818 protein-coding genes, 19 tRNA genes, 2 other RNA genes, 21 pseudogenes and 1 riboswitch (1 of these 861 only partly in view) are annotated in these 922,746 nt (G+C 38.0%); of the genes and pseudogenes, 537 read left to right on the plus strand and 323 right to left on the minus strand.

Translation table 11 applies throughout. The features are described 5' to 3' along the window. Positions 1-465 precede the first annotated feature (465 nt). The 4 genes from I9192_RS03790 to I9192_RS03805 all read left to right on the plus strand — a co-directional run bounded on the left by I9192_RS03790 (position 466) and on the right by I9192_RS03805 (position 3,679). Positions 466-837 (plus strand): hypothetical protein, encoded by a 372-nt coding sequence (locus tag I9192_RS03790; RefSeq protein WP_200150111.1) that lies wholly within the window; start codon positions 466-468, stop codon positions 835-837. A 147-nt stretch (positions 838-984) separates the two neighbouring features. Beyond that, entirely contained in the window at positions 985-1,569 is a 585-nt protein-coding gene (locus I9192_RS03795; RefSeq protein ID WP_200150112.1) for a recombinase family protein, read from the plus strand. Between the two features lie 3 nt (positions 1,570-1,572). Then, complete coding sequence (locus I9192_RS03800; protein ID WP_200150113.1) at positions 1,573-2,079, plus strand: hypothetical protein; 507 nt, start codon at positions 1,573-1,575, stop codon at positions 2,077-2,079. A 583-nt stretch (positions 2,080-2,662) separates the two neighbouring features. Then, positions 2,663-3,679, plus strand: a complete 1,017-nt coding sequence (locus I9192_RS03805; RefSeq protein WP_005030966.1) for a Fic family protein — start codon at positions 2,663-2,665, stop codon at positions 3,677-3,679. Between the two features lie 276 nt (positions 3,680-3,955). On the opposite strand, the gene I9192_RS03810 is transcribed toward I9192_RS03805, so the two are convergent. Continuing rightward, positions 3,956-5,062: a hypothetical protein gene (locus I9192_RS03810; protein ID WP_228289332.1), complete on the minus strand. Its 1,107-nt coding sequence runs from the start codon at positions 5,060-5,062 to the stop codon at positions 3,956-3,958. Between the two features lie 443 nt (positions 5,063-5,505). Here I9192_RS03810 and I9192_RS03815 point away from each other — a divergent pair, with 443 nt between their 5' ends. The 3 genes from I9192_RS03815 (at position 5,506) to I9192_RS03825 (ending at position 8,989) form a co-directional block, all read left to right on the plus strand. Further along, positions 5,506-6,903 (plus strand): amino acid permease, encoded by a 1,398-nt coding sequence (locus I9192_RS03815; RefSeq protein WP_005030964.1) that lies wholly within the window; start codon positions 5,506-5,508, stop codon positions 6,901-6,903. 98 nt (positions 6,904-7,001) lie between these two features. Beyond that, positions 7,002-7,874 (plus strand): DMT family transporter, encoded by an 873-nt coding sequence (locus tag I9192_RS03820; protein ID WP_005030963.1) that lies wholly within the window; start codon positions 7,002-7,004, stop codon positions 7,872-7,874. Between the two features lie 221 nt (positions 7,875-8,095). Continuing rightward, the gene (locus I9192_RS03825; protein ID WP_005030962.1) at positions 8,096-8,989 is read left to right on the plus strand and encodes a LysR substrate-binding domain-containing protein; all 894 of its coding nucleotides are present in this window, start codon (positions 8,096-8,098) and stop codon (positions 8,987-8,989) included. A 317-nt stretch (positions 8,990-9,306) separates the two neighbouring features. On the opposite strand, the gene I9192_RS03830 is transcribed toward I9192_RS03825, so the two are convergent. The 3 genes from I9192_RS03830 to I9192_RS03840 form a co-directional block, all read right to left on the minus strand. Beyond that, entirely contained in the window at positions 9,307-9,885 is a 579-nt protein-coding gene (locus I9192_RS03830) for a pyridoxamine 5'-phosphate oxidase family protein (RefSeq protein WP_005030961.1), read from the minus strand. 68 nt (positions 9,886-9,953) lie between these two features. Beyond that, positions 9,954-10,145, minus strand: a complete 192-nt coding sequence (locus I9192_RS03835) for a 4-oxalocrotonate tautomerase (RefSeq protein ID WP_004827759.1) — start codon at positions 10,143-10,145, stop codon at positions 9,954-9,956. Positions 10,146-10,209: 64 nt separating this feature from the next. Beyond that, positions 10,210-10,911 carry an SDR family oxidoreductase gene (locus tag I9192_RS03840; protein ID WP_005030959.1) on the minus strand — a complete coding sequence of 234 codons (702 nt, stop codon included), beginning with the start codon at positions 10,909-10,911 and terminating at the stop codon, positions 10,210-10,212. A 118-nt stretch (positions 10,912-11,029) separates the two neighbouring features. Here I9192_RS03840 and I9192_RS03845 point away from each other — a divergent pair, with 118 nt between their 5' ends. Further along, on the plus strand, positions 11,030-11,902 hold the full coding sequence (locus I9192_RS03845) for a LysR substrate-binding domain-containing protein (protein WP_227560669.1): 873 nt from the start codon (positions 11,030-11,032) through the stop codon (positions 11,900-11,902). Between the two features lie 384 nt (positions 11,903-12,286). On the opposite strand, the gene I9192_RS03850 is transcribed toward I9192_RS03845, so the two are convergent. From I9192_RS03850 to I9192_RS03870, 5 genes are all read right to left on the minus strand, one after another. Further along, the gene (locus tag I9192_RS03850) at positions 12,287-15,220 is read right to left on the minus strand and encodes an FAD-binding and (Fe-S)-binding domain-containing protein (RefSeq protein WP_200150115.1); all 2,934 of its coding nucleotides are present in this window, start codon (positions 15,218-15,220) and stop codon (positions 12,287-12,289) included. 86 nt (positions 15,221-15,306) lie between these two features. After that, on the minus strand, positions 15,307-16,590 hold the full coding sequence (amaA, locus tag I9192_RS03855; protein WP_004827763.1) for an L-pipecolate oxidase: 1,284 nt from the start codon (positions 16,588-16,590) through the stop codon (positions 15,307-15,309). A gap of 137 nt (positions 16,591-16,727) precedes the next feature. Next, positions 16,728-18,221, minus strand: coding sequence for an L-piperidine-6-carboxylate dehydrogenase (gene amaB / locus I9192_RS03860; RefSeq protein ID WP_005030953.1), 1,494 nt, complete (start codon positions 18,219-18,221; stop codon positions 16,728-16,730). A 46-nt stretch (positions 18,222-18,267) separates the two neighbouring features. Further along, positions 18,268-19,647, minus strand: coding sequence for a 2-oxoadipate dioxygenase/decarboxylase HglS (hglS, locus tag I9192_RS03865; protein ID WP_004827765.1), 1,380 nt, complete (start codon positions 19,645-19,647; stop codon positions 18,268-18,270). Between the two features lie 14 nt (positions 19,648-19,661). Continuing rightward, positions 19,662-20,939: a 2-aminoadipate transaminase gene (locus tag I9192_RS03870; protein WP_200150116.1), complete on the minus strand. Its 1,278-nt coding sequence runs from the start codon at positions 20,937-20,939 to the stop codon at positions 19,662-19,664. A gap of 253 nt (positions 20,940-21,192) precedes the next feature. Here I9192_RS03870 and I9192_RS03875 point away from each other — a divergent pair, with 253 nt between their 5' ends. From I9192_RS03875 to I9192_RS03890, 4 genes are all read left to right on the plus strand, one after another. Next, positions 21,193-22,464: a Glu/Leu/Phe/Val family dehydrogenase gene (locus tag I9192_RS03875; RefSeq protein ID WP_174761995.1), complete on the plus strand. Its 1,272-nt coding sequence runs from the start codon at positions 21,193-21,195 to the stop codon at positions 22,462-22,464. A 534-nt stretch (positions 22,465-22,998) separates the two neighbouring features. After that, entirely contained in the window at positions 22,999-24,276 is a 1,278-nt protein-coding gene (locus tag I9192_RS03880; RefSeq protein WP_174761994.1) for a sensor histidine kinase, read from the plus strand. Between the two features lie 153 nt (positions 24,277-24,429). Next, the gene (gene glnE, locus I9192_RS03885; protein WP_174761333.1) at positions 24,430-27,180 is read left to right on the plus strand and encodes a bifunctional [glutamate--ammonia ligase]-adenylyl-L-tyrosine phosphorylase/[glutamate--ammonia-ligase] adenylyltransferase; all 2,751 of its coding nucleotides are present in this window, start codon (positions 24,430-24,432) and stop codon (positions 27,178-27,180) included. 26 nt (positions 27,181-27,206) lie between these two features. Continuing rightward, positions 27,207-28,133, plus strand: coding sequence for a branched-chain amino acid transaminase (locus I9192_RS03890; protein WP_004827770.1), 927 nt, complete (start codon positions 27,207-27,209; stop codon positions 28,131-28,133). A gap of 91 nt (positions 28,134-28,224) precedes the next feature. Here I9192_RS03890 and I9192_RS03895 read toward each other — a convergent pair whose 3' ends face one another. Both I9192_RS03895 and I9192_RS03900 read right to left on the minus strand, forming a co-directional pair. Further along, the gene (locus I9192_RS03895; RefSeq protein ID WP_151797592.1) at positions 28,225-29,247 is read right to left on the minus strand and encodes an NAD-dependent epimerase; all 1,023 of its coding nucleotides are present in this window, start codon (positions 29,245-29,247) and stop codon (positions 28,225-28,227) included. After that, positions 29,244-30,413 (minus strand): nucleotide sugar dehydrogenase, encoded by a 1,170-nt coding sequence (locus I9192_RS03900; protein WP_042089522.1) that lies wholly within the window; start codon positions 30,411-30,413, stop codon positions 29,244-29,246. Before I9192_RS03900 ends, I9192_RS03895 begins: the two co-directional genes overlap by 4 nt. Before the next feature lie 235 nt (positions 30,414-30,648). Between I9192_RS03900 and I9192_RS03905 the strand changes: the two genes are divergently transcribed. The 9 genes from I9192_RS03905 (at position 30,649) to I9192_RS03945 (ending at position 38,728) form a co-directional block, all read left to right on the plus strand. Beyond that, complete coding sequence (locus I9192_RS03905; protein ID WP_004827776.1) at positions 30,649-31,419, plus strand: hypothetical protein; 771 nt, start codon at positions 30,649-30,651, stop codon at positions 31,417-31,419. A gap of 40 nt (positions 31,420-31,459) precedes the next feature. Beyond that, on the plus strand, positions 31,460-32,467 hold the full coding sequence (locus tag I9192_RS03910) for a capsular polysaccharide biosynthesis protein (protein WP_200150117.1): 1,008 nt from the start codon (positions 31,460-31,462) through the stop codon (positions 32,465-32,467). After that, positions 32,457-33,215, plus strand: a complete 759-nt coding sequence (locus I9192_RS03915) for a glycosyltransferase family 25 protein (protein ID WP_200150118.1) — start codon at positions 32,457-32,459, stop codon at positions 33,213-33,215. Before I9192_RS03910 ends, I9192_RS03915 begins: the two co-directional genes overlap by 11 nt. Before the next feature lie 107 nt (positions 33,216-33,322). Continuing rightward, a complete protein-coding gene (locus I9192_RS03920) occupies positions 33,323-34,237 on the plus strand; it encodes a glycosyltransferase family 32 protein (protein WP_200150119.1) in 915 nt (304 codons plus the stop codon). 73 nt (positions 34,238-34,310) lie between these two features. Continuing rightward, positions 34,311-35,090, plus strand: coding sequence for a glycosyltransferase family 25 protein (locus tag I9192_RS03925; protein ID WP_200150120.1), 780 nt, complete (start codon positions 34,311-34,313; stop codon positions 35,088-35,090). 12 nt (positions 35,091-35,102) lie between these two features. Further along, positions 35,103-35,876 carry a glycosyltransferase family 25 protein gene (locus tag I9192_RS03930; RefSeq protein WP_200150121.1) on the plus strand — a complete coding sequence of 258 codons (774 nt, stop codon included), beginning with the start codon at positions 35,103-35,105 and terminating at the stop codon, positions 35,874-35,876. 93 nt (positions 35,877-35,969) lie between these two features. After that, positions 35,970-36,764 carry a glycosyltransferase family 25 protein gene (locus I9192_RS03935; protein ID WP_200150122.1) on the plus strand — a complete coding sequence of 265 codons (795 nt, stop codon included), beginning with the start codon at positions 35,970-35,972 and terminating at the stop codon, positions 36,762-36,764. Positions 36,765-36,866: 102 nt separating this feature from the next. After that, entirely contained in the window at positions 36,867-37,634 is a 768-nt protein-coding gene (locus tag I9192_RS03940) for a glycosyltransferase family 25 protein (protein ID WP_200150123.1), read from the plus strand. Positions 37,635-37,720: 86 nt separating this feature from the next. Beyond that, positions 37,721-38,728, plus strand: a complete 1,008-nt coding sequence (locus tag I9192_RS03945) for a capsular polysaccharide synthesis protein (protein ID WP_200150124.1) — start codon at positions 37,721-37,723, stop codon at positions 38,726-38,728. A 14-nt stretch (positions 38,729-38,742) separates the two neighbouring features. Here the strand turns inward: I9192_RS03945 and I9192_RS03950 are convergent, their stop codons facing one another. From I9192_RS03950 to I9192_RS03965, 4 genes are all read right to left on the minus strand, one after another. After that, entirely contained in the window at positions 38,743-39,609 is an 867-nt protein-coding gene (locus I9192_RS03950; protein WP_200150125.1) for a lysophospholipid acyltransferase family protein, read from the minus strand. A 10-nt stretch (positions 39,610-39,619) separates the two neighbouring features. Then, complete coding sequence (locus tag I9192_RS03955) at positions 39,620-39,838, minus strand: hypothetical protein (protein ID WP_004827797.1); 219 nt, start codon at positions 39,836-39,838, stop codon at positions 39,620-39,622. A 138-nt stretch (positions 39,839-39,976) separates the two neighbouring features. Next, positions 39,977-41,764, minus strand: a complete 1,788-nt coding sequence (aspS, locus tag I9192_RS03960) for an aspartate--tRNA ligase (protein ID WP_200150126.1) — start codon at positions 41,762-41,764, stop codon at positions 39,977-39,979. A 249-nt stretch (positions 41,765-42,013) separates the two neighbouring features. Then, positions 42,014-42,784: a DUF4184 family protein gene (locus tag I9192_RS03965; protein ID WP_200150127.1), complete on the minus strand. Its 771-nt coding sequence runs from the start codon at positions 42,782-42,784 to the stop codon at positions 42,014-42,016. Between the two features lie 121 nt (positions 42,785-42,905). Here I9192_RS03965 and I9192_RS03970 point away from each other — a divergent pair, with 121 nt between their 5' ends. The 5 genes from I9192_RS03970 to I9192_RS03990 all read left to right on the plus strand — a co-directional run bounded on the left by I9192_RS03970 (position 42,906) and on the right by I9192_RS03990 (position 50,666). Then, on the plus strand, positions 42,906-44,165 hold the full coding sequence (locus I9192_RS03970; protein ID WP_200150409.1) for an O-antigen ligase family protein: 1,260 nt from the start codon (positions 42,906-42,908) through the stop codon (positions 44,163-44,165). 111 nt (positions 44,166-44,276) lie between these two features. Next, positions 44,277-46,379 carry a zinc piracy TonB-dependent receptor ZnuD gene (gene znuD, locus I9192_RS03975; RefSeq protein ID WP_200150128.1) on the plus strand — a complete coding sequence of 701 codons (2,103 nt, stop codon included), beginning with the start codon at positions 44,277-44,279 and terminating at the stop codon, positions 46,377-46,379. Positions 46,380-46,526: 147 nt separating this feature from the next. Continuing rightward, the gene (locus I9192_RS03980; RefSeq protein ID WP_046761415.1) at positions 46,527-47,990 is read left to right on the plus strand and encodes a phospholipase D family protein; all 1,464 of its coding nucleotides are present in this window, start codon (positions 46,527-46,529) and stop codon (positions 47,988-47,990) included. 271 nt (positions 47,991-48,261) lie between these two features. Continuing rightward, a protein-coding gene (locus I9192_RS03985) for an IS3-like element ISAbe6 family transposase (protein ID WP_200149848.1) occupies positions 48,262-49,340 on the plus strand; the annotation gives its coding sequence in 2 pieces (ribosomal slippage) (positions 48,262-48,514 and positions 48,514-49,340; 1,080 coding nt in all). Between the two features lie 252 nt (positions 49,341-49,592). Beyond that, positions 49,593-50,666, plus strand: a complete 1,074-nt coding sequence (locus tag I9192_RS03990) for a tetratricopeptide repeat protein (RefSeq protein ID WP_227567247.1) — start codon at positions 49,593-49,595, stop codon at positions 50,664-50,666. A gap of 26 nt (positions 50,667-50,692) precedes the next feature. Here the strand turns inward: I9192_RS03990 and I9192_RS03995 are convergent, their stop codons facing one another. Then, complete coding sequence (locus tag I9192_RS03995; protein WP_004827813.1) at positions 50,693-51,139, minus strand: hypothetical protein; 447 nt, start codon at positions 51,137-51,139, stop codon at positions 50,693-50,695. 167 nt (positions 51,140-51,306) lie between these two features. Here I9192_RS03995 and I9192_RS04000 point away from each other — a divergent pair, with 167 nt between their 5' ends. Next, positions 51,307-51,804 carry an RcnB family protein gene (locus I9192_RS04000; protein ID WP_200150129.1) on the plus strand — a complete coding sequence of 166 codons (498 nt, stop codon included), beginning with the start codon at positions 51,307-51,309 and terminating at the stop codon, positions 51,802-51,804. 152 nt (positions 51,805-51,956) lie between these two features. On the opposite strand, the gene I9192_RS04005 is transcribed toward I9192_RS04000, so the two are convergent. Continuing rightward, positions 51,957-52,451: a phosphate-starvation-inducible protein PsiE gene (locus I9192_RS04005; protein ID WP_005030925.1), complete on the minus strand. Its 495-nt coding sequence runs from the start codon at positions 52,449-52,451 to the stop codon at positions 51,957-51,959. 355 nt (positions 52,452-52,806) lie between these two features. Here I9192_RS04005 and I9192_RS04010 point away from each other — a divergent pair, with 355 nt between their 5' ends. Continuing rightward, positions 52,807-53,151, plus strand: coding sequence for a hypothetical protein (locus I9192_RS04010; protein WP_004827821.1), 345 nt, complete (start codon positions 52,807-52,809; stop codon positions 53,149-53,151). Between the two features lie 64 nt (positions 53,152-53,215). On the opposite strand, the gene I9192_RS04015 is transcribed toward I9192_RS04010, so the two are convergent. The 5 genes from I9192_RS04015 to I9192_RS04035 all read right to left on the minus strand — a co-directional run bounded on the left by I9192_RS04015 (position 53,216) and on the right by I9192_RS04035 (position 61,374). Continuing rightward, a complete protein-coding gene (locus I9192_RS04015; RefSeq protein ID WP_200150130.1) occupies positions 53,216-54,997 on the minus strand; it encodes an acyl-CoA dehydrogenase C-terminal domain-containing protein in 1,782 nt (593 codons plus the stop codon). Between the two features lie 193 nt (positions 54,998-55,190). Beyond that, positions 55,191-56,993, minus strand: a complete 1,803-nt coding sequence (locus I9192_RS04020) for an acyl-CoA dehydrogenase C-terminal domain-containing protein (protein WP_010590750.1) — start codon at positions 56,991-56,993, stop codon at positions 55,191-55,193. A 759-nt stretch (positions 56,994-57,752) separates the two neighbouring features. After that, positions 57,753-58,280, minus strand: a complete 528-nt coding sequence (locus I9192_RS04025; protein WP_005030923.1) for a hypothetical protein — start codon at positions 58,278-58,280, stop codon at positions 57,753-57,755. Positions 58,281-58,444: 164 nt separating this feature from the next. Continuing rightward, on the minus strand, positions 58,445-60,091 hold the full coding sequence (locus tag I9192_RS04030; protein ID WP_005030922.1) for an acyl-CoA synthetase: 1,647 nt from the start codon (positions 60,089-60,091) through the stop codon (positions 58,445-58,447). Between the two features lie 233 nt (positions 60,092-60,324). Beyond that, positions 60,325-61,374: an AraC family transcriptional regulator gene (locus tag I9192_RS04035; protein ID WP_005030921.1), complete on the minus strand. Its 1,050-nt coding sequence runs from the start codon at positions 61,372-61,374 to the stop codon at positions 60,325-60,327. A 121-nt stretch (positions 61,375-61,495) separates the two neighbouring features. On the opposite strand from I9192_RS04035, the gene I9192_RS04040 reads away from it, so the two are divergent. From I9192_RS04040 to I9192_RS04050, 3 genes are all read left to right on the plus strand, one after another. Beyond that, a complete protein-coding gene (locus tag I9192_RS04040; RefSeq protein ID WP_005030919.1) occupies positions 61,496-63,262 on the plus strand; it encodes a neutral/alkaline non-lysosomal ceramidase N-terminal domain-containing protein in 1,767 nt (588 codons plus the stop codon). 12 nt (positions 63,263-63,274) lie between these two features. Beyond that, the gene (locus I9192_RS04045; RefSeq protein ID WP_004827835.1) at positions 63,275-64,549 is read left to right on the plus strand and encodes a D-arabinono-1,4-lactone oxidase; all 1,275 of its coding nucleotides are present in this window, start codon (positions 63,275-63,277) and stop codon (positions 64,547-64,549) included. 85 nt (positions 64,550-64,634) lie between these two features. Next, on the plus strand, positions 64,635-65,795 hold the full coding sequence (locus tag I9192_RS04050) for an alanine racemase (RefSeq protein ID WP_151800949.1): 1,161 nt from the start codon (positions 64,635-64,637) through the stop codon (positions 65,793-65,795). Positions 65,796-65,855: 60 nt separating this feature from the next. On the opposite strand, the gene I9192_RS04055 is transcribed toward I9192_RS04050, so the two are convergent. Next, the gene (locus tag I9192_RS04055) at positions 65,856-66,929 is read right to left on the minus strand and encodes a hypothetical protein (RefSeq protein WP_005030916.1); all 1,074 of its coding nucleotides are present in this window, start codon (positions 66,927-66,929) and stop codon (positions 65,856-65,858) included. Positions 66,930-67,185: 256 nt separating this feature from the next. On the opposite strand from I9192_RS04055, the gene thrS reads away from it, so the two are divergent. The 7 genes from thrS (at position 67,186) to I9192_RS04090 (ending at position 72,141) form a co-directional block, all read left to right on the plus strand. Then, on the plus strand, positions 67,186-69,108 hold the full coding sequence (thrS, locus tag I9192_RS04060) for a threonine--tRNA ligase (RefSeq protein ID WP_004827843.1): 1,923 nt from the start codon (positions 67,186-67,188) through the stop codon (positions 69,106-69,108). 5 nt (positions 69,109-69,113) lie between these two features. Next, positions 69,114-69,665: a translation initiation factor IF-3 gene (gene infC, locus I9192_RS04065; RefSeq protein WP_080633117.1), complete on the plus strand. Its 552-nt coding sequence runs from the start codon at positions 69,114-69,116 to the stop codon at positions 69,663-69,665. A gap of 86 nt (positions 69,666-69,751) precedes the next feature. Then, positions 69,752-70,069 carry a DUF7709 family protein gene (locus tag I9192_RS04070; RefSeq protein ID WP_005030914.1) on the plus strand — a complete coding sequence of 106 codons (318 nt, stop codon included), beginning with the start codon at positions 69,752-69,754 and terminating at the stop codon, positions 70,067-70,069. A 196-nt stretch (positions 70,070-70,265) separates the two neighbouring features. Next, positions 70,266-70,883, plus strand: coding sequence for a glutathione S-transferase N-terminal domain-containing protein (locus I9192_RS04075; protein WP_004827849.1), 618 nt, complete (start codon positions 70,266-70,268; stop codon positions 70,881-70,883). A gap of 83 nt (positions 70,884-70,966) precedes the next feature. Beyond that, a complete protein-coding gene (locus I9192_RS04080) occupies positions 70,967-71,254 on the plus strand; it encodes a hypothetical protein (RefSeq protein ID WP_005030913.1) in 288 nt (95 codons plus the stop codon). Between the two features lie 34 nt (positions 71,255-71,288). Further along, positions 71,289-71,711 (plus strand): hypothetical protein, encoded by a 423-nt coding sequence (locus tag I9192_RS04085; RefSeq protein ID WP_005030911.1) that lies wholly within the window; start codon positions 71,289-71,291, stop codon positions 71,709-71,711. Positions 71,712-71,715: 4 nt separating this feature from the next. Further along, complete coding sequence (locus I9192_RS04090; protein WP_005030910.1) at positions 71,716-72,141, plus strand: YqaA family protein; 426 nt, start codon at positions 71,716-71,718, stop codon at positions 72,139-72,141. Here I9192_RS04090 and I9192_RS04095 read toward each other — a convergent pair. From I9192_RS04095 to I9192_RS04105, 3 genes are all read right to left on the minus strand, one after another. Next, positions 72,138-72,842: an energy transducer TonB family protein gene (locus tag I9192_RS04095; protein ID WP_004827857.1), complete on the minus strand. Its 705-nt coding sequence runs from the start codon at positions 72,840-72,842 to the stop codon at positions 72,138-72,140. The genes I9192_RS04090 and I9192_RS04095 overlap by 4 nt on opposite strands. 52 nt (positions 72,843-72,894) lie before the next feature. Then, entirely contained in the window at positions 72,895-73,680 is a 786-nt protein-coding gene (locus I9192_RS04100; protein WP_004827859.1) for a TonB family protein, read from the minus strand. Positions 73,681-73,814: 134 nt separating this feature from the next. Next, positions 73,815-75,065: an MFS transporter gene (locus tag I9192_RS04105; protein WP_200150131.1), complete on the minus strand. Its 1,251-nt coding sequence runs from the start codon at positions 75,063-75,065 to the stop codon at positions 73,815-73,817. A 224-nt stretch (positions 75,066-75,289) separates the two neighbouring features. On the opposite strand from I9192_RS04105, the gene rpmI reads away from it, so the two are divergent. Both rpmI and rplT read left to right on the plus strand, forming a co-directional pair. Next, positions 75,290-75,484: a 50S ribosomal protein L35 gene (gene rpmI / locus I9192_RS04110; RefSeq protein WP_002054552.1), complete on the plus strand. Its 195-nt coding sequence runs from the start codon at positions 75,290-75,292 to the stop codon at positions 75,482-75,484. Between the two features lie 11 nt (positions 75,485-75,495). Then, positions 75,496-75,855: a 50S ribosomal protein L20 gene (gene rplT, locus I9192_RS04115; RefSeq protein ID WP_004723060.1), complete on the plus strand. Its 360-nt coding sequence runs from the start codon at positions 75,496-75,498 to the stop codon at positions 75,853-75,855. 44 nt (positions 75,856-75,899) lie between these two features. On the opposite strand, the gene I9192_RS04120 is transcribed toward rplT, so the two are convergent. Next, entirely contained in the window at positions 75,900-76,769 is an 870-nt protein-coding gene (locus tag I9192_RS04120) for a hypothetical protein (RefSeq protein ID WP_005030908.1), read from the minus strand. A gap of 419 nt (positions 76,770-77,188) precedes the next feature. Between I9192_RS04120 and I9192_RS04125 the strand changes: the two genes are divergently transcribed. From I9192_RS04125 to I9192_RS04140, 4 genes are all read left to right on the plus strand, one after another. Then, on the plus strand, positions 77,189-77,605 hold the full coding sequence (locus tag I9192_RS04125; protein WP_005030906.1) for a hypothetical protein: 417 nt from the start codon (positions 77,189-77,191) through the stop codon (positions 77,603-77,605). 123 nt (positions 77,606-77,728) lie between these two features. Further along, on the plus strand, positions 77,729-77,926 hold the full coding sequence (locus I9192_RS04130) for a hypothetical protein (protein WP_004827866.1): 198 nt from the start codon (positions 77,729-77,731) through the stop codon (positions 77,924-77,926). A gap of 90 nt (positions 77,927-78,016) precedes the next feature. After that, positions 78,017-78,547 carry a P-loop NTPase family protein gene (locus tag I9192_RS04135; protein WP_200150132.1) on the plus strand — a complete coding sequence of 177 codons (531 nt, stop codon included), beginning with the start codon at positions 78,017-78,019 and terminating at the stop codon, positions 78,545-78,547. A 247-nt stretch (positions 78,548-78,794) separates the two neighbouring features. Beyond that, on the plus strand, positions 78,795-79,343 hold the full coding sequence (locus tag I9192_RS04140) for an NADAR family protein (RefSeq protein WP_005030903.1): 549 nt from the start codon (positions 78,795-78,797) through the stop codon (positions 79,341-79,343). A gap of 43 nt (positions 79,344-79,386) precedes the next feature. Here the strand turns inward: I9192_RS04140 and I9192_RS04145 are convergent, their stop codons facing one another. Beyond that, complete coding sequence (locus I9192_RS04145; protein WP_200150133.1) at positions 79,387-80,424, minus strand: hypothetical protein; 1,038 nt, start codon at positions 80,422-80,424, stop codon at positions 79,387-79,389. 217 nt (positions 80,425-80,641) lie between these two features. Here I9192_RS04145 and pheS point away from each other — a divergent pair, with 217 nt between their 5' ends. The 3 genes from pheS to I9192_RS04160 all read left to right on the plus strand — a co-directional run bounded on the left by pheS (position 80,642) and on the right by I9192_RS04160 (position 84,425). Continuing rightward, positions 80,642-81,622 (plus strand): phenylalanine--tRNA ligase subunit alpha, encoded by a 981-nt coding sequence (gene pheS, locus I9192_RS04150; protein ID WP_004827876.1) that lies wholly within the window; start codon positions 80,642-80,644, stop codon positions 81,620-81,622. Between the two features lie 128 nt (positions 81,623-81,750). Further along, positions 81,751-84,132: a phenylalanine--tRNA ligase subunit beta gene (gene pheT / locus I9192_RS04155; protein ID WP_005030899.1), complete on the plus strand. Its 2,382-nt coding sequence runs from the start codon at positions 81,751-81,753 to the stop codon at positions 84,130-84,132. After that, positions 84,129-84,425 (plus strand): integration host factor subunit alpha, encoded by a 297-nt coding sequence (locus tag I9192_RS04160; RefSeq protein ID WP_004827881.1) that lies wholly within the window; start codon positions 84,129-84,131, stop codon positions 84,423-84,425. The genes pheT and I9192_RS04160 overlap by 4 nt, the downstream gene beginning before the upstream one ends. Before the next feature lie 1,025 nt (positions 84,426-85,450). Here I9192_RS04160 and I9192_RS04165 read toward each other — a convergent pair. The 3 genes from I9192_RS04165 to trxA form a co-directional block, all read right to left on the minus strand. Beyond that, entirely contained in the window at positions 85,451-85,723 is a 273-nt protein-coding gene (locus I9192_RS04165) for a hypothetical protein (protein ID WP_005030898.1), read from the minus strand. A 381-nt stretch (positions 85,724-86,104) separates the two neighbouring features. Then, positions 86,105-87,373, minus strand: coding sequence for a transcription termination factor Rho (rho, locus tag I9192_RS04170; protein ID WP_004827884.1), 1,269 nt, complete (start codon positions 87,371-87,373; stop codon positions 86,105-86,107). Positions 87,374-87,717: 344 nt separating this feature from the next. After that, the gene (gene trxA / locus I9192_RS04175; protein WP_005030897.1) at positions 87,718-88,044 is read right to left on the minus strand and encodes a thioredoxin; all 327 of its coding nucleotides are present in this window, start codon (positions 88,042-88,044) and stop codon (positions 87,718-87,720) included. Between the two features lie 293 nt (positions 88,045-88,337). Between trxA and ppx the strand changes: the two genes are divergently transcribed. From ppx to I9192_RS04230, 11 genes are all read left to right on the plus strand, one after another. Continuing rightward, complete coding sequence (gene ppx, locus I9192_RS04180) at positions 88,338-89,858, plus strand: exopolyphosphatase (protein ID WP_005030896.1); 1,521 nt, start codon at positions 88,338-88,340, stop codon at positions 89,856-89,858. A 107-nt stretch (positions 89,859-89,965) separates the two neighbouring features. Next, entirely contained in the window at positions 89,966-90,790 is an 825-nt protein-coding gene (locus I9192_RS04185) for an acetyl-CoA carboxylase carboxyltransferase subunit alpha (protein ID WP_004827891.1), read from the plus strand. After that, complete coding sequence (gene tilS / locus I9192_RS04190) at positions 90,727-92,106, plus strand: tRNA lysidine(34) synthetase TilS (protein WP_080740828.1); 1,380 nt, start codon at positions 90,727-90,729, stop codon at positions 92,104-92,106. Before I9192_RS04185 ends, tilS begins: the two co-directional genes overlap by 64 nt. Then, positions 92,103-92,933 carry a pyrroline-5-carboxylate reductase gene (proC, locus tag I9192_RS04195; protein WP_005030894.1) on the plus strand — a complete coding sequence of 277 codons (831 nt, stop codon included), beginning with the start codon at positions 92,103-92,105 and terminating at the stop codon, positions 92,931-92,933. Before tilS ends, proC begins: the two co-directional genes overlap by 4 nt. 25 nt (positions 92,934-92,958) lie before the next feature. Continuing rightward, complete coding sequence (locus I9192_RS04200) at positions 92,959-93,528, plus strand: YggT family protein (protein ID WP_004827896.1); 570 nt, start codon at positions 92,959-92,961, stop codon at positions 93,526-93,528. A gap of 696 nt (positions 93,529-94,224) precedes the next feature. Continuing rightward, positions 94,225-97,026 (plus strand): type VI secretion system Vgr family protein, encoded by a 2,802-nt coding sequence (locus I9192_RS04205; protein WP_200150134.1) that lies wholly within the window; start codon positions 94,225-94,227, stop codon positions 97,024-97,026. Next, a complete protein-coding gene (locus tag I9192_RS04210; protein ID WP_228289333.1) occupies positions 97,023-97,811 on the plus strand; it encodes a hypothetical protein in 789 nt (262 codons plus the stop codon). Before I9192_RS04205 ends, I9192_RS04210 begins: the two co-directional genes overlap by 4 nt. Before the next feature lie 10 nt (positions 97,812-97,821). Continuing rightward, positions 97,822-99,015 carry a hypothetical protein gene (locus I9192_RS04215; RefSeq protein WP_200150135.1) on the plus strand — a complete coding sequence of 398 codons (1,194 nt, stop codon included), beginning with the start codon at positions 97,822-97,824 and terminating at the stop codon, positions 99,013-99,015. Between the two features lie 131 nt (positions 99,016-99,146). Then, a complete protein-coding gene (locus tag I9192_RS04220; protein ID WP_200150136.1) occupies positions 99,147-99,353 on the plus strand; it encodes a hypothetical protein in 207 nt (68 codons plus the stop codon). A gap of 44 nt (positions 99,354-99,397) precedes the next feature. Further along, positions 99,398-100,402, plus strand: a complete 1,005-nt coding sequence (locus I9192_RS04225; protein WP_200150137.1) for a hypothetical protein — start codon at positions 99,398-99,400, stop codon at positions 100,400-100,402. Positions 100,403-100,519: 117 nt separating this feature from the next. Continuing rightward, complete coding sequence (locus tag I9192_RS04230; protein ID WP_199958027.1) at positions 100,520-100,657, plus strand: hypothetical protein; 138 nt, start codon at positions 100,520-100,522, stop codon at positions 100,655-100,657. A gap of 144 nt (positions 100,658-100,801) precedes the next feature. Here I9192_RS04230 and I9192_RS04235 read toward each other — a convergent pair whose 3' ends face one another. The 4 genes from I9192_RS04235 to I9192_RS04250 form a co-directional block, all read right to left on the minus strand. Then, the gene (locus I9192_RS04235; protein ID WP_200150138.1) at positions 100,802-104,563 is read right to left on the minus strand and encodes a YobI family P-loop NTPase; all 3,762 of its coding nucleotides are present in this window, start codon (positions 104,561-104,563) and stop codon (positions 100,802-100,804) included. Positions 104,564-104,739: 176 nt separating this feature from the next. Further along, the gene (locus tag I9192_RS04240) at positions 104,740-106,023 is read right to left on the minus strand and encodes a ribonucleotide-diphosphate reductase subunit beta (RefSeq protein WP_004827922.1); all 1,284 of its coding nucleotides are present in this window, start codon (positions 106,021-106,023) and stop codon (positions 104,740-104,742) included. A 140-nt stretch (positions 106,024-106,163) separates the two neighbouring features. After that, complete coding sequence (locus tag I9192_RS04245) at positions 106,164-106,295, minus strand: preprotein translocase subunit YajC (protein ID WP_082186510.1); 132 nt, start codon at positions 106,293-106,295, stop codon at positions 106,164-106,166. A gap of 131 nt (positions 106,296-106,426) precedes the next feature. Next, on the minus strand, positions 106,427-109,300 hold the full coding sequence (locus I9192_RS04250; RefSeq protein ID WP_081409771.1) for a ribonucleoside-diphosphate reductase subunit alpha: 2,874 nt from the start codon (positions 109,298-109,300) through the stop codon (positions 106,427-106,429). A 554-nt stretch (positions 109,301-109,854) separates the two neighbouring features. Between I9192_RS04250 and bfmR the strand changes: the two genes are divergently transcribed. Next, a complete protein-coding gene (gene bfmR, locus I9192_RS04255; RefSeq protein WP_004722855.1) occupies positions 109,855-110,568 on the plus strand; it encodes a response regulator transcription factor BfmR in 714 nt (237 codons plus the stop codon). 64 nt (positions 110,569-110,632) lie between these two features. Next, entirely contained in the window at positions 110,633-112,261 is a 1,629-nt protein-coding gene (gene bfmS / locus I9192_RS04260; RefSeq protein ID WP_004827931.1) for a sensor histidine kinase BfmS, read from the plus strand. A 115-nt stretch (positions 112,262-112,376) separates the two neighbouring features. Here the strand turns inward: bfmS and I9192_RS04265 are convergent, their stop codons facing one another. After that, positions 112,377-112,727 carry a hypothetical protein gene (locus tag I9192_RS04265; RefSeq protein ID WP_004827932.1) on the minus strand — a complete coding sequence of 117 codons (351 nt, stop codon included), beginning with the start codon at positions 112,725-112,727 and terminating at the stop codon, positions 112,377-112,379. A gap of 1,025 nt (positions 112,728-113,752) precedes the next feature. Here I9192_RS04265 and I9192_RS04270 point away from each other — a divergent pair. The 16 genes from I9192_RS04270 (at position 113,753) to I9192_RS04345 (ending at position 131,603) form a co-directional block, all read left to right on the plus strand. Further along, entirely contained in the window at positions 113,753-114,301 is a 549-nt protein-coding gene (locus I9192_RS04270) for an NADH-quinone oxidoreductase subunit A (protein ID WP_004827934.1), read from the plus strand. 7 nt (positions 114,302-114,308) lie between these two features. Further along, positions 114,309-114,986, plus strand: a complete 678-nt coding sequence (locus I9192_RS04275) for a NuoB/complex I 20 kDa subunit family protein (protein WP_004827935.1) — start codon at positions 114,309-114,311, stop codon at positions 114,984-114,986. 86 nt (positions 114,987-115,072) lie between these two features. Further along, entirely contained in the window at positions 115,073-116,860 is a 1,788-nt protein-coding gene (nuoC, locus tag I9192_RS04280) for an NADH-quinone oxidoreductase subunit C/D (RefSeq protein ID WP_100884589.1), read from the plus strand. Positions 116,861-116,874: 14 nt separating this feature from the next. Beyond that, positions 116,875-117,384, plus strand: a complete 510-nt coding sequence (nuoE, locus tag I9192_RS04285; RefSeq protein ID WP_004722839.1) for an NADH-quinone oxidoreductase subunit NuoE — start codon at positions 116,875-116,877, stop codon at positions 117,382-117,384. After that, positions 117,381-118,712 carry an NADH-quinone oxidoreductase subunit NuoF gene (gene nuoF, locus I9192_RS04290; RefSeq protein ID WP_004827942.1) on the plus strand — a complete coding sequence of 444 codons (1,332 nt, stop codon included), beginning with the start codon at positions 117,381-117,383 and terminating at the stop codon, positions 118,710-118,712. The genes nuoE and nuoF overlap by 4 nt, the downstream gene beginning before the upstream one ends. 11 nt (positions 118,713-118,723) lie before the next feature. Next, positions 118,724-121,408 carry an NADH-quinone oxidoreductase subunit NuoG gene (nuoG, locus tag I9192_RS04295; protein WP_005030884.1) on the plus strand — a complete coding sequence of 895 codons (2,685 nt, stop codon included), beginning with the start codon at positions 118,724-118,726 and terminating at the stop codon, positions 121,406-121,408. A gap of 2 nt (positions 121,409-121,410) precedes the next feature. Continuing rightward, positions 121,411-122,424, plus strand: a complete 1,014-nt coding sequence (gene nuoH, locus I9192_RS04300; protein ID WP_004827946.1) for an NADH-quinone oxidoreductase subunit NuoH — start codon at positions 121,411-121,413, stop codon at positions 122,422-122,424. Between the two features lie 18 nt (positions 122,425-122,442). Then, on the plus strand, positions 122,443-122,985 hold the full coding sequence (gene nuoI, locus I9192_RS04305; protein WP_005030883.1) for an NADH-quinone oxidoreductase subunit NuoI: 543 nt from the start codon (positions 122,443-122,445) through the stop codon (positions 122,983-122,985). After that, positions 122,985-123,503, plus strand: coding sequence for an NADH-quinone oxidoreductase subunit J (nuoJ, locus tag I9192_RS04310; RefSeq protein ID WP_171066809.1), 519 nt, complete (start codon positions 122,985-122,987; stop codon positions 123,501-123,503). The genes nuoI and nuoJ overlap by 1 nt, the downstream gene beginning before the upstream one ends. After that, positions 123,503-123,811 carry an NADH-quinone oxidoreductase subunit NuoK gene (nuoK, locus tag I9192_RS04315; RefSeq protein ID WP_004827952.1) on the plus strand — a complete coding sequence of 103 codons (309 nt, stop codon included), beginning with the start codon at positions 123,503-123,505 and terminating at the stop codon, positions 123,809-123,811. The genes nuoJ and nuoK overlap by 1 nt, the downstream gene beginning before the upstream one ends. Beyond that, entirely contained in the window at positions 123,808-125,697 is a 1,890-nt protein-coding gene (nuoL, locus tag I9192_RS04320; RefSeq protein ID WP_004827954.1) for an NADH-quinone oxidoreductase subunit L, read from the plus strand. The genes nuoK and nuoL overlap by 4 nt, the downstream gene beginning before the upstream one ends. 7 nt (positions 125,698-125,704) lie before the next feature. Beyond that, positions 125,705-127,315 (plus strand): NADH-quinone oxidoreductase subunit M, encoded by a 1,611-nt coding sequence (gene nuoM, locus I9192_RS04325; RefSeq protein WP_171248754.1) that lies wholly within the window; start codon positions 125,705-125,707, stop codon positions 127,313-127,315. A 32-nt stretch (positions 127,316-127,347) separates the two neighbouring features. Beyond that, entirely contained in the window at positions 127,348-128,874 is a 1,527-nt protein-coding gene (gene nuoN / locus I9192_RS04330) for an NADH-quinone oxidoreductase subunit NuoN (RefSeq protein ID WP_370469251.1), read from the plus strand. Positions 128,875-128,994: 120 nt separating this feature from the next. After that, positions 128,995-129,630, plus strand: coding sequence for a uracil phosphoribosyltransferase (gene upp / locus I9192_RS04335; protein WP_004827961.1), 636 nt, complete (start codon positions 128,995-128,997; stop codon positions 129,628-129,630). 63 nt (positions 129,631-129,693) lie between these two features. Continuing rightward, positions 129,694-130,809, plus strand: a complete 1,116-nt coding sequence (locus I9192_RS04340; RefSeq protein ID WP_200150139.1) for a hypothetical protein — start codon at positions 129,694-129,696, stop codon at positions 130,807-130,809. A gap of 56 nt (positions 130,810-130,865) precedes the next feature. Next, entirely contained in the window at positions 130,866-131,603 is a 738-nt protein-coding gene (locus I9192_RS04345; protein ID WP_200150140.1) for an excalibur calcium-binding domain-containing protein, read from the plus strand. A 334-nt stretch (positions 131,604-131,937) separates the two neighbouring features. Here I9192_RS04345 and gigC read toward each other — a convergent pair whose 3' ends face one another. Beyond that, complete coding sequence (gene gigC / locus I9192_RS04350; RefSeq protein WP_004827965.1) at positions 131,938-132,819, minus strand: LysR family transcriptional regulator GigC; 882 nt, start codon at positions 132,817-132,819, stop codon at positions 131,938-131,940. Between the two features lie 82 nt (positions 132,820-132,901). Here gigC and I9192_RS04355 point away from each other — a divergent pair, with 82 nt between their 5' ends. Then, the gene (locus I9192_RS04355; RefSeq protein ID WP_005030878.1) at positions 132,902-133,663 is read left to right on the plus strand and encodes a ferredoxin--NADP reductase; all 762 of its coding nucleotides are present in this window, start codon (positions 132,902-132,904) and stop codon (positions 133,661-133,663) included. 71 nt (positions 133,664-133,734) lie between these two features. Here the strand turns inward: I9192_RS04355 and thiO are convergent, their stop codons facing one another. Then, positions 133,735-134,862 carry a glycine oxidase ThiO gene (thiO, locus tag I9192_RS04360; RefSeq protein WP_200150141.1) on the minus strand — a complete coding sequence of 376 codons (1,128 nt, stop codon included), beginning with the start codon at positions 134,860-134,862 and terminating at the stop codon, positions 133,735-133,737. A gap of 292 nt (positions 134,863-135,154) precedes the next feature. Next, on the minus strand, positions 135,155-136,168 hold the full coding sequence (hemB, locus tag I9192_RS04365; RefSeq protein ID WP_139420121.1) for a porphobilinogen synthase: 1,014 nt from the start codon (positions 136,166-136,168) through the stop codon (positions 135,155-135,157). A gap of 99 nt (positions 136,169-136,267) precedes the next feature. Here hemB and I9192_RS04370 point away from each other — a divergent pair, with 99 nt between their 5' ends. From I9192_RS04370 to I9192_RS04385, 4 genes are all read left to right on the plus strand, one after another. Then, positions 136,268-136,801, plus strand: a complete 534-nt coding sequence (locus tag I9192_RS04370) for a thioesterase family protein (protein ID WP_004827972.1) — start codon at positions 136,268-136,270, stop codon at positions 136,799-136,801. Between the two features lie 594 nt (positions 136,802-137,395). Next, entirely contained in the window at positions 137,396-138,553 is a 1,158-nt protein-coding gene (locus I9192_RS04375; protein WP_200150142.1) for an HlyD family secretion protein, read from the plus strand. 6 nt (positions 138,554-138,559) lie between these two features. Continuing rightward, a complete protein-coding gene (locus I9192_RS04380; protein ID WP_009585535.1) occupies positions 138,560-140,086 on the plus strand; it encodes a DHA2 family efflux MFS transporter permease subunit in 1,527 nt (508 codons plus the stop codon). A gap of 144 nt (positions 140,087-140,230) precedes the next feature. After that, complete coding sequence (locus tag I9192_RS04385) at positions 140,231-140,524, plus strand: cold-shock protein (protein WP_009585545.1); 294 nt, start codon at positions 140,231-140,233, stop codon at positions 140,522-140,524. A 66-nt stretch (positions 140,525-140,590) separates the two neighbouring features. On the opposite strand, the gene I9192_RS04390 is transcribed toward I9192_RS04385, so the two are convergent. The 3 genes from I9192_RS04390 to metH form a co-directional block, all read right to left on the minus strand. Next, positions 140,591-141,178 (minus strand): hypothetical protein, encoded by a 588-nt coding sequence (locus I9192_RS04390; RefSeq protein WP_004827980.1) that lies wholly within the window; start codon positions 141,176-141,178, stop codon positions 140,591-140,593. A 249-nt stretch (positions 141,179-141,427) separates the two neighbouring features. Then, the gene (locus tag I9192_RS04395; RefSeq protein ID WP_004827982.1) at positions 141,428-142,159 is read right to left on the minus strand and encodes a Fic family protein; all 732 of its coding nucleotides are present in this window, start codon (positions 142,157-142,159) and stop codon (positions 141,428-141,430) included. Between the two features lie 288 nt (positions 142,160-142,447). Beyond that, positions 142,448-146,137 carry a methionine synthase gene (metH, locus tag I9192_RS04400; RefSeq protein WP_200150143.1) on the minus strand — a complete coding sequence of 1,230 codons (3,690 nt, stop codon included), beginning with the start codon at positions 146,135-146,137 and terminating at the stop codon, positions 142,448-142,450. A 559-nt stretch (positions 146,138-146,696) separates the two neighbouring features. On the opposite strand from metH, the gene I9192_RS22485 reads away from it, so the two are divergent. The 3 genes from I9192_RS22485 to I9192_RS04415 all read left to right on the plus strand — a co-directional run bounded on the left by I9192_RS22485 (position 146,697) and on the right by I9192_RS04415 (position 158,917). Continuing rightward, positions 146,697-155,138 carry a YadA-like family protein gene (locus I9192_RS22485; protein ID WP_200150144.1) on the plus strand — a complete coding sequence of 2,814 codons (8,442 nt, stop codon included), beginning with the start codon at positions 146,697-146,699 and terminating at the stop codon, positions 155,136-155,138. Positions 155,139-155,638: 500 nt separating this feature from the next. Continuing rightward, the gene (locus tag I9192_RS04410) at positions 155,639-157,264 is read left to right on the plus strand and encodes an inorganic phosphate transporter (protein WP_005030866.1); all 1,626 of its coding nucleotides are present in this window, start codon (positions 155,639-155,641) and stop codon (positions 157,262-157,264) included. A 195-nt stretch (positions 157,265-157,459) separates the two neighbouring features. Next, positions 157,460-158,917: a capsule assembly Wzi family protein gene (locus tag I9192_RS04415; RefSeq protein ID WP_005030865.1), complete on the plus strand. Its 1,458-nt coding sequence runs from the start codon at positions 157,460-157,462 to the stop codon at positions 158,915-158,917. Between the two features lie 76 nt (positions 158,918-158,993). Here the strand turns inward: I9192_RS04415 and I9192_RS04420 are convergent, their stop codons facing one another. Next, positions 158,994-159,440 (minus strand): GNAT family N-acetyltransferase, encoded by a 447-nt coding sequence (locus I9192_RS04420; protein WP_005030864.1) that lies wholly within the window; start codon positions 159,438-159,440, stop codon positions 158,994-158,996. 149 nt (positions 159,441-159,589) lie between these two features. On the opposite strand from I9192_RS04420, the gene cysD reads away from it, so the two are divergent. From cysD to I9192_RS04435, 3 genes are all read left to right on the plus strand, one after another. Next, positions 159,590-160,498: a sulfate adenylyltransferase subunit CysD gene (gene cysD / locus I9192_RS04425; protein ID WP_026040334.1), complete on the plus strand. Its 909-nt coding sequence runs from the start codon at positions 159,590-159,592 to the stop codon at positions 160,496-160,498. 128 nt (positions 160,499-160,626) lie between these two features. Next, entirely contained in the window at positions 160,627-162,240 is a 1,614-nt protein-coding gene (gene cysN, locus I9192_RS04430) for a sulfate adenylyltransferase subunit CysN (protein ID WP_200150145.1), read from the plus strand. 462 nt (positions 162,241-162,702) lie between these two features. After that, entirely contained in the window at positions 162,703-162,885 is a 183-nt protein-coding gene (locus I9192_RS04435; RefSeq protein WP_005030863.1) for a hypothetical protein, read from the plus strand. A gap of 138 nt (positions 162,886-163,023) precedes the next feature. Here I9192_RS04435 and I9192_RS04440 read toward each other — a convergent pair. The 3 genes and pseudogenes from I9192_RS04440 to I9192_RS04450 form a co-directional block, all read right to left on the minus strand. Beyond that, positions 163,024-164,102 (minus strand): IS3-like element ISAbe6 family transposase gene (locus tag I9192_RS04440; protein ID WP_200149848.1). Its coding sequence is split into 2 segments (ribosomal slippage): positions 163,024-163,850 and positions 163,850-164,102, totalling 1,080 coding nucleotides; the frame shifts between segments, so codons are not numbered across the junction. 93 nt (positions 164,103-164,195) lie between these two features. Beyond that, positions 164,196-164,744, minus strand: coding sequence for a DUF2239 family protein (locus tag I9192_RS04445; RefSeq protein ID WP_005030862.1), 549 nt, complete (start codon positions 164,742-164,744; stop codon positions 164,196-164,198). Between the two features lie 172 nt (positions 164,745-164,916). Continuing rightward, positions 164,917-166,221, minus strand: a pseudogene (locus I9192_RS04450) (long-chain fatty acid transporter); the annotation flags it as partial. A gap of 90 nt (positions 166,222-166,311) precedes the next feature. On the opposite strand from I9192_RS04450, the gene I9192_RS04455 reads away from it, so the two are divergent. Then, positions 166,312-167,444, plus strand: a protein-coding gene (locus tag I9192_RS04455) for an IS3 family transposase (RefSeq protein ID WP_223672967.1) whose coding sequence is annotated in 2 segments (ribosomal slippage) — positions 166,312-166,564 and positions 166,564-167,444 — 1,134 coding nt in all. Because the reading frame shifts where the segments join, the coding sequence is not laid out codon by codon here. A 62-nt stretch (positions 167,445-167,506) separates the two neighbouring features. Here I9192_RS04455 and I9192_RS04460 read toward each other — a convergent pair. Next, positions 167,507-167,704 (minus strand): annotated as a pseudogene (locus I9192_RS04460) (long-chain fatty acid transporter); the annotation flags it as partial. A 273-nt stretch (positions 167,705-167,977) separates the two neighbouring features. Between I9192_RS04460 and I9192_RS04465 the strand changes: the two are divergent. Beyond that, on the plus strand, positions 167,978-168,970 hold the full coding sequence (locus tag I9192_RS04465) for an NAD(P)H-quinone oxidoreductase (protein ID WP_004828002.1): 993 nt from the start codon (positions 167,978-167,980) through the stop codon (positions 168,968-168,970). A gap of 122 nt (positions 168,971-169,092) precedes the next feature. Here the strand turns inward: I9192_RS04465 and I9192_RS04470 are convergent, their stop codons facing one another. Then, the gene (locus tag I9192_RS04470) at positions 169,093-170,103 is read right to left on the minus strand and encodes a zinc-binding alcohol dehydrogenase family protein (RefSeq protein WP_200150146.1); all 1,011 of its coding nucleotides are present in this window, start codon (positions 170,101-170,103) and stop codon (positions 169,093-169,095) included. Between the two features lie 961 nt (positions 170,104-171,064). On the opposite strand from I9192_RS04470, the gene I9192_RS04475 reads away from it, so the two are divergent. The 5 genes from I9192_RS04475 to I9192_RS04495 all read left to right on the plus strand — a co-directional run bounded on the left by I9192_RS04475 (position 171,065) and on the right by I9192_RS04495 (position 175,305). Next, the gene (locus I9192_RS04475; RefSeq protein WP_004828006.1) at positions 171,065-171,565 is read left to right on the plus strand and encodes a hypothetical protein; all 501 of its coding nucleotides are present in this window, start codon (positions 171,065-171,067) and stop codon (positions 171,563-171,565) included. A 163-nt stretch (positions 171,566-171,728) separates the two neighbouring features. Then, positions 171,729-171,893: a twin-arginine translocase TatA/TatE family subunit gene (gene tatA / locus I9192_RS04480; protein WP_004828008.1), complete on the plus strand. Its 165-nt coding sequence runs from the start codon at positions 171,729-171,731 to the stop codon at positions 171,891-171,893. Positions 171,894-171,913: 20 nt separating this feature from the next. Then, positions 171,914-172,288: a twin arginine-targeting protein translocase TatB gene (locus I9192_RS04485; protein ID WP_005030860.1), complete on the plus strand. Its 375-nt coding sequence runs from the start codon at positions 171,914-171,916 to the stop codon at positions 172,286-172,288. A 15-nt stretch (positions 172,289-172,303) separates the two neighbouring features. Then, a complete protein-coding gene (tatC, locus tag I9192_RS04490) occupies positions 172,304-173,056 on the plus strand; it encodes a twin-arginine translocase subunit TatC (RefSeq protein WP_005030859.1) in 753 nt (250 codons plus the stop codon). Between the two features lie 464 nt (positions 173,057-173,520). Further along, on the plus strand, positions 173,521-175,305 hold the full coding sequence (locus I9192_RS04495) for a cholesterol oxidase substrate-binding domain-containing protein (RefSeq protein ID WP_228129511.1): 1,785 nt from the start codon (positions 173,521-173,523) through the stop codon (positions 175,303-175,305). Between the two features lie 206 nt (positions 175,306-175,511). Here the strand turns inward: I9192_RS04495 and I9192_RS04500 are convergent, their stop codons facing one another. The 3 genes from I9192_RS04500 to I9192_RS04510 form a co-directional block, all read right to left on the minus strand. Continuing rightward, positions 175,512-176,852, minus strand: a complete 1,341-nt coding sequence (locus I9192_RS04500) for a CitMHS family transporter (RefSeq protein WP_005030857.1) — start codon at positions 176,850-176,852, stop codon at positions 175,512-175,514. A 388-nt stretch (positions 176,853-177,240) separates the two neighbouring features. Continuing rightward, positions 177,241-178,572, minus strand: coding sequence for a hemolysin family protein (locus tag I9192_RS04505; protein ID WP_004828019.1), 1,332 nt, complete (start codon positions 178,570-178,572; stop codon positions 177,241-177,243). Positions 178,573-178,715: 143 nt separating this feature from the next. After that, positions 178,716-179,705, minus strand: a complete 990-nt coding sequence (locus I9192_RS04510) for a LysR family transcriptional regulator (protein WP_004722769.1) — start codon at positions 179,703-179,705, stop codon at positions 178,716-178,718. A 635-nt stretch (positions 179,706-180,340) separates the two neighbouring features. On the opposite strand from I9192_RS04510, the gene I9192_RS04515 reads away from it, so the two are divergent. Next, positions 180,341-181,945: an isocitrate lyase gene (locus I9192_RS04515; RefSeq protein WP_004828022.1), complete on the plus strand. Its 1,605-nt coding sequence runs from the start codon at positions 180,341-180,343 to the stop codon at positions 181,943-181,945. Between the two features lie 368 nt (positions 181,946-182,313). On the opposite strand, the gene I9192_RS04520 is transcribed toward I9192_RS04515, so the two are convergent. From I9192_RS04520 to I9192_RS04545, 6 genes are all read right to left on the minus strand, one after another. Next, positions 182,314-182,601 (minus strand): PA4642 family protein, encoded by a 288-nt coding sequence (locus tag I9192_RS04520; protein ID WP_004828024.1) that lies wholly within the window; start codon positions 182,599-182,601, stop codon positions 182,314-182,316. A gap of 221 nt (positions 182,602-182,822) precedes the next feature. Further along, a complete protein-coding gene (gene minE, locus I9192_RS04525) occupies positions 182,823-183,095 on the minus strand; it encodes a cell division topological specificity factor MinE (RefSeq protein WP_004722763.1) in 273 nt (90 codons plus the stop codon). 2 nt (positions 183,096-183,097) lie between these two features. Next, a complete protein-coding gene (gene minD, locus I9192_RS04530) occupies positions 183,098-183,910 on the minus strand; it encodes a septum site-determining protein MinD (RefSeq protein WP_004722761.1) in 813 nt (270 codons plus the stop codon). Between the two features lie 66 nt (positions 183,911-183,976). Next, complete coding sequence (gene minC / locus I9192_RS04535) at positions 183,977-184,696, minus strand: septum site-determining protein MinC (protein WP_005030853.1); 720 nt, start codon at positions 184,694-184,696, stop codon at positions 183,977-183,979. Between the two features lie 141 nt (positions 184,697-184,837). Beyond that, on the minus strand, positions 184,838-185,887 hold the full coding sequence (locus tag I9192_RS04540; protein ID WP_005030852.1) for a hypothetical protein: 1,050 nt from the start codon (positions 185,885-185,887) through the stop codon (positions 184,838-184,840). Between the two features lie 37 nt (positions 185,888-185,924). After that, on the minus strand, positions 185,925-186,842 hold the full coding sequence (locus I9192_RS04545; protein WP_005030850.1) for an acyltransferase: 918 nt from the start codon (positions 186,840-186,842) through the stop codon (positions 185,925-185,927). Between the two features lie 241 nt (positions 186,843-187,083). On the opposite strand from I9192_RS04545, the gene I9192_RS04550 reads away from it, so the two are divergent. The 10 genes from I9192_RS04550 (at position 187,084) to I9192_RS04595 (ending at position 197,786) form a co-directional block, all read left to right on the plus strand. Continuing rightward, the gene (locus I9192_RS04550) at positions 187,084-187,734 is read left to right on the plus strand and encodes an OmpA family protein (RefSeq protein ID WP_004828032.1); all 651 of its coding nucleotides are present in this window, start codon (positions 187,084-187,086) and stop codon (positions 187,732-187,734) included. 437 nt (positions 187,735-188,171) lie between these two features. Then, entirely contained in the window at positions 188,172-190,211 is a 2,040-nt protein-coding gene (locus I9192_RS04555; protein WP_004828034.1) for a UvrD-helicase domain-containing protein, read from the plus strand. Positions 190,212-190,319: 108 nt separating this feature from the next. Next, positions 190,320-190,772: a dUTP diphosphatase gene (dut, locus tag I9192_RS04560; RefSeq protein ID WP_005030849.1), complete on the plus strand. Its 453-nt coding sequence runs from the start codon at positions 190,320-190,322 to the stop codon at positions 190,770-190,772. A gap of 231 nt (positions 190,773-191,003) precedes the next feature. Further along, on the plus strand, positions 191,004-192,443 hold the full coding sequence (locus I9192_RS04565) for a phosphomannomutase/phosphoglucomutase (RefSeq protein ID WP_005030848.1): 1,440 nt from the start codon (positions 191,004-191,006) through the stop codon (positions 192,441-192,443). Positions 192,444-192,501: 58 nt separating this feature from the next. Next, on the plus strand, positions 192,502-193,410 hold the full coding sequence (argB, locus tag I9192_RS04570) for an acetylglutamate kinase (RefSeq protein ID WP_004828038.1): 909 nt from the start codon (positions 192,502-192,504) through the stop codon (positions 193,408-193,410). A gap of 167 nt (positions 193,411-193,577) precedes the next feature. Beyond that, positions 193,578-194,363, plus strand: a complete 786-nt coding sequence (locus I9192_RS04575; protein ID WP_005030847.1) for a GNAT family N-acetyltransferase — start codon at positions 193,578-193,580, stop codon at positions 194,361-194,363. Positions 194,364-194,573: 210 nt separating this feature from the next. After that, a complete protein-coding gene (locus tag I9192_RS04580; RefSeq protein ID WP_200150410.1) occupies positions 194,574-195,422 on the plus strand; it encodes a class II glutamine amidotransferase in 849 nt (282 codons plus the stop codon). Between the two features lie 284 nt (positions 195,423-195,706). Next, positions 195,707-196,162, plus strand: coding sequence for a bacteriohemerythrin (locus I9192_RS04585; RefSeq protein WP_004828043.1), 456 nt, complete (start codon positions 195,707-195,709; stop codon positions 196,160-196,162). Between the two features lie 200 nt (positions 196,163-196,362). Next, entirely contained in the window at positions 196,363-197,445 is a 1,083-nt protein-coding gene (locus I9192_RS04590; protein ID WP_034708196.1) for a membrane protein, read from the plus strand. Positions 197,446-197,462: 17 nt separating this feature from the next. After that, on the plus strand, positions 197,463-197,786 hold the full coding sequence (locus I9192_RS04595; protein WP_010591161.1) for an RnfH family protein: 324 nt from the start codon (positions 197,463-197,465) through the stop codon (positions 197,784-197,786). 81 nt (positions 197,787-197,867) lie between these two features. Here the strand turns inward: I9192_RS04595 and I9192_RS04600 are convergent, their stop codons facing one another. Next, positions 197,868-198,266 (minus strand): outer membrane protein assembly factor BamE, encoded by a 399-nt coding sequence (locus I9192_RS04600; protein ID WP_004828048.1) that lies wholly within the window; start codon positions 198,264-198,266, stop codon positions 197,868-197,870. A gap of 112 nt (positions 198,267-198,378) precedes the next feature. On the opposite strand from I9192_RS04600, the gene fur reads away from it, so the two are divergent. Further along, a complete protein-coding gene (fur, locus tag I9192_RS04605) occupies positions 198,379-198,816 on the plus strand; it encodes a ferric iron uptake transcriptional regulator (RefSeq protein ID WP_004828050.1) in 438 nt (145 codons plus the stop codon). 74 nt (positions 198,817-198,890) lie between these two features. Here fur and I9192_RS04610 read toward each other — a convergent pair whose 3' ends face one another. After that, positions 198,891-200,009, minus strand: coding sequence for a PilT/PilU family type 4a pilus ATPase (locus I9192_RS04610; protein ID WP_004828052.1), 1,119 nt, complete (start codon positions 200,007-200,009; stop codon positions 198,891-198,893). 27 nt (positions 200,010-200,036) lie between these two features. Next, on the minus strand, positions 200,037-201,074 hold the full coding sequence (locus tag I9192_RS04615) for a type IV pilus twitching motility protein PilT (protein ID WP_005030845.1): 1,038 nt from the start codon (positions 201,072-201,074) through the stop codon (positions 200,037-200,039). A gap of 446 nt (positions 201,075-201,520) precedes the next feature. Here I9192_RS04615 and I9192_RS04620 point away from each other — a divergent pair, with 446 nt between their 5' ends. The 5 genes from I9192_RS04620 (at position 201,521) to I9192_RS04640 (ending at position 205,607) form a co-directional block, all read left to right on the plus strand. Beyond that, entirely contained in the window at positions 201,521-202,216 is a 696-nt protein-coding gene (locus I9192_RS04620; RefSeq protein WP_005030844.1) for a YggS family pyridoxal phosphate-dependent enzyme, read from the plus strand. Positions 202,217-202,335: 119 nt separating this feature from the next. Further along, on the plus strand, positions 202,336-203,169 hold the full coding sequence (locus I9192_RS04625) for an undecaprenyl-diphosphate phosphatase (RefSeq protein WP_005030843.1): 834 nt from the start codon (positions 202,336-202,338) through the stop codon (positions 203,167-203,169). A 177-nt stretch (positions 203,170-203,346) separates the two neighbouring features. Beyond that, the gene (locus I9192_RS04630) at positions 203,347-204,132 is read left to right on the plus strand and encodes a hypothetical protein (protein WP_005030842.1); all 786 of its coding nucleotides are present in this window, start codon (positions 203,347-203,349) and stop codon (positions 204,130-204,132) included. A 229-nt stretch (positions 204,133-204,361) separates the two neighbouring features. After that, positions 204,362-205,117: a hypothetical protein gene (locus I9192_RS04635; protein WP_005030841.1), complete on the plus strand. Its 756-nt coding sequence runs from the start codon at positions 204,362-204,364 to the stop codon at positions 205,115-205,117. A gap of 91 nt (positions 205,118-205,208) precedes the next feature. Next, positions 205,209-205,607 carry a hypothetical protein gene (locus I9192_RS04640; protein ID WP_005030840.1) on the plus strand — a complete coding sequence of 133 codons (399 nt, stop codon included), beginning with the start codon at positions 205,209-205,211 and terminating at the stop codon, positions 205,605-205,607. Between the two features lie 43 nt (positions 205,608-205,650). Here the strand turns inward: I9192_RS04640 and I9192_RS04645 are convergent, their stop codons facing one another. From I9192_RS04645 to I9192_RS04655, 3 genes are all read right to left on the minus strand, one after another. Then, positions 205,651-209,247 carry an AAA family ATPase gene (locus tag I9192_RS04645; RefSeq protein WP_200150147.1) on the minus strand — a complete coding sequence of 1,199 codons (3,597 nt, stop codon included), beginning with the start codon at positions 209,245-209,247 and terminating at the stop codon, positions 205,651-205,653. Between the two features lie 9 nt (positions 209,248-209,256). Next, the gene (locus I9192_RS04650; RefSeq protein ID WP_200150148.1) at positions 209,257-210,510 is read right to left on the minus strand and encodes an exonuclease SbcCD subunit D; all 1,254 of its coding nucleotides are present in this window, start codon (positions 210,508-210,510) and stop codon (positions 209,257-209,259) included. 298 nt (positions 210,511-210,808) lie between these two features. Continuing rightward, positions 210,809-211,186 carry a VOC family protein gene (locus tag I9192_RS04655; RefSeq protein WP_058971195.1) on the minus strand — a complete coding sequence of 126 codons (378 nt, stop codon included), beginning with the start codon at positions 211,184-211,186 and terminating at the stop codon, positions 210,809-210,811. A gap of 107 nt (positions 211,187-211,293) precedes the next feature. On the opposite strand from I9192_RS04655, the gene I9192_RS04660 reads away from it, so the two are divergent. Then, positions 211,294-211,923, plus strand: coding sequence for a hypothetical protein (locus I9192_RS04660; RefSeq protein WP_200150149.1), 630 nt, complete (start codon positions 211,294-211,296; stop codon positions 211,921-211,923). A 24-nt stretch (positions 211,924-211,947) separates the two neighbouring features. Here the strand turns inward: I9192_RS04660 and I9192_RS04665 are convergent, their stop codons facing one another. The 4 genes from I9192_RS04665 to prs form a co-directional block, all read right to left on the minus strand. Then, positions 211,948-212,514, minus strand: a complete 567-nt coding sequence (locus I9192_RS04665; protein ID WP_005030836.1) for a hypothetical protein — start codon at positions 212,512-212,514, stop codon at positions 211,948-211,950. Next, positions 212,511-213,257: an ADPR responsive transcriptional repressor NtrR gene (gene ntrR / locus I9192_RS04670; protein ID WP_058971201.1), complete on the minus strand. Its 747-nt coding sequence runs from the start codon at positions 213,255-213,257 to the stop codon at positions 212,511-212,513. Before ntrR ends, I9192_RS04665 begins: the two co-directional genes overlap by 4 nt. Before the next feature lie 162 nt (positions 213,258-213,419). Next, entirely contained in the window at positions 213,420-214,913 is a 1,494-nt protein-coding gene (locus tag I9192_RS04675) for a nicotinate phosphoribosyltransferase (protein ID WP_058971204.1), read from the minus strand. Between the two features lie 46 nt (positions 214,914-214,959). Continuing rightward, positions 214,960-215,853, minus strand: a complete 894-nt coding sequence (gene prs, locus I9192_RS04680) for a ribose-phosphate diphosphokinase (protein ID WP_058971206.1) — start codon at positions 215,851-215,853, stop codon at positions 214,960-214,962. Between the two features lie 1,238 nt (positions 215,854-217,091). Between prs and I9192_RS04685 the strand changes: the two genes are divergently transcribed. Further along, a complete protein-coding gene (locus tag I9192_RS04685) occupies positions 217,092-218,336 on the plus strand; it encodes a DcaP family trimeric outer membrane transporter (RefSeq protein WP_004828082.1) in 1,245 nt (414 codons plus the stop codon). Between the two features lie 520 nt (positions 218,337-218,856). Continuing rightward, positions 218,857-220,092 (plus strand): sodium/glutamate symporter, encoded by a 1,236-nt coding sequence (gltS, locus tag I9192_RS04690; protein WP_004828084.1) that lies wholly within the window; start codon positions 218,857-218,859, stop codon positions 220,090-220,092. Between the two features lie 48 nt (positions 220,093-220,140). Here the strand turns inward: gltS and chrA are convergent, their stop codons facing one another. Next, positions 220,141-221,349, minus strand: coding sequence for a chromate efflux transporter (gene chrA, locus I9192_RS04695; RefSeq protein ID WP_042089379.1), 1,209 nt, complete (start codon positions 221,347-221,349; stop codon positions 220,141-220,143). Positions 221,350-221,490: 141 nt separating this feature from the next. Here chrA and I9192_RS04700 point away from each other — a divergent pair, with 141 nt between their 5' ends. Together I9192_RS04700 and I9192_RS04705 are read left to right on the plus strand one after the other, a co-directional pair. Further along, positions 221,491-222,477: a patatin-like phospholipase family protein gene (locus tag I9192_RS04700; protein ID WP_042089377.1), complete on the plus strand. Its 987-nt coding sequence runs from the start codon at positions 221,491-221,493 to the stop codon at positions 222,475-222,477. Between the two features lie 387 nt (positions 222,478-222,864). Continuing rightward, positions 222,865-223,386, plus strand: a complete 522-nt coding sequence (locus tag I9192_RS04705) for an acyl-CoA thioesterase (protein WP_004828090.1) — start codon at positions 222,865-222,867, stop codon at positions 223,384-223,386. Positions 223,387-223,489: 103 nt separating this feature from the next. On the opposite strand, the gene I9192_RS04710 is transcribed toward I9192_RS04705, so the two are convergent. Continuing rightward, positions 223,490-223,831 carry a hypothetical protein gene (locus tag I9192_RS04710; protein ID WP_004828092.1) on the minus strand — a complete coding sequence of 114 codons (342 nt, stop codon included), beginning with the start codon at positions 223,829-223,831 and terminating at the stop codon, positions 223,490-223,492. A 388-nt stretch (positions 223,832-224,219) separates the two neighbouring features. Between I9192_RS04710 and I9192_RS04715 the strand changes: the two genes are divergently transcribed. Continuing rightward, on the plus strand, positions 224,220-224,927 hold the full coding sequence (locus tag I9192_RS04715) for a PoNe immunity protein domain-containing protein (protein ID WP_200150150.1): 708 nt from the start codon (positions 224,220-224,222) through the stop codon (positions 224,925-224,927). A gap of 278 nt (positions 224,928-225,205) precedes the next feature. Here the strand turns inward: I9192_RS04715 and I9192_RS04720 are convergent, their stop codons facing one another. Next, positions 225,206-225,433 (minus strand): hypothetical protein, encoded by a 228-nt coding sequence (locus tag I9192_RS04720; RefSeq protein ID WP_005030824.1) that lies wholly within the window; start codon positions 225,431-225,433, stop codon positions 225,206-225,208. A 446-nt stretch (positions 225,434-225,879) separates the two neighbouring features. On the opposite strand from I9192_RS04720, the gene I9192_RS04725 reads away from it, so the two are divergent. The 12 genes from I9192_RS04725 (at position 225,880) to I9192_RS04780 (ending at position 237,919) form a co-directional block, all read left to right on the plus strand. Further along, positions 225,880-226,893 (plus strand): CobW family GTP-binding protein, encoded by a 1,014-nt coding sequence (locus I9192_RS04725; RefSeq protein ID WP_200150151.1) that lies wholly within the window; start codon positions 225,880-225,882, stop codon positions 226,891-226,893. 55 nt (positions 226,894-226,948) lie between these two features. Then, entirely contained in the window at positions 226,949-227,479 is a 531-nt protein-coding gene (locus I9192_RS04730; protein WP_004828098.1) for a YaeQ family protein, read from the plus strand. A gap of 110 nt (positions 227,480-227,589) precedes the next feature. Continuing rightward, positions 227,590-228,213, plus strand: a complete 624-nt coding sequence (locus I9192_RS04735) for an MgtC/SapB family protein (RefSeq protein ID WP_004828100.1) — start codon at positions 227,590-227,592, stop codon at positions 228,211-228,213. 100 nt (positions 228,214-228,313) lie between these two features. Then, positions 228,314-229,534, plus strand: a complete 1,221-nt coding sequence (locus I9192_RS04740) for a DUF2252 domain-containing protein (RefSeq protein WP_005030821.1) — start codon at positions 228,314-228,316, stop codon at positions 229,532-229,534. A 43-nt stretch (positions 229,535-229,577) separates the two neighbouring features. Beyond that, positions 229,578-229,916 (plus strand): FKBP-type peptidyl-prolyl cis-trans isomerase, encoded by a 339-nt coding sequence (locus tag I9192_RS04745; RefSeq protein WP_004828104.1) that lies wholly within the window; start codon positions 229,578-229,580, stop codon positions 229,914-229,916. A gap of 480 nt (positions 229,917-230,396) precedes the next feature. Further along, positions 230,397-232,430, plus strand: a complete 2,034-nt coding sequence (gene pgaB / locus I9192_RS04750) for a poly-beta-1,6-N-acetyl-D-glucosamine N-deacetylase PgaB (RefSeq protein ID WP_005030820.1) — start codon at positions 230,397-230,399, stop codon at positions 232,428-232,430. A gap of 8 nt (positions 232,431-232,438) precedes the next feature. Further along, positions 232,439-233,704 carry a poly-beta-1,6-N-acetyl-D-glucosamine synthase gene (pgaC, locus tag I9192_RS04755; protein WP_005030818.1) on the plus strand — a complete coding sequence of 422 codons (1,266 nt, stop codon included), beginning with the start codon at positions 232,439-232,441 and terminating at the stop codon, positions 233,702-233,704. A gap of 45 nt (positions 233,705-233,749) precedes the next feature. Then, positions 233,750-234,163: a poly-beta-1,6-N-acetyl-D-glucosamine biosynthesis protein PgaD gene (gene pgaD, locus I9192_RS04760; protein WP_004828110.1), complete on the plus strand. Its 414-nt coding sequence runs from the start codon at positions 233,750-233,752 to the stop codon at positions 234,161-234,163. Between the two features lie 58 nt (positions 234,164-234,221). Then, complete coding sequence (locus tag I9192_RS04765) at positions 234,222-235,364, plus strand: acyltransferase family protein (protein ID WP_200150152.1); 1,143 nt, start codon at positions 234,222-234,224, stop codon at positions 235,362-235,364. A gap of 123 nt (positions 235,365-235,487) precedes the next feature. Then, the gene (locus I9192_RS04770) at positions 235,488-236,405 is read left to right on the plus strand and encodes an HARLDQ motif MBL-fold protein (RefSeq protein ID WP_005030815.1); all 918 of its coding nucleotides are present in this window, start codon (positions 235,488-235,490) and stop codon (positions 236,403-236,405) included. Between the two features lie 136 nt (positions 236,406-236,541). Then, on the plus strand, positions 236,542-237,177 hold the full coding sequence (locus tag I9192_RS04775; protein ID WP_005030814.1) for a hypothetical protein: 636 nt from the start codon (positions 236,542-236,544) through the stop codon (positions 237,175-237,177). 160 nt (positions 237,178-237,337) lie between these two features. Then, positions 237,338-237,919: a hypothetical protein gene (locus tag I9192_RS04780; RefSeq protein ID WP_005030813.1), complete on the plus strand. Its 582-nt coding sequence runs from the start codon at positions 237,338-237,340 to the stop codon at positions 237,917-237,919. On the opposite strand, the gene I9192_RS04785 is transcribed toward I9192_RS04780, so the two are convergent. The 5 genes from I9192_RS04785 to I9192_RS04805 all read right to left on the minus strand — a co-directional run bounded on the left by I9192_RS04785 (position 237,913) and on the right by I9192_RS04805 (position 242,510). Further along, positions 237,913-238,287, minus strand: coding sequence for a lysozyme inhibitor LprI family protein (locus I9192_RS04785; RefSeq protein ID WP_010591010.1), 375 nt, complete (start codon positions 238,285-238,287; stop codon positions 237,913-237,915). The genes I9192_RS04780 and I9192_RS04785 overlap by 7 nt on opposite strands. Positions 238,288-238,336: 49 nt before the next feature. Continuing rightward, positions 238,337-238,891 (minus strand): TetR/AcrR family transcriptional regulator, encoded by a 555-nt coding sequence (locus I9192_RS04790; protein WP_005030811.1) that lies wholly within the window; start codon positions 238,889-238,891, stop codon positions 238,337-238,339. Positions 238,892-238,931: 40 nt separating this feature from the next. Continuing rightward, on the minus strand, positions 238,932-239,849 hold the full coding sequence (locus I9192_RS04795; protein ID WP_200150411.1) for an alpha/beta hydrolase family protein: 918 nt from the start codon (positions 239,847-239,849) through the stop codon (positions 238,932-238,934). 47 nt (positions 239,850-239,896) lie between these two features. After that, positions 239,897-240,685 (minus strand): crotonase/enoyl-CoA hydratase family protein, encoded by a 789-nt coding sequence (locus tag I9192_RS04800; RefSeq protein ID WP_005030808.1) that lies wholly within the window; start codon positions 240,683-240,685, stop codon positions 239,897-239,899. 274 nt (positions 240,686-240,959) lie between these two features. Further along, on the minus strand, positions 240,960-242,510 hold the full coding sequence (locus tag I9192_RS04805; protein WP_004828126.1) for a hypothetical protein: 1,551 nt from the start codon (positions 242,508-242,510) through the stop codon (positions 240,960-240,962). Between the two features lie 423 nt (positions 242,511-242,933). Between I9192_RS04805 and nfuA the strand changes: the two genes are divergently transcribed. Together nfuA and I9192_RS04815 are read left to right on the plus strand one after the other, a co-directional pair. Beyond that, positions 242,934-243,572: a Fe-S biogenesis protein NfuA gene (gene nfuA / locus I9192_RS04810; RefSeq protein ID WP_004828129.1), complete on the plus strand. Its 639-nt coding sequence runs from the start codon at positions 242,934-242,936 to the stop codon at positions 243,570-243,572. A gap of 284 nt (positions 243,573-243,856) precedes the next feature. Beyond that, positions 243,857-244,618: pseudogene (locus tag I9192_RS04815) on the plus strand (TonB-dependent receptor plug domain-containing protein); the annotation flags it as partial. A 59-nt stretch (positions 244,619-244,677) separates the two neighbouring features. Here the strand turns inward: I9192_RS04815 and I9192_RS04820 are convergent. Beyond that, positions 244,678-245,810, minus strand: a protein-coding gene (locus I9192_RS04820) for an IS3 family transposase (protein ID WP_223672967.1) whose coding sequence is annotated in 2 segments (ribosomal slippage) — positions 244,678-245,558 and positions 245,558-245,810 — 1,134 coding nt in all. Because the reading frame shifts where the segments join, the coding sequence is not laid out codon by codon here. Positions 245,811-245,900: 90 nt separating this feature from the next. On the opposite strand from I9192_RS04820, the pseudogene I9192_RS04825 reads away from it, so the two are divergent. After that, positions 245,901-247,229: pseudogene (locus I9192_RS04825) on the plus strand (TonB-dependent receptor domain-containing protein); the annotation flags it as partial. 40 nt (positions 247,230-247,269) lie between these two features. Here the strand turns inward: I9192_RS04825 and I9192_RS04830 are convergent. Continuing rightward, positions 247,270-248,280: a hypothetical protein gene (locus tag I9192_RS04830; RefSeq protein ID WP_005030807.1), complete on the minus strand. Its 1,011-nt coding sequence runs from the start codon at positions 248,278-248,280 to the stop codon at positions 247,270-247,272. Beyond that, on the minus strand, positions 248,277-249,326 hold the full coding sequence (locus I9192_RS04835; RefSeq protein ID WP_004828136.1) for an alpha/beta fold hydrolase: 1,050 nt from the start codon (positions 249,324-249,326) through the stop codon (positions 248,277-248,279). The genes I9192_RS04830 and I9192_RS04835 overlap by 4 nt, the downstream gene beginning before the upstream one ends. Positions 249,327-249,649: 323 nt before the next feature. Between I9192_RS04835 and I9192_RS04840 the strand changes: the two genes are divergently transcribed. Next, on the plus strand, positions 249,650-250,264 hold the full coding sequence (locus I9192_RS04840; RefSeq protein ID WP_004828139.1) for a carbonic anhydrase: 615 nt from the start codon (positions 249,650-249,652) through the stop codon (positions 250,262-250,264). 67 nt (positions 250,265-250,331) lie between these two features. On the opposite strand, the gene I9192_RS04845 is transcribed toward I9192_RS04840, so the two are convergent. Both I9192_RS04845 and I9192_RS04850 read right to left on the minus strand, forming a co-directional pair. Then, positions 250,332-251,687 carry an OmpP1/FadL family transporter gene (locus tag I9192_RS04845; RefSeq protein WP_004828141.1) on the minus strand — a complete coding sequence of 452 codons (1,356 nt, stop codon included), beginning with the start codon at positions 251,685-251,687 and terminating at the stop codon, positions 250,332-250,334. A 520-nt stretch (positions 251,688-252,207) separates the two neighbouring features. Further along, a complete protein-coding gene (locus I9192_RS04850; RefSeq protein WP_004828143.1) occupies positions 252,208-253,326 on the minus strand; it encodes a Fic family protein in 1,119 nt (372 codons plus the stop codon). Between the two features lie 160 nt (positions 253,327-253,486). Between I9192_RS04850 and I9192_RS22250 the strand changes: the two are divergent. After that, positions 253,487-253,678: pseudogene (locus I9192_RS22250) on the plus strand (IS3 family transposase); the annotation flags it as partial. Between the two features lie 873 nt (positions 253,679-254,551). Here I9192_RS22250 and I9192_RS04855 read toward each other — a convergent pair. The 3 genes and pseudogenes from I9192_RS04855 to I9192_RS04860 form a co-directional block, all read right to left on the minus strand. Continuing rightward, positions 254,552-255,934 (minus strand): HNH endonuclease, encoded by a 1,383-nt coding sequence (locus tag I9192_RS04855; protein ID WP_200150153.1) that lies wholly within the window; start codon positions 255,932-255,934, stop codon positions 254,552-254,554. Between the two features lie 111 nt (positions 255,935-256,045). Continuing rightward, a pseudogene (locus I9192_RS22255) lies at positions 256,046-256,148 on the minus strand (hypothetical protein); the annotation flags it as partial. A gap of 99 nt (positions 256,149-256,247) precedes the next feature. Then, positions 256,248-256,436: a helix-turn-helix transcriptional regulator gene (locus I9192_RS04860; RefSeq protein WP_200150154.1), complete on the minus strand. Its 189-nt coding sequence runs from the start codon at positions 256,434-256,436 to the stop codon at positions 256,248-256,250. A 468-nt stretch (positions 256,437-256,904) separates the two neighbouring features. Between I9192_RS04860 and I9192_RS04865 the strand changes: the two genes are divergently transcribed. The 8 genes and pseudogenes from I9192_RS04865 (at position 256,905) to I9192_RS04900 (ending at position 263,814) form a co-directional block, all read left to right on the plus strand. Continuing rightward, a complete protein-coding gene (locus tag I9192_RS04865) occupies positions 256,905-257,204 on the plus strand; it encodes a hypothetical protein (protein WP_200150155.1) in 300 nt (99 codons plus the stop codon). Between the two features lie 13 nt (positions 257,205-257,217). Beyond that, on the plus strand, positions 257,218-257,697 hold the full coding sequence (locus I9192_RS04870) for a hypothetical protein (RefSeq protein WP_200150156.1): 480 nt from the start codon (positions 257,218-257,220) through the stop codon (positions 257,695-257,697). A 154-nt stretch (positions 257,698-257,851) separates the two neighbouring features. Next, a pseudogene (locus I9192_RS04875) lies at positions 257,852-258,313 on the plus strand (hypothetical protein); the annotation flags it as partial. Between the two features lie 75 nt (positions 258,314-258,388). Next, positions 258,389-259,521 (plus strand): IS3 family transposase gene (locus tag I9192_RS04880; protein ID WP_223672967.1). Its coding sequence is split into 2 segments (ribosomal slippage): positions 258,389-258,641 and positions 258,641-259,521, totalling 1,134 coding nucleotides; the frame shifts between segments, so codons are not numbered across the junction. A 35-nt stretch (positions 259,522-259,556) separates the two neighbouring features. Then, the gene (locus I9192_RS04885; RefSeq protein WP_200150157.1) at positions 259,557-262,328 is read left to right on the plus strand and encodes a hypothetical protein; all 2,772 of its coding nucleotides are present in this window, start codon (positions 259,557-259,559) and stop codon (positions 262,326-262,328) included. 86 nt (positions 262,329-262,414) lie between these two features. Further along, positions 262,415-262,873: a hypothetical protein gene (locus I9192_RS04890; RefSeq protein WP_200150158.1), complete on the plus strand. Its 459-nt coding sequence runs from the start codon at positions 262,415-262,417 to the stop codon at positions 262,871-262,873. 21 nt (positions 262,874-262,894) lie between these two features. Beyond that, positions 262,895-263,383, plus strand: a complete 489-nt coding sequence (locus I9192_RS04895) for a hypothetical protein (protein WP_200150159.1) — start codon at positions 262,895-262,897, stop codon at positions 263,381-263,383. Then, positions 263,383-263,814: a hypothetical protein gene (locus tag I9192_RS04900; RefSeq protein WP_373887377.1), complete on the plus strand. Its 432-nt coding sequence runs from the start codon at positions 263,383-263,385 to the stop codon at positions 263,812-263,814. The genes I9192_RS04895 and I9192_RS04900 overlap by 1 nt, the downstream gene beginning before the upstream one ends. A 214-nt stretch (positions 263,815-264,028) precedes the next feature. Here the strand turns inward: I9192_RS04900 and I9192_RS04905 are convergent, their stop codons facing one another. The 11 genes and pseudogenes from I9192_RS04905 to I9192_RS04955 form a co-directional block, all read right to left on the minus strand. Further along, on the minus strand, positions 264,029-264,394 hold the full coding sequence (locus I9192_RS04905) for a hypothetical protein (RefSeq protein ID WP_200150161.1): 366 nt from the start codon (positions 264,392-264,394) through the stop codon (positions 264,029-264,031). A 2-nt stretch (positions 264,395-264,396) separates the two neighbouring features. Beyond that, positions 264,397-265,770, minus strand: coding sequence for a replicative DNA helicase (gene dnaB / locus I9192_RS04910; protein ID WP_200150162.1), 1,374 nt, complete (start codon positions 265,768-265,770; stop codon positions 264,397-264,399). After that, a pseudogene (locus I9192_RS04915) lies at positions 265,767-266,590 on the minus strand (helix-turn-helix domain-containing protein). Before I9192_RS04915 ends, dnaB begins: the two are co-directional and overlap by 4 nt. Next, positions 266,580-266,747, minus strand: a complete 168-nt coding sequence (locus I9192_RS04920) for a hypothetical protein (protein WP_200150163.1) — start codon at positions 266,745-266,747, stop codon at positions 266,580-266,582. Before I9192_RS04920 ends, I9192_RS04915 begins: the two are co-directional and overlap by 11 nt. Beyond that, the gene (locus tag I9192_RS04925) at positions 266,740-267,297 is read right to left on the minus strand and encodes a hypothetical protein (protein WP_200150164.1); all 558 of its coding nucleotides are present in this window, start codon (positions 267,295-267,297) and stop codon (positions 266,740-266,742) included. Before I9192_RS04925 ends, I9192_RS04920 begins: the two co-directional genes overlap by 8 nt. A gap of 306 nt (positions 267,298-267,603) precedes the next feature. After that, positions 267,604-268,266 (minus strand): phage antirepressor KilAC domain-containing protein, encoded by a 663-nt coding sequence (locus I9192_RS04930; RefSeq protein WP_200150412.1) that lies wholly within the window; start codon positions 268,264-268,266, stop codon positions 267,604-267,606. 2 nt (positions 268,267-268,268) lie between these two features. Continuing rightward, complete coding sequence (locus I9192_RS04935) at positions 268,269-268,484, minus strand: transcriptional regulator (RefSeq protein ID WP_200150165.1); 216 nt, start codon at positions 268,482-268,484, stop codon at positions 268,269-268,271. Between the two features lie 126 nt (positions 268,485-268,610). Continuing rightward, positions 268,611-269,348, minus strand: a complete 738-nt coding sequence (locus I9192_RS04940; RefSeq protein ID WP_200150166.1) for a hypothetical protein — start codon at positions 269,346-269,348, stop codon at positions 268,611-268,613. A 97-nt stretch (positions 269,349-269,445) separates the two neighbouring features. Continuing rightward, positions 269,446-270,771 (minus strand): tyrosine-type recombinase/integrase, encoded by a 1,326-nt coding sequence (locus I9192_RS04945; RefSeq protein WP_200150167.1) that lies wholly within the window; start codon positions 270,769-270,771, stop codon positions 269,446-269,448. Between the two features lie 162 nt (positions 270,772-270,933). After that, positions 270,934-271,006, minus strand: a tRNA-Arg gene (locus tag I9192_RS04950). Between the two features lie 72 nt (positions 271,007-271,078). Then, on the minus strand, positions 271,079-272,449 hold the full coding sequence (locus I9192_RS04955) for an amino acid permease (RefSeq protein ID WP_004828147.1): 1,371 nt from the start codon (positions 272,447-272,449) through the stop codon (positions 271,079-271,081). A 319-nt stretch (positions 272,450-272,768) separates the two neighbouring features. Here I9192_RS04955 and prpF point away from each other — a divergent pair, with 319 nt between their 5' ends. The 3 genes from prpF (at position 272,769) to I9192_RS04970 (ending at position 276,240) form a co-directional block, all read left to right on the plus strand. Next, positions 272,769-273,956: a 2-methylaconitate cis-trans isomerase PrpF gene (gene prpF, locus I9192_RS04960; RefSeq protein WP_005030806.1), complete on the plus strand. Its 1,188-nt coding sequence runs from the start codon at positions 272,769-272,771 to the stop codon at positions 273,954-273,956. A gap of 256 nt (positions 273,957-274,212) precedes the next feature. After that, positions 274,213-275,175 carry a sensor domain-containing diguanylate cyclase gene (locus tag I9192_RS04965; RefSeq protein WP_005030805.1) on the plus strand — a complete coding sequence of 321 codons (963 nt, stop codon included), beginning with the start codon at positions 274,213-274,215 and terminating at the stop codon, positions 275,173-275,175. Positions 275,176-275,328: 153 nt separating this feature from the next. Then, positions 275,329-276,240 carry a polyprenyl synthetase family protein gene (locus tag I9192_RS04970; RefSeq protein WP_005030803.1) on the plus strand — a complete coding sequence of 304 codons (912 nt, stop codon included), beginning with the start codon at positions 275,329-275,331 and terminating at the stop codon, positions 276,238-276,240. Between the two features lie 101 nt (positions 276,241-276,341). Here I9192_RS04970 and putP read toward each other — a convergent pair whose 3' ends face one another. The 5 genes from putP to I9192_RS04995 all read right to left on the minus strand — a co-directional run bounded on the left by putP (position 276,342) and on the right by I9192_RS04995 (position 281,104). After that, complete coding sequence (putP, locus tag I9192_RS04975) at positions 276,342-277,838, minus strand: sodium/proline symporter PutP (protein WP_005030801.1); 1,497 nt, start codon at positions 277,836-277,838, stop codon at positions 276,342-276,344. A 183-nt stretch (positions 277,839-278,021) separates the two neighbouring features. Continuing rightward, entirely contained in the window at positions 278,022-278,876 is an 855-nt protein-coding gene (locus I9192_RS04980) for an SPFH domain-containing protein (RefSeq protein WP_004828156.1), read from the minus strand. 23 nt (positions 278,877-278,899) lie between these two features. Continuing rightward, the gene (locus I9192_RS04985) at positions 278,900-279,364 is read right to left on the minus strand and encodes an NfeD family protein (protein WP_004828157.1); all 465 of its coding nucleotides are present in this window, start codon (positions 279,362-279,364) and stop codon (positions 278,900-278,902) included. Positions 279,365-279,500: 136 nt separating this feature from the next. Beyond that, entirely contained in the window at positions 279,501-280,418 is a 918-nt protein-coding gene (locus I9192_RS04990; protein ID WP_010591294.1) for a patatin-like phospholipase family protein, read from the minus strand. 59 nt (positions 280,419-280,477) lie between these two features. Further along, positions 280,478-281,104, minus strand: a complete 627-nt coding sequence (locus I9192_RS04995) for a 1-acyl-sn-glycerol-3-phosphate acyltransferase (RefSeq protein WP_005030797.1) — start codon at positions 281,102-281,104, stop codon at positions 280,478-280,480. Positions 281,105-281,290: 186 nt separating this feature from the next. Between I9192_RS04995 and I9192_RS05000 the strand changes: the two genes are divergently transcribed. The 4 genes from I9192_RS05000 to I9192_RS05015 all read left to right on the plus strand — a co-directional run bounded on the left by I9192_RS05000 (position 281,291) and on the right by I9192_RS05015 (position 286,717). Beyond that, entirely contained in the window at positions 281,291-282,541 is a 1,251-nt protein-coding gene (locus tag I9192_RS05000; protein WP_005030796.1) for an MFS transporter, read from the plus strand. A gap of 465 nt (positions 282,542-283,006) precedes the next feature. After that, the gene (locus I9192_RS05005; protein ID WP_005030794.1) at positions 283,007-284,668 is read left to right on the plus strand and encodes a phosphoethanolamine transferase; all 1,662 of its coding nucleotides are present in this window, start codon (positions 283,007-283,009) and stop codon (positions 284,666-284,668) included. A 17-nt stretch (positions 284,669-284,685) separates the two neighbouring features. Beyond that, positions 284,686-285,378: a DNA-binding response regulator PmrA gene (locus I9192_RS05010; protein WP_004828166.1), complete on the plus strand. Its 693-nt coding sequence runs from the start codon at positions 284,686-284,688 to the stop codon at positions 285,376-285,378. 1 nt (position 285,379) lies between these two features. Then, positions 285,380-286,717, plus strand: coding sequence for an ATP-binding protein (locus I9192_RS05015; protein WP_005030793.1), 1,338 nt, complete (start codon positions 285,380-285,382; stop codon positions 286,715-286,717). 33 nt (positions 286,718-286,750) lie between these two features. On the opposite strand, the gene I9192_RS05020 is transcribed toward I9192_RS05015, so the two are convergent. Beyond that, positions 286,751-287,548 (minus strand): BUD32 family EKC/KEOPS complex subunit, encoded by a 798-nt coding sequence (locus I9192_RS05020; RefSeq protein WP_010591295.1) that lies wholly within the window; start codon positions 287,546-287,548, stop codon positions 286,751-286,753. A 269-nt stretch (positions 287,549-287,817) separates the two neighbouring features. On the opposite strand from I9192_RS05020, the gene I9192_RS22450 reads away from it, so the two are divergent. Next, complete coding sequence (locus I9192_RS22450) at positions 287,818-287,952, plus strand: hypothetical protein (protein ID WP_005030791.1); 135 nt, start codon at positions 287,818-287,820, stop codon at positions 287,950-287,952. Positions 287,953-288,133: 181 nt separating this feature from the next. Here I9192_RS22450 and I9192_RS05025 read toward each other — a convergent pair whose 3' ends face one another. From I9192_RS05025 to I9192_RS05035, 3 genes are all read right to left on the minus strand, one after another. Continuing rightward, the gene (locus tag I9192_RS05025; RefSeq protein ID WP_005030790.1) at positions 288,134-288,817 is read right to left on the minus strand and encodes a phosphatase PAP2 family protein; all 684 of its coding nucleotides are present in this window, start codon (positions 288,815-288,817) and stop codon (positions 288,134-288,136) included. 315 nt (positions 288,818-289,132) lie between these two features. Continuing rightward, entirely contained in the window at positions 289,133-290,320 is a 1,188-nt protein-coding gene (locus I9192_RS05030) for an ammonium transporter (protein ID WP_005030789.1), read from the minus strand. Between the two features lie 313 nt (positions 290,321-290,633). Then, a complete protein-coding gene (locus I9192_RS05035) occupies positions 290,634-291,119 on the minus strand; it encodes a hypothetical protein (RefSeq protein WP_005030787.1) in 486 nt (161 codons plus the stop codon). A 234-nt stretch (positions 291,120-291,353) separates the two neighbouring features. Between I9192_RS05035 and I9192_RS05040 the strand changes: the two genes are divergently transcribed. The 4 genes and pseudogenes from I9192_RS05040 (at position 291,354) to I9192_RS05055 (ending at position 294,978) form a co-directional block, all read left to right on the plus strand. Then, positions 291,354-291,965: a hypothetical protein gene (locus I9192_RS05040; protein ID WP_005030785.1), complete on the plus strand. Its 612-nt coding sequence runs from the start codon at positions 291,354-291,356 to the stop codon at positions 291,963-291,965. A gap of 256 nt (positions 291,966-292,221) precedes the next feature. Continuing rightward, positions 292,222-293,415, plus strand: a complete 1,194-nt coding sequence (locus I9192_RS05045; protein WP_005030784.1) for a hypothetical protein — start codon at positions 292,222-292,224, stop codon at positions 293,413-293,415. A gap of 241 nt (positions 293,416-293,656) precedes the next feature. After that, positions 293,657-294,499: pseudogene (locus I9192_RS05050) on the plus strand (SDR family NAD(P)-dependent oxidoreductase). 157 nt (positions 294,500-294,656) lie between these two features. Continuing rightward, positions 294,657-294,978: pseudogene (locus I9192_RS05055) on the plus strand (endonuclease domain-containing protein). Between the two features lie 893 nt (positions 294,979-295,871). Here I9192_RS05055 and I9192_RS05060 read toward each other — a convergent pair. Further along, positions 295,872-298,766 carry a valine--tRNA ligase gene (locus tag I9192_RS05060; RefSeq protein ID WP_200150168.1) on the minus strand — a complete coding sequence of 965 codons (2,895 nt, stop codon included), beginning with the start codon at positions 298,764-298,766 and terminating at the stop codon, positions 295,872-295,874. Positions 298,767-299,102: 336 nt separating this feature from the next. Here I9192_RS05060 and I9192_RS05065 point away from each other — a divergent pair, with 336 nt between their 5' ends. From I9192_RS05065 to I9192_RS05075, 3 genes are all read left to right on the plus strand, one after another. Next, a complete protein-coding gene (locus I9192_RS05065; RefSeq protein ID WP_005030778.1) occupies positions 299,103-299,798 on the plus strand; it encodes a hypothetical protein in 696 nt (231 codons plus the stop codon). A gap of 79 nt (positions 299,799-299,877) precedes the next feature. After that, complete coding sequence (locus I9192_RS05070) at positions 299,878-300,675, plus strand: SDR family NAD(P)-dependent oxidoreductase (RefSeq protein WP_005030776.1); 798 nt, start codon at positions 299,878-299,880, stop codon at positions 300,673-300,675. An 86-nt stretch (positions 300,676-300,761) separates the two neighbouring features. Continuing rightward, positions 300,762-301,517: a PA3715 family protein gene (locus I9192_RS05075; protein WP_005030774.1), complete on the plus strand. Its 756-nt coding sequence runs from the start codon at positions 300,762-300,764 to the stop codon at positions 301,515-301,517. Between the two features lie 45 nt (positions 301,518-301,562). Here I9192_RS05075 and I9192_RS05080 read toward each other — a convergent pair whose 3' ends face one another. The 9 genes from I9192_RS05080 to sdsA form a co-directional block, all read right to left on the minus strand. After that, positions 301,563-302,594, minus strand: a complete 1,032-nt coding sequence (locus I9192_RS05080; protein WP_010590973.1) for an agmatine deiminase family protein — start codon at positions 302,592-302,594, stop codon at positions 301,563-301,565. Positions 302,595-302,760: 166 nt separating this feature from the next. Then, positions 302,761-303,189, minus strand: a complete 429-nt coding sequence (locus tag I9192_RS05085; protein ID WP_004828196.1) for a YbjQ family protein — start codon at positions 303,187-303,189, stop codon at positions 302,761-302,763. 9 nt (positions 303,190-303,198) lie between these two features. Continuing rightward, positions 303,199-303,549: a YbjQ family protein gene (locus I9192_RS05090; protein ID WP_004828198.1), complete on the minus strand. Its 351-nt coding sequence runs from the start codon at positions 303,547-303,549 to the stop codon at positions 303,199-303,201. Positions 303,550-303,661: 112 nt separating this feature from the next. After that, entirely contained in the window at positions 303,662-305,116 is a 1,455-nt protein-coding gene (adeK, locus tag I9192_RS05095; protein WP_004828201.1) for a multidrug efflux RND transporter AdeIJK outer membrane channel subunit AdeK, read from the minus strand. Continuing rightward, the gene (adeJ, locus tag I9192_RS05100; RefSeq protein WP_042089340.1) at positions 305,116-308,295 is read right to left on the minus strand and encodes a multidrug efflux RND transporter permease subunit AdeJ; all 3,180 of its coding nucleotides are present in this window, start codon (positions 308,293-308,295) and stop codon (positions 305,116-305,118) included. Before adeJ ends, adeK begins: the two co-directional genes overlap by 1 nt. Before the next feature lie 12 nt (positions 308,296-308,307). Next, complete coding sequence (locus tag I9192_RS05105; protein WP_004828204.1) at positions 308,308-309,573, minus strand: efflux RND transporter periplasmic adaptor subunit; 1,266 nt, start codon at positions 309,571-309,573, stop codon at positions 308,308-308,310. Continuing rightward, complete coding sequence (locus I9192_RS05110; RefSeq protein WP_009585614.1) at positions 309,573-310,211, minus strand: phosphatase PAP2 family protein; 639 nt, start codon at positions 310,209-310,211, stop codon at positions 309,573-309,575. Before I9192_RS05110 ends, I9192_RS05105 begins: the two co-directional genes overlap by 1 nt. A gap of 158 nt (positions 310,212-310,369) precedes the next feature. After that, positions 310,370-312,424, minus strand: coding sequence for a site-specific recombinase (locus I9192_RS05115; RefSeq protein WP_026040307.1), 2,055 nt, complete (start codon positions 312,422-312,424; stop codon positions 310,370-310,372). A gap of 15 nt (positions 312,425-312,439) precedes the next feature. Further along, on the minus strand, positions 312,440-313,423 hold the full coding sequence (sdsA, locus tag I9192_RS05120; protein WP_005030768.1) for an All-trans-nonaprenyl-diphosphate synthase: 984 nt from the start codon (positions 313,421-313,423) through the stop codon (positions 312,440-312,442). A gap of 419 nt (positions 313,424-313,842) precedes the next feature. On the opposite strand from sdsA, the gene rplU reads away from it, so the two are divergent. The 7 genes from rplU (at position 313,843) to I9192_RS05155 (ending at position 319,823) form a co-directional block, all read left to right on the plus strand. Further along, positions 313,843-314,154 (plus strand): 50S ribosomal protein L21, encoded by a 312-nt coding sequence (gene rplU, locus I9192_RS05125; RefSeq protein ID WP_004828211.1) that lies wholly within the window; start codon positions 313,843-313,845, stop codon positions 314,152-314,154. A 19-nt stretch (positions 314,155-314,173) separates the two neighbouring features. Next, the gene (gene rpmA, locus I9192_RS05130) at positions 314,174-314,428 is read left to right on the plus strand and encodes a 50S ribosomal protein L27 (RefSeq protein WP_004828213.1); all 255 of its coding nucleotides are present in this window, start codon (positions 314,174-314,176) and stop codon (positions 314,426-314,428) included. Between the two features lie 230 nt (positions 314,429-314,658). After that, positions 314,659-315,354: an outer membrane lipoprotein chaperone LolA gene (gene lolA / locus I9192_RS05135; RefSeq protein ID WP_004828215.1), complete on the plus strand. Its 696-nt coding sequence runs from the start codon at positions 314,659-314,661 to the stop codon at positions 315,352-315,354. Between the two features lie 243 nt (positions 315,355-315,597). After that, positions 315,598-316,425: an RsiV family protein gene (locus I9192_RS05140; protein WP_004828217.1), complete on the plus strand. Its 828-nt coding sequence runs from the start codon at positions 315,598-315,600 to the stop codon at positions 316,423-316,425. 109 nt (positions 316,426-316,534) lie between these two features. Then, entirely contained in the window at positions 316,535-317,806 is a 1,272-nt protein-coding gene (serS, locus tag I9192_RS05145; RefSeq protein WP_005030767.1) for a serine--tRNA ligase, read from the plus strand. A gap of 81 nt (positions 317,807-317,887) precedes the next feature. Further along, positions 317,888-319,261, plus strand: a complete 1,374-nt coding sequence (cysG, locus tag I9192_RS05150) for a siroheme synthase CysG (protein ID WP_005030766.1) — start codon at positions 317,888-317,890, stop codon at positions 319,259-319,261. Positions 319,262-319,343: 82 nt separating this feature from the next. Further along, positions 319,344-319,823, plus strand: a complete 480-nt coding sequence (locus tag I9192_RS05155; protein WP_004828225.1) for a tRNA (cytidine(34)-2'-O)-methyltransferase — start codon at positions 319,344-319,346, stop codon at positions 319,821-319,823. 27 nt (positions 319,824-319,850) lie between these two features. Here I9192_RS05155 and I9192_RS05160 read toward each other — a convergent pair whose 3' ends face one another. The 3 genes from I9192_RS05160 to I9192_RS05170 all read right to left on the minus strand — a co-directional run bounded on the left by I9192_RS05160 (position 319,851) and on the right by I9192_RS05170 (position 321,319). Continuing rightward, the gene (locus I9192_RS05160; protein ID WP_005030765.1) at positions 319,851-320,270 is read right to left on the minus strand and encodes a hypothetical protein; all 420 of its coding nucleotides are present in this window, start codon (positions 320,268-320,270) and stop codon (positions 319,851-319,853) included. A 151-nt stretch (positions 320,271-320,421) separates the two neighbouring features. Further along, positions 320,422-320,799, minus strand: a complete 378-nt coding sequence (locus I9192_RS05165; protein WP_009585615.1) for a hypothetical protein — start codon at positions 320,797-320,799, stop codon at positions 320,422-320,424. A 127-nt stretch (positions 320,800-320,926) separates the two neighbouring features. Next, entirely contained in the window at positions 320,927-321,319 is a 393-nt protein-coding gene (locus I9192_RS05170; protein ID WP_004828230.1) for a winged helix-turn-helix transcriptional regulator, read from the minus strand. Positions 321,320-321,473: 154 nt separating this feature from the next. Here I9192_RS05170 and I9192_RS05175 point away from each other — a divergent pair, with 154 nt between their 5' ends. Then, a complete protein-coding gene (locus tag I9192_RS05175; RefSeq protein WP_200150169.1) occupies positions 321,474-322,190 on the plus strand; it encodes an SDR family NAD(P)-dependent oxidoreductase in 717 nt (238 codons plus the stop codon). Between the two features lie 39 nt (positions 322,191-322,229). Beyond that, entirely contained in the window at positions 322,230-322,784 is a 555-nt protein-coding gene (locus tag I9192_RS05180; RefSeq protein WP_005030760.1) for a flavodoxin family protein, read from the plus strand. A gap of 96 nt (positions 322,785-322,880) precedes the next feature. Here I9192_RS05180 and I9192_RS05185 read toward each other — a convergent pair whose 3' ends face one another. From I9192_RS05185 to rpoD, 6 genes are all read right to left on the minus strand, one after another. Next, on the minus strand, positions 322,881-324,293 hold the full coding sequence (locus I9192_RS05185) for an APC family permease (RefSeq protein ID WP_005030758.1): 1,413 nt from the start codon (positions 324,291-324,293) through the stop codon (positions 322,881-322,883). 268 nt (positions 324,294-324,561) lie between these two features. Then, on the minus strand, positions 324,562-325,746 hold the full coding sequence (locus I9192_RS05190) for an iron-containing alcohol dehydrogenase (RefSeq protein WP_005030756.1): 1,185 nt from the start codon (positions 325,744-325,746) through the stop codon (positions 324,562-324,564). Between the two features lie 3 nt (positions 325,747-325,749). Continuing rightward, complete coding sequence (locus I9192_RS05195; protein WP_004828241.1) at positions 325,750-326,283, minus strand: hypothetical protein; 534 nt, start codon at positions 326,281-326,283, stop codon at positions 325,750-325,752. Positions 326,284-326,360: 77 nt separating this feature from the next. Next, positions 326,361-327,050, minus strand: a complete 690-nt coding sequence (gene lipB, locus I9192_RS05200) for a lipoyl(octanoyl) transferase LipB (RefSeq protein ID WP_005030754.1) — start codon at positions 327,048-327,050, stop codon at positions 326,361-326,363. Positions 327,051-327,220: 170 nt separating this feature from the next. Beyond that, on the minus strand, positions 327,221-327,508 hold the full coding sequence (locus I9192_RS05205; protein ID WP_005030752.1) for a YbeD family protein: 288 nt from the start codon (positions 327,506-327,508) through the stop codon (positions 327,221-327,223). Positions 327,509-327,633: 125 nt separating this feature from the next. Continuing rightward, entirely contained in the window at positions 327,634-329,580 is a 1,947-nt protein-coding gene (rpoD, locus tag I9192_RS05210; protein ID WP_257790587.1) for an RNA polymerase sigma factor RpoD, read from the minus strand. A 327-nt stretch (positions 329,581-329,907) separates the two neighbouring features. On the opposite strand from rpoD, the gene I9192_RS05215 reads away from it, so the two are divergent. Both I9192_RS05215 and I9192_RS05220 read left to right on the plus strand, forming a co-directional pair. Continuing rightward, on the plus strand, positions 329,908-330,114 hold the full coding sequence (locus I9192_RS05215) for a PA3496 family putative envelope integrity protein (RefSeq protein WP_004722524.1): 207 nt from the start codon (positions 329,908-329,910) through the stop codon (positions 330,112-330,114). A 66-nt stretch (positions 330,115-330,180) separates the two neighbouring features. Then, entirely contained in the window at positions 330,181-330,705 is a 525-nt protein-coding gene (locus tag I9192_RS05220; RefSeq protein ID WP_200150170.1) for a YecA/YgfB family protein, read from the plus strand. Positions 330,706-330,851: 146 nt separating this feature from the next. Here the strand turns inward: I9192_RS05220 and I9192_RS05225 are convergent, their stop codons facing one another. The 4 genes from I9192_RS05225 to trhO all read right to left on the minus strand — a co-directional run bounded on the left by I9192_RS05225 (position 330,852) and on the right by trhO (position 334,325). Beyond that, positions 330,852-331,121 (minus strand): DUF4282 domain-containing protein, encoded by a 270-nt coding sequence (locus I9192_RS05225; protein WP_005030747.1) that lies wholly within the window; start codon positions 331,119-331,121, stop codon positions 330,852-330,854. A 375-nt stretch (positions 331,122-331,496) separates the two neighbouring features. After that, on the minus strand, positions 331,497-332,105 hold the full coding sequence (locus I9192_RS05230; protein ID WP_009585622.1) for a LysE family translocator: 609 nt from the start codon (positions 332,103-332,105) through the stop codon (positions 331,497-331,499). Positions 332,106-332,566: 461 nt separating this feature from the next. Continuing rightward, positions 332,567-333,151 (minus strand): DedA family protein, encoded by a 585-nt coding sequence (locus I9192_RS05235; protein ID WP_005030746.1) that lies wholly within the window; start codon positions 333,149-333,151, stop codon positions 332,567-332,569. 241 nt (positions 333,152-333,392) lie between these two features. Next, on the minus strand, positions 333,393-334,325 hold the full coding sequence (gene trhO, locus I9192_RS05240) for an oxygen-dependent tRNA uridine(34) hydroxylase TrhO (RefSeq protein WP_004828257.1): 933 nt from the start codon (positions 334,323-334,325) through the stop codon (positions 333,393-333,395). A 232-nt stretch (positions 334,326-334,557) separates the two neighbouring features. Between trhO and I9192_RS05245 the strand changes: the two genes are divergently transcribed. Then, complete coding sequence (locus I9192_RS05245; RefSeq protein WP_004828258.1) at positions 334,558-335,040, plus strand: DUF1289 domain-containing protein; 483 nt, start codon at positions 334,558-334,560, stop codon at positions 335,038-335,040. Between the two features lie 116 nt (positions 335,041-335,156). Here the strand turns inward: I9192_RS05245 and ribB are convergent, their stop codons facing one another. After that, positions 335,157-335,816, minus strand: a complete 660-nt coding sequence (ribB, locus tag I9192_RS05250; RefSeq protein WP_004828260.1) for a 3,4-dihydroxy-2-butanone-4-phosphate synthase — start codon at positions 335,814-335,816, stop codon at positions 335,157-335,159. A 109-nt stretch (positions 335,817-335,925) separates the two neighbouring features. Continuing rightward, a riboswitch (FMN riboswitch) is annotated at positions 335,926-336,084 on the minus strand. Positions 336,085-336,255: 171 nt separating this feature from the next. Between ribB and I9192_RS05255 the strand changes: the two genes are divergently transcribed. Together I9192_RS05255 and I9192_RS05260 are read left to right on the plus strand one after the other, a co-directional pair. Further along, the gene (locus I9192_RS05255) at positions 336,256-338,085 is read left to right on the plus strand and encodes a DUF2157 domain-containing protein (protein WP_026040305.1); all 1,830 of its coding nucleotides are present in this window, start codon (positions 336,256-336,258) and stop codon (positions 338,083-338,085) included. Further along, entirely contained in the window at positions 338,082-338,696 is a 615-nt protein-coding gene (locus I9192_RS05260) for a GDYXXLXY domain-containing protein (protein ID WP_005030740.1), read from the plus strand. The genes I9192_RS05255 and I9192_RS05260 overlap by 4 nt, the downstream gene beginning before the upstream one ends. 59 nt (positions 338,697-338,755) lie before the next feature. Here I9192_RS05260 and panD read toward each other — a convergent pair whose 3' ends face one another. The 11 genes from panD to I9192_RS05315 all read right to left on the minus strand — a co-directional run bounded on the left by panD (position 338,756) and on the right by I9192_RS05315 (position 344,891). Beyond that, on the minus strand, positions 338,756-339,136 hold the full coding sequence (panD, locus tag I9192_RS05265) for an aspartate 1-decarboxylase (protein ID WP_004722504.1): 381 nt from the start codon (positions 339,134-339,136) through the stop codon (positions 338,756-338,758). 155 nt (positions 339,137-339,291) lie between these two features. Continuing rightward, positions 339,292-339,870 carry an aminoacyl-tRNA hydrolase gene (pth, locus tag I9192_RS05270; RefSeq protein ID WP_004828267.1) on the minus strand — a complete coding sequence of 193 codons (579 nt, stop codon included), beginning with the start codon at positions 339,868-339,870 and terminating at the stop codon, positions 339,292-339,294. Between the two features lie 20 nt (positions 339,871-339,890). Further along, positions 339,891-340,187 (minus strand): 50S ribosomal protein L25, encoded by a 297-nt coding sequence (gene rplY, locus I9192_RS05275; RefSeq protein ID WP_004828269.1) that lies wholly within the window; start codon positions 340,185-340,187, stop codon positions 339,891-339,893. A 97-nt stretch (positions 340,188-340,284) separates the two neighbouring features. Next, on the minus strand, positions 340,285-341,238 hold the full coding sequence (locus tag I9192_RS05280) for a ribose-phosphate pyrophosphokinase (protein WP_004828271.1): 954 nt from the start codon (positions 341,236-341,238) through the stop codon (positions 340,285-340,287). A 36-nt stretch (positions 341,239-341,274) separates the two neighbouring features. Next, positions 341,275-341,349 (minus strand) — tRNA-Gln (locus tag I9192_RS05285). Positions 341,350-341,439: 90 nt separating this feature from the next. Then, positions 341,440-341,514, minus strand: a tRNA-Gln gene (locus I9192_RS05290). A 19-nt stretch (positions 341,515-341,533) separates the two neighbouring features. Then, a tRNA-Gln gene (locus tag I9192_RS05295) sits at positions 341,534-341,608 on the minus strand. A 30-nt stretch (positions 341,609-341,638) separates the two neighbouring features. After that, a tRNA-Gln gene (locus I9192_RS05300) sits at positions 341,639-341,713 on the minus strand. Between the two features lie 4 nt (positions 341,714-341,717). Beyond that, positions 341,718-342,545, minus strand: coding sequence for a 4-(cytidine 5'-diphospho)-2-C-methyl-D-erythritol kinase (ispE, locus tag I9192_RS05305; RefSeq protein WP_200150171.1), 828 nt, complete (start codon positions 342,543-342,545; stop codon positions 341,718-341,720). 25 nt (positions 342,546-342,570) lie between these two features. Continuing rightward, a complete protein-coding gene (lolB, locus tag I9192_RS05310) occupies positions 342,571-343,170 on the minus strand; it encodes a lipoprotein insertase outer membrane protein LolB (protein WP_005030735.1) in 600 nt (199 codons plus the stop codon). An 8-nt stretch (positions 343,171-343,178) separates the two neighbouring features. Further along, positions 343,179-344,891, minus strand: coding sequence for a tetratricopeptide repeat protein (locus tag I9192_RS05315; RefSeq protein WP_005030733.1), 1,713 nt, complete (start codon positions 344,889-344,891; stop codon positions 343,179-343,181). A 77-nt stretch (positions 344,892-344,968) separates the two neighbouring features. Here I9192_RS05315 and hemA point away from each other — a divergent pair, with 77 nt between their 5' ends. Continuing rightward, complete coding sequence (gene hemA / locus I9192_RS05320; RefSeq protein ID WP_005030732.1) at positions 344,969-346,255, plus strand: glutamyl-tRNA reductase; 1,287 nt, start codon at positions 344,969-344,971, stop codon at positions 346,253-346,255. Positions 346,256-346,777: 522 nt separating this feature from the next. Here hemA and I9192_RS05325 read toward each other — a convergent pair. Continuing rightward, entirely contained in the window at positions 346,778-348,691 is a 1,914-nt protein-coding gene (locus tag I9192_RS05325; protein ID WP_005030729.1) for a DNA primase, read from the minus strand. Positions 348,692-348,838: 147 nt separating this feature from the next. Beyond that, positions 348,839-349,861 (minus strand): outer membrane protein assembly factor BamD, encoded by a 1,023-nt coding sequence (locus tag I9192_RS05330; RefSeq protein ID WP_004828285.1) that lies wholly within the window; start codon positions 349,859-349,861, stop codon positions 348,839-348,841. 71 nt (positions 349,862-349,932) lie between these two features. Between I9192_RS05330 and rluD the strand changes: the two genes are divergently transcribed. The 5 genes from rluD (at position 349,933) to I9192_RS05355 (ending at position 355,819) form a co-directional block, all read left to right on the plus strand. After that, positions 349,933-350,985: a 23S rRNA pseudouridine(1911/1915/1917) synthase RluD gene (gene rluD / locus I9192_RS05335; protein ID WP_005030728.1), complete on the plus strand. Its 1,053-nt coding sequence runs from the start codon at positions 349,933-349,935 to the stop codon at positions 350,983-350,985. A 36-nt stretch (positions 350,986-351,021) separates the two neighbouring features. Next, positions 351,022-351,765 (plus strand): peptidoglycan editing factor PgeF, encoded by a 744-nt coding sequence (gene pgeF / locus I9192_RS05340; RefSeq protein WP_005030727.1) that lies wholly within the window; start codon positions 351,022-351,024, stop codon positions 351,763-351,765. Positions 351,766-351,890: 125 nt separating this feature from the next. After that, positions 351,891-352,442, plus strand: coding sequence for a flavodoxin family protein (locus I9192_RS05345; protein ID WP_004828290.1), 552 nt, complete (start codon positions 351,891-351,893; stop codon positions 352,440-352,442). Between the two features lie 159 nt (positions 352,443-352,601). After that, positions 352,602-354,134, plus strand: coding sequence for a hypothetical protein (locus I9192_RS05350; protein WP_005030726.1), 1,533 nt, complete (start codon positions 352,602-352,604; stop codon positions 354,132-354,134). 368 nt (positions 354,135-354,502) lie between these two features. Then, positions 354,503-355,819 carry a hypothetical protein gene (locus I9192_RS05355; RefSeq protein WP_005030725.1) on the plus strand — a complete coding sequence of 439 codons (1,317 nt, stop codon included), beginning with the start codon at positions 354,503-354,505 and terminating at the stop codon, positions 355,817-355,819. 41 nt (positions 355,820-355,860) lie between these two features. Here I9192_RS05355 and smpB read toward each other — a convergent pair whose 3' ends face one another. Then, positions 355,861-356,337, minus strand: a complete 477-nt coding sequence (smpB, locus tag I9192_RS05360; RefSeq protein WP_004828309.1) for an SsrA-binding protein SmpB — start codon at positions 356,335-356,337, stop codon at positions 355,861-355,863. A gap of 160 nt (positions 356,338-356,497) precedes the next feature. Between smpB and coaD the strand changes: the two genes are divergently transcribed. From coaD to I9192_RS05380, 4 genes are all read left to right on the plus strand, one after another. After that, complete coding sequence (coaD, locus tag I9192_RS05365; RefSeq protein ID WP_004828311.1) at positions 356,498-356,989, plus strand: pantetheine-phosphate adenylyltransferase; 492 nt, start codon at positions 356,498-356,500, stop codon at positions 356,987-356,989. 1 nt (position 356,990) lies between these two features. Then, positions 356,991-357,260 carry a YfhL family 4Fe-4S dicluster ferredoxin gene (locus tag I9192_RS05370; protein WP_004828314.1) on the plus strand — a complete coding sequence of 90 codons (270 nt, stop codon included), beginning with the start codon at positions 356,991-356,993 and terminating at the stop codon, positions 357,258-357,260. 20 nt (positions 357,261-357,280) lie between these two features. Further along, positions 357,281-357,658: RNase P RNA component class A (gene rnpB, locus I9192_RS05375), an RNA gene on the plus strand. A 64-nt stretch (positions 357,659-357,722) separates the two neighbouring features. Further along, a tRNA-Met gene (locus I9192_RS05380) sits at positions 357,723-357,799 on the plus strand. Positions 357,800-357,878: 79 nt separating this feature from the next. Here the strand turns inward: I9192_RS05380 and I9192_RS05385 are convergent. Both I9192_RS05385 and I9192_RS05390 read right to left on the minus strand, forming a co-directional pair. Next, on the minus strand, positions 357,879-358,835 hold the full coding sequence (locus I9192_RS05385) for an RDD family protein (RefSeq protein ID WP_005030723.1): 957 nt from the start codon (positions 358,833-358,835) through the stop codon (positions 357,879-357,881). 207 nt (positions 358,836-359,042) lie between these two features. Further along, positions 359,043-359,128, minus strand: a tRNA-Leu gene (locus I9192_RS05390). A gap of 217 nt (positions 359,129-359,345) precedes the next feature. Here I9192_RS05390 and I9192_RS05395 point away from each other — a divergent pair. Next, positions 359,346-361,112, plus strand: a complete 1,767-nt coding sequence (locus tag I9192_RS05395) for an alkaline phosphatase D family protein (RefSeq protein WP_009585619.1) — start codon at positions 359,346-359,348, stop codon at positions 361,110-361,112. A gap of 59 nt (positions 361,113-361,171) precedes the next feature. Here I9192_RS05395 and I9192_RS05400 read toward each other — a convergent pair whose 3' ends face one another. From I9192_RS05400 to I9192_RS05410, 3 genes are all read right to left on the minus strand, one after another. Then, on the minus strand, positions 361,172-361,903 hold the full coding sequence (locus I9192_RS05400; RefSeq protein WP_200150172.1) for a hypothetical protein: 732 nt from the start codon (positions 361,901-361,903) through the stop codon (positions 361,172-361,174). Between the two features lie 124 nt (positions 361,904-362,027). Then, positions 362,028-362,113 (minus strand) — tRNA-Leu (locus I9192_RS05405). A 10-nt stretch (positions 362,114-362,123) separates the two neighbouring features. Next, positions 362,124-362,197: transfer RNA gene (locus I9192_RS05410), tRNA-Cys, on the minus strand. Positions 362,198-362,349: 152 nt separating this feature from the next. Here I9192_RS05410 and folD point away from each other — a divergent pair. Further along, positions 362,350-363,198: a bifunctional methylenetetrahydrofolate dehydrogenase/methenyltetrahydrofolate cyclohydrolase FolD gene (gene folD / locus I9192_RS05415; RefSeq protein WP_005030715.1), complete on the plus strand. Its 849-nt coding sequence runs from the start codon at positions 362,350-362,352 to the stop codon at positions 363,196-363,198. A gap of 223 nt (positions 363,199-363,421) precedes the next feature. Then, positions 363,422-364,090 (plus strand): class I SAM-dependent methyltransferase, encoded by a 669-nt coding sequence (locus I9192_RS05420; RefSeq protein ID WP_200150173.1) that lies wholly within the window; start codon positions 363,422-363,424, stop codon positions 364,088-364,090. A gap of 40 nt (positions 364,091-364,130) precedes the next feature. Here the strand turns inward: I9192_RS05420 and I9192_RS05425 are convergent, their stop codons facing one another. Continuing rightward, a complete protein-coding gene (locus I9192_RS05425) occupies positions 364,131-364,556 on the minus strand; it encodes a lipase chaperone (protein WP_042089291.1) in 426 nt (141 codons plus the stop codon). Positions 364,557-364,701: 145 nt separating this feature from the next. Continuing rightward, a complete protein-coding gene (locus tag I9192_RS05430) occupies positions 364,702-366,021 on the minus strand; it encodes an MFS transporter (RefSeq protein ID WP_042089289.1) in 1,320 nt (439 codons plus the stop codon). 455 nt (positions 366,022-366,476) lie between these two features. On the opposite strand from I9192_RS05430, the gene I9192_RS05435 reads away from it, so the two are divergent. Next, on the plus strand, positions 366,477-367,232 hold the full coding sequence (locus I9192_RS05435; protein ID WP_005030709.1) for a DeoR/GlpR family DNA-binding transcription regulator: 756 nt from the start codon (positions 366,477-366,479) through the stop codon (positions 367,230-367,232). A 140-nt stretch (positions 367,233-367,372) separates the two neighbouring features. Next, entirely contained in the window at positions 367,373-368,902 is a 1,530-nt protein-coding gene (gene glpD, locus I9192_RS05440; RefSeq protein ID WP_042089411.1) for a glycerol-3-phosphate dehydrogenase, read from the plus strand. Positions 368,903-369,052: 150 nt separating this feature from the next. Here the strand turns inward: glpD and I9192_RS05445 are convergent, their stop codons facing one another. The 3 genes from I9192_RS05445 to I9192_RS05455 all read right to left on the minus strand — a co-directional run bounded on the left by I9192_RS05445 (position 369,053) and on the right by I9192_RS05455 (position 373,883). Further along, the gene (locus tag I9192_RS05445; protein WP_005030703.1) at positions 369,053-370,366 is read right to left on the minus strand and encodes a spinster family MFS transporter; all 1,314 of its coding nucleotides are present in this window, start codon (positions 370,364-370,366) and stop codon (positions 369,053-369,055) included. A gap of 519 nt (positions 370,367-370,885) precedes the next feature. Then, the gene (locus I9192_RS05450) at positions 370,886-371,764 is read right to left on the minus strand and encodes an ATP-grasp fold amidoligase family protein (RefSeq protein WP_004828334.1); all 879 of its coding nucleotides are present in this window, start codon (positions 371,762-371,764) and stop codon (positions 370,886-370,888) included. Between the two features lie 286 nt (positions 371,765-372,050). After that, entirely contained in the window at positions 372,051-373,883 is a 1,833-nt protein-coding gene (locus I9192_RS05455; protein ID WP_004828335.1) for a phosphoenolpyruvate carboxykinase (GTP), read from the minus strand. Positions 373,884-374,290: 407 nt separating this feature from the next. On the opposite strand from I9192_RS05455, the gene I9192_RS05460 reads away from it, so the two are divergent. From I9192_RS05460 to groL (I9192_RS05475), 4 genes are all read left to right on the plus strand, one after another. Beyond that, positions 374,291-375,232: a diacylglycerol/lipid kinase family protein gene (locus tag I9192_RS05460; RefSeq protein ID WP_046760984.1), complete on the plus strand. Its 942-nt coding sequence runs from the start codon at positions 374,291-374,293 to the stop codon at positions 375,230-375,232. Then, positions 375,213-375,968, plus strand: a complete 756-nt coding sequence (locus I9192_RS05465) for a metallophosphoesterase family protein (RefSeq protein ID WP_005030697.1) — start codon at positions 375,213-375,215, stop codon at positions 375,966-375,968. The genes I9192_RS05460 and I9192_RS05465 overlap by 20 nt, the downstream gene beginning before the upstream one ends. A gap of 207 nt (positions 375,969-376,175) precedes the next feature. After that, positions 376,176-376,466: a co-chaperone GroES gene (locus tag I9192_RS05470; RefSeq protein ID WP_004828341.1), complete on the plus strand. Its 291-nt coding sequence runs from the start codon at positions 376,176-376,178 to the stop codon at positions 376,464-376,466. Between the two features lie 101 nt (positions 376,467-376,567). Beyond that, complete coding sequence (gene groL / locus I9192_RS05475) at positions 376,568-378,202, plus strand: chaperonin GroEL (RefSeq protein WP_004828344.1); 1,635 nt, start codon at positions 376,568-376,570, stop codon at positions 378,200-378,202. Between the two features lie 229 nt (positions 378,203-378,431). Here groL (I9192_RS05475) and I9192_RS05480 read toward each other — a convergent pair whose 3' ends face one another. Beyond that, on the minus strand, positions 378,432-378,806 hold the full coding sequence (locus I9192_RS05480; RefSeq protein ID WP_005030695.1) for a diacylglycerol kinase: 375 nt from the start codon (positions 378,804-378,806) through the stop codon (positions 378,432-378,434). A gap of 141 nt (positions 378,807-378,947) precedes the next feature. Next, entirely contained in the window at positions 378,948-380,093 is a 1,146-nt protein-coding gene (locus I9192_RS05485; RefSeq protein WP_005030692.1) for a glycerophosphodiester phosphodiesterase, read from the minus strand. 272 nt (positions 380,094-380,365) lie between these two features. On the opposite strand from I9192_RS05485, the gene I9192_RS05490 reads away from it, so the two are divergent. Continuing rightward, positions 380,366-383,467, plus strand: a complete 3,102-nt coding sequence (locus tag I9192_RS05490) for a multidrug efflux RND transporter permease subunit (protein WP_200150174.1) — start codon at positions 380,366-380,368, stop codon at positions 383,465-383,467. A gap of 244 nt (positions 383,468-383,711) precedes the next feature. Next, positions 383,712-385,049, plus strand: a complete 1,338-nt coding sequence (mgtE, locus tag I9192_RS05495) for a magnesium transporter (RefSeq protein ID WP_042086729.1) — start codon at positions 383,712-383,714, stop codon at positions 385,047-385,049. Positions 385,050-385,065: 16 nt separating this feature from the next. Here the strand turns inward: mgtE and I9192_RS05500 are convergent, their stop codons facing one another. The 7 genes from I9192_RS05500 to I9192_RS05530 form a co-directional block, all read right to left on the minus strand. Continuing rightward, positions 385,066-385,515, minus strand: a complete 450-nt coding sequence (locus tag I9192_RS05500) for a DUF2726 domain-containing protein (RefSeq protein ID WP_004828425.1) — start codon at positions 385,513-385,515, stop codon at positions 385,066-385,068. Positions 385,516-385,578: 63 nt separating this feature from the next. Next, a tRNA-Asn gene (locus I9192_RS05505) sits at positions 385,579-385,654 on the minus strand. 354 nt (positions 385,655-386,008) lie between these two features. Further along, positions 386,009-386,084 (minus strand) — tRNA-Asn (locus tag I9192_RS05510). Between the two features lie 5 nt (positions 386,085-386,089). After that, positions 386,090-386,165 (minus strand) — tRNA-Asn (locus I9192_RS05515). Between the two features lie 74 nt (positions 386,166-386,239). Continuing rightward, on the minus strand, positions 386,240-386,905 hold the full coding sequence (locus tag I9192_RS05520) for a hypothetical protein (RefSeq protein ID WP_005030687.1): 666 nt from the start codon (positions 386,903-386,905) through the stop codon (positions 386,240-386,242). A gap of 53 nt (positions 386,906-386,958) precedes the next feature. Beyond that, positions 386,959-387,585: a superoxide dismutase gene (locus I9192_RS05525; RefSeq protein WP_004828430.1), complete on the minus strand. Its 627-nt coding sequence runs from the start codon at positions 387,583-387,585 to the stop codon at positions 386,959-386,961. Between the two features lie 210 nt (positions 387,586-387,795). Continuing rightward, entirely contained in the window at positions 387,796-388,554 is a 759-nt protein-coding gene (locus tag I9192_RS05530; protein WP_005030685.1) for a Nif3-like dinuclear metal center hexameric protein, read from the minus strand. A 172-nt stretch (positions 388,555-388,726) separates the two neighbouring features. On the opposite strand from I9192_RS05530, the gene I9192_RS05535 reads away from it, so the two are divergent. After that, on the plus strand, positions 388,727-389,902 hold the full coding sequence (locus I9192_RS05535) for a S1C family serine protease (protein ID WP_004828434.1): 1,176 nt from the start codon (positions 388,727-388,729) through the stop codon (positions 389,900-389,902). Positions 389,903-390,026: 124 nt separating this feature from the next. Here the strand turns inward: I9192_RS05535 and I9192_RS05540 are convergent, their stop codons facing one another. From I9192_RS05540 to radA, 3 genes are all read right to left on the minus strand, one after another. Continuing rightward, positions 390,027-390,374 carry an EF-hand domain-containing protein gene (locus tag I9192_RS05540; protein WP_005030683.1) on the minus strand — a complete coding sequence of 116 codons (348 nt, stop codon included), beginning with the start codon at positions 390,372-390,374 and terminating at the stop codon, positions 390,027-390,029. 201 nt (positions 390,375-390,575) lie between these two features. Beyond that, positions 390,576-391,571, minus strand: coding sequence for a Tim44 domain-containing protein (locus I9192_RS05545; protein WP_004828437.1), 996 nt, complete (start codon positions 391,569-391,571; stop codon positions 390,576-390,578). 454 nt (positions 391,572-392,025) lie between these two features. Then, positions 392,026-393,414, minus strand: coding sequence for a DNA repair protein RadA (gene radA, locus I9192_RS05550; protein WP_010591196.1), 1,389 nt, complete (start codon positions 393,412-393,414; stop codon positions 392,026-392,028). A 279-nt stretch (positions 393,415-393,693) separates the two neighbouring features. Here radA and I9192_RS05555 point away from each other — a divergent pair, with 279 nt between their 5' ends. From I9192_RS05555 to I9192_RS05575, 5 genes are all read left to right on the plus strand, one after another. Further along, positions 393,694-395,097 (plus strand): amino acid permease, encoded by a 1,404-nt coding sequence (locus tag I9192_RS05555; RefSeq protein WP_005030677.1) that lies wholly within the window; start codon positions 393,694-393,696, stop codon positions 395,095-395,097. Positions 395,098-395,243: 146 nt separating this feature from the next. Beyond that, the gene (locus tag I9192_RS05560) at positions 395,244-395,474 is read left to right on the plus strand and encodes a hypothetical protein (RefSeq protein ID WP_005030674.1); all 231 of its coding nucleotides are present in this window, start codon (positions 395,244-395,246) and stop codon (positions 395,472-395,474) included. 33 nt (positions 395,475-395,507) lie between these two features. Then, entirely contained in the window at positions 395,508-396,752 is a 1,245-nt protein-coding gene (gene lysA / locus I9192_RS05565) for a diaminopimelate decarboxylase (protein WP_005030672.1), read from the plus strand. A gap of 13 nt (positions 396,753-396,765) precedes the next feature. After that, complete coding sequence (gene dapF, locus I9192_RS05570) at positions 396,766-397,608, plus strand: diaminopimelate epimerase (RefSeq protein WP_005030669.1); 843 nt, start codon at positions 396,766-396,768, stop codon at positions 397,606-397,608. 131 nt (positions 397,609-397,739) lie between these two features. Next, the gene (locus I9192_RS05575) at positions 397,740-398,168 is read left to right on the plus strand and encodes a DUF7832 domain-containing protein (protein ID WP_200150175.1); all 429 of its coding nucleotides are present in this window, start codon (positions 397,740-397,742) and stop codon (positions 398,166-398,168) included. Between the two features lie 205 nt (positions 398,169-398,373). Here the strand turns inward: I9192_RS05575 and I9192_RS05580 are convergent, their stop codons facing one another. The 3 genes from I9192_RS05580 to I9192_RS05590 form a co-directional block, all read right to left on the minus strand. After that, positions 398,374-398,751 (minus strand): VOC family protein, encoded by a 378-nt coding sequence (locus tag I9192_RS05580; RefSeq protein ID WP_005030664.1) that lies wholly within the window; start codon positions 398,749-398,751, stop codon positions 398,374-398,376. Positions 398,752-398,988: 237 nt separating this feature from the next. Then, on the minus strand, positions 398,989-401,418 hold the full coding sequence (gene lon / locus I9192_RS05585; protein WP_005030661.1) for an endopeptidase La: 2,430 nt from the start codon (positions 401,416-401,418) through the stop codon (positions 398,989-398,991). A gap of 135 nt (positions 401,419-401,553) precedes the next feature. Continuing rightward, a complete protein-coding gene (locus tag I9192_RS05590) occupies positions 401,554-402,150 on the minus strand; it encodes a 5-formyltetrahydrofolate cyclo-ligase (protein WP_100884675.1) in 597 nt (198 codons plus the stop codon). A 419-nt stretch (positions 402,151-402,569) separates the two neighbouring features. On the opposite strand from I9192_RS05590, the gene I9192_RS05595 reads away from it, so the two are divergent. From I9192_RS05595 to I9192_RS05615, 5 genes are all read left to right on the plus strand, one after another. Next, positions 402,570-403,793, plus strand: a complete 1,224-nt coding sequence (locus I9192_RS05595; protein WP_370469247.1) for a putative solute-binding protein — start codon at positions 402,570-402,572, stop codon at positions 403,791-403,793. Positions 403,794-404,302: 509 nt separating this feature from the next. After that, positions 404,303-404,836 carry a PAAR domain-containing protein gene (locus I9192_RS05600; protein ID WP_005030652.1) on the plus strand — a complete coding sequence of 178 codons (534 nt, stop codon included), beginning with the start codon at positions 404,303-404,305 and terminating at the stop codon, positions 404,834-404,836. 11 nt (positions 404,837-404,847) lie between these two features. Next, complete coding sequence (locus I9192_RS05605; RefSeq protein ID WP_200150177.1) at positions 404,848-405,861, plus strand: nuclease; 1,014 nt, start codon at positions 404,848-404,850, stop codon at positions 405,859-405,861. Positions 405,862-405,881: 20 nt separating this feature from the next. After that, complete coding sequence (locus tag I9192_RS05610; RefSeq protein ID WP_199935284.1) at positions 405,882-407,177, plus strand: type VI immunity family protein; 1,296 nt, start codon at positions 405,882-405,884, stop codon at positions 407,175-407,177. Between the two features lie 533 nt (positions 407,178-407,710). After that, the gene (locus I9192_RS05615; protein ID WP_200150178.1) at positions 407,711-408,835 is read left to right on the plus strand and encodes a DNA cytosine methyltransferase; all 1,125 of its coding nucleotides are present in this window, start codon (positions 407,711-407,713) and stop codon (positions 408,833-408,835) included. Here I9192_RS05615 and I9192_RS05620 read toward each other — a convergent pair. Next, the gene (locus I9192_RS05620) at positions 408,805-409,689 is read right to left on the minus strand and encodes a hypothetical protein (protein ID WP_200150179.1); all 885 of its coding nucleotides are present in this window, start codon (positions 409,687-409,689) and stop codon (positions 408,805-408,807) included. The genes I9192_RS05615 and I9192_RS05620 overlap by 31 nt on opposite strands. On the opposite strand from I9192_RS05620, the gene I9192_RS05625 reads away from it, so the two are divergent. Further along, on the plus strand, positions 409,675-410,883 hold the full coding sequence (locus I9192_RS05625; protein WP_100886046.1) for an IS256-like element ISAbe10 family transposase: 1,209 nt from the start codon (positions 409,675-409,677) through the stop codon (positions 410,881-410,883). The genes I9192_RS05620 and I9192_RS05625 overlap by 15 nt on opposite strands. 7 nt (positions 410,884-410,890) lie before the next feature. Here the strand turns inward: I9192_RS05625 and I9192_RS05630 are convergent, their stop codons facing one another. After that, complete coding sequence (locus I9192_RS05630; protein ID WP_200150180.1) at positions 410,891-412,018, minus strand: ATP-binding protein; 1,128 nt, start codon at positions 412,016-412,018, stop codon at positions 410,891-410,893. 160 nt (positions 412,019-412,178) lie between these two features. Here I9192_RS05630 and I9192_RS05635 point away from each other — a divergent pair, with 160 nt between their 5' ends. After that, positions 412,179-412,775 (plus strand): YiiX family permuted papain-like enzyme, encoded by a 597-nt coding sequence (locus I9192_RS05635; protein ID WP_200150181.1) that lies wholly within the window; start codon positions 412,179-412,181, stop codon positions 412,773-412,775. 114 nt (positions 412,776-412,889) lie between these two features. On the opposite strand, the gene I9192_RS05640 is transcribed toward I9192_RS05635, so the two are convergent. From I9192_RS05640 to pyrC, 9 genes are all read right to left on the minus strand, one after another. Continuing rightward, positions 412,890-412,965, minus strand: a tRNA-Glu gene (locus I9192_RS05640). Positions 412,966-413,007: 42 nt separating this feature from the next. Beyond that, positions 413,008-413,083: transfer RNA gene (locus I9192_RS05645), tRNA-Glu, on the minus strand. A 148-nt stretch (positions 413,084-413,231) separates the two neighbouring features. After that, complete coding sequence (locus I9192_RS05650) at positions 413,232-414,116, minus strand: lipase family protein (RefSeq protein WP_200150182.1); 885 nt, start codon at positions 414,114-414,116, stop codon at positions 413,232-413,234. Positions 414,117-414,246: 130 nt separating this feature from the next. Beyond that, positions 414,247-415,677: an amino acid permease gene (locus tag I9192_RS05655; RefSeq protein ID WP_004828467.1), complete on the minus strand. Its 1,431-nt coding sequence runs from the start codon at positions 415,675-415,677 to the stop codon at positions 414,247-414,249. 334 nt (positions 415,678-416,011) lie between these two features. Continuing rightward, a tRNA-Glu gene (locus I9192_RS05660) sits at positions 416,012-416,087 on the minus strand. Positions 416,088-416,420: 333 nt separating this feature from the next. Next, positions 416,421-417,848 (minus strand): amino acid permease, encoded by a 1,428-nt coding sequence (locus I9192_RS05665; RefSeq protein WP_004828469.1) that lies wholly within the window; start codon positions 417,846-417,848, stop codon positions 416,421-416,423. Positions 417,849-417,994: 146 nt separating this feature from the next. Continuing rightward, a tRNA-Glu gene (locus I9192_RS05670) sits at positions 417,995-418,070 on the minus strand. A 20-nt stretch (positions 418,071-418,090) separates the two neighbouring features. Further along, positions 418,091-418,750, minus strand: a complete 660-nt coding sequence (gene rnt / locus I9192_RS05675) for a ribonuclease T (protein WP_005030644.1) — start codon at positions 418,748-418,750, stop codon at positions 418,091-418,093. Then, positions 418,735-419,769: a dihydroorotase gene (gene pyrC / locus I9192_RS05680; RefSeq protein WP_042086700.1), complete on the minus strand. Its 1,035-nt coding sequence runs from the start codon at positions 419,767-419,769 to the stop codon at positions 418,735-418,737. Before pyrC ends, rnt begins: the two co-directional genes overlap by 16 nt. A gap of 518 nt (positions 419,770-420,287) precedes the next feature. Here pyrC and I9192_RS05685 point away from each other — a divergent pair. The 3 genes from I9192_RS05685 to I9192_RS05695 all read left to right on the plus strand — a co-directional run bounded on the left by I9192_RS05685 (position 420,288) and on the right by I9192_RS05695 (position 422,469). After that, positions 420,288-421,319, plus strand: a complete 1,032-nt coding sequence (locus I9192_RS05685) for a L,D-transpeptidase family protein (protein WP_042086698.1) — start codon at positions 420,288-420,290, stop codon at positions 421,317-421,319. Between the two features lie 161 nt (positions 421,320-421,480). Beyond that, positions 421,481-422,062: a DUF4112 domain-containing protein gene (locus I9192_RS05690; RefSeq protein WP_005030639.1), complete on the plus strand. Its 582-nt coding sequence runs from the start codon at positions 421,481-421,483 to the stop codon at positions 422,060-422,062. Between the two features lie 53 nt (positions 422,063-422,115). Beyond that, entirely contained in the window at positions 422,116-422,469 is a 354-nt protein-coding gene (locus I9192_RS05695; protein ID WP_200150183.1) for a bleomycin resistance protein, read from the plus strand. Positions 422,470-422,591: 122 nt separating this feature from the next. Here I9192_RS05695 and htpX read toward each other — a convergent pair whose 3' ends face one another. Beyond that, on the minus strand, positions 422,592-423,497 hold the full coding sequence (gene htpX, locus I9192_RS05700; RefSeq protein ID WP_004828480.1) for a protease HtpX: 906 nt from the start codon (positions 423,495-423,497) through the stop codon (positions 422,592-422,594). 343 nt (positions 423,498-423,840) lie between these two features. Continuing rightward, a complete protein-coding gene (locus tag I9192_RS05705) occupies positions 423,841-424,716 on the minus strand; it encodes a lytic transglycosylase domain-containing protein (RefSeq protein WP_199993852.1) in 876 nt (291 codons plus the stop codon). A gap of 507 nt (positions 424,717-425,223) precedes the next feature. Between I9192_RS05705 and ttcA the strand changes: the two genes are divergently transcribed. Both ttcA and I9192_RS05715 read left to right on the plus strand, forming a co-directional pair. Beyond that, entirely contained in the window at positions 425,224-426,132 is a 909-nt protein-coding gene (ttcA, locus tag I9192_RS05710) for a tRNA 2-thiocytidine(32) synthetase TtcA (RefSeq protein WP_005030632.1), read from the plus strand. Positions 426,133-426,357: 225 nt separating this feature from the next. Continuing rightward, on the plus strand, positions 426,358-426,741 hold the full coding sequence (locus I9192_RS05715; RefSeq protein ID WP_004828485.1) for an SCP2 sterol-binding domain-containing protein: 384 nt from the start codon (positions 426,358-426,360) through the stop codon (positions 426,739-426,741). A 159-nt stretch (positions 426,742-426,900) separates the two neighbouring features. Here I9192_RS05715 and I9192_RS05720 read toward each other — a convergent pair whose 3' ends face one another. Beyond that, entirely contained in the window at positions 426,901-428,010 is a 1,110-nt protein-coding gene (locus tag I9192_RS05720; RefSeq protein WP_004828487.1) for an MltF family protein, read from the minus strand. 564 nt (positions 428,011-428,574) lie between these two features. On the opposite strand from I9192_RS05720, the gene greB reads away from it, so the two are divergent. The 6 genes from greB (at position 428,575) to I9192_RS05750 (ending at position 434,820) form a co-directional block, all read left to right on the plus strand. Further along, positions 428,575-429,069, plus strand: coding sequence for a transcription elongation factor GreB (gene greB / locus I9192_RS05725; RefSeq protein ID WP_004828488.1), 495 nt, complete (start codon positions 428,575-428,577; stop codon positions 429,067-429,069). A 90-nt stretch (positions 429,070-429,159) separates the two neighbouring features. After that, positions 429,160-429,249, plus strand: a tRNA-Ser gene (locus tag I9192_RS05730). Between the two features lie 643 nt (positions 429,250-429,892). Beyond that, positions 429,893-432,625, plus strand: coding sequence for a hypothetical protein (locus tag I9192_RS05735; RefSeq protein ID WP_200150184.1), 2,733 nt, complete (start codon positions 429,893-429,895; stop codon positions 432,623-432,625). A 125-nt stretch (positions 432,626-432,750) separates the two neighbouring features. Next, complete coding sequence (locus I9192_RS05740) at positions 432,751-432,978, plus strand: helix-turn-helix transcriptional regulator (RefSeq protein ID WP_200150185.1); 228 nt, start codon at positions 432,751-432,753, stop codon at positions 432,976-432,978. Between the two features lie 547 nt (positions 432,979-433,525). Then, a complete protein-coding gene (locus I9192_RS05745) occupies positions 433,526-434,440 on the plus strand; it encodes a YagK/YfjJ domain-containing protein (RefSeq protein WP_200150186.1) in 915 nt (304 codons plus the stop codon). Between the two features lie 101 nt (positions 434,441-434,541). Then, entirely contained in the window at positions 434,542-434,820 is a 279-nt protein-coding gene (locus I9192_RS05750) for a hypothetical protein (protein WP_200150187.1), read from the plus strand. A gap of 74 nt (positions 434,821-434,894) precedes the next feature. On the opposite strand, the gene I9192_RS05755 is transcribed toward I9192_RS05750, so the two are convergent. The 3 genes from I9192_RS05755 to I9192_RS05765 form a co-directional block, all read right to left on the minus strand. Continuing rightward, on the minus strand, positions 434,895-435,641 hold the full coding sequence (locus I9192_RS05755) for a hypothetical protein (RefSeq protein ID WP_200150188.1): 747 nt from the start codon (positions 435,639-435,641) through the stop codon (positions 434,895-434,897). A 130-nt stretch (positions 435,642-435,771) separates the two neighbouring features. Beyond that, positions 435,772-436,404: a DUF805 domain-containing protein gene (locus I9192_RS05760; RefSeq protein WP_200150189.1), complete on the minus strand. Its 633-nt coding sequence runs from the start codon at positions 436,402-436,404 to the stop codon at positions 435,772-435,774. Positions 436,405-436,441: 37 nt separating this feature from the next. Then, the gene (locus tag I9192_RS05765; protein WP_200150190.1) at positions 436,442-436,792 is read right to left on the minus strand and encodes a hypothetical protein; all 351 of its coding nucleotides are present in this window, start codon (positions 436,790-436,792) and stop codon (positions 436,442-436,444) included. Between the two features lie 640 nt (positions 436,793-437,432). On the opposite strand from I9192_RS05765, the gene I9192_RS05770 reads away from it, so the two are divergent. Together I9192_RS05770 and I9192_RS05775 are read left to right on the plus strand one after the other, a co-directional pair. Beyond that, positions 437,433-438,464, plus strand: coding sequence for a DUF932 domain-containing protein (locus I9192_RS05770; protein ID WP_200150191.1), 1,032 nt, complete (start codon positions 437,433-437,435; stop codon positions 438,462-438,464). A gap of 143 nt (positions 438,465-438,607) precedes the next feature. Continuing rightward, positions 438,608-439,030 (plus strand): annotated as a pseudogene (locus tag I9192_RS05775) (lambda-exonuclease family protein); the annotation flags it as partial. Here I9192_RS05775 and I9192_RS22265 read toward each other — a convergent pair. Beyond that, positions 439,027-439,188, minus strand: a pseudogene (locus I9192_RS22265) (cell filamentation protein Fic); the annotation flags it as partial. The pseudogenes I9192_RS05775 and I9192_RS22265 overlap by 4 nt on opposite strands. A 116-nt stretch (positions 439,189-439,304) precedes the next feature. Next, positions 439,305-439,388 (minus strand): hypothetical protein, encoded by an 84-nt coding sequence (locus tag I9192_RS22525; RefSeq protein WP_228289344.1) that lies wholly within the window; start codon positions 439,386-439,388, stop codon positions 439,305-439,307. A gap of 299 nt (positions 439,389-439,687) precedes the next feature. Between I9192_RS22525 and mads1 the strand changes: the two genes are divergently transcribed. The 9 genes and pseudogenes from mads1 to I9192_RS05815 all read left to right on the plus strand — a co-directional run bounded on the left by mads1 (position 439,688) and on the right by I9192_RS05815 (position 454,976). Then, complete coding sequence (mads1, locus tag I9192_RS05780) at positions 439,688-439,879, plus strand: methylation-associated defense system helix-turn-helix domain-containing protein MAD1 (RefSeq protein ID WP_200150192.1); 192 nt, start codon at positions 439,688-439,690, stop codon at positions 439,877-439,879. 24 nt (positions 439,880-439,903) lie between these two features. Then, on the plus strand, positions 439,904-442,972 hold the full coding sequence (locus I9192_RS05785) for an anti-phage-associated DUF499 domain-containing protein (protein ID WP_200150193.1): 3,069 nt from the start codon (positions 439,904-439,906) through the stop codon (positions 442,970-442,972). Beyond that, positions 442,969-443,556 carry an anti-phage-associated DUF3780 domain-containing protein gene (locus I9192_RS05790; RefSeq protein ID WP_200150194.1) on the plus strand — a complete coding sequence of 196 codons (588 nt, stop codon included), beginning with the start codon at positions 442,969-442,971 and terminating at the stop codon, positions 443,554-443,556. Before I9192_RS05785 ends, I9192_RS05790 begins: the two co-directional genes overlap by 4 nt. Further along, positions 443,556-446,387: an anti-phage-associated DUF1156 domain-containing protein gene (locus tag I9192_RS05795; protein WP_200150195.1), complete on the plus strand. Its 2,832-nt coding sequence runs from the start codon at positions 443,556-443,558 to the stop codon at positions 446,385-446,387. Before I9192_RS05790 ends, I9192_RS05795 begins: the two co-directional genes overlap by 1 nt. Before the next feature lie 3 nt (positions 446,388-446,390). Then, positions 446,391-449,114 carry a phospholipase D-like domain-containing anti-phage protein gene (locus I9192_RS05800; protein WP_200150196.1) on the plus strand — a complete coding sequence of 908 codons (2,724 nt, stop codon included), beginning with the start codon at positions 446,391-446,393 and terminating at the stop codon, positions 449,112-449,114. 85 nt (positions 449,115-449,199) lie between these two features. After that, positions 449,200-449,556: pseudogene (locus I9192_RS22530) on the plus strand (hypothetical protein); the annotation flags it as partial. 226 nt (positions 449,557-449,782) lie between these two features. Further along, entirely contained in the window at positions 449,783-452,641 is a 2,859-nt protein-coding gene (locus tag I9192_RS05805; RefSeq protein ID WP_200150197.1) for a type VI secretion system Vgr family protein, read from the plus strand. Further along, positions 452,641-453,666, plus strand: a complete 1,026-nt coding sequence (locus tag I9192_RS05810) for a hypothetical protein (protein ID WP_200150198.1) — start codon at positions 452,641-452,643, stop codon at positions 453,664-453,666. The genes I9192_RS05805 and I9192_RS05810 overlap by 1 nt, the downstream gene beginning before the upstream one ends. Further along, on the plus strand, positions 453,666-454,976 hold the full coding sequence (locus tag I9192_RS05815) for a DUF3396 domain-containing protein (RefSeq protein ID WP_200150199.1): 1,311 nt from the start codon (positions 453,666-453,668) through the stop codon (positions 454,974-454,976). The genes I9192_RS05810 and I9192_RS05815 overlap by 1 nt, the downstream gene beginning before the upstream one ends. Before the next feature lie 89 nt (positions 454,977-455,065). On the opposite strand, the gene I9192_RS05820 is transcribed toward I9192_RS05815, so the two are convergent. Next, a complete protein-coding gene (locus I9192_RS05820; protein WP_200150200.1) occupies positions 455,066-456,343 on the minus strand; it encodes a tyrosine-type recombinase/integrase in 1,278 nt (425 codons plus the stop codon). A gap of 419 nt (positions 456,344-456,762) precedes the next feature. Further along, positions 456,763-458,028 carry a mechanosensitive ion channel family protein gene (locus tag I9192_RS05825; RefSeq protein ID WP_004828564.1) on the minus strand — a complete coding sequence of 422 codons (1,266 nt, stop codon included), beginning with the start codon at positions 458,026-458,028 and terminating at the stop codon, positions 456,763-456,765. Between the two features lie 405 nt (positions 458,029-458,433). Between I9192_RS05825 and I9192_RS05830 the strand changes: the two genes are divergently transcribed. Next, positions 458,434-459,057: a glutathione S-transferase family protein gene (locus I9192_RS05830; protein ID WP_005030611.1), complete on the plus strand. Its 624-nt coding sequence runs from the start codon at positions 458,434-458,436 to the stop codon at positions 459,055-459,057. An 84-nt stretch (positions 459,058-459,141) separates the two neighbouring features. Here I9192_RS05830 and I9192_RS05835 read toward each other — a convergent pair whose 3' ends face one another. From I9192_RS05835 to I9192_RS05845, 3 genes are all read right to left on the minus strand, one after another. Beyond that, the gene (locus I9192_RS05835; protein ID WP_004828566.1) at positions 459,142-459,789 is read right to left on the minus strand and encodes a 3-oxoacid CoA-transferase subunit B; all 648 of its coding nucleotides are present in this window, start codon (positions 459,787-459,789) and stop codon (positions 459,142-459,144) included. A gap of 2 nt (positions 459,790-459,791) precedes the next feature. Then, positions 459,792-460,493, minus strand: coding sequence for a CoA transferase subunit A (locus tag I9192_RS05840; RefSeq protein ID WP_004828567.1), 702 nt, complete (start codon positions 460,491-460,493; stop codon positions 459,792-459,794). A gap of 142 nt (positions 460,494-460,635) precedes the next feature. Next, positions 460,636-461,517 carry a LysR family transcriptional regulator gene (locus I9192_RS05845; RefSeq protein ID WP_005030608.1) on the minus strand — a complete coding sequence of 294 codons (882 nt, stop codon included), beginning with the start codon at positions 461,515-461,517 and terminating at the stop codon, positions 460,636-460,638. A 597-nt stretch (positions 461,518-462,114) separates the two neighbouring features. Between I9192_RS05845 and I9192_RS05850 the strand changes: the two genes are divergently transcribed. From I9192_RS05850 to I9192_RS05865, 4 genes are all read left to right on the plus strand, one after another. After that, positions 462,115-463,539 (plus strand): GntP family permease, encoded by a 1,425-nt coding sequence (locus I9192_RS05850; protein ID WP_005030607.1) that lies wholly within the window; start codon positions 462,115-462,117, stop codon positions 463,537-463,539. Positions 463,540-463,573: 34 nt separating this feature from the next. Next, on the plus strand, positions 463,574-464,359 hold the full coding sequence (locus I9192_RS05855) for a 3-hydroxybutyrate dehydrogenase (RefSeq protein ID WP_200150201.1): 786 nt from the start codon (positions 463,574-463,576) through the stop codon (positions 464,357-464,359). Positions 464,360-464,560: 201 nt separating this feature from the next. After that, positions 464,561-465,517, plus strand: coding sequence for a 3-hydroxyacyl-CoA dehydrogenase NAD-binding domain-containing protein (locus I9192_RS05860; protein ID WP_005030606.1), 957 nt, complete (start codon positions 464,561-464,563; stop codon positions 465,515-465,517). 1,029 nt (positions 465,518-466,546) lie between these two features. After that, positions 466,547-467,413 carry a metal-dependent hydrolase gene (locus tag I9192_RS05865; protein WP_005030602.1) on the plus strand — a complete coding sequence of 289 codons (867 nt, stop codon included), beginning with the start codon at positions 466,547-466,549 and terminating at the stop codon, positions 467,411-467,413. Positions 467,414-467,739: 326 nt separating this feature from the next. Here the strand turns inward: I9192_RS05865 and I9192_RS05870 are convergent, their stop codons facing one another. After that, the gene (locus tag I9192_RS05870) at positions 467,740-469,086 is read right to left on the minus strand and encodes a D-serine ammonia-lyase (RefSeq protein WP_005030600.1); all 1,347 of its coding nucleotides are present in this window, start codon (positions 469,084-469,086) and stop codon (positions 467,740-467,742) included. Between the two features lie 722 nt (positions 469,087-469,808). On the opposite strand from I9192_RS05870, the gene dsdC reads away from it, so the two are divergent. The 3 genes from dsdC to I9192_RS05885 all read left to right on the plus strand — a co-directional run bounded on the left by dsdC (position 469,809) and on the right by I9192_RS05885 (position 474,316). After that, positions 469,809-470,738 carry a DNA-binding transcriptional regulator DsdC gene (gene dsdC / locus I9192_RS05875; protein ID WP_005030598.1) on the plus strand — a complete coding sequence of 310 codons (930 nt, stop codon included), beginning with the start codon at positions 469,809-469,811 and terminating at the stop codon, positions 470,736-470,738. Positions 470,739-471,171: 433 nt separating this feature from the next. Continuing rightward, positions 471,172-473,442, plus strand: a complete 2,271-nt coding sequence (locus I9192_RS05880) for a TonB-dependent receptor domain-containing protein (RefSeq protein ID WP_005030596.1) — start codon at positions 471,172-471,174, stop codon at positions 473,440-473,442. Between the two features lie 67 nt (positions 473,443-473,509). Next, positions 473,510-474,316, plus strand: coding sequence for a hypothetical protein (locus I9192_RS05885; RefSeq protein WP_005030595.1), 807 nt, complete (start codon positions 473,510-473,512; stop codon positions 474,314-474,316). Between the two features lie 783 nt (positions 474,317-475,099). On the opposite strand, the gene I9192_RS05890 is transcribed toward I9192_RS05885, so the two are convergent. Both I9192_RS05890 and I9192_RS05895 read right to left on the minus strand, forming a co-directional pair. Then, positions 475,100-476,095, minus strand: coding sequence for an SUMF1/EgtB/PvdO family nonheme iron enzyme (locus I9192_RS05890; protein WP_005030593.1), 996 nt, complete (start codon positions 476,093-476,095; stop codon positions 475,100-475,102). Further along, positions 476,092-477,774 (minus strand): arylsulfatase, encoded by a 1,683-nt coding sequence (locus I9192_RS05895; protein WP_200150202.1) that lies wholly within the window; start codon positions 477,772-477,774, stop codon positions 476,092-476,094. Before I9192_RS05895 ends, I9192_RS05890 begins: the two co-directional genes overlap by 4 nt. 304 nt (positions 477,775-478,078) lie before the next feature. On the opposite strand from I9192_RS05895, the gene I9192_RS05900 reads away from it, so the two are divergent. The 8 genes and pseudogenes from I9192_RS05900 (at position 478,079) to I9192_RS05935 (ending at position 492,420) form a co-directional block, all read left to right on the plus strand. After that, positions 478,079-481,666, plus strand: a complete 3,588-nt coding sequence (locus I9192_RS05900; RefSeq protein ID WP_200150203.1) for a type VI secretion system Vgr family protein — start codon at positions 478,079-478,081, stop codon at positions 481,664-481,666. A 62-nt stretch (positions 481,667-481,728) separates the two neighbouring features. Next, positions 481,729-486,624 carry an RHS repeat-associated core domain-containing protein gene (locus I9192_RS05905; protein WP_227567296.1) on the plus strand — a complete coding sequence of 1,632 codons (4,896 nt, stop codon included), beginning with the start codon at positions 481,729-481,731 and terminating at the stop codon, positions 486,622-486,624. A gap of 315 nt (positions 486,625-486,939) precedes the next feature. Next, entirely contained in the window at positions 486,940-487,335 is a 396-nt protein-coding gene (locus I9192_RS05910) for a hypothetical protein (RefSeq protein ID WP_200150204.1), read from the plus strand. Positions 487,336-487,514: 179 nt separating this feature from the next. Continuing rightward, positions 487,515-488,246: pseudogene (locus tag I9192_RS22275) on the plus strand (RHS repeat-associated core domain-containing protein); the annotation flags it as partial. 739 nt (positions 488,247-488,985) lie between these two features. Continuing rightward, positions 488,986-489,252 (plus strand): hypothetical protein, encoded by a 267-nt coding sequence (locus tag I9192_RS05920; protein WP_009583894.1) that lies wholly within the window; start codon positions 488,986-488,988, stop codon positions 489,250-489,252. 470 nt (positions 489,253-489,722) lie between these two features. Further along, positions 489,723-490,253 carry a hypothetical protein gene (locus I9192_RS22280; protein WP_227567294.1) on the plus strand — a complete coding sequence of 177 codons (531 nt, stop codon included), beginning with the start codon at positions 489,723-489,725 and terminating at the stop codon, positions 490,251-490,253. Positions 490,254-490,752: 499 nt separating this feature from the next. Then, positions 490,753-491,445, plus strand: a complete 693-nt coding sequence (locus I9192_RS05930; RefSeq protein ID WP_121775861.1) for a tetratricopeptide repeat protein — start codon at positions 490,753-490,755, stop codon at positions 491,443-491,445. A gap of 531 nt (positions 491,446-491,976) precedes the next feature. Continuing rightward, positions 491,977-492,420, plus strand: coding sequence for a hypothetical protein (locus I9192_RS05935; RefSeq protein ID WP_200150205.1), 444 nt, complete (start codon positions 491,977-491,979; stop codon positions 492,418-492,420). A 207-nt stretch (positions 492,421-492,627) separates the two neighbouring features. Here I9192_RS05935 and I9192_RS05940 read toward each other — a convergent pair whose 3' ends face one another. Next, positions 492,628-493,836: an IS256-like element ISAbe10 family transposase gene (locus I9192_RS05940; RefSeq protein WP_100886046.1), complete on the minus strand. Its 1,209-nt coding sequence runs from the start codon at positions 493,834-493,836 to the stop codon at positions 492,628-492,630. Between the two features lie 223 nt (positions 493,837-494,059). Here I9192_RS05940 and I9192_RS22535 point away from each other — a divergent pair. The 7 genes and pseudogenes from I9192_RS22535 to I9192_RS05975 form a co-directional block, all read left to right on the plus strand. Continuing rightward, a pseudogene (locus I9192_RS22535) lies at positions 494,060-494,587 on the plus strand (RHS repeat-associated core domain-containing protein); the annotation flags it as partial. A gap of 808 nt (positions 494,588-495,395) precedes the next feature. Next, complete coding sequence (locus tag I9192_RS05950) at positions 495,396-495,833, plus strand: hypothetical protein (RefSeq protein ID WP_171498224.1); 438 nt, start codon at positions 495,396-495,398, stop codon at positions 495,831-495,833. A gap of 104 nt (positions 495,834-495,937) precedes the next feature. Continuing rightward, positions 495,938-496,204 (plus strand): hypothetical protein, encoded by a 267-nt coding sequence (locus tag I9192_RS05955; protein WP_009583883.1) that lies wholly within the window; start codon positions 495,938-495,940, stop codon positions 496,202-496,204. 491 nt (positions 496,205-496,695) lie between these two features. Next, the gene (locus tag I9192_RS05960) at positions 496,696-496,962 is read left to right on the plus strand and encodes a hypothetical protein (RefSeq protein ID WP_200150206.1); all 267 of its coding nucleotides are present in this window, start codon (positions 496,696-496,698) and stop codon (positions 496,960-496,962) included. Between the two features lie 909 nt (positions 496,963-497,871). Continuing rightward, positions 497,872-498,153: a hypothetical protein gene (locus tag I9192_RS05965; protein WP_151752466.1), complete on the plus strand. Its 282-nt coding sequence runs from the start codon at positions 497,872-497,874 to the stop codon at positions 498,151-498,153. Positions 498,154-498,241: 88 nt separating this feature from the next. Continuing rightward, positions 498,242-499,153 carry a tetratricopeptide repeat protein gene (locus I9192_RS05970; RefSeq protein WP_200150207.1) on the plus strand — a complete coding sequence of 304 codons (912 nt, stop codon included), beginning with the start codon at positions 498,242-498,244 and terminating at the stop codon, positions 499,151-499,153. Positions 499,154-499,243: 90 nt separating this feature from the next. Next, positions 499,244-500,122, plus strand: coding sequence for a tetratricopeptide repeat protein (locus tag I9192_RS05975; RefSeq protein WP_228289345.1), 879 nt, complete (start codon positions 499,244-499,246; stop codon positions 500,120-500,122). 165 nt (positions 500,123-500,287) lie between these two features. Here the strand turns inward: I9192_RS05975 and pcaU are convergent, their stop codons facing one another. Further along, positions 500,288-501,112 carry an IclR family transcriptional regulator PcaU gene (pcaU, locus tag I9192_RS05980; protein ID WP_004828614.1) on the minus strand — a complete coding sequence of 275 codons (825 nt, stop codon included), beginning with the start codon at positions 501,110-501,112 and terminating at the stop codon, positions 500,288-500,290. Between the two features lie 248 nt (positions 501,113-501,360). On the opposite strand from pcaU, the gene I9192_RS05985 reads away from it, so the two are divergent. The 17 genes from I9192_RS05985 to I9192_RS06065 all read left to right on the plus strand — a co-directional run bounded on the left by I9192_RS05985 (position 501,361) and on the right by I9192_RS06065 (position 521,621). Then, the gene (locus I9192_RS05985; protein WP_200150208.1) at positions 501,361-502,044 is read left to right on the plus strand and encodes a 3-oxoacid CoA-transferase subunit A; all 684 of its coding nucleotides are present in this window, start codon (positions 501,361-501,363) and stop codon (positions 502,042-502,044) included. Beyond that, the gene (locus tag I9192_RS05990; protein WP_200150209.1) at positions 502,041-502,697 is read left to right on the plus strand and encodes a 3-oxoacid CoA-transferase subunit B; all 657 of its coding nucleotides are present in this window, start codon (positions 502,041-502,043) and stop codon (positions 502,695-502,697) included. Before I9192_RS05985 ends, I9192_RS05990 begins: the two co-directional genes overlap by 4 nt. A 133-nt stretch (positions 502,698-502,830) precedes the next feature. Further along, entirely contained in the window at positions 502,831-504,039 is a 1,209-nt protein-coding gene (pcaF, locus tag I9192_RS05995) for a 3-oxoadipyl-CoA thiolase (RefSeq protein WP_005030563.1), read from the plus strand. An 8-nt stretch (positions 504,040-504,047) separates the two neighbouring features. Further along, positions 504,048-505,406 (plus strand): 3-carboxy-cis,cis-muconate cycloisomerase, encoded by a 1,359-nt coding sequence (locus tag I9192_RS06000; protein WP_200150210.1) that lies wholly within the window; start codon positions 504,048-504,050, stop codon positions 505,404-505,406. Then, the gene (pcaD, locus tag I9192_RS06005; protein WP_200150211.1) at positions 505,403-506,182 is read left to right on the plus strand and encodes a 3-oxoadipate enol-lactonase; all 780 of its coding nucleotides are present in this window, start codon (positions 505,403-505,405) and stop codon (positions 506,180-506,182) included. Before I9192_RS06000 ends, pcaD begins: the two co-directional genes overlap by 4 nt. Before the next feature lie 41 nt (positions 506,183-506,223). Continuing rightward, positions 506,224-507,576, plus strand: a complete 1,353-nt coding sequence (locus I9192_RS06010; protein WP_004828623.1) for an MFS transporter — start codon at positions 506,224-506,226, stop codon at positions 507,574-507,576. Positions 507,577-507,607: 31 nt separating this feature from the next. Continuing rightward, positions 507,608-508,021, plus strand: coding sequence for a 4-carboxymuconolactone decarboxylase (gene pcaC, locus I9192_RS06015; protein ID WP_004828626.1), 414 nt, complete (start codon positions 507,608-507,610; stop codon positions 508,019-508,021). A 10-nt stretch (positions 508,022-508,031) separates the two neighbouring features. Next, positions 508,032-508,757 carry a protocatechuate 3,4-dioxygenase subunit beta gene (pcaH, locus tag I9192_RS06020; RefSeq protein WP_004828629.1) on the plus strand — a complete coding sequence of 242 codons (726 nt, stop codon included), beginning with the start codon at positions 508,032-508,034 and terminating at the stop codon, positions 508,755-508,757. Between the two features lie 11 nt (positions 508,758-508,768). Then, positions 508,769-509,398, plus strand: coding sequence for a protocatechuate 3,4-dioxygenase subunit alpha (gene pcaG, locus I9192_RS06025; protein ID WP_004828630.1), 630 nt, complete (start codon positions 508,769-508,771; stop codon positions 509,396-509,398). Positions 509,399-509,633: 235 nt separating this feature from the next. Further along, complete coding sequence (gene aroD / locus I9192_RS06030; RefSeq protein ID WP_370469258.1) at positions 509,634-510,413, plus strand: type I 3-dehydroquinate dehydratase; 780 nt, start codon at positions 509,634-509,636, stop codon at positions 510,411-510,413. A gap of 20 nt (positions 510,414-510,433) precedes the next feature. Next, entirely contained in the window at positions 510,434-511,894 is a 1,461-nt protein-coding gene (locus I9192_RS06035; RefSeq protein ID WP_005030552.1) for a right-handed parallel beta-helix repeat-containing protein, read from the plus strand. 16 nt (positions 511,895-511,910) lie between these two features. Beyond that, positions 511,911-513,239: a carbohydrate porin gene (locus I9192_RS06040; RefSeq protein WP_151798608.1), complete on the plus strand. Its 1,329-nt coding sequence runs from the start codon at positions 511,911-511,913 to the stop codon at positions 513,237-513,239. Between the two features lie 16 nt (positions 513,240-513,255). After that, positions 513,256-515,679, plus strand: a complete 2,424-nt coding sequence (locus I9192_RS06045) for a glucose/quinate/shikimate family membrane-bound PQQ-dependent dehydrogenase (protein WP_005030547.1) — start codon at positions 513,256-513,258, stop codon at positions 515,677-515,679. Between the two features lie 848 nt (positions 515,680-516,527). Continuing rightward, entirely contained in the window at positions 516,528-517,133 is a 606-nt protein-coding gene (locus tag I9192_RS06050; protein WP_005030545.1) for a fimbrial protein, read from the plus strand. A gap of 33 nt (positions 517,134-517,166) precedes the next feature. Then, positions 517,167-517,877: a fimbrial biogenesis chaperone gene (locus tag I9192_RS06055; protein ID WP_005030542.1), complete on the plus strand. Its 711-nt coding sequence runs from the start codon at positions 517,167-517,169 to the stop codon at positions 517,875-517,877. 27 nt (positions 517,878-517,904) lie between these two features. After that, positions 517,905-520,460: a fimbria/pilus outer membrane usher protein gene (locus tag I9192_RS06060; protein WP_010591321.1), complete on the plus strand. Its 2,556-nt coding sequence runs from the start codon at positions 517,905-517,907 to the stop codon at positions 520,458-520,460. Positions 520,461-520,463: 3 nt separating this feature from the next. Beyond that, positions 520,464-521,621, plus strand: a complete 1,158-nt coding sequence (locus I9192_RS06065; RefSeq protein ID WP_199946651.1) for a fimbrial protein — start codon at positions 520,464-520,466, stop codon at positions 521,619-521,621. Between the two features lie 253 nt (positions 521,622-521,874). On the opposite strand, the gene I9192_RS06070 is transcribed toward I9192_RS06065, so the two are convergent. The 3 genes from I9192_RS06070 to I9192_RS06080 all read right to left on the minus strand — a co-directional run bounded on the left by I9192_RS06070 (position 521,875) and on the right by I9192_RS06080 (position 524,242). Further along, positions 521,875-522,774, minus strand: coding sequence for a LysR family transcriptional regulator (locus tag I9192_RS06070; RefSeq protein ID WP_005030533.1), 900 nt, complete (start codon positions 522,772-522,774; stop codon positions 521,875-521,877). A gap of 153 nt (positions 522,775-522,927) precedes the next feature. Continuing rightward, positions 522,928-523,251, minus strand: a complete 324-nt coding sequence (locus tag I9192_RS06075) for a hypothetical protein (RefSeq protein ID WP_004828645.1) — start codon at positions 523,249-523,251, stop codon at positions 522,928-522,930. A gap of 97 nt (positions 523,252-523,348) precedes the next feature. Further along, positions 523,349-524,242 (minus strand): LysR family transcriptional regulator, encoded by an 894-nt coding sequence (locus I9192_RS06080; RefSeq protein WP_100884711.1) that lies wholly within the window; start codon positions 524,240-524,242, stop codon positions 523,349-523,351. Positions 524,243-524,840: 598 nt separating this feature from the next. Here I9192_RS06080 and I9192_RS06085 point away from each other — a divergent pair. Continuing rightward, positions 524,841-525,059, plus strand: coding sequence for a heavy-metal-associated domain-containing protein (locus I9192_RS06085; RefSeq protein WP_227561647.1), 219 nt, complete (start codon positions 524,841-524,843; stop codon positions 525,057-525,059). Positions 525,060-525,119: 60 nt separating this feature from the next. Here the strand turns inward: I9192_RS06085 and I9192_RS06090 are convergent. The 5 genes and pseudogenes from I9192_RS06090 to I9192_RS06110 all read right to left on the minus strand — a co-directional run bounded on the left by I9192_RS06090 (position 525,120) and on the right by I9192_RS06110 (position 530,873). After that, positions 525,120-525,807, minus strand: a pseudogene (locus tag I9192_RS06090) (IS982 family transposase). A 142-nt stretch (positions 525,808-525,949) separates the two neighbouring features. Further along, on the minus strand, positions 525,950-526,411 hold the full coding sequence (gene cueR / locus I9192_RS06095) for a Cu(I)-responsive transcriptional regulator (protein WP_005030526.1): 462 nt from the start codon (positions 526,409-526,411) through the stop codon (positions 525,950-525,952). 17 nt (positions 526,412-526,428) lie between these two features. Then, entirely contained in the window at positions 526,429-528,909 is a 2,481-nt protein-coding gene (locus tag I9192_RS06100; RefSeq protein ID WP_200150212.1) for a heavy metal translocating P-type ATPase, read from the minus strand. 648 nt (positions 528,910-529,557) lie between these two features. Continuing rightward, on the minus strand, positions 529,558-530,439 hold the full coding sequence (locus I9192_RS06105; protein WP_058971354.1) for a copper resistance D family protein: 882 nt from the start codon (positions 530,437-530,439) through the stop codon (positions 529,558-529,560). Between the two features lie 62 nt (positions 530,440-530,501). After that, positions 530,502-530,873 carry a copper resistance CopC family protein gene (locus tag I9192_RS06110; RefSeq protein WP_009586473.1) on the minus strand — a complete coding sequence of 124 codons (372 nt, stop codon included), beginning with the start codon at positions 530,871-530,873 and terminating at the stop codon, positions 530,502-530,504. A 268-nt stretch (positions 530,874-531,141) separates the two neighbouring features. On the opposite strand from I9192_RS06110, the gene I9192_RS06115 reads away from it, so the two are divergent. Next, entirely contained in the window at positions 531,142-533,511 is a 2,370-nt protein-coding gene (locus tag I9192_RS06115) for a heavy metal translocating P-type ATPase (RefSeq protein WP_200150213.1), read from the plus strand. A gap of 302 nt (positions 533,512-533,813) precedes the next feature. Here I9192_RS06115 and I9192_RS06120 read toward each other — a convergent pair whose 3' ends face one another. Both I9192_RS06120 and I9192_RS06125 read right to left on the minus strand, forming a co-directional pair. After that, positions 533,814-535,190: a heavy metal sensor histidine kinase gene (locus I9192_RS06120; protein WP_200150214.1), complete on the minus strand. Its 1,377-nt coding sequence runs from the start codon at positions 535,188-535,190 to the stop codon at positions 533,814-533,816. Continuing rightward, positions 535,183-535,863, minus strand: a complete 681-nt coding sequence (locus I9192_RS06125) for a heavy metal response regulator transcription factor (protein ID WP_004828666.1) — start codon at positions 535,861-535,863, stop codon at positions 535,183-535,185. Before I9192_RS06125 ends, I9192_RS06120 begins: the two co-directional genes overlap by 8 nt. 154 nt (positions 535,864-536,017) lie before the next feature. Between I9192_RS06125 and I9192_RS06130 the strand changes: the two genes are divergently transcribed. Beyond that, a complete protein-coding gene (locus tag I9192_RS06130; RefSeq protein WP_200150215.1) occupies positions 536,018-536,284 on the plus strand; it encodes a hypothetical protein in 267 nt (88 codons plus the stop codon). A 153-nt stretch (positions 536,285-536,437) separates the two neighbouring features. Then, positions 536,438-536,779, plus strand: a complete 342-nt coding sequence (gene hfq, locus I9192_RS06135; protein WP_005030511.1) for an RNA chaperone Hfq — start codon at positions 536,438-536,440, stop codon at positions 536,777-536,779. A 191-nt stretch (positions 536,780-536,970) separates the two neighbouring features. On the opposite strand, the gene I9192_RS06140 is transcribed toward hfq, so the two are convergent. Beyond that, a complete protein-coding gene (locus I9192_RS06140; protein ID WP_005030508.1) occupies positions 536,971-537,771 on the minus strand; it encodes an undecaprenyl-diphosphate phosphatase in 801 nt (266 codons plus the stop codon). Positions 537,772-538,086: 315 nt separating this feature from the next. Between I9192_RS06140 and kdpA the strand changes: the two genes are divergently transcribed. The 15 genes from kdpA to I9192_RS06215 all read left to right on the plus strand — a co-directional run bounded on the left by kdpA (position 538,087) and on the right by I9192_RS06215 (position 559,643). Next, positions 538,087-539,811 (plus strand): potassium-transporting ATPase subunit KdpA, encoded by a 1,725-nt coding sequence (gene kdpA / locus I9192_RS06145; RefSeq protein WP_005030506.1) that lies wholly within the window; start codon positions 538,087-538,089, stop codon positions 539,809-539,811. 10 nt (positions 539,812-539,821) lie between these two features. Beyond that, a complete protein-coding gene (gene kdpB / locus I9192_RS06150; RefSeq protein ID WP_005030503.1) occupies positions 539,822-541,852 on the plus strand; it encodes a potassium-transporting ATPase subunit KdpB in 2,031 nt (676 codons plus the stop codon). Positions 541,853-541,872: 20 nt separating this feature from the next. Further along, positions 541,873-542,475 carry a potassium-transporting ATPase subunit KdpC gene (gene kdpC / locus I9192_RS06155; RefSeq protein WP_004828681.1) on the plus strand — a complete coding sequence of 201 codons (603 nt, stop codon included), beginning with the start codon at positions 541,873-541,875 and terminating at the stop codon, positions 542,473-542,475. Between the two features lie 519 nt (positions 542,476-542,994). Continuing rightward, entirely contained in the window at positions 542,995-545,652 is a 2,658-nt protein-coding gene (locus I9192_RS06160) for a sensor histidine kinase (RefSeq protein ID WP_005030502.1), read from the plus strand. Positions 545,653-545,679: 27 nt separating this feature from the next. Then, complete coding sequence (locus tag I9192_RS06165) at positions 545,680-546,390, plus strand: response regulator (RefSeq protein WP_005030500.1); 711 nt, start codon at positions 545,680-545,682, stop codon at positions 546,388-546,390. 366 nt (positions 546,391-546,756) lie between these two features. Further along, positions 546,757-547,614: a TonB family protein gene (locus I9192_RS06170; protein ID WP_005030496.1), complete on the plus strand. Its 858-nt coding sequence runs from the start codon at positions 546,757-546,759 to the stop codon at positions 547,612-547,614. 41 nt (positions 547,615-547,655) lie between these two features. Continuing rightward, positions 547,656-548,252 (plus strand): biliverdin-producing heme oxygenase, encoded by a 597-nt coding sequence (locus tag I9192_RS06175; RefSeq protein WP_005030494.1) that lies wholly within the window; start codon positions 547,656-547,658, stop codon positions 548,250-548,252. Between the two features lie 30 nt (positions 548,253-548,282). Then, positions 548,283-548,708 carry a YbaN family protein gene (locus I9192_RS06180; protein WP_005030492.1) on the plus strand — a complete coding sequence of 142 codons (426 nt, stop codon included), beginning with the start codon at positions 548,283-548,285 and terminating at the stop codon, positions 548,706-548,708. Between the two features lie 21 nt (positions 548,709-548,729). Continuing rightward, entirely contained in the window at positions 548,730-549,167 is a 438-nt protein-coding gene (locus I9192_RS06185; protein WP_005030490.1) for a Fur family transcriptional regulator, read from the plus strand. A gap of 282 nt (positions 549,168-549,449) precedes the next feature. Beyond that, positions 549,450-549,971, plus strand: a complete 522-nt coding sequence (locus I9192_RS06190) for a sigma-70 family RNA polymerase sigma factor (protein WP_005030488.1) — start codon at positions 549,450-549,452, stop codon at positions 549,969-549,971. Continuing rightward, positions 549,972-550,985, plus strand: a complete 1,014-nt coding sequence (locus tag I9192_RS06195) for a FecR family protein (RefSeq protein ID WP_005030486.1) — start codon at positions 549,972-549,974, stop codon at positions 550,983-550,985. A gap of 423 nt (positions 550,986-551,408) precedes the next feature. After that, the gene (locus I9192_RS06200; RefSeq protein WP_026040275.1) at positions 551,409-554,540 is read left to right on the plus strand and encodes a TonB-dependent receptor; all 3,132 of its coding nucleotides are present in this window, start codon (positions 551,409-551,411) and stop codon (positions 554,538-554,540) included. Between the two features lie 202 nt (positions 554,541-554,742). Beyond that, the gene (locus I9192_RS06205; protein ID WP_005030482.1) at positions 554,743-555,501 is read left to right on the plus strand and encodes a Slam-dependent surface lipoprotein; all 759 of its coding nucleotides are present in this window, start codon (positions 554,743-554,745) and stop codon (positions 555,499-555,501) included. Positions 555,502-555,564: 63 nt separating this feature from the next. After that, complete coding sequence (locus I9192_RS06210; protein WP_005030480.1) at positions 555,565-557,055, plus strand: surface lipoprotein assembly modifier; 1,491 nt, start codon at positions 555,565-555,567, stop codon at positions 557,053-557,055. 260 nt (positions 557,056-557,315) lie between these two features. Further along, positions 557,316-559,643 carry a TonB-dependent receptor gene (locus tag I9192_RS06215; protein ID WP_005030477.1) on the plus strand — a complete coding sequence of 776 codons (2,328 nt, stop codon included), beginning with the start codon at positions 557,316-557,318 and terminating at the stop codon, positions 559,641-559,643. 257 nt (positions 559,644-559,900) lie between these two features. Here the strand turns inward: I9192_RS06215 and I9192_RS06220 are convergent, their stop codons facing one another. Next, positions 559,901-560,275, minus strand: a complete 375-nt coding sequence (locus tag I9192_RS06220) for a hypothetical protein (protein ID WP_010590871.1) — start codon at positions 560,273-560,275, stop codon at positions 559,901-559,903. Positions 560,276-560,435: 160 nt separating this feature from the next. Between I9192_RS06220 and I9192_RS06225 the strand changes: the two genes are divergently transcribed. The 3 genes from I9192_RS06225 (at position 560,436) to I9192_RS06235 (ending at position 564,686) form a co-directional block, all read left to right on the plus strand. Further along, a complete protein-coding gene (locus I9192_RS06225) occupies positions 560,436-560,984 on the plus strand; it encodes a sigma-70 family RNA polymerase sigma factor (protein ID WP_005030473.1) in 549 nt (182 codons plus the stop codon). Further along, the gene (locus I9192_RS06230; RefSeq protein WP_005030471.1) at positions 560,974-561,957 is read left to right on the plus strand and encodes a FecR family protein; all 984 of its coding nucleotides are present in this window, start codon (positions 560,974-560,976) and stop codon (positions 561,955-561,957) included. The genes I9192_RS06225 and I9192_RS06230 overlap by 11 nt, the downstream gene beginning before the upstream one ends. A 143-nt stretch (positions 561,958-562,100) precedes the next feature. Next, a complete protein-coding gene (locus tag I9192_RS06235; protein WP_200150216.1) occupies positions 562,101-564,686 on the plus strand; it encodes a TonB-dependent hemoglobin/transferrin/lactoferrin family receptor in 2,586 nt (861 codons plus the stop codon). Positions 564,687-565,306: 620 nt separating this feature from the next. Here the strand turns inward: I9192_RS06235 and I9192_RS06240 are convergent. Next, positions 565,307-565,738, minus strand: coding sequence for a GNAT family N-acetyltransferase (locus I9192_RS06240; protein ID WP_228129442.1), 432 nt, complete (start codon positions 565,736-565,738; stop codon positions 565,307-565,309). Between the two features lie 198 nt (positions 565,739-565,936). On the opposite strand from I9192_RS06240, the gene I9192_RS06245 reads away from it, so the two are divergent. Further along, positions 565,937-566,143, plus strand: coding sequence for a hypothetical protein (locus I9192_RS06245; RefSeq protein ID WP_005030465.1), 207 nt, complete (start codon positions 565,937-565,939; stop codon positions 566,141-566,143). Between the two features lie 99 nt (positions 566,144-566,242). Beyond that, positions 566,243-566,653, plus strand: a complete 411-nt coding sequence (locus tag I9192_RS06250) for a GFA family protein (protein WP_228129509.1) — start codon at positions 566,243-566,245, stop codon at positions 566,651-566,653. Positions 566,654-566,922: 269 nt separating this feature from the next. On the opposite strand, the gene ssrS is transcribed toward I9192_RS06250, so the two are convergent. The 3 genes from ssrS to I9192_RS06265 all read right to left on the minus strand — a co-directional run bounded on the left by ssrS (position 566,923) and on the right by I9192_RS06265 (position 568,043). Further along, positions 566,923-567,104, minus strand: a non-coding RNA gene (ssrS, locus tag I9192_RS06255) — 6S RNA. Between the two features lie 100 nt (positions 567,105-567,204). Further along, positions 567,205-567,489, minus strand: coding sequence for a cell division protein ZapA (locus I9192_RS06260; RefSeq protein ID WP_004831740.1), 285 nt, complete (start codon positions 567,487-567,489; stop codon positions 567,205-567,207). Between the two features lie 2 nt (positions 567,490-567,491). Continuing rightward, positions 567,492-568,043, minus strand: coding sequence for a hypothetical protein (locus I9192_RS06265; protein ID WP_004831739.1), 552 nt, complete (start codon positions 568,041-568,043; stop codon positions 567,492-567,494). Positions 568,044-568,107: 64 nt separating this feature from the next. On the opposite strand from I9192_RS06265, the gene I9192_RS06270 reads away from it, so the two are divergent. From I9192_RS06270 to I9192_RS06300, 7 genes are all read left to right on the plus strand, one after another. Further along, positions 568,108-568,740, plus strand: coding sequence for a UPF0149 family protein (locus I9192_RS06270; RefSeq protein ID WP_005030463.1), 633 nt, complete (start codon positions 568,108-568,110; stop codon positions 568,738-568,740). Between the two features lie 308 nt (positions 568,741-569,048). After that, entirely contained in the window at positions 569,049-570,371 is a 1,323-nt protein-coding gene (gene pepP, locus I9192_RS06275; RefSeq protein WP_005030462.1) for a Xaa-Pro aminopeptidase, read from the plus strand. A 182-nt stretch (positions 570,372-570,553) separates the two neighbouring features. Next, positions 570,554-571,711 carry a tetratricopeptide repeat protein gene (locus tag I9192_RS06280; protein WP_227567563.1) on the plus strand — a complete coding sequence of 386 codons (1,158 nt, stop codon included), beginning with the start codon at positions 570,554-570,556 and terminating at the stop codon, positions 571,709-571,711. A gap of 270 nt (positions 571,712-571,981) precedes the next feature. After that, positions 571,982-574,816: a TonB-dependent receptor domain-containing protein gene (locus I9192_RS06285; RefSeq protein WP_005030459.1), complete on the plus strand. Its 2,835-nt coding sequence runs from the start codon at positions 571,982-571,984 to the stop codon at positions 574,814-574,816. A gap of 328 nt (positions 574,817-575,144) precedes the next feature. Continuing rightward, positions 575,145-576,356, plus strand: a complete 1,212-nt coding sequence (gene ubiH / locus I9192_RS06290) for a 2-octaprenyl-6-methoxyphenyl hydroxylase (RefSeq protein ID WP_005030457.1) — start codon at positions 575,145-575,147, stop codon at positions 576,354-576,356. Further along, the gene (locus I9192_RS06295; protein WP_200150217.1) at positions 576,353-577,594 is read left to right on the plus strand and encodes an FAD-dependent monooxygenase; all 1,242 of its coding nucleotides are present in this window, start codon (positions 576,353-576,355) and stop codon (positions 577,592-577,594) included. The genes ubiH and I9192_RS06295 overlap by 4 nt, the downstream gene beginning before the upstream one ends. Positions 577,595-577,766: 172 nt before the next feature. Then, on the plus strand, positions 577,767-578,018 hold the full coding sequence (locus tag I9192_RS06300; RefSeq protein WP_004831732.1) for a hypothetical protein: 252 nt from the start codon (positions 577,767-577,769) through the stop codon (positions 578,016-578,018). A gap of 72 nt (positions 578,019-578,090) precedes the next feature. On the opposite strand, the gene lptA is transcribed toward I9192_RS06300, so the two are convergent. Then, complete coding sequence (lptA, locus tag I9192_RS06305; protein WP_227567140.1) at positions 578,091-578,537, minus strand: lipopolysaccharide transport periplasmic protein LptA; 447 nt, start codon at positions 578,535-578,537, stop codon at positions 578,091-578,093. Positions 578,538-578,731: 194 nt separating this feature from the next. Further along, on the minus strand, positions 578,732-579,574 hold the full coding sequence (rsmI, locus tag I9192_RS06310; protein WP_004831728.1) for a 16S rRNA (cytidine(1402)-2'-O)-methyltransferase: 843 nt from the start codon (positions 579,572-579,574) through the stop codon (positions 578,732-578,734). 10 nt (positions 579,575-579,584) lie between these two features. Here rsmI and I9192_RS06315 point away from each other — a divergent pair, with 10 nt between their 5' ends. The 4 genes from I9192_RS06315 (at position 579,585) to I9192_RS06330 (ending at position 582,661) form a co-directional block, all read left to right on the plus strand. Next, positions 579,585-580,535, plus strand: a complete 951-nt coding sequence (locus I9192_RS06315; RefSeq protein ID WP_005030451.1) for a penicillin-binding protein activator — start codon at positions 579,585-579,587, stop codon at positions 580,533-580,535. Positions 580,536-580,546: 11 nt separating this feature from the next. Then, positions 580,547-580,963 (plus strand): YraN family protein, encoded by a 417-nt coding sequence (locus tag I9192_RS06320; protein WP_005030449.1) that lies wholly within the window; start codon positions 580,547-580,549, stop codon positions 580,961-580,963. A gap of 107 nt (positions 580,964-581,070) precedes the next feature. Beyond that, entirely contained in the window at positions 581,071-581,775 is a 705-nt protein-coding gene (locus I9192_RS06325; protein WP_004831722.1) for a BON domain-containing protein, read from the plus strand. Next, the gene (locus tag I9192_RS06330) at positions 581,759-582,661 is read left to right on the plus strand and encodes an alpha/beta hydrolase (protein ID WP_004831721.1); all 903 of its coding nucleotides are present in this window, start codon (positions 581,759-581,761) and stop codon (positions 582,659-582,661) included. The genes I9192_RS06325 and I9192_RS06330 overlap by 17 nt, the downstream gene beginning before the upstream one ends. A gap of 36 nt (positions 582,662-582,697) precedes the next feature. Here I9192_RS06330 and nudC read toward each other — a convergent pair whose 3' ends face one another. From nudC to dnaQ, 3 genes are all read right to left on the minus strand, one after another. Beyond that, positions 582,698-583,456 (minus strand): NAD(+) diphosphatase, encoded by a 759-nt coding sequence (gene nudC / locus I9192_RS06335; protein ID WP_005030446.1) that lies wholly within the window; start codon positions 583,454-583,456, stop codon positions 582,698-582,700. Continuing rightward, positions 583,456-585,099, minus strand: coding sequence for a hypothetical protein (locus I9192_RS06340; protein WP_005030444.1), 1,644 nt, complete (start codon positions 585,097-585,099; stop codon positions 583,456-583,458). The genes nudC and I9192_RS06340 overlap by 1 nt, the downstream gene beginning before the upstream one ends. A 127-nt stretch (positions 585,100-585,226) precedes the next feature. Continuing rightward, entirely contained in the window at positions 585,227-586,642 is a 1,416-nt protein-coding gene (gene dnaQ / locus I9192_RS06345; RefSeq protein ID WP_005030442.1) for a DNA polymerase III subunit epsilon, read from the minus strand. A 215-nt stretch (positions 586,643-586,857) separates the two neighbouring features. On the opposite strand from dnaQ, the gene I9192_RS06350 reads away from it, so the two are divergent. From I9192_RS06350 to I9192_RS06375, 6 genes are all read left to right on the plus strand, one after another. After that, entirely contained in the window at positions 586,858-590,145 is a 3,288-nt protein-coding gene (locus I9192_RS06350) for a LysM peptidoglycan-binding domain-containing protein (RefSeq protein ID WP_005030439.1), read from the plus strand. Positions 590,146-590,222: 77 nt separating this feature from the next. After that, a complete protein-coding gene (locus tag I9192_RS06355) occupies positions 590,223-592,061 on the plus strand; it encodes an extracellular solute-binding protein (protein WP_005030436.1) in 1,839 nt (612 codons plus the stop codon). A gap of 114 nt (positions 592,062-592,175) precedes the next feature. Then, a complete protein-coding gene (locus tag I9192_RS06360) occupies positions 592,176-593,246 on the plus strand; it encodes a microcin C ABC transporter permease YejB (RefSeq protein WP_005030434.1) in 1,071 nt (356 codons plus the stop codon). Continuing rightward, the gene (locus I9192_RS06365) at positions 593,246-594,262 is read left to right on the plus strand and encodes an ABC transporter permease (RefSeq protein WP_200150218.1); all 1,017 of its coding nucleotides are present in this window, start codon (positions 593,246-593,248) and stop codon (positions 594,260-594,262) included. Before I9192_RS06360 ends, I9192_RS06365 begins: the two co-directional genes overlap by 1 nt. Further along, positions 594,234-595,832, plus strand: coding sequence for an ATP-binding cassette domain-containing protein (locus I9192_RS06370; protein WP_200150219.1), 1,599 nt, complete (start codon positions 594,234-594,236; stop codon positions 595,830-595,832). Before I9192_RS06365 ends, I9192_RS06370 begins: the two co-directional genes overlap by 29 nt. A gap of 133 nt (positions 595,833-595,965) precedes the next feature. Next, positions 595,966-597,210, plus strand: coding sequence for an NADH:flavin oxidoreductase/NADH oxidase family protein (locus tag I9192_RS06375; RefSeq protein ID WP_005030428.1), 1,245 nt, complete (start codon positions 595,966-595,968; stop codon positions 597,208-597,210). 332 nt (positions 597,211-597,542) lie between these two features. Here the strand turns inward: I9192_RS06375 and I9192_RS06380 are convergent, their stop codons facing one another. The 3 genes from I9192_RS06380 to map all read right to left on the minus strand — a co-directional run bounded on the left by I9192_RS06380 (position 597,543) and on the right by map (position 601,146). Next, positions 597,543-598,769, minus strand: coding sequence for an MFS transporter (locus I9192_RS06380; RefSeq protein WP_005030426.1), 1,227 nt, complete (start codon positions 598,767-598,769; stop codon positions 597,543-597,545). 172 nt (positions 598,770-598,941) lie between these two features. After that, positions 598,942-599,991: an OmpW/AlkL family protein gene (locus I9192_RS06385; protein ID WP_005030424.1), complete on the minus strand. Its 1,050-nt coding sequence runs from the start codon at positions 599,989-599,991 to the stop codon at positions 598,942-598,944. A 327-nt stretch (positions 599,992-600,318) separates the two neighbouring features. Then, entirely contained in the window at positions 600,319-601,146 is an 828-nt protein-coding gene (gene map / locus I9192_RS06390) for a type I methionyl aminopeptidase (RefSeq protein ID WP_004831704.1), read from the minus strand. Positions 601,147-601,365: 219 nt separating this feature from the next. On the opposite strand from map, the gene rpsB reads away from it, so the two are divergent. The 6 genes from rpsB to I9192_RS06420 all read left to right on the plus strand — a co-directional run bounded on the left by rpsB (position 601,366) and on the right by I9192_RS06420 (position 605,989). Further along, positions 601,366-602,118 (plus strand): 30S ribosomal protein S2, encoded by a 753-nt coding sequence (rpsB, locus tag I9192_RS06395; RefSeq protein ID WP_004831703.1) that lies wholly within the window; start codon positions 601,366-601,368, stop codon positions 602,116-602,118. Positions 602,119-602,257: 139 nt separating this feature from the next. Beyond that, positions 602,258-603,133 (plus strand): translation elongation factor Ts, encoded by an 876-nt coding sequence (tsf, locus tag I9192_RS06400; RefSeq protein ID WP_004722025.1) that lies wholly within the window; start codon positions 602,258-602,260, stop codon positions 603,131-603,133. Positions 603,134-603,301: 168 nt separating this feature from the next. Further along, entirely contained in the window at positions 603,302-603,850 is a 549-nt protein-coding gene (locus I9192_RS06405; RefSeq protein WP_004831702.1) for a DUF3465 domain-containing protein, read from the plus strand. A gap of 135 nt (positions 603,851-603,985) precedes the next feature. Then, positions 603,986-604,807, plus strand: coding sequence for an AraC family transcriptional regulator (locus tag I9192_RS06410; protein ID WP_005030420.1), 822 nt, complete (start codon positions 603,986-603,988; stop codon positions 604,805-604,807). Between the two features lie 124 nt (positions 604,808-604,931). Next, entirely contained in the window at positions 604,932-605,678 is a 747-nt protein-coding gene (locus I9192_RS06415; protein ID WP_005030419.1) for an AzlC family ABC transporter permease, read from the plus strand. Further along, entirely contained in the window at positions 605,675-605,989 is a 315-nt protein-coding gene (locus tag I9192_RS06420; protein WP_005030418.1) for an AzlD domain-containing protein, read from the plus strand. Before I9192_RS06415 ends, I9192_RS06420 begins: the two co-directional genes overlap by 4 nt. A 51-nt stretch (positions 605,990-606,040) precedes the next feature. Here the strand turns inward: I9192_RS06420 and I9192_RS06425 are convergent, their stop codons facing one another. From I9192_RS06425 to I9192_RS06475, 11 genes are all read right to left on the minus strand, one after another. Further along, positions 606,041-606,487 carry an Mpo1 family 2-hydroxy fatty acid dioxygenase gene (locus tag I9192_RS06425; RefSeq protein ID WP_005030417.1) on the minus strand — a complete coding sequence of 149 codons (447 nt, stop codon included), beginning with the start codon at positions 606,485-606,487 and terminating at the stop codon, positions 606,041-606,043. 134 nt (positions 606,488-606,621) lie between these two features. Then, complete coding sequence (locus tag I9192_RS06430; protein WP_005030416.1) at positions 606,622-607,395, minus strand: DUF4850 domain-containing protein; 774 nt, start codon at positions 607,393-607,395, stop codon at positions 606,622-606,624. Between the two features lie 19 nt (positions 607,396-607,414). After that, the gene (locus tag I9192_RS06435; protein ID WP_005030415.1) at positions 607,415-609,202 is read right to left on the minus strand and encodes an amidohydrolase; all 1,788 of its coding nucleotides are present in this window, start codon (positions 609,200-609,202) and stop codon (positions 607,415-607,417) included. Between the two features lie 192 nt (positions 609,203-609,394). Next, entirely contained in the window at positions 609,395-610,558 is a 1,164-nt protein-coding gene (locus I9192_RS06440; protein WP_005030414.1) for an MFS transporter, read from the minus strand. A 212-nt stretch (positions 610,559-610,770) separates the two neighbouring features. After that, complete coding sequence (locus tag I9192_RS06445) at positions 610,771-611,382, minus strand: septal ring lytic transglycosylase RlpA family protein (protein ID WP_005030413.1); 612 nt, start codon at positions 611,380-611,382, stop codon at positions 610,771-610,773. 285 nt (positions 611,383-611,667) lie between these two features. Next, positions 611,668-612,669, minus strand: coding sequence for a lytic murein transglycosylase B (gene mltB / locus I9192_RS06450; RefSeq protein WP_004831688.1), 1,002 nt, complete (start codon positions 612,667-612,669; stop codon positions 611,668-611,670). A gap of 33 nt (positions 612,670-612,702) precedes the next feature. Then, positions 612,703-613,845: a rod shape-determining protein RodA gene (gene rodA / locus I9192_RS06455; protein WP_010590864.1), complete on the minus strand. Its 1,143-nt coding sequence runs from the start codon at positions 613,843-613,845 to the stop codon at positions 612,703-612,705. A 345-nt stretch (positions 613,846-614,190) separates the two neighbouring features. Continuing rightward, a complete protein-coding gene (locus tag I9192_RS06460) occupies positions 614,191-614,841 on the minus strand; it encodes a hypothetical protein (protein WP_005030410.1) in 651 nt (216 codons plus the stop codon). A 17-nt stretch (positions 614,842-614,858) separates the two neighbouring features. Beyond that, complete coding sequence (queF, locus tag I9192_RS06465) at positions 614,859-615,683, minus strand: NADPH-dependent 7-cyano-7-deazaguanine reductase QueF (protein ID WP_005030409.1); 825 nt, start codon at positions 615,681-615,683, stop codon at positions 614,859-614,861. Beyond that, positions 615,683-616,456 carry an ABC transporter permease gene (locus I9192_RS06470; protein WP_004831680.1) on the minus strand — a complete coding sequence of 258 codons (774 nt, stop codon included), beginning with the start codon at positions 616,454-616,456 and terminating at the stop codon, positions 615,683-615,685. Before I9192_RS06470 ends, queF begins: the two co-directional genes overlap by 1 nt. After that, complete coding sequence (locus I9192_RS06475) at positions 616,453-617,388, minus strand: ABC transporter ATP-binding protein (RefSeq protein ID WP_005030406.1); 936 nt, start codon at positions 617,386-617,388, stop codon at positions 616,453-616,455. The genes I9192_RS06470 and I9192_RS06475 overlap by 4 nt, the downstream gene beginning before the upstream one ends. A 187-nt stretch (positions 617,389-617,575) precedes the next feature. On the opposite strand from I9192_RS06475, the gene I9192_RS06480 reads away from it, so the two are divergent. Both I9192_RS06480 and I9192_RS06485 read left to right on the plus strand, forming a co-directional pair. Continuing rightward, a tRNA-Arg gene (locus I9192_RS06480) sits at positions 617,576-617,651 on the plus strand. 164 nt (positions 617,652-617,815) lie between these two features. Beyond that, on the plus strand, positions 617,816-619,054 hold the full coding sequence (locus I9192_RS06485) for a tyrosine-type recombinase/integrase (protein ID WP_200150220.1): 1,239 nt from the start codon (positions 617,816-617,818) through the stop codon (positions 619,052-619,054). Here I9192_RS06485 and I9192_RS06490 read toward each other — a convergent pair. The 14 genes from I9192_RS06490 to I9192_RS06555 all read right to left on the minus strand — a co-directional run bounded on the left by I9192_RS06490 (position 619,044) and on the right by I9192_RS06555 (position 625,727). Continuing rightward, complete coding sequence (locus I9192_RS06490; protein WP_151960885.1) at positions 619,044-619,220, minus strand: helix-turn-helix domain-containing protein; 177 nt, start codon at positions 619,218-619,220, stop codon at positions 619,044-619,046. The two genes, I9192_RS06485 and I9192_RS06490, sit on opposite strands and share 11 nt — an antisense overlap. Next, positions 619,220-619,462, minus strand: coding sequence for a DUF551 domain-containing protein (locus I9192_RS06495; RefSeq protein ID WP_200150221.1), 243 nt, complete (start codon positions 619,460-619,462; stop codon positions 619,220-619,222). The genes I9192_RS06490 and I9192_RS06495 overlap by 1 nt, the downstream gene beginning before the upstream one ends. Further along, positions 619,459-619,668 carry a hypothetical protein gene (locus tag I9192_RS06500; protein WP_199953702.1) on the minus strand — a complete coding sequence of 70 codons (210 nt, stop codon included), beginning with the start codon at positions 619,666-619,668 and terminating at the stop codon, positions 619,459-619,461. Before I9192_RS06500 ends, I9192_RS06495 begins: the two co-directional genes overlap by 4 nt. After that, positions 619,652-619,888 carry a hypothetical protein gene (locus I9192_RS06505; protein ID WP_200150222.1) on the minus strand — a complete coding sequence of 79 codons (237 nt, stop codon included), beginning with the start codon at positions 619,886-619,888 and terminating at the stop codon, positions 619,652-619,654. The genes I9192_RS06500 and I9192_RS06505 overlap by 17 nt, the downstream gene beginning before the upstream one ends. Then, positions 619,881-620,234, minus strand: a complete 354-nt coding sequence (locus I9192_RS06510; RefSeq protein WP_200150223.1) for a hypothetical protein — start codon at positions 620,232-620,234, stop codon at positions 619,881-619,883. Before I9192_RS06510 ends, I9192_RS06505 begins: the two co-directional genes overlap by 8 nt. Continuing rightward, complete coding sequence (locus I9192_RS06515; protein ID WP_180644977.1) at positions 620,234-620,422, minus strand: hypothetical protein; 189 nt, start codon at positions 620,420-620,422, stop codon at positions 620,234-620,236. Before I9192_RS06515 ends, I9192_RS06510 begins: the two co-directional genes overlap by 1 nt. A 49-nt stretch (positions 620,423-620,471) precedes the next feature. Beyond that, on the minus strand, positions 620,472-621,089 hold the full coding sequence (locus tag I9192_RS06520; protein ID WP_200150224.1) for a lambda exonuclease family protein: 618 nt from the start codon (positions 621,087-621,089) through the stop codon (positions 620,472-620,474). After that, on the minus strand, positions 621,070-621,861 hold the full coding sequence (bet, locus tag I9192_RS06525; RefSeq protein WP_200150225.1) for a phage recombination protein Bet: 792 nt from the start codon (positions 621,859-621,861) through the stop codon (positions 621,070-621,072). Before bet ends, I9192_RS06520 begins: the two co-directional genes overlap by 20 nt. Positions 621,862-621,872: 11 nt before the next feature. Further along, complete coding sequence (locus I9192_RS06530) at positions 621,873-622,931, minus strand: coiled-coil domain-containing protein (protein WP_200150226.1); 1,059 nt, start codon at positions 622,929-622,931, stop codon at positions 621,873-621,875. Further along, entirely contained in the window at positions 622,931-623,326 is a 396-nt protein-coding gene (locus tag I9192_RS06535) for a hypothetical protein (protein WP_200150227.1), read from the minus strand. The genes I9192_RS06530 and I9192_RS06535 overlap by 1 nt, the downstream gene beginning before the upstream one ends. Beyond that, a complete protein-coding gene (locus I9192_RS06540; protein WP_200150228.1) occupies positions 623,323-624,342 on the minus strand; it encodes a DUF7666 domain-containing protein in 1,020 nt (339 codons plus the stop codon). Before I9192_RS06540 ends, I9192_RS06535 begins: the two co-directional genes overlap by 4 nt. Before the next feature lie 2 nt (positions 624,343-624,344). Beyond that, positions 624,345-624,605, minus strand: a complete 261-nt coding sequence (locus I9192_RS06545) for a hypothetical protein (RefSeq protein ID WP_180645090.1) — start codon at positions 624,603-624,605, stop codon at positions 624,345-624,347. 63 nt (positions 624,606-624,668) lie between these two features. After that, complete coding sequence (locus tag I9192_RS06550; protein ID WP_200150229.1) at positions 624,669-624,881, minus strand: hypothetical protein; 213 nt, start codon at positions 624,879-624,881, stop codon at positions 624,669-624,671. A gap of 162 nt (positions 624,882-625,043) precedes the next feature. Next, complete coding sequence (locus I9192_RS06555; protein WP_200150230.1) at positions 625,044-625,727, minus strand: LexA family protein; 684 nt, start codon at positions 625,725-625,727, stop codon at positions 625,044-625,046. A 99-nt stretch (positions 625,728-625,826) separates the two neighbouring features. On the opposite strand from I9192_RS06555, the gene I9192_RS06560 reads away from it, so the two are divergent. The 47 genes from I9192_RS06560 to I9192_RS06790 all read left to right on the plus strand — a co-directional run bounded on the left by I9192_RS06560 (position 625,827) and on the right by I9192_RS06790 (position 658,819). Next, the gene (locus I9192_RS06560) at positions 625,827-626,042 is read left to right on the plus strand and encodes a hypothetical protein (RefSeq protein WP_200150231.1); all 216 of its coding nucleotides are present in this window, start codon (positions 625,827-625,829) and stop codon (positions 626,040-626,042) included. 9 nt (positions 626,043-626,051) lie between these two features. Continuing rightward, positions 626,052-626,408, plus strand: coding sequence for a hypothetical protein (locus I9192_RS06565; protein WP_180644782.1), 357 nt, complete (start codon positions 626,052-626,054; stop codon positions 626,406-626,408). A 59-nt stretch (positions 626,409-626,467) separates the two neighbouring features. Beyond that, entirely contained in the window at positions 626,468-626,626 is a 159-nt protein-coding gene (locus I9192_RS06570) for a hypothetical protein (protein ID WP_171478360.1), read from the plus strand. Next, the gene (locus I9192_RS06575) at positions 626,623-627,438 is read left to right on the plus strand and encodes a helix-turn-helix domain-containing protein (RefSeq protein ID WP_200150232.1); all 816 of its coding nucleotides are present in this window, start codon (positions 626,623-626,625) and stop codon (positions 627,436-627,438) included. The genes I9192_RS06570 and I9192_RS06575 overlap by 4 nt, the downstream gene beginning before the upstream one ends. Next, positions 627,435-628,799: a replicative DNA helicase gene (locus tag I9192_RS06580; RefSeq protein WP_200150233.1), complete on the plus strand. Its 1,365-nt coding sequence runs from the start codon at positions 627,435-627,437 to the stop codon at positions 628,797-628,799. Before I9192_RS06575 ends, I9192_RS06580 begins: the two co-directional genes overlap by 4 nt. Beyond that, a complete protein-coding gene (locus I9192_RS06585; protein WP_200150234.1) occupies positions 628,796-629,611 on the plus strand; it encodes a hypothetical protein in 816 nt (271 codons plus the stop codon). The genes I9192_RS06580 and I9192_RS06585 overlap by 4 nt, the downstream gene beginning before the upstream one ends. 226 nt (positions 629,612-629,837) lie before the next feature. After that, entirely contained in the window at positions 629,838-630,152 is a 315-nt protein-coding gene (locus I9192_RS06590) for a hypothetical protein (RefSeq protein WP_200150235.1), read from the plus strand. Then, on the plus strand, positions 630,149-630,376 hold the full coding sequence (locus I9192_RS06595) for a hypothetical protein (protein WP_200150236.1): 228 nt from the start codon (positions 630,149-630,151) through the stop codon (positions 630,374-630,376). The genes I9192_RS06590 and I9192_RS06595 overlap by 4 nt, the downstream gene beginning before the upstream one ends. After that, positions 630,369-630,881 (plus strand): hypothetical protein, encoded by a 513-nt coding sequence (locus I9192_RS06600; protein ID WP_227567139.1) that lies wholly within the window; start codon positions 630,369-630,371, stop codon positions 630,879-630,881. The genes I9192_RS06595 and I9192_RS06600 overlap by 8 nt, the downstream gene beginning before the upstream one ends. 134 nt (positions 630,882-631,015) lie before the next feature. Further along, entirely contained in the window at positions 631,016-631,447 is a 432-nt protein-coding gene (locus I9192_RS06605) for a RuvC family protein (RefSeq protein ID WP_200150237.1), read from the plus strand. Next, positions 631,447-631,590 (plus strand): hypothetical protein, encoded by a 144-nt coding sequence (locus I9192_RS06610; protein WP_171494747.1) that lies wholly within the window; start codon positions 631,447-631,449, stop codon positions 631,588-631,590. The genes I9192_RS06605 and I9192_RS06610 overlap by 1 nt, the downstream gene beginning before the upstream one ends. Before the next feature lie 9 nt (positions 631,591-631,599). Then, positions 631,600-632,151 carry a hypothetical protein gene (locus I9192_RS06615; protein ID WP_200150238.1) on the plus strand — a complete coding sequence of 184 codons (552 nt, stop codon included), beginning with the start codon at positions 631,600-631,602 and terminating at the stop codon, positions 632,149-632,151. A gap of 140 nt (positions 632,152-632,291) precedes the next feature. Further along, the gene (locus I9192_RS06620; RefSeq protein ID WP_200150239.1) at positions 632,292-632,597 is read left to right on the plus strand and encodes a hypothetical protein; all 306 of its coding nucleotides are present in this window, start codon (positions 632,292-632,294) and stop codon (positions 632,595-632,597) included. 71 nt (positions 632,598-632,668) lie between these two features. After that, positions 632,669-632,839: a hypothetical protein gene (locus tag I9192_RS06625; protein ID WP_200150240.1), complete on the plus strand. Its 171-nt coding sequence runs from the start codon at positions 632,669-632,671 to the stop codon at positions 632,837-632,839. Positions 632,840-633,020: 181 nt separating this feature from the next. Then, a tRNA-Arg gene (locus I9192_RS06630) sits at positions 633,021-633,097 on the plus strand. Between the two features lie 133 nt (positions 633,098-633,230). Further along, the gene (locus I9192_RS06635) at positions 633,231-633,494 is read left to right on the plus strand and encodes a hypothetical protein (protein WP_200150241.1); all 264 of its coding nucleotides are present in this window, start codon (positions 633,231-633,233) and stop codon (positions 633,492-633,494) included. Positions 633,495-633,555: 61 nt separating this feature from the next. After that, the gene (locus I9192_RS06640) at positions 633,556-633,870 is read left to right on the plus strand and encodes a Gp49 family protein (protein WP_200150242.1); all 315 of its coding nucleotides are present in this window, start codon (positions 633,556-633,558) and stop codon (positions 633,868-633,870) included. A 64-nt stretch (positions 633,871-633,934) separates the two neighbouring features. Then, a complete protein-coding gene (locus I9192_RS06645) occupies positions 633,935-634,117 on the plus strand; it encodes a hypothetical protein (RefSeq protein WP_005030344.1) in 183 nt (60 codons plus the stop codon). A gap of 59 nt (positions 634,118-634,176) precedes the next feature. Then, on the plus strand, positions 634,177-634,404 hold the full coding sequence (locus tag I9192_RS06650) for a hypothetical protein (protein WP_005030342.1): 228 nt from the start codon (positions 634,177-634,179) through the stop codon (positions 634,402-634,404). A gap of 44 nt (positions 634,405-634,448) precedes the next feature. Continuing rightward, a complete protein-coding gene (locus tag I9192_RS06655) occupies positions 634,449-634,982 on the plus strand; it encodes a terminase small subunit (protein WP_005030340.1) in 534 nt (177 codons plus the stop codon). Beyond that, a complete protein-coding gene (gene terL, locus I9192_RS06660; protein WP_005030338.1) occupies positions 634,972-636,375 on the plus strand; it encodes a phage terminase large subunit in 1,404 nt (467 codons plus the stop codon). The genes I9192_RS06655 and terL (I9192_RS06660) overlap by 11 nt, the downstream gene beginning before the upstream one ends. A gap of 7 nt (positions 636,376-636,382) precedes the next feature. Further along, complete coding sequence (locus tag I9192_RS06665; RefSeq protein ID WP_200150243.1) at positions 636,383-637,840, plus strand: phage portal protein family protein; 1,458 nt, start codon at positions 636,383-636,385, stop codon at positions 637,838-637,840. A 2-nt stretch (positions 637,841-637,842) separates the two neighbouring features. After that, positions 637,843-639,090 carry a phage head morphogenesis protein gene (locus I9192_RS06670; RefSeq protein ID WP_200150244.1) on the plus strand — a complete coding sequence of 416 codons (1,248 nt, stop codon included), beginning with the start codon at positions 637,843-637,845 and terminating at the stop codon, positions 639,088-639,090. A 55-nt stretch (positions 639,091-639,145) separates the two neighbouring features. Then, a complete protein-coding gene (locus I9192_RS06675; RefSeq protein WP_200150245.1) occupies positions 639,146-640,060 on the plus strand; it encodes a hypothetical protein in 915 nt (304 codons plus the stop codon). Between the two features lie 12 nt (positions 640,061-640,072). Continuing rightward, a complete protein-coding gene (locus I9192_RS06680) occupies positions 640,073-640,429 on the plus strand; it encodes a hypothetical protein (RefSeq protein WP_005030329.1) in 357 nt (118 codons plus the stop codon). A gap of 9 nt (positions 640,430-640,438) precedes the next feature. After that, entirely contained in the window at positions 640,439-641,419 is a 981-nt protein-coding gene (locus tag I9192_RS06685; RefSeq protein WP_200150246.1) for a major capsid protein, read from the plus strand. An 8-nt stretch (positions 641,420-641,427) separates the two neighbouring features. Further along, positions 641,428-641,862: a gp436 family protein gene (locus I9192_RS06690; protein ID WP_200150247.1), complete on the plus strand. Its 435-nt coding sequence runs from the start codon at positions 641,428-641,430 to the stop codon at positions 641,860-641,862. 2 nt (positions 641,863-641,864) lie between these two features. Beyond that, entirely contained in the window at positions 641,865-642,365 is a 501-nt protein-coding gene (locus tag I9192_RS06695) for a phage virion morphogenesis protein (protein WP_200150248.1), read from the plus strand. After that, on the plus strand, positions 642,352-642,807 hold the full coding sequence (locus I9192_RS06700; RefSeq protein ID WP_200150249.1) for a phage tail terminator protein: 456 nt from the start codon (positions 642,352-642,354) through the stop codon (positions 642,805-642,807). The genes I9192_RS06695 and I9192_RS06700 overlap by 14 nt, the downstream gene beginning before the upstream one ends. A 2-nt stretch (positions 642,808-642,809) precedes the next feature. Then, entirely contained in the window at positions 642,810-642,974 is a 165-nt protein-coding gene (locus tag I9192_RS06705; RefSeq protein WP_167539459.1) for a hypothetical protein, read from the plus strand. Next, a complete protein-coding gene (locus tag I9192_RS06710; RefSeq protein ID WP_200150250.1) occupies positions 642,967-643,701 on the plus strand; it encodes a phage tail tube protein in 735 nt (244 codons plus the stop codon). Before I9192_RS06705 ends, I9192_RS06710 begins: the two co-directional genes overlap by 8 nt. A 63-nt stretch (positions 643,702-643,764) precedes the next feature. Then, positions 643,765-644,325 carry a hypothetical protein gene (locus I9192_RS06715; RefSeq protein ID WP_200150251.1) on the plus strand — a complete coding sequence of 187 codons (561 nt, stop codon included), beginning with the start codon at positions 643,765-643,767 and terminating at the stop codon, positions 644,323-644,325. Positions 644,326-644,385: 60 nt separating this feature from the next. Then, on the plus strand, positions 644,386-644,667 hold the full coding sequence (locus I9192_RS06720) for a hypothetical protein (protein ID WP_200150252.1): 282 nt from the start codon (positions 644,386-644,388) through the stop codon (positions 644,665-644,667). A 2-nt stretch (positions 644,668-644,669) separates the two neighbouring features. Continuing rightward, a complete protein-coding gene (locus I9192_RS06725; RefSeq protein ID WP_200150253.1) occupies positions 644,670-645,248 on the plus strand; it encodes a hypothetical protein in 579 nt (192 codons plus the stop codon). A 312-nt stretch (positions 645,249-645,560) separates the two neighbouring features. Next, positions 645,561-646,070, plus strand: coding sequence for a Rha family transcriptional regulator (locus I9192_RS06730; RefSeq protein ID WP_105713160.1), 510 nt, complete (start codon positions 645,561-645,563; stop codon positions 646,068-646,070). A 67-nt stretch (positions 646,071-646,137) separates the two neighbouring features. Continuing rightward, positions 646,138-649,416, plus strand: coding sequence for a tape measure protein (locus I9192_RS06735; RefSeq protein WP_200150254.1), 3,279 nt, complete (start codon positions 646,138-646,140; stop codon positions 649,414-649,416). Between the two features lie 2 nt (positions 649,417-649,418). Continuing rightward, positions 649,419-649,832, plus strand: a complete 414-nt coding sequence (locus I9192_RS06740) for a hypothetical protein (protein WP_005028978.1) — start codon at positions 649,419-649,421, stop codon at positions 649,830-649,832. Continuing rightward, complete coding sequence (locus tag I9192_RS06745; protein WP_200150255.1) at positions 649,822-651,783, plus strand: hypothetical protein; 1,962 nt, start codon at positions 649,822-649,824, stop codon at positions 651,781-651,783. Before I9192_RS06740 ends, I9192_RS06745 begins: the two co-directional genes overlap by 11 nt. A 10-nt stretch (positions 651,784-651,793) precedes the next feature. Next, positions 651,794-653,410, plus strand: a complete 1,617-nt coding sequence (locus I9192_RS06750; protein WP_200150256.1) for a hypothetical protein — start codon at positions 651,794-651,796, stop codon at positions 653,408-653,410. Positions 653,411-653,461: 51 nt separating this feature from the next. Further along, positions 653,462-654,676 carry a hypothetical protein gene (locus tag I9192_RS06755; RefSeq protein WP_200150257.1) on the plus strand — a complete coding sequence of 405 codons (1,215 nt, stop codon included), beginning with the start codon at positions 653,462-653,464 and terminating at the stop codon, positions 654,674-654,676. Next, positions 654,666-655,025, plus strand: a complete 360-nt coding sequence (locus I9192_RS06760; RefSeq protein ID WP_200150258.1) for a carboxypeptidase regulatory-like domain-containing protein — start codon at positions 654,666-654,668, stop codon at positions 655,023-655,025. The genes I9192_RS06755 and I9192_RS06760 overlap by 11 nt, the downstream gene beginning before the upstream one ends. Continuing rightward, positions 655,022-655,423, plus strand: a complete 402-nt coding sequence (locus I9192_RS06765) for a hypothetical protein (protein WP_005028961.1) — start codon at positions 655,022-655,024, stop codon at positions 655,421-655,423. Before I9192_RS06760 ends, I9192_RS06765 begins: the two co-directional genes overlap by 4 nt. A 16-nt stretch (positions 655,424-655,439) precedes the next feature. Beyond that, positions 655,440-657,449, plus strand: a complete 2,010-nt coding sequence (locus tag I9192_RS06770) for a hypothetical protein (RefSeq protein WP_200150259.1) — start codon at positions 655,440-655,442, stop codon at positions 657,447-657,449. Continuing rightward, positions 657,442-657,672 (plus strand): hypothetical protein, encoded by a 231-nt coding sequence (locus I9192_RS06775; protein WP_005030288.1) that lies wholly within the window; start codon positions 657,442-657,444, stop codon positions 657,670-657,672. Before I9192_RS06770 ends, I9192_RS06775 begins: the two co-directional genes overlap by 8 nt. Positions 657,673-657,733: 61 nt before the next feature. Continuing rightward, the gene (locus I9192_RS06780) at positions 657,734-658,027 is read left to right on the plus strand and encodes a phage holin family protein (protein ID WP_005030287.1); all 294 of its coding nucleotides are present in this window, start codon (positions 657,734-657,736) and stop codon (positions 658,025-658,027) included. After that, positions 658,014-658,454: a lysozyme gene (locus tag I9192_RS06785; protein ID WP_005030285.1), complete on the plus strand. Its 441-nt coding sequence runs from the start codon at positions 658,014-658,016 to the stop codon at positions 658,452-658,454. The genes I9192_RS06780 and I9192_RS06785 overlap by 14 nt, the downstream gene beginning before the upstream one ends. Next, a complete protein-coding gene (locus tag I9192_RS06790; protein ID WP_005030283.1) occupies positions 658,451-658,819 on the plus strand; it encodes a hypothetical protein in 369 nt (122 codons plus the stop codon). Before I9192_RS06785 ends, I9192_RS06790 begins: the two co-directional genes overlap by 4 nt. A gap of 144 nt (positions 658,820-658,963) precedes the next feature. Here the strand turns inward: I9192_RS06790 and I9192_RS06795 are convergent, their stop codons facing one another. From I9192_RS06795 to I9192_RS06815, 5 genes are all read right to left on the minus strand, one after another. Further along, the gene (locus I9192_RS06795) at positions 658,964-659,572 is read right to left on the minus strand and encodes a hypothetical protein (protein ID WP_005030281.1); all 609 of its coding nucleotides are present in this window, start codon (positions 659,570-659,572) and stop codon (positions 658,964-658,966) included. A 39-nt stretch (positions 659,573-659,611) separates the two neighbouring features. After that, on the minus strand, positions 659,612-660,898 hold the full coding sequence (locus I9192_RS06800) for a Y-family DNA polymerase (RefSeq protein ID WP_005030279.1): 1,287 nt from the start codon (positions 660,896-660,898) through the stop codon (positions 659,612-659,614). 392 nt (positions 660,899-661,290) lie between these two features. Further along, positions 661,291-661,557 carry a hypothetical protein gene (locus tag I9192_RS06805; protein ID WP_005030278.1) on the minus strand — a complete coding sequence of 89 codons (267 nt, stop codon included), beginning with the start codon at positions 661,555-661,557 and terminating at the stop codon, positions 661,291-661,293. 162 nt (positions 661,558-661,719) lie between these two features. Beyond that, entirely contained in the window at positions 661,720-662,013 is a 294-nt protein-coding gene (locus tag I9192_RS06810) for a hypothetical protein (protein ID WP_227567138.1), read from the minus strand. Between the two features lie 119 nt (positions 662,014-662,132). After that, positions 662,133-662,405 (minus strand): hypothetical protein, encoded by a 273-nt coding sequence (locus I9192_RS06815; protein ID WP_005030273.1) that lies wholly within the window; start codon positions 662,403-662,405, stop codon positions 662,133-662,135. A gap of 286 nt (positions 662,406-662,691) precedes the next feature. On the opposite strand from I9192_RS06815, the gene I9192_RS06820 reads away from it, so the two are divergent. Beyond that, positions 662,692-663,824, plus strand: a protein-coding gene (locus tag I9192_RS06820; protein WP_223672967.1) for an IS3 family transposase whose coding sequence is annotated in 2 segments (ribosomal slippage) — positions 662,692-662,944 and positions 662,944-663,824 — 1,134 coding nt in all. Because the reading frame shifts where the segments join, the coding sequence is not laid out codon by codon here. 31 nt (positions 663,825-663,855) lie between these two features. On the opposite strand, the gene I9192_RS06825 is transcribed toward I9192_RS06820, so the two are convergent. From I9192_RS06825 to I9192_RS06840, 4 genes are all read right to left on the minus strand, one after another. Continuing rightward, positions 663,856-664,128: a hypothetical protein gene (locus I9192_RS06825; protein ID WP_200150260.1), complete on the minus strand. Its 273-nt coding sequence runs from the start codon at positions 664,126-664,128 to the stop codon at positions 663,856-663,858. Between the two features lie 4 nt (positions 664,129-664,132). Beyond that, positions 664,133-664,555, minus strand: coding sequence for a hypothetical protein (locus tag I9192_RS06830; RefSeq protein WP_005030268.1), 423 nt, complete (start codon positions 664,553-664,555; stop codon positions 664,133-664,135). 306 nt (positions 664,556-664,861) lie between these two features. Then, the gene (locus I9192_RS06835; protein ID WP_005030266.1) at positions 664,862-665,098 is read right to left on the minus strand and encodes a hypothetical protein; all 237 of its coding nucleotides are present in this window, start codon (positions 665,096-665,098) and stop codon (positions 664,862-664,864) included. 68 nt (positions 665,099-665,166) lie between these two features. Then, positions 665,167-665,544 (minus strand): hypothetical protein, encoded by a 378-nt coding sequence (locus I9192_RS06840; RefSeq protein ID WP_005030264.1) that lies wholly within the window; start codon positions 665,542-665,544, stop codon positions 665,167-665,169. Between the two features lie 155 nt (positions 665,545-665,699). Between I9192_RS06840 and I9192_RS06845 the strand changes: the two genes are divergently transcribed. The 6 genes from I9192_RS06845 to I9192_RS06870 are packed head-to-tail and all read left to right on the plus strand — an operon-like array spanning position 665,700 to position 669,769. Further along, on the plus strand, positions 665,700-665,951 hold the full coding sequence (locus I9192_RS06845; RefSeq protein WP_005030262.1) for a hypothetical protein: 252 nt from the start codon (positions 665,700-665,702) through the stop codon (positions 665,949-665,951). Between the two features lie 24 nt (positions 665,952-665,975). Further along, the gene (locus I9192_RS06850; protein WP_005030260.1) at positions 665,976-666,431 is read left to right on the plus strand and encodes a phage regulatory CII family protein; all 456 of its coding nucleotides are present in this window, start codon (positions 665,976-665,978) and stop codon (positions 666,429-666,431) included. Positions 666,432-666,477: 46 nt separating this feature from the next. Beyond that, positions 666,478-666,777, plus strand: a complete 300-nt coding sequence (locus I9192_RS06855) for a hypothetical protein (protein ID WP_005030258.1) — start codon at positions 666,478-666,480, stop codon at positions 666,775-666,777. Further along, the gene (locus tag I9192_RS06860; protein WP_005030255.1) at positions 666,777-667,775 is read left to right on the plus strand and encodes a hypothetical protein; all 999 of its coding nucleotides are present in this window, start codon (positions 666,777-666,779) and stop codon (positions 667,773-667,775) included. Before I9192_RS06855 ends, I9192_RS06860 begins: the two co-directional genes overlap by 1 nt. Continuing rightward, positions 667,772-669,217: a replicative DNA helicase gene (locus I9192_RS06865; RefSeq protein WP_005030252.1), complete on the plus strand. Its 1,446-nt coding sequence runs from the start codon at positions 667,772-667,774 to the stop codon at positions 669,215-669,217. The genes I9192_RS06860 and I9192_RS06865 overlap by 4 nt, the downstream gene beginning before the upstream one ends. Positions 669,218-669,274: 57 nt before the next feature. Continuing rightward, on the plus strand, positions 669,275-669,769 hold the full coding sequence (locus I9192_RS06870) for a hypothetical protein (protein WP_005030250.1): 495 nt from the start codon (positions 669,275-669,277) through the stop codon (positions 669,767-669,769). Positions 669,770-669,889: 120 nt separating this feature from the next. Here the strand turns inward: I9192_RS06870 and I9192_RS06875 are convergent, their stop codons facing one another. The 4 genes from I9192_RS06875 to I9192_RS06890 all read right to left on the minus strand — a co-directional run bounded on the left by I9192_RS06875 (position 669,890) and on the right by I9192_RS06890 (position 673,178). Next, positions 669,890-670,810, minus strand: a complete 921-nt coding sequence (locus I9192_RS06875; RefSeq protein WP_005030248.1) for a hypothetical protein — start codon at positions 670,808-670,810, stop codon at positions 669,890-669,892. A gap of 145 nt (positions 670,811-670,955) precedes the next feature. Continuing rightward, positions 670,956-671,504 carry an IS630 family transposase gene (locus I9192_RS22540; RefSeq protein WP_082179806.1) on the minus strand — a complete coding sequence of 183 codons (549 nt, stop codon included), beginning with the start codon at positions 671,502-671,504 and terminating at the stop codon, positions 670,956-670,958. Next, positions 671,501-671,878 (minus strand): IS630 transposase-related protein, encoded by a 378-nt coding sequence (locus I9192_RS06885; RefSeq protein WP_005029849.1) that lies wholly within the window; start codon positions 671,876-671,878, stop codon positions 671,501-671,503. The genes I9192_RS22540 and I9192_RS06885 overlap by 4 nt, the downstream gene beginning before the upstream one ends. A 221-nt stretch (positions 671,879-672,099) precedes the next feature. Beyond that, a protein-coding gene (locus I9192_RS06890; protein ID WP_200149848.1) for an IS3-like element ISAbe6 family transposase occupies positions 672,100-673,178 on the minus strand; the annotation gives its coding sequence in 2 pieces (ribosomal slippage) (positions 672,100-672,926 and positions 672,926-673,178; 1,080 coding nt in all). A gap of 11 nt (positions 673,179-673,189) precedes the next feature. Here I9192_RS06890 and I9192_RS06895 point away from each other — a divergent pair. Then, entirely contained in the window at positions 673,190-674,386 is a 1,197-nt protein-coding gene (locus I9192_RS06895) for a Shedu immune nuclease family protein (RefSeq protein ID WP_200150261.1), read from the plus strand. 121 nt (positions 674,387-674,507) lie between these two features. After that, positions 674,508-674,726, plus strand: coding sequence for a YodC family protein (locus I9192_RS06900; protein WP_005030241.1), 219 nt, complete (start codon positions 674,508-674,510; stop codon positions 674,724-674,726). 2 nt (positions 674,727-674,728) lie between these two features. On the opposite strand, the gene I9192_RS06905 is transcribed toward I9192_RS06900, so the two are convergent. Continuing rightward, a complete protein-coding gene (locus I9192_RS06905; protein WP_005030238.1) occupies positions 674,729-675,235 on the minus strand; it encodes a hypothetical protein in 507 nt (168 codons plus the stop codon). A gap of 250 nt (positions 675,236-675,485) precedes the next feature. Here I9192_RS06905 and I9192_RS06910 point away from each other — a divergent pair, with 250 nt between their 5' ends. The 4 genes from I9192_RS06910 to I9192_RS06925 all read left to right on the plus strand — a co-directional run bounded on the left by I9192_RS06910 (position 675,486) and on the right by I9192_RS06925 (position 678,436). Continuing rightward, the gene (locus tag I9192_RS06910; RefSeq protein ID WP_004994718.1) at positions 675,486-676,511 is read left to right on the plus strand and encodes an IS30-like element ISAba125 family transposase; all 1,026 of its coding nucleotides are present in this window, start codon (positions 675,486-675,488) and stop codon (positions 676,509-676,511) included. A gap of 100 nt (positions 676,512-676,611) precedes the next feature. Further along, the gene (locus tag I9192_RS06915) at positions 676,612-677,424 is read left to right on the plus strand and encodes a subclass B1 metallo-beta-lactamase NDM-1 (RefSeq protein ID WP_004201164.1); all 813 of its coding nucleotides are present in this window, start codon (positions 676,612-676,614) and stop codon (positions 677,422-677,424) included. Positions 677,425-677,427: 3 nt separating this feature from the next. Beyond that, positions 677,428-677,793: a bleomycin binding protein Ble-MBL gene (gene ble / locus I9192_RS06920; RefSeq protein ID WP_004201167.1), complete on the plus strand. Its 366-nt coding sequence runs from the start codon at positions 677,428-677,430 to the stop codon at positions 677,791-677,793. 4 nt (positions 677,794-677,797) lie between these two features. Further along, entirely contained in the window at positions 677,798-678,436 is a 639-nt protein-coding gene (locus I9192_RS06925) for a phosphoribosylanthranilate isomerase (RefSeq protein WP_004201168.1), read from the plus strand. Positions 678,437-678,446: 10 nt separating this feature from the next. Here the strand turns inward: I9192_RS06925 and I9192_RS06930 are convergent, their stop codons facing one another. Beyond that, positions 678,447-679,478 (minus strand): protein-disulfide reductase DsbD domain-containing protein, encoded by a 1,032-nt coding sequence (locus tag I9192_RS06930; protein ID WP_004201169.1) that lies wholly within the window; start codon positions 679,476-679,478, stop codon positions 678,447-678,449. 4 nt (positions 679,479-679,482) lie between these two features. Then, positions 679,483-679,812, minus strand: a complete 330-nt coding sequence (cutA, locus tag I9192_RS06935; protein ID WP_004201171.1) for a divalent-cation tolerance protein CutA — start codon at positions 679,810-679,812, stop codon at positions 679,483-679,485. A gap of 193 nt (positions 679,813-680,005) precedes the next feature. Between cutA and groES the strand changes: the two genes are divergently transcribed. From groES to I9192_RS06950, 3 genes are all read left to right on the plus strand, one after another. Then, positions 680,006-680,296, plus strand: coding sequence for a co-chaperone GroES (groES, locus tag I9192_RS06940; RefSeq protein WP_004201172.1), 291 nt, complete (start codon positions 680,006-680,008; stop codon positions 680,294-680,296). A gap of 55 nt (positions 680,297-680,351) precedes the next feature. Further along, a complete protein-coding gene (gene groL / locus I9192_RS06945; RefSeq protein ID WP_004201176.1) occupies positions 680,352-681,992 on the plus strand; it encodes a chaperonin GroEL in 1,641 nt (546 codons plus the stop codon). A 188-nt stretch (positions 681,993-682,180) separates the two neighbouring features. Next, a complete protein-coding gene (locus tag I9192_RS06950; protein ID WP_015056392.1) occupies positions 682,181-683,710 on the plus strand; it encodes an IS91 family transposase in 1,530 nt (509 codons plus the stop codon). Positions 683,711-683,959: 249 nt separating this feature from the next. On the opposite strand, the pseudogene I9192_RS06955 reads toward I9192_RS06950, so the two are convergent. Continuing rightward, positions 683,960-684,205, minus strand: a pseudogene (locus tag I9192_RS06955) (acyltransferase); the annotation flags it as partial. Between the two features lie 292 nt (positions 684,206-684,497). On the opposite strand from I9192_RS06955, the gene I9192_RS06960 reads away from it, so the two are divergent. Together I9192_RS06960 and I9192_RS22290 are read left to right on the plus strand one after the other, a co-directional pair. Further along, positions 684,498-685,523: an IS30-like element ISAba125 family transposase gene (locus I9192_RS06960; protein ID WP_001988464.1), complete on the plus strand. Its 1,026-nt coding sequence runs from the start codon at positions 684,498-684,500 to the stop codon at positions 685,521-685,523. Positions 685,524-685,535: 12 nt separating this feature from the next. Beyond that, positions 685,536-687,293 carry a hypothetical protein gene (locus tag I9192_RS22290; protein ID WP_005030236.1) on the plus strand — a complete coding sequence of 586 codons (1,758 nt, stop codon included), beginning with the start codon at positions 685,536-685,538 and terminating at the stop codon, positions 687,291-687,293. Between the two features lie 182 nt (positions 687,294-687,475). Here the strand turns inward: I9192_RS22290 and I9192_RS06970 are convergent, their stop codons facing one another. After that, positions 687,476-687,928, minus strand: a complete 453-nt coding sequence (locus I9192_RS06970) for a helix-turn-helix domain-containing protein (RefSeq protein ID WP_005030234.1) — start codon at positions 687,926-687,928, stop codon at positions 687,476-687,478. Positions 687,929-688,011: 83 nt separating this feature from the next. On the opposite strand from I9192_RS06970, the gene I9192_RS06975 reads away from it, so the two are divergent. The 29 genes and pseudogenes from I9192_RS06975 to I9192_RS07115 all read left to right on the plus strand — a co-directional run bounded on the left by I9192_RS06975 (position 688,012) and on the right by I9192_RS07115 (position 705,953). After that, positions 688,012-688,203 carry a hypothetical protein gene (locus I9192_RS06975; protein WP_005030231.1) on the plus strand — a complete coding sequence of 64 codons (192 nt, stop codon included), beginning with the start codon at positions 688,012-688,014 and terminating at the stop codon, positions 688,201-688,203. Further along, positions 688,193-688,348 (plus strand): hypothetical protein, encoded by a 156-nt coding sequence (locus tag I9192_RS06980; protein ID WP_005030229.1) that lies wholly within the window; start codon positions 688,193-688,195, stop codon positions 688,346-688,348. Before I9192_RS06975 ends, I9192_RS06980 begins: the two co-directional genes overlap by 11 nt. Continuing rightward, complete coding sequence (locus tag I9192_RS06985) at positions 688,345-689,070, plus strand: phage antirepressor KilAC domain-containing protein (RefSeq protein ID WP_200150262.1); 726 nt, start codon at positions 688,345-688,347, stop codon at positions 689,068-689,070. The genes I9192_RS06980 and I9192_RS06985 overlap by 4 nt, the downstream gene beginning before the upstream one ends. Positions 689,071-689,148: 78 nt before the next feature. Then, positions 689,149-689,469: a hypothetical protein gene (locus I9192_RS06990; protein WP_005030225.1), complete on the plus strand. Its 321-nt coding sequence runs from the start codon at positions 689,149-689,151 to the stop codon at positions 689,467-689,469. After that, positions 689,466-689,714 carry a hypothetical protein gene (locus I9192_RS06995; protein WP_005030223.1) on the plus strand — a complete coding sequence of 83 codons (249 nt, stop codon included), beginning with the start codon at positions 689,466-689,468 and terminating at the stop codon, positions 689,712-689,714. The genes I9192_RS06990 and I9192_RS06995 overlap by 4 nt, the downstream gene beginning before the upstream one ends. Before the next feature lie 79 nt (positions 689,715-689,793). Continuing rightward, positions 689,794-690,714, plus strand: a complete 921-nt coding sequence (locus I9192_RS07000; protein ID WP_005030221.1) for a hypothetical protein — start codon at positions 689,794-689,796, stop codon at positions 690,712-690,714. A 748-nt stretch (positions 690,715-691,462) separates the two neighbouring features. Beyond that, the gene (locus I9192_RS07005) at positions 691,463-692,179 is read left to right on the plus strand and encodes a TIGR04255 family protein (protein ID WP_005030219.1); all 717 of its coding nucleotides are present in this window, start codon (positions 691,463-691,465) and stop codon (positions 692,177-692,179) included. Positions 692,180-692,188: 9 nt separating this feature from the next. Then, entirely contained in the window at positions 692,189-692,509 is a 321-nt protein-coding gene (locus I9192_RS07010) for a hypothetical protein (RefSeq protein ID WP_005030216.1), read from the plus strand. Positions 692,510-692,526: 17 nt separating this feature from the next. Beyond that, positions 692,527-693,159, plus strand: a complete 633-nt coding sequence (locus I9192_RS07015; RefSeq protein ID WP_200150263.1) for a hypothetical protein — start codon at positions 692,527-692,529, stop codon at positions 693,157-693,159. Between the two features lie 51 nt (positions 693,160-693,210). Further along, positions 693,211-693,450, plus strand: a pseudogene (locus I9192_RS07020) (hypothetical protein); the annotation flags it as partial. A 23-nt stretch (positions 693,451-693,473) separates the two neighbouring features. Then, positions 693,474-693,950 (plus strand): DUF2280 domain-containing protein, encoded by a 477-nt coding sequence (locus I9192_RS07025; RefSeq protein ID WP_005030210.1) that lies wholly within the window; start codon positions 693,474-693,476, stop codon positions 693,948-693,950. Beyond that, a complete protein-coding gene (gene terL, locus I9192_RS07030) occupies positions 693,928-695,454 on the plus strand; it encodes a phage terminase large subunit (RefSeq protein ID WP_005030208.1) in 1,527 nt (508 codons plus the stop codon). Before I9192_RS07025 ends, terL (I9192_RS07030) begins: the two co-directional genes overlap by 23 nt. An 8-nt stretch (positions 695,455-695,462) precedes the next feature. Then, entirely contained in the window at positions 695,463-696,803 is a 1,341-nt protein-coding gene (locus tag I9192_RS07035; protein WP_005030205.1) for a DUF1073 domain-containing protein, read from the plus strand. Further along, a complete protein-coding gene (locus tag I9192_RS07040) occupies positions 696,748-697,554 on the plus strand; it encodes a phage head morphogenesis protein (protein WP_005030203.1) in 807 nt (268 codons plus the stop codon). The genes I9192_RS07035 and I9192_RS07040 overlap by 56 nt, the downstream gene beginning before the upstream one ends. 62 nt (positions 697,555-697,616) lie before the next feature. Next, entirely contained in the window at positions 697,617-698,105 is a 489-nt protein-coding gene (locus tag I9192_RS07045) for a hypothetical protein (RefSeq protein WP_005030201.1), read from the plus strand. Positions 698,106-698,168: 63 nt separating this feature from the next. Beyond that, a complete protein-coding gene (locus tag I9192_RS07050; protein WP_005030199.1) occupies positions 698,169-698,597 on the plus strand; it encodes a hypothetical protein in 429 nt (142 codons plus the stop codon). Between the two features lie 55 nt (positions 698,598-698,652). Further along, on the plus strand, positions 698,653-699,846 hold the full coding sequence (locus I9192_RS07055; protein WP_005030197.1) for a DUF2213 domain-containing protein: 1,194 nt from the start codon (positions 698,653-698,655) through the stop codon (positions 699,844-699,846). 12 nt (positions 699,847-699,858) lie between these two features. Then, complete coding sequence (locus tag I9192_RS07060; protein ID WP_004682567.1) at positions 699,859-700,329, plus strand: structural cement protein Gp24; 471 nt, start codon at positions 699,859-699,861, stop codon at positions 700,327-700,329. Between the two features lie 6 nt (positions 700,330-700,335). Continuing rightward, positions 700,336-701,310, plus strand: a complete 975-nt coding sequence (locus I9192_RS07065) for a DUF2184 domain-containing protein (protein WP_004682565.1) — start codon at positions 700,336-700,338, stop codon at positions 701,308-701,310. A 13-nt stretch (positions 701,311-701,323) separates the two neighbouring features. Continuing rightward, positions 701,324-701,710 (plus strand): hypothetical protein, encoded by a 387-nt coding sequence (locus I9192_RS07070; protein ID WP_005030196.1) that lies wholly within the window; start codon positions 701,324-701,326, stop codon positions 701,708-701,710. A gap of 9 nt (positions 701,711-701,719) precedes the next feature. Continuing rightward, entirely contained in the window at positions 701,720-702,103 is a 384-nt protein-coding gene (locus I9192_RS07075) for a DUF4054 domain-containing protein (RefSeq protein ID WP_005030195.1), read from the plus strand. A gap of 9 nt (positions 702,104-702,112) precedes the next feature. Next, complete coding sequence (locus tag I9192_RS07080) at positions 702,113-702,298, plus strand: hypothetical protein (RefSeq protein ID WP_005030193.1); 186 nt, start codon at positions 702,113-702,115, stop codon at positions 702,296-702,298. Between the two features lie 7 nt (positions 702,299-702,305). Then, positions 702,306-702,782, plus strand: coding sequence for a hypothetical protein (locus tag I9192_RS07085; protein WP_005030192.1), 477 nt, complete (start codon positions 702,306-702,308; stop codon positions 702,780-702,782). Continuing rightward, positions 702,775-703,215 carry a hypothetical protein gene (locus I9192_RS07090; protein WP_005030191.1) on the plus strand — a complete coding sequence of 147 codons (441 nt, stop codon included), beginning with the start codon at positions 702,775-702,777 and terminating at the stop codon, positions 703,213-703,215. The genes I9192_RS07085 and I9192_RS07090 overlap by 8 nt, the downstream gene beginning before the upstream one ends. A gap of 63 nt (positions 703,216-703,278) precedes the next feature. Beyond that, entirely contained in the window at positions 703,279-704,046 is a 768-nt protein-coding gene (locus I9192_RS07095; protein ID WP_005030190.1) for a hypothetical protein, read from the plus strand. A 6-nt stretch (positions 704,047-704,052) separates the two neighbouring features. Then, positions 704,053-704,364, plus strand: a complete 312-nt coding sequence (locus I9192_RS07100) for a hypothetical protein (RefSeq protein ID WP_005030188.1) — start codon at positions 704,053-704,055, stop codon at positions 704,362-704,364. Positions 704,365-704,390: 26 nt separating this feature from the next. Then, the gene (locus I9192_RS07105) at positions 704,391-704,615 is read left to right on the plus strand and encodes a hypothetical protein (RefSeq protein WP_005030186.1); all 225 of its coding nucleotides are present in this window, start codon (positions 704,391-704,393) and stop codon (positions 704,613-704,615) included. A gap of 121 nt (positions 704,616-704,736) precedes the next feature. Next, positions 704,737-705,474: a phosphoribosyltransferase gene (locus tag I9192_RS07110; RefSeq protein ID WP_005030185.1), complete on the plus strand. Its 738-nt coding sequence runs from the start codon at positions 704,737-704,739 to the stop codon at positions 705,472-705,474. 98 nt (positions 705,475-705,572) lie between these two features. After that, on the plus strand, positions 705,573-705,953 hold the full coding sequence (locus I9192_RS07115; RefSeq protein WP_227567288.1) for a hypothetical protein: 381 nt from the start codon (positions 705,573-705,575) through the stop codon (positions 705,951-705,953). 39 nt (positions 705,954-705,992) lie between these two features. Here I9192_RS07115 and I9192_RS07120 read toward each other — a convergent pair. Further along, a protein-coding gene (locus tag I9192_RS07120) for an IS3 family transposase (protein ID WP_223672967.1) occupies positions 705,993-707,125 on the minus strand; the annotation gives its coding sequence in 2 pieces (ribosomal slippage) (positions 705,993-706,873 and positions 706,873-707,125; 1,134 coding nt in all). A 59-nt stretch (positions 707,126-707,184) separates the two neighbouring features. Between I9192_RS07120 and I9192_RS07125 the strand changes: the two genes are divergently transcribed. The 8 genes and pseudogenes from I9192_RS07125 to I9192_RS07160 all read left to right on the plus strand — a co-directional run bounded on the left by I9192_RS07125 (position 707,185) and on the right by I9192_RS07160 (position 718,159). Next, positions 707,185-710,376 (plus strand): hypothetical protein, encoded by a 3,192-nt coding sequence (locus I9192_RS07125; protein ID WP_228289334.1) that lies wholly within the window; start codon positions 707,185-707,187, stop codon positions 710,374-710,376. A 9-nt stretch (positions 710,377-710,385) separates the two neighbouring features. Then, complete coding sequence (locus I9192_RS07130) at positions 710,386-711,036, plus strand: DUF2460 domain-containing protein (RefSeq protein WP_005030183.1); 651 nt, start codon at positions 710,386-710,388, stop codon at positions 711,034-711,036. Beyond that, positions 711,033-711,890: a DUF2163 domain-containing protein gene (locus I9192_RS07135; protein ID WP_005030180.1), complete on the plus strand. Its 858-nt coding sequence runs from the start codon at positions 711,033-711,035 to the stop codon at positions 711,888-711,890. The genes I9192_RS07130 and I9192_RS07135 overlap by 4 nt, the downstream gene beginning before the upstream one ends. A gap of 51 nt (positions 711,891-711,941) precedes the next feature. Further along, complete coding sequence (locus I9192_RS07140; protein WP_005030176.1) at positions 711,942-714,287, plus strand: alpha-amylase family protein; 2,346 nt, start codon at positions 711,942-711,944, stop codon at positions 714,285-714,287. Beyond that, the gene (locus I9192_RS07145) at positions 714,277-714,705 is read left to right on the plus strand and encodes an NlpC/P60 family protein (RefSeq protein WP_005030174.1); all 429 of its coding nucleotides are present in this window, start codon (positions 714,277-714,279) and stop codon (positions 714,703-714,705) included. Before I9192_RS07140 ends, I9192_RS07145 begins: the two co-directional genes overlap by 11 nt. A 1-nt stretch (position 714,706) precedes the next feature. After that, a complete protein-coding gene (locus I9192_RS07150) occupies positions 714,707-717,196 on the plus strand; it encodes a phage tail protein (RefSeq protein ID WP_200150264.1) in 2,490 nt (829 codons plus the stop codon). Between the two features lie 58 nt (positions 717,197-717,254). Beyond that, on the plus strand, positions 717,255-717,548 hold the full coding sequence (locus I9192_RS07155; protein WP_005030170.1) for a phage holin family protein: 294 nt from the start codon (positions 717,255-717,257) through the stop codon (positions 717,546-717,548). Next, a pseudogene (locus I9192_RS07160) lies at positions 717,532-718,159 on the plus strand (DUF7940 domain-containing protein). Before I9192_RS07155 ends, I9192_RS07160 begins: the two are co-directional and overlap by 17 nt. A 43-nt stretch (positions 718,160-718,202) precedes the next feature. Here I9192_RS07160 and I9192_RS07165 read toward each other — a convergent pair. Beyond that, positions 718,203-719,141, minus strand: coding sequence for a hypothetical protein (locus I9192_RS07165; protein WP_005030165.1), 939 nt, complete (start codon positions 719,139-719,141; stop codon positions 718,203-718,205). Between the two features lie 78 nt (positions 719,142-719,219). Next, the gene (locus I9192_RS07170; RefSeq protein WP_200150265.1) at positions 719,220-720,206 is read right to left on the minus strand and encodes a tyrosine-type recombinase/integrase; all 987 of its coding nucleotides are present in this window, start codon (positions 720,204-720,206) and stop codon (positions 719,220-719,222) included. A gap of 522 nt (positions 720,207-720,728) precedes the next feature. Here I9192_RS07170 and I9192_RS07175 point away from each other — a divergent pair. After that, positions 720,729-721,076 (plus strand): hypothetical protein, encoded by a 348-nt coding sequence (locus I9192_RS07175; RefSeq protein WP_004831587.1) that lies wholly within the window; start codon positions 720,729-720,731, stop codon positions 721,074-721,076. Between the two features lie 537 nt (positions 721,077-721,613). Here the strand turns inward: I9192_RS07175 and I9192_RS07180 are convergent. Continuing rightward, a complete protein-coding gene (locus tag I9192_RS07180) occupies positions 721,614-721,802 on the minus strand; it encodes a hypothetical protein (RefSeq protein WP_005030158.1) in 189 nt (62 codons plus the stop codon). Positions 721,803-722,153: 351 nt separating this feature from the next. On the opposite strand from I9192_RS07180, the gene I9192_RS07185 reads away from it, so the two are divergent. Beyond that, on the plus strand, positions 722,154-722,732 hold the full coding sequence (locus tag I9192_RS07185) for a DUF4189 domain-containing protein (protein WP_005030156.1): 579 nt from the start codon (positions 722,154-722,156) through the stop codon (positions 722,730-722,732). Positions 722,733-723,288: 556 nt separating this feature from the next. Here the strand turns inward: I9192_RS07185 and I9192_RS07190 are convergent. After that, complete coding sequence (locus I9192_RS07190; RefSeq protein WP_005030154.1) at positions 723,289-723,840, minus strand: DUF2799 domain-containing protein; 552 nt, start codon at positions 723,838-723,840, stop codon at positions 723,289-723,291. A gap of 164 nt (positions 723,841-724,004) precedes the next feature. Between I9192_RS07190 and I9192_RS07195 the strand changes: the two genes are divergently transcribed. The 6 genes from I9192_RS07195 (at position 724,005) to I9192_RS07220 (ending at position 727,701) form a co-directional block, all read left to right on the plus strand. After that, positions 724,005-724,286, plus strand: coding sequence for a hypothetical protein (locus I9192_RS07195; RefSeq protein ID WP_005030151.1), 282 nt, complete (start codon positions 724,005-724,007; stop codon positions 724,284-724,286). Positions 724,287-724,517: 231 nt separating this feature from the next. Further along, on the plus strand, positions 724,518-724,865 hold the full coding sequence (locus tag I9192_RS07200; protein ID WP_200150266.1) for a hypothetical protein: 348 nt from the start codon (positions 724,518-724,520) through the stop codon (positions 724,863-724,865). A 588-nt stretch (positions 724,866-725,453) separates the two neighbouring features. Next, a complete protein-coding gene (locus I9192_RS07205) occupies positions 725,454-725,609 on the plus strand; it encodes a hypothetical protein (RefSeq protein WP_167387351.1) in 156 nt (51 codons plus the stop codon). A gap of 823 nt (positions 725,610-726,432) precedes the next feature. Further along, positions 726,433-726,813: an MliC family protein gene (locus I9192_RS07210; protein WP_004831578.1), complete on the plus strand. Its 381-nt coding sequence runs from the start codon at positions 726,433-726,435 to the stop codon at positions 726,811-726,813. Between the two features lie 301 nt (positions 726,814-727,114). After that, positions 727,115-727,492, plus strand: coding sequence for a hypothetical protein (locus tag I9192_RS07215; RefSeq protein ID WP_200150267.1), 378 nt, complete (start codon positions 727,115-727,117; stop codon positions 727,490-727,492). Beyond that, positions 727,489-727,701: a helix-turn-helix transcriptional regulator gene (locus I9192_RS07220; protein WP_005030142.1), complete on the plus strand. Its 213-nt coding sequence runs from the start codon at positions 727,489-727,491 to the stop codon at positions 727,699-727,701. Before I9192_RS07215 ends, I9192_RS07220 begins: the two co-directional genes overlap by 4 nt. Positions 727,702-728,475: 774 nt before the next feature. Here I9192_RS07220 and I9192_RS07225 read toward each other — a convergent pair. Further along, a complete protein-coding gene (locus I9192_RS07225) occupies positions 728,476-728,844 on the minus strand; it encodes an MAPEG family protein (RefSeq protein WP_252512239.1) in 369 nt (122 codons plus the stop codon). Positions 728,845-729,243: 399 nt separating this feature from the next. Between I9192_RS07225 and I9192_RS07230 the strand changes: the two genes are divergently transcribed. The 3 genes from I9192_RS07230 (at position 729,244) to I9192_RS07240 (ending at position 731,377) form a co-directional block, all read left to right on the plus strand. After that, positions 729,244-729,600: a hypothetical protein gene (locus I9192_RS07230; protein ID WP_004831574.1), complete on the plus strand. Its 357-nt coding sequence runs from the start codon at positions 729,244-729,246 to the stop codon at positions 729,598-729,600. A 258-nt stretch (positions 729,601-729,858) separates the two neighbouring features. After that, positions 729,859-730,038 (plus strand): ribbon-helix-helix protein, CopG family, encoded by a 180-nt coding sequence (locus tag I9192_RS07235; RefSeq protein ID WP_004831572.1) that lies wholly within the window; start codon positions 729,859-729,861, stop codon positions 730,036-730,038. 1,111 nt (positions 730,039-731,149) lie between these two features. Then, positions 731,150-731,377 carry a hypothetical protein gene (locus I9192_RS07240; RefSeq protein ID WP_004831570.1) on the plus strand — a complete coding sequence of 76 codons (228 nt, stop codon included), beginning with the start codon at positions 731,150-731,152 and terminating at the stop codon, positions 731,375-731,377. Between the two features lie 128 nt (positions 731,378-731,505). Here I9192_RS07240 and I9192_RS07245 read toward each other — a convergent pair whose 3' ends face one another. The 3 genes from I9192_RS07245 to I9192_RS07255 all read right to left on the minus strand — a co-directional run bounded on the left by I9192_RS07245 (position 731,506) and on the right by I9192_RS07255 (position 733,742). After that, positions 731,506-731,796: a hypothetical protein gene (locus I9192_RS07245; protein WP_004831569.1), complete on the minus strand. Its 291-nt coding sequence runs from the start codon at positions 731,794-731,796 to the stop codon at positions 731,506-731,508. 462 nt (positions 731,797-732,258) lie between these two features. After that, on the minus strand, positions 732,259-732,954 hold the full coding sequence (locus I9192_RS07250; RefSeq protein ID WP_200150268.1) for a hypothetical protein: 696 nt from the start codon (positions 732,952-732,954) through the stop codon (positions 732,259-732,261). A gap of 86 nt (positions 732,955-733,040) precedes the next feature. After that, a complete protein-coding gene (locus tag I9192_RS07255; protein ID WP_004831566.1) occupies positions 733,041-733,742 on the minus strand; it encodes an exonuclease domain-containing protein in 702 nt (233 codons plus the stop codon). A 544-nt stretch (positions 733,743-734,286) separates the two neighbouring features. Between I9192_RS07255 and I9192_RS07260 the strand changes: the two genes are divergently transcribed. The 4 genes from I9192_RS07260 (at position 734,287) to rnk (ending at position 739,934) form a co-directional block, all read left to right on the plus strand. Next, the gene (locus I9192_RS07260) at positions 734,287-735,594 is read left to right on the plus strand and encodes an alpha/beta hydrolase family protein (protein WP_200150269.1); all 1,308 of its coding nucleotides are present in this window, start codon (positions 734,287-734,289) and stop codon (positions 735,592-735,594) included. A 1,071-nt stretch (positions 735,595-736,665) separates the two neighbouring features. Further along, entirely contained in the window at positions 736,666-737,886 is a 1,221-nt protein-coding gene (locus tag I9192_RS07265; protein WP_005030126.1) for an alpha/beta hydrolase family protein, read from the plus strand. 160 nt (positions 737,887-738,046) lie between these two features. Further along, positions 738,047-739,300, plus strand: a complete 1,254-nt coding sequence (gene glyA, locus I9192_RS07270) for a serine hydroxymethyltransferase (protein ID WP_004831563.1) — start codon at positions 738,047-738,049, stop codon at positions 739,298-739,300. A gap of 229 nt (positions 739,301-739,529) precedes the next feature. Beyond that, the gene (gene rnk, locus I9192_RS07275; RefSeq protein WP_004831562.1) at positions 739,530-739,934 is read left to right on the plus strand and encodes a nucleoside diphosphate kinase regulator; all 405 of its coding nucleotides are present in this window, start codon (positions 739,530-739,532) and stop codon (positions 739,932-739,934) included. A 77-nt stretch (positions 739,935-740,011) separates the two neighbouring features. On the opposite strand, the gene I9192_RS07280 is transcribed toward rnk, so the two are convergent. Next, positions 740,012-741,544, minus strand: a complete 1,533-nt coding sequence (locus I9192_RS07280; RefSeq protein ID WP_005030123.1) for a DUF4139 domain-containing protein — start codon at positions 741,542-741,544, stop codon at positions 740,012-740,014. A gap of 277 nt (positions 741,545-741,821) precedes the next feature. Between I9192_RS07280 and I9192_RS07285 the strand changes: the two genes are divergently transcribed. The 3 genes from I9192_RS07285 (at position 741,822) to I9192_RS07295 (ending at position 744,625) form a co-directional block, all read left to right on the plus strand. Continuing rightward, on the plus strand, positions 741,822-742,319 hold the full coding sequence (locus I9192_RS07285) for a chorismate--pyruvate lyase family protein (RefSeq protein ID WP_005030122.1): 498 nt from the start codon (positions 741,822-741,824) through the stop codon (positions 742,317-742,319). A gap of 17 nt (positions 742,320-742,336) precedes the next feature. After that, complete coding sequence (ubiA, locus tag I9192_RS07290; RefSeq protein ID WP_005030119.1) at positions 742,337-743,215, plus strand: 4-hydroxybenzoate octaprenyltransferase; 879 nt, start codon at positions 742,337-742,339, stop codon at positions 743,213-743,215. Between the two features lie 183 nt (positions 743,216-743,398). After that, positions 743,399-744,625: an alpha/beta hydrolase family protein gene (locus tag I9192_RS07295; protein WP_005030116.1), complete on the plus strand. Its 1,227-nt coding sequence runs from the start codon at positions 743,399-743,401 to the stop codon at positions 744,623-744,625. Positions 744,626-744,693: 68 nt separating this feature from the next. Here I9192_RS07295 and I9192_RS07300 read toward each other — a convergent pair whose 3' ends face one another. From I9192_RS07300 to I9192_RS07310, 3 genes are all read right to left on the minus strand, one after another. Next, on the minus strand, positions 744,694-746,052 hold the full coding sequence (locus I9192_RS07300) for a nucleobase:cation symporter-2 family protein (RefSeq protein ID WP_005030114.1): 1,359 nt from the start codon (positions 746,050-746,052) through the stop codon (positions 744,694-744,696). 158 nt (positions 746,053-746,210) lie between these two features. Beyond that, positions 746,211-747,389 (minus strand): YbfB/YjiJ family MFS transporter, encoded by a 1,179-nt coding sequence (locus I9192_RS07305; protein WP_005030112.1) that lies wholly within the window; start codon positions 747,387-747,389, stop codon positions 746,211-746,213. A gap of 173 nt (positions 747,390-747,562) precedes the next feature. Then, entirely contained in the window at positions 747,563-748,147 is a 585-nt protein-coding gene (locus I9192_RS07310) for a flavin reductase family protein (RefSeq protein ID WP_005030109.1), read from the minus strand. Between the two features lie 195 nt (positions 748,148-748,342). Here I9192_RS07310 and I9192_RS07315 point away from each other — a divergent pair, with 195 nt between their 5' ends. Further along, entirely contained in the window at positions 748,343-749,734 is a 1,392-nt protein-coding gene (locus tag I9192_RS07315; protein ID WP_005030108.1) for an L-cystine transporter, read from the plus strand. A gap of 60 nt (positions 749,735-749,794) precedes the next feature. Here I9192_RS07315 and I9192_RS07320 read toward each other — a convergent pair whose 3' ends face one another. Together I9192_RS07320 and I9192_RS07325 are read right to left on the minus strand one after the other, a co-directional pair. After that, a complete protein-coding gene (locus I9192_RS07320; RefSeq protein ID WP_005030106.1) occupies positions 749,795-750,595 on the minus strand; it encodes a hypothetical protein in 801 nt (266 codons plus the stop codon). Between the two features lie 188 nt (positions 750,596-750,783). Then, a complete protein-coding gene (locus I9192_RS07325) occupies positions 750,784-751,098 on the minus strand; it encodes a hypothetical protein (RefSeq protein ID WP_026040347.1) in 315 nt (104 codons plus the stop codon). 220 nt (positions 751,099-751,318) lie between these two features. Between I9192_RS07325 and I9192_RS07330 the strand changes: the two genes are divergently transcribed. The 5 genes from I9192_RS07330 (at position 751,319) to I9192_RS07350 (ending at position 757,429) form a co-directional block, all read left to right on the plus strand. Next, complete coding sequence (locus I9192_RS07330) at positions 751,319-752,149, plus strand: PhzF family phenazine biosynthesis protein (RefSeq protein WP_121774037.1); 831 nt, start codon at positions 751,319-751,321, stop codon at positions 752,147-752,149. Between the two features lie 480 nt (positions 752,150-752,629). Next, the gene (locus I9192_RS07335) at positions 752,630-755,404 is read left to right on the plus strand and encodes a M16 family metallopeptidase (protein ID WP_200150270.1); all 2,775 of its coding nucleotides are present in this window, start codon (positions 752,630-752,632) and stop codon (positions 755,402-755,404) included. 113 nt (positions 755,405-755,517) lie between these two features. Then, on the plus strand, positions 755,518-756,009 hold the full coding sequence (locus I9192_RS07340; protein WP_046761281.1) for a YfbM family protein: 492 nt from the start codon (positions 755,518-755,520) through the stop codon (positions 756,007-756,009). Between the two features lie 65 nt (positions 756,010-756,074). Continuing rightward, the gene (locus I9192_RS07345; RefSeq protein WP_200150271.1) at positions 756,075-756,587 is read left to right on the plus strand and encodes a helix-turn-helix domain-containing protein; all 513 of its coding nucleotides are present in this window, start codon (positions 756,075-756,077) and stop codon (positions 756,585-756,587) included. Next, the gene (locus I9192_RS07350) at positions 756,584-757,429 is read left to right on the plus strand and encodes an IS3 family transposase (protein WP_010591792.1); all 846 of its coding nucleotides are present in this window, start codon (positions 756,584-756,586) and stop codon (positions 757,427-757,429) included. Before I9192_RS07345 ends, I9192_RS07350 begins: the two co-directional genes overlap by 4 nt. A gap of 69 nt (positions 757,430-757,498) precedes the next feature. Here the strand turns inward: I9192_RS07350 and I9192_RS07355 are convergent, their stop codons facing one another. After that, the gene (locus I9192_RS07355; protein WP_004831549.1) at positions 757,499-758,278 is read right to left on the minus strand and encodes a ferredoxin--NADP reductase; all 780 of its coding nucleotides are present in this window, start codon (positions 758,276-758,278) and stop codon (positions 757,499-757,501) included. Positions 758,279-758,377: 99 nt separating this feature from the next. On the opposite strand from I9192_RS07355, the gene tsaA reads away from it, so the two are divergent. Beyond that, a complete protein-coding gene (gene tsaA / locus I9192_RS07360) occupies positions 758,378-759,109 on the plus strand; it encodes a tRNA (N6-threonylcarbamoyladenosine(37)-N6)-methyltransferase TrmO (RefSeq protein WP_100884847.1) in 732 nt (243 codons plus the stop codon). A 112-nt stretch (positions 759,110-759,221) separates the two neighbouring features. Here tsaA and I9192_RS07365 read toward each other — a convergent pair whose 3' ends face one another. After that, a complete protein-coding gene (locus I9192_RS07365) occupies positions 759,222-760,679 on the minus strand; it encodes a CYTH and CHAD domain-containing protein (protein WP_200150272.1) in 1,458 nt (485 codons plus the stop codon). 180 nt (positions 760,680-760,859) lie between these two features. After that, positions 760,860-762,320: a CYTH domain-containing protein gene (locus I9192_RS07370; protein ID WP_005030091.1), complete on the minus strand. Its 1,461-nt coding sequence runs from the start codon at positions 762,318-762,320 to the stop codon at positions 760,860-760,862. 208 nt (positions 762,321-762,528) lie between these two features. On the opposite strand from I9192_RS07370, the gene I9192_RS07375 reads away from it, so the two are divergent. The 4 genes from I9192_RS07375 (at position 762,529) to I9192_RS07390 (ending at position 765,776) form a co-directional block, all read left to right on the plus strand. Continuing rightward, positions 762,529-762,912: a DUF962 domain-containing protein gene (locus I9192_RS07375; protein ID WP_004831545.1), complete on the plus strand. Its 384-nt coding sequence runs from the start codon at positions 762,529-762,531 to the stop codon at positions 762,910-762,912. Positions 762,913-763,254: 342 nt separating this feature from the next. Then, complete coding sequence (gene thiE / locus I9192_RS07380) at positions 763,255-763,878, plus strand: thiamine phosphate synthase (protein WP_200150273.1); 624 nt, start codon at positions 763,255-763,257, stop codon at positions 763,876-763,878. A gap of 39 nt (positions 763,879-763,917) precedes the next feature. Beyond that, positions 763,918-765,213, plus strand: coding sequence for a glutamate-1-semialdehyde 2,1-aminomutase (hemL, locus tag I9192_RS07385; protein WP_042085159.1), 1,296 nt, complete (start codon positions 763,918-763,920; stop codon positions 765,211-765,213). Positions 765,214-765,359: 146 nt separating this feature from the next. Further along, on the plus strand, positions 765,360-765,776 hold the full coding sequence (locus I9192_RS07390; RefSeq protein WP_005030085.1) for a GlcG/HbpS family heme-binding protein: 417 nt from the start codon (positions 765,360-765,362) through the stop codon (positions 765,774-765,776). Positions 765,777-765,843: 67 nt separating this feature from the next. Here the strand turns inward: I9192_RS07390 and I9192_RS07395 are convergent, their stop codons facing one another. From I9192_RS07395 to I9192_RS07405, 3 genes are all read right to left on the minus strand, one after another. Next, positions 765,844-766,908 (minus strand): amidohydrolase family protein, encoded by a 1,065-nt coding sequence (locus tag I9192_RS07395; protein ID WP_058970565.1) that lies wholly within the window; start codon positions 766,906-766,908, stop codon positions 765,844-765,846. A 203-nt stretch (positions 766,909-767,111) separates the two neighbouring features. After that, complete coding sequence (locus I9192_RS07400; protein ID WP_005030080.1) at positions 767,112-767,516, minus strand: DUF3144 domain-containing protein; 405 nt, start codon at positions 767,514-767,516, stop codon at positions 767,112-767,114. A 53-nt stretch (positions 767,517-767,569) separates the two neighbouring features. After that, positions 767,570-767,941, minus strand: a complete 372-nt coding sequence (locus I9192_RS07405; RefSeq protein WP_004831535.1) for a DUF3144 domain-containing protein — start codon at positions 767,939-767,941, stop codon at positions 767,570-767,572. Between the two features lie 89 nt (positions 767,942-768,030). Between I9192_RS07405 and I9192_RS07410 the strand changes: the two genes are divergently transcribed. Continuing rightward, positions 768,031-768,663, plus strand: a complete 633-nt coding sequence (locus I9192_RS07410) for a hypothetical protein (protein ID WP_042085169.1) — start codon at positions 768,031-768,033, stop codon at positions 768,661-768,663. Between the two features lie 95 nt (positions 768,664-768,758). Here the strand turns inward: I9192_RS07410 and I9192_RS07415 are convergent, their stop codons facing one another. After that, the gene (locus tag I9192_RS07415) at positions 768,759-769,730 is read right to left on the minus strand and encodes a hypothetical protein (protein WP_046761292.1); all 972 of its coding nucleotides are present in this window, start codon (positions 769,728-769,730) and stop codon (positions 768,759-768,761) included. 281 nt (positions 769,731-770,011) lie between these two features. After that, entirely contained in the window at positions 770,012-771,295 is a 1,284-nt protein-coding gene (locus I9192_RS07420) for an MgtC/SapB family protein (protein ID WP_004831531.1), read from the minus strand. A gap of 170 nt (positions 771,296-771,465) precedes the next feature. Here I9192_RS07420 and I9192_RS07425 point away from each other — a divergent pair, with 170 nt between their 5' ends. The 4 genes from I9192_RS07425 (at position 771,466) to I9192_RS07440 (ending at position 775,879) form a co-directional block, all read left to right on the plus strand. Continuing rightward, positions 771,466-773,223 (plus strand): GspE/PulE family protein, encoded by a 1,758-nt coding sequence (locus I9192_RS07425; protein ID WP_151801091.1) that lies wholly within the window; start codon positions 771,466-771,468, stop codon positions 773,221-773,223. A 108-nt stretch (positions 773,224-773,331) separates the two neighbouring features. Further along, the gene (locus I9192_RS07430; RefSeq protein ID WP_005030069.1) at positions 773,332-773,691 is read left to right on the plus strand and encodes a NirD/YgiW/YdeI family stress tolerance protein; all 360 of its coding nucleotides are present in this window, start codon (positions 773,332-773,334) and stop codon (positions 773,689-773,691) included. A 145-nt stretch (positions 773,692-773,836) separates the two neighbouring features. Next, positions 773,837-774,502 (plus strand): response regulator transcription factor, encoded by a 666-nt coding sequence (locus I9192_RS07435; RefSeq protein ID WP_005030067.1) that lies wholly within the window; start codon positions 773,837-773,839, stop codon positions 774,500-774,502. A gap of 42 nt (positions 774,503-774,544) precedes the next feature. Next, positions 774,545-775,879, plus strand: a complete 1,335-nt coding sequence (locus I9192_RS07440; protein ID WP_005030066.1) for a sensor histidine kinase — start codon at positions 774,545-774,547, stop codon at positions 775,877-775,879. Between the two features lie 235 nt (positions 775,880-776,114). Here I9192_RS07440 and hemP read toward each other — a convergent pair whose 3' ends face one another. After that, complete coding sequence (gene hemP, locus I9192_RS07445) at positions 776,115-776,285, minus strand: hemin uptake protein HemP (protein ID WP_004721884.1); 171 nt, start codon at positions 776,283-776,285, stop codon at positions 776,115-776,117. A gap of 140 nt (positions 776,286-776,425) precedes the next feature. Here hemP and I9192_RS07450 point away from each other — a divergent pair, with 140 nt between their 5' ends. Further along, on the plus strand, positions 776,426-777,379 hold the full coding sequence (locus I9192_RS07450; protein WP_005030064.1) for an NUDIX domain-containing protein: 954 nt from the start codon (positions 776,426-776,428) through the stop codon (positions 777,377-777,379). Positions 777,380-777,824: 445 nt separating this feature from the next. Here I9192_RS07450 and I9192_RS07455 read toward each other — a convergent pair whose 3' ends face one another. Further along, on the minus strand, positions 777,825-778,409 hold the full coding sequence (locus tag I9192_RS07455; RefSeq protein WP_004831525.1) for a tetratricopeptide repeat protein: 585 nt from the start codon (positions 778,407-778,409) through the stop codon (positions 777,825-777,827). Between the two features lie 53 nt (positions 778,410-778,462). After that, entirely contained in the window at positions 778,463-780,856 is a 2,394-nt protein-coding gene (gene mrcB, locus I9192_RS07460) for a penicillin-binding protein 1B (protein ID WP_004831524.1), read from the minus strand. A gap of 158 nt (positions 780,857-781,014) precedes the next feature. Between mrcB and I9192_RS07465 the strand changes: the two genes are divergently transcribed. From I9192_RS07465 to I9192_RS07475, 3 genes are all read left to right on the plus strand, one after another. Further along, the gene (locus tag I9192_RS07465) at positions 781,015-781,953 is read left to right on the plus strand and encodes an NAD(+) kinase (RefSeq protein WP_004831522.1); all 939 of its coding nucleotides are present in this window, start codon (positions 781,015-781,017) and stop codon (positions 781,951-781,953) included. A gap of 2 nt (positions 781,954-781,955) precedes the next feature. After that, a complete protein-coding gene (locus I9192_RS07470) occupies positions 781,956-782,222 on the plus strand; it encodes a YeaC family protein (RefSeq protein ID WP_004831521.1) in 267 nt (88 codons plus the stop codon). 191 nt (positions 782,223-782,413) lie between these two features. Next, the gene (locus tag I9192_RS07475) at positions 782,414-782,860 is read left to right on the plus strand and encodes a hypothetical protein (protein WP_005030061.1); all 447 of its coding nucleotides are present in this window, start codon (positions 782,414-782,416) and stop codon (positions 782,858-782,860) included. 27 nt (positions 782,861-782,887) lie between these two features. On the opposite strand, the gene I9192_RS07480 is transcribed toward I9192_RS07475, so the two are convergent. Beyond that, the gene (locus I9192_RS07480) at positions 782,888-783,883 is read right to left on the minus strand and encodes a glycosyl transferase family protein (protein WP_005030059.1); all 996 of its coding nucleotides are present in this window, start codon (positions 783,881-783,883) and stop codon (positions 782,888-782,890) included. 421 nt (positions 783,884-784,304) lie between these two features. On the opposite strand from I9192_RS07480, the gene I9192_RS07485 reads away from it, so the two are divergent. After that, entirely contained in the window at positions 784,305-785,651 is a 1,347-nt protein-coding gene (locus tag I9192_RS07485) for a dicarboxylate/amino acid:cation symporter (protein WP_005030057.1), read from the plus strand. A 157-nt stretch (positions 785,652-785,808) separates the two neighbouring features. Here I9192_RS07485 and prfH read toward each other — a convergent pair whose 3' ends face one another. Beyond that, a complete protein-coding gene (gene prfH / locus I9192_RS07490) occupies positions 785,809-786,399 on the minus strand; it encodes a peptide chain release factor H (protein WP_005030055.1) in 591 nt (196 codons plus the stop codon). Positions 786,400-786,697: 298 nt separating this feature from the next. Here prfH and cgtA point away from each other — a divergent pair, with 298 nt between their 5' ends. Both cgtA and proB read left to right on the plus strand, forming a co-directional pair. Continuing rightward, positions 786,698-787,912, plus strand: coding sequence for an Obg family GTPase CgtA (cgtA, locus tag I9192_RS07495; RefSeq protein ID WP_004831516.1), 1,215 nt, complete (start codon positions 786,698-786,700; stop codon positions 787,910-787,912). Between the two features lie 58 nt (positions 787,913-787,970). Beyond that, complete coding sequence (proB, locus tag I9192_RS07500) at positions 787,971-789,104, plus strand: glutamate 5-kinase (RefSeq protein ID WP_004831515.1); 1,134 nt, start codon at positions 787,971-787,973, stop codon at positions 789,102-789,104. Positions 789,105-789,146: 42 nt separating this feature from the next. On the opposite strand, the gene I9192_RS07505 is transcribed toward proB, so the two are convergent. The 3 genes from I9192_RS07505 to I9192_RS07515 form a co-directional block, all read right to left on the minus strand. After that, positions 789,147-789,581 (minus strand): hypothetical protein, encoded by a 435-nt coding sequence (locus tag I9192_RS07505; protein ID WP_228289335.1) that lies wholly within the window; start codon positions 789,579-789,581, stop codon positions 789,147-789,149. A 115-nt stretch (positions 789,582-789,696) separates the two neighbouring features. Beyond that, entirely contained in the window at positions 789,697-790,344 is a 648-nt protein-coding gene (locus I9192_RS07510) for an HAD-IB family hydrolase (protein ID WP_005030050.1), read from the minus strand. After that, positions 790,311-791,519 (minus strand): DUF1615 domain-containing protein, encoded by a 1,209-nt coding sequence (locus I9192_RS07515; RefSeq protein WP_004831511.1) that lies wholly within the window; start codon positions 791,517-791,519, stop codon positions 790,311-790,313. Before I9192_RS07515 ends, I9192_RS07510 begins: the two co-directional genes overlap by 34 nt. An 83-nt stretch (positions 791,520-791,602) precedes the next feature. Between I9192_RS07515 and I9192_RS22545 the strand changes: the two are divergent. After that, a pseudogene (locus tag I9192_RS22545) lies at positions 791,603-791,668 on the plus strand (hypothetical protein); the annotation flags it as partial. A gap of 86 nt (positions 791,669-791,754) precedes the next feature. On the opposite strand, the gene I9192_RS07520 reads toward I9192_RS22545, so the two are convergent. From I9192_RS07520 to I9192_RS07585, 14 genes are all read right to left on the minus strand, one after another. Next, positions 791,755-792,036 carry a pyocin activator PrtN family protein gene (locus I9192_RS07520; RefSeq protein ID WP_009586842.1) on the minus strand — a complete coding sequence of 94 codons (282 nt, stop codon included), beginning with the start codon at positions 792,034-792,036 and terminating at the stop codon, positions 791,755-791,757. Next, a complete protein-coding gene (locus tag I9192_RS07525) occupies positions 792,036-792,548 on the minus strand; it encodes a hypothetical protein (RefSeq protein WP_200150274.1) in 513 nt (170 codons plus the stop codon). The genes I9192_RS07520 and I9192_RS07525 overlap by 1 nt, the downstream gene beginning before the upstream one ends. Beyond that, entirely contained in the window at positions 792,548-793,105 is a 558-nt protein-coding gene (locus tag I9192_RS07530; protein WP_227567109.1) for a hypothetical protein, read from the minus strand. Before I9192_RS07530 ends, I9192_RS07525 begins: the two co-directional genes overlap by 1 nt. Positions 793,106-793,162: 57 nt before the next feature. Further along, the gene (locus I9192_RS07535) at positions 793,163-793,480 is read right to left on the minus strand and encodes a hypothetical protein (RefSeq protein WP_130112726.1); all 318 of its coding nucleotides are present in this window, start codon (positions 793,478-793,480) and stop codon (positions 793,163-793,165) included. Further along, positions 793,468-794,973: a 3'-5' exonuclease gene (locus I9192_RS07540; protein ID WP_200150276.1), complete on the minus strand. Its 1,506-nt coding sequence runs from the start codon at positions 794,971-794,973 to the stop codon at positions 793,468-793,470. Before I9192_RS07540 ends, I9192_RS07535 begins: the two co-directional genes overlap by 13 nt. 53 nt (positions 794,974-795,026) lie before the next feature. Next, on the minus strand, positions 795,027-796,037 hold the full coding sequence (locus tag I9192_RS07545; RefSeq protein WP_200150277.1) for a RecT family recombinase: 1,011 nt from the start codon (positions 796,035-796,037) through the stop codon (positions 795,027-795,029). 11 nt (positions 796,038-796,048) lie between these two features. Then, positions 796,049-797,038, minus strand: coding sequence for a YqaJ viral recombinase family nuclease (locus I9192_RS07550; protein WP_200150278.1), 990 nt, complete (start codon positions 797,036-797,038; stop codon positions 796,049-796,051). Further along, complete coding sequence (locus I9192_RS07555; protein WP_199993764.1) at positions 797,035-797,535, minus strand: hypothetical protein; 501 nt, start codon at positions 797,533-797,535, stop codon at positions 797,035-797,037. The genes I9192_RS07550 and I9192_RS07555 overlap by 4 nt, the downstream gene beginning before the upstream one ends. Before the next feature lie 3 nt (positions 797,536-797,538). Then, positions 797,539-798,237 (minus strand): DUF1281 family ferredoxin-like fold protein, encoded by a 699-nt coding sequence (locus I9192_RS07560; protein WP_200150279.1) that lies wholly within the window; start codon positions 798,235-798,237, stop codon positions 797,539-797,541. Position 798,238: 1 nt separating this feature from the next. After that, entirely contained in the window at positions 798,239-798,679 is a 441-nt protein-coding gene (locus I9192_RS07565) for a hypothetical protein (protein WP_200150280.1), read from the minus strand. 93 nt (positions 798,680-798,772) lie between these two features. Next, on the minus strand, positions 798,773-799,582 hold the full coding sequence (locus I9192_RS07570) for a DUF2303 family protein (protein ID WP_200150281.1): 810 nt from the start codon (positions 799,580-799,582) through the stop codon (positions 798,773-798,775). 43 nt (positions 799,583-799,625) lie between these two features. After that, on the minus strand, positions 799,626-799,952 hold the full coding sequence (locus I9192_RS07575; protein ID WP_009586839.1) for a hypothetical protein: 327 nt from the start codon (positions 799,950-799,952) through the stop codon (positions 799,626-799,628). A gap of 168 nt (positions 799,953-800,120) precedes the next feature. Continuing rightward, positions 800,121-800,447, minus strand: coding sequence for a hypothetical protein (locus tag I9192_RS07580; protein WP_200150282.1), 327 nt, complete (start codon positions 800,445-800,447; stop codon positions 800,121-800,123). A gap of 28 nt (positions 800,448-800,475) precedes the next feature. Then, positions 800,476-801,273, minus strand: coding sequence for a S24 family peptidase (locus I9192_RS07585; RefSeq protein WP_200150283.1), 798 nt, complete (start codon positions 801,271-801,273; stop codon positions 800,476-800,478). A 1-nt stretch (position 801,274) separates the two neighbouring features. Between I9192_RS07585 and I9192_RS07590 the strand changes: the two genes are divergently transcribed. The 18 genes and pseudogenes from I9192_RS07590 to I9192_RS22550 all read left to right on the plus strand — a co-directional run. Further along, positions 801,275-801,511, plus strand: coding sequence for a transcriptional regulator (locus I9192_RS07590; RefSeq protein ID WP_049044776.1), 237 nt, complete (start codon positions 801,275-801,277; stop codon positions 801,509-801,511). 15 nt (positions 801,512-801,526) lie between these two features. Next, positions 801,527-801,853 carry a hypothetical protein gene (locus tag I9192_RS07595; protein ID WP_200150284.1) on the plus strand — a complete coding sequence of 109 codons (327 nt, stop codon included), beginning with the start codon at positions 801,527-801,529 and terminating at the stop codon, positions 801,851-801,853. 2 nt (positions 801,854-801,855) lie between these two features. After that, positions 801,856-802,251, plus strand: coding sequence for a hypothetical protein (locus I9192_RS07600; RefSeq protein ID WP_200150439.1), 396 nt, complete (start codon positions 801,856-801,858; stop codon positions 802,249-802,251). After that, positions 802,248-802,634 carry a zinc-finger-containing protein gene (locus I9192_RS07605; protein WP_200150285.1) on the plus strand — a complete coding sequence of 129 codons (387 nt, stop codon included), beginning with the start codon at positions 802,248-802,250 and terminating at the stop codon, positions 802,632-802,634. The genes I9192_RS07600 and I9192_RS07605 overlap by 4 nt, the downstream gene beginning before the upstream one ends. Continuing rightward, on the plus strand, positions 802,631-803,140 hold the full coding sequence (locus I9192_RS07610) for a hypothetical protein (protein ID WP_200150286.1): 510 nt from the start codon (positions 802,631-802,633) through the stop codon (positions 803,138-803,140). Before I9192_RS07605 ends, I9192_RS07610 begins: the two co-directional genes overlap by 4 nt. Continuing rightward, positions 803,137-803,520, plus strand: coding sequence for a hypothetical protein (locus tag I9192_RS07615; RefSeq protein WP_200150287.1), 384 nt, complete (start codon positions 803,137-803,139; stop codon positions 803,518-803,520). Before I9192_RS07610 ends, I9192_RS07615 begins: the two co-directional genes overlap by 4 nt. Then, entirely contained in the window at positions 803,517-804,242 is a 726-nt protein-coding gene (locus tag I9192_RS07620) for a hypothetical protein (protein WP_200150288.1), read from the plus strand. The genes I9192_RS07615 and I9192_RS07620 overlap by 4 nt, the downstream gene beginning before the upstream one ends. Beyond that, complete coding sequence (locus I9192_RS07625) at positions 804,239-804,544, plus strand: hypothetical protein (RefSeq protein ID WP_120365274.1); 306 nt, start codon at positions 804,239-804,241, stop codon at positions 804,542-804,544. Before I9192_RS07620 ends, I9192_RS07625 begins: the two co-directional genes overlap by 4 nt. Before the next feature lie 53 nt (positions 804,545-804,597). Continuing rightward, on the plus strand, positions 804,598-805,314 hold the full coding sequence (locus I9192_RS07630; RefSeq protein WP_200150289.1) for a DNA-methyltransferase: 717 nt from the start codon (positions 804,598-804,600) through the stop codon (positions 805,312-805,314). Next, positions 805,311-806,276, plus strand: coding sequence for a helix-turn-helix domain-containing protein (locus I9192_RS07635; protein ID WP_200150290.1), 966 nt, complete (start codon positions 805,311-805,313; stop codon positions 806,274-806,276). The genes I9192_RS07630 and I9192_RS07635 overlap by 4 nt, the downstream gene beginning before the upstream one ends. Next, complete coding sequence (locus tag I9192_RS07640; protein WP_200150291.1) at positions 806,269-806,847, plus strand: hypothetical protein; 579 nt, start codon at positions 806,269-806,271, stop codon at positions 806,845-806,847. Before I9192_RS07635 ends, I9192_RS07640 begins: the two co-directional genes overlap by 8 nt. Positions 806,848-806,926: 79 nt before the next feature. Next, positions 806,927-807,316 carry a DUF1064 domain-containing protein gene (locus I9192_RS07645; protein ID WP_042890550.1) on the plus strand — a complete coding sequence of 130 codons (390 nt, stop codon included), beginning with the start codon at positions 806,927-806,929 and terminating at the stop codon, positions 807,314-807,316. Between the two features lie 23 nt (positions 807,317-807,339). After that, positions 807,340-807,798, plus strand: coding sequence for a hypothetical protein (locus tag I9192_RS07650; RefSeq protein WP_151803707.1), 459 nt, complete (start codon positions 807,340-807,342; stop codon positions 807,796-807,798). Positions 807,799-807,884: 86 nt separating this feature from the next. Beyond that, positions 807,885-808,538: a hypothetical protein gene (locus I9192_RS07655; protein WP_174498774.1), complete on the plus strand. Its 654-nt coding sequence runs from the start codon at positions 807,885-807,887 to the stop codon at positions 808,536-808,538. Positions 808,539-808,639: 101 nt separating this feature from the next. After that, the gene (locus I9192_RS07660) at positions 808,640-810,304 is read left to right on the plus strand and encodes a terminase (RefSeq protein ID WP_200150292.1); all 1,665 of its coding nucleotides are present in this window, start codon (positions 808,640-808,642) and stop codon (positions 810,302-810,304) included. A gap of 9 nt (positions 810,305-810,313) precedes the next feature. Beyond that, the gene (locus I9192_RS07665; RefSeq protein WP_200150293.1) at positions 810,314-812,602 is read left to right on the plus strand and encodes a portal protein; all 2,289 of its coding nucleotides are present in this window, start codon (positions 810,314-810,316) and stop codon (positions 812,600-812,602) included. A gap of 82 nt (positions 812,603-812,684) precedes the next feature. After that, the gene (locus tag I9192_RS07670; protein WP_200150294.1) at positions 812,685-813,149 is read left to right on the plus strand and encodes a hypothetical protein; all 465 of its coding nucleotides are present in this window, start codon (positions 812,685-812,687) and stop codon (positions 813,147-813,149) included. 268 nt (positions 813,150-813,417) lie between these two features. After that, positions 813,418-813,777 (plus strand): annotated as a pseudogene (locus tag I9192_RS22550) (Gp49 family protein); the annotation flags it as partial. Between the two features lie 362 nt (positions 813,778-814,139). Here I9192_RS22550 and I9192_RS07680 read toward each other — a convergent pair. Continuing rightward, positions 814,140-814,367: a hypothetical protein gene (locus I9192_RS07680; RefSeq protein WP_227567107.1), complete on the minus strand. Its 228-nt coding sequence runs from the start codon at positions 814,365-814,367 to the stop codon at positions 814,140-814,142. A gap of 105 nt (positions 814,368-814,472) precedes the next feature. Here I9192_RS07680 and I9192_RS07685 point away from each other — a divergent pair, with 105 nt between their 5' ends. The 16 genes from I9192_RS07685 to I9192_RS07760 all read left to right on the plus strand — a co-directional run bounded on the left by I9192_RS07685 (position 814,473) and on the right by I9192_RS07760 (position 835,187). After that, positions 814,473-815,534, plus strand: a complete 1,062-nt coding sequence (locus I9192_RS07685; protein WP_200150295.1) for a hypothetical protein — start codon at positions 814,473-814,475, stop codon at positions 815,532-815,534. Positions 815,535-815,560: 26 nt separating this feature from the next. Beyond that, complete coding sequence (locus I9192_RS07690) at positions 815,561-816,850, plus strand: phage capsid family protein (RefSeq protein WP_200150296.1); 1,290 nt, start codon at positions 815,561-815,563, stop codon at positions 816,848-816,850. A gap of 64 nt (positions 816,851-816,914) precedes the next feature. Next, positions 816,915-817,388, plus strand: coding sequence for a hypothetical protein (locus I9192_RS07695; protein WP_010112813.1), 474 nt, complete (start codon positions 816,915-816,917; stop codon positions 817,386-817,388). 71 nt (positions 817,389-817,459) lie between these two features. Further along, positions 817,460-818,353: a RyR domain-containing protein gene (locus tag I9192_RS07700; RefSeq protein ID WP_200150297.1), complete on the plus strand. Its 894-nt coding sequence runs from the start codon at positions 817,460-817,462 to the stop codon at positions 818,351-818,353. Next, complete coding sequence (locus I9192_RS07705) at positions 818,353-819,027, plus strand: phage adaptor protein (protein WP_151835279.1); 675 nt, start codon at positions 818,353-818,355, stop codon at positions 819,025-819,027. Before I9192_RS07700 ends, I9192_RS07705 begins: the two co-directional genes overlap by 1 nt. Before the next feature lie 93 nt (positions 819,028-819,120). Next, positions 819,121-819,318 (plus strand): hypothetical protein, encoded by a 198-nt coding sequence (locus I9192_RS07710; RefSeq protein WP_200150298.1) that lies wholly within the window; start codon positions 819,121-819,123, stop codon positions 819,316-819,318. Next, positions 819,299-819,706 carry a hypothetical protein gene (locus I9192_RS07715; RefSeq protein ID WP_200150299.1) on the plus strand — a complete coding sequence of 136 codons (408 nt, stop codon included), beginning with the start codon at positions 819,299-819,301 and terminating at the stop codon, positions 819,704-819,706. The genes I9192_RS07710 and I9192_RS07715 overlap by 20 nt, the downstream gene beginning before the upstream one ends. A gap of 15 nt (positions 819,707-819,721) precedes the next feature. Beyond that, positions 819,722-820,018, plus strand: a complete 297-nt coding sequence (locus tag I9192_RS07720; RefSeq protein WP_200150300.1) for a hypothetical protein — start codon at positions 819,722-819,724, stop codon at positions 820,016-820,018. Between the two features lies 1 nt (position 820,019). Continuing rightward, complete coding sequence (locus I9192_RS07725) at positions 820,020-820,889, plus strand: hypothetical protein (protein WP_200150301.1); 870 nt, start codon at positions 820,020-820,022, stop codon at positions 820,887-820,889. 30 nt (positions 820,890-820,919) lie between these two features. Continuing rightward, entirely contained in the window at positions 820,920-824,885 is a 3,966-nt protein-coding gene (locus I9192_RS07730; RefSeq protein ID WP_200150302.1) for a hypothetical protein, read from the plus strand. After that, entirely contained in the window at positions 824,885-826,108 is a 1,224-nt protein-coding gene (locus tag I9192_RS07735; protein ID WP_200150303.1) for a hypothetical protein, read from the plus strand. Before I9192_RS07730 ends, I9192_RS07735 begins: the two co-directional genes overlap by 1 nt. A gap of 30 nt (positions 826,109-826,138) precedes the next feature. Further along, positions 826,139-826,714, plus strand: coding sequence for a hypothetical protein (locus I9192_RS07740; RefSeq protein ID WP_180644309.1), 576 nt, complete (start codon positions 826,139-826,141; stop codon positions 826,712-826,714). Between the two features lie 7 nt (positions 826,715-826,721). Further along, positions 826,722-829,340, plus strand: a complete 2,619-nt coding sequence (locus tag I9192_RS07745) for a hypothetical protein (protein WP_200150304.1) — start codon at positions 826,722-826,724, stop codon at positions 829,338-829,340. Next, entirely contained in the window at positions 829,337-830,677 is a 1,341-nt protein-coding gene (locus I9192_RS07750) for a hypothetical protein (RefSeq protein WP_180644313.1), read from the plus strand. The genes I9192_RS07745 and I9192_RS07750 overlap by 4 nt, the downstream gene beginning before the upstream one ends. Before the next feature lies 1 nt (position 830,678). Next, a complete protein-coding gene (locus I9192_RS07755; RefSeq protein WP_200150305.1) occupies positions 830,679-833,189 on the plus strand; it encodes a hypothetical protein in 2,511 nt (836 codons plus the stop codon). Between the two features lie 69 nt (positions 833,190-833,258). Beyond that, positions 833,259-835,187: a hypothetical protein gene (locus I9192_RS07760; RefSeq protein WP_200150306.1), complete on the plus strand. Its 1,929-nt coding sequence runs from the start codon at positions 833,259-833,261 to the stop codon at positions 835,185-835,187. Between the two features lie 30 nt (positions 835,188-835,217). Here I9192_RS07760 and I9192_RS07765 read toward each other — a convergent pair whose 3' ends face one another. Then, positions 835,218-835,616 carry a hypothetical protein gene (locus I9192_RS07765; RefSeq protein WP_200150307.1) on the minus strand — a complete coding sequence of 133 codons (399 nt, stop codon included), beginning with the start codon at positions 835,614-835,616 and terminating at the stop codon, positions 835,218-835,220. A gap of 123 nt (positions 835,617-835,739) precedes the next feature. Here I9192_RS07765 and I9192_RS22295 point away from each other — a divergent pair, with 123 nt between their 5' ends. The 4 genes from I9192_RS22295 (at position 835,740) to I9192_RS07795 (ending at position 852,131) form a co-directional block, all read left to right on the plus strand. Next, a complete protein-coding gene (locus I9192_RS22295) occupies positions 835,740-850,538 on the plus strand; it encodes a PLxRFG domain-containing protein (protein ID WP_227567106.1) in 14,799 nt (4,932 codons plus the stop codon). A gap of 79 nt (positions 850,539-850,617) precedes the next feature. Further along, positions 850,618-850,998, plus strand: coding sequence for an SLAC1 family transporter (locus I9192_RS07785; RefSeq protein WP_009585037.1), 381 nt, complete (start codon positions 850,618-850,620; stop codon positions 850,996-850,998). Continuing rightward, complete coding sequence (locus tag I9192_RS07790; RefSeq protein ID WP_200150308.1) at positions 850,995-851,621, plus strand: lysozyme; 627 nt, start codon at positions 850,995-850,997, stop codon at positions 851,619-851,621. The genes I9192_RS07785 and I9192_RS07790 overlap by 4 nt, the downstream gene beginning before the upstream one ends. Continuing rightward, complete coding sequence (locus I9192_RS07795) at positions 851,622-852,131, plus strand: hypothetical protein (RefSeq protein WP_200150309.1); 510 nt, start codon at positions 851,622-851,624, stop codon at positions 852,129-852,131. A 4-nt stretch (positions 852,132-852,135) separates the two neighbouring features. Here the strand turns inward: I9192_RS07795 and I9192_RS07800 are convergent, their stop codons facing one another. Further along, positions 852,136-853,752, minus strand: coding sequence for a tyrosine-type recombinase/integrase (locus tag I9192_RS07800; protein WP_200150310.1), 1,617 nt, complete (start codon positions 853,750-853,752; stop codon positions 852,136-852,138). Between the two features lie 147 nt (positions 853,753-853,899). Here I9192_RS07800 and dusB point away from each other — a divergent pair, with 147 nt between their 5' ends. Continuing rightward, on the plus strand, positions 853,900-854,916 hold the full coding sequence (gene dusB / locus I9192_RS07805; RefSeq protein ID WP_260773464.1) for a tRNA dihydrouridine synthase DusB: 1,017 nt from the start codon (positions 853,900-853,902) through the stop codon (positions 854,914-854,916). 24 nt (positions 854,917-854,940) lie between these two features. Here the strand turns inward: dusB and I9192_RS07810 are convergent, their stop codons facing one another. After that, on the minus strand, positions 854,941-855,816 hold the full coding sequence (locus I9192_RS07810; protein ID WP_005030042.1) for a LysR substrate-binding domain-containing protein: 876 nt from the start codon (positions 855,814-855,816) through the stop codon (positions 854,941-854,943). A 142-nt stretch (positions 855,817-855,958) separates the two neighbouring features. Between I9192_RS07810 and I9192_RS07815 the strand changes: the two genes are divergently transcribed. Beyond that, positions 855,959-857,380, plus strand: coding sequence for an aspartate ammonia-lyase (locus I9192_RS07815; RefSeq protein WP_034708777.1), 1,422 nt, complete (start codon positions 855,959-855,961; stop codon positions 857,378-857,380). A gap of 459 nt (positions 857,381-857,839) precedes the next feature. Here I9192_RS07815 and I9192_RS22300 read toward each other — a convergent pair whose 3' ends face one another. Further along, complete coding sequence (locus tag I9192_RS22300) at positions 857,840-857,974, minus strand: DUF4291 family protein (protein WP_005030038.1); 135 nt, start codon at positions 857,972-857,974, stop codon at positions 857,840-857,842. Between the two features lie 206 nt (positions 857,975-858,180). On the opposite strand from I9192_RS22300, the gene I9192_RS07825 reads away from it, so the two are divergent. After that, positions 858,181-858,690: a DinB family protein gene (locus I9192_RS07825; RefSeq protein WP_005030037.1), complete on the plus strand. Its 510-nt coding sequence runs from the start codon at positions 858,181-858,183 to the stop codon at positions 858,688-858,690. A gap of 52 nt (positions 858,691-858,742) precedes the next feature. Here I9192_RS07825 and I9192_RS07830 read toward each other — a convergent pair whose 3' ends face one another. From I9192_RS07830 to I9192_RS07840, 3 genes are all read right to left on the minus strand, one after another. Beyond that, positions 858,743-859,786 carry an NAD(P)H-dependent flavin oxidoreductase gene (locus I9192_RS07830; protein WP_005030035.1) on the minus strand — a complete coding sequence of 348 codons (1,044 nt, stop codon included), beginning with the start codon at positions 859,784-859,786 and terminating at the stop codon, positions 858,743-858,745. 128 nt (positions 859,787-859,914) lie between these two features. After that, entirely contained in the window at positions 859,915-860,616 is a 702-nt protein-coding gene (locus I9192_RS07835; protein WP_004831504.1) for a VIT1/CCC1 transporter family protein, read from the minus strand. A gap of 100 nt (positions 860,617-860,716) precedes the next feature. Then, positions 860,717-861,061, minus strand: a complete 345-nt coding sequence (locus I9192_RS07840; RefSeq protein WP_004831503.1) for a hypothetical protein — start codon at positions 861,059-861,061, stop codon at positions 860,717-860,719. A 549-nt stretch (positions 861,062-861,610) separates the two neighbouring features. On the opposite strand from I9192_RS07840, the gene I9192_RS07845 reads away from it, so the two are divergent. From I9192_RS07845 to I9192_RS07860, 4 genes are all read left to right on the plus strand, one after another. Next, positions 861,611-862,021 (plus strand): roadblock/LC7 domain-containing protein, encoded by a 411-nt coding sequence (locus I9192_RS07845; RefSeq protein WP_009585049.1) that lies wholly within the window; start codon positions 861,611-861,613, stop codon positions 862,019-862,021. 369 nt (positions 862,022-862,390) lie between these two features. Further along, the gene (locus tag I9192_RS07850) at positions 862,391-862,747 is read left to right on the plus strand and encodes a hypothetical protein (RefSeq protein WP_004721834.1); all 357 of its coding nucleotides are present in this window, start codon (positions 862,391-862,393) and stop codon (positions 862,745-862,747) included. Positions 862,748-863,111: 364 nt separating this feature from the next. Further along, on the plus strand, positions 863,112-863,327 hold the full coding sequence (locus I9192_RS07855) for a DUF1653 domain-containing protein (protein ID WP_035300665.1): 216 nt from the start codon (positions 863,112-863,114) through the stop codon (positions 863,325-863,327). Positions 863,328-863,470: 143 nt separating this feature from the next. Further along, entirely contained in the window at positions 863,471-864,064 is a 594-nt protein-coding gene (locus I9192_RS07860) for an O-methyltransferase (RefSeq protein WP_004831499.1), read from the plus strand. Positions 864,065-864,126: 62 nt separating this feature from the next. On the opposite strand, the gene I9192_RS07865 is transcribed toward I9192_RS07860, so the two are convergent. Beyond that, positions 864,127-864,333, minus strand: coding sequence for a KTSC domain-containing protein (locus tag I9192_RS07865; RefSeq protein ID WP_004831498.1), 207 nt, complete (start codon positions 864,331-864,333; stop codon positions 864,127-864,129). Between the two features lie 227 nt (positions 864,334-864,560). Here I9192_RS07865 and I9192_RS07870 point away from each other — a divergent pair, with 227 nt between their 5' ends. Both I9192_RS07870 and I9192_RS07875 read left to right on the plus strand, forming a co-directional pair. After that, entirely contained in the window at positions 864,561-865,058 is a 498-nt protein-coding gene (locus I9192_RS07870) for an endonuclease V (RefSeq protein ID WP_005030030.1), read from the plus strand. A gap of 96 nt (positions 865,059-865,154) precedes the next feature. Further along, entirely contained in the window at positions 865,155-865,511 is a 357-nt protein-coding gene (locus tag I9192_RS07875; RefSeq protein ID WP_200150312.1) for a VOC family protein, read from the plus strand. Positions 865,512-865,571: 60 nt separating this feature from the next. Here I9192_RS07875 and ahpC read toward each other — a convergent pair whose 3' ends face one another. Then, positions 865,572-866,135: an alkyl hydroperoxide reductase subunit C gene (gene ahpC, locus I9192_RS07880; protein ID WP_004721823.1), complete on the minus strand. Its 564-nt coding sequence runs from the start codon at positions 866,133-866,135 to the stop codon at positions 865,572-865,574. A 469-nt stretch (positions 866,136-866,604) separates the two neighbouring features. Here ahpC and hrpA point away from each other — a divergent pair, with 469 nt between their 5' ends. The 19 genes from hrpA (at position 866,605) to I9192_RS07975 (ending at position 902,600) form a co-directional block, all read left to right on the plus strand. Then, positions 866,605-870,501: an ATP-dependent RNA helicase HrpA gene (gene hrpA, locus I9192_RS07885; RefSeq protein WP_005030025.1), complete on the plus strand. Its 3,897-nt coding sequence runs from the start codon at positions 866,605-866,607 to the stop codon at positions 870,499-870,501. Positions 870,502-870,548: 47 nt separating this feature from the next. Next, positions 870,549-871,664 (plus strand): beta-ketoacyl-ACP synthase III, encoded by a 1,116-nt coding sequence (locus tag I9192_RS07890; RefSeq protein WP_004831494.1) that lies wholly within the window; start codon positions 870,549-870,551, stop codon positions 871,662-871,664. Between the two features lie 161 nt (positions 871,665-871,825). Next, complete coding sequence (locus tag I9192_RS07895) at positions 871,826-872,629, plus strand: lysophospholipid acyltransferase family protein (protein ID WP_005030024.1); 804 nt, start codon at positions 871,826-871,828, stop codon at positions 872,627-872,629. A gap of 9 nt (positions 872,630-872,638) precedes the next feature. Then, positions 872,639-873,154: a hypothetical protein gene (locus tag I9192_RS07900; RefSeq protein ID WP_005030021.1), complete on the plus strand. Its 516-nt coding sequence runs from the start codon at positions 872,639-872,641 to the stop codon at positions 873,152-873,154. A 30-nt stretch (positions 873,155-873,184) separates the two neighbouring features. Continuing rightward, the gene (locus I9192_RS07905; RefSeq protein ID WP_005030019.1) at positions 873,185-873,583 is read left to right on the plus strand and encodes a GFA family protein; all 399 of its coding nucleotides are present in this window, start codon (positions 873,185-873,187) and stop codon (positions 873,581-873,583) included. Positions 873,584-873,807: 224 nt separating this feature from the next. After that, the gene (gene blp2, locus I9192_RS07910) at positions 873,808-876,171 is read left to right on the plus strand and encodes an Ig-like repeat protein Blp2 (RefSeq protein WP_005030017.1); all 2,364 of its coding nucleotides are present in this window, start codon (positions 873,808-873,810) and stop codon (positions 876,169-876,171) included. Between the two features lie 108 nt (positions 876,172-876,279). Next, positions 876,280-881,451: a DUF4011 domain-containing protein gene (locus tag I9192_RS07915; RefSeq protein ID WP_171499363.1), complete on the plus strand. Its 5,172-nt coding sequence runs from the start codon at positions 876,280-876,282 to the stop codon at positions 881,449-881,451. A gap of 214 nt (positions 881,452-881,665) precedes the next feature. Then, positions 881,666-889,291, plus strand: a complete 7,626-nt coding sequence (locus I9192_RS07920) for an MBG domain-containing protein (protein ID WP_180644345.1) — start codon at positions 881,666-881,668, stop codon at positions 889,289-889,291. Between the two features lie 3 nt (positions 889,292-889,294). Beyond that, positions 889,295-890,980, plus strand: a complete 1,686-nt coding sequence (locus I9192_RS07925; protein ID WP_200150313.1) for a ShlB/FhaC/HecB family hemolysin secretion/activation protein — start codon at positions 889,295-889,297, stop codon at positions 890,978-890,980. Positions 890,981-891,308: 328 nt separating this feature from the next. Then, positions 891,309-892,061, plus strand: coding sequence for a histidine utilization repressor (hutC, locus tag I9192_RS07930; RefSeq protein WP_005030007.1), 753 nt, complete (start codon positions 891,309-891,311; stop codon positions 892,059-892,061). After that, positions 892,058-892,639: a HutD/Ves family protein gene (locus tag I9192_RS07935; RefSeq protein WP_005030005.1), complete on the plus strand. Its 582-nt coding sequence runs from the start codon at positions 892,058-892,060 to the stop codon at positions 892,637-892,639. Before hutC ends, I9192_RS07935 begins: the two co-directional genes overlap by 4 nt. A 237-nt stretch (positions 892,640-892,876) precedes the next feature. Next, positions 892,877-894,553: a urocanate hydratase gene (gene hutU, locus I9192_RS07940; protein ID WP_005030003.1), complete on the plus strand. Its 1,677-nt coding sequence runs from the start codon at positions 892,877-892,879 to the stop codon at positions 894,551-894,553. A gap of 90 nt (positions 894,554-894,643) precedes the next feature. Continuing rightward, entirely contained in the window at positions 894,644-896,182 is a 1,539-nt protein-coding gene (gene hutH, locus I9192_RS07945) for a histidine ammonia-lyase (RefSeq protein ID WP_005030001.1), read from the plus strand. A 64-nt stretch (positions 896,183-896,246) separates the two neighbouring features. Continuing rightward, on the plus strand, positions 896,247-897,659 hold the full coding sequence (locus I9192_RS07950) for an amino acid permease (RefSeq protein WP_004831478.1): 1,413 nt from the start codon (positions 896,247-896,249) through the stop codon (positions 897,657-897,659). A 51-nt stretch (positions 897,660-897,710) separates the two neighbouring features. Next, positions 897,711-898,916 carry an imidazolonepropionase gene (gene hutI / locus I9192_RS07955; protein ID WP_005029999.1) on the plus strand — a complete coding sequence of 402 codons (1,206 nt, stop codon included), beginning with the start codon at positions 897,711-897,713 and terminating at the stop codon, positions 898,914-898,916. Positions 898,917-898,949: 33 nt separating this feature from the next. After that, complete coding sequence (gene hutG / locus I9192_RS07960; RefSeq protein WP_151800955.1) at positions 898,950-899,870, plus strand: formimidoylglutamase; 921 nt, start codon at positions 898,950-898,952, stop codon at positions 899,868-899,870. A gap of 36 nt (positions 899,871-899,906) precedes the next feature. Further along, positions 899,907-901,178 carry a Glu/Leu/Phe/Val family dehydrogenase gene (locus I9192_RS07965; RefSeq protein ID WP_200150314.1) on the plus strand — a complete coding sequence of 424 codons (1,272 nt, stop codon included), beginning with the start codon at positions 899,907-899,909 and terminating at the stop codon, positions 901,176-901,178. A gap of 327 nt (positions 901,179-901,505) precedes the next feature. Then, positions 901,506-901,868 carry a lysozyme inhibitor LprI family protein gene (locus I9192_RS07970; protein WP_227567105.1) on the plus strand — a complete coding sequence of 121 codons (363 nt, stop codon included), beginning with the start codon at positions 901,506-901,508 and terminating at the stop codon, positions 901,866-901,868. A 216-nt stretch (positions 901,869-902,084) separates the two neighbouring features. Then, positions 902,085-902,600 carry a hypothetical protein gene (locus tag I9192_RS07975; protein ID WP_200150315.1) on the plus strand — a complete coding sequence of 172 codons (516 nt, stop codon included), beginning with the start codon at positions 902,085-902,087 and terminating at the stop codon, positions 902,598-902,600. Between the two features lie 111 nt (positions 902,601-902,711). Here I9192_RS07975 and I9192_RS07980 read toward each other — a convergent pair whose 3' ends face one another. Next, positions 902,712-903,347, minus strand: coding sequence for a TetR/AcrR family transcriptional regulator (locus I9192_RS07980; protein ID WP_005029984.1), 636 nt, complete (start codon positions 903,345-903,347; stop codon positions 902,712-902,714). 109 nt (positions 903,348-903,456) lie between these two features. Here I9192_RS07980 and I9192_RS07985 point away from each other — a divergent pair, with 109 nt between their 5' ends. Continuing rightward, entirely contained in the window at positions 903,457-904,959 is a 1,503-nt protein-coding gene (locus I9192_RS07985; RefSeq protein WP_200150316.1) for a flavin-containing monooxygenase, read from the plus strand. Positions 904,960-905,039: 80 nt separating this feature from the next. Then, on the plus strand, positions 905,040-905,876 hold the full coding sequence (locus I9192_RS07990; RefSeq protein WP_046760183.1) for an SDR family oxidoreductase: 837 nt from the start codon (positions 905,040-905,042) through the stop codon (positions 905,874-905,876). Between the two features lie 369 nt (positions 905,877-906,245). Here the strand turns inward: I9192_RS07990 and I9192_RS07995 are convergent, their stop codons facing one another. Together I9192_RS07995 and I9192_RS08000 are read right to left on the minus strand one after the other, a co-directional pair. Continuing rightward, a complete protein-coding gene (locus tag I9192_RS07995) occupies positions 906,246-906,869 on the minus strand; it encodes a LysE family translocator (protein WP_042090236.1) in 624 nt (207 codons plus the stop codon). 22 nt (positions 906,870-906,891) lie between these two features. Further along, the gene (locus I9192_RS08000) at positions 906,892-907,467 is read right to left on the minus strand and encodes a PilZ domain-containing protein (protein ID WP_005029975.1); all 576 of its coding nucleotides are present in this window, start codon (positions 907,465-907,467) and stop codon (positions 906,892-906,894) included. Positions 907,468-907,489: 22 nt separating this feature from the next. On the opposite strand from I9192_RS08000, the gene I9192_RS08005 reads away from it, so the two are divergent. The 3 genes from I9192_RS08005 (at position 907,490) to I9192_RS08015 (ending at position 911,987) form a co-directional block, all read left to right on the plus strand. Then, positions 907,490-908,725: a lipoprotein-releasing ABC transporter permease subunit gene (locus tag I9192_RS08005; protein WP_004831465.1), complete on the plus strand. Its 1,236-nt coding sequence runs from the start codon at positions 907,490-907,492 to the stop codon at positions 908,723-908,725. Beyond that, positions 908,718-909,413 (plus strand): lipoprotein-releasing ABC transporter ATP-binding protein LolD, encoded by a 696-nt coding sequence (lolD, locus tag I9192_RS08010; protein ID WP_004831464.1) that lies wholly within the window; start codon positions 908,718-908,720, stop codon positions 909,411-909,413. The genes I9192_RS08005 and lolD overlap by 8 nt, the downstream gene beginning before the upstream one ends. A 117-nt stretch (positions 909,414-909,530) precedes the next feature. Then, complete coding sequence (locus I9192_RS08015) at positions 909,531-911,987, plus strand: DNA internalization-related competence protein ComEC/Rec2 (protein ID WP_046760182.1); 2,457 nt, start codon at positions 909,531-909,533, stop codon at positions 911,985-911,987. On the opposite strand, the gene I9192_RS08020 is transcribed toward I9192_RS08015, so the two are convergent. Then, positions 911,958-912,917 (minus strand): lysophospholipid acyltransferase family protein, encoded by a 960-nt coding sequence (locus I9192_RS08020; protein WP_046760181.1) that lies wholly within the window; start codon positions 912,915-912,917, stop codon positions 911,958-911,960. The genes I9192_RS08015 and I9192_RS08020 overlap by 30 nt on opposite strands. Before the next feature lie 195 nt (positions 912,918-913,112). Between I9192_RS08020 and sppA the strand changes: the two genes are divergently transcribed. Both sppA and I9192_RS08030 read left to right on the plus strand, forming a co-directional pair. Further along, on the plus strand, positions 913,113-914,144 hold the full coding sequence (gene sppA, locus I9192_RS08025) for a signal peptide peptidase SppA (RefSeq protein ID WP_004831461.1): 1,032 nt from the start codon (positions 913,113-913,115) through the stop codon (positions 914,142-914,144). Positions 914,145-914,525: 381 nt separating this feature from the next. Next, a complete protein-coding gene (locus I9192_RS08030; RefSeq protein ID WP_035300548.1) occupies positions 914,526-915,323 on the plus strand; it encodes an alpha/beta hydrolase in 798 nt (265 codons plus the stop codon). Positions 915,324-915,477: 154 nt separating this feature from the next. On the opposite strand, the gene purN is transcribed toward I9192_RS08030, so the two are convergent. Next, the gene (gene purN, locus I9192_RS08035; RefSeq protein ID WP_005029963.1) at positions 915,478-916,110 is read right to left on the minus strand and encodes a phosphoribosylglycinamide formyltransferase; all 633 of its coding nucleotides are present in this window, start codon (positions 916,108-916,110) and stop codon (positions 915,478-915,480) included. An 8-nt stretch (positions 916,111-916,118) separates the two neighbouring features. Further along, complete coding sequence (gene purM, locus I9192_RS08040) at positions 916,119-917,189, minus strand: phosphoribosylformylglycinamidine cyclo-ligase (RefSeq protein WP_200150317.1); 1,071 nt, start codon at positions 917,187-917,189, stop codon at positions 916,119-916,121. A 135-nt stretch (positions 917,190-917,324) separates the two neighbouring features. Here purM and cxpE point away from each other — a divergent pair, with 135 nt between their 5' ends. From cxpE to I9192_RS08060, 4 genes are all read left to right on the plus strand, one after another. Beyond that, positions 917,325-918,527 (plus strand): chloramphenicol efflux transporter CxpE, encoded by a 1,203-nt coding sequence (gene cxpE, locus I9192_RS08045; protein ID WP_004831457.1) that lies wholly within the window; start codon positions 917,325-917,327, stop codon positions 918,525-918,527. A 15-nt stretch (positions 918,528-918,542) separates the two neighbouring features. Beyond that, the gene (hda, locus tag I9192_RS08050; RefSeq protein ID WP_004831456.1) at positions 918,543-919,250 is read left to right on the plus strand and encodes a DnaA regulatory inactivator Hda; all 708 of its coding nucleotides are present in this window, start codon (positions 918,543-918,545) and stop codon (positions 919,248-919,250) included. Positions 919,251-919,426: 176 nt separating this feature from the next. Then, positions 919,427-921,235 (plus strand): rhombotarget A, encoded by a 1,809-nt coding sequence (rbtA, locus tag I9192_RS08055; RefSeq protein ID WP_200150318.1) that lies wholly within the window; start codon positions 919,427-919,429, stop codon positions 921,233-921,235. Between the two features lie 10 nt (positions 921,236-921,245). Then, positions 921,246-922,746, plus strand: partial view of a CSLREA domain-containing protein gene (locus tag I9192_RS08060; protein WP_200150319.1) — the 5' portion only. The gene runs 938 nt beyond the window's last position; 1,501 of the gene's 2,439 nt are visible here — the first part of the coding sequence; the start codon lies at positions 921,246-921,248; the stop codon falls past the right edge of the window.

A 922,746-nucleotide genomic window follows, 5' to 3' on the forward strand; every position in this document is an offset into this window, starting at 1 on the left:
TTAATTGAAATAAAATAGTTTTATATCATATTAATAATAATTTATAGCTGAATAATAAAAAGTTAATATAAAACAGTCTTGTACCCTATGTAACACCTGTAACATCACTAAAATTGGTCATTTTGAAAATTGGCAAAACATGCCAATTTTTTATAGTTTTCATATTTTTGCACCACATAGAAACACTAAAACTATACCCCCTCCCTCCGACTTTTGACCAAGAGAAAATTTGATGGGGGGACGGTCTTTAAATGGGTATACCTTTTGGACTTTTGACCCCATATCCCCTTGATCGGTCAAGCCAATAGGTGATATGGGTAATTGCACTACAGTGAAAAATTTTGGAAAGAAATTCTCCCTTGCCAAAGGGAACTCACGGCAAAACTAATAAATTTATGCATTTTAAAATTTGGCTTGGATGAAGTTTAAGTTATAGAATTAAAAAAAAATTTTTGAGAGAAGTTTATGAAGCGTCCAGTCATGTCATTTGGTTTTCAGGAAAAATCACCATTATCTTATCCTGAATATGAAATTTGGAGTGTGAAACAAAAGCAGGTCTATTATTTAATTACTCATATGAAAGGATATGACCATTTACCAATAGCAACATTACACCATATCGCATTTCATTATGGAGACTTCATGGATATTGATAAATTTGCTGAATTTTTTATAAATTTTTGGAATACAGTAGGTCGGTATTTGGAACTGGATATTTTTGATTCAGTAGATGAAATGTTCATTGATTGGGTAAAAATAATGAGATATGAAAGATTTTGTAATGAGATGAGTATGTGTCATTCGACTTATGAAAAGTTTTTATTTCAACCTGAATAAAAACATTAAAACCTATCTTTAGACTATACCCAAAAGATAATTTGATAATTATCTTTTATTAGCTATCATTTAACTTATTTACTTAGTTAAATGATAGTTTTATCATAAGTCATATTAAATGATAGCTATATGATAAAGGCTGATGATATGACAATAAGAATATATGTAAGAGCAAGTACCAAAGATCAAGATGCAGAACGAGCATTGAGTGATCTAATTTCATTCAGTCAAAGCTATGGCGATCAATACAACACGTATATAGAAAACTATTCAGGTACAAAGTTGGAACGTCCAGCATTAAACCAATTACTTGCAGAGGCAAATAAGGGTGACATTCTTTTAGTTGAAAGTGTGGATAGACTGAGCCGACTGTCACAGAATGATTTTGCAATTCTAAAAGATAAGATCAAGGCTAAAGGTTTACGCTTGATCGTTGCCGATCTACCGACCACACATACAAGCAATGATGGTATGACTGGCGAGATATTGAATGTCATTAATGCCATGCTTATTGATCTACTAGCGACAATGGCGAAGCTAGATAATGACAAACGCAAAGAACGGATTAAGCAAGGATTGGCACGTTCGGGATATGTGCCTACAGGCAAAAAAGCGGATACTATTAAACATGTTAGAATTAAAGAGTTAAACCATAAAGGCTTAACAAAGGAAGAAATAGCTAAAGCTGTTGGCTGTGGTGTAGCGACTGTATATAGGGTTTTAAAGGGGTGATGGATGAATATTTGTAGTTTTGATTTTGATTTAGCATCTAAATTTATTCCACTAATAACGCCAATAGTTGCCATTTTCATATTTAGGAAATGGAAAAAGCAAAAAGGAAGCGAAGTTATTGCTAATGAGTCCAAAGAAGCAATAAAAGATTTACTTGAGCTTTCTGTAATAAATCACAATATTGTATATGAAGGTTCAAAAAGCAAGGCTGAGTTAGAATCTAAATTATTAAAATTTAAAGAAATATCAGAAAAAGCTCACAGAGCTATGTTGTTTCTTAATACTGATCAGAAAATAGTAAAATTAGGTCAATTATTGCCTAATTATTTTGTATACACAGAGAGTGTATACCACCCTATGAAGTCTGTTATTGGTAATTCCGATGAAATGCAAATAGTGAAATTTATGCAATTAGAAGCGACAAAGCAAAATGCTTTAAGATTGAATGAATGTATTACGAATTTAATCAATGTCTTACACCCATATTCAGTATATGAAAAAACCATCTAAAAGGATTTAGATCACTTGGAATTTCATAATGTTGGATAAAAAATTGTTATTTTATGGTATTTAATAATAAGGATATGCTTAAGGATATAATTCTATTGATGTAAATATAAGTTATTTATATCAATGTTTTATTGATATAACCGAGTCCGACCCTCGGACCACTTATTTAAGCAATAAGTTATATTAAAATAATTTTTATAAACAATTAAAATTTTGTGGTTTTTTCTAAATTTACAACTCTCTTGTAGACAAATGCTAATATTTCCATATCTATTATCTTCAAATGTTCTGAATGGTCGGTATTTGCATGGCTACCTATGAAGTTTCTAAATCTTTTGTTGATAAAGTTGAGTTTGGAAAAACAGGTCAATAAGCCGATCATGATTCTTCTTTAGTAGGTTCTGCTCTTCGTTTTACCCAGAAATCGAAAGCGTATATTGCAGAACGCCGCAAAAACAGAAAAAATTATCGTATTGAGATTGGTAAACATTTTGGTCCATACTGGCTATATTAGAGGCAGTTTATTGAATAAAGCATTTTTTGATAAATTGGGTTTATCTTCAAATTAGTTGAAATTTTACTTATGAAATACCAACCGCCTTATAGCATCACATCCAAAATCATTCATCTGATTGCGCAGATTAGTGAGAATATAGGGCGTTTGACTGTTTTAGAAGAAATCCAAGATAGTCTAAAATTAAGGAAAGCTAATCGTATCCGCACTATTCAAGGTTCATTGGCAATAGAGGGAAATACGCTCAGTACAGAACAAATCACAGCGATCCTTAATGGTAAAACAGTAATTGCGCCTCCAAAAGAAGTGCAAGAAGTGCGTAATGCTATCAAAGCCTATGAAGGCTTTCAGCAATGGCAACCGGGTCACGAAGTAGACTTATTAGAAGCACACCAAATTTTAATGACGGGCTTGATCGATGAAGTCGGTCAATATCGTCATGGTGGTGTCGGTGTAATGTCAGGCGATCAAGTTGTGCATATGGCGCCTCCTACCAATCAGATCAATCGACTGATGGCTGATTTACTCGATTGGTTGAATGATAGTGAAATACACCCATTGATTCAAAGTTCAGTATTCCACTATGAATTTGAATTTATTCATCCATTTTCAGATGGTAATGGGCGGATGGGGCGACTATGGCAAACACTGATACTGAGTAGATGGAATCCTATCTTTGTCAATATCCCAGTTGAAAGTCTGATCTATCAAAATCAAAAAGCCTACTATGAGGCTTTACAAGCAAGTACTGATCGGGCTGATTCAGCGCCATTTATCGAATTCATTTTACAGATGATTTTAGATGCAATCCTTAGTTCAAATGACACCGCTCAAGATAGCGATCATGCTACCGCTCAAGCTGATGCAGAAGCTCGTTTAGAACGTAGCGATCAAGTAGAACGTTTAATTTCAGTAATGAAACAAGAAGACTATACGTTGATTGAGTTGATGCAATTGGTGGGGTTAACGCATCGAGCAACTTTTCAAAAGAATTATCTCAATCCCGCGATAGAGGCGGGTTTGGTTGATCGTACTATTCCTGACAAGCCGAAAAGCCCAAAACAGAGGTATCGTAAAATTCTATGATGAACACCGTAGTTATTGTTAACAACTAAAGGTAGGCATAAAGTCTACAAAAAATTCTGTAGCTTTTCTGTAGACAGCTAGATTATTTTTTCGTGACTTGAGCTGTTTTGAATTATCAGTACTTATCGGTAACCCCCCTCAAAATAATTGAACTCAAAAGTAGAAAACCGAAGGAAAGTTCCCACGATTTGATTAAGATATGACTCTTGAGCAAACTGGAGAACTTTCTTTTCTACTATGATCGTATGATTAGATTGAAAATAATAACCAAGTAAATTAAAAATTATAGAAGAATAATAAATTTAACATTTTATGGGTCGGTTTATTATCAGCTATTGATAAGGATTGCATATTTCCGTTAATAAATGGATCATTTTTTCCAAAAATATATTCTGTTGCAAAAGAGAACTTTTTCACATCAAGTTGCGCTCCAATCGTATGACGTGTTGAGTCTTTATAATCATCAATATTTTTATTATATAGCGAATAAGTCGCATACGGTGTTAGATTAAAACGACCATTTGGATCTTTATAAGCATAATTAATATCGATGGCATAGAAATCAGCATCATTCGCAACATAATAATTAGTATCAAATGCTCCCATGACGGAATAATTAGGTTGTAATAGATCTTTGTTTTTAATTTTGTTCCTACCAGTCGTTAATGTTAAATTAAAGTTATTATAATGAGCACGAGAGAAAATAGCCCAACTATTACGATGCCCTGTCTGATTATTGGTTTTATTATCCAACTGTGAATACCAATAAGAGCCTCCTGCGCTTAGATTCAGTCCGTCAATCCATTGAGGTAATTTTTGATCGATACGTGAAACGAGCATATTTTTTTCTTGCAAGCGGGTTTCATTCGGATCATTGGGATTGACATAACTGGCAGAATAGCGTGCAGCATTTTTACTATCTCCTACATAACTTCCCGCATCACGGACGAAATAGGCGAGGTCGATTGTCGTATCATCAGAGAGCTGAGTATTGAAGTTCACGCCCAAATGGTGAATATCTGATAAACCTGAAGTCACAGTAATGTCTCCAAACCAATTGGTTGACCAGCCACGACCAGGTCCGAAAGGTACATCCTGTATCCCAATAGTTATACGATTACTTGGATTAATCTTATAGCCAAGATTGGCATTGACCAAAGAAGAAAAATCACAGATTTCATCAAATTGATAAAAACGATATTCAAAATTACCAAAGAATTGGGTTGCGTCATATTGAATGGCTAATTTTGCTGCATCAAATTTGAGCTTATGTTCATCATTCGAATAGTTTTTATCCTGAATATTGGCACGTAGCCATCCTGAAAATGTAAGTGCCCCAAGATTAGATTGGGGATCTCCGATTTGAGAGGAAGCTTGTGTCATCTGAGGATAAAATATAGATAATAGGGTCAAGTTTATAGCTAAGTATTTGAATTTAAACATTGATATCTTCCTTGATATTGATTTACTGAATTTATTTTTTTGTGCTCCAGACTGAAGCTTGAAAATATATTTGTTATGAATTTCTATATGGAGAAATTTAGAACATGGATTTTCTTTGATTTATTAATAGCAAAACACGAAAAGAAAAAGAATATTGCATGCATTAAATGTCTACGAAAATAAGTCGTAAAGACATTCCCTTTTTTCGTTTGTAGGTCAGAATCAGTAAAAACATACTAAATTAGTTTATTGAAATTGATAGTTTTGTGAATCGATCAATTATCTACAGTTATAAAATGGAGTGTACTGTAGTCGTTTATTAGAATTTTTCTAAATTTAATATATGGATCAATAAACAATTAAAATTTATAAGGAAGGATTCAATGGAACAACATGACAATATATCTAATCGTAGTGATACGGACAATAAATTATGCCACAGTTTATCAAGCCGACAGGTGGGTATGATAACAATTGGTGGAATTATTGGTGCAGGTCTATTTATTGCATCAGCATCAGCCATTAATACGATTGGTCCCACGATATTATTTTCTTACATGATTGTAGGTATTCTAGTATTCTTAGTGATGCGTATGTTGGGTGAAATGGCAGTGCTACATCCAGACTCAGGCTCATTTTCAGTTTATGCTGAAAAAACATTAGGACATTGGGCTGGTTTTACCACAGGTTGGTTATACTGGTGGTTTTGGATGTTAGTTGTTGCTTTTGAAGCAATAATGGGGGCAAATATATTAGTTGCTTATTTTCCTGATGTACATCCCGCTATTTTTGCTTTTAGTATTCTTTTAATCTTAACCTTGACAAATCTTTTCGACGTAAAAAAATTTGGTGAGTTTGAATTTTGGTTTGCTTTAACTAAAGTTGCTGCCATAGTTATTTTCATTGTTATATGTGTTTCAGCAATTTTGGGTTATTGGTCATTAAATCCAAATATTAGTGGTATTGCTAATTTATATCAGCATGGCGGACTATTTCCTCATGGCTATGGGGCTATTCTGTCTGGGATATTAATTGTGATGTTTTCATTCTTTGGTGTGGAAATGTTGTCAATTGCTGCTGCAGAGGCAAAACATCCAGGCAAGGAAATTCGCCGTTCAACCAATCTGGTGATTTATCGTATTGCAATATTCTATGTACTTTCCATTTTTCTAGTGCTGTGTATCGTGCCATGGACAGATAAAGGGTTACAGGAAATGGGAACGTTTCAGTATGTTCTGCATGTTCTAAATGTGCCGGGTTCAAAACTCATCATGGATCTGGTTGTTTTCGTTTCGGTAAGCAGTGTTTTAAATACAGGCACCTACATAAGTTCTCGTATGTTGTTTTCTTTAGCAAGTCGTGGAGATGCACCTAAAATTTGCGCTAATGTAACCCAGGCAGGTGTACCACGAACAGCAGTTATCGTCACCACCATTTTCTCAATCATTTGTTTAGGACTTAATTATTATGCTTCTGAGGGATTGTTTTTCTTCTTTTTATCTACCTTAGGCGCAATTAGCTTACTCATTTATTTAATTATCGCGTTATCTCAATTAAAAATGCGTAAATCATTAGACAAACAAGGTATTAAGCTTGATTTTAAAATGTGGTGTTTTCCATATTTGACTTATGTTGTCATTGCTTTAATTACACTCACATTGGGATATATGTTTGTGAATGAAAAGTATCAGTACGAAACCATAGTCACTTTGGTTTTGGCAATTGGTACAGTGAGTGCTAGTTTCATTGTTAAATTCATAAAGAATAAATCGAATTCTTAAATATACGAGACAACTGTCAAAAAGAATTCTTTAATCAAATGAGTTCGAGCTCTTGTGGAGCTCGAATGTTATGAATGCTCTGAGGAGTTAAGGACACTATGTTGCGTGCTTATGCTGCACTTGTCTTACTGGGTATCATTTGGGGAAGCAATTTCATCTATATGAAATGGGCGACCGCTTTAATTTCTCCAGCTCAGACGGTATTCATGCGGATTTTCTTTGCTTTCATCCCTCTTTTAATCGTTGCTTTGTATACAGGAAGTATTTCATTGAAGCAACTACGTTATCTAAAGCATTTTGTGGTCATGTCTGTTTTAGCAGCGATCCTTTATTACTATGGTATTGTTGCTGGAACGGCATTATTACCAAGTAGTATCGCTGGATTATTAAGTGGAATTATTCCTATTTTTACTTTACTTGCAACACTCATTTTTTTGCGTGAAGATCGATTGTCACTAGGCGTCATTATGGGTATTGCGCTCAGTTTTTCGGGGATTATTTTAAGTGCTCGTCCGTGGGAAAGTTCTGAATTTATTTCATTAATGGGAATATTCTGGGTAATGGTCGGATCTTTGAGCTTCGGTATCTCATTTGTTTATGCCCGATATTATCTTTTGCCATTAGAGATACCATCCATTGCACTTGCAACTTGGCAATTAGGTATAGCAGTACTGATACTTATTTTATTCATTGATTTTAAAGGTATTACAACAATATATTCTGATAGACATGTACTTTTAGGTACTATTATTGGGCTAGGTGTAATGGGTACGGGAGGAGCCTTTCTTTTGTATTATTACATTATTCAAAAATTAGGAGCAGTGAAAGCTTCAGTTGCAACATATATAGCACCTGTCATTGCTGTGATTATTGGTGCTGTAATGGGGGAAAATGTAACAGCAATTGAGTGGTTCGCGCTCACACTTATTATCGGAGGAGTAATTGTCATCCAAACTACAAAGCTAGGTTAAGATGATTGTTGTTAAAAAGGACAGCGAAAAGATGAAAAATATCTGCTTGATTGGGTATTTTTTGAATTTTTATTTTTTACTGAATGGGTTAAATTGAAATTCGTATTATTGAGTCAGTGATCTAAAGGTATTTGGTCAAAGCAATGATATGGCAGACTAAAAAACAAGTAACTTTCAATGGATTTGGGCACTCTTCAATATTAAAAAAAGGAATTTAAAAAATGCATAAAATGACATCCAGAACTTTTCCATCGACGACATCATTACGATGCTTTGAAGCTTCTGCTCGATTTCTAAGTTTTACCAAAGCTGCTCAAGTCCTCCACATGACTCAAAGTGCTGTAAGTAAACAAGTTATCCATTTAGAGGATAGCCTTAACACGACTTTATTTGACCGTTCTTTAAAGGGTTTAAATCTTACTCCTTCAGGTAAAATATTCCTAGCAGAAGCCCAAAAGATACTCAATCAAATCGAAATCTCTGTTTTAAATATATTGGCACATGGGAGTGAAGCAGAGACGGTGAATATCGCTGTTCACCCTACGTTATGCGCGAGATGGTTGATTAAAGCATTAAAAGGATTTGGAAAATCTCATCCCAATATACATCTCGATGTTCAAGAACAAATTCATGATTCGGAAATTGAAAATTTACAAGCAGATATTGCCTTTTTATATGGTGAAGGCGTCTGGAGGGATATGACCAGCATCAAATTATTTGAAGAGCAGTGTGTAGCCGTATGTTCTCCTGAAATTACACAAACGCCTTTTAATAGTTTAGAAGACTTTCATTGTCATGTTTTAATTCAATGTCGATCACGTCCTAGAGCATGGGATGAATATTTTCAAATGCAAGAGTTCGTAAATGAACACCCATTTATTGGTCCAAGATTTGATACTTTTTATTCATGTATTAATGCGGCAATAATAGGTTGTGGTGTTGCACTTATTCCCAAATTTTTGATTGAAGAAGAGTTATTAACTCAAAAATTAATCTTGGCTTGGCCTTATGAATTAAATAATACCAAAGCTTATTATATGACTTATCCAACATCGATGGCGAAAACGCCAAAAGTCGTGACAATTACACAATGGATTCAAGATCATTTAAATTAATGTTAACCTGAGTTCGATAAAAATTCTTGATGAAATGTGATACTCGGAAACGTCATCTGCAACTGTTTGAGGCAGGGTTACTTCTATAAAGTATTGTTTCTGCGACTGATTAAATATGTTGCTGGTGGTTGACGAGTTTTGCGGGTGACAATGGTTTTGCCTACTTTTCCCGAAAGAAAAGTAGGGCGAGCCGCAGGCTGATCCTGAAATTGGGTGAAAACTCAGCAAGACTCCGCCGAGACTTATTGTTTTTCAATGAGTTGAAGATGTATTTGCATCGAACTCACGTTCATGTTAAAACGCAAAAGATTGGATAATTAAGGGGCTAACCACTGTCCTTGCCATTCTCCATTTTTATCTTTTTCAAAAAAACATCTTATATGGGGATTTTCATTCAGGTCCAACCACTCTAAACTTGTTATGTGGATATCAATAAGAGCAAAAAAAATAGATGGTTCTTTATTGCCATATTCTTCATCTATATATCTGACTTCGTGAGGTGAAGCAATTTTTTTTCCAGGTGAAACGGATGTTGTAAACAGTAAATGAGTGTGTTGTTTTAATTTATGCCATGCTTCTTTTTTTGTTTGCATATCTTGAATAATATTCGCTTCACCTTCAATTCGTAATTGGATTCCTTTAGGATCAAATGCAACTAAAGCAACTTTATGATTATTATTTATTTCTTCTATTTTTTGAGAACGTGTATCAGTAAAAAAAGAAATTATTCCTTTCTCTGCGTTGAAGTCGCGAAGTACAATTGTCCTAAGCTTAGGTTCATTTTTTGAATTTATGGTCGCAAGTTGCATCAGGGTAAAAGGGGAGCGCTCTATAGAAGCTTGGGTTAGGTGATCCATAATTTGTTTGAATAAATCACTTTTAAGCGGTATACCCATATAACACCTCGGATGACCGATAGGATAAGGCTGTAAGATTTTAATTCCAGCCTTATATCATTAAAATCTTATTGATCAGGTTCAGCGTAAAACTTTCCTGCATGTGCCCAATCAGATGATGGTATTTCTTTAAAAATAATATCAATGGTCTCTGTTGGACATTTTAATATCACTGAAGTCAAGGTTGTGACTTCTTGCATAAACGCTTTCTTTTGCGCATGTGTACGCCCTGGGGCAAGTTCAATTGTAATTAACGGCATTTTGTAAAACTCCCAAAGGGATAAAGCTACATCGCTTTATCCCAATAATCACTGATATTTGTTATTAGATCGAACGAGCTAGACCGCCATCTACACGAATGTTTTGACCAGTAATATATGCAGCACCTTCAGAAGCTAAGAATGCGACCGTCGCTGCAATTTCTTCTGTAGTACCATAACGTTTCATTGGAACACTATCACTGCGTTCGTTTGTCATTGGCAAACTATCAATCCAACCTGGTAAGACATTATTAAAACGTATATTGTCAGTGGCATACTGATCTGAGCAGATTTTTGTAAAGGCAGCTAGACCTGCACGAGCAACCACCGAGGTTGGGAATAATGGACTTGGTTCAAATGCCCATGTAGTAGAAATATTAATAATCACACCACTTTTCTGCTTTTGCATAATCGGTACAACTAAACGAGTTGGACGTACAGCATTTAAAAAGTAAGTATCAATACCAGCATGCCAATCTTCATCCGTTAACTCTAAAATTCCTTTACGCGGACCGTGACCAGCACTATTAACTAAGACATCAATTCGTCCCCAACGTTTAAGTGTTTCATCAATCAGGCGTTGAATATCTTCAGGAGACTGGTTTGAGCCAGTCACACCTAAACCATTTAACTCTTGAGCAAGCGCTTCTCCTTTTCCTGAAGAAGAAAGAATGGCTACTTTGTATCCTTCATTGGCCAATTTTCTTGCGACTGCGGCGCCCATGCCACTCCCTGCGGCTGTAATAACTGCAACTTTATCAACCATTTTCATTTTCCTCACTATAGATGGTAATCATTTTATTTATTGAGTTTAAGTGTTGAGTACACCGCAAACAAACGATATTATTTTGTATGATCAGATAGAAAAACTATTGGCTAAGTTCATGAGAAAGCTTCCATCGTTAAAAGGTTTATATGTATTTGAAGTTGTATCAAGGCACTTAAATTTTAGATTAGCTGCTGATGAGTTAGGGGTCACACAAGCTGCTGTGGCTCAACAAATTAGAGGCTTAGAGGAGGAGTTGGGTCTCAAATTATTTGAAAGAACACCAAGAAAATTAACAATGACTGAGAGTGCTTATCGATATGCGATAAGTGTAAAACAGGCATTTAAAATATTAGAAGAAGCAACAGAAATATTACATCCAACTCAACCCTATCTTACTATCAGCGTTCCCCCCTCATTTGCTGCGAAATGGTTACTTCCACGTTTAAATGAATTTGCAGAGACTTATCCTGATTTGGATTTAAGAGTTGTTGCGAGTCCAAAGGTACAAAATTTTGGCACAGATGGAATTGATTTAGCTATCCGTTTAGCAGCCCCACCTTTTGAAAATAGTGTGAATGCTGATTTGCTTTTTGAAAACCAGGTGGTTGCTGTAGCAAATCCTTTGCTCATTGAAAAAATAGGGCATCCGCATGATTCTAAAAGTCTTCAATCGTATACTTTAATTCATGATGCCCATAATTTTTGGCCTAAATATCTTCAGGTCGCTTTTCCTGATCATGATTTGTTTAATTCTAAAAATATTTATTTTAATCAGACCTCACTTGCCATTGATTCAGCAATTGCTGGGCAAGGGATAGCCTTAACTTGCCTAAATTTTGTCAAAGATGATTTAGAGGCAGGGCGATTAATACGTTTAAACTCAATTACACTCGATACAGGATCAGGCTTTTACCTCATATCACCACGAAAACCTCATCAACCACCATCCTTGCCATTGGTAAAGTCATGGTTAATGAATTCACAATGATTTATTAATTTGAGTCAAAGCATTTCATGATTCAGACATGTGATTTGAATCGTTCATATCCAATGTACTTGATACTTTTTATATGAATTTTTAAAAGTTTTGCTTAAACATATTTTTTGCATTTTTGAGTTATAGATGGTCTTTCTATGGCGAGGCGACATCGATGTCGCCATGTTGAGCTGGGAGATATAAGCAAGGACAAAGCCATACTTTATTTTTGCTCAGGGTTGTGGCTAAACTATCTTAACCATGCATTATGGAACTTAAAAATAGTTTCGCAATTTTCTTCGTTTCATGCTTTAAAATGTATCGGTCTCATGCCCAATTTTAACCTATAACAAGAGCCATTTATAAAAGGTCAACAGACCCGATGATATTTAAGACTCAGCCCAATTTTTCTAACAGAACCTGAATAGGATGGCGAAGTTGAGTTTTTTCTAAACGTTTGACTTGAGTTCGACATGAATATCCAGTTGCTAAAATCCATTGGTGGTGCAGTTCTACCTTACTTTGCCATGATTGTTGATAAATCATTTTTGATTGGTTTAAATGTTCAGTTTCATGACCATAGGTTCCAGCCATACCACAACATCCCAAAGTAAGTGATTCAAGTTCTAAGCCAAACACTTGGAAAATATCTTTCCACATTTGATTCGATTTAGGTTCTTGTGTTCGCTCAGTGCAATGCCCAGCTAAATAATACATGGATTGAGTTGTTGATAATTTTGGCAGTTCAAATTCGTCCAAGCGTTGCTTTAGCCATTCTTGTACCAACATGACTTGATAACGATGTTCAGGCAATTCTTCAGTAAATCTCTTATGATATTCTTGACGAAAAACTAGAGTCATTGCTGGATCCAAACCAACTATAGGATAACCTAAATCAGAAACTTGATTTAAGAGGGTAATATTTTTTCTTCTCAGCTTTTCAAACTCATCAAGGAAACCATGCACATGCAAAGGTTTTCCGTTGGGGAAATAGGGCAATACATAAGGGATAGCCCCTAATTTTTTTATTAGCGTGATTAAATCCAAAAAGACAGAAGTATCAAAATAGCGTGTGAATGCATCTTGTACAATGAAAACCACATCATGCTCATTACTGGGTAAATTATTTAAGTCCTGATCAACGAGGACAGCACCATATGTTTGTAATCTTTCCTTCACTTTAGGATGAAACAATGGGATATCTGTCATTCTGAGTATTTTTTTCTGGAATGATTTTAGTAAGGTCAGTCTTTGTGTCACATTATATAAAGATGAGATCGATGCGACTTGGGGTAAGATAAATTCCAATTTTGCCAATATATAATCACGAAGTTGACGAGGATATCGTTGATGATAGCGGGCTAAGAAACGTGCTTTTGCATCAGGAATGTCTACTTTAACAGGACATTGTCCAACACAGGATTTACAAGACAAACAACCATGCAAAGCCTCATATACCTCCTGATCAAAACCCATACTAGATTGTTGATTTTCCTCTCGTCTAAGCCACTCTTTCACTAATGTTGCACGTCCTTTGGGAGAGTGAATACGATTTCGTGTCACTTTATAAGAAGGGCACATGGGATCATTTAAATCATAATTAAAACATGCGCCATTTCCATTACAGTGCATGGTCGTGCCAAAATTATTCCAGTCGATCTTTGAAATTTGACGATCATAATCCCCGCGTAGCGGAATTTCGGTGAGTCCGATCAATTTACTGGTGGGTAATGTTGCAGGCGTTGCAATTTTCCCAGGGTTGAGTTGATTAAATGGATCAAAAAGCGCTTTGATTTGTTGTAATAGGGGATAGGCTTGTCCAAAAAATATAGGGGCGTAACCAGAACGCAAGCCTTTACCATGTTCTCCCCATAACACACCACCATAATGATGCGTTAATTCGACGACCTTCTCTGTAATTAATTTTATCATTCCCAATGACTTGGGGTCTTTCATATCCAATGCCGGGCGTACATGCAGTACACCAGCATCAACATGTCCAAACATGCCGTATTCCAGACCATGATGATCTAAAAGCTGTCTAAAATCTGCTATATACTCCGCCAAGTACTCAGGGGGAACGGCTGTATCTTCAACAAAAGGCTGAGGTCTTTTTTCCCCTTCGACATTACCCAATAATCCGACTGCACGCTTACGCATTGCATAAACGTGATTAATTTCAGTTTCTCCCCATGCAACAGTGGTACTGAGTCGTTCGATTTGTCTGTCTTGAGATAAATGCTGTAAAAAATCTTCTAGATGTTGTTTTAATTCAATTTCAGTTGTTGCATCAAGTTCAACTAAATTAATCCCCTCAATCGGTTTTTCTAAATGATTGTCTGGAAAAAATTTTGCGACATTGTGCCAAACGATATCATTTTTAGCTAAATTTAAGACTTTGGAGTCAACCGTTTCAATTGATGGTGGCTTATGTTGCATGAGCACATTGGCATCTTTTAATGCATCCTGAAAATTGGTATAGCCGATATTTATTAACAGTCGATACTTTGGAATCTCTAAAACGTTTAATTCTGCCTCGACAATAATGCCTAAAGTTCCTTCACTACCACAGAGTAGGGCGTTTGGATTAAAATATTCATCATCCAATAAATTAGGCAAATCATAACCCGTCAATGATCGATTCAACGATGGGAAACTATTTTTAATTATGTCTTGATTAATTTTAGCGACTGTAAAAATCTGGTGGTATAAATTTTTCTGAAAGGGAGTTTTATCTAAAATTTGTTGTTGCCATGATTCTCGTTTTAATGCTTGGGAATGTAAAATCTCACCACCCCTTAATACTGTAGATAAACGCGTTACGTGATGACGTGTTTTTCCATATCGGCAACTCCCTTGTCCACTTGCATCTGTATTAATCATTCCTCCAATGGTTGCTCGATTTGAAGTAGACAGTTCAGGAGCAAAAAATAAACCATATTTTTTTAATTCAGCATTGAGTTGATCTTTGACGACACCAGCCTGAACAATAGCCTTTTTTTGTTGAACATCGATCGATAATATTTTATTCATGTGTCGAGAAACGTCGATGACAATTCCATTTGTTAAAGATTGTCCGTTCGTTCCTGTACCACCACCGCGAGCAGTCAATACTACAGATTGATATTGATGTTCACTCACAAGACGCATAATCATTTCAATATCATGTTGATGTTTCGGATAAATAATCGCTTGCGGATGATATTGATAAATTGAATTATCTGTAGAAAATACTTGGCGAGTCGCTTCGGAACAATCTATTTCACCTTCAAAACTGGATTGGAGTTGTTCAATAAACTGCTGCGTTATAATTGCTAAATCCTGTTTCATATATATGCCTTATTAAAATCACGAACAAGCATTGTCTTGCTTTGGCAATGACAGTTTTAGTTAAGAATTCTTTAACTCTTGGTCATTTAAGAGATAATTCTTAAACATTGACCTGCGTGATATAAGGTAATGCCACAGTCATAGAACATTGCTCGAGCATTACGGAAAGAGACTTTGCTTGATTCCAGATCACTAAAAGGTAGTGGTAAGTTTTCACGATCATCATCTTGAAGATACTGAGCAAATGCTTTCCCCATTAATGTTCCAGTTGTGATCCCTCGACCATTAAAGGCAGTTGCAGCCACAATTCCTGGTGCGGGTTCAAAAATACGCATAATATGGTCTGTGGTAAATCCAAATTTTCCAGTCCATTGATATTGCCATTTGAGTTTACCCAATTCAGGAAAGTATTTTTGGGTGATTAGATCAGCCCAAGAATGATAAATGCTCTCTTTTCCTTCATGTCCACCGACAGTTCCGAGTAACAGACGATTTTCTTTATCTCGGCGAATACTTGATAATGCTAAACGTGTATCCCATGAACCATTTTTATAAGGTAAAATTTTATCTGCAATTGAGCCAGTCAAAGGTTCAGAGGCAATTTGATAATATTTAACAAAATAAATAGTTTTTAGAATTTCAGTCCATTCACCTTGTGTGTAAGCATTGGTTGCTAAAACAACTTTATCCGCAGTAATGCTTCCGGAGGTGGTTTTAACACACCATTGAGAGTCGCTTTTCACAATCTCATTCACAGATGAATTTTCGTAAATTTCAACATTTAAACGCTTGGCAGCTTGTGCTAGACCTGTGACATAGGCATATGGGTTTATGGTTCCTGCTCGCTTATCAAGTAACGCTTTTTGAACCACTTTTGTCCCACAATATTCATGACATTTTGCACCTGTCAACACTTCAACATTTGCACCGCGACGACTCAGTTGAAGGTAACGGTGATCAATATCAGCTTCACCTTCCGAGTTATGCGCCATGTGTAGATTACCAGTGCGAGTATCTTGTGCTTGTATACCTAAGCGATCAATCGTATCAAAGACCAGTTGTGGTGCATGACCTAATGCTGTGGTCAACTTTTCTCCGACTTTTTCTCCCAAATATTTATTTAGCTCATCTGGTTGAGCCCATGTTCCTGCATTGACCAAACCGACATTACGCCCAGATCCTCCAGAACCAACTTCTAAACTTTCTACGACTACGACACGGTGTCCTGCTTCTGCTAAATGAATTGCTGCTGATAGACCAGTGAATCCGCCACCAATAATACAAACATCAGTATTTATATCTGTTTGTAATTGAGGGAAATGAGGTACATTATCCACGAGGGTTGACCATAATACTTGATTTTTTAACATGATTATTGCTCTATCCTTATAGCAATCGAATCGCAACATCAAAATGTTGTTGTTTTTTAGATCATTCAATATACTTTTGCATTTTAAGGGTTAAATAAGGTTATATGCTCATTTAACCCTGTGATTATAATAAATAATTAACCAAAGTTAATCCCTTGAGCTAAAGGTAATTCTCGAGAATAGTTGATGGTATTTGTTTGTCTGCGCATATAGCCTTTCCAAGCATCTGAACCAGATTCACGCCCACCGCCTGTCTCTTTCTCACCACCAAATGCACCACCAATTTCTGCACCACTCGTACCAATATTGACATTCGCAATACCACAATCACTCCCAACAGCACTGAGGAATTTTTCAGCTTCACGAATATCGTTGGAGAAAATACATGAAGATAATCCTTGAGGAACATCATTTTGGAGATCGAGGGCTTCGTCAAAATCCTCATAGCCAATCACATATAAAATCGGTGCAAAAGTTTCTGTTTTAACGACATCATCTTGTGCCGTCACTTCAACCAATGCTGGTTTGACATAGTAAGCATGAGGAAATTGATCTGATAATACTCGTTCACCACCTGTTACTTTTGCACCTGCTTGTTGCGCTCGAACAAGCATTGTCTGCATTTGATTAAAAATATGTTCGTCAATTAATGGTCCAACAAGATTACCTTCTAAAGGGTGTCCAATTGAAACTGTGGCATACGCTTTCTTTAATTTTTCAACAACCTCAGCTTGAATCGATTTATGCACAATTAAACGACGTAGTGTAGTACAACGTTGACCTGCCGTACCTACTGCTGAGAATAAAATACCGCGGATGGCTAAATCCAAATCAGCTGTTGGCGCAAGAATCATGGCGTTATTCCCCCCCAATTCGAGAATACATTTGCCAAAGCGTTCTGCGACTTTCGGACCAACAATTTTACCCATACGTGTACTACCCGTTGCACTAATCAATGCAACACGCTCGTCAGTCACTAGTTTTTCACCAATTGAAGCATCACCAATGAGTAATTGGGATAGCTGTGCAGGTGCATCACGACCAAATTGTTTAACCGCTTTTTCAAACAATGCCTGACAAGCTAATGCAGTAAGTGGCGTTTTTTCTGAAGGTTTCCAAATTACAGCGTTACCACAGATTAAAGCCAATGCTGTATTCCAAGACCAAACGGCAACAGGAAAATTAAATGCGGAAATTATGCCGACAACACCTAATGGATGCCAAGTTTCGCGCATGTGATGTCCTGGTCGTTCTGAAGCAATCGTTAAACCGTACAATTGGCGTGATAAACCGACTGCAAAGTCGCAAATATCAATCATCTCTTGAACTTCGCCTAGACCTTCCTGAGCAATTTTACCTGCTTCCCACGAGACCAAAGCGCCAAGTTCATTTTTATATTCGCGTAAAATTTGCCCAAAAATACGCACTAGTTCGCCACGTCGCGGAGCAGGGACTTTTCGCCATTCTTTAAAAGCAATGAGTGCCTGTTGAATACAGCTATCAGCTTGTTTAAGATCATTTACAACAACCTGTCCAATGACACTTCCGTCAATTGGAGTTTTTACGGTTAATGAACCTGTTTGATACGCTTCAGCAGCAACACCTAATTTATTTAATAATTCCTGAATCATGTTATTTCCTTTCCATCATTAAAATGAATAACTCATCAAAGCCTTGTTATACCTTTGACACAATTGATTGATTTAAAGTTGCTAAACAAGCCTCTATTGATTGCTGTTGAGCCTGGGCATAAAGTTGGATTTCATCAAATACTTTTGTGCCTAAACACTGCTCAAAAACGTCTTGATTTGAAGTTGAGCTGTAATCTGTTTGTTCATTTCCGCCCAAATTGGACTGAAAAATTCCTGCTGCAGAGACAGGTAAAAAATCTTCATAGACAATCGGTTCAATTCGAACTCGACCTGTATGAATCAATTCAGGCAAATCCGTTTCTGTCCATACCTGATGAGTGCTAAATGGTTGTGCGTAATAATAAAAGTAAGCTAAATCCTCTACGGCCAATGTGGTGTAACAATCTGGAAACGCTTTGAATGTTTCCTCTAAAATCTGCATATATTGCGCTGCATTTTCTTCAGTCGCGATACCGCCTAATTGCTGTTGTGCTTTGACAAGCAATTCATCATAAAGTTGACGACCTTTTGGTGTAAGCGCGACGCCTCGTTGTTCAATTTCACCAAAACGAGCAGTATGACTTCCTTGTTGATCTGTAAAGATCACTTGTTCCTGTAAAGCTTTAAAGCTGGTTTGACGCAATAAAATCGGACAACGTCGACGAGGTGGTCCTTCGATTATCGCTTTAGGTGTAATCCCACGTCCCATCATTCCATTTTGAACTTGGTCAATATCAAGTGTTCTCGGTGTTAAATGATTGATATGTGGTCCTTTAAATGCAACAACATCAGCAATTAAACGATGTTGGTCATGTAATGCTTGATATAAATCAGCAGTGACTGGTGCATGAGTATGCCATCGGAATGTCTCTAAAACTTCAATAATAAACAGATCTGCATCATCTACACTCAATCCACCTTGCAGTTCATGTTTTGCCGTCAAAGCCAGCGCTTTTTCAGTAAAAATATGACGTTTTGCCAGCGTTTCTTTTGCGAGTTGGCGTAATTCAGAATGATCCACTAACTCCAGACGTAATAAAGAAGTAAATACTCGGAATGGACTATGATTTAAAGCATCTGTTTGGATTGCCCGAAATGCAGTTGCATGTACAGGAACACCAGCAGGTACTAAGTCATAATAACCTACAGGGTACATTCCCATCACCGCAAAAATGCGACGCATATTATGAAGTTCTTCTGCTGTTCCCAATCGAATTGCGCCGTGGCGTTCTTGTGATAAACGAGTTAATTCACCAGTTTGTTGTAATTGCGCTTTTAAAACAGTTTGCTGTTCTAAAACAGATTGGTTTACGTCATCCACTAATTCTATTAAATCACCATATAATGGAACTTCGTTTTGATACATCTCTGACATTAACTTTGAGAATTTCGCTCGGATCTCATCCACATTGATCCAATTAGTCATGACTATCTTCCTTTTTAAACACTTGTCATCATTTCTTGATGAGCAGTTTCTGCCAAAATTTGTTCCAATATATCCAGACCTTCTTTTAATACTTTAGGTTCTATCGTCAATGGGGTTAATAGACGAATAATATTTTTCTCTTGTCCGCTTGACATGAGTAATAGACCTTTATTTCTAGCCTGAGTCAGAATGTTTGCTAATACATGTGTACCTGCACCATATTGGGGGTGATAAAGTTCAATACCACGCATCGCGCCAATACCGGTTAAACGTCCCAACCAAGGTGTTAAATTCTGTTGTTTCCACTTTGAATAATAAGCTTCAATTGTCTCAATATAATGTTGAATATTTTCTTGGTAAATTTGAGATCGCATGATGTCGAGTGTGGCTAAACCTGCTGCACAAGCAATCGGATTACCTGAATATGTTCCACCTAAAGCCCCTTTATGTGGATGATTCATGTATTCTGCTCGACCAATTAAAGCGCCTAAAGGTATGCCACCTGCAATACTTTTTCCGAGTAACAGTAAATCAGGTTCAATCCCTAACTTTTTAAAAGCAAAAGCTTCACCTGTACGACCAAAACCAGATTGAATTTCATCCAGAATGATTAAAATGCCATTTTTTTGACAGAATTCTTGTAAAAAATGAGCAAAATCAGCATTCATGACGTGAAAGCCACCTTCGCCTAAGACTGGTTCAAATATAATTGCCGAGATATTTTTTATATCCACTTCGACTTGGAACAATCGAGCCAAAGCTTTTTTTGCTTCCTCGGAAGTTATATCGTTGTCTTTGCTCGGATATGGAATATGATAAACAGGACCGGGTAAAGCACCGAGCCCATCTTTATAAGGTGCTACTTTGCCGTTTAAATTCACAGCAGCTAAGGTACGACCATGGAAGCCACCATCGAAAGCGATGACACCCGATCTTCCTGTTACTGTACGAGCTACTTTTAATGCATTTTCGGTTGCTTCGGCACCGCTATTGGTGAGCATTCCTACAATTGGATATTCAACTGGAATAAAATCAGTGAGTTGTTCCATAAACTGTACATAAGGCTGATGATGTGCAGCATTAAAAGCATAATGAGTAAGTTTTTGGGCTTGGTGATGGATCGCTTTGACAATTTTTGGATGACAATGCCCAAAATTTAGGACACCAATCCCACCAATAAAATCAATATACCTTTTACCATTTTGATCCCAAACTTCTGCATTCAGACCTGTCTCAAGTGTAATGGGGTGAATAAGTCCTAAAGCACTTGAAATTCTTTGATAATTATCCACTTCATTTTTCTCGATAGAATTTATTTGATGTTGTTATTTAAACCTTCGAAATATCGTCCTACAAACGAATTAAAATACTCGCACTATTCCTTTTTTTCGTATCACTTTTTCCGAAAATTGCTTTCATAAACAAAAAAATTAACCTAGTTTAATTGATTAAAAGTTAAGTAAATATCTTTGAGAAATTTGTGTATTTACTTAGACATTATTAATAACGTGATAGAGCAGAACAAATATCAGTTGGATATTCAATATGACAAAACTCTCTTATATCCAAGCAAATGATGCAGCTTGGTTAACTTTTCTTGAACAAATTGAACGCGTATCTCCCTATTTACAGCATCTAAAACAACATATTGAGATATTAAAAAGACCCAAAAGAGTTCTTATCGTAGATGTACCGATTGTCATGGATGATGGTTCAATTCAACATTTTGAAGGTTATCGTGTACAACACAATTTATCACGTGGTCCTGGTAAAGGTGGTATCCGCTATCACCAAGATGTCAATCTGAATGAGGTTATGGCGCTTTCAGCATGGATGACGATCAAAACAGCGGTATTGAACCTACCATTTGGAGGTGCAAAAGGGGGTGTCCGTGTCGATCCACGTAAATTATCGGCTCGAGAATTAGAGCGTTTAACTCGTCGCTATACCAGTGAAATCAGTCATATTATCGGTCCTCAAAAGGATATTCCTGCACCAGATGTTGGAACAAATCAACACGTAATGGGGTGGATTATGGACACCTATTCATCAGGTCAGGGATATACAGTTACTGGTGTGGTCACTGGTAAACCTATCCACTTGGGTGGTTCATTAGGTCGTGTAAAGGCAACTGGTCGTGGAGTATTTGTTACAGGTCGCGAAGTTGCGAAGAAAATTAAGCTCTCCCTTAAAGGAGCTAAAGTTGCTATTCAAGGTTTTGGTAATGTAGGGAGTGAAGCTGGTTTTTTATTTGTGGAATCAAATGCAAAAGTTACTCACATTCAAGACCACACAGGGACTATTTTCAATAAAAACGGTATTGATCTTGAGGCATTACGTGATTATGTCACTGTGAATGAAGGTGTCGGTGGTTTTACTGGTGCACAGCCCATTGCTGATGAAGAATTTTGGTCAGCAGAAGTTGATATCATGATTCCTGCGGCTTTAGAGGGGCAAATCACCATTGATCGTGCTCAGAATATTCAAGCTCAACTGATTTTAGAGGGGGCAAATGGTCCAACATATCCAAAGGCAGAAGATATATTGGTTGAACGAGGTATTGTTGTCGTTCCTGATGTAGTCTGTAATGCGGGTGGGGTGACTGTAAGTTACTTTGAATGGGTGCAAGATATGGCAAGTTATTTTTGGAGCGAAGAAGAAATTAATGAGCGTTTAGACAAACTCATGGTTCAAGCAATTGAGGATGTTTGGAATACGGCAAACAACAATACATGTACCTTACGTACAGCGGCTTATATCTTGGCGTGCGAACGTATTTTAAAAGCGCGTAAAGAGCGTGGTGTTTTCCCTGGATAAAGAAATAAATGACTCAAGAAATATGTTTTACTGGATGGTTATTAGCAGTAATATATGCGGTTTGGAGCGGTAATTAACTATAAATATTTAAATAAAAAATAATTGTTTAGCCGCTTTTATTGACACGATGTTTATATAAAATCATGTCATTCAAAAATCTACTTTCAGTGGTGGTATATCGGTTTACACTCTTTCCTTGCCCATCTATAGAATCATTCTCTATTCAACAGAACCCAAGCGAACACAAATGGCTTGGGTATTTTTTCAGTTCACAGAATTAAATAGTATTGTGATTTGATAGACGGTGTTTGATTACAAAAATATGATTTTTTTTGAAATTTTTAACTTTTCTATTTTAATTAAAAGTATTACTGCTATAGTGTTTTATGTGAACATTTGTAAATGTACAGCGACGTCTTTGATGCTATTTTTTTATTTTTCGAATTAAGTTTTTATCTATTTAAAAGAAATTAATATTAGAAATGGGTGAGTTTAATCAATAACGTGTGAACTGAAAGTGAAAATGAGGTAAACATGAAACTAGAATTCTTAGACTCTCATCAAACTGAGCAACTCAGTGCATGTCGATTGTCGCTCATTTTAGGAGCTTATACACCAGACAATAAAATTGAGCGCTATCTGAAAATTGTCCGTGCTATTTTGAATGTCGAAAATGCCTTTTTTAGCTTTCACAATGAACCTTATGCATGGGTTGCCAATAGTGAATGTGACTTTGTTGCCGCTTATCTTTCTCCAAAGCCTAATCTTTTACCAGATTTTCAAAATACGTTAATTGTTGAGGGTACACACCCAAGTTATCAAGAATGTTCAGATTATATTACGGAGATTGGTCTTAGCCATACACGACTTATCGCTTATGACTTTAGACTTCAAGACTGCGAGTCCATCGCGCATGTCTATTTTTATGATCATCAGTCCGAGAATTTCTCGGCTAAACAAAAACTATTATTAGAAGAGTTGAGTGATGACCTTGTGACGATATTGCAGCGCAAGTCGGAGTCTCAAGACTATTATGAGCTTTATGAACAAGAACGTGCTCTAAATTTCAGTAAAACAAAATTTTTTCAGGTGATTGCCCATGATTTACGTGCACCATTTCATGGATTGATTGGTTTTTCAGATGTTTTAGCCAATGAGCGAGAAACCTTGGATGAAGAGAATATTCATAGTATTGCACAATATTTGCATGATACTTTGCAGTCCACATATGCTTTACTTGAAAATTTACTCAATTGGGCAATGTCAGAAGGAGGTCGTTTTGTCTATCACCCAATTAATTTTAAGCTCAAACAGACCACCAAAATTGTTTATGATGTACTGCAACCCTTAGCAGTCAATAAAAATATTCAATTGATTGAAAATGTTGCTGATGATCTAACGGTTTTTGCAGATATGAATATGGTAACCTCCATTATTCAAAACTTAGTGTCCAATGCTTTAAAATTTACTCAAACTGATGGTTTAGGCAAAGTGACGATTTCCGCTCAACCTGTGGGAAATCGTATTGAAATCATTATTCATGATACTGGTTTGGGTATGACTCAGGCACAGATTGAACAGGTTTTTGAACCGCAACTTAAAGCCAGTATAAAAGGTACGATTGGTGAACAAGGTACAGGCTTAGGATTGGTATTGTGCAAGAGATTTGTTGACTTAAATCATGGGCAAATATCAGTTAGCTCTCAAAAAGGTGAGGGGACAACCTTTGTCGTTGCCCTTCCTGCGGCAAAAAATGCCCATCAGTCTTTGCTGGATACAGACCTAAAATCAGATAAAGTAAAAATTTTCTAATCTTCAACGTATGTGATGAAATTTTAAAGTGATTGATGTGTGTTTTTTGATGTTTTTTTAATCTGTGCTTTTTTATACAACGATAAAAGATTCCCTAACAGTCAAGCAAACTGCTATAAATAATCATATAAAACATCAGTACAGGCTTTTCTAATGAATGCTGAGCAATTGCAAAAAACCTTACATGCCAGTCAGTATGCAGAACAAGTATTAAGTCTACATCAAAGTGTATTAGAACATGATTATGCAATTGATCAATTTCAAGTGCCGCTCAGTACCCCGCAAATTCAACAACTTGTTGATGATAATTTAGCAGCTATTCAAGATGAAATTACATGGATGCGCGTGTTAAGGATACTTCGTGCACGTTTGATGTTCCGTTGGATTTGGCAGGATGCCAATCAACTCACCGATGTAGTGACATTGACCCGTGAACTTTCGGATTTTGCAGATATTTGTATCGTTGCAGCCAAAGATTTTGCGCGGGTTCCACTCATTGCCAAACATGGTGAGCCAGTCGGGTATAACGGTAAAATTCAAGATTTGATCGTGATTGGTATGGGGAAGCTTGGTGCACAAGAGCTTAATTTATCAAGTGATATCGATCTGATTTTTGCTTTTGATGAACAAGGTGAAACCAATGGACGCAAATGTATTGATGTACAGCAGTTCTGTATTTTGTGGGGACAGAAGCTGATTTATTTGCTGGATCATATTACTGCGGATGGTTTTGTTTTTCGTGTAGATATGCGTTTACGTCCTTGGGGAGATGGTTCAGCCCTCGCGATTAGTCATGTGGCATTAGAAAAATATCTCAGTCAGCATGGACGCGAATGGGAACGCTATGCATGGATTAAGGCACGTATTATTACGGGTGGACAAGAGGGTGATAGTCTTTTGGACATGACGCGCCCATTCGTATTTCGTAAATATGTTGATTACACCGCATTTGAAGCCATGCGTGAAATGAAAGCCATGATTGAGCGCGAAGTGGCACGTCGCAATATTGCCGATGACATCAAGTTGGGTGCAGGTGGGATTCGTGAAGTCGAATTTATTGTCCAAGTTTTTCAATTGATTTATGGTGGCGCTAAATTAGAGCTGCAAGATCGCCAATGTCTCGTCAGTCTTCAGCATTTAGGTGAGGTTGGATTACTCGATTCACAATCTGTAGTTGACCTTGAAGATGCCTATTTATTTTTACGTCGCGTTGAACATGCGATTCAAGCACTGAATGATCAACAAACTCAATCTTTGCCGACTGAGCCTGAGTTACGCCAACGGCTGATTGATACATTGGGCTTTACTGATTGGGATAATTTTATTGCTTTTTTAAATCAAAAACGAGAAAAAGTGACCTTCCAATTTGAGCATCTGATTAAAGAAAAAGGGCTTGAGTCACCTATTGAAAGCTATAGTCAGCTTGAGAGTCAGCTCAATGAAATTTTAGATGATGATGCTAAAAACTTAATTCATGAGTTTTGGTATGGTCATGCCATCAAAAAATTACCTGCAAAAGCCGTTCAGCGTCTTAAAGAGTTTTGGCCACATTTGGTTGAAGCAATTTTACAGTCGAATAGCCCGCAAGTTGCGTTGATGCGTTTAATGCCATTGGTCGAGTCTGTCATGCGCCGTACGGTGTATTTGGTCATGCTGATCGAAAGTAAAGGTGCATTGCAGCGGTTGGTTAAAATGGCGACAGTAAGCCCATGGATTTGTGAGGAATTAACGCATTATCCAGTGCTTTTAGATGAGTTTCTTTCGATGGATTTTGAGCTTCCACCAAGACATTATTTGGAGGATTCTTTACGTCAACAATTACTGCGCATTGAAATTGATCAAGTTGAAGATCAAATGCGAGTTCTGCGTCTGTTTAAAAAGTCCAATGTACTGACAGTGGCTGCAAGTGACGTATTGGCTGAAAGTCCGTTGATGAAAGTGTCTGATGCTTTAACGGATATTGCGGAAGTTTCAGTTATTGCAACATTAAATTTAGCCTATCAAACAGTGGCGAAACGTCATGGATATCCAATAGATGCAGAAGGGCAGCGTTGTTCTTTGGAGCATATGGCATATTGTGTGATTGGTTATGGTAAGGTCGGGGGAATTGAGCTCGGTTATGGTTCAGACTTAGATTTGGTGTTTATTCATTATATGGATGAACAAGCAGATACAGATGGTCAAAAAGCCATTAGTGGCTTTGAATTTGCGATGCGTGTTGCTCAGAAGTTTATGTCATTGATGACAACGCAGACCTTAGATGGTCGTGTTTATGAAGTGGATACGCGTTTGCGTCCTTCTGGTGAAGCAGGACTTTTGGTGACCAGCTTAAAGGCATTTGAACAGTATCAACTGAAAAGTGCATGGTTATGGGAGCATCAAGCCATTGTTCGAGCACGCTCTATCGCGGGTGAGCCAACATTGAGAGCCAAGTTTGAGGAATTGCGTTGTAAGATTCTTACCTTGCCAAGACAAGAAGAAACGGTTCGCCAAGAAGTGCTCAATATGCGCCAAAAAATGAAAGATCATCTTGGCTCATCAAAAGATCAGAAAAAAGATGGAATTTTTCACTTAAAACAGGATGCAGGTGGTATCGTTGACATCGAATTTATGGCACAGTATGTCGTATTAGCCTGGAGTGGGACGAATCCTGATCTCGCCCATTATTCCGACAACGTACGAATCCTTGAAGATGCCGCAAAGGCAGGTTGCTTATCCAGCGACGATGTATCCGCATTGATTCAAGCTTATCTCAGTGAACGCGCCGAGAGCCACCGTTTAGCACTTGCAAATCATAATATGCAAGTAAGTGCTGCGGATTGGCACGATACCCGAGAGGTCGTTTGCAAGTTATGGCAAAGATTAATTGATCCAACAGCGACTTTCGCTTTGGAAAGTGAATAATTGTGTAAAAATTTGGAGTGTGCGCCATGAATTTGGCTGATCGTGATGGTTTTATTTGGCAAGATGGACAAATGGTTGAATGGCGTGAGGCTAAAATTCACGTCTTAACACATACTTTACATTATAGTATGGGTGTGTTTGAGGGTGTCCGTGCTTATGAAACACCAAATGGTACCGCGATTTTCCGTCTCCAAGATCACACAAAACGTTTGTTAAATTCTGCAAAAATTTATCAAATGAAAGTTCCATTTGATCAAGCAACGCTTGAGCAAGCTCAGATTGATGTGGTTCGTGAAAATAAATTGGCATCATGCTATTTACGCCCAATTATTTTCATTGGTTCGGAAAAATTAGGTATCGCTGCAACAGATAATACCATTCATGCAACAGTAGCTGCGTGGAGCTGGGGTGCATACCTTGGTGATGAGGCAATGGCGAAGGGTATTCGTGTTAAAACCTCATCATTTACTCATCATCATCCAAACGTGACGATGTGTAAAGCCAAGGCTTCAGGTAACTATACATTGTCAATTCTTGCTCACCAAGAAGTGGCACATTCTGGTTATGACGAAGCGATGTTGATGGATCCACAAGGTTATGTATGTCAGGGTTCTGGCGAAAACGTATTCTTGGTGAAAGATGGTGTTTTACATACACCAGATATTGCAGGCGGTGCTTTGGATGGTATTACCCGTCAAACGATTATTACCATTGCTAAAGATCTTGGTATTGATGTCGTTGAACGCCGTATTACCCGTGATGAATTCTATATTGGTGATGAAGCATTCTTTACTGGGACTGCTGCTGAAGTGACGCCAATCCGTGAATATGACGACCGTCAAATTGGTTCAGGTGCACGTGGTCCGATTACTGAGAAGATTCAAAAAGCATTCTTTGATGCTGTTCAAGGTAAAGATCCAAAATATGCGCATTGGCTGACTTATGTAAAATAAGCCATTCAATGCTAAAAAGGATTCCATATGGAATCCTTTTTTTATTTTTAAATCAATGTATTAAGATCGGTCTAAAATAAATAGTATGAGATTAGACTTTATAAAATTCTCGGTACCAATCAACAAACTGTTTTACACCTTCATTTACAGAAACTGATGGTTTATAACCCACCATATTTTCCAAGGCACTACTATCAGCAAAGGTATCTGGAACATCACCTGGCTGTAAGGGTAATAATTCTAAAATAGCGTCTTGACCGACAGCCTTTTCAATCGCATGAATATATTCGATCAATTTGACTGGATTATTATTGCCGATATTAAAAATACGGAATGGCGCATAGCTGGTCGATGGATCTGGATTTTTGCTGTCCCAATTTGGATCAGGCTGTGCAATTTGATCACTTGAACGAATAATACCTTCGACAATATCTGAGATAAAAGTAAAGTCGCGGGTGTGATTGCCATGATTGAAGACAGGAATAGAGCGACCTTCAATAATATTTTTAGTGAATTTAAATAGCGCCATGTCTGGACGTCCCCAAGGACCGTATACTGTGAAGAAGCGCAGTCCTGTCGTGGGTAAATTAAATAAATGGCTATAACTGTGCGCCATGAGTTCATTGGCACGTTTGGTTGCCGCATAGAACTGAACAGGGTGATTGACACCATGTTTTTCACTAAATGGCATGGTGGTATTGGCACCATAAACACTACTGGTGCTGGCATAAGTCAGATGTGGCGTTTTGGCATAGCGACATGCTTCAAGAATATTGGTAAAGCCAATAAGATTACTCTCTACATAACTAGACGGGTTTTCTAGAGAGTAGCGTACACCTGCCTGAGCTGCTAAATGAATCACTCGATCAAATGAATGATCTTGGAAGCATTGGTCAACAATAGTTTTATCTGCAAGGTTGGCACGAATAAAAATGAAAGAACCTTGAACGTGTTCTGCTGTATTTTTTAAAACGTCTAATCTGGCTTCTTTCAATGCAGGATCATAGTAATCATTGACATTGTCAAACCCAACAACATCATCACCACGTTCTAATAGTTTTTTTGCAACATTGAAACCAATAAATCCTGCTGCCCCTGTAACGAGAACTTTCATTCATCTGCTCCGAAAATATCTCGTGTATAAACTTTGTCGAGTACATCACTGAGATCGCTTGAAATACGATTGGCAATAATTACATCACTTTGCTGTTTAAATTGCGCTAAATCATTGACCACTTTTGATTTAAAGAAATCATCATCTTGTAAAGTTGGTTCATAGACAATCACTTCAATTCCTTTTGCCTTGATACGTTTCATCACGCCTTGAATTGCTGAAGCCCTAAAGTTGTCTGAACCACTTTTCATGACTAAACGATAAATTCCGACCGTATTCGGGTTACGTGCAATGATCGAGTCAGCAATGAAGTCTTTACGTGTGCTATTTGAATCAACAATGGCTTGAATCAAGTTACTCGGCACATGATGGTAGTTGGCTAATAGTTGCTTGGTATCCTTAGGGAGACAATATCCGCCATAACCAAAAGATGGGTTGTTATAATGATTCCCAATGCGTTGGTCCAGACAAACACCCTCAATAATTTGTTGAGTATCTAAACCAAAAATTTGCGCATAAGTATCAAGTTCATTGAAGTAAGCAACACGCATCGCCAAATAAGTGTTGGCAAATAGTTTGATGGCTTCTGCCTCAGTAGAGTCAGTAAATAAAACTGGACTATCTTTTTTAATTGCGCCTTCGATCAGCAAATCAGCAAACTGTTGCGCACGCTCAGACTTTTCACCCACAATAATTCGGGATGGGTATAAATTGTCATGTAGGGCTTTGCCTTCACGTAAAAATTCAGGTGAGAAAATAACATTCTCAGTATTAAATTTTTCTTTTAAATTTTTGGTAAAGCCAACCGGGACAGTGGATTTGATCACCATTACAGCATGCGGATTAACTGTTAAAACTTGCTGAACCACACTTTCCACACTTTGCGTATTAAAATAATTGGTTTTGGTGTCGTAATCTGTTGGTGTTGCGATGATCACAAAATCAGCATTTTGATAAGCTGTTTCATAATCTGTGGTCGCTGTGAAATTCAGTGTTTTTTCTTTTAAAAATAATGAAATATCAGCATCTTGGATAGGCGATATTTTATTGTTGAGCATGTTAACTTTAGATTCTAAAATATCAACAGCAACAACTTCATGATGTTGTGCAAATATCATTGAATTGGATAAGCCAACGTAACCTGTTCCAGCGACTGCTATTTTCATAAAAACCTAATATAGAAAATGTGCTTGCAAAAGTTGTATTCGCCATTTTAACGAATTGTTTAAAGCATCCCATCCTCAAAAAACCGGAATAATGAAATAAACATCATACGTATAAATGGCTTGAGCATCATAGCATATTCTGATGAAACAAATTGTTCAGCATATGCAATCGAATACAGTAACTTGGCTATGGTAATGGTATGATATAGAGATTGCTCAGGTGGAAGATTGATGCATGCAGGTTAATGAATCAAATTTACAGTCAAATAATTTAGTTGAATCAGAACAAAATATTGTTTTGTGTATGAAATGGGGAACCAAGTATGGTGCAGACTATGTCAATCGACTGTATAACATGGTTAAAAGACATACCACCATTGATTTTAAAATGGTCTGTTTGACTGACCGTACAGAAGGTATCAACCCAGACATTCAATGTTTTCCAATTCCACCATTAGCATTGCCTGAAGGAAGCCCAGAACGTGGCTGGAACAAATTATCGACTTTTGAACCTGACTTATATGGTTTAAAAGGGAATTTACTGTTCTTAGATCTTGATGTGGTGATTGTTGATAATATTGATGATTTCTTTACTTATCCGGGTGAGTTCTTAATTATTCATGATTGGAAACGCCCTTGGCGAGTCACAGGAAATAGTTCTGTGTACCGTTTTAAATTGGGTTCTTTTCCAGACATTTTGCCTTACTTTCGAGAAAACTTTAAAGAAATTAGTCATAAGTTTAGAAATGAGCAAGAATATTTGTCGTGGTATGTCGATCAGCAGAAAAAGCTCAGCTATTGGCCAAAAGATTGGTGTAAGAGTTATAAATATCATTGTTTACAAAAGCTGCCATTGGCCTATTTTAAGCCACCAGTTAAACCACAAGATGCCAAAATCATTATTTTTCATGGTGAAATTAATCCACCTGATGCAGTTACGGGTGGCGGTGGTAAATGGTATCGTTATGTATTGCCTTCAGACTGGATTAAAGACGCTTGGCAATAATGTCATTCATATTATTTGATAAAATTTGAGAACAAGATAGATGCAGAACCTTGATATCGTGATTGCTTGGGTCGATGGCAATGATGTTGAGTTAAAACGTAAACGTCATTTGTACCTGACAGGCAATGATGCCAGTGATGCTGTCAGTGAAACCCGTTTTGCCAGTAATGATGAAATCTATTACAACATTGCATCTATATTGAAATATGTTCCTTTTTGCCGTCATATTTTGATTGTTACGGATGGTCAGCAACCTGAGTTTTTAAATGAATTTGTCGTACAAGGTCTTTGCGATACAAATAAAATCCGAGTGGTTGATCATCGAGAAATTTTTGCAGGCTTTGAACAATTTCTACCGACTTTTAATACCCGCTCTATAGAAAGTATGTTGTGGAATATACAGGGCTTGTCAGACTATTTTATCTATTTAAATGATGATTTCTTTTTTAATGCATCGGCTCAGGTTGAAGATTTTCTTGAACAAGACAAAATCGTGACCTATGGGCATTGGAAAAGTTGTTTTAGTTACAAGACTAAACTGAAATATCGTCAATTTTTAAATCGAAATTTTAACAAACCCATTCAACCTGGACATGTCATTGCGCAGATGTTGGGTGCTGATATCTTAGGGTTTAAAGATTTTTTTGAAATCCATCATTATCCGCATTGTGTAGATCGTAAAATTTTAAGCGAATATTTATTGAATCACCCAACCTTATTAGAAACACAAATTAAATATAAATTTCGTAGTGTTGAGCAATTGAATCCAATTTCATTGATGAATCATTTAAAAATTCAAAAAGGTGAAGCGGTGTTAAAACCAGATTTAGCTTTAGCCTATTTAAAAAATGCTGAAAGTTTAAATGTGTTTATACAAGCTCTAAATCAAGATCAGATTAAATATGGCTGTATTCAAAGTTTGGATCAGTTGAATCCACAAGATGCAGTCCAAGTCAAAAATGCAATGATTGCTAAGTTTAGTGATTATCTACCTCAGTCTGTCATTTCAAACGACGTTTTGTCATTGGAAGTTTTTCATGAAAGTTGAAACATATCTTATTAATCTTGATGGCAGTGATGAGCGACTTCAACGAGCAACGGAACAGTTACAAGCAGTTGATTGGTCGTTCCAACGATTTTCTGCCTATGATGGTCGAGGGCAGGATTTAGCTTCATTTGAAAATTATGATGATGTTGCAACACAACAAACTTTAGGGCGTCGACTGCTGAATTCTGAATTAGGTTGTTATCTCAGCCATTATGGTTGTGCCGAAAAGTTTTTACATACTGATGCAGATTATTTGGTGGTTTTAGAAGATGATATGAAAATCACCACTGATTTTAAAACGTCTGTAGAGCAAATTTTGTCATATTTAGACCAGCATCAGGATCTAGATTGGTATCTGATAAATTTGGCTGCCAAGAAGAAAAAGTTTGCAAAAGATATCGTAAAAATAGATGATTTTTCACTATGGCATGCTTATTATTTCCCGATTCGCGGATTAGGTTTAATATGGTCAAGAAAAGGTGCTGAAGCATTCGTCGCTTCTGGTAAAACCATGACCATGCCAGTAGATATTTTTTTCCAAACATGGCTGAGTAAAAATGGCAAAGGCTTAGGTGTTTGGCCAGCCTTGGTGAAGCCGGCTGGTTTAGATAGTGATATTTTGGGTACTGTTGCAACACAGGGGATTTCTCGTAAAGAGAAGGAAAATCGTGACAGCTCTTATGGCTTAAAAAAACAAAAGCGGATGTGGCGTGATCGTCTGTATGCTTTTAAACATCTTTATTTTTGAATGAATTAATATTTTAAGTTCTGGGGGTATTTAATATTTTGAATACTGTTTAGGGCGCTTGTTATTGTCATTGTTGTTGTGTGCTTATAAAAGTATTAGGTCTTTATATGAAAATTTTTAAAAAACTATTCTATTTGGCTAAATTTCATATGATGTACTATTACAAAATTAGACATACCAATAAAAAGATTGATAATTTTGCGGGACAATTGGTTTTTAATCCTGTGAATACGCCCATCGAATTACCAAAGAAAATTTGGATATATTGGGAAGGTGATTTCCCCGAATTTGTAGAAAAGTGTATTCAAAATATTCGCAAAAAAAATCCAAATTATGAGGTGTATCTTCTTAATCCTGAGAATGTTAACCAATACAGTCTAATTGACTTTTCACTTTTGCAAGATGCTACGCCTCAACAAAAGGCTGACTTGTTGAGATTTGATTTACTTTATCAACATGGTGGCATATGGTTAGATGCCAGTATTATTGTTTATGAAAGTCTGGACTGGATTTTTGAACTGATGCAAAAAAATCAAACAGAATGTTTTGCTTATTATCGTAAAAAAAATACCACAAATATTGACTATCCTGTATTGGAAAATTGGTTGTTGGCGAGTGTTAAAAATAATGTTTTCTTTAAACATTGGTATGATGAACTTTATTTAGCCATTCAAAAAACACCGAAGGTTTATGTGCAAGAGATTAAAAATACTGAAAAAAATCCAGCTGATATTTTCCAAAGGATTGGGAATTTGGAATATTTAGTTGCTTATGTTGCCTGCCAAAAAGTATTTAGAAAATCTTTTCCAAGTATCAGCTTAATTAATTGTGATGAAAATGCCTTTTTTTATCAGTTCACCAATCGATGGATCAAAGAGAAGATTTTGATTGATTTCGCAATTAATTATCCCCCAGTTGAATCACCTAAGTTAATAAAGTTGGCTGGAAAAGAAAGAAAAACAATAAGTTACTACTTTGCTAAAAGGATGTATTTTAAGGATTCTTTTATTGATATTTCTTAGAAAGCTATTAAGTAAAGGTGATTGATCTACAGAAAAATAGTAAAATGTTTGTATTGTTTATAGATGCACCCCTATGAAGAAAATCGTTATTAGCCTATCGACAGCAGTTGAACGTAGAAAGCACATATCGAGTGAATTTGCTCAAAAAAATGTAGACTTTGATTTTTTTGATGCTTTAACTCCAGAGCCAGCTACGATTTTTTCACAAGAATTGGGTCTTAAAATTGATGAGCGTATTCTAACCAAAGGTGAGCTTGCTTGTTTTATGAGCCATGTTTTTCTGTGGAAAAGAATGATTGATGAGAATATTCCGTATATGGCGATATTCGAGGATGATATTTATTTGGGGGATAATGTCGTTGATTTCTTAACTGATTCATCTTGGATTAATGATCAATGGCATTTGATTAAGTTGGAGGAGTTTACGCATAGAATTGCATTGGGTAAGCAAGTTAAGAATTTTAAAGGACAGATTCAAAGAAGTATTTTTGAATTAAAAAGTAAGAACTTAGGTACAGCTGGTTATATTTTATCTTTGCATGGTGCTAAAAGTTTATTAAGCTACATTCAAAAGTTAGATAAGCTAATCGCTTTAGATCATTTAATGTTTGAACATCTGATTTATGAAAATATTTTTTCAGTGTACCAAATGAAACCTGCTTTATGTATTCAGGATGTGACACTATATTCGTGCAAAGATAGTGTGAAGTTCGCAAGTCATTTGTACAAAGAGCGCTTAACAAGAAGAAAATATAATAAAAAGAAAGGTGTGAATAAAATTGCTTTAGAGCTTTATCGCATATTACATCAGCTAAAAAGTATCATTTTCTTTAGAACAGTCGGTTTTAAATAATCAGAGTAATTTATGAAAAGTTTTGTGATCAGTTTGACGTCAGCAGAAGATCGAAGAGCCCATATCAAAGAGCAATTTGACAACAAAGATATTCCCTTTTCTTTTTTTGATGCAATTGAGCCGATGCAATTAGATCATCAAGCACAGAAAATTGGTTTAGCGATACAGCAAAATAATCTGAGTAAAAATGAGTTGGCATGTTTATATAGTCATATTTCTCTATGGAAAAAAGCTGTAGATGAAAAAATGCAGGCAATCGCCATTTTTGAGGATGATATATATCTAAGTGCAGGCGCAGAACTATTTTTAAAAGATTCAAATTGGTTAACTGTTGACATTGTTAAAGTTGAAAAATCTTATAATCATGTAATTTTAGATTTAGAGAAAATACGCGTTTTTAAAAACCAAGATTTTGTACTGAGGAAATTAAAAAAAGCTCATCTTGGTGCTGCGGGTTATATACTTTCTTATAAAGGTGCTGTTGAACTTTTAGATTATATGCACAAGCAAGCGTTTTTTGATCATGTAGATCAACTTATCTTTCGCAAGTATGTTTCAGATGGGGCTTTGGCTATATATCAAGTCAATCCGACTTTGTGTATTCAAGATTATTTATTAAATCCAAATAATCAAAAATTTAAGACGAGCTTGCAATGGCGTGATCAAGTTGTAATTAAACCAACTGGATTGCAAAAAATTTTTAGAGAAATAAGTCGCATATTTATTCAACTTATGGCTATTCCATTTAAAACAAAACTTATATTTACAAAAAGCTCAAAAGAATAGTTTATTTAAAATCAATCAAATAAATTTAATAGCAGTTCTAAAAGTGCTCAATTGTTATATAATCATTTTTGAATATATAGAGATCGTTTTTTTGTGAATTTTGTTATTAGTTTAGATTGTGCGCTTGAAAGGAGAGCGCATATCGATTCAGAGTTTAAAAAACATTCAGTATCATTCAGTTTTTTTGACGCTATTACACCTTCTACGATTGTAGAAAGTGCCAAAAGCCTAGGTCTTGAAATAACAAATGCTGGTGTTTTAACACAGGGTGAGATTGCCTGTCTTTTAAGTCATGTCTCCTTATGGGAAAAGATTGTCGAAGAAAATATAGAATATATGGCGATCTTTGAAGACGATATACATTTTGGGGAAAATATCCAAAGTTTTATCCATGATTTTTTATGGATTCCTAAGAATGTGCATCTGATAAAATTAGAGGCTTTCGATAGAAAGGTCGATCTTTCTTTTTTTCCGAAAGCTAGAGTGAATGATAGAGCATTGTATCAACTTCAAGCTAAGCATTTAGGTGGGGCAGGTTATATTCTATCTAATCAAGCTGCAAAATACTTTCTAGCATCTATACGTAATATGGATGAATTAGTTCCTGTAGATCACATATTGTTTGGTTGTAATGTAAAGTATGTAAAATATAAGACTTATCAAATGGTACCTGCTATTTGTGTCCAAGATTTTTATTTGCATAAAAAATATGATAATTTTCCTAGCCATTTGGAAGATGATCGTGCAATTCGACATGAAGCAGATCGAATAGAGCAATGTAGACAAAAAGCTGTGATGACTATAGGAAGTAAAATTCGAAGAGAAGTTTTCAGATTGCTTTATCAAGTTTGTAAATTGTCAGCATATCGATCAGTAAAATTTAAATAAATCTACTTTCTTTTTTTGGAATATTGATATAAAACAAAGCTTATTTAAACCAGAAATATAAATCATTCTGCTTTAATCCATATCTTGTTCCGGATGTAATATATGAATTTTGTTATAAGTTTAGCTTCTGCTAAAGAGCGTAGACTACATATCGTGAATGAGTTTCAAGCTCAAAATATTGAGTTTATTTTCTTTGATGCAATTCAACCTGAACAGATTACTTCGATGGAGGAGAAGTATGGAATTTCACTCATAAATAGTGGTTTGACTGCTGGAGAAAAAGCTTGTTTCTTTAGCCATGTAGAAATATGGAACATAGCTGTTTCTAAAGAAATGAAATATATCGCTATATTTGAAGATGATGTTTTTTTAGCTAAAAAAGCAAGTAGTTTTCTTAAAAATTGGGACTGGATACCTCCAAAAATTAATATTATTAAGTTGGAAATGTTTGAACAATATGTGTTAATGAGTATGAATAAAATACAATTGAAAAATGAAAGATTTTTGAGGGAGTTGAAAGAAAAACATTTAGGTACTGCTGGATATATATTGTCATTCGACGGAGCAAAGAATTATTTAAAATATATAAAAGATAAGAATATTGAATCACCTTTGGATCGTTTAATTTTTGAAAATTATTTAAATGATGGATATGAAATTATTTATCAAATGGTCCCTGGATTATCGGCTCAAGCGGATAGAATTGGTAAAAGTGAATTTGAAAGTCAGCTTGAAATTGATCGTAAAAAAAATCAATTAACAAAGGATAAGCATAAACAAAAGCTTAGTTTAGTGCAAAAGCTGAAACGTGAAATTTTGAGGCTTGTTTATCAATTAAGACTAAGATTTTGTAAGATTGGGTTTTATTGATTTAATTTGATGGTTAAGTTTAATTCTAGATCTAAAATATATTTTAGATCTTAGGTGAAATAGATTTTAAAATGAGTTGAAATTATATGGGCGATATATCAAATATTTTTAATTCAGAAGCTAATTTTAAGAGTAATATTGATAGACTCAGTAAATTTCCATTCCGTATCTTTTATTTTACATTTGTTCCTAAAAGTTTTCGAAAAAAGCTCAACAGAAAAGCAAATATTTTGCAAAAAAAACATGTTGAATTATGTTGGGATATTTTCTTAGACTATTATTTTTCTAATCAATTAGAAAAGTATCAACTAAAAGAGAAAAAGCAATTTAATGATCAAAAAATTATTTGGCAATATTGGGGTCAAGGTATTCAAAGTGATTTACCTCATATTGTTAAATTATGTTTTTCTTCCGTTGATCAATTTAAAGCTGATTATCAAGTAATTAGACTTGATGAAAGTAATATAAAAGATTATTTGGATCTTCCTGATTTTGTTTGGGATAAAAGAAATAATTCTAAATTTAAACATGCCTTTTTTGCAGATCTTATCCGTCTTGCTTTACTCAATGTTTATGGTGGAGTTTGGTTAGATGCAACAATTTTATTAACCGCACCTATTGAAAGTGAAATATTAGATGCAGACTACTTTATGTTTCAAAGACATAGGGATACGCCAGAAAAACAGCTTTGGTATGATCGTAATCATGATTATTTTGATTGGTCCGATGAGCAAAATGTGAATGTTTTAAACAGCTTTATTGTTGGAAAAAAAGGCAATGAAGTTTTACAGATTTGTTTAGATGTTTTGCTGAATTTCTGGAGAACACAAGAGAATATTCCTCATTATTTTTTCTTTCAAATTATGTATGATGTTTTAATCAAAGATCGATTTAAATCCCAACAATGTGAAATTATAGATGACACTTTACCTCATTTGTTGCAATTTAAATTAAATGAGCAATTCAGCTCAGTTGAATACAATCAAATTTTACAACAGATAAATATTCATAAAATGAACTATATAGATAAAGTTGTAGAAAACTCATATTATGACTTTTTAACAAAACAGTTTTTGTCCAATGAGAACAGTTAAGTTTATTTAATTTTTTATGGTTTATACAAATTCCGTTCACCCTCTAATTTACGGAAACGTTTATAGCCCCATAAATACTGTTCTGGTGCAACATTAATCATCCGTTCCATTTCTTTATTGAGTGTATCAACAGAAAGTTGTACATCCTTGGAATTAATATCTGGAGACAATGCTGTAAAATGCAAATCAAAACCAGCGTAATCGGCACGACGAATACAGGTGAGTCCTACTACAGAACATTGGGTTTTCGCTGCTAGTTTAGACAGTAAGGTGGATGAAAAAGCCTTTTGTCCAAAAAAGTCCGAATAAACACCGCCAGATTCTTTGGGAATATGATCTGGAAGTATGGCTGAAAAGCCACCTTGTTTTAAGTGTTTAAATAAAGCACGTACACCCGTATCATCTGTGGGAACTAATGTTGCATTTAATTGTTGTCTAGACTCTAGCATAAATCGGTCTAGATCTTTATTTTTACTCGGTTTATACATAATGACAGGATGTGTGTGCTGGTTCACCCAAGCATTCATCAATTCCCAATTCCCAAAATGAGGAACAACGCCTAAAGTTCCATTGGGATTTTTTAACGCATTGAGAAAAATTTCAGCATTATGCACTTGTTTGATTTGAGATAAGGCAAATTCAGGAGGAGAACCCCAAACTTTGATCGACTCTACATAGGTCATGCACTGACTTTTCAAACTGGCTTTAATCAATGCCTGACGTTGCTGTTCTTCAAGCGTAGGATAGGCTGCTTGTATATTGATTTCTGTAATTCGTTTTGCTGAGGAGTTACTGATAAATAAGAAATTTCCAACCCCTCTCGCAATAGTCTGAATCATGCTTAAAGGCAAACGAGAAAAATTTTTAAGTAAATTATACATGGATTAGAAATTAATCGCGATCAGCATTGCCTTTCAACACCAAATAGATCAGTGCTGAAATAATAAAAAAACCAGCAATAAAACTACTCATACTGAAATAGAGAATACGTTGATAAGTATCTAAGTTAAATAACTGGTGATTGAGAATATAACGCATGAATCCCCATTGAACCACTGAAAATACAATGATAATGATTGTATGACGAAGTACATTAGGACGCATAGCCATCGGTTTTCACCTTAAAAGTTAACCTGCTCATTATGCCATTTATGAGAATTTATCTCAATTCGAACCTAAATAAATAAGATGCTACTTAAAAATAAAAAACCCTGTTAAAAAACAGGGTTTTTCATGCTGAATAAAGAATTAAGCTTCTTTAGTTTCAACTTTTGCTTTTTCACGTAAGCGAATACCAAGATCACGTAATTGATTTGGTTCTACTGGTGCAGGTGCTTGTGTAAGCGGACATTCAGCTGTTTTAGTTTTCGGGAATGCAATCACATCACGAATCGAAGATGAACCTGTCATCAACATAACCAAACGGTCAAGACCAAATGCTAAACCACCATGCGGAGGCGCACCGAATTTTAATGCATTTAATAAGAAGCTAAATTTCTCTTCAGCTTCTTCTTCGCCAATACCTAATGCTTCAAAAATCGCTTTTTGCATTTCTAAAGTATAGATACGAAGTGAACCGCCACCAATTTCAGTACCGTTAAGTACCATATCGTAAGCGACTGAAAGTGCTTGACCAGGATTGTTTTTCACCTCTTCAACACTTGATTTTGGTAGTGTGAACGGGTGATGAACAGAGGTCCATTTACCATCATCAGTTTCTTCAAACATTGGGAAGTCAACCACCCAAAGCGGTGCCCACTCACAAGTCGACATGTTCATGTCATGTCCGATCTTGATACGTAACGCACCCATTGCGTCATTTACGACTTTGGCTTTATCTGCACCGAAGAATACGATATCACCATTTTCAGCACCAACACGTTTTAATAGATCGAGTACGATTGGCTCGATAAATTTAACGATAGGTGACTGTAGTCCTTCAATACCTTTTTCAAGTTCATTGACTTTAATATAAGCCAAACCTTTTGCACCATAGATACCCACGAATTTTGTATATTCGTCAATTTGGCTGCGTGGTAAAGAACCTGCGCCTGGAACTCGTAGTGCAACAATACGACCTTTAGGATCTTTAGCTGGACCTGCAAACACTTTGAACTCAACGTCTTGCATCATGTCGGCAACGTCTACAAGTTTCAAAGGAATACGCAAATCTGGTTTATCTGATGCATAGTCACGTATTGCATCTGCATAAGTCATACGCTGGAATTTATCGAATTTCACGCCAAGAAGTTCATTGAACATCTTCACAGTCATGCCTTCCATCAAATCCATAATATCGTCATCGTTTAAGAACGATGTTTCGATGTCGATTTGAGTGAATTCTGGCTGACGGTCTGCACGTAAGTCTTCGTCACGGAAACACTTAGCGATTTGGTAATAACGATCTACACCGCCAACCATTAACAATTGTTTAAATAATTGTGGTGATTGTGGAAGAGCATAGAAGCTACCATTTGAAACACGGCTTGGCACTAAATAGTCACGTGCGCCTTCTGGAGTAGCACGTGTTAAAATAGGTGTTTCAACATCAAGGAAACCATGTTCGTCTAAGTAGTTACGAATTAATGTTGTTACTTTAGAACGAAAACGTAAGCGATCAATCATCTCTGGACGACGAATATCAAGGAAGCGATATTTCAGGCGAATTTCTTCAGAAATGTTGGCATTTTCATCATTCAATGGGAATGGTGGGGTTTCAGATGCAGCAAGAACTTCGATTTCTTTACCTAAAACTTCAATTTGACCGCTCACCATATTGGCATTTTCAGTACCTTCGTAACGACGACGTACACGGCCAACAATTTTTAATACATATTCTGAGCGTGCTTTATCAGCAGTTGAAAATGCTTCTGGTGTATCAGGATCAATGACCACTTGAACGAGACCATCACGATCACGCATATCAAGGAAAATTACACCACCGTGATCACGACGACGATGTACCCAACCACACAGGGTTACAGTTTGGTCAATTTGAGCTTCGGTTAAAGAACCGCAATAATGAGTTCGCATCATAGCGTTAGAAATCCAACTATATGGGTTAAGGAAGCGAATACGTAAACAGCGCATCGCCTAAAAATGTAATGTGAGATTATGCCTCTTTGGGCGATGAGTCACAAGGACTTGTGCTAAAAACTACAACATTGCCTGATGAATTTAAGCCAATTTGTGTGAAATTTTGCTGACTCAACCTGCAAAGCTTAAACGAAAGTATTTAGTGTCTATTGACAATGCAACCATGTATTTGTGACCTGTCAACAGACTCTAAACTGAGTCAAAATATTTTTTATGATTTAAATAAAGAAAAAGACAGCAACCTAAGCTAAAGCAGATCATGGAAGCTTGAGTAAAAACTTTCATAAAGAAACCAATCAGTACATAAAGATCTGTTTGTTGGGGAATTATGCCACTTTCATTTGCTGTATGAATGTAATAAAGACAGCCACTAAAGAAAGAAATTGTAAATAAAGATAGACAGAAAATGAATACTTTGCGGTTAAGTGGTTCAGAACTTCTATATTTAAAAAAATAGTGGAGTCCCATCCAGAATAAGAATGGCAAAGCAACAACTGAACAACCGATTTGTAGGACTTTATGCATTGGGTAAATATGGTCAAGGATTGAGACAGGTTGCGCTAAAAAGTCGTTAAAAGCAAAAGTTCTAAAATCTAAATGTGTTAAACCATCCCAAATAATATGGGTAGCTGTGCCTAATAGAATCGCCAATATCATCCAGAATAAAAATTTAAAAAAACTTAAAGCTGAATGGATGTTGAGTGGCTTAGAAAGCCCCAAAAACCTAAACAATAAGGGGCGATACAGTACATACCACAATAGGCAAAATAACAATCCAACACACAAATCTGGATAAATTAGACCTTTAAACTGATGATTTAAATGGATTTCAGTTTGTACTAGCACACGATATAAATCAGGCGTCATTGTGCCAATTGCGAGTGCGGCAATTGGTAAACGATTACCTGAAATTTTAGACAGTGGTGGCGCTAAAACAGCATGAGACAGTGTAAAAGGCATTGAAAATAGGTGGTTACAACTTATGGTAAAAAATTATTGGTTAATTTCATGTGTCTATCAATGAATTAAATGTAATTTCAAAGTAGAATATTACAAAAAATTGTGTAGATCTAAAGTGTCAATGTTAGAAAGTTATTATTTAATGATAAAAGATAAGAAACTTATTTTTTTAATTTCGATTCTTTTTTTTACTGTATTTTTTCATTATATTTTTAATGATAATTTTAGGCATTGGAATGTTTCTATCGCCTTTATTTTGATTTTTATTTATTTTTTTATAAAAGGCATGGTGATAAAACCAAATTTTTACCTTATCGCATTTTGCTGTATAGGCTCAATCAGTGTCACATTGTTAAATCATTTACTTTTTCGACTCGATTCAGTTCCTGAAAATTTATTAAGTACTTATAAGAAAATTACCAATCAGTATATTTGGTTTATTCCATTTATTTTTTTACCCACAATTTATTATAAAAGTCACTTTAATGCTGAATATTTTTATCGGATATTATTTCTTGTTATTTTATTTTTGACACCATACTTATTGTATTGGGGGATAATGTTAGAGTTTGATCGAGGTCTTTTTAGTATCTTTTTTAATCCAGTGATTAGTTATGACATCGGCTTTATTTCTCTTACAATATTGTTGCTCTGTTATTCATTTTATTCAAAGGGTAAACAATCCTATTTATATTTAATTACCAGTTTACTCTGCATGTTTCTTTTAATCCTTCATGGTACTCGAGGTGCGTGGGTTGGGCTACTTTTTGTCTTTGCTTTCTTAGTTGTTTTTTATGCTAAGACGGAACTTAAAAAAATTATTTTAATGTTGAGCTTGGTGATTTCTTTTGTGGGGGTCAATATGATTATTCCAAACTCACCATTACTGCAAAGGGTTGAAAATTTTCAATCAGATTCACTTAATATTCAAAATAATAACTATCAAAATAGCTCGGGAATTAGGTTGTTTCTTTGGGGAAATTCAATTGAAATGTTTAAATCCAAGCCCTTCACTGGAATTGGAATGTACGACATTGAAGCTGAAAATTGTCGTCTCTATGAACGTGGTGATTTACCTCATTGTTTTCAACACATGCACAGTATCTATTTTCATGAATTGGCTGCCAATGGCTTGGTTGGTTTGATTGGCTTGTTCATGACCTTCTTGGTGGCTTTGATTTATTTTATAAAGAATATTTTTATTAAAGATGGATTAATAAAAAATTTAGCAATTACGGGTGCATTATTTGTAATTTATTATATGTGTAGTGGATTGACCGAGTATTATTTATTTTTTCAAAATACCACCTATGTTTTTTACTGGATCGTTGCCTCACTTATGAGCTTTATCTATATTCATAAGCTTATGAAAGTAAATTAATTTTAGCTTTTACATAAAGGAAATCGATTTTGATTTCCTTTTTTTATTGCAAAAATATTGAAATGTTATAATATAACATAAATTCAAAACATCGAGCTTCGAGAGCACCTCATGTCTTTTTCTAAAAGCGTACTGACACTTTCAATAACAGCGATTATTTCGACCTCTATTTGGGCAGAAGATCAGACCAATACAGAGAAAAATCCACAACAATTAGAAACCATTACAGTTGTTGGTCATCCACTGGTTCCTTCTAGCCAAGATTTTGGTGCTGCAGATGAAACTGTTTCACGTGAAAAATTACAACAATCTGGCACGACTTTGGGGGAAGCACTGAAAGATGAGTTAGGGGTTTACTCTAATACATTTGGTGCAGGTTCAAGCCGCCCTGTGATTCGAGGACAAGAAGGGGCACGTGTAAAAGTTACTCAAAATGCGACAGAAACGATGGATGTTTCTAGTTTATCTCCAGACCATGCTGTCACTGTAGATCCACAGCTTGCACAAAAAGTAGAAATTGTTCGTGGACCGTCCACATTACTTTATGGTGCAGGTTCAGTCGGTGGTTTAGTCAATGTGATTGATAGCAAAATCCCAACTGCAATGCCTGAAAATGGTTATGAAGGGAATGTGGGACTTCGTTATAACACAGGCAATGATGAAAAAATGGCACATGCAGGCGTCACCGTTGGACTGGGTTCAAATGTGGCTTTGCGAGTTGAAGGATTAAAACGTGATGCGAATGATTATATTACGCCAGACTATATGGTCACAGAAGAGCATGGTGATCACGCACATACAACGAAAGAACGTCGTGTAGGCAATACTTTCTCAGAATCGGATAATGTCAACGTCGGTTTGTCATGGATTGGTGAGCGTGGTTTCGCCGGAATTTCTTATAGTAATCGTAAAGATCAGTATGGTTTGCCTGGACACAGTCATGAGTATGAGTCATGCCATTTGCATGGTTTATCACTGCATTGTGGTGCGCATGATGATGGCGATGACGATGATCATGCTGGACATGATCATGGTGAGGAGGGTCATGATCATGCAGAAGCCGGTCCATGGATTGATATGAAAACGGATCGTTATGATTTCCGTTCTGAGTTAAATGAGCCATTTGCGGGCTTCAAGAAACTCAGAGCGCAGGCAAGTTATACAGACTACAAGCATGATGAAATTGAAGATGGTACGCCAATGACAACGTTCAAGAGCAAAGGCTATGAAGGTCGTGTCGAATTGGTACATAATCCCGTTGCTGCATGGGAAGGTGTTTGGGGTGTACAAGCAAGCCAACAAAAGCTAGATATTACTGGAGAAGAAGCTGTTCTTGCTCCAAATAAGACACAAAAATATAGTCTGTTTGGTTTAGAACACCGTCAATTTGGTGATTTCCATGTTGAATTGGGTACCCGTTTTGATCACCAAACTGTCGATGTCGATTCTGAACAAAAAGATTTCGATGGAAATGCATTCTCATATTCAGGTGCTGTAAATTGGGCTTTCGCACCGAATTACACGCTCTCTCTAACTGGTTCTCATCAAGAACGTTTACCTTTGGCGCAAGAGCTTTATGCGGATGGTAAACATTATGCAACCAATACATATGAATTGGGCAATGAAAACCTAAATAAAGAAAAGTCAAACAACGTTGAACTCGGATTACATTTTGACAATGACAAGCTCAGCTATCATGTGCATGTATACCACAATTGGTTTGACAACTATATTTATGCCAAAACGCTAGATCAATATGAAAACTTCCGTTTAATTAAATATAGCCAAGACAAAGCCAAGTTCTACGGTACAGAAGGTGAAGTTGCATATCAATGGAATGAAATCTATAACACCAGTTTGTTTGGTGATTATGTCCGTGGCAAAATCGAAGATGAAAATGCTCCACGTGTTCCAGCAGGGCGTTTAGGTGCACGTGTAAATGCTGACTTTGACGATCATTGGTCTGGCTCTGCTGAATATTCGCATGTATTTAACCAAGACAAATTTGCGTCTTATGAGCAAGAGACCAAAGGTTATAATATGGTGAATGTCGGATTGGCTTATAAATACCCAATGTCAAATCAGCAAGAAGCAAAAATATTCTTTAAAGCAAACAATCTGTTAGATGAGAAAGTATATAATCACACTTCTTTCTTAGCGAACATTCCAGAAATTGGACGTAACTTTGTGATTGGAATGGACTATAAGTTCTAAGTTATTTATTCTCATTCACCAAATCGTTATTGAAAAATAAAGGAATTCGACCTAGGCTCTAAGGGTCTGTTCATGATTGATCAATCTTTACTTGAACGTAAGTGATTGATCACTTGTACAGACCCTGAATTAGTCTAGGTCTTTTTTATGCGTATCTTTAATAGAATTCACAGCAAGCTGAATTGGTCAAAACGCCGCTATTTTGGCATTATTTTGAGTGTATTAGCTTTGGGTTATCTCGCATCAGCGATTTACCACACCTATAAACCAATGCCGAAAGGTTTAAATTTTACTGGACCTTTGCGTCATGCAGATGTGAAATTCATTGCCGATGAAACCTATATTGATGCGCAGGGTAAACAACAACTTGATCAGCATATTTTTGATCAAGTCTTACAATTGATTAAGCAAGCGAAAACCACCATTGTCATAGATATGTTTTTGTTTAATAGCGAAGTGGGTGAATCAAAAGTTCAGCAACGTGCATTAACTCAACAGTTGACGCAAGCTTTAGTCAATCAGAAAGTTGTGAATCCAGCATTGGAAATTAAGTTTATTACTGATCCGATTAATTCGGTGTATGGTGGTATTCAACCTGAACAATATCGGCAATTACGCTTGGGTGGAATTGAAGTCATCGAAACCAATTTAACGCCATTACGAGCTTCGAATCCAGCATGGTCTGGGATTTGGTATCTGTGCTGTCAGGATATTGGAAATAATCCTGAAAAAGGATGGTTGAACAATCCTTTTGGTAAAGAAAAAATCACCGTACGTAGCTATTTAAACTTATTTAATTTTAAAGCCAATCATCGTAAAACCATAGTCGTGGATACGGATGAAGGCTGGAAAACGCTAGTCACTTCTGCCAACCCGCATGATGGAAGCTCTCGCCACTCCAATGTCGCTTTGTTGGTTAATGGTGCGATCGCAACAGATCTTTTGACATCAGAACAAGCTGTTGCGCATTTATCTGGTGCAGATACACCGTTTATTGTTTTTGGGAAATTGCCAGAAAACCCAAATGCTCCGCAAGTGCAAGTGCTGACTGAAAAAGCGATTTATGAGGCAGTTTTAAACATGCTGGCATCTGCAAAAGCCAATGATCAAATTGACTTAGCGATGTTTTATTTATCTGAGCGCAAGATTGTTCAAGCATTAATTGCTGCAAAACAACGTGGGGTAAAATTAAGAATTTTACTCGACCCCAATAAAGACGCTTTTGGTCGTCAGAAAAATGGTATTCCAAATCGACAGGTTGCTTCAGAATTACATAATGAAGGTATTGATGTCCGTTGGTGTAATACACAAGGCGAGCAATGCCATAGTAAGATGATTGTAAAACGCAACGCACAATCAGCAGAGTTGATTTTAGGTTCAGCCAATTTTACCGCACGTAATTTGAAAAACTATAATTTAGAAACCGATTTACGGGTCTTAGGCAATCCACAGCAGCAAGTATTTATTGATGCTGAACAGTATTTTAATACCGCTTGGTCAAATCTCAATGGTCGTCAAATGAGTGTGGATTACAGCAAATATGCGGATGATTCGAAACTGAAATATGGAGTTTACCGATTTATGGAGTGGAGTGGTTTATCCACCTTTTAAAAAAATATGTACCGAAATGAATGGTTTTCGGTACATAATCTTCAGCTGAGTATATTTTAATAACAAAGCTGAGCTTTTTATGAGAACTTTACAAACTTCATTTTTAAAATCCTTTTTTACATTCAGTCTTATTATTTCACCATTGAGTTTTGCTGAAAATCCTTTATTAACTCAAGCAAAAATATTACAAACAGGTAGCCCGGTAATCCCCCCTCAAAATAATTGAACTCAAAAGTAGAAAATCGAATAATCCTGTTCAAGGAGATTTTTTATGAAAACATCTAAATATTCAGATAGCTTAATCATGAGTATTTTAAAACAAGCTGAATCAGGAACACCTGTGCCTAACTTATGCCGTGAACATGGTATGAGTTCCGCTACATTTTATAAATGGAAAGCGAAATATGGAGGTATGGATATTTCAATGATGACACGACTTAAAGAATTAGAGGCTGAAAATGCTCGTCTGAAACGTATGTATGCTGACGAACGCCTTAAAGCAGATATTCTTCAGGATGCACTGTCAAAGAAGTTATAAAGCCTGTACAACGTAAATCTCTTGCTCAGCGAGCCGTTGAACAATTCAAGATTTCAGTGAGTAAAGCTTGCTTCATCTTTCAACTTAGTCAAACCTGTTATCGTTATAAAGCTCAATTAGATGAGCAAAATAAGATGATTGCAGACTGGCTACTGAAGCTTACCAATGAGAATAAGACTTGGGGCTTTCAGCTTTGCTTCTTATACCTACGTAATGTCAAAGGCTACTCATGGAACCACAAACGTGTTTATCGAATTTATAAGGAGCTTGAGCTTAACCTACGAATTAAACCCAACAAACGCATTCAGCGAATAAAGCCTGAACCGCTTACAGTACCATCAACACCAAATGAATCGTGGTCAATGGACTTTATGCATGACCAACTGAGTGATGGTCGCAGTTACCGAATTCACAATGTTATTGATGATTATAACCGTGAGTCACTGGATATATTGATTGATTTTTCTTTGCCAGCTCAACGAGTGCTGAGGGGATTAGACCAATTAATTGCATGGCGAGGTAAGCCAAAGCGTATCCGTAGTGATAATGGACCCGAGTATGTTAGTGATTTAATGCAAGCGTGGTGTACTCAACATGGAATTGAGCATGTGTTTACTCAACCAGGTCATCCACAACAGAATGCTTATGTTGAACGCTTCAACAGGACGGTTAGATATGAATGTTTGAATCAATATTTATTTCGAGAGCTTGAAGAAGTTGAAGACTATACAACGATATGGCAACACTTTTATAATCATGAACGACCACATATGTCAGTTGATGGTAAACCACCTAAATTTAAACAATCATAAGGACTTTGCCTTTCTACTTATAAAATCAATTAAAAATGGGAGTATTACCGCCCAACTGTTTTAATCAATACGGATAAAGCAATTCAATTACTTCAACAGGCGTCCGATCAAGGAGACGCAGAAGCTTACTTTTTACTTGCGAAGTATTATTCTAATTCAGCAGATTATCGGTTTTTACCTGAAAATAATAATTTATATAAAAAATTACGCTTAGAAGCTGCACAGCGTGGAAATTTTGATGCCTATTTATCATTGGATTTAGAAGCAGAAGTGGCTGAAGGCTTTGGTATTTCTAGCGATATTAAGCAAAATTTATTAAAAATTCGCCCGAAAATTTTACAACTTGCTGAACAAGGTGATACAGGTGCAATGCGTACTTTAGTTTATGCATTAGATAATGATGCTGACGGGTATAGTGATGAACAGTGTCAGTGGTTATTTCAGGCAGTCCAAAAAGGAGACATATTAAAAGCTGGAGCACTGATTCAAAATTGTCCAGAGAAAATATTAAAAAGACTGGGGGCAAAGACTAAACAAGACTATGCAAGAGCCTATAAAGACAGTGATTTAGCTTATTTTAAAATGCTCCAGCAACGTTCTAATCAGGGCGATATTGATGCAAAAATCAAATTACTTGATGATTATGCTTCAGACTCATATTTATCAGACAAGGAGATTAAGCAACTAGAAAATTCAATTTTAGCACACTATGAAAAACAAGCTGCCAAAGGGGCAAGTGATGCGTATTTGATGCTCGCATTAAAAAAACACACAGATAAAGATAAGCAAGATTTGTATAGCAAAGCGGCTTTACTCAATAATCATGTTGCATTAACCGAGCTTGGATCTGATTATTTATTGGTGAATGATGAAGATCAAAAAGATATTCACAAGGGATTAGATTATTTAAAGAAAGCGGCTGCCCAAAACGATCCTGAAGCAATAAATTATCTTGGTGTTTGGTATTTCAATGAAGAAAATGAAGATTACGATGAAGTGCTTGCCCAAAAATATTTTAAGCAGGCTGCGGAATTAGGATCAGTCAATGCAATGGATAATCTTGCGCGTATTATGGATCAGCCTGAGGATTATCGTTGGGCGGTTTTAGCTTATGAAAATGGATCATCTGAGGAAGATACGCAAAGCAAAGCTTTAGAGGCGTATCAAACAGGTAAGGGAACAACGAAAGACCCCGTTAAAGCGAGAAAGCTTAAAACCTATATTCAGATGCGTGCGCAATTCAATAATAACCTCAGTGGTCTAATGAAAAGTTTGAATAATGATAGTGAGCAAGCTGAGACCGAATCTAAGAACCGAAAAAGATAAATTCGGTTCTTAGAATTTTACACAGATTATGGATTTGGCGGAATAATCTGATCCAAATCCTGATCAGAAACTTGATCCAACTCATGTAAATCGGTCTTTATTTTCCATTTTTCAAGGTCATCTACAGGCTTGGGTAAACGTGCTTCTAACCAATCACAGACCACATCTGGAGAAAAGTCTGGATGATTACATTGAATGACCCAGGCTAAAAACTGCTTTGCTTCACCATTCATATAGGGTGGTGGAGAAACAGGTAGAAACTGAGTAGGAAGCCGTTCATTTTTAGAAATGTAATTTAAAACATGACCCAGTTCTTGTACAGTTTGCCATGCGAGTGGATGGTCAATATTGATTTGAAACTTGAACCACCAAGCCTGTTTACCATCTGAACCATAGCTATCAATAAATGCTTCTTGTACACTTGGGACTTTGCAAAAAAATTGATGTAAACGGTCAAAGCTCAGTTCAGCCACAATACAGCACTCATCAGATTAAAATCATATTTTATCAGATTGATGTCAGAATTTGCCCAAGTTGATGTATAAACAATTCAACAAGATAAATAATGATTGTTATTTATTCATAATTTCTCTGGAATGATGTATTAAAATAATCTATCTGCTGAACTTTGGAGGTTGAAATGAAACAGATACTCAGTTTAAGTGTCTTGATGTTGATGCTTTCAGGTGTTTCGGCAACGACATGGGCAGATGGTAAAGATTGGGGAAACTATCGTAGTGTTGAACGCCCTCAAAAGAAATATCCGACCATGATGTACAAATACACAGATCAATATGGTCGACAAATGACGCAGGAAATTCCTGTCCGTCCACAATACCCACGACCATATCCATCTTATCCAGGCTATCCAAATCGACCTTATCCTCATCCAAATCAACCCTATCCAAATTATCCACCACAAAATGGTGTGACGATTATTTATAACCATCAGTTTCCAACACGAACAGAGTATTTAGGCAATAGTTATGGTTATGTGAATGGAGAGGGTGGTCAGATTGAAAGCTCGCATTACACTTTAATTAGTGATTGGCGTCGTTATGGTTTACCTGATCCCCAGGTTGGAATGCATTGGATTTTTGAAAGTGGACGTTATTTACAAGTGCCGAATGACCGTTAATTCTGCTTAAAAAGGATTAGGTTTAGAAATGAGATGTGAACACGCTAATCTAAACATGATCGCAGCCTTCTTTGGCGATGTGAATCAAATTTGATGTTGATTTCACAACGCTGAGAAGGTTTTATTTCAAATATAGATAAAGAAATTTGATGTTAGGCTAACTCATCATCTTCTGGTCGTGGCGTTTTTCCATGTGCCAATGGTTTTTCACTATGTTTATCTCGAATCACAGAGGGATAAGTCCAAGATGCATAACGTACAATCAAGATTGCAATTGCCAAAATTAAAACTGAACCTGTAATAATCACCAAATCAATATCCGCTTTATGGTCATGTTGGATATCTGAAATCAATAATCGAGTCAGTGCTGTAATCGCGATATAAATTAAAAAACGTACAGGCATATGATTGGTTTTAAAGTAAATCCCCACCATTGCCCCTAATTCTAGGTAAATAAATAAGAGTAAAATATCATCAATGCTGGCGTATTGTTTTACAGTCAAAATTTCGATGATGGTATGCACTGCGGACCATGCAATCATGCAACCAATAATAAATAGTGCAATATAGTGAAATGCTTCTACGGCAATATTGCCTAATTTATCGAGGAGGTTTTCTATTTTTTCTATACGTGGATCTTTGTTCATAACTTCCTCCATTTCTATGTTGTATTGTGAATTAAACATCATGCAAATTTCATGCACATCAAAGTTATATTTATTTTGTTTTTATCATGGATTTGTTTCAGCAACTTAAAGAGTAGGATCTATGATTACAAGTTGAAAATAAAGTTCACGTGATCAGCTATTTGATAAAATCGTCTTTCATTATAAATTCAATCAAAATAAAACAAACTTTTCACTATGGTGGAATCAGTGAAAATTCTTGTATCGTCTCTATACAAGATAAACCAATAGTGTAAAGTCATTAATATTCAGTCATGTTAGATTGTGATGTCGATAATTTTTTAAATTAAATTTTAATGATCAACGGATAGAAAAGATGAAAATAACCCGCATAGTTGCATGTTTCAATATTCTATTATTTAGCCAGTTTTCGAGTGCTGATACGATCAAAGTCCCTACAGTTGCAGAAGCAAAACAAGCCACAGCTGAGTTGTTGGGAACAGAAATCGGCGCAATGATTTCAGAAATAAAATTAGGTACATGTATTCCTGCTGTAAATCCGACACATCCAGAACAAATTGCATGTACGATTTCAGTCAAGTTAGGCGCTGCAACCAATGAAACACAATCTGATTTTTACCAAGACAAAGGTAAATGGGTTGCAATGCCTAGCGAGTCTCAGGATAAATTACCATTTCCAGATCCAAAACTACTTGAATGAATGATCAATGAAAAACGCCCGATGAATCGGGCGTTTTGATTACTGGCTTCAATTCATTTTGAACTTAAGCTTGCGTCGTAAAATAGTCTTCACTGAAGTTCATTAATACTTCTGCACCTGCTTTGATTTTTGCAATACGTGCATGTAAATCAGGCAAAACACGTTGAATGAAGTAATGCGTTAATGCCAATTTATCTTGGTAGAACTGACCGTCTTTATTTTTTGCAGCATTGGCAATGCGTGCAAACATATAGCTAAAGCTTAACAAGCCTACAGCGTGTAGATAGTCCACAGCAGCAGCATTAGCGAAATCTGCATTTTCTTTGGCACGTTCTAAAATGTGCTGAGTGATCATGTCCACTTCAGTCGCAACGTCTAAGGTTGCATCTTTGATGAAGTTAAGATCTGTGTCTAAATCATTAGCGAAATCACGGATTTCAGCAATATATTCGGCAATAAATTCGCCATTGCATTTAATGGTTTTACGACCGATCAAATCTTGTGATTGTACGCCGTTTGTACCTTCATAGATTTGTGCAATACGTAAATCACGTACGCATTGTTCCATGCCCCATTCACGAATGAATCCGTGACCACCGAAAACCATTTGCGCATCAATTACTGCATCAAAAGCAGTATCAGTTAAATAGGCTTTCGCAATTGGGGTTAATAGTGCAACTCGATTATTGGCTTTTGCTATCGCTTCGGCATCAGTAGAAAACTTAGTAATGTCGAGTTGTTGCCCAACATATACAGCAAAGGCACGAGATGCTTCATTATTGGCACGTGCATTCAATAACATGCGACGTACATCACCATGAACAAGGATGCTGTCTGCCGGTTTGTTTGGAGATTGAACACCATTTGCGCTGCGACCTTGCAGACGATCAGTCGCATATTGAGCTGCATTTTGATAAGCGTATTCAGAAGCACCAAGACCTTGAATACCCATCGACAGACGTTCGTAATTCATCATCACGAACATTGCAGCTAAACCTTCGTTTTCTTTACCGACCAAGTAACCTTTGGCAGCGTCAAAGTTCATGACACATGTTGCAGAGGCTTTGATTCCCATTTTGTGCTCAATTGAACCAGGACCAGCTGTATTGCGTTCACCCAATGAACTGTCGGCATTGACAATAAATTTAGGTACGATAAACAGCGAAATGCCACGTGAACCTGCTGGAGCATTCGGTGTTTTTGCTAAAACAAGGTGAATGATATTTTCAGCTAAATCATGGTCACCACCAGTAATAAAGATTTTCGTACCCGTAATGTTATACGAACCATCTTCATTTGGTTCAGCTTTAGTTTTGATGATCCCTAAATCCGTACCTGCATGTGGTTCAGTTAGACACATGGTGCCAGACCATTCACCTGAATAAATTTTAGGTAAATAGGTTTCTTTTTGCTCTTGAGAGGCGTAGCTGTTTAACGCCATACCAGCACCCACAGAAAGAAGCGGGTAGAGCATGAAAGAAGGGTTGGTTGCAAATAGCATTTCGTCTGCAAGGACAGTCAGCATTTTCGGCATTGCCTGACCGCCCCATTCTTCATCTGCACCTAAACCGATCCAACCACCTTCAGCGTATTGTTGGAAAGCTTCTTTAAAGCCAGCAGGTGTCGTTACTTTGCCATTTTCATAATGTGCGCCTTCTTCGTCACCAGTACGGTTGAGCGGAAGCGTAACATTTTGAGCAAATTTAGCCATTTCTTCTAAAATCGCTTCAGCCGTTGCTGCATCAACATGTGCAAGCTTTTCATTGGCTTGCCAGAATTGTTCTGCATTGAAAACGTCATTCAGAATGAATTTCATATCTGCAAGTGGCGCATTATAAATTGGCATGTTCGTTCACCTGTTTATTGTTTGAATCTGTAGACTCAGACCAGTCTAATCAACAATGATGAATGTTGTTAAATGATCTAAGTAAAATTACGGTCTATTTATAAAGAAAAAGGACTGCCAAAGCTATGACCGTCCTTTCTCTATTTCTGCACTCTTGAGTACAGTTTTTTAAATGTCTAATTCGACATTCTATTTAGAATGCAAAATCTTCAGCATCTAATGACATCAAAGGATCTAAGCCACCTGCAATCACATCTACATGTGAGCGAACACGTGGAAGAATCTTTTTGAAGTAGAAACGAGCAGTCTTGATTTTTGCATTGTAGAAACCAGTTTCGGTAGAACCTTCAGCTAATTTCTGTTGAGCAACAAGCGCCATGCGCGCCCACAAGAATGCAAGTGTTACATAGCCAGAGAAGTATAAGTAATCTACTGCTGCAGCACCCACTTCATCAGGGTTTTGCATAGCTTTCATACCGATCTGCATGGTTAAATCACCCCACTCTTTGTTCAGAGCAGCCAATGGTTCAACAAATTCTTTTAGATCAGCATTGTCTTTGTTTGCTTCTGCAAACTTATGGATAATCTTGGTAAAGTCTTTCAACATTGCACCTTGAGTTCCCAATACTTTACGACCTAGCAAATCAAGTGCTTGGATTTCAGTCGTCCCTTCGTATAAGCAAGAGATACGTGTATCACGTACAATTTGCTCCATACCGTGTTCAGAAATAAAGCCGTGACCACCAAAGACTTGCACACCATGTTTCGCTGATTCTGAACCTGTTTCAGTTAAGAATGCTTTTGCAATTGGTGTCAATAAAGACAAGATGTTGTCAGCGAATTTACGATCTTCTTCAGTAACGCCTTGTTCAACGATATCTGCATATTGAGACAAGAAGTAAACAAGTGCACGACCGCCTTCAGCAAATGCTTTTTGCGTCATAAGCATGTTGCGTACAGCAGGGTGAACGATGATTGGATCTGCTTCTTTCTCTGGTGATTTTGGACCAGAAAGTGAGCGCATTGCTAAACGATCTTTGGCATAGGCAAGTGCGCCTTGGAAAGATGATTCAGATGCTGTTAAACCTTGAACCGCTGTACCGATACGTGCAGTGTTCATAAAGGTGAACATGCAGTGTAGACCTTTATTTTCTGGTCCAATCAAGAAGCCTTTCGCATTATCAAAGTTGATCACACATGTGGCATTACCATGGATACCCATTTTGTGTTCAATTGAACCACAACGAACGCCATTACGGTCTGCAATAGAGCCATCCGCATTGACATTGAATTTTGGTACGATGAATAATGAAATTCCTTTGGTGCCTTTAGGAGCGCCTGGTAAACGAGCAAGAACAATGTGAACAATGTTCTCAGCCATGTCATGCTCACCAGCTGAAATGAAGATTTTCTCGCCAGAAATTGCATAACTACCATCTGCTTGTGGTTCAGCTTTAGAGCGGATGATACCAAGGTCAGAACCTGCATGAGATTCTGTTAGACACATTGTACCTGTCCATTCACCTGAAACCAGTTTAGGCAAATACGTTGCTTTTTGTTCAGCAGAACCATGGTGTTCGATGGTACGAACCGCACCATGAGAAAGACCAGGATACATGCCCCACGCCCAGTTTGCTGAACCTACCATTTCTGAAATAGCTGTTGCTAATGAGCCTGGTAAGCCTTGACCACCATGTTCTTCAGGAACTGAAAGAGAAGGGAAACCGAGTTCTACATATTTGTCATAAGCTGCTTTGAAGCCTGTTGGTGTAGTCACAACACCATCATCCCATTTACAGCCTTCACGATCACCGATCTGGTTTAAAGGAGAAAGTTCGTTTTCACAGAAATCCGCGCCAGCTTCTAAATACTGATCAATCAATTCACGGCTTACGGTTTCTTGGAACGCAGGGAGTTTAGCGTAATGTTCTTCTGCATTTAATAATTCATGCAAAACGAAGTGCATATCACGTAAGGGTGCTTTGTATTGTGGCATATCGGTTTCCTCAATACTGGTTAAACCAGATTTATAATCTTCATAAATACGATGTGTGTCTTCTATGACACATATTTGTTCTGCTACATCGTGCAACATCTTATAGTGACGTACAAGTATTTCATGGTTATTTCTCTGTGACTGTAAAGTCAAAGAAAAATAACTTGAAACTTGTAAGTGCATTGAGTGTAAACAGTTTTCGTTGAAAAATAAGGATACAAATAGTCAAAATCGTAAAAAGTTGTGTCCAATAAAATGACGATAAAAGTAGGTACTATCGGATCAAGGTTGGCTACAAAATAACTAAACTATTCAAGTGATGAAGAGTTTTATAAAAAACGATGTTTTATGCTGATTTTGTGATGAGAACAAGCCATTACATTTACTCACTGATGTTACGCAGTAACTCTAAAATTAAATTTTGGAGCGAGAAGAATGTGGGTACGCGGAAACGTCATCCGCAATTGCTTGAGGCAGGAATCCTTCTAATAAGTAAAGTTTCTGCGAAACTTTGAATATTTTGACGATAGTGAACGAGTTCTGCGGTGAGCAACGATGTCGCTGCGCATGATGGTTGCCCTTGCGGAGCTTTGCTCCTCATGCCAAAACAAAAGTACCTCGAGCCGAAGGCTATTCCATAAATTTAAACTTTGGCTGTAAGACTCCGTCGTGTAAATTTAGCTTTTTCTTTTTCACCTACTTAATTTCAATCAAGTGCGTAACATCAGTTACTCATAGAATTTTTAAAATAGTTGAGCATTATTTAGATTTTTTAGCCCAGAGTTGTTCTACAATTTCTTCAGTTGAATATTCAAAGTATTTACCATTCTGATCTTTATTACGCTGAAATAGGCGATGATGAAAATATTTAAAATTGAGTTTTAAAAAATTATAGAAATAACCACCCGGAAAGACGGTGCGAATATAAAAAGAATGAATAAAATTATTTTTATGTTGAGTCGTAAAATCTGATTTTTTAATACGTTGTACAATTTCAGTTAGTTCTTGTTTTGAAATATCCTTAATGATTTTAGGCTCGGGTAGGCAAATATCAAAGCTTAAGTTTTCAATTCCTTCGGCTTCCCACCACTCCCAGAGATCATATTGGTTGATATCTTTAAGGGTGATTTGTGTAAGTTTTTCACTGAGTTTTTGATATTCCACGGAGTCTTCATCACCGAATTCATCACAAAAGCGGGTGTAATTTGCAATTAATTCGAGCACAGTCGGATAAAGTTGTTGTGCCGTTTCGAAGTCGGGTTCTATTTCTATACGTAATTTATTCATGGCTTAGTATTTTATCGTATAAAACAAGGGACTAAAAAATCATACCTATCGGAGTCACTTAGTCTATCATCAGGGCTTATCGTGTCCTCTCTTTTAGATCATTCACTTTGCTTAGACGAGCCAAAGATGATTTCTATGAAGAGAGAATCACGACATTTAAATCCTTACTGAAACTCACCTACAGCGCGTTCTTTTGCCCAGTCACGTAAGATAAATTTTTGTAATTTTCCTGTTGAAGTTTTTGGAATCTCACAAATCACCACGCTCTTTGGTACTTTAAAACGTGCCAGATGTTGTTTGCAAAACTCAATCACTTCTTCAGGAGTTGTTTCTGCGTCTTGCTTAAGCTCAATAAAGGCGCAAGGCACTTCTTGCCAACGTGGATCAGGTTGAGCAACGACCGCTGCTGTCATAATAGCAGGGTGGGTATAGAGGATTTCTTCGACCTCTAAAGAGGAAATATTTTCCCCACCAGAAATAATGATGTCTTTGGAGCGATCCATGATTTTTGCATAACCATCTGGTTGGCAGACAGCTAAATCGCCCGTATGAAACCAGCCTCCCTTGAATGCTTCTTCAGTGGCTTGAGTATTTTTTAAATAACCTTTCATGACAATGTTGCCACGGAACATAATTTCCCCCATGGTCTTGCCATCATTTGGAACTGGCTGCATGGTTTCTGCATCGAGAACACGCATACCATCTTGCAAAGGATAAGGTACGCCTTGACGTGAATGTAATTGAGCTTGCTCTTGAATTGACAAATCACTCCATCCGGCTTGTGATGCACATAATGCAGAAGGACCGTAGGTTTCTGTAAGTCCATAAACATGATTCACTTGAACGCCAATATGATGCATACCCTCAATAATCGCTGCTGGAGGTGCAGCACCAGCCACCATGACTTCAACATGATGTTTAAATTTAATTTGCTTATCTTCTGGTGTGTTAATCAACATTGACAAAACAATCGGTGCGCCACAGAAATAATCAACTTTGTATTGATCAATCAGTTGGTAGACCAGTTCAGGATCAATTTTCCGTAAGCAGATATTGGTGCCACCATTTGCTGCGATGGTCCAAGCAAAGCACCAACCGTTACAGTGAAACAAGGGAAGTGTCCAAAGATATTTACAACGAGGGGTCATTCCACAGGCAATAATATTACTCGCAGCATTGATATAAGCCCCACGATGGTGATAGACCACACCTTTCGGGTTACCAGTAGTTCCAGAAGTATAGTTTAGGCTAATAGCATCCCACTCGTCTTGAGGTAAGTGCCATTCAAAATCAGTATCACCCCCTTGAAGCCACTGTTCATATTCGATTTGACCAATGCGAGAAGTAGAGTCATTTTTGTCATATTCAACGTCAGCAACATCAATGATATAGATATTCTGAGACAGCATGCCTACAGCTTCTTGCGCCAATGTCGCAAATTCAGGGTCAACCAAAAGCACTTTAGTTTCAGCATGTTCAAGCATAAATGCGATGGTTTTGGCATCTAAACGGGTATTCAAGGTATTTAATACTGCGCCAGCCATAGGGACTGCAAAATGCGCTTCAATCATGGCTGGAATATTCGGTAAGAGAACAGAAACCGTATCATTTTTCTCGATGCCTAGATTTCGTAATTGATGCGCAAATTGGCGACAACGTTGATAAGTTTCTCGCCATGAAATATGACGATGACCATGAACAATTGCATCCTGATCAGGATAAATATAAGCAGCGCGTTCTAAGTAACGTAAAGGTGATAATGCTACAAAATTTGCAGGTGTGCGTGGTAATTCGTCATATGCACTGACCATGTTGAGCTCCGTCTCTATTTGTTCTAATGTCCATGCTTAAAAGATAGGCATAAGATGATTAAAATTCATTTATGCTTTAGTCGAGTATTTGTAAAATGTAAATATGTTTACATAGTGTTGTCCTGTTGAGCGTTGAAAGTTTACTTTCAAAAATATGAATTAAATAAATATTTTAAGAAGTTTTTGGCTGTTGGAACATGTCTATACTGTATATATATTTACCTATTTAAATACTAAGAAACTGAACTTAAGAGTTTAGTTTTTTTATACTCACTTGGAGAAAATCCTGTCCATTTCTTGAATGCGCGACGAAACTCTCGAAGCTCACTAAAGCCTAAATTAAAACTGATTTGGCTGATTGATTGATTGTCTTCAAGCCATTGTTTGGCTTTTTTTTCTAAGACTTGTTGCTTTAAGTGCTGAAAACTCAGACCATCATTGAGTAGTAATCGTCTTAGGTGGCGTTCGCTTAAATGGAAATGCTGTGCAGCTTGGTGCATATCAAAACGCCCTGGCAAATGGCTCTCAATTAAATGTTGTAATACCTGAACTATGCTGTGTTGGTTGATTTGATTAAATTGCTTTAATGCTTGCTGACACATTTGAATCGCAATTTGATAGTTGACTGGACTATGATTTTTAAGTGTTTTGGCTAATAGTGTATTTGGAAATCGAATTAAATTCCTGTTGCTTTTAAAAAGTATAGGGCATTGAAAAATACGTTGATAATCTTGTGAATAAGCAGAATGATCATAACTCAGTTCTAAGCTAATCAGTTCATAATCTCGATCTAACATCATGTTTAAACAGGTCATGATGCTGGCAAAAACTTCATCGCAAAAAAATGCTTTGAGTGGACCACAATCACTGCGTTCTATCAGCTCGATTTCACAATAATCTTGACTCAAATGAACACTCAAATCCAAAACACTGCCTGAAATAGGGTGGTACTGCAAAGCTGTTTCCAGTGCTTCTGCAACAGTTTTACACGCTTGCATTGCAAAACCCAAAATACCAATAGAAATTTGACCCTCATGGCTACCCAGCAATAAACCTAAATGCTTTTGTTGAGTACAGTTGAGTGCATCTTGAATAACGCCACAAAGTTCCGAAAATGCAACGAAACCTTGCCCTTGGCGAATCTGTTCCAAATCAAGATTGTGTAATTTAAACCAATCTGCATATTGCCAATGTTGTTGTTCCCCATAATGAATCAAACTGGTAAGGATCATAGGCGGAATATAAAATTGCGAATTGGCAGATTCCTTTTGTTGTGAGCCCATAAAGTCCGTTTAGCCCCCCATATTGTTGTTGCTTTTACCCTAGTTGGTATCGCATATTTTTGATTAATATTCAATCTAGTTCTGCTGATGTATCACATAAAAAGATAAAGGAATACCATATATGTTTAGGGTAGGCTGGGCAAAGCAAGAGATTGAAATCCAACCACAAGGTTATGCCATGTTTGGTTATGGCATGTGGTCACATCGCGCTTATGTAAAACGTACAGCCTTATTTGCACGAAGTTTCAGTATTCGCCGTTCAGACTCAGAACAACCCTTATTATTTTGCTGTTTGGATTTAGGTTGTATTACCTATGCAATGCGTGAAGGTGTAGTTAAAGCTTTAACTGAAAAGTTGAACGAACAATTTAATCCGCAACGATTGGTATTGATGGCGACGCATACCCATTCTGGACCAGGTGGCTGTGCCTATGAAGCATTATATAATATGCCGACGCCGGGTTTTGTTCCTGAGCATTTAAATGCTGTGGTCAATGCTGCTTTGACCAGTATTCTTCAAGCGATTCAATCGGAACAAGAAACAGAAATTTTTTATCAAACCTGTCAATTTCCTCAAGATACACCAGTCGCATGGAATCGATCATTAGATGCCTATAATCGCAATCCAGACGTGATACATCGAACTGAGGCTGAAACTCACCTTGCCTTAAATCGTGAAATGCAATTAATTGGATTTTATCGTGATCAGCAACTTGTTGCATTTATCTCATTATTTGGCGTACATGCTACATGTTTGGGTAATCAACTCAATGCACATGATGGTGATAACAAGGGATATGCTGCGATACAGAGTGAAGAGTATTTATTGCAACAAGGTGTGCAAAATCCTGTTGCAATATTTGCACAAGCCACAGCTGGAGATGTATCTCCACATTTTCATGGTCCGAAACAAAATATAATTCGCAGTCGAATCAAAGGTGAAAAAGAATATCAATATGCCCAACAAAATGGGCGCTATCAAAGTGAGTTAGCCATCAAGGCTTTAACTAAAATAGATCTTCAAAATTCTGAGAATCAAAATAAAAGTGCGATTGGAAGCATGTGTCTAAAAGGCGGTATAGATGCCATTTTGAGTTATGTTGATTTAAGTCAGGTTGAAATCCCAAGCGAGTTCAGTCAAAAGTCTGAGAAGATGAGAACCAGTGCTGCTTGTCATGGTGTTGGATTTATGGGCGGAACACCCGTTGATGGTCAAGGTGCGTCAAAGCCTATCATTAAAATTTTAACACTGCTGTCAAGGCAAGTACGTAAGAAACGTTTAGCAGATCCAAATGCACCAGATTATGCAAAATATAAAGCATTGTATGACGCTCAATTTCCCAAAGATATTGTGCTTGAAAGCCCTGACAATCAATTATTGGGTAAGCCGCTGGATTTCACCCCGAGTTTTGTTGATCCTCTTATTGCAGAAATGAATCGACAAGTGAAAGCAGGTGCGATTCAGACCAGTCCACTTGTTCCGAGTGTTATTCCTTTACAGATTATTCACATTGGTGCATTGGCATTGGTGTGCTGTCCAGGAGAGATTACCACGACAGCAGGGCAGCGTTTGATTCAAACAGTGGCAAAGCAAATGACAACTCATCAGATGATTTCAACCACGGCTCTAGTGTCTTACTGCAATGATTATATGGGATACATTACCACACAAGAAGAGTATCAAGAGCAAGCCTATGAAGGCGCGCACACCTTATATGGGCAGTGGACACATGCTGCAATTCAATACAAGTTTCAATATCTTGCAAGCCAATTAATGATTGATGAGTCGCAACGCAAGTTTGATCAAGTCACTCGTCCTACAAAAATTTCACAACACGAAATAGACCTGAGAACAAATCATGGCAGTGTAAAAACCGCAGTGCGCTAAAGGATCAGCATTATGAATCAGCAAAAATGGAACAATTGGTCTGGGTTTCAACATTCTCAACCAGAACATATTTTAAAACCCAGTAGTATAGATGAATTAAAAAATATTGTTCAAAACCATCATAAAATTCGTGTGGTAGGTGCTGGTCATTCATTTACCCCGTTGGTTTGTACCGATGCGACACTATTATCCTTAGATCATTTTTCTGGTGTAGAGAACGTAAATACAGCATTAACACAAGCCAATATTTGGTCAGGAACACGGTTGTTTAATTTGGATCAATATTTAGAACCAATACAACAGTCTTTAATGCAACAAGGGGATATTGATCAACAAAGCTTGGCTGGGGCAGTATCGACTGGAACACATGGAACTGGTCTGAATTTGCACTGTATTTCTGCTTATGTGGAAGCCTTCGAACTCTTAACAGCTTCAGGAGATATACTGACGTGTAGTCGCCAAGACAATCCCAATATTTTTGAAGCAGGGCGTGTATCTTTAGGAAGTTTAGGAATACTCACCAAGATCACCATGCAAAACAAACCTCGTTATAAGTTGAAGGAGCATGTGCGACTTTGTTCAGTTAAAGAATTTTTTGAAAATATCGATCTTTGGAAAACGCAACATCGCCATATTGAGTGCTTTGCATTTTCACACGCAGACCAATTGATATTAAAAACACTCGACATCACAGATGAGGATATTCAACCGAGAAAATTATCATGGCCATCAGAAGATGCCTTACTTACGATATGCTGTAGTTTGACGAAATCTTTTCCTGCATTGAATCCAAAATTGCAAAAATTATTAGGTGTCTTTATCAAACCCACCACATTCGTCGATTGGTCCAGTCAAATTTTTCCAACTCCACGCGAAACAAAGTTTAATGAGATGGAATATCAGATTCCAGTTGAGTCTGGTATGGAATGTTTAGAAGCAGTATTAACCGCATTAAAACATGCTAAAGCACAAACATTTTTTCCAGTAGAGTTTCGTTTTGTCAAAGGCGATGATATTTGGTTGAGTCCGTTTTATCAGCAAGATTCGATTTCAATTTCAGTTCATCAATATCACAAACAAGCTCCAAACCAATTATTTGATGAAATTGAACCGATTTTTCAGCATTATCGAGGTCGCCCACATTGGGGGAAAATGCATAATATGGGGGCTTCACAGCTCCAAGCCTTATACCCAAAGTGGGATGATTTTATGCAGTTAAGGGCTCAGTTGGACCCTACGCAAAAGTTTTTAAATCCGTATTTAGAAAAGTTATTCTTTACAGCGTAATTCAGGGTATTGGCGCAATGATGGATCAATAAGACTGAATCAAGTGGGTATACCGCAAATGAATAGTAAAATATAAGGATATGCGATGAATCATTTTTTTGAACAATTAAATCGTGATTTAAAACAATCTGCAGATGCGCTACCGCAATTGATCATTGATGGTCAAGCTTTGGAGCAAAATTTGCAATATGCAACAACCAAGTTTAAATACGCAACCCATTTACAGCCTCGTCTTGTGGTCAAATCTTTAGCATCTATGGAATTGCTCAAGACGGTAAGTGCTAAGTTGTCCACACAACGTTTTATGGTTTTCCATTTACCTCAATTGCTACCGATTTTGGAAAATTTTTCAGAAGCTGATGTTTTACTGGGAAAGCCGATGCCTGTAAGGCTTGTACAGCAGTTTTATACCCAGCATCCTCAATCGGAACACGCCAATATTCAGTGGTTGGTAGATACCAAGGCACGTTTATTACAATATCTTGAAGTGGCGAAAGTTTTAGCAATTCAGCTTCAAATCAATATCGAGATAGATGTGGGTTTGCATCGTGGAGGTGTAGACTCAAAAGCGCAAATGATTGAACTACTCAGGTTGATTGAGCAGCATCCTGACAATTTAAAATTTTCAGGGTTGATGGGTTATGATGCCCATGTAACAAAATTACCCCCTGTCATCAAGAAAGTTGAGGTGGCGTATCAGGAGTCACAAGCAACGTACCAATGCTACAAAGATATCATTCAACAGCAATTTCCTCAGCTTTGGCATGCTCATCTTTGTTTTAATGGTGGGGGAAGTCCCACCTTTTATCTGCACGTAAAACAGAGTGTGTGTAATGATCTTGCTTTTGGTTCAATGTTGCTTAAACCAAGTGACTTCGACAGTGAAGGGTTGCGTGTTTTGCAGGCGTGTCTATGGATTGCAACACCTGTACTAAAAGTATTGCCATATTCCCAATTACCGGGTTTAACGATCTTGAATAAGCTTCCACATCGGTCTAAAGCATTATTTGTTTATGGGGGCTATTGGATGGCTGACTATGTTTATCCTCAAGGGATTCATCCTCATGTGTTATATGGGCGCAGTACCAATCAAGAAATGGTGAATGTACCAAAAACAACTCAAATCGAAGTTGATGATTTTGTATTTTTACGACCGACTCAAAGTGAAGCCATTATTCCTCAGTTTGCTCAGCTGACTTATTATTTAGATCGAAGTTTTAAAAAATGGCAAAGCTTTAGAGAGTGAATATATAAAAAAAACCGCCATAGAAATAGCGGTTTTAAAAATAACAAATGATAGATCAAATCAAAGTGCTTGATTTAGCGCATCCGCTAAAGTTTGTACTGCTGTTTTATTGAAGTAAGTTTCTGACATATCAAGTTTGTCTTCTAATGGAGCCATTTGATCCTTTATTAAATCTCCAGAAATAACTTGATATGCTTGATATATTTTTCCATTCATTTCTACGCCAGTATAGTTATCAATAAAGCTCTTGGAGATACCTGTAGTTGGATTGATTGGATAGACAACTTTATAACCTGCAAATTGATCTTTATGCCAAATGTATCCAGATGGAAGTTCAGTGTTATCAGTAAACTCTTCTAAGGATTTATAATCAGTTAGATCACTGTCATTAAATGTAATTGTAGGTGTATTAAATATTGATTGCTCAACATAGCTGAGTTTAGAACCAGAAGGAAACTTTGTCTGATTTGCTAATAATTTTTCTAAAGAACCTTTATGGTTGTTGATTATAATCTGGGCTAGGTCTGAATTTATATAACGCTCTACATTACCAGCATTTGGATAGTCGTAATATTTAAAGAGATCAGCAATAGTCATTCCCGAAATATCGATGTGTTTTAAATTTAATTTAATTTGATTTTCTATATGAATCGTACACTTATCGGTAAAACTATTGAATATTGCTGAGTTGTCATCTTGGCTGATGAGATACCCTAGTGGAAAGCCAATCGTCAAATTGTTTTGTTTAAAGCTGGTATCGAGTTTAGATTTCGTTAAAAGATATGATTCTAAAAAATCAATATTTATTTGCTTTGGTTGATTCTTAAGTAAGGTCGTGAGATTTTGGTATATCACACCATTGGTAAGCTTATTTGAATATAATACGATAACATTTTCATCACCACTGTCATTGGGTTGTGTCTCTAGAGAATAGATTTCATCACTAAAAAAGCCTTGTCCAGTCGTTTTAAGATTTTTGGGAAGTCCATTACTACATTCAATTTTTTCAGATTGGCTTTGTGTATTGGCTATATTTGATGTTTGTTCGTTATTGCTAGAACCGCCACCACAGGCTGTTAATGCCAAGCCGACAAGTATTGCTGAACTAAGTTTAGTTAAGTTTACCGAATTCATTTAGTTATCCATTCGTTTTATGTTTTTAAAGTCAATAAAATGTCACGCGGCGATGATAAATGACTGTTTCGACAAAATCAAAAACTAAAATTTAGATTAATTGAAGACAAAGGTTTATAAATATTCAGCAAAGGTGTAAAATTTGACACACTTTTTATTTTGTTCCACCGATTTTATCTTGAGGATCTTCCTCGATCATAATCTCGCGGTGACATGCTCCATTGTACGGGGCATCACTCCTTAAGGATTTTTAAATATGCCTATTATCACATTGCCAAATGGCGATCAGAAAAGTTTTGATCATGCTGTTTCCGTTATGGAAGTTGCTCAAAGTATTGGACCTGGACTGGCTAAAAATACAGTTGCAGGGAAAGTAAATGATCGCTTAGTCGATGCAAGTGATTTAATTACCGAAGATTCAACATTACAAATCATCACTCCAAAAGATCAAGATGGTGTCGAGATTATTCGTCACTCTTGTGCACACTTGGTGGGTCATGCGGTAAAACAACTCTTTCCAGAAGCTAAAATGGTGATTGGTCCTGTCATTGAAGAAGGTTTCTACTATGACATTTGGATGCCTCGTCCATTTACATTAGATGACATGGCTGCGATCGAAGAGCGTATGAAAAAGCTTATCGATCAAGATTACGATGTCATTAAAAAAATGACGCCTCGTGATGAAGTCATTGCTGAATTTACTGCGCGTGGTGAAGATTATAAATTGCGCTTGATTGCAGACATGCCTGAAGAAACTCAAATGGGCTTGTACTATCATCAAGATTATTTAGATATGTGTCGTGGTCCACACGTTCCAAATACTAAATTCTTAAAATCATTTAAACTCACTAAAATCTCTGGTGCATACTGGCGTGGTGATGCGAAGAATGAACAATTACAGCGTATTTATGGTACAGCTTGGGCAGATAAAAAAGAATTAGCTGCTTATATTAAGCGTATCGAAGAAGCTGAAAAACGTGATCACCGTAAAATTGGTAAAGCCTTAGACTTGTTCCATATGCAGGAAGAAGCGCCTGGTATGGTGTTCTGGCATGCCAATGGCTGGACGATTTACCAAGTGCTTGAACAATATATGCGTAAAGTTCAGCAGGATAATGGCTACCAAGAGATTAAAACACCACAGATTGTAGACTTTACACTGTGGGAAAAGTCTGGTCATGCTGCAAACTATGCAGAAAATATGTTTACGACACATTCAGAAAGTCGTAACTATGCTGTAAAACCAATGAACTGCCCATGTCATGTGCAAGTGTTCAACCAAGGCTTAAAGTCTTACCGTGATCTTCCAATTCGTTTGGCAGAGTTCGGTTCATGTCATCGTAATGAACCATCAGGTTCGTTACACGGCATTATGCGTGTACGTGGTTTTACTCAAGATGATGCGCATATTTTCTGTACAACTGAACAAATTGGTAAAGAAGTTGCAGACTTTATTAAACTCACTTTAGACGTTTATAAAGACTTTGGCTTTGAAGACGTTCAAATGAAGTTGTCTACTCGTCCTGAAAAACGTGTTGGCGCCGATGAACTTTGGGATGTCGCAGAAAAATCTCTAGCAGATGCGCTAGATGCTGCGAACCTAACTTGGGAAGAACAACCTGGCGAAGGTGCTTTTTATGGTCCTAAGATTGAATTCTCACTGAAAGATTGCTTAGGTCGTATTTGGCAGTGCGGTACAATTCAGTGTGACTTTAACTTGCCGTTACGTTTAGACGCTTCATATGTAACAGAAGATAACGATCGTGACCATCCTGTGATGTTACATCGTGCAATTCTTGGCAGTTTTGAGCGTTTTATTGGTATACTAATTGAACACTACGCAGGCTTTATGCCACCATGGTTGGCTCCAATCCAAGCATGTGTCATGAATATTACCGATTCTCAAGCGGAAGCTTGTGAACAAGTCGTCGCCAAACTCAAAGAAAATGGAATTCGAGCAATTTCAGACTTGAGAAATGAGAAAATCGGCTTTAAGATTCGTGAGCGTACATTAGAGCGTATTCCGTACTTATTAGTACTCGGAGATCGTGAGGTCGAGGAAGGTACTGTGAATGTCCGTACTCGCTCTGGAAAAAATTTAGGTACTATGTCGATAGATGCATTTGTTGACCTAGTGAAAGCAGCCGTAGCCGAACGCGGCCGGTATATTGTGGAGTAAGAAAGATTAAACAGCCTGACCGTAACCAACAACAAGGTGCTAAAAGCAATCGTCCTGCATTAAATGATGAGATCAAAGCTAAAGAAGTGCGTCTCGTTGCTGCAGATGGAGAGCAAAAAGGCATCGTTTCACTTGCTGAAGCTTTGCGTGCTGCTGAAGAAGCTGATCTTGATCTTGTTGAGATCGTGGCGAATGCAGAGCCACCTGTTTGTAAAATCATGGATTTCAACAAACATTTATTTGACCTGAAGCAAAAGCAAAAAGATGCGAAAAAGAAACAGCATCAAGTTCAAGTGAAAGAAATTAAGTTGCGCCCTGGTACAGACGTTGGTGATTACAATGTTAAGTTGCGTGCTATTCTGAAGTTTCTTGAAGAAGGCAACAAAGTCAAAATTACTCTACGTTTCCGTGGTCGTGAAATGGCTCACCAACAGTTGGGTCTTGCGCAATTACAAAAAATTGAAGCAGACGTCGCTGAATCAGGTGTAGTTGAACAAGCACCAAAAATGGAAGGCCGTCAAATGGGTATGTTACTTGGACCTAAAAAGAAAAAGTAATGTTACATTTGTAGAAAAGAGCACTGCTTAAAGCGGTGCTTTTTTTATTATTGAAAAGAAAATATGTTAAATGTTGAGGAATAAAGATGTCATCAATCCAAAATTCAAACCAACTATCGAGTATTAACCAGAAAATTATTCAAGAGGGTGAAGTTCTCCCAGCGGTTACTTTGAAAGATGGGACTAAAGTGCAAACAGGAACTGTAGCGACCATGTTGCACAATATTGATTTATATAACCAAGGTTTAAGAGAGGAAGTTGAACAAGAACTGATACTTGCCATTCCAACTTTGATCAAAGTTGGATTATTTGATTTATTTAGTCCTGATGAATGGATTTCAGGAGATAATTTAGGACGTCGCTTTGTCGGAGAAAAAGCCAAGCAATTTTTAGCATCACAATGATCAAGATATTTTTAAATATAAATGTCATAGAATGAGAAATCATCTTGTTAAGAAAAAGCGAATAACTGAATTTAAGAATAGATTATTAAAATAATCTATGTCTATTGCCTACAGATGACGAAGAATTCATGTTATAAAAGAAAACCATTAACGTAATAAAATTCAGAAAATACGTGAAAATGAAGAAGGACGAAATATGATTGATCTCTATTATTGGGGAACCCCCAATGGCCATAAAATTACCATCGCGCTTGAAGAAATGGGATTGGATTATCAGATTTTTCCAATTAACATTTTAGAAAATGATCAATTTCAACCTGATTTTCTGCGTATTTCCCCAAATAATAAAATTCCAGCGATTGTCGATCAAAATGGTCCCAATGGCGAAGCTATTTCAGTTTTTGAATCAGGTGCAATACTACAATATCTTGGTCGTAAAACAGGTTTGTATTATCCAAGCAATGAACAAGACCGTGTTGAAGTGGAACAATGGCTGATGTGGCAAATGGGTGGTTTTGGACCCATGTTGGGGCAAAATCATCATTTTGGAAAATTTGCCAAAGAAAAAATACCCTATGCAATTGAGCGTTATGTCACTGAAACAAAACGTTTATATGGTGTTTTAAATAAACAGCTTATCGGACAAAAATATGTTGCAGGCGAATATTCAATCGCCGATATGGCAATCTTACCGTGGGTTTTGCGCTATGAATGGCAACAAATCGACTTAAATGATTATCCGTATGTGAAAGAGTATGTAGAACGTTTAACTGCTCGACCAGCGATACAGAAAGCACTCTCGATCAAAGTGTAAAATTCATTTTATGTTAAAATAAGAAACCACCTTGTGTGGTTTTTTTTTAGATGTAAATTTTTGCACAATTGAAAGGTTTGGTCATGAAAGATTTCTTTTTAAATTTTACGAAAATATTAGAGACCAATCCAAAAATTTATTGGAGTGTCATTGTTGGTATCGTTGCTTGTCTGATTTTATATATTGCTGAAATTGTGCATATTCAAAATATACTGGGTCAAATGCAGGGGCAGGATGTTCAGTTGATCCGAGCTGTAATCGATCCGATTGCACAACGGTATCAATGGTCACGTATTGCATTGATTATTGTTGCTTTAATAGGGGCAATTTTTCAGTATCGTAAAACCAAAAAAATGCTAAATTTAGTATGATTAAACTGTTAGTCGTATATTCATCAGGAGGAGTATGAAGCAAAAATTTGTTTGGCATTTCCTTATTTCTTTGGGTGTAATGTTAATCACAGCAATGCTTTGTGGCATCTTGCAGTATCACTCTGCATATGATTACTTTTGGTTTATTATTTTGAGCATTGTGAGTGTTTCAGGCTTGGTTTTTGCTATGCTCTTTGGCTTTTTTCAAAGTACATTAAAGCAAAGTCTTTTGAATACCACGATTTTAGTCGTTTTGCTTTCGCTTTATTTTATTGTTTTATTTTACGGTTTTATTCATATCAAAATCGATTGGCAAGCGATTTCAGAGGGTAAAGCTCAACTTACATTGGTGCAGAAATTTTTTAAATCAGAACTTTCATTTTGGTTGGCTTTTCTTATTCCCTTTATATTGTCATTCTTGACTTATACCTTAAAACCTAAACCCAACTTTAACTAATGTTATGGCTTATTTGCTGTTATTTCTTTCTGCATTTGGTGCAGCGACGCTATTACCTTTACAGTCAGAAGCCGTGTTGGTTGGGCTCCTGGTACAAGCACAGTATTCCGTATATTTGCTTCTAATCGTTGCAACCATTGGAAATGTATTAGGCTCATGTGTGAATTGGTATTTAGGACTGAAAATAGAACAATTCAAAGATAAAAAATGGTTTCCTGTTTCTGAGAAAAATATGCTCAAAGCGGAAAAAATATATCAAAAATATGGTTTTTGGTCCTTACTATTCAGTTGGACCCCTGTAATTGGTGATCCAATTACGCTTATCGCAGGATTAATGAAAGAAAAATTTTGGCGTTTTTTGTTGATTGTAACAATTGCTAAAGGAGGTAGATATTGTGTGATCTACCTGATTTTTAGTGGATGGATTTAGTTGCAGTCTTTAGGATCGAAACTGATATAGTCTTGATGTGTCGTTTTAAAAATTTGCCACCACTTTTTATCTGATGTGATTTGAGCATTCATAAAAGCAGAAATGACCTCAGTATCAATTTGGTTAATTTGGGTGCTGTGAATCAATTTAACATCAGAAACTTTATCTTTTCTTGACAATTTAAAAGAGAAATCAATATGCCGTTTTTCCCCATTTAAAAGTGCTGGATTAACTGCTAAATAGGGTTGTTTAAGATAGCGAAAGCTGGTTGGTTTTCCCTTTGTTTGAGCTTGCCAAACCTCGCTATCAAAACGAAAGAAACAACGTCTTGCTGATGGTTTAGATGAGTTTTTAACTGCTTCAAAATTAAAGTCTTGTCTAGCCCGTATCGGAGAGTTTGTGGATTTAAATGATGCCTTATGTACAGCATATACAACCTTATCGTCTAAACTAGTTAAGCCAGAGCTTTGGATAATTTTTACGTCTGTCACACGTCCGCTAGGATCGGCTGAAATAAGAAGATCGATATAGCGACTTTGTCCATGTAATTCGTAGTCACGAATCTTTAGTTTAGGTAATTTATGCCAAACTGCTTCATCATCTGGGGAAGTAGCGGGCGTTTTTATGTGCGTTTGTTCAGCATATGCCATAAATAGACTACTCAGAGAGAGTAATATGGCAGCAAGATAAAATTTGTTCATTGTATTATTTAAATTTTTGAAATAAATAGATTGATCAACTCAAACAACAAATCTATTTGAGTTGATGATTAAACTCGTTGCAATCGTTGATTTTAAATTGAATTTCATCATTAAATGAACGTGGTTTAAAAGTCCATAAGGTTCGATAAGAGCGTTTTACTTGTATTTGAGTTTGCTCAACAGCTTGGATAACCTGTTGGTCAATCGCATTTACACCTGATAATTGAGTTAATTTGACACGCTTTACATTGCCTTGTTGATCAACTTTAAACTTAAATTTGACTGTTCGATCTTTGTTTTTGAGTAAAGCTGAGTCAAGCGAGAGCTGAGGCTGTTGCGTATAATGAAAGGCAACTGACTTATCTTGAGTTTGCTTTATCCAGTGTTTTGAATTAAACGCAAAGGTACATTCAGATAGTTGTGCATGAGCCTGTGTATTGTCTTGGGCATTATCCATATTTAAAGTAAATGTTTGATAACCCACAATCGGTATGGCTTTACCATTCTTACTATATGGTTTTACCTTGGCAGCCTCTACAGCATCAATGAGTTTTTGATCAAGAGCCGTGATTCCTGTGCTTTCTTGCACTTCAGCATCTGTGACTTGTCCTAAACTGTTGGCGCTCACGCGGATGATGGCAGAACGATCCTGTGTTTTTAATTCTGCTGTTTGATATTGGACTTGAGGGAATTTAACCCATTGTATACGTGTCGTGAGGTGTAATGGGGCATTGCGTTCAGATTGTTCTCCTTTGACTTTTATTGTTGGGAGTTTATCTGCGCTATGTCCATAAGTTGAAAGGCACATCAGACCAGTGATTAAAAGAGCTTTATTCATAAGTTTAGCTTTCCATGCAACTGAGTGTGCATGAGGTTAATTTAATTGCGCAAAGTATTTATCGAATTTGCTCATCTCGCAATAGAAAATGCACCCTAAGGTGCATTTTTTACGATTATTTATGTCAACAATCGCTATTTTTGCCCTTTGGTAATATCGACTGAAAACAAATCAGCGGTTTTAATCCAGCTGATTGCAACGACTGCCATGGTCATGCATCCGCCAAATATCGTTGCTGTGATCGTTCCTAAGTACTTGGCGGCAAGCCCTGATTCAAAAGCACCCAGTTCATTACTCGATGAAACGAACATCCCATTCACAGCTGCAACTCGACCACGCATATTTTCAGGAGGGTAAACTTGTAAAATAGTTTGGCGCACCACCACGGAAATACTGTCACATGCGCCAGTCATGCCTAAGGCAAACAAGGAAAGCCATAGATTGTTTGAACATGCAAAAATGATGGTAAAGATTCCGAAACCAGCAACCGCAATCAGCATATTTCGCCAAGCGTGATGTGTTGGTGGGAACTTAGTGAGTGCAATCATCGTGATGAGCGCGCCGATCGATGGCGCTGCACGTAGATATCCTAAACCTTCAGGACCTACTTTCAGAATATCTTCAGCAAAGATAGGAAGTAAGGCGATGACACCACCAAACAACACTGAAACCAAATCCAGCGAGATCGCCCAAAGTACAATCTTAGTTTTCCAGATAAATCGAAAACCTTCGCTTAAACTGTCCCAAAGATTGTCTTGTTCCATGGTCGGGAAAGTACGCTTTTTTAACAGTGTGATTAAGCAAAAGCAGATAAATAAAAGCATGGATACAGAAAGTAAGCTATTTTCCCGCCCAATTCCAGCAAGCATAAAACCGCCCAGCATGGGACCAATAATGACACCACTTTGCCATCCGATCGTGGTCCAAGTTGCACCATTTGCATAGAGTTCACGGGGAATTAAAAATGGTTTTAATGATGTTGCAGATGGATTATAGAAACCACGAATAGTACCCAAAGCAAAGATCACAGCATAAATGCCCCAAGACAGGGTGGTGACACCAATCTGTCCATGATCGTAACTGTGAAATAAGTACCAAAGCACTAAGGGTAAAGGGAAAGAAAAGAATAAACATACTTTCATAATACTTTGTTTATTCAGCTTATCGGCAAAATAACCACCCCATAGGGACAATGCGATAAAAGGAATCGACTCAGCCAATCCAATCAAACCGAGTGTAAGTGGATCTTTGGTAATTTGATACAGTGAATAGGCGACAATAATTTCTTGGATCAAAATTGCCAGTGTTAAGCAAAATTGATTGATCGTGACGATGGAGAAATCTCGATAGCGAAGCGCAGCAAAAGCATCCTGTGCAGGGGTCATAACTGTCCAGTTTTATCATGATGTGACGATTATAAAGATTAAATGCAGATTTTCCTTATGAAAAATGATGGAATTTTCATCGGAAATTACACTGAATAACTGATAAATAGTGCAAGGTTTTGCTTTTGTTTTGTACAGAGATGATTTAGAATATTGCCTCCCTTACCTGCAGGTCGTATTCGCAATGGTGCGAACGTACCGAACAGGTGTTTAAAGAGGTTGTTATGGCTAAGTTAAAAACTCGCCGTGGTGCAGCTAAGCGTTTCAAAGCGACTGCTAACGGTTTCAAGCGTAAACAAGCGTTCAAACGCCACATTTTGACCAAAAAATCTGCTAAACGTATTCGTCAATTGCGCGGTTGTGTCATGGTTCACGTAAGTGACATGAATTCAGTTCGTCGTATGTGCCCATACATCTAAGGAGATTATAAATGGCTCGTGTAAAACGTGGTGTACAGGCTCATCGCCGTCATAAAAAAATTCTTGCTCGTGCTAAAGGTTACTATGGCGCGCGTTCACGTGTTTATCGTGTAGCGTTCCAAGCAGTAATTAAAGCAGGTCAATACGCTTACCGTGACCGTCGTCAAAAGAAACGCCAATTCCGTGCTTTATGGATTGCGCGTATCAATGCTGGTGCTCGTCAAAATGGTTTGTCGTACAGCCGTATGATCGATGGCTTGAAAAAAGCTCAAGTGATCATCGACCGTCGCGTACTTGCTGACATTGCTATGCATGACTCAGTTGCATTTGCTGCTTTAGCTGAAAAAGCTAAAGGTGCATTAGCTGCTTAATCATCTTTGATGATTGAAAAAAGACCGCTTTGTAGCGGTCTTTTTTATGCTTGAATATTGGCGTTTGAGTAGTGATTTGCCGCATTGACAATAAGAGATGGATAAAAATTATTTAAGGCTTGTACGGCTTGATCAAATAACTGTAGTTCATGACGAGTTGCTTGATTACACCAGGCTTGATCATTTCTCGTTTCACTTTCTAGTAGATAATTTTTATAAAGATTTTCAGCATGAGTTAATAAGCTTGCTGCATAATTGCTTGTGAAGTCCTTTGGGAAAAGATCAAAATGTGTATTGTAATTTTGATGGTCCTTAAATTGAATATTTGCAAGGTGTTCGATCTGATTTGAAGATCCCAATGTAAAAGCGACTTCATTGATATAAACGCAGTCAAAATAAGATTGCGAAAAATGTTTCCAGTCTATGGCTTTTAATTCTCCCAAATTCTCAATAAAACTTTCATTTAAGTCGAACAGTGTATAGGTTGCGATTCTGTCTGTGAGCGCATTGACATTGTTAAAATACAAATCAGTATTATTGTTCTGGTGGTGTAGATACCATAGCTCTTTTTCCTCACAACCGATTAAAATTTGTGGGTGATCATACCGGTACTGAATTAAAATCATATAGTTATAAAAGTGATCAGACAGATAAAAAATAGGGGATTCTTGTATTGTCGATGCTAATCGGGGCGCGTGGATCAAACTTAATTTATACGCGCCTTTGTGCTTTAAATGATAAAGAATGAGTTGTAATGAACCCGCCAAAAGTTGACCACAATGAAAATCTCTAAGAATTGGATGTAAAATTTGAAAATGAGGCATTTTGTTTAAATCATCTTGAAGATGATCATTGAGAAATTGGTTGCCATAAATCACCAAAGCCATTTGTCTATAAATTAAATTGAAGTTCATGATACTTCCTTATGCAATTTTTCTTACTTATTTGACCAGATGGAGAGGAAAATAATAATAAGGGTGAATACAACAAATCTGGCAATTTCATAATGTGTTACTAGTCAAAACGCACCGTATAAAAGCCCAATTGTGATAGCACAAAATAAGATCAAGTAGAATATAGAGGTGACAATAAAACTTGATTGGTCTTCACGAGTTTCCAAATCATGGACCAGAAATAAGCGATTAGTCGCTGAACATCATGGATGCTGGCGGTAGTATTCACTCCTTGGTTGATTCAAGTAAAGTTGGGCATTATGTTGTAAGACGAAATTAAATTGCCAATAGTTATTTTGCATGGCAAACGAATAAGCTTAGGTTTATTGTTGAGCTATCAATGTAACATTAATTTTTAATCAGAAGGTTACGGAGCATCTATGCGTAGGCAATACCATTTCCGTCTTGTGGGTACAGACACATATATTTGGGATGTACACTGTTTGGTTGGATTAAGCCGAGATTTACCCATTCATGAGGTTTTATTATCCGAGATACAGGAACTGAACGAAGCGTATTGGTTTCCAGATAAACATCCAACAACACAGCAAATAATTGAACATTTCCAACTGATCCAAGAGGCTGATTTGGCTTATCCTATTATTCTGTCAGCAGATGGAAGAGTCATGGATGGAATGCATCGAGTTGCCAAGGCAAAATTACTCAACCACCAAAACATTAACGCTGTTCGATTCGATATTACGCCACCACCGGACTATATCAATGTGGATGAAGATGATTTGGATTATGAGGATGAATTGATTGATGAACCAGCTAGACATAAGCCTTCTGAATGATAAATTTGAATATTTGCAGTTGAAATGTACCGTTATTACATAATTTCAACGTGAAACTATTATCGATTTTAAAATAGCTCGCATAGAGTAGAATGATAAAAGTGAAAATATTCTGGAGTATTTATGCGTGTAGAAATTGCGGGTTTACAGCAAGGTGCTATTGAAGTCGAATTACAATTATTGCCAAGAATTGGTGAAACTTTAAAAGTGATGTATGGTGCAGATGCTGAGGTAAAAGGTGAAGTAACTGCTGTAGAACACTATATCAATCAGCATGCCAATGAACATAAAGTGATTTTGACGATTCGTCCACTTTTCTAAAAGTTGATCATTCAGCTCAGAAAAATTTTTAAAATCTTGGTGATAAAAAGTAGCTGTCAGGCTACTTTTTTATTTAAGAAGTGAATTCCAATGAATAAAATTAATGTGGTGGGCACCTCTGCTGTTGGTAAAACAACTTTTTCAAAAAAGCTTGCTGATAAATTACAACTTCATTATATCGAACTAGACGATTTGTTTTGGTTAGATGATTGGGAGGAAACTTCAGACCATGCTTTTTTCTTAAAAATTCAACAGGCAATTGAATCGGCAAAGCATGGTTTTGTAATCGATGGAAATTATACGCGAACAACACATGTTAAATGGCAGACCATTGATACTGTTATATGGTTAGATTTTCCTTTTCATATCAATCTTTACCAATCTATAAAACGTGCCATATCTCGGGCAGTTTTTAACAAGAAGTTATGGCAACATTCGAATAATCGGGAAAGTTTTGGCAAAATGTTCAGTGCTGACTCAATTATTGGGTGGATGATCAAAACTCATCAAAAAAATCGCCAGCAATATATTACAATGATGAATGATCCTCAATATTCACATATTCAGTTTATACATCTGAAATCTCGAAAAGATTGCGATCAATTTTTACGCTCGCTCTAAGTCCTTTATGCTTGGCTAAATTTTATTAATTATCCTAACGGGCTTGATGATGAATGATTTTAAATAATTTTTGTGATTTTTTGATTTGGAAATGTTCTGTATTTTTTATTGAGATGCATCAAATACCATAACTGCTGGTTATTAAAGCGATATATTGGAACAGACGTTGGATGAGTGATTTATAGCGATTATGATGATTGCGTGATATCAGTTAAAAATAGAAGTGAAAGACAGACAGGAAAATAAAATGAGTGATTCTCAGTTATTAACAACTTTACAAGAACATATAAAGCGTGGACAAAAATATAGTTATTTGTGTTTTTGGGGGCATCGTCAAAAGACCCCAGAAAAGATAGACAAGAGCTGTTTAAGCCAATGGTATCCTGCAAAATTTGAAATTGATGGTGTGGATTATCAAAATACCGAACAATACATGATGGCGCAGAAAGCTAAACTATTTAAAGATGAAAATATTTTTCAGCAAATTCTTCATACTGATGATCCAAAGAAAATAAAAGCATTAGGTCGTCAGGTCAAAAATTATCAATATGAAATTTGGATTGCGCATCGTTACGAGATTGTGGTTCAAGGAAATCTGGCAAAGTTTTCCCAAAATAACCATCTCCAACAATTTTTGTTGAGTACCTCTGAGCAAATCATTGTTGAGGCTTCACCTGTAGATCAGATTTGGGGGATTGGACTAGCTGCTGATCATGCAGATGCGATGAACCCACTGAAATGGAAAGGTTTAAATTTATTAGGGTTCGCATTGATGGATGTGAGAAAGCAACTTTAGGGTTACTTTCTCATGAGTACAGATTTTATCTGGATATTAAGCCTTATAGTCCAAAATAATAAGTAGCCAGACAGATAAGAATAGTCACGATAATTAAAGCAAAAACGCCTGTCTTTGCTGGTTTGTGCTCATGCTGTGTATGGGATGGATGAGAACTAAACGATTGGCGTTTGTCTGTCTTTATATCCTCAATATTGTCAAATGGAGATGCAATAGCTTTCGGGGTTAAACGCGCAGATTGATAGTGATTGGCAACTTTGACAATAAATTTTGCTTTTAAATCCTCAATCTTCTGCAAGAAGTGACGCAAATTCATTTGTTGTTCTGGGCTCAGACTTTGTTCACTCTCATCATAGGGGGGTTTTATTTTTGCCGAAATAAATTCTTCGAGCGCATCGAAACGATACAGGGTTTCATTGGCATAATCTGCTTGATCATCGCTAGGAATAAGGGCAAGTTTAAGACTACTATTATCCGAGATATATTCACTACTATTTAAGCCATAATAAGGTAAGTCTTTGTTGATTGGTTCAGGAAAACCTTTGGCATATTGGCTATCAAATAATTCATTGTCTGTATAAACCTGAATATCATCCCAATTTGGGGTCACAAGATCTTGTTCAATACGCTTAATGAGTTTCGCATTAAGATCATAACGCCAAAATATTTCTGTTCGAATATTTGGACGTTGTTGTTCTGGTGCCTCATAGTCATTGTCAGCGCTATACCATTCCGGTAATTCTTTACCAAAAATCCAAGCAGTTTTCTTTTGAGATTCGTGACTGACAATAAAATGAGGAATCGCCAATAACTCAACATTGGCATTGGGGTTCTGCTCATCATTCAAAAGACTTGAGCTATGTAAACTGATGCGATTTACCCCTTGCTTTTTTAGACCTTCAAGCCAAATTTGAAAGTGTTGTGCTAGAAGATGTTGGGTGGTTAAATCTCGAAAGCCAAAAGCGTGGTGATTAAAAATGGCATGATTGACCCAACGAGAAAAACTAATTTCTTGGGTCAGATATTGATTGCCATAAGTGACGAGTGCAAGTTGACGTTTCCAGATTTGATCAAGTGCCATTTTTTATAGATCTCAGCGACATTGGATTTATTTTATACCGTTTATAAATCAGAGTTCTAGCGTTTCAACAGTATTCGCACAGGGAAATATACAAATTATCGAGAATTAGTTGTGACTAATCGTATTTTTCGTCAGGAGGAAACTTCATCCAACTGCATAAAAACTGTTAGAATATGCAGTTATATTATTTTTCTAAAATATTGCTTTGAGAGTTACTATGTCACTGGAAGCCCTGACCACTGAAGCGCTCGCTGCGATTGCAGCAGCTCAAGACCTTGCAACACTCGATCAAGTACGAGTGCAATTTACAGGGAAAAAAAGCCAGCTTGCGGAACAATCTAAGGCACTGGGTAAAATGGACCCTGAAGAACGTAAAGTTCAGGGTGCAGCAATTCATGCTGTGCGTGAAGCCATCTCTACAGCATTGACTGAGCGCCAAGATGAATTACAAAAAGCAGCGCTAGAACAAAAGCTTGCAAGTGAAACCATTGATATTACCTTGCCTGGTCGTGGACAGGTTGTAGGCAGTATTCATCCTGTTACTCAAGTTCAGGAACGTATTTGCCAATTCTTTACCAAAGCTGGCTTTACTGTTGCAACAGGTCCAGAAGTTGAAGATGACTATCACAACTTTGAAGCACTCAATATTCCAGGGCACCATCCTGCACGTGCAATGCATGATACTTTTTATTTTGATGCCAATCATTTGTTGCGTACGCATACTTCAGGTGTGCAAGTCCGTACTATGGAAAACAATCAACCTCCGATTCGTATTGTATGTCCTGGTCGTGTTTATCGTTGTGACTCTGACCAAACGCATTCACCTATGTTTCATCAAATCGAAGGTCTGTACGTTGCTGAAAACACCAGTTTTGCTGAATTAAAAGGCTTGTTGATTAACTTGTTGAACGAGTTTTTTGAAAAAGACTTAAAAGTTCGTTTCCGTCCTTCATATTTCCCGTTCACTGAGCCAAGTGCGGAAGTGGATATTATGGATGAGCGTGGTCGCTGGTTAGAAGTTTTGGGGTGTGGAATGGTACATCCTAATGTATTGCAAGCCGCGGGTATTGATCCTGAAAAATATAAAGGTTTTGCTTTTGGTTTGGGGGTAGAGCGTTTTGCAATGTTACGTTATGGCATTAACGATTTGCGTATGTTCTATCAAAACGATGTGCGTTTTTTACGCCAATTTGCTTAACAAATTTATACCTCTCCCTAACCTCTTCTAAACAAAGAGGGAATGTCCTAGACAAAAGACGAAGGGTTCTCCCAATTTTCAAAGGGAGTTAGAGAGGAATTCATAAATATTGAATATAGGTTTTAGAAATGAAAATTAGCGAAAATTGGCTTCGCACATGGGTTAACCCAGCAATTGATAGTGATACTTTATCTGACCAACTCACGATGTTGGGACTTGAAGTTGATGAGCTTGTACCAGCCGCTAAACACTTTACTGGTGTTGTGGTGGGGGAAGTTTTAACGGTCATTCAACATCCTGATGCAGATCGTTTACGTGTAACCACTGTAAACATTGGTTCAGGAGAACCTCTACAAATCGTATGTGGTGCACCGAATGTACGTGTTGGCATGAAAGCACCGGTTGCGACAATTGGTGCAGTACTTCCTGGTGATTTTAAAATCAAGAAAGGTAAGCTACGTGGCGTTGAATCACAAGGGATGCTATGTGGTGCTTCGGAAATTGATCTTGAAGATAAAATTGATGGGCTTTTAGAGCTTCCTGATGATGCACCGGTTGGTGTAAACATCCGCGAATATTTAAATCTGGATGACCATGTCATTGATATCAGTATTACCCCGAACCGTGGAGACTGTTTTAGTATTCGTGGTGTAGCACGTGAAATTGGTGTAATTAATCAACTTCCAGTGACAGCGCCTGAAATTACAGAAGTGGCTGCAACCATTGCAGATCAAAAACAAGTCCATGTCAGCACTGATGGATGTCCACGTTATTTAGGTCGTGTTATAAAAAATGTAAATACCAAAGCAGCTACCCCTGAATGGATGGAGCAGGCTTTGGCTCGTTCAGGGATTCGTCAACACAGTATTTTGGTGGATATTACCAACTATGTATTGATGGAACTAGGACAGCCTTTACATGCTTTTGATGGTGGTCAAGTTCAAGGTTCAGTCCATGTACGCCAAGCAACAGCAAATGAAAAACTTGTTTTATTAAATGAGCAAGAAATTGAATTGACTGAAGATGTTATGGTCATTGCTGATGATGCTAAAGCGCTCGCTATTGCAGGGATTATGGGGGGATTATCTTCTTCTGTAACAGATGCAACGACAGAGATCTTTCTTGAGTCTGCGTTCTTTGCACCATTGCATATTGCAGGTCGTGCGCGCCGTTATGGCTTACATACTGATGCTTCTCAACGCTATGAACGTGGTGTGGATTTTGAATTGCCAATGATCGCGATGCATCGAGCATCACAATTGATTCAGAGTTTGGCGGGTGGAGAATTTGGTCCAATCACTGTGGCTGAACGTACCGCGCTTTTACCTAAACGTGAAGCCATTGAGTTAACTCAAGCACAAGTTGATCAATTACTTGGTTATTCTGTTGAATCAGCATTTATTACTGATGCACTTCAACGTTTAGGTTGTGTTGTAACAGTCAAAGCTGAGGGCGAGTGGACTGTTGTACCGCCATCACATCGCTATGATATGGCAATTTATCAAGACTTAATTGAAGAAGTTGCGCGTATTCATGGTTATGACAATATCCAAATTAGTTTGCCTGTGATTGATGTCAAACTTGCTAAACATCAAGATCAGTTTGAATTGCCACAATTACGTCAAACACTGGTGACTTTGGGCTATCAAGAAGCAATCAGTTTTAGCTTTGCTGATTTAAAGCTTGAGAAGCAATTAAATTCTCAAGTTAATCCATTGGCATTGGCAAATCCAATTTCAAGTGATTTGGCTGTAATGCGTTCTACTTTGCTTTCAAGCTTAATTCCTTGTGTTCAATACAATATTAACCGCCAACAAAGCCGTGTGCGTTTCTTTGAGTTAGGTTTACGTTTTGATTATCAAAATGCTCAAACTATTGATGACTTAAATCAGATTCCAACTTTGGCAATGATTGCGGTGGGCTCAAAACATGCTGAATCATGGCATGGCAAAGCTCAAGCAATGGATTTCTTTGACTTCAAAGGAGAGGTTGAAGAAGTTTTAGCTGCTGGACGGGTTCAAGTTGAATATGTGCGTTCTGAGCGTGAATGGTTACATCCAGGTCAGTCAACAGAGATTTTAATAGATGGAAAATCGGTTGGTTATTTGGGACGTTTACATCCATCTTTAGAAAATGCACTGGATTTGAGCACGACTTGGGTTGCCGAACTTGATCAATCGGCTGTTTTGCAAACTTATGTATCTAATTTTACAGAATTATCACGATTTCCGTCGGTTAGACGTGATATTGCGCTTGTAATTAGTGATAAGATTAATGTCAGTGAAATTCAGCAACTTATTGAAAAAACCGGTGGGGAGCTTTTAGACTCTACATGGTTATTCGATGTGTATACAGGGCAAGGTGTTGAGCAAGGTAAGCGCTCTTTGGCATTTGCATTGTTATGGCAACATCCATCACGTACACTTGAAGATGCTGAAATTAAATCCGGTATGGATCATATCATTCAAGTGTTAGAAAGCACTTACCAAGCGACATTGAGGGCCTCATGACAGCATTAACAAAAGCAGAAATGGCTGATCATTTAAGTGAGCTTACGAGTTTAAACCGTCGTGAAGCAAAACAAATGGTCGAGTTGTTCTTTGACGAAATTAGCCAAGCATTAATTGCAGGCGAACAAGTTAAACTTTCAGGTTTTGGTAATTTTGAACTACGTGACAAACGTCAACGTCCAGGTCGAAACCCAAAAACTGGCGAAGAAATTCCAATTTCGGCACGTCGAGTTGTTACGTTCCGCGCAGGACAGAAGTTTAGACAACGTGTAGGCACAGAACAAGAAGGTTAATCAACCCACTTGATTTTGTAAAAACCCCAAGCCATTTTGCTTGGGGTTTTTTATTATTTACGCATACGAGAGCTTAAAAATAAATTAAACTATAGGGTCTGTTGACATTTGATAAATAGCTTGCGTTGTAGGTTAAAATTGAGCAGGCATGAGGAGTATACTCCGCAAGGAAACGAAGAGAATAGTGAGTCTATTTTCAAGTTTCATAACGTAGGCTGAGATAATTTTAGCCACAACCCTTCGGGACTAGTGTGTTTTTTGTCGCTTCTTCGTTCCGAACTACTTATTTAGAATGACTAAATTTCGTATTTCGCGCCTAGAATCGCCTAAAAAACACACATAGTCGCAAGTATAGATGAATTGTCAACAGACCCTAGCTAATCTGTATGAAAAACCATACAGTAAATATAATTTTTAGATCAATAAAATCAATGTGATCAATATATTGTTTGATGATATAAAGCTTTCACTGCCAGGCTTTAGTGCTAAAGTTTAAATCGTTTTCCGTAAGCGAAGACGCTCATTACTTAACCCGTTTCTTGTTTAACTGCATTCTTGCGCAAACAAAGCAGTATTTTGGTTTTTGCTCATATATCTTTAGCCAACATATGGCGTCTATGTGGCTTCACGATGGAAAGACGGTCTATGATTTAAAAGTATGATCCTAGCCAAAATAAATGAATTGGCAGATCTTTTAATCCTTTGTATCAAATGATAAAGCTCATTGACTATAAATGATTGTCAAATTATTGGTATGAATAGTCTGAAACTTTGATTATAAAAATAATGTTCGTTTTTTTAATGATTAAAAGTGAGATATAGGATTCATTACTTGAGTGTATTTCAATATAACATCTTGACAGTATGGAATCGAAGCGGGGCGTTCTAAATTGGCTGAATATATTTATTCGATAAATCAGGGCTGTCTTTCGAATCAATTCGCAGATTTGAGGATAATCATTGATTTGAAAGCAAAAAAAAGAGAACCAAAGGTTCTCTTTTTTTGATAATAATCTAAGCGATTATTATTGAGCAGCTGAAGCAGCAGCTGAAGCGTCAGCAGCAGCAGCAGTAGCGTCAGAAGCAGCAGCAGTAGCGTCTGCAGCAGCAGTAGCAGCAGCGTCAGTTGCAGAAGCAGCAGCAGCGTCAACAGCAGCAGTAGCTTCAGAAGCAGCTTCTACAGCTTGAGAAGCAGCAGCGTTTGCATCAGCAGCAGCTTCTTCAGTTTTTTTAGCACAACCAACGAAAGCTAAAGTAGTAGCAACTGCAGCAGCAATAGCGATTTTTTTGAATAACATGGCATCACTCTCATAAAATTAATTGAGACAAAAAACCCAAGTTAGCCTGTTTTTTGCTTTTTGCATGAGCAGTCTAACTGGTATGCGAATATGCTATCACTGCGCATTTTGAATTGCTACTGTCTAGATGAAAAAAACTGACCAAATTGATGAAAAAATGATGCTTTTTTAACAGTTAATTACAATTAATTCGCACTTTTAGATTGGATTATTGATAATTAAGTTATTAAAAAATATAAAAAATATGCGAGAATGATTTTTATATTCAATTATTTGCAAAATGCTGTTACGCCAAAAATCAGCAATTGTATATTTATGTAAATTCTGTCAACCAAAAAAAAGGTCACTATATCAGTGACCTTTTTTGACTTTTCATACCAATCAGTTGGCAGCTTTACGCTTCATTTGATCGAAGAAATCATCATTGGTTTTGGTTTCTTTCATACGATCTAAAAGGAATTCCATCGCCGCTAACTCATCCATTGGGTGGAGAAGCTTACGTAAAATCCAAACTTTGCGTAGGTTTTCTTCACTCATGAGGCGTTCTTCACGACGAGTACCTGATTTCTTGATATTCATGGCAGGGAAGACACGTTTTTCAGCAATACGACGATCCAAGGTAATCTCTTGGTTACCCGTACCTTTGAATTCTTCGTAGATCACTTCATCCATTTTACTGCCTGTTTCAATCAATGCAGTTGAAATGATTGTCAGTGAACCGCCTTCTTCAATGTTACGTGCAGCACCAAAGAAACGTTTCGGGCGTTCAAGTGCATGTGCATCTACACCACCGGTCAATACTTTGCCTGATGACGGTACAACAGTGTTGTAAGCACGTGCTAAACGCGTGATTGAATCTAGCAGAATCACCACATCTTTCTTATGTTCAACAAGACGTTTGGCTTTTTCAATCACCATTTCGGCAACTTGTACATGGCGTGCTGGAGATTCATCAAATGTTGATGCAACAACCTCGCCACGAACAGTACGTTCCATTTCAGTCACTTCCTCTGGGCGTTCATCAATCAAGAGAACGATAAGGAAACATTCAGGGTTATTACGGACAATGGATTGAGCAATGTTCTGTAACAACATTGTTTTACCCGCTTTAGGCGGCGCAACAATAATTGAACGTTGACCTTTACCAATAGGAGCAACCAAGTCAACAACACGTGCTGTTAAATCTTCCGTTGAACCATTTCCTAGTTCCATTACCAATTGCTCAGTTGGAAACAATGGGGTTAGGTTTTCGAATAAGATTTTATTACGTGAATTTTCAGGTGTGTCATAGTTAATTTGATTAACTTTTAATAATGCAAAGTAACGTTCACCTTCTTTGGGTGGGCGAATCGTTCCCGTAATCGTATCACCTGTGCGTAGGTTAAAACGACGGATTTGTGATGGGCTAACATAAATGTCATCAGGACCTGCAAGATAAGAACCTGCAGCCGAGCGTAGAAAGCCGAAACCATCAGACAAAATTTCAAGAACACCATCACCAAAGATTTCTTCACCATTCATTGCATGGCGCTTTAGGATGGCAAAAATGATGTCTTGCTTACGGTTACGAGCCATTCCTTCAAGGCCCATAAACTCAGCAATTTTAATGAGTTCGCCAATCGGTTTTTTCTTGAGTTCAGTTAAATTCATAAATGGTCAGATTGAATAAGGATGTGTGGAACACAGATAAAGAGAAAAGAAGCAAAAGTCGCCAACAGTGCAATAGGTGAGTTGATGTTGTATAGACACAAAAACAAACTCAGAGTCTATGTAGTTCTTTCGAGGAGAAATATGTAAAACAATTTCTGTTGCCGAACGGCGATCTTATGTGTTGTCCTTTAAGAAACAGGCAGAGAATCCTTATGTTCCTTGAGCATGAAATATAAGTGAGATCAACAAGTTTGTCAAATTATAGTCGAAAAAAAATACGCCAGAAAATCAAGCGTATTTTTTATTTTTGCAGATTTATACAAATAATCTATAAATTCAGCAAATTAAATATTTTCTTCGATGAAAGCAGTCAGTTTAGATTTCGGCACTGCACCGATTTGTTGAGCAACCACTTCACCATTTTTAAACATCAATAATGCTGGAATGTTACGGATATTATAGTTAACTGCAGTTGCTTCGCATGCAGTCACATCCACTTTAACAATCTTTACTTTGCCTTCAAATTCTGAAGAAAGTACTTCAAGAACAGGTGCAATCGCTTTACATGGTGCACACCAACCTGCCCAGAAATCTACAATTACAGGAATATCTGATTCAAGAACGTCTGCTGCGAAGTTGTCATCAGTTGTGTTTACGATATTGCCAGACATGGATTTTGCTCCAAAAATATTTTAAAGATGAATCAATCTATGAAGCTAAGTATTACATAGACATCTTTAACAATGTAGGGAAATGTTTAAATTTTCATTCTTATTTGTGAGAATGTCCAATTGATGCTCACGATATTTACAATCGGTTCCTTAGAAAACTCAATCTAATTGTCACATAATTGTCATATATGCTGAAAAAATAATGACTCATCAAATTGTCTAAATAAATGGCTTTTAAAAAGCGTGCATGTGAATTAATCTAAGCAACAATTCAGTATGAGTTTGTATAAATAATGTCTGATTTTTTGATTGATGAAGAATTACTTGCTGCCATCGATATGGGGTCGAATAGCTTCCATTTAGCAATTGCTCGAGTGGATCATGGTGAAGTTAAAAAAGTTGCTTCGATGTCAGAAAAAGTTCAGCTTGCTGCTGGATTGGACGAGAATAAAAACTTAACTGAAGCAGCGCAACAACGTGGTTTAGCCTGTTTGGCACGTTTTGTAGGTAGATTGAGTTCAGTGCAACCGAATCGTTTACGGATTGTTGCGACGAACGCTTTGCGTCAAGCAAAAAATGGGCATGAATTCATTCAAAAAGCAGCTGAAATTCTACCTAAACCGATTGAAATCATTGCAGGACGAGAGGAAGCACGTTTAATTTATTTAGGTGTTTCTCATACCATGGTCAATAGTGGGCGCCGTCTGGTGATTGATATTGGTGGCGGTTCTACAGAATTAATTATTGGTGAAGAATTTGAGCCAATTCATACTGAATCTTTACAAATGGGATGTGTGGCATTCACAAAAGCCTATTTCCCTGAAGGTGATATCAACAGTAAAGCTTTTGAAAAAGCAGTTGTTGCTGCACGTAAAGAACTATCTTCTATTGCCAATACATATAAGGCAGCTGGATGGGACACTGTGGTGGGTTCGAGTGGAACAATCAAAGCGTGTCGTCAAATTGCTGTCAATATGGGATGGAGTGATGAACAAGAGAATTTAACTCGAGAAGGTTTAGAAAAATTAAAAGACAAACTTTTAAAATTTAAACATATCTCCGATATGGAGTTTGATGGATTAAAAGAAGATCGTCGTGCTGTTTTACCTGCGGGTATTGCGATTCTCTATGCTGTTTTTGAAGTACTGAATATCGATAAGCTGGTTTACTCTGATGGTGCATTACGAGAAGGCGTCATGTATGACTTGCTTGGGCGTTTTCAACATGAAGATATTCGAGACCGTAGTGTGCAAGCGATGGTGGGGCGTTATGGTGCAGATGCCAAACAAGCTGAACGTGTGGTTGAAACAGCACAACATCTCTTTAATGGTGTAGCAAATACCTTACATTTAAATAGTGATGATAGTGATCTATTGCGTCGCGCAGCTTATTTACATGAAATTGGTTTGGCAATCAGTCATAGTGGTTATCAAAAACACAGTGCTTATCTCTTACAGCATTCCGACATTCCTGGTTTCTCACAAATTGATCAGAATCATTTGTCACATTTGGTCGCTCACCATCGTCGTAAATTACGTACCGATGCCAAACTTGATGTGCTAAAAGTAGGTGGAAACAAGCTGCTACACCTATGTTTGCTCCTCCGTCTCGCTGTTTTACTCAATCACAGTCGCAGTGATGAGATGCTTCCTGCCATTGAATTGACAGTGGATAATGCGCAACAATGGCAACTCAGCGTTTCTGGCGATGCCAAGCAATGGCCTTTACTGGTTGCAGATTTGCATGATGAGCAAGTGCAATTTAAGCATTGGGACATTGAATTGAATATTCAGTCGGAACAGTTTATCGATTAACTAAAGGTCTTGTGTTGATTGAATGAATTGTATAAACCATTCAATAGCACTTGATCCTGAACTTCCGATGTGTGAGGCATCGGTGAATTAGGGATAATACTCGACTTATGAAAAATAAAGCTGCTCAATCTAAAGCTTGGAAAACGGTTCAAATTGCACGTCATCCTGAACGCCCGCAATTTTTGGATTATGTAGGCGAAATTTTTACTGAATTCGATACCTTACATGGCGATCGTCTTTATGGTGATGATGGTGCAATGGTTGGTGGATTGGCGCGTTTTAATGGTCAGCCTGTCATGGTCGTTGGTCAGCATCGTGGTCGTAGTACCCGTGAAAAATTACAGCATAACTTTGGGATGTGTAATCCTGAAGGCTATCGTAAGTCACAGCGTTTGCTGGATATGGCAGAACGTTTTAATCTTCCAGTATTCACATTTATTGATACGATGGGGGCTTACCCAGGCATTGGTGCTGAAGAACGTGGTCAAGCAGAAGCGATTGCAACCAGTCTTGCTCAACTTTCAAGCTTAAAAGTTCCTGTTATTGCAACAGTTTTAGGTGAAGGCGGTTCTGGTGGGGCTTTGGGAATCGGTGTGGCAGATCGTGTGGTTATGCTTTCTCATAGTATTTATTCAGTGATTTCACCAGAAGGCTGCGCTTCTATTTTATGGAAAACAGCGGACAAAGCGGAACAAGCCAGTGAGGCACTTGCACTTACAGCAGACAAACTCAAAGAGTTAGGTGTGGTTGAATATGTTGTCGATGAAGGCGAGGGAGCACATTTGCAACCATTTGAGGTTATGGAAAAACTCAAAGATGTGTTAAAACAAGCGCTTGATGAATTACAGCCTATGACTGCGGAAGATCGATGCGAAGCACGTTATCAACGTTTAATGAAGTTTGGCAGCGACAATTTAGGTCTCGCTTCTTAAAACAACACGCTCAATTTGCTGAAAATACGCACTTCCTCATCGGATGCAGTGGTGGCATGGATTCCATGTTATTGCTGCATTTGATGGTGCAGTTTTTCCCTCATCACGTTCGTGCAATATACGTCAATCATCAGCTACAAACAGCCAGTGATGAATGGGCTGATTTTGTTGCTCAACAATGTACCATCTTACAGATTCCTTATATTATTCAAAATGTTCAAGTTGCAGAAGGCAATCTTGAAAATCAAGCGCGTCAAGCCCGTTACGATGCTTACCTTCAACATATAAAAACCGACGAAGTATTGGTACTCGCCCATCATCAACAAGATCAAGCTGAAACCCTGATTTTACGCCTATTGTCTGGTGCAGGTGTTGCCGGATTATCTGCGATGAAATCAAAAGATCAGCGCGAACAATTGACCATTTGGCGACCCTTGTTGGATATCTCACGTGAGCAGATTTGCCAATGGGTGCAACAGTTACAGATTGCCTATGTCAATGATCCGACTAATCTAGATACCCAGTATGATCGTGCGTGGTGTAGACATGAACTTTGGCATATTTTGCAAAGCCGTTACCCCAAAATGCAACAAGCATTGGCGCGCACCAGTTATTTGATGCAAGATGCCAATGAAATTCTCAATGAAGTGCTACAACAAGATCTTAGTTTCTGTGGAAATGAAGAAAAGCTTGATTTAATAAAACTCAAGCAATTGTCATTGGCAAGACAGCGCCAACTTCTATCTACATGGATGAAGGGGCAGGACACCTATCGACCTGCTTTTGAAATGGTGCAGCGCCTACAGGATGAAGTGATTGACTCTAAAACAGATTCACAAGCAGCATTACATTGGAATCATTTCTATTACTTGCGTTACCAAAATCATTTATATCGCGTTGAACAGCAACACTATTTAGCAGCTCAATCGAAACAGCAAGTTCCCGAGCAAACATATCAATTTCAACTTCATCAGCAACTACAATTCACATCTGGTGTATTTCAAATTGAACGCTCTAAAATAGGTCTGTCTTTTGCATTATTTAATCAGAAGCTGACATTGAAACCACGTTTAGGTGGTGAAAAAATTCATCTTTATGGCAGAATAGGTACTTGGCCTTTAAAAAAGGCGATTCAAGAAGCACATATTTTTCCTTGGATGCGTCATACAATTCAAATATTAAGTGTAGATAATGTTATGCTTGGGGTGTTTACACCAAATGGTTTTTGGTTGGCACAGTCTGAATACTGTGAAATCGGTGGTTGGCAACCAAATTTAATCTCTAAGATAAAAACTAAGGTCGAGTGTGATTCATGAGTGCAGCTTTAAATTGTAATATTACTTTCATTGGTGGTGGGAATATGGCTCAAGCCCTAATTGGTGGCTTATTGAGTCGTGGCTTACCTGCTACACGTATTACAGTTTCTGATCCCTTTGAAAAAATTCGACTGTTGTTACAAGAAAAAGATGTCCATGTCACTGAAGACAATATTGAAGCGATTAAACAAGCAGATATTGTTGTATTTGCAGTAAAACCTCAAGTTTTAGGGAGCGTGCTTAAGCCCTTGAAAGGTTTACTTGATGATAAATTGCTGATCTCTATTGTTGCAGGTGCTGAAATTAAAACGATTTCAGATTTGACGGGCAGTGAGCGAATTGTCCGTGTAATGCCGAATACTCCTGCATTGGTTCAAACTGGTGCACATGGTATCTATGCCAATCCAGAAGTAAGTGCAAAAGACCGTGAATTGACCACGCAGGTTCTTGCGGCAACTGGTTTAACCCTTTGGGTAAATTCAGAAGCACAGATTGATGCTGTAACCGCAGTTTCTGGTTCAGGTCCTGCATATTTCTTCTATATGATGGAAAGTATGATACGTGCTGGTAAAAATATGGGGTTGGATGAAAAGGTGGCAACAGCATTGACTTTGCAAACCGCATTGGGCGCAGCACAAATGGCAATTACCAGTTCAAGCGCTCCATCTGATTTACGTAAAAATGTAACTTCCCCTAATGGGACAACTCAAGCGGCTTTAGAAGTATTTGATCGCGCTCAAATCTCTCAAAATATTCAAACAGCTTTGGCTGCTGCGCAAAAGCGTAGTCAGGAATTGGCTCAAGAATTAAGTGACAGTATTAAATAATTTTTGATTTTAGGAACGTTCAAGTATGGGTGCAAATTCTGCGCAAATTTTTGGCATTATTATTAACGTAGCGATTTTGCTCGTATTCTTTCGTTTTTTAATGCAATTGGCGATGGTCAGTCCATACAACCCTGTGGTGATGTCGACAGTCAAAGCAACCAAGATTGTAGATCTATTTAGCCGAATTTTTCCGACGATGGCGAAAGGGCGTGTCAATACTGCTGCTTTGGTTTTAGTGGTGGTGTTATATCTACTCAAAATCTTTGGCATGATGTATTTGCAAGGTGCAATGCCAAATAGTCCTGTACACCTCATTATTCTCACTTTTGTGACCATGATTCAGGACTTGATTCGCTTTTGTCGTTATTTAATTTTTGCGACGATTATTTTGAGTTGGGTGGTGATGTTTACTCAATCAAGATCGCCTTATATTGAAGTGATTCAAGAGTTGGCTGAGCCATTATTGGCGCCGTTCCGCCGAATTATGCCAAATATGGGGATGATTGATCTTTCTCCTATTTTGGCTATCTTGGCATTGATCATTGCTGAAAAAGTCATGGAATATGCTGCAATTGCGCTACTAACTGGTCTTTAATAGGCAATATGTTTTTAGCGTCAAATAAATTGATGATCTTTTATTTAAAACCGAGTTGTATAACCAACTCGGTTTTTTTATAGGTTATGGATGTCTTTTTTAATCGTGAATTCAATCTAAATCTATCGAAAAACTTATATTTTAAAATCAATGTGATGAATGCATTTTTGAATGAGCTAATGCTTTCATTGCCAAACCTTACATCTAAAGTCTAAATCGTTTTGTGTAGGTGATGCTTCACTTTGCTTAACTAATTTTTATTTAGTCGCTTTCTTGCGCTGCAAACAAAGCAGTGCTTTGTTTTTGCTTATATCCTCCCGCTCAACATGGTGACATTCAGGTCGCCTCGCGATAGCAAGACCATCTGTAAATCAAAAATAAAAAAACTGTTTCAACAAAACTTTTTTAAAAATTCATATAAAAAGCATAAAGTTGATTAAGTATACATGCTTGAAATTAAAACCTTTGTATGAACAATTGGGCAATTTAGCTATATTTTTTAAGGTTTTATATTCTATCGTATTCAGTGTTCTCAGCTTAGCTCTATCAATATTAGAGCCCTCAATAAAGACTTATCTATCACATAAACGAACTATAAATTTATAAAAACTCATAAGGACATATTTAAATAAATCATATGAGACTAGACAGAATCGTATGTATACTGATCAATATTTTTAACAAATATTAAAAACTATGTTAAATAATATTTACTTTTTATTGGAAAAATTGGGATTAACAACACAAAAGCGTGCACTACATGCCCAGTTCAGTAATCATACTCTCAATGACCATGTATTCTTGCAATGTATTCATGGGACACATGCCATCAATGATGGGGTGAACTTACAACTGATTTGTCTATCTACGCTGAACGATATTGCATTAAAAAGCTTTATTGGCTGTCGTGTAGCCATTGATGTGGTCAATGATCGCTCCGAACTCAATCGTATTTCAGGAATTGTCACCAAAGCAGAGGTGGGTGCCTCAGATGGTGCGTTGACGATTTATCGACTAACAGTAGAAGACCCAACTGCATTGTGGAAACAGCGTAGAAACTCGCGCGTATTTATGAATATGTCTGCTTTACAGGTAGTCGAAGTTATATTTAATGAATGGCGAGACAGATCTCCACTGTTTGCTTCAAGTTTAACTTTGGATAAAAGCGGTCTAACTAAAGATTACGATATTCGACCCTTCATTATGCAGAATAATGAACGAGATATAGATCTTATTCAAAGGCTTCTAGCATCGGAAGGCGTGACCAGTTTAATTGATGAAGCACAGCTTAAAGTCTCTCATTTTAATGAACCCATCCAGCCTCAAAAGCTTCGATTGATTGATGACAATACTCAATACGAAAGTTTAGAACGACGCACGATCCGCTTTCATCGAAGTTCATCTGTAGAGACTCGCGATTCGATTATCAATTTTACAGGACAACGTTCACTTCAACCGACGTCTGTACATATTCAACGTTGGCAAGCCGATATTCTTGAAATCGAAGAAGGTGCAGGCAATGTACAAAGCAAACATCAGCACAGTGACCAGTACGATAATGCCAGTCTAGGCTTAGAACAAGTATGGCACTTTAGCCCTGCATGGATACCTGACTTGAATGGGGAGGATGGTGCAACGCCATCAAGCAACAGTCAGATCGAACGCTTTAACCAAAACCTCAGCAACTACTACGATGCCCAAGCCAAACAATTCACCGCAATATCGACGGTACGAGATGCGCAGGTTGGTTATCACTTTGAGCTAAAAGGGCATCCTCAAATCGATCAAAAAGATTCTGCCGATCAGCAGTTCTTGATCATCTCCAAAACCTTTTATCACCCAAATAACTTACCCAAAGACTTGAGCCATCAAGTCGAAGCACTCATCCGACAAAGCCAATGGCAACTCGCCCATCTCACCGTAAACAACAGCGAAGAACGCCAAGCGAATCAGTTGGTGCTACAACGACGTAATATTACAGTTGTTCCTGAATATAATCCCTTAACTCAAAGACCCGTAGCCCATCCAATGCGAGCGAGAGTGGTTGGACCGAGTGGAGACGAAATCCATGTCGATGAATGGGGACGCATCAAGGTTCGCTTCCTGTTTACCCGCAAAGAAGACCATAGCCATGATGGTGGTGCAGGTGCGAACGACAATGATACCGACTCAGCTTGGGTCGATGTATTGACGCCATGGGCAGGCGAAGGTTATGGAGCTCGCTTCTTACCGCGTATTGGAGAGTTGGTCGTGGTTGACTTCTTTGCGGGGGATATTGACAGACCTTTTGTGGTGGGGCGTATTCATGAAGGATACCGTTATCCAACCAAGTTTGATGACAAAGGCAAGTTACCCGATACCAAGAAGTTGGCAGGGATTAAAAGTAAGGAATATCAGGGTAGTGGCTATAACCAACTGAGATTTGATGATACCACCAACCAGATCAGCAGTCAGTTACACAGCAGTCATGGTGCAACTCAACTCAATCTTGGCAATCTCAGTTATCCAAAAGAGACAGATAGAAGTGAAGGGCGAGGTGAAGGCTTTGAGTTAAGAACGGACCAATGGGGCGCAATACGTGCAGAACAAGGCTTATTGCTGAGTACTCACGCTCAAAATGGCGCATCAGGTAATCATCTAGATACAACCGAAGCCAAAAGTCAGTTAGAAAATAGTCTCAACAATTCAAAAGCTTTAAGTGAAGTTGCCAAACATCAACAAACTGATCCTTTAGACAATTTGGAACATTTAAAGTCTTTTGTTGCAGCTTTGGAAAAAGATGATACAGAACAAACCAAAAGCCAAGCCGATGCATTTAAACAAGCACTTATGATATTGGCGTCACCAAACTCAATTGCACTTAGCAGTAATCAAGATATCCATCTCTCGGCAGATGGACAAATTAGCCATAGTGCGAGCGATAGTATCAACCTCAGTACGCAAAAGAGCGTAGTAGCACATGCGCAAAACAAGATTAGTCTATTTGCAGCGCAGGAAGGTGCAAGGTTATATGCTGGCAAAGGCAAAGTTGAAATACAAGCTCAGAATGATGGTGCAGATTTGATTGCACGTAAAGGCGTTCAAATCATTTCTACTGAAGATCGCATCGAATTTATTGCCAATAAGAAAATTGTAATTCTATCTGATACTTCTATGCTTGAGGTGAGTGGTAAAGGTGTGCTTACAACAACACCAGGTTTGTTTGAAAGTAAGGCGGGACAACATAAGTTTGAAAGCGGACAAAAGATTGTGACAACCTTACCTAATATACCTAACTCAAATTTAGAGGGTTTTAATCAGGGATTTAACTTAATCAGTGACGAACAGATTAAAAACTTACCTTTTAAACTATTTAATTCAAAACATAGTTATCAGTTCAATGCTAATCTAGATGAAGAACAACAAACTCAATTTGTTCAAACTGGAACTGAAGCTGAAAAATTGGAACTTAAATATTCAGGCGATGATGATATCAATCATCAATGGAAAGAAGAGTGATTAGAAAATTTAATTTAAATAGAAAAAAGCTAATTATATTAATTATTTGTCTTTTTGTTGGCTTGGTCGTCATCGCCAAGTTGATTAACCTTGGAAGAGATTTTATGAAACCGCCTATTGTCTTTTTAATCCCTGAAAACTTCATTGGTCCTGTGTTTGTTGTATTTGATCAAGATGATGGGCAAGACTTAAAAACAGACCCTTTAGGTGTCTCTCTAACCGTTCCAGAAAGTGGCTTAATTAAAGTAAAAGCCTCAAAAAGTGATGTCCTAACAAGAGGAATGAACTACGATAAACGCAATGTTTATTGGTTGACTATCACAAAAGAAGGACAACGAATTAATATGCCTTATTTTGGTGGAGGTGGGCATGATTATGACAAAGAGGTTAATTGGTCTTGGTATATCGATACCAATAATCAAGCTAAACAAATAATATTCGATCCGAAACTTTATCCTAAAACTAATGACCCTGATTCTTATTTTTTAACCAAAGAGCAGGCTAAGTTAAAAACAGTCTACTACTGGGATACTTCTCGTGCAGATGTTTGGAAAAAACCATTAGAACTAGAAGCATTTAATGCTGATTATAACAATGAAAGTAGACAACAAGGAGAAACATTTACCTCTATGAGTTTTAGTGTCTTTTATCCCAATATGAAGAGTGAAAATATTGATGCTTCTGATATTCGAGGGGATATGAGTCTAAATGAATTGGAGAAAAAACTCATAGAAATAACTCCTTTAAAACATCAATATTTAAAAGAATATTTAGAGAAAAAATAAAGGATTGAAAATGGGTACAACTTTAGCATCTGTAATGACCACACCTGCTGATCCGAATAAAAAACGTCATGATGTTGTGATTAAGATGGTTAAACTGGCGAATTATCAGATTAATCTACGTTCATTTCATCCTAATAAGCAGTTTGAAGCAAAGGGTTTCTTTTTTCATGGAGATAACCGTGGATTTTCCTTAGGAACAAGTTATTTTTTAACTAAAGCTAATCAAAAAGTACCAACTGATGGCGTTACATCCCGTGTTTGGTCACGGTCAAATATAAATTTAGCGCAGATTAATCAATTTCAATCATTACCTAGACCTATTGTAGAATCTAATACATCAGGACCATTAAGAATTGCGGGAGTGCCTATACTTGGGCATGATGAAGATTATAAAGATAAAAAATATAAACCAACAGGAACGCTTAAAGTCACTGTGCCAGATGTAAAATTTGAAAGCCCACGTAGTTTTAACTTTATCTCCCACTATCATGGTAAAAATCACGCCTTTGCTATGTCTCGTACAGTTTATGATTACACTGGGAAAAGTTTTGTTCCTGATTTAGATGTACGTCATGAGTTGATGATTCGGGTTGAACGGATCAATAAGTATATGGATATTACTTCACTGGTATATGGTGATGGTTTTCCAAATACTGAAGGATTTATTGAGGATGAACAGGGGAATAAAATTTTTATCGGTGTACATATTCGAATTGGTACACCTGCAACTCACTTATTCGGAGACAATAAGCGTCTTATGTGGGCAAATGCTATTCGTATTGGCTTAAAAGAAGATGGTACTTTTGCTAATACGTTATGGGTTTTTGCCCAAGGATTAGGTGGTCCAAAAGAGTATCGAGACGATTATGGCTTAACCATAGAAAGGAAAGGAAATATAACAAGAAGAATTGTTGAACCATTAACACAACAGGCGACAATATTTTTTTGGAATTTTCAGGAAATCAGTGCAATTACTAAAAAAAATTATAAAGCTCCATTCAGACTAAAGATTGACAATGATTTATCAGGCATTGAAAACCAACTCTTTGAATCCTTTAAAACTCCACCTATCTTAAAAACAACTGTTCAGGATTGGAATAATATGTTTCTGCAACAAAATCCAAACGAAGGGCGGAGTAAAGCAATCTTTCAATTAGATGATTCTAAGTGGAAAAAAACTGAGGGTGACAATGGCACAAAATAATGATGCAGGGAAGGGATTGCTGCGCTTGAAATGGAGTTGGAAAAAGCGAAAAAGATTAACAAATCAAAGGCTGGATAAATTTGGAGTAGTTTTACTTCTTTTGAATATTTTAAAGATTTGCAGTCCATAAGATGTATATTCATGCTGACACTCAAGCTGTAGATATACATTTCCTTGAACCAAAAGATGATTGGAAACGTCAAGTTGATGGTCAACTCATGTCTTCAGCAGTACCTGGAACAATGCCAGTCATTCCTCCCTATTATTATGAACAATTTCGACAGTATTTTGAGAAAAAGACAGGTGTGAGATGGACAATCAAAAAATTAGTAAATTAATAAAAAAAATTACGTTTTGTTTTTTATTATTTGGAATAACCACAATGAATTACGCTGAAAATTTTAAAATTAAACATCGCTATGTTCAAGTTAATCACAGTTTTGGTATCCCGATGCAAACATGGAAACATGAGATTTTTGTCAGTAATGATGACTATATTGTCACTGGACGCTTAAGTGATATATTTTCAATTAAAAGCGATGACTTTGGTGTATTTAAAGTTCCATTAACAGCAGATTTAAAAAAAACAATGTATGAGGTTAATAAAATATTGAGAATTCCAAAAATTGACAAAATACTGGCAACCAGCAAGAAAGAAAAAGACTTTTATTATGTATTAGATCATGATACACCTCAAAAAAAATATGCAACTATTCAAGGGTTTGAAATCTATAATAAATGGAATATAAATGAATACCTTAAATATGGTAAAAAAAATCAAGCTAATTTTAGCCAAAAGATCAGTGATTTTATTGAGGATTTAGATAGATTTGGATATTCAAAAGAAAAAAAGAAATTCGCTGATTTTTATGGAACAACCAATATTATTCCAAGAAAAGAAGGCTTAGAAGTAATTCTAACTTTAAAAAATGTAGGTCCTTTTGATGTAACTTTTTCTAATCCATCACATTGGGGCGATATTGCTAATCTTGAAGAACCTTTTAATGAAAATAAAATATGGTATGAAGTCCGTTTAGGTGCACAATGTCATGAAAAGTCATGTTGGACTAGATTAGCATTACAGTCTGAATATCTAATTAAAAATGATTTTTCACCTGAAGAATTAGCAAAATATTATTTTATATTAAAATCAAATAGCGAAAGAAATTTTCGTTATTTAATACCCTACAATAAAATTACGACTACTTTTACCAATGGTGAAATAAATACCAATCGAACTAAAGAAGGTTATATTCACTTTGATCAAGGATTAGCACTTAAATTAACTTTTTGGAATATGGATGTTGATTTTGGGGGAGTTTTTTCAAAAAGAGTGTGGAAAGAAGAAAAAGAATCACAAATCAAAGGTTGGATAAATTTGGAGTAGATTATGTTTATTATCTCAGTAAGTTTTTTTAATTTTTTGTATTGTGTTAAAGGTTTATCATTATCAAAATGCGTTTAAAGAAAACAATCAATATCCAAAGGACTACTTTGAGAAAAAATGAAAATAATAGAAGGGCAAATTGAAAACCTATTTGTTCATAAAGCCAAGTATGATTTTATAAAAAATAGTGGTAAACAAGCCACAGTATCAGCTGCACTCGGAGCTGCTGTAGGGAGCGCTGCTCTAGCTTCATAAGCCATTTTAGTTACCAATAGCCAATGGGATGTAAAAGAGTGTAGCTTCGAATTGAATGGGCAAAAATATGAAGGATTATTTGAAGATATTTACTTTTCAAATCATGTCCATGTTTTAAATGATAACAAAACATAGCCTTTAACCTTATTTAGTATAAAAAACTATTTTATCTTGGGCTATTTTGTATTCTTTAATTTCTTTCTTATGAATAAAATTAATTTTCTCTAACTCAAGTGTAAGCTTGGTATTTATATCATTTAATAAAATCACATGCCTGCCAGAAACTATTATTTCATTATAAGGATTATGCAATTGTGTTAAATATTTAATGAGAGCCTCCTTGCTTAAATATTTAATTTGATCTATTAATAATTCTAATTGTTTCATATTTGAGATAGTGCTCGAAAAATAAATATCTATATATTCTAAAGGAAGAGCTAAAGTTAAATCATTGTATAGTTTAATTATATATTTTTTAATATTATCAGAGCGTGAAAACAACGTGGATCCCAATTTATCACTAAGATCTTTCTTGAATGCATTAGTAAATTTATTAGATGAAAAAATGATTTCAAATTCTTCATTTGATATTTCGAATTCATCACAAATTTTATCTATTAGACCAGAATTTTGGTATTGGGATAGAAACTCTATTAAAATATTACTAGATTTGACTCGTAAATTTTCAAAGTTTTCATTAGATAACATCAGGATTTTATTTTTACATAATAATAAAATTTTATCGTCAGATAATTCAGAGATATCTAAATTACGGTAAATATAATAACGGGACTTTATCAGACATTCATATGCTGAAATATTAAAAGCATTTTCTTTTAACAAGTCTAATTGGAATTTCTTTGAAGTATCATTAAGTTTTTCGAAATCCTTAGAATCGGAAATTTTAAATTTTTGTAATTCTTGGTGAACATCAGAAGTGTTAATATAATTGATTAAAATATCATCTAAAGTGAACTCTTTACTCTCAAAATAAAATATTAAAGAGTTCCAGGTTGGAATTAATCTGTGGTGATTTAGAATTAAATTCCATAAGCTAACACATTGAATATCTTTTATATTGGGAATTTGAGTATTGTTATTTTTAATTAACCATTTTTTGTGTTCCGTGCTTAAATCATCTTTATTTAATAATCTAATGAAATTATCTGAGTTCTCATTTAAGCTAATAGCTAACGGAACTATTACTTCTTCGAAATAATGGTCAATAGAAGCATCTATCTGAAGTTTTAAATAAGTAGGTAGGAATTTTTGAGGAATACCATAAGGCATTGAATCAAAATTTCTTTGAATCTCACTATGATCTTCAACACTATTATTTAATAATAGAATTTGTAATATCATTCTTTTGTTAAAACCAAAATACTCATTTTCACAAATTTCATTAAATAAATCTAAATCATTTGGTGAGCAATTCAAGTATTCAAAGGTAGGTGAGGTGGATGATAAAAAATTAGAAATTTTTTCTGGGGTATTACCGTAAATATCTTTAATGAAACTAATAAAATCTTTTTTAATTGAAATATAGTCTCTTAAAGATTTGTTCTTATTTAATTTTTCAATATTTTCACTATAAATTGATTTTAATATTAATTTTAAGTAATGATCTACTTGTTCATCAGCCATTAGAGATGATGAAAAATAATCGAAAAAATTTTCCCAGTATATTGTAATAGAATTTATAAATTCTGGTAGGTTTTTTCCCCTATCTATATACATAATTATAAAATTTTTTGATCTATCCTCTTCATTAGATAGTAAGTTAAATAGATTAAAATAATAATCTTGAAATTCATTTTTATTATTTAAAATATAATCTATCATGTCAAAATTAAGGATACTAGTATGTCTAAATTGTCTTGCTGTTAGATATCTTTTTAATACTTTTTCAACGTTTATTAATGATTGATCAAATTCTGAATTTACTTGATTTAATACGCGTTGAGCATAATCTCGCTCTTCAAAATTAATAACACTATTGAAGAAAAATGAAATATAGTCAGGGTAATTTTCATCAATATAACCTTCACGTACTAAGAATTGAAGAAGTTTTGGATGTTTGGTTTCGTCGAAAAAACTAAGAGTATTTTTTTCTAAAATTTCCTTTAGGTTGGAGTGTTGCAAATGATTAATTCTTTCAATTAATAATTTTCTTTTATTGAGAATTTGCTCTTTAATAGAATTTTGTTTATTAGTTATATTTTTTTTACGTTTCTCATAGCTATCTTTATACCCTAAACTTTTTTCAATTTCTGAAAAATTAAAAATATTATTGTTGTTTATAATAGTGGTATTTACTGTTTGCCCTGAATTATTAATGCTCCACTTAAGAGTGTTTGCATTTTTTATTAATGTAAAAATCTCATTATCTAACATATTTTCTACATCTATAGGTTCATCATCTGCATATAAATTTAAATTGTATTGAGCAGTAACAGCATTGTAATAATCAGTTCTAATTGTTGTAATTTGAGGTGTTTTCTTTTGAATCTCATAAATGTATAGGCGCTTTAAGTCGTCTAAGGAGTTTAATGTTTCTTTCTCACCATCTTTTAAATCATTATCTATAATTTTAACTTCATTTTGTAACTCATAAGATAGTTTTTCTATTAATTGAGGTTTTAATTCTTTAAATATATAGTAAATTTTTCCTTTATTTCTGTGGAGATTAGCAAACTCAGAAGGATAGTAGTTTTTATAAATAATGATAGCTAGTAGCTTATTTTTATTGAGATTTGGGTTATTTAGTTTTTTTACGTATAACTCAAATTCATTAAATATGTTAGTTACAAGACGTAAATCATCGAAATATAATGAGATTTGATGTAGGAAAATATCATCAATTTCATTATTTAATTCTTTATTTACATCTTTGTTAATATAGTTTTTCTTAATTAAATCATAGGCATTTGTTGGGTTGATGACAGGGATAATAGGAATAATAAAATCAAAAAATTTAGATCGATCTTTATCTTTGAACATATTATCTCTAATGGCATAAATAAATATAATATGTCTTTTTATTTGTTGGGATTTATTTATTAATGTATTTAGTTCTCTAAGTCTAATAAATATTTCAGTGTTATCAAAACGATCTAAATCTTCAATAACAATTACATCGAAGTCAGTCTGTTCAAAAAAGTACAAGATTTCATCTAAGTATTTATTTAAAATGGACTCATGATGGTCATTGTTTAAAATTATTTCTGAATCTTGAAATTTTAATTTTAGTTCTTTAACTCTTTCTAAATATTTTAATGCTAAAAATATTGCAGTAGTTGAAAAAAGACAAAATATTATTGTTGCAATTTGATTGATAATATCAGTTACTGGATTTAAGTTATTGAATTTTTTAAATATCTCGTTTGAAGGTGAGAAAATAACAAGTGTTGAAAAAATCCATAAAATTATAAATATAGTATTTTTAAATAATTCTGAGATTTTTATAGTTTCTATTCTTTTTAGTCGAGATTTAGGGATATCTCTTTGACTTACTGTATACAAAAGTTGTTGTAATATACTTTTTTCAATAGTTTCTATGTCAATATCTTTATATTGCTCATCTTCCTGGCTATCTTTAAATGTAGCTAATGAAATATTTAGATAATTCCATTGTGGATTAAATTTTTGGAATGTTAATATTACACTGCTTTTCCCAGCGCCATAAGGCCCAGTTATTGCGATATTATTTATATCCTGTTGAGATACCGCATAAGTGAGCATCTCTGTATATGCTTTATCTTCATCTGCATTTTGAATGGGGGTTAATGGTAAATATTGGATTTTTTGAGAACTTAAGGTGGGAGTAAGAATTTCTCTAATTTTTTTTAATGAAGATTGAACTTCACTACATATTAATTTTACTTTGATATATTTATCTTCTGACATTCAAATTTTCACTTGGACAACTTATAGATTGTTTATATTTTACACAGAAATCATCTTATTTATCTATTAATTTTCAATAATTTATTCATAAAAAAACCGCCAGTAATGGCGGTTTTCTATGACAAACTATGCGTCGTAATTGACAAACCTTGTGTCGCATGACGCGATGGTCTACCTTACCAGCTCAACGCACCACCAGTTTGATAATCAGTTACACGCGTTTCAAAGAAGTTTTTCTCTTTACGCAAGTCCATCATTTCAGACATCCACTGGAATGGGTTATTTACACCAGCAAACTGCTCAGGTAGACCAAGCTGTGCTAAACGACGGTTACAGATGAATTTCAAATATTCTTCCATCATCGCTGCATTCATACCCAATACACCACGTGGCATCGTGTCACGCGCATATTCGATTTCAAGCATGGTACCTTCAAGAATCATTTGAATGATTTCTTCTTGGAACTCAGCAGTCCATAAGTGTGGATTTTCGATCTTGATTTGGTTAATCATGTCGATACCAAAGTTCAAGTGCATAGACTCATCACGCAAGATGTATTGGAATTGCTCAGCAACACCATTCATCTTGTTACGACGACCCATAGACAAGATTTGGCTGAAACCACAGTAGAAGAAGATTCCTTCAAGTACACAATAGAATGCAATCAAATTACGCAATAAGATCTGATCGTTTTCAGGTGTACCCGTATGGAAAGTAGGATCACTCAAAGACTGTGTGTACTTCAAGCCCCATGCTGCTTTACGAGCCACAGATGGAACTTCGCGGTACATGTTGAAGACTTCGCCTTCATCCATACCCAAAGATTCGATACAGTACTGGTAAGCATGGGTGTGAATCGCTTCTTCAAATGCTTGACGCAAGATATATTGACGGCATTCAGGGTTGGTAATATGACGGTAGATCGCCAAAACCAAGTTGTTTGCAACCAATGAATCTGCGGTTGAGAAGAAACCTAAAGAACGCATTACAATGGTACGCTCATCTTCAGTCAAACCATTTTCAGACTTCCACAGTGCGATGTCATGGTTCATGTTGACTTCTTGTGGCATCCAGTGGTTTGCACATCCGTCTAGGTATTTTTGCCAAGCCCACTCATACTTGAAAGGTACAAGTTGGTTTAAGTCTGCGCGACAGTTGATCATGGCTTTATCATCAACTTGTACACGTTGTGCACCCATTTCAAGCTCTTCCAAGCCCGGTGCGACATCCAGCTTTTCTAAGGCGTGAGATGCTCTTGCCAATGAATCGGTTGGATTTGTTGATCTTGCTGTATAGGTTCCAGCGGATTGTGCAGCTGCCAAATTCTGCGATGATTGCTTTGCATCAGATACCACCTGCGAATCAGTCGTTTTTTTCGGTTCGACGGGCGCAGGCTGGTGAGCTTGTGCAGCTTGTTTCGGTTCATCATCTTCAAAATCGTCCCAACTTAGGATAGACATCGTTGTTCTCTCTTCGTTGTTAATATCTATGTTCGACATCTCACAAAAAAGATGTCACTACTATACGCTTATTCTGTGCAAGCAAAATTAAGTTTTGCCGATAGTTGTTTCGTTCTTGTTCGAAAGAACAGATACCCACACTACTTATTTTGATTACGCTTTTGCTGTTTGCGGATCGCAATAAATGCATAGACCGCAGGGACATAAAAAACCAAAAAGGCTAAGATCAGCACAATTATGCCTAACTCATAGTTATGACTTAAATGGAACATGGCTCAGCCTTTTGTGATTTTAGAATGATTCAATTCCCTTAAATTCCCTGTTAAAAGGGAGGGACTTTCATCCCACCTTTTATTTTGAGGAATCGCCCTCCTTTTTTAAAAAGAGGGTCGGGGAGGAGTACTTACTGACAAGCTTCACAATCAGGATTGTCAATTGAGCAAGCTTGTGGCACTGGTGCTGCTTGAGAGAAACCTTCTTCTTCAGCAGGTGCTTCAGGTTTAGCTTCAGGTGCAACCGCTGCCACTGGAGCAGCCACAGTTGTCGGTTTAACTGCGTTTAAAGCACCTGTGTTAATGGTTGATTTTTCAGCAGATGTTGCACCCAATGCACGGAGGTAATAGGTTGTTTTAAGACCACGTAACCAAGCCATCTTATACGTGATGTCAAGTTTTTTACCATTTGCACCCGAGATATAGAGGTTCAATGATTGTGCTTGATCAATCCATTTTTGACGACGTGATGCAGCATCAACGATCCAACGTGTATCCACTTCAAACGCTGTTGCAAAAATTGCTTTTAATTCATCAGGAATACGAGCAATTTTTTGTACAGAACCTTCGAAATGTTTAAGGTCATTGACCATCACAGAGTCCCAAAGACCACGATCTTTTAACGCACGTACTAAGTATGGGTTGATCACTGTAAATTCACCTGAAAGGTTTGATTTTACATACAGGTTTTGGAAAGTAGGTTCGATTGACTGAGAAACGCCACAAATGTTAGAAATCGTTGCTGTAGGCGCAATCGCCATCACATTTGAGTTACGCATACCGTCTTTTTGAACTTTGGCACGTAAAGTGTCCCAGTCTAAACGTTGAGTACGGTCAACTTCGAACATGCGCTCTGGACGAGATTTTGCAACGATCTCTAAAGAGTCGATTGGCAAGATACCTTGATCCCACAATGAACCTTTGAATGTTGAATAAACACCACGTTCAATCGCAAGGTCGCTAGAAGTTTGGATCGCATAGTAGCTGATCACTTCCATAGACTCATCAGCAAAGTCGACTGCTTCATCTGAACCATAACCCATACCCAATTCATATAAAGCATCTTGGAAGCCCATGATACCCATACCCACTGGACGGTGTTTAAGGTTTGAATTACGTGCTTGTTCAACTGCGTAGTAGTTGATGTCAATCACGTTATCGAGCATACGAACTGCTGTTTTTACAGTACGCGCCAATTTTTCACGGTCAAGTTTACCGCCTTGAACGTGTTGAACAAGGTTGATTGAACCTAAGTTACATACTGCGATTTCATCTTTATTGGTATTTAAAGTGATTTCTGTACATAAGTTAGATGAGTGAACTACGCCAACATGTTGTTGTGGTGAACGTAAGTTACATACGTCTTTGAATGTGATCCACGGGTGACCTGTTTCAAACAACATTGATAACATTTTGCGCCATAAGTCTTTCGCACGGATTTTCTTATGAAGCATGTTGCTTTCTTTAGCGATGCCTTCATAGTAAGCATAGCGCTCAGCAAATGCAGCGCCAGTTAAGTCATGTAGATCAGGCGTTTCAGATGGCGTGAACAATGTCCACTCAGCATCTTCAATCACACGTTGCATAAACAAATCTGGAACCCAGTTCGCTGTGTTCATGTCGTGCGTGCGACGACGGTCATCACCTGTGTTTTTACGTAGCTCTAGGAATTCTTCAATATCCAAGTGCCAAGTTTCAAGGTATGCACAGACTGCACCTTTACGTTTACCACCTTGGTTAACGGCAACAGCGGTATCGTTAGCAACTTTAAGGAAAGGAACTACACCTTGAGATTTACCGTTTGTACCTTTGATGTAGGAGTTCAAAGCACGAACAGGTGTCCAGTCATTTCCTAAACCACCCGCCCATTTAGACAGGAGGGCATTGTCACGCATTGCACCATAGATGTCGTAAAGATCATCTTGAATGGTGGTTAAGTAACAGCTTGATAATTGTGGACGTAAAGTACCTGAGTTAAACAGTGTTGGTGTAGACGCCATATAATCGAAGCTAGACAATAAGTCATAGAATTCGATTGCACGGTCTTCACGCTGTTCTTCATTTAATGCAAGCCCCATAGAGACACGCATAAAGAACAATTGCGGAAGTTCAAAACGTACATCATTTGAATGAATGAAGTAGCGGTCAAACAAAGTTTGTAGACCTAAATAGGTAAATTGGTTTGAACGTTCTGGTTTGATCGCTGCTGCCAATTTAGCAAGGTCGAAGTTTAAAAGTTCTGGTGAAAGAAGTTCTAACTCGATCCCTTTTTTCAGGTAAGTTTCAAGCGCATCACCTTCTTCGGTATCTGTCGCTAAACCTAAGAATTTTAAACCTGTTGCAACTAAATCATCACGAAGTAAACGTGCAGTTACATAGGTGTAGTTTGGTTCTTGTTCGATACGGGTACGGGTCGCCATCATCATCGTCGTTGAGATGTCTGACTGTTTTACACCGTTATATAAGTTTTTAACTGTTTCATCGACAATGGCTTGAACATCAATACCTTCTAAGCCTTCACTCGCTTTTTCAATCGTGGCTTGAAGTTTGCCCAAATCTAGAGGCTGAAGCTGACCATTCGCATCTGTGATTTGTAAAGTTGGGTGATGATGAGCACCTGTTTGTTTACGTGCTTCAGAACGTTGTTCACGATAGATCACATAAGCACGTGCAACTTTTTGTTCGCCTGTACGCATAAGTGCCAATTCAACTTGGTCTTGAATTTCTTCAATGTGAATTGTTCCGCCAGACGGTAAACGACGATTAAAAGTGTTCATAACCATTTCTGTTAATTGTGTAATACGGTCATGAATTCGGCTTGAGTCTGCGCTTTGCTGGCCCTCAACAGCCAAAAAAGCTTTACCAATTGCTACAGCGATTTTATCTGCATCAAAAGCGGCAACATCACCAGTGCGTTTAATCACTTGTAGTTGACCAGGGGTTGTAATGGCGTTCATTGTCAGCGTAGCTCCATTGTCATCATCTTTGTTATGTTTATGGACCATTTGAACCGGACGAGATGCAATTTTGTTCGTCACGATGTTTGAGGACTAAACACAATACTTAGTGGTTTAATTTAATTTAGAACACAAGATACGGTAATTTTAAGGTCAGATCAATATTGACATTTTAAGAATGTTTTATCTCTAATCAGTAAATTTTTATTTGTGTCTTTTTCCCTTAAAGAACCATTTTTGTTATATGCCTTATTTGGCAAGGACATAGCATAACAAACACTGCCAAGAGTGCTTATAGATAACTATGTGGATAACTTAAAAAACGACGAACTGTTTAAACAGAATATGAACAATGAAATATTTTGTATAAAAAATAGTCTGCGTATTGATTGTGTTAGGAATATTGCTAAATACTGACAAGTGTTCTTGGAAAACTGTCTACAATTCAATAGTTAATAAAAATATAACAAATTGATACGCTCATGTATCAGTTTGGTGAATGAGGTCTTGTTTACATTGTAAACGTGTGTATATTGCAAAACATAGTGTCTTGAATCTGCGAGATTTGTAGCAGGGACCAAACCAAATATAGGGGCAAATAGATGAGCCAAGAAGAAAAGTTACCAAAGATTTTGATTGTTGAAGATGACGAGCGTCTTGCTCGCTTAACTCAAGAATATTTAATTCGTAATGGTCTTGAGGTTGGGGTAGAACCAGATGGCAATCGTGCAATTCGCCGAATTATTGCTGAGCAACCAGATCTTGTGGTCTTAGATGTCATGTTGCCAGGTGCAGACGGTTTAACCGTTTGTCGTGAAGTTCGTCCACATTATCATCAACCGATTTTGATGTTGACTGCACGTACTGAAGATATGGATCAAGTACTTGGCTTGGAAATGGGTGCAGATGACTATGTTGCTAAACCTGTTCAACCGCGTGTACTGCTCGCACGTATCCGTGCATTGTTACGTCGTACAGACAAAGCGCCTGAAGATGAAGTGGCTCAACGTATTGAGTTTGATGATCTGGTGATTGACAATGGCGGTCGTTCAGTGACCTTAAATGGTGAGTTGGTTGATTTCACCAGCGCTGAATATGATTTGCTTTGGTTGTTGGCGTCCAATGCCGGGCGTATTCTCTCCCGTGAAGACATCTTCGAGCGTTTACGTGGTATCGAGTACGATGGTCAAGACCGTTCAATCGACGTTCGTATTTCTCGTATTCGTCCAAAAATCGGTGATGATCCAGAAAATCCAAAACGTATTAAAACTGTACGTAGTAAAGGTTATCTATTTGTTAAAGAGACTGGTCTATAAACGATGGGTCAATCATCTAAAATGCTTGCCTATACAACGGCAAGCATAACGAAGGTGAGTTTGCGTGTCTAAACACAGTATATTCCTGCGTATTTATGCTGGGCTGGTTATTCTTGTGGTGTTGGTGGCATTGTTTGGATACTTGCTTGTTCAAATAATTAACTACCAACGTGCGCAGGAATATCGCGAATCTTTAACAGATGGTATTTCATTTGTGATTAGCGAAGGTGTGGCACGTCAACAAACCGAGCAACAACGTCTTGATTGGATTTCGGACGCTTCTGATTTATTGGAATTGCCTATTTATTATCTGGATGCACAAAAAGTTGATTTATCACGTACGGAAGAAAAACGTATTGAAAGTCAAAAAGCAGTTGTGCGTTATGATGCTGAACAGGGGATTGCTTATTTGGTGTTGGGCATCCGCAATGATCCTAAACATTATCTTTATATCAAAGTAGATCAAATTGGCGAACGCCAAATGAAGGCATTGCCTGTCTTTATTTTGGATTATCTGGTTTATTATCCGGGTCAAGAACAAGAATATCTTAAAAAAATTCAACAGCACTTTTCTTACCATGTTGGTGTAGAAAAAATATCTCAGCTCAATCTTGATTCTGAGCAAATTGGTCGTTTAAGGTCAGATCAAAGTGTTATTTTGTGGCGGGACAGCGCAACAGTCCGTGGCACAACTATTTCCATCGTTTCTCCGTTGCCAAACTCACCAACCGATGTACTCGTACTCGGACCTGTTCCAATGTTTAATTGGATGCCAGTCAAACTTGCTGCGGGAATTACCTTGTTGAGTATGTTCTTGCTTTGCTTGGGTGTATACGGTTTGATCGTGCCAATGCAACGTAAGCTGAAACAGGTCAATCAAGCTTTGGATGTGATGAAAACAGGTGATATGTCACAGCGTGTACCGGTTGAGGGTTATGATGAGATGGCGAGTCTTGCCAGTAGTTATAACAGCATGTCCGATCATATTCAGCGTTTGATTGAAGCTCAACGAGAATTGATGCGTGCAGTGTCGCATGAGTTGCGGACGCCTGTGGCACGTATCCGTTTTGGTATGGAAATGTTGGCTGATGAAGAAGATCATGACTATCGTTTGCAACAGGTTGAAATGATCGACAAAGATATCGAGGCATTGAATACTTTGATTGATGAGATTATGACCTATGCCAAGTTGGAGCAGGGTACGCCTTCTTTAGACTTTGAAAAAATTGCATTGATTGATGTTTTACAACAGGTTGCGACAGAAACTGAGGCTTTAAAAACTCAGAAAATAATTCATCTCAATCCACTTTCGTCTGACGTGGTGGTTGATGCGGAACGTCGTTATTTACATCGTGTGGTGCAAAACCTTGTTGGTAATGCGGTACGTTATTGTGATCATCAAGTTAGCCTAAGTGGTGGTGTCAACCATCAAACCAAGATGGCATATGTGTGTGTCGAAGATGATGGTCCAGGAATTCCCGAAGAAGACCGTAAACGTGTATTTGAAGCATTTGCCCGTTTGGACGACAGCCGTACCCGCGCTTCTGGTGGTTATGGTTTGGGATTGTCGATTGTGAGTCGTATTGCTTATTGGTTTGGTGGCACGATTGAGGTTGATCAAAGCCCAGAACTTGGTGGGGCAAGATTCACCATGTCTTGGCCTGTTGAGCGGTTTAAGAAAAAGAAAGTGTAAGCAAGTAAAGTGAAAGCTTAGTGTTGTGGTTAAAAAGCTAAGCATAAAAAACACCGAAATATTTCGGTGTTTTTTTATTTAAGCACTCAGCAGGCTTATTTTTAAGCTTTGGAACTTATTCTTGAAGCGTCGCATCAGGTGCAATAATTGGTTTACTTTCTCTTAATGCTTGTAAAGCATCTGCATTAAAGTCAATCAATAAGCTATTTTGTTCTGCATCAATTTTATAGCCACTGATAATTTTTTGATCACCTTGAATGGTGTCAATTCGATATTCATCTGCAATGTTTAAGATCCCTTCCAGATTTGTTGTGGTTGCAGCAAGATCTTGACGGAAAATTTCGTAAACATCACGAAGATCAAAAATCGCATTTTGTGCATCAGGATGCTTTTTGACATAGTTTTCAATATGACGAATCAGTAGTTGTGCAAATAAAAAATAGTTTGGTTTGCTACTAAATTCCATGTTTTAGCCCCTAAATTATTGATTTAAAGTGAATGATATTTAGCATACACAGGAAAAATTGTTAAATGTGTATAGGCTGTGTAGATAATTCGTCTATGTTTGCGACAAGTTACCAGGATTGATTCAATGTAAATCGAAAGATCAATTTTTTTGTGGAGGAGCAAGCATTGGCAGATCCATAGTGCTTTGTCATTGAGTCAATGTTTAAAACAGTACAACAAGATGATGTAAAGCATCAATGAAATGTAAAGCGTTAATGAAATGGGAAACGCAAAATAAAATAAGCGGTGGAGGGGGGAGGGGTAGAGCAAATACAGATCTTGATATACGAGAGTTTATACATAGGATAAAACATGATTAAAGGCTGTAACTTCATATTTGTTTAAAAAATGAGGTTGGATCAGTTCTGATAAAATGAAATATTGATATTGTAAGGTAGGTCAAAAGTAGGCGTATTGGATTTTAGAGAAGCTAAATAAAAAATCTATTTTAAGTTAAGGGTGCTTTTTTTGATAATGGATTTATCAAGATGAGAATTTTTATTTAATTAAATGACATTATTTATCATATTGAGATAATTTTTATGAAAAATACGGGCTGCTTGAATATGACTTTTTTACATAGAATGTAACAAAATATTTTGTGTCTAATTTCGCTAAAAGAAAGCAGATTTGTTGTTGAATAAACACAAATAGTTGCACAAAAGTGATGTCTGAAAAATTTTAATGAGAATTAAGCTACTGATTTGTCATTTTTAATTCATCTCTTTAAAATATACTTCGGAAAAATTAATAAAAAATAGGAATGGAATTTGATAAAGCGATAATTGAACGTAGTATTGCGTCGAATCATGAAAAATTATGTGTTTTGTCTAAAAAATCATCCGAAAGACTTAGAGCTATTAACTAGCAACAGATGACATCAATCGGGTACAATTGACCAGATTTATTTTGTGTTTGGTGTATTTGCAAGGCCAATACATACATTCTTTGTTAAATAATAGGCCTGCCAGGAGTTATCCCCGCATGAGTGCCATTACTCCATACGATTGGGCAATCATTGCCTTCGTGATCGGCGTGACATTTTTATGTGTCTTTATGCTCACCGTTCCTTTGCTCCTTGGGGGTAAATCATGGGGACGTGCGAAGCAAGAGCAATTTGAATCAGGTGTGGTTAGTGCTGGTGGAGCACGTATCCGCTTGTCTGCAAAGTTCTACCTCGTCGCAATCTTCTTTGTTGTATTCGATTTGGAAGCCCTCTATTTATACGCGTGGGCGACATCTGTACGTGAAGTAGGTTGGTTCGGGTTTTCAGCTGCGGCTGTATTTATTTTAGTTTTACTCGTTGGTTTAATTTATGAATTATCAACAGGTGCCTTAAACTGGTCGCCTTCGGATAAACGTAAAATAGCAGGGATTAAACCTAAAATTGGTTCACCGAATATGGACCTTGCAGAAATTACTCGCTTCAATTCAATTGAAGAGTTGGTGACAGATCCTACAGGAACGATTCCAGCTCAATCTTCTGGTCGTGTGAAAGATAAGACATCGACCATGTCTCTGAACAAGGAGTAACTCGGGAATGAAATATACCTTAACCCGTGCGAATCCAGAAGCTGAACAATATCCGCTTCAAGATCGTCAGATTGTGACAGATCCACTTGAAGAAGAAGTGAATAAAAATGTATTCATGACTCGTTTAGAGGACGTGTTGCATACAGCTGTGAACTGGGGCCGTAAAAACTCATTATGGCCTTTTAACTTTGGTACTTCGTGCTGTTACGTAGAATATGCAACAACCTTAACAGGTGTGCATGATTTATCACGTTTTGGTGCTGAGGTTATTCGTGCTTCACCGCGTCAGGCTGACTTAATGATTGTAGCAGGGACTTGCTTTGTCAAAATGGCACCTGTTATTCAACGTTTGTACGAACAAATGCTTGAGCCTAAATGGGTGATTTCAATGGGCGCTTGTGCAAACTCTGGTGGTATGTACGACATTTATTCTGTTGTGCAAGGCGTAGATAAAATTATTCCTGTTGACGTGTACGTTCCAGGTTGTCCGCCACGTCCAGAAGCATTAATCCAAGCATTAATGTTATTGCAAGACCAAATTCAATTAGAACGTCGTCCGCTGTCTGCGGTAATTGGTGATGATCTTCAGCCAGTATATAAGCCAAAGATGATGCCAGAACGCGACCGTAAGAACGCTGAACGTATTGCAGTGAAAAACTTACGCTCTATGGATGAGATTGAGTAATTTTTTCTGATGAATGTTTGACATACCTGAAGGGTATGATCATCAGAAAATTTCACAGAATTTGTATTAAATAGGAAGCCAAGCCAATGGCTGAAACTGAAATTGCTATGCCAGAATCAACTCCAGTTGATTCCCGCCCAGCATTTGCGATTGTAGAAGATCTCAAAGCCAAATTTGGTGAGAACTTTTACGTGCAACCGACGTTTGAAGATTTTCCAACGGTCTGGGTTGAGCGCGCACGTGTACAAGAAGTTTTAATGTACCTGCGTACAGTGCCACGTCCTTATGTGATGCTGTTTGACTTATCTGCGGTAGATGAGCGTTTGCGTACTCACCGTGATGGTTTACCTGCATCAGACTTCACTGTGTTCTATCACTTGCTTTCATTGGAACGCAATAGTGATATTCGTATTAAAGTGGCGTTGAATGAGAATGATATTAACATTCCAACAGCAACCAACATTTGGCCGAATGCTAACTGGTACGAGCGTGAAGCATACGATATGTTTGGGATCAATTTCGAAGGGCATCCGATGCTCCGTCGTATTTTGTTGCCAACGTATTGGGAGGGTCATCCGTTACGTAAAGAATATTCTGCACGTGCGACGGAATATACGCCGTATATGCAAGACAAAGCCAAACAAGATTTCGAGCAAGAACATCTTCGTTTTGTTCCAGAAGATTGGGGTTTAAAACGCGGTAACGCAGATGAAGACTTCATGTTCTTGAACTTGGGTCCAAACCATCCATCTGCTCATGGTGCATTCCGTGTTATTTTGCAGTTAGACGGTGAAGAAGTAAAAGACTGTGTGCCTGATATCGGTTATCACCACCGTGGTGTGGAAAAGATGGCTGAACGTCAAACTTGGCATTCATTCATTCCTTATACTGACCGTGTAGATTACCTGGGTGGTTGTGCGCAAAACATGCCTTATGTGATGGGTGTGGAGCAAATGGCAGGGATCACTGTTCCTGACCGTGCGCAATGTATCCGTGTCATGATGTCTGAATTATTCCGTATCAATAACCACTTGTTGTATATCGGTACTGCGATTCAGGATGCGGGTGGTATGACACCTGTATTCTATATGTTCGCGGACCGTCAAAAAATCTATGACGCAATTGAAGCGATCACAGGTTTCCGTATGCATCCAGCTTGGTTCCGTATTGGTGGTACAGCACATGATCTTCCAAACAACTGGCAGAAACTGATTCGCGAAATTCTCGAATGGATGCCAAAACGTTTGAAGGAATATCATACTGCGGCGCTTAAAAACTCTGTCTTTGTTGGTCGTACCCGCAATGTTGCGCAATACGATGCAAAATCGGCATTGGCATGGGGTGTAACAGGTACTGGTTTACGTGCAACAGGTATTGACTTTGATGTGCGTAAATATCGTCCTTATAGTGGCTATGAAAATTACGATTTTGAAGTGCCATTGGAGTACGAAGGCGATGCTTATGCACGTGTGATGGTTCACTATCGTGAAATTGAAGAATCATTGAAAATCGTCAAACAGTGTTTGGATAATATGCCTTCGGGTCCTTATAAAGCGGATCATCCATTGGCAGTTCCACCACCAAAAGATAAGACTTTACAAGATATTGAAACTTTGATTACGCACTTCTTGAGCGTGTCATGGGGTCCTGTAATGCCAGCAGGTGAAGCGTCTGTAATGGCAGAAGTGGTAAAAGGTGCGTCTAACTATTACTTGACTTCTGATAAGTCAACGATGAGCTATCGTACCCGTATTCGTACACCAACTTTCACCCACTTGCAGCAAATTCCTTCCGTGATTAACGGCAGTCTTGTATCTGACTTGATCATTTATTTAGCGACAATTGACGTCGTTATGGCTGACGTGGATCGCTAAGGGGTAAACGCATTATGATGATTTTGACTGATAAAAAGCCACGTGTGAATGTTGAAGGGATTCTGACCAGCGAAGAAATCCATGAAATTGAACATCACATGGGGCATTACCCATACCCACGCGCAGCGTCTTTGGATGCCTTAAAGTGTGTACAACGCCGTAACGGTTGGGTAGATGATGCGCAGTTACATGCAATTGCTCAATTATTGACAATTACAACTGCGGATTTGGAAGGTGTTGCAACATTCTATAACCGTATTTACCGTCAACCTGTGGGTCGCCACGTAATTTTATTATGTGATTCGATTGCATGTTTCTTGATGGGTGCGGAAACTTTAGCAGAAGCTTTCCAACGCGAACTGGGTATTCAATTTGGTCAAACGACAGCTGATGGTCGTTTTACTTTATTGCCGATCTGTTGTTTAGGGAACTGTGACAAAGGTCCAACCTTAATGATTGATGAAGATACTCACGGTTTGGTTGAAGTGACTTCTGTGAAACAGTTATTGGAGAAGTATGTATGAATACCGAACCAAGACCAATATATGGCGACGGAAACCCTGAAACTCACCCATTAACATGGCGTTTGAGTAAACAGGAATTTGTTCGTAGTGCTGATGACTATGAAGCTTTAGAAGGCTATGCAGGCTTTAAAAAAGCGCTGTCTATGCCACCTAAAGATGTTCTTGAAGTCATCAAAGCAGCGACTGTAAAAGGTCGTGGTGGTGCAGGTTTCCCAGCAGGGATTAAATGGTCATTGATGGCACCGAATGATGGTGGTCCTCGTTACCTGATCTGTAATGCCGATGAAATGGAACCGGGTACATTCAAAGACCGTTTGTTGATGGAAAAACTTCCACATCAATTGATCGAAGGAATGTTGATTGCAGGTTATACCCTTGAAGCTACGCAAGGCTATATCTTCATTCGTGGTGAGTACATTGAAGCTGCTCAATACTTAAATGAAGCTTTAGAGCAAGTTCGTGCTAAAGGTTATTTGGGTGACAACATCTTAGGTACAGGTTGGAACTTTGATCTCCATGTACATACAGGTGCGGGGCGTTATATCTGCGGTGAAGAAACTGCGTTGATTAACTCACTCGAAGGTCGCCGTGCCAATCCACGTACTAAACCTCCATTCCCGCAAGTTGCAGGGGCATGGGGTCGTCCTACGATTGTGAATAACGTTGAAACCTATAACAACTTGCCTGCAATTATGTTGCGTGGTCCTGAGTGGTATATCGGTTTGTCTGCGGGTAAATCTAAAGATCCAGGCACTAAAATCTATGGTGCATCAGGAAAAGTTACTTTCCCTGGGTTATGGGAATTACCATTCGGTACAACTGCACGTGAAGTGATTGAAGACTATGCTGGCGGTATGCGTGATGGTCTTAAGCTTAAAGCATGGTTGCCGGGTGGTGCATCAACGGATTTCTTGGCTGCTGAGCACATTGATCTTCCAATGGATTCAGAAAGCATTATGAAAGCAGGTTCTCGTCTAGGGACATGTTTGTTAATGGTGGTTGATGAAACCCAATGTATGGTTTCTGCGACCCGTAACTTAGAAGAATTCTTTGCACGTGAATCATGTGGTTTCTGTACACCATGCCGTGATGGTTTACCTTGGGCAGTGAAAGCACTTGTCGCTATTGAGAAGGGCGAAGGGAAGATGGAAGACATTCAACATCTTCAAGAACTGACTCGTAAGTTATGGATTGGTAAAACATTCTGTGCTCACGCACCAGGTGCGATGGAACCATTGATGGGTGCACTCAAATATTTCCGTAGCGAGTTTGAAGCTAAAGTGACAGATCGTCCTGTAGCCCAAGCCAGCCACGTAGAACAAGTTTAAGGAATTCGACTATGGCTACAATTCATGTCGATGGAAAATCGTACGAAGTCAATGGCTCGGAAAACCTGCTACAAGCATGTTTGAGTCTTGGCATCGACATCCCATATTTTTGTTGGCATCCAGCTTTAGGTTCTGTCGGTTCTTGCCGTCAATGTGCTGTTACTCAATATGCGAATCCAGAAGATACTCGTGGTCGCTTAGTAATGTCATGTATGACTCCTGCATCTGACAATACCTATATTTCGATTGAAGACAAAGAAGCAAAAGATTTCCGTGAGTCTATCGTGGAATTCTTAATGACCAACCATCCACACGACTGTCCAGTCTGTGAAGAAGGTGGTCATTGTCATCTTCAAGATATGACTGTGATGACACAACACGACCGTCGTCGCTATCGCTTTACTAAACGTACACACCATAACCAAGAGTTAGGTTCTTTCATTGCACATGAAATGAACCGTTGTATCGCATGTTATCGTTGTGTTCGTTACTATAACGATTATGCAGGTGGTACAGATTTTGGTGTTTATGCCAATGCATCACGTGTTTACTTTGGTCGTCCAGAATCAGGAACTTTAGAGTCTGAATTCTCTGGTAACTTGACTGAAGTTTGTCCAACAGGTGTGTTTACCGATAAAACACATTCGGCACGCTATAACCGTAAATGGGACATGCAGTATGCGCCAAGCGTATGCCAAGGCTGTTCTTCAGGTTGTAACATTTCACCGGGTGAACGTTATGGTGAATTACGTCGTGTAGAAAACCGTTTCAACGGTGAAGTTAACCAATACTTCTTGTGCGATAAAGGTCGTTTCGGTACAGGTTATGTGAACCGTGAAGATCGTCCACGTCAGCCACAGTTCCGTAATGGTGCAGATGTTGAAATCGTTTCTGTAGATACAGCACTTGATACAGTGATCGCAAATGTTCAGAGCAAAAAAGTCTTGGGTATTGGTTCACCACGTGCATCATTAGAATCAAACTACGCATTGCGTGAGTTGGTGGGTCAGCAAAACTACTCAACAGGGATGTCTCAAAAAGAGCAAAACTTGGTTGAGTTGGCTGCATCGATTATGCAGGCTGAGGGTGTTTATAACCCAGGTATGCGTGAGATTGAAAGCTATGATGCTGTCTTGATTCTCGGTGAAGATCTTACTCAAACAGCACCGCGTATGGCATTGTCAGTTCGCCAAGCTGCGAAAAACAAAGCCAAACAAATGGCAGCAGACCGCCGTACTCAAGATTGGTTGGCTGAACCAGTAAAACGTATTGGTCAGGATGAAAATTCTCCGATTTATATCTTGGCTGCGACACAAACACGTTTAGCTGATGTGGCTGCGGGTGAAGTTGTTGCTTCTCCAAACGACATTGCACGTTTAGGTTTTGCTGTTGCTGCTGCTGTAAAAGGTGAGGCAATTCTTGGTTTAGATGACGATGCGAAAGCATTTGCTCAAACTGTTGCGGATACATTAAAAGCTGCGAAAAAGCCATTAATCATCTCTGGAACAAGCTTACAAGATGCTGCCATCATGGAAGCTGCTGCACAGGTTGCGCAGAATCTAGGTGAAAATGCAGGTTTAACATTGACGGTTCCTGAAGTGAACTCAATGGGCTTGGCACTGTTCGGTGGTTTAAGCTTAGAGCAAGCATTTGCACAAGATTATGATTCAATCATTATTGTTGAAAATGATCTATTCCGTCGCTTACCAGCAACTCAAGTAGAAGCTGCATTAGCCAAAGCGCAAAGTGTGATTGTGCTTGATCACTCTGAAACTGAAACTGTAAATGCTGCAGATGTGGTTCTTTCTGCTGCAAGCTTCGCTGAAGGCGATGGTACGGTGGTCAGTCAAGAGGGACGTGCACAACGTTTCTACCAAGTTTATGATCCAAGTTACTACAAACCAGAGTATGCCATTAAAGAATCATGGCGCTGGTTGCATGCCATTGAAACAGGTGTGCAAGGTAAAGCGATTTCATGGACCTTGTTGGATGATGTGATTGAATCTGTTGTGAAAAATGTTCCAGCATTGGAAGCGATTCAAGATGTTGCGCCTGATGCAGGCTATCGTGTTCATGGTTTGAAAATTGCCCGTGAACCACGTCGTTACTCAGGTCGTACTGCAATCCGTGCACCGTTGAACGTACATGAGCCGAAACAACCTGTCGATGTCGATACCGCATTAACATTCTCAATGGAAGGTTATGTTGGACCACAAAATGCATCGTCATTGGTACCATTTGCATGGGCACCGGGTTGGAACTCTCCACAAGCTTGGAATAAATACCAAGACGAAGTAGGGGGGCACCTGAAAGGTGGTGATTCTGGTGTTCGTTTATTTGATCGTTTAGTGAAACGTCCTGCTCGTAGCTATGTTGCGCCAAGTGCAGTTGTAAACAATCCAGACAGTTTCCGTCTTGTTCCAATGCATCATATTTTTGCTTCTGGTGAATTTACAGTAAAAACACCAGCGATGGAGTCACGTATTCCAGAAGCTGCTTTTGCTGTAGGTGAACAAGATGCAGCACGTTTGAATGTTCAAGATGGTCAACAACTGATCGTCCAAGCTGGTGAAACGACAATCAGCCTTCCTGTGCATGTGATTGAGTATTTACCAACAGGTTATATCGGTTATCCAGTTGGACAAGCTCCAACCGTTTCACTTGCTGAACCTGTATCTGTAACGGTGGGAGTGTAATCATGAATGAATCTTTACGCGCCCTACCGACTTGGGCACAAGACTGGCCGATTGCTTATTCGGTCATTCAAGCGATTGTGATTTTGTTGGTTGTGGTTTTGCTTGCAGCATTGATGTCTTTTATTGAGCGTCGTTTGCTTGGTTTATGGCAAGACCGTTATGGTCCGAACCGTGTAGGTCCGGGCGGGATGTTCCAGATCGTTGCTGACATGCTTAAAATCATGTTTAAAGAAGACTGGACGCCTAAGTTCGTTGATAAACTGACTTTCCGTTTAGCACCAGCAGTTGCGATGGCAACTGCGGTACTGTCATTTATGGTCATTCCTGTTTCACCTTATTTAGGTGTTGCAGATATGAGCATTGGCTTATTGTTCTTTATGGCAATGGCAGGTATCGCTGTTTATGCTGTGTTATTTGGTGGTTGGGCTTCAAACAACAAATATGCATTGCTTGGTGGTCTACGTTCAGCAGCACAAACCATTTCTTATGAAGTCTTCTTAGGGATTTCATTGATGGGTGTGGTTGCGATTGCTGGTTCATTCAATTTGCGTGAAATCGTAGAAGCACAACGTGATGTATGGTTTGTGGTTCCACAATTCATTGGTTTCATGATCTTTGTGGTTGCTGGTGTTGCAGTAACACATCGTCACCCATTTGACCAACCAGAAGCTGAGCAAGAGTTGGCAGAGGGTTACCACGTTGAGTATGGTGGTATGAAATGGGGGATGTTCTTCGTTGCTGAATACGTCAACATCATCCTGATTTCAGCACTGATCGTGACTTTATTCTTCGGCGGTTGGTTAGCACCATTTAATTTAAATATTCCATTCATTCCAGATGCGTTCTGGTTCATTGCGAAAACAGCATTCTTTGTAATGATGTTTGTCTTGGCTCGTGGTTCTTTAATGCGTCCACGTTATGACCAAGTGATGAATTTTGGTTGGAAAGTGTGTTTACCACTTGCATTGGTCAACCTTTTGGTGACTGGTGCTGTGATTCTGATGAATCAAGCCTAGGACAGCAGGGAGTACAAAATGTATAAAATTCTAGCTGGCGTAGGATCAATTGTTCGTTCGTTGTGGATGGTGTTTAGCCATGTCACACGCAAACGCGATACGATTTTATATCCAGAAGTTCCAGCCGAGCAAATCGTACCTCCACGTTACCGTGGTCGTATCGTACTAACACGTGACCCAGACGGTGAAGAACGTTGTGTTGCGTGTAACTTATGTGCGGTTGCATGTCCTGTTGGCTGTATTTCATTACAGAAAGCTGAAAAAGAAGATGGACGTTGGTATCCAGAATTCTTCCGTATTAACTTCTCACGCTGCATTTTCTGCGGTATGTGTGAAGAAGCATGTCCAACAACTGCAATTCAGTTAACACCAGACTTTGAGCTTGGTGAATATGTACGTCAAGATCTTGTGTATGAGAAAGAAAACTTACTCATTTCAGGTCCAGGTAAATATCCTGACTACAATTTCTACCGTGTGACTGGTATGACGATTGATGGTAAAGAAAAAGGTCAAGCGCAGCGTGAAAGCGCGCCTGTAGATGTACGGAGCTTATTACCATGATGTGGCCATTTTATTTAATGGCTCTTGTGGCCATTGTTTCTACGGTTCGTGTTGTGACTAACGCGAATCCTGTACATGCTTTATTAAGTTTGATCGTTTCATTACTTGCAGTTGCAGGTATGTTCTTGACGATTGGTGCACCATTTGCAGCTGCACTTGAAGTGATTGTTTATGCCGGTGCGATCATGGTGTTGTTCGTATTCGTTGTGATGATGCTCAATCTTGGTCAGCATACAGTTGACCAAGAACGTAAATGGTTGACTTCAGATGCTTGGGCTTATCCAGCACTCATGAGCTTTTTAATGGGCTTATGTTTAGTTTGGGTATTGGGTTCAGATCATGTACAGCAGGGTGCTGTACTTGGAACTCAAGTCATTGGTCCTAAAGTTGTTGGTCAAGCACTCTTTACCCACTATTTATTATTGGTTGAAGTTGCCGCGATGTTATTGCTTGCAGCCTTGGTTGCAGCATTCCACTTAGGCAAACGTGAACCAAGTGCAGAAGAGGATAAACAGTAATGGGCAACATTCCTTTAGAACATGGTTTGATCGTTGCATCTATTCTTTTTGCACTGGGTTTTTACGGTGTAATGGTGCGACGCAATTTATTATTTATGTTGATGAGCCTTGAGATCATGATGAATGCAGCCGCATTGGCATTCGTTGTGGCAGGAAGTGCATGGGCACAACCTGATGGTCAAATTATGTTTATTTTGATCCTTACTCTTGCTGCGGCAGAGGCGTGTATCGGTCTTGCGATCGTCCTTCAGTTCTACCATCGCTTCCATCATCTGGATGTAGATGCTGCTAGTGAGATGCGCGGATGAGCTATTTATATTTAACAATTTTATTTCCGCTCATTGGTTTTGTCCTTTTAGCGGCAGGGCGTAATAAACTTCCTGAAAATGTAGCAGCCATTATTGGTGCAGGTTCTGTTGGTCTTTCAGCATTATTTGCATTGCTTGCAGGCATGGACTTTGTAAAACAGGGTTCAGTTGCTCAAGCACAGCATTTGTGGACTTGGTTTAATGTGGGTGGTTTTGCGCCAGGCGTAAGTTTGCATCTTGATGGCTTATCATTATTGATGATGGGCATGATCACAGGTGTGGGTTTCTTGATCCATATCTTTGCAACTTGGTATATGCGTGGTGAAGAAGACTTTGCTCGTTTCTTCTCATATTTCAACTTATTCGTTGCCAGCATGTTGGTGTTGGTTTTGGGTGACAACTTAGCGTTGTTATTCTTAGGTTGGGAAGGCGTAGGTCTGTGTTCTTACCTGTTGATTGGTTATTACTATCAAAATCCTGCAAACGGTTTTGCTGCAATCAAAGCATTTACAGTGACTCGTGTGGGTGATGTATTCTTACTGATCGCATTGTTCTTGCTTTACCAACAATTTGGTACTTTGCATATTGGAACGATCGTTGCCAATGCTTCACAAGTTTTAGCCCTTGATCACAACCTTGCACTTTGGACATCGTTGATGTTGTTCTTGGGTGCTGCGGGTAAATCTGCACAAATCCCATTACAAACGTGGTTGGCAGATGCAATGGCTGGTCCTACACCAGTATCTGCATTGATCCATGCTGCAACAATGGTAACAGCAGGTGTTTACTTGTGCTGCCGTATGTTCTCTGTGTTTGAAATGACACCAGAAGTAATGCAGTTCATTTCGATTACTGGTGCAGTGACATTGCTCGTTGCAGGTTTTGCTGCCTTGGTGCAAACGGACATCAAACGTATTTTGGCTTACTCTACAATGAGTCAGTTAGGTTATATGTTTATGGCTGTAGGTGCTGAAGCATACCAAGCTGGTCTGTTCCATATGCTTTCACACGCATTCTTTAAGGCATTATTATTCTTGTCTTCAGGTGCAGTGATTCTGGCTTACCATCACGAGCAAAACATCTTCAAGATGGGTGGCTTGTTCTACAAAAACAAATTCTTATTCGCTTGTTTTGCAATAGGTGGTGGTGCACTTGCTGCAATTCCATTTATTACGATCGGCTTCTTCTCTAAGGATGCAATCTTGGGTGCTGTTTGGGCGCAAGGTCAATCTGTAGCACTGTATGGCTCATTGTATTGGGTTGGTGTTGCTGGTGCATTCCTGACTTCGATTTATACTTTCCGTTTAATCTGGGTGGTATTCTTCGGTGAAGAAAAAACACATTATCACGAAATCAAAGGTGCGACTTATTGGGCGCCTTTAGGTATCTTGGCTGTTCTTTCAACTGGTTTGGCTTATTTCTTAAAAGCGCCAGTCATGAATGTTTTAAATGCTGCTCATATTCCTGCATTTGAAGTATCAAAAGCAGTTGAAGAAGGTATGCATGGTGCAGAACACCTTGCTGTAGGTATCGCATTGGCTGGTTTAGCAGTAGGTGTTGTATTATTTGCATTTGCTTATAAAGCGGTTAAAGGCTTTGCAGCAACTTCATTTGGTGCTGGGCTTGCGAATATTTGCCGTAATGCATTTGGTTTCGATTCTTTATATAACCTTGTATTCGTTCAACCTTATTTGCTTATTGCGAAAATCTTAGGTCGTGATCCAATTGATGGCTTATGGCTTGTCTTACCTGCAATCGTAAAAGGTGGTAATAAATTTACAAGTACCCGTCAAACAGGTTCATTACGTGAATATGCATCAAGTATGTCACTCGGTGTAGTGGTATTGCTGATGATCTTGATCGTGATTCAGGTAGTGGGGAAATAAGATGGAAATCACAAACAATTGGATTTTACCCGCACTGATTCTTGTACCTTTTATTGCAGGTTTCGCGTGTTGGTTAGTCGATAAACTTGATAAACATTTGCCTCGTTATATCGCATTAGTGGGAATGCTCATTACTTTGGGCTTAACCGTTATTTTGTGGAAACAAGGTGGATTTGATTATGCTTTAGGCGGTCAAGCGCCGACTTGGGCAGCTGAGTTCTATGTCCCTTGGATTAAAACACTGGGTATTAACATTCACTTAGCGGTCGATGGTCTTTCGCTTCTTATGGTCGGTTTAACAGCATTACTGGGTGTACTTGCTGTTGGCTGTTCATGGGGCGAAATTCAAAAGAATGTTGGTTTCTTCCACTTAAACCTTTTATGGTCATTGGGTGGGGTAATCGGGGTTTTTCTTGCAATTGATATGTTCTTATTCTTCTTCTTCTGGGAGATGATGCTGGTTCCTATCTACTTCTTGATCGCACTTTGGGGTCATAAAGGTGCAGATGGTAAATCACGTGTTTACGCAGCAACCAAGTTCTTTATTTATACCCAAGTCGCGGGTCTCATCATGCTTGTTGGCATATTGGGGCTGGTGATCATTGGTTATAGCACGGATGGTCGAATCGGGTTTGGTTATACGCACTTGATGAGTGTTGCAAATGCATTAGACGCTAATCCTAGTACAGCTGGTTATGCTTATGCATTGATGATCTGTTTGTTTATTGGTTTTGCCGTAAAACTTCCAGTCTTCCCATTGCATGGCTGGTTACCGGATGCCCATGCGCAAGCGCCAACAGCAGGTTCTGTAGACTTAGCCGGTATTTTGATTAAAACTGCTGCATACGGTTTACTTCGTTTTGTAATGCCTTTCTTCCCTGCAGCATCTGCACAGTTTGCTGATATTGCAATTATTTTCGGTTTGATTGGTATTTTCTACGGCGCTTGGTGTGCTTTCCAGCAAACGGATATGAAACGTTTGTTGGCGTATACTTCTATTTCACACATGGGCTTCGTATTACTTGCACTTTATGCAGGTAATATCCTGACATTCCAAGGCTTAATGATCATGATGTTGGCACATGGCTTGTCATCTGCTGCATTATTCATTATGTGTGGTCAGGTCTATGAGCGCTTACATACACGTGATTTACGTTTGATGGGCGGTATTCGTGGTCAATTCCAGTATCTACCATTCTTCTTAATGTTCTTTGTATCAGCACTTGTGGGTATCCCAGGTCTAGGTAACTTTATCGGTGAATTCCTGATCCTTATGGGCTCATTTGCCAAGTTCCCAACATTTACAATTATTGCTGCGATTAGCTTAGTCTTTGCTGGTCTTTATGGTCTAATTCTGATTCATAAAGCATTATTTGGTACACCAAATGAAGCACAGAAGCCACATTATGAAAGTCCGTTAAAAGACTTAAATACACGTGAAACTGTGATTTTATTGGTCTGCGCACTTGGCTTACTTTGGTTAGGTGTACATCCACAAACATTCCTTGATATTTCAAACTCAAGTATGGCGTGGTTAGCAAATAGCTATATTCCAGTTCAAGAAATTGTCGATACAGCTCAACAAGTTGTATCTCAACAAAATGTGGAGATCCAATAGTCATGAACTTCACTATGTCATTTTCGGATCTCATGCCTTTAGCACCAGTTTTTATTGTTGCATTGACAGCGATTGTGGTGATGATTCTGATTGCGATTAAACGTAATCACAATCTGATTGCAACTGTTTCGGTGATTGGTTTAAACCTTGCTTTGGCAAATATATTATTTACTTTGTTTGGTAAGGCATTTGTTCCAGGACCAGTCATGAACATGTTTATGGTTGATCCATTTACATTGTTCTACCAAGTGATGATTTTAATTGCCGCATTGGCTTGCTGCACATTGTCACATGCATATATTGAAACTTATAAAGACAACCGTGAAGAATTGTACCTGCTTATGCTGATTTCAGTTTCAGGTGCAATGTTGATGGTTGCAAGTTCTCATTTTGCATCGTTCTTTATCAGCCTTGAATTGATGTCTATTCCTATATATGGCTTATTGGCATATACCTATCAACGTGGAAAATCGCTCGAAGCAGGTGTGAAGTATCTTGTACTTTCTGCGACAGCTTCTGCCATGTTGTTGATGGGAATGGCTTATGTCTATTCAGCAGTCGGTTCTCTGTCTTTTGCAGGTCAAATTGATGATTTGTTCTGGAAATTGAGTAAAACTCAAAATCCAGAATTGATTATGGCAATCCAATCGGCACTTGGGCAATATCATCAACTGATCGAAACACCAATGGTCATTATTGGTTTGGGTCTGATTATTGCAGCTGTGGCATTTAAACTTTCTCTTGCGCCATTCCATAAATGGACACCAGATGTTTATCAAGGTGCACCTGCACCGATTGCGACGTTTCTTGCAACAGTTTCAAAAATTGCAATGATCGGATTGTTGGTACGTTATTTATTGTCTTCAGGCGTGATTGGCATTGAATCAATTCAGACGGTTATCGTTGTTATTGCAGTTCTTTCAATCCTTGCAGGTAACTTACTTGCAGTGCGTCAAGTCAACTTGAAGCGTATTTTAGCGTATTCATCAATCGCTCATTTTGGTTATCTACTTCTTGGTTTAGTGAGTGCTTCATTCCTTAGCCTGACATCTGTTGGTGTATATGTATTTACTTATGTCATCACAACCATCGGTGCTTTCGGTGTGGTTGCCTTGATGTCTAGTCCATACAATAATGTTGATGAAGCTGAGTCACTTGCGGATTATCGTGGTTTATTCTGGCGTCGCCCTGTGCTTACTGCAACTTTAACAGTCATGATGTTATCTCTAGCAGGGATTCCATTGACTGCTGGTTTCATTGGTAAGTTCATGTTAGTGATGACCACTGTGTCTCAACAACACTGGTTCTATGCAGCAATGATCATCATTGGTAGTGGTATTGGTTTGTACTATTACTTACGTGTCATGATCGTTCTGTATATGACACCACCAGATACACCACGTATTGATGCAGATAAGCATTGGGGGCAAAAAGCAGGCGGTATTATGGTTCTTCTTGCTGCCTTATTGGTACTGGTATTTGGTGTTTATCCAGATCCGATTATCGCTTTGGCACATGGTGCTCAAATCGTTGCGCCTTTGCATATCATTTTGCAATAATCTGATGAAAGTAAGCGATTAACAAAAAAAGCCCTCATTTGTTGAGGGCTTTTCTTATCTCTTATATAAAAAACAATTATAATAGCGGAAATTTACTTTTATCCTTTTAGGTAATCTCCTGTGTCAATTCAAGAAATCCGTCATCCGCTTATCCGTCATAAACTTGGTCTATTACGCCGTGCTGATATAAGTACCAAGAACTTTCGTGAGCTTGCTCAAGAAGTGACTATGCTCTTGACTTATGAAGCGACTAAAGATTTACCAGTTTGTGATCACGAGATTGATGGCTGGAATGGAAAGGTAAGTGTAGATCGTATTGCCGGTAAAAAAATTACGGTTGTGCCGATTTTACGTGCGGGTATTGGCATGCTCGATGGCTTCTTGAACCTCATTCCAAGTGCTAAAGTTTCAGTATTAGGGCTTGAGCGTGATGAAGAAACTTTGGAAGCACGTACCTATTATAAAAAATTAGTTCCAGATGTTCAGAATCGTTTAGCCATGATTATTGATCCAATGCTGGCAACAGGTTCGTCTTTAGTTGCTGCAATTGATGTATTAAAAGCCAGTGGTTGTAAAGATATCCGTGTGATGGTCCTTGTTGCTGCACCAGAAGGGATTAAACGTGTTGAAGCTGCACATCCTGATGTAACGATTTTTACTGCCTCTATTGATCAAGGCTTAAACGAAAATGGCTATATCGTACCGGGCTTAGGTGATGCAGGTGATAAAATTTTTGGTAGTGTGCAAAAAGATTAAAATTTAGTATGATCAAAGGAGGCGATAGGGGCCTCCTTTTTTATTCTAATAAATGAGAAAAAAATGTTTCGTAAGGGGATAGTCATTTTTTATGATGAAAAATCTGCTAAGGGCTTAATAGAATTAAAAAACGATCATCAACAAGTTGTTTTTAAATTAGAAGATTTTTCAAACCAAACTGTTCTCCCACAACTTGGAGAGCGGATTAAGTGTGTTGTGCTGGAACAAAATGGAGAAGTTTTAGCTAAATTTATCGTACGTCTAGATCATAAAAACTATGTCACTGACCCAAACCGATCTTTACCTATTCAGCATTTATATGAAGAAAATGTCTATGAGAATGTAAGAAAAGCGCGAAAGGCACATAAGAAAAGAAGAGTGATTGAGGATGAGCAATTACCAGACAATGTTCAATCATTGACAAGACCTGCGTTGCAAGCCCAAACGATGCAAATGAGTGAAGACATAAAACTGGATGTTGTTGTACAAGACATATGTAGTCCAGAAAATAAGACTCAAGAACAGCCCAGTCAAGACAAACAACTACAAGATTATGCGCCAACACGATCGTATCAAGTCGAAGACAAATCATTATTGACAGATCCAAACCTTGTTAATATAGGCAAAGATACAGCTGAAGCAATTTCTGCAATAGCACTATTCGATACGGTCCAAATCTCGAAAACTGAACCATCTTTAGCCCGAATTCAAATGGACAATCCTGCTGCTCAAAAAAATATAAGCCTGCACTGCGAAAGTGAGAGTGAGGAAAGAGCGATCGTCCATGAAAAGCAACAGCACTTGAGAGATAGCAAGCGTGAAGCTGTTGTTGATCTTCAGACGCAAACTGTAGTTTTAACGCATCCAGTTGAACATAGAATTCTTGAAAAAAATATGCATTTGAATATGTTACAGCAATTTTTTCAAAATATTAAAATTCAATTCTTTTATTCTAAACGTAAGCAGCCGAAGAAGAAAACAGCTTCTGAACCAGCTATACGGTTGAATCCTTGGATAGTCATTATTGGCATTATTTTATTTATCGGTGTAAATTGTGTTATGTATGCCATGGATCGTTATAAGCAGTACAAAATTGAAAGTGTAATGAAGTTACAACAATATCAACAGCAACAAAAAGATGCAATTAAACAGCAGAAACGCGAGGCATACTCGCGCTAAGTCTCTGAAATGAGTAAAATATATTGTGATTCATAAGTATTTATAAGAGAAATGCTATGTTTTATTTGGGGCAAATCATTGAGTATCACGATGATAAAGGATATGGGCTTTTATTAGATCACCACTCTGCACAAACCGTGGCGTTTTATATTGCCGATTTTCCAAAAGAAGGGGGACAGCCTAAAAAGGGTGAAACCATCAAATACGTTGTGATCAATGATAAAGGTACGTTTAAAGCACATCAAATGATCCGTTTAGATGTGGCGATGAGCAATGATCTTAAAAGTAAAAAGGTGGATATCGATAAACAAAGAAATATTTTAAGGGCAAGTCAAACGGATAGTCGTAAATTCGGTTTTATTTCTTTTGTAATTTTGGTGATGGTTTTTGGATTGGTTTATTTTAGTTTTGCGGCTTGGACCCAATATCAAAGTTATCAAAAAGATCAACTGGCAAAATTTGAATTGTTTGAACAACAGCAGAAACAAATTGTAGCGCAACAGCGAAAAGAAGTAGGTTATGTAAAACCTGTAAAATTTAGTGAAAAATCTGAAAATGCTTTAAATGGAAAAAATGAGGCGTTGCGTATACAAAATGCGCCTGCTGTAGCCATGACTGCAAATACTCCTGCAGTAGCTTCCACAAATACATCACCATATCGTTGTGATGGAAGAACCCATTGCAGTCAGATGAGTTCCTACGAAGAAGCATTGTTTTTTATTCGGAATTGTCCAAATACTCAAATGGACGGTGATCATGATGGTCAACCATGTGAACGCCAGTTTGGGCATTAACTCATTCAAAAAGCAAAAGAAAAGCTCCACGTGGAGCTTTAAAACTATTTAATTTGAGTTCGATAAAAATTCTTGATGAAATATGATACTCGGAACCGTCATCCGCAGTTGTTTGAGGCAGGACTACTTTTATAAAGTATTGTTTCTGCGACTGATTGAATGTGTTGCTGGTGATTGACGAGTTTTGCGGATGACAGTGGTTTTGCCTACTTTTCCCGAAAGAAAAGTAGGGCGAGCCGCAGGCTGATCCTGAAATTGGGTGAAAAATCAACAAGACTCCGCCGAGACTTATTGTTTTCCAATAAGTTGAAGATGTGGTTACATCGAACTCACGTTATTTACTTTCACAAAACTTCATGAAGGCTCTTAAGCCGGGACCTTGGTATTTCTGACGGTGTACCAACATAAACAATGGACGAGCCAGTTGCCAGAAAGGAGTATTTAGAATCACCAATTGTCCCTTATCCAGTAAGGGTTGAATAGCCAATTTAGAGATACATGACATACCTAAGCCACCAGCGACTATTTTTAAGATGGCTTCGTTATGACCCAATGTTAAGCGGATATTGGCATCTTGAAGGTCTTTAAGAATCGCATTATCAAATACTTCACGTGTTCCAGAGCCTTCCTCACGTAAAATCCATTCTACATGTTGGAAATCAGATTGTCTGAGTTCACGATGTAAGTTGGCAAGAGGATGACTAGGTGAACAGCACACGGCAAGCTCATCATCACGCCAATGTATACATTGCAATTGAGGTAAGAAACAAGAGCCTTCGATTAAAGCCAAATCAAGTTGAAACTGATTAACTGCTTCGATCATCTGGCGTGTATTACCGACTTGAAGCTGTAAATGAGCTTGGGGTTGAATTTGTAGGAAATCCGCCATTAAATCAGGCATTAAGTAATCACTAATGGTCAGTGTGGCACCAATGCGTAAGTCAATACTTTGCAATTCACCTTTGGCGGCTTGTTCAAAAGCTTCACAGCGACCTAAGATTTCTAAAGCTTGTGGCAATAGAAATCGTCCTAAATCATTTAATTGTAGTCGTTTCCCTAAACGGTCAAACAGAGGAGCACCCAAACCATCCTCTAAGTCTGCCAAAGCCATACTTGCTGCACTTTGAGTTAACCGAACTGCATCACTTGCTTTGGTTACGGTACCTTCCTGAGCGACAGCAACAAACACAGCCAGTTGGCGTAAAGTCATTCGCATAAGTAGAGCCTTAACATTTTAATATTCATACATTATATAGGCATGCTACCATGAGCACTATGTTTCATGCCACGAAGAAATTATGTCAATTGAAAAATTTAGCATAGAAAAGGTCTTATCTGTTCATCGTTGGACGAATACGCTTTTTAGTTTCACCATGACTCGACCTGCTCATTTTAAATTCACCGCAGGGCAATTCGCTCGAATCGGTTTAAAAGTCGGTGATGATTTGGTGGTAAGGGCATATTCCGTGGTTTCCTCGCCTTTTGATGAAACACTGGAATTTTTTTCAATTGTTGTCCCCGATGGTGCATTCACATCAAATTTACAACATCTTAAAGTGGGTGATGAACTGTATTTGGAAAAGATTCCATACGGATTCTTAACTTTGGCACGTTATCAATTACCACTTCCGCAAGACTTGTGGTTACTGGCAACAGGTACGGGATTGGCGCCATTTATTTCGATGTTACAAGACTTTGAAACATGGTCAAAATACAAAAAAATCAATTTGGTATATAGCGTAAGAACCGCATCTGAATTGGCCTATGTGGATCGTATCCAAGAGATCGCAGAGCAATTTGGTGAAGGGCATACAGGGTTTAAATTTATTCCTATTATTACACGAGACCCACACGCAGCCTTGCATGATCGCTTACCGATATTGATTGAAAATGGTGAGTTGGAAAAAGCTGCTGATTTACACTTTAATGTCGAAACCACACATGTCATGTTGTGCGGTAATCCACAGATGGTCGATGATACCAAAGCGGCGCTTAAAGCCCGTGGTTTAACCATGAACCGCCGTGGTGAAGGCAATATTGCTGTTGAAAATTATTGGTAAATGATCTATTCAGATGAGAGAAAGATATTAAGGATCTTTCTCTTTACAATCACAAAATATTTGTTGCCAAATTAACTGACGATTCTTGATACGGCATTTTGCTTCAGCCGTTCAGTTGAATAGGCGTTGGCATCTACAAACGTTTCCTGTTTTAAAATCAATTGTCTAAGCAGTTGAGCTGAGGCTGGTCCCATACATAAGCCATTACGATAATGTCCAAAGTTCGCCCATAAATTATTGAGCTCTGGCATTTTTCCAATATAAGGAATGCCTGTTGGCGAGCTTGGGCGCAAGCCAGCCCATTGCTTCACAATTGGAAAATTGGCCAATTCAGGCACCATTTCAATACACGCTTTATAAATGCTTTGTTGTACAGAGATACTAGGGCGATGATCAAAGCCAATATGATTCATACTCGAACCGCATACGATATGTCCATCTGTACGTGGAATGAGATACATGACGTTGTTCATACACATGGTTGGAAGCCAGTTTTCAGGAGTTTTAAACAACATCATTTGACCTTGAACAGGATTAACAGGAATCGTTAGCTGCAACTGCTCACTCCAACAATTAGACCAAGCACCTGTTGCAATCACAAAATGATCAGCTGAAAAGTCTTGCCCATTTGCAGTTTGAACAGATTGAATCTGTTGATTTTGAATATTAAATTTCTCAATCCATGTGTTTTCACAGATATCAGCCAAAGGATGTTGTTTTAGATAGGTGATCAGTGATTTGAGTAACCGAGGATTGCGTACATTGGCTAACTGTGGAAAGTAGATCGCATGTTGAAATTGTTCAGAAATTTGTGGATTAACTTGTTTAAGTTTTTCTCTGGATAAATATTCACAATGTTGCATCGGTTCTTGGTATTGGTCTTTATAATTGAGTCCAATCTCAAAATCTGCTTCGTCGAAGATCAACATGCCAGTTTCATGAATTTCAAAGTCTATACCTGTTTTAGGGAATAGTTTTCGATTCCAATCCTGATAAAGTTGTTTGCCATATTGAGCCAAATGGTTGACTTCTTGTGGGTAGCGCCAAGGGTACATCGGAGACAGAATACCACCGCCTGCCCAAGAAGCGGCTTGTCCAGCATGTTGTTGATCGAATAGGGTGACTTTACAGCCTTGTTCAATAAGTTCAAGTGCACTGAGTAAGCCACTTACTCCAGCACCGATAATGGCAATATGCATGGGTGTATTCTGTAATAGTAAATAAATTTGAATGAACGAGAGTTCAACCTATATTTCTGTACGATGGCATCATCGCAAAATGATTTTGATCACTCGATTAACTTTTGATTTGACCTACTGTGTTAACAACAGGAGATCAAACCAATTCAAAGCGCATTGCTCTTCATCGTTAAACATTTTTGCGACCAATATGTGAGTCCATCCATCGCAAAAAATTTACATTTAAAATCTAGTCCTATTGGAGACAATAGCGGATGACATCCATAGGTATCGTCTATAGCAGTGTGAGAATTTACTTCATTTGTTTTAATTGACGTGCTGCATCTTCAGCATAATAGGTCCAGATACCATCTGCACCAGCACGACGGAAGCACATCAACGACTCCATAATCACACTCTCAGATAACCAACCATTTTGAATCGCAGCAGCAAGCATGGCATATTCACCACTGACTTGATAAACGAAGGTTGGCACACCGAACGTATCTTTGACTTCACGGACTACATCCAAATATGGCATACCAGGTTTAACGATCACCATATCAGCACCTTCTTGAATATCGAGCGCAATTTCATGCAATGCTTCTGCACGATTGCCGACATCCATTTGGTAATTGTACTTATTACCACCTTTGAGGTTGGATGATGAACCTACTGCATCACGAAATGGACCATAGAAACTTGAAGCATACTTTGCAGAATACGCCATGATATTGGTATAGATAAAATTATTACTTTCTAAAGCTTGGCGGATAGCTCCAATCCGTCCATCCATCATGTCGCTTGGTGCAATGACATCAGCACCTGCCTCAGCATGGCTTAAAGCTTGTTTAATGAGACATTGTACAGTTTCATCATTCAGCACATAACCTGTATCATCAATGATGCCATCCTGACCATGCGTGGTATATGGATCTAATGCACCATCAGTAATCAGCACCATTTCCGGAAGTTCTTTTTTCAAAAGACGTAAAGTATTTTGAACTAATCCGTCTTCATGCCATGCCGCTTCAGCTGTTAAACTTTTGTCTTCTTGTGGTGTAACTGGAAATAAGGCAAGTTTTGATACGCCAAGTTCTAATAATGTTTCAGCTTTTTTTAGCAATAAATCTGCCGATAAGCGCTGAACATTTGGCATACTGGGTACATCTTGGGTCTGGTTTTGCCCTGGAAGTACAAATACTGGGTAAATGAGATGGTCTGCTGTAAGTTGTGTTTCTCTCACCATCGCTCGAAGTTTGTCGTTTTTACGGATACGGCGCATACGAGTGGCTGGGAAAGCAGGACGATTGAACGTATAAGTCATAACAATCTCGATGTTCAGTATTAAACTAGGCACATATTGTAGCCCTTTCATATTTTTTTTGGGAAAAAGCTGAAGTTTTTTCTCATTATTGGTTTCGAAATGATGATGAGTGATTCTCCTAAAACTGATTCTGCGCAGAGCGAATCACAAAAGAAGTGGACTGGTAACTTACATTTAGGTGCAAAAGCAGATCTAAATGTCGTCCTTAACCAGTTGACCAAAGCGTTTAATGGTTCACCTTATTTTTCGCATAACAACATGCAAATGCGTGTGGTAAATGATGAAATTGAAGGGTATATCGAAATGAAGCCTTATCTGATTGGCAATGTTGCATTTCAAATCTTGCATGGCGGTGTTGCTGCGACACTGTTAGACAGTATTGGTGGGATTGTTGCAATGGGTGAGTTGTATAAACGAGCCGAACCAGACCAGCTCCCAGATACGCTCAAAAAAGTTTCTCGACTTGCAACTGTGGATATGCGTGTCGATTATCTCGCGCCTGGTCGTGGTGAATATTTTATCGCAAAAGCTGAAACCTTAAGAATGGGACGTAAGGGGTGTACGATGCGGATGACCATGGTCAACAATGAAGGTAAGGCGATCGCAACTGCAATCGCATCGTATGCCTATTGATCACGCTGACAAAGTGTACTATGCAGTACACTTTTGTATTGTTTATGTCAATATAAGCCATCGGAAAGCATATTTTGATGGCTTATTTGGTTTTAAAAAAATATGAATAGCACAGGGTCTATTGACAGTTCGTCTATGCTTGCGACTGTGTGTGTTTTTTAGTCGATACTAGGCGCGGAGTACGAAATTTAGTCATTCTAAATAAGTAGTTCGTAACGACGTAGCGGCAAAAAACACAATAGTCCCGAAGGGTTGTGGCTAAAATTATCTCAGCCTGCGTTATGAAATTCGAAAATAGTATCGCTATTCTCTTTATTTCATGCCTTGCCTGCTCAATTTTAACCTACAACGCAAGCCATTTATGAAATATCAATAGACCCTAAGATTGATCTATTTTATAAAGATAAACTTTAGAGTAATATTTTTATTCTCATAATATGATTTTTGTCTGTAAAATTGAGCACCACAATTTTAAGAATTTGACTTATTCAACCATCACGCAAAACCCCCAAAAAAGTGATTAAGCTGATGTTCAGTTTATATCCTTAAAATGCACTGATGTTTTGACAAGTCCAAGTAAGCTAGGAATATGCGATGACTGAAGCGCAAACGACGAATGCCTCTCCAAACGATGAAAATGAAGCGCAAGCGGATTTGGAAGCCAAACAAAAACGTAAAAAAATGCTGAAGATTTTTGCCATTATTGTTGTCGCAGCAGCAATTCTATATGCAATTTGGGCTTTAGTGTTTAGCAATACTGTGGAAACAGACAATGCCTATGTTGGTGCTGAAACTGCTGAAATTACTTCAATGGTCAGTGGTCAGGTGGCTGAAGTTTTAGTGAGTGATACACAGCAAGTCAAGAAAGGCGATGTTTTGGCAATTATTGATAATCGTGATGCTAAAATTGAGGTTGCAGAAGCCGAAGCAGCGTTAACTAAGGCAAAGCGCCAATACACACAAAGTTCTGCAAATAGCAGTTCATTGTCCTCGCAAATTTTGGTGAGTACAGACGATATTAATAGTGCTAAAGCACAAGTAGCACAAGCCGAAGTCGCATATCAGCAAGCGCAACAAGAATTTGCTCGCCGTCAGCAATTAAGTGCAACAGGTGCAATATCGAAGGAAGAATTTAGCAAAGCACAAAGTGCTTTGAATAATGCTAAAGCTAGTGTTGATGTCGCAAAAGCGGCGCTTGCCCAAACTGAATCAAAACGAAAAGCAGCGCAAAGTAACTTAGATGCCAATGAAGCATTAATTCGTGGTACCTCGCAAAGTTCAACACCTGATGTATTGGTAGCTCAAGCAAAACTTGATCAAGCGCTTTTAGATTTACAACGGACTGAAATTAAAGCACCGCTAGACGGAATTGTTGCCCGTCGTAGCATTCAAATTGGGCAACGTGTGGCACCTGGTGCAAGTTTAATGAAAATCGTGCCAATAGCTGATCTGTATGTCGATGCAAACTTTAAAGAAAGTCAGTTAAAGAATGTCAAAGTCGGTCAAAAGGCAACTTTAACCTCTGATCTATATGGTAAGGATGTTGAATATCATGGTACCGTGATTGGCTTTTCTGGAGGCACAGGTTCTGCATTTGCTTTGATTCCTGCACAAAATGCGACAGGTAACTGGATTAAAGTGGTTCAGCGTTTACCAGTACGTATCAAACTTGATCCTAAAGAATTGGCTGAACATCCATTACGTGTGGGTTTGTCCATGAATGCTGAGGTCGATACCTCATCAGCGAAGTAATCGCTTATGAATACAGCAACATTTCAAAATGAGCTGAAAGGCGGACGTTTACTCCTCGCTGCATTCTTTTTAGCACTTGCCAATTTTATGGTCGTGTTGGACATGACCATTGCCAATGTTTCTGTACCACATATTACAGGAAGTTTAGCGGTTTCAAGTTCACAGGGAACTTGGGTCATTACTTCGTATGCTGTTGCGGAAGCCATCTGTGTGCCTTTAACGGGCTGGTTGGCAGGACGCTTTGGTGCTGTTCGGGTATTTACCATCAGTTTGATCGGTTTCACCACATTTTCCATTCTGTGTGGTTTATCCAATAGTTTGGCAATGCTGGTGATCTGTCGTATTGGGCAAGGCTTATTTGGTGGTCCAATCATGCCATTGAGCCAAACGCTGCTCATGCGTATTTTTCCGCCTGAAAAGCATTCGCAAGCAATGGGTATGTGGGCAATGACCACAGTGGTTGGTCCAATTTTAGGTCCAATTCTGGGTGGAACGATCAGTGATAATTGGTCTTGGCACTGGATTTTCTTTATCAATATTCCTGTAGGTGTAATCTGTGCTTTGGGTGTCATGCGTTTGATGAAAACAGCAGAAACCCCGATTGCAAAATTACCTATTGATACCATTGGTTTAACTTTGCTGATTATCTGGATTGGTGCATTGCAGCTCATGCTAGATTTAGGGCATGAACGGGACTGGTTCAATAATACCTTTATTTGTATTTTGGCTGTGATTTTGGTGGTTGGATTTATTGCCTTTTTTATTTGGGAATATTATGAAAAACATCCCATCGTCAACATACAGATTTTCCGATACCGTGGTTTTACCATTGCCACAATATCGCTGGCTTTCGCCTTTGCAGCATTCTTTGGCAGTATTGTATTGATTCCACAATGGTTACAGATCAACTTGGGCTATACCGCTTCTTGGGCAGGTTATCTCACTGCAACGATGGGCTTTGGTAGTTTGATGATGTCACCGATTGTGGCGAAAATGGCAACCAAATATGACCCAAGAGCATTGTCGAGTTTTGGTTTGATGATTTTGGGGGGCGTGACCCTGATGCGTTCATTTTGGACCACGGATGCAGATTTTATGGCATTGGCATGGCCTCAGATTATCCAAGGTTTTGCGGTGCCATTCTTCTTTATTCCTTTGTCCAATATTGCTTTGGGCGTGGTTCGCCCAGATGAAGTTGCTTCTGCTGCGGGTTTAATGAACTTTATGCGTACAATGGCAGGGGCGATAGGTGCATCTCTGGCTGTGACGATTTGGGATGATCATACTAAGTTGGCGCGGAGTGAAATTGTATCGACTATGCATGTCGAAGAAACCCAGCGTAATTTGGTCAATAGTGGTTTTAGCCCAGAAATGGCTTTGGGGACGATTTCTAACTTGGTGGATAAGGAAGCTTTAACACTTTCAGTCAATCATGTGTTTTTGATTTTTGCGATGGTATTTATCTTTGCAGGGTTAATTATTTGGTTATGCCCTAAACCGAAAGGTAATGTGGGCGCAGGGCATGCCCATTAAATTTTAAGTGTTATTGAAAGCCTGCTGAAAAGCGGGCTTTTTTATGGATATTCTTTATGTTTAATCGATAGATAGCCTGTATTTTATCTATTGATCAAGATCAGGGTATAATACACAGATTGTGTACTGCGATGAGGAATATGTATGAAGCCTGAATTCCAACAAGGAAAAATTAAACAATACAATGCTGAAAGAGGCTTTGGATTTATTGGTGGGCTTGAGCAGGATATTTTCTTCCATATTTCTGATTTTCCGCTTGCTGAGGGAGAACCAAAGCGTAACGAGCGAGTTAAATTTATCGTGGTTGAAAATAACGGTAAGTTGAAAGCCGCTAAAATTGAACGGGTAGAAGACCAGTCCGCCAAGGCTAAAAAGACGAGAGTTGTTGAGAACAATAAGTCGATTACCAATACTTTGTTGTCTAATTTTAGAAAGTGATCGCTGTTGAAAATTGGGGGGCATTTGATTTAAATGCCTTTGGTTTTTTTAAGATATTGACTTGAGTTATTTTAAGATATTGACCTGATCAAAATCATCTAGTGTCGTTTGTTGATTGAACATTCGACTGTTATATTTATATGAATCAGATAGTTTCAAACGTTTTGAATATTGAGTCTGCTTTTCTCCATAATATTGATGATATTCAAGAGTAATCGAGTCATCAGCTATAGTAGGATTGATAAAAATAATTCCTTTTCGGTCACTATTGGCTCTGATCGATGAATTATCCTCGCTGAAATAGATATTTTCACCAGCAATATAGGCAAATTGATGATTTCGTTTAATAAATATTTCATACATTGGAAAGTCTTTTGTGTTGTTTAAGGGATAAAAAACACCATCTTTTAACAGTGTAATCAATTTATTTTTACTTGATCCCTTTTCTTTGGTGTTATTGATGAGTCTTATATTGATTTGAATTTCAGGGTCTATGTCTTGATGAGCTAGAGTCGAAAAACTTAAAGTCGGTTCTTTTTGCATGGTTATTCTTGCCTTAGTTTCTAGGAAGATGATGATAATAATCGCAATTAATATTATAAAAATGCAGATTTTCAGCTCTTTATTGATAATTATCTGTGAACCACCTGCCATGACCTTTCCATTTTATTTTTCTGATTTAAATTTTATATTAATTTTAATTTAACTATTTTGTAATTAAAAGCATAGAATAAAAATCACGTTATTGTTTTTCTTATTAAATTTTTATTTTACTATGTTGCTAGAAAAGTAGCGTAATTGCTTATTTAAATAGAATAATATTGCGAATTTCAAGATAATGCTGGATCTACAATTTCCTTTCAGTAATCTATCCTACGTATTATTGAAAATAGGATTTATTGTTTAAATTCCTAAGATCATCTGATAAGGTTTAAATCCATCCAATACGGCATTAGCAACCAAATGAATAAATGGTTCAGTGTGATCATTCGCCATCCATTGATCTAAAGCTTCATAATAAGCTAATCGATTTTCTACAGTAATTACACTTGGTGGATAACCAGATTTAAGCAATTCAAGATTCATCAATAATCGAGATGTACGTCCATTTCCATCAACAAAAGGATGGATCGCTACAAAATCTGCATGGACTTTGGCTGCTCGTTCAATAGGATGCAATTTTTGACTATCACGATTATACCAATCAATAAACTGAGTCATTTTATCATTGAGCAATGTATGGTCTGGTGGAAGCGCCGTAGCCCCTGAGATTAATACATTTTGTTGGCGATATTGCCCAGCATTTTCATCATCAATATTTTTCAAAATGAGTTGATGAATATTACGAATTTGCCATTCTGAAAAGGGTTCTTGGCTTTTGATAATATCTTCAACATACAAAATCGCATTACGATGATTGATTGCTTCAAAATGCTCCCTTAATGCTTTACCACCGATCGTAATTCCCTCAAGTACAACCTTTGTTTCTAACAAAGTTAAGGTATTACCCTCAATGGCATTGGAGTGATAAGTCCACCGTAAAACGAGGTCTTCGTGTAGATTTTTAACAATCGTAGGAGAAAGAGGTCGATGTTGATCCAATTTAGCTTTTAAATCATCAATGATCTCAAACATGTTTTATCTCTACAGGCGCAATAAAATGATCATACATGAAAAAATGATGGCTATAAAATCTAACAGTTACGGTATTAGGAGTAAATTTATCGTAGAAATGAATCTAGTTATTTAAATTATTTCTAAATTTTTTTATCATTATAAAATTCAAATACTTAAAACTTAATTGTAATATTGTATCAAGGATTATAAATCTATTTTTTTAAAAGAGAGAAGAATATTAATTCGCCTGATTTATATACAAGCCCCCTCTTTTTCAAAGAGGGGTTAGGGGAGATTTAAATAAACCTAAGAAACCGAATCATCCAAGTTCGGAGCTAACCAACGTTTCGCTTCATCCAAAGTCCAGTTCTTACGCTTTGCATAATCCTCAAGCTGATCTAATGCAATCTTACCAACATTAAAGTATTCAGATTGAGGATTCGCATAATAGAAACCACTCACACTTGAAGGTGGCCACATTGCAAAACTGCTGGTCAATTGGGTACCAATCTTATCTGTGGTACCTAACCAATCAAACAAAGATGCTTTTTCAGAATGCTCAGGACAAGCAGGGTAGCCTGGTGCAGGACGAATACCGACATACTTTTCTTTAATCAATTCTTCATTTGAGAGTTGTTCATCAGCTTGATAGCCCCAGAACTCTTTACGAATACGTTCATGCAAATGTTCAGCAAATGCTTCAGCAAAACGGTCACCTAAGGACTGAGCAAGAATGGCAGAGTAATCATCCCCTTTGGCTTTGTACTCATGTGCCATTTCTTCTGCGCCAAAAATTGAAACGGTGAAACCACCCAAGTAGTCTTCAGCTTGTGCTTTGGTTGCCACAAAATCCGCCAACGATAAATTAGGTTTCCCGGTCACTTTGTCAGACTGTTGACGGATATGATGGAAAGTATGGGTGGTATTTGCACCAGACTCATCATAGACTTCAACTGAGTCCGCCGCTGAACGATTGGCAGGATAAATTCCAAATACAGCACGCGCATCAAAGCGTTTATTTTCAATAATGTCTTTGAGCATCGCTTGAGCTTGATTATACAAATCAGTCGCAGCTTCACCGACCACTTCATCTTGTAAAATTTTCGGGAATTTGCCTGCCAAGCTCCATGAAATAAAGAAAGGCGTCCAGTCAAAGTAATCGACTAATTTTTCAAGCGGGTAGTTAGTGATGGTTTGTAGACCGATAAAGTTTGGTTTTACTGGTGGATGAGCCGCAAAATCAATTTTTAACCCATTCTCAATCGATTCAGCATAAGACAACTTGGCAGCTTTGGGCTGTTTGTTGGCAATACGCTCGCGTACTTTTTCATATTCAGCACGATGTTCTGCGACAAATGCCGGCTTCATTTCTTTAGATAATAATGTTGTCGCAACACCAACTGCACGAGAGGCGTCGGCAACATAAATCACTGCATCATTTGAATATTGTGGATCAATTTTTACCGCAGTATGTGCTTTCGATGTTGTTGCACCACCAATCAGCAATGGAATCTTAAATCCCTTACGTTGCATTTCTTTAGCGACAAATACCATTTCATCTAAAGAAGGGGTAATTAAGCCAGATAAGCCGATAATATCAACTTTTTCATCAATCGCGGTTTGTAGAATTTTTTCACAAGGAACCATGACACCAAGGTCAACAATGTCATAACCATTACAGCCAAGCACCACGCCCACAATATTTTTACCAATATCATGAACATCACCTTTTACTGTTGCCATCAACACTTTACCTTTAGATTGGCTTCCCGTTTTTTCAGCTTCAATGTACGGGTTTAGCCATGCAACAGCTTGTTTCATGACACGTGCAGATTTTACAACTTGCGGTAAGAACATCTTACCTGAACCAAATAAATCTCCAACAACGTTCATACCGTCCATCAATGGACCTTCGATCACGTCCAATGGGCGTTTGGATTTTAAACGAGCTTCTTCGGTATCTTCATCAATAAAAGTGGTGATGCCTTTAACAAGGGCATATTCAAGGCGTTTTTCAACAGTTTCATTACGCCACTCAAGATTTTCAACTTGTTTTTGAGCAGCACTTTGACCACGGTATTGTTCTGCAACTTCGAGCAGTTTCTCAGTTGCATCTTGACCACTTGCTCCCTGATTTTGGTTGAGAATCACATCTTCAACCGCATCTTTTAATTCTTTTGGAATATCATCATAAATTGCCATTTGACCGGCATTTACAATTCCCATGGTCATGCCTTGTTGAATAGCATGATATAAGAATACAGAGTGAATGGCTTCTCGCACAGGTTCATTGCCACGGAACGAGAATGAAACGTTTGAAACACCGCCAGAAATCATGGCATGAGGCAAGTTTTGTTTAATCCAACCAGTGGCTTCAATAAAGTCCACAGCGTAGTTATTGTGTTCTTCAATCCCTGTTGCTACAGCAAATACGTTCGGGTCAAAAATAATGTCTTCAGCAGGAAAGCCGACTTCATTGACCAATACATCATAAGAACGTTTACAGATTTCACGCTTACGTGCAGCTGTATCCGCCTGACCTGTTTCGTCAAATGCCATGACAATAATCGCAGCACCATATTGACGACATAGGCGTGCTTTATGCACAAACTCGTCATAACCTTCTTTTAAAGAAATCGAGTTTACAACAGGCTTACCTTGAACACATTTTAATCCTGCTTCAATGATTTCCCATTTTGATGAGTCAATCATGATTGGAACTTTGGATATTTCAGGCTCGGATGCAACCAGATTTAAAAAATGCACCATTGCATTTTCCGAATCCAACATTCCTTCATCCATATTAATGTCAATGATTTGAGCACCTGCAACCACTTGCTGTAAAGCAACGTCGAGTGCCTCTGCAAAGTTTTCTTCACGAATTAAACGTAAGAATTTTTTAGAACCTGTGACGTTGGTACGTTCACCGACATTGACAAATAAGGAGTCATCGTAAATGTTGAATGGCTCTAAACCACTTAAACGACAAGCAGGTTTGGTTTCAGGAACTTGACGAGGTTTGATGTCTTTTACGGCATGATAAATCGCACGAATATGATCTGGTGTGGTACCACAACAGCCGCCAGTAATATTAATCAAACCACTTTCAGCAAACTCTTTTAAAAATGCAGCAGTTTGTTCTGGCGTTTCATCATAACCACCGAAAGCATTGGGTAAACCTGCATTGGGATGCGCTGAGACAAAAACATCTGCAACATCTGAAACAGTTTTGACATGTGGACGCATGGCATCTGCACCCAAAGCACAGTTAAAGCCAATTGACAATAAGTCGCCGTGGCGCACAGAGTTCCAAAAAGCTTCTGCTGTTTGTCCTGTCAGTGTACGACCTGAAGCATCTGTGATGGTTCCTGAAATCATCAATGGCAGTTCATGACCAAGTTGTTTAAATACCTCTTTTACTGCAAAAATTGCAGCCTTACAGTTCAAGGTATCAAATACAGTTTCGATCAGAATAATATCTGCACCGCCCTCAATAAGCGCATGTGTAGCTTCGATATAATTGTCTTTAAGCTCATCAAAGGTAATGTTACGAAAAGCAGGATCATTCACATTGGGCGAGATAGAGCAGGTACGTGATGTAGGACCCAATACACCTGCGACAAAACGTGGTTTATCAGGTTTTGAGTATTTTAAACATGCTTGTTTGGCAATACGCGCAGCTTCACGGTTGATCTCTGGAACCAAGTCTTCCATATGATAGTCAGACATGGAAACACGTGTACCATTAAAGCTGTTAGTTTCAATAATGTCTGCACCAGCGTCCAAGTATGCTTCATGAATCCCTTGGATAATGTCAGGCTGTGTCAGCACCAAAAGATCGTTATTGCCTTTGAGATCAGATGCCCAATCTGCAAAACGCTCACCTCGATAATCTGCTTCTTCCAGTTTATGGCGTTGGATCATGGTTCCCATCGCACCATCAATTATGAGAATACGTTGGGCAAGAAGCTCTTTTAACGTGGTAAGCGTAGACATTCAAACTCTCAATAAAATCGGATTTTAAAAATAGCGCTATGTTATCAGAATGTAGCGCGGCAAGGTATTCATCTTTGTCGATATGGATGATTTGAAAAATGAATGAATTTGATTAATTTTCAACTAAAAATAAAGATAAATTTAGAAAGTAAGTATAAAACAAAATAATGATTTTAATCACATTATTTTAATGAAAGTGTGATTTTTTTAAATTTATTTTTGTGGCAAAAATTATAAACTTGCTCAATGAATCACAAAATAATAAATGTATTACATCTAAAATATAATCGATGATAAATGACGATAATTATCAAATCAAAATATTAAAAAGTTGATGATTCTCAAAGAAGCTTTGAAAAATGGAAAATCATTACTGATCAAACAAAAGTCGGTTTTTTTACGTTAAAAAGTATACCAAAAAGTCAAATATTCATTCCAAAAAATCAATCATTTTCAGGTATTGCTGATTTTTTCGCATACGTTAGTAAAAGCATTGCAATGCCAATAAATAATGTTAACTATTACTCAGAACTATTCTAAAAACTTACGGTAATTGTCAATGAATAAGACATATAAAGTTGTTTGGAACGAATCTTTAGGTACATGGTGTGCAATTTCTGAAACTTCAAAGGTTCGTGGCAAACGCTCTTCTGGGAAAGCAATTGTTGCAAGTGCGGTGATCGTCGCTTCCACCATGTCAGGTGTGACATTCGCTGCTGATAATTATGTCAGTGTTAATGATGGTGGTGTACAGAGCGGAAACTACAATAATGATGGTGCTGGTGTTGATGGCTCTGTTGCGATTGGTCCAGATTCGAGTAGCTCAGGTGCTTCAGGTGTTGCGATTGGTAATAATGCCGATGTTCATGGTTATCAAGGTGTCGCAATTGGCAATAATGCGCAAGCAGGTTATCAAAGTATGGCTTTGGGTCATGACGCTATAGCAACTGCATTTAACAGTATGGCATTGGGTGGGAATTCGATTGCTTATACAGATGGTACTGCTTTAGGACAGGGAACTTATGCTAATAAGTTAGCCACAGCAATGGGCAATGGCTCTTTAGCGGTTGGGTTGGAAAGTACAGCTTATGGCTATAGTGCGCTTGCTGGTACAGATTCGTTTAGTCAACCATCAGCAGGTACAGACCCAGATACGATTGGGAAAGCTTATGCCACTGCAATGGGTTCTAGAGCGAAAGCCTCTGCTCAAGGTTCAACTGCGATCGGTGCAGGGAGTGTCGCTGAGGTCGAGAGTGGTGTGGCACTAGGCAGCAGTTCCGTTGCCAATACAGCCGCTGGTGTTGCAGGTTATATTCCTACTGGTGCAAATCAAGCACAGTCATCAGCGATTAATGCAACTCAATCGACATTGGGTGCAGTCAGTGTGGGAAGTGCAGGCAATACACGTCAAATTACCAATGTTGCCGCAGGTACCGCAGACACAGACGTAGTCAATCTTGCACAACTGAAAGCCGTTGAAACCCATTATGTCAGTATTAATGACGGTGGTACGCAAAGTGGTAACTATAATAATGATGGGGCAAAAGGGACTAATAGTCTGGCGATTGGTGTAGGAACGAAAGCCACTGGAAATGATGCGATTGCTGTCGGGACGGGCTCTCAAGCGCTAAAATCAGGTGCGGTTGCAATTGGTTTAAATGCTGTCGCTGATCATAATGTAGTTAATCAATATACTTACAACACCGTAGCAATCGGTACCAGTGTTCGAACTAATGGGGTTGGTAATGTTGTCATGGGACTAAACAGCAGTACTGCTGGAAATAATTCTGTGGCGATTGGAGTGGGTAATAACGCTACAAATGACGTTTCTGTTGCGATGGGGCTGAATAATACGGCTGATGGTATACATAACACAGCAATTGGTAATCAAAACAATATACAGGGCAGCCAAAATGTTGCAGTAGGAAATGGTAATAACATTCAGGGTGATTATGCCACTAATGTAATGGGGCAAGGAAATACTGTTTCAGGTCCGTATACCAATGTTTTTGGTTCAAGTAATAACGTTTCTGGATTGACTAACTTTGTTGCTGGGGGGGGAAACTCTGTAAATGCAGAGCACAGTGCTGTCTCAGGACAAACGAATGAGGTTTATGGACCTTCTAATGTTGTTACAGGATTGGCGAATAAAAGTACATGGGGTTATTCTGTTTTATTAGGGAGAAATAATATTGTTGAAGCTAATCACGCCACAGCGATTGGTATTGATAATCTAATAAATGGTGGAATTTCCAATGCGCTTGGCGTAGCCAACAAAGTCAGTGGCAGCGAAAGTAGTGTGATTGGCAATGATAATATTGTTTCAAATAACAATACCCATGTGTTGGGTAATGATGTCACGACTACTCAAGATAATAGCGTGATTCTCGGAAATGCATCGACTGACCGTGCAGCAACAACAGTAGATAAAGTTACGATTAATGGTGAAGATTACACAGTTGCAGGAGCTGGCTCTGTGGCAAAAGGTATCGTCAGTGTTGGTAAAGCAGGCGCTGAACGACAAATCATTAATGTAGCAACAGGTGAAGTCAGTGCAACCAGTACCGATGCTATCAACGGTTCACAACTCTTTGCGACCAATAAAGCCATTGCAGATAGTCAAACCCATTATGTCAGTATCAATGACGGTGGTGTGCAAAGTGGTAACTATAATAATGATGGGGCTTCTGGAAAAAATGCATTAGCAGTTGGTGTAGGCGCTAAAGCGGCTGGACCTAGTTCAATAGCAATAGGTACGGGCACTCAATCAATTGGTGATAATGCTATAACCTTAGGAGTTGGTGCAGTTGCGTCTGGTGAGAGAGGTTTGGCAGCAGGATTCGGTAGTAATGTTTCTGGTGCTATTTCTGTAGCTGTAGGAAATCAAAATTCTGTTTCAGGTAATTTTAGTAGTGCCTTTGGATCAGATAATAATATTATTGGACTGAGTAGCTCTGCGATTGGTAATGGAAATAATGTCAGTGGGTCTCATTCTGCTGCTTTAGGTTCTTATAATAGTATTACTGGTGCAGGATCTACAGCGATTGGAATTTCAAGTATCGTTCAAGGTAATAATTCGTATACGCTTGGAGGAAATAATAGAATTCCAACAAGTAATACTTTTGCTTTCGGGAATAATCTTACTACTACTCAAGATAATAGCGTGATTCTCGGAAATGCATCGACTGACCGAGCAGCAACCACAGTAGATAAAGTTACAATCAATGGTGAAGACTATACTGTTGCAGGAGCTGGCTCTATCGCAAAAGGTATCGTCAGTGTTGGTAAAGCAGGCGCTGAACGACAAATCATTAATGTGGCAGCAGGTGAAGTTAGTGCAACAAGTACAGATGCGGTGAATGGTTCACAACTCTTTGCGACCAATAAAGCCATTGCAGATAGTCAAACCCATTATGTCAGTATTAATGATGGTGGTACGCAAAGTGGTAACTACAATAATGATGGGGCAAAAGTGACTAATAGTCTGGCGATTGGTGTGAATTCAAGTGCAACAGGTTCCAATAGTCTGGCGATTGGTGTGAATTCAAGTGCATCAGGAACCAATAGTATCGCAATGGGTGTAGGGAACCAAATGGAAGCTGAAGGTAATATTTCTTTTGGTAATGGGAATATTGCTAAGGGTGGGAATGGATCACAGGCTGTTGGAGAAGGTAATAATATTAATGGATGGGCTTCTGCTGCTTTTGGACGATACAATGAAGTTAATGGTAGTGAGTCCCTTGCTGCAGGTAGTGTTAATAAAGTAACGGGTGATTCTAATACTGTAGTTGGTCGAGGAAATAATGTTGGGGGGGGGAATGGCTCTTCCGTTTTTGGGGATGGTAATAATGTTCAAGGGTGGGGTGCCGGTGCTTTTGGACGTTACAATGAAGTTAGTGGAAGTGAAGTCTTTGCCCTAGGTAGTGTTAATAAAGTAACGGGTAGTCGTAATATTGCAGTTGGTCGAGCAAATAATGTTGGAAGTGGGGATGGCTCTTCAGCTTTTGGGGATGCTAATAATGTTCAGGGATGGTCTGCAGGTACTTTGGGACAGAGTAATACGGTTAGCGGTAACGAATCCTACGCAGTAGGTAATGCAAATAACGTTCAAGCTGGTTATAGCATGGTGCTAGGGCGTTATAACAAAATCAATAATGGATATAGTTATGTTGTTGGTGACGCTAATATTGTTAATGGTTCTGGTGTTGGCATACTTGGAAATAATAATACTGTAGCTCAAAATGATACTTATGTATTGGGTAGCGGTATTACAACAACTCAAGCCAACAGTGTTTTATTGGGCAATGCATCGACTGACCGAGCTGCTACCACAGTAGATAAAATTACAATCAATGGTGAAGACTATACTGTTGCAGGAGCTGGCTCTGTCGCAAAAGGTATCGTCAGTGTTGGTAAAGCAGGCGCTGAACGACAAATCATCAATGTGGCAGCGGGTGAAGTCAGCGCAACCAGTACCGATGCGGTGAACGGTTCACAACTCTTTGCGACCAATAAAGCCATTGCAGATAGTCAAACCCATTATGTCAGTGTCAATGACGATGGAATACAAGGTGGAAACTACAATAATGATGGGGCGCAAGGGAAAAATTCTTTAGCGTTGGGCGTGGGTGCTAAAGCAACGGGTGAAAATGCAATTGCGATTGGTAATGTGACTACTGATGCAGCAAATAGTATTGCCATTGGGAATAATAATGTTTTAAGTAATACTGCTGGTGCAAGTACAGTCATTGGTAGCAATAACAATGTAACGGGCAATGAAGCCGTGGCTTTGGGTTCAAACAACACTGTAAAAGATTTCTCAGGTGTTGCGGTGGGTAGTTATAACCGTGCATTCGGTTATCGTTCTATTACGGTTGGTGCAGAAAACCAAACAGATGGTCAGTGGTCATCAGCAATTGGTCTTTGGAATACAGCTGGAGGGGAGCGTGCCACGGCTTTAGGTGCAAATAATAAGATTTTAGGTCGTCGTGCCTTGGGTGTCGGTGTTGTCAATGAAATCTCAAGTGCCAGTGAATATAGCTCAGCAATTGGTGCTTTTAATAAAATTACGGATAGCACCAAATCTTTAGCGGCTGGATTTAGTAATACTATCACTGGTGGTGATAACAACAATGTTTTAGGGAATGAAAATCAGCTCAATAACGCCAAAAATTCAACAGCAATTGGAAATAAAAATATCGTTGCTCAAGACAATACCCAAGTTCTTGGTAACAATGTTACAACGACCCAAGCCAATAGTGTGATTCTCGGGAATGCATCAACAGATCGTGCTGCAACTGCTGAATCAAAAGTCAGCATCAATGGTCAGGACTATGCCTTTGCGGGTGTAGGCTCAGCTAGTAATGGTGTTGTGAGTGTAGGTAAAGCAGGCGCTGAACGTCAAATCATCAATGTGGCGGCAGGAAAAGTCAGCAGTGACAGTACCGATGCAGTGAATGGTTCACAACTTTATGCTACTAATCAAGCCATCGCAGACAGTAAAACCCACTATATCAGCGTCAATGACGATGGAACACAAGGCGGAAACTACAATAATGATGGGGCGATTGGTAAAAACTCAATTGCAATTGGTGTAGCCTCAAAAGCAGAGAACGAAAATAGTGTTGCCCTTGGGACTAACGCTGTTTCAAACTATGGTGGTATTGCAATCGGGAGTGGAGTTAAAGCCTCTAATGGTGGTTCAACGGTTATAGGTAGCAATAGTGTTGCTTTAGCAAATAATGCACATGTTATTGGTACAAATAACCGTTCTGAGCAACAAAATAGTAGCATTTTAGGGAATGAAAATCAGATATTGACCTCAAGTGGTACAAGCCTTGCCATTGGAAACAACAATATATTAACCAGTGGTGGTGCAGCAACTTTAGGATTTGGTAACCAAGTTTCAGGCGCTAGCACGCTTGCGCTTGGTACTGGTAATAATGTGACAAATATGAATACTACAGCGGTTGGAATCGGAAATCAGATTTCAGGAAATGGCAGTATTGCATTGGGAACAGATAACACTGTTCAAAGTGATTCATCTGGGATTTTAGGTAGATATAATCAAGTTAATAAAGGTAGTGTAGCCTATGTTCTTGGACAGGCAAATAATGTTAGTGGTAGCTCTTCTGCTATAGTGGGTATCAGTAATATTGTTGCAAACAACAATACCTTTGTATTAGGTAATCAAGTTACTACTACTCAAGATAATAGCGTTATATTAGGAAATAAATCGACAGATCGAGCAGCGACTTCTGAGTCAAAAGTCAGCATTAATGGTCAAGATTATGCCTTTGCGGGTGTAGGCTCAGCTGCCAATGGTGTGGTCAGTGTCGGTAAAGCAGGCGCTGAACGTCAAATCATCAATGTGGCTGCAGGAAAAGTGAGCAGTGACAGTACTGATGCAGTGAATGGTTCACAACTTTATGCCACCAATCAAGCGATTACCGAAGTTGGAAAATCGGCAGCGGCAGCAAAAACTGAAGTTGTAGAAGGTGACAACATTGTTGTGACCGAAACCCAAGGTAAAAATGGTCAAAGTGTTTACAACGTTGCAACTGCGAAAGAAGTGAGTTTTAACAAGACTACAGTGGGTACGGTGATCACCGACAGCGCAACAGGCAAAATCACAGGTTTGACTGCGGGTGAAGTCAGTGCGACCAGTACAGATGCGATAAATGGTTCACAACTTTATGCGACTAATCAAGCCATTGCAGACAGTAAAACCCATTATGTCAGCGTCAATGATGATGGTGTACAAGCAGATAACTACAACAATGACGGTGCAACGGGTAAAAATGCACTGGCGGTCGGTGTAGGGAGTAAAGCAGCAGGTGAAAATGCTGTAGCTATTGGTTATAACAACAATGTTGTACAAGATAAAACGGTTGCATTAGGCAGTTCAATCACTACGACCCAAGCCAACAGTGTTGTATTGGGCAATGAATCTACAGATCGTGCTGCAACTGCTGAGTCAAAAGTGACCATTCTTGGTCAGGACTATGCCTTTGTCGGTGTAGGCTCTGCGAGTAATGGTGTTGTGAGTGTAGGTAAAGCAGGCGCTGAACGTCAGATCATCAATGTGGCTGCAGGAAAAGTCAGCAGTGACAGTACTGATGCAGTGAATGGTTCACAACTTTATGCCACCAATCAAGCGATTACCGAAGTTGGAAAATCGGCAGCGGCAGCAAAAACTGAAGTTGTAGAAGGTGACAACATTGTTGTGACCGAAACCCAAGGTAAAAATGGTCAAAGTATTTACAACATTGCAACTGCGAAAGAAGTGAGTTTTGACAAGACTACAGTGGGTACGGTGATCACCGACAGCACAACAGGTAAAATAACAGGTTTAACTGCGGGTGAAGTCAGTGCGACCAGTACAGATGCGATTAATGGTTCACAACTTTATGCCACAAATAAAGCCATTGCAGACAGTAAAACCCATTATGTCAGCGTCAATGATGATGGTGTACAAGCAGATAACTACAACAATGACGGTGCAACTGGTAAAAATGCACTGGCGGTCGGTGTAGGGAGTAAAGTAGCAGGTGAAAATGCTGTAGCTATTGGTTATAACAACAATGTTGTACAAGATAAAACGGTTGCATTAGGTAGTTCGATCACCACCACTCAAGCCAACAGTGTTGTATTAGGCAATGAATCCACAGATCGTGCTGCAACTTCTGAATCTAAAGTGACCATTCTTGGGCAGGACTATGCCTTTGCGGGTGTAGGCTCTGCGAGTAATGGTGTGGTCAGTGTCGGTAAAGTTGGTGGTGAACGTCAAATCATCAATGTTGCAGCAGGGCAACTCAGTGCAACCAGTACAGATGCAGTCAATGGCTCACAACTCTATGCGACCAATCAGGCAATTTCATCATTACAAGGTCAAGTGGGTGGCGCAAAAAGTACTGTAATGGAAGGCAAAAATACCACCATCACTAAAACCACCAATGCAGATGGTTCAACTGATTACCAAGTTGCAACCAAAGATGATGTGAGCTTTGACTCAGTCACCGTAGGTAACATCAAAGCAGATGCGCAAACAAATAAGATCACTGGTTTGGCTGATGGTGAAGTGAGTGCAACGTCCAATGAAGCTGTTAATGGTAGCCAACTCCATGGGACTGCTGAAAGTGTTGCCAATGTTTTGGGTGGCAATGCAAAAGTTAATGCAGATGGTAGTGTCAGCACCAGCAATATCGGCAACACAGGTAAAGACAATGTGCATGATGCCATTGCTTCATTACAAGGGCAGGTAGCAGGTTCTAAGACCAGTGTCTCTGCGGGTAAAAATACTGTGGTGAACAGTAGCACCAATGCAGATGGATCAAATAATTATCAAGTGGCTTTGGCAGATGACATTAACTTGAACTCGGTGACTGCAAATCAAGTTACAGCCAATCAGGTAAAAGCAGACCAAGTGATTGCCAATCAAGTCATGGCAAATCAGGTCAATGTCGGTAAAGTGACTATTGATGGGACCAGTAATAAAGTCAGTGGTTTAGCCAATGGTACGATTAGCAAAGACTCTACAGATGCGATTAATGGTTCACAACTGCACCAAACCAATAGCAATGTTGCACAGTACCTCGGCGGTGGCTCAACATTGAACCAAGATGGCTCAATCAAAGCGCCAACCTATAATGTAGCGGGTGGAAGCTATAATAATGTAGGGGATGCATTGGGTGCAGTCGATACACGTGTTAGCAACCTTGAACAAGCATTCTACAACACCAACAAAAATGTAGATGATTTACGCAACGATACCTATGCAGGGATTGCAGGTGCAATGGCTGTGGGTAATTTACCGCAACCGACTGAAGCGGGTATGAGCATGATGAGTGCAGGGCTTTCAGGTTATCGCGGTGAAACAGCCGTTGCAGTGGGTATTAGTGCGATTAGCGACAGCAACAAGATCATTTGGAAAATGGGGGCGTCTGCAGACAGTCGTAGCAATATCGGCGGTGCTGTATCGGTAGGCTACCAATGGAAATAATCTAAACAGGAAGTTTTGATTTCAGCATTTTTCATGTGACGCTCTTAAAACTTAGTCCCTTCGGGGACTGAGTTTTTTATAGTTATATTTTTCGAGTCTAAGCGAAAGTTGGCTTTAAATTTGCACCTTTGTATTTTGTATAACGCTAAATTGTATTGTCGAAATTTAAGCAAAGCTTATTCAAAAATAGTGTTTGTTTTTTCATCAAATTGTCACAAATATCGCAGATACTGAGTGGAAATATTGGTCACCTGTCATATTTGACGGAAATATTACAAATATTATTTCAGAGTGAAATGTAAAAATTTAATCAAATTAATTTTATTTAATTATTTTAAATCATTGAATAAAATAAATAAAAATATAGATTGAGTCGCAAGTATTGCGAAATACTGAAGTGAAAAAAGTAAAAAATTCACTTCATTGGGGAGCTATTTGTCATATAATTGTCACAATTTAATTGAACAATAAGCGCATTCTAATATTCGCTTACCTTCTGCATGAATTCGAATTTACCTCCCGTCTCAGATTCTGCATCATCGTCTCAAGCTGCTAAATCGACGAATGTGCATGTACCTACACCGAAGTTTTTTATGCCGGTGTTTCTGACGATTATTATTGCAACCTTGATTTATATCGGGGTGCAAGTTAGTGCAGATTTAGCACATGTTCCACCTTTAAGTCTTTATTCAGTCATTCTTTTAGCGACTGCTTTATTCATTGCTTTAGGCTTTGAGTTTGTAAATGGTTTTCACGATACTGCCAATGCTGTGGCTACCGTGATTTATACCAACGCCTTACCTGCACCAGTTGCAGTGATGTGGGCAGGTTTCTGTAATTTTCTTGGGGTCATGGTTGCAAGTGGTGCTGTTGCATACGGGATTATTGCATTACTTCCTGTTGAATTAATCATGAATGTGGGGAGTGGTGCTGGCTTTGCAATGGTTTTTGCAATGCTGATTGCTGCAATTCTCTGGAATCTAGGAACTTGGTTTTTAGGGATTCCTGCATCGAGTTCCCATACTTTGATTGGTTCAATTTTAGGTGTGGGAATCATGAACTACATTTTGCACGCATCCAGTGGTGCAAGCGGTGTAGACATGGATCAGGTCATTAAAGTCGGCAAAGCATTGTTGTTTTCTCCTTTAATTGGTTTTGCTTTTGCAGCAGTGGTCTTCCTGATTGTTAAAAAGCTGTTTAAAAAGCAACTTGAATTGTTCCAACCACCAGAAGGCAATAAACCGCCACCACCTTTGATCCGTGCGATTCTTATTTTTACCTGTACAGGGGTAAGTTTTGCGCATGGTTCAAATGATGGTCAAAAAGGTATGGGACTGATCATGTTGATTTTGATTGGTATTGTGCCTTTGGCTTATTCTTTAAACCGTGGTTTGGATCAACAACATTTGCAGTCATTTTCACAATTGTCTAGTCAAACCGCGACAGCAATTTATGCAGAACACGCTGATATTCCAGATGAGCAAGCACGTGCAACGATCACGAAGTTTATTCAAACCAAAGAGTTAAACCCTGCGGTTGTTCCTGCTCTAGCAAGTTTGACCGATCATTTGGGTGAGCGTGTAGGTCAGTTTGGAAATCTTCAGGATATTCCAGAAGCTGAAGTATCATCTTTACGTAATGATATGTACTTAAGTACAACGGCATTTAAACGTTTAGATAAAGCCGATCAACTTCCAAAAATGGATGAAGCTCAAGCTAAAGTTGTAAAAGATTACCGTAAGAATCTCGATTCATTCTTACAATATATTCCAAACTGGGTAAAAGTTGCTGTTGCCTTGGCTTTAGGTCTAGGTACGATGGTGGGTTGGAAGCGTATTGTGGTGACTGTGGGTGAACGTATCGGTAAGCATCATATGACATATGGTCAGGGCATGTCTGCTGAACTGGTAGCAATGTCAACGATTGCTGCTGCTGATGGTTTTGGTTTGCCTGTATCAACAACCCATGTCCTGAATAGTGCGGTTGCCGGAACGATGGTTGCCAACAAATCTGGCTTAAATTTTGCGACTGTCAAAACCATTCTTTCTGCTTGGATCTTTACTTTACCTGCAACCATTTGTTTATCAGGTGGATTGTTCTGGTTATTGTTAAAAGTATTTAATTAAAAGCAGTCGTATTGATTTTTCTGAAAAAGAATGTTGGCTGTCATGGCATTTAAAATATTTAAAAGTGTACTTCGGTACACTTTTTTTTCGAATGATGTATGCGTTTTTGCAATGCGAATAACACAATTTCACCATTGAAAAAAACTTTTAAAATAACTATGGTGTGGCAGTAAATCACACTTGAGAAAAATGAGCATGTATTTAAGAAAAGCACTGTATGCTGCTGTGTTATTTGGAATGTCTTTACCTGTTTTGGCTCAGGGAATTGTATTAAATAATCAAGATATCCGTACAGATTTAAACTGGTTAAATCAACAAGGTGTGATTCAAATCAGCACTTCAACTTGGCCAATGAGTGGTGATGAAATTCAACGTGCATTATCTCAAGCGAAGATTTCGAACAACACACAACAAAAAGTTATTGATTCAATTCAAAATGCATTAAAAGCTGATAATCAAACAGCAAAACTGGGTTTATTTGCAGAAACAGATCAGAAAAATATTCCGCAAGCTTTTGGCGATCGTGAAAAAGCACAATATGTTGGGTCACTTGAGTTTAATGGTGGTGGTGAAAACTGGGATGCCAAGCTGCGTGTGAATGGCGAAAAAGATCCTCAGATTGACAATCGCCGTGATGTCAATGTTGAAGGCTCATACATTGCTGGAAAATTGTGGAATCAATGGGTGATTGCAGGTCAAATTCCAACTTATTGGGGACCTGGGCATGATGGAAGCCTGATTCGTGGTGATGCCAGCCGTCCAGTCTACGGTTTTACCGCGCAACGCGCTGAACAAAAAGCTTTTGAATCTAAATGGTTGTCTTGGATTGGACCTTGGCAATATCAAGCTTTTGCTGGACAGTTAGAAGATTATAAAGCCGTGCCTGATGCTAAACTTTTAGGTTTCCGTTTGACAGCTCAGCCTTTACCTTATTTAGAATTAGGGGCTTCGCGTATTTTGCAATGGGGCGGTGATGGACGTCCTGAAAGTTGGAGTTCACTTTGGAATGCAATCAAAGGGAATGATAACTTTGAAAACGGTGATGATGATAAATCCAATCAAATCGCGGGCTTTGATGCTCGTTTAAATCTTCAATCCTTATTAAATGTTCCAGTCAGTTTTTATGGGCAATATGTGGGTGAAGATGAAGCAGGATTATTGCCTTCTAAGAAAATGTATTTAGCAGGTGCGGACTACTCTACAAGCTTTAAAAATATGCCTGTTCAGTTTTATGCTGAATGGGCAGATACAACAACAAATGGTGATGTTAAAGCAATTTCTTATAATCATTATATTTATACAGATGGTTATTATCAGCAAGGTTTCCCACTTGGACATGCGATGGGTGGTGATGGAGAAATGATTTCCGTAGGTGGTAATATTCGCTTTGATGTGATGAACCGTTTATCTGGACGTGTGATCTATGCCAAAGTAAATCAATCTGCTGATTATTTTGGTGCTAAGCAAATTAATTTAGCCTTTCCTGAACAGGATAAGATCAAAGCTCTAGATTTAACATGGACGCATTATATTAAACCGACCATACCTTTAAAAATCAATGGTTGGGTCAGCGATTCGGATGTACACGGCAACGATGCTGGTGCTTCTGTAGGAATTGAAATTCCTTTAGACAAATCGATATTGGGGCATTAATTTATCTTGATTTGAACTGTATACCATTGGTTCTTGAGGTATACAGTTCAATAAGTTGAATAAACCCATAATCTGATCAAGCTAATGCTTTTTTATATTGAATAAACCCTGTTTTAGTTGCAATACGATCATATAAATATTGAGCAGTAATATTAGATGCTTGAGTTAGCCAATAGATGCGATCAAATTTTCCAGTACAGACCTGATAACAATGCTCAATTAATTGTTGGGCTAAACCTTGATTTCTAAATTGTTCTTTGATGAAAAGATCCTGTAAATAACAATAGGGTAAATTCGTCCACATACTTGGATGAGAAATCAAATGTACAAAGCCAACCACCTGACCATTTACTTTGATGGCAAAGCCAAACATATCCGTTTGATCAGGATTTGTGATTCGCTTCCAAGATAATCTTATTTGTTCGTCGTTCATCTGTGCATTATAAAATCTTAAATAGCCTTGCCAAAGGGGGAGCCATTGCTCAAAGTGAACTTCTTCTAAGGCAATAATTTGTGTAGACATCGCGATCTCATATTTTTTTGCTTATGATGTTTTTATATATGAATATAAAAAAACAAGCAAAAGGGTTAGCGTGTAAATCACTATAATGAATATAAATTTTAATATGTGTAATAAGTACACGTTTTTGTGAGCTGGTGCTGTCAATGCCTATATCTGAGGAAAGACTTACTCATCTTAAACAGCTTGAAGCTGAGAGTATTCATATTATCCGTGAAGTTGCTGCTGAGTTTGAAAATCCAGTGATGCTTTACTCAATTGGTAAAGACTCAGCTGTCATGCTGCATCTTGCTTTAAAAGCATTCTATCCTGCAAAACTTCCTTTCCCACTGTTGCATGTCGATACAGGTTGGAAGTTTAAGGACATGATCAAATTCCGTGACAACATGGCAAAAGAACACGGTTTTGACCTGATTGTGCATCAAAACAAAGAAGGTAAAGATGCTGGCGTAAATCCATTTGATTATGGTAGTTCAAAATATACCGATATTATGAAAACCCAAGGTTTAAAGCAGGCTTTGGATAAATATCAGTTTGATGCGGCATTTGGTGGCGCGCGTCGTGATGAAGAAAAATCACGTGCAAAAGAACGTGTTTATTCTTTCCGTGATTCGAAACATCGTTGGGACCCTAAAAACCAACGTCCAGAACTTTGGAATCTTTATAACGGTAAAGTCAATAAAGGTGAAAGTATCCGTGTTTTCCCATTGTCAAACTGGACAGAGTTAGACATTTGGCAATATATCTATCAAGAAAGTATTCCTTTGGTGCCACTATATTTGGCTGCTGAACGTCCAGTGGTTGAACGTAGTGGTACGCTGATCATGGTGGATGATGAGCGTATGCGCTTAAAAGAAGGTGAAGTTCCACAAATGAAATCGGTACGTTTCCGTACTTTAGGCTGTTATCCATTAACAGGTGCAGTTGAATCAACTGCAACAACATTGCCCGAAATTATTCAAGAAATGCTTCTAGCGACGAGCTCAGAGCGTCAAGGTCGTATGATTGATCATGATGAGGCTGGTTCGATGGAGAAGAAAAAGCAAGAAGGCTATTTCTAAGTATTTTTATATGAATCTCCCCCTAACCCCTCTTTATAAAAGAGGGGGAACTCCAGCAAGAAAATGGAGGATTTGGGAGGATTTAAAAATATAGCAACCGATTTCAAAATATTGTGGAGCTTTGAGCAATGTCTCATCAATCAGAATTGATTAGCCAAGATATCTTGGCATATTTAAAACAGCATGAAAATAAAGACTTACTGCGCTTTTTAACATGCGGTAATGTAGATGATGGTAAATCAACGTTAATTGGTCGTTTGCTTTACGACTCAAAATTGATTTACGAAGATCAATTACAAGCCGTGACACGCGACTCTAAAAAAGTAGGCACTACAGGTGATGCACCAGACTTGGCATTGCTTGTTGACGGTCTACAAGCGGAACGTGAGCAGGGGATTACCATTGATGTGGCTTACCGTTATTTCTCAACGGAAAAACGTAAGTTCATCATTGCCGATACACCTGGGCATGAGCAATACACGCGTAACATGGCAACAGGTGCATCGACTGCTGACCTTGCGATCATTTTGATCGATGCTCGCTATGGTGTACAAACGCAAACTCGCCGTCATACTTTTATTGCAAGCCTTTTAGGGATTCGCAATATTGTGGTTGCGATTAACAAAATGGACTTGGTTGAGTTTTCTGAAGCACGTTTCAATGAAATTCAAGTTGAGTACAACAATTTCGTTAATCAATTGGGTGATCGTAAACCTGCCAATATCATCTTCTCGCCAATTTCAGCGTTGAACGGTGATAATGTTGTGAACAAATCACCGAATACGCCGTGGTATCAAGGTCAAACTTTGATGGAAACGTTGGAAACGGTTGAAATTAGCCATGACGTTAGCAAACATGAATTTCGTTTCCCTGTGCAATACGTCAATCGCCCCAATCTCGACTTCCGTGGTTTCTGCGGTACGATTGCATTAGGAGAAGTGAAGGTTGGCGATGAAATTGTAGCTTTACCTTCAGGCAAGAAATCAACAGTGAAAGAAATTGTCACTTTTGATGGTAATTTAACACATGCAATTGCTGGTCAAGCAGTGACTTTGACCTTGAATGATGAAATCGATATTTCTCGTGGTAATGTTTTGGTCAAAGCAGGCGAGCAACCGCTCATTTCACGTTCTGCTCGTGCGACGGTCGTATGGATGACTGACCAGCCTTTAGTTTTAGGCAAACTTTATAATGTGAAGTTCGGTACACAAACGATTCCTGCGAAAGTTGCAAAAATTAACTATCGTACCAATGTGAATACCTTGGAAAAAATTCAAGTTGAACAGCTTGATTTAAATGCGATTGCTGATGTAGCGATTGAGTTTGATGCGCCTGTTGTATTTGATCGTTATCATGACAGTCGTTATACAGGTTCATTCATTTTTATTGATCGTTTAAGCAACGTCACTGTCGGTGCTGGTATGGTCGAAGCGGCAGTTGAGTGGACTGCACATAATGAGCCTGTGACTGCTGAAACACGTGCTGCACGTTTAGGTCAAAAACCAGCGGTTGTTGCAGTATCTGCACAAGCACTTGAAAATGCACAAGCACTCGAAAGCTTGTTGATTCAGCAAGGTGTTGTTGCGATTGCAAAAGCAGGGCTATCAAGTGATCAAGTCAGTTTACTTCGTCAAACTGGTGTCGTGGTGGTGACTGATGTTGAACAGGGTGCTGATGTAGCATTTGCTCAAGAAGCAGTTGAAGAATTGGCTGAGAAAATTGTGGAATTGGTACGCCTTTAATTCTTTCAATATATTTAAATAGACCTGCCTTATGGCGGGTTTATTTTTGAAAGAAATGATAGAAGGTACGCTTAATACACAAAACAATCTTTATCTAGAATAGCTGTTCTTATACCAATCAATATTATTCACTTAATATCAATGAATGAGTTTTTGCTTTTTCATCAGCCAATTTTATCTTATGTCGTTATCACGGTTGGCGGCATGGATGTCGCCATCGCTCAAGGCTGATATGGATATCCCCTTTGACTTGAGCAAAAACAGAGCATTGATTCGATTAATTTAGAAATTGTATTTACTGTATAAGTTTTTAATAGATTGGTTATACTGATCATGTCATTGAACAAATAATATGATCATCATATAAGCACCTCTATGAAATCGAATAAAAACAGAGTAATTACAGTAAAAATTAAAAAATTTAGTTTTAATTTAGCTCAAGCTCTAAGTGGATAGAATGTAATGAAAGTATTTTTCCTTGTCATGATCGTTTCTGTATTAACAGCTTGTGCGTCAAATCAATCTAAAATATATGAACCGACCAAAGAGTGTCGTCATTATCATGCAATGATGACAGCACCGATGGATCCAATGGCGATGCAACGCTTAAAACAGGCATGTGATGATTCAGAAAAGCAGAGATAACAATGCGTTATATATGACGGTAATACAATACTTTGAAAAAAATAGCTCATAAAAAATGCTCTCGTCCAATGGAGCTAGAGCATTTCAGTGGTAATACTCCCATTTTTAATTGATTTTATAAGTAGAAAGGCAAAGTCCTTATGATTGTTTAAATTTAGGTGGTTTACCATCAACTGACATATGTGGTCGTTCATGATTATAAAAGTGTTGCCATATCGTTGTATAGTCTTCAACTTCTTCAAGCTCTCGAAATAAATATTGATTCAAACATTCATATCTAACCGTCCTGTTGAAGCGTTCAACATAAGCATTCTGTTGTGGATGACCTGGTTGAGTAAACACATGCTCAATTCCATGTTGAGTACACCACGCTTGCATTAAATCACTAACATACTCGGGTCCATTATCACTACGGATACGCTTTGGCTTACCTCGCCATGCAATTAATTGGTCTAATCCCCTCAGCACTCGTTGAGCTGGCAAAGAAAAATCAATCAATATATCCAGTGACTCACGGTTATAATCATCAATAACATTGTGAATTCGGTAACTGCGACCATCACTCAGTTGGTCATGCATAAAGTCCATTGACCACGATTCATTTGGTGTTGATGGTACTGTAAGCGGTTCAGGCTTTATTCGCTGAATGCGTTTGTTGGGTTTAATTCGTAGGTTAAGCTCAAGCTCCTTATAAATTCGATAAACACGTTTGTGGTTCCATGAGTAGCCTTTGACATTACGTAGGTATAAGAAGCAAAGCTGAAAGCCCCAAGTCTTATTCTCATTGGTAAGCTTCAGTAGCCAGTCTGCAATCATCTTATTTTGCTCATCTAATTGAGCTTTATAACGATAACAGGTTTGACTAAGTTGAAAGATGAAGCAAGCTTTACTCACTGAAATCTTGAATTGTTCAACGGCTCGCTGAGCAAGAGATTTACGTTGTACAGGCTTTATAACTTCTTTGACAGTGCATCCTGAAGAATATCTGCTTTAAGGCGTTCGTCAGCATACATACGTTTCAGACGAGCATTTTCAGCCTCTAATTCTTTAAGTCGTGTCATCATTGAAATATCCATACCTCCATATTTCGCTTTCCATTTATAAAATGTAGCGGAACTCATACCATGTTCACGGCATAAGTTAGGCACAGGTGTTCCTGATTCAGCTTGTTTTAAAATACTCATGATTAAGCTATCTGAATATTTAGATGTTTTCATAAAAAATCTCCTTGAACAGGATTATTCGATTTTCTACTTTTGAGTTCAATTATTTTGAGGGGGGATTACCCAGTCTGTTTAAGGATGTTTTCCTTAAAATGCATAATTTGATTTAGCCAATAAATATGTCTTGATATCTTCAGGGCAATTTTCAATTAAAGCAATAAAGCTTTCTTGATTGTCTCGATACAAAGCTCGAGCGGCTTCTTCATAATTGGGGATATTGCTCGACATAGCAGACATAAAGCGATCTATGGCTTGTTTTACCATCATTTTATTACTTTCAGAATGCGGATTATTGAGTTCTTGATCAATCAATTTTCGAATAACTGCTGATGCACTCGAGTTTTGCTGATCTAACCAATTCCAATGTTTTTCTTGCAAGGTGATTTCACGAGAGATGACTCCCAACTTTGGTCGTCCCACTTTCTTGATCACTTCAGGCTCGCCATAACGTTGCTGGATATCAAGTTCAGAACCCATGATATTGACATCAATCTGCTGACCTGTCTGATCATTAAAAATCAGAACTGGTGTAGAGATATTGCCTTGTTGTTTGATCATCAGTGCGACATTAAGCAGTTGATCACTGATTAATTGCCGATGACCGATAAAGGCTGTGTAGGTTAGTTCAGTATTCATTTTAAAGCCTATTGGTATTTTATCTGGGTAAAAATAATTTTCGATTGAATATTATCAGGGTAAAATACCAATAGCAATCAAAAAATAACCAATGGTTTGATAAGTCCTAAATTTAGACCATAAAAAAGCATGTAAAACTTGAAGAATTACATGCTTGTTAAAATGAAATAGCTTAGAAGCGATAACCCATTTTTAAACCATAAGCGATCGCATTGTTGTCTTTAAATTCAGCCACATGTGCATCAGTACCGACTTGTGAAGAGGTTTGTGCTTTAGCATCGCCGAGCCAGAAGTATTTTACGCCGCCCGCAATGAAGGTGGCTGGTGTTGGACTGTATTGAAGTCCTAAGCCAACATTCCAATAACCTTCAGTGGGTCCTAAAGTGGTGACTGGGTTACCTGCTCCAGAGTCCCAACCCACTGAAACATTCCCAGCCCAATGATCATTGACTTTACGACCGACACCCACTGTTGCCGAGATTTGATCATCATAATAATCTGCTAAATTAAATCCATTTGGCTTTCCGACCAAAGGACCTACTGCTTCAGAAACTGCACCAAACTTAACTGGGCGAATAACAAAATCTTTCCAGTTTACCCAACGTAGATTTGCAAAAGCCACCGTATTTGCCATGATTCCTGTTTGGAAGTCTAAGTTGACTGATTGAGGGGTGGTAATACGCGTTTTTCCACTGGCATTTTGGATCTTATCAATTGCAGCTTGTCCTCCTGGAAGTAAAGCCAGCGCACCTAATGCTGAAATATTTTCTTGCACATTCGTATCATGATCAATTTCAGAGCGATAAGTGACAGATGCTTTTAATGCAATTTCAGGAATTTGGAAAGCGACACCTGCTAACCAACCTACACCGCTGGTTTCTTTAATCTTGTTGTCATAGCCATTAAATACACTATAAGCTTGACCACGAAGACTGACTGAACCTTTTACAGTTTGGTAAACACCACCCCCATAAATATTGAAGTTTTTATTGGGTTGAAAACCAAAAACCATCGATAAGTTTTGAGAGTCTACTTCTACTTTGGTATTGCCTTTACCTAGACTGGCATTGGCTGCTGCAATACCTTGATCCACTTTATTGGTAATGCCATTTTGTACTACGGCATCAACCCCTGCTTTGATTGTTGAGTTAGTATTGTATTCATTAATCATTTCAAGCAATTTAGCTTGCCCAGCAGGAGTGGAAAGATCCTCCCCCTGACCTTGTAAAACAAGACCAACACGTTGTTGTACAGACATGTTATTAAATGTGGAGTTAATTGTACTGGTCCGTAATGCGCTTAAACGTGCCTGTGGTAATACTGTATCATTTGGAGATGAAACAAAGACATTTTGACCACTGTATGCTGCATCTGCTCCAAAAGGTTGGTCATATAACAAACCGAATGAAACATTGTCTGTGACTTGTAACTTGATTGCTGCTGATGGAAAATAATAGTCATCTCCCATGTCTGAAATATAGAGGTGGATCAGGAAATTTGAACAACACTTATAAGTGATATTTTGCTCCCCAAATGATGTTATAAACATCAATATATGGAGTATTTTATGACACGTAGACCAAGAAGAAATCATTCAAATGACTTTAAAGCTAAGGTAGCACTTGCTGCGATTAAAGCAGAAAAAACACTTGCTGAATTGAGTGCTGAATTTGATGTTCATCAAAACCAAATTATTGACTGGAAAAATCAACTGATTTCAGCTTCCTCGCAAGCTTTCGATCAATCAAAAGCTCCAACAGAACCACCCATCGATCTAAAAAAACTACATGCAAAAATCGGTGAGCAGGCATTAGAAATTGATTTTTTAGAAGGTGTGTTGAAGAAACTGGGTCGCTTCAACCACAAAAGTTAATCGATGACTCACTTCAGATTTCAGTATCTAAGCAAGCTAAGCTGCTGAAAGTCTCCCGTGGTTGTTATTACTATCGCCCAAAACCTGTGAGTGAATCAGATCTGAAGCTGATGCGCTGTATGGATGAGTTACATATGCAATACCCTTTTGCAGGTAGCCGTATGATGCGTGATTTATTGAATCGTCAAGGACATCATATAGGACGACGTCATACACGTACTTTAATGAAGAAAATGGGCATTAATGCGTTATATCGTAAACCAAATCTAAGTCAGGCCAATCAAGCTCACCGTAAATATCCATATCTGCTCAAAGGATTGGCTATTCAGCGCAGTAATCAAGTGTGGTCTACGGATATAACGTATATCCCTATGGCAAAAGGCTTTGTTTATTTATGTGCTGTGATTGATTGGCATAGCCGCAAGGTACTTGCGCATAGAGTATCGATTAGTATGGAGGTTACATTTTGCATAGAAACATTAAATGAAGCTATTGAAAAATATGGCCGACCTGAAGTCTTTAATACAGACCAAGGCAGTCAGTTTACCAGTGATGCATTTATTGATGTATTGAAATCAAATGGCATTCAAATCAGTATGGATGGTAAAGGTCGATGGGTTGATAATGTGATGGTTGAACGATTATGGCGGAGCGTTAAATATGAAGAGGTGTATCTCAAAGCCTACAGCAATGTTTTGGATGCGAAGAAGCAATTAAACGCATATTTTGAATTTTATAATTTGAAACGACCTCATTCGAGTCTGGACAAAATGACTCCAGATGAGTTTTACTATGACCAGCTACCACAACAAAATAAGGTAGCTTAACTAGAGCAGAGTATCACTTATAAATAAGCTTTTAGTTGTTCAAACAAGTGGGACCACCTCTTATGTCGACGACTTTCCGATGTGTCCGCTTCACGTCCTTCTACAGTGGGATCTAAAACAGAGATACCTGCTTCAAAATAATTACCTGGCTGTAAAAATGCTGACATAGACTGTCCTGATCTATCTAGAGCTGCTGCGTACAGTGCAGAGCTTGGAAGATAAATAGACATCATTGCGATGAGTACTTTATTGATTCGCATATTTATCGTCTCCTTGACAATATACTTTGAAATTATTTTTATGGCGCTTTATTGATTAATGCTTAATCATATTCATTATGATTAGTTTGAACATATCAAAATTAGAGTTTGAATCAAGTACTAAATGATAAATTTTTGATAAAAAGTATTTTTATTTTCTCTAATAAGTTTCAATGATGATCTTTGTAGACCTTGGTGGAGAAATATTTGCAGATTTGATGGTTTATGTTCAAATATCGAGAGCATTAAATTCACGAACTAGGAAAGAAAAATATGTCTACAAAGTCTATGCAACAGATCATTATTACAGCGCCGGGCGGTGTAGAGAAACTCGCATATGAAGATGTGGCAGTTCCGCAACCTAAAGCAGATGAAGTCTTGGTAAAGGTTTATGCTTTTGGGATTAATCGCCCAGATATTTTACAAAGACAAGGCTTATATCCAATGCCCAAAGGGGTTACACCAGTGCCAGGACTAGAAGTTGCTGGTGAGGTCGTTGCGATAGGTGAAGATGTAAGCTTATTTAAACTTGGAGATAAGGTCTGCGGACTGACCAATGGTGGTGGCTATGCAGAGTATTGTGTTGTACCAGAATCTCAAACCATTACGATTCCTGATACGGTGAGCTTTGTTCAAGCTGCGGCAATACCTGAGACCTTCTTTACCGTATGGGCGAATGTGTTTCAAATGGCACATGCCAAAGCAGGTGAAACACTTTTGGTACACGGTGGGGCAAGTGGTATTGGTACGACTGCCTTAATGTTAGCGCAATCTTTAGGTTTGAAAAGCTTTGCGACCGTTGGTTCTGATGAAAAAGTCGAAGCGATTGGGCATTTAACGGATGCGATCAACTATAAAACCGAAGATTTTGAAAAAGTGATTCTCGAAAAGACTGAAAATGCAGGAGTTGATATTATTCTTGATATGGTCGGAGCTCCTTATCTGGAGCAAAATTTAAACTTGCTCCGAAAAGATGGACGTTTGGTCTATATCGCTTTTCTCGGTGGTGCTAAAGCTAAAGAGGTCAAATTGGGACAAATCATGATGAAACGCCTCACCATTACAGGATCGACGATGCGCGCACGCAATACAGCTGAAAAAGCTGAAATTGCGCAAGGCTTAATGACACATGTTGCTCCACTTTGGGAGAAAGGTGAATGTTTACCGATGATTTATAAAACATTTCAATTTGATCAAATTCAAGCTGCTCATGCATCAATGGATACGGGTGAGCATATTGGTAAAGTTGTCGTAGAAGTCATTTAAAACTTTATGATGAGTATCATCATTTTAGTCTCTTTGATGATTTAAAAGTAGTTGATTAATATCGCTTAAATCCTTGCATATAGATTTAAGCGATCAATAAAAATCAGCGTGATTCAGAAAAATTAAAAACCTTCCAAAACGATTTTACCAATGCTTTGTCCCGACTCAATCATCTTGTGTGCTTGAGTTACATGCTTTACTTTGATTGTGCCCAAGTTTTGTCCCAACGTCGTTTTAATCCTATGGTCATCAATTAATTTGGAAATTTTATTGAGAATGTCACCTTGTCGTGTCATATCTTTGGTCTGAAATGTAGAACGAGTGAACATTGACTCCCAATGAATAGACACAGATTTGATTTTAAAAGGATTAATAACAAAGTTCTCAGGGTCATCAATCAAACCAAAATGCCCCTGTGGTGCAATTAAATTGGCAATTGCCTGTGTATAACGTCCAGTGCCATTGATTGAAAATACATAATGCGGTGAACCAATATTGAGGTCTAAAATTTGCTGTTCCAAGGGTTGACTGTGATCTACGATAAAATCCGCGCCAATTTCTTTTAGCCAAGCTTTGGTTTCTGGTCGAGATGCAGTGGCGATTACAGTAAATTCAGTTAATACTTTGAGCAGTTGAACGGTAATTGATCCGACACCGCCTGCTGCGCCAATCACTAAAATGATAGGCTTTTCTTGTTTGGTATCTTGAATTTTTAAACGATCAAATAACATTTCATAAGCGGTTAAAGACGTTAAAGGTAGAGCGGCAGCCTCGGCATTACTAATGGATTGAGGTTTTAAACCTACGATGCGTTCATCTACCAATTGATATTCTGCATAAGAACCTTGTCTTTGGTTAGAGCCTGCATAAAAGACTTCATCACCAACTTTAAAGTTTTGAACTTTGTCACCAATGGCTTTAACAATCCCGACTGCGTCATGCCCCAAAATTTTCCATGTTTCATTGTCCGGTGAGGTGCGTTGGCGCATTTTGATATCGACAGGATTAATTGAAATCGCTTTGATTTCAATTAATAGGTCGTGACCAGTTGCGACTGGGGTATCAATTTCAATTTCGGAAAAAACATGGGTTTCAGTAATTGCTAAAGGTTTTTTATAGGCAACAGCTTTCATGAGGTTCACTATTTTTTATTGCGTTATCAAATCAATAGCAAAAAAAAAGCGTAGATGAAAGCATAAATTTGTGAGTAGATGATTATCCTTTAAATTTAAATGAGTATCTTTAACCTGAGTTCGATAAAAATCCTTGATGAAAGATGATATAGCCAAACTGCCTGATTATTCATATAAGTGATTTAGATGATTCATTTATTTTGTACTTTTTGAATCATTGATGGTCTTGCGATCGTGAGGCGACATGGATGTCGCCATGTTGAGCGGGGGTATGAGGATGTACCCCTCGCTCAACGAAAGATTTTTGTCACTTTTCATCTCTGAAAAGTGAGGCATCGCCTACGCAAAAGAATTTAAACTTTAGCACTAAAGCGTGGCAGTGCAAGCTTTAGATCATCAAACAATCTATTGATCGCTTTCATTTTATTGATCAAGAGAAATGAAACGCTATTGATGGTTGCGCTTGCGGAGCTCCGCTCCTCATCCTTAAATTGGATGAAAATCCAGCAAATATCTGCATAGATTTATTATTTTTCAATGAGTTGAATATTTAATTGCATCGAACTCACGTTATTTTTAATAAAAAATTCGACCACAAAAAATCAAAACTAGATTGAAGAAAGTTCATGAACTGTAAAAGTAGGGTATAAAGCGAAGATATGATTAAAATTTTACCACCGCTTTGTCATTACTTTTAATGTAATGGATATAAACAAGAATGCTTGAGAGAATTGCGAAAAGTACACAGATGGTGGCTAAGCAAAACAATAGTAGAAGAGGTGTCTGGTTAAATATATGTTTATACAATGAAAAAATTGCAAATAGAGGCAGTTTAAGAATGATTGTGAGATGAATATTTTGAAGCCAATCTTCTATGGATCTGAAATTAAGATTATCTCTGATTTAATTTCAAAATTATGCGAAAATAGCGATTCTATTTATTTTTTGTTTTAGGACTCCCATGACAGATTCTTCTGCATCATTAAGTGATATTGAAATTTTAGACATTCTTCAGTCGATGAAATCGGATGAATTGAATGTTGATGCAAAAAAAATCATTCGTGAGGGTGGAAAAGCAGGGCGACAAGAAGCACATAAACAGGCATTGGTTGCATTAAACCAGAGCTTTGAAGATAAATTTGTTGAAGCGGTTACATTGGCTCTAAATCTGAATGAAGCGCAAGCGAAGAAAATCCGTTACAAAAAAGACCGTGTTCGTATTTTAAAAGCCAAAGGCATTGATTATTTAGCGATTGATGGTGCTGAAACAGCGCAAGTATTGTCACAAGTCGCGCAGGCAATTGTTCGTGAAGATGCAATTGTGACACATGATTTGCACAATATTTTCCCATTCTGGAAAGAAGGTTGGCCAATGGTACAATTCGACAGTGCTTATAAAATTTTAGAAGATGATATTTCAATCCACTATCAAGCATTACTCGATGTCTTAATTCATCCTTGAATTATAAAAAGCGCTAATCAGCACAAGCAAAGGTTTTGTTGCTGATTAGAAAATATAAAAATAAAGAAAATCTTAACAATTGTTTAACAATTTATATTCGTCAATAATAATAATTGTTTTATACTGCTTATTTTAACAAAACTACATTTGAGAGATAAAAATAATGATGGGAATGTCAATTGGACATATTGCTTTATTTATAATCATTATCCTTGTTATTTTTGGTACTGCCAAATTAAAGAATCTTGGAAAAGATGTTGGTGGTGCAGTCAAAGATTTTAGAAAAGCAATCAAAGAAGATGACCAAGACTCTACACATTTGAAATAAATTGAGCGTGGTGGAGAATTATGTTCGATGTTGGTTTTAGTGAGCTAATTTTACTTATCATTGTTGCAATGATTGTTTTAGGACCAAATAAAGCATCTGAAGCAATAAATTATATTATTCAAGCAAGAAGAAAATTAAGTCATTTTAAAAGTGAATTTCATCAATCTATTCAAAAGCAATTAGATTTGAATGATTTAAAAAGTGAATTAACACATGAAATGGGTAATATAAAAAAATTAGAGGAAAAATTATATGAATATTTAAACTATATGGAAAATAAAGATAAGGAAGAAAATATAAAATATTATCCAATCGATCATTTTCAATTTAAAGCACCTTTTAATACAGTATTTGTCCTAGAGCATCTGATGTTGTGGAACTGTTTTAAGATTTAAAAAAGAGGAGAAGTTTTGAATAACGTTCTTACAGAAAAGCCAATCGTAAAAGAAAAGGGGTTTTTACTCTATTTTATTGAAATAAGAAAAATTGTCATTCAACTGTCTATTCTTTTTTTAATGATTTTTTTAAGCTTAGCGCCATTTTCAGCGAAAATTTATAGTTTTCTAGCTTTACCTCTACAGTTAAAGTTGCCACCTTCCGCACATATGATTGCCACCGATGTAACATCTACATTCTTATCACCCTTTAAGCTTGTTTTTTTTATTACGCTGATTTTATTAATGCCTTTTATTTTTTATAAGGTTTATTCATTTTTAAATACTGCACTTCATAAAAAGGAACGATGGGTGTTGTCTCTGTTTTTTATGTCTAGCGTCATTTTATTTTATTTAGGAATATTGATTGGGTATTACTTTATTTTACCTAAGGTGTTAAGTTTTTTTATGGGTATTGCTCCAGATGTTGTTCTTCCCATGACGGATATAAATCAGTATCTAATGTTTTCGATAAAGCTTTTTGTCGTTTTGGGTATTGTTTTTCAATTACCGCTCATTACTGTACTTGCTGTATATTTTAATTTAATTGATTTAAACGTGTTAAAACAAAAAAGATCATTTATCTTTGTTTTTTGTTTCTTTATTGCCATGTTTATCACGCCGCCAGATATGCTTTCGATGGCAATTGCTGGTTGCTTTATGTATTTTTTATTTGAGCTTGGTTTATTGATTTCTTTTATTTTATTTCGTAACACAGAAACTGAATAAATCAGAAAATATCGTATTGTTATATAATTTTTTTGCGAATGAAAAATAATCGTGATAGATTAAGGTTTTCTTAATAATTTAAGATAACCATTTAACAATAAACTCAATAAATGAGGGAAATCATATGATTTTAATTCAAGCAAAACAGTACCAAGTCCATTTGATATATGCGCAGTGGGGATTGAATTCATAACATTATGTTGAGCAAGTAAATTTTATGAACACAATTAAGCCCCTTTTTAGTTTTGAAAGGCGGAGGGTACTTCAAAATTTAAATATAGATTTCATTTGTTCTTGTACATTCTTCAACGTGATTAAAAACGTTGTTTGTAATTTATTTAATATTTATAAATATCATATATTTATGATTTAAATTGCGCCTAGTGCGAACTTTTGATTTGGTCTGTAAATCTTCATATTTACAGCTGATTGATAAAAATAAACCTTGAAAAAGAGTGATGATGATGAATAAGAAAGTTGATTTCGATCCAGCAAAACGTGATTTTTTAAAAACAATGGGAAGCCTTGCTGCATTTGGTGCCGTGACTACATGGATGCCTGTTCAAAGCGCTGAGGCTTGGATTTTTGGGCACCATGATCGATTAAATAATTTCCCCTCCTATATTCGCCTTCATAAGCAACGCTATGAAAATTGGTCGGGTGAATCAAAATATGAAAATGCATGGACTGCTGTACCCAAAAATCAACAAGAGATTTTAGCGGTGATCAATTGGGCTGCTGAAAATGGATATAAAGTCCGGGCAAAAGGTATGTCGCATAATTGGTCACCTTTAATGCTAGATGACCATGATCAAGTCATGAAAGTGATTCTGATCGATATGCCGACTCATATCAATAGAATGTCTATTGAGTTTGATGGGGTGGTCACTGCTGAAGCAGGAATTCAAATGGAGGCTCTCTTAAAGTTCATGGAGGACAATGGACGTGGCTTTGTTTCAATACCAGCACCAGGTGATTTAACATTGGGTGGTGTTTTGGCAATTAATGGTCATGGTACGGGTGTGCCTGCCAAGGGAGAAACTTTAGTTGCAGGACAAACATTTGGTTCGATCAGTAATTTGGTCGTCTCAATGACAGTCGCTGTCTTTGATGCACAGCAGCAGAAATATGTCGCAAAAACTTTTTATCGGAACAATCCAGACATTCGGGCTTTCTTGGTGAATCTTGGTCGTGCATTTGTGTTATCTGTACAATTGCAAACAGGAGCAAACCAATATTTACGCTGTGAAAGTATTACCGATATTCACCAATTAGAGTTATTTTCACCCAATAAAGATGCTGGGCGTACTTTCTCTAAATTTCTTGACCAGTCCGGTCGAGTTGAAGCGATATGGTTTCCGTTTACCGATTATCCTTGGCTGAAAGTTTGGTCAGTGACTCCACGTAGACCACTTACATCTCGTATTGCATTCCATCCTTTTAATTTTTGGTTTTCAGATAATTTACCTAAACCGCTTACAGATTTGATTCAAAAAATTGTCATTCAGAAGAGTCATTATTTAACTCCTGCATTTGGGCAAATGCAGTTAAAAATTGCGACATTGGGGCTCCAAGGAACAATTTTTTCAGGTATTACGACGATCCTTACGCATGGTTTAGCTGCAACCCAAACATCTGATCTATGGGGACCCTCTAAAAACACTTTACTCTATGTAAAACCAACAACTTTAAGGGTTACTGCAAATGGTTATGCTGTACTGACTAGTCGAGAGAATGTGCAACGTGTGATTGCTGATTTCTGTTCAGAATATCAAATCCGTTTAAAACAATATCAAAGAATAAATCGTTACCCGGTGAATGGACCTGTTGAGATTCGTGTTACTGGATTGGATCATCCTGATGATTCAATACTTGCCAATGCACAAACTGCCGCTCTATCTGCGATAAAGCCATGTCCTGATCATCCAGAATGGGACTGTGCGGTTTGGTTTAATATATTAACTTTACCGGGTACGCCTTTTGCAGCAAGGTTCTATGCTGAAATCGAATCATGGATGACTCAGCATTATCAAGGAGATTGTTTAGTTCGTCCTGAATGGTCAAAAGGTTGGGCTTATACCTATGACAAGGCATGGGAGAATGTAAATTACTTAGAAAATGAATTACCTAAAGTACATGCCTATGGTCAAAGTAATGATTCAACGATTCAATCCGCAGGGCAGGTATTAAAACGATATGATCCAAAAGGATTATTTGTATCTCCTTTTCTTGAAAAAATTTTTAAATAGATTGAAATGATTTATCTTTTTTTAGTCTAAAAACATACAATTTTTCATGAATTTTAGGCGATTTTGTTTGATTCAAGTACTTCTATTTATGTAAATAGCGCCAGAAGTCAGGAATATTTTTAAGCTGGGTATGTGCTTATACCACTAAATGCACAAAAGCCGATATTAATATCAGCTTTTGTGCATTTTTAATTCATGTATGACGTTTAATGTATGGTTGAATATAACGGGAATACGCCAAGTAACATTGCTGCAACGAGCATGACTAAACAGGTGAGAATCGCCCATTTAATGGTGAACTTTTGATGTTGCCCAAATTCAATCCCAGCCAATCCACATAATAAATAAGTGGATGGAACCAGTGGTGAGAGTAAATGTACAGGCTGCCCCACAATTGAAGCACGTGCCATTTCTACTGGTGTAATTCCATAGTGACTTGCAGCTTCTGAAAGAATCGGCAGTACACCATAGTAGAACGCATCATTCGACATGAAGAAAGTCAATGGCATACTAATCACAGCGGTAATGGGTGCTAAAAATGGACCCATACTCTGTGGAATAATCGCCACCAATTCTTTAGACATGGCATCGACCATGCCTGTTCCTGTTAAGATCCCCGTAAAGATCCCTGCTGCGAAAATGATCCCGACAACGTTTAGCGCACTCCCTGCATGATGAGCGACTAAAGACTTTTGCATATCTATATCTTTGTAGTTCACAACCAGTGCAATACAAAGTGCGATCATAAATAGAATGGGTAAAGGTAAAACACCTTTCACTAAACAGATCATTAATACAACGGTTAATAAACCATTGAACCATCTTAAATGTGCACGGTTTGCTTCAGGATTAGTTGAAATCTGAATGTCATCACCATGACTGACATCAAGTTCGATGATCCCTAAACGCTTACGTTCCATACGCCCATACATAAAACCAACGAAGTATAACCATAGAATGGCAATTAACATCGGTAAGACCATCGGGACAAAGATATCACTTGCTTCTACATGTAATGCACTGGCAGCACGAGCAGTTGGACCACCCCAAGGAGTTAGGTTCATAATTCCGCTGGCAAGCATCATTAAACATGCCATGATCAGTGGGCTCATACCCAATCGTTTATAAAGTGGTAACATTGCGGCTACACAGATCATGTAGGTGGTTGAGCCATCACCGTCTAAAGAAACAATTAAGGTTAAAGTAATTGTCCCAATGACGACTTTTAACGGGTCGCCTTTAACCAGTCTTAAAATGAATTTGACTGAAGGATCAAACAGACCTGTATCGATCATGATGGCAAAGTAGAGAATGGCGAATAATAGCATCACGCCAGTAGGGGCAAGCTTTTTAACACCCTCTAACATCATTTCGCCAAGTTCTTTGATTTCAATATGCCCTAGACTGTCCACGTAGAAGCCAAGACCGTAAGCGATGAGTGCGAATAGAATTGGGATAAGTGTGAGCGCAGCAAGTGCAGTCATTCGTCTAGACATAATTAAATACATAAAGCATAAAATCATGCCTAAACCTAATACGGTTAGCATAGTTCAATCCTTGAATGAGACTTTTATTGCAGAAGTCTTTTAGTTTTTTAAGCAGAAGAATGCTAATAGTTATTTGATTAAATTTAAATATATTTGTAGAAATATTAAATGAGTGACTATTTTTTTAATAAATAGAGTATTTAAAACAGATATTTAAAAACGTCATTCATTTTTGCACCAAAATGGTTATAAAGTTTAATGCATTGATTTATATATTTTTATTTTAATATTGTTTTTGAATAGGGGATTCATGGTAATTTTCATATTTCAAAATATTATGAATAAATGTGATAGGAATAACATAAAAGAGCAAAGCTTTTGTGATAAAGGGAATCTTTTATTGGTAAAAGCTCAGTAAGGAAACTGAGCTTTTGTAGTAAATAAATGGCTATGAAGAAGGGTTTTCTTCAGATGTTGGTAGTTCTGGTCTTTCAAGTAAGCGGGTCACCAAAAGCTGATCAATTTTAAAATGATCGACATCGACTACTTCAAATTTATAGCCGCCAAAAATAACAGTATCTGCAGGTTTAGGAATTTTTCTTAATTGGTACATCATAAAACCTGCCAAAGTTTCATAGTTTTCTTCATCTGGCATTTCATCAATTTCTAGCGCATGCTTCATGTCTTCAATGGGCGTACTTCCATCAATCAGCCACGAATTATTATCCCGTTTGATAATTTGTTGCTCTTCGTCCATTGGGGTTACCCAATCACCCATTACCGTGATCATGATATCCGATAGGGTAATCACGCCGACGACCAATGCATATTCATTAAACACGACAGCAAACTTTTCTTTACTTGATCGGAAACGGTCAAGCAATTCAGAAAGAGTCAGCGTGTCTGGAATACTCAACACAGTACGAATGGTCGATTCGTTTAATTGATTGATTTTTTGATTGTTGAGAATGCGAACTAAAATATCTTTAGCATCCACATAGCCAATCACTTGATCAATCGTTTCATTACAAACTAAAAATTTTGAATAGGGATATTCCGCTAACTTTTGACGAATGCTTTCCTCTGGCTCTTTTAATGTAAAAAACACCACATTTTCACGTGGTGTCATACTTGAGGGAACATTACGCTCTTCAAGCTCAAACACGTTCTCAATAAAATGGTGTTCTTGTTTTTGTAGCACGCCTGCTTGAGCACCAGCATCCATCACTGCTGAAATATCATCGAAAGTGATGTTGTCTTCGCGGGTGGTATTCACTTTGAACAGGCGGAACAATAGGTTTGCAACGGCATTGATAAACCAAGCCAAAGGTTTACAGATGACGATAAAAACTTGAATTGGATTAATGACTGCAACTGCAATTTTTTCAGGTGCAATCATTGCCATACGTTTTGGCATTAAGTCTGCAAAAAGAATAAATAGCGAGGTTACTAAAGTAAAGGACAGTGCAAAGCTGATGGTTTCAGCCCACGGACCTACATAAAAGCGAGAAACAAATTCAAAGAAATAAGGGCGGAATGCGCCTTCACCTAAAATACCACCTAGAATCGCGACTGCATTTAACCCGATTTGGGAGGCAGCAAAGAAATCGGCAGAGTTTTGCTGTAAGTCTAAGACTTTTTGTGCTCGCTCATCGCCAGATTCGGCAAGAATTTTGAGTTTAACTTTACGCGCACCGGCAAGTGCGATTTCAGTTAAAGATAAAAAACCAGCTCCTGCAATGAGTACTGCGATAATTAGGATATTCTGGAAGAGGCTCACGAATCCACCTGTGGATCATCATTATTATGAGAAGTTATGAATACATAATAAATTAACACATAAAAAGGGGCGGTAGTGAAGAAATCCACTACCGATTTGGAATGAGTATAAGCTTGAAATGATAAGAATTTAAGAAATTTATCTTAATATTGCGAAAAATGTGAATTATTTTGCATGAACTCACGGTTTTCTTCTTCAATCATTTGGCGTGCAACATAAAGAATCAGTTGACGTAACCAACGATGAGCAGGGTGATGATGTAGTAAAGGACACCATGCCATTTTTAACTCAAACTCAGGAATATAAAATGGAGGATCTTTGATTAATAAGTTCTGGCTTTTCGCTTGTAAGCGAGCAATACGCGTCGGCAAAGTGGCAATCAAATCTACATTCGATGCCAATAATGCTGGCATTTGATAATGGCGGGTAAACACAGAAATTTTACGTTTTTGACCAATACGTTCTAAGGCTTGATCAATCCAACCTAATCCAGCTTGCTTTTCAGGGTTTACTCCAAATCCTACACCCATTCCCGTTTTTGAAACCCAAATATGCTGTGCATCTAAATAGCTTTTAAGATTTAAGTTGCTTGAAGCAGGATGTTTGTTATTAAGTAGGCAAGAAAAGCTGTCACGCCACACTAAAACTTGGTGGAAGCTTTGTGGAATTTCATTGAAGCGATTAATCGCTAAATCAACTTTACCTTGTTCCATATCTCGGTAAGACACGTCACTTGGCGTAAGAAAGTCAAGAACCACATTCGGGGCTTCTGAGCGTAGTGCTTTAACTAAACGAGGAACTAAAGTTGCCTCCGCATAGTCTGAAGTCATAATGCGAAAGACACGGTTACTGGTATATGGTCGAAACTCAGTACGTGGTTCTAAAATCATCGATAAGTCAGAGAGGGCATCACGGATACGTGGTTGTAATTCTAGTGCACGTTCTGTTGGTGTCATACCTTCTGATGAGCGAATCAAAAGAGGATCATTAAATAAATTACGCAGACGACGTAAAATATTACTCATTGCTGGTTGCGTTACACCCAACTGTTCAGCTGCACGAGTCACATTTTTTTCACGTAAAAGAACGTCAAGGTAAATTAAGAGGTTAAGATCGACCCGCTCCAGATTCATAAAAAAAATACCGAAAATAAAATTTAGAAATCACATTGGATTATGCCATAAGGAAATGCTTTTGTGTAAAAAGTAGATGAAAAAACAACAACAGACCCTACTTATTATGAGATTTCTAAAGGTAGTTTTGTGCGTAATTGTATTGGATAGGTTAAACACTTTCAAAAATACAAATCATCATGTTTGAGATTCTATATGAAAGTGTACTTTGCAATGAGCTTTGCGCCTTCCAAACAGCAAATATGGTACTCATTTAAAGCATAAGAAGTTCAGTGTTTGTATATTTTTACATCAAAAAAAACAACTTCAAGTATATTTTTAACAAGTTCAGACTTAAGTCTAATAAATATAAATTGAGCAATCTGGTGCATAATTAATCAAAGTTCTTTGATTGAGATGATTTAAAATTAAAGAAAAAATAAAGGCTTAAAAAATTCTTACATAATTATAATACGACTTTGATCTATATATTTTTTAAATAAATACTGAAAATTAACTCAAAATATTGGATTAATTTAGGCACTCAATCTAAGCTAACTTCATAACAACGAAGTGTTCTAAATCTGAACAATCAAATACCGAGTGGATTTGGCTCTTCGATTGATGAAATCCTAATATTATTACAGGAACATATCATGACTACATACCAAACAGCGATTGATGCAATCCGTGAATTAAAAGCAAAATTCGGAAGCACATGGCGCGATATTAGCCCAGAAGATGCTGCTCGTATGCAGATGCAAAACCAATTCAAAACTGGTTTAGATATCGCTAAATACACAGCTGCGATCATGCGTCGTGATATGGCTGAATATGATGCAGATTCTAGCAAATATACTCAATCATTAGGTTGCTGGCATGGTTTCATCGCGCAACAAAAAATGATCGCGAACAAAAAATATTTCGGTACAACAAGCAAACGTTACATCTACCTTTCTGGTTGGATGGTTGCTGCACTTCGTTCAGAATTCGGTCCTCTTCCTGACCAATCTATGCACGAAAAAACTTCTGTACCTGCATTGATCGAAGAAATCTATACATTCTTACGTCAAGCTGATGCGAAAGAATTAAACGATTTATTCCGTGCGCTTAAAAAAGCTCAAGAAGCAGGTGATACTGCAAAAGCTGCTGAAATTACTGCTCAAATCGATGGTTTCCAAACTCACGTTGTGCCAATTATTGCGGACATCGATGCTGGTTTCGGTAACGAAGAAGCAACTTATTTACTTGCGCGTAAAATGATTGAAGCTGGTGCTTGTGCCCTTCAAATCGAAAACCAAGTATCTGATGCGAAACAATGTGGTCACCAAGCTGGTAAAGTAACAGTTCCACACGAAGACTTCATCGCTAAAATCCATGCATTACGTTATGCATTCTTAGAAATGGGTCTTGATGACGGTATCATCGTTGCACGTACTGACTCTGAAGGCGCTGACTTGACTCAAAAAATCCCAGTGGTTAAAGAGCCAGGTGACATTGCTTCTCAATATATCAGCTACTTAGATACTCAAGAAATTGATATTGCTGATGCTCAAGAAGATGAAATCTTGATCAAACGTGATGGTAAATTACACCGTCCTAAGCGTTTAGCTTCTGGCTTATATCAATTCCGTGAAGGTACTCAAATTGACCGTGTTGTACTTGACTGTGTGTCTAGCTTACAAAATGGTGCTGACCTTCTTTGGATCGAAACTGCAACTCCAAACGTTGAAGAAATCGCTCACATGGTTAACCGTGTACGTGAAACAGTTCCAAATGCGAAGCTTGTTTATAACAACAGCCCATCATTCAACTGGACTTTAAACTTCCGTCAACAAGCTTACGATCGTTGGGTTGCTGAAGGTAAAGATGTTTCTGCTTACGACCGTGCTAAATTAATGAGCGCTGAGTACGATAACACTGAATTAGCTGCTGATGCTGATGCAAAAATCCGTACTTTCCAAGCAGATGCTTCTCGTGAAGCAGGTGTATTCCATCACTTGATCACACTTCCGACTTACCACACTGCTGCGCTTTCAACTCATGAGCTTGCACAAGGTTACTTCGGTTCTGAAGGTATGTTGGCTTATGTTGCTGGCGTACAGCGTAAAGAAATCCGCGGTGGTATTGCTTGTGTTAAACACCAAGCAATGGCTGGTTCAGACATCGGTGATGATCACAAAGAAATCTTCTCTGGTGACAATGCACTTAAAGCGCATGACGATGCTAAAAACACAATGAACCAATTCGCTGCTCACTAAGCACTGACTTGATTCGAAGAACCCAGCGTAAGCTGGGTTTTTTTTGGTTAATGATAAGTTATATCTTTCAAGGTGTATTTGTGAAGTAAACTGGTGATTATTTTGAATAACTCTATGTTTTAACTTCAACAATGGATCTTCATGAGAGGGAGAATAAGGTCACAAAAAAGTCACCTAGCATTAATCCTAAAATCTTTGATGTTTGGTGATCGTCAATATTTATATCTAATACAAAAAATTAGTACACAATCATATATGCGTTGCTCTAGCTTTACTATTCATAAAAAAACACCCGATGATATTCATCGAGCGTTTGTATCAAATAAGTCTAAACTTTTTAAAAGTTCGTCATTATTCCTTTTGAATGTTTAAGCAAACTTTGCCAATACTTCTAAGAAACCTTCTTTTTGACGCGGGTATTCAGCAATCACGTCATGAATACGCTGACCTTCGGGATTGGTTGCATTAATGTCACGACCATCAGCGACAAACTTAGTCAATAAGCGTTCATAATCAAAAGGACGCATATGCTTAAAAGCATGATACAACACATGGAAATCTGTGTTGATTCCTTCAGGAGGAAGTTGATCTAAATAGGCAAATACACGCTCGTCTGACCATTCTTCATTGAACGTTGCTGGCTGTGAAAGTGCCATAACAGCATCTCCTCAAAAAATCTAAATCTAATTGTTTATCTTAGTTTGCAGCATTATATAAAAGCTATTGATATTTACGCTAATACGGATAAATACAATATTTAGCTGAATAAAATCTAAAATAAAAGGGCAAAATATCTAGCAAGAGTAAAAGCGATGCTTTTCTAACTCCGCGACATATTTTGCCCTGAATCAATTCACTTGACTAATCAATAATGAAATTATCGTTCTTCAGGTAAATTGATATTCATTTCCAACATTTCAATGTTGGCTTCTGAACGAACTTGCATTTGAATATGCTGTTCATCCACACCACGTACATAACGATTGACCACTTGCATGATTTCTTTTTTCATTTGATCAATCTTGTCTTGGCTCAGGCGTTTGCCCAAACCATTTTCAGAAGCAACAATAACTTTTAAGCGATCTTTAGCAGTTTGGGCGCTAGATGGTTTGTCATCGTTGCTAAAAAGTTTACTCCAAAATCCTGCCATTTCTACGCTCCAAATAATCGTGCTAACCAACCCTTAGGTTTCACTGTAATGTGACGATAAGGACGTTCTTCACCCAAGAAACGAGCAACTAAATCATCATACGCTTGTCCAGCAGAAGCTTCTTGGTAAAGAATGACAGGTTTACCTTCATTCGATGCCTGAAGCACACTTGGACACTCTGGAATAACACCAAGAGTAGGCACACGTAAGATATCTTTAGAAATATCGTCAATGGTCAACATTTCTTGTTTATCGGCACGTTCAGGGTTAAAACGTGTGATACATAAATGTTTACGAACACGTCCTTCGTTGTTTTCAACTTTTTTCGTTTTGCTGTCGAGCATTCCAATAATACGGTCAGAATCTCGAACAGAAGAAATCTCAGGGTTGGTCACAATAATGGCTTCATCTGCATGATACATGGCTAAAATCGCACCACGTTCAATCCCTGCAGGTGAGTCACAAATAATGTAATCAAACTCTTGAGAAAGTTCATCAATTACACGTGCGACACCATCATCGCTTAAGGCATCTTTATCACGTGTTTGTGATGCAGGTAAAATATATAAATTTTCAATATCTTTATCACGAATCAAGGCTTGTTGTAAGCGCGCTTCGTTATTGATGACATTAACAAAATCATAAACAACACGACGTTCACAGCCCATAATCAAATCAAGATTACGCAACCCCACATCGAAATCAATCACAACAGTTTTATGACCACGTAGGGCTAATCCTGTTGCAAAAGATGCACTCGTCGTAGTTTTACCTACGCCACCTTTGCCTGATGTAACGACAACAATTTTGGCCACCGAATCCACTCCTGTTATGGTCATTTACTCGATTGAACGAGTTTTATATGGTGTTTAATTTATACCTTAAAATTGCAAAGCTTCAAATACTAGCTCTTGCTGATCATTCAAGTAAATTTGTACAGCTTTTTTTATGACATCTTGCGGAATATCATCTGCTACACAATATGTTCCTGCTATAGAAACCAATTCGGCTTCTAATGAATGACAAAAAATTCTTGCAGTGGTATTCCCACCTGCACCAGCGATGACTCTACCACGAACACTGCCATAGATATGTATATTTCCTGAAGCAATGACTTCTGAACCACTATTGATACCAGCATTTAGAATGACATCGCCGTGGTCTTGAACAATACATTGCCCAGTTCTTAAAATTTCATCATGATATGAGGTTGCATGACTTAATGTTTTAGGCGTATTCACTGTTGCAGTTTTTGTTGGTTGATCAGGCTGTTTTACAGGTGTTTCAACCACTTGTTCTTTGGTGGGTTTAATCCGCTGTAAAGGACGATCGGCAGGCAAAACAGGGAATTGAATTGCTCTGGCTTGATCACCCAACAAACCATCAATCACAGCCATTGGCTGTAAATCTAAGCTGATAATCAATTGAATCAAGGCGATAAGCTCTTGTTCAACTGTGGTATCAATAATGACCAAAGCCCCTTGATAAGAGGTTTCACTCATCATTGAAGTTAATTGCTGGCGGATGGCATCATGATCATTAGTATCGAAGGTTAATCGGGTAAAATTAACCATTCTGCCTGTAATCCGTATATCAGCCATAATTGTTCCTTAAAAGGCTTGTGACCTAAATTTTTCTATCTAAAGTCAAATTGTAAATTAGGGCAAATGCTAGAACATATTCAATGATTTCTCTAGCAAAGATACAAATATTTTCAATGAATTGCTTATTCTTTGAATCACTCAATCTTTGACCTGATCATTTTTTTCTAATTCAATTTGCCATTGTTTTACTTTCACTTGCTTTCTCAATGATTCTAAACTTTCATAGACAACAGATTCAACTAATTCTTCAAGATGCTGATTTTCAATATTTATCTGACTTAGCTTGGTAGAAATAAGTTGATAAGTTGCATTTGGATTTTGAACACTACCTTGGGTAAATGGTTGCACTAAGCCTTGAGTAATGTTTTCTCCCAGTTGTTGTCCAATATTTTGAATTTGATTTTCAATCATGCTGCCTGCAATCGGAATCAATCTTAATAATTGAGTGAGTTGGGGGGTATCTTCAATGGCTTGACGAACGATTTGCCCGACATTGTGGGTAATTTGAGTGCTTTGTGCTTTTAATTCTACAGCCAAAGACTCCTGTAAAATTTCAGCCAAAGTCTGTGCAAAACGTTCTCGGTGGTGATCCACCAAGTCATGAATGATCTTTTTATGACTCGAACTGGTGTCAAGTTCATGTTTAATTCCATCAATCACAGTGATGACAACACGGTCAGAAAGTTCTTCCATCAGTACACGATAATAAAAGACGATACGTCTCATGATACTGTCAGGAATGACCTTATAGCCTAATTCATGAAAATGATATGCAATGATGCCTGCCCGAATTAAACGTAAAAAACGTAGATAGGGGATAATGGCTAAAATTTCATACCAGTGAATAAAGGGGAAGAAGAACCAACGGGCATGATGTTTGTTGACAATAGCAATCAACCAGCGGATGCCCAACTCAACAACTAAGAAAGTAATAAACCAACTTTCTGTTTTAATCACCCAGGGATGTAAATCCGTTTTGTAGTACTGTAATACTTGGGGAAGGTGAATTTCACTAAACAACCAATCGCCAAAATTACTCATCAAAAAGGCATTGGCACATAAACAGAATAAGTTAAACACAATGATAAACATCATAAAGATGTCATAACCAAATGATATCCACCATCCTCGTGACATCTCTTGTTTGGGTTGTGCCTCTTGTTGAGGGGCGTTAACTTGCTCTGTCATGCCAATCCTTTACATTGAATTTACAAAAAAGCTGAGATTAGCTTTTATATTTTTCTTTCATGGTGCTGATCAACTGATCTTTTTCAGCCCATAACTGATCCACCCAATTTTGAAAACGTTGACGATATTCCGCATCGTCTTCATAGTTCCCGCCCGGTACCCAATCTGGAATTTCAATTTTACGCATATTTACAGCGATTCGGGGCACTTCACCCAACCAAAATTCACCGTAACCAGGTGCACCATCTGGATAAACAATGGTCATGTCCACCAAAGCATCAATTTGATCACCCAAGATACTTAAAGCAAGCGCTAATCCTCCTGCTTTCGGTTTAAGCAGATGGGTGAAAGGAGAGTGTTGTTGATCATGCTTTTGTTGGGTAAATCGTGTACCTTCCAAATAGTTTAATAGGGTGAATGGCTGGCTGAGAAGCTGTTCACAGGCTTTTCGTGCTTCCTCCAAATCGCGATATTTGAGTTCTGGATTTTTTGCAATTTGCGCTTTACTATGTCGCTTCATCATTGGGAAGCCTAAAATTTTAAAGGCTTGCCCAACAAAGGGAATAAATATAAGTTCCCATTTGGTGAAAAAACGGGTCAAAGGCATACGAGTTAAGCCGAAGTATTGGTTGACTGTGGTATCTACCCAGCTTTGATGGTTACAGGTCATTAAATAACGTCCCTGCATATTCAGATCGAGATTGTCATCAACACTGATATCCCATTGTGTTTCTGGTAAAACATGGTCAATCAACCAGTTATTTATAGCTAGCCAGCTATTGGTGATATTAATGTTGGTTTCATCCACTTTCTTGGACTTTTTAAACAATTTAGTCAGACCTAAAGCAAGCACTGGCGGACCATGAAAAAAAGTACTCCCAGTGATCACTGTACCAACGGTTAGACCTTTCGTAATTTTTTTTAAAATAGGTTGCTTCTGCTGCTGAGATGACATAGAACAGTCCTAGTGATTTATGGTGAATGTGTGCTCAAAGTACACAATATAGTCGTTACGATTTAATTTAAAAAGGTACATTTAATGACTATGTATAAATTATGATGATCAGTTTTGTTAATTTCGTTGCAAATATTACAAAATGTAAAAAAAAATGTGAATTTTAACAAAACGTCTATAGTGGCGCTTTGTTTTTTATACCAAAATTACCCTAACAAAAAACACAACTTGGAGGCATGCAATGCGTGCACTATTAATTACAACACTTACAGCTGGGGCTCTCGTACTTTCTGGCTGTCAAACAACTGGTAATAACATCGGCGGTATGGAATACGACAAATCTGCTTTAGGTGGTTTGATCGGTGCGGCAGCAGGTTATGGTTTGTCTCGTGGTAACGCAAACAGTTCTGCACAAAACAACCGTGCAGCAGCAATTGGCGCACTTTTAGGTGCGGGTGCTGGTCTTTACCTTGACAATAAAGAGAAAAAATTACGTCAACAAATGCAGGGTACTGGTGTAGAAGTTAGCCGTAATCCAGATGGCTCTGTTGCATTGATTATGCCAGGTAGCATTACTTTTGATACCAACAAGGCAAACATCAAACCTAACTTCTACGGTACGTTGAACAAAGTTGTTCAAACATTGAAAGAAGACAACAAGAGTGTAATTCTTGTGACTGGTTATACTGATAATACTGGTAATGATTCAATCAATATCCCATTGTCACAAAACCGTGCTGCTTCTGTAGCAAACTATTTGAGAGGTCAAGGTGTTCAAAGCCGTATTGATACTCAAGGTTATGGTTCACAAAACCCAATCGCAGATAACTCAACTGCTGCTGGTCGTGAACAAAACCGTCGTGTAGAAATCAGCATTTACGCTGCAAGCTAAAAACGATAAATACTTATTCTTTTTTTAGTTTAAGTGTTTGAAAAGGAATCATAATTTTATGATTCCTTTTTTATTTTATGGTTGATATAGCAGATGATTCACTATTAACTGGTGATTTAATGCTAAAAAAGTGCTGATGTATCTAGCCTATATTTCACTCAAGCAAACTATTTGGAAAATAATCGACAATGATTGTTTAAGGAGAATAGGGAGTGTCTTAAATGGCTGAGCAACCAACTGCAATTTAAAATGGGCTTAATCATTGTATAAAAAAAGGTAGTGATTGAAACTCAACAAGCAAAATAGATCACCAAATACGCTATTTAAAGTAAACCATCTAGACGTGGTTTTTTTATGTCGGAAAAATTCAAATTAAGCATTTTGCAAGTCTACTTTAGATGACTATAATCGAGCTCGAAGTTTGATGAGGATGAACAATGTCGAAAGCAAGTCAACTGAATGACAAGCAACTTGAAGCCATGAAATATACTCAAGGACCCTTGTTAGTACTTGCAGGGGCGGGTTCAGGTAAAACTTCAGTAATTACAAGAAAAATTGCTTATCTTGTACAGCAATGTGGTATTCCTGCACACCGAATTACAGCAATGACCTTTACCAACAAAGCAGCGCGTGAAATGAAAGAGCGTGTTGGTAAATTATTGGGTAAAGAAGAAGGTAAAGGGCTCTCAGTCTCAACTTTCCATACCTTTGGTTTAAATCTATTACGTATAGAGCTTAAAAATACACCACTTAAAAATAATTTTTCAATTCTTGACTCGGATGATTGTAAACGAATCCTGATGGACTTAATGCATCGTGATAATTTGTCAGGTGCTGAAAGTAAAGATTTGATTGCCAAAGCCATGAAGAAGATCTCTGATTGGAAAAATGATCTGATTGTGCCTGAGCAAGCACATACCACCTGTGAAACACCCGAAGATGTCCAATTTGCCCATTTGTATCAGCTATATGAGCGAAACTTACGTGCTTATAATGCAGTAGATTTTGATGATCTTATTGTGATGCCAACACGCCTGTTACAAGAGAATGCCGAAGTGCGTGATCGTTGGCAGAACCGTGTGCGTTATTTGTTGGTAGACGAATATCAGGATACCAATACAGCCCAATATATTTTGGTAAAATTATTGGTCGGGGTCATGGGGCAATTCACTGCTGTAGGCGACGATGACCAGTCCATTTATGCATGGCGTGGTGCCAAGCCTGAGAATATGGCGTTACTTAAAGAGGATTTCCGCAATTTAAAAGTCATCAAGCTTGAGCAAAACTACCGATCAACCAGTCGTATCTTAAAAGCAGCCAACCATGTAATCGAAAACAATCCGCATATTTTTGATAAAAAATTGTGGAGTGATAAAGGGCATGGTGAAGTGATTCGAGTGATTACTTGCCGTAATGATGATGATGAATCAGAACGTGTCGTTAAAGACTTGCTTACGCATAAATTAATGAATGGTAAGAATTGGAAGGATTATGCGGTGCTTTATCGTGGTAACTTCCAAGCTCGTGTACTGGAAACTCAACTTCGACAAATGCAGATTCCTTATAAGTTATCGGGCGGACAATCATTCTTTGGACGCGCTGAAATTAAGGATGTCATGAGCTATTTGCGTGTCATTATTAACCCTGAAGACGATAGTGCATTCCTACGCATCATCAATACGCCTAAACGTGCCATTGGTCCAGTGACATTGGAAAAATTGGGGCTATTTGCGCAGGAAAACCATTTATCTTTATTGGCAGCAGCCAGTGATCAGCGTTTGACAATGGTGATGCCGAAAAAGGCAACCACACAGTTGGCTGAGTTTGCAGGCTTTATCAATGATTTTACTCGTGAATTGTTGGATGACGATGAACCTGTTCCTAAAATTCGTCAGATGATGAATGAAGCTGGTTATATTGATTATCTTCGTGAAACTGCGGCGACGCCGGCACAAGAAAAAACCAAACTGGATAATGTCGAAATGCTTTATACCAGCATCCAGAGTTTAATCAATCGTGCAGAAGATGTGGATGAAAAGAACATTGAAAGTGTAATTCGTAAAATGGTCTTACTGGATATGTTAGAGCAGCAACAGGAAGATGAAGACACTGATAAAGTTAATCTTTTGACACTGCATGCATCCAAAGGTTTGGAATTTCCATTTGTTTATATTATGGGCTTGGAAGAAGAACTTTTACCACATAAGAACTCGATTGCCGCGGAAACCATTGAGGAAGAACGCCGTCTCATGTATGTGGGCATTACCCGTGCACAACAAGGTTTAACTTTAACTTTGGCTGAGCAGCGTAAAAACGGTGGGCAAATGAAGCAAATGACGCCGAGTCGCTTTTTAGATGAACTGCCACAGGATGAGCTGGATTGGTTGGGGCGTAAGAAAAAACTTGCTGAAAATGTTGATCCAAAACAACAGGCTCAACAGTATTTACAGAATCTAAAAGCGTTATTAAAACGCTAATTTTGAAATATGCACTTTGCTTGTTCTGTAGCCTGACTGTTGATACACAGGCAACTTAGCAAGAGTGCAAAGTGCATTTAATTTTTTTATTTAAGCAAGGATTTCAATATGAAAGTTCAAGTAAAGGTACTTGATCGACGTTTAGGTCAAGCATGGCCAATGCCTACATATGCAACTACAGGCTCTGCAGGTTTGGATTTGCGCGCATGTGTTGATGAGGCGATTCAAATTGAACCAGGTCAAACCGTTTTAGTAAAAACAGGGATGGCGATTTATATCGAAGATCCTCAATTTGCAGGCTTAATTTTACCGCGTTCGGGCTTAGGTCATAAGCATGGTATCGTGTTGGGTAATTTAGTTGGATTGATTGATTCAGACTATCAAGGTGAATTGATGGTTTCTGTGTGGAATCGTGGTCAAACAACGTTTACTTTAGAACCTGGTGAGCGCTTGGCACAATATGTGTTGGTACCTGTAATTCAAGCGCAATTTGATATTGTGGATGAGTTTGAGGCGACAGAACGCGGTGCTGGTGGCTTTGGTCATACAGGCAAAAACTAATCGTTTAACACTTGTTTAAAAAGCCTGAATTATCAGGCTTTTTAAAGTATTTTTTTGATATGTAACAAAAAGTATGTATAAAGCCAAGTAGAAAACTGAATATATTATGAAGAATTTGTTGATAAATTGCATTGAGCCCTAGAATAAATTCTCAAATAAATGAATTGTTTACTCATCATGATCAAAATGAAAGTTGAGTAATAGAGGGTTGGCAAATAGAAGTTTTTGCTTATGATGAAAATGAATGATTTTCCTTTTCAAATTTTCCGTGCATATGACATTCGTGGAAAAGTTGAAATGATGAAACCTGAGTTAATTCAGGGCATTGCTGATGCCTTGGCAAATCAACTCATTGAAAAGGGTCAATCACAAGTGGCTTTGGGCTATGATGCACGTTTAAGCAGCCCCGTTTTTGCTCAAATTATCAAACAAGTATTTCAACATAAAGACATCGATGTGACTGAAATAGGGTGTTGTTCCACACCGCAATTGTATTTTGCCGCACGTAATACGCAGGGAAATGGCATTATGGTGACCGCCAGCCATAACCCTAAAACGGATAACGGTATTAAATGGATTATTCAGTCTGAGCCACCATCTCCAGAAATGATCCAACATATTGGGGTTCAAGCCGCACAATATTTGCAAAACACCCAGTCTGTGGAGCGTATGCCAGTATCAGGGGTTAAAACAACATCGCACCACATTAAATCTGAGTTCTGTTTATCTTATCAATCCACACTACTTAACGATATTCAATTAACCAGACCTTTAAAAGTGGTGATTGATGGTTTAAATGGTTCGGCTGGGTTTTGTGCCAATCTTGTGTTGAAGAAGCTCGGTTGCGAAGTAATTGCTTTGCGTTGTAATGCGGATGGTAATTTTCCAGATCATGCACCAGATCCATCACAAGCGACACATTTAGAATTATTACGTCAGAATGTACTCAATCATCAAGCGGATATAGGGATTGCTTTAGATGGTGATGGAGATCGGGTTGTTTTACTGGATGAAAATGCGCATATCATTTCGGCTGATCGACTGTTGGCTCTATTTGCACAAATGTGTTTAAAAGATCATCCACAACATGAAATTGTTTTTGATGTGAAATGTTCATCTATGGTGCGTCAGGTCGTCGAGCACTTAGGTGGACAAGCGAAAATGATTCGTACAGGCAGTAGTTTTTTACGCAAGTATATGTCGCAGTCAAAAGGACATGCTGTGTTTGGTGGCGAGTATGCGGGTCATTATGTATTTAACGACGGGCGTGGGCTTGGCTATGACGATGGCTTATATGCTGCTTTGCGTGTGATGGAATACTTATGTCATTTTCCTCAAGCCACATTGTCAGAAATTTTAGCTACTTATCCTGATCGTTTTTATACTGAAGATACTTATATCAGTACCCACCATACAGATCCAAAAATTGTGCTGAATGAAATTGAGCATCTCAGTCATCAGTTTGGTGCTGAATTAAGTAAAATTGATGGGGTTCGACTTGATTTTGAACATGGGTTCGGCATTATTCGCGCATCCAATACGGGGGAGTATTTTACCGTTCGTTTTGATGCCGATTGTCAAAATCGTTTAGATGAGATTCGTCAGACATTTGCGTCTATGCTCCATGATCGCTATCCTATGATCGCCCAAGATATTTTACAGGCACATTGATTTTTTGCACGATCCATACTCATCGATCAAGTCGCTATAGCTCATTAAGGAGAGACGAATGCCACACCAGCACACTGGCATCGACAAAGCACAAATTTTGACAGAAGCTTTGCCGTATATTCAACGCTTTTCAGGTAAAACGCTAGTTGTGAAGTATGGTGGTAACGCAATGACTGATCCTGCATTGGAAAGTTCATTTGCGCGCGATATTGTCTTGCTGAAGACCGTCGGATTAAATCCAATTGTTGTACATGGTGGTGGTCCACAAGTGGATTCATTATTAAAACAGTTAGGACGTGAGTCTGATCGTATTGATGGAATGCGTGTAACTGATCCAGCAACCATGGAAGTGGTTGAAATGGTTTTAGGTGGCAGCGTGAACAAATCAATCGTCAACTTGATCAATAAGCATGGTGGTCGCGCAATTGGTTTAACAGGTAAAGACGGTAATTTATTACGTGCCAAAAAGCTGTTGATGGAAAAAACCCAAGATGATGGTACAGTGACCCAGATTGACTTAGGTCTTGTGGGAGAAGTGACTGGTGTAAAGACCGATGTCTTGGAAATGTTTACACAAAGTGATTTTATCCCAGTGATCGCACCGCTTGGTGTGGATGAAGATGGTCAAACTTATAATATCAATGCAGATTTAGTGGCGGGTAAAGTTGCAGAAGCTTTAGGTGCTGAAAAACTGATCTTGTTGACCAATATTAGCGGTGTTTTAGATGAAAATAAAAATCTACTCACTGGACTCAGTACACAAGAAGTTGATCGCCTAATCGAAACAGGGGTGATCTATGGTGGCATGATTCCAAAAGTAGGCTGTGCTTTAGATGCCGTAAAAGGTGGGGTGGTCAGTGCACATATTGTTGATGGTCGTGTACCTCATGCAACATTATTAGAAATCTTTACTGATCATGGTGTGGGTACTTTGATTACCAACCGCTCAAAGTCCAATCACGCATAAATCTATTTTTGTCTGATCAAAGCCAGTGTTTTTACACTGGTTTTTTATTGGGGGAGGGATTTATCCCCTATCACCGTTTGTAGTGTGTTTTAAAATGGTCATTTTTTCGTCATATAAGTGTCATGTGGATTGCCTAGTGTAAGTAAAAGCTCAAGGAGTCTAAAAATATGTTCGCAAAATTAAATCAGTATCGTCAGAACTTCCAGAACTTCAATTTACCTTTGCCTAAACCTAAAAAAGCACAGTCACAATATAAATTTGAATGGGTTGAAGACCTTAAACAGCTTAAAGAAGTACAAAAATTCCGCGCAGTACAATTTGCAGATCAGTTTGGTATCCACTTTGAAAATGGTTTAGATCAAGATCTTTATGATCTTGATTGTGAACATGCCGTACTAAGAGATAAGTGGAGCAATGAAATTGTTGCTTATACCCGTTTAAAATTGATCCAAGGTCATGAGCTTGCGCGTAGTTATAGCGCGCAAGAATTTGATGTTTCACAGTTCTCAGACCTATCAAATATTGTTGAAATTGGGCGTACCTGTGTCCATCCTCGCTATCGTAATGGACGCGCGCTGTCGATGCTTTGGTTAAATCTAGTTCCTACAGTACTTTGGAAAATGAAAGCCAAACATCTGATGGGCTGTGTCAGCATTCGTTTGGAAGACAATAAAGCACGTGCTTACTATACTCACCAACATCTTAAAAAAATGACGGCTAAGCAATCAATTGATGTTAAGGCTAAACCCGCTTTTGAACCCAGCCATCCAGAATACAGTTTTCCACAAGATGAAAGAATTCCAAAACTATTTGATGTGTATTTGAAAATGAATGCACGCTTATCAAAGCAGGCATATCATGATGAAGCATTCAATTGCTTGGATTATTTTGTATTTCTCGATGTCAATGAAGTCGCAAAAAAATTCGTACTCAATAAAATGGTTAATCGCTAAGTTTAAATGATCAAAGGGTACTGCCTAAGTTTTTATACTTGCCGATGAAGTATGAAAGCCTAAAGATATCCTTTTTTTCTTTCAATCCCCAATTTCACTCCTTTGGTCTAATATCCGCTTGTATGCTGTTATTTTCAGTTATTGAGATTTGCAAGCGGAAGCGGAGTCATGCACAATATTCTTATAAATAAAACGCTGTATGAATACGCTATGTGCCAATTGCTTGGAATGAACTGTGCTGCACCCACCGATATTACATTTTCGTTTCGTGGGTTTTCTCAACGTGCAGGAATAACCTCTGATCATTCTGATGGGTTTGGTATTGCTTTTTTTGAAGATAAAGCTTGTCGCTTATTTGTGCATAATCAATCTGCAGTCGTATCGCCAATTGCTGAGTTGGTACGTAATTATCCGATTAAATCACGCAATGTGATTGCACATATTCGTAAGGCAACACAAGGTAAAATCACTTTAGAAAATTCACATCCTTTCATTCGTGAATTGTGGGGGAGACAATGGATTTTTGCACATAATGGCGACTTACTTAATTTTCATCCGCATTTGTCGGGGCGCTTTACGCCTGTAGGCAGTACAGACAGTGAATTGGCATTTTGCTATTTACTCGAACAGCTGGTTTTAAGATTTGGTTATTTTGAGCCAAGTCTAAATGATATTTTTGCTTTACTAGAAGAAATCTCTCCTAAAATTGCAGAATACGGTACTTTTAATTTCTGTCTTTCCAATGGACAAGCATTATTTAGTTATGCGACGACCAAACTGCATTGGATTGTTAGAGAGTATCCTTTTAAATATGCACGTTTAATTGATATTGATGTCGATATCGATTTTAGTCAATTTACCACCAAAGAAGATCGTGTAGCTGTAATAACAACAGAACCGTTGACTCAAAATGAAGTATGGACAGCTTATAAACCAGGTGAAATGATTTTATTTAAAGAAGGAAAGGTGATAAAAACTGCAACCACCTATGTCGAGCGCTTGGTGCGTGAAGCTGCTGACCCGAGTTTAGTCAGAATAACCAAGGCAGATCAGCATTAGTTTAATATTAATTGATGAGTTGAAATAACTATGTATCTAATCTAATGAATTAAACCTATAAATAGATAATTAAATCATCTATAAAATCATTTGAATTTTAATATTGGTTAAAAAATATCTTACTCTTTTAGTTTGATTAATAATATTAATTTAATATAAACAATAACTTAAATAATAATGCGGTTTTTTTAATGAATCCCGAGTAATACGGTTCATTTTTATTTGACTTGATTCTCGTTAATATGGATTTTAAAGGTCAAGACATTATTTTTTAAGGTGATCGTATGAAGATGAAATGGATTCCAGAATATAATACTGGTATCGATGTGATTGACGATCAACATAGAAGGATTTTGGATTACATCAATGAAATTGATGAAATTGGTATAGCAACGGATCGTGTTCGTATTAAACAAATACTCGATAATATTATCGACTATACGCAATCACATTTTACATTTGAAGAAAGTTTACAAGAAGAAGCAGGTTATAAATATCGTGTTCCTCATAAACGTGTCCATGATTTATTTATCAAGCGTATAGAAAGTTACCGTGAAAGTTTTGAGCAAGGTCATTCAATCGAAAAAGAATTACATGAAGTCTTGTCTAAATGGTTAATTAATCATATTCAGCACGATGACGCTGATTATGTTGGAGCTGTGAAATTAAATATGATGGGGATCATTAAAGAAAATGAAAAGAAAAAAGGCAAGAATTGGTTTGCACGATTTTTTTCATAACCTCATGCTGATTTCAGCCTAAGTTATGGAAATGACCAGCTCTCTAATTAAAAAAATTCAGAGGGGATAAAAAGAAATAAGAGCGATTATAAAAAAGTCTAGCGCAGCAAATCATCGAGGGGTGATTTGCTTTTTTCTTTTAAGCTTTGATTTTCAGCATCGACAAAGGCAAAATAGCAGAACTTTTTACGAAACACCTCATGCAGGATAATTCTATGTCACGATGGTTATCGCCGCTCATGGCATTTTGTTTATCATTCATGATTATCGCAGGCTTAGCACCAAGTCTGGGTATTCAAATTGATCGACAAATTGATTTTTGGATATTGTGGTTAGTGTCAATGCTGATTTTGGCATTGCCGATTACCTATTTAGAGGTTGCTTTAGCAAAACGCTCTAAAACAACCGCATTAAATGCCTTGTCTAGCTTAACTCGTGACGCAGATGCATCACAATCCTGGCGTATTGTAGGATGGTTGGCAGTCATTTTTATTCCATTCTTAGCGGGTGGCATACTTTCAAATATTAGTGCTAGTGCTGTACATATTGCTCAACTTCCAGTTGCGCCACATTTGATTTTTGTTGGCAGTGCTGTCGTTGCTTTTGCATTATCTTTTGTTCCGCGTCAGTTCTTGGTCGGTTTAACAACAGTTGGCGTATTGGTTTCATTGGCTTTGGCTCAGGTTTTTGGAACAGGTTTGCAGACTTGGCATGTGACACCTGTTGAGTTTAAAGAGTGGGGTAATGCCACAATTTTAGCTTTAGTTGCAACAGGTTTAGGTCTTGGGTTGTATTGGCAAACAAGCTTGCTCAATGTCCAACAGCGCAATGAGGCAAGCAAAACCGCTCTACCGATCTGGATTGCACAATTGATTGCAGTAATAGCATTTGGTTTCTTTGCTGTTTCATCACAAATTCCAGCTTATGCATTATTATTTACTGCGATTATTTCCGCTGCTCTATTATTACAATTGAGCAAAGAACAGTTAGTGCAACGCCAAGTGGCTGTGGTAATTCAATTTGCTGTGCTTTTGGTGGCATTATTTATTTGGGCGATTCCAAACATTTCGATGATATTTAATCCATTGTTAATGATCTGGGGGTTGTTGATTTGTTTGATTTATTCAATATTTGTGGGTTGGATGATGAAAATCAGTCACTTACGAAAAGCTATTAATTTCAGTTCAGAAGGCTTTTATAATATTTGGCGTATTGCAGTGCGTATCATTTTACCTTTAGCCATTTTAATGGCATTGGTTGCATATATCGGACAATTTATTTAAGGGTATTGGTGAATCAAGTGGCTAAAATTTGGGTAGCATATGCTACCGAAAAGCAACAATTTCACATTGAGTTACAATTTTCTCCGGGGATGAGCGTTGCTGATGCAATTGCCCAAAGTGGTCTGGCGGAGCAAGTAGAATTGCCTGAAAATTTTAGTTTTGGCATCTTTGGTGTCAAGATTAAAGATCAAGCACATTTGTTAGAAGCTGGTGATCGTGTTGAAATCTATAGAGCTTTAACCATTAATCCCAAAGACATTCGTCGTAATCGCGCCAAAGCCAATCCTGTTGGGCGTTATTGCCGTGGAAATCGTTATCAGCAATTACTCTTCAAATCTTAAGCGATTATAGCTAATCGCTTTAAACAATTGAATGCATATGAAAAACCCCTCAAAGAGGGGTTTCTTTTTATGACAAAGTGTCTATAGTGGGGGCGCATTCAATATTGCTTCTTTAGAAGCGGGTAAACCGGGTTGTGACTCAGGAATGGTTTCCAAACCTTCGATTTTGTTTACAATACCTGATTGATCAAAATAAACCTTTAAGTGTTGACCATGTGCTGCTGGAATTTTTGCTTTTTTTGCATAAGTTCCAGGGATATAGTTGTAAATGTAATCCCAACGTCCAGGATTCATTGGATCTGAAATTGTTGGGCTACCCAGTAAGAATCTCACTTGCTGGTAGGTCATACCGACTTGAATTTTTGAAGCTTGAGCTTGGGTTAATGGTGTTCCTTGAGGTATATCAACTTTGTATACTCCAAATACAGAGCAACCACCAAGTAAAGAAGCGACGAATAACGTCAGCATGATTTTTTGCATTTTGCTACACTATCCCAAATTAATTATGATGCAATTGATCCAAGGATAGATCATACTGCATCTCAACTCTGTTGCATATTCCAACTTAAAATTTGTTGAGAGACCTTTTTATATGCCTATTTCAAATCAAGATTTACGCAAAGCTGGACTTAAAGTTACCCTACCACGAATCAAGATTTTGGAATTATTAGAAAATTCAAGACAACACCACTTGAGCGCGGAAGACATTTATAAAACATTACTCGAACAAGGTGAAGATGTTGGTCTAGCGACCGTATATCGTGTGTTAACACAATTTGAGGCTGCTGGAATTATTCAGCGTCATCATTTTGAAAACAATCATTCTGTTTTCGAAATTATGCAAGAAGATCATCATGATCATTTGGTTTGCCAAAATTGTAATAAAGTCGTTGAATTTACTAATGATATCATTGAGCATGAACAACATACAGTTGCTGAGAAGCATGGTTTCCAGTTAACTGGTCATTCTCTAAATCTATATGGTTATTGTGATGAGCCTGAATGTCAGGAAGCTTATCGTAAGCGTTAAAATCACATAAATACAACAAATGAAAAGGGAGCTTTTAGAAGCTCCCTTTTCATTTTTAAAGATTTTGTGTTGCTTTATTGCCCATCAAAAGTCAATTTGCTGTTGGCATTCAATAACTGCGCGCCACCTTCTTCATCCAATTTGATTTGTAGACGTAAATCATTTGGTGAGTCTGCATGTTTCAACGCATCTTTGTAGGTAATCTGACCAGCTTTATAAAGGTCAAACAAGGCTTGGTCAAAAGTTTGCATACCCAATTCGCGTGAACGTTTCATCAAATCTTTGATTTCATGTACATCACCTTTACGGATGAGATCTGAAACGAGTGGTGAGTTGATCAGAATCTCAATCGCTGCACGACGCGAGTTACCATCTGGTGTTGGAATTAATTGCTGTGCGACCATAGCTTTAAGGTTAAGAGATAAGTCCATAAACAATTGGCTATGACGGTCAGATTCAAAGAAGTGAATAATGCGGTCAATGGCTTGGTTGGCATTGTTGGCATGTAGTGTCGCAAAGACCAGATGTCCAGTTTCTGCAAAGGCAATCGCATAATCCATGGTTTCACGGGAACGAATCTCACCAATCAGAATAACATCAGGTGCTTGACGCAAGGTGTTCTTCAAGGCAATTTCAAAAGAGTCAGTATCAATACCAACTTCACGTTGGGTGATGATACAGCCAGCATGTTCGTGAACAAATTCAATCGGATCTTCAATGGTGATGATATGACCTTTTGAGTTCTGATTGCGATAGCCAATAATCGATGCAAGAGATGTGGATTTACCGGTACCTGTCGCACCAACAAAGATAATGATGCCACGTTTTGTCATGGCAAGATCTTTGAGTATAGGTGGAAGTTTTAACTCTTCCATCGTTGGAATTTTAGTTTCGATACGACGCAAAACCATACCTGGCATATCACGTTGTTGAAAAGCGCTGACACGGAAACGGGCAGTTTTATCTCTGTTGGTAATGGCAAAGTTACATTCGCGCGTATCTGCAAATTCTTTGCGTTGCTTCTCACTCATGATTGAGTTGAGTAATTGCATGATGATTTCGCCGTTTAACTTGGTTTTTACCACAGGGACGATTTGACCATTAATTTTCATTGATGGTTCTACATCTGCGGTAATAAACAAGTCGGATGCTTTCTGCTCAATCATCATATTGAGCAAGTCATTAAAGTCCATCTTTTAAGCCTCAATCTTCCATCTTATTTATAGAAATGATTCTGGTTGTTTTGCGACATTTCGCGCAACTTGAGGACTAATTACACCTTTGGCAACCAGCGCTTTTAAGCTTTGATCTAGGGTGGTCATACCATAGTTTGCACCAGTCTGAATTGCTGAATACATCTGTGCAACTTTGTTTTCACGAATCAGGTTACGAATGGCAGGAATACCGATCATGATTTCATGTGCAGCAACACGTCCACCCCCATTTTTCTTTAAAAGGGTTTGAGAAATAACAGCTTGTAGTGATTCAGAAAGCATGGCACGCACCATGTCTTTTTCTTCGGCAGGGAATACATCAATCACACGGTCAATGGTCTTCGCTGCGGAAGTGGTATGCAGCGTACCAAAGACCAAGTGACCTGTTTCTGCTGCGGTAAGTGCAAGGCGGATAGTTTCAAGGTCACGCATCTCACCGACAAGGATAATGTCTGGATCTTCACGCAGTGCAGAACGTAGCGCCTCGTTAAAGCCATGTGTATCACGGTGCACTTCACGTTGGTTGATCAAGCACTTTTTAGATTGGTGTACAAATTCGATTGGATCTTCGACAGTTAAAATATGGTCATAACGATTGTCATTGATGAAGTCAATCATCGAAGCCAAAGTGGTTGATTTACCAGAACCTGTTGGACCTGTAACCAAAATTAAACCACGTGGTAAGTCACAAAGGTCTTTAAAGATTTGTCCTAAACCAAGATCCTCCATAGTCAGGACTTTGGATGGAATGGTACGGAATACCGCACCTGCACCACGGTTTTGGTTAAATGCGTTAACACGGAAACGGGCAACGCCTGGAACTTCAAAAGAGAAGTCAGTCTCTAATTGTTCTTCAAAATCTCGACGTTGTTTGTCATTCATGATGTCATAGACCAGTCTATGAACTTCTTTATGTTCCAATGCTGGTAAATTGATACGGCGGACTTCACCATCAACACGAATCATCGGTGGCATACCCGCTGAAAGGTGTAAGTCAGACGCACCATTTTTAACGGAAAACGCCAATAATTCTGTAATATCCATAATGTCCCCGAATAAAATCTCTTAGCCTAGGGTAAAGAGCGTTCATCTATGTTGCTGACGATCTCAGTGTTTTTGGTTCTTCTGCAGAAACTACGAAATGGCGTTATTCTAAATGATGAGAAACCATATTTCGCAAAGTAACGTTTTAGCAGTAAAAAAACACCTCGGTTTCTCGTTTTGTCATACATTAAGAACAAAGTAATGCTTTGTTCGTGCAATAGTTATGGCTAAAATTATTTCAAACTGCGTTATGAAATTTTAAAATAGTTTTGCTATTCTTTATATTTCACTCATGGTTTGTTTAATTTTTGCCTGCCACGTACAAGCCATTGATGAACAATCAACATACCCTGATTATTTTGTAGAATAATAAGGCTTTTCACTCAGCATAACCAACAATTTAATTGCTTGGAAGCTGAAATTTTTATGAAATGAGAACCCCGTCAATGAATGATCTAAATCAAGCTCGAAATCATGTATTAGCACAAATTCAGGATGCCTGCTTGGCTGCAAATCGAGATCTGGGACAGGTCCAGTTATTGGCGGTTTCTAAAACACATCCAAGTCCATTATTACGAGAAATGTACAGCACAGGGCAACGCTCGTTTGGGGAAAATTATTTACAAGAAGCCTTGGATAAAATTGAAGATTTAAAAGATTTGGATATTGAGTGGCATTTTATCGGTCATGTACAACGCAATAAAACCAAGCATCTTGCCGAAAAGTTTGCATGGGTGCATGGCGTAGATCGTTTTATAATTGCTGAACGTTTATCGAAACAAAGAGATGTAACTCAAGACCCTTTAAATATCTGTTTACAAGTGAATATTGATGCACAAGACAGCAAAGATGGCTGTCAGCCTGACGAAGTTGTTGAATTGGTCAAGCAAATCAGCCTGTTGCCGCATTTAAGGTTAAGAGGGCTGATGGTGATTCCTGCACCACATCACACTGAAGCATTTCAAGATGCCAAGCAGTTATTTGACCAAGTTAAAGTGTTCCATGTTCGTCCTGAAGATTGGGATACCCTGAGTATGGGAATGTCAGGAGATCTGGTAGAAGCAATTGCTGCAGGCTCAACGATGGTTCGGATTGGTACAGCATTATTTGGTGCACGAGATTATTCCACTAAAAACGAATAGCATTTTTAGCCCTATGCTTGAAGTGGAGTACTGCGTTTGTTGTGGTTTAAGTTTATTTTAATTTAGTTTTAATGCTGTAAACGTATAAGGCAAACATCATTTTAAACCTGAGAGCATTGATGACTATTTTTCATGTGCTTATTCTTGCCATTATTCAAGGCTTGGCAGAGTTGCTTCCTGTATCCAGTTCTGCCCATGTCATTTTGGCTGAAAAATTAATGGGCTTTGATCCTTCTGCACCGGATATGACTTTTCTCTTGGTCATGCTACATACAGGTACAATGTTTGCCGTCATTGTTTATTTCTGGGCATCTTGGCGTAAGACATATTTTTCATCCATCACTAATTTTAAGAAACAAGCAGGTTTTATTATTCTTGCCACAGCCATTACCGGCATACTTGGATTAACCCTACAAGCCTTGATTAAACATGTGTTTTTTGCAGGAGCAAATCACTTTGAAATAGAACAGTTATTTAGTAATTCAAAATTAATGGCTGCTGCATTAGTCTCAGCAGGGATATTGATTATTTTATCTGCGCGATTAGATCGTGGACAAACTGGTGAAATCAGCTTGAAAAGTGCGGCATGGATTGGTGCGATACAAGCTTTATGTCTACCATTTCGAGGTTTTTCACGTTCTGGTGCCACCATTTCAACAGGATTATTTTTAGGTGTTGCTCGCCAAAAAGCGGAAGAGTTTAGTTTTGCGTTGGCTGTAGTGCTCACACCTGCTGTGATTGTTAAAGAGTTTTATCGTCTTATGCATGCGGAGAATTTTCAACATATGCATTTAAGCCAACTCCTTTTTCCGAGTGTATTGGGAATGGTATTTAGCTTTATTGCAGGTCTTGCTGCTTTAAAGTGGTTATCTAGCTGGCTAGAACATGGACGTTGGCAGCTGTTCGGTTTTTATTGTATTGGCTTTGCAGGTGTAGTTTTAGCACTGAGTTAAGCGCTGCGCGAGGATTATACTCACACTAAAAAATAAGTATTCAGGACAAATATATCGAAGTATTTGTCTTGAATCGTTGAACAGGGACTTTAAAATATATTCTACAATTTTCGATGCACAGCACTTGTTAAGTTGACTATACTTAGTGAAATAAAATTTAGAAACTGGAAATAGAATATGAATAAATCCAAAATGTTATTGTGGTTGTGTCTTTGTGTTTTAATCAGCGCCTGCAGTACAACAAAGTATTCGCCATCAAACGATGCCATAAGTTTAGAGACAGAACCAGCACCTTCAGCCAAACCGGCGCCTAGACCTGCAAGTACAACATCCAAACAAAATCAAGTGCGATCAGAAGAACGTTTGGGGACAAAATGGGGTGATGATCTAAATTCTTATGTGACCCAAGTGGATTTAAAACGCTTAAGCAATCGTCCAATTGATGAAACTCAAATTCGTTATGCCAATAAGCAATTTTCGGGACGTAATATTAATAGCATTTCTCTGGCAGCTGGCAAAGTGAGTTTTTCTGTTGTAGATGATCGTGGTCGAATTTTACCACTTTACCGTGATGGACAAAATTATTACCTTTCAGCCATAGATGGGCAAAGCTATCAACTTCGCTATTCAAATACCAGCAATCAAACATTTGAAATTGTCGCGAGTGTGGATGGTTTAGATGTTTTAGATGGTAGCCGAGCTTCACGTTCAAATAGTGGTTATGTGTTACGACCATACAGTTCATTTGCAATTGAAGGATTTAGAAAGAGTAATTCTTCAGTCGCTTCATTTACTTTTAGTCGCCCTAAAGATGCATATGCTGCTAATTCTGCAAATGGATCTATTCAAAATACCGGTGTGATTGGAACAGTGGTGTATGAATTAAAAGCACCTCAATATCAGCCTGCTAAAAATTCAAAGGATGGCTATGCTCCTGCTCCTAATGCTTTTCCAGCAGATTAAGTGATTGAGTTTAGGCAAACTATAGGTTTTAACATCCTAGAATGCTCTAGGATGTTATAATGTTACACAATTGCAATAATTAAAAAATAGTACATCAAACATTGCTCAGTTATGATATGGCTGATAATAATCTAACTGAAACATCTTTCTAATTGTTCAATGTTATTGAATAAATACAAGGCATTATAATGATTGGAATGTAACTTATTACTTTAAAATAGGTTTGATAATGAAAAATATAAATATATTTCTCTGCCTTTTGCTGTGTATTTTTCTTGCTGCTTGTGCGAAAAAAACAGATGAAAGTTCATCCAACTCATCGGCTGAAACGACCAGTACCGATGCTGCTGCTGAAGCTGCCAATAACCAAGTCTCTGCTGATGAAAAACTGGGTACGAAGTGGGGTGATGAAATTGATTCCAAGGTCACAGAAGTGCAGTTAAAACGTAAATCTGAAACGTCATTGGCTGAAACAATTTTGCAATATGCTGATAAAAACTATCAAGGAAAATCAGTGAATTCTATTTCAATCGCGGCAGGAAAAATTAGTTTTTCTGTGGTCGATGATCATGGTCAGTTCATTCCCATGTATCGTGTGGGGCAAAAATATTATTTGTCAGGGCGTGAAGGGCAAAGTTATCAATTACAGTATGAAAATAATACGGGTAAGACCTTTGAAATTGTTGCCAGTGTTGATGGTATTGATGTAATTAATGGCAGTGAAGCTTCTCGGAGCAATGCAGGTTATGTATTGCATGCGCATGACACCTTGAAAATCGAAGGTTTCCGTAAGAGTGATTCTGCTGTAGCATCTTTTACGTTTAGTAAGCCTAAAGATGCTTATGCTGCTAATTCTGATCAAGGCTCTATTCAAAATACAGGTGTAATCGGTACTGTAGTGTATGAGTTAGAAGCACCAGAAGAAAAGGCGAAACCTGTAAATAAATATGCGCCGCCACCCAATGCATTTCCAGCAGATCGATAAATTATCTTTTCAACGAGCATAGGGCATTCGTGAAAACAGCCTATGCTTTTAAACACTTGAACCCATTAATAAACAAAAGAGTCAATATATAATGAAATTAGTTAAAGTTTGTGTGATCACTTTACTGGGCATGGCTTCCATACAATCATTTGCCAATCCAATCGAAGATCAATATAAATCCCTTATTGCAACTCAACCGAGTTATGAAAAATTTCAAAAGAACTTTGATACGATTTTGGGAAAAATCGAAGAAATTACTGATCGTGCAACTCAAACACAGGATCGGAAGGAACTTTATCCAATGTGTGTCGCCATTCAGAGTTCAATCGCTGTATTAAAAAATAATCAAAAATATAAAGTACAGTATGACCGAGATTACAAACAGTTTGATACCACCTTTGATGAAACCCTCGAAACAGCAACCCAAGGCTTGAGTGATAAAAAAGAAATTTGTGATCAAGCTAAAAAAGAATATTTAGCAAATCACTGAATACGTTAAGTCCAGTTCGAGGAGGGTTAATATCCTCCTTTTTTTAACTGACTACTTCTATCGTACTGGCACCTGCACCTAAAGCTCGGACTTGAATTTGTACAGGGATGCGTTCATGCATTTCCTGTATATGTGAAATTAGTACAATTTTACGCCCTTGATTTTGCAGTTGATCCAAAGCATTCATTACCATATGTAATGATGAAGCATCCAGTGTTCCAAAACCTTCATCAATAAATAAGGATTCAATTTTCATTGAACCTGAAGCCATATTGGCAATTGCTAGAGAGAGCGCTAGTGCTGTTAAGAATGACTCGCCACCCGACAGTGAAGCAACAGATCGAGTTTCACCATCCATATCATGATCAATAATGGCGAGACTTAGAGAGTTTTCGAGACGTTTAAGCGTATAGCGTTGAGACAGCATCGCCAATTGCAGATTGGCATGTTCAAGTAAAATATCCAAATTATACTGTTGCGCATAATCTCTAAATTTTTTACCTGTTGCATCCCCCATCAAACCTGAAATTTTCCCCCAACGATGTTCTTCTTGCTGGACGTTGTGAATTTGATCTGCAAACTGTTTTTGCTTCATGACATTCTGCTGATGTAATTCGAGTTTGAGTTTGAGTTGATCTCGAATTTCAATTTGCGTGTTTAGCGCTTCACTATTTCTTATCATCAATTGTTGTAATTCATTGCTCACTATTTCTGGTTGAAGCGTTAGATGTTCTGAGAGTTGTTCCTGAATGGTTTTCAGTGCTGAATGGGCTTCATTCAATGTGCGTTCAGCTTGCTGTAATTGCTTTCGAATTTGCTGTTCTTGTGGTGGTGTAATTTGCGCCAAGTTGCTTAAATCTTCTAATTGAAAATCTGGATGTTCTGTTAACCATTGTTGGATTTCAAACTGCACTTGATTGAGATGATTTAGATTTTGGGTGAGCTGAGCTTTGAGCTGTTCAAGCTGGCTCTTTTCTTGTTCAAATTGATTACGCAATTGCTCAAAGTTTTGTTTGAGTTGTTGATAATGTTGTTGGCTTTGCTGGCGTTTCAGATCATGCTGAGCTAGCCATTCATTCGGCTTCACTTCATTTAATCCCGTCATGCTGAAAATTAATTGATTTGCAGTTTCTGTATTTTGTAATCCTTTAAGTTTAATCTCCGCTAAGCTTTGAGCAGTATCAGCAATTTGCTTGGAGATATTGTCTAGGTTGAGTTGAATACTGTGTTGTTGTTGGGCGTATAAATCTAATTGCTTACTGTGCTGTTCTTGTTGATCAAGTTGTTGCGCACGTTGTTTTAAACGGATACAAACATTTTCTGCGGTGGTGACTGTCTGCTGTTGCCACATGTGTTGTTCCTGCTCAGACAAACATGAAACGATATGCTGAATTTGGTGCTGAAGGTTTTTGGCTTGTTGTAATAAATGTGATGTGTGCTGAGTACTCTGCAACAATTGTTGTTGGGTTTTTATCGTTTGAATCGATTGTTTGGACTGTTGGTCGATTTGCTCAATCTGCTGTTGAGATTGTTGGGTAAATTGACCTAACTGTAACATGATTTCAGCTTGTGTTTGAGTGAGATCAAGCTTAATTCTTGCAGAAGCAATTTGTTCAGCACAAGTCTGTTGAGTGACTGCGATTCGTTCAACCAGTCTTTTTTGCGAGGTTTTTAGTTGTTCTTGCTCTGCATTGAATTGGGTTAAATTCTGCTGACTAAGCTGCCAAATGTTAAAAGTATCTTGCTCTTGAAGCAGAGCTTGCTGTTCTTGTTGCTGTTGTAGTTCAAACAAGGCTTTGGAAACAATGGAATCATCCATTTTATAGGGATGGGTGGTACTTCCACAGACGATACATGGTTGATCATCTTTAAGTGCTGCTCTTAAATTCTCGACATTTTCTGTATGCAATAAGCGTTGTTGTTGAAGTATATCCTGTAGCTTGGTTCGAGCCTGTTTTGCGTTGTGATAATCTTGTTCAGCTTGAACTGTGGCTTTTTCTAGTTGTTGAAATTGTGTATGACCTTGATGAATTTGAGCAATAAGTTGTTGAGACTCTGACTGTAATTCAAAAAATTGCTGTAATTTTTGCTGGATGATGTCAAATTGATTGAGTTGGTAAAGTGTCGTTTCACGTTGTTGGCGGGTTTGTTCAAGCCATGTTTCTAGCTTTTCGATCGTACCTGATTGATCAATTAAAGCCTGTAATTGGGCGTTTTGCTGTCTGAGTTTATCTTCAGCTTGGCTTAAATTACCGAGTTGATTTTCGATGCTTGGATAGTGTTGAATAAATTGACTGAGTTGTTGTATATGCGCTGTCAAGCCTTTATCCAGACTTGAAAATTGTTGTGTCTCGACAAGTTTTTGACTTAAATTTAGCTGTTGTTGGCTAAGGCGTTGAATATGTTGTTCAACTTCCTGTTGCTGGCTTAATAAGGGATGTTTTGATTGTTCCAATTCATTGAGTTTGGATTGAATTTTTTTAAATTCTGTACCAATAAAATCACGTTCTTGGATACATTTACGTACTTCTTTTAAAGCATCAAAATGTGCGTTTTCAAAACTTTGTATATCATTTAAAGCCGTTTCAGCTTGAGTGAAGTTTTGCTTTTGCTGCTCAAACTGTAGCTTTAACTGATCAAACTGTTGTTGTTGCTTTTGCAATTGTGGTGTCAGTTGTTGTTCATTTTTATTCAGCTGTTGCTGTTGAAAAACACTTGAGCGAATACTCGAAAATTTTTCTAAACGAATTAAACATTCACGTTCAGGTCGTAAGTCGTGTTGTACTTTGAGTTGGGCATCTAAAAATTGCTGTTTCAGAATAATCTCTTGATCTAATTTTTGTTTACGTTCAAACCAAAGCTGTTGTTTTTCAAGCTGGATTTTTTCTGATTGTAATTTTTGATAGGTGTTTTCAATATGTTGAAATTGAGTCGACAGTTCAGCCAAATCTTCATCAGATAACAGTTCTATATGACCGAGGAGGTTTTCAAGTTCCTTACGTTTTGAAGCCACCAATTTGGTTTTTTCATATGCCAATTGACCAATTTTTCCAAAAATTGCTGAATTGGTTAAATACTCGAGTAACTCTCCACGTTCATTATCACGTGCTTTTAAAAATGCTGTGACTTCAGATTGTGCCAAAAGTACAGCACGGGTAAATTGTTCGAAACTCAATTGAGTAATTTTATAAATACTGTTGTCTACAGCTTTGGCTTTATCCGCTATCACTGTTCCATCGGTCAGACATTTTAAATAACGTTGTACACTTTGCAGTTTTCCATCTGCTTTTTCACGTGAACGTTTTAGCTCCCATCGAGCCAGATAATGTTTTTGATCTTGTGCAACAAAACAAAGCTCTGCAAAGCCATGCGCGGTACCTCGACGCAGTACAGTCAGTGGGGAGTTGGTTAAAAGTTCTGAACCATCCACATCTTGTAACTTACCATCACTGTCTTTTAAACGTGGGATTTTATTAAACAAGGCAAGACACATCGCATCTAGAATAGTAGACTTTCCAGCCCCAGTTTTCCCAACAATTGCGACTAAACCAGCTGAAGCCAATGGTTCAGATTCAAAATCAATAAAATGTTCACCAGACAACGAAGCTAGATTTTTGAGTCGTATCGATAAAATTTTCACAGCAAACTCCTATGCTTCAGGTTCATTTTCGAGTGACTTCTCAGCTTCTTGCAGCAAATTTAAAAAGTCTTTTAAAACAGCATCATCACTGGCATAACCATTTTTTTCCCAGAGCTGTTGAAAAAGCTTTTCTGGCGTAGGCGGTTCGAGATGGATTGTACTCGGTGTATCCCCATTTTTTTCTGTGCTTAAGTATTGTCTTGAAATACGAACCAAACGGTATCTATCTTTGGGTAAGGCTTCTTCAAATTGTTGGCGTAAATTGAGCGGAGGGGGAACATCCGTATGATATTCAATATCGACATATTCACGATGATCAATATTGTCAATTTCTCCACTTGGTAAAGCATGTAACTGAGCAAAAACAACGCTCAATTCTCCTTTGATTTTATGGAGCTGTATACTCCGTGGAATATAGATACTTTCAAACTCAAAGCGGGATTCATCTGTTTTGGATGGATCAATTTTTACGTCTACAATTTGATGTTTGTAGTGGATTTCGCTAAACGACAGTGGAATGGGCGAACCACTATAACGAATATGTGCTTGTGCAACTTTTTGTGGTTTGTGTAAATGTCCAAGTGCCACATAGTCAAGAATATCTTCAAACAACGTCGTTGAAAGAGCTTCTTCATTCCCTACAATAATTGGGCGCTCAGAATCGGAAGTTTCCCCACCTTGCATATGCGCATGCGACATTAAAATCAGTGCTTGATCAGCCGTTTTTCTCTTACGAGCTTCTGCAATCAACTGTTGATGTAAATAGGCAATTGCGTTTTGACTATTATGAGTCTGTTCATTAAATCCAGTAATTTCAGCAGGACGTAAAAAGGGCAAACTTAGACACCAAGCAATAATATGACGTTGCGGATCATAGATAGGAATCAGTAAACGATCTAAGTCAATTTGACCTTCACTATTTTTATGAATCACCCCAACAGATTTGGCATGATATTTCTCAAGTAACGGTTCTACTTGTTCGATACGGTAACCTGAGTCATGATTTCCTGCAATCATCAGTGTTTGCATATGTGGTGCAATCTCATGTGCATCTGCAAGAAATTGATATAATTGTTTTTGAGCCGATGAAGCAGGGTTAATCACATCAAAAATATCACCTGCGATCAGTAAAGCATTCGGCTGTTTCTCTTGAATTTGCAGCAATAACCACGCTAAAAACTGTTCATGTTCATACTGGCGCGAGTGGTTATAAAAGAATTGTCCCAGATGCCAGTCTGAAGTATGAAGGAAGCGTACAGTCATGTGCGTGTGTGATCTTAATGCGTTGTAAAATAAGGTAGCATAAATTCACGGATGAATCAGATAAGAAGTTCTTTTGTGGTGATTGAATAGACTACTTTTTTGATTGCTTCGGTTTAAAGTGAGTGATTGAGTAAAAGGTCAGGATGGCTGACTAAGCAGAAAAAAAGCCAAACTGTATTTCACTCAATCACTCGTCTGGTTAAGCTGTTAAAAACCAACACTCTAGAATATCAATTCTCTAAACTCATCATTTAAATCAATCTGAGTTTGGTGTAGTTATTTGTTTCATTTCTTAAAATCATTGTGCATTTGGATCAACTTGAACCAAACCAAAGGTATTATGGTCTGCATCTAAAAAGTAGCCTTGCCAACATTTGTTAGGGATGGCAAATTTTTCCATGGCGATGCGCCCACCTAAGGCTAAAATTTTTTCAGCCGTTTGATCAAAATCTTCAACTTCAAAAGAGCAGGTAAAGGCATTGGTTCCACAATGTGTCGGTGGTGTTTGCGCTGGTCTTTCTAATAAACCTCCATGTAATGTTACTGTCTCAATTTGAAAATATTGGATCGGTAAACCTTCGACTTTGTTAAACTTCCAACCAAAGACCTCATGATAAAACTTCATTTCACGTTCCGGGTTTGAAGACTGAATTTCAAAATAGCATAGGGTGTTCATTATTATTGTCCATCGATATTTAATTGTATAATTAACATAAGATAATTTAGGCAGTGACGATGTATAAATATTGAAAATGGAATCAGGAATAAATACAAGAGTACGTTATGAATAATGAAAAGCTCAAGATATTACGAGCAAAAATAAATGTTTCATTGACAGAAGCATTGTCATTATTAAAACAAAATAATGACGATATTGAACAATCGCTTACTCAGTTTCATCAAAATAATCTCAATAAAATTTGTTTAGCGACAGGATGCGACCAAACGCTTGCTCATACATATTATATAAATCCTGTTTATCAGCAGAATATTGAAAAAATTATTGAAAAGATTGATCAATTTAATCAACGTCCAATCAAGTTGACGATAGCGGAAAATCCCAAATATGTTGATAAAGTCGGCTTTTTGATTTGGGCAGAAGATGAAAACTTAGAGCGAGTACAAGATAAAAACAATAGAACTTATTTTATTCCACAGGATGATTTTGCTTATGTGATTGAAATATTTAGGTCTTTATTTCCGTTGTCTAGCCCGCTGACAAATGAATTCGAGGATAGTTTTGATCCTTGTTCCGATAATTATTTTGATTACAATGCAGTAGAGAAAATTGTTTCAGACCTTAGGGATTTGTCTTTTGAAGATATAAAAATAATGAATTTTTTAGAGCATCTGGCATGCTGCTTAGAAGAAAAAATACAGATTGGAACCTATGTGATTGTTTTTGGTAACTAATAAATCAAACTTAAATTACGCATTTCATTTAAAGCGTGATTCCTCATATTTTTTGAATTTGGTTAAAATTTGATGACCAATATAGTTTTTAAAATCAGGATAGCTTGACCGATAGTACTCATTCCAATAACTGACGATTCTGCTTTGTGTAGTTTGAAAATACTGACAATTTTCTAAGATAAAATCACTCCATTTGTTTTGATTATTTTCATTGAGATGTGGCTCAATGATTTTCAAAATTTCAGCCACATATTCTCCTAGCAATTGAAAGATAAATGGCGTCATAAAATATTCAAGATTTTGCTGAAGTAGTTTTTCAAGCGCTTTTTGCCGAACAAAACCATCATGATGGCGCGTGAAAATACACCATAGAATTTGACGTTGTATCAATGGAAAGTTTTGAAACTCAACAGATTGTACAGCGTTGATATAGATTCTGGCAGGTATCTTGATCAAAGCTTGATGAATGATCACTTCACATTGAGTATTGTCATGAAGTTGGATTTTCTGATTTTCAAGATATTGAGCCACCAATATAACATCATCGAATAGTTCTTGAGGAAAAGCTTGAACTAATCTTATCTCAGTCATGACGGATTTAAGTCACGTGGATATTCCAAAATTCTTGGAAAATGGAAATCATAGCTCTCGAAAGCATATTTATACAGTTGCGCAGGACGTTTACCTGCAATTTTCGATTGATTTGTTTCTTCAACTGCACCTGCTTCGATCATACGACGTCTAAACGACTTCTTCTCTAAGCTTTGACCCAAAATAATTTCATAAATCTGCTGTAATTCAGTTAACGTAAATAGTTTTGGCATCAAACTGACTGGTAAAGCGGTATAGCGCGCTTTACGGCTTAAACGATCAATCGCCATTTCCAAAAGCTGTAAATGATCAAATGCCAAATCTCGATTTTTTGCTTCCGAGATTGAAACCCATTCACTATGTTCAGTTTGTTCGGTAGCGACTTGCTGAAATTCTTTGAAATCAATGAGCGCAAAATACAAGGCGGTGACTGCCCAACCCCGAGGATCACGCGTTGCATTGCCCACCGTTGCCACTTGTTCCAAATGGGGAGACTGAAGCCCCGTTTTTTCAACCAATTTACGATGCGCAGAAGCCATTAAATCTGCATCTTGGGTTAAATCAACAAAACCACCTGGCAGTGCCCATTTATCTTTTTGTGGAAAATTGGAGCGCTTAATCAATAAAACTTGTAGCTGCCCAGCATCCACAGAAAAAATAGCCATATCGACTGTGAAAAGGGGAGCATCAAAGTCTTTTTTATTATAACTCGACAGAAATTCCTGTTCAGCGTTTAAAGTCACAATAAGGCTCGCTTAATTTATTAATGTCATGGATTATCTTTGATTATTACAGGGGGATCGAGATTCTCCAAGTAGAAAATTTTTTGAATAAGATGATAGCGTTCATTTTAGGATAAATATGTAGAAGCCCCACAGAAAATAGAACTTCTATACCAAATTCGCTTATATATGCTGTAAACGCTCACGAATTTCATTCAATGAGCATTCTTGAATCAATTGACCATTCTCAAACACCGTATCTAACTCACCTTGTTGTTCTTGCTCTGCGGATTGTTGATCGAACAATACAAAGCCCGTTTCAGATTTTTCTACACGAAGTAGCCCTTTAGCCGACTTTTTAGTTCCAGAATCAGTCGCAGGATCTTTAAACAATTCACGTGGAACACCATTCACTTGTCCCCATGTTGCTTTCACTGCAAAGCCAAAAGTATCACGGGTTAAATAGTTATAGGTATAACTCCCAATTCCAAACACAAGATTATTTGAAGCAAAACCTTTGGCTTCTAATCCTTGCAGAATTTTTAAAGCGCGTTCCAATGTGATCGAATCACCATAAATCAAGCCAACACGTTCATTGAGCACTTTATAACCTCGGTCTGTTTTAGTCCCCCCGAAGATTTCCCATAAACATTCCACAGCACCTTTATAGGCAGGGCTGCCAACTTGTGCTTCAGGATCACCACATATGATTTTTACAGGATCTCCAGAGTCAGGTCGGAAAACCAGTTTGGCAAGACCCAGAGCATTAGGCTGGCGAGCAAGAATTTCATCTTTTAACTCAACAGTGAATTCTGTAATGACTCGCCAAAAGTCCCAAGTATCTGACACAATACTGACTACGCCAGATGGATAAAGTTCAGTGATCAAACGTTTGAATGTTTCAATTTCATTATCTTCACTGCCCATACACATTACACTGTGTTCAGTAGCAGGAACTGAAACTCCCACAATACCGTCTGCATTGTAATATTCTTCGGCATAATCAATCGCTGAGACGGCATCTGTACCGATAAAACTGGTTAAGTGACCAACACCATTTTGTGTTGCATCATAGATTCCACTCATTCCACGACTGCTAAAATCATGTCCTTGAACTGGAACAAAATCTAAAGGTGCGCCAGTTTTGATCGCATACGCTGTAAGTAAACGTTTGTATTCAAATGCAATAGTTGCAGTAGTACAGCTTTTCCATAATTCTGCACTGAGTACAGTTTCCAAATAATTGGTTAACCAAAAGAACTCAGGTAAGGTATTTACAATAGTCAGTACAGGCACTTTCATGTTGACTCGGCTACCTTCTGCTAAGGCTTTGATCCGAATTGGTAAATAGCCTAAGTCATATAAGGCTTCAATGTGATCGACTGGAATCGCCCCTTCACCTAAGGCATTGTCCATTCGACGTTTATAAGCAGCGATCACTTTGTTTTTATCTTGTTGGAAAAAGCCTTCATTCCATGTTTCGATTAAAAAATGTTTGATAAAACCTTGTAAACCAAAGAACACGATTTTATCGTCAAAATCAGGTAGCATTTGAGCTAAACGCGAAGAACGTGGCGTAAAATTGGCATAAACATATTCTGTACCAGCAGGGTATTGACGTCTGTGATCTGCTTTATAAAAATCGATGGCATTTAGTGGATTAATTTTTAAGCTCATTGTTGTTCTCCTAGATAATTAAAATTAGGCAGTTAAAATTTGATAATTACAATGTATTGAAACGGCTGAATTTAATAACGTTGAGTTTTGGATTTTCGATTTGAGGGAAACTGTCTGTAGTAAAAATCTGATCGACTAAACCATCGAATACTTGTAAGCCCTTACTAAAAATGCCGTGTGTAACGTATAAAATCACATGCTCACAATTTAATTTTTTTAACTCTTGTGCAATGCCGATAAACGTTGCACCGCCGTCACAGATATCGTCAGTAATGACTGCGGTTTTACCTGATAAATTTTTTGCATTGACCTGAGCATTTTGGATTTTTCCAGTGACAGGGTCGCGTCGTTTCTCACAAAAGACCACATCAATTTCACGATCACGAAATGTATTTACAGCATTGGCAATTGTCTTTGTACGCTGTTTTGCACCTGCATCTGGGCAGACTAAAACAGTTTTCTTTGCTGTTAAAAGCTTCGCTAACATTTCATTTTTTAAAATTATTTCACTAGGCTGGACATTTTCAATGTCAAAAAAGTGTGTATTTTCATGCAAAAGTTTTTCTGTCACATCACTATGAGCATCCCAGACTTTGATGGATTTACGTTGCTGCGGAAACTTTTCATTGTTGATATTTAACAGCTTTGTCATAACTTCTAATGAAAAAGCTTGTCCAGTTGCACAAATGCGATCTTGACGTGCATAAGGGAAATAAGGGATTTCTAAATCAATTTCTAAACCTTGATTGAGCAATACATTTTCGAGCAATAAGTAATCTATGAGCTCTTGGCTATTGGTAATTTTTGCTTGAATTTGCATTGTACCTTTCAAGGTATTCAAAATTTCTGCCGAAATTTGGATATGTCTTTCACCACCCGCAAATTGGATCGTTTGTACAGAAATCAGGTTCTGTTTTGAATCTTGAATTTGAATAGACATGAATTGACTCTCATAAAGTGGCTTATTGCCAATACATATATAGTGTCATAAAGACACTTTAATTAACAAGATTCACTTACAAAAGATTACAAAGCAAATTAAAAATGGATCGTGATAATTTATATTGGATTAAAGTTCTGTTATTTATAGTTTTTTATCCTTTACGAAGTTTGCTAATAAATAGCGTTGTTCACACAACAACTGAATGAAGGCTTACTAGGCTAAAAGCACTATATTTTCTAAGTACAGAGAAGTGTTAGTGGAATGAGCAATGAGATTAAGGCAAAGTGAAAACAATAAATTTTGATTGAAATGATTTTTATGATCAGCGAAACATTTAAGGCTGTAAAAAGTAGCAAAGATATTAGGGGCTGTGGACAATTCGTCTATGTTTGCGACTAGGTGTGTTTTGTAGGCGATACTAGGCGCGAAATACGAAATTTAGTCATTCTAAATGATGAGAAACACTGTTTCGCAAGGGAACGACGAAGCGACACAAAACACGCTAGTCCCCGCTACGCCTTGCGCTGCAAACAAAGCAGTGCTTTGTTCTTGCTCAGGGTTGTGGTTAAAATTATCTCAGGCTACATTATGAAATTTAAAAATAGTCTCGCTATTCTCTTCATTTCCTTGCGGAGTATACTCCTCATGCCTGCTCAATTTTAACCCACAACGCAAGCCATTTATGAAATGTCCGCAGACCCTAAGAGTGTTTGAAAGAATTTGTTATCGTTGAGCCCTCATTTAACGACACATTTCAAATAATCAAGCAAGACCTGTAATTATTGAATCCACAATTTGAACGTCATTGTCACTATTAATTTTCCCTATAAAGCTTGGTTTTCCATCAATTAGACTATATACGATAGTCGTATATTGAGCGACTGACGTTTGTCAAGATTTCGCTAACCCCCCGATTATATAATAATTATAGAAATGTTAATCTGAAAAAAGAATTGAAATCAAAGTCTTATTCGGTAAAACTGATTTTAATTAAGGGGTTGAGTTAGGCTAGATTACAACAGTGTAAGAATTATACACAAATTGTTACTTTTGGGTTTTAACTTAGTTTCAACGCTTTCATAATTTAATAGCAAGCATATATGTGCAATGTTTTTTTAATGTGGTGTTTGAGAGACTACTGAAGAAAACAAGAAAAATTGATTTTTTAGCAAAGTTCTGGGGTTAAAAGGTCAAATTGTACGGATGCACATCATAAATAAGGCTAGGAGTATTTCATGAGTCTATTCACAAACCGCAAGTCATTTATTATCAAAAGCTTAGCATTAACAGTCACTGCTTTGATGGTAAATACAGCTCAAGCTGCTACTGACAGCCAAGAGATTCAACAATTACGCAATGAAGTTCAAGAATTAAAAGCATTGCTTCAACAACAGCAACAGCAAGTTCGTCTGGTCGAGTCTAAAGTTGAATCTGCACCTGCATCAGCTTCTTCAGGTTTGAAATCAAAATCTGGCGCTGACATTAACATTTACGGTTTTGTACGTGGTGATGCGAACTATATCATCGAGGGTGCAGACGATGACTTCAACAAAGTGAATGCAACGACGGGTGAAGCGAAAGATAAATTACGTGCTACTGCGAAAACCACGCGTATCGGTTTAGACTTTAACACACCTGTAGGCGATGCAAAAGTAGGTGGTAAAGTTGAAGTTGATTTTGCGGGTAATGGTGTGAATGAAAACCTTCGTATTCGTCATGCTTACTTAACTTATAACAATTGGTTATTTGGTCAAACAACATCTAACTTCTTGTCTAGCCATGCGCCAGAAATGATTGACTTTGCAACTAACTTAGGTGGTGGTACGACACGTATTCCGCAAGTTCGTTATGCATATAACCTAGCACCGACTACAAAATTATTGGTTGCTGCTGAAGAAGGCAATAGTGCTGGCATAACAGGTACTGCAATTAAATACAGTCTTCCTGTGTTAACCGGTAAAGTAACTCAATCATATGCGGGTGGTAACGGTAACGCTTCTGCACGTGTTTTGGTGGAGAATTATAAAGACAACAATATCCGTAAAGATAAAACAGGCTGGGGTATTGGTGTAGGTACAGACTTTAAAGTTGCAGATCCTTTAAAACTTTTTGCCGATGCTTCTTATGTTGTAGGTAACAGTAACTACTTATACGGTAGTAACAGTGCTTACTCTGTGGTAAATGGTGATATTGAACAGAATGAGTTCACTGCAGTTCAAGTGGGTGGTACTTATAAAATTTTACCTAACTTGCGTTCAACTTTAGCATATGGTGCATTGTTTGCTGACAACGGTACTGATTTCGCAAAAGCGAACCAATCTGCAAATGAGAAAGTTCAACAAGCATGGTTAAACGTGATTTACTCACCAGCGAAACCAATTGATTTGGGTATCGAGTATATCAACGGTAAGCGTGAAACTTTTGCAGGTCAATCATATAAAGATAACCGTGTGGGCTTAATGGCTAAATATAATTTCTAATTTAGACATTAGTGATTGAAAAGCCGAGGATTTTTCCTCGGCTTTTCTATTTTAATGGCATCAATAAAGTCTGCCTAAGAAAGATAGTTTTTTATAACAAAATTTTTTTAATGTTTAGTTAGACATTTATCAAAAAAAATGCATAATTGACGCTCTTTTTTTTTACATGTTGATGCTGTCGGATAGATAAATCACATGTTTTGGCCTGTTCTGTAGAGCGAACGACTTATCAGGACTGTATTTCTCATTGTTTGATGAAATGATCTTTTATCAATAATAGGAGTAACATCATGACCATTTTCTTTTCTAAATATTTGCAGCATTGTAATTCAGTCTATCTTTAGTTTATTTTCTCAAAATCTTTAGGTTTTCAAGATTGAAAATCTGCCTTTTATTTTATTTTTTTGTTGTGTCTATCAGGTGATTTAGTAACCGCTAATCTTAAGTGATTACAAAGTTTAGTAGGATGAAATGGCATCACTTTACAGCAAAAAATATAGCCTAAGCATGGATAATTATTATGGAATTTTCTTTTAATGCCTTTTATACCTTGATTGCTGCAGTCATTGTATTGTTATTGGGGCGCTTCCTTGTTAATAAAATTGAGTTTTTGCGTAAATACAATATTCCTGAGCCTGTCGCAGGTGGTTTGGTTGCCGCAATTCTGTCATTGTTGGTACACAATATATGGGGCTATAGCATTACCACCAGCAGTGAATTACAAACCAGTTTTATGTTGGTATTTTTTGCATCAATTGGTTTAAGTGCCAATTTTGCTAAATTAAAAGAAGGTGGTTTGGGCTTAGTCATTTTTCTTGTCTGTGTTGCTTCATTTATCGTGGTTCAAGACTTTGTCGGAATGGGCTTAGCCACTGCACTCGGCTTAGACCCGCTTGTTGGTTTGATTGCAGGATCAATTACCCTTACCGGTGGTCATGGTACTGCGGGTGCTTGGGGTGAAATCCTTGAAACTCAGCATGGCATACAAGGTGCATTGGCATTGGGTATGGCAAGTGCGACATTTGGTTTGATTATTGGCGGTATTATCGGTGGTCCGTTGGCAAAATTGCTGATCAACCGCTACCAATTGTCTAGTCCAAAGACACAAAAAGAAGTGGATGAAACCAATCAGCAAGCAGTGACTGAACTGGGTGAATATGTTCCATTCGAGTATCCGCATCAAGTTCGTTTGATCACAGCAGATAATGCAATTACGACTTTAGGTCTTTTTGCTGCATGTTTGGCTTTTGCTGAGTTTATGACAGGATATAGTAAAGGGCAGTGGTTTGAATTACCAACATTTGTATGGGCACTTGCTGGAGGGGTTATCCTTCGTAATGTACTAGAAGGTGTTCTACGCATTAAAATGTTCGATCGCGCGATTGATGTTTTTGGAAATGCCGCATTATCGCTTTATTTGGCAATGGCTTTATTATCATTAAAGCTTTGGCAATTGGCTGATTTAGCTGGTCCTTTAGTCGTTATTCTCTCTGCTCAGACATTAACAATGGCTTTGTATGCAGCATTTGTGACATTCCGAGTCATGGGGAAAAACTACGATGCAGCCGTATTAGCAGCAGGTCATTGTGGTTTTGGTATGGGCGCAACACCAACAGCGGTTGCCAATATGCAAGCAATTACCAATATGTACGGTCCTTCACATAAAGCATTCTTAATCGTTCCTTTATGTGGTGCTTTTTTTGTCGATTTAATTAATGCGACAGTGATTCAATTGATTCTTAAATTTATTGCTTAATCTGATTGTCTTGTAATGTTGTATTGAGCCAGTGAAACACTGGCTTTTTTATGCCATCGTATTCCACATATAACGCAGTAATAAAATAATAGGCACACTGATAAAGATCGAAATGTTCAGTTTTAAACTACATAACATCAGCACAGTACTGAATATGTCTTGTAGATGATTCAAGTTCTTTTCTGCCATTGGCACAATGATCGAGAGGAGAAATCCAACCACAGCGGCATTGATTAAAGTGACTGAATTTTGAATATAAACATTGCTGATGAGTTTTGACCAATAGGGCAATGCTGTAAAAATGAAGAAGAAGGAGGGTAGAAAAATTAACAAGGTTGCTATCAATGCATTGAAGAGTGGAAATGGGCTGAGTGGTAAAAATGAACCCATATAACTGGCAAAAGTAAATAGTGGACCTGGCATAAACTGAGCCAAGGTATAGCCAAATTCAAAATTTTGCTGACTAATCATTCCTGTATGCACAAAATCTTGATACAACATTGGAAGTACAACATGCCCTCCACCAAAAACTAAAGCACCCGTTTTATAAAGGTTAAAAGCAGTCATTGCTCCTGTAGATGTAAAGAAAAGGGCGCCTAACCACAGTCCGAAAAAAATTAAAATAAATATGACCAGCCAGCTTATACTGTGATGATGTAAAGCGAATACAGATCGGAAGAAGATATGTTCAGTCTCGTGTTTAACAACGGATTTTGAAGGCTGAATAGAGATTACTTTATGAATAAAGATGCCCAATACTGCACTGATAAAAATGATTGCAAATTGAATCCAAGCATTTGAAAAGATAAGAAGTAATATGGCGCTCAGGGACATCAACAGAAATTGTAATTTAGTTCTACAATAACTTTTGAACATTTGCCAAAACGCAAAAATAATGATGGCAAGAATGATCGACTGTATTGCAGAAAATAAGGCTGCTGAAATCTTATAATGCTGTTGAACAAAATATGCCAAAAAAAACATAAGCAGTGTTGAAGGCAAGGTAAATCCTAGCCAAGCGACAATTGCACCTAAGTGGCGTTGGTGTAAGTATCCTATTGCCATGCCCATTTGACTGCTGCTCGGACCAGGTAATAATTGGGTGAGTGCGAGTAATTGGGCATATTGTTGCTCATTCAGCCAATGTTTCTTTTCAACAAAATGATGCTTAAAAAAGATCAAATGTGCTGCAGGACCACCAAAACTTGTACAGCCTAATTTTAAGAAAATCCAAAAGATCTCAATTAGTTTTGACATTTTTTAATAGGTTTATTTTAAGCTCAAAGATTTTTATAATATAGCCAGAAATGATGACAGTTTAAATAAATACAACAGCAATATCATAAAAAGTATGCTTAGATACATGCACCTTTGGATTATGCCCTGATCTGAGAATATATGTCATTGTTAAATAAAGTTTTAATTTCTTTGTTTTGTAGTCTTTCTTTAGCTGCATGTACGCACTCACCTATAAGAAATTCTCAGGCTACAGGGGCGTCACTTCATCCAGTTTCTGAAGCATCTTCTAGATTGGACAAAAGCTTTTATCAATACCAACAGTCCTCAAAGAAAAAACCTGTGATTGCACTCGTTTTAGGGAGTGGTGGCGCTCGTGGCTATGCACATATTGGCGTGATTGAGGTATTGGAACAGCACGGTATTAAACCTGACTTTATTGTGGGAACCAGTGCGGGCAGTATTGTCGGTTCAATTTATGCCAGTGGCAAATCAGCTGAACAATTACGTCAAATCGCTTTAGATATGAAAGTGGGGGATGTGCGTGACTTTAAGATCGGCATGAAAGGCTTTTTTGATGGGCAAAAAGTTGAAGATTATGTCAACAAACAAATCAATCAAATGCCTTTAGAAAAAATGAAAATCCCAATGTATGTGGTCGCAACAGAACTACAACATGGCGAAAAGACCATTTTTAATTATGGCAACACAGGGCAAGCGGTGAGAGCTTCTGTTTCGATTCCAAGTATGTTTATTCCGACCATGATACACGGCAAAGAGTATGTGGATGGTGGTTTAGTCAGTCCTGTACCTGTCAATATTGCTAAAGAATTAGGTGCGGATGTGGTCATTGCTGTTGATATTTTGGCACAGCCTGCCAATACAGAAACAACCAATGTTTGGGGTTTGTTTAATCAAAATATTAATATTATGCAAAACAAATTGGCTGCTGAAGAGTTAAAAAATGCAGATATTGTGATTCAGCCTGATTTAAGAGAAAAAGCGCATATCTTTGATGTGAAAGGTCGTCAAGATACCATGCAAGCGGGTATTGATGCTGCCAATCAACGTATTCATGATTTAGAGGTTGTTATTGCCAGTAAGAAAAGTCCTGAAAATATTTCGCAGCACTATCAAGTACAGAATTAAAGTTTAATTTATACTTTTTCGTCATACTTACATTGTGTAGAGATACAATTAGATCGGATAGCGCCGTATTATTGTGTTTTGAATGGAGCAATCGAATGCTCAGTTGCATGAGGTCACATCAGGTTTTCATTTAATTGCCCAATTCACCTAAGTAAATTCAAAATTTTTTGTCAGTTTGGCAATACTGTTTGAAACGGCTATTGCTTACAAGATGTCATCAATCTCAAAAATAGTTGATAAACCAATAAGCTATAGTCCAAATAAATGAAGATGTTTTTAGTCATAAGTTGAGAGAATGGTCAATTGCCGAATTAAGCATGTTTTTTGGTAGAAAAGATATATAATAATAGCCACAAATCTCCTGCCTAAAATAGAGTCTAGAATACGATGTCTCCATTAGATCAATTGATCCCAGCTACAGATGACCAGTCAGAATTAACCATGTCCGTTTTGATGACCCCAGATATGGCAAACTTTTCAGGTAATGTACATGGTGGAACCATCCTCAAGTTGCTTGACCAAGTCGCTTATGCCTGTGCAAGCCGTTATTCTGGTAGTTATGTTGTTACGCTTTCTGTAGATAAAGTTAATTTTAAAGAACCGATCCATGTTGGTGAGATGGTCACCTTTCTAGCAAGTGTCAACCATGTTGGTCGTACTTCAATGGAAATTGGTATCCGAGTGGAAGCTCAAAATATTCAGAAAAGAACGGTTCGTCATACCAACAGTTGTTATTTCACCATGGTTGCGGTTGATGAAAATGGTAAACCAAAACAAATTCCTGCATTGAATTTGGATAATGATTGGAAACGTTGTCGTTTTGAAGCTGCTGAGCATCGTAAAGTTGCACGTTTGCAAGAAAACCATCATCCTTCTTGCAGTATTTATAAAAAGTCATCGCACAATTAATTGCTTACAACAAAAAACCTCTGATTACAGAGGTTTATTTTTGATTATCAATGTATTTAAAACAGCATCAGTACAAGATTTGCTGATCATATCAATCTGTTGATTAATTCACTTTGTTGAGTACATGACCATCTACAGTCATTGTCCAAGATCCTTCAGCGGTTTGTTGAGGTGCTTGTGAAACTTTAAATTCTGTTGAGAGAGGTCCAACGCCAGCACTAAAGTTATTGCCTTCAAATTTAGAAATTGGAGCAGATACAGATGAGCTTGAATTCGGTTGTTTATTGCTATATTCAACGCGCCCTTCAGGAGTAATCATCAAATTGACACGACCATCCTCACTTTGCCAAGTACCCGAATAATTTTGCTTGTCTACAGGCAATGGTTTTCCACATGCTGTCAGTAATATGCTTAATAAGCCAAGACCTATAAATTTTTTTAACATAGAGTTTTCCTCTTTGATCTTTATTTCACAGATTTTATTTATAAATTTCCCAAATTGAATCGTGTCATTTGAGACCGAAGTATTATAGCCGAATTATCAGTGGATACTCGCCACAATAACAAACTGTAGCATTGAGCAATATTGAGACTAAAATATAACCGTGAGCGTCTCAACGAGTATAATTTTTTTTGTTGTGTTGATGAGTGACACCCTTACAGCGCTTTTTTAAAATCAGAAATGTGGGCGGTTTAAATTTAATCTAAGTGCTCTATCCTCATGATCTGTTTTTTATGCATATAAACTAAGCGAATTTGGGTTATAGTGAATGCCTAATAAAAATTATTTAAAAACAGTGATTGAATCATACTGAGAATTATTTGGAGCACTTATGAGAACAGATTTAAAAGATCGCCATTATTTTGATGCGTATATTCAACTAAACTTGGATGATATTGCATTTTATGAACAGTGTTTAAAATCAGCTGATCAGAAAGAAGAACGTATACCTGCTATCAAACATCAAGTCTTCAATATATCTTTGCATACGGTGATTGCACAGTATTCAGCAGGTTTTAGCTCTGAACAAATGAAAGATTCATTTTTAGATCTTATCCCACGATTTGAAGCAGGTTGGTGCAATAATGAAAACAATAATAATAAAATTTACTTTGATGGTTATATTCAGGCACTCTGGATGGTTTCTCTAGCAATTTTATTAGATGTTGCCGTGGGTGATTTTCAACGAATCGTAAATACTTTAGAGGGTAAAAACAGCCAAGATATGATTTTAGATGTATTGATTTCCACTCAATTGCCTAGACAAAAATCTGAGCTATTACTTTATCCACAAAAATTTGAATTTATAAAAAAGTTAATAGATACACAGAATATAGAGGGATTTAAAGATTATCTGGATCGCAAGTGGTATCCAAGTATGAAACAGACATATTGGTTTGATCTTGATAAAAATAAGAATGATGTTTTCTTTGGTTATTGGAGTTTTGAAAGTGCGGCAATTGTTAAGCTTTTAAAATTGGATGATACGATACTCAAGGGGCAACGATATTATCCTTTCGATTTGATTCATCAGCATTAAATCACGCCAATTAAATCACAAATAGTTAAATCATGAATCTTTAACGCTTTCTTTGTGATGAGCATGATATTCATTGATCTCAATATTTTATCAGGAATAATAGAAGCAAAATTGTTTAGAGGTGAGCAGATGGAGATCATGATCAGTGGAGTGAATGTTGGCTGAGCATTGTGCATCATAAGAAAAAATAAAAAGACTGGATCGCAGCATGACCCAGTCTTTTTATTCAAATTGTTTTTACAGACAATTCAATTGCTAACTCGGGAGGAGTTTAAATCTTATTGACCCGCTTGAGGAGCTGAAGTCGCTGGTGCTTCTGCAGCACTTTCAGTCGCTGGTTGAGCAGTTGGTTGTCCAGCAGCTTGAGCATCTTCAGTAGCAGCTGGTTGCTCTTGAGTTGATACGACAACTTTTTCTGCTTCTGTTGCAGCTGTATCTGTTGCAGCAAAAGTTGAGAAAGCAGTGAAAGCAAGCGTAGTCGCTAAAAGTGTTTTAACAAGTTTCATATTGGCATCCTTAATTCATGAAATTAATCGTAAAGCGACCTGTGAAAGCAGTCGTTTGTTAAATGCGTTGCAGTTCACAGGGAGTAGGGTCATGCTAAGTGCAGATGAAAAATTGGGCAACCTCAGCAACAAAGCATAACAAGGTGGATTACATATTTAAAACAAATCATTGTATTGTGTTGCTTTTTTGTGATTATTCTACTTTTTTTGCAATGCTAAAATGTATGTAAATATGAAAAAATGATTAAAAAATATACCGGTTTGTTACTGTAAATAACATTGATTATATGATCTTAATGAATGCTATATTGGACTTTTGGATTATTATTGTAATTTTAATTTAAAAAATAGATTTAAAATTTGAAACTATTGGCAAATTTTACGTAATAATGGAGAGAGTCGAGTATAGCCATTCATATGTTTATTTTATTAGGTTGGGTGATATTTTGAAGATTTTTACTGAAAAAGCAGTTAAAACTCACATTATTTCTGGCTTTTTGGGTGCAGGAAAAACAACCTTACTACAGCATTTGCTGCAACAAAAGCCTGAGGGAGAAACTTGGGCGATTTTAATGAATGAGTTTGGGCAAATCGGTGTTGACCAGCAACTATTGCCTCAAGACTCTGGTTATGAAGTCAAAGAGTTATTGGGGGGGTGCTTATGCTGTGCTGGGCAACTTTCCATGCAAATTGCATTATCTCGCTTAATTTTTGATAAGCGTCCAGATCGGCTATTTATAGAACCTACAGGTTTAGGACATCCTGCACAACTTTTGGAACAATTGACAGAACCCCAGTGGCAAGCACAAATTGATATGCGAGCATTGGTTACTGTCATTGATGGTAGTCGATTAAATGACCAACAATGGATAAGTCAAGAACTCTATCAAGATCAATTAAAAGCTGCGCAATTGGTGGTAGTTTCTCATACAGATCTGATGTCTGAATCCGATTTCTTGGCTTTAGATGAATTCAAAAAGGACTATTTTGCTTATATTCAAACTTGGTTGCTTGCAGAGCAAGGACATTTGGATATTCAACAGTTAGATGTTGCTCATCAGGGAATCCAACGTAAAGTTCTGCCTTTGATTCAAGCACAAAAAAAATTAACTGCTGAAGATGAACTGCCCGTGATAAAACAGTTGCCTTATCACTATGTAGAAACTTCAAATGGTTATACGGTGGTTGGTTGGAAATTTTCAAAACGTTGGCAATTCGATTTTTACCAATTATTAGATGTTTTGTGTGAGCAAACAGATTGGTTAAGAATTAAAGGTATTTTTAATACCGATCAAGGTTGGATGACTTTTAATTTTAACCCAGACCATATCAACTATAAATCAGGTGAGGAAAGTATAGATAATCGTATAGAGCTCATTACACAACATGATCGTGATTGGGAAAGCCTAGAAAATGCTTTACTGAATTGTAGGATAGACCTATTGGAAAAAACGCAGTAATCCAATGCAAAATCTTATAGACTGTGCGCCATATTGAAGAACTTTTGGAATTTTCATGGCATTAAAAGCAACAATTTATAAGGCTGACCTCAATATTGCCAATATGGATGTGCATCAATATGGTGATTATCAATTGACCATGGCTTTGCACCCGTCTGAAACGATTGAGCGTTTGATGGTCCGTGTATTGGCATTTGCTCGTTTTGCAGATGAACAATTGGAATTTACCAAAGATTTGTTTGAAACAGATGAGCCTGCATTATGGGAAAAAGATTTGACTGGTCAATTGGTCAAATGGATTGAGGTGGGTTTGCCTGACGAAGATAAAGTCAAAAAAGCTGCGGCACGTTGTAAGGAAGTTGCTGTGGTGGCTTATGGAACATCTGTTGCAGAATGGTATAAAAGAAGTTCCAAGTTAAAAACATTGTCCAATGTTCAGGTTTGGCAATTGTCTGAAGCCAGTACAACTGCGGTCCAAGCTTTATGTCAACGTACGATGCAGTTGCAATTAAATGTGATGGATGGTGAATGGACTTTAATTGGAGATGATGCTCAAGCTGTGATTGAGTGGACTCAACTTCAATAATGCTCAAGATGAAATAAAATTTACTGAGAAAAAGCAGGCGAATCGCTTGCTTTTTTTTGCTTAAATTTCGTATATCTAAAGTGATCGAACATCTACATGTTGAATGACATATGAACAACGACATCTACCATTTACTAATGGCATTGGCAATTGGCGCAATTATTGGTGCAGAGCGTGAGTATCGCAGTAAGTCGGCTGGATTGAGAACGATGATCATGGTCAGCCTAGCATCCTGCTTATTCACTATTCTTTCCATTAAGATTGGTGTTGAAAACCCAGATCGTTTGGCTGCTAATATTTTGACAGGATTAGGCTTTTTAGGTGCAGGTGTTATTTTTAAAGATGATAATCGGATTTCAGGTATCACCACAGCAACGACCATCTGGATGGTAGCAGCGCTGGGAATGGCGGCAGGAGCAGGTTATGAATATTTAGCATTTATTGGAACAATATTGGTGCTGATTGTCTTAATATTTCTGGTGTATTTTCAAGATAAAATTGAAGCCATTCACCAATCTCGTAATTATCGGATCTTATGTGATTACCAACAAGAAACTTTAGATAAATATGAAGAATTATTTAAACAGTACAATATGAAAGTTCTTCGTGGAGTACAAAATAAGACAGAAAAGCAGATTATTGGTCGTTGGGTGGTTATCGGTTCTGCACAAAATCATAAGAAATTAACGCATTATTTATTGTTAGATCCAAACATTAAAGAGCTCAGCTTTTAACAGAAACACAATCTATTGTTGTTACAACGTCAGTATTTATTCATCCAAAATTCAGCTTAACAGCGTAGTTTAATTTTTATAAAAATATTGGAGTTAACAAATGCGTGATCCTTTTGAACGAGTTTGCAGTTTTAACCAACCACGAGATGCACAATTTACTGCGATTAAATATAAATTGATGACCAGCAGCGCATTTCGTTTTTTCCGAGGTTCATGTCATTTATATTATGAAGATTTAGCAACTCAACAGACTTGGACCGATCAAATGACCACATGGATCTGCGGTGATTTACATGTGGAAAATTTCGGGAGTTACCGCAGTCGTCATCAAGTGGTTTATTTTGATTTAAATGATTTTGATGAAGCCATATTGGCTCATCCAACTTGGGATGTTTCTCGATTTATTTGTAGTGTCTTTTTGGCAGGTAAAGCACTGAATATCAAAGATGATGATTTAAAAATAATCGCTGAACAGCTATTAGATGAATATTTAAAAGCGCTTGCTTTTGGAAAAGCCTACGCCGTCGAAAAAGAAACTGTAGATGGGATGTTAAAGAAATATATTCAAACAGTTTCTGAACGAGATTTCTTTGAATTTATTGAAACGCACTCATCTTTAGATAAAAAAACTCAGCAACGTTACTTAAACATAGACCAAAAGAAGTATTTTAAGGTTGATTCAAAACAACGCTATGTTGAATTGATGGCGATGTTTACTGGCTATTTAAATACCCATAATTTGCAGTCTCCCTCCCATTTTCAAGTATTAGATGTTGCGATACGTGTCGCTGGAACGGGGAGTATTGGTTTAGATCGTTATGTGTTTCTGGTCTATAATATTGAAAATAAAAAATATGCCTTGTTTGATGTGAAGCAAGCTCAAGCATCATCATTGAGTTTGTCGCCTTTTTTAAAAATTGAACAGCCCAAATGGGAAGATCAAGCACAACGTATTCAGTGTATTCAAACACTCATGCAGTATGAAACACCAGCTGAATTATCTAGGCTTGATTTTGATGGTCAAGCTTATATTGTCAAAGCTTTACAACCAGAACAGGATAAAATTGATTTTAAACAGTGTGTAGATAAACCCAAGAGGTTTACAGATGCCTGTTATAACATGGCACGCTTACTCGCCTATGCCCAATTACGCTCAGCAGGACGTAAAGGTTCTTCAAATGCAGATGAATTAATCAATTTTGCACAACATGCAGAACTTTGGAAAACGCAATTGTTGAAATACACGTATAATTATGCACAACAAGTTGAGCAAGATTATCAAAGCTTTTGTAAAAGTTATGCTGCTGCTGGCGGACTCTGACAAGGCTTCCCAATAATCATCTAATTATGAATAGGAATAATGTATGTCAAATGAATTAGAAATCATTGATCTAAAAGTTGGTGAAGGTAAAGAAGCTGTAAAAGGGGCTTTGATTACCACACACTATACGGGTTGGTTGGAAGATGGTACCAAGTTTGATTCTTCAATTGATCGTGGCAATTATTTTGAAACTGTGATTGGAACAGGTCGTGTGATTAAAGGTTGGGATCAAGGAATCATGGGAATGAAAGTGGGCGGGAAGCGTAAGTTAATCGTGCCTTCACACTTGGCATATGGTGAACGTAAAATGGGTAAAATTATTCCTGCGAACTCTAATCTGATTTTTGAAATAGAGTTGTTTGATGTAAAAACACGTGACTAAGTAGATTAAATTTCCTTGATACAAGGATTTTAAAACAATCAATAGAGGTCAAAAGACCTCTATTTTTGTATCTTAAAAACACAATGAATGGACAGAAAAAAGAGTGAGATTAAATGCTAAATATTGCTCCATTTTTTCTTCATATTTCAATGCTATAAAAATATAATGTCAGTGCTATTTTAATCGCTTATAGATTTGTAATAGTGTGATTTTAAACACAATTTAAAGACATTGTTGTTTATTAATTGATCAATGTTTAACAATCCTCTACAATACTTTTGTCCTAAAAGTGTTTAAATGATGCAAATAAATAATTCTGCTCAGAGTTATTTTTTAAGATTCGTTTCAGTTTTATTCTTTTAAATCATCGCTGTAAAACGTCTGTTTTAATTCGCCTTAAAAAAGGATTTTAGTATTTCAGAAATGAAGTGCTATAGGCGGGTTCAGATTTAAAACAATGATGATCGAGTATTTAAATATATGCTAAGCCGTTACTTTTCTCCTTCAGCGATGATATGCGTAACACTATTGTTTTCATCCTTTTATAATAGTGCTATGGCAGAAGTAGACCAAGTTGCTACTGAAACTCCTATTGAGCATGAACTACCTAAGATTGATTTAAATACGCTGACAATTATTGGTTATCATGAAATTACGCCAAATCATGATGCCGTCATTCCTGATTATGCAGTAACCACAAAGCAGTTTGAATTGCATTTAGACTGGTTACAGAAAAACGACTATCACTTTGTCAATGTTGACCAAATTATTAAAGCCAATGAAGGTAAGTTTAAATTACCGACTAAACCCGTTTTATTGACTGTCGATGATGGTTATCAGTCTTTTTATCAATATGGCTTTCCAGTAATTAAACAACGCAAGATTCCAGTTGTATTGGCTGTTGTGGGTTCTTGGCTAGAACCAAAAGCCAATGAAATGGTTCAATTTGGTGATGATAAATTACCACGTAAAAAACTTTTGTCTTGGGATGAACTGAAAACCATGCAAAAGAGCGGTTATGTGGAAATTGGTAGCCATAGCTATAACTTACACCGGGGTATTTTAGGCAATCCTCAAGGGAATTCTGAGCCTGCTGCGGTAACACGTGAATATTATCCAAAAAGTAAAACCTATGAATCGGATAAAGTCTATGCAGATCGTATTTTCAATGATTTGAAAAAGAACAATAAAGTATTGCAATCACATGGTTTAAAAGCACCACGCGTCATGGTGTGGCCATATGGTCGCTATAATATGGAAACAGTCGCATTGGCTAAAAAAGTGGGCATGCCAATAACAATTAGCTTGGACGATGGTCCTGATCATATTGAAAAATCATTAGGTCATTTAAACCGCATCTTGGTTGAAGGTAATATGACCACTGACGCTTTGGCACAAGAAATCCAAAGTCGTCAAATGAATTTTACTGACAATAATCGCCCGCAAAAAGTGATGCATGTCGACCTTGATTATATTTATGATCCAGACGAAGCACAGCAAGAGAAGAATTTAGGACATTTGTTAGATCGTATTCGTGAAATGAATGTGACCACAGTATTCTTACAAGCATTTGCTGATCCAGATGCAAACGGTTCTGCTGACATGGTCTATTTCCCGAACCGTTATCTTCCAATGCGTGCAGATTTATTTAACCGTGTTGCTTGGCAAATTCAAACCCGGACGCATGTGAGTCGTTTATATGCTTGGATGCCGTTGTTGGCTTGGGATTTACCTGCATCAAATCCAGCCTCTAAAGATGTTGTGGTAACTCAACAAGCCAAAGACAGTGATCATCTCAACATGGGTTATCACCGTTTGAGCCCATACTCTCCTGAAGCACGTAAAGTGATCGAAGGTATATATCAGGATTTAGCAAAGTCGACGACTTTTGATGGAATTTTATTCCATGATGATGCAACCTTATCCGATTATGAAGATGCAAGCCCTCAAGCGATCCAAGCCTATCAAAAAATTGGCTTACCTGCGGATTTAGAAGAAATTCGTAATGATGATGCGAAACTACAAAAATGGACTGATTTTAAAACCAAGACAATCGACAGTTTTGCAATGGATTTGGCGCAGAAAGCACGTTATTACCAACCATTTTTACTCACAGCTCGTAACTTGTATGCGCAGGTGGCACTGTCTGCATATTCTGAAAACTGGTATGCGCAGTCTTTAGAGCAGTCACTTAAAAATTATGACTTCACTGCAATCATGGCAATGCCTTATATGGAGCAAGCCCCTGACGCAACTAAATTCTATAAAGATTTAGTGCAACGTGTGAAGAAGCAACCCAATGGGATCAAAAAGACAATTTTTGAGTTACAGGCAGTAAACTGGCGTAATAACCAGAAAATTCCGACTTCTGAAATTACTCAAACAATTCAGTCCTTGTACCAACAAGGGGTGATGCATGTGGGTTATTATCCAGATGATCCGATTGAAGATCATCCAAATACTGCCGAGATGCGTAAAGTATTTGATTCTAAACCACAACGATTGGTTCCTTAAGGTGTGATATGAGCGCAATCCAGCACCTGTGGCAGTCCTTATTAAATTTTATCTTCTATTATCCATTATTTATGTCATATCTATGGATGATTGGTGCTTTAATTTTCTATTGGAAAGAGCGTAAAGAGCCTCCATATACTCAGCCAGCAGCTTTAGAAGAATATCCTTTAGTTGCAGTGCTTGTTCCTTGTTTTAATGAGCAGGATAATGCTGACGAAACCATCAGCCATGCATTAAAGTTGAATTATCCCAATTTTGAAGTTATTGCAATCAATGATGGAAGCTCTGACAATACAGCCGAGATTCTCAATCAATTGGCATTGAAGTACGACAAACTGCGTGTTGTACATTTGGCAGAGAACCAAGGTAAAGCGATGGCTTTACAAGCAGGGAGTTTGCTCACTGAGGCTGAGTTCTTGATCGGGATTGATGGTGATGCTTTGCTTGATCCACATGCTGCACAATGGATGATTCGTCATTTCTTAAATAATCCAACCGTTGCAGCGGTTACAGGTAACCCTCGTATTCGTACACGTTCAACTTTGCTTGGGCGCATTCAAGTCGGTGAATTTTCTTCGATTGTCGGAATGATTAAGCGTGCGCAAAGAACTTTTGGACGACTATTTACTGTATCAGGTGTGATCACGGCTTTTCGAAAAAGTGCTGTACATGAAGTAGGGTATTGGTCACCCAATATGCTGACTGAAGATATTGATGTCACTTGGAAGCTGCATCGTGCAGGTTGGGATGTCAAATTTGAACCTAATGCATTGGTGTGGATTTTGATGCCTGAAACCTTTAATGGTTTATGGAAACAACGTTTACGTTGGGCAATGGGTGGTGCGCAAGTTTTAATTAAGAATATAGATGTATTATTCAAACCGAAACTGAATTTTTTATGGCCTTTGATTATTGAGTTGATTCTAACGCTGGTCTGGTCATATTTAATGTTGATTATGGTGATTTTCTGGATATTACATTTGGTTCTTCCTTATGCTGGATTCCCAGCAATGAGTTCTCCATTATTACCGATGGGAACAGGAATCTTACTCGGTACGACTTGTTTATTACAGTTTGCAATCAGCAAATGGATGGACAGTCGTTATGAATCAAGTTTGGCGAGAAACTATTATTGGATGATTTGGTATCCTTTTGTATTTTGGTTGATTACCGTAACGGCAAGTATTGTGGCATTTCCTAAAGTTCTTTTACGTGGTGACAGTAAACGAGCACGTTGGGTAAGTCCTGACCGTGGGATGCGACAAGATGACTAAAAGGTTAAATAACCTAAGCCAATATCGTGCTTTTGAGATATGAAAATGAAAACTGAGTCTTTGATTATTGATGTACGCAAGCAGTTACCTTGGCATCGTCGTTACTTTTCGACAACCATCACTGCAATGTTGTGGGCATTTTGGTTGTTGCTTTGGAGACCGATTGTTATTTTGATTGGCTATCTGTCTTTAGAAAAGCCACAATTGGTTCACTACTTTTTTAATGCTTTTGCAAAAGCTCTAGAAAGTGGTTTGTTTGCTTTAATTGCTTGTGCGATTTCGTTGTGGTTGTGGAGTAACTTTGTGCCTGCTAAAACTAAAAAAGAAGCAGAAGCAAAATCTACTCAGGAATATGCTGATTATTTTAATCTGAATGCTGATGCATTGGTGCAATCTCGTCAGCAAAAAGTGGCGACAGTACACCATGATGCAGATGGTCGTATTACTTACATTGACTAAGGGTTGAGTCAATAAAAGTCCCACTGGTTGGGGCTTTTGTTTTCATAGGGAATAATAGATGTCCGCAAAAATAAATTCGGCAGAAAGTATCCGAGGCTTAGCCTGTTTAGCTGTCGTATTTTCTCATCTTGCCATGAGTTTTTTTCCATATTTACATCACTTTGATCCTCATGAAACCACGGATCTTAAATGGGTGTATCACATACATCATTCGCCGTTTGGTTTTTTTTACTCAGGCGATGCAGCTGTTTTTGTTTTTTTTGTATTGAGTGGCTATGTACTGAGCTATGCCATCTTAAAAAGCCCGCAGCAATTTCATTCTAAAATCAAGAATATGATGATTAAGCGTTATCCACGCTTAATGATTCCTGCACTTGCATCATGTTTGCTGATCTGGTCAGTCTTTAAAATCATTCATATCGATAGCCAGCATGTGGGGGCTTGGTTACAAGCATTTGCAGTACAAAATTACAGTTTTAGTCATGCACTTTATGAAGGCACGATAGGTGCTTTTCTATTTTCTGAAAGTGATGTCAATTGGGTCTTGTGGACCATGACCATTGAGTTGATGGGTTCATTTGTCTTATTTTTTTTACTTTATCTTTATCAGTATAAAAAGATAGCATTTTGGTTCGCATCACTACTGATTCCCTGTCTTGCATTTATATGGCGCGGACAAGGGTTTAGCTTTGGTATTTCGAGTTTTATTATTGGAATCTATATTTATCTCTATGCGAAAACATTGCCCAATTTGATTGCGATTCTCATGTTGTTCACAGGTTTGTATTTTGCAGGAGCGCACAATACCAGTACAGCATATGCGGGTCTTTATCATATCTTAGGTGAAAACACCTATGATTATGGCAATTTTATTGCAGGAATCTTGATTGTTTATAGTGTATTGATGAGCCCATTATTATCGCGACATTTGGATCATCCTATTTTGGTGTGGCTCGGTAAATTATCTTTTTCCATTTACTTACTGCATTTGTTGATGTTGTATTTGGTGTGTATTCCACTGTTTAATTTGTTTTTAAGTTGGCATTGGGCATATTCGTGGACTGTTCTTGTTTCTGGTTTAAGTGCAATTGCTGTGACTTTAATCGTTGCAAATTTTTATAGCCGATATGTTGATCAATTTGCGATAGATACCAGTAATCGTATTGCAAACAAAGTGCTTAAGCCCAGAAATAAGCCATAAGTTATAGTTGAAAAAGTTTTTTACAATTACAGCTGTATTTAGCTGTTTTTTAGACAGTTAAAGTTTGAAAAATATCATGATTTGAGAAAATATAGCGACTCTTTGTCAGCATGGATCGCTTATATGCGCCTGATCAAATCTATCGTTGTTTCGTTAATGGCAATGAGTATTCAATTTTCACAAGCTGCAACCTTAAACTCACAACAAGCATTGACTGAAGCCCCACCGATGAGTCTGTTTGAGCTGTGGAATGCACCGATTGAGCCTTTTAAAATTTTCCACCATGTTTATTATGTCGGTACTGAAAATCTTTCTTCAGTCTTATTTGATACAGGTGCAGGTTTGGTTCTCATTGATAGTGGAATTGATCAATCTGCGGTACAGATCAAAAGTAATATTGAGAAATTGGGTTTTAAAATCACCGATGTTAAATATCTGTTAAATAGTCATGCACGTTTGGATCAGGCAGGTGGTTTTGCCAAATTAAAACAATGGAGTGGGGCAAAACTGATTGCCAGTGCAGAGAATGCTGAGATGCTCGCCAATGGCGCCAGCACGGACTTTGCTTTGGGAAATCAATTGCCATTTCCTCCTGTAAAAGCGGATCTGATTTTTAAAGATGGCGAGCAGTTAAAGTTGGGTGAACAAGTCTTTACAGCTCATGCTACGCCTGGGCATTTACCGGGTGCGACTTCATGGACAACCGAAGTACAGTATCACTTTAAACATTATCAAATTATTTATGCTGATAGTTTGTTTACAGGGGGCTATCATTTATTAAATAACAAAAATTACCCTCATATCGTGACGGATATGCAAAAAACATTTCAAACGTTAAATGCGATTCATGCTGATATCTTTTTGGCAAATAAAGCTGATCGTTTCAATATGAAGCAGAAATTGATTAGACTGAAAGCAGGTGACCAAAATGCATTTATTGATCCAGATGGATTGCAAAATTATGTGGCAAAAGGTAAAGCAGAATTTGAGCAACAATTACAACAACAGCAAAGCTTGGCACAGTTAAAGACCTTACAATAATCACTTTTAAATGTTCTATACGTACGGATAGGGTGTTGTATCATTTAAATATTGATACAATGATGCTTGAATCGATCATTTCTTTGCTAAAGTATTGAAGTGATCATCCTTTATTCTAAAAATATAGAAAATCGACATGAAAATACGATCATTCCCATCCTTTTTATTGATCTGTGGTTTAGTGGCAACAGCACAAATCTATGCCAAACCATTTGAACAATTAACCGTTCAAACGAAGCTTTCTAATGAATGCACACAAGATGATAGCGAGATATTTACAGCACAAACTTACCAGTTAGGTTCAACAAAAGTCGGGTTAAAGAGCTATTCATGCCAAACGAAGAAGCAAAATAAAGAACAATATTATTCAGCGTATGGATTGCAGTTTAATGGCAAAAAATCAGTCTATTTTGTCGATCATAGTGTTGATGCTATTGGTTATGTTGCAGTAAAAGCAGAAAAAATCGATGCAGATACTGTTTATTTTGATGGTATGTATGAACGAGGTGGTGATTTAATTATTGTATGGGTAGAAGACTTACAACATATTCACCATCTAAAAGTTCATTATATGGCATCAGATGAAGGAGGTGTAAAGCTCTATACACGGAATAATCAGATCTACATTCAAAAAATTGATTTAAAAGAACTTGATGGCGACAAGCCAATTTATAAAAATGTAGGAAAACCCATTACTTTAAAGAAGATTCCAAACAAAGGGCTTGAATTTTCAGGTGGGAATTTAAAGCTATTTCAAACAACTGCTGATTAGGTATTGTAAAGAAAGAAATTGTTACGTTTAAAGCTGATCAGTTGATTTTGATCGTTATACAATTCAATCAGTATATCACTAAAAAAACAATCAAAATATCTAGCTTTAAACTTGGCAAATACGTCTGAACTAAGCTGTATTTTATGTTTGAGATGAGTCTATGTTGAAATTAATCATTGTTTTACTCATTTTGATTGCACTCTATGTGTTATGGCGTTTGTTCGCTAAACATAAAATTAATGCAGCCGTCGAACAGCAAAGGCAAGACCTTTCCAAATGGATAAAAAATCCACCCGAAGATCATGAATTGCCTGAAAAAACCAAGCTGATTAAACAGATGATTGATCAAGAACGACAAAAAAACACCACAGAAATATCCTCAACACAAGATTCTATAGATCAAGTTGAACAGCAAGTTATGACCGAACCAGAAACTGCCAATGAGTTTCAGATCACTGATGAAGATCAACGTTTATTTGATGCCGCAGCACAATTGTTTTTTCAGCAGGCGCTACAAACTAAAGATTTTTCTCAAGCGGGGCATATTCAGCATGATATGTTGAGTAAGATGCCAATGAATACACAAAGTCAAGTTGGCTCATTTGACTTTGGGGAATGGTCTATTTTTTGGAATTATCATGACCAATCGCTTGAATATTATGTTGGGCGTTATGGCGTGTTCTACGCCCATGTCGATCATCAGGGGGTAGAACATAAAGCCGAGTTCAAAGACCGTTATTGACCTTCCAGTAAACTGGTTAATTCTTTGAGTCGAAATTGTGTCGCATTCATTTCACAGTCTAAATGTGCAAAGCCTGAAGCTAAGCCCATTGCACCATAATATAAGCTTCCCGTAAGTTCTGTACATTGCGCATCACGATAGCTCAGCCAAGCTTTTTGTGCTTTTTCCAGCAACGCTTTATTTTTAGCATCATATTGTTGGTAGATTCGTTGATAGATCTTATTCATTTTTACCTTATCTGTTTTGAGCTGCTGCTCCATACAGCTATAGGTCTGTAGTTGATCTGTCTGATTGCATTTGGCATATGCAATGCTACAGATACTGGTTGAAAGGAAGGCATAAAAAATTAAATTTGTTAAATATTTCATCATTTAAATCACTGAAGTTATGTATGGGTTAAAGTTGAATAAAATTATTTTATAGTAGTTGCAGTACACGTTTTTTGACTTGATCCAAATAGAATATATCTTGATAAAGTCGATACATTAAAATTGCTCCCTCATAATCTGCTACAGTTATTTTGGCTACCTTTAGAGCATCTTGCTCGTTGAGCGTTTGTTTAAAGAGTTGATATAAAACATGCTGCCAATCCTGAAAAATGGTGCGAATCTTTTGCAACACCGTGTAAGATATATCATTGGCTTCTAATGAAAGAATACCCATGAGACAGCCTTTTATTTCATAACTAAAAAAAAGTACTGCTTTTTCATGTATGGTTTGAAACTGGGTAGATGTATCAATGACAGCAAAGTCTTCAAGCTTAAACAAAGATTGATTTAGATATTGATGAGTATGTTCTAGAACTTGCATCAATAAAGCTTCTTTACTTGGGTAATAATAATAAAAAGAGGCTTTACTCAGTCCGCATGCTTTTGCCAACATATCCATACTTGTCCCAGCATAACCATGTGCTTTAAATTGTAAAGCACAGCTATTGAGCATCTGTTCAGTAGAAAGTTTTTGTGGACGCATAGCTTACCTAGAAAATCTACAAATTTATATTGCGCTGTATTTATGAAGAAGGTGGTATTAAACTCTCAAAAGTAGCTAACATTTTATCCCAAATCTGTTCCGAACCTTTTCGAAAATATCCCATATGCCCAATCTGTTGAAGTCCAAATTCATCTGCTGAAATATTGATAAAATGCATAGGCGCATTTTTATAATGTTGCATAAATGCATAACGAGAGTTCGGTAAAGCCCAATCATCATCCAAAGCTGCGACAGCATAAATCGGCGTTTTGACTTGAGCATATTGGTCATGCAATGTCTGTTGTTCAGGATCAGCAAAAAAATAAGTTGGATTTTTACACCATTTACGCCACTGTTGATATACGCCTTTTGGAAGATCAGCCCCCATATTGAGTTTACTCCAAGGTAAATAACCCGTGATAGCGACCATCGGGGGAAACACGATATTCCAAATCACCTGAACTTTAAGTTTTTCTTTCAAAGGCATATAGCCGTGCCATCCAGCACCTGTACCGAAACAATACATCGCTGTGACTTTGTCATGATTGGGGGTTAGCCCAAGCGCTTGACCACCATAAGAATGTCCCACAACAAATAAAGCAGTGTCATCTTCAAAAAAGTAGTCAATCGCGCCTGCAAGATCTAATTTGCCCCAGTCCAGATAAGACATTTTAAAGCCTTTTAGTTGCCGTGGTGCAGACTTGTCTACACCACGGTAATCAAAGCAAAGCACTTGATAGCCCATTTGCGAAGCATATTCAGAGAATCGTCGATAGAATGCCTGTGGTACGCCAGTAGCACTTGAAACCAGTAAATTGGCTTTAATCGAATTTTGGGTTGGGGTATAACGTGTTCCAACAAGCGTATAGCCATCCAAAGCTTGAAATGTGACCGATTCACATTTAAAACCATTTTCTTTCGAGGGTTGTATTTGTGCGAGGTGGTTTATATTTAGCATCATCTTATCTCTAATTTTTTGGCATTGCTAAATCTTAAAATAATGGTTTATTTACCCTTGAACTGTGGAGCACGACGTTCAATCATGGCTCTTACACCTTCCTGTGCATCTTCAGAGTTGAGCAACGGCGTCAATAAATTTTGCAAATTACCAAACGCAACTTCAGGGCTGTATAAAAATGCTTGATGGGCAGAATGCAGCGCTGCTTGAACTGCGAGTGGTGCCGCACTTGCAATACGTTCAGCTAATTCCAATGCACGAATCAACTGATTATTGCCTTCAACGACTTCGGTAACCAAATTCATTTCATAGGCTGTTTGTGCATTGAACAAATCACCTGTGAGTACATATTTCATGGCTTTTGCCCAGCCTGCGGCTTGTACGAAACGTACTGTTGCGCCACCGAAAGGCAAGATACCACGTTGTACCTCGATCTGCGTAAACTGGGTATTTTGATTGGCAATGACAAGATCTGAATTCAACATCAGTTCAATCCCTGCGGTATAACAATAGCCTTGGACTGCTGTAATCAATGGTTTTGTTCTTTGGCGCCCTACAGTCCCCCAAGGATTAACCATATCATCAGTAAAACTAAAAACGCCGTCAGCTAATTTGGGTTGTAACTCAACCAAATCTAAACCCGCAGTAAAATGTTCACCATGCGCAAAAACTACTGCGCAGCGAAGTTCAGGATTTTTTTCATATTCCGTGAGCGCAAGTGATAGGTCATGGATCATATGGCTATCAAAAGCATTCCGCTTATCTGCACGATCCAAGCCGATTAAGAAAATATGACCTCGGATTTCTCGGCTTACTTTTCCTTGTGAATTTGACATGTTGTTGTTCTCGCTTTAGTTGTTTTATCTATTTTTAAACGATCGTTAGAAAACTGTCAATTGTATAAAAATGACGCGATCGTTTAACTGTGTATAACATATTTTTTTAAACATTCAATTGATCAAATTTATTCAACTTAAGTGAGTTTAAGTGGTAAATAACATGATGGTGTAATCAACACTTTGAACAGTGAAATATTTTTATATTTAAAAGAAATGCCCATTTATCATAAATAAATGGGCATTACCTGATCAACTTTTTAAAATTGAACAATTATTTTTTGGTTTTTCCTAAAATCTTCTGAATAGGAAGCTTATCCGTTGCAAAGCCATAAATCGCTGCAAAAGGAAGTGCTGTACGGGCAAGGTAGGCAACACGCCATAAACCACCATGATTCGCACCTTCCATCATCAACTCTAATGGATGTTCCATTTGTGTTGCTGGGTTGGCAACCGAGTTTGGGTTTTTGAGATCATGAATCCACAATGCCGCCATGATCGAATTGGTGGTTTCAGGGCTAAATGCTTCAACATCAAATAAACTTGCACCATTAAACGCAGCTTTAAGTAATGGATTTTTAGTGACAGAGTGAGTTGTGGTTGAAGGTGCGATATTGATACTGACATGTTGTCCTTGATGTCTTGCTAAAGTCGCACGCCATTGTTGAATGCGTTTTGCTAAAGCATAGTTCGGACCTTGCTCAACCACTAAACAGTCAGCAATGCCATAAGCTTTGCCATTTTCAGAGTGTATTATCTGCTGATTGTTATTTTTAAAAAATTGTTTTAAAGAGAGTGCTGAGATACTTTTGCTGAGTATTGTTTCAAATTTTGATCGTTGTTTAAACTTTTCTGTAGCACCTTCAATCACTTCTTTTGGCACTGCATAGACATCCGTTGGCGTACACATATACATCAATGATGAGTCAGTTTTTTGTTCACTGACATTGCTCATGATACTGTCCATTGCGATTGAAACACGCACATGCTTTTCACCATCTAGATATGCAATAGATGCCAAGTCTAGTTTGTGTGGGTTCTCGCATAACCATTGCGTAATTTCAGGAATTTGGGTGAGTAAATTTGCTCCAAGCTTGGTTTTTAATTCATTCAAATCATTGCTGTCATTGATTTGTTGTAAGCTTGGTGCATAGAGGGTGGCATTACCATTTTGAATAGTCTCGAGAATTTTCCCCCAAACACGCTCATTGGGTAAATCCACTGCAATAATATTGGCTTTCCATTGAGCTAACCATGTCAAAGGACCTGCTTCTGAGGCTGCGCCGAATAAAACCAAAGTACGGTCAGATAAATCAAACCATTCTGGATGGGCAACCACTTCTCTTAAGGCATCCGCATGGCTGGTTTCAATGATGCCTGCTTCTTGCCATGTCTGAATTTGTTTGAGTAAGGCTTCACCTGAAAGTTTTTGTCCATGATAAGGAACAAACCATTCGGGTTGTGCATCCGATTGTCCTTTAATCGTGATGGTTTGAATTTTGTCTAAGAGGGGAACTGACATCACGTCTTTTAAGGAATAACGCTGCCCATCTCTGAAAAAGTCAAAGCTGTGTTGAGCTTTATGTAAGCCTTGTTTTGCAATCGTGATCGCGTTATGTGTCGATTGAATGCCGTTTTCTACCAATGCTTTAAAATAAATGGGATAATTTTTACGCCAGTTTTTTTCATCCAACACCTTTTGAGCATTGATATTGTCAACCAATGACAGTGCCTCAGCAATAATTTCCTTACCCACTTGGGAGCTACTGCTTTTTTGGGTTTCAGGATGAACCGTGAATTGTAAACCTTCATTTGAACTGGACATGCAAAATATCTCGTTTTACTTCATCATTAATATACAGATGTATACATTATCCATGCCAAATTGAGGAATCGAGTGGCATAATCTGACAAAATGCAGCTCAATTGGTTGTGCGATTGTAATGTCACATCAAACGAAATGTTGAGATGAAATTGGGTTGTTAAAAATACTTTAGCTGAGTCAGTGTATTTCACATATTTCAGTCATGTATTGCTTTGGAATTGATGGATTACACTTGATCTTGCTGGTAAAAATTTAGCGATAGAAAAGCTTTTTTTTGATGTGAATGAGGGTAATTTTTGTCTCGAATTTTGAATATCTTATGTTTTTACATCTTTTTAATTTAATTCCGACAATTTTAGTTGATTTTTGGTCATTCAGCCTCATCTTCAGTTAAAATACCGACTTCAGCTTGAGGATAGAGTTATGTCGACTGAGAACACCAATACTGCAGTTGCAGAAGAAATTCCAAATTTATTGATTACTCCAAATGCGCAGGAGTATTTAAAAGATCTTTTGGAGAAGCAAAATACTCCAGGAATTGGCGTTCGTGTATTTGTTGAAAATCCAGGGACTCCACGTGCAGAATGTTGTATGGCGTACAGTGCGCCTGATGAAGTTGCTCCAACAGATTACAAGCAAGATTATCCTGATTTTCCAGCATTTATTGATACACCATCTATTCCATATCTGAAAGATGCGGTAATTGACTACAACAAAGACCGTTTTGGTGGTCAATTAACATTTCGTGCGCCAAACTCGAAAGTACCACGTGTTGGTCCAGATGCGTCAATGGAAGAAAGAATTACCTATATTCTTCAAGCGGAAATTAATCCAGGACTTGCAGGGCATGGTGGTAACTGTGCTTTGGTTGAAGTTATTGAAGATGAAGAGCATGGTTTAACGGCTGTATTGAAATTTGGTGGTGGTTGTCAGGGCTGTTCAGCAATCGATGTCACATTGAAGCAAGGCGTTGAAACTACCTTAAAACAGCACATTCCAGAGTTAGGTCGTGTGGTAGATCAAACTGATCATAGCCAAGCCGAAGGTGCATACTTCAAATAATTTGTCTCATCAATATACTGATTCAAAGTGATTCAAAAAAAGCCTTCGAAAATTCGGAGGTTTTTTTTTTGACAATTTAATTTTTTGAATTTCAGCAACCTTAAATGAAACTTAAAAAATTTGTAAAATCTTAAAAATAAGCGTAAAAATGAATAAAAAATAATCAAACAAATAATAAAAATGAGAATAATTCTTAATATTGTTTATAATGCTATGGAGTTTTATTACACATTGTATCTAAATCTTTATCGTCTATTCATTGCTTAGCCTCTTTGGAATACCTTATGTCAGCTAGTCGTATCATCCAATCTGCGTTATCTTTCTCCATTATCACTATTATGATGGGTACTACACATGCAGCAAATTCACAACCAATTTTAAATGAAAAAAGCTCGGAAAATTCTGAATTAGCAAAATTACAAACAATAGTAGTTTCTGCAGCTGGTTATGAACAGGACCTTAGCAAAGCTCCAGCATCCATTACGGTGATTGGTAAAGAAGAATTACAAAAGCGTGAATATAATGATATTACCGATGTTCTTCGTAATACTCCTGGTGTTGTAATTTCTGGGGCTGGCTCTGCTCAGGGTATTAGTATTCGAGGAATGAGTTCAAATTACACCTTGTTTTTGATTGATGGTAAGCGTCAATATTCAAAAGATGTGAACCCGAATGGTGATGATTACGGTTTTGAAAAGAATATTTTGCCTCCAATGGCTGCCATTGAGCGTATTGAAATTATCCGTGGTCCAGCCTCAACCTTATATGGTAGTGAGGCTATGGGTGGTGTAATTAATATTATTACTAAAAAAGTAAGTGATGAATGGTCTGGTACAGTTGAATTAGGTTCCGTGATTCAGGACAGTGGTAATGCTGGTGATATTAAAAATGGATCGGTTTATCTATCAGGACCTTTGATTGCAAATAAGCTGGGTTTACAGTTAGGTATAAATAAGCAGAAAAGAAATGAGGATAGCTACGAAGGTGGTTTTCGTGGTGTAGAGCGTGAAAGTTTAAATACGCGATTTACTTATTTAGTCAACGAGAGGTGGTCCCACTTGTTTGAACAACTAAAAGCTTATTTATAAGTGATACTCTGCTCTAGTTAAGCTACCTTATTTTGTTGTGGTAGCTGGTCATAGTAAAACTCATCTGGAGTCATTTTGTCCAGACTCGAATGAGGTCGTTTCAAATTATAAAATTCAAAATATGCGTTTAATTGCTTCTTCGCATCCAAAACATTGCTGTAGGCTTTGAGATACACCTCTTCATATTTAACGCTCCGCCATAATCGTTCAACCATCACATTATCAACCCATCGACCTTTACCATCCATACTGATTTGAATGCCATTTGATTTCAATACATCAATAAATGCATCACTGGTAAACTGACTGCCTTGGTCTGTATTAAAGACTTCAGGTCGGCCATATTTTTCAATAGCTTCATTTAATGTTTCTATGCAAAATGTAACCTCCATACTAATCGATACTCTATGCGCAAGTACCTTGCGGCTATGCCAATCAATCACAGCACATAAATAAACAAAGCCTTTTGCCATAGGGATATACGTTATATCCGTAGACCACACTTGATTACTGCGCTGAATAGCCAATCCTTTGAGCAGATATGGATATTTACGGTGAGCTTGATTGGCCTGACTTAGATTTGGTTTACGATATAACGCATTAATGCCCATTTTCTTCATTAAAGTACGTGTATGACGTCGTCCTATATGATGTCCTTGACGATTCAATAAATCACGCATCATACGGCTACCTGCAAAAGGGTATTGCATATGTAACTCATCCATACAGCGCATCAGCTTCAGATCTGATTCACTCACAGGTTTTGGGCGATAGTAATAACAACCACGGGAGACTTTCAGCAGCTTAGCTTGCTTAGATACTGAAATCTGAAGTGAGTCATCGATTAACTTTTGTGGTTGAAGCGACCCAGTTTCTTCAACACACCTTCTAAAAAATCAATTTCTAATGCCTGCTCACCGATTTTTGCATGTAGTTTTTTTAGATCGATGGGTGGTTCTGTTGGAGCTTTTGATTGATCGAAAGCTTGCGAGGAAGCTGAAATCAGTTGATTTTTCCAGTCAATAATTTGGTTTTGATGAACATCAAATTCAGCACTCAATTCAGCAAGTGTTTTTTCTGCTTTAATCGCAGCAAGTGCTACCTTAGCTTTAAAGTCATTTGAATGATTTCTTCTTGGTCTACGTGTCATAAAATACTCCATATATTGATGTTTATAACATCATTTGGGGAGCAAAATATCACTTATAAGTGTTGTTCAAATTTCCTGATCCACCTCTACGATCAGCATGACTTACAATTAGACGCGAACTTTGTGAAACAAGATGCTGAATCAACGGTAGGCAAAACAGTTGCACCAGCAGCTAATGCTTCAGATTCATTTTCAAGAAATTATCGTAGTGTTTATTCTTTAACACACAATGGACATTATAGTGATAATTTAGAAAGTTCGACATATTTACAGTATGAAAACTCTCGAAATCCTGATCGTGAAAATACCACATTGGATACTAAAGGGATCGAGCTGGAAACATGGACTTTCAATAATCAGTGGAACTGGAATTTAGACAATCATCGTCTGTCATTTGGCACTTATTATAAAGATGAGTCTTTAAATGATAAGGCGACTAACCGAAATCCAAATATTCCGGAATTTAGTGAATTAACTCGTTGGTCTGCTGCTGCATTTCTAGAAGATACATGGAGTATCACAGATCGTTTTGATTTAACGGGTGGTGTGCGTTATGACCATGATGAAAATTATGGTGGTAATGTTTCTCCACGCTTATACGGTGTGTTCACTCTAAATGATAATTTTACGGTAAAAGGTGGTGTTTCTACTGGTTATAAACAGCCTGACATTCGTGCTGCAACAGAAGGCTTTTATAGTGTAACAGGTGGTGGTGGTTCGCCAACACCAACGGGGCGGGGTATCATTCGTGCGAATCCAGATCTAGATCCAGAAACAAGTGTTTCTTCAGAGTTGGGGTTAAACTGGAAAAATGAATATTTCAATGCATCATTGACAGGCTATATTACTCAATTTAAAGATAAAATAACTGAGGTTCGTACCTGTGAAACCGACACAGATGGTACTACAACCAATCGAAATAATGTAGCAGCTTGGAAATGTGCTGAAGGTCCTACACCATTTTATTTCATCAGTGATCGTATTAATGTAGACGAAGCAGAATTAAAAGGAATTGAAGCAACTGTAGAAACAGATATTACCGAATATACATCTTTATCCGCAAACTACACATTTAGTGATACTAAAATTAAATCAGGTGAATTTAAAGGACGTCCTTTAAATGAAATGCCGAAGCATATGTTTAATATTACAGTTGATCATAATATCAATGATGCTTTGAATGTTTGGTCTCGTTTACATTATCGTGCTGAGACATCAGCTTATTTAAGCCGTACATCAATGTCGAATCCTAATCCGGGCTATGAGTTTTTAGATGTAGGTTTTAACTATAAGTTTAACCAATATCTAAAAGGTAAATTTGGGGTTTATAACATTTTAGATGAGCGAGCAGAAAATGCGGATGGGGACCAACTCTTAGATGGTCGTCGTTATGGCATAAGTTTCATCACAAGCTTTTAAAAGAGGCTTGTATCATTCTGAATAATTAGAAAAAAGGCGCTTATGCGCCTTTTTCTAATTTTAAAATATTTAAAGTTTCATCTGAATAATAGAACTGCTCTAAATAGATTCGTGCACGATTTTTTAAATGTGTAGATGAAATCATTCTTTGGATCACAGGTTCAAGCAAAGCCTGTAATTCATTTTGAATCAATGCTTCATCAATATTGATGTCAGATAAAATCAAATCAAACTGACGCTCTTGGTTTCGTGCATACCAAGTAAGTATGCCATCATGAACTTGTTTCTTTAAATAGTCTGTTTGACGGATATGTTCCCAAATCTCATGACCCATCCCTACTGTTTTTGGTAAGTCATTAATTTCTACATACTGACGAAGTACACCAATCGGGATTTTTTTAATTTTGTGCCATAGATTGGCTTGAAAATGATACAGCTTGTTGTCATCAAATTGTTGATTAATGACTTGTTCACTGAGTTGGCTGATTTTGATAATATTTTTTTGCAAATAATGCTTAACAGTATCATCCAAATTCGTGTCTGTGACAGATTCCAAGACGGATTTTCCCATCTTCATAAAACGTCCAACACCAGGAACTTTTTTATTCATGACTGAATTATCGATATAATCTTGAATAGAATGGTGAATCAGCTGAGTCAACATACTCGAAAATGCAGGATTATTAACAATACGTTTGATCAAAGCTTGGCGATGTCCTGATTTGCTTGCAACATATTGGGCGATTTTATCAATCGTCGTAACAGGGATAATATCTTCAATTAGGGTTTCATCATTGCTTGGATGAATTAAAGCAAAACGAATATGTTCAGCAATCTGTTCAATCAGAAAATCACTCGCAGGTGTTGCTAAAACCTGCTTATATAATAAGTCATTAATTTGCGAAAATGACCAGATTTCTTTTAAAGGTTGTTTTCTAAACCAATGATAAAACTCAGTAAATTCAGCTTTAATAGTCTCAGGCTGAGAAAAAGTTTGATCTAAAAATACCAATTGAGCGTCGATTAATTGTTCAATGAGAGGATGTTTCATTTTTTGAACTCGATTTGTGTATGCCTAGGCTCAGACAATGGATTTTGCAGGGGTTGTACTTTATTTAAAAAACTTAAATAGTAATCCGCAACTCGTTCTGGTGCTTCTAATAATGGCATATGACCAACACGAGGTAAAAGCACAGGTGTTTCAGGTCGTTTTAATACGGATTTTAATTCATTGGCAACATCAGCATTGATGATCTGATCTTGTTGACCCCATAAAATTAATGTGGGTGCTTCAATGTTTTTTAACATGGTGGTGAATGTTGTAGGGGTGTACAGTCGATTGAGGGCGTCAATTTGATTGATGATTTTTGCTGTATCTTGTGATTTAGCGATAAATAATTTTTCCTGTTCTTCCTTAATTACACTGGCTGTAAATGGAGGATTGAACATAACTTTTTTCATGACAAAATCTAAATCACCTTTCTGAGTGATGAGCAACTGCCTCAAGTAGATTGGATTTTTTAAATAATTGGTATTGGTCGATTTAAAAATACCTCCAGTACTCATCAGAAATAAACTTTTGGTGTCAAATGGGTACTGAGAAGCATAAAACATGGCGATGGTTCCGCCCAATGAGTGTCCGGCTATGTTTAAATTATCTTGGATATGTGCCGCTTCAATAAAGCGCCGAAGTTGTTCCGTGACATTAGGTACAGATAAATCAAAATTTGCTGGAACCTGGGTACTTCCTGCAGATGGTAAATCAGGGATAATTACGTGATAGAAAGGGGTTAATGATCGCGCAGTCTCATTCCACGTATCCCGACTACTGGCGAGACCATGAATCAATAAAACCGTCGGTTTATCTTTTGGGCCACCTTCGCTGTAAGACCAGACTACATCACCCACACGTAATGTTTTAGAACTTAGCCCTGCCCAAGCACGTTCTTCTTGCACGATTTTTAAATAGTCGACATATTCTGGTGTATTGGAAGCTGCATAAGTCTGGCTTGCCAAAAGAATGCTACTGACTGCTGTCAAACTTAATAACATGTCATTCAAAAAACGAAGAATTTTCTTTAGGGGCAGATCAAACATGCATAGAGTTCCTAACAAAAGACTTGGCATTATATAAAGTAAAAATATTATTCATGATCATAATTTTTTCAGCATTTGCTCGGAAAGTAATATTTGTCATTTTTTTGCCAAAAGAATAGACAAGAAATGAGCAAATTAAATAACGATTTTGTAATGTGGTTAAATAATTTAAATAAAATTGTGAATTATATCTATATATTTTTGTGATTCTAAGGGGAGTCTCATCAATAACAAAAATTGTAACAGAGTTTATTTTTAGTCAGTGACATTCAAATTTTACAGCATTAAAATAGTCCAAATCTCCGCACAATGGAACATAGGATATGCTAACTGCTCAAGAAGCTTTAGAACGATTAAAACAAGGTAATGAACGTTTTGCTCATGGTGAAACCAATCTGACTAAATTTTTGACGCATCAGCAACGATCTGAAATGGTAGATAGTCAGGAACCTTTTGCCATCATTCTAGGTTGTTCAGATTCACGTGTTCCAGCAGAAATGGTATTTGACCAAGGATTTGGTGATTTATTTGTGATTCGTGTGGCAGGGAACATTGTTGCGCCTTCACAAGTAGGTAGTGTTGAGTTTGCTGCAGATAGTTTTGGTTGCCCATTAGTCGTGGTTTTGGGACATAGTCATTGTGGTGCGATACACTCCACTATCGAGGCGCTCAAAAATCCAAATACGCCGCCATCCGCAAATCTCATGTCAATTGTCAATCGTGTACGCCCGTCCGTTGAAATTCTGATGCAAACAGAATTAAAAGATGATTTAGAAAAATTATCGATGCATGCTGTGAAATCAAATGTTTTTGCATCTGTAAATCAATTACGTCATGGTTCAGCCGTTTTAGAGAGTTTAATTGCGCAAGGTAAACTGAAAGTTGTCGGGGCTGAATATTCTTTAGAAACTGGTGAAGTTTCGTTTTATGATTTTTAGTCCTCTCATTTTATAGAAGACATAAAAAATCCCACGCTAGGTGGGATTTTTTATGTCTATAGATTGCTTAGAATCTATAACCCATTTTTAAACCATATGCGATTGCATTGTTGTCTTTAAATTCAGCAACATAATCATTACCGCCAGCTTGAGCACCAGTTTGTGCTTTAGCATCGCCTAACCAGAAGTATTTCACACCACCAGCAATAAAGGTTGATGGAGTAGGGCTGTACTGAACACCTAAACCAAGGTTCCAATAACCTTCAGTTGGACCAAGAGTTGTAATAGGGTTACCTGCACCTGAGTCCCAACCAACAGATACATTTCCAGCCCATTGTTCATTCAGTTTACGACCAACACCAACAGTTGCAGAGAATTGATCTTTAGAATATTCAACGAGGTTAAAGCCATTTGGACGTGCATTGTTCGGATTTGCTAAACCTAATAATGGACCAACTGCAGTTGAAACATTACCAAACTTGTAAGGGCGGATAGAGAAGCTAGACCAATCTACCCAGCGCAAGTTTGCAAATGCAACTGTATTTTCCATAATCCCTGTTTGGAAATCTAAATTTACAGATTGTGGCGTTGTAATTTTAGTTTTCCCAGACTCTTTGTTGGCAGCTAATGCTTTCAATAATGCTGGTGTCATTGCTGCACCAGTGTTGCCTAAGCTTGCAAGTAAGCCTTGTAATTGTGATGCAGGCATTGCACCTAATGCATCAGCAATAGCAATAGTTTCTGTAGCATCTGCATCATGATCAATTTCAGAGCGATAAGTTACAGATGCTTTTAAAGCGATATCTGGAATCTGGAATGCCGCACCTGCTAACCAACCTGCACCACTTGTTTCTTTAATTTTTGCATCATAGCCATTATATAAGCTATATGCTTTACCACGAAGACTTACATTGCCTTTAACTGTTTGGTAAACACCACCACCATAGAAATTAAAGTTTTCATTTGGTTGGAAACCAAAAATCATTGAAATATTTTGCGTATCAACTTTTACTTTAGTGTTTCCAGTCACGCCACCAAGTTGAGTGGTCGTAATTGGCAAACCAGTCAATACTGGATCAGTTGGAGCCGCAACAAATTCATTGGTTCCATTGTAGGCTGCATCTGCACCAAATGGTTGATCATAGAGTAAACCAAATGAAAAATTATCTGTAAGTTGAAGCTTTAATGCAGCAGATGGGAAATAATAATCATCGCCCATATCATTAATGTTACGTCCACCCATTGCTGCAGTTTCTTTTCCTTCAACAGTTGGGTCTAGAACAGAAATTCCTGCTTCAAAATAATTGCCTGGCTGTAAAAAAGCAGAAATGGATTGACCTGAACGATCTAAGGCTGCGGCAAAAACGCCAGTTGCTGGCAAAGTTGCAACAATTAACGCGACCGATAGATTTTTTAATTTCATTTTAATTTTTCCCTAATATAATAAAATGAATACTTTGAATTACTTAAGTTTTGAGTGAGAAATAATTTTGATACCTAAATAACAACTCAAAGTTACTCCTAGTTACAAAATAACATATAAAAAATAAGAGTAAATACTCTAAGACACTAATTCTCGAAAAAAAAATGAACTATATAGTTTAATTAATAAGCATAAAGTTTTGTGTTAAATTAAAAACCATTATTATTTAAATAGATATGTTTAGTTTTGTCATTAAAAGTTTTGGTTTTTCCCTATATTATTGATCGCGTAATTGTGTGAAATATGATCAGGTGAAAAAATGAGACTTTAGTTTGATTGAAAACCAATTATTAGAATAAGACCTGAAGAAATATCCATTATTGTCAATAAGGTCATGTTTTTATCAATAAGTTTGTTTATGTGTCTTACGGGACTCGAACTGTTAGGTTATTTCATTGAATTTTAAATTGATAGTTTATGAAGCAAATTGATTTTACCGTAAAAAATAAAAGTACTCTGTTTATAATTGAGTATTGATCTGATAGCGGGTATTGCGCCCACCACCTTCCAACTTGATTATACACTCTTTTTCCAGCAAGTCAGATAAGTGCCGTGTAGCTGTTGCTTTACTCACTTTAGCAACCTTTTGATATTGTGAGGCACTGATACCATGTTCAAAGCCATTTTCACCACCATCTAATAGACGATTTAATACTTTACGTTGTCCTTCATGGAGATCTAAGTTTGAATACTTATGCCAAAACCTACTTTTAAACAATGTTCGATGAATTTGCTTTAACGTCGTTTCAAGGCTGTCACTTAAGGTGTCTAAAAACCAAACAAGCCAATTTGTGATATTGGAATCACTTTTTTGGGTTTGTTCTAAAATTTCATAGTAACTTTTGCGTTTATTTAATATCACGGGGGACATCGCATACAAACGTATGCTCTGTTCATCCATTTGTGCTAATGCAAGGTCTGTGAGGGTACGTGTAATACGACCATTACCATCATCAAAAGGGTGGAGTGTGATAAACCATAAGTGTGTGATACCCGCACGGAGTAGGGGGTCAAGCAAAGCATTATTTAGACTATGATTAAACCAATTGATAAAGGCTTCTAAACGTTCTTCTAGTCCCTCTCTCGGAGGTGCTTCAAAGTGAATTGTTGGATAATCCAATCGACCAGAGACAACCTGCATTGGTTCTAAACCTCTGAGTTGACCAATACGTAAGCGCTGCATTGTCCAATCAGGGTCATTAAAAAGCCATTGGTGCCATTGCATAAGACGTTTAACAGTAAGTGGTTGTTTTACGTTGTTAAGCGCATCCAGCATGATGTTGGCTAAGCCTTCAGATCGGTCTGAACTTGGGTAAGGTTGTTCAAGGGTAACACCTAAACGACGGGCAAGTGAGGAACGTAATGAATACACATTTAAGGTCTCATTTTCAATCGCTGACGATGCTACAAGATTGGCAAGTAGAGTATCTAATGTGAATTGTTCTTTGGCTAAATCATACTGACTTTGTCCAAGTAGAATCCCAATTTTTTGATGAATTTGTCTAGTTTTGGGTAAGATGGTTTCATCTTCCCATGTGAAGTTTATCCAGTTGTCACTTTGCCAAATCCAATCTTGCATTTTAATCTCCACCTTGAACCTTTCCAAGGTGAGCTAAATATAACATATATTTGGCTCAATAAATGAGCTGAATTTGATGTTTATTTGGCTCATTTATACTTATGTACTTCTATTATTGAATGTGAGGTACATTATTGCTGAATCACTTTCTTTAATTAGATGTCTCATATTTCAACTTCATCAGACCTGTTATCGTTATAAAGCTCAATTAGATGAGTAAAATAAGATGATTGCAGCCTGGTTATTGGTGCTCACCACCGAGAATAAAAATTGAGGCTTTTAGTTTCACTTCTTGTACCTACGTAATGTCAAAGTCTACCTATGGCATCACAAATGTGTTTATCGAATTTATTGTGTTTAATTTTTATTTTGTATTTGTGTTTATGGATGTATGTGGGGTTAATGATTTGGTGCGCCCTGCGCGAATAGAACTTTAACTCATATTGCTTATATTTATTGGCTTTAAACTTTCATGTTTTTAAATTATATCCCTATTTGTATCCTTATTCTCTTAAGTACTTTATATTGGTGAAATTTTAGAAGGACGTGGGTTTTAATCCCAAATAGGGATTCGAACCAATGTTGGTTTACTGCGTAGTAGTTGTAAAATGGATTCGTAGTATTTTGCTAGCTAAATTAAGATTAGTTTAGTGAAATATTTTTGAAGATACAGCAGAGTTAGTACATACAGCACAGAGCATCCCAAGATCGGTGGTATTATGTGCATGCTATATGCGGGAAGACGGCGACAAATATAGAACAATACAACTCCTCGTGCTTGTTGAAACACATATTAATCGCCGTGGAGTTGATTTTCGCTTAATCCAAGTAAACTGAGTATTGCAAAAATGAACCTTCGTAATATGCAGGCCAAGCTGTAGAAATTCGATGATGCGCCTAAGGCAGGTAAGATCAAACAGAAAGAATATGATTCTAAAGCCGTGGCGCTCAAAGCTAAAGTGAGTGACTTGGATCAGTCTATCTCAAAATCGGAAAATGAAATTACCGTCTAAGTTCAATCAGGTTTGGATCGGATTAGCTAGGAGCTTAAGACCAACAATGAATTACTAGAAAATTTGAATATCCATTTGCAAGAAGTCCCTCATGATTATGAATTTGCCAGAGTGATCCGTGAGTTTTTATAACCTTTATCCGCATAGAAAAACTGCATGTTAGCCTGACTAAGCATGCACTTATTGACTATTAAGTCGATCATTGTGAGAATTTACAATGGTTCAGCATTTGGTGCACCTTCTCGTTTTTCCATATTGATCACTACGGGATAAATTTTGTCTTCCGAACAACTTAAATCTTCAAAATCTAACAGCTCTTTTACCATTTCATAACGTGGGAAAATGCCATTCAATTTTTCAAAGTCACGCTTAATATCGAAATGGTTTTCATCTTTAGCTGAGAATGGAACAATAAAGATCATATTCAAAGTCCCCATTTTTAATTCCGCAATGACATGTGGTAAAGATGGGTCAGCATCATCTTTGCGTTTGAAAACACTAAAATGAGGGTGACTTGAGTATTCATGCATAAAGTGCTTAGCAATAGATAATTGGGGATCGTTTTTGCCTATTTGTACTGCTCCACGAACCCATTGAGTGGTCTTCTCAAAATCCTTCAAATCTTCTACGTCCAAGACAGATAGAGCGTACTTACAGAGGCTTTTAAAAACCTTTTGTTTGTTTACAGGATCATATGGTTTCAATGTAATGATCATACCATTTTCGGTTTTAGTTACATCTTGAGATGCGATGACAAAACTTCCAGTCTCATTATCATCTTTGACGATTGCTACATGACCATTTCTGAACTTAAGTTTGGGAATTCCACTCTTTCCCTTGATCTGGAAGTAAGCACGGTGTATATCCAAATATCTGATCAAATGCGGTTCAATTTCATCGCCAAAAATACCATTACAAACGTCACATTCATCGTTAGTAATGATTTGCTTATTTCCTAATGCCTCAGAGATCGTGTGGGCGATTTTCTTAAATGTAGCACCGTCATTTACAGTTTGTTTGCAAAATCTACAGGCACCATCGCCTTGAGTCGGTTTGGTTCCGATGTAACTTTTTCTTGAGGTCTTTCCAAAAGCTTTAATATCGTAATTATTCAGTTCAGTACCAAAAAAGGATTCAAGGCTTTGATATTGTTCTTCTAGATATTTATTAGCATCCTCTTCACTTAAACCTAGATTTCTACCAGTAAGGTAAAACTGCAGCCGCATCGAATACTGTAAGCTGTCATCTGGAAGTTTAGGGTAAACAAAGAAATACTCACCCTCGTTGACTAACTTGAATTTACTAATGGCTTGGTTGATCTGAGGGCTTTTTTTAGCCATCTTTTCGCACATTTTAATCAAGCCCTTACGAAGGTCAGGTGTCATCTGTTGTAATACATTGAAGGTAGGTATCTGCTGCTCCATAGGGATTCCTTCTTGATCAGGAAATGTATAGAACAAACTCGCTACGTCTTCAAGAAATACCCTAACATGCTCTTCTTCGGGTGAACCTTGTACACGAATACAAAAACTATCATCCTTTTCCCAAAAAAAGTTGAGTGGATAATTAATCAATACCTGTTCACTTTCACTCATATTTTATTTACCTCCAAGTTGCTAAAACTCATGCTGTATAGGCTTGTAGATTTACATATTCATTTTTTGTAAAGTTGTAGTCCGTCAAACTCAAAGTTCGGGAACTTGCTTTGCCACATCATCTAAAATTGTTTTAGCTTTATTCATGACCTATACCTACCCAGATCGGAACAGAGCTTTTGCAAAGTAGGGCAGCGAGATTAAAGTCGCCAATGCAATGAATATAGCACCGTAGATTGTATTTGCAATGAATATTGGGGATGGAGTTTCACTTTCTACGGGAATGATATATTTTTGCTTAAACATATTAGAGCTACTCCGATCTATCTTTAAACTTTTCCACCTCTTTCTTTACAACTGACTCATACCAGAAAACATCTTTTTTATTAATTCGAACAGGTTGCGGAATTTGCCCACTGTTAACTCGGCTATAAAATGCATCTTTTTTTATTGAAAGTAGGGCCATAAACTCTTTTGCTCTAACTCGTCTGTCAATATTCATCTTAATTTAGAGGCTAGTTTTCTTGTAAGTAGATTTCCCTTTTCAAAAGATAAAAGCAATAAAAATATCTTTGATAATGTTGCAAAACGAAAACGGCTAGAATTTATCAAATGCTTATAGTCTTGATTGTTTTGTATACGCTGAGTATCTCAGTAGGTAAAAAATGCTGTTACCACTTTAAAGTCAGATGACTTGAACTATTGTTTTTAAAGCTATTGATAATCTTGTTAGTACAGTTATATTTAGTTTTCATTACAGTCATTTTTTGCTGTTAGTACAGTTGGTTATAGCCTATTTGAGGCAACTTAAGTTTTGAGTTTAATAGCACAGTGTATTTGATTTATTAAGAAATATAAGTACTTTACAGCCTACCTCGCGCGCGCGCGCGTTTTGTTGGGAATATGCCCATTTTTTCTATATTCTATCTGAGTGATAATAACAATAATTGAAGAGTTACAAGGGTGAAACATGTTTAACGAGTTGATATCTTTTGAAGTTTCAGGGAATCTTTTCTTAAATAAAATCATTAGAAACTACTTCGCTCCTAACTTTAAAGCAATGATTAATGAACTCAGAGAATATCATGATATGACGTTTGAGAAGATCGCATTTCTGTTGCCTGTTTCGGGTGCTAGTACCATTAAAGAGTGGGTTTTAGGAGCTAAGCTTAATTATGCCAATGGTGAGGCTCTTATCGACCTTTGGAAATATTTAACAGAGAAATCTGACGCAGATATTCCACGAATTGATCACTACTTGATTGCTTGATGTGGGGTTAACGATGTATTCTAAAAAGAAAATATTTGAACCACTTTGCTGCAGTCAGATTGATCGTGCTTCAACTTTATGTACTGATGTGACTGAATATTTAAAGAAGTTTCGGGCTGATATCCTTTATTTAGAATCGAATCAACTTTTCCAAGGGTGCTTTCAAAATCGTTTATTACAGGTAGCAAATCATTTAGATGAATTAAGTCATTTGCTGATAGGGCTAATTTCACCAAAGAATATTTATTACTCATCATTAAGAACAGCATTAGCAGCAATTAACAATACACCAAATGTTTTGATTATCACGGCGTATTACTTAAACCCGGACTATAAGTATAAACGCTTGTTGAATAAACATTGTTTTCAGATGGAATTAAATCAAATATTAAATAAAGTAAATTTTGTTGAAAAAATTTTAGAACGCTTAGCTTTGGGAAATCCTGTCAGTAAAGATATAGCTAGGCCAGTAGTTAATTTTAGATCGAGATGATTCCAATGGATTCATGATAGTTTAAGAATATAGGAGCTTTAATTGCTCCTTTTTTATTGCTGAATATACCCATTTTTTGGAGATAACTCTTGTCCTATATTCAATATAAATAAATGCCACATTTAGTTTAGTTTGAGAGTATGGGAAATCAAAAATGAAAGATCAATGCAAATTAGCCGTGGCAAAAGCTTTAGGCAAAACACAACTTACACAACAAGAAGCAGATAACATCGAGCAACGTATTCGTGATGCTATGAAATCACGTGCGAGACAAGATATTGATGCTTGGCGCAATTTATCAGATTCAGAAAAATTAACCGCAGCAGGTGAACAGGTCGCAATAGATATTAAGGCTGATATAAAACGCAAAAACAAAATAGCTGCAAACGATATTCTTACTCAAAGTAGAAACCTTGCTATGCTAAATCACCCAACACTACCAGCAAGTCAAGTCATAGATCGCTTTATAGCTGCTTATGGTGATATGTCGGGGATTAAATCAATAGATTCACACGCTGATGCAATTGCAAAAGAGGCAAAAGGTGAATTAACAGATTATTACACGAATGTGAAAGGCGGATTGGGCATTATTACTAATGAGCCAGAGGTGGATCAGGAAATTTGAACAACACTTATAAGTGATATTTTGCTCCCCAAATGATGTTATAAACATCAATATATGGAGTATTTTATGACACGTAGACCAAGAAGAAATCATTCAAATGACTTTAAAGCTAAGGTAGCACTTGCTGCGATTAAAGCAGAAAAAACACTTGCTGAATTGAGTGCTGAATTTGATGTTCATCAAAACCAAATTATTGACTGGAAAAATCAACTGATTTCAGCTTCCTCGCAAGCTTTCGATCAATCAAAAGCTCCAACAGAACCACCCATCGATCTAAAAAAACTACATGCAAAAATCGGTGAGCAGGCATTAGAAATTGATTTTTTAGAAGGTGTGTTGAAGAAACTGGGTCGCTTCAACCACAAAAGTTAATCGATGACTCACTTCAGATTTCAGTATCTAAGCAAGCTAAGCTGCTGAAAGTCTCCCGTGGTTGTTATTACTATCGCCCAAAACCTGTGAGTGAATCAGATCTGAAGCTGATGCGCTGTATGGATGAGTTACATATGCAATACCCTTTTGCAGGTAGCCGTATGATGCGTGATTTATTGAATCGTCAAGGACATCATATAGGACGACGTCATACACGTACTTTAATGAAGAAAATGGGCATTAATGCGTTATATCGTAAACCAAATCTAAGTCAGGCCAATCAAGCTCACCGTAAATATCCATATCTGCTCAAAGGATTGGCTATTCAGCGCAGTAATCAAGTGTGGTCTACGGATATAACGTATATCCCTATGGCAAAAGGCTTTGTTTATTTATGTGCTGTGATTGATTGGCATAGCCGCAAGGTACTTGCGCATAGAGTATCGATTAGTATGGAGGTTACATTTTGCATAGAAACATTAAATGAAGCTATTGAAAAATATGGCCGACCTGAAGTCTTTAATACAGACCAAGGCAGTCAGTTTACCAGTGATGCATTTATTGATGTATTGAAATCAAATGGCATTCAAATCAGTATGGATGGTAAAGGTCGATGGGTTGATAATGTGATGGTTGAACGATTATGGCGGAGCGTTAAATATGAAGAGGTGTATCTCAAAGCCTACAGCAATGTTTTGGATGCGAAGAAGCAATTAAACGCATATTTTGAATTTTATAATTTGAAACGACCTCATTCGAGTCTGGACAAAATGACTCCAGATGAGTTTTACTATGACCAGCTACCACAACAAAATAAGGTAGCTTAACTAGAGCAGAGTATCACTTATAAATAAGCTTTTAGTTGTTCAAACAAGTGGGACCACCTCTGCCTTTAGTAAAAAATATCATTCGAGAGACATTTAAAGAAAACACAGGTGATGTTTTAGCTAAGCAAATTTCCCAACAAATAGAAAAAGTTCTTGATAAGAACTTACGTGAGCGATTTAACCGTTCTGGTGGCGATATTGGTAAATTAGACAAATACGGACTTCCAACACATTGGGATTATAAAAAGATTAAAGACGCTGGTTTTGATACATGGATTCAAGATGCGCTTGAGAATTTTGATCGCTCAAGCCTTATTCACACAGATGGAAAAAAATTTAATGAACAGGAAGTTATAGAATTTTTAACAGAAGCATTTAAAACACTAGAATCGGGAGGATTAAATAAACTAGAACCTGGGCGTAACGGGTTTGGCGGTGGCTCCAAAATAACAAGTCGTTACTCTGAGAGTCGAGTATTACACTGGAAAGATGCTGACTCTTGGATGGATATGCAAGCTAAATATGGGGCAATGCCTTTCTTGGACTTAATAGAAACGCATATTAATGGTATGGCAAAAGATATAGCTATAGTCGAGAAATTAGGTAGTAATCCAAACAATGCTATGCGCATACTCAAGGAATCAGCAAAAAAAATAGATCACGATAAAGGAATCGATGAAAAAAAAGTAAATAGGGCATTGGAACGGTCTGATGTGATGTTTGATGCTTTAATGGGGAAAAATACCAATCCTGAATTTGAGGTATTGAATAATTTAGGAATTGCTTATCGTAGTTTAAATGTATCATCCCTTTTGGGAAGTGCGCTTTTATCCTCAGCCAGTGATCTTGCAACAATGCGTAAAATGGCAAACATGCATGGAATTTCATACAGAAAAATGTTTGGAGAAATGATTCAACAACTAAACCCTAAAAACTCGGAACATCGAAAACTTGCTGCATCATTAGGTGTAGCTGTCGATGAATTAACAGGTTCCTTAGCACGATGGGGAGATGATGGCTTAACTAATGTTTACAGTAAATCATCCAAAATCGCAAAAACATCCAGCTCTATAGCCACTCAAGTAATGAGAGCCTCTTTGTTAAATGCTTGGTCAGCAGCAGCTAAACGAGCCTTTACAAAGCTTATGATGGATAAATATGGTCGAATGACTAAAGAAAAATCATGGACTGAATTGACAGATATTGATCGAGAGTTATTAGAGAGAACGGGTATAGATGAACAATTATGGAAGGTAATGAAAGTTGCTGAAGCAATTGATGATGGGAAAGGCTTGCAGTTAATGAGTGGGCGTTCAATTCGTAAAATGACTGATGAGCAAATACTTTCAGTAATGGATGATGATGTAAAAAATCTAGTAGATGGAATTAATAATCAAATTAATGAATTAAATCAGCGTAATTTTGAAGATGATCAGCGCATAGCAAATAAGGCACAGCAAATTGATGACTTAAAACAACAGTTTTCACAGCGCTTACAAGACTATGCAAATCGCACAGATTCAAAATCAAGTGCTGAAAAACAAGCACTACAAGATCGTATTGATTTGCTTAATACCCAAAACGAGGTTGCGGCAGCTCAGGTCGATATTAACGCCTATCTGCAAGCTGAAAAGCAATCCAATCGAATACAAGACTTTTTGCAACAAGTCGAAGATGGTCGTCACTCAGATAAAGCAGCTCAAGATACACGTAAAAATGTAGAGCGTAATGCTGGGCAATATGGTCGACGTGGTGAGGAGTTAGGAAAGCGTTTAGGTAATGCCGAGCGTCGTATGGTTGAGCTACGCGCCAAAATTAGAAAGGCTGAAAGTGAAGCAAACAAGTCAATTGACAAGAAATTTAATGAATTAGATAAACGTGTTAAATCATTGGATGAAGAATTTTCACAATATCAATCTCGTGTAAATGATCGCCAAGCTAAACGCAATTATATTGTGGACAGTTTGAATAAAAGTATAAATAGCGAAAAAAGAGAACTTGCTGAAAAGTTACGCGACCAATTCGCAACTCAATTGCATGCACATTTAAATGATGAACAAGGGTTTGCAGTAGTTGAGGCAGGTTTACGTGAAAGAACTAGAATGTTTGGTAGAACAACTGGTGGTGATGCTCTTGGGTTTTTTGCACGTGGATTTTTGCAATTCAAATCATTTCCTGTGGCGTTTCTTATGCGACATGGAAGCCGAATGATGGCGCAGAATGGATTAAAAGGTAAAGCCGAGTATGGTGTATCACTTGCATTTGCAATGACGCTACTTGGTGGTCTATCTGTTCAATTAGGTGAAATTGCTTTAGGTAACGACCCTCTAACAATATGGGATAGTGATGATCCTAATAAGACAATGGAATTCTGGGGCAGATCAGCATTAAAAGGTGGAGGGCTTTCAATTCTAGGTGACATATTTGTTGCAGGTGCTGATCCAAGTGGACGTGATTTTGCTGACTTTCTTACTGGCCCAATGGGAGGGGACTTAGAATCCATCTTTGGTCTTACAGCGGGAAATATGATGCAGTGGTATAAAGGCAAAGATACTAACGCAGCGAATGAAGCATTTAAACTTGCTAAGAGCAAGACTCCAGCACAAAATGTATGGTATGCAAAAGCGGCTTTAAATAAAATGTTATTTGATGAAATTCAGGATAGCGTTGCACCCGGTTACCGTGAAAAACTTATGCGTAAAGCTGAGCGAGAACAAGGACGTACTAGTTGGCTTGGTGATTTTTCGTGGGATGATGGTTTTAGTAATGCTCGTGCACCAGATGTCGGAAAAGTATTTGGAAAGTAAAGGAAAAGGAGCTAAAGCTCCTTTTTAATTTTAAGCTATTTAACTATATTGTTTATACATAGATATCAATATGGAAAGAGGCTTAAATGTTATATTTTATAATCTTTATAACTATTCTAATAATTGCAATATTGATTTTTCGAAAGGCTGAAAGTAAAAAAGTCTTGATTTTTGATAATTCAAAGGATCTAACAGAATTTCTTCGTAAAAAATATAGCTCTCAGATCATACATAATAAGCCAATCCATGGATTTGTTCTTGAGAATGCATCATTTCAAAGAACTTTAAATGATTCTAATATGGGGAACCTAGGACGATCTGCTGTGGATGTTCAAGTCAACATTGTCACTCAAGATGGCTTCCAGAAGGTAAATGCACCGTGTGGAAACATAAATGCTGAATTTAATGAGGGGGATTTTATAATAGTACTTCCGATCCACAATCGACGTCATGATTTTTGGTATTATGCAACTATTGCAAAGCTACAACCTATTTATGATGGCAAAAAGAAAAGCTGGATAATTATAGAAAACTATAATCATTAAAACCCTTGAGAAACAATTTCAATGAATTTAGATAGAGAACTACAGAGACAAATTTTACAAATCGCTTCAACTGTTTATCCACGTCCCGTTGGTGATGAGCTAGATGAACTATATGAGCCTTTGGATGATCTGAAATTGGCCGCGAACTTAAAGTATTTAGAACAGCATAGGCTTATAAGCCCAAATTCACTATCTATTTCTATGGATGGTATGTTTAGTTTTGGTCCAGTATTAATTACACATACAGGTATGGACTTTTTAGCAGATGATGGTGGACTATCTTCAATCTTAGGTACAGTGATTATTAAGTTTGAAACTGAGCAATTAAAAGCAATTCTAACTGCAAAAATCATGAGTTCTGATCTTAGTCTTGAGCGCAAAACTACAATGATAGAAGCAATAAAAGAACTACCGGCAGAGGGGTTAAAGCACTTAACAACAAAAATTGTAGATGTAGGTTGGGAAAACTTAGATTCACTTATGGCTTTAATACAAAGGAGTATTTCATGATAAAAAAAATTATAACTTTAATCTTGGCAGCTATTACATGTTCATTAGTTTTAGCCACTCCAATCACCTTACAACATTCCAAAACAGGATATGTGAACTCGGGAATATGCTCTGCTGTGGTGGACGTAACAATTCATGATTTTCTTGGTACCAATGACAAGCTATATTTAGAGCACGTTACAAAGGATAAAGCTGGGAAAATAAAAGGGAATTCTGACGATATTATTACTTATGATGATGTTCAGAATCTTTCTGGCAAAGCATTCGGTAAAGTATTTATAGAATCTGAAAACATGTGCGAGGCAGATCGTACTTGGATAATTCAAGTTAAGCGTGCTGTATTGGTCATAGATGGTAAAAGAGAAGATTTATTAAAAAGTAAGAAAGTTCAGATTGATGATTTTCAGCCTATGAAAATTGTTGCTAGGTAATCTTAAATTGGTCAAAAAACATCAAAATCTACTGTTACACGATAAAAAAATGGACAGTTTAATGGTGTTACATGATAATTTTTTAAGGTGTTACACGATAAAAAAAAGGTGTGTTACATGAAAAATCTATGCTCTGTTATACTATAAAAATGCTTGAGAATACTTACTTATTGCTGACATTTTAAAAGCCCTAAATAGGGCGTTTAAATAATATTTAAAGTAATTCTAACTGACCAATTTCATATTTATATGTTTGCCATTCACCTTCACGCGGTATACGTTCAACGCCTGTTTCTGCTTTCCACAGTTCGATGAATGCTTCACCATGTTCAAAATTAGGAGTACCACCGCGTGCCCATTCTGACACAGTACTGGCGCCAGAAACTGGCAAGACAAATGCAATTTTCTCATGGGTCCACTTCAATCGACATAAATCTAAGATCATGCGGTTAAAGTCAGGGCGTCTGTAACCTCTTTGTTTGACAAGGAACTCTTTGACCTTCTTTTTTTGTTTGATGTTAATAAACCGTTCTTGTATTGAATTGGCGTATTTAATAGTATCTACATTAACTGAACTCATTCTTATATATTCCTTTGAATTTGATGAATTGCATCATGATCTAAGTTAGTAAATTGACAGTATTTCAATTGAGAGTGCATATAGGCAGTACCCGCTTCACCGTGACGGTTCTTTCCGATAATTGCCTCAGCAATACCCTGAAATTGCGTGTCCTTGTTGTAAACCTCATCTCGATATAAAAAAATAATTTGATCAGCATCTTGTTCAATTGCGCCCGATTCACGTAGATCTGACATCATTGGACGCTTATTTGGTCGTTTCTCAAGTTCGCGATTAAGCTGTGACAACAAGACAATGACACAATTAAACTCTTTAGCCATGGCTTTTAGTTCACCTGTGAAATAAGCAATCTTAAGGTCTTCACGAGCGAACGATTTAGTGGTTTTCATTATTTGCAGATAATCAATAAATACAGCACCTATCAATCCGTACTGGTGCTTCACTTTACGAATAGATTCGCGAATATTTGCAATTGATGGGCGAGAGGTGTCATTTATCTTCATTGGTACGTTCTTAAGCATCACCACAGCATCGGTATAAGCGGTAAATTCATCTTTTTGTAGTAGATGAGGTGAGTTGCGTACCAGACTGATGTCTGCGGGTGCTACAGCGCAGCAGAGACGCATAGCAATTTGCTCCTTCGGCATTTCACCAGACATAATTAAAACAGGTTTTTTTTGAACCACCGCAACATAATTAGCTATAACTTGTAGCATGGTGGTTTTACCCATGGCTGGACGTGCTGCCAAAATCATTAAGCAACCAGGTTCGATATCTCCTAGTTTTTTATCAAGATCATATATACCTGTTTGGATACCCTTAATCATTGTTTCGCCAGAAATCATTGCTTCCATCTTGCGGCTGATTTCAAGAAATGTATTTGCTGCAGCATCATGGATATGAAATAGAAATTCACTTCCTGACTCAGTATTCAGGTCCGCAAAAGCGGCTTGAGCATTATGTACCAGCTCACCACGACTGATAGTTAAATGTCGGGCTTGATGGATTACTTTCAGTGCTTCAGCTTCAACCTGACGACATGCAGTAAAATCCTTCAATTTTTCTACGTACGATTGCAGATTGTAGAAACTGGAAGGAGCATCACTCATCAATTGCATGAGATATTTCTCTCCGCCTGATGCTTCGCTGTAATTGTGCATTTCTAGCCATTGACTGACGAGTACGGCATCGTATGGAGAGTTTTTGCTATCAAGGTCTACAATCGCATTAAAAATAAGCCTATGGCGTGTTGCATGAAAATCTTGCTCAGTCAGTAGACTTTCAACTTGAGCATAAGATTCAGCAACTGTCATCAATGCTGCAAGGACAGCTTGTTCAATCTGTAAATTGTGAATTGGTGCAGTATTGGTATTCATAGCATTTTCCCAAGTAAACTTTTAGGTTTCGTAGGAAGTTTGATTAGTCTTTGAGCTTGCTCAAGTTGTGATTGTTCAGCGACCTTTTTTATATAATTTGGATTAGCTTTCTGATAGCGTTCAAACTTGTCAATAATCCATCTTGCAAATGAATACATTTTTTTGCTTTTGGCATCACTTGACCAAAATAGTGTGCATTGAATGCCCCGAGCTGAAAATCGAAATCAGGTAGTCCAAAAATTAATTCCAAATTTTGTTGTTGACCAGCTGAATTTAAAACTGCGATCAGTTGATTATGATCTGGAATCCATTCGTGTTCACTGGAGAGATTCATTGATAGATTCAATGGTTGGTTCTGCACCCCAATATTGGGATCATTCAAAATACCGTTTTTGGGGTCGTTCAAAGTACCGTTTTTGGGGTTGTTCCCAAAATTGGAATCATTCCGTTTTTGGGGTTGTTTAATATCACCAATATTGGGGTTGTTATCATTTTCTCTAAGAGCATTCATTTTATTTAAAGTGTTATTCCTGTCGCATGAATCTCCACGGTCCTTTACGCCGTTCAGTTTAAGAATGCGCACTCGTTTTGTTGGTCCAGTACGTTCAAGAGTATCTACAACTAAACCTAGCTTTATAAGCTCTAAGATGACCTTTTGAACAGTTTTTTCATTCAAGGCTGTATCTAAGGCAAGACGTTCAATGCTTGGCCATGCGGTATGATGTTCACCAGCTCGATCTGCTAGTGAAAGCAGAACGAGACGTTGTGATGAGTTATTGACTGGAGCTGTCCAAGCCCAGCGGGTTGCATCAATGCTCAATAGATACTCCTTGCCGTTCCTTATTTTTGATTACGGCATTAAGGATGCGCTCAGGTGTCATTCGCACTGATTCAGCATATGTACCTGATAAGGGCTTTGGTGGCGAATTTTGTGGTGCTGTAATAATTTCTTTTGAAGCATTTGAAGGCTTATCCATTTTTAGTAGCCTCCCACTCAAGTTCATATTTTTCGCGTTCAATATCGAATGTATTGCTATGGCACTCTGCCCAATACGCAGCAATATGAATTAAACGTTCAAGAGTTGCAAAGACGGTACTATGAGTATTTTGCTTAATGGTCTCTTTGACTACTTCGACTTCATCTTTAACTTGATAGAACATGGTTTCAAGCCATGATGTATTTTCATAAGCTAATGAATACGCATCGTACAGACCACCTGCGTCGTAGTGATCATCGGGTTCTTGTTGATGTCTCTTAAGCTCAAGGTCATAGGTATCTGCTTGGCTGTTAGCAAGCTGCCAGGAAATTATGATTAGATTTTCGAGTTCAGCAAAGGCAGAGGAGTCGGCTCTATCATGTTCTTGTGCGAATGTTTTAACGAAAGCCGTTTCTTTGTTGATTTGGTTAACCAAAGTTCGAAGCTGTGTGGCAGTTTCAGATACAAGTGAGTAAGCACTGATAATATCTGAGGCGCTGTAAAAAGAAACTAATGGTTCTGATAATTGAATTTGTACTTTTGCGTTCATGATGAATGCACTCCTTGTGTTTGTTTAGGAGCTTTACCAGTCACGACCAAATGAGGGTGGCAAAGCTGAAAAGGGTTGGTCGACAGGTACACAAGAGACCCGCACATCCGAAGATGTCCCTCTCCAGCTTCACCATAGAAATGCAGAAGCATAGAGATTTTACGCATAAAAAAGCCCGAAGCGGACTGTATGCGCTTGTGTAATTATAGCCGACCAAAGCTAATCTAGTGATTTTGCACCAGACACCTGTAATATAGATCAATAAAATTAATTTGAAAAGAGCACACCTAAAAATAGTTGGATATTTCATGAAATAACCCCTTCACTTACTAGCTTTTCAATAATCCAAGTTTCGCCTTTTGTGGTGAACATTGGTTGTGAAAAACCAAGTTCTGTCTGCTTCACCTCTCCAAAACCCTTATCAATAAACCATTGTTGAAATAATCGTGCTCTTTTTACTCCGCGATGATAAACATTCAAAGATTCCAAGATTCGGTTCATCTTTACTGCTGACAACTGAATTTTTTGAGCTACTTGAGAAGCATTTAATAGAGTTGATCTTTCAACTACGGTGTCATAGTAAGTAACTTTTGGGGCTGCAAGTTCAAGTAGTTTTGCTTGGTCTGCAGCTAACTGTAATGCTTCAGCAAATGATTGAGGTAAGAGGGGTGTTTGTTTTTGCTTTAATGCAGCTAAAACATTTTTACGAACGGCTTTTGATTCACGCATACCGATCAGCATGCATTGATCAAGAGTGAGTTGAAATACAATTGACTCCGTGTTGTTGAAATTTTGAACTACATTTTTTGTGTAGTTCTCTCCATCAAGTTCATCTTCAATTTTTGCATTGAAACTGTTCAGGCGAAGTAGAGGCTCTCCTACGCCATGACGAACATGATTAATTAGTTCTAGTAATTCTTTACTAGACATGAGGTTGCATTCTGAATTAGATCGACATGGTATAAACATCACTATGCCTCCATTTCAGCAGCAGCTTCTTTCTTACTGTTGTGCCATTCAATAATTTCTTGATAGTCAAAGAAGACAGGAGCTTGCTTTGATGAGCCCATTTTCATTGGTCGTGGAAATGAAGGATCTTTACGGATCGTATGGCGAAGCGATTCACGTGTTACATCGAGTATCTGACATGCAGTACTGAATTGAATGCGTATTGGAATAACTTTCATATTACAACCATTCTTTTGCAAATTTATGGTTGTAAATTAAGTGATTGTTTTTAGATTATAAAACCTAGTGCGACGTTGTTGTACATTCTCAATCGATAGGTGTACATTCTACGTCGCACTATGTAATTATTTATTTTTTGCAGCTAAAGAAACTAATTCATAAATTTTTCGATGTGGTCTATCTATAAGTTTATTTTCGAAGATATAATCTGCGCATTGAGTATATGAAGCCCAATTGCTTTCTTGCCATATCTTTTGAATTGTTAATAAATCTTCATCTAATTTTTTACGTAAAGATTCATTTTTCTTTTCTGCTAACTTAGCCATTTTTTCTCTAAGTTGAGCTTTTGAACCTAGGTTACCAGCATGAGTTGCTTTGCAAAGACCAATAAAATAATTAGCCTTACATAGATAATAAAAAATTTTATTATCTGTGATTAATGAGTGATCTACTATTATGGCTTCTCCGTCATTAAATTCTTTTTTTATATTCTTTAAGACTTCTGCTGCATCACAGACATACATACAAACAATATTTAAAAGTTGATATAGAGCTGAGTTTAAGCTCTCTTTCTTTAACTCTTCGTCAGTTTCATTATTAAGTATTGAGTCAAAAAAATCCTCCTCAGCCTGTATTCCTGTTGGGCGATTTGGGTCGCTGTGTCTACCAGTAAAGTGTTTAGTGAATAAATTACTCATTTCTTTTATATATTGTTCTTCTGGTATTACTTTTTCTGTTTTTTCATAAGGAAATAACTCCTTTAAGAAGAAGTCACGAGCATCACCTACTAGAGATTGTACTTCCATAATAGGTGACCAATAATCAAGCTCTTCTTCTAACGAATTGAGTTGGATTTGCTTCATTTTGCCTCCCAGGGCTTCCCAAAAAAGGAGCTAAGCCAATCGGATTGGGTATCTGACTTTCGGAGATCAGCCTAGGCTTAGCAAACTTTTAGCAAAGTTATTTAGTTAACTTTGCATATTTAAACTGAATGATTTCATCACCTAAAATTTTCGCTGTATAATCATAGGGACTAATTGTAGTCACTTTATTGGCATCTAAGAAATCACTCCACCAATTTAACATTGCCTTACGTTCTTCTAAAAACTCTGCTTGATGAGTATATGCAAGTCTGACTTCATTTCGTTCTTGATGACTCATTTGCTTTTCTACAGCATCTTTTTGAAAAAGTTTACTTTGGATGAGTGCGGCACATGCCATACCTCTGAAACCATGACCACATATCTCTGTATTTGTGTTGTACCCTAGGCGTCGTAGGGTTTTATTGATAGTACTTTCACTTAAGAAGCCATGAGGGTCCCCATTTTTGGGGAAAACATTTTCACCATGACCACTATACTGTTGGATTTCTCTAAGAATATTTAATGCTTGTTTAGATAGAGGAATCATATGTGGCGTTTTCATTTTTGCACCACGATATGAATATTTATAGCCTTCCACGGGGCTTCTCATATGAGGAATTGTCCAAATAGATTTTTCAAAATCAAACTCATTCCAGCGTGCAAATCGTATTTCACTCGAACGCGCGAATGTATGCAGAGAGAATTCCACACATAATCTAGTTAACGGATAACCTGTATCTAAAGCAAGTCTAGACTGAAGTTCTGACAGTTTTTCCAATGGCAGTTGCGGATGATGCTTGATCTTTTTAGTTAGAATAAAGATATCCTGTAGACCATAAGCAGGATTGCTGTCAATAAATCCTTTGGACATGGCAAAAGCAAAAATACTAGTAAGACGCTGGCGAGTTTTTTTTACAACCTCTGTAAATCCTAGTGCTTCAATAGCCTGTATTACTTGAATAAGTTCTCTAGGTTTAATTGAATCAATTTGTTTTTTCCCCAATTTAGGAAAAACATAATCTTCTAGATTTTTTAAGGCCCTTTCTGCTGTTTCCTCCACCCAGCGACCGGTATTGTCATATGCCTTATGCCAGTCTCGAGCTACTGATTCGAATTGATAAGAACCATCAAGTTTAGCTTTTTGAATCTCAGAGTAATCTATAGGATCAATCCCATTGGCAATTAATTTTTCAAATTCACGGCGTTTGTCTCTTGCCGCTTTTAAACTCAGTGCAGGGAAGTTTCCTAAAGTCATTAAACCATCTCTTCCATTGATTCTTTTATATTTATATCTCCAAACTTTAGATCCACTTTTTCGAATGAATAAGATTAATCCATGACCATCGTATAAAGAGTAATCTTTATCCTGTGGTCGCGATCCAGTACATTTAGAGTCGGAAAGAGGAATCGTTTTTCTAGCCATAAGGATATAAATTAAATAGAACTACATATATCCTCAATGATATCCTTATTTTTTGCAACTATATCCTTGTATATTTATTCGTATTTTGTTATCTAATTTATTTATATTGTTGAATATTAATAATTTAAAACAAAATTGTTTCATGTTTTGCTATTAGGGTTGTGCGCCCTGCGGGACTCGAACCCACGTCGGTCGCTTAGGAGGCAACTGCTCTATCCAGTTAAGCTAAGGGCGCGATAAGTCAATAATTTACCGTATATGCCTATGAAAAAAAAGCTATTATCGAGATAATAGCTTTATGTTCGTTCTATTTTTCTTCTGGTTTTATTTCATTCGGATTCAAAATATCAAATAAAATTAGCATTAACGTGATCCATACAGGAATCATCAATACCGATTCTTTAAAACCTTGATCCCACATGATATATAAAACCACACCAATAAAGATAATCACCACAAAGTTACTCATTGGAGCCCATAGAGCAGGGTATTTACTGGTTTGATTGGTTAAGCGTAATGCACGTTTAAATTTTAAGTGGGTCAAAGTGATCATTAGCCAGTTGAGTACTAAGGCACCTACAACCACATACATCAAATGACTTAATGCGTCTTCTGGCAAATAGTAATTTAACGGCACACAACCTAAAATCAAGAACGCAGAAAGTAGGACTGCTGGAATAGGTACGCCGTGTTTATTGGTTTTGGTAAAGATTTTAGGTGCATTTCCTTGCTTGGCTAAACCATAAAGCATACGGCTATTGGCATACATACCACTGTTATATACAGAAAGTGCTGCGGTCAAGATAATGAAATTCACCAAGTGGGCTGCCCATGCGATCCCAATCATACTGAAAACCATGACGAATGGACTTTTGTCTAGACCACCAAAATTTAATTGATTCCAAGGCACCAATGATAAAAGAATAATCATTGAACCCACATAAAAAATCAAAATACGAGGCACAACTTGATTGATTGCTTTCGGAATGGTTTTTTCAGGATCTTTTGCTTCAGCCGCAGCCATACCAACTAATTCGATTCCGCCAAATCCAAACATAAGGAAAGCCAGCATAAAGAATAACCCTTCAAATCCGTTGGGGAAGAAACCACCATGCGACCATAGATTTGAAAAAGCGATACCGGATGTAACATCTGCGGTAAGTATCAGATAAATACCAAAAACAATCATGGCAATAATTGCAGTGACTTTAACAATAGATAACCAAAACTCTGATTCACCGTAGAATTTAACATTTCCTAAGTTGATGAGTGTAATCAGGACAAAGAAAAACAGTACCGAAATCCAATTGGGGATTTCAGGCCACCAATAGTTGATATATTTACCTACAGCCGTGAGTTCTGTCATTGCGACCAGAACATAAAGCATCCAGTAATTCCAGCCCGTCAAAAATCCTGGAAATTTCCCCCAGTATTTATTGGCAAAATGACTAAAAGAACCCGCAACAGGTTCATGAACAATCATTTCCCCCAGTTGACGCATAATTAAAAAAACGATCAAACCGCCAATTGCATAACCCAAAATAATGGATGGCCCAGCTTTTTCGATGACATGTGCTGAACCCAAAAACAGTCCTGTTCCAATAGCGCCACCCATGGCAATCAATTGAATATGACGATTTTTAAGTCCACGTTGTAACTGTGTAGACTCGTTGCTCAATGTATATAGCTCTATTTATACGAATTTAAATATTGTAATAGATTGGTTACTTTTAGCCTAGTATCGGATTGATTTATAAAGGAGAACTGCAAAGTCAAAAAACAGTATCTCTAGGTTTTTGTTTAATTTTCAATGTAATAAGTTTTATTTTAGCTTTTTAAATTTATATTTAAACTGGTGGATATTTATTCAATTTTCATTTTTTTATTTCATACTTAAGTCAATCAATCCGTGTTTTTTCAAAAAAAAAGGGTAATATAAAACTGAATAATGATTCATTATTTTAGACAACAAAGATAATTGAAAGGAATGCGATAAAATGAGTTTTGCACCGCAAATCAAAATCCCTGCAACCTATATGCGTGGGGGGACCAGTAAAGGTGTGTTCTTTAGGTTGGAGGACTTGCCGGAACGCGCGCAAACAGCTGGACAAGCACGTGATCAATTGTTACTTCGAGTGATCGGTAGTCCAGATCTTTATGGAAAGCAAATTGATGGCATGGGTGGTGCAACATCAAGTACCAGTAAAACGGTGATTTTGTCAAAGAGTTCACAACCTGAGCATGATGTAGATTATCTTTTTGGACAAGTTTCAATTGATAAAGCATTTGTGGATTGGAGCGGTAACTGCGGAAATCTCACTGCTGCGGTAGGTTCCTTTGCAATAAGTAATGGTTTGGTCGCAGCAGATCGAATTCCTGAAAATGGTATTTGTACTGTTCGTATATGGCAGGCGAATATTCACAAAACGATTATTGCACATGTTCCTGTAAGTCATGGTCAAGTTCAAGAAACCGGAGACTTTGAGCTAGATGGTGTAACCTTTCCTGCGGCAGAGGTACAAATTGAATTTTTAGATCCTGCGGACGATGGCGAAGATGGCGGAGCAATGTTTCCAACAGGCAATGTGGTTGATACTTTAGATGTGCCAGAAATTGGTACATTCCAAGCCACTTTAATCAATGCAGGAATTCCAACAATTTTCTTAAATGCAGAAGAGATTGGTTATACAGGCACAGAACTACAAGATGATATTAATGCTGATAGTGCCGCTTTAGCGCGTTTTGAAAAAATTCGTGCTTATGGTGCATTGAAAATGGGCTTGATTCAGGACATTAGTGAAGCTGCAAATCGTCAACATACTCCGAAAGTGGCATTTGTGTCTAAGCCTAAAAGTTATACTTCTTCAAGTGGTAAACAAGTGACACAATCAGATACAGATTTACTGGTTCGTGCACTGTCAATGGGTAAACTTCATCACGCAATGATGGGAACAGCAGCGGTGGCAATTGGCACGGCGGCAGCTATTCCACAAACCTTGGTGAATTTGGCTGCTGGAGGTGGTGAGCGCGAGGCAGTACGCTTTGGTCATCCGTCAGGAACGCTTCGAGTGGGCGCACAAGCTTTAAATGAAAATGGTCAATGGGTTGTAAAAAAAGCCATCATGAGTCGTAGTGCACGAGTGCTTATGGAAGGTTGGGTACGTATTCCTGCGGATAGTTTCTAATCTCTTTTAAGATTTAAAGCTTTATCGATTGGTCTAATTCATTTCGACAAAAAACCTTGCTTATGCAAGGTTTTGTTATTTTGTGACGTTTGTCGTCAATTGCATTATTTTTGAGTGGTGTATTGCATAATATTAATTATATTATATAGAAACTTATTTTATTGAATGCTTTTTCTACGTATTCAATCTTGTATTTAGAGGTGAATTCAACGCTGATTTCACTTTATTCAAAAATAAATCAGCTTTGAGGTGGTGTATGGAACAAGAGCTTATAAAACTACAAGCTAGCCTTGAAAGTTTGAAAGTTTTTGAATATTTACAAGATATAGATAAATTGCATTTGGTTTCGTTTATCTCGCAGATTCCTTTACCGATCGCTTTGCTTGATCAAGAAGCACGCTTTTTAGGTGTGAATCAAAAGTTTGCGGACATTTATGAAAGTGATGCACTGTATTTGTTTGATAAGTTGCTAAATACATTTTCCACAGTGGTTTTTGCCCATTTTAATGAAGCAATGCGCCATTTTGCAAAAAATCAAAATGATTTTGAGCAGGAATTTTATGTTAAAGGAAAATTCTATCTCTCTTATTTTAAAGCAATTCGTAATCAAGATAATGAAATTGAAAGGGTTGTGGTGGTTTGCTCTGATATTACGCGGTTAAAACGACGTGAAAATGTTTTATTAAATAATAATCGAAAGTTACATAATCACCTTTATTTGGATTTAGTGACAGGCTTACAAAATGCTTTTGCTTTTGATCATTACCTAAGTGAAAAATGGAAAAAGAATCAGCAAACAACAATTTCGTTCATTAAAATTGATTTAGATGACTTTAAGCGTTTTAACCAACTCAACAGTTATACTGCTGGAGATGATATTTTAATTCGGTTAGGCGCTGTACTTAGCGAAGCCATCAGTCAAACTGAAGCACAGATTTTTCGTTTAAATTCAGCAAGTTTTGTGGTTGCGATAGCGCAGTTGACTGAGTGGGCAGTCATGACACTTGCTGAAAGATTTAGATTTGCCATTACTGAAGAAAAAATCTTTTTTGGAAAAAACGATGAATATCTAACGGCATCTATTGGGATTGTGCATTTAGATCCAGAACATCAAAATGTAGAACTTGATGTTAAAAAAGAACTCGATTTCGCTGTTCGTTACGCAAAGAAAAAAGGCAAAAACTCCTTATTTTTATTTAAAAATTTAGGTTTGGATTAAATAAAGCTTTAGTTCTGTATTTCGCTATATGTATGCCAATAAATGGGTGAGAATTATAATCACTCATAGTAGAATGTCTCTGACTCATCCAATATATCCATTTTTTTAAAACTTGATTTCTAGTTTTAAAAAATTGTGCAAAACGAGGCAGATGTGACTTCAACTCCCCATGTAAATGCAGAAATTTTACAACAGGCACAAGTGCAAATTCAGCAAGATTTACAAACAGCTTTAGATGCTTTTTCTTTGCCTGAACCATTAAAATCAGCTGTGCATCATACTGTGATGTTAGGGGGAAAACGGGTTAGACCTGCTTTAAGTTATGCAACATCTCAATTAAAAGCTGATAATCCAAATTTTGCAGCGGTGCGACGAGCAGCAGTGGCAATTGAATTTATACATTGCTATTCATTGGCACATGATGACTTACCTTGCATGGACAATGATTTATTACGTCGTGGACAACCGACATGTCACGTCGCTTTCGGTGAGGACACTGCATTATTGGCAGGTGATATATTGCAATCCATGGCATTTGAGGTTTTAGGGAGTCGGCTTTTCGATCAAGGACAAACAGTAGATCAAGCCATTATTCTCAAGCAAATGCAGATTTTGGCAACAGCCAGTTCAAAAATGGTGTGTGGGCAGGTTTTAGATTTACAGGCTGAAGGCAAACATGTTGATCAGGAACATCTAGAAAATATTCATCGTAATAAGACAGGTGCACTCATTCAGGCAGCAATTATGATGGCTGCTGTGACCATTTTTTCAGGAACGGATCAGGCGATTCCGCAACTGCGTCAGTATGGTCAAGCGATCGGTTTAGCCTTTCAAGTACAAGACGATATCTTAGACGTTATTTCGGATACTGAATCTTTAGGAAAAACGGCAGGCAAAGATGAGCAAGTGGATAAATCAACTTATCCTGCGTTAATGGGTTTGGAAAATGCTCAAATTTATGCGCAACAATTACATGATCAAGCATTTAAAGCACTTGCTTATTTTGGAGAAGATGCCAAAGAGCTCAACCAAATTTCACAATTCTTGTTGGCTCGAAAAAGCTAACGGAAATATTTAAAGAGCAAGATACATCAATACTATAGTCGTGATAATTCAGCGCAGATAAAGCATTAAAATTCCCCCTTTATGAAAAGGGGGGGATAGGCTTAAACAGATTCTTTGTAAATTGCATCCGCTTTTTCAAAACGTTCAATCATATCTGTTGAAGGTGCTTTGCTGATCAAGCTAAATAAAATAATGGTGATAAAAGAACAAATAAAGCCTGGAATAATTTCATAAATACCAGTTGTTGCAAATACTGGAATATTTTTCCAAAGGATCACTACAAGCGCACCCACAATCATACCTGTAAGAGCGCCAGATAAAGTCATCCGTTTCCAGAAAACAGAAAGAATAATCAATGGACCAAATGCAGCACCAAAACCAGCCCAAGCATAAGCGACTAAACCTAAAACCTTCGCCTCAGGATTACTGGCAAGAACAATAGCAAGAACAGCAATCAGTAAAACCATTAAACGACCTACCCAGACCAGTTCTTTTTGAGATGCAGTCTTACGAATAAATGCTTTGTAAAAATCTTCTGTCAAAGTGCTTGAACACACCAATAACTGGCAACTCAGGGTACTCATGACAGCAGCAAGAATAGCCGCTAAAACGATACCTGCAATCCATGGGTTAAATAGAATTTTAGTTAATTCCATAAATACCGTTTCAGGATTGGCATTGACCGTTGCCGCTAATTCAGGATGCATTTGGAAGTAGGCAATCCCAAAGAAACCTGCAGCAACTGCACCGCCTAGACAAAGTGTCATCCAAGTCATACCAATACGACGTGCATTTGGGATTGATTTCACCGAATCTGCTGCCATAAAGCGAACCAGAATATGAGGTTGCCCAAAATAGCCTAAGCCCCATGCTAAAAGTGAGATGACAGCAATACCACTCAAATCTGCAAATAAACTATAGGCTTGAGGGCGTGCTGCGTCTAATGCTGCATTTACTGTAGTCATGTCACCTAAACTGAGTATGGTGACAATCGGGGTCAGTAATAATGCAAAAATCATCAATCCTGCTTGAATGGTATCTGTCCAACTGACAGCAAGAAATCCGCCAATAAATACGTAACTGATTGTCGCAATAGCACTGATCCAAAGTGCCGTACTGTAAGACATGTTGAACATGCTTTCGAATAAACGCGCACCTGCCACCATGCCAGAAGCACAATAGATGGCAAAGAAAATAAGAATCACAACAGCAGACACAACCCTTAAAATCTTTTTATGATCATTAAAGCGATTTGAAAAATAATCGGGAAGTGTAAGTGAGTTATTTTGAATTTCAGTGTGGACACGCAAACGACCTGCAACCAGTAACCAGTTCAGCCAAGCACCCATGATTAAACCAATGGCGATCCAGATTTCAGATAGACCTGATAAATAAATTGCACCAGGTAAACCCATCAGCAACCAACCGCTCATATCAGATGCACCTGCAGACAATGCAGTAACAAAACTGCCTAAACGACGTCCACCTAAAATATAATCATCAAAACTGGTTGTGGCGCGATAAGCGACTAAGCCAATGATGACCATTGCAACTATATAAAATAGAAAGGTAATTAACGTGGGGTTAAGGGAGCTCATACGATATCCATATACGTGGAAAGATTCAGATTCAAGGTGGAATCTAAAATAACGTGAAATTTAACCACAAATTACAAAAAAATGCTGATCATTTCTTAAACGTTAAAACAGAGTGCTAAATTTCAAAGGCAAAAAAAATAGGTAACCTTAAGATTACCTATTTTGACCTTGGGGATGAGGGAGTTAATTATTTCTGCCCATAACACCACGAATGGTATTCATAATGTCGGCTGGCAACACAACTGTTTTAGCATTATTAGATTTCGCCATATCTTGCATCGCTTTTACATATTGCTCACCAAGTAGATAGGCAACAGGAACTTCTTTGTCACCAACGGCAGAGGTGACCATTTCAATCGCACGTTGAGATGATTCAGCAAGAACAACTTGTGCTTCTGCATCACGACGAGATGCTTCTAAACGACCATCTGCTTCTAAAATAGCAGCTTGTTTTTCACCATCTGCTTTAGTCACTGTTGCTCGACGTTGACGTTCAGCAGCAGCTTGAGCCTCCATGGCAGCTTGCATGGTATGAGAGGGTTGAATATCCTGAATTTCTACAGTTTTGAGGGTAATTCCCCAATCTGAAATATCATCTGAAATCGCTGCTTTTAATTTTGCTTTGATGTGATCACGCGAAGACAAAGCATCATCTAAATCCATTTCACCAACGATTGATCGAAGTGAAGTTTGTACAAGATTTTGAATTGCCCATGTATAGTTTTCAATACCATAGACTGCTTTCTCAGGTGTCGTCAGGTTGATATATGCAACAGCATTCATCACCAAAACAGCATTATCACGAGTAATAACTTCTTGTGACGGGATATCTAAAACGATATCTTTGGTTGTGACTTTATAAGCAACTTCATCGACATAAGGGATGACGAAGTTTAAGCCAGGGCTTAAAGTAGAATGATATTTACCTAAACGTTGTACAATCCATTTGTAACCTTGAGGGACAATACGAACCCCCTTAAAAATGGTTACAGCAACGAATACAAATAAGACTAAAACAACAATAGAACCAAAACCCATTTAATTTTCCTCTTTATTCTTCATTATTGAGATGATGAATGTAGCTGTACAACTAAATCATTACCTAAAATATCTGTCACACGTACACGGTCACCCACTTGTACAGGTGATAGGGTACGGCAGTTCCATTCATCAGAACCTAAAACAGGCATCGGAAAGCGCACGCGAATCTGATCATGACTGAGTCCAGTTTGAATGACCATACCGGTTTGTCCAATCGTTGCTTCACGCGGAAGCCCAGCTTTGGTTTTATCTATAGAAAGTGGTTTGACGAATTTAAACCAAGCGACAGTACAGATGATGGATAAGATAATCCAACACACGACTTGTAAGGCAAAGCTCATACTTGGAAACAGCCAAAACAAAATACTGACCACAACTGCAGCGATACCAAACCACAAGGCAGCAAATGCAGGTAGAATAAGTTCAGATAAGATCAGCAATATGCCAAGTACAAACCAATGCCACGGTTCAAAAATAAAGTCCATAATCTACCCTAGTGATTATCATTGGTATAGATGACGAATCATCTCTACCAATGTAGCAGATCATTTTAATACTGCATATAAAAACGTATTTATTCTTATATTCAATTAGGATGAAGCGAAGTATTTCATGATCCAGTTAAAACTTTGCTCGTGGCGCAGGTTTTAAAGCAGCAGGGGATTTTTTAAAGTTTGAGATCGCATTCTGAATTGCAATAATTTTACCCTGTGCGGCTTTTTCACCTTCTAAAATTGCCTGATTACTTGATTTAAGGTCAAGTGTTCCTAAATGCCCAACTTTAGGTTGTATCACAATATTGGCTTGAGCCAATTCATTATTGATACTTTGTTGCCCCATGATATTAATGGTTTGATCTAATAATCCCCACATATTCATTGGCTGACTACCACTCGGACGAGCAGAAATATCAACAGCGATGACAATATCCGCGCCCATATCACGCGCAGTTTGTACTGGAATTGGACTTACTAAGCCCCCATCAACATATTTGGTGTTTCCAATTGTCGCTGGCACAAATACATTGGGAATACTACAAGAAGCACGGACAGCCTGACCTGCATTACCCTTAATAAACTCTGCTTTCTTGCCGTTGTCTAAACGAGTTGCGACAGCTGCAAAACGAATCGGAAACTGTTCAATCGGTTTATTGGCGACATTGCGATTAACATAATCTTGTAGTTTTTGACCAAGCACGATGCCTTGGCTATTTAAAGTTAAATCACGTAAATCAGATTCTTTTAATTGTTGGGCAATTTGTTGCATTTGATAAGGGGTTTTACCACTGGCATAGATGCTGCCAACAAAGCTCCCTGCACTGGTGCCTGTTACAATTTTTGGCTTAATCCCATGAGATTCTAAAACCTTAAGTACACCAATATGAGCAAAACCTTTTGCACCGCCGCCGCCAAGCGCAATGGCAATAACAGGTTCACGAGCCTTAATTGCTGTGGTTTGGGTTGGAGTTTTTGCTGTCTTGTCACAGCCAACGAGGGCTAGACCCAATAAGCCTATAAAACCAAGTTGTTTAACACGCATGGGAATTACTTTTTTCAAAAATATATGCTGCACATCTGAACAGATTGCATCTTTTTTTTCTAGCCATTTTTCCATAGTTTTTGTAAAGGAAGTGATAATAAATGCGGACGTTTAGGCGAAAAGTTTCCTTTAAAACGCGCTAAAATATCATCTAAATCTTTGTCATAGTCACCTGTAGGTTGTAGTGTGCCTAAGCAATGAATACGTTTTTTCTCATAATCTAATGAAAAGACAGCAATTGGAATATCCGCACCCATGGCGATATGATAAAAACCGCTTTTAATCTTTTCTGCTCTTTTTCGGGTGCCCTCAGGCGCAATTGCAATCCAGATTTTTTCCTGTTGTTGAATCACTTTGATAATTTGCTGTGTCAGCCCATGTGGAGAGTCGCGATGAACGGGAATAACACCAATCCACTCAAAAAGAGATTTCAATGGCGTTTTAAACAGGCTGTCTTTGCCAAAAATGGTGACTTTAACACCAATCCCTAACATCGCAAGAAAGGCATATAAACCATCATAGTTTGATGTATGGGGAGCAATAAACACCACGGCTTTAGGTAAGTTCGGAAACTCACCCTCAAAACCCCAGCCTTGAAGCAAGTAAAGGTTTTTAAATATATTGCGACTGGTGGTATTGCCACGCTGGGGCACTTGATCGGGTATATTTGGAAAATTCTGTGACATCGTATTTTTATGTGACTGCTCTTGTATTGGTATTCATTTTTTGCTTAATACAACATAGACATCCATCCATTGGATATCCGCAAAATGTAAATATTACAAAATTTGCAAATTAAAGCAACATATCAAATTTAAAGTGTTCAATCATTGCAGGTGAGTCAATGTTGATGATTCTTGAGTCGAGTTAGCATGCCATATCATTATTTATTGTTATTCTCTTTATACTGGGCTCAAGGTTTACCTGTGGGATTTATGACTCATGCGTTGCCAGTGGTCTTACGTGCTCAAGGCGTGTCATTGGCTCATATTGGTGGTTTTGGACTGTTAATGGCACCATGGGCAATTAAAATTTTATGGGCACCTTTGGTGGATCGTTATGGACATCACCAAGCAGGGCATTATCGTAGTTGGATTATTCCCACCCAGATTTTAACCATTGTCATTCTGGTTATTTTATCTTTCTTACCGATTCAATCTTTAAATGAACCACGGTTTTTATTTCTGTTTTTTATTGCATTGCTGTGTATGAATAGCATCGGTGCAACTCAAGATATTGCTACTGACGGTTTGGCAGTAAGAATATTAAAAGAAGAACAGCAACATTTTGGTAATATGTTTCAGGTTATTGGTTCTCGCCTAGGGTTTATTGTAGGTGGTGGAGCAATTTTATGGGCAATGGATTGGCTCAGTTGGCAGATGACTTTTCTTATTTTGGCCGCTATCGTTGCTTGCAATACACTGCCAATTTGGTTTTATCAAGAACCTGAACATCTACGTATTGCCAGCAAAAAGACATCACATCAAACAAATATAGATCGCTTTGAATGGTTTAGAGATTATTTAAGGTATTTCTTTGAAAATAAAGAATTAACAGCATGGTTTTTTGTACTTTGCACAATCAAAGTTACAGATGGATTTGCAGGTCCAATCACTAAACCGTTATTGGTTGATTTGAAATTGAGCCTTTCTCAAATTGGTATTTACATTACAATGCTGGGCGCATTTTCTGCACTATTCGGCGCTGGGTTGGCAGGATTGTTATTAAAGAAAATAAAACGTCATCAAGCCTTATTGTTATTTTCTGTCTTGAAATTAATCAGTTTAGCAGGTTTCGTTTGGTTGGCAATTTTATATGAACAAGCCGTTCCTGTTGCGCCGTGGATAATTTATCTGATTAATGCTTTAGAAGACATGTTTGCTGCAATGTTATTGGTGGTGATTTTAACCTTGGTAATGCAGTATAGCCGAAGCGAATATGCTGGAACTGATTTTACTTTTCAAGTTTCAATCATGGCAAGCATCAGTGGAGTCCTATATACAGTAAGTGGAATGATTGGAGATCAACTGGGGTATTTAAAATTCTTAAGTTTAATTTTACTTATCGGTGTGCTTTGTTTAATTCCAATTATATATTGGATGAGAAATATGTGTGAAAAGTAATATTATTTAGATGAATAGTATTATTCTCGATTAAGATATTGATTATTGTTTTAAATTTTCTTATTTTAAAATGAATTTAAATATCAACTTAAACAATAGCATTTTATTTATGATTTAGAGGTCATTATTTTACATTACATTTAGATAAGACAAAAATTACTTTTTTGTCAATTTTAAAAGTATAGAAATTAATTCCTGTATGATTTTTTTATTGGCTCATTCTTTTGACACCGAAGAATGAGCCAATCCAAATTGAATGGGCAGAATTGATTATCTATTAGGTTATAAAATAATATGTAACAACCATTATAAATATTTATTCTAGTTTGAATTTCTCAAATAATGAGAAATTTTAAGGGATTAAAATTTGAGATTAATGCTGTTAGGTACTCAAAGAATGCTTTTAAGTTCAATTTAAGCTTCATTTTTTAACTTAAGGTCATTGAAGAGAGTATTGCTACAGTAATGTCTAATTTAATACAACGTATCAAACAACGAGAAGTCTCCATTTCCCTCACTGCCTTTAATTTTATTGTTGCAGTCTGGTTAGGGCTATGCCTGAACTTTGGTTTTCTGGGCAAAGTTCAAGCGCTTACTCCTTATCAAGGTATAAAAGCCCAGCTCTTTTTGATTGCTACAGCTTTAGTATTGATTGCTTTATACAATCTATTACTACAGCTCTTAGATTGGAAATGGACCGCAAAATTCTTTGCAATCATTCTGGTATTTATTGGTGGTTTTAGTGCCTATTTTGTCAATTCATTGGGTGTGGTGATTTCACCTGATCAAATTCAGAACATGGCGCAAACTGATCCCGGTGAAGTTGCAGACTTACTCTCTTTTCAATTTTTTGCATGGACCTTTGGTTTTGTTATTTTACCTATTCTTTTGATTTTATGGATCCGTATTAAACCTGAAAAAATAAGCAAGATTGTGCTTTTTAAAGGGCTTAATATTGTGGGTTCTTTAGCTGTTATTGGTGGATTATTATTTGTATTCTATGTCGATTATGCTGCTATTTTTCGTGAGCATCGTGATCTAAAAGGTATGATTTCACCTCAGAATACAGTGGCTTCAACGCTTTCATATTTCCATAAAAAAGCACCTAAAAAGAATTTGCCTTTGATTCGTTATGGTGAAGATGCACATATCGTTGAGGATATTGCTTTACAGCATAAACCCAAATTGATGGTTTTGGTGGTGGGTGAAACAGCACGCGCAGAAAGTTTCGCGTTAAATGGTTATGCTAAAAATACCAATCCCGAGCTATCTAAGCAGGCGGATCTTATTAATTTTTCTCAAGTTAGCTCATGTGGTACTGCAACAGCTGTATCAGTACCTTGTATGTTTTCAGGTATGCCACGTGTAAATTATGATGAGCAACTTGCGAGTCACCGAGAAGGATTATTGGATATTGCACAACGTGCAGGGTATAAGGTGACTTGGATTGATAATAATTCAGGCTGTAAAGGTACCTGTGATCGTGTTGAGAAGTTTGTTATTCCTCAAGAATTAGAAAAGAAATGGTGTCAAGGTGGTGAGTGTTTAGATGGTATTTTGGTTGATAGTTTAAATGTATATCTCAAGCAATTACCTAAAGATGACAAACAACCTCATTTGATTGTTTTACACCAAATGGGTAGTCATGGACCAGCTTATTACAAGCGTGCACCGAATGAATTTAAGAAATTTAAACCAACCTGTGAAAGCAATGCGATTCAAGGGTGCTCTTCAACTGAATTAATCAACACTTATGATAATTCGATTGTCTATACTGACCATATTTTGAATCAAGTGATTGAAAGCTTAAAGCAGCAAGACAACTATCGAACTGGTTTCTGGTATTTGTCTGATCATGGTGAGTCTACAGGTGAGCGTGGCATGTATTTGCATGGTGCACCTTATGCAATTGCGCCTACTCAACAGACTCATGTCCCGATGTTGATGTGGTTTTCAGAGAACTGGAAAGCTGCATCTGCAAAACAAATTAATTGTTTAACTCAACAAAAAGCAGCAAAATTGAGTCAAGATAATTTATTTCCAAGTCTTTTGAGTTTATTGAATATTCAAACTCAGGTGATTGATCAAAAGAACAATATGTTGCACCAATGTGCAGTGAACAGTTGATTGAAAGGACATAGAGCATGACCAAAATTTTAATGATAGAAGATGATTTTATGATCGCAGAATCATCGAAAACATTGTTGAAATACCAAGGCTTTGATGTTGAATGGGTCAATAATGGCTTAGATGGTTTAAAACTCATCTCAGAAAAACAATTTGATTTGGTTTTACTCGATTTAGGCTTACCAATGATGGACGGAATGCAAGTTTTAAAGCAAATTCGTCAACGTTCAGGCTTACCTGTACTGATTATTTCAGCACGTGATCAATTACAAAATCGTGTTGATGGTTTAAACCAAGGTGCAGATGATTACTTGATTAAACCTTATGAATTTGATGAGCTTGTAGCGCGTATTCATGCACTATTACGCCGTTCTGGAGATGCTGCAAAAGAGGTGATGGGGCAGTCATCGAATCTGTTAAAGAATGGTGAGATTGTTTTAGATGTTGAACAACATATTGCAACATTGAAAGGTGAGCCAGTTGAGCTGTCTAACCGAGAATGGGCAATTTTGATTCCACTGATGACGCATCCCAATAAAATATTTTCTAAAGCAAATTTAGAAGATAAATTGTATGCTTTTGATAGTGAAATCAACAGCAATACGATTGAAGTTTATGTTCATCACATCCGTTCAAAATTAGGTAAAGATATTATTCGTACAATTCGTGGTTTAGGCTATCGTTTGGGGCAAGCACATAAAGCAGAATAATATGGGAACTGCATTTTCTCTAAGAAAGCGTTTAATTCGTTATACCTCTATCTTTAGTATTTTATTGGGCTGCGTATTAATTTTTTCAGCTTATAAAATTTCTTTAGAAGAAATTAATGAAATTCTTGATGCACAAATGGTTTATTTGGCGGAGCGGGTTGAACTTAACCCTCGACCTATTCAAAGCCATTTCGATGAGCATAAGCGCTATCATGAGGAGGATCTATTTATAGATGTTTGGTCTTATGCAAACCCTCAACAGGTTCAAAACACCCCTCATCATGTGATTATTGAACCTAAGCAGAAAGCTGGGTTTTATAGTCAAGAGACCGCAAATGGGACATGGATTACCTATATTTTACCGACAGCGAACTTTCAGATTCAAATTAGTCAACAGGAAAAAGTCAGAGAGCATTTGGCTTTAGAGCTTGCAGGAAGCATGTTTTTGCCTTATTTGTTGATTATTCCATTTGCTTTATTGGGCTTGGTCTATATTATTCGCCGCAGCTTAAAACCTTTAGAGGACTTTAAATCTGAATTGGCAAAGCGTGATTCTAATTCGTTGGTGGCGATTCAAAATGCGCATTATCCAGAAGAATTATTACCTACCATTCAGGAAATGAATCATTTATTTGAGCGGATTTCTGAAGCACAACAAGAGCAGCGGCAATTTGTAGCAGATGCTGCGCATGAACTGCGAACTCCCATAACAGCATTGAATTTACAAACTAAAATTTTAATGAGCCAATTTCCTGAAGAGGAAAATCTAAAAAACCTCAGTAAAGGTTTAGCACGTATGCAGCATTTAGTGACGCAGTTACTTGCTTTGGCGAAACAAGACGCTTCGCTGAATCATGAAGTGCAGGTCACGCAATTTAAACTGAATGATGTTGCACTCAATTGCGTCGAGCAATTGATGAATCTAGCGATGGAAAAAGATATTGATTTGGGTTTTATACGTAATGAAACTGTTGTGTTAAAAAGTGTCGAACATAGCCTTCATTCAATTATTTTTAATTTAATTGATAATGCAATTAAATATACACCTGTCTCAGGAATGATTAATATTTCAGTCTTTGCTGATATCCATGATTTTGCTTATGTTTTAATTGAAGACAGTGGTCCAGGCATAGATACAGAGATGTATGATAAAGTGTTAAAACGTTTTTATCGTGTGCATCATCACTTAGAGGTGGGAAGTGGTTTAGGTTTGTCGATCGTAGATAAAGCCATACAGCATTTGGGTGGCGAGCTATTCCTTTCTCGCAGCGAGGAATTAGGCGGTTTAAGTGTTTTGGTTAAAGTACCTGTTCAACTCAATATTAAACCTATCGAATAATCTCAAATTCCTCAATAAATGAACCATGTCCTTTTAAATCAAAGGAAGTGGTTCATTCTTTTTCATATACTGGAAAAATGTCAGGCATTTATGCATTCTTCGCCCATCACTCCCTAATTTTTCTAAACTAAAATTTGCAACCCAATTGAGTTTGTTCCCAATTCGACAGATTTCATTATATTTCGATTTGCATGGGTAGATTTCAGCAATAAAAATATCACACGCTTGTGCAATTTCATCATCATTGAAACGGAATGCTGTTGAAAAAATAAAACATAACCAATCACGAATTTGGCAAGTTTCTAGATCTAGCATTTCGCCTGGGTCTGTTTCAAAGTCGATAAAAGTAAATTCTTTGTGGTGATTGACTAAAATATTGCGCGCAAAAGCTTCGCTGAGATAACTTCCTTTCTGGTGAACTGCTTGAATTGCTGAAATTGCTTCACGAAAGAATTCTAATTTTTTCGCTGTATTGCCCTCCATTCTAATCAATGCTTGGTCAAGTTGCATGACCTGATCACCAGCGTCTTCAATCAATAGACCTTGAGAGCAATTCGCTAAAATCTGAGGTGTGGGAATACCTAATGACTGTAATTCAGTGAGACGATGAACTTCACAATAAATTGACTTACTTCCACCATAGTTAGGAATTGGAGTTAAAGCTTCAATATTAAGAATGCGTGCAACCCATTTTAATGGCATATAAATCCATGCAGAGTGTCGTTCTGAAGCTTTTTTAAGCCACACTTTGCTGTTATCCAATTGATATGGTTGGATATTTGAGTCTTGAGCTTTAAGGGTATTACGGAGAAATTTAGAAAAATTACTCATATTTACACGCATAACATTACTAAATTGTTTTGAGTATAATCAAAATATATTAAATTGTAAAAATTAAGATTAGTTTAATAATTTAATATTTAAATTTTGTAAAATTTCAGCCTTTTGAATTATTCATTTGATCTCTTTCATTAATTAAAAATGATCGTATCCAATGAACTTTATGGTTTTTATACAAATTACTAGAAACCTTAGTGAGTCTCTATTTTATATTGTTGAGTTATAGACGGTCTTTCTATAATGGTGATATGGATGTTGCTATGTTGAATAAGGAGCGTGAACAAAACAAAGCACTGTTTTGTTTGCAGCGCAAGAATGCCGTTGAACAAAAAATGGTTGAGAAAAGTGAAGCATCACCTGCGCAAATTTATTTAAACTTTAGCTGTAAAGTGTGAAAATGAAAGTTTAAAATCTTTCAATAATATTTTTATCACATTGATTTTATTGATTAAGAAAAATTATATTTTACTCAATGCGTTTTAACAGATTGACTATAATGTATAAATATTAAAATTTATGATGATTTAGAACAGCCAAAGAGTCATCCTGCGACCTTGACCCTATAACGAAAAGTTGTTATTGGATTGCGGTTCTAAATTTATTATAGAAAATACGATAGACCAATAAATTAAACGTATAAATAATCCAACCTGTCCAAAGATTATGGCTAAGGAAATGTGCTCCACGCATCATTTGTCCCCAACCTGTAATAAAGCCAAGAACAAGCCCTAAACATAAGAAAAAATAGGCGATTTTAGGATTCGATTTTCTAAAAACAAAAAATCCTGTGAGTAGTGAAAAACCTGTACTTGCATGACCACCTGGAAAACAATGACCTTGGGTTGCAGAAAAATCCCAAACATAACCAAATGCAGTAGATTCAGTCATCGACCATGGACATGCATGTGCTGAGTGTGATTTTAATAATCCAATCAAAACAGTAGATAAAACACTGACCCAAAATAAATAACCAAGTTGCCATTTAAAGGCTTTGAGTTGATCAAACTTAAAAGAAGCAATCCATGAGAGTAGGATAATGACAAAAAAACCAATGACCAAATGTTTAATCAATTTGTGATTGATTTCTACTAAAAACCAGTTATTTTTTAATGGAAAATTTCCAGCAGAATCTATCCAAGGGTGGATTAACTGCATATCAATTGCACCACCAACCGGGAACATGAATAATAATATTAAAAATAGTATTCCCAATAATAAACTGTTTTTTAAAAAGAATTTATGCGACTCTAAAAAAGGCATGAAAAGGATCACTCAGTTGAATCATTTTAATCGTTTGCTATTAGAAAAAAATAAACTTAAATCAGACTTAATTAACCAACTCATTAAAAGAACTGACGAGTTTGATGTCTGTTCATAATAAAAATGATTCAACTTTAAGTGATTATCATTCTACTTATTATTTCAGTAAAAAGTCTCATAAAATAGCAATCCATCATAATGAAATATTGATGATAAATAATGGGCATGGAGATTAATTTATTGTCATTTAAATAAAATATAAAAAAGCGGCTGTGAAAGCCGCTAAAAATGAAAAATAGAATAAAATGTTAAATATTAAAACATCGCATCCTCAGAGTTTGCTGAAATTTTATGTATGGATAAATCTGCTCCACGAAATTCATCTTCTTGCGATAGGCGAATACCCATAGTGACTTTGAGTATACCATAGACAGCAAATCCACCTGCAAGCGCAAGCAAAATGGCAAGCAGTGTACCAATGATTTGTGAGATCATGGATACGCCTCCGATTCCTCCCAACCATTGTTGTCCGAATAGCCCAACAGCAATGCCACCAAAAGCACCGCATACCCCATGCAAAGGCCATACCCCTAAAACATCATCAACTTTAAGTTTGTTTTGTGTATAAGTGAACAATTTGACAAAAATAAAACCTGCACAGATACCAATGAGCAGCGCACCAATTGGATGAACGACATCTGAACCAGCACAGATTGCAACTAAGCCAGCCAATGGACCATTATGTAAAAAGCCAGGATCTTCTTTGCCAAAGAAATTTGCAGAAAGTGTACCGCCGACCATCGCCATCAGTGAATTAATCGCAACTAAACCTGAAATGGCATCAACACGTTGAGCACTCATCACGTTAAAGCCAAACCAACCAACAATTAAGATCCAAGAACCTAATGCCAGGAAGGGAATTGAAGATGGTGGGTGTGCACTGACACGTCCATCTTTTTTATAACGCCCATTGCGTGCACCGAGGAGTAAAACTGCTGCCAATGCAATCCATCCACCCATAGCATGAACAACCACTGAACCAGCAAAATCATGAAATCCTGCACCAAATGTATCTGCTAACCATTTTTGCAATCCAAGGTTGCCATTCCAAGCAATGCCTTCAAAGAAGGGATAAACCAAAGCGACAATAAAAAGCGTAGCAATGGCTTGAGAGCGCATTTTTGCACGCTCTGCAATACCACCTGAAACAATTGCAGGAATAGCAGCAGCAAAGGTTAGCAAGAAAAAACAACGCATCAAATTGTAGCCGTGTTCAGCGGATAGCGTGGTGCCTGTATGGAAAAAATGCTGCCCATAAGCAATATAATAGCCAATAAAAAAATAGGCGATTGCTGAGATTGAAAAGTCAGTAATGATTTTACTGAGTGCGTTGACTTGATTTTTATGACGAACTGTTCCCAATTCTAAAAAAGCAAATCCTGCATGCATAGCGAGTACAAGCACTGCGCCAAGCAAAAGAAAGAGAAGATCAACGTTTTGCATATACGATTCTTTTTGGTGCTATATGTCACAAATTGGTTCAAGTATAACCAAGCAAATCTATTCGTGAAGTATCTGACTGTATGAAAAAATAGATCAAAAAATTCAAAATATTATTAAGACTCGATATAAAGCAAAAGCCTGCACTAAATTGGAATTATTGCACTAAGTTGATGCAACAACACGACATGGCTTAATTTTTAAGACATTGATATTTATTAAGTTAATTTTTATAGTTGAATGTTGAGTGTTAAAAATAAAATTCGCACTTAAAAACAATCCGATCAGTTGTATCAATGAAATTCAAAAAAGAGTCTTACTTTTGCACTGTAGGGCTTGAACATGCTTTGTTTTTGTATTCCAAACGATCCTTTTCAAATTTTTGTCCGCTCCATTTATACACGTTAAAACATTTTGATCCATCATTGATGGCAATATCTGGCCAACCATGTCTACCTAAAGTTGAAAGAAATTCAGGTTGACCGCGACTATTAAAAATTCGAACCCATTTCCGATCAGTTTGTTGAGTGACAATATAAAATCCAATCCCTGTGTCGGCATAGCATCCAATACCACCATCTACCACAATTGCATCAGGGCGACCATCTTTATTCAAATCACCATAATATGAAATATTGCCTAAACTACAACGGCTTTCCCAACCTAGATTGGTTTTTTTAAATTTTGCACTTTTAAAAATCTCTATTTGGGTTTCTTCAGGTATTTTGGGAAGTGTGGCGTGACTCATTTGAGCCAACAATATGGACAGCATGCTTGAAATAAAAATTATGATATCTTTCATCGTTTTACCTAATTATTTTGTGATTTGGTTATCATTATTTTTAAAATATGTATTTTAATCAAGCTTTTGTTGTGTAATGACAGGTTTAATATAGGCTGAAAATAATTTCAACACTCAGTTTAATTTTTATCATTAATAATTTCATGTGCTTAGGAGGGTTTAGTGATATTTTTCAGAGTTGTAAGTAAATATTTGATATAGAATTAAAGAATGTTAATGATCAATATAAAAAGCATGATTTCTCATTTTTGCAGTTATTATCTTAAAACCGTAACCTGTTGCTTTGTACTCAGCTTTTTATCTCATTCACTTTTTGCTCAAACTACCCAATATAAAACTTATCGTTCTAAAGTACTGAACTGTGGTGATGCCACATTTCAAGTCATTTCACAATGTGATGATTCAATAGATGGAGCAGAATCAGGAAGTGCGGGGCAGATACGGGACTCTTGTTCATCCAGTCAATTGCTGATCAACTGGAAAGGACAACAGAAAGTTTTGAACTTCCCAATCACCACGCCACAACAGAAAAACTTCTTAGAACATAAAGGTTATCATTTTAACTCTGTTATTCAATTTGGTGATTGGGCACCACAGAGCTTGGCATGTGGTCAAGCACAAGGTATTACAGGTTATTTTGTGATTGTGAATCAAGCTACGACCAATAATATCAATCAAGAGTATCGTGGCAAAGGTTCATTGAGTGAAGCCCCTATTGTATTAAACCTGAATGGAAGCTTCACCAGTGATTCAATCAAACAAAAAATCTATATTTTGCAAGAACAAAATAAACTTAAAATTTCTAAAGTAATTGGTGCAAATGCGATTTTTGCCGATGAAGAATAAAGAGGATTATCTTCCTATAAGGTTTAGGAAGCTACTATATAATTTGAATATGTTTATTTCCTAAGCTTTGAACCGTATCAACTATATCGGAGACAGTTTATTTTCTTACGTTCTGAATAAAGATAGGTTAAAGTCAAAACTTATCATAATTTTTGGTTGATATGTTGTTGATTCTATTTTAATTTATTAAAATAAACTTCCCCTAATAGATAAGAAATATTATAGTTCAAGTCGATTTTCCTATTTATATTGACCCATGAGCTTAAAATTAGATGTTCTTTTGAAACAGAATTCTGAGAATCTTTCTCCAAAGCAAAAAAAATTTAATCGTCTTATTAAAAAAGTCGAACAGCTTAAAGTGTTGCTAAGTGAATGGGAGCATGCACAAAATGATATACAAAAACGTGCCAGTGGTGAGATTCTCCCTAAATATGCTGAATTACACCAAATAATGTTCCAACAATTGGAAATATTGTGGAAACATAAACTAGAAACAAAATGGGCTAAAACCCAAGCTTTGAGATTAGATGATTTGATTGAGTCCGTTGCTAGTCAATTGATGATTGTGGATACACTTTCTGAAAAGCAATTTGAATTAGTTGAAAAGATATTATCTAGCTATGAAATATCTGAAGATGAATTTTTTAAAGCGGATATAAAAGAACATCAGCTCGAGGAAATGAATATAGTAGACCAAGAAGAATTGACAGCCGAGCGGCTAGACGAAATTAATAAACGTGCTTTCATTGAAATGATGGCAAGCAAATTAGGTGTTGAGTCTGATTACTTTGATTTTGAATTTAATTTATATGATCATGATGATTTTATAGAAAAATTGCATGAAAAAATGGAAAAAGATCGTGAGCAAGAGTTTTTAAAGCAATTAAATAAAACGGATAGAGATGATTATGAAAGAAAATTGAAAAACGAAAAGGATAAGCAAAAGAAATTAGCTGAGAAAAGAGCATTGGCTAAACAAAAAGCTAACCAGTCATTTAAAAATATTTATTTGAAAATTGCGTCTTTGATTCATCCTGATCGCGAGCAGAATGAAGAGAGAAAAATTGAGAAAACGGAAATATTACAGCGTGTTAATCAAGCTTATGAAAACAAGGATCTATTTGCTTTACTCAAATATCAAATTGAGTTTACCGCAAGTGTAGAAAAATTTAATAATTTAGCTAAAGAACAATTAGAGTTTTACAATATTAACTTGGAAGAACAAGCTGAAGAACTTCAGTCTAAAATTGATGATATTATTTACTCTTTCGATTGGAATGACCATATCGATATGCATTCACTAGGTAGGATTAAAGTAAAAGATTTATATAAAAAATTTGATAAAGATGTATTGATCATCAAAAAAAATCTTGAAAGAGCAGAGCGTGCTTTAGAAATTTTTAGTGATAGAGCGGAATTAAAATCCTTATTGCGGAAAAGATATTATTGACCAGTTGCTTTATCTTCTATTGACGTGGCAGGCTTTTCATGACACCCAACAAGAAAAATGATTAAAGTTCCAAGAAAAAAATGATGATTCATGTGATTTAAGTAATTTATTTATTTTCGATACCTCAGATTCTATCTTAAAAATTGCTTCTGTCAGGTCAAATGTCCTAAATTGAGCTTAGATTGTATGGTTGTTAATTCACATTTACTTAGCTTGGTTGAACAGGTCAGTGGAGAATATTTTGATTGTTTCAAATTCTGATCAAATTTTATCTATCGTGATTACCGGTGGAACTCGTGGAATTGGTTTAGGCTTAGCGGAAGCTTTTTTAAAGCTGGGTTGGTCAGTCATGATTTCAGCACGGAATAGTACTCAACTCAATCAAGTAGTTGCTGATTTAGGGGTACGTTATTCAGCTCAGCGAATTTGTGGCGTCTGTTGTGATGTGGCTCATTATGAAGATCTCCAAAAATTATGGGATGAAACAATTTTAAAATTTGGTCAGGTTAATGTCTGGATCAATAATGCTGGTACGTGTAATGCAGCAAGCGCCTTTACAGACATTACTCATACTGACATAGAAAATGTGATTAAAACCAATGTACTTGGTACGATGTTGGGTTCACAAGTGGCATTAAAAGGTATGACTCAACAAGGTTTTGGGCAAATTTTTAATATGGAAGGTTGGGGTAGCCGTGGTGAATGGAGTGCAGGAATGACGCCTTATGCAACCAGTAAACGGGCAGTTGCCTATCTAAATCATGCATTAAATAAAGAAGCCAAGCAAAGCAATATTTTGATTGGTACCTTAAGCCCTGGAATGGTGGCAACAGATTTGTTGATTTCTTCTTGGCAGCAAGGTGAAGTTAAAAACTGGCACAAAATGAAATGGCTATTTATGTTTGTGATCGACCCACCTGAGCAAGTGTGTGGTTATTTGGCAAAACGTGTAAGCCAAAATAATAAGCGCAATGCGCGTATCGTCTGGATGACACCGTAGCGTTTGTTGCTGCGGTTTTTTCAACCTTATTATTGGAAAAGAAATCCTGTACAGGGGACAGCTTTGGATCAACTCAAGGAATAGTGATTTTGCTTTGATGTATTCTTGGAATGATATTGAAAGAGCATACTTCCACCCTCTCCTAAAAGGAGAGGGATCTCCATTGTGTATATAATAATTATTTAATGAACAATGAAATTATCCTCTCTGTGGGGGGAGGGCTAGGGAGGGGGAAAATAAATTGAAGCTAAACCCAAAATTATTAGAATACGCATAAATCTATGCGACACGATGCCACAGATGCCGAACATCTCATGTGGCAAATTTTACGAGCTCAACGATTTATGAATTTAAAGTTTCGTCGTCAACATGTGATTGAGCCTTATATCGTCGATTTTTATTGTCATGAATTGAGCTTAGTGGTTGAGTTGGATGGTGGTCAGCATAATACAGATGTAGGCGTAGCTTGTGATAATGGAAGAACTCAGTTTTTAGAGGCTTTGGGACTTAAAGTTATTCGTTATTGGAATGATGATGTATTGAATCGGAGTGAGGTAGTATAGGAGGATTTTTTGAATATCTGTATTGAATTTAAAGACATCTCTCCCTAACCCTCTCCTGATAGGAGAGGGAACTCTATTTCGTATCAAATAAATATTAAATTCTTAAAGAGTGTTCTTTTCACATTTTGGGGAAGATTGAGGTGTTGGAATTTATACAGATATTTTTAGTTATTTCTCTTTAGCCCTCTCTTTGGAGGTGAGAGAAACCTGATCTTAGCCAGTATTGGGTATCAAATAACTATTCAATTAGTAATCAAAGTTCCCCTCTCCCTATGGGACAGGGCTAGGGTGAGGGTAATTCTTGAAAAAATTAGAGTGTATCAATTCGTTTTATTTTGCGAATTGATCTTTAAGTTAAATGGATATGAAATTGTTAAATTTTGGTTAAAAAAACATCATTGATCAAGTGTTGCTAAATCACTATTCATTATGAGTAAAATAAATTCTTCAAAATGATTACAAACCTTATTGTGCGTGTTACAGATTTCATAAATGCCTAATTCATTGCCATATTCATCTAGTTTGACGGCATAAGTAGTTATCCAGAGTAAGAATTCTGAAAATACAAAACAATTGGCATGAGGAAAGTTTTCAAGACCTTTTAAGTCTTTTGTCGGTTTAAATTCAGTTAAAGAAAAGAACGAATAGCCCTCATCACCAAAATTGGCTTCACCTGTACCATTGAATAAAATATTCTTTAAAAATTTGTGGAAGTTTAACCTCGTATTTTTGTTCGAATTTTATTATTTTTAACAGTGTCGCCGGCTGATTGATACGTAAATTTTGATTGATGAAATGTTGTTTTAATTTTTGAATAACCATGATTATTCTACTCAAAAAAGAAGGAAGCTTAATTAAGCTTCCTTCTTCTAAGATAAAATTACAAGTTTAAATTAAAGCGCCGCAATTTGTTCCATATTGGCTTTGATTTTCACCAATTGATCAGCAAACTCAGTGAGTTTGGCTTTTTCACCTTCAACAACTGCAGCAGGCGCTTTCGCCACAAAACCTTCATTGGCAAGTTTAGATGCAATCTGATCATGTTGCTTTTGCACTTTATCCAAGTCTTTTTGCAAACGCCCAAGTTCAGCTTTAGGATCAATCAAACCTTTCATTGGAACAAATACAGAAATACGACCCACAACAGAGGACGATGACAATGGCGGTTGTTCAGCATCTGTTAGGAAAGTAATACTTTCAACTTTAGCCAATGCTTTAAACAATGGTTCAATACGTGCAATCTGCGCTTTTTCGGCATCTGTTGTGTTTTGCAACAATACTGGCAATAAACGGGCATTACCTAAGCCCATTTCACCACGGATATTACGTACCGCACCAATCAAACCTTGTAATCCAAGCATGTCTGCTTCAGCCTGTTCGTTGATACGTTCAGGATTTGGTACAGGATATTGTGCCAACATGATGGTTTCGCCTCGGAGACCAATCATTGGTGCAAGTGTTTGCCAGATTTCTTCAGTCAAGAATGGCATGATTGGATGCGCAAGGCGTAAAGATGCTTCCATTACCGAAAGAAGAACACGACGAACTTCAGCTTTACGCTCAGTCGATATATTTTCATCATTCAGAACAGGCTTAGTCAGTTCTACATACCAGTCACAGTATTCATTCCAGATGAACTCATAAATCGCTTGTGCTGCCAAATCTAAACGATAGGTCGCAAACGCTTGTTGAACAGCAGCTTCTGCTTTTTGTAAACGGCTGACAATCCACTGTTCAGGAAGTTCCCAAAGATCTTGACGGACTTCCTGACCAATCGGCTGTTGTTCACAGTTCATCATCACGAAACGTGTTGCGTTCCAGATTTTGTTGGCAAAGTTACGGTAGCCCTCAACACGTTTCATATCGAACTTGATATCACGACCCGTATTGGCAAGTGCACAGAATGTGAAACGAACCGCATCTGTACCGTAAGCTTGGATACCTTCTGGGAATTCTTTACGAGTTGATTTTTCGATCTTGGCAGCTTGTTTAGGATTCATTAAACCTGTTGTACGTTTTTGTACTAAAGTTTCAAGATCTACACCATCAATCAAATCTAAAGGATCAAGTACGTTCCCCTTAGATTTAGACATTTTTTGACCTTCACCATCACGCACCAAACCGTGAACATACACAGTTTTAAATGGAACTTGTGGTGTACCATCTTCATTTTTCATGAAGTGCATGGTCATCATGATCATTCGGGCAACCCAGAAGAAAATGATGTCAAAACCTGTGACCAAAACATCTGTAGGATGGAACGTATTTAAGAAATAGTTTTCTTTATCTTTCGCTTCATCGCCGGTCCAGCCCAATGTTGAGAATGTCCAAAGCCCTGAAGAGAACCATGTATCGAGTACATCTTCATCTTGGTTTAATTCAATATCAGCCGCGATATTGTTTTTCGTACGAACTTCTTCTTCAGAACGACCAACATAAATGTTGCCTTCAGCATCATACCAAGCAGGAATACGGTGACCCCACCAGAGTTGACGTGAAATACACCAGTCTTGAATGTTGTTCATCCAAGCCATATACATGTTGCTGTATTGCTCTGGAACAAATTTGATTTCACCATCTTTTACTGCTTGGATTGCAGGTTCAGCCAAAGGTGCAATTTTTACATACCATTGGTCAGTTAAGAGAGGTTCAATGATTACGCCAGAACGATCACCACGAGGTGGCTTCAATGTATAAGGCTGAATTTGTTCTAACCAACCTTCCGCTTCAGCTTGCTCAACTAACTTTTTACGCGCAGCAAAACGTTCTAAACCGACATAGTCTGCTGGTGCAGGAATCGTTTTAGAAATCGCTTCACCTGCTTTGGCAATATATTCAAACTCAGCCAAAATTTCGGCATTTTTGTTGAAAATATTGATGATTGCGAGTTCACAGCGTTTACCCACTTCATAGTCATTGAAGTCGTGTGCAGGGGTGATTTTTACACAGCCTGTACCGAATTCTTTGTCCACATATTCATCTTTAACAATCGCAACCGCACGACCTGTGATAGGTAAAATGATATTTTTACCGACAAGATGCGCATAACGTTCATCATCTGGTGCAACAGCAACGGCAGTATCACCAAGTAAAGTTTCTGGACGTGTTGTTGCAACGACGATGTAATTTTTACCATCTTGAGTTCGTAATGATTGATCTTCTAAGAAATATTTGAAGTGCCACAATGAACCTTGTTCTTCCTTATCAGATTCAACCTCTAAATCAGAAAGCGCAGTTTGTAGTTTTGGATCCCAGTTAACAAGGCGTTTTCCACGATAAATCAAGCCTTGCTCATGCAGTTTTACAAATACTTCTTTAACTGCATTTGAAAGACCATCATCCATGGTAAAGCGTTCACGTGACCAGTCTACAGATGAACCAAGACGGCGAATTTGACGGGTAATTGTTCCGCCAGATTGTTCTTTCCATTCCCAGATTTTATCAATGAATTTCTCACGACCTAGGTCATGACGGCTGATGTCTTGGGCAGCCAATTGACGTTCAACCACCATCTGCGTCGCAATACCTGCATGGTCAGTACCTGGTTGCCAAAGGGTATTTTTACCAGACATACGGTTATAACGTGTCAAAGCATCCATGATGGCATTGTTAAAACCATGACCCATGTGCAAGCTACCTGTGACGTTCGGTGGCGGAATCATGATGCAGAATGAGTCGCCTTTACGAGAAGGTTGGAAATAACCTTTCTCTTCCCAAGTCTTGTACCATTTTTTCTCGATCTCGGTAGGATCGTAGGTCGTAGCAATGTTTTGCGCTGAATCAGTCATAGTAAAAACAGATCAAAAGTAAGTAAAAAATTGCATTCATTGTAGCAAATATTCTTCAGGAATGTTGAATCCTGTTGTGGAGTATTTACGTTGAATAAATTAAATATGAATAATCTTAGTTTTGATTGAATTTTTTGCTAAAAAATATGACAAATGTTGGAAAATAAAAGTTTTTAACTCGGTCACATTTACAAATGTTTTTTTTAGATTATTGATTTATTGACATTATTTTATTGAGTTGCGATGTCGGTGAGAGTATTTAAAGACAATGCAACATTTATATGGTTTTGTTAAGATCAAATCTAGTCGGATAAAACAACAACAGGGCGTAGTGCAATGCAATATAAAATTGATTTATTAATCAAACAACACACTTATCAAGAGTTGAAAAGTATTACTCAAAATTTAAATAATGGGGAAAAGCGGGATTTGGCAAAACAATTGGGCAATGTGTTTACGGATATGTCTTGCCAAGTATTAGATCAAGTTTTTGGAGCTTTACTCGAAGAACAGCGTAATAACCCAACATTAGATGCAACTGGTCAAAAAAAGCTGAAAGAGGCTGAACAAATTTTTTCTCAAATCGAAGGGGCTTTTAAAAAATATATGCCTTGGTCGATTTCCTTTTTTAGTAATGATCGTTTAAAACCAGTAGCAAATCATATTCTTAAAAAATTTGAGGATTCAGAGGCTAGCGAGGTGGTAATGTATTACCAATTAGATCGCCATCTTGGAGAAGAAGCGAGCAGTAATATCCAAAAAGTGATTGCTGGTGACACGCATGCTTTACCAGCAACCTTAAAAAATTTAGTTAAAATTATTGATCTAGGCGTATCTGAGTTTATCCGTGATCCTAAGACATTGTTAAAATTTAATTTTGTCGTTGATAAGACTTTAAATGGAGTAATCAATATGATCACCAGTACGGGGTATAAGCGCTTAGAAAAAGTAGGTGAGGAATATAATCCAAGTCACCCTGAAAAAGCTCAACATTATGCGAAACATTTTAGTAAGTTTTTGGTTGAGGCTTAAAGTCTAAATAAAGATGTCTGATTGATTTGACCTGCCTCGTGGTCTAATATTTATTTGTCCTATTCAAGAGCGTATTTACATGGAAAGTTTAGATGGAAAGGTGGTTTGGATTACGGGTGCATCATCAGGTATTGGTAAAGCTTTAGCTGCGGAATGTGCATTGCAGGGTGCGCAGGTGATCTTAAGTGCAAGACGTTTGGAAGAGCTGGAAAAAGTTCGTGTGAGTTTGCTTCACCCTGATCATCATCTTTCCGTAGTAATGGATATTACTGATGAAGCACAAGTTCGTCATGCTTATGAACAGGTCCTTGATCAAAAAGGGTGTATAGATTTGTTGATCAATAATGCCGGTTTAAGTCAAAGAGCATTGATTACAGAAACCAGTATGCAGACCGAACGTGCAATCATGGAAATTGATTATTTTTCACAAGTTTTTTTGACTAAATTGGTATTACCTACATTTATTGCTCAAAAATCAGGACGAATTGCTTATGTCTCAAGTGTTGCTGGGCTGTTAGGAACACAATATCGTGCAACATACTCCGCGGCAAAGGCGGCTATTCATATGTGGGCAAACAGTCTACGGGCTGAAGTGGCGCAGGATGGGGTAAAAGTTTCGGTGATTTTCCCTGGTTTTGTGAAAACCAACGTTTCATTTAATGCTTTAAATGGGGCAGGTAAGCCACAAGCACATCAAGATGAAGCAATTGAAAATGGCTTGGAAGCTGATGATTTTGCAAAGCAAACTGTTTCAGCACTTTTAAATGGTCAAGAATATATTGTAGTCGGTGGAGCTAAAGAAAAGTTGGGGGTGTGGGTATCTCGCTTGTCTCCTAAAACTTTGTATAAGATGATCCGCAAGATGAAAGTGAAGTAATTGAAGCTACTTTATTTAAATACATCTAGTAGCAATTGATCTATCTATAAATATCTGTCCATACACTTATGTTATATGAGATACGCATGCAAAAAATTATATTTAAAATAAGTGGCTTATCTTTTGTTTTAAGTGGCGCTGCTTATGCTGGTCTGTGTGATGATCATCAAGTGGTCAACAAGGTCTTGAAACAAGCCAAAATTACGAAGGCTGAACAGTCATTGATTCACTGTAAATCTGACCCTGTTGATGATTCAACGATGATTATGGCTTATGCTCAGTGGATTTCTGTTAAAGATCGTCCAGAAGAAGGTGAATATTATTTGGATTTAATCAAGTTTAAGCCTGAAAACTTAAAGGTTGTAGATCATTATCGTGTTACTGAACCTATGGTTTCTGATGCAATTAGTTTGGATTCAATTGAGTTGGATACAGCAAATTATAAAGTCACTGAATCAAATCGTGCATTGGGATTGAGATTGAATTATTCAGGGCATTCACAGCCCAATCCATTTTCCATGCAACTTTTAAATTTATATGATCTGCAAAATAAAAAGCAAATTTTGGACAGTTTGATTGTCACCCGAGATCGTGCAGAAACAGATATGGATTGTAATGCGGATGCAGAAGAGCGTACTTCTACGCTAGTGATGCAGAAAAATCAAACCAAAAAATATACCGACATTCTGGTCAATAGCAAAATTAAACGTTATCAGATGCAAATAGTCGCTGAGGAATGCCAAGAGGTGAATCATCAATTCAACCAACAACGTTTCACATTAAAATTTGATGGCAATCAATATCAAATTCCTCAAAGTTATAAAGATGAATATCAATATTAACAACAAGGTAGATCTTAGTTTATGGTCTGTAGTCTTGGTTAAGCGTTAAGGTGCTTTGATTAAAAATTTAGACATCAATTCCGCATTTTTTCCTCTCAACTGCCATGACATACACCGAACACCACCACCCATTTTGCAGACTTGAGCGGATTGCACAGGAATAACGGTTCGTTTGGTCAGTCGGCGAATCTGTTGCAGTGCAACAGCATCCTGTTTGATCCCAAATTGTGGAAAATAAATCCGTTCAGGAGTTACCAGCATATTGGTATATAAGCCACAAGCGGAACCAAATTTTTCATCGTAAATTTGGCTGCCATCATAAGGCGTCACAATCTCATGAATCTTGATATTGGGAATACCTCGTTGCAAATCTGCTTTGAGTTGTTTCGAATAGTCAAGATCTTCTGGATATGCGTTGATGACAACTGTTTCTTTTTCGATAAAGCTGACTACTCCATCTGCATGTTCTAAGCCACCTTGTTCATCTGCTTCAATAAATGCAATATGTTTTGCACCCGTCAGTTGAATGAGTTTTTGCCGTGCAGCAGTTTCAGATAAATGATTATCAGATAAAAATTTAGTGCTGATCACCACATTCCCATAACCATCTTCAACCCAATTACCGCCATCGTTCAGTAATGGAGTTTGGATAAATTGCAGTCCTGCTTTTTGACTATATGCTTTAAAGTCTGCTTGAACATCATCGGAAATGGCTTGAGCTTTTTTGCCTCCACCTTGTCCTGCTGCTGTATAACGAAAAAGAATAGGTTGATTGGGATTAGCACTACTAAAATCACGCATCCAAATATCTTGCATTGGCGCTATAGCAACATGCTGTTTTCCCAAAGCTTTGACATAATTTGGATAAAGCTGTTGATCGGTTAAAATTACAACATTATCACCATGTTGAATAATTTTTTTCGCATAATCGACATGAAAATCAAAAATGTCATCGATGACTTTTGAATAATATTTATCATGGCTTTGTGGTGAGGCAAGTACAATTAATTCTGCTTTTATGCTCAATGGAAGCATGGTGATCAATCCTATGCTAAGTTGCAGTGCTAAATTTTTCATTAAGCCAAGCCTATGTGCATCATTAAAAAGTTGTAGTTTTTTTACGACCAAATCTAGGATATAACAGTTGAATCAATCCTGAGATTATCATGATCTGGCTGGCTGAAGTAAATCAAGATCATTCATTTATGAAAACGAATGATCGATGTTTAAACACATACAATTATTATGTTGCCGTACCATAAGCAAACACTTCAACCATGCCACCTTGCATGCCGAGCTCGGTTGTACTTAAACGTAAGCCCATAATATGGGTTGATCCTACATTCTCAGCTTCTTGTTTTAAACGTACAATTGCTTCGCGCCGTGCACGATCAACTACAGTTTCATAAGTGGTTAAACGTCCACCAAAAAAATTCTGAATTTGTGCAATGATGTATTTAAAGTAATCATGAGAAATGACCACATTACTACTGATCAATTGCCCTTGACGTTCAGAAGTCTGAAACTTATTGGTATCAATACGAATATGCGCAAGGCGTTGTTCTTTTTCCGCCAATTCCTTTAGATGCTTTTGTTCAATGAATCGCCCGAAGCCCCATCCAATAAAAAACAGAACCAGTGTTAATCCGATTTTAAAAATTAAACCATCCATTTACGTTGCCTAATTTGAAAATGGGTCGGGAAGTTGTGTTTGCTTTGGCTCAACAATTACTGCTGTACCATAAACAAAAAGTTCTGATGCCCCTTGTGCAATATTTGAGGTGGAAAAACGAATCCCCACAATAGCATTGGCACCCAAAGCTTGTGCTTTTTCAATCATTCGATTCATGGCTTCTTGGCGCGATTCTTCTAATAATTCGGTATAGCCTTTCAGTTCACCGCCCACAATATTTTTTAAACCAGCCATCAAATCACGACCGACATGCTTGCTTCGAACAGTACTTCCGTAAACCACATCAAGTTGTTGCTTAATATTGTGGGCAGGAACAGTTTCCAAATTGCTTAATTTCATTGTTTTTCAATATTCAATAATGATGATTTGTTTCCAACATAGAAAATTCTGCTTCAAAATGCAATAAAAAAAAGCCCACCGAAGTGAGCTTTTATGATCAATTTGATTTTACTTACTTTTTATCGTTTGGATGGTATTTCAATTCAGACGAAGAAGCAGGCTGTGCAATTTGATCTGAAGTATTGGCTTTCAGACCACCACCTAAGGTTTTATACACTTCAATTTGATTGTTTAAATTGGCTTGTTCTAAAAGTAACAAACCTTGTTCAGCAGAATATGAAGTACGTTGCGCATCTAATACCGATAAGAAACTGTCAATACCTGCACGGAAGCGGGCATTTGAAAGTTTATAGGTCGTATTGGTCGCATCAACCAAACGTTTCTGTGCAGATAGACGATCACCAATATTTTGACGTGTCGCTAAAGCATCATTCACTTCACGGAAAGCAGATTGAACAGATTTTTCATAATCAGACAACGCAATTTGTTGATCTGTTTCTGAAATTTTAATGTTCGCTTTACGAGTACCCCAATCCCATAGTGGAATATCAAGGCTAGGACCTAAAGACCATACGAATGAGCCAGATTTAAACAAATCACTTAAATCCGTCGACGCATAACCCGCAGAACCCGTCAAGCTAATGGTTGGGAATAAACGTGCTTTAGCAGCACCAATATTCGCACCCGCAGCTGAAAGTTTATATTCTGCTGCTTTAACATCAGGACGGTTGTTCAACAAGTCACTTGGCAAGCCAGCAGCAAATGCTGAATTTGTGGTAATACGTGTTACACGTTGTTTAGGCAGCAAATTATCAGGAACTGTTTGTCCAACAAGTAAGTTCAACAAGTTTTGAGCTTGAGCAATTTGTGTCTTATAGTTCGCAACATCATTACGAGCAGTTTCAACGGAGATCTGTGCCTGACGAACAGGAACTTCACTGTCAATACCCACATCAAAACGTTTTTTGTTGAGATTGTAAGAATCGAGTTGCGCTTTGAGTGTTTGGTCAGCCAGTTTAAGTTGTGCTGTCGCAAAAGAATAATTTAACCAAGCCTGTGCAACTTGACCTATTAAGCTGATTTGCGTTGCATCACGTGCACTTGCAGTCGATAGATAAGTATCTAGTGCATTGTCTTTTAAACTTTTTACACGACCCCAAAAGTCCAACTCATAAGAAGTTACACCTAGACCAACGTTATAACGTGTCTGAGCACCCATGCCTTGGTCTTGACGTAAAACACCGCCACTTGCACCAATCGTAGGTAACTGATTGTTTTCAGTGATTTGATAAGCTTGTTGTGCACGTTGAATATTCAATGTTGCTGTACGTAAATCACGGTTGTTGGCTAAAGCAAGATCGAGCACTTGAAGCAAGCGTTGATCTGCAAAAAACTCTTTATAGCCTTGTGAAGCAATGGACGTACCCGTGCCATTATCAATATAACTCGTAGGTATGTTCGCTTGAGCTACCGGTTCTGGGCCACGCATGCTTTGACAAGCTGTCAAAGCAAGCGCAAGTGCAGATACCGCAATGCTACGACCTGAAATAGACCATACGTTTTGCATCACGATTTATGCTCCTGAATATTTTGATTTTTAGGTTTGTACTTAAAGATACTACGAATCCATACGAAGAATACAGGAATAAAGAAGATACCTAAAAGTGTTGAACTAATCACACCACCCAATACACCATATCCGACTGAGTGTTGGCTACCAGCGCCTGCACCTGTTGACAGAGCAAGAGGGAGTACACCGAAACCAAACGCCAAAGTTGTCATAATGATTGGACGTAAACGCATTTTTGCAGCATGCAATGTAGCTTCAAACAGCTCTTCGCCTTTTTCTTGCAACTCTTTCGCAAATTCTACAATCAAAATCGCATTCTTCGCAGACAAACCGATGACTGCAATGAGTGCCACTTGGAAGTAAATGTTATTGGAAAGATTTGGATCACCTTTAATGATCATACCGAAATATGTCAATAACACCGCACCCAATACACCTAATGGAACCACAAGTAATACTGAGAATGGAATCGACCAGCTTTCATAGAGTGCTGCAAGACACAAGAATACAATCAATAATGAAAGCGCATACAAGAATGGTGCTTGAGCGCCAGACTCACGTTCTTCTAATGATAAACCTGTCCATTCATAGTCATAACCTGACAAGCCCATAGATGGTAATTTGGCAATGATTTCTTCCATTGCTGCCATCGCATCACCAGAGCTGACACCAGGGGCAGGCGTACCTTGAATGTTGACAGAGGCAACACCATTGTAACGTTCTAGACGAGGTGAACCATAAGTCCATTTACCTGTTGCAAAAGCAGAGAATGGAACCATTTCACCTTTGCTATTACGCACATACCATTTGTTTAAGTCCTCAGGCATCATACGAGCATTCGCATCACCTTGGACATAAACTTTCTTCACACGACCACGGTCAACGAAGTCATTGATATAAGAACCACCCCAAGCCATGCTCATGGTTGAGTTGATATCAGCAATGCTTACACCCATCGCACCTGCTTGCGCTTGGTCGATTGTGATTTGATACTGAGGCGTATCTTCTTGACCATTTGGTCGTACACCGACAAGACGTTTGTCTTGTGACGCCATGCCCAAGATCGCATTACGAGCAGCAATCAGTTTGTCATGACCTTGACCACCTGGATCTTTTAACTGCAAGTTAAAACCAGCAGTTACACCTAATTCAGGCATTGCAGGCAATTGCAGTGGCATAACATATGACGCATCTTTGATGATCATGTTGAGTGCCATACCACGTTGAATGACTGCACCAATCTGTTGTTCAGGTGTTGTACGTTCTTCCCAATCTTTCAAACGAATGAAAGCAAGCCCCGCATTTTGACCGACCCCAGTGAAGGAGAAACCAGCCACACTAAATACAGATTTAACTGAATCTTTTTCTTTATTTAAGAAATAGTTGGTCATGGTATCAATGGTTTTACCAGTACGATCCAAGGTTGCATTTGGTGGTAATTGTACCAAGGTCATGACAATACCCTGATCTTCTTCAGGTAAGAATGAAGACGGCATTTTGATAAATACAGTGACCAATACACCAACGACAACAGCATAAATAATTCCTGAGAATATTTTATGGTGAGTCATGCGGTTTACACCATTTTGGTATTTTTCCGCAGTACGATCAAAAGCATTGTTAAACCAACGGAAGAAACGTGCAAAGATGTTATTGCTTTGTTCTTTGTTTGGATCATGCTGTTTCAAAATAGTCGCACACAGTGCAGGCGTAAATGTTAAAGCAACAATTAATGAAAGCACCATCGCAGTCACGAGCGTGATCGAGAATTGTCGATAAATTACACCTGTTGTACCCCCAAAGAATGCCATTGGAACGAATACAGCAGTCAATACTGAGGTAATACCTACCAATGCACCAGAAATCTGTTTCATTGAAAGTTCTGTGGCAGTGACTGGATCTAAATGATCTTCCTGCATGACCCGTTCAACGTTTTCGACCACAACGATGGCATCATCCACCAAGAGACCAATCGCCAGAACCATCGCAAACATGGTCAGTGTATTGATTGAGAATCCAAATAGATTGATGATGGCAAAGGTACCCAACACAACCACTGGAACAGCCATTGTTGGAATAATCGTTGCACGCCAGTTCTGTAAGAACAAGAACATGACAAAGAATACAAGAATAACCGCTTCGATTAAGGTATGAACCACACTTTCAATCGACAGTTGAATAAATGGCGTGGTATCAAATGCCAATTCATCTTTCATGCCAGCAGGGTAGTTCTTACGTAAATCAACCAAACGTGCTTCAACTGCTTTCGCTGTATCTAATGCATTGGCACCCGTCGCAAGTTTAATTGCAACACCGCCAGCAGGTTTACCATTGTACTTCGAGTCAAACTGATAGTTGTCCGCACCTAATTCAACACGAGCAACATCACCTAAACGTACTTGAGCACCGTCACTGGTGTTTTTCAAGAAGATGTTTTTAAACTGTTCAGGTGTGGTCAACATGCTTTGCGCATTAACCGTTGCGTTCAACACTTGCCCGTCAACAGATGGCGCACCACCTAATTGACCTACAGCAACCTGTGAGTTTTGTGCACGAATTGCTGCTGCAACATCACTCGGTGTAAGCCCTAAACTGGTTAATTTTGCAGGATCAAGCCAAATACGCATCGCATATGAACCACCAAACACTTGCACTTCACCCACACCCGCCACACGGCTTAATGGTTCTGAAATGTTTGAGTTTACATAGTCCTTAATGTCATTTGCAGAAAGGCTGTCTTCTGTAGAATAGAATGCAAGTACCTGTAAGAAACTTGCGCCAGACTTGGTCACTTTCACACCTTGACGTTGTACATCTTCAGGCAAAAGCGCAGTTGCTGACTGTAATTTGTTTTGTACTTGAACTTGGGCGATATCTGGATCGACACCTTGTTCAAAGTTTAATTGGATTGAAGCCTGACCGTTACCCGCACTGTTAGATGAGATGTAACGTAAGCCATCCAAGCCATTCATTTGTTGTTCGATAATCTGTGTAACTGTATTCTCAACAGTTTCAGCAGATGCACCTGGATATGTCGCAGAAATGGTGACAGTCGGTGGTGCAATCGTCGGATATTGTGCAATGGGCATTTTTGTCAGCGTGAGTACACCCGCTAACATAATGACTAATGCAATTACCCATGCAAAAATCGGACGATGAATAAAGAATTGAGCCATTCAGTCTACCCCTTAAGCATGTGAAGTAGATTTTTGTTCACTGTTTTTTTCTTGCTGAGCCGCAGGTTGAGCAGCTGTTGCTGGTTTAGGCGCAGCTTGTCCAGGTTGAGCTTCAGCTTGTGGTTGATAAGGTTTAGCAACCACTTCCTGTTCAGGTTTAACTTTCGCGATACCATCAACAATGACTTTATCACCTGTATTTAAACCTTGAGTGACGATCCAATCTTTGCCATGAACACCTGCAGTTGTGATTGGACGACTTTCAACAGCACCTTTTGCATTGACAATCATTGCAATGGCTTGACCTGTTGGCGTACGTGTAATCGCAGCTTGCGGAACCAAGTAAGCATTTGGAATCACACCCTGTACGATTTGCGCGTTGGCAAACATACCTGGCAATAACAAGTGATTCGGATTTGAGAACACAGCACGTAAGGTCACCGAACCTGTTTCTGGGTTTACACTTGCGTCAGAAAATGCCAGATTTCCTTCGACAGGGTAGTAACTACCATCTTCAAGTTTTAAGCGTACTTTTGTGTTGTTACTGCGATCAATGCTACCTTGACTCAACTGTTGACGTAGACGTAACAACTCAGCACTTGATTGGCTGATGTCTACGTAAATTGGATCAAGTTGTTGAATTGTCACTAAAGCATTTGCCTGATTGGCTGTGACTAAAGCACCAGCAGTAACAGATGAACGACCTGATTGACCAGAAATAGGCGAACGAACAGTTGAATAGCCTAGGTCAATTTGTGCATTTTTAACAGTCGCATTTGAAGCAGCAATATCTGCTTCTGCAAGTTTTATTTGAGCAAGTAAGTCATCATATTCTTGTTTAGACACGGCGTTAATGCCAACAAGTTGGCGATAACGATTTGCTTTCACTTGTAATGAATTTAAATTCGCTTGCTGACGTACTAAAGCTGCTTTTGCATTGTCTAAGTTTGCACGGTTAACTCTCGAATCAATCTCGTAAAGAGGTTGACCTTCACGAACAAAACTACCTTCTGTAAACAAACGTTTTAAAATCACACCACTTGTTTGCGGACGAACTTCAGATATTTGATATGCTGAAGTACGACCAGAAAGTTCTACAGTTTGTTCAACGCTTTGTGGTTGAGCAACAATGACACCAACTTCAGTCGGCGGCATTTTTTGGGCAGCACCACCAGCTTCTTGTGCTGATTTAGGATCTTTGCTGCAACCTACAAGTGCAATACTTGTTGCGAGAGCACAAGCAGTAAGGGCAGGAGCCCAAAGCTTTGCCGACATCATTATTCCACCTCGTTTAGATTCTTATCTAAAAATAATTTGTTCTGACTTAACGTTTCTGGTGTCAATATGAACCATAAAATAGCAGCCCATATGAAACCTATACCCCATCCAGTGAGTACATCAGTTGGGAAATGTGCTCCCAGATAAATTCTAGAGACCCCCATGCTTAGAAACCATAAAAAGCCCGCCAAGCCAATCCATTTAACGTGGTGATGCTTTTGAAATATAAACATAATCGAACAACATACAATAGCAGCATAAATACTGTGAGCACTGGGAAATGAAGCACCATAGGTTTGCACCATCTGGTAGATTTCATCAGGTCGTGGGCGATTGACTAGATATTTAATTATCCAACCAATCGCTGAAGCACCAAGTAACCCAATACTGATCATCAGTATGTTTGCATACTGTTTTAGGCGTATGAAATATACATTACATAGCCCTGCAATCACGATCATTGACGGTAAGCCGCCTAGATAGGATAGGCTAAGCGCAATACCATTTAAAAAATCTAAACGGTGTGAACTCATCCATACAACACTTGATAAATCAAATAGTTGTACTTGGTTTATGGTTAAACCAATACTCCCAATAAGTAAACTTATACAGCCAATAAGGAGCAATACATAAGGCATAAAATGACCTAGAGTATAAAAACATGTACGTTAAGTTTATTTAATGCACTGAAGTGTACTCGCCAGTACACTTTTTTTCAAGTGAGTAAAATTAGGTAATTTATACTAATTTCTTTTTGTAAAATATTTGACATTTTGCACAAAAAATAACAAAAAGTTTAGTGATTTAGTTTGTTTTGTGGTGTTGCTTCGTCTTCAAGCTGTAACGGTTGCTTTGGTGGCCAGAAAAAATCAATTGGGCGCGTTGAAAAATGAGTAAATATCAGTTTTGCCAAAGGTTTCCATTGGGAAAAGCGCACTTGTCTTGCTCTGAGTGCAACGATAATCGTTAAAGTAAAACTTACAAATAAGTTGGTTAAACCGATACATAAAACACCCAGAAAAGAAACGATAATCAAACCGATATCTGGAGAGCCATTAATCGTCATTAAACCTTGAATAAAGTTTGCAGATGCAAAAGCAATATGGCGAATATCTAAAGGTAAACCCAAGATAAAACCAATGGTTCCCATACTTCCAAGCATGATACCAAAGAGGAAATTACCTGCCAGCGCACCCAAATTGCGTTCAACATAATCCGCAAATTTATTGAGTCGTTCCTGTCCTAAAAATTTCTTCCATTTGGTGTGAGCTTTCAGGCGTGGTCCGACCTTGCGATAAACCGACATATTGTCGAAATATCCAGCAATTAATCCTGATAAAAACAAACAAACACCGGCAATTGCTGCATGTGGAATGGCAAGTGAGGTAAACGGATTCAAGCTATGCAGTAAAGTCGTGGCTTTGGCATGTGTGAGCAAAGGTTCATCCATTGCCAATTGCCATAAATAGGTGATGAGTGCAGCTGTTGGTATTGCAATCGAAATATTGCCTAAAATCGCAATAAACTGAGTGCGAATAATATTAATAATCAGACCTGCAAGTTCTGCAATTTGTGCCGTTTTTGATCCTTTTTGATGCTGTACTGTCGAGGCAAGTGCTGCAGCAGTCATTGCTGGTTGTTTGGTGGCAACCGTAAAGTGTAAAACATGAATCAGAATAAAACCCAGTGAATAATTCATGCTATACAGAAAAGCATGCATAAAAGGCGCGAGCACTAAACGTGCAGAGAGGATTTTAAGGGTTGCCATTGTGGCAATGATCACACCAGCACCTGCTGCTGCTTGATACATACCCAAGAAGCCTTTTTTATCAGTACTTACGTAATGTTCACCTGTTTTGCTGGCATTTTCTGTAACTTGTAGAGCAATCAATTCACTATTGGTTTTGAGTAAATCACGAACACTCGTTTCACTATAATGCGCATCAACCAAGTCAGTCAGTAGTTCTCCACACAATGCATAACGAATCTGATCATCTTCTACCAAGAGATTCAATAACAGTTCTATACGATCCAAACATTGTTCAAGCAGTGACAATAAATAGGTCAAACTTAGACTGACACCAATTCGCTTAATTGCTCGACGAACCTTGAACACCACATCACGACACTGTTCAATCATCACCAAGGCTTGATCTGCATCTGGTGGAACAGTGACCGCATACTGATCCTGATCGCGGTGTTGTTTTTTATAAGCTTCTATAAACTCAACGATTTCACGGTTTTGGACTAAAAATGGAGATTCATATTCCTGTAATTCAGGATAAGCATTGATAAACTCAGGATATAAACCAATACCACTAATACGGTAGGAGAGTACGGTAATCGCTTTAATAATATCGCGTTTAATACCAAGTTTATCATTGCTATAACGATGCCCTTGATTAAGAAGTTGAAATAACTGTTTCCAATGCGCTGAATCAATATTTTCAAGCCAATATTTATCACTGCGTTGATAAAAAACCTTACCGACTAAATCTTTTAGTTCTGTTTCATCAGGTAATAAAGGAAGAAAGTGAGCACCAATACGTTGCCCAAGCTGATTCCAGAAACCATCTAAGGATAATATGCCACTGTCCGCATATAGCCCGGCTTGTTTGTAATGATTGACTAGCTTGAGTAAGTAACCTTGAAATGCTGAAGATGCATTAGGCGTAATGAGTAGAGATTGAATTAATGAATTGAATTTATTTTCAATTTCTTCTAGGTTACGTGTGTCATTGGGTCTGATCCGTTTGACTAGCTCGATTAAAATATCAGGATTTGGAACAACTTTGGGATCATCAAGTTGTTCCTGCATAAGGAGAAAAAGATCATTAAAATGTATATGCATAGGCCTTGTTAAATTCTATTGAATGCGATGTAAGGCAAGTTGCGCCAAGTTATACAATGCTTGACGGTATTTAGATTCAGGTAAATGACTCAGTGCTTGGATCGCAGCTTGTGTTTCTTCATTTGCACGGCGACTACAATAATCTAAAGCACCAGAAGTTTGAACGATTTGAATCACACTTTCTAAATCTGCTGTCCCGCCAGTTGCAATACTCTTACGAATAATTTCGTGTTCTTCGCCTTGTGTATTCGCTAAAGCAGAGATTAAAGGTAAAGTTGGTTTTCCTTCCATCAAATCATCACCAATATTTTTACCTAATGTTTCAGCGTCAGAGGTATAGTCTAAAATATCATCGATGATTTGGAAGGCATTGCCAAAATGTCCAGCAAAAAGACGGAGTGGCTCACGATATTGAGGTTGACCAGCAAGAATAGCAGCGCCTTCTGTTGCTAATTCAAATAAACGTGAAGTTTTACCGTGAATAATATCTAAATATGTTTGTTCTGTGGTTTCAGGTTGATGTTGTGCCTGAAGTTGTAAAACTTCACCTTCAGCAATTTCACAGGTTCCTGTCGAAAAATCTTTTAACAACACCATATTGTCCAGATCAACCAGCAAGTCAAATGCACGTGAAATCAGGAAGTCACCTACTAAAACTGCCGTTTGGTTATTCCATGTTGCGTTTGCAGTTGGACGACCACGACGCAAACCTGACTCATCAACGACATCATCGTGAACCAATGTTGCCGTGTGCAACATTTCAATAATGGCAGCCAGTTTACGGTAGGGCTCCATTTGCGTGTCTGTTGCACCGCAAGCTTTTGCTGCAAGTAAACACATAATGGGGCGCATACGTTTTCCGCCAGCTTCAACCACATGCTTACTGACCGCCATCACCAAAGCAACTTTTGAGGTAATACCTTCATTAATAAACTTGTCCATCGCAGCAAAGTCTGTTGCAACAGGAGCGAGAATATCTTGCTTAAAGTCGATGGTCATCGGGTGGGAGCCTCATGCAAATGCGTTATAAGTCGTTAGTGTAACAATGAATATGTCTGAATGTTGCTTTTGGAAGCAGACATCGTGCCTGAATCTTAATGATTTGTTCTTTAATTGTCCAAAAAAGCATAAAACATTAAATATTCTGCACGTTGTTGTTTTGAGCTACATAGTAGCGGATTTGTTTTAAAAATCTATTTCAATTTAATAAAAAAATTCACATATTCAAGGGCTAAACCTTAAAAAAAAGTGATTATTGCGATTAATTTGTAGGCAATGTTAATATTTCATGAAAATGACTTGTTGTTTAATTCATTATCACTTAAAATCTTTGCCCTTGTATAACCCCCAGTGGCGTTCGTTTTAAGATCGATATATTCCTTTATCGGCACGACGACACGGGCAAGTTGGAGTACGTTATGTACGCAGTAATCCAAAGCGGTGGTAAACAGCACCGTGTTGTTGAGGGTGAAACCCTTAAAGTTGAATTGTTGAAAGCTGAAACAGGCGCAACGATTACATTTGATGATGTATTAATGGTTGTGAATGGCGAAAGCATTCAAATCGGTGCTCCAGTTGTAGCTGGCGCAAAAGTAACTGCAGAAGTGGTTGGTCACGGTCGTCATGACAAAATCCGTATTATTAAAATGCGTCGTCGTAAGCACTACCGTAAGCAACAAGGTCACCGTCAATGGTTTACCGAGTTGAAAATTACTGCGATCGCAGGTTAATCACTAGGAGTATAGAGACATGGCAACTAAAAAAGCCGGTGGTTCGACTAAAAACGGTCGTGATTCGAACCCTAAAATGTTAGGTGTTAAAATGTACGGTGGTCAAGCTGTGACTGCTGGTAACATTATCGTTCGTCAACGTGGTACAGAATTCCACGCTGGTGCAAACGTAGGTATGGGTCGTGACCATACTTTATTTGCTACTGCTGACGGCGTAATCAAATTTGAAGTGAAAGGTCAATTTGGCCGTCGCTATGTATCTGTTGAAGTGTAAGCTTTAATGGTTCGAAAAAGCCCGCTTAATTGCGGGCTTTTTTATGTTCAATTGTTGCTTAAAATTAAATTTATTCTTCATCATGATGAATAGTTTTCTACATATTGCACTAATAACAATACAAAACTTCTTATTTTCTCAATTATTACTGACATGATTTAGTTTAAGATAGGTCATCTAAATAACATCCTGCATGCAGTTTTATATGCAGACATAGTAAAGGTGAACATATGAATATGCTTCGTAAAACGATGGGTGCAGTAGCCGTAGGTGCAGCTCTGCTTGCGCCAGTCATGAGCACAACAGTTTTTGCAGCGACTGCTGCGTCGGAGCAACAAGCGACAGCAAACCTTGTCAAACAGCTCAGTGGCGTAAAAAGCTTTACTGCTAATTTTGAACAAACCACCAAAGCAACACAAGCGGGTAAAGCTGTACAGAAAAAAGGCTTAACTGCCCAGCATATGAACCAGACCTTTAAAGGGACGATGAAAGTCGAGCGCCCAGGAAAGTTCTATTGGGAAACGACAACGCCTGCAAAACAGACGATCGTGACTGCTGGACGTACTGTATGGATTTATGATCCTGATCTACAACAAGCCGTTAGACAGAGCTTAGATGAGCAAGTGGCAAATACGCCTGCATTGTTATTAAGTGGAAATACCCAGCAGATTCAAAAAGCGTATCGAATCACTCAGCCAGATGCAGGTAAAACCTATTACACGCTTTATCCTAAGCAAAAAGATGGGGCTTTCCAAAGCTTAACGATAAGTTTTGGGGCTAAAAATGCACCGACACTGATGATCTTGCAAGATTCATTGGGGCAAACCACTACTGTACGTTTTAACAACGTCAATGTGAATGCTGCAATTCCTGCTTCAACTTTTAATTTTGTGCCTCCTAAGGGGACAGATATTATTGATCAATAAGCAATTTTTTTGCAACAAGAAGCAACCTTTGGGTTGCTTTTTTATTTATTCATGCGTAAACAAAGTCAAAATAAATAAGCTGTGATGCTCTTTGTAAAGTGAGACCTTAGAAATATATGAGCTTTATCTAAGTTGGATTGAGATCAAAAAAATAAAGCGATTTTTCGAGTAAAATGTGGGTCATTAACAATTATGAATATTAATTTGAAATTTCTAGTTTTATGATAAAAGAAATCTCTAATTATGCTTTATAACATGGTAATGCAAGTGAATTTAAAAACAGGATTGGTTGTATCAGCACTATTTTCAGTCTTACTGATCGCTACAGGTTGTCAAGAAAAGCCTGCTCCTCAGGCAGAGCAAACTGGGACAAGCACTGCAAAATCGACGCAAATTCCATTGATCCAAGCAAAAGTTCAACGTGTTGATGGTATTAAAAAGCAGTTCTGTGATGAAGAGGGCTGTACTCAATACGATTTGCAGACTGTAAAAAGCAATGTACCTTGGATTGATGAGTATTTTCTAAATCGAATTAAAAAAGATGTACCTGGTGCGTTTGAGAAAGACCAAGGTCATGCTTCAGCCGAAAGCGAAGCGCAGACATCTCCAAAAGGGCTCAATCAAAATTCAATTTATGTTCGTTTTATCTCTCAACAAAATAATTTAGCCACTTTTGTGATTCAAACCTATACCTATGCAGCAGGAGCTGCGCATGGAATGTATCATAATGAATATGTGACCTTTGATTTAAGCACACAAAAGCGCTTGGCACTTACCGATATTTTAAAACCGAATGTCGAAGCCAAAGTTGCAGAGCAACTTTATGATGCTAACTCTAATTGGTTGATTCAAAAAGATATTACGCGTGATAAGTTGCAATTGAGCGATAATTATTATTACGGTGTAAATGGAATTGTCTTTGTTTATCCATTGTATGAATTAACCTCTTATGCAGAAGGCATGCCAGAGTTAAAACTACCGTATCAAACGGCGAAAGATTTGATTAAACCCGAATACTTACCAAGTTTACCTCAGGTTGAAGCAGAGACAGATAAACCAGCAACATCATAAATATGTTGTAAAATCATACAATTCACAATGCTAACACGCTCTGTCACTGTATTTTTTGCAGTGAAGAGCTTACACTATAGCCAGTTTTTTTCTTAACTTTAGATTGACTATGATCGACCCAAAATTAATCCGAAATAATATCGAGGCAGTTAATTTAGCCTTGGCAAAACGTGGTGTGCAACTGAATGTTAAAGAATGGGCATCACTAGAAGCTCGCCGTAAAGAAATTCAGTCTAGAACTGAAAACTTACAAGCGGAACGTAATTCGGGTGCGAAACAAGTTGGTCAAATCAAAAAATCCGGCGGGGATGCTTCTGAAATCATGGCACGTATGGGTGCGATTGGTGATGAAATCAAAGCAGCTGAAGTAGAATTAAATGAACTTCAGGCTGAGCTTGAAGCAAAATTGATGTCTATTCCAAATTTACCACATGAGTCTGTACCAGAAGGTAAAGATGAAAGTGATAATGTCGAAATCCTGAAATGGGGAACGCCACGTCAATTTGATTTCGAGATTAAAGATCATACTGATCTTGGCGAAATGATGGGCGGCTTAGAGTTTGAAACTGCGACAAAACTGACAGGTACACGTTTTAGTGTGCTCAAAGGTCCTTTGGCGCGTTTACAACGTGCGTTAACCCAATTCATGTTGGATACTCATACGCTTAAAAATGGTTATACCGAAGCTTATGTCCCTTATCTTGTTAATGCTGATTCATTGCGTGGAACAGGGCAATTACCTAAATTTGAAGAAGACTTATTCAAATTACAAGGTGAGAAAGAATACTATTTGATTCCGACGGCTGAGGTTCCTGTAACCAACTTTGTTCGTAATGAGATTATTGATGCTGATCGTTTACCTCTGAAGTATGCAGCACATACACCATGTTTCCGTAGTGAAGCAGGTTCATATGGTCGTGATACTCGTGGTTTGATTCGTCAGCACCAATTTGACAAAGTTGAAATGGTTCAAATCGTTAAGCCTGAAGACTCAATGGATGCTTTGGAAGCGTTGACTGGACATGCCGAAGGTATTTTACAAGCATTGGGCTTACCGTATCGTAAAATCGTTTTATGTGGCGGAGATATGGGCTTTGGGGCATGTAAAACTTATGACTTAGAAGTTTGGGTACCAAGTCAAAACACTTACCGTGAGATCTCTTCTTGTTCAAATATGTGGGACTTCCAAGCACGTCGTATGATGGCTCGTTATCGTGCAGACCAAAAGAAAACTGAACTGGTGCATACCTTGAATGGTTCTGGTTTGGCTGTGGGTCGTACCTTGTTGGCGGTGATGGAAAATTATCAACGTGCGGATGGCTCTATCGAAGTACCAGAAGTATTACGTCCGTACATGGCTGGTGCAACATTCATCGATTAAGCAATGATTTGCTGATCAATGTGTGAGTTATGTGCATAAATATTGCTTAGTACAATCAGATTTGAACTTTTGAGGAACACTGTGGAAATTTTCCCAATTTCATTAAAATTGCAAGGGCAACCTTGTCTGATTGTTGGTGGTGGGCATATTGCCTACCGCAAAGCGGTATTATTGGCTAAATCGGGTGCAGTTATTTATGTGATTGCCCCTGACATAGAAGCAGAGCTTTTAGCGCTCGTACATTCGACGCATGGGCAATATCATCCAGAAAAATTTAATGTACAACTCAGCCTAAGTCATTATCGCTTGGTGATTGCGGCAACCAATGATAAAGCTGTAAACCAAGCTGTTTTTGAGCATTGTGAAGATCTCAATATATTGGTCAATAGTGTAGATGATCCTCCGCATTGTCGTTTTATGGTGCCTGCCATTATTGATCGTTCACCGTTGGTTATTTCAATTGCGACCAATGGTGCTTCTCCGGTTCTTTCTAGACAAATTCGCACTCAACTTGAAGCTGCTATTCCACATGGGATGGGGAAGCTTGCTGATTTTTCTGGAAAATGGCGTAAAGCAGTGAAAGAACAGATCATCAATCCAGATGAGCGTCGTATTTTTTGGGAAGACTTATATGCCAGCCCTTTAAAAGAGCAGGTGTTTAATGACAACTTGATCGAGGCAGATCGCCTGATTGAGCAAGCCTTGGGTAAATGGCAAAAGCCAAAAGGTGAAGTGTATTTGGTCGGAGCAGGACCAGGTGATCCTGAGCTTTTAACATTAAAAGCATTGAGACTCATGCAGCAAGCAGATGTGATTATTTACGACCGCTTGGTTTCACCGCCCATATTAGAGTTATGTCGCCGTGATGCTGAAAAGATATATGTCGGTAAAGCACGATCAAATCATTCAGTACCTCAAGATGGAATCAACGCTTTGTTGGTCAAATATGCTGCTGAAGGTAAGCGTGTATGCCGTTTGAAAGGTGGTGATCCATTTATTTTCGGGCGTGGTGGTGAAGAAATCCAAGAGCTTTTCGCTGCAAATATAGCCTTTCAGGTCGTGCCTGGTGTAACAGCAGCATCGGGTTGTTCTGCTTATGCAGGAATTCCACTGACACACAGAGATTATGCACAGAGTGTGCGGTTTTTGACAGGGCATCTTAAAGAAGGTTCACCTGAGTTACCGTGGCGTGAGTTGGTCTATGAAAATCAAACACTGGTTTTATATATGGGCTTGGTTGGATTGGAAAAAATTTGTGAAAATCTGATTGCGCATGGTCAACGACCAAATATGCCAGTGGCTTTAATTTCTAAAGGTACGACACCTGATCAAAAAGTCGTGGTGGGAACTTTGGCCGACATTGCATCAAAAGTTGAAGAAAACCATATACAAGCACCTACTTTGACCATTATCGGTGAAGTGGTGAGTTTGCGTGAACAGTTACAGTGGCAATAAAATCTTTCTAATCTTTTGTTGATGAAAGAGTTATTCTCTTTTTTAAGTATTTAGGTTGGATTTTGAAAAGTAGAGATCTCCCGTGATTCATGTTGTTTTATACGAACCTGAAATTCCTGCAAATACAGGCAATATCATTCGTTTATGCGCCAATACTGGTGCACAATTACATCTTGTCAAACCTTTGGGTTTTGAGCTAGATGATAAGAAGTTGCGTCGTGCTGGTTTGGATTATCATGAATGGGCACATATGAAAGTTTGGGAAAACTTTGCAGAATGTTTGGTACATTTAAAGGATCAAGGGATTGACCTTGATGCGATTTATCCTTTGACGACCAAAGGCACTGAGACTCCACATACCTCGGATTTAAATCGTCCTGTTGCTTTGCTAATGGGACCAGAAACACGTGGTTTACCTGAAGATGTCAGAATGATGTTTCCTCAGCAACATTGGATTCGTTTACCTATGGCACCGAATTCACGCAGTTTAAATTTATCCAATGCGACTGCGGTGATTCTTTATGAAGCATGGCGTCAGCAAGATTTTAAAGAGCTTCAGTGAAATTTTACTTGTTCTATAGAGGGCTTATCAAAAGATAATCTTTGTTTTACTTTTTGGTTCGAGTAATGTGATTAAAATTGAATATGTTACCTGATCGGATTTAGAGGTTTCTCTAAAATCTTTGATTAGCAGATTTATTTTAATCTTTTGTCCTTTCTTTGCCTTAAAAGATGCATAGGGATAGAAAAAACTATTTTTCAAGACTGTGCCCATATAGTGTTGACAATCGCTGTCTGCACGATCTGCCACACTTGCTTTTTTAACAAGACCTTTAAAGGAAATAAGATGTTTGTCATTCACATTGGGAATGAAGCCTTCTTTGTAGACTTGAAAAGATTTTACTGTAGTATCTTCTAAAAGTTTCACCACTAAATCGCAAGAGTTGATGTAAGAAGCATATGTACTATGAGTGATTATGCTCAACATCAATAGCAATACTATTTTCATAATTTTCTCATTTTAAAAGTATCTTTTCGTTTGATTGATTTTAATTGCTATAGTCAAACCGCCTGATTATCCATACAAGTGATTCGATTTCAATCACTCATATCCAATAAACTTTATGCTTTTATACAAATTATTAGAAGCTTTTGGAGATTTATTTATTTGTTTCTAAATAGGTGATAGTTTCAGATTTAGACATTCCTTTGTAATCTGTGATTAAGATATTCAGTTTAATTTTCTCTCCCTTTTTAAGTTCTGAGCGATTTGGATAATTTGTTAAATTCTCTTCTATAACTTGACCAATATAGTGTTGGCAGCCTTGATCCGCACGCCCAGCTGCTTGCGCTTTTTTGACAACACCTTTGATATGCATTGATGTTTCCTCTATTTCACCAAGTCCATCTCTATTGATATAAAGTGTACGTGTTGAAGTATTTTCTAAAAGTTTAACAATAAGATCACATGAGTTTTCATAAGATGCAAAAGTGAGATTGCTCATCGTGATCAAGATAGAGAAAAATATAATCTTCATTGTTGTTATTCCATTCAGTCTGTAATGTTGGAATTCTATTTAGGTCCTATGTTCCCGCGATGATGCAGCTTAGGGATATATTGGTGGTATTTAAGTGCATCATGTCTGTTTTTGCAATACAAGTGACTTATATTATCGCTGGCTCAGTTTTTGCTTGAACTAAATCAAATTGCCTCTGCGCACGTATCACATGTTGCATATTTCCTTCAGCCCAGATTTTAAATGATAGTGCAGTTTGGGCAAATTCATGTCCCAGTGTTGTTAAAGCATATTCAACTCTAATGACATTATTTTCATGAATAGTACGAGAAATAAAGCCATCTCTTTCAAGAATTTTTAATTTCTGAGAAAGCACTTTGGGAGAGATGCCCATCAAATTTTTTTTGAGTTCATTGAAGTGCTGTGAGTGCTGATCGAGTTGATAAATGATCAATAAAATCCATTTATCTGCAAATTTTTCAAAAAAAGATCGTGCCGGGCAATCAGGGTGAAAAATATTAAAATTGAATGCATTAGTCATAAAATCAACCTCTGTGTAGGCATTTTAGAACAAAAAATTGACCAGTTACCAAGTAGTAACTAATTGATACTAGATTTCAAAAGTATATCATAAATTTATTGAGTTGAAACAACGCATCACTAAGTCAGTTGTTTTGACTGACCATAGGATATGAATGGATATTGTTGCAATGAAAGTTTCAGATGCAGTCATTTTTATAACAGGTGCAAATCGTGGTTTAGGTTTGGCATTGGCACAAGAAGCGGTACGACGTGGTGCTCAAAAAGTATATGCAGGAATGCGTAATATTGCTGATTTTAATCAACAGGGCATTATTCCAGTTATTGTGGATGTAACAGATCCTATTTCTATTCAAAATGCAGTAGCGCAATGTGGTGACGTGAATATTTTGGTGAATAATGCAGGTATTGCTCGTCTTAATCAAAGTCCTGTTGAAACCAATATAGTGGCAACAACACAAACTATTTTAGAGACCAATTTATATGGTGTGGTCCAAACAACGCAGTATTTTTCCCGCATTTTAGAAAACAAATCTGAAAGTTATATCGTCAATATTCTTTCTGATGTGTCTTGGGAGCCAAGCACACTTTTGACCAGTTATGCAATTTCTAAAGCTGCAGCTTGGTCATTTACCAATTCAACGCGTCAATGGTTATCAAAGTTTAATGTGTATGTGATGGGCGTACATGTGGGATTCATTGATACAGACTTAACCCAAACACTCGATATTCCTAAAATTTCTCCATCAACTGTTGCGCAACAGGTATTTGAGGGAATTGAAAACAATGCATTTGAAGTACTGGTGGGAGCATCCACGCAAGCACTCAAAAAAGGTTTAACCGCAACATTACCCAGTTATATCAAATATTAGATTTTTAATTCAAAAGTGACGTATATACGAGGACTTAACATGTCAAAAATTGCTGTCGTTTATTATTCAGGTTATGGTCATACTAAAGTGATTGCAGAAACTTTCGCGGCTGAAATTGATGCAACATTGATTGAAATTGATCAAGAAGGAAACATCCAAGATCAAGATTGGGACACTTTAGATGCTGCTGATGCAATTGTATTTGGTGCACCCACTTATATGGCAAATGCGCCGTGGCAATTTAAAAAGTTTGCTGATACATCTTCAAAGCGTTGGTTTACACGTGCTTGGACTGACAAGATCTTCGGTGGCTTTACCAACAGCGCAAGTTTAAATGGTGATAAGCAAGTGACCTTGATTTCATTGCAAACACTTGCATCTCAACATGGCGGTATATGGGTGAGCCTAGGTTTATTGCCAGCAAATACCAAAGATGCAACACGTCAGGATGTGAATAATTTAGGTGGTTCTGTGGGCTTATTGGTTCAATCGCCATCTGATGCCAGTGTTGAGGAAATTCCAAGTGGCGATTTGGAAACAGCAAAAGCCTACGCAAAACGTATCCAAGCCATCACTGACAAATTTATTGCATAATTCATGATCCATGTTTTAAAAGCATTGCTTGAATCTATGAAAACAACAAAGGCGCATTCAGCGCCTTTGTTGTTTTAGAACTTTTCAAATCATAGATTATTCATGTTCATTATGTTGTGGAGCTGGATAGCGGAAACCGCGTGTTTTATAGGCTAAATAAGCAACACCGAGTACAGCCCATGCTAAACCAAGCTTTAATGCCATTTCATCAATTTCTAGCCACATTAAAAATACGCTGGCAAAACCAAGTGAAGGAATAACCACATAGTTGATGATTTCTTTTAGAGATTTCGTTCTGCCATCACGTAGTGCGTAACGTGAAATCACGGAGAAATTCACAAAGCTAAATGCAGTCAAAGCACCAAAACTAATTAAGTTAACGATATGCTCAAGGTCTAAGAAACCAGCAGAGAGTGCAACAACACCAACAATCAAAATATTATAAGTCGGTGTATGTAATTTCGGGCTGATATGACCAAATACTTTTTTGTTGATCACGCCATCACGTCCCATGACATACATCAAACGTGATACACCCGCATGCGCTGAAATCCCTGATGCAAGTACCGCAATCACCGCAAAATAAAGCACCAGCTTTTTAAACGCAATTCCCGTAATCGCGGTGAGAAGCGTTGCATTACCAAGCGCTTCCAACATTACAGGCTGAGACTCATCCAGTGGGTTGAAATAAAGCGTTGCATTACTTGGGAAAAATAACTGAATAAAGTAAGTGCTTACAATAAAGATGATCCCTGCAATTAAAGCAGTTGAAAAAATTGCTTTTGGCAATGTTTTTTCAGCATCTTTAGTTTCTTCAGCTAGTGATGAAAGTGCATCAAAACCAGTGAATGAGAAACACAGAATCGTTGCACCACCAATTAATGCACCAATGGTTGTCATTTCACTCCAAAAAGGAGCAAGTGACCATAATTCTGCTTTGTCAGGATTTAATGTGCCATCTGCATAAACGCCTTGAGTCAGTAAAATATAAACCTCATAGACAAAATAGAAGATGATACCCAGTTGAACAACGACGATGGTGCTATTAAATCTTGCAACAAAACGTGAACCAAATAAGTTAATCACTGTCATAATAGCAGTCAACGCAATAACCCATATCCAGTTATTGACGTCTGGGAATAAAGCCCTTAGGTAGATATCCGCCAGAATAATATTGACCAGTGGTGATAATAAATAATCTAACCAAGATGACCAGCCGACCATAAAGCCGACGTTGGGATGGATTGATTTTTGCGCATAAGTGTAAGCAGAACCTGAAGAAGGATAACGCTTAATCATATGACCATAGCTGATAGAGGTTAAAAGAATGGCAACAAGCGCAAAAATATATGAAGTTGGAACATGTCCGTGACTTCCGTCTGATACTAAACCAAAGGTATCAAATAAGGTAAGTGGCTGAATATACGCTAGACCAATAATGATAATATGCCACAACACAAGATTTTTTTTCAATTTGGCTGTGGATTGGGTCCCAGTGATATCTGTCAACGGCGTTATCCTCTTAATCGTTGATCAAGGATCAGTCATATTGAATAAGGATCGTTTGAGACGAACGATCCCCCCTAAGAATAAAACAAAAGTGCGCCAATCTACTCTAAAAAGGTCGCCTTTGTCAGTAACTTTGTTTGCTTTTTTAGCAGAAAACATGCCATCTTGATTAAAAAATAGCTGACTGACCATTCTGCAAGATAAAAGCCCGATGTTTAGAAAAACATCAGGCCAGTTCATAAGCGTATATTGTCTTAATTTTAAACAATTACCAAGCTTTTTCTAAGATAGATTTTAAATCTTTAAATGTTGCTTCTTTCGGGTTGAAAATAATTGATCCGTCATTTAAAGCTTTTTCAGCGATTTCATCGAACTGAGCTTGCGAGACTTTACCTGTTTCACTGAGCGTACGTGGCAATTTAGTCAGACTGTTAATGTGATCACGCATAGTCATTAACATTTCAATTGCTTTATCAGCACGTTGATTGGCAGGTGTTTGTGCATAAATATCTGCACCAGCAAGTGGCAATAATAAATCTGCAATTTTATTGCCATTTACGTCCTTGTTATATTCCAATACATAAGGAAGAAACAAGTTCATACATAAACCATGTGGTAAGTGTGCGACTGCACCTAGAGCATGACCCAATGAGTGAACAATCCCGACCATAGAATTCGAAAATGCGATTCCAGCCATCGTAGATGCTTGTGCAAGTTCTAGGCGTCCATTGGCATCACTTGGATTGTCGAGCACATCAAATAAGCTCTTGCTGATTTTTTTGATTGCTGCAGTGGCATAAGCATCAGAAATCGGATTGGCGGCAATACATGTATATGCTTCAATCGCATGTGTCATTGCATCCATTGCCGTCATTGCTGTCAAATGCGGTGGCAACGTTTGTGTCATTCTCGGATCAAGAATGGCAGCATGTGGCATTAAGTAGTTTGAGGCGAAAGCCAGTTTTACATTTTTTTGGTTATCTGAGACAACAGCTGCCAATGTTACCTCTGAACCCGTACCAGATGTCGTCGGAATCACGAAAAAAGGTTTAAGTGGGCGAGGCAGGTTATGTGCACCTGAATATTTTAGTAAATCATCGCCGCCTTCAGAAACCAGAATATTGGCTGTCTTAGACGTATCAATGACTGAACCACCACCAACTGCAATGATCGCATCACAATTATTTTCTCGATAAGCTTGAGCCGCTGCACGCACAGTTTCTAGGCTAGAGTCTGGTGGAACGTCATCAAAGATTACGCCAATTTCAATGTCAGTGGATTCAAATGCGGCTTCAATTGGTGCTAAAAGCTGATTGGCGCGAACACCTTTGTCAGTAATGATCATCGGGCGTTTAGCGCCTAATGCTGCCAGTTCAAATGGAATATGTTCGAGTGCAGCATGACCAGCAATCACTTTTACAGGACAGAAAAATTCGTAATATGGTTTAGCCATGGGTTAAGCACTCCCTTTTAAATATGATTGGGCAACTTTGAGATAAATATTCGCAGCACCAGCTAATTTTTCTTTTAAGGTTAACTCTGAAGGGTATTCCTTTACTGCAAGTTCCGCGACGAGTTTTGGTAAGATCAATGCTTCCATTTTGTTTAGGCAACGCACTAAACGAATCGCATAAGACACGTCACCATCTGCAATCATGCGATCATTGGCAAAAGCTTGTGCTGTACTTTCTTGGAATGAAAAGACCAAGAATGCGTGATGAACATGCTTAAAAATAATTGAAAGATCAGGTTTATGGTCTAATGACTTGACCAATTCAAGCTGTTGCTTTTGATTCACCTTGGCAATAAATGAAGCGCCATTTGGAAAAACTTTCATCGATAATGTAAAACCAACAGGGAGTACAGATACTTCATGTTTAATTTCATCATCAACTTGACTCGCCATTACTAAACCTCTGCCAATCACATCCATCATGAGTTTGACGTAGGCTTGTTCTAAAGCGGGTTTGATAGATTTACTTGAAATCACTCGCTTGTCCCTTTATGCAGTTGTATTTTGTTTTAGAGTAATTACTCTAATTTGTTTTTAGAGAAAAAGAAAGTGATTTATTTGCATGTGACTTGATCGTCATTTGAGTTTTTGTCAATGACCTCAATCTCACTAAAGTAATTGCTTTGTTGAAAATACTCAAACACATCTTGAGACAATTGGTTGTAATCTGGATAATTTTGGACTAAATCACAAACCCGTACCATTTCTAAACCTGAATATCCACAAGGGTTGATGGTGTGGAAACCCTCTAAATTACAGTCAATATTTAAAGCTAAACCGTGATAGCTACGACCTCTACGGATTTTAAAACCTAAAGAACCAATTTTACGTTCATTGACATATACCCCTGGCGCATCAGGTTTGGCATATGCTTCAACTTGATATTTCTTGAGTAAATCTATCATGAGATTTTCTGCATAAGTCACGAGTGTGCGAACATTCCATTTCAAGCGATTCAAGTCAAACATAAAATAAATCACCATTTGACCAGGACCATGCCAAGTGACTTGCCCTCCACGATCAGATTGCACCACTGGAATATCGGTATGCATTAAGATGTGTTCTGGTTTACCCGCTTGTCCCTGAGTGAGTACATCAGGATGTTGTAGAATCCAAAGCTGATCAGGTGAATGTTCATCACGTTGCTCAGTAAAAGATTTCATTTCTTGAAAACGATTTGAGTAGGATGTCAAATCTTGATATTGGCGAATAATCAGTTTGGGTTTTAGAACAGCATCACTCACTATCATGTGTCCTTGAAAATAGGGGAGTTGGTTAATTATAAGGAAATTGACGACTAAAGGTGAAAACAGTTGTTATCGGTTTAAAAATAACAGGGTAATTAAGATTGAGGTGGGGCTGAGCTGGCATAAAAAAACACGCCATATAGGCGTGTTCCTTATTTATTGCAAAATTACAATGCTGTACGAATATGTTCGCAAGCTGCAAGGTCAGCATATAACGCATGAACTTGTTCAAGCTCATCAAAACGCAATTGAGCAGTAATTGAATGATATTTACCTGTACGTGATGGTTGTACAACTAGCGTTGTTTCATCAAACTCTGGAAAATGTTTAACCAAAATTTCGACGACAGCACCACGTAATTCTTCACCCGCATTACCAATCAATTTGATTGGGTAATCCATTGGAAAAACCCAAAGATGTTCTTGTAATTCGCGAGATGGAGTGCGGTCTAACATTTTTTCACCTCTAATTTATCAACAATGCCTGCAACAGTGCAGGCATTGTGTTTCTCTTAAATACTTAATGGGGTTACTCGATTAATTTTCAAGTCCCAAAAGTATTCATAGATTAAGCATGGAAATTAGTCATTTTCAAGGAATGAACGCAAATGCTCAGAACGTGAAGGATGACGAAGTTTACGTAATGCTTTTGCTTCAATCTGACGGATACGTTCACGTGTCACGTCAAATTGTTTACCAACTTCTTCCAAAGTATGGTCTGTTGGCATATCAATACCAAAACGCATTTTCAACACTTTGGCTTCACGTTCAGTCAAGTTTTCAAGCACTTCACGCGTTGCTTCTTTTAAGCCTTCTGAAGTTGCAGCATCAACAGGTGAGGTGATGTTGCTGTCTTCAATGAAATCTCCAAGATGCGAATCTTCATCATCACCAATCGGCGTTTCCATAGAAATCGGTTCTTTGGCGATTTTGAGCACTTTACGAACTTTAACTTCGTCCATCTCTAAACGTTCACCTAATTCTTCAGGTGTTGGTTCACGCCCCATTTCTTGAAGCAATTGACGAGATACGCGGTTGATCTTGTTAATTGTTTCGATCATGTGGACTGGAATACGAATTGTACGTGCTTGGTCAGCAATTGAACGAGTAATCGCCTGACGAATCCACCAAGTTGCATAGGTCGAGAATTTATAACCACGACGATATTCAAACTTGTCTACTGCTTTCATCAAGCCAATATTACCTTCTTGAATCAAGTCGAGGAATTGTAGACCACGGTTGGTATATTTTTTCGCAATCGAAATTACCAAACGTAAGTTTGCTTCCACCATTTCTTTTTTGGCACGACGAGCTTTCGCTTCACCAATCGCCATACGTTTAGAAATATCTTTAATTTCTTTCACGTTTAGATTAAGTTCTTTTTCGATGTCTGCAATTTTTTGTTGAAATGCCAATACATCTGGGCGAACTTTTTCTAAATAGCCTTTCATCTCCGCTGGTGCTTTAGCAATCTGCTCGTCCAACCATGCTGGATTTGATTCTTGACCTGGGAATGATGTACGGAATTGCGTACGGTCCATACGTCCACGACGAACCGCATAACGCATCACTTCACGTTCAGAAGTACGAATTTGCTCGTGTGTACCACGAATCATTTCAGAAATAATGTCAAACAAACGTGGAGTGAATTTGAACATCATAAATACAGTTGCAAGCGCTTCCATGGCTTCAACACCTTGAGCGCTGTTGCGACCATGTTGAGCAATCGTTTCTTTCGCTGCATTCCAAACCGCTTCTAATTCATCGAAACGAACTTTAGCGATTTCAGGATCTGGACCAGACTCACCTTCAGAATCATCATCACTTTCTGACTCTTCATCTTCGTCATCATCATCCAATTTAACGTCTTTGGCAGGTTTAGTTGATGAACTAGTTTCATCTTCATCTAAATCTTCTGATTCGTCTTCTAATACTTCAGGAATTGCTTCATCTGTTTCAGGGTCTAAATAACCTGAAAGAATATCAGCAAGGCGACGTTCACCAGCTTCATAATCTTTGTATTCTTGTAGTACAACTTCTACAGCATTTGGCCAGTAAGCGATTGAATGTAAAACGTCACGAATACCTTCTTCAATACGTTTAGCGATACTAATCTCGCCTTCACGTGTAAGAAGTTCAACAGTACCCATTTCACGCATATACATACGTACAGGGTCAGTGGTACGACCAGGTTCATTTTCTACAGAGGCAAGTACAGCAGCAGCTTCTTCTTCTGCAACTTCATCGCCAGCTTCGCTATTCCCATCAAACATTGCATCATCAGTTTCTGGTGCGCGTTCGTGTACAGGAATACCCACGTCTTGAAGCATTTGAATAATGTCTTCAATCTGTTCGCTTTCTGTGATTGAGTCTGGGAGATGATCGTTAACCTCAGCGTAGGTTAAGTAACCTTGTTCTTTGCCTCGGCTAATAAGAGCCGCTACTTGTGAAGTAGGGGAATGCATTTCGCTCATCTTTACTCTCTTCTCGTTGAATCTGTGGCAGTGAAAAACCGTGCATAATAGCACAATCTGTTAATTTATAGATGTGAATAGCTCAGCTATCCCATCAGAAAACCAGTTAAAACGGTCTGATAGAATATTTAGAATTCAAATTCAATCAATTAGGTGGGGGTGAAATTGTTATTTTCAAGATCATCCCGTGCGTTTTTTGTTCAAATTTATCGAAAAACAACAAGACGCAGGGTGGATTATATCATTACATAAAATAGGGCTTAAAAAAAGCCTAATTTGGTCTATAAATACAAAAAAAATAAAAAAAACTTGACAAGTTTTCTGAAGACAGATAAATAGCGCCTAGACCCATTCACTTTTTTTCATTATGAGGTAGTTTTAGTGTCTTCTACAGATTTTGAACTAGATGATAACTACGGTGATGATGATGTTAGTTTTGATGAGTCATCAAGCAAAATTAGCGCCAAAGAATCTTTAGAAAAGCGACGTTTGATCGATGATTTACTTGCACAGCGTCGTTTAGAGAAAGATTTAAAAGATTTTGATTATGACATTGATGACGACGATGATTTTGATGATGAAGATTAAAAATTCATTGGGCATAGCCTTGGAAAATGCTATGCTTAAAGCTGATCAAAGTTTATTGGAAACAAAATGAGTGCTTTAGATTTAGACCTACTGAGCGATTTTCTAGATGGTGACCAAAATGAATTTGGTCTAGATTTCGCAGCGACTCATGGTTTCTTATGTGCAACTGCAGTTGGTCCTCGTTTTGATCAATGGCTAGATGAGTTGTTTGATAACAATCAAAAGAAAGTTCCTGCTGAAATTATTGCACAAATCAAAGCATGGCTTGAAGCGATTCGTCAGAACTTAGCCAACGAAGAAGGAATTGAGTTTCCTTTTGAAATTGAAGAAGCAGACGTAGAGTCTAGTTTAGGAGATTGGAGTGTTGGTTTCGTAGACGCAATGTTCCTGAATGAAGATGCTTGGTTTGCACCAGAATATGAAGAGCAAATTGTAGATCTAACACTGCCAATGATGGTGTTTAGTGGTGTAGATGATGAAGATCCTCAAATGGAATCATTCCGCCGTAATGGTCAATTGATGGATGAGATCGCCGAAGAAATTCCTGAAAATCTGAATGAAATTTACTTGATGTACCATACACCAAACTAATCGACTCAGATAAAAAGCCTGCTTTCTCCAGTGAAAGCAGGCTTTTTTTTGTTTTGCTATCTGCGATAACAACACCAATACCAAGAGGCTTGATCTTGATAATATAAATCTGAATAATATTTTCTTATTTACATCCTATTTTGATATTAAGGTTGGCGATCTGCAATTTTCTTTAAATTTTCATGAATTTTGAAAATCACAATCAGCAGTTCTGAGTAAACTCGAACAGCCAAGCCACCAAACACAATAATCAATATGGCAGAGAACAAGCGACTAAAGAATCCTGAGTATGCGCCATAACCAAACCCAAACAATGTGGTTAAAGCAGCAATCACGACACCGATTAATCCGAGCCAATATAAAACAGTGACAATTTTTGGGGTAAGCATGTCATTGAGTGTCAGTAAGTTATTCATATATTAAGTACCTGTTATATTCTTCATTTAGTGATATATGTGCATGGGGTTGTAAGTGATTAAAATTTGCACTCAAAAATTTTAAATGAGATTTATTACATAATCAATCTTGCAAATGAAACAGGTTGAACTCAACCCAAATTCAATCGGGCTTCTTTCATAAGTTCTTTATAAACTATAAATCGACAAAAATCCCCTCAGCTTTGCCTTTTGTTGAAGGAAAGAAGGCACTTTCAGTATCCATTTGATTCGTTCAATATGATCGTTTTCTGATGTATAAAAGAGCTCTATTGTTCACACACAAATAAGCTTTAAGGAATTTAAAATTTACCAATTTCCTCAAAGATTAAAAATAACAGCATGATATTTCGAAATTTAGAACTTCGCGAAAAGTAAGCTGCACCCTAAAATAAACAGTAAAACCCCAATAATTCGATTGATGATAATTTCATTGTCTAAAATTTTATTGCGGATTGTGGGATGTGCACAAAATAGTGCAATGAGTGCGAACCAAATAAAATGGCTGATTGAAATGAAAGCGCCGTATGACACTAATTTTAGTGTGGAATTCCCAGCTGTAGTAATCAATTGCGCAAATAAACTGACGACAAATAGGGTTGTTTTGGGGTTCAGACTATTGGTTAAAAAACCATGTCGAAATGCTTGCCAAGCAGTGATACCCACACCATTTTCATTTAACTGTACTTTGTTTTGGGTGAACGTTTTGTATCCCAAGTAAATCAAATAAGCTGCGCCAACATATTGAATCGTTTGTAGGAGATAAGGCATATGGTTTTTTAAAAAACCGAGTCCAAGCAGACTATAAGCCACATGTATCCACACACCGCCTGCAATTCCCAATGCTGTACTGAGTCCAATTTGACGACCATATAGATAACTATTACGGGTCACAATGGCAAAGTCAGCACCTGGGCTAATGACAGCCAAACAAGTGATTAAGATGACAGCAATCATTTCATTCACTCATGCATTCCTTTTTTGAAAAATAAATTATTGTGTATATTTTTCATATATTTGATATAAAATAAATCGAGAATAATTTTTGGGTATACATGAGTTTTTGGAATATATTTAAGAGTGGTTGAAATTCTTCAAGTTTATTTACCAATTGCGAAATTTATCTTTGTTGTTGCTATAAATCTTGAGATCAAATGAGTAAATCATATGCATAAATATGATGAGACAAAGTGAAGTGGGAAAAATTTTAGCAGGAAATATAGAAATTTTATTTTAACTTTGAATTCGACTGTTTTATGACATTCGATAATGAATAAAAGGGGGGATGAGTTTTATTTTTAGTAGCTGTTGTATATTTTCAAAATAGAAAACTCGATGGTCTCATGTAATTAAATGGACGGGGATCAGCTTCGTGATGACCTATCCATCAGCTTTCAGCTTTAAAATTTTCAGGGGGATGTTTTTGATTACATTGACTTGGCTTTTTTGAATTTTCGATATACCCAATAAGCAATGAAAATAAAGACGATGAAAATAATGACATAGCTCACTTGACTGAAAATTTTTTGCATTAAGGCAGTATTGTTTCCAAAGTAATAGCCGACTGCGGCAAGAAAGCTGGTCCAGATTACTGTTCCTAAGCTGCTATACAGCATAAATTTCCAAAAGGGCATATGACTCATTCCTGCTGGAATACTAATCAAAGAGCGTACAGCTGGAATCATTCGCCCAAAAAAGACCACATTGTGACCATATTTCTCAAACCAATCTAAAGCTTTTTTAACATCTTCTGTTTTGATAAAAAGATATTTTCCGTAGCGATCTACCCATTCAAAAATTTTTTGGTTGGGAATCTTACGCCCAACCCAGTACAACAATGCTGCTGCAACAAGTGAGCCTATACTTCCTGCAATAATTACACCCGATAACAGCAATTGTCCTTGAGATGCGGTAAAGCCTGCAGATGGCATAATAATTTCAGAGGGAATAGGGGGGAAAACATTGTCTAAAAACATGAGCAGAGCAATACCGAAGTAACCCAATTGCTCCATGATCGCAATAATCCAATCAGTCATTTTGTATATAAAAATAGGCAGTTATCAACATAGTATTGTGTACATTTTAGAAAATATAGTAGGGATTTGTTGTGCTTTAAACGTTTTGATTGAATGACTAAACACTTTAGAAAAATTCTTTGTTTTATAAATTTTGAATCTGATATTGAGCATGCAATGGGTATTACAATAAAAAGCCGTAGTGGATGAACTACGGCTTTTTATCAGATCTGTAGAATTAAAGGCGTTTGCGCTTTGCCGCAACAATTTGAGATTGGCGCATACGGAAACCTTCTTTTTGTTGCTCGGTTGTTTTATCAATGCAATATTTACAAGAAACACCATGTTCATAACTTGGAAGAGCAGCTTCTTCTGGAATCAATGGCCAACCGCAAGCGTGACATTTAATATTTTCACCTTCTTGCATGCCATGTGTGACCGCAGTACGTCCATCAAATACGAAGCATTCACCTTCCCACATGCTTTCATCAGCAGGGGTTTCTTCAAGATATTTTAAAATACCGCCTTTAAGATGATATACCTCGTTAAAACCTTCTTGTAAAAGTAAAGAAGTCGATTTTTCACAACGAATACCACCTGTACAGAACATCGCAATTTTTTTGTCTTTATGCTGTTCTAACTCTTTTTTTACATAGTCTGGAAACTCTCGGAAAGTCTCTGTCTTTGGATCTATGGCACCTTTGAATGTACCTGCTTTGTACTCGTAATCATTGCGTGTATCAATTAAAATGACGTCATCACGGGCAATCAATTCGTTCCATTCTTTAGGGTCTAAATAGTGACCTACCAGATCACGTGGTTTGACTTCAACGCCGAGTGTTACAATTTCTTTTTTAAGTTTAATTTTCATTTTTCGGAACGGTTTTTCGGCACTATGAGATTCTTTGTATTCCATTGTGCTGAAGCCTTGATCTAACAAGAATTGATGAATCGTATCAATTGCTTGGCGATCACCTGCAACTGTTCCGTTGATTCCTTCATTCGCTACAATAAGAGTACCACAAAGGTTGATTGTTTTTACCAAGTCTAAGAGACGTTGTTGAAGATCAGCAGGATCTTGAACTTCTTTGAATTGATAAAGTGCGGCAACAACCCAACCAGAGGTCGCTTGCTGTTCTACAGGTGCAAGCTGTTCTACAGTAGCGTTCATGGAGTACTCCAAATATAAAATAGGACAAAATTAAAGGCGGCTATTTTAACGTGATTTGCAAGAATATGCGAGAAAACCCTAGTGTTTGTAGTGCTTTTTTATTCCATGAGAAAAATATGGTTTTTTATACTAAATCTAGTGCTTTAAAATAATTTATATACAATATATAGTATTGCGAAATGATGTTTTATGCTAAAAATCTGTGTGGTTTTGTGGATGTAAGGAGTCTATTTTGAGTAATGAGCGTCGAATACCAACTTTAACACCGTGCGCTGGTCGTTGCTCAACGGTATTTGGTGATTCTGTGTGTCGCGGCTGTCGCCGTTTTAATCACGAAGTCATTCAATGGAACACTTATAATTCAGATCAACGTTTGGCGGTTTGGAAGCGCTTAGATGCGCAGTTAGATCAAATTTTGGTTCCAATGCTTCCACTTGCAGATTTAAGACATATAGAAGGCTTTATTCAAGGCAAACGTATTCGTGTACTGGATTCGGCATCAAAAGGTCGCAAGCTTTATCATGCCTTAAAACTTTGTGAAAAAAATAAGCATTTGGCAGAAGAAAGTGGTTTGGGGATTCAATCGAAACAAGTGAAACCTTTATGGGATGAGTTTGAGCGTCGTGTTTTGGCTTTGGCAACAGCAAGTTATGATTTTGCATGGTTACGCGCAGATGGTATTCGACAGAGTATTTTGCATTTGGAAGATGTTTAGATCTTAACAAAAATACATATTTTAAAAATAAATTAAAGCGACAAAAAATCCCAATTCAACCATTTGAATTGGGATTTTATTATGAAGCACCACAATCTAAATTATGGAGTAGATTTTTAAATATTGTGTTTGAGGCGGTACTGCACCAATTCTTCGATGGTAATGACGGTTAAATGGTGTGTCTGCGCATAAGCAAGCACTTGAATACCAGCTGCCATTGTTCCATCAGGATTGGTGATTTCACAAAGCACACCCGCTGGTTTTAAACCTGCCATACGAGCCAAATCAATTGAACCCTCTGTATGACCACGACGTGTTAATACGCCACCAGCACGACCACGTAATGGGAAAACATGACCAGGACGGTTTAAGTCACTTGCTACAGCACCAGTTTTAATAGCAGCATGAATCGTAGTGGTACGATCTTTTGCTGAAACGCCTGTTGTAACCCCTTGGGCAGCTTCAATGGTCACGGTAAATGCTGTTTTAAATTGACTCGAATTGTCTTGTACCATAGGTGGTAATTCAAGATGGTCAGCGAGTTCATCGGTAAGTGTCAAACAGACAATACCAGAACCATCACGAATCATACGCGCCATGGTTTCAACATTGAGTGTTTCCGCAGCAACAATTAGATCAGCTTCGTTTTCACGATCAAAATCGTCCATGACCAAAACAGGTTTGCCTTGGCGCATATCTTCTAAAGCTTGCTGGATACGTTGTTCTGCTGGAGATAATGCAGAAAAGAAAATTTCAGGTTGAATTAAACTAGACATTGAAACGCTCTCGTAAAAGTGAAAATACGGTTGAACATTTCAGGACATGTGAAATAGTGGCGTTACAAAACCTTTTCCAATAACGAATATTGAAATTTTTAAGCTGTGACGTCGTCTTCTTTCATCCGGACTATACCGTCGGCTTTGGTATTTCACCAAATCTGCGAATCACTGATTTCAAGTGATAGGCTCGTGGGCTTTTGGTTTATGATTAAAAATCAGTCCAATTTACCACCGGTGGGGAATTACACCCCGCCCTGAAGCGATGTAAAGTCATTATAGCCAGTTTTTCTTGGAATGGATGCTTTTTTTAGAATGATGAGTACTATGGTTAGAACAATATTTGCTATAGAAAATAATCAAATTTATACATTATTCAACAGTATCTATCTTCATAGTGATATTCATAAACAACAAACAATAAGTAGGGGGGAGTGCATTGATGAATATACAGCAAGATATATATTCATGGCGGAATGATCATTTCGTTCAACATTTGCAGGTTTTGGGATTTACGCTCATTGCTGTCAGTATTTTGTATTTAACCGCAGCGAATTGGTTTATGTTGCCACAAGCTTTGCAGTTGGCAATTCCGCAAGTCTTATTATTGTTGAGTGCATGCTCAAGTCTGTTCTTTGTTCGACATGATTATTTAGTGCAATGTTTACATACGATTAGTGGCTTAATGATCGGTTTAAGTTTGGCGGTCATCGGTCAAATTTACCAAACGGGAGCGGACAGTTATTTACTGTTTTTGATCTGGTCTATTTTATTGCTTCCTTGGTTATATCGTCACAATATTGGTATTTTTACCTTACTATGTATCACTAGCCAACTCACTTTATTTTTGTTTTTTAAACAAACATTTTGGGCTGATGAATATCCTGTCACATTCATTTTTAGTTTAAATCTTCTTTTATTATTTCAGTTTTATTTTTGTCTTCGTTATTATCAAAAATTACGTTATCTCTTTATCTTAGGGTTTAGCATTCTTTCGATTTGGCATATGGGTTTATTTTTATATGGTGATGGTGAGTTAGCATATGCCACAGCTATGATTTTTACCTTATTAAACGTCAAAATCGCCTATTTGATTTCGTCTTTTTTTCTGCTTTCTGTCGCATTTATTTATTTTTATCGAAAAAAAGATCAACTGTGTAGTGTACTTTCAGCCGTTGGTTTGGGGATTACTTTTACACTGGTGATTTTCAAGTGGATGAATGGCTTTTTTCGAGAATCAGAGGTGCTCGGTTTATTTTTAATCGCATTACTGGTTTTTGCATGGTTTGCACTGATTACTGTTTTATTAATTAAGTTTATTCCTCAAAACAGATTTAATAACATTCCGATCGCTGTAGGCGCATGGATTGCAGGTATTGTATTAGCATCATTGATGCTGACTTTTTGGGGTAATTTTTCCTTAATTATGGGAGCCGTTTTTGTGGTGCTGGCTGCCTTTATTTTAAAAAATAAACACGCTTTATTTTTAAGACAGTTTGCATATTGTATATGGATTGCAGGGCAAAATGCTGTAATTTTCCATAGCTTTGAATTAACAGATCAATTCTTTCCTATTTTCTTTATTCAGCTGGTTATGCTGTCTCTCAGTTATTTTATTCGTAGCCATTGGTTTTTTATTTTTATTCAAATTTTTGTTTTGTACTTATCTGGTATTGCACTGATCTGGGATTTAAGCACGCTATTTGGCGTACATCGTTTCATTGAAAATTTTTCATATTTGACCTTATTGAGTTATGGGTTTTATTTGGCAATGATTTGGGTGCAGCGTGTTCAACATAGTCAATACCAACGAAGTTTAGCTTTGGCTAATTTACTGATTATTCTGTCATCTTTAGGCTTCTATTCACTATTTGGGCAATATGAATTAGAAAAAATCAAATATCTTCCTATTCTGAATTTGGGCTTACCTATTTTATGGTTGGCTTTGTTTATGATGTTGCGGATTCGCAATCAATTTAGCGTGGTTGCCCAAGTCATATTGTTGGCTTTTGCTGCAGTATTGATATTTTATGGTTATTTTGAAATTTTTATCTGTATGGCGATACTTTCATGGGCATTGTCACAGCACGATAAGATCGTCTACGGATTAGCTTTGGTCACTTTGGCTTTGACCTTATGGTTTATTTACTACGCTTTAAATGTCAGCTTCCTGATTAAAAGTCTAAGTATTTTTAGCTCAGGATTATTGTTGTTGGCATTGACTTGGGTGTTACATAAGTTCCAATCAGTAGAGAGGGAAAATACATGAAAAAAATCATTCCTCTTTGTCTTGCTTTAATGAGCATAGTTCTCTTTCTAGTAATTATTTTTAAGAATGAACAGCATTTGAAGAATAGTCAGAGTGTCTATGTTCGTTTACAGCCTGTAGATCCACGTTCCTTTATTCAAGGGGATTACATGGCACTTCGCTATCAGCTTTATTTAGTGCCTCAGGACATAAGACTTCATCCTACAAAACCTACTAATGAAACTACTGAGACAGTCGGTCAGGTGTTTTCAGGGCATTATTATGATGAACGTATAAAAAATAACTCTTCGGTTTTGACCTTTGTAGAATTAGATCAACAGCGTCGAGTGATTCATACTTATTTTGATCCGCCGAAAAATGTAAAAACTACTCGGTTAATATTAAAAAACCCAGATAATCGATATACATCATTATATCCAGCATCAAAAAGTTTCTTGTTCGCTGAAGGTTTAGGGAAATGTTATCAAGCTGCGCAGTATGCAGAATTTAAAGTTGATCAACAGGGTAATACAATCCTTGCATCTCTAAGAGGAGCGCAGTTACAAGATTTGGACTGCGAAAATAAACAACATTGGCGAGATGGATTTAGTCCAGCAAATAAAGCGTTATAAGTTGGTTGGATAACAAAAAACCCGCATTATTGTGCGGGTTCTTAATGCTCTGTTGTTGCTTAAGCAACTTGAACAGGAATACAGTTTGCTGTGTGATTCACCGTATTATCTGGGTTTGCATAAACAAGGCGAGGTTTATGCGCATCTGCTTCAGCGTTGGTAAAGTCACCAAAGGTTGCAATAATCATTAAATCACCCACATCAGCTTGAAGTGCAGCACCACCATTGACAGAAATAATGCCTGAGCCTTCTTCACCACGAATCGCATAAGTTGTAAAACGTTTACCATTGGTCACGTTCCACATATGAATTTCTTCATATTCACGAATACCAGCCAAATCCAAGAGAATACCGTCGATTGCACAAGAGCCTTCATAATGTAGTTCTGCTTGTGTTACAACACAACGATGGATTTTTGCTTTTAATAAACGAGATAGCATAATGCGCGTCTCCAGAGTTGCCCTTACGATTGTTATCTTGCGATGGATCAACAATTTTCAATAGGGGGGATACATTTGAAAGCGCATTTTGCTCTTAAAAATGAATCATAGCAAGAAAAATTGTTGAACAAAGAATGTAAAAATTGAGCTTTGAATTATGGTTTATAAGCATTGATTTGATTCATTGCTTGCTGAATCTCACCATTGACCAATAATTTCGTTCTCGCTAAAGCATGATGTATAGCATCGTCCATCAGTGTTTGTTCACTACTTGGTGCTTTGCCAAGTACATGTCCTGATACTTTTTCTTTTGCGCCAGGATGACCAATACCTATACGAAGACGATGAAAATTAGAACCGATATGTGGAACAATGTCACGTAGACCATTGTGACCACCATGTCCGCCGCCAGTTTTTAAACGAATTACACCTGGATCCATATCCAGTTCGTCGTGGGCGATGAGAATTTCTTCTGGTTTAATTTGATAGAATTTTGCGAAAGGAACAACGCTTTGACCAGAAAGGTTCATAAATGTTGTTGGCAGTAACAGACGAACATCTTGTCCTTCTATATTGCCGCGACCACTGATTCCTTTGTATTTTGAATCAGTTTTTAAAGTTATGCCATATTGCTCTGCAAGGCGTTCAACAAACCAGAAGCCTGCATTATGGCGGGTTTGGGCATATTCAGAACCTGGATTACCCAAACCAACAATCAGTGAAAGTTTACTCACTCATTTACACCATTAAACACTTATGCGCGTTTGAAGTCAGCGTGCATAGGAGTGTTTTTAGATGGGTGACGTTGTAACGCTTGGATTTTAACGCTTTCAACTTTACCATCGATGTTGATTTCAACAACTTCTTCAAAGAAAGCATTGTTTTCTAAAACTTTAACAAGCTCACGAAGTTCTAAAGTTACTGCTACAGGTTCAGCAGCACCACCGTAGATGATTGCTGGAACTTTGTTTTGAAGACGAAGGCGGCGGCTCGAACCTTTCCCTTGAACTGCTTCTTCACGTGCTACTGCATTTAATACGAAGTTTGCCATGATGACATTTCCTCATTGAGTTTAATTGACTGAACTTTCGACCAGTCCAGTGATAGAAAGCCCCACCTAAGGGCAGGGCTTTGAAAATTTTGCGCTATTATAGATAAGAATCAAACATTGCGCTAATAGATTCTTCGTTGTTAATACGACGAATTGTTTCAGCAACCATACTTGCTACTGAAACTTGGCGAATCTTACCAAGTTTTAATGCTTCTTCTGAAAGTGGAATTGTGTCAGTAACAACCAATTCATCAATCACAGATTTGCTTAAATTTTCAAGTGCTTTACCTGAAAGTACAGGGTGTGTTGCATAAGCAACCACTTTACGTGCACCAAAAGTTTTTAATGCATCGGCAGCTTTACACAATGTACCAGCTGTATCCACCATGTCATCCACGATTACACAGTCACGATCACGTACATCACCAATCAAATGCATCACTTGTGATTCATTTGCTTTTTGACGACGTTTATCGATGATTGCAAGATCAATATCACCCATTTGCTTTGCAACAGCACGTGCACGCACAACACCACCAACGTCAGGTGAAACCACCATCAGGTTGTGATGCTGTTGTTGACGCAAGTCAGCAAGTAAAGCAGGTGTACCGTAGATGTTATCTACAGGAATATCGAAGAAGCCTTGGATTTGGTCAGCATGCAAATCGATCATGACAACACGGTCAATACCAACAGTCGTCAGCATATCTGCGACAACTTTTGCTGTAATTGGAACACGAGTTGAACGTGGACGACGGTCTTGACGAGCATAACCAAAGTAAGGAATTACAGCAGTAATACGACCAGCACTTGCACGACGCAATGCATCAGCCATTACCAGGATTTCCATAAGGTTATCATTGGTAGGGGCACAAGTGGGCTGTACGATAAATACGTCTTTACCACGCACATTTTCAGTAATTTCGACAGTGATTTCACCATCAGAAAATTTACCTACAGCAGCAGCTCCAAGAGGAATGTGCAGATGGCTAACGACTTTTTGGGCGAATTGTGGATGCGCAGTTCCACTAAAAACGACAAGATTGGGCATGAAGCACCCTTGGCGGTTGGCAGATTTGAAATTAGATGGCAGGGGCGGCTGGATTCGAACCAACGGATGCCGAGATCAAAACCCGGTGCCTTACCACTTGGCGACGCCCCTAATGCGGCAGAATTTTAGTGTTTTTGCATGTTTCTGTCAAGGTAAATCAACATTAAATGCAAATACCATGTTCTGTCTTTTTTGAGAAAATGGCAGGGGCGGCTGGATTCGAACCAACGGATGCCGAGATCAAAACCCGGTGCCTTACCACTTGGCGACGCCCCTAATTCGATGTTGTATTTAATGGCAGGGGCGGCTGGATTCGAACCAACGGATGCCGAGATCAAAACCCGGTGCCTTACCACTTGGCGACGCCCCTAAAATACAACGATCTACAGGTGAAAAATGATGGCAGGGGCGGCTGGATTCGAACCAACGGATGCCGAGATCAAAACCCGGTGCCTTACCACTTGGCGACGCCCCTATCATTACACTTTAAAATGAGTGAGTGGTGATTCATTCAAACTGTTGACCAAAAAGGCTTTGCAGGGTGAATGATTTAAAATATCATCAATCTTCATTTGTTCAGTGACTTCAACAAAAACACAAGCACCTGTACCTGTAAGCTTTGCTGTACCGAACTGATCTAAATACTGCATTGCTTCATCAACCTCAGGGTATAAACTTCTTGCCAATGGCTCAAAGCTATTTCTGAAATCAGATGGCTTTAGCTGATAGGCGCAAAATTTAGTAGGCTTCGTATCTCTTGTCAATGTTTTTTGCGAAAAAAGTCGTTGAGTGCTGATAAAACAATCAGGTTTTAACACAATGTATTGTTTTTGATCTAAGTCTATGAATGTTAAGTGTTCACCAATACCTTCTGCCCAAGCATTACGACCATGCACAAAGATAGGAACATCTGCACCCAATTTAACGCCAAATGCTGCCAGTTGTTCAGTATTTAACCCACATTGCCACAATTGATTGACCACGATCAATGTAGTTGCCGCATTTGATGAGCCACCACCTAAGCCAGCACCCATTGGAATATTTTTTTCAATACGAATACTTAAGCCACTTGCGTGTTTCGCATAAGGAAGCAGCATTTGTGTAGCTTTGTAGATCAGATTGTGTTGCAGATCGACATTCTCCAATCCCTCAATCACGATTTGATCGGAATCTGTTTGGCTAAATTCTAGCCAGTCATATAAATCAATGAGCTGAAAAATACTTTGCAACTCGTGATAACCGTTTTCACGGCGACCAGTAATATGCAAAAACAGATTCAATTTTGCAGGTGAGGGAACACGAAGCATAGATTTGATTGCCTGATGTTGAGATTTAACGGTTTTGAATCACCATTGTAATACGGTTTTCCTGACCTGATTCAAGTTGTTGCTTTAAAATTAGTTTGTTGGGTAAAGTCGCCTGATGATTATAACTAAAATCTACTGTCCAACCATCTTCAACAATTTGAGTAATACGTTGTGCTGAGTCATGTGCAACTTGTGCATTTTCAGTGGCAGGATAGCCCTGTACCCAGTCAACAATATGCGTGATGGGAGCGACCCAACCGGTGGCTTTTTCAAGAAGTTCTTCTGGGCTTTCAGCTGAAATTAACCCAGTCTTAGAACTGTTTAAAGTCACTTCACCTGATTTTCCTTCAATAATGGTTTTACCAATACCTAAGATACCATTGAGCTGAATATTGAAATCTTGTTGATTTTGCGACCATGTATAGAAAGCACTGCCAGATTGTTTTGGGGTTTTTACCCCAATTTTTCCCTCTAAATTGAATTGATTTGATGGCTTTTGAGTTGAACCATCTGTAGGTACCTGTGTTGGTGTGGTTGGGACAGGCTTAACGACTTGCTGACACCCAGTAAAAACAAGTGTTGCTGTTGCAGTAAGGGCGAAGATGATCTGCTGAATGTGACGCATATAGGCGATTAACTCTTTTTAATATGTTGCGGTAATATTAGTGAATCTAATTGATTTAATTGAGGATCATTTGGATGATTTTGTTTGAGTTGTTGTAACACTTCATTAAATTGTGGCAATGCACCTTGCATATACAAAGACTTTGCATAACGAATCCCAATATTAATACTATGACTCAAACTATAAGCCTTAGAGAGAATATTAGAGGCTGCATCAAAATCATTCTGCAAAAAGGTAATATAGCCCAGAGTATCTAAAATAGATGCTTGATCGGGTGCATATTCTAAAGCATGTTCAGCATAGCGACGTGCTTCGTCTAGACGTCGATTTTGCAAAGCCAACGTATAAGCATAAGCATTTAGATAAGCTGGATTATTGGGTTCTAAATTCAATAGCTGTTTAAGTGCTTTGTCCAGAATATCGCGATTTTCAAAAGGGTCTAGCAATAAAATTTCAGAGTATAAAATTTCGGGGTCGTCGGGCAGATTCTTGACAGCTTCATTAAGCAAACTTAAAGCTGCTTTTTTATTGCCCATACGTTTTAAAATTTCAGCTTGCGCTTGATATAAGAAACTTGCATGTTGCGGATAATTTACACGTTCCTGAGTTAAAAAGCGCAGAGCATCATTCATTTTATTTTGTCTCTCAAAAATCGAGACGAGATTACGACGTGAAACCGTATATAAATTTCCATCTACTAAACGATAATAGGCTTTTGCCGTTTCATCATTTTGCTTACGCTCGGCATTGACTGCTAAATAAAAATAAGCTTCGTTTTGATAGCGAGAGGAATAACGTAATTCCACCAAATACTGTTCAGCTTGATCAAATTTTTTTAAATCAATTGCTGTTAAACCTGCAATAAACAAAGCTTCTTCAGCATCTGGCCAGGTTTGAATTATGGTTTCTAATTTATCTAATGCCAGTTCAGATTGATGGGTTTTAATCAGATATTTAACTTCTGCCAACCGAATGTCATAGTTATATTTATTTTTGCGACTACTACGATTATACCATTTTAAGGTTTCTTCCTGATCGCCTAATGCCTCAAGTAGATTGGCTTTCATAAGAATAAAACCAGTCACTTTCGGGCGTTTTTTCAATGCCTTATTGACTGTTTTAAGGGCTTGTTCAATCTCGTCACTTTGCGCTTCTAAGCCAGCAATTAAGATTAACACGGAAGGGTTATTTTTTTCTTTGCTTGCTCTGAGTGTGCTGAGTAGATTTTGACGGTCAACTTCAGACTCAGGGGCAATTCCTTCTAGAATTTTTTCTAAATCCGCGTTTGGATCGATTGTAAGAATACTGTCGAGCGTTTCAGCAGCCAGTTCATACTCATGTGATTTGAGTGCAATATGTGCCAAATAAAATTTTGCAGGAACATCTTCAGGTTCTTGTACAACCCAATGTGTTGCAATATCTAATGCTGCTTTTAAATCATTTTGCTCAATAGCTACATTGAGCGCACGTTGTTTAATGGTGGTGGAATTACTGCGAATTGCCAACACCGTATAATTGTGCAAAGCAGTTGCTGTATCATTATATGCCAGTGAAAATTCAGCAATGATGCTTTGTTTTAATGCATTTGTATTATATTTTGCATGATAAAATTCTCCAGATGCTCTAATATGAGCACTAGAAGCCATGCTACCAACCAGTAAGAATGTGGTAGAATATTGCTTAATTGTCATGCCGCTTAAGCGGTTGTTTATTTGACGCAAGTTTTCCGAATCCAAGTATGCTTTTTATGACACCGTTATTGCACAATAGCATAAATTTAGCGAAATGATGATCTGATATGTCTTTCTTTGCATTGGGTGTCAACCATCAAACTGCCTCTGTTGAGCTTCGTGAGCAGATCGCTTTTAATCCAGAACGATTAAAAGATTTGCTGACGGAGCAAAGCCACTGCCAAAATTTGAATGATATGGTGGTGGTCTCAACATGTAACCGCACTGAAGTCTACGCCATGGCTGAAAATGCCGATATGGTATTAAATTGGCTCGCCCAAACCAATGGTATTGATGTAAAGCAATTGTCAAATCATGTATATCGTTATGAAAATACAGATGCTGTTTCACATTTGATGCGTGTTGCAAGTGGCTTAGATTCTCTTATGTTGGGTGAGCCTCAGATTCTTGGGCAGGTCAAATCCGCATTATCGATTGCTAAAAATGCAGAAATCGTTTCACAAAATCTCAATCAAATTTTTGAATATGCTTTTTATGCAGCAAAACGTGTGCGCTCTGAAACTGCTGTGGGAAGTCATGCCGTATCGATGGGTTATGCCGTTGCACAGCTTGCTTTACAGGTATTTAGCAAACCTGAAAAACTGACAGTGATGGTGGTTGCTGCAGGTGAAATGAATAGTTTGGTGGCTAAACACTTGGCTGAAATGGGTGTGGCAAAAATTCTCATTTGTAATCGAAGTCGTGAACGTGCAGAAAAGTTAGCACAAGAAATTGCCCATCGTGTCGAAGTAGAAATTATTGCTTTTGATGAACTTGCAACACAACTTTATCGTGCCGATGTGATTTCAAGTTGTACTGGAAGCTTACATCAAGTGATCGCTTATACAGATGTAAAAGCGGCATTAAAAAAACGACGTTATCAACAGATGCTTATGGTCGATTTAGCTGTTCCTCGTGATATAGATCCGAAAGTTGAAAGTTTGGATGGTGTGTATTTGTATGGTGTAGATGACTTACAGAGTGTGATTGATGAAAATCTCGCTCAGCGTCGCCAAGCTGCGGTTGAAGCAGAGGTGATGGTCAATCAACTGGTCACTCAACTGGTTACACACCAGAAAGTCAAAGATGCTGGCAGTACGATTCAGCAATTCCGCGAGCATGGCGAAGAGCAACGTCAAGCAGAGCTTGCACATGCAATAGAGCGTATTCAAGCAGGTGAAGATACCCAACATGTATTAGAAGATTTTGCCCACCGCTTAACCCAAAAACTGTTACATCCTGCCTCAATTCTACTGCGTCAAGCAGCTCAGGATGAAGATCCATCACATTTTGAATGGATGAAAGAAAATATTCAGGATATTTTTGAGCAAGAACGAAAACCTAAAGCAAAATAATGATTTAAGAAAGTAATGTAGTGAAGCTTTTTGCTTCAACAAATATTGTTCATATATACTCGTGTTATCAAATTAGAATACAGAAATTAAAATGCTTAAAACTTTATATTTATTCATATTATTACTGATCTCAATTGAATGTTTCGCAAAGCCTGTAAAAGATAATGACATGCTATTGAAACAAGCAATCCATGATCTACATAACATCTATACTCAGGGAGGAATTTTGGAGGTTATTGATTCTGTCGATGAATGTTATAAGGATCTTCAAAAACCTAAACTGTACTGTTTTTATTTAGACTATTCAGCACGAATATGGGATGCGCTTATGATTGAAAGTTTAAATTCACAAACAAATTCCCTGTATTCAACAAATAAGTTTTTTAGTGATGAAAACTTTCAAGAACGTATATATCTAAATGTTTATAAACCTTATGATTCCTCAATGGAAGAGGCGAACAGTCACATGAATTTTTTGTATTACAAAATAATTGATATGATCAATGAAGAGTTTATAAAACATTAACTATGAACTAACTTTAAACTAATTTGCTTGGTTAATTCATTGAGTTGTTTGCGTAAATTACGAGATTCACTTAATGAGGCTGGTGCTTTAAGTTTTTGCTTTAAATACTTTTCTTGTAATGCCAGAGAGTAGTCCGATGCCAATTTATCCGCCATTTCTGGAGCTTCGGTTAAAGCTTGGATATTGGTTCGTTGCATAATTTCAGACAACTCTAAGTGGTATGCACTGCAAGCACCTAAAATATAATAGGTCGCTAGTTCTTGATCATCGGGTAAATCATCAAAAATACGATCAAATACAGCGAGCACTTTTGCTAACAATTCATCTGGTTGAATAAATGCACGTAACACTTCAAAGTGAATATATAAAAATGGATGTTGCATTAAAATCGCCACTGCAAAGTCTTCGTCTTTGGTGCGAATATTAAATGAGAGTGATGCATCCAAGCTGACTTGCGGTTGCCATTTACGATTGAAGCCTAATTTTTCTTTAAAAAACTGTCTTAACAGATAACGATATGAACCTTGTTTAGGCAATAATTCAGTCAATTGATTCAGTTCTGCCATGACCTGACTTTTTCCTTCAGGGGTGGTGACATCATAATTTTGACTTAATAGTGCAAAGACAAAGTCTGATAATAGCGGTGACTGTTGCCAGATCCGTTGAAAAGTCTCTAAGCCTTCTTTACGAATCAAAGAATCAGGATCATGTTCTTTAGGAAGCACAAAAAATTTAAGTTCACGCCCATCATTCAATAAAGGCAAAGCAATTTCTAAAGTTCGTCGAGCAGCCTTTTGACCTGCGGCATCACCATCAAAGGCGATCGTAATTTGATTGTTCTGTTTAAATAAAATGCTTAAATGGTCTGCATTACTCGCCGTACCCAGTGTTGCTGTTGCTCCAGAGATTCCATTTTGCTGTAAAGCAATAACATCCATATAGCCTTCAACCATGAGCCAGTTTTGGGCACGATCTTTACGTCCTTCATATAATCCATACAGCAGTTGATTTTTATGAAAGACTTCAGAGTCAGGAGAGTTAATATATTTGGGTTTGATTTCGTCATTTAACGCACGACCACCAAAACCAACGACTCGACCTTTACTGTCTCGGATAGGAAATATTACTCGATCACGAAGTAAGTCAAAGTCACGCCCACTATCACTGGTACGAATCAGTCCAAGTAATTTTAGACCTTCAATATCTTGAGGAAATGCTTTTTCTAAATGTTGCCAATCTTCAGGTGCATAACCTAAACGCCAATATTGAATCGTCTCGGTGCTTAAACCGCGATGTCTGAAGTAGTTCTGTGCAACTTTACTATGTGGTAACTGGCGTTCATAAAACTGTGCAATATTTTCGAGCAGGTCGTAAAGATTCCCGTCTTGAGGTGGTTGTACAAATCCGGTTTGATCAAATTGTGTCGGATCAAAATGTTCGGGGTCTGGATACTGGCTAAACGCTTCAAAAGGATCAATCTCAAAAGAAGGAGCGGCTTCTGTATTTTGTTCCTGTGTTTTTGACGCTGCATTTTTATCCTCTTGCGTTTGGGCTTGAGGCTTAACTTGTGGTTTTACAGTTTCGCGTTTATAAGAAAGTTTTTTATTGTCTTGATTATCTTTAGGGAGTTCGATTCCAGCTTGGCTAGAAAGCTCTTTCATGACATCGATAAAGTTTCGATTATCAATATCCATAAGAAAACGAATGGCATTACCATTTGCCTGGCAACCGAAGCAATGATAGTACTGTTTATCACGATATACATGAAAAGAAGGAGACTTTTCCTGATGAAAAGGGCAGCAACCTGAATAGGTACGACCTGTTTTTTTCAATTTCACACGTTGACCAATCAGATCGACAATATCGGTACGATCTAAAATTTGATCTATTGTGTGCTGAGGAATAGCCATAAAATTTAAGTCATATATCGTTTGAAGTCATTTAAAGTTTAACGCAGTTTTAACCTTAAAAATATCCATGAATAAAAAAGACGGGTAAAAACCCGTCTTGAATTGTCGCGGTGAAGTCATATCAAAGATGATATTTCTTAACACACCTTATTTGCGTTGACCGTCATAAAGGCTTTCATCTGCACGAGCAGGTTCTTTTGAAACTTCACGATTTGGACGATCAAGCAAGCCAAAGCTAACTTTATTCAATAAGCTCGACTGCTGTTCTGAGTTTGAAGATGTTTCAGTATTTGTATCTTTTGATACTTCTGCTTTTTCACCACGACCTAAAATACCAAGGGTCGCACGGTTCCACCAACTGCCTTCTTTGCGTGCAGCACGAATATTCACTTCACCATTTGATTTAACAAGGTTTGGATAGTTCAGCTTAAGCACGTCTTTGTATTGTTGTGCAGTATCTTTGTCGCCCAGTTTGTCATAGCCATAAGCCATGGTTGCTAAAGCTTCAGGAATTTGTGGGGTTTGTGGATAATGTTCAATGACCCATTGCGAGCGTTCAATTGCAGCCAAATAAGCCTTACGTTTAAGATTGAAACGGGCAGTATTCATCTCACTTTCAGCCAATTCTTGACCGATATACTTCATACGTTGTGCAGCATCAACCGAATATTGGCTTGATGGATAACGACGAATCAAATCTACAAAGTTTTGATAAGCGATTTTTAAATAACCTACGTCACGATGTGCTTGTTTCAACGAAGTATAACGAAGCAAACTGTCATAATTTTGCTCCATGTTTGCCACACCACGGACATAATAAGCGTAGTCTAAATTTGGGTGCTGAGGATTTAAGCGAATGAAACGATCTGCCAGCGCGATTGTACCTTCATAATCTTTTTGCTTGAACTTGGTATAAAGCAGTTCAAGTTGAGCTTGCTGTGCATATTGTCCCGTTGGGAAGTATGTATCCATAGCTTCCAACGCTTTTGCAGCATCACCGTATTGCCCACGGTCTAGTGATTTTATCGCATTATTGTAATAAGTCTGCTCATTTGATTTTGGACCTGTATCGACAACCTCTTTCTTGGGATTGCTGCTACAACCTACAAATACTGTTGCTAAGCCTACAGTTAAAGCAAGCATTGTGACTTTATAACGTGGTAGCGACATAAAAATTCCTCTGTTGATACGGGCAATAGGCTACAATTGCGCTATTAAACCACTTTTGTCCGAATGAGCAAATGACTTCAGCACACTCTTCTAATTCTAATTTCTCAGAAAATGATTTCAATTTACTTGAAGATTCTGAGGATGCAGATAATCATAATTCTGCGCCAACTGCAACACGTTTATCGTTGCAATTTCAACTGGATGAAAGCTATTTAGGGCAACGTATCGACCAAGTTGCTGCACTTGTTTGGAGCGAGTTTTCTCGTGAAAAACTTAAGCAGTGGATGAAAGACGGTCATTTGTTGGTAAATGGTAACACGGTCAAGCCTAAGTATAAATGTGAAGGCAATGAACAGTTAAGTCTCAATGTTGAACTCGAAACTCAAACAACTGCGCAGCCTGAGAATATTGCTTTAAATATCGTTTATGAAGATGACGATATTATGGTGATCAATAAACCTGTGGGTATGGTTGTACATCCTGGCGCGGGTAATCCGAATGGTACATTGGTCAATGCTTTACTCTACCATTATCCTAAATCTTCGGAATTATCCCGCGCAGGTTTAGTACATCGTATCGATAAAGATACCAGTGGCTTATTGGTTGTTGCTAAAAACTTAGAAGCACAATTTTCGTTAAGTAAACAATTGGCTAAAAAATCAGTCTATCGTGTTTATGACTTAGTTTGTTATGGTCATATCATAGCTGGTGGAACCATTGATGAACCGATCAAACGACATCCTGTTGATCGTGTCAAAATGGCGATTTTACCTGGCGGTCGTGATGCTGTGACGCATTATAATGTTAAGGAACGTTTTCAGCATTTTACTCGTGTACAGGCGCAATTAGAGACGGGACGTACACATCAGATTCGTATTCACTTTACTTATATTGGTTATCCATTGGTTGGTGATCCTGTTTATGTGAGTCGCGTTAAAGTACCTGCTGGGGCTTCGGAAAAGTTAAGTAGCACTTTGCGTAACTTTAAACGTCAAGCTCTACATGCATCTAAATTAGGACTTATTCATCCACGTACTCAAGAGGAAATGATATTTGAAGCGCCTTGGCCTGAAGATTTTACCAACTTGGTTGAAGTTTTGCGTTCTGAAAATAAAGCGTATTAATTTATTTAAAATAATTGATGGTTAGTGGAGAGTTACATGCAATTTGTTCAGGGATTACCTCTAGGCGTATATGTTGGTCAAACACATATACAACATCCAATGGCTTTACCATCTGTACAGCAAGAGTTTGGAGGTTTCAATTTAGCGTTGCATGTGAATGATGATCCACGGCGTGTACAGCAACATCGGATGATTTTATTGGATGAGTTCGCTGTACATGGTGTCAACAAGATTACATGGATGACACAAACACATAGTACGATTTGTCACACCATCAATGAAGAAATTACATTTAATGCCTTAGTGGGGGATGGGTTGGTAACGCAAACACAAGGTCATGCCTTGATGATGATGACTGCGGATTGTTTACCTGTGGTTTTGGGAAATGCAGATGGTACTGAAGTTGCTAATTTACATGCAGGTTGGAGAGGTTTAGCAGGTGGAATTATTGAAAATACCATTTCAGAAATGACATCTCAACCAGCATGGGCATGGCTAGGGGCTGCAATTAGTCAATCTTGTTTTGAAATTGGTCAGGAAGTAAAAACTGCTTTTTGTACTCAATATGCTGAATTGGAAACAGCTTTTAATGAGGGTGAACAAGACGGTAAATACTATGCAGACTTGTATGCGATTGCACGTTATATCCTTAAACAGCAGGGTGTTAAAATTGTCACGGGTGGTGATCAGTGTACTTATCGTCAGTCTGAGGACTTTTACTCCTACCGCCGTCGCCCTAAAACAGGTCGTATGGCAACTTTTGTATTTATGCAGAACTAAAACTATATTTTGAGATATTGCTCGAAATTTTATAGATTGAGTAAAAGTACTTTTAACACTTCACAAGAATTGTTTAAAAATGAATTGATGTTAAACTTGACTAAATTTGTTTGTTTTCAATTGATATGTCTTTATCTGCTAAATCTATCGCGATTGTTTATCATAGCCCTTTTGGTCATACTGCTAAAGTCGCGAGCTATATTGCGCAGGGCATCGAGAAGGTTGGAGTGACTGTCCATAAAATGGATATTGAGCATATAGATTGGGATATTTTGGACCAAGCCGATGCAATTGTATTTGGTTCACCTACTTATATGGGCAGTGTAACAGGTCCATTTAAAATGTTTATGGACTCAACCTCTAAGCGTTGGAAAAATCGTGATTGGCAAGGGAAGCTCGCTGCCGCATTTACTAACTCAGGTGGTTTAAGCGGAGACAAATTATCCGTATTACAGCAGATTAATATCTTTGCGATGCAACATGGCATGCTTTGGTCTGGTTTGCCTTTAATGCCAACAGGAATCAAGCCCACAGATTTAAACCGTATGGCGGGTTATTTGGGTTTAATGACGCAATCAGACAATGCACCTGTTGACTTAACACCGCCATCTGGTGATTTACAAACAGCCTTGTGGTTTGGTGAGTATCTTGCACTATTATTAAATAAATTTAGGTAATCTAACTAGAAAATTAGGTAAAACGTCTAATATTTATTTTTTGTTTAAATTAATGCGATCATTGTCGCAAAATGCTAAGTGATTTGTCGTAGTAAGCTAATATTTTTATGCTTCATTGCACTATGTTTGATTAGAAAAATAAAAACATGTGTGGATGATATGGATATCAATGCTCAAAAAACAATTCAAAGGACAAGAATAGTTTTAATCTCAAGTGCAATAGTTTTATCAATGAATTGTTTTGCCGAAAATGAAAAAATCACATCTTTAATTCAGTTAAATGACTCAGAGTTGTCTGAAGTGAAAGGGCAAGCTTTGATGAGTCTTTCATATTTAGCACCAACTGATGCAACCAACCCAATGAGGAATATTACTTCAAATAATATAGGATTTTATAAATTAGGTTTAGAAGCAGAGTTGGAACTTAATGCAAATATCAGAAACCTTCAGCTTGGTTGTGGTGGAGTCAATGGTGCTGGTGCCTGTGATATAGACATTAAAAATTTATCATTGAGTGGATTGCCTAATACTTATGATAGCAATGGGAATCCAGTTTATTTAACTGGGCGCCCCTCGACAAGTGGAAAGATAACTAACCCTTTTTTAGAGTTTGCAATTAGTAATCCTAATAGCTCATCTATAAGAGAAGTGAAAGGAATACGATTTAGTGCAGAAAAAATTAATGCTTTGTTAACAGCGGGATTAGATAATTTATCTACAGCTTCACAAACTGATGGAATTCAAAGATTAAGTGGATTTATGCAAATCGCTAAAACAAGTGGAACTGCAAGCACAAAACCTATTATTTTCGGGAAAAATGCTAGTGATCAAACTTTGACTGGGGTTGCAAATATTAGTGGGCTAGTAAATGTAAATTTTACGAGTAATCCTTTTAACAATGGAACTACGGGGATAACAATTCCGAGTGTTAGTACTTCTTTTGATATTAATCCTTTTACAATTAATGGAGTGAGAAATACCATAGCAAATGTTAAAGATATTCGTACAACTATCGCTACTATTCCTATTGCATCTGATGGAACTTCAAGATACCCAGAATCGATGTTTATAAATGATGCCTTAAAAGTTAATTTGAGTTGTGAAAGTGCTGGAATTTTATCATTATGTCCAATTGTCAAGGCGCTAGTACCTGTAGCAACTTTTAAAATGGCGAATGGTTCAAATATTCAGAATATAAACATGTCTATCGATTTCATGCAATCTTTAAGTATGATTCATAATATTCCGTTAACTGGTACAGGCGGTTATTTGTCTGTACAAAGTGAGGCTTTATTGTGGCCAGGTGCAACTATTGCAGACATAGATAAAGCTAAAAACAATTTGCAACAAATGGGAAGAAATACCGATGTTGCGCAAAAAGGATGGTGGATGTCTTTCGCAGATCCAGTACAACTAGGTAAACTCAATGTGAGTAATCAAGTTGATATTGGGGCAGTTTTACCTCAAGTCGCGACTTTAGTTTCACAATATTTAAATAAAAGAGAAAATTATCCCTATTTAAATATTGGACAAGCTTGGCAGGCTTTAACCAATCAACCAATAACACAGAAATTAAATGTAGACCTGAGAAGTTATACAGAAAATAATCCTGCTAAATTGGTTCTGACTAATCAAAAACTAACAAATCAAAATGTTGTAGCAAACTGTTATGGCTCATTGAAATTCTGTTAAATTCCTTTTAACGACAAAATGCTATTTAAGAGACTTTGTTGCAAACTTAACCTCTTTTGATCTCCCAATAAAATTATTCATCATTCCACAACTAGGAAAGTTTTCATTTCAGGAATACAAACTCTGTAATGATTTTTTATAAAATACTTGATAGGTTGATAAAAAATTATCCAAAATAAAATATGTATTTCATTGTTATTTAAATAAATTAACAAAATAAACTTATATAAAAAATATTAAAAACCATTATCTTATTTAGGTGAAAAAGACTATTGTTAAATTAGACAAAATATTTGTCCTGATCGGCTATTTTGTTATTGATCATTTTCCTATATTTTTGACCAATAATAAAAATCTGAGCAGGTGATATGGAAGTTGTTGTAGGAAAGTTAATTAAAATCAGTAAGATGATTTTAATTTGTGGTGGATTTTTTATTTCGATTGATAGTTTTGCTAATTTGCCTCAATCGAAGGGTTTGGTCGAGTTAAATGATACTGAGCTTTCAAAAGTTCAAGGTCAAGCATTGATGAGTCTTGGTTATATTGCTCCAAATGATGCTGCCAATAAAATGCAAGGGCAGGGGGTTGGCTTTTATAAGCTTGGGATGGAAGCTGAACTTGAGCTGAATGCCAACATAAAAAAATTACAACTAGGATGTGGCGGTATCAATGGTGCAGGTGGCTGTGATATTGATATTGATAACCTCAGCTTATCTGGTTTAGCAGATACCCGTGAGGGAAGAGCTGGTTCAAGTGCCAAATTAACCAATCCTTTTTTAGAGTTCGCAATAAAGAACCCTGATGCAGCGTCAACAAGAGAAGTCGTGGGTTTACGTTTAAGTGCTGAAAAGGTTTTAGGGATGTTAACCGCAGGAACTGAAAATTCAGAAACTCCGAATGGTATTAATTCACTTAGTGGTTTTTTAAAGACAAAAGCGACGACAGGTTTAGGTTATACAAATAGTCGAGGTATGAGTTATACCGATACTCAAATGCCAATCACTGGAAATGTAGATGTTTGTGTACTATTTTTTTGTGGGCGATTGCCCTTATCTTCAACAGATTATAATTTAACTTTGCAAAGTACTACAGCACCCATTCAAGTTGATTCAGCAACAATTAATGGGATGCGACAAAGTAGTGTGAACTTAACAGGCAAAGCTTATATTGACCGTTTAAACTTTGGTGGGCGATTAAAAGCGGGTGTAAAAGTTCCTTTATTGGGCACATTAAATTTAGAGAAACAGGTTAATGGTGATATTACAGGGTTAACAGCAAATCTATCGATCAGTGAAAGTTTGGGCTATATCCATAAAATTCCTTTAAATAATCCATTTTCTTTATCATTGCAAAGTCAAAATGTATGGTGGCCAAATGCTGAGGTGACCGCTCAAAGAGGTTGGTGGATGGCATTTGAGGATGCTGTTGATATTGGGAATGTGACTCCATCTAAAGGGATCGATATTACCAATGATGTACTTAAGCAAGTCGTTGGTCCATTAAGTAATGCATTAGCGACGACAGCTGTACCATCCTGCCAAGCTTTAGATTGTTTATTGGGCAGCTCATTAGAAATTGGTAATATTAATTTACCGAATACATCAGTCAATTTCCCATTGCAAGATTTACAGCTTAAAAACCAAGATTTTGCACCTAACTGCTATGGTTCATTAAAGTTCTGTTAAGTATTCTTTCTAAAAGAAAAACCTCCATTCGGAGGTTATTCTTATTTGTGCATAATTCGAGCTTTGTCTCGTTGCCAATCACGGTCTTTTTCCGTAGCACGTTTGTCATGCAACTGTTTACCTTTTACTAAAGCAATCTCTAGTTTTGCTAAGTGACCTTTCCAGTAACATGCCAATGGTACACACGTATAGCCCTTTTGATTGACTGCGCCCATTAACTTTTCTAATTCACGACGGGAAAGCAGTAGCTTGCGCGTACGTGTTGCTTCAGGTACCACATGTGTTGATGCAGATAACAAAGGTTGAATCTGAGCGCCGAACAGAAACGCTTCATTATTTTTAAAGGTAATATAGCTTTCTGTAATGGTCATACGTCCAGCACGTAATGACTTTACTTCCCAGCCTTGCAACGAAAGCCCAGCTTCAAATTTTTCTTCAATAAAATAATCGTGACGCGCACGTTTATTTTGTGCAATCGTCCCGCCATTATTTTTTTTTACGACAATATTTTTCGACATAATACAAATAATTCCAAGAATAGCCTTATTCTGCCTTAAACTTGGCTTGAGGTGAAGTCATTTCACAATTAAAGCAAAGGCTAAATGTGCAGAGGTTATTCGCTAAGATTTAAGTTTTTGTTAAACTATAGCCCTACATAACAAACTTGAGTACAAATGGATGTCTAAAACTCGTGTCATCTATCCAGGAACTTTTGATCCAATTACCAATGGCCATGTGGATTTGGTTGCCCGCGCTTCACGGATGTTTGATGAAGTCGTCGTTGCAATTGCGATTGGACATCATAAAAATCCAGTATTCAGTTTAGAAGAGCGTGTAGAGTTAGCGAAAATATCACTCAAACATCTACCTAATGTTGAGTTTGTTGGCTTTGATGGCTTATTGGTAAATTTTGCCCGTGAGCAAAATGCGACTGCTGTTTTACGTGGATTAAGAGCTGTGTCAGATTTTGAATATGAATTTCAGCTTGCCAATATGAACCGTCAATTGGATCATGATTTTGAAACAGTATTTTTAACACCTTCAGAGCAATTTTCATTTATTTCTTCAACGATGGTTCGGGAAATTGCGCGATTAAAAGGTGATGTCGCTAAATTTGTGCCACAATGTGTGGTCGAAGCTTTTCACCGTAAACATCAACAAGGTTGGTAATGTGTCTTTAATAATCACTGATGAATGCATCAATTGTGATGTATGTGAACCGGTATGCCCAAATGAAGCCATTTTTATGGGGGAGGAGATTTATGAAATCCATCCAAACCTCTGTACAGAATGTGTGGGGCATTTTGATGAGCCGCAGTGTGCACTTTTCTGTCCAGTAGATTGTATTCCTCTTGATCCAAATCATGTAGAAAGCCAAGAAGACTTGATGGAGAAGTATAAAAGTTTAATTGCTCAAAAAAGCGCAAGCAATTCCCAGTAAAATTTGTTAGCATACGCCCCGAAGTGAGCCAGACGATCGCTGCTGTGGAGATCTCCGTGATTGAAGCAGGGGAGGAAAGTCCGGGCTTCATCGGGCAAGGTGCCAGGTAACGCCTGGGCGGTGTAAACCGACGGAAAGTGCAGCAGAGAGTAGACCGCCTTCAATAACGTTTCTTTTCGGAGAAATGGAAGGTAAGGGTGAAAGGGTGCGGTAAGAGCGCACCGCATGACTGGTAACAGTTCATGGCATGGTAAACCCCACCGGAAGCAAGACCAAATAGGGATCCTATAGGCATGGCCCATGCTGGATCCGGGTAGGTCGCTTGAGCGTATGAGTGATTGTGCGCCTAGAGGAATGATCGTTCTAGACAGAACCCGGCTTATCGGCTCACTTCAATGAATTTTATTGCAATTATTACTTGACGTAACGTGAGTTACAGCAGATAATGCGCGCACAGTTTTAGGCTATGTAGCTCAGTTGGTTAGAGCACCGCACTCATAATGCGGGGGTCACAGGTTCAAGTCCCGTCATAGCCACCATTTTTATAGACCACGTTTCCAAAAACGTGGTCTTTTTTTATCTTTCAATCATGCATATTAAAACCATTTAAATGCTCTTTTAAAAACCAAGCTTCACGGATGTATTCTCACCGATATGGGTGAGCTGAGTCGTTGTGGCAGTCTTTTTATAATCATAAATGGTTGCTTTTGATAATTTTGCTAGACCGAATTGATAGGAAAAATTAAATTGCACTTGATTGATTTTATATTGGGCTAAAATATTGCTGTCTTGTTGAAGCCTTTGAATTAATGTTTCAGCAGTATCAACCTGATCAAGATAAGCAGGTTGACTAATATTTAAAATGAGAACTTGATTTGTTGATTCAGTTTCGCCAATAAAAGTATAACGATTTTCGATCTGAATATTTTGAATATCATCAGAGATTGAAGTCAAATCATGAGTTGTTGAATTTTGATTTTGAACATAATGCCAGACATTGATTGAAAAAATGATCATTGTGATCAAAGTGAGAATGTAATAATGCACTTTCCATATTGCCTGATGAGGCATATTGGATTGTGTATTTCTGAGAATTTGTGTACGTGTCAGTACATCATGAAGGGATTGTTGGCTGTTTCCATTAAAAACTGCCAAGTAGAAACATGCAAAAACAATACTTTGAAAAAAGGCGATGATTAAAATAAGTGAAAGGGGCGGATGTGCAAAGGATTGTAAATAACCGATAAAGCAAAATGGAATAATGAAAATGCTTGATCGAATTAAAGCGTGGGTTGGTGAAATTGAAGCACCGGTAAAGTCTTTTACACGAATTTTACAGAGTATTTTTCCAATCGTTTTACCATCTCCAATCGAACTGTTAAAAGCAGAGAAATAAAACAAACATAGCAAAGTGCCAAGACATTGAAAAATAAATGGAGAGTTTTCAAAATAGGGATATAGCACTTTCCCCATTACCAAACATGCAACACCGACAATCAAACAGTCGATGATAAATGCAAAAAATCGAGGAAATATTGGAGCAATCGTTTTTACTGGATTTTGAATTTCAGTCATAGTTTTTAATTAAATTGAATTTATGAATGTATTAAGTAAATATCAATATCATCAAATATTTAAGTGAGATATTAAAAATGATGTATTTGATATTTTGAAATAGATGTTAATTTTAAATTTAATGATTTAAAGAGATTAAATTTTTGGCATAAAAAAACCAGCAGTTGCTGGGTTCTTTAATTGCACCATTTTAATATCAATTTAAAATGGTGCCCGAGGCCAGACTCGAACTGGCACGCTTTGTGGGCGGGGGATTTTAAATCCCCTGTGTCTACCGATTTCACCACTCGGGCATGTGCGCAATAATAAAGGACAGTTTTTCTCTTGGCAAGCGTATTTAGCACGATTTGCTTTCTTTTCAATCAACTCGGATGTTTATGGCTGAAAATAAAGCGTTTTAAGCCAATATATTGATTTTATTGTCATGAATTTTTCATTAACTTGAGATTAAAGTGAAATATTTCCTGATTAAAGTGATGAGATAAAAAAACTTAGAGGAAATCGATTTCAATGCCAAGCTCAATTTCACGCCGTGAACTTATTCAAAAGTCATTAGCCAGTTTTGGGGCACTATCTATACCAGTTTCTTTGACAGCTTGTGGTAGCGACAATAATGATTCAACAACGTCAGCCACTAAAGTTGAATTTTTACATGGGGTGGCGAGTGGTGATCCGCTTAAGGACCGTGTGATTTTATGGACACGTGTAACTCCCCAAGATACTACTTTACGTATTGAAGTTGTTTGGGAAATTGCGACAGACGAAAAATTTGTACAAATCATCAACACAGGGAAAGTACAAACAACACAAGCACAAGATTTTACGGTTAAAGTTGATGCTGATAAGTTGAAGTCTGGGCAAACTTATTATTATCGTTTTAAATTCGGTTCAGTGATTTCACCCGTCGGTCGTACCAAAACATTACCAGAAACGACCAATGCTGTTCAATTTGCAGTATGTTCGTGTTCGAATTATCCAGCGGGATATTTCTATGTTTATCGAGAAATGGCAAAACAAGATGTCGATGCGATTATCCATCTTGGTGATTATATTTATGAATATGGCAAAGATGGCTATGCAACTGAAGATGCGGCTAAATTAGGACGTACGCTTCCTGCGGACAATGATAAAGAAATTATCAAATTGGACGACTATCGCAAACGTTATGCGCTTTATCATAAGGATACTGATTTACAAGCTGCACATGCACGTCATCCGTTTATTGTGATTTGGGATGATCATGAGTTAGCCAATGATGCATGGAAAGCGGGTGCTGAAAACCATCAACCCAATGAAGGGAGCTTTTCTGATCGCAAGTTAGCGGCATTACAGGCGTATTTTGAATGGATGCCAATTCGACCTGTGAATCAAACAGATCATTTGAATATTTATCGACAATTTGACTTTGGTTCATTGGTGCAATTGACGATGTTGGATACACGTATCTTGGCTCGTGATAAGCAATTGGATTATGCGGATTATATGACGGCTTCTGGGTTGGATATTGCCAAGTTTCAGTCAGATTTGATCAGTACTTCTCGTACGTTGATGGGGTATACACAACGAGACTGGTTACAGAAAAAACTGGCACAATCTACAGCGACATGGAATGTATTAGGTCAGCAAGTCTTGATGGCAAAAATGCTAATTCCAGCTGAATTACTGCTTTCATTGGCTGCAATTACCAGTGGTAATGTTACTCCAGAGACATTGGTAAAAATGAATCAACAGATTACTGAATTAGTGACCTTAAAACTTCGTTTAAAAGCGGGTGATCCATCTTTAACAGCTACAGAAAAAGCACGTGTGACGACGGTAGCTCCATATAATCTCGATGCGTGGGATGGATACTATGCTGAGCGTGAAATTTTATATGGAACACTAAAAGCACTGAATAAGAAAGTCGTTGTTTTGGCAGGGGATACACATAATGCTTGGTCTGCGGACTTGCATACACAAACAGGTGATTTTGTGGGTGTTGAATTGGCAACTAGCTCTGTGTCTTCGCCTGGAATGGAAAAGTACCTCAGTATTCCTTTAGCGCAGTTACAGCAATTTGAAATGGCGTTTACCACACTGATTGATGAATTGAATTATACTAACTTAAATCAACGTGGTTATTTGAAAGTGAGTTTTACCGCGCAACAGGTTCAAGCGGATTGGATTTTTGTGAGTACCATTAAGGAAAATACATATACTGTGGATGCTACTCGTGGGCATCAAGTGGTGTTAAATAACAATTTGATTGATGTGAAAAGCATTCAAAAAAGCGCATAAATTTTCAAGTATAAAAAAACCGAGTTCATCATATTGACTCGGTTTTTTATGAAAATAAATTACATCATGCTGTCCATATAGGCATCTAAATCTTCATATTTATATGTTTTACACATTTCATTTTCATACTTTAATAACTGTAAATGCAATTCTAAGTATTGGGTAAGTTGCTGCTGTTGAAGCTTATATTGCTCCGAATTTTTATTATAAAATCTCATTTTAAATCTGGCTTTTTTGGCTTGCTTATACGCCCAAAAGCAAGTTCTGCGAATTTGTTGTAATTGATAAAATTCAGTATCTTTGGTGCTGTCTCGAAATAGATTTTCTTTATAGAACTTCACAAAACCAAAGCTCATCGCAAAGAAAAATAGCAAACCTTGTAAAAGTGTACTTTCAATAAAATATAGGTTCAGTGCTTGTAGAATAATCAATGCGGCAAGTTTAAATGGCGTATTGTTAAGTTGCTGATAAAGATGGGTAGAGCTGTGTTTGATTTGGTTGATAATAATGGGAACAATCAACATAAAAAATAACATAACCGCCAAGGCTGCGATGGCATTGGCTTGAAAAGCATCAAATTGAACAAAATGAATTGAAATATAATGACCTAAGCTGAAGTAAATACTGCAAAAAATCATGATTGATAAAATCCAAGGAATAAACTCCTTGGCTTCATCTAAAAGCCCTTTGGTTTTAATTTGGCTATAAAATAAAAAATTGTATTTAAATGCTTTTGGATATTGTTGTTGTAACTGATTTAAATAGAAGGAAACTTGCTTGTTTTGAATCATATAGGCTTCACTTATTTAAACTGCAATTTAGAGATTAACATAAAAAGCTAATATAAAATTTTAGACATAAAAAAACCAGCTTATCGCTGGGTTTTTTATTACACCATTTTAATGTTGATTAAAATGGTGCCCGAGGCCAGACTCGAACTGGCACGCTTTGTGGGCGGGGGATTTTAAATCCCCTGTGTCTACCGATTTCACCACTCGGGCTTTACAAGATTGGAGGCGGAGGTCGGAATCGAACCGGCGTACACGGAGTTGCAGTCCGCTGCATGACCACTCTGCCACCCCGCCATGTCTTGGTGATGCACATATTAGCAACCTTTGAAAAAAAAACAATACTATATTTCATGCATATGCACATAAAATCAGCATACGAAAGAAAATTGTCTAAATAATCATGTATTATTTGCAAAATTGATTCATATCTACTTTGGAGATGTGCCGTGGCATTGGTATTGGATGGTCGCGCATTAGCGAAACAAATTGAAGCAGACTTGTTGACTCGTGTTGAAGCTTTAAAGGCAAAAACAGGTCGTACCCCAATTTTAGCGACTATTTTAGTGGGTGATGATGGCGCATCTGCGACTTATGTTCGTATGAAAGGAAATGCATGTCGTCGTGTAGGTATGGATTCTTTGAAAGTTGAATTAGGCAAAGAAACCACGACTGAACAATTATTGGCTGAAATCGAAAAATTAAATGCCAATCCTGATGTACATGGTATTTTGTTGCAGCATCCTGTACCTGAACAGATTGACGAACGTGCTTGTTTTGATGCGATCTCTTTAGAAAAAGATGTTGATGGTGTGACGTGTCTTGGTTTTGGTCGTATGGCAATGGGTGAAGCAGCATATGGTTCTGCAACTCCTGCGGGCATCATGACCATTCTTAAAGAAAATAAGATTGAGATTGCCGGTAAGCATGCTGTAGTGGTTGGACGTTCAGCAATTTTAGGCAAGCCGATGGCAATGATGTTACTTCAAGCCAATGCTACAGTGACAATCTGTCATTCACGTACCCAAAACCTTGCTGAATTAATCAAACAAGCGGATATCGTTGTGGGTGCAGTAGGTAAAGCAGAGTTGATTCAAAAAGACTGGATCAAACAAGGTGCTGTTGTGGTAGATGCAGGTTTCCATCCTCGTGAAGGTGGTGGTGTTGGTGATATTCAATTGGTTGGAATTGAAGAAGTTGCTTCAGCATATACCCCAGTTCCAGGTGGTGTAGGACCTATGACGATTACTACATTGATTCGTCAAACTGTAGAAGCAGCAGAAAAAGCGTTAGCTTAATCAAATATTGATAGCAATGCCTTCACCATTGTTTGTAGATAGTGAAGGCTTCTCGAAAATTTCATTTTTGTTTTGGTAAAAGTTGCTTTAATAATAGACTTTGTGACAATCATGTATTCAATATGATGCGATCTGCAATAACAGCAAATTATCGAAGTATATAAGCGTCAACAACCTTAGTGTATTTGCGAAGTATTAGAATAATCATTTTGGTTATACATTTATGAGTTGTACTTTACAATTTCCTAAAGCCCCATCACATTTACTCAAAGCCTTGCATGAGGTGATTCCTCAATGCCAGCTACTCGCTCAGCAGTTACCTGAGACTCCGATTTCATTGTGGTTGATTCCACCGGTTTTTCCGACTGATCGTTTAGATGATGAAGTGATTCGTCGTATTTGGAATGACACGCCTTATTGGATCTTTTGTTGGGCATCTGGTTTGGCGATGGCACAATGGCTATTGGCTGAGCCACATCGTGTTAAAGATAAGGTGGTTCTCGATTTTGGCGCTGGGTCAGGTGTGGTCGCGATTGCTGCCAAATTAGCGGGTGCCAAGCGTGTGATTTGTTGTGACATTGACCAAGTGAGTTTAGATGCTTGTCGTGAAAATGCCGCACTAAACGAGGTAGAGCTAGAATATCTGGATGATTTATATAAAGCAGAACAGGTGGATGTATTGCTCGCCGCAGATGTTTTATATGATCAATCTAATCGCTTTTTCTTAGATGAATTTTTAAAGTTTGCCCCTGAAGTATGGGTAGCGGACAGTCGGGTCAAAAACTTTAGTCATCCGAATTATCAAAAATTGGATGAACGAAGTGCAACAACATGGCCTGATTTAGATGAAGCCAAAGAGTTTCGAAATGTGAGTTTTTATAAGACGCTATAAAAGCGTCTTATTTTTTGAAAATTTATTATGATTGGGTGTATTAAGAACAAGTATAACGTACAACATGCAAGGTGCTTGGACGAGTTTCAAGTGCTTGACGCGTTGCATAATCCTCACTGTTGTTTAGATTAGGAGTATTTGATAGTCCAAAAGAGGTTCGACTATGCCCAAGTTGAACACCGGCTTGATTTTGTGCAGTTTGCGGGTTGATGATTTCATTGATACTAAGCACAGAAATTTTATAGGTTTTATTTGCACCTAAAACTTTTTGACATGCACGTTGTAATTTACTGGCATCTAAATCACGGTCAGCGCGACCAGAAAGTGTATATGCCAATGTTGCGCTATTGCTTGACTGACTTTCGATTTGGTAGCCTGTCATCCCATTATATTGACGCGGTGTTGTTTGGCACGCCGATAAAGCTAAAACCATTAATCCTAAACCTGCACAGGTGATTATTTTCATCTTTTAAAGTCCCAGCTTTTTGAATTATTTTTAGTATGCCATAGCTTTGTGATTTTCTCGATGATTGAATTGTTCAAATCAAAACAGCTTTCTAATTTGCATAAGAAAGCTGTTTTAACCCATCTAAGCTACTTTTGGATTTTGATTAATCATCTGTGATTAAGCTATTTTTCTTAGTATCTTTCATAAAGATATAAGTAATTAAAGATAGACCAATCATAAACGTGATGTAGTAGAAGAAATAGTTTTCGTGACCTGCATTTTTAAAACTTAATGCCACTAATTCAGCTGTACCACCAAAGATTGTATTTGCTAAAGCGTATGGTAACGCAACACCCAGAGCGCGAATGTGAGCAGGGAACAGTTCTGCTTTAACTACCGCATTAATTGCAGTATAGCCAGTTACAATCACCATGCCACTCATACATAAGAAAAATGCAGTTTTAGGGTCTGTGGTTGAACCAAGCCCATTGAAAATAGGGATGGTAAATAGAACACCTAAAACACCAAAGGTGATCATAATCGGTTTACGACCAATTTTATCTGAAAGTGCGCCAACAGCAGGTTGAATCAACATGAAGACAAAGATCGCTGCCGTGGTAATTTCTGTTGCTGTGGTCTTTTCAAAGCCAGAGGTATTGACCAAATATTTTTGCAAATAGGTGGTAAATGTGTTGAATGCTAGCGTTCCACCTGCGGTCAACATAATCACTGTGAATGCTTGTTTAGGGTATTTGGTAAATAAAGCCAAAGCCCCCGATTTTTCACCACCATTTTTGGCATGTTCTTGCGCTTGTTTAGCTGATTCTGTTTCAACTAAGCCACGACGAATCCAGAATACAACAATGGCTAACAAAGCGCCGATAAAGAATGGAATACGCCATCCCCATGCATGCAAGGCATCTTCTGAAAGTGTATGTTGGAGGATAATCAATACACAAAGTGCCAACAACTGCCCTGAAATCAAGGTGACATATTGGAAACTAGAGAAGAAACCGCGATGATTCTTTCCTGCCATTTCAGTTAAATATGTCGCACTTGAACCATATTCACCACCGACACTTAAGCCCTGTAAGAGACGAGCAAAGAGTAGAAGCGCTGGAGCAAGCATACCGACAGAATCATAAGACGGTGCACAAGCGATAATTAAAGAACCGACACACATCAAGGATACAGAAAGCGTTAAACCAGCTTTACGACCTTTACGATCGGCATAAATTCCCATAATCCAAGCGCCAATCGGGCGCATTAAAAAACCTAAAGCAAAAACAGCAGCAGCTTGGAGAAGCTTGACTGTTTCATTACCTTCTGGAAAGAACACTGGTGCAAAGTAGAGCGTAAATGCGGCATAGACATACCAGTCATACCATTCAACTAGGTTACCAGCTGAGCCACCAAGTATAGATTTGAAACGAGTTTTTCTATCAAGTTGCGAAGGAGCAACCTGAGGTGATGAATTGGACAAGGCAATTCTCCAAAAGAATATGCAAAACATAGCCTGTTTAGGGTTCATTTGGGGTGAAAATCTAAACAGAAAAATCAAAAAGAGAGAATTTCAATCAGTACTGCGGAGAGATACAAATCATTACACAGCTCGTTATACGCAAGAATGAAGGTTGTCCTTATTAGACTTTGGTCGTATGCCTTTTTTATGTTCAGGATCAATAATTATTTAAGAATGGCTAAAATAAAGAATAATTTTTTTAAAACAATTATTTAATTTTAAATAGTTTAATGGGTGGCTGTTTTTAGTACAGATAAAGTGTTGGGTGGAAATGAGTCAAATGTGTAAAAAGTACTCAAATAAAAAAACGATCAGTATTGAGAATTAAGATTCAAAGCTAGCTGAATAACAAGAACTTATGTTATGTATGTATTTAAATGTTCATTTTCGAAAATAAAACAATAAGGTTTGCATTTATGAACTTCATGATTCGACAACAGCAAATTTTGGAACTGGTTAAACAACGGGGATATATCAGTATTGAAGAAATTGCGCAGATATTTACAGTGACACCGCAAACTGTACGCAGAGATATTAATCAGTTGGCTGATGCTGGATTGTTGCGACGTTATCATGGCGGTGCTGCGATAGACTCAAGTGTGACCAATACTGAATACAGTACACGCATGAGCCATAACGCAGAGGCAAAACAGCGTATTGCAGTTGCTGTGGCAAAAGCTATTCCAGATTATGCTTCTTTATTTATCAATATCGGGACAACGACAGAAGCAATTGCTGTCGCTTTATTGCAACATCGAGGGCTTAAAATTATTACCAATAATCTAAATGTTGCCAAAATTCTAAGTGTAAAAGAAGATTTTGAAGTGCTTATTGCCAGTGGCAAAGTTCGCCCCGATGGCGGGGTCATTGGGCAGGCGACATCTGAATTTTTTAAACAATTCAAAGTGGATTACGCCGTGATTGGCATCAGTGGAATTGATGCAGATGGGACATTATTGGATTTTGATTTTCAGGAAGTTTCAGTCTCTCAAGAAATTATTGCTGGTGCTCGACAGATTTTTTTAGCTGTAGATGATAGTAAATTTGGTCGTCATGCAATGATGCGCATGGGGCATCTTCGAGAAATTGATCGTCTTTTTACCAATCAACAGCCTGCTGAAGCTTATATTCAACAAATCAATGCGGCAGAAGTGAATTTGATTGTGGTTTAGGCTTTATTCAATGACGAGCTTAAATGTCAGTTGCAAATCTATTGATTATCGAATAGACATTGATCAAAAAAGTCTCTATTATTTTCTTAAATGAAAATAAACGAAAATATGTTAAAACTCTTCAATCAAAAGGTGATGTTATGATGCAAATGAACGAACCGCAAACTTGTTATGACATCGTGGTGATTGGAGGAGGAATTAATGGTGTTGGAATTGCCAATGATGCAGTTGGGCGTGGTTTATCGGTCTTGCTTTGTGAAAAAGATGATTTGGCAAGTCATACCTCATCCGCCAGTAGTAAATTGATTCATGGTGGTTTACGTTATCTAGAACATAAGGAATTTCGCTTGGTTCGTGAAGCTTTGGCAGAGCGTGAAGTTTTACTGGCGAAAGCCCCACATATTATTCGTCCAATGCGCTTTATCATGCCTCATCAACCGCACCTTAGACCAGCTTGGCTAATCCGTACGGGTTTATTTTTTTATGATCATTTGGGCAAACGAGAAAAACTGCCAGGATCAAATTTGGTCCAATTCAACCCTGAAACCAGCCCATTAAATAAAGATATTACCCGTGGTTTTGAATACTCCGATTGTGCTGTTGATGATTCTCGTTTGGTGATTCTCAATGCAATGCAGGCACGGGAAAAGGGTGCAAAGATTGTTAGTCAAACACGTTGTATTGCCGCGCAACGTGAAAATGCTGTGTGGACAATCCAACTTGAAAATGAACAAGGGATATATCAAGTTCAAGCCAAAGTATTGGTCAATGCTGCAGGTCCTTGGGTGGCACAATTTATCCAACAGGATTTGAAATTAAAATCACCTTATGGCATTCGTTTGGTTCAAGGGAGCCATATCATTGTGCCAAAAATTTATGCAGGTGATAAAGCCTATATTATGCAAAATGACGATCAGCGAATCGTGTTTGCGATCCCTTATTTAAACCAATACACCATGATTGGAACCACAGATCGTGAATATCATGATGACCCTAATCAAGTTGAAATCACTCAACAAGAAATTGATTATCTTTTAAAAGTATCCAATGATCATTTTAAGACACAACTGAGCCAAAATGATATTGTCAGCACTTTTTCAGGTGTGCGCCCATTGTGTGATGATGAATCTGATAACCCAGCAGCAATTACGCGTGATTATACTTTAGCACTTTCTCAACAACATTCAGGTGAAGCGCCTTTATTGTCGGTTTTTGGTGGCAAGTTGACGACATATCGCAAGCTTGCTGAATCAGCACTTGAGCAACTGAAAAAGTTTTTCCCTGAAATGCAACAATCTTGGACCGCACATGCTTTATTACCTGGTGCAGAAAACTTGGTCTCAGTAGAAGATTTAATCTTGGAGATCCAGACTAAAATCAAAGGCATTGATTTGGAAACAGCAAGTCGCTGGGCACATGCTTATGGCACTTATGTATGGAAGTTTTTAAATTATTCCTCCTCAGTGCATGAGCTTGGACAAAGTTTTGGACATGGGCTTTATGCGCAAGAAGTGGATTATTTAGTCGATCAGGAATGGGCAATCACGAGTCAGGATATATTGAGTCGCCGTAGCAAGTTATATCTTGAATTTAAACAGGATGACATTGATCTTTTGGATGCCTACTTGCTTGAGTTACATGAACGTCGATTGCAAAAAGATGTTGCATAATGCAATTTATAAAGCCAATGAATCATGCATTGGCTTTATTGTATTTTGTAGATTCAATTTGAATATTGAAGTTTAAAAATTAAACTTTTAACCTCAAACCATAACCATCCAACTTCGAATACTGAATCCTTTCATCTTGAACATTGTGTTTTATGATTCATTCGGCTGCTGCAATGTAAGCGCATCTTTCATAAATGTTTGTGCACTCATATAAATGAATACGGCACTCAGTAATAAAGTGATTGGAATAATAATCATGGCTTTGTGTAAACCGATGGCACGGAATTGATCCGTAATCCCTGTTGCACCTGATACAGTCATTGCGGCATTTGCATAATGATCAGAAAGTGCGCCAACTAGAAGTGGACCAAATGCGCCGCCTAATACATACATGATCGCAAGACATAAACCAAAAGCCATTGCTCTTTGATTGGGTTCGACAACTTCTTGAATAGCAGGGTAGACGGTTGTGTAATAGTTGTACATTGCAAGCCAACCGAGACAAGACAATACTGTAAATAAAACCACAGCTTGGCTTTTCAGCATTAGACTTAATCCAATCATAATCGCCGAGATCAATAAACACAGTGCTCCGAACAATAAACGACCCTTTTTAGATTTTTGATAAATCTTGTCTGCAATGACACCGCCAAGTGTTAAGCCGATTAAACCTGTTATCCCGATAATACATCCTGCAAGTAATGAGCCTTGGATTAAGGTTAAACCAAAATAACGTAGGAACAACGGCACTAGAAATGCGATGCCAGCAGCAATCGCAAGATTTTGCATAATGCCAGAAAGAATAATCCAACGTAGCGTTTTGATTTTTAAAAGGCTTCCTAAGCTGTTTTGCTTTGAAGTTTTGGCTTGATAGTTTTCAGCTTCTGCTGCGCCTCGTGCAGGTTCTCGAATAAAGAAAAAACAGATGGCTAAGATCAGACCAGGTACAGCCGCAACTATAAAAGGTGCACGCCAACTGTTAAATGCTTGTGCAATCCCACCAACGGTGAAGAAAGCGAGTACCATTCCCACTGGTAAGCCGAGCATAAAAATACCTATTGCTTTGGCGCGATGCTGAGGTGGAAATAAATCTCCAATTAAAGAGTTCGCAGCAGGTGCATAACTTGCCTCACCGACACCAACACCTACACGAGCCATGAAAAAAGAGATATAACTCCATGCAAGTGCATTCATGGCGGTAAAGCCACTCCATGCGATTAAACCTATACCGATAATTTTTTTTCTTGAGTTGCGGTCTGCAAGTTTTCCAAAATATAAGCCAGCAATGGCATAGACTAAGGAAAATGCAGCAGCAAGCATTCCTAATTGTTTGTCATTTAGACTATATTCTAATCTGATTGATTCAATGACCACGGCTGGAATTGTACGATCAAAAAAATTCATCGTATTGGCTAGAAACAACAGAATCAAAATCTTCCATTTGTTGTGGATTAAGCTATTCACGGTAACAACTCCTTTGTTTATTTTTGGAAGATCAAGCGATCCGACTTGATCCGATTTAGAAGTATTGTTTTACGATTGATGGAATTTTTTTAACCACCACTTATTGTTCATATTGTTTAGAAAATCTATATAATATATTTATTAAATGCAAGTGAAATTAAATTGATTGTGGTTTTTTTAGATAAATAACCAAATAAAGAAAAGGATAGTTATTAGATTTATGATATTTGTGTAGGAATTAAAACAAATAAATAAGTCTGTGCCTTATTTGGATATACGCATCATATGGCAGCAATATTTTTTAATACTATACATTTAAGTTTTTGTATTTTATTTATAATACTATCATTTATAAAAATATTAATGTGAAGTGAAAAAGCTTGTGATTCAAATGAAGCGGAAAACTCATGGTTTTTATTGTTCACTTTCCATTGAGGAAACCCAAAAAACAATCCAACAAGTCAACGTTAAACTCTTTTACTTGCTGGATTGATTCACTATATTTTTTAATAAAAAAAATCAATAACTTTTCCAGAGGGCGCCTAACTTGAAATCCCATTCACTTGGTGTAATCACCATCCGTCCTGCATTTGGTGTCAACGTGATTTCACTGAAAAAAACATCATCTCCAGCCAATAAAAAGTCGATACGACTATAACCATGTTTAAAGCAAAGGTCTTGAGAAAGTTGCAGCATTTTGCTTAAACTTTTCGGTTGAGCTAAGCCTAAGGGGCTATTATTCTTTAAGTCAACTGTAAAGGGTTGTAGGACCCAATCGGTATCATAAATATTTGAATAATCAATGCCTTGACTATCTTGAACATCAACTTCAATATATCTGGGTTGACCTTCGAAACAATGTACTCGACTGGTGGTAATCGTTAACTGGCTATTTGGATCTGTCCATAATTCAACAAACTCTTCAGCCAGAATCAACGGTGTAATATTTTTATAATGCCATTCTCTTTTTTTAAAATACATATTTTGTTTTAAATGATGCTTTAATTTTAGTTCTGCATTTTTAATATCAAATTGACTTTTATCATGGCACACGATTGCGCTACCGCTATCATGATTGCACTTTAAAACAAATTTAGATGGGAGTTTATTAAACTCAATTTCGCTAAAGCATTTGTATACACCAAGTAAAGGTACAAAATGTGAGCAACAAATTTTATCTGAAATAATTTCTCTCACTGTCAACTTGTCAGCCAGTTTTGTATGCAGAGGCGCTCTTTCATAGATCATGCGCGCAGTTACTTTTTCATTAAAACTTTCCGGTTTATCAAAGTCAGGTGTGTAACCTAATTTATTAATAAATCTTTTTGTAAGGTATTTCTTGTCAGAGACAAATTTAGTTCTAATGACTTTCGCTGTATAGATAATATTTTCAATCATGGGAAAGAATAAAAAAATAAAGAAATGAATTTTTTAATTATAGAGGAAATATGAATTTTTTGTATTACAAAAATATCATATTGTGGATTTAACGCAAAATATTACATTTAGAATACAAATGGCTTTATTTTAATCGGTTATTCCGTTTAAATTGTTTTTGAGTTGCATGCGATAGTGACTCGAAATTAAAAGAGCATACTACTTGAATCCTTTAATCCATCACAATGATTATAGATTGAATGCAAAAAGACCGCTCGAAAGCGGTCTCTTGAATGCTTAATTTAAATTAAGCTGATTTTTTTACAGCCTCTAAAAGCTCGTTTTGACGATTTTTAAGTGCTGCAGGTAAACGGTCACCTAACTTGTTAAACAATTCAGTATGACTTTCAATCTCTTTGATCCATTGATCTTTATCTTGAGATGTTACAAGATCAAATTGCGCTTTAGTAAAGTCAGAACCTGTCCAGTTCAATTGCTCAAATGTTGGAACTAAGCCAATCGGTGTTTCAACTGCATCTGCACGACCTTCACAACGGTCAATGATCCACTCAAGCACACGCATGTTTTGACCGAAACCAGGCCATACAAAGTTGCCTTCAGCATCACGACGGAACCAGTTTACGTTGTAAATACCTGGTAATTTGTTGCCAGCAGCTTTTGCTTTCGCACCTACTTCTTCACCCAGTTCTAACCAGTGAGCGAAGTAATCCGCCATGTTGTAACCAGCAAATGGCAACATCGCAAATGGATCACGGCGAACAACACCTTGTTGACCTACTGCCGCAGCAGTTGTTTCAGAACCCATTGTTGCTGCTTTATATACACCATCTACCCAGTCGAATGCTTCTGAGATTAAAGGTACTGTATCCGCACGACGTCCACCGAAGATGAATGCAGAGATTGGAACGCCAGCTGGATTTTCCCAATCGGCATCAATAGAAGGGCATTGACCCGCTGCTACAGTGAAACGTGCATTTGGATGAGCTGCTTTTTCACCAGCAACATGTGGTTGACCTTTCCAGTTGGTTAAGTTTGCAGGTGCTTCTTTTGTTAAGCCTTCCCACCAAACTTCGCCATTGTCAGTCACCGCAACGTTGGTATAAATCACATCTTTGTGAAGTGTTGCCATACAGTTTGGATTGGTTTTGGTATTTGTTCCTGGTGCTACACCAAAGAAACCAGCTTCTGGGTTGATTGCATATAAGCGACCATCTTCACCTGGTTTAATCCAAGCAATATCATCACCTACAGTTTCAATCTTCCAACCTTCATAACCTGCTGGTGGAATAAGCATCGCAAAGTTGGTTTTACCACATGCAGAAGGGAATGCTGCTGCGATGTAGTGTTTTTCACCTTGAGGATTTGTCACACCAAGGATAAGCATATGTTCAGCTAACCAACCTTGTTGACGACCCATAGAAGATGCGATACGTAAAGCAAGACATTTTTTACCTAATAATGCATTACCGCCGTAACCTGAACCATAAGACCAGATTTCACGTGTTTCTGGATAATGCACGATGTATTTTTCTGGGTTGCAAGGCCAAGCAACATCTTTTTGACCTTCTGCAAGAGGCGCACCTACTGTATGTACGCAAGGAATAAAGTCACCATCTGTGCCAAGTACGTCATAAACAGCTTTACCCATACGAGCCATTTTACGCATACTTACAGCAACATAAGGAGAATCAGTAATTTCAATACCGATGTGTGCAATGTGAGAACCTAATGGACCCATTGAGAATGGAACCACATACATTGTGCGGCCTTTCATTGCGCCATCAAACAAACCGTTAAGACGAGCACGCATTTCAGCAGGAGCTTCCCAGTTGTTAGTCGCACCAGCATCTTCTTGTTTTTCAGAACAGATGAATGTACGACCTTCAACACGAGCTACGTCAGACGGATCAGAATTCGCTAAATAAGAACCAGGATGTTTTTCTTGGTTCAATGCTTGCATAGTGCCGTTAGCGATCATCAAGTCGATATAACGTTGATTCTCTTCTTCGCTTCCGTCACACCATTCAATTTTTGCAGGTTTAGTCAATTTAGCAATTTCTTCAACCCAGGCAATGAGCTTAGGATGACGAACGAATTCTGGTGCGTTCACTTGGGTCATGGTGAGGCCTATCTAAAATATGTACAATTTTGTGTACAAATAACAACCTGAATGAAGTGGTACAACATTCAAATTTAAGTAAGAAAAAAAGTGGACGTATTAAAACATATATTCATAAAAAAAATAAGACTAAAGGCTTAAAAGATGCTTAACCTAAGGGGTGGTGTAAGTGATTGATTTTTAGTGTTTAAGCGGAATTATTGGTTGATATTTAACACTATTTAATAAAGCAATGAGTAATATTTTTATTGTAAATAATAATAATTAACAATAACTTGAAAATAAGAAGCTGTAAAAAATTATTATTGATTTAATAAATGGGTATAATTCGAATTTTACATAAAGGTGCTTTTATTTGCTTAGAAAATCGACGAAATTAGAGCAAATACTTCACAATAATCAAACTTATGGATACAGATTTAAAGCCTCTTTCGATGATTTACAATGAAAAATCAGGTTTTCATGCAAATCACAAAGATGAGGTTTACGAAAAACTCATGACCATCTGGACTACACATGGTTTTGAAATACAGGTTTTTGATATCAGTGCAGAAGGCGATATTCAGACCTTAATGAAAAAAATCTATCAACGACATGCACAATATTCAAAACCCGGGGTTATTGTTGCGGCAGGTGGTGATGGTACGTTGAATGCTGTTGCATCGCAAATGCTTCATCAAAATATTCCGATGGGTATTTTGCCATTAGGCACATTTAATTATGTAGCACGTGCCTTGAATATTCCATTGAATCTGCTTGAGGCAGCTCATGTTATTGCGACAGGAGAACCACGTGCATCCCACATCGCATGTATCAATGATCAAATTTATTTAAACAATGCCAGTTTGGGTTTGTATCCGTTATTCATCAAAAAAAGAGAGGATTACAATCGGCGTTTTGGACGTTTTGCTTTAAATGCATATACTTCAGGCTTGGATGTACTGATTCGAGACCGCAAAGAACTCAAACTCGAAATTGAGGTGGATGGACAAAAATATCCAGTCAAAACGCCTTTAATCTTTTTTGGAAATAATCAACTACAACTTAAAGAATTAAATTTACGAATTTCCAAATGTGCTGAAGTGGGAGAGATCGCAGGGGTGGTGATCGCAAAAGGGGATAAGGTCACTTTATTTAAAACACTATTTCAGACCATTCGAGGAAAATTAGAAAAAGCATCAGATGTGTATAGCTTTGGTGCAGATAAAGTGATTGTGTATTCGAAAAAGCCTAAACTAACGGTTGCGATTGATGGAGAAATTGTGTCAATGGATACACCTTTGAACTTACATGTAGAGAAAAATGCTTTAAATATTATGGTACCTGCGCATGCTGCTACATCTATCTGATCTGCATTTTGGAACAGAGCGTCAAGCATGTATACAGGCGATTCAGCGGTTTTGTGCACAGCATCAACCAGAAGTTGTAGTGGTGAGTGGAGATCTGACTCAACGTGCTAAATTTAAAGAGTTTTATGCGTGTAAGCAATTTTTAGAATCTTTAAAAACGCCATATTTTGTTGTCCCAGGTAATCATGATATTCCGCTTTATCATGTATGGAACAGGGCATTTCGACCTTTTGGTCTGTATCAATTATTTTTTGGCAGTTTAGAGCGGACATTGTTGACTCAGCATTTTTATTTGATTGGTATGAATAGTATTCGCCGTCGCTATCATACACGCGGGCATATCTCATTTGAACAGATAGAAAGTGTCAATCAATTGTTGATGGATGCGCCAGACAATAAATTAAAAATTATTGTCAGTCATCAACCTTTTTATACTTCGAATGAAGATCATCATTTAAAAGATTGTCCGGCTTTAGGACAATTTGCAATCAAGGAATGGGGGCAGCATCAGCTCTATGCTTTATTGCACGGTCATTTACATCTCGTTGCAGTCTATGATTTAAATCAAGCATTTACTTTAAATTTATCTCATCCTGTATATGAAGTGCATGCAGGTACTGCTGTGTCTCGTCGTTTGCATAAAAAAATCCCAAATAGTTTTAATGTGATTCATGAAAACGGTACATTTCAACACTATTTTTTTGATGAACAATTACAAGAATTTATTGCTCAATAATGAAAAAATCGGTTGAATTTTTTGACAATCTGACCTGAACGAATAAAAAAAATACAAATTAGATAAATTTTTTTTAATTTTCCCCTTGAAGCGTTTATTTCCATCCCCACAAATGTGACATACAAATATTTTGTCGATGACCTAGGAATAAGAAGTCATCTTCCCTGAGTAATCAATGACATTTAGACGATGTCTATGGAGTTTTATATGAGCAACATTCGTCCATTACATGATCGCGTAGTTATTCGTCGTGTTGAAGAGGAAACAAAAACTGCTGGCGGTATTTTACTTCCAGGTTCTGCAGCTGAAAAACCAGCACAAGGTGAAATCATTGCTGTAGGAAATGGTCAAATCACTGACAATGGTGTGCGTGCATTAGACGTTAAAGTTGGTGATAAAGTATTGTTCGGTACTTATGCAGGTACAACTGTAAAAGTAAGCGGTGAAGAACTTTTAATTATGAAAGAATCTGACATTTTAGCGGTACTTGAAGGTTAATTCAGACCGAGATGGTGTGTTGTTTTTGATCAATTAAAAACAATATGCCTCATCCACTTTTAAATTAGATGGTTAAAGAATAAAGATTATTGGAGTTAAGCATGTCAGCTAAAGACGTAAAATTTGGTGATTCAGCTCGTTCAAAAATGATTGCGGGCGTAAATGTACTTGCAGATGCAGTTAAAGTAACTTTAGGTCCTAAAGGTCGTAACGTTGTTATTGATCGTTCTTTTGGTGCACCACACATCACTAAAGATGGTGTAACTGTTGCAAAAGAAATTTCGTTGAAAGACAAATTCGAAAACATGGGTGCGCAATTGGTTCGTGAAGTTTCTTCAAAAACCAATGATATCGCGGGTGATGGTACTACAACAGCAACTGTACTTGCTCAAGCAATTTTAAATGAAGGGATCAAATCTGTAACTGCAGGTATGAACCCAATGGATTTAAAACGCGGTATTGATCTTGCTGTTAAAGCTGTTGTTGAAAATATCAAAGCAACGGCTAAACCAGCTTCTGATACCAAGGCGATTGAACAAGTTGGTTCGATTTCTGCAAACTCTGACGAAACTGTGGGTAAATTAATTGCACAGGCGATGGAGCGTGTTGGTAAAGAAGGCGTAATCACAGTTGAAGAAGGTTCAGGATTCGAAGACGCACTTGACGTTGTAGAAGGTATGCAATTTGACCGTGGTTATATCAGCCCGTATTTTGCAAACAAACAAGATACTTTGACAGCTGAACTCGAAAATCCATTCATCCTTCTTGTTGATAAAAAAATCAGCAACATCCGTGAATTGATTACAGTTTTAGAAGCTGTTGCGAAAACAGGTAAGCCACTTCTTATCATTGCTGAAGATGTTGAAGGTGAAGCACTTGCAACACTTGTTGTGAACAACATGCGTGGCATCATCAAAGTGTGTGCTGTTAAAGCACCTGGTTTTGGTGACCGTCGTAAAGCAATGCTTCAAGATATTGCGATCTTGACTGGCGCTACTGTGATTTCTGAAGAAGTGGGTATGTCTTTAGAGCAAGCTTCTCTACAAGATTTAGGTACTGCGCACAAAATCACAGTATCTAAAGAAAATACAGTGATTGTAGATGGTGCTGGTGATGCAAATCAAATTGCTGAACGTGTAACTCAAATCCGTGCACAAATCGAAGAATCAACTTCTGAATACGATAAAGAGAAACTACAAGAACGTGTTGCTAAATTAGCAGGCGGTGTTGCTGTAATCAAAATCGGTGCTGCAACTGAAGTTGAAATGAAAGAGAAAAAAGACCGTGTAGACGATGCACTTCATGCAACTCGTGCTGCGGTTGAAGAAGGTGTTGTTGCAGGTGGTGGTGTTGCGCTTGTCCGTGCTGCTAAAGCGCTAGACGGTGTTGTTGGTGCAAATGATGACCAAACTGTAGGTGTAAATATCCTTCGTCGTGCGATTGAAGCACCACTTCGTCAAATCGTTTCTAACGCAGGTGATGAGCCTTCGGTTGTGATCAATGCTGTGAAAAATGGCGAAGGTAACTTTGGTTACAATGCTGCGACTTCACAATATGGCGACATGTTAGAAATGGGTATCCTTGATCCTGCAAAAGTAACACGTTCTGCACTTGAACATGCTGCTTCTGTTGCTGGTTTAATGTTAACAACTGAATGTATGATCACAGATATTCCTGAAGATAAACCTGCTATGCCTGATATGGGCGGAATGGGTGGTATGGGCGGAATGATGTAAATCATTCTGATCTCAGATCATAAAAAAATCCCCGCCATTATGCGGGGATTTTTTTATGATCAGGGCGAGGTTTTGAATAAGGTTTGAATTTATTGGTGAAATAAAAATAGATACTGATGATTTATAAAAATAGTAGAGTTTAATTGTCTGCTTAAATCAATAATGGTATTTGGGTGTTGATCAAACATACATATTGAGAATGCTTTATTTTTATATAAAGGTTTAAAAATTACCTAAAAAGAATAATCACCCAAGTAAAGAAAATAATGGATTGCGCTACAAATTGAGCCGCACTTCCCATGTCTTTTGCATTCTTGGAAAGCGGGTGGCGTTCTAAAGATACTCGGTCAACCACAGCTTCAAGTGCTGAATTAAACAACTCAACAATGATGGCGAGTAAACATACCCCAATCATCAAGGCTTGTTCAACTGAGCTCACATTAAGAAAAAAAGTAATTGGGATTAATATTAGATTAATCCAAACGATCTGACGAAAAGCAGCTTCATTTTGATAAGCAGCTTTAAAACCCGCTAAAGAATAACCCGTAGCATTAAGAATGCGTTTAAAACCTGTTGTACCCTTAAATGGAGAATAATCACTCATAAATCAAAGCTGCTATATTTTTGAACAAGTGTATTATTTTAAACTTAAATGGGTATTAATTTTAAGCAAAAAATGCTCAGTTTAGAAAAAATAAAGCAAGCGATTGAAACGATTGCTTTATTTTAGTTGAATCTTAAAGTGTTATTTTAGAATAGGATTTGCTTTCCAGTAGGCATCTAGTGCTTTACGTCCCAAACCAGGGTCATCTGTAAATAGTCCATCAACTCCAGCTTTAAAATACATTTCATATTCTTTGTTGGCACCTGTTTCACAACGTTTTGCAGCATCTGCTTCTGCGCTACTACATTTTAAATTTGCTGCCAAAAAGTTATTTTCAGGTCGGAAAGTATAAGGATGCACTTTTAAGTTAACTGCATGCGCATCTGCAACAAAAGAAGATGGTGCAGTATAGCTATCATTAAAGATATAAGGTTTCCATGGACCTACGCCATCGGCATAGGTTGAGACTGTTTTTAAACCTTGTGCTGTTGCCATATCGCCATAAGTTGTTTTCAGACCTTGCGCAACATAATCTGCTGGGCTTGCTTTTTTGTCATCATAGAGCTGAATAATTTTGGCATGCTTTAATGTCTTGTAAAGTGTTAATTGTTCTTTAAAGTATTTGAGATTACTGACTTCAAAAGATTGTAAATAAATTGGGGCAATTTCGCGTGTGTATTGATATTTCGCTAAAGTTTTCAATACAGGATCTTCCATACCTAAATTGAGCTTTTGAAAATAAGTTGGATGTTTGGTTTCGATATACAAGCCAATAATTTTTCCTGTTTTTTTGTAGTTTTTTTCTGCAAGTTCGATAATCTGTTCAAGGGTAGGAATATTGAATTGATCATTATATTGCGTATTGTTTGGGCGTAATGCTGGAATTCTTTCACGTGCTTTAATCAAATTTAATTCACTTGCATTGAAGTCTTCAGTAAACCAACCTGTTAAAGACACCCCATCAATAATTTTAGTTTTTTTGCGATCTGCAAATTGAGCTAAGGTGCTGACATTGGTGGTACCGCCAATTTCATTTTCATGACGTGCGACTAAAATACCATCTTTGGTTGAGACGAGATCAGGTTCAATAAAATCTGCACCATCGTCAATGGCTTTTTGATAACTTTCAAGTGTGTGTTCTGGACGTAAAGCACTTGCGCCGCGATGCCCAACAATAATAATCTTAGGCTCTTTATAATCAGGTGTTGTAACAATATTTGTTTTATCATCATTGCAAGCAGTTAAAAATATCATACTGCTGCTGATCAGCCATACTTTTTTATTCATTTTTCACTCAAATTATTGTGTAGAAATCGATCACAGTTTATGTGGTTAAATTGACATTGTGATGACATAAACAGGGGATTGAAGCAATTATTTATAGCGATGGTCTGTATACGATTAGGTGATCTCCACAGTTTCTTCATATTCAAGCTGATCATTCGGATTTCTGTTATTTTTTCTTGAGTTTTCGATCTAAGTCACAGAATATCAATATAAACGGAATTTAATGTTCAGCACGATCTTAACCACAATCATTTGGCACTGAAGCAAAACTAATGCTCTCTAAATTTTTTATTCAACGTCCTATTTTTGCCTGTGTCCTTGCGATTATCGTTATGGCTTTAGGCGTTTTTTCGGTTCTTAATTTGCCGATTGAGCGTTATCCAGATATTGCTCCACCACGGATTACAGTGTCAACAACTTATACTGGTGCAGACGCTGAAACTGTTGAAGAAAGTGTCACACAGGTTTTAGAGCAGCAAATTAAAGGTATTGATCACCTTTTATATTTCAGTTCAAGCAGTGATTCGTCTGGACGTGCTCGAATCAGTATTAGCTTTGAAAATGGAACTGATCCAGACACCGCTCAGGTTCAAGTACAAAATAGCATTAATGGCGTGTTAAATCGCTTGCCAGATGATGTTCAACGCCAAGGAGTGACAGTAAATAAATCACTCGGCGATACCTTTATGGTAGTGGGTTTGTATGATGAAACTGGTAAAAGCAATAATATTGAACTCGGCGATTATCTCGCTGATCATATAGAACAAGAATTATCTCGTATTGAGGGTATTGGAGAGGTAGATGTATTTGGTTCGCAGTATGCAATGCGAATCTGGCTTAATCCAAATTTACTGCGACAGTATCAGCTGATGCCAAGCGATATTCGTAGCGCAATTGAAGCGCAGAATACACAGGTTGCTGCAGGTGGTGTTGGCGATTTACCCGTAGCTTCTGATCAATATTTAAATGCAAAAGTGACCGCAGGCTCACGCTTAAGAACGGTCGACGAATTTAAAAATATTATTGTAAAATCCAATATAGATGGAAGCTATGTTTATTTAAAAGATGTTGCACGCGTTGAATTGGGTGCAGAAAACTATCAATCTTTTAATACCATCAACGGTTATCCATCCTCAGGGATGGGCATCTCTTTATCTTCGGGTGCCAACGCCTTAGCGACATCGGCATTGATTAAAGTAGAATTAGCCAAGATTTCTGAAAAGCTCCCACAAGGTTACAAAATTGTTTATCCACGAGATAACACACCGTTTGTTCAAGAGTCGATAAAAGAAGTTGTTAAAACATTGTTTGAAGCGATCGTTTTGGTTGTTTTGGTGATGTTTATTTTCCTACAAAGTTGGCGTGCCACACTCATTCCAACCATTACCGTACCGATCGTTATTTTAGGGACGTTTGCAGTACTGTTTGCACTGGGAATGAGTATTAATACACTGACCTTGTTTGCTTTGGTGTTGGCAATCGGCTTGCTGGTGGATGATGCCATCGTTGTCGTTGAAAATGTAGAGCGCTTGATGCATGAACAGGGGTTAACCGCGAAGCAAGCCTCTATTGAATCAATGCAAGAAATGACCGGCGCTTTGATTGGGATCACCGTCGTATTGACTGCTGTATTTATTCCAATGGCATTTTTTACTGGGTCGACTGGTGTAATTTACCGGCAGTTTTCAATCACATTGGTTGCAGCAATGGCATTGTCATTGGTGGTTGCATTGGTACTGACACCTGCATTATGTGCAATTATTTTAAAACCTAATCCTCAACCTATGCGTTGGGCGACTTGGTTTAACACCAAACTTGAAAACTTAAAACAGCGTTATATCAAACTTATTCAAAAAACCTTGAATTTAAAATGGGTGATTTTGACATTATTTTTCGGTTTAACTGTGGTTTTTGCACTTTTTTATCGTGCTTTACCCACCAGTTTTATTCCAAGTGAAGACCAAGGAATGCTCAGTGTACAGTTCCGTTTAACAGATGGTGCACCGATGTCGAGTAGTCAGGTGGTTGGTGAAAATATACGCAAATACTTTTTGGAAAAAGAAAAGCAAAATGTCGATATTGTTCTGATTCGTTATGGTCGTAATTTCTCTGGTACAGGACAAAACCTAGGTACAGGTTTCGTTGCGCTCAAACATTGGGATGATCGTTCTGGTTCAGAAAATTCTGCGCAAGCGATTCGTGAGCGTGCGGTAAAGTATTTTAACAAGAATCCAAATGCTCGGATTACAGTGAGTTTGCCTGCTTCTGTGAATGGTTTGGGTGATAGTGATAGTTTAGAGTTTTGGATTCAGGATGTGAATGGTCAAGGGCGGAAATACCTTGATCAGCAGTTTAATGTTTTACAAACTCAAGCGAAACAATTCCTAACTTTTGAAAATTTAGATAAGAAGTCCAATCCAGACAAATCCAAGTTAAAAATTCATATTGATCAAAAACGGGCATTGGCAAATGGTTTAAGTCAAACAGCGATTAATAGTACCTTGTCAGCTGCATGGGGTGGTTCTTATGTGAATGACTTTATAGATCGTGGTCGTATTAAACGTGTCATGATGCAGGGTGATGCTGAGTTCCGCTCAAAACCTGAAGATTTAGAGGTATGGACTGTTCGTAATGCACAAAATCAAATGATTCCATTCAGTAATTTTTCGACCATTGCTTGGGAAGGTGGACCTGATGTCGTGAACCGCTTCCAAGGCTATACAGCCTTGCAAATGGAAGCCAATACCGCGCCGCATACCAGTTCTGGTCAGGCAATGAATGATATTCAGAAGTTGATTAGCCAACAACAGGGGATTGATGTCGCTTGGAGTGGTTTATCATTTGAAGAACAGAAATCCAGTAGCCAAGCATGGTTACTGTACTTCATCTCAATTGGATTCATTTTTCTATGTTTGGCTGCATTATATGAAAGCTGGTCTATTCCAACGGCTGTGATTGCTGCGATTCCTTTAGGGATTGGAGGAAATATTATTTTTAGTCAATTGGCAGGGTTCCCTAATGACATTTACTTTCAGATCGCTTTGCTGACGACAATTGGTCTGTCGTGTAAAAATGCCATTCTCATCGTCGAATTTGCAGCATTGGCGCAAGAAAAAGGCAAAACAGCGGTTGCAGCAGCACTCGAAGGTGCAGGACTACGTTTACGTCCAATTTTGATGACTTCATTGGCATTTGGTGCTGGGGTAATCCCTTTAGTGCTTGCTTTCGGTGCAGGCGCTGTAAGCCGCCAAGAAATTGGCGTAAGTGTACTGGGTGGTGTGATCTTTGGAACAGTTTTGGTGTTGCTGTTTATCCCATTTATGTATGTGCTGATTCGAAGCATTTTTAAGTCTAAAGTATCAACTGAATCGTAAAAGCATGATTTTAAAATTGAGCTATGTTCTAGATCTCTGCGCTTGTAAATCAATGTATCCATGAGTATGCGCAGACGAGGTTAAACCAAGTCTGTGTATGATCTAGACGTCACATGATAAATAGTCAAACTAAAATATATTTTGTTCAAATTAGAAAGTAATTTTAACAACAAAAAAGCGCTTTATTTTCCTAGCATTACAGTCCAGTATTTGTGCAAAAGCGTGATCAACTTTGGATTTTCTTATGCAATTTTCTTTAGAATTAATTTCAAAAATAGAAAAAGCTATTCAAAACCACCAATTTGATGTTATTGAACAACATTTTGATCAAATCAATGACGCTGATATAGCAAAATTGTTGAGTGATTTATCCTTAAGTGAGCAGGTGACATTGGTAGAGCATCTGCCTAATGCTGCTTATATTCTTGAATTTTTATCATTAGATCAACAGCTTAAAATTGCTGAACATTTGCCAAAGCAGAACCTGATTCAAGTTCTTTCGCAGATGCATTCAGATGATCAGACGGATTTATTTAAATATTTACCTTATTCATTACAACAGTCTATCTATACTGAACTTAGTCCAGAAATCCAGCAACAGATTCAACATCTAGCCAAATATCCAGAAGAGTCTGCTGGGGCAATCATGAGTTCAGATTATGTGGCAGTGTCACCAAAACTGAATATTACCCAAGCGATTGAACAAATCAGAAAGATCGCGAAAAATCGTGAAACAGTCTATCTCATCTATGTTGTAGATCCAGATCATAAACTTTTGGGTGTGGCTTCTTTACGTGAAATGATTTTGGCTGATCCTAATCAAAATATTACGGATGTTATGCGTACAGACTTGATCATGGGGGATGTAAACGAAGACCAAGAAAGTATTGCTGAAAAATTGCATTATTATGATTTTATTGCACTTCCTATTGTCGATCAGCAGCAACGTTTAGTGGGTATTGTGACCTATGATGATGCAATGGATATTGCGACTGAAGAGGCGACAGAAGACTTTTTAAAATCCAGTGCTGTAACTTCTTCTCCTAAAATGAGCATTAAAACAGCACCGATTCATTATCTTTATAAGAAACGTGTGTTTTGGTTGGTCATTTTGGTATTTGGCAGCTTATTGTCTGGATTTGGTATCGCACATTTTGAAGACATCATTGCCAAGAATATTGTTTTGGTGTTCTTTTTGCCTTTGCTTGTCGGAAGTGGGGGAAATGCTGGCTCTCAATCTGCAACCTTGATGGTTCGAGCTTTGGCAACTGGGGATGTTCATTTAAAAGATTGGTTATATCTGATTGGACGAGAGAGTTTAGTTGGATTATGTTTGGGTGGAACAATGGCGATAGCAGTCTCCATCCTTGGCTATTTTAGAGGGGATGCAATGGTCGCTTTGGTCCTCGCACTGAGTATGATGGGCATTGTCTTGATGGGATGCTTAATTGGTATGAGTTTACCGTTCATCTTGAATCGTTTAAAGCTAGATCCAGCAAGCGCCTCGGCACCTTTGGTGACCTCAATCTGTGATGCAACTGGAGTGATTGTTTATTTATGCATTGCTTCGATTATTTTATAAGTATTTTCTGAGTATTTTAATTGGCAATATCTTTTTTCAGTTCTCGGCTGCTTGGGATTTCGGTATAGCGAAATACTTGATAACCCGCTTGTATCAGCATGGCATCCCGTTGTGCATCAATATGTTCTTTACCAATATGACTCGGATCATCAAGTTCAATAATTGCAATCACTTCAAGTTGTGGATTAAGCAGTACAAAGTCAGTGACTTTACGATTGAATTTGGAACGTAACTTGAATTGATCACAGTCAATTAAGGCACTAAAAGCAACTTGTGCAAGTACATGGTACTGGGGAAAAGTCTCATTCAAGCGCAAAAACATTTTCTGTTCAAACGGTGTAATCACACGCTTTGCATAATAATGTTGGCGTTGAAATAAATAACGACCAAAGCAGGCAATCAGCAAAGCAATTGTTGCAATACAGCCGATAAATAAAAATAAAGCCTGATAAGAATCAAATGACATAAATCAAACAGTATGCGATAGGCAAGAAAAAACCCACTCAAATCTGAGTGGGTTTTTAGAATTTGGCTCTCCAACCTGGGCTCGAACCAGGGACCTGCGGATTAACAGTCCGTCGCTCTACCGACTGAGCTATTGGAGAATCTGGAACGCATTTTAGGGAGGAAATGCAGATGGGTCAAGGAAAAATTGTTAAATTCATCATAAAAATGCATTATTTGCTAAATATTTGATCATTTTAAATAAAAATAAAGAAATTCATAGATTTGTTTAAAACTTTATTTGACTTCATTCGCGTCAGTGTTTGACTTCATTCGCGTCAGTGTTTGACTTCAACTGTAGATGAATCAAACCATCTTTGAGCAGGCTTGATTTTTTGCAATCTATTTGTCAGCACTGCTTTACGTTTTATTTATATGTAGGATTTGTCTTTGAAGTAACATCAAATTTTAAGCATAAAAAAGCCCACTTCATCATGAGTGGGCTTTTTCGAATCTGGCTCTTCCACCTGGGCTCGAACCAGGGACCTGCGGATTAACAGTCCGTCGCTCTACCGACTGAGCTATGGAAGAATAGATGGCTCTCCAACCTGGGCTCGAACCAGGGACCTGCGGATTAACAGTCCGTCGCTCTACCGACTGAGCTATTGGAGAATCTGATGCGCATTTTATGGATGAAAGCCAAAGTGGTCAAGTGAAATTATACCAAAAGCATCTTAAATGTTTTTTTATTGTCCGAATTTAAATAATTTGTATATATATTGATTATTTTTAAAGTTTTCTAAATCTTTTTCAGAGATTAAGCTTTCGTATGCTTGGGGATGTTGTTGTAGCTGTAGAATACTTTCAATCCGTTTGGAAGCTTTCTTTCGAGCTAATGCACTAAAAATAATCGCAATTTCTAAGATTTGGTTATTTTTAAAAAGAAAGTTGGAAGACAAGAATAAGTTTTTGACAGGATAAGGTTTTTTTCTCAAAGCATGTTGCTGCATGATTTGACTACTCAAACTTAATTCAAGTTCATAACACATTCCAAAGGAAAAACCGCGATGTTCTTGCTGTATTTTACGCATGCTTAATGCGGAAATTTTTTCATAGTCCACAGTTATGTTGATTGCAGGCATTTGAATTTGGCAAAAATCACTGTGAAAACACAGCTGTGGTCTTCCATATTTGATCAGTAGATACAGTGCAACAAGTTCAAATAATAAAATAAACAGCCACAATAGCAGCACGAAAATAAAAGTAAAGGTGATGTAGTCTGAATGCGCGATATATAGATAACAAGGAATCTGTAGCGTAGTCAGAATGACATAGCCAGCAATGATTTTTATTGGATCTGCTTTTATTGTATATGTAGTATTAATCATGAAAATATAAAAATAGAATGACATAAAAAAGCCATTCTAATCAGAATGGCTCTTTAGCAAAATAAAATTATTCAATCTTATTTTTCAACACCAGCTGCTTGACCAGCATATTTGGCATTTGCATAGTCCCAGTTCACTAAGCTTTCTAAGAAAGTTGAAATGTATTTTGGACGAGCATTACGGAAGTCGATGTAATAAGCATGTTCCCAAACATCTATTGTTAATACCGCAACTTTGCCATGGGCAAGTGGAGTATCTGCATTTGATGTTTTAAGAATAGAAAGCTCACCGTTTACTTTGTCGGCAACGAGCCATGCCCAACCTGAACCGAATTGAGTTGTTGCAGCAGCTGCAAACTCTTCAGCAAATTTTTCGTAAGAACCGAAAGCTTCATCAATTTTAGCTGCTAAAGCACCTGTTGCTTTACCACCACCGTTTTTAGCCATACAGTTCCAGTAGAACGTGTGGTTCCAAACTTGAGCAGCATTGTTGAATACACCTGCTTTAGATGCATCGCCAGCAACAGCAACAATGATCTCTTCTAAAGTTTTACCTTCAAGATCAGTACCCGCGATTAAGTTGTTTAAGTTGACAACATAAGTATTGTGGTGCTTATCGTGATGGTATTCTAAAGTTTCTTTGCTGATGTGCGGCGCAAGATCTTCGTAGCCGTATGGTAGAGCAGGTAAAGTAATGGTTGTCATGTTTTAAATTCCTTGCATTGAGCTGGGTTTTAACATTTAAGTGGCTTTATTGTAATAGATTCTTCACGCAATAGGGCATGATGTTAAATAACAATACACAATTTATTTCGATTTAATACGTATATAGACAATTAAAAAATACAGTGAAGATTTTCTTGAAAAAGTATCAAGTCATTTTAAAAAAATAATGAAATGATACTTTTATTGAGGTTAAATTGGATTATTTAACTCAAAATATTCAGATTCAATATTGAACTGTTCTGCAATCGCTTTGGCTAATTCTTGCACGCCATAACGTTCAGTTGCATGATGACCACATGCATAGTAGTGAACATTCAATTCTTTGGCTTCATAAAAAGTACGTTCACTGACTTCACCTGAGATATAGGCATCACAGTCCATCGCTGCGGCTTTTGCAATATAATCCTGTGCACCTCCAGTGCAAAAACCTACTTTTTGAATCTGGGTTTTTGCTGCATCAAGGTGAATCGTATCAAAACCTAATTTTGTCGTGAGAAGCTGTTTAAACGTTTCAGGTGAGAGCGGATTTTTTAAATAACCGATATTGCCAATCGGATTGCGTTCATGAGGGTCCAAAGCTTCAATATTGTCCAAACCTAATATTTGAGCAATCATCGCATTATTGCCCAATGTTGGATGTGAGTCTAAGGGCAAATGATAGCCGACAAGAGAAATATCATTTCGAATGAGACTTTTGATGCGTTTTCCTCGCATCCCTGTAATTGGGTAAGGTTCACCTTTCCAGAAATATCCATGATGGACCAATAACAGGTCCGCTTTTTTTTCAATGGCGGCATCAATTGCATCTTGTGAAGCTGTAACTGCACAAAGAATTTTCTTTACTTCAGATTTTCCTTCAATTTGTAAACCGTTAGGCGCGTAGTCTTTAAATTCATGTGACTTTAAGGTTTGATCACACCACAGAATAATATCTTTAAGTAAAGCCATGAATAACCTTTTATGAAAATAGAGTAATTGAAGAATATCAAAACACATTTTAAACTGTAACTAAAGCTGAACAAAACTCTTTGTATTTTTTATGTTTCTTTATTGAATTGCTTTACAATATACAAATTGCTTTTGCATCAACGAATTAAAAAATTCTTAGAGGAATAAAAACGTGCGGCGTTCATTTACTTGGCTCCCTTGGGTTTTACTAATACTGGTAATTATTTGTTTTGTCGTATGGCAGAAACTTCAACAACCCAAAGCACCGATTGCAGCGGATGGCGTAAAGATGCCAGCGGAGAAAGTAGAGCCGTTGGTTAATACGTCTAGAACAGGTGGTGTGGTGTCGTACAGCGCTGCTGTTAAAGTTGCAGCGCCTGCAGTGGTCAATATTTTTACCACCCAAAAAGTAAAACAGAATCATCCATTGCTTAATGATCCTGCATTTCGAGAGTTTTTTGGTAATCAGATTCCTGAACAGAATCAAAACCAGAATGAAAATAGCTTGGGGTCTGGGGTAATTGTCCGTCCAGATGGCTACATTTTGACGAATAACCATGTGATTGCGCAAGCAGATCAAATTGTTGTTGCCTTGCAAGATGGACGCCGTGCCGAAGCAACTGTGATTGGAACAGATCCAGATACAGATTTGGCAGTCATTAAAATTGGTTTAAAAGATTTACCTGTATTGCCGTTTAAATTGAGTGGTAATGAGGTGGGCGATGTTGTCTTGGCAATTGGTAATCCATTTGGGGTGGGGCAAACTGTGACTCAAGGGATTATCTCTGCAACGGGGCGTTCTGATCTTGGAATCAATACTTATGAAGATTTTATTCAAACAGATGCAGCGATTAATCCAGGTAACTCTGGTGGCGCATTGATTGATGTTGCAGGGAATTTGATTGGTGTAAATACTGCAATTTTCTCACAGTCAGGTGGATCTTTAGGCATTGGTTTTGCAATCCCTGCAAAAATTTGCCAGCAAATACTCAATTCGATTTTAAAAGATGGTCGAGTGATTCGTGGCTGGATGGGGATTAGTTTAGTTCCACCAACACAAGAAGATGTGTTACAACCTCGTCAACCTGGTGTAGTTGTTGCCGATGTATTGAAACGAGGTCCAGCGGCAGAAGCAGGAATTAAAGTCGGTGACCGTATTGTGAAAGTCAATAATGAAGACATTACATCGACTTCACATTTGATTAATTATGTCGCTTTACAAGCACCAAATACTGAAATTCAAGTGGAAGTTGTACGTGGCGATCAAAAAGTGAATTTAACAGTTAAAGTGGGTGAACGAAAAGTTGTGAATAATGACTCACAATTTATTCCACTTCCAAAGCGTTAAATTTAATGCATAAAAGCCCTGATATTTCAGGGCTTTTTTTATGTTCTCAAGTTGATAAAAATAGTGCAATAAAAACAAGTTTTTTCATTAAAGCCAATTTATGGCATGTTGATCACATTGAGCTTTACCAAAACTTCCATTTCGGCTTGCGAGGCCAATTGGCACAAGGATTTGGGAATAAGGTATAAATTTTGACAAATTCGTCTTCTGTAAGTTTTCCGTCATTGTTTTCATCTAGATATTTAAATAGTTTAGTGTTTTTATCTTTGCCTTGAAACTGTCGGTCATCTGGCCAAGGGTATGGGGCAAAGTCTGTAACTTTTAAAAACTCATTGAGTTCAAAGGTATTATTTTTATTTGAATCATAAGTTTTATAAAATCCCTCCCAATCCATGGAAGCAGGTTCACAACCAAAGCTTGCAGTGCTCAATGTACTGAGAGTCATGAGCGTTGCATATATTATTTTATTCATTGTTCTACTCTATTTACATGGTTATATGAAATATAAATATATCATTCAACTTTTCAAAGCAATTTAATAATCATGATTTTCTGATACTAATGGCTATGACAGAGATCATTGGCACTGGTTTGGGTCTCTTTTATTTGGCGAAGATAAACAAAAACCAGCGCCTAAGCGCTGGTTTTGATGAACTAAACATTACAGATTTGATTAGCTTTCTTGTTGGATACCTGCCACTAACCAATCTTGGTTAGAACCCGCAGGTTTTACAAAGTGCCAAACTTCAGAGAATGGTGCAGGCAGACTATTTAAATCTTCACTGACTGTACCAGTAAAACGAACACTTACCACATATTGACCATTTTCAGTTGCACTATCGACCACCAATGCATTTAAGTTCGAAAACTCAGCAACATCTTGATCTTGGTTCGCCATGATATCGTTATACATGGACTGATAAAGATCAGGTGTTAAGTAGCGTTGAATTTCTGCAATGTTACTGACAGAGTTCATCGATTGAATATGATTAAAACGTTGGCGTGCTACACGTAAGAAAGCAGCAGGTTCAGTACCATCAGGAAGCTGATTGCCACTTTGCATTGATGCTGCACCAAAAGGCGCTTGAGGCGCAGCACCACCATTCACAGACTGACCAAAAATATTGGTATTGTCTGAATTACGTGCTGTGTTATTTTGACCAAATGGCGCAGATGTAGGACCTGACGTATTTGGTGCATAAGGATTATTGCCCGCTAATTTTTTTTTAGCGCCGAATTTACGGAACAAAAAGAATGCAGCACCCGCGATCAAGATCAACCAAATCCAGCTCGGGATTCCACCTTTTTTCTCTTCTTGCTGAGCTGCTTGTTGTTTGGCTAATTCAGCATCATTGGTCTGAGCTTGTGAATTCCCATTGTTGTTGTCAGCCATTGCATTGGCAGCAATTGCACCCACTGCCGCACCAGCCACACCAGCAGCAACCATTTTACCGACACCAGAGCCTGACTTTTGCTGACCCGCTTGAGCTGGCATTGGTTGTTGAGCAGGCGTAACTTGTCGAGGTTGAGAATAAGACTGACTTGAACTCGAAGAACGGCTCATGCCATGGCTTTTACCACCACCCGCACGTTTTGCTTCGGCTAAAGGTGCTACAGCCAAAGTTGCCATTAAAATACCTGCGATCAAGCCGCGCTGTCGAACTTCCATTGAATGTACCTATTTAAAAATATGTTTATGAGTATGAAAGCAAGATTATGAGGCTTTGCTTTTCATATCTGTATTTATGCAGTCTTTTGACTAGAATTTCAATGTTTTTGAGATTTATTTGTGCATATATTCACATAATCATAACGAATCTATTGATGGCTTGATGGATTGGAACTTGTTTTTTCTAATGCATTGAAATAATTGAAAAGTCTTGATTTAAAGATGTTTTATCATATCGGTGGAATTGTTCAATTCAAAAGCATTCAGCCTGATCAATTCTGTATCTTGATTCTCATCGTGATTCTCATCGAACAGTGAGTTTAACCGTGCAACTGATCGTTAAAACAAACAGCTGCACGTTTTTTCTCAATCCAAGTATTTTTAGAGTTAACAGTCAGTGCATTTGATATTCAACAATATTAACTGACTTAGCAACACAGCGTACTTGCCGATCTCAAGCGACTTCGTCACTCAATTGCATCGCCTCAGTAAGTGCCTCATGTAAACGAGCAACAGCAATCACCTGTACACCTGCAATTGGTTTTTGTGGAGCATTGCCTCTTGGTACAATGATGTACTTGAAACCGTGTTTAATGGCTTCTTTAAGACGTTCTTGTCCATTGGGAACAGGGCGTATTTCTCCAGATAGCCCCACCTCGCCAAAAACAGCCAATTGTTGAGGCAATGCTTTAGAACGTAGACTGGATGCGCAAGCCAACAGGACCGCCAAATCTGAACCTGTTTCAGTAATTTTTAATCCACCCACCACATTGACGTAGACATCTTGCCCTGAAGTTTGCACACCACCATGACGATGCATAACGGCAAGTAGCATGTTTAAACGGTTTTGTTCTAGACCGAGTGCGACTCGGCGCGGTTGTCCATGTGCATCATCAACCAACGCTTGAACTTCGACCAACAAGGGTCGTGTACCTTCACGACTGATCATGACCACAGAACCTGGGATGGCTTCATCATAACGGCTTAGAAAAATAGCAGATGGGTTTGCAACTTCTTTTAAGCCTTTATCTGTCATACCAAATACGCCCAATTCGTTGACCGCACCAAAACGGTTTTTCACTGCGCGAATCATACGGTAGCGAGAATCTGACTGTCCTTCAAAGTACAATACGCAGTCGACCATATGTTCGAGAACTCGCGGTCCGGCGAGTGAACCTTCTTTGGTGACATGACCAACAATGAATAGGGCAGTACCACTATTTTTTGCAAAGCGAGTTAAAAGTGCAGCTGATTCACGAATTTGTGATACGCCACCGGGTGCAGACTGTAAGGTTTCGGTATATAAAGTTTGGATAGAATCTAGTATGGCAACAGCCGGACGCAATTGTGCCAAGGTGTCACAGATTCTTTCAACACAGGTTTCAGCCATGACCTGTAATTTATCTGTGGCTAAGTCCAGACGGTTTGCACGTAAGGCGACTTGAGAAAGTGATTCTTCACCTGTGACATAAAGTGCGGAGCTGTTCGCTGCAGCCATGTGGGTTGCTGTTTGCAAAAGAATCGTTGATTTACCAATACCTGGATCACCACCGATCAATACCACAGAACCCGTAACCAACCCGCCACCGAGTACTCGATCAAATTCTCCAATTCCTGTTCCTAAACGCGTTTCATTGGAAACAGTGATTTGATTTAACAGTGTTACATTGGCTGCTTGTCCAGCATATCCCCCTCCCATCGGTTTTGCTCGATGTGATACCACAGGTTCAATACGGACTTCAGTCAGAGAATTCCATTCACCACAGTCTGAACATTGACCTGCCCATTTTGGATGGTCTGTACCACATTGTTCACAACGATAAACAGTTTTGACTTTGCCCATTTTGAGTGCATATACCTTTTCAATGATGTGCTGAATGTACCAATAGCGACATTGAAATACAATTTTTTGCACAACATCTCGCCAAAAACAATTTTGGCACGTAAACTGCAAAATGAAGGAACGGTAAAAATAAGAAAGGTAAGGAATAGTCTATTGACTATTTAATAAGCTAAAAGATGGAAAATCCTAGATAATTAGGCGTATCTATTGAAAAAGGCTTTTTTATTTTTTTTGTTTTAAGCTACTTTTGTAAAACAAATCTGAGAGAAGAATATAACAATGTCAAATGAAAACCTCAGTTCTTCTGCGGAAACAGGTGAACTATCTAGAAGTTTATCAAATCGCCATCTTCAATTAATTGCAATTGGTGGTGCGATTGGGACAGGATTATTCATGGGGTCAGGGAAGACAATTAGTCTTGCAGGACCTTCAATATTATTTATCTACATGATCATTGGTTTGATGGTGTTTTTCGTCATGCGTGCGCTGGGGGAATTGCTACTATCAAACTTGCAATACAAGTCATTTATCGACTTTTCAACAGATTTAATCGGTCCTTGGGCAGGTTATTTTGTAGGATGGACGTATTGGTTGTGTTGGATCACCATCGGTATCGCAGATTTATCTGCCATTATCTACTATTTACAGTTCTTTAATAACGGCGTGGCATTTACACCAACCGAAGGCGCGATGATCAGTGTTGCTGCCATTTTCTTTATTATGGGATTGAACCTCGTTACTGTAAAACTGTTTGGTGAACTCGAATTCTGGTTTGCGTTGATTAAGATTATTGCCATCGTGGTACTGATTTTAGTTGGACTCTGGATGATTTTTACGGGCTTTACTTCAGCTGCTACAGGTCAAGTCGCATCCTTTACTCATTTATGGGATCACGGAGGCATGTTCCCTAAAGGGTTTGAAGGCTTTTTAGCGGGTTTCCAGATTGCAATTTTTGCCTTTGTTGGGGTAGAGCTTGTAGGAACGACAGCTGCTGAAACTAAAGATCCTGAAAAGAATTTACCTAAAGCAGTCAACTCGATTCCAATTCGTATTATTTTCTTCTACGTCTTGGCTTTGGTTATCGTCATGTCCGTGACACCTTGGGATCAAATTGACCCTAAAGTCAGCCCATTTGTAAACTTATTTAGTCAAGCGGGTATTGCTGCAGCAGCGATCATCATGAACTTGGTGGTACTGTCATCAGTTATGTCTTCAATGAATAGTGGTGTGTTTTCAACCAGTCGTATGTTGTTTGGACTTTCTCGTGAAGATCAAGGTCCGAAAGCATTTGGTTTGCTCAATCGCCGTGCTGTTCCAGCCAACGCTTTATATTTCTCTGGCGTGTGTTTGCTGGGGGGTGCTGCATTACAGTATTTCGTACCAAATACAGTTGAAGCGTTCACTTTAGCAACGACACTTTCAACGATTTTATTCATTCTCGTATGGATTATTATCCTGTGGAGTTACTTGGTATATTACAAAACACGTCCAGAACTTCATGCAAAATCCGTATTTAAATTGCCGGGTGGACCTCTGACTTGCTATGTGGTGATTATTTTCTTCATTGGAACAATTGGTATCCTCGCTTTAGAGCCAGATACTTTGAAATCATTGATGGTCAGCCCAATTTGGTTAATTATCCTTGCGATTGGCTATTTCTGTTTTTATAAGAAAAAACAGTAATTAGCTATTTCAAAGATACTCATAAGAAAACGCCAGTAATGTACTGGCGTTTTTTTTATTCTCATTTTAAGCTTGAGCGCCTGTTATTTTGGTCTATATTTTAGAATCAAGGTATACTGACAAAAATTTTGGAAATAGGTGAGCAGATGCGTTTAGCAATTTGTAGCATCGGTTTAGTTTTAAGTGGTGCCGTTTTAGTAGGCTGTGGTCAATCTGGTAATTTACAGTTAGCCAATAGCCCTGATTATGACAAGCGTGCCAAATACTTGTTGTATTCAAATAATGACAGTAAATCTGTTCAGACTGAGAAAAAAGCAGTGGATCAGGCTGTTCCCGCAGATCAGTCTGTCCCAGCATCACAAGTGACTTCAAATTAAACCTATTTAAACTTTCATTGAAAGGATACATTCATGAGTTTTTCCCGCATTGATGGGGTATTGCATGCAGAGCAATGTTCTTTAGATCAGCTTGCTATGCAATATGGCACACCACTTTATGTCTATTCAAAAGCGACATTTGAAAAGCATTATTTAGATATGGATAAAGCCTTTAGCTTTATCGATCATCAAATTTGTTTTGCGGTGAAGTCTAACTCTAATCTTGCAGTATTGAATGTATTGGCAAAACTGGGTTGTGGTTTTGATATTGTCACAGGTGGTGAACTTGCACGGGTACTTGCGGCAGGTGGTGATCCATCAAAAATCGTGTTTTCTGGTCTAGGCAAACAAGAAGAAGATATACAAAAAGCGTTGGAAGTGGGTATTGCATGTTTCAACGTGGAATCACATGCTGAACTTGATCGTATTCAAAATGTTGCGGCACGTTTAGGTCAAAAAGCACCTATTTCTCTACGAGTCAATCCAGATGTTGATGCCAAAACCCATCCTTATATTTCAACAGGGTTGAAAGAAAATAAATTTGGTATTCCTTCTGATGTGGTTTTTGAAACCTATCAATATGCAGCGTCTTTGCCAAATTTAGATGTGGTTGGAATTGATTGTCACATTGGTTCGCAATTGACTGAAACTCAGCCTTTTGTGGATGCGCTTGATCGTATTATGATGATGATCGAACAGCTTAAAACGCTCGGCATTCATTTACAGCATATCGATATCGGTGGCGGTTTAGGCGTGACTTATAAAGATGAAACGCCACCAAGCGTTGTTGAATATGCTGAGTCTATGCGTCCAGCTTTAGAAAAACTGGGTTTAAAAGTATATATGGAACCGGGGCGGAGTATTTCAGCAAATGCTGGCGTTTTACTGACTAAAGTTGATTTGCTTAAACCAACTCAGCACCGTAACTTTGCAATTATCGATGCAGCTATGAATGATTTAATTCGCCCATCCCTGTATGAGGCTTGGATGGATATTCAGCCAGTTAAGTCACGCACTGATGTTGAAAACAAAACTTGGGATATTGTCGGCGCTATTTGTGAAACAGGTGATTTCTTAGGTAAAGCACGTGAACTTGCGCTTAAAGAAAATGATCATCTTGCTGTTTTGGGTGCTGGTGCATACGGTTTTGTTATGAGTTCAAACTATAACAGTCGTGGTCGTGCTGCAGAAGTGATGGTGGATGGTGAGCAATCTCATGTGATTCGTAAACGAGAAAGTATTGAATCACTTTGGGAAAATGAACGTTTGTTGCCTTAAGGAGTAATTTTAGATGTTATTAGAATTTACCAAAATGCATGGTCTGGGCAATGACTTCATGGTGGTTGATTTGATTAGCCAACGTGCCTTTTTTGATGCAATGACGATCCGTCGTTTGGCTGATCGTCATTTTGGCATTGGTTTTGATCAACTTCTCATAGTTGAACCACCAGATTTTCCCAATGTAGACTTTAAATATCGTATTTTTAATGCAGATGGTTCTGAAGTAGAGCAGTGCGGTAATGGGGTGCGTTGCTTTGCTCGTTTTGTTTACGAGCGTCAATTGACCAATAAGAAGCGCTTTAAAGTGCAGACCAGTGCAGGCATTGTCGAACCTGAGTTGGGTGAAAATGGTTGGGTTCGCGTCAATATGGGCTATCCGAAATTTTTACCGCAAGAGATTCCATTTATTGCTGAAGAGCCAGATGCTTTGTATGACATCGCTTTGGCAGATAATCAGTCACTGACCATTGATGTGGTCAATATGGGTAATCCGCATGCAGTGACCATCGTTACTGATGTTTTAACTGCAGATGTTGCGCATATTGGTCCACAAGTAGAGTCTCATGAACGTTTTCCACAACGGGTCAATGCAGGTTTTATGCAAATTGTAGATGAGAAACATGCGCGCTTACGTGTCTTTGAACGTGGTGTAGGTGAAACCATGGCATGTGGGACAGGTGCATGTGCAGCAGCTGTGTCAGGTATGCGTCGTGGTTTGCTTGCCAACAATGTGGAAATTGAATTGGCAGGCGGTAAATTGCAAATTGAATGGAAAGAAGGTGATGTGTGGATGACCGGTCCAACGGCTACTGTTTACGAAGGTCGTTTGGATTTACGCTATTTTCAAAGTTAAGCATATACCTTTAGCCCTGAATTGATGTCAGGGCTTTTTAAATTTGGTCAGCAGGTTTTCATCAATAACTACAGCGCTGATATTTATTAAAATTCAAAGCAAATAATCACAATCAAATAGGAAAATAAACCATGGCAATAGACCGGATAGATTGGCATGCTGAATCCGCTGAACAAGCTGGATATCCCTACAAAAATGGTGGAACGCATATCGGCATGTATTTGGCATGGATAATCAATCATTATTTAGAAGGTGAGTTTCATCAAGAAGAAAGTGAAACTGAATTAGAACAAGTGCGTACTCGTCAAATGACTGGATTACAGTTTTTGACAGATATGTGTGATGAAAAATTCTGGGAAGAAGATTTGAATGAAGAAGGCTTTGAATTTACGCAAGTTTATTATGAAAGTCATCAATATTTTAAAGATTATGATGAAACCTTGGTTTATTCAAAAGGCTTAACAGAAACTTATGCAGTAGAAGACACTTGGGAAAACTATGATTTAATTGCTGCAGTAATCAGTCAGAAATATCAGCAATGGAAGCAAAACCGCCCATAAGTTTGCTAAAAGTGATCCATAAAAAAACACAGTCCGAAATGGGTAGGACTGTGTTTTAATGTTGATTCGTCTGGAGATCAAATCAACATTAAGCAACCACACTACAGCACGCATATTTGCTTAATGTATATATGAGGATGATTGGTTGTTTTTCAACCAATATAAGTGTAAATTCTAAAAGTTTCAATGTTCTAAAACTATTCAGTTAATTCATTGAATGAATTCCAAATATATTACCTTCGGTATCTACAGCTAAAACGATATGTCCATGCGGTCCGATTGACATTTTTGTTTGATGAATTTGTCCTCCCGCAGCTTCAACACGAGCTTCTTCGATCGCACAGTCTTCACTACTGAAATAGATAATCGTACTGTTTCCACCTGCACTCACACCTTGCATTTTTACCAAGGTTCCAGTGGAGCCATACTGGTTCATGTCGGATGGAAAAGCCCACATTTGGGTATTTGCATCAGTCGGGTCGCTCAATAAACTGAGTTCTGTTCCCAATACAGTTTGATAAAATAATTTGGCTCGTTCCATATCATCAACATAGATTTCAAACCAACAGACTGGATTTGGCATGATGGTGTCCTTTTGTTTTACTGTTATATGTATTAGACCATTCGTTGGCAGTTTGCTTGAGTAGATAAACTCTAGCTCAGCCAGCAAATATTATTTTTAGACTTTATTGTGATTAGCTTATGACAAACTTGAATGTTGTACAGCTGTATTTTGTAAGCAGGTTTGTTTTTTATTCACAGCCATAAAAAAAGAGAATGCCGAAGCATTCTCTTTTCTGAATTGTTGAACATCATTATATTAATGACGCGCAGCTTTTTTGCCTTCATCTACCGCTTTCACGATTGGTGCTTTGACCAATGGTGTTGGTTGTTCAACCAAAGCAAGTGGAAGGATCTCATCGATACTTTTCACTGCTTTAATCTCTAAACCATCTTTCACGTTTTGAGGAATTTCAGCCAAGTCACGTACGTTTTCTTGTGGGATAAACACAAGTTTAACACCACCACGATGTGCCGCTAAAAGTTTCTCTTTTAAGCCACCAATACGCATTGCACGACCGCCTAAGCTGGTTTCACCCGTCATGGCAATATCAGGACGAATTGCAATACCTGTAAATGCTGAAACCAACGCAGTTGTTAAAGCTAAACCTGCTGAAGGACCATCTTTCGGTGTTGCACCTTCAGGCAAGTGAACGTGTACGTCAGTTTCTTCAAAACGAGAAGCTTCAATACCTAATTCATCTGCACGTGTACGAACCACAGTCATTGCAGCTGTAATCGACTCTTTCATCACATCACCGAGTGAACCCGTCGTAATGAATTTACCTTTACCTTTGACGGCTGCAACCTCAATGGTTAACAACTCACCGCCAACAGAAGTCCAAGCCAAGCCATTTACACGACCAACTTGAGCTTCTTCTTCAGCCATGCCGTAATCAAACTTATGCACACCTAAATATTCAGGTAAGTTTTCAGCAGTGACATCGATATGCAAGTTCTTGGCTTTCTTGCTTACAGACTCTTTCACCACTTTACGCGCAATTTTTGAAACTTCACGCTCTAGGCTACGCACCCCAGCTTCACGTGTATAACGACGCACGATGTCTCGAATCGCTTCTTCATGAACAGTCAATTCTTTAGGACGTAATCCATTGTTCTTAATCGCTTTAGGAACAAGATAACGATCCGCAATATTGACTTTTTCGTCTTCGGTATAGCCCGGTAAACGAATCACTTCCATACGGTCTAATAACGCCTCAGGAATATTCATGCTGTTGGCAGTACAGATGAACATCACTTCTGACAAATCTAAGTCAAGATCTAGATAATGATCATTAAATTTGCTGTTCTGTGATGGATCAAGTACTTCAAGTAATGCAGATGCTGGATCACCACGATAATCCTGTGCCATTTTGTCAATCTCATCGAGTAAGAACAATGGGTTCTTAACACCGACTTTGGTTAAAGACTGCACAATTTTACCTGGCATCGCACCGATATAAGTACGACGATGACCACGAATTTCTGCTTCATCACGGACGCCACCAAGTGCCATACGAACGAATTCACGTCCGGTTGCTTTAGCAATGGATTCACCAAGAGAGGTTTTACCCACACCTGGAGGTCCGACTAAGCATAGGATTGGACCACGAAGTTTTTTCACGCGTGACTGAACAGCAAGGTATTCAACAATACGTTCTTTGACTTCATCTAAACCGTAGTGGTCTGTGTCCAAGATTTCCTGAGCTTTTGCCAAGTTAATGCTAACTTTGCTGGCTTTATTCCAAGGCGTATCTAAAATTGCCTCGATATAATTACGTACCACAGCAGCTTCGCTCGACGCAGGTTGCATCGCTTTGAGTTTACGGAACTCATTTTCAGCTTTTTTACGTACATGTTCAGGTAAATCAGCTTCAGCTAAACGTTTTTCAATTTCAGCAACATCATCTTCCGCACCGCCATTCATGTCGGAAAGTTCACGTTGAATGACCTTCATCTTTTCATTGAGGAAGTATTCACGTTGGTTTTTTTCCATTTGACGTTTTACAGAGTCATGCAAAGTTTGTTCAATCTGTTGTTCTTCAGACTGTTGTAACAAATAAGTCATGAGTTCTTGTAAATGTGCCTCAAACTCATCGTGTTCTAAGAATTTTTGTTTGACATCAATATTCAAAGGTACACGTGTTGCAACAAAGAATAATAGTTGCAGTAAATCGTCAATTTTGTTGGCTGCTGCAATCAACTCACGTGCATTACGTAATTTTGCTTCTGCATACTGTGAAAACAGTGCACGTAATTCATCCACACGTGTTGTTTGGGTAGCGTTGTCTATCGATACAGTCATTGGACTTAACGCATGTTCTGCCGATAAATATTCATCATTGTCGATGATCTCAACCAGCTTAGAACGGTGTAAACCTTCAATGAGCACTTTGATGCAGTTTTCATCATTTTCATGGTTTACAACTTGTACAATCTTAGCGACAGTACCATATTGATATAGGTTGTCGTGATCAATTTCTTCTGTAAGCGAATCTTTTTGCGCAACTACAAATACTAAATTGTCACTGTTACGAGCCACATCAACTGCATTGATCGATTTTTCACGACCCACAAATAGCGCAATTTGCATGTGTGGATAAACCACCACGTCACGCAACGCTAACAGCGGTAATACACTTGGAACCTGTGGCTCTAAGTTTTCTTGATTCATAATAATTTCAGACATGGGCACTCCTAATGAGTGACAACGGTGTTGCCATGTTTTTTATAGTGATGTGTATTTCAAAAATTACAAGGGCTTTACTTAATAAAAAAGTTAAAAAAACGCAAGTATTTGATTTACAAATAAGCCTAAAGGAATTTATTGACCTATCTGACGTTTGAAATAGTAAGTTTTTGTTGGCGTAATCAAGCTATCAAGGGATTGATCCCACGAATTTCTTGCTAATTCAGTATGTAGAAACTGAAAATCATGTGCTAAACCTAGTCGATGAGGCTGTTGAAAAGCGGAAGCAAGCGTTCGATCATAAAAACCACCTCCCATGCCCATACGTGTTCCTTTTATATCACAAGCCAATAATGGCATGATCACAACATCTAGTGTCGAAACATGCTTTCCACGGCTTGCCATGGGTTCTAACATGCCTAAACGATGTAATGAAAAGCGTTTATTTTGATATTGCTGGTAGGAAATTTTGACCCAAACCAAGTGATTATTCATATTACAGATCATGGGTAAATAAACTTTTTTACCTTGAGCAAAGCAATATTCAATGAGACGTTTGGTTTTTACTTCTCCAAAAGCATCTAAATACAGTCCAATTTTCTGCGCGTTTAAAAATTTCGGATGCTTTAAACATTGCTTTAAGCAACGCAACTCGATCATTTTTTGTTGCTGTGAATTCAACTTGCGTCGTTGCTGACTGATGATTTTGCGCAGTTGTGAATTTTGATTCATGCTGTCAAGTTTAACTCCAAACTGTAAACAGTATACAACGAATTGAATCACAACAGGATTGAGAAAATTACAGTTTCGATTGATCTGAGATTAAAAGATTGTCGCATTTTTTGTTTAAAATCGATGTTGCTGATTATGACAAACGCTAGATGAGTAGATATTTTAACTCCTATCAAGTTTTTCGATAAATGGACAAATCGTTCTAATCCTGTTAATTATCTGATAAACATCAACTTAAAATAGTCATTTGGACAGAGATCAATAAACTATCTTTTTTGACAAATGTTGGATTTTGCACAGTCAATTGAAAAGTTTCAGCCTTCTATTAAGCTGAATAAGAATTCACGTGAGTGATGATGGATCAACAAGAATATAAATAGGACAAAGTGATGCAAGATAATCTGAATACACATCGTAGAATGCTGTCACGACCATGGGCTAAGGCAACTATATTTGCATTGACCAGTAGTTTGTCTGTGCTGTCTTATGCTACGCCACCTGTAGCACCTAAATTAAATCTGGAACTTTCAGCACATTCAAAAAATAAAATTAAAACCTTGATGAATGATCCTAAAGTTTGGCAACAAATCCCTAAAACTGTCACGCTCTGTGTATTTTCACCAGATGGAGCGAATAGTGAGGCTTTTGAACAAGCCACTAGTTATATCAGTGAACTGCCACGAATCACCCAAATCGCCAAAGAATTTGGTGTGGATATGAAGATCACACGCCCAACCAAATTGTCGATGCATATTGACTTAAATTATCCAAAACTCAAGAAAACAGCTTCCACAGATATTAATTTACGTGTCTATACCGATGAACGTGTATTAACTGAAGATTTTAGAAGTAAACGCTGTGATGGTGCAGGCATCAGTAATATTCGAGCGAGACAATTTAATCCTTTCGTCGGCAGTATTGATGCAATTGGTGCTGTGCAAAATTACAAGCAATTGACCACCGTGATTCAGTTACTTGCGCGACCTGAGTATGATGCAAAAATGGTCAATCGTGATTATGAGGTCGTCGGAATCGTGCCTTTGGGTGCTGCGTACATCATGGTCAATGACCGTCGTATTGATACTTTATCTAAGGCGGCAGGTAAAAAAGTTGCAGTCATGAACTTTGATGGAACGCAGAAAAAACTTGTACAAAATGTGGGTGCACAACCTGTTTCAGTGGATTTATTAACAGTGGGGGGCAAGTTTAATAATAAAGAAGTTGATATTATGGCTGGTCCTGCATTGTTGTTTAAGCCTTTAGAGTTAAAAAAGGGCATGACTGATAAAAATGGGAATGTGGTCGGCGGTATTATCAAGTTTCCGCTCATTCAAGTGACAGGAACATTGATCATGCATCGTAATAAATTCCCTGCTGGAATGGGACCAATTGCACGAGAAATGATTTCCAAGCAACTCAGCCCAGCGTTTGAGTTTGTTGATAAAATCGAAAGAGAAGTCCCTGACAAATATTGGTTTGATATCCGTGAAGCTGACAAGCCTGGCTATATCAAGATTATGCGTGAAGCACGTATTCAGATGACCAAAGAAGGCTATTATGATCCTGCAATGATGAAAATTTTGAAAAAAGTCCGTTGTGGACAAATACCAAGTAGTTTTGAATGCGCATTGAATGATGAATAGAACAGTGAGCATCATCTATACATAGAGATAAAACCAGTGTTATAGACTAAAAAAGGCAAAATAAGTATTTATTTTGCCTTTTTTAATACTTAATCAAAGAGGGGTGAACGATGTTGCAGTGATATGGACTTTACCATTGAGTGGGAGGAGTATCTATCATCTGCTCATCTAAGGATTTTTGCGAGTTTTTATTCTGAGCTAAATTAATTTCTGATTTTTTCAACATAAAGGAGGGTAGTGTTTAAGTAATTTATTTAAGTTCTCAATCTCAGATGGTGCTGTGTAATTTTTATCTTACAAATTAAATTTTATAGAAAGTTAAACACTTCCAAAAATCAAAGATGAATGAAAACAATTATAAGTAAAAAAATGATTCTGTCATCTTACAGAAAAATTATAGATTTTTTATCTATGAAAATTTTTTAGATTACAGCTTTGTAATTTGATATACAATGTTTTTATGTTAAATAATTATCATTATCGATTAAAAATAAGAAAAGGTTATAATTTTGACAACACATTATTTTATTTGTCTTGGAGACCGTACTTCTGGTGGCGGTGTAGTGGTTGAGGGTAATGTCAGGCATATTATTTTAGGACGCCCCGCTGCTTCGGTTGGTATGAAAGTGCTATGTTGTAATCGACCACAAAAAATTATGAATGGTTGGTCATGCTTTAACGATCATGGAAAATTAATTGCGTACCACGGTTGCCTATTAAGTTGTGGTCATCGACTTATTGCCAGTCAAAACTTAAGTGGTTGGTCAGATGATCAGGATGATTCAACATTACCAGAACAAATCATCTCTAAACCACAGCGGTATCACGAGTTTTTTACACTTAAAGATGATGATGGTCAGCCAGTTGAAGGACAGAAATATCGCCTAAGTGCTGAAGATGGTTCAGTGCTTGAGGGATATACCAACGCGAAAGGACAAACGGAGTACCTTTGGACACATGAAAAGCTTCCTGTAAATTTAGAAATCGTTGATGATGAAGAGGAAGCACAATTTGATCATTATCATATAACTGACCAAGAATAAGGAAAATAAAAATGTCAGGACGTCATACAACTGGTTCAGGCTCTACCAGTCCCAATAAAACCAAACCATCAGTCACCAAGCCCAGTACCAAAGGTACAGAGATCAAGTTAGAAACAGGAACAAACAAGACCTATTTATGTGCTCATATTTGTGCAGCAAGCAAAGCTCCTAAAATTGGGGCAATTGGTCAAAAGCTTTATCAACAGACAGTCACCAAAGCCATCAAGGCAGAAGCAGATTTAAATTTTGGTGTTTGGGCGTACTTAGCCGAAGTGGGCTATGATATGACACGTAAAGTACCAATGCCATTAATGAGTGAAGATCCTGCACGGATGCATCGCCCTTCAACATTTCCATTGGGTGCGGCAAAAAAACAAATTGAAAACTTAAGCAAAGGTGATTTTCGGATTCCTGATGTTACGGTTTTAACCATTAAGGCGGCTGAAATCATAGAAATGCGAATGTCAGGAACGATTGAATGGGATAGATTTGAACCCAAAAGAGAAAATATAGAACGTTTGGTTGAAATTAAATTTGGTCAGGATGATTGGAGGGATGGGCAGTATAAAGCCTATGAACGAATTGCACCTAGGCGAGTCCGTGAAGTATCGGATAAAGATTGTAGTTGTAGTACCCGAAAACCACCCAGTGGTGGAACCAAAATTCCAGTTTATCCACCGATTAAAAATCCAACCCCTTATAAAAATGCCACTTTTCGTCCTGCCAATACGGGTTTAACAGCAAAAAAAGGTATACCCAGTATGTTGGGTGCTTTAGGTAAGCTGATTGCACCTCCATCACCTGAAGTGAGATTTTATCGAAAATATGTACCTTTACAAGAATATAAAAGTCTGATGGTTCCGATTACCGCCAGCGTAGGGATTGGAGGTGCATTTATCTGTGGCACTGTAATCTTGGCAGGCGCAGCAGGAACGGCTGTAGCAACAGCAGGTGCAATCGGTACAACAGAAGCTGTGGGTGGTGGAGTATTGATTACAGGTTTTGCAACTTTGGCGCATTCATAATATTGGAAAATAACACAATGATTATTCAATCGGAACAAGATTTAGAACCTTATTTAAAAGATTTTCAATGGTCTGAACATAAAAAAGGTCAGCCATCTTTATTTATAGTCGGTGCTGAGTTTCAAGCACATTTTTTATATTTTGCAGGGCATAGTCCTGAAAAGCGTGAAGCCCTCATCGAATGTATCGAAGCATACAATCAGCATTATGCAGAATATTTTACTTGGGGCTCTTATGTCAATGAAAACGGTGATGGTCGCTATTACGATATAGCTGAGTTGCCTAGTATCCAAGCAGCGGTGGCTAAACATCCTCATCCTGATGACCAAATTGAATGGCGTTGTGCGTCAGGAGAACGCGATGAAGCACCAGAATATATGATTTATGCTTTTACCAATCGAGGTTGGGAAGGGCGTAATCAAGAATGCTCAACATTGACTTTTCGTGTACCCAATAAACTCATTTTTGATATCGAACAAAAAAAGATATTAATGTCTTTGATTCAAATGTGTATCGATAAATTGGGTGTATATCATGCGGTTGCTGGTTTTCAGAGTGCTTTGCCTTATAAGCCGATTGGAGTTGGAGATTACTCGCTAGCACAAGGCGAACGTTTTTGGGGGATTTATCAAGGTGCAAGCATTAGAGAAAGCAACCATGTTACTAATGGAATCAAAAGTATTGATTGGTTGACTTATTTGAGCAATACCTTGGTGCAACGCATTTCTGAAGTTAAAACTTTTCCAAAATATTGTGAGTTTTTCAATCTTAAACCACAGCAACAACAAGAAGGCTTTTTATTTCAACTGGAAGACTTTCCACAATTATTACCAAGTGATCAACCTGTTTTAGAAAGCTACTATAATCTGAATAAAGCTTTACGTCCGTTAAGAAATGGAGCCTATTGGTCAATTAGTTATGATGTAGGTAATCATTATCAAGTGTTAGATGTTGATGAAAGTCGTAAATGGATTCGGCGTTTAGATGCACCTGATATTTTTCCTGACCGTGGACATTATCAAGAACGAAAACCCCTTAAAAATAATATTTATTTAGAGTCCGGGCGATCCTGTGAAATTGATGGTATTTATCGTTATGAAGAACAGATTGGTTTAGATGGACAACCTGAATATGTTGGCTATGCTGATCGTAGTGATTATAAGCCAAATAATTTAGATGATTTTCGTCAGCAAGTTGTATTGCTTAAAGGTGATATTGCACCACGTTTTTTAGAATGCTATGAACATATGGTTTTAAAAGAAGCGAAGAAAATCAAATGGCGTTTGGTGAGTGAAATTGTACGAGTCAAAGAATGATTATATAAAGTTAGATATTAAAGGTCTAAATGTATGTGAATTAGATGTAATAATTATTAAGTGAGGTTTGTGTGATACTCCAGATGAAGCGGGGTGTGGTTGGGTAGGAAAGGCAACGATTTGAAGCTAACAACGTTAAATATTTTGAATTTGGTGATAAAATAAGCAATCACATTAAACAAGCTATGGCTATTTATAAAAACATAGGAAAGAGGAAAGAACCCCATATTTTTTAGCATGATCCTAGCCAAAGTAATGGACACACTGTCCCTCTGAAGATAATGTAACGTTAACTTTGGCTAGTATCAGCACACTGACATGGATATTGGAAAGGTTCAAAAAAGATCGTAATCAAGGGTTTGTTTATAAATGGATATCCCAGTAATTGTTAACTCAGAAATATGCGATGATAATCTGTTAGATTGATGACGTAAGGATTCTCTAAATTTACTTTTTGTTGAAGAAAATAAAAATAACGATCGTGTTTTTATAGAATTAGAGCTATCATCTGCTTTAGAAAAAATGGGGCATGTATGAATTTTAATATTATTGATCTTTTCTCTGGTGTAGGAGGATTGAGTTTAGGTGCAGCTAGAGCAGGTTTTAATGTTTTAGGCGCTGTAGAAATTGATAAGCATGCAATTTCAACGCATGCTGAGAATTTTCCAAACACTAAACATTTTCAAGAGGATATCGGTGCTCTAGATGCAAAGAATTTGCTAAAAAAATTAGATATTACTAAAGTGGATGTACATGGAATAATTGGGGGACCTCCTTGCCAAGGATTCAGCACTATAGGAAAAAGAAATCTAGAAGATCCTAGAAATTTATTATTCTCAGATTTCTTTAGACTAGTGGCAGATATTGAACCAGACTTTTTCTTAGCAGAAAATGTTACAGGTATTTTGAATGAAAAATACAACAACATTCGGTCAGATGCTCTCTCCATAGTGTCTAAAAAATATAATCTTTTAGAGCCAATGAAAGTTAAAGCTTCTGATTTTGGAGCTCCTACCATAAGAACAAGAATTTTCTTTATTGGTTTTCATAAAAAGAAAGTTAGAAAGGAAATCTTATTAAATATTAATGAATGTTCAGAAGTTACAGTAGAAGAAGCTCTTAAAGGCTTACCACAGTCAATAAATCCAGAATGGTTAAAAGAAGATGATGCATGGCAACCAATCAATAAAAATGAATTTCCAAATACTGCCTTTTATCAGAAAGTAACAGGAGAGATCCCGAAAGGTGTAGGGAATTCATTGTTAGTAAAAAAATATTTAGAACAAAACCTAGTTTCTGGGTGTCATGGTACAAGGCATACGAAAGAAGTTATTGAACGTTTTTCTGCTCTTAAATATGGCCAGCAAGATTCAGTTTCTAAGTCAGTAAGATTAAATCCTAAAGGCTATTGCCCAACATTAAGAGCTGGTACTGGTAGTGAGAAAGGAAGTTTTCAAGCAGTAAGACCAATTCACTTTAAAGAAGATAGAGTTATTACTCCAAGAGAAGCAGCGCGATTACAAGGTTTTCCAGATTGGTTTGTATTCCATAAAACCAAATGGCATAGTTTTAGGCAAATTGGAAATAGTGTTAGCCCAATTGTTGCTGAAAGCGTTCTTAAAGCAATTTATTCTATTTTATCATCAGATAATGTATGAAAACATTTAATTAAAAAAGGTTGTATTGCTAACCAAAAGCTTTGAATACTTTCCTTATCCCACATTAGATCGGGTGAGTGTACCGTATTCTGTAAATAGCGAATATTTCTGTTGGTTCTTTCTTGCCTATTTTCGTTACATAAGGCATAAATCGAGTCAATATTTCTCGTATCTATGCCTTCTAATAAATTTTTCTCTCTCATGTTATCCAAACATTTCTTAACTTGTTGCCCTAAACTATCCTTATCTATTTTTAATGATTTTCCAGTTGTTCTAGCATAATATTTACAACTAAGTTCTATGAAGCATCTAATTAGAAAAATAGCTGCAAGAGGAAATCCTTTATCACTATTTAGCTTAATTCTAGATAATTCATTTAGAACAGAGCATAACTTACTTTCGGTTTTAGGAATGTTGAAAGGTGTTTTCCCATTAAATTCACCAAAGAGATACTCATTACCTAATGTATGACTCGGTGAAGTATAATTTTGTTCAAATAGTAAGAACTCTGTGAAATTATTATTTTCATCAGAATCATTTATCAGTTGTATAGTGGTAATGGATTCACTTTGAACTTGGGGAGAGATGTTATTATTGTTTGGCTGTAAAGGAACAGGAGTATTTAATACAAAATGATTTTGATAATGATTAGGTATAATATGACTTTGATTTTCGTGAAAATATGACGCTGCGTTTGTATTAGGTGCAGTTAGTTCAATATCGCCATAATCTAATGATATTTGAGATGTTTGTTGTACTATTTCTCGAGCCTGTAAATAAAACTGTGTAAATGTCCAAATCTTAGTACCCTGTAATAGGGATAGATGGAGACATCCACAATGGATCACAGTCAATTGATGGCACTGGCAAAAGAATTTGCCAAAAACCTAAAAACAGATTCTGACCTGAATGAATTCAGTAAAGCTCTAAAGAAACTTACCGTTGAAACAGCCCTAAATGCAGAACTCACTGAGCATTTAGGGCATGAGCGTCACCAGCCTAGTGCCAAAGGCAATGCACGTAATGGCTACAGTAAGAAGCAACTACTAACGGGTGATGGTGAGTTTGAGCTGAATACCCCACGTGATCGTGATGGTACATTTGAACCACAATTAGTGAAGAAACACCAAACCAGAATCACCAGCATGGATAGCCAAATCCTATCGCTGTATGCCAAAGGCATGACCACCCGTGAAATCGTCAGTACATTCAAAGAACTATACGATGCAGATGTATCTCCTAGTTTGATTTCCAAGGTGACAGATGCGGTTAAAGAGCAAGTGATTGAGTGGCAGAATCGCCCACTCGATAACATTTACCCCATCGTGTACCTTGATTGCATTGTGGTGAAGGTCAGACAGGACAACAGCGTTATTAACAAAGCTGTCTTTCTAGCATTGGGTGTTAACCTCGAGGGTCACAAAGAACTGCTAGGTATGTGGATCGCCGAGAATGAAGGTGCCAAATTCTGGCTGTCCGTTCTAACAGAACTAAAGAATCGTGGTGTACAAGACATTCTGATTGCCTGTGTAGATGGTTTGAAAGGCTTTCCTGATGCGATTACTACCGTCTACCCACAAACACGCATTCAACTATGTATTATCCACATGGTACGCAACAGTTTGAAATATGTGAGTTGGAAGGACTATAAAGCCGTCACCAGTGACTTGAAGCGTATTTATCAAGCTGTTACTGAAGAGTCTGCCTTGCAGGCATTAGAAGTCTTTGCGAGCACATGGGATGATAAATACCCGCAGATTAGCAAATCTTGGTACGGGCACTGGCAGAACCTAAATACCTTGTTTGCTTATCCAGCAGATATTCGTAAAGCGATTTACACCACCAATGCAATTGAATCACTAAATAGTGTGATTCGGCAGGCAATCAAGAAGCGTAAGCTCTTTCCAACCGATGACTCGGTCAGAAAGGTAATCTATTTGGCAATTGAAGCTGCATCAAAAAAGTGGAATATGCCAATTCGGGATTGGCGTGCTGCTATGAGTCGGTTTATGATCGAATTTGAAGGTCGTTTAGACGCTTTCATTTAAGAGACATTTACACAGAAGTTTTTACAGGCTCTATTTCTCTTATAGGTGAAATGTTTTGATCATAAAAAAACATTTGCCCATTTTTAACTTTGCCAGTATGTGATCTCCATTGTTCTGAAAAATCTTTCATGAACTTTAAAGCTTCTTTATAAGTTTCATTATTCAAATCAAGATTTGATTTACTGGTACTCCAAGGTAGTCTAGAACCTTCACCAATAAAATGTACTATTCCAATAAACCCATTGTGCTGAGCATGTACTTGAGTATGCCAACCTGTATCAGATGACCAATCATATAACTTAATTGCTCGTCCATTACAGAAGACAAACCAGCCACAATTCTTTGGTTTAATTAGATTCTTTTTTCCATTTGTTTGTTCATATGTGAATAAAAAATCCTTATGCTGCCCAAACTCAATATTAACATGGACTTGGTTTTCTTCAAATTTAGTCTCAATTTTTTTAAAACCACATTTATTATTAATTGATATCTCAATTTTAGGAATAACTTCATTGTTAATTAATATTTTTAAATCTCTATTTATAAAAAAAGAATATCTTTCAGAAATGCTTTTTCTAAAATTTTTAACCCATAATTTTGAATTTAGAGTATTTTTTATATCAGAATTAAGGTTTTTAATTGTTATTTTTGTACCATCATTATTGACTTTTTCTCCAACTTTATTAATCGGTAAGTTCCAATAATCTTCTTCTTCAATAAATTTTATAGCATCAAATGTCAAGGTGTAGCTAATTTTATTTTTGGTTGTTATTATCTCACTAAGCTTTCCTAGCTTTAATAAGGCTCTATTTAAACCAATTCCAAAATAACCGATGCTCGTATTTAGATGTTTGTGTAATGATCCAAATTTTAAGGCATTGCTTCTTAGTGTTTCTAAATCAATACCAATGCCATTATCCTGAATACTAAAAAAGTTTGAATTGAAATTTATCTCAATCTCGTAATTTTTATAACTTTTAGGTAAGAAGTAATCATTATTTTTTTTGTATGCATCTATTGAGTTGTCAATAAGATCAAATATAGCATCCTCTAGTGTTACATCTTTGGTTATACCATCAACTAAATATTTCTTACTTGGTCTTGTATCAGCGTAAAATAATTGATCTTCTTTCATTGAAATTTAAAACCTGAGTTTAGCTGTAGATACTAGTAATTTCATGCTATTTGCATTATTTAATATCTAATAATAACATGAGATTCTAAAAAACTAGTAATTTTAGATTGTTTTGCGAGCAAAATATGATTTTCTATTACTCTAACTATATTTAGAAAATATGCACTTAAATCGATTAAAATTTTTGTGGTTATTGATCTTGCTTTATCCCAGTTTTGGTTATACCACAACATATCAAACAGGGGATGTGATCTTTCATACCTCTAAATCAGCTCAAAGTCTTGTAATTCAGCAAGCTACACATTCACCATACAGCCATATGGGGATGATTGTACTAAAAAATGGACAGACTTGGGTTTTGGAAGCGATTCAGCCTGTAAAGTATACACCACTCCAACAATGGATTAACCGTGGGGTAAATCAAAGTTATAGCGTCAAGCGTTATCGAACTCAACTTACGGTTGCGCAACAACAAAAACTAGTTCAGCAAGCAGAAACTTATTTAAACAAACCCTATGATGTTTATTTTGAGTGGTCAGACAATGCAATCTATTGTTCAGAGCTGGTCTGGAAAGCGTATAAAAAAGCTTTAGCAATAGAACTAGCACCATTGGACAAGCTATCCAGCTTTGATCTTAGTCATCCACGTGTTAAAGCCTTGATGAAACAAAGATATGGTCAACATATTCCATTGAATGAAATGGTAATTGCACCCAGTACACTTTTTAATTCAAAGCAATTGATTGATGTACGATAACATTGGAATGCTGGCAAAAATAAAGAGATATAAAAAGTCAGACAATAAAAAACCTGAGTCATGATGCTCAGGTTTTTTATGAGATGTTTTATTGCAAAAAAACAATCTTGAATATGGCGACCCTACGGGGATTCGAACCCCGGTTACCGCCGTGAAAGGGCGATGTCCTAGGCCTCTAGACGATAGGGTCAATAAATTGAGGCAGACCTTGAAACAAAAACCATAAAATTAATGGCGACCCTACGGGGATTCGAACCCCGGTTACCGCCGTGAAAGGGCGATGTCCTAGGCCTCTAGACGATAGGGTCGTTTCAGAGGTGGGCGTATATTAGGGCGAATACAGAGATGTGTCAAACCTTTTTCTACAATAAAAGCGAAAACTTGATTTATATGTATAAAAACAAAGCAATAACACAAAAATCATGAAAAGTATCCATGAAATCGAGCCAAATGGCTTTAAAGGGTTTCTACAATGTTTTTAATCACAGCAGGATGCTGCAAATAGCCTGCAATCTGGTGCGGGGAATGGATAAATGTTGAAATAGATGTATTTAAAATGGCGGGTTGAAAGTCAAAAGGCGCATTGACCAGAGGAAAAGCCGTGAGGAAATCATCAGGAGAGTAAAAATTATGCCAATCTCCATTTAAGCAAGTAGGACTTTGGATTGGCGGTGTAAGTTTGGACTGAATGACTTTAAATGCTAAGGGAGAGCCTAAAGTAATGAAGCGTTGGATTTTATACTGAGGTGGTAGTTGTTGCAAAAGGTTATACGCAATGACGGTACCTAAGGAATGCGCAACGATAACATGGCTTTGATCTGCTTCTAAACTTGCTAAAATCCTTTGGTGAACTTCATCCATGAATTGAGGATTGGCTAAGTATAAATACGTTTCGATCAAAAACTTATGGATCAGACTTTCATGCAGTTTAGGAAAGTTATTTAAAATGACAGAAAATTCTTTAAGTGCTTTGTCTTTGAATAACTGAGAAGCTAAATACAGCCGTTTTGACAGTTTTAGCTCATGCTCAGGCATAAAGTAAGGCAAGATTGGAATGGTTGGCGCTGTATTTAAAACTGTCGATGGCGCAGTTGCGCTATGTTTGTGCAAATGAAAATTAACCCATGACTTAGGTAAGAAAGCATCTAGATCAAAGCGATTGCTGAGTTGATGCTTAGTGATCAAATCACCATAAAAGGGCAGGCTGATATCAAGTTCTGTGGCTGAAATAGCAAGTTTAAGTTCGTTGATACCCTGTTGAAAAATATCAAGCCAATGTTGTTTCAAATTATCAGCATTATAATTTTGTTGATTCATGCCATGAATAAAAATAATTTTCATTGCTGTTGTGATCAAACATAAGATTTATAAATTTAATTTACGAGCTTAAACCTTTTTTGACTATGACCAAATGTACAAAAAGTGTAGCAATTGCCACACTTTTGATTTGAAAAATAGAAACGGTTTTTATTTAAGACTGCGAATCATGCTGAGATTTGTATAAGAAGGCATAACTGATATAACAAATAGCAATAAAGATTAAACAACAGATAAAACCGACCACCATTTCAGGATCAAACACCATACTAATACAGGTAATTAAGCAGAATACAAAACCCAAAATGGGTACGATCGGAAACAAAGGTGCGGCAAAACCTAACTCCGCTTTACTATGACCCTGTTTATACCATTGGCGTCTAAAATTAAATTGGCTCAGACAAATACTCATCCACACCACAACCATTGTGAAAGCAGCAACACCCAATAGATTTTTAAAAATGGTTTCAGGTGCAAATTGTTCTGAAAGTAAGCCCGGCAGTGCGCCAAACATCGTTACAATCACTGCGATGTAAGGGATGCCACGCGCATTAACTCTTGAGAATATTGCTGGAAGTTGTTTTTTTGCTGACAGTGACCACATCATACGTGAGGCAGCAAATAGTCCTGAATTCGCCGCAGACAACAATGCAGTGATGATTACAAAGCGAATGATATCTTCTGCATAAGGAATACCGATATGATCAAATACGGTAACGAAAGGACTACTACTTACGCCCTCAGCATGTAGTCCTGCCATTTGATGTGGCAATAATGCACTGATCACAATGATGGTACCGACAAAGAAAATCAACAAGCGCCAAATTGCCGTATTGATGGCTTTAGGTACATTCTTGGCAGGATCTTCAGTTTCTCCTGCAGCAACACCAATTAACTCTGTCCCAGAAAAGGCAAAGTTAACAATCAACATCGTGGTAAAGATCGGGAATAAGCCTTGTGGAAACCAACCTTCAGCGGTTAAATTGCTAAATAAGGGTGCTTCATGGTGTCCTTGATAATTGAGTAGACCAAAAATCGCCAGCAAACCAAAAAGAATGAATGCAATAACGGTAATCACTTTTACCAGTGATAGCCAAAACTCAGATTCGGCAAACCATTTGGTTGAGCTCATATTTAAGCCAAACACAATTGCTGCAAAAATCAGTGTCCATAACCACATCGAAATATGTGGAAACCATTCTTGCATCAATAAAGCGGCTGCGGTGAACTCTGTACCTAGAGTTGCTGACCATGTCAGCCAATATAACCACGTGACGGTATAGCCTGTACCTGGACCAATATAGCGTTGGGCATAAGTACCAAATGAGCCAGACTCAGGCATATGTACAGCGAGTTCACCTAAGCAAAGCATCACCATATATGCAATCACACCGCCCAAAATATAAGAGAGGATGGCACCAATCGGACCTGTTTGTGAAATGACTTCACCAGATCCCAAAAAAAGCCCTGTACCAATTGCACCACCAAGCGAAATCATCACCAAGTGACGAGTACTCATTGCTCGTTTGAGTGGTGAGGAATTAGATGATACTTGAGCATCATTTTGAATTGGTGATGACGGCATAAGCTTCTAATGGAAATAAAACAAGAAGCGCGCTATTTTAGTCCAATTGCGAAATAGTGCAATGACTGAGTGGTTTTAATCGGCAATAATCCAGAATATAAATTTTCACTATTTTTTATTTTCACTAATTAATTATTTAAATCAAAAACTTATATTTAATATTGCTCGCGTTATTTTAATAAATGAAAGCTCAATTGTTCAACAAAACGCTAAAAAAGATAGCCAAGTTACTGCGGTGTTTTTGACCATTTAAACGATACAGATATAAAAAAACCTGAGTCATATTGCTCAGGCATTTTTATGAGAAGTTTCATATAAGAAACAGACTCGAATATGGCGACCCTACGGGGATTCGAACCCCGGTTACCGCCGTGAAAGGGCGATGTCCTAGGCCTCTAGACGATAGGGTCGTGATGAGGTGATGCGTATATTAATAACAAACAGTACTTTTGTCAAAACAGATTTATGGAAAAATATGCTAACTGGTGAATCCTTCAGCAATTATTATTCTTTCAGCATGCAATTTAATCAATAACGTATTGGATTGGTTTTGACGATTAAAATTGTGATGACGTTAAAATTAAAAAAATCAAAATTCACGATCTATGGATAGACAATCATATGGATTGAATTCTGGGTGCATCCATCATTGTTGAATCTCATAGATACCATAATAATGCTGACTTTTAGCTTGATCACAAGCACCTATTTAAGTACGGGTGCTTGATAAGCTCAGGAATGAATTAATTTTTCTGATGATACAGACCATAATAGGTCACATAACAGATCGCCATAAAGAGCAAGCATCCAATAAAGCCTGAAAGCATTTCAGGGTCGGCTGCCATACTTAAGCCTGTTGCGGTACAGGTGATAAAACCTAAGATAGGTACAAGTGGATACCAAGGTGTCTTAAATTTCAAATCAGCTAAGGTCTTTCCACTAGCAAGCCATTTGCGACGGAAATTAAATTGACTCCAGCAAATACTCATCCATACGATGACCATGGTAAATGCAGCCACGCCTAATAAGTTTTTGAAAATTACATCAGCACCGAACTGTTCTGATAATAACCCGGGTAAGCCTCCAATCATGGTCACTAAAATGGCGATCACAGGCGTACCTGATTTGGTCAATTTAGAAAAAATACGTGGTAATTGTTTTTGAACTGAGAGTGCCCACATCATACGAGAAGCAGCGTAGAGTCCAGAGTTTGCCGTAGACAAGAGTGCCGTGATAATCACGAAACGCATGATGTCTTCTGCATAAGGAATACCGATTAAATTAAATACCGATACAAATGGACTATTACTAATACCTTCACCATGTACGGCAAGTCCAGCATCTTGATAGGGTAATAATGAGCTAATCACAATAATGGTGCCGACAAAGAAAATCATCAAACGCCAGACGGCAGCATGAATTGCTTTCGGTACATTTTTTTCAGGATTTTCTGTTTCGCCTGCTGCGATACCGATCATTTCTGTGCCATTAAATGCAAAGTTAACGATCAGCATGGTGGCAAAGATTGGAAATAGTCCATTGGGCAGCCAACCATGCGAGGTTAAGTTACTGAATAAAGGTGCAGATTCATAGCCATGAAATGGAATTAAACCAAATATCGCTGCCAAGCCTAACAGAATGAAGACCAAAACCGTTGCCACTTTGACGAAGGACAACCAGAATTCAGACTCTGCAAAAAAACGAGTAGAAGTGAGGTTGGAAATCAGTACCGCGATAATGAAGATTAAGGTCCATAGCCAGATGGAGGTGGTTGGAAACCATTCCTGCATCAGCATCGCAGCGGCAGTAAACTCCGTACCTAATGTTGCAGACCAGCCTAACCAGTACATCCATGAGACCATATAACCTGTACCGGGACCAATATTTTTGGCAGCAAATGCACCAAAAGATCCTGTTACGGGTTGATTCACTGCCAATTCACCTAAACATAGCATGACCATGTATGCAATTAAGCCACCGATGATATAGGAAATCACAGCACCAATCGGACCTGCTTGAGCGATGACTTCGCCTGAACTTAAAAATAAACCTGTGCCGATAGCACCACCTAGAGACAGCATAATCAGGTGTCGTTTGGTCATGGATCTTTTTAAGACAAAAGACTGTCCATCAGCATTGAGATGCTGATTCGATTGATCGGGAGATTGCATATTTGATGTAACTGAGAATGCTAAATCAATATTTTAGATTAAAATGTGAAAATTCACAAAATAAAATGAAATAACTAGGCGTAAAGTATAAGAAAAAAATTGAAATGACTAAAACTAAGTAATGGTATTGCGAAGGAGAGAAAATATGGCGACCCTACGGGGATTCGAACCCCGGTTACCGCCGTGAAAGGGCGATGTCCTAGGCCTCTAGACGATAGGGTCGTTTAGAAGATGGCGCTATCTTATTGATCCGCCATCAAAGTGTCAAGTAAGTGAGGAGCGAGTTTGTTCAAAATATAGCAGAACAGTTCAGCCGTCTTCTGTGTATCATACAATGCTGAGTGTGCTTCTCGACCATCAAATTCAATTCCAGCTTGAATACATGATTTTGCCAATACCGTCTGACCAAACATCACTGCACTCAATGTGACCGTATCAAAGACTGAAAAGCTATGAAATGGATTTTGATTTTTTGTCCCTGTACGAGCAATCGCCGCTTTTAAAAAACCTAAATCAAAATGAGCATTGTGTCCAACCAAGACTGCATGCGTACAATTTTGTTGACGACGCACGTCATTCACTGCTTTAAAAATACGCTTAAGAGCTGTTTTCTCATCTTCAGCCATCGCCATACGCATAGGATTAAATGGATCAATACCAATGAAATCTAATGAACGACGATCTAAATTTGCACCTTCGAAGGGGTTGATATGTGCATGATGTGCTTCACCAGGAACAAATTTGCCTTCAGCATCATACACAATCGGGATGCATGCTATTTCTAGCAATGCATCAGTATCTGCATTAAAACCTGCTGTTTCTACATCAACAACGACGGGTAAAAAGCCACGAAATCGTTGTCCAATCACAGGTAATGTTTCAGTTGTCACACCTTTCTCCATTGGATGGTTTTTCCGGCATAAAGTGGAATAATCTGTTCACCATCCAAATAATCTAAACTTTCAGGGATTACCTGTTCTTCTTTGACAAGAGTAATCGTATTTGTATTGCGAGGCAAACCATAGAAGTCTGCACCAAAGAGACTGGCAAAACCTTCAAGACGTTCGATTTTGTTCACTTGATCAAAAGCTTGTGCATACAGTTCAATTGCAGTTGGAGCACTGTAACAACCCGCACAGCCACATGCATTTTCTTTGGCATTTTTAGAGTGTGGCGCACTATCTGTACCCAAGAAAAACTTAGGATTTCCGCTAGTTGCAACTTCTAACAATGTCTGTTGATGCGTTTGACGTTTTAAAATCGGTAAGCAATAGAAATGCGGTTTAACCCCACCGACCAGCATGTCATTACGGTTAAATAATAAGTGTTGTGGGGTAATGGTTGCTGCAACATTACGATCTTGTTCGAGTACAAAATGTGCTGCTTCACTGGTGGTAATATGTTCTAAAACTAATTTTAATTTTGGAAATTGCTTTAATAAAGGTGAAAGCACTTCATCTAAAAAGCGTTTTTCACGATCAAAAATATCCACATGATGATGAGTCACTTCACCATGTAACAGTAAAGGAACTTGATGTTCTTCTAGTTGCTCGATCACTGCATAAACTTTACGAATGTCGCTAACGCCATTATCCGAATTGGTGGTAGCACCAGCAGGATAAAGTTTAATGGCATTTACATATTGAGACTCTTTGATTTTACGAACTTCGTCTGGCGAAGTATGGTCAGTAAAATACAGTACCATACGTGGGTCAAAATTTAGACCTGCAGGTACATGTGCCATAATACGATCGCGATAAGCATTGGCTTCATCTACAGTTTTTACAGGTGGAACCAAGTTCGGCATACAAATCGCGCGGGAAAATTGTTTGGCGAGATCTGGAACTGTACGCTTTAAAGCAAGTCCATCACGGAGATGGGCATGCCAGTCATCGGGCTGAAGCAATGTGATCGTATTCAAGGCAATTCTGACTTACAAAATAAATGAGATGATAATCTATAACAGTTTAAAATGATAACAGCTATTTCTAATCAATAATTCAAATTAAATGATTAAAAACAAATCTAAAGTCTATATTTTGCACATCTCGGTCATAGACTTGTCATGATAAAATGCTAACCCTAATGAAATAAAATTGTACCTCAAAACTTCGTTAAAATTTTCAATTGGTTAATTTTAATTCTTTTTTGAAAAGAGAATTTAAAAACTGAAATAGTCAGCCTGTGCTATTGCATATTTTACTTAAAAAACGATAATGAAGTCATACAAAGCTAAACTGATAATACACATTATTTGAACAGGGTTAATGAATATACGGTTGACTTTATAAAATAAGTTCTAAATTTTTGATGTGAAAATGATCAATAAGCTTTATTAAAATGAAATTTAGGGTATTCAATTAATATTCTTCATGTATCTGATATTACATGGTTTATTAGAGAAATGAATGATAAAATTAAGTAGATAGCGAGTTTTATATGGGCAAGTTTCTGCCAAGTCTTATCTGTATACTATGTCTGACTGGTTTAAGTATTCAAAGCCAAACATTTGCCAAACAAAATGTGAAAAGCGAAAAAAACCAAGAAGCCATTAAAGCGGATTCAAAACAAGATTGGTCATTAAATAGTATCAATAATGCCACTTGGTCAACCAATCTGGGGCGAGGGCAGTTTCCTGCCTATGCGCGCGCGCAAGTGATGTTAAATAATCTGCATGCATCACCGGGACCGATTGATGCTAAGAGTGGTAAAAATTTCTTAAAAGCCATTGCTGCTTATCAACAAATTAAAGGGTTACCGATTAGTGGTGAACTGGATAAGCTAACGTGGGACAGTTTGTTAAAAAATCAAACAACTGCGGCATTTGGTACTTATCAAATTACCGCTCAAGACCTGAAAGGTCCTTATGCTAAATCGATTCCACGAAATTATGCTCTGCAAGCTAAGATGCCGGGGCTTTACTATACCCGTGTAACTGAAATGCTCGGTGAGAAATTTCATATTGATGAGGATTTCTTAAAGCAAATTAACCCATATGCTAACTTTAAGAAAGTTGGTGAAACGCTCAATGTTCCAATTGTTCGCAATGACTTACCTCAAGATGTTGCGCTAATTATTGCACATAAGCCGGCGCGCCAACTGTATTTATATAATCATTTAAATCAAATGATTGCTTCATTCCCTGCCACGATTGGCGGGTCAGGGACACCGTCTCCCAAAGGGACGCATAAAGTGGTAAAAGTTGCACCAAATCCAGTGTATGGATATAACCCGAAAAACTTTGTACAAGGTAGCAATCGCCAGAAATTGGCTCTGCCACCTGGTCCAAATGGTCCCGTTGGTAATATGTGGATTGCCTTAAGCAAACCGACCTTTGGGATTCATGGAACTCCAAATCCATCATTAATCTCGAAGACGGCATCGCATGGCTGTATTCGTCTCACCAACTGGGATGCCAATGACTTGGGGCGTAAAGTTCAACCTGGAACTGTGGTGAAATTTTTAGATTAAAGTCCACGATGTTGTTTAAAAGCGATCTATGCCGTGGGGTATAGGTCGCTTTTTTATCTAATTGTTAGCGATTTATTGCTGTATATCAAAAATATACACAACATCATGTATAGATTGGCTATGATGCAACAATTAACTATTGTTAGAAGAACGTCATCTTTATGGGTACAGAAAAAAAATTATCTACTCAAGAAGTCATTAAACTGGAACGTGATTTGGCGAAGTTTGCCAATATGATGGATTCAGTGGTGCGTATTCCCTTTACCAAACAAGGTGTGGGAGCTGATGCTGCATTAAGTACTATTCCAATCGCAGGTGATGTCGCGGGATTTATTTTAACCTGTTATGCGGTGTATAAAGCCAAGCAGATTGGTGTACCTCAAGCCAAGTTGAATGGTGTGTTAAAACTTGCAATCATGGATGGTATTGTCGGCTGTATCCCTATTGCGGGAACATTGTTTGATATTTTTATTCGCCCGAGTCGTAAAGCTTTAGATATCGTGCATGATCATATTCAAGCAGAGTATCAGATCCATTCAGATGACCATGTTGTTCATCCGTTTTTGCATGAAAAATTAGAACAAAAGCAGCAGCATTCTGCCTTTTGGCGCAACCCTGTTGTGGCATGGATTTGGATTCATATTCCTGATATTTTGGGCTTGGTGGTATTGATATTGATTGCAATTGCCATGTGGCTGGGTGTAAATATGTTGTGGGATTGGTATCAGAGCTATAAAACCTAACAGCACTGCTTAAACTGATTTGAACATTCATAGATGCACTGACAGAGGTGATCATGCAAGATTATATTTCGGCAAACCTTCCTGCGATTGATTTTGATCATACTCGTAAGTTTTATGCATTCTTGGGTTTTCAATGTGATTATCAGTCTGACCAGTGGATGATTTTAACCAAATACAGTTTGATTTTAGAGTTCTTCCATCATCCTCAATTGGATCCAAAAGCATCCTGGTTCAGTGCTTGTTTAAGAACGCATGTTATGCAAGATTTATTTCATTTTTGGCACGCTTTGGATTGGACACAATATCCAGATGCACGGATGAGCGAGATTCAATATTTAGAAGAAATTGATATGTTTTGTGTGGTTGACCCAAATGGTAGCCTTATTCGCTGTATTCAATTGAGTTAGTGAACTATTTCTTATTTAATCTATTTATTCCAAATAATGATTTATTCAGAAACAACAAAGCCTCCAAATTGGAGGCTTTGTTGTTTAAGGGAGAATAAGAAAGTAAATATATTAATTTACCATTAAGGTAGATTTAATTGACGTAAAGCTGCAACACGTTGTTCGATACTTGGGTGAGTTTGGAATAAAGCGGCCAAACTAAAGCCTTGTTCCTTACCTTCCGTAATTGCAAATGCTTTCATTTCTTTTGGCATTTGATCTGGCATTTCAGATTCAGCTTGTAAACGTAATAATGCTGAAATCATGGCTTCCTTACCTGCAAGCTGAGCGCCTGCTTCGTCGGCACGGTATTCACGATAGCGTGAGAACCACATCACAATCGCCGATGCCAATATGCCGAAGACAATATCAAGTACGATGGTAATAGCAAAATAAGCCAATCCAGGTGCTTCGCCATCTTCACGACCAAACACGTTACGGTCAATAAAGTCACCGACCACACGGGCAAAGAACATGACAAATGCGTTGACCACACCTTGAATCAGAGACAAAGTTACCATGTCTCCATTGGCAACGTGACCAATTTCATGGGCAAGTACAGCGCGTAATTCATCTTTATTCATTCGTTCAAGCAAACCTGTTGAAACCGATACTAACGCATCGTTTTTGTTCCAACCCGTTGCAAAAGCATTTGATTGATAAGAATGGAAAATACCAACATCTGGCATTTTAATACCAGCACGTTGAGAAAGTTGAGCAACCTCTTGTAATAACCAAACTTCTGCTTGGTTACGAGGAGCATTCGGATCAATTAATTCAGTGCCTGTTGTTTTCAGCGCCATCCACTTTGACATAAAGAGGGAAATTAAAGATCCCACCATACCAAAGACAAAACAGATGACCATCAGGTTGCCTAATTTAAGACCGCCAGCGCCGTGGTAACTACCAACACCTAATAATGATAGGATAATGCCAGCTACAACCAGTACCGCGAGGTTGGTTAGCAAAAACAAACCAATCCGCATCATGGAGAGAATCCTCTTATAAATAATCGATAATACGATTTATGCGAATAAATCATGAATTTCAATATGAGGTTTAGGAGATTAAAATTCAAGAATCATTGAAAAAACCTATACGCTGAAAAAGTAAAAAATTTCAGATATAGGGATAGTCGACCAGAAATTTATCTAAAAAATTGAGTCAGATAAAAATAAATTCTCTGTATAGGAGAAATCATAATAACTTTCAATGATTTGTTTAGAAAATGTAATTGTTCAATTTAACGACTTGATTTATACATTTGAGTCATAAATTTTACTAAATCATATCGTCGCTCATGTACCAACAAACAGCACCGACTTAAGCAAACTAATTGCCTATGGTGATCCTTGCAGTTGCACTGGCATGTGCGGTTGAATAGGATCCAGCAGGTGCATCAGTATAAGTCCCATCTGAGGCAATGATAATGGGGCGAGTATTATACTTTACAGGTTGAATGCTCGATGCATTGTTGATCGTTGGTGCAGGATCAGGATTATTTAAATCATTTGCATTATTAGACTGAGCAATGATTTGTCCAGTGCTGACATTACCATTGGTTGAGAGGTTCAAACCGCCAGCATACAAGTTGTTTAAACGACTGGTGACACGTTTTACATAGTCTTGTGTTTCACGAAATGGAGGAATGCCGCCATATTTGTCAACATTACCTTCTCCTGCATTATAGGCAGCCAAAGCTAATGTCGTATTACCATTAAATCGCTTCATTAGCCAACTTAGATATTTAGCCCCGCCAAAAATATTCTGTTGTGGATCAAATGAGTTAGACACGTTAAAGCGACGTGCGGTTGCAGGCATGAGTTGCATCAGACCTTGCGCACCTACAGGAGAGCGTGCATTTGAATTAAATCCTGATTCAGTATGCATCACAGCTTTAATTAAACCTTCGGAGACGCCATGTGTTTGAGCGGCTTGACGAATAATGCTATCAAATGCATTACGGCTTTTACTGTAACTGGGCAATACTGAGGACTCTGAACTTCCCCAATTGCTATAACTGTGAATGTTACTGTCTTTATAATAGGTCACTTTAATTTTTTGTAAGGAACTATCATTATTTTTTCGGTTGGTGAGTAGGGTCGTGCCGTTTTGATCTTTATAGAAGTAAATTTGACCTGCAAACGTTTCAGGTGCCAATGAGAACATACTCATACACCCTAAAACCGACAACACAGAACCTTTCATTCGTTTTTTCATTTGTAGTAATTAATATATTTCCCCAATTTCATTTTGGAGTTTATCAAAGTTATTGGACAAGAAAAACTATGAATTGAGTTTTAACAATACAATTAAAAAAATGCAAGTGCTATTTGTTGGCATATTAAGCAAAAAAAATTTTATATTTTTTTTGAAAAATAACTATTGACTAAGGTAATCTATTGAAAAATATATAAAAAATATAGTGGTTAAAAAATGATCAATTTAAGGAAAATGCCCATCATTGCGATAGGAATCTATGTCAAGCCCCAAAGAATCCACAATTTTATCCACAGGTTTTGTGGAAAACTGTGGAAAAGTCCAAAAGATAAGCACTTTGGATAAAAAATGAACTTTGCCGTCTATTTTAAATCGAAGAATAAGTCAGAAAGATGACCAAATAAAAATTGATGCAAAATAAAAAAATCTTTAGATGCGGTTAACGTTCAAATCAGATAAAATTGCCCAGTATTTTTTTATGGGTCAATCTCGTCTATGTTCTCGCCAGTTGAGTCCGAGCAAGGATTTAATTTCAAACCAGAACTTCCAACAAGTTCAGCTTATTATCGTCTGTTGAAAAAACTTCGCCGTCAGGTGGGTCATGCCATTCGTGACTATAAAATGATTGAGGAAGGCGATAAGGTGATGGTCTGTGTTTCTGGTGGGAAAGACAGTTACACCTTGTTGGATATTTTGTTGCAATTTAAACGCATTGCACCGATCAATTTTGATGTAGTCGCAGTCAATTTAGATCAGAAACAACCAGGTTTCCCCGAAGATGTATTACCGAAATATTTGGAAGAAAATAATATTCCTTATTATATTTTGGAAAAAGACACGTATAGCATCACTAAACGTTTAACGCCAGAAGGCAAAACCTATTGTGCTGTATGTTCACGTTTGCGTCGTGGTTCGCTTTATGGCTTTGCACAAGAAATTGGTGCAACCAAAGTAGCACTTGGACATCATCGTGATGACATCATTGCAACCTTCTTTTTGAATTTATTTCATGGTGGCAGCTTAAAAGCCATGCCTCCAAAATTATTGTCTTCAGACAAAAAGAATATTCTGATTCGCCCATTGGCATATGTTGAAGAAAAAGACATCATCAAATATGCAGAAATTCGTAAATTCCCGATTATTCCATGTAACTTGTGTGGTTCTCAGGAAAATTTACAACGTGCAATGCTGAATGACATGCTGCGTGAATGGGATAAACAATATCCAAAACGTTTACACAGTATTTTTGGTGCATTACAAAATGTTTCGCCTTCACAATTAGCAGACCGTGATTTGTTCGATTTTGAGAAATTGGATGAAGAGCGTGAATTTGATATGAAATGTGACACTGAAGAAATGAAAAAACGCTTGGATGTGGTGAATTTGAGTTTTGCGGCAGACTGATCTTTTTTGCCAATTTTTTGAACAAATCGGGTACTCATATTGAAATGAGTGCCTGATTTTAAAAAATAAAACGATAAAACCAATAAAACATGAACAGTCCGTACAAAAAACTTTAGCCCAAATTGAAATTATCATGCTATAACATTGGGCAAGCAAAACTGCTTCACCCTGATGTTGTCTGGATAGATAGCACAATAAATTGAATAAATAATTTGAGGAATGAACATGCCTGCATTTTTAACTGATGATTGGTTTGCAAATGTTGAAAAATTAACTGCTGAAGCAGGTGATTTAAACTTGCCACCAGCGCTTTCTGGTTTAGCGATTAATTTGGTTGTTGCAGATGCAGATGGCAACACAGAGCTTGCTTTGGATGGTGGTAAAATCATTAAAGGTAGTTCTGCAAATGCCAAAACGACGCTCAATATGGATGCTGAGACGCTTCGTAAAGTGTTCCTAGAGTTTGATATGGCTGCTGCGATGCAAGCGTTCATGACAGGTAAAATCAAAGTTCAAGGTGATATGTCTCAATTAATGGCATTACAAACTGCTAAGCCAAGCCAAGAACAAAAAGATTTGTTTAAGAAAGTATTAGAGCAAACTGCTTAATTTTCTTGAGACAAAAAAAAGCTTACTCCATGAGTAAGCTTTTTTTTGTCTGATCATTTCAGTCGATTGAAAAACAATCTCAACGATACTTAGATCAAACATTGATGTATGACAAAAGTTTTAAATATTAAACAGTAGCCAGCCCAGTGACGAACTGTATTAGATTTCAAGCAAACGCGGTGTCGTTTTGATGTGCTCTAAATATGCACGAATACGTGTGACATATTGCACTGCTTGTTTATAGCGACCATTACTGCTTTGGTGGCGTGTTAAATAATTGTAAAGGTTCATCCAATCATTCGGATCTTTACCTTGCGCTTTAATACGCTTTTGGATACTTTCAACAGCACCTGGTCCCATATTATAGGCAACCAATGCATACCAATGACGGTCAGGTGTACGGATGTAAGAATAGCGATTCAGCATCATATCAAAATACTTTGCGCCGCCTTGAATACTTTGTACTGGGTCGTTGCGGTTACTCACACCCATTGCTTTTGCAGTATTGTTGGTCAACATCATTAAACCGCGAACACCTGTGGGAGAAACAGAGTCTGGTTTTAAATATGATTCTTGATAACCAATAGCTGCAAGCAGATGCCAATCTAAACCATATTGTTGCGCAGAACGTTTAAAACTGGCTTTATAAATCGGTAAACGCGCACTTAGATCACGTTGAATGGTATTCCAATCATCTTTCTTAACCACATTGCGATTATAAAATGATGCCAATTGTTGGGTTGCACCATTTTGTTTACTTTGACAAATAAAACCGCTTGCCGTTGCTGTGAGTGGATCATCAGCTTGCTTAAAGACCCAATTGATATCGGTATTTAAGCCATTGCTTTTTAAACTATTGAAATCACCACATGTAGCTGAAAACGAAGTGAGATTTTGTGCTTCGATACTTTGCATCGTTGCAGTGGTAATCGCAAAGTTTGCTTTGCCTTGATTGATCATCTTGAGTGCAGTCGCATTATCTGCCACTGTTTTAAACTCTAGCTTCACGTTTAAGCTTTCAGCATAATTGTGGGCTAAGTCATAGCCGAAGCCATGTTTATACTGTCCATCCTTAAATACTATACTCGGATTGGAAACAGCGACTACAGTCAATTTACTTGAATTAACTACAGCATTGTATTGATTGTTTTTACTGGCATTAATACTGAAAGGAATTAACGCCGTGGATAAAACTAAACATTTAATTGGAAGAGCACGAAATAATGAGTTAAGGCAAAGCCTCGACCCAGAGGTTGAACTACTGTGCATGTTGTCTCCGCTACAAGTAATTTATTGCCCTAAAAAGTAATAAGCACAAAAGTACCTACAGACTTCTTACAGTTGGTAAATTCAATAAGGGTGGGCAGTCATGAACGTCATTCAAAAAATGACATGTGGGATTGAAAGATTTTGCAGAAAAACTACAAAATTAAAAAAGTAAGCTAATAAAACATGTGCGCATAATATCGGCAGTTTTTTTATCTGTCAAATTTTGTTTAAAAAATGATCAGAGGTTAATATTTAAGTTATTGATTTAAATATGTTAATTTTTTTTGAATTTATGCTGAAATTGTTTTGAAATAAAAAATCAAAAAACTGTAAGCAAATATACCGAATGTAAGTTAAGTTAGATCGTCACTGATAAAAATTTAGTTAAGGATTTTATATGAATTTTTTTTGATTTATGGCTTCAAGCAAGGTAAAAATGTAGAGCATATTTGTACTAAAAATCAGTTTCGATATTCAGAATTTTTATGGGTTGGCAGTAGACGAACCTCAATATTTTTTTAAAAATGTATCTCAATGCGGATCTATGGTAAATGGTTTTAAATCATGAAATCTAATTTAATCACCCGTTCGGGACATGATTTATTGGTTGCAGAACTGCAACAACTTTGGCGTGAGGAACGACCAGAAGTAACTAAAAAGGTAACATGGGCTGCCAGTCTAGGTGACCGATCTGAAAATGCGGATTATCAATACAATAAACAACTGCTGAGAAAGATTGATCGTCGTGTGCGCTACTTAGGTAAACGTTTAGAAGAATTACGTATCGTAGATTTTGCACCCGAGCAAGAAGGAAAAGTCTATTTTGGTGCATGGGTTGAGATAGAAAACGATGAAGGGGAATCGAAAACTTTGCGGATTGTGGGTGTTGATGAAATTTATGACCATCACCCCCAACATATTTCTATTGACTCACCGATGGCAAGAGCTTTGCTCTCTAAACAGGTAGATGATGAAGTTGAAGTGATGACACCTTTAGGAAAAAAGCTTTGGTATATCAACTCAATTCGTTATGAAAAGCATGAAATTTCAGCAAATTAACAGGATTTGATTTTATTTTGTACATTTGAGAGTGAAAATATAGAAAAAGATTTGCCAAGTCGTGTTTTTATTTATATGATAGCCGCCATTGGAAGCGTGGCAGAGCGGTTTAATGCACCGGTCTTGAAAACCGACGAGGGTGTGAGTCCTCCGTGAGTTCGAATCTCACCGCTTCCGCCAAATTCTGAATCAAGCCCTTGTTTTTACAAGGGCTTTTTTCTTATCTGCACTATTACCCCTCAATGTACCCCACATCAAAATGTGGATGCATTAATCCTTCTTGATACCTTATTAGACTGATATAGAAATGGGTATGCTATTCAGAGCGTGATCTTAAACTCTTGCACCTATGTCAAACTCTCTTCTTACTGCCACTTTTCTTAACTGGGTTGTGTAACATCTTTAAATCCATGTTTGGATAAAATTTATATCGCAGATCTAAATTCCTCTAGTGCTGAGCGAATTTCAAAAAGTCACTCCGTTGATGCACACTTTCATTTTTCTACTCACCTTGAGCTATTACGTGCACCATCTAAACAAGGCGTTGCTACATATCATGATTTAGAAGGTCATGGTGCTGCAACTAGCCTGTCATTAAAAATCTATTTCCAGGAAACCATAATCTATTACTTGGAATATTATCTTCCATATATTGGATTTGATTTGTCAATTTATTGGAATTTTAATCTTTACTTGTAGTGTTTTTGAGTCTGATCACTTTTAAATACGGTACTTTTAGTATTATAGTAGGTCTTTATGCATGCTCTTGTTAAAGACTGGCATGTTTTATTTTACAGATGAGCTAATTGTATTGAATGAATAGGTGGGTGACGTGCATATTGATAGGCCAACACACGCTGATAATCAACCTGTGAGTTACGATTCAGGCGTGAATTTGATTAGCAACGAAGATCTTTTCCGACTCTTGAAAAAAAGATATGACCACAGACGGGCAAGCTATAAGGATCGTGGCAACGATATTTCTGAAGGCATCTTTTACGAAACAATATGTCTATTGGAAAATCTAGAACGTCAGCTTGGTTTGGTTTATAACAGAGCCTATCCTACACGGGATGAATTTTTGATTGCCCTAGAACATGGTGATCAGCAAAGACTAAATCAGATTATAAAGTTTTATGAAGAGTTACGTGCTGAACGTCACCTAATTGAATATGGGCAGTCGACGTACTTTTTTAGTAAGAATGTGCAAGCCTATATCACTTACCTGAAGCGTTACCCTGATTCCCCTTTTTGGAAAAAGGGAGAAAGGTGGCAAGTTGAAACATTTCATCATGAAACTATTTTTGATTTCTTCGAGACGTATTTGGGGGGTGTACATGTAGGGCAGACTGAGCCAGTCACTTCGACTGTGGAGTCTGGGATAGATGAAATAAGCCAACAACAAGAACTTGCTGAATCGGAAAATATTAAAAACACTGGTCCCGTAGCAGTAGCACCTCTTACCGAAGGGCTAACTCTGGATGTCTATAAGCAATTTGATGAAGGGCTAAGGCAATTTAATGAGTTACTAGTATTACATAAGTCTTTACGTGTGATGTGTCTTGAGATCACTTTGACACCACAAGAAATTACAACTGGGGAAAAGTGGCGTGCTTTGGATAGGAAGCGAATCGAATTACTAGGTTGTTTTGAACAATTGGGAGAAAGGTATGGGTTGCTTGCTGAGTATTCCCGTATGGAGATAGGAACCAATTCAAGCCTTGTTTTGCAGTGGGTACTATTGTTTAAAGGCCTTGATTCTTTGGATATAGGAAGGGTGCGAGCTAGTATCCAACAAGAATTAGAATCACAGATGGCTGGTGATTCTCATTTGAGAGCTCAGTCATTTAAAGTTGGTGTACAAGATTTGGGATGTTTGTTTTATTCATTGGATCCTAAATACAAAGATGTCATTAAAGCAAGTTCTAAATCAGAGAGACAGGTATTTGAATACTGGGTACTTGGCTACTTGTATCGTGTTGATTCTGTCCTTAAACCTGATCTAGATCTGTTAGCTGATAGTCCTTATGTGGATTGGCATCGTGAACATTCTGTTTTACTTAGAGAAAGACCTTCTGTTAATAATCAGAGTAACCGTCATCGGCGACATCAGACCAAAACGGGCATTGAAAGGATTGATGATTTTATTGATTTGGACTTCAGTACTGAAGGTAAGCAGGTTTGGAAAAACAATAACTTACCGAAACATGCCAAAGACGACTTAAAGTTGTTAGCATTACTTTATTCACAATACAAAAAGAAATTGCCTGTAGGGGAGGGAGAGCATGAGAGTTGTGTACAGTTATTAGTGTCTATTGAGCATTTCATGCGGTTGATCCAGCACAACCCAGTTCAGGCATTGATTGAAGAATACTTGCCTCAAAGTCAGATTGAAAAATCTCCATTGAAATGTTTATCACAGCAGGCAAAGCAGTATTTGGTGATTGGTCAACAGTTAACGCAATTTGATCTTAGCTTAAAAGAACAAATCGCAGACCTAGCTTTTGTTGGATGGCGAGTAAGACTTTTTCTTCAACTGTTTATAGAGAACCCATGGGGTTTTCAAATCGATAGGGGTGGAATAGCTGATTTGAAATCTTGCCTAGACCGTTTTAAAGATTTAGAGAATTACCGTATTGGTGGTGTAAAAGAAAGGTCATCCTTTTTTGAAATTGAAAAAGAGGAAGCTGTTAGTGTCAAACGCAATCAAGCTAAAGCAAAGGATTATTTAAATAAAGCAATCACGCAAGATGTGTTCGCTTTTCGATTGGAGTTTTCCTATCAACCGAATAAAGCATTTACCACAGAGGACAACATTACTTCATTTAATGCGTTGCTCACGGACTTTTTAAAAAATCTGAAGCGTACCAGAAAAATAAGTGGTGAGAGTCTAATTGCTTATGTTGGTACACGCATGTTTATAGGTAGTACGTTGACTGCTGATATTACATTGATTTTTAGTGCCGAAGACTTGTCCGATTATGATGAGCAGAAAAATGAAGAATGCATTGAGCAATCTAGAGCAAAAGTAATCGAGTGCTGGCGGAAGTACCTTTCCATAAAAGAGTTGAAGATTGCTAAAAGTAAAAATGCATCAACAGTACAACATTTATATCATGAAGTATTCAAAGATGAGAATCTCAAAGTTAGTCAAAACACTATGATTAGATCATTGTCTGGATCAGCCGATTTGATACACATCAAGCATCACGACAGTAAAACATTACGATCTTTCAAATCTGAACTTGCTGATTTCTATTCGGGACATGGATTATTGTGCAAATGGAAATCAGACATGCTAGAAAATTTTACCCCGAATGACGAAGGCCGTAGTAGCAAAAGCATGGATCAGTTTTTGAAAGGGCATATGGCTTATGCAAAAAGTAAGTCTTCAAAACCTAAACAGGCAACTGCTTCAGTTCAGTCAAAGATGGGAGAAACCAAGAGTATTGATGAAGAACATGTTGATAAGAAAGAACAAGTAGTTTCTTCTGATGACATTAGATTTAAAAATATTCAACAGGCTCTTGATGGGATAAGAGAGCTTGGATGGTAACTTTAGTAGTAAATGAAGAAGACAAATAGTATTGAGCCTGAAAATGGAATCTGGATATTAATTTACAGAACTCCCTGATTGTTCGAGCGAAATCAGCTCAGTCTAATCATTGAGGAAAGTTCAGAATGAATACATTTGTTGGTGAAACCTTTACCATGCATCAGATCATCAATCTAAAGCAAGTTGTGTTCTTTACTGGTATCAGCCGTGCCACAATTTACAAGCTTATAAACGCTAAAATGAAGTGTTATGACCCTACGTTTCCAAAGCCAGTACATTTAACCACAGGTCGAGTTGGTTGGTCCGCTTTAGAAGTGCATCAGTGGATTGAGAGCAAGTTGAATAGCCGTTGAGTGTGTGTATACGGGAGCTTTGGCTCCCTTCATTCTATTTATAAATTTTATTGGTTGGAGATAACTTCCGCTTCCATGTTCCTGATGGGGGGAGCTGGATAACATGATTTGTAGCAACTACTTCGCTGTGCTTATGGGGATATGTTTAAGTTGAAGAGATGAAGTGTTGGCTTAATGCCTATTCTTATATTTGGTTCATGTGTGTTTGCTTAGTAGGTTATTAATATTATTATGTTTATAGTTCATTCACTTAATAATGTTTATAGCATATTCAATTAATGAAGTTCATACCTGTATGAACTATTGAGTTTATAACATGAACAGTTCTATAGCTGTACTAATGGAGTTATAGCATTCCTTCTACATCCATTACCAATCGCTAGTATCTTAAAGAATTGTAATACAAAGCAAATAAGCAATTCGAAGAAACATAATTACCTAAAGATACTAACAGCGTCAAACACACTTAGCTAAGAATGTCTTACCCGTAATACAAAACATATCTCACCTCTCTTATGTAGCGTCATACACCATAGGAGATTTAATCATGGCTAACTACCCAACTTGCAATCATTCAAAGCTATTAATTGACATAGAGGCTTTTGTTGAACAGACCGTTGATCACTTTGGCAACATAGGATGGGAAGGCTTTAAGCAAGAGCTGGAATTCCTTGTAAATGAAATAGATTTTGGATATGACGATAGCCTTTGGTACTCAGCCTATATTCAAGCCATTCTTGAGCTAAAGAAGCAAAACACCATTAATGGAAAAGTTGACTATGAACTGCTCTATGAGATGGAGTTTAATGACATCCAAAATGTTTTCAGCACGTTCATAAGACAGCATGAGATCGAAAGAAAAGATTTCTATCATGCTGAAGAGCGTAATCGTGAACAGTTACTTAAGCACATTGATAATTTAACCCGCCACTATAGCAAGCTCTTATTCGTAAGGGTTGATTTAGCCTATGCGAAAGAAAAGCATGCTGACATCGATATTCTCCTATTTAGAGACGATGTTCAAAAGTTGATTAGATATATTCAGGATGGTGACAGGTGTTTTAGCGATCTAGAGGGCTATGCTTGGGCATTAGAGCAAGGGGAGGAAAAGGGCTATCATTGCCATCTATTGTTGATCTATAACGGTGCGGTGAAAAAACAAGATTACTACTATGGCACTGAGGCAATCGAGCGCTGGAAGCAAATAACGAACCAAGATGGCTATGGCTTTAATTGCAATAGCACGGAGCATAAAGAGCAATTCAAAAAGTTAGGTAAACTGGGTGTAGGGATGATTAATCGAAATGACCAGAGAGAGGTTGAGAATGCGAAGAATGTATCTTCCTACTTGGTGAATCCTGAAAAGGACAATCAGTACTTACGGGTTAAGCCGCTTAGAATGCGTACCTTTGGCATGAGTCGCTATCATCGTAGTGATCGTCGATACAGAGTGCGTGCTTAGTTTAGAAATAATCTTAAATACATACCATCTAGATGAGAAACATCTTCTCTTTATTGGCTTAGCGTAGAGCTAGGCCTTTTCTTATTCCAGAGGTATATCTTATGCAAATCAATTGCCCATATTGCCATTCAGAGCATGTGATCCGTATTGTACAAAATAGTAATTCACAGGCTGGTAACGGTAACCAAAGCTTGGCATCGTCAGCATCATTTGCCACGATGGGTGCAGCATTATCAAAAACATTACCTATATCGCCTCTCATTGGTGGCGTTGCAGGAGCCGTAGTCGGTGGTTTGTTAGGTTCAGTATTTGGTTCTGCTGCAACCCAAACCGTGCAGTCTTGCTTTCAATGTCAGCATTGTGGGCACTCTTTCTACTGAGGCATGGCAAATAAAATAGGGAGGTGTTACCTCCCTAGCTTTCATCATCAAGAGATTAATATGGAGCAGTAAAATTAATTAGGAATAAAGCAAGCGTCGGGTATATAGGCTTCTACCGTACCATTGCTTTGGTCATATCCAATCTCAGTGCTTTCACAATTGTAATAGACATCTGTTCCATTAATTTTGAAGCGTAGGGTAATAGGGTAACTGAAGGTGTTATTCTCTTGCCAAGGCTCTCCACGGAACTTGATTGAGTCATATTGGTAGGTTGAGCCACCAGCAACCTTATTTAATTCCTGTTGGAATGCACGTGGTGCTTGACGGCTAACAATATCTTTCATGGTGTCAGGTTGCTCTTGTTCTACAACCTCTTGCTGTACTGGTGGTGGAGCTTGCACTATAGGCTGTTGAACAGGTTCAGGCTTTTTGTGATTTCCATTGATAATATTTTCAATTTCCATATCAATGCTTTCACCGAGATCAACTTCCTTATAATAGGGGGTATCACGTTCAAACCAGCGCAAATATAAGTTTGGGCGTTGATCTTTGAGAAAGGCTATTTTTTTGTCCATCAGCATCAGTAATTGCTGATAGCCATTTTCTCCAGCTTCCCGAACAACTTTATCTTTATTCTCTTCTAACTGCTCACGTGCCATTTTGGTTGCAACAATTGCTTTCTTGATACGAACATCATTACAAGAAATTGAATTGTCCGCAGTACATAGTTGGGCTTGGTAGTTCAACTTGGTGAAATTGACTTCATTGCATCCAGAAAACAATAAGACTGTAGGTAAAGCAATAATTAAATGTTTTTTCATATTGTAGAACTCAATTTTGTTATCAGCATTGGATATGTCATCCAGTCCAGTCATTCTTGAACAGAGGGGGATGGCAGAATTGAATGTGTTAATGCAAACTTCACCAGACCATCCTTAAATACGGAATGAATTATTTTGGTGATTCACCATAAGTATTTGTTGTAGGTTCACCTTCTTGAGCTGCCCAGAACAGCAGTAAAAGTATTCCTGCAATTGGCACAAGGGCAATTAACATCCACCAACCTGAACGCCCAATGTCATGTAAACGTCTGACACTAACCGCAATATTTGGAATGAATGTGACTATCATGGCAATGGTTGCCGCATCTTCACTTATAAAGCTAAAGGCTAGGCTCATCAGCACACAAAACAGCTCGAAATACCAAAATTCACTTCGTCTGGCACGGCCTTTAAAATCTGCAAACTTCTTAAAGCAGGTCAAAATGGCTTGTTGATAGTCTGTAAGGATACTTTCAACTTTGTTGGTAGTTGCTTTTGTTGAGTTTTCTTGATTGCTATTAATGGTAGTTGGTGACGGTGCAGATGCTTTGGTTTGGGTGGAGGTTGTAGGTGTTGTTATGAAGTCGAGGTAGACACCGATGGCTTGTCCCTCGGTATTCACCTCGAAATCGACTTCATTTCCGCGTGTAGGTGCATGTTGTTCTTTCCACTCGCTACCTACAAAGTTATAACGTTTTTGATCTTCACCTAAGATAATTCCCATATTGGTTTGGATTGTGAAATCTAAAATTTTGCCTTTCATCGTTGTTTCCTTATTCTGCTAAGTATTGAAGAAGTATCTAAAAGTTAAAGGTGAACTCACCTTGATCGGTATCTACCGTTACTTCCCGAACTTGCTCCATGTCACAACTCAAGACAGCTTGTATTGCGTTTCCAAATTTAAGGTTAGGGTTTTTTTGACGCCAGTGAGAAATCGGACAATTGCCGCGATTGATTAAAACTCTGTTGACTTGCACTTGATCTACGGTTGACTGGATTTCAATGATGCTTTGATACATTGAGGCATAGCTGAAGTATTGATGTGCAGGGTTTTCTTTAACTTCGATGTTGACAGTAATTGGTGCAGGTTGATTCAAACCACAGGCTGACAAACTCCAAGTTATGAATATAAGGCCGAACGTTTTTCTCATGGCGTAATGGCTCCTACCTTTAATTTTTCAATAGGCAGATTTACAAAGCTGAAAATTGTGGTGTGGAAAAATGTTTTGTTATTTATTGACTGTTTTGAGCTATGGAAAGGCGTACCAACCAATCTTAGAGATTGGAGGAAAGATAGAAACGTGTTGGGGTAATGACCCAAGATTAAATTGAATTGCCATGACAACTAACTCCTATACGCAATAGAAGTTCTGCCAGATCATTTTAATGGTGGCAGAACGAAAGGGGGTTGACAGACTGGCCGAAAAATCCCAGCACGCGCGGACGCGTCCCCCTCCCGTTCCACCGTAGAGGGGGCACGAAGGGATACACACTAAAAGAATGATCTCTTAATGTTTTTCGGAACGGTCTGTCAAAACCGGCTGGCAATGTAGGCCAGCACGTGAATGATAATCTGTGAATAAGGTCGCGTCAATTTGCAGATGCAGGAAAGTTCAATACTCAGTCAAACTTATTTAAATAAATTTCAGATATATACCATCTAAGTGAATCAATGCATTCACATGCATCTTAGCGACTTCTCACTTTGGCCTGCTGCCCCAGCAGGCCTTTTTTTATGCGCAAAATCTGAAATTGAAGCAAATCAAGATTGATCTATTAAAGGAAAACCTTATGGCACATTTAGTTGAAACAATGGCATTCGTTGGACAAACTCCTTGGCATGGCTTAGGTAATCAATTGATCCAAAACCAACCGATTGAAGTTTGGGCACAACAGGCAGGCATGGATTGGCGGATCGAATCCTCTAATGTCAGTTACATGGCACAGAATGAACGTGGACAAAGCATAATCATGCCTTTTGAAGAACAGCGTGTTTTATACAGATCTGATACCCATGCACCTTTATCAGTGGTTAGCCAGCGCTTTCAGGAAGTCCAACCAATGGAAATCTTACATTTCTACAAAGACTTGACTGAACAATCTGGCTTTGAATTAGAAACCGCTGGTGTGCTCAAAGGCGGCAAGAAATTTTGGGCATTAGCACGAACAGGGCAGAGTGCAGCCCTCAAGGGGAAGGATGTCAGCAATGGCTATATTTTATTGGCAACAGCGTGTGATGGAACGCTTGCTACCACAGCACAGTTTACTTCTATCCGTGTGGTGTGTAACAACACTTTAGCTATTGCCCTGAAAGGACAAAACTCAAGTGTAGGCGTGGTCAAAGTACCTCATAGTACCAAGTTTGATGCTGAAAAAATCAAACAGCAGCTGGGTATTTCTGTGCGGACATGGGATGAGCACATGTATGAAATGAAACAACTCAGCCAGCGTAAAGTCACCCAGCAGGAAGCGGCTACTTATTTTGATGCCGTATTTAACAATACCAGTCTCAGCCCGACACAACAGGATGAAAGCATTATTCAGTTTTATCGCAATGTTGCCAACCCAACAGAACCAAGTAAAACAGAACCGAATGGACGTGCTATGTCTAAGGTGATGACAATGTTTAACGGGCATGGACGTGGAGCGGAATTAAGCTCAGCCAAAGACACAGCTTATGGTCTACTTTGCGCCATAACGGAACATTGTGACCACGAACGTCGAGCGATGAGTCAGGATCATCGATTAGATTCTGCATGGTTTGGTGCAGGGGCAAGCTTAAAGCAACGTGGATTAGAACAAGCTTTAAGGATGATTGCTTAACCACAATCTTTCTATTAACCAGATCAAAAAATACATCACAGAGCCACATCTTCGGATGTGGCTTTTTTATGCGCAAAATTAAGTAAATACAGGAGTAAACAATGAATAGCCACTCGAATATTGCAATTGAATCCAGTGTAGTAATGAAAAGCCAACCTTTTATTGCACCACGTTTCTTTAGTGCCAAACGTTTGGTAAATACTAAAAACATGAGCCAAGCCGATTGGTTGGAGGTACGTCGGCAAGGTATAGGCAGTAGTGATTGTGCCGCAGCTTGTGGACTCAATCCTTACATGTCGATGTTGGAACTTTGGATGATTAAGACAGGGCGTATCCAACAATGTATTGAGGATGAAAGTGAAGGGCATGCACCGCTCTATTGGGGAAAACGCTTAGAGCCTTTGGTGGCTGAATACTACAGTCTACACACCAACTATAAAGTACGTCGAGTCAACGCTGTACTACAACATCCTGAACCCGATAAACATTTTATGTTTGCGAACTTGGATTATTCCGTGGTGGGTGATGGCGAAGTTCAAATATTAGAATGCAAAATCGCAGGGGAATAAATATCTGTAAATAGCTGAAAGTGGATAGCTTGAAGGTATTTAAGGTCATAAGGTGGTTTGGCATACTCAATGCGTGTACTAGTATACTCGGTTAGCTCTAGCTCTGCTTGTTGCAAGATTTCAGCATCTTGAATATTCAGGTTGTTCTTGAGCACATCCGATTTGGGATAACACTAAAGGCTATCGCCCATTTCACCATATTTATTCATAAGACAGGCCCATCACGATTCCGAAGTTTGTGAGAATTTTTATATTTTCTAAAATTTGCGCTTTATTTAATGTTGAGGCGATTGAAGATGGCTGAATCTTCCAACTTTAAACTGGCCTGATAATTCTGTTGGGAAGTCGCCTGAATATATTTTTTTCTATTCGAGTGTCTGTAGCTGGTTGAATTTCCTTTAACAAAGGTGTTGTTAGTCTAGTTTCGCAGATTAGCGATTATAAATAGACCTTGCTTTACTGAGAGCTGCCTTGTTCGTTTTTGTAGAGCACTTATTGTCGCCAGAAATAAGGGTAATTTTATTCTAATTTACTCTTATTAGAGCCATTTTTATACTATACTAACAAGTTTAAACCCTGTTTATTAGGATTTAACCCTATAGATAGTGGTTCTTCAAGGTTTTTTGCCAAAAAATGACCCTAATGGAGTCTAAAATGGAAGACAGATGGTTATCAGTTGATGAGGTTGCAGATTACCTCGGTATTAAGCGAGACACTATATACAAGTGGATCGCAGAAAAAGGTATGCCTGCACACAAGATTGGACGCCTTTGGAAATTTAAAAAGGATGAACTAGATGGTTGGGTGCGCGATGGTAAAGCAGGTGAAAGTAGTGATCAAGAATAAAAAACTAGAGTTAGGAGAAGTTTGATGAAAACCGTACGTAATGCATGCCAGTTGCAGCCGAAGGCTTTGGAAATCAACGTCGGTGATCAGATCGAACAGCTTGATCAAATCATAAATGACACTAATGGTCAGGAGTACTTTAAAAAAACCTTCATCACAGACGGTTTTAAAACATTACTTTACAAGGGTATGGCCCGTTTAGCAGGTAAATCAAATGACACGGTCTTCCACCTGAAGCAAGCGATGGGTGGTGGTAAAACTCATTTAATGGTCGGCTTTGGTTTATTGGCTAAAGATGCTGAACTTCGCAATAGTCACATAGATACAATTCCATACCAATCTGATTATGGTTCAGCCAAAATAGCCGCTTTCAATGGACGTAATAACCCTCACACATATTTCTGGGGCGAGATTGCACGGCAGTTAGGTAAAGAAGGCATATTTCGAGAGTACTGGGAATCTGGGGCCAAAGCACCAGACGAACAAGCTTGGGTTAATCTATTTGATGGTGATGAACCTATTCTTATCCTGTTAGATGAGATGCCACCTTACTTTCACTACTACAGCACCCAAGTACTTGGACAGGGAACCATAGCTGATGTAGTGACACGGGCTTTCTCCAATATGTTAACTGCTGCGCAGAAGAAAAAGAACGTGTGTATTGTCGTGTCAGATCTTGAAGCAGCCTACGATACTGGCGGGAAGCTTATTCAACGTGCATTAGATGATGCCACTCAAGAACTGGGGCGCGCCGAAGTCTCCATTACGCCAGTAAATCTGGAATCCAATGAAATCTACGAGATTCTGCGTAAACGCCTATTTTTGTCGCTACCAGATAAAGGTGAAATCTCCGAGATTGCCTCGGTCTATGCCTCAAGGCTTGCGGAAGCGGCTAAAGCAAAGACTGTAGAGAGAAGTGCTGAAGCATTGGCAAACGACATCGAGTCCACATACCCATTCCATCCAAGCTTTAAAAGCATCATTGCTTTGTTTAAGGAGAACGAAAAGTTCAAGCAAACTCGCGGTTTGATGGAGTTGGTTTCCAGACTTCTGAAATCGGTCTGGGGAAGCAACGAAGATGTATATTTGATAGGTGCTCAACACTTTGATCTCTCGATACAAGACGTTCGTGAGAAGCTGGCCGAAATTTCAGAAATGCGCGATGTTATCGCTAGAGATATTTGGGATTCTACTGACAGTGCTCATGCCCAGATCATTGATCTCAATAGTGGTAATCACTACGCAAAGCAAGTTGGTACTCTTTTGCTAACAGCTAGTTTGTCTACTGCGGTGAACTCAGTCAAAGGTTTAACAGAAAGTGAAATGCTGGAGTGTCTGATTGATCCAAATCACCAAGGCAGTGATTATCGCGTAGCATTTACAGAACTTGCCAAATTAGCTTGGTATTTACATCAAACGCCAGAAGGACGAAATTACTTCAGTCATCAAGAAAACCTTACTAAAAAGCTTCAAGGATACGCAGATAAGGCGCCTCAAAATAAGGTTGAGGAGTTGATTCGTTATCGACTGGAGGAAATGTACAGGCCGATAACCAAAGAGGCTTACGAAAGAGTACTGCCACTGCCTGAAATGGATGAGGCTGAAGCCGTTCTCAAGAGCAGTCGTGCTTTGTTGATAATTAGTCCAGATGGTAAAACCCCGCCGGGCGTAGTGGCAAACTTCTTCAAAGGTTTGGTGAACAAGAACAATCTTCTGGTACTAACAGGTGACAAGTCCTCTATTGCTAGCATCGAAAAAGCAGCGCGCCACGTTTATGCTGTTACCAAGACAGACAACGAAATACCAGCATCTCACCCGCAGCGTAAAGAGTTGGATGAGAAGAAAGCGCAGTACGAGCAGGACTTCCAAACTACCGTACTCACTGTTTTCGATAAGCTCCTATTCCCCGGTAATAATCGCGGTGAAGATGTGTTGCGCCCTAAAGCGCTGGATAGTACTTATCCCTCTAATGAGCCTTACAACGGTGAACGCCAAGTTGTGAAGACCTTAGCATCTGATCCCATCAAACTTTACACGCAGATCATTGAAAACTTCGATGCACTGCGTGCCAGAGCCGAGTCGTTGCTATTCGGTTCCCTTGATGAAGCAAGAAAGACTGATTTGCTCGATAAGATGAAGCAAAAAACACAGATGCCTTGGATACCGAGCCGTGGTTTCGATCAACTCGCTATCGAAGCCTACCAGCGCGGCGTATGGGAAGATTTAGGCAATGGTTACATTACGAAAAAGCCTAAGCCAAAAACTACGGAAGTTATCATCAGCGAAGACTCTTCCCCAGATGATGCTGGTACTGTTCGCCTTAAAATCGATGTTGCCAATGCAGGTAACAATCCTCGTATTCATTATGCTGAAGACACTGATGTCACGGTGACTAGCCCTGTGCTCAGTGAAAATATACTGGCGACTAAGGCTTTACGGGTACAGTTCTTAGCAGTAGACCCTACGGGTAAAAACCTTATTGGTACTCCAACTACCTGGAAAAATCGCCTGACATTACGCAATCGCTTTGATGAGGTTGCAAGAACGGTCGAACTGTTTGTTGCACCTAAGGGCACCATTAAATATACACTTGATGGTTCAGAAGCGCGTAATGGCTTAACCTATACAGCCCCAATCCAGATTGAGGATGCAGAAACGACAGTCTATGTCTTCGCTGAGTGTGATGGCTTAGAAGAAAAGAGAAATTTCACTTTTGCAGCTACTGGTTCCAAAGAAATTCCAATTATTAAAGACAAGCCAGCAACTCTAGTAAGCTCCTCACCAAAACGAATGGATAGCTCGGCAAAAACCTACGAGAGTTTGAAAATCGCCAAAGAGAAAGGCATCGAATTCGAGCAGGTTAGCCTTATGGTTGGCTCTGCGCCAAAAGTGATTCACATGGCGTTAGGTGAGATGAAGATTAGCGCTGAGTTCATTGAAACTGTATTAACACACTTGCAAACAGTGTTAAGTCCTGAAGCACCAGTAGTCATGACTTTCAAAAAAGCCTACACTCAAACTGGGCATGACCTTAAGCAGTTTGCCAAGCAGCTTAGCATTGAAATTGGTAATGGTGAGGTGGAGCAACGATGAGTAAAACCATTGATTTTGGAGCGCCACTGGAATTCGGAATGCATCATTTCTATGTAGAAATTCCTGCGGCGCCTCAAGATGCTGTTGTGATCTATGAAGACTATGGCTTCGACGGGGATGAGTCTCGCAGGGAAACGGTAGAGCGTCGCCTTATACTTGCTAGAGAGCTTTGGACTAAGATTCGTGATGATGCTCGTCGTGACTTTAATGGCCGCCTAAAGGTAAAGAAACAAAGTTCTGGGGCTTGGTCTACCGGTAAAGTGAAGCTCGACCGCTTTCTTGGGCGCGAGTTGTGCGTTCTTGGTTGGGCAGCAGAACATGCTTCACCCGATGAATGTCTAGTTATTTGCCAAAAGTGGTTGGCACTGCGTCCAGAGGAAAGATGGTGGCTTTACAGTAAAACCGCTGCCGAAGCGGGGCGAGAAGATCAAACGCAGCGCGGATGGCGTAAAGCGCTTTACTGTGCGCTATCGGATGGGGCTAATGTCAAATTGGAAACTAAAAAGAAGCCAAAGTCTAAAAAGATTCCATCTGAAAACGAGCCTCAGGATTTGTTTGGGTTTATGGAAAAGGGAGAGTTTTGATGGCCTTGCAACCTTTTGAATGGAAAGATAAGCCTGCTTTGATTGAGCACCTTTTTCCAGTGCAGAAAATTTCTGCTGAGAGTTTTAAAGAGCAAGAAGCAAGACAAAGTAAAACTCTTACTCCATTAGGTAGCTACTGGAAAGGACGTAAACCTCTTATTCTGAATAAGGCATGCATACTTGGTTGCTTGTTGCCTGTTACTGAAAATAGGTTAAAAGATTTAGAAATATTTGAGCTATTGATGGGTATGGATTCGACATCAATAGAAAAGCGCTTACTTGAAAAGCTCCCTCCATCTAAACGGGATAGAGTCCATGAGTTGAAGAAGCTTCCTTATAGCGAGCAGGTGGAAAATGGCAAGAGGCCTGAAGAGATGGATTCATTTCTTTTCTCTCACATCTGGGGACGGGTTAACGGTCACCTCGGCACGAGCGCGGCCTCCTTTCCTCAGCTCATAGAACAGCTCGGTGTTGCTCGTTTTGGGCACAGACCAAAAGTAGCGGATGTTTTTTCAGGCTCTGGACAAATACCTTTCGAAGCAGCGAGGCTGGGGTGTGACGTTTACGCTTCGGATTTAAACCCGATTGCAGCGATGTTGACTTGGGGCTCTCTAAACATTATTACTGACGCTGAGGTTCAGTCAAAAATTAAATCCGAACAAGAAATAGTGTTGAAGAAAGTTAGAGAGGATATAGACGCGCTGGGTGTGGAATCAGATGGTAAGGGATGGTACGCAAAAGCTTTTCTATATTGTGTCGAAGTCAAATGCCCAGAAACGGGGTGGCTTGTCCCGTTATTGCCCAATTTAGTAAGCCAGGGGCATTCAGTTGTCGCTAGGCTTGTTCCTGATACCAAGAATAAGCGCTACAACATTGAAATTGAATATGTCGATGAGCTTGATCCTGAATATTCGAATACGGGTAGCATTCGATCAGATGGACCTCGCCAAGATTCCTATATCTACCACGTGGTAGATGGGAAGGAATATCGTATTAAAATTCCAACCATTCGAGGCGATAGTCGTGATGGAAAGAATAACTTAAGGCAATGGACTAAAGAGGATATTCACCCTAAAGATGATGATGTCTTCGGTGAGCGGCTATATGCCGTCTTATGGACAAATTCATCGACCAATGCTCGTAGCGCAAAGCAGGTTTTTAAAAGTGTCACAAAGGATGATCTAGCCAGGGAACAAAAAGTTCTTGAATACGTTCAATCACATCTTCACGAGTGGCAAGCAAATGGCTTTATTCCTGATATGGTCATTGAGAAAGGTGATGAAACTGAGCGTCTTTATAAAGAGAGAGGGTGGAGTCATTGGCACCATCTTTTCAATCCTCGACAATTATTGGTTAATGGTCTGATTAATAAATATACCTCTGCCAACTTAAAATTTGGGTTTACTCAAGTCCTGAATAATAACTCTAGGCTCAGCCGCTGGAATGCACGGAGCGGGGTTGGGCAAACGGCGAGTGTGTTCGACAATCAAGCGTTAAATACATTGTATAACTATGGTTGTCGAGGCTTGGCATTTCTTGATAGTCTGTTGAGTCCTTCTTACAAATGTTTTCCTATTCCGCATAGTACATCCCTTGTCACCAATACACATCCAGCACAAGAAATCGAAGTGGCTAATGACATATATATAACCGATCCTCCGTATGGAGATGCGGTTAAATATGAAGAGATCACGGAGTTCTTTATTGCTTGGATGCGCAGAAATCCTCCCAAGGAGTTTTCTCATTGGACTTGGGATAGTCGTCGTTCTTTGGCGGTAAAAGGAGAGGATGAGGGATTCCGTACAGGTATGGTTGCGGCATATAGGAAGACCGCACAGAAGATGCCTGAGAATGGTATACAGGTCCTCATGTTTACCCATCAAAGTGGGAGTATCTGGGCTGACATGGCCAATATCGTTTGGGCAAGCGGCCTTCAAGTAACAGCAGCTTGGTACGTAGTAACGGAAACAGATTCTACCTTAAGAGATGGGGCATATGTGACAGGCACCATCATGTTGGTTTTACGCAAACGTAAGGAAAATCTAGAAACGTTTCGAGATGATCTTGGATGGGAAATTGAAGAAGCAGTTAAAGAGCAAGTTGAAGCACTAGCGGGGCTCGATAGGTCGATTCGTGATCAAGGTTCTGAAGGTCTTTATACAGATGCAGACCTACAAATGGCTGGTTATGCCGCTGCGTTAAAAGTACTGACGGCTTATTCCTGTATTGACGGTAAAGACATGGTGACTGAAGCAGAGGCACCACGACAAAAAGGCAAAAAGACTTTTGTTGATGAGTTGATTGACTTCGCTGTACAAACCGCCGTTCAGTTTTTGGTACCTGTTGGTTTTGAGAAAGGTGAATGGCAAAAGCTACAAGCGGTTGAGCGCTTCTATCTGAAAATGGCCGAAATGGAACATCAGGGTGCAAAGACCTTGGATAACTACCAGAACTTCGCCAAAGCGTTCAAGATTCACCATTTTGATCAACTAATGAGTGATGCCTCAAAGGCCAACTCTGCTCGGCTTAAACTATCGACCGAGTTAAGAAGCTCCATGATGGCTGGTGACACTGAAATGGCAGGCACACCTCTGCGGGCGTTGCTCTATGCCTTGTTTGAGCTTTCAAAAGAAGTTGAAGTAGACGATGTACTTTTGCATCTTATGGAAAACTGCCCGAACTACCTTCCCAATAAGCAACTGCTAGCCAAAATGGCGGATTACTTGGCAGAAAAGCGTGAGGGCTTAAAAGATACCAAAACGTTCAAACCTGAGCAGGAAGCAAGCAGTGCACGTGTTCTTGCGGAAGCTATTCGAAACCAGAGGTTGTAATTGATGGTGATTCAACGTTTTTCTTCTCGTACAGAAAGATTGGATACGGAATTCTTGGCTGAATCATTAAAAGGAGCCTCCAAATACTTTCGCATCGCAGGCTATTTCAGAAGCTCCATTTTTGAGCTAGTCGGTGAAGAGATTGCAAAGATTCCGGAAGTTAAAATTATCTGCAATTCCGAGCTTGATCTGGCTGACTTTCAGGTAGCTACAGGTAGGAATGCAGCACTTAAAGAACGCTGGAATGAGGTAGATGTAGAGGCTGAGGCACTCCTGAAGAAGGAGCGCTATCAGATGCTGGATCAGCTATTGCAGTCAGGTAATGTAGAGATTCGGGTTGTACCCAGAGAGAGGTTATTCCTCCACGGTAAAGCGGGTTCAATTCATTATACCGATGGCAGTCGTAAGTCTTTCATAGGGTCTGTAAATGAATCCAAAAGTGCCTTTGCCCACAACTATGAGCTGGTTTGGCAGGATGATGATGAAGAAAGTGCTGATTGGGTAGAGAAAGAATTTTGGGCACTTTGGAACGATGGGGTGCCTTTACCTGAAGCTATATTGGCCGAAATCAATAGGGTAGCTAACCGGCGTGAAGTCACTATTGAGGTATTAAAGCCCGAAGAAGTTCCAGCGGCAGCCATGGCAGAAGCACCTATTTATCGCGGAGGGGAGCAGTTACAGCCGTGGCAGCGTTCGTTTGTGACAATGTTTCTTGAGCATAGGGATATCTATGGCAAGGCCCGCCTCCTATTGGCTGATGAGGTGGGGGTTGGTAAAACGCTATCAATGGCAACCAGCGCACTAGTCAGTGCCTTACTGAACGATGGCCCTGTTCTTATTCTAGCACCTTCTACACTCACGATTCAGTGGCAAATTGAGATGATGGATAAGCTTGGTATACCTGCTGCGGTTTGGTCTTCCCAGAAGAAAGTTTGGTTTGGTGTAGAGGGGCAAATACTCTCCACTCGTGGCGATGCCTCCTCCATCAAAAAATGCCCCTATAGGATTGCCATTGTCTCTACCGGACTGATTATGCATCAAAGGGAAAAGATGGAATTCGTAAAAGAAGCAGGGATGTTGCTGAAGAATCGTTTTGGTACGGTTATTTTAGATGAAGCACACAAGGCCCGCGCTCGCGGTGGCTTGGGTGATCAGGCTTCAACCCCGAATAATTTGATGGCTTTCATGCAGCAGATGGGGAGGCGTACACGTCACCTTATACTGGGAACGGCAACCCCGATTCAAACCGATGTGCGTGAACTATGGGATTTGTTAGATATTTTGAATTCTGGTGCGGAATTTGTATTAGGTGATGCTCTTTCGCCATGGCACGACCATGAACAAGCGATTCCGTTGATAACTGGTAGAGCACAGGTAGCTTCGGAGAGTGAAGTTTGGCATTGGTTAAGCAATCCCTTGCCTCCCGGCAATGAATATCATATTGTTCAGCAGATACGTGATTACCTATCGATTGATAATAAGTCCTTTATTTGTTCGCATCGTTTTGAAGATCTCGACTATATGATTCAGAACCTTTGGCTTTCCGAATGCTTGAATCCGGGCTTCTTTAAAGAAAACAATCCTGTTCTACGCCATACGGTGTTGCGCAAGCGTAAACAGCTGGAAGATGATGGTCTTTTAGAGCGAGTAGGGGTGAACACACATCCAATAAAGCGAAATCTAGTTCAGTACCAGTCGCGGTTTGTTGGGCTTGGCATTCCAACTAACACACCGTTCCAAGTCGCTTACGAAAAAGCGGAAGAGTTCAGTAAGCTGCTTCAATCACGAACTCGATCAGCAGGCTTCATGAAATCCTTGATGTTGCAACGGATCTGCTCAAGTTTTGCATCAGGCTTAAGAACAGCTCAAAAGATGTTGAAACATACAGTTTCTGCGGAAGATGAGGATCTAGTTGAAGATGTTGAGCACATACTGTCTGAAATGACTCCGACTGAAGTAGATTGTTTAATAGAGATAGAAACACAGTTATCACGCTCTGAAGCCGTTGATTCAAAACTGAATACAGTGAAATGGTTCTTAACGGATTTTCGCTCTGATGGAAAAACCTGGTTGGAGCATGGCTGTATTATTTTTAGCCAGTATTACGACACAGCGGAGTGGATAGCGAAAGAACTGGCCAAGTCTCTCAAGGGGGAAGTGGTAGCTGTCTATGCAGGGGCTGGTAAAAGTGGGTTATTCCGTGGTGAACAGTTTAACAATGTTGAGCGTGAAGTAATTAAGACAGCTGTAAAGACACGCGAGATTCGTTTGGTAGTAGCAACTGATGCTGCTTGCGAAGGCTTGAACCTTCAAACTTTGGGAACACTTATCAATATAGACCTTCCCTGGAATCCATCCCGTTTAGAGCAGCGTCTTGGGCGAATTAAACGCTTTGGTCAGACACGTAAGTTTGTGGATATGCTCAACCTTGTATATAGCGAAACGCAGGATGAAAAAGTTTATAACGTACTTTCAGAACGGTTACGCGATACATACGACATTTTTGGCAGTCTACCCGACACGATTGATGACGAATGGATCGATAACGAGGAGGAGTTGAATATACGCATGAATGAATACATACACGAGCGTAAAAAAGCACAGGATGCATTCTCAGTGAAATATCGAGGAACTCTTGATCCCGATGCCAATCTTTGGGAGCGCTGTGCTACTGTTTTATCCCGTAGGGACATTGTTAGTAAGCTCAGTGAGCCATGGGGAAGTTAACTATGTATCAGCTAGGTGTTAATGATGTGTATTTCACCACATTAAGTTTGGGTAGTTTTAGGTGAAAAAATAGCCTAATTATCACAATGGTTATACTCAGAAGTCGGTAGCAACCCAATATGCAATTAGAAAAGCTGCTGAAGTATCAAAATCTTTAGGATGTAACTATTATTCAGCAATTAATAATACTAGCCAGAGTTATGATCAGAATACATCAAAAACGAATACAGGCCTTATGATGGAAAATGGTGGTGTTTACTATACGACAAGTGCTGGAGTACGCTATCGAATAGTAAAACCTTCAAGCCGAAATACTTATGTTTGTTTTAATGAGAAGCCAAATACAGTATTACCTGGATTAGTTTTTAATATTAAATAAGTTCTAAGCTCAGAACTACCTAGCGGCAGTGGGAAGTTTAGAGTGCCAAATAGTTGGCGCTAACTTGTTCACAATTTATCTATATCGATTAGTACATTTAAGAAATAAAGTTTGAGGGGGCTATTTGGGTTCTATCTTTTTGTAGATAACTAGTCCCAAGTAAATAAGATGATATAGGTATGTGTATCTATAATGTGAGGTAAATTGTCACAAGTAGACAGGACTGTATAGACAGATCATTTTGATCCTTTGTAAAATGCACTAAATTTAAGCGTAAGCCTATAACAAGATGTTGAACAATATATTTCAAGCCTTAGACAGTCTAGGGCTTACTGCACAAAAACGTGCTTTGCATATTTTATTTTCTAGTCCCGATTTAAACGCTCAGGTGTTTTTGCAACGTATTGATGGGAAACACCAACTTAATGAGGGATTTAAGGCAGAATTGATTTGCCTATCAACGAGCGCAGTTATTCCTTTAAAGCGATTTATTGGTAGCCAAGTTGCAATTGACCAGGTGACAGACCAAGGTCAACTCACCCGTAACACGGGGATTATCACCAGCGCAGATATTGGACAATCGGATGGAAGCCTTACTCTATACAAACTCACCGTAGAAGATCCAACAGCTCTACTCAAATATCGTCGAAACTCTCGGGTATTCATGAATAAAAGCGTTCGTGATATCACAGAGATATTATTCAAAGAGTGGCAGCAACGTAGTCCCTTATTTGCATCTAGCCTGACTCTTGATTTAAGTGGTTTGACACAAGACTACGATATCCGTCCATTTATCATGCAACACAATGAACTGGATATCGACTTCATCAAACGCCTTTTAGCATCGGAAGGCATTAGCATGTTAATTGATGAATCTGAACATGTTGTTGCAGTCAATGCGCCGATCCAAGCCCAGAAGCTTCGTTTGATTGATGACAATAACCAATATCAAACCTTAGATCGTCGACAGATTCGCTACCATCGTAGCAGTGCAACAGAACGACAGGACAGCATCATAGCCTTTACTGGAATACGCTCACTACAACCGACGTCTGTCTATATCAACCGCTGGCAAGCAGATGTATTAGATATAGATGAAGGTGCAGGTTCAGTTCTCAGCACTCATCAACACAGTGACAATCAGGACACGGCTAGCTTAGGTTTAGAAGATGCATGGCACTTTTCACCTGCATGGATGCAAGACCTCAACGGCGAAGATGGTGCAACAGCATCGGGCAATCGCCAGCTCGAAAGATTCAATAAAAACTTTAACAACTACTACGCATCCCAAGCTAAACAATTTAAAGCTCAATCGACCGTCCGAGATGCCTATGTTGGTTACTGGTTTCAACTCAATGAGTATCCTGAGATTGACCAGCATTCAGGGGCAGAGAAAGAATTTCTGATTACAGAAAAGACCTTTTATAACCAGAATAATCTCCCTAAAGATTTAAACCAACAGATCAATCAACTGTTAGTACAAAGCAATTGGCAACCGAATCAATTTAATGCAGCAAATTCAGAAGAACGCCAAGCCAACCAACTGACTCTACAACGACGTAACATTACCACCGTTCCAGAATACAACCCATTAACCCACAAACCGAAAGTACACCCAATGCGTGCTAAAGTGGTGGGGCCAAGTGGTGAAGAAATCCATGTCGATGAATGGGGCCGCATTAAAGTTAGATTCCTGTTTACCCGGGCAGATGATCATAGTCATGATGGTGGCGCAGGTGCCAATGACAACGATACCGATTCTGCATGGATCGATGTACTGACGCCGTGGGCAGGTGAAGGCTACGGCGCACGTTTCTTGCCACGTATTGGTGAAATTGTGGTGATCAACTTCTTTGATGGCAATATTGATCGTCCCTATGTGGTCGGACGAATTCATGAAGCACAGCGTAGCCCGACCAAGTTTGACAATGCAGGTAAGCTGCCTGATACCAAGAAACTTGCAGGGATTAAATCTAAGGAATACCAAGGCGAAGGCTTTAACCAGCTGCGTTTTGATGACACCACGGGTCAGATCAGTGCACAACTACAAAGTAGTCATGCTGCTAGCCAACTGAACCTCGGTAAACTCAGCCATCCAAAAGACAAAGCTGAAAGTGAAGATCGTGGGGAAGGCTTTGAACTGCGTACTGACCAATGGGGTGCAGTTCGTGCAGGGGAAGGTCTACTGCTTTCCACACATAAACAGGATCAAGCCCAAGGAGATCATCTAGATGCACAGCCAGCTAAGCAACAGCTAGAAGATAACCAAAACAATGCCAAAGCTTTAAGTGAAGTTGCCAAGAATCAGCAAACCGATGAAATTGAATCGCTTGATCAGTTAAAAGCATTTGCAGATCAGATTCAGAACAAGATCGCAAAATTTGAAAAAGCTTTATTGTTATTGAATTCACCTGCGGGGATTGGACTGAGCACCAGTGAAGATATTCATGTATCCGCAGATGGACAGATCAATCAGTTTGCAGGGGATAGCATTAACCTGAGTACGCAAAAGAATCTGATTGCTCAGACCCAGAATAGGATCAGCGTGTTTGCAGCACAGAATGGCATCAAGCAAGTGGCTGCCAAAGGTAAATTTGAGGTACATGCTCAATCGGATGGCATGGACTTACTTGCCAAACAGGGCATTCAGATCATTTCGACTGAAGACCGTATTGAAATTACCAGTCCTAAAGAAATTGTATTTACCGCACAGAGTTCGCAACTCAAGCTGAATGGTTCAGGAATTTTTCCGACCACGGGTGGCAAGTTTGAGGTAAAGGCAGGGCAGCATTTGTTTATGGGAGGGGCGAAAGTTTCAGTCCCAAAAATAACTTTACCGAATCCTCCTCCTTTGGAAAAAAACATCGGCAAATTCTTCCTGTATAAGGGTGATGGTAGTCCTTTCGTTGAACATGAATATAAAATTCTGGATAAAGCTGGCAATGTGTTAAAGCAAGGTATTACCAACCAGTTTGGTGAAACAGATTATGTTCAAACAGAGCAATCAGAAAAAATCACTTATGATGTAAAAATGTTAAAAGAAGCAGAAAGAATTACAAGTAGTTGGCAGAGTCAGCTTGAAGGGAAATATGCCAATTTTTTAAGTCAACTCGATCAGCAATTTATTGATCTCGAAGGAGATGAGTAGTGTTGCCCTTACTTGGTTTAGGAGTCGTACTGGCACGAGCCTTTACAGCCGCATTGACGGTATATGAGCTATATAGCTATGGTTCAAACTTATACGAAGGACAGGCAAATTATCGACAAGAGCTAGAAAAGGCCAAAGCAGAAATAAAGAAGATCATTCATGATCTGGAAAAAGAGTTTAATGGACATCTCGTATATGCCTCTGAAATTGCATATCTAGAACATTTGAGGAAAAAAGATCCTCGGAATGATGAAACACGTGCACCACAACAGCGTGGTAAAGACGGTTTTAAAAAACAGATTTCAGAAAAAATACCTTTTCGAAAAGTGATCTCAGAAGTTTGTGAAAAAGCCAACGCTAATGGATTCCCTCAGTTAAAAAAGAAAAAAGGCGTCAAAGTCAGTGATTTGCCTAAAGCACGCCAAAAGATATTGGAAAGCTGGGCAGGCCTTATTCTTTCTGAGATTATGGGTGAGGATATTGGCAGTGAGTTTTTAATTGCGCGTTTAAAGCAATTGGCAACATCAATCATGTTTGAGTTTGTGGATGAGATTTTGGGCTGGAAGGCTCCGATCAAGACAGAGGTTTGTTTTGGAGCAAAGTTTGAAGATCCCCAGTTGTTGTTTCCTGGTAATCCAAGACTTAAGAGAACAGGAAGTTTGGATTTGAATCCTTTTTATCCAACACCCTACCATAACCAAAGAGGGAGTATTGCTGCTGATCTTGTTATTGCAGAATCTCGCTCAGAACCAATTTCAAAAACTAATCTGTTTGCGATTGTAGAAATTAAGTTTCAGGGGGATTCAATTAAACAGGTGCAATTTGATCAATACAATAAGCTATTAAAAGCCTGTAAAGCTGAAAAAGAGAAAAAATATGGTAAAGGTAATAACTATTCAGGTAAAGGCGTGGAAGGAGGGTATCTTTCTTTGTTTCGTTATCCTGAAGATATCGCCTTAGAAGAAGGTAAGGGTAAACCGAATGAACAAGCAGGAACCAAGAAATCTGGTAGAGGTGGGCGATAATGAGTACGGTTGAACCTTTTGTAAGCGAAGCAGACCAAGCTGAATGGATTGAAGAGATTAAAGCAACTGATAAGCTTTGGGTCATTGGTGACGAAGGGGGAGATGTATATGGTATTGGCCCCTATGTTACTTTTTATATTTATCATCAAGAGACCGAATCTTCAGAGTTGATCTCAAAATTCATTGAGATTTTTAATGAGTTTAATCAAATTAGGAATGAAGAGTGGAGCTATTTTGTACATCCTGTTAAGGATGTATTTATTAAGGCAGATAAGGCACAAGTACTATTAGCCGATCTAGAGAATGTTTGTCAAAAACATTACCATAGAACAGGCTCAGTCTATTTTACTGCAACTGTTTCAGATGATACTGAAATTAGTTCGGCTGTTTGGGCTATAGATTTCAAAGTCGATAGTCACCCTTATATGGCTTATAGTGTACTGAAAATGAATTTTAGATATGCTTGGTATATTGAAAGTCAGGAAAACAAAGAGAAGTGGCATCAGTTCGTTGAACGTTGTATCGATACATTAAAACCTAGACATGCATATAGTGGTTTTGAGATAGCTCAAGCGGCTTCCTTGCATTTAAGTAGTTATGACATTAACAGTTTAGAAAAGATTGTCACCCAGGCCTTCTATGGGGTCGATATTGATCATCCAAGCTTTAATAGAGGTCATGATCATGAACGAGAAGATGGATATATTGATTATCAAGGGTTAGGTTCAGGTATACGAACACCTGTCTGGGGTTTTTTACTTGATCCATATTGGATTACAAAATTAGATAAAACTGCCGAAGAGATCAAAGCTTACTTTAGCCGCTTTAATGAAGTCGAAATAAAGGAAATAGAGTATCCAGAAAATCAAACAGGTTTATGGATTCGACTCGGAGAGCTCTCCATGTATCCTGTTGAAGATGGTGTGCCTGTTTTGCCTGTTTATGCCAATGCATTAATTAAGCCGATACGTTGTGATGAGCTGAAGCTGGTCGGTTATGCACAATGGGATGATGATCCTAATGAGCATCTAAGTTACGAAGAAGGTATTGCGTGGATGCGTCGTTTTGATGAAGACAGTAGTTGGCCTGAAGGGAAACGAATCAATAAGGCTAATGGATTATTGTTAGAAGAAGAAAAGCTTAAAGTGAAAGGTGGCGAGTTATGCCCACAAACGGGTTATTGGCAAACACCAGCGCAACCCGAATCACGACAGTATTTTCAGCAGGGAGATATTCTTCCAGCCCTTAATGAGTTGGATTGGGGCGAAGTGTATTGGTACTGGAATGGTGATGATGACCAAAGCTCTTAAGGAAACAGGGCGTGTAAGTTATTTTGTGAAAATTCCATTTAAAACGAATGCTTCAGTCTTAGATGGCTGAAGCATTCGTTTTATGATGCCTACTTAAAGTGTGCACAACAGAACTCAGCCCAATCAGCCATTAAACCTTTTCGTTTCTCAAGATAAGCCCCACGTAAATAAGCAGCTTCAACTTCATCAGGTAGTTTATGCGCAAGTACATGCTCACAGACTTCACGAGGGTAATCAGTTTTGTCTGCTGACCAGTCACGGAAAGTAGAACGGAAACCATGTGTTGTGATCACTCGATTTTGCTTAGGGTCAATATAGCCTAAGCCATTTTCTTTAAGTTTTTGTTCATGCATTCGTTTAATCAAAGCTGTCAGTGACATATCAGAAAGCATGCTACCGCCACGAGGTGCAGGGAAGATAAAATCCTGAGGCTGGGGATACAGCTTAATGGATTCAAGCAATGAGAGGGCTTCTTGGGATAAAGGAACGCGATGCTCCTTCTCAGCTTTCATTCGTTCTTTAGGAATGATCCAAACTTTAGATTCAAAATCAATTTCTTGCCATGTTGCACCAAAGATTTCACCAGAGCGACATGCCGTTAAAATTGCAAATTCTAAAGCTTTTGGAGAAATACCATCTTTCTGGCGAAGGTGCTGAACAAATTCTGCGACTTGTTCATAAGGTAGAGAAGGGTGAGGGCGTGATTCCTGTTTTAAGTTACCTAAGATTGGTTCAAGATTACCTTTCCATTCGGCAGGGTTATCACCTTCAAAATATCCTATAGCCTTGGCATAATCGAAAATGGTTTCTATACGTCCACGAATACGTCTGGCTGTTTCATTTTTCTCAACCCAGATAGGCTTAAGAGTTTCAGCAATATCAGCTTTGGTAATGCTGCTAATAGCGAGATCACCCAGTGTTGGGTAAATGTAGGATTCCAATGTTGATGACCATTGCCCAATATGTTTTTCATTTTTGAGTTCACGTGCTTTATTGGCAATAACGACTTTGGCACATTCAATGAATGTTTTGCTCCTTAACTGTTGGATGCGTAGCTTTTCAAGTTGTTCTTGTTTATGGGCAATAGGATCAATGCCACTCCGTATTTGTAATCTTAATTCAGTAGCTTTTGCACGGGCCGAACTTAAAGACACCTCTGGGTAAGGACCGAGGCCAATGTCACGGCGATGAGGTACTAGATTTCCATTTATATCTAAACGCTTTCCAACAACAGCACGTAGAATCCAAACACGGGAATTTCCTTTGACATTTAGGAATAGACCATCAACACCACCGACAGCATGCCGACCAGTCTCTTTGATTTTTGCTACACTGAGAGCAGATAGCTCTTTGGCTTTCTTTGGCATAATTCTAACTACCCCACAACCTACCCCTTTTAGAATACTGGAAATGGTTAGACTAGACAAGACGTGGTTAGACTGGTATTTTCTTAATGCATTGAAAAGTAATATTTTATTTGGATCGGTTAGACAGCATGAGACACTTGTTATACGGACACCGCTTCCGCCAAATATCTAAAAAAGCCCTTGTGATTACAAGGGCTTTTTTTATACATATAAATTTATTGAAAATAAATCCTAAAAAATTGGTAATCATGTGAATAAACGAATTATTCACATGAGTTTGGATAACGTATTTAATCAGTGCAATATCTTATTTAATCAGTGCAATATCTTATTTAGCTCAGCATAATAAAGCGCTGAATGAATGCACGAGCAATACAAAAACAGATGGTTCAGGCGCAGATATGCTCCTGAACAATTATTCACGATAGATGTTTAATGGTATTGTCGGATGAATGGCTGGCTAATGAACGTAAATCAGAACCAGAAGGTGCTTGATAAATTCTTAAGCCAAATTCAGGAATAATTGCCATCAAATGGTCAAAAATATCAGATTGAATTGCTTCATAGTCATTCCATACCGTTGTATTGGCAAATGCGTAGATTTCAAGCGGTATGCCTTCACTGGTTGGCTGCAACTGACGAATGATCAGCGATTGGTTTTTTGCAATACCTGAATGTTGTTTTAGATAAAACTCAACATAAGCCCGAAAGGTTCCGATATTGGTCAGGCGACGTTGATTATAGATCGACTGATTTTCAAACTGCTGATTAAAAGTCTCTAGCTCAGATTGCTTATTGTCCAGATATTGATCCAGCAATAAGAAAGCTTTTAATTTCTGTTGTTCTTCCTGAGTAATGAAGTGAATACTGGTTTGGTCAATAAAGATAGATCGCTTGATCCGTCTTGCACCCAATAACTTCATACCGCGCCAGTTTCTAAAGGTATCCGTCACCAATTTATTGGTCGGAATCGTAGTAAAGGTTTTATCAAAATTTTGCACAGTGATGGTATGTAGCGACATGTCAATCACATCACCATCGGCATTGAGTGAAGGCATTTCAATCCAGTCACCTATACGTACCATGTCATAAGAAGAAATTTGTACGGACGCGACCAAAGAAAGAATGGTATTTTGGAAAACCAATAACAATACTGCTGCCATAGCACCAAAACCTGCCAGCAGAGTAAATACGTCTTTCTTCAGGAATGTACCCAATACCAGTAAACCACAGACGATAAATACGATCAGTTTGATCAGCTGAAGATAACCTTTGATAGGTTTATTAAGTGACTTTGGGTTACGTTGATAAAATAAGTTAAAAACGTTGAGAAGTTCACTGAGTGCAAGGGCAATCGTGAGGAAGATAAATGCTTGTGATGCCATTTGTACGAGACTGACAACTTTTACAGACAAATGCGGAACTGTGCTAATCCCATTTAAAATAACAATCGCTGGGACAATGTTTGCCACTCTTCGAATCACACTGTGTTCAGAGAAAATTTCACTATAGGCAAACTTCATTTTTGAAATGAGTTTACGTATACCCCGAACAACGACTTGTTTTGCAATAAAATTTGCTAAAAATGCGAAAAAAAGCAAAATGGACAATGATGTCAGCATTTCTAACCACGGATACTGATCAGACCATTCCTGAATATTTTTAAAAAAAGCAAAGTTATCCAAAAGTACAACCTCAAAATCTCGGATAGGTCATTGTATTGTTTGTGAATGACAATATTAGATAAAAATACTTTTTAGCTACATTTGGGCATCATTTATTTACTCAATTGAATGATCACATGATTTAGTATCAATGACCCATTGATTATAGATGTATGCTTACACTTTAATTTGACTGTATGAAGCATTTGTTTTTAGATAAGTTTTATTTTAAAACGCTTTATATATCTCATTTCTTTAATTCTCAGATGACAATAAGTTGAATGAATTAGTCTTATTGCTGCATATTTATTTTTAAGATTTATATCACGATTTTTTTTAATCATATTTTTATGATCATGTGATCTTCAACACAGATGTTTCTCATCATTTTCAGCTATATTATTTGCATTGGATAGGAGATGGTTTGTGATAAAAATTCTTGGAAGAGCTGATTCAATCAATGTCAGAAAATTACTTTGGCTGTGTGATGAACTCAATATTTCTTATGAGCGTGAAGATTGGGGGCGTGGCTTTCAATCCACTCAAGAAACCGCATTTTTAAAGCTGAATCCCAATGCGACCATTCCTGTTTTAATCGATGAGGATTTTGTGTTGTGGCAATCCAACTCGATCATTCGATATTTAGCCAATCAATATAATGGACAACACCTTTATCCTTTGGATGCCAAACAACGTGCTGAAGTGGATCAGTGGATTGATTGGCAGGGGATTGAATTGAACAACAGCTGGACATATGCCCTGATGCATTTGGTTCGTCATTCACCTCTACATCAAGATTTAGAGCGGGTAGAGCAAAGTATTCAGGCTTGGAGTAAACATATGCAGATCCTTGATCAACAATTAGAAAAAACAGGGTCTTATGTCACAGGGCAAAACTTTTCTTTAGCGGACATTGTGATTGGCTTGTCTGTACAGCGTTGGTACTTAACACCATTTGAAAAAATAGATTTTCCGTATGTTCAAAATTATTATGAACGTTTAAGTCAGCGTGAAGCTTATTTAAAATGGGGCAATAATGGTCAAAACTAGTTTGACAGCAGATTTTCGTATTGTGAATTAACTTGTTCGAAACAAGAGCAAAAGAGCTGAAAATGATTTCAGCTCTTTTTTTGATCAAGAAACTTGAAGCTCGCTTGTAATCAAGCTTACACCTGTCGCAGACTGAATTTGCTCTAAGCTGACATCTTTAGCCAGTTCAACCAATTTAACGCCTTGTGGCGTAATATCCATAACACCTAGATCAGTGATGATGCGGTTGACAACCAATCTGCCCGTAAGTGGCAGTGAACACTCTGGGACAATTTTGGGGCTACCGTCTTTGGCACAGTGTTCCATCAAAACCACAACTTTTTGAACACCAGCAACCAAATCCATTGCACCTCCCATTCCTTTGACTTTCTTACCAGGAATCATCCAGTTGGCTAAATCACCTTTTTCAGAAACTTCCATTGAACCCAATATGGCAATATTCACTTTACCACCACGGATCATGGCAAAAGATTCAGCACTAGAGAAAAATGCAGCACCTTGACGTGCAGTGACGGTTTGTTTGCCTGCATTGATTAAATCCGCATCTACAGTTTCTTGAGTTGGAAATTCATCTATTCCCAATAAACCATTTTCAGATTGTAGCCAGACATCGATATGCTCAGGAATATAGTTTGCAACCAGTGTCGGCAATCCGATACCTAGGTTGACATAAAAACCATCTTCAAGTTCTTGAGCAGCTCGCTCAGCCATTTCATTACGCGTCCAAGCCATGATTAAGCCTCCGTCTTCAATGTCAATTGTTCGATTCGTTTTTCAGGTTGTGCATTCAAGATGATACGACTGACATAGATGCCTGGTAGATGAATTGAATCAGGATCTAGTTCACCAATTTCAACAATTTCCTCAACCTCAACGATGGTCAATTTTCCTGCCATGGCGCATTCTGGATTAAAGTTACGTGCTGTTTTACGGAAAATCAGATTACCCGCTTTATCTGCTTTGTAAGCTTTTATCAAGGCAATATCTGCAATCAAGGCATGTTCAAGGATATAGTCTTTGCCAGCAAAATTACGAACTTCTTTTCCTTCTGCAACCAGTGTACCTACACCTGTTTGGGTAAAAAATGCAGGAATGCCTGCACCGCCAGCACGTAATTTTTCCGCCAATGTCCCTTGAGGAGTCAGTTCAACTTCAAGTTCACCATTCAGATATTGACGTTCAAATTCTTTATTTTCACCCACATAGGATGAAATCATTTTTTTAATTTGTTTGGTTTGTAAAAGTTTGCCTAGACCAAAATCATCAACGCCAGCATTGTTTGAAATGCAGGTTAAACCTGTTACGCCCGTTTCTTTTAAGGCATCAATTAATGCTTCTGGGATTCCACATAATCCAAATCCGCCCACAGCAAAGGTCTGATTGTTTGCAACTACATCAGCTAAAGCTTCATGCGCACTCGCGACAACTTTGTTCATCGTTTTAACTCTATGTCCTTTAGAGCTTTTATTATTAGCACTGCATAAATGATTTTAGAAATTGATTCTTTCAAATGTTCAATGAGAAAAACTCATTAATTTTTCGTTAAAAACATTGAATTTTATTGATTTGCAGGAAGCTTTAAAACTGATATGCCAACAAGGTTTCGATAAATTGAGAGGAGATATTGGAGAGTTCAAAGTCTTTTTTATAAATCACGCCTACAGGAAGATTGACTTGTCCATCTTCAATTTCAATCAATAGGTTATTTTCTTTGTCGATATAATTTTGAAAATGCCGTGGAATTGCACTGACACCCATGCCAAAAGCCACAAAATGGGAAAGAGAACTGATTTGATGACACTCGATTTTTAAATCCAAAATTAAATCATTCTGAGCACATTTTTCTTCAACCACATGTCGAATGATTGAAGGTTTTTGTAGTGTTATAAAGGGATACGAACATAATTCTTGCCATGTTACTGATTGATGTTTGGCGAGTACATGGTCTTTAGGAAGTAATGCCAAAAAATCTTCATTGAAGAAGGGTTTAAAAATTAATTGATCATTGTGTTGAGGTTCAAAGCAAATACCAAGTTCAAAAATACCTTCTTGTACTTTTTCAATAATTTTTTCATTGGGAATATCATGGATTGAAAAATTGATATTGGGATGATGCTTGTTAAATTCGTTGAGTACTGCGGGTAAAATAGCATGTGTTGCGAAAGGCATAGAGGCAATATTGAGTGTCCCTCGATGCAGCTTAAAACGTTGTTTAACGTCTCTTTCCATGTCTTCCCAATTGGCTAAAAGCTTTTTGGCAAATGGGATTAAAGCATTTCCTTCCGCAGTAAGATCGACACGACGGGTATTGCGTTTAAACAGTTTTCCGCCAAGTTCATCTTCTAAGCTTTTGATACTTAAACTTAAAGCGGATTGACTCAAACAAAGCTCATTGGCAGCATTGGCATAGTTTAATGTGCGGGCAAGGACTAAAAATGCTTTTAATTGTTTGAGTGTCATAACTCTACCTCACTGATCTTTAGCACTATGATACGCTAAACTCAGAATCTTTGATCGTATAACCAATCATTTAAGCACTTAAATTATATTGTGTTTACTCAATCAGCTGAGTTCAATCCATTAATAAAATTTCAATTTTATTAATGGTTTAAGTTAATTTTTATGTGAGTAAATATTGATTGTGTATGGATAAACCAAGCTAATCTTGAATTTGTAAAAGAATGAATGGGCTACTTTTTCATGAATGATCTTGAAAATCATCACTTTGTTTTTTTATATCAGTACCCATTAAGTCAACACAAAAATAAATCTGCTTCAATTTATGAGCTTTTCATATTAACTGATAAATATTTTCAAATAATATCCCTAAAAATTTGGATTATAGTTTTATTGATAATTTGGATATGGATATTCCAATTTATAAATCTGGATGATTTATAAATGCTCAATGTATTGATGAAAATTAATTTTTCTAACTATCCATTTTTATTTATTGAATAACTCATTCATATCAATGGATGGGACTGCCTTGTGATGATTTGAAATAAAAAACAAGGTGGATTTAGACATATATGCTTTAAGGACGGAGTAAAAGATATGTGGGAACTGGGTATAATTTTGCTTTCTCTCGGGCTGTTGATGTATACCGCTTACAGAGGATTTTCTGTGATTCTCATGGCACCGATTTGTGCCTTATTTGCCGTCTTACTGATCAATCCAGCCAACGTTTTACCATTTTATTCTGGTGTGTTTATGCCAAAAATGGTGGGCTTTATTAAAGATTATTTCCTGGTTTTTTTACTTGGGGCAATTTTCGGTAAAGTTGTTGAAATGTCTGGTATTGCAGAATCAATTGCCAAAACCATTGTCGAGCTCATTGGCTCCAAAAATGCCATGTTGACCGTTGTGCTTCTAGGCGCGATTCTCACCTATAGTGGTGTAAGTTTGTTTGTGGTGGTTTTTGCAGTCTATCCGTTTGCAAACCAATTGTTTAGACAAGCCAATATTCCAAAACGTTTGATTCCAGGCACAATTGCACTAGGTGCTTTCTCGTTTACGATGGATGCCTTACCGGGCACACCTCAGATTCAGAATGTTATTCCAACTACATTTTTCGGAACCAATATTTATGCCGCACCTTTTTTAGGAATTATTGGGGCAATTTTTGTTTTGGGTGTCGGTTTAAGTTATTTGGAATGGCGTCGCCGTGTTGCTGCACGCAATGGTGATGGATTTACTTCTGGTATTACATTGACTGAGGCTGAATTACAACAATTCGAAAGTCAATCTCAACAACAGGATAATGGTTCTGGACTACGCCAATTTATGGCATTTGTCCCATTGATTTTGGTGGCTGTGATGAATAAATATTTATCCACCGCGATTAAACAATGGTACCCGAACGGCTTTGATTTTAATGCAATTGGACTGGCGAACTATACTGTGGATGTCGCTAAAACATCGGCGATTTGGGCGGTCGGTTTAGCATTAATCGTGGGTATTATTACCGCCATTATGTTTGATTACCGCCGTGTATCCACCAGTTTTAAAGAAGGGGTCAATGCAAGTATTGGTGGCTCTTTACTTGCGGTGATGAATACTGCATCTGAGTACGGTTTCGGTGCCATCATTGCAGCATTGCCAGGTTTTGCAGTGATTAGTCATGCTTTGGGACATACTTTTACCAATCCATTGGTCAATGGTGCAGTTACGACCACTGTTTTAGCAGGGATTACAGGTTCAGCCTCAGGCGGTATGAGTATTGCGTTGAGCGCAATGGCTGATCAGTACAATGCAGCAATCGCTGCAATGGGAATTCCTGCTGAGGTGATGCATCGTATCGTCGCAATGGCTTCAGGAGGTATGGACACCTTACCTCATAATGGCGCAGTCATTACTTTACTTGCCGTAACAGGGCTTACTCATAAACAATCGTATAAAGATATTTTTGCCATTACGATCATTAAAACCATTGCGGTGTTTGTTGCGATTGCAGCATTTACATGGTTTGGTATTGTCTAAGTTTATATTGAAGAAGCAACACAGGGAGTCAAACATGAGTCAACTTCTCAAAGATAAGGTTGCATTTATCACAGGTTCAGCAAGTGGTATTGGGCTTGAAATCGCTAAAAAGTTCGCACTTGAAGGTGCAAAAGTCGTCATTTCGGATATGAATGCGGATAAATGCAATGAAGCCGTTTTTGCTTTACAAAAGGATGGATTTGACGCTTTATCTGCGCCTTGTGATGTTTCCAATGAAGATGCTTATGCTGCAGCGATTGAGTTAACGCAAAAGACCTATGGGCGTTTAGACATTCTGATTAACAATGCTGGTTTTCAGCATGTTGCTTCAATCGAAGAGTTCCCAACAGATATTTATCAAAAGTTGTTAAATGTAATGTTGGTGGGTTCTTTTATTGGAATTAAACATGTATTTCCAATCATGAAAGCACAAAAGTATGGTCGTATTATCAATATGGCTTCGATCAATGGTCTAATCGGCTTTGCTGGAAAAGCAGGTTATAACAGCGCGAAACATGGCGTGATTGGTTTAACGAAAGTGGCAGCTTTAGAGTCTGCACGAGATGGTATTACCGTCAATGCATTATGTCCGGGTTATGTAGATACACCCTTGGTCCGTGGTCAAATAAAAGATTTGGCAAAAACGCGTAATGTCAGTGAAACAACCGCACTTGAGGACGTTATTTTAGCTATGGTGCCACAAAAACGATTACTGAATGTTGAAGAAATCGCAGATTATGCAATTTTTCTAGCCAGTGAAAAAGCAGCAGGCGTCACGGGGCAAGCTGTGGTGATGGATGGCGGTTATACAGCGCAATAGTGTCAATATTCATCCAATCATAATTATCCATTCTAGCCGTTGATATCGCTGCGGAAAGATCTGCTTATTCATCATCATTATTTGTGGAGGACGAATTCCTCCACAAATTTGAGTGAGTCTTGCCGTTATAAAAGCATTATTTTTCACTATTAAATATCAAGATATTTCCCACATTTTTCAAGGATAAGAGGAAGTGTATATATGAAATCAGTCAATAAAGTTGCCATTATCGGTACGGGTGTAATTGGTGCAAGTTGGGCTGCTTTTTATCTGAGTAAAGGATTTCAGGTCAGTGCATTTGATCCAGCTGCCGATGCAGAACTCAATTTAACGACACGAGTTCAAAGCTACTTACTTGATCTATTTGAATTAGAAGAACACAAACAGGGTGATTCGGAAAGTTATATTACAGGGCTTTTGAACAATTTAAGGTTTTATCAAAATATTGCAGATGCAGTTAAAGATGCCGACTTTATCCAAGAAAATGGTCCAGAACGAATTGATCTAAAAAAACAACTATATGTGCAACTCACACAAAATTGTCCAGAAGATACCATAATCGCGTCCAGTTCATCTGGTTTAAAAATATCGGATATTCAGCAAGATTGTGTTTATCCAGAACGAATTGTTTTGGGACATCCTTTTAACCCGCCCCATCTATTACCGCTTGTAGAGATTATTGGTGGCGAGAAAACACATACAAAGTATATACAGGATGCTTTTGAGTTTTATCAATCATTGGGTAAAAAGCCGATTTTGATCCAAAAGGAAGTCAAAGGACATGTTGCGAACCGCTTACAGTCTGCGATTTGGAGAGAAGCATTTTATTTGGTTTCTGAAGGGGTGTGCAGTGCAGAAGATATTGATACCGCAATCACCAATGGACCTGGATTACGTTGGGCAATCTTTGGTCCATATCTGAATATGCAACTGGCAAACCAACAAGGATTTAAAGCGGCGATGCATCATTTAGGTGAGCCAATGTCAGAATGGTGGGCTGATATGAAACCCTATACATTGACTGAAGAAAAAATCGAGATGCTTGATGATGCGACTCAGCACTTTGTGAATAGTTTAGGAGGTAAAAATCTGCAATTGCTTCGCAATCAAGCATTGTTAAAAACTTTGAAAATGAGAGCTGAATTGGATTTGCCATAATCGTTATTGTTGAATAAATATACAATTTATCTCTAAAAACTTTTGCCTCACTCCTGAATAGCGATGCTGATTTTGAAATGATTTTAGCTCGCTATTCAATCTGTTGAAAAATTCAATAGTAAAATATAATTTTTATTAATAATAAAATCAATGATATATATATTATTGACTGATGTTACGCAGTAACTCTAAAATTAAATTTTGGAGCTAGAAGAATGTGGATACGCGAAAACGTCATCCGCAATTGCTTGAGTCAGGACTCCTTCTAATAAGTAAAGTTTCTGGGAAACTTTGAATATTTTGACGATAGTAAACGAGTTCTGCGGTGAGCAGCGATACCGCTGCGCAAGATGGTTGCCCTTGCGGAGCTTCGCTCCTCATGCCAAAACAAAAGTACCTCGAGCCGAAGGCTATTCCATAAATTTAAACTTTGGATGTAAGACTCCGTCGTGTAAATTTAGTTTTTTCTTTTTCACCTACTTAATTTAAATCAAGTGCGTAACATCAGTTATTGAGTGATATTCAACTTTGATTGTCTCGCCTCACATCTAAAGTTTAAATAGATGATCCTAGATCCAATTGAATATAGCGTTATCCATATCACCTCAAAATAGAAAGATGATCTAGGATTCAAAAGTGCAAAATCAATGAATCAGCAAAAGCTGCTAAAATTTTATATCAAAAGCATAAAGTTTATTGGGTATGAATGATTGACATTAAATCACTTGTATCAGTAAGCAGGGGGATGATGATATTTACAGATCAACAATTTTATGTGATTTATCAGATATTATTCCACTTTTTTAATCTTGATATTGAAGAATCTATTAAGCCTGTGAGTACGATATGTTTGACTCAATGTCATTTGACCCTATTCGGTTTATCTTTATAGGAACAGCGCTATCATTTAAGGACAATCTCTGTTGATCAGGCATTCAACTGATTGACAGGTGAGAACATGCTCACTATTTTAACTTTTAAGTTCTTTTTTGGAACTTGTTATTTTTAGATTAATCCTTGAGGTGAGTCATGTCTACATCAGCAGCGATAGAAAAATCAAAGCAAAAAATACCTGCATCATTTCCAGTACGCCGTATGGATTATGAGTTTCAGGATATGCCTAAATATTGGTGTAATAATGAACCAACTTTTACGCATTACTTCACAGGTCTATCCACTTTGTTTCCAGAAGGTGAGTCTTATTTTGTTCGCTCAGTACGTGCATTAAGAGACAAGGTGAAAAGCAATCCAAAATTAGACCGTGATATTGGCGCATTTATTGGTCAAGAAGCCATGCATTCTAAAGAACATCACGCTTTTCATGTCAGCGCTCAACAATATGGTTTAGATCCTGAATCTTTAGAAAAGGTGACTGGGATAATACTCAAAGCGATAGAGCAGATTTTTCCGAAAAAATGGAATCTATTGGTTACGGTTGGTTTGGAACATTATACAGCAGTTCTTGTGGTGGAAATGATGAAAAATGTCAATGAGTTAATGACAGACACCACGATTCGTAACTTATGGCTTTGGCATAGTGTAGAAGAAACTGAACATAAGGCTGTGGCATATGATATGTACGAATATTTATATGGAAAAGGTTTAGATGCCTATATTCCTCGAGTCGCTATTTTCACCTTTAGTTTGGTGCTGATTACTGCTTTTTCAAATATCTATCAAATGGTATTGATGTCGAGAGACAAGCAATTATGGAATATTAAGTCTTGGGTAAAGTTTGCAGGTTTTGCAATGCAGTCCTATCGAAAGCTTATTCCTCAATTTTTCTCTTATTATCATTTTGACTTTCATCCGAATGATACAGACGAATCTGAAATTGTCGCGCAAAGCAAAGTAAAGATTGGCATTTCACCTGAACAATCTACATTTATTCAATAGCATGAGGGTTTAGCTTAACTTATTCATTAGGATAAATACATTGATACGCTCAATATGACTGGTCTAGAAATTATGCAAACATTTCTTAAAAGAACTCCAACTGACTCATGCAATTGCGAAAACGATGTGAACGAAAGAGGCTGGAGAGCTTGAATTTAGTTGAGTTTTATTTATTGTAATTGGATAAATGCTCAAGTGCTTCGGGTAAATGGAGGAGTTGTTTAATCAATCTCAAAAATAATAAAGGGGGGATATCCGGTAATGAAATCATGGATCGAATATGCCCCACATTGTGTGCTCAAATCGAATGATAAAGAACGGTGGTACTATCCTTTATCGTTTAAAGTATGTGCCTTAGCCAAATACTTTTCCATCTCTTCTTCAGGAACCATACCTCCGCCAGTTCCCCAAATAATATGATTGGCATTTTTGAATTGTTTTTGACTAAGCTGATGGAGCGTTGCATAGTTTTGCTGTTGATGGATCAAAATTGGTCCAAGCATGCCTGCCAGTGCTGAAGGTTCCAATTTCAGTTGTTCAGAATCATTGAGCAGCCCTAACAAGAGATACATGCTTTCATCGCTCAATGTATAAAACCCATCCAGCAATCGTTGCATGGCACGTCCAACAAAACCCGATGCTCGTCCAACCGCAAGACCATCCGCAGCAGTGATATTATCAATGCCTAATGCTTGAACTGATATTTCATCATGCAACCCTGTCGCGACACCAAGCAACATGCATGGTGAATGGGTCGGCTCAGCAAAAATACAGTGCACATGATCACCAAATGCCATTTTTAAACCAAATGCGACACCACCCGGACCTCCACCAACACCACAGGGTAAGTAGACAAATAATGGATGTTCTTGGTCGACAAGAATATTTTTTTCATTTAATTGTTTTTTTAAACGTTGTCCAGCAACCGAATAACCTAAGAAGAGTGTTTGTGAGTTTTCATCATCAATGAAAAAACAATTTGGATTATTCTGCGCTAATTTTCGACCTTCCTCGACGGCGACACCATAGTCTTCGGCATATTCAATTACCGTCACATTGTGCGCGCGTAATTTATCTTTTTTCCATTGGCGTGCATCTGCTGACATATGTACAGTCACATCGAAACCAAGTTGAGCACTCATGATTCCAATCGAAAGACCTAGATTTCCTGTGGAGCCGACAGCAATACTGTATTGGCTGAAAAAGGTTTTAAATGTTGGGCTAGCCAGTTTTGTATAGTCATCTTCATACGTCAATAACCCTGCTTGAATGGCAAGTTTTTCAGCATGATAAAGCACTTCATAAATCCCGCCCCGTGCTTTAATCGAACCCGAGATCGGGAGATGGCTATCTTTCTTTAGCCAGAGTTGTCCTGGTATTGATTGCCCATAATGTTGTTCTAATCGTTGTTGCATATTTGCAATGCTTACCAGTTCTGATTCTATAATGCCTTTGGAGGGCTTTGTTTCTGGGAAGGCGTGCATTAAATAAGGGGCAAAACGAGTTAAGCGGTCACTGGCATCATCTATATCTTTTTGAGTCAATCCAACATAAGGCAGACCCTCTGCAAGTGATGTAAAATTTGGATTGAACCATATCGTTTCTTTTAAAGAAATGAGATCAGCAACAATAGGATATTGAGTGATCAATTGGTGAATATGTTGAGCATCCATAAAAGTATTCCTGAGATCATCTGTGCAAGTCGCCATAGATCAGTCAATCGTTTTCAATTATCTTGCACTTACTTCGAAATCATTTTCGTAGCATGTGCTTGTATGATCAAGCTTTGATGATTGGGCTATTGAAGTTAAATTTGAAAAATCTGTCAAACGAAGAAATTTGATCTATGCATTAAACTCATTCATGTGAACAGTGAACACATTGGGATGATGTTTTATAGTCAATCTGCGAAAAACTCATAGAGTCAATATAATTTCTAGATCAATAAAATTGATGCGATAGATATTTTATTTGATGATATAAAGCTTGTAATGCCACGCTTTATGGCTAACCTTTAAATCGATTTACGTAGACGATACTTCACTTTGATCAATCCATTTTTAGTAGAATCGTATTCTTGCGCTGCAAACAACGCAGTGCTTTGTTTTTGCTCATTTATCCCCGCTTAACATGGCGACATTCAAGTCAGCTCACGATAGCAAGACCATCTATGATTCAAAAGTGAAAAATATACGAATCATCCAAAGTTTCTAAAAATTCGTATAAACGATATAGAGTTCATTTGGAATAAATGATTAATATCAAATCACTGGTATGAATAATCAGGAAGTTTGACTATATTTTGATTTTAAATCAATGCTGTATGATCAATGTCGGTCACCAAACAGGATCAGCTATTGCATAAAAGTTTAATTCAAGGTCTAAAGGAAAATGCATGAACAACGCACATAAAAATCTAACGGGTTTTCAATTTTCCAAGCTTTATACATTCGAAGTTGCAGCGCGGCATGAATCTTTTGCTTTGGCAGCAGAAGAACTGTTTTTAACACCGAGTGCTGTGAGTCATCAAATAAACCAGTTAGAAAAAGAACTCGAGATCAAACTGTTTTTACGATTGCATCGTAAAGTGAAGCTTACACCTGAAGGAACACGGATTCTCGATGCTTTACAGTATTCTCTAGATGTATTAAATAGTGAAATCAATGCATTAAAAAATCAGTCTTTGGTTGGTGCTTTGACCTTATATGCAAGACCATCAATCGCACAGTGCTGGTTATTACCCCATTTGCCTGATTTTGTTCAGCGTTATCCCCATATTCAACTTTCAATTTTGACAGGTAATGAAAATGTGAATTTTCAGCGTACTGGAATTGATCTTGCCTTGTATTTTGATCATCAACCTTCTACTCAACTGAATTATCAATATTTAATGGATGAATCAATTATTCCTGTATGCAGTCCTGAGTATGCTGAAAAGATTAAATTGAACAATAACTTAGAGAAGTTAAAAGATTGTACATTGTTGCATGATTGTCAGGCATGGAGTAATGGCACAGGAACAGAAGAATGGAATAGCTGGGCACAACATTTTCGCGTTCCTATAGAACATCTAGCTCAGTTAAGTTTTGATCGTTCTGACCTTGCATTGACTGCTGCAAAAAATCATTTAGGGATGGCAATGGGACGCAAAAAATTAATTGAAAATGACTTAAAAAATGGTGTGCTGATTATGCCATTTCAAAACATGGAGTTGAAATGTGAACAGCATTATTATCTCGTTTCATTAAAAAATAATGTATTACCCAAAGTCAAAGCGCTTACTGATTGGCTATTAGAGCTTGTGAAAAAACAATCAACCCATTGAATAACAGCGAGCAATAAAAAAACATTGAGCAGAAAATTCGAATTTGCGCCAAGCAATTTTATTGTGATTGTGTGTTAGATTCATCGGCGATACTGCCCAAATTCCGAAAAATATGCTGGTTTTACATCCTGTTGATGTTATTTTTAATGTTTAAATTATGGTGATTATATTTAAATTATTTTAAATAAAATGTTGTTTTGTTTAGCATTTATGAATGATTAAAGTGAGAAAATTGAGTGACTTATCTTTATTTTGAAGTTCAAACATAAAAAATGCATATTGTAAATAATAATCTAATTGATTATTATTCTCATTTATTAAGTTGTGTGTCTATTTGTAATTCGTATGGGATTAAGTTTTCTACGATGGGCTAAAGCAAAAATACACATGGTTAATGATTATCAATATCATTTTAATAAAAGGCTTCTCCCGCATGAATGCAAATCCTTTTGAACTTTACCAAACCGCTCAGTCTCACCGTTTGGAGTTAAAACCGCGTTATTTATCATTATGTTTGTTTGCATTGATGGCAGCAGGTGCAAGTTCAGGCAGTTTTGCAGAAGAACATCGTTTAGAAAAATCCAAATCTGATAATCAATATAATTCTTTAGCTACGATTACAGTTTATGCACAGTATGAAAATGACGCACCTGTTAGTCGGACATCCATCAATCGAGAAAACATGGATCAAACGGGCGTCACAGACATGGCGGGTATCGTGAAATATTTACCCTTGGTAAATGCGCCATTTTCTGTTGGTGGTGGCGGAACTTTTTTTGATGGAACTGGAACCAGTAGTTATAACATCCGCGGTATAGATGCAAACAGAATCGGTTTGGATGTCGATGGGGTTGATTTAGCAGATGCAACGGTGAGTACTTATGTACCACCAAAAAGTATGAGTAAACGTGGTGCTGGTCGAGATTATATTGAGCCAGAAATGTTCACCACAGTAGATATTGTTTCAGGCACAACTGATGTTTCCACAGATGGTATCGGTGGTCGAGTTTCATTTAAAAATAAATCACCAGAAGATTATTTAGTGGATGGTAAAACAGTCGCAGGGACTGCAAAAGCAGGTTATAGTTCTGCGGATCAAGCATGGTTATCGTCTGTCACTGGGGCTGTAGGTAATGATGATGTTAAAGCACTTGTCGCCTACGCACATCGTGAAGGGAATGAAACCAAGCCAAACTCAAAAACTCCTGCATTTCCATCAGATTGGACTTCAGATGCGGTGCTGACACGTTTATTGTGGAATTTATCAGACCAACATCAACTGAATTTTACCGCTGATTATTATAAGAAAAAAACTGACACAAAGGATATTGCTGCAAACTTATTCTCTAATTTTAAAAGTGATGCGAGACAACACCAAGATATTGATCGAACACAATTCAGTATTCTACATACCTATAAACCAAATGATTTCCAGCTTTTCGATCAACTGAATAGCAAAATATGGTATCAGGAATCGAATAATGATACCGCGACAGCCTTTATGAACAGTGCAACAGTTGCACGTGATTTTTCAACAACTTATAAAGAGAAAAATACCGGCTTAAAAATAGATGCTAAAAAAGAGTTTAAAAATCAAAAGCTAAAATATGGTATTGCAGCAGATAAGAAAGAATATGCCAGTACTAAAGTTGACTTACGAAATGGTCAAACCATTTCAAGCATTTATCAAGGTGGTTATCTCTTAAACTCTGAATTGAAACGTTACTCTGCTTATGCATCAGATGAGTTTAGTCTAGATGTGCTGGGACGTGATTTAATTTTAACACCTGCTGTCCGTATAGAGCGCCAAGAATTTAGACCTGAGATCACGTCTTATAGCGATGTTCAGGCGAAAGACTATAACTATGTATCTCCGAGCTTTTCAGCCAGCTATCAATTTACGCCGAGTAATTATAGCTATTTAAAATATTCGAGAGGCAATCGAATCCCATCACCAACAGAAATTGGTGGGGTTTATCAAACCACACCTGGAAATCCGAGTTATATCGTCATTGGTAATTCTAACTTGAAAAAAGAAACCAGTGATGCATTTGAATTGGGTTTAAGAAATACATCAATTGATGGTATCAAATTTGATGTGACTGGGTTTTATACCAAATACAAAGATTTTATCGACTATTACAACTATGGAACAACTCCACAATATCCTTATGGTTACTACAGAGCTGAGAATTTAGCTGATGCACAGATTTGGGGAGGAGAACTGTCTACGCGTATTGATTTAGGACAGTTTATTCCAAACTCTGATGGCTACAGCTTGGCATTGGTTGCGGGTAAAACCAAAGGATCAGCAAAAAATAAAAATGGCGGCAAAAGTGGTGTGAATTCAGTTCAACCAGAAAAGGGAAGCTTGACGTTTGCTTATGATGATCCGAATAAAGTATTTGGATTAGGGATGACAGCTACAGCAGTTGGCGGAAGAATGGCAACTAAGGACGTCACGTCTTATCAGGATGATATTAAATATCAAAATGTAGCAGGTTATACCGTTTTTGATTTGTCCGCTTATTGGAACGTCAACAAATTCACCAAGCTGAATGTAGCATTCAATAATATCTTTGATAAGACGTATTGGGACTATGCCGCAGTTGGTACGCTTACCGGCGCAAATCAGGCAAGTATGATTGACCGTGCTGCTGAACCTGGTCGTAATGTCGTTGCAAGTATTGAATTTAAATATTAATTTTTTTTAATCACCTGCTAGAAAGTTTTTTTTAATCCAGCAAATACGTATATTTAAGGATATAAACATGAAAAAATTGGCACTCTTGATTGCAACGATCACAGCAATGACCAGTTCCGTATCAACCATTGCGGAAACATTAGAGCAAACGGATGTTTACCAGCAGGCATATGCACTGTATATGCTTTATCACTCCAACAACAAAGACCAAACGGCTCCAAGTTTGATTAAACAATATCCTCAAGATTATGCTGAATTATTTAAGGGAAATAAAAAAGTTACGCAACAGCAGTTTGTTCAATTTGAGCAAGTACGCTTAGAGCCCTTGCTGAAACAGCGTCGTGAAATGTCTGAAAAACAGGCGCATGTACGTTTCGGTATTTTGGATAACAACAAAGATCAAAAATTGACCTTGAAAGAATTTCAAGAAACGGGTCTAAAAACCTTCAATCAGTTTGACAAAAATCAGGATGGTTTGATTAATGCTGAGGATGCAAAATTATCAGACAACACTAATGCAACTCATGATGGTTTTAGAGTGAAATTACCGATTTCGATGCCTATGCCAAGCAATACACAAGAATTCATTACACAGTATGGTCAAGGAAAGAACTATGTCACGCTTGGAGATTATTTGACTGCACGAGATAAGCAATACTTTGCCACTGATGCTAACGGTGATCATATTGTGACTGAGAAAGAATATGTTGATGAGTTTATGCAACGCTTTGACCAAAACATAGCATCAGGAAAACTCAAAATGCAGGAAACCGCAGCGCAACAATTCCAAGCCATCAGTAAAGGTAAAACCACCATCCAACATGCTGATCTTCAACAGTTCGCTAAAAAACTGAATCAATCCATTCGTCAATAAGTCATTATTTTGCTCAGCCATTTTCGAATGGCTGAGTAATTTTGTATAAAATTTCAAGCCACTGATAAATATGATTATTTTCCTAATTTTGATATATCGTCAGTCTGTTGAAAAACGCATACTGTAAAATATAATTTCAATAGACCTCTTGCGTTAGTCAAAATTTGAGCAGCTGTGATCTTTGTTATATAGTTAATCTGTTGAAAAATTCATACAGTAGAATATCATTTCTGTTTATCAATAAAATTAAAGCGATCAATATATTGTTTGATGATATAAAGCTTGCATTGCCACGCTTTAGCTCTAAAGTTTAAATTGTTTTGCGTAGGCGATACTCTACTTTTCAGAGATGAAAAGTAACAAAAATCTTCTGTTGAGCGAGGGGTACATCCTAATACCCCCGCTCAACATGGCGACATCCATGTCGCCTCGTGATAGCAAGACTGTTTATGATTCAAAAGTAAAAAATAAATGAATCATCCAAATCCCTTGTATGAATAATCAGGCGGTTTGACTATATAAGGTATTGCATATAGCTAAATGACCCAAAAACCTACTTTCGCAAGAGGTCTAATAGATCAATAAAATGAACGTTAAGACAAACCATAAAGTTCATTGAATATGCAGGATTTATATCAAAACACTTATATGAATAATCAGGCAGTTTGACGATACAGTTTCATTATTCTAAAATGAATGGATATGAAACACCTGATTGAAATATAAAAATAATTTTATAGATCATTATGCTTTATAAAACTATGGCTTTTATCTATTTCACGTTTAAGGTGCACGTAAAACAGTTCTAAAGCCAACATGTGTCGCAGCCAAATCAAACTCCTGAGGGTAGCGACTGCTGTTGCGATAACGAGAACAAAAATTAGAAGCACATAAAAAAGAACCGCCTTTAATCACGTACTGAGTACCCGCAATACGCTGTTGACGAAGATCTGCATAATTCCCCATGTGTTGATCGTGTGCCCCTCGATAAATAGATGAGGTCCATTCCCAAACATTGCCAATCATATCAAACAACTTAAAGGCATTTGCAGCATAACAGCCCACTGGAGCAACGCCTTCAAAGTGATCTGCTTGTGTGTTATTAAATGGAAATTCACCTTGCCAATAATTGGCTTGAGGGTGTTGATGTGCATCTTCTGGTGTTTGGTGTAATGGTGTATCTGTGGTCGATCCTGCTTTGGCAGCATACTCCCATTCTTGTTCTGTGGGTAAATCATGCCCCAACCAAACAGCATAATGTTCGGCATCATTTTGAGTGACATAGCGAACAGGTTCAGCAGGCAGCGGTGCTTGACCTTTAGCACCATTTGGACTTTTCCACGTATAGTCTGCTTTGAGTTGCCACCATTGTTGAGGCGTCTGCTTATTCGGAGAAAATACAGCAGCTTGATGCTGTTTTTCAGCATCTGTGATGTAGCCCGTTGCCTTTACAAAACTGGAGAATTGGGCAACGGTAACCTCCGTTTGGTCGATCCAGAAACTTTCAACCTGACGTTGTTTTGCTCCAAAATTGATTTCGTCTGGATAAGCTTGATTAGAACCGAGCTGAAATGAACCTTTGGGAATCCGTACCATTCCTGCGGTTGGGTTTTGCCCCCACGCCTCTGGTAAGCCTGAATATTCTTGGCATTGCTTTAATGTGCCAAGTTGAGCCAATTGAGTTTGTTGCTGTGGTGAAGGGCGATCAGGTTGTACCTTACTACAGCCTGCCATAAGTGACAGGCTATACAATAAAATGGGAACATGCTGAAGCTTCATTGAATATTGTATTCCTTCACTCCATTTTGTTGGGTATATTTGTTATATACCTCAATGAGTTCCTGTACTTTTGTTGGATTGTCCTGTGCCAAGTTCTTGGTTTCACCACGATCATTGTTTAAGTTATACAGTTCCCAAGTTCCTGTACCCAACTCAGCTTTGCCTTGTAAAGCAATTTTCCAGTCTCCTTGGCGAGCATACTTACTGCCATGCAGTTCATCCGCAAAACTAAATTGAGCTGGGCGAATCCATTGTGCTTTATTTTCTAGTACAGATTTCCACGAGTAACCACTTGGGGTATTAATTTGACGCCCTTTGTATTGACCCTGTGGAACAGCAATATTGGCATACTCCAACACAGTTGGGAAAACATCCAGTACTGAAGCAAAGCCATGATGAATTGCTTGAGCCTGAGTTTGGTTTGGAAGTTTTACAATGGCTGGTGCGGTGGTCGCCCCTTCACCTGCGGTGTCTTTCCATAAATGGAATGGCGCTGCACTGACTTCAGCCCAACGGGGACCAACATAGTGATAAGAGTTGGCTGTACCAACATTATTTAAGTTGTTGTCAAAACCTGACTCTGCACCATAGTTACCTCGGATAAAACCTTCAGCACCGTTATCAGAAACAAAGAAAATTAAGGTATTGTCATATAAATGATTACGTTTGAGATATTGAATGACACGACCGATATTGGCATCCAAGTTTTCCACCATGCCCGCATAAATTTCCATTCTGCGTGCTTCTAAAGCCTTTTGTTCAGAGGAAAGTTCATTCCATTTGCCATATTTTTGAGGGGCATTTTGTGTTGCAATCGGTTCAGCAGCCGTAAAATTGGCAGGAATCAGTCCAAGTTGTTTTTGTCTTGCAATACGGGCATTACGGATCGCATCATAACCAACATCATACACGCCACGATAACGATCTCGATATTCTTGAGGTGCTTGAATTGGCCAGTGTGGCGCTGTATAAGCCGCGTAAGCAAAGAAGGGTTTACCTGAATTTTTACCAGACTCTAAATAACTGAGTAGCTTATCGGTGAAATAATTGGTCGAGAAGAAATCATCAGGCAGTGATGAGATTGCAACTTGTTTGCCATCTTCGGTATAGGTGGCATTACGTTTATAGGCTGTAGGTGCTTGTTTAAAATGTAAATCCAAGCCTTGTAACAAAGTGAATGAGTGATCAAAACCTTTGGCCTGTGCATTGGTTTCTGGGGTTAAACCCAAGTGCCATTTTCCACTAATATAGGTACGATAACCATTGTCTCTAAGCACCTCTGCGATTGAAAGGGAACGTTCATTTAAATAACCTTCATATCCGGGTTGTCCTTTTAAATGCGCAGGGGTAAGTTCAGCCATCGCTCCAATCCCTGCCAAGTGATGATCAGTGCCTGAGATCAATTGTGAACGCGTCGGTGAGCAGGTGGGTGCAGTATGATAATCGGTTAAAATACGTCCTTCTTGGGTCAGCGCATCAAGGTTTGGGGTGTGGATTTCACCACCAAAAGCGCCTAAATCTGAATAGCCAAGATCATCCGCCATGATAAATAAGATGTTCGGTTGTTTTTGAGTTCCCACACTGCCATTGGATTCATTTGAATCACTGTCATTACAGGCTGAAATAGAAAGGCTGAATAAAGCAATAGAAAGTGTTGTAAGAAGATTTTTACCAGACATACGTGTCGACTTGATTTTATAAAAATTGAGCTGAGTTTAGAGGGTTAATTTTTACGGTAAAAATAATTAAAATTTGATTGTTAATCTTAAAAAATGAAAAGACTCAAAGTTCAGTCTAAAAATAAAATTGAAGGCACTTTCTAAGATTCGTGATAAGGTGAAGTTTTATTCTCTTTATTATGTTATGTAATTGAAACTTGAGAAAAACTCATCAATGTTATTGAGATAATGTAGACAGGTCTGTCTAGACTTTGACGCTATTTTTTAGTACACTACATCACAATCTAAAATCAAACAATAAACCATGTCTAACAATATTTATGTTGCTCTAGAGCAGTTGGGACTTACAGCGCAAAAGCGCGCCATACATTTGCAATTTTCAAATACCGCGCTCAATGATCAAGTTTTTCTTCAGCGCATTGAGGGCACACATCAGTTGAATGAGGGAATTCAACTGCAATTGATCTGTCTTTCGACAAATTCAGCAATACCTTTAAAGCAGTTTATTGGTGCTCAAGTCGCTGTTGATATCGTCAATGATCAATCCGAACTCAATCGAATTTCAGGGATTGTCACCCATGCAGATGCAGGCGCGAGTGATGGTTCTCTTTGCATCTATCGTCTTAAGGTTGAAGACCCAACCGCACTGTGGAAACATCGTAGAAATTCCCGTGTGTTTATGGCGAAGTCGGCTGTTGAGGTAATTCAAACCGTATTTCAGGAATGGGTGCAACGTAGCCCACTGTTTGCTTCAAGCCTCACTTTAGACAAGAGCGGACTGACCAAAGACTATGATGTCCGTCCATTCCTCATGCAGCAATCTGAAAGTGATTTCGACTTTCTAACACGTTTGATGAGAGCTGAAGGAATTAATTGGCTAATTGATGAAGCTCAGCTGAAAGTGCCGAATACAACTGAACAAATTCAAGCACAAAAGTTAAGATTAATCGATGATAACGCTCAATTTAGTGCCTTGGAACGCCGTAACATTCGTTTTCATCGTAGCTCCGCTGTAGAAGCGAGCGATTCAATCATTCATTTTACAGGACAACGTTCACTTCAACCGACCTCAGTCCATATTCAACGCTGGCAAGCCGATGTATTAGATACAGATGAAGGTGCTGGTAGCGTTCAAAGTAAACACAGCCATAGTGAAAATTACGACAATGCTAGCCTAGGTTTAGAACAAGCATGGCACTTTAGCCCTGCATGGATACAAGATCTCAATGGAGAAGATGGTGCAACGCCATCGGGCAACAGTCAGGTTGAGCGCTTTAACCAAAACCTCAGCAATTACTATGATGTGCAAGCCAAACAATTTACTGCGATCTCGACAGTACGAGATGCGCAGGTTGGCTATCATTTCGAACTGAATGAACATCCAAGCATAAATCTAAAAGATGCTGCTGATCGGCAATTTCTGATCATATCTAAAACCTTTTATAACCAAAATAATTTACCGAAAGACTTAACCAACCAAGTCGAAACTTTGTTAAAACAAAGTGATTGGCAAATCACCAATATCACCACAAACAATAGTGAGGAACGCCAAGCCAATACACTGACGCTAATACGACGTAATATTGCGATTGTTCCTGAATATAATCCACTGCAACACCGTCCGATCGCATCACCACAACGCGCTATTGTTGTGGGTCCAAGTGGCGAAGAAATCCATGTCGATGAATGGGGGCGCATCAAAGTCCGCTTTCTGTTTACCCGTAATGAAGACAATACGCATGATGGTGGTGCAGGCTCGAATGACAATGATACCGACTCGGCTTGGGTCGATGTGCTGACCCCGTGGGCAGGCGAAGGCTATGGGGCAAGATTCTTACCGCGTATTGGAGAGGTTGTTGTTATCGATTTCTTTGCGGGGGATATTGACAGACCATTCATCGTTGGGCGCATCCATGAAGGATATCGTCATCCAACTCAATTTGATGGCAAAGGCAAACTGCCAGATACCAAAAAGTTATCAGGGATTAAAAGTAAGGAATATCAGGGCAGTGGCTACAATCAGCTACGCTTTGATGATACTAAAGGGCAACTTAGCAGTCAGCTACAGAGTAGTCATGGCGCGAGTCAACTGAATCTTGGAAAGCTCAGTCATCCAAAAGATCAAGCAGAAAGTGATGATCGTGGTGAGGGCTTTGAATTACGCACAGACCAATGGGGTGCATTACGCGCAGGGCAAGGCTTACTGATTTCGACCTATGCTCAAGATCAAGCCAAAGGTGATCATTTAGAGAGTGAGATTGCCCAAAAGCAACTTGAAAGCAGTCAGACCAATAGTAAAGCTTTAAGTGATATTGCTAAAAACCAAAAGACCGATGAAATTGAGTCGATTGAGCAACTGAAAGCTTTTGCAGAAGCAATTGAAAAAGATATTGCCAAGTATAAAAAAGCAATCATGCTGTTAAGTTCAGCTGATGGCATTGCCCTGAGTACGCCTGAAGATATTCACCTTTCAGCAACAGGCATTATCAATCATAGTGCAGGCGACAGTATTAACTTCAGTACCCAAAAAAATCTGTTGGGACATGCGTTAGGAAAAGTGAGTTTATTTGCGGCACAGGGTGGCATAAACTTTATTGCGGCACAGGGTAAATTTAATATTCATGCGCAGTCAAATGCTTTAGATGTATTTGCCAAGCTTGGAATCACCATTTCTTCGACTGAAGACCGAATAGAAATCAGTAGCCCGAAAGAAGTATTAATCACTGGTGGTTCATCACAAATTGCATTGAATGGTTCAGGAATTTTCCCCAAAACAGGTGGAAAGTTCGAAGTCAATGCAGGGCAACATACCTTTAAGCCGGGTGCCAGTGTCAGTAAATCAGCACAACTTCCACCATCGAATCCAATGAAAGGGGCACTGGACTTACTGAAAAGTTATGGTGGAAAGGATTTCTTTAAGCAAACAGGCTTTAATGTCATTGATTCATTTGGCAAGCAAGTTTCTGGCAAATTGGATGGCAATGGTTTTGCAAAAGTGACAGGTATTGCGCCTGGACCTGCCAAAGTCGAATTTGAAACCGATCCGCGAAGTGCTTGGAATCAAGGTAGTCATTTTAATCGTGATTATACATGGTCAGAAGAAGCAGTTGGTGGCGTCACTGGTTTTGCCCAAAATGCCTTAAAATCGATGGGACAAAATATGATGTCTCAACTTAAGGATAATTTGTTCTCACTGAATGGTGATTCCCTAAAAAACATGGGTAAAAATGCTCTAAAAGACATTGGAACACAAAGTCTAGGGCAGTTTAAACAACAATTTACTCAAAGTGCATTAGGTTCAGTCTCTTCAGCAATGAATTTAAACCTGTCCCCATCTCAGATGATGAATGTTGGACAGATGATTGCCAATCCAAGCCAAACCTTACAAAACATCAAAGACCAAGGTATCGATTTCTTTAAAGATCAAGCTTCAGCTGCCTTCGCTCAAAAGAGCAGTGGTTTGTTATCCAACTTAACATCAGCAACAGGTTTCGGTTCGGGATTAGGGCAAGGCTTTGTCGCAGAATCTTTTGGCTCAGGTCAAAACCTTGCGGATACGCCTGTAAAAGTGGTCGATGATTTTGTGAAAAAGGACGAGTATTTTTCTCGGTTCTTGACGTATAGCATTACCACGCGCAAAGGCGAAGCATCTTCATCACCGAACATAGCACAGAGTATTCCTCAAACTGTAAGTCAGCCTTCACCGATCTTGACTCAAAACACTTCGCCAGTTTCACCCCCTCAAGAGGTGAAAAAACCGCAGTCGATTTATAATATGGATAAAGATGTGGTGCGTATGGATTTAGAAGAATCCCGTTACGTCACCAAACAAGTGACGGTACGCAAAACCACGCCTGAAGATCCAGATGTATATAGTGCACGCAATAAGTGATTGAGTATTTTTAGATTTTTCTTGATTGAAATTAAAAATTAAAACGTATTAAGGTTAAGCCCATGGCATTTATAGACAGTAAAAACCAGACCGCAGGGTCCAATACAACAGAAACATCTCGCACAAACAATACAAAGCCAGCAGTCGAATTGGCAGTATTTAACTTAGCCAGTGTGACGCATACAGAAGACCATAAATTTATTGCGCATCAAATTCAGAAATATCTACAAGCATGCGGAAATACCAGCCTCGAACAAATCAAAGCCAGTGCCAATATCCCGACAGTTGCCAACATTTTTGCATTGTCTGGTAGTGTTTTAGATCTGATTCTATTTGCCGCAGAACCCAAACAAGCTGATGCCGGTGTACAACAAGCAGCATTGTTGAGCATGAACTTAATCGGTTTATTTTTACAACCGAACACCGAAGCTCATGTGCGTATGGCATTACGTCCAATGTTGGGGTTAATGGCTGAGTGTTTATATCCAGCCAATGGCAAAATTAAAGAAGCCGACTTACGTCGTATGCAGTTGCACCTTAATGCACAGATGGCAGGTGATTTAGAAAAATTCCTACAAGAAACACAAGCTAAACTCACAGGCTTACTGTCCAGTGCAACAACACTGGGGTCTTCAATCTTGCAAGCCTTTACAACTAGTGTGGCAGGTGGATTGCCAAGCATCGCTTCAGCAGGTGCAACAGCTGAAAAGCGAGACCCCAACCTACAATTTAGCAATTGGGCACAGCCATTGATTGATTTGTTGGGCGCACCCGCACAAGCAGACATGACTGCAAAGATTTCAGCGCCTCATTTAACTTTGCAATCGGAAGTTCAAAAAGCAGCCCCATTACTTGCTACAGCGATCCAACAACAAAGCAATGCGGGTACACGATATAGCCTAGCTTGGCTGATTCAAGAAACCCTAAACGCCATTCAAACACAGGGAAAAAAGGCCACAGCCAGCGTCCCCCTTAACCAAACAGGCGAACATGAACAACATATCAATGGTGATATTTTAGAGTTTGTGACCTTACAGCCTGATGCGTTAAATGATCCGATTTGTGCAACATTGATTGAAGATCAAAGCTCCAAAACAGAACACAGTATCAGCTATGCGATTGGTGCTGAACGGGTCAATCACGCAGACTTCTATTTACCTAAACTGGGTTTTGCCTTTAGCCGACAATATAACTCACAGATGAATGAGTTTGACTACAGTATGATCGGTGCACGATGGATGATGCCTTTTTCCAATGTGATCATACACAACGCACACGGCTACTTATTTATCGACAGCAATGGGCGTAAACACCAACTACCAGCCTCGATTGTCTATGAAAACTATCAAGTTCCCTTTGAAGGTTTTAGTGTCGCACCCTATGAACAGGGAGATTTATTACTCAACTTTGGTTCAGACTGGAACTTCCATTTTCATAGTTTTAATGCTGGAAAACATTACCATCTGGTCCAACAATTCAATGAACAGACCGATGAAAAAGTCGTACTGACCTATTTATTATACGAACAATTTGCCTACTTGCAGGGCATCGATTTCCAATTGAAACGTGCCAAACATTTACTTAAATTTGCTTTTAACGAACAAGCCAAAATCATTGCTGCATTTGTCGATGAACAAGCACAACCCTTAGCACGCTATGAATACGATACACAGGGCAACTTGATTAAAGCCACGGATCAAAATGGGCATACGCGCAGTTATGAATATAACCAAGCCCATCAATTGACTCGCTATACCGATCGTACAGGGCGTGGACAAAACATCCGTTATGAATCGACCTCGCCCAAAGCCAAAGCGATTGCAGAGTGGGCAGATGATGGCAGCTTTAAAACCCGCTTAGAATGGCATCCACGCCTACGTCAAGTTGCGGTCTATGATGCCTATGATGTACCAACCTATTACTATTTCGACTTAGACGGTTTTACCTACCGTACCCGTTTAGCCGATGGTCGAGAAAAGTGGATTTCTCGTGATCGTCAAAAACGCATTACCCGACAAATTGACTTTACAGGGCTTGAAACCGAACAAGTGTACAATGACCAAGATCAATTGGTGAAAATTGTACAGCCAAATGGTGGCATCATCCTGTTTGCCTATGATGAAGCAGGCAACCTGACAGAAACCAAAGATCCTGAAGGCAATATCTGGAAGAAAGAATATGATGCTGATGGCAATGTCAGCAAAGACATTAACCCATTAGGGCAGACCACCCAATATAAATATAACAATGACAACCAATTGGTTGAAGTGATTGATGCCAAAGGTGGCTCAAAGAAAATCCAATATAACGACCTTGGGCAAATGATCTCCTATACCGACTGTTCAGGAAAAAGCAGTGCTTGGGAATATGATGAAGACGGAACACTGACAGCACAAGCTGCTGCGGATGCACAACAAGTCCAATATCTATATAGCACTCAAGGCAAAGACAAAGGACAGCTGCAAACCATCATTTATCCTGATGGATTAAAAGAACAATTTGAACACGATGAAGAAGGGCGTTTACTCAAACATACCGATAGCAAAGGCTTAATCACCCAATACCAATACAACCCAGTTGGGCTACTAGAACAACGCATTGATGCCAATAGACACCAAATCGGCTACCAATGGGACAAACAAGGTCGGATTCAAAAACTGATCAACCAAAACCATGCTGAATACTTATTTGACTACAACCGTTATGGGCAATTGATCCGTGAACAAGCCTTTGATGGAGAAGAAAAACACTTTGGTTATGATGAGAATGGATTCCTATCGCAAATCCGCCAACCGAATATTCTGACTGAATTTAGCTACCATCAGGGTGGAGCGATTGCATCAAAAACCTATACCCATCTGCAGACTCGACATCGTCAAGTTGAAGAATTTGAATACAACCTAAACCATCAGCTCAGTAAAGCGACCAATGCAGAAAGCCAAATTGACTTTTATCGCAACCCACTTGGGCAATTGGTACGAGAACACCAACACTACAAAGTCCCGAATCTGCCTGCACTGAGCGCAGTATTACGTTACGAATACGATGAATTGGGCAATTTGACCCAAACCATCCGACCCGATGGACAAGTCCAAGCCAATCTCAGCTACGGTTCAGGGCATATTTATGGCATTGCTTTTAACCAACAAGACATGGTGGCATTCCAACGAGATGATTTACACCGAGAAACCACACGCTTGCTTGCCAATGGCTTGGTGCAAAACAAAAACTATAATGATGTGGGCTTACTCAGTTCACAAATCATTCGACATGAACAAGAAACACTCGATCTGTTACAACAACCCCAATTACAACAAGCAAAACATCAAGCAGAACGACATTACCACTACGATAACAACTACCTACTGACTCAGGTGGATGACAGCCGATTAGGTAAATTAAGCTATCAATACGACCCAATTCGGCGCTTAATTAAAGCGCAAAACCCGTATAGTTCTGAAAGTTTTAGTTTTGATCCTGCGGGGAACTTGATCGACCCGATTGCGACACAAACATCGCAAGTCAAAAATAACCTGATCACCCAATATCAAGGCAAGCACTACAAATACGATGCGCAAGGCAATGTAATTGAAACCAGTCAATCAGGTCAGACCTTAAAACTGACTTGGGATAACCTTAATCGTCTGATACAAAGCGATCACAATGGTCAAATTACAAACTATGGCTATGATGTATTTGGACGTCGATTATTTAAGAAAAATACCACTGAGGATAGTCTGACTTTATTTGGTTGGGATGGTGACTTGATGATTTGGGAGTCGCAACGATCAAACAAAGAAAAAGAAAACTACACCAAACACTATGTTTATGAACCAGATAGCTTTGTACCGTTATTACAAACAGGCTATACCCGTTTTATTGAACTGATAGAAACACCTGATTATCGTCAATTCCAAGATGTCCCTTATTCGATTTATAAAGACCCAGTGTGGAAAACAGACACCCGAAAGAACAAAGCTGAATTGGAACGTGTTGCGTTTTATCACTGTGATCAAGTGGGCACACCACAAACCTTAAGCAATGAGTTAGGCGAGTGTATTTGGGAAATTAAACAGGACACATGGGGCACAGCTTTAGAAATTAAGGCAACCGAAGAAGACAATCCATTTGGATATAGTAATATCCGTTTTCAGGGTCAATATTACGATAAAGAAACAGGTTTACACTATAATCGTTATCGTTATTACGAGCCGTATAGTGCAAGGTATGTGAGTAAAGACCCGATTGGGTTGTTTGGTGGGTTAAATAACTCGGTTTATGTAAGTGATCCGAATCAGTGGGTGGATCCGATGGGTTTGATGGCTCAAGGTGATAAGGATAAGTTAGAAAAAAATAACGCTTCTGTTTTAAAGAATCAAGAAAATCGAACACAAGAAGCTAAAAGTAAATGGGCTGTGACAAAAGTTACTGATCAGTTAATTAGACAGCAAGAAATTAATAAACAATTGGTAGGAAATCCTAAAACTTTGACGGTAATTGATAGAATTAATGATAATGCTATACGAAATTCTAAGAGTTTTAAAAGTAGAGGAGGAAGTGGATATCATGTTCCTGTTCCATTAGAGCAACGCCCTAAAACACGTATTAATCCACAATATACACTTAAAGAAAGAAGAAAACATGTAGAAAATTTGGGAACAGCATTAGATGTTAGTGCTATAGCTTGTACGGCAACAGGAGTCGGCGCACCAGTTGGAGGCTTGTTAGGAACAATGGGTACAGGAGTAGGTGAGTTCTTGAATTGGACTGATCCAGATAAATCTACAAAACATAAAATTATAAGTACTGCAACATCATTAAGTGTAGGTGCTGTATTTGGTGCAGGAGCTGATGCAGCCCCAGACTCTGTTAAACGGGCAACGGTTGAAGCTATTGGTTATAGTATTGATAAATATTCAGGTAGTGAAATTGATAAGGTCATGGAGGAAAAAAAGTAATGTGGAGGCATAATTGAATAATTTAATGAAAATAATTATGAATGAGAGACGTACATCTACTATAATAATTTCGTTTATAGTAGTTGTATTGTTAATTTTGTTGAAAGTAATATATTATGGAGGTATTGGTAAGGTAAATATATTTGGAAGTATTTTTATTTATATTTTTAGCGTTTATATAATATTTAATGGAAGTTATTTGTTTGTTAGTAAGATTACCTTAAATAGTAGTGATTACGACTATTATGCTAGGTTTTTAATGTTGATAATTACATATTTTATGTTGATTTTCTGTATTTTTAGTTAAGGATTTTTATGAGTATTCGTTTATTTTTATCATTTTTTTTATTTTTAAATGGATGTTCTAATCTAAAAGAAAGTGTGGTGCCTAGTGATGATGTTTTTATTAATGATTTTATAACTGGTCAAAGAAAAAAACTACCTATTACATTAAATTCAATGACAAAGTGGGTGGATGTATATAAATTAAATAATAAGCTAGTTTATGTTTATAAAGTAAATATGGTTGGTTTAGATGAGAGAGTAATACAAACTATTAAAAATAATAATAGTTCTGAGTCCAAGGTTAATGAAATATGTAATTTAATTGTTGGAACGTTTGATAGTAAGGTTGATATTGAATATAAGATATTAAATGTTAATAATTTAGAGTTGGTGTCAATGACTTATAATGAAGATGATTGTAATTAAATTTTCGGTATGTATAAAAGAGACTATAAATAAGAAAATATATAAATACGTAAATGGTTTTGATGTATGGAGATTATGATTATTAAAATTGACCAATGATTCTGTGAAAAGGACTGATATTTTTCTCGATTTTTAATTTATAGTATTACCACTCGTAAAGGTAATGCATCATCATCACCGACAATACTACTGAGGACTCCTCAAGCAGAGAGAATGGTCAAATTACAAGCTATGGTTATGATGTATTTGGACGTCGATTATTTAAGAAAAATGCCACTGAGGATAGTCTAACCTTATTTGGTTGGGATGGTGACTTGATGATCTGGGAGTCATACAAAACCAACTCCAATCTAGCAAACAAACAAGACTACACCAAACATTATGTCTATGAACCAGATAGCTTTGTACCATTATTACAAACAGGCTATACCCGTTTTATTGAACTGATAGAAACACCTGATTATCGTCAATTCCAAGATGTCCCTTATTCGATTTATAAAGACCCAATGTGGAAAACAGACACCCGAAAGAACAAAGCTGAATTGGAACGTGTTGCGTTTTATCACTGTGACCAAGTGGGCACACCACAAACTTTAAGCAACGAGTTAGGCGAGTGTATTTGGGAAATCAAACAGGACACATGGGGCACAGCTTTAGAAATTAAGGCAACCGAACAAGACAATCCATTTGGAGATAGTAATATCCGTTTTCAGGGTCAATATTATGATAAAGAAACAGGTTTACACTATAACCGTTATCGTTATTACGAACCGTATAGTGCAAGGTATATGAGTAAAGACCCGATTGGGTTGAATGGTGGTTTTAATAATTCTGCTTATGTAAGTGATCCAAATCAGTGGATTGATCCGATGGGGTTGATGGGAGATAAAGACAAAAACGCATCTGATTATGATCGTTATAGTAAGATTGCCAATGCTCATTATGCTAAAGAAAAAGCTGATGATGCAAAAGCATTAGCAAAATTAAAAGCTGCTAGAGAAGTTGTAAAAATAAATGACGCTAGGTATGAACAACAGAATAGACCAAGTACTGGCATATTGGGTGCGTTATTACCTAATACTATGTCTGGTTTAGCTAGAAATTCTAATGATGCCAACACTTTGCGTCAATTAGGAGCAATACGAAATAATAATTTGCAGGCGGTTGCCGTTGCTGGATATGCACCTTATGTTATTGCTGGTGCTGGTGAGGCTGCACCAGTGTTACTACAGGTTGGTCGAGAAGGAGTAAAAAAATTACCTAATTTAGGAAAGTCTTCAGTTCAAAATGCAAAAAATATTTGGGCAAATCCGGTAAATCAAGCTGTTATAAAGACATCTGGTGGTAGTATGGCGGTAGATGGTCTGCTTCAATCTAAGGATATGATTAAATGTAAGTGTGTACAATGGGATGGCTCTAGAACTGCTGTTGCAGGAGCTTCCGGAGCTGTCTTTGGGGCGTGGGGAGGAACAATGGCTAAAGCAGCAGGAGTTAATCACGTTGGTGGTTTATCATTACCTAAAAATATGATGGATAAAAATATAGCTGGAATAGTTATTTTTGGTAATCAATTTCTTATGCAACAAACATCCTCTAGAACGGCAAATAAAATTATTTCGGATCAGAAAGCGAAAGAGGCAAAGAAATAGAATGCTGACAATTATTGCTGAGGTAATTATTTCTTTTTTCATCTCTAATTATGAAAGTGAAAAATATCCATATTTAATTAGTTTTTTTAAAGGAATAGTTTTAGGCGTATCTGGTTTTATTTTAGGAATGCTAATTGATTTTTTTAATAAGGATTTAATGGATTTGCAGGGAGTATTATTATTTTTTTTAATATCAATAGGAATTGGCTTGTTATGCTCTTTGTTCTTTATGGGGTGTAAATGGTTAGATTTAAACTCAAAAAATTAGCTGAAAAAGAAAGCGAAAATAATTATGCTTTATTTGTTGATAGATAATATATCTGAATTTTTTGGAAGTCATTTTAGATGTAATAATCATCCTGTTTTGTATTTTTTTATCCGTTCAATAATTCTTGGAATTTTTATTTTTTTTGTTAGCACTCTTTATGCTTATTTAAAAATTGATGACTTTGGAGTTGGTGATATTGTTTTTAATTTATTAAACGTGATTTTAATTGGATTTATTACGTCAATATTTATTTTGATTTGGGGTAAAATTGTAGAGTTCATAGATAGAATTTCACGGAAATAGTTAAAATGGCTTTATATAAATATTTTAAAATTAATTTTAAATATTGTTGAAAACCTAGTTGTTTAGGTGTTCTAATTATTGATGAGTCTAAGAATAAGAAAATAGGTAATAATAAAGATACCGAGCCTTATGCTAAAGGTTTAATATACTCATTTGGAGGATTGTAGATGAAAACTATTCTAAGTATATTTTTTTCTTTAATGTTATTACTTTCTGGTTGTATTGATCAAAAAAATATTGAATATGGAATGAATATAAGGCAAATAGAAAGAAATGTTGCTCCTGAAGAGTCCAACTATTTTATAAATATGGAGTATATTTTTGAAATCTATGATTTTGTTTTATTTGAAAAATTCTTTGTAAGAAATATAAGAACATACTACTTCGAAGAAAGAGTGGGGAATTTTAATATGGAAAATTATATTAATATTGTTAAACCTAAGTTATATGAAAAAGGATGGAGATTAGTGGAAAAAAATAATTATGGTGAATATTATTGTGATGAAAATAACAATGAATTAGGTGTTACTTTTCCAACTAATGATATTAAATTAGATGGAGTAAACTTAGGTTATTTTACTTATCAAAGTTACAATAAGCTAAATGTTGCATTAAGTTATGATATTAGTGGTGGGAAGAAGGAATGTCAATATAATGGGAAAAAACAAAATAATGCCAAACCTGATGTAAGAGTCTGAAATAATAGAATTAATCGCAGAGGTTATAATTAGTATTTTTATTTCCAAATTTAAAGCAGAAGATCATCCGTATCTGATAAATTTTTTTAAAGGGATAACAATAGGTTTAATTGGATATGTTTTAGGAAATATATTGGGGTATATCAAAAATCATAAAGTTATGGAATACATTAAACAAATTCTTTTTTTATTGTTACACAATTTATAGGCTTTTTTTGTTTTGTTTTTTTATCGATGGTTGATTTTTTAAATGGAGGAAAAAATAAAAGCTAAGAATTTTATTTGAATACTTTTAAATTTTATTTTGATTGTTTAGTAGCAATTTAAAAAAAAATTTATAAAGATCCAGGAGGATTTGATGAAACAAGCCAAAAATATAGTGAATTTGTTATGCATTCAAAAAAAGCTTATCAATTGTATATTAAGGAATTGAGGTGAAAAAGCTTTTTAATATTTTATTTCTTCCTTTAATATACAGTTTCCTTTTTAAGAGTGCTCTATGAAGTTAATTACTACTTTATTTTTTACATTTAACCTTTTGTTTTTATCTAGTTGCAGCGATGCAAGCCAGAAAACAGTTAATGCTAATGAAGAAACATTAAATATTAGCCAAAATGAAAATACTGATTATCAATATAATTTGGGAATGGACTATTTATATGGTGAAAATGGAAAGGAAAGAAATGATAAAAAAGCAATGTATTGGTTTAAGAAAGCAGCAGATTTAGGTGATGCTTCTGCTCAGAATAATTTAGCAATATTATATGCAGAGGGAAAGGGAGTGAGTAAAAATGAAAATGAAGCTGAGAGATATTTTGAAATGGCAGCAAAACAAAATCATCCAAATGCATTAGTTCAGACTGCAAGAAGAATATTAGAAAAAAATAGCATTGAAAAGGATAATAATAAAGAAGAAAAAGCTATAAAGTTGTTGGAAAAAGCAGCCGAACAACAAAATAATGATGCATATATATATTTGAGTAAATTATATTTAGATAAAGATAATTCCGCTGATAGAGGAAAAGGAATATTGTGGTTAGAAAAATCAGCTAATTTAGGTGATTCAGAATCAATGATGAAATTGTATGATTATTATAAGAGTAATAAAAAATATGAAGCTGAAAAATGGCTGAAAATGGCTTATCTATATAAAAATAAAGAAGCTATAAAAGTATTTGAATCTCGTGAGTAAATAGGAGTTTTATAATTGATAATAAAATTAATGAAGAAAAGTAGCGAAGAAAATAATGTGAGATAGAGTTGCGAACTTAATATTCGAAATTCGAGTAAATATCATAAAGATATAATTTTATTGTTTTTAATATTATATTTTTTATCTGGGATTATATTGTGTTAGGTTGGAAAAAATATATCTCAATAAAGTGGTTGGAGGAATCATGTTTTATGAAAGAATAAAATTTTACACTAGCCTTAATGAATTATTTAAAAATAGTTAAGAGTATTTGTAAAATTTCAGTTTTGAAGGTGTGCTTAATTGAAAAATGTTTATTATGAAATTTTTGTATGTATAGTAGTTATCTCTATTCTACTATATAGAGGTGGTAATTGTTTAATAAATAATTATTGTGGCTTAACTAAGATAAGTAGATTAGTTGAAAATGGGTCTAGCGAATATATGTTTACAATAATATTTTGTGTTTTATTTGTAGTTATTAGTATTGTATATTTATTTTTTATTATTAAGAGAAGACGGTTGTAATATATGAAGTATTTTTTAAAATTATCAGTATTTTTTTTGTTTTCTATATTTAGTGGTTTGATAAATTCTCAAAATTATAAGCCAATTATTAATGTCGATGACTTTCAAAAAAAGATGAATGGTTTTTTGGGTGGAGAGCATATACATACAGATGTTAAAAAAAATAAAACTGAAAATTATAGGCAAGAATTTTATAGAGAAAGAGGTTTAGATTTGCATTATTCAATTTTTAATAAAACAGTTGTAGATTATGCTTATTATGAAATAAATAATATTAAAAATTATGAATATACAGAAATTTTTTTAAATTGTGATAATAGAAATAAAATAAAGCATCGTTCGATATTCAATAGTGATGGTAAATACTTGTCATCGAAAATTTATATTTTAAGCTTTGATGATGATAATTCAAAGGTAAATGAAATTGTTTGCAATGAAGATAAATAATAAAATTTATAATATAAAGATTATTGATGCCTGTAAGAATTGTGATGCTTTATAAGTTTATAAAAAATGGAGGTGGTTGTTCTCTTTTAGTATTATATTTTATTTCTGAAATGCTTTATGTATGCTTTCATTATAAAGAATGTATGGCAAGGAGAACACTAAATATATATTTTAATGAGCCTGTAAAAACTTCTGTGTAAATGTCTCTTAAATGAAAGCGTCTAAACGACCTTCAAATTCGATCATAAACCGACTCATAGCAGCACGCCAATCCCGAATTGGCATATTCCACTTTTTTGATGCAGCTTCAATTGCCAAATAGATTACCTTTCTGACCGAGTCATCGGTTGGAAAGAGCTTACGCTTCTTGATTGCCTGCCGAATCACACTATTTAGTGATTCAATTGCATTGGTGGTGTAAATCGCTTTACGAATATCTGCTGGATAAGCAAACAAGGTATTTAGGTTCTGCCAGTGCCCGTACCAAGATTTGCTAATCTGCGGGTATTTATCATCCCATGTGCTCGCAAAGACTTCTAATGCCTGCAAGGCAGACTCTTCAGTAACAGCTTGATAAATACGCTTCAAGTCACTGGTGACGGCTTTATAGTCCTTCCAACTCACATATTTCAAACTGTTGCGTACCATGTGGATAATACATAGTTGAATGCGTGTTTGTGGGTAGACGGTAGTAATCGCATCAGGAAAGCCTTTCAAACCATCTACACAGGCAATCAGAATGTCTTGTACACCACGATTCTTTAGTTCTGTTAGAACGGACAGCCAGAATTTGGCACCTTCATTCTCGGCGATCCACATACCTAGCAGTTCTTTGTGACCCTCGAGGTTAACACCCAATGCTAGAAAGACAGCTTTGTTAATAACGCTGTTGTCCTGTCTGACCTTCACCACAATGCAATCAAGGTACACGATGGGGTAAATGTTATCGAGTGGGCGATTCTGCCACTCAATCACTTGCTCTTTAACCGCATCTGTCACCTTGGAAATCAAACTAGGAGATACATCTGCATCGTATAGTTCTTTGAATGTACTGACGATTTCACGGGTGGTCATGCCTTTGGCATACAGCGATAGGATTTGGCTATCCATGCTGGTGATTCTGGTTTGGTGTTTCTTCACTAATTGTGGTTCAAATGTACCATCACGATCACGTGGGGTATTCAGCTCAAACTCACCATCACCCGTTAGTAGTTGCTTCTTACTGTAGCCATTACGTGCATTGCCTTTGGCACTAGGCTGGTGACGCTCATGCCCTAAATGCTCAGTGAGTTCTGCATTTAGGGCTGTTTCAACGGTAAGTTTCTTTAGAGCTTTACTGAATTCATTCAGGTCAGAATCTGTTTTTAGGTTTTTGGCAAATTCTTTTGCCAGTGCCATCAATTGACTGTGATCCATTGTGGATGTCTCCATCTATCCCTATTACAGGGTACTAAGATTTGGACATTTACACAGTTTTATTTACAGGCTCATTTTAATGAATCATTTAGTTATTATTTTTCATTGTTTGTTTTGTTTGTTGGTGTGATTTTTAGCATTCTTATGGTAATTAATTTTTTTATAAAAAGTCTTGATAGTAACGATTCATAATTTGGGAATCATATTAAACCAACTCTAATTAAGCAAACAAAACTACACCAAACATTATGTCTATGAACCAGATAGCTTTGTACCGTTATTACAAACAGGCTATACCCATTTTATTGAACTGATAGAAACACCTGATTAACGTCAAGTCCAAGATGTACCTTATTCGATTTATAAAGATCCAGTATGGAAAACAGACACCCGAAAGAACAAAGCTGAATTGGAACGTGTTGCGTTTTATCACTGCGACCAAGTGGGAACTCCGCGAACTTTAAGCAATGAGTTAGGCGAGTGTATTTGGGAAATCAAACAGGACACATGGGGTACAACACAAGAAATCAAAACTTTAAATGAATCCAATCCACTTGAGCAAACTAACTTAAGATTCCAAGGACAATATTACGATAAAGAAACAGGTTTACACTATAACCGTTATCGTTATTACGAGCCGTATAGTGCAAGGTATGTGAGTAAAGACCCGATTGGGCTGTTTGGTGGATTAAACAATTCTGCTTACGTAAGTGATCCAAATCAGTGGATTGATCCGATGGGGTTGCAAAACCAAAAGAATAAGAATGCTGAAGACTATACTAAAGCTAAAGGTCTTATGATTGCATCTGAAGAAAGAGCATTAAAGGCTAATTTAAGAATTATAGAGGAAGCCAAAGCAAAGAAAGAACGTATTGATAGATCGTTAAAAGAAGAATCACTTAAAAATGCTAAAGTAGCAGCAGAAAAGAAAGCACGCCAGAACTTAACTTATAATCCAAGTGGTTTAGGTAGAGATAGAGAATTAGATCACATTAACAGGGTAGAGCAGTGTACAGCAAACCAACAATGTACTATAGACTATATGACATGTAGTGCATCTGCAATTGATATTAATGAGTCAATTGCAATTAATCTACATAACGGTAACTTATATGCTGGAACAACTTTATCAATTGAACAAATTAAAAAGATCTATGCACTAAAAACTACTCCAGTGCCTTTAAGAAGTGGAAAATTTGGATTTAAAAGTTCAGTAAGTTGTATGTTATTTAGTATTCGAAATATTCCAAAAAGTAATGATAGAGGAAAAGCTGTTGATGCTGCACTCGATGGAGTATCGTTAAGTGCGGGAGCTGCAGCTGGCATTTTTCAATTTGGAGTTGATAAATCTTTAACAGATCCTGATAAAATGTTTGAAAAAGATAAAAATACTGCAAAAATAAAATTGTCGGAGGCACAAAAGGGTGCACCATTTGCTGTAGGTATGGGAGTTGGGTTTGGAGGAGGTACAGATGCTGGTATAGGAGTAATGACAAAAATAGGTAATATTAAGGATATGTTTTAATATATACATAACTGTATTTTTGGACTAAAAATTTATGAAAAAAATTATATTTTTCTGTATGAGTATATGCTTAGTAGGTTGTAATGGTATTAACAAGGAACCCAGCAAAATACAAAAAGCAGAAATTCATGCTAAAGATGAAATCAATAAATGGTTTAAAAATTATCATCCCATTATGGCTTCGGAAATTATTACCACTCGTTATATACTTTATGTTTACACATTAAACAATAAATATAATCCTGATATAAATAAAAAAATCATTTCAGAATGGGAAAAAAGTGGTTGGCGTGCAGTCAAAGATGAAGATGGTAAGAAATTCTTTTGTGATAATAATGGGAATATTATAGAAACAGTTGAACCTCTATCGATCAATAATAAAAAATTAAATGGAATTGTGGCAACTCAATTAGATGATATATGGCAAATAGGGTATTCGTACAGAACAGGTGGAAATGATGAATGTAAATAATTAGGGTGTATTGAAACTTTTACACTAAAAATAGCAAAGTAGTAAAATTAAATTGTCAAATAAAATTATTTCGGATCAGAAAGCAAAAGAGGCGAAAAAATAGAATGCTGACAATTATTGCTGAAGTAATCATTTCTTTCTTTGTTTCTAATTATGAAAGTGAAAAATATCCATATTTAATAAGTTTTTTTAAAGGGATAGTTTTAGGTGTTTCTGCCTTTTTTTTATATATGCTGATTGATTTTTTTAATAATGATTTAATGGATGTAGAAAAAATAATATTATCTTTTTTCGCATCATTAGGAATTGGTTTGTTAGCTTCTTTATTCTTTATGGGATGTAAATGGTTAGATTTAAACTCAAAAAATTAGCTGAAAAATAAAGCGAAATTAATTATGGTTTATTTGTTGATAAATAGTATATCTGAATTTTTGGAAGTCATTTTAGATGTAATAATCATCCAGTTTTGTATTTTTTTATCCGTTCAATAATTCTTGGAATTTTTATTTTTTGTTAGCACTCTTTATGCTTATTTAAAAATTGATGACTTTGGAGTTGGTGATATTGTTTTTAATTTATTAAACGGAATTTTAATTGGATTTTTTACGTCAATATTTATTTTGATTTGGGGTGAAGTTGTAGAGTTTATAGATAGAATTTCACGGAAATAGTAAAATGGCTTTATATAAATATTTTAAAATTAATTTTAAATATTGTTGATGATTTTGATAAAGATGATGAAAATGAATTTTAAAGGATTGTGTGGTAAAAATTAATTTGTTAAATTTTTTTGGAATCATAAGAGAGTTATTGATTGAGCAGGTTGTTTAGTTTTTTAAGTTATTGATTCCAAGGAAAAATAATGTTAACAATATTATTAGAGATAATAATGAGTGTATTCATTGCTAACTTTAAAGCAGTAGAGCATCCTATTATTAATTTTATTATACGTGGCTTTATAATTGGGCTAACTTGTTTTTTAATAGGTTTATTTTTATCAATAGTAAGTGGTTCAGACTTTTCATTTATTTTTGCTTTAAAATTTTGTTCAGTAGTTGGATTAGTTGGAACAATATGGGTTTTTTTAATAGAATTTATCTTTGGGGTTAAAGACAAAAAGTCATCATAAGGTCTCTTTCTTAAGTCAAAAATATGATGTCGAACGAATTACATGGGTAAGAAAAGTACCTTTTTCCTCTAAAGGAAAGGCTAAAAATGACAAGGACTTTATGTTGATTTATGGTTTTCAAGTAACTTATTAAAGATGCTTAATTTGTGATGAATCAACAGATGAAGACTTGATTGATAGAAATTATTCGATCACGAACTGTTCAAAATCTGCTAATGTTTCTATAAGGGCTTTTAAGTTAGGGTGTAATATAAATGTCGGATGGAATTATTTTAATTTTATTTTTATCATCACTACTGCTTTATGTTATTTTATTTTGTATAGTTCGATTTTATTTGTTTAAATATTTTACTAATAAAAAGATTGTAATTGACTATTTGGATTTCAATTTAAAAAGTTTTCAACATACTAAGTATCTTTATAAAATAGTTTTTAAAGGCTTTGATAATGGAAATTTCTATGCAAAAAGATTAAGATTTTTATATCTTATACAGATTTGTTTTTTATTTATTTTTATTATTTCATTTTTTTTAATGTTGATTTGATTTATGAGGTTCAGTCTTATTTTTTGTTTTGGACTAATTTTCAAATACTCATTCTATTAATTTTAATGAGCTGTGTAGAAGTGAAGTATGGTAAAATTAACTTAAAGGTGTGATGTACATATGAGAACTGATTTTAATACTGCGAAAAATTTAGAATTATGTACAAGTAGTAATATTAGACCTGTTATAGTTATGCAAAGAGTCGCTAATAAGAAGATTGTTTAAGGAGTGAAAAAACAATTAAAGATTATAGTTTCGGAGAAGTGAAAGGATATCTTGTCGAAGGTGCATAATCTTTTATGATAAGGTTATTGATAAGATGAATAAAAGTGAAAATGAATAGGTTAATTTAATAAGGTTTTATATGCAAAAGTTTCTATTGATTGTGTTGATTACATTGGGTGGATGTACAACAAATAATAATAAAAATGCTCAATTTGAAGTTGAACGTTTAAATTATATTGCTGGTTGTTCTGAATCTGGGGAATTTGATGAGAATACATGTAAATGCTCTTTTGATTATTTAGTAGAAAATTTAAAAAAAGATTTTTATAAAGATCCAGAGGTATTAGATGAAGCAAACCCAAAATATAGTGAATTTGTAATGCATTCAAAAAAAGCTTATCAATTGTGTATTAAGGAATAGGTTGTATTGATCGGTTCGATATTTATAAAAGATAATCTTTCAAAGGATTAATTGAATAATTTCAATTGTAAATCTAGGTGCTAATTAGATGAAACTTCATATTTTATGCTTAATGACGGTTTTACTAGCTTCGGGATGTACTGAAGGTAGTCAAAGCAATAAAAGAGACAATTTAACAAAAGATAATAAAGATCATACAACTTACACATCCAAAACTGATTTAGAGAATGCAGTGAAAGCAAATGATCCTAATGCAATATTTGTTTTAGGTTCAATGTATGCCACTGGAGAGGGAGTTGATCTTAATCCAAAAAAGGCATTTGAATTATTTGAACAAGCTGCAAACTTAGGAAACGATGAGGCAATGTTTCAACTTGGCTTGATATATAATGATGGGTCAAACTACTTAAAAGAAATTGATAATAAAAAGGCTTTATATTGGTATAAAAAAGCAGCTGAGAAGAATAATGCAGCCGCCCTACATAACATGGGAGTAGCATATTATGATGGTGTCGGCGTTGTTCAAAATAAAAGTCAAGCTTACGAATATTTCCATAAAGCAGCAGAGTTAGGTTTTTTACAATCACAAATAATAGTTGCTTATCAATTATATACAGGAACGGGAATAACAAAAGATTTAAGCCAGTCTTTTTATTGGTCTATGAAAGCAGCAGAGCAAGGAGATATAAAATCTCAAAATAATGTTGCCCTCAACTATGAGAAAGGTGAGGGCGTTGAGAGAGATCCTATTAAGGCTCTGAATTGGTTTATAAAATCAGCGAACAATGGTAATGTTGAAGCTCAGTATAATACCGCTCTTAAGTATTTTTCAGGAAATGGTACCAATCAAGATTTTAATAAGGCAATTGAATATGCTGAAAAAGCGGCAACTTCTAATAATAAAGCTGCTATAGCATTATTAATTGATATCTATTCAGATATAAAAAATCCGAATTATAATACAGAAAAAGCAAACTATTGGAAATCAAAACTTGAATGAATCATGATTTTATAAAATTTAAGCTTTTATTTAACCTTGTAGTAAAGTAGTTAGAAATATGAATGTTAAAAATATTATATTTTTATAATTATTTATTTGACTTCTGCATGCACAGAAGGTAGTCGGAATAATAAAACAGAAAATTTAACAAAAGATTATAAGGATCTTACAACTTATACGTCTAAAGCTGATTTAGAAAGTGCAGCGAAAGAAAATGATCCAGAAGCAATATTTGTTTTAGGTTCAATGTATGCCACAGGAGAGGGAGCTGAAGTTAATCAAAAAAGGGCATTTGAACTATTTGAACAAGCTGCAAAATTAGGATCTTCTAATGCAATATTACAATTAGGGTTAATTTATCGAAATGGTAATAACTATATAAAAAAGGATGATAGAAAGGCTTTAGAATGCTTTGAAGCTGGTGCAAAAAAAGGGAATCCCTCAGCTATACATAATGTTGGTTTAGCTTATTATCAGGGGGTTGGTGTTAAGGAAGACAGAAGTAAAGCATTTAAATATTTCATTCAGTCTGCCCAGCTTGGTCTTTTACAGTCTCAAACTATAGTTGCTTCACAGTTATATAGAGGAGATGGAGTAACTAAAAATCTAAGTGAATCTTTTAAATGGTCTATGAAAGCAGCAGAACAAGGAGATGTGGAGTCACAAAATGATATTGGAATATCATATGAGAAAGGTGAGGGAGTTGATCGAGACCCTACTCAAGCACTGATATGGTTTGAAAAAGCAGCTAAAAATGGAAACATAGAAGCCCAATATAATGCAGCATTGAAATACTATAGTGGTGGTGGCGTTGTACAAAATTATGATAAATCTATTAAATATGCAGAGATGGCTGCAAGCAATGGGAATAAACCAGCAGTAGAGTTATTGTTAAATATTTATTCTGATGAAAATAATCCAAAATATAATCCAGAGAAGGCAAACTATTGGAAACCTAAGCTTGAATGATTCATGGTTTTACAACAATAGTTTTTATTTAAATATTTGATATTAATGAAAATAAATTAATTAGAGTTATGGTAGCTCGATTAGATCAAATATGGCAATTAGGCTATTCGTACAGAACAGGTGGAAATAATGAATTTAAAAAATGAATATCAGTCATTTTCCCACCTAAACCACTTGTCTCAAGTCGCGAGCTGTTTCCTGTAACAACGGCAAAATATGCGTAATTAAATAATCTTGAGTTGTGCGGATTGTTGGAGACACGATATTTAAAGCTGCAACTACATCAGCATTGGCATCATAGATCGGTACAGCAACTGCATGTACACCTAACTCATGTTCTTCACACGAGTAGCACCAATCTTGTTCTTTAATCTCATGCAACAATGCCAAAAACACTTCACTGTCTGTATGGGTATATTTAGTCAATCGCTTCAAAGGATATTTTTCTAACCACTCTTTTTGCTCATCTTTATTTAGATGTGCCAACAAAATTTTGCCTGCGGATGTGGCATGAGCGGGGAGTCGGTTACCCAAATGCAAACCATAAGGATTAACACGGTCAGTTTGTTGATGCGCTGCACTACGTGCAATGGTAATGGCTTCATAACCATCCAGCACCATGACTGAATAAATCAGTGATGTTTGATTGGTGAGTAAGTTTAATAAAGGCTGACAAATTTTAGGTAAGGGAGAACCATCCAGATACGCACCTGAGAACTTTAAAATTTTGGGGGTTAAATAATAATAATGACCATCAAAGTCCAAATACCCCAAGTATTCTAAAGTCAGTAAATGACGACGTGCAGCAGCACGGGTCATACCCGTTTTCTCTGCGGCTGTACTCATATTTAAACGGTGACGTTCAGGACCGAAGCAATCTAAAATCGCCAAGCCTTTGGCAATACCTGCGATAAAGTCTTCATGTCGAATCACTTTCTTATTTTCACGGTGATGAATCAAGCGACGATTTTTATTTTTATCATTTTCCATAATTTAGAGCATTCCTACAAAATCCTTTGATGAATAATTATTCTAATCGAAACACGACTAATTTAGTTGGATAATGTTCGATGATCGAACATTAAAAATAATAATCGCACAAAATAGCTTTTAGAAGATAGAAGTCTGTTCAGAATTTATCAAGAATAAAGATAAGAAATCCGAACAAAACACTCAACTTAGTTTTATCGACTTTTAGGATGAAAAATTGAGTGCTACACAGTACAGGAAGTAGTCAGATGATTGATAAGCGTGCCGGCTCATTGACAGAGGTTTTGTCACAAATCAAGGATGGTTCAACCATTATGATTGGCGGCTTTGGAACGGCAGGACAACCCGCAGAGCTAATTGATGGATTGATTGAGCTTGGCGTCAAAGACTTGGCCATTGTCAACAACAATGCAGGCAATGGCGATTATGGTTTGGCAAAACTCCTCAAATCAGGGGCTGTACGTAAGATCATCTGTTCATTCCCGCGCCAGTCTGATTCATGGGTATTTGATGAACTCTATCATGCAGGCAAGATTGAATTAGAACTTGTTCCTCAAGGAAACTTGGCATGTCGCATTCAAGCCGCGGGGATGGGTTTAGGGGCAGTATTCACACCAACAGGTTTTGGTACATTGCTTGCCGAAGGAAAAGAAACCCGTCATATCGACGGAAAAGACTATGTGCTTGAGTATCCGATCAAAGCTGATTTTGCCTTGATCAAAGCCCATCAAGGCGATCGTTGGGGCAATCTGGTCTATCGTAAATCTGCACGAAACTTTGGACCGATTATGGCGATGGCGGCGGATGTCACCATTGCACAGGTTTCTGAAATCGCAGAACTCGGTCAACTTGATCCTGAACATATCATTACACCCGGGATTTTTGTACAGCATGTAGTTGCTGTCAATGCGGGACAGGGAGAAGCAGCATGAGCTATCAAAAACTAAGCCGTGACCAAATTGCAGAACGTGTTGCACAAGACATTCCCGATGGCGCTTATGTGAATTTAGGTATTGGTTTACCGACCAAAATCTCGAAATATCTTCCTTCAGACAAAGATGTATTCCTACATTCTGAAAATGGTTTGTTGGCGTTTGGTCCACCCCCTGCCAAAGGCGAAGAAGACCCTGAACTGATTAATGCAGGCAAAGAGTTTGTCACCATGCTCACAGGCGGAAGCTTTTTCCATCACGGCGATTCTTTTGCCATGATGCGTGGTGGGCACTTGGATATTGCAGTATTGGGTGCCTTCCAAATTGCTGAAAATGGTGATCTTGCCAACTGGCATACAGGCGCTCCTGATGCGATTCCTGCGGTGGGTGGTGCGATGGATTTGGCAGTCGGTGCCAAGAAAGTCTTTATCACCACTGACCATGTCACCAAACAAGGCGAACCCAAAATCGTGGCTGAGCTGACCTATCCTGTGACTGGCAAAAAATGTGTCGACCGGATCTATACCGATCTGTGTGTGATTGATGTGACTCCAGACGGTTTAAAAGTGATTGAAAGAGTAGCGGGTCTCAGCTTTGAAGAATTGCAGTCGATGACGGGTGCTCAATTGCTTGATGCAACACAGCAGAATTAATGGATGAAATCCCCCTAAATCCCCCTTTGTTAAAGGGGGGACTTCACCTAAATAAATAATGGGCTGAAGTCTCTCTCCTTTTTAAAGGATGAGAAGCACTGCTTCTTAAGAGAGATTATTTAAGGAAAAACACATGAAAAATGCTTATATCATTGATGCCATTCGAACTCCATTTGGTCGTTATGCCGGTGGACTTGCAGCTGTAAGAGCGGATGATTTAGGTGCTGTGCCGATTCAAGCCTTAATGCAACGCAACCCTAGCGTGGATTGGCAACAAGTCGATGATGTGATTTATGGCTGTGCCAATCAGGCAGGTGAAGACAACCGAAATGTGGGTCGTATGTCTGCATTATTGGCAGGGCTGTCTGTCGAAGTGCCTGCAACTACGGTCAATCGTTTATGTGGTTCTTCACTGGATGCGATTGCGATGGCAGCACGGGCGATTAAAGCCGAGGAAGCCGATCTGATCATTGCAGGTGGTGTGGAAAGCATGAGTCGAGCACCCTATGTGATGGGCAAATCCGACAGTGCTTTTGGGCGTAGCCAAAAGATTGAAGACACCACCATGGGTTGGCGCTTTATCAATCCAAAGCTAAAAGACATGTATGGTGTAGAAACCATGCCACAAACGGCTGAAAATGTGGCTGAGCAATTCAACATCAACCGTGCTGATCAAGATCAGTTTGCATTGAACAGCCAGCAACGTACAGCAGCAGCACAGGCACAGGGCTTTTTTAAACAAGAAATTGTTGCTGTGACCATTCCTCAGCGTAAAGGTGATGATTTGCTGGTGGATCAAGATGAGCATCCACGAGCGTCAACCACATTGCAAGCCTTGCAAAAATTAAAAGGTGTGGTGAAAGCAGAAGGTACGGTAACTGCGGGTAATGCTTCAGGAATTAACGACGGTGCAGCCGCTTTACTGATTGCATCAGATCAAGCCGTTACACAGTATCAATTAAAACCACGTGCCAAAATCATTGCAGCAACAACCGTGGGAATAGAACCTCGAATCATGGGTTTTGCACCTGCACCAGCGATCAAGAAATTACTTCAACAGGCACATCTGAGTTTAGCGCAGATGGATGTGATTGAGCTGAATGAAGCCTTTGCTGCCCAAGCTTTGGCAGTGACTCGTGATTTAGGCTTGGCAGATGATGATGCACGGGTCAATCCGAATGGTGGTGCGATTGCTTTGGGGCATCCATTGGGTGCATCAGGTGCCCGTTTGGTGACAACCGCCCTCAACCAACTTGAACAGATTCAAGGGCAATATGCTTTGTGTTCAATGTGCATCGGTGTGGGTCAAGGCATCGCCATGATTATTCAACGTGTCGAGTGAGGTCTGTGATGAGCCAGTTATACGCCAGCTTATTTTATCAACCTGATGTCACTGCGATCTTTAGTGATCAAGCTTTATTGGGTTATATGATTCAAGCCGAAGTCGCTTTGGCAAAAGCGCAGGCACAGGTCAATGTGATTCCAGAATCAGCGGCTACCGTCATTGAAAGCGTTGGGCAAGATGCTTTAATGCAGATGGATATCGATGCATTGGCTGTTGCAGCTGGTTTGGCTGGAAATGTTGCGATTCCTTTTGTGAAGCAATTTACAGCCTTAGTTAAACAGCAAGATGAAGATGCCGCCCGTTATGTACATTGGGGTGCAACCAGTCAAGATATTATTGATACAGCAACCATTTTGCAGTGTCGAGATGCATTGATCTTGATTGAGCAACAATTGCAACAGACGTATCAGGTCTGCTTAAAGCAAGCACAACAATACCGTGATCAAGTCATGATTGGGCGTACATGGTTACAACAGGCTTTACCGATCACGCTTGGATATAAGTTTGCACGTTGGGCGGCTGCTTTGCAACGTGATCTTGAACGTCTTAATCGTATGCAACAACGAGTTTTAACCGCCCAACTGGGAGGTGCTGTAGGTTCGTTGGCTTCTTTGCAAGATCAAGGTTCAGCTGTGGTCGCAGCTTATGCACACTTACTCAATTTAACTGCACCGACATGTACATGGCATGGTGAGCGAGATCGCATGGTTGAGATCGCCAGCGCTTTAGCTTTGATTGTCGGCAATGTCGGCAAAATGGCAAAAGATTGGTCATTGCTGATGCAGACTGAAATCGCCGAAGTCTTTGAACCCACTGCAAAAGGTCGCGGTGGTTCATCCACGATGCCTCATAAACGTAATCCTGTTGCAGCAGCTTCAATCCTTGCAGCAGCCAATCGTGTTCCTGCTTTGATGGCAAGTGTTTACCAAAGTATGGTGCAAGAGCATGAACGTGCTTTGGGGGCTTGGCATGCTGAATGGTTGGCAATTCCTGAAATTTTTCAGTTATGTGCAGGTGCTTTAGAGCGCACACATGATGTATTGGCACATATGCAAGTAAATGCAGTCGCCATGCAACGTAATCTTGAGTGTACTCAAGGTTTAGTCATGGCAGAAGCAGTCATGATGGCACTTGCAGTAAAAATTGGGCGTTTAAATGCGCATCATTTGGTTGAACAAGCATGCCAACAAGCGGTGGCTGAACAGAAACATTTAAAAACGGTATTAGCCGAGATGGATCAAGTCAATACCTACTTCAATGAGCAGGCGTTGCAAGCATTGTTTAACCCGATATCTTACTTGGGCAATATTCAGGCTCAAATTGATGCAGTACTGCAAGCCGCACAAGAGGATCAAAGATCATGATGATCAATAACCGTCAAGGACACCAACTTGCTGTGCAAGTACAGGGTTTGAAAGATGCTCCAGTGATTATGTTTTCCAACTCTTTGGGAACTGATCATGGGATGTGGCAAGCACAGGTTGCTGTATTGGCAGCACATTATCAAATTATTACTTATGACACACGTGGTCATGGTGAGAGTGAGGTGGTTGCCCACACGACCTTGCAAAATCTAGCTGAAGATGCAGTTGATATCCTAGATGCTTTAAACATTACCAAAGCACATTTCTGTGGTATTTCGATGGGTGGAATTACTGCGCTTGCTTTGGCGATGAATCATGCTGAACGTTTTCATAGTATTAGCGTAGCAAATTCAGCCGCAAAAATTGGCACTGCTGAAGCTTGGAACAGTCGAGCGGAGAGTGTGGAGCAACATGGTTTAGCTGAAATCGTAAAAACGACACATACCCGTTGGTTTAGTGAGCATTTTGATTATGCCCATGATGTATTGGCACAAAAAACCATTCAAAGTTTAGCAATGACTCCATCACAAGGTTATGCCAATGCCTGTAGAGCTTTGGCAGATGCAGATGTTCGGGATCAGTTAAATCAAATCCAAATACCCACATTGATTATTGCGGGGCAGTATGACCCTGTCACCACAGTTCAAGATGCAGAATTTATGCATCAACTTGTTCAAAACAGTCAGCTTGAAATCTTGGCAGCTTCCCATTTATCCAATATTGAACAGCCTCAAGTGTTCAATCAGGCGCTGTCTAAGTTTATTCAAAGCATATAACCGCAAGGGTTAGAAAGGAATTCGCCTACAAGGAGGCAACTATGGCACAGGAATTTGCTGCCCCAAACAAGAGTATGGATGCGCAGGCGCTGATCAATGATGCACCTGTCAGTAAATATCAGTGGATGATTGCAATTATTTGTTTTCTCATCGTATTTGTCGATGGCATTGATACTGCTGCAATGGGCTTTATTGCACCTGCTTTGGCGCAAGATTGGGGCATTGATCGTTCCCAACTTGGACCTGTCATGAGTGCAGCACTGGGTGGAATGATCATCGGTGCATTGGTTTCAGGTCCTACAGCAGATCGCTTTGGTCGCAAGATTGTTTTGACTATTTCGATGCTGATTTTTGGTGGTTTTACACTGGCATCTGCTTATGCACAAGACTTAAACAGCCTTGTGATATTACGCTTTTTAACAGGTATTGGTTTAGGTGCGGCGATGCCAAATGCCACTACCTTGTTCTCAGAATATTGTCCACAACGCATTCGCTCATTGCTCGTGACCTGCATGTTCTGCGGTTATAACTTGGGGATGGCGATTGGTGGATTTATCAGTAGTTGGTTAATCCCGACCTTTGGTTGGCACAGTCTATTTTTACTGGGCGGAATCGCACCACTGATACTCATGGTATTGGTCATTTTCGTGTTGCCAGAATCTTATCGCTTCTTGATTGTCAAAGGACAATCAACAGAGAAGGTTCGCAAAATTTTAAACCACATTGCACCAGAGCAGGTAAAAACTGCGCAAACATTTCATATTCCAGAAGAGCAGTCTGCTGTTGCAGAAAAGAAAAATGTATTCGGTATGTTGTTTTCAAAACAATATGCCAAAGGCACGCTCTTACTTTGGTCGACCTATTTTATGGGCTTGGTGGTGATTTATTTGCTGACCAGCTGGTTACCGACCTTGATGCGTGAAACGGGCGCGACCATGGAACGAGCTGCATTTATCGGTGGTTTATTCCAGTTCGGTGGTGTGATGAGTGCCTTATTTATTGGTTGGGCGATGGATCGCTTTAACCCAAATCGCATTATTTCCGCTTTCTATTTTATCGCAGGTTTGTTTGCAGTCGCTGTGGGGCAAAGCCTAAGCAATCCAACTTTATTGGCACTATTGGTGTTATGTGCCGGGATAGCCATCAATGGTGCGCAATCTTCTATGCCTGCTTTAAGTGCTCGTTTTTACCCAACGCAATGCCGTGCAACAGGGGTTGCTTGGATGACGGGTATTGGACGATTTGGTGCTGTGTTTGGTGCATGGATCGGGGCTGTTTTATTGGGCAATGATTGGTCTTTTACCGCTATTCTCAGTTTGCTCATGATTCCAGCAACCGCAGCAGCCATCGCTATTTTTGTTAAATCTTTGGTTGCTCATACCGATGCAACCTAATGCTCATTTTTCTAGATGAGGAATAACGTCAATGAATGATGATCAACGCTATCAACAAGGGCTTAAAGTCCGTACCGAAGTACTTGGTGAACAACATGTCGGCCGCTCTTTAGCGAACCTAAATGATTTTAATCAAGACTTCCAGAATTTTATCAGTCGATTTGCATGGGGTGAAGTATGGTCTCGTGAAGGTCTACCACGTCATACACGTAGTTTAGTGACCATTGCGATTTTATTGGCATTGGGACGAGAGGATGAACTCAGAATGCATTTACGTGCTTGTTTTAACAATGGTGTGACCAAGGATGAACTTAAAGAATTGATTTTGCATAGTTCATTATATGCAGGTTTGCCAGCAGCAAATGCAGCAATGCATATGGCTGAAGACGTTTTTAAAGAGCTGGGTATCGAAGTGCAGCCTATTGCGACACCACTACAAGATTAAGGAGACCAGCATGTTAAGTCATACATTGGGTGCATATCCACAACGTAACACCGATGATCATCCGCCAGCATATACACCGGGCTATAAAACCAGTGTATTACGCTCGCCAAAAAATGCATTGATTTCGATTAATGAAACCTTGACAGAAGTGACCTCACCGCATTTTTCCCCCAATCTTTTTGGTGCGAAAGATAATGATTTGATTTTGAACTATGCCAAAGACGGTTTACCAGTCGGTGAACGTATTATTGTCCATGGTTATGTTCGTGATCAGTTTGGTCGTCCAGTCAAAAATGCCTTGTTAGAAGTTTGGCAAGCCAATGCTTCAGGGCGTTATCGTCATCCAAATGATAAGTTTATCGGCGCGATGGATCCAAACTTTGGTGGCTGTGGTCGTACTTTAACTGATGAAAATGGATTCTTCATTTTTCGTACCATTAAACCGGGTCCTTATCCGTGGCGTAACCGTATCAATGAATGGCGTCCAGCGCACATCCATTTTTCATTGATTGCAGATGGTTGGGCACAGCGCTTAATTTCGCAGTTCTATTTTGAAGGCGATACGCTGATTGATAGCTGCCCAATTTTAAAAACGATTCCTTCTGAAGATCAGCGTCGTGCCCTGATCGCACTCGAAGATAAAAACAACTTTATTGAAGCGGATAGCCGTTGTTACCGCTTTGATATTCATCTTCGTGGTCGTCGTGCGACTTATTTTGAAAATGATTTGACTTAAGGGTGTATACGATGAACGCATGGAATTTTCAAGAACTGAAAGAGACCCCATCTCAAACAGGTGGTCCTTATGTTCATATTGGCTTATTGCCTCAACAAGCCAATATTGAAGTGTTTGAACACAACTTTAATCACCAATTGACCAATGACAAAACTCAAGGGCAACGTATTCGCCTGGAAGGTCAAGTTTTTGACGGACTGGGTTTGCCATTAAGAGATGTGTTACTGGAAATCTGGCAAGCAGATAGCAATGGTGTTTATCCAAGTCAGGCAGATACCCAAGGCAAAACTGTAGATCCACATTTTCAAGGCTGGGGGCGTACAGGGGCGAATTTTGAAACAGGTTTTTGGCATTTTGAAACTGTAAAACCCGGTGCTGTAGCTGGACGTAAAGGTTCGATTCAAGCACCTCATATTGCCGTGGTGCTGTTTGCACGTGGCATCAACATTGGACTACATACCCGTATTTATTTTGAGGATGAAGTAGATGCCAATGCCAATGATCCAGTTTTAAACAGTATTGAATGGGCGACTCGTCGTCAGACTCTTATTGCCAAACGTACGGAAGTTGATGGCGAAATCGTCTATCGCTTTGATATTCGTATTCAAGGTGAAGATGAAACGGTATTTTTTGATATCTAAGTATTTTGTCAAATCTTACTTTGATCATCATGGAGTTTGATCAATTTATGATTTTCCTCCCCGTAAAAAGGGAGGATGAATGCGATTTAAGTACATTGGTTTAAAGCATAGGACATTAAAACAGTATCTATATTCGAATTATTTATTACAGATCATCTATTAAGGAAGATGGAAAATGAAATTAAAAAAAATTGCAGCAGTGATGCTGGCATTGAGCCCAATTTTTACATTGCAAATGACACAAGCACAAACACTTCCAGTACAGCGTGTTGAATTATCTGAACTGGCAAAACTTCCAGTGAAAACGATTGTACCGATTACTGCCAAAACTCAAGAACAAGCCTTGGCGCAAGCCAAAGTGATTGCAAGTAATCCCGATGCAGATTTAGCGGAATTCCGTATCGACTTGCTCGACTTTGCCAACAACACACAACAAGTGATTGCTTTGGGGCATCAACTTAAACAGATTTTAGGCAGCAAGCCGATGATTGCTACCATTCGCACACACAATGAAGGTGGGCAGTTGACCATCACTGATGCGGATTATGCAAAAATTTATCAAGCTTATTTAAAGCAGCCATTTATGGATATGTTAGATGTGGAGATGTTCCGAGATCCACAAGCCGTAAACAGTATCGTAAAACTGGCACATGCCAAAAAAGTATTGATTGTGATGTCGAATCACGATTTTAAAAAGACACCTAATGAAGATGAGATCATTCAACGTTTACTTAAACAGGATGAGCTTGGGGCAGATATTTTAAAAATCGCAGTGATGCCACAAAGCAAACAAGATGTATTCACCTTAATGAATGCCACTTTAAAAGTGAGTCAACAATCCAAAAAGCCATTATTGACCATGTCGATGGGCAAGTTGGGCACTATTTCTCGAATTGCTACGGCAAATATGGGCGGCAGCTTTAGCTTCGGCATGATCGGTGAAGCTTCTGCACCCGGTCAAATTGATGTAACCCAATTGAAGCAGTTATTGAAAACTGTTCAACCTACACCATAATTTAAAAGGACTTTTAAGACATGAAATTGATTTCTTTACGTTTAAGCGCATTGGCGATAGGGCTTGCAGTTTCTGGTTTAGCAATGGCGGAAAGCTATGTGGTAGACCGCTATCAGGATGACAGTGAAAAAGGTTCATTGCGCTGGGCAATTGAACAGGCAAATGCCAAACCGACTGAGGCCAGTGAGATTTTGATTCAAGCGGTTGGGACAGCACCTTATACCATCAAGGTGAATAGTCCTTTACCTGAGATTAAAGCACCCGTAAAAATTACGGGAACCCAATGGGCGAAAACAGGTGAATTTATCGCCATTGATGGTTCAAATTATATTAAAGGGACAGGTGTTGAAGCTTGTCCGGGAGCGGTTGAAGGGCAGTTTGGTACCAATGTGCGTACCACAACTTTACCAGGCTTAGTTTTGCGTGACATCAACGGGGTCACTATTCAAGGTGTAGAAATTCGCCGTTTCTGTATTGGTATTTTAATGAATCGTGCCAGTAATAACCTGATTCAAAATAACCGCATTATGCATAACTATGGTGGTGCAGGCGTGATGTTGACAGGAGATGATGGCAAGGGCAATCCTACTGCAACCACCACCAATAACAATAAAGTGCTGAATAATTATTTCCAAGACAATGGTGATGGGCTTGAATTAACCCGTGGTGCAGCATTTAACTTGGTTGCAAATAATCACTTTATTTCAACATCTGCAAATCCAGAGCCATCGCAAGGTATTGAGATTTTATGGGGCAATGACAATGCCGTGGTGGGCAATAAGTTTGAAAACTATTCAGATGGCTTGCAGATCAACTGGGGCAAGCGAAATTATATTGCCTACAATGAACTGACCAATAACTCGAATGGTTTTAACTTAACAGGCGATGGCAATATTTTTGACAGCAATAAAGTCCATGGAAACCGTGTTGGTATTGCGATTCGTTCTGAAAAAGATGCCAATGCACACATCACGCTTACCAAGAACCAAATTTGGAATAACGGTCAAGACATTAAGCGCTGTGAAGCGGGGGGGAGTTGTGTACCTAATCAACGTGTAGGTGCGATTATCTTTGATATTCCGGGATTGGAACATGCGCACTTTGTGGGTTCACGTGGTCATGGTGTCAAGATTGATCCAGCAAATTTACAGAAAACTTGTCAACAGCCGAATGAGCAAGGTTGTAATGCTCAACCAAATCAAGGCATTCAAGCACCTAAATTAAGCTATGCCAAAGGTCAAGTTACGGTTGAAGTCAAGGGGCAACCAAATCAACGTTATCAGATTGAGTTCTTTGGAAACACTTCAGCGAGCTCAAATGAAGCAGAATTTTATTTAGGTTCAGCTGTTGCTGCGACCAATGGACAAGGTCTAGCCAAGCTTTTATGGAAACCGACCAATAAATTCGCATCTGTTACCGCAAATATTACAGATCGTTTGGGTGCAACTTCTGAACTCAGTTCAGCTGTGAAATTAAAATAACAATCAGGAGCTTGAGATGAATTCAAAAAGATTTTTGATCAAACTGAGTTGCTTGACTGTTGCGCTTTGTACTGTTCAACACAGCTTTGCGAATCAACCGTGGTCACAGGATCGTCAGTGGTTATTGGGTGATTGGAATGGTGAGCGTCAACAACTGGAAAAACAAGGTTATAAATTTACTGCTTCTATTATGAGTCAAGCAGCCACCAATTTAGATGGCGGTTATAACGATAGCAATACTTTTAAAAATGCAGCGCAACTGGCGTTAGGTGCAAATTTTGATCTAGAGAAAATAGCAGGTTGGGACAATACCACCGCCAATATTTTAATCACCAAGCGTGATGGCAATGCTTTGACTTTGGATCGTATTAAAGATCCTCGTTCGAGTGCATTGGGAAATTCACAAGAAATTTATGGTCGAGGTAAAATTTGGCGTCTGACTCAAGCATGGGTCAAAAAAGGATTTGCTGACAATACAGTTCAATTCAAGATTGGGCGTATGGGCATGTCTGACGACTTCAATGGTTCACAGTGTGAATTCCAGAATTTATTACTATGTGGCGGACAGCTTGGAAAATCTATTGGCTCCATTTGGTACAACTTACCTGTGGGGCTATGGGGAACCAATGTTAAATATCAATTTGCGCCAGATTGGACACTGGGTGTGGGTGTCTATGAAGTCAATCCAGACAATATTAAAACCGCCAAAAATAGCGATGGTTTTAATTTGGATATGAATAATGTCAAAGGTGCAACAATTCCTGTTGAACTGGCTTGGCGACCGAAACTCGCGACATTCGATGGTTTGCCAGGTGAATATAAAGTCGGTGCATTGTATTCGACAGCTGAAGCCAATGATATTGCAACCACGGGTAAAGTACATGACGGTAAACACAGTTTTTGGTTGAATGCACAACAACAATTGAGCCAAAAAGGCAATGATCCTAAACGTGGTCTATATGCCAGTGTGAATGTCGTGGTGAATGATAAAGCCACCACAGCAGTCCAAAGCACACAACAATTGGCGCTTTGGTACAAAGGACCATTTGATGGTCGTCCAAATGATTCTATTGGTTTTGGTATTGCCAATTATGTGGTGAATGATCGTTATAAAGACCGTCAAATTGCGCTGAATAATAGTCGTGGTTATGACGAATACGATGCATTTGCAGCAGACTATGTTCCTGTTCAACGTGATGAGTTAAATATTGAACTGAACTATACCTACCAATGGTCACCAGCGGTCATGCTCAGACCAAACCTACAATATATTCATCAACCCGCAGGTGTTAAAGAAGTGGATGATGCATGGGTTGCAGGTTTAAGCATGCGTGTAAATTTCTAATCTAGGAGTATGACGTATGTCTGAATCTTCGAACTCACATACTATACTGAAAATATGGTGTTTTATTTTAGCATTGGCTTTATTACTCACAGGACTGTTTTTTACAGTGGGTGGGATAAAACTGGTGACCTTGGGGGGATCATGGTATTTCGTGATCTCTGGCGTACTCACCTTAGCTTCTGCGATTTTCATTTTTAAGAAAAAAGTGATCGGTGTCGGCTTATTTAGTCTGGTTTTTATCGGTACATTGATTTGGGCTTTGATTGACGCAGGTTGGGAGTTTTGGCCTTTATTCTCAAGACTGATGTTTCCAGCAGGCTTATTTGCAGCATTGATGTTTAGTTTACCAGCCATTCGCCGTTATCAAGCTCAACCGAGCATGAGTCTACCTGCTTATGGCTTGGGTGTTGTGACTGTTGTTGGGATGCTGATTGGACTTTATCAGATGTTCCAACCACATCCAACGGTTGCTGCAACGGGGCAGGCATTGCCATTGGTTCCTGTTAAAACAGACATGAAACAAACCAACTGGCAACATTATGGGCAGGATGCAGGGGGAAGCCGTTTCGCTGCATTGGATCAAATCACTCGAGATAATGTACATCAGTTAAAAGAAGCATGGCGTTTCCGTACAGGTGATTTTACTACAGGTACAGGCAATGGTGCTGAAGATCAAATGACCCCATTGCAAGTCGGCAATAAGATCTACTTATGTACACCGCACAATAACATTTTTGCCTTAGAAGCAGATTCAGGAAAACAACTTTGGAAAGCTGAAGTGAATTCTAAGTCTGATGCGTGGGAACGTTGCCGTGGTGTGGCTTATTTTGATTCAACCCAAGCATTGGTTCAGCCAACTTTGGCAGGTGCTACGCCTGTTCAAGCTGTGGCAAACAATACCTCATGTTTGCGTCGTGTTTATACTAACACACCTGATGGTCGCTTAATCGCAGTCAATGCGGATACAGGTGAACGCTGTAAAGATTTCGGGGTGGATGGTACTGTAGACTTACTCAAAGGTTTGGGTGAGGGAACCACTGCACCACGATTTGAAGTAACCTCAGCACCAACCATCGCAGGTACAGTGATTGTTGTGGGAAGTCGAATTGCGGATAACTTTGCAGCAGATATGCCCGGTGGTGTGATCCGCGCTTATGATGTGATTACAGGGCAATTGCGTTGGGCTTTTGATCCACGTAATCCAGATCCAAACCATGTGTTAAAAGAAGGTGAAACTTATAAACGCAGTTCAGCAAACTCATGGGCTGCGATGTCTTATGACCCGCAAATGAATACGGTATTCTTGCCGATGGGCAGTTCTTCTGTGGATGTTTGGGGTGGCAATCGCCAACCGTTGGACCATAAATACAATTCATCTGTCTTGGCTTTGGATGCGACTACGGGCAAGGAAAAGTGGGTTTATCAAACTGTTCATAATGACTTATGGGATTTTGATTTACCGATGCAACCGAGTTTGGTCGATTTCCCAATGAAAGATGGTTCGAATAAACCTGCTGTGGTGATTGGAACGAAATCCGGTCAGTTTTTTGTCTTGGATCGTTTGACGGGGCAACCTTTAACCAAGGTGATTGAGCAAGCTGTCAAGCCAGCAGATATTCAAGGTGAACAATATAGTCCGACACAACCTCGCTCTGTTGAAATGCCGCAGATTGGTAATCAAACCATTACTGAATCGGATATGTGGGGCGCTACACCATTTGATCAATTGATGTGTCGTATCAACTTTAAATCAATGCGTTATGAAGGCTTATATACTGCACCGGGTAAAGATAAATCGTTAAGTTTCCCAGGCTCTCTCGGTGGTATGAACTGGGGCAGTATTGCTTTCGATCCAAGTCATCAATATATGTTTGTCAATGACATGCGCTTAGGTTTATGGATTCAGTTGATTGAACAAACACCTGAAGATTTGGCTAAACAGGCAAATGGTGGTGAGAAGGTCAATACTGGGATGGGTGCAGTACCGATGAAAGGTACGCCGTATAAAGTCAATAAAGATCGTTTCTGGTCGAAGTTGAATATTCCATGCCAAAAACCGCCTTATGGCACCATGACTGCGATTGATATGAAAACTCGTCAAATTGCATGGCAAGTACCAATGGGAACAGTAGAAGATACTGGACCGATGGGGATTAAGATGGGGCTGAAAGCACCGATTGGAATGCCAACCATTGGTGGTCCAATGGCAACGCAAGGTGGTTTGGTATTCTTTGCTGCAACGCAAGATTACTACCTACGCGCTTTGGACTCATCTTCTGGTAAAGAGCTTTGGAAAGCACGCTTACCTGTGGGTAGCCAAGGCACACCGATCAGCTATGTATCTCCGAAAACAGGCAAACAATATGTCATGATCACAGCAGGTGGAGCGCGTCAATCACCTGATCATGGTGACTATGTGATTGCATATAGTTTGAAATAAGTCTTTATTTTAAACACTAGCAAAAACTGCAATCCTAAGTGATTGCAGTTTTTTTATGAGTTTTCCTAAATAGCTTGGATCATTAACAAATAATGAATAAGACTTTAATCTTTTTCATTATATTTAAAAATTTAATAAAATCATGAATTTATAATTATTTTTTGAATCAGGATGCTAGATCTATTTTAATCTAGAATGTGATTTAGGTTTTAATTTTTTCCTTAAATTTTAGTTAAACTTACTGTTTGAATGATTACAGAAATGTCATTAAATTAAATAGATCAATAATTTATTTTTTTAAATTGGTAATTAATTAAGGTAAAAGTAAATAATGGTTATGTTAATAAAATTATAATATTTAGTTGTTTTTAAAATATAATTGTATTTTTAAATTTTTATTAATAATTTAGTTTAAGTTAAAATAAAAATAAATTAATTAGCTTAACTAAAATATTATAATCTCTTCATCATTCGTCAATTATAAAAATATTTTCTTGATTGCTTAAATTTAAATCAAATAGATTTTTTAAAAATTTAACAGCGGAAAGTTGTTTGTATTTTATTGTATTATATAAATAAAATAAATAAATGATAAAAAGTAATGTATTAGTATGACAATAAATCAATCAAAAAAAATGTGACAGATGTATCATTTGAATCAGAGTGAAGTTCCTGATTTATTTTTGAACTATTGTTATTTTTTTTATAACAAGGTAGTTTTAAATAAATAGTAACTAGATTCACAAATTTGGAATTATTAATTAAGTGAACCTTACTGTTAATAAATATAGGTGAACAAAATAATAATTCAGTACTATTTTTTATTAAAATCCAATGAGGTTTATTGCATGAAAAGTTTATCTTTATCGACAGTAAGTGCGTTAGTTTTAGGTTTAGCATGTACACATACTTTTGCTGTAGACGGCACAATCACTGTCAATGGTGTAGTGACTGATAGCACATGTACATTAACTGGGTCAGGTCCAGGCACTGCTGGCTCTAAAAATATTATCGTGACTCTAGATACAGTTCCAACTTCTACTTTTACAACAGCAAACCAATCTGCTGCAACGAAAAGCTTTGACCTACAACTTAAAAATGGTGCAGGTACAGGTGGCTGTGATGCGGCAACAAATAAAGCACTTAAAGGTTTGTTTTTAGAAACAGCGGCGGCTGCGGATTATGATGCAACAGAAAAAACAGCTTTAGTAAACAAGTCAACAGATGCTTCATCTGCTAAGCCAGTATTTATTCAAATTTTAACTGATGCAGATACACCTGTAGATTACTCACAAGCTTGGGGTACACAAGCAAAAAGTGCGATCACAGGGCTTGCAGCAGATGGTACTGGCACTGCAACCATGACTTATAAAGCACGCTACTTCACTAAAACTGGTTCTGTAGATGCGCAGAATGTGACAGCAACTGTAAATTATACATTGCAATATAACTAATCTGTGTTTGCTTAAATTGTGAAGGGGAATATTATGCGTTATCTACAAGCTGCTATATGTGTATTCTTAACCATGCCACTTGCTTATGCTGGGGTGTCTATAGATGGTACACGTATAATTTTCCCTGCTCAGTCTAAAAGTGTAAATGTCCAACTCAGAAACATATATGACACACCTGCATTGGTACAAGCTTGGATTGATAATGGCGATCCAAAGAAAACCCCTCAGGCAGAAGAAGTCCCATTCGTACTTAATCCACCTTTAGTTCGCATTGAGCCAAATAAAGGGCAAATTATTCGAATTATTCCTTTAGACGCCTCAAAATTAGCAAAAGATCGAGAGTCGATTTATTGGTTCAATATTTTAGATATTCCACCGAGTGACCCGAATTTAGCTGATAAAAATCATTTGTCATTTACGGTACGGACACGCGTTAAATTATTTTATCGTCCAACACAGTTGGCAATGAAAGCCGATCATGCACAACAAAGCCTTCAATTTAAACTAGATCGTTCTGCAAATAGTTTGACCATTAGTAATCCAACACCGTATTACATTACGGTCTTACAAGTAGAAAGTGGAAAAAATCATGCTTTTAACTCCGGCGAAGATGCCATCATGTTAGAGCCTTTTAGCAGTCGTAATTTAAAAAATTTTATCCCCGATCTCACAACAACAAAAATATCCTATGAAATTGTCAATGATCTAGGCGCAGTACAAACATTCGAAGCCGTCATGCAGTAATAAAACACTAATAATGGATCGTTTAGCATGCTAAATTTTAAAAAAAGCGAGCTCTGCTTAATGCTGTTGTCTGCGATTGCTTTGCAGGTGTCAGCTGAAGAAAATCAACAAAATTTGCTCGCACAAGACAATCAACATTTGATTGCTCAAGACAATACTCAATTGGTTGCGCAAAATAATGCTTTAGTGACTTTTAATTCTGCATCTTTATTTGGCAATGACCGTAATGTTTCTTTAGCCAATTTTGAAGTTAAAAACTTTGTTGCGCCTGGTAAATATTTAGTTGAGTTGTCGGTCAATAAGCAAGTGATCGGTAATCAGGAAGTCCGCTTTGATCATTTGGATGGGCAACGTTCGGCTGTGCTTTGTGTAGATACGAATTTATTAAATCAATTTGATTTAATACCAGCGTTTCGTAAAAGTTTAACTGAAATGCCATGTCGAACCATTAAACAAGTCAATGCTGATGCCTATTATGACTTTGATTTGTCTCAATTAAAACTGAATGTTTCCATTCCTCAAGCAATACGAGTCGAACGTCCAGAAGGATATATTGATCCAGCATTATTTAATCAAGGGGTAAATTCAAGTTTTATTGGTTATGCGTTTAACTATAACCGTGATGAAGATCGAGAAAGCAAATACTTGGGTTTAAATGGGGGATTAAATATTGCGGGTTGGTACTACCGACATGCAGGTGCATTTGAGTCTGAAAACTCAGGTTTGGGGCACTATTATTCTGATCAAAACGTGTTATATCGCGATATGACCCGATTAAAATCACGTTTGAGTTTAGGGCAATTCAATACCACAACTTATCGTTTGGATAATTTACCCATTGTAGGTGCGCAATTGGCGTCTGATCAGGAAATGTTACCGTGGTCAGCTCGGCAGTATGCCCCTGTAATTGAAAATTTTGCCAATACCAATGCATTAGTCAGAATTTATCAAAGTGGTCAAAAAATTTATGAGCGTACCGTACCTGCTGGCGCATTTCGTATTACTGATTTAAATACGGCAACTTCAGGAGATTTAACCGTTGAAATTACTGAAACAGGCGGTGAAAGAAGAAGCTTTAATGTTCCGATGCAAAGCAATTATGATTTAGTGCGTCAAGGTCGTTATAACTACAGTGTTGCGGGTGGTCGTTATCGCACACGTCATGAAACAACCCATGATAAATTGTTTCAAGGCAGTTTTAATTACGGGATCAATAATGCCTTGACCATTGGTGCAGGTGCAAATTTTAGTGATGACTATGCCAGTGGCTTGCTGGCAATATCTACTAATACACTACTTGGTGGCGTAACCGCTTCTATAGAACATACTGAATCTGAACTATATCGTAAGGATTATCGTGGGCAAAAATACAGTCTGAATTATCGTTATGATTGGCTAGCTCAAAATCTAAATTTTTATGCAGATTATTCGGCTTATGACCGTGAATATATGAGCATTTCCTCACATTTGTATCAGCGTAATTTGGCTGATTTAACTGATCGTGAGTATGATGACTTTTTGTATAATTATAATCTAAAACAAAATATGGGCATCAGTGTTTCCAAGTCATTCCCAAATACACGTCTCGGTAATTTTAATTTAGCAGTTCGTAAAAATAACTATTGGGATGACAGCCAAGATTATTATCAATATAACCTGAGTTATGGCAATACATGGAACAGAATAAGTTATAACCTTGGCTTATCACGTACCGACTATTCAGATCATGCGCGTAAACGAGGCGATGCTATTTATTTTTCCATGACCGTTCCACTCGATTGGCGCAAGAAAAATATGTCACTCAATGCCAGTGTTCAGCATGACCAAGATTCAAATACCACTTCAAATGTCAGTCTATCAGGCGTTTTGGGTGCGCATAATGAATTGAACTTTGGTGCAGGGGTGATTAATAATCAGCACGATACCTTATTTAATGGCAACATTAATTATTTATTGCCTGCCGTGAATCTAGGTGCAACCCTTTCAACCAATCAAAACAACACCCAGTATTCTTTATCCGCACAAGGTGCTGTTGTTGCCCATCGTTTTGGGATTACCCCAGTCAATACGTTGCCTGACACTTACACTATTGTGCATGCGGAAGAGGGGATGGGCGCTGTTGTTTCAAATGCTTGGGGGGTAAAAGTTGATCGCTTTGGAAATGCGATTTATCCATACAACACACCATACAGTAAAAATTTAATCACGCTTGACCCTGCTGATTTGCCTGCAAATGTGACTTTGGAATCTAACCAAACTGAAGTGATTCCACGTAGATATAGTTCACAACTTACTGAATTTAAAGCCAATAAATCAAGTAATATTTTACTGCGTATTCGTTACGCTTTAGATTCACAAATTGCGATGGGCAGTCAATTAAAGGATGAACAGGGCAATGTATTGGGTATTGTGGGTGCATCTAGCCAAGTGATCGTAGATAAACAAGAGGCATTATTGCATGATACATCTGTAGTTTGGGGAGCTGAAGCCAATCAACAGTGTAAGATTGAACCGATATCTAAGTCATTGTTAACACAGAAAAATACAGAAAATTTCAATATTATCAATGTGGAGTGTAAATAGATCATGAAGAAGTTATTTTGGTTATCAGCTCCATTTATATTGATATTTTCTCAATCCGGGTTGGCAGCAGTTGCAAATTGTACAACATATAATTCTGTGACTTTCAATCGTGTGAGTGGGACAATCAATAGTTTTCCATATAATCAAACATTCAATGATACTAATTCAGCACCATCAGTTAAAAATTGCTCTAATCCTGTAGCAATTCGTTCTAGTTTTAGAGCTACGACGGGGAATACTGATTTAGTAGGGATTAGCCCTTTTGGTGTAGGACCTACCATAACGATAACTGGTTCGAGTGCTAATCCGGTAACGCTTGCTGCGGCTAAAATTTGGTTGACGAGTAATGTTCAAATATCTTTTTCTTTACAGGACAATAATAATAGCCCTCCAATGGTTCAAAATATAATTGCATTGAATACAGATTATAATATTTTACCCAATACGGGTTTAGGTACGCCTGTATTGATTGGTGGTGAAGCATATTTTAGAGGTGCAACTAATTCAGGAACTAATTCAGCAGATGTGAGAAATCCAGTATTTAATTTAAAGTTATTGTCTATAACTAAACCTTCAGCAGCAATAATCGATGCTTTAAATAATGCAACAGTCAGAATTCATCTAGGAACAATTAATTATAAATATGATGATTATAATGGTTCGACGATTATGCCCAGTGGTACGCCAAAAGTGGGAGCAACAGAAATATATGTAGACGTTAAAATGAACTTTGTGCTACCTACGTGTACTATGCTCAATCAAGTGGTGAATTTGGCACCTGTGCCGACGGCAACATTGAATAGTAATCAAACAGCCAATGAACAAGCTTTTAATGTCAATATTAATTGTACCGCAGCAATGCCAAATAAAGTTCTATTGGCAACGATCACTGACAGCTATACGCCAAGCAATATAAATAACAACGGAATTTTAAAAAATTCACCGAGTTTAGCAAATCGCAGTAATGTCGATGTGCAGTTAAGAGACAGTACCGATGTGCCATTGGCGATTGGGGCACAAAGCCCTTTTTATTCGATTCCTGTTGGTTCAACTGCAACGACATTTATGAAAACATTAAAAGCACGATATTACCGGACTTTAGCAACAGCAACACCAGGTTATGTTCAAACTCAGGCAACTGTTTCATTGGATTATCAATAATTAAAATAAAGAATAAGAATCTGCAATTTTTAATTTTTTAAAAAAACCTTATATCCCAATTAGATACAAGGTTTTTTTTTATTTAAATATACTTTTATAGACTAGATTTTTGTATAGATCAAGAATTGATAATGGATTTTAAATTAGAATGATATCGGGAGTTCCTTCTCTCCTTTGGAAAAGTTTGGGCGAGGGTTTTTATGTTGAATTATGGATCTAATGGAGATTGATAAAACAGCCTATTCTTTTTGATTTACACTAACTCTTTGTCGCTGTTTACAAAGCCAAATTTATGCAACAGGTTTTGTTGAGTTTGTTGCATTTCTTTAATCAGCCAATCTCTAAAAATCACTTTTCTGTTGTCTTCTTCGATTGAAGAGGATGCCAATAGGTAATAGGCTGAATCATCAAAGTGGAGATACTTTTCAACTTGAAAGAAATCGTGATCAAGTTCATGTTCAATCATAAAGCCAGAAACAATTGTTTGTCCTAAACCGGATAAACATGCCTCAATACATAAATAAAAGTGATCAAGCTCAATGGTGTTTAATTTTGAGATTTCAGGATATTCTTTCGCTAGGTAATTTTTAAACTTTGGACGTGATGTACTTAATAACAAATTTGTAGCACTTTGTTGATTGGAATTCACCATAAACATAAATTCGTCAATAATTTTGGTACTGAAAATATGATCACCCCAAGCAAAATCATTTCTTCGAATGGCAAGATCAATATCTTGATTTTGAAAATCTAGAGGTCCACCACCAGTTAAAAGGGTGATTCCAAAACCAAGATTTAATTCATTAAATCTGACCATACGAGGAATTAGCCATTTCATCGAAATCGTGGGTTCACAGGAGATGATTAAATTATCGTTCTTATATTTTTGTTGTTTGATACTGATTACACAATGATCTAATTGATTAAAAACATGTTGACAGCAATCTAAAAGCACTCTACCTTCTGCGGTTAAAATTAATGATTTATTTTTTCTTTCAAATAAAGCAACATTCAGTAAATCTTCTAAATTTTTAATTTGTCGACTTACTGCACTTTGGGTAACATAAAGCCTTTCTGCTGCAATGGTTACACTTCCCTCAATCGCCACATAATAAAAAAACTTTAATGAATTAAGTGATAATCTTTCTATCATGTTAAAAGCTCGTGTAATCCATACATAGAATTAGTTGATTTACTTGATCACCTGAATCAAGTATTAGTATTTTATTTTAATAGATATTAAAAGTTTTTGTAATGTGTCGCAATGCATTTAGTCGTAAAGATTCGTAAAAATCATCTATTTTATTTAATTTTTATCATGTTTACAGGCACACTTTCCATACATGTGATATAAAAATAAAGCAGGAGAATTTGTTAGATAGACCTCGTTTTGGTCAATAAAGTAGGTTTGATTCTTGTTTTGATCTAATACAGTTAGAAATTTATTTTGCCGATCAATCACAATGCCATGAGTCGTTGTTTTAATATATTCAAAGTTTTTATCAAGATGCCCCGTATTAAAAAAAACGGAGTCACCAATTTTAATTCGCCATTTTGAAATATCTTTGAGTAGACCACAATGTTTGCAAGTCCACTTCTTGGTTTTAAATGAAATATTGGGTTTAAGCATTTAGTTTCTCCTTTTGATTATTTTCTCATATCTAAATTTTTTATTTAATTGAGTAAATTTTTATGATTTTTATGATTTTATTGAATGATGAATCTCATTAATTAAATGCTTTTTTTTGATAATAAAACTTTTCTAAATTTAACTGTGTCTTATTTATCTCCTCAATTAACCAGTTTTTGAAAACAACTTTGCGATAATCCTCTTCTAAAGGCGATGCTGACAGTAAATAGTAGGAAGAGCCATCTTGAAATGGTTCTGTTATTGATTCTAAGTTACCGTTATTTAAGTATTTTTCTATCATGTATCCAGACACAATCGTTGAACCTAAACCAGATAAGCATGCTTCGATACAGAGATAAAAATGATCAAGCTCTTTATAGTTCAGCTGGGTGATCTTATCTCTAATATGATTGATCTTTAATAAAGTCCCCCAGAACTTCTGTCTTGATGATGATATTAGAATGTTATTATTACTTTTGGTTGAATTTTTAACAAAGAACATGGTTTCATCCATGAGTTTGATGCTATAAATATGCTCTTTCCAATTAATATCGTCCCTGCGTATGGCGATATCTGTATTATTGAAATTTATAGATCTATCATTTGTAGTAATCTTTAAATCAAAACCACTGTTTAATTCATTAAAGTTTTTTAGCCTAGGAATTAACCATTTCATACATAATGTGGATTCACAAGAAACCACCAATTCTTTGATATTTTCTTTTTTATTGTCTAGTCGAATAAGACATTTATCGATCTCATGAAAAATACCTTGACAACAATTTAAAAGTAACAACCCTTCATTGGTTAAATCTAACGTTTTTCCTTTTCTGATGAAAAGAGCTGTATTCAAATCATCTTCTAAGTTTTTTATTTGTCGACTAACCGCACCTTGTGTAACGAAAAGCTTTTCTGAGGCAATTGTCACACTTTCATACATCGCTACATAATAAAAAAACTTAAATGAGTTTAGTGAAATCCTTTTAACCATTTAAGACCTTGCTCTATATTTTTGGGTTTGAGGTTATATTTATATGAATAAACAAGATTAGTTTATATAGTGAAGTTATTCTTAGCAATCTTATTAATTTGATGATTTATCAAGTGTATGATTGAGAAAATGTAATACCTTTTTTTTATAGCGATAAAATTGATTTTTATTGTTTTACTTTAAATTTTGCATTACAAAAAGTCATATTTTTTATTAATTATAAGTAATGCATGTTCTTTTGCTTAAGTTGTTTTGTTAGATATGTTAATGAGTTTTTTTGTATGTTGGTCGTTTTAAGGTTTTTATGATAAAAATTTTGATTATTGTTGATTTTTTAAGTAAATTTTTTGATATTGCGTGATTTTGTTTGAGTAAACATTTTTATTTAAGTACTGATTTTTAATTTAAAAAATTATTTAAATTTTTATTTATACACAATGCATCATTAAAAGGATAAAGATGTATTAAATATGAACAAGCTTTAAAGATAAATAAATGCATTTAATTAAAGTCATTCATCCTGATTATTTTAAAATTACAATGATCGTTAAAGAAATGATTTCAAACACTTGACCTTACAATAATGGCAACTTTTATCATGAGTTTACGATTAATTAAGGAGCCAAATATGGAATTCCATGTTGAAAATATGACCTGTGGTGCGTGCGTGCGCCGTATAGCAAAAGCGATTCAAACATTAGACGAGGACGCAGAAATTATCGCGGATACACCGAACCGTCATTTGAAAGTCAGTACAATCGTGACTGAAGAAGATGTAAGAGGGATGCTCGTTGAAATTGGCTATCCGGCACGATAAAATCTGAGGCATAAAAAAGCTACTCTGGTCAGTAGCTTTTTTTATATTTATTCACATAAACTAAAAATAACGTGAATTCGGCTTAAAGGATTTTAATTTAAGAGGAGCTAAAATCTGTTGAATTTCTGAGTTATCGTCTTTTACAAGTAGTAAGGCGTACAACATTAAAGCTGAAAATATCGTGGTTAGCAGTCCTATTTTTGATCGATGTCGTGTATGTTCAAGATCAAATTGACTTTTCATTAAATTAAATGGTGATTCAATAATGCCTCGCTTTCTTAATACCGCACGATCAAGTGGGTCTAAAGCTTGTGGCTTCATATTTCTTTTAATTCGTGTGATGAGTTGAACACCCATCTCAGCAAGACGAACTTTCCAATTTTCGCCAATATAACCACGATCACCAAACAGTTTCCCCTTTAGTTTTGATGACTGAACTAAATCAGGTAAAACTTTACGATCATCCACGTTACCTGTTGTAATACAATAAGAAACGAATTGTCCAACTTGGTCACAAATTAAATGTAATTTAAAGCTATAAAACCAATCTACTGAACTTTTTTCTCGACTGGCACTATCAGTTAATACACGATGTTGATTTATTCTTTTGTTACGGCATACAGCAAGTTTAGTAGAGTCAATGAAGGCGATTCCAACGGATGATACTTTTGAACGCTCAATTTGTTTTGCTATGAGTGAACATATATTGCTTAATATCATCGGAAATATCTGAACAAAAATCATCAATTAAGCAAAAAAGTCATATAAGCTGTATATCGATATAGGCATTTGAGTATATTCAATTTTTTTGTAGTGATTAAATTGTGACTCAAATGCCTATTCTTTAACAATTTTCTTATTCCGGATTCGGGTTAAAAATAGATGAAGATTTAAGCTTTGGATGTGCCAAGTGGTGACAGGGATAAAGTATCGTTATGGTGATGCACATCTCTTATTTCGAGATCTGTTGTCTGCAATCCATCAAGAATAGGGCAGTCTGGTCGATGGTCGCCAGCACAACAATTGATTAAATTCTGTAAAGTCTCCGTCATTTTCTGCAATTCAAAAATCCGCAATTCCAGTTTTTCAATATGAGATTGTGCTAATTTTTTAACATCTGCACTTTGTCTTTTTTTATCATTCCATAAATCGAGAAGATCGGTAATTTCACTGACTGAAAAACCCAATGTTCTTGATTTTCTAATAAATTTTAAGCGCTCTACATCTTGAGCACTGTATGAACGATAACCTGAATTATTGCGTCCGACAGCGGGAATTAAACCAATTTGTTCATAGTAGCGAATCATTTTGGCAGATATACCGACAGCTTTAGACAGTTTTCCAATGTTCATCTGAGTCTCCTTGGATGTTATTGTGCAGTCAACGTCGGGTTAAACCGACGTAAACGTAAAGCATTTCCTAAAACGAATACACTTGATAATGCCATTGCACCTGCAGCAAATATGGGGGATAAAAGAATACCGTAAGCAGGATAAAGCAGCCCTGCCGCAACGGGGATTAACAGAACGTTGTAAGCAAATGCCCAGAATAGATTTTGATGAATATTACCAATGGTTGCTTTGGACAATGCAATCGCATTGGCAACACCCTGTAAGTTTCCAGACATCAATACGACATCTGCGGATTCGATCGCAACATCTGTTCCTGTACCAATTGCAAGACCAACATCTGCTTCCGCCAAAGCAGGTGCATCATTGATACCATCTCCAACAAAAGCGATGTTGCCATGTTGTGCTTTTAGCTGTTTTATCGCGTCTACTTTTCCTTCGGGTAGGACTTCTGCGATCACTTGATCAATACCTAATTTTCTCGCGATGGCTTGTGCTGTACGCGCGTTGTCACCTGTGATCATCGCGACTTCGAGACCCAATTGGTGTAAGGCTTTAATTGCACTTGGTGTGGTGGATTTAATTGGATCAGCAACGGCAATAATACTGGCTAACTCGTGATCAATCGCAACATAAAGTGGAGATTTTCCCTCATCTCCTAAACGTTGTGCGGTATTTGCAAATGGTGAAATATCCACATTTAACTGAAGCATGTAACGATCTGCACCGACATGAATCGTATGCCCATCCATCGTTGCTAAAACGCCCATACCAGTGACAGAGTCAAAACTATCCACACGAGAGAGTTTAAGATTTTGCCGTTTTGCTGCATCGACGATTGCTTGCGCGATCGGATGTTCGGAACGCGACTCTACAGCTGCGACCAAACTTAAAACATGTTCATATTTGAAGTTTTGAGTGACCTCAAAATCCGTTAATACGGGACGACCTTCTGTTAAAGTTCCAGTTTTATCTACAGCAACAATTTTAGAGTCTTTAAGCAGTTGTAATGCTTCACCTTTGCGGAACAACACGCCTAATTCAGCACCGCGTCCTGTACCCACCATAATTGATGTTGGTGTTGCTAAACCCATGGCACAAGGGCATGCGATAATCAAGACAGCCACAGCATTGACCAAAGCAAAAGTTAAGGCTGGTGATGGACCAAAAATAAGCCAGATTAAAAAAGTGAGTGTCGCTGCCAACATTACGGCAGGAACAAACCATAATGTGACTTTATCAACCACAGCTTGAATCGGCATTTTAGAGCCTTGTGCTTGTTCAACTAAGCGAATAATTTGAGCAAGCATGGTTTCACCGCCAACAGCAACAGCAGTAAAGGTCAAAGTACCATTTTGATTAATAGTACCCCCGACAACATCACTTTCAACCTTTTTCTCAACAGGAATAGGTTCTCCAGTAATCATGGATTCATCAACGAAACTTTGCCCATCCACCACCTTGCCATCGACTGGAATTCGTTCACCTGGCTTCACAATGATAAAGTCACCTACAACTACTTCATCTATAGGAATATCGACGACTTGATTGTTACGCGATACATGTGCGATTTTTGCTTGTAAACTGACTAAGCGTTGTATGGCTTCGGAAGTTCTTCCTTTTGCTTTTGCTTCGAGAAAACGACCAAGTAAAATCAAGGCAACGATAACAGCTGCCGCTTCATAATAAACGTTGACGGTGCCAGCGGGTAAAATCTGCGGTGCAAATGTGGCAACAAGAGAAAAAAGATAGGCCGCTAATGTACCTACAGCCACCAGTGAATTCATGTCTGGCGCAAAGCGAAACAGAGCAGGAAAACCATGTGCATAAAATCTACGACCTGGGATAATCAGTACTAACGTGGTCAGAAAAAATTGTAGGTACCAACTATTTTGTATACCGATGGTTTGTGCAATCCAGTGATGCAGACTAGGGAAGATATGCGAACCCATTTCTAGTATAAAAACTGGGAGAGCAAGAACTGTTGCTAACGTTAAATCTCTTTTTAATTCACTTCGTTCTTTATCTTTTTTCTCAAGATGCTGTGTTTGATTAGGAACTGCATTTTGGATTTGTTTGGCATCATAGCCGGCTCGATCTATGGCGGCAATGAGTGCATCGACGCTGGCATGACCACTGACAGTTGCGCGCTCAGTCGCTAAATTCACAACCGCTTCTTTTACGCCATCAACTGCTTTTAATGCTTTTTCAACACGACTTACGCAGGAAGCGCAGGTCATTCCATCGATGGAGAATTCAATTTTTTCATCGATAACATCATAACCAACTTGTTCAACAGCTTGAATGAGCTGTTGACGTTGTATTGGTTTATCGAGTGAAATATCTGCGCGCTCTGTTGCTAAGTTTACGACAGCATCTTTTACACCATCCACTTTTTTAAGCGCAGTTTCTACACGACCCACACAACTGGCACATGTCATCCCCTCGATTTGTAAGTTCATTTTTAAATCAGAATCAGTACTATATGGAGAATTTGCCATCATTTATACCTTACTATTTTCTTGAATGATTTAATCCTAAACTCTTCCATCATGGGAAGGTCAAGCGAAATATAATCAATCTGTAGTAAAACTCATATCGTAAAATAGAATTTCTCTTGATCAATAAAATGAATGAGATGAATCTATTGTTTAAAAATATTTAGCTTTCGTTGCCATGCTTTACATCTAAAGTTTGAATAACGTTGTATAGATGATGTCTCACTTTGCCTAAATCATTTTTTTGTTTAACCGCATTCTTATGCTGCAAACAAATCAGAGTTTGTTTTTGCTCATACACTCCCACTCAACATGACGATATCCATCTCGCATCACGATAGAATGCCCATCCATGCTTGCAAAAATAAATGAATCACTGAAGCATCTAACAACTTGTATAAAAACAGAAAGTTTATTGAATATGCATGATCGAAATAAAATTACTTATGTGAATCATCAGACGATTTGACTATTGTGTAAGATGTATCCTTAAAAATATAAGCCAAACAAGCTGATACTTTATTTAATATTTGGATGGGCTTTACAAAGAAGTAAGACTGAAGATGAGGCAATACAGTCTAAGAACAGTAAGTCTTGCATTTTGAAATAAGTAAGGCAAAAAGGATGACAGGGTCAGTCCGTATAGGGCACTCATTCAATCCCGACGACTGTTGTAATATATGCCGTGGTAAACAGAATCATTAACCCAATCGACATTTCAAACAAAATGGCATAACCCAGATATCGTCCAAATTGAGGTTTGTGCAGTTGCGGCGTAAAAAACCATTTGTTAAATGCAGCGAGAAGCAATATACAACCAACAAACAAGATTTTGAGTATAAATCCATAGCCATAAGGGGTGCTGGTCAAGGTATCAATATCTTTAAATAAAAGCACCGCAACACTTGCACCACAAACAATTAAGATGCCCACAATAAATCCAGCAATCTGCCCAAATAAATGTGTACGGTCTTTCAAAGCAAGCCCTTCCAATTGACGGGTAGCTTTGAATAATGGATATAAAGCACCCATCCAAACGGAAATGAATAGTACATGAACTGTCAGTAGAATTTGAGCAAAAAAAGGTAAGTTTGCTGCATGCCCAGTTTGAGAAAAACTATAGGCAAGCGGTAGCAAGAATAGCCCAAATAAAAATCGTTCAAACATAGACGTCTGTGTGGTTTTTTGAGTGAACTTGATGAACAATAAAAGCAGAAGAACGAGAAAAATAAGGATACGTCCAATCAACATTTGACCAGTAACTGTATTCAAGAGGATCTGGATATACGTCGTATTGAATATTCCAGCAAACCCTGAATCTGCAAAACTACCGACCAGAATGAAAAAACCAGCAATGCTAGAGATCAGCCCTAAACCTGCTCCAAAGCACATATATTGAAGAATGCTTTTTTTCAGTGAGATGAAACGATTAAATAACAAGTAACAAAATGCGCCACCTGTAATAAATGCCATGCTTAAATACAAAGTGACTTTGCTCAGCCAAGTTAATCCAATCCAATATTCAGAAATCATGATTTTCCCAAATCAATACGGTGCTAGAAATCTGCTGGTGTTTCATTGACGATTCAAATATTTTATTGGAGCGTGAAACTATACTCACCACTCATGTTATGCCCATCTTTGCCCATGGTTGTCCATGTCACAGTGTATTTTCCTTTTTTAAGATTTGGAACTGGAACATTAAAGGATTTTTTAAGGTCATGATTCACTTTATAGTTCAGGGAAATATTTTTTTGTTGAGCATCTATTAACTTAATGTTCATCAACATGACCTCTTCTCCAAAATTGAGAGTGAGGTTTTTAGGTTGATCCGTCACAGTTGCATTCATGGCTGGAACTGCGCTGAGTAATTTTACATGAGCAAGTGCGCTGGTTGCTGTGAAAAGCAGCGTAATACCAAGAAATATGCTGGATACTGTCGAGATTTTCTTTTGAAAAAAGCGCATATGAAACTTCCTATTAATAAGATAATGGTTAAGCAACCGTATCACCTCAGTCTCTACGATTGCTTAACTATTCAATTATTCAATATCCAAACATACAATAGTATGACTTTAAAATTACATTTCTGTTGTTTAGTAAAATTAAATAATGTGCGATGATAAATTGTCGGCTTGAACACTATTGAAGCCAACAACGTGTAGAAAGGAACATCTGTCACAACAATCGAAGTATTAAATTAAAGAGCATGTGAAAAAAATCACGGAGAGAAATATGGAACACGAACAAAAAGTGCAAACTATAGAAAACTCTATGAAAGACCCTGTTTGTAATATGAATGTAGATATAAAAAATGCGCTTCAGCATGATTTTGAAGGGAAAACGTATTATTTCTGCAGTGAGAAATGCCAATCAAAATTTAGCGCAGCTCCACATTTATACATCTCCAGCAATAAGGAAATACAACATCCAGTAGGACATGAAAAGGCAAGTCATTCACACCATTCTGCTCAGCCAAGTGAGAAGGATCAATCTCTTCAAAACTCCGCGACAATTTATGTATGTCCGATGCATCCTGAGGTTCGACAAGATCATCCAGGAAATTGTCCTAAATGTGGTATGACCTTAGAACCAGAATTGCCCACTTTAGAAAATGAAGATCATTCTGAATTAGAGGATTTTCAAAAGCGTTTTTGGTGGACCTTACCAATCACCATTATTGTTGTTTTTCTTGCTATGTTTGGTCATCAAGTGAACTGGTTTAAGATGTCGACGCAAAGTTGGATTGAGTTGGTTTTAACCTTACCTATCGTGTTTTGGGCAGGTCGCCCATTTTTTATTCGTTGTTGGCAGTCCGTTGTAAACCGAAATCCAAATATGTGGACATTAATTGGTTTAGGAACAGGTGCTGCATTTGTCTATAGTGTAGTTGCAACAATAGCTCCTCAGGTTTTTCCTGACTCTTTCGTTTCCATGGGGCGTGTATCGGTCTATTTTGAGGCAACTGCCGCAATCATTACACTGACTTTATTAGGACAGGTTTTAGAATTAAAAGCCCGTTCCCAAACTTCAGCCGCGATTAAATCATTACTTGGTCTTGCCCCTAAAACAGCAAGAAAAATCAATGCTGATGGAACTGAAGAAGATGTTGAACTGAGTTCTGTACACGTTGGAGATGTATTAAGAGTTAGACCGGGTGAAAAAGTACCCGTTGATGGCGTTATTGTAGAGGGACAAAGCTCTATCGATGAATCTATGCTGACTGGTGAACCTTTACCTGTCAATAAAAAAATTGGAGATCAAGTGATTGGAGCGACTTTAAATACAAGTGGCTCATTGATTATACGTTCAGAAAAAGTGGGTTCTGCGACCATGCTTTCCCAAATTGTGCAGTTGGTTTCGCAAGCTCAGCGATCAAAGGCACCGATGCAACGTATGGCAGATCAAGTTGCAGGAAAATTTGTCATGGTTGTGATTGGCGTATCGATTGCTACTTTCATCGGATGGGGGATTTTCGGACCTGATCCAAGTTGGGTATATGGTTTAATCAATGCTGTTGCTGTTTTAATTATTGCTTGTCCATGTGCTCTGGGCTTGGCGACGCCCATGTCCATTATGGTATCAACTGGAAATGGGGCGACAAAGGGCGTGCTGTTTCGCGATGCTGCTGCAATTGAAAATTTACGTAAAGTCGATACCTTAATTATTGATAAAACAGGGACGCTCACTGAAGGGAAGCCGAGATTTGATCGTGTTATTGCCACAGAAGGTGTTTCAAGTGATGATGTATTACGTTTGGCTGCAAGTTTAGATCAAGGAAGTGAGCATCCTTTAGCCGAAGCCATAGTACACGCTGCCCGTGAACGAAATATTGAATTAACTACACCTGAATCTTTTGACTCTGACTCTGGTATCGGGGTGATGGGCAAAGTAGAAGGTTTGAGCTTAGCGCTTGGTAATACTGCTTTAATGCAACAGTTGGATGTTTCTGTTGATGTTTTAGTGTCTCAAGCAGAGAAATTAAGATCTGAAGGCGCTAGTGTTATGTATTTGGCAGCTGATGGGCATCTGTTGGGGTTACTGGCAGTTTCTGATCCCATAAAAAGCAGCACGCCGGAAGCGATCGAAATTTTAAAGAAAGATGGCGTGATGATCGTAATGGCAACAGGCGATGGTATGACCACAGCTCGTGCAGTGGGGGTAAAACTGGGAATAGACCAAGTTTATGGCGAAGTTAAACCCTCAGATAAACTTGATTTGGTCAGTAAATTACAAAGTGAGGGGCGCATTGTTGCAATGGCAGGAGATGGCATTAATGATGCACCAGCCTTAGCAAAAGCTGATGTTGGCATTGCGATGGGAACAGGTACTGATGTTGCAATGAATAGCGCTCAAGTCACTTTGGTTAAGGGTGATCTTAGAGGAATTGGGACTGCGCGCGCACTTTCTGAAGCAACTGTCCAAAATATGAAGCAAAATTTGATGTTTGCTTTTCTTTATAATGCTTTGGGAATACCTATTGCCGCAGGAGCGCTTTATTTCTTTACAGGTTGGTTGTTGTCTCCAATGATCGCTGCGCTTGCAATGAGTTTGAGTTCTGCTTCCGTGATCGCAAATGCATTACGTTTACGGCTAAGTGCATAAAAAGTTCATATTCTGAGAGGTTGTTAAAACGTGTGCTGTAAAAAACCGTACTTGGTTTTTACCCTATTGAGCGAGGGAAACTTATACCCTCGCTCAACATGGCGACATCTATGTCGCCTCACGATAGAAAGACCACTTATGATTCAAAAATAAATCTCTAAAAGTGTCTAATCATTTTTATAAAAGCATAAAGTTTATTGAATATGAATAATTGAAATCGAATCACTTGTATGAAGAATCAAATGGATTGACGATCTTTACCTATTGATTTGCAACTGTGATTGAAATACTTGGTCAAAGTATTAATTCTTAAAAATAATCGAAAAAATCACCAGCCCATCTCTAGATTCTGCATAAATCAGTGCGTTGTGCATATCCAATATTGACTTGGTGATTGCCAGACCAAGCCCTGTGCCATCTTCAACTCTTTGACGAGATGCATCAGTCCGATAAAAGCGGTCAAATACACGTGATAATTGTTCTGAAGTGAGGGCAGGACCTTCATTTTCTATCGAAAATAAAGTATTTTCTGTTTGTTGTTGAAATTTAACACGAATGACTGAATTTGCTTTTCCATATTTAATCGCATTGGAAAATAAATTGCTCAAAGCACGACGTAACATGGTTGGATCGGCATTGACTTTACCTGAACCAGATTGTTCAAAACGGATATTTTTTTCCGCAGCTAGTGCATCATAAAACTCAAATAATGCTTCGATTTCTGTAGCTAAATCAATCTGTTCAACTTTGGCTAAAGTTAAACCATTTTCTGCTTTTGCTAAAAACAACATATCCGAGACGATTCTTGCCAGATGTTCAAACTCTTCTAAATTGGAAAATAAAACTTCTTTATAGGCATCTATATCACGGCTACGAGACAGACAAACTTGTGTTTGTGTCATTAAGTTATTGATCGGAGTGCGGATTTCATGGGCTAAATCTGATGAAAAGTCTGAGAGCTTTTCCAGCGCAAATTCCAAACGATCGAGCATTTCATTAAATGCAATGGTCAAAGGTTTTAATTCCAAAGGAGTATTTTTAAGTTCTAAACGAACAGAAAGATGTTGTGCGGAAATACTTTCTGCGACTTTCGCCATTCTTTGCACAGGACGTAAGCCACGCCATGCGGCGTACCAACCTAAAAACATCAAACACAGTGTACCAATTAAACCGATATAAAACAGTTGGCGCTTAAACTCGTTTAAAAAGATTAAATGCTCGGAGGTGTCGATACCCACTAGAATTTGGGTAGATTGAATAATATTATTGCTTTTAATATTTTTTTTATAAATAAATCCACGATAGGTTTTATCTTGTACTTTCCATTCAATCCACGGATAGTGCTGAGATTTGGTGTTTTTCTGTGTGGCAATAATGGCATTGGTTGAACTAAAAATAATCTTACCTGTTGGTCGTTCAACTTGAACAATCAGATTATCATGCCCAATGAGTGCATCATTTAATGAGATGGACAGCTCAAACGAGTCGGTGGGGTTTTGCGCTAATAGGCTATGAATGAGTTGGATTTTTCCATCAAGTAACTTTTGGTCTTCTTTCTCAAAGTGCCGTGTGACGCCTTTATGGATGACCAATCCCATTGTCATTAGAATAGTAATGGTAGAAAAAGAAAAAATAATGGCAATTCTAAAACTTAAAGCATTAAACAGACGATTACTCATCTTCTACCTCAAGCACATAGCCCATTCCGCGAACATTTTGAATCAGTTTTGGCATAAAATCTTGATCGACTTTATTTCTCAAACGTTTAATTGCAACTTCAACCACATTGGTGTCACTGTCAAAGTTCATGTCCCAAACTTGCGATGCGATGAGTGCTCGAGGAAGAATTTCTCCGCGTCTGCGCATAAATAATTCCATCAGTGCAAATTCTTTTGCAGTGAGATCAATACGTTGTCCTGCGCGGGTAACACGACGTTTTCTTAAATCTAGCTCAAGATCTGCAATCCGAATTAAGTTACTGTCTTCTCTTTGTTGTCCACGACGAAGCAGACTTTTAATACGTGCTAATAATTCTGCAAAGGCAAAAGGTTTAACCAAATAATCATCTGCACCTAGATCCAGTCCTTTAACTCGGTCTTCAATTTGATCACGTGCGGTTAAAAACAAAATAGGCATGGTTTTTCCGCTTTTACGGACATCATGAATGATATGCCAACCATCTAGCTCTGGCAGCATGACATCTAAGATAATAAGGTCATATTCTTCGTAAAGCGCTTGATGTCTGCCCATGCGTCCATCTGTGACCCAATCAGTCATATAACCAGCTTCAGATAAACCTTGTTTGAGATAATCACCAGTTTTTTGTTCATCTTCGACCAATAAAATTCTCATTGTAATTTCCTCAAGTGTCTATCTCATTCGGTGTCATCATAACGTTATAAAAGCAAACATGCCCATGAATGACATAAATGTCATTTTCATGTCATCTTGAAGTTTGAGTCACTGTCTTATTGTAGAGCGAATCAAAGCCAACTTGGGTGACAAAATGCAAAAAATATTCAGTAAAAGTGTAATGGTATTCATGTGTATAGGTGCATTAATCGGCAGTACACAAACTTGGGCACATGGTGATGAACATAAAACAGCTGACGGTAAAACTACAGTAAAAAAACAGGAGAAGTGTAAAGAGCCTTGTAAACCAACCAAGGAAAGTAAAACTCAAAAAAATGATCATTCACAACATCAGCATGGAAACTCGACTGATATGTCGAAAATGGATCATTCAAAGATGTCAAATAAAACTTCTAAATAATCCAATGAAAATCGGGATGCAACACTGAGACATGAGTAGGAGCTTACACGCTATGGTCTAGTTTTGAACAACATAATGTGTGGGCTTCATGGATGAATAGTTTTAACAACTTAGTCGAGTCTGCTCCCTATTTTAAATTTTGGAGTTGAAAAAATGTCAAAAAATCAAAGTTTACAAGATCCTTTTTTGAATGCACTTCGAAAAGAACATATCCCTGTTTATATTTTCTTAGTCAATGGAATTAAACTACAAGGACATATTGAGTCTTTTGACCCTTATGTTGTTTTGCTAAAAAATACTATGGGGCAAATTCAGATCATATATAAACACTCGATTTCTACAGTATTTCCAACACGTAATCCACGTCCTAATATTGGCGTTTATCTGTCTCAATTCGGTACTCGATATGGTTTTGGTCGTCCAGATGAGTTAGGGGATGAAACTCAATATGAAGCGTTTTCGCAAAATGAAATGAATGCTCATAGTCAGGAATAATGAGCGAGAATGATGTTATTCCCTGTAGAGTTTTCATATTGACCATGTTCAATGATTTAAAGTACTTAAGATATTTCTAAACTATTCAGGGAATTTAAACTTAAAAAAAGACCCACAGTGAATGTGGGTCGATAGAGGTAGGGCAAAATCATAACAACCAGATCATAGCCAGTTCAAACGATTTAAATTTTTTATAAAAATACAATCAATAAAATAATACCCAATACAACACGATACCATGCAAAGACTCTTAATGTATGTTTTTCAACAAATTTTACCAAAGCTTTTACCACCAAAATAGCGGCAATAAATGCAGCAACAAAGCCTACTGAAATATTCATCAGATTATCAGACGTTAAAACATCAGCATTACGAATTAAATCATAGGTTGCAGCACCTAACATGGTTGGCATTGCCAAGAAAAATGAAAATTCAGTGGCTGCTTTTCGTGATAAGCCCGATAACATTCCGCCAATAATCGTTGCGCCAGAACGTGAAGTTCCAGGGATCATGGCAACGCATTGTGCAAAACCCACCAAAATAGCTTGTTTCAAGGTGATGTCGGTTGCTTCTATGGTTTTCGGCTCAAACTTTCTGGCTTCAACGGCAAAAATAATCAAACCGCCAATAATTAAAGCAAAAGCAACAACTAGGGGGCTAAACAGCACCTGTTTAATAAAGTCAACAGCAAGTACACCAATCACCACAGCGGGTATAAAGGCAACCAAGACATTGATTGTAAAACGTCTAGCATGTACATCACCTGAGAAAAAGCCGCGTACTAATTCGATGATTTTTTGACGATATAACCAGCATACAGCCAAGATTGCCCCGAGTTGGATCACCACTTCAAATACTCGACCTGAATCTGAGTGGAAGTCGATCAAATGCCCAAATAGAATTAAGTGACCAGTACTGGAAATCGGTAAAAACTCGGTCAGACCCTCAATAAGCCCCAAAAACAAAGCTTTGACTAGTTCAAAATTTTCCATAAATGAAATAAGCAAGAATTTAAAAAATTGAACCTTTTTAATGTATTTAACGCTACTTATAAATGAAAAAAGACAAAATTTTACGAAATTTTTACGCGGTTGATCTGACCGTGAATAGAGAGTTTACGGGCTATTTTCCGATACTGAGAAATGGAATATCCCAGTGTTTAGGATGGAAAAGATGAGTGCTAAATATATAGCGCATCAACAAGTACAGCATCCAAAAATATGCTTACGACAAAAACTTAAAAAACATGCCCAAATTAATAGGATTGGCATGTCTCAGCTCAGTCTTTCAAACCAAGGAGCAAGGTCATGTTAGAGTTTATTTTGCTCTTGGTCATTGTGACTGCACTGGCTTATCCCTTAGGAAAGTATCTCGCATGGATTATGCAGAATCGCAAGATGAAAATTGACCCACTGTTCAATTGGATTGAAAAGCCGATTTATGCGCTATTGGGGACAGACCCTAAACAGGGGATGAATGTTAAAACCTATTCACTGAGTTTTGTGATCAGTTGTTTGGTGATTGGATTGATCACTTGGTTGTTGTTTATGTTCCAAGCCAGTCTGCCACTAAACCCAAATCATGCACCTAATATGTCATGGGATTTGGCACTGCATACGATGGTTTCATTCCTAACCAATACCAACCAACAGCATTACTCTGGTCAAAGCCAATTGTCATATTTGTCTCAGATGGTGGGGATCGTTGGTTTGCAAATCATCACTCCGATGATGGGGTTGGCGATGGTTGTTGCAACAGTCCGTGCTTTATTCTCTTTACCAACAAATGATTTTTCCACAGCAGATCATTCAATACCATTTAATAGTAAAGTTCAAAAAATAAATGTCGGGAACTATTGGGCAGATGTGATTCGCCCTACATTTCGTTTTTTGATTCCGTTGTGTATGGTGTGGTCATTGTTATTGAATAGCCAAGGCGTTCCAGCAACCTTTCAAGGTGGTCCAGACGTTCAAGTAGTAGATCAATCCACTGAATTAAAAACACAAAAAATTCCTTTAGGTCCTGTTGCACCGATGGTTGCCATTAAGCAACTCGGTAGTAATGGGGGAGGATGGTATGGACCAAACAGTAGTGTGCCTTTAGAAAATCCAACGCCACTGTCTAACTTTTTAGAAATGATCGCCATTTTACTGATTCCAGTCTCTGTTATTTTCATGTTGGGTTTTTTCACCAAACGCGCAAGATTTGCAGGCTTTGTCTTTGGTTCAATGCTGTTCATGTCCGTGCTTTCTGCGACCATTGCGATTTGGTCTGAAAGCCTTTCTTCTACGGCATCACAACTTTATGCAATGGAAGGAAAGGAACTACGTTTTGGTGAAGCATCTTCCGCACTTTGGGCAGCAGTGACCACACAAGTCAACAATGGATCAGTGGATATGATGCATGACTCGGCATCCCCTTTAACAGGTCTAGTGGCGCTCGCCAACATGCTGATAAATGCCATCTGGGGTGGGATTGGTTGTGGTTTACAGCAATTCATTATTTATCTGTTTTTGGCTGTCTTTATTGCAGGCTTAATGACAGGACGTACTCCTGAATTATTCGGACGTAAGATTGAAGCAGGCGAAATTAAATTATTGGCAGTGGTGATTTTGATTCAACCCATTGTGATTCTCACTTTAACTTCAATTGCTTTATTTTTCCCTGAATTGACGGGTAACAGTAATCCACAATATCACGCGGTTTCCCAAGTCCTGTACGAATATGTTTCTGCTTTTGCCAATAATGGTTCTGGTTTTGAAGGCTTGGCAGACAATACGGTGTGGTGGAATGTCACATGTGTCATTGCTTTATTACTTGGTCGCTTTCCGACTTTAATCATACCGCTCATTATTGCTGCACGTTTGGCTGCTAAACGTCAAGCGCCTGAAAGCAAAGGCAGTTTAAAAGTTGAGACCCCAACATTTGCTTTTACGCTGATTGCCATTGTGGTGATGTTGACCTTATTACAATTTATGCCAGTCCTGGTCTTAGGACCGATTGCTGATCATCTGTTATTGGTACAAGGTTAGGGTGAATCAAATGAATCCTTCAAAACAATTGAATACAAATAAATCTTCTACGCTTTTTCAAGCTGAAGCTTGGAAGAATGTATGGGTTAAATTACTCCCACAACATGCGATAAAAAATCCTGTTATGGCAATCGTATGGCTGGGTACGATCATTACTTTGATCAGTACAGTGATGGGCAAAGCAAATGTGTTATTTGGTCTATCAGTCACCTTGATATTATTTATCACCGTACTTTTTGCCAACTATGCCGAAGCAATTGCGGAAGCGAAGGGGAGAGGTCAAGCCTCTTCGTTACGACAAGCTCGCCAAAATTTGACCGCACGACGACTCAAATCTAAAACAGATACAGAGGGTGAGCAGATTGCAGCAACCCAATTAAAAATGAATGATTTGATTGAAGTTCGTGCAGGTGAATTGATTCCAGCGGATGGAGAAATTATTGAGGGCTTTGCCACCATCAATGAAGCTGCGGTTACTGGGGAGTCTGCACCTGTGTTACGTGAAGCAGGAACAGACAAGTCTGGCGTGATCGGCGGAACTAAAGTTTTAACTGATCAGATCATTGTACAAGTTACAGCCGAATCTGGGCATAGTTTCCTAGATCGTATGATTGCATTGGTTGAAGGTTCCAATCGACAAAAAACACCGAATGAAATTGCCTTGGGTATTTTACTGACCGTCATGACTGTAACTTTTATCGTGGTGGTTCTCAGTTTACCGTTTATTGGACATTTCTTAAAAATCGAAATCAATCCGATTGTATTAGTAGCATTGCTGGTTTGCTTAATTCCCACCACGATTGGCGGATTATTGCCAGCAATTGGGATTGCTGGGATGAACCGAGCATTAAAAGCCAATGTGATTGCGAAATCGGGTAAAGCCGTTGAAGTTGCAGGTGATGTAGATGTGTTGCTGTTGGATAAAACAGGAACGATTACTTATGGCGACCGTCAAGCAACAGCCTTTTATCCTTTAGTCGGAGTAACTGAATCAGAACTTCGTCAAGCTGCCATATTAACATCGCTTGCAGATCCTACGCCCGAAGGAAAGTCAGTGGTTGCCTTGGCAAAAGAGTTGGGGGAACGTGTGAGCGAACCTGAGCATGCTGCGTTTATTGCCTTTAGTGCATCAACACGCATCTCAGGCATAGATTTAAGTGATGGACATCAAATTCGTAAGGGAGCATTGGATGCAATTCTTCAATTTGCATCACAGCGTCTAGAAAGTCATAGTGAGTTAAAAACTCGTGTAGAGCAGGTGGCATCCAAAGGTGCAACGCCACTGGTCGTTGCAAAAGACAAAAATATTCTTGGGGTCATTGAACTTTCTGATGTGATTAAGCAAGGAATCAAGGAAAAGTTTGCACGTTTGCGTGAAATGGGAATTAAAACTGTGATGGTTACAGGGGATAACCCATTGACTGCAGCTGCAATCGCAGCAGAAGCAGGGGTAGATGACTATATTGCAGAAGCCAAACCTGAAGATAAGTTAAGCTGTATTCGTGCTGAGCAAAATAAAGGGCATTTGGTTGCTATGGTCGGGGATGGTACCAACGATGCGCCAGCATTGGCGCAAGCGGATATTGGTCTGGCAATGAATTCGGGAACACAGGCTGCCAAAGAAGCCGGAAATATGGTGGATTTGGATTCAGACCCAACCAAGCTTTTGTCTGTCGTTGAGATCGGTAAACAGCAACTGATTACCCGAGGTGCTTTGACCACATTTTCATTGGCGAATGATGTGTCCAAATACTTTGCTATTTTACCTGCATTATTTGTGGCAGCCATTCCTCAAATGAATAGTTTGAATGTCATGCATTTGGGTAGTTCTGAAAGTGCCATACTTTCAGCACTCATTTTTAATGCCATCATTATACCGTTATTGATTCCAATTGCTCTACGAGGGGTAAAGTTTAAACCTGCAACTTCTACCCAATTGTTACGCCGTAATATGCTGATTTATGGTGTTGGTGGTGTGCTTCTGCCCTTTATTGCAATTAAATTGATTGATTTGATGATCAGTCCATTGCTTGCACTGTAAACTGAGAGAGGAATATGCAAATGAATACTGAAACGCATCAAAATGTTGACTTATCATTATCCAGTTTAATTCGTGCTTCATTTGGTTTGACACTCGTCGCTTTGGGGCTATGCGGTTTTGTCTATAGTTCTGCGGCTACTGGGCTTGGGCAACTGATTTTCCCTGAACAAGCCAACGGAAGTCTGTTGATTGAAAAAAATCATGTATTGGGCTCTCGTCTAGTCGCACAGCCTTTTCAACAAGCGCAATATTTCCAAGCTCGACCATCGGCTGCACACTATGATCCCATGAACATGGCAGGGAGTAATATGGCAAGAACCAATCCTGAATTACATCATATTGTTGCGGAACGCTTGGATAAAATTGCTCAGCAAGAGCATGTTGAAAAATCCAAAATTCCTGCGGATTTAGTGACTGCTTCGGGAAGTGGTATTGATCCTGAAATTAGTGTTCAGTCTGCAATGATTCAGGTTAAGCGAGTTGCCAAAGCACGTCATTTAACTGAAGAAAATGTAGTGCAATTTGTTGAGGAATATACCACTCAAGCTACTTTTGGAATTTTTGGGCAGCCACGAGTCAATGTTCTAGAATTAAATTTAGCGCTGGATCAGCTTGGAAAATAATCCACTAGATTGCCAAGTTTATTAGGGTCTGTTGGCAATTCGTCTAGGTTTGCGACTAAGTGTGTTTTTTAGACGATTCTAGGCGCGAAATACGAAATTTAGTCGTTCTAAATGAGTAGTTCGTAACGACGAAGCGACAAAAAACACGCTAGTCCCGAAGGGTTGTGGCTAAAATTATCTCAGCCTATGTTATGAAAGTTGAAAATAGTCTCGCTATTTTCTTCATTTCCTTGCGGAGTATACTCCTCATGCCTGCTCAATTTTAACCTACAACGCAAACCATTTATGAAATGTCAACAGACCATATTGGATCGGTTATTTTTAGAGGCTGTACAGGATGTGATAAAAATTTAATGGAGCATTTGATTTTTATCGCATTCTGCTTCAATGTTTTCTTGTGTTCTAAACTTGAAAAGACAGCATAAAATAGATACCAATAGCATGATAAGTAAAGCAAACTGATTTAATCACATTTAAAAAGGATGGCATCACTGCCAATATTTGGAAGACACTAGCGCTATGGTAGATGATCGAAATAATAAAGCAGATGTCTTGTTACAACATACCCAACGCTATCAATCTGGACGACTCACCATCTTTTTGGGGGCTGCTCCGGGTGTTGGCAAAACCTTTGCCATGTTGGTGCGTGCACATGAATTAGCCTTGCAGGGCAACAATATTGTGATCGGTTATGTTGAAACGCATGGTCGTGTCGAAACAGAAAACTTGCTTGCAGGCTTGAAAATTATTCCACGCAAAATCATTGAGTATCAAGGGCATCAGCTTGAAGAAATGGATTTGGATGCTGTTCTTGCAACCAAACCCAGTATTGCTTTAGTGGATGAGTTTGCCCATAGCAATATGCCAAATAGCCGCCATGAAAAGCGTTGGCAAGACATCAATGAATTGTTGGATGCAGGCATTGATGTTTTTACCACCATGAATATTCAGCATTTGGAAAGTTTAAATGATGTGGTATTTCAAATTACAGGGATTCGTGTGGCTGAAACAGTCCCAGATCGTGTATTTGAGCGTATTCGAGATATTCGTTTAATTGATTTACCTGTAAGTGAGTTACTTGAGCGTTTAAATCAAGGTAAAGTTTATGTCCCTGAACAAGCACAACAAGCATTACAGCGCTTTTTCAATCATTCCAATCTGACAGCTTTACGTGAATTGGCGATGCAAACCGTTGCCAGTCATGTCGATAGCGATGTTCGAGAAAATTTTTCGATACAGGGACTTGTTCCCATTCCTTTGAAAAACCATATTCTGATTATGTTAGATAGTGGAGGGCATGCAGAGGCTTTAGTTCGGGCAGGTTGCCGTATAGCTGAAAATCGTCAAGCACATTGGACTGTGGTTGCATTTTCAGAAGATTCTCAAATTCATTATAAATCTGAAAATTCTCAGCAACGTGAAATCGAACGAGCGTTAAATTTGACCCGTCAATTGGGCGGAATGACAGAAATTCTCTATGGTAAACAACATGCAAAAACGCTGTTTGATTATGTGATTGATCGGGGTATTTCGACATTGGTACTCACCCAACCTAAGGCAAAGAGCTTTCAATTCCATTTAAAATTTAAGCAGAATTTTGTAGATCAATTATTAAAATATCAACCGAGTTTTGAACTCAGTATGGTGCCGATTGTTGCAGAAAATAAACCATATTCTACGATTCTTGAACAAAGTCGGTTTTTAAATCTAAGAGAAATATTTTACGTATTATCGACGACGGTGATGAGTATTTTCATTGCGAGTCTAGGTGAAGAATATTTAGGTATTGAAGAGCTGTCGGTGATTTTTATTACCGCGGTGGTTTTTGTTGCATCGAAAACACGCATGTTGGCGGCGGTTTTTTCAGCGATTCTATTTTTCTTGGCGTATAATTTTTTCTTTATTACACCAAAGTTTACTTTTCAGATTTCAGCACATCAAGGCGTGATTACTGTGGTCGCTTTTCTGGGTGCTGCTTTAATTTCCAGCCGTTTGGCTTCACGTTTAAAAGAACAAGTTGTCGCGTTAAAAGCGGCAAATAGTTATAACAGTATTATGCAGGATTTGGGACAAAAGCTTTCTGTCGCCGTAGATTTGAAGCAGGTTCAAGAGATTGCAGAAAATAGCCTAAGTAAAAATTTAAATGCTGAAATCTGGTTTTATTTTCCAGGTTTGTCTGCTGAAGTAAGTCCTTTATTGACCATCAGTGATAAAGAGAAAATTTCAGCAGATTGGACCTTTAAAAATCATCAACCTTCAGGACGATTTACTCAAACTCTAACTGAAAATGACTGGTGGTTTTTGCCCTTGTTGGCATCTAAACAATGTTTAGGCGTCGTTGGAATCAAGTTTCCCAAGCATTTATCCGTTTTAAATACTGAGCAAAAGCAATTAACCGAAACAATGATTGAATATATTGCTCAAGCAATTTCTCGAACTCAACTGAGCAAAGCATTGGAAATTGCCAATATTAATTCGGAAACTGAAAAACTGCGCTCAGCTTTGCTTTCATCGGTGTCACATGATTTACGCTCGCCTTTAGCGTCTATGATTGGTGCAGCAGATACTTTGACCAATTACCGTCATTCTATGGATGAACAAGATCAGGACAGTTTATTGGAAGCCATCCGTTTAGAAGGTGAACGTTTAGACCGTTATATCCAAAATTTACTCGATATGACGCGTTTAGGACATGAGGGTCTTAGTCTTAAACGGGATTGGATTGGTGTAGATGAGTTAATTGGTTCAGCAGTGCGTCGTTTAAAACGCTATATGCCACACAGTATCGTTGAAGTACATTTACCTGAGCAGAGTTTAAGTTTATATGTTCATGCCGCACTGATTGAACAGGCTATTTTCAATGTACTTGAAAATGCTGCTAAGTTTTCGCCAGAACATAAAGCAGTATGTATCGACGTTGTACAATGTAGTGAGAATGAAATTGAAATTGCAATCAGTGACCAAGGACAGGGTATTCCTGAAGATGAGCGTGAGCGAATTTTTGATATGTTCTACACCATGGAGCGTGGTGATCGAGGACAATATGGTACAGGGCTTGGATTAACAATTGTCAAAGCGATTATTGGCGCACATATGGGTAAAATTATGGCTTCTTCTGCGAAGAATAATCAAGGGACATGTATTCGTATGCAACTCCCGATCCAGCAAATTGGATAATCTTGCTTTTTGATTTAAGGAAATATCATGCCAGAGCAAAATGTATCAACAAGCTCGATGACCAATGTATTGATTATTGATGATGAAACACAGATTCGTAAATTTTTAGATATTGCACTTCGTGCTCAAGGCTATAAGACACTATTGGCTGAAAATGGTCAAAAGGGCTTGGAAATTTTAGCTTTGCATGGTGCAGATTTGGTGATTCTTGATCTTGGTTTACCTGATCTAGATGGTGCAGAAGTATTGGCAGAGTTAAGAGTCTGGTCACATGTGCCTGTCATTGTATTGTCTGTACGTTCAAGTGAAGAAGAAAAAGTGAAGTTATTGGATGCTGGAGCCAATGATTATGTGACAAAACCTTTTAGCGTACAGGAGCTGATGGCGCGAATACGGGTGCTGCTTCGCCAATATCAAAATGTGGCTGTGGAGTCTGCTTGTTTTGATGATGGGGTGCTAAAAATTGACTTTGCACATCGACAAGTATTTTTAAACCAACAATTGATTTCATTGACCCGTAAGGAATATCAACTGTTAACCCTGTTGGCCCAGCATAAAGGGCAATTGATTACTCAACCGCAAATTTTAAATGGTTTGTGGGGACCTACTCATCAAGAAGACACACACTATTTAAGAATTTTAGTGGCAAAACTGCGAGGCAAACTGAATGATAACGCTGTTCAACCCACATATATTGTCACCGAACCAGGTGTAGGACTGAGGTTTTTAGGACAATAAGCACGATACTTTTTAAATAATTTTAATAAAATCAATATTTTGGTTCGGTTGGTTGTTTGGTTATATAAAACTTGCAAGGTCTTGATAGATATTGAAAGTTGATTCACTAGGGTGGATAAAATTTAAGAGAAAACAGAACTAAAATAAGAATAGTTTACATTTCATTACATTTCTCATTAGGCTTTTTTCCATTCTCATTCGTCTATATAGATATAAGGCAGATTTTTTATGGGTCTGCTTTCATTTAGCTAAAGAGGAATGAGTATGGTAATTCAACATTACAGATCAAATAGCCAAGATATCCTGAGCAATTTATTTCAGGATGCTGTTTCCAATATTTCATCACTTCATCATTAAGTTCAATTGATGTCTGTAGTATTGACCAGTAGATATGATCGACAAACGTATATGACGTTGTGTGGGGTCATGCTGGGGCATGTCTTATTGATTTGGTCGATGACTTTTTTACAAACTGATCAATTCGTTGAAACGCATTCACCAGAAAATGCGATCAAAATTCGCTTTGTCCGTATGAATAAGACAGAAACGGTTCAAGAGAGCCGTACAGATACAGCAACCGATTCGACACAATCACAAATGCAAGCAGTGACACAGCAGCCGAATGCTAAAACACCAATATCCAAGCAAAAACAAACCAAAGTAATTCAGAGTAGCGAATCCAAGAAAGTGATCATGGATCAACCAAAACAAAATACTCAAAAAGCCACACTGACAAAAACAACAGATCAATCTTCAAATAACAGCACAGCGTCGAATCAACAACAATCCATGCAAACGCAAACCAAGACTGAGTTAAATACTTCGAAACAACAGTCATCTTCTGGGCAATCAAATGAGCAGACTCAAAAATCTGGTGGCGAAGAAGGTCGAGAAAATAAAAAGGAGCAAAGTGCTGAATCTGCACCAAAACCGCAACAACCGATTATGGTCAGTAAGGTTGATGTATTGAGCTTTGGCAAGCTGAATTACGATGACCGTGAGTTACAGAATCAACAGCGTTTACTGGTTTTGACTATCAAGATTAATCCTCAAGGACAAGCGATTGATGTCAAAGTGAAACAAAGTACAGGATTAAGCAGTTTAGATGCACGAGGTGTTCAGGCTGCACAAAAAACCAAATTTAAACCACACATCTTAAATGGTGAAGCAGTTGCTATCGTGGTGGATTTTCCCATTCAGCTTAAGCTTGGTCGCAACCGCTGATTGGACTAACAGGTGTATACAACGTTTATTGAGGAATTTTTATGAACGCAGCGACAGAAAAAGCAATGACAGAAAGTTTAATGCAACGTTTAAAGCAAACGACTGCTGAAGAACATGATCGCATGGAAGTTTTGATGCAACAATCGGGTGCTTTTGCCAGCCAAGACAATTATGCCCAATTCACACTTTCACAGTATTACTTTCAGAAAGATGTTGAACATTTATATGAAGATTCAAAGGTGCAACAGTTGATTCCTGATTTAGATGTGCGTGGTCGTTCTGATGCAGCATTGCAGGATTTGGCTGATTTAGGTGTGCAGCCACAACAAAGCGATATTGCGACGCATACCGTGAGCTTTCCTCAATCATTAGGCTGGATTTATGTCTCTGAAGGTTCGACATTAGGTGCAGCATTTTTACTCAAAGAAGCACAAGCTAAATTTGGCTTTAATGCAGAGTTTGGTGCACGTAATTTGGCAGCATATCCAGAAGGTCGAGGCTTAGTGTGGAAACGTTTCAAGCAAACGCTGGATGAGGCAAATTTTAGTTCAGAAGATCAACAACTAATTATTGAAGGAGCGATGCAAGGCTTTCAGCGTTTTGGTGAGCTTTTAGCACAATTGAAAACACTGAAATAAATGATGAATCGTTGAAAAGGGAATCAAGCAATGAAGCAAACAGGAACTGAAACAGATATCAATACCAGTATGACATTGCCAGAAGCTAAACTGGCGAAGTCATGGTTGGTACGTTGCGTGTGTATTGCACTCGCAGGTTTATGTTTGATCTTGGGTACCATTGGTTTAGTTGTACCAGGTTTGCCTACGTTTGATTTTTATTTTCTTGCAGCAATTTTTGCAGCCAAAGGCTCAAAACGAATGCATCACTGGATTGTAAACAATCGACTGATTGCACCAATTTTACAGCAGTGGCAGACCCAGCGCACATTACCTACAAAAGTGAAGTTGTTTTCTTTGTTGAGTATGAGTGTAGCAGCTGGAATTTTAATTTTGACAGTGCCTCATCCGTGGGCAGTCGGTGCAATTATTATGATGATGATTTGCGTACAATTATGGATGTGGCTTAAGGCATGAATCTATGAGGATTATCTTTGGATGGAAATCTTTAACCCCTATAAAAATATTGAAGAATTAAAACATTTACTTCTACAAGCAAATTTAAAAGTGACTACAACAAGATTAACAGTACTGAATATTTTAAAAAATGCACGGCGTGAACTCACTGCCGCAGAAATTTTATACAATCCATCACCTCAGGTTAAAAAGCTGTCTTTTGCAGGCGTATATCAGACCTTGAGGCAGTTGGAAGAAGCAGGTGTGTTGGTGAAATTTAAACTTGGAAATGAACAGGCACTCTATTCATTTAAAAATTGCCAGACCAATATCCGAATATGCTGTAAAAAATGTGGTCAATTACAGTTGATTCATGATCAAGATTTGGAAGGTCACCTTCAAGCGTCGATGCTGGCACATGGTGCAAGCACCTATCATCTCACTTTGGAAAAGTCGGAGTGTTTCTATTGTGATGGTTAAAAAGATGTTTCACTTATATTGATCACAATAAAACCTATATTTATTTGAAAATACTCATAAGGGCAGGTAAATAAATTTGGATACAAAAATGATGCGCTGTCATAGATGTTTTTAATAAGGTTTTATAGAAAAATAATTGTTATTTTTAATCCATATATCGCAACAATATACGATTGGTCGACAAAAATGTAATTTAAAATTCAGTGATTTTAGAGAAGAGCTGCTTGACATTTAAATGATAATTATTATCATTTGTGTGAGCTTAAACGAGTTGATTCTATTGTGAACAAAAATCCTGCATTTGTAGATCAATTGTATCGTGATCATCAGTCTTGGTTACATCAATGGCTGAGAAAAAAGATGGGTAGCAGTGAACATGCGGCTGATTTGGTTCAAGATACTTTTATCAAGATTTTACAGACGCGTGATGAGTTGTTTGGGATTAAAGAGCCACGTGCTTATTTAGTCACGATCGCACGTAACTTAATGATTGATCAAGTCCGCCGCAAACGCATTGAACAAGCGTATTTGGATGAATTAGGTCAAATGGAATATCTTTTAGATGCGATTCCTTCACCCGAAGACCAACTGCAGATTATTCAAGCGATTGATCAAATTTGTCAGGCATTGGCATCTGTTTCTGAAAAAGCCCAACGTGCGTTTGTTTTACATTATTTTGAAGGTTTGACTCATAAAGAGATTGCCGAGCAGATTGGTGTTTCGACGAAAATGATTCAAAAATATCTCGCAACATGCTTGGTGCAATGTTATGTGCTAAAGCAAGAGAAGGATCTGTTTGTATAAATGATAGATGATCAGAAAAGCAAACAAAAATTAATTGAAGAAGCCGCAGAGTGGATTGTATTGCTCAGTGCTGATGATGATTTAACAAAAAAAGCGGCTAAAATGGATTTTGATGCTTGGAAAAGTATGAGTCCGCAACGACAAAAAATTGCACAAGATATTGAACATTATCTGTATTCCATTCAAAAACTGGTACAGACCCCGCAACAGCAGCAGATGACGCAATCCGTGCTGAAAGCAGGTTTGCAAAGTGTAAATAAACAAAAGAATTTACGTTATGGTAGCCTCTTTGCCATCGCATTATGCAGTTTGGGGGGGATTTATACTTATCTTGCCTATCATCCAATCGCTTACCTCACGGCTGACCTCAAGTCTTCGGCAGGAGAATGGATGACTCATAGCTTAAACGATGGGTCAACGCTGAAATTTCGTGGACAAAGTGCGGTCAATGTACATTTTTCTGCTAATCAACGTGTCATTGAGTTGGTCCAAGGCGAAATATTTGTAGATGTCGCTAAAGACCAAGTACGTCCGTTTATTGTTCAAACACAACATGGTCAAATCGAAGCTTTAGGCACTGCATTTAGTGTTCGTTATCAGCCAGAACTTACAGAACTCAAGATGTTGCATTCTAAAGTGAAAGTACAAACTTCTCACTTCGTTAAAGAACCATCCAAGCCATCTTCCGTGATTGTATCCGCAGGGCAGGAAGTCACATTTAATGGATATGCTATACAACCCATTCATGATTTGAACATTCATAACGAACAACAAAAATGGATGCAAGGTCAGTTGATTGTTGAAAATATGCCTTTATCGAAAGTTTTGACGGAATTAGATCAAAATAGCCGAACGAAAATTATATTTAAAACGGATCAACTGGAAAAAATCCAAGTCAATGCAGTCTTGCCTTTAGATCATGCTGAAAATGCTTTGAAGTTGTTGAATAGTGTTTTTCCACAGCTCAAGATTTATCAAATCACGCCGTATCTGACTGTGGTAACGACTCAATAAAATAAGTAGTTATATCTATGAGTCGGTTTACATCTCAATCAACCACATTGCTCTCACCACTCAACAATGAGTGATCTGAAACGCATTGATTAATGAGAACAGACGATTATATTTTATCAATAAAGCCCTGTCTCAGGAAATTGTGGCTGACTTTTTCAAGTTTCATATTTTATCAAGAATTTTATCGAACTCAGGTTAAAGACAAAAGTTTCTTGCCTGATCAAGATCAATCAGATTTAGAAAGCTTCCCAAAGCTCCGTTTCGTCATAAGTCTAAGACCCGTTCAAGTTTCATTTAAAAAAAAATTTAATTCTAGGTTCCACTTTTTTATTTCTCGTGCGTCATATTAAGTAGAAGCAAAAATTAGGATTCATTTAATTGCATGTATTGAATGATTCTTATTTACATTTACTGGGGCGTAAAATGAGCAAAGCTGCTTGGGATAAAAAGCAAACAAAATCTTCTTTTCGAGTTTCATCATTGGCATTTGCTATTCATGTTGCTTGTGTGGGGATTGGTGCAATGGGGCTGGCGCAGAGCGTCTCTGCGCAAACTTTGGAATCACGTTCTTATCATATCCCAGCAGGTTCACTTGCCAGTGTTTTAAACACTTTTGCTGAACAAGCAGGTACCACGATTGCCATAGATGCCAATTTATTAAAAGGAAAATCCAGTTCTGGTTTGACTGGGCAATATGATGTGGAAAGTGGTTTCCAGCGTATTTTAGCACCCACTGAATTTGTTGCAGCAAAAGTGGGCAGTGGCTATATGCTCAAGCAAGTGACTCAAGCAGAACTTAAAACCGCAGTATCAACCACTCAATCAACAGCCACCGAATATGAAAATGCGGTGCAACTTAGCCCAATGACTGTTTTTGGCACAGTTAGTCGAGATACAAAAGGGCAGAATGATGTTTATGACCAAGATATTTCTAGCGTCTACGCCAGCAAAGAGCAAATAGAACGATATAAAGGCGCTCAGCCAGCAGACTTATTTAAGGGAATGGTCGGAGTATACAGTGGGGATGCTCGAAATAGTGGTGCTTTAGATCCAAGCATACGTGGCGTTCAAGGACCGGGACGAGTGCCAGTGCTTATTGATGGGACAGAGCAAGCACTAACAGTATGGCGCGGTTATAACGGTGCAAATAACCGTAGTTATATCGATCCGAATTTAATCGGTGGGCTACAAGTCATCAAAGGACCTTCCATCACCCGCAATGTAAACACAGGTGTCGGCGGTGCTGTCGTTATTCATACTTTGGCTGTAGATGATGTTTTAAAAGAAGGTAAAAATTTTGGTGGAGAAATAAAAGTAGAAACCAGCAGTAATGCAGTGAAACCTAGAGAACCGCAATTACTCACAGGTCAAAGTATTTATGATAATCCCAACTATCCGCCAGTAGCAACGAACTGGCAAGGTAAGCCAATATTCGAACCTTATTATGATCCGTCTTTATTTAAGATGGCACGCCAGAATAAAGAGAACAATATATATTCAGGTGATGATGTTGCGACTCGTATCGCTTTGGCGGGGCGTACAGATAACTTTGAAGTATTGGCTGCTTATGCTTATCGGAATAAGGGCAATCATTTTGCCGGAAAAAATGGCAGTGAATATTATAATAAACCATCACAGGAGCGTTATAACTATGTTCCTTATCTTGCCAAAGTTTATCCGGGAGGTACAGAAGTTCCGAATACATCCCTGGAAACAGAATCTTATTTGTTAAAAGCAACATGGAAGCCGACTGATGAACAGCGTTTAGAGTTTGGTTATCGGGACAGTTCAATCACCAACGGAGAAATACTGCCCTCGAGAATTGCTTGGGAGGCATTGGTAAAAAACAAAACAGGCGTACCACAGTGGCCTTTAAGTCATATTGACTCCAAAGCCTATAATATGGAATACAAATATCAGCCTCAAAACAATAATTTGGTTGATTTTTACAGCAATATTTGGCGAACTGATACCAAAAGCAATACCTATAGTTCTGGTGGATTTCCCAATGATACCAATGAGAACTTGGGCATCTTTGTGAACAGTGCCGTCGCAAACTCAGACAATACTCGCCAAGGAATAACCTTGAGCAATAAGTTTAAATTACTGTCTAGTCTTGGTTTGACTGTTGGTGGTAGTTTTCAAAAAGAAAAGCTCAGTTCAGATGATATTTATAAAGACCCGAATATTAACGGAACAAATTCAGGTTATCGAATGGTACCGAGAGCAGGGCGTCGAGAAGAAAAAGAGTTTAATTTTAACTTTGACTATCAGCCTGTATCATGGCTGACGCTAAATGCAGGTGCAAGATATCAAAACTATTGGGCCTTTGATGATTTTCTTAATGAACGGGTCAATGCAGGTGATCCCCAGTTTAACCTGATTAAAAAAGCCACTGCATTAAGCATGATTTATTTTACCAAAAAAGCAAATATGACCCCAGAACGAGAACAACAAATAAGAAATACATTAGATGCATCCGCTTTGGCTCAGGGCTGGACGGAAGAATATAAGCAAAAAGAATTAAAAAGGTATATATATACTCAACGTAATACGATTAACTATCAAAAGGATAGTCGTGGACAATTAACCATTGCCAATAATCCCTTTTTAAATGGGACTTTAGTGGAGGGGCGGGATTATGGATATTATGCGAGCGGCACTCCTAGTGCTTATGAAGATATTGACTTAACCAAAACAGGTGTGCAAAAAAGCAAAGATAGTGGTTGGACACCGACGGCTTCAGCAACGGTTAACTTTAACTCGAATAGTCGAATGTATTTGCGCTATAGCGAAGCATATAGAATGCCAAGTATGTTTGAAAGTACGCTTGGTTTTTCTGGAACTTTAAGTGGTTATAAGTTAGAACCTGAACATGCATCGAACTATGAACTCGCCTATGTTTATAATCTTTCAGAGTTTTTTAAAAACAGCAGTTATGCTGATATTAAATTGGCTTATTACTATAACAAAACCAAGAATGCGATTGAGCGTAGTCCAACTTTGGCATTTAGTAATGTCGATAGTCTCACTACAGAAGGACTGGAACTACAAAGTCGCTTTGACAATGGACGTTTCTTTACGGATTTGAGTGCCAATTACCGTTTTAAGAATAAAGTATGTGATGAAAATTCAGCAATGATTTTGGGGGCAAATAAGCAGTTCTCAGTAAATCGCTGTGTCGATGATGGATTTGTAGGGGGATATTTGGTCAGTATGGCAATTCCCAAATATTCAGTAAATTTGACGCTTGGAGGACGTTTCTTTGATCAGAAATTGGAATTGGGTACACGAGCGAGTTATTACCAAAAATATGAAAATCCTGAAACGAAAAACTATAACGGGATAGAGATGAGTTATTACGCCAATACCCCTTTGGCTTGGAACTCAATGACCATTTTAGATGCTTATATCAATTATCGACTGAAGCAGGACACTTTATTTGAACTGGTGGGAACTAATCTTACTGACGAATTCTATATTGATCCTTTAACCCGTTCGGCAATCGCAGCACCTGGTCGAACATTTAAGCTAAGCATTACCCATAAGTTTTAAGGAACTTAAAGGTAATTAACCGAATTTATTGCACGTGGTGTGCAATAAATGTGTGGAAAATAAGACAGGTACTCCTTGATTTTACACTTAAATTGAAAAATTAAAATCAGTGCAGCACATGTTTTATTTTAAATGATAATCATTAAGTTTTTTATTTTTATTCTTAATGGTAAAACTTTAAACTCATAACGAGGAATTTAAAATGAAACTTCAATCTATCTCACTGGCTGTTTTACTATCTATTGGTTTAGTCGGTGCTGCTCAGGCAGCTATAGTCGGTGAGTCGAGTGATGTTAGTAAAATCGAGGTCGCAGCTACAGGTTCACTGGGGCCAAACCATCCAAACTCGGGTGTAGGTTTCGGAATCAAAGACTTTTATAACGGCGCAGTTGTTGCATTCTCGGGTTTTAACGGTTATGCAGATGGCAATGGGGTAGTGCGTTTGAACCCGTATTTACCAGGTCTTCCGCCAACACATGCTGCTATCGGTTATGCCAACTATAAACAAGTGCCTACGCAAGACGTTTGGTTTGGTGAGTGGAATGCCGAAGCCAAAGATGCCAGTGGAAACCGTCTAGGTACAGTTGATCCAACAACACATACTGTTTATTACAATGGTAAAGATGCGGATACCAGCGTACCGTCTACAGGTACTGCAAATTATAGCGTTCAAGGTGTCAATAATTATAATGGCTCTAATTTGTTGTCAGGTACGTTTACTGCAAACTTTGCAACCAAACAGTTAACTGGTTCATTGAGCGATAGTTCACGTACCTTTAATTTAGGTACTGCAACAATTAATAATGACGCTACGATTAGTGGTTCAAATGCATCTTGGACAGGTGGACCTTCTGGTGGTGATGTTTCAGGTCAGTTTTATAATAGCCAAAGCAGCTTAGCAGGCATTGCAACATTTGTAGGTAACAATACATATGATGTTGCATTCGGCGGTAAGAAATAATGATTTGAATAAGAAAGGCTTGCTTTGGTAAGTCTTTCTTTTTTTTATTTTATAGGGTGATCAATGAAAAAAATAGTATTGCTTGGCGTTGTGGTACTGTGTGGAGAATCTGTCTATGCAGCGGATGATACCAGTATCAGGTTAAATCAGGAAATTAGTCAGCAACAATATCAAAATGATAAGAAACTACTCAAATCAGATGATCCCAAAAAAGACCAAGCATTACCGAATCTGATCATACAAGGTCAGGAATATATGGTGAAGGATGAACCCGCAGAAGTTGCTTATGCGCTTTATTTGGCAGTGATGCAAAAACAATGGCATGTCGCTTTACGTTATTTAGAAAAATATAAAAAATTTCCAAATTATGATCAGGCTTTGACTGAATTCGCTGAAGGCGTCATGGCACGAACACAGGGAAATTTAAGCTTAGCTGAAAGTAAACTACAACACAGTCTAAAGATTCAATCCAATAATTTAATGACTCAGCTTGAGCTGGCGCGTGTCTACACCGAACAACAAAAAAATCAGCAAGGACTACAGTTATTTCAGCAGATTCAATCTCAATTAACTATGTCTAACGATCCTACTGCTCAAGGTATTCTTCAAACTGTAGAGATGTATCTTAAAGGACTTAAACAACGTGATGCATGGCAAGGTTCTTTAGCTTTTGGTTCACGTTATGCCAATAATATCAATAACGCTTCGGATAAATACGACATCGTGACCTATTACGGTATTGACCCAGAAACCAAGGAAGTCGTGCCTGTCGAACAATTAAAGCGAGGTACACCAGATGCGATCAGTGCCCAAGGTCTGGATTATGAAGCCACTTTAACCAAGCGTTGGTCACTTTCTGGGCAGCATGGTATTGCTTTACGTGGATTATTCTATGGTCAAGTTTACCCAGATCAGACAGATTATAATGAATTAACTTTTAATTTAAATGCGGGTTATAGTTTTTATAATGAACGTAATCAAGTCTTGGTTGCTCCTGTATTTGAACATAAATACTATGCACATGATCCACTCTACAATGCTTATGGGTTAAGAGGCGAGTGGATGCGCTTTATTTCCAACGATAAAGCCGTCAAGTTAGAGGCTGAAATGAAAGATATGAACTATTCTCAGTATAAGGGGCAGAATGGCACGGAATACTCAGTCTATTCAACTTTTTGGAAAATTTTACCAAAAAACTGGACCTTATTTGGTGGACTCGATTTCGTTGACCATAATACCCAAGAGCAATATTTCACAGCATATCAACAACAAGGCATACGTTTAGGGTTGTCCAAAAATTTTACCGCAGGCTTTAACACCAATTTATTTAGTTCTTTTCGTTGGCGTCAATTTGATAAATTTACGCCTGTATTAGAGACTAGGCGACATGATTTTGAACAAAACTATACCTTGATTTTAAGTGCACCGCGTTGGGCCTTTTACGGTTTAACACCAAATCTCACTTATCAATATAATCAAAATAACAGTAATGTAGAGTGGTTGTATTCTTATGATAAACACAATATCAGCTTAAAGTTAGAACATCGTTTTTAAACTGATATTTTAACTTAAGCTCTTAAAAAACAACTTTAATTCATCAATATAAGTATCAGATCAACAATGCAGCATTTCAGAACAAAGAAATTTGTTCATAAATAGCATAAATTTTTTAAATTATTAATTTAGATCAAAGGCTTATTTAAATTATTTTTATCACAATAGTGTTTGTTGGATAAATCATTAAGATTATTGTCGTTGAATAGTTAAATGTAATGTTATAACATAACAATAAATTACAATCTGGATATATCATCGTGCGTCGTCATAGTTTAGCCATTGCAATTTCTTTACCGATCTTTCCTGCCTATGCAGTGGATAATAAAGAGCTCAATGTTTTACCCATCATTCGAGTAGATGCAGAAACAGACATTTTTAAACAAGATCTTGTGGTTGTAAAAAATAAAAATGCGGACAATAAAACTTTAGGAGATGCCTTAAAGCAAGTTTCAGGAGTGCAAAGTAGTGCTTTTGGTCCAAATGCTGGTGCACCAGTCATCCGTAGTTTAGGCGGCAATCGGGTACAGATTTTAGAAAATGGTCAATCGCTTTATGGAATGAATGCAATCAGTGGCAATATTAATATTCCATTTGATCCATTGTTTAGCCAATCAATTACCGTCAATAAATCCTCTGATACGGTGCGTTATGGTGGGAATGCTATCGGTGGGAGTGTGGACATTGATACAGGAATCATAGATCAAGTGCTTCCTGAAAAAAAAACTGAACTGGAACTTGTCGCTAAAAAGGGCTGGAATGATTTTGATGCAAAGGGCTTTAAATTAAATTTAAATAACCAAAAGAATTTTTCGACCAATTTCTTATTTTCGACACAAGAGATAGCGGCATATAAAATTCCGGGTAACGGTAAAGCAAAAGTCTGTAATAGCGCATTATTTCCTGCAACAGGTGGAGTTAATACTGGTTTAGCTGATGCTTGCCAAAAAGAAGCACGAATTCAACAGGTGTATAACACGGCATCACAGCCATATATTGACCAATTCATGACAGAAAATCCAGATTGGGCAGATGGTACATTTTCTTTTTATACAGACAAGCCAACATCTGTATGGAGTGGGAAAACTTATACCAATCCTGTAAATCCCAATTATGTTCCAAATACCAAACAGTATACGGAAAATAAAATTAATAAGGACGTCACCCCGAACTATAGCGGTAAGCTTGGAAACAGTTACTTAGATAATCAGCATTTTGCTGTAGGCACAACATATTTTCTTGATCAAGGATATATCGGACTCAGTGCTGATTCGAAGAAAAGTGAATACGGTGTTCCGGGATTTTCTCTTGAAAATAAATCCTTTCAATCGACCAGTGAAAGCGTACCAGTAGGGGTTAAAACGGATCAACGAAGATATTCACTTGCGAGTGAACTTAACTTTAGCCCATTGTTGCTCAATCAAATTCAGTTTAACGCCAGTAAAACAGTCAATACCTCTGCTGAGTATCTGGGTACTGGGATGGCCAATCGTTATCAATTTGATACACAACAAGCAGAATTATTACTTAAACATCGACCAACCGAATTTTGGAGTGGTTTTGTCGGTCTAAATCAAATAGATCGTAAAGTTGAAGGGCAAGGGAAATTACGTTATTTACCTCATGTTGATACTCGAACACAAGCTGTATTTATTAAGGAAAAATTAGACTTTGACTGGCTAGAATTAGATGCAGGTTACCGTAATGAAAAAGTAGAACACAAAATTCAAGCGAGTGATTTTAAAACAGCAAGAAACTCACCAAATACTAAGTTAAAGGATACTGAATTTGATTTAGACAGTTATAGCTTTGGGTCTTATTTCAAATATAATGATTTATTGGGCTTAAAATTACGCTATTCGGTTTCAGATCGGGCGCCTGAAATCAATGAGCTTTATGCGAGTAATGCGCATTACTCTACCATGTTGCAAGAAGAAGGAAATCAAAAGCTCAAAGCAGAAAAGTCAAAAAATCTAGAATTGACAGGATTATTGAATTATCAAAATTTTAATTTAACTGCCACTGTTTATAAAATGAAATATGACAATTACTTATACTTAACCCATTCAGGTGTGCAGACTCAAAACCGCTTGCCGCTTAAATATTGGACACAGACCGATGCTGAAATCACAGGGTTTGAAGTTGATTTAAAACAAAAAGTTGAATTAAATGCCTATGGCTCAGTTGTGCTATCAGCATTTGCCGATTTTGTTAAAAATAAGAACCTTCATCCGAATCAGTTTAGTCTGTTTAATGACGGAAACTATTTACCCAATATGCCAACCAACCGTTATGGCATGAGTGTTGAATGGGCACAAAATGATTGGTCTGTGAGATTATCCAGTATCTATTTTGATAAGCCTCAATATTTAGGAAAAAGCGTGTCTGAAGAAGTACCATTGCCAGCATATAACATGATGGATTTTCAAATTCAAAAACACTTCAAACTACAAAAAACCAGTATGGACGTATTTTTAAATGGGTCGAATTTGTTGAATGAAGAAGCAAGACCACAAAACTCGCCGTTAAAATATATTGCACCGCTTCCTGGACGTGGTTTTCAAGTCGGTGTAAATATAAAAATCTAATCGGCTTGATTAACCGTATTGAGAAGTATTGTTTTCGCTATCTTAATCATGCAGCATTTCAACAGAAATCAACAGATCATCTGCGCCTTGTTCTTTAAGAATAGGGCGCTTTCAATATGATTAATGATGCTTGATTTTTTTAATTGATCAAAGAGAGCAGGGCGTGGTTATAAGCTTCAATGATTTAAGTCATCGTTGAAGCTTTGAGAATTAAGCCGTGTATTGATTTGGCTTACAAAGGTTTAATATATAGCGCTTTAACATGCAACGGCAGCTTCTCGCTCAAAAATAGAATCAACCTGTTCAAAGGCAAGTGCTCTTGGACGATTTTGATATTGGCAAGCGTAACTGTTAACAGCGTTTTCTAAGATTTGCAGGAAATCATTGTATTGTTCTTCAAAATCTAACAGATCAAGTAAGTCCAATTTACGGCTATGATGACAATTGTATTTTTGAATAAAATTCAACAATAAGTTTTGAATTGGTGTATTGGTAAAGTAAATTAAATAGGTGGCTGCAGAACCACAATGTAAACAACCTTTTTCGAGATAAATTTCTTCATTATTTAGCCAACAGCATTGTAGTGTGAAAAATGCTCGGATGGCTTCTGTTCCTAGAGTATGCTGTTCCACAATATTCACCAAATTTTAAATAATGCAATTGATAATCATTATCAATTAATTCCTAGGAAAAGTCTATTCAATAAAGGACAAAAAGTTGTCGAATAGAGCATTTACAAAAGTCTTTATGTAAACGATAATTATTATTGTTTGTATTTGCGCACTACATTTTATGATTCAGACTCCCACAACTCAATCACGTCAGCAGTTACTGCAAGAAATGTATCTGGATCATCATGATTGGCTTCGTCATTGGCTAAGCTTAAGGATCAAGTATCCATTTAGCGCAGCTGATTTGGTTCAAGATACTTTTGTAAAACTGTTGCAAACTAAACAGCTATTTTCCATTCAAGAACCTCGAGCCTATTTGGTCAATGTGGCTAAACATTTGCTTATTGATAAGCACCGTCGTTATATCTTAGAGCAAAATTATTTAGAGACCCTAAAGCAACACGTAGATGAACAAGAAAGCTTGCTGTCATCCGATCAAATCGAAGAAGCAGTGTTAATTTTAGACTTTTTGACGGTTGCGCTACAAAATACCACCCCGCTGATGCGTAAGGCTTTTATCATGTATTACTTTGAAGGTTATAGTCAAAGTGAGGTTGCCTTAGAGATTGGTCGGTCATTGCGTAGTACGCAATTGTATTTAGCTGAATGTCTACAACTATGTTACGAAGCGAAAAATAATCTGCTTGAGCTGGAGCAAGATGAACGCTAAACAGTTGCGTAAAGATATGGCGCTGTGGATTGTTCGCTTAAATGCGGATGATCAAGAGGAGCGCCGTCAGGCTCAGATTGAATTTGATCTTTGGCGCAATCAATATCCTGAATATCAGGATCAATTAGATGAAATGCTGAGTTTTTCTGAAACGATGCAACAGCTTTCGATGACACATGGTATTTCCAGTCAGAATGTTCATCACTCTATGCAAATCAGTCAGCAGAGTAAAACAGAAATCCAGAAATTATTTACCAAAGCTTTTGTACTTTGTTTAAGTATAGCAAGCGCAACATATTTTGCTTATCACTCAACAATATTCTCTTACTATACGGCTGATTTAAAAACAGATACAGGTGAAATGCAGTCATTCACTTTGGAGGATGGCTCAAAAGTATCTTTGGGGGCACGATCTGCAATTAAATTGGATTTCAAAGCGGATAAACGCCGAATTGACTTAGTTCAGGGTGACATTTATATCGATGTTGCCAAAGATCCAAATAGACCACTGATTATCCACACGCCACAAGCAGATTATAAGGCATTAGGAACTCGCTTTATTGTGAATCAATATCCAAAGCACAGTGTATTGAATATGCTACATTCTAAAGTCGAAGCGACGGCTTTGCAGGCAGCTCCTTTGTCTAAAGTGGTTCAGCAAGGTGAAAATATCACAGCGGATTCACAAGGTTTAAGCCAGATAACTAAAATAGATACTGCATCAACAGAATTCGCTTGGCAGAAACAGCAAATCTTGGCGAATGATTTACCAATGTCAGATTTACTTAGCCGTTTAGGGCGCTATCATCACCAATATTTATTATTTAACCAAGCAACTTTAGCGCAATACAAAGTGAGCGGTGTGATTAATACTCAACAAGATTTGGAACAGACACTTGCACTCTTGGCAACACAGTATCCTTTAAAAATCAAAAAAATAGGGCAACATGTGATTGCAATAAATGCAGAGTGATAAAACGTTTAAACAGTGTCTTCTAAAAAAAATGACCATTCATTGCGGTTTTTTTGGATGGTCTTCGTCATATAAGTTAGAACACATATTTTTTTTAACTGAATGAAGTGAATGATTATCATTTGACTTTAGGTGGCTTCAAAATGTCCCAGTCTTTATATCGAAATGCCATAAAACCGCTCGCATTGACCGCTGCCATAGCCTTGTCTATGGGAGTCGTCAGTACACAAATTTACGCAGAAACTGCTGTGCCCACGACTTTCTATCAAGTGCAGCGTGGTTCACTCACCCAAGCTTTAAACAGTTTGGCGCAACAAGCCAATGTCTCATTATTGCTTGATTCCAACAAAACCAATCAATACCAAGTTAAAAGTATCCAAGGTAAATACACCTTAGACCAGATATTTACAATGCTGGTTCAAAATACACCCTTTCAAATCCAAAAAACTTCAGCTGGCTATGTATTAATGGAAAAGCCCAGTGTTGAAAGTGCCCCTGTAATGAACCATGATAAAGTGAGTTCAGACAAAAATCTGCCTTCAAATCAGAATGGGCAAAATCAAATTTATCAAATGACGCCGATTGTGGTAGAAGCCGTTCAAAAAGATACAATTAAGTTTGGACAAAGTGTTTTAAACCAAAAAGCAATTGATCGTTATCAGGCCAATAATGTGGCACAACTCTTAGACAACATGCCAAGTGTTGGGGCTGCTGCATCTCCTCGCCCCGGCGGTCAAACGATCAATATTCTGGGTATGGGTGGGGTCGCAGATGTTCCGATTACTTTAGATGATTCTGTAAAAAGTTTTGATAAATATCGTCAGGGATCGGTATTTATAGAACCTGAAATTTTAAAGAAAATCACTGTAGATAAAGGTCCGCATAATGTTGAAGTTGGAAATGGTGGTTTTGGTGGGAAGGTTACTTTAGAAACCAAAGATGCGACAGATTTATTAGATAAAGATAAAAATGTAGGGGCATTTTTAAAGTATTCTCGATATTCAAATAATCGCCAAAATACCTACACAGGTGCGGTATATGGTAAAGCTGATAATGGTGTAGTAGATGGCTTGTTTTATTATACCAACCGGGACAGTGGTAATGTTAAACGTCCAGATGGCAGTACATTTTTATACTCTGCCCAAGAGCAAGAGACCTACTTAGCAAAACTTAATTTTTATCCTGCAGATGGACATAAAATCTCTCTCAATGCTATGCGCAGCGGACATGAGGGTTGGGAGCCATTTGCTGCCATGCGTGATCAGGATGCTGTGCCTACACAGGCAGATATTGCAAAATATGGCTATGATGAAGCATGGAAACGACGTTTGGTTTATCGTGATCAGGAAGATACCAGTTATTCAGCAAATTATGAGTTTAATCCAGCAGACAATCCATATTTGAATCTCAAAGCGGTTGCTTCATATTCAAAAACCTATCAGCATGACCAAAGACTACCAAGCGTAAATGGTTCAGCAGCACTTTTAGGCAATGAAAGTTGGGTAACCTATACCAATACAGCATTTAAACTCAGTAATATCAGTGATATAGAAACTAAATATGGTACTCATAAGTTAAAATTCGGTACGCAATATCAAAAGATGGAACAGAATTCCCTGATTTTTGATAAAAACAATGTGAAGAAGCCTGATTTTAATTTTGGCTATTATGAACCCAATTATATGCCAGCAGGCGATCAGCAAATGTTGAGCGCATTTGTTGAAGATCAATATCAGTTCAATAATATCATTATCACACCATCGTTACGTTACGATCATATTGAAAACACAGGGAAACCCAATCGAGCATCACGCTATAATGATCCTACCGCAGGACACGATTACTCAAGTAAAACCTATACAGGTTGGTCACCTCGTTTGGCAATGTCTTGGAAGCAAACAGACTACATGACATGGTTTGCCAATGTGAGTAAGACATGGCGTGCTCCTCGTGTTGATGAGCAGTATTATGTGCAATCAGCGGCAACCACTGTTCCATCGACCAGTCGTTATCTGCTTCCTGAAAAAATGCTGGCGATACGTATCGGTAATGAAATGAATTTTGATGATTTGTTCAGTACAGATGACCATCTACAAGTACGATTGACTTTCCATCGTAATCGTGGTGCTGACGAAATATTTAGAAACCGTTCAACCTTTTGCCAAGCCCAAGCAGAAAATAATGCAAGTACAGGTGAGGGCAGTGTTAAAGACTGCAATGGTAATTACAATCATGGTTTCTATCGAAACGTTACCGATTACACCATTAAAGCCTATGAAGCTGAAGTTTTCTACAATCAACCGACTTGGTTTGCTGGTTTAACTTATTCATATATTCGTGGGCAACGTGATAATTCACCTGTGAATCCATGGTTTGACCAAAAAACATGGATGGTTGATATCCCACCTAAAAAAGCCACAGCAACTTTAGGGGTAAATGTGCCTGAGCATCACTTAACCATGGGATGGAGAGGAATTTTTGTTGCGGCTCAAGACAGAAGTTTATCTGATAATGATAAATCAATTGCTGCATCTTCTTTTTCTTTACCTAAAACCAAAGGCTACTCGCTTCATGGCGTATATGCAGATTGGCAACCTGTGGGTGAGAAAGGACCAACACTTAATTTCTCTATAGATAATTTGTTTAATCGAGACTATAAAATGTATTTAGGTGAATATATGACGGGTACAGGGCGCGATTATAAGTTCAGTATTTCTCAAAAATTCTAAAGTTGAAGTCTGGATGTTGAACACTTAGTATCTCTCATGAGTAGCCCATAGGGTTTCATTGAAAATGGGCTACTTATATCTTGTTGGATCTAAACGTATTGAAAAGATGATGTGTTTTGGGTTACTGATAAGCTATTGGAATTACAAGCGATTGAAATAACAAAACTTTATTTTTACACGTAAACCAAGTATTAATCATCATTTTTTAAATTACATTTTGGTTACTTAATGATCGTAAAAATTTACCAATGGGTAAAAAATAAACTTGAATTTTAAAGTTTTCTTTGCCATATTCAAATCATAGTGCTGAAGGTTGTGCTTCAACTATATACGCAGTTTTTATCGCCCACTTTACTCCATCAAGTGGGTATTTTTTTATTTGTCATTGATATTGTTTGAAATTAATTTTCTTATTGCAAACATTAAAAAGTGGTAAATAATCACAATTTGATTCTAACAATTAGCCCAAGAACTAAATGACCAATTTTTACTTTATGATTTGATATATAAATGTAGTCTTCATTGATTAAATCATATCGAGCTATCGTTCCATCTTTCAATCTGAAAGCAGTAGTGATGGATTGCCCTAAAAGTTAGAAATGCGACTGCTTAAAACTAACTTATTGGGGGATTGGAATAAAAAATACTAATTCTGGATCATCCTCATCAAGATTTTCAATTTGACCACTTTCTATAAATCCAGAAGTGCGTAACAAACGTTGCATTGGCAAATTAGAACGATTGGTGGTGGTGAAAAGTTTTGGATGTAGGCATTTTGACTTCAAGCCATTCAGTAAGGCAAGTCCGATGCCATTACGTCGATAATGCTCTCCAACCATTAACATTTCAATAAAGCCACATCCAAAGAAATGGTAATTTAAAACACCATAACCCATGATTTCGCCATCCTTTTCAGCAAGAAAACATGTACTTTGAGCACACCAAGCGTGAATTTGTAATACTCGTTGTGCCTCATGTAAGGCAACACTATCAATCGCTATTAAATATTTGAGATCGGCTTCACTGGCGAGGCGAATTAACATTATATCCATCTACTCTTGTCATTCGGATAAATACTATAGCAATATTTCAGATGATTAGATTTGTCTATGCAGTATCAATATTCAAGAAATGGTTGACTTTATTGATCGACTATTCTTTTATAATTTTAAAAGAATAGAATTTATGATTAAAAAATGACTTTCAATGACCTGTAGGTCATGAGCCAAAATTCTTGTAAGAGAGTATAAATGAGCACATTAGAAACTATTTATTCAGATTTATATGAGATTGCTTTGAAACTGGATAGTATTCCTAAAAGAATACAAGAAGTCCCTGATTTAGATCATAGAGAAAATATTTTACTTACAGCAAAGGCTTTAAGTCATATTTTTGAATTGCAGAATAATATTCAAATGGTAAGACCAGATTTGAAGAAAAACCATAAAGAAAATTAATATTGATTCTTTATCTAATATTAGTGAAATATTTTGCTTTTTCTCAGGGTTATTGCTTATTTTAGACATAATAAATATGACTTTAATAACTGAATGAATATGGCTTTAAATGCGCAATGCCACTGTGAGGCAGTGAAATTCACCGTAGAGTTGTCAGATAATTTTGAGACAATACGACGTTGTAATTGTTCATTTTGTCGTATGAGGGGAGCTGTAGCCGTGTCTGCTCCACTTTCAGGAATAAATGTTTATGAAGGTCGTGATAAATTAACAGAGTATAGATTTAACACAAAACAAGCAGCACATTATTTTTGTTCAGTTTGTGGAATTTATACTTTTCATCAACGTCGCTCCAATCCTAAGCAGTTTGGAGTGAATGTTTCCTGTATCGTTGGAGTCTCACCGTTTGATTTTGAAAAAGTTCCAGTTATGGATGGTATCCAGCACCCGAAAGATGGGGGTGGTGGTGTAACAGGCTATCTTTGCTATGAAGCGCTAAATCATAAATAGACACAATCAAGCTTTAGCAAAATATCAAGTTTTTCAAGTCAAAATATGAAGTTGATCTGTGTTGTGTTTGAATGAACGTATTTATGAAGTATCAGGTCTTAAATTGAGAACCTAATGTGATGTTGAGTTATAAGTGTAAGGATTATGCGGATCATACAATTGAAATGACCATATAAATCAAAACATGAAAATTTTAAGAGGATACAGTATAAAGAGAATCGTCAGAGAACTAGAATGAATTTTAAACATTAAATTTTTATAATAAAAATAAGTACTCCGGTGATGCCGCTGCATGGTCGTTACCCTGAACCCGATGAGTTCAAGGTGGACGTGACGTACACTTACTGGGTTTCCCACTCGCGGTGGGCATACACTCAAAATATACAGAACACATCCATAAGTTTAAGTATCGGCAGGGGAATAGACGTACTGGCGAACACCCCAGAGTTGTATTAAGTATACATAATCTGACGTTTGTGGCAAATCATCAAAGGTCACAAATTATAAATATAGATAAAAAAATGAAATCAACTGCACGAAAAAAAAGCGGTTTAGCCCGCTTTTTCAACATCTTCGAGCATAGCTTCTAATAAACGTTCACATTGTGCGTATTCTTGTAACGTTTTATTCATGCTCAAAACTTCTTGCATTAACTCTAACGCCACCATAATCACCAACTTATTATGTTCAACGTTGGGTGCTTTGCGACGGAACTCTTGAAACTTATCATTTAATAGCTGACCAGCACGTTCTAACTCATGCCTTTTTTCTGTAGTCGTACCTAGACGGAAAGTCTGTTCGATTAAACGCAATTCTACGGTAACATGTTCAGACATAATTATACTTCCTCATTAGATTCTGAAGGATGAGCAAGTTGTTGAATCTCTTGCGCATGATGATCTTGTTCAGTCCCTAAAATAGAAAGACGTTGAATAATCGCTTCAACTTTGGTCTTTGCATGTTCATTTTTTTGGATTAAACGTTCACGCTCATCTTGCAGGTTTTTAATGTCCTGCAAATGATGGCGCTGTTCATTTGCCATTTTCTCTTTAACCACGCGTAATTCATTGCGTTCGGCTAAAATTTCCTGAAAACGATTTTTTAAATCTGTACAGCTTTTTTCTAAACGGCTATAGCGTTCAGCTAAAGATGAGGCATCAGTGTTGAGCTGTTGAAATTGATTTTGCAACTGAGCAAGCTGTTCAGTGAGCGAATCAATTTCATCTTGTTTTTGGGTAATAATACTGTTTTTATGGCTGATTTGAGCGTGAGCTTGCTCTTCACTGTTATCTTTTTCTTTTAACAGCGATGCATTTTCTTTCTCAACAGTCTCGATTCGTGTTTTTAAAACACCAATATGCGTTTGTAGACGCTGTAATTGTTCTAACATAACGGGTCGCACAGATTTGCAATCAAAGGTAATATATACAGAAGTATAGAGATTGGATAAGCGAATGCAAGACGATATTTCAGGTTGGTCAGATTGGAACCAAAATTTTAAAGGGATTGAGGAAATTTCAAGCCCGAGTGAGTTACATGGCTTATTAACAGGTATAGTTTGTGTTACCGAAGTACCAACCCGAGATGAATGGTTACAAATTTTATCGACGTTGGATGTACCAAAATTAGACGATGAAGCATTGGCTGTACTCTCAGATGAAACCGAAGATGTGTCACATGCGCTTGCTGAAGATGATTTAGACTATCTTCCGATGCTTCCAGATGATGAACATACTTTATCGGAGCGTGTTCAAGCTTTGGCTGACTGGTGTGCTGGCGTTGTTTTAGGTTTTGGTTTGGCTTCAGGTCACATTCGTTCAGACGAACAAGAGTTAATTGAAAGTTTACAAGATGTCGCATCTGTTGAGTTTGATGAATCAGATGACGATGAAGAGGGTGAAGCAAGCTATGAGGAGCTATATGAGTTTGTTCGCTTGATTCCAGTATCCCTATCTGTAGGGCGCAAAAAAGTGCCAGTTTCAGAAAGCCCTTTGCTGCAAAATTTCCATAGCAAAATGAAGCAAGCTATAGACTCATCTGAAAGTAGCAATGTGGTCGAAATGTTTACACCACACCGTCCAAGTTAAATTTTTTGTTCAAGATGAAGCACTGCTAAGTTTTAATGAAATGGTTGATTGTGTAAATCTCTAAAATTTAGAGACCACAATCAGCCATTTTTTTATCATGATATGCGGATATATTTTGATCACCAAACCAAGTCATTTTAAGGATATTGATAAGGATCGATCAATCAATCTCATAGAATACTGCTGATTTTGTTTTTAAAATAAATGGATAAATATTGTTGTATTCGTATTTACATCTTACCCCATCAAACTGTAATTTAAACATTCACCAATTAATTTAATGAACTGAAAGATAAGCTGAATAGAGAATGAAATTAACTCAAGCAGATTTTCAGGAACGTCGTGACCGCCTCGCTGAACAAATGGGTCCCAATAGTATTGCAATTATCGCCACTAGTCCGGAAGTCATGCGAAATAGAGATGCTGACTATAAGTTTCGTGCAGACAGTAGTTTCTTTTATCTTACAGGTTTTGCCGAACCTCAAGCAGTAGCAGTGTTCGAAACAGATGAAACTGGTGAAACGTATATTTATAGTCTATTTTGCCGTGAGCGAAACCGTGAAATGGAAATTTGGAATGGTTATCGAGCAGGAATTGATGGAGCAATTGATGACTATGAAGCAGATGAAGCATATGCCATAGATCTGCTTGATGAAGAGATTATTGCCAAAATCCTCAATAAAGAAAAACTATTCTATCGGATTGGTCAACGAGCAGAGTTTGATGTCAAAATAACGCATTGGATTTCCAAAGCACAAGAATCCAGTCGTGGTTTCGGCGTGCCAACACAGCTTATGCAACTTGATCAGATTTTAGATGAAATGCGTTTGCATAAATCAGCTGAAGAAATTGAATTGATGCAAATCGCAGCAAATATTAGTGCGGATGCGCATACCCGTGCCATGCAAACAGTTCGTCCCGAAATGATGGAATATGCTTTAGAAGCTGAATTGAATTATATTTTCGGTCAGCATGGTTGTGTCCCTGCCTATAACAGCATTGTCGGTGGTGGTAAAAATGGCTGTATTTTACATTATGTAGAAAATAATCAGCCCCTAAAAAACGGTGATCTGGTGTTGATTGACGCGGCGTGTGAATATGAATGTTATGCTTCAGATATCACACGGACTTTTCCCGTGAATGGCAAATTTAGTCTTGAACAAAAAGCCTTGTATCAAATTATTTTAGATGCACAAATTGCAGCGATAGAAGCGATTCAAATTGGAAACTCTTATAAAGAACCGCATACGGTAGCAGTACGAATTCTGGTTGAAGGTTTGGTTGAACTTGGAATTATGCAAGGTGATGTTGATCAAATTATCGAATCTGAAAGTTATCGTCAGTTCTATATGCATGGAACTGGGCATTGGCTAGGTATGGATGTACATGATGTTGGTGCTTATAAAGATGACAATGGTCAATGGCGAACCTACGAGCAAGGCATGGTAGTTACAGTAGAGCCGGGTCTATATATTGCGCCAGATGATGAAACTGTCGAGGAAAAATGGCGTGGCATTGGTATCCGAATTGAAGACGATGTCGTGGCAACCGAACACGGTCCTTTGGTGTTGACCAAGAATGTTGTGAAAACGATTGAGGATATTGAAGCCTTGATGGCATCCCACAACTGAATATGTTAATTATTGATGTTCGACTGAGCCATTGCATTGAAATGGCTTTAACAAGCGCAATATTTTGACAATATTGCGCTTTTTTCTAAATTAAACATATCAACTCAATCATTTTTGATCTTGATCAGATATGAAGTTGCTTTGATACTTTGCTTAAGATTATAAAAACGATGGGTACTCGAATGACTGGAATGGTATTTCCATTCCAAGGTGACATCCAAGAAATCAAAACAATGATTTATACATGGATGCAACATGAAGTTGAAATTATTGAAAGCTATACTACAATTCGAATTGAGCTGATACACGATAACTTTGTAATTATTGATAATATCGATATTTTTTATTCAGCATATAATCACCCTGAGTTATGGCAAGAACTCGTTGTTGATTTGCCTTTTAACGATTGGATTATTTTCTTCGAATGTGTCGACAGTTGTGATAGTTATAGTTATCTGATTTACAAAAATAATCATGAAGTTAGAAGGATGCTACAGGAAGAAGATGAAGATCTGTATTTTGAGGGTGAGGTGCAAGATTTTGAGAAAGTATGGCTTGATTTTTCAATCTATTATGAACATGAATATGTAGAAAATGGGAAAATAAAAAAAGAAAAAATAACGGATCCTAAGTTTTCATTAGAGCACATTGAGGATCATGAAAATTATTTTAAATATTACCATATTACTTTAAAAAATCAGACGATGTATCACACAAGATTGGCTCGTGTATTGATGGTAGAGATGTTCGAACACTTCTTAGGTTTTGATATTATTGATGGTGATTGTAAGGTTAAGCAGTCTTTGAAAATTGATTACAACACAATTCCAGCGTATGACCGAATTTTAAAACGAGCAGAAAAGAACGATGTGCCGGCTCAGAATGAACTGGGCATGATGTATGAGCAGGGTCATGGTATTGAACAAGATATTGAAAAAGCACGATATTGGTACCAAAAAACTGCTAATCAAAATGATCATTGCGGGCAACTTCATCTAGGGTTACTTTTTAAAGCAGGAAAAGGTGTCGAAAAAGACCTAGAACAAGCTTTGCAATGGATATCTAAAGCCGCCACCAATGGAAATGCTGATGCGCTAACTGTGCTGGGGGAAATGTACGAATTGGGTGAAGGTGTAGAACAAAGTTTTGCTGAAGCAGCAATCCTTTACCGTAAGGCAGCGAAACAAAGACATGCTGTTGCACCCTATAAACTGGGTCTAATGTATGAGCATGGATATGGTTTTGCCGCGGATATCAAAATGGCAATGCGCTGGTACTATCAGGCAGCTAGTCATTTTAATGAAGATGCCCAAAAACGTTTGGATGAGTTGCGGAAATAATCGTTCGTTTTTATTTGAAATCTGAGATGCCAAAATATATTTCTTAACGTTGAGTTAAATAATAATTTGATATTTCAATAAGATCAGAGCATGTCTACAGAATTATTTCGACGAGAAATAGTCTTTTCTTTTTTGATTAAAGACTCCATAACTTAAAGTTAGAAGAAGGGAGTATTTTAAAATCATTGATGCAAATGATAATTATTATCGTTTACTTTTGTGATTTTTTGTGTATGATTTATTGTGTTTACATAATTGATGATAATTTTAATGAAAAAAAACACGAACTACACAAAACCTCTTATTTCTTTCAGGACTCAACTAAGCATCTCCATATTCGGCATTATTTTTTCACAGCACAATTATGCTCAAGAGACTCAGCAAAATGTATCTGCACTACCTACAATTGCAATTAGTGCATTACATGAAACACCTGTGGCATATAGATCAGGCAATATGGACATTCCTCGTACAGAAGATGATGTGCAGGCTTATACAGTAATTGAACGTGAGGAATTAGAACGTTCAGGGGCAACAACAGTCACAGAAGCAATTACAAAGCTACTTCCAATGGCAACATCAACCAATAATTCAGATTACTTTAGCGCTACCTCAAGCCAGATTAATCTACGAGGTTTAGGTACAAACCAAACCTTGGTGTTAATCAATGGTCGTCGTAGTGCAGGAACTGGAAATCGTGGTTCAGCAGAATCCACACAACAGCCCAATTTAAATAATATTCCGCTGGCAGCGATTGAAAGAATCGAGATTTTACCGACGTCAGCAGCAGCAATTTATGGTAGTGGTGCTGTTGGCGGTGTGATCAATGTCGTATTGCGTAAAGACTACGTGGGTACAGATTTAGATTTACGTTATGCCAATACAACAGATGATCAGCAGCCCGTGAAATCCTTTAACTTTGTCTCTGGTTTTGCTTTGGAAGAGGGACGTACTAACGTAATGCTCACTGCTTCGAAAAAGAGTCAGGATGGTTTATTAGACCGTGAGCGGGGCTTTAAAGATAAACAACGGCAAAGAATTTTAAAAAATAATCCAAATGCACTTATTGGTCCAACAGTAAATCCACCAGCAGGTGATCTCACCAATATTCGTTCCAAAGATGGTTCAGAATTGATTCCTGGAAGTGGTTCTTCAACTGCACATATTCCCAAGGGTTGGAATGGTGATATCAATACATTAGAAAAAGGTTATGCTTTAGGTCTAGGAAAAGGGGTAAGTAGTTGGTCTGGAGACTCACCAATTTTATATGATACAGATACTGAGTCTGTGGGAGTCTCAATCAATCGTGATTTTACTGATCGTTTCAATGTATTTCTTGAGGCAGGTTATGATCGTGAAAAAGGCTGGGGCTATAACAGTTCACCACATGGTTTTGGTGTGGTCACAGTAAGCAAAAACAGTCAATATAATCCATTTGGTAAAGATGTATTGGTCAACTATACGCTGAATGGAGACAGTTTCGGTGCTTGGGCGAAAGACACTTTTGAAACGACACAGAAAAAGGCTGCAACAGGTTTTATTTTTGATTTGACACCTAAATGGTTACTATCTGGTGATTATTCTTGGAGTAAATCGGATATTGGTCAAAGATATATCCGTAAAGGAAATGTAAATCCGAGAGCAACCCAATGGAATAAAGATACAGCCAATAATTTGATTGACTTCATTGAAGACTACACCACGAAACCGACTGATCTTATTCAAAAGTATTGGCATTATACTAAAAATAATACTCAGCAAACTTTAAATGACATGTCGATACGGGCAACAGGACCAATTGCGACATGGTATGCAGGGGATATTCGATTGGCGACCGGAATCGAACACCGACGCTATGCAAGTGAAGGTTATGCTGATCATCAGTATGTCGATAATCCTTGGGTTAAACCTACTGAACGTAAAACTCAAGCTTCAAGTGTGTATACTGAATTCAGTATACCTTTACTTTCATCAGATCATCATTACCGTTTCGCGAAGTCACTCGAGATGCAGGTAGCTGCACGTTATGAGGATTTCAAAGTATCAGCAAAAGTACCTCAGTATGATCCTAAAGCTGATCCTACTACAGGTTATAAGTCTAATTTTTTGGGCTATAGTGACTCAGGAACTGCTAAATTTGATGCTATTTCACCAACGATTGGTTTTAAATTTGAGCCTAATGATCAGATGATGTTCCGTGCTTCATATAGTGAAGGTTTTGTTACGCCAACAGCAGGGCAGTTAGCATTAGAGACGGTCAGTCAAAATACTAGCACTTCACTTAAAGATCCTGTTACAGGGAAAATATTGGATATGACCACAGATATTATTTCAGGCGGTAATCCAACGATTACCCCTGAAAAATCGAAAAGTTATAATTTTGGTGTGGTCTTGACACCAGAGATAATTGAAAACTTGCGGTTATCTGTGGATTATTATCAGATTAAAAAAAGTAATAATATTACATCGGTAAATGCACAGTATATTTTGGATAATCAAAATAAATACGGCAATCGAATAAAACGTGATGCCAACGGTGATATAACGTCGATAAATACTGCAGTCTTCAATGCATTAGGACTAAAAACTAAAGGGATTGATACTAATTTAAGTTATGCTTTCGACAGTGCAGTCGGAAATACTTCGTTTAATTTAGGGTATACCTATGTCAGTGAATATAAGCAACAAGACACTGCCGACACGCCTTTTGTTGATTATGTCGCAATGGCAAGTAGTAATGATTATCCATTAAAGCATCGTGCCAATGCATCAATCTACCTGAAACCTAACGATGTATGGGCTTTTGGTTGGGCTACACAGTACTATGGTTCATATACTGTAACTAATGCAACTGCAATTTTAAATCAGACAGGAAAAGATATCAAAACTCTAAAAATAAATGATCAGTTATATCATGATATTTTTGCCAAAGCTAAATTGCCGTTTGGCAAATCTAATAAGGTTAACGCTGCAGAAGTCGGTTTTGGCATCCAAAATCTATTTAATGACTACGCGGTTGATTTATCTGGTACAAAAGGTTATCTGAGTAAATATAGTGATTTAAGAGGTCGTCAGTATTATCTCAATCTTAAACTATCGTTCTAGTCCATGTCTTACATGAGATACGTGAGATAACTAAAGTATTCTAATATTGGTTGTGTTCAAGCGCATATCGATTAAACAATCGCTTCGTTTGATTGTCATCCTTTTAACAACTTTAAGGCTGTGATTTAAATATAATAAATTACAGCCTTATTTTTTTATATTGTTCATTGATTGATTATCCCATTTTTAAAATAACGTATTGATTCAGTACAAATGATAGCAACAATTTCCTATTTCAATATAAAAATAATCGCGCTTGATGTAAGATAAAATTCATCAAGATCATAAGTATTCAGTAAGCTGAATCACGTATAGAAAGGATCAAAGCATGCAACAAGAAGTCATCATCGTTGGCGGTGGAATGGTTGGGCTGAGTTTGGCTCTCATGTTGGCGAAAGCGAATATTGCGGTAAAGCTCTTAGAAGCGGTGAAATACCCAAATTATGATGACAACAATGCTGTAGCTTATCATTCAAGTTTTGATGCTCGAAATACAGCACTTTCACGTCGTACTGTACAAATTTATCAAAAGCTCGGTTTGTGGAATGCTTTACAAGAGCATGCAACCCCGATTCTTGAAGTTCATATCACAGAGCAAGGCAGTTTCGGTAAAGCCCGTTTAAAAGCAGATCAAGAAAAAGTCGAAAGCTTTGGGCAAGTGATTGAAAATGCATGGCTTGGACGGGTACTTCTTACTCAGGTAAGACAACAACCTCTTATAGAGTTGATTGATGGTGTGCAAGTAAACTCTTTAAAACAAGACAATGACTTTGTTTATATAGAAGCAAGTCGTGGTGAAGAATATAGTCATTCAATCAAAGCTAAATTGGTGATTGCAGCAGATGGTCGAGACTCTTTTTGCCGTCAAACCTTAGGCGTCGGTGTGGATGTACATGATTATGATCAAGTTGCAATTGTCACCACTGTACAAACGTCTAAACCGCATCAGCAAGTGGGTTTTGAACGCTTTAGCCACTTAGGTCCATTAGCATTATTACCTTTGCCTGGTGAATGCCGCCGTTCAGTTGTTTGGCCGGTAAAAAAAGGAACAGAGGGTGAGTGGCTAGGGGAAGAGAATGATCAACATTTTCTGGATGCCTTACAGCAAACCTATGGAGATCGTGCAGGTAAATTCCAAAAGACAGGCAAACGTTTTAGTTTCCCATTGTCACAAGTGCTGGCAGATAAACAGGCGGTTGGACGTGTGATCTTAATGGGAAATGCGGCACATACGATTCACCCTGTGGCAGGGCAAGGATTTAATCTATGCATGCGTGATGCTGATGTATTGCTGCGTTATATCACAGCACAAATGGCTAAGTCTGAAGATATAGGTGAGCCTGAGATGTTAAAGGCATACGAACAGGCTCGCTTAACAGATCAACAACGGGTCATCAAATTTTGTGATTCGGTTGTACGAGGCTTTAGTAATCAGAATCCAGTTTTAAAATTATTACGTAATACAGGGTTGGTTGCATTTGATGTCATCCCTGGAATAAAACCCTTGGTTGCCAATTACGCAATGGGGTTAAAAGCATGATAGAACAAAATGTTTTAGATGTTATTGTTATTGGTGGCGGTCTGGTAGGCGGTTTAACCGCATTACTTTTGGCGCAAGGCGGTGTTCAAGCAACAGTATTAGACGCAGCACCCATTTTAGACGAGCAAAAAGTTTTAGCCCAAGCGAATCCACGAGTTTTGGCACTCAGTCAAGCAACCATTCATTTACTTAAAACTGTGAATGTTTGGGATAAAATTGCCCGAAAGATGCCTTATACAGGGATGCAAGTCTGGAATAAAAATGGTTATGGAGAAATTAATTTTGGTCAAGAATCCATAAATTTTCCGACGGATGAACATAGTTTAGGTTCAATGGTTGAACCCAGCTTATTAAATCTCGCCATTCAACAACAAATGCTGGAACAATTAAACGACTATCGTACCGAGGTGAAAGTCGTTCGTGTTGAACAAGGCGTTGGTTGTTGGATAATCCATCTTGCAGATGGCAGTCAGTTAAAGACCAAATTAGTCATTGGGGCAGATGGGGCAAACTCATTTGTGCGTGAGCAGGCTTTTATTGATTACGATATTCTTGATTATCAGCAAGCAGGTTTGACTTGTGCGATTCGTACCACACAACCGCACCATTATGTGGCTCGTCAAATTTTCCATCCAACTGGTCCTTTGGCATTTTTACCGATGGCGAGTTTGAATCCTCAACAAGCTGGGCATTGGATTTCAATTGTCTGGACACTGCCTGATGATTATGCAGATGAATATGCCAGTTTGAATGATGTAGATTTTTGCCAGTTGCTCACCCGTGAAAGTCATCATATGTTGGGTGAAATAATTGAAGCAACACCACGTGCAAAATTTCCACTCAAAGCACGCGCAGCGCAGCGTTATGTCAAGGAAGGGTTGGCATTGATTGGTGATGCAGCACATGTGATTCATCCTTTGGCCGGGCAAGGAGTGAATATAGGTTGTTTGGACGCGGCAGTGCTTTGTGATGTCTTATTGCAAGATAAAAAGCGTGGTGTGTGGGCACACCAACAGACCTTAAAACGTTATGAACACACACGTAAAGGGCAAAATGATGCCATGATGCATAGCATGTCGATGATTGGTTTCTTGGAAACTGCTGAATTCTTTCCTATGATCTGGGCGCGTAATTTTGGACTGAAACAAGTGGAAAATACTCCGCTTTTAAAAGATCAATTTTTAACAAAAGCCAGTGGATTAGAAACGTTAAAAAGCACGCAATATGCCATTTCATGAGTTGACTGATACTTTTTAAACAATCATTTAAACAATATTACGAATTTGATGAAAAAAAACACGATTTTATGTATCTAGAGACTAGTCGAATCCGCAAGAGATTGGTACATTTCTCTGTAAAACATCACCATTTTTTGGATGGTAAATTGACGTCGTTGATGGGGAGTTCAAGATGACAGATACAAATGATTATGATGATAATTCAGAAGATCATGCAGTTGACGATGATGAAGCTAAAGCAGCGGAAAAAGGTGCTGCGGTAAGTGAATCAACGGTGTCTGATACAGATTTGGCTGAAGCAGAAACACTCACGGTGACTGCGAAAAAAAGACAACGTGAAGCATTAGAAGATGAAATCGCTGCATTTTTAGCGCGTGGTGGAAAAATTACTGAAGTTCCCCCTGATGAATCTGCAAGAGATTGATTTTAAAAGCACCGTCAGGTGCTTTTTTAATGTCTCTAAAATTTGATTAGGGGCGGTTGATTGATTCAACATTTAAGGTTGCATGATGATTTCGACACGTTGTTGATCATTCCCAATTGCTTCAAAGTCATTACTGATTAAATCATAAGTAATTTTTGAACTTTTAATTTGTTGTCCAACATCACTTCTAATCATTGCATTACCTTCTAGAGTGATTATTGATTTTTTCGCATCGAAAATCATTTTATTTGCAGAAGCCTGAATGTTTTCTTTCGTTTTATAGATTCTCTTATTCAGTTTTAGAGGGGTGCCAAAAGCGATGATAGACACAAGTTGTTTATTTTTATCTTGATTGAGCTGTATTTCATTTCCTGTGATCTGCATACTTCCTTGTTTAGCGCTAAAGTTCCCTTTGTAATAGCCAGAGGAGTTATGGATATTAAATTGAGCAAAATCACCTGACAGTTGAAGTGGCTCATTAAAATCCGGATCTTGTGCAGCAAATAAGGATGATGTCATCAGCCATGACAATAAAAAGAGTCGTGGTTTTGATATTTTAAAAATTTGAATCTTTGGTTTATTGATCATAAGTTAAAATTTCTGATAAATAAAAAATAAATGTTCAATCATATTCTTAGATACATTGAGGAACAGCCACTAAACATTCTATTCCTCAATGATGATCATTCTACTTTTATTGTTATATCACGTGATTATTGATTGGTGAGTTCTAACGCTCGTTGGTAAGCAATTTTCTTTTTGATACCCATTAAATCAGCTGCGAGTTGCGATGCAGCTTTAACAGATAAGTCCTGTAATAATCGTGTGAGTAGTTGATCTAACTTATCTTGTTCAACATCTTGATCTTTGGCATCAGGTAGACCACCGATGACTAAAACGATCTCACCTTTTTGTTGGTGATGATCATTTTCAATAAAACTCACCAATTCACCTAGCGTCATTTTTTTAATAGTTTCAAAGGTCTTGGTGATCTCGCGAGCGAAACCGACGGGGCGTTGTTCACCAAAAACCTGAGCCATATCTTTGACACTGTCTAAAATACGGTGGGGCGCTTCATAGATAATCATGGTTTGCGTTTCATATTTTAATTTTTCTAGTTGTATTAAGCGCTGAGATTGTTTTGAAGATAGAAAGCCTTCAAAACTAAAACGGTCACTAGGTAAGCCAACAGCACACAAAGCTGCAATTGCAGCGCAAGCGCCCGGTACAGGAATGACACGGATTCCATTGTCTTGTGCAGCACGAACCAATTTAAATCCAGGATCACTAATGAGCGGGGTTCCAGCATCACTGACCAGTGCAATATCTTGACCTTGCTTTAATTTTTCGATAAGTATATCAATTTTGTTACTTTCATTATGATCATGACACGCTGTAAGTGGAGTTGAGATATTATAATGTTTTAATAATTGAGCGGATTGGCGGGTATCTTCTGCCGCAATAATAGAAACCGACTTTAAAACTTCAATAGAACGGAAAGTCATATCATCTAAGTGCCCAATTGGGGTCGCTACGACAAATAATTGAGCACTCATAAAGGTCTCCATGAAAACTAAGATAGTGTTGAACAGTATTAAAAGACTGGTATGTTTGGGAATAATTGGATTTACAATCCAAGTTCACGCAGAAATTCTTGTTATCTTACCTGAAACAGGTCCCATGTCGCGAGCAGGTTTAAGTATCAAACAAGGAATATTGAATGCATCTCATGCATCCAAGAACCAAATTCCATTAAAATTTGTCGATTCTGATCAAAAAACCATCAAAACCATATTGAAGCAAAATGTGAATAAAAAGACCAAAATGATTATTGGTCCTTTGGCACGTCCAGATGTAGAAGCATTGATTAATTTAAAACCCAAAGTTCCAGTGCTTGCTTTGAATGAGGTGTATCCGACCCATAAAAATGTTTGGCAATATAGTCTGTCTAAAAATGACGATGCTTTAGCACTTCTGGATTATATTCAGCATGATAAAGTCAGCAAACTCTATGTTGTTCGTGAAAAGGGCACTGAGGCAGAATCAATCAGCTTTTTAAATGCACTTTTCGCAAATTATGCAGGAGAAGTTGACCCAGTAGATGCGATGCCAAATACGACCAAAGCAAGTGAAGGTATTTTATTGCTTGGGTCAAATCAATGGTTGGCAAATTTAAAGAAGTTAAAGAAAAAGAATATTTATACTCAAGCGATCGCCGTAAATGAAAGTAGAACATTACCGAAAGGCATGAAGTTCTGTGATGTGCCTGCTTTGTATATCAAAGAATGGGAAGATGTGGTGAAAGCCTATAAGGATCAACCAAAGTCATTACCTTACCAACGTTTATATGCGTTTGGTGGTGATGCTTGGTACATTGCTGAACAATTTGTGTTAGATCCCAATGTCAAAAGTCTAACCTTTAATGGGCGGACAGGAAAAATTAAAATTGAAGGTAATCGCGTTGAGCGCATTCCACAATGTTTTGAGCGCTCTAAAAATAACTTAGTGCCCTTATAGTTGAATGATCGATGGCTAAAAATAATTTAGGGCAATGGGCAGAGCATGAGGCAGTAAAAATACTGCGGCAGTCTGGCTACACGATTGTCAAATTGAACTATTTTTCTCGCTTTGGCGAAATCGATATTATTGCTGAGACACAGCAAGAATTAGTTTTTATTGAAGTGAAAGCCAGAACGTCAAGCTATAGGGGATATGCCTTTGAAGCAGTGAATTTGATTAAGCAACAAAAAATGATCAAAACAGCGTTTAGGTTTTTACAAGAATATCCGCAATATGAACAGTATTATTGTCGTTTTGATGTAATTGGGTTTGATTTACATCATAAAATTGCAAAAAACGTACAGCAAGACTTAACTAAAATCTCTTATGATCAGTCTTGGATTGAAAATGCATTTACTTTGGATGCAGACTTGATTAATCTGTGATGAAGAATTGCCTCACAGTTTTTTATCAAAAAAAAGATATGTTCCAACATCTTAATGAGTAATCAGGATGTTGTGTTGTCAGTTAAAATCATTAGGAGTCTTGCTGAGTGTTAAAGCGTATTGTCATCACCATGATGTGTGTAGCAAGTTTGTCTGGTTGCGCTAGTTTTATCTCAGGTGGTACTGGTTCTTCACCAGTGGGAACAGAAAGCGGTGTCCGATCTTTAGGGCAGGTTTTTATTGATTCTTCTATTGAGCGTACTGCGAAAATTAATCTATATAAGCTGGATGCTCGATTTAAACAATCTCGTGTAAATATTAATAGTTTCCATAGTAATGTTTTACTGACTGGACAAGTGCCTGATGCACATTTAAAGCAGCTTGCCGAAGACAATTTACGTGCAATGAGTGACGTAAAAGCGGTACATAATTATTTAACTGTTGGCAATCAAATCGGCTATAGCACGATTATGCAAGACGCTTCTGTAACCGTAAATACGCGTGGCTTAATCATGAAAGCGCCTGTCGTTTCTGATAACAAAGTTTTGGTTCATACTGAAGATGGCGTACTGTATGTTTTGGGTCGTTTAAATAATGCTGAAATCGCAGATTTAAATGATGTTCTACAAAAGGTTGGAAATGTGACTAAAATTGTGACCTTGATTGACAATGTTGAGCAAGCAAATAATTCAGTTCAAACTTCATCGTTTACGGCACCTGTGGTAAACAATGCACAACAACCAGATGTGCAAACTCCTGTTGCAATTGATCCAGATGCTTCAGGGCAAAACAATAATGTTATCCAACAATAGATTAGAATTGCTAAAAATTAAACTTGATAAGCAATTTCAACAGCTTAAAGTTAAGTTTAAAGCACATTATCAAGATTTTCGTTTATATGATTTAGGCAGCATAACGATCAATGGACTAACCCCTAAAAAGGGGTATTCCATAAAATCAAACATTGCTTATGGTTTAAAAGCTCGACAACGTTTAGATCTATATCTTTCCCATCAAACACATAACAAAGCTTTAATTGTTTTTGTACATGGTGGTGCTTGGAATCATGGTGATAAAAGTGCCTATAAATTTGTAGGTGAAGCATTTAGTCGCTATGGCTATAACGTTGCGATTATGAATTATCATTTAGCACCTGAACATAAGTTTCCAAGCTATGTTGATGATTTAGCCGTTGCTTTGAATTATCTTGAACAACAGCAAACACGTTTAGGGATTACTACAGATAAAATTGCACTCATGGGGCATTCAGCTGGGGCATTTAATATTGCCTCATTGCTTTATCATCCCAAAAGTTATGCTTTGGCGCTAAAACCAAACATCAAAGCCATGATTGGAATTGCGGGACCTTATCATTTTGATTATAAAGGTGATGCTTTGGCTGAAGATGCATTTGATCAGGCGATTCCATATCAACAAGTGATGCCTTATTACTTTGTTGCCAAGAATGATGTAAAGCATTATTTATTTCTGGCTGAAAATGATCAAATCGTAAAGCCTTCAAACTCATTTGATTTCAAACAACAATTACATGAACAAGGTAATCATTGTGAAATCTTGACGATTCCTAAAACGGGACATATCTCGATTATGGGAAGTGTTTCGAGTTTATTCAGTCGTTTCTTTATGACACGATCGGAAATTATAAAAGTACTCGATGATGCAATGAACAAAGCCTAGCAATCGCTAGGCTTTTTATTAAGGATACGGATCAAATTAATCTTGGTGCATCGGTGTATTGTGAATCACATGTTCAATCATGGCATGTGCAATACTGCCTGTAAACGGCGTTTCAGGCAATTGATCAAATTTGAAAAATTGCGCATCACTGATCTCTTCTTCTTGCAATACGATTTCACCCGCCTCATATTCGGCTTTAAAGGCAAGCATCAAATTGCTTGGAAAAGGCCACGGTTGACTCGATAAATATTGTACATTCTTTACTTTTAAACCGACTTCTTCCAAAGTTTCACGTTTTACCGCTTCTTCAAGGGTTTCACCGACTTCAACAAAACCTGCAATCAGACCATACATATTAGTTTTATTCTTGGCATTTTTAGCCAATAAAATTTCATTGTCGCCGCGTGTGATCACCGTAATAATACACGGCTGTACGCGAGGGTATTGGTGATAACGACAGGCAGGGCAAACCATTGCATATTCAATCGGGTGAACTTCTGTTTCATGTCCACAGTGACTACAAAATTTATGATTTCGACGCCATTCAAGCAGTTGCACTGCTCGACTGGCTTGTTCAAATTCAGATTTTGTCCATTGTGAGATGAGCTGTCGAATTGGAATCAGTTGATAACCTTGTGGAATTTCATCTTCAATAAAAAGATCTCGGGCAATGATTTGATCACCCGAGTTAAAACTGATATCACTTGCCAATTTCTCTACTTTCGGAAGTTGTAAGTTTTCATCTACTAAAAGTTGTTGGTGATGAAAGATATAAGCAACTGATAATTCTGACATTAGGCTACCGATTTTAAATTTTGACTACTTGCTAATGCTACATCAAACATCGTTTGCAAAACAGGTTGTTTATTCTGTAGATTTTCAATCATCATATCTGCACTGGCTAACACATCCAGAAGTTTATTGATCTGTTGTTGGTTAAATATCTGTTCTTTGTTGAGTCCAGACTGAATAAATTCGGCAGACTGTGCCAATGCCTTTTGACCATCTTTGGCTGCAAGAAACAATAAAGCTCCTCCAATTTCATATAATTGAGAAGGTAGTAGTTCTAGACTTGTAGACTGCGGATCTTGTAAATATTGAACCAGTGTTTGTGAGCTTAAATCGACCATTGCTTTAGTTTCAGTCAGTAAAGCGGTGTGAGCTTCATCAAGACGGTCTAAAGAAATATGTAGATTATTGACCTTTAATTGCAAGCGATTAGAAGTGTAATTGCGTTCAAGAATTCCAATAGAGTTCATCGCAGATAGAATACTATTCATCAATTGCTGTGCATAGTTTTCATCTCTCAGCATGTTTTCTTGAGACAACAGATCAGCTTGCTGTTTTAGTTCGCTATAGGCTTCATTTAAGTTAAGTACTTTAAATACATGTGCAAGGTCTGTGAGTTTACTCTTTAATTCTTGAGTTTTTTCATCACTCATATTTTGATAATTAAACTCGATATCATTACGGATTTGCGACATTTCATCTGTAATGAGCTGGCTGACACTATGAATCGTATCGAAATCTGGTCCGTACAAATGACGACTAAAAATCTGTAATTGAGTATCCGTTAAAATATCTTCGCCTACATTGATTTGCTCACGAATGTGTTGAGAAATTTCATCTTCCTGACTAATACAAATACTCAATACATTTGCAGTATCGGTTAAGGATGGAATAAATCCTGCAAGGTCTTTAAAGAATGATGAAATGTTGGTTTCGATGCTAATTAATGTTCTTAAACGTGTATCGTTGAGGATAATATTTTCAATCTGATTTAAAGCCACAGCAATCAGCGCCCAATATTGAGCACTCGGTTGTCCTTGAGCGATATTGGCTAAATAATTGCCAACCAGTTTTATCCCTTGCAGATCTAAATCTGTCTCGTGTTGATTTAAGAGTTTATGCAGACACAGTTTATAAAGCTTATGTACATGCACTGAATGTTCCAAGTCTGGAGTTTGTAAGAGATTAAAATTAGGCGTCACACAATCCAGTAGTGGCACAATAGCTTGACCTTCTGGTGTGAGTTCTAAACCTAAAGAAAGTTCCAAGCGGTTTAGTGTATCATGCAAAAATTGTGGCACTTTGACTTCACGTAGACAACTAAACTCGATGTAACGTTTGAGCATGGTTGTACCTTCGCTCAATGCAATCACATCTTGAGTATTGATTTCACGTGGGTTTTGCATGATTTTACGCATGACTTGTGCTGAAAGTTCGGCAATTTTGGCAACTTGAGGCATGTCAATCAGCATCAGTACATGACTACATTGTTCCAGTTGTAGCAATGCATCATCAATTCCAAAAGGTAAAGTTTGATCTTCAACTAAACTGCTGACAGCAGATTCAACTTGTAAAATTGAATTATCGACTTCTTTTTTAATAATCAGTAATGCCGTCGGATCAAAATGTATAGAGGTTTGGTAAGACATTGATCTGCACCTTTCCTGGGTATCTAAATGTTCTATTGCATAGCCTCAAAACGAGGCTAATTTTCTAAGTTTTAATATAGCTGAACAAGGGATTTTTTACAGAAAAAATCAGCCTAAATAGGAAATTTTATTTTGCAAAAATGCAGGCTTCCCCATGTTTTTCTTGATATTTATTGACCCAGTTCTCATGTGCTTCCAATTCTTCATCTGAAGCGTAAATTACTGGAACATCAATTTCAATTTTTTGCCGTGTTGTATTCCCCTGAGCTTGTTCAGTATGTGCAGAAATAGCATCCATGTCAAAGGATACTTGTCCGCCTGTCATTGCGAGATAAACATCGGCTAAAATTTCAGCATCGAGCAATGCGCCGTGGAAAGTACGGTCACGTTGAACAATTTCGTAACGTCGAACAAGTGCATCTAAAGAGTTTTTTTGTCCTGGATGCTTACTTTTAGCCATCGCTAAAGTATCAGTCACTGTACACACTTCAGACAGGGCAGGAAGACCACTGCGTTTGAATTCCATGTCCAAGAAGTTCATATCGAAGCTTGCATTATGTGCAATGATTTCACTGCCTTTTAAGTAGTCGAATAGGACTTCGGCAATTTCCTCATACTTGGGTTTGTCTTTTAAAAATTCATCAGTGATCCCGTGGATGGCTTCTGACTCACCTACAGGTTTTCCTGGATTAATATAGATGTGAATCGAACTGCCTGTGAGTTTACGGTTGACCATTTCAATCGCACCAACTTCAACAATTCGATCACTGTCCTGATAATAAAAACCTGTGGTTTCGGTATCAAGAATAAACTGTTTAGGTCCATGCAGTTTTATGGTCGCAGGTGTAATCACAATTTGCGGGTGAATATTCATATCTTTCATTAGAGTACTTTGTTCAACCTGTTCTACTACATCTTGATCACGCAAATTATTATTTGGTGTCTCAGAACTTGTCACAGTTTGTTTGGGTGTCGGCAATTCAGTATCGATAGTTTCATCGGATTCCATCAAGTCAAATCCGAAGGGATCATCAAGCAACCAGTCTTTTTCATCTTTTTTTTTATCATTATTTTCTACAATCTGTTCGGTGGCTGATTGAGGCACCTTCGTGTTTTTTGCTGCCAATGTTTGTTCCGTACCTAAGTTTGCCAATTGATCAGCCATTTCATTGCCTGCATGACCTGCATGACCTTTAATCCAATTCCATTCGATTTCACGACCTCTACATACGCGATCCAGTTTTTGCCATAAATCAGGATTTTTGACATCTTTCCAATTTTTCTTTTTCCAACCTTCAATCCATTCGGTAATACCGCGCTTCACATAGTTGGAGTCGGTCCAAATAATCAGTTTCGCTTCTGTAGGGCAAAATGAAATGCCTTCAATCGCAGCACTCAGCTCCATACGATTATTGGTGGTATCCAGCTCACCACCACACAATTTATGCTCTTCAGTTTCAGTGATGATATAAGCACCCCAGCCACCAGGACCTGGGTTGCCTTTACAAGCACCGTCGACATAAAGTGTGATTGTTTGTGACATAGTAATAACCAATGAAAGTGAATTAAGAGTTGAACATCGTGGTTTAAGAATTTATTGTATACGCAAATCAGCGTTTTCTACGCATGAACTGAGATTTTTTTAATTTCTTGTAACATTTGTATGCAATTCGCATTCAAATTTTGCCTTGTATGCGCCCTAAGCTCTACTAAAATGGCAAAGATAAAATAATTTACTAAATGTTGTTCGGAACCCTTATGTTTAAACCTACCACAATGGTGTGGCAACCTACTGCATCTGTTTTCTTTAAACTATCACTATTAACATCTGCATTGGCGGCACTGGGTTTGACTGCTGGGTGTTCTTCGAACCCATCGACGTCAAAAACTCAAACATCAAAGTCGTCAGGGATGTTGGACGCGAACAGTTTGGATTCACTAGAGGATCTTCTGTCAGCAACTGATATGCGTGCGGTAGAAGGTGATCGTTTATTGATTTTAAAACATGGTGACGTTTGGAAGCGCATGTCTGTTGGTTTTAAAATGGATGAAAACCATTGGGACCCACGGATTGATGCACAACGAAGCTGGTTCGTTTCTCGTCAACCTTATATTGATCGTTTGAGTGCCCGTGCATCACGTTATCTTTACCATACAGTAAAAGAAGCTGAACGTCGCGGTTTGCCAACTGAATTGGCATTATTACCAATCATTGAAAGTTCTTACGATCCTGCTGCAACCAGTAGTGCTGCGGCAGCGGGAATGTGGCAGTTCATCCCAAGCACAGGTAAAATTTACGGTTTAAGACAAACCAGTTTGTACGATGGGCGTCGTGATGTGGTTGAGTCCACTCGTGCAGCATATGAGTTTTTAGGTGGTTTGTATAATCAGTTTGGTTCATGGGAATTGGCATTGGCAGCATACAATGCTGGTCCAGGACGAATTCAACAGGCAATTAATCGAAACCAAGCAGCAGGGTTGCCAACAGACTATTGGTCATTACGATTACCACAAGAAACGATGAACTATGTTCCGCGCTTTTTGGCGGTCGCACAAATCATTAAAAATCCATCTAAATATGGTGTAAGTTTACCGCCGATTGCCAATCGTCCGCATTTTAGAGAAGTCGCTGTTCCACCAGGTGCACAATTGAATCAAATTGCGTCCATCACAGGTTTAAGCCGTGCGGAATTGTACGCACTGAATCCAGGGCATCGTGGTGAAGTTGTTGATCCATCAAGTACTTTACGAATTTTGATTCCTGCTGATTTAAGCCCAACAATTGATTCCAAGTTAAGAGCTTTAAAATCAAGCTCTGATGGTGGATTTTGGGCAAGCAATAATAGCCCAACGACAGCAACCCAGACTTTAACACCTGCTGGTGTAACGTCTACGGTAACGCAATCGATTACGCCGACCCGTACCACGCCACCTGTATTGAGTTCAAATAAAGCAACCACTACGACAACCAGCACTGCAAATTCAGTAAATACTTTAAAGAATACGCCACAGGGCTCAGATGCTTTGGCGCGATTTGCCGCCAATGCAGATATTCCAAGTGCACCACGTATTCCTGTTGCCGTTACTACGGCTGCCAATGTTAAACCTGTTGCAGTAGAACCGCCTATTTCTGCACGAGAAAAGGCTCAAATTCTTGCTGCGGTGAAAGCTGAAGGTGAAAAAGAAACAGTTAAACAAGTGTTAGAGCCACAAGCAACACAAGCAGAAAAAGAAGAAGTTGTTAAAGAAATTAAAGCAATTGCGCCACAAGGTACAGAAGTTTTAGACCCGTATGACGGCAAAATTAAACTGACTGCGATTCAGACCAGTCAATCAGTCGCAGAAGTGCAGGGTAGAGAAAATACCGTTGGATTTGCCTATCCTAAAGGCTTGGCTGATACTACACCTGCAAATTCTGAAGAAGCGAAACTGAATCAAGATAAGAACTTTAAGAAAACTGATACTGAAGTCGTGGTGGAACCTCCTAAAGGTAAACGCAGCACTTATACTGTTTTGGCAGGTGATACTTTAGCAACGATTGCTTTGAAAAATGGAGTCAATTGGCGTGACATTGCCAAATGGAACCAAGTGGATCCAAATGGAACTTTATTTGTTGGTGCAACATTGTATTTGTATGATGCTAAACCACAGATTGATGCGCCAACCACCTCACGGAAAGCAACAGAGTCAGCACCGACCACTTATGTGGTTAAACCGAATGACAGCTTAACTGGCGTTGCCAATCAATTTGATTTATCGGTTTCACAATTGGCAAGTTATAACAATTTGAATACCAACAGTAATTTATTTGTTGGTCAAAAATTAAAACTTAAAGATACTGCTGATGATAAATTATCAGAAATTAATAAGACTGTGGTTCGAGCAGATACATCTAAGCCCGTTGCCAAAGTAAGAACTAAATCTTATGTGGTCAAACGTGGTGAATATCTCAAAATCATCGCTGATCGTTATGCATTATCAGTACATGAACTTGCTGATTTAACTCCAGGATTAGATATTTCAAGCAGTTTGTTTGTCGGGCAAAAAATCAATGTGCCCCTTAATGAAGTGAATGAGCAAGAGAACAAGCTTGAGTCGAAAGTGGTTGAGCAAAGTAAGTTTAAAAATCTGAAATCTGAACCAAGCTATAAAACGGAAAACTATAAAGTTCAAAGTGGTGATAGTTTATCCAGTATTGCAGCACAGTCTAAATTATCTTTAACGGAGTTGGCTGAGTTGAATAAACTCTCTCCATCTCGAAACTTACTTGTAGGTCAGGTGATCAAAATTCCTGCTGGAAGTTCTACTCCAGAGACCTATACAGTTCAATCGGGCGATAGTTTGATTGCAGTTGCTAACAAATATAATTTACAAGTTAACCAAATTGCTGAGTTAAATGGTCTAACAACGACTTCAGGTTTGCTGGTTGGACAAAAGCTCAAATTAACAGGGACACCTGAAAGTAGTGCTAAAGACAGAGCACATAGCAAAAGTGAAGCAAAATCTGAAGCTTCAAGCAAGGACATTCATGTCGTAAAATCAGGTGAGACGCTGGCAAGTATTGCCAAGAAATATAAATTACAGTTGAGCTATTTGAGCGACTTAAATGGTTTATCTCGTAATCAAGCACTTGATGTTGGACAACGTTTGAAAATTGACGGAGATTTACCCAGTAAATCCTCGCTTTCTAAGGAAAAGGAAGACTTAAAAGCTTCAGCAAAGTCTTCATCTAAAGCAGCGAGTAAGAATACTGAAAGTTATGCTGTTAAGGCAGGCGAATCTTTAAATGTCATTGCAAGTCGTGTGGGTTTATCCGTACAAGAACTGGCTGAGATGAATGATTTAAGTCCACGTGCTGGTTTACAGCGCGGTCAATCCATTCGTATTCCTAAAACTGTCACTGAGTACAAAGTGAAAAGTGGCGACTCATTGATTCGTTTAGCCAGTAAGTTCGGTATCGATACTGGTGCATTAGCTGAGATGAATGATCTGAAACCAAATGCCGCTTTACGTATTGGCAGTATTATCAAAGTTCCAAATCTTTAATTGATTTGGGTGATAGATGGATTTACTGAGTGATTTAAATTTTCAAAATGATTTTTTGAATCAAGGAAAGTAGGGGAATGCACCTGAGTTTTACACATGTCAGTACATTCGTATTGGCATTGGGGGGAGGTATTGCAGTGGATGTAGCTGCTGCAATTCAGACTACACCTTATATTGCGGTTCATAATTCGCCATTATATGTCAAAGCTCAGGTCATGCCTTATGCCAATGTCAATGCGCCCAAAGGCGGTTATATCAGTACGTCAAGTATTGGTACATTTGATAATTTAAACAGTTTGAATGGCAAAGGCAGTTCGACTGAAGGAATCAACTATGTATTTGATAGCTTGATGGATAGCTCGTTGGATGAACCAGGTGTGTTATATCCACTACTTGCTGAAAAAGTCAGTTATGATCCCGCTAAAACCAAATATGTCATTTTTCACCTAAATCCTCAAGCCCGTTTTAGTGATGGGTCACCAGTCACCGCTGAAGATATCAAATTTAGCTTTGATACGATTCAGACCAAAGCCAATCTTGGCTTTCAAATGTATTTATCTGATTTGGCAAAAACGGAAGTGTTGTCCAAGTATCAGGTAAAAATGACCTTTAAATCTGCCCATAATCCTGATATGCCTTATATTTTGGCAAAGATCGCAATTTACTCAAAAGCGGATTGGAAAAATAAAGACTATAGCAAAGTGACTTTGCAACCGATTTTAGGATCTGGTCCTTATTTAATTGAACGAATTGATTCTGGACGTAGTATTACTTATAGACGGAACCCACACTATTGGGCAAAAGACTTGCCTGTCAATCGCGGACGTTATAACTTTGATCGAATCAAATATGTTTATTATCGCAGTCCTGAGGTTGCTTTTGAGGGCTTTAAGTCCGGACAGTATACATTTTACCAAGAGAAAAGCGCGCGCAATTGGGTGACTGCATATCATTTTCCTGCGGTAAAAGCAGGACTAGTCAAAGCTTATACCGCTAAAATTCAAACACCGGCATTAACTCAAAGTTTGGTATTTAATACCCGGAAAACACCTTTTAATGATCTGTATTTTCGACAGGCCTTAACCTATGCTTATGATTTTGAATGGATCAACAAAGCTTTGTTATATGGTCAAAATATTCGACTACAAAGCCATTTTCAAAACAGTGAGCTAGCTGCAACGGGGAAACCCAGTGTTCAAGAACTAGAGATTCTTAAACCTTATCTTAAACAACTTCCAACTTTACAACGAGAAGGTGTTTTAGCAGATTGGCAATATCCTGTTTCTGATGCCAGTGGTTTTAATCGGCAAAACCTGTTGATTGCACGTTCTATTTTATTAAAAGCAGGGTATCGTTTTTACCAAGGTCAATTGCTTGATCAGCAAGGGAAACCTATTCGCATTGAGTTTTTGATTCATCAGGATGGTGCGCAACGAACTTTGCTGCCCTATATACGCAATTTAAAAAAATTAGGTATTCAAGTTACGATTCGCCAAGTGGATTTGCCGCAATATACTGAACGTATGCGCCGTTTGGATTTTCAGATGACACCAATGGATATGCCACAATCTTTGACGCCAGGTGCTGAACAGGCTCAAATGTGGGGTTCTAAAGCAGCAGATGAGGTGGGCAATTATAACTATGCAGGAATTAAAAATCCTGTAATCGATCAATTGATCCAAAAGATGATTGCTTCCCCAAATCGTGAACAACTGGTATTACATACACGTGTACTCGATCGTGTGTTACGTGCTGGTTATTATCAAATTCTGACCTATGGCAATGATAAAAATTGGTATGCCTATTGGAACATGTATCATCAACCTGTAATTAAACCCAAACTATCACTCGGTTTGGAGTATTGGTGGGCTGATCCGATTGAAACTAAAAAAGTAGAGCAATATTTAAAAAGATAATCGATGAAAAAAATTGTCTAAAAGACAATAGTATGCAAAACATAAGTGACTCAAATTAAGTCGTAGTTAAATTGATTCATCCATCCTCATGAGGACATAAGGAACCTTGTTGCAATGGGCACATATATACTCAAAAGGCTATTACTGATCATTCCAACATTGTTCTTTGTTTTATTGATCAATTTTGTTGTGGTTCAAATTGCACCAGGCGGACCTGTTGAACAGGCGATTCAGCAAGCAGAAAACTTTCAACGAGATCATATCGGCACGGGTGGAGTTTCTGCTTCGATCGACCGTCATGAGTATCGTGGTGCGCAAGGTTTGAGCCAAGAAATGGTTGAGCAAATCAAAAAGCAATATGGTTTTGATCAACCCGCGTATCGACGTTTTGGACTGATGCTGAGCAATTATTTGGCTTTTGATTTTGGCAGCAGTTTTTTTAAAGATAAACCTGTTACAGAACTCTTACTCGAAAAAATGCCAGTCACAATGTCTTTGGGTTTATGGAGCACTTTGCTGATTTACTTAATTTCCATTCCTTTGGGTATAAGGAAAGCCAAACAGAATGGTCTTTTTTTTGATCGAGCAACATCATTGCTACTCGCTGTAGGTTATGCTGTTCCTGCTTTTGTCTTTGCGATTTTGTTGATCGTATTTTTTGCTGGTGGTTCTTATTTTCAGTGGTTTCCATTACAGGGTTTTGTATCAGACAACTTTCACAGTTTGAACTTGTTTGAGCAGGTGATTGATTATTTTTGGCACATGGCTTTACCTTTGTTGGCAATGGTGCTGGGTGGTTTTGCCAGTTTAACCTATCTTACAAAATATACATTTATGGAAGAGTTAAATAAGCATTATGTACTCGCTGCACGTGCCAAAGGTTTGACCGAAAATACAGTGCTCTACAAACATGTATTCCGTAATGCCTTATTGGTGATTGTGGCAGGGTTACCTGAAGTGCTTGTGGGGGTGTTTTTTGTAGGTAACTTACTGATCGAAATAATTTTTAATTTAGATGGATTAGGCTTACTGGGTTTTGAAGCTGTACAACAGCGTGATTATCCTGTGATTTTTGGTACTTTATTCTTTTTGACCCTCTTTGGTCTGATTTTAAGATTGATTTGCGATGTGTTGTATCGGGTGATTGATCCTCGGATTGATTTTGAATCAAGAGGTGCGAAATAATGTCACCAATCATGCATGCCCGTTTAGAGAAATTTAAACAAAATCGATTGGGCTTTGGCTGTTTTATTCTATTTATGGCACTGTTTGTGATTTCTATTTCAGCTGAATTTATTGCCAATGATAAGCCAGTATTGGTCAAATACGATCAGCACTATTACATGCCTGTGTTTAAAGCCTATCCAGAAACAACCTTTGGTGGAGTTTTTGAAACTGAAGCTGATTATCGAGATCCTGTTGTTCAACAGTTGATTGATGAAAAAGGCTGGGCGATTTGGCCTATTCTACGCTTCTCCTATCAGACCCCTAATTTAGATTTAGCTGTCCCTGTACCATCACCACCTACAACGCAAAATTGGTTGGGAACAGATGACCAAGGACGTGATGTTTTGGCCAGAATCCTGTATGGATTACGTATATCCTTGTTATTTGGTTTTGCTCTTACGTTGTTTGCTGCTTTTCTTGGAGTCGTTGTGGGTGCGATTCAGGGCTATTATGGTGGATGGATTGATTTGATTGGGCAACGAATCCTCGAAGTTTGGGGAGGATTACCCACTTTATTTATGGGGATTATTTTAGTCAGTTTGTTTACGCCAAGTGTGTATTGGCTGTTTTTGATCATGTTGATTTTTGGCTGGACAGAGTTGGTGGGTATTGTGCGAGCGGAGTTCCTTCGTGCGCGTCACTTGGATTATGTGCAAGCAGCGCGTGCATTAGGCGTAAGTGATTTAGTGATTATTTTTAGGCATATTCTGCCAAATGTCATGAGTTCAAGCTTGTCACAATTACCTTTTATGTTGACTGCAAATATTACAGCACTTACGGCGTTGGATTTTCTAGGCTATGGCTTACCACCTGATGCCGCATCTTTGGGAGAGTTACTGCTACAAGGTAAAAATAACCTAGATGCACCGTGGCTTGCACTTTCAGGTTTTTTTACATTGGCGTTGGTTTTGTCATTATTAATTTATATTGGGGAGGCGACACGCGATGCATTCGATCCAAGACGCCAAAAATAATGATGAATCTTTATTATTGTCTGTTAAGCATCTGCACATTGAAAATAAACAACAGAAAGTGCTGGTTGAGAATCTGAATTTTGATTTACATGTCGGTGAAACTGTAGCGATTGTCGGGGAGAGTGGATCCGGGAAATCTATCAGCGGTTTGGCTTTACTGGGATTACTTCCAGATGATTTAAAAGTTTCAGGGCAAGCTGTCTATGATCAACACGACTTATTGGCACTCAATCAAAATGGTATATTAAATATTCGTGGTAAAAAAATTGCCATGATCTTTCAAGAACCGATGACCGCTTTAAATCCATTGCATAATGTAGAACGGATTGTGGGTGAAACCTTAATTTTAGAAGGGATGTCTAAAGAAAAAGCCAGAAAACGTGTCTATGATTTATTGTGTGATGTCGGGATGGATGATCCTGAGGATAAGTTACAACGTTATCCACATGAACTGTCGGGCGGGCAAAGACAACGTGTTTTAATCGCTTCAGTATTGGCACAAAAACCTGAAATTATTATTGCAGACGAGCCAACCACAGCATTGGATGTTACCTTACAATCCCAAGTCTTAAACTTATTACAATTGCTGATTTTGAATCATAAAATGGCGATGATCCTGATTAGCCATGACTTGAATTTGGTTCGTAAATATTCCAATCAAGTGATCGTGATGAATCAGGGACGAGTTGAAGAAAAGGGTTTAGTTCGAGATATTTTTCTAAAACCTAAAACAGCATATACCCAATATTTACTGGATCATAACTTTGGTGAAGCCAATCCAACACCGAATGACAGTCATTTGGTACTATCTTTACATCGACTCGGGGTCAAATTTCCAATTCGGAAAGGAGTTTTAAATCGAATCCAAGATTATTTTATTGCGGTTGAGCCTTTAAATTTGCGTTTGAATCGTGCTGAATCCATTGGGATTGTCGGAGAAAGCGGTTCTGGTAAAACATCTTTAGCTTTGGCAATTGCAAGACTGATTGAAAGTACAGGTAATATTATTTTATTAAATCAAGATATTAATCGCTTGAATCAGCGCAAATTAAGACCGCTACGCTGCAATTTTCAGATTGTCTTTCAAGATCCATTAAGCAGTTTAAACCCAAGAATGACGGTCGATCAGATTATTCGAGAGGGCTTGGCACTACAAAATTTAAAAGAATCAGAAATGATTATTCGGATCAATGAAATTTTGAATAAAGTTGAATTACCTGTTGTCGTGAAACAACTTTATCCGCATCAGCTTTCAGGAGGACAACGTCAACGTGTCGCTTTGGCACGTGCAGTGGTACTGCGACCTAAATTACTGATTCTTGATGAGCCAACATCTGCACTTGATCGAACCACACAGCGTGCAATTGTGAAATTATTGCGTCAATTGCAACAAGACTATCAAATGAGCTATTTATTTATTAGTCATGACTTGCAAGTAGTCAAAGCACTGTGTCAGAAAGTATTGGTGCTGAAAGAGGCGAAGGTTATCGAGTTCCAAGATACCCAAGATTTATTTGACAAGCCGTTGAATAGTTACACAAAAAATTTAATTAAAGCGAGTCAATATTAAGCTGTAATGATTGAGCAATTTTAATCTCTTCAGTCACACTTACAAAATTGACAAATTAAATTGTCAGATTTACGCTTGAACTATGTTAAATTTAAAATAGAGTAAAAACTCTAATCATTGAAGAGATTTGACCATGAGCCATCTTGCAGAATCATTAGAAATAAATAAGACCATTTTTAAAAACCGCATTATTAAAGGTGCGATGAGTGAGGCACTGGCAAACCATGCCGGACAACCCAATCAACTGCATTTGGGACTGTATGATGCATGGGGCAAAGGTGGTTTGGGTTGTGCGATCACTGGTAATGTGATGGTCGATTTCCGTGCTAAAAATGAGCCGGGTGTGGTTGTGGTTGAAACCGAGCGAGATCTTGCCAAATTGACTGAATGGGCAAATATCGGAAAAAAACACGGCATGGTGCAATTGATTCAATTGTCACATCCGGGACGTCAGTGTCCAAAAGGGCTAAATAAAGAAACAGTTGCGCCATCTGCCGTACCGTTTAGTCCATTACTGGCAACCACATTTGGGACTCCTCGAGCGTTAAGTGAAGCTGAAATCTTAGATATTATCCAGCGTTTTGCAGAATCAGCGCGGATTTGTGAAAAAGCAGGATTCGAAGGGGTGCAGCTCCACGGCGCACATGGTTATTTGATCAGCCAATTTCTCTCACCGTTGACCAATAAGCGTCAAGACCAGTGGGGCGGTTCAATTGAAAACCGTATGCGTTTCTTATTGGAAATTTATCAAGCAGTTCGTGCCAAAACCTCAGAAAAATTTATTGTATCGGTTAAGTTGAACTCTGCGGACTTTCAACGTGGTGGAATTACTGAAGAAGAAGTGGTGCAAGTATTCAAAGCGATTGATGCAGCTGGTATTGATATTATCGAAATTTCTGGTGGAACTTATGAAGCACCAGCAATGGCGGGAGCAAAGGCTGACAAGCGTAAACAAAGCACTATTGCACGTGAAGCATATTTCCTAGATTTTGCTGAAAAAATCCGTAAAGAGGTCAAATGTCATCTGATGGTGACAGGTGGTTTCCGCACAGCGCAAGGGATGAATGCAGCACTGGAGAGTGGCGCTTGCGAATTTATTGGTATTGCTCGTCCTTTGGCAGTAGAGCCTGATGTGAGTAATCATTTGATCGCAGGTCGAGATGTGCGCTACGCAGTAGAGCAAATCAAAACCGGTATTCCTTTTGTTGATAAAATGGCAATTATGGAAATCCTTTGGTATGCCGCTCAATTTAAAGCGATCGGTGAAGGCAAAAAGCCAAATCCGAAACTTTCACCATTAAAAGTATTCTTGAATTATGCCAAAAATAATGTCAAAGCTGTGATTCAAGGGCGAGTAAACTCACGCAAATCAGCTTAAGGTCATCTAAGATTGATCATTAAAGAGACCATTGTGAAATGGTCTTTTTAATGTCTAAACTTTTTTATTCAAAAAATAAAGACTGAATAGTGAATTTTAAAAAAGCTGCCATAAGCACGATTGTCTGGCAGCTTTTTTTGAACGCTTTCGAATCAATCGCACTGAGATTCAGCTCAAACGTTTAAGTCGTCAAATTTAGTTCAAATTAGTGTGCACAAAAAGCCATATTAAAATATTCAAACAATTCAGGTGTGTTAAACCACAGTAGGCTAGACAAGAGCAACAATAGAATAATGACACCCCAAACAGCAAATTTTAACCATATATCAGTATCAGTCATCGACAACCGCCTCCTCATTCACGAAGAAGTGCACAATAACGCCAAACAGACTTAACGCAATTGAACAACCCCAGATGATGTTGTAGTTACCTGTTATATCATGGTTTAAGCCACCCAACCAGCCACCAAAAAATGAGCCGACTTGATGGGTGAAAAATACAATACCGCTGAGCATGGTTAAATATTTTACACCAAACATATTGGCAACAATGCCATTGGTTAAAGGAACCGTTGAAAGCCAAAGAATCCCCATAATGATGCCGAAAGCATATACCGTCCAGATGCTCAGTGGCAGCATCAAAAATGCAATAATGGTTATGCCTCGTAAGCCATAGAGACCCATTAACAAATGAGGTTTTGAATATTTATCGCCTAACCAACCTGCGGCATAGGTTCCTACAATATTAAATAATCCAACCAGTGCAAGAAATACTGTACCTGTTGAAGCATCAAAACCATGATCAATCAGATAGCCAGGAAGATGGATACCTAAGAACACCACTTGGAATCCACATACCAAGAAACCAAAGGCCAACCACAGAAAAGGTTTGTGATGAAAGGCAATGTTTAAAATTTGCTTAAAGGTTAAGCTCGGTTTTAGCGCCTGCTTGACTGCATTTGGCGGGGTATACATTGGTGCTTTCAGCATCCATGCCAATGGGATAATCAATACAACCAAGACTGCCGTGATGACCAGTGCCGAAGACCATCCAAAGTTTTTAATCAGTAGGAGGGTGGTAGGCAACATGATAAATTGCCCAAATGAACCTGCCGCACTTGCAATCCCCATAGCCATGCTGCGTTTTCTTGGATGAGCGGCACGCCCAACTGCTGAAAGCAGTACCGAAAACGAAGTTGCAGAGAGAGCTAAGCCAATAATTAAACCGACACTAAGGTCAAGTAAAAGGGCATTTGAACTGACTGACATCAACAACAAGCCAATCGTATAAAGTACACCACCAACTGCAACAACTTTTTTACTGCCGTATTTATCAGCAAGTGCACCTGTAAAGGGTTGAACAGCACCCCAGAGTAAGTTTTGCATAGCAATTGCCAAGCTAAAAACTTGGTGGCTCCAGTTAAACTCATGGCTCATCGGGACTAAATAAAGTCCAAAACCATGACGCACACCCAAAGAAAGTGCCAGAATAAAAGCACTTCCAATGAGCATATAAATGAGAGGTTTAGAAAAGCGAGTGTCGTCCTGTAGCGCTGACATAAGTGGTCCATTGAATCATCATATGAGAATTGTAGAGGATTCAATGGGACTTAGCGATAGAATAAAATTTTATCGATCGATAAATTTTAGTGATCAATCTGCTCGGTTTAGGTCAATGATTTTAATTTATTGATTAAATGATTTTTCAAGAAAATCATTTTAGTCTCAGAAATTAAAAACGGTAACCTACACCCACATAGGTAATCAGAGGATCGATATCAATTTTAGTCTTAGCCGTAACAAGATCTTTATTGGTATTTGAGTTTGAAATGGTAATTGTGGCATCGCTACTCATAGGAGCATAAGTTACTGAGCCTACGCCAAACCAACGCTCATTAAAGTCATAGGTTGCACCCAATGTTGCCATAGGCGCCCAAGCATCATCTGCTTTGACTTTGACTACAGGATTTGCTGAAGATAGTTTACCGTCAAGTGCAGCACCTGCTTGATTATCTAAGACATTTTGAATCATATGACCTGCTGCAATCAAATCATCTTTCACGCCATTATCCACTTTTAAATGGGTGAAATGTGCATACATCACACCGACACCAAGATAAGGTCGAAATTTATTTACACCAGATTTACCAAATTGATAATGTAACTCTGCTGCTGGTAACCATGCAGTTGCCGATGCTGCTTTAGAGTGCTTGGATAAATCGGTAATCGGAATATCTTTCTGTAAGTCAATACTCCCGAGTGGAGTTGAATCTTTGCCTGTCAAAGGGGCATAGATTTGACCTTTACCTTCAATCTCAACTTTAGGTGGAATACCCGCTTTAAACTCTAGAGAAATATTGTCAGTAAAGTAATAATTGCCCATCAAGCCAAAAGTATCAACATCTTTTGCTGTTAAGCCTGTACCTTCAGCAGTCCAACTCGATAAGCCATTGACAGTCGCTGTACCAGTTAAAGCACTGGGAATTGTGTCACCTAAAAGACCGATTGCACCATATAGAAAAGGATTTGATTCCTTAACAGCTGCATCTAGTACAGCTTTTTTAGAAATATCTCCTACTTTTGATTGGGTTCCTTCAGCAACGGCGGTATTCACTTTGATGGGATTGCCATTGCCTTGTGGCATAGCATGTAACCAGCCTGCTGATACAGAAAATCGCTTAAATCCATCACCATCTTTAAAACTGAAATAAGGTGAATCCGCATGTGCCATCATAGGTAAAGTCACACATGTGGTGATCATGCAAAGTAATGATTTCTTCATAGAATTGGACTCCATGTCCGCAATTGATACTAATTTTTATGTATTTTTATTATTAGGATTTTTTGCTGTGTTTGAATGTTGCTTTTGCAAGGTCTTTTTTTAAGTGAATGTTCTTTTTTTAATGTTTTATTTATCATCGGGTTGATAATCTTAGCATCTATGTAATTGTGTTAATATTGCATTACATTGTAAAAATAGAAGATTTTTACGGTAAAAAATATTTTAAAACAATATCTTATTTATAGTGGAAAATTGCAGTAATAAAAAAAGGTCATATCAATATGACCTTTTCTTAAATGACTCAAGTCAGTTTAGTCAATGACTTATTTATTTCTGAAAGCGAGACAAGTCTTCTTCAGGGCGCGCGGTTAAAACTTCAACACCATTTTTAGTGACTAGAAGTGTATGTTCGTATTGCGCTGAAAGGCTATGATCTTTGGTTACGACAGTCCATTTATCGCCCATCAAACGGGTTTGCCAAACGCCTGCATTGACCATCGGCTCAATGGTAAAGGTCATACCTTCTTCTAAAACCATACCTGAGTTTGGTTGTCCATAATGTAAAACTTGGGGTTCGTCATGGAATACAGTGCCAATACCATGACCACAATATTCACGGACAACGCTAAAACGCTCTGACTCAACATACTTTTGGATTGCAGCACCAATATCGCCAATTGTAGAGCCTGGTTTAACGGTTGCCATACCACGGTACATTGCTTCTTGAGCAACTTTACATAAACGGTCTGCAATGATTGAAGTTTCTCCACCAACGACATACATCATATTGGTATCGCCGTGGTAACCATCTTTAATCACTGTGACATCAATATTCAGGATATCGCCTTTTTTCAGGATTTTACTTTCAGACGGAATGCCGTGACATACCACGTGGTTCACAGAAGTACAAATCACATGTTGGAAAGCCGGTCGGCCGGGTGCAGCGCCATAACCCAAACATGCAGGTATAGCATTTTGTGTATTGACAATATAGTCATGACAAATCGTATCCAACTCCAGTGTACTGACACCTGGTTTGATATGCGGTTTGATCATATCCAAAACTTCTGCAGCCAATCGACCTGCAACACGCATCTTCTCAATTTCATCTGCGGTTTTGATTAATCGACGGGGCGCTTCGTAAGTACTGTTCATGATCTTTAAAAACTTTTGGAAATTTGTATGTGACTATGGTATAAATAGCCGCCCAATTTATCAAATGCTTTCTGTGACTTTCTTTATGAATCGTTTATGGAAATTTTGATAAGGGCAATTTAAAAATCCGCACATATGTCGTCACATTACTCTGGGTGCCTGAAAGGGTGGAGAATGCGGACATATGGAGGCCTAACCCAAACTTTTAAGGTAAAGAAAATGGCAGATTACAACGTAAGCATGCGCGACCTTCTTCAAGCTGGTGCGCACTTTGGTCACCAAACTCGCTTCTGGAACCCAAAAATGCGTCAATACATTTTTGGTGCGCGTAACCGCATTCACATCATTAACCTTGAACACACTGTTCCTGCGTTAAATGATGCTTTGAATTTTGTTAACAATCTAGCAAGCAAAAAGAACAAAGTATTGTTCGTTGGTACAAAACGTGCTGCTTCTAACATCATTCGTGAGCAAGCTCAGCGCGCTGGTCAACCTTATGTTGATCACCGTTGGTTGGGTGGTATGTTGACTAACTGGAAAACTCTTCGTCAGTCAATCAACCGTTTGAAAGATCTTCAAACTCAATCACAAGATGGTACTTTTGCTAAACTTACTAAACGTGAAGCATTAGAACGTACTCGTGAAATGGAAAAACTTGAACGCTCTTTAGGCGGTGTTAAGAACATGGGTGGTTTACCTGACGCATTGTTCATCATCGACGTTGATCACGAAGCAATCGCGATTAAAGAAGCTAAAAACCTTGGTATTCCAGTAATCGGTATCGTTGATACAAACTCTAACCCAGATAACGTAGATTTCGTTATTCCTGGTAACGACGATGCGATCCGTGCTGTTACACTTTATGCTTCTGCAATGGCTGATGCGATTCTTGCTGGTAAAGAATACGCTCAAACTCAAGCAAATGCTCAAGCTAAAGGCGAAGAAGCTGCGAAAGAAGCTCCTGAGGCTTAATGCGTTTTGACGCAAGCTTGTCATTTTTGTGAATTAAAATGATGACAAATTGAGCGTCGATAAAGCAAAACGGCCCAGAGAAACCTTTGGGCCGTTTTTGTTGAACAGATTCATATTCTACCGTATTTAGGAGAACAACATGACTGCAGTTACTGCGAGCATGGTAAAAGAATTACGTGACCGTACTGGTCTTGCAATGATGGAATGCAAAAAAGCATTAACAGAAGCAGACGGTGACATCGAATTAGCGATTGATAACCTTCGTAAATCAGGTCAAGCAAAAGCAGCTAAAAAAGCTGGTAATATTGCTGCTGATGGTGCAATCACGATTGCTCAAGAAGGTAACAAAGCAATTCTTTTAGAAGTAAACTGTCAAACTGACTTCGTTGCGAAAGACGAAAACTTTGCTGGTTTCTCTGCTAAAGTTGCTGCTGCTGCACTTGCTGCTGGCGTAACTGACGCTGCTCAAATTGCTGAATTGAAACTTGAAGACGGTTCAACTGTTGAAGAAGCTCGTATTGCGCTTGTTCAAAAAATCGGTGAAAACATTCAAGTTCGTCGTGCTGCAATTGTAGAAGGTGAAAACCTTGCAGTTTACAAACACGGTTTAAAAATTGGTGTTGTTGTTTCTTACACAGGTTCTGCTGAAACTGGTAAAGGTATTGCAATGCACGTTGCTGCGTTCAACCCAGTTGCTGTAACTGCTGAAGACGTTTCTGCTGATCTTATCGCTAAAGAGAAAGAAATTGCAGAAGCTAAAGCAATCGAATCTGGTAAACCAGCAAACATCGTTGAAAAAATGGTAACTGGTTCAGTTGAAAAATACTTGAACGAAGTTGTTCTTGAGCGTCAACAATACGTTATCGACAACGACAAAAAAGTTGCTGAAGTATTGAAAGCGACTGCAACAACTGTAGCTCAATTCGTTCGCTTCGAAGTAGGTGAAGGTATTGAGAAAAAAGCTGAAATGAGCTTTGCTGAAGAAGTTGCTGCTGCTCAGGCTGCTGCTAAATAATTTTACTTTCTGAGTATAATTATTGAAAACCCCTCATTTGAGGGGTTTTTTATTGCTATTGATTTTAAAGAAAAAAATTCAAGAAGAATCAGTAAAATGATTTTATACAAATGATGAGCGTTATTCTTTTATAATCTCTATTATTCATATTGCTTAGACTAAAACTTAATGGCAAACAAAACGCAACTTGGTATTGGTGCTGCAATCGCTGTAATTGTTGCTGCTTATTTTGGTATTGACCTAAACCAACAAAACAAGGCATCAACTGGGCAAGCTCAAGTTAATTCCCAAGATCAAAACAATCGTGCTGCACAATTTGATTCTAAATCAAGTGATCAGCAAAATTTTCAAAACACGCAGTCAAACAATAGTCAAAATCAGCAAGGGTTAACGGTTATTCGTCAAGCTTTTGATGGAAAGTTGAGTAATGTTCAAGTTCAGTCGGAAGGGCGAGTAAAAGCAATATTACGTGACGATACTCAAGGTTCACGTCATCAAAAATTCATACTTTCATTGGATAACGGTTTAACTGTCTTGGTCGCACATAATATTGATTTAGCACCACGAATTGATCATTTACGTAAAGGCGATCGTGTTGAGTTTTTTGGAGAGTATGAATACAGTAATCAAGGTGGTGTGATTCATTGGACACATCATGATCCAAGTCGCCGTCATGAAGATGGTTGGTTAAAGCATGATGGAAAAACCTATCAATAAATAGTGCATTGTTCATTCAGTTCTATAAAATTTAGTTGATTGTTATTCTATTCAGATTTCGACAGCAATTTTGTTCTATACCTTGTTTCTAATCGTGCTATTTTTAAGCCATCAGAAGGCGTTTGAATCGAAAACATGCAGGAGTGGGCAAACTATTTCCACCTTAAAGAATTAGGTGGATTGGAGTTGTTAAAAGCACAGTATCACCATAAGCAATTTTCAAAGCATGTGCATGAAGGTTATTGTATTGGTGTGATTGAAGATGGTGCGCAAAGTTTTTATCGAACAGGGCAGTTACATACAGCGCCGAAAGGTGACATTATTTTAGTCAATGCAGATGAAATTCACACAGGTTCATCTGCGGTTGAGTCGGGTTGGAAATACCGAGCAATTTATCCAACACCCGAAATGTTGCTTGAGGCAGGGCAAGATTTTTTTAGTGTCAAAAATAGTGTGCCTTGGTTTCCTTATGCTGTTGTTCACGATGTTGGCTTGGCACAACAATTTACCTTATTGTTTGATCTATTAGAACAAAAAGAAAATACGTTGCTCAAGGAAAGTCTGTATTTATCAACTTTGGCTCGTTTAATCAGTCGCTATGGTCGAGCAAAGTTAACACCCGCAGAGCTTCCTGAAGCACAACGTAAAGTTGAAATTGTCAAAGATTTATTGAATGCTTTTCCTGAGCGAGATTATTCTTTGACTGATTTGGCTGCAACTGTAGGATTGAGTCCTTGGCACTTTTTGCGAGAATTTAAAAAGTATACAGGGTTGCCGCCACACAGTTGGTTGGTACAAGTCCGTTTGCATAAAGCACGGCAATTATTAAAACAAGGTTATACGATCGCAATGACAGCACAAAATTGTGGCTTTTCAGATCAAAGCCATTTTAATCGACATTTTAAAAAGGCAATGGGCGTAACACCGTCCCAATATTTAAGCACTTTGAATATTTAGCCTAGTTCAACATCTTTTAAACGTTATAAGAAATCCTTAGACAGCAATAAAGCAGCAATTTCATGCAAGCCACGTCCACTGCTTTTGAAGATACTCATCCTATTCGTGGTTTTGGATTTAATTAATGAGTCATCAATTTGAACCTTGTTCTGCTGACATTCAATCGCAATCCGACTTGAATAAAAAAGCATTTTTACGAGGTGTTGTTGATATTTTACCTTTATCAATCGCTGTATTGCCTTGGGGGATTCTGGCAGGTTCGATGGCCATCAACGCAGGATTGACCTTTGCTCAGGCTTTTTCGATGTCGGCTGTTGTATTTGCAGGTGCTGCTCAACTGGTGAGTTTGGGTTTGGTTATGGCGGGGGCTTCGGTTTGGACCATTTTTATTACGGTGTTTTTCTTAACCAGTCAACATTTGATTTATGCCTTGAACTTCCGTAAGGATGTTACTCAATTTTCTTTTAGACAGAGATTGGTGATTGGCTTTCTGTTAACCGATGAATTATTTGCAGTGGGAATAGGGGAAAATAAGCAACGAACCTTCGCTTATCTATTTGGCGCTGGCTTATGTTTTTATTTAGCATGGTGTTTATTTAGCTTATTTGGCATCTTGCTGGCACAGTCGATACCTAATTTAGAAAGTTTACACCTCGATTTTTCGATTGTTGCGGTATTTATTCTCATCATTGTACCAATGATTAAAAACAAAGCGACCTTGATTGGGGTGATCTTTACCTTAATTTTTGCCTGTATCTTTAAATATCTTCAATTCGAAGGCAGCATTGTATTATCAGGAATTTTTGGCATGTTGAGTGCGATGTGTGCAGCAAAGTTGATAAGACTTAGAAGCTTAGGAGTTCAACAATGACATGGTTATTGCTACTAAGCTTGGCATTTATTGTATTTCTAAATCGATATTTCTTTCTCGAACCCAAAGTTGCATTTAAGTTACCGCATTGGATTGAAAATATGTTGCAGTATTCTGCACCTTGTTTACTCACCGCCATTTGTGCACCGATTGTGTTCTTCAATGATCAGCAATTGCGAGCTTTACCTTTGGATGCTTATTTTTTAACAGCGATCGTATGTATTGTTTTAGCGCTGATTTCTAAAAAAATCTTAGTCAATCTTGGTCTAAGTCTACTGTGTTTCTATGGTTTGTTTTATTTATTCAATTGACAGGAAATGGAGGGGAACCTCAGTGCGGAATTTCCCCTCAATGTATTTACCTTAAAAAGCCAGTTTTTGGCGTGTTTTCCATTTTGGCAGTACTTTACTTAGATATGCATCCATGCACCATACAGGACCAATCAAGAGAAATTGAAGATCTTTAAAAAATGAAGGTTTTTTACCCTCAATTTTATGCCCATAAAACTGTCCAATCCATGCCAAAACAAACACGCCAATATAAAAACCAACGCCAACAGGAAGCAGGTAGATCACCCATGCCATGACGGCAATCAATGCGGTCATGGCGACAGCAAGCACAATATCTAAGCGGGTGTAGAAAACCAGTGTAAGCACTAAAAGAAGGGCTGTAAGCAAGGCACTAAAATGTGCAAGGATTCCAATGATGGCAAATAAAATCGCAGGAACACAGACCCAATGGATGGCTTTATTGGTTTTGTTTTGATGACTTTCACTATATTCATCAAACCATTCAGTAATGTTTTTCATTTGGCGCTCCATGCAGATGGTTGGCTTTATTGTTCATCTAGCTTTAATTTTCCTGAAAATAATATAATTCAGAATTGGCTTGAGGTCAAAATCCGACTGACCAAATCAATTCCGATTGTTTTAGTCGACCTATTTTAATGCGTGCTTTGATAAAAATTTAAGATATCACGTGCCCAAGTTTGGTGTTGCGGTTTGAGCGTGACTTTGATTTCTTGAAAGTTGGTGATGTCATTACCGTCACTTTCATCGCTATAGTAGGCGATACCATGTGTATGTGCGTTGTGGTTGGGAATCTGATAACTAAAATAAACTTTGTTTTTGTTCACTCTGACGATCTTTAATAGATGATTTTTGTCCTCAATAGCACCAAACTCATTGGCTAGACTGAGTTTTCGAACATTTGGAAAATATAAACTGGCACTGTGCATGGCACAGCCAACACAAGCAGATGAATTGTAAATTGTGATCGCTTCATCTTTTTGAGAACTTGCGAGTACAGCATAAGCGACACCAGAAGGTCCTAAATCTGTACTGATGACCTGCCATGTTTTAGGGATGAGTACGGGACCAATACCAGGTAACAAGATAATTTTGAAATTTTTAGCCTGTGTTGTGGACAATTGATAATTAAATTGACACTTCACAGCTTGGGTTTTGTTGTTGTTACATACGGAATCGTCTTTATAAAAGCCAGTATCGTTAAATGGATTGGGAATGGCAGCAATATACGTGTCGACAAAAACATCATGATTAAGTCTGGTCGCTGGCAGCTTTTCGATGTGGTGTTGTTGATGTGGCGCTTTGTTATTTTTCAACGCTGGAAAAGTGGCTTTGAATATGGAAATATCGCCATAAGCAAAACCACTGAGCAGGAATAAAATCATGATTAAAATTTTTTGCTTGAGCATGACTTATCCTTTTTGATCTTTATTGAGGGCGTTGATAAATCAATCGACCTTCTTTATAGGTCGCTAATATTTTAATGTCTTTGATCTTTTGAGAAGGGACTTTTAAAGGGTCTTGATCTAAAAGTACAAGGTCCGCCAATTTTCCTTGCTCTAAAGTACCTTTATTTTTTTCTTCAAAGTACTGATATGCAGCCCAATCAGTCACTGATTTTAAAGCAATATAGGGACTGACTTTTTGATCTTCACCTAAAACATCTCCAGAACGGGTCGTTCGATTCACAGTGGCATCAATCACCATCATATTCTTGGGTGGAATAACAGGCGCATCATGATGTTCAGTAAAAATCATATTCTTGCGTAAAGCAGATCCAGTTGGGGAGATTCGGTTAGCGCGTTCTGCGCCAAGCGTTTCATGTTTGTGCCAATCACCCCAATAGTAGGTGTGTAATGAAAAGAATGATGGAATCAGTCCAAGTTTTTTGGCTTGATCTAATTGATCTTCACGCATGGTTTGGGCATGAATAATGACATTACGGCGGTCTGCATATCCATATTGAGTATTTGCTTTTTCAATGGTTGTTAAATATTGATCAATTGCAGCATCTCCATTGGCATGTGCAAGAATTTGCCAGTGATTCTGATAAGCAAGATTAATTGCATCTTGAACTTGTTTGATATCAGGATAAGCAGGATAACCTCGATAATCTTTGCTTTTGCCTTCTGGTGGAACAAGATAAGGCTGAGTGAGCCATGCAGTTTTGCCTTGAGGAGAACCATCTAGGCTGATTTTTACCCCGCCAATTCTAAAATGGTTTTGGTAATTTAGACTGCTGCCATTTTTAAGCATGTAGTTTTTTTCATTCATGATGTCGGGATAAACTACAACATCAATATTTAATTGGTTGATAGCGGCAAAACTTCGCCACAATTCAGCTGTGCCGTGATCAGCACGACCTTCTTGTACGGTGGTATAGCCATTTTTGATGTAGGTATTGAGCGCTGTTTTTGCCATATTTTGCATGATCTCAGGTGGCACTTGACTAAAAGCAGTTGCCATTGCTGAGAAAACGGCAGCTTCTTCAAGTACGCCATTGGGTTCTTGAGAATTTGCTTTACGGCGAATAATCCCTCCAGTTGGATTAGGTGTATTCTGATTGATGTTTAAAACCTCAAGCGCTTTATGATTGACTGAGGCTAAATGACCTGATTGGTGTAAGACAATAATAGGATGGTTGGTCGAAACCAAGTCTAAATCATCAGCAGTTGGGTGGCGTTTTTCATTCAGTTGCGCATCATCATAACCATTGCCAATAATCCATCCTGAGGTTGCCTTAATAAAATCAGGATTTTTTTGTTGCCACAAGGAAAGTTCATGAATCAGAGAGGGGATATCGGATACATTGCCATCTGGTGTTGGATAGAGGTTGGCAACAGTTTGCTGTAAACCCACACTGTTTAAATGGCTATGTGCATCGATAAACCCGGGGAGTAGAGTATGACGTTTTAAGTTAATTACTTGAGTATTCTTTTGTTTGAGTTTCTGTGCTTGGTTTAAATCACCTGCAAAGACAATTTTTCCATCTTTGACAAACAATGCTTCTACATAATGTGGTGACATCCCTTGCATGGTCAAAATCGAGCCACCATAAAAAAGTGTACTGGCTTGTGGAAGGGAAGTTGTGACAGTTTGAGATTTTGTGGGATCTGATTGAGCGATGTTGGTACAAGCACTGAGCAATCCAAAACTACTGATGCAGATGATAGGAGCAATAAATCGAACAAGCTGGGATGGGTTAAGTTGCAACATAGTGAATCACCCTAGTTTTTGTATTGTTAGAATTGAATATACGTCGCTACAATTGAATTCAAAATAGCGTATAGAATAAGAATTAAATTAACAAAGATTTCATGCTAAGTATAGAAATGATGTTTACTTTTCACATATTTAAACTGGGCTATTTAGTCACTTTTATGAATGTAAGATTAGAATTGATACAGATTAAACCAGTCTTTTTCTAAAATAAAGGATGCCCAGCAAAGCAAATGCCAAGCCAATAAACGATGGGGCATAACCAAAAGGCGTTGCAAGTAAGCCAACAATAACTGCACCTGCAACAGCACCGCCATAATTAAAAATATTAACTCGAGCAATAATTTCATCTCGTCGATTTTCATCTAAACGACCTGCGGCGGAAAAGGTCAGTGGGACCAATGCACCTACGGCGACACCAGCCAGCGCAAAACCAATGATTACGGTAACGAGTGAATGACTTATTCCTGATAATACACATCCAAATGCTCCGATCAGGATTGTGACTAATGCAACCCATGTGGCTGTTTTAAATCGCAGCAAATAATCAAGACTTAATCGCGTCAGTAAAATTCCAATTTGATAAGCTGCATAACCTAAAGGAGCAATCGTTGCTGAACTTGCTAAAACATCTTTGAGATAAATGGAGCTCCAAGTACTGATTGCGGAGTCGACAGTAAATACAATTAGGATAATTAGCCCAAAAATAAGTAGTTGTTGATATGGGATGGCTGGCTTCTGCTGTGGATTTAATTCTGCACACTGTTTTTGCTGAAATAACCAGTTTCTAGACAAATGCGAGGTGATGCACGCAATCACCACAGCGATGCATAATGCTGTCGTTGCGCCAAGTGGGGTTGAAACAGTGGCTGACATCATCAATGCGCCTAGAAAAGCAGCCGCTGTATAGCAAGCAAAGAAACCGCCAAAAACACTTTTCCCAAGTCGTTGTTCCATCATGACGGCTTGCATATTAAGTGCTGCATCTAAGCAGCCTAGTCCAAGCCCATACACTAAGAAGCTCGCAATCATCAGCATCACATTTGGGCTAAATGCAGCAATTGCTATTCCAATGGCTTCAAAAATAAAACCAGTCACAATGGCAAGTCGTGACCCAAGTTTAACCGCTATACGATCGGCTAAAATTGAACCGAGTGCTGCAGCAATACAGACTCCTAGAATGATCATTGCTAACTGGTCTTCAGTTAACTTAAATCGGTCTTTTATTGTGGGGAGAGCAGTCATGACTGTGGCGTAACCAAGTCCTTGTGTCGCAAACCCGAGCGCAATCACTTTGTGTGTTCTGCTGAGTATTCGATGATCTACACGGTGGATCTTATGGTTTGCTTCCATGCTGGACTCACTTGCCTAATTTTAGATTTTTGCTTTTTTTGGATATGTTCTCGAACACTTCCTGTGCTCATTGAATTTTAATTTTGATTGGAAATAATTTTAAAGAAAAGGGGAATAATTAAAAAAATAAGGGGGCAATTCGGACATGAGTATTTTTAAGTGATAATAAAAAAGCCACTGGAAAGTGGCTTTTGTTAAATGCATGCAGTGATTTACGAGTTTGGACCGTCTACGCGTTCAATATTAACGCGTGCCGTTCCTGAATTTGTAATACCTAAACGCTTCGCAGCGCCATAAGAGAGATCGAGTACACGATTACCATGGAATGGACCACGATCGTTAACTTTAACCACAACACTCTTACCATTGTCTTTATTGGTTACACGAATAAAGCAGTTTAATGGCAGGCTACGATGAGCTGCTGTGAGATCATTCATATCGAATGTATCACCACTTGCAGTTTTACGACCGTGGAACTGACGACCGTACCAAGATGCAACACCAGTTTGGCTAAATTTGCGAACTGTATTAGAAGCAACTTCATTAAGTTTATCAATTACTGAAGGCTCATCTTCAGGAACTTGAATCTTTGCTGCAATAGTTTGACGACGTACTTGGTCGCCAGAACGTTCAGTAATTGACAAACTGTTTAGGTTTGAAAAATGAGAATTGAAATTTGTTGAATCTTTGCTAATCACACGAGAAGCTAGACTCGAACTATCCGAATCATTATTTAAATATGATGACTGAACCATTTCTGAGTTGACTTGCGTCATACTCAGACCCATGGTCAGGGCTATCACACATTTGAGTGAAGCATGCATCGTTTAACTCCTTGGAACCTCAATTTTAACTTTCTAAGTCGCTGAAAATTAACCATAGAGGTCTGTAAATTCACTTTTGCAACTGCATTTAACGGAAAGGATAATATTCAAGCTGCATTAAAGGTGTCTAGCATTATTTAAGAAACCGTTACAAAAAGGACAAATTCTTACAGGTTTTGATTAAAAAATAACCAATATTGTAACAATTTATTTAAAAAGTATATAATGTGATCAAATTAACAAAAATATTTCTTGACTTATTCTATCTAAAGGAAATTGTAAGTCTTATCGACTTACAATTTCAGTGCCTAAAAGCCATAAAGCGGTGGCATACATGCGGCTTCTATTATATGTGGTAATCACTTGAAAATTAGGATAAGTAATATAATAAATAGGACCATTTGTGTCTTGTAACTGAATAATATTGACCAAGTCTAAATCATCAATTTTAACAATTGGGTTTAATGGAGAAATTCCTAAATTTTTCAGTGAACCATAAGGAACAGGTTGGGTTAAATCTTTGGCAATGATTGCATCAGGATTGTTTCCTGTATATCGCGCTAAAAATGCAATCGGTTGATCGCGTTGCCAACCATGCTGAGCAAGATAGTTCGCAATAGAACCAATTGCATCTACAGCAGAGTTTCGCAAGTCGACATGACCATTGCCATCATAATCCACACCAAACTTAGACACATTACTTGGCATAAATTGCGGATAGCCTACAGCACCTGCATAGGAACCAACAATCGAGTTGGTTGGAACACCATCTTTATATGACCATGCAATAAGGGCACCTAATTCATCCTGAAAATATTGAGCACGGCGAGGATAACCAAAACCCAGTGTAGCAAGTGCATCACGAGTGATAAATGAGCCCTTATTCGAGCCATAACCTGTTTCAACCCCTAGAATGCCCAAAATGATCGATTGAGGCACACCAAACTGCTGTTCTGCGCGATTTAGGGTATCTGCATATTGTTGTTTGAAACGCACGCCACGCTGAATAGTGCCTTCGGCTAAAAAGTTAGTCTTATACTGATACCAAGGCTTGCTTTCACCTGGGCGTTCCATGATATTGATGATATTCGGTAAATTGCGTGAACCATTCATTGCCCAATCAATCTGTTCTGCACTTAAGCCGTATGTTTGCATAGTTCTGGCTTTAAAATTATTGTATTCAGGGTTGCTGGCAAAATCATTGGCTTGACAAAAACTGGTCAGTGAAAATGCTGCCGCACAGAAAGTGATATTTTTAACCTTCTGTAAAAGCCCAAAAGTAAGCATAGGTTATATTTCCTAATTATTTATGATAAAAAATTAACGATGCGTATGGATCGACATCACAATGCCAAAAGTGGCCATTAAAGTAATAATTGCTGTGCCACCATAACTCATAAAGGGTAGTGGTACACCGACTACAGGTAAAATACCACTGACCATGCCTGCATTTACAAATACATAAACAAAAAATGACAAAGCAAATGTACCTGCAACCAAACGACCAAAATTATGGAAGCACTGTAAACTCATTTGAAAAGTTCTAAAAATAATACAAAAGTAAATGGTGATCAAAAGTAGGATACCAATCAAACCAAATTCTTCCGAAAATGCAGCAATAATAAAGTCAGTGTGACCTTCTGGTAAAAAGTGTAAATGTGATTGAGTCCCTTCTAAGTAGCCTTTGCCCATAAATCCGCCTGAGCCAATCGCCGTTTTAGATTGAATGATGTTCCAGCCTGTGCCTAAGGCGTCAGCTTCAGGATTAAATAAGGTGAGAACACGCTGTCGTTGGTAATCATGCAGTAAAAACTCCCAAGCCACTGGAATAACCACAGCAGCTGCGCTAACCGCTCCTAAAATCATTTTCCATGAAAGCCCACTGAGAAAGAGCACAAAAATCCCACTGGCTAAGATCAACAGTGATGTCCCTAGATCAGGCTGTTCAGCGATTAGGATAAAAGGTATACCGATCATCAATAATGACAAAACGACATTCTTAAAGCTTGGTGGAAGTGGATTACGTGATAAAAACCAAGCAATCATTAAGGGCATACCAATTTTTAAGAACTCACTGGGTTGTACACTACCGAAGCCTGGGATACCAATCCAACGCTGTGCGCCCATTCGCACTTCACCAAATAGCTTAACTGCAACCAGACAGACCAAACCAAAAAGATAAAAATATGGTGCGAACGCTTGATAAACTTTGGGTGGGACTTGGGCTAAACTGCACATCACTAAGAAACCGATCCCAAAACTCATTGCTTGTTTGGAAACCAACCCCATATCCTGTGCCGATGCGCTATAAAGCACGGTTAAGCCCAGTAATGCATTTAAAATGAGAAATAAACTCAACCAAGGGTCAATATGTAGTCTTTGCCAACGAGAAGGGAGCGTGGCGGTGCTTAAACCATCACGAGGAGAATGCCGTAAAAATTTATATTGAGCGCTTGGTGCCATTGGTCTATTTTGTACAAAAATATGTTTTGCGCATGCTATCACAATCCCCTCCGAAGGCAATGAATATCAATACTTCGCAACAAAATTATGTTTGAATATTTAGAGGGGGGGGTTTTATAGATGAAAGATGTTAAAGCTAAAGCTGAATCGCCAATTTACGCTGATATGTTGAGATTAATTCTAAAATTTTCTACACGCTCCAATAGTATATAATTATAGTTGTGATTAGTTGTTTGAATTTAAAAAGAAATTATATATTTTAAAACTGACAGATTGAGAGCATAAAAAAATGCCCTGAATCAAAAGGGCATTTTTATATTTAAAAAATCAATTAAAATTTATCGATCAATTAAAAAATAAAGTGTCGTAATATTCTGCAACTGCTGCAATTTCATCCTTATTTAAATTAGGAATCAATTTATCAATTGCGATATGTACAGCTTTACCTACAGCCGCTGCACCAATATCTGCTGCTTTACGTTTAATCATCCCTAAATCAAGGGTTTTATTAAAGTCGCGCATAAAGTGGTTGGTAGTTGCATCAGCAAACTGTTTAAATTGCTCTGCTAAAATGGCACGATTGACATCGCCATTGGCTTGAACTTCAGCAAAGCTATTTTTTAGGTTAATAACCAAATTAGGATCTAAGTTAACCCCAACTCGATATTGACCTTGCGGATCTTTAAATAGACTACGTTCTGAAAAATCTACAGACTGGCGAACCACATCATTGTCTGCTTTACTTAATAACTGTTTAAGTAATACAGCAACGGTTGATTTGACATAACCCGCGAGTTTTTCCGCAGTGTCTCGTTTGTCGCTTGCAGGGAAACGACGAACAAGTTCAATCAAAAGCGTATCAATAATTTCTTCATTGATAAGTAAGGCTGTTTGATCACGTAAAGGATAGAGTGGTTCGTTAGAGTTTTTTTTCTCGATACCTGTCTGAATATTCTTGAGTAGTTCTTCAGAAGGTACAAAACCAAAAAAAGGCATGTGTTCAACCTCAATGTTTATTGTCGCGCCAATCGAATTGGGCTTGGCATCCATGATTCATCAGATACACGACACGGATTAATATCTAAACCGCCACGGCGTGTATAAGTTGCATAAACCATCAGCTTTTCTGGTTTTAAATTTTGCCAAATATCGGCAAAAATTTGTTCCACGCATTGTTCGTGAAAACCGTTATGCTGACGATAGGAGATAATATAAGCTAAAATACTACGATAACAAGGTTTTTTACCTTGATAACGGATAAAAACAGTCCCCCAATCGGGTTGACCTGTCACAGGGCAGTTACTTCTTAATAAGTGTGAAAATAGTTGAATTTCAACATTTTTATCTGTATTTGAAGTGTTTTGATCGAATTCCAAAAGGCTAGCATCTGGATGATTGACCAGACAGTCAGGTTCTTGATCATCAATACAAATACCTGTCGGTTTGGTAATGTCTAAATCATCCACTTGAAACAACGTTAAAGTGACAGGTGCTTGCGCTGCTTGAGACAAATCTTTTTCAACAGTATCGATAAAAGCTTGACGGGAATCAAACTGAGTAAAGTTCATGCTATTAAAATACAGCTTGAGTGATTTAGATTCGATCAAATTCGGTGATGTTGCTGGGAGTGCAATACGCCCAATCGCAACTTGAGGAATTCCCTTAGCATTTAGCCAAGAAATTTCGAAAACATGCCACCAATCTTGACCTTGATATATGCCTTCAACTTCAGCATATTGTTCACGTGCTTGTGCACGTGATATTGGGAAAAGAATTTCAGGCTGATAGGTGGTCGGGTAATTGGTTTCTTTACCCAATAAAGATTGTTCAACAGACATTATTCACGCATTCCTGAACCACGAGAAAGTAAATAGTAAGCAACACCATAAAGTAAGCCACAGCAAAGTGTCACTATGATTAAAGACAAAGTAACATTGACATCACTATGACCTAAAATTCCAAAACGGAAAGCATTAACCATATATACGATCGGGTTAACTAAAGAGAGATTTTGCCAAAATGGGCTTAAAGCACTGATCGAGTAAAATACCCCACCAAGATAAGTCAGTGGTGTTAATACAAAGGTTGGAATAATTGAAATATCATCGAAAGATTTTGCATATACAGCATTGATAAAACCACCCAAAGAGAACAATAGTGAGGTCACAATCACCGTATATATGGTCACGAAAATATTATGTATATAAAGGTCAGTGAAAAACATACTCATGGCAGTGACAATCGCACCGACAAGCACACCACGACACACCCCGCCAATCACGTAACCACATAAAACCATGTGTAATGGAACTGGGCTCATGATAAGCTCTTCAATACTTTTTTGAAATTTGGCACTAAAAAAACTTGAAGAGACGTTGGCATAACTGTTGGTAATTACAGCCATCATAATCAGACCGGGTACGATGAATTGCATGTAGCTAAATCCACCCATTTGACCAATCCGAGAACCAACCAAATTACCAAAGATTACAAAGTACAAACTCATGGTAATGGCGGGTGGTAATAGTGTCTGTGGCCAGATTCGCATAAAGCGGCGAATTTCTTTTAAGACCAGTGTGTAAAGTGCAATTTGCAGTTGATTAAAATTCATTGTGCTGCTCCTTGCAGGTTTTTCTCCACTATTTTAACAAAGAGTTCTTCTAGACGATTCGATTTATTACGCATACTGCGTACACGAATACCTTGAGCTTCTAAAAGTTGGAATAAATCATTTAAAGCGTGTGCTTTGTCCATCGTGACTTCTAGTGTCATTGGATCAATTAAATTAAATTTAACCCCGATGATGTCAACAGTGATGGGCTCGATTGGATACTCCAAATCAAAAATAAATGATTCTTCACTGAGTTGATTTAAAAAGGCTTTCATTGAGGTGTCCTCTTTAATCACACCACGGTCAATAATCGCGATTTGGCGACAAAGCATTTCAGCTTCTTCCAAATAATGTGTGGTTAAAATAATTGAGGTGCCTTTTTCATTCATTTCAGTGAGAAAGTCCCACATTGAACGACGCAGCTCAATGTCTACCCCAGCAGTTGGCTCATCTAAAATTAAAAGTTTCGGTTCATGCATCATGGCACGGGCAATCATTAAGCGGCGTTTCATCCCACCAGATAACATCCGACCTTGAGTATTACGTTTTTCCCATAATCCAAGTTTTTCTAAGTATTCTTCTGCACGTTTTTGTGCAATTTTTGGAGGAATACCGTAATAACCTGCTTGGGTCACTAAGATGTCAAAGATCTTTTCAAATTGACCAAAGTTAAACTCTTGAGGGACGACACCTAAACATTGTTTGGCATTTGATGGATGGGTATCTAGGTTGTGTCCAAAAATTTCCACGGTTCCTGAAGTTTTACGTGTCAAGGAACTGATAATACCGATTGTTGTAGATTTACCTGCACCATTCGGTCCTAAAAGTGCGTAAAACTCTCCTTCTGGAACAGTTAGATTGATTCCTTTGAGTGCTTGGAATCCATTTCTATAGGTTTTCGATAAATCTCTTAACGTCAAGGCATCAGTCATGAAATTCTCACATGGTTTCAGGAGTGTGTATTGTGAGCGATCTTTTTGAATAAACCAAGTAAGTTAGACGGAATTCTACATTGCAAATATAGAACATTGTTTAAAGCATGATCATCAATGAAAAGAGTTGTTTTATAAATGCTTTACCTCACGGTTTTTTTTGTTATGATGTGCCATCTCAATTTAAGCGCCCATAGCTTAACTGGATAGAGTACAGGTTTCCGAAGCCTGTGGAGTGGGTTCGAGTCCCGCTGGGCGTACCATCTTGCTGTTCCTCCTTGTTCCAATTTGTCTCAAAACCCTTTATATTAAAAGCATTCATAGAATTCATTGTCGCAGTTTGTCGCAGTTTGTTCCTCTGTATACCCTCATAATAAGGGTACATTTGGGGGTATGCTGTAAAACCTAATAAAAATGTACCCTCAAAATGGCAAAATTAATAGTAAATCTGACAGATACAAAGCTTAGGGCAGAAATTTCAGCTCATAAGAAAAATCCAGATAAAGCCAAAAAGGTTTTTGATGGTGGCGGTTTATACCTTTATATAGATAGTGCAAGTAGAACCTATTGGCGCTTTAACTACAGGCGACCAGTTTCTAAAAAATACGCAACAATGAGCCTTGGTGTTTATCCAACTGTCACACTTGCGATGGCGCGTAAAATGCGTGATGAATATCGAGAGTTATTAGCCCAAAACATAGATCCATCTGTTGAAAAGAAGCTTGAAGAAGATCAAGCGAAAAATGCACTGGCAAATACGTTTGAACAAGTAGCTCGTGAATTCATGAAGACTGAAAGCGTGATGCCTTCAACTGCCTCACGCAATGCATTTTCATATCAACATTTATTTGATGCCATTGGGAAGCGTCCGATTCACGAAATTACAGCACGTGAACTTTTATCTGTTTGCCAAGTATATGAAAAGCAGGGCAAGTATGAAGCAGCAAGACGGATGCGCTCCAAAGCAAGCCAAGTCTTTAAATATGCAATTGTGCTTGGTTTTTGTGATCGTAATGTCGCAATGGATATTCAAGGTGTATTAAAGACAGGAAAGGTTAAGCATCATTCAGCTGTAACGGATCCTGAAGCTTTAGGGCAACTTCTATTAAATATAGATGGGTATGACAAACGTGGATCAATCATCACCTGTTATATTTTAAAAATCTTGCCTCAAGTTTTTGTTCGACCTGGTGAATTAAGAATGGCGAAATGGGAAGATGTGGATCTTGAAAATGCCACATGGTCCTACACACCTTCTAAAACAGAAAACACTTTAGGCACTCAATTAATCGTGCCTTTATCTAAACAAGTCTTGGCACTATTTAAAGAGTTGAAAGTAATTACTGGACACAGTGAATACTGCTTTGCTAATCATTGGGGCAAAACCAGAATTCTAAGTGACAGTTCAATCAATAAAGCCCTTAAGAACCTTGGCTTCAAAAATGGTGAAACTACAGGTCATGGGTTCCGTGCAACCGCTCGCACATTGTTAGATGAAGTATTAAAGTTTCCGATCGAGCGAATTGAGCAGCAGATGGGGCATCAGGTTCGAGATATGCACGGCAGAGCATACAACAGGACCAAATACTTAGATGAAAGAACAATCATGATGCAAGCTTGGTCTGATTATCTTGACTCATTAAAAGAAAAAGCCCTTAAAAGTTAAGGGCTTTAATTTGTTTCTCATATGCTTTTTCTAAGTGTTCAGGAAGTTCAACTCTAGTTGATCTAGCAAGCTTAACTTTATTAAGCTCACCAGTTTCAAACATTCTATATATAGTTGAACGGTGAACCCCAAGAAGTTTAATCGCTTGAGGTACTGTTATAACCATCAACCTTCCTCCTTTTCTTCTTTCGGTGGTTTTGGCAGTGGCATCCAGTGTGTAATTTCTTCAGGATTCATAAAATCAACCTCTCCCTTATAAATCTGCCACTTTCCATTCTCATGTAAATGACCAAATCCAATCGAAGGGTGATATCCTGAATCAGTGACAATAACAGACTGCGATACATATCCATCTTCAATCTCATAATTACACGGTGGTAATTTATCTTTAACACTAATCCAATTCACGCCACTTCTCCCAAACTCTTTTCAATTTCACTCGGCAAATCATTCGCCTCATTGATCACGATGAAATTCATAGCAATGTGGTATAAATCATCAACTTGCTTTTTGCTTAACTTCAAAGTTGTTTCATCACCACTTATCACAAAGGGAGCTAACTGATCAGTGATTTCATGAGCCGTTTCAAGGATTTCTTCAGTTTGAATTGTCATACTCATCTTCCTCCAATTCACTTAAAGCATCATTTGGGTCGGTTGCTGTTAATTCGATTTGAGCCAAACAAGCTAAATGCCACATACTTTGCTCGGTTGGGTGGGTTGATTCATACAAGTTTCCATGAAGTTCTCTAACATGTTTGTACCCAAGATGCAGATAAAACGCTTCAGCAAGTTCATGTGTTTGATCAACAATTTGTTTTGCAGTTCTAGTCATGACTTTGCTCCTGTGCTTCAATCATTGCTTGCTTAACAAAAGCGTTGTAAAGGCTATATGGTAAAAAAGCATCACCTTCATGTTCTTTAGCAACAGCCAGAACCATCGTTTCAGTTGGTTTAATTGGCATCAAAACAGACCCTTCAGGGGTGGCTTTCTCTTGCCACTTCTTACGCTCATACAATTCACCTAGCTTCATTGACTTAGCAACAAGCATTTCCAGTTGTTCAGCCTCATCATTATCTAAGAAGTGTTCTTCAATAAATGAATTAGTGATTTGATCAATTTGGCTATCTAAAAGCTCAGTATCTGCACTATTTACAAGTTCTTCTTTATTAATATTCATCACGCCACCTCTACAAATTTAATTTCATATACAGATCTGAAATCTGGTACATCAGAATTTTCAGGCATCAATACCACCGAATCACAACCATCTTCAATAAATGACAAGCGCTCTTTATTTGAAGTGTCGATTGATAAGTGTGTTATGCGACCATTTTTTAAACCAACCAAATAGGGTTTCCTTTCCATCACAACCACCACGCCATTTTTATCAATTGAAAGTAAAGTTTTAGGAGGGTCATGCTGCGAACTCCCTTAATTCCAGTTGTTGCAATGCTTTGAAGATGGTTTGATTAAATTTAATAACCGCCATTTCAATACCTGAAATGTCCAAATCTTTTGCAAAAACACGGATTACAACAATCTGTAGATGCTCAGGAAGCAAGGGGCAATAGCTCACAAAGTCACACCATTCACGACGAGTACAAGCCAATTGCAACGTGATTTGAGGAATGTATTCACTAGGCACTTCCTGCAATAAAAGCGTGTTTAAATGAACAGATGAAGTAGGGCATTTAACTTCAATCTGACCATCCTTACCCACCAAACCATCAGGAGAAGCCCCACAATTCTTAATACTTGGGTGATCAACCAAACCCGTGCTTATTACAAAATTACCTGTTTCATTTTCATAAGCTGCAACAGCATATGGCTCTTGATCAATTCCCCACTGCATAGCCTTAGTGGTCGGTGTTTCCTCCTGAACGCCAGTAAGGCGCTCAGTCAGAATGGTTAAACCTAATGCATTTAATGCTTTGCCAGTTTTAGGCTTTGCATCGATATCTTTCACACGGCTTGCTGTTACTTTTCCGCACCGATCTGCGTGCCAATCATCACTACGTTGGAGAATGTTCATAGGTCTCTCCTTGTTGTTTTTCTATAGCTTGATCAGCAAATTGAGCCATTTCCTTTAGATCAGCAGAATGAGTAGACCAGAAGTGATTCTTGCATTCACCCTTAGGTAAATTCACATATGCATTTTGCAGGCGATCAGTTCCATATCCTGCCTCAGTGCGTAAATATTGGAGATGCTGCGCTTCAAATTCTGGATATCCAGCAGGGATACTATTTTCACCAAAACCACTGACGGTTTTAACCTGGCAATCATCAATACGTTTTGCTTCATCTTCGTCATAAATACCCGAAAAGCCAAAGGCAACACGTGCACACTGGATTAAAGCTTTATGGCGTAACATGCGCTTAGGATATTTCTTCCAAGGCTCGGATGTTCCTTGGCATTCACTTAAATATTCTGTAACTACAGTCGGGTGCTCACGATCTTTGCGATAGATTTTACAAGTGCAAGATTGGTCATCTTGTTCAAACTGAATGCCATTACAAAGAGGGTTGTCATTAATAATTCGCGCCCATCCATCAATACCTACAACAGGGGTGATACCTCCACCTTTGGCAGGGAATGCGTAAATTTCTTTAGTAAATGGATTTAGCTTGTATTGATTAGCAACAATCAAAAGGCTCACAAGCTGAACATCATTCGCGCCTTTAAAAACTGTATCAATCAGAGTTTGTTTCAATTGCTCTGGATCTACATCAGCCATATCAAATGCCAAAGCAACTTTATGCATTTGAGCTTGAACGATATTGTTTTGTTTTACTGGTGCATTCATCTTCTTTTTCCTTAAAACTTGATTGATACGTGTGGCACTTCACCTTTGTGAATCGCCTGTAAAATTTGTTTACCCAATTCTTCTGAAACACCAAGATTCATAAGACCTTGAAGTGCTTCATTGCAGATTTTCTTTTTGTGCGCTTTGTTGGCTTCTCGTGCTTGCTGTTCTTTAAGTTCGGCATCCGCTCTGGCTTGAGCTTCCTGCTCGATGCGTAAACGCTCAGCTTCAACAGCTTTTTGACGATCAATTTCAGCTTGCTTTTCACGCTCAATGGCTTGTTGCTTTAATTGCTGTTCACGTAATTCAGCCTGTTCTTTTTCAAGCTTTAAACGAGCTTCGCGTTGTTCTGCCTCAAGCTTTTCTTGCTCAGCTCTTTTGCGATCTGCAAGTGCCTTTGCTTCAGCTTCAACACGCGCCTTGTCTGCTGCTTCGCGTGCAATTTTTTCGTCACGTTCTTTCTGTTGGCGCTCGATTTCAGCTTGACGCAGGCGCTCTAATTCAGCACGTTTAGCCTCAAGTGATTGGGTTTCAGATAGGGCATTTCGCAAAGTTTCTAATGTTTCGAGCTTTGCTAACTTCGCTTGATCTTCATACTCTTCGAATGATGAATCAATTACTTGATCATTAAGTGTTGCAATAGCGCCCTCAATCATTGAAGAGTTTGCCGTGATTAAGAAATTGTTATTTGCAAAATTCTTAATTGCCTCAATTGCATTCTCATGCTTCGCCACACGATCTTTTTCCGCATTTTCCCAATCTGTTAAAGGTTGACGAATGCGGTCACGCTCAGCATCCAATTCATCGCGAGCAAATTTTCGATCTGCATCAATTTTGTTGGTAACAACCGTGTATTGTTCCTTTAACTTTTTACCCTCAGCATCTATTGCAGATTTTGATTGAGCTACCTTGTAAGCCAGTGAAGCAATTTCCTTACGACCTTTTACGGTTGTCACATCAGGAACGATACTGCTCACTTGAGCTTTAATTTGATCAACGATTGCTTGAATGCCATTCGTATTGTTGAATGCAGCTACAATCGCATTTTGTTCTAATACTTGTAATTCCATTATGCTGCAGCCCCTTTCAATTCATTAACTTTTTCTTCTTCAAAATGCGCCTTAAGCATTTCATTAAGTGTGTAAACTTGACTATTTGTCAGTGCAAATTGAAGTCCTTGAGCTGCAAAAATATCGTCATAATCTTCAACAATAGGGCGGTGCCAAGTTGCTACTTCAAGCAAGTCATAATCAACATCAACATCATTTTGCGGATCGCCTGTATTGTTCCAAGCAAGAGAACTTGTTGTATGATTTGCTTCAACAACAGCAGACACATAGCAAGCGCTGTAGTTCGGCACAATCAGTGAGAAATAGACTTTTGAGTCTTGGATAACAAACTCATCAGCAACTACAAGATTTTGGAATGTAGGCGCTTCAGGAGCGTAATTAGAAAGCATATTCATTGTTGTGGCTCCTTGACTTCAATAAACTCACCATCTTCACTCAACTGGTACCAAGTGTTTGCCTTAACACCGTTATCACCGACCTTTGAAGCGCGGATGTGAATAATCTCACCTTCATCACCACGGAAAGCTAAAACAATTGCACTGCCTTCTGGTGCACGCGCTTTGTTTTGATAACCCACACCAACTGCCACACCAAAGCAATCTTCTTTTTCAATGATTTGGCTTTCAGAGTAATGACCAGTGGTTGTACTTGCTGACCAGTTGCCCGTTGCAGAACTTGCTGACTTGTAGCCCGTTGCAGAACTTGCTGACTTGTAGCCCGTTGCAGAACTTGCTGACCAGTTGCCCGTTGCAGAACTTGCTGACTTGTAGCCCGTTGCAGAACTTGCTGACTGGTCGCCCGTTGCAGAACTTGCTGACTTGTAGCCCGTTGCAGAACTTGCTGACTGGTCGCCCGTTGCAGAACTTGCTGACTTGTAGCCCGTTGCAGAACTTGCTGACTTGTAGCCCGTTGCAGAACTTGCTGACTGGTCGCCCGTTGCAGAACTTGCTGACTGGTCGCCCGTTGCAGAACTTGCTGACTGGTCGCCCGTTGCAGAACTTGCTGACTTGTTGCCCGTTGCAACAGCTTGCCCACGATCTTTATCACTAAAAGCAGGGGATTTCTTATCCACTGGTTTGCATTTGCTTGTTGTATATTCAATAGAAGCTTTGACTAAGAATGGAATATCAATTTCAGCTTTCACTGTGATAGATCGGCTTGAAACTTTACTGTCACCATCATCTTCACGACTTAAATCACCAGATTGCTCAACAGTTGCAAATCGGCTTTCACCTGGTGCGTAATAACCAAAAACATCAAGAGGGTATTCACAAGCATGAAAACCTGAACCACAAGCTTTTACCTCACCCTCATGGTGGTAAGTTTTACCAATTTCATATTGGAAGCCACGGCATTGAAGATTTTTATCAAAACCTTTGAAGCTAGTAATTGTTTGATTTTTATCAGCCATGATTATTTCCCACCCTTGACAATTTGAGCTTGAATGACAGCGGTTTGACGGTCTTGTTCGTCAGCACAGCCTTTAAGCAAAAGAAATGTAGAACCACCAAAGCAGAAAGCTAAAACGGTGATCATTGAAATGTTGCTAACGATATTTTTCCAACCTTTAGGACGTTGTTCTTCTAAGGTTGGGTGTTGGTACAGTCGTGCAGATGTAGCACTTTTGTTCACACCGAACTGCGGTGTTTGACTATGGGATGCGGTTTGTTTCATAATTCACCTGTTGTTTGGAAAAGCGCATTGGGTTCGAGGTCAGTGCGCTTTTTTTATTTAAAATTAAAAAGGTTTTTGAAATTCTTTGATTAAGCAGATCAAGCATCCGCACTTTTCATCCACTGGATCTTCACCAACATCCGCAGTTTTTACTGCTTCGCCCATCTGCTGATTTAATCCAGTGCCTTCCAAAACGTATTTTTCCATTGCTTGAGCTTGGTCAACTTGACCGCCTGAAAGTTGAAGGAGTTGTAAGCGTAAATTTTGAATATCCATTTTTTATCTCTGGTGAGTGGGTGTGAGATAATTATGTACTCAAAGTTCATATTAGTAAAGTACCAAAAGTACATTAATGTGAACTTTTTGTTCACTTTTTTATTAGTTATTGAATTTTAAGTATAAAAAAAATCCGCTTTAAGCGGATTATGTTTTCTTGAATTATGTGTATCTTTTTGGTGGCTTATAAGAACCCGCGTATTTTCCAACAAACACAGCATCCTCTGGAAGCGGAATTATTTGTGGAGACCAGTCTGGGTTTAAGGGTTTTAAATAATAGCCATTTGGCTCAACAATTAAAGACTTAAAAGTTGCCATGTCATTCCATCGAACAACAATCATTTCACCATTTTGAATATCTTCTATGCAAAAACAAGGATCAATGCAGATCCATTCACCGTCTTCAAAATCAGGCGCATTACTCTCTCCTTTGACTTGCAAATAGAAGCTCTTTTTACTTGCATTAGGAAGCAATGGGAATTTCTCTTCTTCACCTGTCAGCACTACATCATCCATACCTGTCCATACCCCAGCCTGTACCCAAGATAGTACAGGTGCATAACCAGGGCTTGCTAGACTGGATTCACCAACATTGACAGATTCACGCCAAACTATGTCGTCCGACTTTCCAGTTAGAAGCCAGCTAACAGATATATTAAAATACTCAGAAATTTCAATAATTTTCTGAGTTTCTGGGAAAGATTCTGCGTTAAGCCACTTACCTGCAGCTTTTGGGGTAACTTGAAAAATTTTGGCCAGCTCTACAGCTCTCCCGCGGACTGGGTATCCTTTCTCCTCCATTACTTTATTAAGTCTTTCAGAAAATAACTCTTTGTGGTCTGCCATTATTAAAAGTCCTATGAACTACATGTTCATATTAAAAGTTCTTGCAAGAAATATCAGTTCTGTTTAATATGTACTTAAAGTTCATAAGAGGGTTTATTGATGAACCTAAAGTCATATATAGATGATGCAGGTGGCGCTTACACAGTTGCATCTTGGGTGAACCTAACACCTAGAGCCATCTACAGATGGATTTATAAAGATGCATTACCAGATTCTGAGTTTTCTGGAAAAACAAAATATTCAGAAATTATTGAGATCAACACTAAAGGCAAAGTAACCAAGTCAATGCTTTTAAGTGCTGGTAAACCCAAGTAAGGAACCACCATGAGCAAAGTATCAATTGAATTAAGCGCAAGAGCTAGAAATACACACTCGCTCATTTTGCACTCGCTTGGAGTTGTTGTTAATTCGACGCTTGGAGAGGAAATTGGATTTGATGGTCCTTGGATTTCAAAGTTTAAAAACGACAAGAAAAACAATGGCTTGACTGATCTTGAAACAATTTGCCTTTTGTTGGACAAGCTCGGGTTAAAGATTATTCCTGAACAATATCAGTGCTATGACAAGCAATTGATTGATTCAATTTTCTTTTTAGCACGCCTCTCAATGAATAGAGCGTCTGAAATTAATGATTTTCAACACACGGCAATTGCACCGCGTTTAGAAGAATTTGGGTATTAAAAAACCACTGCCAGCGCGAACTGGAGTGGTTAGTGATTCATATCGAGGTAGAGATGAATATGCATAAAATTTTAACAGACATTGAGCTACAGCGAAAGATTTATTTATTTCAAAAGGCAGTTGAAGAACACGCTGAAAAGCGCTCACTTCCGACTGCTCAGTCTGTAGCAGTTGCAAAGGCTGAACTATGGGCATTTATACAAGGGGCAAGCGCATGAGCATTGATGCAACGAATTGGGCATGGCGTGCTGATGTTAAAACTGCTCCTCGTCGTGTTGTTCTGCTAAGCCTTGCTGATCGTGCTGGGGATGATCATAAGTGTTTCCCGAGCATCTCAAGATTATCTAAGGATACTTGTCTTGATCGCAAAACTGTGATGAAGGCTTTGGATGATTTGCAAAAATTAGGATTCATTTTTCACACAGGTGAAGTGCGTGGAAAAGGTGTAAAAGTTTATCAATTGGTCGGTGTTTATGGTCGCCATGATGAACCGCAAGACGATCCAAGCGATACCAAAAACGGTACTGGTGAAGATGATTCTAGTAGTACCAAAAACGGTACACCAGACCAATCAACCAGTACCAAAAATGGTATAGGTGAAGAGGGTAACCAGTACCAAATTTCCCACCAACCAGTACCAAATTTCCCATTTTGCAGTACCAAAAACGGTACACAGAATCTCTCAGGGAATCTCCCAATGAATCTCTCTTGTCAACACGAGTGGATTCCAAATCAAAATCAGTTGATCGGAGTTCTTCAGCAAAAGGGTCATGGTCAAAATTTAAAATTTATTTTTGGATTACCAAGTTTTGAATTTGAGCTTGGAGCATTCAACGCTCATTTCGATGGTCAAGTTTTGTCTGAAGCAAAAAAACTCTACAAGTTTGCAAATTGGATTTCTGACAAGTTTGAACGTCATGTGAAATTACATCCTGAGTACATCGAAGTCTCTCAACCTGAACAACCACAGCAAGCACCAAGTACAGAATTCAAAGGCGTACGCAAATCATTCAAGGGGATGGACCAATGATTGAATTATTTTCTATCCCTGTTGAACAAGCGATTTTGTCTACCGTGATCGGCACTGAGCAAGGCATGGATGAATACATCGAGCAAATTGATTCAAGTGATTTCTACGCTGCCCAACATCAAATTATTTGGTCTCATGTGAAATCGCAGTTTGTGAAAGGCGAAGCGCATGACCAAGTGATGATTTGGGAATTGATTCGTGCAAATGCAATTGAAACCAATGCGGTTGATGAAAAATTCATTCTCAATCTGATGGGTTGTTACTGCCCACATGCATTGCTACCAACACACCTTAAAAAACTCAAAGATTTTGCAACTCGTAGAAAAATTCAGGATGTGAGCAAGCAAATCGGTACTTTGGCGTTGGATATGGTCTCGTACACATCTGAAACCGCCTTGAATCGCGCACAGGCTCTCGTCAGTGGCTTAGAAACTGGTTCGGTGGACAATCGCCTTAAACATGCTCATGAGTTCTCTAAGGATGCAATTAAGGAGTTTTTAGAGCGTCACACAGCTTTGCATAACAACACGGCATTTGATGGCGGTATTCGCACTGGATTTTTTGAGTTGGATAACAAGCTGGGTGAAGTTGGCAAAGGTGATTTAGTCATCATTGGTGCACGTCCAAGTATGGGTAAAACCACACTCGCTCAGAACTTTGCAGCAGACATGATGGTCAATCAAGGATTACCTGTTTTGTTTGTTTCAATCGAGATGTCAGGCAAGCAGATTGCACAGCGGATGATTAGTGGAATTGGTCAAATTGAGTTGCGAAAAGTTTTAAGTGGCAAGGCTCAAATTGAGGACTGCGGAAAGATCAACAATGCTGCAATGATCTTAGAAAAAGCACCTTTGATGATTGATGACAATGCTCGTTCAACGACTTCAACAATCCGTAGATCAGCACGAAAAGTACAAGCTGAATATGGGAAAGTCGGTGCGATATTTGTTGATTATATCCAGCGTGTAACTCCACTGACTAAAAACAATTATGGTCGCTCTGACAAAGATATTGGTGAGATTTCAGGGGAATTGAAAAAGATTGCTCGTGATTTTGAATGTCCAGTATTTGCTTTGGCTCAATTGAATCGAAACCTTGAAAACAGACCAAACAAACGCCCTGTAAACGCTGATTTAAAAGAGTCGGGCGATTTAGAACAGGACGCAGACATCATCATGTTTATCTACCGTGATGAGGTTTACAACAAGGAATCTAAAGAGGCTGGAACGGCTGAAATTATTATTGGTAAAGCACGTAATGGCTCAACTGGAACAGTGAAATTAGCAACTGACTTAGCTCGCTCAACATTTGCAGATTTAAGTCCTAAATATTACGCAATGATGCAAGGGGAGTCGGTATGAATGCAGTGAAACGAATTGTTTGTTGGTTCAGTTGTGGTGCTGCATCTGCCGTGGCAACCAAAATTATGCTTGAACAGGCGCCTAAGATTTTCCCTAATGTGCCAGTAGTAATTGCGAATAGTCCAATTATAGAAGAACACTCTGATAACGAACGTTTTTTTAATGAATGCGAACAATGGTTTGGTCAAGAAATTATTCAAATCATTAATCCAAGATACCCTGAAGGCTTGAATTCAATATATGAAGTTTTTAAGAAAGGCTTTTTGAAAGGTGTGAACGGTGCGCCCTGTACAACTCAACTAAAAAGAATTCCACGAGGAATGTTTCAAAAAGATGGTGATTTGCACGTATTTGGGTATGACATTGCTGAAATAGATCGTGCTCAAGATTTTGAAGAAAGAAATCCAAGTCTTAATTCATATTTTCCACTTATTGAATCAGATCTAACTAAATCGGATTGTCTTGCAATGCTTCAAGATGCAGGCATACGCATACCGAAAATGTATGAGCTTGGTTATTTGAATAATAACTGTATTGGTTGTGTGAAAGGTGGAGCAGGTTACTGGAACAAGATTCGCAAAGACTTCCCTGACACATTTGATCGCATGGCGAAAGTTGAACGTCAAATCGGGCATTCAATTTTAAAAAATGATGATGGTCCAATCTTTTTAGATGAATTAGATCCAAAGATGGGGCGCTACAAAGATGAGCCTGATATTGATTGTTCTTTTAGCTGTCAGATAGCGAAAGAGGATAACAATTGGAAAGTGGTTAAGTTTTTGGAGTTAGAAAGCGTAGGGGGTGGGGTGTGAGAAACACAGCACTACAAATATTCGAGAACCGCTTTGACATTTTGATGTTTGCAGCACACACAACAACTTTCAATGTTACAGACATATTTGAAGCGGTTCTTGATACATCACGAATGACGATACGCAAATGCTTAAGTGATTTGATTGAAAGCGGGTATATCGAGAAGCTTTCAGTTTATGACTTTTAAGCTACAGCCAAAACTAAAGAATTATTCAAGGTGACACCATGACAACGAATAACAACTTATCAATTGAGCAGATGCGAGAGATTGTGAATAGCATTCCTGTTTGGGCACGAGAGCAAAATGGAAAACAAATTGAATATAGCCCAACACATCACAATCTTCATCCACATGCACAAATTAAATGGGTTTGGAATGATGGGTCTATAACTGCAATCTGTCTTATTGAACAAAACCAACCTGAATATTGGATTGATCTTAACGACCTCCGCACCGCCATTGCAAAACATGACACCACAGACCACGTCACAGACATTCGCAATCACGTTTCGCCAAATACAAGAGTGGTGGATTTATGAAATTTAAAAACATGAAAATCGAGATCAATGATCAGCAACCACTTGATGATGTGGTAAGGGAGTTGGAGCGGTTAGGGTATTGTCAAAGAGGCGGTATGAGTAGAAAGACGAGTATCTTACAAACATTCTATGACGGAAATTTCGATTATTTTCTTGCTGATTATTTTGGTGTTTTAACCACCCTAGCTGAACTAAAGAATTTGGAGGCAGAGCGTCATGGATAAGTTTGAACCAAAAGAAACAGGACTAAAACGCACTGTATGGTTATTTGAACGTGAGATATTGGCAAATTTAGAAAAAACCGATCTTAAAGATCATCATAAGGTTCTTTCGTTCAATATTTTCTCTATGGAATATGAGCTCAATCCTGAATTTGATAATGGTCGAGCAGATGCAATAGTGATGCGTGATACAGCTAATCATTGGCTCAAGATGTGGTTTGTTGCATTTCAAACATGTGCAAGCGAAAAGATGCAATCCCGACAGGCTGAGATTAATAAACTTCAATCACAGATCAATGAAATGGCAGAGGTAGGATTGAGTCAAGAGAGTGTGATTAGGGGGAAAGACAAGAGGATTGAATCAGCATTATCTGAACTTGAATCTTTACACAACAAAAAATGGGCTGAATGGAAAGAGCAAGCAGATATGTATTCTCAAGGTGAAGCAAATGCTTATGAACATGCAATGCAAATTTTAGAGAAAGTTTTGCGAGGTGAGCATGAATAAGTGGCAACAATTCAATTCTGTTTTATTGATCTGTACAACAATTCTATTTGCTTCATTCAAAACTGAACCTCTTGGGTGGATCGTAATTATTGAGATATTTCTTTACTTAATATCGGTAATGATGCGAGGCAACAATGCAAATTCCTAAACCCCTCATCATCGGCATTGATCCAGACTTAGATAAGTCGGGGGTGGCTGTCTTAGGACATTCATTCGAGCTGAAAAATTTAACCTTTGCTGAAACTGTTGAACTATTCCGCAGTCACCAAGATCAGATTAAAAAAGTGGTGATCGAGGCAGGTTGGATGAATAAAAAATCAAATCTACATAGTCGTATTGGTCAATCTAAGCGCGCAGGTGAGCGAATTGCTAGGAATGTAGGTGAGAACCATGCGACAGGAAAATTGCTTGTAGAAATGGCTGAATCATTGGGCTTGGCGGTGGTGTTGGTAAGACCAACTAAGACCAAAAAGAATTCAGAAGAATTTAATCGCATCACAGGCTGGCAAGGTCGAACGAATCAAGAGCAGCGTGATGCAGGTATGTTGATTTGGGGGATGGGTTAATGCAATGGATCTTAGCTTTCCTTTTGTTCTTGTTTATGTTGGGCGTAAAAATTCATGATGGTGCGGTACTGGATTGGGTTTTCTTTATCGTTGTGGTGGGTATGTTTTTAACAGCAATAGTGGCAGTACGAGTTTTAGATTAAGGGGCAATTATGAACGCAGTAGCAGAGAAGTTTGAACAATTCGAGTGGTTGACTCATGGCATCACTGCTAAGTCACCACAATTCAATGATGAGACAAAAGGCACAGGAGAGAAACCTTTGGACTATCAAGATCGCTTGGGTGCTATTGCGTCAATGGAAACCCAGTTGGAGAAGTCGATTACTTCGGTGATCATCTTTGGACAGAATAGTAAGAGTGATTTTGAGTTTGTGCAGAATCATTTGGCAAAGATCATGATTGCAAATGCATTGAGCGATAAGCGTCGGGAGCCAGAAGGGATTCAGTTAGATTATTTGGCAGTGTTGATTGCGCGAATGGTAATTGATTTCTCTATTGATCCTGAACTTGAGAATAACTTCACGGCTCAAGGGCGTTTATATTATGCAGGGATTCGAACACATCAGATGTCAGTTGATCAGTATCGTAAGACATGGAAGCAGTACGAAAATATGATGATTATTGCCTTAGAGACATCAATCAAATGCGCTTCAGAAGCCATTGAAAAGTACAGAAAAAATACTTACAAAGATTTGAAAGCATAGGGATTCCATTATATCGGAAACTAAGGTATAGTTTTTATATACTGGTCGTATTACGGTTTATCCGAGACCAAAACAGTTTTTGCTACCCACCTACTCCAATAAGTGGGTATTTTTTTTGCATAAATAATAATGAGGCTTACATGGAAAATCGTTGGCATTCTGATCAAGAAAATAATATGCGTCCAGATGTAAAAGCAGATCCATGTCCGTGGTGTGGAAGTGAATCAATTGTTGTTGATTCTAAAATTATAAATTTCGAGGTTTGTGGAGAAAAACAAACTCAATGGAGTGCTCAAGCAAGCTGCCATGAATGTGGTGCATCTTCTCCAAGTAGCGATATTGGACCATGGTCACATCCACTGGAAGATGAATACAATCAATTGGATTGGGAAAATGAGCGTGAAGTTGTAAATTTTGCGGTCAAGGTTTGGAATTGTAGAACCTAAAAGCAACAAAGTGAGTTTCGCTTTAATATAAAATTTGAGTGGTTTTGTATTTAAGTTATTGGTGATCAGGAATGAATGATGAAAAAGATGATTTTAAAAAAACTGAGCTAATAACGCCTGAAGATGAAGATCGAGAAACAAGTGTTGCTGAAGAGGCTGCAAGTCAAGCAATTGACCCTATGAACTTGGGTGAGATTGCTATTAAAGTCATAACTTCTGTTATTGATAACTTTGATATTTAAGAATCAATTATTAAATTTAAGCTCACTTTTTAGTGGGCTTTTTTGTTGCTTGAAATTTATAAAGGTGCTTGTGACGTGCACAAGTGAATAATAGGAGAAAAGCCATGAAACGCTTAGCTTTAGCATAAAACTAGACTGCAGGTCATAATAAAATTAAAAGGTGCGTAACAGCGCCTTTTTTGCGCCATTAGCTCAACTGGATAGAGCACTGCACTTCTATTGCATTGGTTACAGGTTCGAATCCTGTATGGCGTGCCATTCTTTAAGATGTGCATATAATACAAATAGTTATGGATTTTCTCGAAATCAAATAGGGTGAAAATTGTGCTAGAATGGTGGTTGTGGTTTGAAATAATTCGAGCCTTAAATTCCAAATCTAGGAGCATTTAAAATGCCTAAAGCACAATTAATTTCGTCAGATAGCAAACTAAATGGTAAATACGTAGATACGGTTGGTGAAATCTACCAAGCACCAAGTAGAGATGACAACTGTAGAACATTTGTTTTATCTCACAGTATTATCAATGGAGATAAAGCTAATATCTATGTAGATGTTGGTGTTTACAGAAAAGGTGTTAAAAAACACGAAATTCTTGAAAGCGACTTACCAAAAAGTATTTTGGATCTAACTAGTAAATCGGGTGAGGTTTTATAAGCCTAGCCCTATACATCAACCACCTCAATGGTGGTTTTTTAATGCCTAGAGGGAAGTGAAGATGTCAAACGAAAAGCAAATTGAACAAGAAATTCAAGACAAAGGTCTGAATGCACCACGATTAACGCCTGATTTTATTGATAGTGTGATTGTTGGTGAAACATATACAAACTTACCAGATGGTCGAACAGTCATTTGTCAACTTACATTGAAGAACGGTTTTACTGTTGATGGCAAATCCGCCTGTGTAAGCAAAGATAATTTCAACCAAGAAATCGGTAATAAAATCGCACGACAAAATGCGCGTGAAAAGATTTGGGAACTTGAAGGTTATCTACTTAAGCAAAAGCTGTATCAAGCTGAATTAAATAAATAATTCAGAACCTTTCGCTACGTTTACTTTGCCCCGAAAGGGGTTTTATTTTGTCTTGGAGAAAGCCATGCGTTTAGGTCGAATTGTATTAGCAGCATTGGGTATGAGCGCAGCGTTTGCCGAACCTGCACAGAGACGTGCAAGTGATTGGGATTCAATTACGTGGCGAGAGCCAGTAAAAGGAAAATCAAAACCCAATAAGATCAGCCAAGCCAAAAGACGTAAGTATAAACGTCAAGGTCGGTTGTGATTGATCTTACTTGGATAAGTTGATAATTTATTGTTTCTAAATTAATTATAGAGATAATAATGAAATCAAAAGAATACATACTAACTAATATTTGCCATGATTATGAATTGGTATTTCAAAACATTAGCAAAAGCGGAAATCTAGATCTTTATCTTAATAGTAAAGAATATGATAAGTCGTCTTATGAATTTGAATTCGCAAGTATTATTCTAATATTTGAAGCTAACTTAGAAGATGATATAAAAGAAATGATCAATAAATCCTTTCGTAAGCAGTTAGTTGGTTAATAACCAAAACCTCCTTCGGGAGGTTTTTTATTGGAGATTCCTTTATGGAAGAAATTGAGCTTCCGAAAGGGAGTGAGCCACTTAAAAACAAGCAACATGAATTGTTTTGTCATGAGTATTTGATTGATCTAAATATCACTAAAGCAGCGATTAGAGCGAAGTTTAGTGAGAAGTCAGCACGTCAGCATGGATGGGTTGTATTTAGTCGACCTGAAGTTCAGGAAAGAATTGATTTCTTGAAGTCTCAGCACATTAAAGAGCTTGGTATTGATGCTTATTATGTGCTTAAAAATCTCAAATCGGTTGCAGAGCGCTGTATGCAGTCAGAAGAAGTATTGGACCGTGATGGTTTCCCTGTTTTTATTGAGGGTCCAGATGGCAATGTGGCTCCACAATACAAGTTTGATCAGAGTGGTGCTAACAAATCACTTGAGTTGATGATGAAGCACTTGGGAATGCTGAGCGAGAAAGTGAAGCATGAGCATACAGGTAAAGATGGCGCACCTATTGATATAAAAGCGAGTGTTTCAATTGAAGAGTTTAAGGAGGCTCGCAAGGAGATTCTAAATGAATTCTAATGCGAGAGACTTGGCAATACAGGTTGAAGCACAAGAGGATCTGTATTTTTTCTCCAAATACATGTTTAAGGAGCGACGCAAATACAAATGGATGCACAACTGGCACCATAGGGTCGTTTGTGATGCTTTAATGAAAGTGTTTCGTGGCGAAACTAAGCGATTAATTATCAATATCCCACCACGATACTCTAAAACAGAATTAGCTGTAATTAACTTTATGGCGTGGTGCTTTGGTAAGGCTCCTGATAGTGAGTTTATTCATGTTAGTTATTCTGCAACTCTCGCAGCTAACAATGCATTTCAAACTCGCAATCTTGTACAAGAAGAAGCGTATTTAAAGGTGTTCCCAAATCTCACATTACGTGATGACAGTAAAGCCAAAGATGATTGGCGAACATCGGATGGTGGTGTTTGTTACTCCCAAGGTACTGGAGGAACGATTACAGGATTTGGTGCAGGAAAGCTTCGTGATACTTTTGGCGGTGCCATTATTATTGATGACCCTCATAAAGCAAGTGAAGCAAGGTCAGATACGATCCGTAAAAGCGTAATTGAATGGTTTCAGAATACACTTGAATCTCGTACCAACTCACCTGATACACCTATTATTTTGATTATGCAGCGCCTACATGAGGAAGATTTGGCGGGATGGTTACTAGATGGTGGTAATGGCGAAGTCTGGGAGCATTTAGAGCTGTCAGCTATTCAACCAGATGGATCGGCACTATGGCCTGAAAAACACACCATTCAAGAACTTAATCGAATGGAGCTTGCAGCACCTTATGTCTTTTCTGGGCAGTATCGGCAAAGACCATCACCACCGGCAGGTGGTTTTTTTAAGCCTGATAATATTGAAATTGTTGACGCTCTTCCTTCTGAAATTCTTAAAGAAGTACGTGCTTGGGATTTAGCTTCTTCTGAAAATGAAGGGGATTTCACAGCAGGCCCAAGAATGGTTAAGGGTAAAGACAATATTATTTACATCGTTGATATGGTGCATGGTCAGTGGGGACCAGATGGTGTCAACAGAACAATTAAGCAAACCGCAGAGATAGATGGGAAGAAAGTTGTTATTCGACTTCCCCAAGATCCTGGTCAAGCTGGTAAATCACAAGCTAAAAGCTTTATCACAATGCTGGCAGGCTTTAGCGTTGTTGTGGAAACAGTTTCAGGTGACAAGATTACACGGGCACAGCCTTTCGCGGCTCAAGTGAATGTCGGGAATGTAAAGATGCTGCGCGGTCCTTGGAATAAAACCTTAATTGATGAGCTTCGAAATTTTCCAAATGCAAAATACGATGATCAGGTTGATGGATTGAGTGATGGCTACAACTATCTTTTAGATGCCAAGAAGCGAGCAAAACCAAAGGGCGCAGGCTCAAGAACATATTGAGGAAATTATGGCAAAGTCAAAAAAAGACAAGGTAAAGAATAAGGCTTTGTCTGGCGGTTCTCTAAATACACATGAGGCTGTTACTCAATTCTTTAATAATATCGGGCGTCTACCCGATATTGATAAAACACTCAGAAAGGCAGGGATTCAACGTCACAACCTTGATGTATTGCTGGATGATGATGAGATTGGGCAGGCGACTGAGACAAGATTAGATGCCTTGCTTGCTACTCCATTTCGCATTGAACCAAGTGATACACCTGAAGCTGTATATCTCATGCAAGAGATGCAAGAGTGGTTTAGCGAGATTGCTACAAGCTCCTTAAATGCCTTGTTTTATGGATACTCAGTTCAAGAAGCCAATTGGGATTATAAAGATGGCTACATTGGTCTAACTTGGATCGGCGAAAAGCCTATGGAGTGGTTTGAGCCAAAGAATGATGGACGATTAATCTACCGACCAGATTCAACAGGTGTAGAACGAGAAATAGACCAGACTATCAAATTCTTTTTAACTCGAAGAAAGGCAACATACAAACAACCTTATGGTAAGGCGTTACTATCTTCTTTGTATTGGTTATTCTTTTTTAAACAAAATGGATTTAAGTTTTGGGCCAAGTTCCTTGAGCGTTTTGGAACACCTATATTGCTTGGTAAGGTATCAAGTAACGGTTCTGATGATGAGGGTGGTATTGATGCAATGAACAATGCGTTGCTATCAGCACACGCACAATCAGTAATTTCCATTGATGCTGGTGATGATGTTCAGATCCTTAGCAATACACAAGGTAATGCAGGTGCTGCTTTCGATACTTTTCACACTGTAATTTTGCGACAAATTCAAAAGTTAATTTTAGGGCAAACACTTACAAGTGGCACGGATGGTAACGGATCTAGAGCTTTAGGTTTGGTACATGAGAATGTTAGAAAAGATAAACTAAAATCTGATATTCGACTTGTAACACCAACACTTCAAATGATTATTAATGCAATGTGCACCTTAAATGAATGGTCACATCATAAAATCATTATTGGTGATGATAAGGCGCTCAATGAAGCGCAGGCAAAACGAGATGTTGATCTTAAAAACGCTGGTGCTGAATTTACTAATCAATATTGGACTCGTGAATATGGCTTGCAAGATGGTGATTTGAAGGATTCACAGCAATTACCAAGTCAATTCACAGCTATTCCGAAAACAGCCTTTAGTTTCGCTGCTACAGTTAATAAGACCAATCAAGGCCAGCAAGAAATTGATAGTTTGATTGAAGCGCAAAGCTCTACACTATTGAGTGATTCTGATATCGAGAAGATTGTTGAAAATTCAAACTCTCAAGATGAGTTGATGCAAAATCTCTACTCAGCAAGTAAAGGCGCAACTTTAGAAGAGTTTGAAATCAATCTTGCAAAGGCTTTGTTTAAGGCTGATGTAATTGGGTATGTGCAGGCAAACAAAAGGGGGTAACTGTGGTAGATTATAGTTCTTCCCTTGAGTATGCCAGAAATCGCAACGTAGTTTTGCCTGATGAGTTTTACACCATGGATCTTCACGCAAGATCCAATGCCGCCACAATTAGTCGATTAGCTTCACTTGAGCAGATTAAAACAGTGCTTAACTTAGCAACCAAATCCATTGAAAGTGGCAATACATTCAATGATTTTAAAAAGCAAGTGGAAGAGCAAGGTATCGAGCTTTCAGATCACCATTTAGCAAATGTGTATAGAACCAATATACAGAATGCTTATGCCTATGGGCGGTGGTTAGAACAGCAAGGAAACAAGGAGTCACGTCCTTATTTGCGTTATTCAGCGATCATTGATAAACGCACTCGACCTGCTCATTTAGCATTGAACGACATAATTCGTCATATTGATGATGAATTTTGGAATAAATACTATCCGCCGAATGGTTTTCAGTGTCGTTGCACAGTTGAATCATTAACTGAAAAAATGGCTGATCGAATTGGCATTACATCAGATGATCAATTGGTAGATTTGCCCAAAAACAAATATGATTGGGATTATCATCCATTTAAGCAAAATACTTATTTAAATGAAGTGATTGATCAGAAGTTAGATGATCCATTTATCAATCATACTGAAGCGCAAGAGCTCTTAAAGATTAGAGATGACGCGATCATTGATCAGTCTGCCAATAAATCGGTAATTGATGCTTTAAAGCCACTTGATGCTTCAAATAAAAAGATTTTGGATGAAGCCATTTCTAAGCTTGATGTAAGCCCAAGTGATGCACGTATTACATTTGAGTTTGCGCAGGATGAAGAGTCATTATCTGATCTAGCTAGTGAAGCTTTAATTCGTAAGACACATGACAAGAAATCCAACTCCATTTGGAACAAGATTTCAAAGGCCTTTGATTCTATTTTAAGTAAGGCTAAAAACTTAAAGAATAAGCTTACAGGTAATTCTATCAAAGGTTTTGATTCGTTCAATTTGCAGAAAGGTAATGTGATTGGTATTCAAACACCTACATTATTTAAAACTGCAGAGAGTGCGGGTAAAACGATCACTATCTTAGACATGAAAGGCCATGCGATTGATTTATCAAAAATTCAAGGTTTAGATGGTGCGTTATTGGCACCTGATTTGAATTTACAAGTTGTTGATGTGACAAATGAATCAATCATTCTCAAGCGTACTGAAGAGAAAGCGACTCGGTTATTTATAGCCCGAAATACAATATACAGTGTTTAAATTATTGAAAATTCAAGACCACCTTAATAGGTGGTTTTTTATTGGAGCATGAAAAATGCAACAGGAAGAAAACGAAAGCACCAAGTTTCAATTTACGGCCTTAAAGACAGCCATATCTGTAAATGGTGAAGATGAAAAAAGCCGACGCAAGTTTGATGCTGAAGTGTATAGCGGTGGTCGGATAGATAACCACTATTACTGGGGGCGCAGCGGTGTTGTTATTGATCTTCAGAACATTCAACTAAAGCCAAAAATTGGTTTGGTTGAAGAACATTTTGGTGGTCTACGCATTGGTGTTGCGACCTCATTTGATATTTCTAATAAGTTTCAGGCTCAAGGTTATTTTCTAAAAAATAAGAAAGCCCAAGAAATTGTTGCAGATATTGATGATGAATACCCATTCCAAATGTCTTGGTGGGCTGACCCTGAAAGTATTGAAGAAATTTCAGCAGGTAAAACTGTATTCGTGAATGGGCAAGAGTTTACTGGTCCATTACATGTTTTCAGAAATGTACGCGTGCATGAAATCACTATCTGTGGAATTGGCGCAGATACCCAAACATCAATCCAAGCCTTTTCAGCTAAATCAAATTTAATTCAACAAGAGGACACAAATGTGGACTTAGAACAAGCCAAAGCTCGCATTGCTGAGCAAGATATTGAGCTTGCAGCTCTCAAGCAACAAGTAACCCAGTTTGCAGCTGATAAGCGCAATGACGCAATTGCAGCACTTGCCAAAGATGTTGGTAAAGACTTTACAGATGACGAAGTTAAGGAAATGAAGGAGCTTGATGAAAAAGCTTTTACATTCTCTGCAACTCAGCTGCGTAAATTTTCAACAAAAACTGAACCACAAAAACAAGCACTTCCAACTTGGATGAAAGAACATCAAGCGGATGGTGGTAATCAAAATCAATTCAATGCAGGTCAGCCTAAAACTCTAGCTGATATGGCAGCATCTCGAAAATAAGGTGAATACAAAATGGTTAAAACAGTAGAAAAAGCTGGTGTGACATCTGACTGGTTGGCTTGGGAGCTTGAGGGGAATCATCGTCCAAGTCGTGAAAATGTAAGCGTAGCAGCAAGCCAAGACATTAAAGATGGTCAGCCAGTATCTTTCAATGCTTCGGGCGATGCGATTGCATTTACGGGTGAAGGTGCAGTGGTTGGTATTTGCATTGGTGGGGTTAAGACTGCTGCAGAAAAGGGCAAAGGCGTAATCCTTGCGCATCAATCTCGAATTGTGCCTGAAAAACTCACAAATGTTGAAGCGGATGATTTAGCAACAGTTGTTGCGGGTCTTAAAACACTTGGTATTACAGCTGTTCGTTCAGCATAAGGTGAAAAAATGGATGAAATGATTTTTACAACAGAAGAATTAAGCGCTGCAATTACTAATTTGCCAACACGAATTGGTAATCCGAATGACATTAATTTGTTCCGCAGCATTCCAGGCACTACAAACAATTTCTCTGTGGAATTCTATGCAGAAAGTTCGATTTTAGTACCGACAACTGAATGGGGTGGTGTTGCACCTAAAAACTCAAGCGGAAAGCGTACTGCTAAGTCGTGGGTTATTCCTCACATGCCACTTGAAGACACAGTGCTTGCATCTGATGTGATTGGTGTACGTGCTTTCGGTTCAACTGCTGCAGAAACAGTTCAAGGTAAAGTGCTTGATAAACTGCAAATGATGAAAAACAAAATCGACACAACCCTTGCTTATCGTCGCACCAAAGCAAAACAAGGTATTGTCTTGGATGCCGATGGTACAGTGATTGTTGATTACTACACCGACTTCGGTGTGACCGGTCAAACTGTAGATTTCGAACTTAGCACAGTTACAACAAACGTATTGGCGAAGTGCCAAGATGTAATTGATCTCATCGAAGATGGTTTAGGCCAAGAACTTTATTCAACAGTTGAAGCTGAAGTAGATCGTCAATTTTACGATGCATTAACTTCACATAAAAATGTGAAAGAAGTCTTCTTAAACTGGTCTGCTGCTGAACAGCGTTTAGGTAAATCAAACACTTCTGGCTTTGAATTTGGCGGCATCAAATTCATTGTGAATCGCCAGAAAGTGGGTGATGTGCCTTTAATCGGCGTGAAAGAAGGTCATGCTTATCCGACCGGTACGCAAGATGTATTCTTGAATGCTTTGGCACCTGCTGATTTCAATGAAACAGTAAATACCTCTGCTTTACCTTATTACGCAAAACAAGACACCAAAAAGTTCGATCGTGGTTTTGATTTGCATGTTCAATCAAACCAACTGCCTGTGGTTGCAAAACCTAAAGCTTTGGTGAAATTAACCTCAACCAAATAAGGTGTGTTATGTACGCAAGCCGTGATGACATGGTGTTGCGTTACGGCTTGAATCACATCGCTCAATTAGAAAGAAACCTCACTGAAAATGAATCAGTAGAATCTTATATACAAGATGCAACCGATATTGCTGATGGCTTCATTGGTGTGATGTATACGGTTCCGCTTGAGTCACCGCCTAAAAATATAACAATTTATATCTGTGATATTGCTCGTTATCTTCTTCATCGCCAAAACCCAAATGAAGAAATAAGAAAGCGATATGAGGATGCTATTAGTTTTTTAAAGCGGGTTTCAGAAGGTAAAGCAACACTTCTAATTAAGAGTGAAGTGACACAAGAAGTAACGCGACCCAAAAAGGTCAAAGCATCTGCACCAATAGGTACCACTTATCGTGGTGGTGTATTTGGTGATGATGTTTTAAATAACATGCCGAGTATTTAACTATGGCTGACTCAATCCAAATGCATGGTCAGGAGAAGTTGCAAGAGTTTATGCGACGAGTCCTTGATCGTGTAGAAGACCCATCAAAGCTATGGCATGACATATCAGACCTACTTGTTTTTAATGTTCAGCAACGAATAAAAACAGGCATTGGTACTGATGACAAGCCTTGGCAAAAGTCATGGCGAGCAAAGGTTCAAGGTGGACAGACTTTAAGAGACACTGGGCGTTTGTATAATTCAATTTTTGCAAAAGTTCAGGGTAATAAAATCTCTGTCGGTACCAATGTTAAATATGCACCTATCTTACATTTTGGTGGAACCATTAAGCCAAAATCAGGAAAGTATTTAATATTTAGAACACCTATGGGTGGTTGGAGAAAGATCAAAGCTGTTTATATTCCACCTCGTCCGTATATGGGAATTTCTGTTGATGATTCACAAGAAATCCTCTTTGAAATTGAAGAATACTTATACAAGGTTTTAACAGATGCAAAACATTGATAATTATTTTGCGCTTGAAGACGATATTTTGAAGCGTATCAAAGCGGAAATACCAGAGGTTGAGGAAATCGTTACGCCATTTAGCGTGGATGATCTCTTTGAATCTATTGTGAGTGATGTGGGAATTGGCATTATTTATGTGGGTGATCGCATCTCTGATACATCAGGAGATGGCAAGGCAAATGCGATATACCAACAATGGTTAATTGCGCTTGGTGTTTCAGATGCATCTGCTCAGCAAAGTGAGACAATTTCTATTCGTCAATTAGCTGATCCGTATATCAGGAAAATTCTCGGAGCAATGCAAGGCTATCAACCAGATATTGTGGGCTATAAGCGCTTTCTACGGGTTGATGCTGGTGTACCTGTTGGAAAATCTACAGTGTCAGGTCGTGCATTCTTTCCATTCTTATTTGAATCACAAATGATTAAATCATGGTGACTATGAAAACATATAAAGCATTACAGCCTGTAGGTCGCTTTGAAAAAGGCGATATTGTGGGCGGTCTATCAGATGACCAGATTAAACAATTAGAAGCAGATAAGATCATTGAAGAAGTGAAGCCATCTGCGCAACCAAAACCAAAAGAGGTCAAAACAGATGGCTAAAAAATATATTTCGCTTCAAGGTAAGTTTTACTTATCAGAAATTGCGAATGGTGTTGCTGGCGGTATGCGGCATCTTGGCAACGTACCTGAATTTGAGCTTGAAATCACAACAGATCAGGTTGAGCATCAAGAAAGCACATCAGGGCAACGTACCACAGATTTTGTATTAACCAAGACAACAGGTGTGAATTTCAAAGGGCAGCTTGAAGAAGTGGATGAAGCCAATTTGCAATACATCTTGTCGGGTATGAAATCGGAAGTTGCCAGTGTTACAGTTGCGGATCAGGTACTTGGAACAATTAAAGCTGGTCAAGAAATCAAACTTGATGGCTACAACTTAACTCAAGTTTCTTTTAAAACTGGCTCAAGTACAATCGCAGCTGACAAATACACGCTTGATGCCGTGTTTGGTACGGTTACATTCAATGAATTAATTGCAGATCCAGTAACAGCCAGCTTTACCACTGGTGCGGTTAGCCATACAACGATCGCAAGTGAATTCAATAAAGAATACGAATTGTTCTTTAAGGGAATCAATACTGCAACCGGTGAAAATATGGCTGTACGTTTATGGCGTACTAAAAAGTCGCCTGAAACCACTTTCCCATTGATTCATGAAGAACTAGGTCAATATGAAATCTCAGGTCAATCACTTTCTGACACTGAAAAAGGCTTAGATCCTACACTTGGTTTGTATGGTCATGTTGTGACTATTCCAGCAGCGTAATTAAGACAACAGGCACAGGGGCGCATAAGCGTCTTTTTTTGTGCCTGTTTTCGAGTAATTAAAATGAATGAATTCTTTTTAGCGTCTAATCGATCTGTATTTAATGAAGATATTGAAATCAAGCAAATCACTGTAAGAGACTTGGATAAATGGTCGCAGTTTGCTGAAATGATTCGGAAAGACTTAAAACAAGATTATTCAAATGAGAATCTTGAATCAATTGTAAAACAACACATTGTAGCAGCCATTATGGTTTGCTCGCTTACAACAATTCATGATGCAAATTATTATTCAAATATTATGAATACCGATGCAGATACATTTCTGTCAATTTTTTCAGATGTATTAACGATTAATAAAGCTTACTTTGATCAAGAAGATAAGAAAATATCTACTGAAAAATCAGAAAATACTTGGTTTGATTCTTTCCAGTTTTTGATAAGCAAAGGACATCGTCACAAGGACATACTGGATTATAGTTTTGGGGCTTTTCTTGAATACTTAAAAGCTGCGCAACGTAATGAAAGGAATTCATTGTTAAGTCTTGGAAGCACAATGCGTGTTTCATATCATGCAGATAATAATGGCTATAAGAAATTTTCAAACGAGATGAAAGGTTCATAAATTTCACATTGCACAACAAACATTCAAAAGATATCCTGTTCTCATAATGAGGGGATATTTATGAAAAAAATATTATTAGCACTTGTACTTTTAAGTTCAGCGAATGCCTTTGCTGTTGATGCTCGAAGCATTAGAACAACAAATGATATTGTTGAGTATAACGATTCTGTTGGGACTATGATGTCTAAGCTAGGTCGCCCAGATGGTAAATATGAATACTCAGGACGAGATGCCAGAGGTAAATTGGTATTTTATACTGACTTTTATTACAGCATTGATGGCTTGAAATACACCATCACTGTTTTAGAGGGTAAAATTTATAGAATTCAGTGGGAGCGTTGATAGTGAAATATGCAGTTGGAGCTCTTATTGTAATTGTTTTATTTGTTGGATATTACATCAATAAAAGCAATAAAGAAGATATGGTGAGATTGAAGCAGGCTGAGTCCGAGCAGAAACAAAAGATAATTGACGCTCAAGCAATTCTTAATCAAGAGGTTGCTAAAAAAGAATTAAAAGATGCAACAGATATTAAGATCAAAGAGCTTCAAAGCAAATACATGATGGATTACTTGGAGGCTAAAAAAGTTGTCGAATCTCCAAAAATCACTATAGCTGAAAAGAAATTCTATGTTGATTTGGCTGGACGATGGAGTGATGCTTTTAGTGTCGCTGGATCTACTTCTAGGATTGCTTTATCTCAGCCAGTTAAAGATATGCAGCAAATCAAACGAGATTTGGAGTCCCATTCACCTAAAACTGATTGTGAAGCAAAGATGAAGCAAGAGTTACTAAAATCCTATGATTTTTCAATTAATGGATTTTTACAATTTATGCAGAAAAATGAAGATGTTTCTAATCTTTTTATAAGCATGGGGTCTGATCACCAAAGGAATGCGACAGCATTAATTGATTATTGTTGAAAATAATAGAAAGCACCCTAGGGTGCTTTTTTAATGCCAAAAATCCATTGAGCTGTAATAGATCTTAATACAACACAAACAATTATAAAAAACTATTGACATTATTTAAGATTTTACCAAGTGAAGCCGACCTAAAAAGTCGGCTTTTTTAATGCCTGAAATACGGCATCCAAGCCAACTAGGGTAGCTCCTGAAACAATGCATATTTCATGTTCAATGCATTTGTCGGCTCTTTTATTACCTTTGTCATTCACCACAATTTTTGATGCTCAGGTGAATGGTTTAAATCAATTGAGCATCTAGGAGTAAACCATGTCAAACGTACTAACGACACAAGAAATTGTGATTGTGGAAAATGAAAAGGCTTTGACCACATCATTGCATATTGCAGATGGTGCGAGAGCAAACCACAAAGCTGTGATGCAGTTAATCAAAACGCATATCCATCACTTTAATAAATTTGGAAGGGTGGCATTTGAAATGCGACCCTTTGAAACAGAAGGTGGTATTCAATCTAGAAGAATTGCCATCTTAAACGAACAACATGCAACGTTTCTGATGACACTAATGCGCAATACAGAAAGAGTTGTAGATTTTAAGTGTGCTTTAGTTCAAGCGTTTTATAAGACAAAAGAATATCTGAATTCTCAATATCAATCACATGCAAATATCCATAATAAGCTTAGTTTGCAATTGGATTTAGAAAAAGCAGATGCGAGTTTAGCTGGGCATATTTTAGGAAGTTATCGAAAGAAACGTGACACATTAGTGGGAGCAATCAAAGAAGTAGAACGTTTGATGCAACCATGTTTATTTGAATAAATAGTTTCACAAACCAACACCTCCTTAATGGAGGTTTTTTATTGCCTGTAGAAAAGTTGAGGATAGTATGGCTTCAGGATCATTAGATTTTCGTTTAAACCTGTTAGCCAATACTGCAGGCTTACAGCAAGGCATGAATGGTGCTAAATTTGCTGTAAATGCCTTAGTAGCTGCAATGGCAGCTGTTGGTGTTGGTTTAAGTGTTCAAGGATTGGCACAGGCTGCGGATTCATACACAAACCTTTCAGCACGAATCAACATAGCCACCAAGGATGGTGGGGACTTTAATCAAGCAATGGCAGGTGTTCACCAAGTTGCACTTGCTACAAACTCCAATCTAACCACAACTGCAGATTTATTTACTCGCTTAAATGCTGTGGGTAAAGATATGGGGATGACGCAACAACAAGCGCTAGACCTAACAAAAACAGTAACACAAGCAATTAAAATTGGTGGCGGCTCAGCAGAAGCTGCAGATGGAGCAGTAACCCAATTTATTCAAGCCATGCAAGGTGGTGTACTTCGCGGTGAAGAATTTAACAGCATTATGGAGGGTGGTTACGGTTTAGCTGAGGCTTTGGCAAGAGGTTTAGGTGTAACCACTGGTGAACTTCGTAAAATGGCGGAAGCAGGTGAGCTTTCTTCAGAGCGTGTAGCAAAAGCCCTTCAAAGCCAATCAGCATCAGTTCAGGCAACTTACGATAAATTTCCCCTAACAATTGGCAATGCATTACAGCGTATTTCAACAAGTTGGGAAATTTTAATAGGCAAGATGGATCAAGCTAACGGTGCTTCATCTGCTGTCGCTCAATGGCTCAAGTTACTTGCTGACAACATTCAAGAATTAGATATCATCCTCAATGATGTTGGTGAAGGTTTTGTTTGGTTAGGAGATCAGCTTAAGAAAATTGATCCCGCAACAATTGAAACCTTAAAAATTGCATTGATCAGCGCTTATGATGCTTTGAAAGAATTAGCTTCAACTACAGGTACTGCATTTGAAGCGGCATTTGATGCAATAAATACAGTATTAGGGCAAATTTTTAGTTTCAACAGTGGTGTTGATACTGCGAATGATAAGACAAATGGGTTTACTAAAACACTTCAAGCTATCAATGTGGTAATTGGTGCTTTAAGTGATGGATTTTCTGCAATAGGTATTGGCATCAATCTATTTGTGGGGGCGCTTTATTCTGTTGGTTCCGCATGGTCAAATTTAGTTTCAAAATTTACATGGGGTGATGTTAAGCAGGAAGCTATTGCAAACATGCGGGCTATGCAAGCCAAATCAGAGGAGTATTATCAAAAAGCTTCTGATGGTGCAATGCAGTTTAAATCTAAAGCTATTGCAGCATATGAGGATATTGGTAAAACCCAAGAACAGAAGAATGCAGACTCTATAGCTAATAATCAACTTACTATTGATCAATTAATCGCTCAAGAAGTTAAGCATACAGCAGATTACAAGGCTATTAGCGATCAAAGGGTTTTACTTGAACAGCAATTATTTGAAGCGCGGAAAACTGGTAATCAAGCTGCGATTGATGCAGCCTTGGCAAGTCTTGCGGAGCTTGATGTTAAAGAAAAAGAATATCAAGCAGAAAGCAAGAAGATAACTGATGAAAAAATTAAGGCAGCTCAAGAGGTTGCTAATGCTCAAATCAATTCAGCAACTTTGGGTGGGGCAGCTTTATCTGAACAAACCAAGAAAATCATTGAGTCTCAAGTTGCAGCGCAAGGGCTTGCTGTCGAATTTGACAAGACAGGTAAGGCTATTGTTACCGCAATAGCAACCAGTAGTGCACAGGTTGCTATTACTACACAAAAGTTAATTGATGACACGCGTAAAGCAGCTTCAACACTGGGGCTTGATCTAGACGCATACAGCAACAAGTTATCTGCTAAATTTGGCGAAACTCAAACAATCGTATCAAATCTATCCAAAGGGCTTGAAGTATCTGGTATAGCGGGACAGGAAGCTGGGGAGCTGATTTTTCAAGGCTGGCAGAAATGGTTGGAGCAAGCTAAAAATACTGCGGACTTGGAAGCAGCTAAAAACAAATTAAAAGAATTTGGTGAAACAGGTCAATTATCTACAGCACAAGTTGCACAAGGGATAGCGGAAATCAAAGCTAGGACTGTTGAGCTTGATCCGCATTTTGCGTCTGCTTCGTTGTCTGCAAAAAATTTAGGAATTGATCTCAGTGCGTCATTGAATCAAGTATCACCTGATTTTTTGAAACTTCAAGGCGAACTTACTGCTACATCAGCAAATTTAACAGCACTAGGCGCAACAGGTGAGCAAGCAGCAATTGTAACTATGACAGGTTGGCGTAAGCTACTTGAAGCCGCAAATAGTCAAGCTGAAATTGAAGCCGCTAAGGTTAAGTTAAAAGAGTTTGGCGATATAGGTGTGTTATCAACAAGACAAGTTGAACAAGGCTTGATTGATATTAAAAATCAAGCGCAGCAATTACCAGCTACCATTGATCCTGTCACTGAGTCTTTTAAACGACTTGGCATTGAAACTAAAGAGAATCTAAAAATTGCTGCACAACAAGCAATGATGGATTTTATTAACGTGAGAGATAGTGGCAAGGCAACAGCTGAAGGTGTACAAAAAGCTTATGAAAAAGCTGCTCAAGCTGCAGCATTATCAGGTAACACAAGCGTTATAGCCATGGCTAATGCTGTGGGTGCAGGTCGAAACCTTGAAATCCAAATTGATAGCACAGGAAAGGCAACTGTAGAGGCAACCAATAAAATGGAAACCTCTATGCAACGAGTCAGTAATGCGACTTATGGTGCACAGCAAAGCTTTAGGGACCTAGGTGATGTAGCCCGAGAAGAAGCCCTTTCTTCATCTGAGGCTTGGGCAAAGGCTTTGGATTCTCAGCAAGGTGGTATGCATTCAACAACCCAAGGTGAAAAAACTCGATTGGCATTTAATCAGTCTGAAGTTGAAGCTGAACTTAAAGCAATGGGTTACGACGATAAAAAAGCTGCCGAAATCGCCAAAAATATTCTTCAGGGCTCAAAGTTGGGTGATGGATATAGAAATGCATCAACTTCTTGGCTTGCAAAAAATGGTTTGGATGTTGTTGGATCATTTGCAGGAGGCGGTGGAGGTACTTCAAACGCAAACTATGTTCGAGAACAACTGGAGAAATATACTCAATATGCTGGAAATTCATCATCAACAATAGGTATTGGTGATTCAAGTAAGACAGTGAAGTATGAAATTAGCACTGGAAAGAATAAGGCAACTGTTTATGGATCTCCTTCAACTGAAACAAACCTCAATTCAATTTTGAGTGAGTTGGAAACTATTAAAAAGAGTACATAATCATGAAACTAGTTCGAAAAAGTACATCTGAAGCCGTCACATTGTCTGACGGCTTTTTATGGTCTGATGAGTTTGATTGGAACCCTATTGAACAAAAGCAGGATCGTGCTGTAGACGGTGCACTCATCATTCAAGAGGGCATAAAAAAGTCAGGACGACCAATCACTTTGACTGCTGATAAAAGCATGGCGTGGCTTAAACGTCATGTTGTAAGCAAGTTAAAAGATTGGTCAGTCCTGCAAGAAAAATTCGAACTTCAATTTAATTATTTTCATGATAAACGAAAGTTTAATGTCTTGTTCAATCATCAAGACAAAGCAATTGAGGCGAGTCCAGTGCTTGAGCATCCATCTATTTCGGATGATGACGAATATAACGTGACTTTGCGATTTTTGGAGTTAAGCGATGCCGATTGAAACTAAAGACTTGGTGATTTATGAACCTGAGCGGATGACTGATAATGATGATGGTGGCGGCAAATACAATGGAAAAATCATTGTTGACGGTCTAAGCAACAATCTATTTGATGATATATCCGAACTTGACCGAACCATGGGTAATGTGTCTTTAAGAAAGATTTTTCCAGCTGTCACAACTGCTGATACTGATAAACTTATGGGTGCCACAGTCTTTGTATCTGAATTGCCGAAAGATCCGAATGTGTCAGCGCTTTTATTCAGTACAAGAAGTTGGACAGATCAGCGTAATTCAGCACAGAACCGCATTGAAAACTATTTGGCTAAAGGTGGTCAAATGGCGGGTATTCCACAGGACACACACTATCAAGGCATGAAGATCCTTCAAGCGGTTATGTTTCCGCAAGAGGTTGAATCTTCTGTGGGTGATACGATTGTACTTGTATCGAATGAAGGGAAAGCGCTGCAACATGAGCAATATGTACGAATTACCAAAGTTGAAACTCGTATTGCAATCATGATTGTTGATGGTAAACAGGTTGAGTATAAGATTGCTACTTACTCATTGAATGATCCGCTTGATCAAGATTATGTCGGACTTTCTGCTAAACAATGGTATTCAGGCGAGAAAAGTCAAACCATTATACGTGACACACTGGTTGCTGATACAGGTTTGTACTATTCATCAAAAAAGCTAAAGACAGATGCACAACTAGGTGAATACACAGTTAATGTGGGCGAAGTGTTTACTCAGCTTATTCCATCAGCGCAAACTGAATCACCAATTGTTGATGTAAATGCTGCAGGTGAGAGTGTTGTTTTAGTGCCGGGTAATTCAGGCGCAATTTCTGCAAATTTTGTGACAACAGTTAGTACAAGCCAAAACCTCTACATTGGTTCTAGTATAATGCCTTCAAGTATTTCATTCGCTCTGTTTGGTCAGCAAGTTATAGATCAGGGCGGATTGCTTAAGAATGTGCAAGGTACTCAGGTTGGAACAATTGATTATCAGCGTGGCTTAATTCAATGGACAGCATCAGCAGGGACAGGAAGCACGGCACTTGAGATTACATTTACACCTGCTGCAGCGCCTAGCCAATATTTTCAAAGTTATTCCATTCCAGTCACGCAAAATAATCAAAGCACAAACTGGACAGGCGTTTTAGTTCCAATTCCTGCACCAGGAAGTTTGTCCATTTCTTATATGGCTCAAGGTAAGTTCTATGAGTTAAAAGATGATGGTTCGGGGCAGTTAAAAGGTTCAAGCACCTCATTTGGTTCAGGTCGAATCAATTATGAAACAGGATCTTGGACTCTTACAGCAGGCGCCTTACCAGATGTTGGCTCACCAATATTGTTATTGTGGGGAACGCCAATCGTCACATTCACACGTTCTGATTTGCCCGTGAATAAAGCAAAGTTCTCTTTTCAGTTAGAAAAAGAGGGGATTGCTCCAGGTGTAACTGTAGATTGGTTGCTTGAGGGTGTTGCTAAAAAAGCTGTCAGCAATGCACAAGGTAAATTTACAGGGGATGCAACAGGTTCAATTAATTACACAACCGGTATTGGTGAAATCATCCCTGTGAAATTGCCACAGAAAAATACTAGTTTTGTTGTGACCTATAACTTTGGACCACAGCAAACTCAAAATAGAACAAATATTGAACCAGATGCTGGGCAAAAACTTGTATTTACCATTGGTACCGGATCAGCCATTCAACCCAACAGTGTGAGTTTAAAGATCCCTGTAAGCGCACCTGAAGGATCGACAGATTATGTGGACCTTACAGATACGCCAATTAGTTCAAGTGTTGGAAACTTGGTCAATGACCAAGGTCAAGTGCAAGGCTCAATCACATATGCCAGTGGTCAGTGTGAAGTCACCCCCAAATTAATTAAACGAGTTTTCGAGACTCTTTATACCGCTACTGCTGTATACGGAACAGCATAAGTGAGGAAATATGTCATTTTATTCACCACAAGCCTCTAGTATTCAAGGCAAAGAAGTTGAATTAAGGGCTTACTCTGCTACAAATATTCAAGTGAGCTATCGTGATACATCAAGTGTGAATTCTTCAACGCAAAATATCATTGCAGAAAAAGTTAAGTTCGACCTGTCATCTGGATACGATGAGCAAATTTTGAATGGCTCAGTACGTTTCAAAATAGGCAGTGATACTTTTCTTGATCGCACAGGCACTTTATATCGAAATGTAGATCCTGCAACAAATAGTGGTATTGCATCGGGAGTAATTTATTACGGCAATGGTGTTGTTGAACTCGATACGTGGACGCCGAACATCGACAACACTGTTGTACTTCAATCATTAACGACAACAACTGATCTGCCACCTGTAAATAAACTTAGTTTCAGAACACCAATCATTCCAATTCGACCACAATCTTTAACTGTTGTAATTTCATCTTTAGATTTTGGTCAGTTGACATTAACAGCAGATGAAAATGGGGTGATTGAAACAAGTCGGGCACACGGCAAGATTAATTATGATACTGGCTTTGTAGAGATCTACTTTTATACTAAAACAGAAATCACTGTGGCGAATAGACCTGAGATTGAAGCTAAACCATGGTATGAACCACTACTTGAGTATGAGGAAGCAACAAAGACGTATTTAAACGTACCCGTGTGGATTGATGCATCATCTGCTCGGTATAACGCTGTAGCTTACACCTACATCCCTTTAGATGCAGAGATTTTAGGATTATCAGCAACTCGATTACCGCTTGATGGACGAGTGCCAATTTTCAGAATTGGGGGGATTTGCGTTGTCAGTGCGAACAAAGATTATGCAATGCCAGATCATGTGGCAGGTAAAACGTATCAGCTACCCGATATTCGTATCTCCTGGTGTGAATTGATTGACTCAAAAGGGGTAAAAGTTCCATTTGATCAATATGTGGTTGATTATGATTATGGCAAATTCACATTATCTGGTGACTTTGCAGTAAATGCGCTTACACCACCTTTTATTGCTCAATATCGCTATCAAGATATGGGTTTGTTGCGTGATGTTCAGATCAATGGGCAACTAACATTCACTAAGCAACTTACACATAACTATGATGCAGAAAATACCATTGTAGGATCGGCTTTGGTTATTGATGAAATGCAGGCGCGTTACACTCAAAAATTTGTTCAGCAGACGTGGAATAATGTTTGGTCAGATGAGGCATCGGGTGGTGCGATTTCAGCAAATTACAATGATGCGATTTATCCGATCCAAATGACGAATAAAGGTGCAATCCAAGAACGTTGGGCGATTGTGTTTGTTAGTGGTACAACTTTCAAATGTGTGGGTGAATATTCGGGTGAAGTGGGTACAGGAAGCACAAATGCTGATTTTGCGCCAATCAATCCGATTACTTTGGTCCCATATTTTGTGATTAAAAAAGAGGGGTGGGGTACAGGTTGGGCGAATAGTAATGTATTGCGCTTTAACTCGATCTCAGCAATGTACCCAGTCTGGGCAATACGCACAGTCAAACAATCAGAACCAACTGAGCTTACAGATCAATTCCAAGTCATGTTACGCGGTGACATTGATCGCGTAATTTAAACTTAGTTCAAATATGACCGCTTAAAGCGGTCTTTTTTATGAGTAATAAAAATGGCTATGAAGCAAACGCAAACCAAAATGTTTGACTTTTCAGATGTAGGATTGGATTTTTGTGTGGGTTCAAAAAACCTTTTCCCAGATCGCTTTAAGAAAATACTTACTCAAGGGTACAACACACAGACTGTCTCAAGTGTAGTGGTTACAGGCAATCAAGTTACCTTAACTTATGGGGTGAATCATGGATATGTCGCTAATCGCGTGCTTAAGTTAAATGCTGTTAATTTAACTGGCGAATATGTGATTGATAGTGTGACAAACAACACTATAACATTAACGGTAGACAATGCGCCTGCAACTATCTCAGGGGGCTTTACAACATATATTGCACCTCTAGGTTGGCAGCTAGTTTATGAGCAAGCAAATATTCAAGTATATAAGCTAAAATCTATGGATGAGTCTGACCTATACTTGAGATTGTGCTTTCAAAATAATTCAAATTACCGTAACCGAATTTCCCCTTGTGTTGGTAAGTCGTTTGACAGCACAACTGGTAAAATAACAGATAGTTATTCTTTAGCAGAATCTAGAGAGATTTCGACACCTAATACATTTGCTTGGGAATTTTCAAGAAATGCCTCCAGTACTGCAAATGACTACACTTATACCCAAGGATATCCCTTCTTTGGCAAGGGTAATATTGTAGGTAGTAAATACCATCTAGTGATGTTTACTTGGTCGCAAATTGGTGAATATGGAATTAGAACCAATGCTTTACTTCCTTTCTTTAATATTGGCTACGAAAGTTTAAATTATCCTGTATTGATTGGTGATGCCTATGGATCAATAGATACAACTGGATCAAATGATGGTCAGATTGTCGCCGCAACTGGTGCTGCCTATGTGGGGAATTATCGTGTTCTTTTTCAAGAGCAATCTGATGGATTGGACACTACATTGGCTAAGTATAATAATTCAGCATCCTCATTTTTACCCGATTCAATAGATACGTTTAATACAACCACCGCAAATTTACCTTTGGTATATTTGAGAGCAAATGGACAATTTATTGGAAACGTAACTGGTGGATTATATTTTTGCAGATATGCATCTTCAAATAATCCAGCATTTTCACCCACAACTTTACCAACAACTCAAAAGGATGTGGAGCAAAAATCAGAACTGGTTTTGCATGGATTCTGTGCAGCAAGTAATGGACAGCGACTATACGTAGTCTCACCTATTGAGGAGATAAAACTTGGCTATTAGATTAATGAGAGTTTTCTTTGGAAATTATGATCCTGACTATCAAAAGTTAATATCTAAGGACTATAAAATCCTCAATAAACCTAGCAAGCGAATTATAACCGTATTGAACTCAGACCAAGGTTTCGGACAAATCAAAGGGAGCACCAAAAAGCTAAATGTGGTTTATCCAGGTGTAGAAGTCTGTGTATTTAAGCGAAGTAATAAACAGCTTTTATGGACCACTTTATCCAAGTCCGATGGTTCATATGCTTTTAGAAACTTAGCTGTAGGAATTGAATGCTTTGTAACGGCTTTTGATCCCAAACGAGAGTATAACGCTGTAATTGCTGATGGAGTGAAAGCGAAATGAGTGCAGTAATACCATCAATTGAAGCTGGGCTAACTCAACTTCAAGCTCTGACAAATTATATTGATCAAGGTAGCGAAAATGCTACCTTTGTTTTTTATAGTAGTGATAAGCCTGCTAATACAACAATTGAAGCTGATGAATCAAAGCGTCTGGTTACAATGACATTGCCCAAGCCTTGTTTTAAGAAATTAAATACTGACAGCATTGAGCTACAGCAAACTGATGCAGCAATCGTACTGAGAAATGGTACAGCTATTTTTGCTCGATTATTTTCTGCTGCAGGCAAAGTGGTTGCGGATTTTGAAGTGGGCACACATATCACTTTAAACAATCCAACTTTGGTGGCTGGATCAACATTAATGCTCAATTCCATTGTTTTAAAACCAACGCTTCAATAAATAAAGGGGTGTAGATGTGCCAAACTATACGCCACCTGATCCATTGCAAACTAACCTTAATTTTAAAGATGAACTTCAGAGCATTGATGCTCATAATCTTGTATTAAATTTCGGTTTAGACGAGATTCAAGAAGCCTCATTAATTGCTGAGATCTACACAGCATTTAATTCAGAAATATTTGCTGAAAGCTTCACTTTAAATCTTCTTGATGCTGAACTACAGAATGGGTTTGGTGCTGAAATTGAAGTGTTTCAAGGTCAGATTAGTCATCTAGTGTGTGAAGTCTCAACAAGTTTTCTTGCAATAATTGAAGCCACTAGAATTGATCAGTTCTGCACAATTGAAGCTGACTTTAATACAAGTTTCATCCCAAACTTAAATGCACAATTTGATATTAACTTCAATCTGGGTGTCTTTGCTGAACTTAGTGCAAGTTATCAACTCACTAAACAAATATTGAGCAATAAAGGACTCAAGTTTTCAAAACCAATACTTAAGGCACTCAATAGTGCCTTTTTTTATGACCATGGTTTAAGCATTATTCATGAATCAAAGATAAAGCATGATCAAGCATCAAGTCTCAGCCATTCGATTAAATTAATCTTTGAGGAATCTACAGGATTGAAATCAGATTCATGCATAGCATGGCAAGACAATGAACGAATTAAAATAACGAAATCTTTGGTTTTTGAGGAGTCCAATAAATTACTTGTTCAAAGGTCTATAGATTGGGTTGAGCTAGTTCGTAAACGTAAGCAGTTTACATGTAGTTTTGATGTGGCTCAGTACTTTGAAATGCAATATCAAATCGATTGGGATAAGGGTTTGGAGCTGGTTACGACTTGTAACTTTGTTTGGGATAAAGCCAAGCCAGTACATTATAGAAAGCACTCTATTACCCCTTGGCCAGAACCTGAAAAACTGCAGTTTGAGGGTGATACAGATTTTAATTTTGTTTGTGCTTGCACTGAAATTGATGCCCACAATCTCATATTAAATTTTGGTGTTGATGATTGTATCTCTTCAATAGTTAATAAAAATTGGTGGTATATCGTGAATGACGTATCGATTGTTAATACGCGCACTAATGAAGAAATTAAGGTGCTTAATGGCTCTTACAACACAGATCGTAGCCGATGGTGTTGGTCATACAGTCTTACTGTCACAGAGCATGAAATGACAAAACTTGAAAAAGGAGATGTATTGAAAATTAATGTGAATGGAAATATTCACATGATGATGTATGAAGAATATTCAAAATCTCAAAAGTTTGCTGATACTACATACAATTTAACTGGACGAAGTCCAACGGCACTTCTTGAAAGTAAATATTCACCGGTACGCTCTTACTTACAAGAGAATGAACGAACTTCAGTGCAACTTGTTCAAGCTGAACTATATCGGGTGAACAGTGAGACTGTATTGGATTGGCAGCTTATTGATGAGCTTGGCTGGATTGTTGAAACTGAAAGCTTGAGCTATACGAATCTTGCGCCAATCGATGCGATTAAGCTTATCGCTGAAGCTGGGGGTGGCTTTGTTTATAGTGAAAAGGGAAGTAATACACTTTCAATCAGACCACTTTATAAAAAGACTTTTTGGGATACCTTAAATTTAGATGACTATGATCGAAATTTACCTGAAAGCATTGTGATTCAACATGGTGATAGTTTTGATGAGTTGCTGGATTTTAACGCAATCACTTTAACAAATCCTAGAAACGGCAATGTTGGTCAAATCCGTAGACGCAATACTGCAGGTGACATTTTATTGGAGCCAGTAAGTAACCCTTTATTTAATGCTGTAAGTATGGGGGGATTTGGTAAATCTAAGCTAGCTAAGTCAGGCAAAGTTGAATCTCATAATTTTGATTTTCCAATTACTCATGAAATCGGTGAGTGTGTACCAGGTGAAATTTTGGCATTTAATGGTGAGTGGTGGGGCATAGTTGATGCTGTAAGTGTTTCATTTACATATTCTATTGTGAGCCAATCAATTAAGGTGGAGCGCACAGTTAATGAGTAATGCACTAAAACGATTAATGGATTTAATACCAAAAACACCAGAATTTGTAGGGGTAATCACCTCATCAAATCACCCAAATTACAAAGTCTTAGTATCTGATAATTCAGGCTTAGTGATGTGCACCAGTTCAGTTGAATACAAAACGGGTGATCGAGTATTTATCTCAAATAATGAAATCAAAAGATCTGCACCGCAGGGCACTGTTGTTCAGATAGAAGTATGAAATTAACCAAATACAGGCACCCAGTTGGGTGCTTTTTTATTGACAAAAATTAGGGGGTTACATGCAAGAGCATGAAAAAGTGGCACTTCAATTAATTCTAATGGGAGTAGTAATTGCTATGGCAAAAGTACTCGTAAGCACTGAAAAACTAACATTGCGAGTTGTTCTTGGTCGAGCGATCTTGAACGGCTTCACAACACTTGGCGCAGGTGGGGCACTCATTTGGATATCTGACTTAAACATGCTTGCAATTCTTGGCTTAGGGGCGTTTTTAGGAACTTTAGGTAGTCAATTTGTTGAATCTCAAGCTGAAAAATTTGTTAAAGATAAGGTGAAATCAAATGAAGACAAGTAACTCAGGAATCAACCTAATCAAAGGCTTTGAAGGGCTACGATTGAAAGCTTATGACGATGGTGTGGGCGTTTGGACCATTGGCTTTGGCACAATCAAATACCCGAATGGTGTGCGAGTTAAAAAAGGCGATGTATGCACCGAATCTCAGGCAGAACAATATCTTCGAAATGATTTAGTTGTATTTGAAAACGCTATCAATCGCTTGGTGAAAGTGCCTCTTAATCAAAACCAATTTGACGCTTTAGCCTCGTTCACCTACAACTTGGGCGAAGGTAATCTTAGCAAATCAACTTTGCTTAAAAAGCTAAATGCCAAAGACTACAAAGGCGCTGCTGCTGAATTCCCAAAGTGGACCAAAGCTGGTGGTCGTGTGTTGGCTGGACTGGTTAAACGTCGCAAAGCTGAAATGGAGTTATTTTTAAAATGACCTACCTATATTTAGCTGTAAAAGCATGGCGAGAAATCTTAATCGGACTTCTCGCTTTTTTATTGATTGTTTGTCTTGGTCTATTGAATAGCAAAGTAAGTCAACTCAATAAAGCTCAAGCGAAATGTGTGGCACAAATTCAAGCAATTGAACAGGAACACCTGAAAGCCCTAACAGACAAGCAAAACAAAATAAACAAAGTGAGCGCAGATTATGAACAACTTAAATCAGAGCAACGTGTCAAAGTCGAAACAGTTACACGTGAAGTGCAAAAGATCATTGAGCGTCCTGTTTATAACAACCTTTGTATTGATGCTGATGGCTTGCGCAACATCAACTCACTTATCACCGACGATTCCAGCTAATCTGATTGTGCCTTGCCCTAAACTCTTAAAACTTGAGTCAGGGCAGGGCAAAGAAATTACGCTATGGATCATTGATACTGTTGCTAAATACAATGAGTGTAGCGCTTTGAATGATGTGAAAAATAAGGCTCTAAACTAATGTTTTTATGCAAAAATATATGTTTTAAGTTCCTCTAAAATATTTCTATTGTGGTTTTTTCCATTTTCTAGAAAATCTTTTAGATCATCGAATACAGTCTGACTTACTCCTAAATCCCTAATCTTAATTTTTTGAAAGCTTTCAAGATGCAAAGAGTACTCAAGAATTAGCCGATGAAGTTTAGATCCTTCAACAAGATATATAAACTCATCTAATGAACTAAGGTTTTTATTTCGTTCTTCTTGTAACTTAATTATTTCTGTTAAAAAATCCCTAATATAATAAGCTCTATCGCTCTCGTAAATATCACTTAAATTATTTAATTTAAACTTTAACCCATGAATAATACTTCTTTCATTATGAATTTTATTGAAAGCGAGTTTTGCCTCATTTGCTACAATAGATTTATTATGTTGCCTCTTCCATCCATAAAAAATAATTAAAGCTACAAATCCACCAAAAAATGCACCAACACCTCCAAGAATAGAACCAAATGCAGAAATATCATTTGCGGTTGCATTTTTGAATATGCATAAGGTTCCATATACAAGCATGCTTACAGCATACAAAACTATAGCCAATAATGCTAAAAAATATGGCGATGTAATTTTCATAATATTATGGAAATGATGAAGTTTTTGAATAATGCAAAATTAATCACCCACAGTCAACAGCCCATCCCAACTAAAATAATTCTGCGTCAATTTTTCTCGGCTCATGCTCCAAGTCCTATCCTTCAACAAACATGGTCCAATCGCCAACTTCTTACCAAACTTCTCGTCAACTTGCTCTAACACAGACTGCAAGCTTTCATTCCTTTGAATCGCATCGTAGTCAGCAAGCAAATCAGGCACATATCTCGATTTTGACTCAATACAAGTCAAAATCACCCCACACTTTTTGAACTCGACACCTTCTTTAAATACTTTATCTATCTGCCTCAATACGCTCTTAATAATCTGCGCTGCGCTATCAGTAGGCTCAGGAAATGAAACACTCACACTCGCTTTGTAGAAAGGTTTCTTCGTATCAAAAGGGTTTGAATGTGCAAATGCTATGACACAGCCAGTCAATCCACTTTGCCGCCTTAATTTTTTAACTGCATTCTGAATATAACTGCTCATTGCTTCTGAAAGTGCATCTTTATCAGTTACACGTTGCCCGAATGAACGAGACGAAACTATCTGTTTTTTATCGGGTGCAACTTCTTCAAGCTCAATGCATGCTGTACCTTGCAGTTCCAAGACTGTGCGCTTCATGACTACAGAAAATTGACTTTGTATGAACGCTGGATCTGCAATAGCGAGATCAAAAACAGATTTAATATTGAGTGAATGAAGCTTTTTACTGTGCTTTCGTCCAACTCCCCAAACTTCGCTAACATCTATATGCTGAAATAGTTCTTCTTTTGAACATGGGTCCATCTCATGCAAATTACAGATACCATTAAAATATTTGTTTTTCTTGGCGATGTGGTTAGCAATTTTAGCTTCTGTTTTACTGCGACCAATGCCTATACATACAGGTAACCCAAGCCACTTTAAAAGGGCGTCTTTAATGTTTTGAGCAAGTAAGTTTAAATCTTGATTCTTGTAACTTGTCAGCTCAACAAAGGTTTCATCAATTGAGTACACTTCAACATCTTTCTCACTCACAAATGTTTTGATTGTTCTTGTGAATCGATTAGACATTTCTTCGTAAACAGCATAATTGCTCGATAGAACAACAACATTATGCTTTTCAACAATGTCTTTAATTTGGAATAGGGGAACACCCATCTTGATTCCCAAGTCTTTTGCTTCCTGACTTCGAGCCACGGCACAGCCATCATTGTTTGAGAGTACAATGACAGGCTTGTTGTTTAGATTTGGCTGAAATAAACGCTCGCATGAGACATAGCAATTGTTTATATCAATGAGTGCAATAATTTTATCTTTCATCTTTTGAAATCGTTACGAAATCAAAATAATGATAGAATTCCCTTGGGATGAATTCAAATTTATAAACTGTGGATAATCAAGGTCACGACAAATTAGGACGTTTTGTTTTGATAGGTGATATTGATCCGATCAATATGTGTGCTAAATGGATATTGTGATAAAATAGGTTTATTAAGGAATAGAATCGAACTCACATTTATTTTTGAGGGTATATTTGGGGGTATAATTATAAATACTTAAAATTTAATATAATAAAAACAATAATATATGATTTATTTCCTGTGTCCGCTGGGCGTACCATACCTTACAATAAAATCAATAACTTAGTTGTGATTTGGCGTAAAATTGGCGTATTTTATTTTTTATCCACAGATTTTTAAGTATCAACCCCGCTAAATTTTGCGAGGTCTACCAACTACTTTTTTTGTAGTTTCTGGACGATTTCTTAACCATTTAGAAATAGATTCTAAATTCCATCTACGACCTTTCGAATTTGCCATGATGTACCTAGGTGCTGGAAAGTCACCCAAACAAATCACATGGCTTTTAAAATGAACAAGTGAATAACTCAGAAAAGTTGCTGCTTGTTCATCTGTTAGCCAAATATCACGTGGTGGTAATGCAACAACAAAATCACCAACATTTGTAATAGCAGTCATTAACTTTCCTCTAGTATTCCTACAACAATTATCAGTTTGCTTCTTTACACATTGCATCATTAAAAGGGCAATAGCTTTCATGCAAAGCAACATTTTTAAAAATATATTTCATTTGATACCCGAACACATAAGGTATCCGGGTGATTGAGTAATACTTAAATCTCATCGCATTTCTGTCGCATAAGTAGTGCCGATCGTAATTGGTAAGGTATTTAATGCTTCGTCAAAAGCGAGTGCCTTACCTTCAGCAGCTAAATTCTTACCATTTGAATCACGGTAGACCTTAAGCTCTTCTTTGCAACGCCGTTCTAGGAATGCACCAAATAAGCGATAGATACTTTTGAACGTATTACATTCCTGTTTATGGTGCATACGATCTTTATAGAGCTGTATGATCGAACATCGGACATGATCACGAAGTTCATCAATACTCATCGCATTGATATCGTACGTCACCAATTTATCCGCTCTCCCCATATCTGCTACTAATTGAGGGTCGCTCAAATCTAGAAGTGGCTGGACAGATTCTTTTGTTGAAGAGAAGGTTTTTGTCTTTGAGAATTGGACAATATTATTCATGCCGCCACCGTTGACTTTAAGGCTTGGATGCGTAATTTGTGTTGATCAATCCATTTTTGTTCAGCTTCAGAGGAACATTCACCATCCATAATGAAATCGATGTCAAACCCTCCAAAACCGATATAAAACTCTTCACCTCTATGTATAAGTTGATTTACACGATATTCCTGTTCAGCCTCTTCATAAGTGAAGTAAGGCGTTTGATTCAAACCAAAGGGATAAACTTCATGTCCTTTTCTAAACACACAAAAATAATAACAATCATTCATTGATGATTTTACATATTCCCATCGTTTTAGAAGTTCTACCTTACGCTTTTCATGACGCTCAGCACGCTCTTTGTTAATTTGTTCTAGTTTAGCAATACGCTCACGGTGCTTTTCTTGCCAAATTTGCCAGTGTGCATTATGTGGAGTATTGTCTAAAATACGAACAGTAATATTTCCAAAAGTCCAAGAAAGATGATCAGAGGTGGATCAGGAAATTTGAACAACACTTATAAGTGATATTTTGCTCCCCAAATGATGTTATAAACATCAATATATGGAGTATTTTATGACACGTAGACCAAGAAGAAATCATTCAAATGACTTTAAAGCTAAGGTAGCACTTGCTGCGATTAAAGCAGAAAAAACACTTGCTGAATTGAGTGCTGAATTTGATGTTCATCAAAACCAAATTATTGACTGGAAAAATCAACTGATTTCAGCTTCCTCGCAAGCTTTCGATCAATCAAAAGCTCCAACAGAACCACCCATCGATCTAAAAAAACTACATGCAAAAATCGGTGAGCAGGCATTAGAAATTGATTTTTTAGAAGGTGTGTTGAAGAAACTGGGTCGCTTCAACCACAAAAGTTAATCGATGACTCACTTCAGATTTCAGTATCTAAGCAAGCTAAGCTGCTGAAAGTCTCCCGTGGTTGTTATTACTATCGCCCAAAACCTGTGAGTGAATCAGATCTGAAGCTGATGCGCTGTATGGATGAGTTACATATGCAATACCCTTTTGCAGGTAGCCGTATGATGCGTGATTTATTGAATCGTCAAGGACATCATATAGGACGACGTCATACACGTACTTTAATGAAGAAAATGGGCATTAATGCGTTATATCGTAAACCAAATCTAAGTCAGGCCAATCAAGCTCACCGTAAATATCCATATCTGCTCAAAGGATTGGCTATTCAGCGCAGTAATCAAGTGTGGTCTACGGATATAACGTATATCCCTATGGCAAAAGGCTTTGTTTATTTATGTGCTGTGATTGATTGGCATAGCCGCAAGGTACTTGCGCATAGAGTATCGATTAGTATGGAGGTTACATTTTGCATAGAAACATTAAATGAAGCTATTGAAAAATATGGCCGACCTGAAGTCTTTAATACAGACCAAGGCAGTCAGTTTACCAGTGATGCATTTATTGATGTATTGAAATCAAATGGCATTCAAATCAGTATGGATGGTAAAGGTCGATGGGTTGATAATGTGATGGTTGAACGATTATGGCGGAGCGTTAAATATGAAGAGGTGTATCTCAAAGCCTACAGCAATGTTTTGGATGCGAAGAAGCAATTAAACGCATATTTTGAATTTTATAATTTGAAACGACCTCATTCGAGTCTGGACAAAATGACTCCAGATGAGTTTTACTATGACCAGCTACCACAACAAAATAAGGTAGCTTAACTAGAGCAGAGTATCACTTATAAATAAGCTTTTAGTTGTTCAAACAAGTGGGACCACCTCTATCTTCCAGTTCAGGGTGAATAGTAAGAATGTTTCGTGCAAATGCATTTAATTCTTCGATACTGAAAAATGGTGCATCCCAACTACCCATTGGATGAATATCACCTTCTATAGATAAGACAAAGTAACTGCAATAGCGTATGTGAGTGGACCAAGCATCAAAAGAAAGCTGATCTTCAGCAGAAAGCTTTATACCTTTGAAATCTGTTGAAACTGGAGTTTGTAGTTTAGGGATAGTATTCATATTCTTATACCTCTGTAAGTTTGTTTTTTTCGATGTATGTTGCAATTAAATTATTAATGTTGCGGTGGTCATCGTAATTGGTGAAATCACGGTATTTATTACCTTTTAGGTCACTGATCTCAATGTCATATAGATTGATAATATTGACCGTTGTAAATTCTGAGCCCACTACGCCGTAACTGTCAGGGTGAGTTTCAAATTGAAAGTTTGCTCTTAAAATGGTGTCATCTAATCGGATTGTGGTGCTACCAGTATCCTTAGATGTGAGATTGAGGTGTTGTACACCATAGATGTTTGGTGCAGTAGCGTAATGACTAGGTACAACAGGTGTTGCAGCAGGGTGACAGGCGAGTGTCATACTAGCTATCGTGCAAGCTGTAAATAGTGTTACAGTCGTAAAGTTGAATTGGTTTGGTTTAATGTTCATACTTATCTCGTAGTTTTGCAAAGCCCCGTAGCCGTCCAAAGTTCCGGGGCTTTTTGTTGTCCGTGAGATAAATATTACCTAATTGGTAATAAATTGCAAGATAAAAATTACCTTTTTTGTGTTTTATGATTTAATAGACAAAAGAAAACCCACACAGGGTGGGGTGAATGGAGTTGATTGGAATGATTGGCGTAACCAAAGATGGAAGGGTTTTAGAAATTACTCAAAATGGCCCAATGGTTGGAAGGGGGTTGGTGGCTTTACTTATCACTGATCCAGATGAGCTGCCAAGTGAGTTTAATAGTATTAAATGTAGGTTCCAGAGCCAAGACGATCAATACAATCTAAAACATTGCCTAGATACTTTACATATACAACAGTGCCAGCTTCAGGGTTTTCATAATTCACAATCATTAAAACTTGGTAAGTCTTATCGTTTGCTAAAATTATCCACTCACCTATTCTCGGATGGTTTTCAAATTGATGTGCGAACAAAGGTTTTTCAGCCCCTTCTTCAAACTCTATTAAAGAAACTTCAATCATAACTTCTCCACCCATTCAGTTATTTATCTGTGTCGGGTTCACAGTTTTTAAATTTTCATCTAAAAGTTTTAATTTGCTAAATTCACAATTGTTTTAAGAGCCATTATTAATTCTGGTGTGAGCTTACCTTTAGCGTCTAGATGATTTAAAGAGTTAATCAAATCTCTTAAATTGTCATTATTCCCATCGGTATATGACTGATTCAAATTGTTAGAAAGTGAATTGTTATCTGCTTGATGCAGTACATCTAACCATCCATGAGGCTTTCCAAAAGTTTCTTCAATTTCACGAGCAACTTTATTACCAATACCTTTAATTGGATTGGTTCCAGCGAATTGACTTGTTTGTGACTGACCTTTGCCTATTTTCTCGGCAAAACTCGAAATACCGCCAACTGAATCTACAAGTATGCGAGTATTTTGATAACGAATGCTTTTACTATCCATAAAAACTCTACTTTATTTAATAAAAAATCACTTTAAAGGTGATTTCTTAATTTTCATCTAAGTTTACTTAAATCACCAAAAAGGTAAACAATAAAAAAGGTTGTATTTACATTACCAAAAAGATAATATTTAGATTGATTAATGAGGATCAATCTATGGAATTTCGTGCATTTGTCCTTGAGTTAACCAACATTGAACTTGAAAAGTATGCAAAAGATTCAGGAACAACAGTAGGTTATCTAAAGACACATTTACTTTATGGGTATAAAGAACCACGTAGAGCGCTGCGTAAAGCATTGGTTAAAAATAGTGGTGGAAAGGTTTCTGAACTTGAATTGATGCGTCATTTTGCTTCATACACTTTAAGTAAAACTGATAACCAAAATAGTAATAAAGCTATCGCCTAATAAACACGTTCAAAGGAACCGATTATGAACATATTGGACGCTGCTTATCACACAGTACGTCAGTTTAAAGGTGGGGCATCTGCACTTGCTACACGAATGGGTGTCCGTAGCGTTGCGGTACTTAATAGCAAGGTGAACCCAAATACTGAAACACATCACCTGACACTTATGGAAGCCTCCGCCATGATGGCGATTACGGGTGATTACCGAATCCTTCAAGCATTGTGTGCTGAACACGGAAAAGTCGCAATAAAGTTACCTGACATCCCTGAATGCAGAGATACAGAACTTACAGACCTAGTTTTAAGTATTGGTATGGGCGGTGGAGATGTATGCGCGCTCTTTAAAGAAATGATGGCTGACGGTCGAATTACTCGAGGGGAAGCAATTGATATGTCAAAAGTCATTCAATTACTTCACACCGTACTGGCGGAATTAAACCAAAAGATTCATTTATGTGTAGATGAAAAAAAAGCCTGAGTTCGTGGTTCAGGCTTTTAGTTACTGTTAATCCAGGAGATCAACAATGAATACAGATCAATTAAACCACAACTATAGACCATCTACAAGTTTTGATGATCGAGAAGACTATCAATCTTCAAAAGTGCAACAACTTGAAGATAACTATTCTGATGCATTAGTGAAATACAAACAAGCAATGACCGAGTTGGAAAAAGCTTTAGGTGTTCAGAAAGATTTTGAAAAATCTAGCTGGTCCGCTGAAGAGTCTGTTGAGGATCTGCGACTCAATAAAATGCAATACGCTTTGATTAATCGTTTTGAAAGCGCCGTAAAAAAAGTCATTGAGACAAAAGGTAGATTGTAATGGCTAGATCAAGAAATATTAAACCCTCGTTTTTCTCAAATGATCTACTTGTTGAGTTGCCTTTCGAGGCTCGACTTTTGTTTGTTGGTCTTTGGACATTAGCAGATCGTGAGGGGCGTTTAGAGAATCGTGCCAAAAAAATCAAAATGTCACTTTTCCCAGCGGATGAAATAAACGTTTCAGAACAGTTATTGAACATTTCTAAACTAGGTTTTATAGCGTTATATAACTGTAATGGAACAGATGTTATCCAGATAATAAACTTTTCAAAACATCAAAAACCACATGGATTGGAAAAAGATAGTGACCTTCCTGATCAAAATGGCATGTATACCGTCTACAAACGCAACCCAAAAAACAAGCTTGTAACTGGTAAGCCGATTTTGCTTACCAAAGATCAACTTAATGATTTTTATGGTGAAAATCCTATAAACCTAACTGAGCAAGCAACTAATTCAAACACAAATAACAGTTATGAAACTGATGTACACGGTTCTAACAATGTTATCAAACAGGATAAAAACAGTTATGAAACTGTTTTTATACCAGTAAGAAACGCCCTGATTCCTGATTCCCTTAACCTGATTCCTGAATGTGGAATCCTGAATCCTGATTGTGGGAGAGAAAACCCCACGCACGAAAAAAATCAAAAAAATGAAAATCAAGAAAATACTCTTGAGCAAGTTTTAAAAGTTTGGATACCAGATGTTAAGCAGCTCAATGCTTGGTTAAAACAATCTGGTTTGATGCCCATGACTTCTGAATTGATTAATCAAATCTTGCCTGAGATAAACGCTTACTACCAAACAAAACTTGAGAATGGGTCAATTAGGTCAAATCAGATGTATTCAAATTTTGTGAAATGGGTAAAGCGAGATCCTAGGCTGTATCAGCAAAGCTCTGATGATCAACAGCATGAGGGGGAGAGCATCACACGGCCCCCTGATATAAAACCAATACCTGTGAAATACGGGCAGGGTCTAGGAGGTGTCCATTGAAGGCTCAATTTAATATTTCAGGAGTGATTGACGATCAATTGTCAGATCCATCTTGTGAGTTGGCTTTCTTGATTTCAATGTTCACTTACCAAGAATGCTGTGAGTTGATTTCTATAGCAAATGAGTCAATATTTACTGTTCAGACTCATGTTGTTTTATTTCGCGCAATGAAAAAGCTTCACGAAAAGGGTGATCCAATTGATGAGGTTACAGTCATTAGCTCACTCAAAACGTTAGGTTCAGAAAAACAGGGAGTCAATGAAAAATATATTCTGGACTTATTTCAAAATGCACCAGTTACACTGAGCAGTAACGTACATACCTACCTTAAAAAACTTCAAGATTTAACGCTTCGTAGGCAGTTACGAGATGCTGGTAATCGTATTCAGAAAATCGCCAATGATTTAAGCAATGGTGAGGCAGATGATGCAATTGCAAGAGCGAGCAGCGCTTTGAGCGATATCAGCACTGGTAACAGCGATGAGGATCCAGAACCGTTAATTAACTCGATGATAGACCTGTTTGATGAGATCAATAAGATTCAATCTGAGAAGTTAGATGGAACTTATGCTGTACGTGGAGTAAATACAGGATTTATCGCACTTGATAACAAAATTGGTGAAATCCAAAAAGGCGATTTAGTCATTATTGCAGCTCGACCAAGTATGGGTAAAACCGCATTTGCTCAGAATATTTCTACCCATATTGCAACAAACCTCGTTAAGCCTATTTTGTTTGAATCAATTGAGATGAAAACAGGCAAGATCTCAAGACGAATTGCTGCAGCAGTTGGAAATATTGATCTCAAACGTATCCAAGACTCCGATATGAAACCAGATGATTGGACAGGTTTTACAGAGGCTGTGAAACTCATTGAGCGGGCACCATTTGAAATCAAAGATGGGGTTGTCACCTTAGTTGATATTCGACGACATGCAAGAAAAGTTAAGGCTAAGTATGGCTTTCTTGGTGCGATCTTTATTGACTATCTACAAAAAATTTCCACCCCGCACTTAAATTCTAATATTGCAGAGCATGAGCGATTAACAGTGATTTCTAAAGGATTAAAGGAAATCGCAATGGAGTTTGATTGTCCAGTATTTGCTCTCAGCCAATTAAGTCGTGATGTTGAGAAGAGACCAAATAAAAGGCCCCTCATGTCCGATTTACGTGGATCTGGTGCCATAGAACAAGATGCAGATGTAATCCTATTTCTTTATCGGGATGAGTATTACAACAAAGAAAAATCTCAATTTAAAGGGATGCTTGAAGTCATTGCTTCCAAGGTCCGTGATGGTGAAACAGGGGAAACCTTTCTTTTTTCAGAATTGCAATACAGTCGCTTTTCAAATGTTTCAAATGAAAACTTGGAATATTTTCAAAATCAATTGTTGAACATTGATAAAAATCCAAAATTTAAGTCTAGGGTGGCTGGACTATGAATCATTTCGACATCACAAAACATGACTTAAGAATACTTTGAAAACTTGGAGAAAGCAGTGAATACAGCCGTACATATTATGCAAACAGTTGACTGGTCAAAGTATGAATTACAAGGCTGGTTAAGACAATTTGGGGCTTGGCAGAATACTGCGAAAGGAGGATATCGCTCAAGTAATCCTATAGCCGTAGCAATGAGTAAAGCAAAAGTACGAATGAGCAAACAAAACAAAGAAAAGCTGATTGCTTACTACATGTGTGATGAAAACTTTGAAGAAAAACCAAAGATTGATCGAAATATTTGCTGTGAAATCACAAATGATGAAGCACGTGCAGTACAGCGTTTAATTCTAGATGTGTTAAATGGCACAGACAGCGAAGCACTAGTAGACTGGATGAATGTCTTAATTAGTCGGTATTTCCATAATCGTTCGTGGTCTGAACTCCAAACACCCACTCGTACAGTGATGGATGCAAAATATGATGTCCGTTGTGGACTAGCGGTACTCCATGTTAAATATCCGTTTATTGAATATGTGAAGGGGACGGTTTGAAGTACTTTCAAAAGAATACATTTTTGACTTAAATAAAATACCAAGTTGCTCGATTAAGAACAGTAGATAAGGCTACTGTTCACTATAAGGATAAAGAGAAGATTGGTTAAACATCAAATTCTAATTATGTGATGATGATGCTATATGATTTATTATTTTTAAATCTTTAACATCATAAATTTGAACAACCTTATTTTCATCCGTTACTAGGCACATAGACTTTAAACATATATCAGTGAGAAATAACCTTTCATTACCTTTATTACCTTTTATAGTCACTAATTGGTAAGGGCTATTAGAAAAATTGCTATTTTTGATGGCTCTTTTACTCTCAATAAAATGTTGTTCAGCTTTATTTTTCCCTTCATTAATAATTTGTTGCCCAATATTCAAAACGCTCATAGCGCCAACCAACAAAAAAATTGAAATTGTATAGTGTATAAAAAAAGATAAGTCGAATTTAAAGTTTTGATTGATAGTTGCTTCATCATTTTCACCATAAATTTCTCTTTTAATCAGTGGGGTGGTTAGGTTTAGTCTTGTTAAAATTTTATGATTAGATTCTTCAATTTTAGTGCTTTTATTCTGAATTTTAGAAAAGGTTCTTTTTAAAAAACAAAATATAGTTAAAAGTATATTTTTAGCTATTTGTGGGGTTTTTCTTTTAGTAAAATTGATTGTTTTAGAAACCATAGAGTGTTTTTTTATAAATTTAACAAGGTAGTAAAATGTCAAGTTGTATAAAATTATAAAAAAATTAAATGTTAGTCCAATTGTCTTTATAATCCAATATAGCCATTGTTTAAGAGAAATTGAAGTTACATAAGAAATAATTAAAAATATAAAAATTAAGGTAATCCATGCTTTATAACCAGATAAAAAGCCTTGAATGATTAGACTAATTACAGGGATATCAAAAGAGTCTAAATTTACTCCATAGAAATCAAGATATCCAATGTAGTAACAATAGCCACACCAATAAAGCAAAAAGGTAAATATGGATGTTAGAACAGCCCAATCAAAACTAATATTTAATTTCATAAATTTTCTTTATAAAGAGTGTTTAAGTTCGTTGATAGATAAGAACATTCTTTCCTTCGATTAGCACTTGATCTATACCAAAAGGTGAAAGAAATCATACCACAATGCCTCTAGTTGGGTTATATAGCTAGTTAAATAAACTATGCTACATTTGATTAAACCCAATATCTAAAGCCTCAAGAATAGTTTTCTGTTGTTGGCTAACAATATGTCTGACTTTTCTTTTTAGTATAGACCAAGCTTTTTCAATTGGATTGAGGTCTGGACTATAAGCAGGCAAATACATCAGCCTAGCATTGTACTGGCGAGCCAATTCCTCAATTTTTCGACCTTTGTGAATAGAAGCATTATCTAAAATTAGTAAATATTTTTGAGGCTGACCATTTTTATCTCTTGTTAGATCTTCAAGTAAATATTCAAGCCAGCCAGTAAAAGTATTGCGATCACATGAGCCCTTAAAAATTAGGGGAGCAATGAATTTAAACGTTGCACTTGATCGAACAGCACTGATTATATTTAGTCTACTTCCATGCCCACCTGTTCTTAATGCACGACAACGTTTTCCTTTCTCAGACCAACCATATTCAGCAACCTCATTGGTATTTATACCTGATTCATCAATGTATAAAATATACTCTTCACCATATTGCTGTTTCCATTGTGGTAGGAACCATTGGAATACTGCTCGTCCTATTTTGCAGGCTTGTCTGTAGAGAAAACTCTTTTTTTATAACTCCACCCCAGCTTTTTTAAAGCAAATAAGATATTGGCATAGCTGACGGAATAACCAAATCTTTGCTCAAATAATGGCACCAGATCTTTAGCCTGTGAAAATGATGTTGTTTCAACAAAGATTTTGAAAGCCTTTAGGTCTTTAATTTTATAGGGTCGACCTGCTTTTTCGGGATGTGGTCTATTCGCATTTCCTTGGAGATGTTCGAGCTGAATCCAGAGATCTAAAGTCGTTCTTGCAATCTTAAAAACAGTACATGTTTTAGACTTATTCTGGCATTCTTTGTAGTAGTCTAGAGCTTTGTATCGAAGATCATTGGAGTATGGCTTAGGCATAACAGCAGTCAGTAAGGTTTTTTTTATAGTGTAGCAAACTTTATATATTTAGCTATATTTAAAAAACAACTAGCTACATGAAAAGCAAAATCAGAATATGATTGAATTTTTAAAAGATAAAACTTTATTGTTTCTTATATATGAACCAGAATCTAATGATGTGAGTTGGGTAGGTAATACTCCCATTTTTAATTGATTTTATAAGTAGAAAGGCAAAGTCCTTATGATTGTTTAAATTTAGGTGGTTTACCATCAACTGACATATGTGGTCGTTCATGATTATAAAAGTGTTGCCATATCGTTGTATAGTCTTCAACTTCTTCAAGCTCTCGAAATAAATATTGATTCAAACATTCATATCTAACCGTCCTGTTGAAGCGTTCAACATAAGCATTCTGTTGTGGATGACCTGGTTGAGTAAACACATGCTCAATTCCATGTTGAGTACACCACGCTTGCATTAAATCACTAACATACTCGGGTCCATTATCACTACGGATACGCTTTGGCTTACCTCGCCATGCAATTAATTGGTCTAATCCCCTCAGCACTCGTTGAGCTGGCAAAGAAAAATCAATCAATATATCCAGTGACTCACGGTTATAATCATCAATAACATTGTGAATTCGGTAACTGCGACCATCACTCAGTTGGTCATGCATAAAGTCCATTGACCACGATTCATTTGGTGTTGATGGTACTGTAAGCGGTTCAGGCTTTATTCGCTGAATGCGTTTGTTGGGTTTAATTCGTAGGTTAAGCTCAAGCTCCTTATAAATTCGATAAACACGTTTGTGGTTCCATGAGTAGCCTTTGACATTACGTAGGTATAAGAAGCAAAGCTGAAAGCCCCAAGTCTTATTCTCATTGGTAAGCTTCAGTAGCCAGTCTGCAATCATCTTATTTTGCTCATCTAATTGAGCTTTATAACGATAACAGGTTTGACTAAGTTGAAAGATGAAGCAAGCTTTACTCACTGAAATCTTGAATTGTTCAACGGCTCGCTGAGCAAGAGATTTACGTTGTACAGGCTTTATAACTTCTTTGACAGTGCATCCTGAAGAATATCTGCTTTAAGGCGTTCGTCAGCATACATACGTTTCAGACGAGCATTTTCAGCCTCTAATTCTTTAAGTCGTGTCATCATTGAAATATCCATACCTCCATATTTCGCTTTCCATTTATAAAATGTAGCGGAACTCATACCATGTTCACGGCATAAGTTAGGCACAGGTGTTCCTGATTCAGCTTGTTTTAAAATACTCATGATTAAGCTATCTGAATATTTAGATGTTTTCATAAAAAATCTCCTTGAACAGGATTATTCGATTTTCTACTTTTGAGTTCAATTATTTTGAGGGGGGATTACCGGTAGATGAGAAACTTAGCTCAACAGGAAGTGTAACTATTAATAGAGTTTTTTCCTTTAGTAAATTAGATAAGTTTAATGAGGAAGATCAATGCATAAAGTTTGTTTTTGGTAATCTTAATGATGATTATTATACAATTGATAGAGATATTTTAGGAATTAGTCATGATTTGTTAATTTATAAGGATTTTAATTTTACCAAAAAAAACTTTATAGCTTCATATAATATTTCTATATTTAGAAAAATTGATGATGCATTGAATGGTAAGGAAATTATTATTGGTGGTGAAAAAGAAGATGCTATTTCTATTGAGGATTTTAATAATTTAATAAAAAACTTTCCTAATACAACAGAACTAAAATATTATTCTCGTATAAGAATATTAAGAGAAATCAATGATTATTTTGGAGGGCTGTCTGAAGCTGAAAAAAGATTGAAGTCAAACCTTGAAAATAGAATTGTTAGACGAGAATCTGATAATAGTTTATATATCAGAGATACTTTTAAAGGATATGAAATTAAAAAATATGAGTTTATCTATGACGAATTGATTGAAATGTTAAATGAGGCTGAGTCATATTCAGAAAATGTTTGGCAAGATAAAATATTAGATCTATTACTTTTGATATTTCCAAAGTATATTAAAGTTATAAAAGAGTTAAATGTGAAGGATTTTTATACCGATTCTAAAAGAGACATAACTAGAAAAATAGATTTTTCATTAATAGATTGTAATGGTAATATTGATATTGTTGAAATAAAAAAACCGTTTGAAAAAGCAATTTTGACTTCTAGACTTTATAGGGATAATTATGTACCCAAAAATGAATTGTCTGGTTCAATTGTGCAAGTTGAGAAATATATATTTCATTTGAATAAATGGGGTGCCAGTGGTGAGCGTACAATAAATGATAAGTATAAGGATAAATTGCCAAGTGGATTAAGTATTAAGGTAGTAAACCCTAAGGCAATAATAATTCTAGGTAGAGATAATAATTTTAGTGATAAGCATAAATTTGATTTTGAATTTATTAGAAGAAAATACTCTAATGTTTTAGATATTATGACTTATGATGATTTATTGAGACGTGTTAAAAATATTATTTCAATGCTTAGAAGTAATCAAAATAATCAATAGCTTATGTTTATGATGTGGATCTAATTCAGATAGGATTTTAATTAAATTATATCACTTCACATTGTATTATGGTTGGGTATAGTGGTATCTTCTAAAAGTCAAAATTTCAGGAGATAATTATATGGGTAAATTTAATATTGGAGATGTTGTCTATTTAAAATCAGGTAGTCCTGCAATGACAATAAATAGATTGATTGAAGAGCGCGGGAACGTTGAATGCGTTTGGTTTGTTGAAAATGAACAAAAGCAGTTTATATTTAATGAAGATACCCTAATTCCTAAAGATCCTAAATCCGGTTTCATCGAAGTTTGGAGCAACTCGGAACGTTCATCTTTTTAATTTTAAAATAAACCTAAATACGAAGAAATTATTAAAATTGCACTCGGTATGTTTTCTAGTCCGGCATCAAGTAGCTTAGTTGTTAAGTGTTTAATACTTTCTGCTGGTAGTTCATCGAGAGTATCTAGCATTGTTTTCTTCTTCTCTTCTGGTAAATCGGAATGATGGATATGATTTGCTAAAATTGCTTTTAAAGTAGTAGCTTCAAATTTTACAGTCACCACATTTAAGATTGCTGAAAGACCGCCATCATCAGCAAGAAAATCCATACCTTTATGTGTAATGGTTGGTAGCTCAAACTGCAGACCAAAATTTCCACCAAACCCAGTTGTTTTCATTAAACTTTTATTTTCAACTAGTCCATGTTGCATAAGATAATATAAATTTATGATCACTTTTTCGTATTTTTCTGATTTAAATAAGTAATCTTTATCTAATTCATAATGCTTTGGGTATGTTGTACTAAGTTTAGTAAGTAATTCAAGTTGAAGTTTGCGATCCAGAATCATAATAAATTCCAATAATTACTCTTAAATTTTAGGGTCTAAAGTATTGAATTTTTAAATTTTAACTAAGAGGTTGTCTAATTCTTTTTCAAAAAAACCACCCTCAAACAATACATCACCTTACCTTAAAATTCTACCCCACAAGTGGGGTGAGTTGGGGTATATTTAGGGTTTAGATTTCAATGAATTGGAATAAGATGGCAGAGTAAAACTTGAAGTGCGACATAAACCACCTAATTAATTTAAAGGGTTTATGGAGTATATAAAATTGTCATACCATCATCTTAACTTTGAAGATCGTACTGCATTAATGCTTGAGTCAAGAAAAGAAGGCTTTTCAGCCAGAAAATTTGCTGAACTCATTAAAAGACATCCTAGTACGATCTATCGTGAGCTTAAAAGAAATAGCATCAATGACGTTTATCAAGCTCGATATGCTTCTGATAACACCTTCGCTAGACGTAGACGTGGTCACAGAAAACTCAAAATCGATTCAATCCTCTGGAAATTTATTGTTGAAGCGATCCGTTGTTTATGGTCTCCTCAGCAAATAGCAAAGCGTTTAAAGACATTTCCTGATTTGGATCAAACAATGAATGTAAGCCATACAACGATTTATTCAACGATACGAGCATTACCAAAGGGTGAGTTGAAAAAAGACTTATTATCCTGTCTACGTCATGAAAATAAAAAGCGAAAAGCTAACGGTGAACCTAAAAAAGATTCTATATTACAGGATATTAAAACTATTCATGAGCGCCCAGCCGAAGTTCAAGAAAGAAAAATACCGGGTCATTGGGAAGCTGATTTAATTAAAGGTAAAGACAATAAAAGTTCGATAGCAACACTTATTGAACGAAATACACGGCTCTGTATCTTGGCAACATTACCTGATGCAAAGGCAGAATCAGTGCGCAAGGCTTTAACTGAAGCTCTGAAATATTTACCTGCAGAACTGCGTAAAACGTTGACCTATGACCGTGGACGTGAGATGTCAGAACATAAAATACTCGAAGAAGATTTAGGCATAGATGTATATTTCTGTGACCCACATTCACCCTGGCAAAAAGGCACATGCGAAAATATGAATGGTTTAATTAGGCAATATTTACCTAAAGGGATTGATTTAAATCAGGCAGATCAGCATTATTTAAATCAAGTTGCCATGTCACTGAATACTCGTCCTAGAAAGGCGTTAGATTGGCTTACACCATTAGAGAAATTTGCTCAGCTTGTTGATTATCATATGGCTTTTGAAACTGTCGCACCTCATGTTTGAATTCGCCCCATATTTTTGCTACAGTGAACCAAATTAAGATCATCTATTTACTAGGCCTCGCATTTGCGGGGTTTTTAATGCTGAATAAAAGGAAAACTTGATGGAATTGCCCAATATTATGCACCCGGTCGCGAAGCTGAGCACCGCATTAGCCGCTGCATTGATGCTGAGCGGGTGCATGCCCGGTGAAATCCGCCCGACGATTGGCCAGCAAATGGAAACTGGCGACCAACGGTTTGGCGATCTGGTTTTCCGCCAGCTCGCACCGAATGTCTGGCAGCACACTTCCTATCTCGACATGCCGGGTTTCGGGGCAGTCGCTTCCAACGGTTTGATCGTCAGGGATGGCGGCCGCGTGCTGGTGGTCGATACCGCCTGGACCGATGACCAGACCGCCCAGATCCTCAACTGGATCAAGCAGGAGATCAACCTGCCGGTCGCGCTGGCGGTGGTGACTCACGCGCATCAGGACAAGATGGGCGGTATGGACGCGCTGCATGCGGCGGGGATTGCGACTTATGCCAATGCGTTGTCGAACCAGCTTGCCCCGCAAGAGGGGATGGTTGCGGCGCAACACAGCCTGACTTTCGCCGCCAATGGCTGGGTCGAACCAGCAACCGCGCCCAACTTTGGCCCGCTCAAGGTATTTTACCCCGGCCCCGGCCACACCAGTGACAATATCACCGTTGGGATCGACGGCACCGACATCGCTTTTGGTGGCTGCCTGATCAAGGACAGCAAGGCCAAGTCGCTCGGCAATCTCGGTGATGCCGACACTGAGCACTACGCCGCGTCAGCGCGCGCGTTTGGTGCGGCGTTCCCCAAGGCCAGCATGATCGTGATGAGCCATTCCGCCCCCGATAGCCGCGCCGCAATCACTCATACGGCCCGCATGGCCGACAAGCTGCGCTGAGCCATGGCTGACCACGTCACCCCCAATCTGCCATCGCGCGATTTCGATGTGACAGAGGCGTTTTATGCGAAGCTGGGCTTTGCGACGAGTTGGAAGGATCGCGGCTGGATGATCCTGCAGCGCGGCGGTTTGCAGCTCGAATTCTTCCCCTATCCTGACCTCGACCCAGCTACGAGCTCGTTCGGCTGTTGCCTGCGGTTGGATGATCTCGATGCCATGGTGGCATTGGTGAACGCGGCGGGAGCCGAGGAAAAAAGCACCGGCTGGCCGCGCTTCAAAGCTCCGCAACTGGAGGCGAGCGGCCTGAGGATCGGCTACCTGATCGATCCCGACTGCACGCTGGTGCGGCTGATCCAGAACCCCGACTGACCGCATGCCCGCGAAAATCAAGATTTGCGGGATCAGCACACCCGAGGCGCTCGATGCGACCATCGCGGCGCGGGCGGACTATGCCGGGTTGGTGTTCTATCCAGCGTCGCCCCGTGCGGTTACGTCGAATGTCGCGGGCGCTTTGACATCGCGCGCAGCTGGCCAGATCGCCATGGTCGGTTTGTTCGTCGATGCGGATGATGCTGTCATCGCCGACGCACTGGTGGCAGCCAAGCTGAACGCGCTGCAGCTGCACGGTTCGGAATCGCCCGAACGCGTGGCCCAGTTGCGCGCGCGGTTTGGCAAGCCGGTGTGGAAGGCGCTGCCCGTCGCCAGCGCCAGCGATGTCGCACGCGCCGCAGCCTATGCCGGGGCGGCGGACTTGATCTTGTTCGACGCCAAGACCCCCAAAGGCGCGCTGCCCGGCGGCATGGGGTTGGCGTTCGACTGGTCGCTGCTGGCCGGATATCGCGGTGCCTTGCCGTGGGGGCTGGCAGGCGGGCTAAATCCGACGAATGTTGCCGAGGCGATTGCGCGCACCGGAGCGCCGCTGGTCGATACCTCCAGCGGCGTCGAAAGCGCGCCGGGCGTCAAGGATACCGACAAGATTACCAATTTCGCCTTTGCGGTGCGCTTGGCCTAAATCGCGTCGATCAATAGGCGTCGTTCAGCGCAAAGATCGGCTTGCGGGTGCGCCACTGCCCTCGGGTGAAGTCGGGAAAATCTAACGTGCGATTGCCCTCAGCAATCGATTGTTCCGACAGAGGCGTGATCGCGCTCCAGGCCAGCGCGTCGTAAATGTCGATTGGCATCGGGGCCTTGGCCTTCAGCGCCTCGACAAAAGCGTGGATCACGAACCAGTCCATCCCGCCATGCCCGGCCCCTGCCGCCAGATCGGCGTAGCGTTTCCATAGCGGGTGATCGTATTTCGCAAACCAGCCCTCGGCAGGCTCCCAGCGGTGCGGCTGTGGGCTCTTGCCCTCCAGATAGATCGACTTGTTGACGTCCATCCACAGCCCCTCGGTGCCTTGCACCCGAAAGCCGAGAGAATAGGGGCGCGGCAGCGAGGTGTCGTGGCACAGCATGATCGTTTCACCATTAGTGCAGCCGATCATGGTGTTGACCACATCACCCAGTGCGAATTTCACCTCGGCGTTGGGATGATCGGCAGAGCCGTTCTTGACGACATAATCATGCAGCCCGCGCGCCTTACAGCCGAAGCCGCCAGCGCCCGCTTCGCCCGGCAACGCGACCTTCAGGGTGCGGGTCTGCGGCGGGTAGCACACGCCGGCATCGGCGCAGCCCTGGTACTTCACGGTCAGGGTGGTCGCGCTCGCGCCGGCCGCGGGCGTGCCGGTGAGGGTGCCGAGCAATTCCTTGCGGTAGGTTTCGACGTCGCCGAAGAATTCGTCGCGGTAGGCCTTGCCCTTCGGCAGCGCCATGGTCGCGCCGGTGAAGGCGGCATCGGCCTTGACCGAGGTGCGGTGCCGGTACAGGTAATAGCCGTCGGCGATCCGCCAGCGCACCTCGATGCGGTCCGGCGCGGTGGCCTGCGCGGACAGGACGAAGACCTCGTCGACCGGCGGCAGTTCGAAGTCCTGGGCGACGGCCGAGGTCGCGGGCAGCGCAAGCAGCAGGGCGAGCCCGGCCAGCCAGCGGCGCAGGCGGATCGTGGATGCGGTCATTGGCTCAGTTTACCGGTCGGCTCTCGGCGGCCAGCCATTGCAGGTATTCGGGCAGGCCGGACGCGGCTTCGACCGCGAGCAGCTCCGGGAGTTCGTAGGGATGCAGTTGGCGCAGGCGTTCCTGCAGGGCGGGGTAGGCCTCGGCACTGGTCTTGACCAGCAGCAGGACCTCGGCCGCGGCCTCGACCTTGCGTTGCCAGCGATAGACCGAACGCAGGCCGGGCAGGAGGTTGACGCAGGCGGCCAGGCGCTCGGCCACCAGCGCGGTGGCGATGCGCTCGGCGCTGTCGGCGTCGGGACAGGTGCAGAAGCAGATCAGGGCGCTCACCGGCATAGGGTAGCGGCTGCCCCGATCCGGCGGGCCTGGCGGACATCCGCGTGCGGCCCTTGAAAGTCGGCGGGCCCGCCCCATCTCGGTGGCATGCCGGGTTCGCCCGGTTCTGTTGTCCGCGGTTTGGCACTCGCTTCGCGCGACTGCTAAAATCGCCGGGTTTTTCCACGTCAATCAACCATTTACCGAGGTTGCCATGTCCAATATCAAGCCGCTGCACGACCGCGTGGTCATCAAGCGCATGGAAGAAGAGAAGCTGTCCGCCGGCGGGATCGTGATCCCGGATTCGGCCACCGAGAAGCCGATCAAGGGCGAAGTCGTCGCCGTCGGCACCGGCAAGGTGCTGGACAACGGCCAGGTCCGCGCGCCGCAGGTCAAGGTCGGCGACAAGGTGCTGTTCGGCAAGTACAGCGGCACCGAAGTGAAGCTGGACGGCGTCGAGCTGCTGGTGGTGAAGGAAGACGACCTGTTCGCGATCCTCGGCTGATCGCGCGTCGCTCCCACACATTTCTCATCCGAATAATTTTTCGAGGTAATTCGCAATGGCTGCCAAGGACATTCGTTTCGGCGAAGACGCGCGCTCCAAGATGGTGCGCGGCGTCAACGTGCTCGCCAACGCCGTGAAGGCGACCCTCGGCCCGAAGGGCCGCAACGTCGTGCTGCAGAAGAGCTACGGCGCGCCGACCATCACCAAGGACGGCGTCTCCGTCGCCAAGGAAATCGAACTGGCTGACGCGTTCGAGAACATGGGCGCGCAGATGGTGAAGGAAGTCGCTTCCAAGACCTCCGACAACGCCGGCGACGGCACCACCACCGCCACCGTGCTGGCGCAGGCGTTCATCCGCGAGGGCATGAAGGCGGTCGCCGCCGGCATGAACCCGATGGACCTGAAGCGCGGCATCGACCAGGCGGTGAAGGCCGCGGTCGGCGAACTGAAGTCGCTGTCCAAGCCGTCGTCGACCAGCAAGGAAATCGCCCAGGTCGGCGCGATCTCCGCGAACTCGGATGCCAACATCGGCGACCTGATCGCGCAGGCGATGGACAAGGTCGGCAAGGAAGGCGTGATCACGGTCGAGGAAGGCAGCGGCCTGGACAACGAACTCGACGTGGTCGAGGGCATGCAGTTCGACCGCGGCTACCTGAGCCCGTACTTCGTCAACAACCAGCAGTCGATGTCGGCCGACCTGGATGATCCCTTCATCCTGCTGTACGACAAGAAGATCTCCAACGTGCGCGACCTGCTGCCCGTCCTCGAGGGCGTGGCCAAGGCCGGCAAGCCGCTGCTGATCGTGGCGGAGGAAGTCGAAGGCGAAGCGCTGGCGACCCTGGTGGTCAACACCATCCGCGGCATCGTCAAGGTCTGCGCGGTGAAGGCCCCGGGCTTCGGCGACCGTCGCAAGGCGATGCTGGAAGACATGGCGATCCTGACCGGCGGCGTGGTGATTTCCGAGGAAGTCGGCCTGTCGCTGGAGAAGGCCACCATCAAGGACCTCGGCCGCGCCAAGAAGATCCAGGTGTCGAAGGAAAACACCACCATCATCGATGGCGCCGGCGAAGGCGCGGGCATCGAGGCGCGCATCAAGCAGATCAAGGCGCAGATCGAGGAGACCTCCTCCGACTACGACCGCGAGAAGCTGCAGGAGCGCGTGGCCAAGCTGGCCGGCGGCGTTGCGGTGATCAAGGTCGGTGCCGCCACCGAAGTCGAGATGAAGGAAAAGAAGGCGCGCGTCGAAGACGCCCTGCACGCGACCCGTGCGGCCGTCGAGGAAGGCATCGTCCCGGGCGGCGGCGTCGCCCTGATCCGTGCCAAGGCGGCGATCGCCGGCATCAAGGGCGTGAACGAAGACCAGAACCACGGCATCCAGATCGCCCTGCGCGCGATGGAAGCCCCGCTGCGCGAGATCGTGACCAATGCCGGCGATGAGCCGTCGGTCATCCTCAACCGCGTGGTCGAAGGTTCGGGTGCGTTCGGCTACAACGCCGCCAACGGCGAGTTCGGCGACATGATCGAGTTCGGCATCCTGGACCCGACCAAGGTCACCCGCACCGCGCTGCAGAACGCCGCGTCGATCGCGGGCCTGATGATCACCACCGAAGCGATGGTGGCCGAGGCCCCGAAGAAGGACGAGCCGGCGATGCCGGCCGGCGGCGGCATGGGCGGCATGGGCGGCATGGATTTCTAAGCCCCGCGATCCATCAAGCAAGACCACAAAGCCCGGCCTCGTGCCGGGCTTTGTGCGTTCTGGCGTCCGAGGCGGGAGACTTCCTACCCGCCCCGCGGCAATGTCTGACGCGAAGATCAGAAAACGCCGATATGAACGCGTGCTCGCGGGCGCAACCCTGAGCAGCCGTCCCTGCAACGGAGCGCTGCGTGCCGCGCCTGACCGCACCCCGGCGGCAGGCCGAGGTGTGCGCGCCACTGCCGGCCGCCCACGCCGCTGCGCGTTACGCGCGCCACCTGCCCGAGCGCACGCTGCTGTACGCGCTAGTGCAGGCGCACTACCCGGACTTCATCGCGCGTCTTGAGGCCGAAGACCGCCCGCTGCCCGAGTATGTGCGCGAGGAGTTCGAGACCTACCTGCGCTGCGGCGTGCTCGAGCACGGCTTCCTGCGCGTGGTCTGCGAGCACTGTCGTGCCGAGAGGCTGGTGGCGTATTCCTGCAAGAAGCGCGGGCTGTGCCCGAGCTGCGGCGCACGGCGCATGGCCGAGTCGGCGCGGCATCTGGTGGACGAGGTGTTCGGCCCGCGGCCGGTGCGGCAATGGGTGCTGAGTTTCCCGTACCCGTTGCGCTTCCTGTTCGCCAGCAAGCCTGAGGCGATCGGCCCGGTGCTGGGCATCGTGCATCGTGTGATCGCCGGTTGGCTTGCCGATCAGGCCGGCGTGCCGCGGGATACGGCGCAATGCGGCGTGGTGACCCTGATCCAGCGCTTCGGCAGCGCGCTGAATCTCAACATCCACTTCCACATGCTGTGGCTCGACGGCGTGTACGAGGACACCACCGAGCGTCCGCAGCGCAAGCCGCGCCTGCACCGCACCCGTGCGCCCACATCGGCGCAACTGACGGAACTGGCCAACACCATCGCGCATCGCGTGTGCCGGCACCTGTCGCGCCGCGGCTGGCTCGAAGGCGAAGACGAATCCGTGTTCCTGTCCGACAGCGCGGGTAGCGACGACGGCATGGATGGGCTGCGGATGAGTTCGATGACCTACCGCATCGCCACCGGTCGCGACGCTGGCCGCAAGGTCGTCACGCTGCAAACGCTGCCTGGCGACGCCGGTCCGCTGGAGGGCGACGCCGGCAAGGTCGGCGGCTTCTCGCTGCATGCCGGCGTGGCCGCGGAAGCACACGAAAGCCACAAGCTCGAAAAGCTGTGCCGCTACATCACGCGCCCGGCGATCAGCGAGCAGCGGCTATCGATCTCGCCACAGGGCAGGGTGCGTTACCAGCTCAAGACGCCGTGGCGCAATGGCACCACGCATGTCGAATGGGATGCGGTGGACTTCATCGCCAAGCTGGCGGCACTGGTCCCGCCGCCACGCGCGCATCTCACCCGCTTCCACGGCGTATTCGCCCCGAATGCAAACCTGCGCGCGCAGCTGACGCCCTCGGGGCGCGGCAGGCGGCCTGCGGGCGATGCGGCGCCAGTGGACGTCAGCGCCCACGACGAGCCGCGCAGCCCCGAGCAGAAGCGCCGTGCGATGAGCTGGGCGCAACGGCTCAAGCGGGTCTTTTCCATCGACATCACCACCTGCGCCCACTGCGGCGGCGCGGTGCGGATCGTCGCCAGCATCGAAGACCCCAAGGCCATTCGCGCCATCCTCGCCCACTTCGAGAAACACGGCGCGCTGGAGCAAGCGCACTACCGGCCCGCAGCGCGCGCCCCGCCGCCCGCCGCGTGATGAGGCGCCGGCCACACAGCCGGCAGCCAAGCCAGAGTCCGATCCGATGCGGCCACGACCCCGCAGGGCTGCGCTCGGCCCTGTGCCGGGATTCGGTGAGAAATGGCTACGCACTGAGCCGCTGCGTGGCCCCGCGATGTCGAAAACCCACGCATGAACCCCCGATCTGTGCCCGATCTGTGCCCAAAGCGGCGCTTGCGCGGCCGCTTCCTACCCGCCAGACTCGCCAAAAAGGGCGGTTGAACTTCCTATACCCATATCCCACTTTAGGTTTGGCAGCACCTTTTCAATCAGGTGGTTGTTTACACCAATCCAGCTATTGGCCAATTGAATATTGGTTTCGTCTACTTTTTTTGATTTTTTAAACAGCTTGGTAAAACCGAGTGCCAAAACAGGGGGACCATGTAAAAACGTGCTTCCTGTAATGACTGAACCAACTGTGAGTCCTTTACTGACTTTTTGCAATAAGGATGCTTTTTTATGAGCAGTAGACATAAATCTAACCTTGAGTGTAGAGATTTAAAAAAATGTTCCAACTATAAACAACGGAAATTGAAATACAATTGTATATTTGAAGATGTTGACATTTTTTATGGATTTACCCATTTTCTGCAATTTTAATCCACTTTATCATAAGTGAAGCATTGGTATTTGGTGTATAAAGTTCTTAAAAACTTTTATTGAAACATATATCTCATGTTTTTAGAAATCCGATAAATTGAAAACAATGGAGGGCAGAGTAAAACTTGAAGTGCGACATAAACCACCTAATTAATTTAAAGGGTTTATGGAGTATATAAAATTGTCATACCATCATCTTAACTTTGAAGATCGTACTGCATTAATGCTTGAGTCAAGAAAAGAAGGCTTTTCAGCCAGAAAATTTGCTGAACTCATTAAAAGACATCCTAGTACGATCTATCGTGAGCTTAAAAGAAATAGCATCAATGACGTTTATCAAGCTCAATATGCTTCTGATAACACTTTTGCTAGACGTAGACGTGGTCACAGAAAACTCAAAATCGATTCAATCCTCTGGAAATTTATTGTTGAAGCGATCCGTTGTTTATGGTCTCCTCAGCAAATAGCAAAGCGTTTAAAGACATTTCCTGATTTGGATCAAACAATGAATGTAAGCCATACAACGATTTATTCAACGATACGAGCATTACCCAAGGGTGAGTTGAAAAAAGACTTATTATCCTGTCTACGTCATGAAAATAAAAAGCGAAAAGCTAACGGTGAACCTAAAAAAGATTCTATATTACAGGATATTAAAACTATTCATGAGCGCCCAGCCGAAGTTCAAGAAAGAAAAATACCGGGTCATTGGGAAGCTGATTTAATTAAAGGTAAAGACAATAAAAGTTCGATAGCAACACTTATTGAACGAAATACACGGCTCTGTATCTTGGCAACATTACCTGATGCAAAGGCAGAATCAGTGCGCAAGGCTTTAACTGAAGCTCTGAAATATTTACCTGCAGAACTGCGTAAAACGTTGACCTATGACCGTGGACGTGAGATGTCAGAACATAAAATACTCGAAGAAGATTTAGGCATAGATGTATATTTCTGTGACCCACATTCACCCTGGCAAAAAGGCACATGCGAAAATATGAATGGTTTAATTAGGCAATATTTACCTAAAGGGATTGATTTAAATCAGGCAGATCAGCATTATTTAAATCAAGTTGCCATGTCACTGAATACTCGTCCTAGAAAGGCGTTAGATTGGCTTACACCATTAGAGAAATTTGCTCAGCTTGTTGATTATCATATGGCTTTTGAAACTGTCGCACCTCATGTTTGAATTCGCCGATGTATGGGATTGTTGGATGAGAAAGCTAAACATATTAACGATACATATATTGGGGTGTGGAAGCTGATTCAATTGTTAAGTCATACAAATAGTTATGCAGAAATAGGGGCATACCTAGGCCATATAAATGCTCATACAGGTACGTTAAAGCTTTATCATTTAAATGCATTCTATCAAATAAATGAGGTATATCTATTACATGGAATGTATGCTGTTATGCAAGATATAATTGAAGAATTAATTTATGAAATAAATGATCTGAATAAAGATAAAGAGGGAATTCTTGATGATGTCAAGTTAAAAGGAGAAAAATATTATTGGAAAAGATCTGATCTAACTCAATTCCAAGAACTTAAAGATATACTTACTCCGACTCAAATAGTAGAAGTATCAAGTATAGGTGGAAGGTCCAATGTTATAGATTCCAAACCTACAGAAATGTACTTATCTTATTGGAATAACAACATTCTTCCAGAAATTAAAAGAGCAAAACAGATATCACTTTTTGATTTAATCTTATTAATATCAAATCACTATTTGAAAAGTACAAAAATTATTGGGGATTTTATATTTTCTTATATTTATGTTAAAGATGGATTTTTAAGAAAAGAACAAGAAGAAAATATTTTAAGGATTATAGAATCATTACATAATCCCATGAACATCGATAAGGACAATCCATCTGTTCACTCTATACTGAAAAAAATAAGTGTAAGTAATGATTTTTCTGCAAGTGATTATGAACTACTTCATATCACAATTTTTGATACTAAAATATTATCAGATCTTTTTTTATCCCAAGATAGAGATATTCAATATTTTGAATCTACTATATTGTTCAAGCTACCTAATCAGCAACAAGATCATCTATTAAAAGAAAATGAAAAATTGAAATATGAAATAAAGCAATTACAAAAGCAACCAAATGTATTAGAAAAAACAAATAATAAAAATTTATATGTATCTGATTTATTGAAAAGTAATAATGATAAGTTTTGTTCACTTGTATATCTTATTGAGGATTTTTGCCATACATTTGATATGTTAATTTATGAGTTATCTACATTTCTACTTTTGAATGAATTTGAAAGTCAAACTATAGTATATGTTAATATTAATAAAATAAATTGCATCGCTTTAGATGCATATAGCTCTACAAAGGCTGTACATCACATTTTAAATATTTTAAGTGATAAAAAGTTTAATAGCACAAGATTTGAAAATGGATACGATGATGATTTGATGTGTGAATTAGGGCATATTAATATTGAAATAAATAGCCTTTATAATTTTAAAGCTTTAAATGATTTAAAAGTTAATATCTGCTCTGGCAATAAGGTCTTTGGTTCGGCTAATTATGGCGATTTAAATATAAAAGAGGTAAATGATACTTTACGAAATTATAGAGAGTCCCAACCTAAAATATTTAGTGATGAATGGTATGACATGCATCCTAAATTGAAAGAAGTTAGAGATGTTGTCCCTCAAGAAAAACCCAGTACATTTGCCGAACATATAAACAAACACCCTGTTCTTCAGCCAGATCATCCCAATCATGCGCCAGAATTGAAACTTGCTTTTGAATTGTGGGAAGAAATCTATGTAAATGGTAAATACGTCGAATCGCACAGTAAATCAGTAGAGCAACTTTTATCTGAAAGGGGCTACGAAGTACGATCTGTTAAAACATTAGATTTGACCAATCTTGCTAAAAGAATAATTGCTATTACAAATAAAATTAATCCCAAAAAAAACAAGTAATTAATTATATGTCACACATATGTGACACATGAGATAGTTCAAGAAGCCTTTTATGTGTCACAAATTAATTTATATATGACACTTGTATGACACCTTAGTATTTTTGATGTAATAAACCCATCCTAACAGCAAGATGGGTTTTTTATGGAGACTATAGTTTTAACAAATAAGTCAGCAGTGACTTACTTTTTGGGATTGTTTTTATCAATATCATTAATCCAATTTTCAAGACGAGTAATTCGTTCCAATATATCTGATGACAAATCATCTTTATCAGTATTAATTATTTCTCTAGCTTCTTTAACTAAGGCTTCTTTTAATAAGTCTTGTGCTTCATCTTCAATACTTCGATTTTTCAAAAGAGCAATTCGTTTTAATTTTTCATATATCTCACCTGCCATAGGAACGACTAAATATTCATTTGTTCCTGAATTTTCGCCTTTAAGTAGAAACTCAGGTGTAGTACCTAAGAATTCCGCTAATTTGTGAATAGTAACAGAACGAGGAATACTATTTTTCACTTCATAATCAGATATTTGTTTTCGGCTTAGTCCAACATGATCAGCTAATTGTTGTTGAGATAAATTCATTTTTGCACGCAAATGTTTTAAGCGTTCGCTAAAAGAATTTTCCATAAAGTTAGTCTCACTTATTGACAAGTTATAAAACCTATCTTAACCTATCATAAATTATCAAATACGAGAGGTAATGATAATAAATGTATACTTTTTCAATTGATGACGAAATTGCAGATATCGTCAAACAAGCAGCAAAACGCGAGAACCGTACTACTCGTGGACAGTTCAAACATTTACTTATAAACGCATTAATACAGCAAGGATTATATCCTAAAAACCAACCAAAAGGTGTCAGTGAACCTATCAAGAATGGAAATCAAAATGAAATCTAAAGAATCTGTATATGTAAAAGTCCGCTTGGAAGTTGATTCACATAAGCAACTCAAGGCGAAAGGTGAGCGTGATGAACGTTCAATGAATTATTTAATTAATAAGGCTGTTAAGTTATTAATTGCTCAAGAAGGAGATAAAACATGAATGCAATTGTACCTTTGCAAACACAATCTATGAATAGTTTAGAAATTGCTGAACTTGTTGAGAAACGCCACGACAATGTTAAACGCACTATCGAAAGTCTTTTAAATACAGATGTTATTGTCCAACCTCAAATTGAGGATGAACAATCTAAAGATGCTATGGGGCGTATTCGCACAACTCAAGTATATAAATTCAGTGGAGAACAAGGCAAACGTGACAGCATCATCGTAGTTGCTCAACTTTGCCCAGAGTTTACGGCTCGTTTGGTAGACCGTTGGCAAGAACTTGAAGCACAAGTGGTAAAACCTGTTGATCCGATGCAGGCACTGTCGGACCCAAATATTTTACGTGGCTTACTACTCGGGTACTCAGAGAAAATGGTTGAACTTGAACAGAAAGTTGAAGTTATGCAACCAACTATTGATGCCTTTGACCGAATTGCAACAGCAGATGGAAGTTTGTGCTTAACGGATGCAGCTAAGACTTTACAGCAAGAACCACACAAATTTAACAAGTGGCTAAATCTGAATGACTGGTTCTATAAACGGACAGGTAGTAAACACTGGGTTGGTTATCAGGAAAAGATTAAAGCCGGTTATTTAGAACATAAAGTACGAGATATCCAAATGCCAGATGGTTCAAGCAAAATCACAGAGCAAGTAAGAGTTACACCAAAAGGACTAACTCGACTTTCTAAATTATTAGGTAATAAAAATGATTAATTCAAACAATAAAAAAGCCCTCACGAAACTTGGCGGAATCAAGGGCTTTTGGATTGCTAACATTAAGGAATATTAACGATGAACAGTATGACTCAAATACATCGCAATATCAACTTTGCTGCTTTACTGAGCTTTGAACAGATCCAGCAATATGAAACTGATGAAGTCGGCATGATGCGCCGGTTGACATTGGCATCATTAACCAAGTCATTCGATGAGTTATTAGAACCTACAATCCATAGTGAAGAAGGTGCGGAAGCATTTTTACAGTTACTCGATTGCTCAGCTAATTGTATTGAATATCTAAAAGATATGTTACAGCTGGCAGAACAAGCTAAAGTACGATTAGGTATGGTTGGAAATGCTTACTTAGAAAAACAACAGGGAGCAGGGGAATGAATATAACCATCAAAGAACCTGTAGCTGTGATTGAAGCTGATCTGAAGCACATGATTGAGCTAATTTCTTATGCCAGTGATGTTGCTGAACAGCTCAATGTCATGTGCAAAGTTATTGAAGAAAAAGCAGATAAACATGGAGATATTAAGAAGCTGGCTCATGTTGCTCGTTGTCATGCTGAAAGCTGGGCAAACCTGTTTGATGTAGATCGAGAGGAATATCAGAATAAATATTTTCCAAAGTAATCAGGACTCAGCCTTGCTTGAGCAGGGCTAATCCTTACAATTAATTTGAATATACCCACTAAAATTACAAGGGGGAAAAATGTCAGAACAACAATTTAAACAGATTCATGATTTTAACGAAATTTTAACTCGTCCAAATTTTATAGAGTCTGCGGTCATTTCTAAACAGGAAGATGGAATTAAGCTCAAAGAGCTTGTTGCACATTACCAGTTAAAAGAACGTGTGAAATGTGGAATTGCTCAATGTGGCACTAAACATTTAATGGGGTACGTTGTGACCTTATCGAATGGCAAGGAAATCATTATTGGGAATAAATGCGGTAAGAATAATTTTGGTGTGGATTTCACAAATAAAGAACGTGAGTTCAAAAGCCAAAGAGAACGTGCAGAACAACATCAATTTATTAAAGATACATTTACAAAGTTGCCTGAACTTAAACAGACTTTTGAAAACGTATTGCTTCAATCAGGACCATTAACTTTTATTGATATTCAAAAAGCCGTAAAGGGGTTCAATGGTGAAGCATTTGATTATTGGATGCTTCAAGTAATTCGAAGTAGAGTTTCTTCAAATGGTGTGATAACTGAAGAAAGATTTAAGACTGAGGAAGAGCGAGAGATCGAAGAAATTTTTAATGAAGGTATGAATAAGAGTTATGTAAGTGATACCAAAATTGTTACTGTCGCCGTGATTGAGCATTTTGATATCGTAGCAAATTGGCATAAAGCTGAAAAGTTAAAAGCATATTTTGAAAAGATACATCGGGAGATAAGAGATCCTGCGGGTATGCCTAATGATGTATTTAAAAACCTTGTTAAGGATTTACGGCTATACGACCATAATTTGCGTGAGTTGAAAGAGTTTTGTACTTATGGGAACAGACTTCTTACAAAAGAGAATCTTTCGAAATTATCTGTACTGTTTAATAAGAGTGATGAACTGAAAAAATTGAATGGTTTTATAGAGAGTATTAGTCAGAGAATTAAAGGGGTATTGTGATTAACTGGGCAAGTATCCAAGAGATGCTCTTTGTATTCATTGGTTAAACTTGTAATACGGTTTGATTTTGGCATCCAAATGATTCTTGACCTTGATCAAAGCATATGGCATATTTCTGTTATAGTCGTGCAAGTTGTAAGTAGACGACACGACTAACAAGGTATTCTCGAATGTCCAAGTGCCTTAGCAATTTACGAGATGGTGACGGGAACAATGAAAGGACAACCCCAACCCCCTAGATTCAGTGGGTATTAGCGCATAGACAAAATGCAAAGTGAATCAGTTAAGTCAGAAGAGGCTCACAGAAATGTGGGCTTTTTTGTTGCCAAAACCTTTGACATTTTTATTTAAAAATGTTTCATAAGGATATGATTTTGAATGGAAATGTTTTGATATTTTGGGTGACAAAATGAAGGTAATAAAACAAATCCTCTGCCGACACGTTTGGGAATATTCAGATTTCTTCACAGTGAGAGAGTGTAGGAAGTGTGGGAAGGTGGTGCAGGCTTAGTTGCATTACACTTATAAAAGCCAAATAACAACAGATTGATGACGCTTCTCGACAGAATTTGACGCTTTATATTTTTTTATCCTTTGACTTTATTAATTTATCTAAGTTGACACTGATTTTATAAATGTCTAATATTGCCTAATATAGTCTAAAGGCTACTATAACTATTTCTCTGAGAACTTTTTAGGTTTTGACTAAGTTCGCATAGTATTAAGAATGAATTTTAAAGGTAATTTCATGTCATCAAGTCCACTAATAGAAGTGGTTTTCGAAGTTAGGTTCGCACCTAAAAATAATTTTGCTACGGAATTATTGATAGCGATTAACCAAGTATTCGGCAATCATTTAAGTATTATTCATGCTGATGGCTTGCAATTTCCTGCTGAGTTAAAGGCTCAACAACAAGAGTTTTATTACGTTCCATCATATAGAGTTAACTATTCATTATTTTCTCTATGGATTTCTGATGGCGCACTAATTGTATTAATGAACACATTAGATTCTCAATATAAAGGATGGTGTGACTTCAAAGAAATTCCTTTACAAATTATTGAAATTTTAAAAAGAAAAGATAAAGTTAATGAAATTCAAAGATTTTCGTTGAAATATACGAATCTAATTCCAACGGAATTGGCCCTAAAGGACCTAAATATTTCATTAAAGATTGGTAATAAAGATTTAAATGAAAGTGAAAAACTCTCCTTGAAAACCGAAATTAAAGAAGGTGATTTCATTAGCATTACTGATATATCTTCACATGTAGAGCTTGAAAATAGAAGTGATATTACTGGCGAAACTAGGAGATTAGCAGGAACATTATTTATTATCGATGTGATTAGCAATAAAGGAATAAGTGGTTCAGAAAATGTAGATGCTGATTTTTTAGAAGGTCTAGAAATTTTGCATACTAAAGCAAAGCAAATCTACTCAACAATTTATCAAAATAAAAATTAGGAGATATTTATGAGCAGTTTGAATGTTCGTGCTTCAATTACTCCAACTCTAACTGGCGTAATATTTGCAACAGCTTTGGGTGGTGCATCTATTAGCACTTATGCTAATCATAGTATGCCTAGTAATTATGAAGCATTGTATAAAACACCACAGATTGATTTAAATAAGACTTCTCAAACTTTTTCATCTGTAGTTTTATCCAATCAGTTTAATATTCATGAAACGGATAATCTGATGATTCAAGTTTTTGAAAAAATATCAAAAGATTCAAAGCCTTTAAATGAAAAATTTGCTAAAATCCTATCAGATAACATACTAGATTTATTCTGATTATATAGGGTCTTAGAGTGGTTGCTACTGATAAGTTTTCTCGATTACTTCCTAATTACTTAACTGATGCTACAAGGAAGAATTTTGATGCAGCTTTAAAGGATTTCGTACAAAACGAAAGAATTACTCAAGACCCATTTAGCCCTTTTAAAAATGAGTATTTCTTACAAGGGGATCTTGTAAGAAATGTACCCTTTTCTTATTGGAAAAATAATCAATTATGCACAGCAGTCGTACCACAATGTATTATTTTAAGTAATACGTGTGATATTGATGTAGCTAATTCAAGAAGAATTCCTTTAGATTGCCTATTAGCTCCAGTAATAAGCTTGGAAAAATATGAGGCCCTTTTAAGAAGAGAGGGAGCTACGGAAGATGAGCTTAAAAGTTTTAATCAAAATTTAATGCAATATAAAATTACCAACTTATTTCATTTACCAATAGATAGTAATGGTAAATATGCTCCGCATGAAAAAGGTTATATAGTTCAATTAGATAAAGCTTATTCTTTACCAAGAATAGTACTTGATATCAAACAACATGTTAGATCTTTGAATCAATTCTTTTCTTATCTTTTTACATTTCAAATCTCAGTAAACTTATGTCGTTTTCATGACAAGGTGGATAGAGATGCAAATGTATGTTTTTAATATTTTCATAAATTAAACCAACCTCCTTCGGGAGGTTTTTTATTGGGTGACATTTATGATCCATCTCAATACAAAAAGCTCACTAAGAAATCGGAAATTAAAACAAAACCAAGATCAAGACCTTTACTTAAGGCAAAAAAAGCATACATAGAAGCACTTGAAGACTTTGAGCAACCGCTGAATGTATTCAAAATTAAATATGAGAAACTATTCCAATTTGAATCAACAAAACATTGGTGTTTCGATTTTCATCTTATTGAGCAAAGAATTTTAGTTGAAATTTTAGGTGGACGTTAGTGGACGGATGATGATTTATGGCAGCTCTAAAAAAAGAGGTTAAGCTCTATATAGTTAGGTCACTTGCTGTGTTTAACACACCATCAGAAACTGTGGAGCTCGTCCACCAAGATTTCGGAATAAAAGTTACTAAGCAGCAATGTGAGAAATACGACCCAACAAAGCGATCAGGTGAAAATCTTAGTGAAGAACTGAAGAAAGATTTCGAAAAGACGCGTGAAATGTTTTTAGGTAAACCTGAAAGTATTCCTATAGCCAATTTGGCTGTACGACTTCGACGATTAGAAAATCAATATCAGAAGCATTCTAAGAATCGTGTAGCTGCTTTAAATATTCTCAAACAAGCTGCTGAAGATGTAGGTGGCAAATACACCAATAAAACAGAATTGACTGGTGCGGGCGGTGGACCACTTCAAAGTGAAAATACCACATATGTAACGGCAACACCTGAAATGATAAAGCAGGTGTGGGATGAACTCGAAAGTAAATACTAGTTTGCTAGAAATGCAAATGGAAAGGGAGCGTTGTGAAAGAGAACATTTGTTCTTCACACGCCGTTTTTTCTTACCGAGGATGGGGTTTAAATTTTCGGTCAATTGGCATCATGAATATATTGCTGACAAGATTGACGAGGTTATAGCTGGTAATGTTAAGAACCTAGTTATTAATGTCCCACCCGGTAGTGGTAAAACTGAACTTTTAACAAATCTTATTGCCCGTGGTATTGCTAGAAATGCCCGATCAAGATTTTTATATTTATCATTTTCTCAGTCATTGGTTGAGGATGTTTCAGCAACAGCACGTAACATTGTAAAGTCAGAGGATTTTCAAGGGTTATGGCCAGTTAAAATTTCCACTAGTACAGATGCAAAATCAAGTTGGAAAACTACCGTAGATGGTTACGATGCAGGGCATGTATATTCAGCTTCAATGGGTGGTCAGGTTACTGGTCGCCGTGCTGGTACATTAGCCAATGAGGGATTTACAGGGGCGATTATTCTTGATGACCCTCTCAAGCCTGAGGATGCATTTAGCCAAACTGCAAGACGCAAAGCAAACCGTAAAATTCTAAATACGGTCAATTCACGTAAAGCGCGTTCCGATACACCAATCATATTGATCATGCAGCGTTTGCATGTTGAAGATCCGACCAACTTTGTGATGACTGGAAATGTTCCTGGTGAATGGGAACAGATCAGTATTCCAGCGTTGATTGATGATGATTATATAAATCGGCTACCTGAAAACATTCAGCGAAAAATCCCGCGTGATTTTGAAAGGGACGAAAAAGGTCGTCAGAGTTATTGGCCATTAAAAGAATCTTTACAGTCTCTACTGCAGTTGGAGCAAGGTGGACAAGATAAAGACGGAGCCACTGTCTCCCGTTACACATTTGCCAGTCAATATCAGCAAGCACCTAAAAAACTGGGTGGTGATTTGGTTAAAGCTGAATGGTTTGGACGTTACCTAAAATTACCTGTTCTTAAATGGCGGGCAATCTGGGTTGATACAGCGCAAAAGACGAAAGAGCATAATGATTATTCTGTATTTTTATGCGGTGGTCTTGGGCATGACGGTAAACTTTATATTATTGATGTGAAGCGAGGTAAGTGGGAAGCACCAGAGCTGATCAAGGAAGCTAAGTTATTTATCAATAAGTATAAAGAATCCAATACAGAAATTGGCAAGCTTCGATATATGGCCATTGAAGATAAAGCTTCAGGTACAACGCTTATTCAAACCATTTCACGACAAACTACATTGCCGATCCGAGCCATTCAACGAAGCATAGATAAACTCACACGCACAATGGATGTAGTGTTTTATGTTGAAGATGGCATGGTCATGTTGCCAGCATCTGCGCCATGGCTATTGAACTATGTAGAAGAGATAGAAGGATTAACCGCTGATATGACACATGATCATGATGATCAGTGGGATCCTACCATTGATGCGATTAATGACACTGTTGCAAGTAAGCCAACTGTATTTGATTAGGAAAAATTATGGCTAAGAAAAATAAGCCTGACGCTATCGGCGATGCAGGGGCTTACACTAATTTTGTGTCTAATATCGGCACAGGACGTGATAAAGCATCACATGGGCATTTTGTGCGCCGTGATATTGGAGATGATCAACTTGAAGCGGTATATCAGGATTGGTTAGCGCGTCGAATTGTGAATCGCCCAGCAAGCGACATGCTTCGTGCTGGATGGTTTTATGAAGGGATTCAAGGCAATGACTTGGCAAAACTGATTGAAGCCTGTGACAAATACAATCTAAACAAAATATTACTGTCTAGTTTGATTCTATCTCGCCTGTATGGTGTTGTTTACGTTTTATTAGGTACAGCAGATGGGAAAACTTTAGATCAACCATTTGAGCTTAAAAAGCTTGGAATTGGACGATTAGAGTTTTTTACTGTCATTAAAAAGAAATATGTCACGGCAGATAAAACTAAGTATTTAACGCCACAAGAAAGCGGTGGATTACTTAAACAGCCTGAATTTTACAAATTACGTTTTGATGATGGGAAACCCGAACAGCGTATACATCACACCCGGTTAATCAAAATTTGTCATGCAGATGTTGTGAATGAAGAACCACAAAGCATTTTACAGGAAGTTTATAACGACTTATTGGACCATGCGAGTGTGAAACGTGGTGCAGCAAGCTTAGTGCACGAGGCAAAGATCGATATTATCCGTACACCAACCCTTGTCGAAAAAATCAAGGAAGATATGAAAGCCGTGACTGAGCGTTTTTTAAGTGTGGGTTTGCTTAAAGGCTTAAACGGCATGTTGGTTTTGGATAAAGAGGAAGAGTACGACTCTAAATCTTATACATTCGGTGGCTTGCCTGAAATGATGCGCGAATTTTCGATTCAAACCTCAGGTGCAGCGGATATTCCTTACACCATTTTATTTGGGCAGTCACCTGCAGGTTTAAATGCTACTGGTGAGCATGACACTCGTAATTATTATGACGGAATTGCTACAAAGCAAATATGGGATGTAAAGCCAGCATTAATGAAGTTTTTAGCTGTGATTTGCCAATCTACATTTGGTCGGCAATTTGCAGGTTTGAATGTGGTTTTTAATCCATTGTGGCAATTGGATGCCAAAGTCCGTTCTGAGGTTGAGAAAAATAACAAAGAACGTGATCAAGGTTATTTGGATATGGGTATTTTGACCGAGCCACAAATCGCACGTCAGTTGCAAATTGATGGCGTTTATTCTGTGATTGATGATGATCACATTAAGTTATTGGAAACGATGGTGGAAACGGACAATGAACAAGACAATTCAAATCCTAAAGCCATTCCTCCAACAAGCGAAGAAGAGTAAACGCGGTAGAAAGGCGAAATTAAAACCGATCAAGGTAAATCGCCGTATTGAGTTGTATTACACAAGACAACTTTTAGCGATCGCTCACTATTGCCAAGAACAGACCAAGGAGATTGTTTTACCCACCATTGGCGAAAACATTGGTGACAGCTGGTTCACTGAAATGTTTTCTAAAATTCGGGATAAAATTGTTCGATATGTTTCCGAAACATCCAAGCCATTAGCAACCAAGGTTGTAAATGATGTAAGGCAAGAAGTGGATAGTCAAATTGCCAATCATACTAAATCATCAATTGGTGTGGACTTAACGCCTTTCTACCAAGCAAGTGATATTCAAACCACTGTAGATCAGTGTATTGCTGCCAATGTATCGTTAATTAAATCGATACCGCAGCAGTATGCTGATAAATTGGAAGCTTTGGTTTTAAATGCTTTGCAGACTGGACAAACCAATGAAGAGCTTGCTTTAGAAATTCATAAGCTAGGTAAAACTACGGAGTATCGGGCGCGCTTAATTGCGTCTGATCAGATGGGTAAGATTAATTCTAATATCAATAAGCAACGTCAATTGGCTTTAGGTGTTGAATCTTATACATGGCAGACGGCCAAGGATGATCGAGTACGTCCAGATCATCAACATAAGCATGGTAAAACTTTTCGATGGGATGAACCGCCAAGCGGTGGGCATCCTGGTGAACCAATTCGCTGTCGTTGTGTGGCGTTGCCAAATTATGAAAATATTTTGGTTTAGATACTTGAAATATAAAAATTTACCCTCAATAAATATAATTATCATTCTTTATTTATAAAATTATGAAATCACAACTTAGAAAAGCAATTTTAGAATGGCTTAGAGGGCAGGAAGATGGTTATTTGTTTAATAACCAAAACTTTTTAACTACAGCTGGTTCTCAATATCTTTCATTTAATGGACACGTATTAGTTAGTGATAAAGTCTTCAATACATTTAAAGCTCCATGGCAACCCTTAAATGCAAGTATTGAAATTCCAGTGAAATTAGGGGATGAGAATTTTATTTTGACCTTTAATTTATTTAAAGTCTCTAGTACACCTGATAATTTTTTAGTTATTGCATCTAACGGAACAGAAGCTGAGTTTAAATATTTAAAACGTCAAGTTTTGAAGAATGATTTAGAGAAAATGGAGAACTCATCAAATGATGCTTTACTTGTAAGTTCACGTGTCAGAAATGAAGATGGTAGCTATCTGTCAAAACAAGATGCATTAAATGAAGTTGAAGTGCTAAAAAGTTGGTTAATTGATCAATCTTTATGGAGTTAAACGAAATAATGTTCACATTGGTGGGTATTTATTGAGATAGGTAACAAATCAGGAAAAATGACAATGACGCAACGATACGCTATAGGAATGACAGATCGCCAGGCTTTTGAAATGGCTGTGTTAGGATTGCAAAAAGCATTTCAACTCTTAGAGGACGATAAGGAACAAAGACTGGTATTAATTGTTCCTCTTTATAATTTTTCAGATACTTGGTTAGGCAAAGCGATTGATGCAGTTAAGGCTTTAGGGTTTTCAGCAGAATTATTAGAAAAAAATAGAGTGATCAAAATCGATAAGGTGAATATTGAATTACTTTCATCTGCACATATAGATCGAGCAAAGATTTCTGATGTTTTAGTTGCTTATTTATCAACAGATAAAGATTTGGTTAAAATTGATAATCTTGTTGCAGTAAAGAATGTAGTTTTTATCCCTCATCTCCAAGAAGAGTTAGATGGTTGGATTGAAAAATGGAATCCCGAAATTTTATAAAGCTAAATATCAATAGAACCCACCATTATGGTGGGTTTTTTTATGAGAAAAATTTATGAAAATCCTATATCAACTCAAAATTGGTGACTTTGCGCCAAGTGAATCATCACGCTCATTTACCAAAGAAGGGTATTTGAAATGCGTTAATGTTCGCTTAGCGAAAGCACCGCAGGTACGGCAGTACTACGCCTATGAATTCCCATCATTAGAGGGATTCACGGCTGACCAAAACATTAACGTCTATACACCTGCAGATGAACTTTTTAAGCCTGAATCGGTTGCAAGTTTTAATGGTGTGGATGCTACTGACTATCACCCACCTAAGAATGAGATTAACGCCTCTAACTGGAAAGATTATCACATTGGCTATTGTGAGAACGTGCGCCAAGAGGGTGATTATTTGGTGGGGGATTTGCTTATTAAGGATAAGGTTAGTATCGATCTGATCCAAAGCAATGAGCGCATTGAAATGTCGCTTGGTTACGCAGCACTTCTTGTTTTAGAAAATGGTACTGCACCTGATGGCACGCCGTACCAAGCGAAGTTTATTAATTTTATTGGCAATCATGTGGCACTGGTGAAATACGGTCGCTGTGGTGGTGATTGTCGCATCGGTGACCAAAAACCAAGCCCAAAGGGGAAAATAATGGAAGTAGAAGTAAATGGTATCCGCTTCGATATCGGTGATAACAAGCCTTTAGCGGATGCCTTAAACATCCAAAAACAACAATTGGAAAATTTAAAAGCGGCCAAATTAAAAGTGGGCGATAAGCAATTTTCTATCGGTGATGAATTACCTGCAGTACAAGCGGTCGTTGATCAATTACATACAGACAAAGCAACACTTGAACAGAAAGTCGGTGATTTGGAAAAAAATCAAATGACACCTGAAAAACTAGAACAAGCAGCAGCTGAGCGTGCTTCGGTCATTGCTGATGCTAAAGCATTATTGCCGACGGTCAAAACTGATGGTTGTACATGCGAACAGATCAAACGTGATGTGATTGCATCAAAAACAGGTGACAGCCTTGTGACAGCGGTTCTAGGTGGTGTAACTGTAGGTGATGCAAAGCCTGAACAGGTTGATATGGTATTCCGTGCCTTATCAGCCGTAAAAGGTACTAACCCATCAAATCCAGTGGGTGATGCTCTTAATTTCCAGCAACAACAAAAAGTTGGGGATCAGGATCCAAACTTGGGTAAACAAGAGCAGGGCTATAGCAAAGCGACTGCATATAAAACAATTTAAGGAAGGAACATCATGGTTCAACAATATGATGCTGCACCTGGTATGAAAGCTCGTTTAAATGGTCCAGAAGATATTTTGTCTTTACCGTTTTCGGGTGCTGGTGTGGCCAATGATGGTGATGTGGTCATTATTAATACTGATGGTAAATCAGTTTCCAATGTGACAGATGCAACCAATAAAAAATATGGGGTAATTATTCGCCATGGTGTTGGTAAGTCTGGGAAGAATTCAGCTGGTAAGGAAGCATACCAAGCCACTGACATGGTACCAACCATGACAATTGGATCACTTTGGGTAAAAGCCACAACACCTGTAACAGACATTACAGCAAATGTTTATGTCAAAACCGCCAACGGTACAACTGATGCGCCGTTAGGTTCCTTATCACCATCTGCTACAGATGGTACTCAATTGCCTAATGCATCATGGGAGACGATTTCCAATGCACAAGGTTTGGCTGTTGTACGTTTACGTGGGGCATAACAAATTATGAGTAAACTCGCTCAGATGAAGCTACGATTGACTCCCGTAGCTCAAATTGTTCAAGCTGCTATTGGTGATGCATTTAACTTTGATGCATTGGCACAGCTTTTTGTCAAAATTGAAGAACAAAACGAAATCACACCGCAACTTGAGCAGGTCATGGACTATGCCAAGTATATTCCAGTAATGCCTGTAAACGGTGTCTTTGGTGGTGGTGAGGTGCTTTCACGTAAATGGGGCGTTGGTATCGGTAAAGACTATGCAGGTACTGGCAATGATATCCCATTGGCTGAAGTTGAATATGACACAGTTGCATTGCCAATTAAGGTTGGTACGATCGGTTATCAATATTCAATTATGGAGCTTGAAGCTGCTCAAAAACTTGGTATGACCTTAGAAGCCGATAAAGTTCAGTCAGCACGTTTGGCAGCAGAAAAGCATTTAAGCCAAGTTGCATGGTACGGCAATAGCAAAACTGGTGTTAAAGGCTTCTTGGATCAGACAGGTGTAACGGTTGTTACTGGTCAGCATAATTGGGCAACAGCCACAATTGAACAGATTCTTGGTGATTTTAATGCCAGCCTTTCTGATTCCGAAAACCTATTTGATGGTGATGTATCGGTACAGCCTGACACATATCTCATGGCATCAAACCAATATATGCATTTATCAACACGTGTGGTACCTGATTCAGGTGGTAAGACATTTCTTAAATATATCGAAGAAAATAATATTTTTACCACACAAGGTAAGACATTAACGATTCGTGGTTTAGGGCGTTCAAATGGTAAAGGTACCGCTGGCGCAGATCGATCAGTGATTTACCGCCGTGATCCATCATGTATTCAAATGAAATGTGATGATGTTTCTTTCTTGGCTGCTCAACCTGCAGGTTTGGATATCAAAGTACCTGGTCATTATAAATATCAGGGTGTTTGGTTGAAGCGTGTTGATTCGCTTCGCTATTTGGATCATGCATAAGGTTTAAATCACTATGAAATATTCATATTTATATAGCGGCTTACAAGCCGCTTTTGTTTTTTCTGGGCTTGCTGTTTTACCTACTGGTGTGCCGACTTCTGTTGATGAAGATGTACATAAAGCATTATCTAAAAATAAGTTTGCTAAACATCTGATCGATTCAGGTGATTTAACTGTTACCGAAATTGCTGAAGATGCTGTGGTAAAAGCAACTGGCAAAGGTGCAGGTAAAACATCTGGCAAAGGAAAGACTGAAGGTGCGGCATCCGATGCAGCGAAAGCGGCTGGTGAAGCAGAATTAGCCACAGTTCAGGCTGAATTAACCGAACTTGGTATAACTTTCGCTGATGACGAAACGCTTGAGCAACTTCAGGCTAAATTAACCCAAGCCAAAGAATAAAGGTGGGCTATGGATCCGCAGACGTTTCGGGAAAAATTTAAATCAGATTCCCAACTTTATAATTCAAGTGACACTGAGATAACAGAAGTTTTAGAAGAAGCTGAACTTGTTGTGTCTGTTATTGAATTCGGGAAGCTGAAAGAGCGTGCTGTAGGTTTATATGCAGCACATATTCTGAAAGTTCAAAAAACCAACCCAAATGGCACAGCTATTTCAAATGCTTCGAGTATGTCTATCGCTGGTCAGAGTGTGAGTTATGCTCGATCATCTAAAGAAACATTCTATGACCAAAGCATTTATGGCCAACGCTATTTGGCATTAAAAAATTCAATCCCGATTGATGACAAAGGCACCAATCCTAATAGTTTGAGTGTTGGTGCTTTTGTTATTTAGGAGAAAGGTATGTCATTTAAATATCAAGCACCTGAGACATGGAAAGCTGAATCTCTTACGATTTCAGGTGTAAATTATGAAGTGAAAAACGGTATTGTTTCATCTAATGAAGATATCTATTTTGCTTTACAGCCTTTGCAATTCTCTCGTTATGTTGAAGAACCTAAAAAAGCTGTAGCGGTTACTGCTAAATAGGTGACTTATGGTTGATTCTGTAGATGTTCACATTCAACTCAATGAAGAAAATAATCGCGTCAAGGTTGAAATACGTCGAACAATCACAGCATTAACTTTAAAACTTCAAAGGATGGTGCAAGAAGACATGCTAAGCGGTCAGAGGTTGAATGTTCAATCTGGTCGGTTACGTGGTTCACTTGCCTCAAAAGTTGAAGAATCTGGTGGTGTGATTGAAGGGATTGTCTCAGCGGGTGGCGCGCATGTTAAATACGCATTTATCCATGAGTTTGGCTTATCTGGATCTATTGGTATAAAAGAACACATGCGACATATCAAGCAAGCCTTTGGTAGACCTATCACCCCACGTGATGTTCTTGTCAAAGCACATAGTCGCAATGTAAATGTTAAAGAGAAGCGGTTCATGCGTGATTCACTGGATGAAATTGCCAAAATTGTGCCCAAAGATATCGACAAGGCGATTGAGCGAGGTTTGAATGGATAGTGAAATTATTTACCAAGCCTTATTTGATCGGCTTTCAAATGTTCAAGGAATGGTTTCAGTTAGTCGGCGTTTAAAACATTTCAACCATGTAAATAATGACCAACGTCCAGCATTGTTTGTTACACAAGGGAATCAAGCTGAAAATCCTGTAAAGGGATTGAACGCTAAGATTATTTTAAGTGCTGACTTGTATTTATATGTGTACGAAGCTGATCCAGTTAAAGCAATTTCAACACAAATAAATATCTTTGTTGATGCTGTTCGTGAAGCCATTAAGCCTGATTTTCCAGAGATATGTGAATATCAAACCTTAAATGGCTTGGTTGAGCATTGTTGGATTGATGGAACAATTGAGGTTTATGAGGGTGTAGACGGAATGCTGGATGGACAAGGGATTGCGATTATTCCTGTCCAAATATTAACAACCAATTAAACAATTAACCTAAATTATGACCGCCTAAATGGCGGTTTTGTCATTTTAAAGAGGTCAAAATAAATGGCTCAATATTTATTTGGTGCGGGCAAAATTTTTGCTACACCTATTTTAGATGTTTATGGACAACCTATAAACAATCCCACACCTGTTGAAGTTGGAGTAATGCAAAACACTTCCGTTGATATTTCATACGATATGAAAGAATTATTCGGACGTGGACAGTTTGCTGTAGATGCAGCGCGTGGAAAAGGTTCAATTAAGTGTAAAGCGACTATTGGACGTATCAGTGGCGCATTACTCAATTCAATCTTCTTTGGTGGTGTGATTGCAGATGGTGGACTGGAAGTGGTCACTCAAACCATCAACGGTGAAAAAATTGCAACAGGCGGTACAGTTACACCTGTGGTACCAAATGCAGGCACCTATGTTAAAAACCTTGGTGTGACCGATGCCAAAGCCATCCCATTAACACGTGTTACTACAGCACCAGTTGCAGGGCAATACAGTGTAGATGAAGCGACTGGCGCATATACATTTGCCACTGCTGATGTAGGTAAAGTTGTATTTATTAGCTTTAAATATTCCGCAACAGTGGCAGGTGCAAAGTCAGGCTTAGTCAATAACCTTGATATGGGTTACACACCTGAATTTTCAGTGAACCTACAGCGTGAATATAAAGGTAAGTTCATGGGCATGGAGTTTTTCCGTTGTACCAGTAACAAACTTGGATTTAGCTCTAAACAGGATGATTACGATCTTCCAGAATTCGAATTTCAACCGATGGCAGATAATCTTAATCGCGTATTTTCTTGGAACACTTCGGAGTAATCATCAATGCAATTTAAAGAAATTGAAAATCCACGCGGTACCATGATTCAAATTGATGGTCATCCTTTTGTTTTTGCGCCGTTGTCACTTGGTGCAGTTGAAAAGCTTTTACCAGCACTACAAGGCTTTCAGCCAAATGATGTGGGTACAGTGATCGATGTTGCACATAAATCTTTGAAGCGTAATTATCCTGAAATCAGTCGTGATGATGTTGCGGACTTGATTTACATGGATCAGCTGGAAGAGGTGATGGGTGCTGTTATGGCAGTATCAGGACTAAAAAATAAAGAAGCCCAAGAAGGTGGATCGGGGGAATAGACTGGGAGGAGCTTTATACTCATTTAATGATGACTACGGGCAAGGAATACGATTACATCCGTAATCATATGGATTTGCCTAGAATCAAAGCATTGAATGAGTATCACACAAAGTTTCCTCCCGCTGATGTCGGCGTTCAGCGCCTTTGTCGAATTTTAGAGGCATTTATGGGGATTGAAGATAATTCACAGCCCCAAGATGATGATGAAGATGATTTAGAAGAAGTATTAAATGCATTTCAACAAGGGTGATTTCGGTCGCCCTAAATTAAATATTTAATGTAGTAGTTTTAATTTATCAGTGAGTTGAATCAAAACATTTTTTTATTTAAATACTGTAAAATATTGATTTGGAAATTATTAGCATTCACTTATGTTCAATAAATTTATAAGAACTCCTTGGAATGATTTTCCAAAAGTAAAAGTGTTTTATCCATCAGGAACATTGCGCAAGGCATCTGAAAAACTATATCTTGAGGCAAAAGGTGGAAATGTAGTTTCCGCATATGATCTTTTAATCAATTATGTTTTAAAAGATGAGGATATATTTGAATTTGGTATTGATCTATTTAATAGAAAACCTATATTAGCACCTGTATTGGCGCAAGAACATTTAGGAAAAAATAGAATCCCTGCTGTTTTTGCTGAAATATTAAGTGGTCATTTAGGTTTTGAAGTTGCAGATGATATTGTTCAAACAGTCAAGGCAAATCATACTAACGCTAGTGCGTATGAGAGGATAGTCCGCCAACCAATGTTTGATGGTTATGTAGAGGCTGGTAGGAACTATGTAATATTGGATGATACCGTTTCGATGGGCGGAACATTGGCTGCATTAAAGGGGCATATTGAATCTAATGGTGGAAAGGTTATACTAGGAGCTACTCTAACAGGTTATCAAGATATTGATCTTGTACCTTTAGAAAAAACTTTGAATCATGTTAGAAATAAGCATCCTGAACTTCCTGAGTGGTGGCAAAATGAATTTGGATTCCCGATCGAATACCTCACGCAAGGCGAGCTTGGGCACTTCAAAAAACCCAACAGCATTGACGAAATCAGAAGTCGCCTCATTGAGGCAGGATTTCAAAGCAGCAATGAAGGAAGCTAGAGCCTTGGTAGCAAATGATGTAACCCCACAAACTAAATAATTTAAAATTAATTTTAAACCACTCGAAAGAGTGGTTTTTTTATGCCTAAGGAAAAGTAATGGCTAACGAAGTTGAAGTAAAAATCACAGCCTCTACGGATAAATTATCTGAAGGCATGAAAGAGTCAGAAAAGATTGTAGATAAATCTGCAAAGAATATTGAGGAAACTGGGAAAAAAGTTGTTTTCACACCTGACACAACAGGTGTAAAGCGAGTGATGAAAGATGCTGAAGAAACAGTTGAAAAATCTGTTAAAAAAATGAAGCAAGCTGGGGATGGCTTAACAATTAATCCTGATTTTTCAAGTGTTAAATCAAAACTTGCAGATGCTTCAAATCATGTTCAATCTAAATTTGAAGATGCTGGACGTGCGATAAGTGGTAATTTAACAAAAAGTTTCGCTACTGTGGGATTGGGAGAGGTGGTCCCACTTGTTTGAACAACTAAAAGCTTATTTATAAGTGATACTCTGCTCTAGTTAAGCTACCTTATTTTGTTGTGGTAGCTGGTCATAGTAAAACTCATCTGGAGTCATTTTGTCCAGACTCGAATGAGGTCGTTTCAAATTATAAAATTCAAAATATGCGTTTAATTGCTTCTTCGCATCCAAAACATTGCTGTAGGCTTTGAGATACACCTCTTCATATTTAACGCTCCGCCATAATCGTTCAACCATCACATTATCAACCCATCGACCTTTACCATCCATACTGATTTGAATGCCATTTGATTTCAATACATCAATAAATGCATCACTGGTAAACTGACTGCCTTGGTCTGTATTAAAGACTTCAGGTCGGCCATATTTTTCAATAGCTTCATTTAATGTTTCTATGCAAAATGTAACCTCCATACTAATCGATACTCTATGCGCAAGTACCTTGCGGCTATGCCAATCAATCACAGCACATAAATAAACAAAGCCTTTTGCCATAGGGATATACGTTATATCCGTAGACCACACTTGATTACTGCGCTGAATAGCCAATCCTTTGAGCAGATATGGATATTTACGGTGAGCTTGATTGGCCTGACTTAGATTTGGTTTACGATATAACGCATTAATGCCCATTTTCTTCATTAAAGTACGTGTATGACGTCGTCCTATATGATGTCCTTGACGATTCAATAAATCACGCATCATACGGCTACCTGCAAAAGGGTATTGCATATGTAACTCATCCATACAGCGCATCAGCTTCAGATCTGATTCACTCACAGGTTTTGGGCGATAGTAATAACAACCACGGGAGACTTTCAGCAGCTTAGCTTGCTTAGATACTGAAATCTGAAGTGAGTCATCGATTAACTTTTGTGGTTGAAGCGACCCAGTTTCTTCAACACACCTTCTAAAAAATCAATTTCTAATGCCTGCTCACCGATTTTTGCATGTAGTTTTTTTAGATCGATGGGTGGTTCTGTTGGAGCTTTTGATTGATCGAAAGCTTGCGAGGAAGCTGAAATCAGTTGATTTTTCCAGTCAATAATTTGGTTTTGATGAACATCAAATTCAGCACTCAATTCAGCAAGTGTTTTTTCTGCTTTAATCGCAGCAAGTGCTACCTTAGCTTTAAAGTCATTTGAATGATTTCTTCTTGGTCTACGTGTCATAAAATACTCCATATATTGATGTTTATAACATCATTTGGGGAGCAAAATATCACTTATAAGTGTTGTTCAAATTTCCTGATCCACCTCTGGGTATAACAGCTGCGGTAGGAGCTGCTGTTGCAGGATTAGTATCATTAACATCAAAAGTTGGACAAGCATCAAAAGAATTAGAAAACCAAGCACGCCTTGCCAACTCCACTACCATAGAGTTTCAAGAGTGGGCGTTTGCTTCAAAAAGTGTAATGGTTCAACAAGATAAGCTATCTGACATCATGAAAGACGTGAACGATAAGTTCGGTGAGTTCATGATGACTGGTGGTGGAGAGATGGCGGAATTCTTTGAAAAAATAGCGCCAAAAGTGGGGATGACTGCAAAAGAGTTTCAAGGCTTATCTGGACCACAAATTTTAGGTAAGTACTACGATGCATTGCAAAAAGCTGGATTATCTCAAGCTGAAGTTACATATCGGATGGAAGCCCTAGCAAATGATTCAACACTGTTATCACCATTGCTAGAAGATAATGCAAAAAAATTAAAGGAGTTGTCTACACAAGCTCAAAATCTTGGTGTCATTATGGATCAAGAATCCATAGCTAAAACTAAAGAGTTTAATTCTGCATTAGGATTAATTCAGTCAACATTTGACGGAGTAATGAATCGTATTGCAGCAAAGGCAGCACCGAGCTTAACAAAGCTTGCAAACGATTTTCTAAGCTTTGCTGCCAAATCAAAGCAAGGGATAGATAACTCAATCACTGCAATAATCACAATATTTGAGAGTTTATTTGAAATTTGCTCAGATATTTTTTCCACTATTGGTGGTATTTGGAGTGATTTAACCCAAGACATTGGTGATGGATCTGTTCAACAGGTTACATTCATGGATATGGTTTCAGGTGCTTTGAAGGGATTTGCAGCAGTTGCTGTAGGTTTGAAGGTTGGTATTCAGATTGCCTTTGCTGCAATTCGCGCTGTGATTGTTACTGTCTGCCAAGCAATTTCCATTACTATATCAGCGGTACTTAATGTATTTGGTGGCTTTAGGGATACCATCCAGTTCGGGTTGGATATTTTAAGTACAAAGTTTAAAACTTTTGGAAATATAGTTTCTAACGTTTTAAGTTTTAACTTCTCAGGTGCTAAAGCTGCGCTTGAACAAGGTCTGAGTGAACTCGATGGTATTACCGAACGCTACACCAATAAAATGGGACAACGTGCAAATCAGTTTAAACAAGACTGGAGTACTGGTGCATTAAAATCTGCTGATGCAATTTCACAAGCTGGTTCAACGATTGTTAATAGCTCAATGAATGGTGGACAGCGACTTAAAAACCTATTTTTACCCGACCCAAAAGACCCAAAACAACAGGCAAGTGTAAATCAGCTTAAAACGTTTGACCCTAACCGTGGCGTTGGAACCGGTACTAAAGACGATAAAAAATCTGCAGGTGGAAAGAAATCTAAATATGAACCTACCACTTATTCTGATCTTCGTATTAAAAGCCCTGAAGCTTATGCTGGAGGTAAAGCACACCAAGGGGTTTTGGATTTAGCAGGAGCAATTCAGGATAAGTTTCAAATTACTAAATTTACCGCCTTTAATGATATGTATCACAAGGGTACATCAAGTAAACATAATCAAGGTCTAGCACTTGATTTTGGCTTACAGGATTCAAGTAAAAGTGGTCAAGTCACGTCTGATTTGCGGTCTATGCTTGGTAAGAATGGAGTCAACGCCCAAGTTCTTGATGAGTATAAGAATCCATCTAAACGCGCAACAGGTGGACATATTCATGTCAGTTTTAATTCTCAAGCTGATGCTGATAAGTATCTAGCTTTGGTTAAAAATGACAAGGTTAAAGGAAGTAAGAAATCCAGTTCAGATTCCCAGTATGAACGTTACCTTGAAGAGCAGACAAGAAATGCGGAAAAGGCTGAAAAAGAGCGTCTTGATCTGAAATACAAATATGCTTCAGAGCAGGAAAAGGTTCAGCTTGAATTAACCAAAGAACTGGATCGAATCGAAAAATCAACGCTAAATAGTGCAGATAAAAAAACCTTCAAAGAAAAAGCCGAGAAAGAATCGCAAGATAAAATCGTTGCTTTGAATTTAGAAGCCTTTGAAAAAATCAAAGCTATTTATGAACAAGAAATTCAATCCAAACAAGATCAGGCGCAGCGGATTTATGAGCAAGAAAAGGCTCGTATTCAAGCTGCTTTAGATGCAGGTCGTATTTCTAATGTTGAAAAAGTTCAACTTGAAAAACAATTAGAAGATCAGCTTTACCAGATTAAGCGTGATGGGTTGCTGGCTCGATTGGATCTAGAGAACCAACAATCGTCAATATCAGGCAAGGGAGCAGGGCAAGCAACAATCAGCAATAATATAGCTGAATTAGACAATCAAAAAGCAGTTAATGACATTGGAGCACCAAATCTAATAAGTGATGCTCAAATGAAAGACTTTGAGAAGAAGTTTGGTGGCTTGACTTCAAGAATGTCAAACCTCTGGGATCAGGGCATGCAAGCCATGATGAATGGCACTTTAACATGGCGTAATGCTATGAATGCTGTATTTTCAGAGCTTGCAATGGAGTTTATTCAAAAGACCGTTACAGCACCTTTAAAAGAGTATGGAATCGGTTTAGCGCGACGGTTAGCTTTGAAGTTCGGATTTATAAAGGCTGAAACTGCGGCAGAAGTGTCTGGTCAAGCAGCTCAAACTACAGCTGTAGTTGCTGGTGAGGGTATGAAAACCGCAGCAACTTCTACAGGTGTATTTGCTCGATTAGGCTTAAAACTCATGGAAGTTATCAAATCCATCATGATGTCGGCATGGGAAGCTATGGCAGCAGCTTGGGCGGCACTTTCAGCAATTCCAATTGTTGGACCTGCATTGGGTGTTGCAGCAGGTATTGCCGCATTCGCTGGAGTGTCGGCGATTGTTGGCAAGGTTGCATCTGCTCGAGGAGGTTACGATATTCCTTCAGGTGTAAATCCTATGACCCAACTACATGAGGAAGAGATGGTTTTACCTAAACAACATGCCAATACCATACGTGCATTGGGTAAATCTGTCATGGGTGATGGCTCTATGGCTCAGCAGCCCGCTTATGCAGGTGATATGGGTGCGATGCCACAGGTCAATATTCAAGCATGGGATTCTAAAGACATTAAGCGGTTTATGCGCAAACATGGTCGTGAATTGGCTGGTGGATTGAAAGGGTATAACCGTAATTTTGGCAAATAAGGAGTTTACATGTCAGATGAATTATTTCCTGAATTACCAGGACTAGAATGGGAGCTTACAAAGACTCCCATTTTTAATACCAAAATTATGACCTCTGTCAATGGTCGTGAGCTTCGAGCAAGTTATCAAGCTGTGCCAAAGTATGAATTTACAATGTCTTATGCTTTTCTGCGTGAAAACAAAGGTCGTAAAGAATTGCAGATTTTACAAAGCTTTTTCGAGGCTCGCCGTGGTGCTTTTGATTCATTTCTATATAAAGCACCTGATGATAATGAATTTAATTGCACGTTTGTAGGTGATGGTGCTTCGACGACTTTTCAACTATATAAAACTCAGGGTTCTAGCCAAGTTGCTGTAGGAAATACTCTCGAATCTACGCAGCCATCGAATCCTGATATGTGGAATCAGGTTGAATCAAAAACAATGTGGGCTTCAGCTGATCAAAAGCCCATGTGGAGTGCTGATACAGTCGGAATTACAAAAGACGGAAAATTTGTGCTTTCAGAGCCTTTGGACGAGGGACAAAAAATTTCTGTATCAGGCACTTATTTTTATCGTTGTCGTTTCAAAGATGATGAACAGCAATATACAAATTTCTTGTCAAAACTTTGGAAAGCATCCAAGGTTGAGATGGTTGGATCATTAGGAAAGAAAATATGAGAGCAGCTTCAGATAAGTTAATCGCTTTATTGGATGCAGATCAGTTTCTTATGGCTGATCTATACACAATTACAACTGTCCAAAATCAAATACATCGTTTCACAAATTACGATTATGATCTAAATGTAGTTGGCAATACCTATTTTGCAGATGGTCCTATCATTAGCCGTGAGGGGTTTAATCTATCGTTGGGTGTTGAAGTTGATAACTTATCCGTATCAATCGAATCTACAGATGAAAATAAGTTTAATTTAATCCCGGTTGCCCAAGCGTTTCACAATGGTCAAATGGATGGTGCACGATTTAAATTAGAGCGTATTTTTATGGATATCAATACACCAACCGATACGAGTGCAGAGGCATTATTATTGTTTGAAGGGCGGATTATTGAGCCTGAATTTGATCGCAATGTAATTCATTTTAATGTTGCCTCTGATCTAGATGATTTAAGTGTGCAAATGCCACGTAATTTATATCAACCAAGTTGTTCCAATACGCTGTTCGATAGTGCTTGTGGCTTAAATAGAAGTGCACATGCTGTAAGTACTGTAATAGATGCAAACAGTACTCAATCAAGAATATTGTGTAATGTCACTCAGCCACAAGGTTGGTTCACACAAGGTGTGGTGGAGTTTCTAGACGGTGAAAATGCTGGTCTAAAGAGAACAATTCGATTACATGAGACTGGCACTTTACTGCTTACATTGCCTTTGCTCTCTGTACCAGAAACAGGAGAGCGCATCAAAGTTTATCCAGGGTGCGATAAACGACTTGAAACCTGTGTGAACAGATTTAACAACAAAGCCATGTTTCGCGGTTCTCCTTTCATACCAGTACCTGAAACTTCAGTTTAATAGTTATATACATGACCCAGCTTTGCTGGGTTTTTTAATGAGGCTAAGCTCATGTCAATTCCAGAAATTGAAAAATTCATCGGCACCACTGTGACTGAGAGTCAATTCAAACAAGCATATGCTCAACTAATAGAGACACTCGATCTAGAAGTTGCAAATCAAAATTTAGTTATTGATACAAATATTGTAATTGATTTTATAAATAATAGACTAAATGGTGGTGGGGGGCTTGTAGCAAACGGTTCTGTTTATATTGATGGTATTCCAGTCGGACAAAGTCTAGTTTTAGAGCCAGAAGACGAAGAATATCCTTTGGGTTTGCGTAAAATTTGTATAAATAAGCAAACCAAGCAGTTTAAAATTTTTAATAGCTTAGAAAAAAACTCATCGGAATATTTATTACTCGGTGTTTTATGGCAACGGAAATGGATGACTTTTTCAAACGGTCCAAAGCAACCAACTATCATCGCTAATGGGATTGAAACATATAAAGGTAGTATTGCTGACCTAAAATATGCTGCAGATGGTGAGATTGTAGGTGGAGCACTTTTAATAAATAAAGAAAATAAAAAAATTTCAGGTACTTTTACTTTATATTCATCAGAATATAGAGGTTGGCTGGTTGCTGATATTAGCTATTCTGGTGATCTAACAGCAATTGTTTATGATAAAACCACAAATGAAGTTAAAGCGTTGACTGATACTGATGTTTTATCGCCATCTCATATTGTAATTGCAAAAGTTGTTGGAGATTATATTTTTACAACTTCGCTAAATAATGCATTTCTGCAAGAAGGTACTCAGAGTTTTAAAATTTCTGGGAAAGTTGATAGTCGTCATTTATCTTCCGAACCTGCTTTTATGTCTGATGATCTAAGATTAAAAATTGATTTTAGTACAGCCAAGCTTGAAATTTTACATTCTGGATTTTTGTTCTGTAATGGCGGATTTATCTCAATTGACTCTTCAAAAAATGCAATTTTTGACGTACTCAACCCTGCCTACGTTCGATATTTATCTTTAATAATCAGTGATTTAAAATTTAATTTGTCACAGACAAGACCTCAAAATTTGGGAAATCAAGAAGTATTGCTTGGATACGTTTACAACTATAAATTCTATGGTTTTGGTGACTTTAAAAATAAAATCACAATCGTGAATGTAAGCGGATCTATAGTTGATGATAGTAATGATTCAGCTGATTTTAATGAATTAAATCAAAGAGCTTTATTGCCAAATAAGCTTTTTTTTATTGAAAACAGAGCATTACCGCTTTACAAAGATTCAGTCTTTTCAAATCCAAGAAAGGGTTTAGAAAAAGTTCGCACTTGGATTGATACAAATCACGTTGAAACAATCAAGCGTTATGTACCTGTTTTACAGCAAACTATTCTGAATCCTCAAGATTTATCAAATACGATTCAATTCGTTTACGCGCATGCAAGTGTAGCTGATAAGCGTTTTTGGAAAAATATTGCAGTAAGTAAAGCGCCACAATCTAAGCTAAATCGAAACTTCAATATGTTGTGTTTTGGCGATTCATTAACGCAAGTAGGGACACCATCGACACTTAAAAATAAGCTTGAAAGCTTGGGAGCCACTGTCACACCAGTCGGGACTTTTTGGTCTACTGAAAGCCCGAATGAAGTGCCTAGCGAGGGGCGCGGATGGTGGAATTATCGAGAATTTATTGGGAAAGACAATGAATCAGGCGGCATCATTCATACTCGAAGTGAGGGTGGAAAAACTCGTACAGCTAAATTTGAAAATCCGTTTTTAAAATTAGCGACAACTCAAGATAAAACAGATCATCCGACATGGTGTTTCCGCTTTACTGGTGCTCAAAAAGAACTGTCATATGCTGAAGATACCGATAAAACTGGAAATTTCTACATTTTCGATTTTGACTGGTATAAGACTCAGCATAACGTTGCAACGCCTGATTTTATTACAATTGCGCTTTCTACTAATGACATAAATCTTGATCGCAGTGCTTATTCTCGTGATGAAGTAATGCGCTTTATGCAGCTTGGTTTGGAAATTATGGTAAAGCAAATTCATAAGGTTTTGCCTAATGTTCCCATTGGAATAGTACCTTGTCCCGCATGGTCAGCAACTGAAAACGGATTTAATACGTTTTGTGCTGATACTGCAACTTGGATTGAATTGTGTTTAAAAAAAGTCGATGAACTTAAATCATCACATTCAAATCTAGAAGTTATTCCGGTTTATATGCATATGAACAGGGATATGGGGTATCCAATAGTAAATAACCAAGCATTATCAGTAGATAGTGATGTTCAAGTTGGGACGATTAATGATTGGGTGCATTACGATCAAGTTGGTCGTGACCAATATGCTGAAGTTGTTGCAGGATGGTTAGCTAATGTTATCTAAAAATATAGCGGCTATTGACGAAGCGATGACTTGGCTTGGTACCCCATACCATCATCAGGGTCGTGTAAAAGGTGTTGGTGTAGACTGTGGAACGCTGATCTGTGAAGTGTATGAAAAAGTAGGACTGATGGACCACTTAGATCCACGACCTTACCCACCTGATTGGCATATGCACCAGATGGGAGAGCGGTATTTAGAACATATCAAAAGTGTGTGTTTTGAAGTTGATGAACCACAACCAGGTGACATAGTTCTTTATAAAATTGGTAAATGCGTAAGTCATGGTGCCATTGTTGTTGAATGGCCAACAATAATCCACTCTTATCTTGGTATTGGCGTTGTCATTCAAGATGGTACAAAAGGAAGTTTAGCCCGCCGTGTTGCGGGCTTTTATCGTATGAAGAGGCTAAAAGAATAATATGGGTGGATTATTTGGTGGTTCTACCATGAGTACATCTGATACACGTATTAATTCAATGCGTGTACAGCAATCTGCTTATGGGCTTTGTCAGCCTTTGGTTTACGGTAAAAATCGTATGGCTGCAAATATGTTTTGGTATGGTGATTTTCATTCCATCGCTAAAACCACAACAACAAAGTCAGGTGGGAAAGGGGGTAGCTCAAAAACTAAAAATACCACTTTCACATATTATGCTTCCTTAATGCTTGGACTTTGTGAAAACAAAATTAGATCAATTGGCATCATTTGGCGTGATAAAGAGCAAATTGTTACCAAAACTGAAAATGGAGTCCAATTAACGCCTATTGATCAGATTGGCTTTGAACTTTTTAATGGTGATGGAAATCCTATTTGGGGATATTTGCAGAGCAAACATCCCGATGAAGCCATAAACTATCCTTTCCTTGGATATGTAGCGTGTGCAAATTATGAATTAGGAGGTAGCGCTAGCCTTGCAAATCATAACTTTGAAGTCATTAGTGATATTACTTTTTCAGATATGATTCATGATGCGAATCCAGCAGATGTGATAGAGGATTTAATTACGAATCCCCGCTATGGCGCATCGCCATATTTGAATATGCATGATCTATCAGAGTTCAGGACCTACTGCGCTGCGGCTAATTTGCTCATTAGTCCAGCTTTAACGGAGCAACGTGAAGCACATGAAATTATTAATGAAGTTGTTGAAGCTGTTAATTGTGCGGTGGTACCAAGTCCAGATGGTTTAAAAATTAAATCATTCGGAGATTCTGCTATTTCTGGTAATGGCCATATATTCACACCTAATTTAGAACCTGTATATCATTTAACTGATGATGATTTTATTGGTGAAGATGAACCGGTACGTGTTCGCCGTAGTCGTGATACGGATGCTTTCAACCACACTCAGATTGAATATGTAAATCGCTTCAATCAATATAATACTGAAACTGTAGAGGCGAAAGACCAAGCAAACATTGAAATGTACGGTCTACGCACCGAAGATCCGGTTAAATTGGAAATGTTTTGTGAGCCAAAAATCGCACGGCATGCAGTTCAGTTACGTTTGCAACGGCTTTTATATGTTCGTAATGAGTATGAATTTAATCTTGGCTGGAAGTACTGTCGGTTAGAACCGATGGATATTGTAACAATCACAGATGAATCACTAGGTTTAGATAAATTCTTAGTGCGCATTACACGTGTTGAAGAAGATGAAGACGGCATGCTGACAATTACTGCAGAGGAGTTGGCAATCGGTTCAAGATCCGCAGTTGAGTATGATCTGCAGTCATCCAATGGGTATCAAGGTGGAAATGAAGAACCAGGTAATGTAAATGCACCTGTAATTTTTGAGCCTCCTTTAGATTTAACCAATGGAGTAAATCAAATTTGGGTAGCAGCCTCAGGTGGCAGCAATTGGGGTGGTTGTAATGTTTGGGTAAGCCTCGACAATACAACTTATGAACGAATTGGTACCATATATGGTTCAGCTCGATATGGAGCATTAACAACAGGCATTAATCAAAGTGATACTGCTCTACAAGTCCAGTTGAATACTTCCAGTCAAATATTTAGTGGTACCGCTGCGGAAGCTCAAATTGATGCAACTTTGTGTAAAGTGGGTGATGAATACTTTAATTATGAAGAAGCTACATTAAATGGTTCTGGGTTATATACATTAAGTGGTTTACATCGTGGCAGATTTACTAATGCTCAGTATCATTTAGCTGGTGAACCATTTGTGCGTATCGATCGAGCTATTTTTGAATATGAATTTAATCAAAACCTTATTGGTAAACAGGCATACTTAAAATTTACTAGTTTTAATGGTCTTGAACAAAAAGAGCAATCTTTAGATGAAGTTACAGCTTACAGCCATACAATTAGTGGTGGGACACCTTCAGGTGTTAAAGGTTTATCTTTGCAGTCGACATTTGTTGGGACAAGTTTTAAAGTTCAATGGCAAAATACTGCAGGCGCTTCTGGTTATATTGTCCAAATCTTGTCTGGTGGTACATTACTTAGAACTGTAGATACGACGAACACTGATTATAGCTACTCAATGGAGGAGGCTAAAATAGATGGTGTACAGCGTTCATATACAATTCGTGTTGCAAGTAAAAATGGAGAAGTGATAAGTTCCTTTGCTGAGTTAAACATAAGCAATCCAATTCCAAGCCAATTGTTAAATGTTTATACATCGTCTACCAAGGATTCGATCACAGTCACATGGATTCCAAGTGAAGCACCAGATCTAAAAGACTATCAGGTTTGGGTAAGTACAAATGCCAATTTTGATCCTGAAATAATGACGGCAAGTTGGACGGGTACTGAGAATGCTTGCACTATAAATAAACTTCAATCAACTACTACATATTATGTGAGAGTTGCAGCGCGTGATGTATGGAAAGAAACAGCTTGGAATTATTCTACACGTATAACACAAGCAACAACTGAAACGTAACTTATATGACTACAAGCACCCGAAAGGGTGTTTTTTATTGCCCAAATCAGGGGGTGGCATGGAATTTTGGAAATGGGTCCAAGAGTTAATTGGTACTTTTGGGACGGCAGTTACTTCATTTTTTATGGGGTTCGTTATGGCTTATTTACGAACAAAAAAGAAAGCTGGTAAGGGGGATTTTGCAGAGTCAATCATGTGTGGTCTCTTTGCAGTTGGCGTATGGACTTTCCTTGAGTGGTTTAATATTCCTCAAATTGTCGCGGTAGGATTAGCCTCATGTATTGGCTATATGGGAACTCATTTTGTGAGTAATTTAATTGAAAAGAAGGTAGACAATGAAATTAATCGATAACTGGAAACAGTCATACAAACTTAAATCTGTACAAATTGGCGCATTAAGCGCCATTTTTTTTGCTTTAAGTTTATTCTCTGAGCATTTTTTAACTGTGTGGAATTTAATTCCAGAAGATTTTAAAAATTCTATTCCTGAAAATTGGAAAGAATATGTTGGTGCTTTTGTTGGTGTGGCAATGATTTTGGCGCGCTTGAAGAAACAGCCAGAATTACATGAACCACAATTAAACTTATCAAGTGTTAATACGCTTATCTCAGCATCAGTTATAAATAAAAATGATTTAGATTGGATGGTTGAAGCCAAAAAACATATTGGTTTACGTGAAATTGTTGGAAAACAACATAATTCAACAATCCTGATATGGCTGTGTTGCTATTAAAACCCGAAGTGGAGGTGGTCACGTTTGCTTTGTAGCAGGGCGTGATAGTAAGACTGGCAAATTGGTTTGCATTGGTGGTAATCAGAGTAATGCCGTGTCGTATGCCCTATACAATGATGCTGATTTTCAGGAATTCCGTTGGTATGGGAAAGCAAGTAGACCAGCAGATTTTCGTTATGATTTACCAGCCTTGAGTGGCGTGACTGCAACAAAAGTTACTGAAATGTAATAACATGGTAACGAGCTTCATTAATGTTGCTTGTTACCAAATTTTAAAATAGATACTTATATATAAGATATAAAAATACTAATAGTATAGTGTAAGGGAGTAACATATTAAATATATTGATAATTGCCTGTAAGAATCTGTGTGGGATATGGGAAAAATCCCAGCGCTTTATTTGTTTTTGATGCTCCATTTTCTTATCTTCTAAAATTTGATTTATAGCAATTTTTTCGTAATAGTATTTACTTAATAGTTCTGTTTTGGTTTCTAAATCAACTTTACTTAGATATGCATAATCAAAGCTTATTGGAGAATTTGATAAGTCAGCATAAAAGTTTCTGCAAATCCAAAAATTCAAGATGTTAATCTTATTATATTTATCATTACTCTCGAAATTCATTTCTCTTAAATATTTGATTTTAGAATTAATAAAATTTAATTCATTTACTAAATTCTGAATAATACTATCAATTTTACTAAGATCAATCTCAAATATATTTTTTTTCCATGAATCATGGAGGCATAAATTAGAAATTTTGAAAGGTAAACCATCAATTCTCACGCCAAAATTTTTATAAAATTGTTTAGCAATTTCAGGGTCACCATCTGGACGAAAAAAAATACCCTTAACTTTATAATCAGCACTTAAATTTTTAAGCCATTGAATTTTTATGTACATGATAAGAGAACCTATCCTAAAGCCTCTCATACCATCAAATAGTATTATATCTCCACCTTCAGGTGGATTTAAATATGAAATATTGGCATAATTTTGATCATTTTCATTGATTAAACTAACACGGTAAGAAGCATAAAAATTTTTTAGACTTGGTGCTTTTAGGTTTTCATAAAAGTAACTATTAATTTCTAAATAAAAATCTTTGTAGGTAACACTAACTTCAACTTTCTCATTAATGGTAAGTAATAAATGCCCTATAAAGTTTTCATTTTTACTATCATGAACTTCAAAAGCTCTGCTTAGCATCCAATTTCCCTTTTTAATTGGTTGTTATTGTTAATAAATATTAGAGTTAATTATATAATCAATTGATGAATTCATATATCAATCTAGCCTATTTGCAATTTCTGTAGCGGTAGGGTTGTAGTAAATCATTAAGCTTTTAAGGTCTTTGTGTCCAATCATACGCGCCAAATCTAATACTTCAATTTTTCGTGCAAGTCTTGTGCAGGCTTCATGCCGTGAATCATGAAAATGTAGATCCTCAATTTCACATCGGTTTCTTAGTTTTCGCCATAAAGTATCAAAACTAGCATCATTGATAGTAAATACGCGTTTACTATCAATTCCCTTGAGATATCCAATTAACTCTATAGCACGCTTAGAAAGGGGTACATTTCGCTTTGTTCCGTTCTTGGTTTCAAGCAGCGCCACATAACGATCAAATAAAAATACCCGATCCCAAGTTAAGCCTTTTATCTCACTGGCACGCATTGCTGTTTCTAAAGCAAATAAAAATGCAATTATCACTTGTTGGGTAAAGTTGTTAGATGTTGATTCATCCCATCCCGAAGCTAAAACCAATCTTCTAACCTCTTCATCAGAAACACGCCTATCTCTATGCTTAGCTTGAGGCGGCATAGTTAAATCAGCCATTGGCGATTCATGGATCCATTTCCACTCTTTACGTGCAATCTTAAACAAAGATGAAAGTACATTTGCATCACGTCTTACAGATGATCCTTGAATCTGCTTTAATCGATCATCACGCCATTTGACTAAATCATCAGTTGTAATTTTCGCTATAGGCTTTTTACATAAAGCTGGATACATGCGTAAAAATGCAGTTAAACGATTAGCTTCACGTAAATGAGATTTCTTTTTTGGACTAACCTCGCTTATATATCGCTCAACAGCTTGCTTAAGTGTATAATCGGGGAGTTTCCCGAGCGCTTGTTCTCTTAGTTCAGTTTCTCGTTTAGATGCCCATGCGCGTGCTTGAGTCTTTGTATCAAATGTCGCACTTTCCCGAGTACCATTGACACTAATCTCAACACGCCAAGCATCACCTCTTTGTCTAAATGAGGCCATTATTATTTCCAGAAGGTTCGTGGCGTAAATTTGGCGTAATGCCTTTACGCACAATCATAAGGAATAATAAGATAAAAACAAATATTGACTTATTATAATCAAGATAACTGATTAATAAGAAAAGAAAAAATAGATAATAATGAGGAATAATAAGAAAATCCTAAACTTTCCGAAGTACCCGCTGGGCGTACCATCTTGCTGTTCCTCCTTATTCCAATTTGTCTCAAAACCCTTTATATTAAAAGCACCTAGGCATTCTTATTGTCGCAGTTTGTTCCTCTGTATACCTTCATAATAAGGGTACATTTGGGGGCATGCTGTAAAATCGAATAAAAATGTACCGTAAAATGTTTAGTTTTTTAGCGATCTGCACTGCTCACTTTTTTAAGTATTAGAGTAAAGAGTGGTGCGAAAGTTAATCATGCTGAGTTTAATGAAATAAGAAATAGTTTAACTTTTAATCTTTGTAAAAATGGTTTAATCATATAGCATTGATCTATATTATGATTTTAGGCATGAATAATGAAGAAAATACTTTTAATTATTGTAATCAGCCAATCACTTCTAGCTTGTGCAAGTCTCAGTACACAGCGCTATGAAACACTCAATGATCTAATGCAATCATGGGTTGGTTCGTCAGAAGAAAAACTAATTAAAAAATGGGGATTACCAGATAAAAGCTATACCTTAACAAATGGAGGAAAAATAATTTCTTATGAAACATTTGTTCATCCAGGGCGTTATTGTGAAGAAAAATTTATGCTTGAAAAGGGTATCATAGTGAAGTGGGGGCACTCTCGTTGTGATCTGAATTTGAATAATGCCAAGAAAATATCAAAAGACATTCCGATTCCGCAACCTACTCTTTGATTATTTAAAATATAGATTCCTTATTTGAAGTAGATCAACAAAGAGGAGGTTCTTTATTTAAAATAACAATTCAGTAATTTTTACTCGAAATCAACTAATATTGATATGTTAAAAGAGTCTTGTGTAACAGGATTGTCGTAGGGCGATGAGTCAAAATTTTTGTAAAAGGTGCAATAGATCCACAATGATTGAAAAAAATCATTGTCAATCATGTGATATAGGTAAAAAAATGGTTTTTTTTCGTTGTCCATGTTTATTTTGTTGATGGTAACTTTTGCTTTTACCGCAACGAAACTATTACAAGCGGAGCCTCAAGATGATGAAGCCGTTTCGGTAACGACGATTGTTGATAGGACATCTCAGCGTTATTTTTAAGAATATTTGGTCATAAAAAGGCACCCTCCAAATTTAGATTAAAAGTGTCCAACTTTCGGATGCGGTTTAATTTAGCGAGTTTTTTATTCAACCAAGCATCAACAATAAAAAATGAATACTCTATAATTCACTTGATAAAGTTCTAGTTGATTGCTCAAAAGATTATGATGTGCTGTTTTTATGTTGTATGGAGGTTTGTTTCTGCTTCTGACTTGGCATATAGTCTGGTTCGCTAGACATCGCCAGATACAGGAAAGTAAAAAAGATAGAAGTTAAAATACCAACAATAACAATGAATTTCCAACCCAATGCTGTTGATTCTAGATCATCAGATGATGGTGTATTTTTCATATAAAACCTCATAGAGGAAAAAAGATAAATGGGTATGCCTTATATCACAAAATTGATCAAAATACTTTCCCAGCATATCAGCAAGGCGCTTTCACTCCATAAAAGCTATAATTTGGTTTTGTTTGTTAAGCATTGTTAAATATCAATTTTATAAAAAATATTTAGAAAATTTAATGTCTTAGATACATAGATAGGATTGTCTAAGACATATACCTCAAATAGAAAAATAATAGATGTTGACTCGAAATTTGAGTTTCGCAATGAATTATTTTAAGATTTAAAATGATTAAAATATCACCGATAAATGATAGACTTTTCACAAAATAATTCACAAACATGGATGTGCCAATCATGATGAAACACTATAGACAACAGAACATACACTTTTTTATCGCCTTAATTTGTCTTTCAGTACTTTCTATTATTTCTAGCGTTGCTAAGGCTGAAGGTAACTGTTCTCCTGGCTATTATCCAGTAGGTGGTCAGGGTGTACAAGGCTGTGCACCGATTCCAAATTATGGTGGTGGAGGTGGATATGCCCAGCCAAGCTATCGTTCACCAACGACAGAAGGTTATGTTGCAGCAGGAACAAATGGAGTCATTGGTGTCGCAACGGCAAAAATTTTCCGAGGAAAGTTAGAAGAGAAAGCGCTACAAGATTGTGAAAAAAAAGGGGGTACAGGTTGTCAAATTTGGTTTACTTATGATGATAATCATTGTGCGACAGTCGGACAGGCTGAAGGAACCAATAGACTTTATCGAGCACGTACAACAGCTGGTGAAGTGAAAGATGTTATTCCAGTACTCGTTCCTGGGAGCAGAAAGGCATTAGGACGCAAGAAAGTTGTAGACGCATGTCGTGCTGATGGTTTTCCAGAATCTCAATGTAAGATTATTTATCAAGATTGCCGTAGGTTGAATCTTCCATAATAATTCAATATATAACTAAAAGTGAATATATTAGGTGAGGGAATAGGACTTCGACCTCACCTACCAGAAGATTTTTTTCATATTTTCATATAAGCAAGAATGTAGTTGAACAAAGTGAGACATTCACTTGCTAATAGATTTTAACTTTAAACTTTGGTTTGAGCCAGTAAATATCATTGACATACTAGATATTTTAAATTAAATTTAAATAGTTATTTTACTAAAAATAAATAACAAAAAACCTTAATCAGCGCAAAATTAAGGTAAGCCTCATAGAAATGTGAGGCTTTTTTTATAGCAAAATAATTTTAAATCTCATCATATTTTTTGCTCACGACTTGTTTTTTGGTCACAGCCTTATAGATCGCTTAAAATCGAGAACGAAAAATAAGTAGATTTTCGAGTAGTTTCAATTTTGTATAGATCGCTTTAAAATAATTGCATAATCCTAGACCGTATTTAGCATCAATCAAATACAAATTTTTATTCAAATGTTATTTAAAAAACATGAAAATTACATCTATAACATAGGTTTATATAAAGTATTTGTTTCAATCTAATCAAGATCATGTTCAGCCTTGAAGCGTTCTAAATTTCGCAGAGCTGTTTGATAACGAGATTGCACTTGGCTGCTATTGATACGGAGATCATATAATTTCTGTTTATAGCTATCGCGATCTTTATCAGAAAGGTTTTTATACTCCAATCTTTCAAGGTAATAATTCATATCATTTTGTGATTTATTAAAATCTGAATTTGCAGAAAAGTACTGACTTGCGACTTGATAATAACTACGAAGAGATTCACGCTTTTCTATAGGACAAATTCGATAATTACCACGACCATCTAAGGCTTCATAGAAAATGTTTTCAGGTTGACAATAAGCACTCAAACCTTTTTGGTAGCCTTTTTCATATAAATTCTGATTTGGAATGATATTTGCTTTTTGGCAAGCAGAGTAGTATTGATCTAGATGTGGGTTGGAACCAGCTGAACCATCTTTTTCACCAACATTAAACCAGTTTGCAGTTTTGCATTGCTCAATACTCATTGCCGTACAGCCTGAAAGTAAAACAGTAAAAGTAGATAAAACTACTATAAATTTCATGAAATAATTTCCTAACGACGATTGAGCAACTTTCTAAAATATTTTATCATGACAATATCTTTTATTTGCTGACAAAATTTAAAAAGTACCATTAAAGTGTATTGATTTGGTTGAATAATCATTTTTTTGTAGAATTGGATTTTAGACCTTAAAGATTTTTAAAAATGATTCAATATATTAAAAATAACTTTCCAATTATTGTTCTGTTGATGATTGTTATTGGTGGCTTTGGCTATCCTTTTTATTCTGGAAAATGGATTGTTGCACCTAAATTGAATCAAATTGATGCGAAATGTTATGGAATTGATGTTCCAGATGATATCCAGTATGGACGATCTGAGCACTTTTGTTCGTGTATGAAAATGGTGCATAATAAAAAAGACAATGATCATATTAATTACTGTAAGAATTTAATAAATAAGGAGAATTTTAATGAGTCTAAGTGATTTTATTCATAGTCTTTAAAATAAGGATAAATGAATGAAAAATTTGAAATGAATATATGATGATTGATTTGCTCAAGAAAAGTATGAAACGAATTTAATGTTTAATTCTTCATACTTATGGAACGGATCGCAGGTTGATACAAAGTAGTTATAAAAACATGTTTATGGTGAATGTAGAACAGGTTGACTGCATTCATTTAAAGTAGGAATAAAATTTTGGTGATAAATAATATGAATATTAATGAATTAGATGAAAAATATGAAGCGTTTAAGGCAAGTCAGCATTTTCCTGAAAAAGATGATCATCAGAAATTCACAAAGAAAAATAGACAGTTAAATGATCTTAAATCAATCATGGATAATATACTTTATAATACCCTGTTTCTAAAATATTTTTTTATTCTTGCGCGACCTGATGATGAGCGTTCACAGATGGCAAAAAATTATGTAATTTTAGTTGATGGGAAAGAAGTTGCTTTGAATGTAAACCAGTCTCCTCAATTTCATGACAAAGAAAATTATTTAAAATGGTTACACAGTGAAATCATGAAATCAACGTTCTATCAAGAGCTACAATGAGTAAATGTATATAGGTGTTTATTGGTTTAATAAAATGAAAAATCAAGAAGATTGCTGATTGTTAGCCCGAATAGATATAAGTATATAAATCTTTTTAATATAGGTTTTTTTTGAAAAGGTTTGTAAATTTTATGTTATTAGTGTATAAAAAAAGAACAACAATAAAATGAGGGTGATCATATGATATATAAATCAATAAACATCGCTTTTTTCATATTTATGTTTGTTGTTCTTACATTGTTAGTACATCTCTTTGGAAATATTCCATCAGGGATGTGGGTTTTAAAATAGTGTAATCTAAGTTAAGTAAAGGGCTCATCTGAGGATGGGCTTTTTTATGGATTGTTTTTAGGGAAATGCTGATTAATTAATGATTCAATGAAAAATAGTCCAAAGTGTGACAGTTCTGTTAACAGTTTATAAATTAAATAAATTCTAACCAATTGAAAAATATTAAAATTAAAATGATTTTTGAAATCTAATGTTATAAAATTTCACATATTCTTTCACAACTAACATGTTGAAATACACAGGTTTTAATTTGATGTTATTCCTATTAGACCTTTTTTATTCAGTACGAGGAATGTCATGTTTAAGACAGCAGCATTATTAGGCACTGGGATCGCAATTGGTTGTTATTATCAGTCACATAAAAATGGCGCTGATAAAACCAAGACAAAAAATCTGACTAAGACAAGCAAAAACGACAAGAATGATGAGAAGGACATTCAACCTCAGTCGTAACTATCTATTCCAGCAAGTCTCTGATTTAAGGGGCTTGTTGGGTAATAAGAAGTAATTTTATAGCGTGATTTTAAACTTTTCACAATAAATTTAAAAATTTGTTTATCTCCATATTTTTTAATCTCAGATGTTTCGATGTGCAGCTTTAATCTTTTAAGTATCGTCCATTAATTATTGAACATTTATAGTATTTAATTATTGTTTAGTATTTCTAATATTAAGTATTGATTTAAAAGAAAATTTTAAAAATTGTCATTTAATGCCAATGTTCTTGATTGTTTTTGCCTTAAAATTTGAGCCAGAAATTACTTTGTAGTTTCAAGCTTTACCTAATAGAAGCTTTTCATGTAGTTGCCCACATTATCCAATCATGTGGGCTTTTTTTAAGGCATATTTTTATGATGTTGCGTATTAGACAATTGCTTTGTATTCATGTTTTTGAATATCCTAATATAAGCTGCATAAAAGAATGCCGTAAATGCGGAAAAATTAGCAATATCGATGTTAAGTGATAAAGCTACAACTTTTAAATTCAATGAAAATTTTTGTATTCTCCTAGGAAAATTGATGTTTTCTTTGCTTATCCAAATCAGCATCGTGTTCATCGCAATCATTGCATTAATTTATTATTCAAATAAATCTTAATTTAAAATCTATGGCTGGTTAGCATATAGATAGTTAAAAATAAAATATGAAATGTATAGTATTATAAATAATGTTTATGATTTCTGTACGGAACCAGTAGTGAATTCGCAATCGCTGGTTGGATGAGCTTCAAGTCCTGTGGTAGAACTTAAACTTCTTATTTCTACTGAGATTAATCATGAAAAAAATATTATTAATTTCCTCTATTTTAACTGCTGTTTTTTTAGTTGGATGTAATGCAAAAGACAAAGAAAAAACCAATGCCTCAACAGGAGAAGCAAGTAGTCCTGTTGCTCAGGTAGACAGCAATGAGTCGAACCAAAAAACAGTGAAATATGAAACTGAAGATAAAAAGCAATTCACACTTCAAACAACAGATAATTTTGCTACAGCAACTTTGACAGATAGTGAAGGGCATAACTATTCACTTAAAGAAGTTCCAGCTGGCAGTGGTATGCGTCTAGAAGGTGAAAATGGTGTGTCAATTCATTCCAAAGGTGAGGAAGCGACAATTGAACTTGCAAAAGATCAGTCTTTTTCGGTGAAAGAAGTTAAATAAGCTTGGATATAAATCGCCCCACCTTTTGGTGGGGTTTTTTATGGCGATCCATAATTTTTTTTCACTTTAAATATCTTAGGCGATCTAAAATCATTGCTGTAAAGTTTAAATGTAAACTATATATATGATTTTAAATAAAAAATATATTTTTATTGAATTGGGTTACTTCAAAAAGAGTAGATCAGGCGTACGATGCTTTTGGTTAGTTTACTCACATCAATCATCATTGATGTAAAGTATCCTTTACATTTGATTCGAAATTAATTATGCTTGTGTAAAGTTTACTTTACATGAGTGCGCTATGAATAAATTTAGACACCTTTTTGAATTGGTTTTATCTATCTTGCTGTATATTGTTGTGTTGGTTTTTTCTCTAAGATATTTAAAAAATAATCAACTTGATGATTCAACACAAATGATTGTAACTTTATTGCCCGTCATTCCTTGCGTATTCGTATGTTGGTGCGTGATTAGACAGTTATCGCAATTAGATGAAATGCAACATCGAATTCAACTACAAGCTTTTGCAATCGCCTTTGTTGGTACTGCGCTCATCACATTTAGCTATGGCTTTTTAGAAAATATTGGATTTCCTTTACTATCGATGTTTTTTGTTTGGCCATTAATGGCAACATTGTGGGGAATGGGGATCGCAATTGGAAGTTGGCGTTATCGATGAAAAATATTTTATCTGAATTAAGAATGAAGCAAGGTTGGTCGCAACAACAAATTGCGGAATTACTTGGTGTTTCACGTCAAACTATCAATGCTATCGAAAAAGAGCGTTATGATCCAAGTCTCCCTTTAGCCTTTAAAATAGCAAGACTTTTTGGTTTATCTATAGAAGCTATTTTTCAGGATGAAGAAACAATAAAAAATGAACGCTAAGTAGAGATAAATAAGCATTTGATAAACAAAGAGGAAAATATCCAAGCCTGGCAAATTAGATAATAAAATAAGGGGGTGTGAGTATAAGGTGGTATTGGATTGCTCTAAGATTGTTGCTATTTAGAAATTTATCTTTGTTGGTAACTTTATTGACCAATGCAATATGTAGTGTAGAAGCATTTAGCACGACCAATTTTCCAGCTAAAATTATGCATATTGAGGCTGGATATTTTCCTGATTATATAAAGCTGAGCATTTGAAAACAACATTTGGATAAGGTCAGCAATCATCAGAATTAGTTAAGTCTATCTCCTAACCAATTCTCTTGTTTTCTTTACGTCGTGGTTATGTTCTCAGATCCAGGTGTATTACGACGATGTATATTGGGCTTGCGTAACAGTGCATAAGTGTTGTTTATGTTTATACTTAAAATAGCGATACAGTACGGGGTTGTGCCACATCTACTTTTATTAAGATAAATCGCAATAAGAATATATTTTTAGTATGTGTGAGTTTAGTTAGATCACATTTTTGTTGGATAGTGGGATGATATATTTTTGATCATTTTAAATTTTGCATGAGTTTAATGTCAATCTGCATTTATCTAACAGGTTAGCTTTTATATTATATCAAGCACATGATTTTTCAATTTAATTATAAATTTCACCATATCTTGTATTTATCTGCATCAAATAAATAGTTATATTGTGATCGTTATCACAACCATAATATGTTGTTGGCGATTGATTTAGAAGCATCCTACACTTAGATCAGTCATAAACAAGCCAGTATAATATTAAAGGTTAAAATAAATAGGCAAACGATACCTGTTATATAAGAGATCGTTCTCCAAGGCTGTATTCCTACTAAATAAGTTGTTGTATGAGCAATACGTGCAATGGTAAAAATACTAAACGTCCATGCAATCAATGTTGTGTTCAAATTCAAGGCAATACAAATGCCACCAAGTACCCAAAACACAGGAATATTTTCTAAATCGTTAGCCCAGGCTTGACTTGCTCTCACCACTTGCGGAAGTTCTTCGGGATGTGCATTCATGTTTAGGTATTGTGCATCTTCTTTATTTTTAAAAGCCTTATTTTTAATACGGAAATAACCTTGATAACATGATATCGCAAACATTTTAATGAAAAGTGCTGTAATACATAAAGCATATATGTGGAGCAAGTTATACATAAAACATCTACCCAAGTATGCTACGAAGAAAATGAGAAATACATAAGTTTTTATATTTAAATTATTTTTTGTCAATATTTTTTTTAATACTTTTATAAGAAAAAATTAAATTTATTTTCCAAATCATCTTTGTTTATATGAATCGTGTCGATTCACATGTGAATTTTAAAGTAAATCAGAAATGACTTCTTAAAAGAAATATTGTCTTTTTTTTTAATTAGACTAAAAAAATCACATATTATTATCATAAAATAATATTTTATTATAATTTTATGATACTTTTAAACATGAGCCAGACTCCTCAGATGGTTCATACGGTTTTTACTTAATAAAAGGTATATATAAATGGCTAAAATTGACTTAACACCATTAGCAGATATTGACGGATTTACAGCTTCAGCACTTGTTGATTGTACAAGTGGTCTTTCATTGGCAGCACAAGGAACAGGCATTGATTTGGAGCTTGCAGCTGCAGGGAATACTGAGGTTTTACGTGCGAAAATGAAAACTGCTGATGCGTTGAACTTGAAAGATACTATTGATGATATTTTGATTACTTTAGGTAAACAGTATCATTTACTTAGACCGCTAGAGAAAAACAGTGATTTATTTTTATATTTAGTATTGGATCGTCAAAAATCTAATTTAGCAATGGCTAGACACGAACTTAGAATTTTTGAAAAAGAATTAGATTTCTCTTAAAAATAGAGACTTGGCTATTACTTCGCGTTGTTGTGATAGCCTTTTGTGTGAATTTTAGCTTTAAAATTAAAATATTTGATAATATTCACAAAAAATTATGATCGATTTATCATTTAAATATTGAAATTATTAAAATAAAGTGTTTTAAATCATATATATATGTCTTATCTTATAAGGTTGGCGAGATAAAAAATTATCATTGAAAATCTTCTAAATATTATTACAATTCTATTTCTAAGAAATTTAAGGAAATGGGGTATGGAAAATAAAACGGCAAGGTTAACAATTTTAATCGATCCAAATAAAAAAGAAGCATTTGAAGAATTATGTAACCGTCAAGACTTAAAACCTTCTCAAGTTGTTCGCCAATTAATTCGTGAATATTTAGAAAAACATGGTGTTGAATATGCCACTAAATCCTCTGTTGTAAAAAAATAATAAATCGTATGTTTTATGAGACGGTCGATGATGATTGAGCAGTACAGTCTTGTTGACAGATCTGCTTAATTTTTATTGAGTTATAAAAAGATGAAAATTCAGAATAATGAGAACTTATAAAATATTGATAATTTTTGTGATGTTGATTGTATTTGGCGCAGTCGGATTAATGCTTAAAGGAGAGTTTCCTTTATCACAAATGGGGGCATATTGAATCTGAATGTTTGGGTGTAAATATTCCTGAAAAAATAAAATATACTCAGTCTAGAGCGTATTGTCAGTGTTTCAAGCACCAATTAAATTTTCGTAATGCAAAAGACTCAGAACATAATTGCACTATAAATGTAGCTGTACGATAACTTTAGGTAATATTGGTAAAATGTAAAGAAGTTCAAAGACAATGAATATAGTACATTATCGCCATGACTCAAATTTTCATCCGACAAAGAAAACATACTAAGTGATAATTGATCTGTAAATTTCTGATCATTTATATTCAAGCCGCATAATTTTTCATACAAATGATTTATTTTCAACAAATTTTATACTTTTTATCGGAATTTTTATTTCGGAAAAATGATCATTTTAAAGCATTTTCAAAGTTTAATTTCATTTTAGTTCTTAGCAGCATTATTCTTTAAAGATTGAAAAATTGATCATCAATTTAGGCTTAACTATTATCTGCTGTTTTTAAAATAATTCAATTTTAAAATCGCTGTAATTAGGTTGAATAATGTTACTGCTTCTTGCAGATGGTCAAAGTTCTGCCTATATTATAACTACAGTAGATCGATAAGATGCTACGAAGTAGTTGGACAGATCAATGACGGCTTATTGAATTTGTGACTCCAGTTCAAATAAAAAATAAGCACTAGCTTTCCAACATCAAAAAGCTCACAGAAATGTGAGCTTTTTCATTTTGAAATCTGATGAAATAATTAAGATAGGCAGAATTTACATAAAATATTCAAAGTAATTGATTGTTTTATAACTGAAAAATATTCATAAGTTGCAATGCTTTAACATTGCCATAAAATCTAACAACTTCACAAGAAATTTTATTCAATGTCATGCTATAAGAAAAACAGTATATAAAAAAGAGGATAGGAAAATGTCTGAAATGATTACAGTCAAGGTGAAGGATCAATATAGCAACGAATTAAATGCAATGGCATGGTTAAACAAATTGCAAGAGCATGAAGATGCTGAAAATTTATCCTTGTTCCAAAAGATCGATCATATTGTGGTAGATGGCGAAAAGATATTGCCGAGTATTGAATTACTGTTCGAGAGTAAAGAAAGTGATAGTATTTATCGCATCATTGAACAGGTAAGTTAATTTTTAACTAGACCAAAGATGTGACAATTAAAAAAATGTGTTGGATGCATTTATCCAACACATTTATTATAGCTAAGCATTAAAAGGTCTAAAGCTGAACAGCAACAACCAAGTTTCTGCTAAACAAATCAAGCGGTTTTAAAATGATCAAGAACAACAGCAACTAAATGATAAAGGGCTAAGCGGTCTCGATTGGCTTGAACAACAGCGCGCTTTTCAATTCTTAAATCACCTTTGAGTGAGCCAGATTGATAACTTTGTACCAACACATGTTGTGAGGACATTGGATCATCTTTGATTCGTAAATCTCTTTTATGCTTAATATTAGAAACAGCCGTCAAACACTGTTCAAAAGTTGAATGAAAATTTGAAAGTGCTAATGCTGTTTGATTGGTCGATTTGGTAATATAAGTAGTCATAATTGTGTAATTATTTGAACAAGTTAACTGAATATTTATTGTACAACTTGATGTGAAAATAGACAATTTGATTTTGTAAAAAGATATAATAAGACATATGAGTTTAAAGCTAATTCATAATTAATATCAATGAGATATGCTGGTGATGTTAGGCGATATATGACATTTGATTTTAGACGTGGAATAGTTGTATTTCTGAACCATAATGTTGAAATTCAATGTGTAAGTGTTGAAGGAATTCTGTGAGCAAAGCAGATTTTAATTCTAAATTCAGCTTTTGTTCCGATAAATAATGATCATCTTCAAGGGCGATGATCTGCTAAATCTGATCATTATCCATCTTTTAAAAAATATTAATCTGTTTAGATTAAAAAACTTAGAATGACGTTAAAAGCACTCAATTGTGTCATTCTAAGGGGGGTAAATCTAAATGCTAAGTCTCACGCTTGTAACATGCTTAAATTATGATGATTGTAGGTGTTGTAAAGAATAATTAATTTGTTGCATGGTTTGATTTAGCTCAACTGGTGAAATTCTGGACTCTTGTAATGCGGTAATCCATTGCATTTGGCAAAATTTAATATCACGGATAGATTTTGCCTGCTGTATCTGTATCACCAATTGTTTAGTCATGAGTCCACAATGAGTTTGTAATAGATGTGCCATTTTTTGTTTGATCTCATCAAAACTGATATGGACATGTTCGAGTTTATTTTCCTTCTGTACTGGTGTTTCTAGTTGTGGTTTTGGATCATGGGTTGGCTCATTGGTGTGGAGATTGTCGGGTGAGGATACTTCTGTTAATTTTTCACTGATGCTAATTGAGGAAATGAGATCTTCTTTTGAAGATTGACTTTTTGTTGGTTGAACCAAAGTTGGTTGTTGGTTTGTGTCTAATGCAACTGAATTTGTCACTGTTGATAGGGGGGGATTATTTTTTTTATCTACGGATTGTGCATTATCCTGAAAAATCAAACCAAGTTCTTCTAATTGTTGAATCAGTTCAGGGGTCGCCAAGCGTTGTTTTAAAGCACTGTTCAAGATTTTAAAATCATCAGTACCGATCAGGAGTAATAACTGTCTTTGACGCGCATTCAGTTGAAATGACCGCTGTTTTAATGCCTGAATTCCCAAGTCAGTTTTAAAATATTGATCCATGAGTCAAGTTATTCCCCCAATAAATTGACCCAAGGATAAAGAATGAAAATTACACTAATATGACTTTCTTGTTACAAATCACAAGGTTAAAGTGTGATTAGGTTTGCATTCTCTAAGGCTTTACGTAAATAAGGGTCTAGGTCTTCCTGGCGTAATAACCATTGCACATAGTCTGAGGGTAATTCTGAAATTGCAGTACCGCGGTGTTTACCAAAGTTGATCGTTCTTGGTATACGTGCATCTTCAGAGGCTTCATAGAGTTCTTCTAAAGTCTGAATTTTTAAATGATGAATAATGTGCATTAAAATATTGGCTGTTAAAATAATATCTGCATCTGCGCGATGCGCACTTTTCAGCATTTCACGTGCTTTTTCACTGCCTTTACTGATCATATAAATCAGCGCAGAAATATTATGGGCTTCAGCATCTGGCCAAACTAAACGAGCCAGTGCCAGCGTACAAATAGCTTTGATTTTTGAAGTATCCACACCGCATTGTTCAATGGCACGAATATCATAATCAATATTATGACCAATGATATATGTGGTTTCTTTAGGAAGCTCGAAGTCCGAAAAGTTGGGTTGTCCTGCAATATCTGCTTCTAAAATATGGTGAACCGCCATAGAGGCAAAAGAGATTTTCTCATTGCCTATGCTGTAAAGCTGATCAAATATTTGCTTACGATCTAAACTAAGTTTTCCTGCTTCAATCTGAATAGGTGCATAAGCAATTTCAATAGGTAGACCATTGAGTGTATGTGTTTCTGTATCTAAAATAATAGCTTGCATCTTTTATTCCTTCACCGCTTTGACCAGGAGCTTTTGAGTACCCTAGCTTTTTTAAGCATTGAATACAATTTAAAGTTATTTGAAAGTCAGTTTTGATTTGTTTTTGTTTAACTCTCAAGCAGTTCTGTCCTTGTATGGTGGTTGCATGATTAAAATATAAATTATATCTAGTTGAGACTGGCTATCATCATTTACTTAAAAATTTATAAGAACATCTTAATATTTGGGTTTGTTGATATTTTTATGGTAAAGATTATAAATTCTATTGAATACAGTGAAGCATACCTCATTTTTTAGTTTAAAATCGATTTTATCTACTTTTTTAAATATTTTCCATTGAATATCAAAATAAATAACTATCGAATATCGCTTGCAAATTTATTTTAATAAGATAAATATAGTGTAGATTATCTTAATTATTCGATTTAGGATAATTTAAAAAGAATACCCCGCCAAAAGCTAGGTAATCGAATGATCGGTGTGGATAAATTGGAGTTATTCACATTGAAGCATTAAAACAAGATAGACAACAAGGATGAATAAAATGAAAAGAAATACGCTTTCGATATTATTAGCAAGCTCAGTTGTATTTTTGACGGCATGTGGAGGAGATGACAATAATGATGGAGATCCATCAACCACATCAAATGTAGACATCAATAATATTCAAAACCCTGTGGTGGGAACACCTGCTGCATATAAATATATTAAAGATGATGCACCACCAAATGCTGCAGAAAGTGTGGTGATGACTTATAAAATGAAAGGCATCAAAGGAACCGAGACACTCGCAACCAGCTTAGTTTTTACACCTAAAACAGCACCGCCTGTAGGGGGGTGGCCAATCGTAGTTTGGGCGCATGGTACAACGGGTGTCGCAGATATTTGTGCACCGAGTGTTAATAAATTGACGATACAAGGTATTTTTGGTCCAGGTGATCCAACGATTAAAGACATGATTGATAGTTTTGTTAAAGAAGGTTATGTGGTTGTCGCACCTGATTATGAAGGTTTGGGTGAGCCTGGCGATAAAGAACTCCATCCTTTTCTCAATGTCAAAAGTGAGGCTTATTCAATTACGGATGCAGTGGTAGCAACCAAAAGTTGGTTACGTGATAAGGTCTCTAATAAATGGGCAGTAGTGGGGCATTCACAAGGAGGGCAAGCGGCATTGGGTGCAGCACAATATGCAGCACGTGCCAATATGGACTATAAAGGTGCAGTGGCAATTGCACCAGCGTCTAATTTAAAAATGATTGACACTTTAATTCAATTTAAATTAGAAGGGTTACCTGATAATATGCTGGATGAAAATGGTGAAACAAACCCGGAATACGAACGTAAAGTCTTAGGTTATGTTGCTACAGATGGGTTTACTTCGTTAATTGCAGCAAGTATTAAGGCTACTTATGGTGTAAGCGGTGTGTATAGTCAGGTCTTTAAGTCTCCTACCGATAAAATTGCAGAACAAGCAGAGTCTATATGTGTGCTTAATCTAGGACTTGCATTTACGCGAGGAATAGGGGAATACGCTTATAAAAATAACTTCAGTATAAAAGATTATCCACGTCGAAATGTGGGCTATATGGATGATCCGATCGTCAAACAATTTTTGGAGAAAGATTCACAACCTCTTCAAGTCTTGGTTAAAACACCAATTATTATTTATCAAGGTGGTGCAGATACATTGGTGTTGCCTCAGGCAACAGACGCATTAGTGGCGCAAGCACGAGCATTAACCACAAAAATTGATTATCGAACCGATCCAAAATGGGACCATAGTACTGCTTATACTGTAAATGCTAAAAACGGAAACTTATTGGCGGATATTAAAACACTGCTATCAAACTAATCCTTAAATATTGACCAGTATCGTTTTTAAATTTTGCCACTGTTCAATCGAACAGTGGTAGCTTATGAATAACTCAACTTGCTTTATTTATCTAATGCAACATGATTAGCATCTTCATTCAGCAATAACGTTGTTAGCATCCTGTTTCATCTAATATATGCAAAGGCAGAGGGAAATCCTCAGGTTTTTAGCAATGACTTTTATAGTTTTTAGTTTGTGAAATAGTTAGTTTGCGAAAAGATTGAGTCAATCTATCTCTCATTGTCCTGTAGTCAAATTTTTTTTAAATATTTAAATCAATAGGGTATGCATTCAACATTTCTTGAGTATTCATACCAGTGATTTTTTATTTTAATCATTTATGCTGAGTTAATTTTTTGTTTCTTATGCAAATTTTATAAAATTTTTGTGATTCATTTATTCTGTACTTTTGCATCATCGATGGTCTTGCTATCGCGAGGTGACATGGATGTTGCCATGTTGAGTGAGGTTATATGCGTATATGAGCAAAAAACAAAGCACTACCTTTTTTGCATCGCAAGAATACGGTTAAACAAAAAATGGGTCAGACAAAGTGAAGCATCATCTAGGTAAATTTATTTAGGTTTTAGATGTACAGCATAACAGTTTGGTTAGGAAAGCTTCACATCATTCAAAACGATCTTTATTGCATTGATTTTATTGATCAAGAAATTATATGTTGCGATATGCATTTTTCAACAGATTGGCGATATGCTGTTGAATCTTATTCTGAGAAAAAGTTAGCGTCGTTGAAGTAAGATTAAATTGAAATTTTAAACGAATCTTTAAGCTACTTTGATATTAATTTTATAAACAATAAATAGCCATTTCTTGGCAGTTTAGATTTCTATATATTGTTCAATGTGTTAACAATAAACATGATGCCTTGTGTGGTTTGATGCCATTATTGATGATTTATTCAGTTGATTCATCCCTTAAAAATAATGAGCAAAAGACTTGCCTAACATATTTTTTTGACGTATTCATGAAATACTTATGTGTAATAAGTGATATAAAATATTTAAAAAATTGTGTTTAAGGATAAATCACATGAAAAAGAATTTACTAACAGTTTTAATTATAAGTTCTGGGATCGCTTTAACAGCATGTAATAACGGTGGTGGAGGGAGTTCATCTGGAGCTTCTCCAGATAATACAGATGTCAACACGATTGCCAATCCTGTTGTGGGAACACCAAGCGCATATACTGCAACTGACTTTTCTGCTGTGGCAACGGATAGTGTCGTGATGACCTATAAAATGAAAGGTATTAATGGTACCGAAGTTCAAGCAACCTCACTGGTCTTTACACCGAAAACTGTAGCACCAGCAGGTGGTTGGCCAATCGTGGTTTGGGCACATGGGACAACAGGAGTTGCAGATGTATGTGCACCAAGTCGTAATGTGATGAATGACCATATTAAAGGCATGATTTCTAAGTTTCTTGCAGCAGGCTACGTGGTGGTCGCACCTGATTACGAAGGCTTGGGCGAGCCTGGTGGTAAAGAATTACACCCATTTTTAAATTTAAAAAGTGAAGCTTATTCGATTACTGATGCGGTAGTGGCGACACGGAGTTGGCTAGGCAGTAAAGCGTCTAATCAGTGGGTCACAGTTGGACATTCTCAAGGTGGTCAAGCAGCATTAGGCGCTGCGCAATATGCGGCGCGTGCAAACCTAGACTATAAAGGAACCGTCGCTGTTGCACCAGCTTCACAATTGAAATTAATTTTAAGTGTTGGAAATCTTTCAGTTGAAAATGCTACACCAACTCAGCAGATACCTGTTTATGCATCTTTAGATACCTTTACTGCATTAATTGCTGCGGGCTTACGCAATACAAACCCTACTTTAGACTATAGCCAAGTATTTAAAGTACCGACGGATGCAATTGCAAGAAATGCAGAATCAAGCTGTGATCTTGGAACTCAATTTGCAGGGGCTATGATGCAATATGTTGGTAGCAATGGTTCATTAAAGAATTATCCAAGAACAACTGACGGATTTATGACCCTAGCGCCTGTACAAAAATTTTTAAATGAAGACTCACAACCACTACAAGTTCAAGTCAAAACACCTGTAGTAATTTATCAGGGGGGGGCGGATACTACTGTACCCAAAATTGCGACAGATACTTTATATGCTACCGCAAAAGCATTTGGTACACAGGTTCGCTATATCCCTGAACCTACTTGGGATCATAGTTCTGCGTATGTTTTAAATATTGATAATATTGTTGCAGATGTCAAAGCTATGTTTGCAGCAAAATAACGCTTTAAACTGCCATTATCAAAAAAATAGCTAATGTACGATACATTAGCTATTTTTATTTAAAACAGAGCAAACTTCATTCTGTTTAATTACAAACTTCATGCTACAATACGCGCAATCTTAGCACGGCTTAAAAGCCCTAATTCATAGGACCTCGCTAATGTTCGCCAATATCTCTATTTCTGAATTTGATCCAGAAATCGCTCAAGCAATTTCTCAAGAAGATGCCCGTCAAGAAGCACACATTGAGTTAATTGCATCTGAAAACTATTGCTCACCTGCAGTAATGGAAGCACAAGGATCAAAACTCACTAACAAATATGCCGAAGGTTATCCTGGTAAACGCTATTATGGCGGTTGTGAATATGTAGACGTGATCGAACAATTGGCGATCGATCGTGCTAAAGCATTATTTGGTGCTGACTACGCTAACGTACAACCTCATGCGGGTTCTCAAGCAAACTCAGCAGTCTATCTTGCACTTTTAAACCCAGGCGATACTGTTTTAGGAATGAGCTTAGCGCATGGCGGTCACTTGACCCACGGTGCAAAAGTAAGCTTTTCAGGTAAAACTTATAATGCAGTGCAATATGGTTTAAACCCTGAAACTGGTGAAATTGACTACGAAGAAGTTGAACGTTTGGCTGTAGAACACAAGCCTCGTATGATCGTTGCTGGTTTCTCTGCGTATAGCCAAATTGTTGATTGGCAACGTTTCCGTGATATCGCGGATAAAGTTGGTGCATATTTATTTGTTGATATGGCGCACGTTGCTGGTTTAGTGGCTGCTGGTGTATATCCAAGCCCAGTACAAATTGCGGATGTAACAACGACGACTACGCATAAAACTTTACGTGGTCCACGTTCTGGTTTGATCCTTGCTAAAGCAAATGAAGAGATTGAGAAAAAACTTCAATCAGCTGTATTCCCAGGTAACCAAGGTGGTCCTTTGGTTCATGCTGTTGCGGCAAAAGCAATTTGCTTTAAAGAAGCAATGACACCTGAATATAAAGAATATCAAAAACAAGTGGTTGTTAATGCTAAAGCGATGGCTGAAGTGTTGATTTCACGTGGTTATGATGTTGTTTCTGGTGGTACAGAAAACCATTTATTCTTGTTATCGTTGATTAAACAAGATGTGACAGGTAAAGATGCTGACGCATGGTTAGGCGCAGCGCATATTACAGTGAATAAAAATGCTGTACCAAATGATCCACGTTCTCCATTTGTTACTTCAGGTATCCGTATCGGTACACCTGCTGTAACCACTCGTGGTTTTGGTGAAGCGGAAGTGCGTGATTTGGCAGGTTGGATTGCTGATATCCTAGACGCTAAAGGTGATGAAGCGGTAATCAAAGCAGTACAAGCTAAAGTTGAAGCGGTATGTGCTAAATTCCCAGTTTATGCAAAATAAGCATTGACTTGAGAAAGCCTCCTCTCAAGGAGGCTTTTTTTATGGTTGAATAAAAAGCGGTAATATACGACTAAATATCTGTTATAAAAGAAATCGGTGATGAAAAGCTATGGATTTCAGTTTATATCTTGCTTTGTCAATTTAGTTGGCAAGCGAATTGATGTATAACTGTAAGATCGGCTTTATCAATACGCTTGTGGTAATGCAATAGTGCAAAGGAATTCGGTACATGACTAAACCCAATATTATTATTTCAGAACAGGATTTGCATCGTTTGGAAACGATGTTAGAACATCAGTCAAAGTTGACGATCACCATGCAGCATTTAGAAGAAGAATTGGCACGTGCAGAAGTGGTTGCACCTGATGCCATTCCAGCAAATGTTGTGACCATGAATGCAAAGGTGCTGATCACGATTGCACCATCAACTGAAGCAACTGAAATTACACTGGTTTATCCACATGATTTCCGTGGTGATAAAGGGCAGGTCAATGTCATTGCTCCTGTTGGCGCCGCTATTTTAGGTTTGGCTGAAGGGCAAGAAATCGAGTGGCCGCAACCTGATGGACACTTAATGAAAGTTAAAATTGAAAAAGTATTGTATCAGCCTGAACGTGAGGGTGACTATCTTTAGTCTATGCCGGATGAGCATGTTGCAAATCAAAGCCCAGTGATGACTGGGCTTCATTATTTATGGTGGAGAAGAGAATATTAAAAACCAGAGGTTCTACCTTTACTTGGATATTTAAACTGGTGTTGTACGTCCAACTTATAACTTTGCTTTGGATTTAAATCCACTTGCCATAAGTTGATATTCGGTTGTCCATTCCATTGGGTCGCCGTTGGGGGAATGCTATAAGTTGAGTGAGTGGTCAGTTTTCCATTTTGACTTTGTGGCTCAGATTCAAAAATAGTCACTTGAATTGGATAGTTATGTAAGTTTTGCACAGAATATTGCTGTTTCTGTGTAGTTTCTGACTGTGTCCCTTTGACAGGGTTTTTCTTGTCGGACAAATCAGTGACTTTGATTTGGATTTGATCATCGGTTCCAAAACTCATTTGTAAGTTTTCATCTACACTGTTGTTCCAAGCTCTTTGTCCGATATAGTCGCCGTCACGATAGAGTTTCACTGTACCTGAAGGCCAATTCTGATCCAATTTTGCAATCTCAGCATTAATCGTTGCCTGGGTACTATTTTTAGGAATCGCCCACACTGAGAGTTTTGCTGCATATTGTTCTGTGCTTAAAGGTAAGAATATTTGCTGTTGGCTACTTGGAATTGAGGCTTTGGTTTCTGATCGAAATTCAGTACTAAAGTTTAGATCGGCTGCTTGGAATTGTGGAAACTGGGGCGCTTTTTTGACACTTTTTTCTTTTCGGTCATAGCTCATTTCAGCCATTGGTGCAGGAGCAATAGCATAAATAGGGCGTACAACAGGTTCTGGCTCAAAATAATTTACCCACCATTGTTGTGGTTGAACTTGTTGAACATAGTTTTGCGGTGTTGCCGTAGACAGTGCCAGCTTCACATTATTCCAGTCTTCACCTGTTTTTTGAGCAATCATTGCCATACGTGTGAGCTTAATTTGCTTCGTCTGGGTATCCAATTCAGCTTTATAAATCGGTTGCCAACGTGCATAAGGCACCATATAACTGATTTTGATTTCACCCCGTTGTGGTGCATTGACATAAAATTTAAGGGTTCTTTGATTAAACTCACTGTCACCAATGGCGCTTAAATCTTGTTCCAACTCATCTAAACGTTGTTCAAGCTTTTCTTTTTCGATCTTGGCTTGATCAATGGCGATAAACGCTTCATAAGCTTGCTTACGGACTTTGGGTGCAGAACCTTCGGTCACATTGCCCAAGAATTTATTCTGTAGTTCAGCAGCTTGAATAATTGAATTTTGTTCTGAAATTTTCTTTTTAATCGCGTCGATATGGTCGCGTAACTGTGAAGACTCATTGCCAGCAGGCTTATCTAATGCACTGTCAGTGTGAGAAACTGCATTCACTTCGATATTACTACTTTGATATTGCAGTTGGTCGATATTGAAATTGGCAGCTAGTCCACTCAAGCTCACCAACTGTTCCCCAGCTTGCACAGGAATGGTTCGTTCGATTTTTGCCAATGTTGGGTATAGGGTGACTTGTTGGATTGGAGAACTGGATAAGTTGAGTGCAAAGCTATAAGTCGAAGGCAGACACAGTAAGCTAAATTTTAGCGCAGTTTTTATATTCATTTATGCTTGTCCTGAAATCATTACAATTGATTTTAATTTATAAAATGTAGCAGAAATCAAGATAAATCAAAACGAAAATAGTTAAGTCGTACTAAAAAAGCCCAATGTTTGTGATGCTTTATCACTGATCAAGAGATTTATTGAAAATTAAGTTCTTTTCGAGTGGATTTAATTTTTATTGATTTTTCAACTAATTCTGAACATTTTAAAGATCAGCTCAAACAAAGTTAAAAATTTCGGTTACACTGAGTCATCCAAAAAATGGAAGGGGTGAACATTGAAACAATCATGCGCAATACGGGATCATAAATTTCCTCCTGAATTAAAAACATGGTTGTTTGCACAAGGTTCCCTGACCCAGCAATTGACAGATGCGGCAGGTGGTATTTTCAAAGTCCAGCCTATCCAAGAGCACTATCAAAGAATGACATTGTTAGACAGTCAATGGATGTCAATGCCTCACCAACATACCTCATGGGTGCGAGAAAGCTATTTATATGGTTGTGATGCACAACCTTGGGTTAAAGCAAAAAGTATCTTTCCTATTTTAAGTATTCACAGCAAAGCACGTTTGTTTAAACACATCCGAACCAAACCAATTGGAAAGTTTTTGTTCCAAAGAACCAATCCTTTATGTGAAAGACGTGTTTTAAAATTAGCAGAAGGTTGGACACGCCAAAGTTGTTATACTTGGCATGGTTGTAAATTTATAGTTCAAGAAACTTTTTTACCTGCTTTTGAACAATTTTTACAACAACAGCATATTTCAAAATAGTGTACTGAAGGACTGTCATGGCAATAGAGCAACAAACCACATGGAAACAACGGTTAGAAGCATATTATTATCTATGTCGTTTTGATAAACCTATCGGAACAGAGCTGGTATTTTGGCCAACCATGTGGGCATTATGGATTGCTGCGGAAGGAATCCCGGATATTGTTACTTTGGTTGCGATGGTCTTAGGGACAATTTTTATGCGTGCGGCTGGTTGTGCAATCAATGACTTTGCAGATCGTAAAGTCGATGCCCACGTTGAACGCACTAAAAACCGTCCTCTTGCAACGGGTGTAATTTCGGCAAAAGAAGCAGTTTGGGTTTTTATCGGGTTGGTGGCTGCAAGCGCCTGCACTTTATTTTTTTTACCGATTGCAACATTTTATTGTGCGTTAGCAGGTTTGCTTCTGGCATTTATTTATCCATTCATGAAGCGTTATACCCATTTACCCCAAGTGGTGTTGGGAATGGCATTTTCATGGGGAATTCCCATGTCTTTTACTGCAATGGGCAAACCTTTAGGCTGGACATGTTGGTTACTTTATTTTGGCAATCTCGCTTGGACCGTAGCCTATGATACGCAATATGCCATTACAGATCGAGAATATGATTTAAAAATTGGGGTGAAATCTACAGCTATCCTGTTTGGTCGCTATGATATAGAAATTATTTCATTATTGCAGTTGAGCAGTGTGGTGTTGATTGGTGCAGCGCTGTATTTGGAAAATATTCTGATCCCAATAGGACTGATTGCATTGTTATTGGTTTCAGGAGACTTTATTTATCAGTGGAGTAAAACCAAAGATCGTGATCCACAAAGATGTTTCTGGGCATTTAGACACAATCGTTGGGTTGGACTGATTATTTTTGCAGGCATTTTTATTGCACTCATTTGATTTGGTTAAAGCTGATTGAGTTTGATTTAAAGTGTGATAAATCACATAAATTAAAATTAATTATTTGTATTTCTATATTATTTTACTCTTTGGTTAAAAGCATTCTAGCAAGATGCTTTTTTTTATGTTTAATTAGAGGGGAACACGGAGCTGTTCAAAAAAGAAAAATTTGAGGAATGGGTAATGAAAGTATTATTTAAACGGACACTATTGGCTATTACTTGTGGTTCAGCTTTATTTTTAAGCGCATGTAATGATGATGACAACTGGGATAATTGGAATAGTAATAAAAGTTATGTATCGGAAAGTTCATATAATTTAGACAGTATGAGTGAAGCATCCTCAGTCAAAGTCATGACCTATAATATGCCGAATGTTTTAGGGGAAACTAAAAAAGCCACAGCCATGGTTTTTGTGCCTAAAACAACAAGACCTGCGGAAGGTTGGAAAGTCGTGGTGTGGGAACATGGGACGGTAGGTGTAGGTGATAGCTGTGCGCCGAGTAAGAATGGCTTTAACCCACGTTTTAAAAATATGGCACAAAGCTTATTAAAAGAAGGCTATGTGGTGGTTGCACCTGACTATGAGGGCTTAGGAACACCGGGTATGCACCCATATTTGAATTTAAAGAGCGAAGCAAATTCAGCGATTTATGCGGTAAAAGCCTATAAAGATCATTATGGTAGTCAGATCAATGGTCAATGGATGTCCGTGGGGCAGTCTCAAGGTGGTCATGCTTCTTTAGGGACAGCAGAACTTTCTAATAGTGATACCAATTATAGAGGCGCAGTAGCAGGTGCACCTGCTTCAAGTTTAGGCTATATCATTTCTGTCGTTGCACCACAAGCAATTCGGAACCTTCTTCTCGCTGGCAAAGTCGAGACAGCAATCGATGTCTATGCAGAATTATTGGCTTATGCTGCTTATACAACTGTAGGAATCACTGCTTATGAGCCTCGTTTTAATTACCGAGAAGTATTCAAAGATCGTTCTAAGTTGATTGTAGAATTGGCAGAGGGCACAACGGGTGAAAATGGTTCATGTCTCGAAGATTTGAAGGGTAAATTTATTACAGATATTCGTGAATATTTGAACACGAATAGCGGTAAAACTGTTCTAGATTATCCAGGGCTTATTGATAACTTCCAAGAAAATTCAACAGTAAAAAAATTCTTAGTAGACAATCAGCCTGCAACCAAGAAAATTAATACACCTGTGATGATTATTCAGGGTAAATTAGATATGGCAGTACCTTATCAAGTGACTGAAAAATTACAGCAAGACTTAAAAAATATGGGTACAGATGTGACGTTCTTGCTGGTAGATGACCAAAATCATACAGGAGCAATTGTTGCAAAGAACGCTGAATTGGTTGCTTTTATTAAAAAGCATATGCCAATCACAAAATAATCTTTTAATGATTAAATGTAGTTATTGATATAAAAACAGAGCTTCAATAGAAGCTCTGTTTTTATAAATTAATGCGTCACTGTTTGTACAGTCTTAACTGGAGCTTTCACCGAGCTTTTACCAAAGGACAGATGATTAAAGAAGATATTCAGCATGACTGCTGTAATACAGGTCGTGGTAATCCCCGAGTGAAATAGGGTTTGTAATACTTTTGGGAATGCATTGAAAAACTCTGGACTAATCAACGGAATTAAACCCGCACAAATTGAAACTGCCACAATGATTAAATTGGACTGGATTTGATAATCGACTTTAGAAAGTGTACGAATCCCACTTGCAGCAACACTACCAAATAAAACGATACCCGCTCCACCCAGAACAGGCATCGGAATCGCTGCGACAATACGACCAAAAATAGGCAATAAACCCAAAACCACTAAAATTGCTCCACCTGTTGCAACAACAAAACGACTTTTCACACCTGAGATAGCGACCAAGCCAACATTTTGTACAAAAGCACATTGCATAAATGAACCGAATAAGGGGGCAATCGCTGAAGAAAGCATATCGGCTCTTAAACCATTTGCGAGACGGGGACTGTCCATTTTTGTATCTACAATTTCACCAATCGCCAATAGGCTGGCAGTAGTTTCAGTCAGGATCACAATACTGACAATACACATGGTCAAGATAGCAGACATTTCAAAAGTAGGAAGACCAAAGGCGAACAAATGTGGCAAAGCAAACAGCTCACCTTGAGTGACTTTAGAAAAGTCGGCAACGCCTAAAAAGATGGTGAATATCGCACCGACGATAATCGCAATCAATACTGCCAGACGTGCCATGGTTGCTGTACCAAAACGGCTGACCAAAAGTAGGATCGTGAGTGTGAATGCTGCAATTCCAATATTTTCTAATGAACCCCATGAGGGTGCTTTGGGATTTCCTCCCATAATCCAACGAATAGCAACGGGTAACAGTGAAATTCCGATAATTGTAATGATGGAACCTGTGACAATCGGTGGAAAGAAACGCACAATTTTTGAGAAAAATGGAGCAATCAACAAACCAAAAATAGAACTGACAATGGCTGCACCAAAAATTGTTTGAATATTACCGCCTGTAGTACCAATTGCAATCATACTTGCCACGGCAGCAAATGAAGTGCCCTGTACTATGGGCAGTTTTGCACCAAACCATTTCACTCCTAATGTTTGTAACAACGTAGCTAAACCACCAACAAGAATCGAGGCAGTAATTAATAGTGCAATTTCGGCTGTATTTAAACCAATGGCTGTCCCTACTACCAATGGGGCAGCGATTAAACCACCATACATGGTGAGTACATGTTGTAGACCAAAAGTCAGGTTTTTTCCTAAACTTAAAACTTCATCTTCAGGTTTGATTTTGTTAATTTCAGTGCTCATATGAAACCCTTCATGAATTTTTCATCAATGGTTTAGATGAGCAATTTGTATGCCAAACGGTAAAATATGAATAGATTTGGTTCTGCATGCGCAGCGAATGGCCTAAACGTAGGATGATACGTTCAATATTAAGTCATCATCCTTCTAAAAATCGTATTTTATGCCTGCGATTTAAACTTCATTCGGGTATAGATAAAAAATTGTAGTGTACCTATCAACAGCACCCCTGAAGCGAGTATGAATTGTTGATAATATGAAACACCCCAGTGTTGCAATGCGCTAAAACATAAACCACCAATCAGTTGAGTAATGGCAAATCCTAGCGTTGCGATACTCCATAAATTTTTATAGGCTGTATGATAAAGATTGAGAATCGTATAGGAGGTTAAGAACACCACAGCTGGATTGAGAAGCCCTGTAAAAAATGAGGAAATATAAGTAAAGATCGGATGAATAGAAAAGACTGCGACCAAAATTGCAACGACATAGATACTATATAATATTTTTAAGGCAGTAAAATTTCCAAATTTTCGTGCCAATAAGTAAGCACTGATCGCCCCCAAAGCACTGCCTGAACCATAAAGAATCCAGTTGAAATTAATCAGGTAGAGGTTGAGGTGTAAAGTGTTTTTTAGATAATCAATCCAAAATAATGAGTGTGGCACATAAGCAAAAGCACTACATGCATATACGATTAACACACTCAGATAAATACCATCCATCGAGCTGATAGAATTGTTATGGGTACTTGTTTGGTGTAAATAATCTTTAAACCCGTGTAAAAGATAGGCATTTATTAGGCAAATCAGTGCTGAAAACCCAAACAAAATCATCCAAGCTGATTGGGTACTGATTTGATCTAGATAGGGTAAAAACAAGGTGGCTGAAAGTACACCAATCCCAATACCACTAAAACCAATAAAATTGATACTCAAGCGTTCATCAGCTCGACAACAATGCGCCACAATACTGGGTGCAAGAATCATGATTAAGCCACCACTAATGCCTGAGATGATTCGCCAGAATACATACCATAGTTCAGAAAAACCTGAAAATGCACAACTGAGTAAGCTGATTGCACCTGCACAGGATGCAAGTACAAGATAACGAGGCAAATTGGCTGTGTGGGGAAGTTTCATCGACCAAAATGCACCGATGAGATAACCGAGTAAATTAGCACTTCCCAATATACTGGCAAAGCTACTATCCCAGTGGTAGGCGAGTCGGGTAGTGGGCAATAATGCAGTATAGGAAAATCGCAATATACCAATCGCTAAACAGGTACTTAGACAGAGAAAGACACTCAATTGAAGTTTATTTGAAACAGTCCTGTTCACTTACATATCATCCATTTTTCACTCAATTCACCATAAGGCGAATTGAAAAAAATGACAATAAATAATCAATATTTAGTTTGGGAATAATCCATCAATTGGTAAAAAAACAATATAAAGACAACACTGAACCCAACCGAATACCTTAAACACTCAGGCTCTGGTTGCAATAAAAATTAGGGTTGAATGAGGTTGGCATCGACAGGGTCACCAATGGTGTAATAATGCCCACCTGCAACATGATGCAGACTTTTCCACTCAGCATCTACTTCATGATAATACCAGTGCCCATTGCGGAAAACTCGGTCGTCTGCATAAGCCGCGATTACCTTGCCAATAAATAAATCATGTTCCTGCTGATAGTGTGGTTCTGGGATCAATTCACAGATCAGCCAAGCCGCACAGCCTTCCACTGCAGGCAGATCAAAACCTTCAAACTTGAATAAGGGGGTCTCACAATGTGATAGTTTTTCTGGATCGTTAAATTGACTGATTGAACCCAGTTGTTGCACCAGTTTTAGTTGTTTTAAGGTAGGAACTTGTAAAATGAAATAACCCGATTTTTCAATTAATAATCGTGTTTTTGTGCTTTTGTCTAAAACAACACTAACTTTAGCAGGCACTAATTCCAATGCACATGCCCATGCAGCAGCCATGACATTCTGCTCATGTTCATACTGCGTAGACACCAGTACGGTTGGACCATGATTTAGCAGACGATATGCTTTTGAAAGCTCAACAGCTTGGAGATGTTGATTCATATTACAACCTATATTGGGGACTTATTCATTATTTGCACATGCTTATATGAAATTCATATGAAGCAAATAAGATGATGTTTTTATTGTTGATTATGAGCAACAAAAAAATATCAGTTAAATCGCTAAAAGTGCTAAAGGCTATTGGATATTTCACAATAAGTTTATAATAAAACGATCAAAACTATTGGAACTCGAATGAACTATACGCTCATTTTGAATATTGTCATATTCATTGCCTTAATCATACTGTTAATGCAAACCAGAAAGACCGATTGGAGTCTGGCTAAAAAAGTGTTTGCAGGTTTGTGTTTGGGTGTTGTATTTGGGCTTGGATTACATTGGGTTTATGGTACAAATTCAGCAATTTTAACTGAATCTATTCAATGGTTTAACATTGTTGGTAATGGTTATGTGAAACTATTGCAGATGGTGGTAATGCCATTGGTTTTAGTTTCAATATTGAGTGCTGTGATCAAACTACACAATGCTTCATCACTGGGTAAAATTAGTGTAATAAGTATTGGTACATTGTTGATTACCACATTTATTGCAGCATTGGTTGGTGTTTTTGTCACCAATCTTTTTGGTTTAAGTGCGGCAGGTTTAGTACAAGGTACACAAGAAACAGCACGACTTGAAGCAATTCAAACGGATTATATTGGTAAAGTCACTGACTTAAATGTGCCAGATTTCATTTTATCATTTTTGCCGACCAATCCATTTGCAGAATTGACGGGAGCTCACCCAACTTCAATTATTAGTGTGGTTATTTTTGCAACCTTATTGGGCTTGGCTGGTTTAAATCTCATTAGAGATGATGCTGAAAAAGGGCAACGTATTGTCAGTGCAATTGATACTTTACAAGCTTGGGTCATGAAACTGGTTCGCTTGGTCATGACGCTTACGCCTTATGGTGTATTTGCATTAATTACAAAAGTGGTGGCAAGCTCGAATGCAGCGGATATCGTCAATCTAGGTGGTTTCCTTGTTGCTTCTTATCTGGGCTTAGCCATCATGTTTGGGGTACATGCACTGATCTTATTATTCACTGGTGTTAACCCGATTCGTTTCTTTAAAAAGGTTTTACCTGTACTGACTTTTGCTTTTACCAGTCGTTCAAGTGCAGCCAGTATTCCTTTAAATATTGAAGCACAAACACGCCGTTTAGGGATACCTGAGTCAATTGCCAGTTTTTCAGCATCGTTTGGTACGACCATCGGACAAAATGGCTGTGCAGGTTTATATCCAGCAATGCTTGCGGTCATGGTTGCACCGACTGTTGGGATTAACCCACTTGATCCTGTTTGGATTTTGACTTTGGTCTGCGTGGTAACACTCAGTTCAATTGGTGTTGCAGGTGTCGGTGGTGGTGCAACTTTTGCAGCGCTGATTGTATTACCCATTATGGGGCTACCCGTCACTTTAGTGGCGTTGTTAATCTCAATAGAACCTTTGATTGATATGGGACGTACGGCTTTAAATGTCGATGGCTCAATGACTGCTGGTGTGGTAACCAGTCAATTGATGGGACAAACGGACCAATCTATTTTACTTTCAGATGAGCAAGAAGATTTGCAACATAGCTGATCATTTTTCTCGATTGTCTGAGCTTTAAAAACACCTAAATTTTATTTAGGTGTTTTTTATTTATTGATCCATCATTTCGTATATTTTATTGATTTTAAGCATATATTTTTTAGTTAATCGACTTTTTGATAAATTTGCTTTAAGAATTTTATTGATCTGCTGATGCTTTCTCTCAGCAAGCTTTGCAAGCAAATCAAAGCCGAGTAAAGGATCTGCAGCAACAAATACACTGAGTACGTATTCCAAACTTTTCTTCAATGTTTTAAAGGCTTCTGATTGATCTATTGTTTGATGATCAGACGGAAAAATATCGTTAAAGATTTGTTCACATAGATTTAAACAATATACAGTGTTAGCTGCGGTTGTTAAGAGAGGAGGGTGAGCAAGAGCGACTAAAATTCCTCTTTTTTCTAGCAGACTAGAATCAGGATATATCTGTTCGAACCAGTTTTTGACAGTTGAAAAATCTTGCTCCCCAATAATTTGGCACGCCATTGCTGCGGCTTCTCGAAGTCTCCAACGTGAATCATTCATCATGGTTTGAATTTGATTTAAAATGATTTTTTGATGAGTTGTGTCTTGAGAAAAATAACTCTGAGATAATCCGAGTAAAGCACTGAAAGGTAAAATTGTTTCGCGCGAATTACCGTCAGTTGATGTATTTAATAACTGCTCTAAAAATTCCCATAAGCTTTGAGATATTGAAATATTTGCAAAGTATCTGGCAAAGCTATAGCTCAGTTCTAAATTTGCGCGAGGTCCTGGTAAATTTGAGTGTGCTTTTAGATACACTTCGACTTGTTCGAATTTTGATTGATTCAAAAGTATGTTTAACTCATCTAAATAACGAGATTGCTTCATACATTTATCCCATATATGAAAGTTTAAATTTCTCAATACACTCAATGGATTCGATCAATTGCCTATACTGAAGAGGGATATACACATAAAATATAACTCCGATTTAATGCATTGATGCTTAGAAAGAAGTGATAAAGAATATGGAGTCATCGTCTCTTGTAAATTTATGGTGTTAATTTTAGAGTACGCTATCGCGATGCTTTATTACATTCTGCCAATTCTTTAGATTTTTTTGTCCAAATTTTACCCGCGCTATTTTTGTAAAAATTAATTTTTCCAATACGGGAGACCAAGCTTTGACATGAGTCAAGCGATAGTTGATTGCCCCATGGACCAGTCATTCGACAAACAGAACCATCACATTTCCAAACCACATTTGGACCATTTTCGATGGGAACAGTAACTTTTCCTTTATGTGTTGTTCCTGCAATCCAAGTGGTATTGGATGCACTTGCCCAAGGAGAAAAGAGTAAGCAACAGGTGATTACGCTGCTTTTACACATTGTTTGGGGATTCTTCATTTGATTATTCTTCATTATTATTGCCTATTTTTTGGGATAAAAAAATTATTCACCTGAAATACTATAATGAAAATGCTCGTTTTGTGAATGAAAAGTTTCATGAATTAAATATCTATATTCTGTACCCATTTTTATGCTTATATTGTATCTGTAATCATTTTTTTGCTTGACTTAGAATGTGTGAAAATAAGGAGTCTCTGTGATGAAAATGTACCAAGTTGATGCTTTTACACAACAATTATTTAAAGGAAATCCTGCGGCAGTTTTAGTTTTAGACGAATGGCTTGATCATGCCTTGATGCAGAATATTGCCTTGGAAAATAATTTGGCAGAAACGGCATTTGTAAAAAGAATCGACGATGAAAATTATCAGATTCGTTGGTTTACGCCAAAAGTTGAAGTGGACTTTTGTGGACATGCAACATTAGCATCAGCATTTGTTTTATTTAAAGACTATACGTCAGCCAAAACAATTCGTTTTCATGTGAAAGACTTAGGTATTTTTACCATTCAACAAGCCGATGATGGCAAGATTCAAATGAACTTTCCAATACGCAGACCGCAAAAAGTTACGGAATATCCTGAATTACTCAATCATGTGATTGATAAGCCTTTTAAAGAAGTGTATTTAAATGCTCAGGCTTATATTTTGGTCTGTGATTCGGCACAAGATGTGATTGATGCTCAAGCAAATTTGGTCAACATTACACGTATTGCAGAGCAATACAGTGTGAGTACAGCATTGACCGCAAGTTCGGGTGGTTTTGATGTGACCATCACTGCCGCTTCTGATCAATATGATTATGTTGCTCGCTATTTCGCTCCACACAAAGGAATCAATGAAGATCCTGTGACAGGGTCTATGCATACGGGTTTAGCACCATTATGGGCTGAAAAATTAGCAAAAAATCAGTTAATCGGTTATCAGGCTTCTGAGCGTGGTGGAACATTATTTTGCACTCTTCAAGCAGATAATCGTATTGAAATTTCTGGTTATGCCCAGCTTTACATGCAAGCTGAGATCGTGATTTAAATAGACTGAATTGTATAGTCAATCTGTTGAAAAATTCATCCAGTTGAATATCATTTCTCTTGATCAATAAAATTAAAGCGATCAATATATTGTTTGATGATATACGCCTTGCACTGCCACGCTTTAGCTCTAAAGTTTAAATTGTTTTGCGTAGGCGATACTTTACTTTTCAGAGATGAAAAGTAACAAAAATCTTCCGTTGAGCGAGGGGTACATCCTAATACCCCCGCTCAACATGGCGACATCCATGTCGCCTCGTGATAGCAAAACTGTTTATGATTCAAAAGTACAAAATAAATGAATCATCCAAATCACTTGTATGAATAATCAGGCGGTTTGACTATATTTATTCAGAAATGCTTACAAAAGCCGTTGAAATAAACGGCTATTTTTTCAAAACTTAACTATAAATTATGTTCAGGATTTTTTAAGATGTCTCACTTATAAATGTTTAAAATTTAAAAAATTCTGGATTCTTTTATGCTTATGCGGTTGAAAAAACTCACATTCTCTCTCTGTATTCTTGGTTTCAGTGCGTCAACATTGGCTCAAACTGTTCTGGTTAAATCTGATCATAATATTGAAGAATATAAGCTAGAGAATGGCTTTCGGGTTTTACTTGCGCCAAACGACAAAGAAAATAAAGTGTTTATGAACACCGTATATTTAACGGGTTCTTTAAATGATCCACAGGGTAAAGGTGGTTTGGCTCATTTACTTGAGCATTTGGCTTTTAAAGGCACGCAAGATGTGAAAGGTGAAGAGTTTCAACGCCGTTTAGATCAATACACATTGATGACCAATGCCAGCACAGATTATTACTCAACCAAATATACCAATATTATTCGCCCAGACCAAAATATCTTAAATGAAGTGATCTACTTAGAATCACAGCGTATGGATAAATTGGTACTCCAAGAAAAATTTGTTCCATCTGAAATTAATATTGTCATGCGTGAACGTGAAGTGCGCATGGATCAGCCTTTTGCTGTATTAATGGATCAGATGTGGAAAGCAGCTTATGGTAATCAATCTTTAGGACGTTTACCTATTGGGGACTTATCTGAACTGCAATCGATTAAAATGAGTGAATTAAATAAATTCTATAAAGATTGGTATGCACCGAATAATGCGGTCATGGTGATTTCAGGTAAATTTGATAAGGCAGAAGTTTTAAAAGCGATTGATAAAAATTTCAGCCCGATTTCTGCACGTCAAACCCCGCAACAAGCTCAAGTGCCATTATTAGATTCTGCAAAAATTAAAAATCGTGATTTCATTGTGAAAAAAGGCAGCGATCTTGCCAAATTCAATATTTATATGAATGGTAAGAATGAAAAAATTCAACCAGCACTCGCACTTGCTCCTTATCTCTATACTTTGCAACCGAGCGGTCATCTCTACTCAAGTATGGTTGAAACAGGTATTGCGACCAATGTTCAGTCAACAACATGGTTAGATGATGATTTTAATTTGGTGTTTATGGGGGCAATTTATGCACCGAATCATGACGCTAAGAAAATTGATCAATCCTTGATTTCTGGTGTGGAGCAGAACCCAAGCTTTAATGATGTCGAATTAAAACGCGTTAAAAACTTAATTCAGAATGCACACGATAACCTAATGAGCAGTGCAACTGCTGTAGGAGGCATGTTAAGTGACTATGTGGTGACTTCTCATGGTGATTGGGCGCAATATTTTAAAGATCAACAACGCATTCAAAATTTGACAGTGAATGAAACCAATTCAACTTTAAAGTCGTTCTTCACCCAACAGCATCGTTTCCATGGTGATATTCAACCTACACCAGAAGATCAGAAAAAAGCTTTAGAACAAAAACAAGCAACTGAAAAACCGAAAACACTTGATCAGCAGGCAGCAGCAGTTGAACCATTGAAAGATGTCAGTGTTTACCAAGCTGAAGTTGCTCAGTACGTTCAACAGTCAAAACAGTACTTAGAGGCGACAGAGAAAAAGATTCAACGCGGAACATTGAAAAATGGAATGCAATATGCTTTGTTCCCAACCTCGACACGTGATGATAAAACTTATGCGACCATTGAGGTGAATTTTGGTACAGCAGAGGCTTTAAAAAATAAATCGCAAATTTTAGATTTTATGGCTTATTTATTGTTGCGCGCATCGGAGCAATATAGCTTACAGAATATTGCAGATAAAACCATTGAGGCAGGCGGTGATGCAACTGCAGCGGCCATCGATAATGGGATAACCATTCAAATTTCAGCGAAAAAAGAAAAATTTGAAGATTTCTTCAAATATATCGTTTCTGTAATGAAAAATCCTAAATTTGAACAATCACAATTTGATCTGATTAAATTACAGAGTCTTTCGAGTTTAGACCGTCCCTATACTGAGCCAGAAACGGTTTCCTCTTTAACAATAGCGCGTCTATTGGAAACCTATCAACCAGGAGATTTGCGTTATCATTTTGAACCTGAATTGGCAAAACAGCAGATTCAGGCAGCGACCAATCAACAGGTGATTGACCTGTATAAAAAGTATTTTGCAATGGATCACGGCTTCATTTCTGTGACAGGACAATATGATGCCAAAGCTATGCAAAAGTTACTTAATCAACAGTTTGGAAATTGGACGGGTAAACAACCATACCAACGCTTATCGACTGAATTTAATACTTACAAAGCACAAAAAGTGCATGCACTGTCAGAACAACGTGAATTTGGTAGTTATCAGGCATTACAGACTTTACCTGTAGGTGTAGACAATAAAGATGCAGCCGCATTAATTGTGTTTAGTTATATTCTTGGCGATTCCCAGTTATCTTCTCGTTTAGGACAGGAATTGCGTGAGAAGAATGCCTTGGTTTACGGTTTTGGCAGTCAACTTAACTTAGATTCTTTCAATGATGCTGGAGCTTTATCGATCGAAGCCAATTACACCGCAGGAAAATCTGCTGAAGTATCACAAGTGGTTCGTAAGGTATTGCAGGATTTACTCACTACTGGCGTGACCAGTCAAGAGTTGGAAGCGGCAAAAGCCAATATTATGAAGCAGCGTGTAACCTCATTGGAAGATGAGCGGATCATTCATCGTATGCTTAACAGCCAACTTGAACGCAATAAAAAAATGGATAGTCGTGGTTTACGTGATCAACAATTTGCCAAGCTGACTAAGGCTGATGTTGATGCTGCGATTAAAAAATATATTAAACCAGAGCAATTGGTTGAAGTCATGGCTGATCAATATGGGCAAGCTCAGAAAGGTATAAATTGATCGCCTAAATTAAAAATTAGTTTGAGTAAAGTATAGGGTCTGTTCACAGACCCTATACATATATGGCTTTTTGATTTATAAATTCGAAGAATAATGAAAAAAGAGTGAAAACAATGTCAATGATCGGCAATTTATTGAGTATTTCAACGCAACAATTAGAAGATTTTATTCAGTCACCAAATTTACTTGAAGCTTATGTTTATGGTGATCAAAAAGATCAACAATCACAAACTTTGGATTTGGATAAGACATGGCATGCCATTCATTTTATCTTAAATGGTGACGCTTATGGAGGACAAGGTCCTTTAGCAATGGTGTTTTTCGGTGGTAAAGAGATTGGTGAGGATCTAGGAATCGGTCCAGCCAGATATTTAACAGCGGAGCAAGTGAAGCAAGTTGCGAACGCAGTAGAGCAGGTCAGTGATCATCAGTTTTCAAAGCAATATGATATTGAAGCCTTGGACCAAGCTGATATTTATCCAAATATGTGGGATGAAGACAGTGAGGAAGGGTTACAGTATATTTTGCCGTATTTTCAAGACTTAAAACAATTCTATCAAGAAGCGGCACTCAGAAATCAGGCTGTGTTGATTTATATTCATTAATCATTAAAAAACCGCCAATAATGAACTGAACCCTATAAGTTGGACACAACTTATAGGGTATTTTTATGAAATACGATTTAAAGTTTAAACAAGCAGTCATTGCTTATTATGCTCAAGGCCATTCTAGTTTATCAACAGCCAAGCATTTTTCGATTAGTGATAAGGATGTCTCTAAATGGTTGGCTCAATTCAACTTAGGTGGAATTGATGCAATAAAACCAAAACAGAATAAGACAATTTATACAGCTGAATTTAAATATAAAGTATTAACAACTATGCAGGATGAGCGATTAAGTTTATCTGATACAGCTCTTCGTTTTGGTATTTCTTCCCCGAGTTTGATCAGTGTATGGCGTAAAATCTATCAAACCGATGGTATGCTTGGACTAGAACCAAAGTCTAAAGGAAGAGCACCCATGTCTAAAAATAAACATAAATATATTGTTGATAAACCTGATCATGAAAAAACAACTGCTGAGCTTCAGCATGAACTACTCTATTTACGCGCTGAGAATGCTTACTTAAAAAAGCTCGACGCCTTGCTGAATCCACCCAAAAAGGACAACAAGCAAGGTTGATTGATCAGATGAGTACTGAGTTTGCTTTGCCATTGCTTTTAGATATTGCTGAGTTATCGAGGAGTAGTTTCTACTATCATAAAGCCAAGCTAAATGCCGTAGATAAATATGCAGAGCTCAAGCAACGAATTTGCCAAATTTATGATCAGCATAAAGGTAGATATGGTTATAGACGAATCACTTTAGCCTTGAAGCAACAAGGTCTTCATCATAACCATAAATTGATTGCTAGGTTGATGAGAGGCTTTGGTTTAATTTCATTGATTCGGCGTAAAAAGTACAATGCCTACAAAGGTACATCCAATAAAATAGTCAAAAATAAACTCAAACGTAACTTTGAAGCGAAGCGACCCAATAAGCGTTGGCTGACAGATATAACCGAATTTAAAGTTGCTGATACGAAGTTATATTTATCTCCGATTTTAGACTGCTATAACAATGAGATTGTGAGCTATACACTTTCAAGACGCCCAGTATTTCAACTTGTTAAAGATATGCTTGATCAAGCCATAAGTCATTTACCAAACTCACGAAAACACAAGCTTATGCTTCATTCAGATCAAGGCTGGCATTATCAAATGAGCCAATTTAGGAGTACGCTTAAAGCGAATAAGATTAAGCAAAGTATGAGTAGAAAAGGGAATTGTTGGGACAATGCTTTGATGGAGAGTTTCTTTGGTACATTAAAATCAGAGACGATTTATCTAGAGAAACCAGAAAGCATTGAAGTCTTAGAGCAACAAATTCATGACTACATCCATTACTATAATCATGAGAGAATACAAATTAAACTAAAAGGATTGAGCCCTGTTCAATTCAGAACTCAATCCAGCGTTAACTAAACTGTCCAAGATTTGGGGTTCAGTCCACGTTGACCTCGGTTTATCATTTTAATCTTTAACGATTAAAACTTATTTTTCAACAAATGCACGTTCGATCACGTAGTCGCCCAATACACCCATTTTTGGTGATTCTTTAAGACCATGTTGATCCAATAGTGCCACAACATCATCAAGAAATGCTGGGCTACCGCATAACATTGCACGGTCAGTTTCTGGATTAAAACGTGGTAAACCGATTTTTTCAAATAAAGCGCCCGTTTCAATTGCAGTCGTTACACGACCTTGTGTATGAAAGTCTTCACGCGTTACTGTTGGGTAGTAAACCAATTTATCTTTGATGCCTAATTCTTCAAAGAACTCATTGTTTGGAAGTTCATTGAGAATAAGATCTTGATATGCCAATTCAGAAATAAAACGTGTTCCGTGGACAACAATCACTTTTTCAAAGCGTTCGTAAGTTTCAGGGTCACGAATGGTTGATAAGAATGGTGCAAGTCCAGTCCCAGAAGAAAGAAGGTAAAGATTCTTACCTGGATTTAAATCGTCAAGGACTAAAGTTCCAGTCGGTTTTTTCGAAACCAAGATTTCATCGCCAACTTTTACTTTTTGTAAAATAGACGTCAAAGGACCATCAGGTACTTTGATTGAGAAAAACTCTAATTCTTCTTCGTAGTTAGCGCTAGCAATCGAATATGCGCGCATTAAAGGCTTACCATTGACTTCAAGACCAATCATCACAAATTGACCATTTTTAAAACGTAATGCAGTATCACGTGTGGTCTTAAAACTGAATAAAGTGTCATTCCAGTGGTGTACGTGAGTAATCTTTTCGACGTTGAAAGCAGCCATTAAAGGTCTCAATAAATTATCAAATTAGAACAGCTTGCTATTCTAATCTAAAATCATTCTCGATAAACTGAATATATTTAATTGAGCTTATCAGAAAAAATGATTATGACGGAGTTGAGTCTTCCAATTATTGGTATTATGCGTTCACCTTATGTGGAAAAATTTGGGATTCCTCGGCAACCGAATTTGGTTCAGGTCGAATCTTTTATTGAAATGCTCGCCCCTTATAATGTTATGGAGGCATTTGAAGGAATTGAAGAATTTAGTCATTTATGGCTGATCTGGCAGTTTCATGACAATAAAAATCAGCAACAACTGGATAAATTTCGACCCCAAGTCCGTCCGCCACGATTAGGTGGGAATAAGAAAATAGGAGTATTTGCTACACGCAGTATGTATCGTCCAGCACCTGTTGGATTGTCGGTTGTTCAACTTAAACAGGTCAAAAAAGTGGGTAATATTGTGCGTGTTTATGTGACAGGAAGTGACTTATTAGACGGTACACCCATTTTAGATATCAAACCTTATATCAAGTATTCTGACGCTGTGTTGGATGCGCAAAGCGGTTATGCACAAGATCGACCTGTTGTTAAACAAGTACGTTGGTCAGAACATGCATGTCAATCTAGAACAGGTTTATTACAACAAGCAAAAATTGATCAGCAATATATTGCTGAACTTGAGTCAGTATTGGCATTGGATCCACGTCCAGCCTATCAAGACGATGCGCAAAGAATTTATGGGATGCGTTTTGGACAGATGAATATTAAATTTAGCTGTAGTGATGAAGCAATTGTTATCCAAGAAATCATGCTCTATGAGCAGACTTAAACACTATCAATAGAGTAAAAAATGATGAGAGTTTTTAAGGTATTACTCGTCAAAAAGGAATTTCTCAATTTATGCTATCACTCATTGAGCATTTGGCTTTACTGGGAGTGCCTTACTGCAATGTACTTATTTGAGCAAAGTCGAGTAAGTCTTGCTGAGATTGCTGTAAAACACGTTGTTTTTCTGATGCGATCCATCCCAAAGCAAACCAAACTTGTGGTTGTGTATTGACCAGCTTTGTTAAAAGCTCTTCTGCTACAATAAAATCATTGTATAGACCTAAACTCTCTTGAGCCGGTTTTATTGATTTTAAGTATTTTTTTACAGCTTTTTTATCACATAAGGATGAAACAAATTCTAGGCTATAGCGCAAACGCTTTAAATTTTTACGTGTTTTGTGTCGTGCTTCTATGTCTAGGTTTAAGTAGTTTTGAGCGTCTAATTGAATTTTTTGATGTAATTTACTGATTTTCTTTAATGCTAATTTGTGTGCTGAGGTTTTTGTTTTTTCAGTTGAATCTTGTTCGATGAATTGAATCAATGAAAGAATTAAATAGTTAAAATTAAATGACCTAAATAGTTTAGTTAATTTCTGTCTATCTGTAGTTTCTGATTCAGGCAACTTAAATTTTGGAGCACCTACCGCTTCTAGCTGAGGTAAGAGTTCTTCACGAATCACATCTAAATCTCGTGTTGAACCAAGCTGTCTAAACAATTCTGTTAATTGCGTTTGCCAGGTTGGGTCAATATGCAAAGACCAACCAGAAAAGGTTTTAATTGCACTACGTAAACGGCGGATAGCGACACGTGCCTGATGGACATGCTTGGAGTTAAAGTTACCCGAAGCAATCGCCGTGCTGTTGGGAAGCAAATGATTAAGGCAGTTATTGAACATCTTTTTTAACACTATTTCAGCTGTGTCTTTTGCATTTAGCTGTAAAGATGTTTGGAGTTCTACCGGATTGTCTTGGATGCTTTGCGCCAATTGAAAACCTTGTTGTGCTTTGCTTCTGACATCCAACCACAAGCCATAGCGTTTCACACGGGGCAATATAAAAGAAATCAGATCTTGTACTGTGCCTTGTTTAAGTTCAAATTCAAGTTCATGCAAAGTTAAACGATCGTCTTGGGTAAAAATTTGTCCTTGGTCATAACTGACTTCAATTTGACTATTTTGAAAATGGAAAACGCTTAATCTTCTTTCAATGTCTGTTTGAAACTGAATTTCAAGCAAACTTTTATTTTGTTCTAATAATGTTTGAATACTTTTATCAATCTGTTTATTTTTTAAATAAACTTCAAGATCTAACTCAGTTTCATCTGTTGCTAAAACATGTTCAAACTCAGCACGTTTAAGCTTTTGTTCCGTTGGAAGTTTCAGAGTTTGCACCCATTGATCATTTTCAAGCCGTTGACGAAGCGAAATAGAATGTTCTGATAATATAAAAGATGGAGTGTCGTAATACTTTGCTTGTAGATGTAAGCTGCGATCATTTTTTCTTTGAAATGCTTTAATGAGAGCATCTTGCTTTTCTTGCGGAATCTGGAATTTTAATTCGATTTCAAACATCTTAATCTTCTCATTTTCGCTAGTATCAAAATGATTCTAATCTGATCAATCGTATTTTTGAGAATTTTTAAAAAATGATTACAAATCAAATGCTCAGTTGAAGATTTATACTGTGTTTTATTCTTGGTTGAAATATGTAAAGAGATGATTTTTATTTTAAAAATCATCTCTTTACAGTTATTATTTTAAGAATTTACGACTGACTAAGAACTGCTCCGTGGCTTCGAGTAATTTTTCAGCATATACCTCTTGCTTGGCAGTCAGCCATCCTAAAGCAAACCAATCGCTTGCGTCTAAGTCAGTTTGTTGTAAATAAGAAGAGGAGGATGCCAATACTTGATATTGCTCACAGGCTTGTTGAGCATCGTTCAAAGATTTACCGTATTTCTGCAAATTTTTAACATCATAGATCTGGGTTAAAATTGGAAAACTAAACTTCAGTTCATTTAAATGCTGTGCCAATGCTTCAAGACTTTCAAGATCCGAAAGATCAGCACCATTCAAACTCTCTTGGAGCTGTTTGTACTGATGTTGCAGAGTATTTTGTGCAAACCATTTCAAATCATGTGCTTGGGACTTTTCTGATTGCCCCAAACTAAACATTAATAATTCTAGGTAGTGTTGAACATTTTGAGTAGATTTGACGAGATTAATTAACTTTTCATTGGCATATAAAATGTCTTTATCTAGGCTCTCAGCCGTTTTTGGATTTTGTAGTAAAGCCCCTAACGTGCGTTGCATATGTTCAAAATGTTGTAAATTTTTAAAATGACTCTCAAAAGCGGAAAGTTGGTGTGCCCATTTTTCTGTTTTGCTGTCTGTCCAATCTTTAAATAATGATAAGGTTAAATGGAGGTGGTGGAGGGCAGTTTGAGCTTGAAGAATATGTTCAGGTTCAGCGACTTGTGCGGAAATTGCGGCAATATTAGGTAGTAAATGTTGTAGTTGATTGGCAATCAGCCCACGTAAGTTTTTATCAGCAGTGTCTTTCTTATTTAAATGAGGCTCTTTTGCAAGTGTTGCGGAACTAACTTTGTGACCAAGCAGCAACAGGTTTCCAAATTCAGCTTTACTGCGGACATCTAACCAAAGTTGGTATTTTTTAACCCATTCAAAGCTAAAAGCTAAAAGTGATTGAATTGAACCGCTTTTTAATTCAAATTCAACTTCATGAATGTCTTGCTTTGCTGTTTCAGTTCTGACTTCACCGATATCTAAACTGATTTCAATTTCAGCATCTTCAAAAGTGATTACTCGGGTGGTGCGCTGAATATCAGTTTCGAACTGTAATTGTAAGTCTTGGATTTTATCACCTAAAGCATTTTTAAGTATGGCGAGTACTTCAGGCTTATTTTCGTAAATTTTGAGATCTAAACTTGGTGTTTCTGATCGTTCACCTAAATCAATATTGTCTTCAAAGCGTTCTAAATGATTTTTGGTTGCCGCTTTTAAAGTCTGTATCCAGCGTGTGCCTTCTAAACGTTGGCGAAGTGCAGCGCCTTGTTGAGAAAGTTGACGATCAGGGGTATCGTAGTATTTTGCTTGTAGGTGAATGATCTCAGATTTTTTAGGGTCTATTGCTTTGAGTATTGCATTGCGACGAGCTTCGGAAATTTGAAACTTTAATTCAACTTCAAGCATGTGAAAATCCTAAAAATGATCGTGTTGATTGAAGACTTAACTTTTTCTTCATGTTTAATTCGACATTGTAACGCAAAATTGCTGGTAAAATGCTGATGGAACGTATCCTTTCCACAAGAATGCACAATTAACACACTATATTTAATTTGGCTTTTAATGCAGCATAAAATAAACTAAGCTGACTAAAAATAAAACAGGATGATTGAACATGAATGCCCAAGTAGAGCCTAAATCGGAATTAGAGCAATACCCTAAATTTGAACTTCCAATTAAAAACTATTCGGAGTTTTATCGTTTTTATCTAACAGAACACCGCAACATTATGAGTCGCCGTTTACATGCAGCGGGAAGTAGCATTGGTATTTATTTCTTCACTCAAGCAATTCGCCAACGTAAAGCCAAATACGTGCTATATGGATTAGTTTCAGGTTATGCCTGTGCTTGGGTGGGACATTTCGTTTTCGAAAAAAATAAGCCTGCCAGCTTTAAGCAACCTTTATATAGCTTTATTTCAGATTGGCGTATGCTCTCCGATATTTTACGAGGCAATCTAAGTTTGAAGGATCGCCGTTTGGATAAAATTGACAGTTGATTCATGTCACTTCTTGAGCTTACTTTCATAAGAGTGCCAATATAGATTTTGTTAGATTCAAAAACTTTAGCGTAGATTAAACATACAATAAACTCAGATCTATGATGTGTAAACTGACCTGAAACAGTGACATAACATTGATCTGAGCATTTCATCGAAGAATAGCCAGCACAAGCCAGCTAAACTAAAAAAGAAATGGCAATGTTATTTTAGGCTGTTGTATTCAGCTTATTCGGTTAATTGTTTCAAAAAACATAAACACTTGTAAAACATCAGTATAGCTTCTGATCTTATTATTCATTAAAGTACAAATTGAAAAGTGTATTATGAATCGAGTAACTCATGCGCGGTCTTTATCTCATCACCAATGATGATCCAATTGAACTTTTATTAGCAAAACTAGAAGGTGCAATGGCAACCTATGAGGTTGCTGTTCTGCAATATCGTCGCAAGAAAGTGCCAAAACAAGATCAGGACTATGAAATTGAGTACATGAAATCCATGTGCGCACAATACAAAGTACCTTTTGTGATAAATGACGATCTAGACGCTGCGATAAAATATGGTGTGGGTGTACACTTAGGTCAAGGTGATGGTTCAATTGTTGAAGCAGTAGCTCGTTTACCGAAAGGGATCCTCGTAGGGCGAAGCTGTAACAATTCGATCGAACTTGCCGAACAAGCAATTGCAGATGGTGCAAACTATGTTGCTTTTGGGGCAATCTACGCGACTGATACTAAACCAGAAGCTGGAAATATCGGTATTGATACCTTAAAACAAGCCAAAGCTAAATTTGAGGTACCAATCTGTGCGATAGGTGGTTTGACTGTTGAAAATTCAGCACCTGTGATCGAAGCCGGCGCCGACCTTTGTGCTGTAATTAGTGATATATTAGGACGCACTTTATCTGGTGTCACTGTACGTACCCAAGAATGGGCAGATTTATTTACTGCTCACAAAGCCTAAGCTTATCTTTGTAATTTGTTTTTTTAGTCGAGTAATCTCATGACGTTATCTGCCAAGCAAGAACAATTGTTTAAACAAGCCAGTAAACATATTCCGGGGGGCGTGAACTCTCCCGTACGTGCGTTTAATGGCGTCGGTGGTACGCCAATATTCATCGAAAAGGCCAAAGGGGCTTATTTGTATGATGTCGATGGTAAGCGTTATGTAGATTACGTTGGTTCTTGGGGTCCGATGATTTTGGGGCATGCACACCCTGATATTATCCAAGCTGTCCAAGAAGCAGCAGTTGATGGTTTAAGTTTTGGTGCACCCACTGTTCATGAAACCACGCTTGCAGATTTAATTTGTGAAATCATGCCATCCATTGAATTAGTTCGTATGACCAATTCTGGTACAGAAGCGACCATGACCGCTATTCGATTAGCACGTGGCTATACTGGGCGTGACATGATTGTTAAATTCGAAGGTTGCTATCACGGACATTCAGACTCGCTCTTGGTAAAAGCAGGTTCGGGGATGTTGACCATGGGTGAACCAACTTCAAAAGGAGTACCTGCTGACTTTGCCAAGCATACTGTCACTTTGCCGTATAACGATATTGAGGCAGTTAAAGCGTGTTTTGCGAAGTATGGTCATGAAATCGCAGGTGTGATCGTTGAACCTGTAGCAGGGAATATGAATCTGGTTAAGCCCGTAAAAGGCTTTTTAGAAACTATCCGCGAACAATGTGATCAATATCAATCTGTATTTATCATTGATGAAGTCATGACGGGTTTCCGTGTTGCGCTTGGTGGTGCTCAGGCGTATTACAATGTAAAACCAGACTTAACCACTTTGGGTAAAATTATTGGTGCTGGTTTACCTGTAGGTGCATTTGGTGGTAAACGTGAAATTATGGAATGTATTGCACCTTTAGGTGGTGTTTATCAAGCAGGTACTTTGTCGGGTAATCCATTGGCAATGCGCGCGGGCGTAAAAATGTTTGAAACACTTCGCCAAGCCAACTTCTATACGGATTTAACAGCAAAACTAGATAAATTACTGCAAGGCTTGCAAGCTGCTGCTGATGAAGCAGGGATTCCATTCTTTACCCAACAAGCAGGCGGATTATTTGGAATTTACTTTACAGATCAAACTGAAATCACCAGTTTTGATCATATTTTGAAATGTGATATTGATGCATTCCGTAAGTTTTTCCACGGCATGTTAAACCGAGGTGTAAATCTTGCACCTTCAGCATTTGAAGCTGGATTTATCTCTGCTGCACATAGTGATGAAGATATTGCCTTTACCCTACAAGCAGCCAAAGAAACCTTTGCTGAAATGAAGGTATAACTTAATTTTACCTCATGTAGATTACGGTAATAAATGAGCAGAATGAGCAGTCATTTTTCGTAAAGCTTCATTTAGAATAAAAGCCCATAGCCTTTGTACTATGGGCTTTTTTTTAAATTTTAAATACGATAATTACGGATGAAAATATGCAAACTAAACATTATTTAACGCTATCTGATGCAGAATTTTTATTGAACAAAGCACAACAATATGCTGTAGAACATCAGTTTAATGTCAGTATTGCTATTGTCGATGAAACAGGAAATTTATTGGCAATGAAGCGCATGGATGGTGCATCGGCAATGTCAGCAAATTTTTGTCAAGAAAAAGCCAAATGCTCAGCACTGAGTCGTAGACCTTCTAGCGCTTATGAAAACATGATCAAAAATGGTCAATTCGGATTTTTATCCATGAATGCAGGTTTAGGTATGCTAGAGGGCGGAGAACCGATTTTATATCAAGATCATGTGGTGGGTGCGGTAGGTATATCAGGAGTAAAATCATTTGAAGATGCTGAAATTGCTCGACATGCCATTCAAGCCTTTCTTGCACAATTTGATTGAAACTTGATGCCTGAGTGAATGATGAGATTAAAGTGGCATTTGGAAATACCACTTTAATCCTGTTCAATCATAAACGATAGAATTGTTTAGCATTATGATGAAAGACTTTTTCAAGTGCACTTTCATCATATTGCATCACAATATCACTAAAAGCATCAATGATATTGACGAGGCTGGTATTCACTCGATCCATTGGAAAGTTGGAAGCAAACATGACTCGATATGTCCCAAAACTTTCTAAAGCATGCAGAATAAGTGGGGCAACAAGATCAATAATTTGCTGTTTCGATGCCAATTGTTTGTTTTTATAAAATTGATGCCCGAGGACAGGCATAAATAGCCCCGACATTTTTGTATAGACATTTGGAAGAGTAGATAATTCTGCAATATCTTCCTGCCATTGATAAAAGATGTTTTCCCGTGCTGTTTTAGACAATCCGGTATTTTGACCCACCTTGCCAAATAATCCTGCTGGTGTTCCCAAATGATCTAAAACGATGGAGGTTTCAGGAAAAATTTTTGCAAGTTCAATCACATCTGCAATTTGCTGAGAATATACCCATGCATCAAAGCTAAGGTTATGTTGAGCCAGTTGTTCAAAGCCTTTTAAAAATTTCTTTTGGGTATACAAGTGTGGTGTGTCTGTCCAATTATGCACACCTTTATCTTCATGAAAGGCAGCCATACGCCGTATACCACGTAATCGTTTAGATGCTTTTTGATGCAGCTTTAAAATTTTCTTAAAATTGCTATCACAAGGGTCAGCGGTAGCAACAATACCACCCAGTTTCACTGTATCTTCATTAAATGGTAAGGACTCAATAAATTCTGTTTCACCGACTACACCTTTACCTTTATGTTTTGCCCAACTTGCCTCGATATGAACAACCTGTTCAACGGCATAGTGCTGTAGATCATTTTTATAATCCTGTGGCAAATAAGGGCGTGTAATATGCTCGGTCAACCCAACAGTCTCAATCAAATCTTTGGGTTTAACCAAACGAACCATTTTATCTAACAGAAAAGGGCGCTGACCTAAAAGCTTCACAGCAAAAGCAGCTGCATGAGGCGTGCTATACGGATCCCACTGATGAATATGTGGATCAATGAGTGGAAAATTAAGTGTATGCATATAACGTCCAAATTGTTATTTATTATGCACATACCATACAATATTTTTATAAAACATGAATATTATTTGTTCGTAAATATTGCATTAGAAATATAGATGATTAGCGATTTTGACGTATTAATTTTATCAAGAAGAAGGATTTAGCCTCTAATATACAGAGGCTAGCGTCATATTTTTCTGAAACAAGTGATCAACTAAAACCATCAATGCTGATGATCATGCCCATCGTGATCATGTTTGTGCGTATGAAAATTTTCATCTTTTCGGAAACGCAGATAGTTTTCAAATTGCTCACAATATTCATCATAATTGTCTTCAAGCATCATTTGAAATTGCTGTAATACATAAGACATAACTTGTTCTTTTGCATCACGCATTTCATTGCCATCTTTGAAATTATTGGCAGCAACCCAAGTGTTAAAACGAGCAGTCGCAAACAACATCGCAGCACTGACTTGACCACGAAGCTCTTCAGGCTTTGCTTGTTTTCCCTTGACTGGGCGACAGAATTCATTGGCTTGTTTGATAAACTCATCTGCACGCTCAAAAAAAACAGCATTTAAAGCTTCTTCTTCAGTGATATCAGTCGCGTTGATTTTTTGAGACATGGTTTTTCCACATTAGGTATTTCATTGGTGAGCTATTATAGGCAATCCAGTGTTCAAACGAAACGCTTTACTTCATCCGTATCAGATTGGGGAAAATAACTTTCGAAATTTTCCTGATACTCGTCAAGATGGTCTTCAAGCATCAATTTAAATTGTTCGGTGTAATAGTCTAGGATCACTTGTCGATCAGCTTTAAAGTCTGGTGCATTTTGATAAGAGCAAGCTGCATGCCAAACACTATAGCGAGCATTAGCATACATAAAAGAGGCACTGACACTGCCTGGATTTGCGCTGAGATGAGAGACTTGATGATCAGCATCAGCGAATTGATTGGCAAGTGCTATAAACTCATCAGCACGTTCGTAAAAACTTTCATCTGAGTCAACTTGTTCAGTTTCTTCAAAAAAATCATTATTTTCAGACATAAGCTTTCCTATTCACAAGCTTGTTTCATTGCGATAACTATAGCATACTCAAAATAGCCTAAGCATAATAAATACTTCAGGAGTAGGTCATGCAAGATGCGATTGCTGTACAAAGTTTAAAAAGTGATATTGCATTATTACGCCAAAATATTTGGCCGCCGACGGAGCTTGCACATGTTGAAGGATTACCAATTTATTATGCACCACAAACACAAGTAGAGCATTACTATAAACAATGGCTTGGATTGATTGAACGGGCACAAGCACTCTATCAACCCTTTATGGAAGATGAGGTTTTAGATGCGATTCATTTACCGAGTCATTTAAACTTACCCCTGTTCTTCTTTCATGTGGATCGAATTCGTATCAATAAAACTCGTGCTAAAGAGTCTAAAACCTTTCGTGGTATTGCTGCTTTGATTGAAAAATGCGGGCAATTTGAGCCAAGTCAAATCAGTAAAATGACCCAATGGCTGGACAGTGATGATACGGCTGCCTTAGTTGCGCATCGTGAGTTTATTGATTTGCGTACTTATATTTTTCAACATGGGCAAAGCGAATACACCAGAACTCGATTTTATGTGAATGGGTTGGTGCTTGGTACTGAGCAAGATTTTGAGTTGGTTGATGCCCGTGAAAAACCACGTAAACAACGCAATGACAGCTATGCCGATCCTTTGGCGGATAATCAAGTCTGGAAAGTTTTTGGAAAATATCGTTAATTAATGATGAGACGTTTCGATTTTTTTAAATTAAGTAAAAATTAAGCCCTGACGAAATCATTGTTTAATCAGGGCTATTCTTTTACAACTTTGTTTTATTTTACAGCATCAATTGCTTGGCTTGCTGTGGTATTAAACAAAGTACATTCAGATTTTAAACCATTGAGATAAGCTTGTTGTATTTGAGCATTGATACTGTATTTCCCAAACTGGTTCACAGCATCTTGATAATCTTGCTCATACTGCTGAATTTTATCTGTCAGGACTTCATAGTCACCAACAGTATAATAAGCGGCTTGATAATAGTCTGAGCCAATTTTAGCGACAGCAGCAATATGTCTGTTCGGTTGAATATCACGAGATAAATCTAAGCTAAAATTGCCCAGTTTCGCTTGAATATAACCATTTTGAAAATATTTTGACGGGTTATAACCTATGATAGGATCATTAGAATAAAGATCAGCAAAAGTAGTATTGGTTGAAGAAGATATTGATCTTAAACACGTTGAACCTGTTGGAAAAGTTTTGCCTTGTAGCTTTTTGACGTAATAAGCAGGATATGGTCCCATTGCATCGCTTAATGCACTGTTTGAACCAGCAAAATGATCAAAACCATTGATATATGGGCTAATTAATTTACCCGTTAGATTAACAGTTTCAAATTTTTCAGTTAATTCCAATTGCTTGTAGTTACGTGTTGAATAGGGTGTAAATGTCCAAACAGTTGCTGATTTCGATTTAAGCGTGGCATTTTGATAGCCCAAATCTGTTTTACTCTTAGTTGCATCATACAATCCATCAGATGCTAAATATTGGCTTAAAAGATCGGATGCAGTGAACTGGGTTGAGCCATCTACCTTATATTCACCATCGATATACATTTGTTTATTTCTAAAGCTAAATTTTACTTTGTTAAACAGATAAGCATCGTCAAGCGAACCGCCAGTTTCATAGCTAAACCACTCCGAATCATTGTTGCTGATATAATCCCCAGCATCTGAATCTCCTCCACATGCAGTCAAAAATAATGAAGAAATAATGGCAAAAGAAAGTAATTTAATTTTCATGTATTATTCCAAATTATAAGATATTAAAAATTTATGTGTATAAAAGTTCACGTTGTCATGATATTGAAACCTATTATTTTTTCAATACTTATTTTAAGCCCAGTATTTTATCGGTCGTTTATCAATTTTAGTCGTGTCATTTTTTTAATCGATCATTTCAGTGTGTAGGTTTTTAGATGAATCAACATGACCATGATGTATGATTTATATTGATATTTAAAGTTATAACTTACTTTATAAGAGAAAAGAGAAAGGGGCGTTATTGATGTTGAATCATTATTTTAAAAGGGATTTATAAAAGCAGTTGAATTTTGAAGACCCCAAATAAAAATCACAATAAAGATCAGCATGTGTAAAATTTGAATTGGAGCAAAAACAAGTGCATAGCGCCCACCACCACTGATCAAAGCATTTATTGATTTCGCTACTGCATGTGCAGCTAAACCTAACAGGAATGCAAGCGATAACACAGCGTTACTAGGCTCACCTTGAATGACAATGGTTGCTAATGCGCCATGAATTTCAAAAAGTGACGCAAGAAGTGTACCTGCAATAAGCCCTGCATCACCCAATAACAAGTTTAAGCCATAAACACCTGCTTGGATCAAGGTTAAAGACCCTGCAATAATCGCAGCCTCTTTAAGACTAAACATGCGGCTATCAGTAGATTTGTTCGCTTCGATCGGTTGCGTATTACGCATGAGCCATAATGCAAAAATAACCAAAACGGTGATTGCAAGGAGGCTGGGTAAAACAATCACTTTAAACCAAGAAATACTTACACCAATAACAATAATCATTAATTGCAATAGTGTCGCTACACATGACATGAGTGCAGCACCAGCATTGGCTTTTGCATCAGCACGTCCGTTACGGACTTCTAATCCTAAACTGGCAACCGTTGCCGTACTGGATACAAAGCCCGATGCTAGAGAAGACAGAAGCAAAGCATTTTTTGTGGACAATAATCGTTTGGCAATATGTGCCAGTGCTTGCACAGCCAGAATTAAAGTAAGTAACTTTAAAATTACATAGGGATTAAGAACTGAACCCCACAATGGTTTATTCGGGGTAAGAGGAAGTGCAATCAGTAGTAATGCCAGCAGAAAGATTCCATCTCTAAATTCAGATTCGGTGATCCATTTTCCTGCAATACCATGCATAGAATGTTTGGTCATCAATAAGATTGTCAAAATGACAGATAAACCCGCAGCAAATGGTATATTCCACAGACACATTCCACCAATAAAGTAGGTCAGAATAAAGGCGATTTCAGTCGTAACCCCAGGATCATCGGTCTGATTTTTAATTGAGTATGCTACAACTGCACCTGTGATTAACGCTCCCACGATGCCAAAATAGGGACCAAATAAAAAGCATACAGCGCCAAAGATTGAACAAATCGCAAATGATCTTAAACCTGCAAAACTACGTTGATTTTCACGTTGTTTGCTGCGTTCACGTTCTAATCCGATCAATAAACCGCAACCTAAAGCAGCCGCAATAATCGTAAATAAATCATGATAAGAATTGAAATCGAATGACATTGTTGGAATTAAATTCATAGCGCTCCCCCTAGAACCATGAATAGATTGTCTAATTTCAATGTAGCGTAAAGTATTCCTAAATCAAAAGCTTATTTTTGGCTTATCTATAATATACCGGTCAATTGAAAAAATTCAGCAAATACAAAAGTTAATTTTGTTATAGTAAACTGTGTTTTGGGGATATAACAATGCAATTTAATTTCGAAATCGATACAGCTTGGTGTTTAGAACAATTATTAAAAGACGGTCGAATTACTGAACGTGAAAAATTATTGGTACAGACGACGCATCGGCAACGTGATCAATTAAAATGGCATCCCTTACAGTGGATCGCAAATTTTAAATTAGTTGATGCTCAAGACTCAGTAAAAAGACTGACACTAACTGTATTGACAGAATGGTTGGCTGAAAAGGCCCAATTGAATTTATTTACCATTGATCCGTTAAAAGCAGATGTTACGTCTTTGACCAGTGTCATGTCTCAAGAGTTTGCATTGAGAAATAAAATTTTGGCTGTAGAAGTCCATGCAGATCGAATTTTGATTGGTACGGCACAGCCTTTTATGACCGATTGGGTTCATAATTTAGAACGCAGCCTTAGCCCTAAAAAAATTGAAAAAGTGGTGTTAAATCCAGAACAATTACAACGTTATCTTACTGAGTATTACCAAGTCAGCAGAGCTGTGAGTAATTCACAAAAATCGAGTGCTTATGATAAGGAAAATAAAGGCGTAGAAGCACTGTTACAATTGGGAGATACGCAAAATCCGGATGCTAATGATCAACACATTGTTAAATTGGTAGATTGGGTTTTACAGTTTGCCTTTGAACAAGGTGCCAGTGATATTCATTTAGAACCACGTAAGGAAAAGGGTAAAATTCGTTTTCGCATCGATGGTGTTTTACATACCATTTATAACATGCCTGCCAATACCTTAACCGCAGTTATTTCACGAATTAAAATCTTAGGACGGATGAATGTTGCAGAAAAGCGAAAACCACAAGATGGTCGTCTAAAAACTCGTACTCCGAAAGGACAAGAAACTGAATTACGCCTCTCAACATTACCCACTGCATTTGGTGAAAAGTTGGTGATGCGTATTTTTGACCCAGAAGTTTTGGTGCGTAGTTTTCAACAATTGGGATTTGATGAACATCTATTGTCACAATGGCAGGGTTTAACCCAACATAGTCATGGGATTATTTTGGTCACTGGACCCACAGGTTCGGGTAAAACAACCACACTGTATTCATCGTTAAAGCAATTGGCTACTGAAGAGGTCAATGTCTGTACCATTGAAGACCCGATTGAAATGTTGGAGCCAAGCTTTAACCAGATGCAAGTGAATCAAGGAATTGAATTAGGATTTGCAGATGGTATTCGAGCGTTGATGCGACAAGACCCAGACATTATTATGGTCGGGGAAATCCGTGACCAAGACACTGCAAATATGGCAATTCAAGCTGCTTTGACTGGTCATTTGGTGCTTTCAACTTTGCATACCAACGATGCACCATCAAGTTTGACCCGTTTGCATGATCTCGGTATACAGCCATTCTTAACAGCCGCAACAATTCTGGGCGTGCTTGCTCAACGTTTGGTGCGAAAGCTCTGTCCACATTGTAAACAAGAAACCTTTATCAATGAGCAAGAATGGAAACATTTAACCTTTGGTTATCAAACCAAAACACCTGATTTTATTTTTAAAGCGGTTGGTTGTGAAGAATGTCGCCAAACGGGGTATAAAGGTCGTGTTGGTATTTATGAGTTTATGCCGATCAGCTTAGAGGCAAAACAGCGTATCAGCGCCAATGCAACCTTAGATGATCTTAGAATGCAAGCCAAGAAAGAAGGGATTGAACCCTTAAGAATAGCAGGCGCGCGTAAAGTTTTAGAGGGTGTAACGACTTTAGAGGAAGTGTTAAGAGTGGTACCTTTGAATTAATTTTTAGCTTTGCATCAAAAAATTGGAAATAAAGACATCCTAAGATTCACCTCATGTTGATTTGTTTTAATGGCTTTATTGAAACGATCAACATTGATGAGGTCAACGATGAAACTAATTTCTAAAACATTGCTTGCAATCAGCTTAATTGGTGCAACTTCTTTTGCTTCAGCAAATACAGCAGTGAATCAGTCTGCTTTAACACCCAATTTAACCACTGTGAAACATGCATTAACCTTAAAAGATGATACAAAAGTACAGTTACGTGGCAATGTGGTAAAAGCGATTGGTGATGAAAAATATCAATTCCGTGATAACACTGGAACCATTACGGTCGATATTGATGATGAATTATGGCAAGGTAAACCGATTGCCCCAAATACTACAGTTACTTTAATCGGTGAAGTTGATATCGACTACAAGCCAACCAAGCGAGTCGAAATTGATGTTGATGCAGTGAATTTTTAATGCTTTCGTTCAAAATCACTTATTTTTGATTCAAAATTGAATTTGCGACAAAGATGAGATGCATTGGCATCTCATCTTTGTGGTCATTATATTGCCATCAACCCAATAGTGATGATTTTTAGATATGGATGAAAGAGGGTAGATAATGCGAATATTGCTTGCAGAAGATGACCGCTCACAAGCTGAAAGTATCCAATCTTGGTTGGAAATGGATGGATATAATGTCGATTGGGTTGAGCGAGGTGATCACGCCATTTTAGCCATAGAACAGCATGAATATGATTGCATTTTGCTTGATCGAGGTTTACCAAAGGCGACAGGAGATGAGATTTTGCAGCGATTAAAAAAGCAATATCCTGACACACCAGTAATTTTTCTAACAGCACGAGATACTATTCAAGATCGTGTACAAGGTTTGGATTTAGGTGCAAATGATTATCTGGTCAAACCTTTTAGTCTTGAAGAACTATCAGCACGAATACGTGCTCAGCTTAGACAAACACAAACCACAAATTTACATGAAATCAAATATGCCAATTTGATTTTAGACACTCATGCAAAAACAGTTTTTCAAGACCAACAAGCCATTGCATTAACAGCAAAAGAATTTCAAATTTTATATAAACTGATGCAAAAGCCTGAACATATTGTGACTCGTGAACAATTAGAAGCTTCTTTATATGCATGGGGGGATGAAATTGAAAGCAATGCGATTGAAGTTTATATCTATCAGCTACGAAAAAAGATTGGCAATCATTTGATAAAAACCATACGAGGATTAGGTTATCGAATGAATACACCGCAAGAATAAGCAGTGTGTTGATCTATTTTAAATGATTTCAATAGGGTATCTATGAGCCAAGCCATCTCGCTACAACATAAATTGATTAAAACATCCATGTTGAGTTCAATTGTGGCGGGTCTATTTGCTTTGCTATTACTCATCGCATTGTCTATTTACCACAACATGGATGTTCAAGATCAAATCATGGATGAAATTTCAGATATGCTGCTGATTTCAGATTTGAGTACTACATCGGGTTTTCAATTGGATGAGCTCAGTGATGAATTTGATATTCAATATCAATTGATGAATGGAGATAAACTTTTAACACAATCCCCAGAATTTAAGTTAGACATAAGCAGTCACGCCAAGATAACTGATCAAGACAGTACTTATGATTTTATTTGGTCAAATCATCAACTTTGGCGAAGCTATCATGCAAAAAATCCCGATTCAGGGTTAAGTGTCTATGTGATCCAACCGTTGAGTGAGCGCTTTAAAGACCTGTCGCAAAGCTTAATCAGCTATTTTTTAATTTTACTGAGTTTATGGGCGATCCAATGGCTGATTTTACATTTTTCAGTCAAAAAACAATTTAGATCAATTCAATCGCTTTCAACAGAAATTGCTGAGAAAAATGTAAATGACTTAAGCTTGATTCAACAGCCTCAACCTGAATTTAAAGAACTACAACCGATGGTTAATCAGCTTAATCAGATGTTTATTCGACTGGAACAGGCATTAGTCGCAGAACAAAGGTTTACCGCAGATGCATCACATGAGCTGCGTTCACCATTATCAGCAATACATATGCGGTTACAGTTGCTGCAACGTAAATATGCTGAAGTGCCTGAAATTCGTCATCAGTTAAGCCTAATCCAAAATGATGTATTTCGAGGTACACAAGTACTTGAAAATTTATTGTTACTCGCCAGATTAGATCCTACAGATAAAAGTGATTTACCTAAAACTTGGGTCAGTTTGGAAAAGATGACTCATGGTGTTTTATCTGCCTTAGAGACATTTATAGATGAGAAACAAGTCCAACTTCATATTCAAAGTGAAGATGCAAATGTCGATGTAAATGAAGAATTAATGTTTATTTGCATCCGCAATTTAATTGATAATGCAATTCGATACACACCTCAGCAGGGCAATATTTATATTGATCTTGGTCATTTTGAAGGTTGGAAATTATTTGAAATTCAAAATGATGGTGAGGGAGTTTCAGAAGAGGTTATTGCTCGTTTAGGGGAGCGTTTCTTTCGTGCTTTAGGAACTCAAACACAAGGTTCAGGTCTAGGCTTATCCATTTGTAAAACTGTAATCGATCTGCATCAGGGGAAAATTGATTTTAGTGCTTCCAAATACGGTGGCTTAAAAATTCGCTTATATTTACCTTAGATTCAGAAAGAAACGACAACAATATTGGACATAACAATATTAGATATGAAATTGAGTAGTGATAGAGAAATGATGAATGACATTATTTGCTCATCCAGTTGTGTATCAAATAACTCTATTTACATGATCTTTTATAATCTTTTATAAATTGTTCAGCCAAAACTTAAAAAGCAGTATGCGCTGATTCATACTGCTTGTTCCCACGTTTTTTGTTTTAAATCAGTTGTTTTTATCGTTATTTAGTCAAAATTAGACGATTATTACGGGTTAAGCGTAAACGATATTCTTCACCAGCATGCATAATGCGAATTTCGCGTCCTAATGCAAATAAGTTGTTTGAGTGTAACATTGGAAGAGATTGGTGAGCTTCGGTGTTACGTGTAAATAGGCTAAATGGTGCGTTCATTATTCTGACTCCGAGTGGGGTGTTGTCTAAGTGATTTAAATGATAATCATTATCGAATAGATCTGTCAACGATAATTTTTATCATTTATAAAAAATCTATATTTGCTTACAATTGATTAAAACTTCAGGGCTCTATTTCTATGTCTAAACCCAGTGTTCATGTGGCGATTGCTTTATTACTGTATCGAGGGAAAGTCCTTGTAGGATGGCGCAATGCTGACCAACATCAAGGCAATAAATATGAGTTTCCAGGAGGGAAGATTGAAGCAGGGGAAACACCTGTTGAAGCATGTCGTCGAGAAATTTTTGAAGAAGTGGGGATTGGCATTCAGCAGTGGCATGCTTTTGATGTGATTCATCATGAATATGATGATGTCGAAGTATTTTTGCACTTATTCCATGCCACTGTGAATGAGCAATATTTAGCAGATATTCAAAAACCATGGACATGGTACAGCCGTGATCAACTTTTAGGGCTGAATTTCCCTAAAGCCAATCATTCGATCATTCAGCGTTTATTTTGGAATCATCACATTAAAATTTCTGAGGATTTGAGCGAATTATGTCGAAACAAACAAAGTGTAGTGAATGCTAATGCGTTGAATGAAAGTAATCTGAATGAAGCTTCAGCACAACCACTGTTTTATTATCGCACTGAATTACTCACATCAGCAGTAGAACAAGTCCAGCAGTTAAACCTGCATGATCTGTCACGGTTGATCATCAATGTTGATATTTGGACACAATTGCCAGAATCTTTGCAGAAAGCTGTGGCTGCTGTGCATTATAAACAACAACAGGTGATGGATTTGCAAATGGGGCAATTGCCCTTAGGCGTGCGTTGTATCGCAGCATGTCATGATTTAGTGTCTTTACAACGTGCGCACAGCTTGGGATTCGATGCGGTGATTCTTAGCCCTGTTCTACCAACTGCAACACACCCAGATGCACATACTTTGGGATGGGAACAGTTTGCGCAATATGCCAAAAGCAGTGATTTACCTGTATTCGCATTGGGAGGGTTAAGCCCTACTGATTTAAGCATTGCACAACAGTATGGTGCTTATGGTATTGCAGGGATTAGCCAGTTTTAACTTGAACTCATACCAAACATCGAAAGTAAGTTAAACCAATCCATACCATTATTGAGAGTTTGTATCGTATAAATAAGGCATTTTCATAGCCTCATATTTTGATAAAAGTTTTGATTGATTTGCGTAGTCGATGCCTGACTTTTTAGAGATGAAAAGTAACAAAAATCTTTCGTTGATCAAAGGGGATATTCATATCACCCTTGACCAACGGTGGCAACCATGCTCCCAGCTACAATAGAAATATTGGGTGAAATTGGCTCGTGAAAAAGCAAAATCTATTCTATTTTTAACCTGAATCTTATATAAAACTTTTGGTGAAATAAGATACTCGGAAATCTCATCTCCAACTGTTTGAGGCAAGACTCCGCTAAGAACATTGTTTGTTTAATGAGCTAAAGGTGTAGTTGCGTCTAACTCACATAAACTACACTTTTCAACTTTGAACTTAGAGGCTTTGCAGTTGCTTAGATGCTTCTGCAACAGTCTTTTGATTTTTCAATTGTTGTGCTGACTGTAAAATCGTATTCCAAAACACTTTCTTTTGTGCAGTTGTTTGAGCATAACTTAAGCCACGGCGTGCTAAGGACTCAGCGTTTGCATATTGCTTTTTTTGTTGGGCGATTCTTGCCAAATAAGAAAAAACTTCTGCGGATTGTGGGGCTAAACGTTGTGCATGTAAGGCAAAGCGTTCTGCTTCATCCCATTGTTGTTTTTGATAAGCAGTTTGGGCTTGTTGCATCAATTGCTTAAAGGCGGGAATATTTTGCCCATCCTCAAATTTTTGAGTTTGGGCTTTTTGTTGAGGCACGATGACAGTAGGGACTTTTTCACGTTTGATTTCAGGTCGCTCATAAGGTGTAATCTTTACACCATCAGGCGTTGGAACATTATTTTTTTGCTGTGATGTATCTGGCTTTTCGACAGGTTTTGTTGGTGGCTTGGTGTGTTGTGGTGTTGTTTGACAACCAGCTAAAGCCAATATTCCCATTAAACTTATTAGATAAGTGGTCTTGGTCACATTACGATTCATCATTCATTCCTATTCAAAAAGCCATTCCATCTTTACCTACAAAGTGAGAGGATTTAGTTGTTGTAACTCCCACTTGAAATCATACGACCTCTTGAGTCCTGTTCCATACTGTCTTCACTCTCACGAATGTAGTTGTCAATACTATCACCAGACTGTGTTTGCGAAGCGTTTTGTTGTGTATCGGGTACGTATTGTGGGTCCACTTGGTAATGTGGCATACCGCATTCAGTCGCACGATTTGGCACAGTATGACGTAATAGTGGAATATACATTGCACCTTCACAGCCTTGGGCAGACAATTCGCCAGTACGTGAATCAATCCATTGCCATGCAATATCATCTGTTTGTCGCAAATTCACAGGTTTTTGACGTAACTGTTTCATCACATTAATCCAGACAGGCAATGCGCCTGATGAACCTGTCAACCCAGTGATTTTATTATTGTCTAATCCGAGCCACACGACAGCTAAGTTGTTACCCGAGTATCCTGCGAACCATGAATCACGAGTATCATTGGTTGTCCCTGATTTACCCGCAAGTTTAAGATCAGCTGGTAAGCTATTGTAAGCCGCTTTACCTGTACCCGATGACATGACTTGCTGTAAACCATAGTTCAATAAGAATGCAGCAGAAGGATCTATGGTTTGCTGAACGTTTAAGCCGAAACGCTCTAGAAGACGACCATTTGAATCAACCACAGTACGAATAGCTTTGGTAGGATATTTAAATCCACCCGTTGCAAAGTTGCCATAAATACTCATTACTTCCATCGGTGACATATCAACTGCACCGAGGAAAATCGATGGATAATTCGGGATTTTAGAGGTCACGCCAAATTTAGTCAGATTATTGCTAAATGTTGAGATACCAAATTCATTACCCAGACGAACAGCTGACAGGTTATATGAGTTAGCAAGTGCTTGTGCTAAAGGAACATAACCATGACCAGAGCCACTATAGTTTTTCGGTGTCCACGATTGGTTGCCATTGACAGGTAAACTAATCGGCGCATCTTCGATTTGAGACGCCCAATTGTATCGCCCTGACTCCAAAGCACTTAAATAGATTACAGGTTTGAGCAAAGAACCTACTTGACGCTTGGCATCAACTGTACGGTTAAAACCAGTAAAGTCTTGTGTAGAACCTACAGCAGCAATCAATTCACCATTCTCAGGGCGCGTGACTAAAACAGCACCCTGTAAGTCTTTTAAACGTGATGGATTGGCATTGGCTAATCGAGTCACAGTATCTCTAAAGCTATTTTGAACTTTGGTTTGTGCAATTGGGTCAAGCGTTGTAAAAATTCTTAAACCTTGATTGGTTAGGTCAGACTCTTGATACTCTGTTTTAAGTTGACGACGTACAATATCGAGAAAGTCTGGGAACTTCGCGGTTCCTAGCGTTGGTTTACGTACAACATTCAATGGACGCGAAATTTCTTTTTCATATTGTGCTTGATCTAAGTAGCCCATCACCAACATATTGTTCAAGACAATATCTCGACGCTTTTTTGCCCCTTCAGGATTTTTCCAAGGATTAAACAGGGTAGGTCCTTGTACCAAACCAACTAAATAAGCTTGCTGTGAAATATTTAGTTCACTGAGTGGTAATCCAAAATAGAACTGTGAAGCTAAACCATAACCATTGACTGAATAATTCCCGCTTTGCCCCAAGTTTACTTCATTTAAATAGGCTTCAAGAATTTCATCTTTACTATAATGAAGCTCTAATAAAAGAGACATGAGTGCTTCATTGACTTTACGTTTCAAGGTTTTTTCAGGGGTTAAGAAAAAGTTCTTCACCAATTGTTGAGTGAGTGTTGAACCACCTTGACGCTTTCCGCCTGTTACGTTACTGACCAGCGCACGTGCGGTACCACGGAAAGATATCCCGTGATGACGATAAAAGTTACGATCTTCGGTTGCAATTAATGCTTCGATCAAAGGTTTTGGAACCTTGTTAAGTTTAATCAGCACACGGTCTTCATTATGTTGCGGATAGATTCCACCAATCAACATCGGTTCTAAACGTGCAATTCCAGTATTGGTTGGCTTAGTGGCTTTAACATCAGAAACAGTATCTCCTGCAAAAGTCACTTGTAAAACTTGTTCTGGGTCAACACTATCGCCAAAGTCGAAGCCTCGTGTATGAACATAGACAGAATTGGGTTGGCTGATATATGTTCCAGACTTGGTATAACTGTCACTGTTTTTATAACCCAACAGTTTAAGCTCTTGTTCAAATTCTGTTTGTGCAATAGGCGCAGTTGCATATATTTCTAATGGTCGCGCAAATACTTTCGCAGGAATGTCCCAGCGGTTTCCTTCGAACTTGTCCCGAATAACATTGTCGAGTCGAATTAAGTAGATACTAAATGCAAAAAATGCTGCAATGACCAATACACAAAAAATCAGTGCAATCAAGCCTATACCACGTTCGTTCTTCATATACAGATAATAAAACCCAATTTATTTTCGCTAATCATGCGAAGCTTTTCTTAAATTTGCAATAATAAATCTGTGAAATACACAAATTTAAAGCCTTTTTGGGTATTCTTGTTATTTTTCGTTGATGAATGATTTTATAAACATATTCTGAAAGTGCTATGATATCTCAGAATTTCAGTGGAGCTAAAGCACCTGTGCAGATTTCACCAAAGACCTTTCGTAACATTGGTTTGATTGGAAGACCAGATAAATCTTCTGTGGTTGATACGCTTTGCCTTATACACGATCATTTATTGAGTTTAGGTTTACATCCCGTTTTTGACACCGCAACAGCAGAACTTGTTCCCTATACCAATACTCAAACTGTCAGTAAGAATTTACTCGGTGAGGTTGTAGATTTAGTCATTGTTGTTGGTGGCGATGGCTCCTTATTACATGCAGCACGTGCATTGGTGAAATATAATATTCCCGTATTAGGTGTCAACCGTGGTCGACTGGGCTTTTTAACGGATATTAAACCAACTGAAGTGATTTTTAAGCTCGACCAAGTCTTAAAAGGTGAATTTCAACTTGATCGCCGTTTCTTACTTGAAATTGAAATTCGCAGTAAAAATGAAACGATTTACGATGCAATTGCTTTGAATGATGTGGTGCTACATTCAGGTAAGTCTGTACATATGATCGATTTCGAACTGAATATTGATGGGCAATATGTTTATCGTCAGCACAGTGATGGTTTAATTGTGTCTACGCCCACAGGTTCGACAGCATATGCATTATCGGGTGGGGGACCGATTCTCCATCCAAGTATGGATGCGATTGCTTTGGTTCCGATGCATCCACATACCTTGTCTTCGCGCCCAATCGTTGTGGGTGGGCAGAGTGAAATTAAGATACTGATCCGTGAAAACCGTGTATTGCCGATGGTGAGTGCCGATGGACAACACAGTGTTTCATTAAATGTTGGCGATAGTTTGCATATTCGCAAACATCCATTCAAACTAATACTTTTACATCCGCCAGGTTATGACTTCTATATGGCTTGTCGTACTAAACTTGGTTGGAATCAAGATTTTGATTCTTTTCAGCGGGATTGACCATGAATATTGAACAGATGCTTTCTATTTTAGATGCTGATATCGTTGAACGATTAAAAACAGCAGTAGAAATTGGGAAATGGCCAAATGGTGTGGCACTGACTGCTGAGCAGCGTCAAACTTGTATGCAAGCGGTAATCGCTTGGGAACATCAAAATGTTCCTGAAAAAGAACGTACGGGTTATATTGATAAAGGTCATAAAGAAGAGGGTGAGGAGTGTGACTCACATGTTCCTGAACCAGAATTTAAACCAATTCGTTTTATCTAACTGTGTAAAAAACATTTGAACCGTAAAGTAGCCTTACTTTATGGTTCAAATACTCAATAAAAAAACAATAATATTTAAGCTGCTACAATGATGATGGTATAAAACGGTCTATACGTTAAAAATCAGAAATATGTAAAAAGGCGACAAAGATATTCAGGAAGATAAAAATTCTTAAAAATATAGAGGTTAAAGTGCTACAGCTGCTCAAAACAATAAAGCTTGTTCATCTCAGTCTAATCTTCATCTCTGCAATTTCCACCAGCTCATTCGCTGAACGAACAAGTGGCGCAAGTCCTATTCAATGCTTATTAGATGTGACTGTGATTGCAAGTCAAAATTTCCAAACGCCAGTCACACAATATACATCAATTAAAAATGATGGTTATCCGATGCTATTAATTGGTATAAAAATTGATAATGCTTATACAGCTGACTCTTCAAAAAAAATAAAAACGCACCATTTATATTGTTCAAAGCTGATTGGTCAGCAAAAAGATGCATATTTATCTGGACCACATATACAGAATAAAAACGTGATCCAAATCGGTGATCAGTTGCAACTCCTCAATATTCATTCTTCAGGGAAAAGTTATCCTTTTTGGTCTGATTTTTATTTTATACAAAAGCGTGATCATTGATCATCACGCTTTAGTAGAAACTTCAATTTAGAAACGTGTGTTCCAAAGATGTTGAGCTTTACTCATGGCTTCAGGGTAGTTATTTACAATACCCATGGTATATAAAGCAATCCCCATCGTTTCGGTAACGGCAATCTCGCCATAGTCATGTGTTTGTTGACCTTCCCAGACAGCTTTAAACACAGACAGATCCAGTTGTTCTTCTATTGGACTACGATTATCCGTTAATTTTGGTAATTCATATTCATAGAGTTCACCATCTTGGATACCACAAATCAGCGTTTTCGCGTCAGGGTTTCGCTCAAACTCGCCACCTTCACCTTTAATCACTGCGCTATTTTGATAACCCAGTTGAAAAGCTGCCTGTTGATGCGAGCTACGATAAGCAGGGTGAAAAATAGCTTGCATGGTGGCTTTGGCATTGAACGGGTTAATCAGGCGAGCAAGAGTATGTATTGGAGAGCGTAATCCCATGACATTTCTGAGATTGATCAAATCTGCTAAAATTGGCGAGATTACATCCAAAGGCAAATAAGCAAAATTTTGAGTCTCTAACTGTTGTTTGACTTCAGTTTCATTTTGGCAAATTGGAAATCCTAAATACGCTAAAACTTGTTCGGTATAAACACGATTCATGGTATGCCCAGCAGCGCCGTGCATGACGATCTTATAACCGTGTTTAGCCAGTGTCAGAGCTGCCAGCAAAAACCATGGATAATGTTTGCGTTTCCCTGCATAAGATGACCAGTCTAAATCCACAGAAAGTGCTTGGAAGTTCAATTGGTCTTTGGTCGCTTGGACAAAGCCAGTGAGTTCATCTACAGATTCTTCTTTTACACGAAGTAGCATCAAGAATGCACCTAGTTGTACATCAAGCACTTCATTTTTTAAAATCATCGAAAAAGCTTGATAAGCTTCATCATAAGTTAATGATCGTGCACCATTTTTTCCTTTACCAATGATTCGCACAAACTGCGCAAAAGGATGTTCAAAGTCTTTATAAAGATTGCGTTTGGTATTCATATGGATGCAGTCATAAGCCGAAGAAACAGTGCAGTACACTATGCCATAAATGAATTGAAAGGGTATAGATCCAAGTGGTATTAGACTAAGGTCTAAGCAAAAAATGGACAGATGTTAGCCAAAATTCACATTTACATAGAGATTGATGCTCAAAAATTAATTAAAATAAGCTTGAATAGTGTTTTATTTTTCATCTCCTGTTCTACATTTATTCTGATTTGCATATGGGCAATACAGAGTAAATCTTAAACATCGTCATTTGTTGTCTTTGTTTTGGAAAACGGCTGTTTTCTGAACGGATTTTTATTTTCTAAAAATCTATTTTCTTGATGTTTTCATCAGGATTTTTGCCTGTGTCAGCAAATGGTCGCATTAATATTGGATATTTCTTCGAACAGAAATATAGAAAGAAGTAATTATCATGGCTAAGAAACCGCTGTATAAATCACTCTATTTTCAAGTGATTGTTGCCATTATTTTGGGTGTGATCGTCGGTCACTACTTCCCAAGTGGTACACAATTGATCAATGGTGTTGAAAAGAATATTCCAGGTTTGGGTGAGCAACTTAAACCCTTAGGTGATGCTTTTATTAAGCTCATTAAAATGATTATCGCACCTGTGATTTTCTGTACCGTGGTCAGTGGTATTGCTGGTATGGAAAGCATGAAATCGGTCGGTAAGACGGGTGGTATTGCGCTGTTGTATTTTGAGATTGTGTCCACGATTGCCTTAATCATTGGTTTGGTGGTGATCAATATTGCTAAACCTGGTGTAGGGATGAATATTGATCCTGCTACATTGGATACTTCGGGTATCAGCAAATATGTGGAATCGGGTGCATCACAATCCACCGTTGATTTCTTTATGCACATTATTCCTAATACGGTTGTCGGTGCATTTGCTGAAGGCGAAATTCTACAAGTTCTTTTATTTGCATTACTGTTTGGCTTTGCTTTACATAAGTTAGGAGATGCAGGTAAACCTGTTCTAAGATTGATTGATCAAATTTCGCATGTGTTCTTTAACATCGTGAATATGATTATGAAACTTGCGCCAATCGGTGCCTTTGGTGCGATGGCATTTACCATCGGTAAGTATGGCATTGGTAGCTTAGCGCAACTTGCACAGCTAATTCTTTGTTTCTATATCACCTGTTTGTTGTTCATTTTCATTATTTTAGGTTCGATCAGTCGTTTCTGCGGATTTAGTATTTTAAAAATGATCCGTATGATTCGTGAAGAGTTATTGATTGTATTGGGTACATCGTCTTCAGAATCTGTATTACCACGTATGCTGAAAAAGCTTGAAATTGCTGGCTGTGAAAAGTCTGTGGTTGGCTTGGTCATTCCAACAGGTTATTCATTTAACCTTGATGGTACCTCTATTTATTTGACTATGGCGGCAATCTTTATTGCACAAGCAACCAATACTCAACTGGATATTTGGCATGAAATTACCTTGCTTGCGGTCTTGTTAATTTCATCAAAGGGTGCAGCAGGTGTAACTGGTTCAGGCTTTATTGTAATGGCAGCAACTTTGGCTGCTGTAGGCAATATCCCAGTCGCTGGTTTGGCTTTGATTTTAGGTATTGACCGTTTCATGTCTGAAGCACGTGCATTGACTAACTTGGTGGGTAACTCTCTGGCAACCATCGTCGTTGCAAAATGGGTGGGTAAGCTTGATGTTGAAAAACTCAATGATGCTTTGAACAATCCTGAAGAAGTTGATCGTAAGATGCTTGAGGAAAAAACTGAAGTACATGCTTGAGTTTTTAAAAGTATTCAATGAAAGTATTAAAGGAAGCTGAGGCTTCCTTTTTTAATGTCTGTGTTGAAGCATCCTTCATTTCTTATAAAATTTAAATTCAAACTGATGTTAGACATTCACGCTACTCAGATTTAACGACAACATGCGTATATCTGATTTATCTTTTAAAGCTTTTTACTGCATTACCTCGCTCAATCAACGTGTGTTGTAAATGTTGAGCGTGTTTCTGATGGGCTTGTTGGCTCTCTATCTGTTGTTGTAATTTGAGTGCAATTAACTCTTTTGCTAAACGCTTATTGGCATGTTGACTGCGTTCAGACATAACTTTAACGCTGATTCCTGTGGCAGTATGGGTTGCATGAATAGCGGAGTCAGTGGTGTTGACATGTTGCCCGCCAGCACCAGATGCCCGACAGGCTTGGAAAATAATCGTATCATCCGCAGGAAGTTGCGTAGGGCTTTGAAATTGGCTAATGCCAACAAACCAATTTTTACGTTTGTGATGTGGACGAATTGGACTTTGAAACGTCCATTGAATGGTTCCTAACCAAGAGTTGAGCCAATTTTGGTGGCTGTCATTAATATTACAGATCACGGATGAATAGCCGTGCGGAGTAGTATTACTTTCTATCACTTCGAATTGAATTTTTTGCTTTTGAGCTTCTTTTTGCATTTCTTGCAAAGTGTATTTAACTGCAAGTTCACATTCTGCGGGTCCAAGCGCAGCACTGATTTGGACAATAGACAATATAGAGCATCCTTTAGATCAAACATTTGATCAAAATAAAAAGTATTGATTTAAAAAAAGTAAATTTATAAATTTACACCTATGTTTTTTTGATAGTGAGACATAGACATTTTTTAGCTTGTCTATTATAAAAAAATATCTGACTGAAAAACAATCAAAATATCAGCAAAGGCAGTTTTATTGGATGAATTATAAAAAATGTTTAACAAAATTCATGCTCAGTTGAATAATACTATTCGAGAAATTTTTCAAAATATGGCAGAATATGCGGTTTTAAAGATTTTAGAGGATTGGCAGCATGCGCTTTGTTGATGAAGCAGTCATTACCGTAGAGGCTGGCGACGGTGGCAATGGCGTAGCCAGTTTTCGCCGTGAAAAATTTGTACCATTTGGTGGTCCAGATGGTGGGGATGGTGGTCGTGGTGGCAGCGTATATATTCAAGCTGACGACGATACCAGTACCTTAGTCGATTATCGTTATACCCGTAAATTTCGCGCTGAACGTGGTAAAAACGGTGCTGGCGCAAACTGTGCTGGTCGTGGTGGTGAATCAGTTGTTCTGAAAGTTCCTGTGGGAACCACCATTGTAGATACAGAGTCTGGCGATATTATTGGTGACCTTGTTGAAGATGGTCAAAAAGTTTTAGTTGCACACGGTGGTGATGGTGGTTTGGGCAATACCCATTTTAAATCATCGACCAACCGTTCTCCACGTAAATGTACACATGGGATCAAAGGTGAGTATCGTGAGATTCGCCTTGAGCTTAAAGTTCTCGCTGATGTCGGTTTATTGGGGATGCCGAATGCAGGTAAATCAACCTTTATTCGTGCTGTTTCCGCAGCAAAACCTAAAGTAGCGGATTACCCATTTACCACGATGGTTCCCAACTTAGGTGTGGTTGATGCGGATCGTCATCGTTCATTTGTAATGGCGGATATTCCTGGGCTGATTGAAGGCGCTGCTGAAGGTGCGGGTCTCGGTATTCGTTTCCTTAAACATTTGGCGCGAACGCGTATTCTTTTGCATATTGTTGATGTGCAACCGATTGATGGTTCAGACCCGGCATACAATGCCAAAGCCATTATGGAAGAATTGAAAAAATTCTCGCCAACTTTGGCTCAATTACCGATTGTGCTTGTTTTAAACAAACTTGATCAATTAAATGATGATACTCAAGAAGAATGGTGTAATCATATTCTTGAAGAATTACAATGGGATGGTCCTGTATTTAAAACTTCAGGCTTGCTTGAAGAGGGAACAAAACCTGTTGTGTATTACCTCATGGATCAAATCGAACAACAACGTGAGTTGGAAGAAGAAGATCCAGAGTATGCAGCGAAAATGAAAGCATTCCGTGATCAGCTTGAAGCTGAAACACGTGAACAAACGATTGCTGCAAAAGAAGCTTATCGTGAAATGCGCCGTCAACAACGTCTTGCTGGTATTTTGGGTGATGATGATGAAGACGACGATGGTGACGATGGCGAAATGGAAGTGTACTACGTACGCTAATTTCTAAAGATATCCAAATATTCGGGTATCCGCTTAGAAAAGAAAGACCGAGGATAAGATGATAGAAGTAGTAGATGGGCAACGTCAGCTCAAGGCTTTAAAACGTATCGTTGTTAAAATCGGATCATCTTTACTCACAGCAAATGGGCAAGGTTTAGATTTGGATGCAATTTCGCATTGGGCGAAACAAATTGCAGATCTACACAATGCCGGACATGAGATTATTCTGGTGTCTTCTGGTGCTGTGGCTGAAGGGATGGTTCGCATGAAGCTAGAGAATCGACCCACCGATCTACCCAGTCTACAAGCTTGTGCTGCCATTGGGCAAATGGGCTTAATCCATACTTGGTCAAGTGTATTAGAGAAACATTCGATTCAAACAGCACAAGTCTTGTTAACACACGATGATCTTGCAGATCGTCGCCGTTACTTAAACTCATGTGATGCCTTGCAGAATCTAATTGATTGGAAGGTAATTCCTGTCATTAATGAAAATGATACGGTATCCACCGACGAAATTCGTTTTGGTGACAATGACACGCTTGCTGCTATGGTTGCGGGTCAAGTGCATGCAGATTTACTGATTATTTTGACTGATCAGCAAGGTATGTTTGATTCAGACCCTCGTTCCAATCCCAATGCAAAATTGTTCCATACCGTTCGCGCAATGGATGAAACTTTATTTGATATGGCTGGCGGTGGCGGTAAGTTTGGTCGTGGTGGTATGTTGACCAAAGTTCGTGCTGCTCGTTTGGCAGCGAAGTCAGGCTGTCCAACGCTGATCGCAAGTGGTGAGAGTGACCATGTATTGGCGCGTTTAATGGCGGGTGAATTACTGGGTACACTGTTTATCACCGATGATGATCGCCTAACAGCTCATCAACAGTGGCTTGCTGCGCATTTACAAACAGCAGGGCGTTTGGTGCTAGATGATGGTGCTGTTAAAGCCATTAAAGAAAATCACCGTAGTTTATTGCCTGTTGGTGTAAAAGCGGTTGAAGGGCATTTTGAGCGTGGTGATGTGGTTGAGTGTGTCGACCAACATGGTCATCGAGTTGCGGTTGGGCGAGTAAATTTCAGTTCTCGTTCTGCTGAAATTGTCAAAGGTCTGGCTTCTGACAAGGTTTACCAAGTATTAGGTGAAGCACGTTCGTTGGAAATGATACATCGTAACCATATGTCGATTTATTGATTTCTAAAGTTTTACAGATAAGACCTCGCTAAGGCGGGGTTTTTATTTGGGTATTAATGCTGGAGCTTTATCATTATAAAAATCTGATTTAAATACTTTTTCCCCTACATACGATTTTAAATAATAATGCTGTTGGTGTAAGCGAGAACCACCTTGTATGCCTTGGGCAAAATTCTCATCTTGATTTAATTTGCGTTTAATCGCACTAAAAAAGCGTTTTATATTTTTATCAGGTGTTTTTGAAATTACTCTTAAGGTTATTTTTTCTAGAGCATTCTCAGTTTCTCTTCCACCTTGTCCTTCAATAGCGTAAATACAATATTCATCATCATAGATTTGGTGTTTATTGATTTTTTGTTCTTTATCTAAAAAATAGAAGCCCAGATTTTGATGATCATACTCCAAAAGTTGTATTTTTAGATTTTCAGTTGTGATCACTTTGATTTGAATTTGCTGATTGGAATCAAAGTACTCCATCATCATTTCAATGTTATATTTTTCTAATTCAGGCTGAATGTAGCGATAGAATTGCGTCAATGATGTGATGACATAAATATACGACATAATGAGCTCACATTTAAAATATTAGCTTTCAAGCTAATTTCTTTTCATCTTCAATGTTTGGGAGCAACTGATCTTTACCAACCATATATTTAAAATCAGCTAAATTGAGCATGTCGAGATCCTCTTCACTATTTCCATAAGCAAAGACTTTTTGATAATGCGCTAAATTGTATTTTTCTAAAACTCTCAAACGTTTTTGTTCACAACTACAATCTGGTGTCGCATAATGACCTGTAAATTTTCCCTCAAGAATCTCAGTCTCAGTACAAATCAAATCAATTTTTAATAATTGGCAAATGACCTCTAAATAAATGTCGACAGAAGCAGAGACTAAAACGACATCATCACCATTGTTTTGGTGTTTGAGCAATTGTTGATAAAGGGTGGGATCTAATTGTCCCATGAGACGATAAGCATATTCATCGGCGATATCTAAAATCTCATTGGCATCAGCATGCTTAAACATGGCGTTAAACAACTTTATACGCATCGCATGAGCTGGGTAGATATTTAAATAATAGGCTTGAATCCACGGCAAGATTTTGATGCCTTGTTTGACAATATGTCTTTTGGATAGAGCATAGAAAATGAACCCTGTAAAACTGTCTTTTTTACACAGGGTTCCATCAAAATCAAATAAAGCTAAATTTTTATACGTTTTGCTCGGTGCATACATGTTTCATATCGTCCGTTTACGCGGCTCGCATACCAATTTGTGTTGTAGTCACGACTCAATTTTGGTCCAGAAATAATGACTTCAGGCATTATGGCATATATTGGTTCTTTGCCTGTTTGATTTTTATATAGTTTAGAAACAGCGATATAGGTTTGGGTTTTTTCAAAATCTTGTTCTTTCTCTTGCTTGAGGTCATTACGAAGCTGTCTTGGTGTCACTAGAATATTATTTTGAGCAAATAATGCAGTCAGTGCTTTTTCTGTATCTGTGATGGCAGGGCGAGGATCACCATTTTTATCATAAGATAAAAGGTCACCATCCAGTGCCAAATCGGCTTTAGTCAACTTATCAATCATTTTTTGAAAGGCAGCATTACGACTAGAGTACATCCCTGAATTGTAGTCTGCAAAACGATAGATAGGCTTGTCATAGTTTGCAGGATACATCATCAAGCGGTGAATCCCGTAATACAAACCACCAAATTCCGTATAAAGATCGTCACGTAACTCATTAACATTCATGCTGCTGCGCTTGTGTGCTTTGGCATAATTGATATGTACTTGCATAGATCCTAGTGTAGTGATCGGGTTCATTTTTTCGGCAATATCTTGACCCACGAATTTGGCAGCACCAGTAAGTGCACTGACATGATAATGCTTTGCCATATAGTCAAATATTTCACGATAAAGCACATCCAAATCTTTTTCTGTACGCACACGACTCATTTGTTTTAAATAATTATCATCAGGTGATGGCTGATTTTTTAAAACATTTTCAAAGTAAGATGCGACTGTACCACCAATGGTTGAACCTAATTTATCTTCAAATTTTTCATTGAGTCGAGTGGTCACTTCTTTGACTGCTTTATCACCTAGACCTGGAACTACAGGGTTGGCAACGAAGTTCGACTCTTGATCGACGACAGCGATAATGGTGCAGACATTTTCTTTGTTGGTCGGAATTTTTAATTCGTTTGAAATATCAAAAATATCTTTTGCCCAAGAGTCACGTTGGCTAACACGATTTGGAATCAGCTTTTTAATTTGTTCCTGTTTTAACTGCTCATCATCTTCATTGGCAAACCATGAACCTTTACCACAAGCAATTAGACTTAAAGAAAGAGCTAACACGCTGAAAGATTTAATAAAAGCGTGATGTCGAACTAATTTTTTCATATCGCAGAAAACATACTCAGAAAATGATGAGCCACTATGGCAGATGCAGTATACTATGAAGGTCTAAAAATGTATGAATATATATGTATATTGGTCCCTATCAACTGTCAAATAATTTAATTGTTGCCCCTATGGCAGGTGGGTTAGACTATTTATAATAATAATGTTGAATCAATATCTTAGTGTTTTTTGTGTGGCGTATGGCGTAGAATTGGCGTAAAAAAATGAGGTGAAATCAATTCACCTCACTCCAATTTCTCTGAGACTCTTTTTGCAGTGAATCCAACCAAACTGCAACATCCGTTAAGTTTACAAAGTATTCAGATTTGTTGCCATCTACCTTAAATGCTGGGAAAGGTAGTTTACATTTAGCTGCTCGTTGTTTTGCAGCTGCCATATCTAAATGTGGCATGTAATCTTCAACAATATCTTTTAAGGCAACAACAGGTCTTTTATAACGCAGAATCAACATCATTGATGTGTCGATTTGGTCATTTCGATTGATAGCTACTCCCATTACGCATTCTCCTGTGGCTCTACCAAAAACAATGACATGATCTGTGTTCCCACTTCGTATGAGTAATCACCTTTGTCTACATCTTCCTGTGTGACAACATGATCAATTGAATAACCTGACTCTCCCAATATTATGCCGTAGCCAACTTGGTGGAAGTTTCCATCACATTCAGGATTTAATTGCTGATCAGCTAATTGTTCAGAGAACCACTCAATTGCAGACTCAGCTTCCTTTTTTGCCTCTTCTATGGTGTTATGAATTTCATAATTTTCACCATCATTGCTAAAGTATTTAACCTTACTTGTTGGTACCAAAATAAACCCTTCAGGGGTAGCTTTGGCTTGCCATACTAACCAAGCCCCCATAAGAAATGCATAGTTCAATCTATGTTCAGTATGGTTGGGGTGATAATACTGATTTATATCTTCATTGAATCCAAACTCAGAGTTATGAAGAATCGCATTAATCTCAGGTAATTTTTCAAAAGCTTTTCGTTCTTTATTAATATCCATTACTCATCATCCTCCTGAAAATCATCAATATCAAAACGCCATTTTTCAATTTGACCTTTTTCATCAATATTCATAATGATGTAATCGCCATAACCATTTTCAGCAGGGCACAGAGTTCTAGGGACATATCCATCTTCTTGGGATTTAATGGTATTACCAATTGAATCTACTAACTCCCAACCACAGCCATCAGCTACTTTAAAGTGGATACTGGCAGTTTTCCCAATTTCCCAATTCTCAATAATTCCAGTAACCACGTTAATGACTGGACACCATAAATCACCATTTTTACAAGGTGTTCTGTCACCACTATCAGTATCTTCAACACCATTAATTGTAGAATCTTCCCAATATCGAACAGATGCCTTTACAATCACTTTTGCTGGTACCTTTGGTGTTGCACGTGCAATCCAAGATTTTTCGCTTACTTCAAACTCTCGATCTATTTGAGGGTTTTGTTTTAATATAAAGTCGGCTGGCAAGTTATTTGCCTGAATAAAATAATTAAGATGTGCTTTAAGCTCAGTTTCTAAATCAAAATTTACATTTGTTTGCATCACAGCCACCATAATTCAAAGTTAATAAATACAAATCCGTTCACTACCAACATAATTTCAAGCCACCAGATAACCCATTCCATGTGATTCACCTTTAACAATATGCAGAATTTCCTTTTCTGCTTTTGCTGTACAAGTCTGTTCAGGTGCTCGAAGATGGTTTTCAAATTCAGCCCCAAGCTCATAAGCTGCTTGATTACCTGAAAGGTCTGAGCCAACACGCACATAATGATGTGACTTTTTATATGCTCGTTGTGCTTCTCGACTTTTTGCTCGTGCCACAAAACCACCATCTAACTGCTTCACTTCATACCCCAGTTTTTCTAACCAGATTTTGAAGCCTAAGAAGTTTTTTTGTTTTACTATTGGACGCATAAGGCATTTACCTCAGCTTGGGCGTTATATCCGATAGCTTTAAATAGTGGATTCAAAGCAGAAATATCTAACTGTTTTTTGGCACGAGTAGCAGCAACATAAAGTAGGCGTGCTTCGTCATCAGTTAATACTTTTTCACCTGGTTCAATTGATTCTTTATAGAAAAAGTCACCACCAAGTTTGACTTTGTTAAATTCCAGTCCTTTGGATTTATGAGCTGTGGTCACAATGCAGTCATAATCGCTGGAATTGCTTTTGAGTAAAGCTTCAATTAAGGAATTTTCACCAACTTTGTTGATCAGGCTAACCAAAGGTTTTAAGTCATTTCCAGTGACTTCTTCGGTATATTCGGTGACTTCTTCCCAATTGCTAAAGCCTTCAAATACACTTCCATCATGGACTTTTATTCCCGATTTAACTTTTTTGGCATCTTCAATATTTTTTAATAAAGAACCTGAATCAACTTCCAAGCGTGGTTCACGTCCAATTTTTACCAGCTCAACCATATTGGAAAGGGCAGCTGCATTGGTGCGATAAATAAAAGCATCGGCAATTTCATCACTAATTTCATTAACCTGTGAATCAATCTGTTCAAAGCCACGTAAAGGAATTTCTTCATCCAAAACATTGAACAAAATTACATTCGCTAGATCAGCAATGTTTTCACCAAAACGAAATGATTGACTCAAACGTGTTTCAGCAATATCTAGGGATTGCATCGCATTGACAGCACCACGAAACGCATAGATTTGCTGGTGACGATCACCCACATAAATTACCTGAGCACGTTGCTTACTCAAGACATTTAACATGATTGGATCAGCATCTTGTGCTTCATCAAATAAAATAAAGTCAGCATTAATCACTGGATTGCTCAATGCCCAATATTTTAGGTAATGGTCATGTTCGAGGCGGTTAATGCCAGCAGGATTTAAAATGTCATTCCAGTAATCATGTGCCTTAGGTAAAAGGATATTTGCCAATTCAGCACGGTATGTGTCATCCATCCAATCAGGTAACGCTGCGTAAACTTGTGATAGTTGAATTTCGCTGTAATTAGAACGGCAGAAATAACCAACGGCATTCATCATAGATGTGGCCATACGTTTTGAATTAAATAAACGCTTCTGGTCATCCTCACCACGTTGTTTAACCAATGCCACTGGTACTTGATAATTTTCAAGATCATGGCGAGATGCCAATTGGTTTGACATCAAGCGACGATTTTTTAATTTATTGGTCAGCCAGCGTGGAACAGAGTTATAAGCTAGGCTGTGAAATGTTTTGCACTTAACATTATGGTTAAATTTAGACTGAGCTTCTGTTGCAATAGCCTTGTTAAATGCCAAATACATTCCATGTTGGTGATGCTTTGCATTACCAATCAGTTTAAGGGTAGAGGTCTTACCAGCACCAGCGTATGCGGTCACTTTACAAGACTGACCATGTAATGCCATATCAATAGCATGTTGTTGTTCAATAGTTGGATTCATATTTCTATCTCACTATTGGTACCCTCATATATAAGGGCACCACATGCCATTAGTTAAGGTGTAAGTTCTGCTGATTTACGTTCAAATAGTGCGCTAACTTCATCAATTTGCTCATCACTCATTGAACTTGTATTAGGTTCAAAACGTTCAGCCATAATTGAATTGATTAACTCGATGGTATCGGCACCATCCAAATCAACCAGTAATTGCACATAATTTTTACGGTTGGCATACGCAGTAGAAATATTTGTTTTTGCAGGTTCGCCAAGATCGGCAGGAATTGTTTTAGCTAAAGCCTTTAATTCCTCAATTGTGCTTAGAGCATTAATTTGATTAATGAGCCCTTCAACATCAAAAATAGGAGCCATATCTATGACAGTTTCTTGTGATTGTTCACGTTCAGCCATCTGAGCTTTAAGCCCACTCGAACCTTGATGTTTTTTTACCATTGATTGAGCTGGGGTAACATCAAGTTCTTCACGTTCAGCAATCTCATCTGGGGTATAAACACCTAGAATTACATCGGGTGTATATAAGCGTGACCAGCGTTTAATAGCAAGATACGCAAGTTGTTGGCGTGGATCACTTACCCATAAAGGTGAATTGCGTACTGAGCCTACTTGTCCCATAGAAATATCAATTTCACGTGGAGAAGTTTCACCCTTTAATGTTGCCCAAACTTTAATGCCTTTATCCCATGATTTATCTTCCTTGCCGTTGATCTTTGCCCAATCGCCATACCATTCAAAATTTAAACGACCTGTGATAGGTGCACGATTGGTAATCACAGCATTCACAAGTTGCGCTTCATACCCTAATACACCATTAATTTGATGAGTTTTTTGAGCTACAGCAAAAGGGTCCATTTGCCACTGTGCTGATTGCATAATGATGGCTAAACAATCTCCAGTATTACCCTGAAGATGTTTCGGCACTGCAAATTTTGATGAAGCCATGACACTTGCAATGCGCTCAAAACGATCCATAATTTCAGGATTCATCATGATGTCAAAAGCAGTTAAGTGGGCAATCTGACCATTTTGTGGGGTTGTTAATGCGTTCATAATAAAATTCCTTAAACTGTTTCTTTAAATTTGTTTGAAATACGGAAAACTCGGGTGCTGGAGGTTTTGCTATATTTCGCAAATAAATCAGGTTCTTCTTTTTTCAACAGCGTACTGTCGATACGAGTAGAAGATTGTTCTTTGTAGGTGCAGATGGACTTGCCTTGGCTAATCATCATTTCAGCATCCTGCATCGTGGAGACAATCTTTAACTTGATTTCATCTTCACGAGCCTTGTCCGCTTTTTGGCGACCTTGAACAGTGATAAGTTCTTCAGCGAGCTTGATATGTTCAAAATCAGCTTCGACTTGTTTACCCACAACATGATTTGACCAACGATGTAAAACATCATCAAAACAAGTAGGATCGGGAGGCACATCAGCAATGACATGGTTGAACCAAAATGCCTTGACCTGCTTAAAGATTGACTCGATCAAGTCCTCGTCACGTTCAATTCGATACATGCGGAACTTATTACCACCGATAAGCACGGCAAGGTGCCATACTTGGAAGCCTGTAAGCTTCATGTACCAAAGACATTGAGTAAGGTAATAGTCTGGAATTTGGTCTGAACCTTCTTCACCGAATAATTTAGAAAGATATTCAGAAGCCGTTTTACATTCCAAACCTTGGTCGGTGGTCAACTTGCCATCTTTATCGAAATAAACACGACCAGCGATTTCAGGATTTACAACAGCACGGTCAATGTTACCGATAGCCCAAGACTCTCCGATGTTTTCAAGAGTTAATTGCTGAGTAACACGTTGAACTTTCATACCTGAGCGACGTGAAAACTCTTTTGCAACAACGTCTTCAAGTAAGTTGCCGAAATGGGCAGACTCATTTTGTGATTCTTTACGTTCACTGCGACCAGTTTTGTCTAACCACAATTGGTATGGTGATTTGTATGGGCTGAAACCAAGGATTGCAGCAACGTCTGAACCACCAATACCTTTTTTACGGTTTGCAAGGAATTGGTCACGATTGACTTGAGTATTCATGCTTCAACACTCCCATTAATTTCGTCATAAACGCTGTAGCATTTAGACCATTTTGGAGGATCATAGGTTTCATCTTCTTCATTCCAATCACCATGAAATGGATTTTCAGAAACGGAAGTCATATGGAATCCAATTGCAGGTACATTAGGATCAGCCTCTAAATAATCAGCAATGGAAAACCAATGGTTGATATGATTTTCAGGCTGAGGGAAATCTTTGAGAAAGGCACGTATATCTTGTGCTGCCTGTTTAAAATCTTTTTTTGAAATGAAAGCGCGATCAAAAGTAATGAGATGAACAGTTCTATGGAGTAAAGGAATATTTTGATCTTTCCACAAACCCCATAGTTCATCGCCCGCCCCGAAAGCACCTTTATTTAAATATTTTTGTGCCATTGCTTCCCAAATCACTGGAGCCGAACCCCAAGCATTACCGAGTTCAAATAGTTCCTCGACCTTTTCGCCAGGATAAACAGCTAGTATAGTTGTATAGCTCATGACTTATTCCTCATTCCATTCTTCAGAATCTAAATCCCAAGCCTTTAATTCCAACGCTAAAGGCTTCATATCTTCTTTAACTGAATAACGATCATTAACTAACTCACCATCTTTGTACTCTTTGATGAACCAGAAGTTTCCACCTTCGTCATAAGCTTTATATGTACAAGTGAGGTTGAATTTTTTGATTAGAATATCCGTAACAGGCAATGGGGCAGACCAAGCAGTATCGAATTCAATAGCGTTGCCATTAACAACTACTTGGTATGCATTCCATTTAGTATTCCAATTTTTTACGCACCACTGATACCATGAAGAACAACCATATTTGTTGTAATTTTCGAGAACTGTTTTCCCAAGTTCTATAAATTGATTAAGGCTATCTTTATTGTCTTTGATTCGCTCAAAATCTACTTTTGAGCTTTTTAGTTCAGATTCCCATGAAGAAAAATCATTAAAAACTGATCCAAAATATTTACGATGACGGAATGGGGCAGAGAAATGTTCCTCGTTTTTATAGCCATCCGTTAAGACATAAACAAAAGCTGCATCTTTTGTACTACTTTCTTCAATACCTAATGATTCAGGCATTGGAATTAAGTTATTAAAATCGAAATCAGATTTTTCACTTTTAACAAATGCTAATACTTGTTCAGCATTAGGAGAATGAATGACAATCTTATTGGTTACATGATTTGGCATATCAGCCTCCTATTTTTTCTAATTTCTTTGAGATTGAATCTTCCAAAGCATCATTAATTTTGGAAAGTTCGATACGATCAAGATATGCGTTGATCTCACCATCTTCATCACCAACTTTCTCAGGTTCTAAACGATCAATTTGAATGCCTATCATCTGGTTTATGCCATTACCTGCATCAAAACCTGAATAGTCGAAATTCACTTCAATGTAATACCGGTCATTTGCTGTTAATAAAGTTGCATGACAGTCATGTTGACAGTCGTTATATGGTCCTAAATCAAGTTCATCTACTTTGTAGATGTCTGATGCGACTGTGATTGGCTGCTGTTCTTCAACTGGCAGCTTTGCTGGTTGATACATTTGCACAGACGCTAAAACTGCTGTCATTGCTACTGCACCACCTAAACCCAACAAAATAGATTTGAAATTTAATGAAACCATGTTCATAATCCCCCTATAGCGATTGCTATACCCCTAAAAGAAGCCCCGTCCTCGATCAAAACTTCGGGGCTTTTTATTGCCTAATTTTTAGTTTTAAGCTGAAAAGGTACCAATCAAAACTTGTTGTTCAGGAAGTAAATCAATTACTTTTTGCTTAAATTCCTGGATAATCTCATTTACCAAGATTTCTTCTTTGACAATTTGAATAGCGAAAATAGGCTCACCGCTACCGCCATTCACAATTAGGCGTAATTCGATTTTTTTTTCATCTAAACCGACATACGCTGTATCAAGAATTTTGAATTTTGCTGGTAATTGGCCTTTTTTAGCTTTTGCAGCAATATCGGCATAAGCAGTACGCACTTCACGAGTATTTTCTACTTCCGCTTCATTTGAAGTGTTGATATCGACTTTCATATTACGAACAGCAACAATTGCTTCTTTGATACTGATTTGATTTTCATCTGCATCAACTGCAGACAATACGCTTGCCCAATCTTCAAGGAAGGTTGCAAAACGTTTTTGATCAAGTTTCGTATCTTTAAGTTGATTTAACTTTTTCCAAACAACAGTTGGATCAAGTTGTAATGTTGCCGTGTGGTCGCAATGACCTTGGTCAAAGCCTTTTTCGCTATAATTCAATACAGCAACAGCTTTAACATCATCACGAGAAACGAATACTGGTACTGATCCAGTTGTTGGTGCATCAGCAATGTATTGAGCAAAATCTTCAAAGATTGGTGTTGCAAAAATGCCACGGATGCGGTTGCGCCCATTTTGATACTTTTCTGCATCAACAACTTTAAAGTTCTCATGCACAGCCTGTAGACCACCACGCTCTAAATCCATTACTGGTGCACAATGTTCAACAACTGCAGCTACTTCACTTTTTTCTAATGACATGATTTTTTCCTTATGGAATATTTAATTGGTTAAGGGGAGGGTTTTAAACTTCTTCTTGATCGAAGATTTGAGCCGTGTGGTTAGCAAACAGGCTTACATCACCATGTTTGTTGACGAACATAGGTGTTTTTGCACCATGATCTTCAAGTTTCCGACCATCTTTTAAAGGGGCAATGGAGGTTAATTTGTGCTCAATTGTTACGTTGTCAGAACCAACGCCTTTTGTTAATTTGAGCTTGATGGTGATTTCACCAGCTTTGTTGTTATCAACGACTGCTGAAGCTACTTCACTAATTGCGTAGCCAAGCTGTTGAGCAAAGACACCGCCATCGATGTCATCAATAAACTGATTGTGGTCAGTAGGTTTCATTTTTTCACCAGGTTTGGTTGTTGTTGGTGATTTAAATACTACTTTAAGTAGAAATATTGTCAATAGAAAATAGAAAATAATTTCTACTTTAAGTAGTTTTTGAATTATTGGATAAAAGAAAACCTGCACATAGGCAGGTTGAATTTAAATATAGTTAGCTCAATCAAATTAAAATTTCCATTTTTCCCATGCTTTGTATGCACTCAAACCATGCTTTAGTATTTTTATTGATGGGTCATTTTTCATTATTTTTAAGTTTTGTTCATATTGGCTAGAAAATTTAAAGTATTCAAAAGTTTGATAACCTCTAATCACATATTCAATATAGTAATTACCATAGCCTTTAACCGTTAGATTTGGATGAGTAATGCTTTGTAGATGATTTCTGACTAAGTCAAAATCACTTGGTTTGTTGCGACGATCAAGCCAAAAAACTATATATAAAACTATAATTATTATGCTAATAATTCCCAATCCATAGATAAAATCATGCATTTTAGATACCTATTTTTCAAATATAGTTTTAACTTCTTCTTACTCTTTTAGGTCGTGATCCGCCTAATGGTCTAAATGCATCAATTACAAGTCCTACTAATTCCATACCTTCTTCAAATTCAATGATGTTAGGATGAAAGTTTGGATTAAGAGCTTGTAAATACTTTCGCTCGTCACTTTCAATGACTAATTTTTTAAAAGTTGCATCAGTATTATTTCTAATAACAATTAAATCCCCTGAAATTAGATCGCAAACCTGAAACTTAGGGTTGACTAAAATACAATCACCTTCCATATAGGTAGGATAATTGCTAATTCCAACAACTTTTAGATAGAAACAACCATCAGGATCATCAACACTTAACGGTGGCAACCATTCAGCAATTTCTAATGGATTAATAGCTTCTACTGATGTCATTGATCCAGCTTGAACCCATGATAAAACAGGAATTAATTTTGAAGTTATAGGCACAACATTGTTATCAAGAGTTGAGCCATGGTCTAAATAACTAATATCTACAGAAAATATATCAGCCAATTCTTTCAACTTATCTTCACGAGGTTTAGCTATACCTAATGTATAGCGTCTAGCCATTTCATAAGTGACATTGATCGCATCTTTAAGCTGATTAACTGATTTTATTGGTGATCCATCAGCATCCATCAGCTTTTTCAATCTGTTTGCAAACTCTATGTGTTTAGCATCATTCACTTTTTTTGGCTCAATTTCTACCTTTGGTAGAAGTTTACTATCAAATTCTAGTTGCACCAATTCTATTTTAGGTAGTATATTATGTTCTACTTTAAGTAGTTTTGACGGTGTCATTATGTTATCCCCACATGAGGCTTTTGATAAAGCTGTGCAATTTGCAGGTTCCTCAGCTGCCCTTGCTAGAGGTATCGGTTTAACTCCTTGGGCAGTTTCAAAATGGAATATTGAAAAAATTCCAGAAGACCGATGTGAGGACATTGAAAAATTTACCCAAGGTCAAGTCAAAGCTGAAGAATTACGTCCAGACATTAACTGGAAATATGTTCGCCAATTTAGAACTAAGACCGCATGAAAATGAGGAAATCTTATGGAAACAAAAATAATGTTTGTATTCAGCAAAAAACTGTTGGCACCGATGTCAACACGTGTACCGCTGGAAGTCCAAGAGATCATTGATACTTTGGCTGAAAGCCAAGGCAGTGATCGTGCTAAGTGGTTAAGAGATGCCATAGATAAAAAGATCGAACTGGAGACAGGTCAATCATCATCTGAGCACGTAGAAAAATCAAAGAATACAACGTCTACAAGCGTATTCAAGAATGTATGCAGAAATTTGAAAAGTTTTTGGCAGGCATTAAAAAAGCCCGACGTTGCAGGTCGAGCTTCTAGTATTCATCAACATTCAGGTAAATGAACATGAGTAATTTAACAGAACATAAGTGTGCTGGCAAATGTCCAGAGTTTAAAGGGGAACAGTGCCATCACTGTTTGATTCAGCAAATTGAAAAACGTGAGTTTGATCTAGGAATAGCACCTGACGAAGCGTATGTAAAAGATAGTGGTTTCAGTGCTGGTGATGTGGTCGTCTTGATTGGTGAAGGTACAGAAGATGTGTTGTTAGAAATTGTCAATCATATGTACACACCAAATATGTACCGAGTAAAGAATTTGGAGTCGGGAAATTTCGGTCCTGTTTTTAAAGATGATATTCGCCAAGCCACGTCAGCAGAGTTACACGCTAAAAAACGCCTTCCTGCTGATTTAAACAAGCATTTGGCAAGTGCGTTGAATGCAAAAGGGGAAGTGGCATGACAAACCCAATCTGCCCATACTGCAATAAAGAGTCTGATGGGGTAGATGGCACAGCCATTTACCCTCATAGACCTGACCTGTCACATAAATGGTTCTACCAATGTGTGCCTTGTGATGCCTATGTTGGTTGTCACCCTGGTACTAAAAACTCACTTGGTCGATTGGCAAATGCTGAACTTAGAAAATGGAAGTCTATAGCACATCGAGTGTTTGATCCGTTATGGCGTGATGGACACATGAAGCGCAAGGAAGCCTATAAAGCTTTGGCTGAAGTAATGAATATTCATCCAAATGACTGCCATATTGGGATGTTTGATGTTGATCAGTGCAAAAAAGTTTATTCAATTTGCATAAATGAACAAATCAAGAAGGTGACATCATGATTGATAACACCTCAATTCTCGCACTAACTGACATTATCCAATTGCCTGAAGCTGAACGCTTACAGGCAATCAAGGATAAGTTTTCAGCAAAATCACATGATGAATTACTTAATTTACTTGGCAATGTTTTAAATGTTGCTGTGAATTATGCCCATTCGTGTGATGAAACTTTGTATTTACATCTCGTCACCACTGGCGATATGCACCCATACGCAATAGATAAGCTTATTTCACCAAGTTTTCACGGTGCTTTGAATGGGCTGATTTTGGCGCAAAAAGCACCTAATCAAGATGTTCTATGTGAATCGTGCGCTTATCGCTGCGGTACTTTAGCAAATCACTGTCTTTCTACTCAATCTGAATTGGGTCATGCCTTGGAGTCGGATGCAGTTTTTTATTGCCATAAAGATATTGAAAATTTGCATAGTCCGTCTGATACAGATCGTAAGCGCATGAAACCATGCAAAGGCTGGGCACAGCATGTGAAAAAGAAGGTGGCAGCATGAATGTAAATGAATTCGTTAAGAAATTTGGATGGAAAAAGGCTGTTGAAGCTATAAACAAAGCTCCACCACTTAATGACAAAGTTTGGTATTTCTTTTTGTGCAATGAATGTGGAAATGGCGGAAGCTCTCAGGAAATGATAACTGACTCATACATGCCTGATTATTGTGCTTGTTCAGTTTGTACATCTGAAGAATTAAATACTGATAATTATGTTTTTGATGAGTTAAAACGTCTGGTATATAGCTGGTTATTGATTAAGGATTACTATGGATTAACTAGAGCTAAAGAACATGCAAACTCACCATATACAGCACCCGAAATTAAAAGAGCTTTAGAACAAGCCATCGCAGATGTAGAAAGTGTGGGAGATTCAAAATGAAAAAACCACGCAATAAAAAATACAACCCAAATAAGTTGTTACCTTCACAGGTAAAAAAACTGCAACAAGCATCACAGTACAAAAAAGATATTTCTGAAACATATGAAATGAGTATGGAATTTATCTCATCTCATGTACGTGACTTCATTGAAGACAAAAAGTTAAGTGAAAAAGCTTTACTTACTCGTTTTGCAAATGCTGAAACATTGCCTTATCACTTCACTATCGGTGCATATGACTATCAGGATCTATCCATTGCTTTAATTCTTGGTCATGTTGAACAACCAGAAGCATGGAAGTTATCTGCCGATATTCACATGATGAATCTTGAAGATTTGAGTAAACCAATGATTACGATTGAATTTCGTCGTGATTTGCCAAGCATGAGTCATATTGAATTATTACGTGGCAAGAAAGATTGCAAAATTGATCTTGGCTATGGATTGAAAAAGGTTGGTTGGCTTGGTTTGGATCAGGAAATAATTAAAGAAATCGAATCTCAGAAAAATATTCCTAATGATTTTGGCATTGAACAAATTCAGGTCCTTATCGAAGCTGATATTAAATTTATCAATACCAGTTGCTATCAGGAATTTTTAGCAGTTGCTGAGTGGGTAAATGCTGGACATGAATTAGCTGAAGATCGTTTACGTAAATTATGGATTGCCGACCAGGTATTAGGTGGTAGCGGTAAAACCATTGGATATGAGGGGGCAGCGTGATTATTGGAGTTGCAGTAAAAGCTGGCGATCTTATGGTCGCTCTACCAAAACCTAATCGCCATGCTGATTGTATCAATATTATTCTATCACTTGGCTTGGTACCAGATATTCAAAATCAATGGGGGAAATCTGCACATCAGGGTTTCTATTGTGAAAATGGGAAGTTCTATACACGACCACAAGCTTTTTTACATGCAGTTGAATGTGGCCAACAAGAATGGACTGCAAACCAATTAGAGCTAATAGCCTTAGGTGAGATGGAATTTTCTCGCCTTGGGTTATGTAGTGAAGATTTGTGGTGAGGTGCACTGTGCAGAAACCATTTCACATAATTTTAGGAGACTGTCTCGAGCGCATGAAAGAAATCGAGAGCGGTACTGTCGATATGATTCTTTGCGACTTACCATATGGGACAACTTGCTGCAGTTGGGATGCGGTAATTCCATTTGAACCACTGTGGGCAGAGTATGAGCGTGTAATAAAGCCGAATGGTGCAATTGTATTATTCAGTGCGCAACCATTTACAGCAGTACTCGCTTGTTCAAATTTAAAATTATTTCGTTATGAATGGATTTGGGAAAAGCCAAATGCAACAGGATTTTTAAATGCTAAGAAACAGCCTTTAAGGGCCCATGAAAGCATTTTGATTTTTTATAAATCACAACCAACATACAACCCTCAAAAAACATTTGGTCATGAACGTAAAACGGCAAAAAAGAAGGTTATAGGTTCAGAACACTATGGAAAGCAACTTAGTGTGAAAGATTATGACTCAACTGAGCGATACCCACGTTCAGTACAAGTATTTAGTTCTGACAAGCAAAAACAAGCGCTTCATCCAACTCAAAAACCTGTTTCACTTTGTGAGTATTTAATTCGCACATATACCAATGAAGGTGAATTAGTGCTGGATAGCACAATGGGAAGTGGAACAACAGGAGTAGCTTGTATTAACACTGGGCGACGATTCATCGGTATTGAAAAAGATACAGGCTATTTTGCAACTGCCAAAATTCGCCTTGATGAAGCTGTGACATTCCATCAACCAGAACTATTCAGTGAGGTGGTATGAGCTACGCAATAACTGACCAGATTCGCAAATTAAAAGTGGGTAATCCGACTGCAAAGGCGGTACTTCTCCGCCTTGCTGATTATGCCAATGACTATGGTGAGTGTTTTCCATCGATTTCATTACTTTCTGATGAAACTGAGTTTTCAGTACGTGCGATTAAAACGGCTATAGATTTGCTTGAAGAAGTAAAAATTATTCAGGTTGATCGCTCAAATGGTCGCCATAATCGCTACAAAATTACGCCTGAAAGTTTCACTCCAAAGACTAAAAAACAGTCTAAATCGAGTGGAGAGAAAAGCACAAACCAGTGCAATACATTCACCAGTGCAGGAGATGCACCAGTGCAGGAGGTGCATGTGACCAGTGCAGGAGGTGCACCTGAACCAGTGCAGGAGGTGCACACTAACCACCATATAACCACTAATAACCACCAATTAAGTAGTAGTAATACGCACGAAGAAAAAATTTCACAACCGCCAGCTCAATTTGTTCAGTACCACAATTTTGATCTTGCAAAAATCTCAGTGATCGAACTTGGTCAGAAATATTCAACAGTGAAATCTGATTTCATCGAATTGTCTAAACCTAGACACCCTGATCTTGATCAACACGATCTTGAAAACCTGTTTGATGAATTTGGAGATTGGTTTGCATCACCGAATGATTACGGGAAGCAATCTTTCAAGACAGCACAGAAGTGGGCTGTAGCGTTCCTGACATGGGTAAACAATAACAAGCATAAACTTATCAACCGAAAGGCGAAAAATAACGTCACTGAGCAATCAGGACGAAATAAACCTATCCAAACACCATCGGCATACCAAGCTAAACAGGAAAATGTAAATCGTTGGTTGCGTTATGGTCAAAAAGTGCGTGAAGAACAACATCAGGAATCATCAATTATTGATGTGGTACCTGAACCCCCAAAGAGCTTTCTGATTGAGGAGGTGGGTCATGCGTGAGTTCACCATTACTGAAGCACGTCGTTTAATTGACAAAATGCGTATTCGTTACGGTAAGAAATTTACAGATTTTTGGGCAGCAGTTGATGAAGCTGATCTTGAACAGGCAATGATTGAGGACTTTTCAGGATTGACAGTTCAGCAGTTGGAAAATGGGTATAACCGTATGCTTCAAGAACCATGGCCACCATGTGTACAGGATTTCAAAATCTGGTGTTTACAAGGTGCACATTGGCTCACTGAAAATGAAGCATGGCAACAAGCATTGGCATACGAGAAATCGAATCAGACGATCTCAATCAGTGTGCATGTACTCAAAACCCTTAAAGAATTTAAGAAAGGTTTTGATGAGTTAAATCCACGTGCTGAATCACAGTCAAAAGCATTCAAGGATATGTACGTTCGTATCGTTTCAAATGCGAAATTGATGGGAGATGTTCAGGCATTCACTGATCCAGTTGGGGCATTAAAAGCACCTAAGGAAGATGAGAGAAAAATCACCACCTGTCCACCTGAATTGATGGCTCAGATGAAGGGTATTAATAAAAGTGCCAAGGCAGGTAGAGCATGAAAAACGATAAGTATTTTTATTTGTTTCTGTCAGTCGTGGCTATTTGTTACACAGTTTTAAAATTAAACGGTATTGACCTATGAATTTATCACCATCTCAAATCAAAAGACTTGTTCACCAACGTGACAACAAGCCTAAGCAACCAAAGTATGGCAATCACAAGGTCGTTGTTGATGGCGAAAAAGTTGCTGATTCACAGCATGAATATCGTCGTTTGAATGATTTAAAGGTCTTACAGCGTGCAGGTGAGATCAAGGATTTACAGACTCAGGTTCGTTACAACCTGATACCAGCACAGAAAATTTGTGGTGTGAAAGTACGTGGCACAGATTACATAGCAGACTTTGTTTATTGGACCAAAGATGATCAGTTCATCTGTGAAGATGCCAAAGGTCATAAAACTGCGGATTACATCATCAAACGTAAATTGATGAAGTTAATTCACAATATCGACGTAGTTGAAGTTTAAGAACGATTTAGGGGAGTATGACAATGAAGTCTAACGCTGAAACAATCCTTGAAGCCATTGAGGATTTACATAATCAAGAGCAGATCGTTACTAGAGAAACTTTGTCACAATTGACAGGCTTAAAATTATCTATCGTTGATGATCGTTTAAGCCATCTTGTCGATAGTGGTCAGATTATCCGTGTACAGCGTGGTGTATTCATTCCAGCCCCTAAACATCGTCCATCTCGTATTATGTCCAAGATGGTTTTACCTGATGGTACCGTTAAAATTGAAATTGGTGATGACCAGATTTTGACATTGACGCCACGTGAAGCACGCAACCTTGGTAATCTTATGGTTGCTGAAGCAATGCAATATGCAAATATTGAAATGGGCCATCATATGGCAATACTTCAGAGTGAAGTTTCAGGTCAAGTACGTAAATTATCGAAGCAAGTAGGGGATCTACTAGATATAGGTAAGCAAGGAGAGCTGTTGTAATTTATCAAAACTGCTTCACCCCCCTCTAAGGTTAGACCTCCCCACATATATACATGATCATTAAACCAATATGAGGTTTGGTGATCATGGCTGAAAAAAAAGTAATTGATTGGGAAAAGATCGAACTCGATTATCGAGCAGGTATTAAGTCTCTACGTCAAATTGCAGGTGAGCATGATATTGCAGAATCAGGCATTAGACGTAGAGCAAAGCAATACGAATGGGTTCGTGATCTATCTGAAAAAATTAAAGCTAAAGCAGATGACATTGTGCGCAAGGAGAGTGTGCGCAGCAGTGTGCGCACGAAAACGACCATTTCAGAAAAAGACACTATTGATGCAAATGCCAATGAAGTAGCGTCAGTTCGATTAGCACATCGTAAGGATATTCAACGTTCACGCAAGATTGCTATGAGTCTTTTTGATGAGCTTGAAATGATGGTCGGTCAAGAGAATGTCAAATTGCTGGAAATGCTGGGTGAGCTTATGTGGTCGCCTGATGATAAAGGCAACGACAAGGTGAATGACCTTTACATGAAGATTATCTCAATGCCTGGTCGTGTGAAGTCTATGAAAGATTTAAGCGACACACTCAAAACATTGATTGCTTTAGAACGTCAAGCGTTTGGACTTGATGATGAGAACAATAAACCTGTTGATGCACTGACCGCATTACTTGAACGAGTGAGCACTGGTAATAGCTCTGCGTTTAAGCCAATTGCTGATGATCCTGAATATTAGTGCATGTACGTGAATGGAACGACTAATCACCCACATCAAAACATTTTCATTCACGTACACGCTTCAAAAATGCACCAATACTGTGCAAAATGGAGTAAAAATTGATTTATAACACTAACTTACAGCCACTACCGACAAATGCCGAGGAGCTTGAGCGCTGCTTGGCAGACCCTGTTTGGCGTATTTTTAGTGGCTGTTTATATAAGATCAAAATTAAAGGTGATGACTTCCGTGATGAGTACGGAGTTTTGCAAATAGCAGATACCTTTGAATTACCATTCAAGCCTAATGATGCTCAGATTAAATTTTTAGATCGACTCTGGTATCGTAATATTATCTTAAAAGCACGTCAGTTAGGTTTTACTACGCTGATTTGTGTTCTATGGCTTGATCATGCGCTTTTTAATGCTAACCAAAACTGCGGTATTATCGCTCAAGATTTACCAACCGTTTATAATATATTTAAAGATAAGATTAAATTTGCGTACGATAATTTACCACCTGAAATACGTGAACGTTTCCCACTTAAAACATGCAATAAATCAGAGATGGAGTTTGAGCACAATGGTTCAACCATCCGTGTAGCCACTTCATTTCGTTCAGGCACTATTCACCGATTACATATTTCTGAGTTTGGTAAAATTTGTGCTACTGATCCAGCCAAAGACGATGAAGTAATCACTGGTTCTATACCAACTGTGCCGACCAACGGTGTACTTGTTATTGAATCTACTGCTGAAGGTCGTAGTGGTTCATTCTATCCAATGGTGCAAACAGCACAGTCGAATTATGCTGCACGTAAAAAATTAGGTCTCAAGGATTATAGATTTCACTTCTATGCTTGGTGGCAGGAACCTAAATACAGAATTGATTCTTCAACCATTAGAATTTCACCTGAAGATCATGAATATTTTGATGAGATACAAGAAAAAGTTAAGCAATTTATGGGGCTGGATTGCTTCATTGATCCAGATCAACGTGCTTGGTATGTCATAACTCGTGACAATGATCTTAAAGGTGATCAGTCAAAGATGTGGCAAGAATATCCATCATTCCCAGATGAAGCTTTTCAGGTCGCTAAAGACGGCAATTATTATGCAAAGGATATGCTTGCGTTACGAAAGCGTGGTGGTATATGTCAGGTTGAAGTTCTTGATTTACCAGTAAATACATTTTGGGACATCGGAAATAGTGATGGTTGTTTTATTTGGTATCACCAAATGATTAACCAACAAGATCGTTTTATTAATTGTTATGAAGCACATGGTGAAAATCTTCAACATTATGTAGCTGAACTTACTAGGCATGGTTATGTATTTGGTACGCATTATTTACCTCATGATGCAGCACATCAACGCTTAGGTGATTTTAATAAATCCACATTAGAACAATTACAAGATTTGTTACCTGGTCACGAATTTGTGATTGTTCCTCGCATTACCCTGTTAAACACAGGCATTCAATTAACACGCAAATGTATGAAAAACTACTGGTTTGATGAAAAACGCTGCAAGTTAGGTATTGAAAGAATTGAAGGTTATCAGAAGAAATTTTCTCAAAGTGAGAAACGTTTTATTGATGCACCAAATAAAGCAAATGGCTGTAGTGAAGGTGCCGATGCATTAAGGCAACATGCTCAAGCTAAAGAAGCAGGTTTGCTTGGTGATTACGTCTATACGGCTAGTCTTACTGGTATGAATCAAGGTACAACACATCAAAATACACATGGTTATGTCGAAGCACCTCCGACAGATTGGCGTTTATAAGGAAAAGCTATGTTTACTCAAGAAGATACAGCTACAAGTGAGCAGATTAGCGATGATGATACGCTCAGTCTGGAAGAATTGACGGAGATTATGCACGAAATTGAGGAACAACCTCATTGGCGTCATATCGCAGATAAAGAGATGGATTATGCAGATGGCAATCAATTAGATACAGATTTGCTTAACCGTATGCAACAGATCGGTATTCCACCTGCTGTAGAGGATAGAATTAGTCCAGCTTTATTGTCGATTATGGGTTATGAGCTACAGACTCGTACTGATTGGCGTGTAAAAGCCAATGGTGAAACTGGCGGTGATGATGTTGCTGATGCCTTGAACTACAAATTAAATCAAGCTGAACGCTTATCTAAAGCAGATAAAGCGTGTAGTGATGCTTTTCGTCCTCAAATTTCATGTGGTTTAGGATGGGTTGAGGTAAAGCGTGAGCAAGACCCATTTAAATATCCTTATCGTTGTGTTGTAGTTCATCGTAATGAAATTCATTGGGATATGAAGTCTACAGAACCAGACTTATCTGATGCACGCTGGTTACGTCGTACACGCTGGGTTCATCCTAAACGATTGATGAGTGCTTTCCCAGAACACAAGGAGTTGATTGAAACTGTTGGTCGTTATGGTGGTTCATGGTGGCAACAACCTGATGTGCTGGATGGTGGAGCAAGTACAGGCTTACAAAATGCTTGGCTTGATGCACGTTCATGGACGATAAGTGAAAACTACTGGTATAACCCGACATCTAAAGAGATAAACGTTACTGAGGTTTGGTACCGTCGTTGGGTGCGTGTACCAGTTCTAAAGTTCAGTGATGGTCGTATCGTTGAGTATGACATCAATAACATAGCTCATGATTTGGCAATTTATCAAGGTGTTGCACGTGTAGAGCAGGCTACCATCTCAAAGTTGCGTCGTTCATATTGGCTTGGACCACACCTTTTACATGATAGTCCTTCACCATATTCACACCATTATTTTCCTTATGTACCGTTTTTTGGGTTCCGTGAAGATAATACTGGCATACCGTATGGCTTTGTTCGTGGCATGAAGTACAGTCAGGACAGTATTAACTCTGGTATATCAAAGCTACGTTGGGGGATGAGTGTTACACGTGTTGAACGTACCAAAGGTGCAGTGGCTATGACAGACGAACAATTACGTCGTCAAGTTGCACGTCCTGATGCTGATATTGTATTGGATGCAGCACACATGGCTAGACCTGGTGCAAGATTCGATGTTAAACGTGACTATGAATTATCACAGCAACATTTCCAACTGATTAGTGATAATCGTGCTGCCATTGAACAAGTAAGCAATATTACTTCTGGGTTCCAAGGTAAAAAAGGTAATGCTACTTCTGGAAAACAAGAACAGTTACAGATCGAGCAGTCAAACCAGACCTTAATGAAGATGATGGATAATTTCCGTGAGGGACGTACCCTCATGGGAGAAATGCTACTATCAATGATTGTTGAGGATATGGGCACTCAGCAACAGACTATCATTATTGAAGGTGATGCGGTACGTGAGGATCGTACAGTTGTTATCAATAAACCTGAGGTTGATGAACATGGTTATCCTTATGTTAGTAATGATGTTCAACGTACACGCTTGAAAGTTGTACTTGATGATGTTCCAAGTACCAGCACTTTCCGAGAACAACAACTTAATGCCTTGTCTGAGATTGTTAAATCCTTACCTCAAGAGGTTCAAGTTGCAGTATTGCCTTATGTGATGGCCTTGACTGACATTCCATTCAAGAAAGATATTATTGAATCTATTCGCCAAGCTACACAGGCACCAACACCAGAACAAGTGGAACAACAAATTAAAGAAGCTGTTGATAAAGCACTTGCCGATGCTGGTATTGATCTGAAACGTCGAGAGCTTGAACTTAAAGAGCGTAAAGCAGTAAGTGAAATTAAGGAAATAGACGCACGTTCAGTACAAATTGGTGTGCAAGCTGCATATTCAGCAATGCAAGGAGGTTCACAGGTAGCAATGATGCCACAGATTGCACCTATTGCTGATGAGATTATGAAAGGTGCAGGTTATCAGCGTCCTAATCCGATGGGTGATGATCCTAACTTCCCAACCGCAGAACAGACAGCAGCACGTGATGTACGTTCACCATATTTAGAAGGTGAAGGGGCGCAGTTAGGCAGTGAAGGACTGGCAGAGGTACAACAGAATACAAGTCCAATGAACCCACCAGTACCACAGCAAGGTTCAACAGGAATGCAGGGTATAGAAACAGCTCGAACTACCGATAACTTACAATAGAATCTACTACCCCCTATAAGGTTTTATTGAAAACTAACCACCGAATAAGATGGATTGTTCCTATTTTATTTGGTGGTAGCGCATGAGTAATACTTCATTTAATTTTTTAACGGATTATTTTGTTACACAGTTAGAAAACAGTTCTATTGATCTGTTAGATACTGACATTTCTGTACGATTGGTAGCAACAAACCATTCAAAAAATGGAAATAATTTATTAACTGAATACGATTACGATGTTAATAAATTATCAGAAGATTTCTTGTTATCAGATAAGTTGTTGCTTGAAAATAAAAAAATATTACCTAATGGAGTGTTTGATGCAGATGATTGTAAGTTTTTAAAACCACTTAAAGATAATCTAAATTACAAAATTATTGCAATTATCGGTATTGAAGAAAAAACGCAAAAGATTATATTTGTTATTCAAAATTCAAATGGACTTCCTTGTTATATCAATGGAGGAAATATTGAAATAACATGGGATAATTGTTCGAATCGAATATTCCAAGATGATTTATTAATCCCCCCTGTAAGGCAAGAGTAATTCTCATTGTTCACAGATACTAAGGCAGTCGAATCGGCTGTCTTTTTTATTGGAATTTATTATGACTGCTCAAATTACTTTACAACTCGATCCAACCACTGACACTACTGGTAATGCTGAACAGGTTGCACGAATGATTGGCGTTAGTGCGTGGCATATTTCAGGTGATTACTTGGTTGTCGAGAATCCATTACTTGATTATCGAGTTACAAATAATGAAACTTATAGCCATAAAACAGATCGTATTCCGAATGGTGCAGTCGTGATTTTGGTTCAGGAAGAACCCGAGACAGTAGAACAACAAATTGAGCAAGAAATTCAATCTAAAAACTTAAATGCGCCACGTTTAACGCCAGATCATATTGATTCTAAAATTAAAGCAGTTGAATACATCCTACCTCGTGACGTGTGCAAGCGTGATAATGGTGTAGAAGTTTTTGATGCACAGCTTCCACTACAGACATTAACATTCTGTGTTCTTACATTAGAGAATGGTTTTACCGTTACAGGTGAGTCCGCATGTGCGAGTCTTGAAAACTTTGATCCTGAAATTGGTCGTAACATTGCATATAAAAATGCTCGTGAGAAAATTTGGCAACTAGAAGGTTATTTATTGAAAGAAAAATTAAACCATAAAATTAAAATCCAAGAATATTTTGCAAGCCAAGGTGTGGATGCTGGGAAGTTGCAAGACAGCCCTATAGTTTCTGAATTGCCTGAATTAGAAATTAAATATAGTGATGCTGTTAAATCCACCGATCCTACAAATGATAACCAAGCATGTGTCAGTGGTAGTGTTGGTGAATGCATTCATCGAACTAAACTTTTAAATAATCGTGAAAATGCATACTTGCTTACTCAATTATTGAGTTTACCAAATATCAATAATGATTTACGCAAAAAAGCTGAAACCAAAATGACTGCATTATTAGATGAGTTGATTTAAATTTATCGAATAGACTTTTAAACCAGCATCAATATGCTGGTTTTTTATTTCTTGATTTTCCATTCAACGGCATGATTTCCATTGTCGCAATCATGGCTCACACATTCACCTTTGTGATTCACCTGAATTACACCACAACCTTCACAAATAACATTTGCTAGATAGTTCGGCTTACATTCTTTGATAAACCCATTACTCATTCCATATTGCTTGGCGCATTGAGCACAATATTCTGCCATTAATCCTACCCCCTGTAAGGCTAACGACATCATATATAAATCCTAGACACTTGTCTCATGTTGAGCAATCAACAGCTAAACGCTAGATAAATCTAGCCATTCGCCTTTGCGGTCACAGCGATAAGTGATAGGACAGACATGGATATTACAGAGCAACAAAATGAGTTGATTGAAGCTAACGGTGGTAAAGCATCACCTGAACTTGCAGCGCAGCTTTTAGAGCAAGCGTTAAATGGCGATACCGCAAATGCGGAAAATGGTAGTCAGCCAGCAACTACCCAAGTTACAGAAGAAAATACCCCAAAAGTTGAAGGTCAAGACGGTACGCATGAGGAGCATAGCTCCGCAAGAGCTGATACACAACAAGCACAACAGCAACAACAGGTCGATGAAAGCCAGTTAAATGCTGAAAATGCTGTGATCTTAGCTAAAGACGGAAAACACACCATTCCCTATGACAAGTTAGTGGAAGCACGTAACGGTGAAAAGGAATGGAAGCAAAAGTTTGATGAAGCTCAACAACAGTTGGCACAACTTCAAGCTGATGCACAGGAACGTAAAGATAACGGACAGGATCCAACTACACAGGACAACCAAGCAAATATCGCACAACAAGCGATTGATCAGGGTGTAGACCCTGCAATCTTTGGGGATTTTAGCGAGAAAGACTTGGCTGCTGGTATTCAGAAACTTGTTAATTCAAAGGTTTCAACTTTGGTGCAACAGCAATTACAAACTGCTTTAGCTCCAATTCAGCAACAACAGCAGGTCAGTGTAGAGCAAGCCCATTTTAACGAAATCTTTACAGCACACCCAGATGCAGAATCTATTGTTGAATCGAAAGAATTTAATGATTGGAAGAATGCACAACCAAGTTTTCTGAAAGATGCGTATGAAACAGTTTTGGATAAAGGTTCAGCTGCTCAGGTGGTAGAACTTCTAGGATTGTATAAGTCGAATACCCAATCAGGTCAACAAGCTGCTCAACCTGCCAATGATGCAGTAAAGGCAGTAGCGCAAAAAGCTGTGAGTCAGGCTCAAACACCACCACCGAACAGTCTGAGTGATTTGCCTGCTGGTAGTCCTGCTGGTGTTTCTCGTGATGAGCGTTTGGCAGCAATGTCGCCAGCGCAACTTGCAGAGGAAATGCAAGGATGGACACCCGACCAAGTGGAGCAATTTCTCAATAGACGTGTTTAAACATACGTGATGAGAGTATTTGAAACATGACTACTAAAACTAACGCAAGTTATGGCGATAAGACCAATTTAGTTACCCAAGCGGTAGGTCTGTTCGCTACACACATGAATCGTAACAGCACCTTAAACCTATTGGCTGGGAAAATGCCTAAGGGCGAAGCAGGTGCGGAAGCGACTCTACGCAAACAAACCACATCCCATATGCCTATTGTTCGTGTTCAGGACTTAGGAAAAGGGCGTGGTGATGAAGTGACATTCCACTTACTAAATCCAGTCGGTGCATATCCAATTATGGGTAGTGCGTATGCTGAAGGTCGTGGTGTGGGGATGTCTTTGAATGAAGATCGCCTACGTGTGAACCAAGCTCGTTTCCCTGTTGATTTGGGTAACGTGATGTCACAGATTCGTAGCCCAGCTGATTTACGCAAACTTGGTCGTCCAGTCGCTCAGAACTTGATGGATCGCTATTGTGATCAGTCATTACTGGTGCATATGGCTGGTGCACGTGGTTCTCATAACAACATTGAATGGGTTATTCCTAAAGATAATCATAAAAACTTCAATGAAATCATGGTGAACCGTGTTAAAGCACCAACTAAAAACCGTCACTATGTTGTTGATGGTTCTGGTGTGAAGGGCGTTAAAAGCAATGCAGGTGATTTTGATATTGCAACAACTGATCTATTTACTATGGATACAGTTGATTCAATGAAAACTGTTCTGGATCAAATTGCTTTACCACCACCTATTTGTAAGTTTGAAGGTGATGTTGCTGCGGAAGATTCACCATTACGTGTATGGCTTGTATCGCCAGCACAGTACAACAAATTTGCTGCTCAACCAGGTTTCCGTTCTTTCCAATCATCTGCATTTGCACGAGCAAGTCAGGCAAAACAACATCCGCTTTTCTTAGGTGATGTGGGTTTATGGAACGGATTTATTATCCGAAAAATGCCACGTCCGATTCGTTTCTATGCAGGTGACACGATTAAATATTGTGCTTCGCATGATAGTGAAACTGAATCAGATTTAATCGTTCCATCAAGCTTTGGTAGCAATTTCGCTGTTGACCGTTCAATTATTTTGGGTGGACAAGCAATTGCGGAAGCAATGGCTGCAAGTGATAAGTCTGGTGTGCCTTTCTTCTGGTCTGAAAAAGACCTTGATCATGGCGATAAATGGGAATTATTGATCGGTGCCATTCGTGGTACATCAAAAATCCGTTTCGCTGTTGATACTGGTGAGCGTACAGAATTTACCGACTATGGTGTAACTGTTGTCGATACCGCTGTGCCAATCATTGGTGCTAATCAGTAATTGTTTTGGGTATGTCCAGTTATGGGCATACCTCATCTTATTCTAATCCTTGGAGATTTTTAAAATGGCGACAATTAAGAAGAAGCCTAGTGGTTATGGTCAGTTTGGTGGATTCTCACCATATGGCAATGTTACAGCGTTAGCATTTTTTCTTGCCACGAATGCTTCAGGTGCCGTAATTGATTCAGACACAACTGTTGCAGTAGCAAGTGGTGATGTTATCGATTTAGGTGAACTACCAGAAGGTATGCGCCTTGATGATGCTCAAATCCTGATTAAAACAGGTATGACAGCCACCGTTACAGGTTCACTTGGCTTTAAATATGTTGATGGTGATAGTACAGAAGTACCACAAGATGCAGCATATTTTATCAATGCTGGTGATCTTGCAACGGCAGGTCGATTACGTGCTAATACAGGTAAATTGGTAACCTTGCCTAAGGCTGCACGATTGATTTTAACCACTGGTGGTGCAGCGAATGCCAAGGCAAGCGATATCAAGGTTATTGTCAGCGGTGAATTGACAGGTCCTCGTTAATGTTTTGATGGTGTAGGTTTTAGACAGACCTACACCATTCTTTTTATTTTTTAACTTATTACGGTGATAAGATGAAAACGATTGCAATAGCGATGATGTGTCATGCAATTAATGCTGCATATTGCCAATCAATGGGTGATGATAGTCAACCTACTTGGGATGACACACCAGAATCACATAAACAAAGTTTGATTGCTGGCGTTGAAATGCATTTGGCAAATCCTGATGCCACACCCGAACAGTCTCATGAGTCTTGGTATAAGGTCAAAGACGCTGAGGGCTGGAAGTATGGTGAAGTAAAAGATATGGAGAAAAAAGAACATCCATGTTTTTTACCTTATGAAGAATTACCAGATGCACAAAAGGCAAAGGATTATTTATTCCGTACAACAGTTCATCTGGTTAAGCAATTGCCTGATCCTGAAGATTACTTGGCATTGAGTGCGGAAGTTGTGAATCTGCGCCAAAAGGTTGAGCATCAAAAAAATGTTGCAATTAATACAGCAACAATCACTCCAACCAATATTGTTCAAAAATCTGCTGGTGTATCAATTCAGTATATTGGAAATAAATCTCTATATACCGACCACTTATACGAATCAGCTTTAACATTTGAACAGGGGCAAGTGCGATCAGTTCCAAGTGATTTGGCAACCAAATTTTTAAAACATCCTGAGTTTACTCGTTATGAGGGTGAGCCTGAATCTATTTCTGGTGAATCTACCGAGCAAGGCTTAGATGATGATACATCTAGTATTCTCAATCGTTCTAAAGAAAAACAGCAAGAAGAAATTGACAAAGAAAATCAAGTTCTTGATGAAATTGAAACGATTGGAAAAATGACAAAGGCTGGCTTGGTTCAATATGCTTTAGAAAAGTATGAGCAGAAACTTAGCCCACAAAAAAATCTTGATGAATTAAAAGAGTCAGTTACTCAAATGATTCATCAATATGGGGTTGTGTAATGCAGTTAAATGACCTGATCAGCCGTTTTCGTACACTGGCCAACGATAAAGTAGAACCATATTTTATTGATGATGCTAGTGTCATTGATTGGCTTAATGATGCCGTAAGTGAAGCGTGTATCCGTGGTCGTTTATTGCATGAATCTCAAAACAATGATGTTTGTAAGATTAATATATTGATTGGTTCATCTCGTTATCAATTACATGAATCGTTATACGAATTGACTCGAGTGTGGTTCCAGCCAAGCGATGGAACAAAAGGGCAATACTTGACTTTAATGTCAGCTGAATTACTCGATCATTATTATGATGGTGAGAATTGGCGAGTGAAACAGGGTAAACCTGAACATATCATTCAGGATGATACAGGTATTCGCCTTGTTCCAATTCCTGATGTAGATGGTGAATTACAATTAGAAGGCTATCGTGTACCACTGTCACCAATGGAAAATGATACTGATATTCCAGAAATCAACCAAATTCACCATGTTCAATTGATTCAGTGGGTACTACACCAAGCGTTTAAGGTACCAGATGCGGAATTCTTTGATCCAAATCGTTCAGCATTAGCAGAGCAAGAGTTTACAGACTATTTCGGTATTCGCCCTGATAGTGATTTGCGACGCATCACTCGTGAGGATGTACCGCATAACGTTATTCCATTCATGCCATGACTTGCTTGTGACATAAGCACCCCTGTAAGGCTAAAGCTTTTCAGGGGTTTTTTACATAATGATCTTACTTATTTAATTTAATCATGCACAAATATGGGCAAACGTATTATTGATTTAAAGACCGAAGATACGCTTTACATTGGCGATGCCAAAGTTCAATTGATCAAAAAGTCTGGGCAATTGGCTCGAATTTGTGTTGAAGCAGACAATCACATCGAAATTAAACATGAGCGCATGAGTGCTTCCGATTCAGCTACGGAGACTCAAGCACATGGCAAACACACTCTATGATTTCGCACGTCAGCGTTTTTTAGAAGCACAGATTAACTGGATGACAGACACAATTAAAGTGATTCTAGTTGATACCGGTGCATATACACCTCAAACGTCTGTTCACCAATACTTGTCTGATATTCCAACATCGGCACGTATTGCAGGTCCTGTCACATTAACAAGTAAGGCTACTACTGGTGGTGCTGCAGATGCAGCAGATGTGACTTTTACAGCAGTTTCTGGGGCTTCGATTGAATCTATTATTATTTATGCAGATACAGGTACTGAATCTACCAGTCCTTTGATTGCATACATTGATACCGCAACAGGATTACCAATTACTCCTAATGGTGGTGACATCATCGTAACGTGGGATAACGGTACCAATAAAATCTTTAAAGTTTAATCATGAAGGTGGGATATGGAAAATAACCAAAAACCACCTGCGCAATCAGTAGGTGTCGCAGGGTTCAAAGCAGATTTATATGCCAGTGATATTAAAAAAATTGACTGGCATATATTGATTCATTTACCCAAGTTTCAAATGTTTTGTGTTGAAAACTCAAAGCGTTCAGTTGATAACGTGATGCAATGGATTATGGGGTTTGTTCAAGATCAATGTTATCAGGATGAACAAGCGTTTTTTGATAGCTATGTGCAATGGCATGAAAAAAAAGGCTATTGGAAGAATGAAGATGCTTATGGAGTATTGATCTAAAATGGAAGTTATCGCTAATGGTCAAATAGCAGGTACATTTCCAGGTGTAATCCCTGCATATAATTTGTTAAAAACTGATATGAAAGGGGCTGATGCAGGATCAGCAAAGCAAATTTTATTTAACTTCCTTGCTGCTAATTACATTGGAGCTGGTACCAGTGGGAGTGTTGTTGATAATGCAGAGTACATCAATTCCTTACCGAGTATCTGGGGGGAAGTCGGATTGGCTTCTACATCTCAATCTGCATTTTTATCAGATGTTGGATTAGCGATAGGTGTTAGTAATTTCTCGAGTAATTATGGTCCTATTTCCTTTTCCGATGGTCGAGCAGTAAATGGATGGAGTAATTTTAATAGTCCTGATGATGGTGGGTTATTTATATCCTTATCGCCAAGTAGTGAAGATTTATCAGGTAGCTATGTAACAAGTAACTATGATAAAGGCGTTTTCCTTGAAGCAAAATTTGATAGTCGAGGTGTATTAAATATATTCTTCACTAATACAAATGAAATATATTTTTTCCATACAGTATCTTCTTTTAATGCTCCTTTTGGACCTCTAAGTCGAGGATTGCGTCACGTACTTATCACAGCATATTGTGAGCCTTTTCAGATTTATTGCATTCGGGCAAAAATATCTACTGCTCAAGGCACCGTTGAAAATGCAGCAGGCGGTATCGCACCAAACTGCAAAGTGTATATGTTTAGACGAAGTGATGGAAAGTTATTAGGAAGTGCATTAAGTGATCAGAATGGTCATTATGAAATGCTTACATCTGCAATTAGCGGTGATACTGTTTTTATGGTTTGTCTTGATGATGACAATGCGCCTGATTTTGAGGGCATTATCTATGATCGTATAACTGTTTAAACCCATCTTATTTATCTTATGGGTGAGTCTATGATATTCAACCTTGTTAAAAATATTAAGCTCACTTCTAAAGTTGCAAAACAACTCAGTATTCAAAATACTATTGATTTTAGTTTTAGAATTACACCAGCACCATCACAAAACTTGATCCTACCATTTGGTATAGCTGCACCAAAGACCATACATGATAAAAATTTAAGCGCTTTAAAGATATACAAGCGTTATAGTACATCACCTATAACAAGTAAAAATTATAAATTTTCAAAAACTATAGATCACTATCAGTCGATTAATAATCCAATTGATTTTAGCTTTAGAAATGATCAACAAGGTGAGGACACAACAATATTTGTTGCAGGCTTCCAAAGTGAAGTCATTGGCAATCAATATATTAAAAATAACTTAACCCCAGTTTCAGTCTTAGGGTTTAATACTTCTGGATATGGGAAACCTGCTGTAAAAAATTATTTAACCAGAGTTAATCTATCAGGTTTTTCAGCTTCAGCTTTTGGTAATACATACTTAGTCAATTTTAATAAAGAAATTAAAACTATTGGGTTTAATGGTCAATTATTTGGTACCAATGAAGTCAAGTTAGGTAAAAGAGTTATTTATATTTCTGGGTTCAATACATCTTTGTATGGTTTACAGAATGTTTGGAACTTCAATAAAGAATTAAAAATATCTGGTTTTAATAGCCAACTTTTTGGAACCCCATCGAAAGTTTATAACTTAAAGCAGTTTGTGAGCTTAAATTCGGGAGGAATTAACTCAGCCGTATATGGAACACCATATTTACAAGGTGGTGTTAAATATATTTACCAAAATGGCTTTGATACTTCACGTTATGGTGTAGCTACTGTAATTAATACTAAAGCTGACCAATATTTAAATTTAAGCAGTAAGGGAATTGTTGCCCCAATAATTCCAAACCCCGATGTTTCTCCACGGTATTTAAGACCTAGCAGTATCAAAGTTGATAGATACGGAAGCCCTTCAGTTTTCCTGAAAACTCGTTATTTGATGCTTAACGGTTCAGTATTATCTTTATATGGTACAGCTTGGATTTCACATAGCCCACGTTATTTATATCCACATAATATAGAGTCTTATGAATCTGGGTATCCAAAAATATTTGATCCTACACAGAAAGTGGCGGTGACAGGTGTAAATACAGTCATTGCTGGCGGTGTGTTTGGTGATATTTCAATAAGAAATACTAGAAGAATAATTAAGGTATTTGGTTTATATGCACAATCATTTAGTGATTGGGGAGTTGTTGAGAGCACTCGTCGAGTTATTGAAGTAAAAGGTTTTGATTCAAAAAATTTCGGCATAACCAATATTTATAATAAAACACCATCTATTGTACCAATTGGAATCAACAGCTTTACGGGCTTGAATGCAGTAATTGGTTATCGTATTCGCACACTCAAGCCAAGTGGTTGGTATCAACCAAAACTTGGCAATCATACACTCACCAAGACTCCTGAGTTAAAGCCCAGCGGATTGAATGAGAGTATATTTGGCTCTACATGGATTTCAAACAAAACTCGAAGTATCTATGCTGGACTTGGACGTGAATCTCTTGCCATTGGTGAGTCAAAGATTTGGCATTATTCAAGAACCATAAGAACAAGTGGCTTAGAGTTTTCTCAATATGGTACCGCAAGTATTGATCATGGGCGTAGAACAATACTTGCAAAAGGGGCTTCACATGCTGCTTATGGTAATAATTCATGGGTATCTTATGCGGTACGATCCTTATCACCAAGTTCAATCATTTATCCCAACATACCTAATCATCGTGTAGGCAGTACGCAAAAGATAAATGTATTTGGCTATGTAGCGACATTGTTTGGTAGTCGTATTATTCCTGAGTCACAATTTATATATACACAAGGATTTCTGAATACATTTGGTATATCTGCAATTGATCTTTGGAAGAAATATATTAAACCAAATGGCTTTTTGACAACTGGTCAAGAAGGAGGGCACCGCTTTGGTACGCATAAATTTTGGAATTTACGCCAATACATTGAAATGTACTATGATGTTGATAGTGGTTTAACACCCCCTAAATGGTCAGGATGGACAGCTGTAGTCAATAAAAATAAAGTCATCGGAGCAATTGGCACAAACGTAGCTAAAGTTGCAGAGCCAAGTATAAACAACAATGCACGTTTAATTATTCCAGTAGGTATAAATAGCACGAAATTTAGTCAGCACATGATTTCAGCTAGAGTTCGTTATTTACGATTACAGGGTATTGAACAACCATATATTTCTGGTTGGTCTAACATCTATAACTCTGCATATTTAATAGCACCTAAGGGAATAAATACTCAGTATTTTGGTACATCAAATATTATTAACACTCGTAGATACTTCAATCGTATCGGTAATTTTGAAAGTCTTGAGTTTGGTAAACCGATGATTGCAGATCGAATCAGGACTTTAAAATTTGAACAACGCTATACCATTGCTCCACCTTATATACCAATTCATAAAATTTATTTGCACACTCGATACATTGAAGAAGTTGGACGTTTTGATGATTATCAGGCATTTGGTAATCCATCCTTGAGTATTCATTGGAATAGAATTACAACTCGATGGGCTCATAGAGATTACTTTGGTGATCCACGATTATTTAATGTCACTCCAGAGTTGAATACACGTGGTCGTAACAGTGAGGAATTTGGACAGGCAAGTATTCGCACACAATGGCGTGAATTGTTACAGCAAGGCAGTGAAAATGTTTTGTGGGGTAAAAGTGAAATTGCCTTTCGAGATAGACAATTTTCTGTTTCAGGATTTACTCAATGGGCTATTCCAACACACAAAGTCACTAAAACAGGTGTACCACCGTATTTTCCCCAATATATATGGCTGGATGCTGTAGAAATTGATGGAAAAGAAAATGGGGGACATGGAATTCCTATACCTGTTGGGCAAGTCACTCGACCTTCATTAAAAACTAATGTCATATTCACGGATGGTTTTATTGCAACAAAATATGGTGAAGATATTCATATTCAGTCAAATGGTATTTTGGTTGATTATGGGATAAGTATGCCATTGTTTGAACAAGGTCCATTGGTTACTTTAAAGAATAGAACCATATCTGTTGAAAAGGGGATTGATTCTACAATAACTGTTGGTACACCAAGATTTACACCTCATACCATTTATGCTGTGGTAGAAGCCCCTACACAAGCCAAACATAATCATCCCTCAGCAGGTTTGCACTATGTTAACAGTGATGGTGGATATAGGACACCTGGTGAAGTCTTTGGACAAATTCGAGTTACATTGAAACATCGTGTACTTCAAAACTTAGGCTTAGGTAATTTATCAGGATATGGAACCCATCAAATCCAGCTCAAACGTAGATATATTGATGTGAAAGGACTTCAATCATATCGAATGGGTTGGCATTCGGTTGGTGATGGTACTCAAAAGATCATCCAGTTCAGTTCTTCTATAATGACTTTATTTGGAAGACCTACATTACAACGAAATGAACAGCTACATAGAACTATTCGACCAAGTGGTTTTAATTCATTAGGGATTTCATCAGTCAATTGGATTTCACATTTTCATAGAACCTTGAAGGCGAGTGGCTTGTTCTCTCAGCAAATGGGAACACAAAAAAGTGGTGATACCCCATTTATGTGGCAAGGTTTGCGCATTGGTGAATTAATTAAGGGTAACTATGGTGGTTTTGCCAACGAATCTTTTGGTAAGGCTTGGATTTCATTAAAAGTTAGAGATTTGAAGGTACAAGGTTTTGAAAGTTTTAGAATGGAATATGACTATACGCAATTCGATAAAAGAATGAGAGTTACCCAAGAACAAATACCTTTACCAACGATAATTATTACTGCTATAGGGTTTGATGCTTTAAACAATGGAGTGCCTAATATCAGACCAGCAGTACATTACATTCGTCCAGATGGTAATGCTGATCAATTCAGGAAAGGGGCTTTTTAATGGCAGCTTTAAAATTATTTCCCATCGCAGGCATGAACAATGTTGTTGCAGATGACGGATTGCAGCAAGGTGGAGATTCACCTAAGTTATATTTACGTGATGCAGTTAATCTTGATATCACAGATACTGGTCGTCTTAAATTACGTCAAGGTGCAGAGCAAATTTCGCCTTTCAGTTTCAAGAATATATGGCAAAGTCCTCTGCATAATGATGTTTTCGCAACATTGGAAAGTGAGTTTGTAAAATTAGATTCACAAACATGGCAACATGAAGTATTAGCGAAAATTGGTCATATTCAAATCTGTTATCAGGTCATCAATAATCTGGTTTATATAGCAAGTGAGTTAGGTTTGTGGACATATAATGGGAAAGTAATTCATCCATTAACAATTGATACGCCTGCAATGCCAATGCTAACTATGCAAGGTAATGGTGGTTCACTAAAAAGTGGAACTTACAGTGTGGCAATTTCATGGCTACGTGACCAACAAGAATCAGCTTTATCACAAGTTGTATCAGATCAAATAGAACTTACATCCAGTGGCAACCTTGATGATCAGGCATTTGCAAGTATTCAAATAAATTTACCTTATTGTTTTGACCAGTCCATCACGCATGTAAGAATTTATATAACTGATCGCAATGGTGGTGAATTATTACTTCATTCTGATCATCCAATCAGCAAAAGTAACGTCACAATCAGCAGTTTGGATTTGGGTATGACAGCTCGGTTTAAAGGCTTATCCCCTATGCCGACAGGTCGATATATGAAATATTGGCAAGGACGTTTGCTGACAGCAGATAAAAACATACTCAGATTTTCAGAGCCAATGGCATACCATCTTCATGATGAAAAATTTGGCTTTGTCATTATGCCACAACGTATTACTTTCATTTTACCAGTTGATAGTGGTATTTGGATTGGGCAAGTAACTCATGTTGTTTTCCTAACAGGGACTAATCCAGCAGAAATGACATTTCAGTCTAAGACCTCTCATGCACCAGTACCTGATAGTGCGATTGAAATTGACAATAATGATATTGGCCCTGATATATCTCAGGGTGGCAATACGACTGCATTATGGTTGGCAGAGAATGGTTATATTCTTGGAACATCCAGTGGTCAGATTATTGAGCTACAAGCTGGCATATTAAAAGGAATCACTGCAAAGTCTGGTAGGTCTGTAAGGCTAGGGAGAAGGGTTACAACCATTGTAACGTGATGTCATTGTTTACTTACATGGTATCTAACGATGAACACGAAAGAACTGGCGAATGATTTAAAAGCGGAAAATTATCAGGTGACTGAGCAAGGCATCTATTTTCCAAAACAGGGGATTTTGGCTCAAGGTGAATATTTTGACCGAATTAATGGTGGTGAATGGCAAACGACTCACAACCTTGTGGTAAATGAAGGTCTTGCACATTTGCTCAATGTTGCAATGGGTACAACTGCGAAACCTGCAGGTTACTACTTAGCATTGTTCAGTGGGGCAACAGCACCAGCAGCCAATTGGACGGCAGCAAATTTTGCCTCTGTTGCAGCTGAAATTGTGAGTATGACTGAAGGTTATACATCTGCGACACGCCCACAATGGACACCTCAAAATACATCAACTAATTCAATTGATAACTTCAACTCAGTTGCTAAAGTTACTATTGCAACATCTTCACAATTGACAGTGACGGGTGCAGCAATGTTAACGAATAGTACAAAAGGCGGTACAACTGGCACCTTAATCTCAGCATCAAAATATACAGCAGCACGTGTGTTCCAAGACGGTGACGAGTATGAAATTGGTTACCGACTAAGCTTCACCGCAGCATAAATAAATTATGCATAGTCCACGTCCATACGGATTATTGGTTTTAAATGGTCAATTAAGTAGTAGTGATAAAAACTTTATTGATCATGAGATTAAAAAACTATCAAATAATAAAACCGTATCAAATCTTGAGAGCATCAGGCAGGTCAAGAACTTGCCTGATGGTGGCTATGTTATTCTTCAAGATATGGCAGGACTTCTAAAAGCCATTGCACATAAAGAGTTAAAGATCGCTGAATTTGAACCTGATGGTTTAGCAAAACTTTATATTCCAATGCTATATAGCGGAGTCATTACAAAATCCATCCCATTAACAGAAGGTGGAAAAGTTGGTATTAAATTAACTGAACAATCCAGACGAAGATTGGTTCATTACTCTAATGAGAATTTGCCAGAAAAAGACATAGAATTAGAAAAATTTAAAATTGAATATAGTCCAAATTTTCAATACTTCAAACCTAGATATTCTGGAATTTATACCCACACTCAATATGTTAAACAGCGTCCTACTTGGTACAGCGGTGCTATGGTTGAGGTTGTGCAAATTATTGGTGGCTATGGAAGGCAGGATATTTCTAATTTACCTGAGAGCGATTTAGAAAAAGCAGCATTTAAATTAACAGATAGTTATATTGAAAAAATAATTGGTGAATTAGATGGTATTCGATTGCCTGGTTATTCAGGTTTACCCAACGTTGATGGCCAATTTCAATATGATTATAAGTTCAGCAAGACTCATCTTGTTTCTTTTGATAGTGAAAATAAACCTTGGTTAATACAGATTGATCCAAGTGGTGTTTGGGCAATGCCTTTACCGCTTATACCTGCAACGACCACTGAAGCATTTCGTGAATATATTGAAGAAGTGAGTGATGATGAAATTTTGAAAATATTGGATCGTTTTGGTGGAATGCCAAGTGGCGAAACCTTTCCTTTGGGAACAGATTTTCAAGCATGGCGTAGGGCAGGCGCAGTTATTAAGGTATGTGATACTTCTGATTTTTATCAATATGAGGCAATGTATATTGCTTGTGGGTGGTCTTTCAATTCAAAGGGAAATGAAGGATTTAATACCTGTTGGGGATATGCTGATAATGGCTTAATGTACGCTTATGGGTACAAGATTAAATTAAATTTAGTTCCAGCGCAGAAAGAAGGATGGCTTGATAAAGTAGATGTCGAGAGTAACTATGTTGAAGTTATTTCTCAATATTTAAATAAATTAGGTGTGCTTCTCCCTAAAGGCGAGCAAAAGACATTAGCAATATTGTATAAGTTGCGTCGGGTACCGCAGGAAGATATTTATCAAAAAGCTTTAGATAGTTTACGTAATCCATCAGGTGTAACCGAAAATGATATTGATTATTGGGATAATTATGAAGCTAAACCCATTGCATCACACTCAGGGAGTGTGACAAGAGTATCAAGCGGTGCAGTATGTTGGTTGTTAGGTAAACAATACCCAACATCTATGGGGCGTTTGAAATTTCCTGAATTAACAGGTCAAGGATGTGAATCATTTATATTTACTTCGCCTGATTACACAGGAGAGTTTGTACGTTGTGATACGGTTATGTTTGGCTGTTATGTTGAAGATCAGCTTAAAGTCGTTAAATTCTTTATTGATAATCGTACGTTCCATAAAGAAGTGCAATCCACTTTTGAAGATATAATGATTGTTGGCCAATGGGAAAAAACGGAAACAACTGGTTCCACAGGTTTAATGGGGTATTTTTATACATCTGATTTTGATGATCGACGAGAAGCCCCAGAATCTACTATTTATACTCATATTAAGGGAACAGATTTGGGCTATGGAAATCCAGCTTATCAAACACCTTATTTATTATTCACACATGGTAGTTTAAGTCGTGCTAGATACTATAAGCATGAAACCACAATAAAAACAGAATCATCGAACTCTTTGGATGTTGGCATATGTGTACCTGCATTTAATCGAGATGGAATTTTATATGCATATCAAGAGTCAACAGTTAGTGAATCAATTAATGAAAAACATACGTTAGGTTCAGTTGCTGACCCAACATCTTATCCGCTATGGACATATGACCCTATATTTCACTATCTAGAGGGAATTGGTAAAGGGCAACCAATTCCGAAAACAGGTGAATATGTCTATGTTTATGGCCCACCAAACTACAACCCTACTGATTATAGTGATTTTGCCGACTCTGGTGATTGGTTTGGTGTGGGTTCTGGCTATATAGATGTAAGTGGTGTCTGTGCACCGTATACAAGTAGAGCATCTGGAAATTTCCAAGCTGGTGGAGTGTTAATAGGTGGAAGTGCACCTTCAATTGAACCCTATGATAAAACTGAAAGTATTAGTGGAAAAACGATTGGTAAAGTAAATTTCAGCTATCAAAGTGTTGGAGCAAAGCTGGTACATCGTAATGTTCCTGATGCATGGTATTTCGCATTCTCACCAGTTGATGCTGGCGGTGACTTGTCATACTTTTATCGTGATGCCTGTAGGGTTGGTTTTGGTGACAGTGAATATGCAAATATATCTGAAACAGACCAGTATAACCGTCGATACAAATGGGGCTATACAAGTTTAGTTGATCATAAATCTTCCTATCATTTTATTGGAGTAATTAACGAGTGACTTTATATCGAGATGATATTCAGGAAACGATAGCATATTCCAATAACACTATTGGGAAGTCCAAAGCAGTCACAGAAGAGCTCATTAGGATTAAAGAAGATTCTTTATATCGGCTTTCTGTGCTGTCAGGTGATGTTGTTTTAGTCAAAGATGAATTAGTTGATTCTGCTATTTTTCCAGTCAAAGATGAAATTAAGGCAACTGATCATTTCACTGGTCGTAAACGCCACGTCGATTTTATCCATGATCAAATTATTGTTTCTGATATTTTTAAAAATCGCTTACGTGCAAAGTCATTGATTCAAGATAATATTAGTTCTACATCAGCACAAAAAGATAAACAACGAAATATAAATATTGAGCAATTGTTAATTCGTGAAAACCTCAATACTAAAAAATATAGTTTGTCTAAATTAAATGAAGCTTTAAAAATTAAAGAGAATTTTAAGGCAATTGCTCGTTTTAAAGATTCAATTAATGATGATCTTGATATTTTAGATGCTTCTTTTAAGTACAAATTACGAGCTTTTACAACTGAGCAGATTATTTATCAAGAAAATTATAGACTTAAAAAGTTATCACGATCAGTGATTGCAGAAAAATTGATTGCACAGGATAGTTGTATCACTCGATATTCTGATTTTGTTGTGGATCATGTTTCATACTCAGAACAATATCGTCAGCGTATAACTGCAAAACAACGAGTCATTGATACGATCAACATTATTGAATTATTAAAGCAACAACGTAAATCTCAAGAAATAATTAATGAAACATTGACGGCATATGATTTTAATCAAGGGAAGAATATTGCCAAGCAATTAATCAACGACCTTGTTTTTATTGAAGATGACTATTCTAAAGAAAAACAATATGGATATGCATGGACAGCAAATGTTGATACATGGGCAATGAGCCGTTACCAAGATTATGGTTTTAGTGAATTAGCTGTAATTAATGGCGTGCTCTATGGTGTTGCAGAAGATGGTTTGTATCAACTGGATGCCAAAGAATTAATAGAAGCAAAATTGGTAACAGGACAATTAGATTTAGGACAAGGACAATTAGTTCATCCTTTAGGGGCATATCTTGAATATGAACTATCTGGAAATACCAGAAAGTTAGAAATTGGTGTAAGCACTACTCAAAGTGGTACTAAGCAAACCTATTACTATTTGTTGCCTACAGAAAAAGCGGATTATCTAACGAATGGCCGTGTTTTGTTTGGTCGTGGTTTACGTGGTCGTCACTTTGCATTTGAAATCAAAATATCAGGTGAGCATGGATATATTAATGACTTAAATATTGATATATCTGCTACAAAGCGGAGAGTTTAAGATGACAGTTACAGTTCCACAAATTGATATTGTGACGAAAGAAGTCACTCAAAAACTCGATTATTTTGAGGATAAAATTAACACTTATGCTAGTGATGTATCTGAAGCTTTAGGCAACCTCACTGAAATTACTGTTTCAGATGTGCCAGCACCATCAAATCTAGCGAAGCCTAGTGAAACAGGTTTTGAACCCTTAGACGGTTTAAAGGCACCTGAATTAAATATTGAGCGTCCTGTACCGCCTGTCATTGATCTTGATATTCAGCAACCTAAAGAGATTATTAGTCCTGAATTTACAGGTTTAAATATAGATATTCCTGATGCTCCAATTTTTTCAGAGGATTTATCTACACCTGATTTTATTGATGCATCATTGGTCCCTGAATTTGACACAGCAATTAATTTACCAACAGCACCAACTTTTAATGTGCAAAATTTTGATGCAGGTACTTTACCAGATAAGATTAATTTAAATGATTTAATAAAAGATTTAGATTTAAGCGATTTGGAATTACCAGCAACACCAGAAGCACCAATTTTAAATTTACCCATAGCACCAAGTATGGATGTAATTTCGGTTCCATTAAGACCTGAAATTAATGACGATATTGAAATGCCTAGTGCACCAACTATTGTCATTCCAGAAATGGATGCAATGGAAAAAATTCAATTGCCTGATTTCAAATATGAAGAAATTCCTGTATTTGAAGGCAAACCACCTGAGTTCAATATAGCGATCCCAGACAATATCGATGCTTTAATCTCTGATGCCAGTAAGGTTGTTAAACAAGATTATTATGCTTTTAATACTGAGAGTGCAATTAAGCCATTGGTATTGGAAATCCGTTCATGGCTGGATGGAAGCCATACAGGTCTTGGTTTACCAGCTGCAGTTGAGCAATCGTTATTTAATCGGGCTAGAGAGCGCACTAGCCGAGAAACTGAACGAGCAGTACAAGAAGCTGTTACCGAGTGGGCAAGTCGTGGTTTTTCAATGCCACAAGGGATGTTGGCAAAGCAGGTCAGCGACATTCGTGATCAAGGTAAACTCGCTATTGCGGATTTAAATCGTGATATTTTAATTCAGTCTTTTGATAAACAGCTTGAGCATATCCGTTTCCTTACTGAGCAAGGTATGGCATTGGAAAAAATGAAGCAAGATATGTGGCTTGCTTATGTTTCTAACACCATGGAATTGGTTAAGTTTCAAATTGACAGTAAAATCAGTGTACTAAATGCTCAGATTAGTATTTTTAATGCTCAAAATTCTGCATTTGAAAGATTGATCACAGTTTATAAAACTAAAATTGATGCAACTATTTCACGGATCAGTGCCTACAAAGCAATGCTTGATGCACAGGCAGTTATTGGGCAACTCAATCAACAAAAAGTTGATGTTTTTAAAGCTAAAATTGAAGCGGTTATGACCAATGTTGAGGTATATAAAGCATTGGTTCAAGGTGCGACTGCACGAGCTGGATTGATTGCGACTAAATTTGATGCATATAAATCTGAGGTTCAAGCATATTCTGAACAAATTGGAGCTGAAAAGCTTAAAGTCGAAGCATATGATTCCCAAATTAAAGCTGAAACTTCCAAGGCATCCATGTATGAATCGCTTGCTCGTATGTATGCAGCAACTGTAGATGGCGTATCTGCTAAAGCCAATGTTAAATCTAAACAAATTGAACTCAACCTCGAAGCTGCACGTGTGAAAATATCTGAATATCAAGCAAATATTGAAGCGTACAAGGCGGAAATTGATGCAAAAATGGGTGTTGTTCAAAGTAATACATCAGCATTTAATTCACAAGTAGAGTTATTTAAAGCACAAGCCGACGTTGAAACATCCAGAGTAAATACTCAAGCAAGCGTTATTGACTCAATATCACGGACTAAAATCTCATTTGCAGATGCACAAGCCAAGTTTGCTGAAATGCGTATGCGTGTTGGTATTGCCAATAGTGAGTCATTGGCTAGGTTTGCTGATATGAAATCACGTACAGCGATTGCGGTATCAGAAGCACACTCACGTTATGCAGACCTAAGTTTAAGAACGACCATTGCGAATGCAGATGTTTATAACCGTTATATTGAATCTAAGTCACGAGTTTCTATTTCAAATGCTGAGATGCAAGCACGTTATGCTGATATGAACAGCCGAACCAATATTGCATTTGCGGAAACTCAATCACGATATAATGACATGCTACTTCGTACTCAGATTGCAAATGCTGAAACGAAAGCAAGATACGCAGATATGAATGTTCGTACCAATATTGCATTTTCAGAAATGCAGTTAAAAGAGTATGAAGCCAAGATGCAAAATGCGATACAAAAAGCACAGCTTGCATTAGAAGCAGCCAAAGCAGTGGGGCAGTTTTCATCTCAATTGGCTGCAGGTGCAATGTCAGCTATGCATATTTCCGCAAGTATTGGTGCAAATGCTTCAATTGGTGGAAGTGTGTCAGAAAGTACCAGCACAAGTACAAGTCACAATTACTCGTACTAACCCTGTAAGGCTAACGCCTATAGCTTAGATTGATTAACCATACATGATATTTATATTGGAATAAGTGTCATGTATGGCTTAAAAAAACGCCCAAAAGATGAAATAGGATTGATTCAAGGTGCAGGTACAGGCACTTCTGATGATGTTAAAAAAAATGTTCCAGCAGGTAGTTATATTATGCCTGCTGATTCTACTCAGCAGATTGGTACCAATAATTTAAAAAATATGGGGAATCCCACGCCAGTTAATCTCAGTAACGGTGAATTCCAACTCTCGCCTGACCAAGTTCATTCGGTGGGTGTGCAAACACTTGATGCCATGAAAGATCAGACACATATGCCTGTTGATCAACCTCAATTGGGTTTTAAGCCTGGTCAAAGTAAACCTGAGTTATTTTTTGCAAATGGTGGACTGGTACCAAGTGCCTATCCAAGTGCAGATGATATTCGTCGTGCACAACAAAATAGAATTGGTGGGCCACAAATGCGTGATGTCACACCAGTAAATCGTCAACTTCCAGCAACATCAACTACACCTTCAACAACCAGCTCACCATCAGCAAATCCAAGTAATCCAGCACCAACACAAGGTGGGGGTTTTGGCGGAGGTATAAGAAACTTTGTCAACAATAGCAAGCTTGTAAAAGGTGTTGGTTATTTAGGTGCTGCATCTTCTCTATTTGCAAATGCTGCTACACCAAGTGAGGATTATCGAGAACGTTTTGGTTTAGGTGATCAGTCACCAGAAGATTTAGGAACAGCAAAAGGATTTGCTAAAGATTTTGGTGTTCGTGCATTAGGTTATGCTTCAGACTTGGGAAATGCGTTAACATTTGGACAGGCTGGGCGGTTTTATGCTGATAAACAACGCATTGCAAGTGAAGCAAAAGCAACTCAACCTGAATTTAATTCTAAACAAAATAATCCTAATGCTGTAGTAGATAATCCATTTGGAAATACCAAAACACCAGCTACAACACAAACACCAGCACATCAAGAAGTTCAAACTTCATCAAATCCTGTACAGAACTCTAACCCTTATGCTATTCAGCAAAAAGGAAATAGTTTTAGCTACGCTAATCCTGGTGCAGCTGCACAAGCTCGAGCAGATGGTATTCGAGAAGGAGAAGGATTAGGATTAAAAGTAAATCCAGTGAATGACCCTCGTGGGGTGGAAAATTTATTTGCCAATACTCAGGAAATGGGACCAACTGAACAACAGGTTCAAAATGCAATTGCTCAACGTGAAATGAACTTAGGCTTGGGTATGCGAGGTTATGGCAATAACCCTGTACAAGCACCTCAACGTAATGATGCACAGGAAGCTGAACGTCAAGCTGTAATTCGTGCAGCAAGCACACCGATTGCAGGGGCAAGAGGATTAACAGCAAATCAAGTCCGTACTTTATCTGATTTACAACAAGGTGAAGATAATCGTGCGAATCAGCGTTATACGACTGATGCAAATAATGTTGCTGCTTTACAGCGTGAAGCCATGGGGCAAGCTGGACAGAATTATCGCACCGAACTTGGTGAGCAAGGTACCAACAACCGATTTAATGCAAATTTAGGCTTTGATGCACAAAAGTTCCAAGCTACCAATGATTTGGCTAATCGTGAATTTAATCTTAATGCCACTGAGAAAGGTTTTGGTATTCGTAACTCAGCACGATTAGAGAAATTGTATGAACAATATGATTCTGCGAAATCGGATGAAGATCGTAAATCCATTCAAGAAAAAATTAATCGTTATACGGGTAATAAAGCAGATACTGGTAAAGATCGTTATATGACTGTGGGTGGTGGTCAAGTTTATGATAAAGAAAGTGGTTTGATTAATCAGCCACAACAATTATTTGACACTCAAACACAGCAATTCGTTAATACACCAGCTGCATCATCGACTAATCTACCAAATGGTATGACACGTCAAGTAGGTACAAGTAATGGTAAGCCTGTTTATGAAGATGCTCAAGGTAATCGTTTTATTGGAAATTAATTGGGATAGCCACTTTCGGGTGGCTATTTATTATTTTTCACCATCTAATTTTTCATAAAAAGGTTTTAACTTTGGTGCAAAAGGGTTTCCATTGCATATTTCACCATCATATGATGGTTTTTCATATAAACATGAGCAGGCAAGATTTATATTAATTGTGGCATTTTGATTAATTGTATTCTTATTTTTTGCAATAACGCATTCATCTCTGTTTTTAAAGCTTGAGCTAAAACCAAGTCCTTCTCCCTGTTTAATATCATCATAGAGATTAGGGAATTTAGAGCTACACTGTCCATGTATTGAATACCTTACAGATTCATTACTTGTACCTGGCATATCTTCTAGAATACATTCAGCATAGTTTGATGGTTTTTTAAAGGTGCATCCTGTCATAATGGCAATCATAACTAAATAAAATAAAATACGCATAACGCCATCCTTAATTAAGAAATTTCAAACTACCCAACAATCCTAAGAATGTCTATCCCCCTCTAAGGTTAGACCTTTTTTAACCCTTTATACATGCTATGCACATACCAATAGGAGTGCATCATGTCAGAATCTACCCTAAAACCATTTACAGGTAAACTTGACGAAAATATTGATACAAATCAACAGCCAGCATTAAAACCATTTACAGGTGCACTTGATGGTGAAAAAAAAGGTGTAATGGGGCACTTAAAAGATACTGGCTTATCTGCTTTAAAAGGTGCAGTTGCTGTACCTGAATTGGCAGTTGGTATCATGGATGTCATGTCTGATGGTGCCACTGGTAAAACACTTGAGAATAAAGATGGTACTGTTGGCTTTCGACCTAAAGAAGCGAAACAAGCTCTAGGTGATTTACATACAGACCAATATAAAGCCCAGCAACAAGAGTTTGCTGATGCTGGTAAAGATGGAAGTTGGGTAGATAAGGTTGTTGATAAAACAAAAGTTGCTTTAACAAATCCCTCATTAATTACCAATACGGTAGCTGAATCTGTACCTTCAATGTTGGCTGGTGGTGTACTAGGTCGTGCTTCTGGTATAGCAAATCCTGTTGTGGCTGGTGCTGTTGGTGAAGGTGCGGTTATGGCAGGTAGCCAAGCTGAACAGATTCGCCAAGAAACTGTAGATGGACGTTTAACTGCAGATCAGTCATTGGCTGGTGCAACAACAGGTGTACTTGGTGGTCTGATTGGTTTTGCTGGTGGTCGTCTTGCCCAGAAAATGGGTATTGGTGATGTGGATACCATGCTTGTAACAGGACGTGCTGGTCCAGCTGAAATAGCTGGTGAGATTGCTTCAATGCCTGCGAAGTCTCTACCTCGTCGTGTAGTTGAAGGTGCAATTTCAGAAGGTTTTTTAGAAGAATTACCACAATCAGTATCTGAGCAAATTTTACAGAACTTAGCACTAGATAAGCCTTGGCATGATGGTATTGAAGATGCAGCAGTCATGGGCACTTTAGCTGGTATGGCAATGGGAGGTGCTGCGAATATCTTATCTGGTCATAATACAGGGACAGAAACTCAAAACAACCAACAGCAATCATCAGGTACACCTAATCTACCATCAGCACCACCACAATTAGGTTCAAGTCCAGATAATGCTTTGACTGGTGAATATATCCCACGTGAAAATGTGCCACAGGGTGATAATCAAGGTCGAACAGCTTTTGTTTATGATCAGCCATCAATGGAAGCTGATAATCTATTAAACAACAATTACAAAGGTGATGCTGATTTCGATACATCTGGTAATTTTGACCCTTCAAATAACCCAGATAACCCATTATCTCCAAGTGGTGGAAACTATTTTGAGGATAATTCAACACAGCCACAGTTACCATCAGAACGTTTAGGTATTAATCCAGATGATGGACCTATGTCATCCGCAGCAGCTTTAGCTGTGGATAGTGGTGTAACCCCGATGCATAGTGCACCACAAGATAACTCACAAAATGAAGCTCCTTTAAGCAGTGCAATACCATCAAACTATCAATCATTATTGGGAAGTAATAATGAAAAATTTACACCAAGTATCAATGGGCTTGATCAATCAGCACAACCAAGTGAACGCAACACTATCAACGATGCCACAAATAACCAAGGAACAAATCTTGGAGAGTCATCGAAAAATGATGGAGCTACTCAAACAACAGAAGGAACAAGATCAAACACTGGAATCTCAGTTTCAGGAGTTAATAAAACTACATCTGCAGCACAAGGGCAGTCAAATAGTAATAATATCAACACCGTTGGGCATGACTCCGTTTTATCAAGCGAAGATGAAGCAGGAGCGACAAGCAGTTTTAATATCGAAAAAAATGCAAGTAATTCAAAAAATCGAACTGTAGAGCCAATCATAGGAGCTGATGGTAAAAATAAATGGTTTGGTAATCAGGAAAAAGCGCAAGCATTCATTGATAAGAAAAAATTAGGCAAGGATTACCATGTGGTCCAAGACGGAAAGCGTTTTGAGATTCAACCTAATGTAGTTCAGGTACAAGATGAAAACCAATCACAACTTGAAGCTTTGGAACAACAATTTGTAGAAGCTAAAACTGTTCCTGAAAAGGCTAAGATTCGTAAAGAAATTAATGCACTTCAGCAAAGCGTAATAGAAAATACTATTTCAGCTTCTGAAAATAATATTTCTACGCCTAAAAATACTATTTTGGATGCTCAAAATCATATTGAAAAATCCCAAGCTAACAATGTTGCAGATCAACTAGTACAACTTGAGCAACAGTTTTTAGATGCCAAATCTGTTCCACAAAAAGCAAAACTTAAAAAACAGATTGATCAGCTTAAATCTCAGCAAACTGAAATTACTACAACACCATTTGGCTCTGAGCAAATTCAAAAACAATATGGTGATACAGCTGAAAGTGTAATGTCTGATATTGAAATTTTGGGTGACGATTTCACAATTGATTTGCGTGATGACAATAAAAAGACCAATGCATTGAATAATTCTAATTACAACGCTGTACAGAAAGCTGATGGTTCAGTAGAAATTGTAGGTATGAAGCATCCAAGTACAGGGGAGTGGGTAGGTAAAAAGCCTAATGCTTTCAGTATTGATGAAAATGCACATCAGGCTGCAACAAGTTCACAAAACAATACACCAGAACCAACTCAAGCCCAGATTGAAGCTGGTAACTATAAAAAAGGTCATATCAAAGTTCATGGCTTAGATATATCTATTGAAAATCCAAAAGGTTCAGAACGTCGTGGTACTGATCCAGATGGGAAAGAATGGGCTCACACGATGAGCGACCATTATGGTTATATCAAGCGTACCAAGGGTGCTGATAACGAGCATATTGATACCTACATTGGTAATAATCCAGATTCCAATCAGGTATTTATAGTGGATCAGATTGACCAAGCATCAGGTAACTTTGATGAACATAAAGTTATGCTTGGTTTTGATAGTCAGGAAGCTGCTACCACGGCATATCAATCCAATTTTAATCAGGGTTGGAAAGTAGGACCTATCCGTAACATGGATATGGAACAGTTTAAGGACTGGCTCAAAAATGGGGATACCTCCAAACCTGCAACAGATAATAAGGCTAATATAGATAGCCAGCATCCTGTGGATGTTTGGAAATCAGAGATGAGTAAGGCTCTTGATGAAGCCGATACAAGCCATCCCCAATATAAAAAATTGCAGCTAAATTTAAAAAATGGTCTTAGATCTGCTTCGGACAGAGAAAGTGCATTAAAGCAAGCGAAAGAAATTAAGTTGAATAAAGAAGATTCAACTTCTATACCAGATCAGTTTGCCAACAACAAAATCTTTACCTCCGATGCCGTTGCTAATGCCAAAGCACGTCTCAAGAAAAAATTGGGACAACTTAATAGTGGTATTGACCCAGAGGTATTGATTGATGGTATGACCATTGCAGGGGCATATATCGAAAGTGGTATGCGTAAGTTTGGTGATTATGCCAAGTCAATGGTTGCAGATTTTGGTGAAGATATTAAGCCTTACCTGTTGTCATTCTGGGAGGGTGCAAGAAATTACCCAAACCTTGATAGCAATGGAATGACCAGTGTTGAGCAATCAAAAAAGGAATTTGATGCACTAAACCAGACAGCCAAATTATCTGATGATATGAAAAAGGTCGTTGGTGAACAGGTATCACGACCTAAAAATACGAAGAAGCCCAAAGTCGATAATACTAATCGTCAATTAGTTCAGGATTGGGGTGTTCGTTATCTTGATGGTTGGGCGACCAATTCAGAACATACAGGGCAAATCTATACTGATTATGGTTTAAAAGATGGTGTTAAGGCTGCATTTTTAAAAGATACCAAGCAATACCTTGAAGCGGTACAAAAACAACTGGAACGAGAAGGTTATCGGTTGCACCTCGATAAAAAGGGTAAGCCACAAAAAATTAGTGTAAATGAATCGGGAACAGCGAGTGCTGGTCAAGTCACTCTAACAATGCTTAATGATGGTGGTGTCAGTATTTATGTGTCGGTGAGTGATTCAGCAATGTCATCGGCACACCCACAGCGTATTGCTATTTTATTCCGTGCGACTACTGATTTAAGTAATATTTTGGGTAGTGGTTGGAATCAATGGGCTGCAACTGACCTGACTACATCAGAGTTAGCACAGGCAATTGATAGGGAAGCACAGCGTGTATTAAAATCAAGTTTACCAAAGCTGAATCAAGGGCAGACAGATGCAGGCATTGTACAAACCAAGGACGTATCCAGTAACGATACGCAACCAACTTCAACAGATGCCACCTTTAGCAATCGAGATAGCCAATCGGTGGATGATGGGTTGGCAACCACGAGTGGAAGCCTTGATCAAGATGGGCGAGTATCTGGAAGCCCTGAAAAATCAGGAAGAACAGGAACGGACAGTGTACAGCAACGAGCAGAATCGTCATCTGGCACGGCACGAGATAGCGGAACTTTACGGACTGGACGCAGCACCACCGTATCCGAGCGAGAGTTAGACCCTGCCACATCCGAAACATCTGATAAACCAGTATTAGATTTTGATTTACAGAATGAGGAAATTGGCAAGGGAGGTTTACGTCAGAAATATAACGATAATATTGCTACGATTAAAATTCTAAAAACATTGGAATCAGAAAACCGTGTTGCCACACCTGAAGAACGTAAGCAGATTGCGCAATATGTTGGATGGGGGGCATTAAAAGGCGTATTCGATAAAGATAACAAGCAATGGTCTAAAGAATATACTGAGCTCAAATCATTACTTACCGATACAGAATATAAAGCTGCTCGTGCATCAGTCTTAAATGCTCACTTTACATCAAAAGATGTAGTCAATGGCATTGTATCTATTATAGATCGTCTTGGCTTTAAAAGTGGACGTGTACTCGAACCATCAGTTGGTACAGGTAACTTCTTCGGGTTGATGTCTGCAAGTTTGCGTAAGAAATCCGAATTGCATGGGGTTGAGCTTGACCCAATTACCAGCCAGATTGTGGCAGCATTATACCCAAGTGCCAAAATTGCCAAGGCAACAGGTTTTCAGGATTTTCAAGTTCCTGCCGAATACTTTGATTTGGTTATTGGTAATCCACCTTTTGGTAACGAGCCGATTGTTGATAATGATCGTAGTCCATATTCAGGTTCATCTATTCATAATTATTTCTTTGCCAAGTCAGTAGATAAACTTCGTCCTGGTGGTATTTTGGCAATGGTGGTATCCCGAAATTTTATGGATGCTAGAACTAACAATACTCGTAAATGGATTGCTGAACGTGCTGACCTTGTAGCAGCAGTACGTTTGCCAAATACAGCATTTAAAGAAAATGCTGGTACCGAGGTTGTTACCGACATAATCGTATTGCGTAAACGTGGCAAGGATGAAGCTGCAAATAATACACAATGGGTTGAAACTGGTTTACAGGATTTAACTAATCATAAGACTGGTGAAACTGCCAGTATTAATGTCAATCAATATTTTATTGATAATCCAAAGCATATTTTGGGTGAACCTACTGCTAACGGTTCTATGTACCGTGCAAATGAGTACACCGTTGAATCCATCAACTATCCTTTGGATGCCTTGTTACGGAATTGGGTTGGCACCAATATTCCTGAAAATATTTACCAACCTGTTTCACGTACTGATGTAATGACCAGTGCAAATTATTCAGTACCAGATGGTGTCAAGGTTGGTTCATTCTTTATGAATGATCAAGGTGATGTATTACAGCGTGGAGAGGATGAACTAGGTTCTAAAACTGCTCAATCATGGCTTTCACCAAATAGTAAAGCTATGGAACGTATGAAAGGCATGATTGTTCTACGTGATACTTTACGTGACCAGATGCGTTTGGAAAAGTCACTTGATGCAGATACAAAGCAGATCGAAGCCAACCGTAAAAAACTAAATGAACTCTATGATCAGTTCCAGAAAAATTATGGTTATTTGAATAATCAGACCAACCGACGTATTTTTCTGGATGATACGGAATCGGCATTAGTTCAAGCATTGGAGTTTGATTATGATCGTGGTGTCAGTAAATTGGTTGCCGAGCGTGAGGGAACTGAACAGCGTCCAGAGTCAGCAACAAAAGCGGATATTTTTGCAAGACGTGTACTTTTTCCACCTGCCAATAATATCAAAGTGCATAACGCTAATGATGCATTACTGGCATCACTAAACTATAAAGGGAAAGTCGATTTAGATTACATGGCTGGTCTATATGATAAGCCAGTGGGTGATATTGTTAGTGAACTAGGAGATGCTGTTTATAGCGACCCAATTCGAGGTTTAGTGATGGCTGATGAATATTTGTCAGGTGATGTTAAAACCAAACTTGATGAAGCTAGAGCGATTGCCAAAAATAACCCTGAGTTTAAACGTAATGTCGATGCCCTAAAAAAAGTCATTCCTAAAGACAAGTTACCATCTGAAATTCATGCAACTTTAGGGGCAAACTTCATTCCTGTTGAAATCTATCAAAAATTTACCAAAGAAGTGACAGGGGCTGATTACACTTTTCGTTATTTAAAAGCCACTGGCCAGTGGATTTCAACAATAAATAGTGTTCCTGATACTGCATTAAATGTTGGTAAATGGGGCATTGAGAAAATGCCAGCTACTGAAATCCTGACTAGAACCATGGCTGGTCAAGGTGTGGTTGTTACTCGTACAGTTAAGATGGCTGATGGTAGTACACGAACAGAAGTATTGGAAAAAGAAACTGAAGCAGCACGAGAAAAACAGGCTGCATTAAAAGTAGAGTGGCAACGATGGTTATGGGCTGATCCTGATCGAGCAGAAAATATTGCCAATATCTACAACAATAAAATGAACAGGATTGTAAACCGTAAATTTGATGGTTCACATCTTACTTTTCCTGGTATGAATCCTGTAATGGCATTACTACCACACCAAAAAAATGCAGTGTGGCGTATTCTTCAAGACAGACAAGTATTACTTGATCATGTTGTTGGTGCTGGTAAAACTTTTGAAATTGTCACAGCATTTATGGAAATGCGTCGTTTGGGTATTGCTCGTAAACCATTTATTGCAGTCCCGAACCATTTAACCTTGCAGTGGCGTAGTGAATTTAACCGCCTTTATCCTGGTTCTAATATTCTCGCTGCTACTCCTGATGATTTCACTAAAGGTAATCGGGAAAAGTTTTTTTCCAAAATTATCACTGGCGATTGGGATGCTGTGATTGTTGGCCATTCTTCTCTCAAAAAAATTGCTTTACCACCTGAAACTGAAAAAGCAGTTCTGGAAGAACAAATACATGAAATTTCATCGGCAATTGAAGAAATTAAACGAGATCGGGGTGACAGAAATATTATCCGTGATATGGAGAATATTAAGGCACGTTTAGAAAACCGTATGAAACAACGTATTCAGAACCTTGGTGAACGTGACAATGTTGTTACGTTTGATGAATTAGGAGCTGATGCATTTGCAGTAGATGAACTGCACGAATTTAAGAACCTTTTCTACAACACGACAATGCAACGTGTTCCAGGAATGGGTAATCCAAAAGGTTCAGACAAGGCTTTTGACTTATTTGTTAAATTGCAATGGATGTTCAACACTTTTGGTGATGATAATACCGCAGCAATTGGGGCAACAGGTACGCCAGTCTCTAATTCACTGGTAGAGATGTTTAATATGCAACGTTTGTTGCAGTACCCAACATTAAAAGCCAATGACCTCCATATCTTTGATGCGTGGGCAAAACAGTTTGGTAGTGTGGAATCTGTATATGAAGTTTCTCCATCAGGCACTGGTTTTAGGCAATCTAACCGATTCAGCAAGTTTAAAAATCTACCTGCATTAATGGCTTTATATAATAGCTTTGCTGATACTGTGACACTGGATGATCTAAAGGCACAGGAAATAGCACGAGGTAAAAAATTCCCTGTACCCAAAATTGTAGGTGGAAGACCACAGAATGTAGTTGCCAAGCGTTCTGAGCAGGTTGCTGAGTTTATGGGAACACCTGAGCTTGAAATTGTTGCTGGGCAACCTGTATTTAAATTTGATCCATTAAATGGAGATACTTTTACAATTGTGCCACAGGATAATAGTGGTGTTTCTCTAGGTGTGCTTGATGAAAGTGGTCTAGTTAAAATTTCTGGAATTTTTGCGACTGAGCAGGAAGCACGCCTATCATTAGTGGAATATGCTTTAACACCTCAGATTTTTGTTGATGAAAAATCAATATTAGGGCAGTTCAATAACCTAAAAACATTAACTAAAGTAACTAAAGGAAAAGTTAACGCACTTTCCCTAACTGGCTTGGCAAATAAAGCAGGGCTAGATTATCGTTTAATTGACCCGAATGCACCCGATTTTAAAGATTCCAAGATTAATAAAGCAGTGGCACACACCATTGAAAATTATCAAAAATGGAATAAAGACAAGGGTACACAGTTAATTTTTTGTGATATGTCGATTCCTTTATCTGCTCGTAGCGGTTTTGCCAATAAAGAACGTCGGGTTTATGTCAGAAATGACGGAAACCTTGTACATAAAAAAGGTACGATGCACACCGTTGAGTGGCATGAAGATATACCATTCTTTGTGATTAAGGAGGGTAGTGGCAAGGATAAAACATCCTTTGCTGTTTATGATGCCTTATCTGGTCAGCGTATCAAAAGTGGTATGCCAAGTAAAACTATGGCTTTAGAACAAGCTACTACTTTGATTAATAATGACAATTCAAGACAATCATGGGTTGATGCGATTGAACGAGTTGGAGAAATCGAGCAGGAAGCGATTGACGAATATAACAATGAGCATGAAATTGATGCTGAAGCGACGGAATCAATTACACGTGATGATATTGCTGGTTCGTCAGGTGCAACACAGTTTTCTGTATATGATGATATAAAAGCCAAGTTGATTGAGAAGGGTATTCCAGAACGTGAAATTGCCTTTATCCATGACTACAACACACCATCAGCAAAGGAAAAACTATTTAAGGCAGTAAATAAAGGTACTGTTCGTGTCTTACTCGGTTCCACCCAAAAAATGGGAGCTGGTACCAATGTACAAGAAAGACTTGTTGCCTTACATCACATTGATGCCCCATGGAAACCATCTGATTTAGAACAGCGTGAGGGGCGTATTGTTCGTCGTGGTAATAAATTGTATGAGCGTGACCCTGATAATTTTGAGGTTGCCATCTACCGCTATGCCACAGAACAAACATACGATACTCGTCGTTGGCAAATCCTTGAACATAAGGCTCGTGGTATTGAGCAGCTTCGTAATTATGATGGCACATTAAATGAAATTGATGACATCGAGGGCGAAGCAGCCAATGCAGCAGATATGAAAGCTGCTGCATCAGGTGATCCGTTAATTCTGGAAGAAACACAATTACGCAATGAAGTTAGACGTTTGGAAACTTTACAAAGTGCCAATGTTGATGAAAAGCAAATGTTGCGTGGTCGTATTCGACAGAACCAGCGTTATATCAATGAAACTGCACCAAATCTTTTAGATGAATATCAGTCATTGATTGATACAGCCAATAAGCACCCTGTACCAGCCAATAAAGATGATTTTGTAGGGCTTAACGTTGGTGGAAAAACATATACCAACCGTGATGATGCCGTTGGTGCAATCAAATCACAACTTAGAAATGCTTTTGCAGGTCAGCGTGAGGTGATATTCAATTATCGTGGTATTCCATTTAGTTTGGAAAATATCGCAGGGTATGTATATCTCAATTCACCAACAGAACAGATGGCTACTTTCGATACGACAAGAGATAAAATGCCATCTGAATCTGGAATGCTTACTCGTTTTGCAAACTATATTGGTCGATTAAGTGACTATATTAATGATGTTAAACATAAGGTTGAAGATGCTAAAAAGCAGATTGAATCTATGTTGCAGCAACTTGAACAACCATTTACCCAAGCACAAGACTTGATTAATGCACGTGAAGCACATAAACGTGTGCAACGTCGATTGATTGCCAAAGGTCCAGATATTCCTACACATCAAAAACCTATTTTGGAAAAGGCAATTGATTCACAGCGCATAGAACTAGAAAAGCAGGGTTTAGGGGATGCGCTTAAAGAGTTTGAAGGTATTAATGGTAAATTAAATAATTTTAGCCGTGACAAATTAAAACCTGATAACGAGCGTAGAGGTACTTCACCACTTGATACAACTTTTAATGCTTTATCGGTTGTCAGTGCTACTCGTAGAGTCCTTTCTATTCTTCAACATCTCAAAATGTCCGCTACACAAGATGCGTCTTCTAGTGGTCGTGTCAATGTCAGTCTTAATGGGAGTAGGGTCAACAAAGTCGGGGATGTGAATACTAATGGGTTTGGTATTCAGGTTATTTCTAGTTTTAGCGATCTTCCTAAAGTCATACAAAATGATGCAACCTACCAAGATGAAAATGGCAAAACCCAAAATTATGATGTAAGTGGTGTCTGGCATAATGGCACACTCTATGTGGTTGCTGATCAGGTTTATGGAGATAGCAGGAAACAGCTTACTACATATGATGCCTATGAGGAATTATTAGCGCATGAAATTATTGGGCATTTCGGTGTTCAAAAGTTATTTGGGAAAGAATATAAAACGAAGTTTCAGCAGCTTTTTAATGCACTTGGTGGCATAGAGGGGATTCGTAAAATCGCCAAAGATAATGGTGTTGATATGAATCAATTCGATAATTCATATATAAAACCATTTAAAAAAGGTGTTGAGGAAGGTTATTACGATCCATTAGACGCTCAGCAAGCAACAGTCAGTGAGCTATTTGCATTTGTTGCCCAAAATGCCAAGGCACGCCCTTTTGTTCGTCAAAAATTAAAAGAGGTTATTGGATATATACGCCAATGGTTCCGTGATCGTGGCTTTGATAAATTACTTTCACGTTACAATGACGCTGATTTAATGATGTTTTTATCAGAAGCTCGTAAGGCTGTAGTTGATCGAAGCTATTTTGGTAAATATAAAAATCAAGAATTTTCATCTAAGAACGATTCTGATACTCCACTTTATAGCCGTAGCACTAAAAGTAGTTCAGGCTCTACAACTCAACAAGTACGAGAGGTATTGATTGATCGTTTTGGTAAAGAGACTATTGATGAACTTGAACGACAGGGTAAGCTTGAAATTATTCAGGATTATCAAGTTGAAGGTGTTGAGGGCTTCTATTACAACGGTAAAGCCGTACTCATTGCATCGAATCTGACTACTGAAAGCATAGTACCAACATTCTTGCATGAGTTGGGTGGTCATGCTGGTTTTCAAAACATGATGAACCAGAAACAATATAATGAATTGATGAATCAATTTAATAAATTGGTTGAACAAGGTAATCCAGTAGCTATGGCTGCAAAGTTACTTGCAGAACGTGAACAAGGCACTGAACGTCAGCAGCTTGAATATTTACCATATTTATTAACCCTTTCATCCACTATGCAACAACGTAATGTGATTCAACGGAATGCACTGCAAAAGTTGATTAACAATATTGTTTCGTATGTAAAAGCATGGGTATTTGATAATTTTGGTATCAATCTTAATTTGAATCCTGATGATATGCTTGCACTATCTGAGCGTATGATTGGACAAATTAAACATCAATCATCATTGGATTTAATTCGTCAAAAATATCATGGTACAGATCAATGGATGAAAGCTCCAAACGGTGAAAAGACACATCTTTCAGAACAGCAATGGTTACAAGTCCGCACACCAGAATTTAAGAAATGGTTTGGTGATTGGGAAAATGATGCTGCCAATGCTTCACAGGTATTGGATGATAATGGTGAGCCTAAGGTTGTATACCATGGTACTGCGACGGAGTTTAATGAATTCAAGCAAGGTCATGGCTTATTGGGAGATGGTATTTACTTAACCGATAACTTTGATACAGCAGATGTATACGCCAATATCCGTGGGGAAAATGGCTTTGTTCTTCCACTATTTGTAAATATTAGAAATGCTTTTAAAACTTCAGGCAATGTTTCACGTGATGAATTTGTAAAAGCAACAAGTAATGGAAAATATCAAGGAATTGTTCATCAATTTGATAATCAAGAATATATTGTTGCATTAAAACCGAATCAAGTTAAAATGGCTGAGGGTAATACAGGTACATTTAATAGCGAAAGTTCAGATATTAGATTTAGCCGTTCAGCAAAAGATATTATTGAAAATCTGAGTAAAAACCTTAGTAATATTTCCATCTCATCAGTTAAGGATAAAACAGGTTATAAATTTACTGATTGGTTAGGTATTGGCTTATCAGCCTTAGGACGTCGACAACTTACTGAAATTTACAGCAAAATTTTACCGCAGTTAAACAAATATAATGAATTGGCTGCTCAAATGGATGCTGATAAAAACGACGCTGGTGCTGAAGCTGATAGTATCGTGCGTGAGTGGGCAAATCTAAAAGATGAAAATCAACTTGCAGAATTAATGCATGATGCGACTTTAGCAAAAATTGACCCTACAAAGCCTTATGTAAAAGGGGACAGTGTTTCAAGATATAAGCAATTACGAGATGATTACAATTCATTATCACCTGAAGCTCAGGCAATGTATTTAAAAGCACGTGATACTTATAAAAAACACTATGCAAAAGTCCATCAAGCAATTAAAGAACGCATCCTGCGATCAGAACTTTCTAGCCAAAAGAAAGCTGATTTACTTAAACAGATGGATGATAATTTCTTCGGTTATGTCAAAGGAGTTTATTTCCCACTGGCTCGTTTTGGTAAATATGTCGTGGTAATGCGTAACCAAAATGGTGAAGTTGAAAGCGTTAGCCGTGCTGAAACCATGGGAGAAGCACAAAGTCTACGATCAGAACTAATGCAAAAATATCCGCATTATAAAATTGATCGAGTCATGCTGGATAAAGAGTTTAATGCTTCTCGTGATGCCGTTGGTCGTGGATTCATGACTAATCTATTTGCTGAGGTTGATAATCTTGGATTATCCACTGCCGAACAAGCAGAATTTGAAGATACTTTAAGTCAATTGTATCTTTCATCTATGCCTGATTTATCCTGGGCAAAACATGGTATTCATCGAAAGGGTACTGCTGGGTTTAGTCAGGATGCTCGTCGTGCATTTGCACAGAATATGTTTCATGGCGCAGGTTACCTTGCCAAATTGCGATATGGTGATCAACTAGCACAGCAGCTTGATGATATGCAGAAATACGCATCTGAACAAAGCAAGCTTAATGACAGTTATGATCAGCCGACAGCTCAACGTGTCATTGATGAAATGAACAAGCGTCATGACAATTTAATGAATCCTAAATCACACCCACTTTCAAGTGCCTTAACCAGTTTCGGATTTATTTATTATTTAGGTCTTTCACCTGCAGCAGCTATGGTCAACTTATCGCAGACAGCATTGGTTGCATATCCGATCATGGGTGCTAAATGGGGGTTCGACAAAGCAGCTAATGAGTTGCTTAAAGCATCCAATGATTTTAGGAAGGGCGTAGAGTTCCATAAAGTTAAATGGGAAGGCTCAAAGACTGACCTTTACAAAACGATTAGTTCAGATATTTCTAAATTCCTAAGTAAAGATGAAAAACAGGCTTATGAAGATGCCGTGGCACGTGGTGTGATCGATGTAACACAGGCACATGATTTAGCTGGTATAGCCCAAGGTGAAGATAGTGGAATTATGTGGAAAACACGCCCAATTATGCGTGCAGCTAGTGTAATGTTCCACAGTGCCGAACGTTTTAACCGTGAAGTAACTTTCATTGCAGCCTATCGTCTAGCACGTCAGTCAGGTGAAAAGCATGATTCAGCATTTGATCAAGCTGTAGATGCTACTTACAGAGGGCATTTTGATTATAGTTCTGGGAACCGTCCACGCATCATGCAAGGTAATGTTGCTAAAGTTCTTTTATTATTTAAACAGTTTGGTCAGAACATGGTTTATACCTTGGCTCGTCAAACATATCAATCAATCAAAGGTGAAACGGAAGCTGAACGAAAAGAAGCTCGTAAATCACTTGGTGCAATTTTGGCAATGCATGCAACTTTTGCTGGTACGCTTGGTTTGCCTATGGTTGGGATGTTGTTATCACTTGCGTCGTGGGCTGGTGGTGATGATGATGATCCATGGGATGCTGAAATTGCATTACGAAACTATCTTGCTGAAGCATTTGGACCAACGATCTCAACTTTATTTATGAAAGGTGCACCTCGTGCTTTTACACCATTTGATATGTCTGGGCGTGTTGGTATTAATAATATGTTACTTCCAGATGTTCAAGAAGGACTTGAAGGTAAGCGGTGGGCTGAATCTGCTATGGCTGGTGCACTTGGACCAGTCGCAGGAATAGGAACTAATTTGGTAAAAGGCGGTCAAGACATTACTGAAGGTCAGACTTTGCGTGGCATTGAAACAATGTTGCCAGTGTTTCTTAAAAACTTTGCCAAAACCTATCGTTACGCTGATGAAGGTGTACAAGACAAAACTGGTGTATCTATCATGGACGAAGTTAGTTCAATGGATTTACTTGTTCAAGGTATGGGTTTCTCCCCATCTGATGTTCGTACAGCTAATGAAGGCAAAACAGCAATTTATCAGCTTAACCGTAAACTCAATGAGCGTCGTAGTCGTCTGATGACATTGTGGTCACGAGCGAAAATGATGGATGACCAACAAGAGATGGATGAAATTTGGGAAGAAATTCAAGGTTTCAATGACAAAAATCCATCACGTCGTATAACTAGAATGAATCTTAATCAAAGCTATCGTAATCGCCAACGTCGCATAGATCGTGCGGAAGATGGCATATATTTGTCACGTAATCGTCAAGATGCACGTGAAGCTGGTTACTTTGCTTTTGGTGAATAACCCCCTGTAAGGTTCGCTAAATAACCGCCTTTAAATAAAACTCTACGAAATAAAGTAGAGTTTTATTTCGGGGCAAGTTATGCAAGAAAACACAATTCCATGGATCATTAAAGTTGTGCCTGCCGTAGTGGGGGCTATTCTTGCCCTGGTATTAAGTGGTGACATTGATAAAAACGGAAAAATTCAAGTTTCCTTAGGAGTTATCGGGAAGTTTCTATTCAGCGTTTCAGTCAGCCTTTATGGCGGTTCAGCATTTATTGAATATTATGAATTATCAAAATATTCCCACATGGCTCAAGGCTTTGTGATGCTTATGTTTGCAGTTTTTGGATTATTAGGAATTGGTATTCTTTATCAGTCCATTGCACTAATGCAGGGTAAGCCTTTATCCGAGGTTATTAGTGAAGTCAAAGCTGCCTTTATTTCAATACTTAGTAATGGTAAAGGTGGGAAACAATGAGCACAGATCAATCACAACAAGTTGCACAGGCATATTCATGGCTTCGTGCTATGTCTGGTGGCAAATTAAGTCAATCTCAGGTCGTAGCTGGTGATCAGATTATTGAGAAAAATGGCTTAAATGTTTTTGCAAAACTTATTGGCTTTGAAATACCTACACCTTTAGTAAATGGACAGCGAGATATTTCTGAGAATGGTTATGCAATTATTAGAGATGCTGAGGGGTTTCGTTCAACAGCTTATTTAGATACAGGAGGTGTTTGGACTATTGGCTTTGGTACCATTAAATATCCAAATGGCAGATCAGTTAAAAAAGGCGACACTTGCACGAGAAATGAAGCTGAACAATGGCTTAAAAACGATTGTGTATGGGTTGATGCTTGTCTTGATAAAAATGTCAAAGTTAATCTCAATCAAAACCAATTTGATGCATTGGCTTCTTTTGTCTACAACATAGGCGAAACAGCATTTGTAAAAAGCACAATGCTTACGCTTATTAATCAAAACAGTTTGACCTCAGCTGCAAGTCAATTTGATCGTTGGGTGTTTGATAATGGAAAGCGTATCCAAGGCTTAGTCAATCGTCGAGCACGAGAAAAATCATTATTTTTAAAGGTGGCTTAAATGATTGATGCCGTGTTAGGTAAATTTTACAAATACATTATTTTAGGCTTGATGATATTTATCTTTGGATATGTTTTTTATGCCAATTCTCTTGCTGGAAAATTGGAAAATGCTGAAAAAGTTAAGACTAAAGCTGTAGCAGATGCCATCAAGCCTTATCAAGATGCAATTGATCAGGCTCAAGAGGAAAAAGCCACCATTATGCAAACATGGGCAGCTAAAATTATAGAGGTTGAACAAAATGCAATTAAACAAATACAAGATGCGAATGCTGCCGCTCGTAGTGCTGACTTGGCTGCTAGTGGGTTGTCAAAGCAACTCAGTGAAGCCAACAAACGTTTGTCCAGTGCTCCCAAGCAAACCATCATTAACTACGCCACTACCAACTCAGAGCTACTCGAAAGTTGCACAGCAGAATATAGAAGTTTGGCAGAAAAAGCTGATGGACATTCACTGGACGCAATGAGGTTATATGAAAGCTGGCCAGAACCAAATAAAACCCTCAATTGAGGGTTTATTTCTTGATAAGATTTGAAATATCGGCATCAAAATATTTAGTAATATCAAACCATTTTTCTATTTCTTTTTCCCATTTATACACACGTTCATTTTCAATTTTTAATACGTCTAACCCTTTGAAGCTAAAGTGAGTCGTATCATTTGGAAGGTGTTTCCAATCAATAGTCCCATTATCATTAAACCAATTTTCCCAAGCATTTTGTATGTATGGGACCACAAAAGATTGTTGCACATCATTCCATGCAAATATGTTCTGTATATTGGATTTTTCTTTATACATATCTTTAACACTTTTAGTTGGACGGAATGATTTCATAAATCTTTCCAACTGTTCTTTAATAAAAGAAAATTCAGTATTTATAACATCAGGTGTTTGAACTTGAGAATAAGCTTCCTCTGCATCCGCAATATCAGCAGCTGATACATACCTTTGTTTTAAAGCAAATTTAGAATAATTATCGTCATATTGTTGTCGGGCAAATTGAATAGCTGTCTGATAATCTAAACGTTCTCCACGTTTTCTTAGGTTTACATACCGTTTAAGACTATTCCATGATGAATGTAATGTAATTGTTTGAAGTTGCGGTATCGTAAAGCCATCCTCTGCATAGCGTGTTGCAGCTTCATGGCGTAAATCATGGAACCTTAAATCTTCAATTCCATTTAAACGACATGCTCTACGAAAATAATCACTGACTGTCTGTACATTGACAGGTAATAAAAGCTCATCACTATAACCTAGCTCCAGCATTCTTTTTCGAGTAGAAGGTTCAAGTAATTCTTCAATAATGAGGAGGGCATTAGGCTCTAAATGGGCAAACTTATGATTTCCTTTTGACCCATCTGGATTTTTAACGTCTCTGATCTTCCACTGACTATTTTTTTTATCAAAATCAGCTAAACGCATTTCACATAGTTCACCTTCACGACGACCTGTATAGATCGCGAGCCACATGACCAGGTGCATAGGAATGGCATTGCGAACTCGTTTCCAGCCTTTATAAAAGTGATTGGTCAGAATATGAAGTTCTTCTGATGTGATTAAACGATCACGTTCCTTTGATTTAGTAACAATACGAGCTTTTTTTAGACCGATCAGCGAATGTGACAATTCATTTTTTGCATGTGCAACATCTTCACCCCATACAAGTTCAGCATGGTTTAGAACCGATGAAATATGGGATAAATCTTTTAATGCAGTTGCTGGGGCAACTCCATCTATCATTTCAATTGGATTGCCTTTTCGTCTCTCAATAGCAAATGATGAGAAATCTTGACGTGAAAGGGTATATGCATCTTTATGGGCAATATCATAATTACAGATATTTTTTAGTGCTGCAGTTTTGGTATCAGCAAATTCGTCACTAATTTCATCTAAATATTGAGTGATGAATTGTTCTAAAGTTTTTGACACAACCTTAGCTTCTGGATTTAGAATAGCAGGATTAACCAGAATCTCTGCTTCAAGTCGCTTAATCCATTCTTTGGCTAATGACTCTTTTGCAAAAGTTCTTGTTTTAATAAATGGTGGTAAGCCTTTACGAGTTATTCGTATTTGAGCTCTGTATCGAGTTTTACCATCTGCTGTAGTTCGTTCTGCAATTGTTCCCATATTTACGCCATAAAGTTGGATTTACGCCACAAGGGTGATTATGGCGCAAATAAGGCGTAAAGAATAGTTAAGAATGATTGAAAATGATGTAAAACCTTTGAGAATATGGGAAAGTGAAAATTGAGTAAAAACAACGTAATTGCAGAATTGTTTGATAAATCAAAGCATTCCCCTATTTTTGTCGCCCCGATGGCAGGGGTGACTGATCGTCCGTTTAGAACACTATGTAAGTACTTTGGTGCCGGGCATGCGGTCAGCGAAATGATGACATCTGATCAGACTTTAAGGATGACCAAAAAAAGTTTATATCGTGCCAATTTTGATGGGGAATTAGCACCCATTTCCGCCCAAATTGCAGGTTCTGAACCTGAACAATTGGCTGAAGCTGCACGTTACCAAGTTTCAAATGGCGCTCAAATTGTCGATATCAATATGGGCTGTCCTGCGAAAAAAGTCTGCAATAAGTTAGCAGGCTCAGCATTGCTACAAGATGAAGATTTAGTTGCCCGAATTTTAGATGCAGTGGTCAATGCTGTGGATGTTCCTGTGACCTTGAAGACCCGTTTGGGCTATTTAAATGGTCAGGAAAATATTCTGCGAGTGGCAAAACGTGCTGAAGAAGCAGGAATAGCAGCTTTGGCTTTACATGGTCGTACCCGTGAAGATATGTATTTAAATACCGCACGATATCACTTGATCAAAGAAGTTAAACAGTTGATTTCAATACCCGTGATTGCCAATGGTGATATTGATAGCCCTGAAAAAGCCAAATATGTGTTGGATTATACCGGTGCGGATGCGGTGATGATTGGTCGTGCGGCACAGGGGCGACCTTGGATTTTTCGCGAAATTGCCCATTATTTAAAAACAGCTGAGTATTTAGCGGCGCCCAATATCCAAGAAGTGAAAGATGTTTTACTTGGACATTTGTCTGAGCTTTATCAGTTTTATGGGGAATATTCAGGTTGCCGTATTGCACGAAAACATATTGCTTGGTACACCAAAGGCTTACATTCAAGCAATGAGTTTCGTCAAAATATGTATAAGGTGGAAAGTACACTTGAGCAAGCCAAAGTTGTAGAACAGTATTTTGACCACTTACTGGATCAAGGCAACCTGATGAGTGATGTACAAGTAGAATCCGTTAATTTATTGGATGTATAATTATAAGCTTTTGAAATGGAAGCCTTAATTTAACACCAAGGCATTCCAAACAAAATTTACTTTTTCTGAGTAAATCAAATGGCTACGGACGATATACACATCCTGAAAGAAGCTATAACCCTCCAAAACCTTTAACTTATTGTCATTCAACTCTTCTTCAATCAATAATCTTGGCAGCCATGCGACACCTAAGCCTTGTAAAGCCAAAGCTTTTAAGTCACTGGCGTTGTCTGTTTCATACAAGGTACGGTAATTTAATTTACCTTCGATCACTTTATCGACACATTTACCCAAATAGGCTTTTTTGCTGTAAGCCAAAAGAGGGAAGTTTTGGCTAAATGAATACTTGGGTTGGTGATTGATTGTTGCTGTGACAGGTAAGACTTCCATTTTGACAATTTTATGATATTTAAAAATACTGGGGTCCAACTGTTGTAAAGTGATTTGATCACAATAACAAATTAAAAAGTCACAAGAGCCTTCTTTTAATAAATAAAGCCCTTGCTGTAAATTGGAGGCGATAATTTCTAATTTTAAATCATCATAATTGCTATATAGTTTTTGAATAAACTTAGGGAAAAATTGAGTTATGAGTGAGTGGGATACTGCAAACTTAATCGATAACTCATTGTCTTTAATATTTTTCTCTAAATAGTTGATGGTGGTATTCATTTGATTTTTGATATTTTTAGATGTCGAGAGCAAGACTTGCCCTGCATCGGTGAAATCAATGCTTTTGCTATAGCGTTTTAAAATCTGAAAGCCAAGCGCTTCTTCAATATTCTGTATTCTGCGTGTGAAAGCAGATTGGGTAACATGACGTAGCGCAGCAGCTTTAGAGATCGATTTTTCTTGATCTAAAGCCAAAAGATCTTCTATCCATCGAATTTCTAGGGTCATATTGATTAGCCGTTCTACATTGCACTCTCAGCATTATAACAAGTGATATGCAAAAAATGCATACATAAATATTTTTTTACATTAGCCAATTTTCAATGCATTTCCTAAGATAAATTTATTCTTTTATTGAGCTGTAATGCAGATGAACATTGAAATTAAAACGCGAGTTGAGAAGGATTTATTAGGACTTAAAGAAGTGCCATTTCATTGTTATTATGGTGTACAAACCCTAAGAGCATTAGAAAACTTTAACTTAAGTTCAACTAAATTAAGTCACTTTCCTGTTTTTATTAAAGCACTTGCAATGGTTAAGGCTGCGTGTGCAGATGCCAATTTCAAACTCAATAAGCTCGAAGAAAATAAATATAAAGCAATTCAACATGCTTGCCAGCAACTGAACAATGACCTGTATCATGAACAGTTTCCGATTGATATGATTCAAGGCGGTGCGGGTACATCGACCAATATGAATATCAATGAAGTGGTCGCGAACATTGGATTAGAGTATTTAGGGCATGCAAAAGGGGAATACCAATATTTGCATCCAAATAATGATGTAAATATGTCTCAATCAACCAATGATGTTTATCCTAGTGCAATAAAAATCGGCTTATTATTTGCTTTAGACCAACTGAATCTGCCGTTCCAAAGTTTAATTCAAAGCTTTGAAAACAAATCAAATGAGTTTTCTCATATCTTAAAAATGGGACGTACTCAGTTACAAGATGCAGTACCGATGACTTTAGGTCAAGAATTTGCAGCATTTGCGCATACATTGCAAAACGATTTGAAAAAAATCAATCAAATTATGCCAGACGCTTTAAGTGTGGTGAATCTTGGCGGAACTGCGATTGGTACTGGTATTAATACTGAAGTTGAGTACCGTATTCTTGCTATTCAAGCTTTATCTAAAATTACCAATAAAACCATTTCAAGTGCGCCTGATTTAATTGAAGCGACTTCGGATATGGGCGATTTTGTTCTGTTATCAAGCTTATTAAAACGTACCGCTACGAAACTTTCAAAAATCTCAAATGATTTACGTTTGTTGTCGAGTGGTCCGCGTGCCGGTTTAAATGAAATTCATTTAGAGCCACGTCAACCGGGCAGTTCAATTATGCCAGGTAAAGTGAACCCTGTAATACCAGAAGCAATGAACCTTGCTTGTTATCAAATTATGGCAAATGATTTGGCAATTACACTCGCTGCTGAAGCAGGTCAATTGCAGCTCAATGCGATGGAACCTTTGATTGCTTTCAAATTGTTTGAATCAATTGATTTGTTAGGCAGAGCAATGCGTATGTTTGAGCAGAAATGTATTCAAAATATTCGTGCAAATGCAGAACATTGCCAAGCTTTGGTCGATAACTCGATTGGTATTATTACGGTGTTGAATCCTTACTTGGGTTATGAAACGACAACGCGTATCGCTAAGCAAGCCAATGAAACTGGGGCAAGTATTTTAGAGTTGATTCGAGCAGAACAATTGCTTTCTGATGAAGTTTTAGCTTCTGTGCTTGCTGTGCAAAATATGGTTCACCCAAAGCAGAAAGATGCGGCTTAATTACCTTATAAATCTAGTTGATTCTCAAGGAAATACTTTCCGTTTCTTTTCTGATTAAAATAACACAGCCTCCAAATGGAGGCTGTGTTATTTGTAGATAGTTAGATTATTTCTAGGTTTGGGTTATTTGAGACATCACTCATTAAGTTCTAAGCGTAATCGAACCTTAAAAAATTAAAACACCCATTCAATTAGGCAATCCGCAAATGTTGTTTTAGCAGATCATTTCAAGGGTAGATCCGCTCTTTTCGAAAATAATTTTTCAGCATATTTATACTCCTGAGCATCAAAATTGTGGCATTTTGATGAGTAGCAAGTGTTGGGTCAGTATGAGTGCTTTATTGCAATCAATATTCCCAAAAAATCACGCTGTATACAGATCGCTAAAATATGATTTTGATTGGTTTGCTTGCCCAATGACTACGCCCCATCAACCATAAAAAGACGGTTTGATCCATGTCATTCTTTGAAAAGAGAAGGGGAGACAAACTTTTGATGTTGTATAGCGAGCTGTGCAATATGTGGGTTATAAGCTTGATAAACCGTAATGCTGTCACGGTCATATACAGCATGGATTTGGTGATATGCATGCATGATAAATCTCACTTGTATTTTTGAATAAGTAAAAGAAAAGAAAACTTATCTAAACAAGTGGAACATGATCGACCGATTGGCAACAAAGTGATTGATCATGATAAAAGCAATTTATATTGATTTTGTTGTCATTTTATTCAAAATAGAATTTTTATCAAGCTGATTAAGTTGATCACTGTACACGCTATGCATAGGTCGTTGAGTAAATGAATAAGGATGATTTAAGACGATTTGCTCAATATAATATTTGGGCGACACAACGTCTTTGTGAATGTTTAAAAGCCGTATCTGATGCAGATTTTAATCAAGATATTGGACTGTATTTTAAGAGTATTGCAGGAACGCTTAACCATTTACTGCTGGGCGAACATTATCTCTGGTATTCACGTTTTAAAGAAAATCACTCTCCAACTATGGCATTAAACACCGTCATTCATCAGGATAAAACGCAGCTTTTGAATGAATTAAGCGATAAAAGCCTAAATTGGTTGAGCTTTATTGATGATTTAGATGAAACAATTTTAACGGGAAACTTGAACTATTTTAGATCGAATGGGGAAGCGCAAAGCTTGCCTTATGCAGATACGCTGATTCATGTTTTTAATCATGGTACACATCATCGAGGGCAAGTAACTGCTGCTATGACGATATTGGGTTATCAATGCCCTGAGCTTGATTGGGTATATATGTTGGTTGAAGAAAATTTACAAGATTGACCAGAATAAATTACAGAAATGACACATCGTCACTTCTGTAATTACTTTGAAATCAAGTGTGATTCATTTCTACAACCAATTGATTCAGTAGATCTTGAGCCTCGAGTTCACGAATTAGAGCAACATTACTACCTGCCCAAAATGCACCAAAGCCAACATCGCCATTTTGTGTTGCCACTGCATTGAGCTGTTTTGCCAAATCATATGCGTATGGATAGGCTGCAACATCTGGACGATCAGCTTGATCAATTCGAGTTTGCCAATGATTGATGATGCCACGTGCTGGGCGACCTGAAATACTTGAGGTAATTTGGGTCAAAGGATGATCAAATAAAGCTTTGCGGTAAGCAGTATTGGCATTTGACGATTTACATTGTACAAAGGCGGTTCCCATTTGCACTGCATCTGCACCGAGATTGAGCATGGCTTTTGCCTGTTGACCATTCATAATTCCTCCAGCTGCAACCACAGGGAGTGAACAGTGTTTTTTGATCAGTTGAACAAGGTCGGAGGTTTTAATTGCACCATCGATCTGTGCATTAAAAATACCACGATGTCCACCTGCTTCAATTCCTTGAGCAATGATAATATCAATCCCTGCTGCTTCGATCGCAAAGGCTTCAGTCAGATTGGTTGCTGAAACAAGCGTTAAAATACCAGCATCTTTTAGTTTTTGGATTTGATATTCATGTGGAATACCAAAGTGAAAACTCACCGCTTTGGGCTGTGTTTCTAAGCATAGATCTAAAAAATCATCGTTGTCTTTAAAGCTTGGATAAATACATTTTAATTCAGTGGGTGGAACTGCACCAAATTTTTCAAATTCAGTGGCTAAATGTGCTATCCAAAGCGTATTGGAATCTATATTTGTGCTTGATGATTCATGACAAAAAAAGTTAAGTTGAAAAGGATGTGGTGTTAAGTTTTGCGTTTCTTTGATTTGTTGACGTGCTGTTTCAACAGTATTTGCCCCAAGCCCCAATGACCCAAGAGCACCTTGATTAGATACTTCAGCTGCTAATAGGGGAGTTGAAACTCCTGCCATAGGTGCAAGCAATATTGGAAGTTTTATTCCTAACTGTTCTAATAAAGACATTTCCTAGCTCCTCAATTTTCATTTACTTTGCCCAAGCTGAGGGCAATAAGCAAATTATGTTCAGTATTTATTTTAAAAATATAATTTAAATACATGTTTATGTGGAGCTGAGGTGAAACAGGTTGATATTAAATCGGAGCGACATGGAAAAGAGAGCCAATCCAACTGGAGAAAGCCATCGCGATAATGCCCCAAATAGCAACTCGAAGGCTGCCTTTAAGCATAGAGGTTCCGGCAAAATAGCTTGATAACGCACCCAAAATAACCAAAGATAAAATTCCGACCACCAAAACCACTTTTTCTAAATAAATTTCAGGGCTGAATAGAATTGATAGCGTAGGCAATAACGCTCCGATCGAGAAAGATAACGCAGAAGAACCAGCAGCTTGGATCGGTTTGGCAGCAGTTATGTCATTGATTCCAATTTCATCACGGGCATGGGCTTCCAATGCATCTTTTTCAGTCAGTTGAATAGCAACCTGATGGGCTAGTTCTGGGTCTAGTCCACGCTGTATATAAATATGTGTCAGTTCTTTAAGTTCTAAATGCGGATTTTTTTCTAATTCGCGTGCTTCAACTTTTAAATCCGCCTCTTCTATATCCGATTGTGATTTGACAGAAATATATTCACCTGCTGCCATTGAAGTTGCACCTGAAATTAAGCCAGCAATACAGGTAATAAGTAGTGTGTGACTCGATGCTCCACTTGCTGCCATCCCCATCACTAAACTGGTCACTGAAATAATACCGTCATTGGCACCCAGAACAGCTGCTCTTAACCAGCCTGTACGTTGTATAAAATGTTGTTCTGGGTGATGTGAATGAGACATAAAGGTGACTCCATATTCAGGGAAGTTAAATCACTTATAATTTAAGTATATGACAAATATAAAAAAGCTCCTATGTCAGGAGCTTTTATTTCAATTCAAATTATTGTTGAGCTTTTTCTTTGACATCGGCTGCACCTTTTTCAACGGCGCCCGCTGCAGTTGCGGTTGCATTTTTAGCCGCATCTACAGTTGCGTCAGCGGCATGAGCGGTTGCATCAGCGGCATGATCTACAGCTGTAGCCGTTGCATTGGCAGCATGATCAGCTGCTTGTGCTGTTGCACTAGCAGCATCTTTAGTGGCATTTTCTACATCATGTTTAGCTTGATCAACAGCATTTTCAACATGTTCACCCGTAGTCGCTCCTGTCTCAGGTGCTTTATCCTTATTACAGCCTACGAGTGCAATCGTAGCAATCAGACCCAAAGCGAGTAAAATTTTATTCATCTTGTATACCTTTTTTAAATTAATATTTGGCATCCAGCAGCTGGATGAAATAAATATAAACACAAAAAAAAACCAAATCAAAAAATAAAATGTAACGTTTTTATAAGCCTTATGCTTTGAATTAACAACCCGAATCCTTCAAACAATATTATTTTCATCAAATCTTAATATATTATTCATAAAATAGTATATGTGTGGTCTTTTTTTATTCAAAAATTATAAGCAACAAGAAAATATAGTCGTGCAACAACATAGTGGAGATGTAAAGTAAAATGTAATGTGCAAAATGGGTATTTTGTGCCGATGCACCATATATGAGCAAGAATGACATTATTGAGGGAAATCTGACATTTATATGTTTAGAATACTATTTAAACAGTTCTTAAAATAAAACTGAGTTAAAGTAAAAAAACATATTTACAAGCAAATAAAAAAAGATAGAATTAAGAAGAAAGTGTGAAATATATCAAATAATTCACTCGCCCCAAAAAGCCCCAAAATGGTGCTTTAAACGCGGGTAAAATGGAAATTTATGGGGTTTTCTTAAATATGTTGGATTTAAACAAATCTCGAAAAGTGCCAGATGATTTTGTGGAATATGCTGAAAAACAAATAAGGCATTTACTGAACGCTGTGAGTGGTGTTGAGTTTGTGATGTTATGTACTTCAGATGGTTTTGAAATTGCGCTGGTCAATAAGAAAAACATTAATAATTCAGGAAAAATTGCTGCTGTAAGTAGCTCAATTTTAGCGATGGTGACTGCTTTTGTATCAGAGATTAATCTTGTTGGATGTCAAACAATTACTTTAGATGCAGAGAATGGAAAGGCATTGCTTACAGCAATTCCGCATCCGACGCATCCTTTAGTTTTGGTTGCCATGACCAATAAAGATATTTTGTTAGGGCAAATGCTATATGAGCTAAAGTCGACTACAGAATTGCTGATGAAAAATATCTAAGGTCTACTTATGAAAATTGTTAAGCGGCTTATATTTTTTATATAAAACGAGATGTTTATCAATAACTGAAATAATCTATTGATAATTGTTGAAAGTTGTAGCAAGTTTTAAATGATTAAAAGCCTAATTTATTTTTAAATTACGCTTGAATAATTAATATTTTTTATGCTATTAAAATAAGCATAGGAAATAATTAATTAAAATTGATTATCGAATAAAATTAAAATAGGTATTCAAGAAGAATACTAATTTTATCCATGTTAGCTAGGGGTATTAATCTTTAGTTAAATAGTAAAGTGTTTTAGTAAAGCAAAATAAAAATTGAATTACTAAAGCAAACAACAATGTCAAATAGAAACGGGGATGCTCATGGCTCGTATCACACTAGATCAATTAACAGATATCGATGGTTTCGTCTGCGCTGCTTTAGTAGACAGCGAAAGCGGTCTTTCATTAGCGACAGCAGGCGCAGGTTTGGACTTGGAATTGGCAGCAGCAGGTAATACTGAAGTTGTTCGTGCTAAGCGTAAAGTTGCCAAAGCATTAAAACTTGATGATGTAATTGAAGATATTTTGATTACTTTAGGTAAGCAATATCATTTGATCCGTCCATTAGATTCAAATGAAAATTTATTCCTTTATCTTGTTTTAGATCGCTCTAAATCAAACTTGGCTATGGCTCGTCACGAGTTAAAAGCATTTGAAAAAGGTTTAGACTTTTCTTGATTTGTTAGGGGCTGTGGACATTTCATAAATGGCTTGCGTTGTAGGTTAAAATTGAGCAGGTAAGGCATGAAATGAAGAGAATAGCGAGACTATTTTTAAGTTTCATAACGTAGCCTGAGATAATTTTAGCCACAACCCTTCGAGACTAGCGTGTTTTTTGGCGCTTCGTCGTTACGAACTACTCATTTAGAATGACTAAATTTCGTATTTCGCGCCTAGAATCGCCTAAAAAACACACCTAGTCGCAAACATAGACGAATTGTCCACAGACCCTATTGAAAAGTAAATAAAAACTCGTCTTCGGATGAGTTTTTTACATTAAGATCATGTATAACATAATAATCGTATTGGTGGTTTTATACTTATGTTGAAAGTCGGAATTTATAGACATTATAAAGGTAATTTGTATCAAGTTTTACATATTGCAACGCATAGTGAAACACGAGAAAAATTGGTGGTCTATCAATGTTTATATGGTGATTATTCAATTTGGGTTCGCCCATATGAAATGTTTATAGAACATGTCAGTTTGGAAGATGGTCAATCACGAGCAAGATTTGAGTTTTTACACACCATCTAATTTAGCCTAGTCATTGATTTACAGTATATGGCTAAACATGATTTGTATGATAAAGAATTTGCGCTACAAAGCTGATAGATTGTCATAGCAATGACGTAAATAATTGAAATAATAACAATGATAGTAAAGAGGAAGTGCTGAATATGAGTTTAAGTCACCCATTTTTGCAACGATTGAATGAACTATATCAGTCTTTTATCAAGTTTGATGCGACACAATGTGATCGAATCAAACGATATCGTAACATCGAACCTGAATCCGCATTATTTCTGGCTATGCAAGTAAGAATTCAGCAGGCAAAAACGATTTTGGAAATTGGAACCTCTACGGGCTATTCCACTTTATGGCTGGCTGATGCCGCCCAAGTCACCGGTGCGCGGGTTACAACACTTGAGATTGATGAACAGCGAACACTACAAGCAAAGCATTATGCCAAAGAGTTGGAGCTAGATCATGTTATTGATTTTTGGGTAGGTGATGCACAACATTATTTAGAAAAATGTCATGGAAAATACGATTTTATATTACTTGATGCAGAGCGTGATGCCTATTTGAATTATTGGGTTTTCTTACAAAATATGATTGAAAATCAAGGGGGGGTGTTGGTGGTAGATAATGTAATTTCGCATGCTGCTGAGGTTAAAAGTTTTACTGATGAAGTCAAGCGAGATACTCGATTTATGACAACGACACTATCTGTGGGCGCTGGGCTTTTTATTGTGACATTCAAAAATTAATTTTCAGTGTTGTATCAGGGAGATTTCTCCCTGACTTTGTGCTGAGAAGGATGTTTTGTAAATTATAAAATTGAAAGTCGTTTAAAATGTACGTCATATTCTAAATACTTGTGCACAAAAGCCGTTTTATCACTACATCGCAATAAATTGTCATATATAAATTCTGGTACAGGATGATAAAGTTCTCCAGAACCATTGTTATAAAAAATTTTTAAATACCGTGAAGAAGCATTGTACTTCCAAGAAGTCACGGTAATCATTGATCCCATAAGCAACCCCTTAAACTTCTGATTGTTCTACAGAAAAAAGTGTTCTGTATGATTTGAAATTAGTCCATTCATCTTTAGAAAAGTATTGTGGTTTTGTAAAAATGCTGAGGATTTTTCTGATAAGCTTATACCACATATGAAAATCTAAAATTTTAAAACAGAGCAAATATCATGAATAAAAGACTCAAAAAGAATGTTTGTTTTATCTTGGAAACAAAGGGGATGCAATGATACTTGCGATAGATGTTGCCTATAGTGGGACGAGTGCGCAAGTTGCTGGAGGCATATTTGATGCGTGGGAAGCAACTGATTTATTCAAGCAATACAGGATTTCTCTAGATCACATCATGGACTATGAATCTGGGCAATTTTATAAGCGTGAATTGCCTTGTATTCAGGCTTTATTGGCACAAATTACAGAGCATATCAATATGATTATTATCGATGGATATGTACATCTTGGGAATGAGCAAAAAGCGGGTTTGGGACAGTATTTGTATGAAGCGTTAATGCTAAAAGTTCCTGTGATTGGGGTGGCTAAAAATCAGTTTACAGGCACACCAAAAGATTGCGAAATTTTGCGAGGACAAAGCCTCCAACCGCTTTATATTTCTGCGATCGGTATTGAGCTTGAGCTTGCCAAGCAATATGTGAAAAGTATGTATGGGAAATATCGAATCCCTAAGTTGTTAAAAGATGTTGATCGTTTAAGCAAAATGCCGTAGCAATAATTGAATTATTTTATAAATCATTACAGCTTTGTTTGTAGAATTTTGACATAAAGTTAGATGTAGTATGATGAAAAAACAGGAGAAATAAAAATGAACCAGCCGTCAGGTGAGCAAAAAATTGCAATTAATTATATTGAATTTAATGTCAAGGATATTCAGCAATCCAAAGCATTTTATCAACATTTGGGTTGGACTTTTACTGACTTTGGTCCAGCTTATTGTGAATTTGATTCTGGCGTGATTAAAGGTGGTTTTGCCCAAGCTGACCACATTCAAAGTGCAGGTGGCGCGTTGATTATTTTGTACAGTGATAATCTTGAAAAGAGTTTGCAGCGTGTAACAGATGCAGGTGCGACCATCGTACAAGAGATTTTTAGTTTTCCAGGCGGGCGCCGTTTTCACTTTAGAGATTTAGATGGCTATGAACTCGCCATATGGTCGCATTAGAAAATAAATAAAAAACCACGCTAATCAAGCGTGGTTTTTAAAATCTAATCTAATTTGATATTAGATTTTACCCACTAAGTCGATAGAAGGAGCAAGTGTTGCATCACCTTCTTTCCATTTAGCAGGGCAAACTTCGCCAGGATGACCGTGAACATATTGAGCTGCTTTAACTTTACGAAGAAGTTCAGAAGCATCACGACCAATACCACCCGCATTGATTTCGATGATTTGGATTTTACCTTCAGGATCAATTACGAAAGTACCACGGTCAGCAAGACCAGCAGATTCGATTAAAACTTCAAAGTTTTTAGCAAGTACCCAAGTTGGGTCGCCAACCATTACGTATTCAATTTTTTTGATTTCTTCAGAAGAATCGTGCCAAGCTTTGTGTGTGAAGTGAGTGTCTGTAGAAACAGAATAGATTTCAACACCTAATTTTTTGAATTCAGCATAGTTATCAGCAAGATCACCAAGTTCAGTTGGGCAAACGAATGTGAAGTCAGCTGGATAGAAGAAAACTACAGACCATTTACCTTTAAGATCAGCTTCTGTAACTTCGATGAATTGACCGTTTTGGAAAGCTTGTGCTTTAAAAGGTTTAACTTCAGTATTAATTAAGCTCATCATTATCTCCATGATTGAGGTGTTTATCTAATATATAACTAGAATAATGAATTTTAAGTTATTGGTGAAATAGTATTTTTTTATAGCTAAGATCGGAAAATCAAATTAGCAAGCTCCAGATACTTTTCACCAAAGACAAGTGTCCGTCATTGTTGCATCAACTAAAGCAAATAAAGATGATGTTTGAATGACAAAACCATCCTTTTTAAATCTGTAACAAACATGATGCTTCTGAGCTTATATTTCAAGGGTGAATTTTTAAAAAAGATATAAAAAATATTTCAATGTATAGAAATTGTTCTGCTAATATCCTTTGAAGCTTAAATACGTCACATTTTTAATTCAATATTTTTTATTTTCAGTCTGATTTAGATCAGACAATTATGATTTCATTTTCAAGACACTATCTCTGTTGCGCTTTACAGCGTAAAATATTTTGTTCAATTTTAAATATTAGGATAAAGCATCTGTGCCAAATCAGTTAAATGTCGATCAATGGGTTATGGTACGCGATCGCCATCGTTTAAGCCGACTGAAAAAAGGAAAAGATGCCGATCCAGAAAAATTTAAAGAACTTTTTGAAAAATCGAATCAGCAAGTAAAAAAAAGATTTTCCAGTCTACCCACGATTAAACTTAATCAAGACTTACCTGTCACACAATATGCTGATCAATTGATAGATGCGATTCAAAAACATCAGGTGATTATTGTTGCGGGGGAAACGGGTTCTGGTAAGACTACTCAGTTACCACAAATAGCGATGCTTGCAGGTCGTGGTTTGACAGGGATGATTGGTCATACCCAGCCTCGACGTCTCGCAGCACGAAGTGTATCTCAACGGATTGCAGAAGAAGTCGGCGAAAAACTGGGTGAGTCCATCAGCTTTAAAGTCCGTTTTAATGAACAGGGTTCCAATGATTCCATTGTTCGTTTGATGACGGATGGTATTTTGTTGGCTGAACTGTCAAATGATCGTTACTTAAATAAATATGACACGATCATTATCGATGAAGCGCACGAGCGTTCATTGAATATTGATTTCATCATGGGTTATTTAAAACAGTTGGTGAAAAAGCGCCCTGATTTAAAAATCATCATTACTTCGGCAACTTTAGACGTCAATCGATTTAGTGACTACTTCAATGGCGCACCTATTTTTGAAGTAGAAGGGCGTAGCTTCCCTGTAGAATTACGTTATCGTCCGATTTCAGAAATGACGATTGGCGGTAGTGATGACGATGATTTTGATGATTTCGAAGAAAACTTACCACGTGCGGTGGTACAAGCTGTTGAAGAGTGTTTAAAAGATGCTGAAGCTAAAGGGCATCCAGAACATGCTGATATTCTGATTTTTTCCAGTACTGAACAAGAGATTCGTGAACTACAGGAAACCTTGCAAAAGTTTGGTCCAAAACATACGCAAATTTTACCGTTATATGCTCGACTCGCTTTAGCCGAACAGCAGAAAATCTTTAATCCATCGGGTGGTGGACGAAGAATTATTATTGCGACCAATGTGGCGGAAACGGCTTTGACGGTTCCAAATATCCGTTATGTGATTGATAGTGGTTTTGCACGTATTTCACGGTATAACTATCGTTCTCGGGTACAACGCTTACCGATTGAAGCGATTTCACAAGCAGCTGCAAATCAGCGAAAAGGGCGTTGTGGTCGTATCGCGCCCGGTGTGTGTATTCGTCTTTATAGTGAAGATGATTTTCAAAGTCGCCCTGAATTTACAGAACCTGAGATTAAGCGAACCAATTTAGCCTCGGTTATTTTGCAGATGCAAAGTTTGGGCTTGGGGGCTGTTGAAGATTTTGATTTTATTGAGCCACCCGATCATCGTTTGGTCAATGATGGTCGAAAGCTATTGATTGAATTAGGTGCTATTCAAGAACAGCAAAATTCATCAATGAGCGCGAAGCAAGCTGTTAATTCTGCTCGCAGTGAGCTGACCAAAATTGGTCTGCAAATGGCGAAAATGCCGATTGATCCACGTTTGGCGAGAATGATTTTGGGTGGGGCTCACTTTGGTGTACTTCGTGAAGTGTTAATCATCGTTGCAGCTCTTGCTGTACAAGACCCTCGTGAACGTCCTGCGGATAAACAGATGCAAGCCGATCAAAAGCATGCATTGTTTAAAGAAGCTGATTCAGACTTTTTATTTTATCTGAAATTATGGAATACCTTGAGTGAAAATCGTGAGACTTTAAGCGAGAACAAACGTCGTAATTTTGCCAAGCAGCATTTTCTCAGTTGGTTGCGTTTGCGTGAGTGGAAAAAAACCCATGAACAATTGCTCGATTTGGCGCAAGGCTTAAAGCTGTCTTTTAATGAGAAAAAAGCCAGTTATGAGAATTTGCACCGTGCGCTTTTAACCGGATTATTGTCTTTTATTGCCAATAAAACGGATGAACGCAATACATTCATGGCAGTACGTCAGCAAAAAGCTCGAATTTTTCCTGCATCGACATTGCATAAAACCAATACACCTTGGGTGATGGCATTTGAAATGGTGGAAACCTCTCAAGTTTATCTGCGAACTTTGGCAAAAATTGAGCCTGAATGGATTCTTTTGGCTGCACCAAATTTATTAAAACATCATTATTTCGAGCCACATTGGGCGAAAAAACCTGGTGTGGTCAATGCCTATGATCAGATTTCATTATTTGGTTTGATTATCGAACCGAAGCGTGCAACCAATTACGAAAAGGTGGATCAGCCTGCTGCACATGAAATCTTTTTGAGAGATGCACTGACAACAGGAAACTTGGGGATTGCGCCACCATTTTTAAAACACAACTTATTAAAACTTGAGGAAGTTGAACGAGTTGAAGATAAGTTGCGTCGTCGTGATTTGGTGGTGGACGAAGAAACAATTTATCAGTTTTATGCAGCCAAAGTCCCTGCTGAAATTGCAAGTCGCCGCAGTTTCGAAGATTGGCGAGCAACTGTAGAGCCTAAAAACCCACGTTATCTATTTGTAGATGACGATGATTTATGGATGACAGATCGTCCGACGACACAGCAATTCCCGGATTATTTACACAATGGGCAATTGCGATTGGCGGCGAGTTATCGCTTTGATCCAAGCCATGACCAAGATGGCGCTACTGTTAAAATTCCTGTACAGGCTTTAGCACAAGTCGATGAAAATATTTGGTCGTGGGGAATCCCAGGCTGGCGCCTAGAGTTGATTGAAGCATTACTTAGAGCACTACCCAAAGATAAACGTCGTAATTTGGTACCGATTCCTGACACAGCGCAAAAGTTGATGAAAGCTGTGGATGCCCAACATTTGCATGGACATATATTCGATTTCTTGGCATTTCAGTTAAGAGGCGAACAAATTACCGCGAAAGATTTTTCTTTTGAACGTGTTGAAGCTTATCTGATTCCATTTATTAAGGTTATGGATGAAAAAGGTCGTGTGTTGGAGCAAGGGCGAGATCTTGCTGAACTCAAAGCACGTTGTCGTACCGAAACACATAGTCCTGTGAAGCAGTTAAAAGGTGAATTTACGGTTTTCCCTGAAAATTTTGTTTTTGAGGCATCGCAAAAAGTCACAGGTGTTGTTGTTAAACAATATCAAGCCTTGGTGCCGACGAAAGACTTTGCCCAATTAGACACCAAAGATGAATCTGGAATTGTGATCCAGACCTTTAATGACCAAAATGAAGCCATTAAGCAGCATCGTGAAGGTGTAATTCGGTTGATTCATATGCAGTTAGGTGACTCAATCCGCCAACTGAAAAAGCAAATTTCAAAACCATTGGCGTTGGCTTATTCACCATTGGGAGATAAAGCTCAGCTGGAACAAATGTTGGTTTATGCAACTTTGCAAATCGCGATTCAAGACTTACCGATCAATGCTGAGGAGTTTGCTCAATTAACTGCCGAGATCAAGAAAAGCTTCTTAATGCATGGTCAGGAAGCATTAAAACTGATCAGTGAAATCTATATTCAATGGCAGGAAATTCGTCAAAATTTACTGATGTTGGATCAAGATGTATTTGGAAAAAATATAGATGATATTGAAGATCAACTGGATTTAATGAATCTTTCCAATTTTGTTTATTCAAAATCTTCCGATGTTTGGCAGGAATATCCACGTTATTTAAAAGCATTGTTATTGCGTTTAGATCGTTTGCCGAATAATCTAAATCGAGATGATGCTGCAATAAAAGAAGTTGATCCTTGGATGGATAAACTGTTTAAGTTTAAATCCGATGTTCGTGTAAAAGAAGTGTATTTCATGGTTGAGGAACTACGGATCTCATTATTCTCACAACCGATGAAAACCAAAATGCCGATATCTTCGACTCGAATACAAAAGGTATGGGAAAAGCTAGGAATCGGTTAGAATAGAAATAATTTGAAATATTTGTGAATTGAGAAAAGGAGTTTTACATGGGCATCCGTATTACTGGTACAGGTTTGTACCATCCTGAAGAAGTGATTACCAATGAAGAGTTGGTGGATTGTTTAAATGCTTATGTGGAACAATTTAACACTGAAAATGCTGAAAAAATTGAAGCTGGTGAAGTTGTTGCACGTCGTGGTTCAAGTGCAGATTTTATTGAAAAAGCATCAGGTGTGAAGCGCCGCTATGTGATTGAGAAATCAGGTGTATTGGACATTAACCGTTTAAGACCACGTCTTGAAGAGCGTTCTGATGAAGAGCTTTCTATTCAGGCAGAGTGGGGCGTAATCGCAGCAAAACAAGCGATGGAAAATGCTGGTGTTACAGCAGAAGATATTGATGTTGTGATTCTTGCTTGTTCAAATTTACAGCGTGCTTACCCTGCTGTTGCGATTGAAATTCAAACTGCACTTGGTATCCAAGGCTATGCTTATGATATGAATGTAGCATGTTCAGCGGCGACTTTCGGTTTAAAACAAGCTTATGATGCTGTGAAAACGGGTGCTCGCCGTGTGTTATTGGTCAATGTTGAAATTACCTCTGGGCATACGGATTACCGTTCACGTGACTGTCATTTTATTTTTGGTGATGTGGCTACAGCTTCGATTATCGAAGAAACTGAAACCAAAACAGGTTTTGAAATCGTAGATACCCATTTATTTACCCAGTTCTCGAATAATATTCGTAATAACTTTGGATTTTTAAATGGCTCTGAATTAACGTCTCGCGACGATAAACAATTTCGTCAGGATGGTCGTAAAGTTTTCAAAGAAGTTTGCCCATTGGTTGCAAAAATCATTTCTACGCAATTGGAAAAAAACAGTATTCAACCTGAAAACGTTAAACGTTTCTGGTTGCATCAAGCCAATGCCAATATGAATGAATTAATTCTAAAACTGATTGTTGGGCGTGAGGTTGCAGAAGCTGATCCAGAATTAGTACCCATTATTTTGGACGAGTTTGCCAATACCTCTTCTGCGGGTGTGATTATCGCATTGCATCGTACTGCTGATCAGGTCAATGATGGTGAGTATGGCGTACTTTGTTCATTTGGGGCTGGCTATTCTGTAGGTTCAATCCTTGTACAAAAGCATGTTGCTTAAATCAACCTAGTAAAAATAGCTGTTCACTCCGTCTTTAATAAAGGGGGAGTGATTGCCTGAAGTCTAAAGCAATTTATTGTTAATCAAGTTTCCATAAAAAGCTTCTAAATTGAATAATGGGCAGATTAAAAATGTTGAAAATCAGTTTGTAGAGATACAACATGACCGATAAAACTTTAAAAATACGACACAATGCTAAACTGATCCGATTGATCAGTAGTTTACAACGCTTTTATTTTCGTCCAACATTTTTAGGCACAGAAAACCTCGTACCCCATAAACCAGCCATGTATGTTGGGAATCACACTATTTATGGCGTACTTGATTCTCCGATTTTGATCGACTATTTATTTACTGAACATAAGATTGCTGTGGTGAGTCTAGCTGATCATATGCACTTTCATATCCCAGTTTGGAAAGAGGTGGTAAAGCGTGTTGGGGGCATTGATGGTGTTCAAGAATATGCTAAAGCAGCAATGCGTCAGGGCTATTCAATTCTGGTTTTTCCAGGCGGTGGGCGAGAGGTCATTAAACGCAAAGGTGAAGCTTATCAATTGATTTGGAAACAGCGTTTCGGTTTTTTAAAGTTGGCACAAGAGTTTGGCTATGAAATTGCACCTTTTGTGGCTTTAGGCGGAGATGAGGTTTTTGATTTAGCATTTGATGTCAATGTCTTACTTCAACAGAAATGGTTTAACAAAATATTGTCCAATCCCAAAATTGACCGTTTTCTTCGACATGGTGAAGTGATTCCTTCAATTCCAAAACATATTATCCCGAAACGCATTCCTTTTTATTTTAAATTTATGCCACGTTTAGCGATTGATCAGATTGAAACCATGGATGATATGATTCTATTTAGAGATCAATTACAACAGCTTATTTATACAGAAATCGAAGCATTAAAGTCGTATCGGGCACAAGATGCCGGCTTGAAAGATACAAACTCTAAATATTCAGGTTGAGTTTGCCCTATGTTTGAACTTCAAAATAATTTAGATGATATTTTTAAACACTTGAACCCTTGTCGGCAAATAATTCCAGAGGTCAGTTCTTTTCCTCAAGATCTAAACTATGTCGAATTTCTAAAAACATGTGCTGATACTGAAATCACAGCGGATATTCATCTGTTTGGATATGAAAAAGCACTCAAGGAAAATCAATACTTAGCACAAAATTTTCCAATACTTTCAAGACAAGTATGGATGATTGGAAGAACTGGACAAGGTGATGAATGGTTTATGGATCGGCAAAGTTTTGAGATACTCTTTTATGATCATGATTTAGGCTTTACGGATGCTTTAAATTTCCATTCACTTCAGTCAATGCAGATTAATTTTTTTCAATTTTTACAATTTGCTTTGTTGTTGCAAGAATGTGAAGAATATATCGATAGATCAATCACTGATAATGAATTTGCTCAATTTGAGCAAGCAGTTAAGCAAATAGATAGTGCACTTTTTTCAAACTATCCATTTAATTACCAATAAATAATACAAACATTCATCAAGGAAAAAAATATGTATACAGCTTCATGTTTATGTGGCGGCATTCAATTTAAAATCCGTAGTGAAATTGCCGAAATATTTGTTTGTCATTGTCAACAATGTCAGAAAGCACAAGGCTCTGCATTTGTTGCAATTACTCCAATTTACAGTAAGGACTTGGACATTGTTCAAGGCAAAGAATTATTGGGGGAGTATTATGCAACGACTAATAAAAAAAGAGTTTTCTGTAAACACTGTGCTTCGCCCTTATTCAGTGCGCGTTTAGATTTACCCGATGTGGTTCGATTACGTGTTGGAATCATTAATGAAGCTGTTAAGGCAAAAATTATGTCACATGCATTTACTGAGAATAAAGCAGCATGGTTTGAAATTTTGGATGATGCACCCCAATTTGCACAAGCTGTATGTTAAGTTCAGTTTGACATTTTATTAAAAAATAATGATCCACTGGATTTAATATCAATTTATTCTATTGAACGTTAAAATTTATTTTTTAAGCAAATGAATTCTATCTACTTATCGCTTATTTATCAGAGCACTATAAATGGTTGAGTAGTGATTAAAATGCATTGGTGTCTATATAGGGTTTCTGTATAATTTCAAAAAAATAAACTTTAAATGAATTGAGGATATAAATGACAAGAATAGTCGTTGCCGCGAAACAAGATCAAACTTTATTGCAAGATACTCAATCCAAATCGGTAATTTTAGATCGACCCTCAATTATTCAAATTGGGGTAACACAACAAGATGTTAAAACGCTAGAACAATCTGGTGATAAGCTCATTGTGACATTGAAAAATGGTGAACAGATTGTTTTAGAGGGTTTTTTCCAGACCCATACAACCACAGTGCACTCTTTGGCATTTCCGAAGGCGGATGGAACTTTTAGCCTTGCACAATTTGATGATACGGGCAAATTCACTCATTACACGGGGCTGCAAAAATTAGATTCACTATTATACGAAGGTGCAAATACTGTTCCTGCGCAACAACTGAGTGCTTATGAGTCAACTTCAGCATCATCTTCAGATTTTTCAATCTCTGAGCTTTTTTCCTCAAGCGCTGCTAAAGCTGGTTTAGGGGTCCTTTCGGCAATCGGATTAGGCTTGGCACTGATTGACAATGGAGATAATAAATCGAGTTCACCACCAGACATCACTGCGCCGAAAACACCAACTGCAACAATCAATGCAGAGGGTACGAAAATCAGTGGTACAGCCGAAGCGGGCGCCACAATTTATGTGGTAGACAAAAATGAAAAAGTCATTGTCACGGTCAAAGTGGATAAAGATGGTCAGTATTCAGTAACATTGCCTGAAGCATTGGTCAATAATAATAGTTATTACGTTAAAGCCAAAGATGATGCTGGAAATTCATCGGGCTATACGCAAGTCACTGGAACAAAGGACACCATTGCACCTGTAGAACCTCAGGCGCAATTAAATGATCAAGGAAACATTGTCACAGGTAAGTCTGAGGCCAATGCAATCATCAATGTTTATGATGCATCAGGTAAACTCATTGGAACAGCAAAAGCCAATACCGAAGGCGTGTTTTCAGTTGCAATTTCACCTGCTTTGACCGCAGGTCAAATAGGATCTGTTGAAGCGGTTGATGCAGCAGGGAATAAATCCGAACAGCACAAAATAGAATTGGGCAAAGATACGATTGCGCCAGATCAACCGAAATATGAACTCAATAAAGAGGGAACGAGCATACTCGGTACTGCAGAAGCCAATGCCAAAGTCATCATTCAAGATTCAACAGGTGTTGTAATTGCAACAGGTACAGTCAATGCACAGGGGAAATTCAATATAACAATTTCGCCTGCTTTGGGAACCAACCAATCAGGTAAAATTATCATTGAGGATGCAGCCGGAAATCAATCTAAAGCCATTGAAATTAAACCTGGGCAAGACCTCTTAGCCCCTGAAAAACCTGTAGCCAGTTTAAATGCTGAAGGCACTATCATTACAGGAACAGCAGAAGCGAATTCTAAAATTACCGTCTATGACAGTGCGAATAAACTGCTGGGTACGGCAACGACAGATGCCAATGGAAATTATACGGTCACGCTTTCAAGCGCTTTGACTGAGGCAAAATTAGGGAGTGTATATGCAACAGATGCAGCTGGAAATCAATCAGCAGTTACATCGGTAACAGGAACTAAAGATGTCACGCCACCAGCAAGCCCTAAAATTACAGATGTGGTAGATGATGTCGGTGAAAGCAAAGGTTCAATTGCAGCCAATGGCAACACCGATGATAAACGCCCAGTGATTTCGGGGACGGGTGAAGCAGGTGCAACATTGATTATTTATGACAATAACAAAGCTGTTGGAAAAGTTACGGTTGGCGCAGACAGTAAATGGTCATTCAGTTTCGATTATGATTTAAGTCTGGGAGCACATAGCATTACCAGCGTACAAACGGATAAGGCTGGAAATACCAGTTTGATGAGTGATGCGCGCTCATTTACGGTGGTTGAAGTGGGCGTGAAGGTAGCGCTGGCTGACGAATATTCAGTAATGGATCAAAACTCGGCAGATTCTCATGCTTCTTTAGCCAGTAATTCTTTATCCAGTAATATTGTCAATGCTGAGCTGAATCCTGATTCTTACGCAAATCGTGACTTTTTGCTCCAAAGCATGCCGCCACATACAGAAACGAATCGTGTTGATTTAACCAGTGAAAATATTGCAAAGCTTTTGCAAACAGCTGCTGAAACTGATGGTTCTATTCAAACTCATTTAGACACTGATCATAAGACCTCTGTAAATGATTTATTTTTGGATGCTTCTGTTTTAGAGCCTAAAGAGCAACAGATTGAGGATGTGATTGAAAGTGCAATGAAGCACAGTGCTACGACAAGTGAAAATATAATGAATTCAACCTCGGAAACTGTTGATCAATACATGAATAATTTACCAAGTACGACCATATTCTCTACAGATGCGATTGCTGAGTTATTAAATTCACAGCAAGTTTTGTTTTAATTGAAATATACACAACAAGCACCTACGGGTGCTTTTTTATTGAGATAGATTTAGTATAGAGTAAGGCACTAAGTTCATAATCAAAAAAATTCTAGGATTACAATTTTCATGTCAGATGTTGTGGAATACGATCAATTTCAAATTTCTCTCGATGCGACTTCAAGCTTAAATTTTACTTTTCAGCAAAACGCAATTCCTTTAATTCGTCATATTTCTTTAACTGGAAGTAAGCAGCTTTCTGAAAGTAAGCTTATTATTGAATCTCATCCTGCATTTTTTCAACCCACTGAGATTCGAATCGGTAAAAGTGATAAAGATCAAAACATCTATCTCAGTAATCCTAAACTTAATTTTGATCTCAATTTTTTACTTCATCTGAATGAAAATATAAAAGGTTATTTAAATTTAAAATGGTTGGATTCAGATGATCAGCTGTTAGCAGTGAAACAGCAAGATATTGAAGTGCTTACAGTTGATACATGGGGTGGAGAAAAACAGCCACTTGAACTTTTAGCCTGTTTCTCACAACCAAATGCAGCTTCTTTAGCACCTATTCTTAAACGTGCTAGCGAATACTTAGTGCAAAAGAATTTAGGCAGTCTAAATGGTTACTCGGATAAAAGCCCTGAACAAGTTTTAAATCAGCTGAATGCAATTTGGCAGGCATTAAATGAACAGAATTTACATTATATTGTGAATCCTGCAAGTTATATCCAACATGGGCAGCGTATTCGTTTTGCCAAACAAATTTTAGATGAAAAAATGGCATGTTGTTTGGATAGCACCATGTTGATGAGCTCTTTGATTGAGCAAATTGGGCTTGATCCCATCGTGATGATTGCCCAAGGTCACAGTTTTATCGGGGTATGGTTACATGAAACCCCTGTTGTTGATGTTTTAATTGATGATCTTCAAAACTTGCGTAAGTATATGGAGCTTGGTGCAATTACTTTTATTGAAACCACCTTATTAACATCACAAGCAAGTTTGAAACAAGCCATAACTTCAGCACAACAATATTTACATGATGCTGAAAAAATCGAACAGTTTTATGTTGCTGTGGATATTCGGCAAAGTCGTTTACGTGGTGTACGTCCTATTTCAACACAGCTGGATGTCGTGCAAAATTTAGATCAGGATGAGATGACATGGACAGCAGCTTCTTTACCTGAATATGCGGTTATGGATGCAAATGAAAATGTTGCAACGCGTGTTCAGCGATGGTTAAGACGTTTACTGGATTTAAGTTTAAGAAATAAGTTATTAAATTTTAAAGATAACCGTTTAAGTATTCCCTTACAGTGTTCTGAGAAAACTTTAGCTTCTTTAGAAGATGCTTTGGCTGAGAATAAAGGGTTTTTCTTTCAAAGTGTGGATTATATTTCTCTTAAAGAAGTCACTCGTGAAAATGAAGCCCAACACGTCCAAAACTATATTGATGAAAACCTACATCGCCAATTGCTATTTAGTGGCTTAGACAGCGACACCTTAAATAAGCGTTTGGTGGAAGTATATCGCGCCTCACGCACAGCTTTGGAAGAAGGTGGGGCAAATACTTTATTCTTGGCAGTTGGTTTTCTAGAGTGGAAAGAGTCAGAGAAAGCTCAGAAAACGTTTAAAGCACCACTTTTGTTAATTCCTGTACGGATGACACGAGAGTCGGCAAAGTCTGGTTATCGTTTATGGATGTATGATGATGAGCCGCGTTTTAATTCAACCCTGTTGCAATTGTTAAGACAGGACTTTGAAATTGAAATCAGTGGATTGGACCCGCTACCGACAGATGGATCAGGGGTAGATGTTAATGCCGTCTTGCAAATTGTTCGCCGAGCTGTGGTCAATATGCGAGGCTGGGAGGTGACTACTGAAGCCGCGATTGGTCAGTTTTCATTTTCAAAATACTTAATGTGGCGAGATCTTTCTTTACGTATACAGCAGTTAAAAGAACAAGCTGTGGTTCATCATTTGATTGAAACGCCACGCGAGCCATTTAAAAAACAAGATGCTTTTCCACATCCCGCTGAACTTGATCAAAAATATCAACCCAAGCAGCTATTTACACCATTGTCATCGGATTCTTCACAGCTTGCAGCCGTAATGTCTGCGGCTTTAGGGCGAACATTTGTACTTTCTGGGCCGCCAGGAACAGGAAAGTCACAAACCATTACCAATATGGTAGCGCAATGCTTGGCAGATGGTAAATCCGTACTATTTGTCTCTGAAAAGATGGCAGCATTGGATGTGGTGTATCGACGACTGAATCAAATTGGATTAGGACATCTGTGTTTACAGCTTCATTCTGCCAAAGCACAAAAAATAGAAGTGCTTGATCAGCTTCGTGAACGTGCAGAAAATAACAATAATCCTTACGCAATCACCCAAAAAGAAACCCAACAAGAGTGGCAAGTACTTTCACAGCATTTGGTCGAAAGCCGTGATGTGCTCAATCAGCATGTGCAGATTTTGCATCAACAACATTCAATAGGATGGAGTTTATTTGATGCCATGAGTGAAGAGTTGTTACATAGAGAGATCGAAACATTGCGTTTTGATCTCAATATTCAACAATTGACCCATCAAGCACGTTCACACTTAAAAGATTTGGCTGTCAAAGCATGGTTGCAGTATCAGCAAATTTCGAGCAACGCACGAGATACTCTGAATGGATTTGCTGAAGGGAGTTCTCCGAATTTCTGGAATCTGTTGTGGCAAGATCAGTATCAGCACAACCAACAACGTATAGCAGAATTAATTCCTCAAATACATCGTTCGTTACATGTTTGGCAAGATGCTTGCCAATTCAAACAAGCAGAAAATTTACAGCAGCTTCAAGCTGATCTAGAGATCTACCAAAAAATATTTGCATTCAGTCAACAATATGATTTGAAACTGCTGAAAATTATTGATGGTTTAGACATACGTCAAATTTCTGAAGCCAAAGCGGTAACAACAGAAATCGTACAAAGCCAGACACGTTTAATTTTTAAATATGATTTATCGATTTACCAAGCTGAATTAAAACAGATAGATTTTAAATGGCGAGAAGCTTCTGCTAAGTTTTGGCCATGGTCTTGGTTTGGTAAGTATCAGTTAAGAAACTTGATGCGTAGTTATCACACTGATAAACAGCGCCCTTCTGCTATGGTGGTAGAAAATGATTTGCCACTGTTGATCAATATTCAAAATCATCAGCAACAGTTTAAAGCGCTTGAAAATAGTTTAGGCGCAAAACTGCAGACATATTGGCAAGGTGAAAAAACAGATTGGGCACAGTTTGAAAATATGGCACAGGCTTGGACACAATTCAAAAACCAACTTGCAGATCGTATTTCAAGCCCAGTGGTATTATTACAAGCATTGGATTTCGCAAGTCAACAGAAGCACTTTGAAGCTGAACAACATATTGAAGAATTACAGCAATGCTATGCACTGTTATTGCCAGATCAGCAAATTCAGACAGAAAATTTAACCGCATATCCTCAAATTTTATTTACAGAATTACTGTTACGTCAACAAAACTTGCAACATATGATCAATGAATGGCGTCATTGGTTAAATTGGCAAGGTTTAAAAACACAACTTCAACAACAAGGTTTGGCTCGTTTTAGCGCATACTTAGAACAACATTGCTTAGCTCAAACCTCTTCGTCTTTTGATGCAAAATTAGTCCAAGATCATGTGGCGTTATTGGTGGATATCAATCTTGCACGTCAATGGATTGTTCAACAGTTTAGTAAACATCCTGAACTCAACCAATTTAATGGTGAATTACATCAACAAAAAATTCTTAAATTTTCACAACAGGATCGTGAACATCAACAATTTGCCAGTGAGGAAATTACCCGACGTTGGCATAAAATTTTTGAGAACCCTGATGAGTTTAAAAAGCAATGGGCATTACTCAACAAAGAGTTGGGCAAAAAGCGTCGACATATTCCAGTACGAGAACTCATCAAACAGATTCCAGATGTGATTACTGGACTCAAGCCATGTATGTTAATGAGTCCATTGTCGGTTGCCCAATATCTTGATCCTGAGTCTAAATTTGATGTGGTGATTTTTGATGAAGCTTCGCAAATCCCTGTTTGGGATGCCATTGGTGCACTTGCACGAGGAGAACAATCGATTGTTGTTGGTGACAATAAACAAATGCCGCCCACCAGTTTCTTTGGAAAAGGAGATACCGAAGAAGTCGATGAAGACGTTACCGAAGATTTGGAAAGTATTTTAGATGAGTGTTTAGCTGCACAATTACCAGAACTGGTATTGAATTGGCATTATCGTAGTCGATATGAAAGCCTAATTCAGTTTAGTAATCAAAAATATTATAAAGGTGAGTTGCTGACATTTCCTGCACCTGTTGCAAAAGATAAGGCAATTCAATTGCACGCTGTTGAAGGTGTATATGACAAGGGTGATACACGAACCAACAAAGCTGAGGCTCAGGCAATCGTACAGTTTATTCTACAACATTTAACGAAGCAACTGACTGCAGAGATTAAACAAACGCTTGGTGTGGTGACATTCAATATTACTCAACAAAAACTAATTGAAGATTTGCTTGATAACGAATTGGCGCAACGTCCTGAATTAGAGCAACTTAGCCGAGATGGCTTTGAGCCATTATTTGTGAAAAATTTGGAAAATGTTCAAGGTGATGAACGAGATATTATTATCTTCTCCATCACTTATGCGCCCGATCAACTGGGTAAATTACTGATGAATTTTGGTGCATTGAATCGTCAAGGCGGACAACGCCGTTTAAATGTTGCGATTACACGTGCACGTCAAGGACTACATGTTTTCTCAACACTGCGTCCAGACCAGATTGATTTGTCTCGAACCAATAGTGAGGGGGTGCGAGATTTAAAAGATTTCTTGAGTTTTGCACAAACTGGGCAAATGGCGTATTACTCGCAAACACTTGAAAAAGAAAAGGCTAAAGATGAACTCATGCTGTATTTAAAAGCTCAATTAGAGCATTTAGGTTGGAAAGTTGACTTGGCAGTAGGCAGCGGAGATAGCCGTATAGATATTGCTATCCAAAACCCTTATGTTGCTGGTCAGTATTTAACAGGTATTTTGGTAGACGGGGATGATTATGCCAAAGCTGCAACTGCACGAGATCGAGATCAATTACGTCCTTCTGTATTAATCGGGCTCGGTTGGACTGTGATTCAATTGTGGACAGTGGAATGGTGGCTTGATCCAAAAGCAAATCTAGAAAAATTACACAATCAATTAATTGAATGTGTCAATTTAACTCAGCAAACTTCATAGAATAAATATTTTTATTGTGATTTTTATAAAAACGAGACTTAATTTATGTATTGTGATTTTACAGTAAATTAAGTCTTATTTTGTGTAAATTTATTTAAATAAACTATGTAGTTTTTATTAAAAAATCTTTAAAAATCACTGATTTCAGGTATATCTAGTTATGTAAAGTTATGTTTAGATGGTTAATATTTAATCTATTACATTTGGGCATATCATGAATAAAATTTACAAAGTCATCTGGAATGCACAACTTGGATGTTGGCAAGCCGTTTCAGAACTTGCCAAGAATCATCGTCCTTCACAAAGTACAGTCACTGATCAAAATAAGACAATGGGGATTGTTGAAAAAGTATCCGCTTTGATTTTATTTGGATTAGCACTGTTGCCTTTATCTGTACAGGCTGCGATTTCAAATATCGAGTTACCGACAGGCGCTCAAATTAATTCTGGTTCGGCAACGATTTCTCAAAATGGGCATACCCTGAATATTAATCAAAGTAGTCAAACACTGAGCACCAATTGGAACAGCTTTAACATTGGTCAAAATGCGACAGTCAATTTTAACCAAAATAATGCATCTTCAGTCGCAATTAACCATGTATTAGACAGTAATGCTTCGCAAATCATGGGGCGTTTAAATGCCAATGGTCAGGTGTTTCTACTCAATCCTAATGGTGTGGTTTTCTCTAAAACCGCTCAAGTGAATGTTGGGGGATTGGTTGCTTCAACGTTAGCACTCACGGACCATGATATTCAAAATGGTCAATTCACTTTAAAAGGTGATGCCAATAGTCATGCAAGTATAGAAAATTATGGCGCTATTCAAACTTCACAAGGTGGAACAGTCGCACTGATTGCGCCGAATGTTAAAAATACAGGTTCTATTACCACACCGAATGGGACTACGCACTTAACATCCGCTAGTCAAGTCACGCTTGCTTTACAAGATGGTTCACTGACCCAGTACCAAGTGGATCAAGGAGTACTTAAAGGTTTGGTGGACAATGGAGGAGCAATTTTTGCTGATAATGGCGCAGTCTATTTAACTGCAAAAGCCAAAGACAGTTTAAGTAAAGCCGTTGTGAATCATTCAGGCATTATCGAAGCCAACCGATTAAGTCAAAATGCCAAAGGCGAAATTATTCTACTGGGTGATATGCAAACTGGCACAACCACTGTGAGCGGTGTACTGAAAGCTGAAGGAAAAAATGGTCAGGATGGTGGATTTATTGAAACCTCGGCAGCTGATGTTAAGATCGATCAAACTACGGCTGTGTCCACTCGATCAGACAGTGGAAAAACAGGAAATTGGTTAATCGACCCTACAGATTTCAGTATTAATTCGGGTAATGCATCAGCAAGTAGTAGTGGCATTGGTGCAACCACTTTAGCAAGCAGTCTTGCAACCAGTAATGTCATATTACTAACCAGCACTACGGGTAATCAAAAGGGTGATATCAATGTTAATGCTGATGTGACTTGGGGGAGTGCGACTAGCCTGACTTTAAATGCACAAAATAACATTAATATTAATGCCAACATTACAGCGACCAATAATAGTGGCAAACTTAATTTGATTTATGGGCAAAATACAGCCAATACCAGCGCAAATTATTATATTAATAATGGCGCAAAAATAAACTTAAAGGCAGGGCAGAACTTTAGTACCCAAAAAGGAACGGCAGCCACGATTAACTATCAAGTCATTACGGCTTTGGGCGCACAAGGTTCAACTACAAGTCAAGATTTACAAGGCATTAACGGTAACCTAAGTGGTAATTATGTGTTGGGTGCAGACATAGATGCCAGCAGTTCGGAGCTATGGAATGGTTATACAGGTTTCGACCCAATTGGCTTTTATAATGCAAATTTAAGCCCAATGGATCTATCACAACAGTCTTTTCGGGGACGTTTTGATGGATTAGGTCATGCGATTGATGGGCTCAGTATTGAATCTATGTATCAGGGGATCGGCTTGTTTGCGATTACGCATCAGGATGCACTGATACAAAATGTTGGGCTGACTAATATTGGTATTTCGGGTTATGGAAAAACTGGTGGTTTGGTTGGGCTTAATCTGGGCACAATTAATAATGCCTATGTCAATACAGGGCTGGTCACAGGAAATACTGAACAGTATGGTGGATTGGTTGGCTGGAATTTTAATTATGGCAATATTTTAAACTCATATGCCAATGTGACTGTAAAAGGGAAATATTCAAATAATAACTATATTGGCGGTCTGGTTGGTTATAGCGATGGGCTAATCAGTTCTTCTTTTGCAACAGGTCCAGTGACAGGAAATAATTATGTTGGTGGATTAGTTGGAGGAACTTCGGGACCAGTCAATAATTCTTATGCCACAGGCACAGTGATTGGAAATCAATATGTTGGTGGATTAGTTGGTTTTAATGGAGGAAATGTTGATAAGACTTATTCTTCAGGTAATGTCATTGGAAATCAGTATGTTGGTGGTCTTGTTGGTGGCGGTAATGGTATAACCACAAATAGTTTCTGGAACACCAGTACTTCTGGAAGAACAAGCAGTGCTGGTGGTGTAGGAAAAACCACAGCAGAACTTCAACAAATTTCAACTTTTGCAGATTGGGATATTGATGATGCCGGAGGCACTGGTAAAATTTGGCGTATTTATGAAGGTAGATCTGCTCCCTTACTACGTCATTTCCTAAAACCTTTGGTCACAGAAGTCGTCGCTAATTTTGCTAACAAAACTTATGATGGGGTGATTGCTTCAGGAACGCTAGTTTCAGGACTAAATTATAAAACAACCGGTAAAAATGCAGGTGTTTATAGTTTAAATGATGGTTCAATCTTGATCAGTGGCGTTCCTACAGGGGCAAATACAACACAATTTGGTAATGATGTTATATATAAAGACAATGGTGGATCAGGAACACTGACAATAACAACAAAGAGTTTAAATGTCGGTGGTTTAAGTGCAGTAAACAAAGTTTATAACGCATCAAAATCTGCGTCATTAACAGGAAATGCAAGTATTGTAGGTGGAATATCGGGTGATTCTATTTCGTTGTCTGGAACTGGAATTGGATTATTTTCTGACAAAAATGTCGGTAATGATAAAAATGTCACTGTTTCAGGTTTTACGTTGTCGGGAACAGATGCTTTAAATTACACATTGCTACAGCCGACAAATCTTAAAGCTAATATAACGCCTGCAGTTTTAACCATTAATGGAATAAGTATTGCAGATAAAACCTATGATGGTTTGTCTAATGCAACCATAAATGGCACTGCTTCAATCAATCCAATTGCAGGAGATTTTGTTGGATTGAGTGGTAATGGTATAGGAACATTTACAGATAAGAATGCAGGAATTAGGTCTGTGATCGTAACAGGCTATAACTTAACAGGTCTGGATGCTGGAAATTATATTTTTATTCAGCCTATAGGTTTAAGTGCCACAATTCACAAAGCGCAAGCCATTGTAAAGGCAAATAGTTTAAATACGACCTATAATGGACAAAACCAAACTGCATCAGGCTTTACTGCAACAGGTTTGGTCAATGGTGAAGATAGCTCAGTATTGACAGGTGTCACAGCATCCGTAACCGCTAAAGATGCAGGCAGTTATTCGAATAAAGTCAGTGGCATCGATAAAAACTATGATCTGACTTTTATTGATGGATCATTGAATATCGCCAAAGCCAAAGCGACTGTAACGGCGAATAGCGTATCAACTGTTTATAATGGCAAAAACCAAACAGCTGCTGGCTTTAGTGCTACTGGTTTGGTGAATGGTGAAGATAGTTCGGTATTGTCAGGTGTGACAGCATCCGTAACGGCTAAAGACGCAGGCAGTTATACGAACAAAGCCAATGGTGTTGATAAAAACTATGATCTGACTTTTATTGATGGATCATTGAATATCGCCAAAGCTAAAGCGACTGTAACGGCGAATAGTTTAAATACGACCTATAACGGCAAAAACCAAACAGCATCAGGCTTTAGTGCAACAGGTTTGGTCAATGGTGAAGATAGTTCGGTATTGACAGGTGTGACAGCATCTGTAACGGCTAAAGACGCAGGCAGTTATACGAATAAAGCCAATGGTGTCGATAAAAACTACGATCTAACCTTTGTCGATGGGGCTTTAGATATTGCCAAAGCCAAAGCAACAATCACTGCAAATAGTCTAAACACTGTGTATAACGGACAAAACCAAACAGCTACTGGCTTTAGCGCAATAGGTTTGGTCAATGGCGAAGATAGTTCGGTATTGACAGGTGTAACAGCATCCGTAACGGCTAAAGACGCAGGCAGTTACACGAATAAAGCCAATGGCGTTGATAAAAACTATGATCTGACCTTTGTCGATGGTGCATTGGATATTGCCAAAGCCAAAGCGACTGTAATGGCGAATAGTTTAAATACGACCTATAACGGTCAAAACCAAACAGCATCAGGCTTTAGCGCTACTGGTTTGGTCAATGGCGAAACCGAATCTGTACTTTCTGGTGTGACAGCATCCGTAACGGCTAAAGATGCAGGTAGTTATACGAATAAAGCCAATGGCGTTGATAAAAACTACGATCTGACCTTTGTGGATGGCGCTTTGGATATTGCCAAAGCCAAAGCGACGGTGACAGCGAATAGCGTATCAACTGTTTATAACGGACAAAATCAAACTGCATCAGGCTTTAGTGCAACAGGTCTGGTCAATGGCGAAGATAGTTCGGTATTGACAGGTGTCACAGCATCTGTAACGGCTAAAGACGCAGGCAGTTATACGAACAAAGCCAATGGCGTTGATAAAAACTATGATCTGACCTTTGTCGATGGGGCTTTGGATATTGCCAAAGCCAAAGCGACTGTAACGGCAAATAGCGTATCAACTGTTTATAATGGACAAAATCAAACAGCTGTTGGCTTTACTGCGACAGGCTTAGTTAATGACGAAACTGAATCTGTACTTTCTGGTGTCACAGCATCCGTAACCGCTAAAGATGCAGGCAGTTATACGAACAAAGCCAATGGTGTTGATAAAAACTACGATCTGAGCTTTGTTGATGGTGCATTGGATATTGCCAAAGCCAAAGCGACTGTAACGGCGAATAGCGTATCAACTGTTTATAATGGACAAAATCAAACAGCTGCTGGCTTTAGTGCAATAGGCTTAGTTAATGGTGAAACTGAATCAGTCTTATCAGGTGTAACAGCCTCTGTAACGGCTAAAGATGCAGGTAGTTATACGAATAAAGCCAATGGCGTTGATAAAAACTATGATCTGACCTTTGTCGATGGGGCTTTGGATATTGCCAAAGCCAAAGCGACTGTAACGGCAAATAGCTTATCAACTGTTTATAATGGACAAAATCAAACAGCTGTTGGCTTTACTGCGACAGGCTTAGTTAATGACGAAACTGAATCTGTACTTTCTGGTGTCACAGCATCCGTAACCGCTAAAGATGCAGGCAGTTATACGAACAAAGCCAATGGTGTTGATAAAAACTACGATCTGAGCTTTGTTGATGGTGCATTGGATATTGCCAAAGCCAAAGCGACTGTAACGGCGAATAGCGTATCAACTGTTTATAATGGACAAAATCAAACAGCTACTGGCTTTAGTGCAACAGGTTTGGTCAATGGCGAAGATAGTTCGGTATTGACTGGTGTGACAGCATCCATAACCGCTAAAGATGCAGGTAGTTATACGAACAAAGCCAATGGTGTTGATAAAAATTACGATCTGAGCTTTGTCGATGGGGCTTTAGATATTGCCAAAGCCAAAGCGACTGTAATGGCGAATAGTTTAAATACGACCTATAACGGTCAAAACCAAACAGCATCAGGCTTTAGCGCTACTGGTTTGGTCAATGGCGAAACCGAATCTGTACTTTCTGGTGTGACAGCATCCGTAACGGCTAAAGATGCAGGTAGTTATACGAATAAAGCCAATGGCGTTGATAAAAACTATGATCTGACCTTTGTCGATGGTGCATTAGATATAGCCAAAGCTAAAGCGACTGTAACGGCGAATAGTTTAAATACGATTTATAACGGTAAAGACCAAACAGCTGCTGGCTTTAGTGCAATAGGTTTGGTCAATGGTGAAACCGAATCTGTACTTTCTGGTGTGACGGCATCTGTAACGGCTAAAGACGCAGGCAGTTATACGAACAAAGCCAATGGCGTCGATAAAAACTACGATCTAACCTTTGTCGATGGGGCTTTAGATATTGCCAAAGCCAAAGCGACTGTAATGGCGAATAGTTTAAATACGACCTATAACGGTCAAAACCAAACAGCATCAGGCTTTAGCGCTACTGGTTTGGTTAATGGCGAAACCGAATCTGTACTTTCTGGTGTGACAGCATCCGTAACGGCTAAAGATGCAGGCAGTTATACGAATAAAGCCAATGGCGTTGATAAAAACTACGATCTGACCTTTGTCGATGGCGCTTTGGATATTGCCAAAGCCAAAGCGACGGTGACAGCGAATAGCGTATCAACTGTTTATAACGGACAAAATCAAACTGCATCAGGTTTTAGTGCTACTGGTTTGGTGAATGGCGAAGATAGTTCTGTATTGACAGGTGTCACAGCCTCTGTAACGGCTAAAGACGCAGGCAGTTATACAAACAAAGCCAATGGTGTTGATAAAAACTACGATCTGACCTTTGTTGATGGAGCATTGGATATTGCCAAAGCCAAAGCGACTGTAACGGCGAATAGCGTATCAACTGTTTATAACGGACAAAATCAAACAGCGTCAGGCTTTAGTGCAACAGGTTTGGTCAATGGTGAAACCGAATCTGTACTTTCTGGTGTGACGGCATCTGTAACGGCTAAAGATGCAGGTAGTTATACGAATAAAGCCAATGGCGTTGATAAAAACTACGATTTGACCTTTGTCGATGGGGCTTTAGATATTGCCAAAGCCAAAGCGACGGTGACAGCGAATAGTTTAAATACGACCTATAACGGTAAAAACCAAACAGCATCAGGCTTTAGTGCAACAGGTTTGGTCAATGGTGAAACCGAATCTGTACTTTCTGGTGTCACAGCATCCATAACCGCTAAAGACGCAGGCAGTTATACGAACAAAGCCAATGGTGTTGATAAAAACTACGATCTGAGCTTTGTTGATGGTGCATTGGATATTGCTAAAGCCAAAATTAACCAAGTCACAGGAATCACAGCAAATAATCGTGTTTATGATGCCAGTACACAAGCAACGTTGAATACAGCAGCAGCACAATTTACAGGTCAGATCGCAGGTGATGAACTGAAAGTCGTATCAGCAACAGGACAATTCAGTGATAAAAATGTGGGTAATGCCAAACAAGTAAGCATTCAAGGAATTAGCCTAAGTGGTGCAGATGCACATAACTACGAGTTAGTGAATAACACTGCACAAACTACAGCTGATATTAGTCAAGCTAAGATTCAATATATTACAGGCATTCGCGCAAATAATCGCACCTATAATGGATTAACAATTGCTGATTTAGATCTTAGTCATGCCGAGTTCAGTGGCATCTATGCAGGGGATAATCTGAATGTAGCAACAGCAACAGGTCAATTTGACAATGCGACCACAGGGCAAAGCAAAAATGTATTGATTACAGGTTTAAGTCTTGGTGGTTTAGATGCCCAAAATTACACATTGTTAGATACGACCGCGAAAACTACAGCAGATATCTATATGTTGACACCGACGGCTTACTTACAGGCCATTCAATTCAAACGACCGCACTATTTGCCTGAAACACAAAATGCATTAAATACCGTCAATCTTGACGTACGCCAAGGTGGTGTGAACACCACAGGCATTCAAATCTTGGCAGGGGAGCACTAAACAATGAAATCACAACAACATATATTGGCAGCATCTGTAAGTGCTTGTTTCATGCTCTTCAGCAACACAAACCATGCAGCACCTGCCCCGAATGCTGGGCAACTGTTACAACAACAGCAACAAAGGCAAATTCTTGAGCCACAACCTGCAGTACAGATTGAAAATACCGCAAACCCAATAGCTCCTACGGCAATAGATGTACAAATTCCTGTACGAAAAATTGAAATAATCGGGAATAGTCGTTTTAGCACCCAACAACTTCATCAACTGGTTGTTGATGCCGAAGGTCAGCAACTGACACTAAATCAACTTTGGCAGGTTGCACAAAAGATTAGCACTTACTATCAACAACATGGTTATGGCTATAGTCGTGCTTATCTTCCACAACAAAACTTAAGTCAAGGTATCGTACGAATCAATGTACTTGAAGCGTATTACGATAAAACTCAGATTGACAATCAAAGCCGAACTCAAAACTGGCTTATAGAGCAAACAGTCGCATCCTTGAAACAAGGCGAGCGAATCAACAGCGATCAAATGCAGCAACAGCTTAAATTGCTCAATCGATTAAAAGGAGTGAACACCCGCAATGTCCTAAGTCCAGGAACTACAGTGGGCAGTAGCCAACTCAATGTAGAAGTACAAAATGCATCCCTAATCAATGGTTATATCGGTGCAGATAACTTTGGCAATAAATACACCAGTCGAGTACGAGGTACCGCCGGCGTCTCCGTCAATAATTTAGCAGGTTTAGGGGATGAACTGAGCTTAGATCTGATGACTGCTGGAAAACGGATGAACTACGGACGTATCGGATACGCCTTTACCTTTACAGGAATGGGGACACGTGCAGGCGCAAGCTACTCCTATCTTGATTACGAACTGGGTAAAGATTTAAAAAGTATTGGGGCAGAAGGAAGTGCAGCACAAAGCAGTGTATTTATCAGCCAACCTGCTTTACTGACCAATACAGCAGAAGTATTACTGAGCTTACAATATGACCATAAACAACTGAAAGATGATATTCAACTGAACCAATACGATAAACATCGCAATATTGATGTGGTGACTGCTCGATTGGATGGCTCTCAGTTTGATCAATTCATGGGGGGAGGCTTAACCCAATATGGTGCTTCAACGAGTTATGGTCGTGTGAAATTTAAAAATGATGATGCTGCTGCCTTAGATAACCAGACAGCAAAAACAGCAGGAGGTTACTACACTGCAACTCTCAATCTTTCACGTCTACAAAATCTGGGTGGTAAGGGTACACAAGGTTATTTGGGGATTTATGGTCAATATAGCCCTTATAATCTAGATAGTGCAGAACAATATTTAGGAGGCGGTCCATTTAATGTTCGCGGTTATGAATCCAGCCAATTCGCAGGGTCTACTGGATATTTAGCCACAGCAGAACTGCGACAAAGCTTATTTGCAAATGCCAAACATCAGCTTACTGGTAAAGTTTTTGTGGATACAGCAGAAGTAACCTTAAATGCGCAACGTTGGGCAGGAGTCACAGGCGACAATCAAGTACAAATCAGCAGTGCTGGATTAGGCTTAAACTGGAACAGTTTATGGAATATCCAAGCCAATGCCGAAGTTGCATTTCCAATAGGGAGCACACCTGAACAACTCAAGAATCGAGATAATCAACAATATTGGTTGAGTTTAAGAAAGACCTTTTAATTTGATTGGATAAATAAGGAGGCAAAAGCCTCCTTTGCCGATAAAGCTTGAATATCACACGATACATATAAAGTTTAAATCGCTTTTCATAGACGATGTCTCACTCTGGCATTGCAAACAAAGCAATGCTTTGTTTCTTGCTCATGTACCTCTGTAGCCCCTCATTGGACGGCATCCATGTTGCCACGCGATAGCAATGACATGTAAAAATCAGAATCTTCATTTAGACATAGATATTTTTATCATAATTATTTGTATAGGCTTGTATATACAAACAAGGTTGTGACCATATACAATGATTTAATATATTTTGTATGAGTTTTAGTCAATGTCAAGAGTGTCAAAGCACAAGGATTTAGACTTATCACTAGAAGAAGATAGTCCTGTTCCATTGTATTTGCGTGTGAAACAAATGATTTCACAAAAAATTTATGAAGGAACATGGACAGTCAATAAAAAAATTCCTTCTGAAAGTGAATTGGTCAATTTACTCGGTTGTAGCCGTATGACTGTGAACCGTGCCTTGCGTGAACTCACCAGCGAAGGTTTATTGGTACGTATACAAGGTGTTGGATCTTTTGTTGCTGAAGGTCAGGGGCGTACTGCTTTATTTCATGTCAATAATATCGCCGAAGAAATTATTGCAAGAAATCATAAACACCATGCGGAGGTCTTGGTGCTCGAACAGATACAAGCCAATACAGAGCAAAGTCGTTTGATGCAAATTCGTGAGGGACAAAAGTTATTCCACTCTATCATCGTACATTATGAAAATGACATCCCTGTGCAAATTGAAGATCGTTTGGTTGATCCTATTCTGATTCCTGATTATCTTGCACAAGACTTCAAAGCGATTACCCCGAATGCGTATTTAATGTCAAAAGCACCTGTTACAGAAGGTGAGCATGTGGTAACTGCGATTTTGGCATCTGCACAAGAATGTAAGTGGTTGAAAATTAATAAAACAGAACCATGTTTACTGATTCGTCGTAGAACATGGTCAAATAAACAGTTGATTTCAAGTGCCCGTTTAATCTATCCGGGAAGTCGTTATTATCTTGAGGGTAAATTTACTCAATGATTGAGCTGTTAGAAATACCGCACTATAAAAAAATGCGCTGGAAAAACGGTGAAGGTTATACGCTAGAAATTGCCCGTAGTGTAGGAGAAAGCTTGGATGAGTTTGAGTGGCGCATTTCGATGGCAGATGTCAAAAGTGCTGGAGAATTTTCTAAATTCAATGGAATGCAGCGTTTTTTAACAGTATTGGAAGGTCAAGGAATTTCGCTGAATATTGATAGTGAACTCAAATATTTGCATACGCTTCAAAGTGTTTCGTTTAGTGGTGAAAGTGAGGTGTATTGTGAGTTATTTGCAGGTCAAATTCGAGATTTTAATTTGATCTACGATCCCAAAAAAATATCGGCACAATATCAATGGATTTTTACTCAAGAACGATTGGAAATTCCCATTTTTTCAGATTTTATATTTGTTTTTAATCAGTCAATCAAACCATTAGAAGTCACGATTGATGAAAAGATTTTTTATTTACAGCATCAGAATTGTCTAAAAATACAAAATGAAAATTTAGCAAAAATAATGATTTTGAATCCACAGTTTTCGCCTCAAACTTGTCTAATACAACTCACAAAAATTTAAATTTTATTGATGTTGTTTTAACGCATTCAACTTGAAGTTGTATGCGTTTTTATTTTTATTAAAAAATAATTTTTAATAAATTCAGTCAATTAAATCTTTTTTGCAAAATATTTTAAAAATCATCTTTTCAAGTTTAGAGATTTGTGTAGTATATAGATGTATATACAAGTTGATACATTGCTATACAGTGAAAGTGATTTCATTCACTGTTTTAAACTCAAAGGAAGGAGTCCTATTGTGACAACAACGACAACAAAATTTCGTGATGTAGAGATTCGCGCACCTCGTGGTACAAAGCTCAATACAAAAAGCTGGTTGACTGAAGCTCCACTTCGAATGTTGATGAACAATCTTGATCCTGATGTCGCAGAGAACCCGAAAGAATTGGTTGTGTATGGTGGTATTGGTCGTGCCGCGCGCAACTGGGAATGTTTTGACAAGATTGTTGAAACACTTAAAAATTTAGAAATTGATGAAACACTATTGGTACAGTCAGGTAAACCCGTTGGTGTATTTAAAACTCATCAAGATGCACCACGTGTATTGATTGCAAACTCAAACCTAGTTCCTCATTGGGCAAATTGGAAGCATTTCAATGAAATGGATGCCAAAGGCTTAGCAATGTATGGGCAAATGACGGCTGGTTCTTGGATTTATATTGGTAGTCAAGGCATTGTACAAGGTACATATGAGACTTTTGTTGAAGCAGGACGCCAACATTACAACGGCGATTTGAAAGGGCGTTGGGTACTGACTGCAGGTTTAGGCGGTATGGGCGGCGCACAACCTTTAGCTGCAACATTGGCAGGAGCGTGTTCACTGAATATCGAATGTCAACAAGCCAGCATCGATTTTCGTTTGCGCACACGTTATGTTGATGAGCAAGCGACCGACTTGGACGACGCTTTAGCTCGTATCCAAAAATACACGCAAGAAGGTAAAGCAATTTCAATTGCATTACATGGTAATGCTGCTGAAATTTTACCTGAATTGGTTCGTCGTGGTGTGCATCCTGACATGGTGACAGATCAAACCAGCGCTCATGATCCATTAAATGGTTATTTACCGATTGGTTGGACATGGGAAGAGTATCGTCAACGTGCTCAGACTGAACCAGAGTTTGTCGTAAAAGCGGCAAAACAATCGATGGCGAAGCATGTGCAAGCAATGTTGGATTTCCAAAAAATGGGCGTTCCTACATTTGATTATGGCAACAATATTCGTCAAATGGCGCAAGATGAAGGTGTAGAAAATGCCTTCGATTTCCCTGGGTTTGTTCCAGCATATATCCGTCCGCTATTCTGTCGTGGTATTGGTCCTTTCCGCTGGGCTGCACTTTCAGGTGATCCAGAAGATATCTATAAAACAGATGCCAAAGTCAAAGAATTGATTCCAGATGATGAGCATTTACATCGTTGGTTAGATATGGCTCGTGAACGTATTAGCTTCCAAGGTTTGCCTGCACGTATCTGTTGGGTAGGTTTGGGCTTACGTGCAAAATTGGGTTTAGCATTTAACGAAATGGTTCGCAGTGGAGAACTTTCTGCACCGATCGTGATTGGTCGTGATCACTTAGACTCAGGTTCAGTGTCTAGTCCTAACCGTGAAACTGAAGCCATGAAAGATGGTTCAGATGCGGTATCTGATTGGCCATTACTCAACGCATTGTTAAACACTGCGGGTGGCGCAACTTGGGTGTCATTGCATCATGGTGGTGGTGTGGGTATGGGATTCTCTCAACATTCAGGTGTGGTGATTGTGTGTGACGGTACGGATGAAGCAGCAGCACGTATTGCTCGTGTACTGACCAATGACCCTGCAACAGGAGTGATGCGCCATGCAGATGCTGGTTATGAGATTGCTATTGATTGTGCGAAAGAGCAAGGTTTGAACTTGCCAATGATTACGCAATAAAAAAATACAAGGATACCGATTACGATGCTTTTTGCAATTGAGCAAAAGGCATTGTAAGCGAACAATATAGTGCAAAACAGGACGTCAATAATGGAACTTTTAATTCAACCTGGCAAACTTACGCTTGCAGATCTCCGTCAAACTTATTTAAATCCAATCAAAGTTAAACTCGATGACAGTGCTTATGAAGGCATCAATGCGAGCGTTGCTTGTGTCGAAAAAATTGTCAATGAAGGGCGTACAGCTTACGGTATCAATACAGGTTTTGGCTTACTTGCTTCAACAAAAATTGCGCCTGAAGACTTAGAACAATTACAGCGTTCTTTAGTACTTTCTCATGCTGCGGGTGTTGGCGAAGCTTTAGATGATGCGATGGTGCGTTTAATCATGCTGTTGAAAGCCAATAGCTTGGCACGTGGTTTTTCAGGTATTCGTCCTAAGGTGATCGATGCAATTCTGGCTTTGATCAATGCTGAAGTATATCCACATATTCCGTTAAAAGGTTCGGTTGGCGCTTCAGGTGACTTGGCACCATTGGCACACATGTCTTTGGTTTTACTTGGTGAAAGTAAGGCACGTTACCAAGGAGAGTGGTTACCTGCGGTTGAAGCACTGAAAAAAGCAGGCTTAGAACCGATTTCTTTAGCAGCCAAAGAAGGTTTGGCGTTGTTAAATGGCACACAAGTTTCGACTGCTTATGCATTAAGAGGCTTATTTGAAGCAGAAGATCTATTTGCAGCAGCGACTGTATGTGGTGGTTTAAGTGTCGAAGCAATGTTGGGTTCACGGGCACCATTTGATGCGCGCATCCATGAAGTCCGTGGTCAACGTGGTCAAATTGATGTTGCCGCAGCTTATCGTGACTTATTAACTGATTCGAGTGAAATTGCCCATTCACATGAAGATTGTAGCAAGGTTCAAGACCCGTATTCATTACGTTGCCAACCGCAAGTTATGGGGGCTTGTTTAACTCAAATACGTCAAGCCGCAGAAGTACTCGAGATCGAAGCAAATGCTGTATCTGATAATCCTTTGGTATTTGCCGCAGAAGGTGATGTGATTTCGGGAGGCAATTTCCACGCTGAACCCGTTGCAATGGCGGCTGATAATTTAGCCCTTGCAATAGCTGAAATTGGTTCATTGTCTGAACGCCGCATTTCAATGATGATGGATCGTCATATGTCTCAACTACCACCATTTTTAGTTGCCAATGGTGGTGTTAACTCTGGCTTTATGATTGCACAAGTGACTGCCGCGGCATTGGCAAGTGACAACAAAGCACTTGCACATCCTGCAAGTGTTGATAGCTTACCGACTTCTGCCAATCAGGAAGACCATGTATCTATGGCACCAAATGCTGGTAAACGCTTGTGGTATATGGCGGACAATGTTCGCGGTATCTTAGCAGTTGAATGGTTAGGTGCATGTCAAGGACTTGATTTCCGTGAAGGATTAAAAAGTTCACCAAAACTTGAGCAAGCACGCAAAGTACTACGTGATCAAGTGCCTTACTACAGTGAAGATCGTTTCTTTGCTCCAGATATCGAACAAGCGAGTGAATTGCTTGCCAGTGGTTGCTTAAACCAATTAATCATTCCAAAGCTATTACCGAGTTTGTCTAAAGTGTGATCAATAAAACGGCCACATGGAGTGGCCGCATCTATCTAAATTTTCTCAAGGATTGGAGATTATAATGTCACAGCACTCCACATTACAGCGGGGGTTAAACACCCGTCATATCCGTTTTTTAGCATTAGGTTCAGCCATTGGAACTGGATTGTTCTACGGGTCTGCAACAGCCATTAAAATGGCTGGTCCATCAGTACTGCTTGCATATATGGTTGCCGGGATTGCGATCTATATCGTGATGCGAGCATTGGGTGAGATGGCAGTACATAATCCAGTATCTGGTTCATTTAGTGAATATGCATCTAATTATATTGGTCCGCTTGCAGGATTTACCACAGGTTGGACCTATGTCTTTGAGATGATCATTGTTGCTTTGGCAGACGTCACTGCATTTGGTATTTATATGGGATTTTGGTATCCCGATGTACCACGTTGGATCTGGATTCTGTCACTGATCATGTTTTTAGGTGCAATTAATCTGATTCATGTCAAAGTTTTTGGTGAGCTTGAGTTTTGGTTATCCATCGTTAAAGTCAGTGCAATTGTTGCCATGATTCTTGGTGGTTTTGGTCTGATGTTCTATGGTTTTCATGCTGAACATAGCGGTTTTACCACAGGTATCCAAAATCTATGGGTTCATGAGGGGTTTATGCCTAATGGCATCGCAGGATTAATTGCTTGTTTATCTGTAGTGGTGTTTGCATTTGGTGGTATTGAAATCATTGGAATCACAGCAGGTGAATCTGAAGATCCTAAAAAGTCGATTCCACGTGCAATCAATGCTGTCCCAGTACGTATCTTATTATTTTATGTTTTAACTATTTTTGTATTGATGTCAATTTTCCCATGGAATCAAATTGGCAGCAAAGGCAGCCCATTTGTCCAAATCTTTGAAAATCTAGGGATTCAATCAGCAGCAACGATTTTAAATATAGTGGTGATTACTGCTGCGATTTCTGCAATCAACAGTGATGTGTTTGGTGCAGGTCGTATGCTGTTTGGTATGTCGAATCGTGGTCAAGCACCTCAGGTTTTTCAAAAAATTTCCAAAAATGGTGTGCCTTGGATGACGGTTGTGGTGATGGCAGGGGTATTACTTGTCGGTGTGGTACTGAACTATATGATTCCCGAAAATGTCTTCATCATCATTGCGTCGATTGCAACCTTTGCAACGGTTTGGGTGTGGTTGATGATCTTACTTTCTCAAGTTGCAATGCGTCGCAAGTTATCTAAAGCAGAAATTAAAGCTCTAGATTTTCCAGTGATTGGTTGGCCGTATGCACCTGCATTTGCGATTGTATTCATGGTCTTCATTTTACTGATGATGGGGTATTTTCCAGACTCCAGACCCGCAATCTATGTCGGTGCAAGTTGGCTGTTGATTCTTTGGATTGCTTACACGATCTGGGTAAAGCCAAAGCGAAATAATGCCAAAGAAAAATCAAACTTAGCACAAAACATTGAAATGGAAAGCTAATACTGAAACTGCTTATACATGGCATTGCATAGGCAGTATGAGGAAATGTGAATGAAAAAACTTTGGACGAACTGTCATATCGCTACCATGCAAAATGGGGATTATTCCATAATTGAAAATGCTGCAATCGTGACTTTAGGACCACATATTCACTGGATTGGTCCTCAAAAGAATGTTCCTGTAGATGATTATGCTGAGACAATTGATCTCAATGCTGCATGGGTAACCCCTGGTCTGATTGACTGCCATACACATAGTGTATTTGGGGGGAATCGCAGCGTTGAGTTTGAAAAACGTTTGCAAGGGATAAGTTATGCAGAAATAGCCGCCAGCGGTGGTGGAATTGCCAGTACGGTTCGTGCCACGCGGGAAGCAAGTGAAGCAGAGCTTTTGAATGCAGCCTTGAAACGAGTTCTATGTTTGCTCAAAGATGGCGTAACCACGATTGAAATTAAATCAGGTTATGGTCTGGACTATGAAAATGAACGAAAAATGCTTCGCGTTATTCGTCAAATCGCGGATGCTTTGCCAATGACAGTACGTAGTACTTGTTTGGCTGCGCATGCCTTAGCTCCAGAGTATCAGGGGCGAAGTGATGCTTATATTGAGTACATTTGCAATGAGATGTTGCCGAAATTAGCGCAGGAAGGTTTGGTTGATGCCGTCGATGCCTTTTGTGAGCATTTGGCATTTTCACCTGCTCAAGTTGAGCGTGTTTTTAAAACTGCACAGCACTTAAATCTTCCTGTGAAATTACATGCTGAACAGCTTTCATCTTTGGGTGGTTCAAGCCTTGCTGCACGTTACCACGCACTTTCGGCTGATCATTTGGAGTTTATGACCGAAGATGATGCCAAAGCGATGGCCGCTTCGGGAACTGTTGCAGTGCTCTTGCCTGGCGCATTTTATTTTCTTAGAGAAACCCAGTATCCACCATTAGATAGCTTACATAAACATGGTGTGCGTATTGCACTATCGAGTGATTTAAACCCGGGAACTTCTCCAACACTGTCCCTACGTTTAATGTTGAATATGGGCAGTACTTTATTTCGATTGACACCTGAACAAGCTTTGGCGGCAGTCACCATCAATGCCGCTTTTGCACTTGGCTTGCAAGATACACACGGCAGTTTAGAGCAAGGTAAGTTCGCCGATTTTATAGCTTGGGATATTGAGCATCCCTCTGAAATTGTTTACTGGCTGGGTGGTGATTTATCTAAGCGGATTATTCGACATGGCACAGAAGTTTCATTTTAGCCCTAAGCTCACTTTCACAGAGTTGTATTTATTATGAAGCATTCATTTATATGGCAAGGACGCAACGATGGTGAGGGTGAAGCACATTTGCGTATCCATCAAGTGATCAATACTCAAGCTCATGCATCTTATGCATTGATTGGCTTTAGTTCAGATGAAGGTGTGAAGCGCAATAAAGGTCGTTTGGGTGCGGCAGATGCGCCTGATGCAATACGTGCCCAATTGGCAAATTTACCCGTACATCAAGCGCTTTCAATCGCGGATTTGGGCACAGTAATATGTGTAGATGGTGATCTTGAAAAGGCACAGGCGGAATTGGCTGATCAGGTTGAAGTTTGTCTTTCCTCTGGAAGCCAACCCATCGTTTTAGGTGGTGGGCATGAAGTGGCATTTGGAAGTTTTTCTGGATTATTTCAATATGTACAGAAGCATCAACCCAATCAAACAATTGGCATTATCAACTTTGATGCACATTTTGATTTGCGTGAAGCTGATCACGTAAGCTCGGGAACACCTTTTTTAAATGCTGCCCATTTATTAGCACAATATCAGCAAGAATTTCATTATTTATGTATTGGTGTTGCCAAACATGCAAATACTCAAGTGTTATTTGAAACAGCAGATCGTTTGAATTGTCGCTATATTTATGATCAAGCATTACGAGAAAGCAATTTGGATGCAATCACACTGAAAATAAATCAATTTATTGAAAAGGTTGATGTGCTTTATGTCACGGTTGATTTAGATGTCTTTAGTGCCAGTATCGCACCAGGTGTGAGTGCTCCTGCGGTGAAAGGAATTGATTTATCAGTATTTGATCCTTTATTTCAAGCCATTAAAAATTCTGGAAAAATTAAAGTTTTTGATGTGGCTGAGTGTAATCCAAAATTTGATTTGGACAACAGAACTGCCAAATTAGCGGCTTATATTATTTTTAATTATCTTTTTGATTGATGCCTGAACACAACGCATTAAAAGGACAAAAAATACATGTCGAATTTATCTTATATTGCTCAAAATCATGGTCCATGGTCGACTTATCTTGAACAAATCGAACGGGTGACGCCTTATTTAGAACATCTCAAGGGTTATATTGATACATTAAAACGTCCCAAACGCGCGTTGATTGTTGATGTACCAATCGTGATGGATGATGGAACGATTCAGCATTTTGAGGGGTACCGTGTACAACATAATTTGTCACGTGGACCGGGAAAAGGGGGGATTCGCTATCATCCAGATGTCGATTTAAATGAAGTTATGGCACTTTCAGCATGGATGACCATTAAAACTGCTGTGTTAAATCTACCTTTTGGTGGTGCTAAAGGTGGTGTTCGAGTCGACCCACGCCAACTTTCTCCGCGTGAGTTAGAACGTTTAACTCGACGTTATACCAGTGAGATCAGTCATATTATTGGTCCACAAAAAGATATTCCAGCACCTGATGTGGGTACTAACCCCAATGTAATGGGCTGGATTATGGATACCTATTCATCTGGACAGGGACATACTGTCACAGGCGTTGTGACAGGTAAACCGATTCATTTGGGCGGATCTCTAGGTCGTATTAAAGCTACAGGTCGTGGTGTCTTTGTCACTGGTCGAGAGGTCGCTGAAAAAATTAAGCTGCCACTCAAAGGTGCAAAAGTTGCAGTACAAGGCTTTGGTAATGTGGGTAGTGAAGCAGCTTATCTTTTTGCAGAATCACAATCACTTATCGTGGCAATCCAAGATCATACCGGAACCATTTTTAACCCAGAAGGTATTGATTTAGAAAGTTTAAAAAAACATTTGGAAACTCACCAAGGGGTCGCAAATTTTACCGATAGCCAGTTAATTGCAGATGAGGACTTTTGGGATGTCGAGATGGACATTTTAATTCCTGCTGCATTGGAAGGACAAATCACAGTTGAGCGAGCACAGAAATTAACAGCAAAATTAGTTTTAGAAGGTGCAAATGGTCCAACTTATCCAGAAGCAGATGATATTTTAATTCAGCGTGGTGTGACGGTTGTACCTGATGTGATTTGTAATGCTGGTGGTGTCACCGTCAGTTATTTCGAATGGGTACAAGATATGTCGAGCTATTTTTGGTCTGAGGAAGAAATTAACCAACGCTTGGATAAGTTAATGGTTCAGGCGATTAATGATGTGTGGCATACCTCAAATGAAAAAATATGTAGTTTAAGAACGGCAGCATTTATTTTGGGTTGTGAACGGATCTTAAAAGCACGTATGGAACGTGGTATTTTCCCTGGCTAATCATATTCACAATCAAAAGAACTTTTATGTATTTACATGGAAGTTCTTTTTTTTGGAAGAAGAAAAAGCCATCATGAATAGTCTTAATGCCCCTAAATTATTGAACTGATGGGTTAGACATAATCGCATTTTTGAGGCTGCAAATTATCCAAATCATCGCAAAAAATATTGAGCTAAGATTCAATTTTTTAAATTTTGTTGAATGCTGATTCCATCATTTATAGTTTCAATTTCACATGAATTAAAATTTAGCGTATAAATAAACCAATCTATGAACAATACATTTAAATGTCTTCAATAAAATTTTTAGATCAATGAGTGAATTGTATGAACAATATCTTTTCAAAATGGCTATATATTTGGGGATTTGTGAGTTTATCTAGTGTTGCAACTGCACTATCGGCTGGACCGACATTACAATACTCAAAAACATATGATGAATGTACGCATGCTGCTAAATCAGCAACCAACAAGCAAAAATGTATCAGTGCAGAGTACCAACGTCAGAATCAAAGGTTAAAAAATGCTGAGCAAAAACTGTCGGTAACACTTACAGCCAATGAACAAAAAAGATTGTTAGATGCACAAAAAGAGTGGCAAGCAATTCATACCTTTAAAGATAAACAGTGTAATCAGACTGCATTTGATGATGAAAATGCGCCAACGACATCAAGTAAAAAAATGACTTGATTAGACTGTGATCAGCAATTTCTTGAACGAGTGACTGAACGAGCGATTGAGTTAGAGCAAGGTAAGGTGAGAGCTGAATATTATTTAGATCCATAAAACTTAGCTTCTGACTTTTAAATTCTATCTAAAACGAAGCAATATTTTGTGAAAAGTCATTGGATGATCTTGAATACAGATCAATAAGGTAAAATCAAAAGCGAATAAAAGGAAATTTTTATGTGGATAAAACAACAAACGCTAAACCATGTTCCTCAACAGTTACTGAGTCGATTGAAACCCAATCTGATCGGTCTTTTGGCTGCATTGACATTGGGGTTGTCACTCAGTGGTTGTGTAACTACACCTAATCCAGTAAAACAAGCTGCTGATAAATTGGTTGGGCAACATGTAAACAAAGCGATTGATATTTTTGGTTCACCGACTTACCGAGTTCCTGCTAGCAAATTAGGCGGTTCAGCAATGTGGGAAAATTCTATTGTTTCTCAACATGTGGTACAACAGTTTGTGCAAACTGGCTCTGAATATGCAGGTCAGCGAGTTGTTGGACAAACTGGAGGGCAAGGTGTTGTGGGTGCAATTTATGAAAACCAATATCGACCTACTGGATACTATCAAAACGCTGTACAACAGCGTGCTCAATATCTATGCAATATCACGGCATTAACTGGTCCAGGTGACATTATTACCAATATTATGGTGATTGGCTGTAAACAGACTAAAGATGGTTTATGAGCTTCAAATACTGACAGAGGACAGAGATCTGACAGCAACATTCAATGATGGCGCGCTGTCAGACTCTTATCAAGCAATGTCTAATTTGGACATGTTTTTTAATATTGCTATTCAGGAAGCCTTAGCAACGCCTCCGATAATTAAATCAATAATTGAATTTCCATAATTTTCTAAACCAATTAAGTCATCAGGATTGGCTAAAAAGCGTAAGGCACCATTCATGATCATACCGATGATGTTATGTCCTGTATTTTCACAATCTAAATTTTCTCTAAAAAAGCCCTGTTCCACACCATGTTCAAGATAATCAGCTGTAAGCATGCCAGCCATGTGCATTAAATTTTGAATAAACTGTGTCATTTCAGCATCAATCGATGTTGCTTCGAGCAATACTAGTTTTAAGGTGAGTGGGTTTCCTTGAGCAAAAGCCCTTAAACGTTCAGAAATACGCTGACATTGTTCCCGATATTCCTCAATATTTTTTACAGCTTGAGGCGCATTCTCACCAGTCAACAGCGCCATAATTTTTTGCATTGTGTCTGAAATGACATGTTGGAGAATATCGCGTTTATTTTCAAAATGACGATAAAAGGTCCCATGTCCAATACCCAGACGTTTAGCAATATCTGAAATGGCTGTTTGGTGATAGCCGCGTTCAGAAAATTCTAAAAAAGCTGCTTCTAAAATTTCTGCTTGTAACTGTAATCGTTGCCGTTCAGCACGGCTTAAACTGAATTGTTCACGCATAGGCAAAAAATACCAAATAATCTTTAATATTGTTAAACAATAGAAATTGACAAGTCATTCCGTTTTTGACATTTTATTCCAGTCGATCACATTCTAAGCGATTTTTAATATGGAACAAAAGAAAAATAATGTAAAGGATCAAAACTTTTATCGAGTGATTATCGTCGGTGGTGGTTTTGCAGGTCTGGGCGCAGCGATCAAATTGAAAGAAGCGGGCATTGAAGATTTTATTTTGTTGGAAAAAGCGGCTGAAATGGGCGGTGTATGGCGAGAAAACACTTATCCGGGCTGTGCTTGTGATGTTCCTTCGGCATTGTATTCTTATTCTTTTGAACAAAATCCAGCTTGGTCTCGAGTTTTTGCCCAACAAAAGGAAATTAAACAGTATTTGTTTGATGTTGTTGATAAATACAACGTGATGCCACATGTGCATTTAAATCGTGAGGCACTTGAAGCACAATGGTCTGATGCAGAAGATTGTTGGATCATCCAAACCAATCAAGGTGAATTGAGATCACAATTTGCTATTCTTGCTTGTGGTCCTATGCATGAACCTGTATTACCAAATGTCAAAGGGATTGAACATTTTAAAGGCGAGATTTTCCATTCTTCACAGTGGCGTCACGATATTGATTTAACAGGAAAACGAGTTGCTGTAATTGGAACAGGGGCATCTGCACTACAGTTTGTACCGCAAATACAGCCGATGGTGCAACAATTAACGGTGTTTCAGCGTACAGCACAATGGGTATTGCCAAAATCTGATATGCCTTTACTGGCTCCAGTACGTGCTATGTTTAAGATATTGCCGATGACGCAACAACTCATGCGTGGATCTGTGTATGGAATTTTTGAAACCATTAATGGTGGAATTCAAAGTCCAGCAGCCATGAAGCAATTTCAAAAACTAGCACGATGGCATTTGAACTATCATATTAAAAATCCGCAATTACGCCAAAAGCTCACGCCTGATTTTATCATTGGCTGTAAGCGTATTTTACAATCCAACAATTGGTATCCAGCATTGGCACAAGACAATGTAGAGGTCATTGCCAGTGGTTTAACTAAAATTAAAGGCAATACTTTAATTGCTTCAAATGGTGAAAGTTGTGAAGCAGATGTAATCATTCTTGGAACAGGCTTTGAAATTGCTGAACCACCGATTGCCAAACGGGTATATAACCGTTTTGGACAACGGATGTCGGATGTTTGGCAAGGTAGTCCGGAAGGTTATATGGGAACAATGGTAGAAAACTGCCCGAATGGTTTTTTAATGTTTGGACCGAATATCGCGGTGAGTTCTTCTGCTTTTATCATTATTGAAGCGCAATTGGGCTATATCATAGATGCTTTAAAGCAGGCGATCCGTTTGGGGATTCAAACCATCGAGCCTCATCCAGAAAAGACCAAAATGTTCAATGAGGAAGTTCAAGCTGCATTACAAACCACAGTCTGGAATAAAGGTGGATGTCAGAGCTATTTCATTGATCGAAATGGTCGTAACAGTACAGTCTGGCCATGGACCACATTTAAGCTGCGTGAAAAAATGAAACGTTTTAATCTCCGAGAATATCGTGTTGATTATAAACCAGAGACAAAATCAGCATCATGATTTTTTACAAGATCAAGATATAGCGTGCTAATTCACTAAAATAAGCAACTTAAGTTGCTGATAAGATAAAGGACAAATCCATGTTTAAAAAACAACAATTAAAAGGCAAAGTGATTGCGATTACAGGTGCAGCACGTGGTATAGGTTTGGCTACAGCAGAAGCTTTGATCGCACTGGGTGCAAAAGTCAGTATTGGTGATCTTGATTTGGCACTTGCTGAAAAAGAGGCAAAACGTATTGGTGCTAAAGCTTTTCAAGTTGATGTACGAGATCGCACATCATTTGCCCAATTCATTGACAACACGATTCAACATTACGGCAGTCTTTATTCATTGGTGAATAATGCAGGCATTATGCCAATGGGGGCATTTATTGATGAAGATCCAGCACTGGCAGATGCGCAAATTGATATTAATTTTCGTGGTGTAGTCATTGGAATGCAATTGGCCCTCCCTGAACTGATCAAACAACAACAAGGACATATTGTTAATATTGCGTCACTTGCAGGGCGTTTTGCCTTACCGGGTTCAGCTATTTATTCTGGAACCAAATTTGCGGTGATTGGTTTGACTGAAGCAGTTGCAGGCGAGTTTCGTGATTCAAATATTCAATTTACTGCAATTCTTCCCAGTAAGGTGCTGACTGAACTGACCTTGGGAACTGAAAATGCGGCAAAAACGATTCCAGCCGTGAGCCCACAGCAAGTTGCCAATGCTGTCGTAAGTGCTTTAATAAAGCCACGTTTATTCATTGCAGTTCCTGATTATTTACAAACTGTGCATGGCGCTTATGGTTTATTGCCCCAATGGCTACAAAGAGGGGCACGCCGTGTTTTAGGTGATGATGGAATACTGACTAAACTTGACCATTCTGCACATTCGAGTTATGCCAAGCGAATTCATAAGTTAGCCAAATAAGTGTTTTAACTTAAGTGATTCATTTATTTTTGCAGTTTTGAATCATAGGTGGTCTTTGTATTTTGAGTTGACATGGGTGTCGCCATCTTGAGCGTGAGTGTATGAGCCAAAACAAAACACTAATTTGTTTGTAGCGTAAGAGTGCGCTTAAATAAAACAGTGCTTGTACAAAGTGAGGTATTACTTACGCAAATCTATTTAAACTTTAGGTATAAAGTGTGTCAATGAAAGCTTTATATCATTAAGCAATAGCTTCATCGCATTGTATTTATTTGATCAAGAAAAATTATATTCTACCTTATAAGTTTTCAATAGCTTGATAAGTTTTCAATAGCCTTGACTCTAGTATCTTGTGACTCTTTAACAGTTTTACTTTTTTGAGCTCAGGATGATTTGTGTGGCTAAGCCAAAAAACACAGTTCCCATAAACCATTTCTGTGCTTTTAACCAAAGTACATGGCGATTTAGAAATTGTGTAAATGAACTGGCTGAGAAAATAAAAAAGGCATTGGTGAGTAAGCTTACAGTAATCTGTACAAAACCTAATTTCAAGGTCTGTACAAGTACAGCACCTTCATGCGGTTGGATAAATTGAGGAAGTAAAGCCAAATACATCATGGCAATTTTAGGATTCAGTATATTGGTCAGAAAACCCATTAAAAACAGTTTTGAATTGGAATAAGACTGCACATGGTGCATTTCAAAGGGCGATTGTGGTGAGCTGATGGCTTTCCAACCCAAATAGACCAGATAAATTGCGCCTACTATTTTTAATACGTCATAGGCAAGTGGAATCGTCATCAACAGGGCAGTAATTCCAAACGCTGCACAAAACATATAGAACACAAAACCAAGGGCAGTACCTGCTAAGGAAACCAAACCTGCTGTACGACCCTGACACAATGATCTTGAAATAAGATAAATCATATTTGGACCTGGCGTGAGTGCCATACCCAAAGCAATGAGTGAAAACGCAAATAATGAGGTATCCATATTCAAATCTCGATTTTAAAGATTAATCACTGGATGAAATCGTATTTTGTTGAATACATTCAGCAAGTTTGACTTTATCTTGCGGATGTAAGGTAATGAAATAAGCACCTACACGATACTGTTCATTTTCAACGGTTTCCGAATATGCAATTTGTGCTGTGGCAGCAATATGAAAGAAATTTTCAGGGTGACTTAAGGTCACATGAATATAACTGCCCTGTTTAAGATATTGCTGACTAATAAAACTAAAGCCACTTTCTGAAAAATTCACGTTTTGTGGCGTTGGTAACATGGTTTGTACAATAGAATCGTAAAGAGACCCTGTAATAAGGTTTAACTTTTGGTTGAATAAGGATAAGATTCGAGCAATTTGTTGATCTTTTTCATTTAATTGTTCTAATTCGTAGTGAAGTGCATGATCAAATTGATCTAATTCTGCAAGTAGTAGAAAATAGCGCGGTAATACAAAATTAGGATCATATGGATCGTTCAGCGCAACTTCTTCAGAAATGATTTGATAGTTGATTCTCAATGCAGCATCAATTCGAGACATGACACGACGTTCAATCATTTCATTTTGCTGCTGTAACGCTTCCATAAAACACCTCGGACTAGATGGTATGTTTAAACCAATCTCGCTGTATATAGGGTTGAGATACACTCGCGCGCGGCGTAGTAATCACTTTATTTCTTTTATCGCTCTGGTTTCCATGATCGGTCTAACCCTAGGGGTTGCTGTACTGATTACAGTTTTATCTGTTATGAATGGTTTTGACCGAGAGCTTAAGAACCGTGTCTTAGGTATGATACCTCAAGCTACTGTTTCTTCAACACAAATTTTAACAGACTGGCCAGTTCTTGCGAAAAAAATTGAAAAACATCAACACGTGACTGGTGTTGCGCCATTTACCCAATTACAAGGCATGCTCACTGCTCAGGGGCAAGTTGCAGGCATCATGGTGACTGGGATTGAACCTCAGTATGAGAAAAAGGTTTCAATTATTCAAAATCATATGGTGGAAGGCAGCATAGATCAACTGAAAAAAGGTGAATATGGCATTGTTTTAGGTAAACAAATGACAGATGCACTTGGTTTAAGTCTGAATGACAATGTCACCTTGGTTTTACCTGAAGCAACACCCTCTCCAGCAGGCGTTGTTCCGCGTTTTAAGCGTTTTAAAATTGTAGGAATTTTTAGTATTGGTGCAGAGGTTGATTCTAGCTTGGGTTACATCGCATTAAATGATGCTTCGACTTTGCTACGTCTTCCAGATGGTGCGCAAGGGATTCGAATGAAGCTTGATGATATTTTCCAAGCACCTCAAGTTGCCAATGAAATTGTGCGTGATTTGCCAAGTGGTTTTTATGCTTCTGACTGGACGTATACACATGGGAATTTGTTTAGTGCAATTCAAATGGAAAAGGCAATGGTCAGTTTATTGCTCTTTCTGATTGTCTTGGTGGCTGCATTCAATATCGTTTCTTCATTGGTGATGGTGGTGACTGATAAGAAATCTGATATTGCGATTCTTAGAACACTGGGGGCTTCACCAGCAACTATTACTCGAATTTTTATGGTTCAGGGAACAGTGATTGGTGTTGTTGGTACAGTTACTGGAGCAATTTTAGGGGTAATCTCAGCTTTAGGTATTAGTAATTTTATCGGTTGGCTTAATACAGCATTTGGCTTACATCTTTTTGATGCTTACTTCATTAACTATTTACCATCATATTTAAGATGGCAAGATGTTGTGATTATTGTGACGCTATCACTGGGTCTAAGCTTTATTGCCACTATTTATCCAGCATTGCGTGCTGCCAAAATTCAACCTGCGGAGGCGCTTCGTTATGAATAGTGCAGTACAACCCGTGGTACTCGAAGCGGAAAATATTTATAGATCGTTTACAGATGGGAAATCACATGTAGATGTGATTAAAGACTTGTCCCTACAGGTCCATCAAGGTGAATTTGTTTCTATCGTTGGTTCAAGTGGTTCTGGTAAAAGTACCTTATTGCATATTTTAGGGGGCTTAGATCGTCCAACTCAGGGCATGGTCAACCTCAATGGCAAACGTTTTGACAACTTAGGTGAAGCCGAGCGTGGTTTTCTGCGCAACGAAAACTTAGGTTTTGTTTATCAATTTCATCATTTATTGCCAGAATTTACTGCGCTTGAAAATGTTGCGATGCCGTTGATGTTAAGAAAGGATGCCGAGTTTAAACAGGTCAAAGCTCGCGCTGAGTATTTGCTTGAAAGGGTTGGGCTATCACACCGATTAACGCATCAACCTGGGGAGCTATCCGGTGGTGAACGTCAACGTGTGGCTTTGGCGCGTGCCTTGGTGACCCAGCCGAAGTTGATGCTTGCGGACGAGCCAACAGGTAATCTTGATCGAAAAACAGCAAAATCTATTTTTGAGTTACTGCGTGATTTACGAGAGGAATTCAATATGGCAATGTTAATCGTGACCCATGATGAGCAATTGGCAAAATCTGCAGATCGTATTTTGCATATGCAAGATGGTATTTGGGTTGGTGAATAAAGCTTTTAGTCATTTTCATGATTGAATCTTAAGTGTATATTGATCATCCATGATTAAGTTCAAAAATTGGGCTTAATCAACACCAACATACTGAAAACAATAAAATCGAACAATTATATGTCTCTATATTGCCTCTTGATCGGATGGATATTGGGTGTTTCATTGATGGGATATCCGTTGCCGCAACATATTAATCTGTTACTTTGTTTAGGTATCGGAGCAAATCTTCTGCTGATTGTAGGTCATTATTTCAACTATAAAATCATTACCTCTGTATATTTTAAGCTTCTTCAAACAGCTTTAATCACTTTAGTCAGTGGTTTACTCGGCTGGCATTATGCAGATAGTGCATTGTCGCAGCGACTGACGTTAAGAGATACACCACACTATCAAATTGATCAAATTATCTATATTGCTCACATCAATAAAGTTAGACAGAAAACGTCGACATCTAGCGAAAAATTTTCAAATACTGCTACGATTCAACAAAAAGTTCAGCTTTTAGCACCTAAACAGACCACACAACTCATACTATATGCCAATCCATCCCAAGCAGAGCTTTTACAACTAGGGCAGTACTATCGGGTGACTGGACAAATTAAGCCCATCCACGGCTATGCGGTAGACGGCACATTCGATAAAGAAAAATGGAGTATTCAAGAAAATATTTTGGGTATATTGCAACCCAAGTCAATTGATCTCATTGATTCTGATGAGGTTAAACAGATGGGGTATGCTGCATTTGTTGACCATCAACACACATGGTGGAAACAAGCACAATTGAAAATAGAAAAATTAAGATTCGATTTTAGGAACTTAATTGCTCATTCGTCTTTACAGCATAAAGGATTATTACTGGCACTATTAACAGGAGATGAAAGTTTATTACCCAGTGCGATCCAAGATTTATTTAAAAAAATGGGAATTTCCCATCTATTGGCAATCTCGGGTCCTCATGTATTGATTTTTGCGACACTTTTTTGCTTTTTATTCAATGTAGTCATCAAGCAAATTTTCCCCGCTATCTTTTTAAAAGTGCCACGACCGTATTTACTGGTTTACCCATTTTTAATCTGTGTGGTGTTTTATACCGCTTTTGTCGGTTTTGAAATTCCAGCACTTCGAACCATGCTGACGATCATCATTTTAAGTTTGATCATTTTGTTAAAACAAAAAATTCAACCGCTTAAACATCTATTGTTGGCTGCCAGCATTTTATTATTGTTCGATCCTTTTAGTATTCTTTCAGCAGCATTTGCCTTGTCTTTTGGAACATGTTTTATTTTGATTCGAATTTATCAAACGATTCAGCAACAAGATCAACAACAGATTGATACATGGAAAACACAAAGCAAACGTTTTATTTATCTCTTGATCGAATCTCAATGGAAAATTTTTATTGCACTCATGCCATTGGTTTTATGGGTCTTTCAACAATTCTCTTGGCTTGCACCCCTGAGTAATTTGATTGCAATTCCAATGATGGCGTTGATTGTACCTGTTGAAATAATCGCAGCCTCTTTGAGTTTTTTTTCTGAGTCTCTTGGATTATGGATATTTCAGTTTTCTGATCTGCTTCTTTCGATTTTGGTCACAGTATTAGAACTATTCGATCAATCTTTAGGGGGAGAGTTGAGCTGGTGGGCATTGAGCCAACTCGAGATTTTATGTATCGCATTTGCCATATTTATTGTGTTTCTTCCTCAAGGAACAGTTCCTAAATTTTGGGCTTTGTTATGCTTAAGCCCGTTATTTTTACCTCAACAAAGCGCTTCAATTTTTCAGTTGAATGTTCTAGATGTTGGACAGGGACAGGCCGTGCTTATCAGATTACCCCAACATAACATGCTGATTGATACTGGCGGTTCATGGGATGAAACTCAATTGAGCATCGGGCAACAGGTGATGTTACCTTATCTGATGCGACAAGGGGTTAGCCAGCTTGATCAAGTGATTTTAACCCATCTAGATCAAGATCATAGTGGGGCATTTACACAGATTGCAAAGCAGATCAAGATTGATAAAGTTTTTTCCAATGAACAGCATGAAGGTTTTAAACCGTACTCATTTGAATATTGTCAGCAAGGACAAGTCTGGCAATATGGTGAGATTCGTATTTCGATATTATCGCCTGCCCAGAATAAACTCAGTCAGGTGGCATATAATAAAAATGAACAGTCCTGTGTGGTCTATATTCAAGTACCACAATCAAAGTCCTATCAAAACTTTTTGCTGATGGGTGATGCAGGTTGGGAAACTGAGTTTAATTTATTACAACAATATCCTGAGTTGAACGTAGATGTGCTTGTATTGGGACATCATGGTAGTCAGAACAGTTCTTCTTATGCCTTTTTAAAACAACTACAGCCTAAACTTGCTATCGTATCGGCAGGATACAACAATCGTTATGGTCACCCTCATCCGATCGTATTAAAACGTCTGGCTCATTTGAATATTCCACTAAAATCTACCAGTCAACAGGGCACTATTCAAATTGATCTTGATCGCCATGGAGAAATGAAAATAAACAGTTTTCGTGACAGGCTAAAATGGCTGGGCAGGGCTGAAAGTTGAGCCATTGCGGATGAGCTTTGCCATTTCCATTGCTTCTTTATTTGGAACATTATAAATCTGTTTAAGCAGTGGATGGGCCTTAAAGCGTTTATAACTCCAATGATAATGTTCGGGATATCGGCAAATAAGCTGTTCCAATAATTGATAAATCATTCGTGTGCCTTGGTTGGCATCGACTTGATAGATTTCTTCATCAATAGGTTGAATGACCATGTCAAAACCTTGATTGTCATTTCTGATGGCATATAAGAACAGTGCTTTGGCTTTGGTTTTTTGAATCAATTTAGCACTTAAATTGCTTGAAGAAAGAGGAATACCAAAGTACTCAATCAGTTCACCTCCCTGATGAGGGGTATGATCAGGCAGAATTACGGTTGTTCCACCTTGTTTCAAGGCTCTAAAAATTTGACGCACACCTGATTCATCCGTGGGTACAAGGGTAGCATTTTCACGACTTCGTGCAGCACGTACAAAATTATCGGCACTGACATCTTTGATCGGTTCATACATGATGGTCATTTGAGTGTATTGTGCAAACCAAGCATTCATAACTTCCCAAGTTCCAAAATGCGGCACGATTAGTACTAAGCCTTTACCTGCTGCAATGGCATCATGAAAATAATGTTCACCTTGTATATGATGAATACGATCAATATTTTTTTGATTTGATCCACCCCAAACGGTAAAAAACTCCATATAAGACTGTAATTCATTGCGAATGGCGTGTTCTGTAATTCTTTCGCGTTGCGCTTTGTCTAATTCCGGAAAGCATATTTCGACATTGAGACGAATAGTTTCAGATGTCTTGGTGATACGTAACAAATTCACTAATCCAGCTAAAATTCGGGCAATAAAACGAGCCACAGGAATAGGAAGCTGGCTGAAGAAATTGAGCAATCGCGTGGTTATGGTTTTATGTTTATCAGTCATCTGGATCAAGAATTTATTACTGAGGTGAATAGGGTAAACTTGGTTTTAGCAGGCTTTTGCAAGCCACTACACTATATCAATAAGCCCTAATTTTAAGATTTAGCGAAATATTATAAGTTAAATCGTAATGATTAAATAGATTATACGGATTCCGTGTATATAATGAAGCATGAATAATTAATTTGGATGGTATAAATGTCCGATTGGCCACCTAAACCTCAAAATGACAATACAAATTTAAACTCGAATGTAGGTCAGCAACCTACAGGGCAGGAATGGAAGATCTTAGAAAAAGCAGTTCTTGCCTCTGTAGAGGAACAGCGCCGTAGTCGACGTTGGGGAATTTTCTTCAAAATTCTGACTTTTCTTTACATTCTCTTTGTTTTGGTTGCATTAGTAAAAAGTTGTTCTTTATCCAGTGCGGATGATGCTTCAATGACCTCTGAAAATCATTTAGGCGTGGTCAATATTGTGGGCACAATTGACTCAAGTAGTCAGGGTGTTAATAGTACTGATACGATCAAATCGTTAAAGAAAGCATTTGAAGCAAAATCAGCAAAAGCTGTGGTATTGAATGTGAACTCACCTGGTGGGTCTCCTGTTCAATCTGATGATATTTGGCAGGAAATTCAGTATCTTAAAAAGCAGAATCCTGATAAAAAAGTCTATGCGGTGATTGGTGATATGGGGGCTTCAGGTGCTTACTATATTGCTTCTGCTGCTGATGAGATTTGGGTAAATCCATCAAGTTTGGTTGGCTCTATTGGTGTCATTATGCCTAACTATGGGGTCAGTGGTTTAGCCCAGAAGTTAGGCGTTGAAGATCGTACGATGACGTCTGGTAATAATAAAGACATTTTGAGTATGACCAAGCCAATTAACCCTGAACAACGTGCACATATTCAAGCATTATTAGACAATGTCCATGATCATTTTATTGATGCTGTAAAACAAGGTCGTGGTGCCAAGTTGAAGTCGCAAGACCCTGCAATTTTTTCTGGCTTATTCTGGACAGGTGAGCAAGCAATCAAACTCGGTATCGCCGATAAAGCCGGCAATATTGAAAGTTTAAAACGTGAGTTAAAAGTCAAAAAAACAGTGAATTACACAGTTGAACGGAGTCCATTTGATTCAATTATCGGACGTATGGGTTCAGAAATGGGGCATGGTCTCGGTGAGGCAATTAACCAAAAACTGGGTACCAACCAAGATGTTAAAATGCAATAGTTTTAAATACTTGATATGTAAAGCGTGATCTGTGATTGATCACGCTTTACAGCGTGAAAACCATACTATAAAAAGCCAATCTTTCATGTTTATACAAATTTAATGCGATCAGAGAAAAACCAACCATGTTTGATCAATAGTTAAAAATATACAAATACTGAATAGTCCCTCGATGATCAACACCACCAGTTAATGAAAGAAAATTAAGCAAAATCAAAGTTTTCCTATCTTCATTTATTATCAATAGATTTAAACTGAATTCAAAAGAATAATCTAAACAGTCTAAAAAAAGTGTTTAACGCAAGCCAAGTTATCCTATACAGTGTTTTCAATTGCCTAGATTTTTGAATGTAAAAGGAACACATGACTCGCTTATCTCAGATGAAACCTGTTATTCACTTTGCCCATGCCAATGGTGTACCTTCAAAGGTATATACAAAACTGTTTGATTTGTTAAAAGATCAATATGATGTCATATATGTATCGTTACTGGGAACTGATCAACGTTATCCGATTGATAACAATTGGTCGAACTTTGCTGATCAAGTGATTGATAGCATTGTGCAACAATCCAATGGTCGTAAAGTCATTGGGCTAGGGCATTCTTTAGGCTCTGTTGCGACATTTTTAGCTTCGTTTAAGCGCCCCGATTTATTTGAGCAAGCGATTTTGCTAGATCCCCCTTTAATTATGGGGAAAGCCTCATTATTTTTTAATCTTGCAAAAACTTTTTTTCCAAAAAAAGTCGATCAAATTACCCCAGCGCATTTGAGCTTACGTCGGCGAGATCATTGGGAATCACGTCAACAAGCAGCAGAGCTACTGAGACCCAAAGGTTTTTATCAGCATTTTGATGGAGATTGTTTTCAAGCATATATTGATCATGCCTTAACGGAAGATCATGTGCGAGGTGGAGTCACTCTAACCATTCCTAAAGATGTGGAAGTTGCAATTTTTAGAAGTGGTCCATCTTATTGGTGGTTGCCGCATCCACAACCGCAAATACCTGTAGATTTGGTGATTGGTTCAGACAGTCCATTTTTAAAACGTAAATTTCCTCAAATCGTGAAAAAGAAATTTAATATTCCTTTTACAGTCACATCAGGGGGACATATGTTTCCTTTGGAGCATCCAGTTGAAACAGTTGAACTCGTCAAGCAATTGATACGAAAAAAATAATTGCTTTAAGGGGATATAGATTTTTCTATAGACAGACGATTACATGCGTATTGAATTTGATTTGGAAATTTATAATTTTGAATTGAATGATGTTGAGCAATAAAAAATGCATCCTAAGATGCATTTTTGGAGCATATTTCAACCTAAAAGTTGTTTAAAACTGACAGAACTGAATTGGTTTTTCAAGCATTTGCCCTTTATATAACACTTGACCATTATCCAAATGTTGAAGGGTGCCATTACAGATCCACTCAACGGCTTGTGGATAAATTAAATGTTCAAGAACATGTACACGTGCTGCAAGAGATTGTACATTGTCATGCAAATCAACTTTTAAAATGCCTTGTGTTAACGCCTGACCTGCATCCAATTCAGCGGTGACATAATGCACAGTACAACCATGCCACACATCCCCAGTTTTTAAAACACGTTCATGGGTATGCATACCTTTGTAGTTTGGTAAGAGAGAAGGGTGGATATTCACCATTTTACCTTGCCAAGCATTTACAAATGGGGCACTCAAAATGCGCATAAAACCCGCAAGAATAACCAAATCAACATCCCAATCTTTTAATTGCTGATGCATAACATCATCAAATGTTTCACGATTAGGATAATTTTTATGTTCAATTACACGAGTCGCAATACCTGCTTTTGTCGCGCGCTCTAAAGCATATGCTTCAGGTTTATTGGAAATTACTCCGACAATTTGCCCTGAAAGATTGGCATCAATCAAGGCTTGTAGATTACTTCCACTGCCTGAAACAAGTACAGCAATTTTAATCATGCGAAAACTTAGGCAAAAATGACACGAATTTTTTCGTCAGCGCCTTCAACAGAAGCTGGATTTTCCTGAATATGACCAATTTTCCAAGCTTTTTCGCCTTGAGTGGTCAACACTTCAATGGTTTTATCTGCATCATTCGCATCAACGGCAATCACCATGCCCACGCCACAGTTGAAAGTGCGGTACATCTCAAATTGTTCAACACCACCTTCACGTTGTAAAAGTTTGAACAGTTCAGGCCATTCCCATGAAGACTCATTGATTACAGCCTGAGCACCGTTTGGAAGTACACGTGGTAAGTTACCCGGTAAGCCACCACCGGTAATATGAGCCATGGCATGTACATCAACTTGCTTGCAAAGTTCAAGAACTGGCTTAACATAAATACGCGTTGGTTCCATTGCAACATCTGCAAGTGAGCGACCATCAATGATTTGTGTTAAATCAACGTTTTTCACATCCAGAATTTTACGAAGCAAAGAGTAACCATTTGAGTGCGCACCAGAAGATGCTAAACCAATCAAAACGTCACCCGCTTTAACTTTAGAGCCATCAATAATTTTGCTTGCTTCAACAACACCTACAGAAAAACCTGCAAGATCATAGTCTTCGCCTTCATACATTCCTGGCATTTCAGCAGTTTCACCGCCGACTAAAGCACAGCCTGCAAGTTCACAGCCTTGACCAATACCAGTCACTACATTTGCAGCAACATCGACATTGAGATGACCTGTTGCATAATAATCAAGGAAGAATAAAGGTTCTGCACCACACACTAAAAGGTCGTTTACACACATTGCAACCAAGTCTTGACCAATTGTGTCATGACGGTTTAAGTTTAATGCTAAACGTAGTTTTGTACCGACACCATCTGTACCTGATACAAGAACTGGTTCTTCATAACCTTTAGGAATTTTGCAAAGTGCACCGAAGCCGCCTAAACCACCCATTACTTCAGGGCGTGTTGTGCGTTTAGCGACTGATTTGATTCGATCGACAAGTGCGTCGCCCGCTTCAATATCGACACCAGCGTCTTTATAGCTTAAACCAGTGTTTGGGGTAGAAGTTGAGTTGCTCATAATTGAAGTCTCCGCATTCGCGCGAGGATTATACCTGAATATACGAAACTCTTATGTTATTTATGCGCCAAAATGTTATCTTTATTAAAATATTTTACTCTCAATAATGATTAAATTTGAAAAAGGCGTGATTCGATGCATGATCGGACTTTAAAACGAATTTTTATTCTTGCTGCAATCGCTTTTGTTCTATGGATTTTGTACTTACTGAAACCAGTCGTGATTCCATTTGTCGCTGCATTTCTGGTCGCTTATCTGTTTAGCCCAGTAGTTGAAAAGCTGACTAAATTTTTACCACGCTGGCTGTCTATTTCAGTGGTATTTATCGGAATAGGTGTATTGCTGACTTGGGCAATTTGGTTTGTGGTGCCTTTGGTTTGGAAACAATTAATCTATGCGCGCGACAGTATTCCTGCTGGAATTCATTGGGTGAATGCGACTTTTTTACCGTGGTTATCCAATAATTTTAATGTAGAGCACATGGAGCTTGATACAGACCAGATTTCTAAAGTGGTCATGGACTATGTACAAACCAACTATAGTGCAGACAGTATTCAATCGATGGCGTTAAAAATCGCGCAGTCTGGATTAAGTTTTATTTCGATTGGCGGTACGATTGTTTTAATTCCAATTATTGCATTTTATTTCTTGCTCGATTGGAACCGCATGTTAGAAAGCATGAAGGGATTTATTCCGCGCCAATATGAAAACAGCGTTCTAAACATCGTTGCTGAATGTCATAGTGTTTTGGGAGCTTTTGTCAAAGGTCAATTTTTAGTCATGGTCTTGTTGGGCATCGTATATGCCGTTGGCTTACAGTTGGTTGGATTGGAAGTCGGATTGATTATTGGGATGATTGCAGGTCTATGCAGCATTATTCCGTATTTGGGTTTTGGTGTAGGTATTATTGCCGCCATTATTGCCTGTTTCTTCCAATTTGGTCTTGATGTAAAACATTTATTGATGGTTTTAGCGGTATTTGGTGTTGGGCAATTGATCGAAGGATACATTCTGCAACCTTTCCTTCTTGGGGATAAAATTGGTTTATCACCAGTCGCTGTGGTTTTTGCGGTACTTGCTGGTGCGCAATTAGGCGGCTTTGTTGGGATGTTGATTGCGCTTCCTGTTGCTGCGGTGATCGTCGTTTTACTGAAACATCTCAAAGAGTTATATCAACGCAGTCAATTCTATAAGTCAGAAAGTACACTGGTCACCATACAAAATACTGGAAGTTCTGAGACAATTTCGGTTGAAAGCGATCAAGTTGATCTTGATATTGAAGTAAAAAACACGCAAGATACTGATGAATCGATTAAAACTGATCAAAATCCACTTTAGGAATGATTTGAATATATGCGTCAATTACAGTTGGATATAGAACCACAACTGGATGCCAGAATTAGTGATTTTTCTGGACCGGGTTGGGGACCTGTAATTGATGCTGTGCGTCAGCTTCATGCGGGCTTGATGAATCGTTTCTATATCTATGGTGGTGCTGGAACTGGAAAAAGCCATTTACTCTCTGCAATTTGTGATTCTTATTTAGAAATTGGTAAGTCTGCAATAAAAGTATCTTTACTGGAGTTGTTGGACGCTCCCATAGAAGCAATTACTTCCCTTGAAAGTTATGATCTGGTTGCCTTAGATGATATTGAGGCGATCAGTGGTGTGCCACATTGGCAAAAAGCAGTTTTCCATTTAATCAATAATAATAATGAAGATGGCGGGCAGTTGGTATTCTCATCGAGATTTGCGCCGATTGAATTAAAGCTCGAACTTCCTGATTTACAATCACGTTTAACCCAAGCAGTAAGTGTAAAAGTACCGAGTGGGCAGTCTTATGCAGATCGTCATGCATTATTACATTCTGTTCTGGAACGTCGGGGTGTACATTTTGACCCGCAAATAACGGAATATTTGCTATTACATGGACCACATCAAACGAGTACACTACTGCAATCTGTTGATCAACTAGAAAAATTATTGAAGGGTGAGAAAACTAAATTATCTCATGCGACACTAAGGCAACTCTATGCATTGATTGATGAGTATAGACAATAATTATTTGTATTTTATAGTGATTTTTGATCTATCTTTAATCTGATATGTGATCGACAGCGTATAAATAAAAATTCTTGAGAATTTTTATTAGCTGTGACAAAGTACGCAAAAAGGACTGATAGCAAAGCATTATGCTGGCTAATAAGAAATAATTAAAAGAAATCAAGGAGACTATAATGCTCAAACGGGGCATAGGCTTAGGATTATTATGTATTACTGGTCATGCATTCAGTGCAAATATTACTGTCACTACAACAGATGATATTGTAAAAGCAGACGATCAGTGTTCATTAAGGGAAGCAGTTGAATACGTCAATCAGGGCATGCCTGAAGCTGGCTATAACGGATGTGGTGGTAAAGATGCAACAGCAAAAATCATGTTGCAGGCAAATAAAGAATATTCACTGAATAGCCAAATACATATTTTAAAAGATGTGGCATTTGGCTCCGATTATCAAACCAATGTTAATGATACTGAGTCTATTGTTGGACGAAGAAATGCCATCATTAAAATGGTAGGTAAAGACCGTTTATTTCGAATTGAAAAAGCAATTGATCCAAACGCAACCACTCCTCCTGCAATGCTTAGTGTTGCTTTTGATGAGATCACTTTAAAAGGATGCGGGCAGTCGAATTGTGCGGATCAAGGTGGTTTGATTTATAACAAAGAATCGTTGGGTATCAGTAACGGTCAGCTTTTAGATGGTTCTGCCCGACAAGGTGGCGCAATTTATAATGCGGGTATATATAGCGCAAATACCGCGCTCAGTTCTGTGGTATTGTCAAAAACTTTAATTAAAGGCAATAAGGCAGCAGAGGGAGGTGTCATTTATACCGAACTGCCATCATTTATTATTTCTCAATCATTGATTCGAGATAATGAAACAAGCAACAGTAATAGTTCAAATTTTGAAACACAAAATCAATTCTCTGAAGATGCATTAAAAGCAATAGGTTCTTTTACTCCATTTGGAATTGTAAACAGTACGATTTTTAACAATAAAGGTTATGTAGTTAAAATCTATGATGCGATGCAAGTTAATAACATCACCATGATTTTAAATAGTATGGGTTTGATTGTGAATGCACCGCAGAAGAAGGGTTATGTTGCCAATAGTATTATTGCGCAAAATGGTGCACAAGATTGTACTGTGGTGGCTGGTGGAGAAGCTGAGCAAATCAGTAATAACCTCTACTCATCAGGCTGTGCTGGGTTTAAATCGACTGCAATGGGGAATGCTCAACTGATTGCAGGCGCAACAACTGAAGGTAAATGTGACTATAGTAGCAATGGTATTTTATGTCCTTTTGCAGAGTCTCCTACGATTGCCTTAGGATATTTTTTACCAAGAATTTTACCGAGCTATAATTCAGAAGAAGACTCGTTGATTATTAATCATGGACCTGCAGCACAAGATAAAATATTGTCATGCTCAGCAACTGACCAGCGTGGCAAGAATAGAGACATAAATGCTGAATTGTGTGATCGTGGTTCAGTTGAATTGGTGATCGACACGAGTAATATCTCTCTCGTTGGACAAGACATTCTCTATGGTGAAAAAGCTAAATTTTCCATTGCTGATCAGTTGCAAGATGGGGAGTTGGTGAGCCCTGAAAAATGTAAACAGATCTTCAATCGAGATGTGGATGACAATGGTAAACCATGGCAAATCGGTTGTCTTAAAACAGTGCAAACCAATACACCGTCTAAGGGTAGCTTAGTGATTGATCAAGCGGGTGATCTGGTTTATACCCCGAATGGGAATTGGCAAGGTTCAGATGAATTTAAAATTAGTGTAGTGACATCCACAACAAGTTTTAATAAATCAGATAACCCTTATATCACGATACCTGCACGAGTTGTACAAAGAAAACCTGATGATTTTAAAGATTATAAAGTCAAAACATCTGGCGGGAGTTTAGGGTTTTTCTCTATCGTAGGTCTTATTGGATTAGCTGGTTATAGACGTTTAAAAAATAAGTAAGGGATTGACGATGAAAAACTATAAAAAAGGATTTCTGACACTTGTTATATTGTCGACCATGTCATTAATGGCGGCAGAAGATAAAACGATTTATGTCACGACTTTTGATGATGAAGATGGGACAAATCCTGACAAGTGTTCTTTGAGAGAAGCATTACACGCTGCTGCCATACACAAAGCTTATGGTGGCTGTAGTGCTGGGCAAATATATTCAACAGTGCCGAACGTGATTCAGTTAGAAGCAGGTGAGTATAAGTTAAACAAAGAGTTAAGACCAAATTCTGATGTCTCTATCGTTGGGAAAGAACCAGGAGACTACAGTCGCCATGATGTACTCACCAATCAATTTCCTGCAGCAATTCCGATTAGAACCATCATTTCTGGTCAAGGCAATTCACGTATTTTTAATACCATCTATGAAAATAAGCCAGGCTTAGTGCTCAATGATTTAATTTTAAAGGATGGTTCAAGTTTAGGTGACAGTAATTACAGTGTTGGTGGGGCAATTTATGCAGGTGGAGCACTGACTTTAAATAATGTCAATATCCTGAATTCCAAAGCAAAAGTAGGTGGTGCGATTTATTTAAATGATGTGACCAGTTCACTCAATATAAATTATGGCGTTTTTGATGGGAATAGTGCGGATCAAGGCAGTGTACTTGGGATGACCTGCTCAGATAATTTAGAATTTACGACACGTACCATTGGAATTAACTATGCAAGCTTTTTGAGAAATGGATCTGAAAATAGCTTAAGTATGTTTAGCTTTTGTGGACAACCTTCGGTTACATTTACCGCCAATACCATTACTGATAATATTGCAAATTCAAATCAAGGCAGTATTATTCAATTTACGCAGAAGACACCTCAAGGAAAGGTGAATTTGAGTAATAATTCCGCGTTAAGTTTAGTGAGCAATACCATTGTTAAAAATACCGCATGGTCGACATTGTTATATGGTTTTAATGGTGTAAAAGCATTAAGTAATAATATTTTGGCCTACAATACTGGCAAGTCTTGTCGTTATGCAGATGGTGATGTCAGCAAGGTCGAAAAATCACGTGTTGTACTGACCTATAACGCTTTGACAATGTCCACGGGAAATGATCAATGCGAAGTTGCAGAAGAAGTTAGGAAAGATGGCAAAGACAATACCTTTGACGTCAGCAATATTAACTTCTCAACACTTTTAAATGAACTTGAGCCACCTACTGAATCTACTGGTTTTATGCCGATGTATTTTCCTAAAAACTTGGGGACAGACAAAGATTTGGTGGATATCGGTTATACAGGCTGTAGTGGTAAAGATCAGCGTGGTGTAACTCGTGTCATTGCAGAAAATTCGAATGGCATAAATGATGTTGCCAACTCTTGTGATATCGGCTCAACTGAGGTTTTACGCTTAACAGCGAATAATCTTAGCGCAACCAATAGTTCTGTCGTACAAATGTTGAACTCGTATCAAACTGTACTGGATAATTATAATAAGTTATTGGAAGATCCAGCGACCA

Origin of the sequence: Acinetobacter bereziniae, from assembly GCF_016576965.1 — a bacterium.
Classification (GTDB): Bacteria; Pseudomonadota; Gammaproteobacteria; order Pseudomonadales; family Moraxellaceae; genus Acinetobacter; species Acinetobacter bereziniae.

Coding starts and splice junctions, on each gene's coding strand:
- I9192_RS06440 (WP_005030414.1), bottom strand. CDS start 610,558: ATGGAAGCAAACCATAAGATCCACCGTGTAGATCATCGAATACTCAGC.
- I9192_RS06205 (WP_005030482.1), top strand. CDS start 554,743: ATGAAACTTCAATCTATCTCACTGGCTGTTTTACTATCTATTGGTTTA.
- dut (WP_005030849.1), top strand. CDS start 190,320: ATGAAAGTTCAAGTAAAGGTACTTGATCGACGTTTAGGTCAAGCATGG.
- I9192_RS07320 (WP_005030106.1), bottom strand. CDS start 750,595: ATGAAGCAATCTCGTTATTTAGATGAGTTAAACATACTTTTGAATCAA.
- I9192_RS04590 (WP_034708196.1), top strand. CDS start 196,363: ATGCAGGATAATTCTATGTCACGATGGTTATCGCCGCTCATGGCATTT.
- I9192_RS05205 (WP_005030752.1), bottom strand. CDS start 327,508: ATGTTAGACCGCACTCCATCTCGCGAATTACAAGAACATCTTTGGGTT.
- htpX (WP_004828480.1), bottom strand. CDS start 423,497: ATGATGCGGATTGGTTTGTTTTTGCTAACCAACCTCGCGGTACTGGTT.
- rluD (WP_005030728.1), top strand. CDS start 349,933: ATGACTTCAGCACACTCTTCTAATTCTAATTTCTCAGAAAATGATTTC.
- I9192_RS05060 (WP_200150168.1), bottom strand. CDS start 298,766: ATGACTGATTCAGCGCAAAACATTGCTACGACCTACGATCCTACCGAG.
- I9192_RS07355 (WP_004831549.1), bottom strand. CDS start 758,278: ATGGCTGCTTTCAACGTCGAAAAGATTACTCACGTACACCACTGGAAT.
- I9192_RS04415 (WP_005030865.1), top strand. CDS start 157,460: ATGTATTTAAGAAAAGCACTGTATGCTGCTGTGTTATTTGGAATGTCT.
- I9192_RS04850 (WP_004828143.1), bottom strand. CDS start 253,326: ATGCAAGATTGGATTTGGCAAAGTGACAACTGGATAAACTTCACATGG.
- nuoF (WP_004827942.1), top strand. CDS start 117,381: ATGAATACCGAACCAAGACCAATATATGGCGACGGAAACCCTGAAACT.
- I9192_RS04550 (WP_004828032.1), top strand. CDS start 187,084: ATGCGTGCACTATTAATTACAACACTTACAGCTGGGGCTCTCGTACTT.
- nuoJ (WP_171066809.1), top strand. CDS start 122,985: ATGTGGCCATTTTATTTAATGGCTCTTGTGGCCATTGTTTCTACGGTT.
- I9192_RS06665 (WP_200150243.1), top strand. CDS start 636,383: ATGGCAAAGTCAAAAAAAGACAAGGTAAAGAATAAGGCTTTGTCTGGC.
- I9192_RS06185 (WP_005030490.1), top strand. CDS start 548,730: ATGGAAATCTTTAACCCCTATAAAAATATTGAAGAATTAAAACATTTA.
- I9192_RS04185 (WP_004827891.1), top strand. CDS start 89,966: ATGAAAAATAAAGCTGCTCAATCTAAAGCTTGGAAAACGGTTCAAATT.
- terL (WP_005030208.1), top strand. CDS start 693,928: ATGAACTCGAAAGTAAATACTAGTTTGCTAGAAATGCAAATGGAAAGG.
- I9192_RS04205 (WP_200150134.1), top strand. CDS start 94,225: ATGTTAAATAATATTTACTTTTTATTGGAAAAATTGGGATTAACAACA.
- I9192_RS07435 (WP_005030067.1), top strand. CDS start 773,837: ATGCGAATATTGCTTGCAGAAGATGACCGCTCACAAGCTGAAAGTATC.
- pcaU (WP_004828614.1), bottom strand. CDS start 501,112: ATGGAAAATGATAAAAATAAAAATCGTCGCTTGATTCATCACCGTGAA.
- metH (WP_200150143.1), bottom strand. CDS start 146,137: ATGTCTACGCTTACCACGTTAAAAGAGCTTCTTGCCCAACGTATTCTC.
- rsmI (WP_004831728.1), bottom strand. CDS start 579,574: ATGAGTGCTCAATTATTTGTCGTAGCGACCCCAATTGGGCACTTAGAT.
- I9192_RS03825 (WP_005030962.1), top strand. CDS start 8,096: ATGCATAAAATGACATCCAGAACTTTTCCATCGACGACATCATTACGA.
- I9192_RS03790 (WP_200150111.1), top strand. CDS start 466: ATGAAGCGTCCAGTCATGTCATTTGGTTTTCAGGAAAAATCACCATTA.
- I9192_RS03810 (WP_228289332.1), bottom strand. CDS start 5,062: ATGACACAAGCTTCCTCTCAAATCGGAGATCCCCAATCTAATCTTGGG.
- I9192_RS07795 (WP_200150309.1), top strand. CDS start 851,622: ATGATTGATGCCGTGTTAGGTAAATTTTACAAATACATTATTTTAGGC.
- I9192_RS04095 (WP_004827857.1), bottom strand. CDS start 72,842: ATGAACAAATTTTATCTTGCTGCCATATTACTCTCTCTGAGTAGTCTA.
- pheT (WP_005030899.1), top strand. CDS start 81,751: ATGAAAATTAGCGAAAATTGGCTTCGCACATGGGTTAACCCAGCAATT.
- I9192_RS05770 (WP_200150191.1), top strand. CDS start 437,433: ATGGCACATTTAGTTGAAACAATGGCATTCGTTGGACAAACTCCTTGG.
- rho (WP_004827884.1), bottom strand. CDS start 87,373: ATGAATTTAACTGAACTCAAGAAAAAACCGATTGGCGAACTCATTAAA.
- I9192_RS07900 (WP_005030021.1), top strand. CDS start 872,639: ATGTTTGAACTTCAAAATAATTTAGATGATATTTTTAAACACTTGAAC.
- rbtA (WP_200150318.1), top strand. CDS start 919,427: ATGCTCAAACGGGGCATAGGCTTAGGATTATTATGTATTACTGGTCAT.
- I9192_RS07510 (WP_005030050.1), bottom strand. CDS start 790,344: ATGTATGCACCGAGCAAAACGTATAAAAATTTAGCTTTATTTGATTTT.
- I9192_RS07715 (WP_200150299.1), top strand. CDS start 819,299: ATGGCAAACACACTCTATGATTTCGCACGTCAGCGTTTTTTAGAAGCA.
- lysA (WP_005030672.1), top strand. CDS start 395,508: ATGAGTTTTTCCCGCATTGATGGGGTATTGCATGCAGAGCAATGTTCT.
- I9192_RS05935 (WP_200150205.1), top strand. CDS start 491,977: ATGAAGTATTTTTTAAAATTATCAGTATTTTTTTTGTTTTCTATATTT.
- I9192_RS05800 (WP_200150196.1), top strand. CDS start 446,391: ATGGTGATTCAACGTTTTTCTTCTCGTACAGAAAGATTGGATACGGAA.
- I9192_RS04735 (WP_004828100.1), top strand. CDS start 227,590: ATGAACAACGACATCTACCATTTACTAATGGCATTGGCAATTGGCGCA.
- thiE (WP_200150273.1), top strand. CDS start 763,255: ATGCGCGGTCTTTATCTCATCACCAATGATGATCCAATTGAACTTTTA.
- hutC (WP_005030007.1), top strand. CDS start 891,309: ATGTCAAGAGTGTCAAAGCACAAGGATTTAGACTTATCACTAGAAGAA.
- I9192_RS06885 (WP_005029849.1), bottom strand. CDS start 671,878: ATGCCTAAGCCATACTCCAATGATCTTCGATACAAAGCTCTAGACTAC.
- bfmR (WP_004722855.1), top strand. CDS start 109,855: ATGAGCCAAGAAGAAAAGTTACCAAAGATTTTGATTGTTGAAGATGAC.
- I9192_RS06265 (WP_004831739.1), bottom strand. CDS start 568,043: ATGTTAGAACAATTACAGCGTCTACAAACGCATATTGGTGTTTTAAAA.
- hemP (WP_004721884.1), bottom strand. CDS start 776,285: ATGAACGCACCATTTAGCCTATTTACACGTAACACCGAAGCTCACCAA.
- I9192_RS03950 (WP_200150125.1), bottom strand. CDS start 39,609: ATGTATAATTTACTTAAAAATTTTTCTCGTTTGCCTTTAAGCATGATT.
- I9192_RS07815 (WP_034708777.1), top strand. CDS start 855,959: ATGAACATTGAAATTAAAACGCGAGTTGAGAAGGATTTATTAGGACTT.
- I9192_RS06595 (WP_200150236.1), top strand. CDS start 630,149: ATGAAATTTAAAAACATGAAAATCGAGATCAATGATCAGCAACCACTT.
- I9192_RS04495 (WP_228129511.1), top strand. CDS start 173,521: ATGAATAAGAAAGTTGATTTCGATCCAGCAAAACGTGATTTTTTAAAA.
- I9192_RS05910 (WP_200150204.1), top strand. CDS start 486,940: ATGAGTATTCGTTTATTTTTATCATTTTTTTTATTTTTAAATGGATGT.
- I9192_RS07685 (WP_200150295.1), top strand. CDS start 814,473: ATGGATATTACAGAGCAACAAAATGAGTTGATTGAAGCTAACGGTGGT.
- I9192_RS07110 (WP_005030185.1), top strand. CDS start 704,737: ATGTTCAATAAATTTATAAGAACTCCTTGGAATGATTTTCCAAAAGTA.
- I9192_RS03805 (WP_005030966.1), top strand. CDS start 2,663: ATGAAATACCAACCGCCTTATAGCATCACATCCAAAATCATTCATCTG.
- I9192_RS06995 (WP_005030223.1), top strand. CDS start 689,466: ATGAATATAACCATCAAAGAACCTGTAGCTGTGATTGAAGCTGATCTG.
- I9192_RS07665 (WP_200150293.1), top strand. CDS start 810,314: ATGTTTACTCAAGAAGATACAGCTACAAGTGAGCAGATTAGCGATGAT.
- I9192_RS04120 (WP_005030908.1), bottom strand. CDS start 76,769: ATGAACTTCAATTTAATTTATAGACAAATGGCTTTGGTGATTTATGGC.
- I9192_RS05540 (WP_005030683.1), bottom strand. CDS start 390,374: ATGAATAAAATAATATATGCAACGCTCATGACTCTCAGTACATTGAGC.
- I9192_RS05985 (WP_200150208.1), top strand. CDS start 501,361: ATGATTGATAAGCGTGCCGGCTCATTGACAGAGGTTTTGTCACAAATC.
- I9192_RS04230 (WP_199958027.1), top strand. CDS start 100,520: ATGAAAATAATAGAAGGGCAAATTGAAAACCTATTTGTTCATAAAGCC.
- I9192_RS05960 (WP_200150206.1), top strand. CDS start 496,696: ATGTTAACAATATTATTAGAGATAATAATGAGTGTATTCATTGCTAAC.
- I9192_RS07480 (WP_005030059.1), bottom strand. CDS start 783,883: ATGAATACCAAACGCAATCTTTATAAAGACTTTGAACATCCTTTTGCG.
- I9192_RS05750 (WP_200150187.1), top strand. CDS start 434,542: ATGCAAATCAATTGCCCATATTGCCATTCAGAGCATGTGATCCGTATT.
- argB (WP_004828038.1), top strand. CDS start 192,502: ATGCCACACCAGCACACTGGCATCGACAAAGCACAAATTTTGACAGAA.
- I9192_RS03900 (WP_042089522.1), bottom strand. CDS start 30,413: ATGAAAATAGCAGTCGCTGGAACAGGTTACGTTGGCTTATCCAATTCA.
- I9192_RS04630 (WP_005030842.1), top strand. CDS start 203,347: ATGAATAAATCCAAAATGTTATTGTGGTTGTGTCTTTGTGTTTTAATC.
- I9192_RS07725 (WP_200150301.1), top strand. CDS start 820,020: ATGGAAGTTATCGCTAATGGTCAAATAGCAGGTACATTTCCAGGTGTA.
- I9192_RS06590 (WP_200150235.1), top strand. CDS start 629,838: ATGACAACGAATAACAACTTATCAATTGAGCAGATGCGAGAGATTGTG.
- I9192_RS07135 (WP_005030180.1), top strand. CDS start 711,033: ATGAGAGCAGCTTCAGATAAGTTAATCGCTTTATTGGATGCAGATCAG.
- I9192_RS07655 (WP_174498774.1), top strand. CDS start 807,885: ATGGCTGAAAAAAAAGTAATTGATTGGGAAAAGATCGAACTCGATTAT.
- I9192_RS07180 (WP_005030158.1), bottom strand. CDS start 721,802: ATGAAAAATACACCATCATCTGATGATCTAGAATCAACAGCATTGGGT.
- map (WP_004831704.1), bottom strand. CDS start 601,146: ATGAACAGTACTTACGAAGCGCCCCGTCGATTAATCAAAACCGCAGAT.
- I9192_RS06755 (WP_200150257.1), top strand. CDS start 653,462: ATGGCTATGAAGCAAACGCAAACCAAAATGTTTGACTTTTCAGATGTA.
- I9192_RS07555 (WP_199993764.1), bottom strand. CDS start 797,535: ATGAGCTATACAACTATACTAGCTGTTTATCCTGGCGAAAAGGTCGAG.
- I9192_RS04800 (WP_005030808.1), bottom strand. CDS start 240,685: ATGTCAAATTCACAAGGAAAAGTAAGCCGAGAAATCCGAGGTCATATT.
- I9192_RS04040 (WP_005030919.1), top strand. CDS start 61,496: ATGTTTAGGGTAGGCTGGGCAAAGCAAGAGATTGAAATCCAACCACAA.
- I9192_RS07990 (WP_046760183.1), top strand. CDS start 905,040: ATGTTTAAAAAACAACAATTAAAAGGCAAAGTGATTGCGATTACAGGT.
- I9192_RS05920 (WP_009583894.1), top strand. CDS start 488,986: ATGCTGACAATTATTGCTGAGGTAATTATTTCTTTTTTCATCTCTAAT.
- I9192_RS07520 (WP_009586842.1), bottom strand. CDS start 792,036: ATGGGAGTAGCTATCAATCGAAATGACCAAATCGACACATCAATGATG.
- I9192_RS04665 (WP_005030836.1), bottom strand. CDS start 212,514: ATGACTGAGATAAGATTAGTTCAAGCTTTTCCTCAAGAACTATTCGAT.
- I9192_RS05740 (WP_200150185.1), top strand. CDS start 432,751: ATGAATACATTTGTTGGTGAAACCTTTACCATGCATCAGATCATCAAT.
- I9192_RS06705 (WP_167539459.1), top strand. CDS start 642,810: ATGAAAACATATAAAGCATTACAGCCTGTAGGTCGCTTTGAAAAAGGC.
- I9192_RS06140 (WP_005030508.1), bottom strand. CDS start 537,771: ATGGAAAATTTTGAACTAGTCAAAGCTTTGTTTTTGGGGCTTATTGAG.
- I9192_RS04395 (WP_004827982.1), bottom strand. CDS start 142,159: ATGTTTGAGATCATTGATGATTTAAAAGCTAAATTGGATCAACATCGA.
- I9192_RS03840 (WP_005030959.1), bottom strand. CDS start 10,911: ATGGTTGATAAAGTTGCAGTTATTACAGCCGCAGGGAGTGGCATGGGC.
- putP (WP_005030801.1), bottom strand. CDS start 277,838: ATGAGCTCCCTTAACCCCACGTTAATTACCTTTCTATTTTATATAGTT.
- I9192_RS06515 (WP_180644977.1), bottom strand. CDS start 620,422: ATGGAAAGGAAACCCTATTTGGTTGGTTTAAAAAATGGTCGCATAACA.
- I9192_RS07645 (WP_042890550.1), top strand. CDS start 806,927: ATGAATTTATCACCATCTCAAATCAAAAGACTTGTTCACCAACGTGAC.
- I9192_RS06230 (WP_005030471.1), top strand. CDS start 560,974: ATGAACGCTAAACAGTTGCGTAAAGATATGGCGCTGTGGATTGTTCGC.
- hfq (WP_005030511.1), top strand. CDS start 536,438: ATGTCAAAAAATCAAAGTTTACAAGATCCTTTTTTGAATGCACTTCGA.
- I9192_RS06485 (WP_200150220.1), top strand. CDS start 617,816: ATGGCAAAATTAATAGTAAATCTGACAGATACAAAGCTTAGGGCAGAA.
- I9192_RS07545 (WP_200150277.1), bottom strand. CDS start 796,037: ATGAACGCATTAACAACCCCACAAAATGGTCAGATTGCCCACTTAACT.
- blp2 (WP_005030017.1), top strand. CDS start 873,808: ATGACAAGAATAGTCGTTGCCGCGAAACAAGATCAAACTTTATTGCAA.
- I9192_RS07865 (WP_004831498.1), bottom strand. CDS start 864,333: ATGGGATCAATGATTACCGTGACTTCTTGGAAGTACAATGCTTCTTCA.
- I9192_RS05555 (WP_005030677.1), top strand. CDS start 393,694: ATGTCAAATGAAAACCTCAGTTCTTCTGCGGAAACAGGTGAACTATCT.
- I9192_RS04165 (WP_005030898.1), bottom strand. CDS start 85,723: ATGTTATTCAAAAAAATCGCTATTGCTGCTGCAGTTGCTACTACTTTA.
- I9192_RS07065 (WP_004682565.1), top strand. CDS start 700,336: ATGAGTAAACTCGCTCAGATGAAGCTACGATTGACTCCCGTAGCTCAA.
- I9192_RS05595 (WP_370469247.1), top strand. CDS start 402,570: ATGCTGTCACGACCATGGGCTAAGGCAACTATATTTGCATTGACCAGT.
- nuoE (WP_004722839.1), top strand. CDS start 116,875: ATGATGATTTTGACTGATAAAAAGCCACGTGTGAATGTTGAAGGGATT.
- I9192_RS06350 (WP_005030439.1), top strand. CDS start 586,858: ATGTTTAAACCTACCACAATGGTGTGGCAACCTACTGCATCTGTTTTC.
- I9192_RS07260 (WP_200150269.1), top strand. CDS start 734,287: ATGAAAAGAAATACGCTTTCGATATTATTAGCAAGCTCAGTTGTATTT.
- I9192_RS05790 (WP_200150194.1), top strand. CDS start 442,969: ATGAGTAAAACCATTGATTTTGGAGCGCCACTGGAATTCGGAATGCAT.
- I9192_RS06300 (WP_004831732.1), top strand. CDS start 577,767: ATGACAGATACAAATGATTATGATGATAATTCAGAAGATCATGCAGTT.
- I9192_RS06425 (WP_005030417.1), bottom strand. CDS start 606,487: ATGAAAAACATTACTGAATGGTTTGATGAATATAGTGAAAGTCATCAA.
- I9192_RS06975 (WP_005030231.1), top strand. CDS start 688,012: ATGTATACTTTTTCAATTGATGACGAAATTGCAGATATCGTCAAACAA.
- I9192_RS07875 (WP_200150312.1), top strand. CDS start 865,155: ATGAACCAGCCGTCAGGTGAGCAAAAAATTGCAATTAATTATATTGAA.
- I9192_RS04845 (WP_004828141.1), bottom strand. CDS start 251,687: ATGAAATTAAAAAATCTATCGGTCGCGTTAATTGTTGCAACTTTGCCA.
- I9192_RS04740 (WP_005030821.1), top strand. CDS start 228,314: ATGCGTGATCCTTTTGAACGAGTTTGCAGTTTTAACCAACCACGAGAT.
- I9192_RS06680 (WP_005030329.1), top strand. CDS start 640,073: ATGGTTAAAACAGTAGAAAAAGCTGGTGTGACATCTGACTGGTTGGCT.
- minC (WP_005030853.1), bottom strand. CDS start 184,696: ATGGCTGATATACGGATTACAGGCAGAATGGTTAATTTTACCCGATTA.
- I9192_RS03800 (WP_200150113.1), top strand. CDS start 1,573: ATGAATATTTGTAGTTTTGATTTTGATTTAGCATCTAAATTTATTCCA.
- I9192_RS04510 (WP_004722769.1), bottom strand. CDS start 179,705: ATGAATCTGGAGCGGGTCGATCTTAACCTCTTAATTTACCTTGACGTT.
- I9192_RS06655 (WP_005030340.1), top strand. CDS start 634,449: ATGGAAGAAATTGAGCTTCCGAAAGGGAGTGAGCCACTTAAAAACAAG.
- I9192_RS07695 (WP_010112813.1), top strand. CDS start 816,915: ATGGCGACAATTAAGAAGAAGCCTAGTGGTTATGGTCAGTTTGGTGGA.
- glyA (WP_004831563.1), top strand. CDS start 738,047: ATGTTCGCCAATATCTCTATTTCTGAATTTGATCCAGAAATCGCTCAA.
- I9192_RS06295 (WP_200150217.1), top strand. CDS start 576,353: ATGATAGAACAAAATGTTTTAGATGTTATTGTTATTGGTGGCGGTCTG.
- I9192_RS06685 (WP_200150246.1), top strand. CDS start 640,439: ATGGATGAAATGATTTTTACAACAGAAGAATTAAGCGCTGCAATTACT.
- I9192_RS05325 (WP_005030729.1), bottom strand. CDS start 348,691: ATGGCTATTCCTCAGCACACAATAGATCAAATTTTAGATCGTACCGAT.
- I9192_RS06245 (WP_005030465.1), top strand. CDS start 565,937: ATGAGCACATTAGAAACTATTTATTCAGATTTATATGAGATTGCTTTG.
- queF (WP_005030409.1), bottom strand. CDS start 615,683: ATGTCTGTTGAACAATCTTTATTGGGTAAAGAAACCAATTACCCGACC.
- I9192_RS05085 (WP_004828196.1), bottom strand. CDS start 303,189: ATGGATGGTTTAATTTTTAAAATCGGATTAACACTGGTTCTGTTTTTT.
- kdpB (WP_005030503.1), top strand. CDS start 539,822: ATGAATCCTTCAAAACAATTGAATACAAATAAATCTTCTACGCTTTTT.
- I9192_RS06565 (WP_180644782.1), top strand. CDS start 626,052: ATGAGCAAAGTATCAATTGAATTAAGCGCAAGAGCTAGAAATACACAC.
- I9192_RS05650 (WP_200150182.1), bottom strand. CDS start 414,116: ATGAAAATTATTTTTATTCATGGCATGAATCAACAAAATTATAATGCT.
- I9192_RS06280 (WP_227567563.1), top strand. CDS start 570,554: ATGACTGGAATGGTATTTCCATTCCAAGGTGACATCCAAGAAATCAAA.
- hda (WP_004831456.1), top strand. CDS start 918,543: ATGCGTCAATTACAGTTGGATATAGAACCACAACTGGATGCCAGAATT.
- I9192_RS05385 (WP_005030723.1), bottom strand. CDS start 358,835: ATGACTGAAATTCAAAATCCAGTAAAAACGATTGCTCCAATATTTCCT.
- I9192_RS06650 (WP_005030342.1), top strand. CDS start 634,177: ATGAAATCAAAAGAATACATACTAACTAATATTTGCCATGATTATGAA.
- I9192_RS05695 (WP_200150183.1), top strand. CDS start 422,116: ATGCAAGATTATATTTCGGCAAACCTTCCTGCGATTGATTTTGATCAT.
- I9192_RS07365 (WP_200150272.1), bottom strand. CDS start 760,679: ATGTTTGAAATCGAATTAAAATTCCAGATTCCGCAAGAAAAGCAAGAT.
- I9192_RS05950 (WP_171498224.1), top strand. CDS start 495,396: ATGAAAAAAATTATATTTTTCTGTATGAGTATATGCTTAGTAGGTTGT.
- I9192_RS06250 (WP_228129509.1), top strand. CDS start 566,243: ATGGCTTTAAATGCGCAATGCCACTGTGAGGCAGTGAAATTCACCGTA.
- I9192_RS04770 (WP_005030815.1), top strand. CDS start 235,488: ATGCGCCTGATCAAATCTATCGTTGTTTCGTTAATGGCAATGAGTATT.
- I9192_RS07455 (WP_004831525.1), bottom strand. CDS start 778,409: ATGAATCGTAATGTGACCAAGACCACTTATCTAATAAGTTTAATGGGA.
- proC (WP_005030894.1), top strand. CDS start 92,103: ATGAGTGCAGCTTTAAATTGTAATATTACTTTCATTGGTGGTGGGAAT.
- I9192_RS06990 (WP_005030225.1), top strand. CDS start 689,149: ATGAACAGTATGACTCAAATACATCGCAATATCAACTTTGCTGCTTTA.
- I9192_RS06845 (WP_005030262.1), top strand. CDS start 665,700: ATGGAATTTCGTGCATTTGTCCTTGAGTTAACCAACATTGAACTTGAA.
- dnaB (WP_200150162.1), bottom strand. CDS start 265,770: ATGAATACCAATACTGCACCAATTCACAATTTACAGATTGAACAAGCT.
- I9192_RS05900 (WP_200150203.1), top strand. CDS start 478,079: ATGTCTAACAATATTTATGTTGCTCTAGAGCAGTTGGGACTTACAGCG.
- I9192_RS04265 (WP_004827932.1), bottom strand. CDS start 112,727: ATGGAATTTAGTAGCAAACCAAACTATTTTTTATTTGCACAACTACTG.
- hutH (WP_005030001.1), top strand. CDS start 894,644: ATGGAACTTTTAATTCAACCTGGCAAACTTACGCTTGCAGATCTCCGT.
- I9192_RS04010 (WP_004827821.1), top strand. CDS start 52,807: ATGAAAATAACCCGCATAGTTGCATGTTTCAATATTCTATTATTTAGC.
- I9192_RS05425 (WP_042089291.1), bottom strand. CDS start 364,556: ATGAAAATAATCACCTGTGCAGGTTTAGGATTAATGGTTTTAGCTTTA.
- I9192_RS04200 (WP_004827896.1), top strand. CDS start 92,959: ATGGGTGCAAATTCTGCGCAAATTTTTGGCATTATTATTAACGTAGCG.
- I9192_RS06715 (WP_200150251.1), top strand. CDS start 643,765: ATGAATGAATTCTTTTTAGCGTCTAATCGATCTGTATTTAATGAAGAT.
- I9192_RS04785 (WP_010591010.1), bottom strand. CDS start 238,287: ATGAAATATTTAACAAATTTAATTTTTTATGCCTTCCTTTCAACCAGT.
- I9192_RS04930 (WP_200150412.1), bottom strand. CDS start 268,266: ATGTTTATACCATGTCGATCTAATTCAGAATGCAACCTCATGTCTAGT.
- I9192_RS07690 (WP_200150296.1), top strand. CDS start 815,561: ATGACTACTAAAACTAACGCAAGTTATGGCGATAAGACCAATTTAGTT.
- I9192_RS05880 (WP_005030596.1), top strand. CDS start 471,172: ATGAATGCAAATCCTTTTGAACTTTACCAAACCGCTCAGTCTCACCGT.
- I9192_RS08020 (WP_046760181.1), bottom strand. CDS start 912,917: ATGACTGATAAACATAAAACCATAACCACGCGATTGCTCAATTTCTTC.
- I9192_RS07505 (WP_228289335.1), bottom strand. CDS start 789,581: ATGGAGTACTTTGATTCCAATCAGCAAATTCAAATCAAAGTGATCACA.
- I9192_RS05420 (WP_200150173.1), top strand. CDS start 363,422: ATGAGTTGTACTTTACAATTTCCTAAAGCCCCATCACATTTACTCAAA.
- I9192_RS07405 (WP_004831535.1), bottom strand. CDS start 767,941: ATGTCTGAAAATAATGATTTTTTTGAAGAAACTGAACAAGTTGACTCA.
- I9192_RS06855 (WP_005030258.1), top strand. CDS start 666,478: ATGAATACAGATCAATTAAACCACAACTATAGACCATCTACAAGTTTT.
- I9192_RS06110 (WP_009586473.1), bottom strand. CDS start 530,873: ATGCGCTTTTTTCAAAAGAAAATCTCGACAGTATCCAGCATATTTCTT.
- I9192_RS07325 (WP_026040347.1), bottom strand. CDS start 751,098: ATGTGTAAAAGCAGCGTAATCACCTGTTGCTTACTCTTTTCTCCTTGG.
- I9192_RS05615 (WP_200150178.1), top strand. CDS start 407,711: ATGAATTTTAATATTATTGATCTTTTCTCTGGTGTAGGAGGATTGAGT.
- I9192_RS03795 (WP_200150112.1), top strand. CDS start 985: ATGACAATAAGAATATATGTAAGAGCAAGTACCAAAGATCAAGATGCA.
- serS (WP_005030767.1), top strand. CDS start 316,535: ATGATCGACCCAAAATTAATCCGAAATAATATCGAGGCAGTTAATTTA.
- I9192_RS07720 (WP_200150300.1), top strand. CDS start 819,722: ATGGAAAATAACCAAAAACCACCTGCGCAATCAGTAGGTGTCGCAGGG.
- I9192_RS05045 (WP_005030784.1), top strand. CDS start 292,222: ATGAGCTTAAAATTAGATGTTCTTTTGAAACAGAATTCTGAGAATCTT.
- I9192_RS05990 (WP_200150209.1), top strand. CDS start 502,041: ATGAGCTATCAAAAACTAAGCCGTGACCAAATTGCAGAACGTGTTGCA.
- I9192_RS05720 (WP_004828487.1), bottom strand. CDS start 428,010: ATGCACAGTAGTTCAACCTCTGGGTCGAGGCTTTGCCTTAACTCATTA.
- I9192_RS04030 (WP_005030922.1), bottom strand. CDS start 60,091: ATGGTCAGTGCATATGACGAATTACCACGCACACCTGCAAATTTTGTA.
- I9192_RS06260 (WP_004831740.1), bottom strand. CDS start 567,489: ATGTCTGAACATGTTACCGTAGAATTGCGTTTAATCGAACAGACTTTC.
- I9192_RS07700 (WP_200150297.1), top strand. CDS start 817,460: ATGAAAACGATTGCAATAGCGATGATGTGTCATGCAATTAATGCTGCA.
- I9192_RS04775 (WP_005030814.1), top strand. CDS start 236,542: ATGAAAATACGATCATTCCCATCCTTTTTATTGATCTGTGGTTTAGTG.
- I9192_RS07370 (WP_005030091.1), bottom strand. CDS start 762,320: ATGCTTGAAGTTGAATTAAAGTTTCAAATTTCCGAAGCTCGTCGCAAT.
- I9192_RS06460 (WP_005030410.1), bottom strand. CDS start 614,841: ATGCCTTTTTTTGGTTTTGTACCTTCTGAAGAACTACTCAAGAATATT.
- I9192_RS05520 (WP_005030687.1), bottom strand. CDS start 386,905: ATGTCATTCTATTTTTATATTTTCATGATTAATACTACATATACAATA.
- I9192_RS07255 (WP_004831566.1), bottom strand. CDS start 733,742: ATGCAAGCTATTATTTTAGATACAGAAACACATACACTCAATGGTCTA.
- I9192_RS06930 (WP_004201169.1), bottom strand. CDS start 679,478: ATGACCGCATCCACGATCCGCCTGCGCCGCTGGCTGGCCGGGCTCGCC.
- I9192_RS07340 (WP_046761281.1), top strand. CDS start 755,518: ATGTCAATGATCGGCAATTTATTGAGTATTTCAACGCAACAATTAGAA.
- I9192_RS22290 (WP_005030236.1), top strand. CDS start 685,536: ATGGGATTGTTGGATGAGAAAGCTAAACATATTAACGATACATATATT.
- I9192_RS07170 (WP_200150265.1), bottom strand. CDS start 720,206: ATGGCCTCATTTAGACAAAGAGGTGATGCTTGGCGTGTTGAGATTAGT.
- I9192_RS06840 (WP_005030264.1), bottom strand. CDS start 665,544: ATGGATAGTAAAAGCATTCGTTATCAAAATACTCGCATACTTGTAGAT.
- I9192_RS06505 (WP_200150222.1), bottom strand. CDS start 619,888: ATGACTAGAACTGCAAAACAAATTGTTGATCAAACACATGAACTTGCT.
- I9192_RS06435 (WP_005030415.1), bottom strand. CDS start 609,202: ATGTTGCAACTTAACCCATCCCAGCTTGTTCGATTTATTGCTCCTATC.
- I9192_RS05330 (WP_004828285.1), bottom strand. CDS start 349,861: ATGTCGCTACCACGTTATAAAGTCACAATGCTTGCTTTAACTGTAGGC.
- I9192_RS04610 (WP_004828052.1), bottom strand. CDS start 200,009: ATGGACTTTAATGACTTGCTCAATATGATGATTGAGCAGAAAGCATCC.
- I9192_RS04085 (WP_005030911.1), top strand. CDS start 71,289: ATGAAGCAAAAATTTGTTTGGCATTTCCTTATTTCTTTGGGTGTAATG.
- I9192_RS07915 (WP_171499363.1), top strand. CDS start 876,280: ATGTCAGATGTTGTGGAATACGATCAATTTCAAATTTCTCTCGATGCG.
- I9192_RS05165 (WP_009585615.1), bottom strand. CDS start 320,799: ATGAAGATTATATTTTTCTCTATCTTGATCACGATGAGCAATCTCACT.
- I9192_RS04940 (WP_200150166.1), bottom strand. CDS start 269,348: ATGAAGCAAATCCAACTCAATTCGTTAGAAGAAGAGCTTGATTATTGG.
- dnaQ (WP_005030442.1), bottom strand. CDS start 586,642: ATGTCACAAACAATCACACTTTATGTCGACGGTGCTTGTAAAGGCAAC.
- I9192_RS07050 (WP_005030199.1), top strand. CDS start 698,169: ATGACGCAACGATACGCTATAGGAATGACAGATCGCCAGGCTTTTGAA.
- I9192_RS07635 (WP_200150290.1), top strand. CDS start 805,311: ATGAGCTACGCAATAACTGACCAGATTCGCAAATTAAAAGTGGGTAAT.
- I9192_RS07595 (WP_200150284.1), top strand. CDS start 801,527: ATGGAAACAAAAATAATGTTTGTATTCAGCAAAAAACTGTTGGCACCG.
- dsdC (WP_005030598.1), top strand. CDS start 469,809: ATGAACAACGCACATAAAAATCTAACGGGTTTTCAATTTTCCAAGCTT.
- I9192_RS07045 (WP_005030201.1), top strand. CDS start 697,617: ATGAAATCACAACTTAGAAAAGCAATTTTAGAATGGCTTAGAGGGCAG.
- I9192_RS07745 (WP_200150304.1), top strand. CDS start 826,722: ATGCATAGTCCACGTCCATACGGATTATTGGTTTTAAATGGTCAATTA.
- I9192_RS06000 (WP_200150210.1), top strand. CDS start 504,048: ATGAGCCAGTTATACGCCAGCTTATTTTATCAACCTGATGTCACTGCG.
- I9192_RS06690 (WP_200150247.1), top strand. CDS start 641,428: ATGTACGCAAGCCGTGATGACATGGTGTTGCGTTACGGCTTGAATCAC.
- I9192_RS08015 (WP_046760182.1), top strand. CDS start 909,531: ATGTCTCTATATTGCCTCTTGATCGGATGGATATTGGGTGTTTCATTG.
- I9192_RS06535 (WP_200150227.1), bottom strand. CDS start 623,326: ATGAATATGCTTTCTAATTACGCTCCTGAAGCGCCTACATTCCAAAAT.
- I9192_RS06570 (WP_171478360.1), top strand. CDS start 626,468: ATGCATAAAATTTTAACAGACATTGAGCTACAGCGAAAGATTTATTTA.
- I9192_RS05860 (WP_005030606.1), top strand. CDS start 464,561: ATGAAATCAGTCAATAAAGTTGCCATTATCGGTACGGGTGTAATTGGT.
- I9192_RS03955 (WP_004827797.1), bottom strand. CDS start 39,838: ATGGCTATGCGTCCTAATGTACTTCGTCATACAATCATTATCATTGTA.
- I9192_RS05075 (WP_005030774.1), top strand. CDS start 300,762: ATGCAAAAAATTATATTTAAAATAAGTGGCTTATCTTTTGTTTTAAGT.
- tsf (WP_004722025.1), top strand. CDS start 602,258: ATGACTGCAGTTACTGCGAGCATGGTAAAAGAATTACGTGACCGTACT.
- nuoL (WP_004827954.1), top strand. CDS start 123,808: ATGAGCTATTTATATTTAACAATTTTATTTCCGCTCATTGGTTTTGTC.
- I9192_RS05450 (WP_004828334.1), bottom strand. CDS start 371,764: ATGATTGAAAATATTATCTATACAGCGAAAGTCATTAGAACTAAATTT.
- groES (WP_004201172.1), top strand. CDS start 680,006: ATGTCCAATATCAAGCCGCTGCACGACCGCGTGGTCATCAAGCGCATG.
- I9192_RS04925 (WP_200150164.1), bottom strand. CDS start 267,297: ATGAACGCAAAAGTACAAATTCAATTATCAGAACCATTAGTTTCTTTT.
- I9192_RS06790 (WP_005030283.1), top strand. CDS start 658,451: ATGACCTACCTATATTTAGCTGTAAAAGCATGGCGAGAAATCTTAATC.
- I9192_RS04375 (WP_200150142.1), top strand. CDS start 137,396: ATGACTGAAGCGCAAACGACGAATGCCTCTCCAAACGATGAAAATGAA.
- I9192_RS06195 (WP_005030486.1), top strand. CDS start 549,972: ATGATAGATGATCAGAAAAGCAAACAAAAATTAATTGAAGAAGCCGCA.
- I9192_RS06420 (WP_005030418.1), top strand. CDS start 605,675: ATGACATGGTTATTGCTACTAAGCTTGGCATTTATTGTATTTCTAAAT.
- I9192_RS04795 (WP_200150411.1), bottom strand. CDS start 239,849: ATGCTAAATATAAACCACCTCGCACAAATACAACCCTCGAAAGAAAAT.
- I9192_RS07580 (WP_200150282.1), bottom strand. CDS start 800,447: ATGCATGATTTTATCTATGGATTGGGAATTATTAGCATAATAATTATA.
- I9192_RS05465 (WP_005030697.1), top strand. CDS start 375,213: ATGCTGCTACATCTATCTGATCTGCATTTTGGAACAGAGCGTCAAGCA.
- I9192_RS04160 (WP_004827881.1), top strand. CDS start 84,129: ATGACAGCATTAACAAAAGCAGAAATGGCTGATCATTTAAGTGAGCTT.
- I9192_RS07100 (WP_005030188.1), top strand. CDS start 704,053: ATGCAATTTAAAGAAATTGAAAATCCACGCGGTACCATGATTCAAATT.
- I9192_RS04015 (WP_200150130.1), bottom strand. CDS start 54,997: ATGCCAATTTATAATGCGCCACTTGCAGATATGAAATTCATTCTGAAT.
- I9192_RS07115 (WP_227567288.1), top strand. CDS start 705,573: ATGGCTAACGAAGTTGAAGTAAAAATCACAGCCTCTACGGATAAATTA.
- I9192_RS07175 (WP_004831587.1), top strand. CDS start 720,729: ATGAAGAAAATACTTTTAATTATTGTAATCAGCCAATCACTTCTAGCT.
- I9192_RS05840 (WP_004828567.1), bottom strand. CDS start 460,493: ATGAACAAAGTTGTCGCGAGTGCGCATGAAGCTTTAGCTGATGTAGTT.
- I9192_RS06580 (WP_200150233.1), top strand. CDS start 627,435: ATGATTGAATTATTTTCTATCCCTGTTGAACAAGCGATTTTGTCTACC.
- I9192_RS07310 (WP_005030109.1), bottom strand. CDS start 748,147: ATGAATCAACATCTCCAAGCTGTTGAGCTTTCAAAAGCATATCGTCTG.
- I9192_RS06610 (WP_171494747.1), top strand. CDS start 631,447: ATGCAATGGATCTTAGCTTTCCTTTTGTTCTTGTTTATGTTGGGCGTA.
- I9192_RS06915 (WP_004201164.1), top strand. CDS start 676,612: ATGGAATTGCCCAATATTATGCACCCGGTCGCGAAGCTGAGCACCGCA.
- I9192_RS05815 (WP_200150199.1), top strand. CDS start 453,666: ATGAGTACGGTTGAACCTTTTGTAAGCGAAGCAGACCAAGCTGAATGG.
- I9192_RS06160 (WP_005030502.1), top strand. CDS start 542,995: ATGGTAGATGATCGAAATAATAAAGCAGATGTCTTGTTACAACATACC.
- I9192_RS07150 (WP_200150264.1), top strand. CDS start 714,707: ATGGGTGGATTATTTGGTGGTTCTACCATGAGTACATCTGATACACGT.
- pheS (WP_004827876.1), top strand. CDS start 80,642: ATGTCACTGGAAGCCCTGACCACTGAAGCGCTCGCTGCGATTGCAGCA.
- cueR (WP_005030526.1), bottom strand. CDS start 526,411: ATGAACATTGGAAAACTGTCTAAAGCTGTCGGTATATCTGCCAAAATG.
- I9192_RS07080 (WP_005030193.1), top strand. CDS start 702,113: ATGTCATTTAAATATCAAGCACCTGAGACATGGAAAGCTGAATCTCTT.
- I9192_RS06850 (WP_005030260.1), top strand. CDS start 665,976: ATGAACATATTGGACGCTGCTTATCACACAGTACGTCAGTTTAAAGGT.
- I9192_RS04945 (WP_200150167.1), bottom strand. CDS start 270,771: ATGGCTAGAAAAACGATTCCTCTTTCCGACTCTAAATGTACTGGATCG.
- I9192_RS06340 (WP_005030444.1), bottom strand. CDS start 585,099: ATGTCTTACCAAACCTCTATACATTTTGATCCGACGGCATTACTGATT.
- I9192_RS07155 (WP_005030170.1), top strand. CDS start 717,255: ATGGAATTTTGGAAATGGGTCCAAGAGTTAATTGGTACTTTTGGGACG.
- I9192_RS06645 (WP_005030344.1), top strand. CDS start 633,935: ATGCGTTTAGGTCGAATTGTATTAGCAGCATTGGGTATGAGCGCAGCG.
- I9192_RS06800 (WP_005030279.1), bottom strand. CDS start 660,898: ATGAAAGATAAAATTATTGCACTCATTGATATAAACAATTGCTATGTC.
- I9192_RS04275 (WP_004827935.1), top strand. CDS start 114,309: ATGAAATATACCTTAACCCGTGCGAATCCAGAAGCTGAACAATATCCG.
- I9192_RS04050 (WP_151800949.1), top strand. CDS start 64,635: ATGAATCATTTTTTTGAACAATTAAATCGTGATTTAAAACAATCTGCA.
- I9192_RS04385 (WP_009585545.1), top strand. CDS start 140,231: ATGAAGCCTGAATTCCAACAAGGAAAAATTAAACAATACAATGCTGAA.
- I9192_RS07055 (WP_005030197.1), top strand. CDS start 698,653: ATGAAAATCCTATATCAACTCAAAATTGGTGACTTTGCGCCAAGTGAA.
- I9192_RS03965 (WP_200150127.1), bottom strand. CDS start 42,784: ATGCCTTTTACACTGTCTCATGCTGTTTTAGCGCCACCACTGTCTAAA.
- nuoN (WP_370469251.1), top strand. CDS start 127,348: ATGCCTTTAGCACCAGTTTTTATTGTTGCATTGACAGCGATTGTGGTG.
- I9192_RS05220 (WP_200150170.1), top strand. CDS start 330,181: ATGAGTGCTTTAGATTTAGACCTACTGAGCGATTTTCTAGATGGTGAC.
- ppx (WP_005030896.1), top strand. CDS start 88,338: ATGTCTGATTTTTTGATTGATGAAGAATTACTTGCTGCCATCGATATG.
- I9192_RS07755 (WP_200150305.1), top strand. CDS start 830,679: ATGACAGTTACAGTTCCACAAATTGATATTGTGACGAAAGAAGTCACT.
- I9192_RS06640 (WP_200150242.1), top strand. CDS start 633,556: ATGTCAAACGAAAAGCAAATTGAACAAGAAATTCAAGACAAAGGTCTG.
- I9192_RS05500 (WP_004828425.1), bottom strand. CDS start 385,515: ATGTCATTTGATTCTTATCAGGCTTTATTTTTATTTATCGGCTGTATT.
- I9192_RS07570 (WP_200150281.1), bottom strand. CDS start 799,582: ATGTCATTAGAAAAAAGTGAAGTAGCTGCAGTTGTTGAACATTGTGCA.
- I9192_RS07650 (WP_151803707.1), top strand. CDS start 807,340: ATGAAGTCTAACGCTGAAACAATCCTTGAAGCCATTGAGGATTTACAT.
- I9192_RS05895 (WP_200150202.1), bottom strand. CDS start 477,774: ATGTCTGGTAAAAATCTTCTTACAACACTTTCTATTGCTTTATTCAGC.
- panD (WP_004722504.1), bottom strand. CDS start 339,136: ATGCTATCTCGTTTATTAAAAGCAAAAATCCATCGTTGTGTTGTAACA.
- I9192_RS07970 (WP_227567105.1), top strand. CDS start 901,506: ATGAACAATATCTTTTCAAAATGGCTATATATTTGGGGATTTGTGAGT.
- I9192_RS05345 (WP_004828290.1), top strand. CDS start 351,891: ATGTCTTTATCTGCTAAATCTATCGCGATTGTTTATCATAGCCCTTTT.
- lptA (WP_227567140.1), bottom strand. CDS start 578,537: ATGACATCATCCTTATTTGCTGCACAAGATCCGGATTTTAATGAGCCA.
- I9192_RS06710 (WP_200150250.1), top strand. CDS start 642,967: ATGGCTAAAAAATATATTTCGCTTCAAGGTAAGTTTTACTTATCAGAA.
- I9192_RS04125 (WP_005030906.1), top strand. CDS start 77,189: ATGCGTAGGCAATACCATTTCCGTCTTGTGGGTACAGACACATATATT.
- I9192_RS04070 (WP_005030914.1), top strand. CDS start 69,752: ATGTCATCAATCCAAAATTCAAACCAACTATCGAGTATTAACCAGAAA.
- I9192_RS04105 (WP_200150131.1), bottom strand. CDS start 75,065: ATGACCCCTGCACAGGATGCTTTTGCTGCGCTTCGCTATCGAGATTTC.
- I9192_RS07800 (WP_200150310.1), bottom strand. CDS start 853,752: ATGGGAACAATTGCAGAACGAACTACAGCAGATGGTAAAACTCGATAC.
- I9192_RS04720 (WP_005030824.1), bottom strand. CDS start 225,433: ATGAAACTTGTTAAAACACTTTTAGCGACTACGCTTGCTTTCACTGCT.
- nuoG (WP_005030884.1), top strand. CDS start 118,724: ATGGCTACAATTCATGTCGATGGAAAATCGTACGAAGTCAATGGCTCG.
- I9192_RS04390 (WP_004827980.1), bottom strand. CDS start 141,178: ATGGCAGGTGGTTCACAGATAATTATCAATAAAGAGCTGAAAATCTGC.
- I9192_RS06695 (WP_200150248.1), top strand. CDS start 641,865: ATGGCTGACTCAATCCAAATGCATGGTCAGGAGAAGTTGCAAGAGTTT.
- I9192_RS06675 (WP_200150245.1), top strand. CDS start 639,146: ATGCAACAGGAAGAAAACGAAAGCACCAAGTTTCAATTTACGGCCTTA.
- I9192_RS04055 (WP_005030916.1), bottom strand. CDS start 66,929: ATGAATTCGGTAAACTTAACTAAACTTAGTTCAGCAATACTTGTCGGC.
- I9192_RS04380 (WP_009585535.1), top strand. CDS start 138,560: ATGAATACAGCAACATTTCAAAATGAGCTGAAAGGCGGACGTTTACTC.
- I9192_RS07830 (WP_005030035.1), bottom strand. CDS start 859,786: ATGTCTTTATTAGAACAGTTAGGAATAAAACTTCCAATATTGCTTGCA.
- I9192_RS04745 (WP_004828104.1), top strand. CDS start 229,578: ATGTCAAATGAATTAGAAATCATTGATCTAAAAGTTGGTGAAGGTAAA.
- rodA (WP_010590864.1), bottom strand. CDS start 613,845: ATGGCACCAAGCGCTCAATATAAATTTTTACGGCATTCTCCTCGTGAT.
- I9192_RS04765 (WP_200150152.1), top strand. CDS start 234,222: ATGTCCGCAAAAATAAATTCGGCAGAAAGTATCCGAGGCTTAGCCTGT.
- I9192_RS07215 (WP_200150267.1), top strand. CDS start 727,115: ATGAATAAATTTAGACACCTTTTTGAATTGGTTTTATCTATCTTGCTG.
- I9192_RS05835 (WP_004828566.1), bottom strand. CDS start 459,789: ATGGCTTGGACGCGTAATGAAATGGCTGAGCGAGCTGCTCAAGAACTT.
- I9192_RS07485 (WP_005030057.1), top strand. CDS start 784,305: ATGGCTAAGAAACCGCTGTATAAATCACTCTATTTTCAAGTGATTGTT.
- I9192_RS06775 (WP_005030288.1), top strand. CDS start 657,442: ATGAGTAATGCACTAAAACGATTAATGGATTTAATACCAAAAACACCA.
- fur (WP_004828050.1), top strand. CDS start 198,379: ATGCCTATTTCAAATCAAGATTTACGCAAAGCTGGACTTAAAGTTACC.
- I9192_RS06330 (WP_004831721.1), top strand. CDS start 581,759: ATGTTATCCAACAATAGATTAGAATTGCTAAAAATTAAACTTGATAAG.
- ubiA (WP_005030119.1), top strand. CDS start 742,337: ATGGCAATAGAGCAACAAACCACATGGAAACAACGGTTAGAAGCATAT.
- I9192_RS07075 (WP_005030195.1), top strand. CDS start 701,720: ATGGATCCGCAGACGTTTCGGGAAAAATTTAAATCAGATTCCCAACTT.
- I9192_RS05040 (WP_005030785.1), top strand. CDS start 291,354: ATGATTTCTCATTTTTGCAGTTATTATCTTAAAACCGTAACCTGTTGC.
- I9192_RS04345 (WP_200150140.1), top strand. CDS start 130,866: ATGTTTTATTTGGGGCAAATCATTGAGTATCACGATGATAAAGGATAT.
- aspS (WP_200150126.1), bottom strand. CDS start 41,764: ATGATGCGAACTCATTATTGCGGTTCTTTAACCGAAGCTCAAATTGAC.
- hemL (WP_042085159.1), top strand. CDS start 763,918: ATGACGTTATCTGCCAAGCAAGAACAATTGTTTAAACAAGCCAGTAAA.
- I9192_RS07825 (WP_005030037.1), top strand. CDS start 858,181: ATGAATAAGGATGATTTAAGACGATTTGCTCAATATAATATTTGGGCG.
- I9192_RS04865 (WP_200150155.1), top strand. CDS start 256,905: ATGTTTAACGAGTTGATATCTTTTGAAGTTTCAGGGAATCTTTTCTTA.
- I9192_RS06125 (WP_004828666.1), bottom strand. CDS start 535,863: ATGAGAATTTTATTGGTCGAAGATGAACAAAAAACTGGTGATTATCTC.
- I9192_RS04655 (WP_058971195.1), bottom strand. CDS start 211,186: ATGAACACCCTATGCTATTTTGAAATTCAGTCTTCAAACCCGGAACGT.
- rplU (WP_004828211.1), top strand. CDS start 313,843: ATGTACGCAGTAATCCAAAGCGGTGGTAAACAGCACCGTGTTGTTGAG.
- I9192_RS06075 (WP_004828645.1), bottom strand. CDS start 523,251: ATGCTTAAACCCAATATTTCATTTAAAACCAAGAAGTGGACTTGCAAA.
- I9192_RS07765 (WP_200150307.1), bottom strand. CDS start 835,616: ATGCGTATTTTATTTTATTTAGTTATGATTGCCATTATGACAGGATGC.
- I9192_RS03970 (WP_200150409.1), top strand. CDS start 42,906: ATGTTAGAAAGTTATTATTTAATGATAAAAGATAAGAAACTTATTTTT.
- I9192_RS22280 (WP_227567294.1), top strand. CDS start 489,723: ATGAAAACTATTCTAAGTATATTTTTTTCTTTAATGTTATTACTTTCT.
- I9192_RS22295 (WP_227567106.1), top strand. CDS start 835,740: ATGTCAGAATCTACCCTAAAACCATTTACAGGTAAACTTGACGAAAAT.
- I9192_RS07855 (WP_035300665.1), top strand. CDS start 863,112: ATGTTGAAAGTCGGAATTTATAGACATTATAAAGGTAATTTGTATCAA.
- I9192_RS06470 (WP_004831680.1), bottom strand. CDS start 616,456: ATGAATTTTAATCAACTGCAAATTGCACTTTACACACTGGTCTTAAAA.
- ribB (WP_004828260.1), bottom strand. CDS start 335,816: ATGTCTAGTTTAATTCAACCTGAAATTTTCTTTTCTGCATTATCTCCA.
- I9192_RS07925 (WP_200150313.1), top strand. CDS start 889,295: ATGAAATCACAACAACATATATTGGCAGCATCTGTAAGTGCTTGTTTC.
- pcaH (WP_004828629.1), top strand. CDS start 508,032: ATGTTAAGTCATACATTGGGTGCATATCCACAACGTAACACCGATGAT.
- I9192_RS07235 (WP_004831572.1), top strand. CDS start 729,859: ATGGAAAATAAAACGGCAAGGTTAACAATTTTAATCGATCCAAATAAA.
- mrcB (WP_004831524.1), bottom strand. CDS start 780,856: ATGAAGAACGAACGTGGTATAGGCTTGATTGCACTGATTTTTTGTGTA.
- I9192_RS05635 (WP_200150181.1), top strand. CDS start 412,179: ATGCACTTAAATCGATTAAAATTTTTGTGGTTATTGATCTTGCTTTAT.
- I9192_RS06905 (WP_005030238.1), bottom strand. CDS start 675,235: ATGATTCTGGATCGCAAACTTCAACTTGAATTACTTACTAAACTTAGT.
- I9192_RS07220 (WP_005030142.1), top strand. CDS start 727,489: ATGAAAAATATTTTATCTGAATTAAGAATGAAGCAAGGTTGGTCGCAA.
- I9192_RS04835 (WP_004828136.1), bottom strand. CDS start 249,326: ATGTTTGATCTGCCCCTAAAGAAAATTCTTCGTTTTTTGAATGACATG.
- adeJ (WP_042089340.1), bottom strand. CDS start 308,295: ATGGCTCAATTCTTTATTCATCGTCCGATTTTTGCATGGGTAATTGCA.
- pcaG (WP_004828630.1), top strand. CDS start 508,769: ATGAACGCATGGAATTTTCAAGAACTGAAAGAGACCCCATCTCAAACA.
- I9192_RS05865 (WP_005030602.1), top strand. CDS start 466,547: ATGTCTACATCAGCAGCGATAGAAAAATCAAAGCAAAAAATACCTGCA.
- I9192_RS06735 (WP_200150254.1), top strand. CDS start 646,138: ATGGCTTCAGGATCATTAGATTTTCGTTTAAACCTGTTAGCCAATACT.
- cxpE (WP_004831457.1), top strand. CDS start 917,325: ATGCATGATCGGACTTTAAAACGAATTTTTATTCTTGCTGCAATCGCT.
- I9192_RS04805 (WP_004828126.1), bottom strand. CDS start 242,510: ATGTCCAGTTCAAATGAAGGTTTACAATTCACGGTTCATCCTGAAACC.
- I9192_RS06130 (WP_200150215.1), top strand. CDS start 536,018: ATGCAAAAAATATTCAGTAAAAGTGTAATGGTATTCATGTGTATAGGT.
- I9192_RS05965 (WP_151752466.1), top strand. CDS start 497,872: ATGCAAAAGTTTCTATTGATTGTGTTGATTACATTGGGTGGATGTACA.
- I9192_RS07450 (WP_005030064.1), top strand. CDS start 776,426: ATGTCTAAACCCAGTGTTCATGTGGCGATTGCTTTATTACTGTATCGA.
- I9192_RS04355 (WP_005030878.1), top strand. CDS start 132,902: ATGTCAATTGAAAAATTTAGCATAGAAAAGGTCTTATCTGTTCATCGT.
- I9192_RS22450 (WP_005030791.1), top strand. CDS start 287,818: ATGTTGAATAAGGAGCGTGAACAAAACAAAGCACTGTTTTGTTTGCAG.
- I9192_RS07810 (WP_005030042.1), bottom strand. CDS start 855,816: ATGACCCTAGAAATTCGATGGATAGAAGATCTTTTGGCTTTAGATCAA.
- I9192_RS04090 (WP_005030910.1), top strand. CDS start 71,716: ATGGCTTATTTGCTGTTATTTCTTTCTGCATTTGGTGCAGCGACGCTA.
- I9192_RS07975 (WP_200150315.1), top strand. CDS start 902,085: ATGTGGATAAAACAACAAACGCTAAACCATGTTCCTCAACAGTTACTG.
- I9192_RS05035 (WP_005030787.1), bottom strand. CDS start 291,119: ATGAAAGATATCATAATTTTTATTTCAAGCATGCTGTCCATATTGTTG.
- I9192_RS07965 (WP_200150314.1), top strand. CDS start 899,907: ATGTCGAATTTATCTTATATTGCTCAAAATCATGGTCCATGGTCGACT.
- I9192_RS04130 (WP_004827866.1), top strand. CDS start 77,729: ATGCGTGTAGAAATTGCGGGTTTACAGCAAGGTGCTATTGAAGTCGAA.
- I9192_RS03875 (WP_174761995.1), top strand. CDS start 21,193: ATGACAAAACTCTCTTATATCCAAGCAAATGATGCAGCTTGGTTAACT.
- I9192_RS07785 (WP_009585037.1), top strand. CDS start 850,618: ATGCAAGAAAACACAATTCCATGGATCATTAAAGTTGTGCCTGCCGTA.
- I9192_RS05575 (WP_200150175.1), top strand. CDS start 397,740: ATGGCAATAGACCGGATAGATTGGCATGCTGAATCCGCTGAACAAGCT.
- I9192_RS03925 (WP_200150120.1), top strand. CDS start 34,311: ATGAAGAAAATCGTTATTAGCCTATCGACAGCAGTTGAACGTAGAAAG.
- sdsA (WP_005030768.1), bottom strand. CDS start 313,423: ATGACCATCGACTTTAAGCAAGATATTCTCGCTCCTGTTGCAACAGAC.
- I9192_RS04965 (WP_005030805.1), top strand. CDS start 274,213: ATGGAACAAGAGCTTATAAAACTACAAGCTAGCCTTGAAAGTTTGAAA.
- I9192_RS04895 (WP_200150159.1), top strand. CDS start 262,895: ATGAATTTAGATAGAGAACTACAGAGACAAATTTTACAAATCGCTTCA.
- I9192_RS05785 (WP_200150193.1), top strand. CDS start 439,904: ATGAAAACCGTACGTAATGCATGCCAGTTGCAGCCGAAGGCTTTGGAA.
- I9192_RS07070 (WP_005030196.1), top strand. CDS start 701,324: ATGAAATATTCATATTTATATAGCGGCTTACAAGCCGCTTTTGTTTTT.
- I9192_RS06980 (WP_005030229.1), top strand. CDS start 688,193: ATGAAATCTAAAGAATCTGTATATGTAAAAGTCCGCTTGGAAGTTGAT.
- I9192_RS04600 (WP_004828048.1), bottom strand. CDS start 198,266: ATGCAAAAAATCATGCTGACGTTATTCGTCGCTTCTTTACTTGGTGGT.
- I9192_RS22485 (WP_200150144.1), top strand. CDS start 146,697: ATGAATAAGACATATAAAGTTGTTTGGAACGAATCTTTAGGTACATGG.
- I9192_RS04935 (WP_200150165.1), bottom strand. CDS start 268,484: ATGAAAGTTATTCCAATACGCATTCAATTCAGTACTGCATGTCAGATA.
- I9192_RS04675 (WP_058971204.1), bottom strand. CDS start 214,913: ATGAGCTTAAAAATTAATCCACTAAATGCCATCGATTTTTATAAAGCA.
- I9192_RS07470 (WP_004831521.1), top strand. CDS start 781,956: ATGAATATTGAACAGATGCTTTCTATTTTAGATGCTGATATCGTTGAA.
- I9192_RS05115 (WP_026040307.1), bottom strand. CDS start 312,424: ATGCATATACATTTTAATGATCTTTTTCTCCTTATGCAGGAACAACTT.
- I9192_RS06520 (WP_200150224.1), bottom strand. CDS start 621,089: ATGAACATTCTCCAACGTAGTGATGATTGGCACGCAGATCGGTGCGGA.
- I9192_RS05435 (WP_005030709.1), top strand. CDS start 366,477: ATGAACTTCATGATTCGACAACAGCAAATTTTGGAACTGGTTAAACAA.
- I9192_RS07615 (WP_200150287.1), top strand. CDS start 803,137: ATGAATGTAAATGAATTCGTTAAGAAATTTGGATGGAAAAAGGCTGTT.
- I9192_RS06490 (WP_151960885.1), bottom strand. CDS start 619,220: ATGGTTATAACAGTACCTCAAGCGATTAAACTTCTTGGGGTTCACCGT.
- I9192_RS03930 (WP_200150121.1), top strand. CDS start 35,103: ATGAAAAGTTTTGTGATCAGTTTGACGTCAGCAGAAGATCGAAGAGCC.
- I9192_RS06430 (WP_005030416.1), bottom strand. CDS start 607,395: ATGCTCAAGCAAAAAATTTTAATCATGATTTTATTCCTGCTCAGTGGT.
- I9192_RS04700 (WP_042089377.1), top strand. CDS start 221,491: ATGTCATTGTTAAATAAAGTTTTAATTTCTTTGTTTTGTAGTCTTTCT.
- I9192_RS05485 (WP_005030692.1), bottom strand. CDS start 380,093: ATGAATAAAAAAGTATGGCTGATCAGCAGCAGTATGATATTTTTAACT.
- I9192_RS04585 (WP_004828043.1), top strand. CDS start 195,707: ATGAAGATGAAATGGATTCCAGAATATAATACTGGTATCGATGTGATT.
- I9192_RS07245 (WP_004831569.1), bottom strand. CDS start 731,796: ATGACTACTTATATTACCAAATCGACCAATCAAACAGCATTAGCACTT.
- I9192_RS04705 (WP_004828090.1), top strand. CDS start 222,865: ATGTCTCCATTAGATCAATTGATCCCAGCTACAGATGACCAGTCAGAA.
- groL (WP_004201176.1), top strand. CDS start 680,352: ATGGCTGCCAAGGACATTCGTTTCGGCGAAGACGCGCGCTCCAAGATG.
- I9192_RS07740 (WP_180644309.1), top strand. CDS start 826,139: ATGAACACGAAAGAACTGGCGAATGATTTAAAAGCGGAAAATTATCAG.
- I9192_RS06745 (WP_200150255.1), top strand. CDS start 649,822: ATGCCGATTGAAACTAAAGACTTGGTGATTTATGAACCTGAGCGGATG.
- I9192_RS07670 (WP_200150294.1), top strand. CDS start 812,685: ATGAGTAATACTTCATTTAATTTTTTAACGGATTATTTTGTTACACAG.
- I9192_RS06540 (WP_200150228.1), bottom strand. CDS start 624,342: ATGGCTGATAAAAATCAAACAATTACTAGCTTCAAAGGTTTTGATAAA.
- I9192_RS05140 (WP_004828217.1), top strand. CDS start 315,598: ATGCTTTATAACATGGTAATGCAAGTGAATTTAAAAACAGGATTGGTT.
- I9192_RS05755 (WP_200150188.1), bottom strand. CDS start 435,641: ATGAAAAAACATTTAATTATTGCTTTACCTACAGTCTTATTGTTTTCT.
- rpsB (WP_004831703.1), top strand. CDS start 601,366: ATGGCAGATTACAACGTAAGCATGCGCGACCTTCTTCAAGCTGGTGCG.
- I9192_RS07010 (WP_005030216.1), top strand. CDS start 692,189: ATGAGCAGTTTGAATGTTCGTGCTTCAATTACTCCAACTCTAACTGGC.
- pcaD (WP_200150211.1), top strand. CDS start 505,403: ATGATGATCAATAACCGTCAAGGACACCAACTTGCTGTGCAAGTACAG.
- I9192_RS07420 (WP_004831531.1), bottom strand. CDS start 771,295: ATGAATTTAATTCCAACAATGTCATTCGATTTCAATTCTTATCATGAT.
- amaB (WP_005030953.1), bottom strand. CDS start 18,221: ATGATTCAGGAATTATTAAATAAATTAGGTGTTGCTGCTGAAGCGTAT.
- minE (WP_004722763.1), bottom strand. CDS start 183,095: ATGGCAGGATTTTGGAGTAAACTTTTTAGCAACGATGACAAACCATCT.
- I9192_RS07540 (WP_200150276.1), bottom strand. CDS start 794,973: ATGAATCCAACTATTGAACAACAACATGCTATTGATATGGCATTACAT.
- I9192_RS07300 (WP_005030114.1), bottom strand. CDS start 746,052: ATGAGCACTGAAATTAACAAAATCAAACCTGAAGATGAAGTTTTAAGT.
- I9192_RS03905 (WP_004827776.1), top strand. CDS start 30,649: ATGCAGGTTAATGAATCAAATTTACAGTCAAATAATTTAGTTGAATCA.
- I9192_RS07395 (WP_058970565.1), bottom strand. CDS start 766,908: ATGCATACACTTAATTTTCCACTCATTGATCCACATATTCATCAGTGG.
- I9192_RS05630 (WP_200150180.1), bottom strand. CDS start 412,018: ATGAAAGAAGATCAATTATTTTACGCTGATACAAGACCAAGTAAGAAA.
- mgtE (WP_042086729.1), top strand. CDS start 383,712: ATGCAATTTTCTTTAGAATTAATTTCAAAAATAGAAAAAGCTATTCAA.
- kdpA (WP_005030506.1), top strand. CDS start 538,087: ATGTTAGAGTTTATTTTGCTCTTGGTCATTGTGACTGCACTGGCTTAT.
- I9192_RS04640 (WP_005030840.1), top strand. CDS start 205,209: ATGAAATTAGTTAAAGTTTGTGTGATCACTTTACTGGGCATGGCTTCC.
- I9192_RS05580 (WP_005030664.1), bottom strand. CDS start 398,751: ATGCCAAATCCAGTCTGTTGGTTTGAAATCTATGTTGATGATATGGAA.
- I9192_RS07145 (WP_005030174.1), top strand. CDS start 714,277: ATGTTATCTAAAAATATAGCGGCTATTGACGAAGCGATGACTTGGCTT.
- I9192_RS07590 (WP_049044776.1), top strand. CDS start 801,275: ATGTTATCCCCACATGAGGCTTTTGATAAAGCTGTGCAATTTGCAGGT.
- I9192_RS05105 (WP_004828204.1), bottom strand. CDS start 309,573: ATGATGTCGGCAAAGCTTTGGGCTCCTGCCCTTACTGCTTGTGCTCTC.
- gltS (WP_004828084.1), top strand. CDS start 218,857: ATGGAATTTTCTTTTAATGCCTTTTATACCTTGATTGCTGCAGTCATT.
- I9192_RS05455 (WP_004828335.1), bottom strand. CDS start 373,883: ATGACCCAAGTGAACGCACCAGAATTCGTTCGTCATCCTAAGCTCATT.
- I9192_RS06165 (WP_005030500.1), top strand. CDS start 545,680: ATGCCAGAGCAAAATGTATCAACAAGCTCGATGACCAATGTATTGATT.
- I9192_RS07860 (WP_004831499.1), top strand. CDS start 863,471: ATGAGTTTAAGTCACCCATTTTTGCAACGATTGAATGAACTATATCAG.
- I9192_RS06985 (WP_200150262.1), top strand. CDS start 688,345: ATGAATGCAATTGTACCTTTGCAAACACAATCTATGAATAGTTTAGAA.
- I9192_RS04035 (WP_005030921.1), bottom strand. CDS start 61,374: ATGGGCTCACAACAAAAGGAATCTGCCAATTCGCAATTTTATATTCCG.
- I9192_RS08005 (WP_004831465.1), top strand. CDS start 907,490: ATGTTTAAACCAATCTCGCTGTATATAGGGTTGAGATACACTCGCGCG.
- nuoI (WP_005030883.1), top strand. CDS start 122,443: ATGTATAAAATTCTAGCTGGCGTAGGATCAATTGTTCGTTCGTTGTGG.
- I9192_RS06175 (WP_005030494.1), top strand. CDS start 547,656: ATGAACGCAGCGACAGAAAAAGCAATGACAGAAAGTTTAATGCAACGT.
- I9192_RS05850 (WP_005030607.1), top strand. CDS start 462,115: ATGTGGGAACTGGGTATAATTTTGCTTTCTCTCGGGCTGTTGATGTAT.
- I9192_RS06320 (WP_005030449.1), top strand. CDS start 580,547: ATGGCTAAAAATAATTTAGGGCAATGGGCAGAGCATGAGGCAGTAAAA.
- kdpC (WP_004828681.1), top strand. CDS start 541,873: ATGAATACTGAAACGCATCAAAATGTTGACTTATCATTATCCAGTTTA.
- coaD (WP_004828311.1), top strand. CDS start 356,498: ATGTCTAAAACTCGTGTCATCTATCCAGGAACTTTTGATCCAATTACC.
- I9192_RS05885 (WP_005030595.1), top strand. CDS start 473,510: ATGAAAAAATTGGCACTCTTGATTGCAACGATCACAGCAATGACCAGT.
- I9192_RS06410 (WP_005030420.1), top strand. CDS start 603,986: ATGCAGGAGTGGGCAAACTATTTCCACCTTAAAGAATTAGGTGGATTG.
- I9192_RS07140 (WP_005030176.1), top strand. CDS start 711,942: ATGTCAATTCCAGAAATTGAAAAATTCATCGGCACCACTGTGACTGAG.
- I9192_RS07535 (WP_130112726.1), bottom strand. CDS start 793,480: ATGCGTCCAATAGTAAAACAAAAAAACTTCTTAGGCTTCAAAATCTGG.
- I9192_RS07870 (WP_005030030.1), top strand. CDS start 864,561: ATGATACTTGCGATAGATGTTGCCTATAGTGGGACGAGTGCGCAAGTT.
- I9192_RS05845 (WP_005030608.1), bottom strand. CDS start 461,517: ATGACACTCAAACAATTAAAAGCATTTTTAGTCCTTGCCCGCACATTA.
- I9192_RS07850 (WP_004721834.1), top strand. CDS start 862,391: ATGGCTCGTATCACACTAGATCAATTAACAGATATCGATGGTTTCGTC.
- I9192_RS07095 (WP_005030190.1), top strand. CDS start 703,279: ATGGCTCAATATTTATTTGGTGCGGGCAAAATTTTTGCTACACCTATT.
- I9192_RS07200 (WP_200150266.1), top strand. CDS start 724,518: ATGAATATTAATGAATTAGATGAAAAATATGAAGCGTTTAAGGCAAGT.
- ispE (WP_200150171.1), bottom strand. CDS start 342,545: ATGCTTCGTGTTCCCTCACCTGCAAAATTGAATCTGTTTTTGCATATT.
- nuoH (WP_004827946.1), top strand. CDS start 121,411: ATGAATGAATCTTTACGCGCCCTACCGACTTGGGCACAAGACTGGCCG.
- I9192_RS05705 (WP_199993852.1), bottom strand. CDS start 424,716: ATGAAAGGTTCTGTGTTGTCGGTTTTAGGGTGTATGAGTATGTTCTCA.
- I9192_RS07430 (WP_005030069.1), top strand. CDS start 773,332: ATGAAACTAATTTCTAAAACATTGCTTGCAATCAGCTTAATTGGTGCA.
- I9192_RS07240 (WP_004831570.1), top strand. CDS start 731,150: ATGTCTGAAATGATTACAGTCAAGGTGAAGGATCAATATAGCAACGAA.
- I9192_RS04140 (WP_005030903.1), top strand. CDS start 78,795: ATGAGTGATTCTCAGTTATTAACAACTTTACAAGAACATATAAAGCGT.
- I9192_RS07415 (WP_046761292.1), bottom strand. CDS start 769,730: ATGAAAATTAAATTACTTTCTTTTGCCATTATTTCTTCATTATTTTTG.
- I9192_RS04475 (WP_004828006.1), top strand. CDS start 171,065: ATGACAGATTCTTCTGCATCATTAAGTGATATTGAAATTTTAGACATT.
- I9192_RS04685 (WP_004828082.1), top strand. CDS start 217,092: ATGAGTCTATTCACAAACCGCAAGTCATTTATTATCAAAAGCTTAGCA.
- I9192_RS06825 (WP_200150260.1), bottom strand. CDS start 664,128: ATGAATACTATCCCTAAACTACAAACTCCAGTTTCAACAGATTTCAAA.
- I9192_RS06315 (WP_005030451.1), top strand. CDS start 579,585: ATGAAAACTAAGATAGTGTTGAACAGTATTAAAAGACTGGTATGTTTG.
- I9192_RS06010 (WP_004828623.1), top strand. CDS start 506,224: ATGGCACAGGAATTTGCTGCCCCAAACAAGAGTATGGATGCGCAGGCG.
- I9192_RS05175 (WP_200150169.1), top strand. CDS start 321,474: ATGGATATTGTTGCAATGAAAGTTTCAGATGCAGTCATTTTTATAACA.
- I9192_RS07560 (WP_200150279.1), bottom strand. CDS start 798,237: ATGCCAAATCATGTAACCAATAAGATTGTCATTCATTCTCCTAATGCT.
- mads1 (WP_200150192.1), top strand. CDS start 439,688: ATGGAAGACAGATGGTTATCAGTTGATGAGGTTGCAGATTACCTCGGT.
- lolB (WP_005030735.1), bottom strand. CDS start 343,170: ATGCGTCACATTCAGCAGATCATCTTCGCCCTTACTGCAACAGCAACA.
- I9192_RS05065 (WP_005030778.1), top strand. CDS start 299,103: ATGCAATATAAAATTGATTTATTAATCAAACAACACACTTATCAAGAG.
- I9192_RS04710 (WP_004828092.1), bottom strand. CDS start 223,831: ATGTTAAAAAAATTTATAGGTCTTGGCTTATTAAGCATATTACTGACA.
- I9192_RS07190 (WP_005030154.1), bottom strand. CDS start 723,840: ATGAAATTTATAGTAGTTTTATCTACTTTTACTGTTTTACTTTCAGGC.
- I9192_RS04240 (WP_004827922.1), bottom strand. CDS start 106,023: ATGTCTATCCTAAGTTGGGACGATTTTGAAGATGATGAACCGAAACAA.
- I9192_RS05525 (WP_004828430.1), bottom strand. CDS start 387,585: ATGACAACCATTACTTTACCTGCTCTACCATACGGCTACGAAGATCTT.
- I9192_RS04000 (WP_200150129.1), top strand. CDS start 51,307: ATGAAACAGATACTCAGTTTAAGTGTCTTGATGTTGATGCTTTCAGGT.
- I9192_RS05970 (WP_200150207.1), top strand. CDS start 498,242: ATGAAACTTCATATTTTATGCTTAATGACGGTTTTACTAGCTTCGGGA.
- I9192_RS07205 (WP_167387351.1), top strand. CDS start 725,454: ATGTTTAAGACAGCAGCATTATTAGGCACTGGGATCGCAATTGGTTGT.
- I9192_RS06100 (WP_200150212.1), bottom strand. CDS start 528,909: ATGGCAAATTCTCCATATAGTACTGATTCTGATTTAAAAATGAACTTA.
- I9192_RS04500 (WP_005030857.1), bottom strand. CDS start 176,852: ATGCTAACCGTATTAGGTTTAGGCATGATTTTATGCTTTATGTATTTA.
- I9192_RS04225 (WP_200150137.1), top strand. CDS start 99,398: ATGAATTACGCTGAAAATTTTAAAATTAAACATCGCTATGTTCAAGTT.
- lon (WP_005030661.1), bottom strand. CDS start 401,418: ATGTCTGAAATTATTATGAATCAAGAAAACTTAGAGCCACAGGTTCCA.
- I9192_RS04220 (WP_200150136.1), top strand. CDS start 99,147: ATGTATATTCATGCTGACACTCAAGCTGTAGATATACATTTCCTTGAA.
- I9192_RS06170 (WP_005030496.1), top strand. CDS start 546,757: ATGTCTGTAGTATTGACCAGTAGATATGATCGACAAACGTATATGACG.
- I9192_RS05905 (WP_227567296.1), top strand. CDS start 481,729: ATGGCATTTATAGACAGTAAAAACCAGACCGCAGGGTCCAATACAACA.
- I9192_RS07185 (WP_005030156.1), top strand. CDS start 722,154: ATGATGAAACACTATAGACAACAGAACATACACTTTTTTATCGCCTTA.
- I9192_RS04990 (WP_010591294.1), bottom strand. CDS start 280,418: ATGCGTGTTAAACAACTTGGTTTTATAGGCTTATTGGGTCTAGCCCTC.
- I9192_RS05000 (WP_005030796.1), top strand. CDS start 281,291: ATGCCATATCATTATTTATTGTTATTCTCTTTATACTGGGCTCAAGGT.
- I9192_RS07210 (WP_004831578.1), top strand. CDS start 726,433: ATGAAAAAAATATTATTAATTTCCTCTATTTTAACTGCTGTTTTTTTA.
- rnk (WP_004831562.1), top strand. CDS start 739,530: ATGACTAAACCCAATATTATTATTTCAGAACAGGATTTGCATCGTTTG.
- pgaC (WP_005030818.1), top strand. CDS start 232,439: ATGAGCGCAATCCAGCACCTGTGGCAGTCCTTATTAAATTTTATCTTC.
- cysN (WP_200150145.1), top strand. CDS start 160,627: ATGTCTCATCAATCAGAATTGATTAGCCAAGATATCTTGGCATATTTA.
- nudC (WP_005030446.1), bottom strand. CDS start 583,456: ATGTCAGAATTATCAGTTGCTTATATCTTTCATCACCAACAACTTTTA.
- I9192_RS05400 (WP_200150172.1), bottom strand. CDS start 361,903: ATGATTCAAAACAAGCAAGTTTCCTTCTATTTAAATCAGTTACAACAA.
- aroD (WP_370469258.1), top strand. CDS start 509,634: ATGACACAAGCACAAACACTTCCAGTACAGCGTGTTGAATTATCTGAA.
- znuD (WP_200150128.1), top strand. CDS start 44,277: ATGTCTTTTTCTAAAAGCGTACTGACACTTTCAATAACAGCGATTATT.
- I9192_RS05715 (WP_004828485.1), top strand. CDS start 426,358: ATGCCTGCATTTTTAACTGATGATTGGTTTGCAAATGTTGAAAAATTA.
- I9192_RS04580 (WP_200150410.1), top strand. CDS start 194,574: ATGTGCCAATTGCTTGGAATGAACTGTGCTGCACCCACCGATATTACA.
- I9192_RS07640 (WP_200150291.1), top strand. CDS start 806,269: ATGCGTGAGTTCACCATTACTGAAGCACGTCGTTTAATTGACAAAATG.
- I9192_RS06545 (WP_180645090.1), bottom strand. CDS start 624,605: ATGAAACAAACCGCATCCCATAGTCAAACACCGCAGTTCGGTGTGAAC.
- I9192_RS03895 (WP_151797592.1), bottom strand. CDS start 29,247: ATGAAAGTTCTCGTTACAGGGGCAGCAGGATTTATTGGTTTCAATGTT.
- I9192_RS06405 (WP_004831702.1), top strand. CDS start 603,302: ATGGCAAACAAAACGCAACTTGGTATTGGTGCTGCAATCGCTGTAATT.
- I9192_RS04615 (WP_005030845.1), bottom strand. CDS start 201,074: ATGGATATTACAGAATTATTGGCGTTTTCCGTTAAAAATGGTGCGTCT.
- I9192_RS07790 (WP_200150308.1), top strand. CDS start 850,995: ATGAGCACAGATCAATCACAACAAGTTGCACAGGCATATTCATGGCTT.
- I9192_RS06970 (WP_005030234.1), bottom strand. CDS start 687,928: ATGGAAAATTCTTTTAGCGAACGCTTAAAACATTTGCGTGCAAAAATG.
- I9192_RS05805 (WP_200150197.1), top strand. CDS start 449,783: ATGTTGAACAATATATTTCAAGCCTTAGACAGTCTAGGGCTTACTGCA.
- I9192_RS07105 (WP_005030186.1), top strand. CDS start 704,391: ATGATGACTACGGGCAAGGAATACGATTACATCCGTAATCATATGGAT.
- I9192_RS04625 (WP_005030843.1), top strand. CDS start 202,336: ATGACTATTTTTCATGTGCTTATTCTTGCCATTATTCAAGGCTTGGCA.
- I9192_RS07575 (WP_009586839.1), bottom strand. CDS start 799,952: ATGAAACCTACTGACCACAATCAGTTTATTGATGACATCGATGGCGGT.
- I9192_RS07735 (WP_200150303.1), top strand. CDS start 824,885: ATGGCAGCTTTAAAATTATTTCCCATCGCAGGCATGAACAATGTTGTT.
- I9192_RS06805 (WP_005030278.1), bottom strand. CDS start 661,557: ATGACTGCTATTACAAATGTTGGTGATTTTGTTGTTGCATTACCACCA.
- I9192_RS04540 (WP_005030852.1), bottom strand. CDS start 185,887: ATGACAGAGCAAGTTAACGCCCCTCAACAAGAGGCACAACCCAAACAA.
- I9192_RS05590 (WP_100884675.1), bottom strand. CDS start 402,150: ATGAATCAAAATTCACAACTGCGCAAAATCATCAGTCAGCAACGACGC.
- I9192_RS06120 (WP_200150214.1), bottom strand. CDS start 535,190: ATGAGTAATCGTCTGTTTAATGCTTTAAGTTTTAGAATTGCCATTATT.
- I9192_RS06370 (WP_200150219.1), top strand. CDS start 594,234: ATGCATTCGATCCAAGACGCCAAAAATAATGATGAATCTTTATTATTG.
- I9192_RS05030 (WP_005030789.1), bottom strand. CDS start 290,320: ATGCAAAACGTTGATCTTCTCTTTCTTTTGCTTGGCGCAGTGCTTGTA.
- I9192_RS04420 (WP_005030864.1), bottom strand. CDS start 159,440: ATGTCTACACAAATTATTGCCTTAGAAGAAGTTCACTTTGAGCAATGG.
- I9192_RS07390 (WP_005030085.1), top strand. CDS start 765,360: ATGCAAACTAAACATTATTTAACGCTATCTGATGCAGAATTTTTATTG.
- I9192_RS04235 (WP_200150138.1), bottom strand. CDS start 104,563: ATGTCAGAAGATAAATATATCAAAGTAAAATTAATATGTAGTGAAGTT.
- trxA (WP_005030897.1), bottom strand. CDS start 88,044: ATGTCTGGCAATATCGTAAACACAACTGATGACAACTTCGCAGCAGAC.
- I9192_RS07025 (WP_005030210.1), top strand. CDS start 693,474: ATGGCAGCTCTAAAAAAAGAGGTTAAGCTCTATATAGTTAGGTCACTT.
- hemB (WP_139420121.1), bottom strand. CDS start 136,168: ATGACTTATACGTTCAATCGTCCTGCTTTCCCAGCCACTCGTATGCGC.
- I9192_RS06375 (WP_005030428.1), top strand. CDS start 595,966: ATGAGCCATCTTGCAGAATCATTAGAAATAAATAAGACCATTTTTAAA.
- I9192_RS05090 (WP_004828198.1), bottom strand. CDS start 303,549: ATGAAATTAAGCAATTTGGAAACTGTTCCTGCCCACAATATTAAGCAA.
- I9192_RS05530 (WP_005030685.1), bottom strand. CDS start 388,554: ATGGCTTTACTTAAAGATATTATTCTGTGGTGTGATCAAACCTTAAAG.
- I9192_RS05665 (WP_004828469.1), bottom strand. CDS start 417,848: ATGCAATCTCCCGATCAATCGAATCAGCATCTCAATGCTGATGGACAG.
- I9192_RS06085 (WP_227561647.1), top strand. CDS start 524,841: ATGAGTTTACGATTAATTAAGGAGCCAAATATGGAATTCCATGTTGAA.
- I9192_RS07345 (WP_200150271.1), top strand. CDS start 756,075: ATGAAATACGATTTAAAGTTTAAACAAGCAGTCATTGCTTATTATGCT.
- I9192_RS06065 (WP_199946651.1), top strand. CDS start 520,464: ATGAAGAAGTTATTTTGGTTATCAGCTCCATTTATATTGATATTTTCT.
- I9192_RS04135 (WP_200150132.1), top strand. CDS start 78,017: ATGAATAAAATTAATGTGGTGGGCACCTCTGCTGTTGGTAAAACAACT.
- I9192_RS07005 (WP_005030219.1), top strand. CDS start 691,463: ATGTCATCAAGTCCACTAATAGAAGTGGTTTTCGAAGTTAGGTTCGCA.
- I9192_RS06830 (WP_005030268.1), bottom strand. CDS start 664,555: ATGAACATTAAACCAAACCAATTCAACTTTACGACTGTAACACTATTT.
- I9192_RS06605 (WP_200150237.1), top strand. CDS start 631,016: ATGCAAATTCCTAAACCCCTCATCATCGGCATTGATCCAGACTTAGAT.
- I9192_RS07525 (WP_200150274.1), bottom strand. CDS start 792,548: ATGGATATTAATAAAGAACGAAAAGCTTTTGAAAAATTACCTGAGATT.
- I9192_RS07000 (WP_005030221.1), top strand. CDS start 689,794: ATGTCAGAACAACAATTTAAACAGATTCATGATTTTAACGAAATTTTA.
- I9192_RS04545 (WP_005030850.1), bottom strand. CDS start 186,842: ATGTCATCTCAGCAGCAGAAGCAACCTATTTTAAAAAAAATTACGAAA.
- greB (WP_004828488.1), top strand. CDS start 428,575: ATGAAATCTAATTTAATCACCCGTTCGGGACATGATTTATTGGTTGCA.
- I9192_RS05655 (WP_004828467.1), bottom strand. CDS start 415,677: ATGCCGTCATCACCAATTCAAAATGATGCTCAAGTATCATCTAATTCC.
- I9192_RS06530 (WP_200150226.1), bottom strand. CDS start 622,931: ATGGAATTACAAGTATTAGAACAAAATGCGATTGTAGCTGCATTCAAC.
- I9192_RS04650 (WP_200150148.1), bottom strand. CDS start 210,510: ATGACTGTACGCTTCCTTCATACTTCAGACTGGCATCTGGGACAATTC.
- I9192_RS04145 (WP_200150133.1), bottom strand. CDS start 80,424: ATGGCACTTGATCAAATCTGGAAACGTCAACTTGCACTCGTCACTTAT.
- thiO (WP_200150141.1), bottom strand. CDS start 134,862: ATGCATATTGCCATTATCGGTGCTGGAGTAAGTGGCTTACTCAGTGCA.
- lolA (WP_004828215.1), top strand. CDS start 314,659: ATGAATATGCTTCGTAAAACGATGGGTGCAGTAGCCGTAGGTGCAGCT.
- rnt (WP_005030644.1), bottom strand. CDS start 418,750: ATGGAGAAAGGTGTGACAACTGAAACATTACCTGTGATTGGACAACGA.
- I9192_RS05765 (WP_200150190.1), bottom strand. CDS start 436,792: ATGAGAAAAACGTTCGGCCTTATATTCATAACTTGGAGTTTGTCAGCC.
- I9192_RS04250 (WP_081409771.1), bottom strand. CDS start 109,300: ATGGTCCATAAACATAACAAAGATGATGACAATGGAGCTACGCTGACA.
- I9192_RS05625 (WP_100886046.1), top strand. CDS start 409,675: ATGGATCACAGTCAATTGATGGCACTGGCAAAAGAATTTGCCAAAAAC.
- I9192_RS06750 (WP_200150256.1), top strand. CDS start 651,794: ATGTCATTTTATTCACCACAAGCCTCTAGTATTCAAGGCAAAGAAGTT.
- I9192_RS05280 (WP_004828271.1), bottom strand. CDS start 341,238: ATGCCCAATCTTGTCGTTTTTAGTGGAACTGCGCATCCACAATTCGCC.
- I9192_RS04025 (WP_005030923.1), bottom strand. CDS start 58,280: ATGAATAAATTACGTATAGAAATAGAACCCGACTTCGAAACGGCACAA.
- I9192_RS06560 (WP_200150231.1), top strand. CDS start 625,827: ATGAACCTAAAGTCATATATAGATGATGCAGGTGGCGCTTACACAGTT.
- I9192_RS05480 (WP_005030695.1), bottom strand. CDS start 378,806: ATGAGTGATTATTCTCCATTTAAGGGTACAACAGGTTTTAAACGCATT.
- I9192_RS05855 (WP_200150201.1), top strand. CDS start 463,574: ATGAGTCAACTTCTCAAAGATAAGGTTGCATTTATCACAGGTTCAGCA.
- I9192_RS07895 (WP_005030024.1), top strand. CDS start 871,826: ATGACCGATAAAACTTTAAAAATACGACACAATGCTAAACTGATCCGA.
- I9192_RS06815 (WP_005030273.1), bottom strand. CDS start 662,405: ATGAATGATTGTTATTATTTTTGTGTGTTTAGAAAAGGACATGAAGTT.
- I9192_RS07680 (WP_227567107.1), bottom strand. CDS start 814,367: ATGATGTCGTTAGCCTTACAGGGGGTAGGATTAATGGCAGAATATTGT.
- I9192_RS06115 (WP_200150213.1), top strand. CDS start 531,142: ATGGAACACGAACAAAAAGTGCAAACTATAGAAAACTCTATGAAAGAC.
- I9192_RS06620 (WP_200150239.1), top strand. CDS start 632,292: ATGGAAAATCGTTGGCATTCTGATCAAGAAAATAATATGCGTCCAGAT.
- I9192_RS06740 (WP_005028978.1), top strand. CDS start 649,419: ATGAAACTAGTTCGAAAAAGTACATCTGAAGCCGTCACATTGTCTGAC.
- I9192_RS06550 (WP_200150229.1), bottom strand. CDS start 624,881: ATGGATATTCAAAATTTACGCTTACAACTCCTTCAACTTTCAGGCGGT.
- I9192_RS05460 (WP_046760984.1), top strand. CDS start 374,291: ATGGATACAGATTTAAAGCCTCTTTCGATGATTTACAATGAAAAATCA.
- I9192_RS06780 (WP_005030287.1), top strand. CDS start 657,734: ATGCAAGAGCATGAAAAAGTGGCACTTCAATTAATTCTAATGGGAGTA.
- I9192_RS04620 (WP_005030844.1), top strand. CDS start 201,521: ATGAATGATCTAAATCAAGCTCGAAATCATGTATTAGCACAAATTCAG.
- nfuA (WP_004828129.1), top strand. CDS start 242,934: ATGTCGACTGAGAACACCAATACTGCAGTTGCAGAAGAAATTCCAAAT.
- hutG (WP_151800955.1), top strand. CDS start 898,950: ATGAAGCATTCATTTATATGGCAAGGACGCAACGATGGTGAGGGTGAA.
- I9192_RS07060 (WP_004682567.1), top strand. CDS start 699,859: ATGGTTCAACAATATGATGCTGCACCTGGTATGAAAGCTCGTTTAAAT.
- tatA (WP_004828008.1), top strand. CDS start 171,729: ATGATGGGAATGTCAATTGGACATATTGCTTTATTTATAATCATTATC.
- I9192_RS06555 (WP_200150230.1), bottom strand. CDS start 625,727: ATGGCAGACCACAAAGAGTTATTTTCTGAAAGACTTAATAAAGTAATG.
- sppA (WP_004831461.1), top strand. CDS start 913,113: ATGTCCGATTGGCCACCTAAACCTCAAAATGACAATACAAATTTAAAC.
- I9192_RS04470 (WP_200150146.1), bottom strand. CDS start 170,103: ATGAAAGCTGTTGCCTATAAAAAACCTTTAGCAATTACTGAAACCCAT.
- I9192_RS04435 (WP_005030863.1), top strand. CDS start 162,703: ATGAAAGTATTTTTCCTTGTCATGATCGTTTCTGTATTAACAGCTTGT.
- I9192_RS22300 (WP_005030038.1), bottom strand. CDS start 857,974: ATGCATGCATATCACCAAATCCATGCTGTATATGACCGTGACAGCATT.
- I9192_RS06105 (WP_058971354.1), bottom strand. CDS start 530,439: ATGATTTCTGAATATTGGATTGGATTAACTTGGCTGAGCAAAGTCACT.
- I9192_RS07195 (WP_005030151.1), top strand. CDS start 724,005: ATGATTCAATATATTAAAAATAACTTTCCAATTATTGTTCTGTTGATG.
- I9192_RS03980 (WP_046761415.1), top strand. CDS start 46,527: ATGCGTATCTTTAATAGAATTCACAGCAAGCTGAATTGGTCAAAACGC.
- I9192_RS07890 (WP_004831494.1), top strand. CDS start 870,549: ATGGGCATCCGTATTACTGGTACAGGTTTGTACCATCCTGAAGAAGTG.
- I9192_RS06040 (WP_151798608.1), top strand. CDS start 511,911: ATGAATTCAAAAAGATTTTTGATCAAACTGAGTTGCTTGACTGTTGCG.
- hemA (WP_005030732.1), top strand. CDS start 344,969: ATGTCTTTCTTTGCATTGGGTGTCAACCATCAAACTGCCTCTGTTGAG.
- I9192_RS05605 (WP_200150177.1), top strand. CDS start 404,848: ATGTCAGGACGTCATACAACTGGTTCAGGCTCTACCAGTCCCAATAAA.
- I9192_RS04445 (WP_005030862.1), bottom strand. CDS start 164,744: ATGAATACTGAACTAACCTACACAGCCTTTATCGGTCATCGGCAATTA.
- trhO (WP_004828257.1), bottom strand. CDS start 334,325: ATGAACGCTACTGTAGAACAGCTTGCACCTGTAGAACAGCAAGCGACC.
- thrS (WP_004827843.1), top strand. CDS start 67,186: ATGCCTATTATCACATTGCCAAATGGCGATCAGAAAAGTTTTGATCAT.
- I9192_RS07265 (WP_005030126.1), top strand. CDS start 736,666: ATGAAAAAGAATTTACTAACAGTTTTAATTATAAGTTCTGGGATCGCT.
- rpmI (WP_002054552.1), top strand. CDS start 75,290: ATGGCTAAGTTAAAAACTCGCCGTGGTGCAGCTAAGCGTTTCAAAGCG.
- I9192_RS03830 (WP_005030961.1), bottom strand. CDS start 9,885: ATGGGTATACCGCTTAAAAGTGATTTATTCAAACAAATTATGGATCAC.
- I9192_RS06385 (WP_005030424.1), bottom strand. CDS start 599,991: ATGAAGAAATCATTACTTTGCATGATCACCACATGTGTGACTTTACCT.
- I9192_RS07710 (WP_200150298.1), top strand. CDS start 819,121: ATGGGCAAACGTATTATTGATTTAAAGACCGAAGATACGCTTTACATT.
- I9192_RS07335 (WP_200150270.1), top strand. CDS start 752,630: ATGCTTATGCGGTTGAAAAAACTCACATTCTCTCTCTGTATTCTTGGT.
- hglS (WP_004827765.1), bottom strand. CDS start 19,647: ATGACTAATTGGATCAATGTGGATGAGATCCGAGCGAAATTCTCAAAG.
- chrA (WP_042089379.1), bottom strand. CDS start 221,349: ATGTCAAAACTAATTGAGATCTTTTGGATTTTCTTAAAATTAGGCTGT.
- I9192_RS03835 (WP_004827759.1), bottom strand. CDS start 10,145: ATGCCGTTAATTACAATTGAACTTGCCCCAGGGCGTACACATGCGCAA.
- pgeF (WP_005030727.1), top strand. CDS start 351,022: ATGCAATTTGTTCAGGGATTACCTCTAGGCGTATATGTTGGTCAAACA.
- I9192_RS04995 (WP_005030797.1), bottom strand. CDS start 281,104: ATGTCACAGAATTTTCCAAATATACCCGATCAAGTGCCCCAGCGTGGC.
- I9192_RS06235 (WP_200150216.1), top strand. CDS start 562,101: ATGTCCCAGTCTTTATATCGAAATGCCATAAAACCGCTCGCATTGACC.
- I9192_RS06060 (WP_010591321.1), top strand. CDS start 517,905: ATGCTAAATTTTAAAAAAAGCGAGCTCTGCTTAATGCTGTTGTCTGCG.
- I9192_RS07315 (WP_005030108.1), top strand. CDS start 748,343: ATGAACTATACGCTCATTTTGAATATTGTCATATTCATTGCCTTAATC.
- pcaC (WP_004828626.1), top strand. CDS start 507,608: ATGAATGATGATCAACGCTATCAACAAGGGCTTAAAGTCCGTACCGAA.
- I9192_RS05955 (WP_009583883.1), top strand. CDS start 495,938: ATGCTGACAATTATTGCTGAAGTAATCATTTCTTTCTTTGTTTCTAAT.
- I9192_RS07620 (WP_200150288.1), top strand. CDS start 803,517: ATGAAAAAACCACGCAATAAAAAATACAACCCAAATAAGTTGTTACCT.
- I9192_RS03940 (WP_200150123.1), top strand. CDS start 36,867: ATGAATTTTGTTATAAGTTTAGCTTCTGCTAAAGAGCGTAGACTACAT.
- I9192_RS06365 (WP_200150218.1), top strand. CDS start 593,246: ATGTCACCAATCATGCATGCCCGTTTAGAGAAATTTAAACAAAATCGA.
- I9192_RS04980 (WP_004828156.1), bottom strand. CDS start 278,876: ATGGGTTTTGGTTCTATTGTTGTTTTAGTCTTATTTGTATTCGTTGCT.
- I9192_RS04565 (WP_005030848.1), top strand. CDS start 191,004: ATGATGAAAATGAATGATTTTCCTTTTCAAATTTTCCGTGCATATGAC.
- I9192_RS06835 (WP_005030266.1), bottom strand. CDS start 665,098: ATGATTGAAGTTTCTTTAATAGAGTTTGAAGAAGGGGCTGAAAAACCT.
- I9192_RS05470 (WP_004828341.1), top strand. CDS start 376,176: ATGAGCAACATTCGTCCATTACATGATCGCGTAGTTATTCGTCGTGTT.
- I9192_RS07225 (WP_252512239.1), bottom strand. CDS start 728,844: ATGTTTGCGATATCATGTTATCAAGGTTATTTCCGTATTAAAAATAAG.
- I9192_RS07440 (WP_005030066.1), top strand. CDS start 774,545: ATGAGCCAAGCCATCTCGCTACAACATAAATTGATTAAAACATCCATG.
- I9192_RS07465 (WP_004831522.1), top strand. CDS start 781,015: ATGATATCTCAGAATTTCAGTGGAGCTAAAGCACCTGTGCAGATTTCA.
- I9192_RS07515 (WP_004831511.1), bottom strand. CDS start 791,519: ATGAAAAAATTAGTTCGACATCACGCTTTTATTAAATCTTTCAGCGTG.
- I9192_RS04855 (WP_200150153.1), bottom strand. CDS start 255,934: ATGAGTGAAAGTGAACAGGTATTGATTAATTATCCACTCAACTTTTTT.
- groL (WP_004828344.1), top strand. CDS start 376,568: ATGTCAGCTAAAGACGTAAAATTTGGTGATTCAGCTCGTTCAAAAATG.
- I9192_RS06900 (WP_005030241.1), top strand. CDS start 674,508: ATGGGTAAATTTAATATTGGAGATGTTGTCTATTTAAAATCAGGTAGT.
- I9192_RS06070 (WP_005030533.1), bottom strand. CDS start 522,774: ATGATAGAAAGATTATCACTTAATTCATTAAAGTTTTTTTATTATGTG.
- I9192_RS07130 (WP_005030183.1), top strand. CDS start 710,386: ATGTCAGATGAATTATTTCCTGAATTACCAGGACTAGAATGGGAGCTT.
- pepP (WP_005030462.1), top strand. CDS start 569,049: ATGAAATTAACTCAAGCAGATTTTCAGGAACGTCGTGACCGCCTCGCT.
- I9192_RS04020 (WP_010590750.1), bottom strand. CDS start 56,993: ATGCCACAATACAAAGCACCCTTACGTGATATGCACTTCGTTTTGCAT.
- I9192_RS06355 (WP_005030436.1), top strand. CDS start 590,223: ATGCACCTGAGTTTTACACATGTCAGTACATTCGTATTGGCATTGGGG.
- I9192_RS07565 (WP_200150280.1), bottom strand. CDS start 798,679: ATGGTTTCATTAAATTTCAAATCTATTTTGTTGGGTTTAGGTGGTGCA.
- I9192_RS07935 (WP_005030005.1), top strand. CDS start 892,058: ATGATTGAGCTGTTAGAAATACCGCACTATAAAAAAATGCGCTGGAAA.
- radA (WP_010591196.1), bottom strand. CDS start 393,414: ATGGGCAAAGTCAAAACTGTTTATCGTTGTGAACAATGTGGTACAGAC.
- I9192_RS06910 (WP_004994718.1), top strand. CDS start 675,486: ATGGAGTATATAAAATTGTCATACCATCATCTTAACTTTGAAGATCGT.
- I9192_RS05930 (WP_121775861.1), top strand. CDS start 490,753: ATGAAGTTAATTACTACTTTATTTTTTACATTTAACCTTTTGTTTTTA.
- I9192_RS06585 (WP_200150234.1), top strand. CDS start 628,796: ATGAATGCAGTGAAACGAATTGTTTGTTGGTTCAGTTGTGGTGCTGCA.
- I9192_RS05795 (WP_200150195.1), top strand. CDS start 443,556: ATGGCCTTGCAACCTTTTGAATGGAAAGATAAGCCTGCTTTGATTGAG.
- I9192_RS07375 (WP_004831545.1), top strand. CDS start 762,529: ATGAATGCCCAAGTAGAGCCTAAATCGGAATTAGAGCAATACCCTAAA.
- I9192_RS04840 (WP_004828139.1), top strand. CDS start 249,650: ATGCTAACTGCTCAAGAAGCTTTAGAACGATTAAAACAAGGTAATGAA.
- I9192_RS07035 (WP_005030205.1), top strand. CDS start 695,463: ATGGCTAAGAAAAATAAGCCTGACGCTATCGGCGATGCAGGGGCTTAC.
- I9192_RS06925 (WP_004201168.1), top strand. CDS start 677,798: ATGCCCGCGAAAATCAAGATTTGCGGGATCAGCACACCCGAGGCGCTC.
- I9192_RS07705 (WP_151835279.1), top strand. CDS start 818,353: ATGCAGTTAAATGACCTGATCAGCCGTTTTCGTACACTGGCCAACGAT.
- I9192_RS06445 (WP_005030413.1), bottom strand. CDS start 611,382: ATGCATGCTTCACTCAAATGTGTGATAGCCCTGACCATGGGTCTGAGT.
- tilS (WP_080740828.1), top strand. CDS start 90,727: ATGCGAAGCACGTTATCAACGTTTAATGAAGTTTGGCAGCGACAATTT.
- I9192_RS05350 (WP_005030726.1), top strand. CDS start 352,602: ATGGATATCAATGCTCAAAAAACAATTCAAAGGACAAGAATAGTTTTA.
- I9192_RS05685 (WP_042086698.1), top strand. CDS start 420,288: ATGGGCAAGTTTCTGCCAAGTCTTATCTGTATACTATGTCTGACTGGT.
- I9192_RS07250 (WP_200150268.1), bottom strand. CDS start 732,954: ATGGATCAATATTTTAAAACTGACTTGGGAATTCAGGCATTAAAACAG.
- I9192_RS03910 (WP_200150117.1), top strand. CDS start 31,460: ATGCAGAACCTTGATATCGTGATTGCTTGGGTCGATGGCAATGATGTT.
- I9192_RS05225 (WP_005030747.1), bottom strand. CDS start 331,121: ATGAATAACTTACTGACACTCAATGACATGCTTACCCCAAAAATTGTC.
- pgaD (WP_004828110.1), top strand. CDS start 233,750: ATGAAAACTGAGTCTTTGATTATTGATGTACGCAAGCAGTTACCTTGG.
- I9192_RS06045 (WP_005030547.1), top strand. CDS start 513,256: ATGTCTGAATCTTCGAACTCACATACTATACTGAAAATATGGTGTTTT.
- I9192_RS06575 (WP_200150232.1), top strand. CDS start 626,623: ATGAGCATTGATGCAACGAATTGGGCATGGCGTGCTGATGTTAAAACT.
- I9192_RS04920 (WP_200150163.1), bottom strand. CDS start 266,747: ATGGATAAGCCTTCAAATGCTTCAAAAGAAATTATTACAGCACCACAA.
- I9192_RS03920 (WP_200150119.1), top strand. CDS start 33,323: ATGAAAATTTTTAAAAAACTATTCTATTTGGCTAAATTTCATATGATG.
- I9192_RS04370 (WP_004827972.1), top strand. CDS start 136,268: ATGATGATGAGTGATTCTCCTAAAACTGATTCTGCGCAGAGCGAATCA.
- I9192_RS05355 (WP_005030725.1), top strand. CDS start 354,503: ATGGAAGTTGTTGTAGGAAAGTTAATTAAAATCAGTAAGATGATTTTA.
- I9192_RS06875 (WP_005030248.1), bottom strand. CDS start 670,810: ATGAAATTAAATATTAGTTTTGATTGGGCTGTTCTAACATCCATATTT.
- I9192_RS04410 (WP_005030866.1), top strand. CDS start 155,639: ATGAATTCGAATTTACCTCCCGTCTCAGATTCTGCATCATCGTCTCAA.
- I9192_RS07730 (WP_200150302.1), top strand. CDS start 820,920: ATGATATTCAACCTTGTTAAAAATATTAAGCTCACTTCTAAAGTTGCA.
- I9192_RS07400 (WP_005030080.1), bottom strand. CDS start 767,516: ATGTCTCAAAAAATCAACGCGACTGATATCACTGAAGAAGAAGCTTTA.
- I9192_RS06080 (WP_100884711.1), bottom strand. CDS start 524,242: ATGGTTAAAAGGATTTCACTAAACTCATTTAAGTTTTTTTATTATGTA.
- I9192_RS04905 (WP_200150161.1), bottom strand. CDS start 264,394: ATGAGTTCAGTTAATGTAGATACTATTAAATACGCCAATTCAATACAA.
- hutI (WP_005029999.1), top strand. CDS start 897,711: ATGAAAAAACTTTGGACGAACTGTCATATCGCTACCATGCAAAATGGG.
- I9192_RS07995 (WP_042090236.1), bottom strand. CDS start 906,869: ATGGATACCTCATTATTTGCGTTTTCACTCATTGCTTTGGGTATGGCA.
- I9192_RS04270 (WP_004827934.1), top strand. CDS start 113,753: ATGAGTGCCATTACTCCATACGATTGGGCAATCATTGCCTTCGTGATC.
- I9192_RS05940 (WP_100886046.1), bottom strand. CDS start 493,836: ATGGATCACAGTCAATTGATGGCACTGGCAAAAGAATTTGCCAAAAAC.
- nuoC (WP_100884589.1), top strand. CDS start 115,073: ATGGCTGAAACTGAAATTGCTATGCCAGAATCAACTCCAGTTGATTCC.
- I9192_RS07085 (WP_005030192.1), top strand. CDS start 702,306: ATGGTTGATTCTGTAGATGTTCACATTCAACTCAATGAAGAAAATAAT.
- I9192_RS07410 (WP_042085169.1), top strand. CDS start 768,031: ATGCAAGATGCGATTGCTGTACAAAGTTTAAAAAGTGATATTGCATTA.
- I9192_RS06050 (WP_005030545.1), top strand. CDS start 516,528: ATGAAAAGTTTATCTTTATCGACAGTAAGTGCGTTAGTTTTAGGTTTA.
- I9192_RS05235 (WP_005030746.1), bottom strand. CDS start 333,151: ATGGAGCAATTGGGTTACTTCGGTATTGCTCTGCTCATGTTTTTAGAC.
- I9192_RS06270 (WP_005030463.1), top strand. CDS start 568,108: ATGCAAGACGATATTTCAGGTTGGTCAGATTGGAACCAAAATTTTAAA.
- terL (WP_005030338.1), top strand. CDS start 634,972: ATGAATTCTAATGCGAGAGACTTGGCAATACAGGTTGAAGCACAAGAG.
- I9192_RS07330 (WP_121774037.1), top strand. CDS start 751,319: ATGAAAATGTACCAAGTTGATGCTTTTACACAACAATTATTTAAAGGA.
- I9192_RS08000 (WP_005029975.1), bottom strand. CDS start 907,467: ATGGAAGCGTTACAGCAGCAAAATGAAATGATTGAACGTCGTGTCATG.
- purM (WP_200150317.1), bottom strand. CDS start 917,189: ATGAGCAACTCAACTTCTACCCCAAACACTGGTTTAAGCTATAAAGAC.
- I9192_RS07760 (WP_200150306.1), top strand. CDS start 833,259: ATGTATGGCTTAAAAAAACGCCCAAAAGATGAAATAGGATTGATTCAA.
- I9192_RS07630 (WP_200150289.1), top strand. CDS start 804,598: ATGAAAGAAATCGAGAGCGGTACTGTCGATATGATTCTTTGCGACTTA.
- mltB (WP_004831688.1), bottom strand. CDS start 612,669: ATGCTTACTTTTGGGCTTTTACAGAAGGTTAAAAATATCACTTTCTGT.
- ahpC (WP_004721823.1), bottom strand. CDS start 866,135: ATGAGCTTAATTAATACTGAAGTTAAACCTTTTAAAGCACAAGCTTTC.
- I9192_RS04515 (WP_004828022.1), top strand. CDS start 180,341: ATGACTACATACCAAACAGCGATTGATGCAATCCGTGAATTAAAAGCA.
- rpmA (WP_004828213.1), top strand. CDS start 314,174: ATGGCAACTAAAAAAGCCGGTGGTTCGACTAAAAACGGTCGTGATTCG.
- dapF (WP_005030669.1), top strand. CDS start 396,766: ATGTTATTAGAATTTACCAAAATGCATGGTCTGGGCAATGACTTCATG.
- I9192_RS05080 (WP_010590973.1), bottom strand. CDS start 302,594: ATGAAAAATTTAGCACTGCAACTTAGCATAGGATTGATCACCATGCTT.
- I9192_RS05870 (WP_005030600.1), bottom strand. CDS start 469,086: ATGGATGCTCAACATATTCACCAATTGATCACTCAATATCCTATTGTT.
- I9192_RS04485 (WP_005030860.1), top strand. CDS start 171,914: ATGTTCGATGTTGGTTTTAGTGAGCTAATTTTACTTATCATTGTTGCA.
- glpD (WP_042089411.1), top strand. CDS start 367,373: ATGATGCAAATGAACGAACCGCAAACTTGTTATGACATCGTGGTGATT.
- I9192_RS06635 (WP_200150241.1), top strand. CDS start 633,231: ATGCCTAAAGCACAATTAATTTCGTCAGATAGCAAACTAAATGGTAAA.
- I9192_RS06600 (WP_227567139.1), top strand. CDS start 630,369: ATGGATAAGTTTGAACCAAAAGAAACAGGACTAAAACGCACTGTATGG.
- I9192_RS07905 (WP_005030019.1), top strand. CDS start 873,185: ATGTATACAGCTTCATGTTTATGTGGCGGCATTCAATTTAAAATCCGT.
- I9192_RS07425 (WP_151801091.1), top strand. CDS start 771,466: ATGCAATTTAATTTCGAAATCGATACAGCTTGGTGTTTAGAACAATTA.
- I9192_RS06055 (WP_005030542.1), top strand. CDS start 517,167: ATGCGTTATCTACAAGCTGCTATATGTGTATTCTTAACCATGCCACTT.
- I9192_RS03945 (WP_200150124.1), top strand. CDS start 37,721: ATGGGCGATATATCAAATATTTTTAATTCAGAAGCTAATTTTAAGAGT.
- I9192_RS06510 (WP_200150223.1), bottom strand. CDS start 620,234: ATGAATATTAATAAAGAAGAACTTGTAAATAGTGCAGATACTGAGCTT.
- proB (WP_004831515.1), top strand. CDS start 787,971: ATGATAGAAGTAGTAGATGGGCAACGTCAGCTCAAGGCTTTAAAACGT.
- I9192_RS07600 (WP_200150439.1), top strand. CDS start 801,856: ATGAGTAATTTAACAGAACATAAGTGTGCTGGCAAATGTCCAGAGTTT.
- I9192_RS07835 (WP_004831504.1), bottom strand. CDS start 860,616: ATGTCTCATTCACATCACCCAGAACAACATTTTATACAACGTACAGGC.
- I9192_RS06615 (WP_200150238.1), top strand. CDS start 631,600: ATGAACGCAGTAGCAGAGAAGTTTGAACAATTCGAGTGGTTGACTCAT.
- I9192_RS07585 (WP_200150283.1), bottom strand. CDS start 801,273: ATGACACCGTCAAAACTACTTAAAGTAGAACATAATATACTACCTAAA.
- I9192_RS05160 (WP_005030765.1), bottom strand. CDS start 320,270: ATGAAAATAGTATTGCTATTGATGTTGAGCATAATCACTCATAGTACA.
- I9192_RS05395 (WP_009585619.1), top strand. CDS start 359,346: ATGCCAAGCTCAATTTCACGCCGTGAACTTATTCAAAAGTCATTAGCC.
- I9192_RS04890 (WP_200150158.1), top strand. CDS start 262,415: ATGTTATATTTTATAATCTTTATAACTATTCTAATAATTGCAATATTG.
- I9192_RS05820 (WP_200150200.1), bottom strand. CDS start 456,343: ATGCCAAAGAAAGCCAAAGAGCTATCTGCTCTCAGTGTAGCAAAAATC.
- I9192_RS03880 (WP_174761994.1), top strand. CDS start 22,999: ATGAAACTAGAATTCTTAGACTCTCATCAAACTGAGCAACTCAGTGCA.
- I9192_RS07950 (WP_004831478.1), top strand. CDS start 896,247: ATGTCACAGCACTCCACATTACAGCGGGGGTTAAACACCCGTCATATC.
- I9192_RS06860 (WP_005030255.1), top strand. CDS start 666,777: ATGGCTAGATCAAGAAATATTAAACCCTCGTTTTTCTCAAATGATCTA.
- I9192_RS04635 (WP_005030841.1), top strand. CDS start 204,362: ATGAAAAATATAAATATATTTCTCTGCCTTTTGCTGTGTATTTTTCTT.
- I9192_RS05010 (WP_004828166.1), top strand. CDS start 284,686: ATGACCAAAATTTTAATGATAGAAGATGATTTTATGATCGCAGAATCA.
- I9192_RS05260 (WP_005030740.1), top strand. CDS start 338,082: ATGAAAAAAATCATTCCTCTTTGTCTTGCTTTAATGAGCATAGTTCTC.
- I9192_RS04870 (WP_200150156.1), top strand. CDS start 257,218: ATGTATTCTAAAAAGAAAATATTTGAACCACTTTGCTGCAGTCAGATT.
- I9192_RS03815 (WP_005030964.1), top strand. CDS start 5,506: ATGGAACAACATGACAATATATCTAATCGTAGTGATACGGACAATAAA.
- I9192_RS05015 (WP_005030793.1), top strand. CDS start 285,380: ATGGGAACTGCATTTTCTCTAAGAAAGCGTTTAATTCGTTATACCTCT.
- I9192_RS05170 (WP_004828230.1), bottom strand. CDS start 321,319: ATGACTAATGCATTCAATTTTAATATTTTTCACCCTGATTGCCCGGCA.
- I9192_RS04005 (WP_005030925.1), bottom strand. CDS start 52,451: ATGAACAAAGATCCACGTATAGAAAAAATAGAAAACCTCCTCGATAAA.
- cgtA (WP_004831516.1), top strand. CDS start 786,698: ATGCGCTTTGTTGATGAAGCAGTCATTACCGTAGAGGCTGGCGACGGT.
- I9192_RS06700 (WP_200150249.1), top strand. CDS start 642,352: ATGCAAAACATTGATAATTATTTTGCGCTTGAAGACGATATTTTGAAG.
- I9192_RS04555 (WP_004828034.1), top strand. CDS start 188,172: ATGTCGAAAGCAAGTCAACTGAATGACAAGCAACTTGAAGCCATGAAA.
- I9192_RS05560 (WP_005030674.1), top strand. CDS start 395,244: ATGCGTTTAGCAATTTGTAGCATCGGTTTAGTTTTAAGTGGTGCCGTT.
- I9192_RS06765 (WP_005028961.1), top strand. CDS start 655,022: ATGAGTGCAGTAATACCATCAATTGAAGCTGGGCTAACTCAACTTCAA.
- pcaF (WP_005030563.1), top strand. CDS start 502,831: ATGAAAAATGCTTATATCATTGATGCCATTCGAACTCCATTTGGTCGT.
- purN (WP_005029963.1), bottom strand. CDS start 916,110: ATGATTAAAATTGCTGTACTTGTTTCAGGCAGTGGAAGTAATCTACAA.
- bet (WP_200150225.1), bottom strand. CDS start 621,861: ATGAATGCACCAGTAAAACAAAACAATATCGTTCAAGCTCAAATGCAT.
- I9192_RS06180 (WP_005030492.1), top strand. CDS start 548,283: ATGAAGCAAACAGGAACTGAAACAGATATCAATACCAGTATGACATTG.
- amaA (WP_004827763.1), bottom strand. CDS start 16,590: ATGTTAAAAAATCAAGTATTATGGTCAACCCTCGTGGATAATGTACCT.
- I9192_RS07550 (WP_200150278.1), bottom strand. CDS start 797,038: ATGAATACTCAAGTCAATCGTGACCAATTCCTTGCAAACCGTAAAAAA.
- I9192_RS04830 (WP_005030807.1), bottom strand. CDS start 248,280: ATGAAACATCCTCTCATTGAACAATTAATCGACGCTCAATTGGTATTT.
- I9192_RS06500 (WP_199953702.1), bottom strand. CDS start 619,668: ATGACAATTCAAACTGAAGAAATCCTTGAAACGGCTCATGAAATCACT.
- I9192_RS06240 (WP_228129442.1), bottom strand. CDS start 565,738: ATGGATATAATGTTAATTCGCCTCGCCAGTGAAGCCGATCTCAAATAT.
- ble (WP_004201167.1), top strand. CDS start 677,428: ATGGCTGACCACGTCACCCCCAATCTGCCATCGCGCGATTTCGATGTG.
- gigC (WP_004827965.1), bottom strand. CDS start 132,819: ATGCGAATGACTTTACGCCAACTGGCTGTGTTTGTTGCTGTCGCTCAG.
- I9192_RS05020 (WP_010591295.1), bottom strand. CDS start 287,548: ATGAGTAATTTTTCTAAATTTCTCCGTAATACCCTTAAAGCTCAAGAC.
- I9192_RS04660 (WP_200150149.1), top strand. CDS start 211,294: ATGAATAATGAAAAGCTCAAGATATTACGAGCAAAAATAAATGTTTCA.
- lolD (WP_004831464.1), top strand. CDS start 908,718: ATGAATAGTGCAGTACAACCCGTGGTACTCGAAGCGGAAAATATTTAT.
- I9192_RS05110 (WP_009585614.1), bottom strand. CDS start 310,211: ATGCCTTATGTATTGCTCCTTATTGGCTGTATAAGTTTACTTATTGGG.
- I9192_RS06210 (WP_005030480.1), top strand. CDS start 555,565: ATGAAAAAAATAGTATTGCTTGGCGTTGTGGTACTGTGTGGAGAATCT.
- I9192_RS03845 (WP_227560669.1), top strand. CDS start 11,030: ATGAGAAAGCTTCCATCGTTAAAAGGTTTATATGTATTTGAAGTTGTA.
- I9192_RS06785 (WP_005030285.1), top strand. CDS start 658,014: ATGAAGACAAGTAACTCAGGAATCAACCTAATCAAAGGCTTTGAAGGG.
- I9192_RS05025 (WP_005030790.1), bottom strand. CDS start 288,817: ATGCCTTTTTTAGAGTCGCATAAATTCTTTTTAAAAAACAGTTTATTA.
- I9192_RS05180 (WP_005030760.1), top strand. CDS start 322,230: ATGTCAAAAATTGCTGTCGTTTATTATTCAGGTTATGGTCATACTAAA.
- rplT (WP_004723060.1), top strand. CDS start 75,496: ATGGCTCGTGTAAAACGTGGTGTACAGGCTCATCGCCGTCATAAAAAA.
- I9192_RS06285 (WP_005030459.1), top strand. CDS start 571,982: ATGAAAAAAAACACGAACTACACAAAACCTCTTATTTCTTTCAGGACT.
- I9192_RS04080 (WP_005030913.1), top strand. CDS start 70,967: ATGAAAGATTTCTTTTTAAATTTTACGAAAATATTAGAGACCAATCCA.
- I9192_RS04730 (WP_004828098.1), top strand. CDS start 226,949: ATGGCATTAAAAGCAACAATTTATAAGGCTGACCTCAATATTGCCAAT.
- I9192_RS07230 (WP_004831574.1), top strand. CDS start 729,244: ATGGCTAAAATTGACTTAACACCATTAGCAGATATTGACGGATTTACA.
- I9192_RS06200 (WP_026040275.1), top strand. CDS start 551,409: ATGAGCAAAGCTGCTTGGGATAAAAAGCAAACAAAATCTTCTTTTCGA.
- I9192_RS04520 (WP_004828024.1), bottom strand. CDS start 182,601: ATGGCACTTTCACAGCCAGCAACGTTCAATGAAGAATGGTCAGACGAG.
- prs (WP_058971206.1), bottom strand. CDS start 215,853: ATGTCTATTCAAATTCAAGATTCAAAACAGAACCTGATTTCTGTACAA.
- I9192_RS04985 (WP_004828157.1), bottom strand. CDS start 279,364: ATGGACTTTATTTTTGAACCGTGGCATTGGTTTGTACTTGGCATATTG.
- rplY (WP_004828269.1), bottom strand. CDS start 340,187: ATGGCAAACTTCGTATTAAATGCAGTAGCACGTGAAGAAGCAGTTCAA.
- I9192_RS03890 (WP_004827770.1), top strand. CDS start 27,207: ATGAATTTGGCTGATCGTGATGGTTTTATTTGGCAAGATGGACAAATG.
- I9192_RS04780 (WP_005030813.1), top strand. CDS start 237,338: ATGTTGAAATTAATCATTGTTTTACTCATTTTGATTGCACTCTATGTG.
- I9192_RS04045 (WP_004827835.1), top strand. CDS start 63,275: ATGAATCAGCAAAAATGGAACAATTGGTCTGGGTTTCAACATTCTCAA.
- I9192_RS07840 (WP_004831503.1), bottom strand. CDS start 861,061: ATGAATAAAATTTTACTCGCTTTGGGTCTGATTGCTACGATTGCACTC.
- I9192_RS07985 (WP_200150316.1), top strand. CDS start 903,457: ATGGAACAAAAGAAAAATAATGTAAAGGATCAAAACTTTTATCGAGTG.
- cutA (WP_004201171.1), bottom strand. CDS start 679,812: ATGCCGGTGAGCGCCCTGATCTGCTTCTGCACCTGTCCCGACGCCGAC.
- I9192_RS05190 (WP_005030756.1), bottom strand. CDS start 325,746: ATGGCTAAACCATATTACGAATTTTTCTGTCCTGTAAAAGTGATTGCT.
- I9192_RS03850 (WP_200150115.1), bottom strand. CDS start 15,220: ATGAAACAGGATTTAGCAATTATAACGCAGCAGTTTATTGAACAACTC.
- I9192_RS07040 (WP_005030203.1), top strand. CDS start 696,748: ATGAACAAGACAATTCAAATCCTAAAGCCATTCCTCCAACAAGCGAAG.
- I9192_RS03820 (WP_005030963.1), top strand. CDS start 7,002: ATGTTGCGTGCTTATGCTGCACTTGTCTTACTGGGTATCATTTGGGGA.
- nuoK (WP_004827952.1), top strand. CDS start 123,503: ATGGGCAACATTCCTTTAGAACATGGTTTGATCGTTGCATCTATTCTT.
- I9192_RS07845 (WP_009585049.1), top strand. CDS start 861,611: ATGTTGGATTTAAACAAATCTCGAAAAGTGCCAGATGATTTTGTGGAA.
- I9192_RS06730 (WP_105713160.1), top strand. CDS start 645,561: ATGTCAAACGTACTAACGACACAAGAAATTGTGATTGTGGAAAATGAA.
- I9192_RS05490 (WP_200150174.1), top strand. CDS start 380,366: ATGCTCTCTAAATTTTTTATTCAACGTCCTATTTTTGCCTGTGTCCTT.
- I9192_RS04575 (WP_005030847.1), top strand. CDS start 193,578: ATGTTCGCAAAATTAAATCAGTATCGTCAGAACTTCCAGAACTTCAAT.
- I9192_RS06625 (WP_200150240.1), top strand. CDS start 632,669: ATGAATGATGAAAAAGATGATTTTAAAAAAACTGAGCTAATAACGCCT.
- glnE (WP_174761333.1), top strand. CDS start 24,430: ATGAATGCTGAGCAATTGCAAAAAACCTTACATGCCAGTCAGTATGCA.
- tsaA (WP_100884847.1), top strand. CDS start 758,378: ATGATTATGACGGAGTTGAGTCTTCCAATTATTGGTATTATGCGTTCA.
- I9192_RS07530 (WP_227567109.1), bottom strand. CDS start 793,105: ATGCAAACAAATGTAAATTTTGATTTAGAAACTGAGCTTAAAGCACAT.
- I9192_RS07090 (WP_005030191.1), top strand. CDS start 702,775: ATGGATAGTGAAATTATTTACCAAGCCTTATTTGATCGGCTTTCAAAT.
- I9192_RS07165 (WP_005030165.1), bottom strand. CDS start 719,141: ATGCTAAGCAGAGCTTTTGAAGTTCATGATAGTAAAAATGAAAACTTT.
- I9192_RS04075 (WP_004827849.1), top strand. CDS start 70,266: ATGATTGATCTCTATTATTGGGGAACCCCCAATGGCCATAAAATTACC.
- I9192_RS07295 (WP_005030116.1), top strand. CDS start 743,399: ATGAAAGTATTATTTAAACGGACACTATTGGCTATTACTTGTGGTTCA.
- smpB (WP_004828309.1), bottom strand. CDS start 356,337: ATGTCGAAAAATATTGTCGTAAAAAAAAATAATGGCGGGACGATTGCA.
- ttcA (WP_005030632.1), top strand. CDS start 425,224: ATGTTCTCGCCAGTTGAGTCCGAGCAAGGATTTAATTTCAAACCAGAA.
- I9192_RS04100 (WP_004827859.1), bottom strand. CDS start 73,680: ATGAATAAAGCTCTTTTAATCACTGGTCTGATGTGCCTTTCAACTTAT.
- I9192_RS05545 (WP_004828437.1), bottom strand. CDS start 391,571: ATGGAAGTTCGACAGCGCGGCTTGATCGCAGGTATTTTAATGGCAACT.
- I9192_RS06960 (WP_001988464.1), top strand. CDS start 684,498: ATGGAGTATATAAAATTGTCATACCATCATCTTAACTTTGAAGATCGT.
- I9192_RS04340 (WP_200150139.1), top strand. CDS start 129,694: ATGTTTCGTAAGGGGATAGTCATTTTTTATGATGAAAAATCTGCTAAG.
- I9192_RS05005 (WP_005030794.1), top strand. CDS start 283,007: ATGTCTAATTTAATACAACGTATCAAACAACGAGAAGTCTCCATTTCC.
- I9192_RS04215 (WP_200150135.1), top strand. CDS start 97,822: ATGGGTACAACTTTAGCATCTGTAATGACCACACCTGCTGATCCGAAT.
- I9192_RS05745 (WP_200150186.1), top strand. CDS start 433,526: ATGGCTAACTACCCAACTTGCAATCATTCAAAGCTATTAATTGACATA.
- I9192_RS06475 (WP_005030406.1), bottom strand. CDS start 617,388: ATGACTGATGCCTTGACGTTAAGAGATTTATCGAAAACCTATAGAAAT.
- I9192_RS07610 (WP_200150286.1), top strand. CDS start 802,631: ATGATTGATAACACCTCAATTCTCGCACTAACTGACATTATCCAATTG.
- I9192_RS07920 (WP_180644345.1), top strand. CDS start 881,666: ATGAATAAAATTTACAAAGTCATCTGGAATGCACAACTTGGATGTTGG.
- I9192_RS03915 (WP_200150118.1), top strand. CDS start 32,457: ATGAAAGTTGAAACATATCTTATTAATCTTGATGGCAGTGATGAGCGA.
- I9192_RS04790 (WP_005030811.1), bottom strand. CDS start 238,891: ATGCGTCCACAAAAACTTTCTACTGAACAGATGCTCAATAGCTGTGCT.
- I9192_RS04465 (WP_004828002.1), top strand. CDS start 167,978: ATGTCTACAAAGTCTATGCAACAGATCATTATTACAGCGCCGGGCGGT.
- I9192_RS07980 (WP_005029984.1), bottom strand. CDS start 903,347: ATGCGTGAACAATTCAGTTTAAGCCGTGCTGAACGGCAACGATTACAG.
- I9192_RS05760 (WP_200150189.1), bottom strand. CDS start 436,404: ATGAAAGGCAAAATTTTAGATTTCACAATCCAAACCAATATGGGAATT.
- I9192_RS06225 (WP_005030473.1), top strand. CDS start 560,436: ATGATTCAGACTCCCACAACTCAATCACGTCAGCAGTTACTGCAAGAA.
- adeK (WP_004828201.1), bottom strand. CDS start 305,116: ATGCAAAACGTATGGTCTATTTCAGGTCGTAGCATTGCGGTATCTGCA.
- pgaB (WP_005030820.1), top strand. CDS start 230,397: ATGCTAAGCCGTTACTTTTCTCCTTCAGCGATGATATGCGTAACACTA.
- I9192_RS07280 (WP_005030123.1), bottom strand. CDS start 741,544: ATGAATATAAAAACTGCGCTAAAATTTAGCTTACTGTGTCTGCCTTCG.
- I9192_RS06035 (WP_005030552.1), top strand. CDS start 510,434: ATGAAATTGATTTCTTTACGTTTAAGCGCATTGGCGATAGGGCTTGCA.
- I9192_RS04715 (WP_200150150.1), top strand. CDS start 224,220: ATGAGAACAGATTTAAAAGATCGCCATTATTTTGATGCGTATATTCAA.
- I9192_RS06720 (WP_200150252.1), top strand. CDS start 644,386: ATGAAAAAAATATTATTAGCACTTGTACTTTTAAGTTCAGCGAATGCC.
- I9192_RS06380 (WP_005030426.1), bottom strand. CDS start 598,769: ATGTCAGCGCTACAGGACGACACTCGCTTTTCTAAACCTCTCATTTAT.
- I9192_RS06795 (WP_005030281.1), bottom strand. CDS start 659,572: ATGAAAATTACATCGCCATATTTTTTAGCATTATTGGCTATAGTTTTG.
- I9192_RS06415 (WP_005030419.1), top strand. CDS start 604,932: ATGAGTCATCAATTTGAACCTTGTTCTGCTGACATTCAATCGCAATCC.
- I9192_RS05070 (WP_005030776.1), top strand. CDS start 299,878: ATGGAAAGTTTAGATGGAAAGGTGGTTTGGATTACGGGTGCATCATCA.
- I9192_RS04860 (WP_200150154.1), bottom strand. CDS start 256,436: ATGAATATTGACAGACGAGTTAGAGCAAAAGAGTTTATGGCCCTACTT.
- I9192_RS05890 (WP_005030593.1), bottom strand. CDS start 476,095: ATGAAGCTTCAGCATGTTCCCATTTTATTGTATAGCCTGTCACTTATG.
- I9192_RS08030 (WP_035300548.1), top strand. CDS start 914,526: ATGAAACCTGTTATTCACTTTGCCCATGCCAATGGTGTACCTTCAAAG.
- I9192_RS07605 (WP_200150285.1), top strand. CDS start 802,248: ATGACAAACCCAATCTGCCCATACTGCAATAAAGAGTCTGATGGGGTA.
- ubiH (WP_005030457.1), top strand. CDS start 575,145: ATGCAACAAGAAGTCATCATCGTTGGCGGTGGAATGGTTGGGCTGAGT.
- I9192_RS04245 (WP_082186510.1), bottom strand. CDS start 106,295: ATGTTCCATTTAAGTCATAACTATGAGTTAGGCATAATTGTGCTGATC.
- I9192_RS06360 (WP_005030434.1), top strand. CDS start 592,176: ATGGGCACATATATACTCAAAAGGCTATTACTGATCATTCCAACATTG.
- prpF (WP_005030806.1), top strand. CDS start 272,769: ATGAGTTTTGCACCGCAAATCAAAATCCCTGCAACCTATATGCGTGGG.
- I9192_RS05690 (WP_005030639.1), top strand. CDS start 421,481: ATGGGTACAGAAAAAAAATTATCTACTCAAGAAGTCATTAAACTGGAA.